We start from the raw sequence: 664,136 nt of genomic DNA on the forward strand, positions 1-664,136 counted from the left end.
ACGTCTTGAACACGCATCTAGGGCTGCGAAGCTTTGATCGCGCCGCGCAGATTGAAGCCTTGCTGGGAGATGACTGGATTAGAAATAGCGAGTTTCACGGACATCCCTCGATCGTCTGTGGTGACTTCAACGCAGTCCCCTCATCGCTGGTCTACAAGACGCTTGGCCAATGCTTTCGCGACGCCCAGCTCTTAACAGGGAAAAAGGCGGGGAAGACCTTTCCGTCGCGTTTTCCCATGGTACGCCTCGACCATATTTTCGTTTCGCCGGACTTGGACGTGGCCCGGTGCGAAGTCGTCAATACCCCGAACTCCGCTCGCGCGTCAGACCACCTTCCGTTGCTCGCCGAGGTTCTTCTGGCCGGCTAAACTGCGTCATGGCCATCGGCATCGACTACCTGACGCCACCTCGGTTTCTTTGTCTGGCGCCGGTCGAAGGTTCGTTTGGCAGGTCTTGCACGGTGCTACCCACGGAACACGGACACGGCTTGGGCGTTAGAAAACAGAGCCACCACCATGCGTAGGAGATCGCAATGGCAACCCACAATGAGGATACCTCTTCAAAGTCTCAGGTTACCGAAACAGCTACCGAGGCGAGGCAAGGCAGCTACGGAAAGCCTGTCTTCATCGTATTGATCTGCGGTTTGCTCCTAGCGTTGATCACGTGGGGTGGCTTGGAGATATGGGGCGAAAGCGCTGACAAGGACCCCACACCGACTGCCTCGACGTCCACCGGCTCAACACCATTGGAGCCGTCTGGTGCGGGAACGTTCGACGACAATGCCGCTGATGGAACGAGCCGGCCTCCCGAGGCTACCGACAAATCTCCTGCGCCAAGTGGAAATGGAAACGGCTCGACCCAAGTGACGACGCCGACGGGAAACGAAAAGACGCGTTGAGCTGTGCGATATCTTTCATTTTTGCTTCCGTGTAGGGCCAGGCCGCCCACATCCGGCTTTCGACAGCAGCCGCCATGATGCCGCCGAACTTTTCGGAAATGAATGCAGCTGCTCTGCAAGGAGAACGCGATGTTGAACGGAAGTAATGACCGCTACGTCGAACTCACGACGCGCATTCGCTCGATTGAAGCCTTTTGCGACTTTCTCACTCACGGCGGTACTGTGCGCGTGGCCGCGTCGGACGGAAAGCCCTTCGTTGACGTCACGTCGCAGGTGCTGGTCCGCCAGACAAGCGAAGCCGACAAGCTCAGACAGATTCGCCGGCAGCTCTTCCCGGAGCGCACTTACGAAAGCGCGCGACCTGCACCCTGCAACAGCCACTAGACCCTTGGTTCGATAACCGCGCGCCTCGACGGGGTCCCGACCTGCGCCTCCTCATGGAGACCTGCCTTATCGGCGAGCAGCAGGGTCAACGCAATCGAGAGTTTCGAGATATTTCGCTATCGAGCTACGTCTTCGCACGTCGTCACAGGCAACCGCAGCGATTGGTTTGCCCTTGTCCAACTACGGTTCGACGCGAAGATTGGCGTGCCGAGCGGCTGCAACAAACGCCAGTCGCGCAAAGGCAGCCGGGCTCCTACCTTCGATTGCTGCGGCACATGCCTGCAAGGCGCCGATGAATGGCTTTCCGCTCACGACGGGCCACTGGTCAGCAAGAAGCCAGGCTGCCTCTCGCGCATTCTTGACCCAATGCGTAGTCGTCCCGATCACAATCAAAACCGGCTTATTCCAAAGGCTGCTGTCAATCATGTCCACCTCGTTCGGACCAACGAACGAATTGGGGTCGATTTTGTTCCGTGGTAAATCAGTGGACGATGAATGGCTTGCTTTATCGCCAGGGCACGAAGCTGACGCAAGAAGAGCGAATGTCGCACCACTCTTCCGGCGCTGACGGCCCGGCAGCTCAATTAGATATCGCGCTTGCGGCCGTCCGTTTCGACTGCCATGCGTTCTTGACGCAAGCGTTCCGTTTTTTCTCGCTTTGCTTTGAGATCGCGTTCGATCATCGCAGTGGCGATCCGGTTGGTTTGAGCGAAGCGTCTTTCGCGCTCAGCCTTTTTGGATCTTTGGACTTGCTGTTCCATGCTTTACTCCTTCAAGAAGGACTGTGGAACCCCGGCCGCCCGGGACTCACTGAAACAGTAATTCTGCCAGGGCGACCAGTCATTTAACTTTGTTAATCGAAGCGGCAGAACGCGCTTGGCGTGAGCCATTTCGGCTGACTTGCGCGGATACGAAGCGCACACTGGCGTATCTGCAATTATGCGCACCGGGAATATCTGAGGTCGGGGGTTACGGGTCGCATCGTGAACGGAACCCCATTCGTTCTGACCGGTTTACACCTGAGGTCGACAACAGAAGGAGCGGATTGATGGATACATCGGCAACAGATGTGATTGTGGCAACGCGAACTGCATTTGCACAGGTCACGGCACTTGCGGTCCAATATGGCTTCTCGTTCGTCGGTGCCTTGCTCCTGCTTGTGGCAGGATGGGTCCTGTCAGGAATAATCAGCCGATGGGCCTATCAGGGTATTTCCAGGATTCACGGTATCGACGAAACGCTCGCTCGCTTTTTTGAGAATGTCCTGCACTACGGACTGTTGGTGCTCGTGTTCGTGATGGTTCTGGGACAGTTCGGTGTGCAGACAGCCTCGATCATTGCTGCCCTGGGCGCCGCCGGTCTGGCGATTGGACTGGCCTTGCAGGGAACACTGCAGAACATCGCCGCCGGCATCATGTTGCTTGTGCTGCGCCCTCTACGCGTTGGGGAATATATCGAAACGGGTAGCGTGAAGGGGTTTATCGTTGAGATCGGTTTATTCGCCACGGAAATGAAAACAGCCGACGGCCTCTACCTGATGGCGCCCAATTCAACCCTATGGAATACCCCAATCACCAACCACAGCAGAGAATCCAGCCGTCGGCAGGAGCTATCGGTCGCGATTGGCTACGATATCGACGCCAATCCCGTGAAGAATGAAATCCTCACGATCGTCACATCCGACGAAAGAGTGCAGAAACAACCGGCCCCGCGCGTGTTTTCAAATGATCTCACCGCCGATAAGACCGTGCTGACCCTCCAGTATTGGGCGCGAACAAACCAATGGTCGGAAACGCGGTACGACATGATCGACCGGCTCAAGGATGGACTATCCAGCAAGGGGATTGTCCTGAAATAGCTCCTCGATCCGGCGGCGCATGACCGCTAGTCCGCGGCCTCGCCGAGGGTGTCGGCAACATATGCGCCCCGAAGCCCCATCGGAAGCGGTTGGCCCGTGGTCGTGTCCGTGGCCGTTTGATGCTCCAGTTCCGCGTTGAGTTCGCCGCCAACGATGAGAATGACGATCGAGAGCCAAGCCCACATCAACAGCCCGATCAGCGCGCCCAATGTGCCATAGGTGGCATCATAGTTTGCAAAGTGATCGAGATAGAACGAGAATCCGACCGACATCGCAGACCAAAGGATAGTGACAAGGGCCGCGCCCCAGGTCAGCCATCGCAGCTTCGCCGGTTCTCGACTGGGGCCAAAACGATAGACGGCGGTCGTCGCTGCCGCAGTCACGAAGAAAAGGAAAGGCCATGGCAACACCAGGGCAAGATTTTCCTTGAACTGGTCCAGCCACAGATAGGACATCACCACCGGCATGACCGCGACCAGGCCGATAATCATTGCGCCCGCCACCATCGAGCAAAGCGTGAAGCCAAGAGCAAGCACGTTCAGGCGAATGAAACTGCGCTTCTCCGTTTCCTCATAAGCGACATTCATCGCATCGAACACCGCAAGTGTCGCGCCGTGACTGCTCCAGATCGCGACAGCCAGGCCAATGAAGAATGTCAGCCCGAGCGTTGAGCTTCGCGCTTCCACCAGGCTCGTGATCCTGTCGGCGATAAGGTCGAACGCCCCTGGCGGAAGCAAGCCCGAGAGCTCACGTAGGTGCTCCGCCATCGTGGCTGGATCAGCAACCAGCCCGTAGATCGCGACAAGAGCGGCAAGGGCCGGAAACAATGCAAGCAGCAGATAGAATGTCACGCCCGCTGCAATGAGCGTCACACGATCTTCCATGACCTCATGGACCACGCGCCAGAATACGTCACGGAGGCCTTTCACCGGGATTTTTTCTGGCACCAAGGCGTCTCGGCCTCGACCCTCTTCATCATCTTTTCGCGACGCCGCCGGCGTTTTGGACTCCTGTCTCGTCCTCATTGCAATCCAACCAGCAACGGCCAGAGACAAGACAACGAAGATTTTTGTGCCCGAACTCGCGGCGAATAACGATCTCGATGACACGTACTGCACTCCATTATCGTAGATGCCGTCTTGTCCTCGATAACGTTGCAATCGCCGAAAAGATGCAGGTGCGGGACCTTGTTCTCTGCAGTCGGAAGTGGGCGTGTTGCAACTGACTGATGGAAGGCGTTTCCGATTGTCGCTTCTTGAGCAAAGTCGAGGGTTTCAAGCTCGCATCCTCATGAGCGGCTTATTTCGCAAAGAACCATCACATCCAGGCAGAGTTGAATCCCCCTCAACGTCAATCGAGGCTGAGGAAGCTCAAAATAGCGAGGACAATCACAACAGCGTCCACGAGCCGATCAAGTTGTTCATCTGCATTTCTCCATGTCTCGAATGGTCGTCCTTTGGACGTGCGTACGACCAGCACTGCCTGACAACGAGAGTGCACCCAGACTGTTCCGACCCCGGACTAAAGTCCCAAGAGTGGAACAGCTTGGCGGATCGCTCGTTCTTCCGCCGCGGTCAATTGATCGTGAAAGAAGAAGGAGGTTCAAATGTTTCATAAGGTTATCGTTGGTGCGGCGGTATCGGCCGCGCTCATGTCGGGCGTTGCTTTCGCCCAATCGTCCACAGTCAACGGCGCTGCAGGTGGCGCGGTTACCGGCGCAATCGTCGGCGGCCCTGTCGGGGCAGCCGTGGGCGGTGTCGCGGGTGCCGTGGTTGGAACCGTACTCGATCCGCCGCCGCAGACGGTGGTCACCTATGTCCGTGAAGCTCCCGCACCGACAGCCCGCGTTGTGGTCAAGGAGAAGGTCGTCGTCGGCCATGCGCTTCCTGAAACGGTGGTCGTGACGCCCGTTCCCGAGAACCCGAAATATTCCTATGCGATCGTGAACGACGAACGCGTCATCGTCGAGCCGTCCTCCCGCAAGGTGATCCAGGTCATCAACTGATCCACCTCAGGACGCGGCAGCCTGCCGCGTCCATCGGCTTCCCAATTACCAGGAGATCGGGAAATGAAGACCGTCGCTTCATTGACGTTTGGAATCGCGAGTTCCATCGGGCTGGGCATTGCTGTCGTGTCACTGACACAAGCGGTCATGGCGCAGCCGGAACAGCATAGGCTGGAGGCGGGAACTTCGCCTGATCTGTGGACCAGCACGCCTGTGCGGGTTGATGTTGCCAAACAGAATTACGACCGGATTCCGGCAGTCTATTCGACCTACGTTACCGACGCGCCAAAGGTGAACGTCGTCGATCGCTTGCCGGTATCCGGCTCTCCGGTCGGCTCTACGCCGGAACCGGATAAGCCAACCTTTTCGCCGCAACACCTGGCATGGTGCCTCTCCCGGTACCGGTCGTACGATCAGGCTACCAACACCTACCGGTCCTTCAGCGGAAAGACGAAGGCTTGCATGTCGCCGCACATGCCTTCGCAAACCGGGGACGACGCGGTGGCCCAAGCGCAGACCGGCGCCGCGCTGAATTCTTCCACGGCGACATGGTGCGCGGCTCGCTATCAGTCCTACCGGGCATCTGACAACACATACCAGCCTTACGATGGTCCACGCCAGACTTGTGTTGCGCCGGCGGGCCAGGAGATGGCGTCGGCAAGGTGAGATAGAAATTGAGAGGCTTCAATGAGCAAAGGAGAGCGGTCCAGTTTCTTTTCAAAATTCGCTGCTTCGGTGGCCGAATTGTCGGGACGGCCCGCGACATTCGTCCTTGCGGTAGCTCTCGTTCTCGCGTGGGCGATTTCCGGTCCGTTCTTCGATTTCAGCGAAACATGGCAGCTCGTTATCAATACGAGTACGACGATTATTACCTTCCTGATGGTCTTCGTACTGCAGAACTCGCAGAACCGAGACGGCAAGGCCCTCCAGGCGAAACTGGACGAACTCATTTTGACGTCAAAAGCTCAAAACAAGTTCGTCGGCATCGAAAAGCTCGATGAAAAGCAACTGCGGGAAATGAGCAATACGCTGGCCGAGAAGGCCAAGTGCGTCGAGGAAGTGGCAGACGTTAGGGCCGCGGAGCTGGATCGTACTTCAGCGTGAGACGGCCGACATTAGGCCCAAGCGCGATCGTCCCGGTTGCTCCCAACTCCCTCTGGGAGCAGCAGCTTTCGCCACCGCCTTCAACTGCCGCGCGTTGGTATCGGATTTCCTCAAGTGCTAGGTGGACTAAGCCACGGATCTGGCTCTGGCCTGCGCGGCCATTCGCTTTGAATACTCAGATTGAATGGATGATCCGTCTGAGCGCTGGACCGAGCGCCTGTTCAGCTTGAAGAGGTTGATGAGTTGCGAGAGCGCGTCTGCGCCTACCGCGAGAGTCCGGCTGATGGAGGTAGTTCGGGCACTCAGATTTGCGTTTTCTTGCGTCATCTGGTCAAGGCGGTCGATGGCACCATTGATTTCTGCGATGCCCGAGGTCTGCTCCTGGGCGGCACTTGCGATCTTGTCGACGTTGCCGTCGATACGCTTGACCATCACGTCGATCTCTTTCAACGCGTCCCCGGTTGCGCCTACCAACCGCACGCCCTCGACGACGGTGGCGCCTGATTTCGTGATAAGATCCTTGATCTCTTTCGCGGCCTTTGCGGACCGTTGGGCCAACTCGCGAACCTCTTGGGCAACGACGGCGAAGCCCTTTCCTGCGTCACCCGCCCGGGCGGCCTCAACCCCTGCATTCAGAGCCAGAAGGTTCGTCTGGAAGGCGATCCCGTCAATCACACCGATGATCTGACTGATTTCAAGGGAAGCAGCTTCGATGCGCTGCATCGCCTCGATGGTGTCCTGGACAACCTTGATCGAGCCTGCTGTCGAAGTCCGCGTGCTCTGAACGAGTTGCCGCGTCTCCAACGCGTCCGCGGTGGCCGCGTTGACGGTCGCTGTAATCTCCCGCAGGGTCGCGGACGTTTCCTCAAGCGCTGCCGCCTGGTTTCTGGACCGTTCACCCAGCAGTTCGGCAGCTTCCCGAACCTCCTGGCTGCTGCGTGTAAGATCGCCTGTCTGCCCTAGCACATTGACCAGCGTCTTTTGGAATTCGCCAATCGACTTGTTGAAATCGACGCGAAGCCGCTCGAATTCGCCGACGAACGGATGATCCAGGGTAATGCGGATGTTGCATTCGGACAGCCTCTCAAGGGCGGCGCCCAATTCTTCGACGGCATGCATCCGATCCGTCACGTCGAGAGCGAACTTCACGACCTTGAAGACGTTTCCCTTGTCGTCAAGAATGGGATTGTAGGACGCCTGGATGGAAATCCGCTTGCCGTTCTTTCCGAACCTCAGGAATTGACCTGTCGAATACTGTCCACGCCGCAGCGCTTCCCAGAATGTACGATATTCCTGCGATCGGGCGTAGTCTCCATCGCAGAACATGGAGTGATGCTTGCCGACGATTTCCTGCGCTTCGTAGCCCAAGGCCGCGAGAAAGTTCTCGTTTGCGTCCAGTATGTAACCGTCTGGGGTAAACTCGATCATGGCCTGCGCCCGCGAGAGAGCTTCCAGCTTGCCTTCGGCCTCTGCACCCTTTCGCTTCGCTGCCGTTATGTCGGTCGCGATCTTGACGACTTTGTAGGGCTTGCCCCACCGGAAGACTGGATTGTACGAGGCTTCAATCCAAATTTCCTCTCCGCTTTTCGCCAAGCGTCTGTATTGGCATTGATCGAATTCCCCCTGGGCAAGTCTTGCCCAAAAGGCTCTATAGTCAGGCGAGTTGGCCTCTTGCGGGAGAACGAACATGCTATGATGTTGCCCAATGATTTCTGAGCGCTCGTAACCGACGGCCTTGCAGAAGTTATCGTTGGCAGAGAGGATTTTGCCTGAGAGATCGAATTCAATCATAGCTTGGGACCTTCCGATCGCTTCGAGCACGGCAGAAGCGTCCAATCCCAGCTTAGGAAAGCTCGTCATTTGAAAATCCGGTCAAGCATTCGTTTTAACGTAGTCGCCGCTGCCCCTTGCGACCCCCCGACAGTATCTCGTTAAACTTAATTTGCGCTTAATACTGAAATATATTGGATAAACGGACAAGCGAACAAGTATAGCGCAAACGCAATATTTGCCCGGTAATGCGAGTGGAACGAGCGCCCTTTTGGTGCCTCATCGGACCACCCAACACTTGAACGAGGCGGCCCTTCGACCGCCTCCGCGTATTAGCAAGCCAAAGGTTTAGTCGTGATGCTCTGGCATCATCTTGAGTTCGTCCTTTGTCCAATTCGTCACGGCATGGACGTCCCCATCCTCGTCACGCATGAACTCGAGGTCCGAAATCGGGATCGCAACGGGCTTGGCACCGATACCAAGAAAGCCTCCTACATCGATGACGGCAGAGCCCCCTGCGCCTGCGCCATGGACGTGATCGATCTTGCCGACCTTGTGATCGTCGACGCCGTAAATTGTCGCCCCTTCCAGGACGGCTGGCGTGAGTTCCGAGCTGGTAAGACGAACGTGGTTTGTGTGGTCCATAGATTGCATCCTCCTTTGTTGATGGTGGGATAAGCTGGCCGCAGACTGAATGTTCCACACGGCGCGCAATATCCGACGTTCTCTTCGACAACGATGCCGCGGGAAACCAGCTGTCACGAACCCGCAATTTTCCGGGCTGCGTCCCTGACAAGGCCTAGGCGCTCTAACTCGAGAAGAGCGTCGGGAAGAGCGCGATGAGCTGGGTCATGTGGCTCGGATCCTGTAATGATATCTGCGACCAGCCCGGCGACATCGAACTCAGTGTGACTTGTTTTGAGGATATCGGTTGCCTCCTCGATAAAGAGGTCGTCGGATTTCCTTAATCGCAAGGCGTGACGCGGCAGCCCTGCACCCCGCAGCAACGCACTTAGCCACTTGCCGTCCCACGAAGGCGAACTCGCATAAAGCTCGTTTCCCGAAAGCTGCTTCATTGCCTCCCCGGCGACAACTTCGATGTCGTTTCCTTCTGACTCAAGGCGATCGCGAGAGATGCCATGGATCCTTTGCGCATCCTCGGACCAATCCACCCATCCTGGCTTGGGCCTTATTAGGAAAGACTGCGAACGCCCGTCTTCGAAGACCCAGGCGACTTCGATGGGATAACTGTGTTTGCCAAGGGAGGAGGCTTCGAAGTCGAGGAACACGATCATTTGATTTAGTTAGGGCGGGAGACCTACTGTCGCAACGCTCGATCGAAGCCGTCGGTCGTTCCTGAGCGAAAGATCACGATCGGATCGCCTTCCTCCCTAACGGCGGACGGCCGTCTCGTCGGAGGACAACGACGCCCGCAGGACGTGAAGCAATCACCTTAGCCTCCTCGATGGCCTGGTCTTCAGACGCATCGACTGCAGTTTCCCAAGCTCTGACGGGGCCCGTGCTCGTCGAGGTCAAAGGCGAAATGCTGATGGATGAGAATGTTTTTGGCATATGCCGGTAGTGCCGTTTCAAAAGGAACTCGCCAACGAGAGCGGGGTTCATTTGGAGGGGTCCCTAGGGGTGCTGTGCTCCTAATGGCGGATCCAGTGCGCTTGTTTGCCTTCACCTTCGTCAATGTCTAAAGTGCCAGCCATGTCTAGACGATCAGGTAGTGCCGATTTGCCGCTTCATGGCGGGCGAGTTCCCCATTGGCTCGGGGAGCGGATGACGAAGCTCGGCGTGCTTGTTGCCGAAGCGATCATTCACCATTACGGGCGGGATGAATTCCTGCGAAGGCTCGCTCACCCATTCTGGTTTCAGTCGTTTGGCTCGGTGATGGGCATGGACTGGCATTCCTCCGGCATTACCACCAGCGTCCTCGGCTCGTTGAAGCGGGGTTTGAAGCCGCGCGCGAGAGAGCTTGGACTTCACGTCTGCGGTGGGAGGGGTGGTCAGTCGCGCAAGACCCCTGACGAGCTGGTCGAGATCGGATGTCGAGTGGGGATCGACGGCGCAGCCCTCGCCAACGTCAGTCGCCTCGTGGCGAAGGTTGACAGTGCCGCGGTTCAGGACGGATTTGATCTCTACCTTCACGGCTTCATCGTAGCCGACGATGGGAAATGGGTCGTCGTACAGCAGGGAATGAATGACGAGGTTCGACAGGCGAGGCGCTACCACTGGCTGTCAGAGGGCCTGCAAAGTTTCGTCGATTCGCCCCACAGCGCGATTGAGGGAAGAACGCGAGGTGACATCATTAATCTCGCCGACAAGCGAGCCGAACGCTCACGGGACGGCCAACTCGATATTCTGGCGGCATTGGGTCCTGACCGGATCATTCAGGAGGCCTCTGCGCTTGCCCGCCAGATGGACCCCGCCGTCAAGCCCGAACAAAGTCAACTCTCTCTGCCGCATCTGACCATGCCAACGCATCACGATGTGCGGGAGACGGATGTCAACATGAAGCGCTTGCACGGAAATCTGGCCGCGGCGGCTGATCGCGCACCTGTCGATTACCAGGACCTCTTGATGGTACCAGGCGTGGGCGCGAGAACCGTGCGTGCTCTGGCTCTGGTCGCCGAGGTGGTGCACGGCGCTCCTTGTCGGTTTTCGGACCCTGCCAGGTTTTCGATTGCGCACGGTGGCAAGGACCGTCACCCTTTCCCAGTCCCGCTGAAGGTCTATGACGAAACAATCAACGTGATGCGGTCCGCGGTTTCCAAAGGGCGTCTTGGTCGTGACGAAGAGCTTGCCGCATTGCAGCGCCTGGACATTCAGGCGCGTCGGCTGGAGCAATACGTCACCGGTCCGGATCTTAAGGAAATCGTTGCGGGAGAATTCCGCGATTCAAACCAATTTGGCGGCCGAAGCGTATTTGGTTGGGAGGAATAATCGGGGAAGTCTTTCTCGACAGGCTGCTTCCCTGGATGACCCCCGAAAGGACCTGACACTGAAGCGTAGACGCTCGGCGTTCAGTCATCTTCGCGTATCACGCGCGCGAACCAATCTACCCTCGTATCCGTACGTGGAAAAGCACGTCTCCGGGGAGGATTCCAACTTTCTTGAAGGCATTTACTACTGCTTTCGTTCTCGTTATGTTCAATAGTGATTGATGAACGATGGGAACGTGTTGTTGATGAAAACAGATTTGGGTTTGCGTCGTGACCAAAGGCGCTTGGCTCTCATGAAACTCTCTTCGCTGTCTGAAGATCATCCGCTCCGGGAAAAATATCGGGCTTGGATAGCTCAGCTCGATAGCCAATTGTCTGGGCTGGGCGCACCGCTCGGTCTAGAGCTTCCCGAAGCGCTCGGCGTGCTCGACAAGCGGAAGAGACACAATTCGCCGTCTATAACGACACGGCATGGAGCGGCAAAAAATGGCGGCTCCCGACCAGGCGGCGCTTCGATGATCGAAACATCGCAAAGGGCGCGCTTGTTGTCAGAAAATCAACTGCTTCGCGGCATGCTGGCGCGGTTTGGGTAATCCCACGACCCGCGGTGATGGCTTCAAATGCCTAGCACGAGCATCCAAATCCGCGCGTTGCATCCGAACTGGCGGGCAATTCTCTTCTCGAGGCCGATGTGAATGTTGGGGGTGGTCCGCCTTCCGCAGGTGCACAACACTATAAAGCAGGGTCTGATTTCACCCTTGATTGCCATTGCCCGGGACAAGGGCATGTCGGCTTATGTGGGCGAAGGGCTGAACCCGGCGCTCGCTACAATGCCGTTTGGGAAGGAAGGTATTTCATCCCTATTGTCGCCCAGGCGCTTGGCAAGGGGCCCAGGTTACAGGTGGTCTCGATCGCACAGGAAAAGGCAGCAGAGCAATGGGAATATTCATGGAATTGGGTCGATTGGGCTATACCTGTCGCCCAGCGTCTTCCGGCAGCGGTTCGCGGTGCCGGGCGATCGCCCCATCAATTCTTCATTGGGCTGGATCCGGTCGCCAGCGGCCCCGCCGCGTGATTGCCGAATGGATTGATTGCGACGAGTACCGCCAGAATGAACGCGGTGGACCAGACTCGGACCAAAGACACTCGCATAGATGCCCCCTGCGCACGGAACGCAATATAAATCCGCGCCGCGATGTCATGCCAAAAAATGGTGAAGGAAATTTAAACCCGACCATCTCAATTGGCAGGTTGCTTTGGCGAGCCTACGGCCGCAAGTCGCTCTGGGTTTCAGGGTAGCCCGATCGGTCGCGTGACTTTTGCCTCCCTGGTCCGATCGGCCATCGATGGTCAATCACGGTCGCCTGCGTGGCATCCCTAGTGGGCCGACGGCTTCTCCCACAACCGTCCCCCAACTCATGTGACAATTGGATGGTGCAACACCTAAAGAATGCTCCGTAGCGACTGAAGGCGAGCTTTGTGCGCGAGCGTAGATATCCTACGCATTTCGTGCAAGTTGCAGTGGACCATGCGTGTTCTCTGTGATTTCAATGGGGATCGCCGAGACCTTCGGCGCATTGGATCGGGGACAGCATGGCCGCCGACTGGAACCTGAGCGCAATCTGCACGGCATTCTCGGAATGCTGCCAGCGGTGGAGACTGGGGTCGCGCGCTCGATGTGGCCAGCGTCATCTCGGAGCAACCGGAGCAGCGATCGTGCCCCTGAATGGATCGTTCGCGGGTCTGGTGACAAGCAGATCGTTCGAGGAAGCGATCGACGCGTGGATCCGCGACGGATGGGGAAAACTACGCCAATGGTTTGGCGAGCCTGGAACTCATACCCCTGACCGTCACCGAGACGCTGGTGCACGACACCGGTCCGTCCAACACCGACAACATTACCAGCTGGCGAATGGTCGCGTTAAGTCGCTTGCCCAGCCGGATATAGAGCTCAACCGCTCGAAGTCTGCCTGCGTAGGAATACATGAACTACCTCCTTGGTGGTCCAAGTTTTCGTCCGCACCCCCACCGGATCAGTTCCGCGTGGAAATCAACAAAGGGGTAAGAAGCGCAGGATAGCTATCGCGAAACGCGCGACTGCACCTGGGAGCCAGCGCCGCAGCATCCGGTGTTGGCGAGGAAAGCGACGCTTCTATTTAATTCGTGGGGCGCAAGGCGCTCGAGCCTGCATGCATCGCGGCCGGCCTGAAATTCGACTGCTCAAGATGAATCTGCGACGAGGCCGGCTATTTGCTAAGGGCCCGGGAGCTGTAGAGCGGCGCGGAAACAAAACACTAAGTCCAAGACATCGGTCCGCTTGGTGACCAATCGTATCCCGGACACACGCGCAGGGTTCGAATAAGCCAAGTCGTAGGCGATGGTTGAGGTCTACCCAAAATTGGGCTGCACGGCCGGAGATGCACCCAGAGCTGGTTATTTTGCCTGCCGGGCATTCGCATTAACGATCCTGAAAATTCAGGATTTGAAGCATGCTCATGTCGCTTGTCGCTCTCCTCAGTCGTTTTATTCGCCCATCGCCCGCGCATCGCCAAGGGACACGTAGCCAGTTCGCCATTTATGGGATGGGCAGGGGAGTTCCACCGCGACTACTGCTTGCCTTTCTGATCATTGTCGGCTTTGGCACTGGTCGAGCCCTGGCCCTCGATGTACTGGAGCGCACCTTTCCGGTGGGCGAGGCGATCTCTCGACCATACCTCAACGCCAGTGCGGGGAGCGGCGTCCTCTATATCGACAGCATAGGCGGATCCATTCCCGGCACGACGCTCAGCGCCTTCGATAGTGCTGGTCAGCTTTATCTTTCGGTGCAAGGCACGCCAACACAGATCGGCACATATACCGTAAGCGTGGCCTATCATTACTTCGAGAATGTCCGCACTTGTGATCCTGATATTCCAGACCTCTGCTGGACAGATGCCGTTCGCCATGACCAATCCAAGACGTTTACGATCAAGATTGAACAGGCAACGCTAACGATTTCGCCCGCCACGATTCGTGAGGTTGCCGAGGGTGCAGCCCTCGACATCACGCTGTCGGCCACTGGTGGCGGCGGAGCGTATAGTTACAGTGTGACCGAAGGTACCTTGCCCCCGGGCGTCACTCTGTCGCCGGCGGGCGAATTCCTGGGGGCGACGACCACGGACGGGAGCTACACCTTCACCGTGACAGCGACGGACAGTTACGGATCGACTGGCGTGCGGCGCGGATGTGGAGACCAGCATAGACGCCAACTCCATTGGTCGCGAGATTTCACTTTCCATTTCGGGTCTGTGGAGTTCGGTCCTCATCTCGGCTCAGCCGAGCTATGGCACGCTCACCATTAACGGCAGCCAGGCCTTTTACCGGCCCGCGCAAGGTTACTCCGGCACAGACAGTTTCAGATATACTGCAACGGGCTTCTACGGAACCTCGGTCGAAGCGACCGTGACCATTCACGTCATTTCGAACGGCTTGACGTTTCCTTCACAAACGCTGCCGGAGGGAACGGTTTTCTCATCCTACCATGCCGTCCTTTTTGCTGCCAGCGGTGGGGCGCCTTATCGCTTCACCGTGACCTCCGGTTCGCTCCCCGCGGGGCTGAGTCTTGCAACAGATGGCACCATCTCGGGGACACCGACGACCGCCGAAAGCCAAACTCTCACAATCGCTGCGACGGACATCTATGGGGCCACCGGAAGTCAGGTCTATACCATAACCGTTGCGGCCGCTGCACCGGTTGCCGGCGACGTCATGACGACCGTCGCGGCCAACACGAGCAACAACCCGATCACGCTCGATCTTTCCGGGGGCGCCGCATCGAGCGTTGCCGTCGCTTCCGGTCCCAGCCACGGCAACGCGGTCGTTTCCGCAACAGCAATCACCTATACGCCAACACCAGGCTACTCTGGTGCGGACAGCTTTACCTACACGGCGACCAACGCCAGCGGGGAATCGAGCCCTGCAACCGTCAACATTGCCGTAACAGCGCCCAATCTCGCGCTTTCGCCGACCGGGCGGATCACACTTCGGCAGAACGAACCCATCTCCCAGGCCTTCAGTGCAAGCAATGGCAGCGCTCCCTACAGCTACGCGCTGACAGGCAGCCTGCCGGCTGGCGTAAGCTTCAATGCCGCCTCTGCAACCTTGTCAGGCACCCCGGCGGAACATGGCGAGTTTCCGCTTACCCTGACCGCGCATGATGTGTATGGAGCGACCGGCTCAACCAATATCGTTCTCGCGATCGAGGTGGCCGCTCCCGTTGCACCATCCATCTCCAGCGCATCGACCTCCGGACTGACCACGACAGTCGACCTGACCGACGGTGCAACCGGCGGCCCCTTCACCGGAGCGGACCTGATCTCGCTTTCGCCACCGTCGGCGGGCATCGCCACCATTATTCTTGATGACACGGCGACAACGGATAGCGGTGTGGCATTCGCCGCCGCCATCGGGGCAGGACGTTATCGGCTGCGTTTTACTGTCAGCCCGACGTTCTCTGGCACTGCAGTCGCGACCTATACTCTGACGAGTTCAAGCGGCACATCGGCCCCGGCAACAATCACGTTCAGCGTTTCGGCGCGGCCCGACCTTGCGGTCGATGCGGACCTTGTCGGGCTCCTGCTAGCCCAGGCAGAAGCGGCAAGGCGGCTCGCCGACAATCAAATCGATAATGTGGAGGAGCACCTGAAATCGCTGCGCGGCAGACGATGCCTGGAAAACAGCCTCGCGGTCAGCCTGACAGACGGCTCGCAAGGACAGGCGCCCGCGTCGGCCAACGCGGGATGTTCGCTTCTCGCCGGCGGAGATCTTGCCTTTTGGAGCGGCGGCTCGATCACATTCGGCAATGCCTCAACGACGGAGGCCGGCAACATCGATTATGCCACAGCCTCTCTCAGTCTAGGGCTGGACTACAGGCTGACGGAAAATGTGATCGGCGGGATCGCGATCGGCTTTTCACAGGATCGCTCAGACGTCGTTGGGCAGGGCACGGCCAGCGCAAACAAGGCCGCCAGTGCGACGCTTTATGGCATCTATCAGCCAGGCGGCGGTCTATTTCTAGAGGGGTTGGTCGGCACGGGCTTGCTGACCTTCGAGTCCCTGCGGACCACGTCCGTGACTGGTCGGCAAGCCGAGGCAAATCGTAGCGGTCGGCAGGTCTATGCGGCAATTACCGGTGGCTATGACTATCGCATAGACGACGTCTTCATCTCGTCTTATGGCCGCTTCAGCGGATCACATTCTCTCCTCGACAAGGTCGAGGAGAGCAGTGCCGGCTGGGAGAACGCAGTGATCGGCAGCCAGAACGCCGATGGCCTTACGGCAACCTTTGGACTTACACTTGGTTACGACATCGCACTGGAGACAGCGATCCTGACCCCCGAGCTGACCCTCGATTTTTCACACGACTTCATGCGTGACGGCGACACGATCGTCACCTATGCCGATAGCGGCTGGCCAATCGACTACGTCGTCGCCGGTTCAAGCCATAATCGAGATCGCCTGACAGTCGGCTTCGGCCTGACACTCGCCACAAGCGATGCCGGAACCATGACCGCCCGCTACAGCGCCACACTCGACCATGATGGACTACAGAGCCAGCGCATCAACATCGATCTCTCGAAGAGGTTCTGAGAGTATGGAGTTATCTCCAAGCGAGAAGCCGTCGCAATCCGCTTCTCAGGAAGGCCAGCAAGAGCTTGAACGTGTCCCGTAGGCCGCGACCGTGCAGCGGCTTACCGCTCGTTGCTGGCGCAGACGATCCACAAAGAAGCGTTGCAGCAGTGTTGGAAAGGAAGGTGTGGTATCAGTCATCAAAGTCGCCTCCAACGGGAGCGGCACCTTCGAAGCGACTGCCGACCATTGCCATGAGCTCGGGGACGCTCTCGATATACCAGTAGGTATCGAGCAGATTGGCGTGGCCGACATAGGTCGAAAGCATCATCGAAAGATTTAGGAGGCAATGGTCGGCAGCAATGCGGCAGCAGGCTCGGTCTGATGACAAAAGCTTTGCACGCAGGAATCGTTGGCACTACCATAGAAATCAGCCCCCGCGTATGCGGCAGCAGGCTCTCTAAGGTAGCTCTGTCGCAATCATAACACATTGAACTTGTGGTAAATACTGGTCTAGTCGGAAGCGATTTGACGCTTTGCTTCCCCTATTGCCTACCTGTCCGTAGCATTATCGATAGCATTGGTTCGGTAGAAAATCGTGAAACCGCATCAAAGCATCGCCGCGATGGTCGCTGAAACCTCTATTACGGGCGCGGGAACCACACGATGGATGTGACGCCTCACCGTGTATGTGTACCGGCGTGGAGGATCGCACCACCATCCTGCGGGCGACAGAAGAAGATGACGCCGTCGTCGTCAAGAACGCGTCCTCAACTCCACCCGACACCCTGACACCCCCGCCCTATGTCGGCAAGCCCTCGACCCTGCCGGATATAGGGGAGGCTCTCTCCTCGTCATCAGTCGAATATGGACCGGTGCCGCTCCTGGGGTAATGCCACGCTCGACCGTCAGGTACCGATTATTGCCCATGGCAGAACTTTGGATCGACTTCGGGAGGCAGCCGCACAGCGGATCCTGGCCGAGAAAAAGCAGGCGGCGAGACCGGGACTATACATCGCGGCGGCCTACCCTTGGGCGCAAGCATAGGCCTGACCACATTGCCGACTGGATCCCAGACATACGCACCTGCCCGGCAGTCGGCACTGTCGAAGATCTCACCCCTAAAGTCTGGAGCAGCAATCCTGCCGTGCGCCCTCATCGCAGCCAGACAATCACTGGAGAACCGTCTCGGAGGCGCTTCCTACGACCCCCGTAAGCCGTACTTGACGCATCTTGGGTGTGAGTTAAGCTTAATCCATCGTGCTTCTAGCAACTAACCACGGATGTACTGGTAGCTGCTATCGAGACGGATCAAGAAGGGTCGGCACCGACGGAAGTGTCGGCCTTTTTCGTCTGGCGCAAGGCAACCAACAGGTGACTTCGGGAATCCGCCAAGGTGGGCGCCGTTGCGTGCGTTACTATCCGACCACCGTGAGAAATTGCGGCCCCTACCTCAGGAATACTGGTCGCTGGGATATAGAGCCAACGGGCCGACGAGAGCACACGGAATACAACTAAGAAACCGGCGATCGGCGCTCATAACGAGTCATGACTTTTGGCATGACAGAATCGGGGCAGTAAGGAAGGAGTTGGACCTCTACATCGCTCGATTTCAGCTGCTGTCGTCCTCGAACCTGCGGTCGTGATCGGAGTGCGGCCATTGAGCCGCAAGGTGCCAAACGGCCTTGCGCCTCGCCGTACGGCGCAGCATTGAAGGGGCCCGAGACAGAAACACGAGTGCGACCTTTCCGTCAAAGGTGACGCCATCTTCCGTCGCTGCTTCCACTCTTGCGAAGTCGAACTTTTGGCGCCGATGTGGCGACTGAAGGTTTTGCTGACGGTCGGCTCCGACTTAACAATGAGGTGCATGGCGACGTCCACGGGTCAATTCACCGTTCGGCCGGCCTTCAACTCAAGCAGTGCCAGCAGGCGTTCGACTGGAGCGGCGGTGCGGCGCGCATGGCACCAAGAGGGTCCCGGCTACCTTGGCCTACCCCAATAGTGCTAAGGTCTCAGAGGGTACATGCGCTACAGCCGCCTCAGCGGTCCATGGCGTAAGCAAACACCAGACCGGCCCTGGATTTGGCTCGCTTCGAGATTTCCCAGCTGACGTTACTGAATGGATCAAACAAAATTGCGCACCGCATGAACCCTATGTGGGACGCCGCCTTTGACCTTGGCCCGAACTGAGTCCATCCCTGCGGCAGCCCGGCGGCGCCACCTGATGCAGGACGCCGTCGAAATTGGCCGACCGGCGTTAAGGCTACTGGCAATTCGGCGTCAGGCCAGCTCGTTCAAAAGCCCCTATTCCGTGGCTATGTTTATCTTTGGTCGCCGACATCCGAGCCAGCGGTTGCTTTCAGCTTCCCCGTTGATTGACTTGCGGCGCCGGCACATCGGGGGGCGACCTTGTCAGCTGACAAGGTCGCTCGAATTCTGCATTGGTTCACTGGTTGTGGCGCTTTCGCAGAGCTGACCAATCTCGAAGATGTCTTTGAAGGATGCATCCAGGAGCGCGAATGCCTGAGGAGCACCTGGGAGGGACGGGGCGGTGGAGAACCTTTTCAGCTGACAAGGCTCCGCGATCTGAGCCATGTCGAGGAACCTCCATTCCATGCCCGTGTGGAAGCTGATGAGGCCAATTGATTGTATGCAGCCGCCACCTACCTGCACCAGCTCGAACTATGCCCAGTAGCTCGCCAAAGCAGAATATGATGCGCCAGCGGTCCTTTCGGGCGTCCTTGTAGGACGCAACGGAATGCGAATAAATTAGCCAGCGAAAGCAGCTAGGCAGATCTTTCAGATAGCGAAATGAGCTCGTGGACATATGTTGTGGCTGAGGATGGGCGAGGATCAAAAACCTCAAGAAAAGTCCGCCGCTGTATTCGGCAGCCAGGGAGCGCGCGTAGCGCGAATTCCTTCTACGAAGATTGCCACGTCACGCCGTCCGAACCACCGAAATCCTAGCTGACCACCTTGGTCTTCTTTAAGGCCCTCCGAACCCGACGATCTGTCGTTCGTTGCCGTCTCGAAGGGGTTCAGTTTTGTAGCACCGGCTGCGATCGGAAGAGCGGCCGCTGTGTCTAACACATGGAGTGGCATCTGGCCGCGGGGCGTGAAGCCGACTTTTCAGAGCGGGACTCGACCGCGCACCCGAGCAGAAGTGGCGCCAACGACAGTTCGCCACATAGTCCTTGCGGATGGGAACTTGCCCGCCATCAGACCCCATCGCATCAAAGAGGGCATGCGTGATGGCGCCGTTCGGTTCTCGGTGGGCATGGCAAAGAGGCCCGTTGACCGCCCGCTGGACGATCGAAAGTCCGTCCAGGATCTGGCGCGCGAAAATCGCGGCGGCGACGAAGGAATTGGGGGCGCGGCAGGAAGCGGCGCGGCATTTCTCCTATAAGCCTCTTGGCGTTGACCCCGATTGAGGGTGAACGTTGGACGCCCGAACGCGTTCGTAGCGCCTGAGTGAGAGGCTTTGTAAAATGTTCATGGGCGATGGCCGTAGCGGTACCGGCTAGTGGTGAGCGTGGACAGCCAATCTGGAGGCAGTGGCGACCTATCGTGGCCGGCCTGGGCAGGGGTATTAACGAATGGCAGAATAGGCGGATCATAAGGTTGTCGTTGCTCGCTAGCGATGGCGCATGCCGCGCCGACCAGGCAGCTTGTAGAGTCTTGATGAGTGGTTTGCGGCCCCAGCGCGTTCCTCTACATGCGCGCGTTGACACCCGAAGCTCTGCGTATTCGCAAAAACAAGTTAGCGCTCGTCTGCCGACAACTGAGCCGTATTGGGCCCATGGGGAGGAGGGGACGGCGCAGGTCAATAATCAATGGCTTCTCCACATGAACGCCGAAATGGAAGATGGTGCCACTGCTCAAGTCCCGCATGCCACCTCAGCTCACAGCTGTCGCCGTTCTTGCCGAACGAGTTTCCGGATCGCCTTGGTGGTGGCACCGATCTCTTGATCGGAGACAAATCTCACTCGACAGGTGAGGGCTCGCGCTGGACTGTAGTATATCGGTGCTGGCAGAAGTAAATTCTTATATCACTTCGGATAAACGATCAGTTTGCCATGATCTCAACGAGTTGAGATCTCGTACCTCCGGAAGGTAGGGCTCAACTACCGAACTATCGTGCGGGAAAAATATTGAATTATGGGAAGCCTAGTGGTCGCTAGCGGCTGGGATCGCCTATGAGCGTTCGCGAGTTGACCTTCTTGATAGGCTTCGCAACGAAAGGGTCAGCTGGCCGGAGACCGCGCGGCCTGGGGCGAGCGCAGCAAGCCCACCGTTGCGACGGAGATGATGGCCGTTTGGTTGGTGGCTCATGGGTTCGAAGCAGAAGAACCCGGCGTGAGGGGAGGGGGAGTAGACTACAAATCGATCGAACAGCGTGTCTGCCGTGAGGGACAACGCCAGACCTGTCTCCGGCCATTCGATCCTAGCCTGCCCGTCCCAGCCATCAAAGGCGTTGTTCAGCCAATGGTGCGGCAGTGTCGTGCCGGCAGCAAAGTTGAGACCCGGCGGTATCGGGCCGACAGCCCCGGGTAGGTGGTTTTCGCGTTCCGACCAGTGACGGTGAGCGCGGGCGAAGAGGTGGGTTTCGGGTGTGCGGGGAAAATACGGGTGAAAGCCGAGGCCGTAGGGCAAGGTTTCTGTGGCCCGGTTTACAACGGCGAGCGCGATAGTCAGCTGGCCGTTGCCAGGCGTGATGGTTTCCGTCGCCTCGTAGGCGAAGGGGGAGGCCAAGTCCGCGTCCTTGCTGACTCGCAGAACGATGCGGTGCGGTGTGTGCTGTTCAACTGTCCAGCGCTGGAGCCAGCCGTCGCCGTGCAGGACGAGCGGATCGGCGGTGTTCGGTGCCAGCGTGTAATCCCGTCCGTTGAAACGGAAACTGTTATTCTCGATGCGATTGCCGAAAGGCACGAGGGGAAAGCAGGCCTCAGCCCCCAGTACTTTCGACGCAAGGCCGGGCGAGGGGGCTGGCTGGAGGAACGGGATGCCATGCCATTCGGCCGAGAGGATGGAACCTCCGAGCGGGCTCACCTTGACGATGAGCCCGTCTTTCTCCAGCCGGATGACGTCGCCGGTCATGACGTCAGTTGCGCCGGCCGGCGGCTGCCGAGCGCAGGTTGTCGAGGAGCACGGCGAGCAGCAGGATCAGGCCGCGGACGACATATTGATAGAAGGCCTGGATGTTGAGGAGGTTCATGACATTCTCGGCAATGCCCATGATGAGCACGCCGACGATGACGCCCGTCATGGCTGCCCGGCCGCCGGCAAGCGAGACGCCACCGAGAACGCAGGCGGAGATGACCGAAAGCTCGAGGCCTGTTGCGGCATTCGGCTGGCCGGATGTGATGCGCGAGGCGAGGAGGACGCCGGCAACAGCGCAGACGAGACCCTGCAGCGCGAAGATCCAGATCCGCATGTTCGAGACGTTGACACCGGCCAGGCGCGAAGCCTCGGGGTTGCCGCCGATCGCCAGTGTATTCTTGCCAAAGACCGTGCGGTTCAGCACGAAGCCGAAGACCAGGAAAAAGAGGGCCATGACCCAGATCGGCGTAGGGATGCCGAGGAATTTGGACAGCGCCAGCTGGTAGAAGCCGGGATCGTTGATGCCGACCGCCCGGCCATCCGAAGCGATGAGGGCAAGACCCCGCACGATCTGCATGGTAGCAAGCGTCGTGATGAGCGCGTTGATGCGAAAGCGGGCGATGACGACGCCGTTGACCAGACCGACGGCACCGCCACACACAAGCGCGGCAAGAAGACCGATGATGATCGAGCCAGAGGCGTTCGAGGCCATCACGGCGACCATGCCGGAAAAGGCAACGGTGGAGCCGACGGACAGGTCGAAGTCACGCGAGGCGAGGCAGAACATCATCGTGCAGGCGACGATGCCGATCGTCACCACCGACTGCAGCAGGCCCAGCATGTTGCGCTCGGTCAGGAAGTTCGGAACAGTCAGCGCCACGATGGCGAAGGCGACGGCGAAGATGACGACGAGGCCTTGCTCGCCGAGGAGGAGTTTTTTCAAAGACGTCATCGAGACGGGACCTGCTGGTTGGGGAGTTCGCTGGCGTTGGCCACATCGGGAAGGGCAGCGGCGAGGATGCGGCGTTCATCGAAATCGGCGCGGGCGATATCCGCGGCGACGCGACCCTGGCACATGACAAGGATGCGGTCGGTGATCCCCATGACCTCGGGCAGTTCGCTTGAGATCACCACGATCGCCATTCCCTGACCCGCGAGTTCGTAGAGGATCTCGTAGATCTCGGACTTGGCGCCAACATCGATCCCGCGTGTGGGCTCGTCGATGATGAGAACCTTCACGCCTTGCTCGGAAAGCCACCTGCCGAGGATCACTTTCTGCTGGTTGCCGCCGGAAAGGTTGACGATGTCCTGCTTTCGAGAGGGTGTACGGACACGCAGTTTGGCGATGAAGCGCTCGGCAAGCTCTGCTTCCCTCTTCGGTTGAAGGATGCCGAAGGGCGAGAAGTGGCGGCGCGAGGAGATCGCCATGTTCTCCTCGATGTTGCGGCCCTGCACGATACCGTCGAATTTGCGATCCTCGGGGCAAAGCACAATGCCGGCGCGGATGGAATGCGGCGGGCTATCCGGCGCGACTGTGCTGCCATCGACGCTGACGGTGCCTTGCGACCGACTGTCGGCGCCGTAGACCAGGCGCGCCATTTCGCTGCGACCGGCGCCGATGAGGCCAAAGAAGCCAAGGATTTCGCCCTGGCGGACGGAGAAGCTGATCGGCGTGCGCAGTTTGCGACCGGCGAGGGCCTTGACCTCCAGCCGGGCAGCGCCTTGCTCACGCGGGCGAAACCCCCAGATGTTGGAGATCTCGCGGCCGACCATCTCGGCGATGATCTGTTCGCGCGTCGTCTTGGCGATGTCGGGATGATGCGCGGCGAGCTTGCCATCGCGCAAAACGGTGAGGCTGTCGCAAAGGCGAAAAATCTCATCGAGGCGATGGGAGACGTAGAGGATGACCTTGCCCTGCGCGCGGAGCCGGTCGATCAGTGAGAACAGAATTTCGCTTTCGCGTGACGACAGCGACGAGGTCGGCTCGTCGAGCGCGATGACGCGCGCATCGGCCATCACGGCCTTGGCGATCTCGACCATCTGGCGTTCGCCGATCGAAAGCGATGCCACCTTGGCGGTGGGTTCGATATCGATGCCGATCTCCGCCAGCTTCTCCTTCACCACCTCAATGAGACGCGTGCGATCGATGACGCCGGCCCGGCCGGGGAAACGGCCCAGCCAGAGATTTTCGGCGACCGTCAGCTCGGGCACGAGCTGGAGTTCCTGGTGAATGACGATGACGCCGGCCTCGAAGGCATCGCGCACCGAACGATAGTGCTGCGGCGTGCCGGCAATGACAATCTCGCCGGTATCGGCGGACTGGTCGCCGGAGAGCACGCGGATGAGCGTCGATTTGCCCGCACCGTTTTCGCCCATCAGGCCGTGCACGGCGCCCTGCTTCACGGAGAAGGAAACATCGGCCAGCGCCTGCACGCCGGGATATCCCTTGGATATTGCCTTGAATTCGAGAAAGTCTTGCATGTCAGCACCCCGAAAGAGGCCCGGCGACAGAAAGCCGCCGGGCTGACACCATTCTGAGGAGTGGGGTTATTCGATGCCGAGGTCCTTGCGCACCGTTTCATAGTTGTCGCGCAGCGCGACCTGGCCGGCGGTCAGGATCAGCTTTTCCGGTTCCTTGCCGTTGGCGACCCACTCATACATGTTGAGCGCGGTCTCGTAGCCATGGCGCTTCGGCGAGATGATCACGGTGCCGAAGAAGCCGGTGGCGGCAGGCTTCTTGAACTCGTTGATGGCCGAGTCCGCACCACCGATGCCGACGCCGATCATGCTGTCGGCGCCAATGCCGACGCTTTCGGTTGCACGTACCGCGCCGAGCACGGCTTCGTCGTTCAGGCCGACAGCAACCCAATGCTTGATGCCAGCGTTCTTGTTGAGCACGACGGTTGCGGCGTTAAGCGCGGCTTCCGTGTCCGTCTTGGCCTGGGGAGCGTCAAAGATGTTTGCCTCTGGGAACCCGGCGGCCTTCAGCACCGAAAGAGCGCCTTCGACACGGTCGACGGCGGTCGGAAGCTGGTCATAAGAAACGCGGATCGCGCCGACGTCCTTCATGTCCCAGCCGCGCTTCTTGATCTCGTCGACAATGGTCTGGCCAACCGCTTCGCCGATCTTGGTGGCCGAGATGCCCATATGGGCCACGTCTTCGATCGGGCTGCCATCGGCGTTGACGAGGCGGTCATCGACGGTCATCAGCTTGAGATTGTTGGCGGCGGCCTTTGCGACAATGCCGGGGCCGAGCTTCACGTCAGGTGTGCATATGATGAAACCCTGCGCTCCCTGGGCGCCAAGGTTGTCGATCGCCGACTGAACCTTCTCGCCGTCTTCCGCGCCGATCTTGACGAGGGTGAATCCCTTCTCCTTGGCGGCAACGTCGGCAAACTTCCATTCGTCCTGGAACCACGGCTCTTCCGGCTGCTTGACGATGAAGCCGATCTTGACGTCGGCGGCATAGGCGGAGGTGGCTGCGAATACGGCGACGGTGCCAGCCAGGATGGCTGATTTAATAAATCCCATTGTCTCTCTCCCAAATTGACTGCGCCTGCAGTGGCTCTGGATGTATCTTCTTTCATCATAATCGTCAATTGCGTCTGTATGATGAATTGTATATCCATGTATGATAGTAGTGTCGTGCTGATCTGACCATCGCCATATCAATCGAAAGAGGCTATGGATCGCTGGCAAGGCAGGGCCGCGAAAAGTGGGATGAGAATGGCTGTTAAAAAACGAGACGAGAACGCCGATGTCCGGCAGGCGGAGGGAGCCGTGCGTCGTCCCCGCGTGCAGAAGAACATAACCCGGGCGATCGCTTCGGACATTTGCGCGGATACTTTCCCGATCGGTGCCTTTCTGCCGACGGAGAACGAGTTGTGTCTTCGCTACGGTGTCAGCCGCACGGTGATCCGGGAGTCGCTGAAAATTCTCGAATCCAAGGGGATGGTCCGCGGTCGTTCACGCGTGGGCACCGTCGTTTGTCCGAAAGAGGAGTGGAACATCCTCGACCAGCAGGTGCTCGAATGGATCGGGCCACGCATATTCGAACTGAACCTTTTGACATGCGTGCTTGATGCGCGCCGTGCCGTGGAGCCATTTGCCGCAGAGTTTGCCGCCGAGCGTGCCACCGTACAGGAAGTGGCGGAGATCGAGCGGGCCTGGGAGCATATGCGCGACGCCGAAGGAGACCTGGAGGCCTTCACAAAGGCCGATGTCGCCTTCCATGCTGCTCTCCTGAAAGCTAGCCACAACCAGGTCTTCATGCAGCTTGCAAGCATCATTCAGGCCGCGCTTGAATTCTCTCTCCATGCGTCGAACGAGGCAGTGGACGTGCGCGACGAGGCCGTCGAAATCCACCGGCAGCTGGTTGAGGCCCTGCGCATGCGCGACAAGGCTGCTGCGCGGGACTGTTCAAACCGAATGCTCAATGTCGCCGCGCGCGATCTCGCGATCGCCGTAAAGAAACATCCCACGCCGGCAGGCGAATGAAGAGCCACAGGGCCTGCAAACGTCTGCCAACACGAGTGTCATCATGAAAATCACAAAACTCACCACCTACATCGTCCCGCCGCGCTGGTTGTTTTTGAAGATCGAGACCGACGAAGGTGTCGTTGGTTGGGGCGAGCCGGTCGTGGAAGGCCGCGCACTCACCGTCCAGTCGGCCGTGCATGAGCTGGAAGATTACCTGGTCGGCAAGGATCCGTTTCTGATCGAGGATCACTGGAACGTCATGTATCGCGGCGGCTTTTACCGCGGCGGCGCCGTTCATATGAGTGCAATCGCCGGCATCGACCAGGCGCTCTGGGACATCAAGGGCAAGGCGTTGGGCCAGCCCGTCCATTCGCTGCTTGGTGGGCAGGTGCGCGACAGGATCAAGGTCTACTCCTGGATCGGCGGTGACCGTCCCTCGGATGTCGCCAACAATGCGAAGGATGTGGTCGCTCGCGGCTTCAAGGCGATCAAGCTCAACGGCTGCGAAGAAATGCAGATCGTCGATACAAACGAGAAGATCGAAAAGGCCGTCGAAACGATCGGTCTCATTCGCGATGCGATCGGTCCGCATATCGGTATCGGCGTCGACTTCCACGGCCGGGTCCATCGTCCGATGGCCAAGGTGCTCGCCAAGGAACTCGAGCAATTCAAACTGATGTTCATCGAAGAGCCGGTGCTGTCGGAAAATCGGGAAGCACTGAAGGAGATCGCCAACCATTGCTCGACGCCGATCGCGCTCGGTGAACGGCTTTATTCGCGTTGGGACTTCAAGTCGGTCCTGGCGGATGGTTATGTCGATATCCTGCAGCCCGATCTTTCCCATGCCGGTGGGATCACGGAATGCCGCAAGATTGCGGCCATGGCCGAGGCCTATGACGTCGCATTGGCACCCCATTGCCCGCTTGGCCCGATTGCGCTGGCCGCCTGCCTGCAGGTCGATGCCGTGAGCTACAACGCCTTTATCCAGGAACAGAGCCTCGGTATCCACTACAACAAGGGCAACGATATCCTCGACTACATCTCCAACAAGGAGGTGTTTCACTACGCCGATGGCTTCGTTTCGATCCCGCAGGGGCCGGGGCTCGGCATCGAGGTCGACGAGGCTTATGTCATCGAGCGCGCCAAAGAGGGGCATCGCTGGAGAAATCCGATCTGGCGCCATGAGGATGGCAGCTTCGCTGAGTGGTGAGGAGGCGACGTCATGGTCAAGCGCCTGCGTAACAAGCGCATTCTGATCACGGGCGCGGCCCAGGGGATTGGTCTTGCCATCGCCAAGGCCTTTGTTCGCGAGGAAGCAAGCGTTTTTCTGATCGATCGCGACGAGACCCTGCTTCACAGCGCGGTCGCAGCGCTGCGGGCGGAGGGCTATGTCGCAAGCGGTCAGATGGCGGATATCACCGACGCCAAGACAATTGCCGCAGCCCTGTCACAGGCCGAAACCGAGATCGGGCGGATCAATGCGCTGGTCAACAACGCCGGTGTCAATGTCTTTGCGGAGCCGCTTGAAACGAGCGATGAGGAGTGGAACCGCTGCTTCGACATCAACCTTAAGGGCGCGTGGAATTGCTCGAAAGCGATTCTGCCGGGGCTGATCGATCAGGGCGGTGGCGTGATCCTCAACATTGCGTCGACCCATGCCTTCACGATCATTCCGCGCACCTTTCCGTATCCCCTGGCAAAGCACGCATTGCTCGGAATGACGAAGTCGCTCGGGCTCGAGTATGCCGCGAAGAATATCCGCGTGAACGCGCTCGCTCCCGGTTACGTCGCAACGCAGAAGGTCATCGACTATTGGAACAGCTTTCCCGATCCGGAGGCCGCCCAGGCTGAAACGATGAAACTGCACCCAGGCGGACGGATTGCGACACCGGAGGAGATTGCGATGGCGGCCGTCTTCATGATCTCCGACGAATGCCCTTTCATGAATGCCACCTGCCTGACAGTTGATGGCGGCCTGAGTGTCCAGCAACATCCGGCATGACAACGCGCTCCCCTAAGGGGAGCGGCCGTTTGTGGGCACAATTCAGAATACACCCGAAATCCTAGATCGTACGCGCGATCGGCTCCCACCCGATCTCGCGCGAAATTGCACAGGCGTGCAAAAAGTCCCTCACTGTCATGTCGGTGTCACGCGCTGCGGTTAGCTAACCACCATTGGCGCGCCCAGCGCGTGCCTCAACACCGGGAACACGGACATGAACAGACGCGAATTTCTCATCACATCGTCGGCTGCCGCAGGCCTACTTGCCATGCCGCGATTTGCTTCTGCTGCGGAATCGATCGATCTCTACAGCGGCTCGGACGCGAATATCATCGACTTCTGGAACAACATCGTCCGCCCGGCCTTCGAAAAGGCACATCCCGAGGCAGCGATCCGGGTGACGGACGCCGGTGACAATACGGGTCTGCGCGCCATTGCCGACCGCGCGCTTGCGGCCTTGAAGTCCAAGACAGATCCGCAGTCCGATATCTTCGAGCATTTCGACCCGCGCCTGCCCGCAGGCGGCATCGACGCCGGCCTCTGGGTCAAGTTCTCGGCTGCGAACATCGACGGCTTCGACAAGATTAATCCGCTGGCCTTCGACAGCGAATATTCGCTGCCTTACCGGGGCTCACAGGTTCTCCTCGCCTACGACACGACGAAGCTTGATCCGAAGGACGCGCCGAAGACCTGGGAACAGCTGACAGCCTGGATCAAGGCCAATCCGGGTCAGTTCATCTACAACCGTCCTGATAAGGGTGGCTCGGGTGGCAACTTCGTTCGCCGTGCCATCCACGAAGCCAATGGTCGCAATCCTGGGAAGTTCACCGTTGAGAACTACACAGAGGATTACGGCAACCAGGCACTGACGCCTGCCTGGAAGATCCTCACCGATCTCGCTCCCTCTCTCTATGAAAAGGGCGCCTATACGGCTGGCAATACGCAGTCGATCCAGCTTCTGGCACAGGGCGTCGTCACGATGACGCCGGTCTGGTCGGATCAGGTGCTGCAGGCGATCTCGCAGGGCGTTCTGCCGGAAACGACGGGCCTCGTGCAGCTCAGCGACCTCGCTCTTTGCGGTGGTTTCTCGCGCATGACCGTGTTTTCGAACGGTGCCCACAAGGATGCCGCGCTGAAGCTCGCGTCGTTCCTGCTGAGCAAGGAAATCCAGGAAGCGATCATCACGGAGATCGGCGGCTTCCCGGGCATTTCCTGGGATCACATCTCCGACGAGCTTCGTCAGAAATATGCTGACGTGATCCCGAAGACCATCCCGACATTCCCAAGCGGTGATTGGGAAAGCAAGATCAATGACGGTTGGTACCGCAACGTTGCTCCAGGCATCAGCCGCACCTGATGCGTAAGGGCTTTGCAATACCGCCGCTGGCGCACTCCCCTGCGCCGGCCAGTGCAAAAGGATCGGTCGGGCTGCTTTTGGTCGCCCTGCCGGTCTTGCTGCTTGGCTGGCTGATCGTCTACCCGATCTTTTCAGCGGTGGTCGGCACGATCTTCGTCGGTCAGCCGGACGGTACAAGAGCTTTCTCGCTGGCGTCGTACCGCTTCTTCTTCACGGACCACTACAGTCTTGCCAATCTCTGGATCACGCTCTGGACGACATTCGTCTGTGGAATCCTGCTCCTCGCAATCGGCTTGCCGATCGCGCTTTACCTGCGCTTTTCCCAAGGCAAGCTGGCGGCCTACGTTCAGGGCCTTGCAATCTTTCCCTTGTTCGTCCCGTCGATCATCCTGTCCTATGCATTGATCAGGACGATCGGGCCGAATGGAACGGTTGATCTCCTGCTGAACGCATTGGGACTGCCGAAGCTTCCGTCTCCCTACCTTACACCGTGGGGGCCGGTGATCGGCCTCGTCTGGGACAACCTGCCGATCACTGTTCTGATGCTGACGGCTGGCCTTACCGCCATTCCGAAGAGTTCGATCGAGGCGGCACGCGATGTCGGCGCGCGACCGGCGAGGGTATTCACGGCGATCATCTTGCCGCGCATGGGCAATTCGCTGCTGGTGACCGGCTCCTTCGCGATCCTCGGCATCTTCTCGTCCTTCACGCTGCCCTATGTCCTCGGTCCGGCTTCGCCAGAAATGATGGGACCATTCATGCAACGCACATTCTCCGACATGAACGATCCGCTGAACGCCTTGACGCAGGCCGTCATTGCCTTTGCGTTCTGCCTCGCCTTCGGGATCTTCTACGTGCGCTCGATTGCCAAGAACCGGGAGCAGGCACGATGAGCCTAGCAAAGGAGCCCGACGCGCCACGGATCGACTGGCCGGGCATCGCGTTCGCCGTCATTCTGACGCTGGTGATTGCCCTGCCACTCGTCGTTGTTGGCACCTGGGCTTTCACCGAGGTCTGGCGATATCCCTCGGTCATTCCGCAGCAGTTCGGGTTGCGCTTCTGGTCTCAGACGTTGGCGCGCTCGGATGTATGGGATGCACTGACACTCAGCCTTCGCCTGACAACAACCGTGACGCTGCTGTCGGCGATCATCTGCCTTCCCGCTGCATATGCATTCGCGCGCATGAAGTTTCCCGGCCGCGACGTGCTGTTCCTATCGTTTCTTGCCTCGCATGCCTTTCCGAAATTCGGTCTGCTGGTCGCTATCGCCGGAATTTTCCTGCAACTCGGACTGATCAGCACCTTCTGGGGTGTCGTTCTCATCCAGCTCGTGGGTACATTGATGTTGATGATCTGGATTCCGGTTGCCGCCTTCCAGAATGTCGACCGGCGAATGGAAGAGGCAGCGCGGGATGCCGGTGCGACGCCGCTACGCGTCTTCTGGTCGATCACTTTGCCGCAAGCCGCTCCGACGATCTTTGCTGCGGTGCTGCTCACCTTTGTCGGAACATTCTACGAGACCGAGGGCGCCTGGTTGATCGGCGCGCCGGAAATCCGCACGATGCCGGTTCTGATGATCACCTTCATCAACAATCAGATCGTCGTGCAATATGGCGCGGTGCTTTCGGTCATGCTGTGGGTCCCGTCCTTCATCGCGTTGATGTTTGCCCGCCGCGTGATCGGAACGGGCGCTTTTGCCCGAGGTTTTGGTGCATAATTCCATGGTCGGGCATTGCTCGAAGAAAGGCTCCAGATGGCACGCTTGACAATCAAGGGCGTCTCCAAAACCTTCGGCTCGTCTTTCGCAGTGAAGGACTTTTCACTCGACGTCGAAGATGGCGAACTCGTTTGCCTGCTTGGCCCTTCCGGCTCCGGCAAGTCCACTCTTCTGCGCATGATCGGTGGTTTCGAACGCCCAAGCGGCGGATCGATCATGATCGATGCCAAGGACGTCACCCTGCTGCCGCCGGAGAAGCGGCCGACCGGAATGGTTTTCCAGAGCCATGCGCTCTGGACGCACATTGATGTCTTTAACAACATTGCCTTTGGTCTGAAGCTGCGTCGTCTGGCGAAGACGGAGATCCGCGAGCGCGTCGAGGATGCGCTGACGCTGGTTGGTCTTGCCAACTACGGAAAAAGAATGACGAACCAGCTTTCCGGCGGACAGCAGCAGCGTGTGGCGCTGGCGCGATCCCTGGTGCTGGAGCCGAAGATCCTGCTTCTGGACGAACCTTTCGCCAGCCTCGACCAACATTTGCGCGAGCTGTTGCGCGAGGAGGTGAAGGACATTCAGCAGCGTCTGGGGATCACGACGCTTTTCGTGACCCACGGTCAGGACGAAGCGCTGGCCCTGGCCGACCGCATCGTCGTGATGCGCGATGGCGGTACCGAACAGGTCGCGCCTCCCGACGTCATCTATCGCGAACCGCAGACCGAGTTTGTTGCGGGCTTTATCGGCTCGATGAACTTCGTGCGCGCGACGGTGAGAAATGGCGTCAGCGACCATAAGCATGAAGGCTTCAGGGTCGCGGTACCGGTTGCCGATGGCGACGTGGCGATTGCCTGCCGCCCGGAAGCACTTGTTCTTGAGCCAGCGCAGGGCCCACACGCCGGCGTTGTTCACCGGAGCATCGATTTCGGCACGCACAAGCTTGTCGACGTCGACCTTCCGGATGGTACGCGACTGAAGGCGATGACATCTCCTGCGGTGACCTGGCAAAAGGGAAGCCGCGTCGAGGCGACCGCATCGGCCTATTTCGCATTCCGTGATAACACGCTCGTCCATCGGTCAGCCGATGGTGCTGCCAATACAGAGACAAGGATTGTTGGGCATGCTTGAGCAGGCGGGCGTATCGATCGAGGCAAACGGTCATCGGACACTCTTGAAATGGCATCGCGGTCATCGCTTTGGCGGGGATGTCTCCTTCACCCGCGAGCGCATCGCGCAAGGCATGGCCTGCGGGGCGAGTGTCGAGATCGATCTCGTGCGCTTTGCAGATGCGGGTTTTGCTGTCCTCCACGACGAAACGCTGGATCGGGCGACCACCGGGCAGGGGCCGGTCTTGGCTGCGACGGCATACTATCTGCGCTCTCTTCGCCTGCGCGATCATCAGGGGGCGGAGACCGGCCATCCGATCATGCTGATCGATGATCTCGGGCGACTGCTGGAGGAAAGCGCGCAGGCCGCCGGCGCTGTCTTGCAGCTTGATCTCAAGGAGCGTTCAGCCGACATCCGCGATGCCGACATTGCCGCCTTTGCCGAAGCCATCGCACCGGTTGCGCGATCGGTGATCCTGTCCGGTGGCGATGCGGTCGCCGTCGAGCGTTTGTCGCGGGCCGTGCCTGACATGCCGATCGGGTATGATCCCTGCCACGAGGGGGCGATGGAGCGGTTGATGGAAAGCCATGATTTCGAGGGGTTTGTCACCACGGCGCTCGTCGCATCGCCACGCGCGGAAATGATCTATCTTCACCACAAGCTCGTGCTCTTTGCCGATAGCATGGGTTTCGATCTGATCAACGCCTTTCATGCAGAAGGCCGCCGGATTGACGCCTATACGATCAACAAGGCGATCCCCGGCGTGGAGCCTGATGTCCTGCGCCTGCTCGCCTTGAAGGCCGACCAGATCACCACGGATGACCCGGTCGGCCTGCAACGGCTTCTGGCCGACAAATTGTCTATTTGAAGCCTTCGATCAGCCAACCATGGACCGCAGCATTCGCTGCGACAATATCTCCGTTGGCCGTCACCGGTTCGCCGGAGAAAGCCGAGACGGTTCCACCGGCTTCCCGGACTAGCAGCGCCGAAGCACCGTAGTCGTGCAAGGAAAGTCCATCCTCGAAGAAGCCGTCAAGGCGCCCGCAGGCGACATAGGCGATCGAGAGTGCGGCCGATCCCAATCGCCGTACTCCGGCCGTCTCGGCCATCAGCCTCTGCAGGGCGACAAAGTAGCGGTCCTGCGTGACAGCCTTCACCTGACCGGGGATGGGCAGGCCCGCACCGATCAGAACATTCTGGATGTCGGCATTGTCGACGCAATGTATCTGTTCGCCGTTGAGGTAAGCCCCGCCGCCGACCTCGGCGCTGAAAAGCTCGTCCTGCATCGCGTCATAGACAACGCCGGCAACCAGTTTTCCTGACTCGACGATCGAAATCGTCATGCCGAAATGCGGGATACCCCAGGCGAAATTGGTCGTGCCGTCGATCGGGTCGATGTAGATGATCGGGGTATCAGGATCCGCCTGACGATTGCCGACAGCCTCTTCGCCCTGAATGGCGTAGGATGGAAAGGCTGTGACCATTTCCTCGACGATAATGTGCTCCACGGCGACATCCATCTCGGTCTGGTAATCGCGCGGTGCCTTAGCCAGTATCTCGTGGATGCGGCGACGCTTCAGAGATGCGCGCGCCGTCTCCCCGGCCTTCAAAACCGCTTTCGCAAGAGTGACGAGGCGCGGCGATGCCGTCGGAGAAACGCGGCTGGAAATATCGGTGTATGTCATGGAAAATACTGAAAAACCTCGAGTCACGTAGCTGTCGCCCACCCATCGCAAAAGCGGGTAACACTTTTGTGACGAGAGATCTGATTATCGCGGTTGGGCTGAAATGGACCGCCTACGCGCGGCTGAAGCTCTTAAATTCCTGACCCGTCGAGTTCCTCGGCGTCCTCTCCTTCCCAGGGGGATGGCATCGAAGAGCGACTGAGGTTGGCCGAAGGCATCGGCATCCAACACTTCAATTCCGGTTCGGCATATTCGATGATGCGGCCGGGCGAGGAATCGGAGGCACGCCATCCTCCCGCGCCGAACCGATCGGCATTCGACCAATATGCGAGGTCAACTTCTGCGGCCCCCTGTTCGGATGGGTGGATCGTAACGAGGATCCGACTGCCGTCTTTCGGAGCGCTTGCCATGTGGCGCCAGCGGTCTGGCTCGTCCATCATTTTTCCTCCTGCCTTGCTGTCGGTCACAACTGTCGTCCCACGGTCGAAAACCGTCAACTGAAACCTTGCGCTAGGCCGCCCCGATTGGAGAATACAATCATTCTCGACACGACACGCGACACTGACGGTCTTGCCGAGGAGGGCAGCCTACCCAGGCTGTACCCTTCGGAGGGTGCGGTCGCTATGCCGAAGAGTTCGCGTCTTACGAAATCAAACCGCGTCGCGCTCTGTGCGCAGGTTGGACACCACGCGCCGGTTCTGCACCTTGCAGGAGCGGTTCGTGCAGTCGCGGACTTCGCGGTCGTTGCCATAGCCCTTGGCCCAGACACGATTGGGATCCACGCCCTTCGACACGAGGTAGGCCATGGCTGCATCCGCGCGTTTTTGCGACAGCGATGTCATCGTCGAAGCCGACCCGGAATCGTCGGCAAATCCCTGCAGCTTGACCAGCCATTGCGGGTTGTTGTTGAGCCAGAGAGCCTGCTTGTCCAACGTTGCCTTGGCAACGGGGTCGAGCGTGGCCGAATCCTGCGTGAAGTAGGTGCGCCGACCGACGTTCAGAATGAAGTCCTGTTCGCTGCCGGCCGCGACATTCTCGAAGCCGGGTGCCGGATCGTTCGTTTGCCCGGTCATGGGGGCAGGGCTGGGCTCTTCCACCTCGGCAAGTTCAGTGGTGCTGCAGGCGGCAAGTGTGAGAAGCATGGTCGCAGCGACAACCAGCCGCGAATATCCGGTTAAAGCAGACATCAGGGTGCTATTCCTCATTCGACCGGGTTGGCTTGGTTGATCTTGGCGGCACTTTCAGCCTGATCGGCAATGTGCGGCAGGACCTGTACCGCGGTGCCGATAGGGCAGCGCTGGTAGAGGTCGATCGCATCTTCGTTGAACATGCGGATGCAACCGCTGGAGGCATCTTTCCCGATGCTGCCGGGCTCCAGGGTGCCGTGGAAGCGATAACCCGTATCCACGCCGTCGCGAAGCAGATACATCGCACGCGGACCAAGTGGGTTCTTCGGCGAGCCGCCGTCGACCGAGACGGGCAGTTCGGGGTGGCGTTCACGCATCTCCGGTGGCGGCGTCCAGCGCGGCCACAGCGCCTTCTGGTCGATCGTGGCGCGGCCATACCATTTGAAGCCCTCGCGACCGACACCGACGCCATAGCGGATAGCGGTCTTGTTCTCCATGATCAGGTAGAGAAAGTGATGGGTGGTATCGACAACAACGGTGCCGATCGGCTCGCTGCTGAAGTATTTGACAACCTGGCGCTGCCACTTCCTGTCGATCTTGGCGAAATTCGTGCTTCGGAACGTAACGCCATTGTCGACGCTGGTTCCTGAAAAATAGGACGCCGCCGCAGCGAAGACCGGTTCTTGAACGGCCATGGTACCAACCGAGGCCAAACTACCAAGCAATAAATCCCTGCGCGTCCACCCCATCGGCAATTTCCCCCAAAAGCCAAGCAGCGAAGCGTCATGTAAAACAGATTTTTTATTTGCCACAAGACTAAAATTGAACTGTGCGCTGGTGGAACGGTCGACCACGCTCTCGACACGGCGTCATGCCCGGTCCGCAAAGCAGTCATTCTCTCCAGAACCTTCATCATTGCGAGGTCCTGTTGCGAACCGCGGGCGCCGAGACCTGTCGCGAACAGCCAATTCCTCCCGCCGGCACCTCTCCAAAATGTAATAGTTTTTCGCTGGCTCCAACGTCATCTTACGTATAAGTAAGCTTTAATTTAGCTTTACTTGGTCAAATGAAATGAATGATGACACAGCATTAGCCGCGCAGGCGAAGCTTCTTGCCCTCCTGGCAAATGAAAAGCGTCTTCTCATCGCCTCGCATATTCTCGATGAGGAAATGAGCGTCAACGAACTCGCGGAAAAGGTCGGGCTCTCGCAATCAGCTCTTTCCCAGCACCTCGCGAAGTTTCGTGCTGCAAAGGCTGTCACCACCCGACGCGATGCTCAAACCGTGTACTATTCGACGTCGCACGAAGGCGTTCAAAAAATCCTCGAAGTGCTTGAGCAGCTGTTTGAACGGAAGACAGCGACCAAGATGGGAAAATCAATATAACTTCTGGATGTCAGGCACTTGCCTGAATTAGCAACTTGCGATGAACATCACGCCAAGGCATGCTCAGTACGCGGCTGGGAGGTGCAACGGTGCCAGACACAGAAAGCTTATTTGCCACCCAGATCTCCGGTGATCGGATGCCCGATACCGGCCTGTTCACCTGGGATATGAACGACGATCTCGTCTACGCAGATAGCGCACTGGCCGAACTATTCGGTCTCGACCCAACCGAGACCGAAAGGGGGTTGCCAGTGCAGACCTATCTTGACCGGGTGCATCCCGACGACGTTGCCGCACTGGCGAAACAGATCAGTGATGCCATCATCGCTCAGCACCCAACTGTCCAACACTATCGGTCACAAAAGGCAGATGGCTCCTATGTTCGCGTTTCCGCGTTCGGAAGATGCTTTCGGGACCGTGAAGACAATCCCATCCACTACGCCGGAATCGTTGTGCCTGCCGAAACGTTCAGTGCGGGATCCAGCCACTGAAAAGCGACTGCGCGAGCCGTCACATACCCCCAGCCGCTGTCTGTGGCCCTTCTGGCGTTCTCGACGCGTCTTTGCCGCACCCACCGCATAAGGATGGCCGCCGCTATTGCTCCCATTCGCAAAAGTCTTGTCGGCCGGAATACGGCGTGACTTTCGGCAAATACGAGCTCAGCGAGCCAAGACCCGGGCAACTTTCGCTCCACCGAGGACATGTAACAGGTCCCAGATCCCGAGCTAAGTGAAATGGCTCGCTTCGCCAGGAGCGTCAAGCCTCCCCGATATGAACGTCGCGCGGCAGGCTGGAGAGAATCTCGGGTCCGTCCTCGCGGAGGATCACGATATCTTCAAGCCGAATCCCGAAGCGGCCGGGAATGTAGATCCCGGGCTCGATCGAAAACACCATGCCTTCTTCCAGCACCGTTTCCGAGGTCGCGGTGATATAAGGAGGTTCGTGGCCGTCGATGCCCATGCCATGGCCGGTGCGATGGACGAAATACTCGCCATAGCCAGCATCGGTGATGACGCCGCGCGCAGCCGCATCAACCTCTTTCGCCTTCACACCCGGGCGCGCCGCCTGCAACGCCGCCTGGACCGCCTTCTCCACGATGGAATGGATCTGGCCGTAGCCTTCCGGCGGTTGCCCGACCACTGCCATGCGCGTTATGTCGGAGGGAAAGCCATGCTTGCGCCCGCCGATATCGATGACGACAGCATCACCTTCCTCAATCACGCGATCGCTGGTGGCGTGGTGCGGGAACGCGCCGTTGCCACCTGCACCGACGATCCAGAACTGGGGAGAGGCACCTTCCGACGAGAAATGCCCCTTGATGATATCGGCAAGTTCGAGCTCCGTCATTCCTGCCTTTACCGTACTGAAAGCCTTCAGCACGGCGCGGTCGGCGATACCTGCGTTCATCTTGAGCTTCTGATATTCCGCCGAATCCTTGCGCATGCGCAGGGCGCCGAGTGTCTCCGGGGTGAAGGACTTGCGCGTGTCAGCGGGCAGTGCATCGATGAGCAGGAGTGCGAAATCGGTGCGCATCGTTTCGTCGAGCACCACGAGGCCCGGCGCAGTGGCGTCGATGGCCGCCAGCGCTTCCTTCAGTGCTGCCTCAGGGCCCGTATCGTCGGCCCAGGTGTGGAATGCAATATCGGTGCATTCGCGTGAGCCTTCAGCGTTGAGAACCGGCATCAGGAATGCTTCCTTCACTGGGGCGATCAACAACAGGCAGGGCCGTTCATCGGGATGCGGGTGGAAGCCGAGCACCCAGTCCATATGGGAACCAGGCCCGATGGCGATGAGGCCGCTGCCGGTGGCAGCCATCCGTTCGCGGAGTGCGGCCAGGCGTCTGGTGACCTGTTCTGACATGTTTTCTCCCTTCGAGATCAATTGCGGTTTGGGCAGACCTCTCCCCGCAAAGGGAGGGCAAGTCCGATATTGTTTTGTCGCTCAACACTGCCTGGCGACTTGGGCCGAGGTCGCGGGGTAATGCCCTCCCCCCGTCGACGGACGGTTGGGTGCTGTCCGTTAGTCCGCAACGACAATTCGGCTCCCGAAGACAGGATCACTGGGTGCAAAGGCGTTGAACCGTGCGATCTCTTCCTCGCTGGGCGACTCGCAGGACCACTTGCGGCTTGGTACCCAGCCGCACTGACGCTTGAGAATGGCGGCATATTCGGCGCGCTTCAGTGCAGCGATCGAGGGGTCGATCACGGGCACGCCGAGTTCGCGCTCAAGCTCCTTGTAGAAGCCAATCTCCATGGTGCAGCCGAGAATGAGCGACTCCGCACCTCCTTCCTCCACGGCCCTGCGACCGGCAGCGAGCAGGCGGCGATTGGTTTCGGCGTGATCTTTCTGGAAGTCGTCGACGCCGAGGCCGACTTCGTAGAAGCCGGCGAGGCGTTCTTCGTGACCATATTCCACCACGTTCCGCTTCATCTGGTTGATCCATTTACGGCGGCCGACGATTATGCCGAAACGGTTGGAGAGGCTGGCCGCGATCTCGCATGAGGAATTGCAGGGAGCGGTGATGATCATGTCGCCGGAGATCTCCCGGGCATCATGCATGGCGGTATCGTAGAAGCAGCCGATGGCAAGCGCATCGAAACCTTCTTCGGCGGCGGTTCGGACGGCACGCATGATGCCGCGGGTCACCAGCGCCTCATAGGTGCGGAACTCGATATGCGAGAAGCCGTAGTGTTCGCGGGGCAGGGCGGTGACATGAACCTCGGTGCCCGGCAGCTTGTGGTCCCGGGCCATGTCGGCAAAGATCTGGTCGACGACGGGATCGTCTGCGACCGGGTTGAGATACATGATCTTGATCGGCTTCGTCATGGTGTGTCTCCTCAATTGCTGCCGTCGGCGGTCCGCACGACGATCTTTCCGCACTGGCTGTTGCCCAGCATGTGGTGGTAGGCCTCGCGGGTCTCCTCAAGGCTGAAGACCTTGTCGATGATCGGCCGGAACCGGCCTTCGCGAATATTGCGCATGACGAAGGCGATACCCTCAGCCAACTCGCCGGGGAACATCACGTGGTTGAACATCGAATAGGGATGGAAGGTCGCCTTCACTCGAGTGAGCGGCAGGATGGGGATGATGGGATCCTGATCTTCGAGCTGCCCGTAGTTGAGGACTTTCGCTTCCCAGTTCAGCCCGTTGCAATAATCGAGCGAGAACGACCCGCTGACGGGATCAAAGACGAGATCGGCGCCCTTGCCATCCGTAGCGACGCGGATCTCAGGCGAGAAGTCGACACCTTTTTTGGTGACGATGACATGGTCGGCGCCGACACTGCGCAGGAAATCCACCTTGGATGGCTGGCGCGTCGTGGCAATCGCCATCGCGCCGACCGCCTTGGCGGTGTGGATCGCGCCGATACCGGCGCTCGAGGCTGCGGCTACGATGACGGCCGACTTGCCGGTCGAAAGTTTGCCCACGCTCACCAGCGCATAATAGGCGGTGAGATATTGCATCCAGACCGAACAGGCCTCCTCGGCGGAGAAATTGCCGGGCCAGGGCGCGAGATAGCCTTCCGGTACGATGGCGAATTCTCCCTGCACGCCGTGCCGCTCGGACTGTGTGGTGTAGAAGGGAACGGTCGAGGCGCGGTCGCCGACCTTGACCCGCGTAACGCCGGGGCCGATGGCGTCGATGATGCCGGACGCCTCCGAACCGATGCGCGACGGGAGCTTCAGCTCCGTATAATGCTGACCGGTGATGTAGAGAATATCGGCGCGATTGAGCGCGAAGGCCTGAATTTTCAGACGAACCTCACCGAGCCCTGGCTCGGCAAGCGGCACGTCGCGCACCGTCAGGTGTTCGGGGCCCCCCAGCTTTTCGACATGAACGACTTTCGGCATCGCGCAACTCCTCCGGCGATGAAGGGAACGACAACCCCGCGGCGGCCAGTGAGGCCGCCCGTTTGAGCGGGGTTGTGCTTGTTTCGTGCGCCGGTCAGGCCTTCACGCCATAGACCGCGGCGGCGTGCTCGGCCGTGAGATAGCCATTCTTCACGTCCTCGCGGACCAGAGCGGGATCGCGATCCCTGGGATTGCCCATGCCGCCGCCGGCACCGGTCATGATCCGGATGACGTCATCCTTGTCGACGCGGATGCCGGAGCCGAAGGCATAGCGCTCCGATGTGCCGTCGGTGCGCATCACCACCGCGTGGTTGGACGAGCCTTCATTGCCGCCATCAAGCGACCAGGGCAGGATCTTCGACCGAGTATAGCCGAGCGTCAGGAAGGAATTGTCACGACGGATGCGATAGTCCATCCGGATGCCGCGGCCGCCGCGCCACTGGCCTTCGCCACCCGGATCCGTGTTGAGTTCCATCCGATCGACGAAGAGGCCGTTGCGGGCTTCGGATATTTCCGCGGGGCAATTGTAGGTCTCGCCGTGCACCGCCGAGAAGATGGCGCTGTTGCCGTCCTGGCCGGTGCTGGCTCCCCAACCGCCGATCTGTGGCTCGATGATCGTATATTGACGGCCGGTATCGGGGTGGATGCCGCCGATGAAGGTGCCGGCGATCGAGGAGAAGTGGCCGGCGGGCAGCTTCTCCGGAATATGTGGCGCAAGGCAGCGCCAGACCAGGTCGTTGCCGCGAATGCCGATCTCGTAATAGAAGCCGACCGCTGCCGGTTCCCTGGCGTGGAAGGTGGTGCCCTCGGTTGTCAGTACCTTGAGAGGACGGAACGAGCCTTCGTTGGCCGGCGAATCCGGGGAGGTCAGCGCCTTGAAGATGACCTGCATCGAAACCAGCGTGTCGTCATAGCCGGCATTCGACGGGCCATCGTCCTGCTCGGGATTGTCGCGCAGGTCGATGATGAACTCGGTGTCCGAAATGGTCACCTTGACGTTGAAGAAGCGACCGTCGTCCTGCTCCTCCGTCAGTTCAAAGGTGCCATGCGGCAACGTCGCGAGTGCTGCGAGTGCGATCTTCTCGCCGTGATCCATGAAGCCGGCCATGGCGGCCTCGAAGGTCGCCACGCCATACTTGGTGGCGAGGTCGACGAGGCGCTTGGAACCGATGCGAACGGCGGCGATTGCCGCCCAGAGGTCGCCTTCGAGGAAGTCAGGCATGCGGGAATTGACGGTAATGATGTCGAAAATACCCGGGATTGCGTTGCCACGCGAGATCATCTTGATCGCCGGCAGACGCAGGCCTTCCTGGAAGATTTCGGTCGCATCGGCCGAGAGCGAACCCGGTGACTTGCCGCCGACATCCGAATTGTGGGCGATATTGGCCGTCCAGGCGATGATGCGGCCCTCGGCAAAGACCGGCATGCAGACGACGAGGTCGTTGAGATGGGTCACGCCGCCATAATAGGGGTCGTTGGTGATGAAGACGTCGCCGGGCTCGATATCGCCGGGCTTCGAAAACTTTTCCAGGAGCACCTTCACAGACTTGTCGAGTACGCCGATGAAACCCGGGATGCCGGCGCCGGACGAGGCAAGCTGGCCCACGGCGTCGGTAATGCCCGTGCCCATGTCGAGCACTTCGTAGATGATCGAGCTCATCGCCGTCTTGCGCATCGCCGCGAACATTTCGTCGGCGGTTGCCTGAAGCGAGTTCTGGATGATTTCGAGCGTGATCGGATCGTGTGTTACCGTGCTCATGTCACGCCTCCCCGAGGTGGATGTGGATATTGCCGAAGCCGTCGACGGAGACGCGGTTTGCGGGATGGATAACAATGGTCGTGCCCGGATCCTCGATGACAGCCGGACCGGCCAGTTTCATGCCGGGCGCGAGTTTCTCGCCGTCGTAGATGGTCGCCTTGTGGATGCCCTCGAGTGCGTAATCGACGTCGCGCTCGCCCTTGACGGCAGAGGAGGCGTCTTCAGAACCCAGCGGCTTTTCCTGCATGGTCAGCTTTCCGACCTCTGCCGACGCGACGAGGTGGATGCCGACGAGCTCTACGGGTGCCTTGAGGCGATAGGTGTATTCGCGCTCATAGGTCTCATGGAATGCGGTCTCGATGTCGGCCAATGTCTGGTCGGTTATCGCGCCTTCCACGAGCACCTCGGTCGTGTGCTCCTGGTTCTGATAGCGGAACTTGCCGTAGCGCAGGAACTTGACCTTGGCGGGCTCGACGCCTTCGGCGCCGAATTGCGAGGTCGCCAGAGCTTCGGCTTCCGCAAAGACATTCTCGAGAACTGTCGCGTTGCCGGGATTGAGGTCGGCGAGCTTGGTAACGAAATAGTCACGGCGCAGGTCCGACATCATCATGCCCCAGGCCGAGAAGACCGAGGCACCAGCCGGCACGACGACCTTCTTGACGCCGAGCTCGGCGCCGAGTGCCGCCGCATGCATCGCGCCGCCGCCGCCGAAGGCGACCAACGTGAAGTCGCGCGGATCGTGGCCACGATTGAGCGAGACCAGTTTGAGGGCATTGACCATGTTGTTGTTGGCGATGCGGATGATGCCGCGCGCCACGTCTTCGTTGGAAACGCCGAGCTTTGCGCCGACGGACGACAGTGCCTTCTCGGTCGCTGCCATGTCGGCCACGACGGCACCACCGCAGAAGTAGTCGCGGTTGATGCGGCCGAGCCATAGATTGGCGTCCGTCGTCGTGGCGCTGGTGCCGCCGCGGCCATAAGCGGCCGGGCCGGGCATCGCGCCGGCCGATTGCGGGCCGACATGCAGCTTGGCGAAATCATCGACCCAGGCGATCGAGCCGCCGCCATTGCCGATCTCGACCAGATCCACGACCGGTACCATGATCGGGTAACCGGCCGACACCTTGTCACGCTCGATCCAGTAGTCGGTCATGATCCGGACCTTGCCGTCCTCGATCAGCGAGCATTTCGCCGTGGTACCGCCGATGTCGAGCGCCAGCACGTTCTTCTCGCCAATCAGCTTGCCGAGTTCGGCCGCACCCCAGAAACCGGAAGCCGGGCCGGATTCGACCATGGTAATCGGGATCTTCGAGACCGACTCGAGAGAGTCGACACCGCAGTTGGACTGCATGATGAAGAGGTTTCCGTCAAAACCCTTCTGCTGCAGACCCTCCTGGAGCCGGGTGAGGTAGCGCTCGGCAGCCGGCTGGACATAGGCCGAAAGAACCGCAGTGCTCGTGCGCTCGTATTCGCGCCATTCGCGGGTGATCTGGTGCGAGGAGACCACGGAGACGTCAGGCCAAAGCCTGTTCACCTCGGCCATTGTCGCCTGCTCATGCGCGGGGTTGGCATAGGAGTGCAGGAAGCAGATGGCGACAGCCTTGACGCCCTCGGCGCGGAAGTCGTCGAGGATCGCGGGCAACCCGGAGAGGTCGAGCGGCCTGACCTCTTCGCCATGATAGGTAAAACGACCGGGTAGTTCGCGGCGCAGGTAGCGCGGCACAAAGACTTCGGGCTTCCTATAATGCAGGTTGAAGAAATCGGGCCGGTTGCCGCGAGCGATTTCGAGCGAGTCCCGGAAACCTTCGGTGGTGAGCAGGCCGACCTTGACGCCCTTGCGCTCGGTCAGCGCGTTGATCACGACGGTCGTGCCGTGAGCTAGGAAGTCGACGGTAGCTGCTTCCACGCCGCCCTTTTCGAGCACGTTCAATACGCCTTGCTCGAAATTCGGCGGCGTCGTGTCGGATTTCGCGGTGATCACGCGGGATTCGCCCGTCGCGATGTCTGTCTCGAAGCAGACAAGATCGGTGAAGGTGCCGCCGACATCGGTGGCGACACGAATAGTCTTTGAACTCATGACCGCAACTCTCCCTTGATCCGTTCATGCAGCATCATGCAGGCAGCCGCCGGCAGCTTCAGCTGGTCGGCGGCCTTCACGCGCTCCTCGGTGAAGTAACCCTCCTCGTGGAGGCAATTGATCGTGCCGATGACCGCGCCGTCGACGATGATCGGGACATTGATGACGCTCTCTAGCCCAAGCGACAGGATGAGCGGGTGATCGTCGAAGACCTCGGCGATGTCGCCGATGGTGTTGGCGACGAAGGTCTGCTTGTTCTTGAGGGTGATCTCGGACCAGTGCGTCTCGTTATAGGGCTTGCTGCCGGAGACCGGGTAGACGTCCGGCATGCTCGAGTAGACACGCTCGGACTCTCCCTTGTCGGTATCACTCGTCATCACGGTAAAGAGCTTCACGCCGATGAGTTCACGGGCCATCGCCTCGAGGGCCGCAAAGGCCTTTCCGGGCTGATCGCCGCTCTCTCCCAGGGCTGCGACAAAATTCTGGTAATCAGGCATTTCCATTCTCCATGATGCGGTCACGCAGGACCGCTTCCTCCCGGCTCACGACCGGAACCGCGCCGATCAGCCGGCGGGTGTAACTATGTTGAGGGTTGGCGAAGAGCGCTTCCGTCTCTCCGATTTCGACCAGCTTGCCGCGTTCGAAGACGGCGACCCGGTCGGCAATGTTGCGCACCACCGAGAGGTCGTGCGTGATGAAGATGTAAGTCAGGCCACGCTTGTCCTTGAGCTCCTTGAGGAGCTTGAGCACACGAGCCTGAACGAGCACGTCGAGCGCAGAGGTCGGCTCGTCGAGCACGACCAGTTCCGACTGGCAGGCCAGTGCCCGCGCGATGGCCACGCGCTGTCGCTGCCCGCCCGAGAGCGCCGAGGGAGACCGTGTCCGGAACTCCTTCGGCAGGCCGACTTCCTCGAGCAGTTCCTCGGTGCGGCGGGCGCGGTCGGCCTTGTTGCCGATATCGTGGACATCGAGTGCCAGCCGAAGCGAGGCGCCGATCGACCGCCGCGGATTGAGCGAGGAGAGCGGGTTCTGCTGTACAAGCTGGATGGCGCGGCGATGCTGCTTCGAGCGCATCGTCGGCAGTGCATCGCCCTGGAAGGTCAGACTGCCAGACGTCGCGCCGTAGATGCCAAGAATGATATTTGCGATCGTCGACTTTCCGGAACCGGATTCTCCGACGATTGCAAGACACTCGCCCTTGGTGACGTCGAACGAGATCTTGTCCAGTGCCTGGACCTTGCGGCCATTGACCGCAAATTCCTTGGAGACATCGGAAACGGAGAGAAGCTTGGTCATGCGAGCAACTCCTTCTCGCTGGCGCCGGGGTGTGTGACGAGGGGCGCCAGGAAGGTGGCGGGGTCATCGTCGATATCGGGAATACCGCCGCCGGTGATACGCGGCACGGCCGAGAGCAGCGCGCGGGTATAGGGATGGAGCGGGTTGGCAAACAGCGTCTCCGTTGGGCCCTGTTCGACGACATTCCCCTTGTAGATGACATAGACGCGGTCGGCGAATTCGCGGACGACGCCGAGATTGTGGGAGATGAAGAGCACCGAGGTATGGTGTTTCTCGACCAGCTCGGACATCAGCTTCAGGGTCTGAGCCTGCACGGTCACGTCGAGGGCGGTGCCCGGCTCGTCGGCCAGCAGGAGCGCCGGGTTGTTCACCAGCGCCATTGCGATCATCACGCGCTGGTTCATGCCGCCCGAAAGCTGGAAGGCATAGGAGTCCAGCACGCGGTCCGGCTCGTTGATGGCAACATCGGCCAGCGCCGCGATTGCCTTCTGACGGGCCTGCTCGGCGGAGATGCCGGGTTCGGCGCGCTTGAGTACCTCGTGGAACTGCGTGAAGACAGGGTAGACAGGATTAAGCGACGAGGTTGGGTCCTGGAAGATCATCGACATTCGCGTGCCGCGCAGGGCATGCCGCGAGGCAGGCCTCAATGTTTCGAGATTGGTGCCCTCGAACTCCACCGAGCCGGAGATGCGCGCGCTTTTCAGCTGTTGCAGCATTCCGAGCACGATGCGGGCAGTAACGGACTTGCCGGAACCGGACTCGCCGACCAGCGCCACGCGCTCGCCCTTCTTGATATGGAGCGAGATGCCGTGCAGGACCTCGATCAGGCCGCGGTGGCTCTTGAACCCGAGCTTCAGGTTTTCGATGCGGAGTGTCGGTGTGCTCATTGATCGGCTCCCAGGATTTCGCGCAGCGCATCGCCAATCAGGTTGAAGCCGAAGACGGCGACGAGGATGGCGAAGCCAGGGAAAACGGTCAGCCACCAGCTGTCCGGCAGGTATTTCGCACCTTCCGCGACCATGGAGCCCAGGTCCGGCGTTGGCGGCTGCACGCCGAGGCCAAGAAATGAGAGCGAGGAGGCGATAAGGATGACGAAGCCGAAGTCGAGCGTCATCTTGGTTACGATCGACGGCACGCAGTTCGGGAGGATTTCGCGGAACATGATGTGCATCTTCGATGCGCCGATCACCTCGGCCGCGAGCACATAGCCTTCCTCCTTCTCCGAGCGGGCGATGTTATAGACGAGACGCGTATACCAGGGCCACCACATGACTGTGACCGCGATCATGCCATTCGTCAGCGTCGGTGAGAGCAAGCCCATCATCGACATGGCAAGCACGAGAGGAGGGATCGACAGGAAGACGTCGGTGATGCGCATCAGCACATATTCAGTCCAGCCGCCGAGATAGCCGGCCGCGAGCCCGATCGCGACACCGACCGGCACGGCAAGCGCAAGGACGACCACGCCGAGGATCAGCGAAATGCGATAGGCATAAATCACGCGGGTGAAGAGGTCGCGCCCCACAAGATCGGTGCCGAAGATGTTCGGCCAATGTGGCGGCTTGTTGAAATTGGCGAAGTCGACGACCGCGCCGACATGGGTCGGGAACGGAGTGATGAAATCCGCGAACAGGGCAGAGAGCACCACGATGGCGACCAGCACCAGGCCGATGAGTGAAAGCGGATTGCGCGCGAGGATCGAGAGCGTCTTCATGCCGATGCCCTCTGCGACAGGCGGATGCGCGGATTGATCACCGAGACCAGAAGGTCGACGATCAGGTTCATGATCAGGAACATGGCGGAAATGACGAGAACGGTGCCGACGATGGCGTTGAGATCCTTGCGCAGGATCACGGCCACGCCGTAGCGGGAGAGACCGGGCCAGGCATAGACGGCTTCGACAAGGAAGGCATTGCCCAGCATGGCGGCGAAATCGAGCCCGATGATAGTCAGCGACGGGATCAGCGAGGGTCGGAAGGCATAGCGTCTGGCGATGCGCTTTTCAGGAAAACCGTAAGCCTCGGCCATTTCGATGTAGGGCTTGTCGTAGGTCTCGACCATGTTGGAACGGACGAGCCGTGCTGCCTGGCCAATGCCTGACAATGCCAGGGCAAACGACGGCAGGATAAGGTGCCAGGCGGCGTCACCGAATGCTCTGAAATTGCCCGCAACCAGCGTATCGATCAGCATGAACCCGGTGACGGGCGGGATGGCGAACACATCCGAGATACGTCCGGCGATCGGAAAAATCCTGACGTAATAGGCAAAGACGAGCATCAGGATGACCGCCCAGACAAATCCGGGTGCGGAAACGCCCAGCAATGTAATCAACCGGACGGTATGATCGACCCAAGTGCCGCGATAGCGAGCGGCGATCACCCCGAGCGGCAGGCCGAGCACAACCATCATGATGCCGGAGACGATCACCAGTTCAAGCGTGGCCGGCAGGAACTGGGCAATGTCGAGCATGACAGGCCGGTTGGTATAGAGCGAGACGCCGAGATCGCCGCGAAACAGGTCTCCCAGGAAATAGGCATACTGCGTCAGGAAATTCTCGTTGAGATGCAGCCGGTCGCGAAGCGCGGCCACCGCCTCGACGGTCGCATTCGGCCCGAGCGCGATACGCGCCGGGTCGCCGGGGATCACCCGGGCAATGGCAAAGATCAGGAGGGATACACCGAACAGGACAATCAAAGATGTTCCAATTCGTGTTCCAAGCATGCGGACAACAGGTGGCATGCGTCTTTCTTTCGTTAGATTGGCTGACACTGGGCACGCAGATAGCCTCCACCCGACCAGACACTGCAAACTGCGGCGCAATGGTTTTGGGCGTTGCTGAAGCTTTGCGATCCACCTCTCCCCGCTTGGCGCGAGGAGAGATCGTTCATACAGGGCTGCTTATTCGTTGATTTCCATAAGACGGAAGCTGAAGCCGAAGCCGGAAAGGGTATAAGCCTTTGACGGATCGGACAGGGCAGGTGCCGAGACGCGCTTGCTTGCGACGAAGACCGAGATCTGGTCCTGGGCGAAGATCGACGGCGCGATGTCCTTCAGACGCTTGTTGAGATCTTCATAGATCTTCGCACGCTCTGTATCCGGTGCAGCACGGCCCTTGTCGAGCAGAGCGTCGACATCGGCGTCCTTCAGGTGTTCGGGCGACATCCATGTGCCGGCCGCCGAGGAGTGATACATGCTGTAAACCAGCGAGTCGGGATCGCCTGTCATGGTATTGACGAAGACCTGGCTGATGCTTGGCGTATTCTCGGGCTTGGTGACCTGCTCGGTAAACAGAGCCCACGGCACCTTCTTCACTTCGGACTTGATGCCGATCTCGGAGAAATTGGCCTGCATGAGCAGGGCGAAACGTTCCTCGATAGGAACTTCGCCGATCCACGAAATCTCGACATTCATGTCTTCCGGCTTGTACTTGCACTTGGCGAGATGTTGCTTCGCCTTGTCGAGGTCACGCTTGATCGCCTGGTCGGCCGGGAGGGAGCCGAGCATGCCGACAGGCAGTGCGCCGGTCGCCGGGCTGCCCTGAGCAACGGCATCTGTCACCGCGACCATCTTGATGCCGGACTCGTAGTCGAAGGCATAGGTGACGGCGAGGCGGCATTCCGGATCATCGAAGGGCGGCTTTGCGGTGTTCAGCTTGATATAGAATTCCGACACACCCCGCTCGGTCAGCAGTTGCGCGCCTTCGCTGGCGAGCGACTTCATGACTTCCGGCGGCAGCCATTGCGAGGAAATGTCGTGCTCGCCCTGCGAGATCAGAGTGCGGACGGTTGCGGCTTCCAGGCTATAGCGCAAACGCACGGTATCGGGGGCTTTGGCCGGCACCTTGAGGAAGTAGTCGGCGTTTTTCGCCATGACCGTTTCTTCCTGCGGATTGTGCGAGACCACCTTGTAGGCACCGGTGCCGGCAGCATGAGTGGAAAGATAGGCCTGGCCCCAATCCTTCATCTCGCCATTGCCATCACCGAGATTGGCCATGACGGTCTTCTTGTCGATGATCGGGAGGCGCGTCAGCGTCGACAGGAACGGTGCGAAGGGCTTGTCGAGGATAAACTTGACCGTCGTCGCATCGACAGCCTCAACCTTCTGGACGTTTCCGAACAGGTAGGAGAGACCCTGACCGAGCGCCTTCATGCGATCGAAAGAAAAGACAACGTCTTCCGCCGTGGTGACATTGCCGCTCTGGAACTTCACGCCGTCGGCAAGCTTGAACGTGTAGGTCGTGCCATCGGTCTCCCAGCTCTTGGCAAGCATTGGGTCGAAGCCCGACTGGCCCGGCTTTGGCTGCACCAGCGTATCATAGAGATTGAACATCAGGATCGAGTCGGCGTAGTCCGAAGCCTTGGCTGGGTCGATCTCGCCGACGGCGACTTCGTCGAGACGAAGTACGGTTTCGGCTGATGCGTATGAATGGATAGATGCGGCTGCGAGGAAAGCGGTTGCGAGTAGCTTAAGTCTGGTTCTCATTTTAGTTCCCGATGTTGTTTTTAGGTTTTTTTGGTGCACTGCGCCGATTGACGGCACGGGTGACGGCGACGCTCGTTTTCGGATCTCCCAGTGGATCTCCATCGCCGAATACATCCATTGTGCATGTGTGGAAGATGGTGGTCGTTTCGGTCGTGTGGTTCCAGGTTGCGTGGATGCGGGTGGAGGGAAAATGGACCGTGTCGCCTGCTTCCAGGATGATCCGATCGCCATCAAGCTCGAGCGTCAGTTCGCCCGAGACTATGAAGAAAATCTCCTCACCCTCGTGGCTCATCGGCTCGCTTCGGAAGCCGGGCGGCTCGTGGATAAGGGTCGAGTGCAACACGTTGCCGGGGAAGGAGGCGGACAGCCGTTCATAAGTGACCGCCCGTTGTCCGTCGCCTGCTAGGCCATAGACCGGCCGGTTGTCATGACGCGTCACCGGATTGCCCTTCGGCTGCTGGAAAAAGCTCCCGATCTCGAGATTAAGAGCGCGACAGACTGCGACCAGGGATACGAGCGAGGGGACGGTAATGCCGCGTTCAATCTGCGAAATGAAGCCAACAGAGAAGCCAGCCTTGTCGGCTACATCCTGCAAAGTCAGCTTCAATTCCTTGCGTCGAGCTCGCAGCCGCTCACCCAGCGGCGCCAAGCCCAACTCAGCCGTTGACGATGCGGCATCTGGTTTGATCTCTTTCAAACCCTACCCCTCTTTTTTAGTATTACTTCAATCTATGGGCAGCCAACGCATTGTCAAGCGACTTTTTTAGTGGGGCTAAAAATGAAGACGATCGCCATGTGCCGCCGTCGGATAGGTGCCGGCGTTATTGGCCGCATCAACTGTCGTTCGCCGCGGAGCCTCGCGTGCCTAGGAGAGCGACCTGCCGTAGTGGACAACAGGCAGTCGAAAAAGCGCTCGCAATTGTGATAGAGCCGGCCGCGTGCGCGGCGATCGTCGTTGCGCAGAGGTTCGTGCACATCATCGGCGTGGCGGTGAGCGAGACGAAGAAAGAGAGACGAGGATCGCGGTGGACAGTGTGACAGCGCACTTGCGAAACAACTGTCCGATCAGGCGCCCGCCAGGCGGGCACTTCCTCACCGGAAGAGGGCGGCAGTTACGGGCAACGCCAATAATGCAAACCAAACAATCCTGACGGTGAGGCGCGCTTCGCATCGTTCTTGCAGCATGTGCTGCTTCGCAGTCGGGAAATGCTACGTTTCGGAACTCCCCGCCCAGCCAGTGAACTTCGACACCTCGGCCTGATTCACCGTGAGGAATCGGCAAACACCTCCCTCACTGGCGAGCGAGCATCTGTTGGAACATGCGAGCACGGCCCAAATCGCCAAGCGGATAGGCGACTCACTCCGCCGAGCTATACCGCTCTTCCCAGTGCGAAAACTTGGCGTTGTATGGCGTCATATCGACCCGCGGGAACGCTACCGCCATTGCGATCGGCAACACCAAGCGCTTCGTCACGGATTTGCGTCGCTTCACTCTTTAGGTTTTCGTATTCAGCTGCGGGCATACGGCCACGCATGCGGTCGGCGTCCAAGCGTTGATTGTCGGCTTGTAGCTCCTGCAGGACGGTAGAAAGCCGCCGCTGATAGGTCAGTATCGGGACGGCAATGAAGTTGGCACTGTCGTCGCCAGAAGAATTATCTCGAAAAGATGACGGTCTATGACTATGGGAATGACTGTGGCCATGGCCGTGGCCATGACCTGCGGATGCGGCCAATGCCCCCGTCGTGCTTACGGCTAAGGAGAGCAGGGCAATCGCGAAGTGCGAGATGACAAAGCGCATGGCAGACTCCAGTACGCAGGAGGCGAGTCGATTTCGCCTCATTCATTTGAGCTGTCCGATTTCGTCGAGTCGCAATGGCACAGACATCACCGCGAAATCCAGCTCATTTTCGATTCTACTAATAAGTGCTGATTTTAATAATTAAATTAAGTTAATTGCCGATCCTCGCGCGAATGCACATTACGTAAGTTATTGATATTGCTTTTATATTTATGCCGATCAAATTCAGATGCCTTTTTGTGAAGGCTCGTGATGGAAGCCGGCGCGTGGACTCGGAGTCCTGGCCGGTTTCATCAGCCGGTCAAAGGTGAACGTGACGTCGTCGGCATTAAATTCCCTTAACGGCGTGAAGTCTGCCGTCGTCGGCCACTTTACGCCCTGCCGAGTTCGAACGTGTAGATACGACCGCCGTCGGAAATCTCCCAACGCAGGCGAGCGCCGCTACGATCCGGGATCCGCCTCGCTCCATCGTGGCTAGCTCCGTTGCGTCCGAAGACGCGCATTGCATTTTGCTTCAATGTATCGGAGCCGTATTCCCCCGTTGCAACTCCCTTCGGGGTCTGTGCTGCATACCAGATGTTTCAAGCCGCGCGCCTTTGCGAATACGTGCGCAACGTAAGGCTGGAACCGCCCCTCGAGCAGTTAGCCAGTTTCGGATTGCCGCCTATTAAGGCGCATACGCTCAATAATATGCCGCCCGGAACCCTCGACGTGGCGACCGATGGCGCGTGCTGCTCCGTCCGGGTCTTGTTCCTTGATGCAGGCGATCAACTCGCGATGTTCCGTAAGCACACCTGTCTGGCGGCTGAGCGATGTCGGAAAGCGACGGCTGATTGCCCAGAGAATCTGACGATGGCGCACCCAAAGATCGACGGCGTGTCGGTTGTAGTGACGGTCATACATCAACTGGTGGAATTCCAGGTCGAGGCTGGAATGTTTCAGCTCATCGCCAAAATTCAAAGCCTCGATTTCCGACTGAATCCGCTCCAGGGCTTCGATATCGGCTTTAGTGGCAACGCCGACGAACCAGCGCGTAAGGGCAGGTTCGATCAGCACTTCGATCTCGCAGATATCCCTTACGAAATCCTCGTCGATAGGCCGTACCCGCGCGCCGCGGTTGGGCATCATGATCACGAAACCTTCACCGCGCAGCTGTTGTAATGCCTCCCGCACCGGATTGGTGGATGTCCCCATGCGTGCGGCAAGCTCGGCAACCTTGAGACGCTCGTTTGCCTTCATTCGGCCATGAATGATGTCGTCGCGCAGCCGTTCATAGATGGAGCTGCCTCCGTCATCGACGAGGTCCTCGCTTTCGGTGGATGGGTGCTCTGTGATGCTGCTGATAGTCCTCATAACTCTGCATTTAATGCACTTTCCCTGCGTTTGCCAAGAGTGATCCGAATTGATTTATACACTCATATTGACAAATAATGTACGATCTGAGAGTTTTCATCCAACAAGAATGCTGCTTTCAGGCATTCTCCAGGGATGAAAACCGGCGGAGAGGGCCGGGCAATCAGGAGGAGAAAATATGGGTTACCAGCAAACGCTGCGTGGCTTCGTCGTGTCGACGGGGCTGTTGGGTGCTGCCATTCTGGGATCGATGGTCCCTGCCTGGGCGGTCGATTTCAAACAGGCACCGATGTTTGATGAGCAGGTGAAGGGCGGCAAGTTGCCGGCCGTTGCCGCCCGTCTTCCGGAACATCCATATGTCGAAGCCATGGTTGATGGTATCGGCAAGTACGGCGGCACGCTGCGCACAACGATCCTCGCCAATGGCGACCAGTATAACCTGACCCGCACCATCGCAAACGAACTCCTGGTTCGCTGGGATCCGGCCTGGCAGAAGGTCGTTCCATCCCTGGCCGAGGAGTTCACTGCATCTGAAGACGCGACCACCTACACCTTCAAGCTGCGCAAGGGCCTGAAGTGGAGCGACGGGCAGCCGTTCACGGCTGACGACATCATGTTCTGGTACGAAGACGTGTTCATGAACGACGCGCTTTCACCGGCCAAGAATCCGACATTCACCGTTGCCGGCAAGCCGGTAAAGGTGCGCAAGATCGACGACCTGACGGTCGAGTTCAAATTCGATAGCCCGTACGGCCTCTTCCTGCAGCAACTTGCGTATGGTCAGGGTCATCTTCCGGTGATCTACCCAAAGCATTATCTGCAGCAGTTCCACGAGAAGTATAACAAGGACGGCATCCCGGCACTGCTAAAGGCCAATCCGGCGGCTGGCGATTGGGTGGCACTCTTCAATTCGAAAGTTTCGCTGACCTTCCAGCCGCCCTACTGGCAGAATCTCGAACTGCCGACAATGAACCCGTGGGTTCTTACGGTTCCCTATGCCGATAGCGATCGGGTCGTGGCAACCCGCAATCCCTACTACTGGAAGGTCGATCCCGACGGCAACCAGCTTCCCTATATCGACGGGATCACCTGGGCCAAGCTGGATGATCCACAGCTGATGGCGCTGAAGATGACCTCCGGCGAATTCGACTTTGCCTTCCGCCATATCAACAACTCGACCTTCAAGTCGGTGCTATTCGATGGCCAGGAAACCGGCAACTATCGTTTCGTCGACGTCAAGGATCTGCCGGCCAACGACGCAGTCATCCTGCTCAACCTCAACTCGACCGACGACGTCAAGCGCAAGCTCTTCCAGAACAAGGACTTCCGCATAGCGCTCAGTCATGCCATCAACCGACAGGAGATTATCGATCTCGTCTATGTCGGGCAGGGAGCTCCGGCGCAGGTGGCGACACAGCCTGAGCACGAACTCTTCAACGAGCGCGAGGCAACACAGTACACCGAGTTCGATCCGAAGCTCTCCAACGAGATGCTCGACAAGATTATGCCGAAGAAGGATGCCGAAGGCTTCCGCCTCGACGAGAGTGGCAAGCGCTTTACCATCAACTTCATGGTCGCGGACGTCTTCGGTCTCTCCTATCCCGACGTCATGCAGATGGTGCAGAAATACGCCAAGGATGTCGGTATCGACATCCAGCTGCGGACGACGGACCGGGCCCGCCTGAATACCATGTGGTCTGCCAACGAGCAGGACGCCTATATCTGGAACTGCGTCGGTGGCCTATCTGAAGTCTACACCGATCCGCGCTGCTACATGCCTTTCCAGAAGGCCGATATCTTCTTCGCGATGAAGTGGAGCGAATGGTATTCAAACCACGCCACGGGTGAAGAGCCCCCGGCCGAAATCAAGGCGCTGATGGCGGCCTATGACAAGGTTAACGCCGCGGTCACCGATGACGACCGGCGCGACAAGATGAAGAAGTTTCTCAATCTGTCGGCCGACAACTTCCTCAACATCGGCATCTCGCGCCCCATGCCGAAGTACATGATGGTGTCGAAGAACCTGAAGAATGTCGTCAACGGTATCCCGATCACCGGCAACCTCTGGCATCCGGCGCCGACGCTGAGCCAATGGTATTTTGATAAGCCGGCCAACTGAGGTCCTCCCAAGGACCGGTGGGTCGTCCCGCCGGTCCGTTCCTTCGATTCAATCGAACGGTCTGAAAAGATGCTCCGTTATATCGCCAAGCGGCTGGTGTTCGCGATCCCGACACTCTTTGCCGTTTCCATTATTGCCTTCATCATCATCCAGCTGCCGCCTGGGGATTATCTGACGACCTTGATGGCCGATTGGGCGAGCCAGGGCGGCGCTGTGGAAGAGGGGACAGTCGCCGCGATGCGCGAGCGATACGGCCTCGATCAGCCGATGTACTTCCAATACTACAAATGGATCGCGGGCATCCTCCTGCATGGCGATTTCGGAATTTCCTTCGAGCTAGGAAAGCCCGTCACGGCGCTCATCTGGTCTCGCCTTGGCTTCTCTTTGCTCCTATCCTTCCTGACGCTTTGCTTCGTCTGGGCAGTCGCCATTCCGATCGGAATCCTATCTGCGGTTCGGCAATATTCCATCTCGGACTATTCCGCGACCTTCCTCGCCTTCTTCTTTCTCGCCGTGCCCGACTTCCTGATGGCGCTGTCGGCCATGTACGTCATGTCGGCCTATTTCGGTCAAAGCGTCGGCGGGCTCTTCTCGCCTGCTTACGTCGATGCGCCCTGGAGCTTCGGCAAGCTCATCGATTTCGCCCAGCACGTCTGGCTGCCCGTCATCGTCATCGGTCTTGGTTCGCTTGCGGCCCTTGTCCGCATCATGCGCGCCAACCTGCTCGATGAACTTTCAAAGCCCTATGTGACGACGGCGCGTGCCAAGGGCATGTCCGAGTTCGAGCTGCTGATCCGTTATCCGGTCCGTCTTGCGCTCAATCCGCTGATCTCGACGCTCGGCTGGATCCTGCCGGCGGTCATATCGGGCGAGATCATCGTGTCCGTCGTCATGAGCCTGCCGACGACAGGGCCGCTACTGCTCCGGGCATTGCTCGCGCAGGACATGTATCTCGCCGGCTCGCTCATCCTGCTGATTTCGGTGCTGACGATCATCGGCACACTGATTTCCGACATCCTGCTCGCCATCACTGACCCGCGGATCCGGTTCCAATGACAGACATTACACATCTCCCGCCGGATACCGGCCCATCGATCAACCTCAGTGGCCGGGACATGGCCGTTGCCGGCCAGTGGCAGCTTTTCTGGCTGAAGTTCAAGAAACACAAGATCGCGCTGGCGAGCCTCGTCGTCATCGTCTTCATGTATCTTGTCGCAGCATTTGCCGACTTCGTCGCACCCTTCGACCCGAATGCCACGAATGCGCGGTTCACCTATGCGCCGCCGCAGAGCATCGCACTGCTCGTCGACGGCGCCTTCCGGCCGCATGTCAGCCAGCTCAAAATGACGTTGAACACCGAATCCATGCGGCGTGAATTCGCACCCGATCCGACAAAGCCAGTTGATGTCGGCTTCTTCGTCACCGCGCCACAGCCCTATCATCTGCTGGGCTTCGTCCCGATGCAGACCAAGCTTTTCGGCCTGAAGAACCCGATGCCGGGCGACAGCATGTATATTTTCGGCGCTGATCGTCTCGGCCGCGATATCTTCTCGCGTGTCGTTCACGGCGCCAAGATCTCGCTCTCGATCGGCCTCGTCGGCGTCTTCATGAGCCTCGTGCTGGGCGTGACCATTGGTGGCATCTCAGGCTTCTTCGGCGGATGGATCGATCTCGCCATCCAACGTATGATTGAGCTCCTGCGCTCAATTCCGACGATCCCGTTATGGATGGGACTTGCTGCCGCCATCCCCGTCGGCTGGCCGCCTCTCAGGACCTATTTCGTCATCACCTTGATCGTTTCGCTGATCGGCTGGACGAGCCTGGCGCGCGAGGTGCGTGGCAAGTTCCTCTCCCTGCGTAACGAGGATTTCGTCATCGCTGCCCGTCTCGACGGCATGAGCGAGATCGGCATCATCTTCCACCATCTGGTGCCGTCCTTCATGAGCCACATCATCGCAACGCTGACGCTCGCCATCCCCTCGATGATCCTGGCGGAAACCGCACTGTCGTTCCTCGGCATCGGCTTGCAGCCGCCGATCATTTCCTGGGGGGTGTTGCTGCAGGAGGCGCAGAACATCCGCGCCGTGGCGCAGGCCCCGTGGCTTCTGTTTACGCCGGCAGCTGCGATCGTCATCTCGGTGCTTTCCCTCAACTTCCTCGGCGACGGTCTCCGCGATGCCGCAGATCCCTACGAGTCGGTGTCATGACCATGACTGATGATACGATCCTCAAGGTCGACGACCTCAAGACCTATTTTCCGACCCGCACGGGCGTATTCAAGGCGGTCGATGGCGTTTCGTTCGAGCTGAAGCGCGGCAAGACGCTCTGCGTCGTGGGCGAATCCGGCTCCGGAAAGTCAGTGACGGCACGCTCCATCCTGCAGATCGTCGATCGACCTGGCCGGATCGAAGGTGGCTCGGTCGTCCTGACGCGGCCCGACGGTTCGCAAACTGACCTTGCCACGCTCGATCCGCGAGGCAAGGAGATCCGCAGCGTTCGCGGCAAGGAAATCGCCATGATCTTCCAGGAGCCGATGAGCTCGCTCTCGCCGGTACACCGCATCGGTACGCAGATCGGTGAGGCGCTGCGAATCCATTTCGGCATTCGAGGCGAGAAACAACGCGAACGTGTCCTGGAGCTTTTACGGCAGGTGGAAATTCCGCGCCCGGAAACCGCCATCGACCGTTACACGTTCGAGTTCTCCGGCGGCATGCGCCAGCGCGTGATGATCGCCATGGCACTCGCTTGCAATCCCTCGGTCCTGATTGCCGACGAGCCGACAACAGCGCTCGACGTGACCACGCAGGCCGAAATTCTCGACCTCATTCGCAAGCTGCAGCAAAGCCATGGAATGGCCGTGCTGTTCATCACTCACGACATGGGCGTCGTTGCCGAGATCGCCGACGAAGTCCTCGTCATGTATCGCGGCAAGGTCATGGAGAAGGGGCCGGTCGAGCAGATTTTCCACGCCCCTCAGGATGACTACACGCGCCGGCTTATCGGTTCAGTCGTCAAGCTGGAGCGCAAGGCGGAAGTGCGCCTGTCGCGTCCGCCGATCCCTGTTGAAGCGCCGCCGCTCCTCGAGGTAAAGAACTTATCGCTGACCTTCCCCTCCGGACTTCGCGCCGTCGACGATGTGTCGCTGATCGTCCGTCCCGGCGAAACGCTCGGCATCGTCGGCGAGTCCGGATCCGGCAAGACGACGATGGGTCGTTGCCTGCTGCGCATCTACGATCCGCAGTCTGGCGCCATGGATTATCGTCGCAACGACGGCAGCACCGTCGAACTGCGCACAACCGACAAGGCGACACTCAAGGATGTCCGCCGCGATATCCGCATGATCTTCCAGGATCCGGTCGGATCACTGAGCCCCCGCAAGACCGTCGGCCAGATTATCGCCGAACCTTTGAAACTTGCTGGCATGAAGGGTAGGCTGCTCGACGAGCGCGTCGCAGAACTCATGCAGCAGGTCGGCCTGGAACCCGCCTGGCGGGAACGCTATCCGCATGCTTTTTCCGGCGGACAGCGCCAGCGTATCGGGATTGCCCGCGCCATCGCCGTCAAGCCGCGGTTGATCATCGCGGACGAGGCAACCTCGGCACTCGACGTCTCTCTTCGCTCGCAGATGCTGGACCTGATGATGAAGCTGCAGGACGAGCTTGGGCTCTCTTATGTCTTCATCTCCCACGACATGTCGGTCATCCGCTATATGTGCGATCGCGTGGCAGTCATGTATCGCGGCAAGATCGTTGAAGCCGGCGAGACCGACCAGGTCGTCAACAATCCGGCGCATGACTATACGCGTGCGCTCCTCTCCGCCATTCCCCATCCCGATCCACGCGACCGGCGTATTCATAACCGGTTCCGCTACGACCCCACACGCACAGTTTCAGCCAACGGATAAGTCATGAAAATTACAGACGTCAAAATCATTGTCTGCTCGCCGGGCCGCAATTTCGTCACGGTCAAGATCTTCACGGACGAGGGCCTGACTGGTGTCGGCGACGCCACGCTGAACGGACGCGAAAAAGCCGTGGTCGCATATCTCAAGGACCATCTCGCGCCGCTTCTGATCGGCCGAGACCCGAGCCGCATCGAGGATATCTGGCAGTATTTCTATAAAGGTGCCTACTGGCGCCGTGGTCCGGTGACCATGGCCGCTATAGCCGGCATCGACACGGCGCTCTGGGATATCAAGGCGAAGGCAGCCAACATGCCGCTCTACCAGCTGCTTGGCGGTGCAAGCCGCGAAAAGGTGCTTTGCTATACCCACGCGCAGGGGACCGATATCGCGGAGGCCGTCGAGGCGGTCGGTCGCCGCATCGAGCAGGGCTACAAGGCAATCCGCGTGCAGGTTGGCATTCCGGGCCTTCCTGATGTCTATGGCACAGGCAAAAAATCCGTCACCAACAATGCAGCTGACGACGCGGTTCCGCATGAGGAAGTCTGGTCGACCTCGAAATACCTGCGCCATGTCCCGAAACTCTTCGAAACCGTTCGCGAGGCCCACGGTCCTGACATCGAACTTCTGCATGACACACATCATCGCCTGACGCCAATCGAGGCAGCCCGTCTTGGGAAAGATCTGGAGTTTGCCCGGCTCTTCTGGCTCGAGGATACGGTCGCCGCCGAACATCAGGAAGGTTTCCGCCTGATCCGCAAACACACGACAACGCCTCTTGCCGTCGGCGAAGTGTTCAACACCATCTGGGATGCGCGTCTGCTGATCGAGGAACAGCTGATCGACTACATTCGCACGACGACGGTGCATGCCGGCGGCATCACGGCTCTTCGCCGCATCATGGACTATGCCAGCGTCTACAATGTGCGCACCGCCTGCCACGGCGCCATGGACATGTCGCCGATCTGCCTTGGCGCCAACTTGCATCTTGACCTCTGGGTTCCGAACTTCGGCATCCAGGAATATTCGGGCTACCTGCCCGAGATCCTTGAAGTCTTCCCCAGCGCCTGGAGCCTAGACGATGGCTATCTGCATCCTGGTGAGGCCATTGGCCATGGGGTCGATATCGATGAGAAGCTTGCCGAGAAATATCCATATCAGCGCGCCTATCTGCCGGTAAACCGTCTGGAAGACGGCACGCTCTGGCATTGGTAGGAAGGACCTAGAGATGAAGATTGCAGCAATCAAAAGCTACGCCGTCAAAGTCGGCATCCGCAACCAACTTCTGGTGAAGGTCGAGACCGACGAGGGGATTTTCGGCTGGGGGGAGAGTGGTCTTTCCGGTCGCGAGAAGGCCGTCGTCGGCGCCCTTGAGCATTATGCGGAGTTCCTGCGCGGCCGCGATCCATTCAAGATCGGTGCGCTCTGGCAGGAAATGTACCGAAGCCAGTATTTCGAGGGTGGTCGCGTGCTACAGGCGGCGATCTCGGCGATCGACATCGCGCTGCATGACATCAAGGGTAAGGCCCTTGGTGTCCCGGTCTACGAACTGCTCGGCGGGAAGCAGCGCGATCGCATCCCGACCTTTGCGACGACCTTCGCGGAACCGGGGCCAGCAATGGTCGAGCAAGCACAGATGCTTGTCGAGCGTGGATGGACAGCCATGCGTCTTTCACCCTCAGGCCATGAGCACAAGGAGATTTACGAGCCCAGAGAGCATATCGCAACGTCAGCCAAATGGTGCACCAAAGCCCGGGAAGCATTGGGCGAGGATGTTGTACTTGGTATCGACTATCACCACCGCCTGACGGTCGCGGAAGCCGCAAGTTTCTGCCAGAAGATGCCGAAGGGTACGCTCGATTTCCTGGAGGAACCGATTCGAGACGAGACGCCCGGCGCCTACGAGGCCCTGCGCCGCATGACTGATGTGCCCTTCGCGATTGGCGAGGAGTTCTCATCCAAATGGCAGTTCCTCCCCTATATCGAACGGGACATCCATCAGTTCAATCGCCTCGACGTTTGCAATGTGGGTGGCCTAACGGAATCGATGAAGGTGGCCGGCTGGAGCGAGGCCCATTATGTCGACATGATGCCGCATAATCCGCTGGGTCCGATCTGCACGGCGGCGACCATTCACTTCTCTGCCGCCGTCGCGAATTTTGCGTGGCTGGAGACCCGGGCAAGCCCCGCAGAGACCCATCTAGGCTTCGACAATTCCGACTTCTTCCCGGTCCAGCCCCGTCTTGACGGCGCATGGTATCCGGTGCCGGATGCACCCGGTCTGGGGGTCGAAGTGAACGAGGCGCTGATCGCCAGGCAAAGCTTCGAGTACTGGGAGGCGCCACACCTGAGGCGTCGCGATGGTTCGGTGACGAATTGGTAGGCCAATGAGCCCTTCGCCAGTCGTGGTGCCCGACATCGCGCGGTGTCGAGTAGGGCATGGCATCTAAGGATATAAGCGACGTGTCGGGGCGGTCGTTCCCGTCACATCGCAAGCCGTTCACTCCGCGTCCCTTTAGTGCAGTAGCGATGCGCTTCACGGTGTTGAGGCAGTCGTCTCGCTCGTCACGAATTGCGTCGATACCGCTGATCGCCACTAAATACGCCTGCCTTGGCCGTCGAACAGCAAGCAATCTGCGGGTCGTATGCTGAGCTGCAGTTCGCTTGCGACCTTAAGGTTCGGCTTGCCGCGGACTTCGGCAATGAGCGAGGTGTCGCGCCCCGCGTCCGTGTAAACGTAGGAAACGCCACCCAGATGTTCGATTACTTCAGGTGTCAGGCTGACGTTCACGCTGCCGGCCGTATCGGGCTCCAGAAAGTGTTCTGGACGGATACCGACCACCATTTGCTGCGGCATTTCCGAGTTGGCATCGCGGGGCATCACCACGATACCCGCAATGCCGAGATCAGGGGCGTTCAGGATTACGCCGCCAGCCTCCGTTCGCCCTGTCATCGTAGCCGGAACGAAGTTCATCTTCGGCGAACCGATAAACCCGGCGACAAATGCGTTGTCCGGATCGCTGTATAGCTCGAGCGGCGTTCCGACCTGCTCGATACGTCCGTCGCGCAAGACGACGATACGGCTGGCGAGGGTCATCGCTTCGACTTGGTCATGGGTGACATAGATCATCGTCGCACCAAGGTCGGCATGGAGCTTGGCGATCTCGATGCGCATCCGCACCCGCAGCTCTGCGTCGAGATTGGAAAGCGGCTCGTCGAAAAGGAATATCTTCGGATCGCGCACGATGGCCCGACCGATTGCCACACGCTGACGCTGGCCACCGGAAAGCTGCTTCGGCTTCCGTTTGAGATAGGGCTCGAGATGCAGTGTGCGAGCCGTCTTCTCGACCAGTTTCTTACGCTCCGCCTGAGGCATACCCGCCATTTCGAGGCCGAACGCCATGTTCTCTTCTACAGTCATGTGCGGGTAGAGGGCGTAGGTTTGAAAGACCATGGCGATCCCACGCTTGCTGGGGTCGGATTTCGACACATCGGTGCCATCAATTTCGATTGCCCCGCTGTCGGCGGTTTCCAGTCCGGCAATCATGCGAAGCAGGGTAGACTTGCCGCAGCCAGATGGGCCGACGAAAACGATAAACTCACCATCCTCGACCATCAGGTCGACATTGCGGATCACCTCGGTATCGCCGAAGGATTTCTTCATGCTCTTGAGTTGGAGTTTTCCCAAGGTTCGGTCCTTTATTTCACGGCGCCTTCGGTGAGGCCGCTGACAAACCAGCGCCCGACCAAGGCAAAAAGAATGACGACAGGCAGGACAGCGAGGCTCGCGCCGGCCAACAGAAGGCCCCAATCGATCTGATATTGGCCGATGATGCCCGAAAACCCGACCGGGACCGTTCGCTTTGCATCGGAAAGAATAAGCACGGAGGCGAAAACATACTCGGTCCACGCGCAGATGAATGCGAAGATGCCGACCGACGCGATGCCGGGAGCGATCAGCGGGATCATGATCCTGCGCAGGATGACGGCGGGCGGAGTTCCGTCCATGACGGCAGCCTCCTCGATCTCCTTGGGGACGGAGGCGAAGAACGAGCGCAACATCCAGATGGAGAAGGGAAGCGCAAAGGTCACGTTGACGATGATCAGGGCGGCGAGCGTATCGATGAGCCCCACTTTTGCAAACATGCCAAACAGTGGGATGAGCACGACGATGCTCGGAAAGGCGTAGGCAAGCAGAATGATGCGATAGAGCGTCTCGCGGCCCGGAAACGCGAGGCGGAAAAACGCGTAGGCAGCAGGAACCGCCAGAGCCAGCGTCAGGGCGGTCGAGAGGGTCGCAACGATCAGGCTATTGACCATGTAGGTCGGATAGTCCGACCCGCTCAACAGCTTCGTGAAATGCTGCAAGGTGAACGAGTGCGGCACCATCGTCGGCACGCGGGCGATAATTTCCTGGGGCAGCTTGAACGCACCTGACAGCACCCACCAGAAGGGCAGTCCGATCAACAGGGTCAAGACGATCAGCGAAAGGCAGAGTAACAGGGACGAGGTGAAAGGGCGCTTCATCGATCGTCTTCCCGCATCAAGGTTCGGCTTGCCAAGAGTGCAAAAGCCATCAGGAGAATTGTCGCCAACACAGACATGGTTGCCGCTTCGCTGAGCTTGTAGCCCTTGAAGGCAGTCTCATAAATGATGACGGGAAGCGTACGGGTGCCGCCCGCAGGTCCCCCTGCCGTCATCAGCCATATGATGTCGAACACATTGAATGACAGGAGCGTTCCGACCACGGTCAGCACCCCAAGCGTCGGTGCGAGGAGAGGCCATGTAATGCGCGTGAAGCTTCGCCAACCATTGGCGCCATCGATCCGCGCAGCTTCGTAAAGATCAGAGGGAATGCGTGTGAGCCCGGCAAGCATCATAAGCGCTATGAACGGAAACCAGCGCCAGGAATTGATGAAGATCAACGTCGCCATCGCCGTCCATGGCATGCTGAAGAAGCCGATCGGACGATCAATCAGTCCTGCCTGCGTCAGGAGCGGATTGATCATTCCGCCTGATGTCGAAAATAGCCATCGCCAGATGATCACGACAACGACTGTTGGCACGATCCAGGTGAGAATGACCCAGGTGCGGGCAATGCGCACACCTGGGAAATTCTGGTTGAGGGTCAGTGCGGTGATCAGCGCGAGGACCGTCTGGACCATGGCATTTGCGACGACCCAGATGATGCTCATGACCACAGCCATCCAGAAGCTCTGGTTGGACAGGACGACCGAGTAGTTCTGCAGGCCTACCCATTGTCCGGTCGAGCCGATGGTTCTGACGTCCTGTATGCTCAACAGGATTGCAGAGACCAACGGCCAACCGAGAATGCCTCCCAGGACGATGAGCGCCGGTGCCACAAAGACAATGGCGAGTAACCGCGACTTTTGCATCCGGCGCTCCTCCCAGCTGCTACTTGGCGACTTCGATCATTCTGTCCTGGCCAGCCGCGACAGCGTCAGCCGCGGTCTTGCCCCCAACCACGATCATCTGCAGGGTTTCGGCAATCACGTTCTGTGCGGAGACGGCCGCAATCGAAGGGAAGGTTCGACCGCTGGTGAAACCGAACAGCTTCCCGTTCTGAGAGTTTGCGATGATCGTCTCGACCTGCGACTTGTACTTCTGGACCATGGGATCGCTCCAGAAGCTCTCAGACTTGGCACCATCTTCCGTCACGGGCATGAACAGGCCAGGTTCCATGTTGAGAAACTTGCCGTAGGTTTCCGGCTGAAGCAGGTAGCGAACGAACTCCTCGGACGCCTTGCGCTTGGCATCGTCCTTCGACAGCAACATGACGGCGTTTGCATAGGCAATCGTGTTGTGATCGCTTTCGCCGTCTGCATGCGGGATCGCGGCTACGCCGAGGTCTGCCGGTTCACCGCCGCCCTGGGTGTCGTAGCTCGAAATCACGGAGAATTGCATGATCATGCCGCAGCTCTTGGACACGAAGCAGGCCTCGGCTTCGCCCCAGGTCCACGAGGTACTGTCCGGCGGGGACAGCTTCTGGAGGCTGGAGTAATAGTCGAGCGCGGCGACCGTCTGAGGATTGTTGAAGCGGAAGCTTCCGTCCTCATTGAAGATCTCGGTGGCGCCGCCGTTGACCATGACGCTGTAGATCGTCTGATCGGTGTAGAGCTGCTTGTTGGCCGGCAATCCAATCCCGAAGACGCCATTTGTGCTGAGCTTTTCAGAAGCCGCCTTCCAGTCGCTCCAGTTCTCCGGAACCTTCAGGCCCGCCGCATCGAGCACACTCTTTCTGTACCAGAGGTTCATCGCCATGTTGTAAAGCGGTACGGCCCAGATGCCGCCGTCATAGCTGTAGGACTGGACAGCGCTCTTGACGAAGTGGTGCTCCTTGTCGAGCTCGCCGACGAAATCGGAAACCGAGGTCAGGGCGCCGATGTTCTTGAGAATGGGTGTGAAGTCGGGAATCGCAAACAGCATGTCCGGGCCGGCGCCGGCAGCCAGTGCAGCGGGCGCCTTCGCGTAAACCTCACCCCAGTTCTGGGGCTCCTGCTTGACCTTGATGTCAGGATGAGCCGCGTTGAAGGCATCAATGATTTCCTGGATTCGCGCGACGCGGTGTGGCGGCTGTTCCATGTGCCACAACGTAACCTCCACGGGTGCGGCAATGGCGTTGAGCGGCATCAGCAGGCAGGCGCCGGCGAGGAGGCCCAAGATTCTGTTCTTCATGTCAGTTCCCTCTTTTTTACGTTGCTCGTTGACAGTGAACTTGTCTCAGAGATGCGGATTGCGCGGGCGGAACCGCTCGACCAGCTTCTCGTTGATCTCCTTTGCACCCGGCATGTTGGCGCTCAGGTAGATGGGAGCGTTGCCATCCGCCGAAAGCCGCGCGGCAACTTCGGCCAGGATGGCATTCAGGATCGAGACCCCGATTGCCGTCGAAATGGGTCCGACTTTCAGATCGCTACCGGGAACGTCCAGAATGGCATCGCCGGGCGGTGAACCGTTGTCGAGGACGATATCGGCAAGGTCGGCAAGGCGCGTTCCGCCTTTAGCCGAAGCCGTGGAATAGGCTACAGAGGTAATGGCGATTACCGTGGCGCCGAGGTCTCGCCCGATGTTTGCGGCCTCGATGGGAGCGGCATTGGTCCCGGAATTCGAGATCACGAAGAGAACGTCTCCCGCACGGATGCCATAGCGGGCGAAGATGGGGGCGACGATGCCCGGCATGCGCTCATAGGCGGTGCCGGCGACCGCTCCCTCATGCAGCATCGTCGGACCGGCAAGGATGGGAACCGTGATTGCCAGCCCACCGGCGCGGTAGTGAGCTTCCTCTGCCAAGACGTGGGAGTGACCCGTTCCGAAAATATAGACGCGATGATCGGTTCGTGCGGCATCGACGATCGCCTCTACGGCTTTTTCCATGGCTGGCGCGAGTTCCGTCCGAACCTGGCCCAGGCGCGAAATCAGCGCGTCGAAATATTGATCCGTCAGCAGTGTCATTGTCCGTCTAATGCTCCGAGATTGAGATCCACTTTCATGACGAATGAATCGCCGCGATAGAAAGATCTTACGAATTCAAATGGATGGCCTTTGCTGTCGAACGTCAGACGCGTCAGCTTGAGGACCGGGCTGCCCTCGATGAGGCTCAGGGAACGAGCCGTCGATGCGTCGGCAGTTGCCGCCATCATGGTCTGTTCACCGGTTGTCGGAATGATCCCGAAATGATCCCGTAAGATCCCGTAGAGGGACTCGCGGCTGAAATCAGCCAGTTCGATCAATCCCGGCGCCAGGGACGCGCTGACGTCCGTCGTTTCGATCGCCACCGGTTCGCCGTCAACGAGACGGACGCGAACCAGCCGGTGAACCTGGGCGTTGCTTGGAAGATGCAGTGCTTCGATGGCGAAGCTGTCCGCTGCACGGGTCTCAGCAAGGACCACGAGGCTGGAGGTTTTGTGGCCCTGGCGCGCCATTTCCTCGGTAAAGCCCGACAACGTCGAAAGTTTCTGTTCGATAACGGGATGCGTCACGAACGTGCCCTGGCCAACCCGTGTTTCGACGAGCCCACGCGTGGTGAGGTGTTGGATGGCCTGGCGGGCCGTCATGCGGCTGACCCCGAGATCGGCAGCCAGTACACGTTCTGAATCGATCTTCTCGCCTGCCTTCAGGCGTCCCGCCTGGATGTCATTCGCAAGCTGGGTTGCAATCTTGATGTAGAGAGGTGCCTCTTGATCGATCACAGCCAATCCCTCCGGTATAGTCCGCAGAAACCAATGGTATAGACCAATTTTGAAAATGCAAGCGCCTACTCGGAATTTTGCTGGGCGCCTCAGTTTTTGGAGAGTAAGCGATCCCGATGACCGCGATAGCGTTGCAGCGCGGATTCGTATTCGGAGCGCATCGCTGGGTTGGATCGGTAGCGCTTGGCATTGCCGGCAACCGCTCGCGACGCCGTCCGGATATCCGGGAAATGGCCAAGCGCGGTAGCAACCAGAAGTGCGGCGCCCCGCGCGCCGAATTGTGTGCCGTGGGGCACGACGACGTCGCGTTGCAGGATGTCGGCAATCATCTGGCTCCAGAATGGGCTCTGGCTTCCTCCCCCCGTCAGCACGACTTCGCTTCCTGCGAAGTTCAGCACGTCGAGGAGATCACGCATGGCCAGCGCAACCCCTTCGAACACCGCGCGAAACAGCTCCGGGCGGCCATGCAGTGATGTCAGGCCGGCAAACTGCGCGCGAGCATCAAGCGAGACGACCGGCGCTATAATGCCGCTTTCGCTAAGGTACGGCAGATATGTCAGTTCCCGTGCCCCGATCGGGACGCCCTCGACCATTGCGGTGATCAGTTGATAGCGATCAGGGTTGGAGGCCAAGTCTGGTGCCAATGCGCCGATTGCCCAGTCGAGGTTGAGTGTACCCGCGACATTGACCATGGAGCGGTACCAGACATCGCCCGGCAGTGAGAACAAAAGTCCCACATCCGGCGGCGTGAAAACCGGTTTGTCATGGCAAACGCCGACCATGCAGGTTGTTCCAAGTACGGCCGTCGCGCCGTTTGCATCCAATCCGCCAGCCCCGATGACCGTCGCTGCGACATCGCCGGCGCCAATGCCCACCGGCAGGCCCTGCGGAAGTCCGGTGAGAGCAGCGGCTTCGCTGCTGAGAGAACTTTGCACCGTTTCGGAATCGAAGACCGGTGGCAAGAAGTGGGAATGCTCCTCCAGTCCGAATAGCGCGATCATTGCCTCACTGCGCTGTCTTTCGCGCGCGCTGCCGGGAATGACGGAGGCCTCGCTGCGGTCGGTCGCCGCAAAGCCGGTCAGTCTCATGCGAATGAAGTCCTTGTAACTTAGGACATAAGCGGTCTGGGCGATTGTTTCGGGCTCATTCTCCACCAGCCAGGCCAGCACGGGCAACGTACATCCCTGCTGCAGGACCGAGCCGGAGGACTGGAATATTCGCGAACCGACGTTCGGGTCGGCGGCCGTCAGCCGGTCAATGATTTCCTGGCTTCGGCTGTCTTCCCAATTGATGCCTGGTCTGACCGCTTGGCCTTCGGAATCAACAAGCCAAGCACCAACCATTGCCGCCGAGATGCCTATTCCGCCAATTTCGCGAGGCTCCAGACCACTAGATCGGAGCGCGTCACGGATAACGTCAACGACAGCCGCCCAGCACATCTCCGGGTCAAGCTCGCACCAGCCCGGTTTTGGCCTACTGATTGGCGTGCGCCGCGTCGCCTCGGCCAACTGCCGGCCGGCTAGATCAAAAATGGCTGCTTTGCAAAGTGATGAACCGGCGTCGATGCCAATGAAATAGGTGCTAATGATCCCCTGCCTTTCTCGAGGCAAAAACTATCCGAGAACGATTCGGGGCTGTTTAGGGGAAGCCCACATGCTTCTCGGCACTGCAACAATCAAACGTGCGGCAGATAAAGACGTATCCGATAGCGGAGGTCAACCGTTCGTCCTAATGTCGTTTTCCCTGCGTGCGGTTTGCGAGACGTGTGGTTTTTTTATTGTTTCGTTCAGAGCAGGTCACGATAGGTCGCTTCGGCTCCACAAGCGAAGGCGTGTAAAGCTCATGTAAATTCAATACTTTATATACAATAAAACCGGCACCTAGGCGAATTTGGTCCGACGTTGACTCTCATTCGCTCTGCCTAGGAGATCGACCTGCTTTGGAGCTCGGAGTCGCTCCCAGATCAACACCAACTCCATCAAACCCGTGTAGCTTCCTTGGGCGCGCGCTGCATAGCGGCGCTCCTCGAGCCGATGCCTTGGCATAGGGAGCGCGTGAATTCAGTCTTCGTAGAACTGGCCCGCTCGCGGGCCTGCAAGCGTGACCTGCCAGCTTCCTTTTCGCTTGAAATTTTGACTGACGAGGAAGGTATACCCCGTGCGGTGCCATGGTTTGACGCCGCCGCTGAGATTGTCCAGAACGTAATCCCCGGAGTTCAAGCGAGCCAACAAGACCATGTGGTTGCTCCCGCTGCGATCGAGAACGACAGACAGGGCAAGTTTGTTGGATGGGAAACCCATTCCGATGAGCGTCCTCATCTTGAGCAGTGCATAATTCTTGCAGTCGCCTATGTTGCCGGCTGACCAATAGAAGGATTTTCCGGGCTCTTCGGCCGGGGTTACGCTGGCGTTTACATAGCGATTGACTTGTTGCAACACGCGCAGCGCTTGGCCGTCGTCGAGCCTCCCGCTGCGCCTGCCATGGCACAACCAATCATATCTCGCGCAAGCTGAGCTGAAACCGAGTGGAGCCGCAATTGATCTGCTTGTTGGAACTTCAGATCCGGCAACGCCTTGACTTGAGAGCAGAGGAACAGAGACAACAAACCCGAGAACGTTCATCATTATTCGCATGCTTGCCTCCTTGTTTTTACCAAGCTGCACAGCTTCCGAACCGATATAGAAACGCCAGACGCAACGCCTGCCGGATTTCCGGTCATCTTGTAGGTGACCGAAAGCACTCCAATTTTCCCGACAACATAATAATGCGTCTGACGACAACGCGACGCGTGATCCCCATTCTAGCCTCTCACAGCGTCGAGGGATTTTCAACGGGAAAGCCCTAAGAGCTCTTACTCAGATCCCGCCCGCCAGCGCCGTGATCCTAGTCCTGATCCGACCGTTCGGCGGCGAAGATCGCGTGGCCAACCGCAATGACCATGGAACGGCCCGGTCCCTCCAGTCACTTCGCCTGTTTTCTTGCTCGAAAAGCTATCCGGGGGCGACCTCTGCCACCGTCCGGTCTACTTCATCATTGCGATGGGTAGGTGTCCTCGAGGCAGAGGCGGGCGGGGGACCAGAATGCTTTCAACGACCGACCATGCCAGTGGCGGCGGGTCCGCAGGTGTGGCTTCGATCATCGACTTGCGATTGGCTATCTCGTGTTCTGTCCAGCACGGCCGATCGCCGCCTGGTGCACCGAGGAGACAATCGTTGTCGCGCCCGTCCGGCGTACACCGTCAGGCGTTATCGGGCCTCAATCCCTACGCATCGGTTTCCTTCTCGTCTGTTATATTATCTGTCTGCGCGGTCGGCTGGCTGGTTCAGCAGAAGTAATCGGGGTAGCGCGTGCGAAGCTCCTCAACGTCTGGAATGACGGCGCCGAGATGATGCATCATCGCCCGGTGCGCGCCTTCGACCTCATGTTCTGCGATGGCGTTGCGAATCAGGATATGTTCCAGAACGACATGGTCCATCCGGCCTAAGGCTGGCAGCGTAAGGCGGCGTGCCCGGTCGATCTGTACCTTCACCGTCTTCAAAATTGCCCAGATGCCAGGATAGCCGGCGATCTGAGTGATTGCTTCGTGGAATGCCTCGTCCATTTCGTGAAAGCTGGACGTGTCGCCAAGTGCGGCCAGAGCCTTCTGGCGGGCGATGATCGCGTCTAGCCGTTCGACATCTTGATCCGTCGCGATCCGTGCGGCCTTTTCAACCGTGGCTGCTTCGAGGGCTTTCCTGACAACCACCGCCTCTGGGATGGCGGAAACCGGAATGCGAGAGACGACGGTTCCGGCTTGCGGGTAAATGTCGACCAGGCCACCTTCGGAAAGTCGCAGTAACGCCTCGCGTACCGGCGTCCGGCTCACCCCGAATTCCTCGGCGATCTTCTTTTCTTGCAAGGCCATGCCCGGCGGCATCCGCAGAGCGAGGATGTCGTCGTAGAGACGGTGAAAGACGGCGTCTGCCGTGGTTACCCGCCGCACCTTTGGAAGCCGTGCCGGCAGGGTTCTGACACCCTCTGAAAGCCCAGCTGCACTGGCACTGCGCTCACGCATCCCGATCCCTATGTTGACACTTTTGACCATACTAGTATATCAATTTGCGGCGGTTGCCAAGCGTCGTTGATGAAGCGATGCCTTATCTGCGACGACGGTTTGTTCGAACCGCTTACGACCAGGAGGAGATGGTCGTTGACAAACGAACACGAAAAGGGAGGAGACGTTATGAACATTACGCGCAGAACATTCGTTGGTACTGCGGCAGGCGTCGCTGTGGCCGGCCTGATGCCCGGCCGTCTGTTTGCACAGGCGAAGAAGCCCGCAAGCCCGGTTACCATCACCATCGCCGACGTTGCGGGCAACCTGGCACTGAGCCAAGGTATGTTCGAGGCCTATGCGTCCGAGAAGGCTGACTGGGTGTCGAGCTTTGCCTTTACCAAGGCGCCGGCGCCGGAACTGCCCGGCAAGATCAAGGCGCAACAGGCTGCCGGCAAGGTCGATATCGACTTGGTATTGACCGGTACCGACGCACTGTCGGCCGGTTTCGACCAGGGGCTCTGGGTCGATCTCTCCGCCCACAAATCCGATTTGCCGAACCTTGAAAGCATCCTTCAGCCGCAGGCATTCAAGATGCAGGGGCTTGCCAAGAACCAGGGCGTCGTAATCACCTATTATCCATCAGGGCCACTGATCGAATACATGCCGGACAAGGTGGTGAACCCGCCGAAGACCGCCCAGGAACTGCTCGATTGGGCGAAGCAGAACAAGAACAAGTTCCTCTATGCTCGCCCGGCCAACTCGGGACCGGGCCGCACTTTGCTTATGGGGTTGCCCTATTTGCTTGGCGACAGCGATCCGCGCGATCCCGCGAAGGGCTGGACAAAGACCTGGGAATATCTCGCTGCACTTGGCGAAAACATCGAATACTACCCGAGCGGAACGGGCCAGGTGATGAAGGAGCTTGGTGAAGGGACCCGCGACATCGTTGCGACCACGACCGGTTGGGACATCAATCCGCGTGCGCTGGGCATCGTTCCTGCGGAAGCCAAGGTCCAGAAGCTCGATGGTTTCCATTGGGTTACCGATGCTCACTACGCTGTCATTCCGAAGGGCGTTTCGGAAGAGAAAATTGCGGTTCTCATGGATGTCCTGAACTACATCCTGCAGCCCAAGCAGCAGGCGATCGCCTATGACGCGGGCTATTTCTATCCGGGCCCGGCCGTCAAAGACGTCACGGTCGACATGGCACCGCAGGAAAGCCAGGACGTCATCAAGGAGTTCGGCCGCGCGGAATATGCCGACTGGATTGCCAACAATCCTTTAGAGGTGCCGCTCGAACCAAAGCAGCTCGTTGAGGCGTTCCGTATCTGGGACGAGAAGATCGGCGCCAAGAAGGGCTGATTGACTAGGGGCGCCGGCCGCCAGCCCGGCGCCTTGCAATCTCAACGATAGATCGCCTCGATACATGGAGTCTTGCATTGAACGCGCCCGCCCAGAACGCAGCGCCGTCGGCGCGCAACAACGCCCGACTAGAGCTCGTCGGTCTTCGCCGCTCCTTCGGTGCTTACAATGCACTCGACGGGATTGATCTTGCGATCGACCCTGGCGAGTTCATCGCACTGCTTGGCCCATCTGGCTGCGGTAAATCGACGGCATTGAATTGCATCGCAGGTCTGCTTGCGCTTTCGGGCGGCGAAATTCGCCTCGGCGGCAACCGCATCGATCAATTGGAGCCCGAAAAGCGCGGCTTCGGCATGGTTTTCCAGAGTTATGCTCTGTTCCCCCATATGAGCGTACGCAAGAATGTCGGCTTCGGGCTTGCCATGCAGGGCATCAAGGGTGCCGAAGCCGACAGGCGGATCAACGATGCTTTAGCGCTCGTACGTCTTGAAAGTCAGGCCGACAAGCTCCCTGGACAGCTTTCGGGCGGGCAGCAGCAGCGCGTGGCGATAGCGCGCGCCGTCGTCATCCGCCCGCCTGTCGTGCTGATGGACGAGCCGCTCTCCAATCTCGATGCCAAGCTGCGTCTGGAGATGCGTGCTGAAATCCGCGGCATCCACGATCAGATAGGCTCGACCACCATTTACGTCACCCACGACCAGGATGAGGCCCTGTCGCTTGCCGACCGCATCGTCGTCATGAGCCAGGGGCACATTGAGCAGATTGGATCGCCGAAGGATCTCTACCAGCGTCCTGTCAACCTCAACGTTGCGGATTTCATGGGCTTTCGCACACGCATTCCGGGCCGGGTCGTTGCCGTTAAAGGCGACGAGGCACAGATCGAGGCTGCCGGCGCCAGACTGACCGGCAGGATGCGCACCCCAGTTGAGGTGGGCGAGGCCGCCGTGCTTTGCGTTCGCCCCGAAGACCTGGTCGCGGTAAGCGGCGAAGGCATCCCTGCAAGTGTGAGCAGCATGGAATATCGCGGCCGTGCGTTCTTTGGCCTGGCCAAGTCGCCTGACGGATCCGACCTCTATTTTCGAGCCGACGAAGCCTTGCCGCGCGGAGCCGTCGCTGTCTTGCAACCGGTCGCAGAGCGCTCGCTTGTTTTCAAGGGGACCGCGCTGTGAACGGGCCGTCGCTGCGCACCCGGCTTGCTGTTCGCGGCCTCGACGGCACCACCATGCTTGTGCTCCCGGGCCTGATCTTCATGATCGCGCTGTTCGTCTACCCCTTTCTCTATGGGGTCGTCGATTCGCTGGCGCCGAAGGAAGGAGCGTGGTATGCGAACTATACTAGGTTTTTCAGCGACCCATTCCAGTATAACACCATCAGCGCGACGATGTGGCTGGCGCTGCCGGTAACGATCCTCAACCTGGCACTAGCCGTTCCGATCGCCTTCCGCGTCCGCCTGATGCGGCGTCAACGACTGCTGACGACCATTCTCGTTTTGCCGATTACGCTCGGCACGGTCTTTGTCGCCGATGGCCTCCTGACGTTCCTCGGCCCACGCGGCTGGTTCAACCACACCCTGTTGCTGCTCGGGATCTTGGATTCCCCTGTCAAGCTCACCAATAACTATTGGGGTGTTTTTGCCTCGCTGCTGATTACCGGCTTTCCGTTCGCTTTCCTGCTCACCTTGTCCTACATCACAGGCATCGATCCGGCGATCGAACAGGCTGCCGCCACGTTGGGTGCCGGTCCGCGTAAGCGGTTCTTCAGTGTTTTTCTTCCACTCCTTGTACCCGGGCTCGCGGTCACCTTTTGCCTCGCCTTCGTGCAGGCGTTCGCAGTGTTCCCCTCAGCAGTGCTGCTCGGGGCGCCGGCCGGACCCACTCGCGTCATTTCGATCGCCGCATATCAGGCCGCTTTTGAGCAATATGATCATTCCCTGGGTTCCGCGATAGCCCTCGTCATGGGTGGCGTAGAGCTGGTCGTTGTCCTCGCCGTCCTCGCGGGCCGGTCCTTGTTTTATCGCGGCCCTGCCGGTGGCACGAAAGGCTGAACAAATGATCCGCGACCAAGGGTTTGCATCCAAGATCTGGCGTTTTGCCGTCTGGGCCGTTTCCGCGCTCTTCATCCTTAATCTGCTTGCTGTGATTTGCGTCGTGATCATCAACTCGTTTTCCACGCGATGGCTTGGGACCTGGATGCCTGCAGGATGGACGACGCGCTGGTATTCCAGCGCCTGGAAGGAGTTTCAGCTGTCGAACGTCGTTCTCGTCACTTTCGAGATCGCCTTCGTGGTCGTCATTATCGCGGGCCTGCTGGGTGTTATGACCGCCTACGCATTGGCACGACGCGATTTTCCCGGCAAACGGCTGATCATTCTTCTCTTTCTCTTGCCATTGCTTATCCCCCCTCTGACCTACGGCATCCCGCTTGCGACAGTGCTCTATCAACTGGGACTAGGCGGGACGTTCTGGGGAGTGGTGTTGATCAATCTCGTGCCGTCCTTCCCCTTCGTCGTCCTGGTCATGATACCGTTCATCGAGCAGATTGATCCGCGCATCGAGGCGGCCGCCCGAGTATTCGGGGCAGGAACAACGAGCCTCTTCGTGCGTATCCTTATGCCGCTGCTGCTTCCTGGGATGCTGGCGGCGCTGCTCCTCGTTCTTGTGCGGACGCTTGCGATGTTCGAGCTGACCTTCCTGATCGCTGGACCGCAAACGCAGACGCTTGTCGTGTCGCTCTACTATGCAGTCTTCGCATCGGGCGTGCGCGCCGGCCAATCCATCGACGCGATGGCAGTCGTCTACATGGTCACCACGCTCTTCTGGCTCATCATCGCGCTACAATTCGTCAACCCGACTCAGATCGTCGCAAGAGCAAAACAGCAGTCTTCCCACTGAGGTCAATGCATCCTGTCGCTTTTGTTGCACGCCATTCCAATCCGCGGCACCATGTCAACAAATGCCCGGCCGTTGGCCGGAGCATCCCGACCTCACCCCATTTTTCGGCCAGCCCCATCGGCAGCGCGCACAAGCGCCATCAGCATCGGACCAAGCGAAAACTCACCGCGGCTTGCCCGTGCCGTCAAATCTCGCAGGTAGGCTCCCGCGGAATTGATGTGGCCGCCACGTTCGAGAATGCAGGCGACAACGGCCGCCGCGTTCTCCTGTCCCATAACCTCGCAGGCCTGCTGATAGGCCGAGGCGCTGATACCAAGCATCGATCTTGCAACGACGGCCGCGTTCATCATGTCGCGCCAGCTTCCGATCGAACCGCCGGGACCATAGGGCACGATTTCATGGCAGGCCCGAAGCACCAATCCCAAGGGGAACGACTTTATCGGCTCGCTGTGTGGCTGCGGCTTCTTGCTCGGCTTCGCCTCCTGCTCTTTATCAGAGCGGGGTTCAAGTTCATTGATGGATTCGGGTTTTGAATTCTGTATGTGGCACTCATTTTGAGCACCATTGGTGCTATTATTTCGAGTTTTTTCCTGAAACTCCAATCTGTTGAGGATTTCCTCGCGAAGCAGCGTCAGTTCGTCGAGAATTTCGGTGACCTGAACCAGCGATGGGGAACGCGGGATACGAGCAACGAGCGTGATATAGACGGCCTCGATCGACCCCCAGTCGCCAGGTGCACCCTCCTCCATTGCTGCCGAAATCAGCTTGCGGACGTCGCGACGGCAGATGGTGAGGTTCTCCTTGGCCCGTCGGAGCGCCATGCGTTCAGCGACCACATCCTGCGCCAACAGCGCCAGTTCCTCGGCCCGCATCAGCATTGGCGAGAGATCGAAACCAAAGGCATTCTCGATAGCGCCGGATTTGTCCTTGCGCGCGTAGCGCTTTCCATTCGCGCTGTCGCGTCGCAGGATCAATCCCGCCTCGACAAGCAATGCCAGATGCCGACGCAGCGTTGCGCCGGCGATACCGTGGGCACGAAGCGCCAGCTGCGCGTTTGACGGAAACACCACGAGCCTCTCATCCTGGCGAAGTTCATTCTCCGGATAGAAGCTAAGCAGCGCGTCGAGGACCGCCAGGCTGCGATCTTGCAGGCCAAGCACTTCGCGGGCCTCGGAGGCGTCGCGAAAAACCTTCCATTTGTCTGCCGACTTGCCCTGCTGGATCTCAGCAACGGCCGTTTGCCGTTTTACCACGGCAAGCGTCACTGGCCGCCGCCCGAAGGGCGTCGTCACATGTCCACCTTGCATTTCTCTCACCCTCAAAAGGCAAAAGAAATCCGCTCACCAGAAACGGTGCCAAAAACGCTTGACTGGGATTCGGGGAAATGCGATTCTCTAGTTGTCACACAGAGAGAGAGGCTTCCACGACGGCAACGTTTAGGGGGCCTTTTTCTTTTGCAGCTCTTCCTTTCTTCAAAGCGCAAAGCCTGACGGCTCTGCCTGTAAATCTTCTTAACCGCGTTGGCGGGCAAAGCGCTCGGCAAGCGCCGGCAGTTCCGCCTCGATAAACTTCAGGAACTCTGGTCCCAGCGCACCGTCGGCCGTGATCCGAACCTCTTTTGCCGATGCAACATAGGCGCCCAGAGGCGCTCCGTTACCACCAGCAATCGATGTCGGTTCGCGACGCGGGCTCGCTGCAGGCTTGCCGGCCTGCAAGGCCCTGATAAAGCGTTGGTCCGACCCCTCGGGGCGGCCATCGTTGTCAGCCAAGACCGCCTTGATGGCTGCCAGACTGGTCGCATCGTCAGCCAGGGTCTTGGCGAACTCGACCCATCGCGGTCTGCCGATCTTGGGAGCACGGCCGATCGCCTCGATCACGTCGATCGGAATCGATCGATAGACGCTGCGCATCCGCGCCATTTCGGCGTCGTCGATTGAAAGCGCAGCCTTGATGTCACGAGGCTTGATGCCTGCTTCGTCGAGACGCGCCGCAAACAGCGCCCGCTCGATCCAGGTAAGGTCCTGGCGGCTGGCGTTTTCGATGCCTTGCGCCAGAATAAGGTCGGTGTCGGAAATCTCGACCTCGACAGCAAGAGCAGGGCGGCCAAGCGCTGCTAGCGCCTGCCAGCGGCGGTGACCATAGACGACCTGATAGCGACCAGGCGACACTGGGTGTTTTCGAACCTGGATCGGAACCTTCTGGCCATCGGTCTCGATCGAGCGCTTGAACGCCTCGAAGCTCGTGGCGTCATCATCGGGAAGACGGTCCGGGTAAGGCGAGGGATCGATCAGCGACGTGTCGATCTCGCGAACGGACAGGCCGCCCGACTCGACCAGTGCCTTCAGGCGATCCCGTTCGGACCGGATGTCATCGATGGCGCGGTGCGCCGCACCGATCACGCCTGCACCCACGCGCGCTGCCGGGGCAGGGGCGGGCGCCGCGGGCTGCTCGGCTGCCGGCGGGTGGTCGGCTGCCGGCGGCTGGTCGGCGCCGAGTTCCGCCGAAATCAGTCCGAAACTCGCGACAAGGGATTTGCGTTGCGGTTTTGTCATGGACGCCCCCAGCTATCGTTGATCAGCCGCATGATCCCCTCGTTGACCGCATCGACCGCCTCGCGGGCGCGTCGATGCGTGTCGCGACCAATCTGTCCCATTTCGAGCTCGTAGATCGAGCGCTTCGCCAGTCCCGCGGCCTCGACAGCGGTGCTTTCGATTGCAGTGGGCAGGAGGACATCGGAGCCGAAGAGATGACGCAGCATCGCAACGATTTGCGATTGCGGGGCATCGTTTGGGTCATGGCGGGTCACGAGGTAGCGGATGAAATCCTGGTCGAGCTGGGCGCCGTTCTCGTTGAGGACGCTGATTAGGTCTCCCATCATCAACAGGAACTGGCTCATCGATGCGACATCGAGCATGGCCGGATGCACGGTGATGATCATGCTGGTCGCAGCATAGATCGCGCTCAGCGTCAGAAAGCCGAGGGAAGGGGGCGTATCCAGAATGACGACATCGTAATCGTTCTCGACTTCAGACAAAGCAAGCTTCAGGCGCTCGAAGAAGATCGCGCCGGCGCTCGACTTCTGCGCCAGCACCCGAGGGGTTTCATGTTCGTATTCCATCACCTCGAGGTTGCCGGGGATGAGATCGATACCGTCGAAATAGGTCTTGCGAATGATGTCGCGTATCGGGCGACGCTCGTTTTCGTCATAGCGCAATGCCGCGTAGATCGTTTCGTTTGCACCGACATCGACCTCGGGCTGGGCGCCAAACAGCGCCGATAGCGAGGCCTGCGGATCAAGGTCGAGTGCCAGTACGCGGTAGCCATGCATGGCAAGATAATGGGCGAGATGCACGCAGGTGGTCGTCTTCGCGCTGCCGCCCTTGAAGTTGGCGATCGCGAGAACCTGGAGGTGCTCGCCCGGACGCCGCCGCGGCAAAAAGCGCAAGGCGTCAGCAGGCTTCTGTGCTGCGAACAGTTCTCGCAGTTCGTTGATCTGCGCCAGCGTATAGACGCGGTGATTGTTTTCGAGCCTGCTCGGAACCGGCCCACGCCCTTCCGAGGACATCAGCTTCAGCGTCGAATCCGGAATGGAGGTCAGCTTCGATACTTCATTGGTCAGGAACGGCCGCAGCATCTTTTCCGACTTCGGGGGATACATGCGCGTTCTGAGCTGCTGCAGCTGACCAGAAAGAATGCTTGCATGGCGCAGGATCTTGCTGCCAGCATCCTCTTTCGCGGTAACGACTGTCTCGACTCGATTTGCTATCGCCATCCATCCCTCTTAGCGGTCCACCACCGGTTTGCCGGTCATTGCCCGCCAAAGCTAGAACATGATTCGCAAAAAGCGTCCAGAAGTTTAGAGTTAACCGACAGTTAGCAGGTTGACGGCAAAATCGACCGACACCGCGCACCGCCCTCTCCTTTTATCTCATTTAATCAAATAGTTACCTGGCTACTTGTGGCCGTTATGCGCCAAGCTGTTTTCTTGTGGACCTGTCGCGACCGCAACGCGCAGCAGTTGATCGAGCACGCCTCAGCGGTTGTGCCACTGTTACGGAATCACAAGCGTGCCGACCTGCCCAATTCACATTCCCGCGACCATAAACCATCCGTTAAGACACTGTTGACCATAATTATCGCCAAGCCGGCGTTGCCAATGCGCGTCCTGATTTCACTTTACCCTGGACGAGTCTCGTGTTCCTGCATCATGCCTTTTTGTCGATCCCGGCCAATGCCGTGGCCTTCATCCTTTCGCTCATCGCTCATCGTATGGCGCTGATCGGCTTGCTGATTTTCGCCGGCATCGCGGGAACCACACAGGCCGCAGCCGAGGACCGGGCGCTGAAGCTCTTCTTCACCCACACCGGCGAGAAGGCGACGATCGTATTCAAGCGCAATGGAAAGTTCGACCCGAAAGGCCTTGCCCAGATCAATCGCTTCCTGCGCGACTGGCGAAAGAACGAACCGACCAAGATGGATCCAAAGCTGCTCGATCTCGTCTGGGAGGTCTACCAGCGCAGCGGTGCGAAGGAGTCGATCCACGTGGTATCGGCCTATCGCTCGCCTTCGACCAACAACATGCTCCGGAATCGGTCGCGCAACACCGGCGTCGCCAAGCGCAGCCAGCACATGCTCGGCAAGGCGATGGATTTCTACATTCCGGGCGTGAAGCTTGCGACATTGCGCGGCCTGGCCATGCAGATCCAGGCTGGTGGCGTCGGCTACTACCCCACCTCGGGCTCGCCATTCGTCCATCTCGATGTCGGCAATGTGCGCGCATGGCCACGCATGTCGCGCCAGGAACTGGCGCGCTTGTTTCCTGACGGTCGCACGCTGCATCTGCCTGCTGACGGCCGGGCTTTGCCGGGCTATGACCTTGCTCTCGCCGACCAGAAGAAGCGCGTCCGTACGCGCCCCATCGAGATTGCGCGCAACACCGGCGAAGACGACGAAGTGGGTACTGATACCCCGTCTGTCGATCTCCCCAGCCGCCTCGTCACCGCCATGTTGCCGACGCCACGCAGCCGCGCCCGCGAAGGGTTGGCGATGCAGCTTGAAGCGAAACCAACGCTGGTAGACACCGGCAAATCGAAGATGCCTGACCTTGCCGCTCTGGCAATCCCATTGCCGACATTTCGTCCACAGGTGGACAGCATGACGGTCGCATCAGTGCCGCCCAAGGCACCACCGGTCATGCTGGCAAGCCTCGTCATCGGCAAGAGCGCCACCGGAGCGCTGCAGATCACCAGCCAGGGCAGGGGTATAGCCACAAGCCAGCTGGCGCCGATGGCACCGGCCCCGAGCCCACTTGCTACGACGTTGCCGCAGCTTTCGGCCGGCGTTGGCGCAACGTCCACAAAGGCACTCCTTGCCTGGGCTTTGCGTGCGCCGGGTACGGCGATGGAAATGACGGCGCCTCGCCTGCATGGTGTCGGCGTCGACGCGGACCCTGATGCCGACGACGAAGAGTTGGATCTTGTCGACGACGAATTCGATACGGAGCGGTTTGCGATCGACGGCTGAGCCGCACAGGCGTAACCGTCATAGAGTGAGCCCATGGATATGAAGACCTCCCTGAACCATAACGCCATGGCGGCCGTGGGCTACATGGAGCCCTGGAGCGCGAAGGCGGGGTCCGACACGCGGGCCTTCATCTCCTCCCGTGATCCAGACGCGGCAATTGCGGTCGTGACACTCGATCGCGACCAGGAAATCGTTGTCGACTGGCCGATCGAGCGGCATAAGCCGGCCTTGTCAGTTCAAGCTTACAGCCTGGGATCCTGGATCGAATTGCCGCCTTGCATCAGCAGCGCGTCGAGAATGGATCTGACGATCGAGATATCGTTCAGTCCGAATGCCAAGGCGAAGCCGGTTATCTCCTTCGGCTCATTCCTGCTCAGTCTCGAGCCGGACGGCACCCTGCTCGCAAACGACTATCTGCTCGCGAAAATCAGGCAGGAGCGTTGGTACAGGATTACCGTCTCGCAAACCCCGGCGAACATTTCCTGTACCGTCAGGCTCCATGACGGCGACAATGTCGGCAGCTGCACGATCTTCGATGAAGCGCAGCCTGGAAATGTAAGGATCGGGGCAGCCCCTGGCCAAGACAAGGCTACGCTCAACGCAAGACTGGGACGTCTTCTTGTCGAGACCGACGAGACCACGCTGGAGTGGCATTTCCCGACCAGAGGCATTGTCACCTCCCTAGCGCCCATAAGGGGCGAGAACCCCGTCAACGGTGACGCCGCGCTTACCATCCATAATGCCCCGACATTCGCAGTCGCCTCCGCCCGATTCACGGGCGACGTCCACGATCCGAGGCTTGCACCAGATCACTTCGACGCGATCGCTCTCCATGACGATGATTTCGGTGGTTTCGACTGGGCACCCGATTGCACCATCAGCATCCCGCCAGACGCCCGTTCTGGCGTCTACGCGCTCACCATCACGACCAGCGACAGCGTCGAGAAGTTGCCGTTCTTCGTTCGGCCCAGCGAGCCCCGCTCGACGGTCGCGGTACTGCTGCCCACCGCCACCTATCTCGCCTATGCCGACGAACAATTGCCTCCGCAACGCTACCCCTGGCAGGGGAGCGATCGTGGCCATCTCTTTGCCATCGATAACAACTTCCTCAGCCTTTACGACACCCATAGCGACCTCAGCGGCGTCAGCCTGACATCGAGCCGCCGACCGCGCGCGACACTGCGCGACGACTATCACTACCCCCTGTCGAATTGCCCGCATCTGCTTCCCGTCGATCTCCAGCTCCTGAAATTCTGCGGGCGCCATGCGATCGACGTCGACATCCTGACCGACCATGACCTGCATGCCGAAGGATTTGCGAGCCTCGAGAGATATCAGCTGCTCTTGACCGGCAGCCATCCGGAATACTGGTCGTCGGACATGATGGCGGGGCTTGATCGCTACGTTCAGTCGGGCGGGAGCGTGGGCTATCTCGGTGGCAACGGATTTTACTGGGTTGTCGCGTTCCAGGACGACAAGATGGAATTGCGACGTGGCAAGAACGATATCTGGCCCGGCCGACCGGGCGAAATCCATATGGCGATCACCGGTGAGCCCGGCGGCAATTGGGAAGACCGCGGACGCCATCATCCGCAGCAGCTCTTCGGCGTCAGCTATGTGATCATGAGCTTCGGCCCCTCACGCCCTTATCGGCGCCTTGAAGGCAGCTACCATTCCGACTTCGCCTGGATCTTTGATGGCGTCACATCCGACGTGTTCGGGCAGCAGGGAAGCGTTCTCGGTGGGGCCGCAGGCTATGAGGTCGATGCAATTCTGCGATCGGCGCGCACGCCGGAAAATCTCGTAAGATTGGCTGTTGCAGACGATTTCGATGCAAGCTTCCAGGTCAGGCCGGATCTCTGGGTGGCCGATGGCGAGAGCGAGCGTGCGGCACTTCGCCGATCCGACATGACGGTCTATCGTCACGAGGCGGGCGGCTTCGTCTTTTCCGCAAGCTCGGTTGCATGGCTCGGTGCCCTGCCTGGGCCGGGAGAGGAGAACGATGTCGGCCAGATCATGAAAAACCTGATCGGCAAGTTCAAGGCTTCACGCCAGACGGCAATTTGGCCCGGGGCAGATCCGTGAGCAACCTCCCACGGATCTGCCCCGGATCGAACTAGTGCTCGTCGGCCCCCTGCGAACCGGCGCGGATTGCGGCCAGCACATCCTTCTGCAAGGCGATGAACTCGGACGAGGCGATCATGTCCTGATTGCGCGGGCGCCCGAGGCCCACATGGAAGGTCGTGTTGATGCGGCCGGGATTGATGCTCATCGCGATGATGCGATCGGAGAGATAGACGGCCTCTTCCACATCATGGGTGACGAAGAGGACGGTCAGCCGGTGCTCTTCCCAGATCTGCGTCAGCAATTCCTGCATCTGGTGGCGCGTCAGCGCGTCCAGAGCGCCGAAGGGCTCGTCCATCAACAGCATCTTCGGTCGATAGGAGAGGGCGCGCGCGATCGCGACGCGCTGTTTCATGCCACCGGAAAGCTGCGACGGGAAGGCATCGGCGAAACGATCGAGCTTTACGAGGTTGATGTGATGGCGGGCAATCTCCCGGCATTCGGCACTTGAATGGCCGGCCGCCTGAAGGGCGAACTCGACATTCTGTAGCGCCGTCAGCCAGGGCAGCAGCGTATAGGACTGGAAGACGACGCCGCGATCCAGTCCGGGGCCGACGATCGGCGCGCCATCGGTGAGCAGCACGCCGTTATCGAACCCCTGCAGGCCTGCCACGATCGACAGCAGCGTGCTCTTGCCGCATCCAGACGCGCCCACCAGCGACACGAACTCGTTGTCGGCGAGCTCCAGATTGATATCGCTGAGCGCATGGACACGGCTCTTCGAGCCGACATACCACTTGTTCAAGGACTCGATTTTAAGTTTCGGCTCGATCATTTCCTGGATCATTTCAATGTCTCGACGAATAGCGGAAAAAGACGCGCTCGAGGGCTTTCATGCTCTGGTCGGTCAAGAGGCCGAGCACGCCAAGAAGCAGGATGTAGCCGATGATCGTCTGTGTCTGGAAATAGCGCTGCGATACGACGATGCGATATCCCAGTCCCGAGGTTGCGGCGACGAGTTCGGCCAGAACAAGCCAGGTCCAGGCCCATCCAAGGCTGATGCGCAGGGTGTCCCAGATGCCCGGGAGAGAGGATGGCAACACGATCCGGCGCAGAATCTGCGTTTCGGACAGGCCCAGTGTGCGGCCAAGACCGACAAAGTCCGGTGGTACCCGCTTCACGCTGTCCATCACCATCAGCACCTGCTGGAAGAAGGTCCCGATGAAGATGATGACGAATTTCTGGATGTCGCTCGTTCCGGCCCACAGGATGGTCAAGGGCACGAATGCGACGACGGGCATGTACCGGACGAAGTCGACGAATGGCTCGATCGCCGCTTCCCAGGTCTTGAAGCATCCGATCATGATGCCGATCGGGATTGCCAGGGCCGAGGCGATCGCAAAGCCGATCAGCATGCGGTAGATGCTGATGCCTGCATCGCTCAGAAGCGTTCCGTTGAGCGTCAGTTCGACCATCTTGTCCCAAACCGCGGCCGGGCTAGGCAGGAAGATCGGCTTGACCCAACCGGTCGTGGTCGACAGCCACCAGACAACGAACAGCAGAAGAAAGACGGTGAGCGCGATCAAGACATAGGTGCGACCGTTGAGCGGGTCACCAATGCGAAATGCGCTCGGTGGTCTCCCGACGCCCGCGCGCGACTGCGCGCGGGGTCCCTTGGTGGATGAGGTCAGTCCTTGGGAGGCAGACATTCGGTATTCCCCTGGGCGGTGGTTACTTGTTCGAAGCGTCGACGAACGAAGGATCCAGCATCTGCTCGACGGAAACGTCCTGGGTCAGGATGCCAGCGGTCTTGGCGGCTTTCTGGACGTCGACGAAGGTCTTGGTCTTGAAGTCGCCGGCAAACGCCTTGTTGGCTTCAGCCGTGGTGTAATACTGGACGCCATCGAATGCGGTTGCGAGGTCCTCAGGCGAAGCGCCGACAGCCTTCGCGATGATCGCGCGGGAGTCCGCCGTATTTGCCTTGTACTCGGCAAGCGCCAAATCCCAGGCCTTCAACATGGCAAGAACCTGGCCCGGCTTGGACTTCAGCACGTCGTCACGAACGACGAAGACGTCGGAGACGAGACCCGGATCCTCACCCGCCGCAAACAGCAGCTGGACGTTCTTGTCCTGGGCACGTGCAGAGGAAATGTAGGGCTCGTATGTCACGGCGACGGGAACGCGTCCTGCAATCAGCGCAGAGCCTGCGTCGGCAGCCGGCATCGGCACCTTGGTGATATCGTCAATCGTCATGCCGTGGCTGGCGAGCGCGTAGTTGAGCAGGATGTCGCTTGTCGTGCCTTCTTCGTAGGCAACGTTCTTGCCCTTGAGATCGGCAACGCTCTTGATATCGCTACCGGCGATGATCGCATCGGCGGACAAGCTGAAGTCGAGAAGCGAGACGATCTTGACCGGAAGACCGGCCGCAACCATGGCCATGGCGGTGTGGGTCGCGATATTGGCACCATCGAGCTGGCCGCTGGCGAGGGCCGCATTCAGGTCCTTGTCTTCGGTGAAGTTGACCAGTTGAACGTCTTCCAGCTTTGCGGCCTTGAACAGGTCCTTGGCAGCAGCGACGTGCCACTGGCCATAGCCGAGCCATGGCTCGATACCGAGCTTGAACGTGCCCGCTTCCGGTTGAGTCGGGATGGTATCGGCGGCACTTGCCGGAATGGCATGGGCGAGGGCACCGATAACGCCAAAGGCGATGGCGGCGCGGGAGATTTTGCTCTTGATCGACGAGTATTTCATGGAAACCCCTTTCTGACGATTAACGTTGGCTGGCTGCGTAAGCAGCAACTTCATTCGCGTCTTTTTATTGCGCCCGGACATGAAGAAAAGCTCCCGGACGCGTGTTTGTATTGCGGTATTTTCCCTAGACGTTGCAAACCCTTAATGCCGTCACTGCCACAAATTGTCGTGGCGGGCCGACTTGGGCGGAACATCCCTATTCCAATCGCGGTCGTTGCGCGACCGAAGTGATGGATATTTCACTCCCTGAAGACGAACTCCGCTCCTCTTTCCTTCAACTCCGTGATCGAGTTCACCCCCATCAGGCTCATGCTGATCGACATTTCGCGCGCAAGGATCGATATGGCCTCGGCAGCACCTTGTTCGCCGTTGGCGGCCAGGCCGTAGGTATAGGCGCGGCCGAGCATCACGCCGTCTGCACCTTGCCCGATCGCCTTGATGATGTCGGTTCCTCTTCGGATGCCGCCATCGAGCATCAACGTGAAGTCGGTGCCGACAGCGGCGCGGATGCCGGGCAGCGCAGCAATGGTGCTGGTCGCCCCATCCAGCTGCCGGCCGCCATGATTGGAGATGACGACGCCATCAGCGCCGACCTCACGTGCCTTAACTGCGTCCTCGCCGCTGAGGACGCCCTTTATGACGAGCTTGCCCATCCAGCGCTCGCGCAGCCAGGCGATGTCCTTCCACGACAGTTTCTTGTCGATCCCGCGCGACAGGTTGGCCGCCTGTTCCAGCGCCCCCTTGCCGAACTCAGGACGATGCTCCACGGCCCGCACGCCCGGCATGCCGCGCGCCGCGACATCCAGAAGCCAGCCCGGTTTCCTCGCAAGATTGAGGAACATGCGGGGCGTGACGCGGGTGAGTGAGCGGAATCCGTTGCGAACATCGCGCTCGCGAATGGCAGTAATGGCGGTATCGACGGTGACATAGAGGGTGTCGACGCCGGCTTCGATCGCACTTGCGATCAGCTCGTCGCAGAGCGAACGATCCTCGAGGACATAGAGCTGGAAATGCAGGGGACCGTTCGTCGCGCGCCGGATGTCAGCGAGCGACGCAATGGAAAATGTCGACAACGCAAAGGGGATGCCGGCGGCATGGGCAGCCTTGGCGGCCTTCTGTTCGCCATCACGCGCATAAAGCCCCAGAAAACCAACCGGGCCGAACATGAAGGGGAGGGGATAATCGCGGCCAAGATAGGATGTCGACAGGTCTGGCTCGCCATGCTCTCCCAGAACGCTCTGCCGCAACCTGAGCGCTGAAAAATCCGTCCGGTTGCGCGAGTGTGTCTCCTCCGCGAAGGAGCCTCCGTCGATGTAGTCGAAAAAGATCTTCGGCAGCCGGCGGCCGGCAGCGACACGAAGATCATCGATATTGACGATGGCCATTTCAGTTCCGCTCCGGATCGATCATGTCAAAGAAGCGGGTCATCACATCCTCGCCGGCAACAGGCGCGCTGCCGGTCATCACGGCAACGGAAAAACCGATCAGCGATGAGGTCGGATTGTGCGTGGTGGCGCCAGCGCGCAGGTTCATCACCAGTGTCGGGCACAGGAAGAGGCCAAGTCGCACGACCTCACGCCAATCGGCGGGCAGCATCCCTCTCGCCTTGAGGTCCTGCAGCAGGGGCTTCCACATGGCGCTAGCCTTCACGTCGAGCAAGGCCTTGCGAACCGGGCTGAGGCGCCAGTCGAAATCGGCAAACAGCCGTCCGTTCTCATGGCGTGCCGTAGCCTTGAAGGTTTGCTCGGCGACCGTGGGGTCATAAAGCCAGAAGGGATGGGCGAGGATGTTGTGAAATGTCGTCTTCACCTCGGCGAGAAGGGTCGGGATGTGCTCGCCGGCAAAGGCAGGATCAAAGAACGACAGGTAGGCCTGATCGCCGTGACGGGAGTACCAGACATTGGCATTATGCGCATCGCCATGAGCGGTGACGCCACCGGCGTCGGCCAATCGCGACGGCGCTAGCCTATTGTTGGCCGCGTCGAAAAGCTCGCCGATCGTCCGTTCGTATTCGACGCCGCCGATCACGAAGCGTGCCGCGGAGAATTCCTCCCAGGAGAGCTTTGCGCCGGGAAACTCAAACTCCTTCCCCACGTAGAAGCTGGCGAGGCGTCCGCCGGGATAGACGGCGTTCGGTGCCGTGATCAGGCGATCATGGAACAGCCGGTGCACGGGCTCGCCGGCGACCTGCACCTCGGTGACGGGTTGCAGCGTCTTGAGGTAGACGGAAAGCACGGTCTGGTTCAGCCGCTCCTCGGCAGCAACCGCCTGCTCTGCCGTCTGGTCGTCATGCTCGACATCGAGCGCGCGCAGCACGTCTGAAAAGCGTGGGTCCGACCTTCGCTTGTAGACGAGTATCTGTTCGCCGGGCAGCGTCGACATCATCAGCGGCTGATCGACGGGAAGCCCGGCCCGAGCGATGATGTCGGCGCGATAGTATTCGCCGCTCATCGCCTCTTCGCCCTCTTCCTGATGGAACTTGAAGAAGTATTGCTGGTCTGCGTCGTCGAAAAAGCCGTTCAGGGAGTTCAGGCTATATTGGTCGTAGTTGATCGCCACGTTGGTGGCGTTCACCTGGAACAGGTCATGGAGAAGCCCGGCGAGCAGCTTTTCGGCGACGCCATCGCGCTTCTTGGCGTGATCCCTGATTGTCGCGGTTCGGCTTGTATTGTCGGTCATGAACTCTGCTCTTCAATGGGAATGGGCGTTACGTCTTGGTGTCAGGGGTTCTTCTTGGCGGGGGCCATATATCGGCTGCCGAGCGAATAGCGGCTGCCGACATGCGTGAATGTATTGACGGTGGCGATCGTCGGGCCCGTCCAGGTCTTTCGATAGAGAACGAGACAGCTGTCGCCCTCGCGCATGCGCAGCAACCGGGCATGTTCGGCCGTTGCCGGCAGAGCGCTGATCAGGTGCTCGACTTCTGTCATGGGCGTGCAGCGCTGGAGATACTCGTAGGTGGCGATCGATGTGAAATCCTGTGCCAGATAGTCCGGCACCAGCGCCGTATTGACGTAGCGTTCCTCCAGCTGCACCGGAACGTCGTTTTCATAGTGAACGACGAGGGAATGATCGACGGACTGCTTCTTGTTGAACTCGAATGCCAGAAGCAGCTCCGGTTCCGGCCGCTCGATGCGTTCGAGCAGGATCATCTCGGCCCGATGACGGCTGCCGCGCGCCTTGATCTCGGTGATGATGTTGCTGATCTCGATCAGGGTCGATTGCGCTCTCGGCGGAGCGACAAAGGTTCCGACCCCCTGCACCCGGTGTAGGTAGCCTTCCGATGTCAGCTCTCGAAGCGCCCGGTGGACGGTCATGCGCGAGACGCCAAGCGATGAGACGAGCTCGTTTTCCGAGGGAAGCCGGCTGTTATGCGCCCACTTGCCACTGCCGATATTGCCGAGCACGAAGTCCTTGACCTTCTCGTAGAGCGGAGAGGCAGTGTCGGAAAGTGCACTCAAAATCTTGGCTCCATCTCAAAAGACCCAACTACAGGCGGTCGATACGTCATTCGGCGATCCGAACGATGGTCTTCAGCTTGTCGGTCTGTCCGTCGAGCAGTTGTTGGTAGGCGCCCGGCACCTCATCGAGCGACGACAGGACATCGCTGAACTGCTGGAGTTCAGCTTCCAGCTGCGGCAGGAGGGAAACGGCCTCGGCAAGCTCGTTCTCGTAGGCATGACATCCCAGCATCGCGATTTCGCGCTCCACCAGAATATTGGGATCGAGGTTGAGGCGTCCGTGGCTGATGCCGACGAGCGCCAGCACGCCGCCGCCGGAAAGCAGGCCCAGGGCCTCGCCGATCGCGCGGGTACTGCCGGTGGCATCGAGCGCATAGCGCAGCCTTTTGCCCTTCAACCTTGCTTCAATTCCGGTGGGTTCCAGATCAACGACGCTCCCGCCGCAGATGTCGGCAGCCATGCGGGCCCGATCAGCCTTCAAGTCGGCAAACAGCAATTCGCCTTCGTGGAGGCGAGACAGCAGCAGGCCGCTCAGACCACCGATCGTCCCACAACCGACCAACAGCACAGGCTCGCCAGCCGGCGCGTTCAATCGGCGAACGGCGTGCAGCGCGACAGCCAGTGGCTCGGCCATGGCGGCCACCCTCGGGTCCAGCGACGGCTCATGCTTGATCACAAGCCGGGCGGGAAGCTGGACGGCTTCGGCAAAGCCGCCGTCGCACACTTCTCCGACGAAACCCAGATGTTCGCAGACATTCGTCCGGCCGGAGGCGCATGCCGGGCAGGTGCCGCAATAGACGCGCGAGTCAACCGCGACGCTGTCTCCGACAGCAAGACCTTCCACGCCGTCGCCGACCGCCGAGATCCGACCACAGAACTCGTGTCCCGCCGTCGACGGGCGTCGCGAGATCCACTGTCCCGTGCGGAAATTGTGGAGGTCGGAGCCGCAGATCCCTGCGGCCCTTACCTCGATGTTCACGTGGCCGGCCGGCGGTTGAGAGGGCCGTTCGACCTCCTCGACGCGCAGGTCCATTGCATCGTAAAGGCGAACTGCCTTCATCGATCAGCCTCCGAACTTCAGGTAGGCATCGCGCACCGGCGAGACCGCGTTGGCATGCGAGGAGAAGCCTTCGTAGACAGCCAGCTTGTGCGCGTTCTCGGCAAACAGCGGGTAGGCAGGGGCAGTGACGTAACCGATCGAGCTGCGCTTGACGAAGTCGGTGACCGAAAGCGGACCGAATGTGCGGGCCCAGCGGCTGGTCGGAAGAACGGCATTCGGCCCCAGGCAGAAGTTGCCGATGCTGACTGGCGTATAAGGTCCCATGAGGATCTCGGCCGCCTCGGTGATGTGGCCGAGATGGGAGAAGGGGTCGCGGGACAGGATTTCCAGGTGCTCGGGGGCATAGGCATTGACGAAAGCGTAGCTTTCCTCGACCGACGAGGTCAGGACGACGCCGCCGCACTTGCCGGAGAGCACCGTGCTCGAGAAATTCACCCGCTGCTCAGTCATGCGGGCCCAATGTTCCGGCAGCGCTGCCAGGGCTTCTTCGGCAACGCGGCGGCTGTGGGTAACGAGATAGGCCGATGAATCCGGGCCGTGTTCGGCTTCGATCAGGAGATCGAGCGCGGCAAGACCGCCGTGAACCGTGTCATCTGCGAAGATCATCGCTTCGGAGGGACCGGCTGGAAGTCCGGTGTCGATGACGCCGGCCAGACTGCGCTTGGCGGCCACGACCCATGGGCTACCGGGGCCGACGATCTTCAGCGCCGGCTTGATCGTCTCCGTGCCATAAGCAACAGCGGCGACTGCCTGCGCACCGCCGACCTTGTAGACGGTATCAACACCCGCCAGACGCGCCGCGACGAGCGTTGCCGCATCGACACTGCCATCGGGGGCCGGCGGCGTAACGATAGCGAGGTGCGGAACACCAGCGACGACGGCCGGCACCGAGGTCATCATCGTGACCGACGGAAAGGAACCCTTGCCGCGCGGCACGTAGAGCGCCACCGACTGGATCGGCGTGAAGCGGTCGCCGGCAAAGGCGCCGGGACGGACTTCCTTCAGCCACATGGCCTCGGGCTTCTGCTCCTCGTGGAAGACGCGGATATTCTCGATACCGAATTTGATGGCATCGATCACATCGTCGCTGACGAGCTTGAATGCGGCATCGAATTCGGTCTCGGTGACCTTGATGTTCGCTTCCGAAAGGTCTGCCTTGTCAAGTTCGCGGCCAAAGCGTGCAACGGCGCTGTCGCCTTCAGTACGGACAGCCTCGAGGATCGGCCTGACTTTTTCTATGAAGCTCGAAATATCGGTTTCCGAACGGCGCAGAAGGGCGCCTTTCTCTTCCGGGCTGAGTTTCGAATATTCGTAGAAGGACACTTCAGTCATTTCACATACCCTTTTTGAGGCCACTGGCGAGGCAGAATGGCAGGCACACTGAGGCAATCGCCAAGGCCTTCAGCCCAAGCGGTAAACCGTATTGGAATCCGGTTCCTATTGCGCAGCCGCGAGGCGTGAGCAAGGTCGTCCCGGTTCGTTTTCACGCATTAAATGTCAAGGCGCCATCAGCCGCCTTGCGAGTCAGCCTATGGCTTTGTTGTTCCGCTTTTATTGCTTGTCTTTAGATGTATATACATGTGCATTCATGTCAAACGCTTTTTGCACCGCTGCCTATTTTTTATATGGAGGCCAAAAAACCGCCATCGACGGGAAGGCAATGACCATTGATATAGCCAGCCGCGTCACTGACAAGGAAGACGACGGCGCCGCCGATGTCGGTCGCCTCGCCAAACCGCCGTTGCGGGATCTTCTCGAGCATGCGCGCCTGCCAGGCGCTGTCCCGGTAGAAACCTTCCGTCATCGCCGTGCGGAAATAGCCTGGCGCCACGGCATTGACGCGTATCCCAGACGATGCCCATTCGGCCGCAAGTGCTCTCGTCATGCCCAGAAGCCCCGACTTCGACGAGCCGTAAGGGACCGCGGTGGGAATGCCGACAAAGGAGGTGAGGGAGCAAAGATTGACGATGCTGCCGCCGTTGGCCTGCGTCGACATCCGCCTGGCGGCCGCCTGCGCCCAGAAGAAGGCGCCTTTCAGGTTCGTGCCGATAATCTGGTCCCAGAGCGCCTCGTCGACATCGAGCGAAGGCGAGACCTGCTCCATTCCGGCATTGTTGACCAGAATGTCGATCCGACCGGAAAGCGCCGCGAACTGATCAAGAACCCGCTCGATGGAGGGCACGTCATTGACGTCTTGCGAGGCGGCGAAGCACTTGCGTCCCCGCGCCTCGATCAACTGCTGCGTCTCGGCAAGCGAGCCTTCATCGCGCGCCGTGATGCATAGATCAGCCCCCGCATCGGCGAGCGCCAGCGCGATCGCCTGACCAAGTCCTCGGCTCGCGCCTGTGACAACTGCAACTCTTCCCTCAAGGCTGAAGATATTCCCGGTCATCGTGCTCTCCTGCGGCATTTTCACGAATAGAAACAGCTTTTCGATTTTATGTCTATACATTATCGACAAGCCGGACGATTGCTCCTATGGTCGGCGTGGCGTTCCAACCTGGAGATCGAAATGTCTGATATGCGGAAGCTGATTCGTGAAGAGGTGGTTGGCATACCGCCCTACAATGCAGGCCTCACCCTCGAGGAAGTCCGTCAGCGCTATCAGCCGGTGTCGATTGCAAAACTCGGCTCGAACGAAAATCCGCTCGGTGCCCCCGACGGCGCGTTACGGTTCGACGGCGGGCTCCATGATCTGGTGCGCCTCTACCCCGACCCGAAGGGCAGGGAGCTTTGCCAGGCGATTGCCGACGCCTTGAACGTCACGAGCCCCCAGGTCATCCTCGGAAACGGATCGGAAGACCTGATCGGCGTCATATGCCGCGCCGTCGTCCGCCCCGCGGATACGGTCACGACGCTCTATCCATCCTTCCCGCTGCACGAGGATTACGCCGCCCTGATGGGTGGCAAGCTGGAGCGCATCGAGGTCCTGCGCGATCTCACCGTGGATGTGCCGGCCTTGATCGAAGCGGCAAGGCGCAAACCGAAGATGATCATGTTCGCCAACCCGATGAACCCGGTCGGCAGCTGGATTGGCGCCGGCGCATTTCGCGATTTCCTCGATGCAGTCGATAGCGAGACCTTGCTCGTCGTGGACGAAGCCTATGCCGAATATGCGAGCGGCGACGATTATATCTCGGCGGTCGATCACCTGGCAGGAACCGACAAGAACTGGGTGGTGCTCAGGACTTTCTCGAAGGCCTTCGGCCTTGCGGGCCTGAGGATCGGCTTTGGCATCACCTCCAACGCCGCGCTGCGCGAGGTTTTCGACCGAGTACGTACGCCATTCAACACCAATGCCATTGCCCAACACGCAGCGCTCGCCGCGCTCGCGGACAATGAGCATCTGCAGCGGACGGTCGAATTGGCACGAAACGAACGCGAGCGCCTAGCCACCGGCCTCGTTGCCCTCAATCTCAAAGTCGCGCCCTCGAAGGGGAATTTCCTGTTTTTCGATTGCGGCACCAACGCGGTAGAGGCCGCCGAAAAGCTCTTGGCCGAGGGCGTCATCGTCAAACCCTGGAAACAGAAGGGCTATGAGAACTTCATCCGCGTCAGCATCGGCTCACCGGCCGAAAACGACCACTTCCTGCGAGCGCTGACGAAGGTACTTGGCTGACAGCAAGCTGCGGCGCTCTGAATAGAGTGGCAGCGCCAAGCATGCTATTTTATTTTATTTCCTGAGACTGGTGGACAACAAGCCCGCAAGCCAGAAAGGGCGGCGGATATCTTTTATGCCGCCGTTCCCCTTAGCAGCTCCTCAGAATTGTATTCGGCGACGGGTTGCAGCCTGAGACTTGCAAGGAGCCGTAAGTTGCGAGATCATCCTCACTCAAGCTGCCCCCAACGATAGGACGACCCATGCCTGTAAAAGTTTTGTTGGCCGTAGTCGCATTGTCTGTTCTGTCCCTATCGGGATGCGCGACGGCAGGGTCGGCAGGAAATACGACCTACGCGACTCCGGCCGGAATCGGACCCGTTCGCGGCGGCAACAACAACTTCTACTAGCCCTTATCTCTCCAGTCTCTCCCGCCGGCGCTTACGGCACGGATTGGTTTTTGGCCGGGTGCGCGCACCCCGGACGCATCTCCCGTGGAGCGTCGGCGCATCCTTAAGAGCCGGACTCGTCCCCATCTTCGCTCGTGACAGGGCATGGATCATGACGCTTGGGCATCACATCACGCTCGCGCTTGAGACGAGTGACCCTCGGGAAATTCGGCGCAACTTCATCAGAAATAGCTAATTTCATCAATGATTTGTTAACCGCCACTTTCATAGTTTGACAGCTATAGGCTGCATGATGCGGCATTTCTCATTCATTTCCCTTACTTGCAGTTTCAGTAACCGAGCTTTTCATGACTTCGATCCTAACGAACACGTCGGCCATCGCTGCTCTCCAAACCTTGCGCTCAATCAACTACGGGCTGCAAGGCACGCAGGGACGTGTTTCGTCAGGCCTTCGCGTTGAGAAGGCGTCGGACAATGCCGCGTATTGGTCCATTGCCACGACGATGCGGTCGGATGGCAAAGCCATGTCTGCGGTAACCGATGCTCTCGGCATGAGTTCGGCGAAGGTCGATACGGCCTATTCGGCCATGTCGTCGGTTGTCGATCTGCTCGGCGAATTCAAGGCCAAGCTCGTCGTGGCGACAGAGGACGGCGTGGATCGGACGAAGGTGCAGGATGAGTTGGACCAACTCAAACAGCAGGTGGTGAGCGTTGCGCAGGCTGCCAGCTTCAACGGAGTGAACTGGTTGAACACCGACATCCTTGATATGGAGGATCCGGAATACAGTTTGACGAATGTCGTATCATCGTTTGTCAGATCCGGTGGGTCCGTGTCACTCGAGACGGTGGACGTTGATCAGGCTAGGACCGCGCTGTTCAATACCAGCGGAAAGGGCATTCTCCAGGCGGAGGCGGGTGGGCCATCGGCTCTGCTCGGCGGGTTGGAACGAAACCCGACGGCATCGGGGTCATGGGGTAGAAGCTACCACTTCCCGGGGGATATCGTCTTTTCTCCCAGCGATACCCTCACCTTCGATTTGACGCTCGACGCGAATGGCTCCTCGGCGGGCCAGACATACAACGTAACGATCGACTACGACCTGATAAATCGTGCGCTCCACCGGAATGACGGCCAAATACCGGGGCCCGGGGATCTGCAGACGGTCCTTTGGACTTTCTTCCAGGAAAACAGCGTTCCAGCTACCACGTCGAGTGGAGGCTCTATCTGGAATAACATCGGCTATGTGACGATCTGGTCGCTCGGCGTACCAGGCGAGCCCGAAAACGATGTTCAGATTTCCAACGTCTCTTCTTCTTTGCCAGGCGGCAACGGGATGGGACTCGAAAACGCTTCGACAGGAACAAACTCCAAACCGTACGCCTCCGGTTCAGTGGAGTTTCGCGAGCCATTCTTGATGAGCGACACAGATTCCATATCATTCGACCTGCAGGTCAGCGACGGAACGGCCGTCTCTTACACGTTGACACGCGCCGATGTCGAGGCAGCGCTTGGGAACGGCGATGGGATCATTGCAACCTCTTCAGACATGGCGACCTTGCTTAGCTACAAGCTTGCCGGACAAGGCCTTGTCTTCACGGGGGGCAGCGCGGGCGTCAGCATTTCCGTTGACCCATCGGTTCACCCGGAGACAGGGTCGCATTCGAACTACACATTCTCGAATGTCCATGGTTCCGTTACGAGCTCCGATCTCGATTTTCTCTCCATCGACGTGACGGGCTCCGCCAACGTTGGCTGGATGCTCGTCGGGCTCGAGGGCATGCTCCAAGACGTTGTTGCCGGCGCTTCGTACTTGGGGGCAATGGAGAAGCGGATAGACCTTCAGTCGGAATTTTCGCTCAAGATGACAGACACGATAGCACAGGGCGTAGGACGATTGGTTGATGCCGATATGGAGGAGGAGTCATCGAGACTTGCCGCCCAGCAGACACAGCAACAACTCGCGATCCAGTCTCTATCGATAGCAAACGCGGCACCGAAGGGCGTCCTGACCCTATTTGGATAACAAGAGCGACGCAGAGCGCGCTGCGCGCTCACGCGCATGCGCGTCCCGCCCCAATCAGGGCCTCATCAGTCGTCGGTCGAGTCCTGAAGCCGCGTCAAAAGTTCGATCAGCTGAGGTGCCAGCTCTCGAACTTCTCTTAAGTGGACCTGGCTTAGCTGCTGAAGGATCAGGTCGGCCTTTGCCGTCAGTTCGAGCGTTTGTTTCCGGCGGTCGGCTTCGTCCTGGCGGCGATCGACCAGGCCTGCCTTGGACAATCGTCCAACGAGTTCGGTGGCGGAGTGGGGTGCTATCAGCAGCCTCTCCGCCAGCATCCCGACGGTCATGCGCTCACGATCGGGATGCCCCTTGATAGCAAGAAGCGCCTGGTGCTGCTGGGGCGGAAGCCCAGCTTCCTGCGCCGCCGAGGCGCTGAAGTCCATGAAGCGCCGGAGCGTGAACCGCAAATTGGAGAGCGCCTGATAGTCGGCGTGGCTGAGCTCGGCGTCGGTCTTCATCTCTTGTTCGCTTTCACTGCATCCATGCGATTCTGCTCAGCTTCTGCCGGTCCTGCAGCACGCGCAGAGCATGCATCAGGTCCGGTGCCATCTCCCTGATTTCATATAGATGAGCTTGCGAGAGCCGGTCCAGCAAAGTTTCCGCAGCATTGCATAGGCTGAGCAATCTCTGCCTGCCATGCGTTTCAACGAAGACGAACTCCCTGGCTGCCAGCCCGCCGACCAGCGCACCGACCGCCTGGCGATCCAGGAGCAGGCGCTCACCAAGCACCGCAAGCGTCATCGCCTTTCCATGCCCCTTTATTGCAAGGAGTGCCTGGTGCTCCTGTGGCGCCAATCCAAGCTTCAGCGCCTCCCTCGCGCTGAAATGCCGAAACTTCCTGATCCTGTAGCGCAGGTTCGCCAGCGCGTCCCAATCCACTGTCTCATCATGGATCCCATTTTTCATCGATATCTCCGTCACGCTTGTTTTATATCGTACTACGATATAATAGGCGGTCCGAATTCATCCGCAACGGCCAAACTCATTCTCACGGAGAAACCATGCCCCACCCGCAGCCCTCGAAGGGGAAGCTGTCGAAGCAAAGGGACTTCACCGCCGGCGTCGACCGCAGGCAAGCCGGCGATTTCACCACCGATCGTCGCGTCCTGATCCTCATCGCCATGGCGATCGTCGTCGGAACTGCTGGCGCCTTTGCAGCCGACATCTTGGTCAGTCTGATCGCGATCGTCTCCAACCTCGTCTGGTTCGGCCATTTCGCTACTGAGATGATACCTCCATGGCAGGCGCCGCGGTCCGTCTGGACCGTGATGGCGCCCGTATTGGGTGGTATCGTCATCGGCCTCATGGCGCGCTTCGGTTCCGAGAAGATCAGGGGACATGGCATCCCCGAGGCCATCGAGGCGATCCTTCTTGGCGGCAGCCGCATGTCGGCCAAAGTTGCGGTCCTGAAGCCGCTATCGTCGGCAATCTCGATCGGAACAGGCGGCCCCTTCGGTGCGGAAGGACCGATCATCATGACCGGCGGCGCCATAGGATCCCTGTTTGCCCAGTTCTTCCACATGTCTGCTGCTGAACGAAAGACGCTGCTGGTGGCGGGTGCCGCAGCGGGCATGACGGCGATCTTCGGCACGCCGATTGCCGCCGTGATGCTGGCGGTCGAACTTCTGCTGTTTGAATGGAAGCCGAGGAGCTTCATTCCCGTGGCCGTGTCGGCCTGCGTTGCCGTGTGCTGGCGCCCTCTCTTGTTCGGTGCGGGGCCTCTGTTTCCTGCCAACGTCGCGTCGTCATTGCCGTGGTGGGGCATTCTCCTTTGCGCAGCGATGGGCATCGTGTCGGGATTGCAGTCCGGTCTCTTGACGACGCTTCTCTACAAGATCGAGGACTTGTTCGAGAAATTGCCCTTCCATTGGATGACTTGGCCGGCAATCGGCGGCTTGGTCGTCGGGCTCGGCGGGTTGATTGAACCACGCGCCCTCGGGGTCGGCTACGACATTATCGACGGATTGCTGCACAACCAGCTTGCCGTTTCGGTGGTTGTCTCCATCCTGATCGTTAAGACCGTCATCTGGCTTTTTGCCTTGTCATCAGGAACGTCAGGCGGTGTTCTTGCACCCCTTCTCATTTTCGGCGGGGCGCTGGGCTGGCTCGTTGGCCTCGTCATGCCCGTGGGCAATCCCGGGTTCTGGGCACTGCTCGGAATGGCCGCAATGATGGGCGGCACAATGCGCGCGCCGCTCACGGGGACCTTTTTCGCCGTCGAGATTACTGGCGACGTCAATGCCCTCGTGCCGCTGCTCACCGCAACGGTGGTCGCCTATGCCGTCACGGTTCTTCTGCTGCGCCGCTCCATCCTCACCGAAAAGATTGCCCGTCGCGGCCAGCATATTTCCCGCGAATATGGCGTCGATCCCTACGAACTGACCCGAGCCCAAGAGATCATGATCCGGAAAGTGGACACGCTGCAGGCGAGCATGACCGTGGCAGAGGCCTGCGCCTTCTTCGCCAGTGGAGCACGGCATCGCAGCTATCCCATCATCGACGATCAGGGCATCTTCCTGGGATTGATGTCGCGCTCGGATGCGCTTCGCTGGCAGATAGACGAGGAATTTCAGGAGCAGCGTCTCGCAGACGTGGCACTCGACGGCTCGCTTCCCACCGGCCACCCTGAAGACACCGTCGGCTTTATCGCTGACCTGATGATCAGCTCCGACAGCGGACGCATCCCGATCCTCGAACCACTGTCAGGGCGCTTGGTCGGCTTGATCGCAAGAAAGGACCTCCTGGCCCTGCGCAGTTCATTCCGCTCACTTGAACGCGACCGAAATGCCTTCCTGCCGGCGCCGCGAAGCTCGGTTGCGAGGTAGGCGAGCAGCCGTGCGGCGTCTGTTCGCTGCACGGCCGCCTGTCGCCGCGGTTCACACTTCGATTACATGGGGCACTCGTCGTCACGGACCGGCAAACGACGAGATTGCCTCGATGACGATTACCGCTGACGCCGCACCCGGGTCGACATGACCGAGCGAGCGATCACCAAGCCGGGAGGACCGCCCTTTGGCCGCCACCATGCCTTTCGTCGCCTCGCAGCCATCGCGGGCGGCGCGGACGGCTGCGTCTAGGCACGACGCAAGGGCTTCTCCGTTGGCTCGCGCCTGAAGGGCTGCCTCTGCGGCCGGCTTCCAGGCATCGACCATCGTTTTTTCTCCGATCTCGGCCTTGCCGCGATCCTGGATGCCTTGGGATAGCGCGCAGAAAGCGGTCAGGAAGTCGTCGTCCGACAATTCCTCCTTGCCCTTGACGGCGGCGCCTGCGCGCATGAAGGCAGTTGCATACAAGGGGCCGGACGAGGCACCGATCGCGTTCAGAAATGCCTTTGCAGCAGCGTTGAACGCGGCCGTCGGCAGGGTCTGGGCGCCATCGAGCGAAACGAGCGCCGTGGCAGCGGCGTGCCAACCACCTTCCATGGCAAGACCGTGATCGCCATCGCCTATGACGCCGTCCAGCTCGCACAACCAGTCCCGCTTTTTCGCGATCTCGTCTGCGATGAGCGAAAACAGCCGTTGCAGGTCATCGGTATTGATCGGCATCCATCACCTCCGAAACATCGCACAGTCGCAGGGATGATCGATCAGACGTTGTAACTCGTCATCGAGATGCATGATGGTGATCGACGCGCCTGCCATTTCAAGCGAGGTGCAATAGTTCCCGACGAGGGAGGTGTGGATCAGGAGCCCGGCGTCATCGAGCCGTGACTTGACCCGGCGCATCATGATGTACAGCTCCATCAGGGGCGTCGAACCAAGCGAGTTCACCAGAACCGCCAGACGGTCGCCGGCTGGAGCCTTCATCTCCCGCAGAATACCGTCCATCAGTTCGTCGGTCACTGCATCCGCGGATTGAAGCGGTCCGCGTGCCACGCCGGGTTCGCCATGGATGCCCATGCCGATTTCCATCTCCTCTTCGCCGATGGTGAAGTTCGGCCGGAGGGTCTGGGGGAGTGAGCATGGTGAAAGCGCCACCCCCATGGTGTAGGTTCGTGCATTGGCGTGACGGGCGGCCCGCTCGACCTCGTCCAGCGGATACATGAGATCGCATGCCGCTCCGGCGGCCTTGAAGATGAAGACCTTGCCCGCGACCCCGCGTCGCTTCTCGATCTGGTCAGCCGGCGCCGAAGCAATGTCGTCGGTGGTCAGGACGGTTCGCGCCTCAATGTCATCAAGCGCGAGCATCTCGGCGGCCATGTCAAAATTCATGACGTCGCCGGCGTAGTTCCCGTACATGAAGAGCACGCCCGAGCCGCCATCAGCTGCCTTCGCGCATGCGATGATTGGATCAGGGGGCGGCGATGCAAAGACGTTCCCCACCGCGGCCGCGTCAGCCAGTCCCTTGCCGACAAAGCCAAGAAACGTCGGCTCGTGCCCCGAACCTCCTCCGATCACCAACCCTACCTTGCCCTGGCGCGGGCCGTTCCTGGCGATGATCGCACGCGGCACATCGTCGACCGCATACAGGTGTTCCGGATAAGCCGCCAATATGCCTTCCAGCATCTCGTCGACGGCATCCGCTCCGGAATTGATGAGCTTCTTGGTTTTCACGCCGATTCTCCCCTTCGAACTCCGACACCCCAGATGCAAGCCGGGCCGTGGCGGTCAATGCGCAAGCGGCAAAACCGCCACGCCGTAAGGCCCTATCGTCACGCCCGCAGCGGCTGGAGCGACGATGCTCGATCCGCAATCGAGCGTTTGCTCTTCCGCTGTCACATTGACAATGTGAAGTTTTCGCCCCGACGCACCCGTCACGGCGAAGGCCAGAACCTTCGAAGGCGCGGATGAGACGCATTCCTGCCAGCGGGATCCTGATAGCATCGACAATGTGCGCACCGTATTGAACAAGGGGCGCCAGTCCCCTTGTCTTGTTGGTTCGCCTGCGCCCGCCACCAGTCCAAATGGACCGGTCAGCGCCGAGAGCGTCAAGCACTCCAGCCCGGCATCAAGCACGCGTATCGCATAGCCAAGCGCGAACGCTTCCGCAAAACGCCCGTTGTGCCGAGGGTCCTGGTTGGCCATCGGAATGCGATTGCCGGAAAGGTTTTCCATCGTTCGGCTCCCATAGGGATTTTGGCGCATCGGGATCGATGATGGCCCAATCCGGTAGGGCTTCTCGCCATAGATCGCGCGAACCGAGCGGGTAATGAAGGGTAGGGCCTCCAGCGTTTGCATGACGCTGAGGTCGTCGGCCGCATGCACGATCGGATTGGTGCAGTGACTGACGAAACCAAGATCGTCCGCGGGAACCCGCTTCCGGTTGAGTTCGGTAAAATAGCTCAGCATACCCCCGCCAATGCGGATGCCGGGAAAGGCCGAATGAGCCGCGCCATAGACCTCTTCGAGGGGTGGGCAGTCCGGCCACTTGCTGCCTGGGGGTGTCGACTGGCGGTCTACGGATGGCGAGATCATGATCGCATCGGGCCTGAACGAGGCCGATCGCAGAATATCGGCGATTTCCGCCGTCTCCACGGCCGGCGAACGCCTGCATGGCAGGGCGAGTTCCAGCGTCGAGTGACTGCGCTGGCCATCCGCGATGACTTTGAACCGTTCGATTGCCTCCATGCCGTGGCCGGCATTCGGGTCGAAATGAAAGATGATCTCCTGCGGAGCGATCTCCGATAGCAGCGACTTCGCCGCGAGCACCGCTCCGGCTTCCTCGGGAGTGACGACGACGCCGATGCCGGGCATCGTGCCTGTGCGCGTCCCGAGTTCGAGCTGGATGGAACCATCGGAAGCGATTGCCGCCGGACGGCTGTAACGCTCGCCCCTGATAACGAGGGACGTGCGTTGCCGAATGCGGTCGCCCGCTGGGATCTGATATGGCCAGGGCAGGGCGAGCGGCCGAACGTAGGTCTTGTACGATGCGTCCGACCAGTTGCGCTGGTCCTCCATCTCGAACGTATCGCCCTCCATGCGGCACTCGGCCGTCACCCCAGGCACGACCGTGTGCGTGATCGCACGCATGTCCTTGAAGGGCTGCCAAGGATCGATCAGCTCGGGAAATTCCGTTGCTCGGAGAGTGCCATCGACACGCTCGACAGTCGCGGGCGTGCCAGCGACCCCGACGATCGGGTGAAGAATGCAGAAGCCACAGCGGTTGGTCTCGAAGCCGGTGTGCGAGACGGCGTCGGTGACAAAATCCAGGCGATCCGAGGTTCCGACGATCCCGACATCGATCGCGAGTTTGGTATTGTCCGGCCCTTCGCAGCCCGCACGATAGACGACTTCGAACCGATCCTTGTCCTGGGTGATCCGAAGCCCGGAAATTTCGGGGCTGTAGGTCCCCCAGTCCCGATCGCGAACGAGGTACGAGATCGCCCTCAGCACCTCGGTCCCATCGTAACGGATTGTTCGAAGATTGCCCTCGACCAGATCGGCTTCCAGCTTTCCGGCACTGAGCCGGACCGCAGGCGTTTCGACGAGATGCGTGCCATAGAGGACGAAGGGATCAACCGTCATCGCAGCAAGGCTCCGACATCCACGCGTTGTCCGGTAGCAGCGCTTTCATAAGCTCCCTCGACGAGGGCAAAGGTCTTCAGATTGTCGGCTCCCGACGTAGAGTGTTCACCACCCTGGCTTAACTGGTCGACCCAATGCTGCTGGATGGCGTAGACGCTTTCCTGGATATTGTGCCAGGGCCGCGATGCCCAAGACAGGAGCCGGGGCGAGACGTCGATCGTGCGTGTGCCGTCGGCGCTGGTGACCTCCAGTTGGTAGCCCTGGCTGAGCCGGATGCTTCCATCGGAACCGTCCAGTTCTATCAAGGTCTCGGGGAAGGGCTCATTCGACAGCTTCGTGGCATAGCTGACGTCGACGACGGACGTCGCACCGCTGTTGTGGTCGAGCAGGATCGTTGCCACGTCCTCGCCTTTGATGTTGGGATTGACTCGCTTGGTTCGTGCCGTCAGCGCCTTTACGTCACCCAGGATGTAGCGGGCGATATCGAGCGTATGAATGCCAAGATCCTCGATGATGAAGCGCTCACCTTCGGCCAGATATGGCTGGCCGGAGAAGACGTCGTAGCCAGAGCGGAAGGAAAAACGGCCCCAGAAAGGCGTGCCGATCGCTGCCGCGTCGAGAATCTTGCGAACCGCCTGAATGGGCGTCTGCCAGCGAAAGTTCTCGTGGATCATTAGCGGAATACTGGCCTCGCGGCAGGCCTGCACCATCGCCTTGGCATCGGCAAGGGTCTTGGCGAAGGGCTTCTGGCAGATGACAGGAACCTTGTGCCGCGCGGCCATCTCCACGAGTGGCCGGTGGCTCTGGACGGTTGTTGCGATGTCGACGAAATCGAAGCCGCCGTCTGCAAGGAGTGCTTCGGCATCACTGTATCGCCGCTCAATGCCAAACTGATCGCCCACGATCTTCAGGCGCTCGGGATCGCGATCGCAGATCGCAACGATCTTCGCACCTTCGACATCGTTCCAGGCATGCATCTGGTTGACCGCGAAGAAGCCGCAACCGATCAATGCACCTTTCAATTCCGTCATTTCAACCTGCCCTTGCCATCTGCATCAAAGTAACGCGCTGCTGCAGACGGCGCTGCGCCTGATCGACAACAACCGCGATGATAATCACCAACCCCTTGATAACCATCTGCCAGAAGGACGAGACACCCATCATCACCAGCCCGTCCGAGAGGATGCCGATCACGAAGGCGCCGATGATCGTCCCGCCGATCGTTCCGCGACCGCCCGACATCGAGGTGCCCCCGAGGACGGCTGCCGCGATCGCGTTGAGTTCGAAGCTCTCGCCTGTTGCAGGATGCGCAGCCATCAGTTCCGACGAGATGATGACGCCGACGATTGCTGCGCAAAGTCCGGAAAACATGTAGACAAAGATCTTCACGATATCGACGCGGATGCCGGACATGCGGGCCGCGCGTTCGTTGCCGCCGACGGCAAAGATATGGCGACCGATCGGGGTAGACCGTGCGACATAGGCAGCGAGAAGCGCGAGCGCGATCAGGATCCAGATCGAAACCGGTAATCCAAGGATGCGCCCGGCACCGAAGAAGTCGAATCCGGTCGTCGCATACTCAGGACGGCCGACAAGGTTCGGAAAGGTTTGCCCGTCCGAAGACAGTAGCGCCAGGCCACGAGCGATATACAGGGTGCCGAGCGTGGCGATGAAGGGTGCGACGTTGAGCTTGGTGATCAGCAGGCCGTTGATCAGGCCGATGAACAGGCCGATCGCCAGCGTGATGAGCACGATCTCGAACAGGTTGAAGTAAACAGTATAGCCGATCGGTAGCTCGACCCCGTAGAGGATCAGGCCCCCGGCCACCATGCCGCAAAGCCCGACGATCGAGCCGACCGAGAGATCGATGCCGCCCGTGATGATGACGAAGGTCATGCCCATGGCAAGGAAGGCATTGAGCGCCACATGCTTCGACATCAGGATCATGTTCGCCGTCGATGTGAAGTTCGGGGCGAAGATTGCGAAGAAGATGATGACGGCGAACAGCGCGATGAAGGTTCTAAGCTTCATCAGCGTCAGGAGAACAGAGCCGTTCGTGCTCGTCGGCGAAGAAGTGGTGGAGGTTGCCGCCGTCATGACGCGAGTTTCCCTTGATGTCCGTGTCCCTTGGCCGAAGCCGCGATAATAGCTTCTTCCGTCGCCTCTTCTCGGTTGAAAACAGCGACCAGCTGGCCGTTGCTCAAAACCGCGATGCGATCGGAAAGCGCCATGACCTCTTCGAGGTCTGAAGTCGAAAACAGAATGGCGAGACCGTTTGCAGCCAGCCGCCGCATGGTGCGGAAAACGTCGGCCTTGGCGCCGACATCGATCCCGCGGCTGGGTTCGTCCATCAACAGAACCTTCGGGTTGGTCATCAGCGCCTTGCCGATCACCACCTTCTGCTGATTGCCGCCCGACATGGACGTCACCTCGAAATCCGGATTGGGCGCCTTGATCGCGAGATCCTTGATGGCATCGCGAATGGCCGTCTTTTCCGCCGCTGCATTGATATGGAAGAACCGGGCGAAGCGGTTCAGGCTTGCCAGCGACAGGTTGCTGGCAATCGAAAGAACCTGGACGAGGCCCTCGCGCTGTCGATCTTCAGGGATCAGCGCCAGGCCCCGGCGGATCCGAAGGGTAACGTCGCGCGCAGCGACCTCCTTGCCATCGATGAAGATCTTGCCGGTGGAGTGCCCGTGGCGCCCCATCACGCATTCGAAGAATTCGCTGCGTCCGGCGCCCATCAGACCGTAAATGCCCAGGATCTCGCCTGACTTGACCGATAGGGAGACGCGGTCGACCGCAAGGCCGCCGGTTGGACGCGGGAGACTGATGTCTTCGGCGCGAAACATTTCCTTGCCGACCGCATGGTCCACCGACTTGGCGAAGTCCTTGGCGTCGGAGCCGATCATCGAGCGCACGATCCAGCGCGTGTCGATGTCACGGACCAATGCCTGGCCGGTGATCTGGCCGTCACGCAGCACGGTGATGTAGTCGCCGATCCGCATCAGCTCTTCCAGGCGATGCGAGATGTAGACGATGGCGACGCCCTGCGCCTTCAGCTCGGCGATCACCTTGAACAGGATCTCCACTTCGGCCGCCGAAAGCGCAGACGTCGGCTCATCCATGATCAGGATGCGTGCGTTGAGCGACATCGCCTTGGCGATCTCCACCAGCTGCTGCTGGCCGATGGGAAGGTCCTCCACCATCGTCCCGGCGTCGATCCCGGCATCCAGCCGCTTCAGGAATGCATTGGCCTTTTCGACCTGCGCCTTGTGGTCGATGCCGCGCAAACCGCGGGTGATCTCCCGTGTGGCGAAGATGTTCTCGGCCACCGACATGTTGGAGAAGAGATTGAGTTCCTGGAAGATCATGCCGATGCCGTGCGCCTGCGCATCAGCCGGGCTGTCGAAGGAGACCGGCTCGCCGTCGAGGATGATCTTGCCAAGCGTTGGCCGTTCGACGCCCGCGATGATCTTCATCAGCGTCGATTTGCCAGCTCCGTTTTCGCCGACAAGCACGTTCACCGCGCCGCGCCGCAATTCGAGATCGGCGCGCTTGACCGCGATGATGCCCGAATAGACCTTCGAAACATCGTCGAGGCGCAGGATGATGTCGTTGTCGGGGGACTGGCTCAAGACTATTGCCCCACCGTCAGTTCGGACGGCGTGACCAACGGCAGCTGGCCGCCGCTTGGCACCGGGAATGCGCCGATAACGGTCACGATCTTGCCGACAAGTCCATCGCGCGGTACAGCCGAAAGGAAGGCGTTGTTTGCCTTCTCATTGAAGGCCTTGCCGAACTGGGCCCATTCGATCTGGTTTTTGAATTCGTTGAAGTTGACGAAGTCGAGCGTATCGCGCAGCGCGGTGCCGCGCAGAGCCGGGCCGATCTGCACCTTGGCATCGGCCTTGCCGTCGCCATCGGCGTCGACATCGAGTGTTGCCGCGCGCGATTGCGTATCGGCCGCGACAACCTTGCCGGTGAATTTCACGGCATAGGTCCAGGGCGAGCTCGCCTGCTTCTTTGGATTTCCGTACTTTTCTCCAGCCTGGTCGGGGCCCGACGCGGCCAGTGCGGCGACGTCCTTGAGCTCGCCGGCGCGCTTTTCGAAATAGGGGACAGCCTGCGATTGCCAGATCGCCTCGACCTTCGCATTCGGATCGAATGCGTCCTTTGCAGCCGCCTGTGCCTTCTCCTCGGCAGTCGGCGTCTTGATGATCTTGCAGCCAGGCAAAGCCGCCGCCACGAGAGCGGCGATCAGGGCGCCCCTGATCCTCAACATGCGATGAACCTCAAAGTTATGTGAAATAGACCGCAGAGGGCCCGGTTTCCCGAACCCTCTGCGGCTGTTCTCTGTCGATTACTTCGCCAGCGCGAAGGTCTCGAGCTTGGAAGCGTTGTCAGCGTTGATGAGGACGCAATCCATCAGCTGCTTTTCTTCCTTCGGCGAGGTCTTGTTCTTGATGTAGGCGTCCGCCTGTTCGACAGCCATCTGCGCCTGGGCGTAGGCCGGCTGGAGTACCGTTGCCTTGATGCCGCTGGACTTGATCGAGTCTCGCACATCGTTGGAGCCATCAAAGCCGACGACGATCACGTCCTTGCGGCCGGCGGCCTGGAGGGCGGCGATCGCACCCATGGCCATCGTGTCGTTGCCAGAGATCACGCCCTTGATGTCCGGGTTTGCCTGAAGGATGGTCTCCATTTTCGCGTAGGCTTCGGTCTGGCTCCAGTTGGCCGACTGCTTGGCAACGCTCTTCAGCTCCGGATAGTCACCGATGACGTCGTTGTAGCCTTGCGAGCGGATGCCGGCATTGGTATCGGATTCCTTGCCGACCAGTTCGACATAGTTGCCCTTCTCGCCCATCAGCTTGACGAACTCCTGCGCACCGAGCTGGGCGCCCTGGTAGTTGTTCGAAACGATCTGGGCTATGGCCACGCCGGAGGCATTGATTTCACGGTCGATGAGGAAGGAGGGGATACCTGCGTCCTTGGCTTTCTTGACGGCCGCGACCGATGCATCGGCGCCGGCGTTGTCGAGAATGATCGCCTTGGCGCCGCGACCGATCGCCGTGTCGATCATTTCGGACTGCTTGTTGGCGTCGTCGTCATGGGTCATGACGAGGGCCTCGTAGCCGAGCTCCTTGGCCTTGGCTTCGGCGCCGACGGCTTCAGCCTTGAAGAAGGGGTTGTCGTGGGCCGGCGTGATGATGGCGATCAGGTCCGCCGAGAAGGCCGGGATGGCCGTGCCGAGTGCCAGCGCGCCAGCAAAGGCCGCCAGGGTCAGTTTGCGTGTCAGTGTCATGTTTTCCTCCCGAGTGAATAAGCCCCGTCTCCCTTGGGGCGGTGAAGGGCGAGGCCTTTTGCCTCGCCAAGCCGGTTCAGGTGATGCGCCGGATGCTTTCGGCGATCTCCTGCGGTTCGAATACCTTTTTCCAGTCGTCGCGCATCAGGGCGGGGATGCCGAACTCGATGGCCTTGTTGCAGGCATCGGAAAATACGCCGTCGACTTCCTTGAAGATGACCGCGCCAAGCACGTTCATGTGGCCCAGGAGAAAGTCGCGGGCGGCTTCCGCCGGCACGCCGCGCGCCACGCATTCGTCCATTGCCTGGCGCATGACGACGAGCAGCGAGGCGCAGACCGTTTCAGACAAGCCAGGCTCGAGCATGGCCAGTTGCTCGACCGTCACCCGGTGCGAGCGCATGACCGGGGCCCAGATGGCCCTGGCGATCTCTTCTCCGAGCGCATAAGCGCTTTCCGGTCCCTGCATCAGCGCCGAGACGATGTGCTGCTTGGCGAACAGGCCACCGAAATGATCCTTCTTCGCCTTCATGTCAGTCTCGTCGTTGAAGATCGGCGGATGGCAGGGATGGGTGACGAAATAGGTAAGGTCGTCGCGCTTGGGCAGGTGGTCGGCGAAGGGGGCGGCGGCGTCCAGAGCCACAACCATGGTGCCGGGCTTCAGCTTGTCGACAATTCCGGCGGCTACCTTGCCGATTGCAGTGTCAGGGACAGCAAGGATGACAACCTCGGCACCTTCGAGACCAGCATCCGGGCTGACGCAGTCAAGGCCAAGGTCGTTCTTCAAGCGCGCCTTGCCGGCATCGCTGACTTCGATGTGACGAACGTCGAAGCGCGTCCCCTTGAGGTTCTTAGCAAGCCGGTAGCCCATTTTGCCACCTGCACCGAAGAGGGCAATTGTAGTCATGTTTCCTCACCTTTTCTCAGTCTGGATAGGAGCATAAACTGGTATGATGAGTCAATCACCATATCATCAACTATTTTTTAGGAGACCCGTTTTTCCGCATCGAGTCGATCGATCGCGTCAACATTGCCAGCTGACGACCCCAGCGGGTCGAATTCCGAGGCAAGCCAGACGTCCACGATCGACTTGGCGAGTTCGGGCCCAATCACGCGCGCGCCCATGGTGATGATCTGTGCGTTGTTCGACTTGGCGGCGCGTTCGGCCGAATAGGTGTCATGCGTCAGCGCCGCACGGATACCGGGCACCTTGTTTGCGGAGATGCACACGCCTATGCCGGTCCCGCAGATCAGGATGCCGCGCTGGTGCTCACCATCGACAATCGTCTGTGCGAGTTTCTGCGACAGGTCGGCGTAGAAGCCGGCTTGGCTGAGATCATGCACTTCAAGATCCGCCCGGCCTGCGAGGTGAGCAGCAATCACATCCAGCAGCGGTTTTCCGGCGCTGTCAGCGCCTATTGCAATCTTCATGAGAGCTTCCTTTCACAGGCTTTCAGGCACAGGCGTTTTGGCCGCAGCAGACGACCGGCGCAGGATTTCGAGATATCCTTCGACAGCCCAGGCCGACCGACCGATGAACAGGCCATCGATGTGAGCTTGGGAGATGAGTTCCTCGCAGTTTTGCGGGTTGACGCTTCCACCGTAGAGAACCGGCACGGACCGGCCGAGGACGTCCCTGGCCACTTCGGCGATCTTGCCGTGCCGCTCGCAGGCGTAAGATGCGGTTGCCGGAATACCATTAACGCCGATCGCCCAGACCGGCTCGTAGGCGAGAAGAACAGGGGAGGGATCTGGCTGGGTGGCGACAAGCGCCAAGGCCGCCTCGACCTGCCGTCGCAAGACCGTGTCGGCGTGGCCGGCCAGACGCTCCTGCAAGGTTTCGCCGATGCAGATGAGTGGTGTCAGACCGTGCCGAACGGCCGACGCGACTTTCAGGCCGACGGTTTCATCAGTCTCCCCAAAATGCTCGCGGCGCTCGGAATGGCCGAGCTCCACGATATCGAGCTGGCAATCCTTGAGCATTGGCGCCGAAACCTCGCCGGTCCATGCGCCCGAATCGTCCCAATGCATGTTTTGCGCGCCGACCTTGACCGAGGTCTGGGCAAGCATGCGCTTGACCTCGCGAACAGCGGTGAATGATGGAATGACAAACCGCTGTATGCCTGGATCGCGCTCATCGTCCGTCTCGGCGAGACGTCGGGCGAAGGCAAGCGCCTCATCGAGCGTCTTGTTCATCTTGAAGCTGGTGCCGATCCACAGGGCCATGTCAGTTGGTCCTTCCGTCGCGTATCTGAGCGAAATAACTGTCCGTTCCGATCTGACCGCCCTTGAGGGCGATCTGCATGCCATCGGTCGGCTGGTAGTTGCCGTGGGCAAGGCAAAGCGGCGAGCCTGGTGTTTGTGGAAGCGGGAGAAGGGTGGTGAGCGCATCAACCTTCAACTGTCGCAGCGCGTGACTTGACGTGTCGCCGCCGGCGATGACCGCGCGCGAAAGCCCCTCCCGTTCGACCAGTTGGCGCAGGATCGTGCCCAACGCCCGTCCGAGCTTGTGCCGGGCGCCGGCTATCTTGTCGATGTGATCACCTATATCTGCCGAAGGTCCGAGCGCCGTGTGGAGGATAACGCTTCGCCCCACCTTCAATTTCTCGACGCCTTGCTGGACAGCCGTGTCGATCGCGCGTTCGCTGTCGTCGGACACCAGTGCCAGGGGATCGAGCGCGACATCCGCAAAGCCGTCGTCCCGCGCCTTCCGGATCTGACGCTCGGTCGTGGGCGACACGCTACCGGACACCACTGCAAGTCGGTCAACGGAACCGACCTCGGGAAACTGTGCATCGCCTGCAATCAGGCCTTCTCTTCGCCAGGCATTGACGAGTGCGTATTGAACCCCGGAGGAGCCGGCGACGAAAGGTCCCGACTGGCGCGAAAGCCGAACCAACTGCCGACCGGCGGCAGCCTGTGTCGCGTCGGAATCCACATCGATGAGGAGAATGCCCGAGTGTGCGTCCACGACCTTGTCAACCAATGCATCGGCGTCGCTCGATAGTATGGTGGGAATACCGATCAGGTTGACCGGGATCGCTGTCTGCCTCGACAGATGGACGGTCAGATCGGCTTCGTCCATCGGCGTCACCGGATGACAGCTCATGACCGGATGGAGGTCGATGCGGTAGACGCGCCCCTGATAAGCTGCAAACAAATTGCCGAAGGCCGTGTAGCGCTGCAGCTGCGGCGCGCCGACGACGACGGGCACAGTGGACTGGCGGAAGAGGTCGCGACCGATCTCGATCGCTTTTCCGATGTTTCCGACATTCGGGCTGGAATCGAAGGTCGAGCAGACCTTGTAGTGGCAAATCCTGGCATCGAGTGACTTCAGCCATTCGAAAGCAGGTGTCAGGTTTGCCTGCATCCACTCCGGCGTCTCGCTCCGGCTCGTCCCGGCGATGCCGATCGCCTTGGCGCCCTTGAACCGGGCACGCATCTCCGGCGACGGAATATCGAGAAAGAGCACGGTCTCGATGCCGCTCGACGCCAACGCTTCCATGACGTCGGTCGAGCCGGTGAAGTCGTCGCCATAATAGCTGAGAAGCAGATCGCCCATCGCTGTCACGCGCCCTTGCCGTCGCTGAACTTGGCAATCGAGGCAGCGAGTTCAGGATGCTCCCTGGCGTAGGTTTCCAATGGAATGTCGGCCACGGCGGCCTGCCAGGCCTGCTGCACGGCACGGACGCCTGCCGCCGGGCCACCAGGATGACTGACGATGCCGCCGCCACACAGATAGAGAAGATCGGTGGTGCGGCCCGTTCGCTGATAGGTTTCCGGCGCCTGGCCGCCCCACTGGCCCGATCCGGCGACCGGAAGAGGGCAGTCGGAGGCGTCGAAGAGCGGTGTGCTCACAGCCTTGAAGGACGAGACGAAGCTTTCGTCTGGCTCCCAGTATTTGACCCTGATGCCATTGATCTGGAACTGGTCGACCCCGAGCAACCGCCAGAACTGCTGATAAACCTTGAAGTCCATGCCGGCGCCTGGGTCCCGCGTCAGCACGTCCCAGCCGTTTCGATGGGCATGCAAAACCAGATTGGAGCGCTTGCGCAGGAAGCTCATGCCGCCGAAGCCGATCGAATTGATGTTGACGACGGCGCAGTTGCCCCCCGCCTTGGCGACGATGTCATGGTTGCGCATCATCTCGTCGGGATCGGCATGCGAAATGCCGAACGCATACATCACCTTCTTGCCGGTCTTCTGCTCGTGATCGAGAATCCGCGGCATGATCGCAGCAACGCGCTCCTTGAGCGGCGAATAGGCCGGGCTCATGAGCTTCTCGTCATCCTTGATGAAATCGACGCCGGACGCGATCAGTTCGCCGACGAGTTCGGCGGTCTCATGCGGACGCAGCCCGAGCGCCGGCTTCACGATCGTCCCGATAATCGGACGCCCCTGGACGCCCGTCAGTAAGCGGCTGCCGGGAATTCCGAATTTCGGCCCCGGATGCGAATCCTTGAAGGCATCGGGCAGCTTCATGCCGACGATGCGGATGCCGGTCATGCCCTTGATGGAGAAGACACCGCCAATTGCGATGGTCATCAGTGCCGATAGGTCCGTACCGATCGCGTCCAGCGGAAATGCGATGTCGACGTCGGCGCGGTTGAGGCGGGTTCCCGGCGCCACTTCCGGCCAGGTCGGCTGGTGCGATCCCTCCAACGGGCGGATCGCCACAACCCGCGCCGCCACACGCGACTTCAGCTCCTCGGTCTCGCCTGGAACCGGCACGAAGGTGCCCGTGGATTGGTCGCTCGCAATCTTTTCGGCCATCGCCTCCACGCTGCCGGGCGATTCGATGCGATAAGTCAGTGTGATCATCATGGAACTGCCAGTTGCTCCTCTCGCCATGTGATATTGTCATGGCGTCAACTCATTATCTGGTATAATGAGTATTCCATGTGATGAAAAGTGAAATTTTGCTTTGCTGTAATTTTCGGGCGCTTTGTCCTCGGCACGGAAAATGATAGGAGGAGATATTTGAGCCAGCGAGACGCTATGACCCAACCGATCGACCAGATTGTTCGCCGCAAGTTGTCAGACGAGGTGTTCGACCGCCTCGAGCGAATGATCACCTCCGGCGAGCTTGCGCCTGGGGACGACATGCCGTCCGAGAGGGTACTGATGGAACGCTTCGGCGTTGGCAGGCCGGCGATTCGCGAAGCCATGCAGGCACTTGCCAGCAAAGGGCTGGTCAGCATTTCTCATGGAGAGCGGGCAAAGGTACTCAACCTGACCGCCCAGTCGATCTTCCGACAGGTCGATCTGACCGCCAAGATCATGCTGTCACGGTCCACCGACACCTTGGAGCATCTGAAGAGCGCCCGCATATTCTTCGAACGGGGGATGGCACGGGAGGCAGCGCAGCGCGCTACCGAGACCGACATCGAGGATTTGCGCCAAATTATTGAGCGCCAGCGCAATTCGCTGGGGGACGCCGAAAGGTTCATAAGCGCAGACATGGAGTTTCATACGCGTATTGCGCAGATCTCGGGAAACCCGCTCTTTGTTGCGGTCAGCGAAGCAATGCTCGCCTGGCTAAGAGAGTATCACACCGACATGCTGATCTGGACCGGCAAGGAAAATTTCACTCTCGTCGAGCATGAGGAAATCCTGAACCGCCTTGCGGAACACGATGTCGATGGCTCGGAGAGTGCGATCCTCAAGCATCTTGAACGCTCGAGCGCCTTGTATGGAAAACCGCACGAGTGAGGGCAGGAGCAGAGAGCTGCCCCTGCAAGACCACTATTGATCCGCTGAAGGAGCCGTGTGGTCGGATGACGCAACCTGTGCGAGATCCTGGGCTTGCGCCATGGCTTTCACCAGAGCGACGATCTTCTCGCGCAATTGCACGTCGTTGATCTTCATGAAGGCGCGATTGAGCGCGAGGCCTTCCTTCGAGTGCAGGAACTCGGCCACGGGATCCACCATCGCAGGCGTGTCGAAATTGACCGAGAACTCGGATTCGCCCTGCTGAAAGAAGAAACTCGGCGATACGCCCAGTACTTCGGCGATCCGCTGCAACCGGCTTGCGCCGACGCGATTCATTCCTTTTTCGTATTTCTGAACCTGCTGGAAGGTTACGCCGATCTGTTCGGCAAGCCTTTCCTGGCTAAGTCCCAGCAATTGCCGTCGTGTCCTGATACGAGAGCCTACATAGCTGTCGATTGCGTTCGGTGTCTTTGCGTTCATTCCAAGTGTCCATGTGCCGGAAGTAAGCGAAACGGTCTTCCCGGCAAACCGCCGCAGCCCACTGTGTCTTAGCAGCTTATTAAATTCAACGCTCCTTTTTCTCGTTCCAGCGCTATCTTCCCAAAAAAGCGTGATCGCCTAATCCATGCCGAAGCGGATCGGACGGACCACGCGATGCACGATCTTCAGCGTCCTGTCCGGCAGGATCATGTAGGTTTCCTCGACCTGCTGCCCGTATTGATCGATAAAATCATGCGGGAATGTCGAGCCGGGCGGCGACTTCGCCAGCTTCGTTTTCGGCTGACCATGATAGATGATGCTTCCCGGTATCGGATCGAGGCCGGGCGAAGAGTAGTCAATGCCCGTCGTGCATCCGGCAAGAATCATGGCACCGATCAGCACTGCAGCTTTCATCTTCATGGGGGCGTTCCACTCTGTCCGCGTCTATAGACATACATATATGGGAGAACGGCGGCGCAGAAAGATGCAACGCCGCGATAAAACTTTGTCGCCGATTCGTCCGCTGGTTCGACTGTGGACTTAGAGCAGCCCGCGCTTCGCCAGATTGGCCATGAGCGCCGAGATACCGAACGTCCAGGGTGCACATTGCGTCGATAGCCGCACCGTGTTCACCAATGCTCCGAGACCCGGCGACGAGATTTCGACAACGTCTCCGACCTTGTGGGTAAAGCCCTGGTTCGGCGCGTCACGATCCTGTGTCGGGGCAAAAAGCGTTCCGAGAAACAGCATGAAGCCATCTGGATACTGGTGATGCGCGCCGCATGTCTGCTTGACGAGGTCGGTCGGGTCGCGACTGATCTTCGACATGGAACTCTTGCCATCCAGGACGAACCCGTCGAGGCCGGTGACCTTCAGATCAAGTTCCGCATTGCGGACGTCGTCGAGCGTGTAGCCATCGGTGAACAGCCGGATGAACGGTCCGATCGAGCAGGACGCGTTGTTGTCCTTGGCCTTGCCGAGAAGCAATGCCGAGCGGCCCTCGACATCGCGCAGATTGACGTCGTTGCCGAGCGTCGCACCCCTGATCTCGCCACGACTGTTGACCGCGAGGACGATTTCCGGCTCCGGATTGTTCCAGGTCGAAATCGGATGCAGGCCGACATCGGCGCCCCAGCCGACGGATGACAGCACCGGCGCCTTGGTGAAGACTTCGGCGTCGGGTCCGATCCCCACCTCGAGATATTGCGACCACATGCCCTCGTCGATCAGGGCCTGCTTGACCTTGGCAGCTTCCGGTGAGCCGGCCTTGATGTTGTTGAGGCTGCCGCCAATCAGCGTGCCGACCCGCTCGCGAAGGGCCGCCGCGCGATCCGGATTACCGGCTGCCTTTTCCTCGATCACGCGTTCGATCATCGACTGGGCAAATGTCACGCCGCAAGCCTTGATCGCTTGCAGGTCCGCCGGCGCGAGCAGGTAGGGAAGGCCGGTGTCCGGGTTGCCGGTGCTGTTGGCCAGGATCGCCGTTAGCGCTCCCAGCGGCTGGCCCGCAGCCGAGCGCACATAGGCGGCCGGATCGGGCATTTCCAGAAGTGCGCTGAGGGTCGGTGCCTCATGGGCTGTAATGTCGATCAACTGACCGTCGCGGATGGTAACGACGCTTGGACCTCGAGCCTCCGGGCTCCAGGCACGACCGACAAAAAGGGCGCCGGAGGCGGCAGCATCCAGAAGGGTATCAGACATCGGCATATTCCGTCACGCGAGCGATGGACGCGCTCTCAAATGAAAGGGATTGCGCCGCCCTCCAACCCAGCGGCGGCCGAAATCGATCACATTCGCTGCCCCGCGGCAAGGTCGGAACGCCAAAAAGCGGTCACCTCTCCTATTGGACGGAACAGCCTCGACGCCTCCCCGCTTCCGACAATCAATCCGGGCAGCGAAGAGAATGAGGGCACCGGCGCGCCAGCATCATATGCCGGCGCGCCCTGCGCGTGTTGGTTCTTCCTAGTGGTTGTCGCGCGGAATGCCCTTGGTCTGAGCGATTCGCTGGTACTTGACGGCCGGCTCGAGGACCGCGCCCGTCTCCATCTGGCCCACATAGCTGCGCTGGATTTCCTGCCACGGCGTCTGGCTCTCGGGGTAGACGTAGCCACCGGCTGCCTGAAGTGCCGCGCGACGCGACGCAAGTTCTTCGTCGCTGATGAGGATATTGGCAGTACCCTTCTTGAGGTCGATGCGCACCTGGTCGCCGGTTTGCAGGATGGCAAGGCCGCCTCCCGCCGCCGCTTCCGGCGAAGCATTCAGGATCGACGGAGATCCCGAGGTGCCCGACTGGCGGCCGTCGCCGACGCAGGGAAGCGATGAGATGCCCTGCTTCAAGAGATAGTCCGGGGCACGCATGTTGACGACCTCGGCGGCACCGGGATAGCCGATCGGACCAGCACCGCGCATGAACAGGATCGTCTTCTCATCGATCGCGAGCGATGGGTCGTCGATGCGGTGATGGTAATCTTCCGGACCGTCGAAGACGACGGCGCGACCGGTGAAGGCTTCCGGATCCTTCGGATCAGACAAATAGCGATTGCGGAATTCCGGCGAGATCACGCTCGTCTTCATGATGGCCGAGGAGAAAAGGTTGCCCTTCAGCACGCGGAATCCGGCGCGCTCCTTGAGCGGCTTTTCGAACGGGCGGATGACCTTTTCGTCTTCGATCATCGATGAGGTGTAGTTTTCGCCGACCGTCTTGCCGTTTGCCGTGATGGCGCTGGTGTTGATCAGGTCGTGCTTGATCAACTCGCCGATGACGGCGGGCACCCCACCTGCATGGTAATAGTCTTCGCCAAGATACTCGCCGGCGGGCTGCAGGTTGACGAGGAGCGGAATTTCCTCGCCATAGGTCTGCCAGTCATCCACCGTGAGCTCGACCCCGACGTGGCGCGCAAGCGCGTTGAGGTGGATCGGCGCATTGGTTGAACCGCCGATGGCAGAGTTCACGCGGATCGCATTGATGAAGGCTTCCTTGGTCAGGATATCGGATGGCTTGAGATCTTCGCGAACCATCTCGACGATGCGCAGGCCGGTCTCGTAGGAGATTTCCTGCCGGTCACGATAGGGAGCCGGAATGGCGGCGGCACCCGGCAGCTGCATGCCGAGCGCTTCGGCCAGCGAGTTCATCGTCGTCGCCGTCCCCATGGTGTTGCAGTAGCCGGTCGACGGGGCCGACGACGCGACGAGCTTGACGAAGCCCTGATAGTCGATCTCGCCTTTCGCCATCATTTCGCGGGCCTTCCACACGATCGTGCCGGAGCCGGTACGCTCGCCGCGGAACCAGCCGTTCAACATCGGGCCGACCGACAGGGCGATCGCCGGGATGTTGACCGTGGCCGCGGCCATAAGACAGGCAGGCGTCGTCTTGTCGCAACCGATGGTCAGGACAACGCCGTCCAGCGGATAGCCGTAGAGCACCTCGACGAGGCCGAGATAGGACAGGTTTCGGTCAAGACCGGCCGTCGGGCGCTTGCCCGTTTCCTGGATCGGATGAACCGGGAATTCGATGGCAATACCACCGGCATCACGAATGCCTTCGCGAACGCGCTTGGCCAGTTCCAGATGGTGGCGGTTGCACGGCGACAGGTCCGACCCCGTCTGCGCAATCCCGATGATCGGGCGTCCCGACTGCAGTTCCTCCTGGCTCAGGCCGAAGTTCATGTAGCGCTCCAGGTACAGCGCGGTCATGTCGGGGTTCGCGAGATTGTCGAACCAGGCCTTGGAGCGAAGCTGCGGCGCCTCGGTCTTTTCCTGAATTGCATTGGGATATTGCGGGACGGGGGGCTTCTCAACCACGATGTGTTTCCTTGCGTTGACGTCGCTGTTGTCATGCATTTAGCTGATCGATACTGGATTGTATAATCAGTCTTTCGTATCTTGGTATGCATATCTCTTATATCAAGCGAGGCGCGTATGGGACTGGATGGATTCAAACTGAGGCATCTGAGGATGCTCGTGGCATTGAACGAGCACGGTAAGCTCGGCGTCGTCGCGGAAATGTTCGGCGTATCGCAGCCGGCCTTGTCGCGGACCTTGAACGAACTCGAGCACATGTCCGGCCATCAGCTTTTCGAGCGCCACAACCGCGGCCTGATAGCGACGGCACAGGGCGAGGTGATCGTTCGCCACGCCAAGATGCTTCTGGCGGAGGCGCAGCGGGCGGAATACGAAATGGTCGTGGCGGCAGCCGGGCAGGGCGGCAGCGTCGCGTTCGGAACGATCATGACCCCGGCATCCGACTACGTGGCGCCTGCGCTGAAGCGCCTGTTCGAGACCCATCCAACCATCGACGTCAGCATCACGGTCGGCAGCAGCGACGTCTTGCTTGAAGACGTTCTCAGCCGCCGCCTGGATTTCGCGGTCTGCCGCATACCGAGCGGCATGAACCCGCTATGGTTCGACCACATCCCCCTTGGAAAGGAAACGCTGCGGGTCGTGGTCGCCGTCAACCATCCGCTGGCGGACAAGGCCGAGATCACTGAAAGCGACCTCCGTCAACAAAGCTGGGTCTTGCAGCCGCACGGTTCCTTCCTGCGACATGTCGTCGACGACTTCATTCGCCGCCATGGCATCGTCCCCGCCAGCGTGGTCTCCACCTCCGATGCACTGTTGACGATGCTCCTGATGCTGCAGAGCCAACGCCTGGGGATCCTGGCCGAGCCGGTTGCCAGGCTTCTGGAAAAGCATGGCCTGCTGCGCGTTCTGTCGATCGCAGGCGATATCTCCGTCCCGGACTTCGGCCTGGTGAAGCTCAAGGACCGCGAATTGTCCGCATCAGCGGAATTGCTCTACAAACTCTTCGAATCAGCGTGAGAGGCAAACCTCACGGCGCCGGAACATATTGCGAGACGATGCGCGCGTCGCGGCGAAAGTCGGACGGCGACATGCCGGCGATGTGACGGAATGACTTGTTGAAGGCGCTGATCGAACCGAACCCGCTATCCATCGCCACCTGCAGGACGTTGGCCCCATCATTCATCAGCATGGCCTGTGCTCGCGACAGCCGAAGCAGGTTCACGTACTTGCTGAGCGTCATGCCCGTCGTCTTCTTGAAGAGGTTCATCGCGTATTTCGGATGCAGGTCGGCGGCCCGGGCGATATCAACCGAATCGATTTCCTGCAGGAAGTTGGCGGCGATGAAGTCGCACATGCGTGCCACACTTCGCGACGACTGCGGATAAGCCTGCTCGACATCATCGGTCGCGGACATGCCGTTGGGCGCCAGCATGGAATAGGGCTCCAGCACGATGCGTTCGATGCGGAGCAGCATTTCCTCAACGGCATGCTGCGCCTTCGCGGCATCGCCCGACTTGGCGTAAGCCACCCAACGCTGAAAATTCTGGATGTCCGCGGCGTCGGTTGCCGAGGTGAAGAGGATTTCGCCCTTCATCAGCCGGCTTGAAATATTGATCGGCAAGCGCATGCGGAAGAAATAGACGAGTGGCAAATGGCCGCCAGCGTAGATCGCATCGTCGCTGCTCTGGTCCATCTGGTGCGGCTGCCCGCCCCAGAACAAGCACATGTCGCCGGCCTTCATGCTGATATCGTGCCCGTTCATCCGGTAATGCACATTGCCGCGGATGATATAGTTCAGTTCGACCTGCACATGCCAATGCGGCATCAGCATCCGCGGTGGATGATTGTGAAACATCTGGAGCGCCGTCGGCAATCCTTCGATGCTGCTCGCTCCCGGCTGGTAGACAGCCCTTCTTTCGATCTTACTTTCCGCCAAATCCACATTCCCTTTTTAGGAGACAGCGGCTCCCTTCCAGATAGTCTAGCCGTGTTCGCTTAGGGACGGCAATTGAAAAGGGAGGATTTTCAATGCGCTTCAAACTTATCGGTGCGACTGCCGCACTCGCACTGCTTGCATCCGGCTCCGCGTATGCGGAGTCTGCCAATCTCACCATCTGGAGCTGGAACGTCGCCGCATCGGCGCTGAAGTCCACGCTCGAAGGCTTCAACAAGCAGCATCCGGATATCAAGGTCACGGTGGAAGACCTTGGAAACCAGCAGGTCTTCGACAAGATGCTGGCGGCCTGCGCCGCTGGTGGCGAAGGCCTTCCTGACATCGTCACCGTCGAAAATTTCGAAGCCGAAATCTTCTGGAACCGATTCCCGGACTGCTTCGCCAACCTGAAGGACCTCGGCTACAACGCCGACATCCAGGCGAAATTCCCGGACTTCAAGCGCACCGAGCTTGAAGTCGGCGATGTCGCCTATGCCATGCCGTGGGATTCCGGCCCGGTCGCCGTCTTCTATCGCCGTGACTTCTACGAAAAGGCTGGCGTCGATCCGGCATCCATCAAGAGCTGGGATGACTTCATCGCGGCCGGCAAGAAGATCTCTGCCGCCAATCCCGGTGTCGTCATGGCTCAGGCCGACTTCAACGGCGATAGCGAATGGTTCCGTATGATCTCGAACGAGCAGGGCTGCGGCTACTTCTCGACCGACGGACAGACGATCACCATCAACAAGCCGGCCTGCGTCGCTACCCTAGAAAAAGTCAAGGAAATGAAGGACGCCGGAACGCTGACAGCTGCAAGCTGGGATGAAAAGATCCAGGCAAACACGGCCGGCAAGGCTGCCAGCCAGATGTATGGCGGCTGGTACGAAGGCACCGTACGCTCCGGCTCGCCTGATCTGTCCGGCAAGTGGGGCGTCTACCTGATGCCAAGCCTGACGAAGGATGGTCCGCATGCTGCAAACCTCGGCGGTTCGTCGCTTGCGATCGCGGCAAACTCGGCCAACAAGGAAGCGGCCTGGACCTACGTCAACTACGCGCTCGGTACCAATGAGGGCCAGGTCAGCATGCTGAAGTCCTTCGGTCTCGTGCCGTCGCTTCTGTCTGCAGTTCAGGATCCTTTCGTCAACGAGGCACAGCCCTATTGGGGTGGCCAGAAGGTCTGGGCCGATATCCTGTCGACCCTGCCCAAGATCGAGCCGAGCCGCGGCACGCCGTTCCAGACGGATGCCGACGCGATCTACAAGGCAACGCAGACCAAGTACTTCGCTGGTGGCTATCCGGACGCGAAGGCAGCGCTTGATGACGCTGCCAAGCAGATCGCCACGGCCACAGGTCTTCCCGTCGCGGAATGAGTAACGACGCCGGGCGCCAAAGCCGCGCCCGGCCTCCATCCCTCGGGATGCTCGTTTCGTTTATGAGGAGAATGAAATGCCGATCCGGAACCGGAGCGCGTACATATTTCTCGCGCCCTATCTGCTTGTCTTTGCCACCTTTTGGGTCTGGCCTATCATCAATTCGTTTCTGATCTCGTTTCAGAACACACGCGTCAATCCGTGGAAGTTCAGCGCGTCGGTCAACTGGGGACGCCTGATCGGCGACCCGGCCTTCTACAACGCGCTTTACAACACGATGATCATTTTGGTCATCCAGGTTCCGGTCATGATCGCGATCGCGACCGTGATGGCCGTTTTCCTGAATTCGCCGCTTTTGAAAGCGCGCCCCCTGTTCCGGTTTGCCTTCTTCGCGCCCGTCGTCGTGGGCGAGGTCGCCTACGCCGCTGTCTTCCGCCTGATGTTTTCGATCGACTTCGGCATCATCAACAAGCTGATCACCGCCGTCGGTCTGCCTGCGGTCTCCTGGTTCGACAACGCGACGGCCGCCATGGCGCTGGTCATCATCGCGGTCACCTGGCGCTGGGCCGGCTATAACGCGATCATCATCCTGGCGGGTCTCCAATCCATTCCCGGTGATGTCTACGAGGCTGCAACGCTCGACAAGGTCTCGCCGACGCAGCAGTTCTTCCACATCACCTTGCCGCTCCTGAAACCGATCATTCTCTTTTGCGTCGTCCTTTCCGTGATCGGCACCATGCAGCTCTTTACCGAGCCCTTCCTGATCACCAACCGCGGTGGACCGGGAGGCGGCACGGAGACACTCGGACTGCTGCTTTATCGCCAGGGCTTCCTGTCGCTCAACTTCGGTTATGCCTCGGCCATCGCCTACACGATGGCAGTGATCGCCGTGGTCATCTCGCTTCTCAATCTGTGGATCGGGAGGGAGCAGAAATGAGATCCAAGTCCCAAGCGCTGCTGATCAAGACCATTGCGCTTCATGCGGTGTTGACGCCGCTGGCCATCATCTGGCTGTTTCCGCTGTGGATGATGTTCGTCTTCGCGACGATGCCTGATTACGGCATCTTCAGCCCGGAGATCGTGCTTCTACCGTCAACCAACCTGATTGAGAACTTCAAGAACCTGCAGGCCGACACTGACTTCGTGCGGGCGATGACGATCTCGGTCGGCGTGGCGGCCATCTACACGTTCCTCTCGGTGCTCTTGACCTCGATGGCCGGCTGGGCGCTGGCTCGCTACCGCTTCGTCGGTCGCTCGATCGTCATCGGCATCATCCTCGGCACGATCACGCTTCCCTTTGCCGTTGTCGTTATCCCGCAGTTCATCATGGTGGCCCGAGAATTCAAGCTCGCCAACACCTGGATCGCGCTGATCGTGCCGCCGCTGTTCAATTCGCTCGGCGTCCTGTTCATGCGTCAGGCCTTCTCCATGATGCCGAATGACCTCTTCGATGCCGCGCGCGTTGAAGGTGTCAAGGAATGGCAGATCTTCCTGCGCATTGCGCTGCCATTGTCGCGTCCAACGATGGCGGCGCTCGCTATCATCCTGTTTCTCGCCTCCTGGAACAACTACCTGTGGCCGCTGCTCATCAGCTCCAAACCCGGAATGATGACGGCACCGGTGGCGCTTGGAACGCTGATCGGCCTCACCAAGGTCTCCTGGGGCGGCATCATGGCGGGCGCACTGCTCCTGACCGCGCCGATCCTGGTCGTCTTCGTGTTCCTGCAACGTCACTTCATCGCCGGCATTTCGGCCGGCGCAATCAAATAATCGGGGAACGCCTGATGTCTGAACTTTCACTCAAAAATGTCGTCAAGCGCTTCGGTGCCCTGGAAATCGTTCATGGCGCGAACCTCGAGGTCAAGGACGGCGAATTCGTCGTCTTCGTCGGGCCGTCCGGATGCGGCAAATCCACGCTCCTGAGAATGATCGCGGGCCTGGAAGACATCTCCGGCGGCGAGATCAACATCGGCGGCAAGGTGGTCAATGACGTCGAGCCGGCGGATCGCGGCATCGCCATGGTCTTCCAATCCTATGCGCTTTACCCGCACATGACCGTCGAGGAAAACCTGAGCTTCGGCCTGCGCATGAACGGCAATCCGAAAGAGGATACCGAAAAGCGCGTCAAGCACGCCGCCAACATCCTGCAGATCAACGAATTGATGCAGCGTCGCCCGAAGCAGCTCTCCGGCGGTCAAAGGCAACGTGTCGCCATCGGTCGGGCCATCGTGCGCGAACCACAGGTCTTCCTGTTCGATGAACCACTCTCCAACCTCGACGCCGAACTGCGCGTGCAGATGCGTGTCGAAATTTCACGGTTGCACAAGCAGCTCGGCACGACGATGATCTACGTCACCCACGACCAGACCGAGGCAATGACGCTTGCCGACAAGATCGTCGTGCTTCGGGCGGGTAACATCGAGCAGATTGGCGCGCCGCTCGATCTCTACGACAATCCGGCCAACCAGTTCGTTGCCGGCTTCGTCGGCTCGCCGAAAATGAACTTCCTGAAAGCTGAAGTCGTCGGCAAGGATGCGACGACCGCAACAATCGCCCTTGCCGAAGACAAGGCGGTTCGCGTTCAGCTTCCGCTCACCAGCAACATCGAGGCGGGCATGCCGGTCACGCTCGGCATCCGGCCAGAGCATTTCCTCGACGCCGGCCAGGGAGACACGGACCTCACCGTCAGCATCGACGTCGCCGAGCACCTCGGCAACACGAGCTACATCTATGCCACGACGTCAGGCGGCGAGCAGCTGATTATCGAACGACCGGAATCGCGCACGGCCGGCAACCGCGACCAACTCACCGTGGGCCTCTCTGCCCAACGGATTTTCGTATTCGACAGCGCCGGCAACCGGCTGCGCTGATCGCAGATCCCCTCCCAAGACAGAGCAATGAAAGAGGACTAACCATGAGCTCAGATCAACCGATCCGCTGGGGCATTATCGGCCCAGGCACCATCGCGCGCACCTTCGCCGACGGCATCGCCCATTCGCGCACCGGCAAGCTCGTCGCGATCGCCACCCGCGATCCTGGCAAGGCCGGCCTCGCCGAGAACTTTCCGGGTGCCCGCATCGTCAATGGCTATGAGGCGCTGCTGACCGACGCGGAAGTCGACGCGATCTATATCTCGACTCCGCATACCGGCCATGCCGAGTGGGCCATCAAGGCCATTCGTGCGGGCAAGCATGTGCTCGTCGAAAAGCCGATCGCGCTTTCGGCCTTCGATGCCGACGCCATCTACCATGAAGCCAAGAAGGCCGGCGTCTTTGCCGGCGAGGCCTTCATGTATCGTGTCCACCCGCAGACGGCAAAGATCGTCGAACTGGTCAAGAGCGGCACCATTGGCACGGTGCGGATCATCCGCTCGAGCTTCGGTTTCAACATGGGCGGCTTCAAGCCCGAACACCGGCTGTTTGCCAACGAAACGGCTGGCGGCGGCATCCTCGACGTCGGCGGCTATCCGGTTTCGATGGCGCGACTGATTGCGGGTGCCGCTGAGAACAAGCCCTTCCTGGAACCGGAAAAGGTTGCAGGCGTCGGCCACCTCGGCCAGTCCGGCGTCGATGAATGGGCTTCCGCCGTTCTGAAATTCCCGAACGGCATCGTGGCCGAAGTATCGTGCTCGATCATGGCGAACCAGGACAACACCCTGCGCATCATCGGCTCGGAAGGCCGCATCGAGGTCAAGGACTTCTGGTTTGCCTCCGGCCACAAGGGCGGCGTCGGCAAGATCGAAATCTTCAAGGGCAACGAGCAGGAGACGATCGAGATCAAGGAAGATCGTTGGCTCTATTCCTTCGAAGTCGATGCAGCGGGCGATGCCATCCGCGCCGGCCAGAAGGAATTCGCCGCACCCGGCATGAGCTGGTCAGATTCGATCGGCAATCTTCGCGTCCTCGATCAGTGGCGTGCGTCGATCGGCCTGGAGTACAGTGTCGAGAAGGCAGCCAAGCGGACCAGTAATCTCGCTGGCGGTGCCGTGCGCCGGGGCAACAGCATTCCCCAGCGCCAGATCCCCGGCATTTCAAAGCCGGCATCGGTCGTGACCCTCGGCTTCGAGTTCTTCCCGAACTTTGCGGCTGCCTCGCTTACGCTCGACGCCTTCTATGAGGCCGGCGGCAATGTCTTCGACACGGCCTTCGTCTATGGCGGCGGCAAGACGGAAAGCATCTTCGGCGACTGGCATACCAGCCGCAACGTGCCGCGCGAAGAGATCGTGCTGATCGGCAAGGGCGCGCATTCGCCGCTTTGCTATCCTGATGTCATCGCCAAGCAGCTCGACCAGTCGCTGAACCGCCTGAAGACCGACTATGTCGATATCTATTTCATGCATCGCGACAACACTGATGTCCCGGTCGGCGAATTCGTCGATGCGATGGATGCCGAAGTCAAGCGCGGACGTATCCGGGGAATCTTCGGTGGCTCCAACTGGACACGCGAGCGCATGGACGAGGCTGCGGCCTACGCTGCCGAGAATGGCAAGCAGGCACCGGCAGCATTGTCGAACAACTACTCGCTGGCCGAAATGCTCGACCCGATCTGGGCCGGATGCGTGACGTCCTCTACCGACGAGTGGAAGCGCTGGCTGGCCGAACGGCAGGTGCCGAACTTCGCATGGTCCAGCCAGGGCCGCGGCTTCTTCACCGACCGCGCCGGACGCGACAAGCATGACGACGAGGAAATCGTGCGTTGCTGGTACTCCGAGCGCAACTTCGAGCGCCGTGACCGCGCCATCGAGCTTGCGAACAAGCTCGGCCGTAGCCCGATCCATATCGCGCTTGCCTATGTCATCGCCCAGCCTTTCCCGGTCATTCCGCTGATCGGTCCGCGGACCATCGCCGAGCTCGAGGACAGCCTCTCGGCGCTCGACATCAAGCTGACACCCGAACAGGTGAAATGGCTCGAAGCCTGACGCCTTCTCTCAGCTGAGAGCAACCAAACGGCAGAACGGGTCCACGACAATCGTGGGCCCGTTTTTCATTCCCGCGCGCCGGGAGAGCGCACTGTGTGGAGTAAGGGGGGCTTGAGGCGTATAGTGCAGCGCTTCAGGTCGGGTCGCGGCCTTCACCCTGCTATCAAGAAGGGGAAGCAAACCATGCAACGACTGGCATCGATCGCAATACCCCTTGCGTTGATCGCGCACATCGCCGTGGCCCAGGAGCCTGTCATCGGCATATGGAAGACGCAGGTGGGGACCACCGCGGCAATCGATGAGTGCGCGCAAGGCTTCTGCATCACCATGAAGACAGGCGATCACGCGGGCCAGCAGATCGGCACGTTCCAGGGCAAGAACGGCAGCTTTACCGGCACCATCGTCGAGCCCGACAGCAAGAAGACCTTCACGGGCGTTCTGGCCGTCTCCGGCGATACCGTGCGGATGAAGGGCTGCACCATGAAGGTGTTCTGCGTATCTCTGGTCTGGAAACGGCTCTAGCAGCCGTTTCCAAGTGCGCTAACGCTTCAGGCCCTCGATGACGCCCTGATATTCGGCAGCGATCGAAATTGCCGCTTTTGCGACCACAGGATTAATCGATTTGCGATCGATTGCGTCGGAGCAGGCCTCGAACACACCGCGCAACTCCCGCTCAAGCGACGAGAGTTCCGGATATTGCTCCACAAGAACCTGAGGAAGGATTTTTGCTTTTGCCTTCATGGACTTGGCACTGAGCAATATGTCCGAGCGGGTAACGGTAGCATCGCGGATAGCCGCTTCGAGTTGTCCGGCGGCACTGACGATGTCGTTGATCAAGACTGTCATTTTCCCCTCCAAACGAATGGAACTACTCAAGTTACCATGCATGCCTCGTGCCAAACTGATGGCGATCCCGGACATTGCAGACCATCACCGTTCTCGCGGCCAACAACTTTCGGCGTGGCAGATGAGCCTGCTCACTTTGAGCCGTTCCGCCGCTCGCTTTGTAGATGGTTGATTATTGGAGTGAGCGATGAGTTGCGTTTCCGTCGTGGGGAGGCAGCCAGAATGGAAGCCTCGGAGGTGGGAACTCGTAATTTTTTGGCGCCAAGAGGAGCTTGGCTATTGCCGGAAATGAGCCAACGACAACTCAAGCTGTTCAGTAAGTCCAAGTGCTATTTACTTTGACATCGAGTTTCCGAATGGGTCTTGTCAAGACGTGCTGGAATCGTGGGGTCAGGCCCATTTAGAGTGGACGGCAATCTGGAAGCGCTGATATCCGGGATCTCACGATCGCTAGATGGCGGTCTGAAGACCGAGTTCGACGACTCTCCCGGTGGGAAGCCCGAAGTAGTCTGTGGCGTTGCCGGCGTTCTGTGCAAGCACGATGAATAGACGGTCCTGCCAGAAAGGCATCCCACCCTTCTTCGAGGGAAGGATGGTCCGTCGCGACAGAAAGAATGAGGTCGACATGATATCGAACTTCAGTCCAAGCTTGCGACCGAGCACCAACGCGCGCGGTATGTTCGGAGTTTCCATATAGCCGAACGTGATCACCAATCGGCTGAACAGCGGACTGAAGCTTTCGAGGAAGATCTTCTCTTCATCGGGGACAAACGGCTCCGTTGCAGTCACCACGCTCAGGATTATATTGTGCTCGTGAAGGACCTTGTAGTGCTTTAGGCTGTGCAACAGTGCGGTAGGCGCACCTTCAACGTCGCTCGTGAGAAAAACGGCGGTTCCCGGAACAGTCAAAGGCGGTTTTTTGGCCAGCCGGTGAATAATGCCCTCGAGCGGAACTTCGTCGGCCCGCGTTCGAGCGGACAACAGTCGTCGTCCTGCCATCCACGTCTGCATGATGAGGCCCATGGCGCATGCGACGGTGACCGGAACCCAGCCACCGTCCGGAAACTTGGCGATATTTGCCACGAAAAAGCCTGCGTCTATCAGAAAGAGCGGGGCAATCACCACTGCGGTGCTCGCGGCTCGCCATTTCCAGACCTTTCTCATCACCACGTACAGCAGCACGCTGGTGATTAGCATCTCACCGGTAACAGCGATCCCGTAGGCCGCCGACAATCCACTGGAGTTCCTGAAATTCAGAACCAGCGCCACGACGAATACGAAAAGCATCGCGTTCACCTGCGGCATGAAGATCTGGCCGGAGTGCTTTTCAGACGTATGCAGGATCTGGAGGCGGGGCAACAAGTTGAGATGCATCGCCTGACGCACCAGGGAATAGGCGCCAGAGATGACCGCCTGACTGGCGATCACGGTAGCGGCAGTCGCAAGACATACGATCGGCACGCGTGCCCATTCGGGATGCATGCCGAAAAATGGATGACCGGCCATGTCGGGGTTCGCAAGCACGAACGCCCCTTGGCCAAAGTAGTTGAGAAGCAGGCATGGGAATACGAGCAAGAACCACGCCGCTACGATCGGTCGTCGACCAAAGTGACCCAGATCGACGTAGAGCGCCTCGGCTCCCGTGACGGCTAGGAATACCGCACCAAGAACGGCAATTGCGTGTCCAACGTTATGCGACGCATAAAGCAATCCGTGGAGTGGATTGATGGCGCTGAATATCTCGAGATCATCTAGAATGTGAACGGCGCCGCTTACCCCGAGAACCACAAACCATAGCGCCATGACGGGCCCGAACACGGATGCAACGCCGCCTGTGCCGAACCGTTGAACAAAAAACAAAACGGCAATGATGGTAACGGTGATCGGCACAATCCAGGCGGAAAGTGCCGGAGCGACAACTTGTATTCCTTCCACCGCCGAAAGGACGGAGATCGCGGGAGTAATGATTGCGTCCCCGAGGAAAAGCGAAGCGCCTGCTACACCCAAAACGAGAATCCACGTTGGTTTCCCGACGAAACTTTGACGCGCAAGCGTCATCAAGGAAAGCGTCCCGCCTTCGCCGCGATTGTCCGCTTTGAGAACGAACGTCACGTATTTCACGGTGACGACGATCGTCAGGGCCCACACGATCAACGAAAGGATGCCGAGCACGTTCTCGCGGTGTGATCCTGATCCCGCCGTTGCGTGTAGAGCTTCGCGGAACGCATAGAGCGGGCTGGTCCCGATGTCGCCGTATACGACACCAAGAGCCGCCAGCACCAGCGATGGCAACCCGCTTCGGGTTTCAATCTCAAGTTCTGGATCTTCGGATCGAAGTTGCGGGTATGTCACCAGGACGTCCTAACGGGAAGAAGAGCGAAGTGTCGAGCCCGATGATACCGCCGAGAGCGCGAATGTCCCATCAGATAGCCAATTCGGGAACCGTTCTGCACCGGTTTTGTGCTGAACCGGGTTTTGACCTCGATGGATTAAGGTCATGGCGATCTGACATCAGACCGGCGATACAACCAGGACCGAAATGGTAACAAGCAACAAACACATCATCCCGATTGCGACGGTCAAGGCGATTGCGGTTGAGTGTTTCTGGTCCATACGATGAAAAATAAGAACGAAGAAGCCCGTTTCTTATGCGGCGCTTGGCCGCGTCGCGGCAACCTCGGGGTGCTGGTGGCGATAGGCGCTACGCATATAGCGGACTGAGGGCCATACGAGGGTCACTCTCATGTCGCTCCCGAAAATAGCCGCCACCCTCCGGCGCAGAACCCTCGACATCGCCACCGTGCGGTCCACCGTCGTCAAGGGTTGACCCAGCGGGAGGCAGTCAGAACGCCGGCACTGTCATAGTCAAGCATAGCCCGGCGGTTGCTGGGCTTCCCCAATTCGAACCAGTCCAAGGAATCGGCCTGGAAAAGTAGGACGCCGAAGAACGCCTTTCCGTCAGCGTCTGCGCCCGACGTGAAGGAATTCATCTCATCGCGGTTGGGTTCGCCCCCCGGCGGACCGCCGGCATATGTGCTTCTCGTCCAGGAGGCGAGCTTGTGCCACGCGTAGTTGGCAAGATCGTTGCCTGGGGGATGTAGGCGAACGATCCCGGAGAGCCGAAGTTGAACACGGGCTGACGCACAGAATCCCAGAATCGTGGCGATGGGATTATTGGATAGCTCGACCCACTTCTGGCTGCGCGTATCCGTATGAATTTCCAGAAGACGCGCTAGCCTATCCACCCGTCGAAGCACAACGACGCGTGCCTGCGGACGGCCATTCCAGTCGACAGAACACAGATTGATGAACCTGAACCCCGATTGCGGGTCGGTCGGCGCGCCTTCGAGGGTCAACCAGGCGGAGCTATCCACCTCTTCAAGTCGCATCGTTCGGCGTCCCTTCAGGTTCTTCGGAAACCGGATAATCACAATTAGTCAGGTCTTGTCCATGGAGACAGTTTAACCGGACAGCCTCCTAGCCGGGTTGTCGCTGTGCGATCACGGAACCAGGAAGCGGCTGAGATACTCAAAGCTGCGCTTGGCAAAGTCCGCAGGGTCCTTTGGGTTGTCGTGCTCCACCACGAGCGTGCGAGCCCCGTAACGTATGGCCTCCCGCCACAAACTTGGCCAGATAAGCACTCCGGCGCCGACGTCGGACCATCCATCCTGATCAACGTTGGCTCCTTCGGGCGCTCTGTCCTTGACGTGAGCGGAGGCAAGAAGGCCCTGATAGCGCCTGAGCCATTCCGAAGGACTGGCACCCGCGTTGTGAATCCAGCCGATGTCGGCCTGCCAAAGCAGCCGGCTTCCTCGCGCGGCATCGAACAGTACGTCGATCCCGCAACGCGCGCCAGGCTTTGCGGTCAGCCCTGCGGATTTGTTGTGGTAACCAAACCCAATTCCCTTGCCTCCAAGCAACTCTGCAACAGCACCAAGATCGAGGCCCAGCTTCCTCCAAGCGAGCTCTCCTTGGGCATGAAACGTTCGCCAAGGGTGGGGTGCGAAGAGCGTCTCAATGCCGCACTCGTCGCACGCATGGATAAGTTCTTGGGGCTTCACCTGGAGGGACTCGAGAGAGACGTGGGCCGTTGGAGCCTCAAGCCCGTAACGGCGCAACCCGTCGGCCAGTGCGCCCTTGTCCAGCAGGTGGTTTTCGAGTGGCTCGACGAAGTGAAAACCGGCAGATGCGGCTGCATGCAGTTGATGATCAAGGTGACCGAGTTCCCTCATCGAGAAGAGTTGCAGGGATAGCTTCAGTTGCGTCATGTCGGCCTCGTTGCTCCTGCCACCTTACCGCTCGATCTATTCACATGCGAGCCGCATCCCCGCTCGCAAGGTCGAGTTCTATCATGACAGGGGCATGATCGCTCGTGTGCACCCAGCTTCGCGGCTCCCGACGGACGCTTGCGCTATGAAGCATCAGTGCGGCGCTTGGCGATAACAGGACATGATCGATCCGCAAGCCAGCATCCCGCTCAAAGGAATTCCGCCAGTATTTCCAGAACGTATAGCTGCGCTCGTCAGGATGAAGATGGCGAACGGCGTCCGTCCACCCCTGCGCGACGAGCTTCCCATAGGCCTTGCGGACTTCCGGATGGAATAGCGCGTCGTTCTCCCAACGCTCTGGCTTGTACGTCGAGGTCGGTGGGCGCGACCTTAAAGTCGCCAACGAGGACGGTGTCTGACTGCCTTGATTTCAACAGAGGCATCTTTTTGAGCGCTGGAAATAGTGCCGCTCGCGATGTCACATCTACTACCTTTTGACCACGGACGTGCTGGCAAAGGGTAGGAAGACAAACCAAAGGTCGGTGCGATTTCGCACCGACCTTTTTTTGTTGTCGTCGCGATTAGGCCGGACGTACGTTCTCGGCCTTGGACTTCCCGGTCTTGCGATCCTGGCCCACATCATAGCTTACATTCTGGCCGTCACGCAGCGATCCACCTTGAACAGCAGAGATATGCACGAAGACATCCGGGCCGCCGTTGTCCGGCGTGATGAAGCCGAAGCCCTTGTCCTGATTGAAAAACTTCACAGTCCCGTTCGCCACGAGCTTCTCCGTTGGTCTAGATTCTTGGGACCCTAGTGATAGACCGAAGGGAGAGCACAGGCAAGTAAGGGTGTCATTCCTCAGCGGAAAGACTGAACCCACCTTCAAGGAACGCATCGCGCGCGCACGGGTTAAGCTCTAACCGGGAAAAGAAGGAGATATCCCATGTCGTTCAATGTCTTGATAGTCGAAGACCAGCCGTTGATAGCTCTCAACATCCAAGACGCGGTGGAGGAATTGGGGCATCACTCCGTCGGTATTGCAAGCAACATGTATCAGGCCCTGCTGCTCGCTACCAACGGCGTGGACGTGGCCTTGGTCGATGTAAACCTTGAAGACGGCCCGACCGGACCCATCGTGGGCCGAACTTTAGCCGAGGCCGATGTCGCCGTGATTTTCATGACGAACGATCCGGGAGCGATAAGGGCCGGAGTTCCCGGCACATTGGGAGTAATGCGGAAGCCCGTTCTCGATCTAGAGCTCGTTGAAGCAATTCAATACGCGGCAGACCGGCGGGCGGGCGGCAATGACATCCTGCCTCCCAAGAGCCTGAGTGAGTTCGATAGGCCCGCCGATTCTGCAAACCCAGTCGTTGGGACGTGTGGTCGGGAACACACCAGACGTTGAGCCGAGACATGCCGCACGCGTATTTCGCGCTGGAGTTGGTGGACGAAAGCGGACCGGCCGCAGATCCAGAGCGGCAGGGTTAGTTCTCGATCTGCTGCTCAGCAACTATGCTTGCCACCACCTCATCGGCGCCGTTCGGATAGAGGGGGAGATCGAGAGTCACCGCCTCCTTGGAGCCGTCCCGGACAATGGTGAAGAACTTCCGCGAGCGAACCGCACCGCTTTGCTGCCCGGATGGAATGGCATGTCTGGTCGTGGTCAGGAATAGCTCGAATTGCTCTGCGCCGATCCCCGCGAAGGCCATGCTGCAGCTCTCGACCGCCTTCTTGCCGACGCTAGCCTTCGCGACGACCAGCGCCTCGAACGGCTTGTCGCCGCCTGTCTGCACGATCCAGCCATCGAAGGCAGTCGGCTCGTTGAGGGGCACGATGCCCAGTGTGATGTCCTCGGCCAGGGCAGCCCATTCAGGCTCCTTGGCGAATGCTACAGTCCGGTCGTACCGTGGACCTTGATCCAGGCACCTTTCGGCGAATAGGTCAAACGGGGAGGATGTGTCGTCCGCCATGGCGGCGGGGGCAAGCAGACTTGTCGCCACCGGCAGCCAAAACATCATCGACGTCATGGGTCGTAGTCTCATCGCACTCCAATCCTGAGTGGTTCGGTACCAGAATTCAATACCGCGGCTGTGAGGAGCAAAGCCATAACCAGGAGCGCGAGCCGCGGGGGTCCTCAAATATCCCATGCGAACCCAGAGTACCACAGCGATCACATCGCCGGCCCGGTCGACGGACAACGCTCGCACTGACATTACACAAAACCGTCATAACTCATGGCGCAGTTTGCTTCTTTGTGCCGAGCAGCTACCTTCAACCATCGTCATCAACCAAACAGGGTCGACTTGTACACCGAAATCGCAATCGTCATCTTCTTGACCGTCCTCAACGGCGTCCTCGCCATGTCGGAGTTGGCCGTCGTCTCCGCACGCCAGGCCCGCCTCAAGGTTCTTGCCGACCAAGGAAGCCGTGGAGCCCGGCTGGCAATCCGCCTGGCGGAGGATCCTGGCCGCTTCCTTTCGACGGTTCAGATCGGCATCACGCTCGTCGGCGTTCTCTCTGGCGCCTTCTCAGGAGCAACGCTCGGTGCGCGGTTGTCCTCCTGGCTCCTGGTACAAGGCCTGTCGGCAGCATGGGCGGATGCCTTGGGCGTTGGTTCGGTCGTAGTGCTTATTACCTATCTGTCGCTCATCGTCGGCGAGCTTGTTCCCAAGCAGATGGCGCTACGCGCTCCCGAAGCAGTTGCCGCGAAGGTAGCACCGACAATGACCTACCTCTCGAGGTTCGCGCTTCCCCTCGTGTGGCTCCTCGACAAGTCAGGCAAGCTGGTTCTCGGCCTGCTTGGTCAAACGGGTAAGGGATCGGGCAGCGTCACAGACGAGGAGATCAAAACAGTGCTGGCCGAAGCCCAGAGCGCCGGCGTGATCGAGAGCGAGGAATCCGCCATGATCACGGGCGTGATGCGTCTTGCCGACCGTACGGCCCGTGCGCTCATGACGCCCAGAAGGGATGTCGATCTGGTCGACGTCGAGGACACCCCCGAAAAGGTCCGGGCCGTCGTCCAGAAGAGTGCAAGGTCACGCCTTCCCGCGAGGCGTGGAAGCTCAGACGAGATCGTGGGCGTCATCTCGGTCAAGGATTACTACAACGCGCTCGCATCCGGCCAAGTTGACGTCGTGTCGCTCGTTAGGGAAGTGCCGGTTGTGTCAGATCTCGCGCCGGCCACAATCGTGATCGAGGCATTGCGCAGGTCGTCGCAACACATGGTTCTGGTATACGACGAGTACGGCCACTTCGAAGGCATCGTAACCTCCGGCGACATTCTGGAATCCGTAATGGGCGTCCTCGGCGACGACGGCGTAGGAGATGAACAGGCGATCAAGAGAAGAGATGACGGTTCCTATCTCGTCTCAGGGTGGACCCCGATCGATGAATTCGTCGAGTTCATGAACTTCCCAAAGGACGACGACATCGAATATCAGACCGTCGCGGGCCTGGTTCTGGAGGAACTAAAGCACCTTCCGGAGTTGGGAGAAACCTTCGAGAAATCAGGCTGGAAGTTCGAGGTTATCGATCTCGACGGGCGCCGCGTGGACAAGCTGCTCGTAACCGCTCCACAGAAGGACGCCGATGCGATGGATATCTGACCGTGTAGTGGAGCTATCGGGGCGTGGCTTCACCGGCCGGTTGCGCCACTCAGCTCTTTTGTGGGCTTACTAACTGGCTGGCGCCTGCGTTGAGGCGCCTTGCTGGTGCCCTCTAACAATGTCCCCGCAAGAACAATTAAGTTATTGATATCGCTGCATGCGGTCCCGGCGAGATTTCCCACCAGGTGACGGCGTTTTCCCCGATACGCTGTCCTTCAATGAAAATCGCGCCAGTTCTCGATCACGCATCCGCTCCCGTAGGCAAGCACACGCGTCTGATTGAGGGGCCCAATGGCAAACTTCTTGCGTCGACCGGAAACCGTCATCGCAAACAAATCCGGAGCTCTTCGCTTGTGTATTGAGTGGTGACTATGAATTGATGGAGCCACAGTCGCTTTCAGCCGCCAAGTTGACTGACGCAAAGAAAGAAACGCAACGGCTTGTGAAACAGGCAGAGGCCGCGTTTGAACCGACCATATCGCACGGGTTGCATTATCGGAAACTTCAACAACCTACTACCATTACGTGCGTCGAAGATGTAGTGTGTCCGAGTTAATAGGGACCAAGCGAAATTTCCATTCAACGATCACTGACTATGCGGAGTAGTGATGATGGAAGAATGTCTTCTGCAGCTTTTGAGTGTGCAGCCTCTATTTGAACAGAAGAATGGTCGTCAGTTGGCGATCTGGTCTTATCTGCTTAGTTGGCCAGATGCTGGCCCATCCCCGTTTGAAGGCGCAGATGGCGATCTCTGGATCGCGCTATCGATACCCGCGAGCGTCACTCTCGACAATCTACCTGTCAACGACGCCAATGTTAAGGAAACGCACATTGAGCGCGCTTCTGGACTACCTCAGTTGCTGAAGCGCGCCGCCATTAACCAGCAGGAGAATGAAATAATCTTTGCGTTCGTGGCCGACGCGCAACCAGATCCAAATATGGCCGTTGGGCTCTGCTGCGGGCCGGTAGCTGGAGAGGATCGAAAGAACCTCCGGTTTCAAACTCGGCTCGGAAATCCTGGTGAGTTCAGCCAGACGATAGTTGGCCCGTCGTCGATCGCATCGACACAAACCGTTGAGCGAAAGACCTCGGCACGAACCATTGAGAAGGCCACTCTAGTTCCCCTTCAATCGCGGCCAAAAGCGCCTGAGGCCAATGTCCGCGTACAGGAGGCCGGCGACGGACTTCTTAAGGCACTGTTCATGCAACACTTGGCTCTAGCGCCAGGGGAGGTCCAGATCGTATCGGATCGGCTAAAGGGAAAGTCGACCGACAACGCCGAGAAGCAAAAGTCTCCTATCTCACAACGGACCGTCAAGCTTCTGACGGCGTTCGAGCGAACTGCGTTACCCGCCGTCAGACCCAGGCCCGACGCGATTTCGATTGCACCCAAGGAAGAGTTGGTGGCTTTCGCGAACGCTCTTCAGGCCACACGAAAGAACGCTCTGATGGGGGAACTCCGAAAGCAGAACCAAGACGCAGGCCTTGTTGGAAAGCTAGTAACGGCGTTGAACTCGGCCATTGTTGGCGGCCTCATACTGCAGAAGCAGGGAACCGCCGCGCCAATCGGAATGCTCAATCTGGAACGCTTGGAGATGACACCAGCCGGGATCGAGCGGGGAGGGCTTGTTGCCAGTATTCCCCTCGCGCCTCTCGAGGAGACATCGGTTACGCAGTCCGAGTGGTCTGTGACTACGAAGGAATTCACCTCAATTGTAACGGACTACCTCGAAAACGTCAGTGAAACCGGAGTGACTGATAATACCGAGCTATCGCAGTCGGTGACCAGCCAAGTCCAGCACGGAAACCAGTTCAATATCACGGGGACGGTTACCGGTGGGATTCCGATCATTAACGGTTCTTCTACAACTAGTTTTACGGATCAAGGCAGTGAGTCTAAGTCCGCCACCGACAGCCGTAAGTTTGCATCGAGCATAACGAGGAAGGCTTCGTCTCGCTCAACGTCCGAGCACAAGGTGACAATCTCAACAGTCGCTGTGACCGGTCAGGCGAATGTCACCACGAGAAAACTGAAAAACAACAGCCTGACCGATCCTATGCGGATCGACTATTTCAGTCTCATGCGCCGTTGGAACGTGCGCCTTTACCGATATGGCTTACGCCTTACTTACGATATCGTCATTCCTGAGCCTGCCTCGGCAATGCGGGCAATGTATGCGGAACTTGATGAGCTACAATCTAGGCTCGTCCCGTTCGTTTTCCCATATTCCGAGACCATTCTCGACAATAAGTATCAGAACCCTTTGGATCCGCCGCTCTTTAAGCAGCTTGCGGCCAAGTTTCATGTGCTGGTGCCGGACTATCCAAGCAGTGGACCGGTCCTCAGACCCTCCGCAAAATTCGACCTTCCCAACGTGAACTGGATGTTCGGTGAGGTAGCGTTTGATGTTCCGGACGGATACGAGATCTCAGAAATCCTTCTAGATGCGAAGGTTGGAGATATTCCCGGCCCACAGTTGAACTTTTCAGTGATGGGATCGGCGTATTACTGGCAAGGCGCCGGACCGCTGGGGGTCGCAAATATCCTCCTGGTCAACGTGGACGGCACAAAGTTCCTTGAGGGTACGGTTGGTCGCGTCCTGGTCCCGCTTTTCTTTCACAACGGGGACAAAGGATGGGTCGGCCTTACAGTCCGAACGAGACCTTCAGCGTCGCTAATTGCGAAATGGAAGTCCGACGTATGGAACATCCTCGTAAATGCCGCCCAGCTCGATTTCTATCGCGAGCAACAAGAGATCCAAACCCGGATCGTCGATCTGGAAGCGAAGCTGACGGGTGTCGATACTCTGACTCTCCGGCGGGAAGAGAGCGACGAGATAATGAAGGCCGTCCTTCGATTTCTGCTCGGGGTCAACTTCTCTTTCATGCCCCAGGCAGTGGTCGACGCACTGGCTAAGACCGGCGGCGGTGTTAAGACCGGTTCGCTGTTTGATAGCAACGAACTTGGCATATCCGCCTCGGAAATCTCGACGATCAGTCAGTATGAAGACATCGTTCGGTTCATAAACCAAGCGATCGAATGGGAGAACGTGACCACGTTCCTTTACTCTTACTTCTGGGATATCCCCTCAAGCTGGGATTTCATTCGACAGCTCCGCCATCCGGATTCGACGCGGCAAGCTTTCTTACGCGCCGGCAGCGCGAGGGTCGTACTTACAATCCGCAAGGGCTGGGAGGAAAGCTGGGTTCGTTTCCAGGAGACGCTGGATCCTAACGGTTTTACCACAACGCCGTACTTGACGATCGCAAAAGAAATCGCTGCGTACGACGATCGAAATTATCCGGGAATTCCTCCTGCGAACCCAATGGCGACGGCGGCCCGTCTGGAAGAAGACGTATACGTAACCTCAACAACCGCAGTAAATCCACCAGATGGCGGCCTATCAAACGTGGCCGTGCAGGTCGATACAACCGACATGCTCTCCGTCGGGGCTAAGGTGGTCGTGGATTCCGTCGTTTCTGACGACCCAACCCTGCGGGACGGGCGGCAAGAACAAGCAACGATAACGGAAGTGCTCGATTCAGCGACCATCAAGCTCGACATGCTGAAATACAAGCATGGAATGAATGGAAGCCGGTATGTGATACGCCTTCCGGGCGAGAAGGGTGCACTGATCGCCGAATGGGCAGAATACACGCCCACGTCAGCTATCGACATAGCTGTGACAAGCAATCTCGCAACGATTGCCTGAGGCGCGATCATGGTGAACTCACCGGCTCAAGCCAATGTAGCGAGTTGCGGGACAATTGCTTGGTGGAGGGGGCTCGACTTAAATGCCCTGCGCACACGGTACGGGGCGATCGAGCATCTGCTAGTACAAATGGATTTCATGGCTCAGGTCGCTCGCTTGCCACGCGCGGAGTTCTCGATACCTGGCGCGAGCAAGACAATTCCTGGAGGCATTGGATTTGCAGACGTCGTTGCGTTGGCGACGCAGGAAATCTGGGAGATTAAGTCGGATTCTTACATGCCTATGGGCCAGGCCGGAGCTGAAGCGAAATTCTATGCGAAGATGGCCCAAGTTGGTTGTGGTTCGCCGACCTGGCGAGCGGGTCAGGGTTACACTACCTTTGATGGAACGGGGGTCGTGTGGCGAGCTTCCGCGAACAATAACACTGCGGAGTTGCACGCGGTGGAAAAAGAGCCCGGATCGATCTACTACTATTGGAAAATCAATGGACAGGAGGGCTACGAAGTCTACCGCCAATTTGGCTGGGGCCTCAGAGGTCATCTAGTTGATACGCTCTTTCTTGGAGTCGCAGAGGATCTCCTGTATCCCGACAAGCCGAAAGGAGCATATGCGTATTCGATTCCGGATCTCCGCGTGCTGCGCCATCCCCCACTGAAGTGGACTTCGCCAACGTTCCAGGGAGGAGCGTTGATCGCCGCTTTGCAGAGTGTCGCGACGCACCTGCTTAACGTTTTGAGAACCGAATGCGCCCGCCAAATTCTCGAGGGGAGCGCGGTCGGGGTATATCTCGAGAGCGGCGCGTTTGCAGCCCTGACCGGGCAGACGTCGAATACCATCGACTATCTGTCAGTGCGACCTAGACCGGGTCAGATTGGATTTTCAACCGCGCAGACCCTAACCATGCTCAGCGAGATATCGGCGCTTAATGTAATAAAGTTAGGCGCCCAGTTCGTGTTTGTTGCAAACGTTATTGGGCTTGCCGCCGTTGCTGCCATCGTCGGTGGACGCGGCTTAATGATGCTCGGACCCGCCGCTGCACCACTTGCTCCGTTGGCTGCGCGCACGGCAACGGCGTTTATCATCTTCCTATCTGCCGAGGCGACTGCTTTTGCTGCATCGAAGGGCCCACAGTCCGATGCTGGACAGTCGCTGATCCGCCAGATAGACGCGCTGTATTCTTCTGGAAAGCATATCATCAATCGCAACTCGGCGATCCTGGTGATACCTGATCGTCAGAATCGCGATGGCTCCGTCTCGTTTCGCCCGACGTGGGTGAAGTGGAAGCCCCTCACACCTGGAGATCTAAAATCTCAGAAGATTGGCGTTTCGACCGTCCGAGAGGGGGACACGGAATTCATTTTGAGTGGTGTGGCAGTTCCGTCGAACGACTTGTTGTAACAACGTCTGTTGCCCAGAATGAGAACGACGGCCAGGCGGCGGCCGCCGTTCGATGCTTTTTACTCCACGCTGGCGAGCAGCTTCGCGCGGGCCCCAAGGATTGCCGCGCAGGCATTGGCAGCTTCCTTACCCTTCATCACGAAGTGCCGCTTGAAGAAGTCGATTTGAGCTTCCGACTCCTGGAAATGGTGGGGAGTGAGTACCACCGAGAGGACCGGTGTGCCGGTGTCGAGCTGAACGCGCATCAACCCGTCTAAGACGGTTCCGGCGACGAAGTCATGGCGATAGATTCCGCCGTCGACAACAAATGCACAAGCGATCACGGCATCATATTTGCCGGTGCCGATCAGTGCCTGGGCGTGGAGTGGTATCTCCAAGGCGCCGGGAACGTCGATAATCTCAACGTCCGAGGGGAAGCGACCGAGAACGCCCCATTCGTCGACAAACGAATTCACGGCGTTGTCCACGATGTCGGCATGCCAGCGAGCCCGGATGACCGCGATGCGCTTTTGGGTGGTTGTTGCAGTTTGAAGCATTGAAATGCCTTTCAAGGGTTTTGCCGGCGGGGGCCGGCAGTGACGACATAGCCCCGGAGGGCCTGATCCCTTGAGCGAACAGACAGGACGCGCACCCTCTCACAACGAAAGGTGATGCGCCTGCCATGTCCTCTTCCATCCGGACTATACCGTCGGCTCCGGCATCTCACCGGATCTGCTGACCTTCCGGCAACGCCAGAAGCGCTCGCGGGCTCCAGGCTGTGGCCTGATACCGCCGGTGGGGAATTTCACCCCGCCCTGAGAACACCGGCACGATAGTTCAAAGGCGGAGAAGAATGCAAGCTTCCGAATGCTTGGCCGATCGATCGGGCACGGCAACTCGTCATCGATAGCCATCAAGCTGATCCAACCGCCTCCAGCGACGCGAGGTAGTTTTCAACGGGCCAGAATGACGAAGATCAAATGCGAGCCTTCATCAGTTTTACCCAGTTCATCAGCTTACGGAGCGTGTCGCCAATCGACACCATAACAATGGCGATAACGGTGAGGGTGCCCCAGTTAACGAACCTGACGCGGACGCTGGTGCTTCCAGTGGATCAGCCGTTGGTCGATGAACGGCAACAGCAAATCGACGCGTTGACCGCTCGGGTGAAGGATCTCGAAGCTGAAGTAGCCACGTTGAAGAACCGATAGCCGTCCAACGAACGGCTACGGCGTGGCCCGACCATGTCGCAGGCCGGACCTCAATGACGGACGGGGACTATGATCGGCTGTCGCTGATGAAATTCGTGGCTTGGAGTTACCAGAGATTATCGCCGGCGAGAGGTCTAAGAGGAACAGCGCGCAGATTGCGCGGCTGTCAAAGGACCTCGGCGAGGTGAATTCGTCCAAGGCTCGAGCGGCCTTCGTTGATTTCTCGGTCGTTGAGCAAAAGAAGGCGGCAATGTGGATGTAGGGCGAGTATCCCACAGCGTTTTTCAAACAATGCGTGTATTAACGATGTATTACGATGCAATTTGACGTCGTATTGGATTCTGCGATGTTCGCCTCGGGAAACTGAGGGGTTATACCGTGACATTTGGCATTTGGACGCGACGCATTGGTGTCGCGGCGATCGCGTTCGCATTGGCGAGCTGCACGACAACACAGGCAGAATTTAGCAAGAAGCCAGAGGCAGTGAGCAAGGCGGCGCTCTGTCGCACCCTCATGGAGACAAAGGATCAGGCATTTTACCAAAACCTGCTTAAAGAGCTTGCCCGCCGCCAGATTGACCCGCTCGACTGCTACAAGATGGTGCAAGAGCAGAACCAAGCTGCGGCCGCGCTGGTCGCACTGGCTGTCGTCGGAACTGCCGTTGCTGTATGCGCCAACAACAACTGTGGCGGCGGCTACGCGCCCTATCGGCCCTATCCCGGAAATTGCTATTCCTACTATGACAGGGCTGCGGACGGCACGCTGTGCGGAAACCGCAGTGCTATGTCTCGCCCAGGCGGATACTGAGGAGAGGAACAATGCGCCCGTTCGCGATTACCATATTGGCAATTCTAGCCGCGGCTACGGGACACCTTATCGCCCCGAAATCGCCGCGGCGGTCCAATTTGTTGGGTTGCCACGGCTTCCGAGACAGGTCGTCCTGCGAAGAGTGGTAAGCAAGCGGACCGCGACCGCTAGTGGAGGGCTGAGGTTCCTATTTCGCCGCGATTCCGAAGGCATCCAACACCTCGGTCGTAACGGTGCCCGTCACTTTTAGATTGTTATCCTGTTGCATCTGACTCAACGCAGCCCTTGTGTCGTCGTCGATGACACCCGTGAGAGCACCCGCATAGTATCCGTACGCCGTCAGGCCGGACTGCACCAAGATGACGATCTGCCTGAACTTGTTCGACGTACCGGGCAGCGGCTTTATTTTAGCTAGTGGGGCTGGGGCTGGGGCAGGAGCGGGGCTGGGCGAGGCTAAAGCCGCCGGCGGCGCATACGTGGGAGCGGTGTAGCGAGGCGCTGGCGCGGGATCACTATAGGATGGGCTGGTGTAAGTGGTACTCGGAAAATAGCCGCCGCCACTCCCGGATCGATGACTTGAATGCGAACTATGGGAACTGTGGCTCGAATGGGAACGATGTCCGGCCAGCGAATACAGGTGTTTGATCTTAAGCCGCTCCAAGATCGAGTTCGGATCGGGCTTCTTTACAATGGTATCCAGTGGCATTGCGTCCGTCTTTGCTGGCAGAAAGCCTGCTGCAATCAATGACGGAATGAGAAATACGCGTCGCTTCATATCGGCCCCAACCCCTTGAACCCCCTGCTATGATTGTACCATTCGAAGAACCCTCCGCAGCTCTGCCTCGAAGAGCAATCCTTGCAGAAGGATTCAAACTTGTTCTTCCAGTCCGAGATGGCCGCCGGAGCGAGATGTCGATACCTTTCCGGCATCGAGCAATGCGGGAAGTTGTAGAGCTGAATAGCCAAATCCTTCGCCGCAGCAATGTCGACCGCACGCGCGACATTCTCGAATTCTGCAGACGTATCCTTGAAGCTCGTATCCCAGTTCATGCGGCCAAAGCCGATGTTCTCGAGCTGCATGAGCGCCCAGCGTTCGACAAAGGGCAGGTGGATGCCAACAAACGACGCAAGCTCTGGCAGAACCGGATAATTTTGTCGCATGACCACGGTCCGCAGTTCGATCGAAGAACCAGCCTCGAACAAGATCGCAAAGGATTCCAGCAGTCGATCGAAAGCGCCGTCCTTCTTGACGAGAGCGTCGTGCGCGACCGCAGTCGGCGCGTACAATGGGATGCCCCAAAGGATTCGCGCAGCGCCGATCTCCTGTAAGAGCTCGACGTCCTCTTCTTCGAAATGCTGGCCGTTCGAAAGAATATGAAACTTAAGATCGGGCCGCACACGCGACAGCATCATCAGCATGTCGAAGAGCTTGCGCTTGTGTAGCAGCGGCTCGCCTCCCGACAGTCCGATGTAGGCGTTGCGAGGAGCAAGAGATGCCGCGGTCTCGAGCTCTTCAAACAGATCGACGTGCTGCTTTTTCGGAGGCTGCGAGCACATTACGCACAACTGGTCGCACTGCTCGGTGATCAGTAGCGTATTGTGTGCCGAGTCGGCCCTGATCAGCCGTCGGGCACTGCCTTTCCCCGGCATGATCATCATGACATCGTTGTCGAGCTTCAGGCTGCTATCCGCATGCAAGGTGATCGAGAAGCCACGATAGTCGTACTCCCGTCTCGATCCCTCGACGCCCATCAGGATGGCGTCGTCGGGGCCAAGATCAGCGGCATAGCTTTCTCGAAGCCTGACAACGAGAGGCTCCGTGAATGGCAACGGCTCGACCTTGATACGGAGATCGATCATCGGTGAACCTTCGCAAGCTCGGGGTCGACCGAGTTCAGACCCGACCATAGTGCTATCGCAGCGCGCACTTTCACGTCTTCCGAGTAGAGAAGTTCGAATACCAGGTCGAAGATGGCCAAATGCCTCTGACAGAAGTCAGTGAGGTGGCGAGGCAAGTCGATCCGTCCGTAGCGTGAGAGCTCGTCGATAACGTCTACGCCGCAGAAGGCTTGGTACGGACAGTGGACGCAATCCGGGTCGAACAGGTTTATTGCTTCAGCGTTCAAGACGTCGATGATCGATCGATCGATGTCGGTATTGACGTTGCCCATGCGGAGATCGATTTGCCCCAACCGGGTGACCATCCGTGCTTCGTCCGTGGGATAGAAGGCGCCATCGTGGTCGATCACCACATAGCTGCTTCCAACGATGTTGGGATTCCTGAGGTCGACGTGATTATCGTGGCCTCCGCGCAGGACGCGCCGCAGGCAGTGGGAGAAATAAAACTCCTCCAACGGCACCTCGGCGTTTGCGTTGTGTTCGATGAGGGCCATTACAAAGCGGCGTACATAGTCATTCCAGGTGGAACTGATGTTCTGTGTTCGAAATCGCTTGCGCGCGAATCCTTGGTGATTGACCGGACGTAGGTAGATCGACCGGAATCCAAATGCCGCGTATGTCTCGATAACGTCGCGGGGTTCTGGCAAGGCGTCTATGTCGAACGTCGGCAATGCAGAGACGCGGGTAGGGGAGTTGCCCAGCGCGCGATTTAGGTTATGCACGAACTGCCCTGTAATTTTCCCGCCGCCGGTTCGATTACGCTCGTGCAGCGCCATAGTCGGATCAAGAGAAGTACTGATGAAGGTGTCCTGGGGGGCCAGGAACTCCCAGGCTTCATCGCTCACTTCTTGAAGGTTCGTGCAGACGACGAATTCCGCTCGTTCGAACCTTTGGCGAGCAAAAGCGCGCACTCGCTCCAGGACATCCAAGCGAAGAAGTGGCTCGCCACCTTGAAATTCGATCTTGATTGTTTCGCTGGTCAGTCCACCAAGCCATCTTATTACGGCATTAAGCGTCTGCTCATCCCAATCGTGGCCGGAAGCGTTCTGGTTGACCCGACTGACCTGACAATAGGAGCAGGCGAGATTGCATCGGAGGGTTGGGACCAGGATGACATAGTTCAAATCGGCCGGCGCGTGCAGGCGTTTTGCCCATCGATAGCTGAACGCACTATGTGCTAGGTCGCCGGCCTTCTCGAACGCATGCCCATTCGCCTTCAGAAACGTTCGATCCGCAGGATTGAGATCGTCGGTGGCGTAACGTTCCAGGAAATCATCCGTTGAGCGAAAGTAACCGCCGGCGTCGTCGCAAAAGATCAATTCCCCGGCACCAGTCTGCCGGAACTTCAATGGCACAATATTCATCGCAGCAATCTCTGGATCACTGATCGTCGTAACGCATCTGTTTCGCGGTGAATCTTCTGCCGATAGAGCGTGTATCGCAATTCCGCGACCACGGTTGGATCAGCGCCGTCCAGGACGACGCCGTCCTCCGTGACGGCAACTGTCACATGAGGGTGCAGGTAAGAGAAGCGCGCAAGTGCTTCGTCGAGGTAAGGCCGGAACATCGGCGCAATCATAATAGTCACGAACGTCATCCTGAAGGGCAACCAGGAAGAGTGACTATAGATCGGTTGCTACAGCTTCAGCATATAAACGCTGAAGTTGATCCACAGATTTTTGTCAGTGTGCTTCAGATTGTTGACAAAGCTAAGCAAGCAACGGTCCAACAATTGGCGCGCGAAGTTGTCTGTGTATAGTCAGCGGCTGCTAGGGTGGGAAAACAATATGGCATTCCAGACCAGATTTGCGGCCGGACTGTTATCTTGCGCCGTTTGGGCGCTTTGGTCGCCCTCTACGCTCGCCGAAATCCGACCGGTGAGGGACGTCCAAACGGCACTTTCCGAGCAAGGATTCGAAGCAGGCGCGCCTGACGGGCTGTGGGGTGCGAAGTCCGTCGCCGCCCTAAAAGGGTTCCAACGCGCGCACGGCATGACGCCATCGGGCATCGTAACACAAGAATCATTGCGGGCGCTCTTCCCAGATGCTGGCCGATCCTCGGAAGTTGCGACACTTCCATCCGCGGAGCCGCTATCCTCGTCTGTCACCGCTAAGGCCGATGAGCCGGCGGACGTTGCCGAACGACCACAAGAACCATCCTCTGAAGCGCCTTTGGATTTGGCCCAGTCGACAGACATTGGCAAGTCGGAAAGTTCGCAAAGTGACGGGGGCTATCTTGCTGCCGTGATACTTGTCGTCCTCGGTGCTCTGGCACTGCGAGGAAAGGCCAAGCGCCCTCGACGCAGGTAGATCGGTTGCCACAAACTCCAACTCACGTAAGGGCGCCATAGACCGCTGAGAGTTGCCAATCGGAAAATGGGAAATATGGCCACTGTCAAAGGGAATCCGCACGCCTAGTCGAAATCCGATGGGTGCCAAAATAAATAACTATTTAGATACAAGTTTTTAATATTTATTTTCAATAACTTACAATATTTCCGCAACCTCTCGTCACCAAATCCTGCCTTGACAGACCCGACCTTTCGCTGTCTGTCTTGATCATGGAGGATGTCGGGACGGAGCGCCTGACGTGAGGAGATTTCGAGGAGGAAATTGCTGCCATGTTGAGATTTGCCGTCGTCGGAATCGACCATGGGCATACGTTTGATCACGTTAAGGGCCTGCTTGCGTCCGGCGCCGAGTTCGTCGGCTATTGCCCGCAGACATCCGTTCCGGCGCTGCGCGAGAACTTCGAGAAAACCTACCCCGAGATACCGCAGATCGACCGCGATACACTGTTTGCCGATCCATCGATCGACGTGATCTGCATCGCCGCGATCCCCTGCGATCGGGCAGGTCTCGCTGTCCGAGCCATGAGAGCCGGCAAGGATGTGATGACCGACAAGCCGGGGGCGACGACGTTTGCCCAGCTTGAGGAGGTCAAGAAAACCGTTGCGGAAACCGGGCGCATCTTTTCGATCTGCTTTTCCGAGCGCCACTGCGTCCGCTCAGCGGTCAAGGCCGGAAAGCTGATCCGGGACGGTGCGATCGGGACCGTCATCCAGACGATCGGCATGGGGCCCCATCGGCTGCAACTGCCGACGCGGCCAGAGTGGTTCTTCGACCCTGAGAAATTCGGTGGCATCATCGTGGATATCGCCTCGCATCAGGTCGATCAGTTTCTCTTCTACACCGGCTCGGCAACGGGCGAGGTGGTCGCAAGCTCGATCGGTAATTTCGGCATGCCTGAAAAGCCGGCCTTCCAGGATTTCGGCGAAGTGCTGCTTCGCTCCGACAGAGCGTCCGGCTATGTGCGTGTCGACTGGTTCACGCCGGAAGCCCTGCCGACCTGGGGCGACGGGCGCCTGACGATCCTTGGCACCCAAGGCTATATCGAGTTGCGCAAGTATATCGACATTACGGGCCGGCCGGGCAAGGATCACCTGTTCCTGGTCAACGGGACCGAGATGACGCACATCGATTGCAGCAGCGAGAAGCTCGACTATTTCGACGCCTTCGCTGCAGACGTGCGCGATCGCACGCAAACGGCGATGTCGCAGGAGCACGTCTACGAGGTCTGCCGCCTGTCGCTCGAAGCGCAGTCGGGAGCTGCACGGCTGGGTGCAAGGTGAGGGCCTGAGCATGACAAGGAGATTTCGCGTTGGCGTCATCGGAGCAGGCATTGCCGCCCGCCATCTGACAGGCTTCGCCTGGAATAAGGACCTCTACGAGGTTGTGGTTCTCTGCTCGCTTGACGAAGATCGGGGAAGGGCGCTCTGCGAGGAGTTCAACATTCCAGATTATACACAGGACGCCGAAGCGATGATTGCGAGAGCCGATCTCGACATCATCGACATCTGCACTCCGCCAAGCTCGCATTTCGCGCTTTGCCGCAAGGCAATCGAAGCCGGCAAGCACGTGATCTGTGAGAAGCCGCTGTTCGGTTCCATTGCCGAAGTAGACGAGATGGGCCAGATCGTCGCCAAGGCCGCGGGTCCGCGGCTTATGCCGATCTTCCAGTACCGTTACGGCTCGGGCCTGCAGAAGCTGAAGCTGCTGATGGAGCTCGGCCTCACCGGTGCACCGTTCCTGACGACGATCGAAACCCATTGGTGGCGCGGCCCCGACTACTATGCGGTGCCGTGGCGTGGCAAATGGGCAACAGAACTCGGCGGCGGCCTGCTCGGTCACGCGATCCACGCGCACGACATGCTGAATTATGTGCATGGCGCCTGTGCCGAAATCTTCTCCTATGGGACCACGCTGATGAATCCGATCGAGGTCGAAGATACGGCCGCACTTTCGGTGAAGATGAAGAACGGTTCGCTGGCAAGCCTGTCGATGACGCTTGGCTCCCGCAAGGAGATTTCTCGCCTTCGCTTCTGCTTCAACGACCTCGTCGCCGAAAGCATCCTCGATCCCTATACGATGGGCCGCGATCCGTGGACCTTCATCGCCGGCGACGAGGAACACCAGAAGCGCGTCGATGACGCGCTGGCAGGCTACGAGCCGAAGGAAGACGGCTATACGCGCCAGTTCGAATTGTTCCATGAGAGCCTTCTCGCCGGCCGGGAACCGCCGGTGACGCTTGGCGATGCCCGAAATTCGCTTGAACTGGTAACAGCCGCCTATCACTCACAGCGCACTGGCCGCCCCACGCCGCTGCCGATCCTTGCCGATCACCCGCTTTATCGTTCGTGGCTTCCGGAGGGACAGCGACAGACCGCCGGCTGAAGAAGATCCCGTAGCAACTACGAAGAAAATCAGATGAGATCAGGGGCGTCGAAGTAACGACTTCCTAAGTTCGGCTTGCCAATCTTGATCCATCGATTTTCATTCTTGCGTTGTCGAGGTCATTCATGTTTCGCAGCAAAGACGATTGGATCAACCAGCGCGCCTATGCGATCTGGGAGGCGGCCGGTCGGCCGCAGGGACACGGGAGCGAGCACTGGCAGCAGGCAGCACGCGAGTATGAGATGCTGGAAAAGACGCGGGCGTCTGTCGATGGCAGCGAGCTGATCGAGCGCCTGAAGACGATGGGACGGCTGATGCGTGCGGCCGATGAGCAGAGTGCGCCCTCAAGCAAGACGACCAAGCGCTCCTCCATGCGCTGAGGCCCCCCTCCATCCTCCCGATCGCGGTCTAGCCGACCGGCGACGAACCTCCTATAGAATGGCGTAGATAGCACCGATGCTCCTTATGTGGAGCAACCGTTTTGCCGCACATTCAGAGATGAGACAGCATGAGCCAGATCCCCCAGATCGATTACGATACAGCCTCGGAAGAGATCCGCACAGCGCACGACGAGGAAGTACGCGTGCGTGGGCGCATGACCAACATGAAGCGAACGCTGCTGCATTCACCAGCCGCGCACCGCATCTACGCCGAATGGTTCACGCTTCGCGGCGAGCTTGCCGCGATCAAGGATCGGCCGATCTGGATCTTCTCTCACGCCATCTCCAAGGCCACCAACTCCAGGATCGCCATCACCTTCTTTCGCCGTGCCCTGATCAATGCCGGCTTCAATCCGGACGCGCTGGAACTGTCGGAGGAAGAAGCGCTGCTCGACGCTTTCGGCAAGACGATCGTGGCCAATTCAAATGCCATCCCGGCCGAGATATGGACGAAACTGAAGGCGCGCTACGATAGCAAGACACTTGTCGATCTCGTCGCCTTCGCAGGCATCATGATTGCCACCGCAGTCTTCAACAACGTCGTCGAGGTCGATTTCGATCCCGAGCTCGAAGCGTTCGCCGAACCAAACCCCTGACCGGATTTCTTGAAGCCGGGTGGCGCGTGTTACCGCGACCTTTCTCCTCCCGTCGTGGGATTATCGGTCGCGTGACCGCAAACAATAAAGGCCCGGTCCAAACTTGGATTATAATGATTTCAGCGTCCGTTTCAGGGAGCTCAACATGCGCATCGTTTCAGTGATCGCGGCGTTGCTGGCAGCGGTTCCTTTGGTAGCCTGCACCACGGCAAACGAACCGCAGCCGATCAAGGGCAGCCTGACATATGGCGGCAAGGTGATACATTCGCCTTACAAGCCGGGAACGGTCATTGACAACACCTTCCTCGGCAAGTTCGGTTACCGCATATCGGAACGCTACGTCGTTCAGCCTGATGGAACGCTGAAGCTCACCTATCAGAGAAGTGGGCAGGACTATTACATCGAGTGACCTGCCTTAGCGAAGGTGCGCGATCCTGATCGGTCGCCTCCGCTATTTCTCCTGGACCGAAATGCCTTTCTCTCCGATCGAAATATCGACGCCCGCGGGTTTCGTCTCCTCGCGAAAGATGTAAATCCCCATGCCAATCACCACCACGAGCAAGGCGCCGACCAAGAAGTAAAGACCATTCCGATTATTCATTTCCATCCCCTGTTGCGGATTCCCTGAAATAGGGGCCTCAACCGAGTTGGCAACCGCCGCCATCGCTGCGGTGAGCCCGCCGACCAGAATCGGGTGGCCTGAACCGGGTTGATTGCAATGATACCGTTTGGTCAGCTGGACGAACGAACGCGGCTCACAGCGTTCACCTTGGCGGCAAGCTCGCCGGCGACGAAGGCCGCGTGCTCGGTAATCTGCGGCAAGCCCATGAGCTCGCCGAATGTACCGCGCGCCAACGGTCCTGAGATCAGCAGCGAAGCATCTGCACCCGTCCCGTCTGCCAGTGCTTCCGACCGCTCATTGCAGGCAATACCCAGCCCCGTCGGATCGAGCTGCAGGTGCCCGCTGTCACGCAGGGACGTCAGCCATGGCTGACTGTCGAGAATGCCGCCATGAGCTGGTCCCGTGGTGACGACCACGGCGTCGAAGGTACGATCGACCGGCGCGGCGTGGCGCCTGCGCAGGCTCACATGGATGGCATCGCCCTCAAGCCGGACCTGTCCGACGGAGGCGGCAAGAACGTCCATACGGCCTTCGTCGACTGCCTCGTTCAGCACATCTTCCACCTGCGGCGCGATACGAAAGCGGTGTACGTCCCAGAAGGGTCGAAGATGCCGGACAAGCCGCTGGCGTTCGCTGACAGGAAGGTTTTGCCAGATTGCGTGACCATGCCCCCGCACTTGGTCGATCACGGCATGCCACGTCAGCCCCGCGTTGGAAGCATCGGCAATCGTCTGGCGCACATTTCGGAGAAGCGCCGTGGCACTGTGCGCCGGCGCCGCCTCGAAATCTCCGAAAGGATCCTGCGGAAACGGCGCATGGCCGCGTGATCTGAGCCCGCGCCTGGAAATCGAGGTGATCTGCCCGCGATGGCCATTGCGTGCAAGCGAGGCGACAATATCGGCTGCGGTCAGGCCGTTGCCGACGATCAGCAGGCGATCGTCCTTGCCGATCACGTCGAGCGACGCAGGCACCGTCGAATCCGCGACGAACCGTGGATGGTCCTTGAGCACGGCCAGGTTGCGCGGGGTGAGGGGTGAAGGGTGGCTGGTGGCGACGACAAGGAAATCGGCAAAGGTCTGGCCACCCTGGCTGTCGGATATTCGCCAGAGCCGACCGTCACGCGTCACATCGGTGACAAGCGCGCGGCGATGGCGGACCGCGCCACTTTGGACGAGCGGCAGCAAGGCGGCCGCCACGTAAGCACCGAAGAGATGGCGTCGCGGAAAAAGACTACCATCCGGTCGATGCGCTGCCGGGTCATCGGCGACGGCATCGTTGCGCGCGACCCATTCGAGGAAATCCTCCGGATGGTCCGGCAGCAGGCTCATGCGGGCAGCAGGCACATTGATCCGATGGGCGGGATCGAGCGTGTCATAGGCGAGGCCGCGCCCGATTTCGCGGCGCGGCTCGAATACGATGATCGCCGGTGGCGTATCGGCCAAACCGAGCGCTAGATGGTAAGCCACCCCGGCGCCCGAAACGCCGCCTCCGATAATCGCCACGACCGGCCGGCGGTGTCCGATACCCGCGTTGGTCGCAAAGGGCGCGTCAGTTCGGGTAGGGATGTCATTATCGGTCACGATGGCAATCCATGCGCATATTATGCTTCGGGCGGAAACGGTTATAATCTAAGATGGTGCGCTAGGACCCGCAACGGCAATATTCTACAAAAAAACTAGAATTTTATGCCGTGAATATACGCACTCGTCGGAAGAGTATTTCCACGCTGCAGTGCAATAGAGATCGGCATACTTGGTTTCTCCGGCTCCTTTTTGAAATTATCACGCCGTTCGAGGCTCGCCTCACCAATACAAGACGGGAAACACCACAATGAACAAGAAGACGTCCTCCAACCTTAGCCTGACGCGCCGCGCGAGCCTTGTTGCCATCGCCGCCTCGGCAGCCGCGCTGGCCACGTTTGCAGCGCCTGCCGCCTCGTTTGCCGAAGACAAGTCGATCAAGGTCGGCATCATGAGCGGCGAAGACGAAGACGTCTGGCGCGTCGTCGCCGAGCAGGCGGCAAAGAATGGGCTGAAGATCGAAGCTGTCGTCTTCAACGACTATACACAGCCGAACGAAGCGCTTGAGCGCGGCGAAATTGACGCCAACGCGTTCCAGCATCAACCCTACCTCGACAACCAGATCGCCCAGCACGGCTATCATATCGTCAATGTCGGCTTTACCGGCGTTTGGCCGATCGGCCTCTACACGAAGAAGTACAAGTCCGTTTCCGAAATCCCGGAAGGTGCTTCCATCGGCGTTCCGAATGACCCGTCGAACGAAGGCCGTGCCCTGCGCGTCCTGCAGAACGAGGGTATCATCAAGCTCAAGGACGGCACAGGCATCCTGGCGACCGTGACCGATATCGTCGAGAACCCGAAGAATGTGGAAATCAAGGAACTCGACGCCGGCGTCGTTGGCCGAGCCATCGACGACCTCGACGGCGCTGTGGTCAACACCGACTGGGCCCTGAAGAGCGGTCTTTCCGCTTCCGACCGCATCGCCCAGGAGCCGATCGCCGACAACCCCTACCGCAACTTCATCGCAGTCAAGCAGGGCAGCGAGAAGGAAGCCTGGGTCAAGACGCTTGTTTCGGCCTACCAGAACGACACGGTTAAAGCCGAGTTCGACAAGGTGTATAAGGGTACGGGCGTTAGCGCCTACTGATCATAACATTTCGCGCCGAGGGGTTAGGCGCGTTGAACAAGGCGGTCCGGGCGTTCCTTGCCTGGGCCGCCTTGGGCATTTCCGAAGGGAAAGACCATGAATTCGTTTGTCTCCGCCTCCACGATCGAGGCGCCACCGCAGAGCGCGCCAGAGGAGGTGGTTCGGCTCGTCAATGTGCAACGGCATTTTGGCAAGACCGCCGCGCTCGATGGCATCTCGCTTACGGTGCGAAAGGGAGAGATTGTTGGCATCATCGGTCGCAGCGGCGCCGGGAAATCCACGCTGATCCGCTGCCTGAACGGTCTTGAACGGCCCGATAGCGGCGAGATCGAGATCGAGGGCCGCAGTATCACCGGTCTCGATGAAAAGGAGCTGCAGCCGCTGCGCCGTCGTGTCGGGATGATTTTCCAGCACTTCAACCTTCTGTCGGCAAAGACCGTCGAAGACAATGTCGCATTGCCGCTGAAGATCGCCGGCGTCGGCAAGGCCGAACGGCTGAAGCGCGCGCACGAACTTCTGGAACTTGTTGGGCTTGCCGACAAGGCCAAAGCCTATCCTTCCTCCCTTTCGGGCGGGCAGAAGCAGCGCGTCGGCATTGCGCGTGCGCTGTCAGCGCGACCAGCCCTACTTCTTTCCGACGAGGCAACCTCCGCTCTCGATCCCGAAACGACGCGCTCCATCCTCGCGTTGCTTAAGGACATCAATCGTAAGCTTGGGCTGACCATCCTTCTCATCACCCATGAGATGGAAGTCGTACGCAACATCGCCGATCGTGTAGCGGTGATCGATGCCGGGCGCATCGTCGAGGAGGGCCAGGTGTGGTCGGTGTTTGCCGATCCGAAGGCGCCCATCACGAAGAGCCTGCTTGCCGGCAGCCGCCCGCAGCTACCGGAGCATATCGCGGCTCGTCTGTCTCCCGACACTGGAACCGAAGCGATCCTCAGCATCGATCTGGCCGGACCGGAGGCGCAGGGCGCTTTGTTTGCCGATCTCTCCGCGGCCCTGCCGCACTCCAGCCGCCTGGTTCACGGCGGTATCGATCACATCCAGAACCAGCCCGTGGCGCGGTTCTTCGTGGCCGTCCCGACGCGCGATCCAGCGCTCAAGGACAAGGTCGTGCAATTTCTGAAAGCCCGCTCGGCGCGGGTGGAGGTGCTTGGTTATGACACCGATCATGTTTAATCTTCTGCTTCGCTCCCTCTGGGAGACGATCCTGATGACCGGTGCTTCGGGCCTGATCTCACTGGTTTTCGGCCTGCCGCTCGGACTGGCGCTGGTGCTGACCAACAAGGGGGGCATTGCCGAAAATCTCTGGATCAACAGCATCCTCGGCGCCATCGTCAACGGTTTCCGGGCCGTCCCGTTCATCATCCTGCTCGTGGCGTTGATCCCGCTGACGCGCCTGATCGTCGGCACCGCGCTCGGCACCTGGGCTGCGATCGTCCCGCTGGCTATTGCCGCGACCCCCTATTACGCCCGCATTGCAGAGGTGTCGCTCCGCGAAGTCGATCGCGGTCTGATCGATGCGGTGCGCGCCATGGGCGGCAATCGCTGGACGATCGTTCGGGAAGTGCTGGTGCCCGAGGCGCTGCCCGGCATCGTTGCCGGCTTTACCGTGACGCTGGTGACTCTGATCGGCGCATCGGCCATGGCTGGCGCGATCGGCGCTGGCGGACTCGGTGACCTTGCGATCCGCTACGGCTACCAGCGCTTCGAAACGGCCATCATGGTTGCCGTCGTCGCGGTCCTCATCGTTCTCGTCTGTGGTATGCAGTGGCTCGGCGACCGGCTGGTCCACAGGCTGGACCACAAGTAATCAGCGGCGGAATTGCGCGGCAGGGTGCGACGAAGGCAGCCTGCCGTTACCGCCGAACAGTTTCTGCCGAAGCGGTCCCTCGACATAGTCCGCCTTGAACAGCCCGCGTTCCTGCAGGACCGGAACGACGAGATCGACGAAATCGCGCAGGCTTTCCGGCGCGACCGTGCGCGCCAGATTGAAGCCGTCGATGTCGCCTTCGGACATCCACAGCGCGAGCCGGTCGGCGACTTGTTCGGCGGAGCCGACGATCGGCTTCATGCGGCTGCCGAGCACCATCTGGTCGATGATCTGGCGAAGGGTGACAGGCTTCGGCGCCTCCTTGGTGATAGCCGACAGCGCCGACTGATTGGCGTTGGTGGAGGCTTGCTGGATCGGATCATCCAGGCCGTATCTCGAGAGATCGATACCGATCGATGACGAGTAGTGGGCAAGCGAGGCCTCGACGCTGGCATGGCGGCGATAATCCTCAAGCTTGTCTTGTGCTTCCTTTTCCGTGCGCCCAACGACGACGGTAAGCAGACTGAGCACCCGCAGCGCATCCGCTCCGCGCCCCATCTGTACGGCCTTGCGACGCAGCGCATCGACTGTCGGCTTCGCTGCCTGCGGTGTCGGCGTGGCGAGGAAAATACACTCGGCATGACGGGCCGCAAAGTCCTGCCCGCGCGCCGAAGCGCCGGCCTGGAACAACAGGGGCGTGCGCTGCGGCGACGGCTCCGCCAGATGAATGCCTTCCATCTTGTAGTACTTGCCCTGATGGCTGACGGCGCGCACCTTCGAGGCGTCGGCGAACACGCCGCGCGCCTTGTCACGCACTACGGCCCCGTCGTCCCAACTGCCCTCCCAGAGTTTGTAGAGGATTTCCAGATAGTCTTCGGCGGCGTCATAGCGAGCGTCGTGTTCGGGCAGCTTGTCGAAACCCATGCTACGGGCCGCGCTATCGAGGTAGCCCGTGACGATGTTCCAGCCGATCCGCCCCTTGGTCAGATGATCAAGCGTCGACATGCGACGTGCCAGCAGGAAAGGCGGCTCGTAGGTCGTATTGACCGTGACGCCGAAGCCCAGATGCTTGGTGACATAGGCCATCGCCGAGATCGGCATCAGCGGATCGTTGACCGGGATCTGCGCTCCGGTCTCTATGACAGGGCCCGCGCTGCCCTTGTAGACGTCATAGACGCCCACGATATCGGCAAGGAAGATGCCGTCGAGCTTGCCGCGTTCGGCGGTGCGGGCAAAATCCGCCCAGTATTCGAGGTCGGTATAGTGGAGTGACGCATCGCGCGGATGCGTCCACATGCCGTGATTGATGTGCCCGACGCAGTTCATGTCGAAGGCGTAGATCTGCATCTGCTTCATCGGAGGCTCCCCTTGCGGGAAAAAACTCCCCGCTAGCTCTTTCCTTTCCACGGAACGAGCACGGTTTCCAGTATCCGAACGGCGGCGCTGAACGCAAATGCGCAGGCTGCGATGATGCCGATGCCGACGAACACCACGTCGGTTGCCAGAAACTGCGACGCCGACATGATCATGTAACCGATGCCGCGTGTGGAGGCGATGAGCTCGGCAGCGACAAGGGTCCCCCACCCGACACCAAGTGCAATCCTGAGACCGGTCAGGATTTCAGGCAGGGCGGATGGTAGTACGATGCTGACGAGCAGTTGCCAGGGCCTTGCACCGAGCGAGCGGGCGGCGTTGACGCGCTCGATCGGGAGCGAACGTACCCCGGCCTGCGCGGAGAGGCAGATGGGCGCGAACATTGCGAGAACCAGCAACGTCACCTTCGACGTCTCGCCGATCCCGAGCCAGATGATCATCAGCGGCAGGTAGGCAAGCGGCGGCAACGGCCAATAGAACTCGATCGGCGTATCGAGGATGCCCTTGACCCAACGATTGAGCCCCATCAGGAGGCCGACGGGAATGCCGACCGCGGTGGCAATAGCGGCAGCCGTCACGATCCTGAACAGGCTTGCCGAAACATGCTCGAACAGGGAGGCACCGGCATAGCCGTCGCGATAGACCGCTCCAATCTGCGTCCAGACCTCTTGCGGCGTCGGCAAGAACAGGTGCGGAACAAGCGCCAGCCTCGCCACCAGCCACCAGGCGGCAAGCAGCACGACGGCGGTTGCGATGCTGATCAGCACGGTTGGCCGCTCGCCGACGCCAAAGCCCTTCATCTTTACCGGGTTCGGGTGGTCGGTCGGTGCGCCGACGATAACATGTCCGGTCTGTGCCAACTCGCTCATTCGGCAGCGCTCCTCAACTCATTTGACCCATGCAATATGCTGCGGATCTCTTCCCGCAGCGCGCCGAACTCGGACGAAGTCTTGATCGAACTTGCGTCACCCGTTTCGGCGAAGCGGCGCACGAAATCGAGATCGAAGCGTGCCACGATCCGTCCCGGACGCGGAGACATCACCACGACCTGCGTGCCGAGAAACAGCGCTTCCTCGATGGAATGGGTGATGAAGAAGATGCGCTTGCCCGTCTTGCTCCAGACCGACACCAGGAGTTCTTGCATCTGCTCGCGCGTCAGGCTGTCGAGCGCACCGAAGGGCTCGTCCATCAACAGCACGTCGGGTTCGGTCGCTAGCGCCCGGGCAATGCCGACACGCTGGCGCATGCCACCCGACAGCTCGTAGGGGAAGGACTTGGCGAAATCCTTCAGACCGACCAGATGAAGAAGCTCTTCGGCGCGCGCCTGTCGGATCGCCCGGGGTATGCCCGCGAATTTCAGGCCGAGGGCAACATTGTCGATCACCGATTTCCAGGGAAGCAGCGTGTCCTTCTGGAATACCACGCCACGATCCGCACCGGGGCCGGCGACTTGCCGCCCATCGAGCGTGATCGCTCCCTCGGAGAGTGGCAGGAAGCCGGCAATCGCATTGAGGAGCGTGGACTTACCACAACCGGACGCGCCGAGCGCGACCACGAAGCTGTTATCGGGAATATCGAGCGAAACACGATCGAGGGCGTGGACGGTCCGGCCGTCTCTCGCCCTGAAATAGACGCTTGCGTGATCGACTTTGAGCATGGGGCTGTCTCTTCACAAACAGGGACGCCGGCGCGATATCGCGCCAGCGTGCCCGAAGGTTTCCTGTTAGTTGCTTGCGTTGGTAAGGGCGTCAGGCGTGACGAAGGCTGCGTAGCTCGGCAACACTTCGGTCACCTTGCCCTGATCCTTCAGGAACGCGGCCGTGTCCTTGAGGATCTTCGCAGCGCCTGACTTCTCACCGCCGCCGAGCCACGCGTCGGATGCCTGGACCTCCGGGGTCAACAAGGTGAGGTTCTTCAATGCGGCGGCCTGCTGATCAGGCGTACCGCCGAGCGCCTTGGCGAGGAGCTTGGCGTTTTCGCTGTCAGCCTGCCAGGCCTTCTTGTCGTCCGCGAAAGACGCATAGTACTTGTTGATGACGCCGGCAAAGCTCTTGAGGAAGGCCGGATTGTCATCGGCAAACGTCGATGCCGCGACCCAGGCCGAGAATGTCGGCGCGCCCTTGTCGGCAACATCCTTCGAGGTGACCAGCACCTTGCCGTTCTTCTTCAGCTCGGTCAGCGCCGGATCCCAGACGAAACCGCCGTCGATGTCACCGCGATTGTAGCTCGCGACGATTTCCGGCTGCGGAATTGCGAAGACCTGAACATCCTTCTCGGTCAGACCGAGCGACTTGATCAACGCAAGCAGTTGATAGTGGTCGGTAGAGACAGGGGCCGCAGCAAGCTTCTTGCCCTTCAGGTCAGTGAGCTTTTCAATGCCGGATCCGTTGCGAACGACCAGCGCTTCGTCGATGCCCGAGATCGACGAGAGATAGAACGCCTTGACGGCAAGGCCACGGGATGTGGCTGCCGCAAACGGGCTCGAGCCGACGTAACCGACCTGAACGTCACCCGAGGCGATTGCCGCGAAGATTTCCGCGCCGGAATTGAACTTGCGGAAGTCGATGTCGTAACCGGTCGCCTTGGCAAACTCGCCGTTGGCAATGGCCACGGACGACGGCAGAGCGTCGGTCTGATAGGCAACCACGACCTTCTTGTCGGCGGCCTCGGCAACAAAAGGAACCGCCAGGCTGGCGACCCCGAGCGTAAGCGCTGCAAATAGACTCTTGATATTCATGTTTCGCCCCCTTGCGACTGAGCTTCAGCGTCAGCGCTTTGAACTATTTCGACGGGGAAACACTACGGCGGCGGTCAGCCCGCACACAGATAAAACTATCTATTTTATAGACTACAGAGACAATATTGTTTTCTGCCTGATTTCTACGCCGGCGGTTGCGACCTAGACGACCAATATGCCTCCCATTGTCACCGGTCAGGCCGCATCTATGGAGACAAGGTAGCAGAGCGCCTGGCCCGTGAGCGGCAGGGCGGTATTGGCAGCGCCTTCCACAAGAAACGCGTCGCCGGCGTCGAGAACAACGGACTCGCCCGCCCACTGCAACGACAGCGTGCCTTGCTGGCACAGGACAAGCCAGGTCCCAGCGGTCTCAACACTCAACCGACCATCGACCTTTGTGCGTTCGACCCGATGGCGCAAACGCGCACGACGCGTCATGACGTTCAGGTCCGTGATCGGGCCGCCGGGAAGGGTGGCTGACACAGCAACGTCAGCGGGGAAGGGGAGGGGCTCGCTCGCCGTCGTCAACACCTGCGGCTCAGCGCCATCAATCGCAAGCGCCATGCCGTCCCCCTCAAGGATGGACAGTGTCCGATCGATCCCGGTGAAGATAGAAAACGGCCCGTCGGTCGCAACCGTCGCCATGCTGATGCGCCAGTCGAAATCCGAAAGCGCTGCCTCCGGAGGCGACACGGCAATCTCGACGGTCTCGCCACCGCCGTTCTTCCACGGCATGCGGCGGTAGGAACTGGCTTTCAGGACGCGGGCGTGAGGCATTGTGTCTCCAACATTGTAAAACAAGGCCAAGTGAACTAAGTTTAGTGGACTAAGTCCATACCGAGGCCGTCATGCAGACCGTAAACATACACGAAGCGAAAACGCATCTGTCGCGGCTGATCGATAGGGCCGCGAAAGGCGAGGCGTTTATCATCGCCAAAGCCGGCAAGCCGATGGTCAAAGTCGTGCCAATCGACGAGGCGGATATGCCGAAGAAGCGCCGGATCGGCTTCATGAAAGGCGAGATCTCCGTTCCGGATGACTTCGACACCATGATGGCCGACGAGATCGAAGATATGTTCTATGGCGGCGACCTGCTTCCGGAATGAGATTTCTCCTCGATACCCACATCCTGATCTGGGCCGCCGGCGATATCGCTCGGCTTACCACTCCCATCAGAAACCTGATTGAAGACGAACAGAACGAGCTCCTCTTCAGTCCCGCCAGCATATGGGAAACGGCTATCAAGCACGCGCAGGCACGCTCGGACTTTCGCGCCGATCCCTATGTCCTCAGATACCGCCTGCTCGCGAACGGTTATACCGAGCTACCGATCAATAGCGAGCATGCCATTGCGATCGCCGGCCTTCCGCAGATCCACGAGGATCCCTTCGACAGGATCCTCATTGCGCAGGCTATCATCGAAGGCGTGCCGCTGGTGACCGTCGACCAGGCTGTCTTGCAGTATCCGGGCCTCATGACGTTCTGAGGCCCGGTACAACATCTTAGTTGCCGAGGATACCCGGCAGGCGCAGGCCCTTTTCCTTGGCGCAATCCAGCGCAATGTCATAGCCGGCGTCGGCATGACGCATGACGCCGGTGGCCGGGTCGTTCCACAGCACCCGCTCGAGACGCTTGGCGGCATCGTCGGAGCCATCGGCGCAGATGACGACGCCGGAGTGCTGGCTGAAGCCCATGCCGACGCCGCCGCCGTGATGCAGCGAAACCCAGGTGGCGCCCGATGCGGTGTTGAGCAGCGCATTGAGTAGCGGCCAGTCGGAAACGGCATCCGAACCGTCCTTCATCGCTTCGGTCTCGCGATTGGGCGAGGCGACCGAACCGGAGTCGAGATGGTCGCGGCCGATGACCACAGGTGCCGAGAGCTCGCCGTTCTTCACCATTTCGTTGAAGGCAAGCGCCAGGCGGTGACGGTCACCGAGACCAACCCAGCAAATGCGCGCCGGCAGACCCTGGAAGGCGATGCGCTCGCGAGCCATGTCGAGCCAGTTGTGCAGGTGCTTGTTGTCGGGCAGCAGCTCCTTCACCTTGGCGTCGGTCTTGTAGATATCCTCCGGATCACCGGAAAGTGCCGCCCAGCGGAACGGACCGATGCCGCGGCAGAAGAGCGGCCGGATGTAGGCTGGCACGAAGCCCGGGAACGCGAAGGCATTCTCGAAGCCTTCCTCCTTGGCCACCTGGCGGATGTTGTTGCCGTAGTCGAGCGTGGGTACGCCGGCATCCCAGAAGGCGACCATGGCTTCGACATGTTGCTTCATCGAGGCACGAGCGGCGGCCTCGACGGCCTTGGGGTCGCTTTCGCGCTTGGCCCGGTGTTCGGCGACGGTCCAGCCGATCGGCAGATAACCGTTGAGCGGATCGTGGGCCGACGTCTGGTCGGTGACGATATCGGGGCGCGGACCGCCGGCCTTCATGCGGCGGACGAGCTCCGGGAAGATTTCAGCTGCGTTGCCGAGCAGGCCGACGGACTTGGCTTCACCGGCCTTGGTCCACTTGTCGATCAGGGCAAGCGCCTCGTCCAGTGTCTTCGCCTTCTCGTCGACATAGCGGGTGCGCAGGCGGAAATCGATGCGGGTCTCGTCGCTTTCGACGGCGAGGCAGCAGGCGCCGGCCATGACGGCTGCGAGAGGCTGCGCGCCGCCCATGCCACCGAGGCCGCCGGTCAGGATCCACTTGCCCTTGAGGTTACCATTGTAGTGCTGGCGACCGGCCTCGACGAAGGTTTCATAGGTACCCTGAACGATGCCCTGCGTGCCGATATAGATCCACGAGCCGGCCGTCATCTGGCCGTACATCGCAAGGCCCTTCTTATCCAGCTCGTTAAAATGGTCCCAGGTCGCCCAATGGGGAACGAGGTTGGAGTTGGCGATCAGGACGCGCGGCGCATCCTTATGGGTGCGGAACACGCCGACCGGCTTGCCGGATTGGACCAGCAGCGTTTCTTCTTCGGTCAGCGTCTTCAGCGTCGCGACGATCTGGTCGAAATCGGCCCAGGTGCGGGCGGCGCGGCCGATGCCGCCATAGACCACCAGCTCGTGCGGGTTTTCCGCAACATCAGGGTCGAGGTTGTTCATCAGCATGCGCAAAGGCGCTTCTGTCATCCAGCTCTTAGCGTTGAGCTCGTTGCCGCGCGGCGCGCGGATTTCGCGAATGTTGTGGCGTGGATTCGAGGTCATGCGGGTTCCCCCTGTTCGGTTGTGCTTATCGTTTCAGGCCGGGTGCGATCTCCGCGATGCGCACCAGAATGTCTTTGAGGTGAAGGCGAAGGCGTTCGGCTCTTGCGGGATCGTAGGCAAAGGGTGGCGCCTCTGTCTGCAGATGCGTCGATTGCGCCAGTTCCATCTGGATGGCGTGAACGCCCGTTTGCGGCTGGCCGTAGTGGCGCGTCGTCCAGCCACCCTTGAACCGTCCGTTGAGGATGCTGTCGTAGCCCTCAGCGGACGAAGCAACCGTGATTGCGGCCTTCTCGATCGAGGCATCGCAGGTCTTGCCGAGGTCCGTGCCGATATTGAAATCCGGCAGCTTGCCCTCGAATAGGAACGGAATGTGCGAACGGATGGAATGGCAATCGTAAAGGATCGCCACCCCGTGGATCGCCTTCACGCGTTCGATCTCGGCGGCAAGCGCTGCGTGATAGGGCGCATGAAATTCGCGCAAGCGTTCCGCGATGTCCTCTTCCTTCGGCGCCTCGCCATCCTTCCAGATCGACTTGCCGTCGAAGTCGGTTTCTGGAACGAGGCCCGTGGTGTTCTGGCCGGGATAGAGGCTGACGCCTTCCGGATCGCGGTTGGCATCGATCACGTAGCGGTGGAAGGTGGCTCGCACGGTCGTCACATTGTCCAGCAGCCCATCATAGAGCGTATGGATGTGCCAGTCGGTATCGGCAAGGATCTTCCCGTTGTCGTTCAACCGGTCCCATATCGCTGCCGGCACGTCGGTGCCGGTGTGCGGGAAGCCGAGGATGACGGGCGAGTTGCCCCGCTTGACGTCGAACACCACCATGTCAGGCCTCCAGAACCGGCAGGATGCCTGCGGAGACGGAGGCATTCAGTCCGCCTGCAGCAACCAGATCGCTCGCAGCCTTCAGGTCGTTGGCCATGTAGCGGTCGACCTCCAGCGTCGGCACGACGGTGCGAATGGCACCGATCGCCTGCTGCAGTTCGGGGCTGGTTGCGAGCGGTGCGCGAAACTCGACGCCCTGTGCGGCCGTCAGCGCTTCGATGCCAACGATCGCAAACAGATTATCGGTCATCTGCAACAGACGACGGGCGCCATGGCACGCCATCGACACGTGGTCTTCCTGGTTGGCGGAGGTCGGAGTGGAATCGACCGATGCCGGGTGCGACATCTGCTTGTTTTCCGACATCAGCGCCGCCGAGGTGACTTCGGCGATCATCAGGCCGGAGTTGAGGCCCGGCTTCTTGGCAAGGAATGCCGGCAGTCCGTAGGACAGGGCAGGATCGACCAGCAGCGCGATACGACGCTGGGAAATGGCACCGATCTCGCAGATCGCAATGGCGATCTGGTCCGCGGCAAATGCCACCGGCTCGGCATGGAAATTGCCACCGGAGACAACCGAGTTGTCGGAGAGCACCAGCGGGTTGTCGGTAACCGCATTGGCTTCGATTTCCAGCGTGCGGGCGGCCGAACGCAGCAGATCGAGGCAGGCGCCGTCGACTTGCGGCTGGCAACGGATGCAATAAGGGTCCTGCACACGTTCGTCGCCTTCGATATGGCTCTGGCGAATGATCGAGTTGTCGAGAAGCGCCCGCAGGGCAGCGGCGGTGTCGATCTGGCCCTTGTGACCGCGCAGGGTATGGATATCAGGATGGAACGGAGCGGACGAGCCCATCGCAGCGTCCGTCGACATCGCGCCGGTGATAAGAGCTGCTTGCGCTGCCCGATGGGCACGGAAAAGACCGGCAAGCGCCAGCGCCGTCGAGGTCTGCGTGCCATTGATCAGCGCAAGACCTTCCTTGGCGGCGAGCACGACCGGGCTCAAGCCGGCCTTGGCAAGGGCTGCCGCGCCCGAAAGGCGCTCGCCCGCGAAGAAGGCTTCGGCCTCGCCCATCATGACCGCAGCCATGTGAGCCAACGGCGCAAGGTCACCCGAGGCGCCGACGGATCCCTTTTCCGGAATGACGGGAATGACGCCCTTTTCCAGCATGCCCTCGATCAGCCGCACCAACTCCAGCCGGACGCCGGAGGCACCGCGCCCGAGCGAAACGAGCTTCAGTGCCATGATCAGTCGCACGATATTCTCAGGCAGCGGCGCGCCGACGCCACAGCAGTGCGACAGGATGAGATTGCGCTGAAGGGTGGCAACGTCGGCACTGTCGATCTTGATCGAGGCGAGCTTTCCGAAGCCGGTATTGATGCCGTAGACGGGCGCGTTGCCTGCGGCGATTTCGGCAATGCGCGCGGCAGCCTTGGCAATGCCTGCGTCAAACGATGCATCGAGCTTGGCTGGCTCGCCGGTCCAGTAGATCGTTTCCAGATCCTTGAGCGATACGGAGCCGGGATGAAGGGTAATGGTCAACGGTCGATCCTTTCGCCCTTGAAGACGTGTGCATGAAGTGGGTTGAAGCCAATGCGGTAGACGAGCTCTGCGAGGCTCTCGACATCCCAGACGCCGAAATCCGCGGACTTGCCCGCTTGAAGCGTGCCTGTTTCATCGAGCAGGCCAAGCGCTCGGGCGCCTTCGCGGGTGGCGCCCGCGATGCACTCCTCGACGGTCAGGCCGAACAGCGTTGCAGACATGTTCATGGTCAGCAGCAGCGAGGTCAGCGGCGATGTGCCGGGATTGCAATCGGTCGCGATGGCAATATGGGTGCCGGCCTCGCGCAGGGCCTTGACCGGTGGCTTCTGCTTTTCGTTGATGGCGTAGAAGGCGCCGGGAAGCAGCACAGCGACCGTGCCTGCGGCAGCCATGGCCGAAGCACCTTCCGCGTCGAGATATTCGAGGTGGTCGGCCGACAGGGCATCGTAGGATGCCGCCAGTTTTGCACCACCGAGATTGGAGAGCTGTTCTGCATGCAGCTTGACAGGCAGGCCGAGCGCTTCAGCCTTGTCGAAGACACGCGCAATCTCCGCCGTTGAAAAGGCGATGCCTTCGCAGAAACCATCAACTGCATCGACGAGGCCTTCGGCGTGGGCCCTCTCAAGGCCGGGCAACACGACGTCGGTTATATAGTCGCCGTTGCGCCCCTTGTATTCGACCGGCGTCGCATGAGCCCCGAGATAGGTCGTGACGACACGAACCGGACGGACGCGCTCGAGTTGGCGGGCAGCGCGCAGCATCTTCAACTCAGCCTCGACATTCAGGCCGTAACCCGACTTGACCTCGATTGTCGTCAGGCCTTCCGCCAAAAGCGTATCGAGACGGGGAAGGGCGGCCTCGACAAGGCCATCCACGGAAAGCGCGTTCGTCGCCTTGACCGAGGAGACGATGCCGCCGCCGGCCCGGGCAACCTCTTCATAGGTGGCGCCCTCAAGGCGCATCTCGAATTCACGGGCGCGATTGCCGCCATAGACGATGTGGGTGTGGCAATCGACCAGACCAGGAGTCACCCAGCGGCCTTCGAGATCAGTGATTTCGGCCCGCTCGATCGCCAGGACAGGCAAATCGCTTTCCGGACCGACGAAGCTTATCCGACCGCCCTCAACAACGACGGCACCCTTTTCAATGATGCCAAGGCCCTGCTTTTCAGGGTCGAGCGTCGCCAGACGGGCGTTGCGCCACAGGTGCGGGCGAACCTCGCCGGATGCCTCATCGCTTGAAAAATTGTTCCCATTCATCAGCTTTGCGCCTTTCCTTATGTGGAAACATGTATATACATAATAAACAGGTGACAAGTGAAAATTTGTGCGTCTCCATGGAAAAGAAAGATGCGCGGCGCCAAAGAGGAGAAAAAGCGTCATGGCCCAAACGATTGCGACCACACTTCACGCAGGCGCGGCACTCCTGCCGCATGGCTGGCACAAGGATGTGCGCCTGACGATCAACGGCGGCCGTATCGCAGCGATCGAAACGGGCGTGGCGGCACAGGCCACGGACGAGCGCCACAGCACACTTGTCCCTGCGATGGGGAACCTGCACAGCCACGCCTTCCAGCGCGCCATGGCGGGCCTTGCCGAGGTGAGGGGACCTGCCAACGACAGCTTCTGGAGCTGGCGCACGGTGATGTACAAGTTCGCCCTGTCGATGACGCCCGAGCATGTCGAGGCGGTTGCAGGACAGCTCTACATGGAAATGCTGGAAGCCGGATTTTCGCGCGTCGGCGAATTCCATTATCTCCACCATGACAAGGACGGAACGCCCTATGCCAACATCGCGGAATTGGCCGAGCGCATCGGCGCGGCAAGCAGCGCAACGGGTATCAGCCTGACGCTGCTGCCCGTCTTCTATGCGCATTCGGGCTTCGGAGGGACCGCCCCCATCGACGGACAGCGACGCTTCATCAATTCACTCGACAGCTTCGCCAGGCTGATGGAGGGCTGCCGCGCCGTCACTGGCCGGCTCGATGGCGCCGAACTTGGGCTTGCGCCACATAGTCTGCGGGCGGCAACGCCGGATGAACTGGCGAAGGTCATCCCGATGGCAGGTGACGGCCCGATTCACATCCACGTCGCTGAACAGGTCAAGGAAGTCGAGGACTGCATTGCTTGGTCCGGCGCGCGCCCGGTGGAGTGGCTGCTCGCCAACGCCCCGGTCGACGGCCGCTGGTGCCTGATCCATGCGACCCATATGACCGACGAGGAAACGCGTGGCATGGCGCGCAGTGGCGCTATTGCCGGCCTTTGCCCGATCACCGAGGCCAATCTCGGCGACGGCACGTTCCCGGCGCCGCTCTTTCTCGAGGAAGGCGGCCGCTATGGCGTCGGCTCCGATTCCAACGTGCTGATCTCGCTCCCGGACGAACTGCGCCAACTCGAATATTCCGAGCGCCTTGCTCTGAGGGCGCGCAACGTCATCGCCGCACCGGGCGGCTCGACCGCCCGCAGCCTGTTCGACGATGCCATCATTGGCGGCGGTGCGGCGCTGAAAGCCGCGGGCGGACTGGTCGTCGGCAATCATGCCGACATCGCGTCCCTCAACATCTCCGCCGTGCCGTATCTCTCCGGCGACCAGTTGCTCGACCACTGGATCTTTGCCGGCGGGGTGGCGGTCGACAGTGTCTGGGCCCGAGGCCGAAAGCAGGTCGAAGGCGGCAAGCACATCCAACGCGAAGCGATCAATCGCCGCTTCCTCAAGGCCATGGGCGAGCTGCTCGCAGGCTGATGGGGCTTTCCTCGATCGCATATTGCCGCTAGAGCGGGAGGTGGAACCGGAGCGTGACGATGAACCAGAGCAAGGACGCAACCTTGCATCAGCGTATCCTCAACGACATCGAAGGCCGCATCGTCTCGGGCGAGTGGCCGCCGGGTCACCGCATCCCGTTCGAAATCGACCTGACAAGGGAATATGACTGCTCGCGGATGACCGTGAACAAGGCGTTGACGCAGCTGGCCAAGGCCGGCCTCATCGAACGCCGCAAGAAATCGGGCAGCTTCGTCAGCCAGCCTCAGGCGCAGTCGGCTATTCTCGAGATCCACGACATCAAGGCTGAGGTGCAGTCGCTCAATCTCGCCTACTCCTACACCGTGGCCAAGCGAATAGTGCGCAAGGCAAAGGCAGACGATGTCCGCCGCCTCGATGTCCCCCCGGATTCCTCGATCATCGACGTCGTCTGCATCCACCACGCCGGCGGCCGGCCCTTTTGTTTGGAGGAACGCCTGATCAGTCTCACGGCCGTGCCCGAAGCGGCCGATGCCGATTTCTCTGAAATTGCGCCCGGCGCCTGGCTGATCAACCAGATCCCATGGAGCACGGCCGAGCACCGCATCCACGCCGTGTCCGCCAGTGCGGAGGAAGCCACCGCGCTGGGCATTCCCAAAAACACAGCATGCCTCGTCGTCGAACGCCGCACGTGGAGCAACTTCGGGCCGGTCACCCAAGTCCGCTTCACCTATCCGGGCGACAAACATGCGCTCGTGGCACGCTTCACGCCCGCCTCCTAGTCGGACACGTCAGCGGCGAGCGGCATTAGCCGGGCACGTAGGTCAACCGCAAGACATCCACGTCAATCGTATCACTGGCGACCAAGCGCAGCCGCGGCCGGGGGCCGGCGAAATAGGGTTTGCCGTGACCAAGCACCACTGGATGAAGATAGATGCGGTACTCGTCGATCAACCCAAGCCCGGTGAGGCTATGCGCCAGGTCCGGCCCGGCAACCTCGATTTCCCCGTCGCGATCGGCCTTCAGCTGCCGCATCGCGCGCTCGAGGTCACCCTCGACGAGCGAGGCGTTCGGGCCCACGGACGTCAAGGTGCGCGAGACGACCCATTTCGGCTGGTTTCGCCACGCTCGCGCGAAGGCAAGTTCGTCGGTATCCCATTCAGGGTGGTCCTCGTCCCAATAACGCATGATCTCATACATCTGGCGACCGTACACACTGCCCGCCTGCTGCTCGGCCTCCTTGATGAAGTGGCGGAAGAGCACGGGGCCCGGTGCAAACGCCATGTGATCGACGTAGCCGTCGAGCGACTGGTTCATTCCAAACACCAGCTTGGCCATATCCACTTCCTTTCGTCGGGTCATTGGCCGCAACGGACCAACTGCCGCGCGACGCCTTGGGATTGGGACCGGCAACTCCGGCCGTGGCTGTCATTTCGGTTTGACGACTGCGCGACCCCAGCCCATCGCCGTCAACCAACGATGCCGATTTGGCCGGGGGCTTTGAGCGCAGAGTGCCTCTCGAGGCTTCGTATCAGGCTTTTCAGTTCCGGTTCATCGACCAGCAACGCGGCATCATAAGGACGCAGCCAGATCAGCTTGCGTTCCTTGCTTTCGGGGAAGATCTTTTTCATGCGCCGAACGTCGACAAGATGAACCTCGACGACGGAGGGGCATTTGCGGCCATCGTCGAGAACCTTGATATAGGTGTAGTAGCCAAAAACGCGCCTCTTCGCTCGTCCCTTGACGCCCGCTTCCTCCCAAGCTTCGCGCTCTGCGACTTCGTGAGGCGCCAGCCCTTTGATCGGCCATCCCTTGGGAATCGACCAGCGGCGCGTCTGTCGCGTGGTTATCAGCAGAACTTCCAGATGACCGTCGGCTGTCGTGCGGATGCAAAGCGCACCACATTGCTCGGCGACATCACCATCCAGGATCGCCCCTATAGGTTTACCGAGGCGCGACAAATGGGTTGTACCATTCTTCATTGCAACAAGTTGGAGCGCAATGTGATTCCCGACAAGTGCTCACGGACATGTCGACTTCAGTTGGGCTGAGAGACGATCACCACAATGGCGGCCTCGCACCGAACACATCGGCCCGATCTCTATCGGGTTCAGCTCAGTTCTTGCGCAAGGCCAATGAGAATACCTTCGGGCCCGCGGATATAGCAGAGCAGATATGCGTCCTGATACCGAACGACTTCGCCGACGAGCTGCGCGCCGCGCAGTCGCAGCCTTTCAAACGTCTCCTCGAGGTCGTCAACGGCGAACATGACGCGGAGGTAACCCAGAGCGTTAACCGGGGCGTCGCGGTGATCGGCCACTGGCGCCGGCGTCAGGAAGCGGGAAAGCTCGATCCGGCTGTGGCCGTCCGGCGTCCTCATCATGGCAATCTCGACCCGCTGATCGGCCAGCCCGGTGACACGTCCGGCCCATTCCCCTTCGATCATGGCCTGCCCTTCGAGCTGAAGGCCAAGCTCGCGAAAAAAATCAATCGCCGCTTCGAGGTCCGCGACGACAATCCCTATGTTGTCCATCCGTTTGAGCGCCATAGGGAAGACCTACAAGGTCTCGACTACGTCGTAAACTCATATAGCTGCTCTTGAGGTCGCGGGCCCCGTGCGAAGCCCCTGCGATCTGGCTCAGCCGATGTCAGATCGGCACCTTTGGCCCGCCTCTACGCCGAAAAGAGGACATATCGCCGTCGCAAGACTGGAGCTTCGCTCTCCTGCCGATTGCACCGTGAACATAGCGAGTGGTGCCGTGGCGTGATAGGTGTTGGACTTGGATCAAGCCCAGCATTCACCTGAACTCCTAACAAAGGACATGTGCGATGGGAGACCAGAAGCGCCCGCTCCAACCAGGGGAATATGCACCTGCCTTCGCACTTCCGTCGGCAAATCAAGCTGGGACGGTTTCTCTCGCGAGCCTCCACGGCCACCCTTTTTTGATCGCTTTCTTCCGCGGATTGCACTGTCCGTTCTGCCGGCGCCAGGTGGGACAACTCGGTAGTCTGCAGCCTGCCCTGCGTGCGGAGGGGGTGGAAACAATTGCCGTGATCAACACGCCGGTCGAGCGCGCCCGCATATACTTCGAGCACCGGCCGACGCCAGCCGTGCTCCTATGTGACCAGGACTGCTCCACGCACCGGGCCTTCGGCGTGCCGCATGGCGAGTTCCAACCCGAGGGCAGCCGCGAGGAGCCATCATGGCCTTATCGGGCAAGCATGGAGCAATTCGAGGGCGCGCGCATCAACCCGACGGGGGAATTGCCGGAAGCGTTACACCCGATGGCGGCCAATGTCGTTCTCAACGCCCAAGACGGCTTCGAGTTTACGGAAGTCGATCATGCCATCTTCGCAAGTCACCCCACACAGCTTGTTGGGCACTTCCTCGTCGATGGCAGTGGCATTGTTCGCTGGGTACAAATCGAAGCGCGTGACGGGCCTGACGGCCTCTGCGTTTTTCCAAACGCGGCGGAAATACTCGCCGCTGCCAGCAGCCTCCGCTGAAGGCAACGCTCATTTCTTTGCGGCCCGAGGGAACCATTTCCCTGAAAATGAGTTAAACGGCGGCCGTACGTCGCCGCTTGGCGATGAAGGCAATATCGGTGAGGACGAGACGATGAAGATGGTTTTCATTGCGGCAGCTCTGGTACTGTCCGCCGCTGCTGCTCACGCCGCTGATACATGCACGGCGAAAGCAATCGACAAGAATGGCAAGCCACTTGCTGGAGCCGCTCTTACCGCATCGGTCAACAAGTGTCAGAAGGATGCGGCTGCCGCCTGCGATCTGTCCGCCAAGGATAAGAACGGCAAGCCACTGGCTGGCGCTGCAAAGACCGCCTACACCAAGAAATGCGTGAGCGATGCAATCGGTGGCTGACGCTCGCTGACATTTCTTTGCTCGGATTTGGTTGGCCGCCGGAAGATTCCGTCGGGCGATCGGAATGTGCCGCTCATCCCCACCATAATCGGAAAGAGTCAGACATCGACGTCAGCTGCGCCAGCGGACAGCGTCGTGTCACCATGGATAGTGGGGACACTTGCCTGGACGCGACCCAAATGCGCGCCTCCGCCACGGCTATGCCGCGGCGCGGATGCGGTTGTGAGATGTGGTTGCGCCGACCTTGAAGCGTCGGATGAGCTGCTCGAGAACATTCGCCTCACCGGCGACGAAGCCAATCGCGGCCGCCGATTCTTCGACCATTGTCGCATTTTTCTGGGTGTTTCGGTCGATGTCGGAAATCGCATTGCCGATGCCGTTGAGTTCGGTGGACTGCTGGCGCGAACGCTCAACGATCTCCGCGATGTGGCCGCTGATGGCCGCCACATCTCCAGCAATTCCGTGAAGCGCCTGGCCCGTCTTGTCGACCAAGGCGACGCCGTGCTTGACGTGATCGGCCGATGAGCTGATCAGCGTCTTGATCTCGCTGGCAGCGGAAGCAGATCGCTGGGCCAACTCCCGGACTTCCTGGGCAACCACGGCAAACCCCTTGCCAGCCTCTCCTGCGCGCGCGGCTTCCACGCCTGCATTCAGCGCGAGAAGGTTCGTCTGGAACGCAATGTCGTCGATCACGCCGATAATCTGGGTGATCTCCTGCGAAGAGCCTTCGATCTTGAGCATTGCGTCAACGGCGTGGGCAACGATCGCGCTTGAATCTTCGGCACCGTCTTTCGCCTTGCGCACCATTGAACCGACAGTTTCCGCAAGTGCGCAAGTCTGGCGGACCGTTTCCACCGCATGGGAAAGAGATGTCGCGGTTTCGGATAGCGAGGCCGCCTGATTTTCCGTCCGCTGCGAGAGATCCGAGTTGGCATGGTTGATCTGCGCCGAACCGTTGCGCACGGAATTTGCAACCTCACCCACCTGTCTCAAAACAGCGTCGAGCTGTTCGACGGATTCGTTGAAGGCATGACGCAAGTCGTTCAAATCACCCTCGAGCTCCTCCGCGATACGCACGGTCACATCGCCCTTGGACAGCTTGGAGAGCGCCGAGCGCAGGCAGGCAACCGCGAAGGTGACAGAATCATGCGCCTTGGCGCGCAACTCTTCCTGAGCTTCGCGCGCAACTGCCGCCTTGTGGTCAGCGTGCCGAGCCATTTCCGCCATTTCTGTCGCCTTGCGGCCCGCCGCCTGGGCCTGCGCAACGGACCGCTCCGCTATCGCGAAGGCGGAGACCATGGCCGACGTGAGAGCGATCAGCGCGCCCGCCTGCAGCACGAGAACGATGGCATGGAGAACCACTCTGTTGAAATGCGACTCCCCGGGAAATACAGCGAGGGGAACGGCGACATAGAGAACGAGGTGATGCAGCGCCACGAGCCCGGCAAAGGCGACGATCGCGCGCCAATCGACCCACGCCGCGCAAATCGCCAACGCCGCGAAGAAATACATATGCAGGTCGATCTGCAGCGACGAGCCTTCGAAGCCATAGACGAGAAAGCCGACGCTGGTGGCCATGGCCAGGGAGGTGATAATTCGGGTTGCTGGCCCGGAGCGGTCGCGCCACCAGGTGAAGCTGGCGGCGATCGTTATAATTGCGGCAGCCACCACCGAAGGAAGGTCGAAGCCTTCCGGCCGGACCAGATTTCTGACAGTCAGCGCGGCAAGGTTGATCCAGAGCAAACCAACAATTCCGAACGAGGCGCGCGCGCGCAGTTTTTCCAAAGCATCCATCTTAGGCTCCTGCCCGGCAGCCGACTGCCAGAATGTGATTGAGAACGAGAATGGCGCCGGCGCGACGCAAGCGCGCGGGAAAGCCGGCGGTGTCCGAATAGGCAACAGCGAGCCAGGGTCGAGCACCAGCGAGGACAAAAGCTCCTCCCGCCTGGCCGACAACATCCATCATATGAGAGGGGGGCAGACGCGGATCCGTCACCACCAAGACGAATGGCCCGCGCGGCAGCGAAAGCGCACCGAAGAATAGACCGGCAAAGAGAAGGGCGTAGAGGGCGATCTGTCGCCAGCAGGATTTTTCGGCATGCGTCATTTCAAGTAGTCATGTGTTCGCGTCGGCGCTCGCTTCGCACTCGCGGTTAATGCCACGCACCTGGCCCGCGCCGTTCCCTCAAATTAGCGAAATATGGTTGACGACGCATTAAGCCGCTGTGCGATGCCTTGATGACACTTGCGAACCGCCTGCAACGAGCTAGTCGCCCGAGATAGACGCACGACTGTCCGCCAAAATCGAACATCTTTGCAGGGTAGCCTTTGCCATCAGCCGCGCATAGGCTGCTAGTAGCGGTCGGCTCACGCCGAGAGCTGACGGTGCGCCGGCAGAAAGGATTCTCCCATGAGAGGTTCATGTCTATTGGTGCTGTCAAGCCTCGCCGCCGGCATAACATCCGCCAAGGCGGATATAGCTGATGACGTGCGCCGGTTAAGCGAGACGAGTACCCCCATCTCAGGCGCGGACGCTAAAGCCATGCTTGCCCAGGAGTGGCTGAAGTTCGATCCTGATGTGCTAGAACGCCGCGAACAAGCGCTGGCGCGCATCCAGGAGCTGGGCAGACGCCTTGCGGAAGACCAGAATGCGGGACTGAGCCGCGAATGCAGCACGCAGATCCTTCTGGAGACGAAGTGGCGCGCCATCTACTCCGCCGATTTCACAAAGATCGAGCAGCGCCTCCGTGATCTTGAGACGAGCCTGGGCAAGGATGATCAGACCTATGCAATGCAACAGTCGCCGTCGGACGGCAGCTGGGGCGCCTGTTATGACTCGACAGTTTTGAAACTGGAAGCGACCACCCTTGGCCTCCAGGAACTCGCGCATCGCAAAACCCCACCAAACTATTCGATCGACCTGTTTCCGGACCTTCGTTCAGGCAAGGATGCAGTGGCCTTGATCTCCGCATACCTAGTCTCGGATGTTGCACGCGACGGCGTAGACCATCGCGCCGAACTGACGGCTCTGAGCGACGGGGCTACGCAGTTTGGGTTCAAGGCAAAGTGGCAACCATATCTGGAAGACCAGGTGGAGGGGCTGCTGCGCGACCGCGATAGCGGCGGGATCACCCAAATTCGCGCCGACGTGCGCCAGTTTCTGAATGCCTGGCAAGACCCCTCGACCGGCTATTGGGGGCCTGGTACCGCGTGGGCGACCGCATCTTCCGCACCTCGGATCTCAGCATGACATTCCATCTGGTGTCCTATCTGGATGGAGATGTGGAGCGCTGGCCACAAATCATAGAAACGACTTTCAAGATCGCCAACGATCCCTACGATCGATTGCCTACACATTGGGCCGATCTCCATCTACGATCAGCCGTGAAGTTCGTCGCAACGGCGGAGCTGACCGATATCGGGCCGCACGCTCAGACCAAGCTGCCTGGGACCGCTCCTTGCGTCCCAAGACATGCAAGCTGGCTTGCTATCCGTCCTTGGCCCGCACAGTGTCTGCCAAGCTAAACCGGAAATGGTCGCCAGAGCAGATTGCTGCCTGGCTCAAACGTACTTACCCAGGGGAGCCACTCAAACAGGTGTCGCACGAAACGATCTATCGCAGCCTGTATATCCAAGCTCGCGGGGTGCTGAAGAAAGAGTTGCGTGAACACCTCAGGGCAAACCGAACAATCCTTCGTTCCCGGCACGCCAGCATGAAACGAAGTCGCTTAGGCCAGATCAAGGACGCGATTTCCATAAGCGAGAGACCCGCGTCCGCTGAAGACCGTGCAGTTCCGGGTCACTGGGAGGGCGATCTTATCGGCGGGTCGAAGAACAGTTACATCGCAACGTTGGTCGAGCGACACTCCCGCTACGTCATGCTGATCAAGGTCGCAAGTAAGGACACCGAAAGCGTGGTCTCGGCGCTGATAAAGCAGTCGCAGAAACTGCCGGGCGAGCTCTACAAATCACTGACTTGGGATCGGGGCAAGGAGTTGGCTGACCATCAACGATTGGCCATAGTCGCTGACGTCGAAGTTTATTTCTGCGATCCCAGATCACCCTGGCAGCGCGGCTCAAATGAGAACACCAATCGATTGCTGCGCCAATATCTACCGCGCGGCACTGACCTGTCCGTACACAGCCAAGCCCAGCTTAATGCAATCGCCAGGCAGCTCAACGAACGTCCAAGGAAGACCTTGCTTTATCAGACGCCCGCGGAAAGATTTGCAGAGTGTGTTGCGGCGATCAATTGAACCCACTGTCAGAAGCGGACGTTTCCCTACTGCTGCTATGGTTCCATCACTCGTAGGCGACGAACGAGATCACGTTCCCGTCCGGGTCACGGACATGGAAGTCCGTTCCACCCCAGGGCTGGCGGGTTGGTTCCTGCGCAAACTCCGCGCCGCGGCCCCGCAACTCCTCAAACAACCCGTGCACGTCCGAAACCTCAATTGTAGCGAGAATAAGCGAGACCTCGTGTGCTGCCAGATTGGCAAAATTCGGTTTGCTGACACAGCGAAGATGCAGGCAGGCCGCGCCGCGCGACACAGCGCCGTAAAACGGCGGCGTACCATGGAGGAAATCGACGTCAAATCCGAGTTTCTTGTTGAAGAATTGGGCGCTTACCGGCACATCACGCACAAAGAGGATCGGGACGATGGACGTCAGGGCAATTTCGCTCATGCAAGTCTCCGCTGCGTCGATATGCACTGGTTAGTCTACAGGCCGATTCATGTGTCTGCAAAGGGGCCGAGCCAAACGAGAGCGCCTCGTCCGCAACGCACCACAAGCGGCCATCACGCTTCAATTGCCTTGAGCCATCGACGGACGATGGTGGCAAGAGCGTCCGCAGCTTCCAACGGAATCATATGCCCGGTCTTTTCGATGATTTGTAAGCTCGATCCGACGATGCCGCGATGGAGTTCCTCTGCTTCCGCTCGACTTCTGAGCTTGTCATCCTCGCCGGCGACAATGAGACAGGGGCATCTGATTGCCGATAACGACGCTCGCTCGTCTTCCCGGTCGAGCAGAGATTGTCGACGGAAGACCTCGCCACCCAGCCGCTGCGCCATCGATTTGATACGATCGATCAGATCGAGTCGGCTGGCATTATCTGGATACAGGGAGGACGCTACCGCGGCGGTGCTCAGGCCCTTGAAAATGAGGCCGTTCGGCTGCCCTGTGATCGCAGCCTTTCGCTGCCGTTGCAGGTCAGTGTCTCCTCTGGCAGATGTGGCGACCAAAACAAGAGCCTTCACCCGATGGGGAGCTTGGCGGACAATTTCCCGAGCCACGTAACCCCCCATCGAGAACCCCACGAGTATGAAAGCTTCCGGTGCACCAAGAAGTGCGCGCCGAGCCATGTCCTGTATCGAGCTGTCCTTCGAAAGGTCCACGCTTACGATCGGCTGGAAGTCGGCCAAGCCAGGCTCAACATCACGCCAGAGATCAGCATCGAGCATGAAGCCGGGTACGAGAAGTATGGACACGACATATTCGCCTTGATCATCGATGTACGCTGCTTCTGAGGTATTCGCCGCCATTAAATTGGACAGCAATCGGTGATCAGCAACGGTGGCTGTCAATGTCCGCTATGAGCGCCGAAAGACGACATCGACGGTCGGCCTTTCGTGCCATGGGCAGCGTAGGGTGATGACACTCTGTGCCACAGTACGGCTTCCAGACGCACGAAGAACGCCCCCAGGTTACCCGGTGCGGCAACAGCGAGGCCCAAGAGGAGATTTGGCGGCCGGCATCAGGCGCGTGTGTATCCCTCACGTGATGATGCCGACCATCATGCGGCCGTTAGCCGAACACCGCTTGCCGCAGCATTGCAAAGAGGCCGATGCGCGGTGGCGCCAGCATCGCGCGGATTTGGCGCGCCGCAGACGCGGCAGGAACGGTTGCTCCGAAATGGCAATAGCAGATGACGTCGTGAAGCTGAGCGTCTTCCAGCTCGAAGAACCGCTTCGCTTCGCCAAAGGTGTCGTCGCTCAGGCCGGCAGCGCGAAGGACAGGATCGCCGAAAGCAACCGACAGCGGCGAGTGATCGTTCCGCATGGCGGCGAGAACGTCCGGCGCTTGATATTCGGTCTCGAACAACGTCGACAGACGCCAATGAGGGTTCCGTTCCAGGAGTTCCGCCCAGCGGTCAAGCCGATCCTCTCGGGACATCGGTCGAGCGCTGCAGGGTTGGACTTCTGCGACGGTCCGCAATTCATCGAGGGTGTGATGTTTCATCTTTTGGACTCCGTTCAGACGTTGGTTGCTGCCCATGCCTCACGGTCCCTGCGAGAATGGTGACCGCGCCGCAGGCAGAAGTCCAATCACGATCAGCAACAACGCTGACAAACGGCCAGCATTGGACACTTGCATTGGATTTGCGCTTTGCGCCGACAGCGCCCACTCGCTTGGACCGGGCGACCATGCCCGCTGCCAGTCTGGTAGGTTGCATCAAACGGGAACCTCAAGGCCAGCCTTGATGCGGTCCATCGCGACAAACGTCCGGAACTTTTTGACGTTGTTATTTCCGAAAAAGAGCCTTCTGGTCAGCGCTTCGTACGCCGTCATCGAGGGTACGGTGACGACCAGTACAAAGTCTGCCTCTCCCGTCACATAGTAGCAGAGCTGGATTTCGGGGATGGCCGCGAACTCGCGCTTTGCGTTTTCGATCTGCTCCGCCGTTTCGCTTATGACCTCGACCTCGACGAAGATGGTGATCGGGTGACCGAGCGCGGCCGGATCCACGATCGCGACGTTCGCCTGGATCACGCCGGTCTCTGTCATTCTCTTTATCCGACGCTGAACAGCCGGGGCAGACAGGTTCACCGCTTCCCCGATCTTCCGTTGTGGCGTCAGATTGTCCTTTTGCAGGATGGCGAGGATCTGCCGGTCGAAATCGTCCAATGCCCACCGGCGCGCTGTTTCAGCCATTTCTCGAACCTCGATGAAACAAACTTGCAAATTGAGCCTCGAAATACAGCGCACTTTGCATGCCGACTGCAATATATTTCCCCTCGAACAGAGCGAGGTCCACCATGTTTCTCAAGAATTCGAATGCGGCATACAAGGCTCCCCTCGATCCGCGTGATGCCGAAACGCTGGGTATGGACGCTGTTGCAACGGTTCAGCGCTTCCTCTCCTTCCGGGAAAACAACGCGGAGACGCCACTTGTCGCCTTGTCCGCGCTTGCTCGCGAACTTGGTGTCTCCAGCATTCACATGAAGGACGAGGGATTCAGGCTCGGCCTTGGCAGCTTCAAGGCGCTCGGCGGTTCCTATGCCGTGATCCGGCTTGTCCTCGAAGAGGCCAGCAAACGGCTGTCGCGGTCGGTTGATGTCTCCGAACTTCACACCCCTGAGGTCGCCGCAGTTGCAAAGACCATGACCGTCGCCTGCGCCACGGACGGAAACCACGGGCGCTCCGTCGCCCAGGGCGCCCAGCTCGTGGGTGCCAAGGCTGCAATCTTCGTTCATTCCGGCGTCAGCACCGAGCGGATCGCTGCGATTGCCCGGTTCGGCGCCGACATGATCCGCGTTGAGGGAACCTACGACGAGTCCGTGAAGGAAGCGGCAAGAGTCGCCACCGAACGTGGCTGGACGATCGTGTCGGATACGTCGTGGTCGGGCTATGAACGAATCCCGGGCCTTGTCATGCAAGGGTACACCGCCCTCGTGCAGGAGGCGCTTCGGGAGATGTCCGAACCTCCGACGCATGTTTTCGTTCAATCGGGCGTCGGCGGTATCGCCGCGGCGGCCGCAGGTCACCTCGCAATCGCCCTCGGCGACCAGCGGCCGGTGTTCACCGTCGTGGATCCCAGTCGCGCCGCCTGCATTGTCGAAACCGCCAAGGCCGGGCATCCTGTCGTCATCCCGCATGGCGAACCGACAGTCATGGCAATGCTAGAGTGCTACGAGCCCTCGCTCGTGGCTTGGCGCGTTCTTTCGCGGGTAGCCGACGCCTTCATGACGGTGGACGAAGACGATGCGATCGCAGTGATGAAGCGGCTGGCCTATCCAGCCGCGGGGGATCCGGCGGTCGTGGCGGGTGAAAGCGGCGGCGTGGGCCTGGCGGGACTGATCAGGGCAATCAGCGATCCAGTGAGCAAGGCTGCGCTGGAGCTCGGGCCGCGTTCACGGGTTCTCGTCATCAACACCGAGGGTGCGACGGATCCGGCCAAATACGAAGAAATCGTCGGGCAAGCCCCTGACGACGTACTGAAACAAAATGCGAAAGTGATGGCATGACCGGATCATCGGTGAACACAGAGCGTCTGCTGGCACGCCTTAGCGAACTGGGCTCCACCGGCCGGGACGACACCGGGCGTCTCGTCCGGCTTGCCGCGACGAGTGCAGACAAGCTCGGCCGAGACCGGTTGGTCGGCTGGATGCAAGATGCCGGGTTGGAGATCGCGGTCGATCGCATCGGCAATATCTTTGGCATCTGGACACCGCCGGGTGCCGACAGCTCGGTCAAACCTCTGATGGTGGGTTCGCATATCGACACAGTTATCAACGCCGGTATCTTCGACGGATGCTACGGTGTTCTTGCCGGACTTGAGGTCATCGAGACCCTTATGGAAAGCGGTGTAACTCCCAAACGTCCGATCGCGGTCGGCGCGTTCACCAACGAGGAGGGCGTGCGCTACGCGCCTGACATGATGGGCTCTCTCGTCTATTCGGGAGGATTGGGCATCGAGGAGGCGCTGGCAACCGTTGGCACCGACGGGTCGACCCTCGGCGCCGAACTCGCCCGTATTGGTTATGCCGGGACGCACGAACCGGGCTTCCTGCAGCCTCACGCCTATCTGGAACTGCATATCGAACAGGGCCCGGTGCTGGAGCGCGAGGGCGCATCGGTCGGTGCGGTCGAGAACCTCCAGGGAATTTCCTGGCAGAAGGTGACGATCGAAGGAGACGCCAACCATGCCGGCACGACCCCGATCTCGATGCGTCGAGATGCCGGGCTTGCGGCAGCACGCATCATTACCTTCCTGCGCGAGCGGGCTCACGCCTCGAATACCCCGACCGTTGCTACGGTCGGCTGCATCGAATTCGAACCGAACGCGATCAACGTCATTCCTTCCAAGGCAACGTTGACCATCGACCTTCGCGATCCGGATGAGGAACGTCTGCTGACAGAGGAGAAAGCTCTGGCAGATTATATCCTGAAGCTCGCGATCGACGAACGCGTCACCATCTCGACGGAGCGTTTGACGCGATTTCAGCCGGTGACGTTCGACAGCGGCATCGTCGACAGGATCGAGAAGGCGGCAGGCATGCGCGGATTGAGATCGAGAAGAATGACATCCGGCGCGGGGCACGACGCCCAGATGATCGCACGCATCGCACCATCCGCGATGATCTTCGTCCCGAGCATCGGCGGCATCAGCCATAACCCGAAAGAACATACGCCCGATATAGATCTGGTCGCGGGTGCCAACATCCTGTTGGACGTGGTTCGCGAACTGACGACCTCCGAGGATTGAACCGATGACTGACATCCAGACGCTTCACGCAGAAATGACCGAGTGGCGCCGGCGCCTGCATGCCAATCCGGAGTTCGGCTTCGGGGAACAGGCGACGTCAGCGTTCGTTGCGGCCAAGCTCAGGGAATTCGGTCTGGACGAGGTCGCTGAAGGCGTTGGCGGCACAGGGGTCGTGGGCACGCTCAAGCGCGGCACGGGAAACCGCGCCATTGCGCTTCGTGCCGACATGGACGCGCTGCGGATCACAGAACAAGGCGTCTCGCAATACAAGTCCCAGAACGCCGGCGTCATGCATGCCTGTGGCCACGATGGTCATACCGCCATGCTCCTGGGCGCGGCAAAGCTGCTGGCCGAGGAAGGTGGTTTTGATGGCACCATCCGGTTTGTATTCCAGCCAGCGGAGGAATGGGGCAGGGGGGCGCTCGCCATGATGTCTGATGGCCTCTTCGAACGGTTTCCCTTCGATGAAGTCTACGGCATCCACAATATGCCGGGCCTCCCAATTGGACATTTCGAAACCAAGGCAGGCGCCTTCATGTCCGCAGAGGACAATTTCGAGATCACCCTTACAGGCGTCGGCGGCCATTCGGCCCGTCCGCATTGGGGCAACGAGGTTCTGGTCGCGGCGTGCGCCCTGGTCACGAACCTCCAGACGATTGTCGCACGACGCATAGATCCTGCCGATATCGGCGTCGTCTCGGTGACAGAGCTTATCACCGATGGTACCAGAAACGCGCTGCCCGGCACTGCAAGGATCCTGGGTGACGCCCGCAGCTTTAAGAGCGATATCAGCGAGCGCATCGAAAAGCAGATGCGTGTGATCGCAGAAGGCACTGCGCTCGCCTACAATGTCGAAGCAGACGTCACCTACACACGGGAGTTTGTGCCCTTGCTCAACGACCCCGTCCTCGCCGACGAGGCCATGACCGTTGCGGCAGAACTTCTCGGAGACGCAAACGTTCGGGTCACCGACAAGCCCATGACGGGATCCGAGGATTTCGCCCGGTTTCTCAGTCGGGTTCCGGGATGTTTCGTCTTCCTCGGCAACGGCAAGGACTCGCCGCCGCTTCACAATCCGAGCTACGACTTCAACGATGAAGGCCTCGTCCATGGCATGCGCTTCCACGCCGGCATTGCGCGTCGACGTCTTACGCACAGCTAGTCGCAGGCATCGGCAGGAGACGTTTTGGCCCGCTCGGGTATCGCGCTGATACCTAACGCCTCAAGCAGTAAACCCATATCGGACGACGTGTTAGCTTACTTTGGGCAGGCACTCGTCGGGAGCAACGGGATTGCGTCTACGCCGCTAACGCTCGCTGAGTCCGGGCGCAACCCACTCGCGAATGATGCTGACAAGCAGTTCTGCAGATTCCCGGTGCGGGTTGTGCCCAACCCCTCTGAGGATCTTGGAGATCCCATGACGACCTGCGATCCGCTCGGGGTGGGCGGCTGAGCCGTATTGGTCAAGTTCGCCATGGATCGCGAGCACAGGACATTTGAGAGCATCCAACGCGGCGTCGAGGCTCCAGCCGGCGAAATCGGGAGCGAGCCACGTATCGATCCAGGCTTGCAGAACCCAGCCTGTCTTTTCACCATGGTATTTCGCGAGACGGCGGAAGCTTTCCGTGGAGGAAAACTCGGCTTGCGCTTTCTTGATTCCCTCGATCGTCCGATCTTCGACGAAGGCTTGAGCGGCTATGGTAACCACCGCCTTGCACGTCTCAGGAAAAGCATAGCCGGTCTCCACAGCCATTCCGCCGCCAACGCTATGACCGCAGGCGACGAAGTCGCCGATCGACAGTTCCTTCAGCAGGATCGGAATGAAACTCACCGCTTCTTCGCGCACGAAACCCTCTTTGAGAGAGTCGGTTCGCGCTGCGGAGCGACCAAAGCCCAATCGGTCGTAGGCCAAAACCCTCCGGCCAGTCGCGATGGCCAGTTGCTTCGGAAAGTCTCTCCAAAGAGCGACACATCCCAGAGAGTCGTGAAACAACAAGATGGTCTGCTCGGACGCGAGGTCGGTCGGTGTCCATTGCTTGGAGTAGAGCCGGCCCTGTAAGCATTGGATCCAATGCTCGACCTCAAGCACCTGTGTCATTCGGGGTTCCAATCGGCGGCTGGGTTTGACATCTACCGCCGCCGCCGCCGGGGCGCCTAGAGCGGCATGATGCCGTCAACCCAATACGCCACCCGATGCCTGAAGTCGTTAGCCTGCTCGCGCGTTTCCAACCAGGCGGCATGACTATATTGCCCCCTGCATGCAATCTGATCGATCACAGAGAGGCCAGCCAACAGACCGACAACGAAAAGCAAACCGCGCATGCGGCCATATTAGCCATCCTCGATTTAGAATCCACTAACGTGTACCGCGACCCATACGGGCGCTGGATCCGGAACACGGCCCGATATCGCCCCATGGACGTGATCTGTCCGTGTCCCGGGCCAAGCCGAGCATTAGATCGGCTCGAAGCGCAGCACTCCCGCCACCCGTGGGCCGGCTGCGGAATCCGAGGGATGGGAAATTCCATCCATCACTTGGACTTCGTGAAAATCAAACGGGCTGACGCCCGCGATGCAGGCGACATTGACACCGAACTGGCTCGGTTTCGAGCGGCGCTGATGGTGAGTATAGATGCCGCAGGTGCCGCAGAAATAATGCTTAGCGGTGCCAGTGTGAAACTGATAAAGCGTCAGCTTGTCTTCACCTTGGATAAATTCGATGTCGGAGAGCTGAGCAGAGACGGCGATTGCACCCCGCATCCGGCAGTAAGAGCATGAACAACGGCGTATCGTGTTGAATTCATCGGTCAGCCGAACTCGGAACCTTACGGAACCACAGTGGCAAGCTGCATCATGTTGTTGTCTCTCGTCGCTCATTATCAATCCACCGTACTGTTTTCCGCAATAACTAACCAAGCCGGACGCTGGCGGCAATCTTCGATCGCTCGACCTTCCTCGTTCGACAAGACACGCTGCCGAGGGTCTTTCGGAGCCTCGGCAACGGAAGCAATACTCCCCTAATTTTGCGGGGAGATGAATGTCACAATCCTGTTCGAATTGACGGCTAGACGGGCGAAAAATCGGCAACGAGGATCGGCAGATGGCAGAAGAGAAGCCCCTGGATTTCGCGGGAGAAATCGTTGACTTCGACGCCGGGCACGGCGAGGCAGCAACCGTCGAGATGGACGACTACAGCAAGAGCCTTGCCCAGGCGAAGGCAAAGTCGGTCAAGCTGGTGGACGCGATCACGGGAGCGGTGCTGAAGAAGAAAGACGCCATCCATTTTGACGATATGCGCCCCGCGCTCGCGGATTTCGTGCGACAGAAACATCCCGGTCTTCGCTCGGACGACTACATCAGCCGCAAGGTGGTCGATGACTATCGCGGCCAATACATTGCCGAGCTCCTGCGCGACGAACGCGGCGAGCTTTCCAACCTCGAAGACGAAGTCGTCGAGAGCCTGAAGAGCCATGACACGCTCGCCGAGAACATCGAGGAGGACTACGAGGAACACCGCTCGCTCGGCGACCGTGTCGCCGATGTGGTCGCAACCTTCGGCGGAAGCTGGACCTTCATCATATCCTTCTGCCTGTTCCTTGCCGTCTGGATGGGGATCAATCTGGCGCTTGGCGAAAAAAGCGCCTTCGACGTCTATCCCTTCATCCTACTCAACCTGATCCTGTCGACGATTGCGGCGCTGCAGGCGCCCATCATCATGATGAGCCAGCGCCGCCAGGAATCGAAGGATCGGTTGCGCGCGCTCAACGACTACAAGGTCAATCTCAAGGCCGAGCTGGAAATCCGCCACCTGCACGAAAAGGTCGATCACCTGTTGAACCGGCAGTGGGAGCGACTGACCGAAATCCAGCAGATCCAGATCGAAATGATGCTGGAACAGGCCAAGGCGGCCAACCGGGCGCTGAAGATGAGCAAGGCGCAGAAGACCAAGACCAATGCTCTGAAGAACCTGTTCAGCACAACACCCAAGACGCACGACAGCGACGAATAGGGCATCGCCCGGGGGCGAGCGGCCTAGCTGGACACCACGCAGGTCATCCACGACCACTCGCAAGCGCGTTGTCGAAACATGCCAATCAGGCTGCCCGATTTTGCAGATACCGGACGGCACATGCGATCGGCGACAATACGGGATGCTCGAACGTCGCCTTCAAGACTTCCGCGGCATGTCCCAACGGCCCGCCTCCAATGATGACGGCCTGGGCTCGATCCTCCTCAAAGGATTTCTGCACCTCTATTGCGAGGTTGTCATGGAGCGCACGGGGATCACCGACAAGCGTTCGCGGGTCGTCGGCGGTACAGCGTATACCACAATACTGCGCATCCAGGCCCAACCGATAGGCGTGCTGATCGATGGCATCGAGCAGGTCGGGCGTCGTTGTTGCGACCCCGAACCGCCGGCCGCCCGCAGCAGCCTCAAGCATCGACGCCTCGCAGATTCCAACGACCGGAACCGACACGCGCCGGCGCAGTTCCACCGCTCCCGGATCGCCGAAGGCACTGACAATTATGCCCACGCAATCGGGGGCGTGGGCTTGGCCGATCTCGACCACTTCGGCCGCAGAGGCCTCGAGCTCTGCCGGCATGACGATCATCGAAGGGCTGCGCGTCGCCGTGGCTCCCACCACGGCGACGCGTCCCTCCGCTGCAGTCTCGGCGATGGCAAGCATCATGCTCGTTGTCGCCTGCGAACTGTTCGGATTGATAAGCAGAATATGTTTCATCATGCGTTAGCCGGAGCCACGTCGAGAGGCGCATTGTCCCCTTCGGCGGGCTTGGTGACGTCCTCCATGGATTTGCCGTAAGTTTCTGGACCAAGCTGGATGCAGAAGGCGAAGATAGCATACATGACCGCGGCAAGGACGAAGACGCCGACCAGACCATGGCTATCGAACAAGGAACCAGCGATCGTCGGGAAGATCGAGCCCGCAGCCGATCCCGTCGCCAGGATGAAGGCGACACCGAAGCCACGGATGCGGGTCGGATAAAGCTCCGGTGCGTAAACCCAGATCGAGGTGTTGAGGAGCAGGACGAAGAACTGGAACACCGCGCCGAAGAGAAGCACGAGGTAGATGTTGACGCCCAGATAGACGATGGAAAGCGCGGCAAGGCAGGCCAGGATCGCACCCAAGGTCAGTACCTTCTTGCGGGGGAAATAGTATCCGAAGCAGGACGCAGCAATCGCACCGAGAACGCTGCCGCTCTGGATGATCATCGAATAGAGAAGACTGCCGGAATAGGTATAGCCCATGGACACGAAGATGCTTGGCATCAGCGTGAGGACCGAGAGCTGCGCACCATAGCTCATGAGGATGGCGATCGCGACCGAGATCGTGCGGCCGAGATAGGGCATCTTGAAGAGGTCGCGCCAGGCGCTTTTCGGAGCAGGAGAGGTCGTCCCTGTCTCCGTGAGGTAGGCGGTCACGGCAACATCGCGGTTGGCGAGTGAACCACTCGCAAGGCGCGACAAGACGCCGTTGGCTTCCTTGATCCGGTTCTGCGAGACGAGGAAACGCGGCGTTTCCGGAACAAGTCGCCGATAGAAGACGACGAGCAGCGCCGGAAGCGCGAGGGATGCAAATAGCCAGCGCCAGCCGTCATTGCCCGGAAAGATGGTGAAGACCAGCAAGCCGAATGCCGGAGCGAGGAAATTTCCGAAGCCGCCGGCTGCGACATTGACCATGCCGGCCGCCATCCCGCGGAACTTCGGGGAGCAGAACTCCGCAAGCATCGTGACCGCCGTCGATATTTCACCGCCAACACCAAAGCCGACGATTGCGCGGGCAAAGCAAAGGAAGGTGAAGCTGGGTGCGATTGCGCAGGCAGCCGAGCCTATGGTGAAAAGCAGAAGGTTGATTGCAAGCATCACACGCCGACCGTAGCGATCACCGATGATCCCGGACATCAGCCGCCCCAACGCCGCACTGGCAAAGGTGATGGTGTTGAGGAAGCCGATATCGGTTCCCGTCAGGGACCATTGGCTTTTCAGCATAGGCCCGATGACGCCAATGGTGTTCTGCTCGAAGCTGTCAAACAGGCATCCGACGAGAATAAGCGCGATGATTTGCTTGTGAGCCGTGGTCAAGCCGATACGGCTGAGAGCACCTTCCAGTTCTTTGACGGCAGGCGACGAATTGCCCGCCTGCACTATGGTTTCCGCTGCCATTTGAGTTCCACCTTATTGTTGTCGTGAAAATTCATTTTCATACTGAGTTAAAAGAAAACATAAAATCTTTCCTTCGTCCAACGATTTTCTGCTAAAAATTCAGCAATTATCGCAATGCACAAATAAGCGCCATTCGGCTGATATTCAGGCGCTGAAGGCGCTTGCGAGATCGGATCGTTTTGTCCTATTTTTGTGAAAATGCATTTTCATGAGGCATGTCGTGAACGCAGATACTCCTTCATTTCTGGCTCGCGCACGCGAGGCTCTCGACTCACTTCATCCGGCCGAGCGGCGGCTCGGAGAGTTCGTGTGCGACTTTCCGGGAGAGCTTGCCGCCTATTCCGCGTCCGAGTTGGCAACACTGGCCCAGGTTTCGAATGCGACCGTTTCGCGTTTCGTCAAGCGGCTTGGATATGAGAACTACGAGGAAGCGCGCCGCCACGCCCGCGCCGAGACGCAGACCGGCTCCCGACTTTTTCTGTCCAAGGCAGCCGACAGTGCAGGCATCCAGTCGCTGCAGGCCCACGTCGCCCAGAGCATGGAAAATATAGAGGGCACATTCCTGGCCATCACGGATGGGCAAATCAATTCCGCCGTGGATGCCATTTTGACTGCCCGCAAGACGTGGGTTCTTGGCTTTCGTAGCAGCCACGCCTTCGCGGACTACCTGCGTTGGCAGATGACCCAGGTGATCGAAAACATCGTGTCGCTACCCGGCGGCGGGGAAACCCTGGGCGAGCACCTGATCAGCGTCACACCGGACGACGTCTTCATCGTGTTCGGCTTGCGCCGCCGCATCGCCAAGATGGATGCCATTCTGGCAATGATCGAAAAGAGCGGCGCCAAGCTTCTCTACATTACCGACGAAGGCGTCTCGCCTCGCTCGACCGCGACATGGCACCTCCGATGCCAGACCCTGGCACCGGGCCCGCTCTTCAATCACGTCGCCGTCATGGCGCTATGCCACCTGCTCGTGACAAGAGCCATTGAAAAGAGCAGCACGGCCGGTCGAAAGCGCCTGCGTGGTATCGAAGCCGTCGGCGATCTGCTGGAAGAACTCTAACCTCTCCTCCAAGCACCGGAACCAGCTATCGTCAGGGGCTGGCGAAGCCGACAATGCGCGCCACCAATTCCGCGTCCTGCCCTGCAAAACCGTGGTGCGCATCAAAGCGGCAGGGCTTGTCATTCTCCGTCCCGCCACTCAACCACTCGACTTTCGCGCGGCCCTTCGACCAGGCGATGAAGGGCGCGACCCCTGCGGGGCTGGTGAACCGGCAGCCATCCTGACGGTGATGGATCACCAGCGTTGACGGCAGCGCCGCCGGTGACCCCAGGATATTGGCAACGCTCGAGCCGGGGCCAGATTTCCTGCTGAGAAAACCAGACGTCAGAATCAGGCGATCCGGGCGGGCGCCAGCGCGAAGTCCTTCGGCGGCGCGCGGCGTTCCCGCGCTCGTCGCGACGATCGTTACGGGGCGTTTCAACGCTTCCATATGGCGCACAGCGTCGGCAAGACTGGTTCCCTTTTCCACCAGCAGCACGTCAAAGCCGCTGGCTGCGAATGCATCGCGATTGCGAATGAGGACGCTGCTGGCATTCCCGGTGAACTTGCCCCTGCTATCAACGGCGAGAACACCGTCTCCTCCGGTCAGGACAACGAGGCTTCCCTTCGGCCGATCGACCCGTATCAGGATATTCCTCACACCGCCGATCTCCACGCTTCGGCAGCGCCCAGCGGCCGCCCATCCTCGGCCATTACAGGCCAGGAAAGGGCCACAAAGGTGGAAAGTGCGACGCCCAGAACCCATAGACTGCGCAGATGCATAGCTTGCCCCACTCCCGTTCATGCCATCTCTGCGGATATTGTTGCCTAAACCCGGACTACCGCGATCGTCGACCGCGTCCAGCAAGTGTCTGTCAAAATGCGTTAGCGAAGCGTTGCGAGGGCTAAGTCGAAGAATGCGGCCAAGCCTGACTGATGCCCACAGATGCACGGATTGAAATTTAAACTCATCTCAGTCCTGATTGCTCTGGAGGACCGGCAGATCATTCTGCTATCTCGAGGACCTCGACGCGGGAAGAGGAAACAACATTGATCGCCAGACGCAGACTGGGCAGCATCTCGCTGGACCTCACGGAACTCGGCTACGGCTGCGCGGCAATCGGCGGCATGTATCGGCCAATAACGCGACCGGAAGCAGACGCCGCGGTGTCCGCTGCCTGGGAGGTCGGGATCCGTTATTTCGACACAGCTCCGGCCTATGGCGCTGGTTTTGCGGAACGTCTGCTTGGCGATTTTCTTCGAGGACATTCATCGCAGGACTATGTCCTGTCGACCAAGGTGGGAAAGCTGCTTCGCCCGTCCCTCTCGGCTCCTTCGGGCGTGATGCCGTTCGAGGTCGAATTCGACTACAGCTATGACGGCATCATGCGCTCATACGAGTTCAGCCTGGCACGGCTCGGTCTCGCCAAGGTCCACCTGTTGTTCGTGGACGACCTCGAACCAGCCACGCTGGGCTTTGCGAATTACCGCCAGCACTTCCCGAAGTTTCTCGACAGCGGCATGCGAGCTCTGGAGGAATTGCGCTCTGCCGGCGATATTGCCGCGTTCGGGCTGGGCGTCAGCGATGTCGGTGCATGCATCGACGTGATGCATCGCGTCAAGCTCGACTGCCTGCTCCTGAACGGCCGCTACACGTTGCTCGACAGAACGGCGGGGACGCGCGTGCTTGGAATGTGCAGGCGATCGGGAACGCCGCTCATCGTCGGAAGCCTCTTCAACGGCGGCATCCTCTCGCAAGACGACACGGAGACCGAAGACACCATGTCCTATGCCGCGCTTGCTCGCCGGATCGCAAGCGACGCGGGAGTGGACATTGCGACCGCGGCGGTACAATTCCCGCTGAGAGACCCCCTGGTCGTTTCGGCCATCTTCGGATCGACGCGAACGCAGCGCATCACCGCGGCCGCCGCTGGCCTTGCCGACCACATCTCCGAGAGCGTGTGGGGTCAATTCACCTCGTCAGCAGCGAACTGACCACCGATCGCTTACCTGCCAATGGTTTGCCCTTGCACCGATCGCATATCGCGATGCTTCCCTGCGGACAAAACATCTGGAAAGCGCCGAGTTAAACACCGAAGGCCGTCGGTCGCACGCGGCCGCAGGAACCCGATCGGCGCATCACAAATTTAAACCGTTCCAAATAAAATTGGACGGAAGTGGCTAGGCCAGAATTTTCTGCGTGAAGATTTTAACATTTATTGTCAGGCATTTACCTATTTTAGTTCCATCCACATAGGCTTCCATACAAGAATCTCCATTGCAAATTTGGAACGTTCCAATTATTAAGATGCGCAATGGCCAAGGCCATGGGAGGATCTGATGACAAAAGGGCGGGTTACCGTCATCGATATTGCGAAGGCTGCGGGGGTGTCGAAGTCGACGGTCTCGCTGGTCCTGCAGGGCTCTTCCCTGGTCAACGAGGCGACGAGGACGAAAGTCAACGCGGTGATGCGCGAGCTTGGCTACGTCTACAATCGCGGCGCCGCCAACCTCAGGCAGTCCGGCTCGAAATCGAAAATCATCGGCGTCGTCGTCAATGATTTGACCAACGGCTTCTTTGCCGAACTGGCCGTCGGCGTCGATATGGTCGTCCAGTCGGCCGGCTTCGTGCAGTTCCTCTCCAACACAAGCGAAAGCCCGGACCGCCAGCGCGAAGTCATCGCCTCGATGCGCGAGCACGGCATTTCCGGCCTCATCCTCTCACCGGCGCGCGGCACCGAAGCATCGGACCTGAAACCGATCGTTGCCTCGGGCATCCCCGTCGTCGTTGCGGTTCGCAACGTACCAGGCGCAAAAGTCTCGTCGATCGCATCGGACAATCGCGAGGGTGTCTTTGCAGCCGTCCAGCATCTGGTATCGCTCGGCCATCGCAGGATCGCGTTCCTTGGGGGGTTCCGCGATACCGCCGTCTTCAACGAGCGCCTGGAGGGTTATCGCGCCGCAGTGGCTGCGTGCCGGGTCGAAGAGGACGATGATCTGATCGTCGACGCCGCGCCATCGAGGGCAGGCGGTGCCGAGGCGATTGGGCGGGCGCTGTCGATCGGCAACAAGCCGACCGCCGCCGTATGCTTCAATGACGCGGTTGCGTTTGGCGTATGCGACGGCCTTCGGGCGAAGGGCATCGAACCGGGCAGGGACTTTTCGATCGTCGGCTTCGACGACGTGATTGAGGCGAGGACGGCCGTTCCTGCTCTCACGACAATCTCGGTGGATCCGCAGGGGATGGGGCGGCGGGCGGCGCAACTCCTTCTGAAGCAGATAAGCGCCGGCAAGGCCGAAGCGGAGACGATCGTCTCCTCGGTACGGCTCGTGGTCCGGGACAGTTGCGGCGCAAGCAGCAGCAACCCTGTTGGGAGGGAGCAGGCATGACCGTCCGTTGGGGATTGATCGGTGCAAGCACGATCGCACACGAATGGGTCATTGACGCGATCCGCGCTGCAGGCGGCACGGTCTCGTCTGTCATGAGCTCAAACGCCGAGCGGGCGCGCAACTACGCTTCCGACAACGGCATCGCAAGCTTTACGACGGACATCGACGACATACTGTTGGACGCCGACATCGACGCCGTATACATCTCCACGACCAATGACCTTCATCATGGCCAGACGGTCGCCGCCGCCCGTGCCGGCAAGCACATATTGTGCGAAAAGCCGCTCGCACTCACCGTCGAGGATGCGAGAGCGATGCGCGACGCAGCCGCACGCGCCGGCGTTGTTCTCGCGACCAACCACCATCTGCGCAACGCTGCCACCCACACGGCGATCCGCGATGCCATCGCGGCGGGCAAGATCGGACGCCCGCTTTCAGCACGGGTCTTTCATGCCGGCTATCTGCCGACGCACCTACAGGGGTGGCGGCTCGACAAGCCTGCGGCAGGCGGAGGGGCGATCCTCGACCTGACCGTGCATGACGTTGACGCTTTGCGCTACGTGCTCGGCCGCAACCCGACCGAGGTCGTAGCCATCGCGCAATCCGGCGGGATGGGCAGCGAGGGTCTGGAAGACAGCGTGATGGGCGTCGTTCGTTTCGAGGACGGCGTCATCGCCCAGTTCCACGATGGCTTCACCACCAGGTTCGTCGAAACCGGATTGGAAGTGCACGGCACCGAAGGTTCGCTCATCGGCCGAAATGTCATGACCCAGCGCCCCGTCGGTACCGTCGTGCTTCGCAACGGCGACGGCGAGCGCCAGCTGCCGACCGACGGCGGCAATCTCTACGAAGGCGTCATCAAGGCCTTCCACAGCGCAATAAACGAGGGATCGCCATCGGCCACGGCCGAGGACGGGATCTGGTCGCTTGCCACCGCGCTTGCGGTCAAGAAAGCGGTTGCGAGCGGTGCGGCGATCAAAGTTGAAACAGGACTTTAAGCGACATGAGCAAGCATATCACCCCGGCGCAGGCCGCAGCTCTCATTCCCGACGGTGCGATCGTTTCCGTTTCGTCTTCGAGCGGCCTCGGCTGCCCTGACCTGATGCTGAAGGCGATCGGCGAGCGTTTCGAGGCGACCGGCCATCCGCGCGACCTGACGACGCTTCACCCGATCGCCGCGGGCGACATGAGCGGGATCAAGGGCGTCGACTACATCGCGAAAAAGGGCCTTCTCAAGAAGATCATCGGCGGCTCCTACCCGTCCGGCCCGTCCGGCGCCGAGCCGCCCCTGATCTGGCAGATGATCACCAACAACGAGATCCCGGCCTACAACATTCCGTCCGGCATCATGTTCGATATCCACCGTGAGGCGGCGGCAAAGCGCCCCGGCGTTCTCACGAAGGTGGGCATGGAAACCTTCGTAGACCCGAACAGACAGGGCTGCGCGATGAACGATCTCGGCGCCGGCGAGCCGGTCGTCAAGCGTGTCAGTTTCGAGGGTGACGACTATCTCTTCTTCCCGTCGATCATACCGCAGGTCGTGATCATTCGCGCCACCACCGCCGACGAGCGCGGCAACCTGACCTACGAACATGAGGGCGCCTATCTCGGCGGCCTCGATCAGGCGCTTGCGGCCCGCAACAACGGCGGCATCATCATCGCGCAGGTCAAGCGCATAACCAAGGAAGGCTCCCTGAAGCCGCACGATGTTCGCGTGCCCGGCATGCTTGTCGATTACGTCGTCGTCGATCCCAACCAGAAGCAGACCACCCAGACCCTCTACGACCCCGCGATATCGGGAGAGATATTCCGGCCGCTGGACACGTTCAGGGTACCTGAATTCAACATACAGAAAGTCATCGCCCGCCGCGTCGCGCAGGAATTGCAGGACGGCAGCTGCGTCAATCTCGGTTTCGGCATTTCGGCAAACGTACCCCGCATTCTGATGGAGGAGGGGCTACATGGCGCCGTGACGTGGGTCATCGAGCAGGGTGCGGTGGGAGGCGTGCCTTTGCTCGACTTCGCGTTCGGCTGCGCATCGAATGCCGACGCCTACATGCCATCACCCTATCAGTTCACCTACTTCCAGGGCGCCGGCTTCGACGCCTCGCTTCTGTCATTCCTCGAGATCGGCCGAGACGGTTCGGTCAATGTGTCGAAGCTTTCCTTCCGCCCGCATGTCACCGCAGGCGCCGGCGGTTTCGTCGACATCACGGCACGCGCGAAGAAGATCGTCTTCTCCGGCATGTTCAACGCCGGCGCAAAGCTTGCCATCGAAAACGGGACGCTCGCCATCGAGAAGGAAGGCAAGCTCAAGAAGCTGGTCAACGAAGTCGAGCACGTCACCTTCTCGGGCAAGCGGGCGGTGGAGCAAGGACAGGACATCACCTACGTCACCGAACGCTGTGTGATGAAGCTGACGCCGAAGGGGATCGTGCTCACGGAGATCGCTCCGGGCGTCGACCTCAAGCAACACATTCTTGATCAATCCGAATTCCCGCTGATTGTGTCCGAAAATCTCAAGACCATGGACGCAAGCCTCTTTGCCGAGGCGACCATTGGCCTTTCGCTTCCCAAGAAGGCTGCCCGCGTTCTGGAGGGCGTCTTCAATGGCTAGCGGCACCGTAAAAGTCGAGATCGACGGTCATGTTGCAACGATGACGGTCTCCCGACCGGAGAAGTTGAACGCTCTCGATCTGGACATGCTGCGCGCACTCTCTGACGCGGCGGACGAGGTGGAAGCCAATGCCCAAATCCGGGTAGCCATCCTGACGGGCGAGGGGAAGGGGTTCTCGGCCGGCGGCGATATCAGGGCGTGGGGCGGCATGCGTCCGGAAGAATTCGGCCATGCGTGGGTGCGCCACGGCCATCGCATCTTCGAGCGCCTCGCCACGCTTCGGGTCCCGCTTATTGCGGCTCTCAACGGCCATGCGCTTGGTGGCGGCCTTGAACTTGCCGGCGTCGCAGACATTCGCATCGCCGAACAGCAGATCAAGATCGGGCTTCCGGAAACCGGGCTCGGCATGGTGCCGGGCTGGTCCGGCACCCAGCGGTTGGTCAGGCGCTTCGGCGCGCAGGTCGTTCGTCGCATGGCCCTCGGCGGCGAGATCTTCAGCGCTGATGAAGCGCAGGCGCTCGGCATTGTCGATGCGGTCACCACGACCGGTACCGCCCTTGCTGCTGCAAACGACTATGCCGCACGGATCGCGGCGCGCGGTCCAGCGGCACTCGAAGTCGTCAAGCTCATGATTGCCTGCGCCAATGGCGAGGACAACGGCACGGCCGTCGAGGCTCTGGGATCGATCCTCGTCGCGAAGACCGGCGACCTCAGGGAGGGCGTTGCTTCCTTCACGGAGAAGCGTGCCGCACAGTTCAAAGGAGAATGGTAATGACGGTTCTGGTTACGCCGAAGGCCCTTGCCGACCACAAGGCGCGCGATTTCAAGATGTTTATCGATGGCAAATGGGAAGCCGGCGGGTCCCAGCCCATCGAACGCGTCGCACCGAGCCACGGCGTCGTTGTCAGCCGCTACCCGATGGGAACGAAGGCTGACGCCGAACGCGCAATCGCCGTTGCCCGCAAGGCCTTCGACCATGGCCCATGGCCTCGGATGACGGCCTCCGAACGCGCGAACGTTCTGCTCAAGGCCGCCGATCTTATCGCTGCCCGCTCGGAAGAACTCGCCTATCTCGATGCGATCGAGGCCGGCAAGCCGATTTCCCAGGTGCGCGGTGAAATCGCCGGATCCGTCGACATCTGGCGCTATGCGGCAGCCCTTGCGCGCGATCTGCACGGCGAGAGTTACAACACGCTCGGCGATGGAACTCTGGGTGTTGTGCTTCGCGAGGCGATCGGCGTCGTGTCGATCATTACCCCTTGGAACTTCCCCTTCCTGATTGTCGGACAGAAGCTGCCGTTCGCGCTCGCAGCCGGGTGCACCACAGTCGTCAAGCCGTCCGAGCTCACCTCGGGATCGACGCTTCTTCTGGGCGAAATCCTGCAGGAAGCCGGGCTCCCCGACGGCGCAGTCAATATCGTCACCGGGACTGGGCCGGAAGTCGGTTCGATCATGACGACCCATCCTGACGTCGACATGGTCTCGTTCACGGGTTCGACGGGCGTCGGCAAGCTAACCATGACCAATGCCGCCCAGACGCTGAAAAAAGTGTCGCTCGAACTCGGCGGCAAGAACCCGCAGATCGTGTTTCCCGATGCGGACATCGATGCCTTCATCGACGCTGCGGTATTCGGCGCCTACTTCAACGCTGGCGAATGCTGCAACGCCGGCTCCCGCCTGATCCTTCACAAGAGCATTGCCTCCGACGTCGTCAAGCGCGTTGCCGAACTCGCCAGGGAGGTGAAGGTCGGCGATCCCCTGGACCCGACCACCCAGGTCGGCGCGATCATCACGCCGCAGCATCTGGAAAAGATCAGCGCCTATGTCTCCGCAGCGAAAGGCAATGGGGCGAAGGTCGCCCATGGAGGGGAAGCGCTCGATTTCGGGATGGGCCAATTCATGGCCCCGACCATCCTCGAAGCGGTAACGCCGACCATGGCGGTCGCGCGCGAAGAGGTCTTCGGACCGGTCCTTTCGGTGCTGACGTTCGAAACCGCCGCAGAAGCGATCGAAATCGCCAACGCCGTCGATTACGGCCTTTCCGCCGGCGTCTGGAGCCGTGACTTCGATACCTGCCTGACGATCGGCCGCAAGGTGCGCGCCGGAACCGTGTGGATGAACACCTTCATGGACGGCGCCTCCGAGCTGCCGTTCGGCGGATACAAACAGTCGGGCCTCGGCCGCGAACTGGGGCGCCACGCCGTTGAGGACTACACCGAAACGAAGACGCTCAACATGCATATCGGCGCTCGCACGAACTGGTGGATGCCGAAAAGCTAATACCGGCCTGGCCGGCCACAAGACTACGCCTGAGGAGGGCGGGTAATCGGTGCGGGAATGGTCTCGCACCTTCAAACTTGCACTGGGAGGTTTTAATGGGCAAGTTTCTGACATCTACCGCTGTGATCGCACTGGCAATTGCCGGCGCGACGACAGTGGTACGCGCTGATGACGTTAAGGAAGTGCAGATGCTGCACTGGTGGACGTCGGGTGGCGAAGCTGCGGCACTCAACGTGCTGAAGGGTGATCTGGCCAAGGAAGGCTACGCCTGGAAGGATGTGCCGGTTGCCGGTGGTGGCGGTGACGCGGCAATGACCGCGCTGAAGGCGATGGTTGCGGCAGGCACCTATCCGACGGCTTCACAGATGCTCGGCTACACCGTGCTTGACTATGCCCAGGCGGGCGTCATGGGCGACCTTACCGAGACCGCCAAGAAGGAAGGCTGGGACAAGTCCGTTCCGGCGGCCCTGCAAAAGTTCTCCGTCTATGACGGCAAGTGGGTCGCTGCCCCCGTCAACGTCCATTCCGTCAACTGGCTGTGGATCAACAAGGCGGTGATGGACAAGATCGGCGGCACCGAACCGAAGACTTTCGACGACCTGATCGCGCTGCTCGACAAGGCCAAGGCGGCCGGTGTCATTCCGCTCGCGCTCGGCGGTCAGAACTGGCAGGAAGCGACAATGTTCGATTCCATCGTGGAATCGACGGGCGGCCCTGAATTCTACAAGAAAGCCTTCAACGACCTCGACGAAGAAGCGCTGAAGTCGGACACGATGAAAAAGTCGTTCGACAATCTCCAGAAGATTGTCACCTACGTCGATCCGAACTTCTCCGGCCGCGACTGGAACCTTGCGACCGCCATGGTCATCAAGGGTGACGCGCTGGTGCAGGTCATGGGCGACTGGGCCAAGGGCGAATTCGTAGCGGCGAAGAAGACGCCGAACACGGATTTCCTCTGCTATCGCTTCCCTGGCACGGATGGCAGCGTGATCTACAACTCCGACATGTTCGGCATGTTCAACGTTCCTGACGACCGCAAGGCGGCCCAGGTGGCGCTGGCAACCGCAACGTTGTCGAAGAGCTTCCAGTCGGCCTTCAACGTCGTCAAGGGCTCGGTTCCGGCCCGTACCGACGTTCCGGATACCGACTTCGACGCCTGCGGCAAGAAGGGTATCGCCGACCTGAAGGCTGCCAACGAAGGCGGCACGCTGTTCGGTTCGCTCGCCCAGGGCTACGGCGCCCCTCCGGCGATTGCCAACGCCTACAAGGATGTCGTGTCCAAGTTCGTGCATGGCCAGATCAAGACCTCCGACGAGGCTGTCAAACAGCTCGTCCAGGCGATCGACGACGCACGTTAAGACCGGATGACAGTCTTCCCCGTGGCATTGGCGGGGAAGACTCCCGATCGATTACTTCCCTCGAAGGGACCTCGACCATGAGCAGTGTCGCTACCAGCGAACCCATTCTTACGCCCGCGAAATCGGTGCCGATGCGCACACGTTTGCAGAACGCATTGCCACAAATCGTGCTGGCGCCCAGCTTCGCCATCACGATCATCTTCGTGTATGGCTTCATCGTCTGGACGGCCTATCTGTCCTTTACCAATTCCAAGACGTTCCCGTCCTACACCCTGACGGGAGCCCGCGCCTACCAGCGTCTGTGGCACTGGACCTTCGAGAACGATCCGCCATCGAGCTGGTACACCTCGATCACCAACATGGGGATCTTCGGCTTCCTCTACATCGGCATCTGCCTGGCGCTTGGCCTGTTCCTGGCTATCCTGCTTGACCAGAAGATCCGCGGTGAGGGACTTCTTCGACCGATTTTTCTCTATCCGATGGCGCTTTCCTTCATCGTCACCGGTGTCGCCTGGAAATGGTTCCTCGACCCGGGCCTCGGGCTTGAGCAGACGCTCCATCACTTCGGCTGGACGAGCTTCCACTTCGACTGGATCAAGAACAAGGATTTCGTCATCTACACGGTGGTCATCGCCGGTGTCTGGCAGGCCTCCGGCTTCGTCATGGCGATGTTTCTAGCGGGGCTGCGGGGTATCGACGGCGAGATCATGAAGGCCGCGCAGATCGACGGCGCGACCACGGGCCAACTTTATCGGCGCATCATCATTCCACTCTTGCGCCCGGTATTTCTCTCGGCCTTCATCGTCCTCGCGCACATGGCGATCAAGTCCTACGATCTTGTCGTCGCCTTGACCTCCGGCGGCCCCGGCGGCTCGGCCTGGCTACCGTCGAACTTCATGTACGAGTACACCTTCAAGCGTAACGAGATGGCCGTCGGATCGGCAAGCGCGATCATCATGCTGATGACGATCTCAGCCATCATCGTTCCCTATCTCTATTCCGAACTGAAGGAGAAGGCGCGATGACCTCTATCTCCGCCTCGATCGCGCCTTCCAAAGGTAGCGCAAACTCGCGCTGGATCGGCCGCACCATCATCTATGGCCTGCTCGTATTCTTCGCGATCGTTTACCTGATGCCGCTCTTCGTCATGCTGGTCACCTCGTTCAAGACCATGGACGAAATCCAGAACGGCAACATGCTGTCGCTGCCGCAATCGCCGACGATCGAGCCCTGGTTCAAGGCCTGGGGTGAGGCCTGCGTCGGCCTGACCTGTGCCGGGATCAAAGGCTACTTCTGGAACTCGATCAAGATGGTGGTTCCGGCCGTTGCAATCTCGACCATTCTCGGCGCGCTCAACGGCTACGTGCTGACAAAATGGCGCTTCCCCGGCCACACGCTCGTCTTCGGCCTGATGCTCTTTGCCTGCTTCATTCCGTTCCAGTCGGTGCTGCTGCCGATGGCGACGATCCTTGGAAGCCTGGGCCGGTTCGGCAACACGCTTCGCAATGAGATCGGCGTCTCGCTTGGTTTCGGGAACTCCACGGTCAACCTGGTGATCGTCCACGTGATCTATGGCCTGGGCTTCACCACCCTGTTCTTCCGGAACTACTACGAGGCCTTCCCGAACGAACTGGTGCGGGCCGCGCAGGTCGACGGCGCGAGCTTCTTCCAGATCTTCCGCCGCATCATGCTGCCGAACTCGCTGCCGATCATCGTTGTGACGGTCATCTACCAGTTCACCAACATCTGGAACGACTTCCTCTTTGCCTCGGCCTACGCCGGCTCGGGGGAATCCATGCCGATGACGGTGGCGCTGAACAACGTCGTCAACACCTCGACCGGTGTCGTCGAGTACAACGTCAACATGGCGGCCGCGATGATCGCCGCCACGCCGACCCTCCTCGTCTACATTCTCGCCGGCCGCTACTTCGTGCGTGGCCTGATGGCGGGTGCTGTCAAAGGATAAATCAAATGGCCTTTCTCAACATCTCAGGTCTCAGAAAACGCTACGGCGCCCTCGAAATCCTCAAGGGCATCGATCTCGAACTGGAAAAGGGCGGCTTTCTCGTACTCGTTGGCCCGTCCGGCTGCGGCAAGTCCACCCTGCTCAACACCATCGCCGGGCTGGAGTCGATCACCGAAGGCGACATCCGCGTCGATGATCGCAGCATCGCAGACCTGCATCCGTCAAAGCGCGACATTGCCATGGTGTTCCAGAGCTACGCGCTTTATCCGAATATGACGGTGGCCGGCAACATCGCTTTCGGCATGGAAATGCGCGGCGTCCCGCCTGAAGAGCGCAAGCAGGCGATAGACAAGGTCGCGAAGGTGCTGCAGATCGGCCATCTTCTCGACCGCAAGCCCAGCCAGCTGTCGGGCGGCCAGCGCCAGCGTGTCGCCATGGGTCGGGCGCTGGTGCGCGATCCGAAACTCTTCCTGTTCGACGAGCCGCTGTCCAACCTCGATGCCAAGCTGCGCGTCGACATGCGCACGGAAATCAAGCGCCTGCACCAGACCACCGGCAAGACGATCGTCTACGTCACGCATGACCAGATCGAGGCGATGACACTGGCCACCAAAATCGCCGTCATGAGAGATGGCATCGTTCAGCAGTTCGGCACGCCGGCCGAGATCTACAACAATCCGGCGAACATGTTCGTCGCAGACTTCATGGGATCTCCTGCCATGAACCTGCTCTCCGGAAGGATCACCAGAAACGGCAGCGGCCTCAACGTGGCACTGGAACGCGCCGGCGGCGAGATCTTGAACCTCCCGGTCGCACCGAGCATGGCCTCGCTTGCGGGATACGCAGACCGCAATGTCGTCTTCGGCATTCGCCCGGAAGCGCTGACGGACCCCGAGGGAGCGGACCGCAACGCCCGTTCCCTTTCCGAGAACGATTGCCTGATCGAGGTCGTCGAGCCCGCTGGTTCCGACACCTTCGCGGTGACGAAACTCGGCGGAAAGGAAGTCGTGGCGCGGCTTCGGGCCGATGCGCGCATCAGGGCGGGCGAGAACGCCCGGCTCGCGTTCAACCTCGACAAGGCGGTCTTCTTCGATCCCCAGACCCAGGTCCGGATTGCTTGAGGCATGGCAGACATGAGCGTCACACCTGACATCGTGATTATCGGATCCGGTATCGGCGGCTCGTCGGTTGCGGCAGGGCTGGCTTCGACCGGTGCACGGATCCTGATCCTGGAGGCCGGTGATCATATCGCCGACCTTCCAGTCAATCGCGATCAGCGCGCGATCTTTCAGAGGGGACATTTCCGGCCGAAAGAGACGTGGTATGACGCCAACGGCAAGGGCTTCAACCCAGGCAACTACTACAACGTGGGGGGAAACTCGAAGTTCTACGGTGCGGTGCTGTCGCGATATCGCAAGGAAGACTTCGATGTGATCGAGCACCAGGAAGGCGTCTCGCCGGCCTGGCCGTTCGCTTATGAGGTCCTCGAGCCGTGGTACAGTCGCGCGGAACGGCTTTTCAACGTGTGCGGAACGCTCGGCGAAGACCCGACCGAGCCATTTCATTCTATGGGCTATGAGTATCCTCCGGTCCCAGACGAAGCGCCGATCGCTGCCGTGCGCGAGCGGCTCAAGAGGAAGGGGCTCCACCCGGCGTCGCTCCCACTGGGCATCGATATCGACGCCTGGCTCGCCAAGGCGAAAACCCCGTGGGACGCCCATCCGAATTCCGACGACGGCAAGATGGATGCCGAAACGGCGGCCCTTTCATCCGCAATGAAGCATCCCAATGTCATCCTCGAGACGAATGCCCGTGTCGTCAGGCTTGAGACGGGATCGAAGGACGAGGTGGCGAAGGTCGTCTATATCAAGGATGGCGAGACGCGGTCGGTTTCCCCGAAGATCGTCATTCTGTCCGCCGGGGCCGTTCAGTCGTCGGTGCTGTTGCTACGGTCGGCGAATGATCGCTTCAAGACGGGTCTTGCAAACGCTTCCGACCAAGTCGGCCGAAACTTCATGAACCACAACGCCTCGGCCGTGATCGGTGTCTCGCCGAGGTTCAAGAACAATGCGATCTACCAGAAGACGTTCGCCTTCAACGACTTCTACCTGTCCGACGGCAAGGGCGGACCGCCGCTTGGCAACGTCCAGCTTCTTGGACGCGTCTCCGCCCGGATCCTCAAGGGTTCGCTTCCGCAGGTCCCCGAGTGGATGCTCGACCTCGTTACCGGCCACGCGATCGATTTCTACGCCATGAGCGAGGACATCCCCAATCCCGAGAGCCGTGTGATGGTGGATGGCGACAGGATCATCTTGCAATGGCAGCGCACCAATTGGGCGGCGCATCTGGCGTTGGTCGCCAAGCTGAAGGAAATTCTGAAGTCGATCGGCTTCCCGATCGTCCTGGCAAGAGCCTTCGACAAACGTACGCCCTCACATCAGTGCGGGACGATCCGCATCGGGAACGACGCCGCGACAGCGCCGCTCGATACCTTTTGCCGCTCGTATGAGCACCGCAATCTCTTCGTCGTGGACGCCAGTTTCCTGCCGACGTCCGCGGCGGTCAATCCAGCCCTCACGGTGGCCAGCCAGGCTCTTCGCGTGGCTGACCATATCGCAACCACGGACCTGCGATCATGAGCGGCTCTCTTCATTCCATCGGTTCATTGCCTCGACAGGATAGCAAAATGCGTTTCGACTACATCATCACAGGTGCCGGTCCGGCCGGATGCGTGCTCGCGAACCGACTGAGCGAAGATCCTGAAGTCAAGGTCCTGCTTCTCGAAGCGGGCGGCGGCGACTGGAACCCGCTGTTCCATATGCCCGCAGGCTTTGCGAAGATGACGAAGGGTGTAGCCAGCTGGGGCTGGTCGACCGTCCCGCAGAAGCACATGAAAGGCAGGGTCCTTCGCTATACCCAGGCAAAGGTGATCGGCGGAGGCTCGTCGATCAACGCCCAGCTCTACGCACGTGGCAATGCGGCCGACTACGACATGTGGGCGAGCGAGGACGGATGCGACGGCTGGGACTACCGCTCCATCCTTCCCTACTTCAAGCGCGCGGAAGACAACCAGCGTTTCGCCGACGACTACCACTCCTACGGCGGACCGCTCGGCGTATCGATGCCGGTCTCAGCGCTCCCCATTTGCGATGCTTATATCCGTGCCGGTCAGGAGCTCGGCATTCCCTATAACCACGACTTCAATGGCCGGCAGCAGGCGGGGGTCGGCTTCTACCAGCTGACGCAGCGCAATCGTCGCCGCTCGTCCGCGTCGCTCGCATATCTGTCGTCGATCAGGGATCGGAAGAACCTGACGGTTCGCATGAACGCGCGCGTCTCGCGCATCGTGCTCGAAGGCAATCGCGCCGTCGGTGTTGAAATCGTCGGCAAGAATGGCCTGGAAATTGTCAGGGCCGAGCGGGAGGTCCTCGTTTCATCAGGCGCCATCGGCTCGCCGAAGCTTCTCCTGCAGTCGGGTATCGGGCCGGGCGATCATCTTCGGTCCGTCGGCCTCAAGGTGCTGCATGATCTGCCCGGCGTGGGCGGCAATCTTCAGGATCACCTCGATCTCTTCGTGATCGCCGAATGCACCGGAGACCACACCTATGACGGCGTTGCGAAACTTCATCGCACCCTTTGGGCTGGGCTGCAGTACGTCCTTTTCCGGTCCGGACCGGTCGCATCCTCGCTGTTTGAAACCGGGGGCTTCTGGTACGCGGATCCGCAGGCGAGGTCACCCGACATCCAGTTTCATCTGGGCCTGGGCTCGGGCATCGAGGCCGGTGTCGAACGCCTGAAAAATGCAGGCGTCACCCTGAACTCCGCCTATCTGCATCCGAGATCGCGGGGGACGGTGCGGCTATCATCGTCGGATCCTTCCGCCGCTCCGCTGATCGATCCGAACTACTGGTCCGATCCGCATGACAAGACGATGTCTCTCGAGGGGCTGAAGATCGCTCGCGAGATCATGCAGCAGGCGGCGCTGAAGCCGTTCGTTCTCGCCGAGCGGCTTCCCGGCCCGAAGGTGATGTCGGACGAGGAGCTTTTCGAGTACGGGTGCGCCAATGCAAAGACCGATCACCATCCCGTCGGCACCTGTAAGATGGGAACCGGGCCGGAGGCAGTGGTTGGTCTCGACTTGAGGGTTCATGGCCTCGAGGGGCTGCGTGTCTGCGATTCCTCGATCATGCCACGCGTTCCATCCAGCAATACCAATGCCCCGACGATCATGGTCGGGGAAAAAGGTGCCGACATCATTCGAGGCCTTCCGCCGCTGCCGTCGGCAATCTTCTCCTACGAACGAAACGACACCCGGCCGAGAGCGCGGGCCGACATCCGATAAGCGACGACATGTCATCGGTCCCGGGAGGGCCGAATTCCAAAGGGGCGACGATAATGACCGAAGTAAAGGTTGCTGTTCTTGGCGGCTCGGGCTGGATGGGCAAGGTGCACACCATGGCCTACCAGACATTCCCACATTTCCTCGGCACATCAGGGGGAACCGCGCGGGTCGTCGCGATCTCCGACCCCAATCCTGGAGTGGCCGAGGATCTGGCTCGACGCGCTGCGGGCGCGAAGATCGTTCAAGACTGGAAGCTGGCAGTCAATGATCCCGACGTCGATCTGGTGGACATCTGCCTGCCCGACAGCCTGCACTACGAGGTGGCGAAAGCCGCGCTGCTCGCCGGAAAGCACGTCTACTGCGAAAAGCCGCTCGCGAACACCGCGGCGGAAGCCCGTGAACTGGCAGACATCGCCAGGAAAAAAGGCGTCATCACCAGGGTCGGGCATGCGTTCCCGCGCAACCCGGTTCACGACCTCGCCAAGGAGATCATCGACGCAGGCGAGATCGGCGAGATCAAGATGTTCAAGGGCTGCCAGCACATCGACATGTACGGCGATCCGATGGCCCCCTACATGTGGCGCGCCGACGGGAAGCTCGCCCCGACCGGCATTGTCGGAGATACCGGTTCGCACATTTTCAGCTTCATGGAGTTTCTCGTCGGACGGGTCAGCTCGCTGATTGCGGACAACCTGATTATCACTTCCAGGCGCCCCGTCGTCGACGGGCTTGGCTACGGAGAAAAGGTCGCGTTGAAGGGCGACGAGACGTGGGCGGACATCACCAATCCTGACGCCACCAACCTGCTGTGCCGCTTCGAGAATGGCGCGGCGGGGATCGTTGACTTCAGCCGCGTGGCGACCGGTCGCAAATTCATGCAGACCTACGAGATCTACGGCACCAAGGGCAGCATCGTCTACACCTACGACGAGGTGAACCGTCTTCGCTTCTATACGAACGACGACCGGACTGGCCGTGCCGGCTTTCGCGAAATCGATGTGGGGCCGGAGAACCCGACGTTCAGAGCTTTCCTGCCGCTGCCGAACTTCGCGCTCGGTTACAATGAAAGCAAGATCATCGAGGCCGCGGAAGTCATCAAGTCGATCACCACCAACACGCCGATGTGGCCGACCTTCGAAAACGGCCACCACATCTGCCAGATCGTCGATGCCTGCATGGAATCCTCGCGCGCCAAGCGCTGGGTCGACATTCCGCTCGCCTGACAACGACGCCCAAGGACCCGGACCAATGACCATCGATGTCCCGCAACATATTCTCGACGCCCTGACCGATGTCGACATGCCACGGCTATCCCCGGAGACGGCATCTTCGGAGACGATCCGGGTGGCCGACATCGACCTGCCCATCTACAGGGCCGGCTGTGTCGTCGTCGGCTCCGGCGCGGCAGGGCTGCGCGCGGCCGTGGAATTGAAGCGTCGCGGCGACGACGTGGTGGTGATGAGCCAGAGCGCCTGGGGCGGAACCTCGGCATGTTCTGGCTCGGACAAGCAGACCCTGCATACGGCGAACATCGCCGATCAGGGCGATAACTTCAAGGCGATGGCGCGTGCGATACGCGCCGGCGGCGCCATGGATGAAGACACAGCCTATGTGGAGGCCGTGGGATCGGCCCGGATGATGGCCTCCCTGCAGTTTCTCGGCTTGCCGCTCCCTCAGGACAGCCTCGGCGGCACGCTTCGCTACCAGACCGACCATGACGAGGTCGGCCGGGCGACGAGCTGCGGACCGCGCACATCCCGCCTTATGGTGAAGGTGCTGGCGGAAGAGGCGATCCGGCTTGGCATCCCTTTCTTCAACCACACCACCGCCGTCAAGATCCTGACCGAGGGCGACGGTGCGCATCGTCGCATTGTCGGCGTCCTTACGATCCGAGCGAGTGATCGCACAGAGACCAACGAGTTTGGCCTCGCGCTCTTCGCCTGCGAGGTACTCGTACTTGCAGCAGGTGGCCCGGGCGAACTCTATCGTGACAGTGTCTATCCCAACGGCTGCTTCGGATCACTCGGTCTCGCGCTTGCGGCCGGTGTCGAGCTCGTGAACCTGACGGAAAGCCAGTTTGGTATCGGAACGCGCAGGGAAGGGTTTCCCTGGAATCTTTCCGGAACCTATGTCCAGACGATCCCGCATATCTATTCGCTCGACGCCAACGGAAGAGAGCATCATTTCCTCGCCGCCTATTACCGTACTACTCAGGAGATGGCGTCGAACGTCTTTCGCAAGGGCTACCAGTGGCCGTTTCACTCGACACGGATGCTCGATTTCGGATCGAGCCTGGTGGACCTGGCGATCTTTCGCGAGAGCGCGGCGGGCCGGCGCGTGTTCATGGATTTCAACCGTAATCCCTTGGCGGTGCCAGGCGACTTGCCTTTCGATCTTGAACGGCTTGATGACGACGTGAAGCACTACCTTGGCAATGCCGGGGCGGGGCAGGCGCTCCCGATCCAGCGACTGCGCCACATGAACCCGCTCGCGATCGAGCTTTACCGACGCTACAAGGTGGATATTGCCGCGGAACCGCTGGAGTTCGCCGTCAACAACCAGCACATGAACGGCGGCATCATGGTCGACACGTGGGGGCGCAGCAGCCTCGCCGGCTGCTACGCTATCGGCGAGGCTGCGGGGACGCACGGTGTCACGCGCCCCGGCGGCGCGGCGCTGAATGCGGGCCAGGTGTTCGGCACCCGCGTCGGCGAACACATCGGCGCGAGCGGACGGGCGAAAGTCGCCTCGCGGCGAGACCTTCGTGCTGCGGCGGGTGACGGCGTGCTCAAACTGCTCGCCCTTCTCAAGACCGACAGTCCCTTGACCGTGAAGGTCATCAGATCAGATGTTCAGGCCCGCATGAGCGACAAGGCAGGGCTCATCTGCGAAGCAGAAAGCGTGTCGGCGGCCCTGGCGGAAGCGAGACGCCTGAATGCGCAGATCCGCCAGCACGGTATTGCATACGATCGCGCGGCAGAGGCTGGCCGCGCGCTCCAATGGCAACAGATGGCGCTTGCGTCCGAGGCCGTCCTCGAGGCGCTGGACTATTTCATCCGCAACGGTGGCGGCAGTCGCGGCGCCCGCGCCATCTGCGATCCGGCGGGTGAATCCCTTCCACAATCCAGCACGGGTCCGCTCGAGGCGTTCCGTTTCCGCAAGGAAAGGGACGCTCACCGCGAGGAACAGATCGTCGTCCGCCTGGATGGCGAGCGCATGGCGGTCGATACACGCCCGAACCGGAAATTCGACGAAACCGCGAAGGCCTTCTTCGAACGCGACTGGCCAGCATGGCTGACGGGAACAATCTACGATCTCGAGTCGGACTAGGAGCGCTGGGTCGAGATCGACCGGAGGGAGCCCTAGGTGACTTCGGTCGCCTCTGCTCGCGGCCAATCGCGGTGCCCGCCGGCAAGTCATGCCTAAAGTTCGGGGCAATCACACCGCCATCTTGTGTAATTTCTCAAAAAGCACTTAGCTGCCGCCACTGTTACCCTCATGTCTACTTGGCAAGACAAGTATTGAGATGGTCGCGTAGTGAAGCGTTCGCATTTCGAGGCAAACCCCGTGCATTGGTCGAAGCCCCTAAGATTGCATCTCGGCGTTCTGATTGTCGCATCGCTATTGTGCACATCGATGCCGATCATCTGGATGGCATTCAGCCACGGGCGGGAGGCCGCGGTCAGCGCAGGCGTCCAGCAGATGCGCGAAATGAGCCTGCGGCTGATCGAGGGGTACCGCAACACGCTGCAAGGTGGCACCGAAGCGGTGGCGTTGGCAGCCACTTTGCCGCAGCTTACGTCCCCGCCACCACAGGATCTGCAGGCAAAGCAGAATTTCTTTCTGGAAGTGCTGCGAAGCCTCCCCGATGCGACGAGCATCTACGCGGGCTATCCCGATGGCTCATACCTGCAGGTCATCAATGCCGCCAGGCGGGACGTTCGCCAAACGCTCGCGGCACCCGATGGCACGGCCGTCGCCATCAGAACCATCGCGCGGCCACAAAGCGCAGACGCTATCTCTACGCTTGGTTTTCTCGATAGCCGGACGAGACTGATAGAGGAGCGGAACGTCAAAAATGGCTCATTCGATCCCCGGCAGAGACCCTGGTATCAATCCGTTATACGCGAAGGCGCAGCGGTTTCGGTTGGCCCCTATGTCACCGGCACGCTCAAGGTCCCCACGCTGACGGTCGCCGCACCGATGAAGGACAATGGTAAGGTCGTCGTCGGTATCAACATCCACCTGCGGACCATCGGCCGCCTGTTGGACGCGCAGGGGATTTCGCCGCGTGCGCGCGCCTACCTCATGGATGACGCCGACAATCTCGTCGCCCATTCTGATCCGACCATCATGGCCAAGCTCCTCGATATCTGGTCACGAAGTGCCGGCCCGGTCGATACCAAGGCAGGCAATCTCGATACGAGCCTCGAAACCGTGGCTAGGCTGAGGCGAGATCCCGCCTTTGCAAGCGGCGGGTTGGCACGGCTCCAGTTTGATGGTGAAAATTACCTCGTCCAGATTGCGCCCGTCGATGTGTCAGGCCTGTTCAAGGGAAATGTGGCCGCAATCGTCGTCCCGCTCGAGGATCTAGTGGCGCAGGCCAACCGCCTGCTCGTTCACAACCTTCTCATTGCAGCCGCATTGCTGGTTGCGGGCGTCGCCGCGTCTGTGTTGTTGTCCCGCATGGTCAGTCGCTCTCTCAACCGGCTGGCGGACGAAGCGCGCAGGATCGGTGATCTCGATATCACCGAGAAACCCGTCTCGCATTCCTGGATCACCGAGATCAACACACTGGCGGGTGCGCTGGCGGCAAGCCGCCGGGCGATCGGTCAGTTCGCGCTCTATGTCCCGCGCGAAGTCGTTCGCCGGATCGTCAATCCTGGTGGCGGGGCTTTCGTCAAGGCAAAGCGACAGGATGTGACTGTGCTCTTCACCGACATTCGCGACTTCACGACCATATCCGAGCAGCACTCGCCGGAAGAAGTCGTCGATATCCTGTCGGCCTATTTCGAACTGTTGAACACGATTGCCGAGCGGCACGGCGGGACCGTCGTTCAATATCTCGGTGATTCCATTTTCGTGATGTGGAATGCCCCTGTTCAAGACGCCCTCCACGCCGAACACGGCTGTCGATGTGCGCTCGCGATGAAAGAGGCGATCGATGGCTTGAACAACGCCAATCGGAAGGGTGGCCGTCCGGAACTGTTCACCCGGTTTGGATTGCACAGCGGGCCGGCGGTCGTCGGCAGTTTCGGAGCGATCTCGCGGCAGCAATACACGGCAATGGGCGATACGATCAACGTCGCGTCGCGGCTGGAAGGATTGAACAAGGACTACCAGACGTCGATCCTCGTCAGCGAAGCCGTCCGCGATGCCGTAGCAGATCACTTCGATCTCAGGCCATTGGGACTGGTTCACCTCAAGGGACGTGCGGAACAAGTCGGCATCTGGGAACTGACCGGAGAGAATAGTGACCAGAGCATCGATGTGCAGCAGCAGGCACGAACGAGCTAGCCTCCGGATTGGGCGCAGCGAAACGCGCGACTTGCAGTTATTCCAGCTTCACAAGAAGCGCGTAGCCTGCTGCTACCCGATGGAGTTCATGGCCCGCCCGATCTCTGAATAGGACAGCAATGCTGCGGAAGTTGATCATTACCGGCGCGAACGGAGCGGGCAAAAGCCGCTTGGCGGCGAGGCTGGCTGCGACACACCCGGAGGTGCCCGTTGTCTCATTCGACGCGATGAAACTTACCAGCGAATGGAGGCAGCGCCCTCGATCCCAGGTCGGCGCCGATCTGTCGCAAGCCATCCAAAGAGACAGCTGGATTCTGGAGGGCGGTCCAAGCCTACTTGCTCACGCGATCCGGCATGCCGATAGCGTGATGTGGCTGGACCCTCCCGAATGGCTGAGAGCTTGGCGCCTGGCCATTCGGCCGTTGCGCAACATGGGACGAACTCGCCCCGAACTTCCCGAAGGCAACGTAGATTGGCCATGGGAACAGTACAAATTCGCCATACGCAGCCTGACGAACGGACGCAGGTTCCAAGAGACCATTTCCGCGCAACTTGCTGCGGCCCAGGGAATACGTGTCTGGCGCATCAGAAATGCGGCTGATCTTGCCTCGGCTATCGACGAATGGCGCGAGCAGTCGACCTAGTATCGAGGCAACCACGGCACCCAATCGTGAGGCGGTACGCCCCAATCGTCTATGCGCAACTCCATGCCCATCAAACCGCAGGACAAAGCATCGCCTTGCACAAAGTGGTGGGCGATGGGCGCATTCTTTATTCCATCTTTGACAATTAGGGACGACTCATGAACTTTTAACGTTCCGACCACAGTATGCATACCGGGCGACGATTATCGCCCGGCAACGCCAGCCGCGGCCGAAAAAGGCAACCGGCAACGGCTGGCGTCTCACTGTAGTAGGACAGTCCTCAAGGCTGCGCCCGGCATCGAGCCCCGATTTTTTCTCAGGCCCTGTCGATTTTCTCGCTTCCCAAACGTTCTAGAGGAACATGCCGCACCGGGCAGGGCGGTCATGTCTGCTGGAACTGACGAATCAAGAAGGAGGACTTGCCATGGATGCCCCCAGCCTTGTTTCCGCGATGGAACTTGCAAGACGCAATGGCGTGCGCATTCCCAATGAAAGCGCAGATTACCGCCGTGCCCGCGAAGCACTGCTCGCAGAAGAGATCGAGTTGCGGCGTCATATCGAACGCGTCGCGGAAATGCGGCGTGCCTTGCCGCCGGGCGGCGAGGTGACGAAGACCTACCAGTTCCAAGGCCCCGACGGACCGGTCAGCCTCAAGGAGCTCTTCGGAAACAAGGACACGCTGGTCATCTATAGCTACATGTTCGGTCCGGAGCGTGAGCGCCCATGCCCGATGTGCACGTCGATGCTATCGGCGCTGGACGGCGAAGTTCCCGACATCAGCCAGCAGGCTGCCTTCGCTGTCGTCGCCCGCTCTCCGATCGAACGGCTGCTTGCCTTCAAGAAGGAACGTGGCTGGCATCATCTGCCGCTCTATTCCGACACCAACGACGAGTACAGCCGCGACTACCACGCAATCGGTGAAGGCGGCAGTGACGATGCGGCCTATAACGTGTTTACCCGCAAGGACGGATCGGTCCGCCACTTCTGGAGCCAGGAAATGGGACCGGAGACGTCCGACCCGGGGCAGGATCCGCGCGGCGCACCCGATTTCATGCCGCTATGGACGGTGCTCGACACCACGCCGGAAGGACGTCCACCGACTTGGTATCCCAAATTGTCTTACGGCACCGCGCCATAGCATTCCCAGGCTTCGAGGCAGCGCTTCAGCGCTGCCTGCCGACGCTGGCATACATGCCGGTGGTGCGAAACTCCGTCGGGTTGGTGCCGTAAACACGACGGAAAACCTTGGAGAAATAATTCGCGTCCTCGAAGCCCGAGCGGATAGCTACTTCCTTGACCGGCATGTTGGCGGTTTTCGTCAGCAGCTTGACCGCGCGCTTCAGGCGTTTCTGCAGAACGAATTCCGCCGGCGGCAGGCCTTCGTTTGCGGCAAACATGCGCGAGAAATGCGCGCGACTGAGACCAGCGACCCGGGCGAGGTCCTCCACGGGCAGCGGACGCTCGAGATTGTTCATGATATAGTCGATCACATGCTGCATCGTCCGGTATTCCTCGCTGAACACCGGGTGCGAGCCGAACACGTCGTCATAGAGCGCCATTGCCGCCTCGTAAGCAATCGCCGATGCAAGCCCCGGTGTCTCCGCGCCGTTGATCAGGCGCAGGCTGCAATCTGCCAGATGCTCGATCGTCTCCTGTTGCAGCTTGAGGATCGGACCGGTTACGGCGAGGATCGAACGATGGATGCGCAGCGCCTCTTCCCCGTTCATCGAGATCCAGAAAAACTCCCAGCGATCCCCATCGTCCAGCCAGTAGCGGTGATTGTGAGGCACGAGAACAAGCAAGGTTTCGCCCTCCTTCACCCGCAGTTCGCGATTCTCGTATCGCAGGTTTCCGGAGCCGCTGATCGTGTGCTGAAGCACGGTGAACGGCGTCTGGCCGCGCTTGCGGCCATCCCAGTCATAGGTGGCATCCTCGCGGATTTCATATCCGGTGCTGGTCGGCATGGTGTGCAAGCTCTGTCGCCCGCGCGGCAGTGAAACAGTGCGCATGACCGGGCCGTTCTCAATCAGTTTGTGGAGCACAGAATTACCCATGAAAGCATAATCCTTCTCTGGCGGGCCCGCCGAAATTGCGCATAATCCGCCTCCAAGAGAGAGCACACCGCCAGCATCGAGGAGTGGCGGGGAGGAGAATAAGCCGGATTTCTGGCCTTTTTTGATAGAGAGCGCAAGCCCGCGTCCTATTCTTCTTCTCGTTGTCCAATGCCGGTATTTTGATCGCATCGAGGTTAGGATCATGAGTTTCAAAATCGCTATCATCGGCGCTGGCAGCGTCGGCTTCACCAAAAAGCTGTTCACCGACATCCTCTGCGTACCGGAATTCCGGGACATCGAGTTCGCGCTCACCGACATGAGCGAACACAATCTGCAGATGATCAAGCAGATCCTCGACACCATCGTGTCGTCCAACAAGCTGCCCACCAAGGTAACGGCGACGACGAACCGCCGCGAGGCGCTGACCGGCGCGCGTTACATCATCAGCTGCGTACGCGTCGGCGGCCTTGAAGCCTATGCCGACGACATCCGCATTCCGCTGAAGTACGGCATCGACCAGTGCGTCGGTGATACGATCTGCGCCGGCGGCATTCTCTATGGTCAGCGCAACATTCCTGTCATCCTCGACTTCTGCAAGGACATCCGCGAAGTCGCCGAGCCGGGCGCAAAGTTCCTGAACTACGCAAACCCGATGGCGATGAACACCTGGGCTGCGATCGAATACGGCAAGGTAGACACTGTCGGTCTCTGCCACGGCGTGCAGCACGGCGCCGAACAGATCGCCGAGGTACTCGGCGCGAAGTCGCCGTCCGAACTCGACTACATCTGCTCGGGCATCAACCACCAGACATGGTTCGTCGATCTCAAGCTCAACGGCCGCAAGATCGGCAAGGACGAGCTGGTTGCCGCCTTCGAGGCACATCCAGTCTTCTCACAGCAGGAAAAGCTGCGCATCGACGTTCTGAAGCGCTTCGGCGTCTATTCGACGGAAAGCAACGGCCATCTGTCGGAATACCTGCCCTGGTACCGCAAGCGGCCGGACGAGATCACCAAGTGGATCGACATGTCCGACTGGATCCACGGCGAAACCGGTGGCTATCTCCGTCACTCCACGGAAACCCGCAACTGGTTCGAGACGGAGTTCCCGCAGTTCCTCGCCTCCGCAGAAAAGCCGATCGATCCATCCAAGCGGTCCAACGAGCATGCCAGCCACATCCTGGAAGCGCTGGAAACGGGGCGTGTCTATCGCGGCCACTTCAACGTCAAGAACAATGGCGTTATCACCAATCTGCCGTCCGACGCGATCATTGAATCGCCCGGCTTCGTCGATCGCTTCGGCATCAACATGGTCTCCGGCGTCACCATTCCGGAAGCCTGTGCTGCGACCTGCATGGCGTCCATCAACGTCCAGCGCATGTCGGTTCATGCAGCCGTCAGCGGCGATATCGACCTCCTAAAGCTTGCCGTACTGCACGACCCGCTGGTTGGTGCCGTCGCAACGCCGGAAGAGGTCTGGCAGATGGTCGACGAGATGGTTGTCGCCCAGGCCCGCTGGCTGCCGCAATATGCGGATGCGGTTCCGGCCGCCAAGGAGCGCCTGGCGAAATCGACTGTGAAGACTCGCGAATGGGCAGGTGCTGCGCGCCGCAACGTCCGCTCGATCGAAGAACTTCGTGCCGAGAAAGCGGCGCTCAAGCAGGCCGTCTGAGTTTCCCGGAGGACGGGTGGCGATGGCGTTCCAAGGAGGGGACGCCATCGCCGCAAACCCGTTGCCGGATCGTTGAGGAGAACCGGGGCAGCCGACAAGCGCCTCGAAACAAGAGGGAGAGACGATGAGAAATTACCGCAACCTTGGCATTCTTGCCGGACTGGCGCTGAGCGTCTCGGTCTCGGCTTTGAGCGCCTACGCCTCCGAGCCGACGGCACCGCCCGTTCCGCCGCAATTCCCGGCGGAAGGCAAGATCAAATACGTATCGAGAGATTCGATCGAAGAGTTCAAGGCGCTTCCGTCGTATAACGAACCGGATTGGGTGAAGAAGAACTTCGTCGACACCGGCAAGCTGCCGCCCGTCAAGGATCGCCTCCCCAAGGAACCACTCGTCTTCAAGACCGACAATATGGTCGACGGCATCGGTGTCTATGGGGACACGCTTCGCCACGTCATCGGCGGTCGGCCGGAAGGCTGGAACTACGGCGCTGGCCAGACTCAGGGCTGGGGCGGCATCGACATCGGCCTCTCCGAATGCCTGACGCGCACCGCGCCGCTCTTCCAGGTCGAAGCCAAGGACACCGAGCCGCTTCCGAACCTCGCCAAGAGCTGGGAATGGTCTGCTGATGGCCATAAGCTGACCATGCACCTCGTCGAAGGCGCGAAGTGGTCGGATGGCGTCGCCTTCAACGCTGACGACATCATGTTCTACTGGGACGACGAGGTCATCGATCCGAACGTCTCGCCGCTCGGTGGCGGCGCATCGCCGGAAGCCTTCGGCGAGGGAACCACACTGAAGAAGATCGACGACTACACGGTCGAATGGACCTTCAAGGAAGCCTTCCCGAAGCAGTATCTCTACACGATGTCCTATCCGAGCTTCTGCCCGGGTCCGTCTCACATCCTGAAGCCGCAACATCCGAAGTATTCGAAGAACACCTACGACCAGTTCAAGAATGCCTTCCCGCCGGAATTCATGAACATGCCGGTCATGGGTGCCTGGGTGCCGGTCGAATACCGTCCTGACGACATCATCGTCATGCGCCGCAACCCCTACTACTGGAAGGTCGACGAGAAGGGCAACCAGCTGCCTTACCTCAACGAACTGCACTACAAGCTCTCCACATGGGCCGACCGAGACGTGCAAGCCGTTGCCGGTTCCGGCGACATTTCCAACCTGGAGCAGCCGGAAAACTTCGTGGCGTCGCTGAAGCGCGCCGCCGAAAAGACGGCACCGGCACGCCTTGCCTTCGGCCCGCGCCTGATCGGTTACAACCTGCGCATGAACCTCTCGGCCAATGGCTGGGGCGATCCTGACGCACGTGGCCAGGCTGTTCGCGAACTGAACCGCAATGAGGACTTCCGCAAGGCAGTCACCATGGGTCTCGACCGCAAGGCCATCGGCGAGTCACTCGTCAAGGGTCCATTCACCGCGATCTATCCGGGCGGCCTGTCTTCGGGCACGAGCTTCTACGATCGTAACTCGGTGGTCTACTACCCGTTCGACCTGAAGGGCGCCAAGGCATTGCTCGCCAAGGCAGGCCTCAAGGATACCGACGGCGACGGCTTCGTGAACTTCCCGGCCGGCACCGAAGGCGGCAAGAACGTCGAAATCGTTCTTCTCGTCAACAACGGCTACGCGACCGACAAGAGCCTTGCAGAAGGCGTCATCGGTCAGATGGAAAAGCTCGGCATCAAGGTCATCCTCAATGCCCTGGACGGCCCCAAGCGTGACGATGCCCACTATGCGGGCCGTTTCGACTGGCTGATCCAGCGCAGCTCACCGGAACTTGCTTCCGTCGTGCAGAATACCGAACAGCTTGCACCTGTCGGTCCCCGCACGAGCTGGCAGCATCGCGCCGGCAAGGACGGCAAACTTGACCTGATGCCCTATGAAGAAAAGCTGGTGGACATCGTCACGAAGTTCCAGACCAGCCAGGACAACAACGAGCGCGTCGACCTGATGAAGCAGTATCAGAAGGTCGCGACCGAGAATGTCGATACGGTCGGCCTCACGGAATATCCGGGTGCGCTGATCATCAACAAGCGCTTCTCGAACGTGCCGGCCGGAACTCCGATCTTCATGTTCAACTGGGCTGAAGACTCCGTCATCCGCGAACGTCTGTGGGTGGCTGCTGACAAGCAGGGCAAGTACGAACTGTTCCCAGAACAGCTGCCCGGCAAGCCTGGCGACAAGGGTCCGATCAACTAAGCGTTCTCCTCCCAACGAAAGATACCGGTCGCGTGTGATGCGCGGCCGGCCAAGATCAACTAGCCAGCCGCACAGGGACACCGCGCGACTGGCCGCAATGAGAAGCGAACCGTCAGATGTTCCGATTCCTGCTCGTGCGCATAGCCTCCGCGATTCCGGTCCTGATTATCCTCAGCATCGTGACCTTCGCGATCATCCAGGCACCGCCCGGCGATTATGCCGATTACATCCGTTCGCAGCTGATCAATCAGAGTGGAGCCTCCTTCGCGGCCGCCGATGCGCAGGCCCAAGCATATCGCGTCGCCCACGGTCTCGATCAACCGATGGTCATCCAGTACTTCAACTGGATCAAGGGCATCCTGACGCAAGGCGATTTCGGCTACAGCATGTTCTACAACAAGCCGGTGGCCGATGTGGTCGCCGAGCGCCTGCCGCGCACGCTTGCGCTGGCGTTGGTCTGCCACATCCTGGCATCCGTGCTCGGCATCAGCTTCGGCATCTGGGCTGCAACCCGCCAGTATTCCTGGATCGACAGCCTGCTTTCGGGCATCTCTTTCCTCGGCATGACGGTGCCGCGCTTCCTGATGGCGCTGATCATCGTCTACCTCCTCGTTTTCCAGTTCAACGTCTCGGAAATCGGCAGCTTCTTCTCGCCGCAATATGGCGGGGCGCCGTGGTCCTGGGCCAAATTCGTCGACCTCGTCAGCCATGTCTGGCCGGTTGTCGCCATCGCGACTTTCGGCGGGCTCGCCTACAACATGCGTGTGATGCGCGGAAACCTGCTCGATACGCTGAACGCCCAGTACGTCGAGACGGCGCGGGCAAAAGGCCTTTCGGGCGGCGCGGTCGTCATGCGCCATGCCGTGCCGAACGCACTCCATCCGCTTGTCATGTACCAGGGCGTCGTTCTTCCCTACATGCTGACCGGCGAGATCGAGACTGCCATCATCTTTTCCCTCCCAACGGTCGGACCCGCAATCGTCGGCTCCATGGCGATCGGCGACGTCTATGTGACGGCCACCTTCATGATGGTCCTGTCCGCCACGCTCATCGTCGGCAACATCATCGCCGACATGCTGCTTGCCATGCTGGACCCTCGCGTCCGTACGTACGGAGGAGCCTGACATGCTCGCTTTCGATTCCGCTCCCCCACCGCCGCACGAAGAAACCGTCAAGGCCGTGCCGCACGGCAATGAAAGCTACATGGCGCTGGTCTGGCGCCGCCTGAGACGCTCGTGGACGGGCACCATCGGCCTCGTGCTGGTTGCCATGCTCCTGATAATGGCGATCTTCGCGGAGTTTTTCGCCCCGATGGATCCAAAGGCAACGGATGTCGGCTTTGCCCCTCCGCAGATGATGAGCTTCCACGACAAGGACGGCAATTTCGTCTTCCAGCCACGGGTCTATGGACTGGCTGAGTCCGAAGAACTCGACCCCGTCACCTTCCAGCCGATCGTCGGCCCGGATTACGACAATCCGAACCTCCTCGGCTTCTTCGTGAAGGGGGCGGAATACAAGCTCCTCGGCCTCATTCCGATGGATCGGCATTTCTTCGGCTCGACCACTGGCCAGCCGGTGCATTTCCTCGGTACCGACAAGTTCGGCCGGGACGTGCTGTCGCGCGCCATCGTCGGCTCACGGATTTCGTTGACGATCGCGCTTACCGTCGTCTTCATCGTCACCGTGATCGGGACCACGGTCGGCATGGTGTCCGGCTATTTCGGCGGCGCCTTCGACACCTGGGTGCAGCGCTTCGTCGAAGTGGTGCTCGCCTTCCCACAGCTGCCGCTTTATCTGGCGCTGACGTCGCTGATCCCTGTGACGGCACCGACCAATGTCTTTCTCGGCTTCGTCATTATCGTCATGTCCGCACTCGGCTGGGCGCAGATGTCGCGCGAAGTTCGTGGCAAGACGCTGGCGCTCGCTCGCATCGACTATGTCAGAGCGGCAATGGCCGTCGGCGCCACCGACCGGCGGATCATCTTCCAGCACATCTTCCCGAACGTGATGAGCCACGTGATCGTCGCCGTCACGCTACATATCCCAAGCGTCGTGCTGCTGGAATCCTTCCTCGGCTTCCTGGGCTTTGCCGTGAAGCCACCGCTGATCTCCTGGGGTCTGATGCTTCAGGATACCGCAAACTATTCCGTCATCGGCACCTATCCCTGGATTCTGGCGCCCGTCGGCTTCGTGCTTGTCACAGTCTTCGCGTTCAACGCGCTGGGTGACGGTTTGCGCGATGCAGTCGATCCCTATTGAGGAGGCTCCAAGATGGCTCTTGCTCTCGTCAACTCCTTCGCCCCGCCTGTACGCCTCGATCATGAGGGCCGGTCGGAAAATCCCGTCATCGACGCGCGCAACGTCGCCGTCAACTTCAAGGTAGAGCATGGCACCGTCGAGGCTGTGAAGGACATCTCCTTCCAGCTCTATCGCGGAGAAACGATCGCGATCGTCGGCGAATCCGGTTCCGGAAAGTCGGTCACCGCACGCACCGTCATGGGACTGCTCTCCAAGCGCGCCGTGGTGTCCCCGAAATCCACTGTGACCTACGACGGCGCAAATATCCTGAAGTTCTCCGAGCGCGACCGCCGCAAGCTTCGCGGCGACCGCATCTCGATGATCTTCCAGGAACCGATGAGCTCGCTCAATCCGATCTATACGATCGGCAGCCAGATCGTCGAGGCGATCCGCGTGCATCGCAAGATGAGCAAGAAGCAGGCGGAAGCCCGGGCGCTAGAGCTGTTGCAACACGTTCAGATCCCGGATCCAGAAGCCCGGCTCCGCCAATATCCGCATCAGCTCTCCGGAGGTCAGCGCCAGCGCGTGATGATCGCCATGGCGCTCGCCAACGATCCCGATGTGCTGATTGCCGACGAACCGACAACCGCTCTCGACGTGACGGTGCAGGCGCAGATCCTGAACCTCATCCGCAACCTGCAGAAGGAATTGCGGATGGCGGTGATCCTGATCACCCACGATCTGACGGTCGTGCGCCAGTTCTCTGACTACGTCTATGTCATGCAGCATGGCGAGATGCGCGAGCACAACACCACCGAGAACCTGTTCGCCAATCCGCAGCACGCCTACACCAAGCATCTGCTGGGTTCGGAGCCGCGCGGTCAGGCCAATCCGCTGCCCGAGGGCTCGGACGTCATTCTCGATGCCAAGGACGTACGTGTCTCGTTCATGATGCGTCATGGCGGGTTCTTCAAGCCGGAGCTGAAGGAGCTCATCGCCGTCAACCGGTTGAACCTGACACTCAGGCGGCATGAAACACTCGGCCTCGTCGGCGAATCCGGGTCGGGCAAGACGACCTTCGGCCAGGCGCTTGTCAGGCTGAACGAACCGGACAGCGGCGAGATCTTCTTTGATGGTCAACCGATCCATGGCAAGTCACGTGCCGAAATGCGGCCGCTGCGCTCGCGCATGCAGATCGTGTTCCAGGACCCGTTCTCCTCGCTCAACCCGCGTATGACGATCGGCCAGATCATCGAGGAAGGCCTTGTGGTCAACAAGCTCGGCGCGACCAAGGCCGAGCGCCTCGACCGCGTCCGCGAGGCGCTGATCGCAGCAGGCATGCCGGGCAATATTCTCTCGCGCTTTCCGCACGAGTTCTCAGGTGGCCAACGCCAGCGTATCGCCATTGCCCGCGCCATCGCGCTCGAGCCGGAATTCATCCTGCTCGACGAGCCGACGTCGGCGCTCGATCTCTCGGTTCAGGCCCAGATCATCGAACTGCTGCGCAAGCTGCAGGACGAGCGGGGTCTCAGCTATCTCTTCATTTCGCACGATCTCAAGGTCGTGCGTGCCCTCTGCCACCGGGTGATTGTCATGCAGCATGGCAAGATCATGGAAGAGGGACCCGTCAACGAAGTTCTCACCAATCCCAAGACCGCCTACACGGAACGGCTCGTCAAAGCCGCTTTCGAGGTAGCCTGATTGCACATGCCGGAGGTTATAATGGCAAGAAATCCCAAGATCACGTTTATCGGTGCAGGCTCCACCGTCTTCATGAAGAACATCATCGGCGACGTGCTGCAGCGCCCGGCGCTGTCAGGCGCCACCATCGCCCTGATGGACATCAACCCGCAGCGGCTGGAAGAAAGCGCCATCGTCGTCAACAAGCTGATCTCGACGCTTGGCGTCAAGGCCAAGGCCGAGACTTATTCGGACCAGCGCAAGGCGCTCACCGGCGCCGACTTCGTCGTCGTCGCCTTCCAGATCGGCGGCTATGAGCCCTGCACGGTAACCGACTTCGAGATCCCGAAGAAGTTCGGCCTGCGCCAGACGATCGCCGACACGCTCGGCGTCGGCGGCATCATGCGCGGCCTGCGTACGGTTCCGCATCTCTGGAAGATCTGCGAGGACATGCTCGCGGTTTGCCCCGAGGCGATCATGCTGCAATACGTCAACCCGATGGCGATCAACACCTGGGCGATCTCGGAGAAATACCCGACGATCAAGCAGGTTGGTCTTTGCCACTCGGTGCAGGGCACCGCGATGGAACTGGCCCACGACCTCGACATTCCCTACGAGGAAATCCGCTACCGCTCGGCCGGCATCAACCACATGGCCTTCTATCTGAAGTTCGAGCATCGCCAGGCAGACGGTTCCTACAAGAACCTCTATCCGGATCTCGTGCGCGCCTACCGTGAAGGTCGCGCTCCGAAGCCGGGCTGGAACCCACGCTGCCCGAACAAGGTACGCTACGAAATGTTGACGCGCCTCGGCTATTTCGTCACCGAGAGCTCCGAGCACTTCGCCGAGTACACGCCCTATTTCATCAAGGAGGGCCGCGAGGACCTGATCGAGAAGTTCGGCATCCCGCTCGACGAATACCCCAAGCGCTGCATCGAGCAGATCGCCCGTTGGAAGGGACAGGCGGAAGCTTACAAGTCGGCTGACAAGATCGAAGTCGCGCAGTCGAAGGAATACGCTTCCTCGATCATCAACTCCGTTTGGACGGGCGAACCCTCCGTCATCTACGGCAACGTCCGCAACAATGGCTGCATCACCTCGCTGCCTGACAATTGCGCAGCCGAGGTTCCCTGCCTGGTTGATGCGTCAGGCATCCAGCCGACCTTCATCGGCGACCTGCCGCCGCAGCTGACGGCGCTGATCCGCACCAACATCAACGTGCAGGAGCTGACGGTTCAGGCACTGATGACGGAAAATCGCGAGCACATCTACCACGCCGCGATGATGGACCCGCATACGGCCGCCGAACTCGACCTCGATCAGATCTGGGCGATGACGGACGAACTGCTTGCCGCCCACGGCGACTGGCTGCCTGAATGGGCCCGAACGTCCCGCAAAGTTCAGGCCGCCTGACCACTCTCTCTCCCGGTCAGGGACCTCAAGAAGTCCCGCGGTTCTACCGCGGGACTTTCCTACCGAGAGGGTTTCCCAGCGTATCAACAGCCCCCGGCACGACATCATTGAAGCCGACTTCGGGGCAACCGCGAACATTGGCGAAGCTTATCTCACGGCGGTCTCCTCCGTCCGTCATGCCTCGAAGGGTAACGACGTTCTCATCCTGAAAGACAACGTCGGTGCGGTAGATTCCGGCACGTCTGGCGAGATTTCTCGCCTGGCTGACATTGCATTGACCCGGCGACGGTGAGACGTGCCAGGAGCTCGTTCCCCTGCCATCGGAACTCCAGCCTTCCTGGCCGGAAGCCATCGTCGGCAGAAGTGCGGCAAAGGAAATTAACGTCGCGCGGAAGGCAGCTTTCAAAATCGACGATCCCACATTGCGTTCAAACGCGTTTGGCCACGAGACGGCAAGACGCGCCTTGCTAGGATAAACGGCGAACCGTTGGAAGCAACCATGCGCGAGGAACCCGGGCGGGTAAGTTCATCAACATGGCTAAGCTTTGTTTGCATCAGGTTTGGCAAGCAGCCGATTGATTAAATCCAATATATTGATATAGAACATGGATACGCATTCTCATCCCGCCTGATCGGAACCCTATGAGCCGTAATTTTCTTGTCGTTGATCCCGAAGAGGGCATGCCAATCCTGAAGGGGCTTGCATCGCCGGCAAGGGTATCCGTGCTGAAGTTGCTGCACGAGAAGGGCCCGCTCAACGTCAACGAAATCGCTGAAATCCTTGAGCTGCCGCAGTCGAGTGTCTCGACAAACGTGCAGATGCTGGAGGAGGCGGGGCTGATCCGTACCGAGACGCAGAAGGCGCGCAAGGGCAACCAGAAGGTCTGCCATAGCGTCTATGACGAGATTCTCGTCGTCTTCAAGAATGAAATCAAGGAAACCGAACCGGATGCCATCGAGGTGGCGATGCCGCTCGGCCTCTATACAAGCTTCGATGTGACGGCACCGTGCGGGCTCTGTTCAGTCGATGGCATCATCGGCCTGCTTGACGTCCCCAATACGTTCCTTGATCCGGACCGCATGAAAACGGCGCTGATCTGGTTCACGCGCGGCCATGTAGAGTACCAGTTCCCGAACAATGCGCGGCTGACCAACACCCGGATTCGCGAAGTCGAATTCGTCATGGAACTGAGCTCGGAGGTGCCCGGCACCAGTGCCGACTGGCCCTCCGACATCACCCTGACTGTGAATGGTGCCGACATCGGAACCTGGACGTCTCCGGGCGATTTCGGCGACAAGCGCGGGGTTTTCACGCCGGATTGGTGGAAACTGAAGGGGTCTCAATACGGCAAGCTGAAGAGTTTCCGCATCAATGAAGACGGTGCCTTCGTCGACGGATTGCGGATCTCGGATGTGACGCTCGCCGATCTCAAGCTCGACGAACACCATTCAATTCGCCTGCGGATCGGCGTGCGCGACGATGCCAAGCATCCCGGCGGGATCAACATTTTCGGCCGCGGCTTCGGCAATTACGACCAGGATATCCTGCTGCGTATCAAGACTCGGTGAGTCTATCCAATTTTCTGAATTTTACCCTTGACCACGGCCAAGGCTTCCGGTTTATTCACCTCAAATTGTGATATACATCACAAACTACGATACAGTGGAGGAAACCATGAAGGCCGCGGTTACAGCGCACAGCAAATACACGATCTCGGACATTGATCCGCGCCTATACGGCTCGTTCATCGAGCACCTGGGCCGCGCCGTCTATACCGGCATCTACGAACCCGACCACGCGACCGCCGACGAAAACGGCATGCGCAAGGACGTGATCGATCTCGTCAAGGAACTCAATGTTCCGATCGTACGCTATCCCGGCGGCAACTTCGTCTCCGCCTACAACTGGGAAGACGGCATCGGCCCGAAGGAAAGCCGCCCGACGCGCCTCGACCTCGCCTGGCACACCTCCGAAAGCAACCAGGTCGGCATGCACGAGTTCGCCGACTGGTGCGTCTCGGCAAACACCGAGATGATGCTGGCCGTTAACCTCGGCTCGCGTGGCCTGGATGAAGCCCGCAACTTCCTCGAATATGTCAACCATCCCGGCGGCAGCGAGTGGAGCGACAAGCGCATTGCCAACGGCCGCGCCGAGCCCTGGGACGTCAAGCTGTGGTGCCTCGGCAACGAGATGGACGGCCCCTGGCAGATCGGCCACAAGACGGCCGACGAATATGGCCGTCTGGCCCACGAAACCGCCAAGGCCATGCGCGCCTTCGACAGCTCGCTGGAACTCGTCGTCTGCGGCTCGTCCAACGCCCACATGCCGACCTATCCGGAATGGGAAGCGACCGTTCTCGACCACACCTACAACGAGGTGGACTACATCTCGCTGCACATGTACTTCGAGAACCGCGCCAAGAACACGGCGAACTACCTCGCCCGCAGCATCGAACTCGACAACTACATCGGCACGGTTGCCGGCGTCATCGATTACGTCAAGGCGAAGAAGCGCTCGACCAAGGACGTCTACATCTCGTTTGACGAATGGAACGTCTGGTATCACTCCAAGGAACGCGACAAGGCAACGCTGGCGGGCGCCAACGGCTGGCCACATGCCCCGGCACTGCTCGAAGACGATTATAACTTCGAAGACGTGCTGCAGGTCGGCTGCATTCTCAACACCTTCATCAATCGCGCCGATGTCGTGAAGATCGCCTGCCTCGCGCAGCTGGTCAACGTCATCGCCCCGATCATGACCACGCCTGGCGGCGCCGCATGGCGCCAGACGATCTTCTACCCGTATTATTTCGCTTCAGTCTACGGTCGCGGCACGGCGCTGAAGCTGATCGTCGACAGCCCGACCTACAAGGTCGATGATCTGGGCGATGTGCCTTACCTCGACGTCTCCGCCGTCCACGACGCAGACGCCAAGGCCGTAACGTTCTTCATCGTAAACCGCCACGGCACCGAAACGCTTGATCTGGACGCCAGCCTGCTGGAGTTCGGCGCCTTGAAGATCGTCAATGACCAGGTCATCTCGCACGCCGACCTCAACATCACCAACACCGCTGAAAAGCCGGACAACGTGGTGCCGCAGAAGGCAACCGACGCGGCGTTTGAAGCTGGAAAGCTCAGCGCAAAGATCGCGCCGCTGTCCTACCGGGTGATACGCCTGCAGGCCTGATATTTAAATCAGACTTCCTGATACATATCAAAGATATGTTGACATCGTAATTGTATGATTTAACGTCAGCGCACCGGTTTTGACGTGCCACTGGGAGGAAGAGATGGGAGCAAGCGCTTCTGTTTTGGCACTATCACTGACTGAAAGGGCCCCGCTTGCAAAAGCGGGCGCCTGCCCGGTCGACATATGCCAGCCACGTGTCCATATCGGCTTTTCGGATTCTGACTGCAACATGGGAGCGGTCGGATGACAGCCAATATTGAAATCCACAATGTCAGCAAGCGCTACGGCGCCGTGACCATTCTCGACGGCCTGTCGCTATCGATCAAGGCCAATGAGTTCATGGTCTTCCTCGGTCCTTCCGGCTGCGGGAAATCAACGCTTCTACGAATGATTGCCGGCCTCGAAAGCGTCGATGAAGGCACCATTTCCATCAATGGCGAACGCATCGACACGCTGCCGCCCGGCCAGCGCGACATCGCCATGGTGTTCCAGAGCTACGCGCTCTATCCGCACATGACGGTCGCCGACAACATGGCGTTCGGACTGCGCAACATCAATGTGGCCGCCGACGTGATCTCCGCCCGGGTGGCCGAGGCCGCCCGCATGCTGGAGATCGGTCATCTGCTCGAGCGTAAGCCCGGCCAGCTCTCCGGTGGCCAGCGCCAGCGCGTCGCCATCGGCCGTGCCATCGTCAAGGAACCGAAGGCTTTCCTGTTCGACGAGCCGCTCTCCAACCTCGATGCCGCGCTGCGTGTCCGCACGCGTGTCGAACTTGCCCAGCTGCGCAATCGCGTTCAGTCGACGATGATCTTCGTCACCCACGACCAGATCGAGGCTATGACGCTCGCCGACCGTATCGTGGTCATGAACAACCGCAAGATCGAGCAGATCGGATCTCCGATGGAGATCTATTCCCGCCCGGCCAGCCGTTTCGTGGCTACCTTCGTCGGCTCGCCGACGATGAACTTCCTCGACGTCGGCATCTCGGAACGCAACGGTTTCATCAGCGCGAAGCTGGCTGACGGCACCGAACTGCAGACGGCGATACGCCCGACCGGCATCAAGAACGGCGCGCATTCGCTCGGCATTCGCGCCGAAGCAGTGAAGCTTGCCAACGGCGTTCCCGCAACGACGACCGGCAAGGTCGACGTTCTCGAACGCCTGGGCGACCGCACGCTTCTCTACACGCGCCTTAAGGACGGCAGCAGCATCGTTGCCGAGGATATCGGCAACAGCCGCGTGGCGATCGGCGACGAAGTCGCACTGACGCTGGATGGCACCCGAACCCATCTCTTCGATGCCGATGGCAGCGCCTGGCACAACGAGGAGCCGGCGCATGGCTGACGCAACCTTGTCCGGCACCGCGGCGGCCGCAAAGGCCGCGGCCCGCCAGAAGGTGCAGAACATCAACGCACCGCTCTGGCGCAACGCGCTCTTCGTCGCGCCCTACCTGTTCTTCTTCGTCACGCTGCTCGTCGTGCCGTTGTTCTGGGGCATGTGGCTCAGCCTGCACAAGGCAGACGCCTTTGGTGCTGGCAAGTTCGTCGGCATCGACAACTATATCCGCCTCTTCCGCGACAAGATCTTCATTCAGGCGGTCGGAAACACCTTCTATTTCGTCTTCCTGACTGTGCCGACACTTGCCATCCTCGGCCTGATGCTGGCACTCGCGTTGAACCGCAAGACAAGGCTCGCGGCGGCTTTACGCGCCGTCTATTTCTCCTCGTCGGTGATGTCGGTCACCATCGTCACGCTGATCTGGCGCATTGTTTTCATCGGCAATTTCGGTCTGCTCGCCACCATCTACGGATGGTTCGGCGCAACGGCGCCGGCCTTCCTGTCGGATCCGAAGCTCGCGATGATCGGTATCGCCATTGCCACGGTCTGGTGGTGCATCGGCCTGCCGATGATGCTGTTCCTCTCAGCCCTCCAGCAGGTGCCGGCGGAGATCTATGAAGCCGCCGCGCTCGACAATGCCAGCCGCTGGCGTACCCTCTGGTACATCACGCTGCCGTCGATCCGCCGGACCTTCGTTCTGGTGTTGATCATCCAGGTGGTCTTGCAGTTCCAGCTGTTCGGCCAGGCAAAGCTGATGACGCTCGGCGGACCGAACAACGTCTCCAAGCCCATCGTGCTCTACATCTACGAAGCCGCCTTCACCAAGTGGGACCTCGGTCTCGGTGCTGCAGCCTCGGAAGTTCTCTTCGTATTGATCCTGATTGCTGCCATGGCGCAGTACTTCATCTCGCGCCGCAAAGGAGAAGAAGGATGAGCGCTGTAACTGGTGGCAACATCGTCGGCCGTTCGACCGGCGACCGCGTGATCCTTATCCTGGCGGTTCTCTGCGCACTGATCATGATGGCGCCGGTCCTGTGGGTGATCGGGCTCTCGCTCAAGGACAACAAGGAACTGATGGCGGATATGAACGCTGTCTTCCACGCTCCTTACACGATCAACAACTACATCAATATCCTGGCAACCTCGTCGGTCTTTCGCTGGATCCTGAACAGTATCATCGTCGCCGGCGGGTTGACCGTCATGACCCTCGTGCTGTCCTCGCTTGCAGGCTATGGCTTCGCCCGACTGAACTTTCCGTTCCGCAACGCGCTGTTCATCATCGTGCTGCTCGGCCTGGCCGTGCCTGAACAGGCGGTGCTGATTGCCCGCCATCAACTGTTCAGCTGGCTGAAGTTCCACAACACCTACCACGGCCTGATTCTGCCTGGACTGTCGGCACCGTTTGGCGTGTTCCTGATGACGCAGTATTTCCGCGCCATCCCGAAGGAGCTCGACGAGGCGGCGCTTCTCGACAACGCCAGCCGCTTCAAGATCTTCTGGAAGGTGCTTCTGCCCCTGACGATCCCGGCACAGGCAACGCTCGGCATCTTCACCTTCCTGGGCGCATGGAATGACTACTTCTGGCCGCTGATCTCCGGCACGAAGAAGGAAATGTACACGCTGACGATCGGCATCGCCTCGACGCAGACCAACTTCGCACAGTCGGAAGGCCTCGGCTTCCTGATGTCGCAAGCGGTCTTTGCCGGTGCGCCGATCCTCATTCTCTACCTGTTTTTCCAGAAATACATCGTGACGGCAGTTTCTGGCGCCGCCGTGCGCTGACGACCGCCATCCCGGTGATCATGTAACCGGCTCCCGGGGAGGGGGCTTAAGCCAAGGGTCAAGGAAGGCCCAAGAGGAGGAGTTGGAATGACGCATACCTTCAGGAAATACATGCTGGCAGCAGCATCGGTGATCGCCCTTGTCGGCGCATCGCCAGCCTTTGCCGCCACCGAACTCAGCGTTCAGCGCTTCTTCGGTGCCTGCGATGCAGACTTCGGCACCAACACCGACGTCAGCAAGGCCGTTGGCGAATGCGGCATCATCACGTCGCTGATCAACAAGTTCAACGCCGACAATCCGGATGTCCATGTCACCGTTACCACCGTTGAATGGCCGGGCTACGACCAGCTGACTGCTCAGTTCGCAGCCGGCGATCCGCCGGACATCGTCACCATCCATCAGTCGGTGCTTGCTGATTACCAGTCCAAGGGCCTGATCATGCCGCTCGACGACGTCCTGAAGTCCGTCGGGGTCGCGTCCAGCGACTTCACCGATGCCAGCCTTGGCGGCGTGACGAAGGAAGGCAAGATCTACGGCCTGCCGATCGACAACTGGACCATGCTCTACCACATCAACCTGGACCTCTTCAAACAGGCTGACCTCCTCAATGCCGACGGCACGCCGAAGCTGCCGACGAGCCCGGACGAGCTGCTGGCGCAGGCAAAGCAGTTCAAGGAGAAGACCGGCAAGCCCTACTTCGTACAGAACCTCGCCAACGAAGTGGCGCTCTACACCCGTAACCTCTACACCTACCTGTTCCAGCAAGATTCCGACTTCTTCGCCAATCCGAAGCAGGTGAAGCTGAATACGCCCGAGGCCAAGAAGGTGCTCGAGATGTATAAGGCGATCTATGACAACGGCGACACCACCAAGGACCTCGACTACGCCGCTGGCATCAATGCCTTCCTCAACGGCGAAGGCGGCGTGCACCTGAACGGAACCTGGGTGATCGGCGACTACACCGCATCGTCCGAAAAGGCCGGCACCGCGCTCAACAAGGGCGGCTATGCGGTCTATCCGTATCCGCAGCTCTTCGCCGGCAAGAAGTCGCAGTACGCTGACGGCCACAGCTGGGCCGTATCGCAGAAGGACCGCTCACCTGAGGAAACGGCCGCTATCGGCAAGTTCCTGAAGTTCTTCCACGACAACGACTTCGACTGGTCCCGCACCGGCCACTTGCCGGCAGTCAAGGCAGTCCTCGATTCCGCGCAGTTCAAGGCTCTGCCGCATCGTGACACGATCTCGTCGATCGCCACGCTCGGCACCCCGCTGCCGTCGACCGTCCAGCGCCAGTTCGCGATCCAGGACATCATCGGCCAGGAAATGAGCGCAGCCATCACCGGCCAGAAGGAAGTGGATGCCGCTCTCGCCGACATGGAGTCGCGCATCAACGAACTGCTTGCCAACATCTAAGGCTCACCTCTCTCCGAGCCTAAGAGCAGATGCCCGCCGCTGGTCTCGCGGCGGGCATTTTTGTTCCTACGAGGCGGCAGGAACCGGCGTTGGCAGCAATTTGCCACGTAAGAGAAGCACGATCGTCCCGATCGCAACCACCAGCACCACGATATTGGCCACGACGAAGAGGATCGGCGCCAAGGCGTCTACCGCTCCAATGTCGCCTCGGCCGACCATTTTCGAAGCCGCCGTCGAAAGCGCAGTGATACCGAAGGTAAAGGCCCAATAGGATGCCGCCAGAGGCTGCTTGGTTATCCAGGGCAGCAGGCGCAGGAGCAAAAGCGCCTGCAGGATGGCATAGCCCAGCATCGCATGAACCAGCATGTCGGGCGCCCCTTGCGTGACGCCGAGATAGGCCACGCTGCCAACCGCAGGCGGTGCGAGCTGGATCCCGAGTGTTGGACGCAATGGCTCGGCAAGGGTGGGCGCTGTCAGCAGGCGGTTGAGAAGCACGGATTCGATCGCCAGCCAGGAGAAGAAGCCCGCTCCGAACGCCAGCTGTCCCCAGTCGGCATGGCCGAGCGCGCCCGCGACGATGGCCGTGACGAACGAGCCCGCCACGGTCGGCAGATAGAGGACGGCCGTCGTCGTTGCAGGGTCACGCCCACCACGCCAGAGAATGCCCGTGCGCCACAGCGCGAAGAGAAGCGTGAAAATGGCGCCCAAAGCAAAGATCACCTCAGCCGCCAATCTGGAATAGGGAAGGAACACCAATGCGATCAGCATCGTCGCAACGCCGGCAAGGCCAATGAAGCAACACTGGATGGCATTTTCGGCCTCGGCCAGACCGGCCTTCGGATCGACGATCCATTTCGCGGCATAGAGAACGACCAACAGCAGCCAGACTGCGACGGCCAGGAAGCCCAGCGCCGCACCGATCCCGGGCGGCAGTGGCCAGATCGCAGCCGCTGCACGCCAGCTGTTGCTGAGCCCGGCGATGCCGAGAACGATCCCGAAGAAGGCAGCCGGGATGCGTGGCAGCCGAGACTGCCTGGCCGGTGACGGAGCGGTGTCGGCCAACGACTTCGGCGGGAAACCCATGCTCATTTCGTAACCTCCACATTGGGCACACCGGAGACCGCTCGCGGATCGCTGCCGTCCGGCAACATCCACGACCCTTCGTCGATAGACAAGAGCCGTGGCTTGGTCCCTGCGGATGAACGGTACGATTGCCGTGGTTGCGAAAGACGGTTTTCAGCGCCGCCGTTTGCGTCCGTCGAAGTACAGCAGCAGACCCAAGCCGATCAGTCCGGCTACCGCCGCGATCAGGGCCGTGCCGGAATAACTGCTGATGCCGGTGCCGATTGCAAACAGCAGCGCACTCAGTCCCGCGCCGAGGAAGATGTTGACGGAGATCAATGCGCTCCCAAGCCCTGGCCGCTCGGCGATCAGGTCCTGGAGGTAGGTGATCGGAATGCTGATTAGCGCCGCCGCACCGATGCCGCTGAGAACAGTCAGCGCATAGACATGCCAGGGTGCTGAGGCGAAGCCGAGCAGGACCAGATAGCTGACATAGATGACGGTACCCAGTGCCAGAGCCGTAACATGGCTCATGATCCGCTGCGCCCGACCCCAGATGATGATGAAAACCACCTCAAAGAAGGCCACGATACCGACGAGCACGCCGATGTCGGTAACAGTGCCATGCGCCGCGCCGGTGACGATCAGCGGCAGGATGACGCCATTTACGTGCAGTGTGCTGCTGATCAATGCCACCGCAATAACGCGAACAAAGACACGCGGCGACAAGACCTCGCCGAGTGCTGCGAGATAGGAAAGGTGGTGCGTGGCAGCCTTGTCCGTCCCGCTCTGGCGCGGAAGGAAGATCGCAATCAAAGTGAGGCAGACGACGCAGGCGACCGCGGCAAACAGGTAGGCCGGCAGCATCGTCGTCGAGCCCGCCAGCAACGCACCTGTAATTCCCGGGACCAGCACCCAGGAAAGCGAGATCATCGCGCGCACACCGGAGTTCACAGTCGCGACATCGTTTCGCGACATACCCTTGGTCGTCGCCCGCACGTTGGCGAAAAGCAGCGAATTCAGCGAGCCATAGACCGGCAGCAACAGCAGTGCACTGAAAACGAACGTCGCCTGCGCCGGCAGGACGAAGACAGCGCCATAGCCCAGGATGCCGAAGACAGCTGCGACGATCATCATCGAGCGATATTCGCCGATACGGTCAGCCAGATTCCCAAGCAGAATGCTGACGATGACGTTGACGGCTGCGGCCGCGAAGATCAGGCCCGAATAGATCCCGTTGCTCAGGCCCAGCTCGCGGATACCGACAACGGATTGATAGGGCGACGTTGCAGCGCCTGCGAAGCCGAAGGCAAAGATCGCAAGCATACTGACCCGGATCGTCGGGTTACGGAATACATCAGGGAGGGGACGGGTCATGTCGTGCAATTGAGCGAGTGGCAAGTCACCCGGCCACCGGGCGACCTGCGCCTTGGCAGGTTCGGCGTAGCACCGAAACCTGCCAAGGCAGAATGTCAGTCTTGCCAGCGCGCCGAAAGGCGAGCCCGCGCTTCATAGGAAAAATTGCGATCGAACGGAAATGCCGGCCGGGCACGATGGAGGCTGGCAAGCCCCTCGATATCCTGGTTGACCACGCCTTCCGTCAACGCCATCAGGTTCGGGTTGGCGATCGGCGCCAGTTCCGGCGACAGATAGCCGGATTTGACGACGAGCAGCCGCACCGTCTTCGGATCAAGCCCCAGGCGGGTAAAGTCGGCGATGTTGTGGTAGGGGCGACGGCGCGCGGCCAGCACGACCGTAATGCCCCCAACGCGCACAACGGCTTGACGCTCCGCAACGACACCCGGATCATCGACACCGATAACCACGGCTTCGACCTTTGCGGGCACGCTCGACGGATCGAGATTACCGCCGATGGAGAGCGACACGGTCGCGCCCTTGCCTGCGGCAAGGCATGCCTCGACGGCGGGACGATCGGTGATACCGGCGATGAGGGCGCCATCGAACTTGCGATCGATCAACGCGTTCAAGACATCGGCTCGATCGCCAACGCCGCCTCCGGTCGGGTTGTCGGCGGAATCGGCGAGGATGACCGGCGCGGTGGAGGCCTTCTCCGCGATATCGAGCATCTCGGCAAGTGGGCCGGTGGTCGGCCCGAAGCGGAAGTCCTCGCGCGCGTTCCAGTAGGAAAGAGCAATATCTTCGGCAGCCTCGGCGGCCGCCTTCTTGTCGGCACCCGTCACAACGGCGCAGGCTGTCGCGCGTGGTTCGTCCGCCCAGACGTAACCGATCATCAGATTGGCATCGAGGACACCGGGCCGTTCATCAAACGTCGGCAGCGCCTCATAGAGGCTCTTGGCCGGTTCGTCCTCCGTCGAAGTACGTTCACCCGGCCAAAGAACCGGAACCGGTGCCCAGGCAACCCCAGGGCGCTTGCCGCTTTTCAGGGCCTCCACCAGCATCGACCAGGCACGAACCATGGTTTCGCGCACATCGATATGCGGCGCCGTGCGATAGGCGGCGAAGATATCAAGCTGATCGATGATCGTCTGGCTGACGTTGCCGTGTAGGTCGTAGCTTGCGGCAACGACGCAATCCGGCCCTACGACGGCGCGCGCCGCCGAGATCCAGTCGCCCTCGGCGTCGTTCATGCCCTCGACGTTCACCGCACCGTGCATGGCAAGATAAAGCCCGTCGAGTGGCAGCGATGCCTTCAGAAGATCGAGAAACTCGTTCTTGAAGGCTTCGTATGCCACCCGCGACACCGGGCCGCCCGGCACGGCACGCGCATGAAGGAGTGGAAGGTGCTCGATCCCCCCGGCCTTGAGAAAGTTGAAATATTCCGCGCCGAGAAGCTCCGCGCCCCGCAGGACACGAAAATCCTCGACAGCCATCAGCACCGGAGAATAGGTGCTGCACTCCGTATGAAGTCCACCGACGGCAATTCGCATCGTCTCAATCCTGGATTCGGGTTTACAATTTCGGGCTCAGCGGAACGATGGCCGAGAACCGATGCCAGTCCTTCTTCGCCTTCGGCGTCCACGCAGCTTCGGCGATTGCCGGCAGGCGCGGGAAGACGAGACGGTTGAAATAGCCGCGCGACAGGAAGTGTTCGGACCAGATGCAGGCCTGCACGCCCTTCATCTTGTCCTTGAGCTCTTCCGGGAAGTCACCCTCAGCCTCGTAGCCATAGGTATGTGCCGGCGGGACCGTGCCGGCCCAGCTGGCGCCCGGCTCCTGGAACGCTTCAGCCTGAACCATGTCGAGATAATAGGCCTGGCCGGGCGTCATCACGACTTCATAGCCCTGCTTGGCCAGATCGATACCGACCTGCGGGTTTTCCCAGGCCATCAGCAACGAGTCCTTGGAGGCAATGCCGCCGCCATGGGCAACCTCGTTCCAGCCCGCAAGCTTGCGCCCACGCGCCGTCAGCATGTCCTTGATGCGCTTCAGGAAGTAGGACTGCAACGCGAAGGTGCCCGAGATGCCTTCCTGTTCCATCAGCTTCTTGGCAAGCGGGGAGGCAAGCCAGGAACCGTTCGCCACTTCGTCGCCGCCGATATGGATGTATTCGGACGGGAAGAGTTCGACCATTTCGTCGAACACCTTCTCGAGGAATTCGTAGGTCAGCGGTACGGCCGGGTTCAGGGCATTGTTCGGATAGCCCTGTACCGAATGGTAGCTATCGGGTGCTTCCTGCCCATCGGTCAGGTCCGGCAATGCAATCAGCGTTGCGGAGTTGTGTCCGGGGATATCGATCTCAGGAACGATCTCAACGCTGAGCGCCGCCGCGTGAGCGACGATATCGCGAACGTCATCCTGCGAGTAGAACCCGCCGACGGGCTCGGCGCCATTGCCGAGTTGCGGAAGCAGCGGTTCGTCGGGACCACGAAGGACGCCTGTTGTCGTCAACGTCGGATAGGCCTTGATTTCGAGACGCCAGGCCTCGTCATCGGTCAGATGCCAATGGAAGATATTGAGCTTCAACCAGGCAAGAATATCGATGAGCCGCTTGAGGTCGGCCACTGGATAGAACTGGCGCGAGACATCGAGATGGCACCCGCGCCAGACATAGCGCGGCTTGTCCGTAATCGTGCCCGAAGCCGGAAAGCGGAATCTGTTAGGCTCGCTGCGCGCGCCGTGCAGCAGTTGCGCAAGCGAGGTGAGACCGTATTGGCGGCCGGCCGCATCCGAATAGGCGAGCGTGACCTCCTGGGTTGAAAAAGTCAGCTTGTAGCCTTCCTTGGCAACCGACGGATCGTGCGCGAAACGCACCGGCCGCCCCTGCGGAGAAACCGAAAGATTGAACGGCGCGTGGCCGCTCTCGAAGAGACGGCGAAAAAGGGCAAGCGCCGTCGACACCGTCGTGAGCTCGTCCTTCGACGAGCCTTCGGCGGGATAGAGAACGACCGGGAAACCATCCCCGGGGATCACATCGATCTCAGCCGGCCAGGGCTGCAGGGCAAAGGGCAGCTCCAGTCGGCCTTCCGGCAGCAGCACCGGCGGCGGCTCGCTGACACGGCCTTCCAGCAGCAGATCGGACACCGCGATGGCCACATGCTTGCCGTCTGCGAGCGTCACGTAAGCCGACTTGGCGCCGTCGGTGCAGTGCTTTGCAGGACGATGCAGACCGCTGACGGTGAAAATCCAGCTCGCGCCGGGTTCGATCGACAACCCCGCAGGCGGAGCAAATTCATGGAAATTGGCATTGCGACGCAGGAAGACGGCGTTCTCGCAAGCCTTCGGGTCGATGACGCGGGTCAGCGACGTGTAGACGAGCTTGAACCCTGTCAGCGCCTCGTCCGAGAGGTTGAACAACGAGAACGTAAAACGTCCGTTCGGGCCGCCCTCCGGATTCCACGTCGTTTCAAGGCGATAAGCCGCTTCCATAGTCGTTCCTCTTTATGATTTTGTTCTTAGTAGTCTGCGGATTGGGAGAAGGTGCGGGCAAGCTCCGCCTGACCGGCCGTCAGACCGCAGTCGACGGGCAGGCACACGCCGCTGATGGCGGCAGCCTGTGGCCCCGCCAAAAAGCCGACAGCATTGGCGACGTCCTTCGGATCGACGACGCGCTGCAGCGGATACCAGCGCCGGGCTTCCTCAAAGACGTTGGGATTGGCAGCCGCCCGCGCTTCCCAGGCCTGCGTTCGCACGGTGCCCGGCGCGATCGCGTTGGAGCGAATGCCGAACTTGCCGTATTCGACCGCGACCAGCTTGGTGAAATGAAGCAGACCGGCCTTGGCCGCGCTGTAGGCCGGATGTCCGAAGACGCTCATGCCGTTGACCGAGGCAATGTTGATCACGGACCCCTTGGCCGCCTTCAACTGCTCTTCAAGTGCATGGAAGCAGAGGAACGGCGCTTCGAGGTTGAGCGCGTGATCGGCGCGCCAGTTTTCCGGCGTGGTGGTTTGGAGGCTGACACTGCGGGCAGCACCGGCATTGTTGACCAGCGTCTTCACCGAGCCGAGGGAGGCCGCCTTTCTCGCCATTTCAGCCGTGCTCTCGACGCTGGTAACGTCGCAGGCGAAGGCCACGAAACGCTCGATCGGGCCAAGGGCGCGCGCTGCTTTTTCCGCGGCGTCGAGATCAATGTCGACAAGCAGGATGATGTCGTGATCGTCGGCAAGCCGGCTGGCGATGGCCCGACCTATGTCGCCCGCAGCGCCTGTTACGATCGCTACCGATTGTGTCATTCTACATCCTTCCCTGCATGAAAATGTCAGTCCCCAAGAAGCTGACGGTCATCACCGTCACGGTGGGCGACGAGTTGTTGCTTGATACGGCGGAGTGTCACTGCCGCCTGCGGTTGAACGGCATAGGCCACCAGGCTCGCGAGGATGTCGACGACAGCGAGGTAAGCGATGCGTGTCGACGTTGGCCGGAAGATATTGTTGCCTTCCGGCAGGTCGATCGGCACGACGATGTCTGCGGATTGCGCGACAGGGCTGTTTGCCTGCGTCAGCGCGATGGTTGTCACCTTGGTTTCACGCGCCAGCGCAAAGGAGCGCACAAGCTCCATGTTGCGGCCGGAAAAGGAGGAGCCGATGACGACGTCCTTAGGCTTGGCGGCAGCCGTCATCATCAGCTGCATGCTATGGTCGGAGCTTGCAGTGACGTGCAGGCCAAAGCGGAAGAGGCGGTTCTGCAGTTCGCTTGCGATCATCGAGGAATTGCCGCCCGAGCCGAAGGCATAGATCATCTCGGCGCGCGCGAGCTTTTCCGCCGCTTCCTCAAGGGCAGCCAGATCGAGCGAGCGATGCAGGAGAAATAGTGCGTTCTGCGCCTTGGTAACAATATCTTGCGCCACATCGCCGGGGTTGCGACTCTTCGGCTCCGGCCGGATGTAGCGCATCCCGACATAAGCGGTGCGCGCCAGCTGGATCTTGAAATCGGCGAAGCTGTCGCAGCCGACGCGGCGGCAAAAACGCGTCACGGTCGGCGGCGACACATCGGCCTTTTCAGCGAGCTCGATGATCGAGGCGTTGACCGCAAACTCGAAGTCGTTAAGCAGAATATCGGCGATACGAGTTTCCGACGGCGAAAGCCGGGCCTTCTCTTCCTGCAATGTAGAGAAAATATCCATCCCGACTTCCTTTCCGCTTCAGACGCTATCGATCCTTCGGCTTATACGCGACGCAGTCGATTTCAACCTTGCAATCGACCATCATCGAAGACTGAACACAGGCGCGCGCGGGCGGGTGTTCACCGAAATACTGCTGATAGATGCCGTTGAAGGTCCAGAAATCACGTGGATCGTCGAGCCAGACGCCACAACGCACCACGTGCTCGAGGCCGTAGCCGGCTTCTTCAAGAATCGCGATGACGTTCTGGATCGTCTTGTGGGTTTGCGCGACGATATTGCCGTCGATGATCTCGCCGTTTTCCATGGCGACCTGGCCCGATACATAGAGCCAGCCGTCAGCTTCGACCGCGCGGGCGAACGGCAGCGGCTTGCCGCCGGCACCCTTCTGAACCGTGCCATAACGCTTGATGGACATTGACCGATCCTTGCAAATTATTTTCGTGATACGTTGACAAAGGACCATATTAAGCGGAATTTGACCAGCGAAAAACATCATTCATGAAAAGAATTTCAATCGGGAACCCCATGCGCGATCCTTTCAAGAACCCTTTCCCTGCTTCCGACGTTGCCAGACATTCGATATGGGAGATGCTTGTTCCGCGTGACATCGACGCGTTTCTGGCAGCCGACTGGTCGCTTGTCGCGCACGACTTCGTGGAAGAGGGTTTCATCGGCATCGACGGCCGCAAGGAAGTGAGCCCGGACAAGTGGCGCCTGGCATTCCCGACCCTTGCAGCCTACCGTGACGAGTGGCTGCGCCAGGCCAAGGACTTCGCCACGCAGTCGTTTGCCGAAGATACGCGCACCGCGATCTTTACCACCACGACGCTCGAGGACATCGAGATCGAAGGCGACATGGCGCTCGTGCGCAAGAAGTTCAACGGTGGCATCAACAAGCCGGATGGCAGCCGCGATATCATGCAGTGGCAGACACTCTATTACTGCCGCCTGCACGAGGGCCGGTGGAAGATCAGCGGCTTTACCGGCTACCTGCCGAACCCGATGGGCTGACAAACAAAAAAAGGCCAAGCCATTGCGCATTTTCACGGCGGCGCTCGCGACCGAAACGAACACCTTCTCCCCCATCTGCATCGATCGCCGCGCGTTCGAAGCATCGCTTTATGCGCCTCCCGGCGAGCATCCGGAGACGCCAACGCTGTGCTCGGCGCCGATCACGGTCGGGCGAAGCGTCTGCGCGGCGAAGGGCTGGGAATTGATCGAAGGCACCGCCGCCTGGGCCGATCCCGCCGGCCTCGTCAGCCGTACGACCTACGAAGGTCTGCGCGACGAGGTCCTTGATCAGTTGCGCGCGGCTATGCCCGTCGATGCGGTCGTTCTCGGCCTGCATGGTGCAATGGTGGCTGCAGGCTATGAAGATACCGAAGGCGATATTCTGGCGCGCGTGCGAGAGATCGTCGGGCCGGATATTCTGGTTTGCGCCGAACTCGATCCGCACAGCCATCTGACGGTCAAGCGGCTGACGGCTGCGAACTTCTTCGTTTATTTCAAGGAGTTTCCGCACACCGATTTCGTCGACCGCGCCGAGGACCTGTGGCGCCTGGCGGTCGATACGCTCGAGGGTCGTATCAAGCCGGTCATGTCCGTCTTCGATTGCCGGATGATCGACGTGTTCCCGACATCGCGCGATCCGATGCGGTCGTTTGTCGACAAGATCATGCAGATCGAAAAGGATGACGCCGACATCCTGTCGATCTCGGTGATCCACGGCTTCATGGCCGGCGACGTGCCGGAAATGGGAACGAAGCTTCTCGTCGTCACCAACGACAAGCCCGAAAAGGGCAAGGCAGTTGCGCGGGAATTGGGACTCGAACTCTTTTCGAAGCGCGGAACGTTCATCATGCCGCAGATCGACGAGAAGCAGGCCGTCGACCAGGCATTGAAGGCAACCTCCTGGCCGGTCGTCATCGCCGACATGTGGGATAATCCCGGCGGCGGCACAGCAGGCGACGCGACCGTGCTTCTCGAAGAATTGCTGGCGAGGGGCGTGACCGATGCGGCAATCGGCACGATCTGGGACCCAATGGCGGTGCAGATCTGCATGGCGGCAGGCGAGGGAGCCGAAATCCCGCTCCGCTTCGGCGCCAAGTCTGCCCCCGGCACCGGCAACCCGGTGGATGGCATCGTCAAGGTGGTAAAGATCGTTCGCAACGCCGAGATGCGGTTTGGCGAGAGCTTCGCACCGTTCGGCGATTCCGCGCATGTCGTATTGAACGGCATCGACATCATCCTGAACTCGACACGAGCCCAGAGCTTCGATCCGAGCCTGTTTTCAGCCCTCGGAATTGAACCGACTTCGAAGAAGATCCTGGTGATCAAGTCGACCAATCACTTCTTTGCATCCTTCTCCAAGATCGCGGCGGAAATCATTTACTGCGCGGCCGGAACGCCTTATCCGAACAATCCGGCCAAGACTCCTTATCGGCGCGCCCGCAAGGATATCTGGCCGATGATAGCCGACCCACATGGCAGTGAAAGCGGAGCAGCGTAAGATGGAGCACAATCGCTTTGCGGTGGTCGCACAACCAGGCGACAGCATCACCGATCTCTCGACACCGCGACCGGTCATCGACGAAGAGCGGTTGGCAAGAAACATTGCGCGCACGCAGGCCTATATGAATGAGCATGGCCTGAACTTCCGTCCGCATATCAAGACACACAAGATCCCCGCGCTCGCCGCCGAGCAGGTCGCCGCTGGCGCGAAGGGGATCAACTGCCAGAAGATAACCGAAGCCGAGGTTTTCGCTGCCGCAGGCTTCGAAGACATTCTCATCACCTTCAACATCCTCGGCCCCGAGAAGCTGGAACGCCTTGCCGCCCTCAACGACCGGATCTCTGGCTTGAAGGTCGTGGCCGACAGCGCGACCACGGTCGATGGTCTCTCCGCCAAGTTTTCGTCCCGCAAGCCGCTCGCCGTTCTTGTCGAATGCGACACTGGCGGCGGACGTTGCGGCGTCCAGACGCCGGGAGATGCTGCTGCCCTTGCCAAGCGCATCAACGACGCGCCCGGCCTGATATTTGCGGGCCTTCTGAATTACCCGAAACCGGGTGCTGCTGAGGCCGTCCAGACCTTCCTCGCCGCCGCTCTGTCGCTGTTGCAGGCGCAAGGCATCGAGTGCCCAATCGTCAGCAACGGCGGGACGCCAAGCCTGTTTGAAGCGCATCTGGTCACGGCTGCGACCGAACACCGGGCCGGGACCTACATCTATAACGACCGCTCCATGGTCAGGGCCGGGCATTGCACCGAAGACGATTGCGCAATGCATGTGCTTGCGACCGTCGTCTCGCGCCCGACCGCGGACCGCGCCGTCATCGACGCCGGTTCGAAGGCGCTGACCTCCGACCTGCTAGGTTTTTCCGATTTCGGAACTGTCGTTGGTTATCCCGACGCCGTGATCACCGGGCTCTCGGAAGAGCACGGCGTGATCGACCTTTCCAGATGCACCGGCAGACGCCCGGAGATCGGCGAGAAGATCCGCATCATTCCGAACCACACCTGTGTTGTCTCGAACCTGTTCGACACGATGGTCTTCCATCGCGATGGCGTCGTTACCCGGGTCGAAGATGTCGCTGCGCGCGGACTGGTCTGGTAATCTCCCGTAAACCAGACGCCTACCTTTGGCTGAGACATCTTGACGTGGCAGTTTACCGGCGCATCTTCTGTTGTGCGGCAATGGTTTAGCGACGCCGGGAGGTCAGGTCTATGAGAGTTCTGGTGGCAGTGGGAATCGTGGCGAGCCTGGCTTGCATATCGGCAGCCGAAGCGCCTTGGCAATGGCAGACACTTTACGGCGTTCGCGTGGATTCCACGCCGACGCTGCTCAATCATTTCGACAGGGCGTATGCCTATTGCGAGCCGGAAGCAGTCCAGCGCGGGTCACCGGATCCGTATAGCCTGCTTCATGTGACGGCACTGAGGAGCTGCATGTCTCGGATGGGGATCATCGATCGCGGCGCCTACGCCTACCCGACCTACCTCTATTTCTATCACGCCCTCGATCGCTGAGGGCATGATAACCGGGCGGATCTGAGGGGCGGCGATAGCGCCGCCCGCAATCACGCGTTCGCAGTCGAGTTCAGCAGACCCATATCGATATCGGTCAGTTCGACGTGGCGTTCGAACGCGATACCGGCTTCATCGAACAGGTGGCAATCCACACGATTGATCCCCGCCGTCAACGGCTGTTCCGGGCGCACGCTGGCGCTGCCCGGCAACGTCGCGCAGAAGTTCTCGCCTTCACCGTCCAGCGAAGCATAGGCGACCGTCTGGGCGCCAAGGCGCTCGATGACCGTCGGAACGACATTGATCGAGATATCGCCGGCGCCAAGCTGGATATGTTCGGGACGGACGCCCAGCGTCAGCATCTTGCCCACGGCAGTCTCGCGCGGCGTCACCGGCAGTGTCACCGTCTGGCCCTTGTAGTCCACCGTCACGCCCGCATCGCTGACGGCCTTGCAGGTGACACTGAGGAAATTCATCTTCGGATTGCCGATGAAGCCGGCGACGAACATGTTGGCCGGCTTGTGGTAGAGTTCCAGCGGCGCTCCGGTTTGGGCGATTTCGCCGGCATTGAGGACCACGATACGATCCGCCATCGTCATCGCCTCGACCTGGTCGTGCGTGACGTAGATCATCGTTGCCTTCAGCTGGCGGTGAAGCTTCGCAAGCTCGATGCGCATGTCCGCACGCAGCGCCGCGTCAAGGTTGGACAACGGTTCGTCGAACAGGAAGATCTTCGGCTCGCGCACGATGGCTCGGCCGATCGCGACGCGCTGACGCTGGCCGCCCGAAAGCATGCCAGGCTTCTGCTGCAGTCGCTGGTCGAGATGGAGAATGCGCGCTGCATGCTCGACCTTGGCCTTCAGCTTTTCCTCTTCCATCTTTTCGACGCGAAGCGGAAAGGCAATGTTCTCGAAAACACTCATGTGCGGATAAAGCGCGTAGGACTGGAAGACCATCGCGATGCCGCGCTTGACGGGCGGCAGGTCGTTGACCCTCAGGCCATCGATAACCATATCACCGCCCGATGTCGCATCCAGACCCGCAATCATACGAAGCAACGTGGATTTGCCGCAGCCGGAGGGGCCGACGAAAACAACAAATTCGCCGTTCTTGACCTCGAGCTGAACGCCCTTGAGAACTTCGAAGTCGCCGTAGAACTTCTGAACCTTGTTGAGAAGAAGCTGTCCCAAAACCTGTCTCCGGTCGCCGCGTCATCCGGCGCTTGCACATAATAGATAAAGGATCGCGGGTGTTGCGCCCGCGATCCCAACAAAGGCTTACTTGAACGCTTCGATTTCGCCGGCAGCCTTCTTCAAGGCGTCAGCCGGTTCGGCCTTGCCCGTCACGACGGACTGAACCATCTCGATGATCGAGTTCTGGAAACCCTTGTAGTCGGTGAAGAGAGGCTCAGGACCACCGAACGCAATACCGTCGATGAACGGCTTCCACGACGGATCAGCCTTGACGAATTCGTCAACCTTGGCCGACGGACGCAGAGGCGTCAGACCTGCACCGCCCTGGAGTTCGTATTCGCCCTGTGGGCCCGGCGAGGTGATGAACTTGGCAAATTCAGCCGCCTTCTCTTCCACGCCCGTGCCCTTGAAGACCGCCAGGCTGTCCGTAATGAGCAGCGTGCCTTCGCCCTTGGCCGAAGGGCCGAGCGGCAGCGGTGCTACACCCCAGTTGATCTTGGTGTCCTTGAGGCGGGCAGCAGCGCCGGAACCAGCCTGGATCATACCGACCTTCCCATCGAGGAAGATGGCGCGGATTTCGTTCTGTTCGTAGGCGGTTGCGCCTTCGACGGAATAAGGCGTGATGTCCTTGTAGGCCTGCAGGGCAGCCAGCACTTCAGGGCTGTCGATGACAATCTTGTCGCCGTCGATGACCTTGCCGTTGTTGGTGTAAACCCAATGCATGAACTGGTGCATGGTGTTGTCGAAGGTCTTGGCCGGCAGACCGTAGCCTGCGATGCCGGTCTTTTCCTTGATGGCCTTCGCGTCGGCAATTTCTTCAGCCCAGGTCTTCGGCGGGGTTTCCGGATCGAGACCAGCCTGCTTGAAGAGGTCCTTGTTCCAGTAGAGGGCCTTGGTCGAGAAGGCGACCGGCACGCCCCACTGATTGCCATCGAAGGTAACCGTGTCGACGATGTTCGGATAGTAGCTCTTCTTCTCTTCGTCGGTCATCGGAACCGGAACGATCAGGTCGTTCTGGGCAAATTCCTTGAGCGTGCGCGAGCCGACATACGCCATACCGACCGGAGTGCCGGCAGCAGCAAGCGTCGTCGCCTTGTCCTGGCACTGTTCCCAGCCAACAACCTCAGGCGTGACCTTCCAGCCTGGGTTCTTGCCTTCCCATTCCTTGATGTACTTTTCATGGATGGGGTCAATCTTGTCACCGCAATAGATCCAGCTGATCTCCTTGTCAGCGGCATGTGCGGTCATGGTGCCGAGCGCGGTGGTGCCGAGCAGAGCAAGGGCCAATAGCCCGGTCTTGAATTGAACTGTCACTTCGTTAGCTCCCGTTTTTTCTCTGGTGGTTGACTTATCGACTTACTGTTTCACCGCGCCAGCGGTCAGGCCGCTGACGAGATACTTTTGAAGGAAGAAGATCACGATCATGGCAGGCGCAATGCCGACGAAGCTTGCGGCCATGAGCTCGTTCCAGACAACTTCCTGTCGGCCGAAATAGGCGAAGAGGCCAACCGGCAACGGCGCGAATTCGGTTTTGGAATTGAAGGTCAGTGCGAAGATAAACTGTTGGGCATAGGAGCCGATGAAGGTCGTGATCGCAACCACGGTGATACCTGGCATGGCGATCGGCAGGATGACGCGGCGCAGCGTGTAGAAGTGGCTGGCGCCGTCCACGAATGCAGCCTCGTCGAGCTCCCTCGGAATGCGCATCATGTAGGTCCTGAGCAGCCAGATCGCCGAAGGGATCAGGAAGGCAATGCCGGGAACCATGATCGCAAAATAGGTGTTGAGCAGGCCAAGCGTGCGCATCAGCCGGAACAGCGGAATGAGCAGCACAGCGCCTGAAAACATGTTGACGGCCAGGAACGCGCCGAGCAGGACGCCAGCACCCTTGAACTCAAAGCGGGCGAACGCATAGGAGGCGGGAATGACGAGAACCAGCACCGCCGCGGTCACGATGGTCGAGATGAAGAACGAGTTGAAGATGTAGCGCGCAAAGCCCGGAACGCTGACCCACATCGTCCTGTAGGCCTCGAAGGACCCGTTCTCGGGAATGAACCGATAGGGCGAGGAGAACAGCTGGCTGAGCGGCTTCAGCGAAACAAGGAAGCCCTCGACGAACGGCGCCAGCACGAAGGTGAGGAACACCGCGATGCCGACGTAGATGCCGACAATCTCGTACCATTTGTACCGGTTGATCAGCATAGGAGGCTGTTTCATCGCTTGTCTCCTGAGGCAAGACGGCTGGTCAGGCGGAAGTAGCAGACGCAGAAGATCGACAGGAAGATGCAGATCAGCACGGCGCGAGCGGCACCTTCGCCATATTTGTTCGATCCGATCGCCGTCTTGTAGGTATCGATGATCATCGTCGTCGTTTCGCCGCTCGGACCGCCGCGCGTCAAAATCCAGATGATGTCGAACGAATTGAAGGTGGAGATCAGCGACAGCATCGACATGGTGATCATCGAGGGGACGATCAGCGGCATGGTAATGCGGCGGAAGCGGTAGAAACGGCCTGCTCCGTCGGTCCACGCAGCTTCGTACAGATCCTGCGGGATCGCCTGCATGGCCGCGAGCATATAGAGCGTCACCATGGGAACGCCGATCCAGACGTCGGTGATGATCGTCGCCCAGAACGCTGTCGATCCTTGAGCCAGGAACGCTACCGGAGCGTCCGCGAGGCCAAAGCGCTGCAGCATCCCGGAAATCATCCCGAACTGGCCGTTATACATCCAGCCCCACATGAAGATGCCGATTGCCATCGGAACGATCCACGGCGGCATGGTGAGGACACGGAACAGCGCACGACCGGGCACAGCCGAGTTCAGCATCGTCGCGCCGAAGACACCGATGATCATCTTGATGGAGACCGAGAAGAACGTCCAGATGAAGGTCCGGATGATGACTTCCGCGAAGGTCTCGTTGAAGATCTTCTGATAATTCACCCAGCCGACCCAGTTCGTCACCTTCTTCAGCGACGCATCGGTGAAGGAGAGGATGAATGTATCGACCAGAGGATAGGCGACGATCACCGCGACATAGAGGACAGCCGGAAAGAGCAATATCCAGGCGAAGATGAGGTTGCTGCGTTGAACATTCATCCTCCCGCCCTCCTCAAGCCGCTCTTGCGTGAAGCGCCTCGTCAAATCTGTCCCACACCGGGCGCAGATCGACAATCGTTCTCTTGATCCGCGCCTCGTCCATGGACAAGGCAAGAATGCCGGCCTCGAGCGCGTTGAGCGTCGAAACAGGGAGCTCGGTGCCGGTGCGAACGCTGTCCAGAAGGTCGGCCGCCATCTGTTCGTCGGCGCCGTAATGCTGGGAAAGCTCGGTGGCGTAATACTTGTTCTCGATGACCTTCTTGCCAGTCAGCTGCTCGTGCACGTCAAGATAGCCGCGGACGAAATCGCCTTCCGCCATGCCGCGCGAGCCCATGATGGCAAAGCGGCGGAACTGGTCAGGAACGTTCAGATTGGTGTGAAAGTTCATGCCCACGCCGTTGGCGTATTCGACGATCGCGACCTGATAATCGATGATATCGGCGTCGCTATCGAACACCTTGTCGGAGCCCATCCAGCCGCTCGGCTTGCGATGGAACAGCTCGAGGTCGTTGATGCCTTCGCGGGCTGGGTCATTTTCCGGGGTGAAGCTCTTGCGACCGCCGAAGCTTGCAACGCGTTCGGGGCGAGCGCCGACGACACCATTGTAGAGGTCGAGGTCGTGGCAGCACTTTTCCAGCATAAAGCTGCCGGAATAACGCTCGTAACGGCGCCAGTCGCGCATGAAGAACGCGCCGTGATAGGGCTCGATATGCTCTGCGGCTTCAATCGAGACGATCTGGCCAAGGCTGCCGGACGCCTGAATGGCGCGCAAGTCCTTGTAGAGCGGCGAATAGCGCAGCACGAGACCGACCATCAGGCGCTCATGGCCGAACTTGGCCATCAGCCGCGCCAGCTCGATGCTCTCGGCAATCGTGGTCACGATCGGCTTTTCGCAGAAGACTTTCAGGCCGGCTTCGAGGCCGAGCCTGATGTGGTCGAGATGCATGTGGTTCGGCGAACCGATCATCAGCAGATCGAGCTTTTCGCTGGCGATCAGCTCTTGAGGCGAGGCATAGGCTTTACCAGCGGAAACGCCGTTTTCAACGAGGCCAGGAAGACCTGCCGGATCGGGATCGACGTAACCGACGATCTCGAAGCTCTCATCCACAGACTTAAAGACGTAGCCCAGGTAGCCGAGCCGGAAACCTAGCCCGATAATTCCCACTTTCATGCCGTTCTCGTTCCCATTTACGTAATTTATTTTCGTCAAGTTGGGACAAAAATTCGATCTCGTCAACAGAAATCCCGCAAAAAGTTGGGTGTATGAAATTAATTTTCATAGCCACTTGTTTTGACGGGTTTTCGATTTTCACGGAGAAACAGCTGGCCGATCCGGCATCCGCAACCGCCCGCACGCTTCAAGGAAAGCCCGCATGACAGCTGTGAAAAGCCGATCATTACCTCCTGATTTCCCCTGAAAAATGCGGGAGAAGCCGTCAAATCCTACTGGTTTCGCCTTTTGCCCTCAAGCAGATCAAGCACCGAGTTGGCCGCTTCGAGTACGTTGGTTCCCGGCCCGAAAACGGCAGCGACGCCGTGGTCTGTAAGGAACTGATAGTCCTGGCGCGGGATGACCCCGCCGACGACCACGATAATATCATCCGCACCCTGTGCCTTGAGCGCCGCGATCAATTGCGGTGCGAGGGTTTTATGGCCCGCCGCCAGCGACGACATGCCCACGACATGCACCTTGCTAGCCACAGCAAGATCGGCCGCCTCCTGCGGGGTCTGGAAGAGCGGGCCCGCGAGCACGTCAAAGCCGATGTCGCCGAACGCAGAGGCAATGACCTTGGCGCCACGGTCATGGCCGTCCTGGCCGAGCTTGGCGACCATGATCTTAGGCTTGTGGCCTAGGCTCTTGCTGACGGTGGCCATCCGCCCCTTCAGGGTCGCCAGCTCCGGTTCGTCGCGATAGGCGTCGCCGTAGACATCCTTGATGACCTCGGGCGTTGCGGCATGATCGCCGAATGCCCGGCGCATGGCATCGGAAATCTCACCGACCGTCGCCCGCGCACGGGCCGCATCGACCGCAGCCTCTAGCAGGTTACCCTTGCCGGTCCGCGCCACGTCGAAAAGCCTGTCGAGGGTTTCGCGCACCCGGGCGCCGTCGCGACGGCGCCGGGTATCCTCGAGCCGCTTGATCTGGGCAGCACGCACGGCGCTGTTGTCGATCTCAAGAATGTCGATCGGTTTCTCGTCTTCCAGCCTGTACTTGTTGACGCCGACGATGACTTCGTCGCCTTTGTCGACAGCGGCTTGGCGCCGTGTCGCGGCCTCCTCGATCAGCCGTTTCGGCAGCCCTTCGTTCACCGCCTTCGTCATGCCGCCCAGCGCCTCGACCTCCTCGATCAGAGCCCAGGCCTTGTTCGCGAGTTCATCGGTGAGGCTTTCGACATAGTAAGACCCGGCCAGCGGATCCACCACCTTCGTAACGCCTGTCTCATGCTGCAGAATGAGCTGCGTATTGCGGGCAATGCGAGCCGAGAACTCAGTCGGCAGCGCGATAGCCTCGTCGAACGAGTTCGTGTGCAGCGATTGAGTTCCACCAAGAGCCGCCGACAGGGCCTCGAATGCGGTGCGGATGATGTTGTTGTAGGGATCCTGTTCCTGCAGGGACACGCCAGATGTCTGGCAATGCGTCCGCAACATCAGCGACGATGCCTTCTTCGGCTGGAACTCCTGCATGATGCGCGTCCACAGCAACCGCGCCGCACGCAGCTTCGCGGCCTCCATGAAGAAATTCATGCCAATGGCAAAGAAGAAGGAGAGGCGCCCCGCGAAATCGTCGACGTTCAAGCCCTTGGCAATAGCGGCGCGCACATATTCGCGTCCGTCGGCAAGCGTGAAGGCAAGCTCCTGTACCAGCGTCGCGCCGGCTTCCTGCATGTGATAGCCGGAGATCGAGATCGAGTTGAACTTCGGCATTTCCTTTGCGGTGTACTCGATGATGTCGGCAACGATCCGCATCGATGGTTCGGGCGGGTAGATATAGGTGTTACGGACCATGAACTCCTTGAGGATGTCGTTCTGGATCGTTCCCGACAGTGCCGCTCTCGATACGCCCTGTTCTTCTCCTGCCACGATGAAGTTCGCGAGAATCGGAATGACCGCGCCGTTCATGGTCATGGAGACCGAAATCTTGTCGAGCGGAATGCCGTCGAACAGGATCTTCATGTCCTCGACACTGTCGATCGCCACGCCCGCCTTGCCGACATCGCCTTCCACGCGGGGATGGTCGCTGTCATAGCCGCGATGGGTGGCCAGATCGAAGGCAACGGAAACACCCTGCTGACCGGCTGCGAGTGCCTTGCGATAGAATGCGTTGGATGCTTCGGCTGTCGAAAAACCGGCATATTGCCGGATGGTCCACGGTCGACCGGCATACATCGTCGCGCGCGGCCCGCGGGTGAACGGGGCAAGCCCGGGGAGGGATCCGAGATGGTCGGCCCCCTCGATATCCTGCTCGGTGTAGAGCGGCTTGACGTCGATACCTTCTGGCGTATGCCAGACGAGCGTTTCAGGCGAAGCACGAAGCTCCCTCTCGGCAAGATCCTGCCAATCGCCAAGCGTCTTCTTCGTCATACCAATCCTCCGGCATTCTACTTTTGCCACACGCTATCACCTTAACGGCGTGTGGCGCGATAGAGCCTTAGGACTATTTATTGAGGAAATTCTTGGCGGCAATAATCCGGCGTCAGCGCGTCACTCAGCCGCGGCGAGAACCCGGTTCTTGCTGGGAAAGAATGCGGACAGCTCGCCCACGACCTCGCCAATGCGGCCGGCCAACGGTTCGGAAGCCACCTTATAGTCGGTAAAATCGCGATCCGACGCGTAAACGGCGGTCGGCAGCGTATGGGCCATGAAGAAGCCGAACAGCGGCCGCAGCTGGTGTTCCACCATCAGGGCATGGCGATCGCCGCCACCGGTCGCAGTGATAATGATCGGCTTGGCACGCAGCTCATGCGGATCGATCAGGTCGATCAGATGCTTGAAGAGGCCGGGATAGGACCCCTTGTAGGTCGGCGATCCGATAATCAGCGCATCGGCGCTGATGATGTCGTCGATCACGCGCTTGGCTGTGTCATCGAGATCCTTGCGCCACTGGGCCTGTCCGAGTGAAGGGCCGACATCCGTCAGATCGTATATCGTCTGTGCAAAGCCATATTGGCCGCTCGCCAGGTCCGCGACGTGGCTTACCAGCGCATAAGTCTTCGAAGGACGGTTGAAGCTTCCCGCGAGACCAACGAGTTTGGGACCAGGCATTCGATTTCCTTTCGTACATACCGCCAATATTTCGGCAATATTGTCCATATTTTTTATAGACTAAAGGTATATCCTTGCCGATTTTGGCGAGTGCTGAAAAATCGGTGCTCATACGGCGCGCAAATCGCGACCGAACAATTGCCCCAATCGCCTAGCCCTTGCGCCCCTTGGAGCGCGCTGCCAACACGTTCTTGATCGAAAAGCTCGAATGGATCCGCAACACTCCGGGGAGGGTGGACAGTATCTCCTTGTGGATCCGCTCGAATTCACCGGCGGTCGCCACCTCCACGCGAAGCAGATAGTCCGAGCCACCCGTCATCAGAAAGCATTCCTGGATCTCCGGGTGACGCCTGACCGATGCCTCAAACCGGTTGAGGTAATCCTCGGTCTGCCGTTCCAGCGTGATATTGATGATAACGGCAATCGAATTTTCACCCGCAGCGCTGTCGACGAGAGCGGTATAACCGCGAATGACGCCATCGTTTTCGAGAATGTGAATCCGCCGCAGACAGGCGGAAGGCGACAGTCCCACCTCCGCCGCGAGCTTGGCGTTGGTCATGCGCGCATTGAGTCGCAACAGCCGGATGATATTGCGGTCGATTGCGTCCAAGGCGGCCATGAATTTTCTTTCATTCTTCAGATGATAATTCTGATAATCATCTTGGATTAGAATTTTCAAGCACAAATCCGTGAGAAATTCTCCGATTGTTTCAATACCTTTGCGGTAGAAATCGTGGGAGCATTGGCAATGGACGGTGGGGTTTGGAGTTCGTCGAACAGGGATCAATCGGATCTCCGGGGAGCGTCCGGCCGTTTGATCATCGATCTGGCCGCCATCCGGCGGAATTACCTGCAACTTTCAGAGCAGCTGGCACCGGTGAAAGCCGGAGCCGTCGTCAAGGCGGATGCCTACGGGCTTGGCGCTGACCGCGTCGTCCCGGTTCTTTACTCTGCAGGTTGCCGCAACTTCTTCGTTGCTCACTTCGGCGAGGCGCTGAAGATAAGGCCGCGTCTTGCAGGTGACGCCAGGATATTCGTGCTGAACGGCCTCCAGCCGGGCAGCGAGAACGCGTGTGCCGATGCCAATGTCATTCCGGTCGCGAACTCTCCCGAGCAGCTGGAGCGCTGGGCATCTGTCGCGCGCAATCGCGGCAAGAAGCTGCCGGTCATCCTTCAGTTCGACACCGGCATGTCGCGGCTTGGAATGTCGGCCGACGACAGTGCGCTGCTTGCGCGCGAACCGAACCGACTAAGCGATGTCGACGTCCTGTTCATCATGAGCCACCTCGCTTCGGCTGATGAGGCTGACAGCGAGCAGAATGGCGAGCAACTGGCTGCCATGCAGACCGTGGCGGCGCAATTTCCTGGCACCGCTATATGCTTTGCCAATTCCGGCGGCATTTTCCTCGGTGCGGATTACCATGCCGGTTTGGCACGTCCAGGCATTGCTCTTTATGGCGGGGCGCCGACGAGCGGCGAAGCCAATCCGATGCGTGCGGTCGTGAGGCTCGACGTCAGCGTCATCCAGACGCGGTCCGTGCCGGCTGGGACCCGCATAGGCTACGGCGGCGTCCATGTCGCGGAAACCAAAATGCACCTTGCAACGATCGCCGCCGGCTACGCGGACGGTCTGCCACGCAGCCTCAGCGACCGCGGCGCGGCCTTTTACGGCGCGACGCGTCTTCCTATCGTCGGACGCGTTTCGATGGACAGCATGACCATCAACGTAACGGCTCTGCCGCCCGGTACGTTGACGCTCGGCAGCTTTGTCGAGATCATCGGCGAGCATCAGACGCTTGAAGATGTCGCAGACGCCGCCGGAACCATTTCATACGAAATCCTGACAAGCCTCGGCCAGCGCTACCAGCGCGAATACCGGGGCCTCACTCAGCCGCAATCCATACAGCAGAGAGCATAATGAAAATCACCATTCTCGGCGCCGGCGTCATCGGCGTCACATCGGCCTATTATCTCGCCAAGGCTGGACACGAGGTAACCGTCCTCGACCGGCAGACCGGCCCCGCTCTCGAAACCAGCTTCGCCAATGCGGGCGAGATTTCGCCGGGCTACGCGTCGCCCTGGGCCGCACCCGGCATTCCGCAGAAGGCGGTCAAATGGCTGTTCATGAAGCACGCCCCGCTGATCATCCGGCCGATGGCGGACGCAGCCACCTGGCGTTGGATGATGGCGATGCTCGCCAATTGCACGGCTGCCCGCTACGCCGTCAACAAGAGCCGGATGGTGCGGCTTGCCGAGTACAGCCGCGATTGCCTGATCGCGCTGCGCGAGGAGACCGGCATCGCCTATGATCACCGGACACAGGGTACGCTGCAGCTGTTTCGGACACAGAAGCAGGTCGACGGCGTTGGCAAGGACATCGAAGTTCTCAAGGCGGACGGCGTGCCGTTCGAGGTTCTCGATCCGGCGGGTTGCGTTGCCGTCGAACCCGGCCTGGCGCCGGTCCGGGACAAGATCGTGGGCGGTCTTCGGTTGCCGAATGACGAAACCGGCGATTGCTTCAAATTCACGAATGAATTGCAGGCGAAGGCGGAAGCGCTCGGCGTCACGTTCCGGTTCGGTGTCGATATTTGCGGGCTGAAGACGAGCGGCGGCCGCGTGGTTGCCGTCGAGACAGCGGAGGGCGACGTCTCCGGCGACGCTTTCGTTGCAGCCCTTGGTAGCTATACGCCGGCACTGCTGCAGCCGCTCGGTCTGCGGCTTCCTGTTTACCCCGTAAAAGGCTACTCGATCACGGTACCGATCGTCGACGAAACCCGCGCGCCCGTCTCCACGATCATGGATGAGACCTACAAGATCGCGATCACGCGCCTCGGCGACCGTATCCGCGTCGGCGGCATGGCGGAAATCGCCGGCTTCAGCCGCGACCTGCCGCCCGCTCGTCGTGCCACGCTGGAGCATTCGGTCGAGGATCTGTTCGGCGGTGCCGGGGATCAGAAAAGGGCGACCTTCTGGTCCGGCCTGAGACCGATGACGCCGGACGGCACACCGGTGATCGGCGCAACCCGCTTCAGCAACCTCTATCTCAACTCGGGTCACGGCACCCTTGGCTGGACCATGGCCTGCGGGTCGGCGAGCGTTCTTTCGGATCTCATCAGCGGTGTTGCACCGCAGATCGAGGTCACGGACCTTGCTCTCAGCCGCTACGCGCAATCCTGAAAGAGCAACGCAGGATTGTTCGAAAGGCGATCTTGAATCTTTTGCACGCACAGGCACTTGTTTAGGGCGGATTGAAAGAACAGAGTATTTCGCGATCGCCCTCGCTATGTCGGATGTGCCATGACATTCTTGACTGACCCAGTGATTGCAGTTTTTCTGTCGCTCTCGCTGGGTTATTTCATCGGCCTGGCCAAAATCGGACCGATACGGCTGGGCGGTGTCTGCGGCACCTTGTTCGTTTCCCTGCTGATCGGCCAGCTTGGCGTGACGGTCAGCGCCGACCTGAAGAATACGGCATTCGCGCTTTTCATTTTCGCCCTTGGCTTCTCGGCAGGGCCGCAGTTCTTCGCGAATATCCGCGGCGGATGGCGCTTCGGCATCTTCTCCGTCATCGAAGTCGTGACGGCATTGTCGCTCGTTGCGATCTGCGTTTACGTGTTTGGCTTCGATCCAGGCACGGCGGCAGGTCTTTTTGCAGGCTCCGCAACTGAATCGGCAGTATTGGGGACGGCTGGCGATGCGATTTCCCGGCTCGATATGTCGCCCGACGGCATCCTGGATCTCGAATCCAACATGGCAACTGCCTACAGCATCACCTATCTTTTTGGCCTCGTCGCCATCGTCCTATTCACGACGCAGATCGCCCCCCTCATTCTTCGCAAGAACCTGAGGACGGAAGCGCAGGCGCTTGCGGCCTCTCTTGGGTCGGAGGAGGAGGAAGGCCTCGAAAGCGGGCTTCCCATTCTCGTCGGACGCGCCTTCCTTGCAACGCCGCTGGCTGGTCAATCGGTTGGAAGCTTCGAGCGGCGCCATGGCTACAGTGTCGTGATCGAGCGGGTGAAGCGCGGCGACGAACTCCTCGAGGCAACATCGGATTTCACGCTCGCAGCCAGCGACATTGCTTTCGTGCTCGGCCGGCGCGACGCGGTCATTGCGGCCAAGGACATGCTCGGCGAAGAGGTTCCGGTCCCAGCCGGTGCAGGACCGCCCATCGCCACGAAGGACGTGGTGCTTTTGCGTCGGGATCTCTTCGGACGAAGGATCGAAGAGCTGCGCGGAATTGGCAATATCGAAGCACAACGTGGCATCTTCATCACCCGCATCCGCAGGCTCGGCCACCATGTGCCGGTCCTGCCGAAAACGCGCCTGCAGGAGGGAGACGTCATCACCCTTCAAGGTTCGGAAGCGCTTCTCAACGGTGCTGCCACGCGGCTCGGCAAGGCGTTACCCTCCACGACGGCGACCGACCTCATGTTCATGGGACTTGGCATCGTCGTCGGCTTGCTGGTTGGAAGGCTGGCGTTTAAGACCGGCGCGCTGGAACTGACGCTCGGCGCCGGCGGCGGAGCCCTGATCTCCGGCCTGTTTTTCGGCTGGCTGAACATGCGCTACCCCAACAGGGCCTATCTTCCACCACCTGCGGCCGAGTTTGCCAAGGAGTTCGGGCTGGCAACATTCATCGCGGCGATCGGCTTGGCCGCGGGGCCTGGCGCCATCGCGCTGATTGCCGAATATGGCCTGATCCTGCCCGTTCTTGGCGCGGCGATGTCATTGACGCCGGCTCTCGTCTCCTTGTTCGTTGGCTGGAAGCTGATGAAAATCGAGATGCCGATCCTGCTCGGCGTCATCGCCGGCCAACACTGCAGCACGCCAACCATCAGCGCTCTGGTCTCGCAGGCCGGCAATGCCACTCCTGTAATCGGCTATACGGTCACTTATGCGATTTCCAACGTCCTGCTACCGCTGGTCGGGCCCGTGGTCATCGCGCTCGCCGAAAGCCTTGCACGATCGGCAAGCTAGCTTCGCCACCCTGGCATCGTGTGCACGCCCTAGGCCAACAGCGCGTTGATCGCGATGATCGCGAGAAAGGCGATAACGACCAATGACGCCCCCCAACCGACGAAACGATTGGCTCTCGTCAGAACCTGCGGCCTGACATCCCGCTTCGGATTGATCTTGTGCCGCCGTTTGAGGGCAGCCCGGGTCGGGGGTGGTCTCTGTCCTTCGGTCATCGTCGCCTCGTTCCCGGCTGGGTCCATCGCCGGAGAGGCCAATCTAGCATAAAAATTGATTGTTCGAATGGTGCTGCGCGGGCAAGCGGATCGGTATCCGCGCGCCAAATGTTGGCTTACTCTCGGGTAGCCTAAAGCGCGTGAAAACACCGCCAGATCCTCGACGCAGTCACGGATGTCACTCGGCCAGATCAGGACGCCAATATCGAGCATCTGAACTTGCTCGTTGCGGCGATCACATCAGCTTGTCCAGCGTGATTGGCAGGTCCCGGATGCGCTTGCCGGTCGCGTTGTAGACGGCGTTTGCGACGGCCGCGGCGACGCCTGTGATGCCGATTTCGCCGATGCCACGCGCGCCCATGGGGGCTTGAGGATCGGGGCAATTTGTATAGAGGATCCTGATGTCAGGCACGTCCATCTGAACGGGCACATGATATTCGGCCAGCGACGCGTTGATGACGCGCCCCGAACGTTCGTCGAAATTGGTTTCCTCGGTCAACGCCATCCCCAGCCCCATGATGATACCGCCCTTGAACTGGCTCGTTGCGGTCTTGGCATTGAGGATCTGGCCTGCGTCGAATGAGCCGAGGAAGCGCGACACGCGGGTCTCGCCGGTGACTTCGCTCACTTTCACCTCGCAAAATTGCGCGCCGTAGGAATGCATCGAAAACGCCTCCACTTCGCTCGGCTGCGACGCCTGCGCCTCGCAGACGATGTCATGTCTGCCCGAGCGTCGAAGGATCGATTCATAGCTCTCGAAGCGCGACGCGTCGTCCTTGTGGACGATGCCGCCATTGCCGATCTCGACATCGCCCAACGTCAGCCCGGCAAGTGGTGAATCATTCCCGGCAAGCTTGATCAACTCTTCGGTCAACACCTCGGTGGCGGCGATGATTGCACCGCCGATGGAAGCAGTCTGCGTCGAGCCACCGGCGATCACCCCACGCGGCAACCTGCTGTCACCATGCTCGAACGTCACATGTTCGAGCGGGATCCCGAGGCGGACAGCGATATGCTGGGCCTGTGCTGTCGCGGTCCCCATTCCCATGTCGTGCACTGCCGTCGATACAGTGGCGCGGCCGTCGATCGTCAGCCGAATGCGCACGGCACCGCCCGGGAAACGGTAATAGGGGTAGGTTGCCGTCGCGCAGCCCATGCCAATCAGCCATTCACCGTCGCGCTGTTGGCCGGGCGTTTCGCTACGCCGATGCCAGCCGAATTCCTTGGCGCCATTTTCGTAAGCGGCAACGAGATGGCGAGAGGAGAAGGGTTTGCCGCTTGTCGGGTCCTGCCGGGGTTCGATACGACGGCGTAATTCGATCGGATCGAGACCGAGCTTTTCCGCCAACTCGTCAAGGGCGCATTCGAGCGCGAACGTGCCGACGGATTCGCCTGGCGCGCGCATGAAGGTATTCGCGAGCATGTCCATGTCAGCGACCTCCTGGGCCAGCCGAAATGTCTTGGCCGCGTAGAGATGGCGCGCAGGGAAGGTGAACTGTTCGGGACAGGAGTTGTGGCGCGTCATCGCGACAATGCCGGTATGGATCAGCGCCTCGAGCGAGCCGTCCGCATTTGCCCCGAGCGCAACCCGCTGTTCGGTTACAGTCCGACCGCCGACAATGCGGAAGACACCCTCCCGCGACAGCATGATGCGAACCGGCCGTTTGGCAAGCTTGGCGGCCGCACATGCCAGAATCTGATGATCCCAGAGACACTTGCCGCCGAAACCACCGCCCACGAAGGGCGAAGTGACGTGAACCTTGCCGGGGTCGATGCCGAAAATATCGGCCAACTGGCCGGTCGTGAGGTCGAGCAGCTGGCTCGCATCGTGAACCCTCAGCTCGTCGCCAGTCCAGGCGACGGTGGCCGCGTGCAGCTCGATCGCATTGTGATTATGCCTCGGCGTCCGGTAAATATGGTCGACCTGAACCGGCGCCTGTCTGAGCGCCGCCTCGGCATCGCCGATTTCCAGGATCGGCAGCTCGCCCAGCAGGGTGTCGAGCTGCCGCGGCTTCTTCTTGGCTTCGGCGAACGACGTGACGGCCGGCAGAAGCTCATATTCGGCAGCGATAAGGGAGGCCGCGTAGTCTGCTTCCTCCTGCGTTTCGCCGAGCACGACTGCAATCGGTTGACCGTTCCAGTGGATCTCGTCGTTTTGCAGGACGGGCAGGTCACTTGCGCCAGCCGCCGTCGGCGAAGACATCATCAGAGATGGTGCCTTCATGCGCGGCGCATTGCGATAGGTCATGACGAGCACGACGCCGGGCGCCTTTTCCGCCGCAGCTGTCTCGAGCCGGGTCAGGCGTCCGCGTGGAATGGTGCTGTAAGCAAGGGCCGCATAGCACAGATTTTCGTACGGCACCTCGGCTGCGAAACGTGCCTTGCCCTGCACCTTCAACGGACCGTCGATGCGCGAGATGGGCTGCCCGAGGGTACCGTGCTTGCCCAGCAGCGGGTCCGAGGTGACCGCTGGCTGCCAGCGGCCCGGCTTGGGATTCTGGAGGTCTGTTTGCCCGCTCATCCTTCTCGTCCCTTCAGTTCGCCAAGGACCGCAACGATGGTGCGTTTTGCCAGTTCGATCTTGAATTGGTTATCGCGCAGCGCGACCGCGCCTGCGAGCTCCGTCTCCGCCGCGGCACGAAAATTCTCCTCGTTGGCAACCCTTCCCTTGAGGGCCGCCTCGGCATTGAACGCCCGCCAGGGCTTATGTGCGACCCCGCCGAGCGCCAGGCGCACGTCGCGCACGGTTCCCTTCTCATCGACATCGAGCGCGGCGGCGACTGAAATGAGCGCAAAGGCATAGCTCGCCCGGTCGCGTACCTTCCGATATGTGGATCGCTGCGCGAACGGCAGCGGCGGGATTTCGATCGCGGTGATCAGTTCGTTCGCACGCAGCTCCGTTTCGATATCAGGGCGATCTCCTGGCAGGCGGTGCAGGTCAAGCAACGGTATCGCGCGTGCACCGGTCGGCCCATCGAGGTGGACCATGGCGTCAAGCGCGGCGAGCGCCACGCACATGTCCGAGGGGTGCGTGGCGACGCAGCTATCTGAGGCGCCGAGGATGGCGTGATAGCGATTGAAACCGTCCCGCGCGTCGCATCCGGATTGAACGTCTCTTTTGTTGCAGCGTGCCGCGGTGTCATAAAAATAGCGACAGCGCGTCCGTTGCAGGATATTGCCGCCGACTGTCGCCATGTTGCGGATTTGAGCGCTCGCGCCGGTGAGAATGGCACGAGACAGCATGGGGAACGCCGACCGCACGTACATATCGGTGGCGAGCGCAGTGTTTTTCACCGCCGCGCCGATCATCAGGGGGCCATTGGGGCGCTGTCCGATGACGCCAGGCAAGCCCGTGACGTCGACGAGCACTTCAGGCCGCTCGACCGTCTCGCGCATCAAATCCACGAGATTTGTGCCGCCGCCCAGATATTTCGCTGCTGCGTGACTGCTCGCCATCTTGATGGCCGCCGATGTGTCGGCTGCGTGCTGGTATGTGAACGGGTTCATGCGCGTACCCTCCGCTCAGCCGGTGAAATCTGCGAGGGGGACTCGTCCAGTTCTCCTCGGGAGTAAGACCCGGAGATTGCCTCGACAATGCCGTTATAGGCGCCGCATCGGCAGAGATTGCCGCTCATGCGTTCCCGCAGTTCCTCGCCGTCGAGCAAATAGTGCTCGGCTGAAAGATCCTTCGAAACCGCGCTCGGAAAATTCCGCCTGATCTCCCCCGCCATGCCGATGGCGGAACAGAGCTGGCCCGGTGTGCAGTAGCCACATTGCAGCCCATCATGATCGACAAAGGCCTGCTGCAGCGGATGGAGGGTGTCGCGACTGGCGAGCCCTTCGACTGTGGTAATGGATCGCCCTTGATACTGAACGGCCAACGCAAGGCACGAATTGATCCGCTCGCCATCGACGAGGACAGTGCATGCGCCACAAGCGCCTTGGTCGCACCCCTTTTTCGTACCGGTCAAACCAAGAGTGTTGCGAAGGAGATCGAGGAGCGAGGTTCTTATATCGGCGGAAACCTCAGTCGGCTCGCCGTTGATCGTAAACTGCATAAGCAGTCCTCCTTATGCCGAAGCAGGCGTTTTCATTCCACCTGAACTGACCTAGGGACACTCTAGAAAAATTCAAACGATTGGCTGGCCGAAGCCCACCATTTGTCTCCCCCGGCTGCCTCGATGAGGAGGTCGCCGCCGGTTGCCGAGAAGCAATCCGGCCTTCTTTCTGGCGGGCAATCAGCACTGAAAGCGTGGGGCATTGCCGCGCGTGGATCGATGGCTTCCAAAGCTTTTCAACCACTGCTATCTTAGTGATCTCGCATTCACCCTCACGACGGTGTTGGATTTGGGAAACCAGACTTCAGGAAGTCGAACAACGACCCCGCCGTTCTGGATAAAGAACCACAGAGTGCTCCTCATGGGGCTCTTCTGCGTTGCCGTCATGAGCGTCGTTATGCTGTCGGGGGCGCGCTATTGGCACGATCTCGTGACAGGCAGGGTAGATCCGGCGGTCCAGGATCAGAGTCTGTCCGCCCAACCGGCTGACGACGGAATTGCCGCGCCCGTCAGCGCACCATCATCCACGATGACCGGAACGCGCCTTTTCGATGCGCCGGTCTCTGAACTGACCGGCCAGTTCACGCGCACATGGCGCATTTCCGGACCTCAGATGTGCGCAGCGTTCCGGGACGCGGGCATTGAGGCGACGGAATGGCGCGCCGCGTCCATGCGCAGCGTCACCTACGAATGCTACTTTCAGCGCATTTACGAAAGAGACGAGATACGCCCCCTTCGCTCGACCTTCCTGCGCGTTCGAGGCAACGCATGGGGAGAGGTGCTTGAAATCAGCGGCAGAATTGTTGGGCCGACGACGGATGATCAAGGAAGCCTCGATCCCTCCCTCATGCGCATCTTCGAGGTTCTCGTCAGTCAGGTGAAGTGGGGCGATTTTCAGGACACGCTAGGCCCAATCCGGAAGCTCCTGGATGTCCGCTGCGAACGCTTCGGTGCATCTTTCGAATTCACACGAGAGCTGAGCCAGGACAATAGTTACAATTTCACGCTGGTCCTCTCCCAGGGCTCCAGCCAGCAGATTCGCACGCGAGCCTATTTCTCCCAGGACAGGTGGATGGCCAATCCGGACTACCGGAGGACGCGTCCTGTGCTTCCAATGCTGTCGAGCAGGTGATTCAAGGCGAGGCGCGGGGAGGGGGCTTAAGCGCTTGACCAGTCTCCGTTCCAATAGCAGCGCCGTAAACGGCTTGCCCAACCAACCGTTTCAAAGACCGCGGTCGACAAGGTGAACAGGTCGCGAATGACTTTGGAGTGTTGTGGAAAGCCGTTTCATCCCCATGACAGCAGCAATTGTTCGCAGTATCGACGGCCGTAGCGGCCAGTTCGAAGGGCCGACACGCAGCGTCGACGAAGTATTGGCGCGATAACAATGAAATCTACGCCTCCGACGATCGGAAACTCCGAAGAGCGGACGGGCGTGATCCAAGGGATGGGGCAAGCGATGAGTGAGACGGGTGGTTATTTTCCGCGTTGGCGGCTGAAGACGGAGGGACGTATTCTTCCTGACGAGCGGTTGCCGGCCGCACAGACGGTGGTGCTTGGCTTCCAGCATGTCGTGGCGATGTTCGGCTCGACCGTACTTGCCCCGATGATCATGGGATTCGACCCGAATGTGTCGATCCTGTTTTCCGGCATTTCGACGCTTATCTTCTTTACCGCTGTAGGCGGTCGCGTGCCTAGCTATCTCGGCTCGTCCTTCGCCTTCATCGGCCCTGTCCTGGTCGCGACTGCCGCTTCGGCAGGCGTCCCCAATCCGAACATAGCCTTGGCGCTTGGTGGCATCATCGCTGCCGGCGCGCTCTATACGCTGATCGGCATCATCACCATGCTTGCCGGCCATCGCTGGATCGAACGGCTGATGCCGCCGGTTCTGACTGGCGCGATCGTGGCTGCGATCGGCCTTGTGCTGGCGCCGATCGCGATTTCCAGCGCATCGGGCACAGGTCCGGCGAGCCCGGACGGCAGCCAACTGTCGCGTTGGGTCGCGCTCCTGACGGTGGCTGCGGTCGGCCTCATCGCCGTTTACGCGCCGGGAATGACGCGTCGCCTACCGATTCTCCTCGGCGGGGCGATCGCCTATGTCGTTTACCTGATACTCGCCAACGGCTTCGGCTTCGGCACGCCAGTTGATTTTTCGGGTGTCGCTACTGCGAGCTGGTTCGGCCTGCCACACTTCACCTCGCCGGTGTTTTCGGCGTCAGCTGTTACTCTGATTGCCCCCGTCGTCGTCATCCTCGTTGCGGAGAACCTCGGACATATCAAGGCAATCGGCGCAATGACGGGTCGCAATCTCGATCCGTATCTCGGCCGTGCCTTCATCGGCGACGGTCTGGCGACGATGTTTTCAGGCTTCTTCGGCGGCACGGGCATGACCACCTATGCAGAAAACATGGGCGTCATGGCGGTCACGCGGATCTTTTCGACGCTTGTGTTCCTGGTGGCTGCTTGTGTCGCAATTCTTCTCGGTTTCTCGCCGAAATTCGGCGCGCTCATCCAGACCATTCCGGGACCGGTCCTCGGCGGCCTGTCGATCGTCGTTTTCGGCCTCATTGCAGCGACCGCGGGCCGCATCTGGGTCGAAAACAAGGTGGACTTCTCCGAGCCGCGCAATCTCATCACCGTCGGTGTTGCGCTGGTGCTGGGCGCCGGCAACTTCAAGCTCGATGTCGCGGGCTTCACGCTCGACGGGATCGGTACCGCAACGATCGGAGCGATCGCGCTTTATCACGCGCTTGGTCTGACGCGCCGGCAGACCATCTGAAGGCGACGTGTTCCTTCTCTCGCGTCACTGAATGCCGGACTCTGTGCGAGCCAGAGCCGGCATGCTGCTCTCGCTCCCTTGTCATGCCGCAACAACGATATCTGCGCCTGATGCCAAGCGATCGGTTGGATTACTTCTAACTCGGCGTTAGGTGACAAAGGGTCAGCAAGGGGATCGTCCTTTGCCGCAGAGGGAGAGCATGGTGAAGACGCGATTTGCGATAGCCGCCGATGCCGCATTGGCACTGGCGAAGAACGGGGCAATGGTGCCTGAGAACCACGTTATGGTTGCTCCGACACTTCTGCGGTCCCAGGTGTTGTCGCAACTCTACTTCGCGGTGCGCAGCGGCGAACTGACGAAGAAAGAGGCTGACTTTCAGCTCGATTATCTTCGAGCGCTACGAATCCGGTTGCTTGGCGATCGCGTGCTGCAACGGCACGCATGGAATATCGCCAGCAAGCTCGATTGGCCGGACACCTATCGCGCCGAATACATCGCCGTAACCCAGCTTCAGGCAGATGCGCTGGTCACTCTCGACAGTGATCTCGCGAAAGCGGCGCGATCTTTCGTTCATGTCGCCTCATTGGACGATTTGCTGGGTACCGCCAGCTGACCCTCACGATCGATGCCAAACGTGAAGCGCAAATCTTCGACAACGCCGGGACGGTCGAGACCGCCGGCCCGGTCATTCCACCACGGTGGGAATATCGCTCTCGGTGTGACCGCGCAGAGATTTTTCCGGCATGAGGCAGAGGACAAGAAGCGATAACGCCATGGCTGCGCTACAGGCCAGGAAAATATAGGCGAAAGGCATTGCCGATGTGAGGGACGCACTTCCCCTCTGCAAGCTCTCGCCGCCGAGCGGCAGCCCGTTGCCGAGCGCGATGGCACCAAGAATGGCGACCCCCAAGGCTCCGCCCAGCGATCTGAGGAACGTCAGCACGCCCGTTGCAACGCCGAGATGCGCCTGATCCACCGCATTCTGGACGGAAATCGTGGCGACCGGAAATGTCATGCCAGTGCCGAACCCCGCGCCGACGGTCAGGAGCTCCAAGACAAGCAAGGACGATCGGCCGGTCAGAAGCGCCAGCACGGCAAGGCAGATCAAGCTGAAGAGGGCGCCGACAATGGCGATCATCTTGTAGCGCGCGACCCGTGGGATCGTGCGCCCGCTAAATGTCGCACCGGCGACGGCGCCGAGCAGCAGGCCGAGCATGGCAACGCCTGACGCGCCGGCGGAAAGGCCGTGGAACGATTGCATATAGACGGGAAGGTAGACCGACAGGCCAACATTGGCGGCCTGCGCCGTGAACATCGAAAGGGTGCCATATCGCACGATTGGATTGGCAAGAACGTCCAGCGAGATCAGCGGCTCGACGGCGCGCCGCAACCGCAAACCAAACATCGCCCAGAGAGCCGCGGAAGCACCCAGCAATCCGATTATCGTCGACGACAGCCACGAATAGTGGCTGCCACCCCAGTTGAGAGCGAGCAGCAGCACGGCCGTCGCGGCAACGAGGAGTGTTGCGCCGGCGGCATCGATACGGTGCGAACGCGCAGAGATCGGCAACTTCTTCAGCGGATTGTTGATGATGGCGAGCGCGACCAGCCCGAGCGGAATGTTGATCCAGAAAATCAGCGACCAGTGAAGATGCTGGGCGAAGGTACCACCCAACAGCGGTCCGGCGATGCTTGCCACCGCCCACGTGCCGGAGATCCAGGCGGCGTACCGTGCGCGCTCCCGTGGTGGCACCAGGTCGCCGATGACCGTCTGCGAAAGCGCAAACAAGCCGCCACCGCCGAGGCCCTGTACGGCGCGGCCGATAATCAGCAGCAGCATGTTGGGCGCAAGTGCGCTGATCAGGGATCCGATGAGAAAGATGATGATGGCCGCAAAGATGGTCGGGCGCCGGCCGCGAACATCCGAGATCTTTCCGTAAAGCGGCGCCATCGCGGTTGCTGTCAGGAGATAGCCGGTCACGATCCAGGGAAGGTAATCCGCATGCCCGAGCGCCTTGCCGATTGTCGGCATCGCAGGGGCAACGATCGTCTGGTCCAGTGCGGCGAGCAGCATGGACAGAAGGACGCCCGCGATGATGACGTTCTTTTCTCTCTCCGACAGTGGGGATGTTCTTGCGGCCGTCTCGTTGTGAGGGGTTGCCTCATTCATTTGTTCAGTCCTGTCTTTCCGGTGGTCGCGCAAGGCGTCAGTCGTGACGAAGCCCTACACCTGCCAGCAGAGGACGCCAACCCTTTGAGAGAGCGCGCTCGCTACTGAGGAGATATCAGAGAACCGTGGACAGTACCTCCGCGTCCCGCTTGTTTAGGCTTGGACGGTTGACCCTTCGTCGGGTGCTATGATCTTGTTGCCAGATTAGGTGCAGTTCGACGCGCTATCATTGCGTTCGATGCCGCATCGGGGAGCGACTGGCAGTGGGGCGTTTGGCATCTTGAATGTGCGTGAACCGCAAAGTGGCACCTCCGACATCAAACGATCGCGTGGCCGTCCGCCAGCTCAGGATGAAGCGGCGCGCCGAGCGCAGATAGTTGAGACAGCGCACGAAACGTTCGCGCAGCTGGGCTACGCCAGTACAACCACCGACATCGTTGCGTCGCGTTGTCAGATTTCGAAGCAGACGCTCTATCGTCTGTTTCCGAGCAAGGAGGAGTTGTTCATCGCTGCAACGATGACGCCCGCTCAGACCTTGCTCGACCTCCCTCGACCCACGCATGAAGACGTCGCGATAGAAGAGGTCATCGCGAGGATTTTCCGGATCGATAGCAGTACGGCGATCAAGGCCGGCCATGCCGCGCTGATTGTTGCCGTGGTGAACGAAATGCCGGAAGTTCCTGAGATGGTCAGGAAGCTGGCTCTCCGCGAGAGCCGCCACGCGAGGAATTGCCTTGCCGATTGGTTGCGGGGCGAGATGGCTAAGGGGACCCTGCGTATCGATAGCCCCGAAAGCGGCGCGCGATTGCTGATGGATATGATATTTGCGGGCGCATACCCGAGAGATGGGTGGGCTGACGAGGCGGCCAGGAGAGAACACCTGGGGAATTGTATCCGGTTTTTTCTGCGAGGGGCCTCGGCATCTTGATTTTGGGTACGGATAAGTACTACGCGTGATTGGCTTGATGGGAATGGGCGTTCATCCGAGGCGCTGCGGCCTGCGATGTCAAGCGCGGGAGGAACGATGGTAAGGCAGCGGCCGAAGCCTCCATTTTCAGAAGATGCCCTGCAGCGCGCGGTGTTCCGAGTCCTCAGGCCGCTGGTGCGGCTCTGTCTTGCAAGCGGCCTGAACTATGTCGCGTTTTCCGCACTCATGCGAAGGCTGTTCATCGATGTGGCCGAGAAAGACTTCGCGCTTCCCGACAAACAGCAGACCGACAGCCGCATATCCCTGCTCACCGGCATTCATCGCAAGGATGTGAGCCGTCTGCGTGAGAGCAGTTTGTCGGTCGATTCCTTGCCGACGCCGGCGTCTCGCACCAGCCGCATTGTTGCGCGATGGTTGGCCGACCCGCGTTGCTGCGATGAAACCGGGGTGCCGAAAGCACTGCCGCGGGTTTCGTCCAACGGCGAGTTCTCATTTGAAAACCTGGTGGGGGAAGTGACCAAAGACCTCCATGCGCGGGCCGTTCTCGACGAATGGCTCGACCGTGGCCTCGCGGTGCTCGACGAAAACGACCATGTGCAACTACGCGTCGATTCGCTCGTATCAAGCGCGGACACGCAAACCCGTCAGCACTATTTCACCCGCAACCTGCATGACCACGCGGCGGCGGCAGTTGAGAACATGCTTGCCGAGGTGCCGCCGTTCTTTGAGCGCGCGGTTCACTACAACAACATTTCCGACGCTCTCGCCAAGCGGCTGGAGGCGGCCGGCAGAGAGGAAGCCATGTCTATGTTGCTGCGGCTCAATCGCATGGCGAACCATGCTCTGGAAACGGACGCGGGCGGGAACCACCGTTGGATCGCAGGCGTGTACATGCTCCAGGCCGAAGACGACCAGCCAACGTCGAGATTGGGGACGGCGGAGGCCGACGAATGAAACGGCTGGACACATCGCGCCGCGGTTTCATGCAGGCAATCGCTTTCCTGCCATTCGCTTTTGCAGCAAAAGCCGCAGAAAAGCCGAAGCCGCATGACCACGGCATCGGGGGGACAGGCGCATATTTGCGCGGCGGCGACGATCAGGGTATCGGCGGCACCGGTATTGTTGGAACGATCACCGGCTTCGGCAGCATCATCGTCAACGGCGTGCGTGTGCCCTACGCGACCGACGTTCCTGTCTATATCGACGGCCGGCCCTCGAGTGCCGACAAGATGCGGCTGGGGCATGTGGTCCGGGTCTTGCTCAACGGCACGCAGGCGCAGTCGATTCACGTCACCAGCGAAGTGATCGGTCCGATCAGTGAGATCAAAAACACCCGGATCTATATTCTTTCCCAATCAGTCGATATCACGACGCTGGCGGATCGGCCGCGCTTCAGGCGTGGGCAGATGGTTGCGGTTTACGGCATCCGAAAGCCGGACGGTACAATCGTCGCAAGCCGCATAGAAGGTCGCCCGGCGTCCATAGCCCCAATTCTTCGCGGCATTGCCACACGACAGGATGGGGATCTCGCGATCTCAGGCTTTGGAATTGGTCGCCCAACGGCCGGACTTGTGGGCAGGCGCGTGGTTGTGACCTTCCTCAAGTCGGGTGGCACCTGGCGCCCCGGCAAGGTGAAGGCGGATGATATCGTTCCTGGGATGACGCACGGAACGGTCAATATCGAGACATTCGTCGAGAGAAACGGGTCCACCATGCGGACCGGCCTTGGTTTTCGTTTGAACGACAACAGGCTGCAGCCGTTCGGCAGAGGCGGACGTGCACTTCTCAACGTCCCGGTGGCTGGGGGCCACCTTGATCCGGGTCCAGGTGGCTTTGGTCGACCGGATGATCGGCCGCGCTTCAATAGAAGTGGACCTGGCGGACCCCCCGGCGGCTTCGATCGTCCAGACCCGGGCGCGTGGGGCGGACAAAATATGCCTGATATGCCGCCTCCCGGCGGACCCCGGAGAGCGCCTCCGGGCCGCCCACCACCACCGGGGCCGCCCCCTCGATAACGCCGGGGCTCAATTTGGCGCCAGATTGACAAATGGGTATTTTTCCCATTTATCGTATCCACGTGCTGCTTCAAGCAGGACGATGATTCGCGATCGAATGTCACTGCCCTGCCAGAAGGCGAGCTCATGCAAGTAGCTTACCCCTGTGACTGCCCCATAGATGGCCTTGATGCCGTCGACCCGATCATCACGTGGGAGAATCACGATGAGATTCTGGATATCTTCCGGCGAGCTGACAGCGTCGCGATGAAGGTTTCGGAGCTATGGCAGGTGCGGAAAGGCAGCCGCCTCAGGCAGGAGGATGTCGATTTCCTGATGGAGCTTTTGAGCCTTCAGGCTCGTTTATACGAGACCCTGTCGCAAGTATAAGCTCAGACTGGTTCCCTATGGCCTTGCCGCGGATCCGCCCCGTTCGCGTCTGCAAAGAGACCATCTATCGCTTAATTTACAGCAAGGAAGATTACGGGCTTGGCCTCTATCAATATCTGCCGGAAGCGCGTCGTAAACGTCGTCCACTACGCTCCAGGAAGCCGCGCGACGGTGCGTTTCCAGCCTCGCACAAATATCTCAACGCCCTGATTTTATTGGAGATAGGTCGCGGTTCGGGCATTGGGAGGGCGACCTCCTCATCTTTGAGCGTCCCCTTGGCCACGCCAATGTCACGTCCCTGGTGGAGCGCAAGAGGCGCTACACCGTCCTCATCAAGAATCCAAGCCGGCATTCTCGCCCGATCATGGACAAGATCATCAGAGCTTTCTCTCCCTTGCCGGCCTTCGCGCGTCAAAGAGTCACGTTTGATCGTGGTACCGAGTTTGCCGGATTCAGGGCTTTGGAAGAAGGGATCGGCGCACGTAGCTGGTTGTCTAATCGCGCATTGTCAGGCGAAGTGAGGAACTGACCCCCGCATTGCCTCAAGCAAAATGTTACCGATAGGGTTGATGCTCCCAACGGGGCACTGCAGATTTGCTGTCCCGGCTCGGGGGGCGGATGGCACGGCGGATCAGCATGGCGACACGGACGGAACTTGTTGAGGCAATCATCGAGCGATATCGATCTAGCAGTCGTGCGGATAAGCAGAGGATTCTCGACGAATTTGTTGCGGTAACTGGCCATCATCGCAAGCATGCGATCCGAGTGCTAGCTCGGCGCAAGCAGCCTTCACGCGGGCACAAGAATACGAGCCTCCGTTATGGCAGCGATGTTCGAGACGCGCTCGTTTTATTGTGGGAAGTATCAGAACGCCTGTGTTCTAAGCGGCTGAAGCCGCTGATACCCGTCTTGTTGCCTGCGCTTGAACGCCATGGCCGACTACGGCGATCTATGAGCCGCTTGATTCGGCTTCGGCCCGACGCAGAATTTCGTACGGGTCCGCGCCGATTGCTTTGGTGAGCATGATAAACTCTGCGGGGTCGAGTCGTCGCTCCCCGGTCTCAATTTTCGAAATGACTGTTTGACGTTGCCCTACCTGCCTTCCAAGCTCCGTCTGGGTAACGTTCGCTGCTCGCCGCGCCTCAACGAAGAGTTCAATCAGTCGTTTGTAAAAGCTACGATCGAACGAAGACAAAAAATATCGCCAGTTGAAATTTCACCAGCACTTCTGATAAAACCGATTTTCGAATACCCCAAAACGGGGTATTGTCCTGTCTTTCGCGCGACGCGCGATGACGGGAGAAGAATTGGATGGAGCTTCGCCAACTTTCACTATTCAAAGCTGTCGCCGAGGAGCTGCACTTCGGTCGTGCGGCGGCGAAGATGTGCATCGCCCAGCCGGCCTTGAGCAATCATGTCATGGCGCTGGAGAAGGAACTGGGTTGCCCACTGTTCATCCGCTCCACACGCCGGGTCGAGCTGACGAGGGCAGGGGCCACCTTCTATGATCGAGCCGTCCGGATCTTAAGCGAGATGGATCTGACCGCCGAGCTGACACGGGCCGCCGGCGGCAGCCGCATTCGTCAGATCAAGATCGGAACCGTCTATCCCGCCACGATGGGCATGCTGCCGGTGTTCCTGGGCAAGATCGCCCACAAGTTTCCAGATGTCCGCATTCATATCGCTTCGGGCAATACCAGCGATATCATCCGTGGTCTGGAGACAGGGCAGATCAATCTTGGCTTCATCCGCCCTGTCGAGAACATCGGATCATTGCGCTTCTTCTCGGTTGCCCATGAGAAGTACCTACTGGCGATCGCCGAAAGCAGTCCACTGGCTCTGCGCGACGAGATCTCGATCGAGGATCTGCGCGACCAGAAGATCATTGCCTTCAACCGGCAGAACCTCTCCTTCACCGAGCGCTATTTCAATGAGAAGTTCGAGGAATACGATCTGACGAAGAACATCGCCTATAGCTGCGATGACACCTATTCGCTTGTGTCACTCGTCTCCGCCGGTCTCGGTATCGGTTTTGCGCCGGAATGGACGAAGGACATTCCCAACCGCACCTTCGTCCTGAAGAAGGTGAGGGGGATCGATTTCAGGATTGGGCTCGGCATTGCCTGGAACCGGGAAGACCCGACCGCATCGCGCGATGACATCGTTGAGATTGCCAAGTCCATGGTGCGGGCTGCTCGGTGAGCAAGGGGTAAGGTCAAACCTGATAGTCATTTCACGCTCGAGTTTCCGCGTCGGCGACCTTTGATGTACGTCCACTTGCTTGTAGCATTTAAGCAAATTTGTGCGGCAGGAGTCGAGCGCAATGAGATCAAGACACCACAACGTCGAAGCCCACAGTCGGTCAGATGATCGCTATCGCGAAGTCATCCAAGATTTGCGCCACTTCATTTCGAAAATCCAGCAGTGGTCTGGCCGCCGTTACCCTTAGCTTTTTAAGCGCGCGATCGAACAGGACGATATTGGTTTCACTATTCAAGCGCGATTCGTAGATGATCCCCACGTCTGCCGATTGACCGTGCTGCTCCTACGGCATCTTCGATCCTGCCAGCGCGCAGCAGGGGAGCTTGGTGCCGCAGGTTCTAATCCCCTCACGGCGAAGACGCCCAGATGGGATTTTCTTGAGCCGTATGCGGCTCGTGCGTAACGACCGCTTTGCGCGTTTATTCCGGCCATTCACGCAGCCCGGAAATTTTCCGCAAAGCAGCCGCGCGTGCGTGGGTCGAATGTCGTGGTGGGAATGGTTTTGCGACCGCCAGATTTTACATCGGCCAACATGGATGCGGACCATCGATTAGCGGTCCCGAGTGAGAAACTTCACCGACCTCGGACAATAAATCGTTAAGCATTTGATGTGCTCCGCCGGACGAGAGACTGACGGGTCGAAGCTTGCCTCCATAGGCCAGGAGCTTATCTGCGTTCAGCAATGGCCCCCAATTGCGTCACATATTTTAGAGCTGTCTCCGCTCAGCTTTTGCTAAAGGCTCTCAAAACGAAATCCGCGCCCTCCCGAGCCAGCTTGTCTGAATCTTTTATTTCTGATTCTTCAGCGTATTCCAGATGAGCAATCGTGATACTGGCAACCATGAGGCGCCCGAGGGAGGGGTCGATAGCAACGAACTCGCCGCTACGTATGCCCTGAGCGATCAGGTCTTCCAGCGAGCGATAGAACGACTTTAGTCTGTTGGCGAGATCTGCCAATTCCGGTGATTTCAACGCGTCGCCGGTGTAGATGGCCGACATTGCCATCGGCATGCGATGCAAGGTGGAGAGATCCCAGACAAGATATTGGTGAAGCCTCTCGGAAGCCGGGCCTTCCTGCCGACAGGCTTCTTCGATCCGGACAGCCGCCTCGTTGAGGCTAAGGGCGAAGATTTCTTCGACAATCGCCTTCTTGTTGGGGAAATGATAGAAAAGCGAAGGCTGTTTGATGTTCACAGCCTTCGCAATCTCTCTGGTCGTCGTAGCGCGATAGCCGAGCCGCTTGAACAGCCTGGATGCCTGGATCAGGATTTCCTGTCGGGTATCGGCTGCTTCCACGCGAAATCTCCTGCCTTAAAAACCTGCGCCGATCTCCCTTGCTCTGTTTACCCTGAACTGGAAGACGTCACGACGATCATAATGACCAACAACATCGAGATCGTGTTTAAAGCCAATCGTTTGGGCAAGATCAATGGTTGCGATCACTGTTTCGCCGCCAAAGACCGGACCGATCAGATATTCGCCGTCCGGTCCCACGACGCCCGAGCCTCCCTGTAGGCCGTCCTGGCCACCAAGCCCGATGACGAATGCCTCCCGAAGATCTTGTGGAACGCGCTCGACCGGCAAGTACGTTCCGGCGCTGACAACAAAGCATCGACCTTCGAATGCATAGGACCGGCAGGCTATTTGATGCGCCGGCGGCATATCAGGCCATGCCGCGACATGAATTTGCTCATCCTGACCATGCAGGGCCTGCCGCGCAAGCGGATGCCAGTGTTCCCAGCAAACGAGACCGCCGATGCGTCCTGCCGGTGTTTGAGGGGCCACGAGGCCGGCTCCGTCGCCTGGCGCCCAGACGATCCTTTCCGTGTGAGTGGGAAGAAGTTTCCGGTGTACGTTGAGAATGCTGCCATCCGGTCCGATCGTGAGGAGACTGTTGAAAAGAATGGCAGAGGTTGAGCGCGCGCGCTCATTGATGCCCATGACGACGGTCAGGTTCGCATTTCGCGCCGCTTGGCAGAGCGAAGAGGCCTGCGGGCTGTCGAGAGCCAAGCTGGCGTCCACCAGTTTGCCGAACCATCTGCGCGCTTCCGCGCTGTCCCATCCCGCCATGCCGAAGACCCATGCAGGGTAGCCGCCCAGCCATGTTTCCGGGAAGACGATCAGATCTGCGCCATCTTCTGCGGCAACACGGATGGCGTCCTCGGCTATGGCGATACCGGCTGCCAGATCAAGCAGCGGAGGTGTATCCTGTACAATGTGAATTTTTGTCATTGTCGTTCTCACGCAGTTGCAAAAGACGAAATCATGGCGGCCGTCATGGCGAGAGCAAAGCTGGAGAGGGAGCCGAAATCGATCCACCAACCGAGCCGCGACTTAGTGGCCCAATCGGGCCACCAAGCGAGGGCGCCGGTCGCCAGCGAGGTGTAAAAGCCACTGATGACAAGCACCCAACTGATTGACATTGGGAGTGGGGCCAGAGCCCCCAGGGCCAGGAGGATCGTGCCGATGATCAAGGCATCGACGTGACCTTGCCGGAGGCGAGAGGTCTGCTTGATGGCCAGCCATCCCTTTGGTTTGTCGAGTGCCACGTAGAGCAGCATCCCGGAGAGGCCGCCGATCGACAGCAGCACGAGTCCGGCTTGGGTTAGAAATTTCATCTTGTAGCCTTCCGATTACGATTTACGGGAAACGCCGACCAGGGCAGCAATCGAGACAAGGACGAAGATGCTCAACGGCGCCCAAATAATGAGTTCCGATGCTCCGGGCGGTGCGAGTTCTGCGCGCGGCCAGGCAATGTTGATCGTCTCGAATGTGAGCCAGACGAAAGCCACGAAATTGACGGCGTAGCCAAGTGCGCCGGTGCGAAATGCGCCGTTTGGTGTCCATTTGCCGGTGGTTCGTGCGTAAAGCGCTGCCGCGACGACGAGCAGAAATGTGGCATAGAGCCCCGTCGTCCCAAACGAAATCATGGTGCCGATTGCCTTGTCGTTCAGTCCGAGAAGCAGGGCGATACATGAGACGATGGTAACGAGCGTCATCGCTGCAAAAGGGACCTTGGTCGACTTGCTGACCTCGGAAAGGCGCGCTTTCGGAAGCACTCCATCGCGCGCCAGACCAAAGACGATACGCCCGGTGTAAGCCTGCATAGAAACAATGCATGCAAGGAACGTCGTAACGACGATTGCATAGAATGGACGCTCTGACCAAGCTCCAAGGCTTTCCGTGACGACTGCCGTGACGGGATCGAAAACCTCACCCGAAACCACTTTCGAAAGATCGGAGCTTGCAAGCGTGATCGCTGCAGCGACGAGAACAACCAATGCACCGACGGCAGCCGTCGCGCCGATGATGGCCTTCGGGATGTTGCTGCGCGCGCCGGACGTTTCTTCTGCCACGGATGCGCTTGCATCGAAACCGACGAATGCCCAGCCGCAGACCGCCAGCGCTGTGAGGAATGTCGCGAAGGTGGGGGCGGTGCCCAACGTATCCAGCAGTATTGTTACGGGCTGGTTCTGAAAGAATATGATCAGAACGATGCCGATACCGAGAGAGCCGATAACCTCGGCCGCAATGCCAATGTTGACCAACGCGGCTACCACCCGAATGCCGCAGCTGTTGACAACCAGCGCCCCCGCCAAGAGGCACATCGCGACAAGCGCGCGGCTTGCGCCCTGAGGTTCGGCTCCGGTGAGCAAGAGGCTGACCCATGGAGCGGCCAGATAGGCTACGGTCGCCAATGCCGCCGTGACAGCCAGCGCATAGATAATGCCCGTGAAAATGCCGTAGCGTCGGCCCACCAGACGGCCCGTCCAGTGATAGGGTCCGCCCGCCAGCGGAAACTCCGATGCAAGCTCCGAATAGACGAAGGCCACGGTGAGCTGTCCGACCAGCGAAAGAACCAGCATGAGTATCCAGGCGGGGCCGGTCAACTGGATGCCGAGCGAGAAGATCGCATAGAGCCCGACCACGGGCGCCACTGTGGCAACTCCGATTGAGAACACCGAAAACAACCCGATGTCTCGTTTCAGCTCCTGTTCATAACCCAGACTTGCCAGTTGCCCGGTATCGCCCTGAGACGGTGTCGTCATGCTTTGCTCCCCTTTTGAGCTTACCTATCATTTGATAGGTAAGCTATGCGAAAAACAAGGAAGCATGTCAATCGGCTGCCGGCATGGGGAGTGTTAAATATCATTCGTCGGATGACGCTGTGCGATGAGCAGTCGACCAGTCAGCAACCCGCGAACCGGCTGTCGCGGAATACGATCTTGAAGTATTTCAACGCGCGTACGACCGAACCGACGTTCACGGTATCGGAACGACCGAGCACACTTGATCCTTTTGCCGAAAGGCTGGCGGCCTGGATGAAGTAGGGGGCCGTAAAGTCGCGCAAACAACGGCGAACACCGAAGCAGGTCCATTCCGATATGGCGGTGCCCGGCTTTAACGGTTCCTATATTCGGGTTGTCGGCTCCCCCCGTGACTGGGAAGAAGACCGACAACGCGAGCAGCAGATAATTGGTCGAGCCATAAAATGGCGCTTCATCGCGTTGTCCGAGGCAATTAGCGACAGGTCAGCATCCGTTCCTTGCGATGATGAACCACTATGTCTTTGCGCTCGAATTCCGCAGTCTTGCGAGGACCGAAGTACTGATCGTCTAGCTTTCGGTTCATGGAACGAATGCGGGCAGTTTCCTCATAGCCGCCATGTGCGAGCAGCGGCTTCCAAATCTTTCCGGCCCGAAGCGGAAAGTCCGCTGACGGCCCCGTCGCGGAAGTAATTGCCGCTTCGCGCCCTCAACCACGGTCATTTGGCCACCGACTTCCGTTGCGGAAAAGCGGACATACCCCTAGTCGCACGTCTACTATCGCTGATTAAGCCTTCGACGCAGAGCAGAGAGGATGCGCAAATCGGAATTTTCGTGCCTGTAAAGGCCGGGCGCTTCCATCCCAACAAGCGCCGCGATCGCATCCGCGACTGTGTCCGCCGGGATGGCGCCGTAGCGAGCCAGCGGACCAAGCAAGACTGGCGTGAGGGCCGCGAAGATATACTGGCCGATCGTCTCCCAAACGCGCCGTTCGCTACGACTACCAATGAGAAAGCCAGGACGGATCAGGTCAACGCGCTCAAAGCCGAGGTTGTTGACTGCCTCTTCGATCCTTCCCTTTGTCTGGAGATAAAAGCCTGGCCCACCGGCGCCGGCCGAACTCACAAGAATAAACTGGCGTGCCCCAAGTGCGCGAGCACCTTGGGCGACCGCAAGAACGTAGTCGTGGTCAATGCGAAACATAGCGGGTTGAGATCCGGCGGTGCGGATGGTCGTTCCCAGACAGGAGATCGCCGTGTCGATGCCACCGGGCGCGACGGTCTCGAGAATGTTCTTTGGCGCTTTACAGAGTTCCTCATAGTCGATCGCATGACCAGGTGCCGTTGATCCACGGCGGACCAGACTCGTGAGTTCCGTGCCTGATTGCGCCGCGATGCGGGCCTTCACAAGTCCGCCAACCAGGCCGGTACTACCGGCAAGAAGGATGCGTTGGTTCATGCGATGTCTCTCTCAGTAGGTCCGGAGACGCCGCTCCGTTGATATTGTGAGACTTTTGTTCAATGCAGCCCGCCTGTAACCATGGCATCAAACTTGGCTGTGTTCATCTCGCGCCATCGATTGGGCGGCATGCCCTCCCATTCGCGAAAGGCGCGATAAAAGGAGGTTGTGTCCTGGTAGCCGAGTAGGCAAGCGACCTCATCGATGTCGGTTGTCGGGTCCGCAAGCAGATGACGGCCTAAATCTCGGCGGGCGTCGGACAAGAGGTCGCGAAAGGTCGAGCCTGTCTCGGTGATGCGTCGTTGGAGGGTACGTTCACTCATGCCCATTTGCTTCGCTACGTCGGACAAGCCAGGCTGACCGCTTGCCATGCTGCGCTTCAAAATGATCTTGACCTGTTCAGCGACGGAGCTTTGCGCCTCCAGTTCGCCGAGCGCGGCGTTGAGCGCGGGTGTCAGCATCTCCAGCATATCGGGATTGTGGCCGGGGAACGGCTTGTCGAGATCGCCTGCGTCCAGCACCAGCAGGTTACGCGAGGCACCGGTGCGGACCGGGCAGCCGAAATATTCCATATACGCCGCGATCACCGGATCCGGTCGGGTTAGTTCCAGCCGGCGCGGCACGATTGCTCCCCGGGTCGCGCGCCGGCCCATCTCCACCAGCGTCGCGAATGTGATGTCGACGGAAATCGCAGGCTCGGCTCCAGTTGCGAAGGGCCACTCGGTGGTGATGACGCAATCACCTTTGGTCTCGGCAACATGCAATTGCTCCGGTGTGCAGAGGCACTTGAATCGCGAGAGGCGCGCCAGTCCGTCGCGATAGTCGCGGGCATAAAATGCCGCGAGGCTCGACGGCGGATGGACTGCCGTATCGACGGTCTGCACCATGCGAATGCCAAGCATCGGATCGCCCGACAGGTCCGAGAGTGCCTGCATCAACGCAAAAAACTGTGTTGTCGTGACGAAGGTCTGACCGCCCAGATGCAGTGTGGCCGGCAACCGGGCCTGCCGCAAAAGCGCGGTTGGACGGATGCCGAGCTCCTCGATCACCCGCCAAAACGCCAGCGGAATCTTGCATTTATCGATCTGCGCCATTTGCCGTTCCTTCTATGCCCGCTGGGCTTTAAAAGCTTTGGATATACCCGTCGCCATCCACATCATACCGTCGAAAGCGCGATCGGACAGAATCCGACGCATGAAGATCATAGGCTTAGCGCCGAAGCCGATGGCATAACGCGTCTTGGGCTTCGATACAGTTACAGCCTTCGCGATCGTATCGGCAATGACTTGCGGAGGCGACTGGCGCTTTCGGCTCTCCTCGCCGACCAAGGATTCCGCCATGGCATTGGCCTGTACCGCATACGGACCTTGACCTGAGGTCTGGCGCAACTTGTCTGCCGCAATGCTAGCCCATTCGGTTTTGATGCCACCTGGCTCGATGACGACCACGTCGATGCCGAAGGGGTGCAATTCCATGCGGAGGCAATCGCTGATCGCCTCAAGCGCAAACTTGGTGCCGTGATACCAGGCCCCGAGCGGCGTATGGATCTTGCCGCCCATCGAGGTGATGTTGACGATTGTGCCCGAGCGCTGCGCCCGCATGCTCGGTAGGGCAAGCTGGATCAGTCTGACCGCGCCGAAGACATTGACGTCGAACTGCGCGCGCGCTTCGTCCAGCGCAACATCCTCGACCGCGCCGTAGGAGCCGTAGCCGGCGTTGTTGACGAGCACGTCGATGCGGCTCGCTTCATCAATGATTGTGTCGATCCCCGCCTGCATGGAAGCGTCGTCGGTCACGTCCATCGCGAGAAGTTTGATGCCGGATTTGGTCAGGTGTTGCATGCGGTCAAGGCGCCGCGCAGCGGCGTAAACCGTATAGCCAAGGCTCTTGAGTTTGAGGGCTGTGGCTTCCCCGATGCCCGAGGAGGCGCCGGTGACAAGTGCGACTTTTGTGGCCATGTAAATGGTTCCTTTGTTCCAGCGATTGGTCCAGGTTGCCCTTTGGGGCATCGTGTTTCTGAAGCCCAGACTAGCGTTGGGGGCGCGCCATCACATTGGCATGAGATGCCACGGGACTTGCACATTGCGCCAACGTATTGGCTCGAGTTGGACCGATAGAGACTTTAAATGGTATCGCACAATATGATGCCGCCTCAGTGGGGGCCTCTCGTGGAACGCCGGCTGTGCGAGCGCCAGCTTACTCGTATGTTCTGGCTGAAACCGGACGGGCAGAATACGGCCCCATATCCGTCGTTCCTCGAAAGATCAGCCAGCACCCAATTCAGAGTGATTTCAGCGCGCTAGCTTTATTCAAGCAACTGGGTCGAAGGTTCTTATCGGTTCAAGAGCGGAAACGACGAGTCCCGGCTCGGGCGTAGGCAATAAACATCCGAGCCGAGCACTCATTCAATTTTAGGCAGCTTCCCAGACCTGATTGAGAATCTTGGCGGCCAGTGCCGCCTTGTCTTGAGGCAGGAAGCGACCGTAATGCTGTTGCACGACATCGGGCGTGTCCTGAATGGCGTAGCTCGCCTGCTCGTAGGATCCGGTCTGTTTAAGGATATGCGTCGCGAGAATGTCCCGCAGGTTATGCGGACCATGCGGCAGCAAGCCCTTGATCGCGCCTCGCCCGGTGTAGGGGTTATAAATTCCATAGCGTTGGATGACGGTCCGCCAAGCCTCGTAGAATGTGGTGGAGTTGTAGGCGGCATCAATGCTGGTCGTCTTTACCGTCTTGACGAACAGGGTCCCGGGATCTTTGGCTCCGCCGAGCAGAACTCCACGGTGCTTGTCGATATACGCGTCGAGGTATTTGTAGAGATCGAGTAAATTGGGCAGGATCAGCCGGAAGGGCTTCTGTCCGAAGAAGGAGGAGCCGGAGTTTTTGAATGCGACCGATGGGATGAGGACCTCCCACCCATGATCGCGATCGCTCCAGCGCAATTCGCCGCACTTCAAGTCCTCAAGCCGGCGTTCGGATGTTGGATAATGGCCGCGCGGACAGACACGCAGTTGGCGAAGGTTCTTTTGCCGCAGCCCGAGGTGCAGGCCAAGCCGAAGCAGTAGGAATGATCTGACGGCTTCGGCCGCCGGTCGTGGATATCTGTTCTCGTCCGGCATGCGTTCAAGGATCTCTTCCGTGATCTTGCGATACTCGGCCAATGGACTCTCGGCCTCGAGAACGCACATGATAGGCTCGAACGGGTCGCGATGGACGCGCATGACGCGTTGGATTTCCTTCGAGCGGTTGGCGGCATGCCGATGAAGAGCGTCGCAGGCACCGTCCCAATCACGGGCCGCGAATTCGATTTCGTCCCGCTCAACCAAACCTGAGATCGGCCTCACGTTGTTAAGTAATTCCGGGTGCTGTCGTATCCAGCCGACACCCGCGCGAGAAAGGGCTTGGGCGACCATCAGCATGTCTTCTTCCCATTTGGTATAGAAGCCGCGGCGCTGTTCTCGCCACTGCAGATACCAGTCCCAAACACCGGGGAAGATGAGGAGGCCAAAGCTCAGTTGGCTGAGTGGTACGCCAAAGCCCTTTACTGCCCCGTTTGGTGAAGCGGCCAGCGCGCCAAACATCAGGCCGAGGTGTTCGATCTTCTGAGAGGCCGTTTCCTCACCCCAGACGCCGTTTCGCTGGAAACCAATCGCGGTCAGTGTCGAGGTTTTGAAACGGATAAGGTCAGCCATCTCCATGGCAAGTCTCGGTGGCGCGTCGACAACGCCGGAAAGCAAATCAGGATCGTCGAAATCTGCCGCACCGTCCTGATTGGCGTCAGCAGCGGAGGCCAACGATCGAGAGGCAAGAGTATTGCCGCCATAGGTGACACCGGGAAAGCGGATGGCATAACGTTGCCTGCTGGCCGCCACCTGGTATCGACGATACTCCGTGGATCCGGAGATGATTACCCGGCGCACCCAATCAAGGATCTCTTCCCGTTTGGTGAAGGGCAAACTGCTGAAATCATCCGGTAGGTGAAATGAGATTCTACGCCGCTCCGCGCGGCTGATGTCACCCAGATCATGGCCGTACAGTGAACGTGCCTGATGCGGCAGCTTCTCTTTTAAATACCCCTGTCGCAACCTGTAGCGCCGCTCGATGCGGCCAAGGATCGTGAAGCTAGCAATAGATCGCGGCACGCGCTCGCCCTGGATCCAGGATAGCAGCGTCTTGTTGTCAAAGGTCTCATTCAGATGAACAACAGAGCGGTAGAGCTGCCAATATGTGTCGCCAAACCGCCGCATGTGATAGACTAATGCGTCCTGAAAGCTTGCCGGATCTTCTGTCGCTTCGAATAGCGGTTCTGGAAAAGGACTGATCGGCTTCGGTGCAGGTCCACGCTGTGCGAAAGCTGAGTGAGTAGCATTGTCGCCTTCGCCGACGCGATGCGGCTTTCTGGTTGAGGAGGCGGTGGTTGTCTTTTTGTCTTGATCTGATTTCTTTGAGCGAAGGGTCCGCTTCCGAGTTTTTAGGTCTTCGACAGCTGGCGGTGCGCCTAGCCATCGGATGATAGCATCCAAGCCTGGCCGCATCTTCTTTTTCAGTTCTGTCGTCAACTCGGCTTCGATCCCACACGCCTGACCGATCGTCGTCCAGTCGATATGGCCATTCAGGAGCGGGGGCGATTTTCGATAGATGATGAAACTGACTAGGTAGGGCCGAATATTCTCCAGTACCCTTTTGGACGCAATCGGCGCGATACGCATCTCGCAGAATTCTAATATCTTTCGCTGAAAATGACGTGATGAAAGGTCGTTTTTGGTCATGCTCTTTCCGTTTCTCTCGGCGTTAATCCCGAGGGCGAGCGGGAATATGAGGTGAGCTTTAAGAAAGGATGTATCGGGTCTGACACTGTGAATGTTGCCTCATCAGAATTATCCCTTTACTCAGATCACTCTGGATCAGCGCTCTGGACTTCGTGTCTCCGCGTTAATTAAGCGCGCTTATCTAAGTCTGCGGCTTAATTAAATGAAAAGCGTCTTGCTTAAATAACGAGCGAGCCCGATAGTGGGTTATGTCAGATTCCCAATCCAACAATCGCTTAGGTCGCTTCGTCGAGACGACCGCTGCCAGTGAAACAGTACGGGCGTTCGTACCCCCACCTTTGCCGCCCGAACCGGCGATCGATGTGCTTTCATTGCTGGAGCGTCTCAGCTTGGCTGAGCGCGCACTAGGCCGCTTGGACGGTATCACAATGTTGCTGCCGCGGCAGGAGCTGTTTCTTTATATGTATGTGAGAAAGGAAGCTGTTCTTTCCTCGCAGATCGAAGGAACGCAGTCGACGCTTTCCGATCTCTTGCGGTTTGAGACGGAAGCGCAGGCGGGGCAGCCGGTCGATGATATTCGTGAAGTCTCCAACTATGTTGATGCCATGATGTATGGTTTGGAGCGGCTGGAAACGCTGCCCATGTCATTGCGTCTGATCCGCGAAATGCATGCCAGACTCCTACAAAGTGGACGAGGCGGCTCCAAGGATCCAGGAGAGTTCCGCCGCTCGCAAAATTGGATTGGTGGTACGCGCCCAGGGAACGCACTCTTTGTGCCGCCACCCCTCACTGAAATGGCCGGTTGCCTGGATGCTTTCGAGCACTTTATCCATGACGACCAATCGCGGCTACCAGCACTCATCAAAGCCGGCCTGCTGCATGTGCAGTTTGAAACTATCCATCCATTTCTCGATGGCAATGGTCGTATTGGCCGTCTGCTCGTAACCCTATATCTCTGCATGAACGGCGTTCTAAGAAAGCCGCTGCTATACCTTAGCCTCTATCTGAAGTCCCATCGGCGAGAATACTATCGGCTACTGCAAGAGGTTCGCGAACAGGGAAACTGGGAAGCCTGGCTAGACTTTTTCCTGGCCGGCGTGGCCGATACAGCCAATCAGGCCTTTGAGGCTGCGACTCAAATCGTCGCTCTTTTCAAGGAAGATCGGGAGCGGATCACTATGGAAAGCGATAGAGCAGGGTCGGCGCTACGCATTCACGAGCTTTTCCAGCAGAATCCTTTTCACACGGCGAACCAGATTGTCCAGATTACAGGCTTGTCTGCGCCAACGGTCAACGCAGCGCTCGCCGATCTGGAGCGCTTAGGCATCGTTGATGAAGTAACCGGCCGCAAGCGAGGTCGCGTGTTCAGCTATCGAAGATATCTTGCAATTCTAAGCGAAGGCACCGATCCTCTACCGCTCAGTTCATGACAAATTGATGGATCGATGGTTCTATTTGCATCACGGCGAAAGGCGCCGCAGCGTCGCCTAGTTTACGTCTTCAACTACCGCCCGATGATCGTTTAACTCGGACCGTGGCGATCCTTCGACCAGCGCATGATGGCGATATCGCCGCGTCCACCTAACCATACATTCGGGACATTGCCGCCTTCTACCTTGTTTGCCGCATCCGGCTCCGCGAAGCTGGTAACCGGCACAAGGCATCGGTGTTCTATGCCGAGCCATCGCGTCCAATGCGGAAAGCTGAGTTTCCGCACATTGGTCCTGCCGCGGTCGGCTTCCATACGATCAGTTCCTCGAGATCGAACGGCTTGCCCTTCGGGCCAAGTTTCGGCTTTGGCTCGATTTCTCGAGCGCGTAACGCCGGGTGGCAGTCCCCAGCGTCCATGGACCAACTGCTTCTTGCCTTCGCCGGTATTGCGGACGATCAGGCCCATCTGATTTGGGTTAGGCCGGCTTCAGGTTGATAAGGCATTCGGCGTCCTGGGCCTATTTGGGAAACCCAGTCCTTGTCTTCCATGCGCTTCGCTCAGGTCGAGTGGGAGAAGTTGATGCTGTACTTCATGCTGACTTAATTCGACAGCAAGTGATCGGGTCGGTCGGTCCGCAGTTCCAGATGGACGTCGGCAATTTTTTGCCAGCGGCACTTTTTGTGTGCCCTCCTTATCACAGCACTCCACTATCCGCTCCATGTGACATTCCGACACTAGCGTCGGACATATGCTACCCATAACCTCTGATTCGTCATCAAGGTTGTGACTCTGATCGAAGGAGAGGTCCTCGTTTTAAAAAGCATCCTGTCGGGCTAAAGGTAAGCAACCCCTCTGAACTTGGAGACGAGATAGGTTCGTCGCTGCGCCAGAGAAGGCAGGATCGAAAGCCTGTTCGGGTTTAACACTCTGGCAACATAGCTCACTATTCACCTTCGGCTCTCACATGGAGCGTAGTTATGCCGCTTGTACGAAGCAATTACCTGCTGGTTGGACTGTTGGTATTTTCCTTATCTTCATGCCAGACCACTGATAAAAGCCCCCAACCGAATTTCGTAACTGACAGCCGGGGCCTCTCAATCACTGCCCCAGCTGGTACAGCGACATACAGTCACTTCATAGAGTTTCGATCACGCTACGCGCTGACCTATGGGCACACTTACGTCGTTTTCGGGCGGGTGGACACGACTGGCCATATGATCGATCCTGAGGTTGCAGGGCTTGCCCCGGCCTCGCCGGATGCTACTCCATATATCGTAGGGCATGTCATCCCGGTTCCGGCTACGACCGGACCAACCGACGGAGATCTAGAAGAGCAGTATAGGTCCGCAAGCTGGCGCGTGATGCTCTCTGACGAAGAATACAACAATGTCGTGGCCTTCATCCGTAAACAGCAAGCGAATTCCCATTTCTGGCAAGCGTCTGTCGATAATTGCAACAACTGGGTAGGCGAGATCGCGCGCCACATGGGCTATAAGACGCCCAACATCTGGCTGAGGCCACAACAGTTCATTACAGAGCTTCGCGAGATGAACACTGCTTGAGATGGGGACGCCAGCTACATACTTGTGACCCTTTCCCTTCGGTCGCGGTCCGGCCTCGGCAACACTCCGCCTTGCTCGCCGGAAACCGTGTAGGACGATCAAGCGCCAAGACATAAACGACAGTCTGGATTGAACTCGGAAGCAAGACCTCACGCCTATGTCTGTACCGGCGGAGGGTTCAGCCTCGCAACAGCTTGGCGTGAAAACAATGAGATGCTAAAGGAAGCGGCAGGGCTCTACAACCAGAAGGTAACAATGGACCGTGATCAATTTACGCGCCGTGGCCTCGTCTTGGGCTGCGTGGCTTTGGCCGCATCTGGCTGCACCGCAGTAGGCTCACCAATGCGCAGCTCGATGCGCTCCCCTATCCGGCGACAGGAGGTCGCCTACGCCGGCAGCGAGCCGCCGGGGAGCATCGTTGTTAACACCTATGAACGTTACCTTTATTTTATCGAGGCGCAGGGCCGCGCGACCCGATATGGCGTCGCTGTCGGCGAGGAAGGCCTTACTCTAAAGGGCAACGCTGTAGTCGGACGAAAGGCGGAGTGGCCATCTTGGACACCGACAGCTAGCATGATTGAACGCAAGCCTCGCCTGGCGGCGTATGCAGGAGGGGTTCCCGGAGGGGAGAACAATCCTCTCGGCGCAGCAGCACTCTATCTCTACCGCGGCGGGCAGGATACCTATTTTCGAATCCATGGAACGAATGAGCCGTGGCTGATTGGCCAGGCGGTTTCGAATGGATGCATCCGCATGACCAATGAAGACATCGTTCACCTCTATGGCCGAGCCCCCGTCGGAACCAATGTTTTGGTGATATGACTGCGTCCGCCGCGGTGATCACTTAAAAGCACCTGGCAAGACGTCGGCAAGCATTGTCCGGACCAAAGGACGATGAGCGATCCGTAAGACAGTTCTCATCCAACTGGTCTCCCGATCGAACTCAATGCGGATCGGACGTCATTTCATCAACGCTTGTCCCGATAATTTTCGGAGTTCACTTTCGCCTTCCTTGTAACGGAACTGCGCAGAGCCGGAAATTACCAACGATATTCGACAACCTGTTACCTTTGTGGGTCAGTGTCGCTGTCACAGCATCATCGCGCACCAGGCAACTTCAAATGGATGAAACGCTGCCGGCGCTGTGTTGCCTAGGCAGACGTCGGCAGCGTTTCTGCCCGTTTCGAGCAAGTTAAGGTTATTCGATTTTGCGGCCCAAACGATAGCTAATCGGTTCAGTTTCGGCCCTCTTTACTTCGGCAGCGGTGCGAGTGTACCAATTTTCACACAGCACTCTTTCGACGATCAGATTCAGGTCTGGGGACTTGGCCAGTGGCTTTGTGAACTCTCGATCTTAGGAGAAGCGCTTTGGCGTCAACTTACTGCTTGTCGAACGGTTTCAGACGAAGCTTGCTGCGATGATCGCCTGGACCTGATGCACCGCTGGGGGCTTCTCCCCGGAAATATGACTTTTGCCACCTATCCTGAGCCGCCCTTGAATCCTGGTCACCCAGGTCCGCGTTGAACGTGTTCCGGCTCTTGGTCCACTGATCGTACTCCCGGTTCAGATCTGGATTGTCCGACAGGTTGCGAATGTCCGGCTCAATGCTCTCGAGCCCTCCTCGCTTAACGGGAAACAGGTGGCAGAAAGGTTCGTCAGCGTCGAAATAGACCTTCTGGAACGGACGCGTGAACTTCCAGTTCATCGTGAAAGTATAAGGCGACCAGTCCGTTTCGATAACGCCGGAAAGGGGGGAGATGGCATCCTTTGGCCGGTTGATAGGCCCGGTGACGAAAAGGTCCATGCCGGCTTCGGTACGAAACAGACAAGGGACATGAAAGGTCAATATACCATCGCCAAAATGGCTGACGGCCGAAGCGATCGTTCCAGAGCGTGATCGGACACGAATAGCATCCTTGCCCTTTCGTCCGTCCCAGCTAGCCGAGAATGCGCTCGTGCACAGTATTTCCCAGCCGTGAGCATTAGCGATATTCAGCGGCAGGCATCGATACGCGAAGCGCTCGTCGGTAGCGTTCATCCAATCGCGGTCCACCGGCGCTGGACGAATTCGGACATCATGGCCGTCAATGACATAGGCAGTCAGTGATTTCATTGGACCTCGCTGCCAGAGTTTTTCCCACCGTTGCCACGATACTGTGGTCCTGACAACACTGCTACCACCTGAACCTCAGGCCGACTTGCCCCCCAAACATGTTGTTCTTCGCTCCATCGACATCGAACGAATAACTGACATCGCCGAAGGCCGATACGTTCTCGCTTATTTCGTACGCGCCCCCGAGATTGACCTCCAGCCACGTGCCTTCCGTCTGGGTGACAAGTGGGAAGGTGTTAAACGTGACAGTCTGGTCGGCGGAAAAGCCATGCCAGAGGTTTAGGCCAAAATGGCCGTACGCAGGCCCCGAGCTGTATTGCACCCGGGCGCCAAGGCGGCCAGTGAACGAATCGAAGGCCCCGCTGGTGATGTCCGAGAAGCGATCGCCGGTGTCATCAAAGTCAATCCGCTGCCAGATGATCTGGGCTTGAGGCTCGATCGTCCAGCCATCGGCAATCGCGAGCGGAAGACCGGTTTCGGCAGACATTGCAAAGCTGCTTCCATCGACATCCGATGCGATGCCTCGATTGGAGCGGCTCGTTCCATTGAGCCAGCCGTACTTCGCCACCACGTCTACGTACCAGCCCCCGGGTGCCAGATGCGTCCAGTAGGCGGCCAAGCTGTCTTCGGAGAGGTCCAGAGTGCCGGCTGCCAAATCGACCCGGCCGAAGATGTTGCCGCTGATATCCCCGTCTGTGTTCGCGTGGGTGTAGAAGAGGCCGAAGCGTTCAGTGTGGCCATTAGCGTGTTCGATTTGCGCCAGATCGCTGCCCGCCTGTATCCCCCAGTAAGTGCCATCGAACTGCGGCCCGACGTCGTAACCCGCGATACTTAAGGTGGCGTTGGTCGCAAGGTCGCTTCTCGCCCCGAAAACCCGTCCCCAGACACCGGGCGGGGAGCCTTCAACGTCGCCCTCCGATGCATCACCTTGCGCGCCTGGACCCGAATAAACCAGGGCGCCAACACCAGTCAGAAACGACTGGTCGCCGCGGCGCTGGTGAAATGTTCCCATCGTCATCAACCCCATGCGTTGCGCGACCAGCGGTGCGATCACTTGGCCAGGCACCTCCGGCCGAATGTTCGGAATCGGCGGTGGTGGTGGAGGCGGTGAGATCGTATTCCGCAGGAACCAGTCATTGTCAGTGTCGGTCGATTGGCTGACGCCGCCTCGATAGAGAAAGTATTCGAACGGTCCGGCAGCAACTGGGCCTCCGAGCGTAAAGGCACCTGTCGTTGTCGTCCCACCGTTTATGGCATCAACGACGAGGATTCCGTCTCCATTTGTGAGGGCTCCCGGTCCGTCGACATTGGTGACGAGAATGCTGGTCGAGCCGCTCGCCTGTCCCGTATCAATTATCAGCTTGTCCGAAGGGGAGTTGTCGGTGTCGAGGTAGGTATGAAGCCAGAGCTGGCCGTTCTGGCCGACATAGTTGCCAAGGATCCTGAAGGTGTCGTGCAGTGACGTTCCTGCGCCCGGTACGTCGTTTGTCAGGTCGATTATACCGGCATTGTTCACTGTCACCAGAAGCGAGGTGTCATATGGCACGATGGCGTAGCCATAGGAATTTCCGGCCTCGATCCGGCTAGTGGCGTCGATCGAGATCGTCCCGGTCCCGGTCACCGCGTCCCCAAGCGTGAGAACGCTTGTCGTATAGATGAACGTCAGCTTGGACTGGTTTATGATGTTAATGGTTTCCCAATTAATCAGGCTGGATGGCGCGTCGCCGCCCTGGTTTCCGTCATCATTGGTGGTCCGTTCCCAGTTCAAGGTGTCGTTGCCAAGCCCCCCGTCGATTATCTTGCCGGCGGTCAGGTTCGCCTGCGATAAGAAGCCGAAGTTCGCAACATCATCGCCGTTGCCCATCTGGACTGTGGCTGCAACGTTTCCGACTAACCACGTGAATGTGTCGTTACCGTCGCCCATGTCGACGGATGTCTGCACCGTGCCGGCGATGAGCGCTAAGATGTCATCCCCCGCACCGAGATTGATCGCTCCCGCGAAGTAGCCATTGTTGATGACGGTATCATTCGATGTGCCTGTACTTGTCACGCCGTTCTGAACAGTCCCTGCGCCCAGGTTCAGGATGATGTTGGTACCGGTTCCCTGCAGCAAGATATTGCCGCTGATGACGCCCTGGTTATTGAGCGTGAAGCGATCGTTGTCCGTTGCGACGAGACCGTTCGTCAACGTCCCGTTGTTGTTAAGCGCACTGGTGCCTGGTCCCGTCACCACCACGTCGCTGGTAAAGCTTGCACTCGAGTCAGCATTGATTGTCACCGAACTGCCCGTTGATGTCGGGCCGGGACCAGACCCGGAGCAGTCGATGATACCGGGTGTGTTTTCGACACATGCTGCTTCGGCCCGTGTTCCCGCCATGGCCAGAAGTGCAATAGAGGCAACGGATGAGTGAAGGAGCAGGTTCACGAGCGGTCTCGCGACCGCTGCCTTGCAGCGGCAGTTCGGCGTTCCGACCCGGTCAATTCGGCAGTCGTCAGTCGCCGAGCGTTCGCTTCGCAACAGGTCGCGGACGTGGTGTGCATTACCCGGATTAATCATCGATTACCCCCTGGCAGTCATCCCTAACGCAAGTGTCGGTTGAGTTTTCTGAACTGTCAATTGATTAGTGATAATTGATGATCAACTTGCGTCGAGGAGTGTGATCGGCATGCAACACATCCTAGCAAGGTGTAAATTCAGATAGTTGGATGTGTTGCGCAATGATACGGCGATCATTCTCCCTGATCGCACTGGCTATCCAGCGGGAAATCTGCCAGCGCTCGCGCCAGCAAATCACTACCATAGCGTGACCATATCGTCGGCCTTGGGCGCTGTTCGCACCATGTTCGTTGCAAGGAGGACTCAACCCATGGTCTGGGCCCATGCGTGGCCAAACTGGATGTAGAAAATCGTGCTGTCCGGCGGGCGGCATCAAGCCCGACATCGATTCCGAGCTTGCGCGCCAGGCGGTAGCGTACAGCACCGCCAAACTTCCAGATGCCGCTCTCGGCCCGATAGAGCTTCGACGAGTTGATGAAGTGCAACCTCGTCCAAGCGGTCAGCTTTTTGCTTGCGATGGTGGTGGAACCAATGCGCTTGACGCATCTGAACGGCTACTCAATGCATAGGGGTTCCCGGCGACGGAGTATTCGTCGGCAGAGGCATTTCTTGGTCGCGATCCGGAGATCCCGATCGGCTGTCTCGTGTTGGACATCGACCTCGATGGTATGTCCGGCATCGAATTGCAGCGTTGCCTGCAGGAGATCAGATCGAAACTCCCAGTGATCTTCATCACCGCGCTAGAAGACCCTCGCCTGAAACACCAGGCAGAAAAGGCGGGCTGTATCGCTTATCTGCGGAAGCCCTTCGCAGGGGCCGCACTAGTCGGCGCAGTCAAGAAGACCCTAGGATTATGAGTTCTAATCGACGTTCAGGCGTTCGATTAGGGCCGATCCCTGACGGTCGCTGCGCTCGTACAACTTGGCCAGCGGTGCTGCTCGTTTTAACTCAGTCATCCGAACCCGTCTGCGGCATAGGAGTGCCGGAAAGTAGCCGGACGAGTTGAGCCTTGTGGCTTGTACCCGTTTTGACGAAAATGGATTTCAAGTGGCTTTTTAGAGTGTTCTTAGAAATCCTGGCTAGGGCGCAGATCTCGTCGGTCGGGTTGCCTAGCGCCAGCAACCGCGCGACGTTTGCCTCTGCCGCGGTCAGGTCGAACAGCCCGCGTAACAGTGAGGCATCGGGGATCGTTGACGTAGCGAGGTTGCTGACTGCGAGGACGAATATGCCTTGCGGCATCAGATCGCGGCCATCTCCGCGGATTGGCAGCAAGTGAACGACACAGGCGTCATGGTCTTCGGTGGCGGCAACCGGAATTGACATCACCTCGCTCCATCCGTCCCGTCTGGGATCGCGCGAGAGGATCGGCTGGAGAAGGGTGTCAGCGCCGGGATTCCTCAGAGTTATACGCTCCCGGCTGTCCACCACGACAGCCGGGATCAGGGGGTGCATGAGTGCATTGGCCGACAGCATCTTGCCGGCGGCGTTGACGACACAGGCGGGTAGACCGAACGTACCCAACGCATCCGACACCTTTGCGGCCGTCGCTATGTGTATTCGAGCCATCATGCTCAGTGACCGGGCGAGGTGAGGCCGGATTCCATCGAGCCAGTCGACCTTCTGCCGAGAGATAGGCCCGTCCGCGTATTTGCCATCAAAGCTCGCGGCGAGCATGTCCCCGTTCGGAGCGGCTATATGGGTTCCAACCGACCAGCCAAGGCCGAGTGGGTAGAGGAAGTCTCGGTAGAGCGGGTCGATCGCGAGCTCATTTATATCGAACACATCGAGATCGCACAGGAAGCCGGCGTGCTCGCGCTTGTTGGCCCGCTCCATCCGGCTGTTGCGCTTATCCCAGCCGCCTTCAACAAATTTCTGGAATATTTCCTCGGCACCGGGCGTGGCAATGACCGCGCGCCCGATATCGGATTGCGTGAAGATCAGTCCGCCGAAGGTGCCAACTTGGCTGTTGATCGCCGTCAGCGTGGCATCCCATTTTTCCGGTATGAGGGCCGCCTCGTAAAGGCTGTCGACAATGTCATTCATGTACATTCACAAGACTTCGCTTTCTCGCACATTCATCACCGGCCCAAGATTCTGGACCAACGGAGCATTCTGCGAATTCAAAATCAAGCTGGACTGTAAATCATTCGAATGTTGGCGAGGGCCGCTGTGCCTGTATTAGTGATGTCAGGCTGTTAAGGCCGTCGGCGTTTTTCACTGCTCCACGCGCGGACCCACGTGCAACGCGAGATATGCGCTCGATTGTACCGAAGACTAGTCCCACCATTGGACCCTACATGCCAAGCACATAGCTACTGCGGCTTAGCAGTCTGCGGTTCGATTCCACTGACGGCGAAGCCCAGGGCCAAGGACCTTAGTCAGTGACCTAACGGGCTCTCGCGGCAACACCACCCAGTCACGTTCCGCAAAGGGCAAACAAGGTCCGACCGCATGCCGAGCTTGAAAAGGCCTCCTCGGTCGAAGATTCCGCCGCGGCGGGTGGCGCTTCTATCGAATTCGGTGAAAGTGTGAGAATATCCAGCTTCGCGATGACATCTTGCCGGAGCGACTACTCCATTGGATCGAAAGCTTGCAGCTATCCTCTCCACAGACGTTGCCGGGTTTAGCCGCCTTGCCGCGCTGGACGAGGAAGGCACGATTCGCGCTCTCCGTTTATGCCACGATCGGATCGCTGTGCTGGTCCGCGACCACGCCGGCCGAATTTTCGGTAGCGCTGGTGACGGCCTTGTCGCTGAATTCCCGAGTGCCGTTCAAGCCGTTCGTTGTGCGGTTGAAATCCAACGGCAACTTACCGGCTTCTCAGCAGAGTTGCCACCAGATCGCCGCCTTGAATTCCGGATTGGTGTCAATCTCGGCGATGTGGTGGTATCGGGTGATGACTTGCTGGGCGATGGCGTCAACGTTGCGGCGCGCTTGCAGCAGATGGCCGACCCTATGGGCATCTGTATTTCAGGATCGGTACGCGAGCATCTGGATGGGAAGGTGCCATTTGCCTTGACCTGCCTTGGGGAGCGAACGTTCAAGAACATCCCCCGGCCAATCTGGGTGTTCCAAGTCGACTGGTCGCACGATGCACCTGGCGATATCGGTGAACGGCTCACTCCCCTGGTTGGCACACGTTTGGACAAAGACCAGCCGTCGATCGTGGTAATGCCCTTTGACAACCTCAGCGGTGGTGAGGACGAATACTTCGTCGATGGTGTGGTGGAAGAGATTACCGCAGCCTTGTCTCGGGTTCGGGATTTCTTCGTCATCGCGCGGCAGACAGCGTTTACCTACAAGGGTCATTTCGTCGATGTGCGCAGCGTGGGTAGGGAACTCGGTGTCGCCTATGTTGTCGAAGGGACAGTACGGCGGGGTGGGGATCGCTTGCGCATTTCCGTCCAATTGGTCGACGCTGAGCGGCGCACACAGCTTTGGTCTGAGCGCTACGAGGGCGCCACCAGCGATCTCTTCGAGGTTCAGGACAGGATCGCCGCGCAGGTTGCGGGGGCAATCAATCCAGCGGTCCGCAACGCGGAAATCGAGCTATCCAGACGCAAGCCGCCAAGCAGTCTTCGCGCCTACGATCTCGTCATGCGTGCCTATCCGTACCTTTGGGGCCACAACAAGGAAGCCATCAGGCTGGCAATTCCCTTGCTTCAAAACGCCACTGACATTGACCCAGCCTACGGCCGAGCCCATGCGCTCCTAGCGTGGTGCCACGCCCAGAACGTCGGCTACATCTGGACCGACGAGCCGGAACGTGACTTGGAATTGACATTGAGCGCCCTCATGCCGCAGCCCCTTCAATTGACGACGATCCAACGGCGCTGACCGCGGTCGGTGGGGCTTTGAGCCACTGCGGCGATCAGGAGCGGGCCGCGGCCTTCCTCGAGAGAGCGCTGTCACTCGATCCGAATAGCTCATGGGCATGGGCTAGGTTTGGATGGGTTGCGAGCTACAGAGGCGAACCTGATCGTGCCAAGCAACGGTTCGAGCGGGCGATGACCCTCAGTCCGGCGGACCCGCTCGCCTTCAATATGAGGATGGGATACGCGCTTTCGTTGGCGCTGGCAGGTTCCCTGGCTCAGGCAGTCTCCATTGCGCGAGAGGTGGTCAGCAGACATCCGGAGGTGACCTGGCCCTATCGGATGATGGCAGCCTGGTCTGCCATGGCCGGCGATCGCGAAACGGCTCGATGGGCTGCGGGGAGACTGTTGGCAGCTGAACCGGACTTTACGATCGAGCGTTATATGACCCGGCCCGTGTTTCGAGATATACCGCAATGGGCCGACGAGATGGCCGAAGGCCTGCGCCAAGCAGGATTGCCCGAGCGCTGATCACAAAACCATCGGCTATCGAAGTCATTTGGAAGCGGTCGCCCTAAGTGCTTGGCTTCCTTCTACGGTTCGTGAAGGCGAGGAACCAGGCGGTTACCGAATTTCATTCCACATCTGCCCAGCATGCCACCGGCTGGTACGTGAGCTATAGGGCCCGATACTAGCGAAGACATCCGCGACATCGGCGCAATAAAAAAGGCCGGGGCGAGAGCGCACCGACCTTTCCAACATCGCTCTTCACACCAGTGCCAGTACATCCGTGGTCAAAAGCGGAGAAACGACTTCGGCAATCGCGAACGCTCTCGTGGAGCACTCACCAGCAACGCCGATGAGATATAGATAGCGATTCATTGTGTTCGTTTCAAGTCGCCCGGGCCACACCATCGGGTCTAACGCATGCGCCGCGCGGGGCAGCCATGACTTGCATCGTTGTCAGACCATCGCCACCTACAAATCATCATCGAGAGCAATGTGAACTTCAAAAGACGCCGCGACCGAAGTCGCGTGAGGAGCCGTCATGCAAGCCATAGCCAAGACGTTGACAAAAATGACCTTGGTCAAAGGTTCGAGCCTGCTCGAGACCGTGGCCGACGTGTTGGACGCGACCGATGACGAGGCCCACGAAGAAGGCGACCCGAGATTCGCCACGAATTCGATGTGCGTCGCCAACACGATCCGCGGATTGTGTGGCAATCTAGGAGAGCGCGATCTCTTGGCCGCAGAACTTCTTCTGGAACAAGGCATCATGTCTGTGCACCAGTATTCTAACCGAAAGAGCGCATTAGCGTTCACTGAGATTGCGGGCTCTTAACCGGCATCGTTGAGCGGGTTGCACTTCACATGCGTTCGCAACTTGCTCTACTGGTCCCGGAGAGCCTTGAGACGAATAACCGCCGACAGCTAAGGTCGGTGCTCTGTTTTGATTGTTGCTTTAGTGGCCCATGGCGTTGCCAACGCGGTTTCCTGCATTCTGCGTGGCATTGACGGTATTGGCCGTATCGCGCCCGACGCCCTTGATTGTGTTTGCGCAAGAGGCGAGGCACATCACAGCGGCAAATGCGATTGCCGAAATGGACACGATTTTCATTTGTTTGCTCCTTTATTCTAGCGCCAATAGCGATATTCATTGGCACCCGCCGATCTTCCCATGATGTAACCCAGCCCGAACGCAACAGCCCCGATCGTCAAGGCAATTGTGGTTGCCGTGTGCGGGTGATCGGTAGCGCCAGCGGCGACCGCCCCCGATTCACGTATGACTGCGTCTGTGGCAGTTTTGGCGACCCTTCTCAAACCAGTCGGCTCTTCAGTTGGCGTGCCGGTAAAACCTGCGTTCAGATTGTCTTTGGCCATAACTGGTCTCCTCGTGATTCAAGGAGGAACCGCTTTAGACCGAACAAGTTCCACGCTGCTTAAATGCCCGGTGCGGAGGGCCCGGCTTCAGCCGACCAGCGCACGATGTTTGGGGGCACTTCCTGCGCTCTGGTTCCGAGAAGTCCGCAGAAACCATTTGCTGATGACTATTCATTGTCGTGCTGGAGGAGGGCAAGGTAGACGATGATCGGAGACGGTTTCAAACGCAAAAATCATGCAGCGCCATCGAGCTGATTGTTCATCGGCTGCGATTAGCTGTCGCTTTGCTCACCCGACAGCTTTTTGCTTTTCTTTTGAACAATCATCGGGACCACCGGACCTGATGGCATCAATGAATGCTCGCAGGGCAGGAGCCATCTGTCGCTGGTACGGGTAGCAAACAAACCAACCTGGGAACGGAGCAGACCAAGATCGGAGGCAACTCTCCAGGCGTCCTTGCGCGAGATATCCGGCGACTGTGTCCTCCACGGCAAATCCTATTCCCGTCCCCTGAAGAACGGCATCGACCGCCGTCTCCTTGTCGCTCAAGATCAGCGGACCGCTGACAGTGACGTTGAACCACGCGCCGTTTTCGAAGAATTCCCAGGCATAGGGCGCGTGATGTCCAGGCCAGCGCCACCGAACGCATCGGTGATGAACGAGATCGCGCGGATGCTTGGGACGACCATGCTGGTTGAAATACTCCGGTGTCGCGATGGCTACTTGGCGCAATTCGGGTCCCAAACGGACGGCGACCATATCTCGTTCAATGACCTCGCCGATCCTCAGAGCGACATCATAGCCTCCAGCCACGATATCCACCGCCTCATCATCGATCGTGATGTCTAGCACGATGTCGGGATATCGCTCGGCAAAGCTCTTGAAGATTGGCTGGATATGCTTCTGTGCCGCCGAACGGAACGCGTGCACGCGAACGGTGCCAGCCGGGCGCTCGCCGGCAATCCTTGTCTGAGTGAGGGCGTCCCCAAGTTCGAAGGCTGCGGGTCGTATCCGTCGGAAGAGATTGTCTCCAACTTCCGTCAACGACACGTTGCGGGTCGTTCGATGAAGAAGGCGCATTCCCACCCGCTCTTCGAAGCTGCGAATCGTCTGGCTCAGTGCCGACGGCGATACGCCCAAGACCTCAGCGGCACGGCTGAAGCTCAAGAATTCCGCGACGGCGATGAAGGCGCGCATTTGATTATAGTCGTTTCCCGCCGGGAGTTTGTCCGCTAACGCGTCCTGCATTGTTAAGTCCAGCTAACAAGGGTGTTAATTTCTCTGCGGATTATACAGCTTGATGCGAAGTGGCAAGTTCCTTCTTGTCGAAAACGAAGGAGCATTTCATGACCACTTGGTTCATTACCGGCATTTCACGCGGGCTTGGGAAAGCGCTGGCCGAGGCGGCGCTGGCAAGGGGCGATACCGTTATTGGCACGGTCCGAGCGACTGATCGACCGGTAGAGCAAGGTTCAGGCCGGTTGCACATTCTTTCAGTCGATCTTAGCGACAGCGAGGCTGCGGAGAAGGCAACCCATCAGGCGTTTGATATCGCGGGTGAGATCGACATCGTCGTCAATAACGCCGGTTACGGTCTGCTTGGCGCACTCGAGATGGCCACCAACGAGGATGTCGCAAGACTTTTTTCCGTCGACGTCTTCGCGCCGTTTCGCATCATCAAGTCCACCCTGCCCTATTTGAGAGCTCAGGGCCGCGGCCACATCATCAATATAACGTCCGTCGCGGGCCGTGCGCCCGGCGTCGGAACCGCGATGTACTCCGCCGCCAAAGCGGCCCTTGAGGGCATGTCCGCAGCTCTAGCATCTGAGGTCAAGCCTTTTGGCATCAAGGTGACGGCAGTCGCTCCAGGCGCCTTTCGGACAGATTTCCTCTCGGCCCATTCAATCCGCAAGAGCGATGCCGCGGGTGAAGCTTATGCCGAAACAATCGGGAAAAGTTCGGCTGCCTTTGACGCTGCCGATGGCCGGCAGGCTGGCGATCCGGTTTTGGCCGCGCAGGCAATCCTTGATCTGGTGAACTCAGACAATCCTCCTCTTCATCTCCTGCTGGGAAGCGATGCTCTGCGTCGCGCGCGTAGCAAAATCGACCAGGTCGTCGAGGAGATCGACGCGTGGGAGGCCATTACGCGAAGCACTGATTTCGCAGAGGCATAGGACAGGCTGGGTTGTTCCAGTCCCGGATTTCATCAAGCTCGCTTCTCACCACGGCTCTACCGATTGCGCGAATGCAAATAGCTGGAGGTGAGAAGCGGTAGTCGCACGAGCGAAGGGCCGCGGGATTTCGCGCCGGCCCCGCTATGATCGATCGCGATCAGGCCGGACGGACGTTCTCGGCCTTGGACTTCCCGGTCTTGCGATCTTGACCCAGGTCATAGCTGACATTCTGGCCGTCCCCCATTGTCCGGCGTGATGAAGCCGGAGCCCTTGTCCTGATTGAAAAACTTTACAGTGCCATTCGCCACGAACTTCTCCCGATGTCACCTCTTGGAGTGGAGTCATAGACCGACGGGCGGGCCGAGCAAGCAACTCCGGCCGCTGGCATCCGCATTCCCGTTAGCGGGTGATGACGAAATGGTCTGGAGCACGATCCAATGCGGTCGCCTGCGGATCAACAGCGCTGACGTTGGAACCGGTTGGCCCGTCCCAGAAGCGCTCCAGCATTGCCAACGTTGACTTCGATGTTCCAACAATAAGGGCGGACACAGACCCATCGCTTTCGTTCCTGACCCAGCCCGTCAATCCGAGCTGGGCCGCCTGATCGCGCGACCAGACACGATAACCCACGCCTTGTACCTTCCCGGTTATCCTGACGTGAAAAGCAAGCAGATCGGAACTCATGAGGGCTCCTATTGAACGCTCGATCTAGGGTGAAATGTAGCTCGGCATGGACATGGCAAGCGCATGTAACGACAGGAGGATGCTCGCTGGCGATCTATGGACGTTTCGATTTATTAGTGGTTCCAAATATAATCGCACGCACAAAAGAAGCGTACGCTCGCCGTCAACCAACCCCTTTGCGACGGATCAAATTGCAGCCCTCGTTCTCCTGCGAGGCTTTCTTTTGAGCGGCAGCCGCTTACTGGGAGATAGGTCGGGACACTCTTGCGGCCTACCACAAGGCCAGCATCCGCCAGCCGCTGTGTGATGCCCGCAATCGCAGGCAAAGCCGCCGCGACGTCTTCAACTAGGAAATTCCTTGAAACAGGTCTTCAGTCTGGCTCACCGACACAAGCCCTCCGAGCGGTTTTTTGCTGATGCAGGTATTGCGCAAATACGGCATGGCATCAAGCAAGACCACCGTCTTGTTGAATGCGAGGGCTGGCGTTCGATTGCCGCCTCTCGCACCGCTTCGGGCTGTCATCGACGCGAGACACCCATGGGGTTGATGTTAACCCCTCCGATTGTAGCAGAACCATCGACTACGCCACGTTCATGCCGGATTTCTGATATTGGTAGCCGCGGTGGCGAGCGAAGGGCACGGTATGGAATTCATCAATCGTTTTGTCGATCAACCGATGCTTCAGGGGGCTTCGTGGATCCTTCAAGTCTGGCATCGGCGTAGCGGCCGTTCTCCGGACGCGCTGAGCCCCGTATGGAACCTCGTGGTTATCTCATTCCTGCTAGGAGTGAATTGGCGCTTCATGATCGGAACACCCGGCCTGCTCACCTTTGGTGCTCTTGTCATGCTCTCGTTGCCTTCCGTATTGACGCTTTTGTCGAAGCGTGATTGCGGTCAATACGATGCCCGCAGCTACCGGGCGATGGCCACAGTTGCGATCAGGAAGCGGGAAACCGAATGGGTCGTGCGTGTGCTCGTACTCTTGATTTCTGCCTGCCTGCCGATGCTTGCGGGAGGCGGTGATGAAGTCGGCAAGGTGTTTGTGCTGGGCGCAGGTCTGTGGTTCGCCTTAACTGTTCCGGCGAGCGCTTATCTGGCTGCTGCCGAGCCCCCGAAACCAAACGACGGGGACAGTGTCTATTTAGGACGCCGTGTCGTGGAGGCGGCCTGATTACTGCTTCGCGCTGAGCTTTCGGAACCAATCAGCCGTCTCTCCGTTTTCCTGTCGTCAGATAACGGAGGTCGAAATGCTCTACTACGCTCTCGTATTCTTGGTAGTCGCACTTATCGCCGGCCTACTCGGCTTTGGCGGTATCGCTGGCGCATCGGCGTCAATAGCTCAAGTACTGTTCTTCATTTTCCTCGTTCTCTTCGTGGTGTCGTTGGCAATGCGCGTCATCAGGCGCTGACGCATGACACTGTATGGATCGGAGCCGGCTTCTTTGGGAAGTGGTGACCTTAAGAAGGTGGCCTCCCGGATGGGGTGTTAGTTGTGAGTTAGACTGCGGCTGGACAGGCGCCGTAAATAGACGCGAGCGAGACGCTCGATCCGCGCCAGGCCAATCGCACCGAGCAGATGAGGCCGGACAGTCAGTGACCTTAGCCGAGCGCAGTCACTAGAACCGCACCCCAGAGAGCAAGGAGCACGTTGCCAATTGCATACCCAAGCCCATAGCCCAAAGCTGGTACGCTGCTTTTCGCGACGTCCTGAACGGCGGCCAGGGCAGGGGCAGAGGTGCCCGCTCCACAACAGGTTCCGAGAAGTACGCCTTCGTTCATCTTGAAAATCCGAGTGCCGACCAGGACCGCAAGCCCATGCGAGGCAACTACAACCACGATCGTGATCAATACCAGCGCAGGACCCGATGCAAGAAGGCCACTCACAAAGCTTGGACCCGCTGAGATGCCGACACACGCGATGAAGGCGGAAAGCCCCACGGAATCAAAGAGCCATAGCGTGGCCGCTGGAACGAAGCCGAATGTGCGCCTGCGAGCGCGGAGCCAGCCGGCTACCAACCCGCCGAGGAGCGTCCCAACGGCCACGCCGAGCCCCAATTCCAAGGCGCCAATCCGCAGGGCTGGAATACCGATCACTCCACCGAAGAAGATGAACATGGCGACATAAACCATGTCTGTCGCCGTCGTGGGCCGGTCGGCGTAACCTACGGCAGCGGCGGCTTCTTCGACGTGCTTGCGGCTGCCGACGATGGTCATTACGTCGCCCCTTTCGATTCTCAACCCGCCGTACGCAGGAAGTTCCTCGCCCAGCCTAGTGATCTTGCGCAGGAAGATGGTTCGCGCTTCAGGTTCCCGCCTGAGTTCAAAGATTGTCTTGCCTATCACCGATTTTTTGGTGACGACAACATCGAGTGTTTCGGTTGGTATATCAAGCAATTCCGCGTCATCGATTTCCCTGCCGATTCCGGCGCCTTTGTCCACCAGCAGACCACGCAGTCCGGCCACCGCGACAACGTCGCCGGTTTCAAACCTGAAATCGGGATAGGCCGCGACAACGTCGCTGCCCCGTCGAATTTGCTCGACGTAAGCCTTGGCCCCGGCAGGCACCTGCGCTTCAGCTTCGGAGACACTCATTCCAACCCATCGTGGATCAATGACGAAAGCGCGAGCTTCGATAGCACGCCTGGCAGACTCTCCGGTCGTTCGCCCTTCCGATGGCGCGTTGAGTTTTGCTTCCATCTCGGCGCAGGCTTCCCGGAGTGGCCGCGCCAGCAGTCGCGGCAGGAGTTGCGACAGCACAAGGATCGTTGCGATTACGCCGACGAGATAGGAAACAGCGAATGCGGTCGCGACGTCGGCCTCGAAGGCCCGCTGCACTGCCTCCTGGGCCCCCGTTTTTCGGAAGGTGTCGATCGCCACGCCAACGGTTGCCGACTCGGTCATCGCGCCCGCAAGAAGGCCAGCGGCGCTCCCAACGTTCAGGCCCAGCAGTGCGGCCAGCGCCCAAACGACAGCAAGTCCTACGACACAGACCAGTACCGTGATGGCGATCTGAGGCAGCGCCTCGCGATTGAGGCTCCGGAAGAATTGCGGCCCGGTGCGGTAACCAATCGCAAAGAGAAATAGCAGGAAGAACGCCTGTTTGACATCGTTGGCGACCTCCACGCCGGTTTGACCGATCAGCACGCCTGCGATCAAGCAACCGGCCACCGATCCCAGCGTGAAACTGCCGACCCTGAATTTTCCGACGGCATAGCCAATGGCGAGCGTGAGGAAGAGCGCAAGCTCCGGATGGTCGTTCAGTATTCCGGATAGGGTTTGCATTTGCACCACCGAGATCGTTGTCAACATCAGGCACGACAGACCTAAGGAGCATCACCGAACCGGTGACCTCAAATAAGCAGCAGCTTTTTCAGGACCGAGAAGACCTCTTTATATGGCAGCTTGGTTGCCCCTGCGATTGCGAACGGTACCAGTGCGGCTGCAGCCACTGGAAGCAACGTGCTGCGATTGACGAGCATCGACGACAGCTTCCGCGTCTGTTCGTATGGTTTCGTGAGATCGACGGGATCGATTGCCTGCTCGGCTTCCTTTGCGTCAGGTGCGGCGACGTTTGTTCCGATCCACTTACGCTCAACCGCGCGCTGCTGGATTGTGGCGCGAGCCGAGAGCGTGAGCAACGTCCTGTCTTTCAGCTGAGTGAGCGGTTTCGAGAAGGCGGACAGCGGATAGGCGAAGAAGGCGAGGACGACCACCAGCCAGCCCGCCATGATGGTGGTCAAGGTCGCCGCAGAAATCCCCGCCTGCATCTGGTGCCTGGACACCGCCGCCGCCATGCCGCAACTGATGCCAAAGACGAAGAGAAGATAGGCATTCGGGTACTCACCGAGGAACGCGAGGCCACCCTTGCCGTCGGGATGCGTCGACACCAGTCGTAATTTGATACGGGCGACGCTTCGCAGCAGTTCGGCCCAAACCAAATGCCGCCAGATGCCGCGGGTGAACAGAAAGATGAACAAGGGAATGCTGACGAGGGCGCACCACCATCCGGCAATGGTCAACCGTGGGCCTTCGGCAGTCACCGTGGCAGCCCAACTGGTAGCCGGAAGCTGGTTGAAGGTGGCAAAGGCAAGCGCTGCCGAGATGGCGGCGAGCACGAGGCAGCCGAGTTCCGCGAATGCCGAGTCCCGTCGGCGCAGCGCCTTGCGTAAGGCGACACCAGCCTGGTCTTGCGATTCTGGCGGGATCATGGGCGCGCGCAGGAACTGGCCGAGCTTTCGTCGCAGGCCGGTTTCGACAGCCTGCTCGGCTGCCACGAAAGCGGCGATGCCGACAAGGAAACGCGACCATGGTCCCGGGTCGGAAAGATAGGCCCAAAAAGTGGGTGAATCCGAGCCCAGGGTCGGTAGCGTCAGCAGCAGCGGAACAACCCAGGCAATGGTGACGAAGAGCAAGATGCGACGGCCCGTACATAGGCTCTTTTCATGAAGCAGATTGAGCCGTCGCTGAAGCTCGAAGAACGGACCGCCGTGCGCCGCAAGAAACTCCAGGCGATCGGAGCCGTCGGCATTTCCTTCTCCCAGGGTAGAAGGCGCGGGGTCCGTCTTCTCCATTCTCAGTCCTCGGTCACGGACCATCGGTCGCCTGGATTGAATTGCTTCATGGCGCGCGCGATCTTGTCTGTGTCCGCGCCGAGATCGGCCTGGTAGACGATGCCATTGCGGTTCACCACGAAGGTGTTTACCCCCGTTTCGCCATACTTGGCCGGCCATGCAACCAGGGCGAAACCGGCGATCATGTGACCGTTGATCACATAGTCATAGGCGCCGCCGGCGATATTGCCGCCCTGCCGGGTCAAGATCTTGTAGCGATAGCCGAAATATCCGTCGTTCTTCGCCTTGTCGAATTGGACGTAGTCGAGATAGGGCGCCGCCGGGCTTTCACCCAAACTGTCGCTCTTGGGCCAGTAGAGACCATCGGCACGACCGGGGCTGCTGACGAGCTTCTGCGCATATTCGAGTACACCATCTCCGTTGTGGTCGGCGCTCGCGTATTCCTCCTGGGCATCGACATATCCCCGGACGGTTTCGATCGTCTGGATCTCATTCTCACCGATGCGACGATTGATGATCTCCTCGATGCCCACCACCGGGTCGAAGGCGAACTTGCCGGTCGCGGCCTTGACGATCGGGAAGGGGAAGGGCCACATCACTTCGCCGACGTCGATGATGTTATGGCCGTTGGTCTCCTCGAGGGCGATGCGTTTTCCGATCCCGTCCTTGATGGCAGCCAGCGTTTCAGAGACGCCGTCGGTCATTTTGAGGTGAGCCGCGTCCACGCCCAGGATGGCGGCCAGCTTGTCGAGGTCGGAGGCGTTCACCGCATCCTTGAACGCGGACATGGCTGCGTCCGCGTTGTCATACTCGATCGGCGGCTGTTTTGCGACCAGATCGACAAGATCCTTCGTCGCGGCATGCGCGCCCGCAGTCGATAGCAGGACCGCCAAGGCGGCTGTGGCAAGCAAACGAAATCCAATGCGACTGTTATGAACACTCATGGCAGTAACTCCGTTTGATCGATTTAGCGATGACGTCCACCGTGGGGTCTGCGAGCGTGGCCACCGCCACCTCCGTGGCCACCACCACCGCTGAAATGAGGCCCTCCGCCGCCAGCGCCACCTCCGCCATGATGGGAGAACTCCGGACGGTTGGCATGGTGCCCGCCGCCCATCGCCTGCCCGCCGCGCTGCGAGTGAAGATTTGCGGCACCGCGGGGTCGGACTTCGCCAAGCCCCGAGGGCCGGTTCGGACGGACGTCGCGCTTGCCGGCCATGGCGTGATGGCCGATATCGCGATTGCCGATTTCGCCGCGCCGGTCGCCGGATGGGCCGTTGCCCACACGATCACGGAGTTCGCCGCCGCCGCCGGCACCGGGGCGATTGCCGCCAGCGATCTTGTTGGTCCTGACGTCCTTGATCGCCGCCGGCGTCACTCTGGCGTGGTCGGCTTTTGCTGCGTTCGCCTTGACGGACTTCGCCCTGGCGCGAATATCGTTGTTGCCGCCCGCTTCCAACCGGTTGCGGATATTGGTCTTGTCGATGTTCGCAAACTGACTGTGGTCGAACTTGATCTTGCTGCGATCAACGTTTTTCCAGTCGACATCGTTGAAATTGACCTTCCCGTTTCGATCGAAATTGTTGAAGCAGTGATCGCAGTCGATATCGATGTCGTTCCCATCAAAATGGCCGCCCCAGACACCCCACCTGTCCCAGTCGACAACGGCGCCGAAAACCGCCCCTGTGACGAAGCCGGCGAAGTAGGTGGCGGTGGGGTAATAATAGTTCGGGTAGGGATCCGGATAGTAGCCGATCGGCGCCGGGGCGTAGCCGTCGTCATAGAGCATCTGAGGTTCGTACTGCGGTACGTATATTTTCTCGGGATTGGCGGCCTGGATGACCACGTTGTCGTTCTGCTGGACGACCTTCACCTTGTCGTCCGACTTGATGATCCCATCAGCGACCGCCTTGTCACGCAGCGTCTGAATGGCGATTAAGAGATCCTTTTGCTGGTCGGCGACGGCATCGCCGAGGTCCTGTGTCCAATCGAGATCGCCGCTCATCATCTTGACGATATCGGGATAGTTGAGCAACGACACGACACTGCCGTCCCAATCGTCCTTTGGCTTCAGCGAGGAATTCCCTTTTGCCTGATCCAGAAACCGTGCGGCTTCGACGATCTGCAGCGGATAGAGCGAAGCCGCGGTTATCAGCGCGACCAGCTCATCGGGGTAGAGCGCAATGCGCGCGACGAGCACCTGCATGTCCTCATCGCTCAATTCGGTTGAGTCCGCGGTCCCTGTCGTTGCGGATGCTTGTGGAGTGGCTGTCTGTTCCTGGGCGTGGGCCAGGCCTGCGCCTAAGCCGATGAACGTCGCCGCCGCGAGAAGGATCGCTGAGCGTCTTGCGTAGGCGTTTAAGAAGCGAAATGCCATCGACACGTCTCCTACAAGAGTTGCCGGGCTGCTTCACCGGGTGGGCAAGCCGTCGGGCAAACCATCTAACTTCAGGGAGGCAGCCGAACAGAATTCGTGCAGCTGCAAAAGTACTTTACGGTAAATTTGAACGTAACAAGGAGGTCGAGCAACGTTCGATCACAGGTCAAGCAACGCGATTTACTGAACTGGCGCGGGAGGCGGGGCCGATCCGCCAAGTCCTTGCCTGGTCCACTCGTAGACCCGAACGTCAGTTCGGAAACTGCCGAGGCGAGCCGTGGCCAGATCGAGGATATCGATCACGACAGCCGTCCAGACCAGAGTCAGAAGGAGGACAAGGAAGCGCACGGGCCGCCCCCTGAGCCCGAACTGGTATCCGAGGGATGCCATGCTCAACAGCATGACGCCAACGAGCAGCCAGAAAATCTGCGCGGGCAGACGGGTATCGAGCGCAAACCTTTCGGAGGTGCTGGCATCAAAGGTTTCGTTGACTGCACTCATCAGAGCGGCCGCCACAGCGTCCGGGCGCTGGCGAATGATCGCAGTGACGCGGTTCCAGATCTGCTGCTGCAGTGCGGAGGTTTGCTGGTTCGCCGTCTCGAGCGCCTGCGGGTCGCGCCCAGCACGAACGAACCCTTCGCGCACGTCCAGATATTCGACGAGCAGCTTCGCGACATCCTGGGCCTCGGGTGAGCCGACGGCTTGTGCGCGTAGTGAAGCCGTGCCGATGGCGTTTGCCTCGGCAAGCGCGTCCTGACGCCGCTCGTTGAAGCGGGCACTGGAGTAGGACAGCGTCAATGCCAGCACGAAGGCCAGGAGCCCAAGCATGCCGCCGACGACCACACCGACGTTTTCCGGTTGGGCGGTGCCTTGCGACCTGGCGCGGCTGCCAACCCGGTAGCCAACTTCATGGCCCGCCATTTGAAGGCAAAGCAGGACGAAACCTATTCCCCAGATGCTGATCTCGGCGATCGCGATGATGAAGTTCATGCAAGCCTCGTCACATTTGGCCCAGGGGCGCTACGTCGAGAAAGAGAAGCGATCTAGCTGTCACGCGACTTCCGTGCAGACGAGATTGCTAAACGCGCCGACGGGGTTGAGGAGGTCATCACGTGCTCCAATGTTCAGGTTTCGGCTTAGGTCGGGGCGGAGCCTAGACGCGGAGTGAATATTGGGAAGTACGTTACGGTAAACGCTGGCGTTACGGAGCGTGAAGACACAATCCGCTTTTCCTCCCGGCAAGTCATTGAGCCCGAGGCACTCCGGAGTTCAATCGGGGCACATGGCCTCATCTCTCCTCGCCCAGATATCGGAACAGTGTCTGCTTCCATTTGTCGTCGTGGATCGTCTCCAGAATGGCGATGTCGACGGCTTCGCGATATCGGCTCCGCGTGGGTACTGCCATGCCGTAATTCTGCGGATCAAACACCGTGTCGAGTACCCGTACACTTGAAGAGAAATGCTGTTCCGCAGTCCAGGCGAGCAACGGTTTGTCATAAATAAAGGCGTCGATTTTCCCGGCCACCAAGGCCTGGAAGCCATCTTGTACGTTGTTGAAATCCTGGTGCCTGATCCGCTCGCCATCAAGGAACCCCACCGTCGCCGATCCAGCGACGGCGCCCGCGCGCACGGTCGGCAAGTCCTCGAGGCCGTTGACGATGCCGCGCATCTGACGGGTCGTCAGAGCGGATGTTACGCTGGCCGTAAAAACCGCAATGGTGATGATCGAAACCACCATCCAGATGATGGCAAGAATCCTTCCAGCGAGTGTCTTCGGACCACGATGACCGGTGCTGGCCTGCGTCATGGCTTCCGCCGACCACCAGATGCTGGCACCTAGTCCTTTTGCCGCTCCGCCGCCGAAATCCTCGTTGTGGCGGTGCTCGAACAGCCAGATCAACGCGCCTACCGCAAGTGAGATGCCAATAAGCGCGCCGGCAGCCTGCATAAAGCCAAACGATATCATCGTACGGAGAATCTCGTGCCAGACCGAAACGCTGTTCGTCGGTACCGCTATGCCAAGACCCGTGTCGTAGAAAGGTTGTGAGAAGTCGAGGCTGCGCTCTCGCTCAGCCGTGATGGTGATAGCCGCCACAGATAGATCGCAATCGCCACGTGCGGTCATGTCAATAAGCTGCTGTACCGACGGTTCTTCCACGAAGCGAAACTTGACTACGAGTTTGCCGGCGATTTCGCGCCAGAGATCGATCGAAATGCCAGTCCAATTCCCGTCGGCGTCCTTCATCGCGAAGGGTGGGGCTTCCTTGGTGCAGACCACAAGCTCCCGATCAGGGAAGCCTGCCATCGCCGGCGGTAGATGTTGCCCGACCGCATGGTCTAAGGACGCGGCCAGCGTAAAGCAGACGCCCAGAGAGTAGAACGCCATGCGGATAGAACGCATTCCGATCATAGCAGCCACGAAGCCGGACCGTCCAAACGCATTGACTTTTTCCATCATCCTCAACCAACACGGCAGGGTTGGCTTCCAGGACTCCTGAGATGGAGCGCTCGCCGGATTAGGGAAGACCGCACCGGCGTTTGAACAATGTCAGCCGGAAGACCGAGCATGTCTGGTTTGCGCAAGCACGTTCAGGACGACAAACGGAATATTTGATGCACGGGGATCATCTGCGAAACAGCAAGTCAGTCCTACGCGAAAGCTCAGTCTTCGGGCCGGTTTTCGGCGCGCCTGCCGAGCAACACGCACCTGCGACGATGTTAACTTGCTGTTCGTTCAGCGAGAATGCCCACGGGTCGGATGTGCGCAGGAAACGAACGGAAAGTCGAGCTGACATCGGCTCGATCGTTCGGACCGGCGAAGGAGCAGAGGTAGTTGGCGAGTAGGCCATAGGTCCAAGGGCCGTCGTGCTTCAGCACGACACCGGTGGGGCGACACCCCGTTTGTTGGGGTCATGCTGATCGTCCGTGCCTGTCGGGATGAGGAACGCCTGGCCAAAGCCCAGACGACCGCTGCCCGCCCCGGCTGCTTCGGCTCACGTATGCAACGAATGTTACAGTAACGTACTTCTCAAGTTTTCCGTTTCGCGCATCATACGGTCCACCTTATGGGGGAGGCGTGGTTGATCCGATGGGCGATACCCGAGGCTTCGCGAGAAACGGTTCGAAGGAGGCGCAGCGTGGCCTCTGGCGACTGCTGCTGAAGCTGCCTTCCATTCGCGGTCGCCTGCAGATCATTGCCGCCCGGTCGAGCCACCTCAACGAACTCTTCGAAGCCTATGAAGAGGCGAACGTAGCTTTGGGGCGCTTTCAGAAAGAGCGAGATCGGGAGAGCTGCCCGCTGATCGAAGAGTATGAGGCGCTGTGCGCCGAGATCGAAAGCGACGTGCTCAGGCTCGTCCTTGAAGACAAGGATTCCCTCTAGCCGTCCTCCTTTCACTGACTGTTGAGCACCTCCTTTGAATTACATTAGAGATTTCGGTTGCAACTTTATGTCATCGAGTCAATAAAACCCCTGCGCAGATTTCAGCTTGGACGATTGCTCTGGGGACGACCATGAGTGCTGGAGTTCATGACAGACGCGAACAGGATCTGGACTGCGAACAGGCGCGGAGCGCCCTTGATCGGCTTCTCGCCGACCCAAGACTACGAGTTCCAGAGCGCCAGAAATCCATCCTCCTCTATCTGGTCGAACGACATTTCGAGCATGAAAGTGTGAAGGCCTATGCGATTGCGATTGACGTCCTGGGGCGGCCGAGCAATTTCGACCCCGGCACCGATCCGATTGTCCGCATTGAAATGAGCCGCCTTCGCTCCTCGCTTGAGGCTTACTATCTGGCGTTTGGCGATGAGCACGACGTCTGGATCAGCATCAAGAAGGGGAAGTATGTCGTCTGCTTCACCGAGAGGGCAGTGGCTTCAACGGCGCATGTCGCAGATGTCGAGGCATATCACGAGCCGGATCATTTCGCCCAAAATCGTGCGTTTCCCGCACCGGTAGAGAAGCCATATCAGAAACGGGCGAGGCGACTTGCGCTGCCCTCGATTGTGGCCGTGGCGGCAATCGCGCTGGGCGCTTACGCCTACACCTCTAGGCCGACCATATCCGAAAAACCCACTGTTTACGTATCTGTCGAGGCTGCCAGCCCTGACCGTACCGCAGAGGCAAATCAGATGCGAGACAGCCTGCTGACGGCCCTGACGCAGTTCCAGACGCTGAATGTCGCGCAGCCGGCCTATGCCTCCGTGCGGTCCAACGGGTCTGATCGACGCTATGAGATCCAACTCAAATATTATGGCGACGGCGATGATCGAAGCGTGTGGTGGCAGGTCGTCGAAAACGTCACAGGCCGGCTGCTGACGTCCGGCCTTGAACGTGTCGACACGACAGGAAAGAATGACACCGCTGTACAGGATGAGATCGTCAAGACGCTGGCGCAGCGGATCGCGGCAAATCGAGGCATCATCAATAGTATCGAACTGCAAGCCGATGGTTCGTCCCTCGGCAACGGATGCGTGATAAGGGCCGAGTACGCGCTCGATATTAGGGGCGATCTTGGCGCAGCGACGGAGTGCCTGCAACAGACCCTTCGGCTGAGGCCCGACGATTCCGATGCCAGTGCATTGCTGGCGCGGGTCCTCGTCACCCCGCAGGGAAGGGCGACAGCGCCCGAAATCGCTGATCGCGCGCTCGGTCTCGCAACGAAAGCAGCAGGCACCGCGCCGATGTCCGACCGAGCGCAAATGGCAGTGATGGCGGCGCAGGCCGCAAAAGGCAGGCCGGAGGCCGCGATCGAAGCCGGCAACCGGGCGATTTCTCTCAACCCGAACAATCCGGATGCGGCGGCCGCGTTGGGCGGCGTGCTCTATTTCGCCGGATACAGGCAAGCGGGCGTATCAATGGCGCTGGACGCCAGCAAGGAAACACCCGTGGTGCCCCGATGCGCGATGGTTGTACTGGCGCTGGATGCATTTCGCAACGCCCGATACTCGGAAGCCCTGCTGTGGGCCGAGCAGATAAATGGCAGCAGCCCTCTCACGAACGTGATCCGTTCGGCATCGCTCGGAGAGCTCGGCTCGGACCAGGCGAAGGCGAGTGTCGACAACGCAGGCGTTAGCGGCTCTATGTTCCGAATGACAATGGACGCAACCGGTTTGCAATCCGACCTGGCTTCAATGCTCGAGCGGGGCCTGATAAAGGCCGGTGCTGATTTCGAACCCGTAGGGAGCATTCGCATTGACTGAAGGAAGTGGTCAGCAGCACTTCAATAGACGTCGCTGTCAGTACCCGCGTCGCTGACCTTGGACGAAGCGGGAATCTTAGCTGTTGCCTAGGGCTGCCAATCTCGGGTGTCATCGCCGCACTGCTTCTCTCTGTCGGTCATAGCGCGATATGCATGACAGCCGGAAGTGAACTTGGGGTGGCCGGTTTCCCGCGTCACAACGTAGCAACCGAAGAAAACGCCGTTGTGTTCGAAAACTGGACTACGAGCCAGAGTGAGCCCTTTATCAGATGCGTGCCAGCTTCGATGGTTGGCGACAGTTCGCATCCTTTCAAGGCTGCGTCCACCACCTTTCGCGCCAGACTGTCTGGCATCTGGGTGAGGTGGTGATTTCGATCGCCGGCTGAAACCACTGCTTTGGCATGCTGTAATCAAGGCGGCCATGATCTCTCGAGGCTGCCCGCGACAAAGACCGCTCAAGGTTCGACAACGTGACAACTCCATTTACGCTCCTGCCACACCGGAGTTGGCAGGAGCGTAGATCCCAAAGCAGACGTGCTCGAGCTATGCCAGCAGAGTCTTGTTTTGTGTTTGCTCGAAAAGTCGGCGCGCTGAAGCCAGGCAGTCTACGTAGGCGGACAAATCCTCGTAGACGGCATCAGCCGGCACGTCACGACGCAGCAGGAGCCCGCCACTGACATCGATGGCACCGTCAATCATCAGATTGTCGACCATCATGTGGTTTTCGACCATCATTCCATCGGGGCCCCTGACATAGCCATCTGACTGCCGCTCGCAGCGGCCGCCATAGTAGTCTTCCGTCAATCGCTCGAAATAGCCGCGCACGACGTTGGTGTAGCCAAACACCGGCTTGCCCAGCGCACGCATGAAACCGACCTCGAAGGCGGTGCCCACATCGGCTGCGATGCCGCGAAACGGCGTCAGATTGGCGATGGCGACATCGGAATCGCGCATCATCCGCTCGTTGGCGGCGCTGATGCGGCAGCCGAACTCGAACGGAGTAAGCCCCGTGGGATCGAGTTCCGTCTCCGCCATGACACTTGGTGCGAAACCGTAGTCGAGCGCCAGTTCGCCCTTGCGTCGCATCAGTTCCTCGCCGTTGCGGAAGAAGACTTCCGGCCCGGCGATGTAAAGCTTCGGTCTGATCGTCACGACAACCGCCCTTCTGCCAATGCCTTCATGATCCAGTCGCGATAGCGCTGATCCTTGTCTTCGATTTCCGGGATGATCTTCGAGGCTTCCGACATGAAGAAGTAGTAGTCGCGGCCCATCGCCTGTCCGCGCTGCGTGTGCATATCGAGCGCCACGTCAGGTATCTCAGGGAGAAGATCACCCAGGCCGACAGCATGCTTGGCCCAGTTCACCATGTCATCGCTCGTGCGGTCCTTCTTGCTGGAGCAGAGCAGACGCACGGCGTGCGCCGCAAACAGGAAGCGATCGCCGGCAGGCCGCGGGTAGCGCTGGTGCTGCTGGTAGAGCGTTTCCACCAGGATCGGCGCCTGCACATTACCGAAGCCGATGTCTTCGACCGCGATTACGCAAAGGCGCGACCACATCATTTCTTCCATTTCCGGACTTGTGAGAAACATTTCCCACGCGAGCAGGAGAACATTGTCCGTGAGACCGCGGCGGATGCACTTCTGAAAGGCCGAAATGACCTCGTCGGCAGCAAAGCCGTGTTCTGTTGTCGTGCGCTGCCAGGGATCCGGCGGTTGTTGTACTTTTACCAAGTCAGAACTCCTTCATTGAGATCATTGAATGGTTATTTCCAGCGACGCGCCACGGCGCGTTCGGCGGCGAGCGCCAAGCCGAAACAGGTCACGGAGATGATGGTCGCGATGATCGAGGTGCCGAAGGCGCGGTCCATGGCGAACCGGCTCGACGCCTCGCGGAACAGGAAGCCAAGTCCGGATGTTCCCATCAGGAGTTCGGCAAGGATCGCGGCCAGCACCGCTTCCGGGGCGATCAATCGGATGGCGATCATGATGTTGGGCACGGCCGATGGCAGCACCAGCCGCAGGAACGTCTGCCATCGGCTCGCGCCCATCACCCGAAACAGGTCGGAACTACCCGCCGGCAGTGACTGAAGACCGGACCCCGCGAAGATGAATGTGGGAAAGAAGGCCGATATTGCGACGATAGCGATGACGGTGCTGATGTCGTAACCCAAAAGCCGCGCAATGATGGGAATGAGAGCAACAACAGGAATGGACGAGAAGACGAGACCCAGCGGCGTAAGCAGCCCATTCAGGATGCGCGACGCCCAGGCCGCTATCGCGATAAGCACGCCGGCGACAAAGCCCGCAATGAGGCCAGCCACCGCGACAAGAAATGTCTCCGCGCCATTTCTGACATAGAGGCCGGGATTGAAGAAGATGTCGGCTGCCACAGCCACGGGGCCTGGGACCACGACAGCGTTCAACTCTCCGAGCGACACCCAAAGCTGCCACGCCAGGATGAGGGCTATTGCACCCCAGTATTTGGAGAGAAATATCGAAATTCGGGTGCCACCTGTCTGTTTCGGGTCGTTCATCTGAAACGCTCCTCCACGAACCGTTCGGCAACTCCCATCAATGCGAACAGGATGAGCGAGGTCGCGGTGGTGATGAGAACCGCGCTCCAGAGCAGCGGTATCTGGAAATTCTGCATTCCGCTGACCATCAGCAGGCCGAGACCCCGCGAGGCACCAAACCACTCGCCGACAATCTCGCCCATGAACGCAACAGGGATGGCAAGCTTCAATCCCGAGATCAGGGAGGGCAGCGCCGAAGGAAGATAGAGCCGCAACACCGTGGCGAAAGGACCAGCGCCGAGTGTCTGGAACAGGCTGCGATGAGCCTCCGAGGTGGCACCGAATCCCGACGTTGCCGCGATATAGATCAAGTAGAAGACGCCAAGCGCACACAGTGCCACAGGCGTCGCGTCTCTTGAGGACAGGGTCATGAACACGGGAGCGAGTGCAATTGGCGGTACCGCGTGGATCAGCGCAACCAGACGATCAAGACCTGGCTTTACCGAGGCCAGAATGAGGCTCACTGCCGCAAGGATCAAACCGATCAGCACACCGAGACTATAACCGATCGCGACCGACGAGAAGCTTGCCGTGGTCGCTCGCAGCAGGAGCGGCCTGCGGGCCGGATCGGCGATGAAGGACAACACCGACGTCAGCGTCGGCCAGGTCATACCCGCCAGCTTGTATGTCCCGATCAGTTGCCAAAGGCCGAAAAACAGGAGGATACCGATCAGGCCCAGCAGAAAGCGCGTGGGGGATTGATTGCGACTGGCTGTCATTGGCTGCCGGACCCCGACGGTTCCAGCGCGAGCGTCAGCTCATCAGTCAGCGCATGAAAGGCGGGATCACGCATCACGGATGGTAGACGTGGGCGGGCGAATGGAACCGTGATATCGCGAATGATGCGGCCTGGGCGCCCGCTCATCACAATGATGCGGTCGGCAAGAAAAAGGGCTTCGTCGACCGAATGTGTCACCAGCAAGGTGGTAATGCCTTCGGCCTGCCAGATGCTCTGCAGCTCGATATTCATCTGTCGGCGCGTCACTGCATCCAATGCGCCAAAAGGTTCGTCGAGCAGCAGGACATCGGGATGAAGCGCCAGAGCGCGAGCAATGGAGGCGCGCTGGCGCATGCCGCCCGAAAGCTCACGTGTGCGGGCTTTCTCGAAGCCACCAAGGCCGACCAGTGACAGCAGATTTGCAATTCGTGTCCGGTCGGCCGGCTTTCCCGCGACCTGGAAAGGCAAGGCGATATTCTCGAAAATGTTCAGCCACGGCAGCAGCGCATGATCCTGAAACGCAACACCCAATCTATGGGCACTGCTGAGCTCCTTTGGCGATGCGCCATTGATGGTCACGCGACCTTTCGACGGCGCATCAAGGGCAGCCACCAGCCTCAGGATCGTGCTTTTGCCGCAGCCGGAAGGGCCAAGCACCGCCACGAACTCGCCTTTGGCGATGCTGAGATCAATCGTATCAAGCGCGCGTAGCGGCTGTCCGCTATCAAGGCTGAATGTCTTGTCGACATGGTCCAGGCGGATTGCAGGGTTATGCATTCGTCAATTCTTCGTTTCATGATGGGGGCGTGAGCACGGCCTGCCGGCGGCACTCTCGCCTTCCAAGAGGAGATCAATCAGAGAGCGGCAATCGCGTCCTGAAGCGGTCCGAGATCCACGATTTTTTCGGTCGGAGGGATTGTTTGGTGGCCCGCTGCCTGAGCAATCTTGGCAATCGTTGTCTGCACCACGGCCGGGTCGAACCAGAATGGTCCAGGTGTGCCCGGTGCCTGGATCAATGGTGTGCCGAGTTCGTTCTGCCTGATCTGTTGGGCAAGTTCGAGCCCGTAGTCCGACCCGTACTTATTGACGATCGCCTCGGCTGCGACCTTCGGGTCCTTGGCGTTCTCTTTCCAGCCGCGAATCAAGGCCTTGAGGTAGCCGACGACGAGCGGCCGGTTCTCGGCGACGTAGGACTTCTTGGCAACGATGATGCCGGCCGGCGTCGAATAGCCGAGCTTGTCCATCAGTGTGACGTGGAAGTCGGTCCCCTCTTTCATGCCCATGTTTTCGAGCGTGATCGGCTGGTTGGTCGCGAATGCGAAGTAGGCGTCACCATCGCCTGCCAGCAGCGGTTCGGGCGAAAAGCCGGTGGGCACGAGCGTATACTCGAGCGGGAGACCTGCTTTCGTCAGGATGTAATCGACAGTGTTCTTATCCGCCGGCATCTGGCTGAGGATACGGGCGCCGACGAGATCCTTCGGTTCGAGGATCGGTCGCTTGGCGAGCGACAGGATCGCGGCCGGGCTCGTTGGGTAGGAGGCGCCAAGAATGACGAAGTCGTTGCCCTTTTCGACCGTCTCCAGAAACGGGATCCAATCCGAGCCTGCGTAATCCGCCTTGCCCGCGGCAAGCTGCACCAGGACGCCGGGAGCATTCGGGCCGCCAGGCGTATATTTGATGTCGATCCCTTCTTGGGCGAAGTAACCGTTCTCCATGGCAATCCACAGGCCGGCATATTCGGCATTGGGGATCCATCCCAAGGCGGTGGTGACAGGCTTTAGGTCAGCTGCAAGCGATGGACCGGCAAAAGCCAAGCTGAATGCTGCGCCTGCAGCACCCTTCAGAACCTGGCGCCGACTTGGAGACAAAGTGGCGGATAACGGCATATTTCGATAGCTCCGAAGCTGCGTTGAGGGCAAGCTTCCTCCCCGAGAGAGAGCGGATTATTATTTTTATTACATTCAACGTAAAACGATGTAATAAATATTTCAAGAGCCGCGGGAACGAAATTTTGGAGACGAATGGCGGACGCATGACAGGCGGACTTCCCTCGCAGACTTTGGTCGCGGAGCGCATTGAAAAACACTATCCGGAACTGTCCAGTGCGCTGCGGCAGTTCGCGGATTTCGTGCTGGCGGAACCGCTTCGCCTTGCGCGCATGAGTATTCACGATGCCGTCGCAACCGTCGGCGTATCGGTCGCGACGGCGAACCGCTTTGCAACAGCCATAGGCTTCTCCGGCTATGCTGAGTTTCGTGCCGAACTGATCCGGGGATTCGAGACCCTCTTTGCTCCGGTCGAGCGCCTGAAGCAGAAGGTTGCCGAAGGCAATCCGACCTATGAAGTGATGGTTGCCTCGATGCGCGAGGACATCGCCAATCTCGAGGCTACGATCCGCAATCTGACAAGCACGCGCGCCGAAGAAGCCGTGGACATGATCTGCAAGGCAAAGCGGATATTCGTGGCGGGATTCGAGAACGCCGCGCATCTGTCGGGCATCCTGGCATGTGGATTGGAACTGACCGGAGCGAATGTTCGTGTGATCGAAAACGGCGGAGGGGCGGTGGGTGCAGCCCGGCAATTGTTCAAGTTCGGGCCCGACGACCTGGTGATCGCGATCGCCTTTTCGCTCTACATGCGCGATACCGTCGTTGTCGCGCGTCATGCAAAGCGCCATGGCATTCCATTGCTTGCCATCACCGACACGCTGAAATCTCCGCTTGCGAAGGTTGCCGACGTTTCGCTTTTTGTCGAAGCCTACCACGAATACAATCCGCCATCCGACACTGCGATCCTGGGGCTTATCGAGGCGCTGATTGCCGGCGTGGCGAGCAAGACGCCCGATGCGGCTGAGATCGCAGAGCGTTTCGCGGCCTATTCATATCCATGGATGCTGAGTGCCGATGCAGACTGGTCCTCGTCGAAATAATCCGATTGACAACCAGTTGGCGGCGGGTTTCCAGCTCAGGCGCGAACTGGCGCCGCTTAGTTTCCCATCAAATGCAAGAACGGTTGCGGATGGCTGATCTGCACGATGACGTAGAGATGCACAGAGTAGCCGCTTCAGCTTTGCTTTAATGCACGAGATAACCCAGATCGATATGTTCGCTTCATTCGTCGAACAGGGCGGCCCCATAGTCGGTGGCGCCATGTAAGATATGGATGATGACCACCGTTCCGGTTTCGACGCGGTAGGAGATCAGATAGTTGCCATAAACGCGACGACGAATACCATGGTGCTCGTAGCGGGGGACGAGGGCGAAGCCGTTCGGACTATCGACCAGTTCCTCACGCTTGCTCTGCAACTCCCGAATTAACAATATCGCGCGCAGTGGATTATGCTCAGCGATATAATCGGCGATCTGCTCAAGGTCGTTTTCCGCCTCGCTGGAGAACTCAAGGATCATGCTTATTTTTCGGCCTTGTCAGCCATCGCACGATATTTGGCGTCGAGACGGTCGAAGACATTGCTCGCCGGTTTCGTTCGGCCGGCCTCCGCATCGGCAATGCCGCGCCTGATGGAAGCATTCAGCGCGGTGAGACGGGTCTCGCGATCCTGGACCAGTCGCACACCTTCACGCAGGACCTCGCTTTTCGAACCATAGCGACCGGTATCGACGAGTTGCTGGATATAGCTTTCGAGCTGTTTTCCCAAATCGGCACTGATCATGCGGTCCTCCATCTAATGTGATGGAGAAAAGATCGGCCCTTTATCAACTATTATCAAGAATGTTGATCCGGTCTCCCGAAACGTTTTACGCGATCGAGTGACCGCGCGCGCCTATCAACAACACCCATGCCTCGTTGAGTTTCAGATCAGGTGGGGAAATACGACCGATCAGCCTTCCGACGCAATTTCGCAGGGGCACGCCGAACTGTTAGGTCGACGGCTCGGCACGACAAGAGGCGATCCAGTGACCGGATCTGGGAAGACTACGCTATCCAGATCGAAGACGGATTTGATCATTTCCGGCGTCACGATTGCTGCGGGAGCGCCTTCCGCGACGATCGTCCCCTCCCTCATTGCGACGAGATGTGAGGCGTAGCGGGAGGCCTGGTTGAGATCGTGAAGCACGGCAACAATCGTCCGGCCTTTCCGGTTCAGCGCCTCGAAGAGATCGAGAAGCTCGATCTGGTGGGCGATATCCAGGAATGTCGTGGGTTCATCGAGAAGGAGCAGCGATGTTTCCTGTGCGAGTGCCATTGCGACCCAAGCCCGTTGGCGCTGACCTCCCGAAAGTGTATCGACCGGTTGATTGGCAAGGCCCGCAATGTCGGTATCCGTCATGGCGGCATGTACGGCCTCTTCGTCCGCCGCCGACCATTGCCGGAGAAAGGATTGATGCGGATAACGGCCTCGCCCGACGAGTTCGGAAACGGTGATGCCATCAGGGGCGGCAAAGGATTGCGGCAGCAGCCCGAGGCGACGGGCGACGCTCTTTGTCGGCAGGCGAGCGATGTCCTGTCCATCGAGAAGAACGCTGCCCTCGGCAGGCACAAGCAGACGTGCGAGCGCGCGCAGCAGGGTGGACTTTCCGCAGGCATTCGGGCCGATGATCACCGTGAACGAACCCGGCTGCACGGCAAGCGACAGATCACGACAGATCGTTTTTTCCTTGTAGCCGAGGGTTATGGATTGCGCGGCAAGATGCGGTGCTTGTTCTATCGTCATCGCCGTCCCTCGCGGATGAGAAGCCATAGGAAATAGAAGCCGCCGACACTCACCGTCATGACCCCGACGGGGAGTTGGAGTCCAAAGGCGTGCTGTGCCGCGGCATCCGCGGCGGTGAGGAGCACCGCGCCCATCAGTCCCGAGAGCAGCAGCGACGTGCCGGAAGATAGTGCAAGGCGGTGGGCGATCTGCGGGGCAGCCAGCGCAACAAACGAGATCGGCCCTGCGACCGCGGTCACGATGGCGGTGAGCGCGACGCCGCACAAGGTGAGCCCAAGGCGGCTTTTCGTGGTTGCAATGCCGGAGGCAAGCGCGACATCCTCACCCAGTTCCATTTGTCGCATAGGCCGGGCCAGCGCGATGATGGGTATTGCCAATAACGCCAGAAGAATGGCTGCGGGTACAAGCTGCTCGAAGCCCAGACCGTTCAGGGATCCTGCGGACCACAATGCGGCTCCCATGGCGACATCGAGATCGGCCCTGCGGATCATCCATGCGTTCAAAGCGGAGAGCATGGCGGACGTGCCTATCCCGATCACGATCAGGCGGAAACCGTGATTGCCGCCGGCTCCGGCAAAGACATAGACGAGCGTTGCAGTGGCTAACCCGCCAGCAATGGCTCCTGCCGCAGTCAGGTAATAGCCGCCTGCAAACAGCAGGATGACCAATAGCGCACCGGTATAAGCACCGGCTGCAAAGCCCATGATATCGGGCGAGCCGAGCGGGTTACGCGTCAAGGATTGAAAGATCGCACCGCTCAAACCGAGAGCCGCGCCGAGAAGACCAGCGAGCAGGAGGCGAGGCAAGCGCCACTCGACGACGATCATTCTGGTCCTCTCCGCACCGCGCCCGGACAGGGCGTCCACAACATCCATCATGCCGACGTTGAATCGGCCTGCGGTCAAAGTGAAAAGACCAACAGCGATGAGCACGAAAAGAAGGCCGAGCGAAGCCCAAACTGTTCGTGCCGGGGTACGGAAGGAAAGCCGGGAACCGGCATTTGAACCTCGTCTTGGCAGGCGGCAGGTCAGCGTTTTCAAAGCGCGGTCGTCCTTGCGCTGCGGGCAAGCGCGATGAGAACCGGTGCGCCAAGGAATGCCACCACGATCCCGGCTTCCAGCTCATCGGGAAAAATGACGAGCCTGCCGGCAATATCGGAGGCGAGCAGGAGCATGGCCGAACCGAGCATAGTGAGTGGAACGATCCGTCTCTGGTCTGGCCCCGCCAGCCAGCGCACCGCATGGGGAACCATGAGACCGATAAAGGTGATGGGGCCGACGGCCGCGGTTGCCGCACCGGCAAGCAAGGTCACGGCGACCACCACGGCAACGCGCAGTCTGATCAGATTTAGCCCCAGAGCTCGGGCGGCATCGTCGCCGAGGATGGCGGCGTTCAGCGCAGGTGTGACGGCGAGCGCAAGGCCAAGGCCGAGTACGATGAACGGCGCAACGGTGACGGCAACATTCATGTTGCGTCCGCCGACCGTTCCAACCTGCCAATGACGCATGCTGTCGAAGGCTTGCGGATCGAGCAGGATTATCGAGGAGCCGATACCACCCAGTACGGCCGACAGGGCGACACCTGTGAGGAGCAGGCGAACCGGGGTCGCGCCGCCGGCGGACGTGCCGATCACATAGACGACTAATCCGGCGATGGCCGCTCCGGTGAGCGCGAACCAGACAAAGGCTTCGATCGATGCTAGCGAAAATATACCGACGGCCAGAATGACCGCGAAAGCTGCGCCAGCATTGACGCCGAGAATGCCGGGATCGGCAAGTGGGTTGCGGGTTACCGCCTGGATCAGAGCGCCGGCGGTCCCGAAGGCCGCGCCACACAGGATACAAAGGACCGTTCGCGGCAAACGATAATCGCGCACGATGATCTGTTCGGTCACATCGGGATCATAGTGCAGGAGGGCGGCGTTGAGTACGGGAAGCGAGACAGGCCGCGCGCCCAGCATCAGGCTTGCGATCGAGAGCAGCAGGAGCAGCAGGGCAAGGACGGCCACCGCTGGAAGCAGTGTCCGCGCAGGACGAGCGGCCAACCGGCTGGACGGAGCGCTCATGATCATGATCGGGCCTGCCCGTGGATCCAGTAACCGATCGAGGTCAGCCGCTCCCGCGGGAGTCCCAGCGTGTCACGAAAATGCCGACGGCAGGCGGCAACTTCGCTGGCCTCGCCGGCAACCCAGACGTAGCCGGGCCCCTGTGGGAGTTCCAGTTCCACGGCGATCTCGGAGAGCCTGCTCGCTCGCCCGTCATGGTTGAAGCTTGGATGCCAATGGCAATGATATCCATCGGCTGAAAAATCCTGGCGATCTTCGATGCTGTTGATCTCGACATGTGCGATGACTGGGACCGCGGATGGGCGCTCTTCGATGATGCGCCCAACGGCCGGCAACCCCGTCGCGTCGGCGAGTAGAACGACCCAACAGGAATCGGCCGGCGGGACGTAGCGGAAGCGCGGCTTGAGTACACCCAGCCGATCTCCGGGTTCGGCAAGGCGTGCCCATGTGGAGGCGATACCGCCCTCGTGGGACACAAAGTCGACTGTCATCCTACCTGCTGCGCCGTCCCAATGGCGGACGGTGTAATAGCGGCCCGGCGCATCGGCGAGCGGCGCATCTCCTTGCGGAAAACTAAGCCATGCGAATTCATCCAGCCCGCCGCAACTCGCGAAGCTGCGCAGACCATCTCCACCGAGCACCACGCGGATCATGGATGGGCTAATGTGTCTCTTCGAATGAACGGTGGCGACGTGAAATTCCGGCTCTTCGACCATGTCATTGCCCTTTCGTGGCCGCAGCGGCAATACGCTCGACAAAGTTCGGGAAGGCATAAGGAATGGACAAAACACTGACGGCGGATGTTGCCCAGACGGAAACGGGATCATCGAGCGCGATGTAGGCGCCTCGCCGCACAGGCCCGAAAGCCTTGAACAGCGGCTGGCCTTCCGCGTCAGCGCGCGCACCGGGGCCATACCAGACGATCAACACATCGGCGTCGATGCGATCGAGTTCCTCCAGGCTCACGCCGGTACCGTTGGCATCGGGCTCTGTTGCCATCAAAGCCTCAATGCCCGGTGCCAGTCGAAGTCCCATGGCGACAAGTTCGCGGACACGCGGATCGCGGGCGAAATAGACGCCGAGCGTGCCTTCACCCGGGAAATAGCTGCCAAAGATGAAGGTCTTGCCTTTCAGGTCAGGGTGGGTTGCGGCAAGGTCACGAAGTTGTTTTTCCGTGCCTTCAATCAGATCGCGGGCTTTTTGCGGTTCGCCCAGCGCCAGTCCCGTCATGACCATCTGCTCGCGCCAGTCTGCTTTCCATGGAGCCGAAGCGTAGACAACGGTTGGCGCAATACTGGACAGCCGCTGCCATTCGATTTCGTTGATACCGGTCTTGATGGCCAGGATCACATCCGGTTCGAGCGCGGCGATCGCTTCGTAGTCAAGTATGCCCGATTGCAGAAGCTCGGGTGTCTGGCCCCTGAGATAGGCTTCGTTCCAGGGAAGGATACCACGCTCGAACAGGCCGTATCGGTGCATGCCGACAGGCACACGACCAAGCGCCAGCACGGCATCCTCGCCATTCCAGCCAAGGGTGACGATACGTTTTGGCTCCGCGTTAATTCGGGTCGTTCCAAGCGCGTGGTGGATGTCGATCGGAAACGGTTTCTCTCCCGTTGCGAAAACGAGAGAGGGGGTTCCTGTCGAAAGCAATCCCGAATAGCCTATCAGTGCCGTCAGAAATTGCCGCCTGCTTGGGTCGTGTCGTAGGGTCATGGCAACAAAAGGCCGGCTACCGAATTTTAGCGGTAGCCGGCATCTTCCTCAGAACTTGTAACTAAGTGACAGCGTCGCATTCAACGGATCGCCATATACGTTGCTGTAGATGTTGGTGCTGGCGTAGTACTTCTTGTCGAAGAGGTTGTGGATGTTGAGTTTTGCGGCCACGTTCTCGGTGAAGTCGTACTTGGCCATCAGGTCGACCACGAAGAAGGCATCCTGCTTCGTCGTCACGCCATCCGGAAACGTGCCGTTCTTCTGGGTGAAGCTGCTGGAGCTTTCCCAGCGGACACCACCGCCGACGGTGAGCTTTTCCCATTCGCCCGACAGGCGATAGGAGGTGAAGAGCTTCATCGAATTCTGGGGAACGCCAACGCTGATATTGAAGCCATCCGGCAGGTGAGTGCTGGCATGGGTGAAGCTCGCCTGTACCTGCCAGTCGGGCAGGATCTCGCCGGAGAGTTCGAGTTCGATGCCACGAATGACAGCGCCATTCGCTGCGACATAAGCGTCATCACCGGTGGGAGTGAGATTGCCGTCGGCGACAGCGTAGTTGTCCTGTTTGGTACGGAAAAGAGCGACGCTGGCGTTCAATCGTTCGTCGAACAGTGCGGCCTTCATGCCGATTTCATAGGTATCGCCAGTGACCGGCTGCAGCGTTTGCCCGCTTACGTCCATCACGGACTGCGGCTGGAAGATGCTGGTGTAGCTGGCGTAGGCCGAGAGGCTGTCTGTAAGATCGTAGACAACGCCGGCATAGGGAACCCAGACGCCGCTCTCCTTGATGGCATCCGGGTAGGGGCCCCAGGCGATATAGTCGTAGGTCGAGTCCTGATCGTACCAATTGATGCGTGAACCGAGGATAACGGAGAGATCGTCTGTCGGCTTGAGACGAGCGGCGCCGTAAGCAGAGTATTGCGTCAGCGTATAGTAGCGCGTGCCGGTCGTCGTCCATTCCGGCTCAGGGAAGTCGCCGTTCCAGTTAAAGATATTCGGGATCGAGGCGTCGAAACCGGGCACTGTCCAAAGCGGATACATGGCATAATCGGCGCGCGTGCGGGATGCATTCACACCGAAGACGAGATCGTGTTCGCGGCCAAACATTTCCACGGGACCTTCGACTCTGCCATCGAAACTCGCCTGCTTCGTTGGGATAGGCCATTTGGCAACCCAAAGGCTCGATCCCGCGCCGGTATCCTTGTCCGCGTAGCCGTTGCGGCTGAACCAGCCATAGGTACGGTCGTTGTTTTCATAGATGTAGGTGCCGGTTGCGGTGAGCTTCCAGTCGTTTTCAAACTCGTGCTCGAACTCGACGAACCCGCTGTAGCGCGTGCGGTCCTGGCGGCTCCAGTTCGCGGCCGAGTTGAAGGACCGGTCGAATACTGCGGGCGTGCCGTCAGAAAAATAGGCCGGTGCGCCGAAGTAGCCGCAAGCCCTGCATTCCTTGTTCTGGTATTCGCCGCCAAAGGTCAGCATCGAACGGTCATCAATATCGGCTTCCAGAACACCGTATAGTGCCTGCGATTTCTGCGTCAGCCGGTCGATGTAGCTATTGCCCTCTTGAAATGCGCCGACGCCGCGACCCCTAAGGCCGCCATCTTCCGAGATCGGGCCGCTAACATCGAAGGTTCCGCGGTGGGTGTTCCAGGACCCGATTGTGCCTTCGACGGACGCTTGAAAATCGGATGTCGGGCGTTTGCGTATCAGATCTACGGTCGCCGAAGGGCTGCCGGCACCGCTGAGCAAGCCGTTTGCGCCGCGGACGATCTCGATATGGTCATAGATCTCGGTGTCGAGACTGAGCGAATTGAGGTTTTTGTTGACGTTGACGCCATCGACCTGAAAGTTCTCGATCTCAAGGCCACGGGCAAACAGGCCCTTGTCATTGTCGTCGGCGATGCCCTTCTTCTTGAAGATGACACCAGGGCTGTTCACGACCACGTCTTCGACGCTGCGCAGGTCCTGGTCCTCAATCCTCTGACGGGTAATAACCGAAACGGATTGCGGGGTCTCGCGAATGGAAAGCGGCAGGCCGGTTGCGGTTGCCATTTGGCCTGTTGTGTAGGACCCGGTCCCTTCGGTTGTCCCGGGATCGCCGGCAATCACGAGCGTTTCGAGAGCGGTTGCGCCATCCGTATTGATGCGGCCTGCGTCCGTCTGGCGTGGATCGAAGACTGTTACCGCGTTGTCGCCGGTAAAACTGTAGGAAAGTCCGCTACCGGACAGGATCTGCTTCAAGGCATCGGTACGGGTGTAGGGCCCGACGGCGGCACTGGAGGTTTTGCCCTGCGTAATGGAGGCAGGATAGGCGATCTTCAATCCGCTGGTGCGCGCGAAACTGGCGAGCGCGCTGCTCAAGGGCTGTGCTGGAATATTATAGGATCCCGGCTGTGTCCTGCCCGTGGTGGATTGTTGTGCCAAGGCCGGCTGGCTCGACAATAGTGAAAGCGCGGCCACCGAGGCGACGAGCGCAGTTGCAAGCAATTTGTTTCGTCCCGAAAATCTCAACACAATACCCCTTCATGCGGATCGACGACGAAACCCCCGTTCGTCCCGTCATGTGTTGAGACCCGAAAGCTGAGTAAAATCCTCAATGATTAGGTGGAAAAATTTTCGCCTTTTGTTAGGTCGCTGAAATCACTGTAAAATAATTCGAGACATGGCGTACCCTGAGGGGCAATCCGCCCTGCAGCGCGTCGAGGGACCCGTTTGCGTCACGCAGATCGAGCACTGCATTGATTTTCAGTTGCTTGAGCTTCGCATCGGTGATCACGATGAAGCCCCGGTGCCATGCCGAAAGGGCGGCAACGACTTCCTCCAGCGAGCGCCTCTCGGCGATATATTGCCCATCACGCCAGGCAGCGAACGTCGAAACATCCGATTTGGTCGCCTGTCCGATATGGCCTTGCCTGTCGACGCGCAGGATCTCTCCCTCCTGCACATCCAAAGTCTCGCCAAGACTGCTACGAACCCTGACGCTGTGGTGTGTGACAGAAAGCTCGGCTCTTGCTTCGGGCAGATCCCTCGCAATGTCGAAGGCCGTGCCTAGCGCACGGAAGGACGTATCGTCGACCATGACCTCGAAGGGGCGGGCAGCATTCGACGTCACTTCGAAATAGGCCTGTCCGGCCAGCAGCCGCACGCGTCTCATTTGCTCGGTGAAATCGACATCAAGGGCGGAGCGGGCGTTCATATAGACACGCGAACCATCCGGAAGCGTAATCAGTTCCGGGCTGGCCGTTTCCGTGGTGTAGTCCGCGGTCAGGCGGCCAAGCACCCCCGAGCTCCAGAGAGCTCCCGAAGTGCCTATAGCCCCGAGACACAGCAGCAGGGAAAGTGCGCCGCGACGGCTAATCCCGGACGCCGGCGGCGGTGCGGCCAAAACCCGCCCGCTGTTGCGATCAACGAAGAGCTTGCCCATCACTGACCAGAGTTGCTCTGCCTCGCGGGCAGCATCGGCATGCGCAGTGCTTTCCTGCTGCCACGCCTCGTATTCTGTAACATCGCCATCACGAGCTGTGCCGGAATGCAGCCGAACGATCCAATGGAGGGCCTGTTCGGCAAGATCCGGTTTCTCGTTCTGCGACTCGGTCATCATTGTGTCCAGGTTTGGAGTGCCGTTCATCTGGTTAGACCGGAAAAGCGAGGAAAATCCACAATACGCGCCATCTCAAAATTCCTCGTCGCGGCGCAGGAACTCACGGCAGTGCAGCAGGGCGCGCACGATATGCTTTTCCACCATGCTGACGGAGACGCCGAGAGTAGCAGCGATTTCCGGATGGCTGTAGCCCTGCAGCTTGTTCATGACGAATGCCTGCCGGCAGGATGCGGGGAGCGCATTGAGATAGACGGCGAGCTTGGCGAGATCGCGCTGCATGTCCATGCGCTCGGCCGAATTGTCCGCAAGACTGGCCTCGTCGAGGCTCTCGAAATCCACTCGACGCTGCCATTCGCGCCGCTGGCGATCGGTAAAGTCGATCGCTGCATGACGTGTCGCCGTGAACAGATAGCTCCTTGGATGTTCGACGGGTGTCGTCGATTGGCGCCCTGCGAGCTTCAGATAGGCATCCTGAACCACTTCCTCGCCGCTGTCCCTATTGCCGACAAGTCGTGAGGCAAAGCGCACGGCATCACGATGATGGAGCTTAAATAGCTGATAGAGCCATGCGTTGAATGTTCGTGCCATCGGTTCGCGTATCTATGGGGACAAAACCTAACGGGAACCGCTGGCCAGCTTTCGTGCTGGCTCACATATAAAACAGGACAAAAACAGTCAAGTATCATAAGCTTGTGGCCGAAAAATTGGGAGGATCTACCATGTGGCTGACCCGACCGGCCAGGGTTTCGAATGGGCGGCCCGGACGATTTACCCCAACTACGCCACGTTAGTCGCGGTCCACTATTACTCACAAAATGAAAGGCTTAGCCACTGTTGGATCTGACGGCTCGATCTGGTTTAAGAGCAGCGGCTAACAAACAGCCGCGGTGGAAGCATCACATCACGCTAGACTTCTGGGCGTCGACCGCAGCATCCCGGTGACTTCCATCAGTCGCCTTCGCAGTCGCGTTGAGCTTAGCCTCAAGCATTGCGGTACCGTGGACGCTCTAGCTCATCGGGATCGCCGCTATCAATATCCTGGTCTTTCATTTCGGGATCTATCGCAGCGTCTCCCATTGGAATGTCGACGTCAGCAATTTGGCGCGGTGTATCCGCAACAAATCCGGCCGGAACGTGATTGATCCTCAAGTTATGCCACCCCCGGGAGTAGCGTTACGCGCTCATCCGAGCAGCGCAAAGCAAGAATAGATCACGTAAAGGTAGGACCCACGGGTGGGGCAAAGCCTGAGGGAGCATAGAATTTAGCATCTTGAAGATGCCGACATTCTCGCCGCCGTCGAGCGCGGCAAAAATTCCCGGGTTGATGGTGACCGTTATTGCCTATGTCTTGCTGCTCGTCAGCGTCTAGCCCGCAGACGGGTTTCCAGCCAGCCACTGTAGCGTGACGCGCTAAAGCTAATGGCGAAGTACACGCAAGCCGCAAAAATGAAGGTCTCGGTATAAAAGCCGAGCCAGTTCGGGTCGGCCGCCGCCGTCTTTGCTGCATTCAACAGGTCGGAGATGCCTATGACCGCAAGCAACGATGTATTCAGCAGGATGCCGATCGACAGATTGACAATGGCGGGAATGACGGCCCGCAGCGCCTGCGGGAGCACGACCAGCTGGGCGGTACGCCAATAGCCGAGCCCGAGCGAGTACGCAGCTTCTGTCTGACCTGCCGGAATGGATTGAAGACCGGCGCGAATGACTTCTGCGAGATAGGCCGAGACAAAGAGGGTGATGCCGACTTGCGCTCGCAGCAACTTGTCCAGCAGCGCATCCGCCGGCAGGGCCATCGGGACGATCAGCATGGCCACATAGAGGACCGCGATGAGGGGAACCCCACGCAGGCATTCGATGAAGCCGACTGCGAGGAGGCGCAGGATCGCCATGTTGGACCGGCGTGCGAGTGCCAGCAAAAGCGCGATGGGAAATGCCGCGGCAAGACCGACCAGCGATACGAGGATGGTGATCGGGAGCCCGCCCCATTGGTTGGTAGGAACCGCTGGCCCGACCAGCTGCCCGGCCATCACCAGCCAGGCGAGGGGAATTGCGAGAAACCATAGCAAGATGAGCCGGTTGCTCCAGAACCGCGGCTTGGCCGACACGAAAAGTAGCAGCACGATCCCGAGGATGACGAGAGCAGGGCGCCACTGCAGATCGGGCGGATAAAAGCCAAAGACTATGAAACGGAACTTGACGCCGACAAAGGCCCAGCAAGCGCCCGCTCCGTCTGCGGCGCAGTCCTGCGCCAGACCTCGCCAGACAGCATCTGTGATGGCCCAGCGCCAGAGCGGCACCAGAAGCCACATGACAACCGCAAGGCACAACAGGGTGATGACGCCGTTGGATTTGCTGTCGAAGAGGCCAGTTGGTATAGCGGGGCGGCGGACCTTCGGGAGGCTGATCTGGAGTTCGCTCATTTCCGCCGGGCGTCCTTCCGCGTGATGCGACGGTTGTAGATATTCATCAGCAAGGAGACGCCCAGATTGAGCGCCAGATAAGCGATCGCGATGATTGCAATCGCTTCCAGGACCTGCCCGGTGGTATTGGCGGTCGTATTGGCAACGCTGACGAGGTCAGGAAAGCCAATCGCAACCGCAAGGCTCGAGTTCTTCGTCAGGTCGAGATAACTCGATGTCATGAGTGGTGTGATGACCCGCAGCGCTTGCGGCAACACGATCAACCGCATGATATGGCCTGGCCGCAATCCCAGCGCTCGCGCCGCCTCCCATTGACCGCTTCCGACCGACTGGATGCCGCTTCGCACGATTTCGGCGATGGTGGCGGCTGCGTTGAACACCAGACCTGTCAGAAGCCCGGCAAATTCCGGCGTCAGCGACAGGCCGCCGCTGATGTTGAAGCCGCCCCGCGCAGGCAGTTCGCTGGAGACGGAAACACCTGCCGCCCAGCAGACGGCCACAAAGACCGCGACGGAGATCATAACGATGCGGGTTGCGTAAAAGCGGTGCCCAACGAGTAGACGTCGCATCGAAAAGATGGTGATGCCGGTGGCAGCCAAGGCGAGCGGCAACCAGACGAATGGAGATGGTCCTTCGATGATGAACCGCGGAATGAAGACACCGCGGTTGGTCAGGAAGATGCTCTGCGAAACCTCGATTGCCCGCCGCGGGGACGGCAGGCTGTGGAAGATCGCACTCCAAAGAAAAAGCTGCAACAGAAGCGGCGTGTTACGAAATACCTCAACGTAGGCGCGCACGAGGGATGACAGCACAAGATTGCCGGAGAGGCGGGCGATGCCGAGCACGACACCGAAGGCGGTTGCGATCAGGCAGCCGAAGAAAGCGACATTGATGGTATTGAGCAATCCCACCACCAGTGCGCGGCCGTAGGTGTCCGAGGAGGAATAGCTGATCAGGCTCTCGCCGATCTCGAAATTGGCGCGCTGGCCGAGGAAGGCAAAGCCGGGCTTGAGCCCCAGCCTTTGCATCGTTTCAACGACATTGCTGCCGAGATAGAAAATGCCCGCGATGATGAGGATCAGGATCATCGCTTGTGTGAGCGGCGAGGGGCCCACCCACGCCCGGATGGAGGCCAAGAAACCGGGCTTCGACAAGCCCGGTTCGGATCGATGACGTGATGTCAAGCGCAACAGCACTGGCTCACCGGAACGGAGGCGAATAGATCAGGCCGCCCTTGGTCCAGAGTTGGTTCAGGCCGCGATCGAAATTGAGCGGTGTGCCCTTGCCGACGTTGCGCTCGAAGATTTCGCCGTAATTGCCGACAGCCTTGATGATGTTGTAGGCAAACTTCGGATCCAGGCCGATCGCTTCACCAAGCGACGTGTCGACCCCGAGGAAGCGCTTGATTGCCGGATCCTCGCTGGTCAGGAAGGTATCGACATTGTCCTTGGTGATACCGAATTCCTCAGCCTGAATGGTGGCGAACACCGTCCAGTTGACAATCTCGAGCCACTGATCATCTCCAGCGCGGACGGCGGGGGCGAGAGGCTCCTTCGACAGACGCTCCGGCAGCAGGATATAGTCATCCGGCGCCTTGAGCTGCGTGCGCTTGGCGGCGAGATCGGTCGAATCCTGCGTCAGGGCATCGACGCGGCCGCTATCAAGTGCCTTGGTGAACTCGCTCGTTTCCTCGATGGTCACGGGCGTGAACTTCTTTCCGGTCTTGCGGAAGAAATCGGCAATATTCAGCTCGCCTGTCGTTCCGCTCTGCACGCCGATCGTTGCACCGTCGAGATCCTCGCCCTTGGTGACGCCAAGGTCCTTGCGAACGAGGAGGCCCTGGCCGTCATAGAAGACGACGGGACCAAAATGGAAGCCGAGCTTGAAGGCGCGAGTGATGGTTTCGGTTACGCCCGAAAGCAGGATATCGAACTCGCCCGCCTGCAATGCCGGCAGACGCTGCTGCGGCGAGGAATTCGTGAACTCGACCTTGTCAGGATTGTTAAAGACCGTGACCGCGAGCGCACGACCGAAATCGACGAAAAAGCCCTGCCAGCGGCCGTTGCTGTCCGGTGTGAAGAAGCCGGGCGTCGTTCCGACGCCGACCTTGATCACGCCACGTTCCTTGATCTTGTCTAGCGTCTGGCCTGCCTCGGCTGCGATAGGCAGCAAGGCTGCGGCGGTGACGATGGCGGCCCCGGCCACACCCTTCAAATGCCGCTGGATGGCGGAAATTGCTTGCATGAAATACTCCTAAAAATGATGTCCCCAACCGCAGGCGGATCGGACTTGGGAGGATCAGAACCCGCCTGCGCCATCCAGAATAAGGAGAAATAGTCTATAAAATAGATAGATTATTATAAAGCGCTGCCTGTTTGTGAAACGGTTTGCTCATTTTTCAGGCGTTCCGATAGGGGCGGGATGCCGGGCATCCCACCCCTGATCTCAGGCGAGTTCGAGTGCCTGCGCAATATCGGCAATGATATCGTCGGCATGTTCTATGCCGATCGACAGGCGAACGTAGCCGGGCGTAACCCCTGCGGCCAACTGATCCTCTGGTGTAAGCTGCGAATGCGTGGTGGTCGACGGATGGATCGCCAGTGAGCGAGCATCACCGATGTTGGCAACGTGATAGAGAAGCTGAAGCGAGTCGATGAAGCGGCGACCGGCATCCCGGCCAGCTTTCAATTCAAAGCCGACGAGTGCTCCGAACGAGCCATTCCGAAGGTATTTGCTGGCCCGTTCAGCGGCAACGCCTGTTTGAAACTTCGGGAAGATGACCTTCGAAACCTTCGGGTGCGTCTTCAGGAATTCGGCGATCTTGATGGCGTTCTCATTGTGCTGGCGCAACCGCAGCGGCAGGGTTTCCAACCCCTGGATAAACAGGAAGGCATTCTGCGGACTGACGGGTGCCCCGATATCGCGCAGCAGCACGGCGCGGATGCGCAGGATATATGGATGAAAATCGATCAGCGCTGCTTTTTCGATCCAGCTCTTGTTTTGGTAGCTCGGGTCGGGCTCATGCAGGGTCGGCAGCCGTTCCGCTTGCTCGCTCCAGGGGAAGTTACCGCCATCGACGATCGCGCCGCCGATCGCCGTCCCATGTCCGCCGATATACTTTGTCGTCGAATAGACGACGACTGCCGCACCATGGTCGAGTGGCCGGATAGTCTGCGGTGCGGCCGTATTGTCGACGATGAGGGGAATGCCGAAGCGACGGCCGATGTCTGCAACTTCGGCAATCGGGAAGACCTCGAGTTTGGGGTTCGGCAGCGATTCGGCGTAGTAGGCGCGGGTTCTGCCGTCGGTTGCCCGGGCAAAGGCCTCCGGATCGGCGGCATCGACGAAACGCGTTTCGATCCCGAAGCTCTTCAGCGTCGCCGCGAACAACGCCCATGTACCGCCATAAAGTCCTGCGGCGCTGACGATATTGTCGCCGGCGCGCGCAAGATTGAGCACCGCGAAGGCGGACGCCGCCTGCCCGGAGCCGAGCGCGAGCGCTGCCGCCCCGCCTTCGAGTTCCGCCAGTCGCTGCTCGAATGCGTCCTGCGTTGGATTCGACACACGCGTGTAGAGATGGCCGGCGGCCTCAAGCGCAAAAAGCTTGTCCGCACCTTCCGTGCCAGGCAGTTGAAACGATGTCGTCTGGTAGATCGGAACAGCGATCGCGCCGGTGGTCGGATCGAAGCGGAAACTGCCGCCATGAAGGGCGATTGTCTCCGGGTGCCGGCGCAGGCTGCGAGGGCCGGACGCTCCGGCAGGCGACGCCACAACTTCGGGAGCCGGGGTAGTCGGGGTGCGAATCGTCATGCTGGTTGCCTTTCTCTGTTTCGTTGCTGCCGATTGGACACAAAAACCCGTCGGCCGACTGAGTGCCGCGGGGTGGATCGATTTCACTGAGACGCTACCGCTCAGGCGGCCGTCGTTTCCCTTTCCTGTTCCTCGAGCAGGTCGGCGTGATGTTCGCGCGCGACATCCGGATGGGAGCGCAGCCGCGACTTCAGCACGTTGCGTCCAACCTCGCGAAACAACGGGTTGAGCGGATCCTGGGTGACGCCGCGCACTTCCGCCGCCAGGGCTGGGGGCAAATCGAGCACCGGAATGCTGGCTGCCAGATTGGCACCAAGGAAAAACGGGATCGAGAGACGATCGCCGCCAGCCGCCGGCGTGACGACGCGATGGATATTTGCCTTCAGATATCCATTGGAGGCGAGCTCGAGCAACTCCCCAACGTTGATGACGAAGGTGCCGCGGATCGGCGGTGCGTCGATCCATCCGCCCTCGCCGTCGTCCACCTGCAGGCCGCCGACGACATCCTGAAGCAGAATGGTGACAAAGCCACCGTCCTTGTGCGCACCGACGCCCTGATCGCTTTCGGTCTGGTCGCGGCCGGGATAGCGCACGATCTTCAGAAGCTGGTTCGGACCATTGCTATAGATCGGCGCAAAAACGTCGGGCTTCTGGCCGAGCGCTTCGGAAAAGGCCTGCAGCACCTTCAGACCGACAGCGGTGACGTCGTCGATCCATTTGAGCACCGAGGGGCGCAATTCCGGCAGTGCCGAGGGAAATTGGTTCGGGCCGATCAGGCGCTGCCAGGCCGGATCGCGTTTCCCGATTGCCAGCTTTTCGCGCTCCGGTCCGAAGTCGACCTGCTCGCGCCAATCCTGCGTGCCCCGGGTATATTCGAGACCGGCGCGATTATAGCCGCGAAAATGCGGCGACTTGCGCATTTCGATCTCCAGCTTTTTCTCTTCTGGAAGCGAGAAGAAGCGTCTGGCCAGCGCCGTCAGGTCGTCGATCTCCCCTTGAGGAATTCCATGCCCAGTCAGATAGAAGAAGCCGAGTGTTCGGGTGACATCGCGCAATTCAGCCAGTGCCTCATCCCGTTCCGGATGATCCGTTGCGAAGCGCTTGAGGTCCAGTATCGGAAGTGTCTTCGGCGTAGCCGTCATGTTTCTATCCTTCTTTTGTATTCAGGCCGGGCGGCGCGATGAGCGGAGGACAAGTCCAAGGCTCGAGGTTGCGATCCCTGCCCAGAAAACCACCGAGGAATATTTGCTTATGCCGAGCCAGTGGTTCGTCTTGCATAGCGCCTGCGCCAGGGTGCAAAGGTCGGTGGCGCTGCCGATGCAGGTCGCGGCTTGGCTGTAGCTGATGTAGTCGTTGGCGATGACCTCGCGGAACACCAGCCACCACCATGCAAGGCCTAGGATCAGGATGACGGCGCCGAGCGCGGTCACAAAGGCGGAGAGGCGGGGATCAGACGTCATGAGATACCCCAAGCTTTTCAAGGAGGGTCTGGCGCAGGGCGATCAGCGCTGGATCATCCCGGCGGCGGGGATGCGGCTTGTCCACCCTGACGTCGGCAATGATGCTCGCCGGTCGGTCGCCAAAGACGATGACGCGATCGGCCAACAGGAGGGCCTCCTCCACGTCGTGGGTCACGAGAAGTGCGGTAAAGCCCGATCTTTGCCACAGCTGAAGCAGTTCGTTCTGCATCTTCAGTCGGGTAAGAGAGTCCAGCTTGCCGAAAGGTTCGTCGAGCAGCAGCAATTTCGGGTCGTTGACCAGCGCACGCGCGATCGCGACGCGCTGCGCCATGCCGCCGGACAGCTGATGCGGATAGGCCTCAGAGAAGGCATCCAGCTTTACGAGCTTCAGTATGTCGTCGACGCGATATTCGTGATCCTTCAGGATGCCGCGCGCATCGAGACCCGTCGCCACATTTCGCCAGACCGTCAGCCAGGGAAAAAGGGTGGCGTCCTGGAACACCAGGATACGGGAGGGATCGGGATGGGTGATCTCGCTATCGTCCTCGAGCAAACGGCCTTTCGTCGGCGCTTCAAGTCCAGCCGCCAGCCGCAGCAAGGTCGACTTCCCGCAGCCAGACGGGCCAAGCAGCGCGACGAATTCGCCCGCTTCGATATTGATCGTGATGTTCGAGAGAACCGGCAGGCGTGTCTCTCCGAGGTCGAATTCGTGGCTGACATTGTCGATGTCGAGACGAACGCTCTGCGTGGCAGGCACCTCTTGTCGGAAGGCGACAGTCATCAGAGAATTCCTTTCTGCCAGCCGAGCAGTCGTTCGCGAACGATGAACAGCAGCCGCACCAGTCCGGCGCAGATAAGCGCCATGACAATGAGGGCGGCATAAACGTTGGCATAGGCCGAATAGGCAGTGTTGAACTGAAGATACCAACCGAGCCCATACTTGGCGCCCAGCATCTCGGCGACGACGAGCACGGCGAATGAATAATAGAGCCCCATGAACAGGCCGACGAAGACGTTCGGCAAGGACGCCGGGATCGCCACCTTGAACACCAGGTAGCGGTTGTTCGCACCAAGCGTGCGGGCAACGTCATAAAGCGACCGGTTGACCTGTCCGACGCCCGCAGCCGTCAGGATCGCGACGGGAATTCCCGAAGCGAGTGCCACGAGAAAGATGCTGGCCTGGAAGGTCGAGGGGAAGATGAAGAAGGTGCAGGGGATCCATGCGCTGGCAGGCACCGGCCCGATCAGCTTCAGCACTGGCATTCCCCAATAGGCGAATCGCTTGGACCAGCCGAGTGCAACCCCGGCCACGAAGCCGGTGGCAACGCCGGAGGCAAAACCCAGTATCCAGAGCCGTCCGGTGTAGGCAATGCAGATCAGTAGCCGGCTCCAGTCGGTCAGGTAGACATGCAGAAGCCCCTGAGGTGGTGAGAAAAACGGCTTGGGGAGCCAGCCCAGCTTGGCGGTGACCAGTTCCCAGGCCGCCAACCATATTCCGATAACGATGAACCACGGTCCGTAATAGGTAAGCGTTCGTGTCGAATCCGCCGCATGCGGCACGACGAGTGCAAGCAGCAGGAACAAGCCGCCGCCCGCTGCCGCGAGGATCGCGAACGCTTCCGTATCACCCCAGACGATGGCATCGGGCAGGAACCAAGTGATCGCTGCAGCCGAGAACCAGGTGACGGCGGCAAGCAGGCCGTCCCGCCAAAAGAAGCTGGACAGACCGGCATGCCGCTCACCCAGCGCCGCCGCATTGTTGTGGACGACATCCGTCATCGGTCAGGCCTCACGCAAAGATATCGAGCGTGACGCGGTTGGCGATTTCATCGGGGTCGGTGCTCTGATCGATGACGCCGGTGAGCTTCAGGTTCGCATAGCCCTCGCGAACCTCCGCAACCAGATCCTTGCCGAACCAGTTCTTGTGATAGGTGAGCGACGCCAGGACCTCAGTCAGATCCTCGAGCGGCAGTCCGGGCTTCAGCGTGTCGAAATACCACTTCGCGACTTCGTCAGGATGCTCGGCCGTGTACTGGTGAATTTCGAGGTTGGCGGCGGCCACGCGGCGGATGACGTCCTTGTTGCTCTCATAGTAATCGCCGTTGACGCCGAGCACGCAGCAGACGCGGTCCTCGAAGATGCCCGTCTGGGTATCGTAGATCTTCAGGAAATCGTGCTGCTTTTCGTAGGAATAGGCCCAGGGATCCATATGAGCGACCGCATCCGCTTCGCCACGCTCGACGCCTTCGGCGACGAGATCGAAGGGGAAGACCTTCCATGTCACATCGTGCTCGGGGTCGATGCCGGCTTTTGCCAGCGCCACGGAAAATGCGACGCGTGAGGGCGAACCGGCGTCGAAGGTGCCGATCGTCTTGCCCTTGAGATCGGCAAGCGACTTGATGCCGGAGTCCTTCTTGACCAGCAGGCGCTGGCAACCGCCATGCGAACCGTGGAAGAGCTTGACGTCGAAGCCCTGTTCGATCGGCTTCAGCCAATCATAAAGCAGGCCCGGGCCGGCTTCCGCCTTGTGGGTCGCGAGCGACTGGATCAGCGTTTGACCGCTGGCGCCCTGGTAGAACAGTTCGACGTCGAGGCCGTGCTTGGTGTAGATGCCCTTGGAGAGGCCGAAACCAACCGGCGAATGGCAGGCCGCCACTTCCGTCCATTCGAGCTTGATCTTGTCGAGGTTGCCGGCAATGGCGTATCCGCCTCGACCGGCGAAGGCGCCGATCGAGGCGACCGCACCGACCGTCCCCACGGCCTTCAGCACGGTGCGGCGAGATAAAAGATTTGTCTCAGGAATGATATCGCTCATTGTCAGGCCCCCTATGAAGATGACAGAGGCTATCAAATTCCGGTATTGTCTACAGAATTTATAGACTATTTAGGCGATGATCACTGAAATTTCTTTACGCAATTCGGCGGCAAGGCGCAGGGATCGCTCTAATCATCCGCCATACTAAGCACCCCAGTACTCTGAGATCTGCGGTTCCGGCCAGGCGGCCATTGTCCATCATTGCCGTCAGTTTTACGAGGAACGGATTCGCGTCGAGGACCGCCTTACCAAATCGGGAATAAGAGATTGGCCGTCCAGCCGCGTCCGAAAAAATCAAGTTGCCTCGGGAAACGGCGGCGCTGGCGATCTCGAGGAACCGTTCGGGATCTTCGAGCACCGCCGCGACGATCGCGCCCATCTCTTCGAGATCATCTATTAATGGGTCATGAAGAAATCGAAGTGACCCGTCTGATGGGCAGGAAGATTTTAGCTGCCGACAGGCAGAGGATGAGTTTGCGCTCAGGCGTAAAGCCGATCCGCGGGACAAGCCCAAACTGTTGGCCTGCGAGAAGTGGCTGCGTCATCTTCATGTCGATCAGGTGAAGGCTCGGAGTTTCTGTTGATTTTCCGTTCGTATGCTACTGGTCGAAGGTTCGAATTGGTTGGACACTACGACACTGATTTTCTTTCGGCGTGACGCTCAACCGCTGGTGCATGGAGACGGCGCGGCGCGGCCGACGCCCCACGATAATCGTCCCTGCACGATGGCCAGCGTCCACCTGCCGTTCGAATAAGTCGTTTCTTCTGTCCCCACGGCGGGCAGATCAAGCGCAGGCGCTCCGTTGACGGATACCGAAGCGCGGTCGCCGAACAGGCGCACAGCCAAATGCGTGCCGTCCTGACACGTGTAGTCGCTAACGGGGTGAGGGTTGCCCACGCCAATCGACGTGCTGGGCTCTGCATGCCCAGTGCATGCAAGCAGCAGGAGGCTAATTACCGCGATCGATAGTTTTCTCAACATTATCGCACTCCAAATTGGGGCATTGGCAAGAAGGCAAGGGCCGGCGTGTCGCACGCCGCCGAACTGACAGCGGCTTGCGGGTTGTCGCCTGTACGTGCTGACTATTCCTGATAGGTGTCCTCGCCGTTCGGAACCGGCTTATCGAACAGAATAAACGCCAAGTTGTCGCCGGGTTCGGACATCACGTCGGTGCGCAGGCCCGAAATCTCGCCGGTCACGCTGCTCGTATATTCCGCGACCACTTCACCGAAGCTGTTGCGTTGGATGGCGATCTTCTGGCCGGCCTCGACCTTGTCGTTGAGCTCGACCAGATGCTCAAGGAACCCGCCCTCGGTTGCGACAATCGGGACTGCGCCACGACCGATAAAGACGCGCACTTCCTTGCCTGTGCGTCCCATTGGACCGACAATGATCCCGTGCTGCTTGAGCACGTTCATTGTCCCCTCTACGAACTGCGCGATCATCGGAAGGTCCAAAGCGCGCGCGGCGCCGACCTCCGGGCAGATCGCCGGAACGCCCGCCGCAAGAAGCGCGTTATGCAGGGTTGTGGGAAAGGCATGTTGCGGCATATCGAGGATCTGGCTTACCGGATAGAGATCGGCCATCGCCTTAACCTCTGGCACATCCATGTCGGCAATATTAAATGCACTGACCTCGAAGCCTGTCGTCCCGGTATGGAAGTCGATCGCGGCGTCCGCGTTCGGCCGCAGGAGCCGGTTGAATACCAGTGCGGCGTGCCGGTCGGGCGCAGTGCCGCTCTCGTTCCCCGGCCACACCCTGTTCATATCGATCAGATCTATGCTCCTGCTCGAGTTCGGCCATTTGCGCTGGATGGCCAACATGGCCGGGCGCGAAATATCGGTGACTGCCATCACCGTCCCCGACATCTGTGCCGGATTGAGTTGGTTCATCACGGTCATGACCGTATGGACCGAACTCATTTCGTCGCCGTGCACGCCGCTGGTTAGGACGACGCGTTTTCCCGGATTTGCGCCTCTGGCGGCGATTACGGACACGTACCAGTGCTCTCCGGTACGCATTTGCACGCCCTGAAAGTACAGCTGGTGCCTCCGGCCGGGCTCCAAGTCGTTGACGTCGAGCGCGCTGACGACTTTCTTTCCCTGGATTGTTTCTCCGGTATATACCGTTCCCTTTCCGGACGCGGCCTCGGTGGAGGACGAGGTTTGCGCAGCCACTGGGATGGTGTTGGCCGAAAGCGCCGTTGCTGCCCCGACCGTAGTTATAGAGGCCTTGATCAGATCGCGACGCTTGATGCCTTTTTGGGGTTTATCTGCCATGCACGGAGCCCTTCTCGTTGTAAGGATGACTTTCGTCGGTACGCGGTGCCGACGGCAAGACCCTGCCCGACTTCAAAATTACGAAGAGGCGGCGGAACTGCTGACTTTCTCCGCGGATCAGCAATGGAAGAGGGTAGGGGAAAATTCGTCGTCCCTTCTTCCGGCGGATTGGCAGGTTGTATAACAGGAAACGCAGGCACTGCGTGGAATTCCTATTGAAGACGTCACGATACGGACAAAGCAGCGCGCCGATCGCTATAGAGCTACCGGTAGGGGCCTTCTCGCCCATCTCGTGCCGATCGTCGCGCTGGATGATGAAGGTCGCGCCCGGTACGCGATTGCCGAGCGGGACGCACCCGGATTGACCGTCATCGACGACTGGTCATCATTGGGCCAGCGTACAACGCTGTCGGGCACGGTAATCCTGAACAACGTCAAGGTGCCGAAGACGCACCTCGTTCCTGGCTATAAGGGGTTATGCGGAAACGACGGCCGACGGGGCGATCTTCCAGATCATCCAGGTCGCGGTCGATACGGGTTTTGCCCAGGCGGCGATCGACGAGACCGTTTCCTTCGTGCGCACCAAGAGCCGCGCCTGGGTGGACAGCGGCGTCGACAACGCCTGGGACGATCCCTACACGATCCAGGCCGTCGGTGACCTGACGCTCCCGTCTGCACGCCGCGCAAGCTTTGCTTGAAAAACCCGGCTACGCCATCGACAGCGCCATCCAGAACCCGAGTGCTGAAACGGTCGCGTAGGCGCGTGGCAGAATCGCGTGGAACTTCGGGCGTTTGAAAAGGCGTTCTTGGCAGACGTTTAACACCACATCCTGAAGCAGTTTTACATGTTCAGCGAGCCATCGCGCTGACCAAGCCCATGAGGTAGCGGAGGTGCAATTGGCTGAAGTTTTCGGTCCTCGCTTGTGCAGCAGGACTATAATCCAATACGCGGCTTGCCGTCGTGACGACTGGCCACTGCAGTTGCCACCTCGATGAAATCCCGCACCAGAGGCGTGATCTGTCCCATGTAGCCGATAGCGATTGTACAGTCGTCCATGTCCGAAATGGTCCGGAAGGTGACGCCCGGGCGCGCATAAAAGCGAGCGGTGCTCTCCGCCGTGATGCTTATGCCTTTTCGCAAGGCTACCGCCTGGAGTTCGGAATCAACCGTCGCCGCTTCGAACACAACGCGGGCCCGCTCGCCTTGGCGATACTGGTTGGCCAGCCAGTAGTCGCGCCAAACGCCCGAGCCCGGTGCAGCGATGAATGGCTCGTCCAACAGGTCTTCGACCTTCACGGTTTCGTTGGCACTCAGCGGATGTCCATTGTGCATGCACGCGACGCACTTTTCTCGCGCGATTTCCACGATTTGAATTCCGGGAGTATCGACCGGGGGCCGAAAAATGCTGCAGTCCACCGTCCCGCTAGCCAGTCCGCCGTCCGGGTTGTGAAAGTCATATTCGATGAATTCAAGCTGTGCGTGAGGGCGCCGCCTTTCGAACTCCTCGGTTATATCGGGGATGAAGTCGACAGCGGTGCCGATCAGATAGCCGACGCGAAGGGAATTTCGAGCAGACAGCTGGAGTGATTTCGCCTCCCTGTAGAAGAGATCCAGCGCCCGATCGAGCTTTTGCACGTAGGCGTAGAGTGCCTCGCCGTTCTCCGTCAGGGTCACACTTCGTGTCGTTCGCTGGAAGACATCGAATCCCAGAGTGGCCTCTAGCTGAATGATGGTTTGCGAGAGGGCAGGCTGAGAAACGGCCAGCTTTTCCGCCGCGCGCGCAAAGCTCTTCTCCCTTGCAACAGCAAGCAGACAGCGAATGTGGCGGAGCTGGATATTCATAAGTGACATGAATTAATCCTTTCGCCAATCGTCCTTGTTGTCAACGCCCCGCTGCTGCTTAATCGGCCTACTCGAACGACGAGAGGGAAATCGATGAGTGTCATGCAAAGCGCTGTAAAAACAGATGAATATCGGGTCGAGGAGGGGAAGCGCTCCCTCATTCACGATCCTGTCGAGGGTGACAATACGAAGATTACGCTTGTGCGCGCACGAGGATCCTACGTCTGGGATGACAAGGGCAATCGCTATCTGGATTGCACTTCCCAGGCATGGTCAAACAATCTCGGCGCCAACGACCCTCGTGTCGTCGAGGCTGCCATCGCGCAACTCCGGGAGATTACTCATGCCCGGCCGAACTTCAACACGAACGCGTTGCTGACACTGACCTCAAAACTACGCAACATCACCCCTGGTGACCTGAACCGTATCGGTTACGCGCTGCATGGCAGCCTAGCGGTCGAGATGGCGATCAAGCTCGCCTACAAGAACCGTCCTGGTGCTCAAAACATCATCGTGCTGCAAGATGCCTATCATGGCCGCTCGATCACGACCATGGCAGCCAGCTGGCCCCATCCGAACAATCCGTTTCTGGCGATCCAGCCGCGGTTCACCCGCGTGCCACATCCAGATCCCTATCGTCCACGTCTTGGCTTTGATATTGAGACTGACGTGCAGCTCTGCCTGCAACTGCTGGAAGATACGATAGACCGCGGCGTGGATGGTGGTGTTGCTGCGATCATGCTGGAGCCGATCATGGGCAATGGCGGTCACATCGTTCTGCCGCTCTCCTACCTCAAGGGTATCAGGGAGATCTGCGATCGGCGCGGTATCATTTTGATCTGGGACGAGATCCAGAGCTGCTTTGGTCGAACCGGGAAAATGTTTGCCGCTGACCTCTACGGTATCGTTCCAGACATCATGACCTTTGGCAAAGGTATCGGCGGGGGGTTCCCGCTGGCAGGCATCTTCGCGAGCGAAAAGCTGCAGAAGTTCGACTCCGGCGAGGATGCCTTGACGTTCGGTTCCTTCCCCGTTGCGATGGCTGCAGCCGTTGCCACCGTAGACGCGATTATCGAGGACAATCTCTGCGCGAAGGCCCGGCAGCTCGGCGAGTACGCCACGAAGCGCCTCAACGAGATCGCAACGCGTCGCAAACTGCTCGGGCATGTCCGCGGACCGGGGCTGTTTGTCTCAATTGAACTCGTCAAAGACCGTAAGAGCAAGGAGCCTGCCCGCCAGGCGGCAGCTGAGGTCTATCGACGCGGCGTCGACCGCGGTGTGCTATTTGGCGAAAGCCGCTATGCAGGTTTGGGCAATCTCATAAAGATCAAGCCTCCGCTAGACTGCTCCATGGAGGATATGGCGCACGCGTTGGATGTGCTCGATGAGGTGCTGGGTTCGATCGAGGCGGATGGCATCGCCTGAGGTTCAGGGCCACGTGCTTAGGCTTCCGGCGACCACCGCCGGAAGCATTTGAATTTAAAAGACGTGCTCAAGCACGCGAAAGACACAAAACAAGACCGACAAAGGGGACCATAACAATGTTTGACAGAAAAATGACTCGCAGATCCGTTCTGGCTGCCGGCACAACGGCAGCACTTGCGATACCATTCGTGCGCCCATCCTGGGCTGCTCCTGAAAAGATACGCGCGCTGATGTGGGAGGCCTATCTGCTTCCCGATCGGGTCACAGCGTTTGAAGATACCCACAAGGTGAAATTCGTCCCGAGCTTCTTCGACGGCAATTCGGAAGCATACAACAAGCTGCGTGTCGGTGGGTCGAAGGAGTTCGATCTTGTGCAGGCCGACGGGTTCTGGCCGCAACTCTATTACCGGGAGAAGCTGCTACGCGATGTGGATTATTCAAAGGTTCCGAACGCGGCCGGCTATTTGCCTGAGTTCGCAGCCGGGACCTTCAAGGTTCTGTCTGACCCGGGCACGGGCAAGAAGATCGGCTTTCCCTTTTGCTGGGGCGCCTATGGAATAACCTATGATGCAGCCAAGGTTGCGCCCGACGAGACCGAGACACTGACATGCATGTTCAATTCGCAGTTTTCCGGCATGCTTTCCACGAGCTCCCGCTTCGAGGAGAATATTGCGCTTGCCGCCCTGCTCGTGACCGACCGGATGGGCAGTCGAGCACAGCCGCGTCCCGATGGTAAGCCGTTCAACCCCTATGTCCTCACCGACGAGGAACTGACAGAGGCGGAAAAGCTCCTGATCCAGCAGAAGGGGCTGTTGCTAACACGTTATCAGGACAATCCGACACTGTTCCAGCTTCTGCAGAGCGGTGCGGTCGTCGCCGCGACGGAATTCGCGCAGGTCTTCCGTCAGTTGTTGACGGCTGAAGCGCAGGGTGCTGCTCCGGTTGATTTCCGTCATTCCCTGAAGATGAAGGAAGGTGGCCTCGGATGGGTCGATACCTGGCTGGTCACCTCAGGTGTTGAAGACGGCAAGAAGTTTGACCTCTGCAACAGCTTCATCGACATGATGATCTCTCCGGAGGTGATGAAGAAGATTGGCGAGGTGGCGGGTTGCTCGACCACGGTTGACCTTCGCGCGATCTCGAGCGAGTCGGAGCGAAAACTCTTCCTGATGGACCGCTCGAACGAAATAGCCGGCCTGTTCATGTTTGATCAGCCGTCGTCCCCTGAAAAGTGGGAACGCGTCTGGTCCAACGTACAGGCAGCTTGATCGATTGTTCGTCCTCTAAGGGTAGGGGCGGCGCGAGGCACTCACGTGCCTCAACCGCCCATTAAACGGGTTTGTCTCATGAGCCATAATGGTTCTTATATTCGTATCGATAACGTTTCGCGGCGTTACAATACATTCAAGGCGCTCGACAGTGTGAGCGTCGACATTGCCAAGGAGGAGTTCATTGCGATCCTTGGCCCGAGCGGTTCAGGCAAAAGCACGCTGCTGCGTCTGATCGCTGGACTAGACCGTCCAACCGAAGGCCGTATTCATTTCGAGGGAAAGGACGTAACGGAACTTGCCCCCCACAAGCGCGGTATCGGCATGGTGTTTCAGGAGTTCCTTCTCTTTCCGCACCGAACCGTGCGCGAGAACCTCGCCTTTCCCCTCAGAATGCGCAAGGAGCCCAAAGCGGTCATCGAGGAACGGGTCGAGTGGGTGGCGGGCGTTCTCTCGCTGACCACGATGCTCGACCGCTATCCGAGCCAGCTCTCAGGCGGACAGCAACAACGCGTCGCGCTGGGGCGTGGTCTGGTGGCGAAACCGACCTTGTTATTGCTTGATGAACCGCTGGCCAATCTCGACCGGGAGCTTCGCCAGGAAATGGAGATCGAGATCCGGCGCTACCAGAAGCAGCTCGGCATCCCTTTCATTTATGTCACGCATAATCAGGAAGAGGCACTCTCGATGAGCGACCGGATTGCCGTGATAAACAACGGTCGGCTCGAAGCGCTTGGTGAGCGACAGGCGATCTATGATCGTCCCCAAACGCCATTCGTGGCCCGCTTCGTCGGCAAGTCCAGCAAGTTCCAGGGGATCGTCGGGTCCAGCGGCGACACGGTGCGACTTGCCCGCTATGACCACGAATTCACGCTTCCCGCAGGCAATGGATTGAAGGCGAAAGACGCGGTCGACATCTTCGTCAAGAACGAGCGCTTTGATCTCACACGCAAGGCCGATGGTGGCGAAGGTATCGCCTGCAGGGTTATGGATGTCGTCTTGCGCGGGCCCTTCCTCGAATACGTGCTGGAGACGGACAGGGGCGACACCGTGATTGCGGTTAAGCCAAAGCGCAATGATCCGTTGCCAACTCAGGAGCGCGTGCTGCTATCCTGGAGCCCGGCTGATTGCCATGTCTTCAAGGCGGGGAATTGATGATGCGCTCAGATCTCCAACGCCGTCTCATTCTGGATGTGCCGACAGGCTTCCTACTGCTCTTTTTCGTCATGCCGTTGACGGCACTTGTTGTCCTGAGCTTCTGGCAGACCGAGAACTACAAGATCGTCCACGAATGGACACTGATGAACTATGGCACGCTTTCGACAGAAGGCGCTTACATCACTTTCTTCCTCAGGTCGCTTGCGATGGCGATTGGCGTCTCGGTAACGCTTGTCGCCATGTCCTGGCCGATCGCCTACTTCATCGTCCGCTATGGCGGGCGTTATCGCATCATCTTTTCACTGCTCCTCGTCATCCCGTTCCTCTCCGGCGAAGTCCTGCGTCTGATTGCGCTTCAAGGCATGTTGGGACCAACTGGGCTGGTCAATGGTGCCTTGCTGCGGATGGGAGCCGCGCCGCTCAGGATGATCATGTATTCCAACACAGCATCGTTCATCGCCTTCATCTATCTCTACCTGCCGCTGGTGGTCACGACGGTATATCTGTCGCTAATCAACTTCGACTTCCGGCTTGCCCATGCTGCAAGCGCCTGCGGCGCAAACCGGTTCCGCATCTTCGCCGAAGTGGTTTGGCCACTCAATCTTTCGGGTACGATCGTCGGCTTCATGCTTGCTTTCATCCCGACGCTTTCCGCTTCCCTTGTTCCCCGTTTCCTCGGAGGTCCGAATGGCACGCTTTACGGCATGTCCATGGCGCAGCAATTTGGCGAGTCGGGCACCTGGGCGCTGGGAGCTGCCATGGGTGTTGTGCTCTTCCTGTTTTCTGCAATCGCGCTCGCGATTTTGAGCTTTGGGGTAGATCTCCGCCGCACAGGCTTTACAGGATTGGGGAGGCAGTAGGATGCGACCGCATTTTTCCGACGCAATCATCAAATGGATGTTGGCGACATTCCTCATCGTCGTCTTCGCCTTCCTTTACATGCCGATCGTGCACATCCTCTTCGCCTCGCTTTCGACGCGGCCCAACTTCCCGTATCCACCGGAATTCAACGTGGCGAGCTACGTTCGCCTATCGACGAACACGGTCTATCAGAGCGCCTTCGCCAACAGCTTGATCCTCGCTTCCTGTACGGCTGTGCTTTCGACCGTGCTTGGATTTCTTGCAACCATTGGAGTGCTACGGTTCGGCGGCAGGCGAGCCCTGGTCTACGCGATCTTTTTCGCAGCGCCGCTTTTTGTCTCGGAGATCCTGCTCGGCATCTCGAGCATGGCCCTCTACTATCTCCTGTTCGAATTGCAGGGGAACATGCTGACTGCCATTGTCGCCAACACGGTACACTGCTTCAGCTTCTGCTTCCTGATCATGGCGGCGATGCTCTACAAATATGATTGGCGCATGAATGAGGCTGCCATTGTCTGTGGTGCCACGCCTTTGCGGTCGTTTGTAGAAGTCATGCTCCCGATAACTTGGCCGGGCATCATGGGCAGCTTGATCACGGCCTTCGTGCTCTCGCTCAATGGTCTCGACGTATCCTTTTATCTCCTGGGCGCGACGCCAACCATGCCATCGGTTGCCTGGGGCGCACTTCGATACGGGGTCAAACCGGAGCTTTACGCTCTCTCCACCCTCATAAACCTCATCGTATTCCTGTTGATCATCGGCTTGCTGATATCAATCAAGGTGAAAAGGAAGGCATGATAGCTGGAAGGAAAATGGCAAGTCGATAAGGTCTGTTCCCATCGCAGGCTCGTGAACCCGCTCCGGCTGTTCGAGAGAAAGCATGCTCAACTGCGGTCCTACGCCAGCGGGGCAAGGATCGCTCCAATCGCAACGAAACCGCCGCCGATCGACGAGTTCGGTGGCGCCCGCTGCGTAACCAGCAGACCATCGCCTGTCAGCAGCAGAGGCAGGTATCCTCGACGGCCTTCTCGCCTCGTGCCTTCCCCTTGGGTACTGATCCGGTGCCCATTTGCACTGATCGTGCAATTATCGCAGGATCCGCCGCCGCTGATCGACTCCACGGCGGCGGTGGCATTGTACATCGGACAGCTCCAATTGACTGACTAGCCTCGGTCCGCTCTCGCCGCCCAATGCGCCGAGGGCCACCACGGCAAAGACAAGAATTAGTGCCGTGCCACAAAGGGCCGACGGGCGGTCCCCCAGCTACCTCTAATTTCCCACCTACGCTGATCTCTGACGACGTCATCCAACTTCTCAGATGCTTAGAGAAGCGGATGTTGACCTAGAATATAGCTCTTAATTCAATAGTAACTAATAAAGTGAACTTCCGATCAATGCCTCGATACATTGAAATTATTCTCGCTCCCTGCGATGTTTTCCGGTAATATAGCTCCAAAGGCGACAGGCGTTCGAAAGAACTCATGAATTAGCGCCGTGGCGCTCGGTACGATTCAAATTTCCCCATGACATGTCTTCCGCCACCGCAAGGTGGTGTCGCTACCGCATGTGTGGCCGCTGTTTTGCACGTCAACGGTCCAGCAGGTCCTGAAGCAACGGGAGAAAGAAGATGGATTTCATTGAACAATGGTTCGGGATTTCCCCAGACGGTGGTGACGGCACGATTGAACTCCTCTTTTTCGCGATCGTCATGGTCCTCCTTACTGTCGTCGTTTGGCGTCGCTGGATAGCGCGTCGCTATTCCCGCAAGTTCTGAGGGTCACAATGGCCGTCGGGTCTGGCGGAGCGGGACATGGCATCACAACGATGCTTCGTTCTTGGGCAACCGTCGGCGAGGCAAGTTGCGACGGCGGTGTATGGACGCGCTATTCTTGCGTGGAGGCACACATATGACCACGGATGTTGTCACAATTTATGAGGACACGGTTTTTGGGGGACGAAGCAAAGCGCTCGCTCCGGGTGGCTACCGCTTTTTCACGCCCGACGATTTCAATGACGTCGTGTCTTCCATCAGGATTCCAGCAGGGCTCGGGGCCCAACTCTTCGAGCATGCGGATGATGGCGGCGGCTACGGCATTTCCATCGACTTGCTGGAGGATTGTCCGGATCTGTCGGTGTATGGCTTCGATGACAAGATCTCTTACGTGAACGTGTTTTCGATCGTTGACCGTCCGGGTTTTGTCTGGGCACGGAGCCGCATGGAAAACGGCCAGTTCATCCCGGGCCACTGGGAGCGCCAACGAGCCAATGGAGCCCTGCCAGACAACTCCACGGCGGTGGTGTCGCCACCCTATGCGCCACATCCCTCCACCGCGGCAACGGTGATGCATGTTGACGGCGCCCAAACAATCATCACGTTTCTGGGCGGCCAGAACAGCTCGGACGCAGCAATGTGGGAACATGCGGTTGCCGACCAGATGGGGATCATCGGCAGCGACTTCAGAGGTCCCGAAGAGATCGGCTCGGCCGCTTTCGAACGGGCATCAAACAATATAGCAATTCCGGACAACTTGAACTTCTGGTATCCGCAGAAGCAGCCGCGTGACCACCGATCCGTCGTCTATTTCAAGCGGACGCTGGTCGGCAAAGTGAACAGTGTCCATATCGCAGATATTAACGGTACCTACGAAGACCATGACGTCAACATAGATGTCATTCCCAATGAAAAGTACCAGTACCTTATCACCGATGGGCATCCGCGCGAGTACACCGACATCATGAGCGCTCAGTGGAATCTGAGTCTTCACCAGTTGGGCAAGCCCAATTGCGACGACAGCGAGAGTGTCGCCGAGGCCGCCCTCGTCGAAGCGGAAATACAGCCTGACGGCGATGTTCACTCCGGAACGGCGCAGACATTGAATGACTTGATTCTGGCACGGGGGCCTCAGGATATCTGCATCTACGGTGTCTGGATCTACGATAAAGGGCACTGCTGCCATTCGGAAATCCATCCCGCCGAGCAAATCTGGTGGCGGGATAATGTCGGGGTCAATCAACACAAGTATACGCTCAACGTGTTCTGCGATGCCTCCAAACGCTTCTGGTGGCGCGACCAGATGGACGACGGCACCAAACTCAAGCCTTGGGGTGCGCCTCCGATTACCGGCACGTTTGCGATCGCGTTCGAGGCTGAATTGGGAAAACCCGCCATCACATTCGAGGTATCCAACATTAATGACTACAACGTCGCGGCCATTCCCAATGGCAACCAAGTCTACAACCTCGTCTACCAGAACAACATTCTCGTCTCGTTCATTCCACACAACGACGCGTTCAAGGTAACTTATGAGAACGTTGGATTGACCCGCGACAATAAGGTCAGGGGATTCCTCGTCATCCAGACAACGGTCGGAACTGTAACCCAGACGACAAACCGGCTGCTCATTCCCAATTCCAATCCGCGATTAGCGCCGATCATTGCGGATATTCCGCCGGGCACCGACGTCAATACGATAGACCAGCGGTTCGAACGTGAAGCCTTCAAGAAAGTTGAAGGGCGCTATATGTTCAGCGTGATGCAGACTGATCCGCTGCCGAACCTTGTACATGGTGTGTGGAATTCCGATTTCCTGCGACACCGGCTGCACGTCGCATCGACTCCTTGAGCCATAGCCGCTTTAGCTTTAAGGCAAGAGCGTATGTCCGTCTTCGTGGCTGAGGTGGCTCGCCCTACCGGTCTTCCGAGGGTTGATCGGATGGGCCGAGCCGATCCTCGTCACAGGGGGACGAGCCATGGCAGATTATAGAGAAGTGTTCGTTGGAATCGATGTTGCCAAGCGGAAGAATGCGATCGCTGTCGCCGAATTCGGCCGGGAGGAAGAAATTCGCTTCTGGGGCGAGGTTGATGCATCGGGTGCAAGCATGCGCCGCATCATCCAGCGGATAGCTGCAAAGTTTGACTGCGTTCATTTCTGCTACGAGGCGGGCCCGACCGGATATCGTAAGAGCCTCGGCCTGAGCATTTAAAACAGTCCAAGTTTTTATCCGCACCCCCTTATGCGCCTAACCGGCTCAGTTCTGCGTGGAAACCAACATATCGCGCGACAAAGCGAAAAAGACTCCCATTGGTCGTCAATCACCCTTTGCGGCATCCCGCCATGCCCGCTCAAACGGTAGACGCCAAGCGTGGGGCGCAATAAGTTGGTGAATGGACTTCGGCCCCCAGCCGGCCTGATCGTAGAGGCGCACCGGTGGCGGGTTGTCGAGAAGAGGCTGGGACACCTCCCAGAGGCGCTCGATGCCCTCGGCTGTCGTGAACAGCGTATGGTCGCCGCGCATGGCATCGAGGATCAGACGCTCATAGGCCTCCAGAACTTCGCCGATAAGGCCGGTTTCACTCATGGCGAACTGCAGTGAAAGCTTGTCGAGCCGGAAGCCCGGGCCTGGTCGCTTTCCATAGAAGGAAAGCGAGACCTTGGACGCATCAGCGAGATCGAACGTCAGGTGATCAGGCCCCTGGGCCCCCACGCCGGAGCCTGGGGGAAACATCGATTTCGGCGGCTCACGGAATGCTATTGAGATAATGCGCTGCCCCTCGGCCATGCGCTTGCCAGTGCGCAGGAAGAAAGGCACGCCGGCCCAGCGCCAATTGTCGATGGCGCATTTGAGGGCGATAAAAGTATCTGTGTCGCTTTCGGGATCGACGCCAGGCTCATTGCGGTAGCCGATATATTGACCGCGCACGACGTCACGCGGCTCGATCGGTAACATCGAGCGGAACACTTTGTTCTTTTCTTCCGAGATTGGCGCAGGTTCGAGAGCCGTCGGCGGTTCCATCGCCATAAACGCGAGGATCTGAAAGAGGTGGGTCACCACCATATCACGATAGGCGCCGGTGGTTTCGTAAAAGGCGGCACGAGTAGAAAGGCCGAGCGTTTCCGGGACGTCGATCTGCACATGGTCGATGAAATTGCGGTTCCAGATCGGTTCGAACAGGCCGTTGGCAAATCGGAAGGCCAGGATGTTTTGCGCCGGCTCCTTGCCGAGAAAGTGATCAATGCGAAAAATCTGCTTTTCGTCGAATACCTCGTGCAGCTTCTTATTCAGCTCAACAGCGCTCGCAAGGTCCGTGCCGAAGGGCTTCTCCATGATGATCCGCGAGCGCTCCGTCAGGCCGGCCTGAGCAAGGAGTTGTACGGCTGGAAGGGCGGCGCTTGGTGGCACGGATAAGTAGTGCACGCGCCGTGTCTCCGGTCCCAGCGCCTTTTCAGCTCTGTCGACTGCTTCCTTCAGCGCTCCGGCACCGGCAGCGAGTGGGACGTAGTCAAGCGAGGCCGCGAACGCTTGCCATTCGGGCTCCGAGAACTTGCGCGTCAAGAACTTGTCGAGCGAGTCTCGGGCTATGGAGCGGAAGCCATCAGCATCGATATCGTCGAGTGAGACGCCTATGATGCGGCAGCCCGGGATAAACCCCGCTTTGGTAAGGTGGAACAATCCCGTCAGAAGCTTGCGTCGTGAAAGGTCGCCCGTTGCGCCGACGAGCACGACGACCTGTGGATAGCCGGGACCGACCCGAGTTGAATTCTTGCGCAATCCGCCCATCCTGAAATCTTGCGTTGTGTCTCGGGGATGGGCTAGCGCGTGCCATCGCGAAGCGGCTATGCTCGATCGCGAAGTCACGATCTGGAAGCTTATCCCTCTGGGGTTAATAGAGGCATGGATTGCTCGGCTGAGCAAGAGAAAGCGAGACCCTTCCGCTGTCGTGGGGCCGCGGAGCCCCCGATCCATAAAGGCCGTTCAGGATCGGCGGTAAAGTCCGGCGGTCTTTCTCGTGTGACCCGCTGCCATGTGGCGCTAGTTAAGCAAGAAATGATGCCGGGAGGCGGCGGCACGAACGTCCGGCCAACGATGGTTACCTCTCCAATCTCTGAACCGTAATCCGTGTTTGCAGCCAAAAAACTACGCTGCCTCGCCAAACACATGCTCCGAGTTCCAACCGGCAATAAACAACGACAGCTCGCCCGCAGCAACCGGCTTGCTGAAATAGAACCCCTGGACCTCGTGGCAACCCTGTTGCCGCAGGAAGGCTGCCTGCTCGATAGTTTCGACACCTTCGGCAGTGGTTACCATGTTCAGGCTCTGCCCAAGACCAATGACGGATTTGACAATCGCTGCCGATTTTTCCGTGTTGCTCAAGTCACCAATGAAGGATTTGTCGATTTTGATCTTATCAAAGGGGAACGAGTTCAGATATCCGAGCGACGAGTATCCGGTTCCGAAATCGTCCATGGCGACTTTCACTCCTAGCGATTTCAGACCGCTGAGAATCTCCAGGGCCGCAGTCGCGTCGTTGATCAGAACGCTTTCGGTGATCTCCAATTCAAGACGCGCTGGGTCGAGCCCTGTCCTCGCAAGGATTTGACGAACTGTCTCGACGAGTTCCCGATTTCGAAACTGAACGGGAGAAAGGTTGACGGCCACCCGGAGCCGCTCCCATTCTAGCGCCTGAGAGCACGCTGTTTCGAGGACCCACTCACCGATTGCGACAATCTGGCCAGTCTCCTCGGCCAATGGGATGAAATCCGCGGGAGAAACCAAGCCCCGCACTGGATGGCGCCACCTGACAAGAGCCTCGACAGCCGCGATATTTCGCGTATCCAGCTCGATGAGCGGCTGGTAGTGCAGTTCGAGCTCCCCTTTCAGAACCGCTTGACGCAGATCGTACTCCAGCACTCGGCGTTCCTGAAGCTCGGCGTCCATCTGAGCTTCAAAAATCCGGTAAGTTGCTCGCCCCCCTTGCTTCGCGCGATAAAGTGCGATGTCCGAGCTCTTCAGCAGCCGCTCCGGGTCACTTTCGGTGTTGGCCAAGGCGATGCCGATGCTGACGCCGATGTGGAGGTTTTGACCGTCAACTATGAACGGCGTGCGAACGCTTTCGATTATCTTTTGACTGAGTTCTTCGGCGTCACGCGGTTGGTTTGTGCCGATCTGAATAACAGCAAACTCATCCCCACCCAGGCGAGCAACCGTGTCGTTGTAGTTGACGCACTTCATCAGGCGTTCGCTGACTTGTTGTAGCAACTGGTCTCCAGCTGCGTGCCCCAGGCTGTCGTTGACCTCTTTGAAGTTGTCGAGATCAAGGCAGATCACCGAGACTGCCGACGATGGTATTGCACTTGCCAAAGCAAGATCTAGCCGCTCGCGGAACAATACCCGGTTTGGGAGACCGGTAAGCGCATCATGATGAGCAAGATGAGTCACACGCGTCGCGGATGCCTCAAGAGCGATAGTCGACCTGCGGGCGTTCCTAACAACAAGAACTGAAAACGCAGCCAGAATAATGAGTGCGAATGCAAGCGGGGGAACGATAAAGTTTAGAAGTTGATCGCCGGGCTTCGGAGGTGACCAGGATATCGCCCCCAGATACATCCGGTTCTGAGTCATCAACGGAATGGACGCTTCCTTTCCGGGCTGACTATCAAGGGTAATGTTGAGATCGGTCAGCAGATAGTCGTGCCCCATCTGATCCAGAAACTTCTGATCCAGCCGCTTGGCGAAAACAAGCATTGTCAGCTCACTCGCCTTTACCGTCGCGCGATCGACTGATGGTGGAACAATGCCATTTGCGGCGACCACGTAGATATCATCGCCAGACTTGATCAGACTGGTCGTCGGATTGGGTTGTATGGACGCCACATGCAGGAGGTCGCGCAGGCCACGTGGCATCAGGGCCAAGGCATCGACCTTGGTCGGAACACCGTCGATTAGACTGTAGATGGTTCTGTCGCTCGGACCGACCACGAAGACCATCTCATAACCAAGATCGTTGTAAATATTTGCCGCGATGTTTCCATCTGTAACTGCCCAGCCCAGATCGATGCCCCCGTTGAGGTGTTCATAAACGTCCGGCCGGATTGTATAATCTCTCAGATTGCGGCCAACCTCGCGTGCCTTCACTTGGAGTGCAGTTGTCGCGAGCCTCGTCGAGGCTTCGATCTCCAACTGGTTCTGTTGCCGAGCAGATAGAGAAAGGAACCCGATAACAACGGCGATCATGACCAGCATGAGACCAGCCATCGGATATACGATGCGCCTTGTGAACTGCTGACTGGAGAAACGAGCCGAACTGGACGTAAAACTGCGCATATCATCCTCGCTAAGGTTGCGGGAAAGCTACAGTTGCAACAACAAACGACAGGTTAAATCTAACTGCGCTGTTTAAATACAGTTAATAGAAATGTTAAAACTTGTAGCTATATTTCGGACTGGCCTCCCTCCTGAAACGGCACGGTCGACATCGAGCAGTCTGACCCCGTTCCCGACGAATTCGCATCTTGCTGCCGAGCCCTACAGTCAGCTTGACGCCCGTCAGAGCTTCTTTACCGCCTAGTCTACCAGTCCCGGCATGGCGTTAAGTATGGAGAACGTCGGCGCCAAGTATCGGGAGGCCTACAAGGACGCGGACGGCGAGTATCTTTCGGGCGACGTGTCATATCGCCTCCATCTGCAGAAGGACATTCCTGCTCATATCTTGTCGGTGACGGTCTACGATCCCATCACGAGCGCGGGCCTCGACAATGGCCAGCCGTTCCCGTCGTTGAACACCATGGACAAGCCCGTGCAGAATGCGGACGGCACCACGGATATCTACGTCGGGCCGAAATCACCCGGCGCGGACAAGAACTGGCTGGCGACGATCCGGGAAAGGGCTTCTTCGCCAGCCTGCGCCTTTACGGCCTGCTTCGGCATTCTTCGAGAAGACCTGGAAACCCGACGACATCGTCAAGATCAAGTGAGGTAACGTCGTGAGATCGATATTTCTTCTTGTAGCGGGGATGGTCGCCTTTGGCGCGGCGGAGGCGGTTTCGAGATGATGACGCCGATCCCTCCGGAGATCACCACGCCAGATCGCCTCGATACCCGTATTGGCAATCTCGATTTCAACGATGGCGTGGGCCACGGCAGAAACCGCGCAGAAGGTCTGGGACCAGCTTGATTTCAGCGGTGGAATCGAGGCGTTTCTCAATGGCATCCCCGGTGCCTCGATGGAACCTGTTTAGGCCTTCTTCCGCATCATTAACATCAAAAACGGCGCGCCGATCATTGCTGAAACGAGGCCAGCCGGGATCTGATAGGGAGACACGATCGTGCGCCCCAGGAAATCGGCTGCCACCATGAGCGCTCCGCCGATCAGCGCCGCACCAACCATCTGCGGCAATGCGCGTGTCAAGCCTGCTTCCCGTGCCAGATGCGGTCCCATCAGGCCAACGAATGAAAGCGGACCGACAGTGAGCGTCGCCGCGCCGGTCAGCAGACCCGCCAATCCAAAGAGAATCAGCCTTGATTTAGCCAATGATACGCCGACAGCGGATGTCGGTGACGGCCCGAGTGGGAGGATATCGAGCCAGCGTCGGGTGGCAAAGGCAATGGCCATCAAGACTGTACCGATAGCTACTTCCATCAAGGCAGTCGGCCCGTCGACGAGATAGGTTGAGCCGCTCATCCAGCGCATGAGCAGAGCTGCCCTCGGATCTCCCGTGGAACTCAGCACACCGACGACTGCGTCGACCATCGCGCTCAGCGCAATGCCGGCAAGCAAGACGCGCTCGGGAGAAAAGCCGGATCGCCGCGAGCTTAGGAAAATGACGACAAGCACACCGACTGCACCGGTAACGGCAAAGCTAAACTGACCGAAGAAACCCGGCGCAATCGCAAACAAACCGATAGCGACACCGAATGTCGATCCCGCACTGATGCCGAGGACTTCGGGGCTCGACATCTCGTTTCCGGTGAGCCGCTGGAGGATCGAACCCGCGACCGCAAGCATTGCACCTGAGGCCAAGGCGGCAAAAATCTTCGGCGCACGAATGGCGAGGATGTCTAATGACATATCACCGGAGAGAATCGAAAGGCTGCCATCGATGCCGCGTCCGACGAAAATGCTGATCCCTACGGACAGAAGAAGTCCGACTGCGACGAAGGCGATCGATCTCGCGGCGCCCGATCGTCGTGGCCCATGCCAGACTGATGATTGTTGTATCCGATGACGGATTTTCAGTCGGGGCAGCAGCGCCAGCAGGAGGGGTGATCCGAAGATCGCGGTCACTGCCCCGGTTGGCAGGAAATCCCCAAGTCCACCAGCGACCAGTTGGAGCACAGCATCGGCGCAGAATAGAAGGCTGCCTCCGATGAGGGGAGACCAAAAGATCAGTTGTCCGGGACGCCGCGCACCCGACAGTCGCGATAGCGTTGGCGCGACAAGGCCGATAAAGCTGATGACCCCGATGGCGCTCGTGACGAAGGCAGAAAGGGCCACGGCGCAGGCGATGGCAATGAAACGCAGCCGACCCACTCTGACGCCAAGTGACGCAGAACTGTTGTCACCGAGATCGAGGAGAGACAACGGCCTTACGATCAAGGCGCAAACGACCGTCACCGCTGCCATTTTCCAGAGCAACGACAGAGGTATGACCCAGCTCTGCTGCGACAGGGACCCGCTTCCCCAGATGAACAGGCTCGCGAGATAGCGCTGGTTGAGATAGGTCAGGATGGCGGAGAGGCCGCCGCACCATAGGCTGAGCACCAGTCCGGATAGCACCAGCGAATAGGGCGAAAACCCACGCCGCGCACCAAGGCTGAGAACAATCGCCGCGGCAGCCGCGCTCCCCGCCAGGGCAACGAGATCGCGACCGGTTCCAAGCAGTCCAGGAAGAAAGAGTGACGCCACCACCAAGGCGAGGTTTGCGCCCGCTGACACGCCGAGCGTCGTCGGATCGGCAAGCGGATTGCGCAAGACCTGTTGGAACAGAGCACCCGCCAAGGCAAGCGCTGCGCCTGCGAGGATCGCTGTCGCCAGCCGCGGCAGCGTCGAATAGTAGAGTACCAGCCGTGTTGCATCGTAGCCTGCCTCTGAAGGGAACCTCAACGAGGGAGTGACAAGCAACAGCGATGCGCCGCCTCCGACGATGAGAAACATGGCGACGACCAGCGCCGGCCCGAGGACGTCTCGGCGAGAGATGATCATGCGTCGCGCTCCAGGAGATCAGTCAGAAGACCCGCAAACCGGATGGCCTCGTTCACCATTCCGAACATCAGGGCTGCGGGCAGGATCGATAAGTGTCCAGGGCGTGAAAACGGGAGCCTGTTCCAGAGAGGGCTTTCAGCAAGCTTGGGAAGAACGTCTGGCGGAACGGGATCGAAAGCCACCAGGCGCGCATTCGGGTCCGTGATCTTGGACAGATCTTCGATACCAATGGTTTCGAAACCCCAATAATTCGATTCCCTCGTCCATGCGTTGTTGACGCCAAGCCGCTCGAACACACCATGAAACAGGCCGGGATTCGAATAGATGCGGACGTGGCGTGCATCCATGAAGTTCACCAAGGCGATCGGCGGTATGTCTTTTCCCGCCAGTCGCTGGCGGCAACCATCAAAGAAGGCTTCGGATTGCTGCAGGAATTCCTCGGCTTCCTTCTCCCGTCCTATTTCTACCGATAGCTTGCGTGTTGCAGCGATTGCCGACTGAAGAAGAGGTCCACTGTCGGGCGTGAATACCTCCAGACGGACAATCCTGCCATAGGGCTTCAGCCTGGGCAGCAGCTCGTCGAGATAGGGCGTCGTCAAAATGATGTCGGGTTTCAGCTGGAGCAGGACTTCGAAGTTCACCTCGAAGGAACTGCCGATATCGACGACGGTATCGGGCATTGCCGGCTCGACCACCCACCGACCCCAGTCCGCGAGATCGGAAATGCCGACGGGCGGCAATCCGAGGGAAAGAAGCGTGGATGACAGGCCATAGTCTAGGCTGACGATTCGTTGGCCAGGCGCCTGAGCGAATAGCGGCGTGGGGATAACCGCCATTGCCGTCGCATACTGCAGAAAGGCCCTTCGCGAGACGAACATTGGCTCTCTCGGCTTAGCAGGCATAGGCGAGGGGGTGGTTCAAATTGGGCGCGGAGATAACGTTCATGTCGATCCCATAAATGTCGTGCAAAGTGTCAGGCACGAGTATTGTGGCCGGCGTGCCGCTGGCAACGACCTGACCGCGGTTCAGTGCGTGGATCCGATCGCAGAAGCGTGCCGCCATGTTGATATCGTGAAGGACGATCACCACGCTCCTGCCGCCTTCATGTGCCAACCGACGAACGAGGGAAAGCACCTCAATCTGGTGGGCGACATCGAGTGCGGCGGTGGGTTCGTCGAGTAACAGACAGCGGGCATCCTGAGCGACCAGCATCGCAATCCAGGCGCGTTGCCGCTCGCCGCCGGACAGCGTACCAACCACGCGATCCGCGAGCATTTCTATGTGTGTTGCCGCAAGGGCTGCATCGACCTTGTGCCTGTCGGTCTCGGAAAAACGACCGAGCGCGCCATGCCATGGATAGCGCCCGCAACCGACAAGTTCGCGAACCGTCATCTCCAGGCCCGTGCCGAGATCTTGTGGCAAATAGGCGACCGCTCGCGCGAAGTCGCGGTCGCCATAATCTCTGAGTTCACGGTCGCCGCAGACGACGGCTCCTGATGTGGGCGAGAGTTGGCGCGCAAGGATCTTTAACAGACTCGACTTGCCCGATCCGTTGTGGCCAACCAGGGCCACCACTTCGCCTGCCGGGAATTCGAGACTGACATTGGACAGGATCGTGTTGCCCTGGATCGAAAGCCCAACGCTGCTGACTTCAAAGGCTTTTGTCGCTTCGGACATCTCTTGCTCGGGCTTTGGCGCGGTCAAAGTGTTTCCTTTAGATTTGGACGTCGGCTATCGGGTCCGGAGGTGGTCAGCGGCCCGCGCCAGCCGTTTCAAACGCAATACCCACGGCGCGATTGACGGCTGGTCCGAGCACGGACATGTGAGTCTGTCCTGCAAAGAGCTCGAATTGCGTGCGAATGCCGGTCGCAGGATCATGCAGCCGATCTGCCATTTCCTGCGCCAATGCAACGGTGCGTTCGATCTTCCTTTTCTCGCTACGGGATGCAGCATCCTCGTTGCGATATTGGAAGGGAGCAAGCTCGTCGCCTTCATACTCGCCGGCTGACAGATGAAGAAAGACCGCGGAGCCAGTAATCGGTTGCCGGCGCGCCTCATTGTTCAGGATTTCGCTTTCCTCCCAGTAGATTGTCGGACTGGCGGCAATCCAGTTGGTGAAAAGCGCCGGGCGTTCGAAGAGAGCATAAAGCGTAAAAAGCCCGCCGAAAGAATGCCCGAACAGCGATCGGCGCGTTGGATCGATCCGCGTCATTGCGTCAAGCCGTGGAAAGAGCCGGTACTCGATAAAGTCGACGAGTTGGCCGGTCCCGCCGATGCGAACTGGAGGCCCGCCCTCGAAATAGGGCGGATAGGATTTGATCGGCGGCGGTCCAAGGTCCCAAGCCCTGCGGAAGGCATCATAGGGTTCGTCGGTGGGATAACCGATCGCGGCAACGACACCCCAGTCGACGTTGGTTCCAGTCGGATAGGGTGCTTGTGTCACGGTGCTGGCAAAAGCAAAAGGGAATGTCGCATTGCCGTCGGTCGTGACCAAAAGAGGCCAGCCGCCGGCGGGCGGCTCTCCTTTTGGTATGAAGAGCAGGATGCGATAGGGCTCACCTCCATCCATCGGTTCCAGTTCAAATTGAACTGTTCCCGGCAAGGCGCAAGCTTCTTCAGTCGTGTTCATCGCTTTTCGCCCCATCGATCGGCAAGTGGCTGCAAGGCTCGTTACCACTTGTACTTCAGCGCGCCCATGACCGTGCGACCCTGGCCGGTATAGCAATAGCCATCGGTGCAGACCTGCTCGCGCCGGTCCGCGAGGTTGGTCGCGCTTACCGAAAGCGACAGCCCCTTAAGATCGGGGGACTGGACGCCAAAATCATAGGACACGACCGCATCGAAGTAGGCGGCGCCGGGGTTCCTTGCGGTGTTCGCATCGCTGGTGAAGGAGTTGCTCATCGCGCGAATGCCGCCACCGAAGCTGAGCCCAGGTATGGCAGAGGTCTCCGGCATCTCATAGTTCACCCACAACGAGGCGACATGGCGTGGTACCGTCGAGGGCGCATTTCCGATCAATGTCGGGTCGTTATTGCCGGTGATTTCGGCATGGGCATAGGTGTAGGCGGCAATCAGGCTGATGCCGTTGTCGAACTGGGTGCGTCCTTCAAGCTCGAATCCCGTGTAGGTGTTCTCCCCTGAATTCTCGGAAAACAGGAAGCTTGAGTCATATTGGGGCTTGCCCGTTTCGACCAACCGATAGACGGCACCGGTTAGAGAATAGTTCTCACCTTCGGGCTGGTACTTCACGCCAGCTTCGATCTGGCGTCCTTTGGTCGGATCCAGAACCGAACCGTTTTCTGCAAGCGCAGTCGATGGGACGAACGAAGTACCGTAGCTGACATAAGGTGCGATGCCGTTGTCGAACAGATAGAGCAGCCCCACTTGGCCGGAAAGGACGCCATCATCCTTCACGCTGGTCGAGCCGCCGGTACCCTTTGCGGTGGATTCCTGGTGTGCCCAGTCATAGCGAAGGCCGGCAACGGCGCGCCAATTGCCAAGTTCCATCTGATCCTGGGCATAGATGCCGGTCTGGTTAAGACTGCTGCCCGTGAAGTAGGTGAGCGCGGGAACCGGAACGCTGGCGCCGGGCGTATTGGCCGCGACGCTGCTGCTACCCATGGCGAAGTCGGACGAGACCCAGGTGTAGTCAAGGCCCGTGAGCACCGTGTGGGAGACGTCGCCGGTATCGAACTCACCCTCGAGCTGGTTGTCGATCTGATAGCTGCGCATGTCCTCCGTCACTGCCGTGGTCGGCCAGCTGCCGTCTGCGTTGACGTTGACGCGGTCGAGGTAATGCGCCTTCAGATCCGATTCGCCTGCGCGGGCATTCTGGCGGAAGGTCAGGCCGTTGTCGAACTTGTGCTCCAGCTGATAGCCGAGCTGATATTGCTCGACTTTCTGGCTGTTGAAGTCCGGGTCGGTGTAGAGGAAGACGTCATCGCCCTGCAGGTAGCTCCAGGCGCTTGCAGCTGTCTCGCTCTTCTGCGCCAATCCATAGACGGTGAAGGTTGTGTTCTCGTCCGGCTTCCAGGTGGCGGACGGCTGCAGGAGATAGCGGTCGTCGGCGATGTCGTAGCTTCCTTCGCCTTCACGGGCCAACCCGACCAGACGATAGTTGATCTCGTCGTTGATCGGCCCGCCAAAATCGAAAGCAGCCTGCTTGCGGCCAATGGTGCCGTATTGCAGTTCGACCTCGTGATGTTCTTCCTCGAGCGGCATCTTTGAGATGCGGTTCACAATACCGGCGGCGCTCGCCGCACCGTACATCACCGATACCGGACCCTTCAGGACTTCGATGCGATCCAGCGTGTAGACTTCCGTCATGAACGAGCCGTAGTTCATGATCGGCTGGCGCAGACCATCGCGGAAGTCGCCGGTGGTCGTTGTCTCGATACCTCGGATGTAGATCTGGTCGAATCTCGGGTCGTAACCGAAGGCGCCGGTGGTGACGCCCGAGGCGTAGCGGGCCGCCTGGATCATGTCGGTGACGGCGCGCTCGTCCATTTCCGCGCGGGTAACAACAGATATGGCGCGCGGAATCTCGACCAGAGGCGTATCAGTCTTTGTGGCCGATACCGTGAGTCGGGGAACGACCGTTGCGTTGTCCTCGCTGATCGACTGGGGATTCGAGTTTTCGCTGCTGACGGTGATTTTCTCCAGTTCCGTGCTGTTGCTGTCCTGAGCAACGGCTGTGCCCGCGTTCAGTACGGTTGCAGCGACGGATGCAACGAGCATCGTGGAGTTTAGAAGGCCGCAATGCTTGCGAGCGTGTTTGAAAGAAAATGACATTGCGTACCCTTCCCCGGCAAGCAGAGGCGCCGGCTGTTCGCTGACGCAAGACTAAAGATTTCAGGGCAGCACGTTGCGCTGCCGAAAGGCATGTCGCCTTCGGGCGCATCAATAAAAACATTACTAAATGAGTCAAGATATTGCGCTTGCCATTGCGACATTCCTCGCTTTTGTCGCTCAAATGTCACAACCTGGTTGCGACGGGCTGGTCGGTGCTCATGGCCTCCAGACGCCTCGACTACGCGGTCTCGCGGGATTTGGAAGGCTAGAGTTACCTAGCGATCTAAGGTTCATATCCCATCAAGACTGGCTGCTGTCGTTGGCCAGACACCGGCAAACCAATCGATCGACGAGCTTGCGAGGGCAGAAAAGGCGGATCAAAATCCTCTGGTGGGACCGATTTTCGGGGTAACCAACTGACCGCCCCATAGCCCGTTACTAATCGCTGCGTCCCAGGTTTCTCAATCGGTCGAATAGAACGGCCAGAACAATCGCCGCGCCGATGAAGGTGCCTTGCCAGAAGGCGTTAATGCCGAGCAGGCCAAGGCTGTTGCGGATGACCTCGATCAAGGCGGCACCAACGATGGCACCAAACGCGGTGCCGACGCCGCCGGCCAGATTGGCGCCACCGATGACAGCTGCGGCGATAACCTGGAGCTCCATGCCGGCCCCAATGTTCGTGGTCACGGCGCCGAGCCAGCCGGTCTGGATGATGCCGGCCACGCCCGCCGAAAGCGCCGAGACCATGTAGACCACGACCTTGATCTTCCTGACGGGGACGCCCGTCAGCGTCGCGGCGTGCTCGTTTCCACCGATGGCGAAGACGTAGCGTCCAAATCGCGTCCAGCGCAGCACAAAGCCGGTCAACAGTGCCAGCGCAGCCATATACAGCACCGGATTGGCGATGCCGAAAAGCCATGCTCCGCCGCCGAGCGCCAGCAGCTTGTCGTGATCCGGTCCAAACTGGAAGACAACGGTGTTGTTCGAGGCGACCATCGCGAGGCTGCGGGCAATGGAGAGCATGCCGAGTGTGACAACGAAGGGCGGGAACCCGAGGTAGGCAATCAAAATACCGTTGAAAGCGCCCACGACCAAGGCTGTGCCGATCGATGCGGCAATGCCCGTTCCGATGCCGTATCCGGCATGCATGGTCACCGCCAGCACCATGCTGCAGAGGCAAAGCACCGAACCGACCGACAGGTCGATGCCTCCGGTGATGATGACCAGCGTCATGCCGAGGGCGATGATTGCGATGAAGGTGACGTTGCGGGTGATATTGTAAAGGTTGGTTGGGGTGGCGAAGGAACTGGTGGCGAAGGACAGGAATATGCAGGCGAGGATGACCGCAATGAGGACCCAGAAGGTCTGGCTCGCAAATACGGACGAGAACCAGCTGCGTTGCTTCTGTGCTATCGTCTGATCGAGGGTTATTGCCATGGTCGACCTTCGCTCACGTTTGGTCCCGGGTTTCTCAGACCTGTTCGATTGCGCCTGTTATGAGGCCCGTGACTTCCTCCGGCGAACTCGCGGCGATCTGCTTGTCGGCAACCTTGCGCCCGCGCCGCATGACGACTACGCGGTCAGCAACCGAGAACACATCAGGCATGCGGTGACTGATCAGAATGACGGCGATGCCGCGATCACGCAGTTGACGGATAAGGGCGAGAACCTCAGCAACCTGACGAACGGAAATGGCGGCTGTCGGCTCGTCCATGAGGACCAGCTTTGCCTCGGCCAGCATGGTGCGGGCGATTGCGACAGCCTGCCGCTGGCCGCCCGACATCTGTTTCACCAGATCGCGTGGCCGCGTCTCGGATTTCAGCTCCTTGAAGATCTCGCCCGCGCGTTTGTACATCGTCTTGTAGTCGAGAATGCGTAACGGGCCGAAACCGCGGCGGATCTCGCGGCCAAGGAATACATTGGCGGCAGCCGTAAGATTGTTGCAGAGAGCCAGGTCCTGGTGGACGATCTCGATGCCCCGCTGCCGGGCGTCCACCGGCCGGTGCATAACGAGGTCCTCACCGTCTAGCCGCATCGTTCCGTGGCTTGGGCGGAAGTTCCCTGCGATCATTTTAACGAGCGTCGATTTGCCGGCGCCGTTGTCGCCCATCAATCCGACGACCTCTCCCGGTTCAAGCGAAAACGAAACGTCATTGACCGCCTGTATGGCGCCGAAATGTTTAGAGATGTTGGCGAGCTCGAGAACTGCCACCAGGCGTCTAGCCTCCCAAAGCGGGCGACCCGTGTGAGCCGCTATTTCGCTCGCCAGTTTCCTCCCCGCGAGCGCTTCCGACATTTACCCAGAACCGTGTGAAACCGTCAATCTGATGTCTCTAATTTAGTGCGTGCGCTACAATTATTGGTTTTGTAGTACAATTTCATTGACGTGCAAAAGTGTCTGTATATTAGCTGTTCATGGAGGAGAGCATGCTGATCCTTGTCACGGGTGCAACGGGCAAGGTCGGGCAGCACTTTATTGCTAGGCTGCTCGACGATCCGCGATTTTCGAAGGCGCGCATTCGCGCGCTTTGTCATAATCGCTTGTGCTTAGAAACCGAGCGCGTCGAAGCCGTACGCGGCTCGATCAGCGATCGCGAAGCGGTGACAAAGGCGCTTGCTGGCGTCACGCATGTCGTGCATCTCGCGACATGCAAGGAAATACCTCAAGATGTCATGGACGTTACCGTCAAGGGATTGTTCTGGCTTCTCGAAGGCTTCAGGACGAGCGCCACCGCGCGACAGTTCATTCTCATCGGCGGCGATGCCGGGATCGGGCATTTTTTCTATCGTCATGAAGCGCCGATCACTGAGGCGACGCCTCACCAGGCATATCCAGGCTGCTATGCGCTGTCGAAGGTGCTGGAAGAGGTAATGCTGGAGCAGTTCCAGATTCAGTATGGCATCAATGGCTGCTGCCTGCGTGCACCCTGGATTATGGAGAAGGACGATTTCAGGTTCACCTTGTCGTTCGGTAACGATGTTTTCGGCGGCCCTGACTGGAAGACGCTCGTTCCGCAGGCGGACGCGGCGCGCTATGCGCGGGATGGGACGATCCCGTTGTTGCGTGACGCCGACGAGAGACCGCTCAAACGCAATATTGTTCACGTCGACGACCTCGTGTCCGCGATCCTGGCCGCGCTCGACAATCCGCGTGCCGAGGGCCAGTTGTTCAACATCTGCATGGACCGCCCTGTCGACTACGGCGAGGTTGCCGCTTACCTGGCGCACACGCGCGGCCTGGCGTCGGTCGACATCCCGAGCCTGTTTCATTCGAATTGGATGGACAACAGCAAGGCGAAGTACCTGCTTGGGTGGCGGCCCGTCTACGATCTGGAAATGCTAATCGACTCGGCCTGGGGGTATATGCGTTCGGAGGAGGATCCTCGCATCGTCTGGTATCCGGGTTGATCATGTGGCGGGCGATGGCGTCCGTCAATTTTCAATGGGAGGAAGCTATGAGGAAAGCATTATTGCTTACCGTTGCGGTGCTGGCGCTGACGGCCGGACAAGCGCTGGCGGCCAAGAAACAGTTGGTCATCGTCGTGAAAGGTCTCGACAACCCGTTCTTCGAGGCGATCAACCAGGGTTGCCAGAAGTGGAACAAGGAGAATCCTGATTCCGAATTCGAGTGCTTCTACACGGGTCCGGCATCGACTTCCGATGAAGCCGGCGAAGCGCAAATCGTTCAGGACGTGCTGGGCAAGGCGGAAACGGCGGCGATCGCCATTTCTCCCTCGAATGCCAAGTTGATCGCTCAGACGCTCAAGACGGCAAGCCCGAAGGTACCTGTCATGACGCTCGACGCCGACCTTGCGGCAGAAGACTCTGCACTGCGCAAGACCTATCTCGGCACCGACAACTATCTGATGGGCGCGCGCATCGGTGAGTACATCAAGAAAGCGAAGCCGAAGGGTGGCAAGATATGCACGATCGAAGGCAACCCTGGCGCCGACAACATTTTGCGTCGTGCTCAGGGGATGCGTGACACCCTGACCGGTCAGAAAGGCCTGACCGAGCTCAAAGGCGAGGGCGGGTGGACGGAAGTTGCCGGTTGCCCGGTCTTCACTAATGACGACGGCGCCAAGGGTGTTCAGGCGATGACTGACATTCTCGCGGCCAACAAGGATCTCGATGCTTTCGGGATTATGGGCGGTTGGCCGCTGTTTGGTGCGCCGCAGCCCTATCGCGATCTGTTCAAGCCGATAGCCGACAAGATCGCCAAGAACGAGTTCGTGATCGGTGCTGCCGACACGATCGGCGATGAAGTCGCGATTGCCAGGGAAGGTCTCGTAACCGCACTTGTCGGGCAGCGGCCGTTCGAAATGGGCTACAAGGCGCCATCAGTGATGATGGATCTGATCGCCGACAAGCCAGTCGACGACCCTGTTTTCACAGGGCTCGACGAGTGCACTAAGGATACCGTCGACACCTGCATCCAGAAATAGTCGAGACGACGGGAACGGTGCACGAAACGTCCGCCGTTTCCAGTCCCACTAGGGCCAAATTCTGGGCACTGAATACCAGCGAACCAGTTGCCAATCACCTGCCCTTGAATGGCGGCAACAATGGCAATAGAGCAATTCGAAGCTTTTGCTGTCGCACTTCAAGCGTCCGAACAAGCGCACTCCTCTAGGGTTGGCGCTCCTGCTCTGCGCGATAGGCACTCACCATGCGGGCAAGCTTTTGCTCGTGAAACGGTTTTTCCGATTGGATGAACGCGATCATTTCTTCGACGTCATTGCCGCCACCTGGCGCATCTCCCAATGGCATGCGGTGCCTCCGGCGCAGCTTCTGCGACCAGTAGCGGATTTCGCGTTCGGCCGGGGGATACCATGTGCCTAGACGATAGAGGCGATTTTCGGTCCTCGCCCACGTAGGGGGATTGCTCGTATCCATCGCAACCAGCGCGGAGGTATGGCCGTGATCGCCGTCCTCGATTTCGGGGTGGCCAATGAACCAACCGTACAACCACGGCTTACTGTCGGAAGGTTGCTCTAGCAGCCATCCTTCCAAGATCGGGGCACCCACCAGTTCCACCTCGGATGGAGTTTCCGTCATTTCCGTAATCCGCCCGTATCGATTGTTCATTTTGTGGCCCCGGCACGGTCAGCCAGCCAGCGGACAAAGATAGCCCAAACTGGCTCGATGACGACGCCACGCAACCGACGCTCGGGGCAGCACCGGCAGCTATGGTTTCGGTCCTTCTAGCCCGAGACGTGAGGATGGTCGACAGCAATACGTTGGGCGTCAGCTCGCCTATGCTTACCGCCGGCAAGAAGGTCGCCTTCATGGCTTGGTGGCTAATCTGGCCACCGTCGGCTCAGTTCATCGTTCAAGGTTGGTTGTAGTCGTTGCTCAGACTTAATGCCGCTCACTGCCAATTGGATCGCACCAATCATGGCTCCCACCCCGCGACGGTTAGGGCTGACCGGCGGTTACGCGCCCTCATGTGGGAGAGGAACACCTCGCATCGCCCTGAAAGCAGCCACGCCGGAGGTCATCGTTACGTCGGCACGTGCTATTGCTCGTCCAATGTGCAAATGGTGGCAACAGATTCAAGATCGGACATCAATCACCGTCATTGCACAACACCGGCCTTTCGCAACCCCTCCATGACACGATCGAAATCGGCGGGGTCCTTGAAGGGGAGGACTTTGCGACGGTATTCCAAGGAGTAGTCGGGATTGACGCGCAGCACCTCCTGCCATGTCGCGCGGGCCGCTTCGAAAAGGCCGAGGTGTCCGTAACAGGCGGCCAGAAGCGCGCGCGAGACATCGGTGACGGGGTTGCGACTCACGCGCTGCAGCAACAGTTCGACGGCCTCTTCGTACCTTGCCAGTTGAAACAGAGCCCAGGCCTGAAAGTGAAGAACGACATCCGGAAAGTACGGGTTCAGAACCCTCGCCCGATCGAAATAGGCGAGTGCCTCCTCGGCCCTGCCTGAATAGATAAGTGCCTCGCCAAGGCTGACCTGCCCTTCGGCGAAGTTCGGATTGAGGACGATCGCACGCTCGGCCTCACTGATGGCGCCATCGTGATGTCGCAAGTACAGGTTGACTACACTCAGCGACCAGTGCGCCACGGGATCGTTGTCATCCCGCGCGACCGCCAGCGTCGCAGCCTCCTCGGCTTGCTCCATCGAGCGCTGCGGCAACGCGCTCCACCGATTCAAGTAGTCGAGCCCGTGGGTGAGGGCGAGGAAGGCGTGCGCCGAGGCGAAGTTCGGTTCCAGTTCGACGGCACGTTGCAAAAGGTCGCGGGCGTCGCTGTTCGTTTGCTTCGTCAGCCGATGCCACAGCTCCCGCCCACGCAAGAAGCAGTCGTACGCCTCGGGGTGCCGGGTCTGCCCCGGCGTGAGTTTTTGCCGGTCACCCTCTGTCAGGTTGACCGCGAGCGCTCCGACGATCTGCTGCGTGACATCGTCCTGAACCGCGAATATGTCGGTAAGGTCGCGATCGAATCGTTCCGCCCATAAGTGCCCGCCGGTGATCGCGTCGATGAGTTGCGCGGTGATGCGGACCTTGTTCCCCGATTTGCGTACGCTGCCCTCCAGTACATGTCGCACGCCGAGCTTCGTGGCCACCTCCTGCACCTGGACGTTTTTGCCCTTGAAAGTGAACGACGAATTGCGAGCGATGACAAAGAGCTGCGACAGCTTTGATAGCGCCGTGATGATGTCTTCCGAGATGCCGTCGGCGAAGTATTCCTGTTCAGCGTCACCGCTCATATTGGCGAAGGGCAACACGGCGATCGAGAGCTTGGGCGACGCTGGCGTGGCCGGTTGGCCCGTCGTGATTTCCGAGGCCGCAGCTGATTTGGTCCCTGCGCTGCCAACTTGCAGCGAATACACCCGGATCGGCTCGGCAATGTTCTTGAGCTGTTTGCTGCCGAGGTCGCTGACCGAGAGGTCGAGCCTCGCCTTGACCTGGCGATAGGCATCCTCGGACAGGCAGATCGCTCCCGCCGCGGCGACGCCCTCCAATCGCGAGGCGATGTTGACGCCGTCGCCCATCAGATCGCCGTCGCTTTCCTCGACGACGTCGCCCAAATGAATACCGATCCGGAACTCAATGCGACGGTCCTGCGCGACCCCCTGATTGCGCTCCACCATAGCGTTCTGCACTTCAATGGCACAGCGCACAGCGTCCACCACGCTGCGGAATTCTACCAGCGCACCATCGCCGGTGCGCTTCACTACCCGGCCATTGTGCACGGCAATCGTCGGATCGATGAGATCGCTGCGCAGCGTGCGCAACCTCGCCAGGGTGAGTTCTTCGTCGGCGCCGGCAAGCCGACTGTACCCAACCACGTCCGCGGCCAGGATTGCAGCCAGCTTTCGGTTCTCGCTCATGGCGCTGTCTCCTAACTTCAGGATAACAGGGAGACAGAGGGCAAGAAAGAAGTTTCAGCCGCTCCTCAGAGCAACCCTGGTTGAGCTCGAGTTGACCATGGCTCATGGGGACGCAGCAGATGTTGTAGCCCTACGCAATGACTGCTCTGAGATGTTCCGGCCGTCCAACGCGGCCGCCGATGTCCACGCCTAATCGAGTCTCCTTTTGAAAATCCGCGCCTGAAATTACCGGTCCGCCTCCGGCCTCAAATCGGTCATCCCAACCAGGCAAAGCCGACGTCCGTGATCAAGAGAAGTCATGGGATATCTTCGGTCTACGCCTTGGATGGCGAACGCTGGCGACCGGTGCGCGAAGCGTTCGCATCGCACCAGCCAGCGAACGGCCAAGAGGACCAAACGGTCGAACGTACGATCGCCAAGCCATTTGCGGGTATTGATCATCATGCTGGCAAACTTCCCAGCCACGTAGCGGCTCCTGGGACGACGTGCCCTCACGGCCTTGGAAACCACGTCCGCGATTACCTGCGGCGACGAGCCGCCGCCGGCCTTTTAACTGTCCGAAGTCGCTGGAGACGTTCTTCGCCATCCGGCTGTAGGCAGTGCTCCCTGAGAACGTTATCATCGGGCCTTCGAAAACGCTGCCGAACGCGGTCTGGATAAGGACCGGCTCCACCACCACGACATTGATGCCAAACTGGTGCAGCTCCAGGCGAAGGAAGGCAGTCCGACACTCCCAGCGCATGTTTGGATGCATGATACCAAGCATGGCGGGTAGATTTTGCCGCCCATCGACGTGATATTGATGATCGTTTTGTAAGGGACCAATTCCTGGATCAAAGCGGCGGCACCGAAGAGGTTCACCTCGAACTGAGATCGGCACTCCGCGAACAATATTCAACGCCTAAGGAGAGGAAAGCCGGGTAGCTGAAGGCGGTTTTTGGTTGGGAGGCGATTGCCGTGTCGGCCTCTTGGCGCTCGATCATGCACGGTGGCGATCAATGTAGAGTTAGAGGTTCCTCCTCTACGCACTCAAAATCCACGTTTACATGCGTGGGCGAATGCACTTGTTCGAGCCGCTCGGAGACGCTGGCGACGTAGCTAATCCCTTGTTCCAACAGAATTTCGACCGCTTTGATTGTCTCGGCCGCCACTCCCGTTCCACAGCCTCGGATCGAGAGTGCCAGATAGGTGGCGTTTTGTGCCGACTGATAATCGCCGTGCACATCGGCCTCCTCGGCGACGTTTTCCAAGGCTTGTGCGACTAGCAGCATCATGTCCGATCGCTGGGCCGGCGTCATCTCGTTCAATGTTCTTGCGGTCATCGTTGCCATCCATGGTCCCGCCACAACGATGCTGTCAGCGTCGCTGGCGAGTTCTTTGTTATTGTGGAGACATTCAGGGACAGTGACTTGTCCGTGGTCATCAGATGGCAATCGAAAGTGGCGGCGACAAGGCCACACCTATGCTGGTAATACAACACAGTCCTGCGTCGAATGGGCAGCGCCGCTATCTCTGGGGATCGTAGAAAAGGTCTCTAAATCTCGCCTTCGAGAGACCTCAGTGAACGACTGTAGCGATGTGTTCGTCCGTTGGTGCTGGGACTTTATGTATTTCCGTCACAGACCAGGCAGTAACCGAAGCGGTGACGGCAATGTACATGAAAACCCCCTTGAACGGACGGGCAGTCAAGACGGAGTCCCTTGTCGCTTCCAACGACTTCAACTTCTTGGTCATTGTGCTCCTTTGTGTCTGGACGCGGCGATATAGACGATTAGCGCAATCTAAAGAACGGCAGGAATCGATTACCTGCCCTGCGGCTGGCGAGTACAGGCCAATAGTCGTGCTTCGGATGACGCCGTACGCCGATAGCGTACCCACCGGGAATGCCAAGGCTGCTGCGATCCGCGGAACAGATTTCCCGAATTCCGGACAAAGCCGTCTTGCCGGGCTGGAGCTACGCGCGTCACCGCTTGCGAGCCCGCGGTGGCGCGACGGACTGCCGTTTGACAAGTGAACATTCGAGCTTGGTGATTGGATAGCGCCGTTTCTCAGGAAGGCGTTCGGGATGGAGATGTTCGATCGCCCATTGTCCCATGGCGAGGTGCGGGAGGACCGACGTTGTCAGCGGGGGGACCAGGTGTCGCGAGATTTCTTCGTCGTCATAGCCCATGACCGACATGTCCTCGGGGATATGAAGGCCCGCATCCTTCAGGGCTTCGTAGCACCCCACTGCCGTGCGGTCGTTCTGGCAGAAAATTGCCGTCGGAGGCTCGCTCAACGCAAGGAGTTTCTTGGTGGCGGCGTAGCCTGCACTTGCGGACCAGTCTCCTTCGACGACCAGTTCCGGATCGAATGGAATATCCGCCGTCGCGAGCGCGCGTCGGTATCCGGTAAGCCGATCCTGCGCAGCCTGCATCCAGATCTCGCCTGTTATGGTCGCGACCCGACGATGCTTGTGCGCGATCAGGTGCCGGGTAGCGTTCTGACCACCAGCAATCTCACTGGGCACGACTGCGGGAAATGCGTAGTCCGCCGTGTAGCAATTGAGGAGGACCGTAGGGATGTTGAGCTCATAGATATAGGAAGGGAGTTCCACTTCCCGGGTATAGATGGTCATGTAAATGAGCGCCGATATGCCGCCGTTCGTTAATGCCCTAATGGCTCTTGGCTCCATGAAGGGATCACTCAAGGTCTGCGTAACAAGCAACACATTGCCAGTCTTCCAGGATGCCTGTCGTGCGCCTTCGATGGCAACGACGGCTTCGGGGCTGGTGGCCAGTTGGTCGACGGCGAATCCAATGATGTTGTCCGATCCGGAATAGGTCGGCCCCATCGTATAGGTCGTTCCCACATAGCCGAGGGTACGTGCCGCATCGATTACCCGGTCGCGGGTCTGCTGAGAAATGCGGGTGCCGGGCGTATTGTTAAGAACGAAGGAGACCGCAGCCTGCGAGCAACCCGCCGCAGTGGCAATGTCCATCATCGTCACGCGCTCCCCAAGCCGAGGCTTTTTCTGCTTGCGCTCGTTCTTTTGCCCGGCAGGGTCGATCAGTTCTGACGTCTTGGTTTTTATCATCTGACGACTCTGTTTAGGCTGGCTGGCAGAGCGACCGCCGGGCTTGGTTGGTAATTAATATTATCAGTGCATTCCTGCCGGGACGAAGATCGTAACCTAACTTAGGTACTGAAATAAAGCAGAGTTTTAAATACTGTTGAATAGCTCCTCACACGACTGATGAAATTATTTTCACTAGAATTGATAATACTATTTACTAATTGGAATTCTTCTATACCGTTGCGGGGCGATCGGAGCTTATGCGACCTTGTCGCCTGGCGAAGGCCCTTGGAGGGGGCCCAAGCATCTGGCCGACCGCAAGGCGATCGGGCCCTCGCAATTGCGGCCCTGGGAGGAATATGATGAAGCAGCTGAAACGCAATGCCGCCTTGTTCTTCGCCGGCTTGATGCTGAGCGCCGCGCCGATCGCGGTATCTCATGCCGCCGACAAGCCAACCCTCGCGTTCGTCGTCAATGGAGCGTCGGACTTCTGGAAAGCCGCCGAGGCGGGCGTGAAGAAGGCACAGGCCGAACTGCCCGACTATAACATGGAACTGAAATATCCCGAGCAGGCATCCGTCGCCGTCCAGCAGCGACTGATGGAAGATTTGGTCAGTGCCGGTGTCAAGGGCGTCATGGTTTCGGCCGTCGACCCGAAAACTCAGACGGACGGATTGAACAAGATCGGCTCGCAGACCGCTCTTTTTACCACCGATAGCGATGCGCCGCAGACCAACCGCGTGGCGTATATCGGTTCATCGAATATCGATGCCGGCAAGCAAGCTGCCGAAATAGCCAAGAAAGCAATGCCCGACGGCGGCAAATGCATCGGCTTTGTCGGCCTTCCCGGTGCTGACAATGCCAAGGAGCGAATCCAGGGCATGAAGGATGGCCTGAAAGGCACAAAGATCGAACTGACGGATGTCCGCGGTGATGATATCGACCAGACGCGCGCCAAGAAGAACGTCGAAGATGCGCTTGTCGCAAGCCCCGACGTCACCTGCATGGTCGGCTTCTATTCATACAATACGCCGCGGATCTACGAGGCGCTGCGTGACGCCGGCAAGCTCGGCCAAATCACCGTCGTCGGCTTCGATGACGATCCGATCACACTTGGAGGCGTCAAGGAAGGTACCATTGCGGCAACCGTCGTACAGCAGCCGTTCGAATGGGCCTACCAAGGAATGAAGCTGATGGCGTCCTACCTGAAGGGCGACAAGTCCGGGGTTCCTGCCAATGGCTTGATCATCATTCCAACCGTGATCATCGGCAAGGATGATGTTGACAAGTACGCAGCCAACCTGAAGGCCATGGCCGGAAAGTAATCGCCATCGCGGCGGCGGTATTTGCCGTCGCCGCGATGAGTGCCTTCATTCCGATAGCATCTGTAGCCATGGATAGACGATGAACCAGAGTTCGGACATTGCGTCATCGAATGCGCACGCCAAGCCCTTCCTTTCGCTCTCGGATGTTGGCAAAACCTATCCGGGCGTCGTTGCGCTGGACGGTCTTTCGATCGACATTGTGCCCGGTGAGGTGATCGGCCTAGTCGGCGAGAATGGTGCTGGAAAGTCGACACTGATGAAGATCCTCGGCGGCGTGATCGCTCCAGACCGGGGAACGATTGTGCTCGATGGTTCAGAGCTGCGTTCTCTCACGGTTGAAACAAGCATCTCGTCCGGCATCGCGTTCGTCCACCAGGAACTCAATCTGTTTGAAAACCTCGACGTGGCTGCAAACATTTTCCTGGGTCGAGAACCGCTCAAAGCGGGCCCTCTGAAGCTTGTTGATCGCGAACGGCTAAGAGACATGGTGGAGCCACTTCTCAAGCGCGTGGGGGCTCACTTTTCGCCTGACACGGCTGTTGCAACACTTTCGCTTGCCGAGCAGCAGATGGTGGAAATTGCCAAGGCACTATCCATCAACGCGCGACTGGTCATCTTTGACGAGCCCACGTCAAGTCTTCCCTTGGCAGAGACCGAACGGCTTTTAAGCATTATCAGATCGCTCAGGGCAGATGGCATAAGCGTCATTTTCATCTCGCATCGACTGCACGAGGTCGAGCGCGTCGCGGATCGAGTGATCGTATTAAGGGATGGAGCCGTCGCGGGCGCGTTGGCCAGGCAGGACGTCGACCACGACCAGATGGTCAAACTCATGATCGGCCGGACGCTTGCTGCCGCCCGCGTCGCCAAACCAAACCGTTCGCCAGGCGCGGTAGCATTGAAAGCGAGCGCCGTTCGAACGGGGGCCTATCCGAGCCGGCCCGTTGATCTCGAAATCAGATACGGCGAAATCCTCGGCCTAGCTGGCCTTGTCGGATCAGGCCGCAGCGAGCTTGCAAGGGTGCTCTTCGGAGTGGATCGGAGCTACGGCGGAACTATCTTGCAGGACGGCCGGGAAATTTCGATTCGTTGCGCGCGCGATGCCGTCGCTCATGGAATATTTCTCGCGCCCGAGGATCGCAAGCGCAGCGGCATTCTTCTTGATTTTCCGATCGCCCAAAACATAACACTTGCCAATCTTCGCAAATACGCCAGCCGCTTCCTGCTCTCGTCCGATGAAGAAGCGGCGGTAGCGGAACAGCAGCGGGTTCGTTTGGTCATCAAGGCGCCTTCCGTATCGACCCGTACCGGCACATTGTCGGGCGGCAACCAGCAAAAGGTGGTGCTTGCCAAATGGTTGTCGATGCACCCGAAAGTGATGATTTTCGACGAGCCGACACGTGGTATCGATATCGGCGCGAAGAATGAAATCTACGGACTCATGCGCGCTCTCGCCGATGCCGGCGTCGCCGTCCTCATGATCTCCAGTGACATGGAAGAGGTGATGGGGGTTTCTGATCGAATAGCCGTCATGCACGAAGGCCAGATCGCAGGAATGCTTGAGGAACCCGAGTTCAGTCAGGAAAGCGTCCTGTTACTGGCTGTCGGCAAAAGTCTGAAATAGTCGCGATGGCAAATAAATGTCTTTAGGGGAGTGGGTCGCGAATGACGAAGAAAGATTTTGGACTGCTGCTGCTGATCGTCGTCGTTGGCATCGTGGTGGCAATCATCAATCCGCGCTTTCTCCTGCCGATCAATCTGGCGAACACCGCCAACTTGATTGGGCTGTTCGGCATCCTGTCGATTGGCCAGGCCTTCGTCATCATAACCGGCGGGATAGAACTCTCCGTTGGCTCGCTCGTCGCACTCCTCGGAGTGTTGTTCGTCGATTTCATCGCAGTTCAGGAAATGTCCTGGATGCTGGCCCTTCCTCTGATCCTGCTGTTGGGAGCAATCATCGGGACTGTTCATGGCTGGCTGATTACACGACTTAACCTCCAGCCTTTCGTCGTCACTCTCTGCGGCCTGCTGATATACCGCGGAGCAGCGCGGTTTTATACCGCCGACGGGACCGCAGGCTTTGCTTTTGGTCAGAATTTCCCCGATCTGGAGTTTCTCACTGCGGGACGGTTCTATGGCATCCCCAACACATTCATCGCGCTTGTCGTTATCGCAGCGATTATGTGGGTGGTCTTGCATCGCTCCGTCTTCGGACGATATCTCTACGCGATCGGCAAGAACGAGGAAGCGGCCCGCTATTCCGGGATTCGCACCGATCGCATGATCATCTCGGCCTATGTTATCTGCGGATTTCTTACAGCACTGTCAGCGATCTATTTCGCAATGTACACGCGCTCGATCTCGCCGGCGAGCCACGGGCAGTTCTACGAGCTCTACGCGATCGCGGCAGCTGTGCTTGGCGGCTTTTCACTGCGAGGTGGAGAGGGATCGATCGTTGGCGTCGTGCTTGGCACCGTCCTTCTCCAGGAGTTGCAGAACCTCGTCAATCTGCTGGGCATTCCATCGTCGCTGAATTTCGCCGTCATGGGAGGGGTCATCCTCATTGGCGTCCTGATCGACCAGCAATGGCATGCGATCCGTGGGAAGCGTCGCGTTATTGCCGCCGCCCGCCACACCGAAACGCACGCAGCGACGGAGGGGAACTTGCAGCGGCCGTAAAGTAGGATTGGAAGGGGGCCATGCTCACGATTTGCTCGGGCTTCGCTTTCCAGTTTGATACCGCGTGCGCGCTCCCTGAACGGTTGCGGTTTTTGTGCGGATTGCCAGGGCGGAATGGTGGTCACCGATAGCCGGCTGCAAAGTGTCGGTCAGTTCAAATGGCGCGTGTAGGGGCGGGTGGCGCCGGTGGGAGAGCAGAAGAGATCCCGCTCTCCCACCGGCCGAACTGCGCGCCTGCGAAGCACATACTGCCTTATGCGCAATATGGGCTCCGGGAATAGCTCAGCTCGCGGGCTTCAGCGAGTGAACGATCTTTGCAACTTCCTCGTCGTGCTTGTCTTCATCGCCTTTGGTGCCCCAGTATGTGATGACAAGCATCTTGCCGCGCTTGGGCGATAGAAAGCCGAGACCGACGGACACAGGGCCGTCTTCGTCCTTGCCGTCCCAATCCAGCGCGGTGAACTCCATGCCGTTTATCTCAGAGTTGCCCGCGTCCTTTTGCGTCTTCTGGTCGATGGTCACGCCGTTTTTTGTCAGAAAGTCGACTGCGTCACTTATGACCTTGTCCGTGGATTTTTCGTCTGCGATGTCGATGGAGAAGTAGATAGCGTTGTCGTCAGAGGTCGCCTGGATGCCGGTTTCGGTTTCCTCCGGACCCCAACTATCCGGAATTGTTACGGACGCAATTGGTGCATCGCTTGGAAAAGAAATGCTCTCGGCGTGAGCGAGCAGGGGAAGCGCAGCCGCAAACACGGCAGAAAGAATTACAGACTTCTTCACGGGTAGTCCTCGGTTGAATTGGGATCGCGGCTTGCTTGCTGACGGATGCAAGCCGGCGCGGCGATGATGGGGCGTGAAGAGTTCGCGTCGAGCACTGCGGTTTCGGAGTACTTCGACAGGACGTGGACCTGGCTCTTGTCCGGGGTAGCGGTCGCTGACCAGCGCGAGATTCGGCCGCAAGCTGAATGTCGAATATTTCGCAGAGACCTATCCGGTCGAAGTGGTCGCCGTCGGCTACAAGCCGATCTACGACCCCGAGAACCTGAAGCCGCGCACATGATTGCGAGCTGCCCTCGCGAACTTCCCGATCAGTGTCGTCCGACTGTAGCGGACGATGGTGGTCACCCGAGTTCCGGCGACCTCATCCTCGATAACGAGCGAACGAATGCTGTCGCGCTCGAGAAGGGAGCCGCTATTGCTAAACAAGGCGGACGGTAGCGCCGCCATTCCGCGGTCATGCCGTCATTGTTGCTTTATCGTTGGGCCTACGCGCTCAAGAATGCCGACGAAGGTTTCGGCGATTGCTAGAATAGCCGCATGAATCGGACCTGCCGTCAGACTTGGCAGTACCGAGCCGTCGACAACAGAAAGATTGTCGACCCCTCTGAGGCGAAGGTCAGGATCCACTACCGAGGTTTCATCCTTGCCCATGCGGCAGGTGCCGGATGGGTGGTGGTGCGTGATCGCCGCCTTAGCGATGAAGGCATCGATATCGGCTTCCGTCTTCAACGGGCCGGGGAGGATCTCGTGATCACGCCAGCCAGCGAGTTCCTTGTGATGGCCGATTTCCCGCGCGGCAGCGAGGGCTGCGCGGAACATCTGGCGATCGTTTTCCGTCTGCAGATAGCGTGGATCGATCTTGAGAGGATCGCCACACTCGGGGCCAGTGATGCGGATCTCGCCACGGCTCGTGGGATGGGTGACGCCGAACAGAAGTGAGTAGGCACTGCCAGCTGCCGATGCGGTAAAGCACTCGGAAACAATCGGGGCGACACCGCATCCGACGACGATCTGGGGCTGGCCTTCCGCCAAAAAATCGGCGGCGCGCATGTAGGCCATGCTTTCCGAATGCTGCAGACGGGACGGGGCAACTTCTCGTCGCGCGGCGTAGAGATTGCCGGCGCCAAGCAGGTGATCCATCAGGTTGAGGCCCAGCTCCGGCGCCTTGACGCGGCAGGTCACACCCGCCTCGCGTAGAACATCTTCGCGTCCTATGCCTGAGCGCATCAGCAGCGCCGGGCTTTCCAGCGATCCGGCGGACAGAACGATCTCACCGGCACCGATCCTTGTGCTGCCGTCGTGTCCGACAATCTCGATTGCCGTAACGCGCGATTTCTCGAGTTCCAGACGTTGCGTCAGCGTGCCCGTCATGATCGTCAGGTTCGGACGCGCGCGTACCTCCGGCGTCAGCCATGCTTCGGCGACAGTGACGCGCCGCCCGTTGCGGATCATCAGCGAATTCGGCGTAACGCCAATCATCCGCCCGGTATTGTGGCCGGGAATACGGGGAAGGCCAAGTGCTGCTCCCGCCTCGATGAAGGCGCGCGCCACGGGGCTCACATCTTCGGCCGGTATGCGAACCGGCATCGGTCCGCCCTTTCCGTGGATGCCATCCCCGCCCAGAGAATGGTCCTCGATCGCCAGAAACGCCGGCAGCAGGCCTTCCCAACTCCAGCGCTGGTCTCCTGTTGCCTCTGCCCAGGCCGCAAAATCGTCGGGGTGACCGCGCATGTATCCCATCGCATGCAGCAGGCTCGATCCGCCGAGACCCTTGCCACGCGCCCATGCAAAGCTGCGGCCAGCGGTCCCTTCTTGTGGAACAGTCTTGTAGTCCCAGTCATAGCTGCGGTGCTGGATCGCCGGCCACATGGCCGGCTTCCAGATGTCGGGGTCGGTCGGCTCGCCCCCCGCCTCTATCAGCACCACCTTACGTGCCAGGTTCTCGCTGAGCCGTGCGGCAAGGAGCGCGCCGGCAGAGCCGGCGCCGATGATCGCCACGTCGTAATGGTTCATGGCCTTACTTCTGGTCTGCGGGAACTACGACGCCTTCGAGCGTCATGACTTCGCCATCCAGCGAAACCGAGCAGTTGCGCAGCGGAATGTCGAGATGGCAAGGCGTGTCGCGATCGCCGCCTGCCTCGGTATTCGGGCCCGACGACCAGAGAAAGTTGCCGGCGAAGGAACGGGCGTCCATGCCGAGCTGGGCCTCCGGATTGTAAAGGCCGAGTACGGTCCAGTTGGCGCGGTTTTCAAGGCCCCAACCGACATGGGCCATGGCGTAGGCGCGCGGATCGTTGAAGCTTTCCATGAACTTGCGCATGAACTCGGCGTCGTATCCACCCTTGATGTCGACGATAAAGCCCTTCTCGATCGTAACGGTGATCGGCGCGCGTGCATATTTCTTGAACGGCAGCAGGATATCGCCTTCGTCGATGACGATGGTGCCTTCGGCGCTGCCTTCGTCGGGCCAACGGGCGGAGAAGCAGCTCGGCCAGTGATCCCAGCGACCGGGTTCGTCGGCGAGGCCGTATTGCGTGAGTACCGGGTACTGACCGAGACGGCAGCGGAAATCCGTGCCCGCCTTGGATGTGACGTGCATTTCCTTCGCGGCGCCGATCTTCTTCGCAGCGGCGAGAACGCGCAGCTTGTCCTCGGGGCGCGGGATCTGGCGCATCATGATCGCTGGCGGTTCGACGGCGAGCAGCATGCGCGTTCCCGTCTTCAGGACCTCTTCCTGCTCCTTCGAAAACAGCAGCTGCAGCGTATCGATCACCATGTCCGACGCCTTCAGGCAGGCAAGCGCAGCCGAATTGCCGTCCAGCGGGGTCTTGCCGATATAGCCTGACTTGTCGGGCGAGATCGCCTTTTCGCTGTTGACAGGAGCAAGGTTCAATTCAGTCACGACGGCGCCGAGATCGGAGGCGGCAAGTTTGGCAATGTAGGCGATCTGCTTGTTGCTGTCGTCGCTCGTCAGGATGGTTACCTGCTCGCCGGCTTTCAGGTTGCACATCTCGAGCACCTGTCTCCAGCCCTTCAAGAACTGTGCGTCACCAATAGACATAATCCAATACCTCCTGTTGGGCGTCGCCCGTTTGATCGTTATGGCTGCAACCGAGCGCGTGCGATGCAAGTAGATCGCTAGCGCAGTCTATCTGTTTGTTCTTGCTTGATTTTGGAGGCAGCCGGTTCCCACTGTCGTTGACGCTCAGAGCGCCGTCTGATTGGCCAACGTAAAGAAATTGCGGTTGTAATGGAGCAGCGGCGAGGTCTCCGGTCCAAAGCGGATGGCTCTGACGTTGCCGATGAAAACGGAATGGCTCTCGGTTTCGGAGACCGACGCGATCTCGCAGTCGAGGTTGACCATGGCGCCGTCAAGTGCCGGCGCACCGGTGACAAGACGCGTCCAGCGATAGGGTGCGAACTTGTTATCCCCCGGCTCGCCGATCTGGCCTGCAAAGCGCATGGCGATCTCGCGCTGGCCATCGGCAAGAATATTGACACAAAAACTGCCGGCGGCGGTGATCGCCTTGTGCGCCTCGCCAAAACGGTTGACGCAGACGAGCATCGATGGCGGCGTTACAGACATCGAGCAGACAGCGGTTGCCGTCAGCCCGCGTCGCGTATCGCCTTCCCCAGCCGTGATAATGTTGACCGTCGCTGCCAGCTGGCGCATCGCCGTGCGAAAGTCTTCGGGCAGGTGATCGGTTGGATCCTGTGTCATGCCACGCCTCCATTTGCGGCGATTGCTGTTTCGAGGAAGAGTGCGGCTGAGGCGAGGCGATAATCCGCGCCTCGCGCGCCGACCAACTGCACGCCGACCGGCAAGCCTTTCGGTCCCTTTGCCGCAGGCAGGCAGATCAGCGGCACCTGCAACACACTCCAGAGTCGGTTGAAGATCGGATCTCCAGTCGGCATGCCTTCCGGCGCTTCGCCGGGGGCGGCAAGTGTCAGGAACGCATCGAAGCGCGACAAGATGGAATCCATCAGATGGCGAATTCCCGGGATCTCGGTCATGGCAGCGCGATAGCGGCGTTCGTCGACACGCCCCTGGTCCTCCATCATGGCGCGGGTGACCGGCGTCAACTCGTTCCAGTGGCGGCTGACTTCGGAAGCGAGCGATTGGGTCACCTCCCAGCCCATCACCGCCTCGTGCAGTTCGAATATGCCGTCATACCAGGCCGGTGCAGGGATGATGGTGATATCAGCACCGGCAGTCCCCGCGAGCGATGCGAGGCGATTGACTGTCTCGATGGCATAGGGCTCAGCCTTTTCGAGGCGCGTGCCGAGAAGAACACCGATGCGCGGGCGCGCGGGCGCGGCGAGTTCGGCGAGTTCGGATTTTCCGGAAAGAACCGCGGCGCAATGAGCCGCATCGCCGATGTTGCGGGCGATAATCCCAAGCGTGTCGAGACCGTGGCACAGCACCTTGATACCGACCGTGTTGATCGATCCGAATGTGGGCTTGAAGGCCGTGACGCCGCAGAAACTCGCCGGACGGATGACCGAACCGGATGTCTGCGTGCCGAAGGCGAGCGGCACCATGCCCGCCGCGACCGCCGCGCAAGAGCCAGATGACGAGCCGCCGGGCGTATGGGCGGGATTGTGCGGATTGCGCGTTTTGTTGGGGCTCGCCATGGCCAGTTCAGTGCTGACGGTCTTGCCCAGGATCAGGCCGCCGGCGTTGCGCGTGATCTGCACGGCGGGCGCATCCCACGGTGGCTGAAACGCGTCATAGATCGTCGTTCCGTAGCCGGTCGGCATGTCTGCGGTGTCGATCACGTCCTTGACGCCGATCGGGACGCCCGCGAGCGGTCCCTTGACGCTGGCGGCGTCCATTGCGCCGGCGGTTGCGCGCACCTGTTTCTCGTCGAGATGCTGCCAGGCCATCACCGGACCGTCAGTTTCGGCGATGCGTTCAAGGTGCGCTTCGGTGACGGCACGAACAGTGAGTGCGCCGGATCCGACGGCAGCAGCCATTTCGCGAGCGTTCAGGGCAAGGATGTCTGTGTTCTTCATGGGAATTTCCTCAGCCGAAAAGCGTCGGGCGCCGGTCGATCCATGGGGCGGCGCGTTCGAGTTCTGCCGCCAGCGTGAAAAGCATGGCGTCCTTTCCGAACGCAGCGCCGATATGCGATCCGATGGGAAGGCCAGTCGGGGTCATGCCAAGCGGCACCGACATTGCAGGGCAACCCGACGCATTGAAGACGGCGGTGAACGGGGAATGGGACCAGAACAGGTCGTAGAATTCATCGATGTGTTTGCCCGTGCCGGCCAGCTTGCCGAGCGGCGGGGCGGGCTCGGCCGCGGCCGGCGTCAACATGAGATCATAGCTGGAGAAAAACCGCGCCAGCGCGCGGGCGGAGGCATGCAGCTGATTGATAGCCCAGACATAGCGCGTGCCGGGCACGTTAAGCGCCTCGCGAACCCACTCCTGATTGACCGGTTCAAGTTTTGAAATGTTCGCGGAAGAGGGATCGCCACCAGAGACGCCAAGGGCTGCGTTGACACCGACGACGACGCGCCAGGCAGTCTTCAGGGCCTCCCCGTCGTAGCCAGCGTCGGCGACCTCCTCGACGTGATGGCCGAGGCCCTCCAGCAGCCGCGCCGTTTCACGCACGCTGCGGATCATCTCTGGTTCGATGTGGCTGCCTGTCGGCGAGGCAACGATCATCGCTACCTTGAGGCGGGGAGGCGTCTTGTCGAGCGATGCGAGATAGCTTCCGGGTGTGGCTGGCGAGGCCCAGGGATCGCCGAGATCGCCGCCACTGGATATGTCGAGCATGGCGGCATTGTCGCGCACCGACCAGGTGACGGCATGCGGCGTCGACATGCCGCCGATTGCTTCAGCCGCAACCGGACCGACGGGATTTACCAGTCGCGACGGCTTGAAGCCGAAGAGGCCGCAATGGCTGGCGGGGAGCCGCGTCGAGCCAGCGCCGTCCGAGCTGTTGGCGAGCGGCACCATGCCGCTTGCGACTGCAGCCGTCGAACCGCCCGACGAGCCGCCGGCCGTGCGACTGACGTCCCAGGGATTTCGGGTCGAGCCGAAGGCGTCGGGTTCGGTGGTGAAGCTGAGGGCGAATTCCGGCGTGTTGGATTTACCGACGATCACCATGCCGGCCGCCTTGTAGCGTGCGGTGATGGTGGAGTCGCGCTTGCTGACGGCGTTGCGCAGCAGTTCGGAGCCGCTCGACAAGAGCATGCCCTCGGCCTCGAAGCCGGTATTCTTCAGGAGCATGGGTACGCCGGAAAGCGGGCTTTTCGGCAGTCCGTTTGCAATCTGCTGCCGAGCGAGATCGAAGTGCTCGTGGACGACGGCATTCAGCTTCGGGTTCAATCGCCCGATCCGCGTGATTGCCGCATCAAGCGCTTCAACGGCGCTGATCTCGCCTTTGGAGATCAATCCGGCTGTCGCCATGCCGTCCAGTTTTGCCAGATCGTCCATCGTCTTAACTCATCTGCCCTTTGAAAACATCGAGGTCCCACATGTCCTTGGTCCCGATCAAGAGCCCTGCGTGGAGTTCGAAAAGATGCAGGCCGTCAAGAGCAATCCCGCGTGGGGTCGCGCCTTCTCCACGCGGTGTGAACGTTCCGGTCATGTGATAGGGGACGGCAATGGTGTTGCCCGCCCTTATATAACCTCTTCGGTCCCAGGAGACATCAGGCAGCATGCGCCAAAACCCGACCAGGCCTTCCGCCAGGGCGGTGCGCCCTTCGCGGCGTTTGCCCATGGCGACTTCCTCATGCCAGCCCTCGGGATGGTAGAGGGCGACGGCCTGTTCCGCGTCGCGCGACGCGTAGGCAAGATAAAATCGGTCGATGAGCGCGGCATGATCCATCGCAGTCTCCAGCATGTCCGAAAAGTAAACCCCGCCCGACTTTGGGTCGGACGGGGCAGCCAGCTTATTCGATCCCGGCGATCTTCTTCACTTGCGCGACATAACCATCACGCTTGACTTCGTTGTAGAGTCTTGCGCGAAGGGCAGGCGCTGGGGTGGCGTTGACGTTTTCGAACAAGGCCACGCGACCCGCGAGCGAACCCGACGTCATGTCCCAGATGAAGTTCATCAACTGCTCCTTGACCATGGCCGAAACGCCATGTCCGGGAAGGAGTTCGTGCAGGAAGTGGCCGACGTCAGGGTTGTCGAAAGCCTTCTTGCCGAAACGCATGACCAGGCCCTGGCCGCACAATTCCTGCAGGATGTGGATGATCTTCGGGTAGTTCTCGATCGAGTAGAGGCGACCGGCCGTCAGCATCCCGACATCGGGGCGCATGACGTCGCCTTCCGTCGGAACGGCAAGCGCTTCGGCAGCGGTGACGAAGGCGCGCAGCGTCTGGGCGTATTCGACGAGCTGGCCGAGCATCATCTGCACGGCCGGGATTCGGCCGGTGCCCAGATAATCGAGCACCATCTGGCCGGCGCCGACGAAGAGTTCGGCCTTCACCGCGAGGCGGGTGAGAACGTGCCAGTGCGCGAAGACGCAGACCGGACCGTAGTAGCTCATCGCAGTCGGGTCGCCGAGGTTGAACAGCCGCTCCTTTGGAACGAAGACGTTGTCGAAGACGATGAACTGGTCGGCTTCCTCACCGAGGCTGGACACCGGATGGTCGAACTTGCTCGACTGAGGCTGCGAAACCATTTCGCGGGAGATCATCTTGATGCCGGGGGTGTCGATCGGAACCGAGCCCCAGATGCAGGCGTCCGCCGGCGTTTCCTGAATGCCGCCGAGATTGGTGAAGAAGATGTCGTTGGCCTGCGCAGCGATCGAGCCGACTGTCTTCGCGCCGTAGATATAGACACCGTCCTTGGTGACCTTGCGCGCCTTGAGCAGCGAGGCTTCGGATGCTTTCGGGGAGGACCGGTCGGCTTGCGGGCCGGCGAGGCTTTCCGAGGCAGTCAGGTTGTTGTTCTGACCGAACTCCATGTAGCGCTCGATATTCTCGGCAAAATCCGGATCAATGCCTTCGATCAGCGACTTCTTCTTCTTGAAGGTCGGCAGATAGGCATAGAGGCCGACAACGATCGAAGGTGCGAGATCCGGCGGACGACCGAAGGTGCCGGCAGTCTTGAGCGAGGTGTATTCGATCATCTTGCGCCGCGCGGCGAGGTCTTCCTTGGTGCGCGGGATCTGCCAGGAACGGCTGAGGACGGCGCCGACCTTTTCGTCGTAGTAGGTGGTCGCGTCGGCATGCTCCTCGGTGAACTGATCGTCGAACATCGACGCCAGCAGATCGATGCCGCTCGCGAGTGCCGGCTCATCGTAGACCGACTTTAGCTTCTCGCCGCCGACCCATATCTGGCGGTTGTCCTTGAGGGACTCCTTGTATTCTTCCCCGGTCTTCAGCTTGTGCGGCTTACCGTTGATGGTCTCGGGCTTTCCCTTTGTCACTCAGGCCTCCTATTGCAATTGGAATCGCCGGTGTTCCCCTTTTTGTGGAGCGCTTCCGGTTGATGAGAGTTAAGCGTTAGCGGCTTTTTCTTCGCGGACCTGCCGGATCACTTCGGAGGCAACACGCATGGAATCAAGCGCGGCGGGTACGCCGCAATAGATGGCTGCCTGGAGGATGACCTCGACGATCTCCTCTTCCGTCACGCCGTTGTTAAGCGCTCCGCGGACATGGAGCTTGACCTCGTGCGGACGGTTCAGCGCGGTCAGCATGGCGAGGTTGAGAAAGCTGCGGGTCTTGCGTTCAAGTCCCGGACGTGTCCAGATTTCACCCCAGCACCATTCGGTAACAAGCTTCTGCAGGGGCGCGGTAAGGTCATCGGCGTTCGCCAGCGACGGTGCGACATATGCATCGCCGAGCACTTCGCGCCTAACCTTCAACCCTTTCTGGAATTGTTCAGTATCGAATTCGGGACGAGTCATGCATCTCTCCGTTGAGGGGCAGTCCGGCCAGTTGTCTTTCGAGTTCCCCGTGTGGCCGTTCTGATTGTCTCAAGGTTAGACATGCCGGACTTGACCTGTCAATAGATTGTATGACAAGATTACGGTCATACTGAAATGGAGCCGCGGTGCCTGCCAGGGCGTCACGCGGTGGGAGTGGGAATAATGGCAGATTCAGCAGCAGCGCCCGAGACTGAAATTGCGCCTTTCGAGCTTTATGCGCTGCGCTATGCCACCCACGGAGGACGCAAGGCCAAGGACAATTTTCTCTATGCGGATCCGCATGAGTCGGGAGCCGATCTCGACTATTTCATCTGGCTTGCCCGCCGGGGAGAAGAGGTCTTTGTCATCGATACAGGCTTCGGGCAGGAGGCTGCCGATGCGCGAGGCCGTACGCTTTTGCGGCGCCCGGTCGATGCGCTGGCCCTTCTCGGCGTCGATGCCTCCGCTGTTGCGCAGGTGGTCCTGACGCATCTTCACTATGACCATGCGGGGACGCTGTCGGACTTCCCGAAGGCTCGGTTCCACCTGCAGGTCGACGAAGCTGGGCATGCCACCGGCCCCTGCATGTGCGATGCCAAGGCGCGCGCGCCTTTCGATGTCGAAAATATCGTTGCCTACATCAGGAGCCTCTACGACGGACGAATCGAATTCCATCGGGGAGATGTCGAGCTTGCTTCCGGCCTATGGCTGCATGCCGTGCCGGGTCACAGTGCCGGCCTGCAGGCGGTTCGCGTCTTTACGGAGCGTGGCTGGGTAGTGCTCGCCTCCGATGCAACCCATTTTTATGCCAATATGGAACGGCGCAACCCCTTTCCGGTCCTCTATGACGAAGCGGCCCTCATTCGTGGCTATTCCAGGCTACTGGAGCTTGCTCCGAGCCCGAACCATATCGTGCCGGGGCATGACCCTGCGGTGATGCGCGCTTATCCCGCATCCTCGACGGCGCTGGAGGGCATCGTTGTGCGGCTGGATGCGGAGCCGCTTCCTTCCTGGGAGGTATTGGCGCGATGAGCGATGTGTCTGGACGTGGCGTCTTGATCACCGGCTCCGCCCTTGGCCTGGGTTTGGAATTGGCGCGAGCCTTCGCGAAGTCCGGCGATCGCGTCTTCCTTACGGACATCCGCCCCGAGATTGCTGATGCGGCGGCGGCCCTATCTGCCGAGATCGGACGGCCGGCCGGAGCGATTGAACTGGACCTTTCGGAGGAAGGCGCAGCCGATCGTCTCGTTGGCGCGGCAAAGCAGGACCTCGGAAAAATAGACATCCTCATCAACAACGCCGTAGTCCGTAAGATGTCGCCGGTACAGTCGCTCGCAGACGCTGACTGGGACAGGGCAATGGAAGTCAATCTTTCGGCGCCGTTTCGGTTGATCCGCGCCTGCCTGCCCGCCATGCAGGAGCAGGGCTGGGGTCGGATCGTCAACATGGCCTCGGTCTACAGCCTGATCGCGCTTGCCGGACGGGCCGATTACGTCACGACCAAGCACGCGATTGTCGGACTGACGCGCACGGTCGCGCTCGAACTCGCTGCCACCGGCATCACCTGCAACGCGATCTGCCCGGGATTGATGGCAACGGATTCGGCGCTGGACCGCATCGGCGCGCTGGCGGCTGAAAAGGCGATCAGCGTCGGGGAGGCGACAGCGCTTTTCCTCTCCAGCCGGCAGCCCGGCGGCAAATTCATCCCGATGGAGACAGTGACGGCGCTCGCGCTCTTCCTTTGCGGTTCTGCCAGCGAAGGCATCAATGGTGCGGCCATCCCCGTAGACAATGGCTGGTCCTTTGCCTGACGGCAGGACCGGCACGATAACAGGAGAGTGGAATGACTGAAGTGGGTTTTGTCGGCCTCGGCAATATGGGACGTCCGATGGCGGAGCGCATGATCGGCGCGGGCTACAAGCTCGTTGTCAACGATCGCGCCGAGGCTGCCGTCGCTGCCCTAACATCGGCGGGCGCGGATGCCGGCGGCAGCGTTGAGGAGCTGGCAGGGCGCGTCGAAACGGTGTTCCTGTCGCTGCCGACACCCGAAGTGGTGCTGGCCGTTGGGCGAGCCATCGCGGCCAATCCCGGTGTGGTGAAGCGTGTGGTCGATCTCTCGACGACGGGCCCCAAGGCGGAAATGGACCTCGCAGAGATACTCTCGGCGGCGGGCATCGCCTTGATCGATAGCCCGGTCTCCGGCGGTGTGGCCGGTGCGAAAAAGGGAACGCTGGCATTGATGGCCGCCGGTCCGTCCGCGCATTTCGCGGTGGCCGAGCCGATGCTGCTTACGCTCGGCAAGGTTATCCGCGTTGCCGAGGAGCCCGGCAAGGCGCAGGTAATGAAGCTGATCAACAACATATGCTCGGCAGCGGCTCTCGCGATCACCTCCGAGGCAATGGTCATGGGCGCGAAGGCTGGCCTCGATGCGGATGTGATGATTGAAGTGCTGAATGCCGGCTCGGGACGCACCTCGGCAAGCGTCGACAAGATTCCGCGTTTCGTGCTGCCGCGCGGTTTCGATTTCGGTTTCGCCATCAGCTTGTCGCTGAAGGATATCCGCCTTTGCCTGGAGGAGGCCGAGCGGCTGGGCGTGCCGATGATGGTCGGGAACGCAGTACGGATGCTCTTTTCGATTACAAAGGCGGATCTCGGTCCTGACGCGGACATGACGGCCATCATCCGCCCGCTTGAAAAATGGGCGGAGACTGAGGTACGCGGCAAGGCCGCCGGTGTCTGATATGGCCGATCTCAGCGCTGCTGTCGCCAGTTTCGTTCACTCTCCGCCGGATCTGCCGGATCCGGTGCGAGCAGCCGGTCGACGCTCGCTGCTGAACATGGTCGGAACGGCGATCGGCGGATCGAACGAGGCGGCGATCCAGAAGCTTGTGGCACTGCTGCCGGCCTTTTCGGGGCCCGCGACCGCGAGCCTTATCGGACGGCGGGAACGGACCGATATGCTGTGGGCTGCCTACATCAATGCGGCCTCCGCCAACATATTCGACTACGACGACACGCATATTCCAACGGTTATCCATCCATCCGCTCCGGTCGGACCTGCCGTGCTGGCATTGGCTGAGACGTTGGCCGGCGAGGGGCGCGCGGTGTCGGGCGAGGCATTGGTGGAAGCTTTCGTGCTCGGCGCCGAGATCACCTGCCGGCTGGGCAATGCACTGCACCCTGTCCACTATGCGCGCGGCTGGCATATTACGTCGACCTGCGGCACGTTCGGCGCAGCGATGGCCGCTGGGCGGCTGATGCGGCTTTCGCCGCCGCAACTCGTGGACGCGCTGGGTCATGCACTGGCTCAGGCTGCAGGTTCCGTGGAAACGCTCGGGACGATGTCGAAGAGCCTCTCCGTGGGGCAGGCCGCGCGCGCCGGGCTGATGGCGGCCAAGCTTGCGGCCGAAGGCTATACCGGGCCGGACCTGCCGCTCGAAGGCGTTCGCGGTTTCCTTGCGCTGCATTCCGACGCACCCGACTACACCGCGCTGACTGGAGAACTCGGCAGTCGCTGGGAAATATTGAAAAACACCTTCAAGCCCTATCCTTGTGGCGTGGTCCTTAACCCGGTGATCGAAGCCTGCCTGGCGGTTCATGCTGAAGGCGGTTTCGACGCGGACGATATCGTATCCGTCGAATTGGTCGGCCATCCGTTGTTGCGGCAGCGTACCGATCGGCCCGATGTTAAGACCGGTCGGCTCGCACAGGTGAGTGCGCAGCATGCTGTCGCCGTTAGCTTGCTGTGGGGCAGGGCCGATCTTCAGGCCTTTTCCGATAGCGCCGTTCTCGATCCAGCCCTGAGGACAATGGGGGCGAAAGTGACGTTCGCCGATGATCCATCCTACGTGGTGGAATCCGTTGAGGTTCGGTTGCGGCTGCGCGATGGGCGCCACATCGCACGCGAGATAGCGGGCGCCAGAGGCGGGCTCGACCAGCCCATGACCGATACTGAACTCGCAGCAAAGTTCCGGGCGCAGATTGGTTGGCGCGGTCTCGCGCTCGACGCGGATGCGCTGATCTCATCGCTTGAAGCGATCGAGACCGCGAGGGATGGAACGTCGTTTCTCGCCCTGACGAGAGACGACAACTGAGAACAAAAAGGGGAGCGATATGAACCAGACGAAAATTGCCGATCCAATCTTTACCTTGACCACGGGGCCGGTCGATGCCTATCCAGCGGTGCTGCGCGCCCTGTCCCGCCCGGTGCTCTACGACTACGATCCGGCGTTCCTTGCGTTCTACGAAGCCGTCAATGCCAAGGTACAGCGCGCCTTCCACACGAAAACCCCACCCGTGATCCTCCAGGGCGAGCCCGTGCTGGGGCTCGAAGCGGCTGCGGCTTCGCTGATCGCCAAGAAAGACGTGGTGCTTAACCTCGTTTCCGGCGTCTACGGCAAGGGGTTCGGCTTTTGGGCAGCGCGCTATGCGCGGGAGCTGGTCGAATTGGAAGTTCCCTATAACGATGTCCTGACGGCCGATGCGGTGGCCGACATGTTGAAAAAGCGTCCGGATATCGCCGTGGTCGCGCTCTGCCACCATGATACCCCGTCAGGCACCGTCAATCCCGTGGCCGAAATCGGTGCAGTGGTGAGAGCGGCGGGAAAGCTCTTCATCGTCGATTCCGTATCGGCCTTTGGCGGCATGGACGTGCTTCCGGAGACGGCTTGCGCCGATATTTTCGTAACCGGCCCCAATAAATGTCTCGGCTGCCCGCCCGGTTTGTCGCTTCTGCACGTCAGCGAGGCTGCCTGGGAGAAGATCGCCGCCAATCCCGATGCCCCGACAGCTTCGATGCTTTCGATCAGTGATTGGAAACGAGCTCACGAGGCTGGCCAACCGTTCCCGTTTACCCCCTCGGTTTCCGAAATCAACGCCCTCGACGCCGCCATGGATCTCTATCTGGAGGAAGGCGAGCAGGCAGTATGGGCGCGCCATGCGCTGACAGCCAAGGCATGCCGGGCAGGCGTGCAAGCAGCCGGCCTGAAGCTCTGGGCGGCACGGGAAGACATCGCCTCGCCAACCTGCACTGCCGTGGCAATCCCCGATGGGATCGACGAAGCAAAGCTGCGGGCGTCGATCCGTGATCGCTACGGCGTTGTCTTTTCTTCTGGCCGTGCCGAGACGCTGGGCAAGCTTACGCGCATCGGGCATATGGGCCCGACTGCACGTCCGACCTATTCACTCGTCTCGGTTGCAGCCATCGTTGGCGGGCTCAAGGCCGCCGGCGTCAAGGACCTTGATGTGGAGGCTGGAGTTGCGGCGGCAATGAAGGTCATAGACAGTGCAGAAAAGTGAAACATTGCACGAGAAACGGGCATCGGGAAAATCTGGTGCTTCCAAAAGAAGCAATTGCCGTATAGTAATACGGTAATACCGATCCTTCTCGCGGGCCAGAAGGACCAACCCAAGGCTATGTCTATGAATGGAAAAACACCGCCTTTCGACTTCAAAGTGGTCAAGGCTGCTGCGCCGGTACGTCACAGCGTTACGGAGAGCATTCGCAATTCCATTGCGCTTGGATATTTCGAGGCCGGCCAGCGCATTACGGAGCGCGATCTCTGTGAGATGACCGGCGTCAGCCGTACGGCCGTGCGCGAAGCGCTGCGCCAACTTGAAAGCGAGGGCCTCGTCGAGGTGGTGCCTCATCGCGGGCCGATCGTCGCTCGCCTGAGGCCGGACCAAGCCGAAGGCATCTACCAGGTGCGTGTCGAACTGGAAGGGCTCGCGTGTGAGCTTTTCGCCAAGAATGCTACCGATAGCGATATCGAAGCGCTGAAGGCTGCGTTCGAGGTGCTGAAACAGGGGGAGAAGATCACTGACCCCCTGGAGAGGCTGACCGCGAAGAATGCCTTCTACGACTGCTTGATTTTCGGCGCACACAACGAGGCGCTTGGCCACACGCTGTCTTCGCTGAACGCGCGCGTCATGGTGTTGCGGGCAACCTCTCTTGGTGCGCCGGGGAGAACGCGCGAAAGCCTTGAGGAACTGGACGTGGTTGTCGGTCATCTGGCCGCCCGGCGGGGCAAGGAAGCCCGCAAGGCAGCTGCTCATCACGTGATGAATGCGGGCAAGGTCGCCATAGCCATTCTTCGTGAGCGGCTGGCCGAGGAGGCCTCCGCCTGATCGGGCGGTAACCGGTCAGATCCCCGGGGTTGCGCCACCGTCGACGTTGATCACCGCGCCATGGACGTAGGTGGCAGCGGGGCTGCAGAGGAACCGGACCACATTAGCCACTTCCTCCGGCGTCCCGTAGCGCTGGATACCCTGCGCGATGCGAAGTTCCTCGCGCGCGGCGTCGAGCGAAATATTGCGTTCCGCGGCGAGAACGTCGATGCGACGGCTCAGTCGGTCCGTGAGGATGTGCCCTGGGCAAAGCGTGTTGACGCGCATGCCGCTGCTCTGCGCACGCTTGGCGATCGCCTTGGTGAAGTTGATCAGGGCGGAATTGACCGAACCACCGATGGTGAAATCCGGTTCGGGCGTGTGTGCGCCGACGCCCGATATGTTGACGATCACACCCTTGCGGTCTGACAGCGAGCTCCAGGCGGCACGGCAGAGACGGACGGTCGCGTGAAACTTCAATGCGAAACCGTCCAGAAAATCCTCGTCCGTCAGAGCCAGAAAATCACCGCGTTTCGTCGCGCCTGCATTGTTGATCAGCGCATCGATCTGCCCGGTTGCAGCCAACGTTTCGCCCACGATTTTCTCCGCCGCGCTGGCGCGCGACAGATCAGCAACGACGGTCACCACCCTCGGCGCCCCCGCGGCGCGAGCGGCATTTGCGGTTTCTTCAAGTGCTGCAGCGTCTCGCGCACAGAGGCCGAGCGCGAACCCGTCCTTTGCCAATCCGATGGCGAAAGCCTGGCCTAGCCCGCGGCTGGCGCCGGTTACAATTGCTGTGCGCATTCCCATTTCCTCTTACCCGTGCGGTATGCACTTTCACATAATACTTCATGGAATCAATACATTGCCCGACGAATCCTAAATTTCGTTCCGATCCACAGTTTCAATATTGTATTACGGTATGATCATGCTATCGTATTCTCACACTGTCAATCGAGATCGTAATTATGGGTTGCGGGGTCGTGTCGAATTTGTTGCTCTGGCATCCAGCCCTTCTTGAGTGGAAGGGCCGGAGATCGCATCGCGAACTGCGTGCGGGTCGCGTTCAAAGCGCCTACTGCGCGGTGCAGCCCGTCCGTTCGCCATCCCCCGTGCAGCGCAGATGGATCGGCGCGGGAGCCACGCCTGCTCGTCGCTCCAGTGGGATTTCGGCCCGCGTCTGCCAGTCATCGCCTTTGCGGCCGCACCAGACGCGCTGCACCGCCATTTTGTTGCCGACCGTATTCATCTGGAACACCGTGCCAGTGGCAACGTCGACGCCGAAGCTGAAGGAGAGATTCTCACCGGGGGCAACGTCGCCCAGATTTGCCGAATACCAGTGCGCAATCGACGCACTGCAGGCAAGGGTCGTCTTGCCGGTATTTTCAACCGCGAAGTCGATGGATTGCGCGGTCGCTGAGGCTGATGCGGCGTTCGCGCCGGCGAGAACCAATGAAACAAAAGCGAGGTGGAGTCTCATATAAAACCTATCGGCTTGATTTTCGTACAACCAAAAAACTGCACGAAGTCGAGTAACAGTCAATCACAAACCAAACAGTGGGAACAATAAAATGAAAATAAAAATGAAATCAATTCTTTGTAATACTGCAATTGCTGTTGTATTGAGCGGCGGTGTCGCAAACCATACTATGGCGCAAGACATAGACTCCATTGCAATACTTGCGCCTGAGATGGGAACGGATATGGGCTGGAACCAGCAGGGCGTCGCCGCCGCCAAGGCTGCAGCCGCTGCTGCCGGTATCAAGGCTGTCGTGGCCGAGAACCTCGGCTACGGCGATGTACGCCCGACCCTGCGCGAATTGGCAGAGGATGGAGCGGACCTTTTGATCGCTCATGCTTCCGGCTACAACACCGCGGCTCCTGAGATCGGCGCCGAAATGGGAATACCGGTTGCCATCGTCGATAGCCCGGACAAGCTCTCTGCCGGCAAAGTTGCCGACTATACGGCTGCAGGCGGCGACGGCGCCTATCTTGCCGGTCGCCTTGCCGCCAAAATGAGCCGCACCAAGGTTGTCGGCATCGTCGTCTCCGGTGAGCCTCCGTCGTGGAACAACATGTCGGTCGCTTTCGCGCAGGGCGTGAAGGCGGAAAACCCGGCCGTGGATGTGCGCTACGCGGTCATCGGACCGGCTGCCTACGCCGATGCTGCGGGCGGGAAACGCGTCACCGAAACGGTCATCGCTTCCGGCGCCGATATTATCTTCGGACAGGGAAACGGCTCGAGCTTCGGCATGCTGCAGGCAGTGGAGACCACGAAGGCGACCGATGGCGGAAAGGCCTACTTTATCGACGTCATCGGCGACAAGACCTCGATCGACAAGGGATTCCTGCTGTCGTCGGTCGTCTGGGACCTCACGCCTGTCTACACGGCGATGATCAAGGACCTGAAGGACGGAAAATACGGTAGCCACAACTACAATATCAAGCTCGACGATGGCAGCCTTCGTCTTCTGAAGACTGCCAATATCCCTGATCAGGTCTGGACCGAAATGCAGGCCATCCAGGCCGACGTTGCCTCCGGCAAGATCAAGGTCGAGCAGAAGTTCGATGCCGACAGCGTTCATGCGCTGGTAAAGTCGGTCGCCGCAAAGTGAGCCATCTGCTTTGAAACCTGTGTCGCCGCATTCGCACGGATGCGGCGAAAAGGAATTGCATAAAGGATGATGAAATGCAGGCGGCAAACGAGGCGGCAGCCTCTCAGTCAGATGCCTCCGGCAGACCGTTTCTCGGTTTGCGCGGCGTAACGAAACGCTTCCCCGGTGTTATCGCCAACAACAATGTCAGCATAGATATCCACCCAGGTGAGGTGCATGTCTTGCTGGGCGAAAACGGTGCAGGCAAATCCACTCTGGTCGGTATGCTTTCCGGCTTGCAGCAACCGGATGAGGGCAGCATCGAGATCGACGGTTTTCCGGTCGTGATCACGTCGCCCCGTCAGTCGCTGTCGCTTGGGATCGGCACGGTGTTTCAGCATTCCATGCTGGTTCCGAGCCTGACCGTGGTCGACAATTTCACGCTTGACGGCGTGTGGTGGCAGAGGCCGGATAGATCCGGCGTTGCCCAGCGTATTCATGAGACCGCGAACCGCGTCGGCCTGAGAGTCGATCCCTTCGCTCTCGTCTCCAGCCTTTCGCTCGGCGAGCGGCAGCAGGTCGAGATCCTGCGCGCACTGACGCGCGGTAGCCGATGCCTGATCCTTGACGAGGCGACAGCGATGTTGACCCCGCATGAGGCCGTCGCGCTTGGCGAACTGATGCGCCGGCTCGCTGGCGAGGGCCTTGCAGTCATTTTCATCACCCACAAGCTGAACGAGGCGCTGGCCTACGGTGATAGAATCTCCGTCCTGAGGCTCGGTCGCAATGCTGGCGCGATCGGCCCCGAAGAACTGCGCGCGCGTTCCGATGAAGACAACACGGCGCAAATCATTGCCTTGATGTTCGGCCAGTCGGCCGTCGGCAACGGCGAGAACCAGCCGAGGATGACGCGCGATCTCGGATCTGTCGTTCTCGATGTCGCCAACCTGAATTGCACGTCCGGTAGGGTAGCGTTGCGCGACATTTCGCTGACGTTGCGCGCTGGCGAAATCCTCGGCATCGCGGGGATCGACGGCAACGGGCAGAAAGAGCTCGCCGAAGCGCTGGCGGGGCAGGCCGTGGCTTCGGGCAGCGTCCGATTGAACGGTGCCGAGATCGGAGCCCTCACCGTCGGTGCACGTCGTGCGGCAGGACTCCGCTACGTTACCGACGACCGGCTCGGCGAAGGAACCGTGGGAAGCTTCGCCGTTGCGACCAATTTCCTCCTCAAGGACATCGGCGCGGCTCCTTTCTGGCGCAAGGGCTTGGAGCAGCCGCAGGCCATTCGTTCGCAAGCTGCCGAACACATCCGCAATTTCGATATCCGGACCCCGGACAGCCTGACGCCGGTCGGGACACTGTCGGGCGGCAACATCCAGAAGGTCCTGCTTGCGCGTGAGCTTACAGGATCTGCCGAAGCCGTGATCTTCGCCAAGCCCACCTACGGACTTGATGTCAAAAATATTCGCGCCACGCGCCAACGCATTCGCGACGCGGCGGATGCGGGCAAGGCCGTGCTGTTGATTTCGACGGATCTCGACGAGCTTCTCGAACTCGCCGACCGTATCGTCGTGATCGACAGGGGCAGACTGCTCGGAGCGATCCAGAATAATGCAGGCGCGCGCGATGCGATCGGCCGCCTGATGAGTACCGGAGAAGAACAATGAGCGATCCGCAAGCCAACGCCGTCAGCGTGGCGAGTTCCAGCAGGCGAGCTGCTTTCCCGGCGTGGGGCAGGGTGCTCGCTACCAGCGTCGCACCGCTGGTCGCAGCTCTTGTTCTGGGTGGCGTTATCCTCCTGGTCATGGGCGTTAATCCGCTGAGCTACTACGTTTACGTTGTCGACCGGGCGATCCTGTCGCCCTCCGGGCTTTCTGCTACCTTAACCCGCATGGGGCCGTTTCTTCTGATTGCGGCGAGCCTGATTGTCGCATTCCGCGCAGGCATCTGGAATCTCGGAGGCGACGGGCAGTTTCTGCTGGCTGCGGTCATGGTCGCAGCAACAACGCCGCTCATGCATGCGGCAGGCATGCCCATCTGGCTGAACCTGCTGATCGGCATGATCATCGGACTTGTGATCGGTGGTCTATGGGGCATCCTGCCGGCCGCGCTCAAAGCCTGGCATGGTATCAACGAAATCATCACGACGCTGATGATGAGCTTTCTTGGCGTGTCGCTTGCCAATGTTCTGGTCAAGCTCGCGTTTCTCGATCCGGCGACGACAACGCCGCAGACGCGCACCCTCCCGGTGGATGCACGTCTGCCGAAGCTGTTCGACACGACGATTTCCTCGGGTTTGATCGTCGGACTGGTGGTGATCGTTGCCGTGCATCTGATGATGACCCGCACCTCGTTTGGCATGAAACTGCGGCTCGTCGGCGCAAACCCGCGTGCGGCCATCCATGCCGGGCTTTCGGTGCCCAGGTTGACGATCGCGGTGTTCGCGATCTCTGCCGGTCTGGCGGGGTTGTCGGGAGCCGTGGATATTCTGGGCACCCAGGGTAACGTACGCGCCGACTGGAATCCTGCCTATAGCCTCACCGTCGTTCCACTGGTCTTCCTTGCGCGCCTCAACGGCTTTGGCGCGATTGCCTACGTGTTCCTCTTTTCCGCGCTTACCATCGGCAGCGAGAGCGCGGCGCGCCGGCTCGGGGTGCCGAGCTTCTTTTCACTGGTCATCGTGGCTTTGCTGCTGATCACGCTCGCCCTCGCCGAATATCTGGACAAGCGCCGGCAATACCGGACCAAGCTCTGAAAAGAAGGATAGAACCGTGTCGCTTTTCACAGAAAGTTTCATCATTACCCTGTTCCTCGGAGCAATCTCGGCCGGAACGCCTCTCCTCCTTGCCGGTCTTGGGGAGCAGCTCTCCGAAAAGGCCGGGGTGCTTAATATCGGCCTTGAGGGCATGCTGCTCGCAGGCGCCTATGCCGGCTTTCTTGCCGCTTGGTCGAGCGGCAGCATGGCCCTTGGTTTTGTCGGGGGCGCCGCGGCGGGTGCCTTCGTCGCGGTGTTCATGGTGCTGTTTTGCGTGCGCCTGGGTCTCAATCAGATCGTTATCGGCATTGCGCTAACCCTTGCAGTGCAGGGGCTGACCGCCCTTTTCCATTTTGTACAGTTTTCCAGCAGCTATCCCCGCCTTGACGGGATTTCGAAATGGCCAATCTGGCCGCTGTCCGAAATCCCGATCGTCGGGTCAATTTTCTTCAACCACAATCCGGTTGTCTATCTCGCGGCCATTCTTGTCGCGGTGTTCGCCTGGCTCTATCGCATGACCCATTTCGGTTCGGTCCTGCAGGCGGCCGGCGACAAGCCGGCGGCGCTCGATGCCATGGGTGTGGATGTCATCCGGACCCGCAGCATTGCGGTCCTGATGACGGGCGTTCTGGCCGGCCTCGGCGGGGCTTTCATGTCTGTTGCCGTCGCAGGCGTCTTCATTCCGTTCATGAGCCACGGAAACGGCTTCATCGCCATCGTTCTCGCGATGTTGGCTCGGGGACGGCCGCTGTGGGTACTAGGAGGAGCGCTGCTCTTCGGCGCTAGCCTTTCGCTTGCCACTGCGTTGCAGGTCGCTGGTGTTAACGTCCCGACAGATATCATCGAGATGCTGCCTTTTGCGATGGTGATGCTTGTGCTGCTCGTCGCGGGCCGCAAGGCAAGTCTGCCGCAGGCCTTGGGCGAAAGCTTCGTTCGAGGTGCCCGCTGATGAGTATAGTGTGACGAGCAGGCATCACTATCTTGCGCGCCGTGGCCAAAGCGATTGCTTGGCCACGCGCGACGATCTCGATCCATGATCGGATATTTCACGGAAAGATTCATGCTTCGCTCTGGTCGACGCCGGCATCAACCGTCGCGGAAACCTGTTCTCGCTATCCCGGGGAAGTCGCCGCACTCGTGGCATTCTTTGCTTCTGAGGAGGCGCCGTTCGTATGTGGCTCACTGGTGGAAATCACTGGAGCAGGCGGTGGCGTAGCCGCCGGTGTCGGGTGCCATTTGCGGCCGTCGGCATGCGATACCGGCGCCCCCTCAACATATTGTTGATCGAGCCGCGTCCAATCTAGCTTCAAGGTCAATTGAGAAGGCGGTTCGCCCGCAGGCGGGATACCACCATATCGACGAATGCTCGCACCTTGGCCGGAGCGTGCCGCCCCTCGGGGTGAAGCACATGGATAGGCAGGGCATCGTCTTCGTATTCACCGAGCACGATCTGGAGGTCTCCTGCGATCAGTGCGGGACCGATCTGGTAGTTCAGCACTCTCGTCAGTCCCCAACCCTCTCTCGCGGCTGTGATGGCTGCCTCGTTCGTATTGCATTGGAGGACGGCGTCGATCGTGACGCGATGCTCGCCGGCGAACCGCCATTCCGGCGACGCCCACGCGCTCGTTGGCAGTGCCATGCGATGCGCCTTGAGATCGGCTGGAACGTTAGGAACACCATGGCGCTCGAAGTAGGCCGGCGATCCGCAGACGACGCGGCGCACTGTCCCGACCTTGATGGCCGCAAGCGTGGAGTCGGCAAGGTGGCCGATGCGGATGGCGACATCGATGCCTTCGTCGACGATGTTGACCGGCCTGTCGATGAACAGCGTTCGCGCTCGCATGGCTTGATAGGTATCAAGATATTCCGTCACGACGGGAAGCACATACATCTGGCCGAACATGACCGAGGCGGTCACGGACAGCATGCCCGTCGGTACTGCGTAGCAGCCACCCGCCGCAGCCTCCGACTCGGCAATATCGGCGAGGATGCGGCGACAATCCTCAAGGTATCTTAGGCCGGCTTCCGTCATCTTGACCGAGCGGGTCGTGCGCACGAAAAGCCTGGCTCCGATTACGTCCTCGAGCGCCGCGACGGCGCGTGTCACTGCCGGGGGGCTCATGTGCATCTGACGGGCTGTGTCTGCGAAACTCTCGGTCTCGGCAACCTTCACGAATATCCGCATCGCCTGCCAACGATCCATGCTTTTCCCCGTCAGTTATCTGGATGTCGCCATAGTAGAGGCCGGCACCCAGGAGCGGCAAGGGGCTCAATGACCGACACACCAAATGTCATTGCAAGGATCGCTGGATGCGGGCGGCGAGCTTTTCTATTTCCATGCAACTGCGCTCGCAAAGTCCGGTTCGCCGTGCACACCGCCGCCGTTCCTCGGAAGGCGCCAGCGCCAATGCGACGGCCGCCGATATCTTGACATCGAAACTCGACCCGCGCCGCGCCATATCGATCTCGGCGCCTGTCATGCCGATGGCATGCGCGTCCTTGTCCTGCCTTCGTGACAGCTGCAGATCGGCGCATGACGCAGAAAGAGCGAGTTCGATCGAAAGCAGCAGCCGCGCATCGAGCCTGGGCCCCACCGTCTTTGGCATGCCTTCAACTCCTCCGCCTAGAAACCGAAGTCGCTCAGGCCAGGATGATCATCCGGGCGGCGGCCGAGAGGCCACCTGAACTTGCGGTCGGCTTCGGCAATCGGATGTTCGTTGATGCTGGCATGACGCACGCGCATCAGGCCATCCTCGGCAAATTCCCAGTTCTCGTTGCCATAGGCGCGAAACCATTGGCCACTATCGTCATGATATTCGTAGGCGTAGCGAACGGCGATACGATTGTCCCGAAACGCCCAGAGTTCCTTGATCAGGCGATAGTCCAGTTCCTTGTTCCACTTCCGGGTCAGAAACGCCTCGGCCTCAGCACGGTTCGTGACGAACTCCGCACGGTTGCGCCACCGCGTGTCGGGCGTATAGGCGAGCGCTACCTTGGCAGGATCGCGACTGTTCCAGCCATCTTCCGCAAGGCGAACTTTTTCGATGGCGGTCTGTTCGGCGAAAGGGGGAAGCGGTGGGCGTGACATTTGGGAACTCCTTGATTGCTTGTGAAAGGGTTGATGGCAAAAGCTGAAGGACTCTCTGTGAGTTCTTCAGACCGCAAGCTGGATACCTTCGCCGTCCTGGTTAGCGGGAACTGAGCAGCATAGAAGGACCTCGCCGTCGCCGACCTTCGCGGTCGGTTCCTTGATATAGGTCACTTCACCCTTGATGAGTTTCGTGCTGCAGGTTCCGCAAGTGCCCTCGCGACAACTGAAGTCGGGTTGCAGCCCGCGCGCTTCCGCAAGCTCCAGCAGAGTGCCGGCGTCGGGCGTCCAGCGCGCTTCTTTCAGCGAGTTCGTGAACACGACAGGCACGGCCTTGGTGGAAGGCGGCATCCGTTGCGGCCGCACGGACGCCACCAGAGTGCTCTCTGTTCTCTTCAGGGATGAAGGGCCAAAAGCTTCTGCGTGGATACGATCATCGGCAACATTATAGCCGCGCAGCCCGTCGTAGAGCGCCTGGGTAAACTGCGGCGGGCCGCAGAGGTAGAAATCGTAGTCGTTGAACGGCAGAAGTCGCGTCAGCAGCGCCATGTCGATCCGACCGGCTGCGTCGTAGTCGGTTCCCTCTACTGCCCCATCCGTGTCGCTCAGCACGCGGACGAATTTGACTGCTCCCTTGGCAGTGCTCACGAGCTCGGTGATCTCGGCCTCGAACGGGCGGTCGGCTTTCGATCGGACAGCGTGGACGAGGGTGACCGGACGAAGCCGCTGCTTTCGAAGTCCTTCATAGACCGCATGGCGCAGCATCGCGAGCAGCGGGGTAATCCCGACGCCGCCCGCAAGCAGTACGGCAGGACGCGTGGAGCGGGCATCCAGGGTGAAGTCGCCGGCCGGCGCCCGAGCCTCGATGACGTCGCCGACCATGATGTTGTCGTGCAGGAACTGCGATACCAGCCCATCCCGTCTCACACTGATGCGATAGAGGCCATCTGAGGGAGCGACTGATAGGGTGTATGTGCGGATGAGCGGCCTGTCGCTCCCCGGAAGTATGACCCGGATCGGCAGGTGCTGGCCGGCGACATGCGGCAGCAATCCCGCCCCATCGCGCGGCTGCAGGTGAAACGATCGGATCGTTTCGCTCTCGTCGACGATCTTCGTGACCGTCAGGGGGCGCCATGTCGTGGCGAGTTCTGCCGCGCGCATCCGCTCCGCGGTCTGTGTCCAGTTGCCCGTCATCAGCGAGTTTGGCGACCAGCCGTCCGTCTGGAACTTCCAGCGGAGCGCCAGCGCTTCGGACCGAAGTACGATACGGCGAGGCCTGAATGTCCAGAGACGTTCGGCCCCTTGAAAGGCTGCAATTTCAGGCGAGTCGAGAACGACTTCGGCGTTGCCTGTCATCTGCAGCACGTCGCCGTTCGTGAAATCAACAAAGAGAAGACCGGCCTTGCCATTCAGCAGGATATTCCCGAGCGTGGAGAAGAACAGGTTGCCGTCGAAATCCGGGATCGTCAGCGTGCCATCTTCGCTCACACGGACGAAACCTGCATTGCCGCCGCGATGCGAAACATCGACCTGCCGCCTGTCTTCGCGATCGGCGTAGGACGCGACGAAAAAAGCGTCGCTACCCTCGATCATGGACCGCGCGCGAGCGTCGAGGACGGGAAGCTCTTCGATGACGCCCGGGAACGCCTGCCCAGGTTCGCGCGCAAACTCGAAATCCCGCAACTGGATGTAACGCGGGCAATTCCCAAAGCTCTGGTCGACATCGACGCGGATGCCGCGAGCGTCAGTGAATGCGACGCCATTCATCCGGTTGCGGCGGCGTGTGTGCATCTCGATACCGAGCAGACCGACCGGCCTGCCGTCCGTCATACCTTCGCTGGCAGGGTCGCTTGGATCTGTGCGCGCAGCAATGTCCAGCACCGTCGGCGAGGGCGAGGTCATGAACCCCGGATGCCCCTCGACGAAGGTTGCCCAGGCGTCGTTCCGCGAATCGACGCTGCCGAGGACGATGAAAGGAAGCTGGGCGAAGAAATCCCGGTGCTGGTCGGGCATGAAGTCGCGGATCACGCGCTGGCCGACAACGGCCATGCGCTCGGCAACGCCCAGCTTTTCCTGCAAGAAGGTTTCGCCCTCGTGCCATACCGGCAGTTTTTTCAGGTCTTCGCCCATTTCCATCTCCTTCAATTGCAGCAAGCGTGGGTGCAAAGGCGCCGGAGCGGAGGTCAGGCCGCCGCGAGGCCAACCGGCGTTTGAACGAAATCGACAAAGCCCGGCAGGGCTTCCACGCGACGCAGAAGGGCGTTCACAGCAGGATAGCCCGACAGGTCGACGTTCCCTTCGGGCGCACGCGCCACATAGCTGTAGATGGCGACATCCGCGATCGTCGGATGGTCGGCGACAAGCCAGTCACGACCGGCAAGCTGGCTTTCGATCCTGCCAAGCAACGTATGGGCGCGACCGATGACCTCTTCAGGATTAAACTTGGCGCCGAACACGGTAATCAGCCGCGCCGCGGCTGGGCCGTAAGCGAGTTCACCCGCCGCAACCGAGAGCCAGCGCTGAACGGCAGCGGCACCCGCTGGATCTTCCGGCAGCCAATCCGTCCGCCCGGCCTTCTTTGCCGCGTAGATCAGGATCGCGTTGGAATCCGAAACGAAGATGCCTTCGTCCTCAAGCACCGGCACCTGACCGAACGGGTTCATGGCAAGGAATTCCGGCGCCTTGTGCGCACCGGAAGCGAGGTCAATTTCGACCAGATCGTGCTCTACGCCGAGCAAGGAAAGGAAAAGCCGCGCCCGATGCGCGTGGCCCGACAGCGGATGGTGATAAAGCTTCATGGTGTGCTCCCTGCGAGTGCCGGTCGGGTCCATTCCCGATCCGCATGTGCAAGGTGCTTTAGTTATAGAGCGGTTTGAACGGCTGAATTTGGCAGTTCATCATTCCGCTGGGCGTAATAATCATTGAGCCTATTGGAGTGATCGGGTGGTTATTGGGGTCATCGAAGAGCAAGCTCTCGATATGGAGGGCGTTGATCCAGACTGAAAAATGCCGAAGGAATGCGAAGGCGCGGCAAAACGGTCAATGCCACGCAAATCGATGATCTCGAGCAGCCATCGCCGACGCAATTGCGCGACTTAGAGACTTGGATGCGTTGGGGCACTAAATATATCTGGCGAGGCCAAAAGCCTTCGCGTGCGTCAAGCCGACGCCCGCGCAACAAGGCTGCAAGGCAGCCGCACGATGCCCGGCGCAAGCTTCTCGCGGCGGGAAAGCCCAAGAATAGCTAGGCCCGCTCGGTGCCCGAGCTCTTTGAGCTCCATGTCGATCGTCGTCAGCGGCGGTCGCGTCTGCTTCGAGACGACTTCCCAGTTATCGAAGCCAACGACCGCGACGTCGTCGGGGATCGAGACCCCTCGATCGCGAAGCGCATCGATGACGCCGCGGGCGATTTCGTCGCTGCCACAGAAGATTGCATCGGGTTTTGGGCCCGATTGCGAATAGACCGTATCGATTGCGGAGTGCCCCCACTCTTCAGACCACTCACCGAACATCACTTGGCCGGAGGGCCCCGCAAGTTCCCTGTAGGCGTCCGCACGGATGCGCGCGGCCAAGTAATTCTGCTCGCCGGTGACATGTAGAATGCGCGACCTGCCTAAGGTCTGGAGGTGTTGCACGGCGATGCGTGCCCCTTGGGCATCATCGGGATGGAAGCTAACGCTATCGGCCGGCCCCTGCGCGAATGCGTAGATGACAGGAATCCCAAGTTTCAGGAGCTCAGGCGGCGGCTCAAGGTCGATCCGCGTGGCGGTGAAGATGATCCCATCGACCTGGCGGTCCAGCAATGCATCGAGATGGAGCTTGGCGAGCCGCGGATCGTTGTTGGTGGCGCAGAGGAACAGCGAGACGCCGTGATCCACGAGGATTTCCGAGACCCCGGCGGCCATAGGAAGCGTTAGTCGACCATAGGTATCGTTCGTCAGCATTCCGATGGCATGACTGCGCTTTGTCAGCAACCCTCGCGCGAGTGCATTCGGTCGAAAACCAAGCTCGTCGGCGACGCGCTTGACCTTTTCGCGCGTTTCAGCGTTCGTCCGGCCGATACCGTTCAGCGCGTTTGACGCAGTTGAAATGCTGACGCCTGCCGCTTTAGCCACATCGCGGATTGTTCGCCGTTTGTCGTCCGGACTGGTCAAAGTTCGGTACTCCTAGTCTAGTTGATAAAACCTTTTAACAGAAAAAATATAGGAGATAAAAGGTTTTATCAAAAACAACGCTTCGCGACCCGTCACGCTGTCGACATAAAGTATTTTCTCATCTAACGTTGCCCTTGTCTCGAGGTCCTGGAGCCTCGCATAAGAGAAGGGGAACCGCATGTACCGTCTAAAAACTACGATTGCAGCTGTTGCACTGTTGGCGAGCACTTCTCTCGCCAGCGCTGAAGAAATCACGCTATGGGTGCGTACGTCATCGGGGGCAGTGCTCCAGGGGCTTGCTGAAAAATACAACGCCGCCCATTCCGACAAGGTCAACGTAACCCAGATCACCGCTGAACAGATGGTGCCGAAGCTCGGTGCCGCGATTGCCGGTGGCGCAGCGCCAGACGGCGCGGTCCTCGACCTCATCTATCTCCCGACCTTTGCCGCGAACGACAGCCTCGAAGACATCAGCGATTTCGTAAAGGGCCTTCCATACGCCGCGGCCCTCAGCCCCTCGCATATTCGTCTGGCCACATATGACGGCAAGGTTTACGGCGTGCCCGCTTTGCCTGATGCCTCGATCATTGCCTACAACACGGACCTCTTCAAGAAGGCGGGCCTCGACCCGGACAAGGCACCGGCTTCCCTCGAGGAGATCGCCGCCGACGCCAAGAAGATCCATGCGCTCGACAAGGAAACCTATGGCTTCTATTTCGTCGCCAATTCCGGCAGTTGGCTGATCTACGACTTCCTGCCGCATCTCTGGGCTGCTAGCGCCGACGTGCTGAGCGATGACGGCCGCACCGCGACCGTCGATACGCCGGCGTTGCGTGATACGGTCGCCGCTTATCGCGATATGTGGAAGGACGGCGCCATTCACCCGACCTCGCGCTCGGGCAACGGCAACAACGCCGTCGAGGCCTTCGCATCGGGCAAGGTCGGCATCCTCATGACCGGCTCCTATATCGTCAACTTGCTCACCAGCAAGTATCCGGATGTGAAGTTCGCGGTTGCTCCGATCCCCGGCCCGAAGGGCGGCGCGTCGAGCTTTGCCGGCGGCGATACGCTGGCGCTCATCAAGGGCCTCAGCGAGGAAAAGAAGAAGGTCGCCCTCGACTTCGTTAAATTCTACATGGAGCCCGAGCAGCAGGTCTACATCACGCAGGAATCCGGCATGCCGTCGCGCACGGACCTCGCCAAGGAAGCCTACGCGAAATTCGATCAGCGCAACCTCATTGCCTATGACATCCTGGCAAAGGCCCGCACGCCTTACACGTTCTCGTCTGATGAATTGTTCGTCAGCCGCACGGGCCCGTTCCTCAACCTGATCCAGGGCACGATCTTCGGCGATGACGTCGATGGATCGATCAAGAAGGCGCAGGACGACTTCACCAAGATTCTCGACCGTACCAATCCGTAACGGCTCCGTGCGGGGCGGTCCTCCGCCCCGCACCTACCCAATCGCTGATGCGCATTTTCGAGTTCTTCGAGGAATGATAGTGGTCGATACCCCGACAAAGGATATGAAACAGCCGATCTCCGGGGAACCGGAGCCACAGGGCTGGCTCGGACTGGCGTTCATCCTGCCCGGCTTCCTGTTCATCCTGGTTCTGTTTCTTGTTCCGCTCGCCATGACGATATGGATGAGCTTCTACAACTGGCCGCTGCTCGGCCGGAAGAAGTTCATCGGTTTTGCCAACTACGGTGAACTCCTTGGCGATATGCAGCTCTGGCACTCGCTGGGCTTCACCATGCTCTACACGGTGCTGGTAACGGCCGCGATCTTTGCTGTGGCCTTTCCCTTGGCGCTGCTTGTCGATCGCCCGCTTCGATCGGCCGGTGTCTTCCGTACGATCTTCTTCATGCCTGTTGTCATTGGCTTCGGAGCGGCATCGACGCTTTGGATGTGGCTGCTCAACCCCGATAGCGGTGTGTTTGCCCAGGTCCTGCGCGGTATCGGCCTTATCAGTGCCGCACCCCGGCCGCTTGAAAGCTTCTGGCCGGCGCTCGCCGTGATCATCCTGATGGTTGTCTGGAAGACCGCCGGCTTCACTATGGTCATTCTGCTAACAGGTCTGCAGGGTATTTCTAACGACGTGATCGAGGCTGCCAAGATCGACGGCGCCAGCGTTTTCAGTCGCTTTCGCAGGATTACGCTGCCACTGATGCGCAATTCCCTTGTGCTGGCCCTGGTCCTCAACGTCACCTCGTCGATGCTTGCATTTGACCAGTTCTTTATCATCACGCAAGGCGGCCCGGAAAACAGCACGATATCAGCGGTTTTCTCGATCTACCTCGCGTCCTTCTCGTCCTATCGGCTCGGTTACGGCTCTGCGCTTTCCTTTGCGCTGCTGATCGTTCTCGTTGCCATCAGTGCCATTCAATTCGTGCTGTTGCGCGAACGCGCGGAGGAAGGCTGATGACCTCCACACAATCCAATCCGAGCAGCAACCCGCGCGGCGGCCAGGCCGGCTATCTGCTCTTTCTGCTCGCTTCGATCCTGTTTGCTATCTTCTTCATCATGCCGCTCGTCTGGTCGCTGGCGAATTCGTTCAAGCCAGCCGCCGAAGCGCTCGCCAATCCGGCGGCGCTGTTCTCGAAGACGTTCTCGGTGGAAAACTATCGCCGCCTCGAGAATGTCGGTGCCGGATGGTACGTCTATGCCGGTAACTCCGTGCTGATCGCGGTGGGCACGGTGCTGTTGACCGTCATCGTCTCAGTGCCCGCCGGCTATGGTTTCTCCAAGTTCAAGTTCCCCGGCCAGTCGATGCTGTTCGTCTTGATCATGGCGACGATGATGATCCCGTTTCAGTCGATCCTGACGCCGCTGTTCCTGATCCTGAAGATGCTCAGCCTGCAGAACAGCCTGTTCGGCCTCGTCCTGATCTACGTCACGTTCCAGCTACCGTTTTCCGTCTTCATGATGCGCAATGCCTTTGATGCCGTGCCCAAGGCGCTGATCGAGGCGGCGCGCATCGACGGCGCTTCGCAGGCGACAATCCTGCGGCGGATCATGTTGCCGATCGCCTTGCCTGGTGTAGCGACGGTGGCGATGTTCGCCTTCCTGAATTCGTGGAACGAGTTCCTGGCCGCACTCATCTTTCTGTCGGACCAGAACAAGTTCACCCTGCCGATCATGCTGGTGAACGTGTCGTCGGGCCTCTATGGCATCATCGATTGGGGCGCACTGCAGGCCGGCATCGCCGTCACGATGATCCCCTGCATCATCCTCTTCCTTCTTCTGCAACGCTACTATGTGCGCGGCCTGACGGCCGGCGCCGTGAAATGAGAAGCGGTCCGTCCGCTCAAGGAGCCTTCATGTCTAATGCCCAGAAAGCACAGCCGCGGTTGCCGATCGACCGCTACCTTCCGGCCGACCACGCCAGCGTCACCTTCGACGGCGGTTTCTGGAAGAGCTGGACGGAAACCGTCCGTGACGTCACCATTCCGACCCAGCACATGCGGCTGGACGAGGAAGGCTTCCTGGAAGTTCTAGACTTCGACAAGCCTGCCGGTCCTCTTGCTCGCCCGATCCAGCCGAGCGGCCTGTCGATGCAACACTTCTTCGATTCCGATTTCGGTAAGTGGATCGAGGCAGCGAGCTATACGCTGAAGAACAATCCCAATCCTGATGTCGAGGCGAAGATCGATGTGATCGTCGAGAAGCTCGAGCACGGCCAGATGGCGGATGGCTATTTGAACAGCTGGTTCATCCGTCGCGAGCCGGAGAACCGTTGGACCAACCTGCGTGATCTTCACGAGATGTATTCGATGGGTCATCTCCTCGAAGGAGCCGTCGCCTATTTCGAAGCGACAGGAAAGCGCCGCTTCCTCGACGTGATGATCCGTGCCGTCGATCATATCATCGATACCTTCGGCCGCGAGCCGGGCAAGCTTCGCGGCTACGACGCGCACGAGGAGATCGAGCTGGCGCTCGTCAAGCTCTACCGCGTGACCAAGGATCCGCGCCACCTGAAGCTGGCGACCTACTTTGTCGACGAGCGCGGCCAGATGCCTTCCTATTATGATGAGGAAGCGCGCAAGCGCGGCGAGGATCCAGCGACCTACGTTTTCCAGACCTACGCCTACAGCCAGGCCCACATGCCGGTGCGGGAACAGACCCAGGTGGTCGGTCATGCGGTGCGTGCAATGTACCTGTTCTCCGCCATGGCGGATCTCGCCTTTGAGAACGACGATGAAAGCCTGAAGAGCGCCTGCGACCGGCTGTTCGACAATCTGGTCGGGCGTCAGCTCTATGTCACTGGCGGTCTCGGCCCATCGGCTTCCAACGAAGGCTTCACGCGCGAATACGATCTGCCGAACGAAACCGCTTATGCCGAGACCTGTGCGGCGGTTGCGCTCGGCTTCTTCAGCCACCGCATGGCCCAGATCGAGCTCGACAGCAAATTCACCGACAAGCTCGAGACGGTGCTCTACAATGGCGCCCTTTCCGGCATCTCGCGCGATGGCGAGCATTACTTCTACGAGAACGTGCTGGAGAGCCACGGGCAGAACCGGCGCTGGAAGTGGCACTATTGCCCGTGCTGCCCAACCAACATCGCCCGTTTCATCACGTCGCTCGGCCAGTATTTCTATTCGACGAAGGCCGATGAGGTGGCTGTCCATCTCTACGGTGAGAACACAGCCGAGCTTTCCTTGGGCAATGCCTTCCTGCGCCTGCGGCAGACGAGCCAATATCCGTGGAACGGCGACGTCGCCATCTCGCTTGGCCTCGATCAGGCGAAGCGCTTCACCTTGCGGCTTCGTATTCCCGGCTGGTGCCGCGACGCGCGTATCCTCGTCAACGGTGAGGCCGTCAAGCTCGATGTCACCAAGGGCTACGCCGCGGTCGAACGGGAGTGGAAGGACGGCGATACGGTCAGGCTGGCCTTCGACATGCCGGTCGACCGCCTCTATGCCCATCCCGCGGCGACAGAAGACAATGGCCGCTTTGCTCTTCGGCGCGGCCCGGTGATCTTCTGCGTCGAAGAAGCCGATCTTGGCACCGAACCACAACGGCTGAGACTGCCGGCGCAGGGCGAGATCGCCGTAAGCTTCGATCAGACCCTTCTTGGCGGCGCCACCGTCCTTGAAGGTGATGCACTGGAGGCAGATGCCTCCGATTGGCAGGAAACCCTTTACCGCACACAGCCGCCGGCGTTGAAGCCGACGCGCTTCAAGGCGATCCCGTACCACCTCTGGGCAAACCGAGAGCCGGGCGCGATGGCCGTCTGGCTGCACGAGAAGTAGGGGTATACGATGGCTCGCCTTGAACTTCGCAACGTGGTCAAATCTTACGGCATCTACGAAGCCGTGCGCGGCATCAACCTTACGATCGAGGATAACGAGTTTGTCGTCTTCGTCGGTCCGTCCGGCTGCGGCAAGTCGACGACGCTGCGCATGATCGCCGGTCTGGAACATATCACCGGTGGCGACATCGTCATCGGCGATCAGGTCGTCAATCGGCTGGGGCCCGGTAAGCGCGATATTGCCATGGTCTTCCAGAACTATGCGCTCTATCCGCACATGAGCGTCAGGGAGAACATCTCCTTCTGCCTGGAGCAGCAGAAGCTGCCGAAGGCGCAGATCGACGAGCGGATCACCCGCGCCGCCGAGACGCTGCATATCACCGAACTCCTGTCGCGGCGCCCCGGTCAGCTTTCTGGCGGGCAGCGTCAACGTGTGGCCATGGGACGCGCCATCGTACGCAACCCGAAAGTCTTTCTGTTCGACGAGCCACTCTCCAATCTCGACGCCAAGCTACGCGTTCAGATGCGCACCGAGATCAAGCGCCTGCATCAATTGCTTCCGACGACGACCGTCTATGTCACCCATGACCAGGTCGAGGCGATGACGATGGCCGATCGTGTTGTCGTCATGAACGGCGGCATCATCGAGCAGGCGGGGCCGCCGCAGGAACTGTACCATCGTCCGGTCAGTCAGTTCGTAGCGGGCTTCATCGGCTCGCCGTCGATGAATTTCCTGAACGCGAAGCTTGAGAGCGCTGGCGACGGATTGATTGTCGTTCTCGACGATGGCAGCCGGCTTGCCGTTCCCGCGTCCCGGACCGCCGAATACAGGCCGCATGCAGGCAAGCCTGTTGTCTTCGGTATCCGGCCCGAATCGATATCAAGCCTGACGCCAAAAGCCGGTTTTGAAACGGTCGAGGCGAGTATCGATCTCGTTGAGCCGCTGGGTCCGGAAACGATGATCTATTTCAATATCGGGTCGGTCAGCCTTTGCGCCAATGTCGATCCGGAAAGCGAGCCGCGTCCGGGTTCGCGCATGCCGCTTTCCTTCAACATGAACCGCATGCACCTTTTCGACCCAGCTGGAGGCCGTTCGCTTTCGTCCTGATGGCGTCACGGATGAACAGCTGGAAGCGTTCTGGCCGGCATAGTTGCCGACCAGAACAGGTCATTCTTGGTTTTAGCCCAGTGGGCCTCCCCGCTCGCGCACCATCTGGCGGAGGCGCGAGAAGACGGCCGAGGACTGGCGGACGCCGTCATGCTCGAACTCGTTGGTCACCCAGACCTGGACATTGCTGACATCTCTCGCAGTTTGCAGCGACAGTTCGGCATCGACATACATGTCGTCGAAGTAGACGGCTGCGGCCACGGGGATCTCGCTCGATGCCAATCGAGAAGGATCGTAAAGCGGCTCGAACTCGTCGTAGCGCGCAAGTGCCTCGACCGAGTCATGGAACGGCCGCAGCGAGCGGATTTCCTCGAACATCCACGGATACATCATTTCGCCGGTCAGGAGCAGCGGCCGGCTTCCTTCGCCAAACTCTGAGAACTCGGGCCTTACCCGTTCGGCAGCCCAACCGGTTGCACCCGAGCCCTGGCCGTAGATGCTCTCCTGCAGAGCGGCGAACATCGGGTTGCCGTCATACGAAGTGAGCGACATGACGGACGCCAGGAAAGCGTCAGAGAAGCGCGTTTCCTCGTGGTCGGAGAAGGCCTCATCGATCAGCCAGTGGATATTCTCATATCCCGGCGCCATGCCGAAGTCGATGCCGACAGTCTGCAATCGGCGGACCGTCAGCCGGTCGCCATCCGGAAGACGGATATCCTCCGCGGCAATCTTGTCTGCGATCCGACCGATGCGGTCGCGATCGCCAGGGTATCGCGTGTAGTACTCGCGGTTCTTGGCAGCCACACGCGGATAGGTGCGTCTGTAAACGTCGTCCGCGGTCGCTGAAAGTCCCGCAAGGCCGCCGGTGACATAGCAGGCCGCCAGCCCCTCGGGTGCCCGCGACAGATAGGTCAGGGTCAGGAAGCCGCCATAGCTCTGGCCGAGCGTCTCCCAACGCGCGCCACCAAACATGGTCTTCCTGAGATGCTCGCAATCGGCAACGATGCTGTCGGCGCGGAAGTGGCTGAGATAAAGAGCTCCAGCATTTCCATCGGCAAACGCCGCCATTGTGGCACTCTCGATACGGGTGCTTCTGCCGGTGCCGCGCTGGTCCAGCAGCACGACACGGTAATTCTTGAGCGCTTCGCCGAGCCACGATGGACCGCCGCCCACCGGGCGCGGCGACTTGCCGCCCGGGCCGCCCTGCAGAAACAGCAGCACAGGCAGCGTTTCCTTCTTGCGCGAGGGATCGCAGACTTCGCGTGCGAACACCTTGATCGTCGCGCCATCCGGCTTCTTCCAATCGAGCGGCACATCGACAAGGTGGTCACGGACATGGACGCCGGGGATCGTATATTCGCTGACAAGCATAATGGAATCCTGGATAATATTGTGTCTCAACGCGGTACCGCTGGGGTACGCCGGTATCAAGTCTCAATCTCCACACATGCAGCGTTTGCGGCGAAATCTCTTGCATGACGCTCGTGGACCGGGCCAGTCGCGAAAGGCAATTATTCTAGGCGAGTTCTGCGGTTTTTCGAGCAGGCCAACCAAAACTTCCCCTGGCGTGCCGTCAGGTCAAACAGTCGCGCCAGACGACTTCGCTTTTATGTCCGCGCCAGAACAATTTTGCACAAGGAGAGGCAGACGAGTGGCGATGGCGTTTCGACGAATAATACGTGAGGTCTCAAAAGTCGTATTGGGCGCAGGCCTCTGCTTCGGCTGTTGATTTCCGAGAGCCGGCACAGTTCTAACGCAGGCGAACAAGCTTGGCGATCGAAGTGTGTTTGGCTGGGATAGGGGTCCGCCTCCAATCGGCGAAAGCTTGTCAATATGCTGGTCGTGACGCACCTTGTATGGTCGGGGTACCTACAGCCTCAATGAACCAACATCAGCCGACAGCCGCCGTGTCGTGGTGGATGCGACAAGACGGGGCAGGCACCCATGCAGTCCGGTTGACAAGGGTGGTACCGGCTGTCATCGTCTTGGCCAACAGCAGACAAGTGCTGTTGTTGCAGTTCTAGCTCTTGCAGTGGCTTTGGTCTCTTTAATGATGCCTGAGCCACTTGTCATTCTAGGGACGGCAGTTTGATCACTTTCCATCCGGCCGTCGACGACCTCCATCGCGAATATGTCCGCCTAGCGGCGGCGATGAATGAAGGAGTGCAGCTGCGTGGTCGAGCCATCGAAAGAACTGCCTCGGACATTTCTGCTGGCGATGCTTGCGTCGTTGCGAAGGGTATTTTTCAGCATCGCGCTTGCCAGCGCGGTGACCAGCGTACTGGCGCTGACGGGCTCTTTCTTCATGCTGCAGGTCTACGACCGGGTCATCCCCGGTCGTAGCGTCTCGACACTGGTCGGCATAGCAATCATCGCCGCGATCCTCTTCGTCTTTCAGGGTATTCTGGAGCTGTTGCGTTCGATGTTGCTGGCACGCGTCGGCGTGTCGCTTGATGAGCGGATGAACAGCAGGATCTTCGGTTCGCTGATGCTTCAGCAGCGGGTGGCATCGGTGCCCGGTGATGGGATGCAGTCGGTTCGCGATCTTGACAAGGTCCGTTCCTTTCTTGCCAGCGCCGGTCCAATCGCATTGTTCGATCTGCCCTGGATACCGCTTTACCTCGGATTGTGTTTCCTGTTTCACTTCTGGATCGGGTTTACCGCGACCTGTGGCGCCATCGTTCTCGTGGGCCTGGCGGTTCTGGCCGAAATCCTGTCACAACGACCGGCCGCCGACGCTGCCAGGCATTCAGCCACACGCCTTGCCTTCGCCGAGGGCGTGCGAAGGAACTGGGAAGCGGTGGTCGCCATGGGTTTCGTCGGCCGCATGACAGATCGATGGGCCGATATCAATGGCGCCTACATGGCAAACCAGCTTGCAGCCGGCAATGTGATCGGCACACTGACGACCACATCCCGCATCCTGCGTCTGATGCTGCAATCCGCCGTGCTGGCGGTCGGCGCAATTCTGGTTATCCGACAGGAGGCGACCGGTGGGATCATGATTGCAAGCTCGATCCTTGTCAGTCGCGCGCTCGCGCCCGTCGAACTTGCAATCGGCCAATGGAAGGGGTTCGTCGCTGCCCGGCAAAGCTGGTTGCGGCTTGTCAGGTTGCTGGAGGTTCTTCCCGAAGAGAGCCGAAGCGTGAGCTTGCCAGCGCCGCGGTCGAAATTGACGGTGGAGAATCTGAGCGTCGCGCCTCCGGGCAGCCGTGAGCTCATCCTCCGCAACTTCTCGTTCGAGGTCTCGGCCGGGACCGTTCTCGGCGTTATTGGACCCAGCGCCTCGGGAAAGTCGTCGCTTGCTCGCGCGATCACCGGCATTTGGCCCAGCGCGATCGGCTCCATCCGCCTCGACCATGCCGCGCTCTCGCAATGGGATCCGGCGAAGCTCGGGCGCAATCTCGGCTATCTCCCGCAGGACGTCAGCCTGTTTGACGGTTCTATTGCCGACAACATCGCCCGTTTCGAAAAGGAGCCCTCATCGAAATTGGTCGTCGGCGCTGCGAAGGCGGCGGGTGTCTACGACATGATCGTAAAGCTCCCGCAGGGCTTCGACACCATGATCGGGGAGGGTGGCTCTCGGCTTTCGGCGGGACAGCGGCAGCGTATCGCACTGGCCCGCGCGCTCTATGGCGAGCCCTTTCTGGTGGTGCTCGATGAGCCCAATTCCAACCTTGATAGCGAGGGTGATGCGGCCCTGACCCAGGCGCTGCTGAACGTGCGCGCGCGGGGCGGGATCGCCGTCGTCATCGCCCATCGGCCGAGCGCTTTGGCAGCGGCCGACACACTGATGGTCATCGTCGAGGGCCGGTTGCAGGCCTTCGGGCCAAAAGACACGATTATAGGAGCCCCCGTGAGACCGCCGATCAAGCAAGGCGCGATCAGGCTGAAACTCGCCGGCGAGGACACGGGCTCATGAGCGCGGACAAGCTGTCACCGACCGAACGTTCGATGCGACGGCTTTCGGCCGTAGCGCTGGGGACGATCGCCCTGCTTGTCGGTGTGATGGGAGGCCTCGCCGCGACCACGCAGATCTCTGGCGCCGTCATCGCCCCTGGATCGCTCGTTGTCGACAGCTATGTCAAGCCGGTCCAGCATCTCAAAGGGGGAATTGTCGGCGACATTCGCGTAAAGAACGGCGACCGTGTCGCGGCCGGCCAGCTTCTGATCCATCTGGACGACACCCAGACGCTCGCCAGTCTCGCCATCATCCGGAAGCGTCTGGACGAACTCTCGGCGCGGACGGCGCGGCTCTTTGCCGAACGCGACGACGCACCGGAGATTGCCTTTCCGACAGGTTTGATGTCGCGCGCCGGTGAAGATGAGGTCGAACGCACGATTGCGGGCGAGAAGCGCCTGTTCGACGACCGATTGGCCTCAAGGCAAAGCCGCAAATCGCAGCTCAGAGAGCGGATCCAGCAGTTGAACCAGGAGGCCGATGGTCTCGCCGCGCAGGAGGGCGGCAAACGCATCGAGATCGATCTGATCAACAAGGAGCTTTCCAGCCTGCAGGGGCTGTTCGACAGGGGGATTGTCCCGGCCGCGAAGGTCTACGCATTGCAGCGCGAGAGCGCCAGCCTCACGGGGGAGCTAGGCAATCTCGTCTCGAGCATCGCTCAGGCCAAGGGCAAGGTGACCGAGACGGAATTGCAGATCACCCAGATCGATGATGATCACAGCGCGGAAGTGTCCGACCAGCTGCGCCAGGCGCAAAGCGACACCGGCCAATTCATGGAACGGCTGGTCGCCGCACAGGACGACCTTAAACGGGTCGATATAACAGCGCCGCAGGCGGGCATCGTCGACCATTTGAGTGTGCATGCACCGGGCGCGGTCATATCGCCGGGTGATACCGTCATGCAGATCGTTCCGGATCAGGACGCGCTCGTTGCCGAACTCAAGCTTTCGCCGCAGGATATCGATCAGGTGAGCGTCGGGCAGCCGGTCATGCTGCGGTTTTCCGCGTTCAATCAACAGGACACGCCCCAGCTCAACGCGCAGCTCACCAAGATCTCGGCGGAGCTCACCACTGACCAGCATTCCGGAGCGAGCTATTATGTTCTGCGCGCCAGCATATCGAAAGAGGAGTGGAACCGCCTCGGCAAGCTGACTGCGGTTGCCGGCATGCCGGTCGAGGCTTTCCTGCAAACAGGGGAAAGAACCGTTCTCGCCTATCTGACAAAGCCGATGAAGGACCAGATGGCCAGAGCCTTTCGGGAAGAATGATGCCGCACCCTGCGGATTTGGGTGTGTGAGATCAAGGTACACGGAAAAAGTTAGCCTGCGGGATCAGCCGGATAGCGGGCGAGCCCATTTTGCCTATTGATTTTAGGGGCAGTCGATCGCAGGCTAACACGTCATTTCAGCTCGAAGGAGGCCGGGATGGTTAAGCGAATTCCGATAACGGCAGGGAATTTAATCAACCATCAGATCGGCACGGATGATATCCTGGCGCCGCCGGACACGACGACGATTGCCTACGGCGATGCCGGAAAAAGCCTGCTGGACCATTCCACAGGCGGAAACGATCATCTGACGATAAGCGGATCAGGCAGCTTCTTTGGCGACGCCGTCAAGAACATAGCGGACCACGCAACAGGCGGAAACGACGCGTTCAACACGGCCGCGAGTTCCAGCAACATCACGGTTGCCATGTATGGTGACGCAGGCCAGGACATAGTTGGCTGCGGCGCGGGTGGCGATGATACCTTTAGCCTCTCTGCTTTTCAGAACACCTTCACGATCTATGGAGACGTTGGCCGCGATATGCGAGATCGCGCCATCGGCGGCAACGATACAGTCACGGATGGCAGCTCAGAGGGCTTTGTCACCTTCTACGGTGATGCTGGCCGCAATATGTACGGGCACGTCCATGGCGGCAACGACGCCCTGAACACCGGCCTGGAAGACAGCGTTACATTCTTCGGCGATGCCGGAGGCAATCTAGGTGATCGGGCTGTTGGTGGAGACGACACCATGAACGTCGCGTCGGTCGGCGCGGTTCTGGCTTATGGTGACGCGATGACCATGTCGGGTCATTCCCGCGGCGGCAATGACAGTCTTTTCGTCCGAGCACAGCAGAATGCCGGCGATCTGATCGTGGGCGACGCGCAAACGATGTCGGGCCATGCGCGTGGAGGCGACGACGTCCTCAACGTCGATGCCGTCCGCCACCTGCAGGGAACGATCACGCTGATCGGCGATGCCCAGACCATGTCCGGCCACGCCAGGGGCGGCGACGACACCCTGATCAGCGGCAACGGCAATGACGACATGTGGGGCGACGCACAGGTCATGATTGGCCACGCCAGGGGCGGAAACGACACGTTCGTCTTCAAGCCGAACAATGGCAACGACAGAATTGAAGATTTCGGACAAGGCGGTCACGGCGTGGGAAACAATTGGGGCATCGACCACATCGACGTGTCGGCGCTAGGGATCACGGACTTCAGCGCGCTTGATTTTATCTCGGCCTTCGACCCGACAACGCATGAAAGCACCATTTCATTCGGTACCGGCGGCGTGGTCGTTCACAGCCAGCATGCTTTGATGGCGGACGATTTTCTGTTCGCATAGCGCCCGGAGCATCCGGACCAGTTCACTTGTCATGGAGGTGAAATTGTCTGCGATCGATCTTAGCAAATACCAGCTGACGTTTGACGACGAGTTCAACAGTCGCAGCATTTCTCAGACGGGAGACGGCACGACCTGGGCGGATATCCGGCCGCAATGGCGTTTTGACGCCAACTCCGATATCGGCTTTGGCCATTCGTCATTTGTCGATCCGGCCTCAGGCTATGATCCGTTCAACGTGAGCAATGGGGTGCTGACGATCACGGCCGTGCCTGACCGCACGGCGTCGGGCTTTCCGGACAGCTGGGAATCCGGCCTCATCACGACGCAGGGGCATTTTTCACAAACCTACGGCTACTTCGAGATCCGTGCAGACTTCTCGAACCTTGCCGGCGCTTGGAATGCATTCTGGCTGCTGCCCGACCATGCGATAGCTGACCCGAACAATGCCGGGCACTGGCAGGAACTGGATGTCGTCGAGAACTACGGAAGCTTTGAAAAGGGCATCTATAGCGGCATTCACACCACCGATGCGGCACCGAACGAGAACTGGCAACAGAACCTGCAGGTCTATAGCGAGCTTCCCCAGCCATCCGGCTTCCATACCTACGGACTGGATTGGAACGAGGATACGATCGGCTTCTACGTGGACGGCCAGCTCGTCGGATCAAAACCCACGCCGAGCGACATGCATGGGCCGATGTACCTGTTGGCCGATCTGGCAACACAGGCCGATCCCAACAACAATGCGGATGTCGCCAACGTGCCTATCTCATCGCAGATCGACTATATCAGGGTCTATTCCCACCTTCCTGATACCGGCACTGTGACGAATACGCCCACCAATTCCGACACTGCCGCCACGCCGCCTCCTACGACCACGACGCCGCCGACCGGCGATGGATCAACGATCGGAGCCGGTACACACAAGCTTGTCTTGTCGATCAGCCAGGATGCTTATCTTGGTGACGCGCAATACAGGGTCGAGGTCGACGGAACACAGGTCGGCGGGATCCAGACGGCTCACTCCCTGCACGGGTCCGGCCAAACGGATCAGGTGCTCGTTCAGGGAGACTGGGGCAATGGCAGCCACGATGTCGCCGTCACTTTCCTGAACGACGCCTGGGACGGGACGCCTTCGACGGATCGCAACCTCTATCTCGACGGCGCCAACTATGACGGAACGGATGTCGCAGATGCGCAGCACGCCCTGATGGGCGTCGGTGCATTCCATTTTCACATCTTTGATGCCTGAGCCGTCAGCTCCACGGCGCTCGGGCCAAATGTCTGGTGTTTGCCATGAGGGAACTCTTCCTGCGGCAAGAATCAGGAGGGAACCGCTAGACTAGCTCAAACTGGCATTGTGCGGTGCGCTCAGCACGATCTGTCGCTTGCCGCCGGCGGTCAGACCGACTGCGAGTTCTGCAGCTTTCCCGACGCCGCCTGCATGCGCTGAGAGAATCTTCTGCACCTCGCTGGAGTCCTCCTCCGTCAGGTGGCTTTGGGGCTTCAGCGCACGACGGCCGCGACGGAATTCTGCGGGACTTGAGCCAAACCGCCCGCGGAACTTGTTGTAGAATACAGCAGGATTTCCGAACCCGTTTTTCTCCATGACAACGGCAATGGTGTGGTCGGTGGTGCGCAGTTCTTCGGCTGCATTGTCCAGCCGAAGATTCTGGGAGTAATCACGATATCCGATACCGACATGCCGCTTGAACAGCCGTGAGAGGTGGCTGAGTGTCAGCCCCTCCGCATCGGCAATCTCGCTCAGGTCCTGGTTTTCGTCCTTTTCGCTAAGCGTATCCATGATCCTGAGAATACGGTGGCGGCTGTCCGAGCGGAGTTGCGCGACCGTCGCATCTGCCGCCTCATACGGAATCCAGCGATAAATGTAGCAGGCGAGAAGATTGGCGATCGTCTGCCGCGCCATCGATTCTTCGGCGTGGTTCGTCTGGTCGAGGATCAAGCGAGCCATCAGCGCCTTCAGGGGTGCGACCCGGTTCATGTAGGATTTGCTGTGCAGAAACGTTCGGCAGAGATATTGACGGGCGGCAAAAGACGGCAGCCCCATGCGCTCGAAGTGACCGACGTCAAGGTGAACGCCGCACACCAGCCCATCGCGCGAAATCGATGTGGAATTATGGGGAACGTCGCCATTGATGATGATCATGTCGTCCTGGTTCATCTCGCAGGACTGACCATCGACGACCAGCCGAAAGCTGCCGCGCAGAACGAAAAGTATCTCCATCTCCCGATGCCAGTGATACGGCACGTCGGCGTATCCATGCACGAATGCGCGGCAGTGGGCCTCGGCCGACGGGGCGTGGTTTTCGTAGCCGCAGCTGCGATTATCGAGGTTCGGATCCGGCCGCAGATAGGCAATGTTCATTCTCATCCCCTCCGTTCGGGTGGCAATAAACATCAAAAAGTGTCGTAAATCTAGAGCAAGTTTCGCGGCTAGATCGCTTCTCTTTCCCGTGTCATCAATCGGTCATTCTTTGATGCGGTCGATGGAGCCGCACAGGCGAGGAGGCCTGCAAAGGCCGACGGCGCGTCTGTCACAATGGGATGAAATTTATGACGTGGAATATTTCGGATAAGGAACTCGGACAGCTCGTCGAGCAGATGACGCTGCAGGAGAAAGTCGCGATGGTGAGCGGCTATGGCCTGTGGCGGACAGCTGCCAATTATCGCCTCAACATCCCGGAAGTGCTGATGACTGACGGCACGTATGGCGTGCGTTACTCGGTGGAGCAGATCGATGGTCCACAAGACAGCGACACCCAGCTTGCCGCCTTCCTGAGTGTGGTGAATGCCGACGCGTCAGAGAGTGTCGAGACCGCGTTCGGAACGACGCGTCCGGCAACCTGCTTCCCCAATGGATCCTCTTTTGCCTGCTCGTGGGACGTTGATCTCGCGCGTGAACTGGGTGAGGCGCTCGCGGCCGAATGCCAGGCGTTCGGTGTCAACATCCTGCTCGGCCCCGGGATCAATATCCGTCGTACTCCGCTTGCCGGTCGCAGCTACGAATACTACTCCGAGGATCCTGTCGTGACCGGCGAAATCGCCGCTGCCGTCATCAGTGGCATGCAGGACAATGGCGTCGGCGCGTCGCTCAAGCATTTTGCCTGCAACAACTCCGAAGTTCAGCGCACGACGATGAGCTCGGTGGTCGAGGAGCGGGCCCTGCGCGAGGTCTATCTCGCAGGCTTCGAGCGCGCGATCCGCAAGTCCAATCCCTGGACGGTGATGAGCTCCTACAATCGCCTGAACGATGTGCAGGCGGCAGAAAACCATTGGCTCCTGACCGAAGTGCTGCGCGACGAATGGGGTTACGATGGTGTCGTCGTGTCCGACTGGCACGGCATCAAGGATCGTCCGGCTTCGCTGAACGCCGGCAACGACCTCGACATGCCGGAAAGCGGTGCCCGCAAGCAGGAACTCCTGGAGGCCGTTGAAGCCGGCCGCGTGCCGATGGCCGTCCTCGATCGCTCCTGCCTTCGCATGCTCAAGCTGGTGCGGCTGGCTCGAAACAACATTCATCCGAATGCAACGGCAGACTATAAGAAGCATCATGCGCTGTCGCAGCGCATGGCCGCGGAATCAATCGTTCTTCTGAAGAACGAAAACAAGTTGCTGCCGCTCGATGCCGGCAAGCTTCGCAAGATCGCCGTGATCGGCGCCGCCGCTCGCGAGCCGGTCATCCAGGGGTCGGGCTGCGCGACGACCCGTCCGACGGAAATCGACGTCCCGCTCGATGAAATCCGCCAGATGGCCCCGGGCGTCCACGTCACATTCCACGCGGTTTCCGACTTCGAGGACGGCAGCGCAACCGAACAGGCAGCACTTTCAGAGATCGATGCCGCCGACGTTGTCCTGTTCTTTGGCAACACCGAGGTTGGCTATGACGGTGAAGGCTCGGATCGCACACATCTCAATCTTGATGTAGGACAGGATGCGCTGATCGAACGGCTGTCAAAGCGGAACAGCAAGTTCGCAGTCATTCTTGCTACGCCGGACGCCGTCGTCATGCCGTGGATTGACGGGGCAGCTTCGGTGCTCGCCGCGTTCTTCGGTGGCCAGGGAGCCGGCAAGGCTGTCGCCGATGTGCTGTTCGGCAAGCAGAATCCCTGCGGCAAGCTCACCGTCAGCTTCCCGATGCAGCTCGAAGACACGCCAGGCTTCCTCACCTATCCCGGCGAGAACAACCGGCATATCTATAGCGAAGGCATTCACGTCGGCTATCGCTCTTATGACAAGAGAAAGCTCGCGCCGCTCTTCCCGTTCGGCTACGGCCTCAGCTTCACGACGTTCGAATACGCGAACCTCGCCGTCGATACCTCCACGATCGACGTATCGAGCACCGTCAAGCTGTCCTTCGACGTGACCAACACCGGCACCACGGCGGGCAAGGAAATCGCCCAGGTTTATGCCCGCCCGCACAATCCGCGCCTTAGCCGCCCGATCCGTGAACTAAAGGGTTTTGCCAAGGTTGCCCTCGAGCCCGGCCAGACCAAGCGGGTGGATGTAACGATCGAGGCGCGCGACCTGCGTTACTACGATCCGGATCACCGCCAGTGGCTGCTTGACGCCGGAAAGCTGACGATGGAAGTCGGTGCGTCCTCGCGCGATTTGCTGCTCGACGTCACTCTCGACGTTCAGGCGCCGGCCTTGCCATCGAGCATTCTGAATGTTGAAAGCCAGCCGTTCCTTGTTCTCGAGCAGGAATATGCCCGGAAGCGCTTCGGCCAGTTCCTCAAGGAGCAACTGGATCTGGGCGACGACGAGGCCGAGAAGATGATCTCCTACTGCGCAGGTTCTTTCCTCGGCATCTACAACACCGTCGCGTGGGTCGCGGGCGACACGATCTCCAAGGCGGATATGGCCGCCTTCCTTGACAGTCTCAACAAGGAAATGAGCGCTGCGGTCGCAACCGCAGCCTGACAACGCATGCGCCGGCCAGCCCGGCGCATCCGGCCCTATCAAAAAAGCAAGGGGAATAACATGAAATTCAAATACGTCTCGTCAACGGTCGCGCTCGTCGGTCTGCTCGCCGCCTCGACAGCAGCGTTCGGCCAGACCGTCGATGTGCAGCAATATTGGACGAGCGCCAGCGAATCCAAGGCAATGCATGCGATCGCCGATGAGTTCAAGGCGCGCGGGGGCAAGTGGATCGACAGTCCTTCGGCCGATTTCGATGCCGCTCTTGCTGCCGCAACCAGCCGGATCGCCGGCGGCGAGCCGCCCACGGCGCTGCTGATGACGCCGAACTCGGCAATGCGCGATCTTGCCGGTGCCGGTTCGCTCCGCAAACTCGATGACCTTGCCACGGAGGGTGGCTGGCAGAAGCAGATCCCGGGGATCGTCTGGAACAAGCTCAACGTTGACGGCAACCTCGTGGCGCTGCCTGTCGGCATCCACGCCGATAACTGGCTCTACTATTCGAAGGAAGTCTTCAGCAAGTACGGCATTGAAGAGCCGAAAAGCCTCGACGAGATGTTCGCGGTTGCCGACAAGCTGAAGGCAGCCGGTGTGACCGCCTTTGCCGTCGGTGGGGAGCCCTGGCAGGAGGCGATGATCCTCTGGGACCTCATTCTCGCCGTCGGTGGACCGGAATACTACAATCAGCTGGTGGTCAAGCGCGATCCCGAGGCGATGAAGTCCCCTGTGGTCGAGCAGGCCTTCGAGATGTACCGGCGCATTTCGACCTATGTTGACCCCTCAAGCCCGGGACGGTCGTGGAACGACACTACCAACATGATCATCAACGGCAAGGCCGGCATGCAGCTCATGGGTGACTGGGCGCGCGGTGAGTTCATCGCCGCAGGCAAGAAGCCTGGTGAAGACTTTGGCTGCATGATCGTCCCCGGCAAGCTCGGCTACCAGATCCTCGTCGATGTCTTCGTCTTCCCGCAAAACACCGATGAAGAACGTGTTTCGGGCCAGACGCTTCTCGCCAAGACGATCATGGACACGAAGGTCGAAGCAAAGATTGCCGAAGTGAAGGGCTCGATCCCCTCGCGCCTCGACGTCGAGACCTCTTCGCTTGATGCGTGCGCGGCAAAGGGCGTCAAAGCCCTCGCCACGCCTGGTGTTGCGGTCTCCGATTTCATCGATGCGCTGCCGGGCGACCTGGGCGGTCGTGCAAACGATATCGCAACGCAGTTCTGGACCGACCCGTCAATGACGCCGAAGGCGGGCGCCGAGGCCCTGATATCGCTCCTGCAGAGCGAGTAATCGTCACCCGGGCCAGCGCGCGACGCTGGCCCGCAACCATTGCATGGCCGGCCAGCCCACCGGTGGGACGCCATGGCTTGTGAGGTAACTGAACATGAATACATGGCTCCGGCGGCAACGCTTCCGGCCTGATGTCACCGTGGCGGTCTTCTTCTCGATCGTAGCTCTGTTCTTCTATGGCTCGATCGGCTGGACATTCTGGATGTCCCTGACCCGATCCACGTTGATGCCAACATACGAACTGATTGGCTTCCAGCAATATGTGAAGCTCTTTTCCGATCATCGCTGGCTGGTGTCTTGCCTGAACATGGTCATCTTCGGCGTACTCTACATCGTAGGCACGCTGGCGATCGGTATGCTACTTGCCGTGTTTGCGGACCGGCGGATCAAGGCGGAGTCGTTCTTCCGCACGATCTTCCTCTATCCGCTTGCGGTTTCGCTGATCGTCACCGGCCTTTCCTGGCGATGGCTGCTTGATCCCGTGAACGGCTTCCCGGCACTCGTCAGGAGCCTCGGCTGGGAGAGTTTTACCTTCGACTGGCTGACCAGCCCGGATCGCGCGATCTACACATTGGTCTTCGCCAGCATCTGGCATTCCGCCGGCCTGATCATGGTGATCATCCTCGCCGGCCTGCGCGGTGTCGACACCGAACTGTGGAAGGCAATTCGAATGGAGGCGATCCCGCTGTGGCGGGCCTATCTCCAGGTTATCTTCCCTTCGCTTCGTCCTGTGATCGCCTCCTGTGTCGTGCTGCTCATGTCCGACGTGATCCGTGGCTATGACCTCGTGATCGCCATGACCAAGGGTGGCCCTGGCATCTCCACTGAAATGCCGGCGAAATACGCTGTCGATTTCTATTTCGCGCGCGTCAATCTCGGGCTCGCTTCGGCTGCCTCGATCATGTTGCTGCTGCTGTCGCTGCTGTTGCTGACACCCTACTTCATCACCGAATTCAGGAGGCGCACATGACGGCCACTACCCATCGGTTGGCTTCTGCTCCAACGGCGGCGCGGATCGGCCTTTATACCTTCCTGGTCGTGTCGGCTGTTTTCTTCCTGCTGCCGCTCCTCCTGGTTCTCATGAACTCACTGAAGCCGCTGGACGAGATACGCCAAGGCAATCTCCTGGCTCTTCCGATCAATCCGAACTTCGAATCCTGGGTCGCAGCATGGAAGACCGCCTGCACGGGACTTGAGTGCGGCGGGGTACGTCCGGGTCTCTGGAACTCGATCAAGATCACCGTGCCTGCTGTTGTTATCTCAACGTTGGCCGGCGCCTTGAACGGCTACGCGCTCGCCCAATGGCGCTCGCGGCATGTCCATCTGATCATGCTTCTGGTGACGATCGGACTGTTCATCCCCTACCAGGCGATGCTCTATCCGACGGTCAAGATCCTCAGTACTGTCGGGTTGTTTCGCACCTATGCCGGCATCGTCTTCGTCCATGTGATCTACGGGCTTCCGTACACCACACTCTTGTTTCGCAATTTCTACGTCGCCATTCCCGACGACATCAGCCGGGCGGCACGTATGGAGGGCGCGAGCTTCCTGCGCACATTCTGGTCGGTGATCCTGCCGATATCGACGAACAGTCTGGTCGTCGTTGCGATCCTTCAGTTCACCGGCATCTGGAACGACTATCTTCTCGGCCTCATCTTCGCAGGCAACGACAACCTGCCGATGACCGTGCAACTGACCAACATCGTCAACAATGCGCGCGGGGCTGCCACGCCGAACATCAACATGGCCGCAGCGCTGATTACCGCCATCCCGACACTCATCGTCTATTTCCTCTCCGGCCGCTATTTCGTCCGCGGCATCGCCGCCGGCGCCGTCAAGGGTTGAACATGTCCAGCATCTCTCTAAACCAGATCAAGAAATCCTTCGCCGGTCTCACGATCCTTCAGTCCGTAGACATGGACATCGAGAAGGGTGAGTTCATTGTCATCCTCGGCCCTTCCGGCTGTGGCAAGTCCACGCTCCTCAATGTCATCGCCGGATTGGATGACTGCGATTCCGGGCAGATCATCATCGACGGCAAGGACGTTAGCGGACTTGAGCCAAGCCAGCGCGGGCTTGCCATGGTGTTCCAGTCCTATGCGCTGTTTCCGGCCATGACCGTGCGCCGCAATCTCTCCTTCGGCATGGAGATTGCCGGCAAGCCGAAGCAGGAGATCAAGAACAAGGTCGCCTGGGTCGCGAAGCTGCTGCAGATCGAAGCCTTGCTGGATCGCAAACCAGGCCAGCTCTCCGGTGGACAGCGTCAACGCGTGGCGATCGGGCGTGCCCTGGTCCGCTCATCGAGTATCTGCCTGTTCGACGAACCTCTTTCCAACCTCGATGCAAAGCTGCGTGCGGAAACCCGCGTCGAACTCAAGCAGCTTCATGAAACGCTGAAGTCCACAATGGTCTACGTCACGCACGACCAGATCGAGGCAATGACCATGGCAGACCGGGTTGCCGTCATGCACAAGGGTAAGGTCGAACAGTTTGCCCATCCCCAGTCCATCTACGAGAAGCCCGCGAGCCTCTTCGTCGCCGGGTTCGTCGGCTCTCCGGCGATGAATTTCTTCCATGGCGAACTCGATGCCGCGGGCGTTTTCAAGACTGCCGATGTTGCGATCGAAACCTCCGGCTACGTCTTCGAAAGCAAGATGACGCCCGGCGCCAGCGTGCTCGGCGTGCGCTGCGAGGACATCGCGGTCGTGGACGCCGGCGCACCGGACAGCATTCCAGCGTCGCTCGCCTTTGTCGAACTCCTCGGCGCCGATGCGCTTGGTTGGTTTCATTGCCTTGGCAAGCGCCTGAGCGTGAAATTGAGCGTGGACGCCGCACGCAGCCTCGACGAGACGGTGGGCCTGCGTTTCAACATGACCAAGGCCTCGATCTTCTCTGCCGCAACCGAGCAGCGCCTCTAGACGAAATGATCCCCGGGGCCGCGATGAGCGCCTTGGGGATCACTTATATCGAGGATAGTCCCAATAGGGCCAGGAATGGTGCGGGCGAATCATTGGCCGTGGCCGCCGCCCCAGATAAAGCCGCTCCATACCGAGCCAGACCTGGAATCCGGATAGCCTGATCGGCGATGACTGAACATATCGCTAAGACGCAAGAAGACCTGCCCGCTGGAAAGCGGACAGGTCTCTTTATTTGGCAATCTTTCACGGTGGACCCGCACGATCCTATTGGTCGGTCTTTTCGGATAGTCGTTCGCCTGCCAGAACGGTAACGGTCGCGCTGGCTTGCCGGGCACCGATGGCGCGCGCGCATTTTTCGCCGATCATCATCGACGGTGCGTTGGTATTGCCGCCGATAAGCGTCGGCATGACTGAAGCGTCCGCGACGCGCAGACCTTCGATACCGTGCACCTTCATGGAAACCGGATCGACGACCGCCATCGGGTCCCGGCCCATCTTCGCTGTGCCGACAGGGTGATAGACGGTCAACGCTTCCTCCCTGAGATAGCGAAGAATATCATCGTCCGTGCGAACCTCAGGGCCGGGCAGGATCTCGCGACCTTGAAGGTCCGCCATCGGCTTGGCGGCGAAAATTGCGCGAGCGAGCTTTATACCTTCCACCAGTACTCGGGCATCCTGGTTGTCGCTGAAGAAGCGATGGTCGATCTCAGGCATCAAGCGTCCGTCCTTGCGGACAAGACGAAGCTCGCCGATCGACTTGGGACGCAGAACGCAGGTGTGGATTGCAAATCCGTGCCCCCATTCCACCAAACGCCCCCGATGGCTGCGATAGCCGGGCACGAAGTGAAACTGGACGTCAGGCAATGCGCCGGCATAGCGCGTCTTGGCAAAGCCTCCGGCCACGACATAGTTGGTCGACAGCAATCCCTTGCGCCCGGCTGCAAACGAGAACGGGGCTGCAAGCAGCTTGCCTGCATTGCCGAACGAAATCCCGAGCGTGCGCGTGGAGGGGCTGCGAACGGTAATCATGCCGTCGACATGGTCGCGCAGGTTCTGTCCGACGCCTGGGAGCTCAACGGCAACCGAAATTCCTTCCTGGCGCAAGCGGGCGCCGGGGCCGATCCCTGAGGCCCTCAGAATGACGGGCGTCCCGATCGCACCTGCCGACAGGACGATCTCGCCGCGGCAACTGACGGTGACGATCTGCCCGCCGCGCAGGATTTCGACGCCCGTCACCCTCTTTCCTTCGATCATCAGACGCAGCACTTCCGTGTCGGTCCAGATCGTCAGGTTGGAGCGACCGCGTACCGGTTCCAGGAACGCGTTATAGGCGGAAAAGCGGATGCCGTTTTTCTGCGTTACGTCATAGACGCCGAGGCCCAACTGGCTGCGACCGTTAAAGTCGGTGTTGCGAGGCAGGCCGATTGTCTCTCCGGCCGCGATGAAGTCCTGGCAAACCGGGTTGGGATCCTTCGGACGGTCGACATAGAGTTCGCCCGCTGTTCCATGCAGGGCGGGATCCTGCCCGATGCGATTCTTTTCGAGTGCCTTGAACACCGGCAGGACATCCTGCCAACTCCAGCCTTCGCAGCCGAGATCGCGCCATTCGTCGTAATCCTCCGCCGCGCCGCGGATATACAGCATCGAATTCATGGACGAGGAGCCGCCCAGCATTCGGCCCCGGTTTACCGGGATGCGACGGTTGTTGAGTTCCGGTTGCGGCGTTCCGACAAAACCGTAGTCGAAGCGTGGCCGGCCGTACATGGCGAGGATGCCTGCCGGGACCTTGACGCGGGGATCGCGATCGCTGCCGCCGTTTTCGATGACCAGAACACGCTTTGATGGATCAGCCGACAGGCGGTTGGCCACGACGCAGCCGGCCGACCCTGCGCCAATCACGATAAAGTCGAAGGTTTCCATTATGACTCCGCGTTGAAGGTGATCTTGCCGCCGCAGACGGTCAGCACGATACGAGCCGCATCGGCGCTCTCGGCGAGAGCCTCGAGCCTACCGTCGACCAAAACGAGATCTGCATCGAAGCCCGGCTCTAGCCGGCCGCTGTGGTCTTCGGCAAAATCTGCGTAGGCACCGCCTGCCGTATAGGCGAGCAGGCATTCGTCGAGGGTGAGGCGCTGGTCGGGCATATCGGCCGCCCAGGGACTGCGTGTCAGGGCGCAGTGGATGGCGTAGAGAGGCGCGATCGGAGAGACTGGCCAGTCGGTGCCAAAGGCGAGCGCCACGCCGCGATCCTGGATCATGCGCCATGGGAAGGCAGTTGCCCAGCGATCGCGTCCCATGATTGTTGTCGTCGGCTCGAGGGGAAGACCGGCCGAACCAGGCGGATGAACCGGCTGCATCGATGCGATGATGCCGAGCGGCCGCAGTCGTTCGAGATCGTCCGGCGTGATCGTGTCGATGTGTTCGATGCGATGGCGCGCGTCCCTGGCGCCATTCGCCGTGCGTGCGGCCTCATAGCCATCGATCGTGGCGCGGACCGCACCATCGCCGACTGCATGGGTTGCGACCTGAAGCCCCCGGCGATCGGCTTCGATGCACATGGCATTGAAAATGTTGGGTTCGATCAACGGTTCGGACCGGAAGCCGGGCCGGTCGGGATAGTCGGTCACCGTCAGTGCAGTCCAGGTGTCATAGACGCCGTCCATGAAGAGCTTGACGCGGCCGAACCGAAGCCAGCCCGGGACCTCGGGACCGAAGCTGTCGATTCGTGCGATGCCCTGCGGCCCATGGTGCTGCTCCAGCCGCAAGGGCAGGCTGACGCGAACGGGCATGTCGCCGGCAAGTGCCAGATCACGCATCAGCCCGGCCTGGTATGCGTTGCCGTCCATGTTGACGGCGGTCGTAATGCCGTTTTCCGCACAGTAGGAACCGGCCTTGACGATCAACCCCTTGTCATAGGTCCGGTCCTCTTCGGAAACCTCGCCGCCCTTATAGTCAAGGCTGTCGCGACCTCTGAGACGAGACAGCATCTTGACCCGGCTTATCGCTGCAAACTCCCGCAGTTCGCCGTTTGCGAGACCGTCCTCGGCCATGACGATCTCGGCGCCCGGTCCGACGTCGGCTCCGTGAAGGATGCCGGCAAGTTCAAGCGCGCGCGTGTTCGCCCAGGCGCAATGCAGGTCGGTCGACAGCAGGCATAGCGGCCGGTCGGCGATGATTGCGTCAAGCAGGTTGCGATCGGGACGACGATCCTCTCCGAAAATCACGTAGTTGACCGCATAGCCGAAAAGGATGTCCTCACCCGGATGACCGGCGGCAAACGCCTGGATGGCTTCGCGTGTCGCCTCGAAGCCGAAGGTCGGCCCGAGGTTCAGCATGGACAGCGTCGCGCCGCCCATGAAGAGGTGGAGATGGCTTTCGATGAAGCCTGGCATAAGCTCGCGTCCGCCGGCATCAATGACCTGCGTTGCGGGGCCGCTATGCGCGCGGATGCTTTCGTCCGAGCCAATGGCAAGGATCTTGCCGGCGGTAACCGCGACAGCGGTCGTTTCCGAAGGGGCGAAGAGTGAGCGCACCTTGGCGTTCACGACGATCAGGTCAGCGGGCATGGTCGGCTCCAGGCAACAGAATGAGGGGTGGGGGCCGAAGCCCCCACGACGGATTACTGGAGCAGCTGCGTCCAAACCCGGGTCACGAGATCCTGCGCGGCGGGCGAGCACGTACGCGAGAACTGGACGGGAACCTCCGGATAAAGTTCCGGCGCGTTCTCCTTCGTGTATTTCATCTTGTCCTGGATGAGCTTCATCGGAGAAGAGTGCGCGTAGTGGTTCATCTCCTCGGTCGCGTTTTCCGGCCGGGACATGAATTCGATGAACTTGACGGCGTTCTCCTTGTTCGCCGCGCCCTTCGGGATCACCATGCTGTCGAGCCAGCCGACGAGGCCTTCCTTGGTCATGGCGAGCGCAATCGGCGAGCCGCCGGTCCGCGCCTTCAGTTCCTCGCCATCCCACCAGAAATGCGTGGAGACTTCGCCGGTGTCCAGACGGCTGGCGATGTTGTCGGACGAGTAGACGGCGACCGAGGGCTTTTGGCTCTGCAGCAGGTCCAGCACCTTTTTCATTTCCGCCGGATCCTCCGTGCAGAAGGGCACTCCAAGGTAGAGCTCGGCGGCGCCGATCACCTCGTCGGGCTGGCCGAGCATGGCGATCTTGCCCTTCAGGTCACCGTCCGGCTCGAAGAAGTATTTATAGCTGTCGGTCGGTCCCTTGTACTGATTGGTGTTCACGACGAAGCCAGCCGTGCCGTAGGCGATCGGGATCGAATATTCCTGCTTTTCATCCCACCACTGATTGCGCCAGCGTGGCTCGAGGTTCTGGTAGGCTTCCAGCTTGTTGGCCTGGTAGTTCTCCAGAAGCCCCTCATCGATCATCACGCGTACGAAGTGCTGTGAGGGCGTGGCAATGTCGTAGCCCGAGGAGCCTGCCTGGAGTTTCGTCAGAAGGTCTTCGTTGGACGTATAGGCGTCGACGCTAACCTTGACGTCATATTCCTTCGAGAACTTCTCGATCAAGGACGGCGCGATGGAGTCTGCCCAAACGAAGACGTTAAGCGATCCTTCGGCATGCGCGGCCGAGGCCAGGGAGAGCGTAAGTGCTGTGGCTGCAAGTATCTTTTTCATGTGTTCCTCTCTTTCTTTATTCGTTCAGTCATTGTCACGGGCGCCTCTTGCCGCGACCAGAAGGGCAACGGTTGCAAGGACGAGCGAGGCGAGAATCAGCAGTGCAGCGATCGCGTTGAGTTCTGGCGATGTGCCGACACGGATCAGCGAGAAGATGTAGACGGGCAGCGTCGTCGTGCCGCCGGTCGCGAGCATGTTCGAGGTGATGAAGTCGTCCATCGAAATCAGGAAGGCGAGCATGGCTCCCGAAAAGACGCCGGGAAAAATCAGCGGCAGCGTCACCCGGCGGAAGGTCGTCCAGCGATTGGCGTAGAGATCGGCACTGGCTTCTTCCAGGTCTAGCGACATGCCTTGCAGTCGCGCCCGGATCGGCAGGAACGCAAAGGGGGTGCAGAAGGCGGAGTGGGCGATAACCACGCGCACCAGGCCGTTCTGGACGCCGAGCAGCGAAAACAAGATCAGCGTGGCAACGGCCAGCACGATCTCAGGCAGGACCAACGGAAGGTTGACGATTGTCTCCGAGAGCTTGCGGAAGCGAACATTCTTGCCGCGAATGATCGCGAGCGCAGCGCATAGTGCAATCGTCGTCGAGGTGACCGTGGCGATCGCTGCGACCGTAAGCGAGGTCTTCAGCGCGCTCATCAGCGCGGTGTTCTCGAGCGCGTTGCCATACCACTGCAGCGAAAATTCCGTCCAGACACCCGCGACCCGATTGGCGTTGAAGGAGTAGGTCACGACCACGGCCAGCGGTGCGTAGAGATAGACGAAGAAGAGAGCGGTGAGAGGACCAAGCCCGGGGTAGCGCTTGACGTCGTGTTTCGTGCTCATGCGGCCACCTCCCGACGCGCGGCGCGCATTGCGGTGAAGACGAGGAAGATCATCACCAAGGCCATCAGCGTCATGGCGATCGCCGCGCCGAAAGGCCAGTTGCGGGACGGCCCGAACTGCAATTGGATCAGGGAGCCCATCATCATCTGCTTTCCGCCACCCATCAGGGTCGGCTCCAATACCGCGCCAAGGGCGGGGACAAAGACGAGGATGGCGCCCGCGATGATGCCCGGAGCGGTCAGCGGCAGGATTACCCGGCGCAGCGTCGTCCAGCGGTTGCCATAAAGGTCATGCGAGGCCTCGATCAGGGTGCCGTCGAGCTTCTCGATCGACGCGAAGACCGGCAAGATCATCAGTGGCATCGTGGTGTAGACCATCGCGGTCAACGTTGCGCCGTCGTTGAACATAAAGCTCATGCCCGGCGCAAAACCCAGATGTTCGAGCAGACGCGGCAAGGTGCCGTCCTTGCCGAGGATGATCATCCAGGCATAGACGCGCAGGATCATCGAGACCCAGAACGGCAAGGTCACGAGATAGACGAGCACCGCCTTCAAGCCCGGGCGCTGGCGCGAAATGAAATAGGCGACCGGCACCGCGAAGATGAGACAGATGAGCGTGGTGGCGCCGGCGAGCAGGAAGGTGCGGGCAATGATGAAGAGATACTGGGCGGTGAACTCCAGTTCGCCCGTCCAGCCCTCGTTGAAGAGGATCTGGCGATAGCCCGCGAGGTTGAAGTCCCAGGCAAAGCCGCCATGCGCGCCGCGGGTCGCGAAAGACACGGCAGCGATGATGACGATCGGCAAGATCAGGGCAAATCCCATCAACAGCCAGGATGGCAGCAGTCCCCAGAAGGAGAGATCATGCCAGAAGCGAGGGCGATTTGCGTGTTGCACCGGTTCGACGGGAGCGTGGAGCGCAGTGTCTGTCATGCCGAAAGCACCCGCGCAGAGACCGCAACGAACCCAAGCGGAACGGTTGCGCCGAGCGGGATCGTGTCGCCCTCGCGCGAAGCGTTGCGGCGCGAGGCCCGCAACTCCGTGCCCGCCACGTCGAGCGTGTAGTGGGTAAAGCCGCCCATGTAGTTTTTGTTGACGACGCGTCCCTCGAAGGTGATCCCCTGCGCCTGGTTGCCAAGGTTGATCTTCTCCGGGCGGACGGACAGCGTCGCCCGACCTTTACTGATCGATGCCGTCGACGGAACTGTGACGGCCACGCCGAAGGGCATGCGCACGGTTGCCTGGCCACCCGCCGCTTCCAGGATCTCGACATCCAGGAAGTTCGTCTCACCGACGAAGTCGGCGACAAAGCGGTTGACCGGCTCTTCGTAGATCTGCGTCGGCGTACCGATCTGCTGAACCTCGCCACCGCCGAGGACCGCAATGCGATCCGACATGTCAAGGGCTTCTTCCTGGTCGTGCGTCACGAAGACGAAGGTAATGCCGGTATCGCGCTGCAATGTCCGCAATTCGTCGCGCATCGCCTGACGCAGCTTGAGGTCGAGCGCTGACAGCGGCTCGTCGAGCAGCAGGACTTCCGGCTCCGGCGCAAGCGCGCGGGCAAGCGCGATGCGCTGACGCTGGCCGCCGGAGAGCTGGGCAGGCTTGCGCTTGGCCATCGGGCTCATGTGCACCCGCTCCAGCATTTGCCCGACGCGCCTTTTTATGCGGGTCTGGTCCCATCCGAGGTTTTCGAGGCCGTAGGCGACATTCTGTTCGAGCGTCATGTGCGGGAAGAGCGCGTAGCTCTGGAAGACCGTGTTGACGCGCCGCTTGTGGGGCGGAATTGCGTTGACCTCAGCGCCATGGAGAAGGATTGAACCGCTGTTTGGGCTTTCGAAGCCAGCCAGCATGCGCAGCAGCGTGGTCTTGCCACAGCCGGAGGGCCCCAGCATCGTGAAGAACTCGTTGCCGCCAATGTTGAAACTGACGGACTTCAGCGCCTGATAGATCCCGAAGTTTTTCGAGACTGATCTGACTTCGATGGCCATTGATTGGCTCATGCCGCGCTCCTCGTAAGAACCTGTTGTGGGTGCGTTGGCGGGACGACGAACAACGCAGACCCGTATTCAAGGGTGCCGTTTCCGCGCATGGCGGCATGGCCGTTCCGTGCGGTCCTGGCGACGCGAAAGCTCGTTGAAAAGGCCTCTCGATCGAAGCCCTTGCGGTTGCGCATTGGCATTCCCCTTATTTTGACCCCATTGGATTTCGAGAGAGGTTTTCTGTAAATAACGCGATCTGGAAGCATGGCTTAGGCTTAGGCTAATCGTGCGTTCTCGCGCGTTTTCCTCACCTCATGGGTGAAGGTGGTAAAATCTCGGCCGAGACCTGCGATGTTGAGTAAAGTAGTTTTTTAACAATCGCTTAGGCGTAGGACCGGCGCGTGATTTCCTCGGAAGGATCAGCGGCGACGGTCTGCGATTGCACAAGTTTTGATCGCACCGGGCCGCGTTCTCAGGCAGATGCACGCTTTCCGGATGGGCGGAGATTTTGGCCGTGGTAAGTCGCAACGGCAGTGGCGAAACGGAACACGGTCCTGCGCTGGCTTGGCCGACTGCCATGCCAGAGGAAATTGGAGTGCCCGAGCGCATCGGCACTGGAGATCGCAGGTGTCGAAGCCCGCCCTACGAGCCCTGCCGAAGCTCCGCGAGCAGGCGTCCGAGCATGGCATCGCAACGGGCGAGTTGGTCCATGCTGACGAACTCATCAGGCTTATGGCCCTGGTCCATGAAACCCGGACCGCAGACCGCCGTCGACATGCCAAGGCTTTGCTCGAAGAGGCCGCCCTCTGTGCCGAAGGCGACCTTCAGCGTGGGCGCATCGTCCCCCAGGATCCGCTGTAGGAGTTGCACCACGGGCGCGCCACGATCGGAATTGAGGCCGGGATAGCCGGAGACGCGCTCGATTTCTATACAGGCCTTGGGAAACCGGTTGTGATGCGCGACGGCAATCGACCTTGCATCCGCCTCGATCCCGGCAAGAATGTCGTTGGGGTCATCTTCCGCGACATTGCGGATTTCGAAGTCGATATCGCAGCGGTTCGGCACGATGTTCAGCGCCGTGCCGCCGTGCATCATCCCTGCGTGAATGGTGGAGTAGGGGATATCGTAGTCAGGATCTCGCGCGCCGTTGACCGACAGTTCGTCCTGCCGGGCCTGCAAGGCTGTAATGAAGGCGGCACCGAGATGCAGCGCGTTCAGTGCTTTAGGGGCGAGGGCGGAATGTCCCGCTTGTCCGTGGCAACAGGCCCGCAGTGCCAGCTTGCCCTTGTGGCCGGTGGCGATGCGCATTCCCGTCGGTTCGCCGACGATACAGAGCGCCGGACGGTCGGGCCTCTGCGCCAATGCGTCGATCATCCCGCGCACCCCAAGGCATCCGATCTCCTCGTCGTAGGAGAGGGCGAGATGCAGCGGGCGTCGCAGCGGGCCGGTTGCGGCAAGCATAAGGGCGCGCAGCGCCGCCGCCACGAAACCTTTCATGTCGGCCGTGCCGCGGCCGTAGAGCCGCCCGTCCCGTTCACAGAGTAGATAAGGGTCGGTGGACCAGGCCTGGCCATCGACCGGAACCACGTCCGTGTGCCCGGACAGCACCACGCCACCCGGACCTTCCGGCCCGATACTCGCCCAAAGATTGGCGCGACTGCCGTCCGGATGCGCGAAGCGCTCGATGCGCGCGCCGGCGCCTCGCAACAGGCTCTCGGCATAATCGAGCAGCGCGAGGTTGGAGGTCCGCGAAACCGTCGGCTTGGCCACCAGACGCGTGAGGATTTCCAGGGTCGAGGGGATCATGCACTCATCCGGTCCATAGACAGAGTCGACGCCATGGACGTCGCCTCTTCGTGATCAAAGGTCGCCCGGCACGCCGTAACTCGGCGCCTCGGTCGGGTTGAGCGCCCGGGTGACATAGGCGTTCATCTCGTGGCGCCACCGCTCCCAAAGGTTGGCGCATTCCTCGATCGGGTCTCCGTCGGTCCAGTCGACGCGAAGGTCGGCGACATTCCAGGAGACCTTGTCGACCATGACCAGACCCATCGAGTGCACCGGACCTTCCTCGCCACCGGCAGCAACAGCAGCCCGCATGGACGCAATCAGGCGGTCGCCGAGCGACTGCCCCCTGGTTGCCTCGAAGGCCGCGACCATCTTTTCAGGGATCGCAGTGCTGGTCAGCATGTTACCGGCCGCGACGACGCCCTCGCCGCGTGCCGTCGCGTGAGTGCCCAGGGTCTTCGGCCCGGAATAGGCAGCCGTTCCGCCTACGGCGTCAACGAGCGCGAGCTGGCGATACTCGATATGCGGTGCCTCCGCGACGAGGCGGGCCAGTGCCGCCTCGGCGGAGAGGCCGCTCGCCATCAGATCGAGCCCTTTGGGGCCGAGACGCGGATCGGTGACATTCTGCGTCGAAACGACACCGACGCCGGCGCGGACGTGAGCGCATCGCGCGGCCACGCTCGGCGATGACGATGAGACGGCAATGCCGAACATGCCTGTGTCGGCGCAACGTCCAGAGACGGAAAATGTCATGCTTCTATCATCCCCAAAGTGGTTTCTTCGTTGCAGCTGCCGCTTGCCGGGCTGCGCGGTTGCTCAATCCGGAATCATCGCCGTGGCATCGATTTCGACCAGCCATTCAGGACGGGCGAGTGCCGTGACGACCACACCTGTCGAGACGGGGAAGACACCCTTGATGTACTCGCCCATGGTGCGGTACACGGCCTCGCGGTGGCGAACATCGGTCAGATAGACGACGACCTTGCAGACGTGTTCCATCTTGCCGCCGCTCTCCTCGACAAGCTGTCTGATGTTCTGCATGACCTTGTGGGTCTGTTCGACAGGATCATGGCTGTCGATGTTCTTGCCGCCGTCGAGTTCCTGAGGGCACTGGCCACGCAGGAAAATCATCGTGCCGCGTGCCACCACCGCCTGGCAAAGATCGTTGTCGAGCTTCTGTTCCGGATAGGTGTCCTTCGTGTTGAAGGGACGGATACGGGTGTGCACGGGCATGCTGGTCTCCTTGATGGGTGGTGCAGGAAAAGTATCGTTGCGCGGCGCGAGGGGTAAGTCGTTTTTGCCAACGCCCCGCTTCGGAAAAAACTTCGTAGGTTCTTGCGCTTGGGCGCTTGCCTCGCGGCTCGCGAAGTGGCGCCTCGAGTTCTTCGTAGACTGCTTCTCATCGAGTGGCCGACACCCAGCGTGCGGGTGTCGGCATGATCGATCAATCCTGGCGCCTCACGCCGGCTCCAGCTGCGTGACTTCGCGGCGGAACGGGAGGTCATCGCCGATATCTGGTGTGTCGAGTTCACGGGCATAGCGGTGACCGGCATAGGTGGCCCATGCGATCGGGGCGGGTGCCGCGGCATCGCCGATGATCTTCACGCTCTTGATGCCGGCATCGGCCCAATCACCCTGCCGGGCAATCAGGTCGTTGAAGAGCTGATCCTCGGACGTCCGTGACGCAACCATGAGAACCGCGTTGCAGCCGATCGCGCTTCGCTTGCCGGTATAGACGCAGTTGGTCTCGACTTCTCCAGCTCGAATCGCCGTCACGCCGCGGTTGAGGCGTATATCGACGCCGAGATCGTCAAGGCGCACATGGATTGCACCCTGCTCGAGCGTGTTTCGCGTCCAGTCGGACACATAGGCCGACGACGTCACGAGGATGACCTTGGCGCCGGCCTTGGTCATGACCTCGGCCATGACGCCACCCATGTAATAGTGGTCGTCGTCATAGACGACGATCGTCTTTCCGGACAGGTTTTCGGGATGCACCTTGGCCATGATGTCGTCGGGTGTCCACACGGTCATGGAAGGATCGATCGGCATCGGCACGACGTGCTGGCGCGCAACGCCGTCACGGCGCCAGTGACAACCGGTTGCGATCGCGACATGTTCGAACCCGAAGCCGAGCACGTCCTCTGCCGTCAACCGGCTGTCGAAGTAGGTCTCGACATTGGTGCGCTGGCTGATCTGATACTGGCGATAGTCGACGACGCGCCCCCAGGCGGAAAGACCAGGCAACAAGCGCTCACGCGCAACGCGTCCGCCAAGCGTGGTCGTGGCTTCCGCCAGCGTCACGTCGTAGCCCCGGACGGACAGGGCGCGTGTCGCTTCGAGGCCGGCCGGACCGGCGCCCACAACGAGCACGGTGCTGCTGTCACCCTTGGCGTTCATGCGCTCCGGGTGCCAGCCCTTACGCCATTCTTCCATGAAGGTCGGGTTCTGCGTGCAGCGGCTGATCGACATGGTCATGTCGCCGGTGATGCAGATGTTGCATCCGATGCATTCGCGAATGTCTTCGATGCGCCCTTCCTCGATCTTCTTCGGCAGGAACGGATCAGCGATCGATGGGCGAGCGCAGCCGATGAAGTCGAGAACACCCTGGCGCACCATGCGCGCCATCACATCGGGAGACGTGAAGCGACCGACGCCGACAACCGGTTTCGAGGACAGCTCGCGGATCCCCTTGACCAGAATCTCCTGCGCGCCTTCTTCCTTGAAGCGGGAAGGCCCGGAACAGTCTTCCCAGGTTCCCTGCGCAAGATCCCACAGATCCGGCAGGTTCGCATTCATCTCGACGAACTCCCGGACCTCGGCATTGGAGAACCCGAGCTCGCCGATCGTCTCGTCCAGGCTCACGCGCATGGTGATAGCGGTGGTGTCGCCAACCGCTTCCTTAATGTCCTCGACGACTTCGCGGGCAAAGCGCGAACGGTTCTCGAGGCTTCCGCCATACTCATCGGTGCGCTGGTTGGTCGCGCGCGACAGGAAGTGCTGGAAGATCCCGAAGCCGTGCGCGCCGTAGAGACAGATCAGATCGAAACCGGCGATCTTCGACCGCTTGGCGGCGTTGACGAACCAGCGTCTTAGATTCTTGATATCCTGCTTGTCCAATGCGCGCGCCTGCACCGGATCGTTGGTGAAGGTGCGGATCGGCAGGGCGGAAGGTGCCAGCGGAACCTCCTTGGTGTAGAAATTGGGGCCGTTGATGCCGGAGTAGGCGAGCTGGATGCCGGCAAGCGCCCCGTGGACCTTCATGGCGTCGGACATGCGCCGAAGGCCAGGGATGTCCTTGTCTTCCCACAGGCGAAGTTCGATGAAGGGCGTGATCTCCGAGGTGTGGTGCATCTCGGTCTGCTCGGTGAAGATGACACCCCACCCGCCTTCCGACTTGATCCCGCGCATGGCCGCGACCGCCGACGGGTCGCGATAGCCGCCGCCGTTGCAATGGGGCACCTGGTAGAAACGGTTCTTCGCAGTGTGTGGACCTATCCGGACGGGTTCGAAGAGAATGTCGTACTTGTTATCGCGCATGGTGTTCCTCACTGCTTGTCGCCGTGCATTGGATTTGTTGAGAGCCGGGCTGTAAATGACGCGTTCTGGAAGCGTGGATTAGGCTGAGCCTAATCAAAATGGCGTTTAGACGAAGCGGCCCCTGCATGCCGCCGATGGCGCCACTCAGAGATGCTTTCGCGCTGGTCGATCTTCGCCCGCGGCAGTCCAACCGGGCGCCGGGGCGCCCGGTTCAACGTGAATACCTAGTACTTGACCCAGACGGTCTTCAGCGCCGAATACTTGTCGAAGCTATGGATCGACAGATCTCGGCCAAAGCCGGACTGCTTCATGCCGCCGAAGGGCGTCATTGCCGACAGGGCATCGACGGTGTTGACGGAAACCGTTCCGGCATGGAGCCGATCGGAAACCGACAAGGCCCGCGACAGATCTTTCGTCCAGACCGAAGCTGCGAGGCCGTACTCGCTGTCGTTGGCGATCCGAACCGCGTCCGCTTCATCATCGAACGGCGTGATGGCGAGCAGCGGACCAAACACCTCTTCCCGCGCGATGCGGGCATCCGGCGGCACGTTGTTGAAGATCGTCGGCTGGATATAGCAATCCGATCCATTGCGCGTTTCCCGCTCGCCGCCGTGGGCGAGCCGTGCCTCGGAGCGGCCGATGTCGATGTAGCCAGCGACGCGATCGGCATGGGCCTTTTCGACAAGCGGTCCCATGCGGGTTGCAAGATCAAGCGGGTCGCCGAGCGGCCATGCGGCGGTGGCCGCGATCAGCCTCTCTGTGAATTCCTCCTGCACCGACCGATGGACGAGGAGACGGGAATTGGCCGAGCAGACCTCGCCCGAATTGAACAGGATGCCGAAAGCGGCCATTTCCGCCGCCCTCTCGATGTCGGCATCGGCAAACACCAGGTTTGGCGACTTGCCGCCGGTTTCCGGCCACACCTGTTTCATGTTGCTCTGACCGGAATAGGTCATGAAAAGCTTGCCGACCTTGGTGGAGCCGGTAAAGACAAGCGCATCGACGTCGGGATGAAGACCGAGTGCACGACCGGCATCCTCGCCAAAGCCCGGAACGACGTTGAGAACCCCATCCGGAAGGCCCGCCTCCGATGCCAGCTCGGCAAGCATCAGCGCGGAAAGCGGGGATTGTTCGGCGGGCTTCAGGACCACCGAGTTGCCGGTGGCAAGAGCGGGCGCAAGCTTCCAGGTCGCCATGTCGAGCGGAAAGTTCCACGGGACGACGGCGCCGATGACGCCGAGCGGCACGCGGCGGATCATGGCAAGGTCGCCGCGACCCGTGGGAGCGATCTCGTCATAGAGCTTGTCGATCGCTTCGGCGTGCCACTGGAAGAAGTGGGCGGATCCCGGCGCGTCGATGGTCGAGCTGTCGCCGATCGGCTTGCCCATGTCCAGCGTGTCGAGAAGGGCAAGTTCCGGTATGTTTTCACGAATGAGCGCCGCCAGGCGCAGCAGCACTTCCTTGCGCTCGGCGGGCGATTTTCCGGACCACCGACCATCGTTGAACGCCCGGCGCGCCGAGGCCACGGCGGCATCGATATCATCAGCGGTGCCGCGAGCAACCGCTGTGAGCACTTGCGCATTGGCGGGGTTCACCGTATCGAACCGGCCACCCTTGGCGGCATCGCGAAAGGCGCCATCGATGAAAAGGCCGTTGCGGAATTTCAGGCCAGCGGCGCGAGCGCGCCAGTCAGCTGTCGAAGTGGTCATGGACTGCCTTTCTCTTCGTCTAGTCGAGCGTTCGGAATTGGGAGCTGCATGCCGCTCATGGTTCGGAGCTGTTCACTGCAGAAATCGATGAAACGCCGCACCACGAGCGGCGAGCTCAGGCCACGCATGGCCAATATCCCCATGCGCATGGGGCGCAGCCCGCCGGCCAGCGGGACGAAAGCCAGCTTGTCTCCGCTCAGAGCGTGTGACGAAACGGGCCGGATATTGGCAATGGAATAGCCAAAGTGGTTGGCTACCATCGCTCGCATCACCGACATGTCGCGTGTGCGTTCGATAATGCGCGGCGCCAGGTCGGCGTCGCGAAACAGCGACAGGAAATAGGCGGAGCTATGGGGCAGGTCCAGGAGGATCATCGGCTGTGGCGCGAGTTCGCGCACATCGAGTTCAGTCCGCGACGCGAGCGGGTGGTCTTCCGGCAGGACGGCGTAGGGTGGGAGCACCGCGAGCTCGTGAAACTCCATGTCTGCTGGAACGTCCAGGTCGTAGCTCAGCGCAATGTCAAAGCGCGCCATGCGCAGCCCTTCGATGATCAGGGCGTGATCGCGCTCATACTGGAAGAACTCGACATCGGGATAAGTGTCGGCGAAGGCGCGACGCAGCGGCGGAATGACGGTCTGTGCGAATGTCACGAGGCATGCGACGTGAAGCGGACCTCTAACCTGTCCGGTCAGCTCGTTCGACAAGGCGTTGAGCTTGTTGGCTTCGGATAGAATCTGGCGTGCCTGCGCGACGAAGCTGTGGCCAGCCTGCGTCAGCGAAAGGCCATGCGCGTGGCGGCGAACGAAGAGCGTGATGCCGAACTCTCTCTCGAGCTGGGAGATAGCGGCGGAGATCGACGGCGCCGAAACGTTTACCCGTTCTGCAGCTTCCGTAACCGAGCCAAACTCGCCAACCGCGACGAGATATTCCAGCTGCCTAATCGTGAATCGCAAGATCATGTCATTATTCCTGTTACCCTCTCCATCAGGATACAGAGAGGGTCCTTGGAACGAAACGCCCGTGGCCCTGATCCCCAAGATAAAGCCGCGCCCGGGTTCTGCCCGGGCCAGGCCAAGACGATTGGCGATAAGCCAGGCAGGCGACGCCTCCTAGCGCAACCGGACGCGCTGTTCCGGCTCCTCGCGATCGGCGATCTGCTCAGCCAGATAGGCTGCGTCGTGCCAGACGCCCCAGATAAAGGACGATGCGCGGCGGGAAAGCCATGGGAGGCCGAGGAAGAACAGGCCGGGCACTCTGGAAACGCCGCGTTCGTGCACGGGGCGCCCCTTGGCGTCGAATGCGTCGAGGTGGAGCCACTTGAAATCGAACGAATAGCCGGTCGCCCAGACGATCGAAGTGATGCCGTTCTTTTTCAGATCAAGCGAAAGGATCGGATCGCTCACACAGGCGGGGTCCTTGGAAAGGGCGCGCGCGTTCGGCTCTTCCGGAAGATCGAGCCCGTGTTTCCGCGCATATTCGTCGGCTTGATCGAGCAGGTCGAGATAGTTCCTGTCGCCCAGCGTGATGTTGTCCTTGAGGTCGCCAGCGAACTGCAGCGTGCCGTTGATATAGGACTTGGCCATGCCGAGCAGTGTCATGCCGCGCTCGGCAAGCTGGCGGAAATCGACCGTTTTGCCACCGTCGGCGCCGCTGACCGCGATCGTGACGTGCTCCGTATTCGGGGCGGGGACCTTGAGATCCCAGATGCCGAGGACGCCGAGCCACCACACGAAGTCCTTGCCGCGGTAGCGCCGGGGCGGGCGATGATGAGGACCAACCGAAAGATAGACGCGCCGTCCCGAGCGCATCAGTTCCTCGGCGATCTGCGTTCCGGAAGATCCGGCGCCAACGACAAGCACCGCGCCCTCGGGAAGCTGGTCGGGGTTGCGATAGGCATGGGAATGGATCTGCTCGATCCCCTCCGTCTGCGGAACGATGGCAGGAAATACCGGCACCTGGAACGGCCCGGTTGCCGCAACGATATTGTTTGCCTCGTAAATGCCATCGGAGGTTTCGACCCGGAAACGCGGACCTTCTGAATTCCGCTTCACGGCCTTGACCTCCACACCACAGCGGATCGGCGCCGAGATCTGTTTGGCGTAGTCGACAAAGTAATCGGCGACGCGCTCTTTCGGTGCGAACGCATCGTCTCCGACATCCGAAAACGTCATCCCGGGAAACCGATCGTGCCATGCGGGACCGTTGGCAACCAGCGAGTCCCAGCGTGCGGTACGCCAGTTCTCGGCAATGCGATTGCGCTCCAGGACGACATGAGAGACGCCTTGCTTGCCGAGATGTTCGCTCATCGCAACTCCCGCTTGGCCGGCGCCAACCACAAGCGTATCCACTGTTTCAATCGACATACGGGTCCCTCTCAGGTTGTGCTCGAATTCAGGCCTTGGGGCCAACGTGTATGAATCGATAACGGAAAGGTGGGGCTGCCGACATAAGTGTTTGGTTCAGCGTTGATTAGGAAAATCCCCACATCGACCCCAGCGGGTAATTGGCGAGGAATGGAGCCCCTGATGTCGAAAGGCGGGTTTTATCCGTCGTCACGATGATTAGGCCCGGCCTAATTGCCGACGAAGAAAACTATTGTTTCTTTGGCATCTCGATCCCGACAGATTGCCCTGCGGTCCGGCAAGGCATTGCCAGGGTGGTCGTCAAGCGCGTGCCGCAAGAGATGACGTCCCCACACGCTGATGCCACGGATCACGCTGGATACACGCGGAGGGAGAGACCTGCGATGCACTCATATATAACCCAAGCTCAGCAGACGGAGTTGGCTGATTGGGGAGCACCTGAAGATATCGGCGCCGAGACCGTGTCAGGCCCTATCCAGTGCTCCGGCAGCATCGACCTTGGCTCGACCGAAGGTCCTGTGTTCGGCGGGCTATATGCCGCAACGCGCGGGGTTTATCGCGTCGTCTACCCATTCCACGAGCATGCGACGGTGATGCAGGGTGAGGTCGAACTGACTGATGAACGGACCGGCGTCAGCAATCTCTACAGGCAGGGAGACAGCTGGCTTATCAAGAAGGGAACGCCCGTTCGCTGGACCATCAAGAGCGACAGGGTTCTGAAGAGCTATCTGGCCACCACCGCCGGGCTGGAGGGTGATCGCAATTGATGACCGTTGCCCAACGCAGTGAGCATGATTTCCTCGGCGACATGACGCTTCCTGTCGACGCCCTCTATGGCATCCAGACAGCCCGTGCGGTCGAGAACTTTCCGATTACCGATGTCCGGCTTCGGGATTTCCCCGAACTCGTCGTCGCGCTGGCAATGGTCAAGAAGGCCTGCGCGCTCGCCAACATGGACTCAGGCGTACTTTCAACCCGCGCCCACGATGCGATCGTGGCGGCCTGTGACAGCATCATTGCCGGCCAGCATCACGAGCACTTCGTTGTCGACATGATCCAGGGCGGCGCCGGGACCTCCACCAACATGAACGCGAACGAGGTCATCGCAAACCTCGCGCTGATCAAACTCGGTCACAAGCCCGGCGAATACACCCACCTTCATCCTAACGATCAGGTGAACCTCTCGCAGTCCACCAATGATGTTTATCCCACAGCGATGCGGCTCGCGGTCGTCAGCCAATGCGGAAATCTCGTCGGCGCGCTGGATCGGCTTCGCCAGAGTTTCGCCTGCAAGGCGGTGGAGTTCGCCCCTATCGGCAAAGTCGGCCGTACCCAGCTGCAGGACGCCGTGCCGATGACGCTCGGCATGGAGTTCGGAGGGTTTGCCGCGACAGTCGAGGAGGATATCGACCGCATCAACCAGCTGAGCGAACTGCTCAAGGAGGTCAATCTCGGCGCCACTGCCATCGGTACGGGCATCAATTCGCCGGCCGGCTACGGTCAAAGGGCGATCGCCCATCTGTGCCAAGTGTCCGGTTACAGCTTGGTCAAGGCCAAGGACCTGATTGAGGCAACCTCGGATGTCGGCGCCTTCGTGACCTTCTCCGGCGTCCTCAAGCGGATCGCCGTGAAGCTCTCCAAGATATGCAACGATCTGCGGCTTCTCAGCAGCGGACCGCGGGCCGGCATCGGGGAGATACGTCTCCCGGCAGTTCAGCCGGGATCCTCGATCATGCCTGGAAAGGTCAATCCTGTTATCCCCGAGATGGTCAACCAGGTCGCCTATCAGGTCATAGGAAATGACCTCACTGTGACATTTGCCGCCGAAGCCGGCCAGCTTCAGTTGAATGCTATGGAACCGGTGATCATTCTTAATGTCCTCCAGTCCATTCGCATTCTGAGCCGGGCTATCAATGTTCTGGCAGAGCGCTGCGTTGATGGCATTGAAGCCGATGCTGAGCGATGCGCCGACCACGTCAACAACAGCCTTGTCGTGGTCACCGCGCTTGCCCCGCTGATCGGCTATGAAGGGGCGTCTCGCATCGCGGCTACCGCCATGAAAAGCGGCGGTACGGTTGCAGACGCCATTGTCGCGCTTGGCCTGATGCCACCTGCCGATTTCCAGCGGCTGGTCAAGAATGCATGGACCTTCGAGGCCGCGGAATGACTGGCCATGCGGACGAATTTCAGCCGACCTGTTTGAACCAGATCTCGCCGAGAGGAAGATGAATTGAAAGTACTCGTACCCGTAAAACGCGTCGTTGATTACAACGTGAAGATCCGCGTGAAGGCCGATGGCACAGGCGTTGAGCTCGCGAACGTCAAGATGTCGATGAACCCGTTCGACGAGATCTCTGTGGAAGAGGCGCTGCGGCTGAAGGAAGCCGGCAAGGCCGAGGAAGTGGTGGTTGTGTCGATCGGTCCCGCGAAGGCAGAAGAGACGCTGCGCACCGCACTCGCCATGGGCGCCGACCGCGCCATCCTGGTCGAGACCGACGATGCCGTCGAACCGCTGGCGGTTGCCAAGATCCTCAAGGGTGTCGCTGACGCCGAGCAGCCGGGTCTTGTGATCGTCGGCAAGCAGGCGATCGATGACGACTCGAACCAGACCGGCCAGATGCTAGCAGCCCTTCTCGGCTCCGCCCAGGCCACCTTCGCCTCGAAGATCGAGATTGGGGACGGCAAGGCGCAGGTGACCCGCGAAGTCGATGGCGGCTTGCAGACGATCGAGATCAAGCTTCCAGCCGTCGTCACCACCGATCTGCGCCTCAACGAGCCGCGCTATGCCTCGCTGCCGAACATCATGAAGGCGAAGAAGAAGCCGCTCGACAAGAAGAGCCCGGCTGATTTCGGCGTCTCCACCGCTCCGCGGCTGAAGGTGCTGAAGACCGAGGAGCCGTCCGGCCGCAAGGCAGGCGTCAAGGTCAAGTCGGTCGCCGAGCTCGTCGAGAAGCTCAAGTCCGAAGCCGGCGTCCTCTAAGGTTCGAAAGGAAACATCACCATGGCCATTCTTCTCCTGGCTGACCACGACAATGCCAGCCTTTCCGACCAGACCGCCAAGGCACTGACGGCCGCTTCCAAGATCGCCAAGGAAAAGGGAAGCGATGTCACCGTTCTCGTCGCCGGCAAGGGCGTCAAAGCGGCCGCCGATGCCGCCGCCAAACTGTCAGGCGTCTCCAAGGTGCTGCTCGCCGAAAGCGACGAGCTTGCCAACAATCTGGCCGAGCCGCTGGCCGATCTGATCGTCTCGCTGGCTGCCGGCTACGATACGATCATCGCCGCCGCCACCTCGACCGGCAAGAATGTGCTGCCGCGCGTCGCAGCCCTTCTCGACGTCGCGCAGATCTCGGAGATCATCGAGGTCGTCTCCGCCGACACCTTCAAGCGTCCGATCTATGCCGGCAATGCCATCCAGACGGTGCAGTCGACCGATGCCAAAAAGGTGATCACCGTGCGTACGGCGTCCTTCGCCGCAGCAGCCGACGGCGGCTCCGCTTCCGTCGAGGCGATCCCGGCCGTTTCCGATCCGGGTCTCTCCACCTTCGTCAAGGACGCGCTATCTGCCTCCGACCGTCCGGAACTGACCTCTGCCAAGATCATCATCTCCGGCGGCCGTGCGCTCGGCTCGGCCGAGAAGTTCCAGGAGGTCATCCTGCCGGTGGCCGACAAGCTCGGTGCTGCCGTCGGCGCAAGCCGTGCCGCCGTCGATGCCGGCTATGCCCCGAACGACTGGCAGGTTGGCCAGACCGGCAAGGTGGTTGCTCCCGATCTCTACATCGCCTGCGGCATCTCCGGTGCGATCCAGCATCTTGCCGGCATGAAGGATTCGAAGGTCATCGTCGCCATCAACAAGGACGAAGAGGCGCCGATCTTCCAGGTTGCCGACTACGGCCTCGTCGCCGATCTCTTCGACGTCCTGCCGGAATTGCAGAAGGCGCTATGATCGAAAGAGCGAGAAGTTCGTTTTTTTTCAAAGCGGCGATCCGTCGCCGCCTGGACGTTTTGTCGCTCGGGCCGTCGGATCCCGGGCTGGTACGCAACCTAACGAGAGGAAAGCATAGAAATTGAGCGCGCAGGAATTGCCCGAACGCGAAAGCATGGAATTCGACGTGGTGATCGTCGGCGGCGGTCCTGCGGGTCTGTCGGCTGCGATCCGGCTGAAGCAGCTCAATCCCGAGCTGTCCGTCGTCGTGCTGGAAAAGGGTGCCGAGGTCGGTGCCCATATCCTGTCGGGTGCCGTCGTCGATCCCATCGGCATCGACCGGCTGCTGCCGGATTGGCGGCAGGAGACGGATCATCCGTTCAAGACCGAGGTCAAGGACGACCACTTCCTGCTGCTCGGCCCGGCCGGCTCTGTGCGTCTGCCGAACATGCTGATGCCGCCGCTGATGAATAATCACGGCAATTACATCGTATCGCTTGGGCTTGTCTGTCGCTGGCTGGCGGGCCATGCGGAGGCGCTCGGCGTCGAGATCTATCCGGGCTTTGCCGCAACCGAAGTGCTCTACAACGACGAAGGCGCTGTCATCGGTGTCGCCACCGGCGACATGGGTATCGAGAAGAACGGCGAGCCCGGCCCGAACTACACCCGCGGCATGGCGCTGCTCGGCAAGTACGTTTTGATCGGCGAAGGCGTGCGTGGTTCGCTCACCAAGCAGCTCATCTCGAAATTCGAACTGTCCCGGGATCGTGAGCCCCAAAAATTCGGCATCGGCATCAAGGAACTCTGGCAGGTGAAGCCGGAGAACCACAAGCAGGGTCTCGTGCAGCATTCCTTCGGCTGGCCGCTCGGCATGAAGACCGGCGGCGGTTCCTTCCTCTATCACCTGGAAGACAACCTCGTGGCCGTCGGTTTCGTGGTGCACCTGAACTACAAGAACCCCTATCTCTATCCCTTCGAGGAATTCCAGCGCTTCAAGACGCATCCGTCGATCCGGGGCACCTTCGAGGGGGCCAAGCGCCTGTCCTACGGTGCGCGTGCGATCACCGAGGGCGGCTACCAGTCGGTGCCGAAGCTCTCCTTCCCTGGTGGCGCCCTGATCGGCTGCTCGGCCGGCTTCGTCAACGTCCCACGCATCAAGGGCAGCCACAATGCGGTGCTGTCGGGGATGATGGCGGCGGACCGGATCGCCGGCGCGATTGCCGCCGGCCGCGCCAATGACGAAGTGGTCGAGATCGAGAACGACTGGCGTTCGAGCGACATCGGCAAGGACCTCAAGAAGGTCCGCAACGTCAAGCCGCTGTGGTCGAAGTTCGGCACCGCAATCGGCGTGGCGCTCGGCGGCCTCGACATGTGGACCAACCAGCTGCTCGGCTTCTCCTTCTTCGGCACGCTGAAGCACGGCAAGACCGATGCCGCCTCGCTGGAGCCGGCTTCGAAGCACAAGCCGATCGCCTATCCGAAGCCTGACGGTGTCCTCACCTTCGACCGGCTCTCGTCGGTGTTCCTGTCGAACACCAACCACGAGGAAGACCAGCCGGTGCACCTGCAGGTAAAGGACATGGCGCTGCAGGTCTCGTCCGAGCACGACATCTATGCCGGTCCCTCGACCCGCTACTGTCCGGCCGGTGTCTACGAATGGGTGGAGAAGGACGGTGAGGAAACCTACGTCATCAACGCCCAGAACTGCGTCCACTGCAAGACCTGTGACATCAAGGACCCCAACCAGAACATCAACTGGGTGCCGCCGCAGGGCGGCGAGGGGCCGGTCTATCCGAACATGTGAGGCTGCGCGAATGAGCGAGACACAGGCTGATGGTTTGAGTATTCGGCCTGCTCGCCCCGACGAACTGTCGCGACTGGCCGACATCGAGATCGACGCGTTTGCGGCCCTTGCCGACGCGCTGGGCGTTGCAAGGGATGCCAACGCCCTGCCGCAGGGCGTGCTTTGTCGATCGAGAGACAGGTTTTCGGGTCACGGGCCTTTGAATCGGGATGGGCTAGCCGCAACATACTGCGCCGCATCTTCATGCCCGACCAACCATTTGGCCTAGCTGCAGTCAAGACAACTCCGTTGTAAGCTTCGCACGCTCAAATCGAATACGCGAATTCCAGAGGGCTCGCACGCTGTGGAAACGTGGAGGTCGGCGTCGTGATAGGGATAAGGCGAAGCTTTGTACGCGTGCTGGCGCTGACTGTCTGTGTCGCTCTGCTTACGAGTGCACCCGCCATCCAGGCGTTTCGCACTGACGATATGCACAGATCGCTCGAATTTCTAGCGATCAAGGCTCCGAACGGCGTTGGACAGACGCTCGATCTATACGAAGCCATGCAGGCATTACGGATACAAACCGCGAGCATAGCCTTGATTGACGGAGGCGAAATCGCCTGGACTGAGGCCATCGGATCGGAATGCGCCGAGCCTATCTACCAGGCCGCCAGTCTGTCGAAACTCGTCACCGCTGTCGTCGCTCTCAGGCTGGTAGACAAAGGCGTACTGTCGCTGGACGCACCTGTCGATGGCATCCTGAAACGATGGACGTCAGCTCGCCCGCCGATAACGGATGGGCTCCCGGTTACATTGAGGTTGCTGTTGAGCATGCGCGCGGGGATCAATGTCCCCAGCTTCCGTGGCTATGCCATCGGTTCTTCGCTCCCGACGCTGCCGCAGATTCTGGACGGCACCCCGCCCGCCAACTCACCACCGGTGGCTGTCGTCGCTCAGCCGGGCAATCAATACGCCTATTCGGGCGGTGGCTACGAGGTCGTCGAGGCTCTCATCGAGGATGCGACGAGACGTAGGTTCGCCGACGTCGCAGCGGAACAAGTCCTTAATCCTTTGGGCATGGCGAGCAGTACCTTCAGTTACCCCTTGCCTCCGGCACTCCTGCAATGCGTGGCGCGTGGCCATACGGCCAACGGACAGGAAATTTCAGGTGGCTGGCGTGTGACGCCAGAGCTTGCAGCGGCGGGTCTTTGGTCCACACCCTCCGATCTCGCAAAGCTGCTTATCGCGATCACTGATGTCTATCAGGCGCGCTCGCGCTTTCTCAACCCCGATACGGTCGAGGCGATGCTGGAGCGAGTGGGCGATGGACCCTATGGGCTCGGCGCCGCCGTCCACGGAGCTGGCGATGATGTCGTCCTCATGAAGCGTGGGCACAACGTCGGCTATCAGTCGTACCTCCTAATGTTTCCAGCACGCGGGCAAGGCATCGTTGTCATGACGGATTCCGATCGCGGATTCGTGCTGGCAAATGCCCTGGTTCGGCGTGCCGCCGAGGTCTACTCTTGGCCGGCCGTGGGAGCCTTGGCCAATTGATTCCAAGCTAGGTCCGATGCCGCAACGGCAACGCCTTCGCGAGGACTGAGATGCTGCTCCGTAATGAAGTAGGGGCGGCGGGCTGCAATGTGCCATTTCGTCGCCGGCCACCCATCGATCTGGCCTTAACTCCAGTACCTTGGCGAGGCGTGCAAGGCGTCTCGCTTCCGATATTCACGATCAGGCGCTGAGGCTTGAGACGTAGCTGCGCCAACCGCCATAGGCGGTGATATCAGGCTGGCTTTGCGTCGCCGCTGTCTCGCACAGGAAGCCAGTCACCGTTGAACCATCGGCGAGCGACAGCTTGCCGACGCCGAGTGGCGCCGGAATACGACCGATGAAATCGCCGAAGCCGGCAACCGGCAGCGCCCATACCTCGACGGCGATTGGCCCGCCGTCATAGGCGACACGGACTAGGCCGGGTTTGGGCGGCTCGGTCCCGTCGAGCGCAAACAGGCGATAGTCGCTCGTGGTCTCTGCGGCTCGGCGGAAGAAGCCACCGCGCTCCTTGAGTTCACGGTTGAGCGGCATTCCTGAAAGATGTGCCCCGACGACGGCGATTTCGCGATAGTCCTCAGCGAGTGCCGTTTCGATAGCCTCGGGATAGGGGTTGTCGAACTTGGCGAGGTTGAGGCCGGTCGCCTTGTGGAAGGCGGCCGCGATGCCTGCGGCGCGCGCCTCTTCAAAGGCTGGCGCAAGGAAGGTCACGCCGAGCGGCAGGCCGTCGTTGCGGAAGCCATTGGGCACGGCAATGCCGCAGAGCCCCATCAGATTGACGAAGTTGGTGTAGATTCCAAGGTTGCTGTTGAGCTGGATCGGGTTCGCCGCAATTTCATCCTTCGTGTAGATCGTCGGTGTCGTCGGCACCATGAGGACGGAAATGTCATCCCAGGCCGCGCGAGTGTCACGCTTCAGTTCAGCGATGCGGTGGATCGCCGCAAAGGTATCGAGCGCCGAGAAATTTCCGGACCGCGACAGGATTTCCCGGGTGACCGGGTGAATGGCTTCGCCGTACTTGGCAAGCACGCTGTCAAGGCTGAGTGCGCGCTCGGAAATCCATGGACCTTCATAGAGAATACGCTGGGTCTCGTCGAAGGGCGTGAAGTCGACCTCGACCTTCTCGCCACCCATGGCCGTCAGACGGGCGATCGCCTCGTTGAAGAGACGTTCGGCTTCAGTATCGCCAAAGAACCGCAACGCCGCTCCCGCCGGTACGCCGAAGCGAAACTGCGGGGGCACGGCGACAGGGATGAGCGGGACCGCATCTGCATCAGGCTTGGAGAAGGGGTAGGAAGGATCGTAGCCGGCGATGAGGTCAAGGACCTTCATCCCGTCTTCGACCGTCAGCGAAAAGATCGAGAGCGTCTCGATGGTCTTGACGCAACCGCCGCCGGAAACGCAAGCGTTGCTGATAAGGCCCGGCGTTGGCTTGATGCCGACAATATTGTTGAAGCCCGCCGGAACCCGGCCGGAACCAGCCGCATCGTTGGCGATAGAGAAACTGCTCAGACCGGCTGCGACCGACACACCGGAACCGGAGCTCGAGCCGCCGGAGATAAAGCGGTCGTCGAATACGGACGAGCACGCACCATAGGGCGAGCGCATGCCGACGAGGCCAATGCCGAATTGGTCCATGTTCGTCTTGCCTATCAACAACGCGCCGGCGTCGAAGATTCGGTCGAGCGCCTGGCCACTGGAGGTCGCGATATAGGCGCCTTCCTTCAGTGCGTTTGTCGTCGGAAGACCGACAATGTCGTTGCAGTCCTTCACCGAGAAAGGAATGCCCCAGAGCGCGCGACCATCATAGCCCTGCGCTTCAAGCTCTTTTGCCGCGGCGAGCGCGGTTTCGCGGGAGACGAGATAGATCCAGACATGGTCGTCGCCACGGGCTGCGATGCGGTCGTAGATCGCGTTGATCACACGGGTTGGCGTCAGGGCGCCGCTGGCATATGCCTTCGTCAGCGTCGCGAGATCGAGACTGCCGGTGGCGTCGGTCCAAGGCATTTCGGACATGGTATGCTCCTAGAGATTCTTGAGGGCCGAATGGATGTCGGCGGAATTGGCTACGGTGCCGAACAGGCCGTTGCCGAACGTGGTGATACGAAGCTGGGCGCTGTGGCGTTGCGAAGACGTGCCTTTGCAGGCATCGGCAACCGCCATGCATTCAAAACCCATGTCGTTGGCCGCGCGCTGGGTGGCGTGCACCAAACCTTCGGTCGGAAACCCGGTGAGCAGAAGATTGCGTACCCCGCGCCTGCGCAGTTCCTCTTCAAGACCGGTGCTGAAGAACGCATTGTCGCCGGAAATATCGACGATGATGGCGTCGGTTGGGAGCGGCAAGCGCTCATCGAAGCGCCATTCGGCGCTGCCGCGCTTGGGAATGGTATCCCCAAGTGCACGCCGCCTGGCAGCAAGCGGGCTCTCCTGCGGACCGTAACCGCGTCGAACGGCAACAATGGTGATGCCAAGTGTGGAGGCGGTATTCAGCAATTCAGATGCCGCGGCCAGTTCTGTCTCGGCGGCAAGCTCTGCGACCGGCGCCCGCTGGAAACCCAGCAAAAGTAAAGCCGTATCGCCCGCCGACCAGCGTCCGTCGAAGGGCCAGGCATAAGGTTGTGACGTGATCGGTGTGAAAAGGCTGATCGTGGCTTCAGTCATCGGCCAACTCCATCATGTCATGGAACGCCACGCGGTTGGAAACGCCGCCCCAGCGACCGCCATAGGCCTTCAGGATTTCCAGCGTGGCGTCGTGGTTCGGCGTCTCGACGGCGGCCGTGCAGTCTTCCAGCAAGACGCATTCGATGCCGTGTTCGTAGCCGTCACGGATGGTCGACTGCACGCAGCAATCTGACGTGACGCCGGTGACGACCAGCCGTGTAATTCCGCGCCTTTCCAGCTCTTCGGCAAGTTCAGTGCGATGGAATGACGACTTTCCCGGTTTGTCGAGTACCAATTCGCCAGGCAGCGGTGCAAGCTCTGGAATGATCTGCCAACCGGGCTCGCCGTGGACGAGAATGCGGCCGTTCTTGCCGCGGTCTCCAATACCGAGGCCATGAACCCGGGTGCGCCACTGCTTGTTGGCATGAAGGTCGGAGAGATCCGCGACATGTCCTTCCCGCGTGTGGACGATGGTGATCCCGGCGGATCGAGCGGTTTCCAGCGCCTCGCGGATAGGCTCGATCACCGAGCGCGTGTTCGAGACATCTTCGCCAAGCTGGTCGACCCAGCCGCCAGGTTCGCAGAAATCCACCTGCATGTCGATGATGACAAGCGCAATCTGCGCCTTCAGGACCGGACCGCCGAGCGGCCAGAAATCCACGACCTCCGAAGGTTTCATAGCGCGCCTCCGGTGTGTGCATCGAAGAAGAGAATGAGGGCAGGATCCAGGGTAAAGCTGACCGCATCGTCGCGGGAAATGCGGTGGCTGCTGTCGACGACGGCCTTCAGCTTGGGTGCCGTCTTCATCAGATCGCGCTCGTCTTCCACCATATTGGCGTGGCCAATCGCGATACCGTGCCCGTCCATGTGGAGGAGGAGCGTCGCGCCGAGATCTTCGACGAAGCTGGCTCGCGCCGAGATCGTCCCCGTCGCACCTGCTTCTGCCGCGATTTTCAGATGTTCGGGCCGGATGCCGAGGATGACGGTCTTGCCGATCCTTGACGACAGGCACTCACCGGAGGCACCGAGCGGCAGCAGAAAATCACCACAGGACACCGCCGCCGCGTTCTCGTGCGAAACCACTGCCGCCTGAATGAAGTTGATCGGCGGCGAGCCGATAAAGCTCGCCACGAACATGTTGGCGGGGTTGTCGTAGAGTCGCCGGGGCGTGTCGAGTTGCTGCAACGTACCCTTGTTCATGACGGCGACGCGGTGGCCCATCGTCATGGCCTCGACCTGGTCATGCGTGACATAGACGGTGGTAACAGCTGTCATGCGCTGGAGGCGAGCGATTTCCGCGCGCATCTGGCCGCGAAGGCGGGCGTCGAGGTTCGAAAGCGGCTCGTCCATAAGGAAGGCATTTGGTGAGCGCACGAGCGCGCGGCCCATGGCCACACGCTGGCGCTGTCCTCCGGAAAGCCGGGCGGGCTTGCGGTCCATGAACTCGGTCAGTTCGAGAAGTTGCGCTGTCTCGCCCACTTTCTGGGAAATGACATCGGATTTGACGCCCCGCACCTTGAGACCGAAAGCGATGTTTTCCGCAACCGTCAGATGCGGATAGAGCGCGTAGGACTGGAAGACCATCGCGATGTCCCGGTCGCGCGGGGCGAGATCGTTGGCGACTGCATTGTTGATCTTAAGCGTGCCGCCGGAAATATCCTCGAGTCCCGCGATCATGCGCAGGGCCGTGGTCTTGCCGCAGCCCGATGGCCCGACGAGCACCAGGAACTCACCGTCATTGATATCAAGGTTGAAGTCGACCAAGGCGGCGGCCTTGCCGCCCGGATAGGTCTTCGAAACGTTCTCGAACGAAATTTGGGCCATGCTGTCAGTCCTACTGTACGCCGTTAGTCGCGCCCTGAACGAAATAGCGGTTCATGAACAGCGCCATCAGGACAATCGGGATTGTTGAAAAGTGAGCGAGAGCGCCGAGCGTGCCCCAGGTGATGTCCTTGGTGCCATAGGCGGTCAGGAGGGCGACCGAGATCGGCTTTGAATCGAGCGTGGTCAGGAACATGGCGTGCAGGAAGTCATTCCACGAGAACATCATGCAGAATAGGGCGCAGGCAATGATGCCGGAGCGCACAGCGGGCACGGCGACCTTGAGGAAAGACCCCATCTGCGTGCAGCCGTCGGTCAGTGCCGCTTCTTCCATGTCGGGCGGCAACGCCTTGAAATAGGAGAACATCATCCAGGTCACGAATGCGCAGTTGAGCATCGTGTTGAACACGATGACCGCCCACCACGTGCCGAGGAGCCCGATATCGCGCATCAAGAGATAGAAGGGGATCAGCGCGGCGACCGCGGGGATCATGCGGATCGCCAGAAAGAAATAGGCAAAACCGGCGGAGAAGCGTGACTTCGAGCGCGCGAGAGCATAGCCGGCGGGCACACCGAGAACGAGTGACAGAAGCGTGGTGCCGATACTGATGATCAGTGACGAGCGGACCAATGAGACGACATCGAAAAGTGCGAAGGCCTGGCGGAACTGATCGAGGGTTGGCTCGAACGTCAAGCGCGGCGGAACCGAGAATATCTGGTTGGACGGTTTGTAGGCGGTCGAGATCAGCCAGCAGACCGGCAGGAGAAACAGGATCGTGGCGATGAGAACGGTCGTTCTTTCGGCAACGATGCGGCGTGTGGAGACCTTTGCCATCGGCTTACTTCCCGTTGATCCGGACATCGGCGCGACGCACCACCAGCAGCAGCACGGTGGCGATCAACGCGATGAACAGGAGGGTGACATTTCCGACCGCGGAAGCGAAACCGACATTGAAGAACTGCAAGCCTTCCTTCACGCCAAGCATCATGAGCGTATTGGTGGCATCGTTGGGCCCGCCGCCGGTCGTGACGAAAACAGAATCGAATACCCGGAATGCGTCCATCGTTCTCAGTGTCAGCGCCAGGAATACTGATGGCAGCATCAAAGGTAGGATCAACATGCGGAAGCGTTGCCAGGCGGTGGCGCCATCGACACGTCCGGCCTCCAGCACGTCACCCGGAAGCGCCTTGAGGCCGGCAAGCAGGATCAGCGTCATGAGCGGCGTCCATTCCCAGCAATCGATCAGAATGAGCATCCACAATGCCGTGCTGGCGTCCGTCAGCAGGCCGGTGCGGGGACCGATGCCGGCCTCCGAAAGAAAGAAGCCGATAATGCCGTAGTCCGCGCCGAGCATTGCCTTGAAAATCAGACCGACGACCAGCGGCGTGATCGTCGAGGGAATGAGAAGGAAAGCGAGCACCATTCGGTTGAAGCGGCTGTCGCGCCACAGAAGCAGGGCAAGTGCAAAACCCAGAACAAGCTGCAACGCGACGCTGAAGAAAGTGAATTGGAAGGTGTTGAGGATCGCCCTGCGCGTCGAGGCATCGGAGAAGATGTCGATGTAGTTCTGAAAACCCACGAATTGCGTGCGGGCAGGGCGCAGAAGATTGTACTTGTAGAAGCTGTAGCCGATACCCTGTGCCAGCGGCCAGAGCCCGACGGCGGCCACATAGAGCACGGCGGGCGTTGCCATCAAAAACAGGAAGAACCTGCGGCGGTCGGAGAAGCTGTAGCGCATATCGGAATAAAGCTCATTAAAGGAAGGCCGCTCGGCCTGGCGCATCACAGGACCAGATTAAGAAGGCCTGCGGACGGACAGATCAAGGCCAATCGGCCGGATTTCGCGCGCCGCCGGGCAGGCGGCGCGCGAGATGGCATCAGAACAGCTTCTTGGCGGCTTCCTGCGCCTTGCCGAGCGCCTCTTCCGGCGTCGCAGCGCCCGCAAGCACGGAATTGACGGCGGTGCCAAGCAGGTCCTGGATCTCAGGGTATTCCGGAATGCGCGGGCGGAACTCGCCATTGCCGTGCTCATAGGTTTCGGCGATGACAGGCAGGAAATCATATTTTGCGAGCAGGTCGGGGTCGGTCATCTGGCTCTTGCGCATAAAGCCGCCAGCGCCCATCATATTGAATTCCTTGTGGATTTTCTTGCTTGTTACCCACTTGATGAAGGTCCAGGCAGCTTCCTGCTTGGCCTTGTCCACGTCCGCATTGATGGCAAGACCCCAACCGCCCACGCCGTATTGCGGCGTCATTCCGTTGGCAACCGGTGCGACCGCTATACCGACCTTGCCGACAATGTTCGACACCTTCGGATCGGAATAGGCCGCGGCACCAACCGACCAGGTCTGCATGAAGGTCGCCATGCCTTGGCGGAAGCTTTCCTCGCGGCCGCCCCAATCATATTCGATCGCGCCGGGAGGTGCAGCTTCAGTGAACAGCTCCTTGTAGACTGTCAGGCTCTTGATGTTGGCTTCGGAGTTCAACACCGGCTGGCCGTCCTTGTCGACGATCGAGCCACCGAGCTGGTTGTTGTACTGCATCCAATCCTGAGCGACTGCCGGGCCCTTCTGCCCGTTGGCGACGAAACCGTAGATCTTCTTCGACGGGTCGTTGAGCTTCTTGGCATCCGCCACCAGCTCTTCCATGCTCGCCGGCGGCTTGAGGCCGGCAGCCGCGAGCACGTCCTTGCGGTAGGCGAGGACGTTGGCGTAGGCCGCAAGCGGGAAGGCAACGTACTTGCCCTTGTACTGGCCAAGCGATTCCAGCGCGACCGGGTAGATGTCGTCGAGATCAAGTTCGGCGGCGTCGCGCTTGACCCAGTCCGTCAGATCGACCGAATACTTGTTTTCCGCAAAGGCGCCGGCCCAGACGATGTCCATGGTGACGAGGTCATAGCCCTTGGTATCGCCGATAAAATCGGCGGTCGTCTTGGTCAGAAGAGTGCCGTAGTCCATGATCTCGATCTTGAGGTCGGCGCCAGTCTCTTCCTTGAATTCCGGCGCGAGCTTGGTCAGCACGTTCGAGAAGCCGTCGTTCATCGAGGCGATGGTCAAAGTAACGCCCTCGAGCGACTTGGCCTGCGTATAGGCCGTCGTCGCCAAAAGTGCCGCGAATGCCGTGGCTACTACATGTCCTGAAGATTTCAGTGCGGATGATGAAGAAGCGTTCCCCATGGCTGCCAACCTTTCCCGTTCTGGAGTTGATGGAGAAAGGTTATCGCGACGCCTCATCAAGTCAAACAAAAAAACACAAAAATAACATTTAGATGACGCTCAAAGCATCTTTGCTCAAAGCTGCCGCAGAATGCTTAAACGGTAGTCACGTGACTGTCGATTTTTTCAGCAAAACGGTCAGTCGTTTACATCATTGATTTATTTAACTATTTTTTTTGACAATCGAGCCAGGATGGAAGACGATGAGTCGTGCTCGTTGCTGTGGTCGGTATCGCTAAGTGCCCATCGAAATCAGCACGAGTACCACCGCCCGAAGGGGTAAAACAACATATTCAAACACTTTACAACTTTTTGATGTTCGTTACGCTGCCTGAAAACGCTGGAGTGCTGCCACATGCCTCAGACACCCCCAATGGAAAGCCCACGCTCGGCTTTGTACGAGGAGCCAGCAGGCACTAGCGGGCTCGTACAGCTTGAGGCTCAGGTCCGGCGCGACCTCGAAAGCATCGAGGCGGTGCCGCGCGAATGGGTGCCGGAGCGGCGCGATCCTGCCGGCGCAGTCATCGCCGATGTCGTCATCGTTGGCGCAGGGCTTTCCGGTCTTTCGCTTGCGTTCGGATTGAAGCGGCAGGGCATAGAGCGGGTCCGAGTGATTGATGCTGCCCCGCCCGGTCTCGAAGGACCTTGGCTGACAACCGCCCGCATGCGGACACTCAGGTCTCCGAAGACACTCAGTGGCCCGGATCTCGGCGTGCCAAGCCTGACCTACCGCGCCTGGCACGAGGCCCACCAGGGCAGGGCCGACTGGGACGCACTCGACAAGATCGATCGCACCGACTGGATGGCCTATCTTGGCTGGTTCCGCTGCATTCTCGGGCTATCGATCGAGAACGGTACGCGGCTGTTATCGATCTCTCCTGAGGGCGACTATCTGCGGCTGCATGTCGACACGGACGGCAAGCGTGCCGATATCGCCTGTCGCAAAGTGGTGTTGGCGACAGGGCTGGAGGGCGCCGGGGGACTGAATGTGCCACGCCTGGTAAGCGACGCCCTGCCGCGTTCGCGGTGGACACACAGTGGCGAAGCGCTGGATGCCACTTCGCTCGCTGGAAAGTGCATCGGCGTCATAGGTGCGGCTGCGTCGAGCTTCGATTGGGCTGTGGCAGCGCTGGAAGCCGGAGCCGCCAGCGTGACCGTGCTGGCCCGTTCCCCGACACTGCCTCATACCGAAATTCTGGACTGGTCGAATTTTCCGGGCTTTCTGAACCATTTTGCCGATCTTGATGACGGTAGCCGCTATCGTTTCACCCGACGGATGTTTGCATTCAAGACACCGCCCACCAACGAGATGTTCAGTCGCGCGATGGCCTTCGCAAACTGCCGGCTGGTAACGGGCGCTGAAACGCGCTCGATCACCATGGTCGGGAACGATGTTAGGATCGAAACTGCGGTGGGCGATTTCCTTTTCGATCACCTGCTGCTTGGAACAGGTTATTGTGTTGACCTGTCGCATCGGCCCGAACTCGCTAGCCATATCGAGAAGATCGCCACCTGGGCGGACCGCTTTACCCCGCCAGATGGCGAGGAAGATGCCGATCTTCTGGCCTATCCCTATCTAGGCCCTGCCTTCGAGCTTCAGGAGAAGACGCCGGGTGCCTTGCCGATGCTCGCCAACATACACGTGTTCAATAGCGCGGCGGTGCCGAGCCTCGGTCCCATCTGCAATGGCATAACGGGGCTGAAGTCAGGCGTTCCGAAGCTGGTTTCGGGGATTTCTCGTGGCCTTTTCGCGCGTGAAGTCGAACATTTCTACCAACTGCTCGACAGCTACGACAAGGTGCACTTCCAGCCGGACGGCGCGCGGATCTGAGGCCGGCGAGCTTAATCGATCAGCCCGACCCGCCTTGCAGCAACCACCTTGTAGAGCAGATCGCCAGTGTAGCGATATTCCTCGAAGGCCGAGAAGACGAGCGAGTGATCGTGTTCGTCATCAGAAGCAACAGCAGCAGCTGCGATCTCCCGATCATCCGGCAGCGGCAGGTGGCGCCACGCGTCCATCACATCGTCGGCGGGCGGGAGCGGCATGTCGATCTTGGTGTAAAGGGCAAGAACGACCTCCCAGAAATGCATCGCAAGATGCTGCGGCTCAGCGACATGAGAACTGACCAGTCGTAGCCAGTGGCAGCCGGTCACCGCATGCAAGGCTTCGAAGCTCATCGTGCCAGCGTAGAGAGAAAGTGCTGCGGGGCGGATGCGGTCCAGAAAATCCGGACCTGCGATCATGCGCCCGAGACGATCCTGAAACGCCGGCAACCTGCCCATCGCCTCTATCCATTTCCATAGCAGATGTGTTGGGGCTTCCACCCCATGAAGACTTGGCTCATCGCGCATGGCAACCAGATGCGCCAATGGATCTGTGACGGTCCGGCCGCGATCGGCGGGAATGCCGTCATAGGCCAGATAGGTGGCGGCCCAATACCCAAGCGAGGCGGCCACTTCGGTGTCGTCTTCCCGCAGAAGCGCATAGGCAAGCCGCATCAAACCATGAGTGGCCGACGCCGCGACACCGGGTGCGAGCACCGGGAGATACTGGCGCACGGCGGCCGGGCCGCCGATCTGTCCGACGACGGCTTCGAAGAACAGCCGCAGATCGGCCTCGCGCCGACGATCACCGAGCACACCGATCCAGCCGGTTTCATCGAGCGGTGAGACCCCCGGTGGCGGGAAGGGCACGGCATGAACGCGAATATAGTGATCGGCATATTCCTCGAGCCGGGCAGTCGAGGCGCCAAGTCGCGCTATCGCCTCAAGCACCATCGGTAGATGATTTGCAAGGCTGACCGGAAATTCGCCGCTGCGCCGACCTATCTCCGCGATGAGCGTCTTCACGGGTGCGGCTACCGTTGCATCGGGATAAGGACTGTCTGGCGCCGCAGCGCTTGTCGTCTGGAGCATGGCAGGCGTCCTGTCGCGTTGATTTCCCGTTATCGGGCAATTTCTGTTTGATTGAATGGGATGCGAACAATATCAAACAGAATGAAACATCTTTCAACCTTTATTTCGGTGCGAAGGCGATTGGCCCGGTCGGCGCGGAACGTGGGCGGCCGGTGGCAATGTGACTCTTGGAAAGGTGGGAGAGACAGCCACGCTTACAGTGCTGCTGGCTGGTCCAGGCAGCCACTTGTGCTCGCAATGGAACGTCCGCCCGAGCTCAACGAGCGACGATAACCTCGACGCCGGCCTTCTTAAGCGCACTCTCAAGGTCGCCCGTCGGCGCCTCGTCGCAGATCAGAGTGGTGAATTCGGTGAGACCTGCGACAAGAACCAGCGACATGCGGTTGAATTTCGTCGAATCGCACAGCACCACGCGGCGGGAGGCGCGCGTGAGATAGACGCGCTTCATGTCGGTTTCCTCGAAGGAATAATCGAAGACCCCTTCAGGGGTCAGACCCGAGACGCCCACGAAGGCGATATCGAACCACAGCATCTCGAACTGGCCAACGGCCGACGGTCCGCTCGTCGACATCTCCTCACTGCGAATCTTGCCGCCAGCGAGATAGGTTTCCAGTCCTCTGCCCGTCAGGTGTCCGGCGGTCCGAATGCTGTTGGTGAAAATCTTGGCTTGCGGGCGCGGCGCGAGCGCTTCCGCCACGAAATAAGTCGTGGTTCCCACATCCAGTGCAATACTGCGCGCGCCGTTGGCAAGTTCGGCGGCGGTCGCCGCGATGCGCCGCTTAAGGGAGACGTTGCGTGCGAGACGGGCATCAAACGCCGGCTCTTCTCCGTCGAAGTTATCGGTGACCGGGATAGGCGGTGCGCGATCGGGCTTGACGGCTCCGCCATGGGTACGAATGAGCCTGCCATCCTTTTCGAGCTCGACCAGGTCCCGCCGGACCGTCATCTCAGAGACCGCCAACTGCTGGGCGAGTTCGCTCACGGTAACGGAGCCAACCCTGCTAATCTCGCCAACGATTGCCGCCTGGCGAACCTGTGCAAGGAACTTCGGCCGTTCACCCGTTTTCGATGCGGATTGCTCGCTCGTCATCTATCCACTGCTCGTTTCATCCTCAACGGCTTCGTGAGTATCTCGACGAAGACCGTTTCAAACATAGCATGTTCGAATCAAACATACTGTATCGATCCAGAATACGCCGCAGCAGGCGCTAATGTACAGGCGCACATTTCTCACGCCTGTGGGCAAAGCGCGCCTTTGGTCTCGAAAAGCCCCCTCACGAGCAAAAGATTGTCGATCGTGACATCCGGCAGGCTTGCTTCCTGTTGCGCCTGGCCGCCATTGTCGCCAGTGCGCAGAAAGACGGCATGAAGACCCGCAGCCTTTGCCGAGCAGATTCCGGTGCTGCTGTCCTCGACGGCGATGATCTGTGCCGGCGCACGACCGAGCCGTTGGGCGGCCATGCAGTAAGGCACAGGCGAGGGCTTGCCCTCGGTTACGTCATCCAAGCTGATCGAGAATTGGATCCAGCGACCGATTCCGAGCGCGTCGAGATTGGCATCGACGACCGCTCGGCAGGAATTGGAAACGCAGACCTGGCGTATGCCAAGTTCATGCAGCGCGCGGACGGTTTCCACCGCACCGGGGATGGCTACAAGGGTATGGCGCGCGCGGACGTAGTGGCGGTTGATGGCGCTGATCCACACCTCTTCTTCCAGCAACGGCGGCAAGCAGTGGGCGAGCCGCTTCCAGACATCGCCCATGTGAACGCCGCGAAACGCCATATCGGGCAAGTCGCGAAGATCCACTCCGAATTCCAGCGACGCCGCCACCAGCGCACGATGATGCAGCGGTTCGCTATCGACCAGCGTCCCGTCGATATCCCAGGCAACAGCGCAAAGGTGCGGCATGCCCCCCATCAGCTAGTTTTCCACTTCGGAGCAAGGCGTTGATAGAGATCGCGATAGCGGTCGTAGCCGGCGTCGTAGATACGCACATTCTGCGCTTGTGGCTCGAGCATGTCGGAGAAAGTGGTGAACCGTGTCACGCTACGCCAATCGCTTTCGAGACCGACGCCGATCGCCGCTGCCCAAGCCGCGCCGATGCATGAGCCGGGATGACCCGAAAGCCGCTGCAGGGGTGCATTCAGCACGTCGGCCACGATCTGCATCCAGACCGTGCTGTGCGAGCCGCCGTCCGAAACCAGGAAGCGTTTCGGCTCATGGCCCATGTCGACTAGCACCTCGATATGATGGCGGATCGCATAAGCGTAGGATTCGAGCAGGGCCCGCCAGAGGTGGCCGATGTCGTGGGAAAGCGTCAGCCCTTCGATGACGCCCCGCGCCGCTGGATCGTGGATCGGCGTCTTTTCCCCGAGCATATAGGGCAGGATCGTCAAGCCGTCCGCACCAGCCGGCTTTTTAGCGGCCAGCGCATCGAGATGCTGATGAATGGTGCGGCCAGCTGCGAGCGCCGCCGCCTGCTCACCGCGCGCAAAGGTGTCAACGAACCAGTTCAGCGCCGAGCCGCCTGTCGACATACACCCGTTCGGCATGTAGAGGCCGGGCACGAGGTGGTAGTCGAGGAACAGACGAGGGTCGGGCTTGACGACGTCCGTTGCCGTCAGGATATCCACCGCGCCTCCGAACTTTAGCAAGACGTCGCCGGCATCGATCACACCAGCGCCAAGGGCGGACGCGATCATGTCGGCCGCGCCTCCGACAACGGGCGTGCCAATTGCCAGGCCCGTCTCGGAGGAGCCGCGCTCGTCGACATGCCCCATGATGTCGGACGAAGCCCGCTTCGGGGGGATGGTGGCAGACTCGATATGGGCGAGACGCACCAGCTCTTCGTCAATAGCATCGGTTGCAACATTGACGAAGCCGGCTTCCAGCGCCCAATTCTGTTCCACCGCCTGCGTCCCCGTCAGACGGTAGTTGATATAGTCGTAGGAGCCGAACACGGTAGCAATCCGCGAGAACACCTCCGGCTCGTGCTTTTCAATCCAGCGCAGCTTTGCGGTCACGAGTTGCTGGTTGATGCCGTTGCCGGCTCGGGCCAGAAAATCGTCCTCGTTCCATTCGGCGCGCAACGCTTCGACCTCGGCTCCGCAACGCCCGTCGCTCTGCTGAATGCTGGGACGCAGAACTGCACCCTCCTTGTCGAGAAGGACGACGGCGGGAAGCATGCCGGTGACCCCGATTGCCGATACGGCGGATGCGGAAATGCCGGACACTTCGAGGAGTTCGGAGATGATGGCGCGCGCATTCGCCCACCAGTCGGCAGGGTTTTCTTCCGCCCAGCCGGCATGCGGCGAGGACAGGGTGACTGGCCGGGATGCCGTCGCAAGGATCGTGTTGGGCAGGCCGACGAGAATTCCAATAGTCGACGTCGTCCCGATATCCAGGCCAATGACCGCAGTCATGAGAGCTTCCCGTACTAGCGCAGCGTTTCAACGACATCCATGAACCGCTTGACGCGGCTCGCGTCAACGGCATTCCAGGTATTGCCGTCAACCTTGAAGTGGGTTCCGATCACGCAGCCTTGCGCCATGGAGAAGACGTCGCGGATGTTGTCGATATTGACGCCTGTGTTGGCAAAAACCGGAACGTCCTTGACCGCGTCGCATACGTCACGCAGGTCCGATTGGTTCGCCGGCTGCCCGGTGATCGGACCGGAGACGAGGATCGCATCGGCGAGCGAGGAGAACACGGCGCTCTTGGCGCGAAGCGCGATGGGGCGCTGGTCGAGCGAGTGTGCAAACTCGGCATTAATATTGAAGAGCATCTTCATGTCTTTGCGGCCGAGATTGGCGCGAAGGCGGGCGGCCCCCGCGCAATCGGGCTCCCACATGCCCATGTCGGATGCGAAAAGGCCGGTGAAGATTTCGCGCACGAAGCTTGCGCCGGTCACCGCGCCGATCGCAACGCTGGACAGTGGATCCCACAGATAGTTGACGCCGAAGGGTACTTTGAGTGATGGCTTGATTGCCTGCACGACGGCTGTCATCGCCGCGATGCTTTCCGGTGATCCTTTGAAAACATAAGGGCGGTCGTTTTCGTTTCCGAACATGATGGCGTCGACGCCGCCAGCCTGGAGTTTTTCGACATCGGAAGCGACGTCGTCGATCAGCTTCTGCAGGCCGCCATCCATGTTATATAGCGGCGAGCCGGGCAGGGCGCCGATATGGGCCATCGCGATTACTGCCTTCTTGCGATCTCCAAAACACTCAAAAACCATCGTCAAATCCTTCAGCGGCGCCACGTTGTGCCACCCGATGCTACGGGCGGCCTTTGTTATGCTTGTCACGTCCCTGTGGGAGCAGGGGTCGCGCACGGTACGGTCGGCGTTTTGCGTCGGGCCGAAACCATGACCTGCCTGAAACATAAACAGCGAAACGAACTTAATCAAACAAAAAAAACATTTGCGAAGTTAGATTTTGTTGGATACGGTTTTGAAAAATCACAATGAGGAGCAGCTATGTCACAGCCCATCTTTCCCGAGCTTGGCGGTCGCCGCGCATTCCTGACAGGCGGCGCGACCGGCATTGGCTTTGCCATAGCGCGGGCGCTTGCAGCGCAGGGTGTGACGGTTGCGATCGCCGATATCGACGTCGAGGCGGCAGAGCGCGCGGCCACGTCCATTGGCGGTGGTGCAGTCGCCGTTGCGATTGATGTTCGCCAGCGCGCATCCGTCGACGCGGCGTTCGCCAAGGCCGTTGAAGTGATTGGCGGCTGCGAGATCGTCATTGCCAACGCCGGAGTCTCCACAATGCAGAAGGCGCTGGAGCTGACCGACGAGGAATGGGACTTCAACTTCGACGTCAACACCCGCGGCATCTTCCTGACCAATCAGATTGCCGGACGCCACCTGGTGGCGCAAGGACATGGCTGCATCGTCAACACGGCATCGCTGGCCGCCAAGGTCGGTGCGCCGTTGCTGGCTCACTATTCCGCAAGCAAGTTCGCCGTTCTCGGCTGGACTCAGGCCTTTGCTCGTGAGCTTGCGCCCACTGGAATTCGTGTCAACGCCGTGTGCCCCGGCTTCGTCAAGACCGGCATGCAAAGCCGCGAGATCGAGTGGGAAGCCCGTCTGCGCGGCATCAGCGCCGAACAGGTTTTCAACGAATATGTCGGTCAGACCCCGCTCGGGCGCATCGAGACGCCGGAGGACGTCGCCGACGTCGTGGTCTTCCTCTGCTCCGACAGTGCCCGCTTCATGACCGGCCAGGGCATCAACGTTACCGGCGGCGTCTACATGACCTGACCGGTCGTCGGGTCCGTGGCGACCCGGCCTCGCATTCGTTACGGCATCATACGGAAATCGACGCATGGCCTCGATCGACCTTCGAAGCGTATCCAAAATTTACCCGAATGGCGCACACGGCGTCCGCGACGTCAGTCTCAAGATCGAGAATGGCGAGTTCGTCATCTTTCTTGGACCGTCGGGCTGTGGAAAGTCGACGACGCTGAGGATGATCGCCGGGCTGGAATCGATCAGCTCCGGTGACCTTGTGATCGGCGACCGGAACATGAACCGGGTAGCGCCGCGCGACCGCAACGTCGCGGTCGTATTTCAGAGTTACGCGCTCTATCCGCATATGAGTGTTCGGGCGAACATGGGATTCGGTCTCAAGATGCGTGGCGCATCGGCGCAGGAAATTGCCGCCAAGACCGAAACCGCGGCGAGCATGCTCGGCCTGTCCCATCTTCTCGATCGCAAACCTTCGGCGCTTTCGGGCGGCCAACGCCAGCGCGTCGCGCTCGGTCGCGCCATTGTTCGAGAGCCGGATGTCTTCCTGCTCGACGAGCCTTTGTCCAACCTGGATGCGCAGCTGCGCGCCGAGATGCGGCTCGAACTGGTGAAATTACACCGCAGGCTTGGCCGTACCACAATCCATGTCACCCACGACCAGGTGGAGGCAATGACGATGGGGGATCGCATCTGCATCATGCGGGACGGTCGGCTGATCCAGGCCGGCAAGCCGCTCGACGTGTACGCCGACCCCGTCAATATGTTCGTGGCGCGCTTCTTGGCAAGCCCGGCAATGAACCTGCTGCCGGTCACCCTCCGCGACCTCGACGGGACGCTCACCATCGAAGGCCATGAAGGCTTCCGCTTTCGCGTGCCCGAACGTCATCGCGCCGCCTATGCGTCGAAGACGGGTGAGAACCTCATTTTGGGTTTGCGGCCGGAAGATATCTACGAGCAGCCCAGAGGCGACGGAACGCAGCCTTTTGGACTTCGGGTCACCGCCGTGGAAGCGCTTGGGGCCGAAATCATAGTCGTCGGTACGGTTGGCGGTAGCACAACCGCAAAACCGATAGAGGTCACGGCCCGTCTTGGCCGTCACGCGCAGGTCACGGTCGGGGAGGCGGTCGTCCTCCACGCGGATCTGCTGCCCGCCCATCTGTTCGATCCGACGAGCGAAACGGTGATTGCGAGGCCAAGTGTCAGGAGGCCCGCATGACGCCGGAGGATCAAGAAACACCCTTTCTGCGGCGCTTCGGTCTTCATCTGGGACTTGTATTCGTTTGTCTTGCGGTGCTGCTGCCGCTTCTTTGGGTCTTGAGGGTAAGCCTCATTGCGCCGGAACAATCCTACAGCACGGACCTGTTTCCCGGCTTGTCGACGGAAAACTACCGCGCGCTTCTTTCCGGTCGGTTCGGCCAGTCCTATTTCAACAGCATCATTGTTTCCCTGGGCTCCGTCATCATCGCCCTGCCATTCGCGGCCATGACGGGATATGCCTTCGCCCGCTTTTCGACCGGCGGCCGCTTCGCCCGCTTTCTCATGCTCGCCACACAGATGCTGCCACCCGTTGCGCTTGTGCTGCCGAGCTTCAGCCTGCTGAGGGGACTGGCGCTGACCAACAGCCTGACGGGTCTCATCATCGTCTACGCCGCGATCAACCTGCCGTTCCTCAGCTGGATCCTGATGGGCTTCTTCAAGGCGATCCCCGTCGATCTCGAATGGGCTGCGATGACGGACGGCGCAACGGCATGGGGTGCGTTCTGGCGCATCGTCCTGCCGGTATCGCTGCCGGGGATGGCAGCGGCCGGGGTGCTCGGTTTCATCCTGTCCTGGAACGAGTTCCTCTTCGCCCTGGTGCTGAGCGGACCCGCCACGCAAACCATTCCGGTTGCCCTGGCATCGCTTCAAACCTCGAACGGCGTCCAGATCGGCAATGTCGCGGCCGGCGTCATTCTCGCCATCCTGCCGCTCGTCGTCGCCTCGCGCTTTATCCAGCGCTTCATCGTGGAAGGCCTGACCTACGGGAGCGTGAAGTAGCGCTCGGACACTCATGCATGCCCGCGCCAGCCGGCGCGTCGAAACAAAAAGAAGGAAAAGCGAATTATGAAATCTTCAGCATGGAATAGATCATCATATGCCGTCGGCCTGCTTGCTGCGACCGCCCTGAGCATGTCGACGATGGCGGCGCAAGCCGCTGACGTTACGCTGCGTGCGCTTATGGAGGACGTCCCCGAAACCCGTATCATCGAGGCGTTGCTGCCGGAGTTCACCCAACAGACGGGCATTAAGGTCGAGTTCGAGAAAATCGGTTACCCCGATATGCATGACAAGCTGGTCACCCAACTCGTCAGCGCCGAAAGCTATTACAATCTGCTCGAGGTCGATTTCCTGTGGGCAGGCGAGTTCCCGGCTGCGAACTGGCTGGTTGATCTTAAGCCGCTTGCCGAGGCGTCCAAGTTCGACCTCGAACCGTTCGTCCCCTCCATGCTCGACCTTCTCGGCCGGACGGCGGAAAAAATGCCGATCTTGCCCATGTACAATTATTCGATGGGTCTGATCTACCGGACCGACCTGCTCAAGGATGAAAAGCTGAAAGCTGCCTACAAGCAGCAGACCGGCAAGGATCTCGCCGTTCCTGAGACGATTGAGGACTACGTTGCGATATCCACGTTCATGAAGGCCAATGCCGGTGTGGAAGGCGCTGCCATGCAGGGGCAGCGCGGTGACCCCAATGCGATGGAGTTCTCGAACTACCTCTTCTCATCGGGCGGCAAGTACCTCAATGACGACCGTTCGATTGCGCTCGACAGCCCCGAGGCGGCCAAGGCGCTTGGCCTCTACATCAACAACATCAAGAGCGGAGCGCAGCAAGGCGCGCTTTCCGCAACGCTTGACGACACGTTGCGTCTGATGTGCAGCGGCAAGGCCTTCAGCATGGTCACCTACTGGTGGATGCTGCCGCAGATCGACGATGCCAAGGCGTGCCCCGAAGCGGCCGGCAAGGTGGCGCTCTCGGTGATGCCGGGCGGCCATGGCGAAAGCGGTGGCTGGGGCTGGGGTATTCCACAGAATACGCCGGCCGATCAGCAGGGAGCGGCATGGAAATTCATCCAATGGGTACAGAGCAAGGACGTATCGGTGAAGCGTGCGCTGCAAGGGCATGCACCTGTGCGCACCGACGTGTTTTCCGATCGGGCGGTATTGGCCAAATACCCTTACTACAAGACGGCGCAAGCCGTGGTTGCCAGTGGCAAGTCCTTCCCGATCTTCACCTACTCGGCTGAATACGAAAACGTAATCGGCACGCAGGTCTCCACGGCCGCCAGCGGCGGAACAACGGTGGAGGAAGCCATCAAGGCGTCGTCCGACGGGCTCAAGGAACTCATGAGCCGCTGATAGAGCGAGAAGAACGGCAGCGGCCTCGCGTCGCTGCCGAATTTCTGGAAGACAGGGAATGACGATGGCAGGATTCGACAGATTCGATCGCGAATGGCGCACTGGCTGGGCATTTGCAGCGCCCGGCCTTGCCCTGCTTGCCGTTGTCATGGGCTTCCCGCTTGCCTATTCGGTTCTGATGGCGATCTCGTCATTGACCTTGCTGAAGCCCGGCCTTTTCCCTCTGACGGGCCTGGACAATTTCGCGACCGTCCTCGGTGACAAGCTGTTCTGGAATGCGCTTTTCCTGACTGTCCGTTACTCGGCCATAACGGTCATCGGCGAGTTCGTCGTCGGCCTTGCGATCGCACTCATGCTGAAACGCACGGTGCGGATGAAGCCGATCTACTTCGGCATCCTGACCATCCCCATGGCCATGTCGCCGATCAGCGTCGCGCTAATATGGAAAATGCTCCTGCAACCCAATCTCGGTATCGTCAACCATCTCCTGGAAACGGTCGGCCTGCCGCGCATCGACTGGCTCGGCAATGCAAACCTGGCGCTGTCGACAATGGCTTTCGTCGACATCTGGCAGCAGACGTCCTTCGTTGTCCTTCTTCTTGCCGCGGGTTTGGCAGCCCTGCCGAGCGAACCCTACGAGGCGGCCGAGGTGGACGGTGCGAGCGCCTTTCAGCAATTCTTCTACATCACGCTTCCCATGCTCCGATCCGTGGCGGGCATCGCAATCATCATCCAGCTTATCAACGAGTTCAGGACTTACGATCTCCCCTATATCCTGACACGCGGTGGACCGGGCACCTCCACCGAGGTGCTCAGCTACTTCGCCTATCGCAAGGCCTTCCTCGGCCTGTCGCTGAACCAGGGGGCTGCAGCGGCTTTCTTCCTTTTGCTGATCGTCCTTGTGCTGACGGTATTCTTTTTCCTCCGGCTCGAAAAAGCCGACGCGACAGGCCGCTGAATTCGGCGCGTGCATGCGGAGTTCTCGGACGATTACAGGCCGAAGAGCCTCCTGAACTATCATGACAATTGAATTGTCGGCACGCCGCTCCTGTGCCAACATCCCGTTGGGAGGAGTGCTTGTGGACTTGACCTTATCGCACATTCGCGAGATCGAACGCGTCGGCATGGGCGCGGTCAGCCCTCGCGACACGCCCGTTGTTCAATCCTGGCTGCGCTGTCTCAACGACTACAAGCTCGACCCGACCGTTGCTCAGGAAGCCTACATCGTTCCGGAACTGAAGCTGCGCGAACACCGCGAGCAGGCCGAGGAGCTGATCAGGATCGGCCGCTCCGGGCTGGAGGCACTGTTCAACCAGATCGCCGAGCAGAATTACGTGCTGCTGTTGTCAGATGCGCGCGGCGTCACGGTCGACTTCATGGGCGATCCAACCTTCGACAATCAGCTGCGCCGGGCCGGGCTCTATCTCGGTTCCGAATGGTCGGAAAACCGGGCGGGCACCTGCGCGGTCGGAGCCTGCATCGTCTCAGGCGAGCCGGTCATCATCCATCAGGACGATCATTTCGATACCAGCCATATTGGGCTGACATGCACCGCTGCACCGGTCTTCGACACGCTTGGTGATCTGACCGCGGTGCTCGATATCTCGCAGCTCCGCTCTCCGACAGCCAAGACGAGCCAACAGCTGGCGTTGCATCTGGTGGCGTCGACCGCGCGGCGTATCGAGTTTGCAAACCTCATGACGCGCACACGCAACGACTGGGTGTTGCGTCTTGCCCGCTCGCCGGAATTCCTCGATGTCGATCCGGATGCCGCCGTCGCACTCGACGGCAGCGGTCGCATCACGGGCATGACGCATGGCGGGTTCAGCGCGCTCGCGCGCTCGATGAACCTGCGTGGTCTTTCCACTCGTGATTTTCTGGGCCAGCCCATTTCTCAGGTTTTCGATATCGACGTCGATGATCTGCCACGCTTCATGCGCGGCCGGCCGAATGGCGAGCGCTTGATCAAGGCCCGCAATGGATTGGTGTTGTTTGCCAGTGCCATCGCGCCGGCCGTCAACCTGCGTGCACCTGCTTCGCCGGAGCCGCGCCTGCCGCGGGCACTGAGAGACCTGAGCCAGGGAGATGCAGCGATGGAGCGCGTGCAGATGCGCGCGGCAAAGCTCGCCGCCCGCGACATCCCGATCCTCATCAAGGGTGAAACGGGCAGCGGCAAGGAGTTTCTGGCCCGTGCCATCCACGAGAGCTGTGAGAACCCCGGCAATTTCGTTGCCGTCAACTGCGCCGCGATCCCGGAACACCTCATCGAATCCGAGCTCTTCGGTTACGCGCCCGGCGCCTTTACCGGTGCCAGCCAGAAGGGCAAACGCGGTCTGATCGAAGAGGCGAACGGCGGTACGCTGTTTCTCGATGAAGTGGGTGACATGCCGCTGGTGCTGCAGAGCCGGCTGCTCCGCGTGCTCTCGGAAAACGAAGTGCAGCCCGTCGGCGCGCTGAAGGCACGACCGGTGCGCCTGCGTGTCCTCTCCGCCTCGCACCGCGACCTGGGCGAACTCGTATCGGAAGGCCGTTTCCGGCAGGATCTCTATTATCGCCTCAATGCCGCGACGCTCAGCCTCCCGGCGCTGCGCCAGCGGGAGGACCTCGGCTGGTTGATCGGCCAGCTTCTCGGTCGCATCGCAAAGGACAACGGTGAGGCATACCGTCTCGACAAGGCCGCACGCGCCGCTCTGCTCGCACATGACTGGCCGGGCAATCTCCGCGAACTATCAAATGCGCTCCGGTTCGCGGCCGCCCTGTGTGATGATGGCCTTATAACGCTCGACTGCCTTCCGGATCACCTTTTCGCCGGCCCTGTTCCCGTGGCAGAAGGCGGCGGCGAGCTGCGTCGCGCCCTGAGCGAATGCGGTGACAATATCTCCGCACTCGCGCGCAAGCTCGGCGTCAACCGCTCGACCATTCACCGACGGCTGAAGCGGCTCAACTGATGCAACGGCTGCAACACCTGTGGCAGCTCGCCTGTTGCGTCCTCGAATCTTCGAAAATCTCAGGCGCCCTAATGCACTGATAAAATTCAACAAACTGGCGACATAACGGTCTGGCACGACGCTTGCTGACCTTCCTGTGCAAGCACAACACAGGAGGGAATGCAATGAAAGCTCTGCGCTTTCACGCTGCCAAGGATCTGCGCATCGAACATGTCGACGCTCCACCACAGCCCGGGCCGGGACAGGTGCTGGTGGAAAACCGGTTCTGCGGCATCTGCGGGACGGACCTGCATGAATATGCCTATGGGCCGATCTTCATACCGAAGGAGCCGCACCCCTTTACCGGTGCCCATGGTCCGCAGATCCTCGGTCACGAATTCGGCGGCGTCGTCCAAGCCGTTGGCGCGGGCGTCAGCCATGTGAAGCCCGGCGACCGGGTGTCGATTCAGCCGCTCATCATGCCCCGCCACGGGGATTATTATGCCGATCGCGGGCTGTTTCACCTGAGCGCGAACCTCGCGCTTGCCGGCCTTTCCTGGCATTCGGGAGGAATGGCGGAGGTAGCCCTTCTCAATGACTACAACGTCCAGCCCATTCCCAATGCGCTGAGCGACCAGGAAGCGGCGCTGATCGAGCCGACGGCGGTTGCGGTCTATGCCTGCGATCGCGGCGGCGTTACCGCCGGCAACAGCGTGCTCGTCACCGGTGCCGGGCCGATCGGCATTCTCGTTGCCATGGCCGCGCGGGCAGCCGGAGCGTCACGGATCTTCCTATCCGATCTCAACGACACGCGCCTGTCGCTGGCGCGCGACGCGCTGGGCGATATACGCACCATCAATCCGAAGACGGAAAGGGTCGGCGACGTCATTCGCGCCGAGACGGAGGGTGGCGTCGGTTGCGACGTTGCCATCGAATGTGTCGGTAACGAACACGCTCTGAAGAACTGCGCGGATGCGGTTCGCAAGCAGGGCGTCGTCGTTCAGACGGGGCTACACCCCGGCGAAAACCCGCTGAACTGGTTCGACGTCACCTTCAAGGACATCGACATCAGGGGCTCCTGGGCCTATCCGACGCACTACTGGCCCCGCGTCGCCCGGCTGATCGCCAGCGGCCAGATCCCGGCAAGCCGGATTGTCACGAAATATGTCTCGCTCAGCGAGGCTGTTGAGGAGGGGTTCGACCAGCTGCTCGATCCCGCCGGAAAACACCTGAAGATCCTGATCGACCTTTCCCGATAGGCCGATCCGTGCATGCGGGCGCGGTTGAGGAGCCGCCCCGCTTCCCAACAGAGCTGGAGGAGAAAACAATGCTCGACAAGACACCCACCACCCGCGTCCAGGCGCTGCTCGATACGTTTGGTGCCGCCCTTCAATCCGGCCGCATCGAGGATGCAGTCAATCTCTTTGCCGAGGAGTGCTATTGGCGCGACCTCGTCGCCTTCACCTGGAACATCAAGACGGTCGAAGGGCGCGACCAGGTCCGCGATATGCTGCAGTCGCAGCTTGCCGGCACGAAGCCTTCCAACTGGCGCGTTGCCACCGGCGAAGAGGCGACAGAGGCCGATGGTGTGCTGGAAAGCTGGATCTCGTTCGAAACGGCGACCGGCCGCGGCTACGGTCTCGTGCGCTTCAAGAACGGCCTTGTCTGGACGCTGCTGACAGCGCTGGCGGAGCTCAAGGGCCACGAGGAAAAATCCGGCTTCACTCGACCGCTCGGCGCCAAACACGGCCAGAATCTCGGAGCGAGAACCTGGAAGGAAGAGCGCGAATACGAGGAGCGCACGCTCGGCTATGAGACGCAGCCCTATGTGGTGATCATCGGCGGCGGGCAGGGCGGTATCGCGCTTGGCGCGCGGCTGCGCCAGCTCGGCGTGCCCGCCATCATTCTCGAAAAGAACGACCGGCCCGGCGATAGCTGGCGCAAGCGCTACAAGTCGCTCTGCCTGCACGACCCGGTCTGGTACGATCATCTGCCCTATATCGATTTCCCGAAAAACTGGCCGGTGTTTGCTCCGAAGGACAAGATCGGCGACTGGCTGGAATTCTATACGAAGGTGATGGAGCTGAACTACTGGACCCGCTCTGCCGCCAAGTCCGCGAAATGGGATGAGGCAACCAAGGAGTGGACCATCGTCGTCGACCGGGACGGCGAAGAGGTGGTGTTGAAGCCGAAGCAGCTCGTCTTTGCGACTGGCATGTCAGGCAAGGCGAATATTCCGGACTTCAAGGGACGTGAGCGTTTCAAGGGCGAACAACACCACTCCTCGCAACATCCGGGCCCGGATGGCTACAAGGGCAGGAAGGTTGTCGTTATTGGCTCGAACAACTCGGCCCATGATATCTGCGCCGCACTCTATGAGGCGGGTGTCGACGTGACCATGATCCAGCGTTCGACCACCCATATCGTCAAATCCGATACGCTCATGGATATCGGCCTTGGCGCGCTTTACTCCGAGCAGGCGCTCGCCAATGGCGTGACAACAGGCAAGGCCGACCTAATCTTCGCCTCGCTTCCCTACAGGATCATGCACGAGTTCCAGATCCCGCTTTACGACAAGATGCGCGAACGCGACGCCGACTTCTACGCGGCGCTGGAAAAGGCCGGCTTTCAGCTGGACTGGGGCGCGGACGGCTCGGGCCTCTTCATGAAATACCTTCGCCGCGGCTCGGGCTACTACATCGATATCGGCGCCTCGCAACTCATCATCGATGGCAAGGTGAAGCTTGCGGCGGGGCAGGTCGACGAGATCACCGAGAATTCCATAAAGCTCTCCAACGGCACGGAAATCCCGGCTGACGTCATTGTCTACGCCACAGGCTATGGCTCCATGAACGGTTGGGTCGCCGACTTGATCGACCAAGCAACGGCAGACAAGGTCGGCAAGGTCTGGGGGCTTGGATCGGATACGCCAAAGGATCCCGGCCCCTGGGAAGGCGAGCAGCGTAACATGTGGAAGCCGACGCAGCAGGAGGCACTCTGGTTCCACGGCGGCAACTTGCATCAGTCACGCCACTATTCGCAGTACCTTTCGCTGCAACTGAAAGCGCGGCTCGAAGGCATCTCCACGCCGGTCTACGGCCTCCAACCGGTTCATCACCGGAAATAGACCGGCATTGCGGCGGGCACCGGCCGCTGGTGCCCGCCGCAGCGCTTAGGCCGCGGTTCGTCGCGGCCGTTCCCGATCCAAATCGGCATGTTTGAATCGTTGCCGGTAGTGGCTTGGCGGCAGCCCCTTGGCGACACGGAACTGGCGGGCAAGATGGGCTGCGTCTGAAAAGCCGCATTCCGCTGCGATGTGGCTCATGGGCAGGTCGGTTTCGACAAGCAGCCGGCAGGCTTTGCCGATGCGCAATTGCGCAACGTACTCACTGATAGACATGCGCGTGCTGCGCTTGAACACACGCTGAAGCTGGCTGTCCGTGAGGTGGGTGAGCGCGCAGAGCGGCGCAAGCCGGAGCGGCTTGTCGTAATGGGCATGCAGCCATGCCAGCACCCGACGCATCCTTTCGCGGTCGCGCGGGTTTTCGCCTGGCTGGACCTCCCCCGCTGCAAGATGTCGGCGCTCGGCATTGGCGAGCTCGAGAAGGATTGCCTGAAGCTCCAACGCTTGCCGCGCCGGAGACAGGGTGCCGATGGCCAGCATTCGCGGGCGCAGCAACCGAACGGTCTCGGCTGAGAATTGCAGACCGCGCCCAGCCTCCGCTGCAAGTGCAGCAAGCGAGCCATATTCCGGCATCAGGCTCGTCAGCCCTTCGACCCATTCGCGGGTGAACCAGCAAATGATCGCCCTGTGCAGTCCGCCTTCACCCGCAAGCGCCTCAGATTGCCACGCGTGAGGGAGATTCGGTCCGAGCAGCACGAGATCTCCGTCGTCATAACGCTCGATCTGATCGCCGACGAAACGCATGCCCCGGCTGCCGACCGTCAGCGTCAGCTCGAACTCGGGATGATAGTGCCAGTTGAAGGGGAAATCGGGCAATTGCCGATCAAACAGCAGCCATGAACGGTCGGGCGGAATTGTAACGGTTTCGAACCACGGCTGCATGGCCGGGAGCTCCTTCGGCTCGACTGTGAATGCGGTAATCATACAAAACATTGCGGCCGGAAGGAATGGCGCACGCCCTCCCTGGTTCGTAATTTGCCGCTCACAGTTGGGAGAGGGCAGCTATGGACGGTACAATAAAACCGGATGTTGTGATCGTCGGTTCAGGCGTTGGCGGTGGCGCAGTGGCCCGGCAGCTGGCGGGATCGGGTGCGAAGGTGCTGATCCTCGAGCGCGGCGATTTTCTGCCGAACGAGCCGGAGAATTCGGACGCGGAGGCGGTTTTCGTTCAAGCCCGGTACCGAACACGCGAAGAGTATCAGGACGAGTCAGGACGCCGGTATCGTCCCGGCCAATACTATTATGTCGGCGGACACACGAAGTTCTACGGCACGGCGATGTTCCGCTTTCGCGAGAGCGATTTTCGTGCTGTTGCCCATGAAGACGGAACCTCGCCTGCCTGGCCGCTCTCCTATGCCGAGCTCGAACCCTGGTATGACGCTGCCGAGCGGCTTTTCGGCGTACATGGACAGGTCGGGGAGGACCCGGCGGAGCCGCCACGTTCGGCCGAATATGCCCACGCCGCGGTTCCACACGAACCCATCATCGCCGATATGATCGACCGGCTGAAGGGCCAGGGGCTTCGGCCGTTCTCCATGCCGTCGGCTGTCGATTTCGGACCGGGCGGGAGCTGTCGCCGCTGCGGCACCTGCGATGCCTTTGCCTGTCGATATGGCGCGAAAGGCGACGGCGAGACGCGGCTGATCCGCCCGATACTTGCCCATCCCGACGTCACCTTGTGGACCAACGCGCAGGTCACGCGGCTCATTCCGGCATCGGATGGACGCATCGCCGCAGTGGAGATGGTTAGGGACGGGCAGACGCTACGCGTCGAGGCGCCGCTCTTCGTGCTGAGCGCCGGCGCCATCAATTCTGCGCTGGTGTTGCTGCGCTCGGCAAGCGGGAACCACCCCGAAGGCCTTGCCAATCGGTCGGGCGTCGTTGGCCGCTACCTGATGAACCATCATCTCACGGGTCTGATGGGGCTGATGCCGTTTCGGGTGAATGATACGAAATTCCCCAAGACGCTGACAGTGAACGATTTCTACCACGGCCTGCCTGGAGACGCTGCCGCACGGGGCAACATCCAGATGCTCGGCAACATCCAGGGGCCGATGATCCGTTCGACCTACTCGTGGATGCCGCGCACCCTGGCAAACCTTCTGGGGCGCCACAGCGTCGATTGGCTCTGCATGTCCGAAGATCTGCCACGGGCCGAAAGCCGGGTGCGGCTGCTCCAGGGCGACCGGGTCGAGATTGCCTATCATCCCGGCGATGTCGCAGCCCATGACCGGTTCGTGCGCCACGTCCGCGCACGACTTCGAAACATATTTCCGGTAGTCCTGCGCCATTCCTTCGGCATCGAGGCGCCGTCGCATCAATGCGGCACGGTGCGCATGGGCGACGACCCGGCGCGCTCCGCGCTTGATGCGCTCTGTCGGTCGCACGACCACCGCAACCTCTACGTCGTCGATGCGAGTTTCTTCCCATCGTCTGCTGCTCTCAACCCGGCGCTGACCGTTTGCGCGCAGGCGCTTCGCGTCGGCGCCCACCTGCGCGACGCCTGGCGCAACGGCACGTTCGCCGCCTGATCCTGAAGGAGAAGCTTATGGCCCATGATTTCCTGTCACCGCTCACCGGTTCCTTCGCCATGCCCGCAGCGGAAAATCCGACCGTTGCCATGATCGAGGCGGCCTATCGGCATCACGGTCTCAATTGGCGCTACCTCAATTGCGAAGTGGCCCCCGAAGGCCTGGGCGATGCCGTGCGCGGCGCGCGCGCCATGGGCTGGAGAGGCTTCAATTGCTCGATCCCGCACAAGGTTGCGGTGATCGACCATCTCGATGGCCTCGGTGAATCCGCTCGCATCATCGGTGCGGTCAACACGGTTGTTCGGCATGGCGAACGGCTGATCGGCGAAAACACCGACGGGAAGGGCTTCGTGACCGCGCTCCGTCACGTTGCCGACCCGACCGGCAAGCGCGTCGTGCTGCTTGGAGCAGGCGGTGCCGCTCGGGCGGTCGGGGTCGAGATGGCGCTTGCCGGTGCCTCCGAGATCACCGTGGTCAATCGTGACGCTGCCCGCGGCGAAGCGGTTGCCGGCATTGTCGATAGCCAGACCCCTGCCAAGGGGCGGTACCAGCGATGGGAAAGCCGGTATCGCCTGCCGGAGGGAACCGACATTGTCATCAACGCCACTTCGGTCGGGCTCTTCCCCGACGTGACGGGCATTCCCGACATTGATCTCGACAGCCTTCGACCAGACATGATCGTCGCTGACGGCATTCCCAATCCACCGCTGACACCCTTCTTGAAAGCCGCCCAGGCGAGGGGATGCCGGACAGCCGATGGTCTCGGCATGCTGGTCAACCAGGGCATCATCGCCATCCGCTATTGGACGGGCATCGACGCCGACGGCGATGTGATGCGCCGGACGCTGCTCGACCTCGGGCTTTAGGGAGACGCGTGATGCTTCAAGCATCTCCCTGATCGCCCGGTCCTACTCGGCTTCGTTGCGATAGCCGGCAGCCAGCTTGCGGCAGGCGCGTAGCGTCAGCGCCATGACGGTCAGCGTCGTGCCCGCCGTTCCGCCGCCCGGAAAAGCGCTGGCGTCGGTGACGAGAAGGTTCGGAACGTCCCAGCTCTGGTTCCAGCTGTTGAGCACGGAATTCTCGCGCGTTGTACCCATGCGCGCGCCGCCGCTCTCGTGGATGGCCGCGCCCATGACCATGGTCTTGCGAAACCATTTGCGAAACAGGAAGCGGCTCAGCGCATCGGCTTCTGGGAAGGCACCACGGCCCATTTCCTTGAGGCCGAGGGGCGAACCGATGAAGTCGAGCTTGCCGCCGGCGCCCTCGATCATGTCGATCAGCGTTTTTTCCTGCTTGCGGATCAGTTCGTTTTCCGTCTCGTGCATGACGCAGCGGATATGCGGGACCGGTATGCCCCAGGCGTCTTTGCGGCGCGCATCAAGCGTGACGCGATTGTCGGCGTGCGGCAGCATCATGCCGAAGCCGAAGAAGGCGAGGCTCGCGGCGTCATTGTTTCCCACCGGCGCGCGTCCAACGCTGCCCTGATAGGCGAAATCACCGCGCTGTGGCTTGCCGTCCACGTTTTCGAAGCGCGGCACGAAGATGCCGCCCGATGGATTGTAGAAGGGGTCCTGCGGCGCGGAATCGTCGTGCGACCAACCCTTGGCGGGCGGGTAGGTGCCGAAGGCGAGGCAAGGCAGCTGATCCATGAAATAACGGCCGAGCGTGCCGGAGCTGTTGCCGAGCCCGTTCGGGTGTTTCTCCGAAGCCGAGTTCAGGAGCAGGCGAATGCTTTCGATCGGGGAGGCGCAGAGAACGACGTTTTCGGCCCGAACCGTGTGAACGGCGCCAGAGTTGCGATCGATGATCTCGGCACCGGTCGCGCGACCGGTCTGCGGATCGGTGGTGACGCGGCGGACGATCGAGTCGTAGCGTATGGTGAGCTTGCCTGATGCCATCGCCTCGCGCAACGGGCGCGGCACGCGCTCGGCATCCGGCGCGATATAGCGCCACGAGACGACATGCCGCTCCGGCGCATCGCCCTCGACGGTCTTCTTGAAGAGTTCTTCCGCCGGTGTCAGCTTGGCGGGGCGGGAATACACGCCGTCGGGCAGTGTCGCGACGTGGTCCTCGTTGCCGTAAAGCCCCAGATGGCTTTCCGCCTCGGCGTAGAAGGGCGCGAGCTCGTCATAGGAGACGGGCCAATCGACGCCACGGCCGCTGCGGCTGTTGATCTTGAAGTCGTTGTCCGTCCAGCGCAGCAACACGCGACCGAAGCTGTGAAGACGGCCGCCGGCCTGGCGGCCGCGGATCCAGAGGAAGGGCTCGCCGCGCGGCGTCGTATAAGGGTTCTTGCGGTCGTTGACGAAGAAACGGCTGAAGCGCTCGGTGAAGAAGGCAGCGCGCGCCTGGATCGGCTGGCCCTTGATGGTGGCGCGGGCGCGCTCCCAGATGTTAATGGCGCTTGCCGGCGGCTTCTTCTTCGACGGATTGAAATCCTTCTTGCCGATCTCGGGGCCGGCCTCGAGCAGAAGAACGGAGAGGCCGTTCGCCGTCAGCTCCTTGGCGGCAAAGGACCCGGCAGCGCCGGAGCCGATCACCAGCGCGTCATACACTTTCTCAGACATGTCGTTCAAAACCTGACTTCATCAATGAAATAAAGGCGCAGCCCGTGAATGGGCCGCGAAGATGGCTCACAGACGGTTTGCGTCCTCGCCGAATAGCGATGCCTTCGAGAGATCAAGCCCAAGACCGATCTCATCGCCCGGCTGTAGATCGAGATCGCCCATCACCCGCAACGACAGCGTCGTGTCGTTCCAGCTGAGCCAGACAACCGTGTCCGAGCCCATGGGCTCGATGACCGAGACGCTGGCCGTGATCACGGCGCTTTCGCCCTTCGCCCGGATGGCGAGATGTTCGGGACGCAGGCCAAGGGTCGCCGGGCCTGGCTTGGGCTCGGAGGCAAAGGCATAGCTGGAGATATCGACCACAAGATCCGCAGCCTTGAAGAGCAGCTTGTCACCCTCGCGTTCGATGTTGCCATTTATGAAATTCATCGCAGGCGCGCCGATGAAGCCGGCGACGAAGAGGTTGGCCGGGCGGTGATAGATTTCCGCCGGCGTGCCCAATTGCTGGATCACACCCTCCTTCATGATGGCGATGCGATCGGCAAGCGTCAGCGCTTCCACCTGGTCGTGGGTGACGTAGATCATCGTGTTGCCGAGCTGCTGGTGCAGCTTCTTGATCTCGACGCGCAACTCGTTGCGCAGCTTGGCGTCGAGGTTCGACAGCGGCTCGTCGAAGAGGAAGACATCGACCTCGCGAACCAGCGCGCGGCCGATCGCGACGCGCTGGCGCTGGCCGCCGGAGAGCTCGGCCGGGCGGCGGTCGAGCAGCTTTTCCAGATGCAGCAGTGAAGCGGCGCGCTCGACGCGGCTGTCGATCTCGGCCTTCGGCAGGCCGGCGACGCGCAGGCCGAAGGAGAGGTTCTTGCGCACCGACATGCGGGGGTAAAGCGCATAGGACTGGAACACCATGCCGATGCCGCGATCCTTGGGCTCGTCCCAGGTGACGTTGTTGCCCGAAATCCAGATTTCGCCGTCGGTGATGTCGGCAAGGCCGGCGATGGCGTTGAGCAGCGTGGACTTGCCGCAGCCGGAGGGCCCGAGCAGAACCAGAAACTCCTTGGCGGCGATATCCAGCGACATCTTCTCGATCACCGTATGGTCGCCATAGGTGATCTTCAGGTCCTTGATTGATACAGCGGATTGCATTCAGCTTTACCCCTTGACGGCGCCGGCCGCGATCCCGCGGACGAACCAGCGTCCGGACAGGAAATAGATGGCAAGCGGAATGATGGCGGTGAGGATGGTGGCCGCCATGTTGACGTTGTAATTGCGCTCACCCATCGTCGTGTTGACGATGTTGTTGAGCTGTACGGTCATCGGAAGGTTGTCGCGTCCGGCGAAGACCACGCCGAGCAGGAAGTCGTTCCAGATGCCGGTGAACTGGAACATCGAGGCGACAACGATCATCGGAAGCGCCATCGGCAGCATGATCTCTACGAAGATGCGCCAGAAGCCGGCACCATCGACGCGCGCCGCCTTGAAGAGTTCTTCCGGGATCGTCACGAAGTAGTTGCGGAAGAGCAGCGTCACCAGCGGCAGGCCGAACAGCACATGCACGAGGATGATGCCACCCAGGCTGTTATAGAAGCCCATGACGGCCATGCCGCGCACCAGCGGATAGAGGAAGATCTGGTAGGGAACGAGCGCGCCGGCCATCAGCATGCCGAACATCATGCGGCCGCCCTTGGGCCGCCAGAAGGACAAGGCATAGCCGTTGATCGCGCCGAAGAAGACGGAAATGGCAACGGCCGGGACGGTGATTTTGATGGAGTTCCAGAAGCCCATGCGCACGCCGCCGCATTCGCTGCCGGCGCAGGCGCCGGACCAGGCGGTCTTCCAGGCGGTGAAATCGAGATGGAGCGGAAGCGCGAAGATCTGGCCGAGCCGGATCTCGTCCATTGTCTTCAGCGAGGTGACGATCATCACATAGAGCGGCACGGCGAAGAACAGGGCTGCGGAAATCAGGAAGGCATAGAGGCCGACGCGCGCCACGTTGAACTGTGTGGGCTTCGGGCCGCGGGGATGGGTCGTCATAGCGTACCTGCCTGGCGCCGGGCGCGGATGTGTTGGGCATAGCGGAACGGCGCGATGATGATCAGGACGGTGAGCAGCAGAACGGTGGCCGCAGCCGTCGCGAGGCCAAGGTTCTGGCGCTGGAACAGGTTGTCCATGATGAACTTCGCCGGCACCTCGGTGGCCGATCCCGGCCCGCCATTGGTGAGTGCCACGACGATATCGTAGGTCTTGATGACGCCCATCGAGAGTAGCGTGCCGGCGGCCGCAAAGGCCGGCGTCATCTGCGGCAGGATGATGGACACGTAGGTCCGCCACACCGGAATGCCGTCGATGCGCGCCGCGCGCCATTGCTCGCCGTCGATGCCGCGCATGCCGGCAAGAACGAGGATCATGACCAGGCCGGCGCCCTGCCACAGGGCCGCGATGACCACGGCATAGATCGCGAGGTCGCGGTTGATGATCCAGTCGAAGGTGAAGCTTTCCCAGCCGAGCGCACGCACGCTTGCCTGGACGCCAAGCGTCGGGTTCATCATCCACTGCCAGATCAGGCCGGTGACGACGAAGGACATGGCGTAGGGGTAGAGAAAGATCGTGCGGAAGGCGCTTTCGAAGCGCACCTTGCGATCAAGGGCTGCGGCGAGCAGGAAGCCGAGAAACAGACAGCCGAAGACGTAAAGAATGCCGAAGATGATCAGGTTCTGGAACGAGATCAGCCATTTCGCCGTCGCGAACAGCTTGGAATATTGCTCCAGGCCGACGAAGTTCCAGGACGGGAACAGCTTCGAATTGGTGAAGGATAGGGTCACCGACCAGACCATGGTGCCGAGATAGACGACGACCACCGCCGCCCAGGTTGGGATCAGGGCGATGAGCGCCGCCTTAGAGCGGTTTTGCTTCCGTTTCATCAGAGCGTCTTTGCGAAATGGCTTCGAAGACCGCCCGCGCCGGTGGTGCGACGCAGGCAGCAGCTGTCCGGTCTTATTCGAAAATCGCCGCGAACTGCGCGGCCGATGCGTCGATGTCAGCGGACGGATTTGCCCAGAACTCGCCGATGAAATCGGTCAGAGTGCCAACCTGTTCCGGTGTCGTGGTGATGGCATGCTCGGGGACGATCTTGCCGTCCGCCAGGAATGCCATGCCCTTCTGGGCGCAAACGTCGAACTTGGATTTATCGACATCTGTGCGCACGGGGATCGATCCCTTGTTGAGGGAGAAGTCGACTTGCACGGCAGGATCCATGACCACTTCGGCCAGCAGTTTTTGCGCTGCATCCTGGTTCGGATCCTTGGTCTTCATGTAGCCGAGGGCGTCGGAGATGTAGATCAGGCCAGGAGAGGCCGGCGAAATGGCGCAGCCGAAGTCCTTGTCGGCGACCTTGCCGGCGGCGGTGAATTCGCCCTTGGCCCAGTCACCCATGAACTGTACGCCGGCCTTGCCGGTGATGACCATTGCGGTCGCGTCGTTCCAGTTGCGGCCGGGGGAACCTTCGTCAACGTAGCTGCGCAGTTTGCCGAAGATCTCGAGCGACTTCTTGACGCCGTCCGACGTCAGTGCTGCCTGATCCTTGTCGGCATAGATCTTCATGAAGCCGTCCATGCCGACCTGCGACAGGAGCACCATGTTGAAGACCTTCACTTCCTGCCATGCCTGGCCGCCCCAGGCGATCGGTGTCAGGCCGGCGGCCTTCAGCTTGTCCATGTCAGCGAAGAAGGCGTCCCAATCCTTGGGCTCTTCGGTGATGCCGGCCTTGGCGAAGGCGTCCTTGGAGTAGAACATCCAGCTTTCGCCGTGAATGCCTGTCGGCGTCAGGTAAACCTTGCCGTCGTAGGAGATGTAGTCGTAGAGCGCCTTCGGAAGGACGTCCTTCCACTTGCCGGCGGCAGCCACCTCATCGATCGGGTTCATCAGGCCCTGTTCGATAAACTCTGCCGGGTCCTTACCGACGACGACCTGCTTTGCCGTCGGCGGGTCGCCGGCAACGAGGCGGTTCTGGAAGGCGGCATTGGCGTTTTCGAAGCCGGCCACGGTGGAGCTTTCCCACACGCCGCCGCGCTTTTCGAATTCCTTCTTGATCGCGTCGACGGCGCGGCCCTCGCCGCCCGAGGTCCAGGAGGTGAAGACCTCGGCCTTCAGTTTGTCATCGGCCTGCGCGAGGCCGACGGCGCCGAGCAGGATGGTGCCGGCGAGCAGGATTGTCATTCTCTTCATGGTTCCACCTCTTCATGGGCCCTCTTTGCGGGGCCGTTGGTTACAGGTTCGGTTAGCGATAGATCGGCAGTAGCGACTGCCGCACGAGGGTCAGGCCATTGGCGATATCGCCAACGGGATCAGGAGCGGCGTCGAGCTCGAGGATCGCCCAGCCGTTGAACTGGCGGTCACGCAGCAGCCGGATCCAGGCCGGCCAATCGACACGACCAAGCCCGAAGCCGCAGAAATAGGGGCGATGACGCTCGTGGATGTCTTTGCCGATCGGTGTGTCTGAAGGCATCTTGCCGATCGCGTCCTTCCAGTGCGCAATGACCATGCGCTCGTGATGGCGGTCGACGAGCTGGATCGGATCCGAGCCTTCGAGAATGATATGGGCCGTATCCGGGCACATGTGGACGTAGGTCGGGTCGGTCAACAGCATCAGCAGGTCGACGTCGCGAGCTGCAGCGAAGATCGAGTGTGCTTCCGTATGAACCGCGAGCTTGACGCCCTTTTTGTAGAGGATCGCGCCCAAGCGGTTGAGGAAATCGGCGATGATCTTGGCTTGGTCGAAATCGCGGAGGCGAACCGGTTCTGCACCCGGTGTCTGGCGCATCGGCGCGCCGATCACCATCACATCGCCGCCGCAGGCCTTGATAAAGTCGGCGTAGAGTTCAGCCTTGGCGATGATGGCGTCCTGTGCCGCCGCCTCGGTGAAGTCGCCCGATGCTTCCAGTTCCGCGAAGAAGCCGGATGCGAGCTGCAGGCCGCGCTTGGAGAGTTCGGCGGCGAAGCCTTCGACCGAGCCGTAGGTCTTGATGGCGTCCTGCCAGTTAAACGGCGAAAACGTCAGCTCGACGCCGGTGACGCCCGAAGCCTGGATACTGTCGAGGATCTTGTCCCAGAACTTGCGGGGTTCGGCCTTCGCATAGTCGACAATCGCATCATAGCTGTCGACGCCCCAGAATCCCGGGTGAAAGAAGGTCACAAGGTCTACCCCGAAACGTAAATTCTCTGTCGCAGCCACTGTCCGATCTCCTCCGGTCAAGCATGAGTCATCCGTCACGAATGTGTTTTCGCGCTGGAGTTTTATTTAACGAATTCAATATATTGGCACTTGGCAATCGATTGCCATGGCGCGATATTAGTCAGGCCGATAAAATATGCAACGGTTTTTTGCGAGTTTTTGGCAATCGTTTGCTATAACGGGATTCGGGAGAAGCGGCAGGTTTTGCCTGCGCTGGGCTAAGTGGATGGATCCATGAAGAAAATCGACGACAATCCACCTGTGGAGGGATCGTCCGCCTTGATGGCCGACGTGGCGCGTCTTGCTGGCGTCGCGACCTCGACGGTCAGTCGCGCATTGGCAAACCCCGGGCGGGTCAACGAGAAGACACGGGCAAGAATAGCCGCCGCCGCCGAGCAGCTTGGCTACACGCCCAATGCCGCGGCTCGCAATCTTCGCGTCGGCAAGTCCAACGTGATCATGATCATCTTGCCCGGCTCGCTGCACTATGGCGCCTCGCAGATCATTCCGCAGGTTCTCGATGCGGTGAACCGCACGCTCATCCGCAACGGCTATAACCTGATGATCGCCAACCTCGATCGAGACGAGAGTTCGGAGCGGCACATTCTCGATCTCGCCTTCGGCGGAACGGTGAGGGGCGCGCTCATCCTGTCATCGCAGTTACCGGTGGTTGCCAACAGATCGCTTGCGGAGGCCGGTCTGCCAATCGTGTCTTTGCTGCTCGACATGAGCGATACCGCGGTGCCGAGCATCGTCACCAATGATCGGCAGGCTGTGAGAGAGGTTGCGCGGGAGTTGCTGGCGCTCGGACACCGCCGGTTCTTCTACATTGCCGGTCCGACGGGAAATTACCATGACATCGAACGCTACGCCGGTCTGGTTGAAGCCTTGCAGGAAGCGGGCTTGTCGGAAGAGTATGTAACCCGCTCCGGCGGCGAACTATCGTTCCAGTTCGGCTTCGAAACGGGCCTGCGGGCCGCCGAGGAGTTTTCAACCCTTACGGAAAAGCCCACTGCCGTGGTCGCGACGAGCGACGACATGGCGATCTCCTTCATGAGCAGGGTCCAGAAGATGGGCTGGCGCGTGCCCAACGATCTGTCGATCGTCTCCTTCGACGGGTCGCCGGTCTGCGAATATTGCGCGCCGCCACTCTCCACGATCGAGCAGCCGATGGAAGCGCTGGGCGAGACCGCGGCAGAGCTCTTAATCCGGTGGATGGCGGACATCGAACGCCCTGAGGAAAGCCGCATCGTGATCCCCAGCCGGATCATTCGTCGCGAAAGCATCTCGCAAGCACCAAGCGCAACCGCTTTGGGGGAGGAGGCGCGCGGCCGAGCCGAGGATAAGCTCGCTCGGTAGATCTCGAGCCCAGTCGCGATGAACGGTGCGGAATACTGTGGCGGGTTCGGTCTTCAATGAACCGCCTCAAGCATCTAGGTCGCGGTTCCGAACGCGCCAAGGAGCTTTGCAAGCGCGCCTTCGTGGCGATAGGGAAATGTTCTCTGCACCAACTCCGGGCTCAGCCGAGGCTGAAGGCTGCGAGCCTCAACCTCGCATCGCCTTCGCTGTGCGTCGTCACCACGCAGTGCATGAGCGGCGGCGAGCAGAACAAGCGTCCGCCACGACTTGTCCGGAACATTCTCGAAATCGTCGATGGCAGCATCCGGACGGCCCTGCTGAAGCCGGATAATGCCCCGGACACCCCAGAACCATACAGGCGGATACTTCGACTTCCTGAAGCATTCCTCGATTTCGGCTGCGGCCTCTTCCAGATCACCGACGTAGTGAAGCAATTCGGCATGATCGGCGCGAATCTCTACATCGGTCGGAGCCAAGTCACGCGCCTTGACGTAGTGGGATTCTGCGCTGTCGTGGTTTCGCATCGACAATTGAACCAACGCCGCCGCGTAGTGGGAGAAGGCATGGTTGTTGTCGAGGCGCAAGGCAACGCGCGCGACTTCTTCGGCGCGATGAAGCCGCTCGATCACCCCTTCCGTGACGAAGCCGTAAGACAGTGCAATGGCGTACATCGCATGCGCGTCGATAAGCCCCGTATCAAGTTCCGTCGCTCTCTGGAAAAAACGTTCCGCTTCGGGCAGCCGATGCTTCGCGTCCAGCATCCTGCCATAAAGAAAATTCTCGTAGGCTGACCAGGAGGCTTGGGGCTTCGTGGCAATGGCCCCTGATGCAGTAGAGAGCACCTTGTCCACCACGAGCGACACGATTTCCGCGGCCGCCCATTCGATGGCTTCGATATCGCAATCCGCAGGAAGATCGAAAGGCCTCGACCAGAGGATGGATGTGGCCGCGGTGCGCAGGAACCGGACGTTCAAGCGAAAAGGACCCGCCCCGTGGAGGCTGATGCTGACCGTGTAGTCGAGTGGACGACTGCCTGTCTCACCCACCGGGACGGATGCGACGTCGATCCAATGCCGATCGGAAAGGAATTGTTCGAGGCTTGAGGTAATAAGCCCCATGACCTCCTGCTGATGGGGAAGGGCTGCGGACATGACCTCCACTCTGACCAGCACTTTTCCCCGATCAGACGATGTCGCCGGTTCAGCAGCGCGCGAGGGCTCCGCCTTCGCGGTTTCGGCGCAGTGCGGTTGCCAGTGCCAGACACGGACGGGTCGCTCGATATTCTTCAGACGTTTTTCTCCGCCCTCTACGAACTCGGCGCCGATCCGCGCGGCGATCTGGTGGTAGACACCCTCGGTGATGCAAAGCCCGCCAGGTGCAGCACCGGCTTCGACGCGAGAGGCGACGTTTACGCCGTCACCGAACATGTCGGAGCCATCAACCAGCACGTCGGCAAGGTTGATCCCAATTCTAAGAACCATGCGGGCGCTTTCCGGCTCGCATCGCGCCAGTTCGCCTTGGATCGCCATAGCGCATTCGACTGCCCCCGTGGCGGAATCGAAGACAGACAGGGTTCCGTCGCCTATCAGCTTGAATATCCTGCCGCCGTTGTCTTCGATGTTCGGTGCGATGATGTCGGTGTGCAATGCCTTGATCCGGGCAAGGGTCGTCTCTTCGTCACGCTCCATGAGGCGAGCATAACCAACCACATCCGTGGCCATGATTGCTGCCAGCCGTCGCTTGACAGGAACGCTCGCCATTCGCCCTCCGCGTAGTTCCCACAGATCGCATCCACGAGGCGTGGCGAGACTAGCACAGAACCGTTACCCCGTCGCGGAAGCGCCGGGGATAAATACGATGCGGGAGCGCGGCGTTGTTGCGAAACAGCCACGACCGATATGAAATACGGCGTCGGCTAATATACCCATGGCGCTCTACCTTTGAGTGCGTTAAAGCTCAGGCGAGAGTCGCGGCGACCAGTCGGTGGACGACGTAAGCGCAGCAGTCTGCAGCTTAGGAGAATAGTTTCCGCGCATGGATGGCATCGGCTCGCAGCATCACGATTCCGGTCTTCGTGCGCTCTGCGGGATCGCCGCGTTCTATCGGATCGCTGCCGATCCGGTCCGGCTACAGCACGATCTCGCGTTGAAGGGGAGGGCGGCTGAGGCGAAGGACTTACAGCGCGCAGCCGGGATCATCGGGCTCAAGGCGCGCGTCGTCGAAAAACTCAGCGAACAACGTCTGCGAACAATTCCCGTCCCTGCAATCGTCCAGGTGCGAAGCGGTTCCTTCCAGGTCCTCGGTGGGCTGAACCCATCGGGCAAATACAGGCTTGTCGATCCGATAACGCGCGTCGACCGCGAAATTGCTCCGTCAGACATTCTCGCTGAAATCAACTCAAGCGTTATCCTCGTCGGACGGCGCCTGGGCGGCGAGGGATCCGACCCGAGGGAATTCGGTTTCAAATGGTTCTGGCCGTCGATCTGGCGATATCGAAAGCCGCTTGCTCACGTGCTGCTCGCCTCCCTGTTCGTTCAGATCTTCGCACTCGTCACGCCCCTGTTCTTCCAGGTTGTGGTCGACAAGGTTCTGACGCACAAGGGTTATTCCACGCTCTTTGTGCTCGTCGCGGGCATCGCCATCATCGGGCTTTTCGATGTCGTTCTCCAATATCTGAGAACCTATGCCCTGGCGCACACGACGAACCGGATCGACGTCGAACTCGGCCAGCGACTGTTTCACCACCTCTTGCGACTGCCGCTCGGCTACTTCGAGACCAGGTCGGCGGGGCAGACCGTCGCGCGCGTTCGAGAACTGGAGACGATCCGCGCATTCCTGACCGGTCAGGGGCTGTTTTCGGCGCTCGACGTCGTCTTCGCGTTCATTTTCATCGCCGTGCTTCTTGCCTATTCCTGGAGCCTGACGCTCATCGTTATCGCCACGATCCCGATCTACATCCTGATCGGCATCATTGTCCGACCGCCGCTCCGCGAGTTGGTGAAGGAGAAATTCAATCGAGGCGCTGCAAGCCAGCAGTTTCTCGTCGAAGCGGTCGTTGGTGTTCACACCGTCAAGGCCGCCGCGGTTGAGCCGGTCATGCAGGCGCAATGGGAAGAGAAGTTGGCGGCCTACGTTCGCACGGCGTTCCAGGCCACGCTTCTCGGCGCCGGCGGCCAGAATGCAATTCAATATGTCAGCAAGCTTTCCACCGCGGCACTTCTGCTGTTCGGCGCCAAGGCTGTCATCGATGGCGAGTTGACCGTTGGTTCATTGGTGGCCTTCAACATGATAGCCGGTCAGGTCACCCAGCCGGTTCTGAGGTTGTCTCAGCTCTGGCAGGATTTCCAGCAGGTGCAGATCTCGGTAGACCGCCTGGGCGACATCTTGAACACGCCGATAGAGCAGCGGCCCGGCGCGCGCATGACGCTGCCGGCGCCACGGGGCAATATTGCATTTCGGAACACGAGCTTCCGCTATCGACCGGGTTCGCCGGTGGTCCTGAAGAACGTATCGCTCGACATCAAGGCGGGCGAGGTGATCGGCATTGTCGGCCCGTCCGGTTGCGGAAAGTCGACGCTCACCAAACTGATCCAGCGTCTTTATGTCCCCGAAGAGGGTCAGGTCCTTCTCGACGGCGCGGATCTGTCGCAACTTGATCCCGCATGGCTTCGAAGCCATATCGGCGTCGTTCTCCAGGAAAACCTGCTGTTCAACCGGACGATCCACGACAACATCGCCTTGTCGAATCCCGCGATGCAGCGGGCACAGGTTATCGCCGTTGCCAAGCTTGCCGGCGCGGACGAGTTCATAAGCCGCTTGCCGCACGGCTATGACACGATGGTTGAGGAGCGAGGCGCAAACCTGTCCGGAGGCGAACGCCAGAGGATTGCCATCGCCCGTGCGCTCGCAACCAATCCGCCGATCCTGATCTTCGACGAAGCGACCAGCGCGCTTGATTATGAGAGCGAACGCATCGTCCATGCGAACATGCACCAGATCGCCGAGGGCAGGACGGTGATCATTATCGCACACCGCCTCGCGGCTGTGCGAGGTTGCGACCGGATCGTCGGCATGATGGACGGGCGCGTCGTGGAAGTTGGCAGCCATGACGACCTGCTCGGGCGTCCAGATGGGCTCTATGCGCGGTTGTGGGCGCTGCAGAACGACAGGGGCGCCGCATGAAAGCAGCGACAGCCCAAAAGGATCGCTATGCAGGCCTTCCGCAGCGCCCGGAGAGGCGGTCTGACCACGAGTTCCTGGGGCCTGCACTCGAGATCCTGGAGACCCCGCCGTCACCCGTGCGCATGGCATTGATCCTGGTCATTTGTGCTTTTGTCACGACTGCGTTGATCTGGTCTTACATCGGCCGCATCGACATCATCGCGGCGGCACAAGGCAAGATCCAGCCGACCGGACGGGTGAAAGTCGTACAACCATTGCTGACGGGCAAGGTGAAGACGCTTCCCCCGACAAACGGCACGTCTGTCAGCGCGGGTGACATTCTCCTTGAACTCGATCCTACGGATGCCATTGCCGATGAGACGGACGCGGTAAAGAGCCTGGCCTCGGTGCGGGCCGAAGTTGCGCGTAGAAAGGCTGTCGCGGACTATGTGGGGTCAACCAAGACCGACCAGCCACCGCCAACAATCAAATGGGATGCAGAGGTGCCCGACGACCTGCGGCGGCGGGAAGACAGCATCCTCATGGGCGATATCGAACAACAGGCGGCAACGATGGCTTCCCTCGATGCCCAGAAGCATCAGAAGGAAGTCGAGCGCGATCGCCTGAGGCTGACGGTTGCAGCCCAGGCGTCTCTGGTCGAAACGCTGAAAGAGCGTGTGACGATGCGCAACACGCTCGCCTCGAAGGATGCCGGCACGATGGCGAGCGTGATCGATGCCACGGAAACGCTGAAAGAGCAGGCGACGCAGCTTGCCGTTCAGGAGGGGCAGCTTGCGGATGCCGCCGCGGGCATCGAGGTCTATGCGCGGGAGAAGGAGAAGGTGACGCGGGCCTTCCTGAGCGACCAATTCGAGCGGCTGGGCGATGCGGAACGTCGCGTCGAGGAACTGGAGCAACGGCTGGCTAAAGCGAGGAACTCTCGCGAGCAGATGTCCTTGCGCAGTCCGATAGACGGTACGGTGCAGGCATCGTCCATCACCAGCGTGGGTCAGGTGGTCACGGTTGGCCAGGACGCCATGCGTATCGTACCGAAGGGTAGCACCTTGGAACTCGAGGTTTACGCCTTGAACAAGGACATCGGCTTCATCAAGGTCGGCCAGGAGGCGGTCGTCAAGCTCGAAGCCTTTCCCTTCACCCGCTATGGAACGATCCCGGCCCGTGTCACAAAAATCGCCGCGGATGCGATTCCCGAGCCTGACGCCGCGCGCCGCGAAGGCGATGCTGCAGCGAGACAGGCGGGGACAACGTTCGGCGGTGCGGAGAGGATGCAGAATCTGGTCTTTCCGGTAACGCTGAGTCTGGAAGCCGACCAGATCTCGGCGGATGGCCGCAACATCAAGCTGAGCGCCGGCATGGCGGCGATCGCGGAAGTTAGAACGGGTGACCGCAGAATATTGGAATATGTTTTTTCGCCGCTGGTTGAAGTCGCGGAAGAGGCCATGCGGGAGAGGTAGGCTCTTCATGGCGACACTTCTCAGTCAATCGTGCGGCAGAGTGGATTAGGCGGGCAGGAACAGGATGACGGGCACCAATACCTCCACAACGTACGTGTATTTGACGGGAGACGAGAAGGTCGATGGGCTTCTCAGCGGTTACGCCTGGGATGGAACGATAACCTATGCGTTTCCGACCGCTTCTACGTCGTACACTTATAGCGGCGAGAAAAACTATGGCTTCTCCTCGATTTCCCGGCAGCAGCAATCCATGGCCCTGTTCTTTCTGGAACAGTCGTATGGAAACGCAGCAAATGACGGGTTCTCCGTAGAGGGTTTCACCAACGCCGATTTCGAGGCCGGATCTGCGAGTACCGCAACGGTCCGGTTCGCTCAGTCGTCATATCCCGATCTTTCGACGGCATGGACCTATTATCCGGGCCCGTACGACAGTTCTGGTGATGTCTGGTTCGGAACCGCATTCGCCCGCACGACGGCTGACTATCGCTATCCCGAGTTCGGAAACTATGCAGGGCAAACGATCGTGCATGAGCTCGGTCACGCCCTTGGCCTGAAGCATGGCCATGTCGCGGAGGACAACACCGTCGTGGTGCCCGACGCATACGATTCTCTTGAATATACCACCATGACCTATCGCACCTATGTCGGCGATAGCGGGACGGGCTACAAATACGAGCAGAATGGCGCGCCCCAGACCTTCATGATGCTCGACATCGCGGCCCTGCAGCAGATGTATGGTGCCGACTACACGACCAACAGCGACGATACCGTCTATCGCTGGAATCCGAACCAGGGCATTACCTATGTCAACGGCGCCGCTGCCATTACGCCAGCAGCGAACCGGATCTTCGCAACCATCTGGGATGGCGGCGGTATCGATACCTATGATCTGACTGCCTATAAGACCAGCATCAGAATAGACCTGCGAGCCGGCGGCTATTCGGTCTTTTCTCAAGGCCAGCTTGCGTATCTGGGTGGCGGTCCAAACAAGGGCTATGCCCGTGGCAATATTTTCAATGCCCTGCTGTATGAGGGAAACGTCGCTTCGCTTATCGAAAATGTGAAGGCCGGTTCTGGCAACGACACGATTATCGGCAACGAGGCGGACAACACCCTGTGGGGCAACGCCGGCAACGATACGCTTGATGGCCGCGCCGGCGCCGATACCCTGATCGGCGGTACCGGAGACGACACTTACATCGTCGATGATCTGGACGTCGTTGTCGAAGGTGCCAACGCGGGCAACGATCTGATCAAGACGGCGCTTTCCGTCTATTCGTTGACCACAATTGCCAATGTCGAGAGATTGGCCTTCATCGGCACCGGCGCATTCACCGGGACCGGAAATAGCCTCGCGAATGTCATCAGCGGCGGCGCGGGCAGCGACACGTTGGATGGTGGTGCGGGTGCCGACACGCTGATCGGCGGCGCCGGCAACGACCTCTATTTGGTCGATAGCACTGCTGACGTTATCTCCGAGGCCATCAATGGGGGTATTGACGAAATCCAGACCGCGCTTGCGACCTATTCGATCGCGGCGTTCACCAATGTTGAGAACCTGACCTACACCGGCACCGGAAAATTCTCGGGCACAGGCAACGCCGCAGCGAATAGGATCACTGGCGCGGCGGGGGATGACACATTGAATGGTGGCGCCGGTGTCGACACGCTGATCGGCGGCGCCGGAAACGACGCCTACCTCGTCGACCTTGCGACCGACGTCGTAGTCGAGAACGCCGACGAGGGCATCGACACGATCAAGACGGCGCTTTCCAGCTATTCGCTCGCTGCAATAAGCGACGTCGAGAACCTGACATATATCGGCAAGGCTGCGTTTGTCGGTATCGGGAATGATCTCGATAACGTCCTCACGGGTGGTGCTGCTGCGGATAAGCTGACGGGCGGTCTTGGCAACGACACGCTGATTGGAGGCGCAGGCTCGGACAGGATGTCTGGGGGCTTGGGCGACGACATCTATGTGGTCGACGTCGCGACCGACGTTGCGCTCGAGAACCCTGATGAGGGCGCGGATACGATCAAGACAACGCTGGGGACCTATACCCTCGGCGCGAATGTTGAGAACCTGACCTACATTGGCACGGCGACCTTCGCGGGTATTGGCAATGCCGCGACGAACTGGATTACCGGTGGAGCGGGCGCCGACACGCTCGACGGTAAGGCGGGTGACGATCGGCTGGTCGGCGGCGCTGGCAACGACACATATATCGTCGATACCTTGGATGATGCCGTGGTCGAAGAGGTTGGCGGTGGTGTCGATCTCATCAAAACTGCTCTTGCAACCTATTCGCTGGCGTCGATCGCCAATGTTGAAAACTTGACTTATGTGGGCACCGCTGACTTCGCCGGCGCCGGCAATACTCTCGACAACGTCATCACCGGTGGGGCTGGGAGTGACGCCCTCTCGGGCGATGCGGGCAACGACACGCTGAACGGCGGAGCGGGAGCAGATGCTCTAGCGGGTGGCGCTGGTGACGACACTTACATCATCGACAATGCCGGGGACACGGTCAGCGAACATGCCGACGAAGGCATCGATACCGTGCGGACGAGCCTAGCAAGCTATGCGCTCGGTGCTGACGTCGAAAACCTTACCAATATCGGCACCGCGGCCTTTAACGGTATCGGTAATGCGCTGAACAACATCATGACCGGCGGGGCGGGAGCCGACAGGTTGGCTGGTGGGGCAGGCGACGATATCTATATCGTCAGCACCCGTGACATCGTCATCGAGGATACCGACGCCGGTATCGACACGGTACGGACAAATCTGGCTTCGTATTCACTCGGCGCGAACGTCGAAAATCTGATCTTCACCGGCAGCACCACCTTCACCGGCGTCGGCAACGGGCTCGACAATGTCATCAAGGGTGGCAAGGCAGCCGACACACTGACAGGCGGCGCCGGTAATGACACATTGGATGGTGGTGCCGGCGCCGATAGATTGATTGGCGGCGCCGGCGACGACATCTTCATCGTCGACAACGCCAAAGACGTGGTGACGGAAGCCGTTGGCCAGGGCAATGACACGGTGAAAACCGGACTCGCGGCGCTGACGCTTGCGGCCAACGTCGAAGCCCTTGTCTATACCGGCGCTGGCAACTTTTCGGGCACTGGCAATGCGCTTGCAAACACGATCAGTGGCGGCTCCGGCAATGACATCCTGAACGGAGGCGCCGGTGCCGACACCCTGATCGGTGGTTTGGGCAATGACATTTACGTCGCCGATAACGCCTCCGATGTGATCGTCGAGAACGACGGAGAGGGCATAGATACGGTCCAGACGGCGTTGGCGAGCTATGCGCTCGCTGCCAATGTCGAGAACTTGACCTACATCGGCACGACTGCATTTGCGGGAACTGGCAACGCGCTAGGAAATACGATCACGGGCGGTGTGGCGGCAGATACATTGTCGGGCGGCGACGGCAACGACACGCTGAACGGTGGTAAAGGTGTCGATACGCTGATCGGCGGTTTGGGCGACGATATTTATATCGTCGACAGCGCCGCGGACGTCGTCACCGAAAATGTCGACGAGGGTATCGATACCGTCAAGACGGCACTCGCCGCCTATTCGCTCGCATCCCGAGCAAACGTCGAAAACCTGACCTATGCCGGCGCGGTTGCGTTTGTCGGCACCGGCAATGGGCTTGCCAATACGATCAGGGGCGGAGTTGGCGCCGACATCCTGGACGGCGGTGTCGGGATCGACACATTGATCGGCGGCCTTGGCAACGACACCTACATCGTCGACGATCTCGCCGATATCGTTACAGAAGCCGTCAACGCTGGCACCGATCTGATCAAGACGGCGCTTTCGGCTTACGCCCTGATCGACATCGCCAATGTCGAGAAGCTGGCCTTCACCGGCAGCGGTGATTTCGTGGGGACCGGAAACGCGTTGGCGAACGTCATCGCAGGCGGCGCCGGCAACGACACGCTGGATGGCGGCGCCGGTGCCGATACCTTGATCGGCGGTGCTGGCAACGACGTCTATATCGTCGATAGCATCTCCGATGTCGTCACTGAGGCGGCGAATGCCGGCACGGATGAAATCCGTACCTCGCTTGGATCGTATTCGATTGCCGCGCTCGTCAACGTCGAGAACCTCTCCTACACCGGTGCGGGCAATTTCTCGGGCACCGGCAACGCCTCTGCCAACTCGATCAGCGGCGGCGCGGGCAATGACACGCTGAACGGCGGTGCCGGCGCGGACAGGCTGATCGGCGGTCTCGGCAACGACACCTATGTCGTTGACAGCGCCGCAGACGTCATAACCGAAAATGCCGACGAGGGCATCGATACGGTCAAGACGGCTCTCGCCAGTTACTCACTTGCAGCCAGGGAGAATGTGGAGAACCTTACCTACACCGGCAAGACGGCGTTTGCCGGCACGGGCAATGACCTTGATAACGTCATTGTCGGCGGCAGTGGTCCGAATACGCTGACTGGCGGTGCGGGCAACGATACCCTCACGGGTGGGGCTGCGGCAGACACCTTCGTTTATCTGCCGAACTGGGGGCACGATACGATCACAAACTTTGTGGCGACAGGTACCGCGCATGACACGATCAGGATCGACCAAACCATCTTTGCCGATTGGGCCACCCTGCTTGCCGCATCCAGCCAGTCTGGTGCCGATGCACTGATCACGGCCGACTCGAATAACAGCATCACGTTGCAGAACGTGCTCGTATCCAGCCTTCAGTCGAGCGATTTCCGGTTTGCGTAATCCGGCTGATTGGATAGGACATTCATGAACTGAAATCATGACCGCATGCCGATTTAACCGTCTAATGCTTGCGGCGGCATGGGGCTATGTTGCGGCCATCCCAAACATCGGAGATGGCGATCATGAAGAAGCGACTGCTTGGACAAGGCCTGGAAGTGTCCGCCTTGGGTTTCGGCTGCATGGGGCTGAACTTCAGCTATGGGCATGCGCTGAGTAACGACGAAAGCATCAAGCTCGTGCGCGATGCCGTGGATCGGGGCGTAACGTTCTTCGACACCGCGGAAGTCTACGGTCCCTTCACGAACGAGGAGATCGTCGGCGAGGCCCTGCGGCCCGTGCGCGATCGGGTCGTCATCGCGACAAAGTTTGGCTTCAACATTCAGGACGGCAAGATGGCCGGCGTCAACAGCCGTCCGGAGCATATCAAGACGGTTGCCGAGGCTTCTTTGAAACGTCTCGGCGTCGAGGTCATCGACCTTTTCTATCAGCATCGCGTCGATCCCAATGTCCCGATCGAGGACGTGGCCGGAGCGGTCAAGGACCTTATCGCCGAGGGCAAGGTGAAGCATTTCGGGCTTTCCGAGCCGGGTGCTACGACGGTGCGCCGGGCCCACGCCGTGCAGCCGATCACCGCCCTCCAGAACGAATATTCGCTGTGGACCCGCGGGCCGGAAACCAATGGCATCCTCCAGGCATGCGAGGAACTCGGCATCGGTCTTGTGGCCTACAGTCCGCTTGGCAAGGGCTTTCTGACGGGTGCCATGGGCAAGGACAGCAAGATTGCCGAAAACGACTTCCGCAAGATCCTGCCACGCTTCACGCCGGAAGCGATGGAGAAGAACCAGGCGCTGATCGACCTGATCCGTCGCGTCGGGGATGAGAAAAAGGCAACGCCGGCACAGATCGCGCTCGCCTGGCTGCTTGCCCGGAAATCCTGGATCGTGCCGATACCAGGCACAACGAAGCTTCACCGCCTGGAAGAAAACCTGGGCGCTGCCGACATCCAGCTGGCTGCCTCGGAACTTGCGGAACTGGAAGACGCTGCCGCCAAGATACAGGTCGAAGGCGAGCGATATCCGGAACAACTGATGAAGACCACCGGTCTTTGATCTCTCTCAGGAGGCGTCCTTCGGGACGCCTTTCCTGCTTCTTCGGAAAGACAATCCTCATGTCTCAAGACATCACCGATTCCTCGGCAATCGACGTCGTATGCCCGCCTGTCGCCTCCGAGCGCAGCGAAGCGCCTCGCTGGCGGGTCCTCGGCGTGCTCAGTGCTCTCATGGGTTTCGCGTCGATCTCGACGGATCTCTATCTGCCGGCGATGCCGACCATGGGCAGGGACTTGCAGGCGGACGCCGGTTCGATGGAGCTGACGGTGTCGGGTTTCCTCGTCGGGTTCAGCGTCGGACAGCTCCTCTGGGGACCGATCGCCGACAGGTTCGGCAGGCGGATTCCGGTTGCAATCGGTTTGCTGCTCTTCGTCATTGGCTCTGCCGGTTGCGGGCTGTCGAACTCCGCCACGGAGATGATCGCATGGCGCATGGTGCAGGCCGTCGGCGCCTGCTCGGGTGTCGTCCTCGCCCGCGCGATGGTGCGTGATCTCTACGAAGGCGCGCGCGCTGCACAGATGCTGTCGACGCTTATCACCATCATGGCTGTCGCACCGCTGCTCGGGCCGATCGTTGGGGGCCAGATCCTGGCAATCGCAGGCTGGCGATCGATCTTCTGGGTGCTGGTCGGCGTCGGATTGGTGACGCTGGCGGCGCTGATGAGCATCCCGGAGACGCTTCCCCGCGAGCGGCGGCGCCACGATTCCGTGCTTGGCGCGATTTCGGGCTACGGAAAGCTGCTTACCAACCGGCGCCTCCTCGGCTTCGCGGCGTCCGGTGGATTCTTTTATGGGGGCATCTACGCCTATATCGCTGGTACGCCATTCGCCTATATCGATTACTACCACGTTCCCGCAGAATTCTACGGCATCCTGTTTGCTGTCGGAATTGTCGGGATCATGGCCGCCAACATGATCAATTCGCGCTTGGTTGTGCGCTTCGGCAGCCGCGTGTTGCTGAGGCTGGGCACGGCAGGCGCTGCGCTTTCGGGCCTCTTCCTGCTCTTTTCGGGTTGGACCGGATGGGGCGGACTGTGGGGGCTGGCGGTTCCTCTGTTCGTCTTTGTGTCGTGGTCCGGATTGATCGTCGCCAATTCCATCGGCGGCGCGCTCGAAGACCATCCGGATCGGGCCGGATCGGTGTCGGCATTGGTTGGTGCGATGCACTACGGCAGCGGCATCGTCGGTTCGGCAGCCGTCAGCGCCCTTGCGGACGGCACGCCCTGGCCGCTCGCGCTGGTCATCGCCATTGCCGGAGTTGGCAGCTTCCTGAGCCTCTCGCTCGTTTCTGCGCGGACCTCCGCTTGACGTCCGGGATTGTCGGGGCCAACTTCGACAATCATGTAGCACTCATGCCAAGGGTTCATGAATGAGGCGAGAAGACCTTGTCGATCTCAATGCGTTCATCACAGTCGCGGAAGAGCAGAATTTCACGCGTGCGGCTGCCATTCTTGGTACCTCGCAGTCTGCCCTCAGTCATACGATACGGCGCCTCGAGACAAGGCTCGGCGTCCGCCTTCTGACCCGAACGACACGCAATGTCGCTCCCACCGAAGCAGGCGAAAGATTGCTGGCGTCGCTGCGGCCCGCGATGGACAGCATAGGAACTGGCCTAGCCTCCCTGAGCGAGCTGCGCGACAGGCCGTCCGGCACCATTCGCATTACGACGTCGGAGCATGCCGCGACGTCGCTGTTGTGGCCAGTTCTACGCAGGCTCCTGCCGGATTACCCGGACATCAACGTCGAGCTCAGTATCGATTCCAGCTTCACCGACATCGTGTCCGATCGGTTCGACGCCGGTGTCCGCCTCGGGGAGGCACTTGCCAAGGACATGGTGGCTGTGCGAATCGGACCGGACCTCAGAATGGCCGTCATCGGCTCTCCTGCCTATTTTGATCGGAATCCAAAGCCAAAACTGCCGCAGGATCTGGCGTCTCACCGCTGCATCAATCTTCGGATGCTGAGCGGCGGCGGCCTTTATGCGTGGGAGCTCGAACAGGGATCCAGGGAGCTGCGCGTGCGTGTCGACGGTCAGCTCGCTTTCAACAATGTGAACATGATCGCTCGCGCGGCCGAAGATGGATTCGGGCTCGGCTTCGTCATGGAAGATCAGGTCGCCGATCGGCTTGCAGACGGACGCCTAGTCCGCGTGCTGGAAGACTGGTGTCCGCGCTTTGCCGGATATCATCTATACTATCCGAGCCGACGGCAGCCGTCGGCGGCCTTTTCAGTTCTGGTCGAGGCACTTCGATATAGAGGCTAGTGCTGCCACAAACACCCGGGGAACAGATGACAATCTTTCAGGCATCAGACACGCGCATCAGGGTGGCGACCAGCGAGGACGCCGCGGTCCTCGGGGCATATGGGGCGCAGCTGATGGCGCTGCACCATCAATGGGACCCCAAGCGGTTCATTTCATCGAACGACAAGACGCCACAGAGCTACGCGCGATACCTTTCGAGCCAGTTGGGCAAGGATGATGTTCTGGTTATCGTTGCCGAGGAGGACAATGCGATCGTGGGCTACTGCTACGGCGCCATCGAAGGCTACGACTACATGGCGCTGCGTGGCCCCGCCGGCGTGCTGCACGATCTTTTCGTTGATCCACGGAAGCGTCGATGTGGCCTCGGGCGGGCGCTGATCGAGGCAGCCGTAGATGCGTTGGCGCAACGTGGTGCAACGCAGATCGTGCTGTCCACGGCCTATCAGAACGAGGTGGGAAAGCGGCTATTTGCTGCGGCAGGATTTCAGCCGACGATGGTCGAAATGACCCGTCAGCTGGATCCTCGGACGCCTTAAGCGCATCGCCAACTGGATCTGGCGGTGGAATGACCCACCGCCATGCCACATGCGGCAATGCGAGCTTTCACTCGCCCTCACTGCCTTGGGCGTAATCTTCGTCGCTAACCTTCTCCATCCAGGATACGGAGACACCGTCCAGCGCCTCGGCTACGGCGAAATGGGTCATGGCGCTTTCAGCGGAAGCGCCGTGCCAGTGCCTGACATGGGGTGGAATCCAGACCACGTCTCCCGGCGCCACGCATACGACCGCGTCCCCTTCCTTCTGAACCCAGCCGGTTCCAGAAACGATGAACAGTGTTTGCCCAAGCGGATGGGTATGCCATGCCGTCCTTGCTCCGGCCGAGAACGAGACCGTCGCGCCGCCGATGCGGGCGGGTGCATCACCGCGATAGAAGCCTGATGTCTCGACCTTGCCGGTAAAGTACTGCTCAGGCGCGGCAGCCCGGCCGTCGCCCGCGCGTGCGATCTTTACCTCGGCGGGTGCCGCAGCAATCTTGGACGCGACATCACGGCTTTCGAAGACACGCTGCAGGACCGGGACGGCCGACATCGCCCTCGGCCAGCCGGCATAGAATGCCACATGGGTAACGACCTCCGACGCCTCGGCGCGCGTCAAGCCGTTGTCCATGGCGCGGTTTGCGTGGAAGGGAAGCTGTTCCGGCTGACCGATCGCGATCAGGGCTGCCATCGTCACGAGGCTGCGGTCCCGTGCGGACAGATCCGGACGTTGCCAGAGATCCCCAAAGAGGACGCGATTGGTAAGGTCGGCAAGTGCCGAAGCCGTTGGCGCCACATTCGCGTCAACCGTCGCGGCACGTGTCGCCTCCGCCTTGGCGTCTAGTTCGATGCGGGCGGCAGCACTGTTGGCCAAGGCTCCAATCCCGCGCTCTTCAAACACCTTCTTCGTCTCGGTGACCGCTGACATCGCATTCGGCCAACCGGAATAGAATGCAAGGTGCGTGATCAACTCACCGATCTCTTCCGGTTGCACGCCGTTGTCGAGCGCTCGACGCACATGGCTGCCGGTTTGCGCGGCCTTTCCCGTCGAGACGAGCGTGGCAACGGTGACGAGGCTGCGGTCGCGGGCGGACAGCTCCCCTCGCTCCCAAACCTCGCCGAACAAGACATCGTCCGTAAAATCGGCAAGGCCCGGTGCCGTCTCGTAGACGGCTTGCGGCGCGACGCGCTGGCGCTTTTCCTGGGCTTCGACACCCGTCGCGGCCAGGGCGGACACCGCGATCGTGGCTGCAATTTTTTTCATGAACTCGACTCCGTCGATATTGTCTTGGGGAAGGAACGAACGGGGCCACCGAAGCGGCCCCTTCGGCTAGACGCGAAGAAGCGTCTTGATGGCACGGCGCTCATCCATGGCGCGGTAGCCTTCCGCAACGTCGGCAAGCGGCACCTCGAGATCGAACACCTTTCCGGGGTTGATCTTTCGGTCGAGCACAAGATCCATCAGATAAGGCAGGTAGCGCCGGACCGGCGCAGGTCCGCCAAGCAGGCTCTTTTGCTGGAAGAACAGGTTCTGACCGTCGAACGTGACACCATGGGGAACGCCGACGAAGCCGATCTTGCCGCCCGGACGGGCGCAGTTGATTGCCTGGCCCATGGATTCCGGCGTTCCGACGCATTCGAGAACGGAATCCGCGCCGACGCCACTCGTGAGTTCCTTGATCCGCACTACGCCGTCATCGCCGCGCTCGGAGATGATATCGGTCGCTCCGAACTCGAGCGCGAGATCCTGGCGGCTCTTATGGCGGCTCATCGCGATGATCCGCGATGCGCCCATCTGCTTGGCGGCAAGAACGCCCATCAAGCCGACCGCACCGTCGCCGACCACTACTGCCGTGCCGCCTTCCTGGACACCTGCGGCATCGGCCGCATACCACCCGGTCCCCAGGACGTCGGAAACCGCGAGCAGGCTCGGAATGAGATCGTCTGCCGGAAGCTCCGCTGTGGCGACAAGCGTGCCATCGGCAAGGGGAACGCGCGCATAGGGCGCCTGTGCGCCCGTCATGAACTCGCGCTGCTCGCAAGAGGACTGGAAGCCGAACTTGCAATGGGGGCAGGTGTTGTCCGACAGGCAGAAGGAGCCGACCACGAACTGGCCGGGCTTGACCGTCTTCACCGCGCTGCCGACCTCCACGACCACGCCGCAGTATTCGTGGCCCATGGCCAGCGGCGCGGTGACTTCGTTGGCGCCGCGGAACGGCCAAAGGTCGGAACCACAGATGCAGCTTGCCGACAGCTTTATGATGGCGTCGGTAGGCTTCAGGATCTTCGGCTCGGCGACTTCTTCGCAACGGACGTCGCCCGGCCCGTAAAGCTTCGTTCCCAACATTGGTGTTGTCCTTTCATTGTGATGGTCGAGCTAGGCCCCGTCTTATTCGGGTGCCAGCTCGTCTTAGGAATATGAGGCGGTATCGCCGATGAGGAAGTCGCCGCCCGTCAAGCCGTTGCGCGATATCTATTGATCAGATCCAAGTCGCGCCGAACGCGATCGGGCTCCTGGTCCAAGGGCATGTTGTCGAGGTCGAGGACGGCATCAAGCGCGTCCTCCGGATCAGGGCGCAATGCTGCGAACAATGGGTCGAGATCGCTGGGCGCGGGCCCTGTCTCTGCTACGAGTTCGAAGGTCTTCCTGGTTGCTGCGTCGGAGGTGAGGCTTTCGACGAGCACTTCGGCAATTTGCTGTCGGGAAATGACGCCGTCGCTTGGGGTGCCGCTATGCCGCCGGTCGCCCTGCAGGAATTCCAGACGGTGCTGGTCGGCGGCGTTGTAGTCGAACCAACCGGGGCGCACGATCGTGTAAGGAAGGCCGCTCCTGCGAACGAGGCGCTCGGCCCTGCGCTTCCAGTCGTGGCCCTCATTGGTCCTGTTGTAATGGCCGTGACGTTCCGTGACGCCGATCGTCGTCATGAGCGCAATCCGCAGGCTCCGGCCACCGAGGGCGGCCAGTATGTCGAGAAACGCCCGGTAATAGACTGCTTCAGCGGCTGCCTTTCCTTGGCCGTCGGCGTTCAAGGTCAGCACGACCGCGTCCATTCCCTCAAGAGCCGGCTCCAAGGTGTCGGGCTTTGTCACGTCGCCCACGACCATTTCCGCGCCTTCCGGAAGGCGGGCGGAGGAGGCGTTGCGGACAAGCGCACGTACTTTATGGTTTCTCAGAAGCGCCTGGCTCACGACAAGGCGGCCGACACTTCCCGTAGCGCCGACGACGAGCACGTTCAGTTGGGGCATATCCGACGGTCCTTCTATCCAGAGAAGGAAGATAGCGCAGCAAGATTGATCTGATTAGACGGGATCGGCGGCATGCACCTATATCCGGCGTTCATGAATAGAGCGCATCCCCCAACGCCGCTCATCCTTGAAGCACAGGCGCTTTGACAAAGCGCAATGATCGGAGCTTTGCTTAGGTGAACAATGCACGGTGCAACGGGAAAGGAGCCAGCAATGCTAAAGATCCTTGTGACCAGCATGACCGTCGCGGTGGCTACACTTGTTGGCTACACCGTCCTAGCCAGCACCCACAAGCACAGCCAGACTGTCGATGCAAAATCACAAAAGAAGCAGCCCAAGCTGGGATATGCGGATTTGTTCATTCCGCCCACCAAGGGGAACGGCTTCTGACGTCGTCTCTTGCCGCTGGGCGAGCCGCGCGACCATGCTGGGGACGTGAGGCACCATTCCCTGCGCCTGATCGCTAGCCTTTCACCGCGCCAGCCGTCATCGAGCCGGAGATCTGGCGATACATCAGAAGCCCAAGCAGGGCGGGAGGAAGCGCGCCGAGCGCCATCACTGCGGATGCCACACCCCACTGAACGCCACCGCCGCTGGCGGCGAAGAAGAAGGAGGCGCCGACTGTCATCGGCACCGCCTTGTTGGTGGTCAGCATCAGGCCGAACAGGAACTCGTTCCATGCGGTGATAAAGCCGAAGATGAATGCCGTGATGAGCGCCGGGCGGATAACGGGCGTGATGACGCGAACCATCGCCTGGAAGGATGATGCACCGTCAATCCGCGCCGCCTCGTCGAGTTCGAGCGGTACGTCATTGATGGCGTTGACCAGCATGACGAGGGCGAGCGGGATATTGACGATCGTCAGGATCAGCCCAAGCCCGACCTGCGTGTCGAGCAGCCCGAGCCATTGGTACATCATGTAAAGCGGGATCGCGAAGATGATGAGTGGCACGGCGCGCAGGTTGATGACCAGCGGCAGCATCACCCGTCGGCCGACATCGCTTCTGGCGATGGCGTAGGCCGCAGGCAGGCAGAGCAGGATTGCAAGCCCGGTGCCGAGCACAGCAGCAATCGTGCTGTTCAGCAGGTAGGAATAGATATTGAAACGGTCCGTCTGGGTCAGCACCCGCGCATAGTTGGCAAGCGTCGGCTGGTTGATCCACAGGCCGGCATTGCTGGACAGTTCCCGTGCGCTTTTGAACGAGGTGACGAGCGTGACGATTATCGGAAAGTTCATCGCAAGCGCGGCGATCGCAAAGACGATCCAACGAAGTGCGTTGATCATGCTGCTTTCCTCCTGCGACCTGCCAACCAGTTCAACCCGTAGAGCACCGCAAGGGAGGCGACGAACAGCACGACCGAGGCCGCAACCGCCTTGCCGATCAACCCGTCCTTGAAGAAGGCCTGGTAGATATAGATGGACAGCGAGGTCGTCGAGCCGCCTGCGCCGCTGCCGGTCAGCGCATAGACGTTGTCGAACACACGGAAGCCGTCAATGAAGCGGATGAAGAAGGCGATGACCAGTGTCGGCGTCATCAGCGGCAAGTCTATCAGCCACAGGATGCGCCAGGCCGAGGCGCCGTCGAGTGAGGCCGCCTCGCGAACATCAAGGGGAATTGCCGAATAGGCGACATAGAAGAGCAGGAAGGCGAACGGCGTCCACTGCAGCGTTTCAACGACAAGGAGCGTCTTGAAGGCGTTGTTCACGTCGAGGAAGGCCGGGCTGTCGCCGAACCAGAGGAAGAGATAGTAGGGAACGGGTCCAGCGAACTCGTGCAGCACGAGCCTGTACATCAGGCCGATCATCGCCGGTGCGACCATCAGCGGCAGCATCAGCGGCGCCATCAGGACCGAGCGCTTCGCAAGCAGCGGCGCCAGAAAGATCGCCAGGAATAAGCCGATCCCGCATTCAGCGATCGCCGTAATCAGGCCGAACGTGAACGAGAAGGACGTTGCCTTCCAGAAGGAGCGATCCTGCAATACGGCGAGATAGTTGCCGAGGCCGGTGATCGTCGGGCTGCGCAGGTTCTGGAAACCGACGGTCGAGACCGAATAGATCAGGTTGACGAGGGCCGGAAAGCCCAGGAAGAGCAGCAGGAAGCCGATGAGCGGCACCAGATAAGCCCTGCCTTCTGCACGTGATACGATAGCCATTTCGGTCCGCCGGATGGAGGGATGCCGGGCTTGGCCCGGCATCCGGATCGAGGTTACTTCTTGAGGAGATCCTGCATACCGGTCTTGGTATGGGCAAGGGCGTCCTCGAGGCTCTGCTGACCCGACCAGTAGCCCGTGAACTCCTTGGCCTGCAACTCGTAGACCGAGAGCGCATTGGCGGACGTCGCGCCGTTCATGACATAGCCGTACTTGCTCGCGAATTCGCCAAGCTTGACGAGATCGGGGCGTTCCGAGGCGACCTTTGCTACGACATCGGGCATCAGGGCCGGCGAGCCGCCGCCGCGCGCGTAGGTCAGTGCCGCATCCTCGGTTGCCAGCCATTTCAGGAACTTGATGGCCCCTTCCTTGTTCTTGGCATTCTTGTTGAGGCCGAGACCGAGGCCGTGGATGTGGTCGGCGCGACCGTTCGGACCGGCCGGCGGTGCGACGATGCCCGTTACATCGGCCACGGCCGGCGACTTTTCGGCGCTGGTGAGATCGGCGGCTGCCGCATTCCACTGCAGAGCCGTAGCAGCCTGGCCGGCGGCGAAGGCGGCATTGGTTTCAGGGTATTCGTAGCTCAACGAATCCTTCGGCGAGGCGCCGGCATCGTAGAGGGTCTTGTAGAGCTGCAAGCCGGTCTTGTAGGCGTCGGAATCGACGGTGACGTTGCCGCTGTCATCCATCCAGTTTGCGCCATAGGAGCGCGGCAGTGACTGGAACACCATCATGTTGAACAGCAGGTTCTTCATCTGCAGCACGGTGCCGTAGCGAACGGGACTATCCGGATTGGCCTGCTTGGAGAAATAGAGCGCGGTCGCCGCCCAGTCATCCCAGGTCCAGCTGTCAGGATCCTTTGGCTGCAGATCCTTGCCGAGTACCTTCTTGGCAAGCTCAGAATAGGTCTTCTTCGCCGCATCGTCCTTCAGCAGGGCATCGATGAGGTCCTTGCGGTAATACATGAAATGCAGCGACAGATCCGTCGGCACGCCATACTGCTTGCCGTCGAACTGCATGGTCTTCAGAACGGAATCGCCGAAAACCTTCGCGGCGTCCGGCCCAAGATCCACCGGCTCCATGTACGGTGCGTAGCGGCCGATGGTGTAGGTGGCGACGAGATTGATGTCGAACGCGTCCGATCCGGCCGCCATGTCGGCCTGCAGCTTGTCGTAGAAGCCGTCGCGGTTGAAGAACAGAAGCTCGACCTTGTCGGCGTCGGACGCGGACTTGTTATAGGCTTCCACCGTCGCGCGAAGGGCGGTCTCTTCCGATCCGCCCGGCCAGCCGAGCACGGTGACGGTTGCATTGGCGAGGCCCGGCAGAGCCGCGCTCGAAAGAAGCGCGGCGAGAGCCGGAGCGATTATCTTTTGCAGTTTCATCAATGTTCCCTTTCTTTCTTTGGTTGCTTTTCTGATGGATTTTTAACGATGCTGCCGCGCCAGATCCGCAGCGCCGATGATGCCCGCGCGGCTGCCGAGTTCTGCCGCGACGAGGTGAGGAGTGATCCGGGTGCTGAGGCCGCCGATCTTCCCACGCACGAGGTCGAGATAGCCCGGCGCGAGGCCGATGCCGCCGCCGATGACGATGCGTTGGGGATCGAGCATCAGCTTGATGTCGCGGCAGAGGAGCGCAACTTGCGCGGCTGATTGTTCGACGATGGAGCTGGCCCATGCCGACCCGGCCGCCGCTTCGGCAAAGACCGTCACCGCATCGACGTCGTGGCCAGCGTCTCTTGCCTGCTGCGCTATCCAGAGGCCCGAAGTCATGTCCTCAAGGGGCGCGGCGCCATGCGAGGCGCTTCGGGTCAGGCCGAAATGGCCGGCGAGACCGGATCCAAGCTTGCCGTGGATGACGATACCGCCACCAATGCCCGTCGAGATCGTCAGGAAGACGATGTCCTCCCTGCGGCCAGCGCCGAACCGGTATTCGCCCCAGGCGGCCGCCTGGGCGTCGTTGACGGCGAAGGCTGGCGCGCCAAGGCGCGCGGTTGCGCGCTCGATCAGCGGATAGTTGTCGGGAATACCAAGCGTCGCCGGATTGAGAGCGGACCAGCAGCCATTTTCCACGAAACCGGTAACGGCAATCCCGGCGCGAGCGAACTGGCCGCGCCACGCGGCGGTCTCCGCTGCGATGGCATCCAGCCAGGCGTCGGGTCCTTCCTCGCGCTGCGTTCGTACAATGCGCTCGTCGATGACCTTGTCACCCTGGACCAGCGCCACCATCGTCTTCGTGCCGCCGATGTCGATGGCGAGTACGGGCTTGCCGGCGTCCTCACGCTGCGAGAACGCGGCACTGACGGCCTCGTGAAACCACGTCGTCGCGTGTTCGGTGCGTGTAATCGCCGAGCCGACGACAACGGCGAAGGCGCCGGCGGACGCCGCTTCGGCTGCCTGCTCCGGCGTGCGGATGCGGCCCTCGGCGATCACGCGGGGCGTCAGCGTCCGCATTGCCGCAATCAGGGCGATATCCGGGTCGACGGGCTCCGGCCCACCGACATAGCCGGACAGCGTGGTTCCGACGAAATCAACACCCTCCGCCAACGCTCGCTTGGCGTCCTCGAACGAGGAGCAGTCGGCCATCGTCAGCTTGCCCTTGGCCTTTGCCGCAGCGACAAGCGCGCTGAAGGCTACCGGGCGGACGCGATCGGTGGCGTCGAAGGCGATGATATCGGCACCGGCATCGGCAAGATCCTCGACATCGGCGATGAAGGGCGTGATGCGAACCGGGCTGTCATCGAGATCGCGCTTGACGATCCCGATGATCGGAACAGCCACATGCGGGCGGGCCGCCTTCACGTAAGCAACGGATTCGATACGCACCGCCGCAGCACCTGCCGCGGCGGCGGCGTTGGCGAAGCCGATGACGAACGCGGCATCATCCATCGGACCATCGGGAACCGGCTGGCAGGAAACGATGAGGGCGTTCTTCAGGTCTTCGTGCGTCACGGGATGCTCCATTTCGGGCATCACGATAATTGGAAAATACCAGATGGCAACCAGTTTATGACTGGTATTATCTTCGGAGTTCGAAGACGAAGTCGAAGACGTCGCCCTTGTATCGGGTCTCGCACAATTCGACGATCTGCCCATCTCCCAGGAAGCAGCGGCGTTCCGTCACGAGAAGCGGCGCTCCGGCTTCGCAGTGAAGATGGGTCGCATCGTCTGCCGTTGCCGGCCGCGAGCGCATGCGCTGAACCGCCCGCTCGGGCAAGAAGCCACGAGCTTGCAGCGCCTCGTAAAGCGATTGGTCGATCAGGTGCGGCGACGGCAGGAAGCGGACCGGAACCACGGAGGTCTCCACCGCAATCGGGAGCGAATTGGCAGTCCGGATGCGCTTGATCCTAACGACATTTGCGTCTCCGGCGATCCCAAGCGCCATCATTTCAGTGGAGGAGGCGCGGGTAATCTGCCTCGATATCCAAATGCACCCAGGCACTTGGCCTCGGGCGCGGATATCTTCGGAGAAGCTGGTCAGGGTCGCCAGGGACTTTTCGACGCGCGATCCGATCTCGGTCTTGAAGCCGTGGCGACGGCTGAGCAACCCTTCTTCCTCCAGCAACGACAGCGCCTTGCGGACGGTGACGCGCGATAGGGAAAGAGAAGACGCAATCACCCGCTCACCCGGCAGCACACTGCCCGACTGGAACGTCTGCGTCTGGATCGCCTTCTCGATGGCGAGCTTCAACCGCTTGTAGAGGGGGATATTCCCCGGGATCTGATCAAGTGATTTCTCGATCGCATCGATCACCTGGTTCTGAGCCATAAAGTTCGCCAATGTCCGCTAAAAAAATCGGTTGGACATATACTGGTATTATCGGTGGGTGGCAATCGGGCGTCTATAGCCAGCCGCCGGTGAAACCGGCACGGCGTAATCCGGTAACGACAGGCTGGCATCGCTTCATGATGTTCCAGAGCAAACCCGTCCGATAATTCTCGATCATCAGCACCACCGGCCCCTGGTCGATACCGAAGTGGTAGGGGCTGACCCATCCGCCGGTTGGAATATCCTGCGCAGGATATGTTTCGTTGAACGACGGCTTGAAACCGTAGAGCCTCGTCATGCCGAGGTTCTTGCGCGCAAAGTTCCTGACCGTGGGGATGACGATCTCGGGCGCGAACGGCAGGGAGGCCACGACAGCCCAGGGCGCGACCGTTCCATCGTCCGGTCCAAAGGGCGCACCGCGGGCGATATAGTCGAAGAACTCACGCTCGCGCCCGTCGACGGTCTGCTTGAACCAGCCGGGGCCGTCACTTGCGGTAAAACCCCAGCAGTGTTCGCCGTAGCCGACGAAGCCCATCGGATTGCGAATGGCGTATTCCTGCTGCACATAGGTCGCGTGGCGGGTGTTGATGAAATAGTCGCTGTCATGCCGGCGCATGAAATCGTCCCGGATGCCACGAAAGTCGATCCACATGTGCGACAGCTGGTGGGTAAACAAGGGGCCGGAATAGAGCAGTTCTCGGCCGTAAATGTTCCGCCAATCGTAGCTTTCCGTGTAGGCGGCAAAACTCTCCGGCGGCAAAGGATGGGTCGGTGATCCAAGGCCGATGATGTAGAGCAGCAGACCTTCGTCATAGCCTCGCCATCGATGCGGGATGAAGCCCGTCTCCGGGCGCCACCCGTGCGTCAGCGTCGCGCCGCCGTCGCGGGCCCAGTTCCAGTCGGCCCGTTCATACAATGCCGTTGCGAGCCGCCTGATCTCCGCCTCATCGGCGGTGTCGCCGTCAAAATAGGTGGCGACGGTCAGCGCCCCGGCGAAGAGGAAGGCGGAATCGATCGTCGACAGCTCGCAATCCCAAACGCGGCGTCCTGTTTCGATATCCAGAAAATGATAGAAGAAGCCCTTGTAGCCGGAGGCATCCGGTTCGGGTCCTTGCGGGCAGTTGATCAGATATCGCAGGCGGCTGCGCGTAATCTTGGCAGCAAACTCGCGGATCAGCACGCCATGCTCAACCACGACGGGGATTGTCGCGAGCGCCATGCCGATTGCTGCAATGCTGGCCGGCGTATTCGGCGCCGTCTTGTCGCGCACGAGGCCGTTATCGGGATTCGTGCATTGCAGATAATAGAGCACCGTCGTGAACTGCAGCCGAGCAAGGTCCTGCTCGGTTGGCATTCGGTCAAGATCGGCATCGGTCGAAAGCGTTTCAGGCATGGGCACCAACCAGTGCACGCAAGGATCGATAGGCTTCTTCTTCCTGCTATTTCATTCCTCGGGGTCTGCCGGCATGATCGTCGGCAGACCTCCTATTGCATCGGCCGCTCTCGTCGGCCGGATCAGGCGTTGTCTCCCTCGGTCGAGGTTCGTGCGGAAGTCACCGCTTTTCCCTTTGCGCCCCATCTCCAACCACTGATCTCGGGCATGTCGTCGCCATGCTTCTCGATATACTGCCTGTGTTCGATCAGCTTCTCGTGAATGGCTTGCTTGAAATAGGCAGCGCGAGCACCGAGCTGCGGCAGCCGGTCGATCACGTCCTCCACCAGATGGAAGCGGTCCATCTCGTTCAGCACAACCATGTCGAACGGCGTCGTCGTCGTTCCTTCTTCCTTGTAGCCGCGGACGTGCATGTTGTCATGGTTCGTACGGCGGTAGGTGAGCCGATGGATCAGCCAGGGATAGCCGTGGAAGGCGAAGATGATCGGCTTGTCCTTGGTGAACAACGCATCGAAATCAGCATCCGACAGGCCATGCGGATGTTCCTTTGTCGGTTGCAGTTTCATCAGGTTGACCACGTTGATGACGCGAACCTTTAGTTCCGGCAGATGCTCCCGGATTAGTTCGACGGCGGCCAATGTCTCCAGCGTTGGAACGTCGCCGCAGCATGCCATCACGACGTCGGGCTCGCTTCCCCTGTCGTTGCTCGCCCACTCCCAGATGCCGATGCCTTCGCTGCAATGCTTGATGGCTTGGTCCATCGTCAGCCATTGCGGTGCAGGCTGCTTGCCGGCGACGACCACGTTGACGTAATTGCGGCTGCGCAGGCAGTGATCGGTGACCGACAGAAGCGTATTGGCATCCGGCGGCAGATAGATGCGGACGACATCCGCCTTCTTGTTGGCCACGTGGTCGAGGAAGCCCGGATCCTGGTGGCTGAAACCATTGTGGTCCTGGCGCCAGACGTGGGAACTCAGGAAGTAGTTCAGCGATGGGATCGGCCGGCGCCACGGGATTTCATTGCAGACCTTCAGCCATTTGGCATGCTGGTTGAACATCGAGTCGATGATGTGGATGAAGGCCTCGTAGCACGAAAAGAAGCCATGCCGACCGGTGAGCAGGTACCCTTCCAGCCATCCCTGGCATTGATGCTCGCTCAGCACCTCCATGACCCGACCGTCGGGTGAAAGATGATCGTCCTCGGGGTAGATCTCCGCCATGTAGCAGCGGTTGGTGACTTCCAGCACATCCTGCCAACGGTTGGAGTTGTTTTCGTCGGGGCTGAACAGGCGGAAGTTCTTGCTCCCCATATTCAGCTTCATGACATCCCGAAGGAATTTGCCCATCACCCGCGCCGACTCTGTCATCGTCGCGCCGGGGCTTGCGACCGGGACCGCATAATCTTCAAAGTCAGGCATCTTGAGATCGCGCAGCAGCAGCCCGCCGTTGGTGTGCGGGTTGTCGCTCATCCGGCGGTGCCCCGCAGGCGCCAGCGCTGCCAGTTCCGGCATCAGCTTGCCATCGCCATCGAAGAGTTCTTCGGGACGATAGCTCTTCATCCATTCCTGAAGGATCTGGATGTGCTCCGGCTTGTCCATGTCGCCCATCGGAACCTGATGCGCGCGCCAGTAGTCCTCGCACTTCTTGCCATCGATCTCCGGCGGGCATGTCCAGCCCTTCGGTGTGCGGAAAATGATCATAGGCCAGTTGGGGCGCTTCAGGTTCCCGTTGGTGCGGGCGTCCGCCCAGATGCTCTTGATTTCCTTGACGGCGGTATCCATCACACCGGCGAGCTGCTGGTGAACGCTGTCAGGGTCGGAGCCTTCGACGAAGTAGGGCTTGTAGCCCATGCCCTCGAAGAATTTCCTGAGCTCGTCCTCGGGAATGCGAGCGAGGAAGCATGGATTGGCGATCTTGTAGCCGTTCAGGTGCAGGATCGGCAGCACGCACCCGTCACGGGCCGGGTTCAGGAACTTGTTGCCGTGCCAACCGGTCGCGAGCGGTCCTGTCTCGGCTTCGCCGTCGCCAACGACGCAGGCGACGATGAGATCGGGGTTGTCGAACGCTGCTCCGTAGGCATGGCTAAGAGCATAGCCCAGTTCGCCGCCCTCATGGATGCTGCCAGGTGTTTCGGGAGCGACATGGCTTGGGATGCCACCGGGGAAGCTGAACTGCTTGAACAGCTTCTGCAAGCCCTCGGTATCCTGGGAAACATTCGGGTAGACCTCGCTATAGGTTCCCTCGAGATAGGCGTGTGCGACCAGAGAGGGTCCACCATGGCCCGGCCCGATCACATAGATCATGTTGAGGTCGTCGCGTTTGATCACGCGATTGAGGTGAACATAGAGCATGTTCAGGCCAGGAGACGTGCCCCAATGGCCAAGCAGCCGCGGCTTGATGTGCTCCCGCTTCAGCGGTTCTTTCAGCAGCGGATTGTCGAGAAGGTAGATCTGACCCACGGAGAGGTAGTTCGATGCCCGCCAGTAAGCGTGCATCGCATGCAACTCCTTGGCCGAAAGCGGGCCTTTTGCTTTTGAATCTCCGTCCATGGAGGGCCGAGCGTCCGTTGCCTTGGTAAGCGAAACCATTTGGTGTCTCCCTGTCGAGAATCCAGATTGTTTTAGGCAGTCGTAGGCGCGTTCCTAAGCCGCGCATTGATATGCATCAACCGCGAGTACTCCCAAGAGAAGCGCGCGCTGAAACCTGCTGCCGGCAGCCGTCCACAAATGCGTCACCATCCAGCATACAACTCCTCATATGTTTGGCAGAGTAAGATACGCGATCATACGCAAGCTGAAATAGGTCGTGCCGACCGATTGGCCATGGTGGAATCAACCGCGATTATCCGTCCACGTCCAGCTACCGTCCTCTCTGCATTCGAGAACCGCAGCATAGGGATCGCGTGTGACATCCGTTTCGCTGGCGTGGACGCAGGTGATGGTCTGCTCGGAAAGCGAGTGGAGGATCTTACGGAGTTGGTCGGCTCCCAAGGTCGCGTCGATCCGATCGAGCCAAGCGAACCGCGGCGCCGCGAGAAGGATGCCGACGAAGGCCAGCAGTTGTTGCTCGCGGAGCGAAAGCAGCGCGCTCCAGTCGTGCTCTACATCGAGGCCACCCGCTTGCCCGATCACGCGATCGAGGCCGAAGTCCTGCAACAGTTCGGCAATCCGATGCTCGCTGATATCCCCCGCTTTGTCGGGAGGGACGAGAACCTGTCGCAAGGTGCCGGGTATCAGGTACGGCTGCTGGGGGAGGAAGAGGATATTGCCGGGGCCCGGGCGGACGATCTGCCCGCTGCCGTTGAGTGGGATACCGGCCGTCGCCTTGAGTAGCGCCACCGCCGTTGCCGGGTTGTCCACCGCAATGAGGATGCGTGCCCCGTCCGGCACCGATACCGACAGATCCTTCAGCAATGGCACGTTGTCAGGAGAGGACAACAAAGTCAGGTGCTCGAAGGCAAGGTGTTTTTCTTCGACCGCAATTTCGATCGCTGGCACGCCGGGGGCTTGCGATCGCTCGATTGCCTCGAGCAACGAACTCAGTCGCGCGACGACCGCGGCAAAGTTCGAAATCGACTGGAACTGCGTGACAATCAGCGAAAAGGCGCCGACGAGCAATGCGAAGGCCGAGGCCGACTGGGTGATGACGCCGAATGCAATATCGCCCCTCATGAACGCGGGAGCGACGATCAGCGCTGGAATGATCTGGATCAGCCAATTGTAGCCGGTGGTGAAAAAGCCGACATTGCGATTGATCGCTGTGATCTGGCGAAAGTTGGAGATGGCGTCGTCCAGCCGCTGGAGAAGCCGCGCGCTCTGTTTCTTTTCGCTCCCCGATACCAGGATTGCCTCAGCCTTTTCCCGAACATGGATCAAGCCGGAGCGAAAGCCTGCTTCCTTGTCGAGCTGGTCGTAGTTCAGTCTGATGAGGGGGCGGCCAAAGGCAATCGTGAGGAACGAGCCGCAAGCGGCGTAAAGGACGGCGACGACAAACAGCAACGGACTGATGGACCAAAGCACACCCGAAAAGGCCAGGATCGTAAGGCCGCTGTTGAAGACCAGAAGGACGAAGGAAAGCGTCGTGACGGTGAAAACGCGGATGTCGTCGGCAATCCGCTGATCGGGATGCGTGAGCTGACCTGAATGATCAAGGCGATAATAGGCGGCGTCGGCGAGATAATGGTTGACCGCTCGTCGCGTCAGGAACTCCCGCCAGAGCAGGGCAAGGCGCTCCTCGGTGAACCGTGCAAAGACCGAAACGACGGTCGCGGCGGCAAAGACGGCGATGTAAAATATTGCTTGCCGGACGAATTCTGCCGACTGACGGTCGGCAATCGCGGTCATGAAATTCCTGCCGACGTAGCTGTTGGCCACGTTCAGAGCGTTGATGCCGCAAAAGAGAATGACCAGGCCGGCAAGCATCAATCTTGCTCTGCCCTTGACCTCCGAGTTCATGAAGATGCCGACCGCGCGGACAAACCGAACTGCCGTTATCTTGAGGGGCGGCTTCTGCTTATCCATGACATCCCTGCGACATACTCAGCGGGCTGGTGCGGCCCATCTTAAGCAGACAGCGAGACAAGCGCCAAGTCCCTCAGGAGTAGGTCCACTCCGGACACTGGTTGACGCTATGAGAAAGATGAGATTGGGGCGTTGTCTATCCCGGTAGCCAACATTGAGGCGGCGATAGCGGTATTGCGGTGCTCTCCGACGACCACCTGAAGCAGACAGTTTCTTCGGTCACTCTAGGTGCCGCCGATGGCACATCCTTCACGTTCATCAATCCGAATGACAACTCGTTGGTGATAGCGAATGAGCCTGGTGGCTCGCCTCGCTGTGCGGGGTTTTCTGTCTAATGTTTAATGGTTTTCGGCCGCAAATTTGGTACTTATGATCCGCCCGGTTGCCAAAAAACCATAATTGCTCCACCTAGATCAAATATAAACAGATCGCCCCCAGCATTAAGAATTGGATCAAAGCTGAATGCGCATATCTTACGTTTTTATTGGTGCATTTCTTGCCGTCGTACAGTCCGCATATGCTGAAGTCGCCGCGCCTCCCGTCTTGGCGCCGTTGAAGCCGCAAGCACAAGCCGCTCAATTGAGTGCGCAATTTCTGTCGCGTTACAGCTACAAGCCGGTTCCGATCGACGACGCCTTGTCGGCCAAGGTCATGGACAGCTACATAAAGTCCCTCGATCCGGACCGCGCGATCTTCCTGCAAGCCGACATCGACAAGTTCATGGCTGATCGCACCAAGATTGACGACGCCATCGAACGCGAAGACCTGAAGATCCCGTTTACGATCTTCAACACCTATGAAAAGCGCGTCGTTGACCGCATGACCTATGCGCGTAGCCTGCTCAAGGATGGCTTCGACTTCACTGCGCAGGAAGACTTTTCCGTTTTGCGCGACAAGGCACCGTGGCCGCAGTCCGAAGCGGAGAGCAACGAGCTTTGGCGCAAGCGCGTCAAGAACGACTGGTTGCGCTTGAAGCTCGGCGGCAAGGCCGACGCGGCCATTCGTGATACGCTTGACAAGCGTTATGCCAACACCCTCGAGCGCGCTTACAAGTACAAGAGCGACGACGTTTTCCAGTCGTTCATGGATGCCTTTACGACGTCGACCGATCCGCACACGGATTATTTCGGCGCTGCTGCGTCGGCCGATTTCAACATCTCGATGAAGCTGTCGCTGGTCGGCATTGGTGCTGTCCTGCAGGAGCGCGACGACTATACGACGATCCGCGAGTTGGTTCCCGGCGGGCCGGCACAGGCGTCCGGCAAGCTTGCGGTCGGCGACCGTATTACCGGCGTCGGCCAGGGCAAGGATGGCCCGATCAAGGAAGTGGTCGGTACACGTCTCGATGAAGTCGTCCAAATGATCCGCGGGAAGAAAGGCACCGTCGTGCGCCTCGACATCCTGCCGGCGGACGCCGGCGCGGATGCCGCCCATCGGGTCGTCAGCCTCGTGCGCGACAAGATCAGCCTCGAAAAGCAGGCTGCCAGTAAAGTCGTGCTTTCCGTCAAGGTCGGCGACGCCACGCGCAAGATCGGCGTCATTACACTGCCGGCGTTCTATGAGGACTTCGACGCCCGCCGCAAGGGAGACAAGGACTACAGAAGCGCAAGCCGCGATGTGGCCAAGCTGCTCGCGGAACTGAAGCAGGAGAATGTCGACGGCGTTCTCATCGACGTGCGCAACAATGGCGGCGGCTCGTTGGATGAGGCAATCGATCTGACCGGCCTGTTCATCGGCCATGGCCCCGTCGTTCAGCAGCGCGGCAGCGACGGCAAGGTCGCAATCAGAAGCTCTGACCTGCCGGAACCCGTCTGGACCGGCCCGATGGGTGTCCTGATCAATCGCGGCTCGGCATCGGCCTCGGAGATCTTTGCAGCGGCGATACAGGACTACGGTCGAGGCGTTATTATCGGCGAGCCCAGCTTCGGCAAGGGGACCGTTCAAACGGTCGTCGACCTTGACCAGATGGTTCGCAACAGCAAGCCGGAATTCGGCGAGTTGAAGGTGACGATTGCTCAGTTCTTCCGCGTCAACGGCGGGACGACGCAGCTGCGCGGCGTGACGCCGGATATCAGCTTGCCGGGGCTTTCGGATCCGACCACTTTCGGGGAGACCAGCTACGACAACGCCTTGCCGTGGGCGGAGATCAAGCCGGCGAACTATAAGCCGGCAGACACCGTCACGAAGGAGCTGCCCACCTTGCAGAGCCAGCACGATGCCCGGGTGAAGAGCGATCCTGACTTCCAGCGTCTCCTGGAAGACGTTGCCGACCTGAAGGCTCAGCGTGAGAAGGGTGTCGTTTCCCTTAATGAAGCGGAGCGCCGCAAGGAAACGGCAGCCCGGGAAAAGCGCCTCAAATCTCGCGCTCAGGCAAACGATGGCGAGGATCTCGGGACGGATGATGGCCTGCAATCAAACGAGCGCAGCCTGAGTGCCGATATCGCCATGGAAAATGCCCGCAAGAACGTCAAGGACGTTCTGCTGAACGAGGCTGCCGCTATTCTTGCAGATCAGGCGAACCTGCAGCAAGGCGCGACGAAGCCGGCGACGAAATAGCCCGGAAACCTAGGCGAAGGGCGATCACACCCGGTCGGCGCAAACTATGCGCCGATCATGGGGTCTGAGAGCGGCTCGCCGTGGTCGTGGCCATGGCACTCAATGTCTGGGCATCGCGGCCATAGATGTCGTCATAGTAGTGGATGACACCGTCTGCGGTCGGCCATGCCGTGAAGTAGGAAACATAGACTGGAACCTCTTCGGGAACCGGAACGTCCTTCTTCTCACCCGCGGCAATCTCCTGGTTCACGGAATCCGTCGACGTCTTGAGGACGGCGGCAGCCATGGCGCGCGGGTTTTCCAGGCGCACGCATCCATGACTGAACATCCGGTCCTGAGAGGCGAACTTCCCTCGCGCCGGCGTGTCATGCATGTAGATCGCGTGAGGATTGGGAAACAGGATTTTCAGCTGGCCTAAGGCATTGTCAGGCCCCGGCGGCTGAACGACAGCGATGTTCTCCAGCGGCTGGGTCCAATCTACCTTGGCCGAAGGCATGGACTTCCCGTTCACGGAGACCTTGTAGCCTTCCTTGTCCAGATAGGATGGGTCCCGCTTCAGATGCGGAAGCATCTCATTCTTGATGATCGATTGCGGAACGCCCCAATCGGGGTTGAACTCAACCGTCTTGATCGAAGCGTCGAAGAAGTTCGTCTGATGATCCTGTTGGCCGATCACCGCTTTCATCGATAGCGCCAGGGCGCCGTTTTCGGTGTAGTAGGCCATGTAGGCAGGCTGGTTGATGAAGACATATCGGTCGGGGAACTCCTGTGGCATCCAGCGAAGTTCCTCCATGGCCACGATCACCTTGTTGATGTTGACCGAGGCATCACCGCCTTGTCCGGACGTTCGAAGCCAATGCAGTTCAGCGGCCAGTTGCGCAAACTTCGGGCTGCTGGGCATGAAATGGTCAACGGCCGAGTTCAAGTCCGGGGAGGCAGACAGCTGAGCCAGTGTGCCTCTCAGATCGACCGGCTTGCGCTTGAAATCGTAGTAGTTGGACAGCTTGTTAGGATCGACGCGTCCGCGAAAATTGTCCTGGAGGAACATCAGGAGTTCGCTTGAGAGCGACACCTCGAATTGCGCCAGAGCCTTTGCCCGCTCGGACGAATTTTGCGGGAGAGCCGCAAAGGTCTCCGTTGCGGCGTAGTCCACTGTGCTAAGTCCCCAGTCCTCCGCCTGCTTCAGAAGCGCTAACGCCTCACGCGCTTTTGCATTGGGACCTTTCCCGTCGACCCAGATCAGCTTGGCTTTCGGCTGGCTGTAGTAGGCCTCCAATGCGGCGGCGATATCGCTGTCCATCGATAGAGACAGGCCCCCCATTTCGCGCAGTACTTTGGCCGGACTGGTGGCGCCGCCGTCGAAGAGCGTGGAGAGCATCGAACCGTCACCCTGACGAGCTATGTGGACCAGACGGCGTTCCGGCGCCGGATAGCCTTGCGTCCCACCGAGTTCCGCGGTCGGCGATTGAGGCTGCGGTTCAGCCCGGAGCGCGGTTTCGCTACCCGAGAAGGCCAGCATGGCGACCATGGAAGCCTTCAGGACTGAAACGGATGCATGTCTCATTCGATACCCCAACGTCTGACGAGGAAACTGTACTGTGCCGCGCGGCGGCGTCCTTGATGCCGGTGCGCTTCTCTTTGATCTCGTTGACTACAAATGCTTTACGACATCGTAAAGGCAGATGGTCGGAAACACGGGCATATGCATCAGCGGTTGATCCGCGTCGAAAGGACGATCGAAGACAGCGTGCGTTCCACGCCATCGATCGTTCCGATCTGGTCGATCAAATCGTCCAATTGGGCGATCGAGGGGGCGGCGATGATGGCGATCAGGTCGAATGACCCGCTGACGGAATGCAGCGCCGTCACGGCCTTCACCCTTTCCAACGACGCGACCACCTGCGACAGGGCCTTTGGCGCGATCGTGATCAGGATATGGGCTCTGATCAGGCTGGATGCATATTCGTCCGATAGCCGAACGGCATAGCCTGCGATGATGCCATCCCTTTCGAGACGTTCCAGTCTGGCCTGAACGGTCGTTCGCGATAGCGCCAGCCTCTTTGCCAGGGTCGCTACCGGCATTCTGGCGTTTTCGCTCAACAACGAGAGCAATTGCCGATCCTTTTCCGAGACGCTCATGTCATCCTTTCGAAGTGTCCAATCAACTGGTCATTTAGACCAAAAATATAGGCCATAATGCTCATTCTGTCGCTATGTTTCGACCAGACCATGGCTACGTTTATAATAATCTTATATGCCTAACCAAGGGGAACTATATGAAGGAAGTCGTGGTAATCGGAGCCGGCAAGATCGGAGGCGCGATCGCACTCATGCTGGCGGAGACCGGCAGCTACACGGTCACCGTCACCGACAGGGATGCAGCGCAGATCGCAAAGCTCGATCGCCATCCCGCGATAAAGGGCGTCGTCGTAGACATCGCCGATGCCAAGGCACTCGTCGATGTTCTGCGTGGCAAGTTTGCGGTGCTGTCGGCGGCTCCGTTCCATTTGACCGGAAAGGTTGCGGAAGCAGCACTCGAAGCGTCGGTCCATTACCTGGACCTGACCGAGGATGTCGCCACCACGAAGAAGGTCGAGGAACTGGCTGAAGGCGCAGAGATTGCGTTTATCCCGCAATGTGGTCTCGCACCCGGCTTCATCTCCATCGTTGCCAATGATCTCGCCAAGCGTTTCGACAGCCTCGACAGCGTGCGCATGCGTGTTGGCGCCCTGCCGCAGTATCCTTCGAACGCGTTGAACTACAATCTCACCTGGAGCACCGACGGGCTGATCAACGAGTACATCGAGCCTTGCGAAGCGATCGTTGAGGGCAAGCTGGTCACCGTGCCCGCGATGGAAGAGCGTGAGGAATTCTCGCTCGACGGCGTGACCTATGAAGCCTTCAACACCTCCGGTGGCCTTGGCACTCTGGCCAAGACGCTCGAGGGGCGGGTTCGCACCATGAACTACCGCACCATTCGCTATCCGGGCCACCAGGCGATCATCAAGGCGCTGTTGAACGATCTGAACCTGAAGAACCGTCGTGACGTGTTGAAGGACCTTTTCGAACACGCGCTGCCGGCAACCATGCAGGACGTCGTCGTTGTTTTCGTCACGGTTTGTGGCTGGAAAGACGGACGCTACATGCAGGAAACCTATGCCAACAAGGTTTATGCAACTGTCGTTGCAGGCAAGAAGATGAGCGCCATCCAGGTGACGACTGCAGCCGGCATCACGACCGTGCTCGACCTGCTTGCCTCGGGCAAGCTTCCGCAGAAGGGGTTCGTGCGACAGGAAGAGATTGGCCTTGCCGACTTCCTGGAGAACCGGTTTGGCCGGGTCTACGATCCGGAGGCTATTCGCTTCAAGGAAGCCGTCTGAGGATTGAACGCAAAGGCCCCGATGCAGATGATGCATCGGGGCCTTTCGATTCTTTCGGACGGTCAGCCGGTCAATTCTTCAATGATCTCGAGAGGATGCTGAACGGTTCTGTTGTCGATCGCCTTGACCTGGGATCTGCAGGAATATCCCGTCGCGCAGACGACGGTCTCGGCGGATTGCCGGTGGACCTGATCGGCCCAGCTCATCGCATAAAGCTGTTGCGACATTGCGCGGTTGCGAACCTCGTGACCGAAGGTTCCGGCCATACCGCAGCAGCCGGCTCCGGGAACATCGAGCTTGACCCCAATCGCTTTGAACACTGCCGTCCAGTGGCCGATCGAGGTCGGTACGTTACTTCGCTCCGTGCAGTGAACGAGAAGACTATATGTCTTTCCCATGCCGGCATCCCTGACCGAGGAAAGTCTGTCGAGGTTGGCAGAGAGCCACTCTTGCGGGAGCAGAACCAGCGGTTTCGATCCGCTGTTTAAGATGTGCTTGTACTCGCTTCGATAGGAGAGCGTCATGGACGGATCGATGCCCACGAGTGAGGCTCCCGCAGAGGCGAGGTCTTGCAGGTATTGGCTGCTCTTTCGCGCGGCGTTCTCGAACCGGCCGAGATATCCGTGAACGTGCATGGCCTTGCCGTTTACCTGGGGCTTGGCGAGAAACACCGCGAAGCCCATCCTGCGTGCGAGCTTGATCGCGGCAAGGGGAACGCGCGGATCGAAGAAAGCAGTGAACGCGTCGGGGACGAAGACGACCGGCTGGTGTCCCTGGCTCAGTGCCTGGCGAATACCGTCGGCCGTTGCAGTCGGGACGCCGAGACGCCGGGCTTCTTTTGCAAGGGACAATGGCGGCAGGCGTGGAAGCGCCGTCAGACCGACCGTCCTCATCATCGCCTTGCCGAGCACGGTTCCAACCATGACGTTGTAGAGCGGCCTAGCGCGCGCCATCCAGGGCAGCGATGATTCGATCGCGCTCACCAGCGTATCCTTCACGGGCCGCAAATACCTGCCGTAATAGAGCTCCAGGAATTTCGCCCGGAAGGCGGGAACGTTGACCTTGACCGGACACTGACCTGCGCAGGCCCTGCAGGACAGACAGGTGTCCATTGCTTCACGGACGTCGTGGGAAAAGTCGCCCCGGTTGCGCGGATTGAACGAGTTCACGATACGGCGGGGCAGGGCTGTCAGCGGGCGGCCGCGCCGCAGCTGCTTGGCTTCATAGCGGGGATCGACACCCTGGTCAGCCAGAAGCCTCAGCCACTCCCGCATCAAGGCTGCCCGACCCTTGGGCGAAAACCGGCGATCGCGCGTCGCCTTGTAGGAGGGGCACATCGGACTTACCTCGTCGAAGTCGAAGCAGGCGCCGTTACCGTTGCAGTAAGCAGCGTTGTCGAAGGCCGCGCGGATCTCGCTGCCGATGGCGCGATCGACATCGCCGCGCATCGGAACCTCATCGATTTTCAACAGCTTCTCGGAGCCCGGGGAAGCAATCTTGCCGGGATTGAGGCGGTTCTGCGGATCGAAGGCTCGCTTGATCTCCTGAAGGCAGGGATAGAGGTCACCGAAGAATTCGGGGACATATTCGGATCGAACGCCCTTGCCGTGCTCACCCCAAAGGACGCCGCCGTACTTCCTGGTCAAGGCCACAACGGCATCGCTGATCGTCCGGACCAGCGGCACATGATCGGCCCGCGTAAGATCGAGTGCGGGTCGAACATGCAGTACGCCGGCGTCGACATGGCCGAACATGCCATAGGAAAGGCCGGCGTCGTCGAGCAGCGCCCGGAACTCGCAGATGTAGGCGGCCAGGTTTTCGGGTGGGACGGCCGTGTCCTCGACGAAAGCGACAGGTCGGGTCGGCCCCTCGACATTTCCCAGAAGGCCGACGGCCCGCTTGCGCATCGTCCAGATCGCCTCGACGTCCCGGTGGCCTCGAGCGATTGAATGGCCGAGGCGGCTGTGGTTTTTCCCCGTTTCGAGGGCGGCGGTCACATCGGCGATCTTTCGCTCCAGTTCATCCTCGCTGTCAGCGAGGATTTCGGCGATGTTTATCCCGTTCGCCGGACCTGACGTGTCCTCCGGAAAGAACTGCCCAATGCCATTCCAGACGATGTCGTTCTTGGCGAGCCCGAGCACCTTTTCGTCCACCGTTTCAACGGAAGCGACCTTGAGCGCGGTCAGGGTTCGGGCATCCTCGAGGGCTGCGTTGAAGTTGCTGTAGCGAATGTTGATGAGTGCGGCATGCGCGGGCAGCGGAAGCAGGTTGAGTTCCGCCTCGGCGATCATCGCCAGCGTGCCCTCCGAGCCGCACAGAATGGCATTGAGGTCGAAGCGACCATCCGCTCGCCTGACATGCGCGAGGTCGTAACCCGTCATGTAACGGTTGAGCTTTGGAAAAACGGCTTCGATCCGTTCGCGCTTTTCGCGGGCAATTCTTTCAACGGTCCGATGAATGTCACCAATCCTGTCCTGGCGCTCCAGGATTTCGGCGAGGGCGGGTTCGTCCAGCGGCCGCGACCACCAATCCGACGCGTCGCCGAGCACGATGCGCAGACCAAGGACATGATTGGACGTCTTGCCGTAGAGGCAGGAGCCCTGGCCGCAAGCATCGGTGGAGATCATGCCGCCAATGGTCGCCCTGTTCGACGTCGAAAGCTCCGGCGCGAAAAAGAGACCATATGGCTTCAGCGCGCGGTTCAACTGATCCTTGACAACGCCGGCCTCGACGCGAGCTGTGCGGCGGATGGGATCGATCTCCAGGATCCTGTTCATGTGCCGTGAACAATCGATGACGATGCCTGAGGTCAGCGACTGGCCATTGGTTCCGGTTCCGCCTCCGCGTGGAGTGACGGTCATGCCGCTGAACGCGGGCAGGTTCAGGACCTTCGCAATTATCTCCAGGTCAGCCGAATGCCTGGGAAACAGGATCGCTGCCGGCTCGACCTGATAGATGGAATTGTCGGTCGCAAAAGCCGTGCGCGACGCCGCGCCTGCCTCGGCATCACCCGCAAATCCGGCCTCGACGAGATGTTCGAAAAAGCCGGCGGGTGTCGCGGAGGCCGCGTAAGGCGACTGGAGACGCGGTATCATCGGTTCAGCTCGCCGCCATCGTTTGCTACTTCAGCGCCTTGCATGCCCGTTCGATACGGTCAAGGGCTTCGACGAGCTCGGCCTGCGACGTCGCATAGGAGATCCGGAAGAAAGGTGAAAGCCCGAAAGCCGACCCGGGAACGACCGCGACATGGGCGTCCTCGAGGAGGTAGTCGGTGAAATCGTGGTCCGCCTCGATCGTCTTGCCGTTGGGCGTGGTCTTTCCGAGAACCCCCTCACAGCCTGAGAAGGTGTAAAAGGCTCCCTCCGGTGTGCGGCATTCAAGGCCATCGATGTCGTTCAGTCTGCGGACAACGAGATCGCGGCGGCGCTGAAAGCTCTCCTGCCGTTCCTTCAGGAAGGTCTGCGGACCATTCAAGGCCTCGACGGCGGCTGCCTGGCTAACCGAGCTCGGGCAGGATGTCGCCTGGCTCTGGATCACGGCCATGGCCTTGATCAATGGCTTCGGTCCGCCGGCGTAGCCGATACGCCAGCCGGTCATCGCATAGGCCTTCGACACGCCGTTGATGGTCAACGTCCGTTCTTTCAGACGAGGCTCGAGCGCAATGGGCGTTACGAAGTCGAACCCTTCGTAGACGATGTGCTCATACATGTCGTCGACCATCAGCCAGACATGCGGATGGCGGAGCAGCACATCGATCAGCGGTTGGTAGTCTTTTGCCGAATAGGCGGCGCCCGATGGATTTGATGGCGAATTCAGGAGCACCCAGCGTGTCCTCGGCGTGATCGCCGCTTCAAGCTGTTGAGCCTGGAGGCGAAAGCCGGCTGCCGCGTCGCACGGGATGAGCACCGGCGTGCCACCGCAAATTTCGACGATATCCGAATAGGAGGTCCAGTAAGGCGTTGGAATGATGACTTCGTCACCGGGATCAAGCGTCGCCATGAATGCGTTGAAGAGGATCTGCTTGGCGCCGGTCGCCACCGTCACCTCGTCGAGGGCATAGTCGACGCCATTTTCCCTGCGAAACTTCTCGGCGACGGCCTTCTTCAGAGCCGGGGTGCCATCGAGCGCCGTGTACTTGGTTTCGCCGGCATCGATCGCGGCCTTGGCTGCTTCTTTGACGTTGTCAGGGGTGTCGAAGTCGGGCTCGCCGGCTCCGAGAATGATAACGGGGAAACCGTCGCGCTTCATTGCGGCTGCCTTGGCGCCGATCTGCAGGATCTTGGAAACGCCGACCGAGGCAATGCGCGAGGCTGGACGAAAGCCAGCCTGCTCGATCTTGGTGGGGATGACAGTCATGCTCGTCGCCCTATTCGATGTCGAAGGAGACGCCCTGTGCCAGCGGCAGCGCCTTCGAATAGTTGACCGTGTTGGTGGCCCGGCGCATGTATGCCCGCCATGCGTCGGAGCCGGATTCGCGGCCACCGCCGGTTTCCTTTTCACCACCGAACGCACCGCCGATCTCAGCACCCGAAGTGCCGATGTTGACGTTGGCGATGCCGCAGTCGGAACCGTCCGCGGACAGGAAGCGCTCGGCCTCGCGCATGTCGAGAGTGAAGATCGACGACGACAATCCAGCTCCGACGGCATTGTGGTCTGCGATAACGGCGTCGAAGTCGCTGTATTTCATGACATAGAGGATCGGCGCGAATGTCTCTTCGAGGACCGGGCCCTCGTGCTTCGGCATTTCGACCAGAGCAGGTTTGACGTAATAGGCCTGCGGGGTGCCGGTATCGACACGCTGACCGCCATGCACCTGGCCGCCGTGCTTGCCGGCTTCAGCAAGCGCCTTCTGCATGCCTTCATAGGCGGCCTTGTCGACCAGTGGACCGACGAGCGCGGAGCCGTCCAGCGGGTTGCCGACCGAAACGCTTGCATAGGCATTCTTCAGCCGCGGGACGAGCTGATCGTAGACGCTTTCATGAACGAACAGACGACGCAGCGTCGTGCAGCGCTGGCCGGCCGTGCCCATGGCGCCGAATGCGATGGCACGAAGCGCCATGTCAAGGTCGGCCGATGGGCAGACGATGCCGCCATTGTTTCCGCCAAGTTCCAGGATGGAGCGCGCAAATCGCTTGGCCAGGCGCGGTCCGACTTCGCGGCCCATCCGCGTCGATCCGGTTGCCGAAACCAATGCCACCTTCGGATGGTCGACAAGCGTTTCGCCGATCGCGCGGTCGCCGACGAGAACCTGCGAGAGGTCGGCAGGAGCGTCGCCGAAGCGCTTCAGGGCGCGCTCCAGGATCGCCTGCGATGCCAGTGCCGTAAGCGGCGTCTTTTCTGAAGGCTTCCAGACGATGCTGTTGCCACAGACCAGCGCCAGGGCCGCATTCCACGCCCATACGGCAACAGGGAAGTTGAAGGCCGAGATGATGCCGATGACGCCAAGCGGGTGCCAGGTCTCCATCATGCGGTGACCGGGGCGCTCGGTGGCGATGGTCAGGCCATAGAGCTGGCGGGAAAGGCCGACCGCGAAATCGCAGATGTCGATCATTTCCTGTACTTCGCCGAGACCTTCAGACGGGATCTTTCCTGCTTCGATCGAGACCAGACGTCCAAGATCGGCCTTGGCAGCCCGCAGTTCTTCGCCAAGAAGCCGCACGAGCTCCCCACGCTTCGGTGCCGGAACAAGGCGCCACGCCTGGAAAGCGGCATGAGCGCGGTCGATTGCCACTGTTGCCTGCTCGGGCGTTACGGCCTGCAATTTACCGGTCCGTTCTCCGGTAACCGGCGAAAACGCATCCATGTCGCCCTTGGTGTAAAGCGACTGGGCGACGCCCAAACGATCAAGAATGGCGGCAGCTTCTTCCGCGACGGACACGGATTTAACGGAAATGTTCATTGGGTAGGCTCCAGTTCAAAACGTCTCTATCGGTGATTGGTCAGTTCGGCGGATCATTCGGCCGCAGAACGTCTCGTCAGCACGTTGATGCAGGCATCCAGCGACGCCTTTTCGATTCCGGCATAGTGGTCGAACTCGTTGAGAACCTTCGCGCCGAGGTCGGCCTCGAAACGCTGCTGGTTCGGGCTCGCCACGAATTCCTGCTGCGCGCCGTCGCCGAGGTTCGATTGAAAGATGCCGGCTGCACTGACAGGCAGGAAGTCTTCGTAGACGATCGGATCGAAGACGATCAACCCGTCGGCAATGAGCTGGTCCACGTCGGCCGTCGATGAGGATACAGCCCTTCTGCCTTTGTCGGTGAGCGAGTAGCTGAAATAGCCGAGCCCTTCTGCGCGTATGCTTTCCCAGCTGTCCGGGAATGCCTCGAACGTCTCCGCCAGAGCAGCCTCATAGGCTTTCGCGTTGGATCCGTCCGCAGTCGGCCGGACGACCTTCCGGGACGCATCGAGGAGGCTGTCATAAAGGGCGCGGCCCTTGGGCGTGAGCGCGATGCCGCGCTGTTCGATCTCGCCAAACCGTGCGGTGTGGGACCCGGTCTTCCACCCGCCGTTGCCGTCGTTGAATGACACGGCTTCCTCGAGCGCCTTGAAGGATGTCTGCCGCAGCAGAATAGCGCAACGGCGCGTCGGCGGGCCTTCGACGACCGCCTTTGGAGCGATCTCGTATTCCGGCATCAGTGCCTGCACCTTGTCGATATCGAGCGTGCGCGGTGTGAGATGGTTGATGTGCGGTCCCTTGAACGAGACGACATCTGCGATCAAGCGATGCGCATCATGCAGACGGTGATACATGTCGACATCGACGATCGCCTTGTCATGCCAGCGGAATGTTTCGAGCACTTCGGCGACGAAACGCTCGGCATCAGCCTGGGAAAGCCCGCCGTCGGTTTCCGCCTTCTTGGTAAGTTCAATGGCTCCGGCAGTGAAAATCTGCCGCGTCGCCAGGATTTGCTGCGCTTGCGCCCTCAAGCTTTCGTCCGCAATCAGATCGAGACGCAGGAGAGAGGTGAAGACACGGAACGGATTACGCTTCAGTGCGGCGTCGCCAACGGGCCGAAATGCCGTCGAATGAACCGGAACGCCGGCCGTCGAAAGATCATAATAGCCGACGGGATAAATTCCCATCACGGCGAAGACCCGCCGCATCATTGACAGCTCTTCGGCGGTTCCGAGTCGAATGGCCCCGTGCCGCTCCTCGGAGATACGATCGAGATTGTCGGTGGTCTCCAGCCGAGCCTTCAGTTCGGGCTCTCCGGCAAGCGTTTCGTCGTTCACGCGCGCCACCAGATCCATCAAGGTTCCATAGGCAGGGACTTCGTTGCGATACATGGCCGACATGGCCGCGGAAAAGGCAGTTCTGATATCGCTCGATGGAACGTGGGTCATGGTGTCTCAACCTTCAAACATTGCGACTTGATGCTTGGAGTGCAATATAATCTCGAAAACATGACCCGTGTTGTGACGGTTACTCGTGACTTGATGCAGAATCGGAATAACTATGCGCCGCAGTTTGACACCTGACATGGTGACGCTCCAAGCCTTCGAAGCGGCCGCGCGACATGAGAATTTCTCGCGCGCGGCTGAAGAACTGAACCTGACGCAGAGCGCCGTCAGCCGGCAGATCGCCGATCTGGAGCAACAGACCGGGCTCAAGCTGTTCGAACGGATTCGTCAGCGCGTGGTTCTCTCGGAAGCAGGACAACGGTTCCTTCCCGAGGTGCAGGACCTCCTGGAGAGATCCGAACGATTGATGATCGAAGCGGCGTCGGCCGGGCGAACGCGATTGTCGCTGCGGGTTGCCACGCTCCCGACCTTCGGTACCAAATGGCTTGTTCCACGCCTCGGCCGGTTTCTGGCGCAACATGGCGACGTTGCACTGACGATAGAATCAAGATCGAAGCCCTTCAGTTTTGCGGAAGACAACTTTGACCTCGCGATCCATTTCGGACAGCCGATCTGGGCAGGCGGCGTTCCCACCTTCCTGTGCCATGAACAGGTCCTGCCGATGGCCAGCAAGGAGCTTGCGGAAAGGCTCGACGTCGAGGGCCCCGGCGACTTCGCACGAGCGCCACTGCTGCATCTGACGACGAGGCCGAAGCTTTGGGCCGACTGGTTCCAGCTGCAGCAGATCAATGTCGACAACGCCTATGTCGGGCTGAGGTTCGATCAGTTTTCAATGATGGTGGCTGCGGTCGCCGCAGGGCTGGGCGCTGCGCTTCTTCCCACCTACCTGATAGAAGACGAGCTTGCGTCAGGGTCGCTTGTGCCGCTGCTTCCAAGGCCGATGCAGACGGCCAATGCCTATTATTCGGTTCGACCGGAAGCCAAGCAAAGCCATCCGGTCGCCGACAGCTTTCAAGAGTGGCTTCTGAAGGAAGTCTCTCCAAGAAAGAGCGAGTAGCCCATCGAATACTGATGTCGGCCCGCGAACCGGCTGGCAGTCCGCGGGCTCCGACAGTTTTATGCCGTCCGTTTCAGGGCGTCGCCGATCTTGGAAACGATCGTATCGATCTCGCTATTTTCGACGATGAGCGGCGGCGATAGCGCAATGATGTCGCCGGTCACGCGGATCAGCAGACCCTTGTTGAAGCAGTCGACGAAGACATCGTAGGCACGTGCCCCCGGCGCACCGTCGCGAGGCGAAAGTTCAATCGCTCCCACGAGGCCCAGGTTGCGAATGTCGACGACGTGGGGAAGGCCCTTCAGCGAGTGCAATGCCTCCTGCCAATAGTCCGCGATGTCGGCTGCACGTGTGAGAAGACCTTCCTCCTCGTAGATCTCGAGTGTCGCAATACCCGCTGCGCAGGCAACCGGATGGCCCGAATAGGTATAGCCGTGGAACAGCTCGATCGCGTTTTCTGGACCGACCATCAGGCCGTCATAGACCTTGCGGCTCGCGAAGACGGCTCCCATCGGGATCGCGCCGTTGGTCAAACCCTTTGCCGTGGTGACGAGATCCGGGATGACACCGAAATAGTCGGTCGCGAACGGGGTTCCAAGGCGGCCAAAACCGGTGATGACCTCGTCGAAAATCAAGAGAATGCCGTACTTGTCGGCCGTCGCGCGCAGCTTCTGCAGGTAACCTTTCGGCGGCAGGATAACGCCGGCCGAGCCGGACATCGGCTCGACGATGACAGCTGCGATCGTCTCGGCGCCATGCAGCTGAACAAGACGCTCGAGATCGTCGGCGAGTTCGACACCGTTCTCCGGCAGCCCCTTCGAGAACGCGTTGCGCTCGACATCGAGGGTGTGTCGCATGTGATCGGCCGGGATCTGCGGAAACATGCGGCGATTGTTGACCAGGCCGCCGACCGAGATGCCGCCGAAGCCGACACCGTGGTAGCCCTTTTCTCGACCGATGATGCGGGTGCGGGTTCCTTGGCCGATCGCGCGTTGGTAGGCGATGGCGATCTTCAGGGCAGTATCCACCGATTCCGAGCCGGAGCCGGTGAAGAAGACGCGATCGAGTTTTGCGTCCGGACCGCCAGGGGCGATCTTCGCCAGCTTGGCGGCGAAGTCGAATGCGATCGGATGTCCCATCTGGAAGGTCGGCGCGAAATCCATCGTCGAGATCTGGCGTTCCACAGCCTGGGAGATCTTCTTGCGGCCATGGCCGGCGTTGCAGCACCACAGCCCTGCCGTACCGTCGAGAACACGATTGCCGTCGACATCGGTGTAGTACATGCCCTCGGCGGACGCGAGGAGACGCGGCGCCGCCTTGAACTGCCGGTTCGCCGTAAACGGCATCCAGAAATTATCGAGTATCGGGGCGTTCGTCCTGCTGATCTGATCCATTGTGCTCTCCTTGGGCTCGACGAACAATTCGAGCATTTCCAATCGACGAACAAGCCCTTTTCTTCTCTGCGGTAACCGATTGAAAAGATGATATCGGATCGGTATCGTTTGAGCTATTCTGAACAACCTAAACGGTGCCGTGATGACGTTCGATATCGGGAATCGCCTGCGCTATGTCAGGACTGCACACAATCTGTCGCAGCGCGAGCTGGCGAAGAAGACCGGCGTCCCCAACTCGACGATTTCGCTGATCGAATCGAATGCATCGAATCCATCGGTGGGCGCGCTCAAGCGGATACTTGACGGGATCCCGATCGGCCTTGCGGAGTTCTTCTCCCTCGAGCCGGAAACGCCGAAGAAAGCCTTCTATGCCGTCGAAGAGCTCGTGGAGATCGGCAAGGGGGGCATTTCCTACCGGCAGGTTGGCGACAGCATGTTCGGCCGAAGCCTGCAGTTGCTCAAGGAATGCTACCAGCCGGGAACCGATACGGGCAAGGTTCCGCTCGTGCACGAAGGCGAAGAGGGCGGGATCGTCCTGTCGGGGCGGCTGGAGGTAACGGTCGACAACGAGCGACGCATCCTGGGTCCGGGCGACGCCTATTATTTCGAAAGCCGTCGCCCGCACCGGTTCCGCTGCGTCGGCCCGGTCCCCTGCGAGGTAATCAGCGCCTGCACGCCGCCAACATTCTAGCTGTCACGGCCCTCGATACGGGCAAAGACTCGATCCAATGCCCGATGCAGAGCGCTCCGGACGCCCGCGCTCTCGAAATCGACCAGGACTTGCTCGTTGAGGCCACCTTTGGTCGCAAATTCGCTGCTGAGTTCAGTGAAGGCATGCACGCCGGGTGCGTTCGCGCGTCGCGACAGGCTTTCGAACAATGGCGCGAGAAAAGCCCCTGCCTTTTTCGCATCGAGACCATTCGCCTCGAGCCACGTTGAGGCCATGTCCATCATGCCGAAGTAGGTCGACATCAGCGCACTGGCTGCCGCCAGCAAGTCGTATTCTTTCCGGCTCTCGCATTCGACCGCGCTTCCCAGCATATTGAACAGCGCCGCGACGGCCGGATCGGGCGGGAAGATCGCCGTGACGCCGTGCCGGTCGGCCACGAAAGGCAAGGGCACGGCCTGAACGAGATGTACTTTTGCGTCGATCCACCCAAGCAGGTTATCGCGTTGCGTTGCCGCGACGACGCTGATGACGGGCTGCCCGGCTCTGAAACGAAGTTGCCGGATGACATCCTCGGCGATCTGAGGCCGGATCGCGAGGACCGCGACCTCGCTACGATCGACGACGGCCTGGTTGTCAGGAGCAATCTGGACAGCGTTGAATTCGGAGGCAAGCCGCGCGGCAATCTCGGCGTTGCGGGGCGATACATGAACTTCTTGCACGGCCGATGGCTCGCGCAAGAGGCCTCTTACCATAGCCTCGCTGATGGCGCCTGTTCCGACGAAACCGATGCTTTGCCAAACCATTGGCCTACTCCGCTCCAAAGCTGACCCAAGCCATGGATACTACGATATCGCAAGCAAAGATCGGGCAGAATACAATGCGGTCAAACTGGAATGTCGCGACTAAGGGCACGGTTCCCGTTCTCCAGCGCTTTGATCCTCCGGTGCCCTGGAGTCTGCCTGCATCCTTACAGGTGGTCCTTTGCGAGACGATAGAAATACAGGCTGCCGCGTTCCAGGATGGCGTCGTTGAAGTCATACTTGGTCGTGTGCAGGCCCGCGCTATCGCCATTGCCGATCAGGACATAAGCGCCCGGGACCTTTTCGAGGAGAAACGAAAAGTCTTCGCTGCCCATCAGCGGCATGTCCATTTCGGCGAAAGCCTCCTCGCCGAAATGCGTGGTGATGGTGGAAACCGCAGCTGAGACGGCATCGGCATCGTTGATTGTTGCGGGATAGCCGACGTCCCACTTGAAGGCGATATCCGCATCGTAGCTCTTTGCCTGGAAGGTGGCGATCTGCTCTACGCGAGTGCGGATCTCTTCGCGCACCTGCGGCGCCATCGCCCGCATGCTGACCTCAAGGACGGCGCTGTCCGGGATGATGTTCGAGGCCGAACCCGACTGGAACGAGCCGACCGTGACGACCGACGGCTGGTGCGGGGAGATATTGCGGGAAACCAGCGTTTGCAGCGCCATGACGATACTGGATCCAACCACGACAGGATCGACGGTCAGTTCCGGCTGCGCGCCATGACCACCTTTGCCCTTGACGGTAATCGTCACGACATCGATCGAGGCGGCCACCGGTCCGGCGCGCGTCGAGAATGAGCCGGTTGGCAGTCCGGGCCAGTTATGCAGCGCAAAGATCTGGTCGCAGGGGAAGCGTTCGAAAAGGCCATCCTCAATCATCAGCTTGCCGCCGCCGTAGTTTTCCTCGGCCGGCTGAAAGATGAAGTGCACGGTGCCTGAGAAAGACTTGTCTTGCGACAGCGCCCAGGCCGCGCCGAGAAGCATGCTGGTATGACCGTCATGACCGCAGGCGTGCATGGCACCCGGATGTTGGCTGGCATAGGGTAGATTTGTCTCCTCGTGCATCGGCAGTGCGTCGAAATCGGCCCTGAACCCGATGGCACGATTGCTGCTGCCTGCCCGAAGCGTGGCGACGATACCGGTGGCGGCAAGCCCTCGCGTGACCTCGAAACCCCATTTCTCCAGGTGCTCGGCAATGAAAGCCGATGTCTTGACCTCGGAAAGGCCGATCTCGGGCATCTGATGCAGGCGATGGCGAATGCCGACAAGTTCGGGCAGGAAGTCCTTGAAGTTGATGTCGCTCATCTCAATGCTCATGCCATCTGGAGGAATTGACGCAGCCGCTGGGATTGCGGGTTCTTCATGATGTTCTCAGGTGCTCCGCGCTCTTCGATCAGGCCCTTGTGCAGAAAGATGACTTCGCTCGATATGTCGCGCGCTAGGGCCATCTCGTGTGTGACCATCACCATGGTGCGGCCTTCCTCCGCGAGCTTCTTGATTACCTGCAGCACCTCGTTGACGAGTTCGGGATCAAGCGCCGATGTCGGCTCATCGAACAACATCACCTCGGGCTTCATAGCCAGTGCGCGTGCGATCGCGGCGCGCTGCTGCTGGCCACCGGACAGTTGAGCCGGATACTGGTCCCGCTTAGGCGAGATGCCGACCTTCTCCATCAGAACTTCCGCTTCCGCTATCGCATCCTTCCTGGATTGGCCGAGCACGTGCATCGGGCCTTCTATGATGTTTTCCAGGATCGTCCGGTGGGTCCAGAGATTGAAATTCTGGAAAACCATGCCCAGGCGCGTGCGCACGTGTTCCAGCTGGCGGGCATCGGCAGCATGGAGCTTGCCGTTTTTGCCCGCCGCCGTGCGGATCGTTTCGCCGGCCACCGAAATCTCGCCTTTGTCAGGCGTCTCGAGGTAGTTGATGCAGCGCAGAAGCGTGCTTTTTCCCGAGCCGCTGCTCCCTATCAGCGAGATCACGTCGCCCTTGCGGGCTTCGAAGGAGATGCCCTTCAGCACCTCGATGCCGCCGAAGCTCTTGTGGATGTCTCTTACCGACAGTGCCGTTTCGACCATAGTGTTCCTCCCGAGGTTTCGAGCTCACGCCCGGACGGCGCGATAGCGCGTCATGCGGAGCTCGACGGTGTTCATGATCCGGGTCAGGATGAAGACCACGGCGAAATAGATGATGCCCGCCGCAATCAGCGGCTCGAAGATCAGCAGCGACTGGCGCTGCAGCATACGGGCGGTTCCCATGACTTCCAGGATCGTGATCGTGGATGCCAGCGAGGTCGTCTTCAAAAGAATGATCAGATCGCTCGTGAGGACCGGCATGCAGTGGCGGAAGGCCTGCGGCAGCGTCACCCGGCGAAGGATCGTCCACCGCGTCATTCCGATCGAGAGCGCGGCCTCGATCTGACCGCGAGGAATCGACTGGATGGCACCGCGAATGACTTCGGCGTTGTAGGAGGCCTGATTGAGGCTGAGTGCCGCGATGGCGTACCATAACCCGTCCCGGAGGTAGGGCCACAGGAAACTATGCCGAACCCAGGTGCCCGGGAGTATCTGCCCGAGGCCATAGTATATGAGGTAAATCTGAACCAGAAGCGGTGTGCCGCGGAACGCAAACGTGAAGGCGAAGGCCGGCCAAGCAAGCAGCCTGTGCTTCGACAGCCGGGCGAGCGCCGTCAGCGTGCCGATCACCAGTCCGAAGATACCTGCCGTTGCCGTGAGCAGCAAAGTCAACGGCGTGGCCTTGATCAGCGCGGGCAGAAAGGAAATGACGTTGGCGACCGTTTCCATCAGCGGTGCCCCCGGTTCAGCTGCTTCTCGATGCGGCTGATGATGAGGACGGAGACCAGCGTGATCAACAGGAAGAGCAGGGCGGTCAGGCCGTAGAAGAAAATGTATTGCTTCGTGCCTGCCGCCGCGCGGTAACCGGTGTAGAGAAGCTCGCTGAACGATCCGAGCACAGATATGATAGCGCTTTCCTTGGTGATCGACAGCCACAGATTGCCCATGCCAGGCACCGCATGGCGCATCATCTGCGGCAGGACCACGCGCGTCAGGATCTTTCGCGGCCGCATACCGATCGAGACCGCCGCCTCTATCTGGCCGGGCGGAACGGCGAGGTAGGCGGAGCGCAGCACCTCGGTCATGAAGGCGCCGGAAACGAAGGCAAGCGCGACGATCGCTGCCCAGAACGGGCTAAACTGGAAACCGCTGTCGACCAGCCCCAATGATTTCAGCAGGCGTTCGGCGCCACTGGCGACCGAAAAGTAGAGCAGCAGGATGACCAGCAGCTCCGGCAGGGAGCGAACGACCGTCGTGTAGAGTTCGGCGAGCAGTCGGAAATGCCGATGCCGCGAAAGCTTGCCTGCCGCGCCTAGGAATCCAAAGATGATGGCGACGATGTAGGCCACCACGGATACCTGCAGGGTCATCAACAGGCCCCAGGCAAATTCATCGCCCCAGCCTTCGGCGCCCCAGGCAAGCAAATGCCGATATGAGTCCATTGCTTTCCAACCTGCTCGATGCGGCAGCATCTTTGCTCGCCGTCGACTATCCGAATGCGCCAGCAGCCTCGGTTCTTGTCACCGGGTTCATCAAAGACCGGGATCTAGATGGTGAGGGTGCTGCTCTACGGCATTGGGCGCGGCCGGAGCCACGCCCAATGTGACGCGATTACTTCTTGTCGAAGATCCACTTGTCGACGAGCTGCTTGATCGTGCCGTCCTTGTCGAGTTCGGCAAGTGCCGTATTGACCTTGTCGAGCGTCGCAGCATCGCCCTTGCGGGTGGCATATGCGACACCTTCGCCAAGGGTCGTGTTCTTCGGCACTTCGAGCTTCACCTCGTAGTCGGCGCCTGCATCGGACTTCAGGAACGTCTTGATGTAGAGGTCGGGGATCAGGACGTAGTCAACGCGGCCGGCAATCAGATCGGCGACGGAGTTGTCTGCCGTATCGTAGCTCTTGGCTTCTGCGCCCGTCAGATACTTGGCGACGTAAGCCGCCTGGACACTCGACGTCTGGACGCCGACGATCTTGCCGGAGACGGCAGCCGGGTCGACGATCTTGCCCGAGCCATCAGGCGCATCGACCGTGTTGATCTTGGCGTCGTCCGACTTTGCGCCAACAAAGGACGTGCCCTCGGTGTAGTAGGGCGTGCTGAAATCAACCACCTTGCGGCGGTCATCGGTGATTGAGAAGGCGCCGATGATAAAGTCGACCTTGTTTTCCTTCAGCGACGGGATGAGACCATCCCAGGCCATCTGCTTAATTTCGCACTTTACCGGCAGCTTTGCGCAGACGGCGCGGGACAGGTCGGCCTCGAGGCCTTCCCATTCACCGCCCGAATTGATCTGCGTAAAAGGCATGTAGGGCTCAGGCGTCATGCCGAGGCGAATGGTATCCTCGGCATGGGCAAAGCCCGCGGACAAGATCAGTGCGACGCCTGCGGCGATCTTCGATTTGAAGCTGTTCATTCTGTTCTCCCAGTTTCTTGAGGCTGCTTATCGGGCGTTGCGGTACCAGCGCAGCGACATGCAGGAAAGGCCCGCATCGATCTTGCCGATCTCGGTCGTCTTCATCGGCACGACCTTGTAGCCGAGCTTGTCGAGCATTTCGATCGTGCGCGGGAAGTCGGAGCCGACCATGACGACGTCGTTGACACGCAGCGCGTTGGCGGCCGGCTCTTCGCCTTCCGGAATGATGATCTGCTTGAAATCCTTGAAGACGCCGGAGCGCGCGAGGCGGGCGGTCGAGAGGATGCTTTCATCGTCGAGCAGCGAGCAATCGGTCTTGAAGTGCAGCACGCCTTCCGGCGTCGCAACGATTTCAGCCTTGCGCCCAAGCTTGGCAATGCAGGCGGCAAGTCCCTCGGCACCCACCTTGTCGGTGCGGGCGGACAGGCCGATCATCACGCTCTTCGGCGTCGTCAGCACGTCGCCACCATCGGCAAAGCCCGGGTTCGGCAGATCAAGCACGGTTTCGAACATGTCGCGCAGCGTCGGAGTAATCTCGGCGGTTTCGTCGACGCGGCTGGCGGCACCCGGACGAAGCAGGACCGCACCTTCGGTGAATACAACTGCCGGATCCTCGACGAAGATGGAATCGGGGAAGGCTTCAAGCGCCGGAAGAATCGTCACTTCGACACCCGCGTCGCGCATCGCGGCGATATAGGCATCGTGCTCGGCCTTCACGCCGTCATAGGTCGGATTGCCCCGATCGTCGGCGCGCAGCCCGTTGACGACCGAACGCGAGGGCTCGCGCACGATCACGGAGTTGAAGTGGTAGACTGATCTTGCTTGCGACATTTCCAAGTACCTTTACTTTCGATGGGGCTTCTCTATCCGGCTCACCCGGCGGCGTAAAGCAATTGTGTGGCTGCTGGCTCACGACGAGACAGATGGATGCCGGCAAGCATGCAGCGGACCGATCCACCGGCCAGCTCGATCGTCGAGACGTCGAACGGCAACAATCTCGCGGACTGCTCGATTGCCTTCACCTGATCGGCGTCGAGTGCTTCGAGCGCCCGGGCAGACAAGACGACAAGGCGGCCGTCCGTGCCGTCGAGCTCGATGGCATTGCCGGCGAAATTCTCGATCTGCGCGATCGACAGTTCGATCACCCGCCGTCCGGTTTCCTCGAGCCTCGCGACGATCTCCCGGCGACGCTTGATATCAGGGATCATCTGCGATCCGAGCAGCGCGAAGTCGGTGCCGATGCACATCAGGACGTTCGTGTGATAGATCGACTTGCCGTGGCGATCGACAGCGTCGAAGACCATTGGCTCGAAGTTGAAGTGGGTGCAGAACCGTTCGAGCGCAACTTCGTTGGTGCGGTTGGAGCGGACGGCATAGGCGACCCGGCCGATATGATCGAGCACCATGGCGCCTGTACCCTCGAGATAGACATGATCCTTCTCGAGACCGGAGTAGTCGATGACGTCCTGTACCCTGTAGTCGCTCTTGAGCATCTCGATGACGTCCGAGCGGCGCTCGCTCTGGCGGCTTGCCGAGTACATCGGATAGATCGCAACGTGTCCGCCCGAATGTGTCGAAAACCAGTTGTTCGGGAACACGGAATCGGGTGTGGCCACCGTCAGGTCCTCGAACACGTGGACGGTAACACCGGCTTCGGCAAGGCCTTGCGCCATGCGGGTGACTTCATGGAAGGCCGTGCCGGCGATCGCTGCAGCCGCACGCTTCTCGTCGCTGGACTGAAACGAATTGTCAGCAGCGGTCATCGGGTTTGGCGTGAAGTGATGCGGCCGGATCATCACCACGGATTTCGGCGCCTGTACGGATAGCCTGCTCATATTACGCAACGCTCCGCTGCATGACCGGGGCCGGCTGGCGAAACAAGCCGTAGAGATTGCGTGGGTCTTCAGGCTGCGTGGTGAGATCAAGCTCGGTGTAGAAGCTCGTTCCCTGCACGGCGTCGCGCAGGTACCGCAGGGCGGAAAAGTCTTCGGTCGCAAAGCCGACGGAATCGAAGATCGTGATCTGCGTATCGGAGCGGCGGCCAGTCGCCTGGCCGGCAATGACCTGCCACAGTTCGGTGACCGGGAAATCCGGCGCCATCTGCTGGATCTCGCCTTCGATCCGGGTCTGCTCGGGAAACTCAACGAATACATCAGCGCGCCGCAGGATGTCGCCCTGCAGTTCCGTCTTGCCGGGGCAATCGCCACCAACCGCGTTGATGTGGACACCGCCGCCGACCATGTTGTCGGACAGGATCGTCGCGTTGCGCTTGTCGGCGGTTACCGTCGTGATGATATCGGCGCCGGAGACTGCCTCCTCGGCGGTCTTGGTCACGATGATCTCGATATCCGTTTCAGCGAGGTTGCCGCGGAACTTGCTCGCTGCGTCAGGGTCGATGTCAAAGACGCGCAGGCTCCTGATGCCAAGGAGGGCGCGAAATGCCAGGGCCTGGAATTCCGACTGGGCGCCAAGACCGACGATCGCCATCGTGCGGGCGTCCTTGCGGGCGAGATATTTCGCCGCGAGTGCCGAGGTCGCTGCCGTGCGCAGGCCGGTCATCAGCGTCATTTCCGAAACCAGGCACGGATAGCCGGTGGCAACATCCGACAACACGCCGAATGCAGTGACCGTCTGCAACCCGACGCTTGGGTTCTTCGGATGTCCGTTCACATATTTGAAGCCGTAGTGCTGGCCATCGGAGGTCGGCATGAGTTCGATGACACCGGCCTTGGAATGGCTGGCAACGCGAGGAGACTTTTCGAACTCCTCCCAACGCCGGAAATCCTCTTCGATGTAGTCGACGAGACCAAGCAGGAATGTTTCGATTCCGACGGATCGGACCAATTCGACAACATTGCTGACACCCACATATTGAACCACGTTTGCAGCTCCATCCAGAAATTCGATGGTGGTAGCCTAGGTAAGCAGTGCGCGAGTTAAAATTCGAGAATTGCGGGAGTTCCTGTAAAAAAACTCGCAAAGTGCTGGGTCGTGCTGTACAAATTGCTATGCATATTTTTGACGAACTTGATCACAAGCTAATTTCCATCCTGCGCGAGGACGGGCGTGCGCCGCTTTCCAAGCTGGCGACGATCCTGGGCGTTTCCCGAGGGACGGTTCAGGTGCGGCTCGACCGCCTGCTGCAGTCAGGCGCTGCGCTCGGTTTTACGATCCGCGTACGACAAGACTATGATGAAGGGGCCATCCGGGCGATCATGATGATCGAAGTGCAGGGGCGCTCGACGACGAAGGTCATCAAGTTCCTTCGCGGCCTGCCGGAACTGCATGCTCTGCACACCACCAATGGATCATGGGATCTGGTTGCCGAAATCCGTGCGGCCGGCCTGCGCGAATTCGACCGCGTCTTGCGAGACGTTCGTACCGTCGAGGGTGTCCTCAACAGCGAAACCAGCATCTTGCTCAGCAGCGTCTGACGACAGCCGCTAGGCTTGAAGCGCCAGGCGGCGGCGCAGGCGCGCAGTTCTGCCATTGCCGGCATTCGTCGCGAGCTTCTGGAAGGCATCCAGATAGTTGTCTTTCGTGCGCAGGATATGCGCCGTGAGCATATCGGCGAGTTCGGCGCGCCTGTCGTCGGCAAGCAGCGCAATCATGTCCGTGTGATCGCGGTATGACCGATCCGGCTCGCCCTCCGCGCGGATGGCGAGATGGGTCCTCAGCGATGCGACGCGGCCAAGAATGAGGTCGTATGCACTCTGCAGGTAGCGATTGCCGCAATAGCGGAAGAAGGCCAGGTGAAAGGCCGTGTCGGCGCGCCCGTAAGCCTGCATGTCGCCGGTCTCGACGGCCCTGTCCATGACGACGAGCTGTTGCTTCAACTCCCCAACCGCGGCCTTGAGCGCCTTTGTGGGTGTGAGTGCCACGGCCTGTTGCTCCAGGCCGATCCGGTAGTCGCATAGCTCGGCGATATCTTCGAGCGTCGGCGTGAAGACATAGGTGCCGGATTTCGGGATAATGGTGACGAGGCCTTCGATCTGCAGAAGGTTGAGGGCTTCACGCACAGGCGTACGGCTCACCTCGAAAGCGGATGCAAGCGTGTCCTCGGAGAGGTTTTCACCGAACTCGAATTCCGCGTCGACAATCGCCGCGCGGATCTTGTCGGCGATTGTCGCCACCAGGCTCTTGTTGGCTTTCACCGTGGGATTGGGCATGCCCGCTTATGTCCTTGAAACGAATCCGGCAGCGTTTTTCAACGCTGCCGGAAGTCTGGTCTAGTCGCGCTTGGCTTTCAAGCTCATGCAGAGGAAGAAGGCGATGATCGGGAAGATCGCAAGCGTCAGAAGCGACAGCGAGAAACTGTCCGTGGCGCTTTTTACCCAGCCGACGATGTAGGGGCCGGTAAAGCCGCCGATCTGGGCAAAGCCGTTGATCGCCGCAAGGCCGCCGGCTGCTGCTGCGCCCGTCAGGAACTGTGTCGGCAGCGTCCAGAATACGCCGAGATACGACCACAGGAAGAAGGCGCAGAGGCACAGGAGCGCAAGACCGACATAGGGATTCGGGACTAGTGCGCTGGCCGCCAGGAACAGGCCGCCGAAGAGCCCGGAAATCGCCGTGTGGATCTTGCGTTCGCCGGTGCGGTCGGAGCTGCGTGAAATCACGATGAGACCAGCGGCCGCGAAGATAAACGGGATCGCAGAGACAAAACCGGTCTGGACCGTGCTCAGGCCGAAGGTCTTGACGATCTGCGGCAGCCACATGATCACGCCGTAAACCGCGATACCGTTGAACATGTAGACAAGGGTGAGCAGCCAGACGCGGAAATCGCTGAAGATTTCGCGCAGGCTATGGCGCGTATCGGTCTTCAGGTTCTTCTGGTCTTCGGCAAGCTGTTCCAGCAGCCACGCGCGCTCGTCGGCCGCAAGCCACTTCGTATCCTTGGCAGGCGAATCGACCAGATAGAAGAAGGTGATGACGCCGAGCAAGATAGCGGGAATGCCCTCGAGGACGAACATTGCCTGCCAGCCGTGCATTCCGAGGAAACCTTCGCCCGCATCGATGAGCCAGCCGGAAATCGGCGCGCCGATGACGATCGACAAAACGGTCGCCGTCATGAACAGGGCCGTGGCGCGACCGCGTTCCTTGGCGGGGAACCAGTAGGTCAGATAGAGAAGCACACCCGGTGCGAAGCCGGCTTCGGCAACGCCGAGCAGGAAGCGCAGGATGTAGAACGACGTCGGGCCCTGCACAAAGGCCATGGCACAGGAGACCAGACCCCAGGTGACCATGATACGCGCGATCCAGATGCGCGGGCCGACCTTGTGAAGGATCATGTTGCTCGGAATTTCAAAGGCGAGATAGCCGATGAAGAAAATGCCTGCACCCAGACCGAACATGTAGGGCGTAAGCCCGATGTCGTCGTTCATGTGAAGTGCGGCGAAACCGATATTCACGCGGTCGAGATAGTTCACGATGAAGCAAACGAAACAGAACAGCACGATCCGGAGATTGAGCTTGTGGATCGTTCGGTCACGGAGACTGGTGTTCAAATAAGCGCCGTGCGCGCTGCTCGCGTCCGCCATGGCATCCTCCCTGCAAATAGATGCCGCCCTCCGCGGCACCTTCGCAAGCCCCTATAGAGGAGCAAACTGGAATGCACAAGTGGGGCACATAAACTAGAACCCTAGTTGACATTCTTTCGCCGAGGGTCTTTCTTCGCGGCGAACTCAACATGGCGCCGTTAGCGGCGGGAGGATTACGTGCAGCAGTCTCATTCAGCCGCAACAAGCGTCGGTTACTTTCAAGATCGCGTGGCCTTGGTAACCGGAGGAGCATCCGGAATCGGCCGGGCCGTGACCGACAAGCTCGTCGGTCTGGGCGCAAGGGTCGGCGTGTGGGATATCAACGCAGAACGATTGGCAGAGTGCCGGACTGCGCACGGCGATCGCGTCATGACGGCAGTCGTCAATGTTGCCGAACGAAAGGCCGTTGACGCTGCCATGGAGGCGCTCGTTGCGAACTTCGGCGGCGTCGATCATCTGCTGAACAATGCGGGCATTATTGGTACACGGATGACCGCGGAAGACATGAACGAACTCGAACTTGATCGTGTCCTCTCGGTCAACCTCAAGAGCGCGTTTTACGTTTCAAGTGCCTTCATCCGCGCGCCATCTGCCCGAGAGGACCGCTCCGTCGTCAACCTGTCGTCGATTGCCGCTCGCACGGGCGGCATGGTCGGCAACATCGCTTATGCGACAACCAAGGGCGCTATCGCATCCTTCACCGTGGCGCTTGCCAAGGAGTTGGCACCCAAGGCCCGCGTCAATGCTCTGGCGCCCGGCGTCATCAACACGGAAATCCAGCAGGATGTCTTTGCCGATCCAGCAAATATCGAGGCCATGGCGAGCGTGATTCCTTTGAAGCGCCTGGGGACGGCGGCCGAGGTGGCCGATGCGGCGGTCTGGCTGCTATCCGGCGCGGCATCCTACATCACCGGCGTCGTTGTCGACGTATCGGGCGGTCGTTGATTGAGGAGGATGCGATGAAGAATGCAGCTGAAAAACTCCGCGCGGATGTGCTTTCAGGACGCCTTCTCCAGGCGCCGGGCGCACCGGATGCGTTGACCGCTCGCCTCATCGAGATGGCTGGCTTTCCGGCGATCTATATGACCGGGTTTGGCGCAACCGCCTCTCGGCTTGGCCTTCCGGACATCGGTCTCCTGACCCAGACGGAAATGACGACCCATGCGCGTGATATGGTCAGGGCCGTTACCGTTCCTGTGATTGCCGATGCCGATACCGGTTACGGCGGACCGGCCAATATCCGCCGTACGATCGAGGAATATATCCAGGCCGGCGTTGCCGCAATCCATTTCGAAGATCAACAATTGCCCAAACGCTGCGGCCAGCGCGCCGGCGTGCGCGTCATCCCCGCCGATGAGAACGTCCGCCGCCTGCGTTGCGCCGTTGAGGCGCGCGGCAGGGATCCGATGTTGCTGATCGCCCGAACCGATGCGATCCAGAGCGAGGGGATCGATGAGGCAATGCGCCGCGCCAAGCTCTATCAGGATGCCGGGGCGGATCTGGTTTTCGTGGACGGGATCAAAAAGATCGCCGATGTCGAGGCCGTGTCGAAGGGCGTGCCCGGTGCAAAGGTGGTCAGCATCGTGGACGGCAACGAAACCACCGCACTTACCGCGAACGATCTCGAGGAGATGGGCTTCAACATCGCCTTCTATGCGCTTTCGGCACTGTTTTCCGCAGTGAAAGCCGTTCGCCAGACGCTTGATGTGCTGAAGTCGGAGGGCACCCCGAAGAGTCGGGCCGATGCCATGATAACCTATGCAGAGTTCAGTGCCGTGACGGGGCTTGCCGAATACGACGCGCTCGACGACCGCTTCGGCTGGCCGGAACACAAGTAGGGCCCGGTCAGGGAGGGTATTGTCATGAAAACCTCAATCGCTACCGTATCGATCAGCGGAGAGTTGCCTGAAAAGCTTGAGGCGATTGCGCGCGCCGGCTTTGACGGCGTCGAGATCTTTGAAAACGACTTCCTGGCTTTCGACGGCAGTCCAGCGGATGTCGGCCGGATGGCGCGCGACGTCGGGCTTGAGATCACTCTGTTCCAGCCGTTCCGCGATTTCGAGGGCATGCCGGCCTCGCACCGGAGCCGCACATTCGACAGGGCCGAGCGCAAGTTCGACGTCATCCAGGAGCTTGGTACCGATCTGGTGCTCGTCTGCTCGAACGTGTCTCCGCTCTCGCTTGGGGGAATCGACCGGGCCGCCGACGATTTCCGCGAACTCGGCGAACGGGCAGCGAAGCGTGGCCTCAGGGTTGGCTACGAGGCACTCGCCTGGGGGCGACACATCAGTGATCATCGCGACGCCTGGGAGATCGTTCGGCGCGCGGACCATCCTAACATCGGTCTGATCCTCGACAGTTTTCATACCCTGTCGCGCAAGATCGATGTCAATTCGATCCGCTCCATCCCCAAGGAGAAGATCTTCATCGTGCAACTGGCCGATGCACCGCTGATCGACATGGACCTCCTCTATTGGTCGCGCCATTTCCGCAACATGCCCGGTGAGGGCGATCTTCCGGTTGGTGCGTTTACATCAGCCATCGCCGAAACCGGATACGACGGTTATTTCTCGCTGGAGATCTTCAACGACCAGTTTCGCGGTGGCTCGCCGCGCTCGATCGCCGCCGATGGCCATCGCTCGCTGATCTATCTCGGCGATCAGGTCCGCCGCTCTCCTGGCGTCACGGCGCTGACGGTACCCCCCATGCCGGAACGTGCGAAGGTCCACGGCGTCGGCTTCGTCGAATTTTCCGCCGACGAAAAGGATGCACGCGACCTCGTCGCGATGCTGAGAACGCTTGGTTTCCGCAAGGTGGCGGGGCACCGGACGAAGAAGGTCGGACTGTTCAGCCAGGGCGAAATCCGACTGATCGTCAACACTGAGGATAAGGGCTTCGCCAACGCTTCGTTCGTCGTGCATGGCACGACGGCCTATGCCATGGCACTCGCGGTGGACGATGCCAAGGCCGCGTTTGCCCGCGCGATCGCGCTTGGCGCCGAGCCGTTCGAGCAGCCAGTGGCGGACGGCGAGATGCAGATTCCGGCAATCCGAGGAGTGGGCGGTGGCCTGATCTATCTGATTGATCACAAGAGCGATCTTGGCCGCTTCCCCGAGGTCGATTTTGTCGCTGTAGAGGACCAGGCCGATGAAGCGGTGTGCTCCGCGCATCTCAACCGCGTGGATCACGTCGCGCAGACGGTTGCCTACGACGAGATGCTGACCTGGCTCCTGTTCTACACATCGATCTTCGAAACCAGCAAGACACCGGTGGTCGACATCATCGATCCGGCCGGCATCGTTCGCAGCCAGGTGATTGAAAACAACAGCGGCGAACTGAGGATTACGCTGAATGGTGCGGAAAACCGCCGCACGCTTGCCGGTCATTTCATCGCCGAGACGTTCGGCTCCGGTGTGCAGCACCTGGCATTCTCTACTAATAACATTTTCGCCACCGCCGCGGCGTTGACGAAGAACGGCTTCAAGCCACTTCCGATCTCACAGAACTATTATGGCGACGTGGAAGCCCGCTTCGGGCTGGAACCCGAGCTGACTGAACGGCTGAAGGCACACAACATTCTTTATGACCGCGACGAGCACGGCGAATATTTCCACCTCTACAGCGGAACCTATGGCGAGGGCTTTTTCTTCGAAATCGTCGAGCGCCGCGCCTATCGCGGCTACGGTGCTCCCAACGCCATCTTCCGCATTGCCGCGCTGAAGAAGGCACTTCGGCCGGAAGGGATGCCAAAGGAATAAGCGTGTCGATTACGTGCGAACCGGCAAAAGATTGCGGGACGCGTGCGGCACGTCGTTCAAAGCTTGGCGTCAGCCTCATAAGCTGGATCGTAGGGGTAGCCAATTTTCAGAAGCGAAGATACCGGCGAACAGCACGATAACTGAATCCCGTGGCCGTCCGCGTAGATCTTCACGGCTTCAAACGCGCCGAGAAGCCGCACTTCGGCGCGTGCGAGACCGCTGAACGAGACAGCCCCCTCTTTCTCGTAGAAGCGAGGTTGCTGCGAATTGTTCAAATCAATGCCGAAAAAGAGGATGTGTTTCGGTTGGGATGCAACAGCGAACTGCGTAACTGTGGTCGCCACTGAGCCGGCAGGAATAGTGCCGCAGTCTGGATCGAGAGAGATGGCTCCGTTTTGCGCACCGAATACAGAACATTCCCTTGCAAAATCGGACACGCTTCGCCTTTTGTGCTGGTACGGGGCAAGTCCATTGCGGATCAGCACGATTTTTCTGCCGGATATCCAGGTTCTATCGAGCTCGCAAATGGCTCGAATGACCTCAAGCGACAACAGGCAGGTCGTATCGCGTCCGACATAATTTTGGACAAAATCAAAATGATGCCAGATAAACCGCTCGTCTTCGATTGCAATGGCGAGCGGATCCCGGATTTCGGTCCCGATCAGCTTGATGGCGCCGTTCAACAGAATCGCCTGATGGGGTGGAATGTGATCGATTCGACACTGATTGATCGACGGTCCACTGCCCACGATCGCAATCGTGTCCGGCCATTGCAAATCCCGAAAGTTCACGGCGTTTGCGAGCGATTGTCCCTTATAGATTATGGTGGTCGCGTTGTTGTCTGATCGGGTCTGGAATTCCAATCCTGGAAGCCAGTCCTGAAAGTGACTTTTCGAACGCCCAAGAAGAAGTCTGGTACCGATCTTGATAAGCGATCTATGAAAGGGCCGTCCGCTTTTTCTGACTTGCATCGTCTACTCTGTGTTTCAGGCGTCAGCACGACATGGCAACGGCGATCTAAAAACCAGCGCCATCAATATTTAACCGCCGGCCGCATTGCAGAAGCACAATCAAACACTGCTTTGATTATAGCAACTCCACCTTTTTCCTGCCTCAATACTCAGGAGGGCAACGATGTCGGTCAATCTCATGTTGTAAATCCTTCGAGGGGAACTGGCTATAAGCCTGCCTTGTCTCGTTTCTTTCCCAATTCGAAACAGGACCTGAGGCTTTGTATATAAGAAATTGATTAAAGATGTTCACCTACGCCCAATTTCTCAACAAGGTCGATGATCGCCAGATCACGCACGGTTTCGAGCTCTATATTTGTCACGGCTATCCGCACGCGTTCTTCATATCGCTGCCGCGATGCCGGAGACGCCGGGCCACGAGCGAGCTTCTGTTCCAACTCTTCCTTCGATTTCCCATAATAATGGTTCAACTGCAGAAAATCCGACGAATAGAATTCAGGCCGCTTTCTTCCTCTGCGACTAAACACCTCTCCGCGATCATTGGACGTCAATTCTCCGTGATCTCTGGTGCTGAAATGATGAATGCTGACTTCCGTCACTTCGCAAGGATCGACGATGCACTTGAAGTTGCTGGCATTCTTAAGCCTGCTCATCGGATCTTTTGCTCTGTAGGTATAGTTCCGGCTCACCGGACCCGCTGGTCTTTGAATGTGACCCGATGAGCCAAACATATGCCAGGGCAATGAGATGTTCGGAAACCCCTTCGATCCGCTGAGACTATCGGCGATGGAAAGGCCTTTCTTCGGTACGATGAATTCATCGACATCGATGAATGCAAACCGCTCAAATTCGCTTCCGAAGTTAAGGATGGCGTGGGCGAAAGCTATGGTCTGGCTGTTGAGAATATTGCCGGAATACCCGTCACTCATCCTCCCACGCCATGGGATAACCGTTAGTGCCTCGGCGGGCAGCCGTTCTCTGGCGACGTCGAGGGTGCGGTCGTCGCTTCCATCGTCATAGAGAAAGAAATGCGCGGCACCCACGGCACGATGAAATGTCAGCCACTCGGCTATATAAGGCTCTTCATTTTTGACGCACGCAACGATGGCTATCCCGTTGCGCGTCGTCGACGGTTTCGGAGGAACAATCGATATCGTCTTGCTGTACGGCTGCTTTTTCCGAAAGAACTTCATTAGCACGTCCTTCGTCTCCGACGTTTGCCCGCATTGTTAAACCAAAGCTTGCTTTGAAATCAACGGCCAAGGGTTGCCAGCTAATATGGGCCGCCAGCGTCGTCGGAAGGTTCAGTTCGCCGGGCTAGGTCGCCTCCCAGGGGAGGCGTCCCCGTCGTTTCGGCAATTTGCATCGTCAGAACTAAATTGCTACAGCTCTGGAGCGATCATTTTCTCTAACTTTACGTCCGGATCCGGCATCCAATGAAGCAAGAGTACGATCAAGGTTTTTATGAAAAGCGTCGATCAAGAACGCTTCCGGCGGCCCGCCACATCCTCCAAATCGTTCGCCAAAAGGTTCCCTTCCAATCGGTCGTGGACTTCGGATGCGGTACCGGTACTTGGTTGAGCGCTGCGCTTGAACTCGGCGCTGAGAACGTCACTGGGTTCGAAGGAAAATGGTTGCGCCGGGAGATGGTTGATGATCCTCGCATCGCGCTCAATCTCCTGGATCTTGAACAAAGGATATCGCTCGAGCGGCCCGTCGACCTGGCGATCTCGCTGGAAGTTGCTGAGCATCTTTCAGAAGGTCGCGCATCAACCTTCGTCGAGGATCTCTGCGCGGCTTCCGATGTCGTGCTGTTCAGCGCTGCCGTGCCCAATCAGGGTGGTCGCGGTCACGTGAACGAGCAGTGGCAGAGTTATTGGGCCGACCTGTTTTTGAGGAAGGGCTATCGAGGTTATGATGTCGTTCGGCCTCAGATCTGGGGAAATGAAGCCATCCGATACTGGTATCAGCAAAACACGATGCTGTTTATCAAGACCGGCAGCGAGCCGGGAGACATGCGAGACACACATCGCGAGCCTTACCAGATGGATATGATCCATCGAGAGCTCTATCAGCGGATGGAAGGCAGGCTGCCATTGGAAAGACTGAAGAAAGTATGGCAGCGCGTAGCGGGTCGCTAAGGTTTCATCCTACCCGCATCGATCGCTGCGATAAAGCGATCCCATCCTTCTAAGGTCATCAGCCGGGCGTTTTCAAAACTTCCCCGAACTCATCTGCATGAGATCGAAGAGCGCAGAGGTGAACTTGTCTTTTTCGGAGGGTGCGACGTGATCGACCGCATCACCCAGCTGCTCGATCGAGATGCACATCGGTTGCGGAGATAGGAGCGGAAGGCCTGAATCCCGGATGATTTCATCGGCTGCTTGGAAATACTGCGCCGAATTCTTGCATGTCGGTTCCGCGAGCGGGCCGTGTATGTAGATACACTTGATCCCCTCCGATGAGCAAAGCGATGCGATCTTTTCGAGATACGCGGGTTTCGTCGCGTTGATTTCGCCCTCTGACAGGGCGGATGGGATCTTTGCCAGGTCCACTCTCGCATGCTGCTCCATATAGTCATTGACGATGTCGAAGTTCTCCTGGTTTGGGCGGCTTTCGTCAAAATACTGCTGGATGAAATCGAAGGCGGAACTCAATTCCTGCAGGTTCATCCGGCTTCGCCACCATGCGGCTAGTCGCGCGAGGCCCTTCGCATCCGAGATCTCGGCCAGCAACTCCTGGTCTACAGGGCGGCGCGTAAGCATGTCGGATGTCTGCATGAGATAGACGATCTTCGGCCTCATGCCTGCCGACAAGGCTCGCCGAAGCATCCAGTAGCTGCCCTCGTAACCAAAGGCTCCGGTCAACGCGAGATTGAGAGTCTGCTCGCCGGACAGCTTGGTCCAGAGCTGTGCGTTCACGGAGTTTCCCAACGAAGAATCGCCGATAAAGAGCTGTTCAGCACGGGCGTGTTCGAGCTTGGCAATCTGGAAGTTGTAGATCTTCTCATAAGGCAAGGAAGGCCGACCCAAGGCGCTCGTTCCTTCGATCACGGCCGCCGACAGGAGCAGGATCGATGCAGCCGTGATCATGAAGGTGCGGATGAAGGGTAGGGTGGATCGTCTCATTTCGATGCCCTAGAACTGGAAGTATATGAATTCGCTCACGTCAGACAGCTTCAATGCGACGAGTGCGAAAACAACGCCGAAAGCCACGCCATGCGCTTTGCTGAATAGCCAGGTCGGAGCGGGAGACTTGGAGATCTCGGTCGCCGGATAACCTTTACTGGGAAGGCCGGTACGGGTCGAAGCGAGAATTTCGTAGATGTTTGGAAGAAGTACGGCGCCGGCTCCGAAAAGGATGATGTAGATAAGCGGCTGCCAATGAGCCACGACGGATTTGGCGTCCGGGCCGAAGCCACCCATGGCTTGCCACATCTGGATCGCGACCCCCATGCTCTCCGCCCGAAAGGGAACCCAAGCAAACATGACGGCGAGCATCGTACAGAGCCAGGCGACATATCGCCAGATCGGGTAGTCGGCGAGCACGCCCGCGAGCGCGGTTTTGCGCCATGCATCGTTGATGAGAAGATAGACCCCATGCAGCGTACCCCACACCAGGAACGTCCATCCCGCGCCATGCCACACCCCGCCAATCACCATGGTGGCGAAGAGATTGAACTGTCTTCGGCGAGGGCTAACCCTGTTGCCGCCCAGCGGAATATAGAGGTAGTCGCGCAGAAAACGGGAAAGCGAAATGTGCCATCGCCGCCAGAAGTCTGAAATTGATGTGCTCTTGTAGGGCGATGCGAAATTGATCGGAAAATCGATGCCGAACATTTTTGCCAGGCCAATGGCCATGTCCGAATAGGCGGAAAAGTCGAAATAGATCTGGAGGCTGTAGCAAAGGATGGCCGTCCAGGCGTCTGCAGACGAGATCATATTCCCGCTCGCGGCGTGTGCGAACACAGCCGTCGAATATGGGGCAACGGTGTCGGTGATCAGGACCTTTTTTGCCAATCCCACGGTGAAGAAGGTCAAGCCGATTGCTAGGTCATCAATCGGGTTTGGTCGAGACCGCCCGAACTGCGACATCATCTCCTTATGGTGGGTGATGGGGCCGGCGATCAGGTGCGGGAAGAAAGAGTTGAATAGCAGATAGCGAACAAAGCTACGCTCTTTCGCCTGTGAGCGCGACACATCCACCAGATAGGCAATTTGCTGAAAGGTGAAAAAGGAAATTCCGATCGGCAGGACGACCGCCACCCAGTCGATGTGTGTGCCGGAAAACCGGGAAACCTGAGAGACGACAAAGTTGGCATATTTGAAGTATGCCAGGAGACCGAGATTGAAGATGATGCCAAGGGCGAGCACGGCCCTTCTGGCCGGCTCCGGGCAGCGCTCGATACCCAATGAGAAGCAAAAATTGGAAACCACGCTCAACAGGAAGATCGGCAGAAAGCTGATATCCCAAGCGGAATAAAAGAACAGAGATGCCGCGACAAGCCACCAGATCGATAACTGCTCAGATCTGGTGTGCAACAGATAGTAAACTGTGATTACAATTGGTAGAAAAGCAAAAATAAATTGCACCGAGTTGAAAAGCATGTGTGCTCTTTTCGGAATGCGTCGCCTAACTTAAGCCGTAGAGCCTTTTCACCTTCGATTTCCACTCGCACATATAGGCCTTAGATGAAGATCGGACAAGGACTAGCCAGGCGCCTGAAATTTCACTGGCGAAAACCAACTCCCCCAGTGCATCCGCAGAACTTTTCGACCCCTGTTGTCGTGGTGGGTTCTGCACCGGTATCAACAAAGCCGGAGGGCTTTGACGACAGCTATGTCGTTATCACTGTCAACGGTTCGCAGGCTGTGTCCGCCAAATGGGGCAGGGCCAAGCCGGATGTGACTTTCATGGCGACAAAGCAAATCGGAGGGGTAAACACCAACGCGGTTTCCGTGCGACGCGTGATCAAAGGTTCGTCTACCGGTCGTTTGTTTGTTGCGCTTTGGAACAGGTCGTTCGACGAACTCAAGGATGCTCTTGTTCCGCTCGAATATGGATACGATGAGCTCTATGTGTTGTCGCGAATGGAGCGCATGGCGCTTCATCGCTCTGTGACCGGTGAGCTAAATCTCGAGCTCCGTGCAGACGATCGATTTTCGAACGGCATCACGGGTGTGCTGTATGCCCTGGCCAACAACGCGCCTGCGGTCATCATCACCGGTATTGACCCGTCATCATCCGGCCACACCTACAACGATGCAAACCTGCGTCGCCAACACGCCGAAACGGATGCTGATGTCCTCCAGTTATTGATAAAGAACGGATGGCCCCTTTACACCGCAGATGTTAGCGTGGCTGAGGCAGTCGGAATACCACTTTGGAGTGCACCTTAAGAAAGAGGATAAAATGCCGGATAAGCTGGATATTTATATTGGCTGGGATTCTCGAGAACCTATAGCGTACGACGTGGCGAAAGCCTCCATTGACAAACACACCTCGATCCCCACTCGCGTTATTCCCATCAAGCTTCAAGACTTGGTCGACCGTGGCGCCTATACGCGGGATATCGATCCGCTAGCCTCCACCGAGTTTACCTATTCCCGTTTTTTCACTCCCTGGCTGGCCGGTTTTAAAGGCTGGGCACTTTTTTGTGATTGCGACTTCCTCTTTTTCGGCGACGTAGCCGGCCTCCTCAAATACCGGGACGACACAAAGGCGGTCGTGTGCGTGCACCACGATTATACGCCGAAGGAGGGTCTGAAGATGGACGGGAAAGTCCAGACCACCTATCCGCGCAAGAACTGGTCTTCTTTCATGCTTTTCAATTGCGAGCATCCGTCTACGCGGAAACTTACGCCTGAACTTATCAATCGCGAGAGTGGGGCATATCTACACCGCATGCAGTGGGCGGAAGATTCCGAAATCGGCGAGGTTCCACTGGAGTGGAACTGGCTGGAAGGGTGGAACGAGAAACCGGAATCCGGATACCCGAAGGCGGTTCACTTCACCAATGGTGGTCCGTGGTTCAAGGATTGGCAAAACGTGGAGTATGCGGCCGAGTGGAAGGCCTTTGCCGACAAGATAGATCCCGAATTCCAGCCGATCTGATCGCCAGCCACCGGGGGTGAAGCCTTGGGCGACCGAACGACCCTCCGTGTGGGGCCGTTCGGCAAGCAGCTGAGTTCAGTTCGCCGTCGCAGTCGAGGTTCCGATGACGAGTTCAGCGATGTCAGGCGGTCTGCCCCTGCCATATCGGTATGCCAGTCGACGCAGAGACCTCGGGATCGGCGGTATAAATCGGGAATCCCTTTTGACGAAGCAGAACGAGTATTTCCCTGTCCTTCTTCATATGCAGGCGCGGCAAATCCTTCGTGTTGTAGATGTGCCCGGAGGAATCAGGATTGATGCCGGTTATGATCACCGCCGTTGCACCTTGGTGAAGGGCAAACATGACGCCAATGATCCCGTTGGAGTATTTGTCTTCCGTGTCGATCTCGAAAGACTTAACGCCCGTGACGCGATCGATCAGCGCAATGCGATCATATCGGTCGACGATCTCCAAATGGCCGAAGGTGTAGTTGAATTTGGCGATAGCCTCTTTGAGTTGCGGCAGGCCTTTTCTCCAGAGGAAGACATAGAGGCGCTTGGTTCTAAGGCCGTTTAGAACGCGGCGAACCTCGATCGCGTTTGTATTCTCACTCTCGATCTGGCGAGGCTGCATGAGGGTAATGTGGGGTTCATCAATCCCCCATCGGTCAATCACGGTTTGGGAACCGTTGATCGAGATTATGCCATAGCTGGCATCAAGTCCGACGGGCTTGTGGGAGACTGGCGCCGATCCGACGACGACAACGGGACCGGTAAAATGTGGACTGCTCTTAAGCGGGACTGGCCGCGTCAATGCATATTTCAGGCGGCGGTAAACCTGCCTGTGAAAGATCTTTCCGAAACTGGGCATAAAAGCTTCCTGCTTGCGATGAAGAAGGTCCTATGACTTGGGGTGGTGTCGCCTCGTAAGGTGGATATTCAAGCATGCCTGAAGTCAATGACAAAGTGCAGGTTCGCTGCTTGAGGCTTCGCTTTGCGTGCGATCTCCGGCTCTGTTAAGGATGCGTCTGTCTGCAAAACGAAACCGAAGTGAAAGAGCCGACACCGATGTTCCTGAGCGATCGCCAAACCGAAATAGTCGACAGGGCAAAGGCGAATGGGCGCGTGTTCGTCGAGGAATTGGCGGCCCATTTTTCGGTCACTCCGCAAACCATCCGCAAGGACCTGAACGATCTTTGCGATGCGCAGATCCTGACGCGCGTGCATGGCGGCGCCACGTTCCCGAGCGGGACCGAAAATGTGAAATACGAGGCACGACGGCAGATTGCCGCGGCTGAGAAGCAAGAGATTGGTGTCGCTGCCGCCAGTCTCATTCCCAACAATGCCTCCCTCTTCATCAATATCGGCACGACGACGGAGGCGGTAGGAGAGGCCTTGATCAATCACCACGAATTGATGGTGATCACCAACAACATCAATGTCGCCAACAGGCTGAGAATTCTGCCGGCCATCGAAGTCGTCATCGCCGGCGGGGTCGTGCGCGGCTCCGATGGCGGGATCGTGGGTGAGGCGGCTGTCGATTTCATCCGGCAGTTCAAGGTGGACTACGCCGTCATCGGCGCTTCGGCAATCGATGCTGATGGCGCGCTGCTCGATTATGATTTTCGTGAGGTCAAGGTCGCCCAAGCGATCATCGCCAATGCGCGGCATGTTGTGCTGGTCGCCGACTCCACCAAGTTCGAGCGCACCGCTCCGGTCCGGATCGCGCAGCTTTCGCAGGTAAACACCTTCATCACCGACCAATGCGTTACTCCCTCCATTCGCCAACTCTGTCTGGAGAATGATGTCAGGCTGATCGAAACCAGCGCACAAGGGCAGGCCGCGCGGAGCGATCACCGATGACAATTGGGCTTCATTTCTATCTGCTGTTGCGCTAGCGTTTGCTCCATGAGCATAGAAACAGTCCGCGCATTCTTCATGGCGTCCGCTCCCGACGTCGAAATCATCGAAACATCCGAGAGTTCGTCGACAGTGGCACTGGCGGCGGAGGCCCATGGTGTCGATCCCGCGCAGATTGCGAAGACGATCTGCCTGCGGGTCGGTGATGAGCCGATCCTCGTCGTCGCCGGCGGTCTGGCAAGGCTCGACAACCGAAAATTCAAGGATACCTTCGGCGCAAAGGGCCGCATGCTGGGTGCCGAGGAAGTGGTCGAGGTCACCAGCCATCCTGTCGGCGGCGTCTGCCCATTCGGGCTTCCAACGCCCCTGCCTGTCTATTGCGATGTCTCGCTGCGACGTTTCGAGGTGGTCGTGCCGGCGGCAGGATCCACCAATTCGGCCGTACGCATATCGACCGAACGACTGGCGGAATTGACCAATGCAACCTGGGTCGATGTCTGTCAGTGAGCCAATTGCCGCCGAAAAGCTTCAAACGCGGAAAAAGCCACCTATATATCTCCCGACATCCGATAGTGGGTTGCAGAGGAGAGATTGAATGCCCCGTGCCGTTTCGCGTTTTGCCAAGGTTGCGGCGATTGCCGTCCTGACGGGCGCTACCGTGTTTGCCTCGATCGGGGAGGCTGATGCGCGGCGCGCTGGAAGCTTCGGTTTCGGTAGCCGTGGGACGCGCACCTTCCAGGCGCCACCTGTTACCAGAACAGCCCCGGCTCCGGCGGCACCGATCGATCGTTCGATGACGACTCGTCCGCAAACGACTGCGCCTTATGCTAACCAGCAACCCGCAGGGGTCCAGCGCCCGGGCATGTTTGGTGGCTTTGGCCGCTCGATGATCGGCGGCCTCGTTGCCGGTGGATTGCTCGGCATGCTCCTTGGCCACGGCTTCGGCGGCGGCTTCGGCTTCCTCGGGATGCTCTTGCAGGTAGCCCTGATCGGCATGGCGATCTCGTTTGCGATGCGTTACTTCGCCAATCGCCGACAGCCCTCCTATGGCGCCGCGTCGCAAGGCGCTGCACACAACATGGCATCGAGCGCGAACTCATCCTTCCACATCCCGTCGATCGGCTCTGCGGCCGGCCTCGGTCAGTCGCGGCAAAGTGCCAAGGCGGATGACGAAATTGGTTTGAAACAGACCGATCTCGACAATTTCGAGCAGCTTCTGACCGAAGTGCAGACCGCCTACGGCAGCGAGGACTATGCTACGCTGAGGCGCCTCACGACCCCGGAAGCGATGTCCTATCTCGCCGAGGAACTAGGCGAAAACGCCACCAATGGTGTGCGCAACGAAGTGTCTGATGTGAAGCTCTTGCAGGGTGACATTGCGGAAGCGTGGCGCGAAGACGGCTCTGAATATGCGACGCTTGCGATGCGATACTCGTCGATCGACGCACTGGTCGAGCGGGCAGGCGGGCGAGTGGTGAGCGGTGACAACAGCCACCCGACCGAGACGGCCGAGGTCTGGACCTTCGTCCGCAAGCCGGGCGCCGATTGGAAACTCGCCGCCATTCAGGGTACGGAACAGCGCGCCGCGTAATCGCGGCGCCTGCGTTTCAGCCTTCCTGCGCGGCTGACGGCACAACCCAGAGCGGTCGCTCTTCACGCTTTGCGGAAATTGATGGCGTCGCGTCGGCCTCTGTTAGGAGCGCCGCGTCGCTTTCCTGCACGTCGACTTCGTAGCTATAGTCATAAAGCATCTCGCAGGCGCGCTCGTTTGCCTTGATCTTCGCCTCGGTCTCGCTGATGGCCGTGGCGATAGCCTTGACGCGTGCGCGCAACATCGAGCCGAGAATATCGGTCGCCGGCCTTTTTTCCAGGCGCTCCAGATGGTGCTCTATGCGTGACGAATGACGCTCAAGCTCGCGTTTGCTGAACCGGGCCTTACGCATTTCTTCCGACAGATCGGAACGCATGCGGGCCAGGGGGTCGAAGGAACCGGGCTCGCGCTCATCCAGCGTGAGTTCATTGACCAGCTTTTCAATGACGATGAGGGCCTGCAGGTCGACAGGGTCGGCAAGCTCGACATCGTAGCCGGTATCGTCGAAGACCTTCCGGCGAACGGGATCCAGCAAGAGCTCATAGGCTTTCTGGACACGGCCGAAGGCCGTCGTGTCGCCGCCGGAATCGGGATGCGTTGATTTGGCCCGACGCCGGTAGGCGGCCTTGATCTGTTCGTCGCTCGCGTCTCGCCGGACACCGAGAATCTCATAAGGATTGGTCACCATCCCTCCGCTGTTGTCGGACATCGCCGGGGCACCCGTGAAGGGCATTCGTCTATTGCCGTCTTTCTTCTAACATCACTAGGGCAGAGTTTGGACAAAAATGCACAAGGTTGTGTGAAACGAACTGTCTTTGGCGAATGCCGCAGAGTCCGGGCGCTTGGGGAGGATCCCGATGTGCATTCGGGGCGGATTATCTATATGCGCGAAATAATACATACCGCGTGGATCGCTTAATCGATATTATCGCCTTGCTCGCGTTGACGCATTTCGTCAAATCGAGTTCTATCCGCCACCTTCCTGCGCCGGCCGTGCCGGCGACGGGCCGAGGAGGAGGTGCGATGCGTATTATCAAGACCACGGCGGAGCTGCGCGATTGCCTTGCGGCCTTCCGGCGTGATGGGCGAACGGTCGGTTTCGTGCCGACGATGGGCTTCCTGCATGTCGGTCACATGGCGCTGGTTTCACGCGCCTCTGCCGAGAACGACGTGACCGTGGTTTCCATCTTCGTCAATCCACTTCAGTTCGGCGCGAACGAGGACCTAGCAAAATATCCGCGCGACCTCGCGCGCGATGCCGCCATGCTGGAAGAGGCAGGGGTCGACGTTCTCTTCGCACCCGGTGTGACGGAGATGTATCCGCAACCGATGCAAACCGTCGTCGATGTTCCGGAGATTGGTAGCGAGCTGGAAGGTGCCGTGCGCCCCGGGCATTTCGCCGGCGTGGCGACCGTCGTCACCAAGCTTTTCAATCTGGTTCAGCCCCAGGCAGCCTATTTCGGGGAAAAGGATTATCAGCAGGTCGCGCTCATCAAACGGATGGTCGAGGATCTGGCGCAGCCGGTCAGGGTAGTCGCCGTTGCCACCGTGCGCGAAGCCGATGGGCTCGCGTGTTCGTCGCGCAACGTCTATCTCAGCGAGCGCGAGCGCGCCGCCGCGGTCGTCGTGCCCAAGACGCTTGATGAAGCCGAGCGCCTGTACGCGGAAGGCTGCGATAATCCAGCCGAGCTGGAAGCCGCGCTGATGCGGTTCGTCGCGTCAGAGCCACTGGCTGTGGCCGAAGTCGTTGCCGTGCGCGATCCGGTAACGTTGAAGCCAATAGCATTTCTACAATCAGGGCCGGTGCTGGTGGCGCTCTTCATAAGGGTCGGGACCACGCGACTCCTCGACAACCGTGTGATCGGGCTCAAGACATCCAGCCAGACGAGGGCAGCATAATGAGCGCGCAAGGCAAAGAGAAGCGTCTGACAACGGCAACGATCCGAGCGATGAAAGGCGGCGAAAAGGTCGTTTGCCTCACCGCCTATACGACGCCGATTGCCCGCCTCCTCGATTCGCATTGCGATCTGTTGCTGGTCGGCGATTCCGTTGGCATGGTTCTTTACGGGATGGAGACGACGGTCGCCGTCACGCTCGAGATGATGATCGCACACGGAAAGGCCGTCATGCGTGGGGCAGCCCATGCCTGCGTGATGGTCGACTTGCCGTTTGGAACCTATCAGGAATCGAAGGAGCAGGCGTTTCGCAGCGCAGTCCGCATCATGCAGGAGAGCGGGTGCGACGGTGTTAAGCTCGAGGGTGGGGAAGAAATGGCCGAGACCATAGCCTTCCTGACGGCCCGGGGCATTCCCGTTTGCGGTCATGTCGGCTTGATGCCGCAGCTGGTCAACACGGCGGGTGGGTTCCGATCGCTCGGCCACTCGGAGCAGGAAGCCGACAAGATCCGCCGCGACGCGGTTGCCGTCGCCGAAGCGGGTGCCTTCGCCGTCGTCGTGGAAGGTACCGTCGAACCGCTTGCGCGCGAGATCACTGCCGCGCTCGCTGTGCCGACCATTGGTATTGGTGCGTCGCCTGCCTGCGACGGTCAGGTGCTCGTCTCCGATGACATGCTCGGGCTTTTCAACGATTTCAAGCCGCGCTTCGTCAAGCGTTTCGCCGATCTCAGCCCGCTCGTTTCACAGGCTGTCGCCAGCTATGCCGACGATGTCCGTGCTGGCCGCTTCCCGGCGCAGGAGCATACCTTCCAGGTTCGGCGGTGACCCTAGCTTGCCGAACCCCTATCGGCAGCTAGCCAGTCTGCCATGCCATGCGCGGCCGCTCGACCGGTCGCCATGCATGCCGTGAGGAGGTAGCCGCCAGTCGGCGCTTCCCAATCGATCATTTCGCCGGCAACGAATGTTCCGGGCAGGGCTGTCAGCATGTAGCGCGCGTCGATCTCTTCCCAGGCCACGCCACCGGCCGACGATATCGCCTCGGCGATCGGGCGCGGTCTGGCAACAGGGATCCGCAACGCCTTGATCAGCTGAGCCAGCCGCTGCGGGCTTTGCAGGTCCTCAGCGCTGCCGAGTTCGCGGAGCAGGTTTGCCTTGACGCCATCGAGGCCTGAGCCCTTACGAAGGCGGTTGGCAAAGCTCATCTTCGGATCGAGGCGAGCAAGATCGCGTTCGATCCGATCGATCGCTCGACCGGGCATCAGATCGATTTCCAAGCACATAGCTTGGCCGGCGGCCAGCCCATCGCGCAGCGCTGCGGAATGTGCGTAGATCAGGCTGCCTTCGATACCGTGCCGGCTGATCACAAACTCGCCGGGATACGTACCAGCGGCTGATCGCGCCGTCACCGATTTGACCGGCTGGCCGGCAAATCGGTCGCGGAAAAACGCGCTCCATTCGACATCAAAGCCACAATTGGCCGGCCGAAAATCGTGGATGGCTATTGCCCTGTCCTTGAGCCAGGGAATCCATTGACCATCGGAGCCGAGCCTTGGCCAGCTTTCTCCGCCAAGCGCCAGCAAGGCGGCGTCGCACTGGATTGTCTTAAGACCGTCAACGGATTCGATCGCGAAGGCATCTTGCGAAAATCCGATCCAGCGGTGCCTTGTCAGGATCTTCACGCCTTGGCCTTCAAGTCTCCTGAGCCAAGCACGTAGCAACGGTGAGGCTTTCATAGCCATCGGAAACACGCGGCCTGACGATCCGACAAACGTTTGTGTTCCCAATCCGTCGGCCCACTGCCGGATGTCTTCGGGCGTGAAGCCATCCAACGCAGCGCGAAGCCGCCGGTTGGCGGCACCGAAGCGCGTGACGAAGCGATCGTAGTCCTCGGAATGAGTGATGTTGAGCCCGGATTTTCCGGCCAGCAGGAACTTGCGGGCAACAGTCGGCATCGCTTCGTAGACTGTGACCGCATGACCAACGGCCGACAACACTTCGGCGGCCATGAGCCCCGCTGGCCCGCCGCCGATGATCGCGATCTCTTTCTGTGTCATGCCTTTACCCGTGCCGCTCTTGAGACTCTCTCATGGCCTGCACAGACTTCGTATGCAAGGCGCGTCGGATTAGGAGCAGGGGTCGAAGGGAATTTCACTGACGGCTGTAGCGCCGCTCCATGCTTGCAGCCCCGCACTTGGAGCGGGGAAGGACGTCATGGGCAAATCGGAGATCTAACGGAGGGATTGTGAGGACGAATGCCGATCCGGCCACGATTTCGTCCTCACTGATCGAGATCGCGACATGCGACCGCGCCTCGAGAGTGCTTTGGCCAAGCCAAGGCCGAAACAGAATCAATCCACCACGCGAGGCACGAATTTCGGCTTCGTAGGCGTTTCGGCCTCTTTCATTGCATCTTCGTGATACCAGCAGCTGTCATAAACGCAGGGGCCAATATCTTCTGCGATATCAGTCATTTGCCGCGTGCTGGCAGCAGCGAAGCGCTTGCCGGGGAACGCGTATATCGTCGCAGACTCGTGATGCACACCAGTAATCATGTCATGCCTCCTTGTGAGACCCGCATTTGAACGTTGAGGGCACAATAGCACAGCTGCACAGAGATTGCGCGATTTGATTGAAAAAAGTGCAATATTTGTTGGAATAATAGGCAGGGCACGGATGATTACGTTTATATCAGATTTTACTCACGTCCAAAGATTGATCAGGTGCCTAATATTTGATCTTTTTGCCAAAGGTGAGAAAAAATTCGCCGGCCCTTATCCGCTTCTCGACCGTCCGATCCGCGCTGCGGCATTCTCCCGAATGATGGTGTGTAACTGCTTGAGTCCGCTATGACTTCAGTGCCCCGCACTGCGGGCGCCCTTCACCCGGATTGTGACAGAAACCTCCTATGCGGGACAAGCCGCAACGATGGCATTTTCGAACTGGCACGCGATATGCATATCAATACGCATCCCCCGGCGGATGAGGAAGTTTCGGCCTCCACATCCGCCGGGATTTGCTGACACCTTTTGTTTTGAGAGACTCGCAAATGACCAAGTATAAGCTCGAGTACATCTGGCTCGATGGATACACCCCGGTACCGAACCTTCGTGGCAAGACGCAGGTCAAGGAATTTGCTGAATTCCCGACGCTCGAGCAGCTCCCGCTCTGGGGCTTCGATGGTTCGTCCACGATGCAGGCCGAAGGCCGCAGCTCTGATTGCGTACTGAAGCCCGTCGCGGTTTATCCGGACCCGGCTCGTACCAACGGCGTACTCGTCATGTGCGAAGTCATGATGCCCGATGGCGTCACCCCGCATCCGTCCAACGCGCGCGCCACCATCCTGGATGACGAAGGCACCTGGTTCGGCTTCGAGCAGGAATACTTCTTCTACCAGAACGGCCGTCCGCTCGGCTTCCCTGAGCAGGGCTACCCGGCTCCGCAGGGCCCGTACTACACCGGCGTTGGCTACTCCAACGTTGGCGACGTCGCTCGCGAAATCGTCGAAGAACACCTCGACCTGTGCCTCGCTGCCGGCATCAACCACGAAGGCATCAACGCCGAAGTGGCCAAGGGCCAGTGGGAATTCCAGATCTTCGGCAAGGGCTCCAAGAAGGCAGCCGACGAAATCTGGATGGCTCGCTACCTGCTGCAGCGCCTGACCGAAAAGTACGGCATCGACATCGAGTATCACTGCAAGCCGCTCGGCGACACCGACTGGAACGGTTCGGGCATGCACTGCAACTTCTCGACCAAGTACATGCGCGAAGTCGGCGGCAAGGAATATTTCGAAGCCCTGATGGCGCAGTTCGACAAGAACCTGCTCGACCACATCGCTGTTTACGGCCCTGACAACGACAAGCGCCTGACCGGCAAGCACGAGACGGCTCCGTGGAACAAGTTCTCCTACGGCGTTGCCGATCGTGGTGCATCGATCCGCGTCCCGCACTCGTTCATCAAGAACGACTACAAGGGCTATCTGGAAGATCGCCGCCCGAACTCGCAGGGCTGCCCTTACCAGATCGCTTCGCGCGTTCTGAAGACGATCGCGGAAGTGCCGCTGGCCGGCTCCGCTTCGGCTGCTGCCTAAGAATCGCTTCGCAATGTCTGATAACGCCGGTCGAAAGGCCGGCGTTACCTTTTTTCACCGTCCGGCCGGCGGTGGAAGAATGTCCTATCCTGGTACGTGATGGCTTGCGTGCACGACCAAAGGGCACTCAGCGGTTGAAAATTTCAACCGATTCTCCATAATCGTTTTGCGTTGATCTGGTTTGTCTCTATAGTCGCTTTGGATTAGCCAATAGCGAGTTGTCAGTGACACCGGCAGATCAGCAGAGCCGTCTTCTTCGGTTGCTTGGAAGGCCCGCGCTTTTCGCGCACGGCCAGGAAATTCCCTTGCCCGAGAAAGCCTATCCGCTGCTGGCATTGCTTGTTGCTTCTCCCGATCACAGCATGGATCGAGAAACACTTCGCGGCATTTTGTGGCAATCGGACGTGTCGAAGCAACGCGCCGGCAGTCTCCGGCAACTGTTGACCCGCCTGGATCGCAGCGTACCTGAAGAGCTGCCGCGTCTTGTCAGGGCGACCAATACTCACCTTGCCTTTGAGGTGGAGAGTTGGCCCGTCGACGTACAGCTGCTGTGCGACGCCCCGGCGCCACTTGAGCGGGGCGACTGGAGCCTGCTTCAGGGAGATTTCCTAGAGAGCTTCCGCGCGCCCACGATGGAAGCGGACGAATGGATCACCATGGAGCGTCGACGCGTGGCCGAGCGCCGCGACGCCCACATCGTCACGCTGCTTGAGATGCCGCAGAAGCGGACCCTGGCAGATGTCGTGATGCTTGCGGAGCTGCTTGTAAAGAGCGACCCTTCCCACGAGGTCGCCTGCCGCGCCCTGATGCGCGCCCACGCAGCGGCGGGTGATGGCGTGTCGGCACGACAGGCCTATTTCCGCTGCCGCAATGAGCTGAAGACCGAGTATGACACGGAACCCGATGCAGCGACGCAGGCCGTCGCGCGGGAACTCGGCATCATCGCCCCGGCCGCCTTTGCAGCCCAGGCGCCGGTTGTCGGGCACCAGCCCGGTGATCCGGTTGGGCAGCCGCGCGTTCTCATTCTCCCGCCAGAGACAATTTTGTCCGATCCGTTGCTCAACCGCGTCGGCCGCGCGCTGCTTGAAGATGTCACGATCAGCTTGAGCCAACAGCGCGGATTCAAGGTGATCGCCGCCCACACAAGCGTCGAGATCCTGCACCGCAGCCTTGCCGACGGCGCCATGCAACCGACGCCGCAGGAACTTCGCTTCGATTATACGGTCTACGTGACGATCCACGGCCGCGACGACGATATCTTCGCGAGCTGCCGGTTGACGAAAACCTCGACGGCTGAGGTCCTTTGGGCGATCGAGCTGCCGCTGGCCATGAACAAGGTGACTCAATCGTTCAGCCAGCTCGCGCGACGTATCGCCATGACACTCGCCGATACGATCGAGCGGCGCGAGCTCAGCGATATGATGAGCGACACCAATCCGTCAGCCTATCGTCTCTATCTGGAGGGCAAACGGCTCGTTTCGAAGACCGACCTGCAGCATCTGAGGCAAGCCCGGAAGTGGTTCAAATCCTCGCTTGCCCGCCATGACAGGTTCTCCTCGGCACATGCGGGAATGGCTCGCGTGCTGGGCATGGAGTGGCTGGTTCGCGGCATGAAGGACACGGACCTGCTGGAAGAGGCCGATCGATCCGCGTGGCTCGCTCGGGAGAGTGATCCGAACAGTGGCCGAGCGATGCGCGAACTGGGCTTCGTCGCCCTTTATCGCCGCCGCTTCGCCGATAGCCTCGACTTCTTCGCCGAAGCGCAGATGCTCAATCCGAACGATGCCGATATTCTGGCCGATCATGCCGATGCCCTGCTTCACGACGGCCAGAGCGATCGGGCGCTGGACCTCAGCCTGGCGGCACTCAAGCTCAATCCGCTGCCACCGGACTATTACTACTGGAACCTCGGCGGCATTCATTTCGTGCAGGAAAACTACCCGAAGGCAATCGAGGTGCTCGACCGCGTCAAGCATCGGCCGGCAACCTCCCGGCTGTTGGCCGCCGCCCATGCCAAGAACGGCGACCTGAAATCGGCGGCGCATTACGCCTCGATCGTGCTCGAAAATTTCCCCGATTTTCGCACGGACGATGTCTGGCGGTTCGTGCCAGATCGCAATCCCGAGGACACCCGCCAATTGATCGACGGGCTTCGAATGGCCGGACTGTCCTGAACTGTTACACCTAGGCCGCCAACACTCTCTCCAGGCGCTGATCTCAGTCACGCCGGAATAACGCCGCCTATGCATCTTGTCCCTGCCCGCAGCAAAAATGCTGCTTTCCGTAGGAGACAAGAGATGACCACCACCGAAATCAAGCCGGCTTCGTCTGCAGTTCGTCTTTCCGCCGCCGCACAGGCTGTTCTGAAGCAGGATTCCGTTCAGTTCGACACGAACGCAACGGCCAGCATCGTTCACGCCCTGAAGTTCCGTTGAGGTTCAAGCGAATGTCTGTCCAGATCGCACTTGAGCGCTTGGCGGGGGACCTCAGCCAATCAGCGACCGGAATCAATGCCTATAACGATCGCTCTTTGACGCCTGGACAGACATTCGCGGCGATCAAGCCGCATTTTGCCGAGTTGGGAATAACGCGGGTCGGCCTTTTGACGGCCCTCGACCTGCTCGACATTCCGGTCGCCTTTGCAACGCGGCCGAATAGCTACACGCTCTCAGTGTTCCAGGGAAAGGGCATCGACGAGGAAGCCGCGATGACCTCCGCCGCCATGGAGGCGGTCGAGACCCGCGTTGCCGAAATCCGTCCGGACGAGCTGATCGTGGCCACCTTGGCCAGCATGAAGGCCGAACGCGCGCCGATGATCGATCTCGATTCAGTCGCGCGGTGTGTTCCATCCGATATTGGCGATGCGCCGCTTGAGTGGTGCGAAGGGCTCGACATCGTTTCCAACCGCCCCGTCTTCGTGCCTTGGTCGCTGGTTGGTCTCGATCACCGCGGCACGCGCCCTTCCGGGTTCGAGCAATCCAGCGACGGTCTTGCCTCGGGGAACCGGCCGGCCGAAGCCGTGCTTCATGGCCTGTGTGAGCTCGTCGAGCGAGACGCCTGGGCTTTGACTCAGCTTCGACCCCACGAACACCTGCGTGGATCGCGGATCGATCCCGCGGCGTTCGGCGATCCGGTGCTCGACATCGTCGTCGATCGCATCACACGAGCCGGTATGCGGATCCTCCTGATCGACATGACGACCGATATCGGTGTTCCCAGCTACCTCGCGGTCATCATTCCTGACAATCTTGGCGATCGCGTCGACGCGCGCTGGACACAGGTTTGCGGCGGTTGCGGCTGCCATCCCGACCCCATCCGGGCGGCGCTCCGGGCCATCACCGAAGCGGCGCAGAGCCGATTGACGGCGATTGCCGGCAGCCGCGATGACTTTTCGCCTCGCCTTTACCAGAGGCTCGACGCCGACGGTCCGATGCAGCAGCTGATCAGCCTGTGCGATGAGAAGCCGGTTGCGCCCCGGTTCGATTTCGAGCCGACGTCACGCAGCATTCAGGAAAACATCCATCACATTCTCGAGCGCCTGCAGGCACGCGGGATCGAGCAGGTCGTGGCAGTACCCCTGGAGCACCCACGGCTGCCCGTAACTGTCGTGCGGATGATCGTTCCGGGCCTTGAGGTGGACGTGAGCGGCGAGTTCATCCAGCTCGGCCTGCGCGCCGTTGGAGCCATGCAGGGAGTCCAGCAATGAAAGTGATCTTCGCAGGCCCGAGCTTCGGAGCCGATATGTCCAAACTGCGCGCAGCCCACCCGTCGATCGAATTCCGAGGGCCCGCGGCGCGTGGCGACATCCTGCAGGCCGTACAGGACGGCGCCCGTGCGATCGGCATTGTTGACGGCTATTTCGGTGAAGTGCCCTCCGTTTGGCACAAGGAAATCCTCTACGCCCTGCAGAATAATGTCATCGTGGCCGGGGGCGCCAGCATGGGCGCCTTGCGCGCCGCCGAGTGTTCCGCCTTCGGCATGGTCGGGCTGGGCACGATCTATGAGGACTATGCGGACGGGCGATTGATCGACGACGAGGCAGTGGCGCTGGTCCACGCGCCCGAAGAGCTCGGCTGGCTGCCGCTGTCCATTCCGTGGGTCGATTATCTGCCCACCATCGAACGGCTGCATCGTGACGGCGCCCTGTCCGCAGGCGAGGCCAAGATGCTAGTGCTTGCCGGTCGTGCCTTGCACTTCTCCGAGCGGACCTATCCAAAGGCTATCGACGCCTGCAGCTTTACGGGCGAGGGGCGCGGCCGCGAGATACTGCGTCTCATTCGTTCGAATAAGGTCGAGCGCAAGCGCGCGGATGCCGAGTACGTTCTGCGTTACCTGCAGGATGCGGAACTGGGCGAGAAGGAACGCAGCTGGGGCTTTGCCGCAACCTCCCATTGGGAGACGTTGAGGGCGGAAGTCACGGGCGCGGTCACGCCTGTAACGCTCGAATAACGCTCTCGATGAATGATGACATCAGGACTGGAGCCCTCATGGCATCGGGGAAGGCGGCTATCATGAATGTTCACACGAATGACGAAGGCACAGGCAGCGAGTATGCGCGGATATTCCGCTTGCTATCGGCTGCCAAGGACGAAGCCGAAAAGCTCAAGCTGCGCAATCTGGCGCACCTTGCCAACATGGCTCTGCTACAGGTCGTCATCGATTGGGATGGCATCGATCCCGAACGAGAACTCGACGTCAATCTCGAGAAGCTGATCGGAACGAAGACAAAGATTGCCCTCAAGGATGCCAGCAAAAACCTGGTCCTTCTCGACTGCCACTAGAACGGAAGATTTCGCCGGTGAGGAGAAGCCGCGTTATTCGGCGGCTTCGCTTTCCTCGGTCTGCTCCATGCCGGCGATGGCCTGAACGAGCTTGACGATCTTTTTACGGATCTGTTCGTTCTTGATCGACAGGAAGGCAGCGTTCAAGAGAACGCCATCGCGAGAAACAACGAACTCTTCGCTCGGCGTAGGATTGTCGTTTGCCGTGCCGGGAGCCGACAGATCCTCGAAGAACGAGCGGACGTCAACATCCAGGGCGCCTGCGATCTCGACGAGCATGCTCGCCGAAACGCGGTTCGAGCCTTTTTCGTACTTCTGGATCTGCTGGAAGGTAACGCCGACGCGATCGCCAAGCTCGGTTTGAGAGACCTTGCGCATCAAGCGCTTGATGCGAATCGTCTTGCCGACGTGCACGTCCACCAGGTGAGGCCCATCTTTCATTGTCTTAATCCTTTCAACGCCGGTTGTGGCGCGACTATTATGCCATCAGACAACCTATCGAAGATATTTGAACGGATCAATTGTTCTCCTCCAATTTTGTTCGCCCCGAGGATGTGCCTGATCCAGCTGACATTCAGCTGAAGCAGAATTGTGCGAACCGTTTATTCTGCTAGTTTCGAAATCAACCGCAGATCGTCTTTTGTGTCTTTGTCGAATAGGGGCGCTCATGATTGCTCGGAAATGGCTTTGGATCGTCGTACTCGCTGTCGTGGCAGTTGCCGGGTATTACACGTGGCAGAAATTCGCCAATAGCGGCCTCCCGGATGGCATTGCCGCCGGGAACGGACGCATCGAGGCGACCGAGATCGACATCTCCACCAAGACGGCGGGTCGAATTCGTGAAATCGTGGTCAATGAGGGCGACTTTGTCACGGCTGGGCAGGTCCTCGCGCGGATGGATACCGAACAACTCGAGGCCCAGCGCCGCCAGGCCGAGGCGCAGCTTCGCCGTGCATCCATCGGCGTCGATACCGCGAACAGTCTGGTGAAGCAGCGCCAGGCGGAACAGGAAGCAGCGGCAGCATTGGTCGAGCAGCGGCAGGCAGAGGCTCATGCCGCAGAGATCAAGCTGGCCCGATCCGAGCAGCTTCAAAAAAACAATACGATCGCACAGCAGACGCTGGATGACGATCGTGCCGCCGAGCGCGGTGCACAGGCAGCCGTGGCGGCCGCACAGGCACAACTTGCCGCTGCTGACGCAGCCATTACTGCTTCCAAGGCCCAGGTGGTCGATGCCGAGGCTGCCGTCGACGCCGCAAAGGCTGCCATTGAAAGCATTGCCGCCGACATTACCGATAGCGTGCTCACATCGCCCCGCGACGGGCGGGTGCAGTACCGTGTGGCGCAGCCGGGCGAAGTCCTGGCGGCCGGCGGGCGCGTCCTGAACCTTGTCGATCTCAGCGATGTCTATATGACGTTCTTCCTGCCGACGGACCAGGCCGGCAGGGTTCCGCTGGGGGCGGACGTTCGGCTCGTTCTCGACGCCGCACCCAAATACATCATCCCTGCCAAGGCCACCTTCGTTGCCGATGTCGCTCAGTTCACGCCGAAGACCGTGGAAACAGCTGAAGAGCGCCAGAAGCTGATGTTTCGCGTGAAGGCGAGGATCCCCGCGGAACTGCTGCGGAAATACATCCAGCTGGTGAAGACGGGGCTGCCGGGCATGGCCTACGTGCAGCTTGATCCCAAGGCCGAATGGCCGGCCCATATCGCCGGACCGGTGGTCCAATGAGTGCCACGCCGCCTGTAGCGATCAAGCAGGCGGGTTTCGTGGCCCGCCTGGACGGGGTCGGCCTGGCCTATGGCAAGGTTCAGGCGCTCGACGCGATCAATCTCGAAATACCAGCCGATCGCATGGTGGGCTTCATCGGCCCGGATGGCGTTGGCAAGTCGAGCCTCCTGTCGATGATTGCAGGTGCCCGCGTAGTCCAGAAGGGACACGTCGAGGTGCTGGGTGGCGACATCGCCGATGCCACGCACCGGCGCACTACCTCGCCGCGCATCGCCTATATGCCGCAAGGTCTTGGCAAGAACCTCTATCCCACCCTCTCTGTCTTCGAAAACGTCGACTTTTTCGGCCGGCTGTTCGGGCAGGGCAGGGAGGAGCGCGAGCGGCGCATTGCCGGATTGCTCAAGGGAACCGGCCTCAGTGATTTTGCGGACAGACCAGCGGGAAAACTCTCCGGCGGCATGAAGCAGAAGCTCAGCCTGTGCTGCGCACTGATCCACGATCCGGATCTGCTGATCCTCGACGAGCCGACGACAGGTGTCGATCCGCTCTCTCGCCGACAGTTCTGGGAGCTGATCGACAATATCCGGCTCAGCCGGCCCGGCATGAGCGTCATCGTCGCGACGGCCTACATGGAGGAAGCCGCCCGCTTCGACTGGCTGGTGGCGATGGATGCGGGGAAAATCCTGGCGACGGGTACGCCTGCGGAACTGCTGACAAAGACGGCGACAACCAATCTCGACGCGGCCTTTGTCGCCTTGCTTCCGCAGGAGAAACGCCAGGGGCATACCGAGGTGATCATGCCGCCGCGATCGGTCGGCGACCGGGCGGAAATTGCCATCGAGGCCGAGCATCTGACCATGCGTTTCGGCAGCTACACGGCCGTCGACGATGTCAGCTTCCGCATCGAGCGCGGCGAAATCTTCGGCTTCCTGGGGTCGAACGGCTGCGGCAAGACGACGACAATGAAGATGCTGACCGGCCTTCTGCCCGCGAGCGAGGGCAAGGCGCGCATATTTGGCCACGAGGTCGATCCGAACGATCTCGAGGTGCGCCGTCGCGTCGGGTATATGTCGCAGGCTTTCTCGCTTTATACCGAGCTGACGGTGCGGCAGAACCTCGATCTCCATGCCCGGCTTTTCAGCATGGATCCGGCCGTCATCCCGGCGCGCATTGATGAGACCATGCGGCGTTTCGATCTCGCGGACGTGATGGAGGCCTTGCCCGACGCGCTGCCGCTCGGCATTCGCCAGCGCCTGTCGCTCGCGGTAGCGATGATCCACTCGCCAGATATCCTGATCCTCGACGAGCCGACATCGGGTGTCGACCCGGTGGCGCGCGACAATTTCTGGCAGATCCTCTCGGACCTGTCGCGCAAGGACAATGTAACGATCTTCGTCTCCACACACTTCATGAACGAGGCAGCGCTCTGCGATCGCATATCGCTGATGCATGCCGGCAAGGTGCTGATCAGCGACACGCCCGCGGCGATCGTCGAAAAGCGGTCGGCGGCAACGCTAGAGGAGGCGTTCGTCGCCTATCTCGAGGATGCCATCGGAACGAAGGATGCCGCGCCACCTGATCTCACCGTCGCTGACAGCACCGAAATTGCTTCGCCCGGCAGCCGTCGCAGGCAGTTCTTCGATTTCCGCAGAATGTTCGCCTATACGAGGCGTGAAGCGCTGGAACTGCAGCGCGACCCCATCCGCGCCACCCTGGCCATCGTCGGCAGCGTCATCCTGATGTTCGTCATCGGTTACGGCATCAACATGGATGTGGAGAATCTCTCCTTTGCCGTCCTGGATCGCGACGACACCTCGATCAGCCAGGACTATGTGACGCAGATCTCGGGATCGCGATACTTCGAGGAGAAATCGCCGATCCTCGACTACACCGATATGGATCGGCGCATGCGCGCAGGAGAACTGGCGCTTGCCATCGAGATTCCGCCGGGCTTCGGTCGGGACGTCTCACGCGGTCGCAGCGTCGAGGTTGGTGCGTGGATCGATGGCGCAATGCCGAGCCGGGCGGAGACCGTGCGCGGCTACGTGCAGGGGATGCATTCGGAATGGCTGGCGAAGAAGGCCCAGCAAATTCAGGGCTCCGCAGCCGCTAGCGGCAATTTCCAACTCGATATCCGCTACAGGTATAATCCCGATGTCCAGAGCCTGGTGGCGATGGTGCCCGGTGTCATTCCGCTGCTTCTGCTGATCATTCCCGCCATGCTCGCGGCACTGAGCGTGGTGCGGGAAAAAGAGCTCGGTTCGATCATCAATTTCTACGTGACGCCGGTGACCCGCGTCGAATTCTTGTTCGGCAAGCAGCTTCCCTACATTGCATTGGCCATGCTGAATTTCGTCATGCTGACGGCCTTTGCGGTATTCATCTTCCGCGTCCCGTTTACCGGCAGCCTATTGACCTACACGCTGGCGGCCCTGCTTTACGTGACGGTGACGACAAGTATCGGCCTTGTCATCTCCGCCTTCATGGCGAGCCAGATCGCCGCCATCTTCGGAACGGCGCTGATCACTATGATCCCGGCGGTGCAATATTCCGGATTGATCGATCCCGTCTCGGCGCTTGAAGGTGCTGGCGCGATCATTGGCAAGATCTACCCGGCTTCCTACTTCGTGACGATCTCGCGCGGCACCTTCTCAAAGGCGCTCGATTTCAGCGATCTCGCCGGATCATTCATTCCCTTGATTATCGCCATACCGGTGCTGCTCACGCTGGGCGCGCTTCTCTTGAAGAAACAGGCGGATTGACGATGAGGTTATCCAGCGTTTACCGGCTTGGAGTGAAGGAGCTTTGGGGGCTGGTGCGCGATCCCATGCTCCTCATCCTCATCGTCTACGCCTTCACGCTTTCGATCTACACATCCTCGAAATCGGCACCGGAAACGCTCAACCGCGCCGCGATCTCGATCGTCGACGAGGACCAGTCGCCGATTTCCTCGCGCATCATCACCGCATTCTATCCGCCCTATTTCGTCGTCCCCCGCCTGATCACGCTATCCGAGGTGGACAAGCGGATGGATGCAGGCCTCGATACGTTCGCGCTCGACATTCCACCGAATTTCCAGCGTGACGTGCTCGCCGGTCGATCCCCTTCGATCCAGTTGAATGTCGATGCGACGCGCATCTCCCAGGCGTTCACCGGCAGCGGCTATGTGCAGTCGATCGTCGCTGGCGAGGTCAACGAGTTCGTCAACCGCTATCGCGGGGAGACCCCCGTACCAGTCGATCTCGCCCTGCGGGCACGGTTCAATCCGCAGCTCGACAAGGGCTGGTTCAGTTCGATCAACAACCTGATCTCGTCGATCACGATGCTGTCGATCATCCTGACCGGGGCAGCACTCATCCGCGAACGGGAACATGGAACGATCGAGCATTTGCTCGTCATGCCGGTAACGCCGCTTGAGATCATGCTGAGCAAGATCTGGTCGATGGGCCTGGTGGTGGTCGGCGCCTCGCTCTTTTCGCTGATTGTCGTCATTCAGGGGCTGCTGGAGGTGCCGATCGAAGGGTCGTTCACGCTCTTTGCGATCGGCACGATCCTTGATGTGTTTGCCATGACCTGCATGGGGATCTTCCTGGCAACAGTGGCGGGCTCAATGCCGCAATTCGGCCTGTTGCTGATGCTCGTGCTGATCCCGCTGCAGATGCTTTCCGGCGGGACGACGCCGCGCGAGAGCATGCCTGCGATTATCCAGCATATCATGCTCGCGGCGCCGAACACGCATTTCGTCATCCTGTCGCAGGCGGTCCTGTTTCGGGCAGCAGGCTTCAGTGTCGTGTGGCCGCAGCTGGCGGCGCTACTCGGCATCGGCGCCATTTTCTTCCATTTTTCTTTGCGCCGTTTCCGCCAGTTCCTGCGGTAGATCGTCGGGAATCGCCTGAAGTCAGTTGGTTGGTGCACGGCCACACTTTTGCGTGGCCGCCGCCTGTGTCAGAGATTGTCTGTTCGACACAAACAGGATTCGCAGCTTCCTTGACGATTGGATTTGCACACGCCGAATTGATTGCAGTACTGGCCGCCGTCACTGGCGGCGAGCCACGGGTCATGACCATCCGTTCGGGTGACGCCCTGCCGTCGGGTCCGTTCGAGATGGGGCACCGCACGCTCCAGAGCGGGCTCAGAGAATGGGTGCAGGAGCAGACGGCCCATCCTGTCGGCTACCTCGAGCAGCTCTATACATTCGCCGACCGTGATCGGAACAACGAGATCCTCGGCGGGCGGACGATTTCGATCAGCTACCTCGGCCTCGTGCGCGAACAGGCTGCCCCAGGCGCCGGCCGGCCGGGCTGGCATGGCTGGTACGAATATTTTCCATGGGAAGACCGGCGCGCCGGCGCACCGGCGATCCTGGAGGAGCTTTCAGCGCGCCTAGAGGCGTGGGCGCAAAATGATCCGACACGGCGCGACGGACGCCTGCGCCGCGCCGCCTTTGCATTCGGGTTCGGCGAGGCCGGCTGGAACGAGGATCTCGTGCTGCAACGCTACGAGCTGCTTTATGAGGCGGGAATTGTGGCCGAGGCCGGAGCGACGCCCGCGCTCAACCCCGGCCGGGCAATGTTTGCCGATCACCGGCGCATTCTCGCCACCGGCATTGCGAGATTGCGCGCCAAGATCAAGTACCGCCCCGTCGTCTTCGAGTTGATGCCGGATAGCTTCACGCTGCTGCAGCTGCAACGGACCGTCGAAGCCCTTGCCGGCCTGACGCTGCACAAGCAGAACTTTCGCCGCCTGGTCGAGTTGCAGGAGCTGGTCGAGGAAACCGGCGAAACCGAAAGCGAGACCGGCGGGCGACCCGCCAAGCTGTTTCGCTATCGTCGCGCGGTTCTCGAGGAACGCGCTCTGGCCGGATCGAAATTGCCGCTCTCCCGCAATTGACATATGCTCATAACGAGAATATCTATTTGCCGATAATATACTCAAATCGAGTATAAATAGGAGTCGGCCATGAACCATCCCGTTTCCGCATCCTCGCTCTACGAGCGGGTCAGCCGCGTCATTCCGAAGGCGGAGTGGATGTCCTTCGAGGAAGATGTGAATGCGATCCTCCGGCTGAAGCGCGAGCGCAACGCCGTCATCCTCGCTCACAACTACCAGACACCGGAAATCTTCCATGGGGTGGCCGATATCGTCGGCGACAGTCTGGCTCTGGCGCGTAAGGCAATCGAGGTCGATGCGGATGTGATCGTCCTTGCCGGCGTGCATTTCATGGCCGAGACGGCAAAGCTTCTCAATCCCGGCAAGACGGTTCTCATACCCGACATGGGGGCAGGCTGTTCGCTGGCGGATTCGATCACGCCGGATGATGTCGCGCTTTTGCGCCAGACCCATCCCGGTGTGCCTATCATTACCTACGTCAACACCTCGGCAGCCGTGAAGGCTGCATCCGACATCTGCTGCACGTCAGGCAACGCCAAGCAGGTTGTCGAGTCGCTCGGCGTGCCACGGGTGCTGATGATCCCGGACGAATATCTCGCGCGCAACGTCGCCCGGGAAACCAACGTCGAGATTCTCGCATGGCACGGCCACTGCGAAGTGCATGAACTCTTCACCGCCGCCGACGTTCGCCAGCTGCGTGAGAACCATCCCGGCGTGCTGGTGCTTGCGCATCCCGAGTGTCCGCCGGATGTCGTAGCGGAAGCCGATTTCGCCGGCTCGACCGCTGTGATGTCCGACTACGTCGCCAACAGGAAGCCGGCACGCGTGGTGCTCCTGACCGAATGCTCGATGAGCGACAACGTCGCCGTTCACCATCCAGATGTCGAATTCATCCGTCCCTGCAATCTCTGCCCTCACATGAAGCGTATTACGCTTTCGAACATCCGCACGGCGCTGGAAGAGAACCGGCACGAAGTCACGGTTGATCCCGCTGTCGCGGTCGCCGCGCGTCGGGCCGTCGAGCGGATGCTGGCGATATGACCGTCACCCTTGGCGAGTTTGCCGACCATGTAGTGATTGTCGGCAGCGGCCTGGCGGGGCTGATGACCGCGTTGACGCTGGCGCCGCAGCCCGTCGTTATCGTGACCCGCGCAGCACTCGGCGCCGAAAGCTCGAGCGCGTGGGCGCAGGGTGGCATCGCCGCGGCGCTTGGTGCCGATGACAGCACCGGTCTGCATCTGGCAGATACGCTCGCGGCGGGCGACGGCCTCTGCGATGCGCAGGCGGCAGCCGCCATTGTTGCCGAGGGGCCGGCTGTGATTGCGGCGCTGGAGCGGGAAGGCGTGGACTTCGATCGCGCCGCGAACGGGCAGCGGGCGCTGGGGCTCGAAGCCGCCCACTCACGCCGCCGGATCGTTCATTCCGCGGGCGACGGATCGGGCGCCGCGATCGTAAACGCCCTCGTGCGCGCCGTTTCCACTACCCCCTCGATCAAGATACTGGAAGGGGCGGAAGCGCGGGCAATCCTGATGGGCGACGAGGCCGTGGCTGGCCTACTCCTGTCTGTCGGCGGAAACAGCGCAGTGATCCGGACCTCCAAGGTTGTTCTCGCGACCGGTGGCCTCGGCGGCCTTTACGACGCAACGACAAACCCCGTTTTGAACGTCGGCCAGGGAATAGCGCTGGCGGCACGGGCAGGAGCGATGCTGGCCGACATGGAGTTCGTGCAATTCCATCCGACGGGTCTCGATTCCGCGCGCCGGCCGCTGGCGCTGATCAGCGAGGCGGTGCGGGGCGAGGGGGCATTGCTCGTCAATGATCGCGGCGATCGCTTCATGGCGGATGTAGCGGGCGCCGAACTTGCCCCGCGCGATGTCGTTGCGCGGGCAATCAGCGCCGAACTGTCGCAAGGCCGGCGTGTCTATCTCGATGCCCGACAGGCGCTGGGGAGCCGTTTTGCCTCACGCTTCCCGACCATTCATCAAATCTGCCGGGTCGCGGCGATCGATCCGGGCCGCGACCTCATTCCCGTGCGCCCGGCCGCCCATTATCATATGGGTGGCGTGGCAACGGATCTCAGAGCGCGGAGTTCCGTGGCCGGCCTCTGGGTCGTTGGCGAAGCCGCATCTACCGGCCTCCACGGTGCTAATCGGCTTGCCAGCAACTCCCTGCTGGAAGCTGCCGTCATGGGCCTGCGCGCTGGCGAGGATATCGCCGGCGTGATCTCGCGACCCACGGCCGTCAGTGTTTCATGCGATCATCACCTGAAGCCCGCCGCGGACATTGCTGCGGTTCGTTCTATCGTCTCGCGCCAACTCGGCGTGTTGCGCAGTGCCGGCGGTCTCCAAGCGGCCGTTACCGCCCTGCTGCCGTTGGCCGAGAGTGCTGGGATGCGTTCGGATCCCGCCATCGTGGCGCTTCTGATCGCGGTATCGGCGATGCTGCGGACAGAATCGCGCGGAGCCCACGCCCGCACCGATTTCCCGCTGAAGCACGAGAGCGCCGAAAGGCGGCGTCTGACGCTTTCGGATGCGCTCGACATTGCGCGTGCGACAACCCATTCATTTGCCCGGAGTGCCTGAGATGACCATCGTTTCCCTTCCGCGCCTCATCATCGAGCCGCTCGTGCGTGCGGCCCTCCTCGAGGATCTGGGTCTTGCGGGCGACATCACCTCCGCTGCGGTCATTCCGGCGGATCACCACTCCTCACTCGTCATGGCGGCGCGCGAAAACGGCGTGATTGCCGGGCTCGATGCGGCTGAGCTGGCATTTTCACTCGTCGATCCTGCGATCACCATGAGCCGACATCTGGAAGACGGTTCGGTCGTCAAGCCCGGCGACATCATCGCCACCATCAGCGGCCCTTCGCGCGGCCTGTTGACCGGCGAGCGAACAGCCTTGAATTTTCTGGGGCACCTTTCCGGCATCGCCACGGTCACCGCAACACTGGTCGATGCGGTGAAAGGCACCAGGGCATCCATCGCCTGTACGCGCAAGACCACGCCTGGCCTGCGCGCCCTGGAGAAATACGCCGTTCGCGCCGGCGGCGGCATGAACCACCGCTTCGCGCTGCATGACGCGGTTCTCATCAAGGATAATCACGTGGCGATTGCCGGCGGGGTCGGCGAAGCGATCCGCCGCGCCAAGGCGGGCGTCGGCCATATGGTCAAGATCGAGGTCGAGGTCGATACGCTCGATCAGCTGCGCGACGCCATGGCGGAAGGCGTTGATGCCGTCCTTCTCGACAACATGACGCCGCCTCAGCTGCGAGAGGCCGTTGCAATTGTCGATGGTCGCGCGATCACCGAAGCCTCGGGGCGTGTCACGCCGGCGACGGTGGCTGAGGTCGCATCGTCAGGCGTGGACCTGATATCGGTCGGCTGGTGCACGCACAGCGCGCCGACGCTGGACATTGGATTGGATATGCTGCCCAATTGAAATTGTTGGCAATTCCGGCGCTACGCGATTATCGTTCCGGCTCTCTGCAAAGAAGGTCCGCCGATGCGTCTCGCCAGTATTGCCATGTATGTCGCTCCGCCACCCGTACTGGAGGCGACCAGAAGCCTCTGGACCTTTGTGCAGGTCTATCTGCAAAGGGCAGGCCTGCCTGATGCGCCGTTGCAACTGGACCAGTCTGTCGCTCATGACGCGGCATGGCTGCGGCCGGATCTGCTTCTGGCCCAGACCTGCGGCTATCCCTATGTGACGCGGCTGCGCGGTAGGGTCAGGCTGGTGGCAACGCCCATCTACGACCTGCCGGGCTGCGACGGCCCCTTGATGCGCAGCTTCATCATTGTCCATCAAGCTAGTGCATGGGGTTCGCTCAAGGACCTGCGCGGGTCGCGAGCCGCGATCAATAGCCCCGACAGCAATTCCGGCAGCAACCTCTTTCGTGCCGAAATTGCACCCTTTGCGGAAAACGGCCGCTTCTTCTCCGAGGTGATAGAGACCGGTGGCCACGGCGCCAGCATGGATGCGGTCTCCAACGGACAGGCGGATGTGGCAGCAATCGACTGCGTGACCTATGGCCTGATCAAGCGCTTCGACCCGCAAAGGGTATCCAACTTGCGGATCCTCGCCCAAACGAAGCCCGGGCCCGGACTGCCTTTCGTAACGGCGGCCGCGACCACGGACCGGGAACTTGGCCTCTTGCGCGAGGCGCTGCTGGCGGCAATCGCCGAACCGTCCTTGGCCAGCGCACGCGACACTCTTTCGCTGTCTGATTTCGTGCAGCTCGCTGATGCCGACTATGAGCCTCTTCTGGATTTCGAGCGTCAGGCCGCCACGCGTGGCTATCCCAGGATCGCCTGAACCACATCGCAAACACACCTATGTTCCATATACAACATAGGTGTCATTCCTCGAACATCTTGCCGCTTCGCGTTTCCAGCCGGTAGCGGTGGCCGGGATAGACCAACCGCGCGGTGGAGACGATGTGCAGGCCTGACCAGGTGCGGCGGCGGATTGTCAGGCATGGCTCGCTTCGCAGGATCGTCAGGAGTTTGCACTCCCAAGCCTGAGGCATGGCCGCCTCGACGATGTGTTCGGAGCCGCTGAGCGGAGCTGCCGCGGTGAGGTAGGCGTTCGGCGTCAGCGAGGAGAAATCTTGCTCGAGATAGTCGGGCGCGGCAGCCGGATTGACGAAGCGATCCTCGATCTGCACCGGGACGCCGTTTTCGGCATGGACAATCAGCGAGTGAAACACCGGTGCGCCGATGTCGAGTTCAAGCGCATCGGCAATCTCAGGAGAGGCCGGCTCCTGGGCAAGGACGATGATCGAAGCGTCGTGTGTGTGGCCGCGTTCGGCGATTTCGTCAGCGATATTGCGCACTTCGAAGAGCGCCGAATAGCCCTTGCGCTCGGCCACGAAGGAGCCGACGCCCTGGATGCGGACCAGCTCGCCCTCGTTGGCGAGTTCGCGCAGCGCCCGGTTGGCGGTCATCTTGCTGACGCCGAGTTCCGAGACGAGCTCGTTTTCGGAGGGTACGCGATGCTTCGGCGGCCACTCGCCGCTGTGGATGCGGTCGAGAATCATCTGCTTGACACCAGCATAGAGCGGTGCGGTATCGTTTTCCGCAAGCTCGCGCTTCATCTCGCCGGGACGCTTCATTGCCTATTCCTTTTGCAGCAGCCGAGTCCGCTCGATAATCTGACTTTCCACTTGCATATCATAAAATATCTCATATGGTACCATATACAACCTCCCGATTGGAGCTGCTCAACAAAAAAGCGGAACATCGGGCAAGCCGGCGCAGACCGGTATCATTTGGTCGCAAGGTCATCGCCAATTCAGAGGAGATTTTCATCGATGAAATTCAATACGCTTCTTCTTTCCAGCGCCATCGCGCTTTCGGTCTTCGCCGCGCCGGTGGCGGCAAAGGATTGGAAGACCGCCACCATCACGCTCGAAGGCGCCTATGCGCCTTGGAACATGACCAACGCCGACGGCACGCTCGGTGGCTTTGAGCCGGAACTGGCCAAGGTTCTCTGCGAGCGCGCCAAGATCGACTGCAAGCTCGTGGCGTCCGATTGGGACGGCATGATCCCGGCGCTGAATGCCGGCAAGTTCGACGTCATCATGGACGCGCTGTCGATCACCGAAGACCGCAAGAAGGTCATCGGCTTCACGGTGCCTTACGCGGCAACCCCGGCTGCCTTCGCAACCGCCAAGGATAGCCCACTGGCAAACGCCGCAGGCACAGGCGCAACCATCAAGATGACGCCCGGCCAGACCGGCGTGAAGGAAATCGACGCACTGAAGGAAGCCTTCAAGGGCAAGACGATCGGTATCCAGGCCGCAACCGTTTACGCCAAGTTCGTCTACGACAATTTCGGCGACATCGCCGAGATCCGCGAATACAAGACCGGCGCCGACCGCGATCTCGACCTGCAGAACGGCCGTATCGACCTTGGCTTCGATGACGCGGTCTATTTCGCCAATGCGTTCCAGTCCGCAAACGACTCGCTCGCCTTCACTGGCCCTGAAATCGTCGGCTCCATCTGGGGCGAGGGCGAAGGCCTCGGTGTTCGCCAGGCCGATACCGACCTGCGCGACAAGCTCAACGAAGCGATCAAGTCAGCTCTTGCCGATGGCACCGTCAAGAACCTCTCGATGAAGTGGTTCAAGGTCGACGTCAGCCCGCAATAATGCGCTTCCGGCGCAAGCCGGCAGTCCCGGTCTCCGGCTTCCTCGCCGGGGACCGCATGCTATTCTGACACCGTCACGAGAAGGACGGGCGCGGGGAACACGGTATGGCAATCTTGCAATTGATTGGATTCGGCTCCGGTGGCTGGGGCGCGCTGCTTCTGCTCGCTGCGCTGATGACGCTCTGCGTCACGGCAACGGCGCTCGCGATCGGTGCCGTGCTCGGCGCGATCATCGCCGCGGCAAAGCTCTCCGGGCAGCCGATCCTGATCGCGCTCGGCAACGTCTACACCACGGTGTTTCGCGGTGTTCCGGAACTGCTGATCATTTACCTGATCTATTTCGGCGGTTCGTCGGCCGTGACCTCGATCGGCAAGGCGATGGGCTATGAGGGCTTTCTCGGGATGCCCTCGTTCATCGCCGGTGCGCTGGCCGTGGGCATCATCTCGGGTGCCTATCAGGCGGAAGTCTTTCGCGGTTCCTTTCTCGCGATTTCCAGGGGTGAACTCGAGGCGGCATCGGCGATCGGAATGCCCCGGCGGCTTCGCTTTCGCCGGATCATCATCCCGCAAGTTCTCCGACTGGCCATCCCCGGTCTCGGCAATGTCTGGCAGCTCAGCCTTAAGGACTCGGCACTGATTTCAGTGACGGGGCTCGCGGAACTGATGCGCACCAGCCAGGTCGCTGCCGGCTCCACGCGCCAGTATTTCCTCTTCTTCATCGTCGGTGGCATTCTCTATCTCGTCCTGACCAGCCTGTCCGACCGGGTCTTCAACGGTGCCGAGCGGCGAGCCAATCGCAGCATGCCGACGGCCGCCATGGGCAAGGCGTGAGGATCGCACAATGGATTTCGCTTTTCTCTCCCAGACCATGATGACCCTGCTCAAGGCCGTTCCGATGACCTTGGCGCTGTTCTCACTTTCCGTCTCCTTCGGCGGCATTCTTGCCCTTCTGATCGTGTGGATGCGCGTCGGCGGAAATCCGATCCTGTCGGCGATCGCCAAGGGCTACATTTTCGTCTTTCGCGGCTCGCCGCTGCTCATCCAGATGTTTCTGGTGTTCTACGGCCTCGGCCAGTTCGGCTTCATCCGCTATTCGTTCCTGTGGCCGTTTCTGCGTGAGCCTTTCGTCTGTGCCGTCCTCTCTTTGGCGCTCTGCACCGGAGGCTATTCAGCCGAAATCTTCCGTGGCGGCATTCGCGCGGTCTCCCCGCGCGAGATCGAGGCAGCCCGCTCGATCGGCATGTCGGGGGCTCTCCTCGTGCGGCGTATCCTTGCGCCGATCGCTTTCCGCCATGCACTTCCGGCCTATTCGACCGAAATCGTGCTGATGATGAAATCGACCGCGCTGGCAAGCCTTGTCACGGTCTGGGAGGTTACGGGCGTCGCCCAGCGGCTGATTTCGCAGACCTATCGGACGATGGAAGTCTTTCTGTGCGCCGCCATCATCTACCTCGTTCTCAACTTCATCATTCTGCAGGCGATGTCCCTGCTCGAATACTCGCTCTCGCGCCACCGCCGCGCCATTCCGCCGGCGCTGAAGGCGTAGGATCAAAACGAACACGATTGGAGCTTTCATGCCTGGCGTAACCCGACTTTCGGTCCGCAACATCCGCAAGAGCTTCGGTACACACGAAGTTCTGCGCGGGATATCCCTCGACGCACAGGACGGCGACGTCATTTCCCTGCTCGGCGCTTCCGGCTCCGGCAAGTCGACCTTCCTGCGCTGTATCAACCTGTTGGAAATAGCATCCGACGGTGACATCTTCGTCGACGGTGAAGAGATCCGCATGATTCACAAGGGCGGCGTCAGCCGACCGGCGAGCCAGAAGCAGGTGGATCACATTCGCTCCGAACTCGGCATGGTCTTCCAGTCGTTCAATCTCTGGTCCCACATGACGATCCTGCAGAATGTGATCGAGGGGCCGGTCCATGTTCTCAAGCGGTCGCGCGCAGAAGCCATCGCCGAAGCCGAGGCCCTTCTCGAAAAGGTGGGTATTGCCGACAAGCGGCATGCCTATCCCGCGCATCTGTCCGGCGGCCAGCAACAGCGTGCCGCCATTGCGCGCGCGCTTGCCATGAAGCCGAAGGTGATGCTCTTCGACGAGCCCACCTCGGCGCTCGACCCGGAGCTCGTCGGCGAAGTGCTTCGCGTCATGCGCGCCCTTGCCGAGGAAGGCATGACCATGCTGGTGGTGACGCATGAGATGAGCTTTGCCCGCAATGTCTCCAACCGCGTCGTCTTCATGAAGGAAGGGCTGGTCGAGAGCAGCGGCGCGCCTGACGAGATGTTCGGCGGCGGCGCGTCGCCGGCCTTCCGCCAGTTCATCGGCCATTTCGGAAACGGACAATGACCATCAGCATCGAGGGGACGCTCGGCTGGCGCGAGATCGCGCGGGTCGGCATGGGAGAAGAGCTTGCCCTTTCGCACGGTGCCTGGGATCGCGTAGACAATGCCAGTCGCATCGTTGAACGCATTGTTGAAACCGGCGTGCGCGCCTACGGCGTCAACACCGGCGTCGGCGCACTGTCGGACACCGTCGTCGACCGCGCTTCACAGAGCCGGCTGTCGCGCAATATCATCCTCAGCCATGCCTGCGGCGTTGGTCCCCTGCTCGAGGCCCGCGAGGTCCGCGCGATTATTGCAGCGCAGGTCGCCAATTTCGCGCACGGCCATTCCGGCGTACGCCAGGAAATCCTTCGGCATCTCCTGGCGTTTCTCACCAAGGACTGCATTCCCGAGGTGCCATCGAAGGGATCCGCGGGCTACCTCACCCACAACGCCCATACCGCGCTGGTTCTGATCGGCGAGGGACGCGCTCGCGTTGCGGGCCGGTCCCTGAATGGCCGTGAGGCGCTGGACGCCATCGGTCTGCAGCCCTTGGTTCTTGGCGCTAAGGAAGGCCTGAGCCTTGTCAACGGCACAGCCTGCGCAACGGGGCTCTCCAGCGTCGCAATGGCGCGGGCCGAACGGCTGCTTGACTGGGCCGACGCGATTGCCGCGCTGACGCTTGAGGCGGTCGGCTGCCAGATGGCCGCATTCGACGAGGCCGTGCTTGCCCTTCGTCCGTCGCCCGGTATCGCAAAGGTCGGCGCGTCGCTGCGCCATCGCCTGGAGGGCAGCGGCCTGATTGCCGCTGCAATCGGCCGGCGCACCCAGGATGCGCTGAGCCTGCGCTCGGTGCCGCATGCCCACGGCGCGGCCCGCGATGTGTTCGAGCGGTCTGGCGAGGTGGTCGATCAGGAGCTGGCCTCCGTTACCGATAACCCGGCCGTTTCCGGGACAGCCGACAACCCGGTTGTCTCTTCCGAGGCGCATGCCGTCGCGCCGGCCCTGGCGCAGGCTGCCGACAGCCTGGCCATTGCGCTAGCGCAGATCGCCGCGATGAGCGAGCGACGGATGGACCGCTTGGTCAACCCGCTGGTCAGCGGTTTGCCGCCGTTTTTGGCGAGTGATGCCGGAAGCAATTCGGGCTTCATGATTGCGCAATACACGGCAGCAGCCCTCAGCAATGAGAACCGCCGCCTTGCAGCGCCCGCAGCGCTCGATGGCGGGCTGACCTCAGGCTTGCAGGAGGACTTTCTCGCCCATCCGACGGCGGCAGCCAACAAGCTGCTCTCGGTGATCGACAATGCCGAATACATCCTTGCGATCGAACTGATGGCAGCCGCGCAGGCGCACGACTTTCTGGCGCCGGCTGCATCACGCGCCCGTGGGACGGATGCCGTTCACGCGGTTGCGCGCGCTGCCGTTTCGCATTACGCGGATGATCGCCCCCTGTCCGGCGATATGGAAAGGCTGCGAACGCTCATTGCAGACACCGTGCCACCAGCAGCAGCCTGAAGGAACCCGCATGACCGCAGAATATGATGTCGCCGTGATCGGCCTTGGCGCGATGGGAAGCGCCGCCCTTGCCTTTCTTTCGGCGCGTGGCGTCAAGACGATTGGTATCGATGCCTATTTCCCGGCCCATGCCTTGAGCTCATCGCACGGAGACAGCCGCCTTATCCGCCTCGGCTACTTCGAAGATCCTTCCTATGTGCCGCTGCTGCGACGCGCCTATCAGAACTGGCGTGCGCTGGAGGCGCGGCTTCGCAGCGATATCCTGACGATCACTGGCGTCCTGCAGATCGGTGCTCCCGACAGCAAGATCGTCACCGGTACCCGCGCGTCATGCGCGATGCACGGTCTCGCCCATGAGGTGTTGGACAAGGCCGAGATGGCTCGCCGCTTTCCGGCCTTCCAGCTTGACAGCGACGATATCGCTGTTCTCGATCCGCAAGGCGGCTATCTCCGGCCGGAAGCAGCCGTGATGGGTTATCTCAAACTCGCTGCCCAAGACGGTGCCGTTCTGCATTTTGGCGAGCGCGTCAGCGCGATCGAGCCCGACGATGGCGGTGTGACCATCCTTTCGGCGGCTGGGCGCTACCGGGCTCGCAAGGTCATCGTGGCAACGGGATCCTGGATCGCCGAACTGGCGCCAACGTTGAAGGCGCATGCCGTTCCCATCCGTCAGGTTGTCGCCTGGTACCAGCCGCGCGACGGCTTCGCCACGGAGCCGCACCGAATGCCCTGCTTCCTCCGGGACGAGGGATCCGATGGTTCGTATTTCGGCTTTCCGGCGATCGGTGCCGATGGTGTGAAAGTCGGTCGACATGCCCATTTCCGTGAGCCGATCGATCCGAACCAGCCGAACCCTGCCGTCAACGACGCCGACACGGCACTGCTCGACGGCTTCATCGCCAAGCGCGTACCGGCTGCCGCCGGTTTACGGGTCAATGCCGTGACCTGCCGCTACACGATGTTGCCGAGCGAGGATTTTCTGCTCGACTTCCTTCCCGGCAATTCGAATGTCGTCGTCGCGTCTCCGTGCTCCGGCCATGGCTTCAAGTTCACCAGCGTCGTCGGGGAAATCCTTGCGGACCTCGCCCTGGACGGGGGCACCGCGCTGCCGACGGATGCCTTCACCTTCGCCGCGATGGACCGCTTTATCGAAAACCAAAAAGCGGCCTGATCCGCGTCAGTCGCAGCGCAGTCCGGTCGAAGGATCGAACAAGTGCACGGCCTCCGGGTCGAACGCTAGCGTCAGCTGTTCGCCGCTCGCTACCTGGGTGCGTGGCGGAAGCGCCGCCATCAGGCGCTGTGAGCCTGCAAAGGCTGTCACCACCAGCTCGGGGCCTGTCAACTCGGCGACCTCGCATTTGGCCATAATGGACGAGCCGTCCCCGCCAAGGCGAAGCGCTTCCGGCCGAATGCCAAGAACGAGCTTGTGGCCGCTGGTGAAGTTCGCTTTCACCGTTGCCGGTACCGGCAGGACGCTGTCGCCGCCGTCGATCTGCAACTGGCCGTCGCGGACCGTGACGTTCAGCAGGTTCATCGGGGGCGCGCCGACGAAGGTGGCGACATAGAGGGTCGCAGGACGATTGTAGATTTCCTCGGGCGTCGCGAGCTGTTCGATGCGGCCGTCCCGCATCACGGCAATACGGGTGGCAAGCGTCATCGCCTCGATCTGGTCGTGCGTGACGTAAACCACGGTCGTCTTCAGCATCTGGTGCAGGCGCTTCAGCTCGGTACGCATCTCCATGCGCAGCTTCGCGTCGAGGTTGGATAGCGGTTCGTCAAAAAGAAAAACCTGCGGCTTGCGCACAAGCGCGCGGCCGATCGCGACGCGCTGGCGCTGGCCGCCCGAAAGCTGGCTTGGCTTGCGGTCCAGCAGGTTTTCGATCTGCAGCAGCCTGGCGGCCTCACGCACAGCCTTATCACGCACGTCCGCGGCGACCTTGCGCATCTCGAGACCGAAGCCAATGTTCCGGTGCACGGTCAGGTTCGGGTAAAGCGCGTAGGACTGAAACACCATGGCGATGTCGCGATCCTTCGGGTGCACCCCGAGGATCGAACGTCCGCCGATCCTGATGTCGCCGCTCGTCGCCTCGGCAAGTCCGGCGATGATGTTGAGCAGCGTGGACTTACCACAGCCGGACGATCCAAGCAGGACAAGGAATTCGCCGCTCTCGAGCGCGATATCGATGCCTTTCAGCGTTTCGACCTCGCCGTAGGTCTTGCGAATATTCTGGATTTCAAGCGCGCTCATCAAACGGCCTCTTCGGAAACGGCAGATCCGCCATATGAACGGGGAAGGGTGGATATGGCGCGCGAGGCAACCCGTGTGCCCACCTGCAGGCAGGCGGCAAGCGGCTTGTCGGCGGCAAGTGCGGCGAGGAACCCGGCGTTAAAAACATCACCGGCGCCAATCGTATCGACGACCTTCACCACGGGTGCGTCGACGGAAAACAACTGGCCGTCTGGGCCGATCGCAAGCGCTCCATCCGGGCCGCGCTTGACCACGACGATTGCGCCTTCGGGCATGTGCGACCTGATTTCATGCGCGGCTTCGATCGGATCATCAAGGCCGGCGAGCGTCGTCGACTCGACCTCGTTGAGGAGCGCGATACCGCAGCGCGAAAGCCAGCGTCGGGTAGCGGCGCAATTTTCGTCGGTCCAGCCATCCAGCGGCCAACCGGTATCGAGCGCCATCGTGATCTGGTGCTGTGTCGCCCAGTCGAACAGTTCATCGTAGGCATTGGTCAGGTCGTCCGTCAGGAACGAGCCGCAGAGAAGCGCGTAGCCACCGGAGAGCGTGGTGCCATCGACAACTGCGAAGACGTCCGCGAGGCTGAAACGCGGCAGGTGGCCGCGGGTCGTGAAGAAGGTGCGCTCCCCGTCCGGATGCGTGATGCCGACAGACAGCGTCGTGCCTTCCGGCCTGACCGGCCACCTGGCGGCTCTATTGCCGAAGGCTTCGCTCAGCCAGCGCCCGAACTGGTCACTTCCGACATTGGCGGCAATCTCGAAATCGATGCCAAGCGCCTCCCAGGCGAGCGCGCTGTTTCCGGCAGCCCCGCCCACTCGCAACTCGTCGTGATCGACAATGATTTCTGTGCCGGCCTTCGGCCAGGGTGCCGCGGGGCCGAGGATGAGGTCGACATTGACGTTGCCGATGACAGCTAGCGGCCGCATTCATTCGCTCCGCGTGATTTTGGTCGAACGCACCGGCGTGCCGGCGTCGTCGACCCGAGCGTCGGCAAAGGCGATCATCAGCCGTTGTGCCGTCGGCAGCATCGCGAAGACCGCCGCAAGACCGGTCGCCGGCTTGAAAGGCAAGGTGACGGTGCCGGGGACTGGCTCTTCGCCTGATGCGTCGAAGACGATGACGGGAGCCCCGGTCTCGACGGCTGACACGGCCATGGCAGTCACCAGGCCGGCCGTATTGTCCTTGCCGCGGAAGAGAACCACGCCGATCGCCGGCCCAAGCATTTCCATTGGCCCGTGGCGAAGCTGGCCGCCTTCGAGCGAGAAGCAGGGGCGTCGCGAAAGCTCCGTGAGGCCAAGCGCAAGCGCCTCGGCCACACCCTGCAAGCGCCGGCCCGATGTCACGACAGTGGCAACGTTTTCCAGCGCAGCAAGCGCATCAGCTATGCCGGGTTCTTCCGGAGCGGTCAGCGCTGCGATCGCAGCACTCGGCTCCTCGCCCAACGCTGCGAGGATAGCAAGGTGCAGCGCGAAGGTGACGGTGAGACTGCGCGTTGCGGCAAAGGCGAGTTCGGTACCGCCGACGCCGACGAGAGAGGGCGCCGTGCGGGCCAGGAACGAACCACCCTCGAGCGTCAGGCCGAAGGTATCCGCCGTGCCGCCGGTTTCGTCGAACCAGCGCACGACCTCAGCGCTTTCGCCCGATTGCGACGTGACGAGCACCGTGCGTCCTTCGAGCGACAGCGGTTCCCCCAGTTGTTCAGACAGCGGCAAGGCAATGGCGTCGATGCCGAGCGTGCGATAGAGCGGCTCTACGGCGCGGCCAACGGCATGGGAGCCACCCATGCCAAGCAGCAACAGTCGCCCGGTCTTCCTGAGCGAGGCCGCAACAGCTTGAGCCGCGGCATTCGCGCCTTCGTAGGAGGCAAGCGCATCGGCGTACTGGCGGGCCATCTCGCGATCGATTGCAACAAGCCCGCTGGGTCGTGTCTTCTGATTGGTCATGGTCATCCCTTGACGCCGCCGCTGGTCAGCCCCGAAATCAGGGCACGTTGCATGACGAGACCGACCAGAACCGGTGGCAGGGCGGCAAGCACACCGGCGGTCGCGATCAGTCCGTAGTCGGAGACACGACCGCCGGCCAGATCGGCAATGGCAACCGTGAGTGTCTTGGCGCGCTGGTCGGAGGTGAACAACAGCGCATAGAAGAATTCGTCCCAGGCGAGCAGGAAGGCGAACAGCGCTGACGTTGCCATCACAGGCATGGCAAGCGGCAGCGTGATGATCCGGAGCGTCTGGAACAGGCCGGCGCCATCAATCATCGCCGCGGCTTCAATCTCCTTGGGAATGGAATCGAAACCGGATTTCATCAGCCAGGTCGTGAAGGGCGCCAGGATCGTCAGATAGACGAGCGCGAGGCCGAAGACGTTGTTCAGCATGCCGAGATACGACAAGCCCATGTAGAGCGGCACGGCCAGGGCAACCGGCGGCAGCATGTAGGTTGCGATCACCATCGACAGCGACCAGCCGACGGAGGGCGTGCGCGAGACAGCCCAGCCAGCAGGAATGGCAAGCGCAATCCCCGCGATCGTTGCCATGCCCGCGACTTCGATGCTGTTGCGCAGCGACGAGGTGAAGGCTGCGCCGGCGCTGTTTTCCAATGTCGAGAGCAGGACGGCGTAACGCGAAAAGTCAGCGGTCTGTGGCCACCAGCGCAACGGCTTGGCGGCAAGGTCGGCAGCTGGCGAAATGCTCATGATGAAGAGCCAGAGTATCGGCGCCAGAATGACGGCCGCCAGAATCAGCGCACATACATAGATGAAGATCGAAAAGAGCGGGCTTCTGCGTTCCATCAGGCGGCACTCCCAGCGGTCTTGCGGACAAGGAAGCCGTAGGCGGCAGCAAGCACCGTCACCAGCAGCGTGACCATCAGCGCGAGCGATGCGCCGGAGCCCGCCCGCTGGAAGGAGAATGCCTCCTGGTAAACCAGGATCGAAAGCGTGCGCGTGCTGTTTGCAGGGCCGCCGCGCGTCATCACCCAGATGATGTCGAAAACCTTGAACGCTTCGATCGTGCGCAGAACCAGCGCCACCATCAAGGGGCCGGCGAGGTAGGGCAGGATGACGAAGCGGAACCGGGAAAAGGGGCCGGCGCCATCGACCAGAGAGGCTGCGGTGATGTCGCGTGGAACCGCCTGCAGGGCGGCAAGCGCAATCAGCGCCACCAGGGGAAAGTTCTTCCAGCAATCCGCCAGAATAAGCGCGGCCATCGCCGTGCCCGGTTCGCCAAGCCAGGAGCGGTAGGCGTCGATCAGGCCGAGTTGGGTGAGCGCTGCGTTGAGCGCGCCATATTCGGGATTGTAGATCAGTCGCCACAGGGTCGCGTTGACCACCGTCGGCAGAGCCCAGGGAAGAATCATGAGGGCTCGCAGGACCGCGCGTCCGTGGAAGTTCTGGTTGAGAAGCAGAGCCGCGAGAACGCCGAGCACCATTTCGGCGGCAACCGAGACGATCGCGAACCAGGCCGTCGTTGCGAGCGTACGCTGGAAGTTCGATCCGGAAATCATCTTCACGTAATTGTCGAAGCCGACGAAATTGCCCGCGGTGCCGACAAGCTTGGCGTCGGTAAAGGAGAGGGTCACGGTGTCGATCAACGGCCATCCGATGACGGCAATCATCACCACAAGCAGCGGCAACATCAAAAGCCACGCACGGGTTGTCATCCAGGTGCCGGACATGGGCGCCCTCTCTCACTTCATCGGAATGGAACGGAAGCCAGGCGGCGGTCGCGCCGCCTGGTGTTTGCAAGCCTTAGAGGCCGCTGTTGTCGGCAGCCGACTTCAGCGCATCTTCGGGCGACGACTGGCCAAGCAGAGATTCCTGGATCGCCTGCTGGAGGGCGGTCGAAAGCTCCTGGTACTTCGGTGTCGTCGGGCGCGGATACATGGCGGCGAGGCCGACCTTGGCCGCGGAAATCAGCTCTTCCTGCCCCTTGGTCACAGCCGGATCTTCATAGGACGATGCCCAGATCGGCAGGCTGAGCTTGGCATACTGGTTCTGGGTCGCCTGCGAGGTCATGAACGTGATGTACTTCCAGGCTTCGTCAGGATGCTTGCTGGCGGCCGTGATGCCGAGACCCATCGAACCGTTGACGGCGGATGCCTCGCTCTTGCCGGCAACACCCGGCGCCGGCACGACACCGACCTTGCCCGCGACCTTGCTGTCCTTCGGGTCATTGGCCATGTTGTACATGTAGGTCCAGTTCAGCGCGAAGGCGGCGTCGCCGTTTTCAAAGACCTTGCGGACATCCTCTTCGAGGAATTCCTTGGAATTCGGGTTGGTCAGGCCGGACTTGTAGCTCGAGACCATGTAGTTCAGCGCGTCGAGACCGCCGCCGCTCTGGAAGGCAGGCTTGCCGTCCTTCAGGAAGTCGCCCTTATAGGCGCTGACGAGGGTGGTATAGTCGCAGATCGCGGCTTCCGCCTGCGACCAGCTCCAGGCGATCGGCGTTGCCAGCAGGCCCTTGTCCTTGATGGTCTTCGCCTGCTCGGTCAACTCGTCCCAGGTCTTCGGCGGGGTCTTGATGCCGGCCTTTTCGAGGATTTCCTTGTTGTAGAAGAGGTACTTGGTGTCGAGGATCCAAGGCATGCCGTAGTATTTGCCGTCATACTGGACGGTCGTCCAGGCACCGGGCAGGACGCCCTTCTTCATGTCGTCGCCAATACGCGAGGATACATCGACGAGAACGTTGTTGCTCGCATACTCGGCCGGCCAGATGACGTCGAACAGGACGACGTCGTAACCGCCACCCGAACCCTGCGCGAGCACGGTCTTGTCGTGCAGGCCTTCATAGGGAACGAATTCGAGATTGACCTTGACGTCGGGATTGGCCTTGGTGAAAGCGTCCGTCATGGCGCGGACGTCAGCTTCGCTATAGGCCGCCTGTGCCATGAACAGCGCATTGATCGTCGTATCGGCAAAGGCATGCGGGGCAAAGGACGCGCCGATCAGGGCTGCGCCGAGCAGTGTCTTGTTTAAGGATTTCAACATTCCAGCCTCCAGTTTTTTTGACATTCACGCATTTCCGAGGGCGGCTGTACGTCGCCATCGGCTATCGAAGAGGCACCGGTGGACGGTGCTGAATTTCGGAGCGTCGTCCGAGCATTCTCGCTCTCTGCGTTCCCTGGAACTCTCCGGTTCCTTATTAAGTCAATTGTCTTGACTTATTTCTTCTTCAATATTCTACTGGTGTCAAGAGGGAATTGCGTATGAACGACGTCCGCCCGATCAGGGCCAAGAGCGGTACCAACCACGAAGGCACCAGCGCCCATAACCGGCGCGTGATCATCGACGCGTTGAGGGTCAACGGCGCCCTGTCGCGGGCCGATCTGGCGCGGGCGACGAGACTGACGAAGCAGACCGTTTCGAACATCATCGACGAACTGGAGCGCGACGGTCTCGTGAGCTCTCAGGAGACGGTGAGAAAGGGCAGGGGGCAACCATCGACGCCCTACGTCCTCGTGCCGGAAGGCGCATTTGCCATCGGCCTCCAGATCGACCGCTACACCACGCGGGCGCTCGCCGTCGACCTGGTCGGCAACGTGCTGACCCGTGCAGAGGCGAACCTTCCTGCCGGCGGCCCAGCCAAGGGCGTCAAGGTCATTCTTGACCTCGTGGAAACGGTGCGCCGCGATCTCTCGGGCCTGGCGAAACAGTCGGAGCGTCGCCTTGTGGGTCTTGGCGCAGCAATGCCGGGGCCATTCGGCCTCGAGACGGCGGGTGACGACCCGTGGATGATGGGCGCATGGCAGAGCTTTCCACTTCTGGAGACTTTGGCAACCGGAACGGGGCTGAATGTCGGACTGCAGAACGACGCTGCCGCCTGTGCCACGGCCGAGCGGATGATCGGTGCCGCGCACGGGCTCGATCACGCGGTATGTCTCTATCTCGGCTACGGTATCGGCGCCGGCCTCATCCTGGGCGGCGAGCTCTATAGCGGAGGAAACGGCAATGCCGGCGAGATCGGCATGGCGCTGTTGTCGCCGAGCGGCAACGCCACGCCGCTCGAACACCGGGCCGCGCTTTCGTCGCTGTACGAGCATCTGGAAATCGATCCTGCCGATCCAACGGTCTACGACACGGTCAACAATCTCGCGGCCAAGGATGATCCGAGGGTCCGGTCCTGGATCGAGGCGGCGGCAACGGATCTGCGCTGGAGCGTGCATCTGATCGAGACTATCTTCGATCCTCAGACGGTGATCCTGTGCGGCGGAGCACCGGAGGCGCTGGCAAGCCGCCTGCTTGCCGCCATGCAGCCGCTTCTGCCGTCGATCGCCGATCGTCGCGGCCGATCGATCCCGCGTCTGCAGCTCGGCATGACGGATCCGTGGGTCGTGGCGCTCGGTGCAGCCGCCGAGCCGATCAGCCGGGCGTTTGATCCGAGGTTCTCGGCGATCCTCAAGGATTCGCTCTAAGACCGGCGTTCATCGGTGAATGGGATCGATCCAGCGTACGTCCTCAGGCTTCTCGATCGGTTCTATGTCCAGATTGACCACGACAGGATCCTGGCCTGAACGAACTACCACGCATTCCAGCGTTTCGGTCTTGCTCGCGTTTATCTCCTGATGTGGCACGTAGGGTGGCAAAGATGAAATCGCCCGGGCCTGCTTCCGCGGTATATTCCAGGTGGTCACCCCAACGCATTCGTGCTTTCCCCTTCACGACATAGATGATGCTTTCGAGGTCGCCATGATGATGAGCGCCTGTCTTGGCATTGGCACGGATGGTCACGGTGCCCGCCCAGATCTTCTCGGCGCCGGCGCGCGCATTGTCGATGGCTGTCGCGCGGCTCATGCCCGGCGTCTGCGCCGTGTTTGGGTCGAGCGCATTGCCGGGAATAACCTGGACGCCATGCTCGCGCCAATCGATGGGGGCGTGGTGATCGTGGTCGCCATGATCGCTGGTCAATCGTCGTCTCCTTGGCGAGGTATCATCAGCGCATCATAGGCCCGCACCCTATCCGGGCAAGCACGATCGGTCAGATGCCGCGAATGCCGGAAAGATCGTCGAGCTTCTCGCGCAGCCTGCGCTTGACGTCGTCGTCCTGCTGATCCATCGCCGTGACCAGATCCCGAAGGGTCCCGCGCAGACCATGAATCTGGTCCACCAAGTCGATGATGAGATCGACGCCCGCTTCGTTGACGCCCATGCTCCGCGTCAGATCGAGGATGAGCCGTCCACGGGCGACATCGGCATCCCGGAACTCGCGGGTGCCGGTGTGCGCATCGGGGACAAGCCATCCCTGTTCGACCCAGATATCCAGCACGGTGACGTCGATTTTCAGGTAACGGCGGAATTCAAGGTCGTTCATGACTGATCTCCCATGCTCTTTCGCGGATCCTGCGGGTTGGCGGGTGTCCAGCTGTTCATGAAGTCCGTCAGCTGCTGGTCGGGTACGTCGGGCAGGACGATCTTTAGCGACACATAGATGTCGCCGGCGCCTCCGCCGCGCTTCGGCACTCCCTTGCCCTTCAACCGCAAGACCTTGCCGCTGTTGGAATTGGCGGGCAGAGTCAGGTTCACGGCGCCCGATGGCGTCGGCACACGCACCTTGCCGCCCAGCACCGCCTCCGAAAGCGAGATCGGCAGCTCGAAGCGGATGTCATCGCCATCGCGCACATAAAAACGATGCGGCCGGACGTGGATTTCAACCAGCGCATCGCCGGAGGCTGCACCGCCGATGCCCGGATCTCCCTTGCCCTTCAATCTCAAGGTCTGGCCGTCGCGGGTACCTGCCGGTATCTGCAGGTCGATCGCGGGGCCATCAGGCAGTCTGATCTGGGTTTTCGTGCCGTTCACCGCATCGAGGAAGTCCACTTCCATCGAGAAGTGCCTGTCACCGCCTTGCGCGCGGAATTCCCGACCGCCGTGAGCACGCCGGGAAAAGAAGCTCGAGAAGACATCGTCGTTCTCGCCAAAATCGGCAAAGCCGCCGCTGTTGTGATACGGGCCGCTGGCGCCATCCGCGGACGCGTACTCGCGGTAGTAGTTGCGCGGTGCCTGTTCCGCGCCATTGATGTCGATCTCACCCCGGTCGAAACGGCCGCGCTTTTCCTCGTCGCTCAGAATTTCATAGGCAGCGGAGATCTGCTTGAACCGCTCTTCGGCACTCTTGTCTCCGGGATTGAGATCGGGATGTAGTTTCTTGGCAAGCTTGCGAAATGCGCTCTGAATCTCTTTTTGCGTGGCGTCCTTCTTAACGCCGAGAAGCTCGTATGGATCGCGGCTCATAAATGTCTCCGGTTCATCCGGCGGAAATCGCCGGCTTTTGCCGATATATAGGTTGGAGACTTTGCTCCGACGAGAGGCGCCGCGGCGCCCGGCAGTACATCAGTTGCGTTTGAGATTAAGCTCGCTGGTCACGACCTGCTGGCCCGAGTCAGGGTCCTTGTCGATGGTCCGGATACGGATCGCGTCATTGCCGAGCCGCTGGATCGTCATGCTGGCGGTGCGATCGCCATTGATGAGTTTGGACCATGTGACGGCGAGATTGATCGCGTCGCCGCTGCGGCCGCCATTCAGGCTCGATACGCCGCCGGAAGGACCGATGTATTTGCCGGCATAGCGTGTGCCGGTAACGGCTATATTGGCCGACACCGCCCTGGAAACAACGAGAAGCCCCTTGCAGGTCCCATTCATGGAGAGGGCCTGGCCGTCGGCTTTGGATTGGAAATTGCAGCGCAGGTTGATCGGAGAGGAAGCCGTCGTCCGCTTCATCATGCCTCCGCCGGTCCAATCACCGGCAAGCGACTGCAGAAATGGCGCCTCGTTGGCGGCAAAGACGATTTCTGGGAAAGCGATCGCAAGGAAAAGCAAAGCGAGAACCGGCCTGCCAAAGCGTATCATGGCATTCCCCCTTGTGCGATTATGGCTCATAAATGCACAAGGGGGCGCAAAGTTCCCGACTTTCGTCCGGTGGTATGATTAGGCGACGGTCAGGTGCAGGCGCGTCTCGCCATCAAGGACGATTTCGATCGTTCCTGGGGCTTCAAGTTCGATCGCACCGCACAGCGTTCCCGTCGTGACAAGCGCACCCGCCTTGAGCGAACTGTCGGGCCTCAGGCCGTCATTGGCGTAGGCCAAGAGCCAGGTGAGGACGTCGCCCTTGGGATGCTGCGCCGGGGCCTCGTAGATCGACTGTCCGTTCAGCGTAACCTTCAGCGGCGTTCCGCTGGCTGTGTCGATCGCCGATTTGGCGACTGTCGGGCCGAGGACGTAGCCGCTGTTGCCGAGGCGGTCGGCCAGGAAAAGCAGGAACGAATCCTTGCCGCTCTCCTCGATCGCGCTCACCAACAGTTCCGCGCCCAGATGAACCGTGGCAATGGCATCGACCAGTTCAGCCCTGGTGTAGCTGCCATTGTGGCGCACCGGCAGATCCTTTCCGAGGCGCACGGCAATCTCGGCTTCGAACTTGATCCCCTTGTGCCAGGGAATCTGGGCGCCGGAATCCGCCTGGACATAAGGATGCAGGGGAGCGGTAACGGCCTGACCGTCAGGAGAAACCGTCACCTTCCAGGCATTGCTCGCGATCCCCTCATCGGCGGCGAGAAAGTTCTGAGCGTCCATCGCGTGATGCAGATCGCCAGGCAGCGAGAAACTTGCCGTCGGCGCCTGTTTGCCCGCGCGATGCAGGCTGTGGAGCCGGGCTGCCAAGGCGCGGGGATCGAAAGGTGCGGCGGCTGAGCCTGCCATGGTGTGTCTCCTCCATCGTTTTATGAGTCGCCACTCTATCGGCAACGGTCGGATGGGGCGAGGGGATGATTGGAAAGACTGTTATGCCATCGCCGCATACCAGGCGCGGCGATAGGCCGCGAGCCCCGGTATTTCCAAGGGTACGAACTGTCTTTCCGCTCCCGTCGGCGGCTTTACTCCTGTCAGCAAGGCTGCACCCTGGCTGGTGCCGGTGGATCCCGGCACTGCGATGACGGGTCGTCCGGTCAGGGCGGCCAGGATCGTCAGGTAGGTATCGTTGAGCGAGAACGGGCCTTCCACGATGGTCGGGCCGCCGGCGCCGATCAGCTCAAGGCAGGCCTCGTTCATCAGCGCGAGATAGCAGCACATGCCGGCGTAGCGTTCAGCAGCGCTTGCATCCTCGGCGTTGATCCAGCGCGCGGCCTTGCCCGGGAAGGGGCCGGAGCCGGGGGCGATGTTCGGCAGCAGCATCAGACCCTTGCTGATCACCGCGGCAAGCGCTGCAGACGCGTCGTCAGGGGATGCCGGGCCGATCTCTGCCGACAAAATCTCGAATTCCCTACCGCCCATGAAGCGCGAGGAGGGCACGGCGCGACCATAGGCATCGACATTGGCCAGCGCATCGCGCCTGGGGTCGAGATGCTCGAGGTCACCACCGACGCCGAAGTTGATCACCCAGGTGCCGGTCGAGACCACGCAAAAGGGCGCTGGCCGGCTGACGAGATGGGGCAGCAACGACGCGTTTGAATCGTGGATGCCGCAATAGACGGGTACGTTGCCCTTCAGTCCGATGCTGTCGGCAATCTCAGGCAGGACGGGTCCGAGCGCATCGAAGGCGGAACGGATCGGCGCCATCAGGTCGCGAATTCCGAGCGTATCGACGAGCGAGGAATAGCGACCGTCCCTGGGGTTCCAGAGGTCGGTGTGGCAACCAAGCGACGTCACTTCATTCGACAGGACGCCCGTCAGGCGTGCAGCCCAGTACTGCGGATAGGTCACGATGGCGGCGACCCGCGCGAAGTCATCGGCGAAGGCCGTCTTCTGATAATGCAGTTGCGCGCCGACATTCAGCCCCATCGCCTGGTGCGGCGAGAAGGTTTCCTCGAAGGGCGGCCGGAGTTGGGCATAGGCGTCGACGATCTCTTGCGGGTAAGCGTGCTCATAGTCCAGCACCGGCATGGCCAGATCGCCCTTGGCGTCCAGCAACGCCGCCGAGGCGCCGTGGGTCGTGATCGAGATTGCATCGAAGCCGGGCTGCTGCGCAAAGTTCTTGAGAGCGCCAAGCGTGAACGCCCAGAGAGCCTCGATATCGTAATGCGGATAAATGCCGTCCCTGATGACTGTGTTCGGCGTCTTTACCGCAGCAATCTCGGCACCGGTGCTGCCATCGAGAACGACGACCTTCGCATTGGTCTTGCCGATGTCGAGGACGGCGATGCGGCTGTATGTCGGTTTATCGGTCATGGCATGTGGAAGACGGTGACGAGATCGCTCTGGACGGGAGAATTGTCCGGGTTGGTCGCCATGATGTCCCCCATATGCGCCCACCACTTCTTCATGACGGGGTGCTCGGGGAGACTTGCCATGGTGTTGTCGCTCGTGCGCGTCAGAACGCCGAAGAGCGTGTTGGTCTCACGGTCCAGGTGGATCGAGTAGTCGCTGGCGCCGGACTGGTGCAGCAGATCGACCAGTTCCGGCCAGATCTCGTCATGACGCTTCTTGTACTCGGCTTCCATGCCGGGGTTGAGTGTCATCTTGAAGGCGTGCTTTTCCAAGGTCATTTGGAGCTCATGGCTTTGATACGGCGCGCGATGATCGGGATCGCGATGGTGATGATCAGCAGCAGGCCGATGAAGATCGACATGACAATGCCGGGAACGTTGAGGAGGCCGAGACCGAAGGTGACGAGACCCATGACGAAGGCCGCGATGACAACGCCGCCGATCTTGCCGGAACCGCCGAGGATCGAGACGCCACCGAGAACAACCATGGTCACGACTTCAAGCTCCCAGCCCTGCGCGATCGACGGACGGGTCGAGCCGAGACGGGAGGTCAGGCAGACGGATGCGATGCCGCTCATGACGCCGGTCAACACGAAGAGAATGAACTTCACGCGCTCGACCGGGATGCCGGAGAAGCGAGCAGCGAAATCATTGTTGCCGATCGTATAGACCTGACGGCCGAAGTTCGTGGCGTGCAGCAGGATCGCGAATGCGATCGCCAGCACGATGAAGAGCACGAATTCGAAGGAAAAGACCCAGACGACATAGCCCTGGCCGAAGAAGGCGAAATCTTCCGGGTAACCACCATACGCCTGATCGCCGAGGACGATGTAGGAAATGCCGCGAAACAGGCTCATCGTGCCGATGGTCACGACGATAGACGGCAGTTTCAGCACCGAGACCAGGAAGCCATTGAACATGCCACAAAGCAGGCCGACACCGACGCCGATGGCAACGAGGCCGGGCGCTCCGACGCCAGCCTGGGCGGCAGCACCCATGGCGGTCGAGGCGAGCGCGATGATGGCCGCGACCGACAGATCGATCTCACCTGAAATGACGAGCAGCGCCATGGCAAAGGCGATCATCGCCTTTTCAGTGAAGTTGAAGGTCGCGTCGGACAGGTTCCAGGCATCCAGGAAGTAGGGCGATGCCAGCGAATTGAAGATGAAGATCAGGACGGCGACACCGAAGAGGAGGACTTCCCAGCTCGACATGATGCGCTTGAACGGAGTTCCCAAGCGGTCCGGAATGACGCGCTTTTCGCTCGGGGTGGAAACGACGGTGCTCATGCTGCCACCTCTGCTGGGGTCTCGGCTGCGGCCTTGTCACGCAGGATGATGCGGCCGCGATTGCGCTCGCGTCTTGCGTTGAAGACGACGGCGAGGATGATGACGGTGCCGGAGATTGCCATTTGCGTGAACGGCGAGATGCCGATGACGGGCAGTGCGTTCTTGATGACACCGAGGAAGAGGGCGCCGAGCACAGTGCCGATCACGGAGCCAACGCCGCCGGCAATCGAGATGCCGCCGATGACACACGCGGCGACGCTATCGAGCTCGAAGCCGTTGGCGATATCGACATAGGCGACGGCGTAGCGCGACACCCAGAGATAGCTTGCAAGGCCAGCCAGCGCACCTGATAGCACGAAGGCGAGGAATTTCGTCCAGCCGACATCGATACCGGCATAGACGGCCGCGGTCGGATTGCCGCCGGCAGCATAGGTCGAGCGGCCGAACTGGGTGTATTTCAACAGCATGTAGATCAGGGCGACAATGATGATCGCAGCCCAGCTCAGGATCGGCATGCCGAGTACCACCGTGCGCGGCACATTGAGGAATGTCGGCGTCATCTGATGCGCATTCACCCATTCACCGCCGGACAGCACGAAGGCCATGCCGCGATAGATGGTCAGCGTGCCGAGTGTCACGACGATCGGCGGAATTTCAAGCGCCCACACCAGGAAGCCGTTGATCGCGCCGAGAAAGGCGCCAATCAGGACGGCGGCGAGGATCAGCACGATCAGCGGCAGATCCGGATGGGCGGCGTTCAGCATCGCGATCGCCATGCCGGTGAAGGCGAGATTGGCGGCGACGGACAGGTCGATCGACTTGGTCAGGATGACCGTCATCTGCGCAAGCGCCAGGATGATCAGGATCGACGTGTCGTTGAAGATGCCGGCGAGGTTGCCAGGCGTCGCGAAGCCCTGGGCTCGCGTCGAGAAGACCGCGATCATCACCGCAATGATGATGAATAGCAGCGTTTCGCGTTTTTTCAGGAGTCTGGACATGCTGGTATCCTCAAGCGTTACCGGTGGCAGCGCGCACCAGCGTTTCCGGCGTCAGGTCCTTGCGCTCGAAGAGACCGGCAGACAGGCCTTCCTTCATGACAAGAACCCGGTCGGACATTCCGATGATCTCAGGCAGCTCGGACGAGATCATGATGATGGACAGGCCTTCGGCGGCGAGCTCGCTGATGAAACCATGCACCGCAGCCTTAGAGCCGATGTCGATACCCTTGGTCGGCTCGTCGAGAATGATGACCTTTGGCAGCGTTGCCAGCCACTTCCCGATGACAACCTTCTGCTGGTTGCCGCCCGATAGCGTGCCGACGGGAACCGACAGGGCCGCGGCGCGCAGATCGAGACGCTCGGCGTATTTACGGGCAAGCGCGAACTCGTTGGCGGCCTTCAGGAAGCCCTTGCGCGAGGTGCGCCCGAGCGAAGGCAGCGTCATGTTCTGGTAGATCGGCATCGGCAGCGCCAGGCCATGGCGACCACGCTCTTCCGGCACATAGACGATACCGGCCTTGATCGCATCGAGCGGCGAGTTGATGCTGATCTCGCGGCCGTCGAGCGTCAGCTTGCCTGACAGAGGCTTGGTGATGCCGAACAGCGACTGGCAAAGCTCGGAACGACCGGCGCCGATCAGGCCATAGATGCCCAGGATCTCGCCCTTGCGCAGCGTCAGCGAAATATCGCGGAACTCCGTCTGGTGACAGTACTTCTCGACCTGCAGGACCGGCGCGCCGATGGCGACGTCGATCTTCGGGAAAGCATTCTCGACATCGCGGCCGACCATCAGCCGAACGATGTCGTCCTGTGGCGTGGTCTTCAGCTTGCCGTGGCCGACGGCCTTGCCGTCGCGGAACACGACGAAGTTGTCGGCAATCTCGTAGAGTTCGTCGAACTTGTGGCTGATGAAGAGGATCGCCTTGCCCTGTGCCTTCAGGCCTTCGACGATGCGGAAGAGATCGTCGATTTCCTTGCGCGACAGGGCCGCGGTCGGCTCGTCCATGATGACGATGCGGGCCTCGATCGAGAGCGCGCGGGAGATCGCCACGAGATGGCGCTGCGCAATCGAGAGGTCCTTCAGGCGGATCGTCGGATCGATGTTGCTTTCGAGCGAGGTGAGCAGCGCCTTGGCGCGGCTGTTCATCAGCTTCCAGTCGATCGTGCGGAATTTCGTTCTCGGCGCGTGGCCGAGGAAAATGTTTTCGGCAACCGTCAGCTCGTCGAACAGCACGGTTTCCTGATGGATCGCGGTCACGCCTGCGTCGATCGCAGCCTGTGCGTTGGCAAAACTGGTCGGCTTGCCGTCGACGATGATCTCGCCTTCGTTCGGCCGGTAGATGCCGGTCAGGATCTTGACGAGTGTCGACTTGCCGGCGCCGTTTTCGCCGATCAGAGCAGTGACCTTGCCGGGATAGAGCGCGATGCTGACGTTGTCGAGCGCCTTCACGCCGGGGAAGATCTGCGAGATGCCGCGCATCTCCAGGATGGCGGGTGCATCAGCGGCGTTGACGTCCGCGACAGGTTGTTGAAGGGCAGTGTTCATCAGCGTTTACCAGTGTTCAATGGGAAAGTCCCGGCGGCCTGAACCGCCGGGTTTGGTTCGTCCAAGCGAGGCTTAGAAAACCTTCGAGAACTGGTCGATGTTCGAAGCGTTGTAGATGAACGGATCGGCCATTGCGGCTTCGCCCTTTTCATCAACCTTGATCTTGCCCATGCGGCCGGCTTCGATTTCGGTGCCCGGCTTGCCGGTCGCGTCACCCTTTACGAGGTGATAGGCGATCTGCGTTGCGGAGTAGCCGAGGTCGATCGGGTTCCAGATCGCGAATTCCTTCGTCGCACCAGACTTGATCGCACCGGCCATTTCGGACGGCAGGCCAAGACCTGTTACGTAGACCTTGCCGACGAGACCCTTGTCTTCGACAACCTTGGAAGCGGCCAGAACGCCGACCGTCGTCGGAGCGACGATGACCTTGACGTTCGGGTTGGACTTCAGCAGGCCTTCGGCTTCACGATAGGACTTGTCCGAAAGGTCGTCGCCGTAAACGGTGGTGACGAGGTTCATGCCGGCGAAGTCCTTGAGCTGCTTCTTCATCTCACCGATCCAGATGTTCTGGTTCGTCGAGGTGGTGGTTGCAGACAGGATGGCGAAATCGCCCTTGCCGCCTTCCAGGTGGTCCTTGACGAGCGTCAGGCACATCTTGCCGATCAGTTCGTTCGACGACGGGTTCAGCTGCAGGATACGGCCGTCCTTGTTGACACCGGAATCCCAGGAGATGACCTTGATGCCGCGCTGCTTGGCCTTCTTGAGGGCCGGGATGACAGCGTCCGGATCGTTGGCGGAGATCGCGATAGCGTCAACGCCCTGAGCGATCAGCGAGTTGATGACTTCGATCTGGCCTTCGGCCGTCGTCGAGGTCGGGCCGGTGTAGATGACTTCTACGCCGCCGAGTTCCTTGGCTGCTTCCTGTGCGCCCTTGTTGGCGGCTTCGAAGAAGCCGTTACCGAGAGACTTCACCACCAGGCCGATCTTGATGTCCTTGGCGCTTGCAGCGCCTGCCATCAAGGCGACGGCAAAGGCAACGCCTACTGCCAGTGTTTTTGCGAGTTTCATGCTTTATCCTCCCACGTTGTTAAGACTTGAATACATCCTGCCGGTGCCACTCATGCGACCGACGAGGAATCCTCCTTCGCTTGCGAGATCGTGCTCGCAACGACGAGCTTGATACCCGCATCTTCGATCATCCGTCCGGCTTCCTCGGGAATGCCGTCGTCGGTAATGATCGTCGAAACACGGTCGAGCGGGCACAGAATGAGGCTCGACCGGCGGTTAAACTTGCTGGAATCGACCATGACGACGAGTTCGTCGGCCTGGTGCATCAGCTTCTGTTCGCTCTGAATGATCTGCGCGTCGGCTTCCATGATCCCGAGCGGACCGACGCCCTGCGCGCCGATGAAGAAACGGCGCGCATAGAAATTGCGGATCGCGTCATTGTCGAACGGCGACAGGATCAGGCTCTGCTCGCGATAGATCACGCCACCGGGCACGGTAACCGTGTTCTTCGAGTGCTTGACCAGATGCTCGGCGATCGCAAACGAGTTGGTCATGACCTGCATGCGATGGGCGGCCATGAAATGCACCATCTGGAAGGTGGTCGTGCCACCATTGATGATGATCGCATCGCCCGGATCGCACAGATCGACGGCTGCGCGCGCGATTGAGCGTTTTTTATCGATGTTGACTGATTCTGAAACCCGGAAAGGGCGCCCGGCGAGATTCCCGAGCTGTGGCGGATGCACAGCCTCGGCGCCACCCCGCACGCGACGGATCTTCCCCTGCACATGAAGGGCCGCTATGTCACGCCGGATCGTCGCCTCGGAAGCCTCTGTCAATTCGGAAATATCCTGAATCGTGATGACAGACTTTTCCTGAACGGCGCTCAGTATGATGCGATGGCGTTCGCGTTCGTGCATGGGGTTCCTCCTAGCTTGCTTATTTCGCAGTTGTGACAATGTGTCAATCAAAAACGATCAAGAAATTTCATATTGCGCTGCACAATAATCGAATTTGATCGTTTTCGATTGACAATGTCCATTTCGATGAGCGATACCGTCACCGCAAAGGGCGCGGAGTTCGTTCGTGCGTCCAAGAAATTTTACATGGGAGGATGACATGGCGGCAACCGTCCGGCTTCTTGATAATCGTTGGGACGATTCATATGCAGCAGGCCTCGATGAGCCTGGAAAGCTGCTTTATCGCTCGAATCTGCTGGGTGCTGACAAGCGCATCACCAACTATGGCGGCGGCAACACCTCTGCCAAGGTCATGGAAACCGACCCGCTCACCGGCGAGAAGGTCAAGGTTCTCTGGGTCAAGGGTTCGGGCGGCGACGTCGGCACCATCAAGCTCGACGGCTTCGCCACCCTCTACCAAGAAAAGCTCGACTCGCTGAAGGGCATCTACAAGGGCGTTGAAGACGAAGACCGCATGGTCGGCTTCCTCCCGCATTGCACCTACAACCTCAACAGCCGCGCCGCTTCCATCGACACTCCGCTGCATGGTTTCGTGCCCTTCACGCATGTCGACCACATGCATCCCGATGCGATCATCGCAATCGCTGCCTCGAAGAACTCCAAGGAATTGACGCAGCAGATTTTCGGCGCTGATATCGGCTGGCTGCCCTGGCGCCGCCCGGGCTTCCAGCTCGGCCTCGACCTCGAAGCCTTCGTCAAGGCGAACCCGAATTCCAAGGGCGTCGTGCTCGAAAGCCATGGTCTCTTCACCTGGGCGAATGACGCAAAGGCCTGCTACGAGCTGACGCTCGACATCATCAACAAGGCGATCGTCTGGTTTGCCGAGAAGACCGAAGGCAAGACCATTTTCGGCGGCGCCGTCGCCAAGAGCCTTCCGGTTGAAGAGCGCCGTGCCATCGCAGCCCGCCTGATGCCCGAGATTCGCGGCCGCATCGGCAAGGCGGAGCGCAAGCTCGGTCACTTCGACGATCAGGACGCCGTTCTCGAGTTCGTCAACTCGAAGAACTTGGCACCGCTCGGCGCGCTCGGCACCAGCTGCCCGGACCACTTCCTGCGCACCAAGATCCGCCCGCTGATCGTCGACTTCGACCCGGCAAAGCCGGATGTGGATGCGATCGTTGCCGGTCTCGACAAGGCTCTCGAAGACTACCGCGCCGACTACGCGCGCTACTACAACGACTGCAAGCATGACAATTCGCCCGCCATGCGCGATGCGAACCCGGTCATCTTCCTAGTTCCCGGCGTCGGCATGCTGTCCTTTGCTCGCGACAAGGCCACGGCGCGCATCGCCAGCGAGTTTTACGTCAACGCCATCAACGTCATGCGCGGCGCCTCGACCGTTTCGGAGTATCAGGGCCTTCCCGAGCAGGAAGCCTTCGACATTGAATACTGGCTGCTCGAGGAAGCCAAGCTTCAGCGTATGCCGAAGCCGAAGAGCCTGGCCGGCAAGGTTGCCTTCGTCACTGGCGGCGCCGGTGGCATCGGTCGCGCGACGGCTGCCCGCCTGATCGGCGAGGGTGCCTGCGTGGTTCTGGCCGATATCGACCAGGAAGCGCTCGACAACACGAAGGCCGATTTCGCCAAGCAGTTCGGCGCGGATGCCGTTCGTGGCGTCAAGCTCGACGTGACCAAGGAAGACGGCGTGATCTCGTCCTTCGCGGAAGCCTGCGTCGAGTTCGGCGGCGTTGATATCCTCGTGTCCAACGCTGGTATCGCTTCGTCTGCGCCGATCGAAAGCACCGAGCTTTCGATGTGGAACAAGAACATCGACATTCTGGCAACTGGCTATTTCCTCGTGTCGCGCGAAGCCTTCCGCCTTTTCCGCAAGCAGAACCTCGGCGGCAACGTCGTGTTCGTCGCCTCCAAGAACGGCCTGGCATCGTCGCCGAACGCCGCTGCGTATTGCACGGCCAAGGCTGCCGAGATCCATCTCGCCCGTTGCCTGGCGCTTGAAGGCGCGGAAGCTGGCATTCGCGTCAACACTGTCAACCCGGATGCGGTCCTGCGCGGATCGAAGATCTGGAACGGCGAGTGGCGCGAACAGCGTGCGGCATCGTCGAAGATCGAAATCAACGAGCTGGAGGAGCACTACCGCAAGCGCTCCATGCTGAAGCTCAACGTCTTCCCTGAAGACATCGCCGAAGCAATCTACTTCCTGGCGTCGGATCTCTCGGCAAAGTCCACCGGCAACATCATCAACGTCGATGCCGGCAACGCGCAGAGCTTCCCGCGCTAAATCAAGTTGCTGCGGCGGGCGTCATGCCCGCCGCGTCTCATCCAAATATCTCGGGAGGAACTCATGGCCGAGTCCAAAATCGCGCAGGATGTGATTGCGCAGGAAAACGACAAGCGCGCATCCGCGCTCAAATCCGATTATGAAGCGCTGGGCGCCAATCTTTCGCGCCGTGGCGTAGACATTGAAAACATCACGCGCCGCGTCTCCGAATTCTTCGTGGCCGTTCCCTCTTGGGGCGTCGGCACCGGTGGCACGCGCTTTGCCCGCTTCCCGGGCACTGGCGAGCCGCGCGGCATCTTTGACAAGCTCGACGATTGCTCCGTCATCAACGAGCTGACGCGCGCCACGCCGAACGTCTCGCTCCACATTCCGTGGGACAAGACCGACGTCAAGGAATTGAAGGCAAAGGGCGATCAGCTCGGCCTCGGCTTCGACGCGATGAATTCCAACACCTTCTCCGACGCGCCCGGCCAGGCCCATTCCTACAAGTATGGATCGCTCAGCCACACCGACGCGGCAACCCGCGCGCAGGCCATCGAGCACAACATCGAATGCATCGAGATCGGCAAGGCGATCGGCTCCAAGGCGCTGACCGTCTGGGTCGGCGATGGCTCGAACTTCCCGGGCCAGAGCAACTTCACGAAGGCCTTCGAACGCTACCTCGCCTCGATGGCCGACATCTACAAGGCGCTGCCTGACGATTGGAAGCTGTTCTCCGAACACAAGATGTACGAGCCGGCCTTCTACTCGACGGTCGTACAGGACTGGGGCACCAACTACCTGATCGCCCAGACGCTCGGGCCGAAGGCGCACTGCCTTGTCGACCTCGGCCACCATGCGCCGAACACCAACATTGAGATGATCGTTGCCCGCCTGATCCAGTTCGGCAAGCTCGGCGGCTTCCACTTCAACGACTCGAAGTATGGCGACGACGACCTCGATGCCGGTTCGATCGAGCCTTACCGCCTGTTCCTCGTCTTCAACGAACTGGTCGAGGCCGAGCAGCGCGGCGTCAACGACTTCAACCCGGCACACATGATCGACCAGTCGCATAACGTGACCGATCCCATCGAAAGCCTGATCAACAGCGCCAACGAAATCCGCCGCGCCTACGCGCAGGCGCTGATTGTTGACCGCAAGGCTCTCACAGGCTTCCAGGACGAAAATGACGCCCTGATGGCGACAGAGACGCTGAAGCGCGGTTATCGCACCGATGTCGAGCCGATCCTGGCAGAAGCCCGCCGTCGCGCCGGCGGCGCGATCGATCCGGTCGCCACCTACCGCGTCAGCGGCTATCGCAAGAAGGTCGCCGCGGAGCGTCCTGCATCCGTCGGCGGCAGCGGCGGTATCATCTGAGCCTCCCAAGGCCTATCTCGCCGGGCCGCTGCTGAAAAAGCAGTGGCCCGGTTTCGTTTTGGGGAGTGCCCGGTGGCGAGATGTCGAGCCGCCTAGCGGGCTGGGACGGCCGGAGTACTCAGCTAAAGGATGTAGCTGATGGGATCGTTGCTGACGGGATGCGGAAAGACGCCCATCTCCACTCCGAAAACCGACTTCAGCACATCGAACCGCACGATTTCCGCCGGCGTCCCGTGTGCGGAGATTTGGCCGCTCTTCAGGGCGACGATTTCGTCACAATAGCGCGCCGCCAAATTGATATCGTGAAGGACGACGACGATCGTCAGTCCGCGCTCGTGGCTGATCTCTCGCAGGAGAGCCAGAACGCCGTCCTGATGCAGGAGATCGAGGGCTGACGTCGGCTCATCGAGAAGCAGGCATTGCGCATTCTGTGCGAGCATCATCGCAATCCATGCGCGCTGCCTCTCACCGCCCGACATGCTTGCGACGGAACTATCCGCGAAGCGCGCGAGATCGGTCCTATCGATTGCGTCTTCGACCAGCTTGCGGTCGCTGCTCGTGAACCGACCGAGCGTTCCATGCCAGGGGAAACGACCGAGGGCCACCAGTTCGCTGACGGTCATGCCATCGGTGTGCGGGGTAAACTGCGGCATGTAGGCGACCAAGCGCGCGAACGCGCGGCTGCCCCAATTTGTCAAGGCTTCGCCCTGCAGGCTGGCGGTGCCGGACGTCGGTGTGACCTGCCGCGCCATGATCTTCAGAAGCGTGCTCTTGCCGCTGCCGTTCTGGCCCACCAAGCCATAGACGCGTCCGCGCTCAAGTGTCAGGTCTATTCCCGAAAGGATGGTCTTTCCTTCCGCGCGATAGGTAATCTGCGACATGGTGAGGAATGGCGTGGACATGTGCGGTATCTCTAGCTGGCTCTCGGGTGCCGAACACGGCGACTAGCGCTCTGCTAAACTTTACCAACTTTGTCAACTTACCAGTGCTATTCAGCATGCTTTATTGAGTTGGACTCAGCCGATGGCCACGTCCATTGCGCCGAGCCAGCGGCCCTCGAGCCATCAGGCTGTCGCGTAGACGAGGCCCTGGTTTCGAGGGCGACCGGATAGAAGATCGCGCGGGCTGGGTCAAAGCCATAGTCCCCTTCGAACGTGGCCGCGTCCGCCGCGAGTTTGGCCACCGAGCCGATGATGAAGTCGACCTTTTCGTCCGATAGCAGCACGCTGAAGTTCAGCCGCGTGAAACCGGGCTTCTGCATCTCGTCGCCAGCCAGAATGGCCGACCGGATGCGCTCGGATTGTTGCGCATCGATATCGAGGAGCCGGTGCACGTAAGGTCCAGCGCAGGCGCAGCCTCCGCGTGCCTGTATGCCGAAACGATCGCTGAGCATGCGGGTAATCAGTTGCTGATGCACGTATCCGCCGCTGCCGTTTCTGACACGGAAGGAAAAGATCGGCAGCCGCTCGGGGCCGGGAAGCCCCAGGAGTTCCAGCTGCGACACGTCGCGCCAGGCCGAGAACGCGCGCTGCGTCAGTTCACGATTGCGCTTCTGCATTCGATCCATGCCGATCGCGTCTTTGACGATGAATGCAAGTGCTGCCCTGATATCGCCGACGACATTCGGCGTGCCTGCTTCTTCGCGTGTCTCCAGGCTGTCGCTGTAGTCATGGCACTCCGGGCTGACGAACTTGACGGTCCCGCCGCCGGGCCAAGATGGTTTTGTCGCAACAACGCTATCGCGGCGCACGATCAAGATCCCTGATGCCCCGGGCCCGCCGATGAACTTATGTGGTGACACCACGATGGCATCGATCTCTGCCACGTCGCCCGGCGTCATCGATATTGGCAGATACGGGCCGGCGCCCGCGAAGTCCCAGATCATTTTGGCGCCTGCCGCCTTCACCACGCGTGTGATACCGGCGACGTCGCTGGCTATGCCTGAAATGTTCGAGGCTGCGGAGAGCGTGCAGATGGTTGGGCGCGTAGAGGCGCCCTGAAGGGCGTCTTCCAGCTGGGAAAGATCCGGACCGCCGGTCGGAGCCTCGGCCAGTTCGATGATCTCCGCGCCGCTCTCGCGCCAGGGAAGAATGTTGGAATGGTGCTCGTAGGGTCCGATGATGATCCGTACAGCTTTGCCTGCCACGGCGGCCTCGCGCACGCCAAAAAGCGCAACAAGTCGGTTGAGACCGGCGGTCGCACCGGATCCGGTGAAAATCACCGCATGCTCCTGCGTCGCGCCACAGAACTCGCCGATCATCGCCCGCGCTTCGCGCCGCATCCGGGTCATGAACCCGCCGCAGAACGATGCTTCGGTGTGACTGTTGGCGTAGTAGGGCAGAACCTCCTCAAGCACGAAGGTTTCGATCTGGCGCAGTGCCCGACCGGAAGCAACGTAGTCGGCGTAGACGAGGTTCTTCATCCCATAGGGGCCCTCCACCTGAGCCGTGGCGCCGATCAGGCCGTCGCGCAGGTCGGTCATGACCGAGCCGGCCGCCAAGGCATGGCGAAAACGGGCCAGCGGAGTAGAGTTTTCACCCGGATGACAAGGGACAGCTTGGGCCTGCATTTCGAACGTCCTCCCGCGTGTAGGTATTGACGTCGAATCTAATCTGCTTCAGGCTCAAAAAACTCACCTATTTTTTGGCATTTTTATTACGGATTGGGTCGTATGATCGAGCAGGCGGCAAAAATAGATGTTTTTGATCTGAAGATTTTGACCACGTTGCAGAAGGATTCGGGGCTTTCGCAGCGGGATCTGGCCGCAGCGGTCGGCCTGTCCCAAAATGCATGCTGGCGGCGGCTTCAACGATTGCATTCCATAGGCATGATCCGGGGCTCGCACGCCAACATCGATCTGAGCGCGCTTGGGCTTGATCTGACGGTGTTCGTGATGATCCGCACCCGTCACCATTCCAGGGAATGGATCGAAAGCTTCAGAAAGCACGTCGAACAGCTGCCCGAGGTGATCGATTTCTACAGGATCGGCGGCGACTGGGATTACCTCATCAAGGTCGTGACGAGGGGCATGGCGGGCTACGACACCTTCTACCAGAAGCTCGTCGCAAGCTTCGACCTGGCGACCGTCACGGGCATCTTCTCGATGGAAGCAATCATCAACAACCGGCCGCTCGACCTTAGCCGCATTCGATAGACGCGGCTAACACCTCAACCGGGCCTAATCCAGCATCACCATGAAGGCCGGTATCTGCTCCTCGAAAAACCGCGAGAAGGATGCGATCCGCGGTGGCAAGGCCTGGTAGGGAGGATAATAGAGCGTCAGCCAGAGTTCCGGCGGCGACCAGCCGCGCAGGACATGCACGAGGCGGCCGCTCCTGATGTGCTCGGCGATATTAAATCCCGGCAGCATCGCGACACCCGCACCGTCGGCGGCCATATCGGCAAGAACCTCGCCGTTGTTGGCGCTGAATGCCCGGCCGGCCGCGATGGTGATACTTGAGCCCCCATCTGACAGGACCCAGTTTTCCCGACGGCTCTCGCCGCTATAGGCCAGACAATCATCCGGCGTCAGTTCGCTCGGATGTTCCATTTCCGTGAACCGGCTTCCCGGCGCCGCCACGAGGATCCTGGGCACGACGCGTATCTTTCGCCAGATGGTAAACTTGTCGGAAGGCGCCGACGAGATGCGGATCGCGAGGTCATAGTCGTCGTCGACGATATTGACCAAGCCGTCCGAGAGCGAAATCTCGAAGCACATTTTTGGGTAAAGTTCGCGAAACCCCGATAGAATGGGAGGCAGCACCGTCTTGCCGAACCAGGTCGGCGCGCTGATCCGCAGTCGCCCCTGGTCGGCCTTGTGGGCGTTCTTGACGTCACGTCGAGCGCTCTCGAGCGCTTCGACCGCCGGCTGGATCTGTGCGGCAAACACCGCACCATCCGTTGTCAACGACACTTGGCGGGTCGTACGCACGAACAGCTGGACGCCAAGGTCGTCTTCCAGTGCCGCGATCGCTCGCGTGACGGCCGCCGGGGTCATGTCAAGTTCGCGGGCGACCTGCGCGAAGTTGCGCTTCTCGGCGGCCAGCAGGAAGGTTTTCAGGGCTTTATAGTCATTCATCTCGATTATTTCAAAAAACGCAATTCAATCGAGAGAAATATTGCAATTCCGGCGATCAATCAACCCGCCTATATCTCTGTACATCGAAACGGCAACGCAGAAAGGCACGGGCCATGATCAAGGATATCAAGGGACTGCATCACGTCACCTCCATGGCGTCGGATGCGCAGCAGAACAACAAGTTCTTCACCAACACGCTCGGCCTTCGCCGGGTAAAGAAGACCGTCAACTTCGACGAACCCAGCGTCTACCACCTCTACTACGGCGACGAAAATGGTACGCCCGGCACGGTCATGACGTACTTTCCGTTCCCGCACATGATGACGGGCCGACCGGGTGTTGGCGAGGTTGGCGAAACCCAGTTCTCCATCCCCAAGGGTTCGCTGGCCTTCTGGAAGGAGCGCCTCATCGCTCAGAACGTCGGCGGCCTCCAGACAGACACGGTCTTCGGCGATAACCGGCTGCGGTTCATCGGTCCTGACGGCGACGGCTTCGCTCTGGTCGAGAAGAACGACGATAGCAGGGCGCCATGGCTGGCAGAGGGCATTTCCGCAGACAACGCGATCCGCGGCTTTTCAGGCGCTCGCTTCAACCTTCGCGATACGGCCGCAACCGAAGAGCTCCTGAGCTTCATGGGCTATGAGCGCGCCGATGCCGAGGCTGACGTCAAGCGGTTCATCATCCCCGGCGGCAACGGTGCCGATACGATCGACCTCGCGACCCTTCCCAACACGCCGTTTGCGCGTCAGGGTGCCGGCTCGGTTCATCACATTGCCTTTGCGGTCGATAACCGAGAAAAGCAGCTCGAAGTGCGCAAGGCTCTGATGGACACGGGCTACCAGGTAACACCGGTCATCGATCGCGATTACTTCTGGGCCATCTACTTCCGGACGCCCGGCGGGATCCTGTTCGAGATCGCCACCAACGAACCCGGTTTCGACCGCGACGAGGATACCGCTCACCTCGGCGAAGCACTGAAGCTGCCGAACCGGTATGAGCCATTCCGCGACAAGATCGAGGCCAGCCTGGCTCCGCTTGCCGCATAACGTCCGGCGCATCTGATTAGCGCCAGCAAACAAGATATAGTCTGCCTTTGACAGGCTGCCTGAGGGCAGGCAGCCGACCACCGAAGGCTTGTCATTTTCAAATGCCAAACATGGCACCAAAATCTAAATGGAGTAGTCAAATGTCCAAGCTCGAAGTCCTGACCCCCGCAAACAGCCAGCTCATCTTCATCGACCAGCAGCCGCAGATGGCCTTCGGCGTACAATCGATCGACCGCCAGACGCTCAAGAACAACGTCGTCGGTCTCGCCAAGGCGGCCAGGATCTTCGATATTCCAACCACCATCACCACCGTGGAAACGGGGTCCTTCTCGGGCCACACCTATCCGGAACTGCTCGCCGTATACCCGGAGAATGACATTCTCGAGCGCACGTCGATGAACTCCTGGGATGACCAGAACGTCCGCGATGCGCTGGCGCATAATGCCGCGAGCGGCCGCAAGAAGATTATCGTTTCGGGCCTCTGGACCGAAGTCTGCAATACGACGTTCGCCCTGTCTGCCCTGCACGACGTACCCGATTATGAGATCTACATGGTTGCCGACGCCTCCGGCGGAACCTCTGCCGACGCACACAAATATGCGATGGACCGCATGGTACAGGCCGGTGTCATTCCGGTCACCTGGCAGCAGGTCCTGCTCGAATGGCAGCGCGACTGGGCTCGGCGGGAAACCTACGATGCGGTTACGGCCCTGGTGAAAGAACATTCCGGCGCCTACGGCATGGGTATCGATTACGCCTACACCATGGTTCACAAGGCCGCCGAGCGGGTCACGCACGGCAAGCGCATCGGGCCGAACCCCGCAAAGTAAGCATTTTAGGAAAGCCGCTCTGACGAGAATACCGTCAGAGCGGCAGCCGTTTCACATCAGGAAAAATGTCATGAAACTCTACCTCATGTCGCTTGGCGCCGGGTTGCTGGTCGGTATTGTCTACAGCCTTCTCAACGTTCGTTCGCCAGCGCCGCCGGTCATAGCCCTGATCGGTCTTCTGGGTATCCTCGTCGGCGAGCAGATCATTCCCCTCGCAAAAAGCCTGTGGGGCAGGGAGCCGGCCGTCGTCTCCTGGATTGGCCAGGTCAAGCCTCACATGTTCGGCCATCTGCCGAAGGCAGAAAACCGTGATGACGTTGTCGTGTCTCGCCAAGCGCGGCCCAACTCTGATAGCTGACGCGGCAGGAGGAGATTCGTCTTGCGGCAGGTGTGTGCCCGGCGCAAGGCTTTGATTTCAATCTTAATAATGAAGCCTGGAGCATATCTCATGTTCGCCGACCTCATACTCCACCACGGTCTTTTCACAACGCTCGATCGCAGCAATCCAACCGCAAGTGCCGTCGCCATCAAGGACGGGACATTCCTGGCCGTCGGTGGCGACAAGGAGATCATGGCTCATGCCGGTCCCGATACGAAGGTCATCGACCTGAAGGGCAAGCGCGTGCTTCCCGGGCTGATCGACAACCACACTCACGTCGTTCGCGGCGGGCTGAACTTCAACATGGAGCTGCGCTGGGACGGCGTGCGGTCGCTTGCCGACGCGATGGACATGCTGAAGCGTCAGGTCGAGATCACGCCGGCGCCGCAATGGGTGCGCGTGGTTGGCGGCTTCACCGAGCACCAGTTCGTCGAGAAGCGTCTTCCCACGATCGACGAGATCAACGCCATCGCGCCCGACACCCCGGTGTTCCTTCTGCATCTCTACGACCGGGCGCTGCTGAACGGCGCAGCCCTCCGCGCGGTTGGCTACACCAGGGATACACCAAACCCGCCGGGCGGCGAGATCACTCGCGACGCCAACGGCAATCCGACCGGGATGCTGCTCGCCAAGCCGAATGCCGGCATTCTCTACTCGACGCTTGCCAAGGGGCCGAAGCTGCCTTTCGAGTATCAGGTCAATTCGACGCGCCACTTCATGCGCGAACTCAACCGTCTCGGTGTCACCGGCGTCATCGATGCGGGGGGCGGCTTCCAGAATTATCCCGACGACTACGAAGTCATCCAGACGCTGTCTGACGAAGGCCAGATGACCGTTCGGCTCGCCTACAATCTCTTCACCCAGAAGCCGAAGGCCGAGAAGGAGGACTTTCTCAACTGGACGTCTTCGGTCAAATACAAGCAGGGAACCGATTACTTCCGGCACAACGGCGCCGGCGAAATGCTCGTCTTCTCCGCCGCCGACTTCGAAGACTTCCGCCAGCCACGCCCTGACATGCCGCCGGAGATGGAAGGTGAACTCGAGGAGGTTGTGCGCGTTCTCGCCGAGAACCGCTGGCCGTGGCGCCTTCACGCCACCTACGACGAGACGATCTCTCGTGCGCTTGATGTGTTCGAGAAGGTGAACCAGGACATTCCGCTCGAAGGCCTGAACTGGTTCTTCGATCATGCCGAGACGATCTCCGACCGCTCGATCGACCGAATCGCGGCGCTTGGCGGTGGCATCGCTACCCAGCACCGCATGGCTTATCAGGGCGAATATTTCGTCGAGCGCTACGGCCACGGCGTGGCTGAAGCCACCCCGCCGATCGCGCGCATGCTTGAGAAGGGCGTCAATGTCTCGGCCGGCACGGACGCGACCCGCGTCGCCTCCTATAATCCCTGGGTTTCGCTGTCCTGGATGATTACCGGCAAGACGGTGGGCGGCATGCAGCTCTACCCCCGCGCCAACTGCCTCGACCGCGAAACGGCGCTGCGGATGTGGACAGAGAAGGTAACCTGGTTCTCGAACGAAGAGGGAAAGAAGGGCAGGATCGAAAAGGGCCAGTTCGCCGACCTCGTCGTGCCGAGCAAGGACTTCTTTACCTGTGCGGAAGATGAGATCTCCTTCCTGACCGCGGATCTGACCATGGTTGGCGGCAAGATCGTCTACGGCGCGGGCGACTTCAAGGCGCTCGACGAGAGCGACATTCCTCCAGCCATGCCCGATTGGTCACCTGTTCGCCGGTTCGGCGGCTACGCTGCCTGGGGCGAGCCGGAAGGCGCGGGACGACACTCGCTGCGCCGCACGGCGATCGCCTCTTGCGGCTGCGCCAATGATTGTGGTGTCCATGGCCACGATCACGCAGGCGCCTGGACGTCAAAGTTGCCGATCTCGGACCTCAAGGGCTTCTTCGGGGCGCTCGGCTGCTCCTGCTGGGCGGTGTAAACCGAGCGAACTCGTTATGAGGCTTACCGAACGGGCAGCAGATCGCTGCCCGTTTTTTGCTTTCCGTGCCCGCGCCGACAAGCGATCCGTTGAGTTCAAACGACTATTGCGTAATTCGCAATTAAATCGAAACTATTGATGCAATTGTTGTCGGCAATCTTTCAGGCCAATATCACTCCATCAGACGAACACAGCGCCGCTTCAAACAAGCAGCGAAGATCGCAGGAGCAGAAATTGACCAACCATTCTTTATCTCTTACTCGCCGCCAAGCACTGCTTTCTGGAGCCGCCGCTGCCGCTTCCCTAGCATTTCCTCTGTTCCACTCCGCCGCCAATGCGGCTTCCTCCTCTACCTCCACCTCAATCGAAGGAAACAAGACCATGGGCTTTATCACCACCAAAGACGGCACCGAAATCTTCTACAAGGACTGGGGTTCCAAGGATGCGCAGCCGATCATGTTCCATCATGGCTGGCCGCTGTCGTCGGACGACTGGGATGCGCAGATGCTGTTCTTCCTCTCCAAGGGCTACCGCGTTATTGCTCACGATCGCCGCGGCCACGGCCGCTCGGCTCAGGTCTCCGACGGCCATGACATGGATCACTATGCCTCGGACGCCTTCGCCGTCGTCGAAGCCCTCGACCTCAAGAATGTCATCCATATCGGACACTCGACAGGTGGCGGCGAAGTCGCCCGCTATGTCGCCAAGCACGGCGAGCCAGCCGGTCGCGTCGCCAAGGCTGTTCTGGTTTCCGCCGTTCCGCCGCTGATGCTGAAGACGGACGCCAATCCTGAAGGCCTGCCGATCGAGGTCTTCGATGGTTTCCGTGCAGCCCTTGCCGCAAACCGCGCGCAGTTCTTCCGCGATGTTCCGGCAGGACCGTTCTACGGCTTCAACCGCGACGGCGCCAAGGTTCAGGAGGGCGTTATCCAGAATTGGTGGCGGCAGGGCATGATGGGCGGCGCCAAGGCGCATTATGACGGCATCAAGGCCTTTTCCGAAACGGACCAGACCGACGACCTGAAGTCGATCTCCGTCCCGACGCTCGTCCTGCACGGCGAGGATGACCAGATCGTACCGATTGCCGACTCTGCTCTGAAATCTGCGAAGCTTCTGAAGAACAGCACGCTGAAGACCTATCCCGGCTTCTCGCATGGCATGCTGACTGTCAATGCCGACGTGCTGAACGCAGATCTTCTGGCTTTCATCAAGGCATAACAACCCAAGCATTGGTCCGCCGCCGCTCGCAGGCGGTGGACCTCCCCCGGCAAAGAACAGAAACGATCGGATAGCCTCATGAAATCCCCCTCCCTCCCGCTTCTGCTGAGTTTCAACGGCGGCTACGTCGACACGCTTGGCTTCCTCGCCCTTTCCGGGCTGTTTACCGCCCATGTAACCGGCAACTTCGTGACCTTCGGCGCGACGGTTGCGCTCGGCACGGCCGGCGCCCTTCCCAAGCTTCTAGCCCTTCCGGTCTTCTGTGTAGTCGTCTTTCTATCTCGCCTAGCAGGCATCTGCCTGCAGCGGCGGAACCTGCCGGTGGTCAGGCCGCTTCTCTTCGTCAAATTCCTGCTGCTGGCCGCTGTTGGCGCCTATGCCCTCTATCATGGCACGTTTGTTGCCAGCGAAAGCCTTGTCATGCTGGTCGTCGGCATGACGCTTGTCTCAGCCATGGCAATCCAGAATGCCGTCCACCGGGCGCATTTCCCCAAGGCGCCGCCGTCGACGCTGATGACGGGAACGACAACCCAGATCATGCTGGATCTGGCGGATCTCCTGGTCGGCGTCAAAGGCGAACAGACCACCGCGGCGGCGGCCCGTATCAAGCGGATGATTGTCGCCGTGATCGCCTTTGCCGTTGGCTGCGGGCTCGGAGCGCTCGGCTTCATTGTAGCTCCCGCCGCTGCCTTCGTTGTGCCTGCCGTTACCGCCGCCCTGGGATTGTTCCTCAACCCGGCGGGCTCGGAAGGCTAAGCCCTCACCGGCGATCAATTCGGAAAATGTTCGACATGCGTTTCGGCCGTCCGGCCGAAATAGAGGACACGGCGGCCGCTGAATGAGACCATGTAGCCCGCGCACCCAGCCGCCTTCACCTGCTCGCAAAAGGCGTTGTAACTGTAATCTGGCGGATTCGCCTGCGCCCAGCGGACCAATCGCGCGACAGCAATCGGATCAAAGGCGGCGGCGACCGGAGCGTTGGGCGCTTTCATGTCGAACATCACGCTATCCCCGTCGGGCATGTAATAGACTTGGCTATTGCGCCGATAATCCACGCTGTAGCCTTCGAAGCCCGCCTTGATCAGTCGGCCCACGATTTCCGGGAAACTGAGAGTGCCGTCGTGGGCGGCATCGAGGCAGGTTTTGGCAATCGACATGCGTTCCGCGTCCATCGCGGTGATCCTTACTTTTTGAGGTCCCGTAAATCTGGAAATGCTTATTCCACGGGAATATCAGTCAATCCCCGTCGCTCGATAAGGGCTTTCAATATCCGTTCGAGCGATGCATGTTCGTCGGCACTCAGAACGCCGAAGTATTCGGTGTCATTCTGATCGGCGAGGGAGGCCAGGCGTGGCACCTTGTTGCGCCCGTCCTCTGTGAGGAAGAGGCTGTGTGCCCGCTTATCCCTCTCATTGTCGGTGCGCCCGACAAGGCCTTTTGCTAGGAGCCGATCGGCCAGCTTGCTGATCGCCCCCTTGGTCATTCCCATTTTTTCGGCCAATGCCGATGGCGCCAGCGCTTCTGCGTCGTACAGCGAACGCATGAAGACCCATTCGGCGACGGTGACGTCTTCCGCGGCAATCTTTCTGGCAAAGTCATATGAGACGGCGTTCGAAACCATCCTCATCCAGTAGCCAGTGTGTTTCTTCAGATCGGAGACAGGCAACGCGACAACCTCATTTGTTGACAAGGAAACTAAACCGATATGGTTTCCTAGTCAACCAATATCGTCGACCGTATACCGAGAGGCGGTGGCGCTGCCCGTAGACGGTCATTTGTTTCCGCCGATGGGTCAAACAGAAAGGGCCGCCGCTTCATCAGCGACGGCCCTTGCAGGGGCAGGGAAAAGCCCGAAACTCAGCAATAGCTGCAGGTCGCAGCCGGATTGTTCGAAATCACGTTCAGGAACTTGCTCACGGGGGAGACGCGTTGCTCGCGTTTGCGGGCCGCGGTCTCGAGGAGTTGCTTGAAATCGTCAAGCTTCACGCCATCGGCGCGCATCACCATGGCGATCAGTGGGTCGCGAAGGGCTTCGGATATTGTCAGGTCGTTTCTGGTCTTTGTCATGGCGCATTCCTCCTTTCGTGGGCAGTCGCCCGTGTTCCACTCCTGTTGCAATGCCCTCTCGGCATTGACTTCCGCAAGAAGTGGTGTTACCGGTAAGTAACAATGCATTTGTTACCGATCGGTCACATGGATGTCAAGGACCTTGTCCTCAAAAAAATCAGAAACTTCGAGCGTTCTATCTTTGGCTAACACAAACGAAAAGATCCCCCCGCGGGAGCGAATTGTGTCCACCGCAGCCGAGCTTTTTCGCGAGCACGGCATTCGCGGGATTGGCGTTGATGCCATCGCTGACGCAGCGCTGACCAACAAGATGACACTCTACCGTCACTTCGGCTCCAAGGACGAACTCGTGTGCGAAACATTGCGCCGCGCTTCGGAAAAGGCAGAGGCGATCTGGCGTGATCTCGAGGCGGCCCATCCGGGTGAGCCGCGCGCGCAGCTGGTCGCTTGGGTGGAAGCCCGGACCCAGAGCCTTTGTGGTCAGCATGTCGGCTGTGATCTGGCCAACGCGGCCATCGAGCTGAAAGGCGAGGGGCATCCGGCCTATGGCGTTATCGAGCGCCACAAGGCCGAACAGCGCGACAGGCTTGAGGCACTCTGTCTTGCAGCCGGTGCGCGCGAACCCAAACTCCTTGCTGATACGCTGACCCTTCTCCTGGAGGGGGCGCGCGTGACGCATCAGGCAATGGGAAGCGACAGCTGTTGCAGCCATTTTTCCAACGCCTGCAATGCGGCGATCACGGCTTTCGCCTGATTTGCCGGCCCGTTCGTTGGAACCTTACCGCTTTGCGGCCGTTTTCCAGTATCTGGAAAGCACAAGTGAAGCGCCGAGATGAACTACACTTATCTCCATCACCTGTATCGCAAGCGGGCCGAGTTGGAAGCAAAGCTCGAGTTGTATGATGCGCGCGATTGCTTCGGAGATGAAGAGATCAACGACGGCACGGGAGACGATCTTCGTCTACGGCTCGAAGAGATCGCCGAGGAAATCGAACAGCTGGAACACTCGCCATCCGCCTAGGAAGCCGCGTCCAGCAGCTGTATGGTGCGCTCGTCGAAGACGCCGTTGAAGAAGCGATCGATCACCGAATGAAACGGCGATCCATGATCGCTGATCGCGGCAAACAGGGTCATGCACGAGCAGAGCTTCAGATCATCAGGAGAGCCGAAGATATCATGCGCGGAGACGCCGGTGTTGCCCAACACGGCCTCGACACAGCGGACCAGTCGGCTGCCGAGGATTGGATCGGCCAGATAGGCCGTCGCCTCCTCCGCGGAGCGGATCGCATATTTTTCCGCCATGAAGGACGTACCGAGCCCCGCAATCTGAGGGAAGATGAACCACATCCAGTGTGACCGCTTGCGTCCCGACCTGAGCTCTTCCAGAGCCCTGGCGTAGACGCCATTCTGTGCGTCGATAAAGCGGTCGAGATCGTAGTCGATGACAGCGGACATGTCCGGCCCTCCCTTGCACCTAACTATATCGGCAATCGGGGATTTCCATGCCCTTGGAGTCTGATCAGCAGGACTTGTCGGGGTAGGGGCTATGCTCGCGGCAAAAATCGACCGCTGGAAGGGATTCGGAAATCGCGCCGACGGTCTGGGTGTCGATTGGAGATGCCAGAGGCCCACCCAGATGAACTGTCAGGGCTGCAATGCCGAGTAGTATCAATGCTCCAAAAACAAGAAGTGTTTCGCCGAGGGAAAGGCGATTTGCGCCGATTTGCCGGGCGTGTTCGACATATTCATATTCAGCCTCACTGCCTGTCTGTCCATCCGCTGTGTGACGATGCACCAAATTGCCCGTCGCCGGATCCCAAATCTCGCTGCTAGCCATTTCTAAAACTCCTATATAGCACCAGCCGCCTGGGCCGACGCAGTCGGACCGGCGGTTTGCGCACGCGACCCCCATGTGTGTTGGCAGCCGACAAAGTGAAAGACCGAATACACAAACTCAGTGTTCATAAAATCGAACCAATCGGTTTGATCTGGTTTCTGGGCTTGGCTCGAAGCAGAAATTCGGCTTAGGTCGGGCACCATCCAATTTCTCGGATAACCCTATGACGAAAACATTTGGCTCGATGTCGGTAGCGCAGCTTTCCGTTCTCATCCAGAGTGCCGCGGTCGATCCGGTCGAGGTGACTGAAGCGGTTATCGATGGGATCGAGCGTCATCCAGACCAGTCGATCTTCACCACCTTGCTCAAGGATCGGGCGCTGACGGAGGCAAAAGCATCGTCTGCGCGCCTGAAGGCTGGGCGCTCGCTCGGGGTGCTCGATGGAATTCCGATCGCCTGGAAGGATCTCTTCGATATCGAGGGGCGCGCGACGACGGCCGGCTCGACGATACTTGCCAAAGCGCCGGCGGCGAAAACGGATGCAGCAGTCGTCGCCGCCTTGAAACAGGCCGGGATAATTTCACTCGGCTGCACCAATATGAGCGAGTTCGCCTTCTCGGGCCTCGGCGTCAATCCGCACTACGGAACACCGCACAATCCTCATGGCCGAGATGTGCCTCGCATTCCCGGTGGCTCGTCGTCGGGCGCCGGCGTCGTGGTCGCGGCCGGGCTTGCGCCGGTGGCCATGGGAACCGATACGGGAGGATCGGTGCGCATCCCGGCAGCTTTCAACGGCATCGTTGGCTACAAGGCAACGCGCGGCCGCTATTCCATGGATGGGGTGTTCCCACTGGCGAAAAGCCTCGATTCGCTCGGCCCGCTTTGCCGGACCGTCCAGGATGCGGTGTGGATCGACGCCGCAATGAGAGGCGTGACGGCCCCGAATATCGCCCACGGCCCGGTTGATGGGGTTGATATCGTCGTGCCGACGAACGTTGTTTTCGAGGGAGCAGAGGCCGGTGTCGTTGCCGCCTTCGAGGCCGCGCTCGAGCGACTGACCAAAGCTGGAGCCAGGATCAGCCGGATCACCATCCCGGCCTTCGACGAGATACTCGATGTGATGGCCAAGCACGGGGCACTGGCAACCGCCGAAGCCTTCGCCCTGCATCGCGAGCGCCTGGCGGGGCCGGAGGTCGCGGGAATGGATCCTCGCGTGGTCATGCGCACGCGGCTCGGCGAGACGATCAGCTTGCCCGACTATCTCGCACTGCTCGAAGCGCGCCAGCGCCTTGTGGATGACGTTGAACGGTTGCTCGGCAACAGCTTTGTCGCGTACCCGAGTGTCGCCCATGTTGCGCCGCCGATTGCGCCACTCGAGGTCGACGACGCGCTTTTTGTCTCGACCAACGGCAAGACGCTCCGCAACACCATGCTCGGAAACTTCCTCGACTGGTGCGGTGTATCGATCCCCTGCGGCACCGGCGACGCCGAAATGCCCGTCGGCCTCCTGCTTTCTGCAGCGGGGAAACGTGACGAGGCGCTGCTCGGAATGGCACTTTCGGCAGAAGCGGTGGTTCGGGGAGATTTCGTTTGAAATTCCAAGGCGTTGCTGCCTAGATAGGCGAGGAGCGAGGAGGAGAATGCATGGCTCAGAATCTGGAAAATGGACGGTTCGCCGTTTCGACGTGGTCGCTGCACCGACTTTTGGGGGCGACCTATCCCTACAGCCCGGACCCGGACAACAGCGCCGCACGCAAGGAACCCTATGGGCCCGGCGCTGCCGAACTGATCGAAATCCCGAAGCAGCTGGCTGATCGGGGGATTGGTCGGCTCGAGATCTGCTCTTTCCATCTGCCGAGCCTTGACCGCGCCTATATCGCGGAACTGCGCGACGCGCTCGCGCGGTCCGGCGTGCGGTTGCAGACGCTGCTTGTCGAAGACGGCGATCCGAGCAACCCGCAGACAGCAGAGCGCGACATCCGTTGGATTGCAGGCTGGGTCGAGACTGCTGCAGCGCTCGGCGCGGACAACATGCGCGTCATTGCCGGCAAAAAGGCGCCGACCGACGAAAACCTGACCCGGGCGGCCGAACATCTTTCCTGGCTGGCGGCTCAGGCGCAGGGAAGCGGTGTACGCGTCGTCACCGAAAACTGGTTCGATCTGCTGCCGTCGCCTCGCGAGATGAATTGGCTGCTCGATCGCACTGGCGGCGAGATCGGGCTCAACGGCGATCTCGGCAATTGGTCGGCGCCGGCGAAATATGCCGGCCTTGCCGATATCATGCGCCGCGCCGAAATCTGCCACGCCAAGGCAGACTACAACGCGTCCGGCCTCGATGCCGATGATTATCGCAGGTCACTCGAAGCGTGCCGGCAGGCTGGATACGAAGGCCCCTATACGCTGATCTACGATTCCCCGTTCTTCGCCGACGAGTGGGACGGGATCCTGCTGCAGAAGGCGTTTGTCGAAGAGTTTTATGAGGAAAAGCAGCGGGCCGCAGGCTGAGCTGCAAAAAGGAGACTGGCATGAGCGGTTCAACCACGATCGAGGGCTTCGCGAAGCGGATCAGGAGCGGCGAGGGCGGTGGAATGATTTCCGCCTGGGTCGGAATTCCGGATCCCCTGTTCGTCAACCACCTGGCACAGGAAGCCTTCGATGCGGTGGTGCTGGATCTGCAGCACGGCGTCTGGGACATGGCGGCGGCCGCCAACGGCATCGGCCAGGGGCGCCTGGCTGGCAAGCCGGTGGTGGCACGCATTCCGGTCGGCGACTTCGCTCTGGCATCGCGACTGCTCGACGCAGGCGCTTCCGGCATTATCGCGCCGATGATCAACTCGGTCGCCGACGCCGAGGCATTTGCAAAGGCGACCAAGTATCCGCCACTCGGCGAGCGCAGCTGGGGGCCGACGCTCGCCGTCAACCACGCGGGGCTTTCGCCGAGCACCTATCTCGCGACGGCAAACGAAGAGACTGTCGCAATCGCGATGATCGAAACGCGAGCGGCACTCGATGCCGCCGACGAAATTCTGCGTGTGAAAGGCATCGACGGCATTTTCGTGGGACCGTCCGACCTGTCGATCGCGCTGTCTGATGGTGCGAAACTCGCGCCCGACACGCCTGAGATGGATGCCGTTCTCAAGCACCTGATCGCGCGATGCCGTGCGCATGGGAAGTTCGCCTGCGTCTTCGGAAGCAATGGTGAACGAGCCGGCGAACTGCTGAAGATGGGCTTCGATTTCGTCATTGCCGGCGCGGACACGCAACAGCTGCGTTCTGGCGCCGCCAGTGCGATCGCGGCGGCGCGCAAGGTCCAGGCGGGCTGAGTTACCGCACGCCCAACCAGATGACGTGGCGGGCTCCGCCACGTTTTCCGTTTGCGCGCGTATTGATCGCTTCGACCTGAAAGCCGCAATCGCGCATCCGGCGGGTGAAGCTGGCATCGGGACCGGACGACCAGACGGCAAGGACACCGCCTTTTCGCAAGGCATCGCGGGATGCGCGCAGTCCGTTGAAATCATAAAGGCCGTCGTTGGATCGTCGCGTCAGGCCATCAGGCCCGTTGTCGACGTCGAGAAGGATGGCGTCGAATTTCGCCTTGCTGGAGCGGATGAGGGCACTGACATCGCCTTGATGGATCGTGACGCGCGGGTCGTCGAGACAACCCTTGAACACTTCGGCCATCGGACCACGCGCCCAGGCGATGACGGCTGGCACGAGCTCGGCAACGACGACACTGGCATCCGGCTGCAGAATGGCGAGCGCCGCGCGCAGCGTGAAGCCCATGCCGAGGCCACCGATCAGGATCTGCGGCCGAGCCCGATCCTTGATCCTGTCGTGGGATAGCGTCGCAAGCGCTTCTTCCGATCCGCTCAAGCGGCTGTTCATCAGCTCGTTGGAGCCGAGCATGATTGAAAACTCGCTGCCGCGCTGCTTCAGGCGCAATTCGCCGGCCTCTCCGGGAATGGGAGCGGAATCGAGCTGGATCCAGGGGAGCATGTCGGTCGGGCCTCGCGTTGAAGCCGCCCCGTAGCACAAAACAACACCGCCGCGAACCTTAAACAAGGATCGCGGCATCATGGCGTGTTCTGCAGACTACCGGTTATCCACGCATGCCGGGTTGGTCGTCCTGGTGTGGCGCTGGTTTGGCGGGCAGGTCCACTGGATGGATTTTGGCGTATTGGTGGTGCTACCCGTTTCGAAGGCATCGAACGGGATGGCGAAGCCTCCACTGGGCGCTTCGTCTCCACGTGACGTCCCGAGCGGAGCGGAACCATCGAAGCGGCCGCTGCTGTCCATGCCCATGTTGGCCTGGGCGAAGATGCTGCCGGCAAAGCCAAGTGTGATGATTGAGGTCATTGCGATAAGCTTGTACATGATCGAAACCTCTTCGCGTTCTTTGAACAGGTAAAAAGATAGCGCGCGAACCGGTCTTGGACCAGAGACGCGCGTTACCTATTTCGTACTGCTCTAGCGCGCCGCCCAGTTCGCGCCGCGGCGGAAAATGGTCCGCATTTGAGGCACCGAAAACTCCTTGGCTTGGTGCCCGAGCGAAGAGTAGAAGACGCGTCCCTTGCCATACTTGCGCTTCCAGGCAACGGGCATCACGACACCGTCGATCCAGTAGGCGTGATCACCCGTAAATGTGGTTGTTGCCAGCACTTCGTTCGAGGGATCGACGTGCATGTAGTACTGCTCGGAGGTGTAGGGGAAATCGGCGATCCCTTCCATGACCGGATCGTCAGGACGGGTGATGTTGACGGTGTAGTCGATGATGTTGCCGGGATGGGCAACCCACTGGCCACCGACAATGAACTGGTATTCCACGCAATCGCGGAAGCTGTCGCCTGCGCCGCCATGGTAGCCGGCCAGGCCGACCCCACCCTCGATGGCGGCTGCAAGGTTCTTGATCTCTTCCTTTTCGATCTTCGACATGGTGACGATCGGGACGACCAGCGAAAGGTCATGCACGGAGGGGTCGGCAAAGGCTTCGGTCGTGTGCTCGACATAGACCTTGAAACCATCCTCCTCGAGAATGTCCTTGATGATGGCAGCGCATTCCTGCGGCTCGTGACCGCTCCATCCGCCCCATACGATCAGTGCTTCGCGCATGCTATTTCCTCCTGATGATTACTTGCCCAGCCGTCCGTCGACGAGGGATTCCGAAAGCGGCGCGGGCCGTTCGGTCTGCGTTGTAATGGCGATCGTGCGTCCCGTTTCCGAGGCGGTATGAAAGGCTTCCATGACCTCGAGCACATGCAGCGCGAGGTTGCCGTTTGCCCGGTGGGGCCGATTGGAGCGAATGGCATGGGCGAGGTCGGCAACGCCGATCGAGCGGTAATTGCCGTCGGCATAAGGTGCGCTCAGCGGCTGCTGTTCGAAGGCGCCGCCCTTCTTCAGGAGTTCGACCTCGCCGCCAAAATGATTGGGATCGGGAACGATCAGCGTCCCCTCCGTGCCATAGACTTCCAGCGGCACATGCTTGTGTCCAGCGACATCGAAACTCATGCCGATCTGCACGACCGCGCCGTTGGCAAAAGCCATGAGGCCAGAGACGTGCGTGGGAACGTGCACCGGGATATGCTCGCCGTTGCGGGGTTCGCTGGTGATGATGCGCTCCTTGCGTGGAGTCACCGCGAAACCGGCGACCTGGGCGACCGGGCCAAACAGGTTGACGAGATCGGTGATATAGTAGGGTCCCATATCCAGCATCGGGCCGCCGCCGACCTCGTAGTAGAAGGCCGGGTTCGGATGCCACCGTTCGTGGCCAGGGCACATGAAGGTCGCCGTGCCGCCCACCGGCTGGCCGATAACGCCCTGATCGATCAACGTACGTGCCGTCTGGTGGCCGCCGCCGAGGAAGGTGTCGGGGGCCGCACCGATCCGCAAACCCTTCGCCTTTGCAGCGTCAGCCAGCGTCTTGCCCTCGGCGAAGTTGATGCCGAGCGGCTTTTCCGAATAGGTGTGCTTGCCGGCGGCCAGCGCCTGCAGGCCAACCGCGACATGCGCCTTCGGGACCGTCAGATTGACGATGATCTCGATTTTTGGATCGGCAAAGAGCTGGTCGATGCTTCGCGCCGGTACGTTGAACTCGGCGGCCTTAGCTTCGGCCAATGCATGATTGAGGTCGGCCACGCCCCGGATGTCGAGGATGGGGAAAGAGGCCATCGCCTTCAGATAGGCGCCGGAAATATTGCCGCACCCCATGATGCCGATACCGACTTTTTCCATTGTTTTCCTCCCGATGGATTGTTCGATGCTGTGCGCTAGAGCGCAGGTCCTGTGGTGTTCCAGGGTGACTCGTAGAGTTCGTAGAGCGCGACCGCTGCCGCCCCTTGCGCCCAGAAGTCATCCGTCGAATCGTCAAAGACGAGTTCCGCGACCCCTTGCAGGGACGGGGGGATGGCGAGGGCGTAGGCATTGCGCAGGCTGTTGAGGAAGGGCTCGCCAAGCGCAAGGCTGGAGCCGACGAGAATGACGCGCGGCGGCGCGAAGATCGTGACGATATTGGCGACAGCAACACCGACGGCCTCGCCAGCCCGGATGGCGGCGCTGATCAGCGTATTGTCTTCGGCCTTGATGAGCGCCTGGGCGTGCGTCATGCCGCGCCCGAGCCGGATGGCTTCAGCGAAGCGGCCGCCCACCGGCTGCTCTCCCAGTATTTCGCTTTCCCCCGCCTGGCTCGACAGGCGCACGATGCCGCGCGGTCCCATGCCGAGCACGAGGTCGCCGAGATTGTGGCTGAGGCCACCGGCACCGCGAAACAGCTGGTTGCCATGGAGCACACCAAGACCCAGCGTCTGTTCCAGTGAAATCAGCACCATGTCCTCGAGGTCGCGGGCCTTGCCGAACCAGTGGTGCGCCAGCGTAATGGCATGGGCATCGCTTTCCACGATCGTCGGCGTATTCAGCCGGGCCGTCATCTCGGCGGCGAAATCGACGTTGGTGTCGCGGAAGATCGGGCTGCTGCGAACATGCCCGGTGCGGTGCTCGATCACACCCGGCAGGCCGAGACAGACGGTGTCGACGTCCTCCAGCGACAGGCCGGCATCGACGACGCAGCGCCGCACGCCGTCTTCGACGAGATCGGCAATCACGCCGATCGGCTGGCGGTCGATGCGGATCGGCAGGGTCAGCTTTGACAGCACGTCGCCGCGAAAATCCGTGACGACGAAAACCAGCCTGTTGGCCGCGATCTTTGCGCCGACGACGCGGGCGGCGTCAGGGTTGAGCTCCAGCATGACCCGGGGCCGACCGCGCGCTGCCTCGTTGCGGATATCGCCTTCATGGCGCGGCAGGATGAGACCGTCGTCGAGCAGCGAGGCGGTGATGGCCGAAACCGTTGTCGTCGACAGCTGCGTGCGCTCGCTGATCTCGACGCGGGAGATCGGCCCATGCCGGCGGACCGTATCCAGCACGTTCAAGCGATTGATCGCGCGCATCAATTCCGGATCTGCGGTCTTCATTTGGTCTGGCCAGGCTCTTCTTGCTTCTGTCGAAACAGGCGATATTTTCGTCGGTATGCGAATTAAATAGCTTCAGGATTCATGGCCTTGTCAAGGCAAATCTACCAATTTCAAGGAGGGGAGTTGACATTCTGGCAAACCTCCCGATCATTTAATCCGCATAAGGGAAAAAATTGTAGAGGACGATTTTCCCCTTCAGGAGGAGAACCCATGTTTGACAATCTGAGGGCGAAAGCCCTGCTTCGCAGCCGTTTCATTGCCCGCTCCGCTGCCACCGGACTGGCGCTTCTGATTGCCGCCGGCAGTGCCGCGGCTGATACCACGATCAAGTGGATGCATCTCGAAATCGATCCGAACTACCTCGCCGTCTGGCAGAAGATCGTCGGCAAATACGAGGCCGAGCATCCCGGCGTGAAGGTCGAGATGCAGTTCCTGGAAAATGAGGCGTTCAAGGCCAAGCTTCCGACATTGCTGCAGTCCAGCGACGCGCCTGACCTGTTCTACAGCTGGGGCGGCGGCGTGTTGAAACAGCAGCTTGCGACCGGCGCCTTGATGGACCTGACGGAGGCCATGAACGCCAAGGATGGCGCCTGGCTGAAGAGCTACAATCCCGCTTCCGTCAAGGGCTTGAGCTACGACGGAAAGATCGGCGCGGTACCATATAGCGTCGGCACGGTATCATTCTTCTACAACAAGGCGTTGTTCGCGAAGGCTGGCGTCGATGCCACGACGATCAAGACCTGGGATGACTTCCTGGCGGCCGTGAAGAAGATCAAGGATGCCGGCATCGTGCCGATCGCTGGCGGTGGCGGCGAGAAATGGCCGATCCATTTCTACTGGAGCTACCTCGTGATGCGCGACGGCGGCCAGAAGGTCTTCGATGCGGCCAAGAATGGTCAGGGCGAGGGCTTCAAAGATCCGGCAGTCATCAAGGCCGGCGAGCAACTCGCCGAGTTGGGCAAGCTAGAGCCCTTCCAGCCAGGCTATCTCGGCGCCACATGGCCGCAGACGCTTGGTGTCTTCGGTGACGGCAAGGCAGCGATGATCCTTGGCTTCCAGAACACCGAGGCAAACCAGCGCACCAATTCCGGCGACAAGAAGGGTCTGGCTGGTGACAATATCGGCCGGTTCGCCTTCCCGGCGGTCACTGGTGGAGCAGGGGCTGTGACCGATACGCTCGGTGGCCTGAACGGCTGGGCGGTCACCAAGAAGGCGCCGCCGGAAACGCTCGACTTCCTGGCCTATCTCACCAATGCCGAGAACGAGCGGACCATGGCCAAGGCCGGCATGATCATTCCGGTCGCGGTAGGAGCCGAAGACGGCGTGACCGATCCGTTGCTGCATGAATCCGCCGAACAGCTGGCGCATTCGACCTGGCACCAGAACTTCTTCGACCAGGATCTCGGACCTTCCGTCGGACGCGTCGTCAACGACGTGTCGGTTGCGATCGTCTCCGGACAAATGAGTTCGGAGGACGGTGCCCAGCAGATCCAGGACGCTTTCGAGCAGGATCAGTTCTGATCAGGACCATCGCGGCGCGGGAGATTTCTCGCGCCGCTATTTTCTATTCGGAAGATGAGGTCACCCATGGCCAATGTCAGCGCCGCCACCGCCATTCGGCCCCTGCGCGTTCCAGCCACGGCATCCGCCCGGCGCAAGCACCCCGCCGTGTCCGGCCGCCTGCCGGTGCTGCTGTTGTTTCTGCCGCCGGCGTTGCTCCTGTTTTCGATCTTCGTCATCCTGCCAATGGGCGAGGCGGCCTGGTACAGCCTTTATAAATGGGACGGCTACGGGCTCCCGACGCAGTATGTCGGCCTGCGCAACTTCGAACTTCTGTTCAAAAACGGTGCCTTCGTCACCGCGCTGAAGAACAACGCGATGATCATGGTCATCTCGATCGCGATCCAGATCCCGCTGGCAATATGGCTGGCGATGATGCTGGCACATCGCATCGCCGGTGTCGTGCTTTTCCGCCTGATCTTCTTCTTGCCCTATGTGCTTGCGGATGTCGCAGCCGGCCTCATTTGGCGTTTCGTCTATGACGGCGATTACGGCCTCTTCGCGTCAATCGCGCATCTGCTCGGCGTCGAGACGCCCTATGTGCTGGCCGACAAGGACCTGGCGATGTACGCCGTGCTCGGCGTGATCGTCTGGAAGTATTTCGGCTTCCACATGATGCTCTTCATCGCCGGCCTGCAATCGCTGGACAAGAGCGTTCTCGAGGCCGCGGAGATCGACGGCGCCAGCGGATGGCAGCGTTTCCGCTATATCACCCTGCCGCTGCTTGGTTCGACGGTGCGCCTGTCGGTGTTCTTTGCCGTCGTAGGTTCGCTGCAACTGTTCGACCTCATCATGCCGCTGACGGGCGGTGGGCCGTTCAATGCGACGCAGACGATGGTGACGTTCCTGTTCAATTTCGGTGTCGCCCGCATGCAGGTCGGGCTTGGAAGCGCCGTCGGCGTGGTTCTCTTCCTGATCTGCGTCACCCTTGCCTTCGGCTACAAACGGATATTCATGCGCCATGACTGACGTCGTCACATCCGAGCGGCTTAGCGCCGGTACCAAAGTCTACCTCTACACCTCGCTGGTCATCATCTCCGCGATCGTGCTGATCCCGCTGATGACCACGGCACTTGGCGGTTTCAAGGATCTGGGTGACCTACGCACCAATCCCTTCGGCCTGCCGGTCGAGTGGCATGCGGAGAACTATACCGACATTCTGTTTGGCGACCGATACTGGCGGCAGATGGTCAACTCGCTGATCATCGCCGCGTTGACGGTGTTTCTCACCGTCTCGGTGTCGGCGATGGCAGCCTTCAGCTTCGCGCATGTGCGTTTCTTCGGCGCGGATTTCCTGCTGAACTATTTTCTGATCGGGCTGATGTTTCCGGCTGCGACCGCGATCCTGCCGTTGTTCATTCGTATCCGTGATCTCGGATTGCTCAACACCTATTGGGGCGTAGTGCTGCCGCAGGTCGCCTTCGGGCTCGGCATGAGCATCCTTCTCTTCAGAAACTATTTTCGCAACGTTCCGGAAGAATTGTTCCAGGCCGCCATTGTCGATGGCTGCGGCTACATGCGGTTCTTCTGGCACATCTGCCTGCCGCTCTCGCGCCCGATCATCGCAACCGTTAGCATCATTTCCTTCGTCGGCAGCTGGAATAGCTACATCCTGCCGCTGATCATGCTGAATTCGGAGAAGATGTATCCCTGGCCGCTCGGCATCATGGTCTATCGCGGTGAGTTCGGAACAGCCTGGCAGCTGGTGCTTGCCTTCATCACCTTGACCATCGCGCCGACCATCGTCGTCTTCTTTCTGGCGCAGAAGCATATCATCGCCGGCTTGACCGCGGGAGCGGTCAAGTCCTGACGCGAACGGGCGTGACGGTGGCTAGCCGAAGACGAGGCCACCGTCGACGATGAGGTTTTGCCCGGTGACCGCACGTGCCCAGGGGCTTGCGAAGAAGAGAACCGCGTCGGCCGCTTCCTCCGGCGTCGTCACCCGGCGAAGCGGTGTGCTGGCGGCGATCAGGTCAAACACTGCGTCAGGGGTCGCACTGCTTGCCTGGGTCGTCCGCAACAGGCCGCCAGACACCATGTTGACGGTGATGCCGAGTGGCCCGAGTTCGGCCGCCGCAGTGCGCGTCAGCGACAGGAGGGCGCCCTTGGCCGCCGTGTAGTCGTGATAGGGAACGACCGGGTTCTGGAAGAGGTTGGTGCCGATCGTCACGATGCGCCCGAAGCCGGCCGCGGCCATGGCCGGTCGTGCCGACTGGATCGGGTTCAATGCTCCCTTCACGGCCGTGTCGAGTTGCGCCGTCATCGCCTCCCATGCGAGCTGATCAAGCTTCGGCCGTTGATCGCCGTTGAAGCTGAAATCGGTGAGGGCGTTGTGCACAAGTGTGGTCGGCGCGCCCAGGCTGTTCGTGACGTCAGACACCATGCGTCTGACCGCTTCGGCATCGCGAATATCGGCCTGAAACGCCTTGGCCCTGTCACCGAGGCTTTCAGCCAGCGCTTCGGCTTCGTTGCGGCTATTGCGATAGTTGATAGCGACCTTCGCTCCTTCACGGGCAAAGGCTGTGGCGATGGCCGCACCGAGACCGCGGGCGCCACCGGTGACGATGACCGTCTGTTCGCTGAGCGCTAGTGTCATTTCGAGTGTCCTTCTGTGAGCTTCCAAAGTTCATGAAAATGCTGGACGGGCCCATGTCCCGTTCCGACGTCGAGCGTATCGGCCTCAGCGACGGCTGCGGCCAGATAGGCCTTGGCTGTGCCGATCGCTTCGGGCAGGGCCTTGCCCTTCGCGAGTTCCGCGGCCAGCGCACTCGAGAGCGTGCAGCCGGTGCCATGGGTGTTCGCCGTTGGTACACGGGCGGCTTCGAACCAGCTCACCCCATCGGCGGTCGCCAGGACATCCGGACTATCGGGGCCGGCAAGGTGGCCGCCCTTGACGAGCACGGCGTGAGGCCCGAATGCGCGCAGCCTTTGTGCGTGGTCGGCCATCTCCGCGCGACTTTCCGCTGGGTGCAGATGAAGCAATGCTGCAGCCTCTGGAAGGTTGGGCGTCAGCAGCGTGGCGAGCGGCAGCAGCCGCCGCGTCAGCACATCCACAGCCTCGGGATCGAGAAGATTGGCGCCGCCCTTTGCGACCATCACCGGGTCGAGAACGATTGGGATGTCGCGGTGGGATTGCAGCACCTCGGCGACGGCATCGGCAATCTCGGCATTGGCGATCATGCCGATCTTGACGGCATCGACCCTCACATCTGCGAAAACCGCCTGGATCTGGTCGCCAACAAAGCCGGCGGGCACGAGGTGCACACCGGAAACGCCCTGCGTGTTTTGCGCGGTGAGCGCGGTGAGTGCCGCCATGCCATAGACGCCGCGGGCCGCGAAGGCCTTGAGATCGGCTTGTATGCCTGCGCCGCCGGAAGGGTCGGAGCCGGCGATGGATAAGACGTTGCGGATCATCTCCGTGCCTTTCGAATGATATCGGCAATATCGCGGGCGGCGGCTTCCGGATCGCCCGTACCGCAAATCGCGGAGACGACGGCCAGCCCGCCGGCGCCGGCAGCGAAGACATCGCGGACATGCGTGGCCTTCAGGCCGCCGATCGCTACTGAAGGGACCGCGCAGACATCGACGAGCCGCGCGAGGCCGTCAAAGCCGATCGGCTGCTTGTGGTCGGGTTTGGTGGCGGTCGCAAACACCGGTCCGATCCCGGCGTAATCGACGATGTCAGGATCCACAGCAGCCGCCAGCGCTTCGGTCTCGACCGAAAGGCCAAGGATCATATCAGGGCCGATGCGCTCGCGCGCAGCCAGCGCGCCGAGGTCGTCCTGGCCAATGTGGAGCCCATCGGCTCCAATGGCGATCGCCGCGTCCACATCGTCGTTGACGATGAGTGCTGCGCCCGTGCCTGACAGCACGGCTTTCAATGCCAGCCCGGTCTCGATCATCCGCGCCGTGTCGGCATGCTTGTCGCGCAACTGCACGATCGTCGCACCGCCTGCAACCGCCGCACGGGCCGTCTCGACCATGCCGATACCGGCACAGAGATCGGGATCGAGGACAAGGTATAGCGAGAGGTCGAACTGTTTCATGCTTGGCGGATCCTTGCGTGTCTGTCGAGGAACGCACCGTCGATGCGCGCGAGGCTGTCGAGGAAGCGCACTGAGAACGAGCCCGGACCTTGTGCCTCGGTTGCTGCCGCCTCGCCGGCGACAGCAAACACCGCAAGCGCCGCGATCGTTGCTTCGAAGGGCGCATCGGGGCTGATGGCAGCAAACGCGCCGACCAGGCAGGTCAGGGAGCAACCCAATGCCGTCACTTGAGGCATCCATGGCGAGCCACCATCGATGCGAACCGCCCTGGTGCCGTCAGTGACGAAATCCGTGGCGCCAGTAACGGCAACGACAGTTCCATCCGTCTCTGCCAGAAGCCGCGCGGACGCTTCGGCCTGCTCGACGGGATCGCGGCTGTCGACACCCTGGCCCCGGCTCGCACCGCCGGCGAGCGCGATGATCTCGGAAGCATTGCCGCGGATGATTGTGGGGTGAAGTTCAAGCAGCGACGCCACCGCCTGCCGCCGGAAAGCCGTGGCATAGTGGGCGACCGGATCGAGCACCCAAGGTTTGCGATTGTCGCTTGCGGCAGCGGCGGCAGCACACATGCCTCGCATCCATCCGGCAGACAGCGTTCCGATATTGATCGTCAGCGCACCGGCGATGCCGGCGAACTCGCCGGCTTCCTCCTCGGCGTGAACCATGGCCGGCGAAGCGCCCGTTGCCAGCAGCACGTTGGCGGCTATGTTCATGGCGACGAAATTGGTGATGCAGTGCACGAGCGGCGGCTGTGCGCGCAAGGCTTCAAGCTGCCTGCCCGGTGATGTCTGGTCTTGCATATTGCCCCTTTCAAGCGGGGGCGAGACGCGAGGGACGACACGCAAAGGGCGGGAAAGTCCCGAGCGACTCCCTCCGCCAGCATTATCTGGTTCAGGTTCAAAGGGTACTTCTCAGCCCGCCTTCCGGCGTGCGCCCCTGTCTCTCATCGCGGATGTTTTCGCAGAGAAGGCGGTGCCTGTCACCACAAAAATGGATGCCGCAGGCTTCCGCGGCATCTTGTACCGATCTCTTGGCTGCCCAAGGACTATTCGGCCGCCTGGTAGACGTCGTCACGCAACGAGGACGTCCGAGGGCCCAATGCGGCTGCCAAGGTCACCACCGCCGCCAGGGTGGCGATGAAGGTGATCCCTGCAAAATACGGGTCCCAGCCCCAGTTGGAAGCCGCGCCGAAAATTGCGGACGCTGCCGCGAGCACGATGCCGCCGCCGATCTGGAAGGAGGCGAAGAGTAGCCCGGACGCTAGGCCCGACTTGTCTTCGTCAACATCCGACAGGGCTGCGACCTGAACGGACGGGTATGTCATCGCATAACCGACGCCAAGCGGGATCTGGGACAATGCGACCAGCCAGATGGGGTTGATCTGGCCGACGCTCAGGATCCAGAAGATGTAACTGAAGGCCTGCAAGGCGACACCAAGCGTCATCAGTCCGGTGGTGCCACGGTTCTGTGCGATCGTCGCAAAGCGCGGCGCGAGGAACATCACGCAGACGCCGCCGAAGGCGAAGCAGAACCCAGTCGCAAAGGCTGACCAGCCAATGACGTTCTGGTAGTAGAGCGTCGCAATGAACTGGAAGCCGACATAGACGCCCTGGAAGAGGGCGGCAATTGCGTTGGCATGGCTAAGCTTGGCGCGGCGGAAGATGCCAAGCGGTACCATTGGCTCGGCATGGCGCGACTCGACCAGAAGAAAGAGGCCGATCAGGATCAATGCGGCGAGCAATGACCCCCAGGTGGGAAACGCGGCCCAACCGGAAGCGGCCGCATTGGTGATGCCGAATACGAAGAGCAGCAGGCCGGGGGTGATCGTCAGCGCGCCGGCCCAGTCGAACGACGGGCGCGGGCCTGTCCGACGCTGATCGGCAGGCAGCACGAACGGTGCAAGGGCAAGCGCGATAAGCGCAACCGGAGCACCCATTATGAGCGTCGCCCGCCAGCTGAAGATTGTGGCGGCACCACCCAGAACCATGCCGAGAACGAAACCGGTGGCGCCGGTCGAGGCAAAGACGCCGAGCGCTTTCGCGCGGGCGCTTCCTTCGCCGAACACGGAGAGCAGGAGTGCCAGAGCCGCCGGGGCGGTGAAGGCCGCGGCAATACCCTTGATCAGGCGCGCGGCAATCAAGGTCGGACCGCTATCGACGAAGGCGCCGGCGATGCTGGCCGCAGCGAAGACGCCGAGCGACCAGAGAAAGACACGACGGTGGCCGAAAACATCGGCAACACGGCCGCCAAGCAGCAGGAAGCCGCCATAACCGAGCACATAGGCGCTAACCGCCCACTGTAGCGAGGTCGCCTTCATGCCGAGCTCGGCCTGAATGGCCGGGAGTGCCACGCCGATCGTTGAGACATCCATCGCATCAAGAAAATTGGCGGCGCAGAGCAGCAGCAACGCTAGCCCGGCTCCGCCTTTGGATTGGGAAATAGTCATCGGTGATCGTTCCTTCTGTGCTGGCGCGCGGGAGGTGCTGACGCCAGAGGAACGAGAAAATGTACATCTCCCAAACCTATTGCAAATTGATAGTAACCATGTCAGGTATTGCTAGAAATGATGAATGATGCGACCCTTCGAAAAATAGACCTGAATCTGCTGCTGGCTTTCTCCGTGTTGATGCAGGAGCGCAACGTCAGCCGTGCGGCCGAGCGGCTGCTTCTTGGCCAACCAGGTCTGTCCGCGGCGCTGAAGCGGCTGCGCGAGACATTGGATGACGAGCTGTTCGTGCGGGTTGGACGCGGGTTGCAGCCGACCCCACGGGCGCTTGCAATCGCTCCAGCGATCGAGGATGCCCTTTCCGGGATCGAACGCGCTATCAGGCCGCCGGCAGCCTTCGACCCGGCAAGTTGGCAGGGTGAGTTCAAGATCGGCATGTGTGACAATTTGGAGTCGGCGTTCTTCGGCCCGCTGATCGCGCGCATGCGCGAGGTAGCACCTGGCGCCCGGCTGATCGGAGTGGCGTCCGACAAGCGGGACGCGGCACGCATGCTGGACGAAGGCGAATATGACTTCAGCGTCGCGGTGCATGACGAGCCGGCATCGTGGCACATCCGCGCGCCGTTGTTCAGTCAATCATCCGTCTGCGTCTACGATCCCGGTCAGTTGAACCTCAAGGCGCCGTTGAAGATCGAGGATTTCATCGGGGCCGCGCACGTCACGGTCTCGTTCGAAGGCAATAGCGTCAACAATATCGACGTGGCGCTCGGCCGGGCCGGGCTGCGTCGCCAGGTGGTGGCGACAGTGCCGCGCTTCTCCGCGCTGCCGACAGCGCTTCGTGCCATGCCGGCGATCGCGACCATTCCTGAATCGATTGCTCGCTGTATGGCGCAACTGCATGGATTGGCGATCTCGGCACCGCCACTGGAGTTGCCGGCCGATCCGGTGACGATGCTCTATCGACGGGTCGATCGCGCCGACGGGCGGTCCGTCTGGTTCCGCAGCCTGTTCATCGAGGTCGTTTCGGCAGCCCTCAAGGCATCGGGCTGCAGCATGGGCGTGTCGATGGCAGCCTGAACCCCGGCTGCCTCAGGTTCCGTTTTCCTTGATTGCCTCCATGGCAACGAAGGTCGAGGTGTTGGCAACGAAGGGCAGGCTGGAGATTTTCTCGCCGAGAACTTGCCGGTAGTTTGCAATATCGGAAGTGCGGATCTTGAGGAGGTAGTCGAAGGCGCCGGCGATCATATGGCACTCCTCCACTTCTTGAAGCTTCCGGACGGCGACATTGAACGCATTCAGGGCATTTTCCCTGGTGTCGGAGAGTTTCACCTCTGTAAACGCGACGTGATTCCTGCCAAGCTTATTGACGTCGATGATGGCGCGAAAGCCGAGAATATAGCCGTCTTCGATCAGCCTTTTCAGTCTGACCTGGCAAGGCGTGTTCGACAGGCCGACGTGTTTTGCAAGGTCGGTAACCGACATTCTGCCGTCGCTCATCAGTGCCTCGATTATCTTGTAATCGAATTGGTCGATTTCTCTGCCTTGAACCGAGCTGGCCACAGTTATTACCTTTAGAGCGACGATTTAATGGCGAATTACAGAAATCGTGGCGCCAAATCAAGTAAAATTGACTTTTTCACATCTGCTATCTTGAGGCACGTCCGGATCAGGAGCAAACGATGACGATCAATGAAGGCGCTGTAGTCGCTGAATCCACTCTAGAACAGGCGCCAGGCGCAGCAAATCCTTTTGATGGTTTTGCCCCGGCGATCCGACCGCAGAGCGAACTACGCAAGGCAATCACGGATGCTTACCGGACGCCCGAGACGGTCTGCGTCCCGCGGCTCGTTGCTGCTGCGGCTCTTCCCGAGAAGGTCAGGCAAGCTGCGGCCGAGACGGCGCGCAAGCTGGTCGAAGCGCTCCGCGCCAAGCACAAGGGCACTGGCGTGGAAGGTCTCGTGCATGAGTACTCGCTGTCCAGCCAGGAAGGCGTGGCGCTGATGTGTCTTGCCGAGGCGCTGCTGCGTATCCCGGATACAGCGACCCGTGACGCTCTCATTCGCGACAAGATTTCCGAGGGTGACTGGAAGGCCCATCTCGGCGGCGGGCGCTCGCTGTTCGTCAACGCGGCGACCTGGGGTCTCGTGGTCACCGGCAAGCTGACCTCCACGGTCAACGATCGCAGCCTTTCGGCAGCACTGACACGCTTGATCGCGCGTTGCGGCGAGCCGGTCATCCGGCGCGGTGTCGACATGGCGATGCGCATGATGGGTGAGCAGTTCGTCACCGGCGAGACGATCGACGAAGCCTTGCAGCGCGCCAAGGCGCTTGAGCAGCGCGGCTTCCGCTATTCCTACGACATGCTCGGCGAGGCGGCAACGACGGGCGCCGACGCGGAGCGCTACTACAAGGACTACGAAACGGCGATCCATGCGATCGGCAAGGCGTCCGATCGCCGTGGCATCTATGAAGGCCCCGGCATCTCGATCAAGCTGTCGGCGCTGCATCCGCGCTATTCGCGCGCCCAGGGCTCGCGTGTCATGGCCGAACTGCTGCCCAGGGTGAAGGCTCTGGCGCTGATCGCGAAATCCTATGATATCGGCCTCAACATCGACGCGGAGGAAGCCGACCGGCTGGAGCTGTCGCTCGATCTTCTTGAAGCCCTTTGCCTCGACGACGATCTTGCCGGCTGGAACGGCATGGGCTTCGTCGTTCAGGCCTATGGCAAGCGCTGCCCGTTCGTCCTCGATTATATCATCGATCTCGCCCGCCGCGCCGGCCGCCGCATCATGGTGCGCCTGGTCAAGGGCGCCTATTGGGACGCCGAAATCAAGCGCGCCCAGGTCGACGGTCTTGAAGACTTCCCTGTTTTCACGCGCAAGGTCTACACCGACGTTTCCTACATCGCCTGCGCCAAGAAGCTGCTGGCGGCAACCGATGCGGTGTTCCCGCAGTTCGCCACCCATAACGCCCAGACGCTGGCGACCATCTATCAGATGGCGGGGTCGGACTATCACACCGGCAAATACGAGTTCCAGTGCCTGCACGGCATGGGCGAACCGCTTTACGACGAGGTCGTCGGCCGCCAGAAGCTGAACCGTCCGTGCCGGATCTACGCGCCGGTCGGTACCCATGAGACGCTGCTTGCCTATCTGGTGCGCCGCCTCCTGGAAAACGGCGCGAACTCCTCCTTCGTCAACCGGATCGCCGATCCGAACGTGTCGATCGAGGAAATGGTCGCCGACCCGGTCGAAGCCGTTTCAAAGATGGCGATCGTCGGCCAGAAGCACGACAAGATTGCGCTGCCTGCGGACCTCTACGGCCTGCGCAAGAATTCGGAAGGCCTCGATCTCTCCAATGAAGCCGTGCTGCAGCAACTGACCGACGCGTTGAAGGCAAGCGCCACCGGCGGCTGGACGGCCACCCCTCGCCAGACGATCAATCCCGGTGCCCCGCGTAATGTTCTCAATCCTGCCGACAAGCGCGATCTCGTCGGCAGCGTTCGCGAAGCAAGTCTCGAGGAAACGTCTGCCGCGGCGGCGGCGGCGCTGGGCGCGGCACCGTCATGGGCAACGGTATCGCCCGGCGACAGAGCGGCGCTGCTCGACCGCGCTGCCGATCTGATGCAGGCCCGTATCGAAACGCTGCTCGGCCTGATCATCCGCGAGGCCGGGAAGTCCGTGCAGAATGCGATTGCGGAAGTCCGCGAAGCCATCGACTTCCTGCGCTACTACGCCGAACAGGCCCGCCGTACGCTGGGGCCGTCTCATGCGCCGCTCGGCCCGGTCGTTTGCATCAGCCCATGGAACTTCCCGCTGGCCATCTTCAGCGGGCAGGTTGCAGCCGCGCTCGTCGCCGGCAACCCGGTGCTGGCGAAGCCTGCCGAAGAGACGCCGCTGATTGCTGCAGAAGCCGTCAGGATCCTGCACGAAGCAGGCGTGCCCATCGACGTCCTGCAGTTGGTGCCAGGCGATGGCCGGGTAGGGGCCGCGCTGGTGGCCGCGCCTGAAACCGCTGCGGTAATGTTCACCGGATCGACCGAGGTTGCCCGCCTGATCCAGGCTGAGCTTGCAAAGCGGCTCTCGAAGGACGGTCGTCCGATTCCCCTGATCGCCGAGACCGGCGGCCAGAATGCGATGATCGTCGATTCCTCCGCGCTTGCCGAACAGGTTGTAGGCGACGTCATCGCCTCGGCCTTCGATAGCGCTGGGCAGCGTTGCTCGGCTCTGCGCATCCTTTGCCTTCAGGAAGACGTTGCAGACCGTACGCTGGCTATGCTCAAGGGTGCTTTGCGCGAGCTGTCGATCGCCAATACCAATCGCCTTGCCGCCGATATCGGGCCGGTAATCACCGCCGACGCCAAGGATATCATCGAAACGCATGTTGCCTCGATGCAGGCTCTCGGTCGCAGCGTCGAGCGCGTGCAGCTGCCGCAGGCGGCACAGCACGGCACCTTCGTCGCACCGACCATCATCGAACTTCAGGAAATCTCCGACCTGAAGCGCGAGGTCTTCGGGCCGGTCCTCCACGTCATCCGCTGGCGCCGCCAGGACCTTGATCGGCTGATCGACAACATCAACGGCACCGGCTACGGCCTGACGTTTGGCCTGCATACCCGTCTCGACGAAACCATTGCCAATGTCACGTCGCGCGTCAAAGCCGGAAATCTCTACGTGAACCGGAACGTCATCGGTGCCGTTGTCGGCGTGCAGCCGTTCGGTGGTCGCGGACTGTCGGGTACCGGCCCCAAGGCCGGCGGGCCGCTTTATCTCGGTCGTCTCGTCACTACGCCGCCGATCCCGCCGCAGCACAGCTCGGTCTACAGCGATCCGGTTCTCTCCGATTTCGCCAAGTGGCTCGACCAGCAGGGCCTCGAGGACGAGGCGGAAATGGCGCGCACGCTGGGCAGCCAGTCGGCACTTGGCCTGCACAGCGAGCTCGCTGGCCCGGTCGGCGAACGCAATCTCTATGCGCTGCACGCGCGCGGGGCGATCTACTGCGCGCCCGTTACCGCAGTCGGGCTGCGTCGCCAGGTGGCTTCCGTCCTCGCCACCGGGAACACGGCTGTGATCGATTGCGATCCGAGCCTGCAATCCAGCTTGCAGGGAATTCCAGCAAGCGTGGCGCAAAGGATCTCATGGGCCAACGCGCTCGCTCAGCCGGAGCCAATGTCCGGCGCACTGATCGAGGGCGACGCAGGACAGGTCTCGGCCATGCTACAGAAGATTGCCGCGATGCCGGGGCCGTTGTTGTTGACACAGTCGGCGTCCACGCAGGAGCTCGCCACCGATCCCGAGGCCTACTGCCTCAACTGGTTGCTTGAAGAGGTGTCGACGTCGATCAACACCGCAGCAGCGGGCGGCAACGCGAGCCTGATGTCGATCGGCTGACGCCAGGCATCGAGAACAACACGCTGCCATACCAGGCAGCCGGATCACACCCTGCCCGGGGTGTGATTTCCAACTTGATATGCTTCATTTCAGGAGCGATATTTCACGGCGCGTCCGGCAACGACCTGTCGGTCGATGACGCGTGGTTCATGCATCGATAAAAAAGGGTTGCATAAACCGACCGGTCAGTCAAATATAAGAAAATGAGAAGGTGCGGATCCCGTGGACTTCAGGCTGCTGCCGAGGCGGCCTGGGGATTTGTTGCATCCGAACCTTCGACTGACAACAGGATAAGCCGATCAGCATCGCCAGCGGTGCTGCTGCAAGCAATCTGCAAAGCCCAGGGAGGGGACGATGCAATCGCTTATGATGCCGGTGCACAAGCCGATGCCGGTGGAAATGCTGCGGGCCGCGATCCGCAAGGTTTGCGGTGATTTCGATGTCGAGCCGATGACCCGAAGCGGTCTTGTCACCGGCGATGTCGCCACGCGAAGGATCGGATCTTTCGACACGGCAATTGTCTCTCTCGACGTCAAGGATGTGCAACGCGACCCGAAATCGATCCGCCGGGATCCGGGCGAACATCTTTTCCTGCTGATTCAAGACGCAGGTCACTGCCGCGTGGAGCAAGGCGGGCGCTCGTTCGGCCTGACACAGGGCGATATGTTTCTGGTCGATTCCGGGCATCCTTCATCCTTCGTCTATGAGGGGCAGCGCTCCAGCCAGGTCTCGATCCATATGCCGCGAGCCGAGATGGTGCATCGCTTCGGCCATGGATGCACCGGCGGCGTGGCGATCTCTAGGGATGATCCGCTTTGGCTGGCGATGCGCGCGGTGGTGTCGAAAATGCTCGCGGAGGAGGGTGCTCAGCCGCAACTCGGCGAGGCATTCTTCTGCCTGATGGGAGCCTATTTCCATGGCCTTCGCAAAGGCGGCGCTCCGTCCGAGACTGTCGTGTCGCGGGCGTTGGCAATGATCGATCGCTACAGTGCCGATCCCTCCTTCGGCCCCGGCGAGCTCGCGCTAAGGCTCAACGTTTCGGAACGCGTTCTGCAGCGGCACTTCCAGGCGCTCGGCGAGACCCCCGGCCATCGCCTGCTGAAGCGGCGCTTGGAGACCGCCCATGCGCGCCTGTCCGCGGCTGGTCAGGGCGAGATGCAGGACGGTGTCGCGCCGATCGCCTACGATGCAGGATTTAATGACCTGTCCTATTTTTATCGCGAGTTCCGGAAAAAATACGGTGTGACACCCGGCGCGGTCATGCGCTGTCATTGACGGATTTGTCCAAGGCGACGGACGGTCCAGTCCAAGCCGCACGGTTGCTTCTGATCTATTCTTTTCTGCCAGTGGCCCTCTCACGAGGGCATTTGAGTAAGGAGGAGGTGGATGATGACCGACTACGTGGCAATGACCGACGGCAAGCCCGTCCGCAATGCGGCAACCTTTGCCGTCATTAACCCGGCAACCGGTGAAGAGGCAGGACGCGCGCCCAACATGACCAGCGCGGATCTCGATGCGGCTGTCGCCGCGGCCAAGGCCGCCTTTCCGGCCTGGTCAGCGCAAAGCGACGAAAAGCTGCAGGCCGCCTGTGCGGCCGTGACCGCCAAGATCGAGGAACATGCAGCGGAACTTGCCGAGATCATTACGCTCGAGCAGGGCAAGCCGCTGAATGGCCTGGGCTCGCGTTGGGAGATGGGGGGTGCTGTCGCATGGGCCGGCTACACCACCGGGCTTTCGCTGCCGGTCAAGGTACTGCAGGACAATAGCGACGGTCGCGTCGAGCTGCATCGCAAGCCACTTGGCGTCGTCGGATCTATCACGCCGTGGAATTTCCCTGTCATGATTGCCGTCTGGCATATCCTGCCGGCCTTGCGGTCGGGCAACACCGTGGTCGTCAAGCCGTCGCCGTTCACGCCGCTTTCGACATTGCGCCTCGTTGCCATCATGAACGAGGTCCTTCCTTCGGGTGTCGTCAACGTTGTCACCGGCGATGACCAGGGCCTCAATCTTGGCGCAGCCATGTCTGCCCACCCGGATATCCGCAAGATCGTCTTCACCGGTTCCTGCGCCACCGGCCAGAAAATCATGCAGACGGCCGCACCGACGATGAAGCGCCTGACGCTGGAGATGGGCGGCAATGATGCCGGCATCGTTCTGCCGGATGCCGATCCGAAGGCGATTGCCGAGGGCCTGTTCTGGGGCGCGTTCATCAACAATGGCCAGACCTGCGCCGCCATGAAGCGCCTCTACGTGCATGAATCGATCCACGACGCGGTTTGCGAGGCACTGGTGGATTACGCGCGCAACATCCCCGTTGGTAACGGCATGGACGAGGCGAGCGTGCTCGGCCCTGTCCAGAACCGCATGCAGTTCGACAAGCTCTCACGCCTTGTCGCCGATGCCAAGGGCCGTGGCCAGGTGCTGCTGGGCGGTGCGCCCGGCGAGGGGCTGTTCTTCCCGCCGACGATCATCGCCGGCCTGACGAACGGCGATGCGCTGGTCGATGAGGAGCAGTTCGGCCCCGCCTTGCCTGTCATTCGCTACAGCGATGTCGACGATGCGATCGCCATGGCGAACGACAGCTCGAATGGCCTCGGCGGTTCCGTCTGGTCGTCCGACATTGCAGCGGCCAAGCGCGTTGCGAGCCGCATGGAATGCGGTTCGGTCTGGATCAACAAGCACGGTGCAATCCAGCCGAACGCTCCGTTCGGCGGTGTCAAATCGTCCGGCTTCGGCGTCGAGTTCGCTGAGGAAGGGCTGCAGGAATACACGGACATCCAGGTGGTGTTCGCTTGAACATAGAGAACCGACGATAGGGAGGACGCAATGAACATGAAGCGATATCTCGCCTCGGCAGGCCTGCTGGCTGCCTTGGTCGCTCCGGCCGCGATGGCTCACCCGCTTGATGGGCTGACAGCCGAGGAATACCAGAAGATCAACAAGATCCTGCGCGACCAGAAGGTTGTCGACGACAACACGCTCTATCCGCTGATCGAGCTGAAGGAGCCGACCAAGGAGGCCGTGCTCTCCTGGAAGGAGGGCGACGCGCTCGACCGTGAGGCGAAGGTGCAGCTGACCAGCCCGCAAGGCTTCAAGGAAGCCGTGGTCAATATCACCAAGGGCACCGTCGAAAGCACGACGGCAATCAAGGGCCAGCCGATGGTGCTGTTCACCGAGTTCATGGACGCCCTCCAGGGCGCCTTGGCGAACCCCGACATGATCGCCGGGCTGAAGAAGCGCGGGCTGAACCCGGATCAGGCCTTCTGCCTGCCGCTGACGGCCGGCAACTTCTTCACCGACGAATATGAAAACTCCCGACTGATGAAGGTCCCGTGCTATCGGGTGCCTGAAGGTTCGAACTATTACGCAAAGCCGATCGAAGGCCTGTTTGCCATCTACGACATCGGCAAGAAGAAGGTGCTTCGCGTGATCGATACCGGTGCGATCGACGCGCCGAAGGACAACTGGGGCTACACCGAGAAGGAAGTGGCCGAACGCGAACCGCTTCGCCCGCAGATGAACCGGGCTACGCTGTCACAGCAGGGCGGCCCGAACTACAAGATCACAGGCAGCCATCTCGAATGGGACATGTGGCGCTTCAACTTCCGCGTCGACAAGCGGCCGGGCCTCGTGCTCTCCAACCTCGACGCCAAGGATGGCGACAAATGGCGCTCGGTGATCTACCAGTCACACCTGTCGGAAGTGTTTGTTCCCTATATGGATCCGACCGAGGGCTGGTACTGGCGCACCTACATGGACAGCGGGGAGTATGGCTTCGGTCTCTTCTTGAGCCCGCTGCGCGCAGGCGTTGATTGCCCTAGCTATGCGACCTTCCTGCCAGCAACGATTGCCGACGACAAGGGTAACCCGCTGACCATCCCCGATGCGATCTGCGTTTTCGAGCGCAGCATCGGTGACCCGGCATGGCGTCACTTCGAGGTCTTTGCACAGACCCCCGAGAAGCCGATCCCGGCGGAAGGCCGGCCTGCAAGCGAGCTCGTCGTCCGTACGGCGTCCGAAGTGGGCAACTACGACTACCTCATGGATTACCGCCTGCAGCAGGATGGCCAGATCAGGATCATGATCGGCGCCACTGGTCTTGATGCGGTCAAGGGCGTCGCATCGACCTCGATGAACGATCCGACAGCAGCGGCCGACACCGCTCATGGCACGCTGATCGCACCGAACCTGGTGGCCGCCAACCACGACCACTACTTCAACTTCCGTATCGACTTCGACGTCGACCAGCCGGCCAACCACTTCGGGACCATGGATATCGTTCCCTCCAAGGTCGATGCGAAGAACCCGCGCCGGTCGATGTGGGAAGTGCAGCACACGATGCCGAAGACGGAAATGGAGGCTCGCTACCAGCTCTCGGCAGCCAAGCCACGCTACTTCATGATCTCGGACCCGTCTCGCGAGGGATATCTCGGGCAGGAGCCGGGCTGGATGATCCATCATGGCGACGTCGCCTACGGTCCCTTCGATTTCGCGAAGGATCCGCCGATGAAGCGCAACGCCTATATCGAGTATTCGGTCTGGAACACCGTCTACAACATCGATCAGCAATATGCGGGCGGCAAGTTTGCGATGCAGAGCGACGGCTCGGACACGCTGCCGCAGTGGGTGAAGGCGAACAAGCCGCTGATGGGCAAGGATATCGTGACGTGGTTCACGGCAGGCTTCCACCACATCCCCCGCATGGAGGACTGGCCGGTCATGTCGACGGAGTGGAAGACGATCCACATCGAGCCGCATAACTTCTTCGCTCACAATCCGGCGCTGACCATCCGCAATTGACAGGAAGGCTTGCCGCCGACCCGAGCGTCGGCGGCAAGCTCGCATATCCTCCGATCCGCAACGTTTCTAGTCGTTGCGTTGCCCGGTCGAAAAATTGAACTGCGGCTTCAGGAGCACTTGCAGTTCGGCCGTGTCATCGCCGTTGATACGGGCAAGAAGCGCGCGGCCCATCTTCTCGCCGGTATCGGTCAGGTCTTCGTAGATGGTTTCCACCTTGGGCTGGATCTGGCTCAGCAGCTGCGATGTACGCTTGGCGACGATGTCGTATTCACGCCCAAGCGTAAGGCCGTGGTCACTCATGCCGGTGATTGTCGCCAGGGCAGACACCTCCCCACCGCAGGCAAAACCATCCGGCGCATTCGGTTGCCCGGCACGCCAGCTCATGTAGCTACGGATACGCTCGACGGGACAGTCGAGATCGATTTCATCGGGTATTTCGTAGGCGACGCCGGCTTCCCGAACTGCTGTCATGAAGCCGTGCAGCAGGTGCTGGGAAAAGGTCAGGCGTTTCGGCGGCAGGATGATCATCGGCTTCTGGCGACCACGGGCAATAAGCCATTTGGTGGCCTCGTAGGCAAAGCTGAAATTGTCGTAGTCGACGTAGGAGTGTTCGGTCGAAAACTCCGTTCGGCCGTGCGAGACGAAGGGAAAGCCGCTCTCGAGCAACAGCCGGACCCTGGGATCGAAAGGCTCCGTTCGCGAAAAGATCAGCCCGTCGGCCATGCCGTTGCGGACGATATGGCGCACCGCGTCAACATTGCTGCCGTTGACGAAATTGGGGGTGACAATCAGATGATACGGCGTGTCTTTCAGCGCCTTGGCGAGCCCGTGCATGATCGAAATGCCGTAGCCCAGTATTTCCTCGTGCGGATCGAGCAACACGCTGATGACGTTGGTACGACCGGTCTTCAGGCGCTGTGCCGCCCGGTCCGGCAGATATCCGACGCTGGCGGCAACCTCGTGGACGCGCTTGCGCGTCTCCACCGAAATCTGCGGCGCATTGCTCAGCGCGCGCGAAACGGTCGTCACGGCAAAGCCGGTCAACTCGGATATCGTGCGCAGCGTTGGCTTGCCGCTCTTCAGAATCGTGGGCGAGGCTAGTTCTTTGGGAGTGTCTGTCACGTGAATCCTCCCACTCATAATGACATGACGTTTCTAACGTTAGACAGATTGATAGGCAATGCGCTTATGAAAACGTTTAATTTGGCCTGATCGTAAGGTTATCGTTACATTTGACTGCCGTCAAAGTATCAATATCCCATTTATATTCAGTGTGTTATTCGCGTTCGGCGAGCTGTTTTTGCCAATGCTTGACTCGACGCAATTTATAACGTTTTAAATAGCTATGCGGTGAGGAGACCGCGTAGGAATTGCTTTGCCGTGACAAGCGGCAAGGCGTTCAACGGCGGAGGGAGGAGCTTCCGTCTCGACGACTTGCAACCGGGAGGAATACGATGCGCAAGTTTATGATGACGACCGCGATTGCGGCATTGATGGTAGCGGGCTGCGGCGCCGCGCGTGCTGCCGACGTCAAGGAAGTGCAGATGCTGCACTGGTGGACGTCGGGCGGTGAAGCTGCTGCACTCAACGTGCTGAAGGGTGATCTGGCCAAGGAAGGCTACGCCTGGAAGGACGTGCCGGTCGCCGGTGGCGGCGGTGACGCGGCAATGACCGCGCTGAAGGCGATGGTTGCGGCTGGCACCTATCCGACCGCTTCACAGATGCTCGGCTATACCGTGCTTGACTACGCCCAGGCCGGCGTCATGGGCGACCTCACCGAGACCGCCAAGAAGGAAGGCTGGGACAAGTCCGTTCCGGCGGCCCTGCAGAAGTTTTCCGTCTATGACGGCAAGTGGGTCGCAGCCCCCGTCAATGTCCATTCCGTCAACTGGCTGTGGATCAACAAGGCGGTGATGGACAAGATCGGCGGCACCGAGCCGAAGACCTTCGACGACCTGATCGCGTTGCTCGATAAGGCCAAGGCGGCTGGCGTCATTCCGCTCGCGCTCGGCGGTCAGAACTGGCAGGAAGCGACGATGTTCGATTCCATCGTTCTGTCGACCGGTGGACCCGAGTTCTACAAGAAGGCAATGAACGACCTCGACGAAGAGTCGCTGAAGTCGGACACCATGAAGAAGTCGTTCGATAACCTTGCCAAGATCAAGGAATACGTCGATCCGAACTTCTCCGGTCGCGACTGGAACCTTGCGACCGCCATGGTCATCAAGGGTGACGCGCTGGTGCAGGTCATGGGCGACTGGGCCAAGGGCGAATTCGTAGCGGCGAAGAAGACGCCGAACACGGATTTCCTGTGCTACCGCTTCCCTGGTACGGATGGCAGCGTGATCTACAACTCCGACATGTTCGGCATGTTCAACGTTCCTGACGACCGCAAGGCGGCCCAGGTGGCGCTGGCAACCGCGACGCTGTCGAAGAGCTTCCAGTCGGCCTTCAACGTCGTCAAGGGCTCGGTTCCGGCCCGCACCGACGTTCCGGATACCGACTTCGACGCCTGTGGCAAGAAGGGTATCGCCGACCTGAAGGCTGCCAACGAAGGCGGCACGCTGTTCGGTTCGCTCGCCCAGGGCTATGGCGCCCCTCCGGCCGTTGCCAACGCCTACAAGGATGTCGTCTCCAAGTTCGTGCATGGCCAGATCAAGACATCCGATCAGGCTGTCGAAGAACTCGTCAAGGCAATCGACGACGCCAAGTAAGCTGACGTTGACCGTACAAGATCCTTCCCCGCTTCGGTGGGGAAGGTTTTCTGCCTAATGATGACGGCCCCTGGGAGGGGACGAATATGAGCACCGTTGCGACCCCCGAAATCAATGTGACCTCGGAGCGTACGACACGTCATTCCATCCGCAACCGTTTGCAGGATGCGCTGCCCCGGATCGTGTTGGCGCCGAGCTTTCTCATCACGCTGATCTTCGTGTATGGCTTCATCGTCTGGACGGCCTATCTGTCCTTTACCAACTCCAAGACCTTTCCCTCCTATGCCTTGACCGGTCCGCGTGCCTACCAGCGCCTGTGGCGATGGACCTTCGAGACCGATCCGCCATCGAGCTGGTACACCTCGATCACCAACATGGGGATATTCGGCTTCCTCTATGTCGGCATCTGCCTGGCGCTCGGCCTGTTCCTGGCCATTCTGCTCGACCAGAAGATCCGCGGCGAGGGGCTTCTGCGGCCGATCTACCTCTATCCGATGGCGCTTTCCTTCATCGTCACGGGCGTCGCCTGGAAATGGTTCCTCGACCCGGGCCTCGGGCTCGAACAGACCTTGCACCAGTGGGGATGGACGAGCTTCCACTTCGACTGGATCAAGAACAAGGATTTCGTGATCTACACGGTGGTCATCGCCGGTGTCTGGCAGGCCTCCGGCTTCGTCATGGCGATGTTTCTCGCAGGGCTGCGGGGTATCGACGGCGAGATCATGAAGGCTGCGCAGATCGACGGCGCGACCACCTTCCAGCTCTACAAGCGCATCGTCATCCCGATGCTGCGACCAATCTTCCTGTCCGCCTTCATCGTGCTCGCGCACATGGCGATCAAGTCCTACGACCTTGTCGTCGCCTTGACCTCCGGCGGCCCCGGCGGCTCGGCCTGGCTGCCGTCGAACTTCATGTATGAGTACACCTTCAAGCGTAACGAGATGGCCGTCGGATCGGCCAGCGCGATCATCATGCTGATGACGATCTCCGCCATCATCGTTCCCTATCTCTATTCCGAACTACGGGAGAAAACGCGATGAGCTCCGTTGTCTCGCCCGCCGGCATTGCACGACGCACCACAAGCACACGGACGCTCAATCGCGTGGTGATCTACGGTCTGCTTGCCCTGTTTGCCATAATTTACCTGATGCCGCTCTTCGTCATGCTGGTCACCTCGTTCAAGACCATGGACGAAATCCAGAACGGCAACATGCTGTCGCTGCCGCAGTCACCGACGATCGAGCCCTGGTTCAAGGCATGGGGTGAGGCCTGCGTCGGCCTGACCTGTGCCGGGATCAAGGGCTACTTCTGGAACTCGATCAAGATGGTGGTTCCGGCCGTTGTGATCTCGACCATTCTCGGCGCGCTCAACGGCTACGTGCTGACAAAATGGCGCTTCCCCGGCCACACGCTGGTCTTCGGCTTGATGCTCTTTGCCTGCTTCATTCCCTTCCAGTCGGTGCTGCTGCCGATGGCGACGATCCTTGGAAGCCTCGGGCGTTTTGGCGTGACACTGCAGAACGCCACGGGCTTTTCCTTCGGCTTTGGCAATCCGACGGTGAACCTGGTTTTCGTTCACGTCGTCTACGGCCTTGGCTTCACGACCTTGTTCTTCCGCAATTTCTACGAGGCCTTTCCGACCGAACTGGTGAAGGCGGCGCAGGTCGATGGCGCGGGCTTCTTCCAGATCTTCCGCCGCATCATGCTGCCGAACTCGCTGCCGATCATCGTCGTCACGGTCATCTACCAGTTCACCAACATCTGGAACGACTTCCTCTTCGCCTCGGCCTATGCCGGCACCGGGGAGTCGATGCCGATGACGGTGGCGCTGAACAACGTCGTCAACACCTCGACCGGTGTCGTCGAGTACAACGTCAACATGGCGGCTGCGATGATCGCCGCCTTGCCCACACTCCTCGTCTATATTCTCGCCGGCCGCTACTTCGTGCGTGGCCTGATGGCGGGTGCCGTCAAAGGATAATCAATGGCTTTTCTCGAAATATCCGGCCTCAGAAAACGCTTCGGTGCGGTCGAGATCCTCAAGGGTATCGATCTCGAGCTGGAAAAGGGCGGCTTTCTGGTACTCGTTGGTCCGTCCGGCTGCGGCAAGTCCACCCTGCTCAACACCATCGCCGGGCTGGAGTCGATCACAGAAGGGCAGATCCGCGTCGATGGGCGGACGATCGACGATCTGCATCCCTCGAAGCGCGACATTGCCATGGTGTTCCAGAGCTACGCGCTCTATCCGAACATGACGGTGGCAGGCAACATAGCTTTCGGCATGGAAATGCGCGGCGTGCCGGCCGATGAGCGCAAGAAGGCGATCGACAAGGTCGCGAAGGTGCTGCAGATCGGCCACCTCCTTGATCGCAAGCCCAGCCAGCTGTCCGGCGGCCAGCGCCAGCGTGTCGCCATGGGTCGGGCGCTGGTGCGCGATCCGAAACTCTTCCTGTTCGACGAGCCGCTGTCCAACCTCGACGCCAAGCTGCGCGTCGACATGCGCATCGAGATCAAGCGTCTGCATGCGGCTACCGGAACATCCATCGTCTATGTCACGCACGACCAGATCGAGGCGATGACGCTGGCCACCAAGATCGCTGTCATGCGTGACGGCGAGGTGCAGCAATTCGGAACGCCGGCCGAGATCTACAACAATCCAGCCAACCTCTTTGTCGCCGATTTCATGGGGTCGCCTGCCATGAACCTGCTGACGGCGACGGTCGGCAGCACCGGCACCGGCCTGCACGTGTCGCTGGCCAGACCCAATGCGGAACCGCTGAATTTGCCGCTGCCGCAAGCGAATGCCCTGTCGACCTACGTCGGAAAACAGGTGGTCTTCGGGATACGGCCGGAAGCCCTGACGGATCCCGACGGTGCGGATCGCAACGCGCGGTCGCTGGCCGAAGGAGATTGCCTGATCGAGGTGGTCGAGCCCGCCGGTTCCGACACCTTCGCGGTGACGAAGCTTGGCGGAAAGGAAGCGGTTGCGCGCCTCAGGGCCGACATCCACATCGCTGCAGGCCAGACCGCGCGCCTTGCCTTCAATCTGGACAAGGCGGTCTATTTCGATCCCGAAACGCATCGTCGGATCGTGTGAGAGACAGATCGCTTGCCGCGTGGCCTAATCCGCACTCTTTCTGAAGAAGGCGTGGGTGAAGGCTCCGGCATACATGTAGCAGATCTTCTCGGGCTTATCCGCCATGAAGTCGTCGCACGCCTTCTTGACCCCCGGCAGATAGTCCCATCCGTCGGGATTTATGGCCGGGTCGCAATAGTCGTCGATAAGGCAGACCGCGCCTTTCGACAGGCGCGGGTAGACATATTTCAGGCTGACTGAAATCGAATCGTACAGGTCCCCGTCGAGATGCGCGAAGCATATCTTCTCCGGCAGGCCGTCCGGAAGCGTGTCGTCGAACCAGCCCTTGTGTATCACTGGCAGCTCCAGGCCGTGGAGCTTGAAGTTGTCGATAAGAACATCCTCGGTGGTGGCGAGATCGCCTTCCTTGTAGGCATCGCCGTCCACGCGCCGTGTCGAGGGAAGGCCTTCGAAACTGTCGTAGACGTGCAGCTTCTTGCTGGAATTGAAGCCCTTGATCAGCTTCGCGATCAGGACGGAGGATTGCCCCTCATTGCACCCGACCTCGACGAGATCACCATCGACGTTATAGGCGATCGTCTGCGAAACGAGGTGATACATGTTCATGCGCTGCTCTACGTTCGTCGAAATTCCCGACCGTGTCGCGGAGAATTTCTGACCTGTAAGCCGCTGGAGCATGGCGTCGACCAAAGCTGCTGTATTGGAGTTTACTCCGAGACGGCGGGTGAGAAGGTTGAGCGCCCTGTCAACGTGAGACGATCTTTGTACATTCCAGTCGAAGTCCCTCGTAATGAAGAAATTGTCCATTCCATCCCCCAGTTGGCAACGTCCAGCTTCGTTGAAATGCTCTCACAGTACCCGTTAAGATATTAATTTGAGCGCCTTGTAACGTTCCAAGCAATTTTTCGCGATCAGGGGTGGTGGCGGATGAGCCACTCGCCTTCCGATGCGGCTGCCTGGAGCGCCCGGGTACAATGCGAGCCGCACCTTCCTGTTCCATTTCACAGGCGCAAGAAGGCGGCAGTCGCCCCTGGTCCTTCCACCCATTGGCCAACTGCCGCACATCTGTCTCTGCTACCCACGGCCGCAGTCATGCCGTGGGTGATGGTGTCTCGACGAGGTCAGGCCTGCCAATCGTCGGTTGCCGCGTGGGTTGCTTGAGTAACCGGACTATCGGCCAGCGAGTAGGCATGGATGTAGTCGATGTGGAACTCGGAGCCATTCGGCAGGCCATCGGTTGGTGTCCCCGCCGTGCCGCCTATGGCAAGATTGACCAGCATGTACATCGGGTCGTGCATGTCGGCCGGTGTGTCGGCGTGCGCGACGGCGACATCGTCAAAATACCAGACGATCTGATCCTCGTCCCAAAGGACGCCATAGGTGTGGAAACCTTCGGTGCTCGCGACCTTCACCGGCGTCGATTCCATCACGTGGGTGCCGCCATCCGCGCTGTGAACCGTGACATTCACCGTCTTCGGGTCCTGGCCGCGCATTTCCACGACATCGAGCTCCGGTGGCCAGGATCCATCTTCGGGCAAAAGCCAGAAGGCGGGCCAAGCGCCCTGTTCGGTCGGCATGTCGGCACGGATTTCAAAATAGCCATAGGTCTGCGCGAAGGAGGAATGGGTTGTGAGGATCCCCGACGTGTAGTCGTAGCCGTCGATCTGAGACTCAAGCGCCGCTGGCGTCTTGTTTGCTGTGATGGTCAGTACCCCGTTGTCCACCGAGAACGGATTGACGGCCGAGGTCCCCGCGTAGGAGGGGTTGATGTACCATTGCTGCTCGCCGTTTCCGGGAAGGGTGCTGCCTTTGTCCGGCGCCCACCAGAACTTGGCATCCCATGTTCCCTGATCGCCGTTGCGAAGGGACAGGCTGTCGAATTCGTCCGCGAATGTCAGCGTCAGGTTGGAGCGGTCGAGCGTCAGCTGAAACTGGTCCGAGTGAAGATCGGCGACCGTGTGGTTGGCAAGAACCAGGCTCTCTCCGCCGCCAAGATCCAGTCGCAGATTGTTACCTTCCTGCGTGGAATGGCTGAGGACCTGGTCGAAGCTGGTCAACCCGTAGCCGTCCAGTCGAATCGTGTCGTCGCTGCTGAAATCGACGATCAGGTCGCTGCCATTGCCACGGGTGAAGATGAAGGTGTCGGCGCCGCCACCGCCGATGAGAACATCATTGCCGGCTCCGCCGTCGATCGTCTGGCTGCCGGAGGCGCCCGAGATGATGTTGTCGGCAGCATTACCGAATGCATAGCGGCCGTTGCCTGTTACCGTCAGGTTCTCGAAATTCTCCGGCAGCGTGTAGCTCATCCAGGTGTTGATGGTGTCAACACCGGCACCCGGCGCTTCCACCGCGCGGTTGATGCTGGAATAGAGGTAGTAGATGTCGTCCCCGGTCCCGCCCTGCATCGTCACGTTGACGGAACTGTCACCCCAGATGGAATCGTTACCGGCTGTGCCATTCAATATCGGCCCCGAGCCGGTCGCCGAGAACCAGGCGCTGGATCCGCCACTGTAATAAAGGCTTTCACCAACGGCGTTTAGAATCGACTGCGGCATGGTCAGCTCCTTTGTTTGCCTCCCACTGGAAGGCTACCATCGTGGGTTTAAGGACGGCACCCCAAGGGCGCGAATACCCGGCTGGGATGTGTGATTTCCGGTCAAAATGCTGATCGTGTTTAACAAGCATTCTCAGTTCGGCGCAGGCTTGTGCCGGCGTAGGGCACTCGCCTCCACGATCGTGGCTACTCCTCCCTGAAGGCCCTTGCCGCCTGATCGGTGAAGGGCTTTGCGAGATAGGCGAGGGCGGTTCGCTCGCCTGTTTCGATGAAGGCCTCCACGGGCATCCCGGCTACCGGAACCAGTGTCCCGAGCCGCTGCCATTCGGACGCGGGAACCTGAATTCTCACTCCGTAGTAGCCTTGGCCTGTCCGCGGATCAGTCGTCAGATCCGCCGTCACGCTGGCGACGCGTCCATTCAGTTCCGGTGTCGTGCGCTGATTGAAGGCGGACAATCGAAGCGTCACGCTCTGGCCGACGACCACCTGGTCGATATCCTGAGGGGACAACTTCACCTCAGGCGTCAAGGCATCTGCGTCAGGCACGATCTGCATGATTGCTTCGCCGGGCGTGACCACGGCGCCTTGTGCATGGACCGCCAGCTGGTGGACGACGCCCGCCTGGGGCGAGCGAATCTCGATATGTTTCAGGTCGTCTTGCGCGGCCACAAGGCGCTCGGAATATTCGCCAATGTCGCTTTGCGCCTGCCGCAGCTGTTCCGATACCTCGCTGCGACGATCATCGCCGAGTTGGATGATCTGTAGCTCGGTTTCGGCGATCTTGCCCCGGACCTCGGCGGCTGACGCGACCAGACTGCCAAGCTCTCCCCGGAGATCCGCCTGGTCGCGCTGCAGCGCGTAGACCCGGGTCGCTGGAATGATCCCCTGCTTCAGGAGCGGCTGAAGGCTCGAGAGCTCCTGACCGATGATGTCGATCGCCTGTCGTTTGCCATCCTGCTGAGACAGTAGGCCGTCAGCCTCCTGGCCGAGCTGCCGTACGCGCTCCCGGAACTGGGCCTCCCGACCCTTGAGCGATGACCGGCGATCCGCGAAAAGCCGGCGTTCTCCATCGGTCAGCGTGGTACGCTCGTCGGCGTCAGCGTCATTCAGCTGAGCCGGGAATTCGATTGCCTCGCGGCCATCCCGTTCTGCCGACAATCGTGCGGCGCGGGCGGCGAGCTGGCGGAGTCTGCGAGAGACGATTGCAAGCGTTGCCTGGGTCTGAGTACCATCGAGACGGACCAGAACCTCTCCCGCGCCGACCCGGTCGCCGTTGCGAACCAGGACACGGTCGACGGTGCCGCCCTTTTGATGTTGAACCGGCTTCACGTAGCTGTCGACGACGAGCGTTCCGTTGGCGATGACGGCGCCGTTCAGGTGGATTGTGGCCGCAAGGCTGCCGAGCACGCCGACAAGAAGGAGGATAATGGTGACGGCAAGCAGCGTCAGACGCTTGATCGCGTGTTCAACGGGCAGGATGGTCTCCTTCATTGCGCGGCGGCCCCCTCTCCGGGTTGGCGAAAGCGGGGCGGAAACGACACGGGCGACGACGCCAGCGGCGCGGGCTGCTTAAAGACCTCGTCCTTGGGGGCGAACCCCTGCAATTGCCCATTGGCGAACACCAATATCTTGTCGACGCTGGCTAGCGCACTGGGCCTGTGCGTGATGATGATCGCTATGCCACCGCGTTTGCTGACACCCAGGATTGCCCGTGCCAGTGCGGCGTCTCCTTCGGCGTCGAGGTTGGCGTTCGGCTCGTCGAGGACGACCAGAAAGGGGTCGCCATAAAGGGCTCGGGCCAGGGCGACGCGCTGCCGCTGACCGGCGGACAACCCCATTCCCTGCTCGCCAATCCGCGTGTCGAACCCATCGGGAAACTGGACGATCATGTCGTAGATGCCTGCCGCCCTTGCTGCGGCGATCACCTTGTCAGACGATGCGGAGCGGTCAAAGCGGGCGATGTTCTCTGCAATCGAGCCGTCGAACAATCCGATTTCCTGCGGCAGATAACCAATGTGCCGACCGAGCTCTTCCGGGTCCCATTGAGAAAGGGAGGCTCCGTCGAGACGGATCGATCCGGCGATCGGTGACCAGACCCCGACAAGTGCCCGTGCCAGGGATGATTTTCCCGATGCGCTTGGTCCAATGATGCCGATCGCTTCACCGGCCCTGATTTCGAAGGACACGCCGCGCACGATCGGCGCTGTCGATCCCGGGGCGGCAAGATGCAGCCTCTCGACTCTAAGCCCTGCCGTGGGGGGCGGAAGACGCGTGGCCGGCTCCATATCGGTTGTCAGCTCGCCCAGCTTGACGAGGCGCGACCAGCTTTGCCGAGCCGCCACAAAGCCACGCCATTGACCGATTGCGAGCTCAACCGGTGCAAGCGCGCGGCTTACGAGGATGGAGCTGGCAATCATGATGCCGCCGGTCGCCTCCTGCCGGATGACAAGCATTGCGCCAACGGCCAATACGGCCGACTGCAACATGAGGCGAACGATGCGAGACAGCGTCGTCAGTGCTGCGGTTACGTTCGACGCGCGGAGTTGGTTTTGTCGATAACGTTGATTGATCTCAGCCCATCCGTCGCCCAGACGGCTGGCGAACCCCATGGCGGCCACGGCCTCTGCATTGCGCCGCGTCGCCTCGGCCAAGGCCATTCGCTCGACGCCGATCTCGGCCGCTTCCCTGGCGGGCCTTCTCGACTTCAGATCGGCGATGACCGTCAGTCCGACAAGGATCAAAGCCCCAGCCAGGGCAGTGACCCCGATCCACATATGAAAGAGGAAGCAAAGGCCGAGATAGAAAGGCATCCAGGGCAGATCGAAAAGCGCCGTTGGGCCTGGACCAGACAGGAAGCTGCGTGTCGTATCGATGTCGCGAAGCGGCTGGAGACCATCTTGCGGGGACTGCTGACGTGCCGGTGCTGCCGCAAACGAGCGGAAAACGGTCTGGCCGAAGCGCTCGTCGACGGATTGCCCGACGCGGGCAAGCAGCAGCGCGCGAATGAGCTCGAGAATTCCCTGAAATGCAAACAGCGTCGCCGTGATGATGATCAGCCCGACGAGCGTGGGCAAGCTGCGGGCCGGTATCACCCGATCGTAGACCTGCAGCATGAAAAACGACCCGGTAAGGGCCAGGACATTGACAACGCAACTCGTCAGTCCGACGCCATAAAGGGCGCCGCGTAGCGAGGAGATGGCCGACAAAAGGAAAGACTGGGAGCGAGGGGAGATCTGCAACTGGGACAACGTGCCTCTCTGGTAGGTCGTGTCAGGGCTGCAGGAACAATGAACCAGATTGGCAAAGGGGACCAACCGAGATGGTTCGTTTTTGGAAACTATGCCCGCCTAACGGCGGTCAGGCTTAACAGGTCTTTATGGCACGCCGGAGCGTTGCTCCATTTCGGAGCAGCCCGGCAAGGCCCTTGTCACAGGGGATGTCGCGAAGGGGAGGCTGCGCCCCTCGACAACAGGCGTAGCCTCGCTCATTCCAATCGTTCAGGCCAAAGCCCTAGTTGCAGAGATATTTGCCGGAAAGCGCGTGGATGTGATCGGTACCAATTCCGCAGCAGCCGCCGATGATATCGGCTCCCGATGCGGACCAGCGCCGAGCCCATTGACCGTAAGCGTCGGGATCGAGGTCGCTGCGCACTTCCGTCAATGTCGCGTTTGCTTCCTCGTCATCCTGCTGTGATGGGAAGGCGTTGGCATAGACGCCGACCTTGATATCGGCCCCGAGTGCCTTGAACGTCGCCTTGGCCACTTCCACCGCGGGTTCCATGACTTCAGGCATGGAGCAGTTGAAAAGCATCGCCTCTGCGCCGAGCGAAGCAACGAGTTCCGCAGCGGCCCTGACGGTTTCGTTCGAGCGCAAGACCGGTTCCGGCATATCCGCCGGTGCGGCGTCGTCGCGAAGCGTGAAGGAAACCCACAGCGGCTTGCCGGTGCTCTTGATCGCTTCGTGTGCTGCGCGCGCCTCGGCAAGGCTGCTTTGCGTCTCGGCAAGCCAGATGTCCACGTACGGCGCCATGCCCTTGACGAGGACACTCAAGTAGCGCTGCACGAGCTCCGGATTGAACAGATGCGGCTGGTACGAGCCAAAGATCGGGGGGAGGGAGCCGGCGACAAGGACCTTGCGACCCGTCGCCGCGTCAGCCGCTTCGCGGGCAATCCGTCCGGCGCGCGCCGCGAGCATTTCCCCGTCAGCCTCGAAGCGCTCGTCCCCGATGTGAAAGGGCACGACCGCATAGCTGTTGGTGGTGATGACGTCGGCGCCGGCGCCGATATAGTTATCGTGGACCTTGCGCACGAATTCCGGTGCTTCCATCAGCGCCAGCGCCGACCATTCCGGTTGCCGGAAGGGAGCGCCAATTCGCTCAAGCTCGCGGCCGGTGCCGCCGTCCAGAATAAGTCCACGCCGTGTCATCTCTTCATTCCTTTTTTGAAATTCTGTTCGCTGCCGCCTGCTTGCCGTCAGCCAGCGACCTTGGCCGCGTCGCGCCTCGATATGGCATCATCGAGCCAACCGGGGCGCATTTCGGGAACCGACGCGATCAGTTTGCCGGTGTAGGGGTCGTAAGGCGGCGCCAGGACATCGGCCTTGCGGCCGTAACGCACCACCTTGCCGTCAAGCATGACCGCTACCGTATCGGCGATCGCCCGTACGATGGCCAGGTCATGCGTGATGAAAAGATAGGAAGTGCCTGATTGGTCCTGAAGTCGCGTCAACAGATCGAGAATGCCTTCGGCCACCAGCGGATCTAGCGCGGAGGTCGGCTCGTCGCAGATGATAAGCTTCGGATCGGCCGCAAGCGCGCGGGCAATACAGACACGCTGCTTTTGTCCGCCGGACAGTTCGGCCGGGTAACGGTCGAGCATGGCTTGCGGCAGTTCGATCTGGTCGAGCAGGGACAGCACGCGCCGCTTCAGTTCCGCACCTCGCAGGCCGAAATAGAAGGCCAGAGGCCGAGACACGATGGCTTCGACGGTGCGTCGCGGGTTGAGCGCAAGGTCGGGGATCTGGTTGATGATCTGGATGTTGCGCAATGTTTCGGCGGGGCGCGCGCCAAGACCGTTGGCAAGCGTCTGCCCGTCGAAGCTCAAGCTTCCCGACGAGGTCGGCAAAAGCCCGGTGACGACACGCGCGAGCGTGGATTTTCCCGAGCCGGATTCACCGACGACGGCCAGCGTTTCACCGCGACCGAGCTCGAGGCTAATGCCCTTGAGGACCGGAACACCCGGCGTGTAGCCGGCATGAATAGCCTCGATAGCGAGCAACGGTTCGGATGCCGCCGGCTTTTCCGCCTTGACGGATTGGCGCATCGAAACGAGCTGGCGCGTATAGGTCTCCCGCGGCGCATTGAAGATGCGCTCGACCGAGCCGTTCTCGACCATCTTGCCGTTGCGCAGAACCAGGATGTCATCAGCAACCTGCGCGACGACAGCCAGATCGTGCGAGATGTAAAGGGCTGCGGTCTGGGTCTTGGCGATCGCCTGCTTGATCGCGGCCAGGACCTCGATCTGCGTTGTGACGTCGAGTGCCGTCGTCGGCTCGTCGAAGACGATGAGCTCCGGGTGAGGGCAGAGCGCCATGGCCGTCATCGCCCGTTGCAGCTGGCCACCGGAAGCCTGATGCGGGTAGCGGTCGCCGAACGTGTCGGGCTCTGGCAGGCCAAGCAAGGCAAACAGCTCGACGGCGCGCGCAATCGCGTCGCGACGGCTCATCAGGCCGTGCCAGACGGTCGCTTCGATCACCTGATCGATCAGTCTGTGCGCCGGATTGAAGGCCGCCGCCGCCGACTGTGCGACATAGGTGACGGCCGATCCCCGCAAGCGCCGCGTCTCCCGGCCGGACAATTGCAGGATGTCGCGTCCGTTGAGTGCGGCCTGTCCACCGGCGATGCGCAGACCATCACGGCTGTAGCCAAGCGAGGCGAGGCCGATCGTTGACTTTCCGGCGCCGGATTCGCCGATCAGGCCAAGAACACGCCCCTTTTCGAGCTCGAACGAAACCTTGTCGACGATCACCGCGTCGCCGGCTTTGATAACGAGGTCGGTGACCTTGAGCAGCATGTCAGCCATTGCGACGGCCGCCTTTCAGGCTGCTGGTCTTCTGCAGCATCCAATCGACCACAAGATTGATCGAGATCACGAGAATGGCGATCGCGGCTCCTGGAATGAGTGCGGCGAAAACGCCGAAGACCAGACCGTCCTTGTTTTCCTTTACGAGGCTGCCCCAGTCGGCCACCGGCGGCTGGACGCCAAGCCCCAGAAAGGAGAGGGTCGAGAGGAACAGAATGGCGAAGGCGAACCGCAGGCCAAGTTCGGCCAGCAGCGGCGAAAGCGCATTGGGCAGGATTTCGTTCACGATGATCCAGGCCCAGCTTTCACCACGAAGTCGCGCAACCTCGACATAGTCGAGGACCACGAGGTCGGCAGCCAGCGCGCGGCTGACACGAAAGACGCGCGTTGCGTCAAGCGCCGCCATCACCAGCACCAGAACCACCATGTTCTTGGGCAGGACGGCGAGCACCACAAGGGCGAAGATCAACGTCGGGATCGACATCATCAGGTCGTTGAGCCTCGACAAGGCTTGATCGACCCATCCGCGCCGGACGGCCGCGTAAAAGCCGAGCGATACCCCGATCAGGAAGGCGAGGGCCGTGGCGATTGCGGCAATCACGAAGGTCAGCCGCGCACCCCATACGAGGCGCGAAAACAGGTCGCGGCCGATATTGTCGGTTCCAAGAAGCGCATTGCCGGACGGAACGTCCCAAACGCCACCGACGACCTCGGATACTGGGTGCGGAGCAAGCCAGGGCGCGAATACCGCGAGCACCAGAAACGCAATTGTGCCGGCGAAGCCAATCAGTGCCATGGGTGTGAGACGGGGCAGGTTTCTCATCTTGGGTGCCTCAGCCGCGGATTGGCGAGGATCGACACCATGTCGGCGATGATGTTCAGCACGATATAGACCGCCGCAAATACGAGGCCCGCCGCCTGCACGACCGGCACGTCGCGCTTTGCCACGTGATCGACGAGGTACTGACCCATGCCGGGATAGACGAAGATGACTTCGACGACGACAACCCCGACGACGAGATATGCCAGGTTGAGCGCCACGACATTGACAATGGGTGACAGCGCATTTGGCAGGGCGTGCTTCCAGACAACGCGCCACGCAGGCAGTCCCTTGAGAAGGGCGGTCTCGATGTAGGGCGAGGCCATGACATTCAGCAAGGCCGCACGCGTCATGCGCATCATGTGTCCGACAACGGCGAGAACCAGCGTCAGGCAGGGGAGCAGCATGAATGTCAGCCGCTGGCCCAGCGGCATGGAATCGGACACGGTGGCGCTGCTTGGAAGCCAGAAGTGGCTGACGGAGAAATAGGCGATCAACAGATAGCCGGCAAAGAACTCCGGCAAGGATATGGCGCTGAGGGTGACCAGGCCGATGGTCCGATCGATCCATGTTCCGGCGTAAAGCACCGACACGATGCCAAGCAGAATGGAGAGCGGCACTGCTATGAGCGCGGCCATGGCCGCCAGATAGAGCGTGTTGCGCAAACGGGGCGCAATGCTCTTGGCAATGTCCTGGCGGTTGCTGTAGCTGCGACCGAAGTCTCCGCGCACGGCGCCGCCGAGCCATTCGGCGTATCGCACCGGCGCGGGCTTCTCGAGGCCGAGTTCCTTGCGAATATTGGCCACCGCTGCAGGTGTAGCCTGCTGACCAAGCATTGCCGTCGCCACGTCACCTGGCAGGATCTGCGTTCCGGCGAAGATAACGACGGAGACGGCCCAGAGCAGCACGAGCCCGAGCAGGAGACGCCTGAGCAGCAGCGAGAAGAGATTGCCGCTTTTCGTCTTGCGCGTGGGCAGCGGCGTCACTGCTTCGATTTGGTCGATTCCATCAGCCAAAGGCCGGTTACTCATCTGTCGGTTACGAATAAAAGCTTCGGATGGCGCTATCGCGAACCTTGCCGTAGTGCAACGGCTTAGCGACGATATGCTCAAAAATCAGCCCCCAAGGCGCGAGCCTGGGGGCCGAAGAGTGAGGCTTAGGCATTCAGCCAGACGCGCTCGGCGATGCGATAACCGCTGAGATCGCCGCCGCCCGGCACTGGGACATAGCCGCCGACCTTGTCGGTCGCCGCCGCGAGGTTGTCGACGAAGAGCGGGATGAGCTCGCCACCTTCATCCACCAGCTTCACCTGCAGGTCGTGATAGATCTGCTTGCGCTTGGTCTCATCCAGCTCGACGCGTGCCGCGGCCAGCAGCTTGTCGAAGGATTCGTCGCGCCATGCCGTTTCGTTCCACGGCGCGTCGGACTGCAGGATCAGCGAAAGCATGGCATCGGCAGTGGGACGCACCGACCAGTTGGAGGCGACGAACGGCTTCTTCAGCCAGACTTCGTCCCAATATCCGTCGGATGGAACCCGCTCGACATCGATGGTGATGCCAGCCTTCGCAGCAGATGCCTGGAAGAGCTGGGCCGCATCGACAGAGCCTGGGAAGCCATTGTCAGATACACTAACCTGGAGACCACCCGGCGAACCCGCCTTCTTGAAGTGGAAGCCTGCCTTTTCGGGATCGTAGGCGCGCTGCGGAATGTCCTTGGCGAAATAGGGGTTCCAGGAGGCAATGGGATTGTCGTTGCCGATCGCGCCGGTGCCGACCAGCAGGCTCTTTTGAAGCTCTTCGCGGTCGATCGCATATTTCAGCGCCAGGCGGAGATCGACGTTGTCGTACGGTGCGGTATCGACCCGCATCGGGAAGCAGAACATGGTGTTTTCCTGCGAACGCAGGATCTGCACGCCGGGACGCGCGGTGAGGCGGCTCAGCGCGCGCGGCTCGACGCGGTTGATGATGTGAACCTGACCGCTGAGAAGGGCGGCCATGCGCGCCGTTGCATCGCTCATCGCGATGGTTTCGACGGAATCCACATGGGCTCGGTCCGAGGCCCAATAGTTGGGATTGCGCTTGGTGAGGGCGCGCACACCCGGCTGGAAGTCTTCCAGAATGAAGGCGCCGGTACCGACACCCTTGTCGAAGTCGCCGCCATCAGGGCCGATGCCCATGTGATAGTCGACCAAGGCTGCGGGGAAGTCGGCGTTGCCGGCACTCAACGTGACCGTGACTTCGTGCGTATCGGACGCGGTGATGTCGGTGACGGAAAGCAGCTGGCCCTTGCCGCCGGAGTTGCTGTTTTCGCCGCGGTGATGGTTCAGCGAATAGACGACATCCTGTGCGGTCAGTTCCTTGCCATTGTGGAACTGGATGCCCTTCTTGAGCTTGAAGACCCACTTGCTGGCGTCGGGCGTGGCGGCTTCCCAGCTCTCGGCGAGGGCGCCGACGAGCTTGCCGTCAGGTCCGAGCTCGAGCACGGTGTTGAAGAGCTGGAATCCGACAGTGTACATGTACGCTTCGGTGTAGAACGCCGGGTCGAGGCGGTCCGAGCTGGAAGCGGTATCGAGGCCGAGGATCAGATGGCCGCCCTTGACGGGTGCTGCGGCTTGCGCGGCGGCACTGCCCGGCAGCAGCAATCCACCGGCCGAAAGCGTTGCCGACAGCGCACCGGCCGTTTGTAGAAACTGGCGTCGCGTAGGCTGCAGAATGTTGGAGATTGTCTTATGACCCGGCATGAATGATCTGTCCTTGGCATGTTATTATGTCTGGTGCCCCGGACCTTTCTACGGTCCGGTTGCTTTTGGCGAATTGTCTATGGCCTTCCCGGCAAGCAGGCGCGCAAATTCCTGCTAAAATTGCTTTCTTCAGGGGAAGAATATGTGGCCGCCGTCCCACATCGCGAAGTCGGTGGCCGCAATCGTCCGTCAGGAAAGCAGTCTGGCGGCAGCGAGCGACAGGGCAACGACCCCGTTTGCAATGCAGCGCTCGTCCGGCTGATAGTCTGAATTGTGCAGGTGGTCGTTTCGGCCTTCCTGCGAAGCGCCCACTCCGAGCTGGAAGGCAGGAACCTTGGCGCCAACCAGCGCGAAATCTTCCGCCCCGAGGCTTGAATCGCGTTTCAGCACGACATCGCCGAAGTGGTCGCGGATTGCCGCCATGGTCGTCGTCAGCAGGCGGTCGTCAGAGACGAGCGATGGAACGCCGCGCACATAGTTGATCTCGCATCTGACGCGCATCGACGCCTCGACGCCTGCGCAGACACGACGGATGGCGGCCTCGATGACGTCCCGCGAGGCTTTGTCCTGGCAGCGCACGGTGCCCATGATACTGACGGAATCGGGAATGATATTGTGCGTGTGGCCGCCGTGGATCGAGCCGATCGTCAGGACGGCCGGCCGCATGGGATCGACTTCGCGCGACACCACGGTTTGCAGCTGGACAATCAGCTGGGCGCAGGCAACCACCGGGTCGACCGCCATGTGCGGGCGGGCGGCGTGGCCGGATGCTGCATGAATGGTGATATCAAATTCGTCGGAGGAACCGTTGGCGATACCTTCGACAAAACTGAACGTACCGACGGGTTCGTCCGGGTGGTTGTGGAACCCAAGCGCATAGTCGACGCCGTCGAGCACGCCATCGGCGATCATGGCCGCCGCGCCGCTCTCCTGGGTTTCCTCGGCAGGCTGGAACATCAGCTTGATGTTGCCACTGAGCCGCGGAGCGATCTCCTTCAGCACGGCGCCAACGCCGATCAAGGTCGCGGTGTGCAGGTCGTGGCCGCAGGCGTGCATCTTGCCCTCGATGCGGCTGGCGAAGGGAAGGCCGGTCTGTTCCTGGATCGGAAGCGCGTCCATGTCGGCGCGAATGATCAGCGTTGGTCCCGGTGCTCCTCCCTTGATGAAGCCAACCACGCCGGTACGCCCGACACCGGTCTGGTGTTCGATGCCGAAACTCTCCAACTCCCGCGCAACAACGCCACTCGTTCTTTCGACATCGAATCCGGTTTCCGGGTGAGCATGAATATCGCGGCGTATTTCAATCAGGCGAGCCTCGTGGTTCGAGGAAAGATCCTGAACCAATCTACCGAGGTCATTGATGCGAGTGTTCATAAGTGTCCTTAATGCAGTTCTCTGAAAAGCTCCGGCCGGATGGCGTATACGGGAAGCTGTCCATTCGGGAAAGTGTTTCCGGCTGTGAGGACTTGCGGAGGTAGGTGAGTCGTTGCTAGCCTGAGCGGCAGTGGCCGACCGAGTGGAGCGCTAAGCCTCACGAGATTGGAGAAGCTAACCCAAGTGCGTCATGCCCGTCTTCAAGGGTAGGGGATCAGCCTCCCTCTTGCAAATGCGCCATGAACACTTCGGTCGGTGTCCTGTA

586 protein-coding genes, 14 pseudogenes and 2 riboswitches (1 of these 602 cut by a window edge) are annotated in these 664,136 nt (G+C 60.1%); of the genes and pseudogenes, 262 read left to right on the plus strand and 338 right to left on the minus strand.

Annotation, left to right across the window (positions count from 1 at the left end):
* From A6U87_RS12940 to A6U87_RS12950, 3 genes are all read left to right on the plus strand, one after another.
* A protein-coding gene (locus A6U87_RS12940; RefSeq protein ID WP_141683960.1) for an endonuclease/exonuclease/phosphatase family protein crosses the window boundary here: on the plus strand, positions 1–368 show its 3' portion. 364 nt of this gene lie to the left of the window's left edge; the window shows 368 of its 732 coding nt (coding positions 365–732); its start codon lies off the left edge, out of view; its stop codon occupies positions 366–368.
* A 164-nt stretch (positions 369–532) separates the two neighbouring features.
* Entirely contained in the window at positions 533–898 is a 366-nt protein-coding gene (locus A6U87_RS12945) for a hypothetical protein (RefSeq protein ID WP_065691678.1), read from the plus strand.
* 129 nt (positions 899–1,027) lie between these two features.
* Positions 1,028–1,282, plus strand: coding sequence for a hypothetical protein (locus tag A6U87_RS12950; RefSeq protein WP_244499482.1), 255 nt, complete (start codon positions 1,028–1,030; stop codon positions 1,280–1,282).
* Positions 1,283–1,462: 180 nt separating this feature from the next.
* On the opposite strand, the gene A6U87_RS12955 is transcribed toward A6U87_RS12950, so the two are convergent.
* Both A6U87_RS12955 and A6U87_RS29905 read right to left on the minus strand, forming a co-directional pair.
* Positions 1,463–1,708 (minus strand): DUF982 domain-containing protein, encoded by a 246-nt coding sequence (locus tag A6U87_RS12955; RefSeq protein WP_083199359.1) that lies wholly within the window; start codon positions 1,706–1,708, stop codon positions 1,463–1,465.
* 158 nt (positions 1,709–1,866) lie between these two features.
* Entirely contained in the window at positions 1,867–2,043 is a 177-nt protein-coding gene (locus A6U87_RS29905) for a hypothetical protein (RefSeq protein ID WP_158007267.1), read from the minus strand.
* Positions 2,044–2,330: 287 nt separating this feature from the next.
* On the opposite strand from A6U87_RS29905, the gene A6U87_RS12960 reads away from it, so the two are divergent.
* Complete coding sequence (locus A6U87_RS12960; RefSeq protein WP_065691679.1) at positions 2,331–3,140, plus strand: mechanosensitive ion channel family protein; 810 nt, start codon at positions 2,331–2,333, stop codon at positions 3,138–3,140.
* A gap of 26 nt (positions 3,141–3,166) precedes the next feature.
* Here A6U87_RS12960 and A6U87_RS12965 read toward each other — a convergent pair whose 3' ends face one another.
* Positions 3,167–4,207, minus strand: a complete 1,041-nt coding sequence (locus A6U87_RS12965) for a YihY/virulence factor BrkB family protein (protein ID WP_065692194.1) — start codon at positions 4,205–4,207, stop codon at positions 3,167–3,169.
* Between the two features lie 539 nt (positions 4,208–4,746).
* Between A6U87_RS12965 and A6U87_RS12970 the strand changes: the two genes are divergently transcribed.
* The 3 genes from A6U87_RS12970 to A6U87_RS12980 all read left to right on the plus strand — a co-directional run bounded on the left by A6U87_RS12970 (position 4,747) and on the right by A6U87_RS12980 (position 6,249).
* A complete protein-coding gene (locus A6U87_RS12970) occupies positions 4,747–5,145 on the plus strand; it encodes a DUF1236 domain-containing protein (protein ID WP_065691680.1) in 399 nt (132 codons plus the stop codon).
* 63 nt (positions 5,146–5,208) lie between these two features.
* On the plus strand, positions 5,209–5,811 hold the full coding sequence (locus A6U87_RS12975; RefSeq protein ID WP_065691681.1) for a BA14K family protein: 603 nt from the start codon (positions 5,209–5,211) through the stop codon (positions 5,809–5,811).
* 21 nt (positions 5,812–5,832) lie between these two features.
* On the plus strand, positions 5,833–6,249 hold the full coding sequence (locus tag A6U87_RS12980; protein ID WP_065691682.1) for a low affinity iron permease family protein: 417 nt from the start codon (positions 5,833–5,835) through the stop codon (positions 6,247–6,249).
* 126 nt (positions 6,250–6,375) lie between these two features.
* Here A6U87_RS12980 and A6U87_RS12985 read toward each other — a convergent pair whose 3' ends face one another.
* From A6U87_RS12985 to A6U87_RS12995, 3 genes are all read right to left on the minus strand, one after another.
* Complete coding sequence (locus A6U87_RS12985) at positions 6,376–8,109, minus strand: PAS domain-containing methyl-accepting chemotaxis protein (protein ID WP_065691683.1); 1,734 nt, start codon at positions 8,107–8,109, stop codon at positions 6,376–6,378.
* 258 nt (positions 8,110–8,367) lie between these two features.
* On the minus strand, positions 8,368–8,664 hold the full coding sequence (locus A6U87_RS12990; RefSeq protein ID WP_065691684.1) for a PRC-barrel domain-containing protein: 297 nt from the start codon (positions 8,662–8,664) through the stop codon (positions 8,368–8,370).
* A gap of 113 nt (positions 8,665–8,777) precedes the next feature.
* A complete protein-coding gene (locus A6U87_RS12995; RefSeq protein ID WP_065691685.1) occupies positions 8,778–9,314 on the minus strand; it encodes a transcriptional regulator in 537 nt (178 codons plus the stop codon).
* 418 nt (positions 9,315–9,732) lie between these two features.
* Between A6U87_RS12995 and A6U87_RS13000 the strand changes: the two genes are divergently transcribed.
* The 3 genes and pseudogenes from A6U87_RS13000 to A6U87_RS30435 form a co-directional block, all read left to right on the plus strand.
* Entirely contained in the window at positions 9,733–10,968 is a 1,236-nt protein-coding gene (locus tag A6U87_RS13000) for a DUF763 domain-containing protein (RefSeq protein WP_065692195.1), read from the plus strand.
* 244 nt (positions 10,969–11,212) lie between these two features.
* Positions 11,213–11,560 carry a hypothetical protein gene (locus A6U87_RS29660; RefSeq protein WP_141683949.1) on the plus strand — a complete coding sequence of 116 codons (348 nt, stop codon included), beginning with the start codon at positions 11,213–11,215 and terminating at the stop codon, positions 11,558–11,560.
* 38 nt (positions 11,561–11,598) lie between these two features.
* Positions 11,599–11,913, plus strand: a pseudogene (locus tag A6U87_RS30435) (NAD-dependent dehydratase); the annotation flags it as partial.
* Between the two features lie 860 nt (positions 11,914–12,773).
* On the opposite strand, the gene A6U87_RS29670 reads toward A6U87_RS30435, so the two are convergent.
* A complete protein-coding gene (locus A6U87_RS29670; RefSeq protein WP_065691686.1) occupies positions 12,774–12,953 on the minus strand; it encodes a hypothetical protein in 180 nt (59 codons plus the stop codon).
* Between the two features lie 503 nt (positions 12,954–13,456).
* Here A6U87_RS29670 and A6U87_RS29675 point away from each other — a divergent pair.
* Together A6U87_RS29675 and A6U87_RS13015 are read left to right on the plus strand one after the other, a co-directional pair.
* The gene (locus tag A6U87_RS29675; RefSeq protein ID WP_065691687.1) at positions 13,457–14,308 is read left to right on the plus strand and encodes an Ig domain-containing protein; all 852 of its coding nucleotides are present in this window, start codon (positions 13,457–13,459) and stop codon (positions 14,306–14,308) included.
* Positions 14,193–16,595 (plus strand): autotransporter domain-containing protein, encoded by a 2,403-nt coding sequence (locus A6U87_RS13015; protein ID WP_083199362.1) that lies wholly within the window; start codon positions 14,193–14,195, stop codon positions 16,593–16,595. The genes A6U87_RS29675 and A6U87_RS13015 overlap by 116 nt, the downstream gene beginning before the upstream one ends.
* A 172-nt stretch (positions 16,596–16,767) precedes the next feature.
* Here A6U87_RS13015 and A6U87_RS29910 read toward each other — a convergent pair whose 3' ends face one another.
* Positions 16,768–16,905, minus strand: coding sequence for a hypothetical protein (locus A6U87_RS29910; protein WP_158007268.1), 138 nt, complete (start codon positions 16,903–16,905; stop codon positions 16,768–16,770).
* Positions 16,906–17,275: 370 nt separating this feature from the next.
* Between A6U87_RS29910 and A6U87_RS29685 the strand changes: the two genes are divergently transcribed.
* Entirely contained in the window at positions 17,276–17,467 is a 192-nt protein-coding gene (locus A6U87_RS29685) for a hypothetical protein (protein ID WP_141683950.1), read from the plus strand.
* Positions 17,468–20,768: 3,301 nt separating this feature from the next.
* Here the strand turns inward: A6U87_RS29685 and A6U87_RS13025 are convergent.
* The 4 genes from A6U87_RS13025 to A6U87_RS13040 form a co-directional block, all read right to left on the minus strand.
* Positions 20,769–21,671: an aldose 1-epimerase gene (locus A6U87_RS13025; protein ID WP_065691690.1), complete on the minus strand. Its 903-nt coding sequence runs from the start codon at positions 21,669–21,671 to the stop codon at positions 20,769–20,771.
* Between the two features lie 4 nt (positions 21,672–21,675).
* Positions 21,676–22,626: an L-arabinose ABC transporter permease AraH gene (gene araH, locus A6U87_RS13030; RefSeq protein WP_065691691.1), complete on the minus strand. Its 951-nt coding sequence runs from the start codon at positions 22,624–22,626 to the stop codon at positions 21,676–21,678.
* On the minus strand, positions 22,623–24,155 hold the full coding sequence (gene araG / locus A6U87_RS13035; RefSeq protein ID WP_065691692.1) for an L-arabinose ABC transporter ATP-binding protein AraG: 1,533 nt from the start codon (positions 24,153–24,155) through the stop codon (positions 22,623–22,625). Before araG ends, araH begins: the two co-directional genes overlap by 4 nt.
* A gap of 66 nt (positions 24,156–24,221) precedes the next feature.
* Positions 24,222–25,205: an arabinose ABC transporter substrate-binding protein gene (locus A6U87_RS13040; protein WP_065691693.1), complete on the minus strand. Its 984-nt coding sequence runs from the start codon at positions 25,203–25,205 to the stop codon at positions 24,222–24,224.
* Positions 25,206–25,400: 195 nt separating this feature from the next.
* Here A6U87_RS13040 and A6U87_RS13045 point away from each other — a divergent pair, with 195 nt between their 5' ends.
* The 8 genes from A6U87_RS13045 (at position 25,401) to A6U87_RS13080 (ending at position 33,198) form a co-directional block, all read left to right on the plus strand.
* Complete coding sequence (locus tag A6U87_RS13045) at positions 25,401–26,171, plus strand: FadR/GntR family transcriptional regulator (protein ID WP_065692196.1); 771 nt, start codon at positions 25,401–25,403, stop codon at positions 26,169–26,171.
* A gap of 43 nt (positions 26,172–26,214) precedes the next feature.
* A complete protein-coding gene (gene dgoD, locus A6U87_RS13050) occupies positions 26,215–27,363 on the plus strand; it encodes a galactonate dehydratase (protein WP_065691694.1) in 1,149 nt (382 codons plus the stop codon).
* A 12-nt stretch (positions 27,364–27,375) separates the two neighbouring features.
* A complete protein-coding gene (locus tag A6U87_RS13055; RefSeq protein WP_065691695.1) occupies positions 27,376–28,155 on the plus strand; it encodes an SDR family oxidoreductase in 780 nt (259 codons plus the stop codon).
* A 214-nt stretch (positions 28,156–28,369) separates the two neighbouring features.
* Entirely contained in the window at positions 28,370–29,512 is a 1,143-nt protein-coding gene (locus tag A6U87_RS13060; protein WP_065691696.1) for an extracellular solute-binding protein, read from the plus strand.
* Positions 29,512–30,405: an ABC transporter permease gene (locus tag A6U87_RS13065; RefSeq protein WP_083199363.1), complete on the plus strand. Its 894-nt coding sequence runs from the start codon at positions 29,512–29,514 to the stop codon at positions 30,403–30,405. The genes A6U87_RS13060 and A6U87_RS13065 overlap by 1 nt, the downstream gene beginning before the upstream one ends.
* Complete coding sequence (locus A6U87_RS13070) at positions 30,402–31,229, plus strand: ABC transporter permease (protein WP_065691697.1); 828 nt, start codon at positions 30,402–30,404, stop codon at positions 31,227–31,229. The genes A6U87_RS13065 and A6U87_RS13070 overlap by 4 nt, the downstream gene beginning before the upstream one ends.
* A 36-nt stretch (positions 31,230–31,265) precedes the next feature.
* Positions 31,266–32,351 carry an ABC transporter ATP-binding protein gene (locus tag A6U87_RS13075; protein WP_065691698.1) on the plus strand — a complete coding sequence of 362 codons (1,086 nt, stop codon included), beginning with the start codon at positions 31,266–31,268 and terminating at the stop codon, positions 32,349–32,351.
* Entirely contained in the window at positions 32,344–33,198 is an 855-nt protein-coding gene (locus A6U87_RS13080; protein ID WP_065691699.1) for a glycerophosphodiester phosphodiesterase family protein, read from the plus strand. Before A6U87_RS13075 ends, A6U87_RS13080 begins: the two co-directional genes overlap by 8 nt.
* Here the strand turns inward: A6U87_RS13080 and A6U87_RS13085 are convergent.
* From A6U87_RS13085 to A6U87_RS13100, 4 genes are all read right to left on the minus strand, one after another.
* Positions 33,191–34,015: an inositol monophosphatase family protein gene (locus A6U87_RS13085; RefSeq protein WP_065691700.1), complete on the minus strand. Its 825-nt coding sequence runs from the start codon at positions 34,013–34,015 to the stop codon at positions 33,191–33,193. The genes A6U87_RS13080 and A6U87_RS13085 overlap by 8 nt on opposite strands.
* Before the next feature lie 131 nt (positions 34,016–34,146).
* On the minus strand, positions 34,147–34,452 hold the full coding sequence (locus A6U87_RS13090) for a hypothetical protein (RefSeq protein ID WP_065691701.1): 306 nt from the start codon (positions 34,450–34,452) through the stop codon (positions 34,147–34,149).
* A 213-nt stretch (positions 34,453–34,665) separates the two neighbouring features.
* The gene (locus A6U87_RS13095; protein ID WP_065691702.1) at positions 34,666–35,220 is read right to left on the minus strand and encodes an OmpA family protein; all 555 of its coding nucleotides are present in this window, start codon (positions 35,218–35,220) and stop codon (positions 34,666–34,668) included.
* The gene (locus A6U87_RS13100) at positions 35,217–35,891 is read right to left on the minus strand and encodes a L,D-transpeptidase (protein ID WP_065691703.1); all 675 of its coding nucleotides are present in this window, start codon (positions 35,889–35,891) and stop codon (positions 35,217–35,219) included. The genes A6U87_RS13095 and A6U87_RS13100 overlap by 4 nt, the downstream gene beginning before the upstream one ends.
* A 322-nt stretch (positions 35,892–36,213) precedes the next feature.
* Here A6U87_RS13100 and A6U87_RS13105 point away from each other — a divergent pair, with 322 nt between their 5' ends.
* Both A6U87_RS13105 and A6U87_RS13110 read left to right on the plus strand, forming a co-directional pair.
* Complete coding sequence (locus tag A6U87_RS13105) at positions 36,214–36,528, plus strand: metalloregulator ArsR/SmtB family transcription factor (RefSeq protein ID WP_065691704.1); 315 nt, start codon at positions 36,214–36,216, stop codon at positions 36,526–36,528.
* A gap of 89 nt (positions 36,529–36,617) precedes the next feature.
* Positions 36,618–37,019: a PAS domain-containing protein gene (locus tag A6U87_RS13110; protein ID WP_083199437.1), complete on the plus strand. Its 402-nt coding sequence runs from the start codon at positions 36,618–36,620 to the stop codon at positions 37,017–37,019.
* A 265-nt stretch (positions 37,020–37,284) separates the two neighbouring features.
* On the opposite strand, the gene A6U87_RS13115 is transcribed toward A6U87_RS13110, so the two are convergent.
* From A6U87_RS13115 to A6U87_RS13175, 14 genes are all read right to left on the minus strand, one after another.
* Positions 37,285–38,388 (minus strand): Xaa-Pro peptidase family protein, encoded by a 1,104-nt coding sequence (locus A6U87_RS13115; RefSeq protein ID WP_083199364.1) that lies wholly within the window; start codon positions 38,386–38,388, stop codon positions 37,285–37,287.
* Positions 38,389–38,547: 159 nt separating this feature from the next.
* A complete protein-coding gene (locus A6U87_RS13120; protein ID WP_065691706.1) occupies positions 38,548–39,354 on the minus strand; it encodes an aspartate/glutamate racemase family protein in 807 nt (268 codons plus the stop codon).
* Positions 39,355–39,365: 11 nt separating this feature from the next.
* On the minus strand, positions 39,366–40,379 hold the full coding sequence (locus tag A6U87_RS13125; protein ID WP_065691707.1) for a zinc-binding dehydrogenase: 1,014 nt from the start codon (positions 40,377–40,379) through the stop codon (positions 39,366–39,368).
* A 94-nt stretch (positions 40,380–40,473) separates the two neighbouring features.
* Positions 40,474–42,138 (minus strand): hydantoinase B/oxoprolinase family protein, encoded by a 1,665-nt coding sequence (locus tag A6U87_RS13130; RefSeq protein WP_065691708.1) that lies wholly within the window; start codon positions 42,136–42,138, stop codon positions 40,474–40,476.
* Between the two features lies 1 nt (position 42,139).
* Positions 42,140–44,215, minus strand: coding sequence for a hydantoinase/oxoprolinase family protein (locus tag A6U87_RS13135; protein WP_065691709.1), 2,076 nt, complete (start codon positions 44,213–44,215; stop codon positions 42,140–42,142).
* Positions 44,212–44,712 carry a GAF domain-containing protein gene (locus A6U87_RS13140; RefSeq protein ID WP_065691710.1) on the minus strand — a complete coding sequence of 167 codons (501 nt, stop codon included), beginning with the start codon at positions 44,710–44,712 and terminating at the stop codon, positions 44,212–44,214. The genes A6U87_RS13135 and A6U87_RS13140 overlap by 4 nt, the downstream gene beginning before the upstream one ends.
* Positions 44,705–45,511, minus strand: a complete 807-nt coding sequence (locus A6U87_RS13145) for an ABC transporter ATP-binding protein (RefSeq protein ID WP_065691711.1) — start codon at positions 45,509–45,511, stop codon at positions 44,705–44,707. The genes A6U87_RS13140 and A6U87_RS13145 overlap by 8 nt, the downstream gene beginning before the upstream one ends.
* Positions 45,508–46,398: an ABC transporter ATP-binding protein gene (locus A6U87_RS13150; protein WP_065691712.1), complete on the minus strand. Its 891-nt coding sequence runs from the start codon at positions 46,396–46,398 to the stop codon at positions 45,508–45,510. Before A6U87_RS13150 ends, A6U87_RS13145 begins: the two co-directional genes overlap by 4 nt.
* The gene (locus tag A6U87_RS13155) at positions 46,395–47,225 is read right to left on the minus strand and encodes an ABC transporter permease (RefSeq protein ID WP_065691713.1); all 831 of its coding nucleotides are present in this window, start codon (positions 47,223–47,225) and stop codon (positions 46,395–46,397) included. The genes A6U87_RS13150 and A6U87_RS13155 overlap by 4 nt, the downstream gene beginning before the upstream one ends.
* Complete coding sequence (locus tag A6U87_RS13160; protein WP_065691714.1) at positions 47,222–48,250, minus strand: ABC transporter permease; 1,029 nt, start codon at positions 48,248–48,250, stop codon at positions 47,222–47,224. The genes A6U87_RS13155 and A6U87_RS13160 overlap by 4 nt, the downstream gene beginning before the upstream one ends.
* Positions 48,251–48,409: 159 nt before the next feature.
* The gene (locus tag A6U87_RS13165; RefSeq protein WP_065691715.1) at positions 48,410–49,993 is read right to left on the minus strand and encodes an ABC transporter substrate-binding protein; all 1,584 of its coding nucleotides are present in this window, start codon (positions 49,991–49,993) and stop codon (positions 48,410–48,412) included.
* A 1-nt stretch (position 49,994) separates the two neighbouring features.
* Positions 49,995–50,690 carry a helix-turn-helix domain-containing protein gene (locus A6U87_RS13170; RefSeq protein ID WP_065691716.1) on the minus strand — a complete coding sequence of 232 codons (696 nt, stop codon included), beginning with the start codon at positions 50,688–50,690 and terminating at the stop codon, positions 49,995–49,997.
* Between the two features lie 673 nt (positions 50,691–51,363).
* Positions 51,364–51,792, minus strand: coding sequence for a hypothetical protein (locus A6U87_RS29690; RefSeq protein ID WP_141683951.1), 429 nt, complete (start codon positions 51,790–51,792; stop codon positions 51,364–51,366).
* 642 nt (positions 51,793–52,434) lie between these two features.
* On the minus strand, positions 52,435–53,145 hold the full coding sequence (locus A6U87_RS13175) for a GntR family transcriptional regulator (RefSeq protein ID WP_065691717.1): 711 nt from the start codon (positions 53,143–53,145) through the stop codon (positions 52,435–52,437).
* A gap of 178 nt (positions 53,146–53,323) precedes the next feature.
* Between A6U87_RS13175 and A6U87_RS13180 the strand changes: the two genes are divergently transcribed.
* From A6U87_RS13180 to A6U87_RS13205, 6 genes are all read left to right on the plus strand, one after another.
* Positions 53,324–55,264 (plus strand): ABC transporter substrate-binding protein, encoded by a 1,941-nt coding sequence (locus A6U87_RS13180; protein WP_065691718.1) that lies wholly within the window; start codon positions 53,324–53,326, stop codon positions 55,262–55,264.
* Positions 55,265–55,333: 69 nt separating this feature from the next.
* Complete coding sequence (locus A6U87_RS13185; protein ID WP_065691719.1) at positions 55,334–56,320, plus strand: ABC transporter permease; 987 nt, start codon at positions 55,334–55,336, stop codon at positions 56,318–56,320.
* Entirely contained in the window at positions 56,317–57,471 is a 1,155-nt protein-coding gene (locus tag A6U87_RS13190) for an ABC transporter permease (protein ID WP_065691720.1), read from the plus strand. The genes A6U87_RS13185 and A6U87_RS13190 overlap by 4 nt, the downstream gene beginning before the upstream one ends.
* A complete protein-coding gene (locus A6U87_RS13195; RefSeq protein ID WP_065691721.1) occupies positions 57,468–59,168 on the plus strand; it encodes an ABC transporter ATP-binding protein in 1,701 nt (566 codons plus the stop codon). Before A6U87_RS13190 ends, A6U87_RS13195 begins: the two co-directional genes overlap by 4 nt.
* A gap of 3 nt (positions 59,169–59,171) precedes the next feature.
* On the plus strand, positions 59,172–60,380 hold the full coding sequence (manD, locus tag A6U87_RS13200; protein WP_065691722.1) for a D-mannonate dehydratase ManD: 1,209 nt from the start codon (positions 59,172–59,174) through the stop codon (positions 60,378–60,380).
* A 13-nt stretch (positions 60,381–60,393) separates the two neighbouring features.
* Positions 60,394–61,548, plus strand: coding sequence for a mandelate racemase/muconate lactonizing enzyme family protein (locus A6U87_RS13205; RefSeq protein WP_065691723.1), 1,155 nt, complete (start codon positions 60,394–60,396; stop codon positions 61,546–61,548).
* A 213-nt stretch (positions 61,549–61,761) separates the two neighbouring features.
* Here the strand turns inward: A6U87_RS13205 and A6U87_RS13210 are convergent, their stop codons facing one another.
* The 10 genes and pseudogenes from A6U87_RS13210 to A6U87_RS13250 form a co-directional block, all read right to left on the minus strand.
* The gene (locus tag A6U87_RS13210; protein WP_083199365.1) at positions 61,762–62,853 is read right to left on the minus strand and encodes an ABC transporter ATP-binding protein; all 1,092 of its coding nucleotides are present in this window, start codon (positions 62,851–62,853) and stop codon (positions 61,762–61,764) included.
* Between the two features lie 11 nt (positions 62,854–62,864).
* Entirely contained in the window at positions 62,865–63,692 is an 828-nt protein-coding gene (locus A6U87_RS13215) for a carbohydrate ABC transporter permease (protein ID WP_065691725.1), read from the minus strand.
* Positions 63,689–64,561, minus strand: a complete 873-nt coding sequence (locus A6U87_RS13220) for a carbohydrate ABC transporter permease (protein ID WP_065691726.1) — start codon at positions 64,559–64,561, stop codon at positions 63,689–63,691. Before A6U87_RS13220 ends, A6U87_RS13215 begins: the two co-directional genes overlap by 4 nt.
* 19 nt (positions 64,562–64,580) lie before the next feature.
* The gene (locus A6U87_RS13225) at positions 64,581–65,861 is read right to left on the minus strand and encodes an ABC transporter substrate-binding protein (RefSeq protein ID WP_065691727.1); all 1,281 of its coding nucleotides are present in this window, start codon (positions 65,859–65,861) and stop codon (positions 64,581–64,583) included.
* A 45-nt stretch (positions 65,862–65,906) separates the two neighbouring features.
* On the minus strand, positions 65,907–66,635 hold the full coding sequence (locus tag A6U87_RS13230) for an SIS domain-containing protein (protein WP_065691728.1): 729 nt from the start codon (positions 66,633–66,635) through the stop codon (positions 65,907–65,909).
* Positions 66,632–67,372 carry a GntR family transcriptional regulator gene (locus A6U87_RS13235; RefSeq protein ID WP_065691729.1) on the minus strand — a complete coding sequence of 247 codons (741 nt, stop codon included), beginning with the start codon at positions 67,370–67,372 and terminating at the stop codon, positions 66,632–66,634. Before A6U87_RS13235 ends, A6U87_RS13230 begins: the two co-directional genes overlap by 4 nt.
* An 89-nt stretch (positions 67,373–67,461) precedes the next feature.
* Positions 67,462–68,982 (minus strand): FGGY-family carbohydrate kinase, encoded by a 1,521-nt coding sequence (locus tag A6U87_RS13240; RefSeq protein WP_083199367.1) that lies wholly within the window; start codon positions 68,980–68,982, stop codon positions 67,462–67,464.
* 450 nt (positions 68,983–69,432) lie between these two features.
* Positions 69,433–70,005 carry a transglutaminase-like cysteine peptidase gene (locus A6U87_RS13245; protein ID WP_065691731.1) on the minus strand — a complete coding sequence of 191 codons (573 nt, stop codon included), beginning with the start codon at positions 70,003–70,005 and terminating at the stop codon, positions 69,433–69,435.
* Between the two features lie 437 nt (positions 70,006–70,442).
* A pseudogene (locus tag A6U87_RS30655) lies at positions 70,443–70,621 on the minus strand (mannonate dehydratase); the annotation flags it as partial.
* Between the two features lie 73 nt (positions 70,622–70,694).
* Positions 70,695–71,426, minus strand: coding sequence for a GntR family transcriptional regulator (locus A6U87_RS13250; RefSeq protein ID WP_083199442.1), 732 nt, complete (start codon positions 71,424–71,426; stop codon positions 70,695–70,697).
* A 168-nt stretch (positions 71,427–71,594) separates the two neighbouring features.
* Between A6U87_RS13250 and A6U87_RS13255 the strand changes: the two genes are divergently transcribed.
* The 4 genes from A6U87_RS13255 (at position 71,595) to A6U87_RS13270 (ending at position 75,661) form a co-directional block, all read left to right on the plus strand.
* A complete protein-coding gene (locus A6U87_RS13255) occupies positions 71,595–72,770 on the plus strand; it encodes an extracellular solute-binding protein (RefSeq protein ID WP_065691732.1) in 1,176 nt (391 codons plus the stop codon).
* Between the two features lie 77 nt (positions 72,771–72,847).
* The gene (locus tag A6U87_RS13260; protein ID WP_065691733.1) at positions 72,848–73,939 is read left to right on the plus strand and encodes an ABC transporter ATP-binding protein; all 1,092 of its coding nucleotides are present in this window, start codon (positions 72,848–72,850) and stop codon (positions 73,937–73,939) included.
* Positions 73,940–73,992: 53 nt separating this feature from the next.
* On the plus strand, positions 73,993–74,814 hold the full coding sequence (locus tag A6U87_RS13265) for an ABC transporter permease (RefSeq protein ID WP_244499508.1): 822 nt from the start codon (positions 73,993–73,995) through the stop codon (positions 74,812–74,814).
* 4 nt (positions 74,815–74,818) lie between these two features.
* Positions 74,819–75,661 carry an ABC transporter permease gene (locus A6U87_RS13270; protein WP_065691735.1) on the plus strand — a complete coding sequence of 281 codons (843 nt, stop codon included), beginning with the start codon at positions 74,819–74,821 and terminating at the stop codon, positions 75,659–75,661.
* Between the two features lie 92 nt (positions 75,662–75,753).
* On the opposite strand, the gene repC is transcribed toward A6U87_RS13270, so the two are convergent.
* The 3 genes from repC to repA form a co-directional block, all read right to left on the minus strand.
* Positions 75,754–76,968 carry a plasmid replication protein RepC gene (gene repC, locus A6U87_RS13275; RefSeq protein ID WP_065691736.1) on the minus strand — a complete coding sequence of 405 codons (1,215 nt, stop codon included), beginning with the start codon at positions 76,966–76,968 and terminating at the stop codon, positions 75,754–75,756.
* A 204-nt stretch (positions 76,969–77,172) separates the two neighbouring features.
* A complete protein-coding gene (gene repB, locus A6U87_RS13280) occupies positions 77,173–78,213 on the minus strand; it encodes a plasmid partitioning protein RepB (RefSeq protein WP_065691737.1) in 1,041 nt (346 codons plus the stop codon).
* Positions 78,210–79,433: a plasmid partitioning protein RepA gene (repA, locus tag A6U87_RS13285; RefSeq protein WP_065691738.1), complete on the minus strand. Its 1,224-nt coding sequence runs from the start codon at positions 79,431–79,433 to the stop codon at positions 78,210–78,212. The genes repB and repA overlap by 4 nt, the downstream gene beginning before the upstream one ends.
* Positions 79,434–79,855: 422 nt before the next feature.
* Here repA and A6U87_RS13290 point away from each other — a divergent pair, with 422 nt between their 5' ends.
* Positions 79,856–81,184 carry a DUF882 domain-containing protein gene (locus A6U87_RS13290; RefSeq protein WP_244499483.1) on the plus strand — a complete coding sequence of 443 codons (1,329 nt, stop codon included), beginning with the start codon at positions 79,856–79,858 and terminating at the stop codon, positions 81,182–81,184.
* A 33-nt stretch (positions 81,185–81,217) separates the two neighbouring features.
* Positions 81,218–83,269: a N,N-dimethylformamidase beta subunit family domain-containing protein gene (locus tag A6U87_RS13295; RefSeq protein WP_244499484.1), complete on the plus strand. Its 2,052-nt coding sequence runs from the start codon at positions 81,218–81,220 to the stop codon at positions 83,267–83,269.
* Between the two features lie 31 nt (positions 83,270–83,300).
* Here the strand turns inward: A6U87_RS13295 and A6U87_RS13300 are convergent, their stop codons facing one another.
* The 9 genes from A6U87_RS13300 to A6U87_RS13340 all read right to left on the minus strand — a co-directional run bounded on the left by A6U87_RS13300 (position 83,301) and on the right by A6U87_RS13340 (position 92,912).
* Positions 83,301–84,083, minus strand: coding sequence for an ABC transporter ATP-binding protein (locus tag A6U87_RS13300; RefSeq protein WP_065692202.1), 783 nt, complete (start codon positions 84,081–84,083; stop codon positions 83,301–83,303).
* 13 nt (positions 84,084–84,096) lie between these two features.
* Positions 84,097–84,957 (minus strand): ABC transporter permease, encoded by an 861-nt coding sequence (locus A6U87_RS13305; protein WP_065691739.1) that lies wholly within the window; start codon positions 84,955–84,957, stop codon positions 84,097–84,099.
* Positions 84,958–84,979: 22 nt separating this feature from the next.
* On the minus strand, positions 84,980–85,999 hold the full coding sequence (locus A6U87_RS13310) for an ABC transporter substrate-binding protein (protein ID WP_065692203.1): 1,020 nt from the start codon (positions 85,997–85,999) through the stop codon (positions 84,980–84,982).
* 239 nt (positions 86,000–86,238) lie between these two features.
* Positions 86,239–87,384, minus strand: a complete 1,146-nt coding sequence (locus tag A6U87_RS13315) for an alpha-hydroxy acid oxidase (protein WP_065691740.1) — start codon at positions 87,382–87,384, stop codon at positions 86,239–86,241.
* Between the two features lies 1 nt (position 87,385).
* Positions 87,386–88,678, minus strand: coding sequence for a hypothetical protein (locus tag A6U87_RS13320; RefSeq protein ID WP_065691741.1), 1,293 nt, complete (start codon positions 88,676–88,678; stop codon positions 87,386–87,388).
* A gap of 41 nt (positions 88,679–88,719) precedes the next feature.
* Entirely contained in the window at positions 88,720–89,460 is a 741-nt protein-coding gene (gene hutC / locus A6U87_RS13325; RefSeq protein WP_065691742.1) for a histidine utilization repressor, read from the minus strand.
* A gap of 46 nt (positions 89,461–89,506) precedes the next feature.
* Positions 89,507–90,520, minus strand: a complete 1,014-nt coding sequence (locus A6U87_RS13330; RefSeq protein ID WP_065691743.1) for a zinc-binding dehydrogenase — start codon at positions 90,518–90,520, stop codon at positions 89,507–89,509.
* Between the two features lie 3 nt (positions 90,521–90,523).
* Positions 90,524–91,852, minus strand: coding sequence for a histidinol dehydrogenase (hisD, locus tag A6U87_RS13335; protein ID WP_065691744.1), 1,329 nt, complete (start codon positions 91,850–91,852; stop codon positions 90,524–90,526).
* A gap of 289 nt (positions 91,853–92,141) precedes the next feature.
* Positions 92,142–92,912, minus strand: a complete 771-nt coding sequence (locus tag A6U87_RS13340) for an SDR family NAD(P)-dependent oxidoreductase (RefSeq protein WP_065692204.1) — start codon at positions 92,910–92,912, stop codon at positions 92,142–92,144.
* A gap of 120 nt (positions 92,913–93,032) precedes the next feature.
* Here A6U87_RS13340 and A6U87_RS13345 point away from each other — a divergent pair, with 120 nt between their 5' ends.
* Together A6U87_RS13345 and A6U87_RS13350 are read left to right on the plus strand one after the other, a co-directional pair.
* Positions 93,033–94,139, plus strand: coding sequence for a histidinol-phosphate transaminase (locus A6U87_RS13345; protein WP_065691745.1), 1,107 nt, complete (start codon positions 93,033–93,035; stop codon positions 94,137–94,139).
* A gap of 736 nt (positions 94,140–94,875) precedes the next feature.
* Positions 94,876–96,552, plus strand: a complete 1,677-nt coding sequence (locus tag A6U87_RS13350) for a flagellin (RefSeq protein WP_065691746.1) — start codon at positions 94,876–94,878, stop codon at positions 96,550–96,552.
* A gap of 65 nt (positions 96,553–96,617) precedes the next feature.
* Here the strand turns inward: A6U87_RS13350 and A6U87_RS13355 are convergent, their stop codons facing one another.
* Positions 96,618–97,046, minus strand: coding sequence for a MarR family winged helix-turn-helix transcriptional regulator (locus tag A6U87_RS13355; RefSeq protein WP_065691747.1), 429 nt, complete (start codon positions 97,044–97,046; stop codon positions 96,618–96,620).
* A 13-nt stretch (positions 97,047–97,059) separates the two neighbouring features.
* Positions 97,060–97,494 carry a helix-turn-helix domain-containing protein gene (locus A6U87_RS13360; RefSeq protein ID WP_065691748.1) on the minus strand — a complete coding sequence of 145 codons (435 nt, stop codon included), beginning with the start codon at positions 97,492–97,494 and terminating at the stop codon, positions 97,060–97,062.
* A gap of 95 nt (positions 97,495–97,589) precedes the next feature.
* Between A6U87_RS13360 and A6U87_RS13365 the strand changes: the two genes are divergently transcribed.
* Positions 97,590–99,413 carry a chloride channel protein gene (locus tag A6U87_RS13365; RefSeq protein ID WP_065691749.1) on the plus strand — a complete coding sequence of 608 codons (1,824 nt, stop codon included), beginning with the start codon at positions 97,590–97,592 and terminating at the stop codon, positions 99,411–99,413.
* Between the two features lie 81 nt (positions 99,414–99,494).
* Here A6U87_RS13365 and dhaL read toward each other — a convergent pair whose 3' ends face one another.
* The 13 genes from dhaL to oiaX form a co-directional block, all read right to left on the minus strand.
* A complete protein-coding gene (gene dhaL / locus A6U87_RS13370) occupies positions 99,495–100,133 on the minus strand; it encodes a dihydroxyacetone kinase subunit DhaL (protein WP_065691750.1) in 639 nt (212 codons plus the stop codon).
* 3 nt (positions 100,134–100,136) lie between these two features.
* Entirely contained in the window at positions 100,137–101,141 is a 1,005-nt protein-coding gene (locus A6U87_RS13375; RefSeq protein ID WP_065691751.1) for a dihydroxyacetone kinase subunit DhaK, read from the minus strand.
* A 54-nt stretch (positions 101,142–101,195) separates the two neighbouring features.
* The gene (locus A6U87_RS13380) at positions 101,196–103,052 is read right to left on the minus strand and encodes a hypothetical protein (RefSeq protein ID WP_065691752.1); all 1,857 of its coding nucleotides are present in this window, start codon (positions 103,050–103,052) and stop codon (positions 101,196–101,198) included.
* Positions 103,049–104,083, minus strand: coding sequence for a Gfo/Idh/MocA family protein (locus A6U87_RS13385; protein ID WP_065691753.1), 1,035 nt, complete (start codon positions 104,081–104,083; stop codon positions 103,049–103,051). Before A6U87_RS13385 ends, A6U87_RS13380 begins: the two co-directional genes overlap by 4 nt.
* Position 104,084: 1 nt before the next feature.
* On the minus strand, positions 104,085–105,149 hold the full coding sequence (locus A6U87_RS13390) for an ABC transporter permease (protein ID WP_065691754.1): 1,065 nt from the start codon (positions 105,147–105,149) through the stop codon (positions 104,085–104,087).
* The gene (locus A6U87_RS13395) at positions 105,146–106,696 is read right to left on the minus strand and encodes a sugar ABC transporter ATP-binding protein (RefSeq protein WP_065691755.1); all 1,551 of its coding nucleotides are present in this window, start codon (positions 106,694–106,696) and stop codon (positions 105,146–105,148) included. Before A6U87_RS13395 ends, A6U87_RS13390 begins: the two co-directional genes overlap by 4 nt.
* Positions 106,693–107,337 (minus strand): DUF2291 family protein, encoded by a 645-nt coding sequence (locus tag A6U87_RS13400; protein WP_065691756.1) that lies wholly within the window; start codon positions 107,335–107,337, stop codon positions 106,693–106,695. The genes A6U87_RS13395 and A6U87_RS13400 overlap by 4 nt, the downstream gene beginning before the upstream one ends.
* Before the next feature lie 78 nt (positions 107,338–107,415).
* Complete coding sequence (locus tag A6U87_RS13405; RefSeq protein WP_065691757.1) at positions 107,416–108,357, minus strand: D-ribose ABC transporter substrate-binding protein; 942 nt, start codon at positions 108,355–108,357, stop codon at positions 107,416–107,418.
* Between the two features lie 76 nt (positions 108,358–108,433).
* Positions 108,434–109,261 (minus strand): phosphogluconate dehydrogenase C-terminal domain-containing protein, encoded by an 828-nt coding sequence (locus A6U87_RS13410; protein ID WP_065691758.1) that lies wholly within the window; start codon positions 109,259–109,261, stop codon positions 108,434–108,436.
* Positions 109,262–109,338: 77 nt separating this feature from the next.
* Entirely contained in the window at positions 109,339–109,785 is a 447-nt protein-coding gene (locus A6U87_RS13415) for an RpiB/LacA/LacB family sugar-phosphate isomerase (RefSeq protein ID WP_065691759.1), read from the minus strand.
* A gap of 12 nt (positions 109,786–109,797) precedes the next feature.
* The gene (locus A6U87_RS13420; RefSeq protein WP_065691760.1) at positions 109,798–110,580 is read right to left on the minus strand and encodes a triose-phosphate isomerase; all 783 of its coding nucleotides are present in this window, start codon (positions 110,578–110,580) and stop codon (positions 109,798–109,800) included.
* 1 nt (position 110,581) lies between these two features.
* The gene (locus A6U87_RS13425; RefSeq protein WP_065691761.1) at positions 110,582–111,916 is read right to left on the minus strand and encodes a four-carbon acid sugar kinase family protein; all 1,335 of its coding nucleotides are present in this window, start codon (positions 111,914–111,916) and stop codon (positions 110,582–110,584) included.
* Positions 111,917–111,921: 5 nt separating this feature from the next.
* A complete protein-coding gene (gene oiaX / locus A6U87_RS13430) occupies positions 111,922–113,178 on the minus strand; it encodes a 3-oxo-isoapionate-4-phosphate decarboxylase OiaX (RefSeq protein ID WP_065691762.1) in 1,257 nt (418 codons plus the stop codon).
* Positions 113,179–113,352: 174 nt separating this feature from the next.
* Here oiaX and A6U87_RS13435 point away from each other — a divergent pair, with 174 nt between their 5' ends.
* Entirely contained in the window at positions 113,353–114,066 is a 714-nt protein-coding gene (locus A6U87_RS13435) for a transcriptional regulator NanR (RefSeq protein WP_065691763.1), read from the plus strand.
* Between the two features lie 33 nt (positions 114,067–114,099).
* Here the strand turns inward: A6U87_RS13435 and A6U87_RS13440 are convergent, their stop codons facing one another.
* The 4 genes from A6U87_RS13440 to A6U87_RS13455 form a co-directional block, all read right to left on the minus strand.
* Positions 114,100–114,546 carry a helix-turn-helix domain-containing protein gene (locus A6U87_RS13440; RefSeq protein WP_065691764.1) on the minus strand — a complete coding sequence of 149 codons (447 nt, stop codon included), beginning with the start codon at positions 114,544–114,546 and terminating at the stop codon, positions 114,100–114,102.
* Positions 114,547–114,684: 138 nt separating this feature from the next.
* Positions 114,685–114,966 (minus strand): hypothetical protein, encoded by a 282-nt coding sequence (locus A6U87_RS13445; RefSeq protein WP_244499485.1) that lies wholly within the window; start codon positions 114,964–114,966, stop codon positions 114,685–114,687.
* A gap of 120 nt (positions 114,967–115,086) precedes the next feature.
* Entirely contained in the window at positions 115,087–116,247 is a 1,161-nt protein-coding gene (locus A6U87_RS13450) for a fumarylacetoacetate hydrolase family protein (RefSeq protein WP_065691765.1), read from the minus strand.
* 261 nt (positions 116,248–116,508) lie between these two features.
* The gene (locus A6U87_RS13455) at positions 116,509–118,386 is read right to left on the minus strand and encodes an IlvD/Edd family dehydratase (RefSeq protein WP_244499486.1); all 1,878 of its coding nucleotides are present in this window, start codon (positions 118,384–118,386) and stop codon (positions 116,509–116,511) included.
* A gap of 78 nt (positions 118,387–118,464) precedes the next feature.
* Between A6U87_RS13455 and A6U87_RS13460 the strand changes: the two genes are divergently transcribed.
* The gene (locus A6U87_RS13460; RefSeq protein WP_065691766.1) at positions 118,465–119,364 is read left to right on the plus strand and encodes a LysR family transcriptional regulator; all 900 of its coding nucleotides are present in this window, start codon (positions 118,465–118,467) and stop codon (positions 119,362–119,364) included.
* Positions 119,365–119,374: 10 nt separating this feature from the next.
* On the opposite strand, the gene A6U87_RS13465 is transcribed toward A6U87_RS13460, so the two are convergent.
* Positions 119,375–120,289, minus strand: a complete 915-nt coding sequence (locus A6U87_RS13465) for a helix-turn-helix domain-containing protein (protein WP_065691767.1) — start codon at positions 120,287–120,289, stop codon at positions 119,375–119,377.
* An 86-nt stretch (positions 120,290–120,375) separates the two neighbouring features.
* On the opposite strand from A6U87_RS13465, the gene A6U87_RS13470 reads away from it, so the two are divergent.
* The 6 genes from A6U87_RS13470 to A6U87_RS13495 all read left to right on the plus strand — a co-directional run bounded on the left by A6U87_RS13470 (position 120,376) and on the right by A6U87_RS13495 (position 127,090).
* Positions 120,376–121,650 (plus strand): extracellular solute-binding protein, encoded by a 1,275-nt coding sequence (locus A6U87_RS13470; protein ID WP_065691768.1) that lies wholly within the window; start codon positions 120,376–120,378, stop codon positions 121,648–121,650.
* 76 nt (positions 121,651–121,726) lie between these two features.
* Entirely contained in the window at positions 121,727–122,587 is an 861-nt protein-coding gene (locus A6U87_RS13475; RefSeq protein ID WP_065691769.1) for a carbohydrate ABC transporter permease, read from the plus strand.
* The gene (locus A6U87_RS13480) at positions 122,584–123,420 is read left to right on the plus strand and encodes a carbohydrate ABC transporter permease (protein ID WP_065691770.1); all 837 of its coding nucleotides are present in this window, start codon (positions 122,584–122,586) and stop codon (positions 123,418–123,420) included. The genes A6U87_RS13475 and A6U87_RS13480 overlap by 4 nt, the downstream gene beginning before the upstream one ends.
* A 14-nt stretch (positions 123,421–123,434) precedes the next feature.
* Positions 123,435–124,520 (plus strand): ABC transporter ATP-binding protein, encoded by a 1,086-nt coding sequence (locus A6U87_RS13485; RefSeq protein WP_065691771.1) that lies wholly within the window; start codon positions 123,435–123,437, stop codon positions 124,518–124,520.
* 44 nt (positions 124,521–124,564) lie between these two features.
* Positions 124,565–126,568 (plus strand): aldo/keto reductase, encoded by a 2,004-nt coding sequence (locus A6U87_RS13490; protein WP_065691772.1) that lies wholly within the window; start codon positions 124,565–124,567, stop codon positions 126,566–126,568.
* A 183-nt stretch (positions 126,569–126,751) separates the two neighbouring features.
* Positions 126,752–127,090 carry a DUF2147 domain-containing protein gene (locus tag A6U87_RS13495; protein WP_065691773.1) on the plus strand — a complete coding sequence of 113 codons (339 nt, stop codon included), beginning with the start codon at positions 126,752–126,754 and terminating at the stop codon, positions 127,088–127,090.
* 18 nt (positions 127,091–127,108) lie between these two features.
* On the opposite strand, the gene A6U87_RS13500 is transcribed toward A6U87_RS13495, so the two are convergent.
* The 6 genes and pseudogenes from A6U87_RS13500 to A6U87_RS13520 form a co-directional block, all read right to left on the minus strand.
* Positions 127,109–127,414: a hypothetical protein gene (locus A6U87_RS13500; RefSeq protein WP_065691774.1), complete on the minus strand. Its 306-nt coding sequence runs from the start codon at positions 127,412–127,414 to the stop codon at positions 127,109–127,111.
* A 450-nt stretch (positions 127,415–127,864) separates the two neighbouring features.
* The gene (locus tag A6U87_RS13505) at positions 127,865–129,766 is read right to left on the minus strand and encodes a potassium transporter Kup (protein WP_065691775.1); all 1,902 of its coding nucleotides are present in this window, start codon (positions 129,764–129,766) and stop codon (positions 127,865–127,867) included.
* A gap of 464 nt (positions 129,767–130,230) precedes the next feature.
* Positions 130,231–130,803 carry a pyridoxamine 5'-phosphate oxidase family protein gene (locus A6U87_RS13510; RefSeq protein WP_065691776.1) on the minus strand — a complete coding sequence of 191 codons (573 nt, stop codon included), beginning with the start codon at positions 130,801–130,803 and terminating at the stop codon, positions 130,231–130,233.
* A gap of 111 nt (positions 130,804–130,914) precedes the next feature.
* Positions 130,915–131,682: a sugar phosphate isomerase/epimerase gene (locus A6U87_RS13515; protein WP_065691777.1), complete on the minus strand. Its 768-nt coding sequence runs from the start codon at positions 131,680–131,682 to the stop codon at positions 130,915–130,917.
* Between the two features lie 40 nt (positions 131,683–131,722).
* A pseudogene (locus A6U87_RS29290) lies at positions 131,723–132,095 on the minus strand (exodeoxyribonuclease III); the annotation flags it as partial.
* A gap of 168 nt (positions 132,096–132,263) precedes the next feature.
* Positions 132,264–132,464: a cold-shock protein gene (locus A6U87_RS13520; protein ID WP_065691778.1), complete on the minus strand. Its 201-nt coding sequence runs from the start codon at positions 132,462–132,464 to the stop codon at positions 132,264–132,266.
* Between the two features lie 165 nt (positions 132,465–132,629).
* Here A6U87_RS13520 and A6U87_RS13525 point away from each other — a divergent pair, with 165 nt between their 5' ends.
* Positions 132,630–133,091 carry a response regulator gene (locus tag A6U87_RS13525; RefSeq protein WP_065691779.1) on the plus strand — a complete coding sequence of 154 codons (462 nt, stop codon included), beginning with the start codon at positions 132,630–132,632 and terminating at the stop codon, positions 133,089–133,091.
* A 79-nt stretch (positions 133,092–133,170) separates the two neighbouring features.
* Here A6U87_RS13525 and A6U87_RS13530 read toward each other — a convergent pair whose 3' ends face one another.
* Positions 133,171–133,728: a hypothetical protein gene (locus tag A6U87_RS13530; protein WP_065692207.1), complete on the minus strand. Its 558-nt coding sequence runs from the start codon at positions 133,726–133,728 to the stop codon at positions 133,171–133,173.
* A 261-nt stretch (positions 133,729–133,989) separates the two neighbouring features.
* Between A6U87_RS13530 and A6U87_RS13535 the strand changes: the two genes are divergently transcribed.
* From A6U87_RS13535 to A6U87_RS13545, 3 genes are all read left to right on the plus strand, one after another.
* On the plus strand, positions 133,990–135,291 hold the full coding sequence (locus A6U87_RS13535) for a hemolysin family protein (protein WP_065691780.1): 1,302 nt from the start codon (positions 133,990–133,992) through the stop codon (positions 135,289–135,291).
* A 608-nt stretch (positions 135,292–135,899) separates the two neighbouring features.
* On the plus strand, positions 135,900–139,004 hold the full coding sequence (locus tag A6U87_RS13540) for a hypothetical protein (RefSeq protein ID WP_083199368.1): 3,105 nt from the start codon (positions 135,900–135,902) through the stop codon (positions 139,002–139,004).
* A gap of 9 nt (positions 139,005–139,013) precedes the next feature.
* Positions 139,014–140,402, plus strand: coding sequence for a hypothetical protein (locus tag A6U87_RS13545; protein ID WP_065691781.1), 1,389 nt, complete (start codon positions 139,014–139,016; stop codon positions 140,400–140,402).
* Positions 140,403–140,461: 59 nt separating this feature from the next.
* Here A6U87_RS13545 and A6U87_RS13550 read toward each other — a convergent pair whose 3' ends face one another.
* Positions 140,462–140,938 (minus strand): 6,7-dimethyl-8-ribityllumazine synthase, encoded by a 477-nt coding sequence (locus tag A6U87_RS13550; protein ID WP_065691782.1) that lies wholly within the window; start codon positions 140,936–140,938, stop codon positions 140,462–140,464.
* A 123-nt stretch (positions 140,939–141,061) separates the two neighbouring features.
* A riboswitch (FMN riboswitch) is annotated at positions 141,062–141,208 on the minus strand.
* A 153-nt stretch (positions 141,209–141,361) separates the two neighbouring features.
* On the opposite strand from A6U87_RS13550, the gene A6U87_RS13555 reads away from it, so the two are divergent.
* Together A6U87_RS13555 and A6U87_RS13560 are read left to right on the plus strand one after the other, a co-directional pair.
* Positions 141,362–141,592, plus strand: coding sequence for a hypothetical protein (locus tag A6U87_RS13555; protein WP_065691783.1), 231 nt, complete (start codon positions 141,362–141,364; stop codon positions 141,590–141,592).
* 378 nt (positions 141,593–141,970) lie between these two features.
* Complete coding sequence (locus A6U87_RS13560) at positions 141,971–142,399, plus strand: hypothetical protein (protein ID WP_065691784.1); 429 nt, start codon at positions 141,971–141,973, stop codon at positions 142,397–142,399.
* A 187-nt stretch (positions 142,400–142,586) separates the two neighbouring features.
* Here the strand turns inward: A6U87_RS13560 and hxsA are convergent, their stop codons facing one another.
* Genes hxsA through A6U87_RS13580 form a run of 4 tightly spaced genes read right to left on the minus strand, consistent with a single transcriptional unit; the run spans position 142,587 to position 145,877 of the window.
* A complete protein-coding gene (gene hxsA / locus A6U87_RS13565) occupies positions 142,587–143,174 on the minus strand; it encodes a His-Xaa-Ser repeat protein HxsA (protein ID WP_065691785.1) in 588 nt (195 codons plus the stop codon).
* Complete coding sequence (hxsC, locus tag A6U87_RS13570; RefSeq protein ID WP_065691786.1) at positions 143,171–144,259, minus strand: His-Xaa-Ser system radical SAM maturase HxsC; 1,089 nt, start codon at positions 144,257–144,259, stop codon at positions 143,171–143,173. Before hxsC ends, hxsA begins: the two co-directional genes overlap by 4 nt.
* A complete protein-coding gene (gene hxsB / locus A6U87_RS13575) occupies positions 144,256–145,662 on the minus strand; it encodes a His-Xaa-Ser system radical SAM maturase HxsB (RefSeq protein WP_065691787.1) in 1,407 nt (468 codons plus the stop codon). Before hxsB ends, hxsC begins: the two co-directional genes overlap by 4 nt.
* Positions 145,659–145,877 (minus strand): hypothetical protein, encoded by a 219-nt coding sequence (locus tag A6U87_RS13580; RefSeq protein WP_244499509.1) that lies wholly within the window; start codon positions 145,875–145,877, stop codon positions 145,659–145,661. The genes hxsB and A6U87_RS13580 overlap by 4 nt, the downstream gene beginning before the upstream one ends.
* A 208-nt stretch (positions 145,878–146,085) precedes the next feature.
* Here A6U87_RS13580 and A6U87_RS30680 point away from each other — a divergent pair, with 208 nt between their 5' ends.
* The 6 genes from A6U87_RS30680 (at position 146,086) to A6U87_RS13610 (ending at position 150,476) form a co-directional block, all read left to right on the plus strand.
* A complete protein-coding gene (locus tag A6U87_RS30680) occupies positions 146,086–146,607 on the plus strand; it encodes a peptidoglycan-binding protein (protein WP_065691788.1) in 522 nt (173 codons plus the stop codon).
* Between the two features lie 311 nt (positions 146,608–146,918).
* On the plus strand, positions 146,919–147,929 hold the full coding sequence (locus tag A6U87_RS13590; RefSeq protein WP_065691789.1) for a Gfo/Idh/MocA family protein: 1,011 nt from the start codon (positions 146,919–146,921) through the stop codon (positions 147,927–147,929).
* Positions 147,930–147,939: 10 nt separating this feature from the next.
* Positions 147,940–149,031: a Gfo/Idh/MocA family protein gene (locus tag A6U87_RS13595; protein WP_065691790.1), complete on the plus strand. Its 1,092-nt coding sequence runs from the start codon at positions 147,940–147,942 to the stop codon at positions 149,029–149,031.
* A 125-nt stretch (positions 149,032–149,156) separates the two neighbouring features.
* On the plus strand, positions 149,157–149,411 hold the full coding sequence (locus A6U87_RS13600; RefSeq protein ID WP_065691791.1) for a DUF2934 domain-containing protein: 255 nt from the start codon (positions 149,157–149,159) through the stop codon (positions 149,409–149,411).
* 128 nt (positions 149,412–149,539) lie between these two features.
* On the plus strand, positions 149,540–150,067 hold the full coding sequence (locus A6U87_RS13605) for a hypothetical protein (protein WP_065691792.1): 528 nt from the start codon (positions 149,540–149,542) through the stop codon (positions 150,065–150,067).
* A 145-nt stretch (positions 150,068–150,212) separates the two neighbouring features.
* Complete coding sequence (locus A6U87_RS13610) at positions 150,213–150,476, plus strand: hypothetical protein (RefSeq protein WP_065691793.1); 264 nt, start codon at positions 150,213–150,215, stop codon at positions 150,474–150,476.
* A gap of 42 nt (positions 150,477–150,518) precedes the next feature.
* On the opposite strand, the gene A6U87_RS30130 is transcribed toward A6U87_RS13610, so the two are convergent.
* Positions 150,519–150,668 (minus strand): hypothetical protein, encoded by a 150-nt coding sequence (locus A6U87_RS30130; RefSeq protein ID WP_198928703.1) that lies wholly within the window; start codon positions 150,666–150,668, stop codon positions 150,519–150,521.
* Positions 150,669–150,799: 131 nt separating this feature from the next.
* The gene (locus A6U87_RS13620) at positions 150,800–152,191 is read right to left on the minus strand and encodes an FAD/NAD(P)-binding protein (RefSeq protein WP_342587898.1); all 1,392 of its coding nucleotides are present in this window, start codon (positions 152,189–152,191) and stop codon (positions 150,800–150,802) included.
* A 328-nt stretch (positions 152,192–152,519) separates the two neighbouring features.
* On the opposite strand from A6U87_RS13620, the gene A6U87_RS13625 reads away from it, so the two are divergent.
* The 3 genes from A6U87_RS13625 to A6U87_RS13635 all read left to right on the plus strand — a co-directional run bounded on the left by A6U87_RS13625 (position 152,520) and on the right by A6U87_RS13635 (position 155,172).
* Positions 152,520–153,356, plus strand: a complete 837-nt coding sequence (locus A6U87_RS13625) for a MetQ/NlpA family lipoprotein (RefSeq protein WP_065691795.1) — start codon at positions 152,520–152,522, stop codon at positions 153,354–153,356.
* 96 nt (positions 153,357–153,452) lie between these two features.
* Positions 153,453–154,538, plus strand: a complete 1,086-nt coding sequence (locus tag A6U87_RS13630) for a methionine ABC transporter ATP-binding protein (RefSeq protein ID WP_065691796.1) — start codon at positions 153,453–153,455, stop codon at positions 154,536–154,538.
* On the plus strand, positions 154,519–155,172 hold the full coding sequence (locus tag A6U87_RS13635) for a methionine ABC transporter permease (RefSeq protein WP_065691797.1): 654 nt from the start codon (positions 154,519–154,521) through the stop codon (positions 155,170–155,172). The genes A6U87_RS13630 and A6U87_RS13635 overlap by 20 nt, the downstream gene beginning before the upstream one ends.
* Here A6U87_RS13635 and A6U87_RS13640 read toward each other — a convergent pair whose 3' ends face one another.
* The 5 genes from A6U87_RS13640 to A6U87_RS13660 all read right to left on the minus strand — a co-directional run bounded on the left by A6U87_RS13640 (position 155,173) and on the right by A6U87_RS13660 (position 160,060).
* Entirely contained in the window at positions 155,173–156,528 is a 1,356-nt protein-coding gene (locus A6U87_RS13640; protein ID WP_065691798.1) for an LLM class flavin-dependent oxidoreductase, read from the minus strand. It lies immediately after the preceding gene.
* Between the two features lie 32 nt (positions 156,529–156,560).
* The gene (locus tag A6U87_RS13645; RefSeq protein ID WP_065691799.1) at positions 156,561–157,415 is read right to left on the minus strand and encodes an ABC transporter permease subunit; all 855 of its coding nucleotides are present in this window, start codon (positions 157,413–157,415) and stop codon (positions 156,561–156,563) included.
* Positions 157,412–158,203: a taurine ABC transporter ATP-binding protein gene (locus A6U87_RS13650; protein ID WP_065691800.1), complete on the minus strand. Its 792-nt coding sequence runs from the start codon at positions 158,201–158,203 to the stop codon at positions 157,412–157,414. The genes A6U87_RS13645 and A6U87_RS13650 overlap by 4 nt, the downstream gene beginning before the upstream one ends.
* A 66-nt stretch (positions 158,204–158,269) precedes the next feature.
* Positions 158,270–159,283 carry a taurine ABC transporter substrate-binding protein gene (gene tauA / locus A6U87_RS13655; RefSeq protein ID WP_065691801.1) on the minus strand — a complete coding sequence of 338 codons (1,014 nt, stop codon included), beginning with the start codon at positions 159,281–159,283 and terminating at the stop codon, positions 158,270–158,272.
* Between the two features lie 195 nt (positions 159,284–159,478).
* Positions 159,479–160,060, minus strand: coding sequence for a HutD family protein (locus A6U87_RS13660; protein WP_065691802.1), 582 nt, complete (start codon positions 160,058–160,060; stop codon positions 159,479–159,481).
* Positions 160,061–160,131: 71 nt separating this feature from the next.
* Here A6U87_RS13660 and A6U87_RS13665 point away from each other — a divergent pair, with 71 nt between their 5' ends.
* Together A6U87_RS13665 and A6U87_RS13670 are read left to right on the plus strand one after the other, a co-directional pair.
* Entirely contained in the window at positions 160,132–160,389 is a 258-nt protein-coding gene (locus A6U87_RS13665; protein WP_065691803.1) for a type II toxin-antitoxin system Phd/YefM family antitoxin, read from the plus strand.
* Positions 160,386–160,769, plus strand: coding sequence for a type II toxin-antitoxin system VapC family toxin (locus A6U87_RS13670; protein ID WP_065691804.1), 384 nt, complete (start codon positions 160,386–160,388; stop codon positions 160,767–160,769). Before A6U87_RS13665 ends, A6U87_RS13670 begins: the two co-directional genes overlap by 4 nt.
* Before the next feature lie 16 nt (positions 160,770–160,785).
* On the opposite strand, the gene hutU is transcribed toward A6U87_RS13670, so the two are convergent.
* From hutU to hutI, 4 genes are read right to left on the minus strand one after another with little or no spacing between them, the layout of a single operon-like run.
* Positions 160,786–162,474 carry a urocanate hydratase gene (gene hutU / locus A6U87_RS13675; protein ID WP_065691805.1) on the minus strand — a complete coding sequence of 563 codons (1,689 nt, stop codon included), beginning with the start codon at positions 162,472–162,474 and terminating at the stop codon, positions 160,786–160,788.
* 25 nt (positions 162,475–162,499) lie between these two features.
* Positions 162,500–163,300 (minus strand): N-formylglutamate deformylase, encoded by an 801-nt coding sequence (hutG, locus tag A6U87_RS13680; RefSeq protein WP_065691806.1) that lies wholly within the window; start codon positions 163,298–163,300, stop codon positions 162,500–162,502.
* A 1-nt stretch (position 163,301) separates the two neighbouring features.
* Positions 163,302–164,837 carry a histidine ammonia-lyase gene (gene hutH, locus A6U87_RS13685; RefSeq protein ID WP_065691807.1) on the minus strand — a complete coding sequence of 512 codons (1,536 nt, stop codon included), beginning with the start codon at positions 164,835–164,837 and terminating at the stop codon, positions 163,302–163,304.
* Positions 164,834–166,096: an imidazolonepropionase gene (gene hutI / locus A6U87_RS13690; protein ID WP_065691808.1), complete on the minus strand. Its 1,263-nt coding sequence runs from the start codon at positions 166,094–166,096 to the stop codon at positions 164,834–164,836. The genes hutH (A6U87_RS13685) and hutI overlap by 4 nt, the downstream gene beginning before the upstream one ends.
* 121 nt (positions 166,097–166,217) lie before the next feature.
* Between hutI and A6U87_RS13695 the strand changes: the two genes are divergently transcribed.
* Both A6U87_RS13695 and hutC (A6U87_RS13700) read left to right on the plus strand, forming a co-directional pair.
* Positions 166,218–167,579 (plus strand): formimidoylglutamate deiminase, encoded by a 1,362-nt coding sequence (locus A6U87_RS13695; RefSeq protein WP_065691809.1) that lies wholly within the window; start codon positions 166,218–166,220, stop codon positions 167,577–167,579.
* Between the two features lie 59 nt (positions 167,580–167,638).
* Complete coding sequence (gene hutC / locus A6U87_RS13700) at positions 167,639–168,358, plus strand: histidine utilization repressor (RefSeq protein ID WP_065691810.1); 720 nt, start codon at positions 167,639–167,641, stop codon at positions 168,356–168,358.
* Between the two features lie 25 nt (positions 168,359–168,383).
* Here hutC (A6U87_RS13700) and A6U87_RS13705 read toward each other — a convergent pair whose 3' ends face one another.
* The 3 genes from A6U87_RS13705 to A6U87_RS13715 all read right to left on the minus strand — a co-directional run bounded on the left by A6U87_RS13705 (position 168,384) and on the right by A6U87_RS13715 (position 170,124).
* Positions 168,384–168,914 carry a dihydrofolate reductase family protein gene (locus A6U87_RS13705; protein WP_065691811.1) on the minus strand — a complete coding sequence of 177 codons (531 nt, stop codon included), beginning with the start codon at positions 168,912–168,914 and terminating at the stop codon, positions 168,384–168,386.
* Positions 168,915–169,045: 131 nt separating this feature from the next.
* Positions 169,046–169,558, minus strand: a complete 513-nt coding sequence (locus tag A6U87_RS13710; protein ID WP_065691812.1) for an NUDIX hydrolase — start codon at positions 169,556–169,558, stop codon at positions 169,046–169,048.
* Positions 169,559–169,686: 128 nt separating this feature from the next.
* Positions 169,687–170,124, minus strand: coding sequence for a VOC family protein (locus A6U87_RS13715; RefSeq protein ID WP_065691813.1), 438 nt, complete (start codon positions 170,122–170,124; stop codon positions 169,687–169,689).
* 281 nt (positions 170,125–170,405) lie between these two features.
* On the opposite strand from A6U87_RS13715, the gene A6U87_RS13720 reads away from it, so the two are divergent.
* Together A6U87_RS13720 and A6U87_RS13725 are read left to right on the plus strand one after the other, a co-directional pair.
* Positions 170,406–171,083, plus strand: coding sequence for a redoxin domain-containing protein (locus A6U87_RS13720; RefSeq protein WP_065691814.1), 678 nt, complete (start codon positions 170,406–170,408; stop codon positions 171,081–171,083).
* A 112-nt stretch (positions 171,084–171,195) separates the two neighbouring features.
* Positions 171,196–171,456 (plus strand): hypothetical protein, encoded by a 261-nt coding sequence (locus A6U87_RS13725; protein ID WP_065691815.1) that lies wholly within the window; start codon positions 171,196–171,198, stop codon positions 171,454–171,456.
* Between the two features lie 198 nt (positions 171,457–171,654).
* Here A6U87_RS13725 and A6U87_RS13730 read toward each other — a convergent pair whose 3' ends face one another.
* Together A6U87_RS13730 and A6U87_RS29915 are read right to left on the minus strand one after the other, a co-directional pair.
* Positions 171,655–173,250, minus strand: a complete 1,596-nt coding sequence (locus A6U87_RS13730; RefSeq protein WP_065691816.1) for a methyl-accepting chemotaxis protein — start codon at positions 173,248–173,250, stop codon at positions 171,655–171,657.
* Position 173,251: 1 nt separating this feature from the next.
* Positions 173,252–173,563: a hypothetical protein gene (locus A6U87_RS29915; RefSeq protein ID WP_065691817.1), complete on the minus strand. Its 312-nt coding sequence runs from the start codon at positions 173,561–173,563 to the stop codon at positions 173,252–173,254.
* 435 nt (positions 173,564–173,998) lie between these two features.
* Between A6U87_RS29915 and A6U87_RS13740 the strand changes: the two genes are divergently transcribed.
* Positions 173,999–174,706: a hypothetical protein gene (locus A6U87_RS13740; protein ID WP_065691818.1), complete on the plus strand. Its 708-nt coding sequence runs from the start codon at positions 173,999–174,001 to the stop codon at positions 174,704–174,706.
* Positions 174,707–174,788: 82 nt separating this feature from the next.
* Positions 174,789–175,712: pseudogene (locus A6U87_RS13745) on the plus strand (IS30 family transposase); the annotation flags it as partial.
* A gap of 46 nt (positions 175,713–175,758) precedes the next feature.
* Here the strand turns inward: A6U87_RS13745 and A6U87_RS13750 are convergent.
* The 4 genes from A6U87_RS13750 to A6U87_RS13765 all read right to left on the minus strand — a co-directional run bounded on the left by A6U87_RS13750 (position 175,759) and on the right by A6U87_RS13765 (position 178,392).
* Positions 175,759–176,169 carry a glyoxalase superfamily protein gene (locus A6U87_RS13750; protein WP_275078404.1) on the minus strand — a complete coding sequence of 137 codons (411 nt, stop codon included), beginning with the start codon at positions 176,167–176,169 and terminating at the stop codon, positions 175,759–175,761.
* 86 nt (positions 176,170–176,255) lie between these two features.
* Entirely contained in the window at positions 176,256–177,044 is a 789-nt protein-coding gene (locus A6U87_RS13755) for an alpha/beta fold hydrolase (protein WP_244499488.1), read from the minus strand.
* Between the two features lie 220 nt (positions 177,045–177,264).
* Positions 177,265–177,699 carry a hypothetical protein gene (locus A6U87_RS13760; protein ID WP_065692213.1) on the minus strand — a complete coding sequence of 145 codons (435 nt, stop codon included), beginning with the start codon at positions 177,697–177,699 and terminating at the stop codon, positions 177,265–177,267.
* Positions 177,700–177,912: 213 nt separating this feature from the next.
* Positions 177,913–178,392, minus strand: a complete 480-nt coding sequence (locus A6U87_RS13765) for an Lrp/AsnC family transcriptional regulator (protein WP_065691820.1) — start codon at positions 178,390–178,392, stop codon at positions 177,913–177,915.
* A 104-nt stretch (positions 178,393–178,496) separates the two neighbouring features.
* Here A6U87_RS13765 and A6U87_RS13770 point away from each other — a divergent pair, with 104 nt between their 5' ends.
* From A6U87_RS13770 to A6U87_RS13780, 3 genes are read left to right on the plus strand one after another with little or no spacing between them, the layout of a single operon-like run.
* Positions 178,497–179,705 carry a diaminopropionate ammonia-lyase gene (locus A6U87_RS13770; protein WP_065691821.1) on the plus strand — a complete coding sequence of 403 codons (1,209 nt, stop codon included), beginning with the start codon at positions 178,497–178,499 and terminating at the stop codon, positions 179,703–179,705.
* A complete protein-coding gene (locus A6U87_RS13775; protein WP_065691822.1) occupies positions 179,702–180,946 on the plus strand; it encodes a Zn-dependent hydrolase in 1,245 nt (414 codons plus the stop codon). The genes A6U87_RS13770 and A6U87_RS13775 overlap by 4 nt, the downstream gene beginning before the upstream one ends.
* Positions 180,947–180,950: 4 nt before the next feature.
* Positions 180,951–182,108, plus strand: coding sequence for a M20 aminoacylase family protein (locus A6U87_RS13780; RefSeq protein ID WP_065691823.1), 1,158 nt, complete (start codon positions 180,951–180,953; stop codon positions 182,106–182,108).
* Between the two features lie 144 nt (positions 182,109–182,252).
* Here A6U87_RS13780 and A6U87_RS13785 read toward each other — a convergent pair whose 3' ends face one another.
* A complete protein-coding gene (locus A6U87_RS13785; protein ID WP_065691824.1) occupies positions 182,253–183,044 on the minus strand; it encodes an alpha/beta fold hydrolase in 792 nt (263 codons plus the stop codon).
* Between the two features lie 356 nt (positions 183,045–183,400).
* Positions 183,401–183,823: a GFA family protein gene (locus tag A6U87_RS13790; protein ID WP_065691825.1), complete on the minus strand. Its 423-nt coding sequence runs from the start codon at positions 183,821–183,823 to the stop codon at positions 183,401–183,403.
* Between the two features lie 223 nt (positions 183,824–184,046).
* Here A6U87_RS13790 and A6U87_RS13795 point away from each other — a divergent pair, with 223 nt between their 5' ends.
* Complete coding sequence (locus A6U87_RS13795) at positions 184,047–184,955, plus strand: DUF1003 domain-containing protein (protein WP_065691826.1); 909 nt, start codon at positions 184,047–184,049, stop codon at positions 184,953–184,955.
* An 85-nt stretch (positions 184,956–185,040) separates the two neighbouring features.
* On the opposite strand, the gene A6U87_RS13800 is transcribed toward A6U87_RS13795, so the two are convergent.
* Positions 185,041–185,691, minus strand: a complete 651-nt coding sequence (locus A6U87_RS13800) for an aspartate/glutamate racemase family protein (RefSeq protein ID WP_065691827.1) — start codon at positions 185,689–185,691, stop codon at positions 185,041–185,043.
* Positions 185,688–187,130 carry an MFS transporter gene (locus A6U87_RS13805; protein ID WP_065691828.1) on the minus strand — a complete coding sequence of 481 codons (1,443 nt, stop codon included), beginning with the start codon at positions 187,128–187,130 and terminating at the stop codon, positions 185,688–185,690. The genes A6U87_RS13800 and A6U87_RS13805 overlap by 4 nt, the downstream gene beginning before the upstream one ends.
* A gap of 220 nt (positions 187,131–187,350) precedes the next feature.
* Between A6U87_RS13805 and A6U87_RS13810 the strand changes: the two genes are divergently transcribed.
* The gene (locus A6U87_RS13810; RefSeq protein WP_244499489.1) at positions 187,351–188,193 is read left to right on the plus strand and encodes a MurR/RpiR family transcriptional regulator; all 843 of its coding nucleotides are present in this window, start codon (positions 187,351–187,353) and stop codon (positions 188,191–188,193) included.
* Positions 188,194–188,224: 31 nt separating this feature from the next.
* On the opposite strand, the gene A6U87_RS13815 is transcribed toward A6U87_RS13810, so the two are convergent.
* On the minus strand, positions 188,225–188,833 hold the full coding sequence (locus A6U87_RS13815; RefSeq protein ID WP_244499490.1) for an alpha/beta hydrolase: 609 nt from the start codon (positions 188,831–188,833) through the stop codon (positions 188,225–188,227).
* A 389-nt stretch (positions 188,834–189,222) separates the two neighbouring features.
* Between A6U87_RS13815 and A6U87_RS13820 the strand changes: the two genes are divergently transcribed.
* The 17 genes from A6U87_RS13820 to A6U87_RS13900 all read left to right on the plus strand — a co-directional run bounded on the left by A6U87_RS13820 (position 189,223) and on the right by A6U87_RS13900 (position 211,424).
* Positions 189,223–190,167 carry an aldo/keto reductase gene (locus A6U87_RS13820; protein WP_065691831.1) on the plus strand — a complete coding sequence of 315 codons (945 nt, stop codon included), beginning with the start codon at positions 189,223–189,225 and terminating at the stop codon, positions 190,165–190,167.
* Between the two features lie 345 nt (positions 190,168–190,512).
* Positions 190,513–191,562 carry a LacI family DNA-binding transcriptional regulator gene (locus tag A6U87_RS13825; RefSeq protein ID WP_065691832.1) on the plus strand — a complete coding sequence of 350 codons (1,050 nt, stop codon included), beginning with the start codon at positions 190,513–190,515 and terminating at the stop codon, positions 191,560–191,562.
* Entirely contained in the window at positions 191,559–192,560 is a 1,002-nt protein-coding gene (locus tag A6U87_RS13830; protein WP_065691833.1) for a Gfo/Idh/MocA family protein, read from the plus strand. Before A6U87_RS13825 ends, A6U87_RS13830 begins: the two co-directional genes overlap by 4 nt.
* Before the next feature lie 5 nt (positions 192,561–192,565).
* Positions 192,566–194,179 (plus strand): acyl CoA:acetate/3-ketoacid CoA transferase, encoded by a 1,614-nt coding sequence (locus A6U87_RS13835; RefSeq protein ID WP_065691834.1) that lies wholly within the window; start codon positions 192,566–192,568, stop codon positions 194,177–194,179.
* Positions 194,172–194,951 carry an enoyl-CoA hydratase/isomerase family protein gene (locus A6U87_RS13840; protein WP_065691835.1) on the plus strand — a complete coding sequence of 260 codons (780 nt, stop codon included), beginning with the start codon at positions 194,172–194,174 and terminating at the stop codon, positions 194,949–194,951. The genes A6U87_RS13835 and A6U87_RS13840 overlap by 8 nt, the downstream gene beginning before the upstream one ends.
* Complete coding sequence (locus A6U87_RS13845) at positions 194,951–196,459, plus strand: aldehyde dehydrogenase family protein (RefSeq protein ID WP_065691836.1); 1,509 nt, start codon at positions 194,951–194,953, stop codon at positions 196,457–196,459. Before A6U87_RS13840 ends, A6U87_RS13845 begins: the two co-directional genes overlap by 1 nt.
* Positions 196,460–196,554: 95 nt before the next feature.
* On the plus strand, positions 196,555–197,817 hold the full coding sequence (locus A6U87_RS13850; RefSeq protein ID WP_065691837.1) for an ABC transporter substrate-binding protein: 1,263 nt from the start codon (positions 196,555–196,557) through the stop codon (positions 197,815–197,817).
* Between the two features lie 77 nt (positions 197,818–197,894).
* Positions 197,895–198,842: a carbohydrate ABC transporter permease gene (locus A6U87_RS13855; RefSeq protein WP_065691838.1), complete on the plus strand. Its 948-nt coding sequence runs from the start codon at positions 197,895–197,897 to the stop codon at positions 198,840–198,842.
* Positions 198,839–199,783, plus strand: a complete 945-nt coding sequence (locus A6U87_RS13860) for a carbohydrate ABC transporter permease (protein ID WP_065691839.1) — start codon at positions 198,839–198,841, stop codon at positions 199,781–199,783. The genes A6U87_RS13855 and A6U87_RS13860 overlap by 4 nt, the downstream gene beginning before the upstream one ends.
* 5 nt (positions 199,784–199,788) lie before the next feature.
* Positions 199,789–200,904: an ABC transporter ATP-binding protein gene (locus tag A6U87_RS13865; protein ID WP_065691840.1), complete on the plus strand. Its 1,116-nt coding sequence runs from the start codon at positions 199,789–199,791 to the stop codon at positions 200,902–200,904.
* 12 nt (positions 200,905–200,916) lie between these two features.
* Complete coding sequence (locus A6U87_RS13870; RefSeq protein ID WP_065691841.1) at positions 200,917–202,422, plus strand: GMC oxidoreductase; 1,506 nt, start codon at positions 200,917–200,919, stop codon at positions 202,420–202,422.
* Positions 202,423–202,469: 47 nt separating this feature from the next.
* Positions 202,470–204,125, plus strand: coding sequence for a GMC family oxidoreductase (locus A6U87_RS13875; RefSeq protein ID WP_065691842.1), 1,656 nt, complete (start codon positions 202,470–202,472; stop codon positions 204,123–204,125).
* Positions 204,126–204,178: 53 nt separating this feature from the next.
* The gene (locus A6U87_RS13880; protein ID WP_065691843.1) at positions 204,179–205,348 is read left to right on the plus strand and encodes a Gfo/Idh/MocA family protein; all 1,170 of its coding nucleotides are present in this window, start codon (positions 204,179–204,181) and stop codon (positions 205,346–205,348) included.
* A gap of 25 nt (positions 205,349–205,373) precedes the next feature.
* Positions 205,374–207,455 carry an FAD-binding protein gene (locus A6U87_RS13885; RefSeq protein ID WP_065691844.1) on the plus strand — a complete coding sequence of 694 codons (2,082 nt, stop codon included), beginning with the start codon at positions 205,374–205,376 and terminating at the stop codon, positions 207,453–207,455.
* Between the two features lie 237 nt (positions 207,456–207,692).
* A complete protein-coding gene (locus tag A6U87_RS13890; protein WP_065692214.1) occupies positions 207,693–209,642 on the plus strand; it encodes an adenylate/guanylate cyclase domain-containing protein in 1,950 nt (649 codons plus the stop codon).
* A gap of 119 nt (positions 209,643–209,761) precedes the next feature.
* A complete protein-coding gene (locus A6U87_RS13895) occupies positions 209,762–210,286 on the plus strand; it encodes a DNA topology modulation protein FlaR (RefSeq protein WP_244499491.1) in 525 nt (174 codons plus the stop codon).
* 424 nt (positions 210,287–210,710) lie between these two features.
* Positions 210,711–211,424 carry a DUF899 family protein gene (locus tag A6U87_RS13900; RefSeq protein WP_065691845.1) on the plus strand — a complete coding sequence of 238 codons (714 nt, stop codon included), beginning with the start codon at positions 210,711–210,713 and terminating at the stop codon, positions 211,422–211,424.
* A 25-nt stretch (positions 211,425–211,449) separates the two neighbouring features.
* Here A6U87_RS13900 and A6U87_RS13905 read toward each other — a convergent pair whose 3' ends face one another.
* Entirely contained in the window at positions 211,450–212,340 is an 891-nt protein-coding gene (locus A6U87_RS13905) for an AraC family transcriptional regulator (protein WP_065691846.1), read from the minus strand.
* A gap of 202 nt (positions 212,341–212,542) precedes the next feature.
* On the opposite strand from A6U87_RS13905, the gene A6U87_RS13910 reads away from it, so the two are divergent.
* The 6 genes from A6U87_RS13910 (at position 212,543) to A6U87_RS13935 (ending at position 221,552) form a co-directional block, all read left to right on the plus strand.
* Positions 212,543–214,009: an alpha-glucosidase/alpha-galactosidase gene (locus tag A6U87_RS13910; RefSeq protein WP_065691847.1), complete on the plus strand. Its 1,467-nt coding sequence runs from the start codon at positions 212,543–212,545 to the stop codon at positions 214,007–214,009.
* Positions 214,010–214,133: 124 nt separating this feature from the next.
* Positions 214,134–216,221: an ABC transporter substrate-binding protein gene (locus tag A6U87_RS13915; RefSeq protein WP_065691848.1), complete on the plus strand. Its 2,088-nt coding sequence runs from the start codon at positions 214,134–214,136 to the stop codon at positions 216,219–216,221.
* A gap of 116 nt (positions 216,222–216,337) precedes the next feature.
* Complete coding sequence (locus A6U87_RS13920) at positions 216,338–217,345, plus strand: ABC transporter permease (protein WP_065691849.1); 1,008 nt, start codon at positions 216,338–216,340, stop codon at positions 217,343–217,345.
* A gap of 1 nt (position 217,346) precedes the next feature.
* Positions 217,347–218,480, plus strand: coding sequence for an ABC transporter permease (locus tag A6U87_RS13925; protein ID WP_065691850.1), 1,134 nt, complete (start codon positions 217,347–217,349; stop codon positions 218,478–218,480).
* 12 nt (positions 218,481–218,492) lie between these two features.
* The gene (locus A6U87_RS13930; protein ID WP_065691851.1) at positions 218,493–220,160 is read left to right on the plus strand and encodes an ABC transporter ATP-binding protein; all 1,668 of its coding nucleotides are present in this window, start codon (positions 218,493–218,495) and stop codon (positions 220,158–220,160) included.
* 21 nt (positions 220,161–220,181) lie between these two features.
* Complete coding sequence (locus A6U87_RS13935; RefSeq protein ID WP_065691852.1) at positions 220,182–221,552, plus strand: alpha-glucosidase/alpha-galactosidase; 1,371 nt, start codon at positions 220,182–220,184, stop codon at positions 221,550–221,552.
* Positions 221,553–221,595: 43 nt separating this feature from the next.
* On the opposite strand, the gene A6U87_RS29295 is transcribed toward A6U87_RS13935, so the two are convergent.
* A complete protein-coding gene (locus A6U87_RS29295) occupies positions 221,596–221,958 on the minus strand; it encodes a hypothetical protein (protein ID WP_083199444.1) in 363 nt (120 codons plus the stop codon).
* Positions 221,959–222,194: 236 nt separating this feature from the next.
* Between A6U87_RS29295 and A6U87_RS13940 the strand changes: the two genes are divergently transcribed.
* From A6U87_RS13940 to A6U87_RS13965, 6 genes are all read left to right on the plus strand, one after another.
* Positions 222,195–223,121 carry a transcriptional regulator gene (locus tag A6U87_RS13940; protein ID WP_065691853.1) on the plus strand — a complete coding sequence of 309 codons (927 nt, stop codon included), beginning with the start codon at positions 222,195–222,197 and terminating at the stop codon, positions 223,119–223,121.
* A 106-nt stretch (positions 223,122–223,227) separates the two neighbouring features.
* On the plus strand, positions 223,228–224,739 hold the full coding sequence (locus A6U87_RS13945) for an alpha-N-arabinofuranosidase (protein ID WP_065691854.1): 1,512 nt from the start codon (positions 223,228–223,230) through the stop codon (positions 224,737–224,739).
* Between the two features lie 246 nt (positions 224,740–224,985).
* Positions 224,986–226,086, plus strand: coding sequence for an ABC transporter ATP-binding protein (locus A6U87_RS13950; protein WP_065691855.1), 1,101 nt, complete (start codon positions 224,986–224,988; stop codon positions 226,084–226,086).
* The gene (locus A6U87_RS13955) at positions 226,079–227,014 is read left to right on the plus strand and encodes a carbohydrate ABC transporter permease (protein ID WP_065691856.1); all 936 of its coding nucleotides are present in this window, start codon (positions 226,079–226,081) and stop codon (positions 227,012–227,014) included. Before A6U87_RS13950 ends, A6U87_RS13955 begins: the two co-directional genes overlap by 8 nt.
* Entirely contained in the window at positions 227,011–227,862 is an 852-nt protein-coding gene (locus tag A6U87_RS13960) for a carbohydrate ABC transporter permease (RefSeq protein WP_065691857.1), read from the plus strand. The genes A6U87_RS13955 and A6U87_RS13960 overlap by 4 nt, the downstream gene beginning before the upstream one ends.
* An 87-nt stretch (positions 227,863–227,949) precedes the next feature.
* A complete protein-coding gene (locus A6U87_RS13965) occupies positions 227,950–229,275 on the plus strand; it encodes an ABC transporter substrate-binding protein (RefSeq protein ID WP_065691858.1) in 1,326 nt (441 codons plus the stop codon).
* A gap of 66 nt (positions 229,276–229,341) precedes the next feature.
* Here A6U87_RS13965 and tehA read toward each other — a convergent pair whose 3' ends face one another.
* The 7 genes from tehA to A6U87_RS14000 all read right to left on the minus strand — a co-directional run bounded on the left by tehA (position 229,342) and on the right by A6U87_RS14000 (position 237,293).
* Complete coding sequence (gene tehA / locus A6U87_RS13970) at positions 229,342–230,358, minus strand: dicarboxylate transporter/tellurite-resistance protein TehA (protein WP_065692216.1); 1,017 nt, start codon at positions 230,356–230,358, stop codon at positions 229,342–229,344.
* 153 nt (positions 230,359–230,511) lie between these two features.
* The gene (locus A6U87_RS13975; protein WP_342587894.1) at positions 230,512–231,738 is read right to left on the minus strand and encodes an MFS transporter; all 1,227 of its coding nucleotides are present in this window, start codon (positions 231,736–231,738) and stop codon (positions 230,512–230,514) included.
* A gap of 71 nt (positions 231,739–231,809) precedes the next feature.
* On the minus strand, positions 231,810–233,246 hold the full coding sequence (locus A6U87_RS13980; RefSeq protein ID WP_065691860.1) for a M81 family metallopeptidase: 1,437 nt from the start codon (positions 233,244–233,246) through the stop codon (positions 231,810–231,812).
* Positions 233,247–233,268: 22 nt separating this feature from the next.
* A complete protein-coding gene (locus A6U87_RS13985) occupies positions 233,269–235,185 on the minus strand; it encodes a beta-N-acetylhexosaminidase (protein ID WP_065691861.1) in 1,917 nt (638 codons plus the stop codon).
* Between the two features lie 26 nt (positions 235,186–235,211).
* A complete protein-coding gene (locus A6U87_RS13990) occupies positions 235,212–235,988 on the minus strand; it encodes an SDR family oxidoreductase (RefSeq protein ID WP_065691862.1) in 777 nt (258 codons plus the stop codon).
* A 26-nt stretch (positions 235,989–236,014) separates the two neighbouring features.
* Positions 236,015–236,878 (minus strand): MurR/RpiR family transcriptional regulator, encoded by an 864-nt coding sequence (locus tag A6U87_RS13995; protein ID WP_065691863.1) that lies wholly within the window; start codon positions 236,876–236,878, stop codon positions 236,015–236,017.
* 25 nt (positions 236,879–236,903) lie between these two features.
* Positions 236,904–237,293, minus strand: a complete 390-nt coding sequence (locus A6U87_RS14000; protein WP_065691864.1) for a RidA family protein — start codon at positions 237,291–237,293, stop codon at positions 236,904–236,906.
* Between the two features lie 110 nt (positions 237,294–237,403).
* On the opposite strand from A6U87_RS14000, the gene A6U87_RS14005 reads away from it, so the two are divergent.
* From A6U87_RS14005 to A6U87_RS14020, 4 genes are all read left to right on the plus strand, one after another.
* Entirely contained in the window at positions 237,404–237,889 is a 486-nt protein-coding gene (locus A6U87_RS14005; protein WP_065691865.1) for a hypothetical protein, read from the plus strand.
* 22 nt (positions 237,890–237,911) lie between these two features.
* On the plus strand, positions 237,912–239,387 hold the full coding sequence (locus A6U87_RS14010; RefSeq protein ID WP_065691866.1) for a M81 family metallopeptidase: 1,476 nt from the start codon (positions 237,912–237,914) through the stop codon (positions 239,385–239,387).
* 1 nt (position 239,388) lies between these two features.
* Positions 239,389–240,489, plus strand: coding sequence for a D-TA family PLP-dependent enzyme (locus A6U87_RS14015; RefSeq protein ID WP_065691867.1), 1,101 nt, complete (start codon positions 239,389–239,391; stop codon positions 240,487–240,489).
* Between the two features lie 110 nt (positions 240,490–240,599).
* Positions 240,600–240,902, plus strand: coding sequence for a hypothetical protein (locus A6U87_RS14020; protein ID WP_065691868.1), 303 nt, complete (start codon positions 240,600–240,602; stop codon positions 240,900–240,902).
* A 50-nt stretch (positions 240,903–240,952) separates the two neighbouring features.
* Here A6U87_RS14020 and A6U87_RS14025 read toward each other — a convergent pair whose 3' ends face one another.
* The 8 genes from A6U87_RS14025 to A6U87_RS14060 all read right to left on the minus strand — a co-directional run bounded on the left by A6U87_RS14025 (position 240,953) and on the right by A6U87_RS14060 (position 250,072).
* Complete coding sequence (locus A6U87_RS14025; RefSeq protein WP_065691869.1) at positions 240,953–242,089, minus strand: ABC transporter ATP-binding protein; 1,137 nt, start codon at positions 242,087–242,089, stop codon at positions 240,953–240,955.
* Between the two features lie 87 nt (positions 242,090–242,176).
* The gene (locus A6U87_RS14030) at positions 242,177–243,406 is read right to left on the minus strand and encodes an ABC transporter substrate-binding protein (RefSeq protein WP_065691870.1); all 1,230 of its coding nucleotides are present in this window, start codon (positions 243,404–243,406) and stop codon (positions 242,177–242,179) included.
* A 42-nt stretch (positions 243,407–243,448) separates the two neighbouring features.
* Positions 243,449–244,309, minus strand: coding sequence for a carbohydrate ABC transporter permease (locus A6U87_RS14035; protein WP_065691871.1), 861 nt, complete (start codon positions 244,307–244,309; stop codon positions 243,449–243,451).
* A complete protein-coding gene (locus A6U87_RS14040; protein ID WP_065691872.1) occupies positions 244,306–245,190 on the minus strand; it encodes a carbohydrate ABC transporter permease in 885 nt (294 codons plus the stop codon). Before A6U87_RS14040 ends, A6U87_RS14035 begins: the two co-directional genes overlap by 4 nt.
* A gap of 13 nt (positions 245,191–245,203) precedes the next feature.
* Positions 245,204–246,361, minus strand: coding sequence for a Gfo/Idh/MocA family protein (locus A6U87_RS14045; RefSeq protein ID WP_065691873.1), 1,158 nt, complete (start codon positions 246,359–246,361; stop codon positions 245,204–245,206).
* A 272-nt stretch (positions 246,362–246,633) separates the two neighbouring features.
* A complete protein-coding gene (gene scpA / locus A6U87_RS14050; protein WP_065691874.1) occupies positions 246,634–248,772 on the minus strand; it encodes a methylmalonyl-CoA mutase in 2,139 nt (712 codons plus the stop codon).
* 120 nt (positions 248,773–248,892) lie between these two features.
* Positions 248,893–249,453, minus strand: coding sequence for an FMN reductase (msuE, locus tag A6U87_RS14055; RefSeq protein ID WP_065691875.1), 561 nt, complete (start codon positions 249,451–249,453; stop codon positions 248,893–248,895).
* Between the two features lie 151 nt (positions 249,454–249,604).
* Positions 249,605–250,072 (minus strand): Lrp/AsnC family transcriptional regulator, encoded by a 468-nt coding sequence (locus A6U87_RS14060; protein WP_065692217.1) that lies wholly within the window; start codon positions 250,070–250,072, stop codon positions 249,605–249,607.
* A gap of 129 nt (positions 250,073–250,201) precedes the next feature.
* On the opposite strand from A6U87_RS14060, the gene alr reads away from it, so the two are divergent.
* The 3 genes from alr (at position 250,202) to aspT (A6U87_RS14075) (ending at position 254,430) form a co-directional block, all read left to right on the plus strand.
* The gene (gene alr, locus A6U87_RS14065; RefSeq protein WP_065691876.1) at positions 250,202–251,371 is read left to right on the plus strand and encodes an alanine racemase; all 1,170 of its coding nucleotides are present in this window, start codon (positions 250,202–250,204) and stop codon (positions 251,369–251,371) included.
* Positions 251,371–252,630: a D-amino acid dehydrogenase gene (locus A6U87_RS14070; RefSeq protein ID WP_065691877.1), complete on the plus strand. Its 1,260-nt coding sequence runs from the start codon at positions 251,371–251,373 to the stop codon at positions 252,628–252,630. The genes alr and A6U87_RS14070 overlap by 1 nt, the downstream gene beginning before the upstream one ends.
* 120 nt (positions 252,631–252,750) lie before the next feature.
* Positions 252,751–254,430 carry an aspartate-alanine antiporter gene (aspT, locus tag A6U87_RS14075; protein ID WP_065691878.1) on the plus strand — a complete coding sequence of 560 codons (1,680 nt, stop codon included), beginning with the start codon at positions 252,751–252,753 and terminating at the stop codon, positions 254,428–254,430.
* Between the two features lie 29 nt (positions 254,431–254,459).
* Here aspT (A6U87_RS14075) and A6U87_RS14080 read toward each other — a convergent pair whose 3' ends face one another.
* From A6U87_RS14080 to A6U87_RS14095, 4 genes are all read right to left on the minus strand, one after another.
* Positions 254,460–254,642: a hypothetical protein gene (locus A6U87_RS14080; RefSeq protein ID WP_065692218.1), complete on the minus strand. Its 183-nt coding sequence runs from the start codon at positions 254,640–254,642 to the stop codon at positions 254,460–254,462.
* Between the two features lie 235 nt (positions 254,643–254,877).
* The gene (locus tag A6U87_RS14085) at positions 254,878–257,163 is read right to left on the minus strand and encodes a xanthine dehydrogenase family protein molybdopterin-binding subunit (RefSeq protein WP_065691879.1); all 2,286 of its coding nucleotides are present in this window, start codon (positions 257,161–257,163) and stop codon (positions 254,878–254,880) included.
* Positions 257,160–258,149 carry a xanthine dehydrogenase family protein subunit M gene (locus A6U87_RS14090; protein ID WP_065691880.1) on the minus strand — a complete coding sequence of 330 codons (990 nt, stop codon included), beginning with the start codon at positions 258,147–258,149 and terminating at the stop codon, positions 257,160–257,162. Before A6U87_RS14090 ends, A6U87_RS14085 begins: the two co-directional genes overlap by 4 nt.
* The gene (locus A6U87_RS14095; RefSeq protein WP_083199375.1) at positions 258,146–258,700 is read right to left on the minus strand and encodes a 2Fe-2S iron-sulfur cluster-binding protein; all 555 of its coding nucleotides are present in this window, start codon (positions 258,698–258,700) and stop codon (positions 258,146–258,148) included. Before A6U87_RS14095 ends, A6U87_RS14090 begins: the two co-directional genes overlap by 4 nt.
* Positions 258,701–259,061: 361 nt before the next feature.
* Here A6U87_RS14095 and A6U87_RS14100 point away from each other — a divergent pair, with 361 nt between their 5' ends.
* The 3 genes from A6U87_RS14100 (at position 259,062) to A6U87_RS14110 (ending at position 262,092) form a co-directional block, all read left to right on the plus strand.
* On the plus strand, positions 259,062–259,832 hold the full coding sequence (locus tag A6U87_RS14100; RefSeq protein WP_083199376.1) for a DUF6030 family protein: 771 nt from the start codon (positions 259,062–259,064) through the stop codon (positions 259,830–259,832).
* Positions 259,833–260,159: 327 nt separating this feature from the next.
* Entirely contained in the window at positions 260,160–261,479 is a 1,320-nt protein-coding gene (locus tag A6U87_RS14105) for a solute carrier family 23 protein (protein WP_065692220.1), read from the plus strand.
* 199 nt (positions 261,480–261,678) lie between these two features.
* Complete coding sequence (locus A6U87_RS14110) at positions 261,679–262,092, plus strand: type II toxin-antitoxin system VapC family toxin (RefSeq protein ID WP_065691881.1); 414 nt, start codon at positions 261,679–261,681, stop codon at positions 262,090–262,092.
* Positions 262,093–262,164: 72 nt separating this feature from the next.
* Here A6U87_RS14110 and A6U87_RS14115 read toward each other — a convergent pair whose 3' ends face one another.
* Positions 262,165–263,649 carry an MDR family MFS transporter gene (locus tag A6U87_RS14115; RefSeq protein WP_065691882.1) on the minus strand — a complete coding sequence of 495 codons (1,485 nt, stop codon included), beginning with the start codon at positions 263,647–263,649 and terminating at the stop codon, positions 262,165–262,167.
* Positions 263,650–263,935: 286 nt separating this feature from the next.
* Here A6U87_RS14115 and A6U87_RS14120 point away from each other — a divergent pair, with 286 nt between their 5' ends.
* From A6U87_RS14120 to A6U87_RS29300, 5 genes and pseudogenes are all read left to right on the plus strand, one after another.
* Positions 263,936–264,577, plus strand: coding sequence for a TetR/AcrR family transcriptional regulator (locus tag A6U87_RS14120; RefSeq protein ID WP_065692221.1), 642 nt, complete (start codon positions 263,936–263,938; stop codon positions 264,575–264,577).
* Between the two features lie 96 nt (positions 264,578–264,673).
* A complete protein-coding gene (locus A6U87_RS14125; RefSeq protein ID WP_065691883.1) occupies positions 264,674–265,531 on the plus strand; it encodes a DUF6502 family protein in 858 nt (285 codons plus the stop codon).
* Positions 265,528–266,592, plus strand: coding sequence for a DUF5666 domain-containing protein (locus tag A6U87_RS14130; protein ID WP_065691884.1), 1,065 nt, complete (start codon positions 265,528–265,530; stop codon positions 266,590–266,592). Before A6U87_RS14125 ends, A6U87_RS14130 begins: the two co-directional genes overlap by 4 nt.
* Positions 266,593–266,718: 126 nt before the next feature.
* Positions 266,719–266,961, plus strand: a complete 243-nt coding sequence (locus A6U87_RS14135) for a hypothetical protein (RefSeq protein ID WP_065691885.1) — start codon at positions 266,719–266,721, stop codon at positions 266,959–266,961.
* Between the two features lie 44 nt (positions 266,962–267,005).
* Positions 267,006–267,451 (plus strand): annotated as a pseudogene (locus A6U87_RS29300) (IS30 family transposase); the annotation flags it as partial.
* A 459-nt stretch (positions 267,452–267,910) separates the two neighbouring features.
* Here the strand turns inward: A6U87_RS29300 and A6U87_RS30685 are convergent.
* Positions 267,911–268,156 carry a helix-turn-helix domain-containing protein gene (locus A6U87_RS30685; protein WP_065691886.1) on the minus strand — a complete coding sequence of 82 codons (246 nt, stop codon included), beginning with the start codon at positions 268,154–268,156 and terminating at the stop codon, positions 267,911–267,913.
* Positions 268,157–268,272: 116 nt separating this feature from the next.
* Between A6U87_RS30685 and A6U87_RS14145 the strand changes: the two genes are divergently transcribed.
* Positions 268,273–269,163 carry a LysR family transcriptional regulator gene (locus A6U87_RS14145; RefSeq protein ID WP_065691887.1) on the plus strand — a complete coding sequence of 297 codons (891 nt, stop codon included), beginning with the start codon at positions 268,273–268,275 and terminating at the stop codon, positions 269,161–269,163.
* Between the two features lie 783 nt (positions 269,164–269,946).
* Here A6U87_RS14145 and A6U87_RS14150 read toward each other — a convergent pair.
* The 9 genes from A6U87_RS14150 to A6U87_RS14185 form a co-directional block, all read right to left on the minus strand.
* The gene (locus A6U87_RS14150) at positions 269,947–270,519 is read right to left on the minus strand and encodes a TetR/AcrR family transcriptional regulator (protein ID WP_065691888.1); all 573 of its coding nucleotides are present in this window, start codon (positions 270,517–270,519) and stop codon (positions 269,947–269,949) included.
* A 15-nt stretch (positions 270,520–270,534) separates the two neighbouring features.
* Entirely contained in the window at positions 270,535–271,455 is a 921-nt protein-coding gene (locus A6U87_RS14155; RefSeq protein ID WP_065691889.1) for a carbon-nitrogen hydrolase family protein, read from the minus strand.
* Positions 271,456–271,463: 8 nt separating this feature from the next.
* Positions 271,464–271,841: a hypothetical protein gene (locus A6U87_RS14160; RefSeq protein WP_065691890.1), complete on the minus strand. Its 378-nt coding sequence runs from the start codon at positions 271,839–271,841 to the stop codon at positions 271,464–271,466.
* Positions 271,842–271,856: 15 nt separating this feature from the next.
* Entirely contained in the window at positions 271,857–273,272 is a 1,416-nt protein-coding gene (locus tag A6U87_RS14165; protein ID WP_065691891.1) for an APC family permease, read from the minus strand.
* A 140-nt stretch (positions 273,273–273,412) separates the two neighbouring features.
* Positions 273,413–273,574, minus strand: coding sequence for a hypothetical protein (locus tag A6U87_RS29920; RefSeq protein WP_158007272.1), 162 nt, complete (start codon positions 273,572–273,574; stop codon positions 273,413–273,415).
* A gap of 472 nt (positions 273,575–274,046) precedes the next feature.
* Positions 274,047–274,727: a hypothetical protein gene (locus tag A6U87_RS14170; protein WP_065691892.1), complete on the minus strand. Its 681-nt coding sequence runs from the start codon at positions 274,725–274,727 to the stop codon at positions 274,047–274,049.
* Positions 274,728–274,786: 59 nt separating this feature from the next.
* Positions 274,787–275,821 carry an AraC family transcriptional regulator gene (locus tag A6U87_RS14175; protein ID WP_065691893.1) on the minus strand — a complete coding sequence of 345 codons (1,035 nt, stop codon included), beginning with the start codon at positions 275,819–275,821 and terminating at the stop codon, positions 274,787–274,789.
* 12 nt (positions 275,822–275,833) lie between these two features.
* The gene (locus tag A6U87_RS14180; protein ID WP_065691894.1) at positions 275,834–276,685 is read right to left on the minus strand and encodes an oxidoreductase; all 852 of its coding nucleotides are present in this window, start codon (positions 276,683–276,685) and stop codon (positions 275,834–275,836) included.
* 453 nt (positions 276,686–277,138) lie between these two features.
* Entirely contained in the window at positions 277,139–279,496 is a 2,358-nt protein-coding gene (locus A6U87_RS14185; RefSeq protein ID WP_065691895.1) for a hypothetical protein, read from the minus strand.
* 248 nt (positions 279,497–279,744) lie between these two features.
* On the opposite strand from A6U87_RS14185, the gene A6U87_RS14190 reads away from it, so the two are divergent.
* Positions 279,745–280,926, plus strand: a complete 1,182-nt coding sequence (locus A6U87_RS14190) for a Fic family protein (RefSeq protein WP_065691896.1) — start codon at positions 279,745–279,747, stop codon at positions 280,924–280,926.
* A 92-nt stretch (positions 280,927–281,018) separates the two neighbouring features.
* On the opposite strand, the gene A6U87_RS30440 is transcribed toward A6U87_RS14190, so the two are convergent.
* Positions 281,019–281,240, minus strand: a complete 222-nt coding sequence (locus A6U87_RS30440; RefSeq protein WP_244499492.1) for a hypothetical protein — start codon at positions 281,238–281,240, stop codon at positions 281,019–281,021.
* A gap of 665 nt (positions 281,241–281,905) precedes the next feature.
* Between A6U87_RS30440 and A6U87_RS14200 the strand changes: the two genes are divergently transcribed.
* Positions 281,906–282,490, plus strand: a complete 585-nt coding sequence (locus A6U87_RS14200) for a hypothetical protein (RefSeq protein WP_065691897.1) — start codon at positions 281,906–281,908, stop codon at positions 282,488–282,490.
* Positions 282,491–282,745: 255 nt separating this feature from the next.
* Positions 282,746–283,312 (plus strand): L,D-transpeptidase, encoded by a 567-nt coding sequence (locus tag A6U87_RS14205; RefSeq protein ID WP_065692222.1) that lies wholly within the window; start codon positions 282,746–282,748, stop codon positions 283,310–283,312.
* A gap of 557 nt (positions 283,313–283,869) precedes the next feature.
* Here the strand turns inward: A6U87_RS14205 and A6U87_RS14210 are convergent.
* Entirely contained in the window at positions 283,870–284,604 is a 735-nt protein-coding gene (locus tag A6U87_RS14210) for a DUF6065 family protein (RefSeq protein WP_065691898.1), read from the minus strand.
* Between the two features lie 61 nt (positions 284,605–284,665).
* A complete protein-coding gene (locus tag A6U87_RS14215) occupies positions 284,666–287,161 on the minus strand; it encodes an autotransporter outer membrane beta-barrel domain-containing protein (protein ID WP_065691899.1) in 2,496 nt (831 codons plus the stop codon).
* A 551-nt stretch (positions 287,162–287,712) separates the two neighbouring features.
* Between A6U87_RS14215 and A6U87_RS30445 the strand changes: the two are divergent.
* Positions 287,713–288,018 (plus strand): annotated as a pseudogene (locus A6U87_RS30445) (response regulator transcription factor); the annotation flags it as partial.
* 91 nt (positions 288,019–288,109) lie between these two features.
* Here A6U87_RS30445 and A6U87_RS14225 read toward each other — a convergent pair.
* A complete protein-coding gene (locus A6U87_RS14225) occupies positions 288,110–289,210 on the minus strand; it encodes a helix-turn-helix transcriptional regulator (protein ID WP_065691900.1) in 1,101 nt (366 codons plus the stop codon).
* Positions 289,211–289,738: 528 nt separating this feature from the next.
* On the opposite strand from A6U87_RS14225, the pseudogene A6U87_RS14230 reads away from it, so the two are divergent.
* A pseudogene (locus A6U87_RS14230) lies at positions 289,739–291,504 on the plus strand (adenylate/guanylate cyclase domain-containing protein).
* 517 nt (positions 291,505–292,021) lie between these two features.
* Entirely contained in the window at positions 292,022–292,315 is a 294-nt protein-coding gene (locus A6U87_RS14235; protein ID WP_065691901.1) for a hypothetical protein, read from the plus strand.
* Positions 292,316–292,435: 120 nt separating this feature from the next.
* Here A6U87_RS14235 and A6U87_RS14240 read toward each other — a convergent pair whose 3' ends face one another.
* From A6U87_RS14240 to A6U87_RS14250, 3 genes are all read right to left on the minus strand, one after another.
* Entirely contained in the window at positions 292,436–292,591 is a 156-nt protein-coding gene (locus A6U87_RS14240; RefSeq protein WP_065691902.1) for an entericidin, read from the minus strand.
* A 17-nt stretch (positions 292,592–292,608) separates the two neighbouring features.
* Complete coding sequence (locus A6U87_RS14245; RefSeq protein ID WP_065691903.1) at positions 292,609–292,854, minus strand: hypothetical protein; 246 nt, start codon at positions 292,852–292,854, stop codon at positions 292,609–292,611.
* A 288-nt stretch (positions 292,855–293,142) separates the two neighbouring features.
* Positions 293,143–294,051 (minus strand): LysR family transcriptional regulator, encoded by a 909-nt coding sequence (locus A6U87_RS14250; RefSeq protein WP_244499493.1) that lies wholly within the window; start codon positions 294,049–294,051, stop codon positions 293,143–293,145.
* Between the two features lie 149 nt (positions 294,052–294,200).
* Here A6U87_RS14250 and A6U87_RS14255 point away from each other — a divergent pair, with 149 nt between their 5' ends.
* Positions 294,201–295,028, plus strand: a complete 828-nt coding sequence (locus tag A6U87_RS14255) for an oxidoreductase (protein WP_065691905.1) — start codon at positions 294,201–294,203, stop codon at positions 295,026–295,028.
* 157 nt (positions 295,029–295,185) lie between these two features.
* Here the strand turns inward: A6U87_RS14255 and A6U87_RS14260 are convergent.
* Positions 295,186–295,336 (minus strand): annotated as a pseudogene (locus tag A6U87_RS14260) (cold-shock protein).
* Between the two features lie 91 nt (positions 295,337–295,427).
* Positions 295,428–295,712, minus strand: coding sequence for an acylphosphatase (locus A6U87_RS14265; protein ID WP_065691906.1), 285 nt, complete (start codon positions 295,710–295,712; stop codon positions 295,428–295,430).
* A gap of 644 nt (positions 295,713–296,356) precedes the next feature.
* On the opposite strand from A6U87_RS14265, the gene A6U87_RS14270 reads away from it, so the two are divergent.
* Positions 296,357–296,884 (plus strand): hypothetical protein, encoded by a 528-nt coding sequence (locus tag A6U87_RS14270; protein WP_198928705.1) that lies wholly within the window; start codon positions 296,357–296,359, stop codon positions 296,882–296,884.
* Positions 296,885–296,960: 76 nt separating this feature from the next.
* Positions 296,961–297,122, plus strand: a complete 162-nt coding sequence (locus A6U87_RS14275) for a DUF1328 domain-containing protein (RefSeq protein WP_065691908.1) — start codon at positions 296,961–296,963, stop codon at positions 297,120–297,122.
* Between the two features lie 190 nt (positions 297,123–297,312).
* On the opposite strand, the gene aspT (A6U87_RS14280) is transcribed toward A6U87_RS14275, so the two are convergent.
* The 6 genes from aspT (A6U87_RS14280) to A6U87_RS14305 form a co-directional block, all read right to left on the minus strand.
* Positions 297,313–298,995, minus strand: a complete 1,683-nt coding sequence (gene aspT, locus A6U87_RS14280) for an aspartate-alanine antiporter (protein ID WP_065692223.1) — start codon at positions 298,993–298,995, stop codon at positions 297,313–297,315.
* A gap of 68 nt (positions 298,996–299,063) precedes the next feature.
* Positions 299,064–300,284 (minus strand): hypothetical protein, encoded by a 1,221-nt coding sequence (locus A6U87_RS14285; protein WP_065691909.1) that lies wholly within the window; start codon positions 300,282–300,284, stop codon positions 299,064–299,066.
* A gap of 2 nt (positions 300,285–300,286) precedes the next feature.
* Entirely contained in the window at positions 300,287–301,228 is a 942-nt protein-coding gene (locus A6U87_RS14290) for a DUF2950 family protein (RefSeq protein ID WP_065691910.1), read from the minus strand.
* A gap of 23 nt (positions 301,229–301,251) precedes the next feature.
* Entirely contained in the window at positions 301,252–302,661 is a 1,410-nt protein-coding gene (locus A6U87_RS14295) for a DUF3300 domain-containing protein (RefSeq protein WP_065691911.1), read from the minus strand.
* A gap of 180 nt (positions 302,662–302,841) precedes the next feature.
* On the minus strand, positions 302,842–303,651 hold the full coding sequence (locus A6U87_RS14300) for a hypothetical protein (protein ID WP_065691912.1): 810 nt from the start codon (positions 303,649–303,651) through the stop codon (positions 302,842–302,844).
* A gap of 298 nt (positions 303,652–303,949) precedes the next feature.
* Positions 303,950–304,966, minus strand: a complete 1,017-nt coding sequence (locus tag A6U87_RS14305; RefSeq protein ID WP_244499510.1) for a transporter substrate-binding domain-containing protein — start codon at positions 304,964–304,966, stop codon at positions 303,950–303,952.
* A 783-nt stretch (positions 304,967–305,749) separates the two neighbouring features.
* Between A6U87_RS14305 and A6U87_RS14310 the strand changes: the two genes are divergently transcribed.
* Positions 305,750–306,043, plus strand: coding sequence for a hypothetical protein (locus A6U87_RS14310; protein WP_065691913.1), 294 nt, complete (start codon positions 305,750–305,752; stop codon positions 306,041–306,043).
* A 131-nt stretch (positions 306,044–306,174) separates the two neighbouring features.
* Positions 306,175–307,863, plus strand: coding sequence for a hypothetical protein (locus tag A6U87_RS14315; RefSeq protein ID WP_065691914.1), 1,689 nt, complete (start codon positions 306,175–306,177; stop codon positions 307,861–307,863).
* Between the two features lie 542 nt (positions 307,864–308,405).
* On the opposite strand, the gene A6U87_RS14320 is transcribed toward A6U87_RS14315, so the two are convergent.
* From A6U87_RS14320 to A6U87_RS14345, 6 genes are all read right to left on the minus strand, one after another.
* Positions 308,406–309,014, minus strand: coding sequence for a nucleoside 2-deoxyribosyltransferase (locus A6U87_RS14320; protein WP_244499494.1), 609 nt, complete (start codon positions 309,012–309,014; stop codon positions 308,406–308,408).
* Positions 309,011–309,592 carry an AAA family ATPase gene (locus A6U87_RS14325; protein WP_065691915.1) on the minus strand — a complete coding sequence of 194 codons (582 nt, stop codon included), beginning with the start codon at positions 309,590–309,592 and terminating at the stop codon, positions 309,011–309,013. The genes A6U87_RS14320 and A6U87_RS14325 overlap by 4 nt, the downstream gene beginning before the upstream one ends.
* 32 nt (positions 309,593–309,624) lie before the next feature.
* Positions 309,625–310,395, minus strand: a complete 771-nt coding sequence (locus A6U87_RS14330; RefSeq protein WP_065691916.1) for an ABC transporter permease — start codon at positions 310,393–310,395, stop codon at positions 309,625–309,627.
* Complete coding sequence (locus tag A6U87_RS14335; RefSeq protein ID WP_065691917.1) at positions 310,392–311,153, minus strand: ABC transporter permease; 762 nt, start codon at positions 311,151–311,153, stop codon at positions 310,392–310,394. The genes A6U87_RS14330 and A6U87_RS14335 overlap by 4 nt, the downstream gene beginning before the upstream one ends.
* Positions 311,150–311,929, minus strand: a complete 780-nt coding sequence (locus tag A6U87_RS14340; RefSeq protein WP_065691918.1) for an ABC transporter ATP-binding protein — start codon at positions 311,927–311,929, stop codon at positions 311,150–311,152. Before A6U87_RS14340 ends, A6U87_RS14335 begins: the two co-directional genes overlap by 4 nt.
* A gap of 77 nt (positions 311,930–312,006) precedes the next feature.
* Positions 312,007–313,038 (minus strand): ABC transporter substrate-binding protein, encoded by a 1,032-nt coding sequence (locus A6U87_RS14345; RefSeq protein WP_065691919.1) that lies wholly within the window; start codon positions 313,036–313,038, stop codon positions 312,007–312,009.
* Positions 313,039–313,184: 146 nt separating this feature from the next.
* On the opposite strand from A6U87_RS14345, the gene A6U87_RS14350 reads away from it, so the two are divergent.
* Complete coding sequence (locus tag A6U87_RS14350) at positions 313,185–314,081, plus strand: MurR/RpiR family transcriptional regulator (protein WP_065691920.1); 897 nt, start codon at positions 313,185–313,187, stop codon at positions 314,079–314,081.
* Positions 314,082–314,262: 181 nt separating this feature from the next.
* Here A6U87_RS14350 and A6U87_RS14355 read toward each other — a convergent pair whose 3' ends face one another.
* From A6U87_RS14355 to A6U87_RS14455, 22 genes are all read right to left on the minus strand, one after another.
* Positions 314,263–314,559, minus strand: coding sequence for a type II toxin-antitoxin system RelE/ParE family toxin (locus A6U87_RS14355; protein ID WP_065691921.1), 297 nt, complete (start codon positions 314,557–314,559; stop codon positions 314,263–314,265).
* Between the two features lie 2 nt (positions 314,560–314,561).
* On the minus strand, positions 314,562–314,822 hold the full coding sequence (locus A6U87_RS14360) for a type II toxin-antitoxin system ParD family antitoxin (RefSeq protein WP_065691922.1): 261 nt from the start codon (positions 314,820–314,822) through the stop codon (positions 314,562–314,564).
* 168 nt (positions 314,823–314,990) lie between these two features.
* Positions 314,991–315,824: an ABC transporter ATP-binding protein gene (locus A6U87_RS14365; RefSeq protein ID WP_065691923.1), complete on the minus strand. Its 834-nt coding sequence runs from the start codon at positions 315,822–315,824 to the stop codon at positions 314,991–314,993.
* Entirely contained in the window at positions 315,821–316,756 is a 936-nt protein-coding gene (locus A6U87_RS14370; protein ID WP_244499495.1) for an iron chelate uptake ABC transporter family permease subunit, read from the minus strand. The genes A6U87_RS14365 and A6U87_RS14370 overlap by 4 nt, the downstream gene beginning before the upstream one ends.
* A gap of 104 nt (positions 316,757–316,860) precedes the next feature.
* Positions 316,861–317,895 carry an iron ABC transporter permease gene (locus A6U87_RS14375; RefSeq protein ID WP_065691924.1) on the minus strand — a complete coding sequence of 345 codons (1,035 nt, stop codon included), beginning with the start codon at positions 317,893–317,895 and terminating at the stop codon, positions 316,861–316,863.
* The gene (locus A6U87_RS14380; protein WP_158007274.1) at positions 317,892–318,605 is read right to left on the minus strand and encodes a siderophore-interacting protein; all 714 of its coding nucleotides are present in this window, start codon (positions 318,603–318,605) and stop codon (positions 317,892–317,894) included. The genes A6U87_RS14375 and A6U87_RS14380 overlap by 4 nt, the downstream gene beginning before the upstream one ends.
* A gap of 1 nt (position 318,606) precedes the next feature.
* Positions 318,607–319,605: an iron-siderophore ABC transporter substrate-binding protein gene (locus A6U87_RS14385; protein WP_065691926.1), complete on the minus strand. Its 999-nt coding sequence runs from the start codon at positions 319,603–319,605 to the stop codon at positions 318,607–318,609.
* A 48-nt stretch (positions 319,606–319,653) separates the two neighbouring features.
* Positions 319,654–322,092 carry a TonB-dependent receptor gene (locus A6U87_RS14390; protein ID WP_198928706.1) on the minus strand — a complete coding sequence of 813 codons (2,439 nt, stop codon included), beginning with the start codon at positions 322,090–322,092 and terminating at the stop codon, positions 319,654–319,656.
* 139 nt (positions 322,093–322,231) lie between these two features.
* Positions 322,232–323,203, minus strand: a complete 972-nt coding sequence (locus A6U87_RS14395; RefSeq protein ID WP_065692227.1) for a FecR domain-containing protein — start codon at positions 323,201–323,203, stop codon at positions 322,232–322,234.
* A gap of 75 nt (positions 323,204–323,278) precedes the next feature.
* Positions 323,279–323,794: a sigma-70 family RNA polymerase sigma factor gene (locus tag A6U87_RS14400; RefSeq protein ID WP_065691928.1), complete on the minus strand. Its 516-nt coding sequence runs from the start codon at positions 323,792–323,794 to the stop codon at positions 323,279–323,281.
* Between the two features lie 770 nt (positions 323,795–324,564).
* Positions 324,565–325,629 carry an amino acid ABC transporter permease gene (locus A6U87_RS14405; RefSeq protein WP_065691929.1) on the minus strand — a complete coding sequence of 355 codons (1,065 nt, stop codon included), beginning with the start codon at positions 325,627–325,629 and terminating at the stop codon, positions 324,565–324,567.
* A complete protein-coding gene (locus A6U87_RS14410; protein ID WP_065691930.1) occupies positions 325,626–326,783 on the minus strand; it encodes an amino acid ABC transporter permease in 1,158 nt (385 codons plus the stop codon). The genes A6U87_RS14405 and A6U87_RS14410 overlap by 4 nt, the downstream gene beginning before the upstream one ends.
* A 46-nt stretch (positions 326,784–326,829) precedes the next feature.
* Entirely contained in the window at positions 326,830–327,873 is a 1,044-nt protein-coding gene (locus A6U87_RS14415) for an amino acid ABC transporter substrate-binding protein (protein ID WP_065691931.1), read from the minus strand.
* A gap of 201 nt (positions 327,874–328,074) precedes the next feature.
* Complete coding sequence (locus tag A6U87_RS14420; protein ID WP_065691932.1) at positions 328,075–329,439, minus strand: O-acetylhomoserine aminocarboxypropyltransferase/cysteine synthase family protein; 1,365 nt, start codon at positions 329,437–329,439, stop codon at positions 328,075–328,077.
* Positions 329,440–329,540: 101 nt separating this feature from the next.
* Positions 329,541–330,581, minus strand: a complete 1,041-nt coding sequence (locus tag A6U87_RS14425) for an isopenicillin N synthase family oxygenase (RefSeq protein ID WP_065691933.1) — start codon at positions 330,579–330,581, stop codon at positions 329,541–329,543.
* A 21-nt stretch (positions 330,582–330,602) separates the two neighbouring features.
* Positions 330,603–330,899, minus strand: coding sequence for a hypothetical protein (locus A6U87_RS14430; protein WP_065691934.1), 297 nt, complete (start codon positions 330,897–330,899; stop codon positions 330,603–330,605).
* Complete coding sequence (locus A6U87_RS14435; protein WP_065691935.1) at positions 330,889–331,680, minus strand: ABC transporter ATP-binding protein; 792 nt, start codon at positions 331,678–331,680, stop codon at positions 330,889–330,891. The genes A6U87_RS14430 and A6U87_RS14435 overlap by 11 nt, the downstream gene beginning before the upstream one ends.
* Complete coding sequence (locus A6U87_RS14440) at positions 331,680–332,678, minus strand: ABC transporter permease (protein ID WP_065691936.1); 999 nt, start codon at positions 332,676–332,678, stop codon at positions 331,680–331,682. Before A6U87_RS14440 ends, A6U87_RS14435 begins: the two co-directional genes overlap by 1 nt.
* A gap of 10 nt (positions 332,679–332,688) precedes the next feature.
* A complete protein-coding gene (locus A6U87_RS14445; RefSeq protein ID WP_065691937.1) occupies positions 332,689–333,714 on the minus strand; it encodes an ABC transporter substrate-binding protein in 1,026 nt (341 codons plus the stop codon).
* Positions 333,715–333,808: 94 nt separating this feature from the next.
* Positions 333,809–334,093 carry a hypothetical protein gene (locus A6U87_RS29925; protein ID WP_065691938.1) on the minus strand — a complete coding sequence of 95 codons (285 nt, stop codon included), beginning with the start codon at positions 334,091–334,093 and terminating at the stop codon, positions 333,809–333,811.
* A 282-nt stretch (positions 334,094–334,375) separates the two neighbouring features.
* Positions 334,376–334,696, minus strand: coding sequence for a hypothetical protein (locus tag A6U87_RS29310; RefSeq protein ID WP_198928707.1), 321 nt, complete (start codon positions 334,694–334,696; stop codon positions 334,376–334,378).
* Between the two features lie 101 nt (positions 334,697–334,797).
* Entirely contained in the window at positions 334,798–335,994 is a 1,197-nt protein-coding gene (locus A6U87_RS14455; protein ID WP_065691939.1) for a succinylglutamate desuccinylase/aspartoacylase family protein, read from the minus strand.
* Between the two features lie 253 nt (positions 335,995–336,247).
* Between A6U87_RS14455 and A6U87_RS29315 the strand changes: the two are divergent.
* Positions 336,248–336,750 (plus strand): annotated as a pseudogene (locus A6U87_RS29315) (SfnB family sulfur acquisition oxidoreductase); the annotation flags it as partial.
* 178 nt (positions 336,751–336,928) lie between these two features.
* Here A6U87_RS29315 and A6U87_RS14460 read toward each other — a convergent pair.
* The gene (locus A6U87_RS14460; RefSeq protein ID WP_065691940.1) at positions 336,929–337,846 is read right to left on the minus strand and encodes a LysR family transcriptional regulator; all 918 of its coding nucleotides are present in this window, start codon (positions 337,844–337,846) and stop codon (positions 336,929–336,931) included.
* Between the two features lie 84 nt (positions 337,847–337,930).
* Between A6U87_RS14460 and A6U87_RS14465 the strand changes: the two genes are divergently transcribed.
* The 5 genes from A6U87_RS14465 (at position 337,931) to A6U87_RS14485 (ending at position 343,347) form a co-directional block, all read left to right on the plus strand.
* Positions 337,931–339,262: an aspartate aminotransferase family protein gene (locus A6U87_RS14465; protein ID WP_198928708.1), complete on the plus strand. Its 1,332-nt coding sequence runs from the start codon at positions 337,931–337,933 to the stop codon at positions 339,260–339,262.
* A gap of 131 nt (positions 339,263–339,393) precedes the next feature.
* A complete protein-coding gene (locus A6U87_RS14470; RefSeq protein ID WP_244499496.1) occupies positions 339,394–340,530 on the plus strand; it encodes a PotD/PotF family extracellular solute-binding protein in 1,137 nt (378 codons plus the stop codon).
* 78 nt (positions 340,531–340,608) lie between these two features.
* Entirely contained in the window at positions 340,609–341,685 is a 1,077-nt protein-coding gene (locus A6U87_RS14475) for an ABC transporter ATP-binding protein (RefSeq protein WP_065691942.1), read from the plus strand.
* Between the two features lie 2 nt (positions 341,686–341,687).
* Positions 341,688–342,548, plus strand: a complete 861-nt coding sequence (locus tag A6U87_RS14480) for an ABC transporter permease (RefSeq protein WP_065691943.1) — start codon at positions 341,688–341,690, stop codon at positions 342,546–342,548.
* A 1-nt stretch (position 342,549) separates the two neighbouring features.
* On the plus strand, positions 342,550–343,347 hold the full coding sequence (locus A6U87_RS14485) for an ABC transporter permease (protein WP_065691944.1): 798 nt from the start codon (positions 342,550–342,552) through the stop codon (positions 343,345–343,347).
* 98 nt (positions 343,348–343,445) lie between these two features.
* Here the strand turns inward: A6U87_RS14485 and A6U87_RS14490 are convergent, their stop codons facing one another.
* Positions 343,446–343,691, minus strand: coding sequence for a hypothetical protein (locus tag A6U87_RS14490; RefSeq protein ID WP_065691945.1), 246 nt, complete (start codon positions 343,689–343,691; stop codon positions 343,446–343,448).
* A 485-nt stretch (positions 343,692–344,176) separates the two neighbouring features.
* Here A6U87_RS14490 and A6U87_RS29930 point away from each other — a divergent pair, with 485 nt between their 5' ends.
* The 3 genes and pseudogenes from A6U87_RS29930 to A6U87_RS14500 all read left to right on the plus strand — a co-directional run.
* Complete coding sequence (locus tag A6U87_RS29930) at positions 344,177–344,323, plus strand: hypothetical protein (protein WP_158007275.1); 147 nt, start codon at positions 344,177–344,179, stop codon at positions 344,321–344,323.
* 133 nt (positions 344,324–344,456) lie between these two features.
* A complete protein-coding gene (locus A6U87_RS14495; RefSeq protein WP_065691946.1) occupies positions 344,457–346,172 on the plus strand; it encodes a hypothetical protein in 1,716 nt (571 codons plus the stop codon).
* 127 nt (positions 346,173–346,299) lie between these two features.
* Positions 346,300–346,506 (plus strand): annotated as a pseudogene (locus tag A6U87_RS14500) (IS110 family transposase); the annotation flags it as partial.
* 132 nt (positions 346,507–346,638) lie between these two features.
* Here the strand turns inward: A6U87_RS14500 and zwf are convergent.
* Both zwf and A6U87_RS14510 read right to left on the minus strand, forming a co-directional pair.
* On the minus strand, positions 346,639–348,108 hold the full coding sequence (zwf, locus tag A6U87_RS14505) for a glucose-6-phosphate dehydrogenase (protein ID WP_065691948.1): 1,470 nt from the start codon (positions 348,106–348,108) through the stop codon (positions 346,639–346,641).
* A gap of 357 nt (positions 348,109–348,465) precedes the next feature.
* Positions 348,466–350,571, minus strand: coding sequence for an EAL domain-containing protein (locus tag A6U87_RS14510; RefSeq protein WP_244499497.1), 2,106 nt, complete (start codon positions 350,569–350,571; stop codon positions 348,466–348,468).
* A gap of 352 nt (positions 350,572–350,923) precedes the next feature.
* On the opposite strand from A6U87_RS14510, the gene A6U87_RS14515 reads away from it, so the two are divergent.
* Together A6U87_RS14515 and A6U87_RS30585 are read left to right on the plus strand one after the other, a co-directional pair.
* Entirely contained in the window at positions 350,924–351,307 is a 384-nt protein-coding gene (locus A6U87_RS14515) for a DUF1214 domain-containing protein (protein ID WP_065691950.1), read from the plus strand.
* A 69-nt stretch (positions 351,308–351,376) separates the two neighbouring features.
* Positions 351,377–351,502 (plus strand): hypothetical protein, encoded by a 126-nt coding sequence (locus A6U87_RS30585; protein WP_275078407.1) that lies wholly within the window; start codon positions 351,377–351,379, stop codon positions 351,500–351,502.
* Between the two features lie 60 nt (positions 351,503–351,562).
* Here A6U87_RS30585 and fhuB read toward each other — a convergent pair whose 3' ends face one another.
* The 7 genes from fhuB to A6U87_RS14550 all read right to left on the minus strand — a co-directional run bounded on the left by fhuB (position 351,563) and on the right by A6U87_RS14550 (position 360,617).
* Positions 351,563–353,530 (minus strand): Fe(3+)-hydroxamate ABC transporter permease FhuB, encoded by a 1,968-nt coding sequence (gene fhuB / locus A6U87_RS14520; protein WP_065691951.1) that lies wholly within the window; start codon positions 353,528–353,530, stop codon positions 351,563–351,565.
* The gene (locus A6U87_RS14525; protein WP_065691952.1) at positions 353,527–354,408 is read right to left on the minus strand and encodes an ABC transporter substrate-binding protein; all 882 of its coding nucleotides are present in this window, start codon (positions 354,406–354,408) and stop codon (positions 353,527–353,529) included. The genes fhuB and A6U87_RS14525 overlap by 4 nt, the downstream gene beginning before the upstream one ends.
* A 13-nt stretch (positions 354,409–354,421) precedes the next feature.
* Positions 354,422–355,207, minus strand: a complete 786-nt coding sequence (locus A6U87_RS14530) for an ABC transporter ATP-binding protein (protein WP_065691953.1) — start codon at positions 355,205–355,207, stop codon at positions 354,422–354,424.
* A 73-nt stretch (positions 355,208–355,280) separates the two neighbouring features.
* Positions 355,281–356,159, minus strand: coding sequence for an alpha/beta hydrolase (locus A6U87_RS14535; protein ID WP_065691954.1), 879 nt, complete (start codon positions 356,157–356,159; stop codon positions 355,281–355,283).
* Between the two features lie 41 nt (positions 356,160–356,200).
* On the minus strand, positions 356,201–358,321 hold the full coding sequence (locus A6U87_RS14540; RefSeq protein ID WP_065691955.1) for a TonB-dependent siderophore receptor: 2,121 nt from the start codon (positions 358,319–358,321) through the stop codon (positions 356,201–356,203).
* A 438-nt stretch (positions 358,322–358,759) separates the two neighbouring features.
* On the minus strand, positions 358,760–359,758 hold the full coding sequence (locus A6U87_RS14545; protein WP_065691956.1) for an ABC transporter permease: 999 nt from the start codon (positions 359,756–359,758) through the stop codon (positions 358,760–358,762).
* 34 nt (positions 359,759–359,792) lie between these two features.
* On the minus strand, positions 359,793–360,617 hold the full coding sequence (locus tag A6U87_RS14550; RefSeq protein ID WP_244499498.1) for an ATP-binding cassette domain-containing protein: 825 nt from the start codon (positions 360,615–360,617) through the stop codon (positions 359,793–359,795).
* Positions 360,618–360,748: 131 nt separating this feature from the next.
* Between A6U87_RS14550 and A6U87_RS14555 the strand changes: the two genes are divergently transcribed.
* Both A6U87_RS14555 and A6U87_RS14560 read left to right on the plus strand, forming a co-directional pair.
* Positions 360,749–361,729, plus strand: coding sequence for an NAD(P)-dependent oxidoreductase (locus A6U87_RS14555; protein ID WP_065691957.1), 981 nt, complete (start codon positions 360,749–360,751; stop codon positions 361,727–361,729).
* 47 nt (positions 361,730–361,776) lie between these two features.
* Positions 361,777–362,766, plus strand: coding sequence for a substrate-binding domain-containing protein (locus A6U87_RS14560; RefSeq protein WP_065692230.1), 990 nt, complete (start codon positions 361,777–361,779; stop codon positions 362,764–362,766).
* 184 nt (positions 362,767–362,950) lie between these two features.
* On the opposite strand, the gene A6U87_RS14565 is transcribed toward A6U87_RS14560, so the two are convergent.
* The 4 genes from A6U87_RS14565 to A6U87_RS14590 form a co-directional block, all read right to left on the minus strand.
* Positions 362,951–363,409: a DUF6634 family protein gene (locus tag A6U87_RS14565; RefSeq protein WP_141683953.1), complete on the minus strand. Its 459-nt coding sequence runs from the start codon at positions 363,407–363,409 to the stop codon at positions 362,951–362,953.
* Positions 363,410–363,899: 490 nt separating this feature from the next.
* A complete protein-coding gene (locus tag A6U87_RS14570; RefSeq protein ID WP_065691959.1) occupies positions 363,900–365,672 on the minus strand; it encodes an adenylate/guanylate cyclase domain-containing protein in 1,773 nt (590 codons plus the stop codon).
* A 995-nt stretch (positions 365,673–366,667) separates the two neighbouring features.
* Positions 366,668–366,994, minus strand: coding sequence for a hypothetical protein (locus tag A6U87_RS14585; RefSeq protein ID WP_065691962.1), 327 nt, complete (start codon positions 366,992–366,994; stop codon positions 366,668–366,670).
* Between the two features lie 641 nt (positions 366,995–367,635).
* Positions 367,636–368,655 carry a LacI family DNA-binding transcriptional regulator gene (locus A6U87_RS14590; RefSeq protein ID WP_244499511.1) on the minus strand — a complete coding sequence of 340 codons (1,020 nt, stop codon included), beginning with the start codon at positions 368,653–368,655 and terminating at the stop codon, positions 367,636–367,638.
* A 434-nt stretch (positions 368,656–369,089) separates the two neighbouring features.
* Between A6U87_RS14590 and A6U87_RS14595 the strand changes: the two genes are divergently transcribed.
* The 3 genes from A6U87_RS14595 to A6U87_RS14605 all read left to right on the plus strand — a co-directional run bounded on the left by A6U87_RS14595 (position 369,090) and on the right by A6U87_RS14605 (position 372,731).
* The gene (locus tag A6U87_RS14595) at positions 369,090–370,052 is read left to right on the plus strand and encodes a sugar-binding protein (protein WP_065691964.1); all 963 of its coding nucleotides are present in this window, start codon (positions 369,090–369,092) and stop codon (positions 370,050–370,052) included.
* Between the two features lie 79 nt (positions 370,053–370,131).
* On the plus strand, positions 370,132–371,676 hold the full coding sequence (locus tag A6U87_RS14600) for a sugar ABC transporter ATP-binding protein (protein WP_065691965.1): 1,545 nt from the start codon (positions 370,132–370,134) through the stop codon (positions 371,674–371,676).
* Positions 371,677–371,717: 41 nt separating this feature from the next.
* Positions 371,718–372,731 carry an ABC transporter permease gene (locus A6U87_RS14605; RefSeq protein WP_065691966.1) on the plus strand — a complete coding sequence of 338 codons (1,014 nt, stop codon included), beginning with the start codon at positions 371,718–371,720 and terminating at the stop codon, positions 372,729–372,731.
* Positions 372,732–373,013: 282 nt separating this feature from the next.
* Here the strand turns inward: A6U87_RS14605 and A6U87_RS14610 are convergent, their stop codons facing one another.
* Positions 373,014–373,511, minus strand: a complete 498-nt coding sequence (locus A6U87_RS14610) for a histidine kinase (RefSeq protein ID WP_065691967.1) — start codon at positions 373,509–373,511, stop codon at positions 373,014–373,016.
* A gap of 172 nt (positions 373,512–373,683) precedes the next feature.
* On the opposite strand from A6U87_RS14610, the pseudogene A6U87_RS30660 reads away from it, so the two are divergent.
* Positions 373,684–373,791: pseudogene (locus tag A6U87_RS30660) on the plus strand (aminomethyl transferase family protein); the annotation flags it as partial.
* Between the two features lie 182 nt (positions 373,792–373,973).
* Here the strand turns inward: A6U87_RS30660 and A6U87_RS14620 are convergent.
* The 8 genes from A6U87_RS14620 to A6U87_RS14655 all read right to left on the minus strand — a co-directional run bounded on the left by A6U87_RS14620 (position 373,974) and on the right by A6U87_RS14655 (position 382,382).
* Complete coding sequence (locus A6U87_RS14620) at positions 373,974–375,524, minus strand: GMC family oxidoreductase (RefSeq protein WP_065691969.1); 1,551 nt, start codon at positions 375,522–375,524, stop codon at positions 373,974–373,976.
* Positions 375,525–375,528: 4 nt separating this feature from the next.
* The gene (locus tag A6U87_RS14625) at positions 375,529–376,572 is read right to left on the minus strand and encodes a 2,5-dihydroxypyridine 5,6-dioxygenase (RefSeq protein WP_065691970.1); all 1,044 of its coding nucleotides are present in this window, start codon (positions 376,570–376,572) and stop codon (positions 375,529–375,531) included.
* 144 nt (positions 376,573–376,716) lie between these two features.
* Positions 376,717–377,232 carry a flavin reductase family protein gene (locus A6U87_RS14630; RefSeq protein WP_065691971.1) on the minus strand — a complete coding sequence of 172 codons (516 nt, stop codon included), beginning with the start codon at positions 377,230–377,232 and terminating at the stop codon, positions 376,717–376,719.
* Positions 377,229–378,527, minus strand: coding sequence for an amidase (locus A6U87_RS14635; RefSeq protein WP_065691972.1), 1,299 nt, complete (start codon positions 378,525–378,527; stop codon positions 377,229–377,231). The genes A6U87_RS14630 and A6U87_RS14635 overlap by 4 nt, the downstream gene beginning before the upstream one ends.
* A gap of 10 nt (positions 378,528–378,537) precedes the next feature.
* Entirely contained in the window at positions 378,538–379,956 is a 1,419-nt protein-coding gene (locus A6U87_RS14640; RefSeq protein ID WP_065691973.1) for an amidase, read from the minus strand.
* A gap of 4 nt (positions 379,957–379,960) precedes the next feature.
* The gene (locus A6U87_RS14645; protein ID WP_065691974.1) at positions 379,961–380,350 is read right to left on the minus strand and encodes a nuclear transport factor 2 family protein; all 390 of its coding nucleotides are present in this window, start codon (positions 380,348–380,350) and stop codon (positions 379,961–379,963) included.
* Between the two features lie 64 nt (positions 380,351–380,414).
* Complete coding sequence (locus tag A6U87_RS14650) at positions 380,415–381,902, minus strand: 4-hydroxyphenylacetate 3-hydroxylase N-terminal domain-containing protein (protein ID WP_244499499.1); 1,488 nt, start codon at positions 381,900–381,902, stop codon at positions 380,415–380,417.
* Between the two features lie 69 nt (positions 381,903–381,971).
* On the minus strand, positions 381,972–382,382 hold the full coding sequence (locus A6U87_RS14655) for a carboxymuconolactone decarboxylase family protein (RefSeq protein ID WP_065691975.1): 411 nt from the start codon (positions 382,380–382,382) through the stop codon (positions 381,972–381,974).
* A 183-nt stretch (positions 382,383–382,565) separates the two neighbouring features.
* Here A6U87_RS14655 and A6U87_RS14660 point away from each other — a divergent pair, with 183 nt between their 5' ends.
* The 6 genes from A6U87_RS14660 (at position 382,566) to A6U87_RS14685 (ending at position 388,508) form a co-directional block, all read left to right on the plus strand.
* The gene (locus tag A6U87_RS14660; RefSeq protein WP_065691976.1) at positions 382,566–383,414 is read left to right on the plus strand and encodes an N-acyl homoserine lactonase family protein; all 849 of its coding nucleotides are present in this window, start codon (positions 382,566–382,568) and stop codon (positions 383,412–383,414) included.
* Complete coding sequence (locus A6U87_RS14665) at positions 383,411–384,193, plus strand: SDR family NAD(P)-dependent oxidoreductase (RefSeq protein WP_083199393.1); 783 nt, start codon at positions 383,411–383,413, stop codon at positions 384,191–384,193. Before A6U87_RS14660 ends, A6U87_RS14665 begins: the two co-directional genes overlap by 4 nt.
* Before the next feature lie 32 nt (positions 384,194–384,225).
* Positions 384,226–385,122 carry an NAD(P)-dependent oxidoreductase gene (locus A6U87_RS14670; RefSeq protein WP_065691977.1) on the plus strand — a complete coding sequence of 299 codons (897 nt, stop codon included), beginning with the start codon at positions 384,226–384,228 and terminating at the stop codon, positions 385,120–385,122.
* Position 385,123: 1 nt separating this feature from the next.
* Positions 385,124–386,476 carry an MmgE/PrpD family protein gene (locus A6U87_RS14675; RefSeq protein ID WP_065691978.1) on the plus strand — a complete coding sequence of 451 codons (1,353 nt, stop codon included), beginning with the start codon at positions 385,124–385,126 and terminating at the stop codon, positions 386,474–386,476.
* Positions 386,477–386,495: 19 nt separating this feature from the next.
* Positions 386,496–387,680 carry a pyridoxamine--pyruvate transaminase gene (gene ppaT, locus A6U87_RS14680; RefSeq protein WP_065691979.1) on the plus strand — a complete coding sequence of 395 codons (1,185 nt, stop codon included), beginning with the start codon at positions 386,496–386,498 and terminating at the stop codon, positions 387,678–387,680.
* A gap of 123 nt (positions 387,681–387,803) precedes the next feature.
* A complete protein-coding gene (locus A6U87_RS14685) occupies positions 387,804–388,508 on the plus strand; it encodes a GntR family transcriptional regulator (RefSeq protein WP_065691980.1) in 705 nt (234 codons plus the stop codon).
* Positions 388,509–388,523: 15 nt separating this feature from the next.
* Here A6U87_RS14685 and A6U87_RS14690 read toward each other — a convergent pair whose 3' ends face one another.
* Both A6U87_RS14690 and A6U87_RS14695 read right to left on the minus strand, forming a co-directional pair.
* Positions 388,524–389,291, minus strand: coding sequence for an SDR family oxidoreductase (locus tag A6U87_RS14690; RefSeq protein ID WP_198928710.1), 768 nt, complete (start codon positions 389,289–389,291; stop codon positions 388,524–388,526).
* A 271-nt stretch (positions 389,292–389,562) separates the two neighbouring features.
* Positions 389,563–389,967 (minus strand): hypothetical protein, encoded by a 405-nt coding sequence (locus tag A6U87_RS14695; RefSeq protein ID WP_065691982.1) that lies wholly within the window; start codon positions 389,965–389,967, stop codon positions 389,563–389,565.
* A gap of 169 nt (positions 389,968–390,136) precedes the next feature.
* On the opposite strand from A6U87_RS14695, the gene A6U87_RS14700 reads away from it, so the two are divergent.
* From A6U87_RS14700 to A6U87_RS30450, 5 genes and pseudogenes are all read left to right on the plus strand, one after another.
* Positions 390,137–391,102: a BMP family protein gene (locus A6U87_RS14700; RefSeq protein WP_244499500.1), complete on the plus strand. Its 966-nt coding sequence runs from the start codon at positions 390,137–390,139 to the stop codon at positions 391,100–391,102.
* 74 nt (positions 391,103–391,176) lie between these two features.
* Positions 391,177–392,748, plus strand: coding sequence for an ABC transporter ATP-binding protein (locus A6U87_RS14705; RefSeq protein WP_065691984.1), 1,572 nt, complete (start codon positions 391,177–391,179; stop codon positions 392,746–392,748).
* Positions 392,745–393,836 (plus strand): ABC transporter permease, encoded by a 1,092-nt coding sequence (locus tag A6U87_RS14710; RefSeq protein WP_065691985.1) that lies wholly within the window; start codon positions 392,745–392,747, stop codon positions 393,834–393,836. Before A6U87_RS14705 ends, A6U87_RS14710 begins: the two co-directional genes overlap by 4 nt.
* 16 nt (positions 393,837–393,852) lie before the next feature.
* A complete protein-coding gene (locus A6U87_RS14715) occupies positions 393,853–394,785 on the plus strand; it encodes an ABC transporter permease (RefSeq protein WP_065691986.1) in 933 nt (310 codons plus the stop codon).
* Between the two features lie 167 nt (positions 394,786–394,952).
* Positions 394,953–395,039 (plus strand): annotated as a pseudogene (locus tag A6U87_RS30450) (short-chain dehydrogenase); the annotation flags it as partial.
* A 109-nt stretch (positions 395,040–395,148) separates the two neighbouring features.
* Here A6U87_RS30450 and A6U87_RS14720 read toward each other — a convergent pair.
* The 6 genes from A6U87_RS14720 to A6U87_RS14745 all read right to left on the minus strand — a co-directional run bounded on the left by A6U87_RS14720 (position 395,149) and on the right by A6U87_RS14745 (position 401,078).
* A complete protein-coding gene (locus A6U87_RS14720; protein ID WP_065691987.1) occupies positions 395,149–396,039 on the minus strand; it encodes a LysR family transcriptional regulator in 891 nt (296 codons plus the stop codon).
* Positions 396,040–396,127: 88 nt separating this feature from the next.
* Positions 396,128–396,442 (minus strand): hypothetical protein, encoded by a 315-nt coding sequence (locus A6U87_RS14725; RefSeq protein ID WP_065691988.1) that lies wholly within the window; start codon positions 396,440–396,442, stop codon positions 396,128–396,130.
* A gap of 17 nt (positions 396,443–396,459) precedes the next feature.
* Positions 396,460–396,924: a nuclear transport factor 2 family protein gene (locus A6U87_RS14730; RefSeq protein ID WP_065691989.1), complete on the minus strand. Its 465-nt coding sequence runs from the start codon at positions 396,922–396,924 to the stop codon at positions 396,460–396,462.
* A gap of 66 nt (positions 396,925–396,990) precedes the next feature.
* The gene (locus A6U87_RS14735) at positions 396,991–399,054 is read right to left on the minus strand and encodes a pyridoxamine 5'-phosphate oxidase family protein (protein ID WP_083199397.1); all 2,064 of its coding nucleotides are present in this window, start codon (positions 399,052–399,054) and stop codon (positions 396,991–396,993) included.
* Between the two features lie 53 nt (positions 399,055–399,107).
* Positions 399,108–399,722, minus strand: a complete 615-nt coding sequence (locus A6U87_RS14740; RefSeq protein ID WP_065691991.1) for a glutathione S-transferase family protein — start codon at positions 399,720–399,722, stop codon at positions 399,108–399,110.
* Positions 399,723–400,082: 360 nt separating this feature from the next.
* Complete coding sequence (locus tag A6U87_RS14745) at positions 400,083–401,078, minus strand: LacI family DNA-binding transcriptional regulator (protein WP_065691992.1); 996 nt, start codon at positions 401,076–401,078, stop codon at positions 400,083–400,085.
* Positions 401,079–401,256: 178 nt separating this feature from the next.
* On the opposite strand from A6U87_RS14745, the gene A6U87_RS14750 reads away from it, so the two are divergent.
* The 5 genes from A6U87_RS14750 (at position 401,257) to A6U87_RS14770 (ending at position 407,438) form a co-directional block, all read left to right on the plus strand.
* Entirely contained in the window at positions 401,257–402,501 is a 1,245-nt protein-coding gene (locus tag A6U87_RS14750) for a sugar ABC transporter substrate-binding protein (RefSeq protein ID WP_065691993.1), read from the plus strand.
* A gap of 79 nt (positions 402,502–402,580) precedes the next feature.
* Positions 402,581–403,501 (plus strand): carbohydrate ABC transporter permease, encoded by a 921-nt coding sequence (locus tag A6U87_RS14755; RefSeq protein WP_065691994.1) that lies wholly within the window; start codon positions 402,581–402,583, stop codon positions 403,499–403,501.
* The gene (locus tag A6U87_RS14760; protein WP_065691995.1) at positions 403,501–404,370 is read left to right on the plus strand and encodes a carbohydrate ABC transporter permease; all 870 of its coding nucleotides are present in this window, start codon (positions 403,501–403,503) and stop codon (positions 404,368–404,370) included. The genes A6U87_RS14755 and A6U87_RS14760 overlap by 1 nt, the downstream gene beginning before the upstream one ends.
* A gap of 29 nt (positions 404,371–404,399) precedes the next feature.
* Positions 404,400–406,331, plus strand: coding sequence for a glycoside hydrolase family 127 protein (locus A6U87_RS14765; protein WP_065691996.1), 1,932 nt, complete (start codon positions 404,400–404,402; stop codon positions 406,329–406,331).
* Between the two features lie 9 nt (positions 406,332–406,340).
* Positions 406,341–407,438 carry an ABC transporter ATP-binding protein gene (locus A6U87_RS14770; RefSeq protein ID WP_065691997.1) on the plus strand — a complete coding sequence of 366 codons (1,098 nt, stop codon included), beginning with the start codon at positions 406,341–406,343 and terminating at the stop codon, positions 407,436–407,438.
* Between the two features lie 72 nt (positions 407,439–407,510).
* Here A6U87_RS14770 and A6U87_RS14775 read toward each other — a convergent pair whose 3' ends face one another.
* A complete protein-coding gene (locus tag A6U87_RS14775) occupies positions 407,511–408,809 on the minus strand; it encodes an alpha/beta fold hydrolase (protein WP_065691998.1) in 1,299 nt (432 codons plus the stop codon).
* Positions 408,810–409,611: 802 nt separating this feature from the next.
* On the opposite strand from A6U87_RS14775, the gene A6U87_RS14780 reads away from it, so the two are divergent.
* From A6U87_RS14780 to A6U87_RS14795, 4 genes are all read left to right on the plus strand, one after another.
* A complete protein-coding gene (locus A6U87_RS14780) occupies positions 409,612–411,360 on the plus strand; it encodes a type I secretion system permease/ATPase (RefSeq protein WP_141683965.1) in 1,749 nt (582 codons plus the stop codon).
* Positions 411,357–412,667 carry an HlyD family type I secretion periplasmic adaptor subunit gene (locus A6U87_RS14785; protein ID WP_065692000.1) on the plus strand — a complete coding sequence of 437 codons (1,311 nt, stop codon included), beginning with the start codon at positions 411,357–411,359 and terminating at the stop codon, positions 412,665–412,667. Before A6U87_RS14780 ends, A6U87_RS14785 begins: the two co-directional genes overlap by 4 nt.
* A gap of 156 nt (positions 412,668–412,823) precedes the next feature.
* The gene (locus tag A6U87_RS14790) at positions 412,824–414,017 is read left to right on the plus strand and encodes a calcium-binding protein (RefSeq protein WP_065692001.1); all 1,194 of its coding nucleotides are present in this window, start codon (positions 412,824–412,826) and stop codon (positions 414,015–414,017) included.
* A gap of 37 nt (positions 414,018–414,054) precedes the next feature.
* Entirely contained in the window at positions 414,055–415,269 is a 1,215-nt protein-coding gene (locus tag A6U87_RS14795) for a family 16 glycosylhydrolase (protein ID WP_244499512.1), read from the plus strand.
* Between the two features lie 90 nt (positions 415,270–415,359).
* Here the strand turns inward: A6U87_RS14795 and A6U87_RS14800 are convergent, their stop codons facing one another.
* Positions 415,360–416,403, minus strand: a complete 1,044-nt coding sequence (locus tag A6U87_RS14800) for an AraC family transcriptional regulator (protein WP_065692003.1) — start codon at positions 416,401–416,403, stop codon at positions 415,360–415,362.
* 188 nt (positions 416,404–416,591) lie between these two features.
* Between A6U87_RS14800 and A6U87_RS14805 the strand changes: the two genes are divergently transcribed.
* The 5 genes from A6U87_RS14805 (at position 416,592) to A6U87_RS14825 (ending at position 423,169) form a co-directional block, all read left to right on the plus strand.
* Entirely contained in the window at positions 416,592–418,958 is a 2,367-nt protein-coding gene (locus A6U87_RS14805; RefSeq protein WP_065692004.1) for a beta-glucosidase, read from the plus strand.
* Positions 418,959–419,018: 60 nt separating this feature from the next.
* Positions 419,019–420,251: an ABC transporter substrate-binding protein gene (locus A6U87_RS14810; protein WP_065692005.1), complete on the plus strand. Its 1,233-nt coding sequence runs from the start codon at positions 419,019–419,021 to the stop codon at positions 420,249–420,251.
* Between the two features lie 94 nt (positions 420,252–420,345).
* Positions 420,346–421,221 carry a carbohydrate ABC transporter permease gene (locus tag A6U87_RS14815; RefSeq protein ID WP_083199403.1) on the plus strand — a complete coding sequence of 292 codons (876 nt, stop codon included), beginning with the start codon at positions 420,346–420,348 and terminating at the stop codon, positions 421,219–421,221.
* Positions 421,218–422,096, plus strand: coding sequence for a carbohydrate ABC transporter permease (locus A6U87_RS14820; protein ID WP_065692006.1), 879 nt, complete (start codon positions 421,218–421,220; stop codon positions 422,094–422,096). Before A6U87_RS14815 ends, A6U87_RS14820 begins: the two co-directional genes overlap by 4 nt.
* A gap of 2 nt (positions 422,097–422,098) precedes the next feature.
* Entirely contained in the window at positions 422,099–423,169 is a 1,071-nt protein-coding gene (locus A6U87_RS14825) for an ABC transporter ATP-binding protein (protein ID WP_065692007.1), read from the plus strand.
* 264 nt (positions 423,170–423,433) lie between these two features.
* Here A6U87_RS14825 and A6U87_RS14830 read toward each other — a convergent pair whose 3' ends face one another.
* From A6U87_RS14830 to A6U87_RS14890, 13 genes are all read right to left on the minus strand, one after another.
* The gene (locus A6U87_RS14830) at positions 423,434–425,089 is read right to left on the minus strand and encodes a GMC family oxidoreductase (RefSeq protein ID WP_065692008.1); all 1,656 of its coding nucleotides are present in this window, start codon (positions 425,087–425,089) and stop codon (positions 423,434–423,436) included.
* Positions 425,089–426,735, minus strand: a complete 1,647-nt coding sequence (locus tag A6U87_RS14835) for an amidohydrolase (protein ID WP_065692009.1) — start codon at positions 426,733–426,735, stop codon at positions 425,089–425,091. The genes A6U87_RS14830 and A6U87_RS14835 overlap by 1 nt, the downstream gene beginning before the upstream one ends.
* Positions 426,736–426,788: 53 nt before the next feature.
* Positions 426,789–427,805: an extracellular solute-binding protein gene (locus A6U87_RS14840; RefSeq protein WP_065692010.1), complete on the minus strand. Its 1,017-nt coding sequence runs from the start codon at positions 427,803–427,805 to the stop codon at positions 426,789–426,791.
* A 24-nt stretch (positions 427,806–427,829) separates the two neighbouring features.
* Positions 427,830–428,633 (minus strand): ABC transporter permease, encoded by an 804-nt coding sequence (locus A6U87_RS14845; RefSeq protein ID WP_065692011.1) that lies wholly within the window; start codon positions 428,631–428,633, stop codon positions 427,830–427,832.
* Positions 428,630–429,562 carry an ABC transporter permease gene (locus A6U87_RS14850; protein WP_083199405.1) on the minus strand — a complete coding sequence of 311 codons (933 nt, stop codon included), beginning with the start codon at positions 429,560–429,562 and terminating at the stop codon, positions 428,630–428,632. The genes A6U87_RS14845 and A6U87_RS14850 overlap by 4 nt, the downstream gene beginning before the upstream one ends.
* Positions 429,559–430,632, minus strand: a complete 1,074-nt coding sequence (locus A6U87_RS14855; protein ID WP_065692012.1) for an ABC transporter ATP-binding protein — start codon at positions 430,630–430,632, stop codon at positions 429,559–429,561. The genes A6U87_RS14850 and A6U87_RS14855 overlap by 4 nt, the downstream gene beginning before the upstream one ends.
* Before the next feature lie 621 nt (positions 430,633–431,253).
* Positions 431,254–432,417 (minus strand): acetylornithine deacetylase, encoded by a 1,164-nt coding sequence (gene argE / locus A6U87_RS14860; RefSeq protein WP_065692013.1) that lies wholly within the window; start codon positions 432,415–432,417, stop codon positions 431,254–431,256.
* A gap of 54 nt (positions 432,418–432,471) precedes the next feature.
* A complete protein-coding gene (locus A6U87_RS14865) occupies positions 432,472–433,149 on the minus strand; it encodes a DUF1028 domain-containing protein (protein ID WP_065692014.1) in 678 nt (225 codons plus the stop codon).
* A 63-nt stretch (positions 433,150–433,212) separates the two neighbouring features.
* Positions 433,213–433,629: a RidA family protein gene (locus A6U87_RS14870; protein WP_065692015.1), complete on the minus strand. Its 417-nt coding sequence runs from the start codon at positions 433,627–433,629 to the stop codon at positions 433,213–433,215.
* A gap of 225 nt (positions 433,630–433,854) precedes the next feature.
* Positions 433,855–435,936, minus strand: coding sequence for an NAD(P)-binding protein (locus tag A6U87_RS14875; RefSeq protein WP_065692016.1), 2,082 nt, complete (start codon positions 435,934–435,936; stop codon positions 433,855–433,857).
* Between the two features lie 224 nt (positions 435,937–436,160).
* The gene (locus A6U87_RS14880; protein ID WP_065692017.1) at positions 436,161–437,645 is read right to left on the minus strand and encodes an aldehyde dehydrogenase; all 1,485 of its coding nucleotides are present in this window, start codon (positions 437,643–437,645) and stop codon (positions 436,161–436,163) included.
* On the minus strand, positions 437,642–438,604 hold the full coding sequence (locus A6U87_RS14885; RefSeq protein ID WP_065692018.1) for a LysR family transcriptional regulator: 963 nt from the start codon (positions 438,602–438,604) through the stop codon (positions 437,642–437,644). Before A6U87_RS14885 ends, A6U87_RS14880 begins: the two co-directional genes overlap by 4 nt.
* 150 nt (positions 438,605–438,754) lie before the next feature.
* Complete coding sequence (locus A6U87_RS14890; RefSeq protein WP_065692019.1) at positions 438,755–440,008, minus strand: NAD(P)/FAD-dependent oxidoreductase; 1,254 nt, start codon at positions 440,006–440,008, stop codon at positions 438,755–438,757.
* Positions 440,009–440,391: 383 nt separating this feature from the next.
* Between A6U87_RS14890 and A6U87_RS29320 the strand changes: the two genes are divergently transcribed.
* The 6 genes from A6U87_RS29320 (at position 440,392) to A6U87_RS14920 (ending at position 447,270) form a co-directional block, all read left to right on the plus strand.
* Positions 440,392–440,775, plus strand: a complete 384-nt coding sequence (locus tag A6U87_RS29320) for a cupin domain-containing protein (RefSeq protein ID WP_065692020.1) — start codon at positions 440,392–440,394, stop codon at positions 440,773–440,775.
* On the plus strand, positions 440,775–442,175 hold the full coding sequence (locus A6U87_RS14900) for an aspartate ammonia-lyase (protein WP_065692021.1): 1,401 nt from the start codon (positions 440,775–440,777) through the stop codon (positions 442,173–442,175). The genes A6U87_RS29320 and A6U87_RS14900 overlap by 1 nt, the downstream gene beginning before the upstream one ends.
* 63 nt (positions 442,176–442,238) lie before the next feature.
* Positions 442,239–442,988 carry an electron transfer flavoprotein subunit beta/FixA family protein gene (locus A6U87_RS14905; RefSeq protein ID WP_065692022.1) on the plus strand — a complete coding sequence of 250 codons (750 nt, stop codon included), beginning with the start codon at positions 442,239–442,241 and terminating at the stop codon, positions 442,986–442,988.
* 21 nt (positions 442,989–443,009) lie between these two features.
* Complete coding sequence (locus A6U87_RS14910) at positions 443,010–443,951, plus strand: electron transfer flavoprotein subunit alpha/FixB family protein (protein ID WP_065692023.1); 942 nt, start codon at positions 443,010–443,012, stop codon at positions 443,949–443,951.
* 154 nt (positions 443,952–444,105) lie between these two features.
* Positions 444,106–445,734 (plus strand): electron transfer flavoprotein-ubiquinone oxidoreductase, encoded by a 1,629-nt coding sequence (locus A6U87_RS14915; RefSeq protein WP_065692235.1) that lies wholly within the window; start codon positions 444,106–444,108, stop codon positions 445,732–445,734.
* A gap of 366 nt (positions 445,735–446,100) precedes the next feature.
* The gene (locus tag A6U87_RS14920) at positions 446,101–447,270 is read left to right on the plus strand and encodes a serine hydrolase (protein WP_141683955.1); all 1,170 of its coding nucleotides are present in this window, start codon (positions 446,101–446,103) and stop codon (positions 447,268–447,270) included.
* 180 nt (positions 447,271–447,450) lie between these two features.
* Here the strand turns inward: A6U87_RS14920 and atzF are convergent, their stop codons facing one another.
* The 7 genes from atzF to A6U87_RS14955 all read right to left on the minus strand — a co-directional run bounded on the left by atzF (position 447,451) and on the right by A6U87_RS14955 (position 454,926).
* Entirely contained in the window at positions 447,451–449,283 is a 1,833-nt protein-coding gene (atzF, locus tag A6U87_RS14925; protein ID WP_065692024.1) for an allophanate hydrolase, read from the minus strand.
* Positions 449,284–449,292: 9 nt separating this feature from the next.
* Positions 449,293–449,928, minus strand: a complete 636-nt coding sequence (locus tag A6U87_RS14930; protein ID WP_065692025.1) for an isochorismatase family protein — start codon at positions 449,926–449,928, stop codon at positions 449,293–449,295.
* Positions 449,921–450,607: a cysteine hydrolase family protein gene (locus tag A6U87_RS14935; RefSeq protein ID WP_065692026.1), complete on the minus strand. Its 687-nt coding sequence runs from the start codon at positions 450,605–450,607 to the stop codon at positions 449,921–449,923. Before A6U87_RS14935 ends, A6U87_RS14930 begins: the two co-directional genes overlap by 8 nt.
* On the minus strand, positions 450,604–451,752 hold the full coding sequence (locus tag A6U87_RS14940) for an ABC transporter ATP-binding protein (protein ID WP_065692027.1): 1,149 nt from the start codon (positions 451,750–451,752) through the stop codon (positions 450,604–450,606). The genes A6U87_RS14935 and A6U87_RS14940 overlap by 4 nt, the downstream gene beginning before the upstream one ends.
* A 10-nt stretch (positions 451,753–451,762) precedes the next feature.
* The gene (locus A6U87_RS14945) at positions 451,763–452,584 is read right to left on the minus strand and encodes a carbohydrate ABC transporter permease (RefSeq protein WP_065692028.1); all 822 of its coding nucleotides are present in this window, start codon (positions 452,582–452,584) and stop codon (positions 451,763–451,765) included.
* Between the two features lie 4 nt (positions 452,585–452,588).
* Entirely contained in the window at positions 452,589–453,488 is a 900-nt protein-coding gene (locus A6U87_RS14950; protein WP_065692237.1) for a carbohydrate ABC transporter permease, read from the minus strand.
* A gap of 139 nt (positions 453,489–453,627) precedes the next feature.
* Positions 453,628–454,926 (minus strand): extracellular solute-binding protein, encoded by a 1,299-nt coding sequence (locus A6U87_RS14955; protein ID WP_065692029.1) that lies wholly within the window; start codon positions 454,924–454,926, stop codon positions 453,628–453,630.
* Between the two features lie 394 nt (positions 454,927–455,320).
* Between A6U87_RS14955 and A6U87_RS14960 the strand changes: the two genes are divergently transcribed.
* Positions 455,321–456,796, plus strand: a complete 1,476-nt coding sequence (locus A6U87_RS14960; protein WP_244499501.1) for an FAD-dependent oxidoreductase — start codon at positions 455,321–455,323, stop codon at positions 456,794–456,796.
* Between the two features lie 11 nt (positions 456,797–456,807).
* Here A6U87_RS14960 and A6U87_RS14965 read toward each other — a convergent pair whose 3' ends face one another.
* From A6U87_RS14965 to A6U87_RS14985, 5 genes are all read right to left on the minus strand, one after another.
* Positions 456,808–457,881 (minus strand): questin oxidase family protein, encoded by a 1,074-nt coding sequence (locus A6U87_RS14965; RefSeq protein WP_065692031.1) that lies wholly within the window; start codon positions 457,879–457,881, stop codon positions 456,808–456,810.
* Between the two features lie 256 nt (positions 457,882–458,137).
* A complete protein-coding gene (locus A6U87_RS14970; RefSeq protein ID WP_065692032.1) occupies positions 458,138–458,971 on the minus strand; it encodes a DeoR/GlpR family DNA-binding transcription regulator in 834 nt (277 codons plus the stop codon).
* A 140-nt stretch (positions 458,972–459,111) separates the two neighbouring features.
* The gene (locus A6U87_RS14975) at positions 459,112–459,798 is read right to left on the minus strand and encodes an HAD family phosphatase (protein ID WP_065692033.1); all 687 of its coding nucleotides are present in this window, start codon (positions 459,796–459,798) and stop codon (positions 459,112–459,114) included.
* Entirely contained in the window at positions 459,798–461,303 is a 1,506-nt protein-coding gene (locus A6U87_RS14980) for an FGGY-family carbohydrate kinase (protein ID WP_065692034.1), read from the minus strand. Before A6U87_RS14980 ends, A6U87_RS14975 begins: the two co-directional genes overlap by 1 nt.
* Positions 461,304–461,317: 14 nt before the next feature.
* The gene (locus A6U87_RS14985; protein WP_065692238.1) at positions 461,318–462,118 is read right to left on the minus strand and encodes a BtpA/SgcQ family protein; all 801 of its coding nucleotides are present in this window, start codon (positions 462,116–462,118) and stop codon (positions 461,318–461,320) included.
* Positions 462,119–462,358: 240 nt separating this feature from the next.
* On the opposite strand from A6U87_RS14985, the gene A6U87_RS14990 reads away from it, so the two are divergent.
* From A6U87_RS14990 to A6U87_RS15025, 8 genes are all read left to right on the plus strand, one after another.
* Positions 462,359–463,144 (plus strand): SDR family NAD(P)-dependent oxidoreductase, encoded by a 786-nt coding sequence (locus tag A6U87_RS14990; RefSeq protein WP_065692035.1) that lies wholly within the window; start codon positions 462,359–462,361, stop codon positions 463,142–463,144.
* A gap of 64 nt (positions 463,145–463,208) precedes the next feature.
* On the plus strand, positions 463,209–464,348 hold the full coding sequence (locus A6U87_RS14995) for an ABC transporter ATP-binding protein (protein WP_065692036.1): 1,140 nt from the start codon (positions 463,209–463,211) through the stop codon (positions 464,346–464,348).
* On the plus strand, positions 464,345–465,169 hold the full coding sequence (locus A6U87_RS15000) for a carbohydrate ABC transporter permease (protein WP_141683956.1): 825 nt from the start codon (positions 464,345–464,347) through the stop codon (positions 465,167–465,169). Before A6U87_RS14995 ends, A6U87_RS15000 begins: the two co-directional genes overlap by 4 nt.
* A 66-nt stretch (positions 465,170–465,235) precedes the next feature.
* A complete protein-coding gene (locus tag A6U87_RS15005) occupies positions 465,236–466,528 on the plus strand; it encodes an ABC transporter substrate-binding protein (RefSeq protein WP_065692037.1) in 1,293 nt (430 codons plus the stop codon).
* Between the two features lie 64 nt (positions 466,529–466,592).
* Positions 466,593–467,486 (plus strand): carbohydrate ABC transporter permease, encoded by an 894-nt coding sequence (locus A6U87_RS15010; RefSeq protein ID WP_198928711.1) that lies wholly within the window; start codon positions 466,593–466,595, stop codon positions 467,484–467,486.
* Between the two features lie 121 nt (positions 467,487–467,607).
* Entirely contained in the window at positions 467,608–469,476 is a 1,869-nt protein-coding gene (locus A6U87_RS15015; RefSeq protein WP_141683957.1) for a sigma-54-dependent Fis family transcriptional regulator, read from the plus strand.
* A 164-nt stretch (positions 469,477–469,640) separates the two neighbouring features.
* Positions 469,641–470,714 (plus strand): 2,3-butanediol dehydrogenase, encoded by a 1,074-nt coding sequence (locus A6U87_RS15020; protein WP_065692039.1) that lies wholly within the window; start codon positions 469,641–469,643, stop codon positions 470,712–470,714.
* Positions 470,715–470,782: 68 nt separating this feature from the next.
* A complete protein-coding gene (locus A6U87_RS15025; protein WP_065692040.1) occupies positions 470,783–472,582 on the plus strand; it encodes an NAD(P)/FAD-dependent oxidoreductase in 1,800 nt (599 codons plus the stop codon).
* 45 nt (positions 472,583–472,627) lie between these two features.
* Here A6U87_RS15025 and A6U87_RS15030 read toward each other — a convergent pair whose 3' ends face one another.
* On the minus strand, positions 472,628–473,521 hold the full coding sequence (locus A6U87_RS15030) for an AraC family transcriptional regulator (RefSeq protein ID WP_065692241.1): 894 nt from the start codon (positions 473,519–473,521) through the stop codon (positions 472,628–472,630).
* 122 nt (positions 473,522–473,643) lie between these two features.
* Here A6U87_RS15030 and A6U87_RS15035 point away from each other — a divergent pair, with 122 nt between their 5' ends.
* A complete protein-coding gene (locus A6U87_RS15035; protein ID WP_065692041.1) occupies positions 473,644–475,170 on the plus strand; it encodes an FAD-dependent oxidoreductase in 1,527 nt (508 codons plus the stop codon).
* Between the two features lie 17 nt (positions 475,171–475,187).
* A complete protein-coding gene (gene aroE, locus A6U87_RS15040; protein WP_065692042.1) occupies positions 475,188–476,036 on the plus strand; it encodes a shikimate dehydrogenase in 849 nt (282 codons plus the stop codon).
* A gap of 42 nt (positions 476,037–476,078) precedes the next feature.
* On the opposite strand, the gene A6U87_RS15045 is transcribed toward aroE, so the two are convergent.
* From A6U87_RS15045 to A6U87_RS15070, 6 genes are all read right to left on the minus strand, one after another.
* Positions 476,079–477,737 (minus strand): GMC oxidoreductase, encoded by a 1,659-nt coding sequence (locus A6U87_RS15045; protein WP_065692242.1) that lies wholly within the window; start codon positions 477,735–477,737, stop codon positions 476,079–476,081.
* Positions 477,738–477,803: 66 nt separating this feature from the next.
* On the minus strand, positions 477,804–478,883 hold the full coding sequence (locus A6U87_RS15050) for an ABC transporter ATP-binding protein (protein ID WP_065692043.1): 1,080 nt from the start codon (positions 478,881–478,883) through the stop codon (positions 477,804–477,806).
* 6 nt (positions 478,884–478,889) lie between these two features.
* Entirely contained in the window at positions 478,890–479,771 is an 882-nt protein-coding gene (locus tag A6U87_RS15055) for a carbohydrate ABC transporter permease (RefSeq protein ID WP_065692044.1), read from the minus strand.
* Positions 479,768–480,658: a carbohydrate ABC transporter permease gene (locus A6U87_RS15060; RefSeq protein ID WP_065692045.1), complete on the minus strand. Its 891-nt coding sequence runs from the start codon at positions 480,656–480,658 to the stop codon at positions 479,768–479,770. Before A6U87_RS15060 ends, A6U87_RS15055 begins: the two co-directional genes overlap by 4 nt.
* Positions 480,659–480,731: 73 nt before the next feature.
* Positions 480,732–481,961 (minus strand): ABC transporter substrate-binding protein, encoded by a 1,230-nt coding sequence (locus A6U87_RS15065; protein ID WP_065692046.1) that lies wholly within the window; start codon positions 481,959–481,961, stop codon positions 480,732–480,734.
* Between the two features lie 52 nt (positions 481,962–482,013).
* A complete protein-coding gene (locus A6U87_RS15070) occupies positions 482,014–482,967 on the minus strand; it encodes a sugar phosphate isomerase/epimerase (protein WP_065692047.1) in 954 nt (317 codons plus the stop codon).
* A gap of 234 nt (positions 482,968–483,201) precedes the next feature.
* On the opposite strand from A6U87_RS15070, the gene A6U87_RS15075 reads away from it, so the two are divergent.
* Positions 483,202–484,326: a LacI family DNA-binding transcriptional regulator gene (locus A6U87_RS15075; RefSeq protein ID WP_065692048.1), complete on the plus strand. Its 1,125-nt coding sequence runs from the start codon at positions 483,202–483,204 to the stop codon at positions 484,324–484,326.
* Positions 484,327–484,400: 74 nt separating this feature from the next.
* On the opposite strand, the gene A6U87_RS15080 is transcribed toward A6U87_RS15075, so the two are convergent.
* Positions 484,401–486,086 carry an adenylate/guanylate cyclase domain-containing protein gene (locus tag A6U87_RS15080; protein ID WP_065692049.1) on the minus strand — a complete coding sequence of 562 codons (1,686 nt, stop codon included), beginning with the start codon at positions 486,084–486,086 and terminating at the stop codon, positions 484,401–484,403.
* 274 nt (positions 486,087–486,360) lie between these two features.
* On the opposite strand from A6U87_RS15080, the gene A6U87_RS15085 reads away from it, so the two are divergent.
* From A6U87_RS15085 to A6U87_RS15115, 7 genes are all read left to right on the plus strand, one after another.
* The gene (locus A6U87_RS15085) at positions 486,361–488,508 is read left to right on the plus strand and encodes a type I secretion system permease/ATPase (protein WP_065692050.1); all 2,148 of its coding nucleotides are present in this window, start codon (positions 486,361–486,363) and stop codon (positions 488,506–488,508) included.
* Positions 488,505–489,962, plus strand: coding sequence for an HlyD family type I secretion periplasmic adaptor subunit (locus A6U87_RS15090; RefSeq protein WP_065692051.1), 1,458 nt, complete (start codon positions 488,505–488,507; stop codon positions 489,960–489,962). The genes A6U87_RS15085 and A6U87_RS15090 overlap by 4 nt, the downstream gene beginning before the upstream one ends.
* 64 nt (positions 489,963–490,026) lie before the next feature.
* A complete protein-coding gene (locus A6U87_RS15095; RefSeq protein WP_065692052.1) occupies positions 490,027–494,712 on the plus strand; it encodes a M10 family metallopeptidase C-terminal domain-containing protein in 4,686 nt (1,561 codons plus the stop codon).
* A gap of 122 nt (positions 494,713–494,834) precedes the next feature.
* A complete protein-coding gene (locus tag A6U87_RS15100; protein WP_065692053.1) occupies positions 494,835–495,821 on the plus strand; it encodes an aldo/keto reductase in 987 nt (328 codons plus the stop codon).
* 59 nt (positions 495,822–495,880) lie between these two features.
* The gene (locus A6U87_RS15105) at positions 495,881–497,128 is read left to right on the plus strand and encodes a multidrug effflux MFS transporter (protein WP_083199414.1); all 1,248 of its coding nucleotides are present in this window, start codon (positions 495,881–495,883) and stop codon (positions 497,126–497,128) included.
* Between the two features lie 61 nt (positions 497,129–497,189).
* The gene (locus A6U87_RS15110; RefSeq protein WP_065692054.1) at positions 497,190–498,083 is read left to right on the plus strand and encodes a LysR family transcriptional regulator; all 894 of its coding nucleotides are present in this window, start codon (positions 497,190–497,192) and stop codon (positions 498,081–498,083) included.
* A 26-nt stretch (positions 498,084–498,109) separates the two neighbouring features.
* Positions 498,110–498,619, plus strand: coding sequence for a GNAT family N-acetyltransferase (locus A6U87_RS15115; protein ID WP_083199416.1), 510 nt, complete (start codon positions 498,110–498,112; stop codon positions 498,617–498,619).
* A 67-nt stretch (positions 498,620–498,686) separates the two neighbouring features.
* Here the strand turns inward: A6U87_RS15115 and A6U87_RS15120 are convergent, their stop codons facing one another.
* The 3 genes from A6U87_RS15120 to A6U87_RS15130 form a co-directional block, all read right to left on the minus strand.
* Positions 498,687–499,883: a carboxymuconolactone decarboxylase family protein gene (locus tag A6U87_RS15120; RefSeq protein ID WP_065692055.1), complete on the minus strand. Its 1,197-nt coding sequence runs from the start codon at positions 499,881–499,883 to the stop codon at positions 498,687–498,689.
* A gap of 66 nt (positions 499,884–499,949) precedes the next feature.
* Entirely contained in the window at positions 499,950–500,966 is a 1,017-nt protein-coding gene (locus A6U87_RS15125; protein WP_065692056.1) for a zinc-dependent alcohol dehydrogenase family protein, read from the minus strand.
* A gap of 107 nt (positions 500,967–501,073) precedes the next feature.
* Positions 501,074–501,865, minus strand: coding sequence for an SDR family oxidoreductase (locus A6U87_RS15130; protein WP_065692057.1), 792 nt, complete (start codon positions 501,863–501,865; stop codon positions 501,074–501,076).
* Positions 501,866–502,078: 213 nt separating this feature from the next.
* Here A6U87_RS15130 and A6U87_RS29935 point away from each other — a divergent pair, with 213 nt between their 5' ends.
* Positions 502,079–502,255: a hypothetical protein gene (locus A6U87_RS29935; protein ID WP_158007277.1), complete on the plus strand. Its 177-nt coding sequence runs from the start codon at positions 502,079–502,081 to the stop codon at positions 502,253–502,255.
* Between the two features lie 73 nt (positions 502,256–502,328).
* On the opposite strand, the gene A6U87_RS15135 is transcribed toward A6U87_RS29935, so the two are convergent.
* From A6U87_RS15135 to A6U87_RS15170, 8 genes are all read right to left on the minus strand, one after another.
* Positions 502,329–503,150 carry a carbohydrate ABC transporter permease gene (locus A6U87_RS15135; RefSeq protein WP_065692058.1) on the minus strand — a complete coding sequence of 274 codons (822 nt, stop codon included), beginning with the start codon at positions 503,148–503,150 and terminating at the stop codon, positions 502,329–502,331.
* Entirely contained in the window at positions 503,147–504,019 is an 873-nt protein-coding gene (locus A6U87_RS15140) for a carbohydrate ABC transporter permease (protein ID WP_065692059.1), read from the minus strand. Before A6U87_RS15140 ends, A6U87_RS15135 begins: the two co-directional genes overlap by 4 nt.
* 53 nt (positions 504,020–504,072) lie before the next feature.
* Positions 504,073–505,398 (minus strand): extracellular solute-binding protein, encoded by a 1,326-nt coding sequence (locus A6U87_RS15145; RefSeq protein WP_065692060.1) that lies wholly within the window; start codon positions 505,396–505,398, stop codon positions 504,073–504,075.
* A gap of 42 nt (positions 505,399–505,440) precedes the next feature.
* Complete coding sequence (locus A6U87_RS15150; RefSeq protein ID WP_065692061.1) at positions 505,441–506,976, minus strand: putative N-acetylmannosamine-6-phosphate 2-epimerase; 1,536 nt, start codon at positions 506,974–506,976, stop codon at positions 505,441–505,443.
* A 55-nt stretch (positions 506,977–507,031) separates the two neighbouring features.
* Positions 507,032–507,781 carry a GntR family transcriptional regulator gene (locus tag A6U87_RS15155; protein WP_065692062.1) on the minus strand — a complete coding sequence of 250 codons (750 nt, stop codon included), beginning with the start codon at positions 507,779–507,781 and terminating at the stop codon, positions 507,032–507,034.
* A 73-nt stretch (positions 507,782–507,854) separates the two neighbouring features.
* On the minus strand, positions 507,855–509,174 hold the full coding sequence (locus A6U87_RS15160; protein WP_065692245.1) for a glucoamylase family protein: 1,320 nt from the start codon (positions 509,172–509,174) through the stop codon (positions 507,855–507,857).
* Between the two features lie 122 nt (positions 509,175–509,296).
* Positions 509,297–511,723 carry a phosphoketolase gene (locus A6U87_RS15165; RefSeq protein ID WP_065692246.1) on the minus strand — a complete coding sequence of 809 codons (2,427 nt, stop codon included), beginning with the start codon at positions 511,721–511,723 and terminating at the stop codon, positions 509,297–509,299.
* 282 nt (positions 511,724–512,005) lie between these two features.
* Positions 512,006–513,694 carry an ABC transporter ATP-binding protein/permease gene (locus A6U87_RS15170; protein ID WP_065692063.1) on the minus strand — a complete coding sequence of 563 codons (1,689 nt, stop codon included), beginning with the start codon at positions 513,692–513,694 and terminating at the stop codon, positions 512,006–512,008.
* Positions 513,695–514,156: 462 nt separating this feature from the next.
* Between A6U87_RS15170 and A6U87_RS15175 the strand changes: the two genes are divergently transcribed.
* Complete coding sequence (locus A6U87_RS15175; protein ID WP_065692064.1) at positions 514,157–516,250, plus strand: carboxy terminal-processing peptidase; 2,094 nt, start codon at positions 514,157–514,159, stop codon at positions 516,248–516,250.
* A 55-nt stretch (positions 516,251–516,305) separates the two neighbouring features.
* Here the strand turns inward: A6U87_RS15175 and A6U87_RS15180 are convergent, their stop codons facing one another.
* Positions 516,306–517,814: a murein L,D-transpeptidase gene (locus A6U87_RS15180; protein WP_065692065.1), complete on the minus strand. Its 1,509-nt coding sequence runs from the start codon at positions 517,812–517,814 to the stop codon at positions 516,306–516,308.
* A gap of 143 nt (positions 517,815–517,957) precedes the next feature.
* On the minus strand, positions 517,958–518,389 hold the full coding sequence (locus A6U87_RS15185; RefSeq protein ID WP_065692066.1) for an Lrp/AsnC family transcriptional regulator: 432 nt from the start codon (positions 518,387–518,389) through the stop codon (positions 517,958–517,960).
* A 137-nt stretch (positions 518,390–518,526) separates the two neighbouring features.
* On the opposite strand from A6U87_RS15185, the gene A6U87_RS15190 reads away from it, so the two are divergent.
* Positions 518,527–519,630 carry a saccharopine dehydrogenase family protein gene (locus A6U87_RS15190; RefSeq protein WP_065692067.1) on the plus strand — a complete coding sequence of 368 codons (1,104 nt, stop codon included), beginning with the start codon at positions 518,527–518,529 and terminating at the stop codon, positions 519,628–519,630.
* Between the two features lie 62 nt (positions 519,631–519,692).
* On the opposite strand, the gene A6U87_RS15195 is transcribed toward A6U87_RS15190, so the two are convergent.
* The 4 genes from A6U87_RS15195 to A6U87_RS15210 are packed head-to-tail and all read right to left on the minus strand — an operon-like array spanning position 519,693 to position 526,974.
* On the minus strand, positions 519,693–522,725 hold the full coding sequence (locus A6U87_RS15195) for an FAD-binding and (Fe-S)-binding domain-containing protein (protein WP_065692068.1): 3,033 nt from the start codon (positions 522,723–522,725) through the stop codon (positions 519,693–519,695).
* 25 nt (positions 522,726–522,750) lie between these two features.
* Positions 522,751–523,986: a pyridoxal phosphate-dependent aminotransferase gene (locus A6U87_RS15200; protein WP_065692069.1), complete on the minus strand. Its 1,236-nt coding sequence runs from the start codon at positions 523,984–523,986 to the stop codon at positions 522,751–522,753.
* Positions 523,987–523,996: 10 nt separating this feature from the next.
* A complete protein-coding gene (locus A6U87_RS15205; protein ID WP_065692070.1) occupies positions 523,997–525,529 on the minus strand; it encodes an aldehyde dehydrogenase family protein in 1,533 nt (510 codons plus the stop codon).
* A gap of 53 nt (positions 525,530–525,582) precedes the next feature.
* Positions 525,583–526,974, minus strand: a complete 1,392-nt coding sequence (locus A6U87_RS15210; RefSeq protein ID WP_065692071.1) for a VOC family protein — start codon at positions 526,972–526,974, stop codon at positions 525,583–525,585.
* 106 nt (positions 526,975–527,080) lie between these two features.
* Between A6U87_RS15210 and A6U87_RS15215 the strand changes: the two genes are divergently transcribed.
* Positions 527,081–527,989 (plus strand): LysR family transcriptional regulator, encoded by a 909-nt coding sequence (locus A6U87_RS15215; RefSeq protein ID WP_198928716.1) that lies wholly within the window; start codon positions 527,081–527,083, stop codon positions 527,987–527,989.
* Positions 527,990–528,048: 59 nt separating this feature from the next.
* Here the strand turns inward: A6U87_RS15215 and A6U87_RS15220 are convergent, their stop codons facing one another.
* A complete protein-coding gene (locus tag A6U87_RS15220) occupies positions 528,049–529,383 on the minus strand; it encodes an aspartate aminotransferase family protein (RefSeq protein WP_065692247.1) in 1,335 nt (444 codons plus the stop codon).
* 142 nt (positions 529,384–529,525) lie between these two features.
* Here A6U87_RS15220 and A6U87_RS15225 point away from each other — a divergent pair, with 142 nt between their 5' ends.
* The gene (locus A6U87_RS15225; RefSeq protein WP_065692073.1) at positions 529,526–530,074 is read left to right on the plus strand and encodes a cupin domain-containing protein; all 549 of its coding nucleotides are present in this window, start codon (positions 529,526–529,528) and stop codon (positions 530,072–530,074) included.
* Here A6U87_RS15225 and A6U87_RS15230 read toward each other — a convergent pair.
* The 9 genes from A6U87_RS15230 to A6U87_RS15270 form a co-directional block, all read right to left on the minus strand.
* A complete protein-coding gene (locus A6U87_RS15230) occupies positions 530,071–530,856 on the minus strand; it encodes a pyrroline-5-carboxylate reductase (RefSeq protein WP_065692074.1) in 786 nt (261 codons plus the stop codon). The two genes, A6U87_RS15225 and A6U87_RS15230, sit on opposite strands and share 4 nt — an antisense overlap.
* A gap of 164 nt (positions 530,857–531,020) precedes the next feature.
* The gene (locus A6U87_RS15235; RefSeq protein WP_083199420.1) at positions 531,021–532,169 is read right to left on the minus strand and encodes a M20 aminoacylase family protein; all 1,149 of its coding nucleotides are present in this window, start codon (positions 532,167–532,169) and stop codon (positions 531,021–531,023) included.
* Between the two features lie 8 nt (positions 532,170–532,177).
* Positions 532,178–532,942, minus strand: coding sequence for an ABC transporter ATP-binding protein (locus A6U87_RS15240; protein ID WP_065692076.1), 765 nt, complete (start codon positions 532,940–532,942; stop codon positions 532,178–532,180).
* Between the two features lie 24 nt (positions 532,943–532,966).
* A complete protein-coding gene (locus A6U87_RS15245) occupies positions 532,967–533,668 on the minus strand; it encodes an ABC transporter permease (protein ID WP_065692077.1) in 702 nt (233 codons plus the stop codon).
* The gene (locus tag A6U87_RS15250) at positions 533,668–534,381 is read right to left on the minus strand and encodes an ABC transporter permease (protein WP_083199423.1); all 714 of its coding nucleotides are present in this window, start codon (positions 534,379–534,381) and stop codon (positions 533,668–533,670) included. Before A6U87_RS15250 ends, A6U87_RS15245 begins: the two co-directional genes overlap by 1 nt.
* Positions 534,382–534,550: 169 nt before the next feature.
* A complete protein-coding gene (locus A6U87_RS15255) occupies positions 534,551–535,351 on the minus strand; it encodes a transporter substrate-binding domain-containing protein (protein WP_065692079.1) in 801 nt (266 codons plus the stop codon).
* A gap of 27 nt (positions 535,352–535,378) precedes the next feature.
* Positions 535,379–536,182 carry a dimethylarginine dimethylaminohydrolase family protein gene (locus A6U87_RS15260; RefSeq protein WP_065692080.1) on the minus strand — a complete coding sequence of 268 codons (804 nt, stop codon included), beginning with the start codon at positions 536,180–536,182 and terminating at the stop codon, positions 535,379–535,381.
* A gap of 41 nt (positions 536,183–536,223) precedes the next feature.
* Positions 536,224–537,186: a citrulline utilization hydrolase CtlX gene (gene ctlX, locus A6U87_RS15265; protein ID WP_065692081.1), complete on the minus strand. Its 963-nt coding sequence runs from the start codon at positions 537,184–537,186 to the stop codon at positions 536,224–536,226.
* Position 537,187: 1 nt separating this feature from the next.
* The gene (locus A6U87_RS15270) at positions 537,188–538,249 is read right to left on the minus strand and encodes an ornithine cyclodeaminase (protein ID WP_065692082.1); all 1,062 of its coding nucleotides are present in this window, start codon (positions 538,247–538,249) and stop codon (positions 537,188–537,190) included.
* A gap of 110 nt (positions 538,250–538,359) precedes the next feature.
* Between A6U87_RS15270 and A6U87_RS15275 the strand changes: the two genes are divergently transcribed.
* Positions 538,360–538,785, plus strand: coding sequence for an Lrp/AsnC family transcriptional regulator (locus A6U87_RS15275; protein ID WP_065692083.1), 426 nt, complete (start codon positions 538,360–538,362; stop codon positions 538,783–538,785).
* A 9-nt stretch (positions 538,786–538,794) separates the two neighbouring features.
* Here A6U87_RS15275 and A6U87_RS15280 read toward each other — a convergent pair whose 3' ends face one another.
* Entirely contained in the window at positions 538,795–539,520 is a 726-nt protein-coding gene (locus tag A6U87_RS15280) for a GntR family transcriptional regulator (protein ID WP_065692084.1), read from the minus strand.
* Between the two features lie 60 nt (positions 539,521–539,580).
* A complete protein-coding gene (locus tag A6U87_RS15285) occupies positions 539,581–540,888 on the minus strand; it encodes an MFS transporter (RefSeq protein ID WP_065692085.1) in 1,308 nt (435 codons plus the stop codon).
* Between the two features lie 228 nt (positions 540,889–541,116).
* On the opposite strand from A6U87_RS15285, the gene A6U87_RS15290 reads away from it, so the two are divergent.
* From A6U87_RS15290 to A6U87_RS15300, 3 genes are read left to right on the plus strand one after another with little or no spacing between them, the layout of a single operon-like run.
* A complete protein-coding gene (locus A6U87_RS15290; protein ID WP_275078408.1) occupies positions 541,117–541,833 on the plus strand; it encodes an SDR family NAD(P)-dependent oxidoreductase in 717 nt (238 codons plus the stop codon).
* Between the two features lie 14 nt (positions 541,834–541,847).
* Positions 541,848–542,726, plus strand: coding sequence for an oxaloacetate decarboxylase (locus A6U87_RS15295; protein ID WP_065692087.1), 879 nt, complete (start codon positions 541,848–541,850; stop codon positions 542,724–542,726).
* 24 nt (positions 542,727–542,750) lie between these two features.
* On the plus strand, positions 542,751–544,646 hold the full coding sequence (locus A6U87_RS15300) for a bifunctional sugar phosphate isomerase/epimerase/4-hydroxyphenylpyruvate dioxygenase family protein (protein ID WP_065692088.1): 1,896 nt from the start codon (positions 542,751–542,753) through the stop codon (positions 544,644–544,646).
* Positions 544,647–544,702: 56 nt separating this feature from the next.
* On the opposite strand, the gene A6U87_RS15305 is transcribed toward A6U87_RS15300, so the two are convergent.
* Positions 544,703–545,617: a hypothetical protein gene (locus A6U87_RS15305; RefSeq protein ID WP_065692089.1), complete on the minus strand. Its 915-nt coding sequence runs from the start codon at positions 545,615–545,617 to the stop codon at positions 544,703–544,705.
* Positions 545,618–545,895: 278 nt separating this feature from the next.
* Entirely contained in the window at positions 545,896–546,810 is a 915-nt protein-coding gene (locus A6U87_RS15310; protein ID WP_065692090.1) for a glycosyltransferase family 92 protein, read from the minus strand.
* A 243-nt stretch (positions 546,811–547,053) separates the two neighbouring features.
* On the opposite strand from A6U87_RS15310, the gene A6U87_RS15315 reads away from it, so the two are divergent.
* Positions 547,054–547,758, plus strand: coding sequence for a bifunctional 2-polyprenyl-6-hydroxyphenol methylase/3-demethylubiquinol 3-O-methyltransferase UbiG (locus A6U87_RS15315; protein ID WP_065692091.1), 705 nt, complete (start codon positions 547,054–547,056; stop codon positions 547,756–547,758).
* 72 nt (positions 547,759–547,830) lie between these two features.
* Here the strand turns inward: A6U87_RS15315 and A6U87_RS15320 are convergent, their stop codons facing one another.
* The gene (locus A6U87_RS15320; RefSeq protein ID WP_141683959.1) at positions 547,831–548,745 is read right to left on the minus strand and encodes a hypothetical protein; all 915 of its coding nucleotides are present in this window, start codon (positions 548,743–548,745) and stop codon (positions 547,831–547,833) included.
* A 9-nt stretch (positions 548,746–548,754) separates the two neighbouring features.
* A complete protein-coding gene (locus A6U87_RS15325; RefSeq protein WP_065692093.1) occupies positions 548,755–550,224 on the minus strand; it encodes an MBOAT family protein in 1,470 nt (489 codons plus the stop codon).
* 84 nt (positions 550,225–550,308) lie between these two features.
* Between A6U87_RS15325 and A6U87_RS15330 the strand changes: the two genes are divergently transcribed.
* On the plus strand, positions 550,309–551,016 hold the full coding sequence (locus tag A6U87_RS15330) for a membrane-anchored protein (RefSeq protein WP_065692094.1): 708 nt from the start codon (positions 550,309–550,311) through the stop codon (positions 551,014–551,016).
* A 13-nt stretch (positions 551,017–551,029) separates the two neighbouring features.
* Positions 551,030–551,731 (plus strand): glycosyltransferase, encoded by a 702-nt coding sequence (locus tag A6U87_RS15335; RefSeq protein WP_065692248.1) that lies wholly within the window; start codon positions 551,030–551,032, stop codon positions 551,729–551,731.
* A gap of 121 nt (positions 551,732–551,852) precedes the next feature.
* Here A6U87_RS15335 and A6U87_RS15340 read toward each other — a convergent pair whose 3' ends face one another.
* Entirely contained in the window at positions 551,853–552,581 is a 729-nt protein-coding gene (locus A6U87_RS15340) for a membrane-anchored protein (protein WP_065692095.1), read from the minus strand.
* Between the two features lie 197 nt (positions 552,582–552,778).
* Here A6U87_RS15340 and A6U87_RS15345 point away from each other — a divergent pair, with 197 nt between their 5' ends.
* From A6U87_RS15345 to A6U87_RS15355, 3 genes are all read left to right on the plus strand, one after another.
* Entirely contained in the window at positions 552,779–553,573 is a 795-nt protein-coding gene (locus tag A6U87_RS15345; RefSeq protein WP_065692096.1) for a DeoR/GlpR family DNA-binding transcription regulator, read from the plus strand.
* A gap of 45 nt (positions 553,574–553,618) precedes the next feature.
* Entirely contained in the window at positions 553,619–554,077 is a 459-nt protein-coding gene (locus tag A6U87_RS15350; RefSeq protein WP_065692097.1) for a YbaK/EbsC family protein, read from the plus strand.
* Positions 554,078–554,165: 88 nt separating this feature from the next.
* Entirely contained in the window at positions 554,166–555,161 is a 996-nt protein-coding gene (locus A6U87_RS15355; RefSeq protein ID WP_065692098.1) for a Tim44 domain-containing protein, read from the plus strand.
* A gap of 16 nt (positions 555,162–555,177) precedes the next feature.
* Here A6U87_RS15355 and A6U87_RS15360 read toward each other — a convergent pair whose 3' ends face one another.
* Positions 555,178–555,846, minus strand: coding sequence for a J domain-containing protein (locus A6U87_RS15360; protein ID WP_065692249.1), 669 nt, complete (start codon positions 555,844–555,846; stop codon positions 555,178–555,180).
* A 338-nt stretch (positions 555,847–556,184) separates the two neighbouring features.
* Between A6U87_RS15360 and panC the strand changes: the two genes are divergently transcribed.
* Together panC and panB are read left to right on the plus strand one after the other, a co-directional pair.
* Complete coding sequence (panC, locus tag A6U87_RS15365) at positions 556,185–557,060, plus strand: pantoate--beta-alanine ligase (RefSeq protein WP_065692099.1); 876 nt, start codon at positions 556,185–556,187, stop codon at positions 557,058–557,060.
* Positions 557,060–557,881 carry a 3-methyl-2-oxobutanoate hydroxymethyltransferase gene (gene panB, locus A6U87_RS15370; RefSeq protein WP_065692100.1) on the plus strand — a complete coding sequence of 274 codons (822 nt, stop codon included), beginning with the start codon at positions 557,060–557,062 and terminating at the stop codon, positions 557,879–557,881. Before panC ends, panB begins: the two co-directional genes overlap by 1 nt.
* A gap of 2 nt (positions 557,882–557,883) precedes the next feature.
* Here the strand turns inward: panB and A6U87_RS15375 are convergent, their stop codons facing one another.
* Together A6U87_RS15375 and A6U87_RS15380 are read right to left on the minus strand one after the other, a co-directional pair.
* Positions 557,884–559,110, minus strand: a complete 1,227-nt coding sequence (locus tag A6U87_RS15375) for a TIGR03862 family flavoprotein (protein ID WP_065692101.1) — start codon at positions 559,108–559,110, stop codon at positions 557,884–557,886.
* Positions 559,111–559,404: 294 nt separating this feature from the next.
* Positions 559,405–559,608: a DUF2735 domain-containing protein gene (locus A6U87_RS15380; RefSeq protein ID WP_065692102.1), complete on the minus strand. Its 204-nt coding sequence runs from the start codon at positions 559,606–559,608 to the stop codon at positions 559,405–559,407.
* A gap of 494 nt (positions 559,609–560,102) precedes the next feature.
* Here A6U87_RS15380 and A6U87_RS15385 point away from each other — a divergent pair, with 494 nt between their 5' ends.
* The 6 genes from A6U87_RS15385 to A6U87_RS15405 all read left to right on the plus strand — a co-directional run bounded on the left by A6U87_RS15385 (position 560,103) and on the right by A6U87_RS15405 (position 565,924).
* Positions 560,103–561,143 (plus strand): glutamine synthetase beta-grasp domain-containing protein, encoded by a 1,041-nt coding sequence (locus tag A6U87_RS15385; RefSeq protein ID WP_065692103.1) that lies wholly within the window; start codon positions 560,103–560,105, stop codon positions 561,141–561,143.
* A gap of 260 nt (positions 561,144–561,403) precedes the next feature.
* On the plus strand, positions 561,404–563,317 hold the full coding sequence (locus A6U87_RS15390) for a BTAD domain-containing putative transcriptional regulator (RefSeq protein WP_083199430.1): 1,914 nt from the start codon (positions 561,404–561,406) through the stop codon (positions 563,315–563,317).
* A 123-nt stretch (positions 563,318–563,440) separates the two neighbouring features.
* Complete coding sequence (locus A6U87_RS30135; protein ID WP_198928712.1) at positions 563,441–563,578, plus strand: hypothetical protein; 138 nt, start codon at positions 563,441–563,443, stop codon at positions 563,576–563,578.
* 11 nt (positions 563,579–563,589) lie between these two features.
* Positions 563,590–564,849 carry a YcaO-like family protein gene (locus A6U87_RS15395; RefSeq protein ID WP_065692105.1) on the plus strand — a complete coding sequence of 420 codons (1,260 nt, stop codon included), beginning with the start codon at positions 563,590–563,592 and terminating at the stop codon, positions 564,847–564,849.
* Complete coding sequence (locus A6U87_RS15400) at positions 564,846–565,592, plus strand: TfuA-like protein (RefSeq protein ID WP_065692106.1); 747 nt, start codon at positions 564,846–564,848, stop codon at positions 565,590–565,592. The genes A6U87_RS15395 and A6U87_RS15400 overlap by 4 nt, the downstream gene beginning before the upstream one ends.
* Before the next feature lie 62 nt (positions 565,593–565,654).
* Positions 565,655–565,924, plus strand: coding sequence for a hypothetical protein (locus A6U87_RS15405; RefSeq protein WP_065692250.1), 270 nt, complete (start codon positions 565,655–565,657; stop codon positions 565,922–565,924).
* A gap of 33 nt (positions 565,925–565,957) precedes the next feature.
* Here A6U87_RS15405 and A6U87_RS15410 read toward each other — a convergent pair whose 3' ends face one another.
* Positions 565,958–566,365: a helix-turn-helix domain-containing protein gene (locus A6U87_RS15410; protein WP_065692107.1), complete on the minus strand. Its 408-nt coding sequence runs from the start codon at positions 566,363–566,365 to the stop codon at positions 565,958–565,960.
* 226 nt (positions 566,366–566,591) lie between these two features.
* Here A6U87_RS15410 and A6U87_RS15415 point away from each other — a divergent pair, with 226 nt between their 5' ends.
* From A6U87_RS15415 to A6U87_RS15450, 8 genes are all read left to right on the plus strand, one after another.
* Positions 566,592–567,656: an HlyD family secretion protein gene (locus tag A6U87_RS15415; protein WP_065692108.1), complete on the plus strand. Its 1,065-nt coding sequence runs from the start codon at positions 566,592–566,594 to the stop codon at positions 567,654–567,656.
* Positions 567,653–570,418: a ribosome-associated ATPase/putative transporter RbbA gene (gene rbbA, locus A6U87_RS15420; RefSeq protein ID WP_065692109.1), complete on the plus strand. Its 2,766-nt coding sequence runs from the start codon at positions 567,653–567,655 to the stop codon at positions 570,416–570,418. The genes A6U87_RS15415 and rbbA overlap by 4 nt, the downstream gene beginning before the upstream one ends.
* 2 nt (positions 570,419–570,420) lie before the next feature.
* Positions 570,421–571,533 carry an ABC transporter permease gene (locus A6U87_RS15425; RefSeq protein ID WP_065692110.1) on the plus strand — a complete coding sequence of 371 codons (1,113 nt, stop codon included), beginning with the start codon at positions 570,421–570,423 and terminating at the stop codon, positions 571,531–571,533.
* Positions 571,534–571,643: 110 nt separating this feature from the next.
* The gene (locus A6U87_RS15430) at positions 571,644–572,546 is read left to right on the plus strand and encodes a hypothetical protein (protein WP_065692111.1); all 903 of its coding nucleotides are present in this window, start codon (positions 571,644–571,646) and stop codon (positions 572,544–572,546) included.
* Between the two features lie 69 nt (positions 572,547–572,615).
* Complete coding sequence (gene nadA, locus A6U87_RS15435) at positions 572,616–573,587, plus strand: quinolinate synthase NadA (protein ID WP_065692112.1); 972 nt, start codon at positions 572,616–572,618, stop codon at positions 573,585–573,587.
* Positions 573,584–575,128, plus strand: a complete 1,545-nt coding sequence (locus A6U87_RS15440; RefSeq protein ID WP_065692113.1) for an L-aspartate oxidase — start codon at positions 573,584–573,586, stop codon at positions 575,126–575,128. Before nadA ends, A6U87_RS15440 begins: the two co-directional genes overlap by 4 nt.
* A gap of 1 nt (position 575,129) precedes the next feature.
* Positions 575,130–575,984: a carboxylating nicotinate-nucleotide diphosphorylase gene (nadC, locus tag A6U87_RS15445; protein ID WP_198928713.1), complete on the plus strand. Its 855-nt coding sequence runs from the start codon at positions 575,130–575,132 to the stop codon at positions 575,982–575,984.
* A 63-nt stretch (positions 575,985–576,047) separates the two neighbouring features.
* The gene (locus A6U87_RS15450) at positions 576,048–576,857 is read left to right on the plus strand and encodes a phosphate/phosphite/phosphonate ABC transporter substrate-binding protein (RefSeq protein WP_065692114.1); all 810 of its coding nucleotides are present in this window, start codon (positions 576,048–576,050) and stop codon (positions 576,855–576,857) included.
* Positions 576,858–576,900: 43 nt separating this feature from the next.
* Here A6U87_RS15450 and hutC (A6U87_RS15455) read toward each other — a convergent pair whose 3' ends face one another.
* Positions 576,901–577,656 carry a histidine utilization repressor gene (gene hutC / locus A6U87_RS15455; RefSeq protein ID WP_065692115.1) on the minus strand — a complete coding sequence of 252 codons (756 nt, stop codon included), beginning with the start codon at positions 577,654–577,656 and terminating at the stop codon, positions 576,901–576,903.
* Between the two features lie 198 nt (positions 577,657–577,854).
* Here hutC (A6U87_RS15455) and A6U87_RS15460 point away from each other — a divergent pair, with 198 nt between their 5' ends.
* The 6 genes from A6U87_RS15460 to solA all read left to right on the plus strand — a co-directional run bounded on the left by A6U87_RS15460 (position 577,855) and on the right by solA (position 583,705).
* A complete protein-coding gene (locus tag A6U87_RS15460) occupies positions 577,855–578,694 on the plus strand; it encodes a transporter substrate-binding domain-containing protein (protein WP_065692116.1) in 840 nt (279 codons plus the stop codon).
* Positions 578,695–578,798: 104 nt separating this feature from the next.
* Complete coding sequence (locus A6U87_RS15465; RefSeq protein WP_065692117.1) at positions 578,799–579,524, plus strand: ABC transporter permease; 726 nt, start codon at positions 578,799–578,801, stop codon at positions 579,522–579,524.
* A 10-nt stretch (positions 579,525–579,534) separates the two neighbouring features.
* Positions 579,535–580,239 carry an ABC transporter permease gene (locus A6U87_RS15470; RefSeq protein ID WP_065692118.1) on the plus strand — a complete coding sequence of 235 codons (705 nt, stop codon included), beginning with the start codon at positions 579,535–579,537 and terminating at the stop codon, positions 580,237–580,239.
* 28 nt (positions 580,240–580,267) lie between these two features.
* Entirely contained in the window at positions 580,268–581,044 is a 777-nt protein-coding gene (locus A6U87_RS15475; RefSeq protein ID WP_065692119.1) for an ABC transporter ATP-binding protein, read from the plus strand.
* Positions 581,041–582,534, plus strand: coding sequence for a histidine ammonia-lyase (hutH, locus tag A6U87_RS15480; protein WP_065692120.1), 1,494 nt, complete (start codon positions 581,041–581,043; stop codon positions 582,532–582,534). Before A6U87_RS15475 ends, hutH (A6U87_RS15480) begins: the two co-directional genes overlap by 4 nt.
* Before the next feature lie 10 nt (positions 582,535–582,544).
* Entirely contained in the window at positions 582,545–583,705 is a 1,161-nt protein-coding gene (solA, locus tag A6U87_RS15485; protein WP_065692121.1) for an N-methyl-L-tryptophan oxidase, read from the plus strand.
* A 6-nt stretch (positions 583,706–583,711) separates the two neighbouring features.
* Here the strand turns inward: solA and A6U87_RS15490 are convergent, their stop codons facing one another.
* The 6 genes from A6U87_RS15490 to A6U87_RS15515 form a co-directional block, all read right to left on the minus strand.
* Entirely contained in the window at positions 583,712–584,782 is a 1,071-nt protein-coding gene (locus A6U87_RS15490; RefSeq protein WP_065692122.1) for an ABC transporter ATP-binding protein, read from the minus strand.
* Positions 584,782–585,708, minus strand: coding sequence for a PfkB family carbohydrate kinase (locus tag A6U87_RS15495; protein WP_065692123.1), 927 nt, complete (start codon positions 585,706–585,708; stop codon positions 584,782–584,784). Before A6U87_RS15495 ends, A6U87_RS15490 begins: the two co-directional genes overlap by 1 nt.
* Entirely contained in the window at positions 585,709–586,731 is a 1,023-nt protein-coding gene (locus tag A6U87_RS15500; RefSeq protein WP_065692124.1) for an SIS domain-containing protein, read from the minus strand.
* Complete coding sequence (locus A6U87_RS15505) at positions 586,728–587,573, minus strand: carbohydrate ABC transporter permease (protein WP_065692125.1); 846 nt, start codon at positions 587,571–587,573, stop codon at positions 586,728–586,730. The genes A6U87_RS15500 and A6U87_RS15505 overlap by 4 nt, the downstream gene beginning before the upstream one ends.
* The gene (locus A6U87_RS15510) at positions 587,573–588,457 is read right to left on the minus strand and encodes a carbohydrate ABC transporter permease (protein ID WP_065692126.1); all 885 of its coding nucleotides are present in this window, start codon (positions 588,455–588,457) and stop codon (positions 587,573–587,575) included. The genes A6U87_RS15505 and A6U87_RS15510 overlap by 1 nt, the downstream gene beginning before the upstream one ends.
* Positions 588,458–588,530: 73 nt before the next feature.
* On the minus strand, positions 588,531–589,769 hold the full coding sequence (locus A6U87_RS15515; RefSeq protein ID WP_065692127.1) for an extracellular solute-binding protein: 1,239 nt from the start codon (positions 589,767–589,769) through the stop codon (positions 588,531–588,533).
* A 218-nt stretch (positions 589,770–589,987) separates the two neighbouring features.
* Here A6U87_RS15515 and A6U87_RS15520 point away from each other — a divergent pair, with 218 nt between their 5' ends.
* Positions 589,988–591,193 (plus strand): ROK family transcriptional regulator, encoded by a 1,206-nt coding sequence (locus A6U87_RS15520; RefSeq protein ID WP_065692128.1) that lies wholly within the window; start codon positions 589,988–589,990, stop codon positions 591,191–591,193.
* Positions 591,194–591,202: 9 nt separating this feature from the next.
* Here A6U87_RS15520 and A6U87_RS15525 read toward each other — a convergent pair.
* The 12 genes and pseudogenes from A6U87_RS15525 to A6U87_RS15580 form a co-directional block, all read right to left on the minus strand.
* Positions 591,203–591,686: pseudogene (locus A6U87_RS15525) on the minus strand (cupin domain-containing protein).
* Between the two features lie 70 nt (positions 591,687–591,756).
* Entirely contained in the window at positions 591,757–592,089 is a 333-nt protein-coding gene (locus tag A6U87_RS15530; protein ID WP_065692129.1) for a chaperone modulator CbpM, read from the minus strand.
* Entirely contained in the window at positions 592,086–593,009 is a 924-nt protein-coding gene (locus A6U87_RS15535; RefSeq protein ID WP_065692130.1) for a DnaJ C-terminal domain-containing protein, read from the minus strand. The genes A6U87_RS15530 and A6U87_RS15535 overlap by 4 nt, the downstream gene beginning before the upstream one ends.
* Before the next feature lie 99 nt (positions 593,010–593,108).
* On the minus strand, positions 593,109–593,624 hold the full coding sequence (locus A6U87_RS15540) for a hypothetical protein (protein ID WP_244499503.1): 516 nt from the start codon (positions 593,622–593,624) through the stop codon (positions 593,109–593,111).
* Between the two features lie 78 nt (positions 593,625–593,702).
* Positions 593,703–594,470: a fumarylacetoacetate hydrolase family protein gene (locus tag A6U87_RS15545; protein WP_065692131.1), complete on the minus strand. Its 768-nt coding sequence runs from the start codon at positions 594,468–594,470 to the stop codon at positions 593,703–593,705.
* 81 nt (positions 594,471–594,551) lie between these two features.
* Positions 594,552–595,934 carry an FGGY-family carbohydrate kinase gene (locus A6U87_RS15550; protein WP_065692132.1) on the minus strand — a complete coding sequence of 461 codons (1,383 nt, stop codon included), beginning with the start codon at positions 595,932–595,934 and terminating at the stop codon, positions 594,552–594,554.
* On the minus strand, positions 595,931–596,251 hold the full coding sequence (rhaM, locus tag A6U87_RS15555) for an L-rhamnose mutarotase (protein WP_065692133.1): 321 nt from the start codon (positions 596,249–596,251) through the stop codon (positions 595,931–595,933). Before rhaM ends, A6U87_RS15550 begins: the two co-directional genes overlap by 4 nt.
* Positions 596,248–597,261: an ABC transporter permease gene (locus A6U87_RS15560; protein ID WP_065692134.1), complete on the minus strand. Its 1,014-nt coding sequence runs from the start codon at positions 597,259–597,261 to the stop codon at positions 596,248–596,250. Before A6U87_RS15560 ends, rhaM begins: the two co-directional genes overlap by 4 nt.
* Positions 597,258–598,259: an ABC transporter permease gene (locus A6U87_RS15565; RefSeq protein WP_065692135.1), complete on the minus strand. Its 1,002-nt coding sequence runs from the start codon at positions 598,257–598,259 to the stop codon at positions 597,258–597,260. The genes A6U87_RS15560 and A6U87_RS15565 overlap by 4 nt, the downstream gene beginning before the upstream one ends.
* A 10-nt stretch (positions 598,260–598,269) precedes the next feature.
* Positions 598,270–599,805 (minus strand): sugar ABC transporter ATP-binding protein, encoded by a 1,536-nt coding sequence (locus tag A6U87_RS15570; RefSeq protein WP_065692136.1) that lies wholly within the window; start codon positions 599,803–599,805, stop codon positions 598,270–598,272.
* A 72-nt stretch (positions 599,806–599,877) separates the two neighbouring features.
* The gene (gene rhaS, locus A6U87_RS15575) at positions 599,878–600,873 is read right to left on the minus strand and encodes a rhamnose ABC transporter substrate-binding protein (RefSeq protein WP_056813430.1); all 996 of its coding nucleotides are present in this window, start codon (positions 600,871–600,873) and stop codon (positions 599,878–599,880) included.
* A gap of 50 nt (positions 600,874–600,923) precedes the next feature.
* Positions 600,924–601,733, minus strand: a complete 810-nt coding sequence (locus tag A6U87_RS15580) for a DeoR/GlpR family DNA-binding transcription regulator (RefSeq protein WP_065692137.1) — start codon at positions 601,731–601,733, stop codon at positions 600,924–600,926.
* A gap of 199 nt (positions 601,734–601,932) precedes the next feature.
* Here A6U87_RS15580 and A6U87_RS15585 point away from each other — a divergent pair, with 199 nt between their 5' ends.
* Positions 601,933–604,029 (plus strand): bifunctional rhamnulose-1-phosphate aldolase/short-chain dehydrogenase, encoded by a 2,097-nt coding sequence (locus A6U87_RS15585; RefSeq protein WP_065692138.1) that lies wholly within the window; start codon positions 601,933–601,935, stop codon positions 604,027–604,029.
* A gap of 63 nt (positions 604,030–604,092) precedes the next feature.
* Positions 604,093–605,385 carry an L-rhamnose catabolism isomerase gene (gene rhaI / locus A6U87_RS15590; protein WP_065692139.1) on the plus strand — a complete coding sequence of 431 codons (1,293 nt, stop codon included), beginning with the start codon at positions 604,093–604,095 and terminating at the stop codon, positions 605,383–605,385.
* Between the two features lie 122 nt (positions 605,386–605,507).
* Here the strand turns inward: rhaI and A6U87_RS15595 are convergent, their stop codons facing one another.
* Both A6U87_RS15595 and A6U87_RS15600 read right to left on the minus strand, forming a co-directional pair.
* Positions 605,508–606,287, minus strand: coding sequence for an ABC transporter ATP-binding protein (locus tag A6U87_RS15595; RefSeq protein ID WP_065692140.1), 780 nt, complete (start codon positions 606,285–606,287; stop codon positions 605,508–605,510).
* Between the two features lie 191 nt (positions 606,288–606,478).
* Positions 606,479–607,954: pseudogene (locus A6U87_RS15600) on the minus strand (aminotransferase class V-fold PLP-dependent enzyme); the annotation flags it as partial.
* Between the two features lie 102 nt (positions 607,955–608,056).
* On the opposite strand from A6U87_RS15600, the gene A6U87_RS15605 reads away from it, so the two are divergent.
* The gene (locus tag A6U87_RS15605) at positions 608,057–608,539 is read left to right on the plus strand and encodes an Lrp/AsnC family transcriptional regulator (protein ID WP_065692141.1); all 483 of its coding nucleotides are present in this window, start codon (positions 608,057–608,059) and stop codon (positions 608,537–608,539) included.
* Between the two features lie 24 nt (positions 608,540–608,563).
* Here A6U87_RS15605 and A6U87_RS15610 read toward each other — a convergent pair whose 3' ends face one another.
* Positions 608,564–609,463 carry a LysR family transcriptional regulator gene (locus A6U87_RS15610; protein WP_065692142.1) on the minus strand — a complete coding sequence of 300 codons (900 nt, stop codon included), beginning with the start codon at positions 609,461–609,463 and terminating at the stop codon, positions 608,564–608,566.
* 113 nt (positions 609,464–609,576) lie between these two features.
* On the opposite strand from A6U87_RS15610, the gene A6U87_RS15615 reads away from it, so the two are divergent.
* From A6U87_RS15615 to A6U87_RS15640, 6 genes are all read left to right on the plus strand, one after another.
* On the plus strand, positions 609,577–610,509 hold the full coding sequence (locus A6U87_RS15615) for a VOC family protein (protein WP_065692143.1): 933 nt from the start codon (positions 609,577–609,579) through the stop codon (positions 610,507–610,509).
* 140 nt (positions 610,510–610,649) lie between these two features.
* On the plus strand, positions 610,650–611,339 hold the full coding sequence (locus A6U87_RS15620; protein ID WP_065692144.1) for a hydrolase: 690 nt from the start codon (positions 610,650–610,652) through the stop codon (positions 611,337–611,339).
* Between the two features lie 70 nt (positions 611,340–611,409).
* Entirely contained in the window at positions 611,410–611,697 is a 288-nt protein-coding gene (locus A6U87_RS15625) for a XapX domain-containing protein (RefSeq protein ID WP_065692145.1), read from the plus strand.
* A 90-nt stretch (positions 611,698–611,787) separates the two neighbouring features.
* Positions 611,788–613,665, plus strand: a complete 1,878-nt coding sequence (locus A6U87_RS15630; protein ID WP_065692146.1) for an amidohydrolase — start codon at positions 611,788–611,790, stop codon at positions 613,663–613,665.
* Positions 613,666–613,899: 234 nt separating this feature from the next.
* Positions 613,900–614,883 (plus strand): alpha/beta fold hydrolase, encoded by a 984-nt coding sequence (locus A6U87_RS15635; protein WP_065692253.1) that lies wholly within the window; start codon positions 613,900–613,902, stop codon positions 614,881–614,883.
* 78 nt (positions 614,884–614,961) lie between these two features.
* On the plus strand, positions 614,962–615,639 hold the full coding sequence (locus tag A6U87_RS15640) for a YoaK family protein (RefSeq protein ID WP_065692147.1): 678 nt from the start codon (positions 614,962–614,964) through the stop codon (positions 615,637–615,639).
* Positions 615,640–615,653: 14 nt separating this feature from the next.
* Here the strand turns inward: A6U87_RS15640 and A6U87_RS15645 are convergent, their stop codons facing one another.
* From A6U87_RS15645 to A6U87_RS15655, 3 genes are all read right to left on the minus strand, one after another.
* Positions 615,654–616,055, minus strand: coding sequence for a DUF1398 family protein (locus tag A6U87_RS15645; RefSeq protein ID WP_065692148.1), 402 nt, complete (start codon positions 616,053–616,055; stop codon positions 615,654–615,656).
* A gap of 44 nt (positions 616,056–616,099) precedes the next feature.
* Positions 616,100–616,549: a MarR family transcriptional regulator gene (locus A6U87_RS15650; RefSeq protein ID WP_342587896.1), complete on the minus strand. Its 450-nt coding sequence runs from the start codon at positions 616,547–616,549 to the stop codon at positions 616,100–616,102.
* Positions 616,550–616,740: 191 nt separating this feature from the next.
* On the minus strand, positions 616,741–616,950 hold the full coding sequence (locus A6U87_RS15655) for a hypothetical protein (protein WP_065692150.1): 210 nt from the start codon (positions 616,948–616,950) through the stop codon (positions 616,741–616,743).
* A 130-nt stretch (positions 616,951–617,080) separates the two neighbouring features.
* Between A6U87_RS15655 and A6U87_RS15660 the strand changes: the two genes are divergently transcribed.
* Positions 617,081–617,704 (plus strand): TetR/AcrR family transcriptional regulator, encoded by a 624-nt coding sequence (locus tag A6U87_RS15660; protein ID WP_065692151.1) that lies wholly within the window; start codon positions 617,081–617,083, stop codon positions 617,702–617,704.
* Between the two features lie 78 nt (positions 617,705–617,782).
* The gene (locus tag A6U87_RS15665) at positions 617,783–617,971 is read left to right on the plus strand and encodes a hypothetical protein (RefSeq protein WP_065692152.1); all 189 of its coding nucleotides are present in this window, start codon (positions 617,783–617,785) and stop codon (positions 617,969–617,971) included.
* On the opposite strand, the gene A6U87_RS15670 is transcribed toward A6U87_RS15665, so the two are convergent.
* Together A6U87_RS15670 and A6U87_RS15675 are read right to left on the minus strand one after the other, a co-directional pair.
* Positions 617,968–618,405, minus strand: a complete 438-nt coding sequence (locus A6U87_RS15670) for a DUF1810 domain-containing protein (protein WP_065692153.1) — start codon at positions 618,403–618,405, stop codon at positions 617,968–617,970. The genes A6U87_RS15665 and A6U87_RS15670 overlap by 4 nt on opposite strands.
* A gap of 64 nt (positions 618,406–618,469) precedes the next feature.
* Positions 618,470–618,787: a hypothetical protein gene (locus A6U87_RS15675; RefSeq protein ID WP_065692154.1), complete on the minus strand. Its 318-nt coding sequence runs from the start codon at positions 618,785–618,787 to the stop codon at positions 618,470–618,472.
* A 223-nt stretch (positions 618,788–619,010) separates the two neighbouring features.
* Between A6U87_RS15675 and A6U87_RS15680 the strand changes: the two genes are divergently transcribed.
* The 3 genes from A6U87_RS15680 to A6U87_RS15690 are packed head-to-tail and all read left to right on the plus strand — an operon-like array spanning position 619,011 to position 622,110.
* Complete coding sequence (locus A6U87_RS15680; protein ID WP_065692155.1) at positions 619,011–620,381, plus strand: amidase; 1,371 nt, start codon at positions 619,011–619,013, stop codon at positions 620,379–620,381.
* Positions 620,382–620,431: 50 nt separating this feature from the next.
* Positions 620,432–621,292 carry a sugar phosphate isomerase/epimerase gene (locus tag A6U87_RS15685; RefSeq protein WP_065692156.1) on the plus strand — a complete coding sequence of 287 codons (861 nt, stop codon included), beginning with the start codon at positions 620,432–620,434 and terminating at the stop codon, positions 621,290–621,292.
* Positions 621,293–621,312: 20 nt separating this feature from the next.
* Positions 621,313–622,110, plus strand: coding sequence for an HpcH/HpaI aldolase/citrate lyase family protein (locus A6U87_RS15690; RefSeq protein ID WP_065692157.1), 798 nt, complete (start codon positions 621,313–621,315; stop codon positions 622,108–622,110).
* Position 622,111: 1 nt separating this feature from the next.
* Here A6U87_RS15690 and A6U87_RS15695 read toward each other — a convergent pair whose 3' ends face one another.
* The 5 genes from A6U87_RS15695 to A6U87_RS15715 form a co-directional block, all read right to left on the minus strand.
* Positions 622,112–622,783, minus strand: a complete 672-nt coding sequence (locus tag A6U87_RS15695) for a spermidine synthase (protein WP_065692254.1) — start codon at positions 622,781–622,783, stop codon at positions 622,112–622,114.
* Between the two features lie 96 nt (positions 622,784–622,879).
* The gene (locus tag A6U87_RS15700; protein WP_065692158.1) at positions 622,880–623,161 is read right to left on the minus strand and encodes a hypothetical protein; all 282 of its coding nucleotides are present in this window, start codon (positions 623,159–623,161) and stop codon (positions 622,880–622,882) included.
* 93 nt (positions 623,162–623,254) lie between these two features.
* Positions 623,255–623,896: a ThuA domain-containing protein gene (locus A6U87_RS15705; protein WP_065692159.1), complete on the minus strand. Its 642-nt coding sequence runs from the start codon at positions 623,894–623,896 to the stop codon at positions 623,255–623,257.
* 18 nt (positions 623,897–623,914) lie between these two features.
* The gene (locus A6U87_RS15710; protein ID WP_065692160.1) at positions 623,915–625,015 is read right to left on the minus strand and encodes a Gfo/Idh/MocA family protein; all 1,101 of its coding nucleotides are present in this window, start codon (positions 625,013–625,015) and stop codon (positions 623,915–623,917) included.
* 35 nt (positions 625,016–625,050) lie between these two features.
* Entirely contained in the window at positions 625,051–626,250 is a 1,200-nt protein-coding gene (locus A6U87_RS15715) for an ROK family transcriptional regulator (RefSeq protein ID WP_065692161.1), read from the minus strand.
* 210 nt (positions 626,251–626,460) lie between these two features.
* On the opposite strand from A6U87_RS15715, the gene A6U87_RS15720 reads away from it, so the two are divergent.
* From A6U87_RS15720 to A6U87_RS15730, 3 genes are all read left to right on the plus strand, one after another.
* The gene (locus tag A6U87_RS15720; protein WP_065692162.1) at positions 626,461–627,771 is read left to right on the plus strand and encodes an ABC transporter substrate-binding protein; all 1,311 of its coding nucleotides are present in this window, start codon (positions 626,461–626,463) and stop codon (positions 627,769–627,771) included.
* Positions 627,772–627,837: 66 nt separating this feature from the next.
* Positions 627,838–628,779 (plus strand): carbohydrate ABC transporter permease, encoded by a 942-nt coding sequence (locus A6U87_RS15725; protein WP_065692163.1) that lies wholly within the window; start codon positions 627,838–627,840, stop codon positions 628,777–628,779.
* Positions 628,772–629,620: a carbohydrate ABC transporter permease gene (locus tag A6U87_RS15730; RefSeq protein ID WP_065692164.1), complete on the plus strand. Its 849-nt coding sequence runs from the start codon at positions 628,772–628,774 to the stop codon at positions 629,618–629,620. The genes A6U87_RS15725 and A6U87_RS15730 overlap by 8 nt, the downstream gene beginning before the upstream one ends.
* A 21-nt stretch (positions 629,621–629,641) precedes the next feature.
* On the opposite strand, the gene A6U87_RS15735 is transcribed toward A6U87_RS15730, so the two are convergent.
* The 5 genes from A6U87_RS15735 to A6U87_RS15755 form a co-directional block, all read right to left on the minus strand.
* Complete coding sequence (locus A6U87_RS15735) at positions 629,642–630,406, minus strand: 3-oxoacyl-ACP reductase (RefSeq protein ID WP_065692165.1); 765 nt, start codon at positions 630,404–630,406, stop codon at positions 629,642–629,644.
* Positions 630,403–631,224: a bifunctional hydroxymethylpyrimidine kinase/phosphomethylpyrimidine kinase gene (thiD, locus tag A6U87_RS15740; protein ID WP_065692166.1), complete on the minus strand. Its 822-nt coding sequence runs from the start codon at positions 631,222–631,224 to the stop codon at positions 630,403–630,405. Before thiD ends, A6U87_RS15735 begins: the two co-directional genes overlap by 4 nt.
* Positions 631,221–631,856, minus strand: a complete 636-nt coding sequence (gene thiE, locus A6U87_RS15745) for a thiamine phosphate synthase (protein ID WP_065692167.1) — start codon at positions 631,854–631,856, stop codon at positions 631,221–631,223. The genes thiD and thiE overlap by 4 nt, the downstream gene beginning before the upstream one ends.
* A complete protein-coding gene (thiM, locus tag A6U87_RS15750; RefSeq protein ID WP_065692168.1) occupies positions 631,853–632,656 on the minus strand; it encodes a hydroxyethylthiazole kinase in 804 nt (267 codons plus the stop codon). Before thiM ends, thiE begins: the two co-directional genes overlap by 4 nt.
* Before the next feature lie 51 nt (positions 632,657–632,707).
* Positions 632,708–632,804: riboswitch (TPP riboswitch) on the minus strand.
* 97 nt (positions 632,805–632,901) lie between these two features.
* Positions 632,902–634,302, minus strand: coding sequence for an MFS transporter (locus A6U87_RS15755; protein ID WP_065692169.1), 1,401 nt, complete (start codon positions 634,300–634,302; stop codon positions 632,902–632,904).
* A 117-nt stretch (positions 634,303–634,419) separates the two neighbouring features.
* Between A6U87_RS15755 and A6U87_RS15760 the strand changes: the two genes are divergently transcribed.
* The gene (locus A6U87_RS15760; RefSeq protein WP_065692170.1) at positions 634,420–635,379 is read left to right on the plus strand and encodes a LysR family transcriptional regulator; all 960 of its coding nucleotides are present in this window, start codon (positions 634,420–634,422) and stop codon (positions 635,377–635,379) included.
* Positions 635,380–635,391: 12 nt separating this feature from the next.
* On the opposite strand, the gene A6U87_RS15765 is transcribed toward A6U87_RS15760, so the two are convergent.
* On the minus strand, positions 635,392–635,862 hold the full coding sequence (locus A6U87_RS15765) for an Lrp/AsnC family transcriptional regulator (protein WP_065692171.1): 471 nt from the start codon (positions 635,860–635,862) through the stop codon (positions 635,392–635,394).
* Between the two features lie 119 nt (positions 635,863–635,981).
* Here A6U87_RS15765 and putA point away from each other — a divergent pair, with 119 nt between their 5' ends.
* The 4 genes from putA to A6U87_RS15785 all read left to right on the plus strand — a co-directional run bounded on the left by putA (position 635,982) and on the right by A6U87_RS15785 (position 644,492).
* The gene (gene putA / locus A6U87_RS15770) at positions 635,982–639,692 is read left to right on the plus strand and encodes a trifunctional transcriptional regulator/proline dehydrogenase/L-glutamate gamma-semialdehyde dehydrogenase (RefSeq protein ID WP_065692172.1); all 3,711 of its coding nucleotides are present in this window, start codon (positions 635,982–635,984) and stop codon (positions 639,690–639,692) included.
* Positions 639,693–640,046: 354 nt separating this feature from the next.
* Complete coding sequence (locus A6U87_RS15775; RefSeq protein WP_065692173.1) at positions 640,047–640,967, plus strand: helix-turn-helix domain-containing protein; 921 nt, start codon at positions 640,047–640,049, stop codon at positions 640,965–640,967.
* A gap of 114 nt (positions 640,968–641,081) precedes the next feature.
* Complete coding sequence (locus tag A6U87_RS15780; protein WP_065692255.1) at positions 641,082–642,488, plus strand: aldehyde dehydrogenase family protein; 1,407 nt, start codon at positions 641,082–641,084, stop codon at positions 642,486–642,488.
* A gap of 36 nt (positions 642,489–642,524) precedes the next feature.
* The gene (locus A6U87_RS15785; RefSeq protein ID WP_065692256.1) at positions 642,525–644,492 is read left to right on the plus strand and encodes a tyramine oxidase; all 1,968 of its coding nucleotides are present in this window, start codon (positions 642,525–642,527) and stop codon (positions 644,490–644,492) included.
* 66 nt (positions 644,493–644,558) lie between these two features.
* Here the strand turns inward: A6U87_RS15785 and A6U87_RS15790 are convergent, their stop codons facing one another.
* The gene (locus A6U87_RS15790) at positions 644,559–645,614 is read right to left on the minus strand and encodes a LacI family transcriptional regulator (protein ID WP_244499505.1); all 1,056 of its coding nucleotides are present in this window, start codon (positions 645,612–645,614) and stop codon (positions 644,559–644,561) included.
* Between the two features lie 332 nt (positions 645,615–645,946).
* Between A6U87_RS15790 and A6U87_RS15795 the strand changes: the two genes are divergently transcribed.
* The 4 genes from A6U87_RS15795 to A6U87_RS15810 all read left to right on the plus strand — a co-directional run bounded on the left by A6U87_RS15795 (position 645,947) and on the right by A6U87_RS15810 (position 650,303).
* The gene (locus A6U87_RS15795; protein ID WP_065692175.1) at positions 645,947–647,206 is read left to right on the plus strand and encodes an ABC transporter substrate-binding protein; all 1,260 of its coding nucleotides are present in this window, start codon (positions 645,947–645,949) and stop codon (positions 647,204–647,206) included.
* An 86-nt stretch (positions 647,207–647,292) separates the two neighbouring features.
* Positions 647,293–648,246: a carbohydrate ABC transporter permease gene (locus A6U87_RS15800; RefSeq protein WP_065692176.1), complete on the plus strand. Its 954-nt coding sequence runs from the start codon at positions 647,293–647,295 to the stop codon at positions 648,244–648,246.
* Entirely contained in the window at positions 648,243–649,187 is a 945-nt protein-coding gene (locus tag A6U87_RS15805) for a carbohydrate ABC transporter permease (protein WP_065692177.1), read from the plus strand. The genes A6U87_RS15800 and A6U87_RS15805 overlap by 4 nt, the downstream gene beginning before the upstream one ends.
* A gap of 3 nt (positions 649,188–649,190) precedes the next feature.
* Positions 649,191–650,303, plus strand: a complete 1,113-nt coding sequence (locus A6U87_RS15810; RefSeq protein WP_065692178.1) for an ABC transporter ATP-binding protein — start codon at positions 649,191–649,193, stop codon at positions 650,301–650,303.
* A 24-nt stretch (positions 650,304–650,327) separates the two neighbouring features.
* Here the strand turns inward: A6U87_RS15810 and A6U87_RS15815 are convergent, their stop codons facing one another.
* From A6U87_RS15815 to A6U87_RS15860, 10 genes are all read right to left on the minus strand, one after another.
* Positions 650,328–650,981, minus strand: a complete 654-nt coding sequence (locus A6U87_RS15815) for a TylF/MycF/NovP-related O-methyltransferase (RefSeq protein ID WP_244499506.1) — start codon at positions 650,979–650,981, stop codon at positions 650,328–650,330.
* 443 nt (positions 650,982–651,424) lie between these two features.
* Positions 651,425–652,858: a family 16 glycosylhydrolase gene (locus A6U87_RS15820; RefSeq protein WP_065692180.1), complete on the minus strand. Its 1,434-nt coding sequence runs from the start codon at positions 652,856–652,858 to the stop codon at positions 651,425–651,427.
* Positions 652,859–653,043: 185 nt separating this feature from the next.
* Positions 653,044–654,348 (minus strand): HlyD family type I secretion periplasmic adaptor subunit, encoded by a 1,305-nt coding sequence (locus A6U87_RS15825; RefSeq protein WP_065692181.1) that lies wholly within the window; start codon positions 654,346–654,348, stop codon positions 653,044–653,046.
* Positions 654,345–656,105, minus strand: a complete 1,761-nt coding sequence (locus A6U87_RS15830; protein WP_065692182.1) for a type I secretion system permease/ATPase — start codon at positions 656,103–656,105, stop codon at positions 654,345–654,347. The genes A6U87_RS15825 and A6U87_RS15830 overlap by 4 nt, the downstream gene beginning before the upstream one ends.
* A 262-nt stretch (positions 656,106–656,367) precedes the next feature.
* A complete protein-coding gene (locus tag A6U87_RS15835; RefSeq protein ID WP_065692183.1) occupies positions 656,368–657,282 on the minus strand; it encodes a homocysteine S-methyltransferase family protein in 915 nt (304 codons plus the stop codon).
* A 47-nt stretch (positions 657,283–657,329) separates the two neighbouring features.
* Positions 657,330–658,937 carry an ABC transporter ATP-binding protein gene (locus A6U87_RS15840; protein ID WP_065692184.1) on the minus strand — a complete coding sequence of 536 codons (1,608 nt, stop codon included), beginning with the start codon at positions 658,935–658,937 and terminating at the stop codon, positions 657,330–657,332.
* A complete protein-coding gene (locus A6U87_RS15845) occupies positions 658,930–659,760 on the minus strand; it encodes an ABC transporter permease (protein ID WP_065692185.1) in 831 nt (276 codons plus the stop codon). Before A6U87_RS15845 ends, A6U87_RS15840 begins: the two co-directional genes overlap by 8 nt.
* A complete protein-coding gene (locus A6U87_RS15850; protein ID WP_083199435.1) occupies positions 659,757–660,788 on the minus strand; it encodes an ABC transporter permease in 1,032 nt (343 codons plus the stop codon). The genes A6U87_RS15845 and A6U87_RS15850 overlap by 4 nt, the downstream gene beginning before the upstream one ends.
* A 125-nt stretch (positions 660,789–660,913) precedes the next feature.
* Positions 660,914–662,497 carry an ABC transporter substrate-binding protein gene (locus A6U87_RS15855; RefSeq protein ID WP_065692186.1) on the minus strand — a complete coding sequence of 528 codons (1,584 nt, stop codon included), beginning with the start codon at positions 662,495–662,497 and terminating at the stop codon, positions 660,914–660,916.
* 189 nt (positions 662,498–662,686) lie between these two features.
* Entirely contained in the window at positions 662,687–663,871 is a 1,185-nt protein-coding gene (locus tag A6U87_RS15860) for a M20 family metallopeptidase (RefSeq protein WP_065692187.1), read from the minus strand.
* Positions 663,872–664,136 lie beyond the last annotated feature (265 nt).

Origin of the sequence: Rhizobium sp. AC44/96 (genome assembly GCF_001692185.1) — a bacterium.
Lineage (GTDB): Bacteria > Pseudomonadota > Alphaproteobacteria > Rhizobiales > Rhizobiaceae > Rhizobium.

What these genes read in the sequence shown, in the direction of transcription:
- A6U87_RS15045 (WP_065692242.1), bottom strand. Translation starts at nt 477,737, where the DNA reads ATGTCTGAGAAAGTGTATGACGCGCTGGTGATCGGCTCCGGCGCTGCC.
- A6U87_RS13300 (WP_065692202.1), bottom strand. Translation starts at nt 84,083, where the DNA reads ATGATCGAGCCGAAACTTAAAATCGAGTCCTTGAACAAGTGGTATGTC.
- A6U87_RS15530 (WP_065692129.1), bottom strand. Translation starts at nt 592,089, where the DNA reads ATGAACGACCTTGAATTCCGCCGTTACCTGAAAATCGACGTCACCGTG.
- A6U87_RS14815 (WP_083199403.1), top strand. Translation starts at nt 420,346, where the DNA reads ATGAATACATGGCTCCGGCGGCAACGCTTCCGGCCTGATGTCACCGTG.
- A6U87_RS15670 (WP_065692153.1), bottom strand. Translation starts at nt 618,405, where the DNA reads ATGTCCGCTGTCATCGACTACGATCTCGACCGCTTTATCGACGCACAG.
- A6U87_RS15475 (WP_065692119.1), top strand. Translation starts at nt 580,268, where the DNA reads ATGCCTGGCGTAACCCGACTTTCGGTCCGCAACATCCGCAAGAGCTTC.
- A6U87_RS29310 (WP_198928707.1), bottom strand. Translation starts at nt 334,696, where the DNA reads ATGTTGAGAAAACTATCGATCGCGGTAATTAGCCTCCTGCTGCTTGCA.
- A6U87_RS15760 (WP_065692170.1), top strand. Translation starts at nt 634,420, where the DNA reads ATGATGAATGATGCGACCCTTCGAAAAATAGACCTGAATCTGCTGCTG.
- A6U87_RS14005 (WP_065691865.1), top strand. Translation starts at nt 237,404, where the DNA reads ATGCGCGATCCTTTCAAGAACCCTTTCCCTGCTTCCGACGTTGCCAGA.
- A6U87_RS14095 (WP_083199375.1), bottom strand. Translation starts at nt 258,700, where the DNA reads ATGCAGTTTACGATCAACGGCGAGCCGACTGAGGTTTCCGCCGATATA.
- A6U87_RS13350 (WP_065691746.1), top strand. Translation starts at nt 94,876, where the DNA reads ATGACTTCGATCCTAACGAACACGTCGGCCATCGCTGCTCTCCAAACC.
- A6U87_RS15285 (WP_065692085.1), bottom strand. Translation starts at nt 540,888, where the DNA reads ATGGCGGACGCGAGCAGCGCGCACGGCGCTTATTTGAACACCAGTCTC.
- A6U87_RS14770 (WP_065691997.1), top strand. Translation starts at nt 406,341, where the DNA reads ATGGCTCGCCTTGAACTTCGCAACGTGGTCAAATCTTACGGCATCTAC.
- A6U87_RS14585 (WP_065691962.1), bottom strand. Translation starts at nt 366,994, where the DNA reads ATGACCGCAAGAACATTGAACGAGATGACGCCGGCCCAGCGATCGGAC.
- A6U87_RS14850 (WP_083199405.1), bottom strand. Translation starts at nt 429,562, where the DNA reads ATGACAGACACTGCGCTCCACGCTCCCGTCGAACCGGTGCAACACGCA.
- manD (WP_065691722.1), top strand. Translation starts at nt 59,172, where the DNA reads ATGAAAATTACAGACGTCAAAATCATTGTCTGCTCGCCGGGCCGCAAT.
- A6U87_RS14135 (WP_065691885.1), top strand. Translation starts at nt 266,719, where the DNA reads ATGCAAGTAGCTTACCCCTGTGACTGCCCCATAGATGGCCTTGATGCC.
- A6U87_RS15210 (WP_065692071.1), bottom strand. Translation starts at nt 526,974, where the DNA reads ATGACCCACGTTCCATCGAGCGATATCAGAACTGCCTTTTCCGCGGCC.
- zwf (WP_065691948.1), bottom strand. Translation starts at nt 348,108, where the DNA reads ATGGGCGGATTGCGCAAGAATTCAACTCGGGTCGGTCCCGGCTATCCA.
- A6U87_RS14515 (WP_065691950.1), top strand. Translation starts at nt 350,924, where the DNA reads ATGGAGAACGTCGGCGCCAAGTATCGGGAGGCCTACAAGGACGCGGAC.
- A6U87_RS15135 (WP_065692058.1), bottom strand. Translation starts at nt 503,150, where the DNA reads ATGATCAACGCACTTCGTTGGATCGTCTTTGCGATCGCCGCGCTTGCG.
- A6U87_RS14710 (WP_065691985.1), top strand. Translation starts at nt 392,745, where the DNA reads ATGAGCGATCCGCAAGCCAACGCCGTCAGCGTGGCGAGTTCCAGCAGG.
- A6U87_RS13860 (WP_065691839.1), top strand. Translation starts at nt 198,839, where the DNA reads ATGACCTCTATCTCCGCCTCGATCGCGCCTTCCAAAGGTAGCGCAAAC.
- A6U87_RS14110 (WP_065691881.1), top strand. Translation starts at nt 261,679, where the DNA reads ATGGTGAAGACGCGATTTGCGATAGCCGCCGATGCCGCATTGGCACTG.
- A6U87_RS14380 (WP_158007274.1), bottom strand. Translation starts at nt 318,605, where the DNA reads ATGGTCGAAGAGCCGGAATTTCACGTCGCCACCGTTCATTCGAAGAGA.
- A6U87_RS15405 (WP_065692250.1), top strand. Translation starts at nt 565,655, where the DNA reads ATGAATGTTCACACGAATGACGAAGGCACAGGCAGCGAGTATGCGCGG.
- A6U87_RS15720 (WP_065692162.1), top strand. Translation starts at nt 626,461, where the DNA reads ATGTTTGACAATCTGAGGGCGAAAGCCCTGCTTCGCAGCCGTTTCATT.
- A6U87_RS14490 (WP_065691945.1), bottom strand. Translation starts at nt 343,691, where the DNA reads ATGTACAATGCCACCGCCGCCGTGGAGTCGATCAGCGGCGGCGGATCC.
- A6U87_RS14265 (WP_065691906.1), bottom strand. Translation starts at nt 295,712, where the DNA reads ATGAGTTCCGATCTGCTTGCTTTTCACGTCAGGATAACCGGGAAGGTA.
- A6U87_RS15190 (WP_065692067.1), top strand. Translation starts at nt 518,527, where the DNA reads ATGAAGGAAGTCGTGGTAATCGGAGCCGGCAAGATCGGAGGCGCGATC.
- A6U87_RS15845 (WP_065692185.1), bottom strand. Translation starts at nt 659,760, where the DNA reads ATGAGAAACCTGCCCCGTCTCACACCCATGGCACTGATTGGCTTCGCC.
- A6U87_RS29915 (WP_065691817.1), bottom strand. Translation starts at nt 173,563, where the DNA reads ATGACGCATGCCGAAAAATCCTGCTGGCGACAGATCGCCCTCTACGCC.
- A6U87_RS13070 (WP_065691697.1), top strand. Translation starts at nt 30,402, where the DNA reads ATGAGCCTAGCAAAGGAGCCCGACGCGCCACGGATCGACTGGCCGGGC.
- hutI (WP_065691808.1), bottom strand. Translation starts at nt 166,096, where the DNA reads ATGAATGGGAACAATTTTTCAAGCGATGAGGCATCCGGCGAGGTTCGC.
- A6U87_RS14555 (WP_065691957.1), top strand. Translation starts at nt 360,749, where the DNA reads ATGCTGATCCTTGTCACGGGTGCAACGGGCAAGGTCGGGCAGCACTTT.
- A6U87_RS15520 (WP_065692128.1), top strand. Translation starts at nt 589,988, where the DNA reads ATGAACGACGTCCGCCCGATCAGGGCCAAGAGCGGTACCAACCACGAA.
- A6U87_RS15400 (WP_065692106.1), top strand. Translation starts at nt 564,846, where the DNA reads ATGAAAGTGATCTTCGCAGGCCCGAGCTTCGGAGCCGATATGTCCAAA.
- A6U87_RS13250 (WP_083199442.1), bottom strand. Translation starts at nt 71,426, where the DNA reads ATGCGTGAGCGCAGTGCCAGTGCAGCTGGGCTTTCAGAGGGTGTCAGA.
- A6U87_RS14635 (WP_065691972.1), bottom strand. Translation starts at nt 378,527, where the DNA reads ATGAAGAACACAGACATCCTTGCCCTGAACGCTCGCGAAATGGCTGCT.
- A6U87_RS14285 (WP_065691909.1), bottom strand. Translation starts at nt 300,284, where the DNA reads ATGGAGAAGACGGACCCCGCGCCTTCTACCCTGGGAGAAGGAAATGCC.
- A6U87_RS15095 (WP_065692052.1), top strand. Translation starts at nt 490,027, where the DNA reads ATGACGGGCACCAATACCTCCACAACGTACGTGTATTTGACGGGAGAC.
- A6U87_RS14175 (WP_065691893.1), bottom strand. Translation starts at nt 275,821, where the DNA reads ATGGCGCAGATCGATAAATGCAAGATTCCGCTGGCGTTTTGGCGGGTG.
- A6U87_RS14980 (WP_065692034.1), bottom strand. Translation starts at nt 461,303, where the DNA reads ATGACTGCGGTCATTGGCCTGGATATCGGGACGACGTCGACTATTGGA.
- hutG (WP_065691806.1), bottom strand. Translation starts at nt 163,300, where the DNA reads ATGGTGGTGTTCGACGTCAAGCGGGGCAACTCGCCCGTCATCCTCGGC.
- A6U87_RS14125 (WP_065691883.1), top strand. Translation starts at nt 264,674, where the DNA reads ATGGTAAGGCAGCGGCCGAAGCCTCCATTTTCAGAAGATGCCCTGCAG.
- A6U87_RS13130 (WP_065691708.1), bottom strand. Translation starts at nt 42,138, where the DNA reads ATGAGCACGGTAACACACGATCCGATCACGCTCGAAATCATCCAGAAC.
- A6U87_RS14070 (WP_065691877.1), top strand. Translation starts at nt 251,371, where the DNA reads ATGAAAATCACCATTCTCGGCGCCGGCGTCATCGGCGTCACATCGGCC.
- A6U87_RS15515 (WP_065692127.1), bottom strand. Translation starts at nt 589,769, where the DNA reads ATGTTGAAATCCTTAAACAAGACACTGCTCGGCGCAGCCCTGATCGGC.
- A6U87_RS15090 (WP_065692051.1), top strand. Translation starts at nt 488,505, where the DNA reads ATGAAAGCAGCGACAGCCCAAAAGGATCGCTATGCAGGCCTTCCGCAG.
- A6U87_RS13295 (WP_244499484.1), top strand. Translation starts at nt 81,218, where the DNA reads ATGGATATGAAGACCTCCCTGAACCATAACGCCATGGCGGCCGTGGGC.
- A6U87_RS14735 (WP_083199397.1), bottom strand. Translation starts at nt 399,054, where the DNA reads ATGGGCGAAGACCTGAAAAAACTGCCGGTATGGCACGAGGGCGAAACC.
- A6U87_RS14765 (WP_065691996.1), top strand. Translation starts at nt 404,400, where the DNA reads ATGTCTAATGCCCAGAAAGCACAGCCGCGGTTGCCGATCGACCGCTAC.
- A6U87_RS13580 (WP_244499509.1), bottom strand. Translation starts at nt 145,877, where the DNA reads ATGATTGCGCCGATGTTCCGGCCTTACCTCGACGAAGCACTTGCGCGC.
- A6U87_RS12950 (WP_244499482.1), top strand. Translation starts at nt 1,028, where the DNA reads ATGTTGAACGGAAGTAATGACCGCTACGTCGAACTCACGACGCGCATT.
- A6U87_RS14375 (WP_065691924.1), bottom strand. Translation starts at nt 317,895, where the DNA reads ATGATCATGAGCGCTCCGTCCAGCCGGTTGGCCGCTCGTCCTGCGCGG.
- A6U87_RS14870 (WP_065692015.1), bottom strand. Translation starts at nt 433,629, where the DNA reads ATGCCCGTGCACACCCGTATCCGTCCCTTCAACACGAAGGACACCTAT.
- A6U87_RS13445 (WP_244499485.1), bottom strand. Translation starts at nt 114,966, where the DNA reads ATGAAGATGAAAGCTGCAGTGCTGATCGGTGCCATGATTCTTGCCGGA.
- rbbA (WP_065692109.1), top strand. Translation starts at nt 567,653, where the DNA reads ATGAGTGCCACGCCGCCTGTAGCGATCAAGCAGGCGGGTTTCGTGGCC.
- A6U87_RS13550 (WP_065691782.1), bottom strand. Translation starts at nt 140,938, where the DNA reads ATGCTTCAAACTGCAACAACCACCCAAAAGCGCATCGCGGTCATCCGG.
- A6U87_RS13825 (WP_065691832.1), top strand. Translation starts at nt 190,513, where the DNA reads ATGACAAAAGGGCGGGTTACCGTCATCGATATTGCGAAGGCTGCGGGG.
- A6U87_RS13255 (WP_065691732.1), top strand. Translation starts at nt 71,595, where the DNA reads ATGAACATTACGCGCAGAACATTCGTTGGTACTGCGGCAGGCGTCGCT.
- A6U87_RS13190 (WP_065691720.1), top strand. Translation starts at nt 56,317, where the DNA reads ATGACAGACATTACACATCTCCCGCCGGATACCGGCCCATCGATCAAC.
- A6U87_RS15240 (WP_065692076.1), bottom strand. Translation starts at nt 532,942, where the DNA reads ATGGTCGAAACGGCACTGTCGGTAAGAGACATCCACAAGAGCTTCGGC.
- A6U87_RS15130 (WP_065692057.1), bottom strand. Translation starts at nt 501,865, where the DNA reads ATGCCCCAACTGAACGTGCTCGTCGTCGGCGCTACGGGAAGTGTCGGC.
- A6U87_RS14360 (WP_065691922.1), bottom strand. Translation starts at nt 314,822, where the DNA reads ATGATCAGTGCCGATTTGGGAAAACAGCTCGAAAGCTATATCCAGCAA.
- A6U87_RS15080 (WP_065692049.1), bottom strand. Translation starts at nt 486,086, where the DNA reads ATGGCGAGCGTTCCTGTCAAGCGACGGCTGGCAGCAATCATGGCCACG.
- A6U87_RS12970 (WP_065691680.1), top strand. Translation starts at nt 4,747, where the DNA reads ATGTTTCATAAGGTTATCGTTGGTGCGGCGGTATCGGCCGCGCTCATG.
- A6U87_RS13000 (WP_065692195.1), top strand. Translation starts at nt 9,733, where the DNA reads ATGTCTAGACGATCAGGTAGTGCCGATTTGCCGCTTCATGGCGGGCGA.
- A6U87_RS14835 (WP_065692009.1), bottom strand. Translation starts at nt 426,735, where the DNA reads ATGCCCGCTGACCTGATCGTCGTGAACGCCAAGGTGCGCTCACTCTTC.
- A6U87_RS13195 (WP_065691721.1), top strand. Translation starts at nt 57,468, where the DNA reads ATGACCATGACTGATGATACGATCCTCAAGGTCGACGACCTCAAGACC.
- A6U87_RS15640 (WP_065692147.1), top strand. Translation starts at nt 614,962, where the DNA reads ATGAAATCCCCCTCCCTCCCGCTTCTGCTGAGTTTCAACGGCGGCTAC.
- A6U87_RS15345 (WP_065692096.1), top strand. Translation starts at nt 552,779, where the DNA reads ATGTTCCTGAGCGATCGCCAAACCGAAATAGTCGACAGGGCAAAGGCG.
- A6U87_RS13625 (WP_065691795.1), top strand. Translation starts at nt 152,520, where the DNA reads ATGAACAAGAAGACGTCCTCCAACCTTAGCCTGACGCGCCGCGCGAGC.
- A6U87_RS15255 (WP_065692079.1), bottom strand. Translation starts at nt 535,351, where the DNA reads ATGAACAGCTTCAAATCGAAGATCGCCGCAGGCGTCGCACTGATCTTG.
- A6U87_RS13905 (WP_065691846.1), bottom strand. Translation starts at nt 212,340, where the DNA reads ATGGGTAATTCTGTGCTCCACAAACTGATTGAGAACGGCCCGGTCATG.
- A6U87_RS13460 (WP_065691766.1), top strand. Translation starts at nt 118,465, where the DNA reads ATGGGACTGGATGGATTCAAACTGAGGCATCTGAGGATGCTCGTGGCA.
- A6U87_RS15180 (WP_065692065.1), bottom strand. Translation starts at nt 517,814, where the DNA reads ATGAGACATGCATCCGTTTCAGTCCTGAAGGCTTCCATGGTCGCCATG.
- A6U87_RS15795 (WP_065692175.1), top strand. Translation starts at nt 645,947, where the DNA reads ATGCGCAAGTTTATGATGACGACCGCGATTGCGGCATTGATGGTAGCG.
- A6U87_RS14865 (WP_065692014.1), bottom strand. Translation starts at nt 433,149, where the DNA reads ATGACATTTTCCGTCTCTGGACGTTGCGCCGACACAGGCATGTTCGGC.
- rhaI (WP_065692139.1), top strand. Translation starts at nt 604,093, where the DNA reads ATGGCCGAGTCCAAAATCGCGCAGGATGTGATTGCGCAGGAAAACGAC.
- A6U87_RS14530 (WP_065691953.1), bottom strand. Translation starts at nt 355,207, where the DNA reads ATGTCCGAAGCGACAAAAGCCTTTGAAGTCAGCAGCGTTGGGCTTTCG.
- nadA (WP_065692112.1), top strand. Translation starts at nt 572,616, where the DNA reads ATGAACCATCCCGTTTCCGCATCCTCGCTCTACGAGCGGGTCAGCCGC.
- A6U87_RS15620 (WP_065692144.1), top strand. Translation starts at nt 610,650, where the DNA reads ATGTCCAAGCTCGAAGTCCTGACCCCCGCAAACAGCCAGCTCATCTTC.
- A6U87_RS15100 (WP_065692053.1), top strand. Translation starts at nt 494,835, where the DNA reads ATGAAGAAGCGACTGCTTGGACAAGGCCTGGAAGTGTCCGCCTTGGGT.
- A6U87_RS14090 (WP_065691880.1), bottom strand. Translation starts at nt 258,149, where the DNA reads ATGAACCCGTTCACATACCAGCACGCAGCCGACACATCGGCGGCCATC.
- hutC (WP_065691810.1), top strand. Translation starts at nt 167,639, where the DNA reads ATGAACCAGAGCAAGGACGCAACCTTGCATCAGCGTATCCTCAACGAC.
- A6U87_RS30585 (WP_275078407.1), top strand. Translation starts at nt 351,377, where the DNA reads ATGATGACGCCGATCCCTCCGGAGATCACCACGCCAGATCGCCTCGAT.
- A6U87_RS15245 (WP_065692077.1), bottom strand. Translation starts at nt 533,668, where the DNA reads ATGGAAACGGTCGCCAACGTCATTTCCTTTCTGCCCGCGCTGATCAAG.
- A6U87_RS13895 (WP_244499491.1), top strand. Translation starts at nt 209,762, where the DNA reads ATGCTGCGGAAGTTGATCATTACCGGCGCGAACGGAGCGGGCAAAAGC.
- A6U87_RS13500 (WP_065691774.1), bottom strand. Translation starts at nt 127,414, where the DNA reads ATGACAGTCTTGATCAACGACATCGTCAGTGCCGCCGGACAACTCGAA.
- A6U87_RS13670 (WP_065691804.1), top strand. Translation starts at nt 160,386, where the DNA reads ATGAGATTTCTCCTCGATACCCACATCCTGATCTGGGCCGCCGGCGAT.
- A6U87_RS14995 (WP_065692036.1), top strand. Translation starts at nt 463,209, where the DNA reads ATGGCCTCGATCGACCTTCGAAGCGTATCCAAAATTTACCCGAATGGC.
- A6U87_RS13660 (WP_065691802.1), bottom strand. Translation starts at nt 160,060, where the DNA reads ATGCCTCACGCCCGCGTCCTGAAAGCCAGTTCCTACCGCCGCATGCCG.
- A6U87_RS13090 (WP_065691701.1), bottom strand. Translation starts at nt 34,452, where the DNA reads ATGGACGAGCCAGACCGCTGGCGCCACATGGCAAGCGCTCCGAAAGAC.
- A6U87_RS15315 (WP_065692091.1), top strand. Translation starts at nt 547,054, where the DNA reads ATGAAGCAAGAGTACGATCAAGGTTTTTATGAAAAGCGTCGATCAAGA.
- A6U87_RS13725 (WP_065691815.1), top strand. Translation starts at nt 171,196, where the DNA reads ATGAAGATGGTTTTCATTGCGGCAGCTCTGGTACTGTCCGCCGCTGCT.
- A6U87_RS13360 (WP_065691748.1), bottom strand. Translation starts at nt 97,494, where the DNA reads ATGAAAAATGGGATCCATGATGAGACAGTGGATTGGGACGCGCTGGCG.
- A6U87_RS13405 (WP_065691757.1), bottom strand. Translation starts at nt 108,357, where the DNA reads ATGACACTGACACGCAAACTGACCCTGGCGGCCTTTGCTGGCGCGCTG.
- A6U87_RS15035 (WP_065692041.1), top strand. Translation starts at nt 473,644, where the DNA reads ATGGACGGTACAATAAAACCGGATGTTGTGATCGTCGGTTCAGGCGTT.
- A6U87_RS15505 (WP_065692125.1), bottom strand. Translation starts at nt 587,573, where the DNA reads ATGGAACGCAGAAGCCCGCTCTTTTCGATCTTCATCTATGTATGTGCG.
- A6U87_RS14560 (WP_065692230.1), top strand. Translation starts at nt 361,777, where the DNA reads ATGAGGAAAGCATTATTGCTTACCGTTGCGGTGCTGGCGCTGACGGCC.
- A6U87_RS14670 (WP_065691977.1), top strand. Translation starts at nt 384,226, where the DNA reads ATGACTGAAGTGGGTTTTGTCGGCCTCGGCAATATGGGACGTCCGATG.
- A6U87_RS14045 (WP_065691873.1), bottom strand. Translation starts at nt 246,361, where the DNA reads ATGAAAGTGGGAATTATCGGGCTAGGTTTCCGGCTCGGCTACCTGGGC.
- A6U87_RS13720 (WP_065691814.1), top strand. Translation starts at nt 170,406, where the DNA reads ATGGGAGACCAGAAGCGCCCGCTCCAACCAGGGGAATATGCACCTGCC.
- A6U87_RS14875 (WP_065692016.1), bottom strand. Translation starts at nt 435,936, where the DNA reads ATGCGCGATAACAAGTACGACATTCTCTTCGAACCCGTCCGGATAGGT.
- A6U87_RS29910 (WP_158007268.1), bottom strand. Translation starts at nt 16,905, where the DNA reads ATGATGCTTTCGACCTATGTCGGCCACGCCAATCTGCTCGATACCTAC.
- A6U87_RS13910 (WP_065691847.1), top strand. Translation starts at nt 212,543, where the DNA reads ATGAGTTTCAAAATCGCTATCATCGGCGCTGGCAGCGTCGGCTTCACC.
- A6U87_RS15735 (WP_065692165.1), bottom strand. Translation starts at nt 630,406, where the DNA reads ATGACACTAGCGCTCAGCGAACAGACGGTCATCGTCACCGGTGGCGCC.
- A6U87_RS12955 (WP_083199359.1), bottom strand. Translation starts at nt 1,708, where the DNA reads ATGATTGACAGCAGCCTTTGGAATAAGCCGGTTTTGATTGTGATCGGG.
- A6U87_RS15155 (WP_065692062.1), bottom strand. Translation starts at nt 507,781, where the DNA reads ATGGCTCAGAACCAGGTGATCGATGCGATCGAGAAATCACTTGATCAG.
- A6U87_RS14170 (WP_065691892.1), bottom strand. Translation starts at nt 274,727, where the DNA reads ATGAACCAACGCATCCTTCTTGCCGGTAGTACCGGCCTGGTTGGCGGA.
- A6U87_RS14900 (WP_065692021.1), top strand. Translation starts at nt 440,775, where the DNA reads ATGACCGTTGCCCAACGCAGTGAGCATGATTTCCTCGGCGACATGACG.
- msuE (WP_065691875.1), bottom strand. Translation starts at nt 249,453, where the DNA reads ATGCCTGGTCCCAAACTCGTTGGTCTCGCGGGAAGCTTCAACCGTCCT.
- A6U87_RS14495 (WP_065691946.1), top strand. Translation starts at nt 344,457, where the DNA reads ATGACCACGGATGTTGTCACAATTTATGAGGACACGGTTTTTGGGGGA.
- A6U87_RS15385 (WP_065692103.1), top strand. Translation starts at nt 560,103, where the DNA reads ATGACCAAGTATAAGCTCGAGTACATCTGGCTCGATGGATACACCCCG.
- A6U87_RS14965 (WP_065692031.1), bottom strand. Translation starts at nt 457,881, where the DNA reads ATGCTCCAGACGACAAGCGCTGCGGCGCCAGACAGTCCTTATCCCGAT.
- A6U87_RS13435 (WP_065691763.1), top strand. Translation starts at nt 113,353, where the DNA reads ATGACCCAACCGATCGACCAGATTGTTCGCCGCAAGTTGTCAGACGAG.
- fhuB (WP_065691951.1), bottom strand. Translation starts at nt 353,530, where the DNA reads ATGATCATCTCTCGCCGAGACGTCCTCGGGCCGGCGCTGGTCGTCGCC.
- A6U87_RS13270 (WP_065691735.1), top strand. Translation starts at nt 74,819, where the DNA reads ATGATCCGCGACCAAGGGTTTGCATCCAAGATCTGGCGTTTTGCCGTC.
- A6U87_RS15860 (WP_065692187.1), bottom strand. Translation starts at nt 663,871, where the DNA reads ATGAACACTCGCATCAATGACCTCGGTAGATTGGTTCAGGATCTTTCC.
- A6U87_RS13265 (WP_244499508.1), top strand. Translation starts at nt 73,993, where the DNA reads ATGCTTGTGCTCCCGGGCCTGATCTTCATGATCGCGCTGTTCGTCTAC.
- A6U87_RS15510 (WP_065692126.1), bottom strand. Translation starts at nt 588,457, where the DNA reads ATGTCCGGCACCTGGATGACAACCCGTGCGTGGCTTTTGATGTTGCCG.
- A6U87_RS13780 (WP_065691823.1), top strand. Translation starts at nt 180,951, where the DNA reads ATGACTGACATCCAGACGCTTCACGCAGAAATGACCGAGTGGCGCCGG.
- hisD (WP_065691744.1), bottom strand. Translation starts at nt 91,852, where the DNA reads ATGACTGAAGTGTCCTTCTACGAATATTCGAAACTCAGCCCGGAAGAG.
- A6U87_RS15065 (WP_065692046.1), bottom strand. Translation starts at nt 481,961, where the DNA reads ATGAAGAGAATGACAATCCTGCTCGCCGGCACCATCCTGCTCGGCGCC.
- A6U87_RS15815 (WP_244499506.1), bottom strand. Translation starts at nt 650,981, where the DNA reads ATGCTCCAGCGGCTTACAGGTCAGAAATTCTCCGCGACACGGTCGGGA.
- A6U87_RS15625 (WP_065692145.1), top strand. Translation starts at nt 611,410, where the DNA reads ATGAAACTCTACCTCATGTCGCTTGGCGCCGGGTTGCTGGTCGGTATT.
- A6U87_RS29320 (WP_065692020.1), top strand. Translation starts at nt 440,392, where the DNA reads ATGCACTCATATATAACCCAAGCTCAGCAGACGGAGTTGGCTGATTGG.
- A6U87_RS15645 (WP_065692148.1), bottom strand. Translation starts at nt 616,055, where the DNA reads ATGGACGCGGAACGCATGTCGATTGCCAAAACCTGCCTCGATGCCGCC.
- A6U87_RS15685 (WP_065692156.1), top strand. Translation starts at nt 620,432, where the DNA reads ATGGCTCAGAATCTGGAAAATGGACGGTTCGCCGTTTCGACGTGGTCG.
- A6U87_RS13835 (WP_065691834.1), top strand. Translation starts at nt 192,566, where the DNA reads ATGAGCAAGCATATCACCCCGGCGCAGGCCGCAGCTCTCATTCCCGAC.
- A6U87_RS13875 (WP_065691842.1), top strand. Translation starts at nt 202,470, where the DNA reads ATGCGTTTCGACTACATCATCACAGGTGCCGGTCCGGCCGGATGCGTG.
- A6U87_RS14035 (WP_065691871.1), bottom strand. Translation starts at nt 244,309, where the DNA reads ATGAAACAGCCTCCTATGCTGATCAACCGGTACAAATGGTACGAGATT.
- A6U87_RS14620 (WP_065691969.1), bottom strand. Translation starts at nt 375,524, where the DNA reads ATGAACCATTACGACGTGGCGATCATCGGCGCCGGCTCTGCCGGCGCG.
- A6U87_RS13855 (WP_065691838.1), top strand. Translation starts at nt 197,895, where the DNA reads ATGAGCAGTGTCGCTACCAGCGAACCCATTCTTACGCCCGCGAAATCG.
- A6U87_RS29675 (WP_065691687.1), top strand. Translation starts at nt 13,457, where the DNA reads ATGCTCATGTCGCTTGTCGCTCTCCTCAGTCGTTTTATTCGCCCATCG.
- A6U87_RS13640 (WP_065691798.1), bottom strand. Translation starts at nt 156,528, where the DNA reads ATGAAGCAGATGCAGATCTACGCCTTCGACATGAACTGCGTCGGGCAC.
- A6U87_RS15030 (WP_065692241.1), bottom strand. Translation starts at nt 473,521, where the DNA reads ATGCAGCCGTGGTTCGAAACCGTTACAATTCCGCCCGACCGTTCATGG.
- A6U87_RS15335 (WP_065692248.1), top strand. Translation starts at nt 551,030, where the DNA reads ATGCCGGATAAGCTGGATATTTATATTGGCTGGGATTCTCGAGAACCT.
- A6U87_RS12945 (WP_065691678.1), top strand. Translation starts at nt 533, where the DNA reads ATGGCAACCCACAATGAGGATACCTCTTCAAAGTCTCAGGTTACCGAA.
- A6U87_RS15375 (WP_065692101.1), bottom strand. Translation starts at nt 559,110, where the DNA reads ATGACACAGAAAGAGATCGCGATCATCGGCGGCGGGCCAGCGGGGCTC.
- A6U87_RS13805 (WP_065691828.1), bottom strand. Translation starts at nt 187,130, where the DNA reads ATGGCAGCGGAAACCATAGTGCAGGCGGGCAATTCGTCGCCTGCCGTC.
- A6U87_RS14425 (WP_065691933.1), bottom strand. Translation starts at nt 330,581, where the DNA reads ATGACGGCTACGCCGAAGACACTTCCGATACTGGACCTCAAGCGCTTC.
- A6U87_RS15325 (WP_065692093.1), bottom strand. Translation starts at nt 550,224, where the DNA reads ATGCTTTTCAACTCGGTGCAATTTATTTTTGCTTTTCTACCAATTGTA.
- A6U87_RS14970 (WP_065692032.1), bottom strand. Translation starts at nt 458,971, where the DNA reads ATGACGAGCGAGCAATCCGCATCGAAAACGGGTGAACGGCCGAAGTTC.
- A6U87_RS15185 (WP_065692066.1), bottom strand. Translation starts at nt 518,389, where the DNA reads ATGAGCGTCTCGGAAAAGGATCGGCAATTGCTCTCGTTGTTGAGCGAA.
- A6U87_RS13475 (WP_065691769.1), top strand. Translation starts at nt 121,727, where the DNA reads ATGCCGATCCGGAACCGGAGCGCGTACATATTTCTCGCGCCCTATCTG.
- A6U87_RS13695 (WP_065691809.1), top strand. Translation starts at nt 166,218, where the DNA reads ATGGCCCAAACGATTGCGACCACACTTCACGCAGGCGCGGCACTCCTG.
- A6U87_RS15535 (WP_065692130.1), bottom strand. Translation starts at nt 593,009, where the DNA reads ATGAGCCGCGATCCATACGAGCTTCTCGGCGTTAAGAAGGACGCCACG.
- A6U87_RS14740 (WP_065691991.1), bottom strand. Translation starts at nt 399,722, where the DNA reads ATGAAGCTTTATCACCATCCGCTGTCGGGCCACGCGCATCGGGCGCGG.
- A6U87_RS15785 (WP_065692256.1), top strand. Translation starts at nt 642,525, where the DNA reads ATGAAGCGATATCTCGCCTCGGCAGGCCTGCTGGCTGCCTTGGTCGCT.
- A6U87_RS15410 (WP_065692107.1), bottom strand. Translation starts at nt 566,365, where the DNA reads ATGAAAGATGGGCCTCACCTGGTGGACGTGCACGTCGGCAAGACGATT.
- A6U87_RS15725 (WP_065692163.1), top strand. Translation starts at nt 627,838, where the DNA reads ATGGCCAATGTCAGCGCCGCCACCGCCATTCGGCCCCTGCGCGTTCCA.
- A6U87_RS13785 (WP_065691824.1), bottom strand. Translation starts at nt 183,044, where the DNA reads ATGACACAGGTGCTTGAGGTCGAGCATTGGATCCAATGCTTACAGGGC.
- A6U87_RS15140 (WP_065692059.1), bottom strand. Translation starts at nt 504,019, where the DNA reads ATGGCTATCGTATCACGTGCAGAAGGCAGGGCTTATCTGGTGCCGCTC.
- A6U87_RS13915 (WP_065691848.1), top strand. Translation starts at nt 214,134, where the DNA reads ATGAGAAATTACCGCAACCTTGGCATTCTTGCCGGACTGGCGCTGAGC.
- A6U87_RS12990 (WP_065691684.1), bottom strand. Translation starts at nt 8,664, where the DNA reads ATGGACCACACAAACCACGTTCGTCTTACCAGCTCGGAACTCACGCCA.
- A6U87_RS14235 (WP_065691901.1), top strand. Translation starts at nt 292,022, where the DNA reads ATGCAAGCCATAGCCAAGACGTTGACAAAAATGACCTTGGTCAAAGGT.
- A6U87_RS13840 (WP_065691835.1), top strand. Translation starts at nt 194,172, where the DNA reads ATGGCTAGCGGCACCGTAAAAGTCGAGATCGACGGTCATGTTGCAACG.
- A6U87_RS14000 (WP_065691864.1), bottom strand. Translation starts at nt 237,293, where the DNA reads ATGTCCATCAAGCGTTATGGCACGGTTCAGAAGGGTGCCGGCGGCAAG.
- A6U87_RS15150 (WP_065692061.1), bottom strand. Translation starts at nt 506,976, where the DNA reads ATGGAGCATCCCGTGACGCACGAAGACCTGAAGAACGCCCTCATCGTT.
- A6U87_RS12995 (WP_065691685.1), bottom strand. Translation starts at nt 9,314, where the DNA reads ATGATCGTGTTCCTCGACTTCGAAGCCTCCTCCCTTGGCAAACACAGT.
- A6U87_RS14335 (WP_065691917.1), bottom strand. Translation starts at nt 311,153, where the DNA reads ATGACAGCCAGTCGCAATCAATCCCCCACGCGCTTTCTGCTGGGCCTG.
- A6U87_RS15440 (WP_065692113.1), top strand. Translation starts at nt 573,584, where the DNA reads ATGACCGTCACCCTTGGCGAGTTTGCCGACCATGTAGTGATTGTCGGC.
- A6U87_RS15170 (WP_065692063.1), bottom strand. Translation starts at nt 513,694, where the DNA reads ATGGATAAGCAGAAGCCGCCCCTCAAGATAACGGCAGTTCGGTTTGTC.
- A6U87_RS15310 (WP_065692090.1), bottom strand. Translation starts at nt 546,810, where the DNA reads ATGAAGTTCTTTCGGAAAAAGCAGCCGTACAGCAAGACGATATCGATT.
- A6U87_RS14935 (WP_065692026.1), bottom strand. Translation starts at nt 450,607, where the DNA reads ATGAAACCTTCGGAGGTCGTGGATTTCTGGCCGCTCGGCGGTCCGGTC.
- A6U87_RS14810 (WP_065692005.1), top strand. Translation starts at nt 419,019, where the DNA reads ATGAAATTCAAATACGTCTCGTCAACGGTCGCGCTCGTCGGTCTGCTC.
- A6U87_RS14145 (WP_065691887.1), top strand. Translation starts at nt 268,273, where the DNA reads ATGGAGCTTCGCCAACTTTCACTATTCAAAGCTGTCGCCGAGGAGCTG.
- A6U87_RS15050 (WP_065692043.1), bottom strand. Translation starts at nt 478,883, where the DNA reads ATGCAATCCGCTGTATCAATCAAGGACCTGAAGATCACCTATGGCGAC.
- A6U87_RS14625 (WP_065691970.1), bottom strand. Translation starts at nt 376,572, where the DNA reads ATGTCTATTGGTGACGCACAGTTCTTGAAGGGCTGGAGACAGGTGCTC.
- A6U87_RS15855 (WP_065692186.1), bottom strand. Translation starts at nt 662,497, where the DNA reads ATGCCGGGTCATAAGACAATCTCCAACATTCTGCAGCCTACGCGACGC.
- A6U87_RS13850 (WP_065691837.1), top strand. Translation starts at nt 196,555, where the DNA reads ATGGGCAAGTTTCTGACATCTACCGCTGTGATCGCACTGGCAATTGCC.
- repA (WP_065691738.1), bottom strand. Translation starts at nt 79,433, where the DNA reads ATGGCGATAGCAAATCGAGTCGAGACAGTCGTTACCGCGAAAGAGGAT.
- A6U87_RS15715 (WP_065692161.1), bottom strand. Translation starts at nt 626,250, where the DNA reads ATGAAGACCGCAGATCCGGAATTGATGCGCGCGATCAATCGCTTGAAC.
- A6U87_RS29690 (WP_141683951.1), bottom strand. Translation starts at nt 51,792, where the DNA reads ATGCGCTTTGTCATCTCGCACTTCGCGATTGCCCTGCTCTCCTTAGCC.
- A6U87_RS14275 (WP_065691908.1), top strand. Translation starts at nt 296,961, where the DNA reads ATGCTCTACTACGCTCTCGTATTCTTGGTAGTCGCACTTATCGCCGGC.
- A6U87_RS14415 (WP_065691931.1), bottom strand. Translation starts at nt 327,873, where the DNA reads ATGCAAGCAATTTCCGCCATCCAGCGGCATTTGAAGGGTGTGGCCGGG.
- A6U87_RS13220 (WP_065691726.1), bottom strand. Translation starts at nt 64,561, where the DNA reads ATGCAAAAGTCGCGGTTACTCGCCATTGTCTTTGTGGCACCGGCGCTC.
- A6U87_RS13935 (WP_065691852.1), top strand. Translation starts at nt 220,182, where the DNA reads ATGGCAAGAAATCCCAAGATCACGTTTATCGGTGCAGGCTCCACCGTC.
- A6U87_RS13385 (WP_065691753.1), bottom strand. Translation starts at nt 104,083, where the DNA reads ATGACGGAATTGAAAGGTGCATTGATCGGTTGCGGCTTCTTCGCGGTC.
- A6U87_RS14480 (WP_065691943.1), top strand. Translation starts at nt 341,688, where the DNA reads ATGCGCTCAGATCTCCAACGCCGTCTCATTCTGGATGTGCCGACAGGC.
- solA (WP_065692121.1), top strand. Translation starts at nt 582,545, where the DNA reads ATGACCGCAGAATATGATGTCGCCGTGATCGGCCTTGGCGCGATGGGA.
- A6U87_RS15495 (WP_065692123.1), bottom strand. Translation starts at nt 585,708, where the DNA reads ATGCGGCCGCTAGCTGTCATCGGCAACGTCAATGTCGACCTCATCCTC.
- A6U87_RS30440 (WP_244499492.1), bottom strand. Translation starts at nt 281,240, where the DNA reads ATGGAAGCCGACCGCGGCAGGACCAATGTGCGGAAACTCAGCTTTCCG.
- A6U87_RS14665 (WP_083199393.1), top strand. Translation starts at nt 383,411, where the DNA reads ATGAGCGATGTGTCTGGACGTGGCGTCTTGATCACCGGCTCCGCCCTT.
- A6U87_RS15160 (WP_065692245.1), bottom strand. Translation starts at nt 509,174, where the DNA reads ATGCCTGAAACGCTTTCGACCGATGCCGATCTTGACCGAATGCCAACC.
- A6U87_RS13980 (WP_065691860.1), bottom strand. Translation starts at nt 233,246, where the DNA reads ATGCGAATTGCCGTCGGTGGACTTCATACGGAGTGCAGCACCTATTCT.
- A6U87_RS15540 (WP_244499503.1), bottom strand. Translation starts at nt 593,624, where the DNA reads ATGATACGCTTTGGCAGGCCGGTTCTCGCTTTGCTTTTCCTTGCGATC.
- A6U87_RS13630 (WP_065691796.1), top strand. Translation starts at nt 153,453, where the DNA reads ATGAATTCGTTTGTCTCCGCCTCCACGATCGAGGCGCCACCGCAGAGC.
- A6U87_RS13185 (WP_065691719.1), top strand. Translation starts at nt 55,334, where the DNA reads ATGCTCCGTTATATCGCCAAGCGGCTGGTGTTCGCGATCCCGACACTC.
- A6U87_RS29925 (WP_065691938.1), bottom strand. Translation starts at nt 334,093, where the DNA reads ATGGGCGCGATCGTCGCGGCGGTGCTCGAAGATCCCGAACGGTTCCTC.
- A6U87_RS15275 (WP_065692083.1), top strand. Translation starts at nt 538,360, where the DNA reads ATGCATATTTTTGACGAACTTGATCACAAGCTAATTTCCATCCTGCGC.
- A6U87_RS14470 (WP_244499496.1), top strand. Translation starts at nt 339,394, where the DNA reads ATGACTCGCAGATCCGTTCTGGCTGCCGGCACAACGGCAGCACTTGCG.
- A6U87_RS15425 (WP_065692110.1), top strand. Translation starts at nt 570,421, where the DNA reads ATGAGGTTATCCAGCGTTTACCGGCTTGGAGTGAAGGAGCTTTGGGGG.
- A6U87_RS15415 (WP_065692108.1), top strand. Translation starts at nt 566,592, where the DNA reads ATGATTGCTCGGAAATGGCTTTGGATCGTCGTACTCGCTGTCGTGGCA.
- oiaX (WP_065691762.1), bottom strand. Translation starts at nt 113,178, where the DNA reads ATGATGATCACACTGACTTATCGCATCGAATCGCCCGGCAGCGTGGAG.
- A6U87_RS14310 (WP_065691913.1), top strand. Translation starts at nt 305,750, where the DNA reads ATGGGCGATACCCGAGGCTTCGCGAGAAACGGTTCGAAGGAGGCGCAG.
- A6U87_RS15585 (WP_065692138.1), top strand. Translation starts at nt 601,933, where the DNA reads ATGGCGGCAACCGTCCGGCTTCTTGATAATCGTTGGGACGATTCATAT.
- A6U87_RS14915 (WP_065692235.1), top strand. Translation starts at nt 444,106, where the DNA reads ATGGAATTCGACGTGGTGATCGTCGGCGGCGGTCCTGCGGGTCTGTCG.
- A6U87_RS15780 (WP_065692255.1), top strand. Translation starts at nt 641,082, where the DNA reads ATGACCGACTACGTGGCAATGACCGACGGCAAGCCCGTCCGCAATGCG.
- A6U87_RS14830 (WP_065692008.1), bottom strand. Translation starts at nt 425,089, where the DNA reads ATGGAAACCTTCGACTTTATCGTGATTGGCGCAGGGTCGGCCGGCTGC.
- repC (WP_065691736.1), bottom strand. Translation starts at nt 76,968, where the DNA reads ATGCAAGGTGGACATGTGACGACGCCCTTCGGGCGGCGGCCAGTGACG.
- A6U87_RS13055 (WP_065691695.1), top strand. Translation starts at nt 27,376, where the DNA reads ATGGTCAAGCGCCTGCGTAACAAGCGCATTCTGATCACGGGCGCGGCC.
- A6U87_RS13125 (WP_065691707.1), bottom strand. Translation starts at nt 40,379, where the DNA reads ATGCCGAAAGTCGTTCATGTCGAAAAGCTGGGGGGCCCCGAACACCTG.
- A6U87_RS13150 (WP_065691712.1), bottom strand. Translation starts at nt 46,398, where the DNA reads ATGAGCACACCGACACTCCGCATCGAAAACCTGAAGCTCGGGTTCAAG.
- A6U87_RS14165 (WP_065691891.1), bottom strand. Translation starts at nt 273,272, where the DNA reads ATGACGACACCGTCTCAGGGCGATACCGGGCAACTGGCAAGTCTGGGT.
- hutU (WP_065691805.1), bottom strand. Translation starts at nt 162,474, where the DNA reads ATGACCTCGAATCCACGCCACAACATTCGCGAAATCCGCGCGCCGCGC.
- A6U87_RS15840 (WP_065692184.1), bottom strand. Translation starts at nt 658,937, where the DNA reads ATGGCTGACATGCTGCTCAAGGTCACCGACCTCGTTATCAAAGCCGGC.
- atzF (WP_065692024.1), bottom strand. Translation starts at nt 449,283, where the DNA reads ATGTCCGAAATGCCTTGGACCGACGCCACCGGCAGTCTCGATCTCGCG.
- A6U87_RS13665 (WP_065691803.1), top strand. Translation starts at nt 160,132, where the DNA reads ATGCAGACCGTAAACATACACGAAGCGAAAACGCATCTGTCGCGGCTG.
- A6U87_RS14185 (WP_065691895.1), bottom strand. Translation starts at nt 279,496, where the DNA reads ATGACCAAAAACGACCTTTCATCACGTCATTTTCAGCGAAAGATATTA.
- A6U87_RS14060 (WP_065692217.1), bottom strand. Translation starts at nt 250,072, where the DNA reads ATGGCCGCCTTGGACGCAATCGACCGCAATATCATCCGGCTGTTGCGA.
- A6U87_RS13420 (WP_065691760.1), bottom strand. Translation starts at nt 110,580, where the DNA reads ATGGCCCTGTGGATCGGCACCAGCTTCAAGATGAACAAGACGCTCGAT.
- A6U87_RS13425 (WP_065691761.1), bottom strand. Translation starts at nt 111,916, where the DNA reads ATGGGCGATCTGCTTCTCAGCTATTATGGCGACGACTTCACCGGCTCG.
- A6U87_RS15700 (WP_065692158.1), bottom strand. Translation starts at nt 623,161, where the DNA reads ATGTACAAGCTTATCGCAATGACCTCAATCATCACACTTGGCTTTGCC.
- A6U87_RS15800 (WP_065692176.1), top strand. Translation starts at nt 647,293, where the DNA reads ATGAGCACCGTTGCGACCCCCGAAATCAATGTGACCTCGGAGCGTACG.
- A6U87_RS15805 (WP_065692177.1), top strand. Translation starts at nt 648,243, where the DNA reads ATGAGCTCCGTTGTCTCGCCCGCCGGCATTGCACGACGCACCACAAGC.
- A6U87_RS15075 (WP_065692048.1), top strand. Translation starts at nt 483,202, where the DNA reads ATGAAGAAAATCGACGACAATCCACCTGTGGAGGGATCGTCCGCCTTG.
- A6U87_RS14940 (WP_065692027.1), bottom strand. Translation starts at nt 451,752, where the DNA reads ATGGCCCAAATTTCGTTCGAGAACGTTTCGAAGACCTATCCGGGCGGC.
- A6U87_RS13795 (WP_065691826.1), top strand. Translation starts at nt 184,047, where the DNA reads ATGGCAGAAGAGAAGCCCCTGGATTTCGCGGGAGAAATCGTTGACTTC.
- A6U87_RS14190 (WP_065691896.1), top strand. Translation starts at nt 279,745, where the DNA reads ATGTCAGATTCCCAATCCAACAATCGCTTAGGTCGCTTCGTCGAGACG.
- A6U87_RS15220 (WP_065692247.1), bottom strand. Translation starts at nt 529,383, where the DNA reads ATGGATCAGATCAGCAGGACGAACGCCCCGATACTCGATAATTTCTGG.
- A6U87_RS13415 (WP_065691759.1), bottom strand. Translation starts at nt 109,785, where the DNA reads ATGAAGATTGCAATAGGCGCTGACAGCGCCGGAAAACCGCTGCTGGAT.
- A6U87_RS15010 (WP_198928711.1), top strand. Translation starts at nt 466,593, where the DNA reads ATGGCAGGATTCGACAGATTCGATCGCGAATGGCGCACTGGCTGGGCA.
- tehA (WP_065692216.1), bottom strand. Translation starts at nt 230,358, where the DNA reads ATGGGTTTCCCGCCGAAGTCGTTGGCCGACACCGCTCCGTCACCGGCC.
- A6U87_RS14730 (WP_065691989.1), bottom strand. Translation starts at nt 396,924, where the DNA reads ATGTCACGCCCACCGCTTCCCCCTTTCGCCGAACAGACCGCCATCGAA.
- A6U87_RS14365 (WP_065691923.1), bottom strand. Translation starts at nt 315,824, where the DNA reads ATGACGATAGAACAAGCACCGCATCTTGCCGCGCAATCCATAACCCTC.
- A6U87_RS14955 (WP_065692029.1), bottom strand. Translation starts at nt 454,926, where the DNA reads ATGGGGAACGCTTCTTCATCATCCGCACTGAAATCTTCAGGACATGTA.
- A6U87_RS13485 (WP_065691771.1), top strand. Translation starts at nt 123,435, where the DNA reads ATGTCTGAACTTTCACTCAAAAATGTCGTCAAGCGCTTCGGTGCCCTG.
- A6U87_RS15660 (WP_065692151.1), top strand. Translation starts at nt 617,081, where the DNA reads ATGTCAAGGACCTTGTCCTCAAAAAAATCAGAAACTTCGAGCGTTCTA.
- A6U87_RS15020 (WP_065692039.1), top strand. Translation starts at nt 469,641, where the DNA reads ATGAAAGCTCTGCGCTTTCACGCTGCCAAGGATCTGCGCATCGAACAT.
- A6U87_RS15680 (WP_065692155.1), top strand. Translation starts at nt 619,011, where the DNA reads ATGACGAAAACATTTGGCTCGATGTCGGTAGCGCAGCTTTCCGTTCTC.
- A6U87_RS30135 (WP_198928712.1), top strand. Translation starts at nt 563,441, where the DNA reads ATGACCACCACCGAAATCAAGCCGGCTTCGTCTGCAGTTCGTCTTTCC.
- A6U87_RS14630 (WP_065691971.1), bottom strand. Translation starts at nt 377,232, where the DNA reads ATGACACAGGATCCAACCGATCACCTGCCCGAAGACTTTCGCACGGCG.
- repB (WP_065691737.1), bottom strand. Translation starts at nt 78,213, where the DNA reads ATGACAAAACCGCAACGCAAATCCCTTGTCGCGAGTTTCGGACTGATT.
- A6U87_RS13165 (WP_065691715.1), bottom strand. Translation starts at nt 49,993, where the DNA reads ATGAGAACCAGACTTAAGCTACTCGCAACCGCTTTCCTCGCAGCCGCA.
- A6U87_RS13870 (WP_065691841.1), top strand. Translation starts at nt 200,917, where the DNA reads ATGAGCGTCACACCTGACATCGTGATTATCGGATCCGGTATCGGCGGC.
- araG (WP_065691692.1), bottom strand. Translation starts at nt 24,155, where the DNA reads ATGCAAGACTTTCTCGAATTCAAGGCAATATCCAAGGGATATCCCGGC.
- A6U87_RS13180 (WP_065691718.1), top strand. Translation starts at nt 53,324, where the DNA reads ATGGGTTACCAGCAAACGCTGCGTGGCTTCGTCGTGTCGACGGGGCTG.
- A6U87_RS13345 (WP_065691745.1), top strand. Translation starts at nt 93,033, where the DNA reads ATGTCTGATATGCGGAAGCTGATTCGTGAAGAGGTGGTTGGCATACCG.
- A6U87_RS15710 (WP_065692160.1), bottom strand. Translation starts at nt 625,015, where the DNA reads ATGGAAAAAGTCGGTATCGGCATCATGGGGTGCGGCAATATTTCCGGC.
- A6U87_RS13600 (WP_065691791.1), top strand. Translation starts at nt 149,157, where the DNA reads ATGTTTCGCAGCAAAGACGATTGGATCAACCAGCGCGCCTATGCGATC.
- A6U87_RS13225 (WP_065691727.1), bottom strand. Translation starts at nt 65,861, where the DNA reads ATGAAGAACAGAATCTTGGGCCTCCTCGCCGGCGCCTGCCTGCTGATG.
- A6U87_RS14705 (WP_065691984.1), top strand. Translation starts at nt 391,177, where the DNA reads ATGCAGGCGGCAAACGAGGCGGCAGCCTCTCAGTCAGATGCCTCCGGC.
- A6U87_RS14305 (WP_244499510.1), bottom strand. Translation starts at nt 304,966, where the DNA reads ATGGCAGGCTTCCCTGATCGGGAGCTTGTGGTCTGCACCAAGGAAGCC.
- A6U87_RS13555 (WP_065691783.1), top strand. Translation starts at nt 141,362, where the DNA reads ATGCGAGCCTTCATCAGTTTTACCCAGTTCATCAGCTTACGGAGCGTG.
- dhaL (WP_065691750.1), bottom strand. Translation starts at nt 100,133, where the DNA reads ATGCCGATCAATACCGATGACCTGCAACGGCTGTTTTCGCTCATCGCA.
- A6U87_RS14975 (WP_065692033.1), bottom strand. Translation starts at nt 459,798, where the DNA reads ATGGGGGGCATGCCGCACCTTTGCGCTGTTGCCTGGGATATCGACGGG.
- A6U87_RS14655 (WP_065691975.1), bottom strand. Translation starts at nt 382,382, where the DNA reads ATGACTCGTCCCGAATTCGATACTGAACAATTCCAGAAAGGGTTGAAG.
- A6U87_RS15025 (WP_065692040.1), top strand. Translation starts at nt 470,783, where the DNA reads ATGCTCGACAAGACACCCACCACCCGCGTCCAGGCGCTGCTCGATACG.
- A6U87_RS14785 (WP_065692000.1), top strand. Translation starts at nt 411,357, where the DNA reads ATGAGCGCGGACAAGCTGTCACCGACCGAACGTTCGATGCGACGGCTT.
- rhaM (WP_065692133.1), bottom strand. Translation starts at nt 596,251, where the DNA reads ATGACCTTGGAAAAGCACGCCTTCAAGATGACACTCAACCCCGGCATG.
- A6U87_RS15695 (WP_065692254.1), bottom strand. Translation starts at nt 622,783, where the DNA reads ATGCTCCCCTGGATCCAGCTCGATTCCGCTCCCATTCCCGGAGAGGCC.
- A6U87_RS13710 (WP_065691812.1), bottom strand. Translation starts at nt 169,558, where the DNA reads ATGAAGAATGGTACAACCCATTTGTCGCGCCTCGGTAAACCTATAGGG.
- hxsA (WP_065691785.1), bottom strand. Translation starts at nt 143,174, where the DNA reads ATGAAGCGACGCGTATTTCTCATTCCGTCATTGATTGCAGCAGGCTTT.
- A6U87_RS14700 (WP_244499500.1), top strand. Translation starts at nt 390,137, where the DNA reads ATGGCGCAAGACATAGACTCCATTGCAATACTTGCGCCTGAGATGGGA.
- A6U87_RS13175 (WP_065691717.1), bottom strand. Translation starts at nt 53,145, where the DNA reads ATGAGGACTATCAGCAGCATCACAGAGCACCCATCCACCGAAAGCGAG.
- A6U87_RS15460 (WP_065692116.1), top strand. Translation starts at nt 577,855, where the DNA reads ATGAAATTCAATACGCTTCTTCTTTCCAGCGCCATCGCGCTTTCGGTC.
- araH (WP_065691691.1), bottom strand. Translation starts at nt 22,626, where the DNA reads ATGACGTCTTTGAAAAAACTCCTCCTCGGCGAGCAAGGCCTCGTCGTC.
- A6U87_RS13080 (WP_065691699.1), top strand. Translation starts at nt 32,344, where the DNA reads ATGCTTGAGCAGGCGGGCGTATCGATCGAGGCAAACGGTCATCGGACA.
- A6U87_RS14180 (WP_065691894.1), bottom strand. Translation starts at nt 276,685, where the DNA reads ATGGCCACAAAAGTCGCACTTGTCACCGGCGCCTCCTCGGGCATCGGG.
- A6U87_RS15120 (WP_065692055.1), bottom strand. Translation starts at nt 499,883, where the DNA reads ATGAAAAAAATTGCAGCCACGATCGCGGTGTCCGCCCTGGCCGCGACG.
- A6U87_RS15580 (WP_065692137.1), bottom strand. Translation starts at nt 601,733, where the DNA reads ATGCACGAACGCGAACGCCATCGCATCATACTGAGCGCCGTTCAGGAA.
- A6U87_RS14240 (WP_065691902.1), bottom strand. Translation starts at nt 292,591, where the DNA reads ATGAAAATCGTGTCCATTTCGGCAATCGCATTTGCCGCTGTGATGTGC.
- A6U87_RS13880 (WP_065691843.1), top strand. Translation starts at nt 204,179, where the DNA reads ATGACCGAAGTAAAGGTTGCTGTTCTTGGCGGCTCGGGCTGGATGGGC.
- A6U87_RS14455 (WP_065691939.1), bottom strand. Translation starts at nt 335,994, where the DNA reads ATGGCAGATAAACCCCAAAAAGGCATCAAGCGTCGCGATCTGATCAAG.
- A6U87_RS15115 (WP_083199416.1), top strand. Translation starts at nt 498,110, where the DNA reads ATGACAATCTTTCAGGCATCAGACACGCGCATCAGGGTGGCGACCAGC.
- aroE (WP_065692042.1), top strand. Translation starts at nt 475,188, where the DNA reads ATGGCCCATGATTTCCTGTCACCGCTCACCGGTTCCTTCGCCATGCCC.
- A6U87_RS13885 (WP_065691844.1), top strand. Translation starts at nt 205,374, where the DNA reads ATGACCATCGATGTCCCGCAACATATTCTCGACGCCCTGACCGATGTC.
- A6U87_RS12980 (WP_065691682.1), top strand. Translation starts at nt 5,833, where the DNA reads ATGAGCAAAGGAGAGCGGTCCAGTTTCTTTTCAAAATTCGCTGCTTCG.
- A6U87_RS14570 (WP_065691959.1), bottom strand. Translation starts at nt 365,672, where the DNA reads ATGAGCGAGAACCGAAAGCTGGCTGCAATCCTGGCCGCGGACGTGGTT.
- A6U87_RS15195 (WP_065692068.1), bottom strand. Translation starts at nt 522,725, where the DNA reads ATGATACCGCGTCTCCAGTCGCCTTACGCGGCCTCCGCGACACCCGCC.
- A6U87_RS13590 (WP_065691789.1), top strand. Translation starts at nt 146,919, where the DNA reads ATGTTGAGATTTGCCGTCGTCGGAATCGACCATGGGCATACGTTTGAT.
- A6U87_RS15300 (WP_065692088.1), top strand. Translation starts at nt 542,751, where the DNA reads ATGAAAACCTCAATCGCTACCGTATCGATCAGCGGAGAGTTGCCTGAA.
- A6U87_RS13610 (WP_065691793.1), top strand. Translation starts at nt 150,213, where the DNA reads ATGCGCATCGTTTCAGTGATCGCGGCGTTGCTGGCAGCGGTTCCTTTG.
- A6U87_RS15380 (WP_065692102.1), bottom strand. Translation starts at nt 559,608, where the DNA reads ATGATTACTGGTGTGCATCACGAGTCTGCGACGATATACGCGTTCCCC.
- A6U87_RS14820 (WP_065692006.1), top strand. Translation starts at nt 421,218, where the DNA reads ATGACGGCCACTACCCATCGGTTGGCTTCTGCTCCAACGGCGGCGCGG.
- A6U87_RS13025 (WP_065691690.1), bottom strand. Translation starts at nt 21,671, where the DNA reads ATGACCGGCGACGTCATCCGGCTGGAGAAAGACGGGCTCATCGTCAAG.
- A6U87_RS14645 (WP_065691974.1), bottom strand. Translation starts at nt 380,350, where the DNA reads ATGGATCATGCCGCGCTCATCGACCGATTTTATCTTGCCTACGCGTCG.
- A6U87_RS13830 (WP_065691833.1), top strand. Translation starts at nt 191,559, where the DNA reads ATGACCGTCCGTTGGGGATTGATCGGTGCAAGCACGATCGCACACGAA.
- A6U87_RS13400 (WP_065691756.1), bottom strand. Translation starts at nt 107,337, where the DNA reads ATGTTGAGGATCAGGGGCGCCCTGATCGCCGCTCTCGTGGCGGCGGCT.
- A6U87_RS14430 (WP_065691934.1), bottom strand. Translation starts at nt 330,899, where the DNA reads ATGACGTCTGATCCCCGCCTCTCCGCCTTTGTGACCGCGCTCGGCGCC.
- A6U87_RS13490 (WP_065691772.1), top strand. Translation starts at nt 124,565, where the DNA reads ATGAGCTCAGATCAACCGATCCGCTGGGGCATTATCGGCCCAGGCACC.
- A6U87_RS13715 (WP_065691813.1), bottom strand. Translation starts at nt 170,124, where the DNA reads ATGGCGCTCAAACGGATGGACAACATAGGGATTGTCGTCGCGGACCTC.
- A6U87_RS15570 (WP_065692136.1), bottom strand. Translation starts at nt 599,805, where the DNA reads ATGAACACTGCCCTTCAACAACCTGTCGCGGACGTCAACGCCGCTGAT.
- A6U87_RS14775 (WP_065691998.1), bottom strand. Translation starts at nt 408,809, where the DNA reads ATGCTTGTCAGCGAATATACGATCCCCGGCGTCCATGTCCGTGACCAC.
- A6U87_RS14115 (WP_065691882.1), bottom strand. Translation starts at nt 263,649, where the DNA reads ATGAATGAGGCAACCCCTCACAACGAGACGGCCGCAAGAACATCCCCA.
- A6U87_RS15110 (WP_065692054.1), top strand. Translation starts at nt 497,190, where the DNA reads ATGAGGCGAGAAGACCTTGTCGATCTCAATGCGTTCATCACAGTCGCG.
- A6U87_RS14685 (WP_065691980.1), top strand. Translation starts at nt 387,804, where the DNA reads ATGAATGGAAAAACACCGCCTTTCGACTTCAAAGTGGTCAAGGCTGCT.
- A6U87_RS14720 (WP_065691987.1), bottom strand. Translation starts at nt 396,039, where the DNA reads ATGGATCGTTGGCAGGCGATGCGGATATTCGTGAAGGTTGCCGAGACC.
- A6U87_RS14290 (WP_065691910.1), bottom strand. Translation starts at nt 301,228, where the DNA reads ATGAGTGTTCATAACAGTCGCATTGGATTTCGTTTGCTTGCCACAGCC.
- A6U87_RS13650 (WP_065691800.1), bottom strand. Translation starts at nt 158,203, where the DNA reads ATGCTCAAAGTCGATCACGCAAGCGTCTATTTCAGGGCGAGAGACGGC.
- A6U87_RS13950 (WP_065691855.1), top strand. Translation starts at nt 224,986, where the DNA reads ATGACAGCCAATATTGAAATCCACAATGTCAGCAAGCGCTACGGCGCC.
- A6U87_RS13790 (WP_065691825.1), bottom strand. Translation starts at nt 183,823, where the DNA reads ATGAGCGACGAGAGACAACAACATGATGCAGCTTGCCACTGTGGTTCC.
- A6U87_RS15705 (WP_065692159.1), bottom strand. Translation starts at nt 623,896, where the DNA reads ATGCGCGAAGCACTGATCGTATGGGGCGGATGGAGCGGTCACGAGCCG.
- A6U87_RS15330 (WP_065692094.1), top strand. Translation starts at nt 550,309, where the DNA reads ATGAAGATCGGACAAGGACTAGCCAGGCGCCTGAAATTTCACTGGCGA.
- thiM (WP_065692168.1), bottom strand. Translation starts at nt 632,656, where the DNA reads ATGCAAGACCAGACATCACCGGGCAGGCAGCTTGAAGCCTTGCGCGCA.
- A6U87_RS14465 (WP_198928708.1), top strand. Translation starts at nt 337,931, where the DNA reads ATGAGTGTCATGCAAAGCGCTGTAAAAACAGATGAATATCGGGTCGAG.
- A6U87_RS14725 (WP_065691988.1), bottom strand. Translation starts at nt 396,442, where the DNA reads ATGCCAAAGACGGTGGGGCCCAGGCTCGATGCGCGGCTGCTGCTTTCG.
- A6U87_RS15820 (WP_065692180.1), bottom strand. Translation starts at nt 652,858, where the DNA reads ATGCCGCAGTCGATTCTAAACGCCGTTGGTGAAAGCCTTTATTACAGT.
- A6U87_RS13315 (WP_065691740.1), bottom strand. Translation starts at nt 87,384, where the DNA reads ATGGCCATCGTCAATATCGATGATCTTCGTGTCGCTGCCGGCCGCCGG.
- A6U87_RS13925 (WP_065691850.1), top strand. Translation starts at nt 217,347, where the DNA reads ATGCTCGCTTTCGATTCCGCTCCCCCACCGCCGCACGAAGAAACCGTC.
- A6U87_RS15005 (WP_065692037.1), top strand. Translation starts at nt 465,236, where the DNA reads ATGAAATCTTCAGCATGGAATAGATCATCATATGCCGTCGGCCTGCTT.
- A6U87_RS15000 (WP_141683956.1), top strand. Translation starts at nt 464,345, where the DNA reads ATGACGCCGGAGGATCAAGAAACACCCTTTCTGCGGCGCTTCGGTCTT.
- A6U87_RS14040 (WP_065691872.1), bottom strand. Translation starts at nt 245,190, where the DNA reads ATGAATGTTCAACGCAGCAACCTCATCTTCGCCTGGATATTGCTCTTT.
- A6U87_RS13140 (WP_065691710.1), bottom strand. Translation starts at nt 44,712, where the DNA reads ATGCCTGATTACCAGAATTTTGTCGCAGCCCTGGGAGAGAGCGGCGAT.
- A6U87_RS14890 (WP_065692019.1), bottom strand. Translation starts at nt 440,008, where the DNA reads ATGTCGATTGAAACAGTGGATACGCTTGTGGTTGGCGCCGGCCAAGCG.
- A6U87_RS13115 (WP_083199364.1), bottom strand. Translation starts at nt 38,388, where the DNA reads ATGTCAGAACAGGTCACCAGACGCCTGGCCGCACTCCGCGAACGGATG.
- A6U87_RS13530 (WP_065692207.1), bottom strand. Translation starts at nt 133,728, where the DNA reads ATGAGACTACGACCCATGACGTCGATGATGTTTTGGCTGCCGGTGGCG.
- A6U87_RS13470 (WP_065691768.1), top strand. Translation starts at nt 120,376, where the DNA reads ATGCGCTTCAAACTTATCGGTGCGACTGCCGCACTCGCACTGCTTGCA.
- A6U87_RS15250 (WP_083199423.1), bottom strand. Translation starts at nt 534,381, where the DNA reads ATGGACTCATATCGGCATTTGCTTGCCTGGGGCGCCGAAGGCTGGGGC.
- A6U87_RS14640 (WP_065691973.1), bottom strand. Translation starts at nt 379,956, where the DNA reads ATGGACGATCTGGCAAAACTGGACGGCATGGCGACAGCCGGATTGATC.
- A6U87_RS15610 (WP_065692142.1), bottom strand. Translation starts at nt 609,463, where the DNA reads ATGAATGACTATAAAGCCCTGAAAACCTTCCTGCTGGCCGCCGAGAAG.
- A6U87_RS13965 (WP_065691858.1), top strand. Translation starts at nt 227,950, where the DNA reads ATGACGCATACCTTCAGGAAATACATGCTGGCAGCAGCATCGGTGATC.
- ctlX (WP_065692081.1), bottom strand. Translation starts at nt 537,186, where the DNA reads ATGAGCAGGCTATCCGTACAGGCGCCGAAATCCGTGGTGATGATCCGG.
- A6U87_RS13645 (WP_065691799.1), bottom strand. Translation starts at nt 157,415, where the DNA reads ATGAGCGAGTTGGCACAGACCGGACATGTTATCGTCGGCGCACCGACC.
- A6U87_RS29935 (WP_158007277.1), top strand. Translation starts at nt 502,079, where the DNA reads ATGCTAAAGATCCTTGTGACCAGCATGACCGTCGCGGTGGCTACACTT.
- A6U87_RS15225 (WP_065692073.1), top strand. Translation starts at nt 529,526, where the DNA reads ATGACGTTCGATATCGGGAATCGCCTGCGCTATGTCAGGACTGCACAC.
- A6U87_RS15490 (WP_065692122.1), bottom strand. Translation starts at nt 584,782, where the DNA reads ATGAGCGCGCTTGAAATCCAGAATATTCGCAAGACCTACGGCGAGGTC.
- A6U87_RS13540 (WP_083199368.1), top strand. Translation starts at nt 135,900, where the DNA reads ATGATGGAAGAATGTCTTCTGCAGCTTTTGAGTGTGCAGCCTCTATTT.
- A6U87_RS13105 (WP_065691704.1), top strand. Translation starts at nt 36,214, where the DNA reads ATGAATGATGACACAGCATTAGCCGCGCAGGCGAAGCTTCTTGCCCTC.
- A6U87_RS15340 (WP_065692095.1), bottom strand. Translation starts at nt 552,581, where the DNA reads ATGCCCAGTTTCGGAAAGATCTTTCACAGGCAGGTTTACCGCCGCCTG.
- A6U87_RS15125 (WP_065692056.1), bottom strand. Translation starts at nt 500,966, where the DNA reads ATGTTGGGAACGAAGCTTTACGGGCCGGGCGACGTCCGTTGCGAAGAA.
- A6U87_RS13060 (WP_065691696.1), top strand. Translation starts at nt 28,370, where the DNA reads ATGAACAGACGCGAATTTCTCATCACATCGTCGGCTGCCGCAGGCCTA.
- A6U87_RS14205 (WP_065692222.1), top strand. Translation starts at nt 282,746, where the DNA reads ATGGACCGTGATCAATTTACGCGCCGTGGCCTCGTCTTGGGCTGCGTG.
- A6U87_RS29905 (WP_158007267.1), bottom strand. Translation starts at nt 2,043, where the DNA reads ATGGAACAGCAAGTCCAAAGATCCAAAAAGGCTGAGCGCGAAAGACGC.
- A6U87_RS13515 (WP_065691777.1), bottom strand. Translation starts at nt 131,682, where the DNA reads ATGACGCAACTGAAGCTATCCCTGCAACTCTTCTCGATGAGGGAACTC.
- A6U87_RS15230 (WP_065692074.1), bottom strand. Translation starts at nt 530,856, where the DNA reads ATGGTTTGGCAAAGCATCGGTTTCGTCGGAACAGGCGCCATCAGCGAG.
- ppaT (WP_065691979.1), top strand. Translation starts at nt 386,496, where the DNA reads ATGAACCAGACGAAAATTGCCGATCCAATCTTTACCTTGACCACGGGG.
- A6U87_RS14080 (WP_065692218.1), bottom strand. Translation starts at nt 254,642, where the DNA reads ATGACCGAAGGACAGAGACCACCCCCGACCCGGGCTGCCCTCAAACGG.
- A6U87_RS13595 (WP_065691790.1), top strand. Translation starts at nt 147,940, where the DNA reads ATGACAAGGAGATTTCGCGTTGGCGTCATCGGAGCAGGCATTGCCGCC.
- argE (WP_065692013.1), bottom strand. Translation starts at nt 432,417, where the DNA reads ATGATCCCCTCGACCCTGGAAATCCTCACGCGTCTGGTGGCCAAGCCG.
- A6U87_RS14100 (WP_083199376.1), top strand. Translation starts at nt 259,062, where the DNA reads ATGGGGCTCTTCTGCGTTGCCGTCATGAGCGTCGTTATGCTGTCGGGG.
- A6U87_RS14510 (WP_244499497.1), bottom strand. Translation starts at nt 350,571, where the DNA reads ATGCTGGTCATGATCGCCGTTGTTATCGGGTTCCTTTCTCTATCTGCT.
- putA (WP_065692172.1), top strand. Translation starts at nt 635,982, where the DNA reads ATGACGATCAATGAAGGCGCTGTAGTCGCTGAATCCACTCTAGAACAG.
- A6U87_RS14225 (WP_065691900.1), bottom strand. Translation starts at nt 289,210, where the DNA reads ATGTACATGAATGACATTGTCGACAGCCTTTACGAGGCGGCCCTCATA.
- A6U87_RS13990 (WP_065691862.1), bottom strand. Translation starts at nt 235,988, where the DNA reads ATGACACAATCGGTAGCGATCGTAACAGGCGCTGCGGGCGACATAGGT.
- A6U87_RS14245 (WP_065691903.1), bottom strand. Translation starts at nt 292,854, where the DNA reads ATGGCCAAAGACAATCTGAACGCAGGTTTTACCGGCACGCCAACTGAA.
- A6U87_RS14800 (WP_065692003.1), bottom strand. Translation starts at nt 416,403, where the DNA reads ATGAACATTGCCTATCTGCGGCCGGATCCGAACCTCGATAATCGCAGC.
- A6U87_RS14485 (WP_065691944.1), top strand. Translation starts at nt 342,550, where the DNA reads ATGCGACCGCATTTTTCCGACGCAATCATCAAATGGATGTTGGCGACA.
- A6U87_RS14295 (WP_065691911.1), bottom strand. Translation starts at nt 302,661, where the DNA reads ATGGCATTTCGCTTCTTAAACGCCTACGCAAGACGCTCAGCGATCCTT.
- rhaS (WP_056813430.1), bottom strand. Translation starts at nt 600,873, where the DNA reads ATGAAACTCGCAAAAACACTGGCAGTAGGCGTTGCCTTTGCCGTCGCC.
- A6U87_RS15060 (WP_065692045.1), bottom strand. Translation starts at nt 480,658, where the DNA reads ATGAAACGGAAGCAAAACCGCTCTAAGGCGGCGCTCATCGCCCTGATC.
- A6U87_RS14210 (WP_065691898.1), bottom strand. Translation starts at nt 284,604, where the DNA reads ATGAAATCACTGACTGCCTATGTCATTGACGGCCATGATGTCCGAATT.
- A6U87_RS14750 (WP_065691993.1), top strand. Translation starts at nt 401,257, where the DNA reads ATGTACCGTCTAAAAACTACGATTGCAGCTGTTGCACTGTTGGCGAGC.
- A6U87_RS13920 (WP_065691849.1), top strand. Translation starts at nt 216,338, where the DNA reads ATGTTCCGATTCCTGCTCGTGCGCATAGCCTCCGCGATTCCGGTCCTG.
- A6U87_RS14545 (WP_065691956.1), bottom strand. Translation starts at nt 359,758, where the DNA reads ATGGCAATAACCCTCGATCAGACGATAGCACAGAAGCAACGCAGCTGG.
- A6U87_RS13995 (WP_065691863.1), bottom strand. Translation starts at nt 236,878, where the DNA reads ATGGATATTTTCTCTACATTGCAGGAAGAGAAGGCCCGGCTTTCGCCG.
- A6U87_RS13390 (WP_065691754.1), bottom strand. Translation starts at nt 105,149, where the DNA reads ATGACGGCGGCAACCTCCACCACTTCTTCGCCGACGAGCACGAACGGC.
- A6U87_RS14945 (WP_065692028.1), bottom strand. Translation starts at nt 452,584, where the DNA reads ATGGCAAAGGTCTCCACACGCCGCATCGTTGCCGAAAGAACGACCGTT.
- A6U87_RS13095 (WP_065691702.1), bottom strand. Translation starts at nt 35,220, where the DNA reads ATGAGGAATAGCACCCTGATGTCTGCTTTAACCGGATATTCGCGGCTG.
- A6U87_RS12975 (WP_065691681.1), top strand. Translation starts at nt 5,209, where the DNA reads ATGAAGACCGTCGCTTCATTGACGTTTGGAATCGCGAGTTCCATCGGG.
- A6U87_RS13380 (WP_065691752.1), bottom strand. Translation starts at nt 103,052, where the DNA reads ATGACGGTTGATCCCTTCGTCCTCTATGGCACGCATCTCGTCGAAACG.
- A6U87_RS14930 (WP_065692025.1), bottom strand. Translation starts at nt 449,928, where the DNA reads ATGACTGAAGCCACGATCAGCCTTTTCACACCGATCACGTCACAACCT.
- A6U87_RS15605 (WP_065692141.1), top strand. Translation starts at nt 608,057, where the DNA reads ATGATCGAGCAGGCGGCAAAAATAGATGTTTTTGATCTGAAGATTTTG.
- A6U87_RS13245 (WP_065691731.1), bottom strand. Translation starts at nt 70,005, where the DNA reads ATGCGAATAATGATGAACGTTCTCGGGTTTGTTGTCTCTGTTCCTCTG.
- A6U87_RS13045 (WP_065692196.1), top strand. Translation starts at nt 25,401, where the DNA reads ATGGCTGTTAAAAAACGAGACGAGAACGCCGATGTCCGGCAGGCGGAG.
- A6U87_RS14105 (WP_065692220.1), top strand. Translation starts at nt 260,160, where the DNA reads ATGAGTGAGACGGGTGGTTATTTTCCGCGTTGGCGGCTGAAGACGGAG.
- A6U87_RS13065 (WP_083199363.1), top strand. Translation starts at nt 29,512, where the DNA reads ATGCGTAAGGGCTTTGCAATACCGCCGCTGGCGCACTCCCCTGCGCCG.
- A6U87_RS14405 (WP_065691929.1), bottom strand. Translation starts at nt 325,629, where the DNA reads ATGAGCGAACTCCAGATCAGCCTCCCGAAGGTCCGCCGCCCCGCTATA.
- A6U87_RS13930 (WP_065691851.1), top strand. Translation starts at nt 218,493, where the DNA reads ATGGCTCTTGCTCTCGTCAACTCCTTCGCCCCGCCTGTACGCCTCGAT.
- A6U87_RS14790 (WP_065692001.1), top strand. Translation starts at nt 412,824, where the DNA reads ATGGTTAAGCGAATTCCGATAACGGCAGGGAATTTAATCAACCATCAG.
- A6U87_RS13450 (WP_065691765.1), bottom strand. Translation starts at nt 116,247, where the DNA reads ATGTCTGATACCCTTCTGGATGCTGCCGCCTCCGGCGCCCTTTTTGTC.
- A6U87_RS15165 (WP_065692246.1), bottom strand. Translation starts at nt 511,723, where the DNA reads ATGGACGGAGATTCAAAAGCAAAAGGCCCGCTTTCGGCCAAGGAGTTG.
- A6U87_RS14155 (WP_065691889.1), bottom strand. Translation starts at nt 271,455, where the DNA reads ATGACAAAAATTCACATTGTACAGGATACACCTCCGCTGCTTGATCTG.
- A6U87_RS13040 (WP_065691693.1), bottom strand. Translation starts at nt 25,205, where the DNA reads ATGGGATTTATTAAATCAGCCATCCTGGCTGGCACCGTCGCCGTATTC.
- A6U87_RS13320 (WP_065691741.1), bottom strand. Translation starts at nt 88,678, where the DNA reads ATGACCGACAATACAAGCCGAACCGCGACAATCAGGGATCACGCCAAG.
- A6U87_RS14160 (WP_065691890.1), bottom strand. Translation starts at nt 271,841, where the DNA reads ATGAAATTTCTAACCCAAGCCGGACTCGTGCTGCTGTCGATCGGCGGC.
- A6U87_RS15755 (WP_065692169.1), bottom strand. Translation starts at nt 634,302, where the DNA reads ATGACTATTTCCCAATCCAAAGGCGGAGCCGGGCTAGCGTTGCTGCTG.
- A6U87_RS14460 (WP_065691940.1), bottom strand. Translation starts at nt 337,846, where the DNA reads ATGTCACTTATGAATATCCAGCTCCGCCACATTCGCTGTCTGCTTGCT.
- A6U87_RS14695 (WP_065691982.1), bottom strand. Translation starts at nt 389,967, where the DNA reads ATGAGACTCCACCTCGCTTTTGTTTCATTGGTTCTCGCCGGCGCGAAC.
- A6U87_RS13310 (WP_065692203.1), bottom strand. Translation starts at nt 85,999, where the DNA reads ATGAAATACTCGTCGATCAAGAGCAAAATCTCCCGCGCCGCCATCGCC.
- A6U87_RS13145 (WP_065691711.1), bottom strand. Translation starts at nt 45,511, where the DNA reads ATGACCAAGCTTCTCTCCGTTTCCGATGTCTCCAAGGAATTTGCGGTC.
- A6U87_RS14420 (WP_065691932.1), bottom strand. Translation starts at nt 329,439, where the DNA reads ATGACGATTCGCACCCCGACTACCCCGGCTCCCGAAGTTGTGGCGTCG.
- A6U87_RS13120 (WP_065691706.1), bottom strand. Translation starts at nt 39,354, where the DNA reads ATGACGAAGCCGATCAAGATCATGTATCTCAACCCGGTCGCAGACGAT.
- A6U87_RS14960 (WP_244499501.1), top strand. Translation starts at nt 455,321, where the DNA reads ATGCCTCAGACACCCCCAATGGAAAGCCCACGCTCGGCTTTGTACGAG.
- A6U87_RS13545 (WP_065691781.1), top strand. Translation starts at nt 139,014, where the DNA reads ATGGTGAACTCACCGGCTCAAGCCAATGTAGCGAGTTGCGGGACAATT.
- A6U87_RS15260 (WP_065692080.1), bottom strand. Translation starts at nt 536,182, where the DNA reads ATGTCGCAAGCAAGATCAGTCTACCACTTCAACTCCGTGATCGTGCGC.
- A6U87_RS15350 (WP_065692097.1), top strand. Translation starts at nt 553,619, where the DNA reads ATGAGCATAGAAACAGTCCGCGCATTCTTCATGGCGTCCGCTCCCGAC.
- A6U87_RS14435 (WP_065691935.1), bottom strand. Translation starts at nt 331,680, where the DNA reads ATGACTGTCGCCTTCCGACAAGAGGTGCCTGCCACGCAGAGCGTTCGT.
- A6U87_RS14085 (WP_065691879.1), bottom strand. Translation starts at nt 257,163, where the DNA reads ATGAGCGGGCAAACAGACCTCCAGAATCCCAAGCCGGGCCGCTGGCAG.
- A6U87_RS15560 (WP_065692134.1), bottom strand. Translation starts at nt 597,261, where the DNA reads ATGAGCACCGTCGTTTCCACCCCGAGCGAAAAGCGCGTCATTCCGGAC.
- A6U87_RS14590 (WP_244499511.1), bottom strand. Translation starts at nt 368,655, where the DNA reads ATGATGGACATTGCCACTGCGGCGGGTTGCTCGCAGGCTGCGGTCTCC.
- A6U87_RS14660 (WP_065691976.1), top strand. Translation starts at nt 382,566, where the DNA reads ATGGCAGATTCAGCAGCAGCGCCCGAGACTGAAATTGCGCCTTTCGAG.
- A6U87_RS15810 (WP_065692178.1), top strand. Translation starts at nt 649,191, where the DNA reads ATGGCTTTTCTCGAAATATCCGGCCTCAGAAAACGCTTCGGTGCGGTC.
- A6U87_RS13440 (WP_065691764.1), bottom strand. Translation starts at nt 114,546, where the DNA reads ATGAACGCAAAGACACCGAACGCAATCGACAGCTATGTAGGCTCTCGT.
- A6U87_RS13155 (WP_065691713.1), bottom strand. Translation starts at nt 47,225, where the DNA reads ATGAAGACGCTCTCGATCCTCGCGCGCAATCCGCTTTCACTCATCGGC.
- A6U87_RS14395 (WP_065692227.1), bottom strand. Translation starts at nt 323,203, where the DNA reads ATGACCGAGTCGCAGAACGAGAAACCGGATCTTGCCGAACAGGCCCTC.
- A6U87_RS15205 (WP_065692070.1), bottom strand. Translation starts at nt 525,529, where the DNA reads ATGAACATTTCCGTTAAATCCGTGTCCGTCGCGGAAGAAGCTGCCGCC.
- A6U87_RS14760 (WP_065691995.1), top strand. Translation starts at nt 403,501, where the DNA reads ATGACCTCCACACAATCCAATCCGAGCAGCAACCCGCGCGGCGGCCAG.
- A6U87_RS15465 (WP_065692117.1), top strand. Translation starts at nt 578,799, where the DNA reads ATGGCAATCTTGCAATTGATTGGATTCGGCTCCGGTGGCTGGGGCGCG.
- A6U87_RS13215 (WP_065691725.1), bottom strand. Translation starts at nt 63,692, where the DNA reads ATGAAGCGCCCTTTCACCTCGTCCCTGTTACTCTGCCTTTCGCTGATC.
- aspT (WP_065691878.1), top strand. Translation starts at nt 252,751, where the DNA reads ATGACATTCTTGACTGACCCAGTGATTGCAGTTTTTCTGTCGCTCTCG.
- dgoD (WP_065691694.1), top strand. Translation starts at nt 26,215, where the DNA reads ATGAAAATCACAAAACTCACCACCTACATCGTCCCGCCGCGCTGGTTG.
- A6U87_RS15690 (WP_065692157.1), top strand. Translation starts at nt 621,313, where the DNA reads ATGAGCGGTTCAACCACGATCGAGGGCTTCGCGAAGCGGATCAGGAGC.
- A6U87_RS15145 (WP_065692060.1), bottom strand. Translation starts at nt 505,398, where the DNA reads ATGAAACTGCAAAAGATAATCGCTCCGGCTCTCGCCGCGCTTCTTTCG.
- A6U87_RS14885 (WP_065692018.1), bottom strand. Translation starts at nt 438,604, where the DNA reads ATGATCTTGCGATTCACGATTAGGCAGCTGGAATATCTCGTCGCGGTT.
- A6U87_RS13480 (WP_065691770.1), top strand. Translation starts at nt 122,584, where the DNA reads ATGAGATCCAAGTCCCAAGCGCTGCTGATCAAGACCATTGCGCTTCAT.
- A6U87_RS30130 (WP_198928703.1), bottom strand. Translation starts at nt 150,668, where the DNA reads ATGAATAATCGGAATGGTCTTTACTTCTTGGTCGGCGCCTTGCTCGTG.
- A6U87_RS14355 (WP_065691921.1), bottom strand. Translation starts at nt 314,559, where the DNA reads ATGATCCTTGAGTTCTCCAGCGAGGCGGAAAACGACCTTGAGCAGATC.
- A6U87_RS15730 (WP_065692164.1), top strand. Translation starts at nt 628,772, where the DNA reads ATGACTGACGTCGTCACATCCGAGCGGCTTAGCGCCGGTACCAAAGTC.
- A6U87_RS13845 (WP_065691836.1), top strand. Translation starts at nt 194,951, where the DNA reads ATGACGGTTCTGGTTACGCCGAAGGCCCTTGCCGACCACAAGGCGCGC.
- A6U87_RS13800 (WP_065691827.1), bottom strand. Translation starts at nt 185,691, where the DNA reads ATGATGAAACATATTCTGCTTATCAATCCGAACAGTTCGCAGGCGACA.
- A6U87_RS15395 (WP_065692105.1), top strand. Translation starts at nt 563,590, where the DNA reads ATGTCTGTCCAGATCGCACTTGAGCGCTTGGCGGGGGACCTCAGCCAA.
- A6U87_RS13985 (WP_065691861.1), bottom strand. Translation starts at nt 235,185, where the DNA reads ATGGAAGCGGCTTATCGCCTTGAAACGACGTGGAATCCGGAGGGCGGC.
- A6U87_RS14990 (WP_065692035.1), top strand. Translation starts at nt 462,359, where the DNA reads ATGTCACAGCCCATCTTTCCCGAGCTTGGCGGTCGCCGCGCATTCCTG.
- A6U87_RS13455 (WP_244499486.1), bottom strand. Translation starts at nt 118,386, where the DNA reads ATGCATGACAACAGCGACGTCAACGCAAGGAAACACATCGTGGTTGAG.
- A6U87_RS14340 (WP_065691918.1), bottom strand. Translation starts at nt 311,929, where the DNA reads ATGCATAACCCTGCAATCCGCCTGGACCATGTCGACAAGACATTCAGC.
- A6U87_RS13770 (WP_065691821.1), top strand. Translation starts at nt 178,497, where the DNA reads ATGTTTCTCAAGAATTCGAATGCGGCATACAAGGCTCCCCTCGATCCG.
- A6U87_RS14350 (WP_065691920.1), top strand. Translation starts at nt 313,185, where the DNA reads ATGACAGGCGGACTTCCCTCGCAGACTTTGGTCGCGGAGCGCATTGAA.
- A6U87_RS13410 (WP_065691758.1), bottom strand. Translation starts at nt 109,261, where the DNA reads ATGACTACAATTGCCCTCTTCGGTGCAGGTGGCAAAATGGGCTACCGG.
- A6U87_RS14805 (WP_065692004.1), top strand. Translation starts at nt 416,592, where the DNA reads ATGACGTGGAATATTTCGGATAAGGAACTCGGACAGCTCGTCGAGCAG.
- A6U87_RS14605 (WP_065691966.1), top strand. Translation starts at nt 371,718, where the DNA reads ATGACGAAGAAAGATTTTGGACTGCTGCTGCTGATCGTCGTCGTTGGC.
- panC (WP_065692099.1), top strand. Translation starts at nt 556,185, where the DNA reads ATGCGTATTATCAAGACCACGGCGGAGCTGCGCGATTGCCTTGCGGCC.
- A6U87_RS14315 (WP_065691914.1), top strand. Translation starts at nt 306,175, where the DNA reads ATGAGTGCTGGAGTTCATGACAGACGCGAACAGGATCTGGACTGCGAA.
- A6U87_RS14840 (WP_065692010.1), bottom strand. Translation starts at nt 427,805, where the DNA reads ATGAAAAAGATACTTGCAGCCACAGCACTTACGCTCTCCCTGGCCTCG.
- A6U87_RS14475 (WP_065691942.1), top strand. Translation starts at nt 340,609, where the DNA reads ATGAGCCATAATGGTTCTTATATTCGTATCGATAACGTTTCGCGGCGT.
- A6U87_RS14690 (WP_198928710.1), bottom strand. Translation starts at nt 389,291, where the DNA reads ATGCGCACAGCAATTGTAACCGGCGCCAGCCGCGGGCTAGGCCAGGCT.
- A6U87_RS14910 (WP_065692023.1), top strand. Translation starts at nt 443,010, where the DNA reads ATGGCCATTCTTCTCCTGGCTGACCACGACAATGCCAGCCTTTCCGAC.
- A6U87_RS14825 (WP_065692007.1), top strand. Translation starts at nt 422,099, where the DNA reads ATGTCCAGCATCTCTCTAAACCAGATCAAGAAATCCTTCGCCGGTCTC.
- A6U87_RS14130 (WP_065691884.1), top strand. Translation starts at nt 265,528, where the DNA reads ATGAAACGGCTGGACACATCGCGCCGCGGTTTCATGCAGGCAATCGCT.
- nadC (WP_198928713.1), top strand. Translation starts at nt 575,130, where the DNA reads ATGACCATCGTTTCCCTTCCGCGCCTCATCATCGAGCCGCTCGTGCGT.
- A6U87_RS14535 (WP_065691954.1), bottom strand. Translation starts at nt 356,159, where the DNA reads ATGAACACGACTGAAGAAGCTTGCGCCTTGCCGGGAACAGTTCAATTT.
- A6U87_RS13945 (WP_065691854.1), top strand. Translation starts at nt 223,228, where the DNA reads ATGAAGGCCGCGGTTACAGCGCACAGCAAATACACGATCTCGGACATT.
- A6U87_RS30680 (WP_065691788.1), top strand. Translation starts at nt 146,086, where the DNA reads ATGGCATTCCAGACCAGATTTGCGGCCGGACTGTTATCTTGCGCCGTT.
- A6U87_RS13330 (WP_065691743.1), bottom strand. Translation starts at nt 90,520, where the DNA reads ATGAAGGCAGTTCGCCTTTACGATGCAATGGACCTGCGCGTCGAGGAG.
- A6U87_RS13955 (WP_065691856.1), top strand. Translation starts at nt 226,079, where the DNA reads ATGGCTGACGCAACCTTGTCCGGCACCGCGGCGGCCGCAAAGGCCGCG.
- A6U87_RS15470 (WP_065692118.1), top strand. Translation starts at nt 579,535, where the DNA reads ATGGATTTCGCTTTTCTCTCCCAGACCATGATGACCCTGCTCAAGGCC.
- A6U87_RS13900 (WP_065691845.1), top strand. Translation starts at nt 210,711, where the DNA reads ATGGATGCCCCCAGCCTTGTTTCCGCGATGGAACTTGCAAGACGCAAT.
- A6U87_RS13760 (WP_065692213.1), bottom strand. Translation starts at nt 177,699, where the DNA reads ATGAAACATCACACCCTCGATGAATTGCGGACCGTCGCAGAAGTCCAA.
- A6U87_RS15355 (WP_065692098.1), top strand. Translation starts at nt 554,166, where the DNA reads ATGCCCCGTGCCGTTTCGCGTTTTGCCAAGGTTGCGGCGATTGCCGTC.
- A6U87_RS15320 (WP_141683959.1), bottom strand. Translation starts at nt 548,745, where the DNA reads ATGAGACGATCCACCCTACCCTTCATCCGCACCTTCATGATCACGGCT.
- A6U87_RS29660 (WP_141683949.1), top strand. Translation starts at nt 11,213, where the DNA reads ATGAAAACAGATTTGGGTTTGCGTCGTGACCAAAGGCGCTTGGCTCTC.
- A6U87_RS15835 (WP_065692183.1), bottom strand. Translation starts at nt 657,282, where the DNA reads ATGACACGGCGTGGACTTATTCTGGACGGCGGCACCGGCCGCGAGCTT.
- A6U87_RS15280 (WP_065692084.1), bottom strand. Translation starts at nt 539,520, where the DNA reads ATGCCCAATCCCACGGTGAAAGCCAACAAGAGCCTGGTGGCGACAATC.
- A6U87_RS14525 (WP_065691952.1), bottom strand. Translation starts at nt 354,408, where the DNA reads ATGTTCGTCTCGCGAAGGGCCTTTCTGCAGTATGCGACGGCAATGGCG.
- A6U87_RS13730 (WP_065691816.1), bottom strand. Translation starts at nt 173,250, where the DNA reads ATGGATGCTTTGGAAAAACTGCGCGCGCGCGCCTCGTTCGGAATTGTT.
- A6U87_RS14985 (WP_065692238.1), bottom strand. Translation starts at nt 462,118, where the DNA reads ATGGTTTTTGAGTGTTTTGGAGATCGCAAGAAGGCAGTAATCGCGATG.
- hxsC (WP_065691786.1), bottom strand. Translation starts at nt 144,259, where the DNA reads ATGATCGATCTCCGTATCAAGGTCGAGCCGTTGCCATTCACGGAGCCT.
- A6U87_RS14600 (WP_065691965.1), top strand. Translation starts at nt 370,132, where the DNA reads ATGAACCAGAGTTCGGACATTGCGTCATCGAATGCGCACGCCAAGCCC.
- A6U87_RS29670 (WP_065691686.1), bottom strand. Translation starts at nt 12,953, where the DNA reads ATGTATTCCTACGCAGGCAGACTTCGAGCGGTTGAGCTCTATATCCGG.
- A6U87_RS13365 (WP_065691749.1), top strand. Translation starts at nt 97,590, where the DNA reads ATGCCCCACCCGCAGCCCTCGAAGGGGAAGCTGTCGAAGCAAAGGGAC.
- A6U87_RS13205 (WP_065691723.1), top strand. Translation starts at nt 60,394, where the DNA reads ATGAAGATTGCAGCAATCAAAAGCTACGCCGTCAAAGTCGGCATCCGC.
- A6U87_RS14330 (WP_065691916.1), bottom strand. Translation starts at nt 310,395, where the DNA reads ATGAACGACCCGAAACAGACAGGTGGCACCCGAATTTCGATATTTCTC.
- A6U87_RS14565 (WP_141683953.1), bottom strand. Translation starts at nt 363,409, where the DNA reads ATGAACAATCGATACGGGCGGATTACGGAAATGACGGAAACTCCATCC.
- hxsB (WP_065691787.1), bottom strand. Translation starts at nt 145,662, where the DNA reads ATGAATATTGTGCCATTGAAGTTCCGGCAGACTGGTGCCGGGGAATTG.
- A6U87_RS15655 (WP_065692150.1), bottom strand. Translation starts at nt 616,950, where the DNA reads ATGACAAAGACCAGAAACGACCTGACAATATCCGAAGCCCTTCGCGAC.
- thiE (WP_065692167.1), bottom strand. Translation starts at nt 631,856, where the DNA reads ATGAAACAGTTCGACCTCTCGCTATACCTTGTCCTCGATCCCGATCTC.
- tauA (WP_065691801.1), bottom strand. Translation starts at nt 159,283, where the DNA reads ATGAATATCAAGAGTCTATTTGCAGCGCTTACGCTCGGGGTCGCCAGC.
- A6U87_RS15595 (WP_065692140.1), bottom strand. Translation starts at nt 606,287, where the DNA reads ATGTCCACGCCATTCCTCACCATGTCGCAGATTACCTATCGCGCGGAA.
- A6U87_RS15295 (WP_065692087.1), top strand. Translation starts at nt 541,848, where the DNA reads ATGAAGAATGCAGCTGAAAAACTCCGCGCGGATGTGCTTTCAGGACGC.
- A6U87_RS14550 (WP_244499498.1), bottom strand. Translation starts at nt 360,617, where the DNA reads ATGTCGGAAGCGCTCGCGGGGAGGAAACTGGCGAGCGAAATAGCGGCT.
- A6U87_RS14540 (WP_065691955.1), bottom strand. Translation starts at nt 358,321, where the DNA reads ATGTCATTTTCTTTCAAACACGCTCGCAAGCATTGCGGCCTTCTAAAC.
- A6U87_RS13075 (WP_065691698.1), top strand. Translation starts at nt 31,266, where the DNA reads ATGGCACGCTTGACAATCAAGGGCGTCTCCAAAACCTTCGGCTCGTCT.
- A6U87_RS13740 (WP_065691818.1), top strand. Translation starts at nt 173,999, where the DNA reads ATGCTTGCCCAGGAGTGGCTGAAGTTCGATCCTGATGTGCTAGAACGC.
- A6U87_RS14270 (WP_198928705.1), top strand. Translation starts at nt 296,357, where the DNA reads ATGGAATTCATCAATCGTTTTGTCGATCAACCGATGCTTCAGGGGGCT.
- A6U87_RS13510 (WP_065691776.1), bottom strand. Translation starts at nt 130,803, where the DNA reads ATGCGACTTGAAGAGGTGGATAGCTCCGCCTGGTTGACCCTCGAAGGC.
- A6U87_RS29930 (WP_158007275.1), top strand. Translation starts at nt 344,177, where the DNA reads ATGGATTTCATTGAACAATGGTTCGGGATTTCCCCAGACGGTGGTGAC.
- A6U87_RS13605 (WP_065691792.1), top strand. Translation starts at nt 149,540, where the DNA reads ATGAGCCAGATCCCCCAGATCGATTACGATACAGCCTCGGAAGAGATC.
- A6U87_RS14950 (WP_065692237.1), bottom strand. Translation starts at nt 453,488, where the DNA reads ATGCGCTACAGCTTCTCCGACCGCCGCAGGTTCTTCCTGTTTTTGATG.
- A6U87_RS14215 (WP_065691899.1), bottom strand. Translation starts at nt 287,161, where the DNA reads ATGATTAATCCGGGTAATGCACACCACGTCCGCGACCTGTTGCGAAGC.
- A6U87_RS13135 (WP_065691709.1), bottom strand. Translation starts at nt 44,215, where the DNA reads ATGAGTTCAAAGACTATTCGTGTCGCCACCGATGTCGGCGGCACCTTC.
- A6U87_RS15825 (WP_065692181.1), bottom strand. Translation starts at nt 654,348, where the DNA reads ATGAAGGAGACCATCCTGCCCGTTGAACACGCGATCAAGCGTCTGACG.
- A6U87_RS13495 (WP_065691773.1), top strand. Translation starts at nt 126,752, where the DNA reads ATGCAACGACTGGCATCGATCGCAATACCCCTTGCGTTGATCGCGCAC.
- A6U87_RS15450 (WP_065692114.1), top strand. Translation starts at nt 576,048, where the DNA reads ATGCGTCTCGCCAGTATTGCCATGTATGTCGCTCCGCCACCCGTACTG.
- A6U87_RS13525 (WP_065691779.1), top strand. Translation starts at nt 132,630, where the DNA reads ATGTCGTTCAATGTCTTGATAGTCGAAGACCAGCCGTTGATAGCTCTC.
- A6U87_RS13865 (WP_065691840.1), top strand. Translation starts at nt 199,789, where the DNA reads ATGGCCTTTCTCAACATCTCAGGTCTCAGAAAACGCTACGGCGCCCTC.
- A6U87_RS15305 (WP_065692089.1), bottom strand. Translation starts at nt 545,617, where the DNA reads ATGCAAGTCAGAAAAAGCGGACGGCCCTTTCATAGATCGCTTATCAAG.
- panB (WP_065692100.1), top strand. Translation starts at nt 557,060, where the DNA reads ATGAGCGCGCAAGGCAAAGAGAAGCGTCTGACAACGGCAACGATCCGA.
- A6U87_RS14250 (WP_244499493.1), bottom strand. Translation starts at nt 294,051, where the DNA reads ATGCGCGCCTTCATCGCCGTCGCGGAATTCTTGAGCTTCAGCCGTGCC.
- A6U87_RS15055 (WP_065692044.1), bottom strand. Translation starts at nt 479,771, where the DNA reads ATGACGACCCATCCCCGCGGCCCGAAGCCCACACAGTTCAACGTGGCG.
- A6U87_RS14020 (WP_065691868.1), top strand. Translation starts at nt 240,600, where the DNA reads ATGAGAGTTCTGGTGGCAGTGGGAATCGTGGCGAGCCTGGCTTGCATA.
- A6U87_RS15545 (WP_065692131.1), bottom strand. Translation starts at nt 594,470, where the DNA reads ATGGCAGGCTCAGCCGCCGCACCTTTCGATCCCCGCGCCTTGGCAGCC.
- A6U87_RS13705 (WP_065691811.1), bottom strand. Translation starts at nt 168,914, where the DNA reads ATGGCCAAGCTGGTGTTTGGAATGAACCAGTCGCTCGACGGCTACGTC.
- A6U87_RS13085 (WP_065691700.1), bottom strand. Translation starts at nt 34,015, where the DNA reads ATGACATACACCGATATTTCCAGCCGCGTTTCTCCGACGGCATCGCCG.
- A6U87_RS13355 (WP_065691747.1), bottom strand. Translation starts at nt 97,046, where the DNA reads ATGAAGACCGACGCCGAGCTCAGCCACGCCGACTATCAGGCGCTCTCC.
- aspT (WP_065692223.1), bottom strand. Translation starts at nt 298,995, where the DNA reads ATGCAAACCCTATCCGGAATACTGAACGACCATCCGGAGCTTGCGCTC.
- hutH (WP_065692120.1), top strand. Translation starts at nt 581,041, where the DNA reads ATGACCATCAGCATCGAGGGGACGCTCGGCTGGCGCGAGATCGCGCGG.
- alr (WP_065691876.1), top strand. Translation starts at nt 250,202, where the DNA reads ATGGACGGTGGGGTTTGGAGTTCGTCGAACAGGGATCAATCGGATCTC.
- A6U87_RS13230 (WP_065691728.1), bottom strand. Translation starts at nt 66,635, where the DNA reads ATGACACTGCTGACGGATCAATATTTCGACGCGCTGATTTCGCGCCTG.
- A6U87_RS14385 (WP_065691926.1), bottom strand. Translation starts at nt 319,605, where the DNA reads ATGACCCTACGACACGACCCAAGCAGGCGGCAATTTCTGACGGCACTG.
- A6U87_RS15085 (WP_065692050.1), top strand. Translation starts at nt 486,361, where the DNA reads ATGGATGGCATCGGCTCGCAGCATCACGATTCCGGTCTTCGTGCGCTC.
- A6U87_RS15675 (WP_065692154.1), bottom strand. Translation starts at nt 618,787, where the DNA reads ATGGCTAGCAGCGAGATTTGGGATCCGGCGACGGGCAATTTGGTGCAT.
- A6U87_RS13305 (WP_065691739.1), bottom strand. Translation starts at nt 84,957, where the DNA reads ATGTCTGCCTCCCAAGGACTGACCTCATCCACCAAGGGACCCCGCGCG.
- A6U87_RS13100 (WP_065691703.1), bottom strand. Translation starts at nt 35,891, where the DNA reads ATGGGGTGGACGCGCAGGGATTTATTGCTTGGTAGTTTGGCCTCGGTT.
- A6U87_RS15630 (WP_065692146.1), top strand. Translation starts at nt 611,788, where the DNA reads ATGTTCGCCGACCTCATACTCCACCACGGTCTTTTCACAACGCTCGAT.
- A6U87_RS15550 (WP_065692132.1), bottom strand. Translation starts at nt 595,934, where the DNA reads ATGACCGATAAACCGACATACAGCCGCATCGCCGTCCTCGACATCGGC.
- A6U87_RS15175 (WP_065692064.1), top strand. Translation starts at nt 514,157, where the DNA reads ATGCGCATATCTTACGTTTTTATTGGTGCATTTCTTGCCGTCGTACAG.
- thiD (WP_065692166.1), bottom strand. Translation starts at nt 631,224, where the DNA reads ATGATCCGCAACGTCTTATCCATCGCCGGCTCCGACCCTTCCGGCGGC.
- A6U87_RS14595 (WP_065691964.1), top strand. Translation starts at nt 369,090, where the DNA reads ATGAAGCAGCTGAAACGCAATGCCGCCTTGTTCTTCGCCGGCTTGATG.
- A6U87_RS15200 (WP_065692069.1), bottom strand. Translation starts at nt 523,986, where the DNA reads ATGACTGTCATCCCCACCAAGATCGAGCAGGCTGGCTTTCGTCCAGCC.
- A6U87_RS15105 (WP_083199414.1), top strand. Translation starts at nt 495,881, where the DNA reads ATGTCTCAAGACATCACCGATTCCTCGGCAATCGACGTCGTATGCCCG.
- A6U87_RS15665 (WP_065692152.1), top strand. Translation starts at nt 617,783, where the DNA reads ATGAACTACACTTATCTCCATCACCTGTATCGCAAGCGGGCCGAGTTG.
- hutC (WP_065692115.1), bottom strand. Translation starts at nt 577,656, where the DNA reads ATGAAGCGTCCCGGCGAGATGAAGCGCGAGCTTGCGGAAAACGATACC.
- A6U87_RS13340 (WP_065692204.1), bottom strand. Translation starts at nt 92,912, where the DNA reads ATGACCGGGAATATCTTCAGCCTTGAGGGAAGAGTTGCAGTTGTCACA.
- A6U87_RS14675 (WP_065691978.1), top strand. Translation starts at nt 385,124, where the DNA reads ATGGCCGATCTCAGCGCTGCTGTCGCCAGTTTCGTTCACTCTCCGCCG.
- scpA (WP_065691874.1), bottom strand. Translation starts at nt 248,772, where the DNA reads ATGACGAAGAAGACGCTTGGCGATTGGCAGGATCTTGCCGAGAGGGAG.
- A6U87_RS14445 (WP_065691937.1), bottom strand. Translation starts at nt 333,714, where the DNA reads ATGAGCGATATCATTCCTGAGACAAATCTTTTATCTCGCCGCACCGTG.
- A6U87_RS14845 (WP_065692011.1), bottom strand. Translation starts at nt 428,633, where the DNA reads ATGAGCACGAAACACGACGTCAAGCGCTACCCCGGGCTTGGTCCTCTC.
- A6U87_RS12960 (WP_065691679.1), top strand. Translation starts at nt 2,331, where the DNA reads ATGGATACATCGGCAACAGATGTGATTGTGGCAACGCGAACTGCATTT.
- A6U87_RS12985 (WP_065691683.1), bottom strand. Translation starts at nt 8,109, where the DNA reads ATGACGAGCTTTCCTAAGCTGGGATTGGACGCTTCTGCCGTGCTCGAA.
- A6U87_RS15615 (WP_065692143.1), top strand. Translation starts at nt 609,577, where the DNA reads ATGATCAAGGATATCAAGGGACTGCATCACGTCACCTCCATGGCGTCG.
- A6U87_RS13775 (WP_065691822.1), top strand. Translation starts at nt 179,702, where the DNA reads ATGACCGGATCATCGGTGAACACAGAGCGTCTGCTGGCACGCCTTAGC.
- A6U87_RS15850 (WP_083199435.1), bottom strand. Translation starts at nt 660,788, where the DNA reads ATGAGTAACCGGCCTTTGGCTGATGGAATCGACCAAATCGAAGCAGTG.
- A6U87_RS13765 (WP_065691820.1), bottom strand. Translation starts at nt 178,392, where the DNA reads ATGGCTGAAACAGCGCGCCGGTGGGCATTGGACGATTTCGACCGGCAG.
- A6U87_RS15235 (WP_083199420.1), bottom strand. Translation starts at nt 532,169, where the DNA reads ATGAGCGACATCAACTTCAAGGACTTCCTGCCCGAACTTGTCGGCATT.
- A6U87_RS14855 (WP_065692012.1), bottom strand. Translation starts at nt 430,632, where the DNA reads ATGAGCCAATCAATGGCCATCGAAGTCAGATCAGTCTCGAAAAACTTC.
- A6U87_RS14200 (WP_065691897.1), top strand. Translation starts at nt 281,906, where the DNA reads ATGCCGCTTGTACGAAGCAATTACCTGCTGGTTGGACTGTTGGTATTT.
- A6U87_RS14300 (WP_065691912.1), bottom strand. Translation starts at nt 303,651, where the DNA reads ATGAACTTCATCATCGCGATCGCCGAGATCAGCATCTGGGGAATAGGT.
- A6U87_RS14345 (WP_065691919.1), bottom strand. Translation starts at nt 313,038, where the DNA reads ATGCCGTTATCCGCCACTTTGTCTCCAAGTCGGCGCCAGGTTCTGAAG.
- A6U87_RS15500 (WP_065692124.1), bottom strand. Translation starts at nt 586,731, where the DNA reads ATGACCATGACCAATCAGAAGACACGACCCAGCGGGCTTGTTGCAATC.
- A6U87_RS14015 (WP_065691867.1), top strand. Translation starts at nt 239,389, where the DNA reads ATGGAGCACAATCGCTTTGCGGTGGTCGCACAACCAGGCGACAGCATC.
- A6U87_RS15565 (WP_065692135.1), bottom strand. Translation starts at nt 598,259, where the DNA reads ATGTCCAGACTCCTGAAAAAACGCGAAACGCTGCTATTCATCATCATT.
- A6U87_RS15775 (WP_065692173.1), top strand. Translation starts at nt 640,047, where the DNA reads ATGCAATCGCTTATGATGCCGGTGCACAAGCCGATGCCGGTGGAAATG.
- A6U87_RS13160 (WP_065691714.1), bottom strand. Translation starts at nt 48,250, where the DNA reads ATGCCACCTGTTGTCCGCATGCTTGGAACACGAATTGGAACATCTTTG.
- A6U87_RS13940 (WP_065691853.1), top strand. Translation starts at nt 222,195, where the DNA reads ATGAGCCGTAATTTTCTTGTCGTTGATCCCGAAGAGGGCATGCCAATC.
- A6U87_RS14255 (WP_065691905.1), top strand. Translation starts at nt 294,201, where the DNA reads ATGACCACTTGGTTCATTACCGGCATTTCACGCGGGCTTGGGAAAGCG.
- A6U87_RS14440 (WP_065691936.1), bottom strand. Translation starts at nt 332,678, where the DNA reads ATGACGGATGTCGTCCACAACAATGCGGCGGCGCTGGGTGAGCGGCAT.
- A6U87_RS13960 (WP_065691857.1), top strand. Translation starts at nt 227,011, where the DNA reads ATGAGCGCTGTAACTGGTGGCAACATCGTCGGCCGTTCGACCGGCGAC.
- A6U87_RS14400 (WP_065691928.1), bottom strand. Translation starts at nt 323,794, where the DNA reads ATGGCACGAACATTCAACGCATGGCTCTATCAGCTATTTAAGCTCCAT.
- A6U87_RS14880 (WP_065692017.1), bottom strand. Translation starts at nt 437,645, where the DNA reads ATGACCACTTCGACAGCTGACTGGCGCGCTCGCGCCGCTGGCCTGAAA.
- A6U87_RS13635 (WP_065691797.1), top strand. Translation starts at nt 154,519, where the DNA reads ATGACACCGATCATGTTTAATCTTCTGCTTCGCTCCCTCTGGGAGACG.